Origin of the sequence: Serpentinimonas maccroryi (genome assembly GCF_000828915.1) — a bacterium.
In the GTDB taxonomy this organism is placed as follows: domain Bacteria; phylum Pseudomonadota; class Gammaproteobacteria; order Burkholderiales; family Burkholderiaceae_C; genus Serpentinimonas; species Serpentinimonas maccroryi.
Window position 1 is genome coordinate 725,918 of sequence record NZ_AP014569.1, and the last position, 906,472, is coordinate 1,632,389.

Below are 906,472 nucleotides of genomic sequence, written 5' to 3' on the forward strand. Positions count from 1 at the left end.
AGCCGCAGCGATACTGGCACCGATGTCCTCGCCCATTCCCGACAACACCGTGCCGACCGTGGCCGCACCGAGCGCCATGGTCTTGAGCACCCGCACCACACCGCCCAGAATCGAATGCAGCGCTCCGCCTTGCTTGGCCGACTCGACCATGCCACCCGCCATGTCGTTCAAGGCGGGCAGCAAGGAGGTGATGATCTGGTTGCCGACCATGCCGCTGGCCAAACGCAGTTTGTCGAGCGAGTCATTGAATGTGGCCGCTTGTGCCGCAGTTTTGGTACTCACCTCCAGCCCGAAAGCCTGCATCTCGGTGCGCAATGCATCGACGCCATCTCGCCCCTGATTGAGAAACGGAATCAAGTCGGCACCCGATTTGCCGAACGCGTCGATAGCCAAGGCCGTTTTTTCGGCACCGTCGGGCATGGCTTTGAAGCGGTCAGCCAGATCCAGCAGCACCTCATCGGTGGCGCGCAGCGTTCCGTCCTGGTTCTGGAAGGCCACACCCAGCGCGTCGAAGCGCTGCTTGGCAGACTCTGAACCCGTGGCGGCCTCGAGCATCGTCGTCGAGAGCCTGCGCAAGCCCTTCTCGAAAAGGTCCGCCGAGACGCCTGATAGTTCGGCTGCAGGCCGCAGGGTCGACAGCATTTCTACCGAGATGCCGACTCGTTGCGACATTTCATCCAGCGCATCGGCCGATGCGATGCTGGACCTGATCATGGCCCCGAAGCCAGCCAGCGACACGCCAACACCGATGTCTGCCAGCACGCCCTTGACTCTATCGGCCGTATCGGTGAGGCCGCCCAGACCCCGCTTGATCGAATCGAAGGCGGTCTTGGTCTGGTCGACGGCGCTGATCAGGATTTGGGCACGATTGACTGCCATCAGACTTTTTCCAGTTCTTGTTGAATGGCGCGCGCCAGTGCAGGCAGGGCGCGCTGCACGCCACCGGCCAGATTCAGGCGGCGCTTGAGATCGACGCGCTTGACCAGCACGGCAATGGGCACCTCCTGACCGCGCTTGATCTGCTTGGCGCCGGTGCGAGCGCGCTCGGCACGTTTAAAGCGCGCGAGCTCGGGTGCGTTGTCTTTGATGTTCTCGGCCATCAGCAGCACGCGCCCGTTCTTCTCGATGAAGAAGGCATTGCCCGCGCGCATCAGGCCATCGATGACCGCCCTGAAGCGCTTGGGGCCGATGCGTTGGGTCAGCAGCGGGATCAGCATGTTGCCGCTGACCGTGCCGCCTTTGGCGTGCATGCCGAGCCAGGGAATCTTGCTGCCCACCAGCAAGGCGGGTAGCCGATCCGGCTTCTTGTCGAGCAGCTTCGCACCCATCGATTTGACGAAGCTGCTGCGCTTGACGGTGAAAGCGCGGCGCATCTCGGCGCGTGCGGCGTCACGCACCTCGCGCCCGCCGGACTGCATGCCCTTGGCCACGGCGGCGTGGATGGCGCGACGCCGATCGGTACTCCACGCCGTCAACTGGCGCGGGTCCAGCAGTCCGGATGCGGCGAGTGAGATGCGCATTTGGGTCAACCCTTCAGAAGATTGCGTTGCAGTTGTTCGATGCCGCGCTTCTCGCCCTGGGCTGCCACGGCATGGATGCCGAGCAGTTGGGCCAGTTGCTGCCGCTCGATCTGTCCGTCGGCCTCCAAAAAGGCATGCGCCTGCGCGAGCGTGTAGGTCATCACGTCGCCCAGGTGGTGACCGGCGCGGATCAGGCGGGCGACGGCGGCGTCCCATCCGATTTCGTCAGCAAGCGCAGCGTCGGGGCGAGTCGCTGCGCCGCGCCTTGAATCGCCGGATTGATCCGCGCCACAAAAAAATCCGCGTTCACCTCGAACACGGCGGCGGCCAGTTGCACGGCATCCTCCAGCGACAGATCGTTGATCCAGGCACGCTCGCGCCGCGTGGTGATGGCCAGCAGGTCGAGCACGGCATCGCCGTGCCGCCCCAGCAGCGCCATCCAGTCCGGATCACTGCTGATCTCCTCGGCCAGCGGGCGCACCACGGCCAGCAGCCGTGGCAATTCGCCCAGCCGGATCGGCGTCAGCTCCAGCGCGATGCCGGACAGCGTCACGACCACCGGTGCAGACGGGAAGGTTTTGAAGCCGTCCATCACAGCAGCACCAGACGGCCAAATTGACCGAGATCACCACCGACCGGCTTGGTCATATCGGCCAGCACCTGGCCCGACAACTCGAACTTCAGCAGCTCGTCGGTGATGACGGAGAGTTCCTTGGCCGGGTTGATGGCCACGCGATAGAGGTCGATCACCACGGCGCGGTTTCCGTCGGCGGTGTTGAGCCCCTCGAAGCGAATCCAGCGCTCGGGCAATGGCTGGGTGAACATCGCCGTGCTCTGCGCCGTGCCATGGGCGTAGTCGACGGTGAAGGGCGCGGTGTACGGGCCGCCGGTTGTGACATCGAGCAGCACCAGCGAACCGTGCTGGGCATTGACGTTGTACTGGCTGGCCGGGAGCGTCAAGGGCGGGGTGGACGAGTCCCGAATCTGCACAGCGGACACGTTTTGCCTGGTCAGCAGGTTCAGGCTGCCCGGCGTGACAGGGTTGGGCAGCCGCTCGCCGGTCACGGTGCCGGGAGTGGCCGTGGTCGTGCTGCCGTACAGCGCCAGTTCAAGGTTGACCGCGATCAGCTCTTCCAGCGTGCAGGCAAACTCGCCTTTCTTGGTCTTGATGAGCTGCAAGTCGGTCAGGCGCTGGCCCGACTGAGACTCTTGGTGTTCGAGTGTCTCCACCGACAGCGACACCTTCAGCTCGGGCACGTTGCCGACGAAGGTCAGTCCTGCCGGGTTGCCGTTGATGTCGCGTGCGCCGATGTAGACGCGGCCTTGTCCAGAAAAATAAGCCATGGTCAATCTCCTTTGGGTTGGGTGGTGCCGGACGCAGCGTCGCGGCGGGCGGGTTTGGAATCAGGGGCGGGTGTGACTGGCGCAGTGGCGGCCTTGGCCACGTCCAGATCGATCAGCCAGCGGGCGCTGTCATCGGGCAGATCGATGCGCGCACCCACGGCGAGGCGCTTGCCTGCGTGGGTGTGGGGCTTCAGCAGTTCGATTGAGCGGGTTTGCATAAGGGGTTCATCCTGTTTGGGTAAGGTCAATGGCGTGGGTGCGGTAGCGGATTTGGTATCGGGCGGGCAGCGCAACGGCCCCGGCGTCGGCGTCGTCAACATCCCATTCGCAGTCGATCTCGCGCACCGCGATGGCGAGACCACCCAGATTCGGGTCGGCCAGCAAGGCTGCGTGAGCAGCCACCAGCACCCGGTCGGCAACGTCGAAGGCATCCGCGCCGCGTGCCACCACAGCCAGACGTACTCCCAGCAGCCGGTCGACGAGGTGGTTGACGTGGGCGGCGATGCTGTCGCCATCAACAAACAGCAGCAGCGCCGGGCTGGCTTCGCGGGTGACCGGCACGGCGGGCATGCGCAGCACCGAAATAGGTGCAATGGCGGATGACAGGCGCGCGACGATCTCCCGCAAGACGCGCTCGCGGACGGAGTTCATGGCGGATTCCTCAGAGGTGGGAGAGCGAGGCGCGACGCTCGGTGCCGTCGCCGATGGCGCGCACGTCGCGCACCTGATAGGTGTTGCCTGCCACCTCCACCGTGTCCCCGGCAGTCAATGTCAGCCAGGACGCCGGGTAGTCGATCTGGTAGTCCCTTGAGAGTGCGAAACCATCGAGCACGGTTTCGTCCGGGGCACGGAAGGCGCAGTGCACCGTGTTGCCTGCCGCCGTGACGACGGTGAGCAGCCCGGCATTGCGTGCGGCTTCGTACAGCGTCGTGACATCCATCAGGCAGAGGTCAGCTTGATCAGCACGCCCGGGCGGTGGCACATCGGCAGCGGGTTCGATTGCGTGTGCAGATCGGTGCCGCGCTCGAACTTGCGCGGCTCCTGCTTGGCGTACAGCGGCTGACCGATGGTGTTCACGGTTTCGTTGAAGTCCGCTGGCGCGAAGTAGGTGGCGAAGGTGTCCACCGTGCCGACCGGGAAGGCATGGGCTTCCCCTGCGGCAATGAAGCGGCGCGTGCCCAGCGTGCCGTCGGCCTGCACAAAGGACGCCTGGCCCCGGTACTCCTCGAAGGTGATGCCGCTGTAGCTGAAGCCAGATCGCATGTCGTTGATCAGCACCGCGCCCTGTTGCCAGTTCTGGTAGGCGGTCTTGACCTCCTTGTGGGTGGTCAGTGCCCGGAAAAACTCGGTCGAGCACAGCACATGCACGCCGCTCGAGAACTCGCCCGTGAGCCCATCTTCCATGAGCCCCAGCAGCTCCAGGCAGGCGCTCTTGAGTTGCCCGTTGTCGGCCGCCGTCGAAAACTCGAAGGGCACCGATTGCGCGGTGATGTCGAACTCGTCGAACAAATCGACCAGATCGCTACCATCCGCATCGAGGATCTTGCCCTTGAGCGCGCCCATGCGCAGATGCTCCAGGGTGATCGCGTGCTTGTTGCGCATCGTCTCCAGATGACGGGCCATCACACCGCCAATGGCTTCCATCTCGGTTTCCGAGCCGAAGGCACGCAGGCCTTGCACCTCCTCGGGCAGCACCACATCGTCATGCGGGATGTGCGGGATCACGAAGGAGCGCAGCTTGCGTTTACCGCGCTCCCCTACGGTGCCGGGCGAACCGGGTGCGCGGGTGGGCAGCAGGTTCAGGCGACCGGCGTACTCCTCGACGATGATCTGCCGGGTGCGCACCGGCTTGGCCGGGAACAGGTTGAGTTGCTCCAGCCGACCATAGCGGTTGGGCAGGAGGTTGAGGGCTACCGTCAGGCTGGCCATCGAGAAGCCGGGGGTTTCAAACGGATTGAGCATTTGGGTCTCCAGAAATGACTGAACGTGTTCAATGAGCCACCAGCGGCGGGTTTAGGCGCTGTCGCGGACGAGGATTCCGCGCGCCGCCAGTTGCAGGGTGGCAGCTTGTTGTGCAAGACCGATGCGGGCTGGCCAGACCAAGGCGGCGCGCGCGACGATGGCGTGGCGCGCGATCAGGATCGCGTCCTCGCGGTCGATGAGCGTCGCATCGACGTCATTGCCGAGCACGCCAACGGCGATTTCCGTGCCGTCCGTGGCGCTCGGCTCGAGGGCCTTGAGCTTGGCCGTGGCCGTTTCGCGGCCCACCACGGTGCCCAGCGCCAGGTTCTGCGCCGCAGCAACCGTGTCCTGGTCGCGCGAGTAGAGATTCGGCGCTTCGTACTTCAGCAGGTCGCCGAGATTTTTGGGTTGAGTGATTTCGGGCATGGCTTACTCCTTGATGGCGTTGAGTTTTTTGACTGCGGCAACGACTGGGCTGTTTTCCGGGCGCTGGGTGGTGCCTGTATCGGCGGTGATGCGCGAGGCGATCTCGGTCTGGTCTGCTCGGGCATCGAGCAAGGTGCGGCGCACCTGCGCTTCTGAAAAACCAGCAGCCAAGAACTCCGTCGTGCGGTGCGGCTGGCGCGCAATCAGACACAGCTCTGCAATGGCCTGTGCTTGGCTGCGTCCGCTCGCGAAGGACTGCGCCAGCGCAGCATCATGGATGGCAGGCTGCGGCTGATCGTCCTGCATGGTCGGATCGCTCGGTTTGTCGTCGCGGTCGTCGTGGTCGTTGGGTTCTTTCATGGCGTTCTCCGGGTTAAAAGTTTGGGTTGAGGGCTGGACTGAGATATGCCGCGCAGACAGTCTGCGCGGCGAGGCGCGGGCCAGACCCGGCTGCGCCAGCCGACGCTGGGCACCCAGTGCATCGGCAAATTCGGTCATCACCTGTTCGAGCGGCATCACCGCATCGGCCAGGCCTTGGGCCACGGCCTGCTGGCCGTAAAACACGCCCGCATTGCTGGCGCGCACGGCATCAGGCCCGAGGCCGCGCATCTGCCCGACCTGATTCACGAAGATGTCGTAGAGCCGATCCACCTCGGTCTGCAACGCCGTGGTGGCCTGCGGGCTGAGGGGCTCGTGCGGCGAGAAATCGTTCTTGTGGCTGCCCGCGAAGACGGCGGTGTAGCTCAGGCCGTCCTTGGCGTCCCGCACCGACTGATCGACGTGCAGCGCGATCACGCCAATCGACCCGACACCTGCGGTTTGCGACAGCGTCAGGCGCTGGCAGGCGGCCGCGATGGCATAGGCAGCCGAATACGCGGCGTCGTTGGCGTGCGCCCAGATCGGCTTGATGGCGCTGGCAGCGCGGATGCGATCAGCCAGCTCGAACACGCCCGATGCTTCGCCGCCGGGCGAGTCCAGATCGAGCAGGATGCCAGCCACCTGCGGGTCGGCCAATGCGGCATCCATGCGCGCATCGATCTCGCTGTAGGACATCAGGCCGGAGGCGGCGTCGATGCCCATCGAGCGCTTGACCAGCGTGCCGACCACCGGGATGACAGCAATGGGTGACTGGGCAGCAGGACTGGCTGGGTGGCTCTGCCGTGCAGCCAGTATCGGAGCGGCCATGCCCAGATCGGGCAAGCCGATGCGCGACCCCAACACCGAAAGAATGACCTCGAGTTTGGGGCGCGCAATGAGGAGCGGTGTCCCAACGAGCCGGGACGCCAGATGAACGAGGGGCATGTCAGTGGTCCTGGTCTTGCTGCACCACCACCGTGGCGGCTTCCTGGGTGGGGGCTTTGTCGTGGCGCGGGTCGGAATCGAACACCAGGCCGAGTTCGTCGGCACGTTGGTTGTCGGCGGCGATCTCGCGGTCGATGTCCTCGGCGTCGTAGCCGAAGCCTGAGATGGCTTCCGAGCGAGACAGCAGCCCGGCCCGGATGGCGGTCAGCATCGCCTCAAATTCTTTCTTGGGATCGACCCACTGCCAGCCCTGCGGCACCCACTTGGCCGCGAGGTACTCGCGCTTCTTGTTGCTGAACTGCGGCAGCGCCAGCGCACCCTCCAGTACGGCCTGCTCCATCCAGGCACGCCAGATCGGGCGACACATCTGGTGGACGATCACGCCATGCTGAATGGCCCCGCAGCGGCGGCGAAACTCCAGCAACCCGGCCCGGATCGACGAATAGTTCACCTGCGTCAGGTCGCCGGTCAGCATCTCGTAGGTGATGCCCATCGCAGCAGCGACGGCCCGAAACTGCATGCGCAGGAATTCGGCGTAGCTCGCGCCGACGTCGGCCGGCGCGCTGAATTTCACGTCCTCGCCCGGCTCCAGAATCTGCATCGTGCCCGGCTCCAGCCCGGCCATGGCCGCGCCATGGGCGTCCGGCAGCCCTTCGCCCATCAGGTTGTCCTCGGGCGACAAGCGCGTGATGAAGCCTGCGAACATCGCGGCGGTCTTCTTGCGCACCAGTTCTGCGTCGTCGTATTGATCCAGCTCGTTGAGCTTGACCAGCGCCCGGGCCAGCCACGGTTCGCCCCGGATCTGGCCGGGGCGCAGCGGGCGAAACAGGTGGATGATTTCGGCGGCTGGCACGCGCACCGTGTCGATGCCGCCCGTGCCTGACATCGGCGACAGCGAACCATCGCCAGGGTGCGAGGTGTGCAGGTGGTAGGCCACACGTCGCCCGAGCCGGTCGAATTCAATGCCGGCGCGGACCACATTTCCCGATGCCAGCTCCTGGTTCAGCGTGGCTGGCAGGTGCTCGGGTTCGAGCACCTGCAGTTGCAGGCCGACCTGTAGGCCATCCTCCGGGCGGCGGTAGCGCAGCCGCACCAGACATTCCCCGCCTTCGACCATGGCGCGACAGGCCAGCGCCTGCAGGCCGTAAAAATCGGTCAGACCGGCGGCGTCGGCCTGCTCGCACCAGTCCCACCACAGGCTGTGGATGGCTTCTCGCAGGGGCTGGTCGGCCAGCATGCTCTGCGGCTTGATGCCGGTGCCGATGGCGTTGGCAACGAAGGCCTCTACACCCGCCGCCGCCCAGGCGTTGCGCCGCACCAGGTCGCGGCTCTTGGCGCGCAGCTCGTTCTGGGTGAACGCCAGTGCCGCCACCGCGCCGGGGTTGCCGACCTGCCACGCCATCGCGCGTCGACCGCCTCCAGTGCCGTCGTAGAGCGGTGTGGCACCGAACAGCCCCCGTCGAATTTTGGACAACCAGCTCATTGTCAGTAGCTCCAGATCGTGGGGCGGGGCTGTTGTGCTTGTGCCGACAGGTCATCGAGGTGGATGAAGCGACCTGAGCCCTTTTGTTGCACACCAATGCCGGTGAACCCGTGCTGGACCGCCAGTGCAATGAGTTGCAAGGCCTCCGCGCCGCGCACACTCACATCGACGGCGCGACCGCTGGCGTGCGATCCAGGCTGCGACTTGATGGCTTCCAGGGGATGCGTCGGATCGCGATAGCCGCTGCTGATCAGCATCGGACGCGCGAAGGCGCTGCGCAGCGCTTGCAATCGGTCCATGAAGTCCGCGTCCATGCGAACGCGCCCGGTATGCCGACACGCAAATTCTTGCGGCTGAAAATTGGGATAGCGCCGCCAATCCAGTGCTCTGTTCATCGGTTGGTCCTCATGTGGCTTTGCGGGTGGCGACCCGGATCTGACGCGGCGCACCGGGCCACAAGCCGGTAGCCACCGCCTGCTCAAAGAGGTCGCGCTTGACCACCTCGATGGCGGCCATGAGCTCATCGACGCTGCGGTACTCGACGGTCTTGTCGCCGAAGCTCACGCGCCGCTCACCTTTGGCCAAGGCTGCCTTCAGGGCGTCGAGGTGTGCTTGTGTGTAGGTCATCAGATATGCACCGTGAGGTTGATTTCGGTTGAATCAGAAAACGTCGCCGCTGTCGTCGCGCAGCTGATGTCGACGAACTGGGCGGTCTTCTGGTCAGTGATGGAGCGCACGATGGCAATGCGCTGCGTGCCGCTGTCGGTGCTGCTGCGGGCAAGCGCCGTCCAGCAGTAGTGGGCGTTGGGCATGGCGGTGGCGAAGCTCACGCGGTAGCGGCCAGCGGCCGTCCGGGTCACGCTGGCCACGTTGTGCGAGGCGCGCACGACGATCTGCGTGCCGACATAGCCGAAGCACACCCACGCCCGGGCCAAGCCAGGGTGGGTGGCGTCGATCTTGGTCTTGACCTCGAGCCCGACACGACTGGCCAGCGCACTGATGCGCGACGCGAGGCTCATCAGACCAACGCACCCACAAAGACCGCGACGAAGTCGGTGTCGGTGTTGCCGACATCACTGGCCGCGACCGCACCGATGTTGCTGCGCGCCTGCAGTTGTTCGGCAACGGTCAGCGACTGCGCGCCATCGAAGCGCACGCGGTTGTTGACGGCGGCGAGCAACGCATCCAGACCCGTGGTGCCGCTCTGCAGCAGTTGCTGGATTTCGACCAGCGTGTCATAGGCGGCATCGGCACCGCCCAAGATCTCGGTCTTGAGCGCATCGAGCAGCGAGACGATCCTGCTCGACGAGTAGGTGCTGGTGGTCGTGACCTGCGCATCGTCGATCACCGCCGACGACACGACAGTCGCCTTGAGTTCGTTGATGGCAGCGACCAGATTCGACTTGTCGGTGGTGGTGAGGCGGGACAGGTTGCCTGCCTTGGCGCGGACGTCGTTGAACTCCTGCGCGACGCGGATGACCAGGCTTTCGATACGGGTGGAAAGACTCATGTTTTCTCCTTTAGGGGTCAGGACAGCCAGCGGCTTTTGATGACGCGCCGACCTGATTGACGAGACCCGGAAACAGCGAGGCCACCGCGTTGGGTGGCCTCGTCGTTGTGCGGGATGAGATCGGAATCGGGTGGTGCCGCGATCCCGAGTTGTCGCTCCAATTCACGCCAGTGGCGTTCCTCGAAGCGATCCAGACCCGCCGCCGATGCGGCCGCGCGGGCGTAGACGTAGCAGTCGAGCGCTTCATTGCGCTCGCGCATCTTTTGCCACTCCCGGATGGCAAAGCCGTTGCGGTCGCGGCGGGTGATCAGTTGCTCTGCGCAGAGTTGCTGGATGAACTCCGCGTCGATCTTGGGCAAATGGACAAACCCGGCCGGGAACACCGTGGTCAAGCCGTCCTCGCCAACATCGGCGCTCTTGCGCAGGTTGTTGTAGAACTCCAGCTTGGCGATGCTGACCGCCACCGTGTACACCTTGATGCCACGGCGCAGCTTCTTGCCACCCTGCGAGACATCGATGGCGGTCGGCGTGCCGATCAAGGCTGCACCACGCGGAACCCCCTTGACCGCCATCACGCGCGGATCGCGGCAGGCCCGCACAAAGGCGTAGGCCTCCTGCGTGGCATACCCGGTATCCAGGGCAAAGCGGGCCAGCGGCATCGCAGCGCCCGAGGCGTGTGTCCAGTTCTCAGCCAGCATTTCAGCGAGGTGCTTCCAAACCGCGTCGCGGGCGCCTCCTTCCAAAGGACGGCCCATCAGCACGCGGTGCTCGATGAGCCACGATTCCTTGCCGCGCCCAAAGGCCCAGACCGAGGCCTCGATGCGATCCTTCTGGACGTCGGCCGCGCCCACCAGCAGCAGTCCTCCCCGTGGCACGCCGCCGATGTGGTAGTCCTCGCGGCGCTCGACCAGCCGTTGCCAGTCCGGTGCTTCGCCTTCTTCGACCCAGGTTTCACCCAGTTCGGTGTTCTTGAAGGTCTTGATGGCGGCGGCCGATCCCGACTCTTTGCTGACGGCGGCCTCCCACGCTGCGGCGATGTCACGCCACGAACGCCAGCCCACCGGGCTGTACAGCGACGACAGGTGAAAGCCCGCCGTCTTGCCAGGGCCATCCGTGATCATCGCGCGCCACTCGCCGTGCTCGAGCATCCAGGTCTTGTGGTATTCGGCAATCGCGCTGTCACACGACTCGCAGATGTAGGCCGCCGTGTCCGGTTGCCCCTTTTCCCAGCGCAACTGCTCGAAGCGCAGCCACTGGCGGTGCGAGCAATGTGGGCACGGCACGAAGTAGCGGCGCTGGTCGCTGGCTTCGTACTCGCGCTCGATGGCGCTCGCGCCTGAGATCGTCGGCGTCGAGACGATGAAAATCTTCCGGCGGGCGAAGGTGCGGGTGCGCGCCTCGGCCAGCGAGATCGCATCGCCTTCGCCCTCGACGTCCAGCGGATAGCCATCCACTTCGTCCAGGAACAGATACCGCACCGGCATCGAGCGCAAGCCCACCGCGCTGTTCGCACCCGTCATCACCAGCACGCCGCCCCGGAACTCTTTGGCCAGGATGGTGTTGCCTGAATCGCGCGAGCGCGCCGGTGCAATCAATTCGGCCAGTGCCGGCGATTCCTCAATCAGCGGATCGATGCGCTGCTTGGAGTTGCGCTTGGCCATCTCCACCGTAGGTGACACGGCCATCATCGGGCCGGGCGCGTGGTGGATCACGTAGCCGATCCAGTTGTTGCCCATCTCGGTCGCGCCGAGCTGGGCGGCCTTCATGAACACCACGCGCTCGACCGGTGAGGTCGGCGACAGGCAGTCCATGATCGCCTTCAGATACGGCGTGCGGCTGGTACGCCATCGCCCCGGTTCGGCGGATGCCTTGTTGGAGAGCATCCGGTGCCGATCCGACCATTCGGACACGGTGAGCAGCGGGTCGGGCGTCAAGCCTTCACGCCACGCGCGTTCGATCTCGGCAGCGCCTTCGTAGTCCATGGCCATCAATCCACCCTTGGGCGCATCTCGCCCAGTTCCTGCAGGTGCTCGCGCACCGCCGCCTCCAAGGCGATGTGCAGCGTGTGCGGATCGACGCCAAGCTTGGCCGCCATCTGCGCCGAGATGCGCGCGGGCCAGTTGAGCCACGCATCGCGTTCGGAGCGCGCCAGCTTAAAAACGTGGGCGATGGCCTGCGGCCGATCTACCAGTTCGCCTTTGAGACGGGCCAGGCGCACCTTGTTGGTTTGCGCCTTGACCACTTCGTTGACCGTGCGCGCTTGGAGCAAGGACGTGCCGCCTGCTGGCAATGCGGCAGGCCCGTCACCGGTGGTGCCGCTGGACTCCGGCACGGAAACCTTGACCGCGCGGGTGGCCGTGCCATTGCGCGGCGCATCGGAATTGCGCGCCCATTCGCGGTCGACGCGCGCGGCATCAATCGTTCCGTCTGCCTCCGGCGTGATCCGCCCCGCAGCGATGGCCTTGCGCACCGCCGCGTCGGACACCCCGCGGTGGCGTGCGTAGGCACGAATCGAAATACCCATATTTCCCCTTCGGGGCACCTGCAATCATTTGTTCGCTCATTGGCCAAATTTGCCAGCGAATTGAGCTTGGCTTTCATCGGGAACAGCGCGTTCATACGTTCGTCATCAACACCATGAAAGGACACGGACATGAGCCAGATCGAAACCATCCTCACCCTAATCGCGCAGAAGCACCTTGGCATCGAGACGCTGGAAACCCGCAGATCCGACAGCCTCGACTTCCACGACACGGCGGTCTGGCGCCTCAAGGACGCACTGGAAGCCGCCTTCAAGGCAGGCGTCGAACTTGGCGCATCGATGCCGAGTGCGACGGAGTCGGAAATTGGCAAGGACTGATCGGAAGGCCAGCAAGCCAAGCACAAAGCGCTTGGCTTCAGTCCCGAACAGCGCGTTCATCACATCGTCATCAACCACCGCAACGGAGCAGATCATGACCACCACCCAACTGACCCCAGCCCAGCACGCGATCCTGGCCTACGCCCTCGAACACACCAGCGGCAAGATCGACTGGTTCCCAGACAACATCAAAGGCGGTGCCCGCAAGAAGGTGCTCGACGCGCTCTTCAACCGCGCATTGATCACCCGTGACAGCACCGACTGGTTCGTCGCTGCCGAGGGTTACGACGCGATGGGGCGCGCCCGGCCTGCGCCTGCGCCCGTGGTCGCCGACCCCGAGATCGAGGCCACCGTCGCGGCCGCAGAGGCCTCGTGGGCCTTGGCCCGCGCGCAGGCCAAACCCCGCACCCGCGACAACAGCAAGCAGGCCGAAGTGATCCGAATGCTGCAACGCCCGGAGGGCGCAACCATTGGCCAGATCTGCCTGGCCACCGGCTGGCAGCCGCACACGGTACGCGGCACCTTCGCCGGGGCCTTCAAGAAAAAACTTGGCCTGACCATCGTCTCGGACAAGCCGCAGGGTGGCGAGCGGGTCTACCGCAGCGCCTAAAAAATGTTGCGAGAGAGGCCGGAAATAGCTTGGCTTCTTTCGCCACCAGCGCGTTCATACAGGCGTCGCAACGATCACACTGGAAAACGCCATGAACACCCCGCAGTCCACCACCGAAATCAACTACGACAAGTTCATCGCCGAACTGACTGAGCTCACCCGCAAGTACGGGGTTGCCATTCAGTCGGTTGGCGGCGTGATCCTGGCCGACACGCAGGGCGAATTCAGCAAGGTCAGTTACCGGGCCGACATCAGCAGCGGCGACCTCTACCCGGAGTTTCCGGAGGACTGAGCAGAAAGATCGAGCAGGAGGCCAAGCGGCGCTTGGCTTCCTGCTTGAACAGCGCGTTACTACAGGTGTCGCAACGATCAACCCAGGAGCCCGAGATGAACACCAACCAACCGATCCCCGCCACCCAGAACGATGCCTGGGGGTTTTGGGGCACGATGAACGAACACGCCAGCACCGCCTGGACCCTGGCAATGACCACCGTCTCCGACGCCACCGGCCAGACCCTCGAATCGGTACGGATCTTCCTCGACAGCCGCCACGGACGCCACTTTGCCGACGATGTGCAGAACGGGCTGTGCCAGGGCCAGACCCTTGCGGACGCGATCAACTCCGCCACCCAGCAGTGGCTGGGCTGGAAGATCGGACGCCAGACCAGCAAGGACTACGGCATCCCGCGCGGCCTGCCTTACCTGACTGGCTTTGTGATTCACTGCGAAGTCACCGACGAAGCACTCTCCACCTGATCATCGAACACCACCCCATCCGACTCGCGGGTGGCCTGCTGGCCGGTCCAGTCCTGCCAGCGGCGCACGATCACGTCCACATACTTCGGATCGAGTTCGATCAGCCGCGCCACACGTCCGGATTTCTCGGCTGCGATCAGCGTCGTGCCGGAACCACCAAACGGGTCGAGTACCACGTTGCCGGGGCGGCTCGAATTGCGGATCGCCCGCTCGACCAACTCCACCGGCTTCATCGTCGGGTGCAGATCGTTCTTCTGCTGCCTCTTGATGTTCCACACGTCGCCCTGATCGCGGTCACCGCACCATTGGCGCGTCGCGCCCTCGCGCCATCCGTAGAGGATCGGCTCGTACTGGCGCTGGTAGTCGGAGCGGCCCAGCGTGAAAGTGTTCTTGGCCCAGATCACGAAGGTCGACCACTTGCCACCGGCGGCGCGAAAGGCTGCCTGCAGCACATCGAGTTCACTGGACGACATCGCCACATAGATGCCACCCTGGCAATGCGCGACAGTCGGCGTCAGCGCTGCCAGCAGGAAGTCGTAGAAGCCATCGCCCAAGTTGTCATTGAGGATCGCCCGATCTTTACCGCGCATCTTGTCCTTGGCGCTGTTGGCGTAGTTCACGTTGTACGGCGGGTCGGTGAAGACCATATCCGCCACGTCGCCTTGCATCAGCCGGGCATAGCTCTCGGCCACGGTCGAGTCGCCGCATAACAGCCGGTGCTGGCCCATGATCCAGACATCGCCCGGGCGCGAGATCGGAATCTCGCCAACCTCTGGCACCGCATCCTCATCGGTCTGGCCTTCGTTGTCCGGCTCCTCGCCCGCGATCAGTTCGGCCAGCGCGTCGGCGTCAAAGCCGGTGATGTCCAGATCGAAACCTTCCAGCTGCAAGGACTCCAGCTCGATGCGCAACATCGCCTCATCCCAGCCAGCGTTCTCCGCGATGCGGTTGTCTGCGATGACCAAGGCGCGGCGCTGGGTCGGGCTCAGGTGATCGAGTACGACCACTGGCACGATCTCCAGCCCGAGTTTCTGCGCGGCGGCCAAGCGTCCATGCCCGGCGACGATGATGCCGTCACTGCCTGCGAGGATCGGATTGGTGAAGCCAAACTCGGCAATCGATGCGGCGATCTGCGCCACCTGAGCATCGCTATGTGTTCTGGCATTTCTTGCGTATGGCAGCAGCTTGGCCGTGGCCCACTGTTCGATCTTGTCGGCCAGCCAATTCATGTCACCCCCTCTGTTTCACGCTCGGCGGCGACCTCGTCCAAGGACTGACCGGTGGCAAGCAAGGTGACCGGCACATCCGGATGGTTCTGCTGAAAACGTTTGATGGCGACGTCGACATACTCCGGCGCGATCTCCACGCCGCGGCAGATGCGACCGGTGCGCTGCGCGGCCAACATCGTAGTACCACTACCGCCGAAGGGCTCGAACACGATGTCACTGGCATCGGTGTAGGCCTCGATGACGAACCCCGGCAGCGCGACCGGGAACACGGCCGGGTGGTCGATGTCCTGACCGATCTTGCCCTTGTGCCGCATCACCCGGATCACCGAGTCGGGAATCCGCTTGTCCTGCGTGGGCTGGCCTGCGTGCGTCCAGCCGCCAACCTCGCCATCCTTGCCGCGCATCGCTGTCGACGAGCCATCGGCGCGCAGATGCGAATCCTGTCCCGCGTGCTTGCAGGGCACGATCTTGTTGGGCTTGCGGCTCTGCCGATTGAAGTGGAAAACGAACTCGAAGCTCGGCGCGAAGCGACCGGCCCAGTCCCCCGGCATCCCCGGCCCCTGATCCCAGACGTACCACGCGAAGCGCCGCCAACCCTGCGTGCGCATCCAGCCAAGCCAGGCATCCCAATACGGGATGACTTCGTTGTCGCGGTGGATCAATCCGAGGTTGACCAGCACCTGTCCGTCGTCGGCCATCGGCACGTTGCCGAACACGCCGCGCATCAGGCCATCCCAATCCTTGACACCGCCGCTGGTGTAGTCGCGCTGGTTGCCATAGGGCGGCGAGGTGAAGCACAAGCGCGCCGAGTCGCCTTGCATCAGCGTGGCGATCACGGTTGGGTCGGTGGCGTCGCCGCAGATCAGCCGGTGCTGACCCAAGGTCCACACATCGCCAGAGCGAGACACCGGGATTATCGGGGTGTCGGGTACGTCGTCGGCAGCATCGGGCTCGTCGGCGTCCTGCTCCTGGTCACCATCACTATCACCGAGGTCGTCGGCCAGCAAGGCTTCGATCTCGGCATCCTCGAAACCAGTAAGTGCGAGGTCGAACCCTGCTTCTGACAACTCGGCCAGTTCCAGCGCCAGCATCGCGTCGTCCCATCCGGCATCCAGCGCGAGGCGGTTGTCGGAGATCACGTAGGCACGCCTTTGCGTCGGCGACAGATGCGCCAGTTCAATCACCGGCACCTCGGTCAGGCCCAACTTGCGCGCGGCAGCGAGCCGACCGTGGCCAGCAATGATGCCGTTGTCGCCATCCACCAGTACCGGATTTGTCCAACCGTACTCGACGATGCTGGCGGCGATCTTGGCCACCTGCTCGTCGTTGTGCGTTCTCGGATTCCGTGCGTAGGGGATCAGCGCCTCGACCTTGCGGTACTCGACGTTGAGCATATTCAGTTCGTGTCTCTCAAAAAGAAGCGGCCCGGACGGGTAAGGAGGGAACCCCGTCGCGGGCCGCGAGCGGCGCTGCTGCGTGAAACAAAAAACCCGCCGACGGAAAACCGTGGGCGGGTTTTTGGGTTGGTGCGAACTGGCTGGGTGCGAACTGCGAACCGTGCGAACCTTGGTTCGCACCCTGACGCTAAAAAAGCGTCGCGCTGTCGCCCCCCGCATGGGATTTTGGCCAGGAAGGACCCATTGATTTCTGGGCTGCTCCCTCTGCCGTAACCGCTGTTCAGAAGATAGAGGAATACTACGCTCTAACCGGTGGTTTTGTTGCACGCCTGGGCAGACACGAAAAGGACAAACAAGGCAAAGCGAGGACAAACATGGTTGGCATTACCCTAAATTGCCCACGTTTTTGGAAGGCAGTCGAACGCCTTCGCTGTTGAGGTTCGTGGCCACGACCTCCATTGCCCGCTGCCAACGCCGCCACGCCGTCGTGCGGTCGCAGGCAAAGCGGATCGTGATATCCCTCCAGCCGTAGCGTTTGGCCCGCATCCACACAAGGTGGCGCTGCTCGACCTCGAGCCACTGCACCCAGCGCATCGCCTCCAGCATCCGGTCGATGGCCTCGGGGCTTGGTGGGAAGGGCCGGTACACCTTCTCGTCAGCAGCAAAGGCTTCCCAATCCTTGCGAACGAAGGCAGGCCAGCAGTTGAAGTAGCCCTGCACACGCACAGGGGGAAGGCGTCGTCCAGTGGTGGCGGCATCTTCGAAGCGTGCAGCCACGTCGTCGATAGTCCACTCAGCCATGACGTGCCCCTCCCAGCCCGTACAGACGTTCGCCAATGCGTCGCACGATCTCGCGCTCGATGAAGTCCAGGCGCTCGTCGGACGCGTTGACCACCAGGATGTGCTGGTCACGCCAGCCGTTGCGCTTCATCGCATCCAGATCCGTGGTGTCTGGTTGCAGCCGACCCAAGGGGCAGCGGTATTGAGGTGTTGAAACCTTCATGTCACACCTCCTGCGTCTCGATAGCCCAGTGCAGCAGCGCCAGGGCATCGGCTTCGTTGTCGTCGCAAGGGGCGTGACCACGCAACTGGACGGAGGCGATCATCTCGTCCTTGCCTGCATTGCCCTTGCCGGTGGCGTGCTTCTTGATCGTGCCGACCGGAACGCCCTGGTACGGGATCTTGTGGTGCTCGCACCACGCGGTGAGCGTGGCGAGAAACCCACCGTAGGCGTGGGCGGCGTCGGTCGAAACGTGGCGGCGCACTTCCTCGAAGTGCAGGCAGTCGATGCCGTCGCAGGATTGCTTGATCTCGGCGAGCCAGCGTTTGAATCGCAGGAAGCGCATTCCGCCGCCTTCGAAGCGCTGCGGCCGGAAGCTCTCGGAGCCGCTGGTGATGTGGCCGTCGTTGCCGCGCAATGCCCATCCGGTGGTGGTGCCCAGATCGAGAGCGAGGATGGTGGTGGTCATGGTGTCAGTCCTTGTTTTTGCTGGCCTGACGGATCGGACGGATTCAATCGAAACCTTCTATTGGGCGCACACGCACGCACACGTATAGGAGTTACGACGCAGTCCGTCCGATCCGTCAGACGCGGAGGGTTCAGTTATCGGCATAAGAGGTGTAAGCAGGCGCGGGTGGGTACTTGAGGCCAACGCCCTGAAAGCCACGCAGCCCCATGCCGTTGCGCCACTTCTCCAGACCACGAGTGATGAGCAGATCGGCAAAGCGCTTTTGCGAGCCCGTGAATTCCCCTGCGGACTCGGCCCATTGCTTCCAGTCGTTGAACAGTTCGGCGGTCAGCGACTTGGCGTTTGGCTCGCGCACGCAGCGCTCCTCGAGCCAGCGGCCTAGCGCGTCCTCGCCCTCGAAGTACTCCTCGGTAGCATCAACGACCTGCTGGGGCGGTGCGAGCTTGCCCAGACGCTGCCAGTCGAGGCATCCCTGAACTGCCCACGCAAGGATGCCGTCACGCTCGGCCAAGAGCTTCTGCTGTAGGTGCTTGTCGCGACGCTCGGGCGGCACAGTGATCGTGAAGGGGATCAGGTGCAGTCGCCGCTTCATCGCCTCGTCCACGTTGCGAATCGACGGCTTGTGATTGCCCGCCACGAACAACTTGAACTGCGGGAAGAACTCGAAGAAGTCCTGGCGCATGAAGCGCGCAGCGATCTTGTCGCCACCGGTGAGGTTCTTGACCTTGGACTCGGCCCAGCGACGACCCTGCTCGGTTTCGATGGCCGCCACGAAGCGTGCGCCGCGCAAGCCTGCCATGTCGGTCGGATGCCGGTCTGTGCGCGTCTCCATGAAGGAGTCCATCGGCGCGTTGGTGGCGTAGTCACCAAGGATGGTGGCCAGCGTGTTGACGAACACCGACTTGCCATTCGCGCCCGTGCCGTACAGGAAGAACAGTGCGTGCTCCTGCGTCGATCCGGTCAACGCATAGCCCACCATCCGTTGCAGGTAGGTCTGCATCTCCTGGTCGCAGCCCGTCACCTCGGACAGAAACTGCTTCCACGTAGGACAGTCACCGAAGGGGGTGGCCGTCGTGATCTTGGTCATCCGGTCACCGCGGTCGTTCGCACGCTTGCGACCTGTCTTGAGATCGACCACGCCCCCGGGTGTGTTGAGCAGCCACGGGTCGGCGTCCCACTCGTCGGTCGTGGCCGCGTGTCGGCGATCAGCTCGGGCCAGCCGCTCCACGCCACCGACCGTGCCGGAGCTGGCGAGTTTGGCCGCGATCTTGGGGTTGTTGGCGTTGACGGCCGCGTGGCGACAGACGCTGCGGATCAAATCGGTCGCAGCCAGCGTGTCCTCGGTGCGCCAGCGGTGGCCGTCCCACACCAGCCAGCGCCCCCACGTCGCCACATATCGCCAGTCGCGGTGGAAGCGCCGGGTGAAGGCCAGGGCCAGCGCATCTTCCGTACCCCACACCGACTCATCGCCGCTGACCACCGACTCGGCATCGTCAGTAACATCGTGCATCTGCAAACGCGGGCCATGGGCTAAAAGGGCCGCGAAATCATATCCCTCGGCGATGGCGTCAGCCGCATCCCAGCCCTCGGCAGCATCCTCGGGCGGGTACAGGATGTGGCAGGACTTCGCGCCCGCAGACAAGATCGCCTGCGCCGCCAGCGTGGCGTAGGCCCAGCCCGGCTTGTCGCGGTCGGGCCAGATGAGCACGGCTTTGCCAGCCAAAGGCAACCAGTCGGTTTTATCGACCGGCGCGTTGGCGCCGTGCATCGCCGTGGTGGCCACGACGCCCGCGTCGATCAGTGCCTGCGCGCATTTCTCGCCCTCGACCAACACCACCTGGGCGGCGCTGGTCATTCCCGGCTGGTTGTAGAGCGGGCGCGTCTCGGGCGGGGCCATCTTGCGCCGCTTCACATCCCAGGGTCGGAACTCTTTCTTGCGTCCGAGCGGGTCGTAGCGGTAAACCACTGCGATCAGCTGCCCCGTCGCGTCCAGGTAATCCCACTTGGCTGTGGCTGGGCCCAGATCGTCGACCGGAGCCTCCTTCTTGCTGGATTTGCGCACAGGCTTTGCCCGAGCGCGGCCCAAAAGGTCTGCAGCAGCGTCGAGCACGCGCGGGAAATCGCCGTGAACGTCGATGCCGAAGTGCCCGCCAATGAGGGCGTAGACGTCGCCCCCGGTGTTGTCGGCGCGATCCGTCCACAGCCCGGCTTTCTCGCCAGCGAGCACCACCTCGAGGCTGTCGCCCGGGCTGCCCAGGATGTCGCCAATCAGAAACTTGCCACGGCGTTTCTTGCCAGCCGGGAACAGCGTACCCAGCACCGATTCCAGGCGTGCGATCAGTTCGACGCGCAGTTCTTCGCGGTCGGCATCACGCTTGGACTCAGGTGGTGACGTGGTGCCGTTGAAGTTGATCATTCGGCTCCCTCGACAGGTGCGTCCGCGTCCTGAGCATCACGGCCCTGGACGGCGGTGCTGCGCGTGGCCCACGCAGAGAGCTCGGACAGCCGGTAGCGCACCAGACCGCCCATCAGGTAGTGCGGAATCCGGTACTTGGTGCGCATCGCGTGGTCGGCGAACCAGTAGTACGGCAGGCGCAGCGCGGCGGCCGCCTGCTTGGCATCGATCATCGGCTCGATGCCGGTGGCCGGGGTGTTGTTGTCGGTCATGCTTGTGTTCTCCAGCAGCGGCCTTGCCAAGAGCAGAACTTGCACTCGAAGTGGGTCGGGTCATTGAAGGCGCGCGGCAGGAGATCTCCCGCTTCGGTCGCCGTGATGACCTTCACCGCCCGATCCGACATGCGCTGGGCCAGCGCTGCGTCAAAGGGCACGGCCTCCGTGTAGACCTCCATCGTGTCTGCGTTGAGCGCCGTGAAGATCGCCGGGTGTTCGTGCAGTTCGAGATAGGCTTGGTAGATCGCCACTTGCGCCGCGTAGACGGGCTTGGAGATGGCCAGCCCCTTTTTCTCCAGGTCACTCCAGGACTTGTTGCCCAGGCATTTGCATTCCCAAAGCGCCGGATAGGCAAAGCCCTCGGGACCCGCGACGATGACGCCGTCGATGTGACCCCGCAGACGACCGTCGGCCACTGAGAAGCCAAACTGCTCGCCATCGGCCCTGCGGGTACGCAGGTCGAAACCGGCGTCGCGCAGCCACGCGACCATGCAGTTCTCCATGACGTGCCCGCGCTCGAAGATGCGCAGCATCCGGCCCGGGGTGTCCCGCCCATGATCGACCGGTGCCTTGGCGTACTCAAACTGCAGCGCACGCTCGCAGGCAGCGCCCAACCGCGAGGCACCAAGGTACTGGCGCTCGGACTGCTGGGCTCGGGCGCGCTGCATCCCTGCGTCGACCAGCGCAGTGATCTGGCCCGAGATGCTCGAAGTGGAGTTGAAGTCCATCATGGCTTCTTCCCCTTCGGTTCTTCCCAGGGCAGGTCGTCTTCCATATCCGCGAACGGATGGGCTGAACTCGGCGTCATGGGATCGGGCGTCGGCGTCATGCCGCGCACGGGCGGGTACTTGCTCGCCTCGTGGTGCTCAACCATCGCATCGGTGTAGCAAGTGACGATGGCGTCGATCACCTGCAGCGCCTCGGCTTCGGAGTAGTTGCCCAGCGGCTTGGTGAAGCCGATCTCGCCTGCCGCCTCGCCAAAGGACTTGAGGCACTTGCGCATCGCGGCCAGCTCGATATCAGAGGGATCGATCATGGCGACCCCCTTGATGTCGCTGCGACCATCCTTGGCGCGCAGCCAGTTGCCGTACATCGCGTGGAACGCGGTCTGGCAGCGCTGCGAGCAGAACACCCAGTCGATGGGGTAGCGCCGGGGATCGCCGACACCATGCCGGTTGTCGGTGTGACCGAATCCCCGGGCCTGTCGTTTGCAGACCCAGCATTTCACGCCACCTCCTCAAAGTCTTCGGCGAGCAGCGCCAACTGCAGCGAGCCGCCAGCGAAGGCCGCTTCGCAACGGCGGTCGAAGTCGCGGTAGCAGGTCGAGCTGCGCGCAATGGCGGTCACCGCGTGAATCTGCGTTTCCAGACGGGCGAGGCCCTGATCGGACAGCCACTGGTGGTGCTTCTGAGAGATGCCCTTGCGAGCGCGGATCTCGTCGATCAGCGTGGCGGGCAGCACCGGCCCATAGACCCAGCGCTGCGTGATCTGGCCGACAACGTGGGGCGGGTTCTGGTCGTGGCCCTGGTACTTCCAGCCGAACAGCCGGTAGAGGGCGCGGTAGTAGTCTGGGTGGAAGCGACGCTCCCAAGAGGAGCACGACTGGCGCAGCAGCTTGGAGATCAGTTCCTGCAGAGCGTCTGGCGCGCGGTGGTACTGGTAGCCCGTCGCCTCGTCGATCAGCGCGACCTCGCCGGTGGTGGCCAGCGCGCGCATGATCTTCATGCAGTTGGGCACGATGCCCTGGCGGGCCTTGTGCAGCGTGCCGTTGATGGCGGCGCTGACCACCGCCGACGCGACGTCGGCAATGATCCCTGCCGGGAAGAACTGTGCCTGTCGTCCCGATGGCAACAGAATCGGCTCACGAGTTTTCTCCAATGTCGACAAGGAGTTAGGCGCGAAATCAGCCAGGAACCGGGCAAATCGGCCACCCTTGTGTGTCTCGTGGAAGCCGAGCAGCTTGGCCAGTTGGCGACGGACATAGCCACGCTCGCCGCCCTTGAGGACAACGGCCTCGCATTGCAGATCGCCGAAACGCACGACGCCGTAGTGGCTGGCAGTGAGTACGGTTGCGTTCATGGCCGCCTCCTCACTGAGCCCAGGACGGTTTGCCCGTCACTGGCGTGCGTTGCGGGGTGGGCGCAGCGTAGGCAGGAGCCACTTGCGCCGGAGCGCCAGAGTTGCCACCGCCCGGACTGCCCTTCGGCGGCACGCCCTTCAACTTGGCGTAGTCGGGATGGTCGGGCTCGACCGCCAGCTTGACCACGTTGCGGTCTTGGCCCTTGGCGTCCTTCTCGATGTCGACGCGAGCCAGGAACTCCAGGCCGTCCAGTTCGGCAAAGCCATTGATGCGGCGCGCGGCGGCCGCCTGCGGACTGTTGTCCTGCGGGTGGACGTTGCGCGCGCTGTTGAGCGCGGCGCGGATGAAGCTGCGCCCCATCTGGCCCCAGGTCGGGCCCTTCTTGGAGTGCAGGCCGACGTTGCTCCACATCTTGCGCTTGGCATGGTCGCCAGCGGTGACCACGAACTCGGCTGCAAGGTAGATGGAACCGGTCTCGAACGACTCGGTGGCGTAGCCGCCGCCCCAGCCTTGTTCCAGGTCGTCATAGCCACCCGGCTTGATGGTCATGCGCACCGGCACGACGGTGCCCTTGGGGATCAGATCGAAGCCGGATTGCTGCGGATCGGCATCTTGGAAGTTGAAATAGTTGGACGTCATGGCGATTACTCCTGGGATTCGGTGGGGGTCGTGTTGGCGGCGCTGGCGGGCGTGATGGATGCGCCCGCACACTTGGCGATCAGCGCGCCGAGATGCGGCGGCTCCAGCAGGTCGAGACGACCGCTGCGGTCTTTGGCCGGGAAGCCGTAGGGATTGACGGTGTGCGTGACGAAGGCGCGGTAGGAACTGCCGTCCTCGGCCTTGATCTCGGCCAGCGTCACGACTTCGTCGACGATCCCGGGCAGCTCAAGGCTGGTTTTGCTGCCTTCGATCTGTGGCACGAACACCTTGCGATTGAAGTCATCCAAGCGTTCGTCGAGGATCGCCACGAACACCACGTTCTTGCCCCGGGCGTGTTGCAGGTGGGTCAACGCGCCGATCATTTCCTGCCCGAGCAGGCCATAGGCCGCGCGCAGGTCGGGTTTGCCGGAGCGGTCGCTGACCGCGCCGGGCTGCGTCTTGCACCACGCAAAGCACTGGCGAGACAGTTGCGTGATCGAGTCCAGGAAGAAGGTCTGGTAGCGATCAAGCTGCTTCGCATCGCCAAACTTCTCGATGACGTGGTCGTAGTGCGCCTGCGAGAACGCGCTCTCGGAGGGCAACGACTTGTCCGGGCCCGCGAGGAACACGAAGAAGTCGCGGCTCTCGGGCCACGACACCGGGCGGATGGTGTCGCCCGGCCAGTCGGCCACAGCCAAGTCGCCTGCCTCGATGTCGAGGAACAAGGTGGTGGCGGGGTCGAGGTCTTTGAGCCGGGAGGTTTTGCCGATGCCGGACTTGCCCAGCATCAGCAGCTTCACGCCCTTGCGCTCGGCCATGCGCTCGACGGCGGACACGATGGGGAGCTTTTTGCCGGTGGCTTCGCCCCCTTTCGCCTGCGGCTCTCGAAACTGCGCTGCGCTTGTTTTCATGCCTCACCCCCGTCGGTGCTCAGGGTGAAGGACGGCTTGCCGGAATCGACCGTACGGGCGGCCGCGAACTGCTGCTGCAACGCCGGCGGCCAGTTGATGTACCGGGACTCGGACACTGAGAGCTTGACGTCGAGGTAGCCCTCGACCTTCTCGCCCGAGGCCACGATGCGCTCGGCGATTTCGCCCAACTGCTTCTGGTTCCAGCTGACCTTCTTGGGTAGCTCGAACTTGATGTGCAGCGGGCCGTCGCTGATGTGGGCGGTGCCGAAGTCGCGGCCGGATTCACGCAGCGCGGCGCGGGCCGGCTCGCCGTAGCACTGCTCCAGCGCCGCGTCGAACTTGGTGCGTGCCTTCTTGAGCCAGTCGATGGCGGCGTCGAGGTTCTTGTCGACCTCGCGCTTCTGCTCGGGCGGCAGCGCGGCCAGTTGGCTCACGGACATCTCGGCGATGTCGACGGGGAAGATGGTCAGATCGCTCATGGCCGTCCTCCTCACTGGTATGCCCGAGCGAAGGTCGAGTAGCGCGAGACGCGGCGCTCGAAGGCTTCGATTTCGGAGATCAGATAGGTGACGCGCGCCCCGAGCTTGCAGAAGACGGGGCCGAGCTGTTCCTGCCGCCAACGGCGCAGGGTTTTGACGGAGAGCCCCCAGCGGGCGGCGAGCTCGTTTTCGTCGAGGGCGATGCGGGTGACGCCGTCGGGAAGAGACCGGGTCAGGCTCCGGCCGGTTTGAACAGATGAGGCATGGTTTTGCATTGCGGAACTCCTTTTGTTTGGGAGTCCCTATTCAATTGCTCCATACCTTGGGCTTGCACGAGCGCGTTTTCGGCTTTGACGGGAGGTCAAGGCGAGGTGGCCGCACTGCATGGCCACGCTAAGTTGTTGATCTGTATAGGTAGTCGATGTCTGTTTCGGTTATTGCGATTTCGGTTGTTTCGTTTATACTGGAGCCAGTCTGAACTTTTCCCCGTTGAGGAGACCCCTGTGAACGCTCCCGCCATTCCCAAAACCCTGCCCTCTGAAGAGGACATCGCGCTCGCCCGGGAATCTGGCCGCGCGCTGTCGACCGTGCTCCAGACCCGCTCTGAAACCCAACAGATCGACTTTCACGACGACAAAGGCGCGGTGCGTGCCGTGCGTATCCCGACCTCGGCACTGCGCCTGCTGCTTGAAGTTCTGACCGAGATCGGCCAGGGCAATGCGGTATCGATCATCCCGATCCATGCCGAGCTGACGACCCAGGATGCGGCCGACGTGCTCAACGTTTCGCGCCCCTTCCTTGTCCAATTGCTGGAGAAAGGCGACATGCCATTCCACAAGATTGGCACCCATCGCCGCGTGCGCTACCAGGATGTCGTCGCCTACAAGAAACGCATTGATGCCGAGCGTCGCAAGGCCTTGGATGAACTGGCTGCGCAGGCTCAGGAACTCGGCATGGGGTATTGATCGGATGAGCTCGCATTTCACTGTCGTCTACGACGCATGCGTGCTGTATCCGGCACCCTTGCGCGACCTACTGATGCATCTGGCCCTCTCGGATCTGTACCGGGCGCGCTGGAGCGACATGATCCACGACGAGTGGACTCGCAATGTCCAAGCCAATCGACCGGACTTGGCCCCAGCGCAGTTGAGCCGCACGCGGCAGTTGATGAATGCGCATGTGCGCGACTGCTTGGTCTCGGGGTTCGAGCACCTCATTCCCTCAATCCAATTGCCCGATGCCGATGACCGCCATGTGGTGGCCGCAGCCATCCACGCAGGTGCCAGTCTGATCGTGACCTTCAACCTCAAAGACTTTCCGGTCGAGTCGCTCAAGCCCTACAACCTTGCCGCGCAGCATCCGGATGATTTCATCGTCGATCTGCTGGATTTGCAGCCTGCGGGCGTGCTTGAAGCAGTGGCGAGTCATCGGCGGTCACTCAGGAATCCACCCAAGACGGCAGACGAATATCTGGACACCTTGCTGGCGCAAGGTTTGACTCAATCGGTGGCGGTGATGCGCCAATGGACTGTGGCCATGTGAAGGGCCGAAGGGAGACCACATGGGCAAAAAGACCCTGACCAACGCGCACTGCCTGCTCGATCTGATCGAGAGAGCTCCGGTTTCGATTCTCAAGGCCTTCAGTGGGCTGCCTGAATGTCAGTCCCTGGCTCGCGGCTTTGACTGGATGCAGGACCCTGCATCGCTGCCACTCGCCCTGATCGAACATGTCAGGCATCTGCGCAAAGAGCAGCGTGACCTCGCCGAGCGCGAGGCACTGCGGGTATTGCGTCTCGCATCGCCCCGTGGTGCGCTCATCCTTTCCACTGTTGCCGACCAACTCAACGACAACGACCTGATTGCCGTATTCGCATCGCAGGAGGGCGGCGAGATCGGCCGTTCCGTCTGGATGCGCACTCATTCCGACGAGGCTGCGCGGCTGTTTGACGTCGCCGAGTCCATCCTGAACACCGGTGACATCCGGGGCAACAAGCGTCTGTATGACGCGTTCGATGTGCCGTGCGACGACGCTCCACCCTTCATTTGGAACGACACAGTCAAGAAGGAGCTGGAATCACAGCTGACCAGTGTGATGCGCCTTGGTGAGCCGTGCGAGGTGATCTACGTACCGCTCGCTGGCGAAAACAAGGACGGTGACGCCAAGACGCTGCACTACTTGGTGGTGCGCTTCGCTGGCGATCAGGTCAACGCCGTGCAAGTGGTCAACCGCAGCCGCAAGAGCTTCTGCTATTTCCCGGCGCGCGACGCCACGCTCGTCTATGCGCCGGGACGCAAGGTGGTCGAGGTCTACGCCCATACCCTGTCCACGCGGGCCCCGTTGGCAAACGTGCTGTCCAAATATGGCTTCAAGATGCCGCTGTCGAGCCGACCGTTGAATCGGTCGCGCTACGACCTTTCCCGATTTGCACAGCCCCTGAAGGACGCGAAACCGCGCCTGGACGGCGCGAAGATTGAGCGGCTGTACCTGACCGAAGCAAAGGCCTTGCTCGGTCATTCCACCGACGCGGTGTCATTGCACATCGACAGCGGTATGGAGCTACACGACGTGATCGGTGGTCGCTGGAGCGACCACCCGTTCGCTCAGCCTGGCGCCATCCTTGGCGTGACGCTGGTGGCCGATTTTGTGTTCGATGGTGAAACCACGGAAACGCCGCTGTCCATCGTGCTGGCTGAACCGGGGCGATGCAGCCTGCAGGGTGAGAAGGATCAACGGCTGAAGCAAGCCGGAACGCAGTTGTTGGAACTGCTGGGCGTGCTCAAGCCCCTGCATCCGGGCTCCGGCGTTGACGATCCGAATCTGGTCATCCAAGTTGCCAAGTTGCTCGAATGCGCCACAAGCCCAATGGATGGATTCGCCTTGGCGCAGTTGGGCATTAACATCGATCGCTTTGAGGACGAAGGCATCATCACCGAGGGCGACCGCATCACCGAAAAGGTTGTCGATCTCGCTGATGGCGAACGGTTCACGGTCAAGCTGGAACGCTGTGCGGATGGCAGCCAAGTGCGCTACCGTGACACCTTGACCGGAAATGACGTTGTGCTTCCCGCCAAGCATGCGCGACGCTGGAAGGTTGATCTGAACTGGCTGCGGGAGGAAATCATCACGGCCCTCGGCAGCGCATTGCAAGGCGTTCGCGGCAAGCATCTCGACGAGGAGCCTGTGTTCCTCGGGGAACTCGATATTGATGGGTTTCCCGTCGCACTGCACTTCGCGGCCAAGATGTCCAATGAGCGCCAGTACGCCAAGGTCGATACAGCCCTTCGCTTGCGTCCGCGCCCGATTCCCGGCGTTGTTCTCACGACGGCGTCGGTTCCGTTCCCCTTCGCCGGAACGAACGTGGTGATCCCCGTTGAAGACGTGCTGGCCAGCGGGCGCTCAGCCGCCGCCATCGACACTGCTCGGCTCAAGGTTTCGTATCGGCACGGTCAGCAGGCTGCGATGGGCGGCACGGCCATCAGCGTCAAAGTGTCGTCAGATGGGTACTCGGCGGTGCTGTACATCCCCGGCAAGGCGCCCTGGAGAGTGACCGGCAAAGGCAAGATAGCCGTGCTTCAGCGACTGGCGGACGCCTACGCTGCTGGAACACCCCACGTGAACACGAAGAAGCTGATGGAGGATACCAACTGCGGCTCGCCAGCCAACCTGTTCTCCAAGAACTCGCCCTGGAAAGACTACCTGGTCAAGGTCAAGGGCGCGCACGCATGGCAGTTGCATCTGCCGATGCTCGACGAGCCGGTCGAGGATGACGGCAAAGATGTTGAGATCAAGGAAGGTGCGTTGACCGGCTGAGAATTGTTCCGCGATTACCCTGCGTTGCCATCCTCTTCGGGGGATCAAGCTCACCATCCTTGACGGTTGCAATTCCTCGGAGCCGTCATGAAGAACCTCGAACTCGCATCTCCCTCGGAGATGTCCGCCAGCGCCCGCGCTGGTGAAATCACCGCCATCCTTGCGGCCGCCATCGTCCGCACCGTCGTCGCAGAAGCGCCAAAACAGAGAGAAGTTGGCCTTGGCTTCCTGCCCGACCAGCGCGTTCATACAACCCCCTATCAACAGGAGAAGTTGTGATGAACGAGAAACAAGCATCCATCGCCGCACGGATTGCGGAGCTGTCCAGCCTGCCCATCGCCGAGCTGTGGCCAGTGTGGGATCGGTACTTCAGCAGCCGCCCCATCAACCCCAACCGCGTCTTCATCGAGTCGCGCATCGCCTACAAGATGCAGGAGGAGGCCTTCGGCGGTCTGGCGCATAACACCCGCCAGCGCTTGGAGGCCATCGGTGCCAAGCATTCCAAGATCAAGCTGCGGGCGCGTCCGCGCGACATCAACTTCGCGCCCGGCACCGTGCTGCTGCGCGAATGGGGCGACCGCGAGCACAAGGTGGCGGTCACCGCCGACGGCCTGTTCGAGTACGAGGGTAGCACCTTCAAGAGCCTGACGGCGGTGGCCCGGCAGATCACCGGCACGCACTGGTCGGGGCCGCTGTTCTTCGGCCTTACGGCCAAGGCAGGTGCGCAATGAGCGACGCCACCCAAATCGCCTCTCCCAAGGCGCGCAAACGCTGCGCGGTCTACTGCCGGGTGTCTTCGGACGAACGCCTTGACCAGGAGTTCAACTCCATCGACGCGCAGAAGGAGGCTGGCCATGCCTACGTCGCCAGCCAACGCGCAGAAGGCTGGATTCCGGTGGCCGACGACTACGACGACCCCGGTTTCTCCGGCGGCAACACGGATCGTCCCGGGCTAAAACGCCTGATGGCCGACATCGAGCGCGGCCAGATCGACATCGTGGTGGTCTACAAGATCGACCGCCTGACGCGCAGCCTCGCCGACTTCTCCAAGATGGTCGAGGTGTTCGAGCGCCAGGGCGTGTCGTTCGTATCGGTCACGCAGCAGTTCAACACCACCACCTCGATGGGGCGGCTGATGCTCAACGTGCTGCTGTCCTTCGCCCAGTTCGAGCGCGAGGTCACCGGCGAGCGCATCCGCGACAAGATCGCCGCCAGCAAGCGCAAAGGAATGTGGATGGGGGGCGTGCCGCCGCTCGGCTTCGACGTCGAGAACCGTCTGCTGGTCATCAACGACACCGAGGCGGCGGTGGTGCGGCGCATCTTCGAGGAGATGCTGAGCATCGGTTCGCCCACCCAGATTGCAGCCAAGCTGACGCTGGATGGCATCACGACCAAGGCCTGGACGACGCAAGACGGCCAAACGCGGCCGGGCACGCGCATCGACAAGAAGTACCTGCACAAGCTGCTGCGCAACCGCATCTACCTCGGGGAGTTGTCGCACAAGGGCAGTTGGTACCCGGGCGTGCATCAAGCCATCATCGATCCCGGGCTGTGGGGGCGGGTTCACGAGGTGCTGGCCAAGGACGGTCACACCCGGTCGGTGGAAACCAAGATCCGGTCGCGCACCGACGCCTTGCTGCGCGGCCTGCTGTACGCGCCATCGGGCGAGCGGATGTACCCGACCTACTCGCGCAAGAACGGGCGCAAGTACCATTACTACGTGTCCAAGTCGGAGGCGCGGTTCGGTGCGCCGGGCAAGGGCTACGAGCGCCTGCCCGCGCCGGAGATCGAGGGGGCGGTAGTCGCCCAGATCCGAACGGTGTTGACCAGCCCGGAGACCGTGGCGTCGGTGGTGCGGCACATCCAACAGAACCAGAAAACGCTGGGGGCCCAGATCGACGAGGCCACCACGGTGATGGCCATGGCTGGGTTCGGACGGCTCAACAACGTGTGGGATCAACTGTTCCCGGTCGAGCGCCACCGCATCGCCAATCTGATGATCGAGCGCATCGACCTCGTCCATGCGGGCGAGGTGCAGGGGATCAAGGTGAAGTGGCGCGAGGTGGGTTGGAACGCGCTGATGAAGGAATTCGCGCCCGACAGCATCGGTGCCGAACTGCTGGAGGTCGAAGCCTGATGATTGATCCGATGGAAACCTTTGTGCCCTTGACGTTCCGACGCCGGGGCGTCCAACGCGTGGCTGCCGACGACCGGCACGTCCACGACGTGACACTGCTCGACGGTGTGGCACGGGCCTTCTACTGGCAGCACCTGCTGGACACCGGCGCGATGCAGAGCGGTTCCGCCATCGCCCGCGCCGAGAAGTTGCACCACTCGGTGGTCAACGAACTGCTGCGCCTGACCCTGCTGGCCCCCGACATCATCGAGCAGTTCATGGCGGGCAAGCAGCCACGTCGGCTGACGCTGATGTGGTTCCAACGAAACCGCCTGATGGTCGACTGGCACGCCCAGCGCCAGCTCATCGCCAGCTTCGAGGAGGACGTATGAGTCTCAAGCATCGTGGCCGGGCCAAGGGCGACCCGGTGACGTATCAGACGCCGCTGCCCGCTGGCGGCGTGCAGATGGAGACCTTTCTGCCCTGGACACTGGTGCGCCGGGGTCTGAAGAAGCAGGTCATCACGCCGCTGGACGCGCCGCAGGAATTCCTGGACGAGGCCCGCCGTGAGCGGCAGGTGCGCGAGATGGCGCAGGACACCCCCTTGATGCGGGCGCTCGGCCTCGCGCACCACTGGCAGCGCCTGCTGGACGAAGGACGGTTCAGTTCGATGACCGAGATCGCGGCGGCCGAGGGCATCGACCTCGGCCAAGCGAGCAAGATGAGCCGACTGGCACAACTGGCCCCCGACTTGATCGAAGCCATCGCCCTGGGCCGCCTCGAAGTGGGCGTCAGCCAGTTGCAGCGCGGCAAGTTGTCGGCGTCCTGGCTGGCGCAACGAGAGGCCCTGGTGGCAGGCTCGCGCTGACATCCCTGCCACAGCGACACGCCGCCGCAAGGCGGTTTTTTTTGTGCCTTTCGCTGTCTCGGTCGCGCGCTCCCGAGCAAGCGAAGAAGCAAACCGATGGCCCGCAAACCCCCGCCAACACACGACTTCAGGCCTTGAATGCTCAAGAGGGCCGCAGAGAACAGAGAGAGAAAAACGGCGGAATGCGCGCCTGGAACGGCGACTTCCGCAGGGGCGTGCTCAAGAGGCAAGGGCCTGGAAACCGCGCCAACACAGGGGGAACGGGCAAAAAAAATCCCAACCGGATAAGGGTTGGGATTGCACATTATGGTGGAGCTGGGCGGGATCGAACCGCCGTCCGCAAGCCATCTGTGTGCAGTTCTACATGTGTAGTCGTCTGATTTGGGTCTCGCTAGGTGTGCCGCGCAGCGACACGCTGCACACCCTGCCAGCAACCTTGGGTCTTACCAGTGCGCAAGTTGCCCGCGCGCTGGCCAGCCGATGTAGATTACCTTGCAGCCGGGACGCCAACGGTATTGCTACCGCTGCCGCCCTTGCCCAGTCCATTGGCCAACTGTTGCAAGGCTCGCCGGGTTAAGCGGCGAGTGCGAAACGTTCGTCGTTTGCAGTTACTTTTTTTCTGCTGATTAACGAGGTGACAGAACCTCGACATGCCCCGCAGCGCATCCGTTCCCACGTCGAAACCAATGCAGCCCCAGTCCGGGTTAGTGTACACCCGATTGCAAAAAGTTCAACAGTTCGAGCGGGGCATGGATGGCGGCGTCGGCCCCCCAAGTGTGGGGGTCGTCGGCGTGGCCGATGTAGCCGTACAGCGCGGCCACCGTGGCCATGCCGGCGGCGCGGCCGGCTTCGATGTCGCGCCGGTCGTCGCCCACATAGATGCAGTGCGCGGGGGCGCAGCCCAGCCGGCGCGCCGCCTCCAGCAGCGGGGCTGGGTGCGGTTTGGGGTGCGCCGTGGTGTCGCCACCGATAACCGTGCCGGCGCTGGCAAACAGCGGCAGCGCGGCGGTAATGGGCAGGGCGAAGCGCTCGATTTTGTTGGTGACCACGGCCCAGGCCATGCCGTATTGGAGCAGCGCGGCGACTGTTTCGTTCACTTGCTCAAAGGCTTGGGTGCGCTGGTGCATGCAGCCTTGGTAGGTGTCGAAGAACTCGTGTTTGAGCGCATCGAATTCGGGGTGTTCGGGGCCCAAGCCGAGCGCGGCGTGGATCAGCCCGCGCGCCCCGGCGCCGACGGCCGGGCGGTAGTGGGCCAGCGGCAGCGGCTCTAGGCCGCGCGTGCGGCGCAGTTGGTCGGCGGCCCAGGCCAGGTCGGGCGCGCTGTCGATCAGGGTGCCGTCGAGGTCGAACAGCACCGCGCGTACATGGGCAAATTTCATGCGGCGGGTTTTATGCGAATGGTTTTTGGGTGGCCACGAGGTAGTTGACGCTGGTGTCGGCGTCGAGCCAGTAGCGGCGCGTGAGCGGGTTGTACTGCAAGCCGCGCATGCCTTGCGCTTGCAGGCCGGCGGCGCGACAGTGGCCCACCAGTTCGCTGGGGCGGATGAATTTGGCGTATTCGTGCGTGCCTTTGGGCAGCAGCTTGAGCACGTATTCGGCACCGATGATGGCAAACACGAACGACTTGGGGTTGCGGTTGAGGGTGGAAAAAAACACCCAGCCGCCGGGCTTGACCAAGGCCGCGCAGGCTTGCACCACCGAGGCCGGGTCGGGCACGTGCTCGAGCATTTCCATGCAGGTGACCACGTCGTAGTGCGCGGGCTGCTCTTGCGCCAGTTGTTCGGCGCTGACTTCGCGGTAGCTGACGCGCGGGGTTTCGGCCTCGAGCGCGTGCAGCTGCGCCACCTTGAGCGCTTTGGTGGCCAAATCGATGCCCAGCACCTGGGCGCCCTTGCGTGCCATGGCGTCGGCCAAGATGCCGCCGCCGCAGCCCACATCGAGCACGGTTTTGCCGCTCAAGGGGACGAGGGTTTCGATCCAGCCCAAGCGCAGGGGGTTGATCTGGTGCAGCGGGCGGAATTCGCTCTCGGGGTCCCACCAGCGGTGCGCGAGCTCGGAGAATTTGGCCAGTTCGGCCGGGTCGGCGTTGAGGGGTTTGTCCATGGCCGGATTATGGCTGGGCTTGCAGGTGCATACAAAATTACGCGCAGGTGCGCGTGCAGCGAGCATCGCGTTTAAAGGGCGCAATGCTGCCCCATAAAAAAACCGCCCCGAAGGGCGGTTTCGAGCCGTCTGGGCTAGGCCCAGCAGGATCAGTTGCGGCGCGTGCCCACCACCTCGATCTCGACGCGGCGGTTTTGTGTGCGGCCTTCGCGGGTGCGGTTGTCGGCCACCGGCTGGGTTTCGCCCTTGCCTTCGGTGTAAACGCGGTCGGCGCTGATGCCTTTGCTCACCAAGTAGGCCTTGACGGCTTCGGCGCGGCGCTCGGATAGGCCTTGGTTGTAGGCAGCCGAACCTACGGAGTCGGTGTGACCCACGGCGATGATGACCTCGAGGTTGATCGGGGCGATTTTTTCGACCAGGTCATCGAGGCGGGCACGGCCTTCGGGTTGCAGCACGGCGCTGTCGAAGGGGAAGAAGGCGTCGGCCGAGAAGGTGACGCGTGCAGCGGCGACTGGGGCCGGAGCGGGTGCTGGGGCCGGGGCGGCTGCCGGAGCCGGAGCGGGTGCAGGAGCGGGTGCCGGAGCCGGAGCGGGTGCGGGGGCCGGAGCGGGCGCAGGAGCCGGAACTGGTTGTGGCACGATAAAGCCATCGCAGCCCGGGGCAGCCGTGGCCGGGGTCCAGCTGGCGTTGCGCCAGCACAGGCGGTCGGCGCTGCGCCAGACGGAGCCGTCGGTGGCGCGCCAGTTGTCGATCGTGGCGGTAGCGGGGGCGCCGTGGTTGTGTGCGTGTGCCGGTAAGGCGGCAACAGCGGTCAGGGCAACTGCGGCAAACAATGCTGCGATTTTGTTCAGTTTTTTCATTGCATTCCTCTTTAAAAGCGGGTGGACTGAGATTCAACCGAAGCACGAAGCCTCGCCCGAAGGTGTACACATTGTGCCATAAGCGAATCGAGTGGCGAATCTGATTGTGCGCGAGACAGATGCTGCGCCGGTGCCGTAGATGTCACCAATGTTGCATGGCAGCAACATGGCTAGGGTTTGACCTAGGTTCTTGGGCTGCACGGGCCAAGTCTGAAAGCTTGGCCGGGGTTTAAGACGACGCGCCAGCGCCAGCGCCTAAAATCGCGGATTGCCTTCCCGTTGCCAACCCTGCCGCGCCATGACCTCGTTTGCCAAAGAAACCCTGCCCATCAGCCTCGAAGAGGAGATGCGGCGCAGCTACCTCGACTACGCCATGAGCGTGATCGTGGGTCGAGCCCTGCCCGATGCGCGCGACGGCCTGAAACCGGTGCACCGGCGCGTGCTGTTTGCCATGCACGAGCTGGGCAACGACTGGAACCGGCCCTACAAAAAATCGGCGCGCATCGTCGGTGACGTGATCGGTAAGTACCACCCGCACGGCGACAGCGCGGTCTATGACACCATTGTGCGCATGGCGCAGGACTTTTCGCTGCGCCACCTGCTGGTCGATGGCCAGGGCAACTTCGGTTCGGTCGATGGCGACAACGCGGCCGCCATGCGCTACACCGAAATCCGCCTGTCCAAGATCGCGCACGAGATGCTGGCCGACATCGACCAAGAGACGGTGAACTTCGGCCCCAACTACGACGGCAGCGAAAAAGAGCCGCTGGTGCTGCCGGCGCGCCTGCCCAATCTGCTGGTCAACGGCTCGACCGGCATCGCCGTGGGCATGGCGACCAACATCCCGCCGCACAACCTCAACGAAGTCGTCGATGCCTGCCTGCACCTGCTGCGCCACCCCGAGGCCAGCGTCGATGACTTGATGGAGATCATCCCGGCGCCCGACTTCCCCACCGCCGGCATCATCTACGGCGTGCATGGCGTGCGCGAGGGCTACCGCACCGGCCGCGGGCGGCTGGTGATGCGCGCCAAATGCCACTTCGAGGACATCGACCGCGGCCAGCGCCAAGCCATCGTGGTCGATGAACTGCCGTATCAGGTCAACAAAAAGACGCTGCAAGAGCGCATGGCCGAGTTGGTGCACGAGAAAAAAATCGAGGGCATCAGCCACATCCAAGACGAGAGCGACAAGTCCGGCATGCGGCTGGTGATCGAGCTCAAGCGCGGCGAAGTGCCCGAGGTGGTGCTCAACAACCTGTACAAGCAGACCCAGCTGCAAGACACCTTTGGCATCAACATGGTGGCCCTGATCGACGGCCAGCCCAAGTTGTGCAACCTCAAGGATTTGATCGAGGTCTTTTTGCAGCACCGGCGCGAGGTGGTGACGCGGCGCACGGTGTTCAAGCTGCGCAAAGCGCGCGAGCGCGGCCATGTGCTCGAGGGGCTGGCGGTGGCGCTGGCCAATATCGACGAGTTCATCCGCATCATTCGCGAGTCGGCCACGCCACCGATCGCGCGCACCGAACTGATGGCGCGGCGCTGGGACAGCGCGCTGGTGCGCCAGATGCTCACGCGCACGCGCGCCGACGGCAGCAGCGTCAACGCCGACGACTACCGCCCAGACGCGCTGGAGCGTGACTTTGGTATGCAGCCCGACGGCCTGTACCGCTTGAGCGAGACCCAGGCGCAAGAGATTTTGCAGATGCGCCTGCAGCGCCTGACCGGGCTCGAGCAAGACAAGATCGTGGCCGAGTACCGCGCCGTGATGGCCGAGATCGACGATTTGCTCAACATTTTGGCCACGCCGCAGCGCGTGTCGCTGATCATCGGCGCCGAGCTGGACGCGATCAAGGCCGAGTTTGGCCAGACCAAGCTGGGCGCGCGCCGCAGCACCATCGAGCACAGCGCCCACGACCTGTCAACCGAAGACCTGATCACCCCGACCGACATGGTGGTCACGCTCAGCCACGGCGGCTACATCAAGAGCCAGCCGCTGAACGAGTACCGGGCGCAAAAGCGCGGCGGGCGCGGCAAGCTGGCCACCGCCACCAAAGAGGACGACTGGATCGACCAGCTGTTCATCGCCAACACGCACGACTGGATTTTGTGCTTTTCCAACCGCGGCCGCCTGTACTGGCTCAAGGTCTGGGAGGTGCCCTCGGGTTCGCGCGGCGCCCGTGGGCGCCCGATCGTCAACATGTTCCCGCTGGCCGAGGGCGAAAAGATCAACGTCGCGCTGGCGCTCACCGGCGCCCACCGGCGCTTCCCGGCGGACCAATACGTGTTCATGGCCACCGCCATGGGCACGGTGAAAAAGACGGCGCTGGATGAGTTTGCCAACCCGCGCAAGGCCGGCATCATCGCCGTCGATCTGGACGAGGGCGACTTCCTGATCGGGGCTGCGCTCACCGACGGCCGCCACGACGTGATGCTGTTCTCGGACGGCGGCAAGGCGGTGCGCTTCGACGAAAACGACGTGCGCCCGATGGGCCGCAACGCCCGCGGGGTGCGCGGCATGATGCTCGAAGAGGGCCAGCGCGTGATCGCCATGCTGGTGGCCGAGGCGCCCGACGAAGCGGGCGGCGCGCAAGCCAGCGCCACCACCCCGGCGGCGCGCGCCAGCGTGCTGTGCGCGACCGAAAACGGCTACGGCAAGCGCACCGCCATCAGCGAATACACGCGCCACGGCCGTGGCACCAAGGGCATGATCGCCATCCAGCAAAGCGAGCGCAACGGCCGCGTGGTGGCGGCGACGCTGGTGCACCCCGACGACGAGATCATGCTCATCACCGACAGCGGCGTGCTGGTGCGCACCCGCGTGGCCGAAATCCGCGAAATGGGCCGCGCCACCCAAGGCGTGACGCTGATCGCCACCGACGCCGGCGCCAAGCTCAGCGGCTTGCAGCGCGTGGTGGAAAACGACGCCGCCACCGAGCCTGCCGCCGACCCCGACGCCAGCCCCGACGCCAGCCCGGATGCCACCGATCCCGACGCCGACCCCAGCACCAACCCCAGCGCCTGAGCCGCAGCGCCCACCCTTAGCCCCCATTGCCCATGAGCCGCCCCTACAACTTTTCCCCCGGCCCGGCCACGCTGCCCGAATCGGTGCTGCAACAGGCCGCCGCCGAAATGCTCGACTGGCACGGCAGCGGCATGAGCGTGATGGAGATGAGCCACCGCGGCAGCGACTACGGCCTCATCATCGAGCAATGCGAGGCCGATTTGCGCGAGTTGTTGGCGATTCCGCCCCACTACCGCGTGCTGTTTTTGCAGGGCGGGGCGCAGGCGCAAAACGCGGTGCTGCCGCTCAACTTGGCCGCGCTCCAGCCGCAGCGGCAGATGGATTACGTGGTCACCGGCAGCTGGAGCCAGAAGTCGGCCGAAGAGGCGCTGAAATACGGCGACGCGCAGGTGGTGGCCAGCGCGGCCAGCCCCAACCACCCCGTGGTGGGCGGTCACAGCGGCTACACCCACATCCCAAACCCCGCCACTTGGCGGCTGCGCCCACAGGCCAGCTACGTGCACCTGTGCAGCAACGAGACCGTGCACGGGGTCGAGTTTCACCAGTTGCCCGACTTGCGCGCCCTAGGCAGCGGGGCGCCGCTGGCGATCGATTTTTCTTCGCACGTGCTGTCGCGCCCGCTGGACTGGAGCCGGGTGGCGCTGGCCTACGGCGGGGCGCAAAAAAACATCGGTCCGGCTGGCCTGACGCTGGTGGTGCTGCGCGAAGATCTGCTGGGCCACGCGCTGCCGATCTGCCCGAGCGTGTTCGACTACCGGCTGCAGGCCAACAACCAGTCGATGCTCAACACCCCGCCCACCTACGCCATCTACATCGCCGGCCTGACGCTGCAGTGGATCAAGGCGCAGCGCGAGGGCGATCTGACTGGGCTGGCCGCCGTAGAGGCGCGCAACATCGCCAAGGCGCGGCTGCTCTACGACTGCATCGATGGCTCGCAGCTGTACGAGAACCGGGTCGATCCGGCCTGCCGCTCGCGCATGAACGTGCCGTTTTTCTTGCGCGACGAGTCGCGCAACGCCGCGTTTCTGGCCGGAGCGGCCGAGCGCGGGCTGCTGCAACTAAAGGGCCACAAAATGGTGGGCGGCATGCGCGCCAGCCTCTACAACGCCATGCCGCTGGCAGGCGTGCAAGCGCTGGTGGAGTGGCTGCGCGAGTTTGAGCGCCAGTCATAAACCCCACCGCAGACCACACCCCATGAGCCTGCCTCACCCTGCCTCTTCGAGCGCGGCTGCTTCAGGGCCAGCCGATCCAACAGCCGCCGCGCCTGTTGCTGGCCCGGCAGGTCTGCCAAGCCCGGTCGCTGAAAACCCGGTCGTGCAAACCCCAGCGCTGGCCGACCTGCGGCTGCAGATCGACACGCTCGACGCCCAGCTGTTGGCGCTCTTGAACCAGCGCGCGCGCGTGGCCGAGCAGGTGGGGGCGATCAAGCGCGCCGAGGGCTCGCCTTTTTTCCGCCCAGACCGGGTCGCGCAGGTGATCGAGCGCCTGCAGGCGCGCAACCCCGGCCCGCTGCTAAACCAGCACGTGGGCGCGATCTGGCGCGAGATCATGTCGGCCTGCCTGGCGTTGGAGGCACCGCAGCGGGTGGCGGTGCTGGGGCCGGCGGGCACCTTCAGCGAGCAGGCGGCGGTGGAGTATTTTGGCAGCGCCGCCAACCTGATTTTTTGCAGCAGCTTCGACGAAGTCTTTCACGCCACCGCCGCCGGCACGGCGCAGTTTGGCGTGGTGGCGATCGAAAACAGCACCGAAGGCGTGGTCACGCGCTCGCTCGACTTGTTTTTGCGCTCGCCGGTGCACGTGGTGGGCGAGGTCAGCCTGCTGATCCGCCACAACCTGCTGCGCCAGTGCAACGCGCTCGAGGGCATCGAGGCCGTGCTGGCGCACCCGCAGGCGCTGGCGCAGTGCCAACAATGGCTGACGCGGCACCTGCCGCAGGCCGAGCGGCGCGCGGTCGAGAGCAACGCCGAGGGCGCGCGGCTGGCGGCCGCCAACCCGGCTTGGGCGGCGCTGGCCAGCGAGCGCGCCGCGGCCCAGTTTGGCCTGCACATCGTGGCGCACGCGGTGCAAGACGAAGCCTACAACCGCACCCGTTTTGCCGTGATCTGCCTGCCGCAGACCATGGCCATGCCACCGCCTTCAGGGCGCGACTGCACCAGCCTGGTGCTGTCGGTGCCCAACCGCCCCGGTGCCGTGCACGATCTGCTGGTGCCGCTCAAGCAGCACGGTGTGTCGATGACGCGCTTCGAATCGCGCCCGGCCAAATCGGGCCAGTGGGAGTATTACTTCTACATCGACCTCGCCGGCCACCCTACGCAGCCGAACGTGGCTGCGGCCTTGCAGCAGTTGCAGGGCTTGTGTGCCTTTTACCAACTGCTCGGGGCCTACCCGGTGGCCGATTGAAGGGGGCGGCGGTGATGTTCGAACAACTCGGTCTGATCGGCTGCGGCCTCATGGGCGGCTCTTTTGCGCTGGCGCTCAAGCGCGCCGGCTTGGTGCGGCGCGTGGTGGGCTACAGCAAATCGCCCCTCACCCTGAGCCGGGCGCGGGCGCTGGGCGTGATCGACGTCGAAGCGCCGTCGGCGCTGCTGGCGGTCTCGGGGGCCGACCTGGTGCTGCTGGCGCTGCCGGTGGCGGCGACTGAAGACACCTTCAAGGCCGTTCGCCACCTGCTCGGGGCGCAGGCGCTGCTCATGGACGTGGGCTCGACCAAGGCCGACGTGGTGGCGGCGGCCCGGCGCACCTTGGGCGCGCACTTGCCGCAGTTCGTGCCTGCGCACCCGATCGCCGGCAAAGAGGTGGCCGGGATCGAGCACGCCGACGCCGACCTGTACCGCGGCTGCCAAGTGATCCTGACGCCGCTGCCCGAAACCGCGCCGCAGCAGAGCGCGCGCGCGCAGCAGCTCTGGCAGGCGCTGGGGGCGCAGGTGCGCCTGATGGACGCACAAGACCACGACGCCGCCTACGCCGCCGTGAGCCACTTGCCGCACCTGCTGGCTTTTGCGGCCGTCAATGCGCTCGGGCAGCAGCGCGCCGGCCGCCAGTGGCTGGAGCTGGCCGGCCCCGGGTTTAGGGATTTCAGCCGCATCGCCGCCAGCGACCCGGTGATCTGGCGCGACATTTTGCAAGCCAACGCGGCCGAGGTGCTGGCGCAGTCGCGCCAGTTTCGCGCCGCGCTCGACGCGCTCGAAGCGGCCATGCAGCACAGCGACGGCAGCGCCCTGCAAAAGCTGATCGCCCACGCCAGCGCGCTGCGCAGCCAGTGGCAGCCGGCGTCTGGCGCCACCGCACCCGACTCCATTTTTGCACCATGTACCAAACCGCCTTCCTCGACTTGCCCCCCCTGATGAGCGCCGCTGGCCGGGTGCGGCTGCCGGGCTCCAAGAGCATCTCCAACCGCGTGCTGCTGCTGGCCGCGCTCAGCGCCGGCTGCACCACGCTGCACGAGGTGCTCGAGTCCGACGACACCCAAGTCATGCTGGCGGCCTTGCGCGCCTTGGGCTGCCGCATCGACGCCACGGGCGCGCAGACGCTGCAAGTGCACGGACTCGGCGGCCAGCTGGTGCAGCGCCAAGCGCAATTGTTTTTGGGCAACGCCGGCACCGCCATGCGCCCGCTCACGGCGGCGCTGGCGCTGCTGGCGGCCACCCAAGGGGCGCAGTTCGAGCTTGCCGGCGTGGCGCGCATGCACGAGCGCCCCATCGGCGATTTGCTCGACGCGCTGCGCCAGCTCGGCTGCCCGGTGCAGTGCTTGGGCCAAGAAGGCTACCCGCCGCTGCGCGTGGGCGACGGCGCGCAACACGCGCTGCGGCTGGACGAGGCCATCCGGGTGCGCGGCGACGTCTCGAGCCAGTTCCTCACCGCCTTGCTGCTGGCGCTGCCGCTGGTGAGCGCGCAACAGGCGATCGCGATCGAGGTGCAGGGCGAGCTGATCTCCAAGCCCTACATCGACATCACGCTGGCCATGCTGGCGCGCTTTGGTGTGCAGGTGCAGCGCGAGGGCTGGGAGCGCTTCGTCATCCCGGCGGGCAGCCAGTACCGCTCGCCCGGCGCGCTGCACGTCGAGGCCGATGCCTCGTCGGCGAGCTACTTTTTGGCGCTCGGAGCCATCGCGCCGCCCAGCCCCGGCAGCGCGGGCCTGCGCATCGAGGGCGTGGGGCTGGATTCGATTCAGGGCGACATCCGCTTCGTCGATGCCGTGCGCGCCATGGGCGCCGAAGTCGAGGGCCAGCCCAACGCGCTGCTCGTGCGCCGCGCTCGCTGGCCGCTGCGCGCCATCGACCTCGATTGCAACCACATCCCCGACGCCGCCATGACGCTGGCCGTGCTGGCGCTGTACGCCGACGGCCCGAGCGTGCTGCGCAACATCGCCAGCTGGCGCGTCAAAGAGACCGACCGTTTGGCCGCCATGGCCTGCGAGCTGCGCAAACTCGGGGCCCAAGTCGAGGAGGGCAGCGATTATCTGCGCATCGAGCCCCTGCCCGCCGACGGCAGCGGCTGGCGCAGCGCCAGCATCCACACCTACGACGACCACCGGGTGGCGATGTGCTTTGCCCTGGCCGCCTTCAACCCGGCGCGCATCAAAGTGCGGATCGAGGACCCGAAGTGCGTCGCCAAGACCTTCCCCGATTTTTTCGAGACCCTGTTCGCGGTCTGCCAGACCGATGCGGCCCACATCCCGGTGCTGTGCATCGACGGGCCCACGGCCTCGGGCAAGGGCACGCTGGCTACCGAGCTGGCGCAGCGCTTGGGCTACCACCGGCTCGATTCCGGCCTGCTGTACCGGCTGCTGGGCCTAGCGGCCGAGCGCGCCGGCATCGACACCCGCGCGCCGGCCCTGCAGCAGCCGGGCTGCGCCGCCGCGCTGGGCCAGCTGGCGCGCGAGCTGCCGCTGCGCTTTGAGGGCCAGCAAGTGTGGCTGGGGGACGAGGAGGTGAGCGCGGCCTTGCGCAGCGAAGCCGCTGGCATGGCGGCCTCGCGCGTGGCCGCGCTGCCCGAGGTGCGCGCCGCGCTGCTGGAGCTGCAGCGCAATTTCAGGCGCCTGCCCGGCCTCGTGGCCGACGGGCGCGACATGGGCACGGTGGTGTTCCCGGATGCCGCGCTCAAGGTCTATCTCACCGCCAGCGCCGAGCAGCGCGCCCAGCGGCGCCACCTGCAATTGATGGCGCAAGGCATCCCTGCTACAATGGCAGACCTTTTGGCTGACCTTCAGGCGCGCGATGAGCGCGATCGCTCGCGCAGCGCCGCGCCTTTGAAGCCAGCCGAGGGCGCCCGCTTACTGGACAACTCCGAGCAGAGCATCGAGCAATCGGTGCAACAGGTGCTCGACTGGTGGCAGGTGTGTAACTCAGGCCCCAACGGCCCCGCCGGCTGCCTCTGACAGCCGCAGGCCCGAGGGTTCACAACCATGAAACCCGCAGCGCCCGCTGGCCCTGCGTTTTTGTATCCGCCGCATGCCTTGTGATCGTTCCCTTGCAAGGCGCACGCGGCCCAGGAAGCCCCATGTCTGAATCTTTTTCCGCCCTTTTTGAAGAATCGCTCAAGCGCGCCGAAATGCGCCAAGGTGAGGTCATCACCGCCGAAGTGGTGCGCATCGAGCACAACCACGTCGTGGTCAACGCCGGCCTCAAATCCGAAGCCTACGTGCCGATTGCCGAATTCAAAAACGATCAGGGCGAACTCGAAGTCCAAGCCGGCGACTTCGTCTCGGTGGCCGTGGAAGCGGTCGAAAACGGCTACGGCGACACCATCCTGAGCCGCGACAAGGCCAAGCGGCTGGCTTCGTGGATGGCGCTCGAGCGCGCGCTCGAGTCCGGCGACTTCGTCACCGGCACCACCAGCATCAAGATCAAGGGTGGCCTCAAGGTCATGGTCAACGGCATCAGCGCCTTCCTGCCCGGTTCGCTGGTGGACAGCCGCCCGACCAAAGACCTCACGCCCTACGAAAACAAAACGCTCGAGTTCAAGGTCATCAAGCTTGACCGCAAGCGCAACAACGTGGTGCTGTCGCGCCGCGCCGTGGTCGAAGCCTCGATGGGCGAAGAGCGCGCCAAGCTGCTCGACACCCTGCGCGAAGGCGCGATCGTGCACGGCGTGGTGAAAAACATCACCGAATACGGCGCCTTCGTCGATCTGGGTGGCATCGACGGCCTGCTGCACATCACCGACATGGCTTGGCGCCGCGTGCGCCACCCGTCCGAAGTGGTGCAGCCGGGCCAAGAAGTCACGGCCAAAGTGCTCAAGTTCGACGCCGAAAAACAGCGCGTCAGCCTAGGCCTCAAGCAAATGGGCGACGACCCCTGGATGGGCGTGGCACGCCGCTACCCGGCCAGCACGCGCATGTTCGGCAAAATCACCAACATCGCCGACTACGGTGCCTTCGTCGAACTCGAGCCCGGCATCGAAGGGCTGGTGCACGTCTCCGAAATGGACTGGACCAACAAGAACATCGCCCCCAACAAGCTGGTGGCCCTCGGTGACGAGGTCGAGGTCATGGTGCTCGAGATCGACGAAGACAAACGCCGCATCTCGCTGGGCATGAAGCAGTGCCGCGCCAACCCGTGGCACGAGTTTGCCGAAGCCACCAAGCGCGGCGACCGCGTCAAGGGCCCGATCCGCTCGATCACCGACTTTGGCGTGTTCGTCGGCCTCGCGGCCGGCATCGACGGTTTGGTGCACCTGTCGGACCTGTCGTGGAACGAGCCCGGTGAAACCGCGGTGCGCAACTTCAAGAAGGGCCAAGAGGTCGAGGCCATCGTGTTGGGCGTCGATGTCGAACGCGAGCGCATCAGCCTCGGCATCAAACAGCTCGACGGCGACCCATTCACCACCTTTGTGTCGATGAACGACAAGGGCGCGACCGTGGTCGGCAAGGTCAAGAGTGTCGATGCCAAAGGGGCCGAGATCGATCTGGGCTCCGACGTGGTCGGCTACCTGCGGGCCTCTGAAATCGCCCGCGACCGGGTCGAAGACGCGCGCAACGTGCTCAAAGAGGGCGACGAAGTCACGGCCGTGGTGGTCAACGTGGACCGCAAGACGCGCAACATCCAGCTCTCGATCAAAGCCAAAGACATGGCCGAGCAGCAAGAGGCCATGGCCAACCTGAGCCAGCAAAACGCGGGCAACGCAGGCACCACCAGCCTGGGGGCCTTGCTGCGCGCCAAACTCGACAACAACGGTTGATGCGGCCATGACGCGCAGCGATTTGGTGCAAGCTTTGGCCGAGCGCTTTGCTCAGTTGGGTCAGCGCGACGCCGAATTGGCCGTCAAAACCATCCTGTCGGCCATCGCGCAAGCCTTGGCCCAGGGGCAGCGCGTGGAAGTGCGCGGTTTTGGCAGCTTCACGCTCAGCGAGCGCGCGGCGCGCATGGGGCGCAACCCGCGCAGCGGCGAGAGCGTGGCCATCGAGGCCAAGCGCGTGCCGCATTTCAAACCCGGCAAAGCCCTGCGCGAGCAGGTCGATGCCGGGGGCGGCACCCCTTCTGCATAAAACCCAGCCCTAGCGCAGAGGGTGCAGGTGTGACGGGCTGGTCAGCCCGTTACAATCTTGCTCACCACTGGGGGCAAGCGTGAATTACCTCTCGTGGCTGCTCAAGGCAGCCATTTTTTTTGTCGTCTTTGCGTTCGCGCTCAACAACCAAGGCGCCGTGCGCTTGCATTGGTTTTTTGGCGCCTATTGGGACGCCCCGCTGGTGCTGGTGGTCTTGGCCGCCTTGGTGCTGGGGCTGGCGCTGGGGGTGGCGGTCATGACGCCGCTGTGGCTGCGGGCGCGCCGCGCCGCGCGGGCTGCGGCGGCGCCACCGGCCAACCAGCCCGAAACCAAAGCCAGCGGCGGCGAACTGCCCCCTCATGGAATTTGACCTGATCAGCCTGCTCTGGGGCCTGCCCGCTGCGTTTGCACTGGGCTGGCTGGCGTCGCGCTTTGATTTGCGCCAGATGCGGCTGGAAAACCGGCGCGCACCCAAGGCCTACTTTCGCGGCCTGAACCACCTGCTCAACGAGCAACACGACCAGGCCATCGATGCCTTCATCGAGGCCGTGCAAAACGACCCCGACACCTCCGAGCTGCACTTTGCGCTCGGCAATTTGTTTCGCCGCCGCGGTGACTACGACCGCGCCGTGCGGGTGCACGAACACCTGCTGGCGCGTTCGGACCTGTCGGCGCACGAGAGCGCGCGCGCACGCCATGCGCTGGCCCAAGATTTTTTGAAAGCGGGCTTGCTCGATCGGGCCGAGGCGGCGCTGCTGCGGCTCGAGGGCACGCCGCTTCAGACCGATGCCCGGCTGGCGCGGCTGGCCATTTACGAACGCACGCGCGACTGGGAGCAGGCCGCCGCCATGGCCGAGTTGCTGGAAGACGCCGGCCGCGGCAGCTTTCAGTTGCGGCTGGCGCATTACCGCTGTGAGCAAGCCGCCAGCTTGCGCCAGCAGCAACACACCACCGAGGCGCTGGTGTTGCTCGAGCAGCTGGTGCAGCGCATCCCCGAATCGGCGCGGGCTTGGGTGCAGTTGGCCGATCTGCGCCACAGCCTGCAGCAAACCGAAGGGGCTTGGGAGGCTTTGCAAGGCATGGTGCGGCATGTCCCGGGGCATTTGCCGCTGGTGGCGCACAATCTGGCGCTGTGGGGCAAGCGCTTGGGGCGCACGCCAGCCGTGCGCGCCTTGTTGCAGCAGTGGAGCGAGCAGCACGTCGCCTCGCTCGACGTCACCCAAGCCTTGGTCAGCCTCGAAGACGATGCGCAAGCCGCGCGCGCCCTCTACCTCGAGCACCTGCGCCGCGAACCCTCGCTGGTGGCCGCCAGCCTGTGGTTGGGCGGGTCGCAATGGGGATCGCCGGTAGAACAAAACCTCGTCAAGCCCGCGCTCGAACGCGCTTGCGAGCCGCTCAAGCGCTACCGCTGCGCCGGCTGCGGCTTTGAGGCGCGCCAGTATTTCTGGCATTGCCCCGGTTGCCAGAGCTGGGACAGCTACCCGCCCTTGCGCATCGAAGAACTCTAAACTCCAGCCGCCCACCCAGCCAGCCACCCAGCCTGCAGCCCCGCCATGCCTAGCCACCCACGCAGCGAAGTCTTGATCATCGGCGCGGGGCTGGCCGGTTTGGTCACGGCCTTGGAGTGCCTGCGCGCTGGCCGCAGCGTCACGCTGCTCGACCGCGACACCCCGCAGCGCCTAGGCGGCCTGGCGCGTTGGGCCTTTGGCGGCATGTGCTTGGTCGATACCCCGCTGCAGCGGCGCAAGCGCATCCCCGACAGCCCCGAGCGCGCGCTGCAAGACTGGCTGCGCTTTGGCGAGCTCGATGCCAGCGAGCTGTGGCCGCGGCGCTGGGCCGAACACTACGTGCAGCGCAGCACGCCCGAGGTCTATGAGTGGTTGCTCGGGCTGGGCCTGCGCTTTTTGCCTGCTGTCAACTGGGTCGAGCGCGGCCAGTACGGCGAGGGCAACAGCCTGCCGCGTTACCACGTGCTGTGGGGCACCGCCGCGCACCTCACCCAAACCGTGATCGCCGCCCTGCAGCAAGCCGGGCGCAGCAGCGGCGCACCACGGCTGCAGCTGCGGCACCGGCACCGCGTGACCGAACTCACGCAGCAGGCGGGCCGCATCAGCGGTGCCCTCGCCATCGACGAAAGCAGCGGGGCCGAGCAGCATTTTGAGGCCGAGCAGGTGGTGGTGGCCACCGGCGGCATCAACGGCAGCTTGGAGCAGGTGCGCCGCCACTGGCCCACGGCTGCCGCGGGCGCGGCTGCACCGAGCGAACTGCTCAACGGCGCCCACCCCTATGCCGATGGCGCGCTGCACGAGCGCGTGCAGGCCCTGGGTGGCCAAGTCACACACGCTGGGCGGATGTGGAACTACGCCGCCGGGGTGCCGCATCCGCAGCCGCATTTTGAGGGCCACGGGCTCTCGCTCATCCCCTGCAAATCGGCGCTCTGGCTCGACAGCGCTGGGCGGCGCATCGGGCCCCAACCCTTAGTGACCGGTTTTGACACCCACGACCTGTGCCAGCGGGTGGCGGCGCAGCCGCGCGGCTACACGTGGCAGTTGCTCAACTGGCGCATCGCCGCCAAAGAGCTGGCGATTTCGGGTGCCGAACACAACCTGCAGATCCGCGAGCGGCGCTGGCTGGCGTTTTTGCGCGAAACCCTGCTCGGCAACCACCGGCTGGTGCGCCAGATGCTGGCCGAGAGCCCGCATTTCATCGCCGCCGACACGCTGCCCGAGCTGGCGCAGCGCATGAACGCGCTGGCCGGCAACCCAGATCTGGCCCCCGGCACCCTAGAAACCACCGTCGCCGCCTACGACGCGCAGTTCAGCGCCGGGCTGGCGCACTGCAACGACGAGCAGATCCGCCGCATTCTGCACGCCCGCCTTTGGGGGCCCGATCGGCTGCGCACCTGCGCGCCCGCCCCCTTGAGCCAGCGCGGGGCCGGGCCCTACATCGCGATCCAACTGCGGCTCATCAGCCGCAAAAGCCTGGGCGGCTTGCAGACCGACTTGCACAGCCGGGTGCTGGACGCGCACGGCCAGCCGCTGCCCGGACTGTACGCCGTGGGCGAGGCGGCCGGTTTCGGCGGCGGCGGGGCCTGCGGCAAACGCTCGCTCGAGGGCACCTTTTTGCCCGCCTGCATCCTGACGGCGCGTGCCGCGGCGCGCCACATCAACCAAGAAGCCACGCCATGAACGGTGCCCAAGCCTTGCTCAAATCCCTGGTCGATGCCGGGATCGACACCTGTTTCACCAACCCCGGCACCTCGGAGATGCACTTCGTCGCCGCGCTCGACCGCGCGCCGCAGATGCGCGCCGTGCTCACCTTGTTTGAGGGCGTGGCCACCGGCGCCGCCGACGGCTACGCGCGCATGGCCGACAAACCCGCCGCCACCTTGCTGCATCTGGGTTGCGGTTTGGGCAATGGGCTGGCCAACCTGCACAACGCCCGCAAGGCGCGGGTGCCACTGCTCAACATCGTCGGCGACCACGCCCGCAGCCACGTGCAGCACGACGCGCCCCTGCAGTCGGACATCGAAACCGTGGCGCGCAACGCCTCGGCTTGGGTGCGCACCTCAGCCAGCACCCAAGCGCTGTGCCACGACGCCACCGAGGCGCTGGCCGCCTGCATCGGCCCGCCGGGTGCCGTGGCCACCCTGATCCTGCCCGCCGATGTGTCGTGGAGCGAAGGCGCGCAGCCGCAGGCCTTGGCCCCCGCTGCCGCACCACCTTTGGCCAGCACCGCCAGCCTCGAGCGCTTGGCCCGCGTGCTGCAAGCCCCGGGGCGCAAGGCGCTGCTGCTCGGCGGGCGCGCGCTGCGCCAACCGGCCCTGCTGGCGGCGGCGCGCTTGGCCGCACACACCGGGGTGGAGCTGTTTGCCGAAACCTTCCCAACCCGCCTGCAGCGTGGGGCCGGCCTGCCCGCAATCGAGCGCATCGCCTACTTGGCCGAACTGGCCTCGGTGCAATTGCGCGGGCTCGCGCATTTGATTTTGATCGACGCCAAAGAGCCGGTCTCGTTCTTCGCCTACCCCGGCCAAGCCAGCCGCTTGGTGCCCGATGGCTGCACCGTGCACACCCTGTGCAGCGCCGAGCAAGACGTGGCCGCCAGCCTAGAGCAACTGGTGCACACCGCAGGCGCCGCGCAAGCCACGCCCGCCCTGCAGCCAGCCCAGCGCCCCGCGCGCCCGAGCGGCAAGTTCAACGCCGACAAGGTCTGCAAAGCGCTTGGGCACCTGCTGCCCGAGCGCGCCATCGTCGTCGATGAAGCGCAAACCTCCGGTCTGCTGCTGCCGCTCTACACCGCTGGGGCGCCGGCGCACGACCTGCTGACCCTCACCGGCGGCGCGATCGGGCAGGGCCTGCCGTGCGCCGTGGGTGCGGCGCTGGCCTGCCCGGACCGGCCGGTGATGGCGCTCCACGGCGACGGCTCAGCCATGTACACCCTGCAAGCGCTCTGGACCATGGCGCGCGAGCAGCTGCATGTGATCAACATCGTTTTCAACAACCGCAGCTATGCGATTTTGAACATGGAGCTGCAGCGCGTCGGGGCCGAGGCCGGCGGCAGCGTCGCGCAGCAGCAGTTCGACCTGAGCCAGCCGGCGCTGGATTTCGTGGCGCTGGGGCAAGGCATGGGCGTGCCCTCGCGCCGCGCCAGCAGCACCGAGGATTTTCTGGCTGCCCTCGAACACGCCTTGGCCACACCGGGCCCGCACCTGATCGAAGCCGTGGTGCCGCGCTCGGTCAGCGGTTTGAAGCTGCGCCTGTTGCCCTATCTGCTGCGCTCGCTGCGCCACTTGCCGCGGCCGCTGGCGCTTGGCGTCAAGCGGGCCGTGGCGCCCTAAGCAGCCCGATCGCCCATCATTGCACCTCTTCCAGCGGCGGACAGGTGCAAAACAGGTTGCGGTCGCCATAGACGTTATCGACCCGCCCGACCGGGGGCCAGTACTTGCCGGCCAAGGCGCTGCCGTGCAAGGCGGCACCGACTTCGCGCGGGTAGGGGTGCGGCCAGTCGGTGCGCGTGAGCTGCGCGGCGCAGTGCGGGGCGTTCTTGAGCGGGTTGTCGGCGCGCGGCCAGTGGCCGGCTTCGATCTGACTGATTTCGGCCCGGATGGCGATCATGGCCTCGATGAAGCGCTCGATTTCGGCCAGCGGCTCGCTCTCGGTGGGCTCGACCATGAGCGTGTTGGCCACCGGAAAGCTGAGTGTGGGCGCGTGGAAGCCGTAGTCGATCAGGCGCTTGGCCACGTCTTCGGCCATCACGCCGCAGCTTTCCTTGAAGTGGCGCAAGTCGAGGATGCACTCGTGCGCCACGTGGCCGCTGTCGCTGGCGTACAGGGTGGGGTAGTGGGGGGCCAAGCGGCGGCTGATGTAGTTGGCGCTCAGGATGGCGCTCTCGGTGGCGGCGCGCAGGCCGTCGGCACCCATCATGCGGATGTACATCCACGAGATCGGCAGCACGGCGGCGTTGCCCAAAGGAGCAGAAGAGATGGCCCCCACGCTTGGCTGCTGCGCAGCCGCGCTGCCCCCCACGCCAGTCGCAGGCGCGGCGCTGCCGGTGTAGGCACCAGCAGCGGCGGCGCTGGCGTGGCCGGGCAGGTAGGGCAGCAGATCGGGTACCACGCACACCGGGCCGACGCCGGGGCCGCCGCCGCCGTGCGGGATGCAAAAGGTTTTGTGCAGGTTCAGGTGGCTCACGTCGCCGCCGAACTCGCCCGGCGCCGCCAGGCCCACCAGCGCGTTCAGGTTGGCGCCGTCGATATAGACCCGGCCGCCGTGGCGGTGCACCAGCGCGCACAGCTCGCGCACCGAGGTCTCGAACACGCCGTGGGTGCTGGGGTAGGTGATCATCACCGCCGCCAGCCGCTCGCTGTACTGCTCGCACTTGGCTTGCAGATCGGCCATGTCCACGTTGCCGGCTTCGTCGCAGCGCGTCACCACCACCTGCAGCCCCACCATTTGCGCCGTGGCCGGGTTGGTGCCGTGCGCCGACTGCGGAATCAGGCAGATGTCGCGCTGGCCCTGTCCGTGCGCAGCCTGCCAGGCGCGGATCGCCAGCAGGCCGGCGTATTCGCCTTGCGAGCCGGCGTTGGGCTGCAAGCTGATGCCGGCATAGCCGGTGGCTTGGCACAGCCAGTGCCGCAGCTGCTCGTCGAGCAGCCGGTAGCCCTGCATCTGCGCCGCCGGGGCGTAGGGGTGCATGTGGGCAAACTCGGGCCAGGTGATGGGGATCATCTCGCTGGTGGCGTTGAGCTTCATGGTGCACGAGCCCAGCGGGATCATCGTGCGGTCCAGCGCCAAATCGCGATCCGACAGCGACCGGATGTAGCGCAGCATGGCGGTTTCGCTGTGGTGGCGGTTGAACACCGGGTGCGCGAGGATGGCGCTGCGTCGGCGCAGCGCGGGCGGGATGCGCGCCGCGGTGTCGTGTTCCAATTCGCCCAAGCAGGTGAGCGCGTGCGCGCCGTCGGCCAGCAAGGCCCAGAGCCGGTGCAGATCGGCGCGGGTGCAGGTTTCGTCTAGGCTGATGCCCACCCAGGCGGCGCGCTCGCCGTTGTGGCGGCGCAGGTTGATGCCGGCGGCCACGGCGCGCTGGTGCAACTGCTCGGCGGCGGCGGCGCTGCCCAAGTCGAGCGTGAGGGTATCGAAGGCGCTGTGGTGCAGCAAGCGCACCCCGAGCTGCTCGAGCCCGGCGGCCAAGATGGCGGTGTAGCGCGCCACGCGCTCGGCGATGCGGCGCAGGCCTTGCGGGCCGTGATAGACCGCGTACATGCTGGCGATCACGGCAGGCAGCACCTGGGCGGTGCAGATGTTGGAGGTGGCTTTTTCGCGCCGGATGTGCTGCTCACGCGTTTGCAGCGCCAGCCGGTAGGCGCGGTGGCCGTGGGCATCGACGCTCACTCCCACCAAGCGGCCGGGCAGCGAGCGCTTGAAGGGCGCGCGGCAGGCCAAAAAGGCGGCGTGCGGGCCGCCCGCGCCCATGGGCATGCCCAAGCGCTGGCTGCTGCCAAACACGATGTCGGCCCCCATCTCGCCCGGGGCCTTGAGCACGGCCAGCGCCAGCAGGTCGGTGGCCAGCAGCAGCGCCGCGCCTTTGGCGTGGATCAGGTCGGCGCTGGCCTGCCAGTCGGCCAGCCAACCGCTGCTGCTGGGGTATTGGTTGAGGGCGGCAAAGTAGTCGTCTTGCTGCAGCGCGGCCAGCCACTCGGGCCCGGAATGCACCAGCTGCACCACCAAGCCCAGCGGCGCGGCGCGGGTCTGCAGCACCTCGATGGTCTGCGGGTGGCAGTCGGCGCTGACCAGAATCGTGTGCCCGCTGGCCTTGACCGAGCGCTTGGCCAGCGTCATGGCTTCGGCGGCGGCCGTGGCTTCGTCGAGCATCGAGGCGTTGGCGATGTCCATCGCCGTCAGGTCGCAGACCAGGGTTTGGAAGTTGAGCAGCGCCTCCATGCGGCCTTGCGAAATCTCGGCCTGATAGGGGGTGTAGGCGGTGTACCAGGCCGGGTTTTCGAGGATGTTGCGCAGAATCACGCCCGGCGTGTGGGTGCCGTAGTAGCCCTGACCGATGAAGCTGCGCAGCAGCTGGTTTTGCTGCGCGATGGCTTTGAGCTCGGCCAGCGCCGCCGCCTCACCCACGGCCGGCGGCAGCTGCATCGGTTCGGCGCGCACGATGCCGGGCGGCACGATGGCCCCGATCAAGGCGCTGCGCGAATCCGCACCGATGCCAGCGAGCATCTGCGCCTCGTCGGCGGCGCTCAAGCCGATGTGGCGGGCGTGGAATTCGGTCGGCTGCTCGAGCTCGCTCAAGCTGGGTAGGGCAGGGTGGGTCATCGCAGGCGGGTCTGGGGGAATGGGGCGGCGCGGGGTGGGGCGGGATGGGTTGGAGCGGCGGTGCGGTGCGGCGTTTACTGGGTCAGCTGGCTGTAGGCGGCTTCGTCGAGCAGGGCGTCGAGCTCGGCCGGTTGGCTCAGGCGCAGCTTGAAAAACCAGCCTGCGCCCAGCGGGTCGGTGTTGGCCAGCGCCGGGTCGGCGCGCAGCGCTTCGTTGACTTCGAGCACGGTGCCGCTCACCGGCATGTAGAGGTCGGCGGCGGCCTTGACCGATTCGACCACGCCAGCGACCGCTTTTTGTTCCAGCTGCGCGCCGACTTCGGGCAGTTCCACAAACACCACATCGCCCAGCGCGTCTTGGGCGTGGGCGGTGATGCCGACGGTGGCGCAGTCGCCATCGAGGCGCAGCCATTCGTGATCGGGGGTGAACTTAAGGCTCATGACAGGGTTTCCTTGCAGCTAAGGGGTGGAGTTTTGGGTCGCGCAGACCCGGGTGGGGGGCGTACGAAATTTCGGCGGCGATTTCAGCCGCGATGGTAGCGCGTGGGCACGAAGGGCAGGGCGCTGACCGTCATCGGCACGGTTTTGCCGCGCACCACGGCGTGCAGCTGGCTGCCCAAGGCGGCGTATTCGGGCGGCACGTAGCCCATGGCAATCGGCTGGTTCAGGCTCGGGCTCAGCAGCCCGCTGCTCACTTGTCCGATGGTTTGGCCGCTGGCAGCATCCAGCAGGGGCGCGGGTTCGCGCACCGGCACGCGCTCGCTGGCCCGCAGCGCCACGCGCCGTCGAACCAGCGGCTGGCGGCCTTCGAGCTCGGCCAGCACGCGCTCGGCGCCGGCAAAGCCGCCGGCAAAGCCGCCGGCACGCGCGCCGCCGCTGCGCCGCACTTTCTGGATCGCCCAGCCCAGCGCCGCTTCGGCCGGGGTGGTGCCGGCATCGATGTCTTGCCCATACAGGCACAGCCCGGCTTCGAGGCGCAGCGAATTGCGCGCCCCCAAGCCCGCCGGCTGCACTTCGGGTTGCGCCAGCAGCGCGCGCGCAAAGGCGTCGGCAGCGGCTGCGGGCAGCGAGATCTCAAAGCCGTCTTCGCCGGTGTAGCCGCTGCGCGTGGCGTAGAGCGCGTGGCCCTGCCAAGGCAGCGCCGCGCCTTGCATGAACACCATCTTTTCAATCCCCGGCAGCAGCCGCTGCAAGGCCGTGGCGGCCAGTGGGCCCTGCAGCGCCAGCAGCGCTTGCTCGGGCAGGGCGTCGATGGCGCAGCGCTGGCCTAGGCGCGCTTGCAGGTAGGCCAGATCGGCGGCCTTGCAGGCCCCGTTGAGCACCAGCCACAGGTGGTCGCCGCGGTTGACGAACATCAGGTCGTCGAGGATGCCGCCGTCGTCGGCCAGCAGCAGGCCGTAGCGTTGCTGGTTCAGCCCGAGGCCGAGCACGTCCATCGGCAGCAGCGTTTCGAGCGCAGCCGCCGCGTCGGGGCCGCTCAGGCGCACCTGCCCCATGTGCGAGACGTCGAACAGGCTGGCGCTGGCGCGGGTGTGCAGGTGCTCGGCCAGCAGCCCGAGGCCGTTGCCCTGGTACTGCACCGGCAGCTCGTAGCCGGCAAAGGGCACCAAGCGCGCACTCAGCTCTTGGTGCAGCGCGTGCAGGGGCGTGCGCTGCAGGGCGGGGGCTGAAGGGGCAGCCGCAGTGGGGGTGCCATGGGGGGTCGAAGCAGCCAAAGCGGATGGGGTGCTTGGGGTGGATTGGGGTGCGCTCATGGCGCATGACTGTAGCGCAGAAAGCAGTCGCAGCCAGCGCAGGCGTCTGGTAGGTGCAATGAGCCTACGAAACAACCAGCGGGCAATAAAAACGGGCCACCGTCCGGATGGAGGGGCCCGCAGACGCTGCACCCAGCCTCTTAATCTTCGAGGTCGTCGGCCTCGTCGACGATGGCTTGTGCCGCGAGAAAGTACTTGTTGGTGGCCAGATCGCGCACGGTCTTGATGCCAAAAGCCGCTTTGAGCTTTTCCGCGTCGGCGGCCGAAACGCCATACAAGGCATCGACCGGGGCTTCGGCCACTTCGGATACGGGCAGGCCGTGGTAGGCCTTGTCCAAAACTTTAGAGAAATCCATGTTGACTCCTGAGGGTTGAAGAAAAACGGCGACGGCTTGATACTGAGCACCCGGCTCTGGTTCCCTGCTAGGCAGCGGGGGCCCAAAAACGTGGCCACCATCTACTCTACCCTAACACAGAATTTTGAAGCCCTTGCGAGGGGCCTCAGGGGGCCTTACATGCCCGCGTAATTCGGTCCGCCGCCGCCCTCAGGCGTGACCCAGACGATGTTTTGCGTCGGGTCTTTGATATCACAGGTTTTGCAGTGCACGCAGTTCTGGGCGTTGATCTGCAGGCGCTCGCCGCCGCCATCGGCCGCAACGAACTCGTACACCCCGGCTGGGCAGTAGCGTTGCTCGGGTCCGGCGTAGCGCGCCAGATTGATCTGCACGGGCACGGCGGCGTCGCGCAGCGTCAGGTGCGCTGGCTGGTGCTCGTTGTGGTTGGTGTTGCTCACAAAGACGCTGGAGAGGCGGTCGAAAGTGAGCTTGCCGTCGGGTTTGGGGTAGTCGATGCGCGCACACTCGGCCGCCGGGCGCAGCAAGCTGTGGTCGGGGGCGTGGCGGTGCACCGTCCACGGGGGGCGCTTGAGGCCGATTTTGGGCAGCAGCCAGTGCTCGATGCCGGTCATGAGCGCACCCACGGTGTTGCCTTTTTTGAACCACGATTTGAAGTTGCGCGCCTGGTCCAGCTCTTCGTGGAGCCAGCTTTGCTCAAACGCGGCCGGGTAGGCGCTCAGTTCGTCGCCACTGCGGCCGGCTTGCACCGCCTCAAAGGCGGCCTCGGCGCACAGCATGCCGCTTTTGATGGCCGCGTGACTGCCCTTGATGCGCGCGGCGTTCAGGTAGCCGGCTTCGCAGCCCACCAGCGCGCCGCCGGGGAATACGGTTTTGGGCAGACTCAGCAGGCCGCCGGCGGTGATGGCGCGCGCGCCGTAGCCGATGCGCTTGCCGCCCTGAATGTGGGCGCAGATGCTGGGGTGGGTTTTCCAGCGCTGCATCTCTTCAAACGGGCTCAACCAAGGGTTGGCGTAATCGAGCCCGACCACGAAGCCCAGCGTGACCCGGTTGCCCTCGAGGTGGTACAAAAAGCCGCCGCCGTAGGTGCGGGCATCCAGCGGCCAGCCGGCGGTGTGCACCACCAGGCCCGGTTTGGCCTGCTCAGGCGGGATTTCCCACAGTTCTTTGATGCCGATGCCGTAGGCTTGCGGGTCTTTGCCTGCATCCAGCGCAAAGCGCTCGATCAACTGCTTGCCCAAGTGGCCGCGCGCACCCTCGGCAAAGACGGTGTATTTGGCGTGCAACTCCATGCCCAGTTGGAAGTCGGGCCCCGGTTGCCCGTCTTTGCCCAACCCCAGGTGGCCGGTGGCCACGCCCTTGACCGCGCCGGATTCGGTGTACAGCAGCTCGGCCGCAGCAAAGCCGGGAAAAATCTCCACGCCCAGCGCTTCGGCCTGCTCGCCCAGCCACTTGCACACCGCCCCAAGGCTGATCACGTAGCAGCCGTGGTTGTGAAAATTGCGCGGCACCAGCCAGTCCGGGGTGCGGGTGGCCGATTTTTCTTTCAAAAACAGCACGTCGTCGCCGCTCACGCTCTGGTGCAAGGGCGCCCCGCGCTCTTTCCAGTCGGGCAGCAGCTCGCTCAGGGCACGCGGGTCCATGACCGCGCCCGACAAAATATGCGCCCCGGGTTCGGAGCCCTTTTCCAGCACGCAGACGCTCAACTCGGCCCCTTTTTCGGCCGCCAATTGCTTGAGGCGGATGGCGCAAGCCAACCCGGCCGGGCCGCCGCCGACCACGACCACGTCGTATTCCATGGCCTCGCGTGGGCCGTGTTGTTCCAATAGCGATGCAGGGGTTTTCATGCGGAGTGGTGGTGATTGAAAGCGGCACAGGCGCGTGCCTAAACTTACGGCAAACTGTCAGATTCGAGGGTGCGCCATTGTAGGCGGCGCGCGGCCTGCATGGCCGTCGTTTGCGCGACTCAGGGGTCGCTGGCGCGGGTAAACCCTGATTTTTGGGCATAAAAAAACCGCCACATCTGAGTGGCGGTGTGTGAGTTGCCGGTGTTGACACCCAAAGCCAAGCCGCGCACACCCCTAAGCTGGGGTGCGCAGCGGCAGGGCAAATTAGCGGTCGCGGGCGAAAGGACGGGGCCGCGGGGTGGCGTCGCTCGAAGGCGGCAGATGCGGCAGGGTGATGCGCGGCTGCTCACCGGTGAGGGTTTTGAGGAAGGCGACGATGTCGGCGTTTTCGCGCTCGGTAAAGCGCCGGCCCAGTTGCAACCGGCCCATCACATCAACCGCTTGGGTCAGGGTGTCGGCACCGCCGTCGTGGAAGTAGGGGTAGGTCATGTCCACGTTGCGCAGCGTTGGCACCTTGAAGTTGAAGCGGTCGGCGTCCTTGCCGGTGACGGCGGCGCGCCCGATCACGGTGGCCCCGGCACGGCTGTGGTAGGGCTCGACCACACCCATTTTCTGGAACGCATTGCCGCCCAAGTTGGGGCCGTTGTGGCAGGCGACACAGCCGACTTCGTTGAACAGGCGGTAGCCGTTGAGTTCGTTGGCGTTGAGCGCCGTGGTGTTGCCCAGCAGCCACTGGTCAAAGCGCGAGTTTGGCGTCATCAGGGTGGTCTGGAATTCGGCCAGCACAGCCGTGACCATGTCCATGGTGATGCCCTCTTGGCCAAAGACCAAACGGAACTCGCGCACATACTCCGGAATGGACTCCAGCACGCCGATGGCGAGCTCGTGCGTGAACGCCATTTCACCCGGGTTGGCGATCGGGCCGCCGGCCTGTTCGCGCAGGGTGGCGGCGCGCCCGTCCCAGAACTGGGCCAAGTTGAGCGCCGAGTTGAACACGGTGGGTGAGTTGATCGGGCCTTCTTGCCAGCGGTCACCCACCGAGGTGCGCAGATGGTCGGCGCCACCACGCATGACGTTGTGGCAGGAGTTGCACGAAATGAAGCCCGATTTGGACAGGCGCGGTTCGAAGAACAGCTTTTTGCCCAGTTCCACCTTGCCCAAGTTGACATTGGGTGCGGGCCGGATGGGGGCATAGAGGTGTTTGAACGGATCGGCCGCCGCTGAGGGTGCGGGCGGGATGGGCGGCACGGTGGCGCGCGCTGGTGCGGCTTGGGCGGCGCGTGCCGGGGTGGCTGGGGCCGCCGCGCGCGCCGGAGCAGTTGCCCCACCCGCGCCCGTGGTGGCAGAAGCGACGCGCACCGGCGCCTGGGTGTTGGATGAAGCGGCGGCGTAACCGCTCGCGGCCAGCGCGACGGCAGCGGCAATAAGCTGAATCTTCATGGTTCGGGCTCCTAAAAGTTACGTAAACTGACAGGAGACAGATTAAGCCCTATGCGACTTAAGGTTTTTGACGCAGATCAAAGTTGTAAGCGGTTGTTTCAGTCGGCGCCCAGATGTGTGGGTGGAAAAACCCACTTGAGGTGCTCAGACAGAAGCCAGCGCTTGAACGGGCTTTCTCGTCTGGCTGTCTAGGTGGGCTGTCTAGTCGGTGACGTTCTACAATCGAGCGCAATGAAGATTCTTCTGTCCAACGACGACGGCTACCAAGCAGCGGGCATCGTGGCTTTGTACGAGGCCCTGTGCGAGGTTGCCAGCGTCGAGGTGGTGGCGCCAGAGCACAACAACAGCGCCAAATCCAACGCGCTCACGCTGCATTCCCCGCTCTACATCCACCGGGCGCCGAACGGCTTTCGCTACGTCAACGGCACCCCGGCCGATTGCGTGCACATCGCCCTGACCGGCTTGCTGGGTTACACGCCCGACCTGGTGGTCTCGGGCATCAACAACGGCGCCAACATGGGCGACGACACGATCTACTCCGGCACCGTGGGCGCGGCCATGGAGGGCTACCTGTTTGGTGTGCCAGCGATCGCCTTTTCGCAGACCGAAAAGGGCTGGCGCCACCTCGACGCCGCAGCCGCCAAGGCGCAAGAACTGGTGCGGCAGCTGCTGCCTTCGTTGCAGCCGCAGTCTGGCGCGCAGCACCCCGCCGAGCCCTGGTTGCTCAACGTCAACGTGCCGTGCCTGCCTTTGGGCGAACTGCGCGGCTTCAAGGTGGCGCGGCTGGGGCGGCGCCACGCGGCCGAGCGCGTGATCACCCAAATGAACCCGCGCGGCGACACCATGTACTGGATCGGCAGCGCCGGCCCGGCCAAGGACGACGCCGAAGGCACCGATTTCCATGCCACCGAGCACGGCTTTGTCACCGTCACGCCGCTGCAGATCGACCTCACCGACCATGCCCGCTTGGCCTACTGGGGCCAGTCGGTGGCGCAGTGGTCGCGCGCGCACCCGCGCACAGCCGCAGCACAGCCGCCAGATGGGCCCAAACCTCTTGGTACGGAGCCGGCGCAGCCATGAACCGCTCCAAAGCCGGTGGCGCTGGCCCGGCTTCGGGCGCTGCGGCGCGCCCAGCCACGCGCCCGGCTTTTCCGGCGCAGATTCCGGGCCTGACGTCCCAGCCTGCGGCCCGCAGCGCTGCGGGCGCACAGGTGGCCAAGTCTGGCAGCGCGGGCAAGTACGGCGCCACGCCTGCCGCTGCACCAGCCCCTCAAGGTGGCGGGCTCGATTCGGAAGCGGTGCGGCTGGCGCTGGTGCGCCGCTTGGTGGCGCAAGGTTTGCAGCACCCGGCAGTGGAGCGTGCCATGGCCACCGTGCCGCGGCACCGTTTCGTCGATAGCGCGCTGGCTTCGCAGGCCTACGAAGACATCAGTCTACCGATCGGCTTGGGGCAGACGATCTCGCAGCCCACCATCGTGGCGCGCATGCTGGAGCTGCTGTGCACCGGTCGACCGCTGCCGCTGGGGCGGGTGCTGGAAGTGGGCACCGGCTGCGGCTACCAAGCGGCGCTGCTGAGCCTGTTGTGCCACGAGGTGTACAGCATCGAGCGCCTGCGCGGCCTGCACGAGCGCGCGCGCGAGAACCTGCGCGAACTGCGCTTGCCCAACCTGCACCTGCTGTTGGGTGACGGCATGGCTGGGTATCCGGCTGGGGCGCCCTATGCGGGCATCGTCGCCGCTGCCGCTGGGCCCGAGTTGCCCGGCGCTTGGCTCGAGCAGCTGGCCATCGGTGGCCGCTTGGTGGCGCCCACGGAACTCAGCCCCGGCCAGCAACATCTGGTGCTGATCGAGCGCACGGCACAGGGCTTGAGCCGGCAGGTGCTCGATGCGGTGCGCTTTGTCCCCCTAAAATCGGGTTTGGGCTGATGAGCGCATCGGCCCGATTGGGCTTTTGATGAGGTATGGGTATGAATGCATGGGTTGAGTCCGCTGGGTTTTTGCAGGGTGGCACGCGCTGGGCAGGAATGGGTTTAGGGCGCGCGGTCGCTTGGGGCGGTGTGGCGGCGGTGGCGCTGGCGCTGCTCGGGTGCGCCGCACCCACGGCCCAACGCGCTCCTGTGACCGAACGCAGCCCGCAACCCACGGTGCGCGCCGCGGCGGCTCCGCTGCCGCCTGGTGCCGAAAACGCCGGCCTGCCGGGCTTTTACACCGTGCGCCCCGGCGACACCTTGATCCGCATTGGCCTTGAAACGGGCCAAAGCTGGCGCGACATCGCTGCCTGGAACGGCATCACCAACCCAGACCGGATCGAGGTTGGGCAGGTGTTGCGCGTGGCACCGCCTGTGGTGGTGTCGGCGGCGGCTCGTCCGCCTGGGGCTGTGGCCGCTGCGCCCGCTGGGGCCACCCCTGCACCGGGCGCAGCCGGGACCACGGCAGCGCCGGTGGCCACCCCGAGCGTCCAAGGTCGGCCGCTCACTGACCCCACCCCAGCTGCTGCACCCGAGCAGCCCCGGGCAGCACCTGCTGAGGTGGCTCCGGTGGCTGCAGCCCCTGCACCAGCCGCCGGTGCTGCGGAAACCATCAGCCTGATCTGGCCTGCGGCCGGGCCGGTGATCGAATCCTTTGACGAATCGCGCAACAAGGGCATCGGCATTGCAGGCCGCGCCGGTGACCCGGTGCTGGCGGCGGCAGCGGGCCGGGTGGTGTATGCGGGGTCGGGACTGCGCGGTTACGGCAATCTGGTGATCATCAAGCACAACAACACCTTCCTCACCGCCTACGCGCACAACCAGGCGCTGCTGGTGCGCGAAGACCAGATGGTGCGCCAGGGGCAGCGCATCGCCGACATGGGCAGCAGCGACGCCGACCGGGTCAAGCTGCACTTTGAGGTGCGGCGCCAAGGTCGTCCGGTCGACCCGTCGGCTTTTTTGCCCCGGCGTTGATGGCACTCGCTCTGGCCCCAGCGGCCCAACCAAACCCTGCCTGCGCCCACGATCGCTCCGAGCCCGAACCAGCGCCCGCCGCCAGCACTTCACCTGCTGCCGGCCCGGCACCGGTTGCGGGGGCGCCCAGCGCGCTGCCGGTTTCCACTTGGCTGTGCGTCGATGCCATGGACCTCGATGCCCAAGGCGTGGCGCGGCGCCCCGATGGCAAGGTGGTGTTCATCGACGGCGCCCTGCCTACCGAGTGGGTGAGCGCGCACACGCGGCGCAGCAAAAACCAGTGGGAGCAGGCCGATCTGCTCGCCATCCACCGCGAATCGGCCCTGCGCGTGCGCCCGCGTTGCCCGCATTTTGGCTTGCACGCCGGGGCCTGCGGCGGCTGCAAGATGCAGCACCTAGAGCCCGGGGCGCAGGTGGCGATGAAGCAGCGCGTGCTCGAAGACAACTTGTGGCACCTGGCCAAGGTGCGGCCTGAATCCATTTTGCCGCCGATCGTCGGCCCGGCTTGGGGCTACCGCTACCGCGCCCGCCTGTCGGTGCGCTATGTGGCCAAAAAAGCGCAGGTGCTGGTGGGCTTTCATGAGCGCAAGAGCCGCTATGTGGCCGATATGCGCGTCTGCCCGGTGCTGGCGCCGCAGGTGAGCGCGCTGCTGCTGCCCTTGCGCGAGCTGTTCGGGGCCATGGACGCGCGCGAAACCTGCCCGCAGATCGAGCTGGCGGTGGGCGATGCGCTCACGGCGCTGGTGCTGCGCCATCTGCAACCCTTAAGCGCTGCCGACTGCGCGCGTTTGCGCGCTTTTGCACTTAGCCACAGCACGCCCGAATCCCCGATCCAGTGGTGGCTGCAGCCCAAGGGCCCCGACAGCGTGCATTTGCTGGATGAGTCCGCCGATCTGCCGCGCCTAGACTACGCCTTGTCCGAATTCGGGCTGCGCATGCCTTTTAGGCCCACCGATTTCACCCAAGTCAACCCGCACATCAACCGCGTGCTGGTGGGGCGTGCTGTGCGCCTGCTGGCACCGCAAGCCCACGAGCGCGTGATCGACTGGTTCTGCGGCTTGGGCAACTTCACCCTGCCGCTGGCCACCCAAGCGCGTGAGGTGCTGGGCATCGAGGGCAGCGCGGCGCTGGTGGCGCGTGCCCAAAGCAACTGGGCCGAGAACCAAAGCCTGCGCGGTGGGTTGGCCCCCACCCGGTTCGAGGCGCGCAACCTGTTCGAGCTCACGCCGCAGCAGCTGTGCGCTGATGGCGTGGCCGACAAATGGCTGGTGGACCCGCCGCGCGAGGGCGCCTTTGCGCTCGTCAAAGCGCTGGCCGACTGGCAGCAGGCGCAGGCCAGTGTGGCCAATGACGCCGCAGCACACGTAACCGTCGCCGGCGCACTCGATTGGCGCCCCCCACAGCGCATCGTGTACGTGAGCTGCAACCCGGCCACGCTGGCGCGCGACGCCGGCCTGCTGGTGCACCAAGCGGGCTACCGCTGCACGGCGGTTGGGGTGGTGAACATGTTTGCCCACACCGCGCACGTGGAGAGCATGGCGGTGTTCGAGCGCGTGGCTGGCGGCTGAGGCGCCACCAGGATTCTCGCTTAGCGCGCCGGCGCTGCAGGGGCGCCTGCCGGGTTGGGCGCAGCGGGCGCAGGCGGCGCTGGGGGTGTAAGCCCAGGGCGCGGTGGCAAGGCGACCGTACCCGGTGTGGCCCCGCCGGGCGTGCTTGGTGTTGCAGGCCGCTGCGCCGGCGAGGGTGCCGGGGCAGCCGGGGCGGCGCCCACTGCAGCTGGAGCGCCCGGAGCACGCGGGGCGGCCGCCGGAGGCGCAGCGGGTGCCGGAGCCACTGCCCCAGCCGGTGACACAGGCAAGATCTGCTCGGTCGGGTTGGCTGGAGGCGGAGCGGGTTGTTGCGGCATGCCCGGGATTTCGTTATCGCGCATGTGCTGGTCCATTTCGCGCCACCCCTCAAAAATTTCGGCCCTCGACATGCGCGGGTTGGAGGCAAAGCAGTCTTCGATGCTGCGCACCGCGTGGCGGCAGGCAGCGCCCACGGCGCGCGCCTCGGCGGCTTGGCGCTGCGTGGCCATACCGGGGGTTTCCAGCCCCAGCATCTCGCAGCCGCTGAGCAGAAAAAAGGCCGGCAGGAGGGCGAGCCATCTCCAGCGGGGCAGGAGCGAGATTGCAGGGTGGATGGACATGGTGGAAGGCATTGTCGGCCTTAAAGCCGCTGACGGGCCAAGAAAAAAGGGGGCACAAGGCCCCCCAGATTGCTCATTCAAGCTGCACCGAGATTGCCCATGAGGCGCACCTTCGGTGCAGTCTGAGTGCAAGCAGAAGGCAGGCGGAAGCAAGCCCGCACGCCCCCTGCGCCACAGATCACTCCTCGCCGCCCATCAGGCCCAGCAAAATCAGCAGGCTCTGGAAGATGTTGAACAGGCTCAGGTAAATGCCCATGGTGGCCATGATGTAGTTGGTCTCGCCACCATCGACGATGCGCTTGAGGTCCACCAGCAACAGCGCGCTGAAAATGCCGATCGCCATGGTGCTCAAAACCGCCATCCAGATCGGGCTGCCGACAAAGATGTTGATCACCATGCCAGCGATCAGCACCAGCACGCCCATGAACAGCCACTTGCCCAAGCCTTCGAGGTCGCGCTTGATCACGGTCGAGAGGCTCGACATGACCACAAACACGCCGGCGGTGCCGGCAAAAGCCGTCATCACCAAGCTGGTGCCGTTCTGAAAGCCCAGCACCATCGCCAACAGGCGCGAGAGCATCAGGCCCATGAAGAAGGTGAAGGCCAGCAGCAGCGGCACACCAAGGGCCGAATCCTTGGTCTTATGGATCGCGTACATGAAGCCAAAGGCCCCAGCCAAGAACACCACCAAGCCCGTCACGCCGCCTAGCGAGGCGGTGATGCCCGTGGCCATGCCCACCCAAGCACCCAACACAGTGGGCAGCATGCTCAGGGCGAGCAGCCAGTAGGTGTTGCGCAACACGCGGTTGCGCTGCTCGGCCGATACGGTAGGGGCGCCGAAGCGGCCCCAAGATTGGGTGGGTTGGTTCATGTGGCAAAACTCCTATAAGGTTCGCAGCAGATTCTAGCGCCGACGGGCAGATAATGTGCACTGGAAAGTGCAGATCAACCCTCAGCCTGAGGCTGCATAGAGTCAACCATTGCAAGGAAAGTTCATGAAAAGCAAATCCGCACTCGATCTGGCCGACGTCAAGGCCGTTGCTGCCGCCGCCGAGGCCGAGGCGCTCAAAAACCACTGGGCGGTGACCATCGCCGTGGTGGACGACGGCGGCCACGCATTGTGGCTTCAGCGCCTCGATGGTGCGCCGCCTATTTCGGCGCAAATCGCGATGGCCAAGGCGCACACCGCCGCGCTCGGGCGGCGCGAGAGCAAGGCCTACGAAGACGTGATCAACCAAGGGCGCACCTCGTTTCTGAGCGCGCCCACGCTGCAGGGCATGCTCGAAGGCGGCGTGCCGATCTTCAAAGACGGGCAATGCTTGGGCGCGGTGGGCGTGAGCGGCGTCAAGTCGCCCGAAGACGCGCAGATCGCCAAGGCCGGCATCGCCGCGCTGGGGTTGAGAGGCTGAGGGCGGCCACCATGAAGCGCCTGACCATGTCGCTCGACGACGATTTGGCCGACGCCTTCGACGCCTTGGTGCTCGAGCGCGGCTACGCCAACCGCTCGGAGGCCTTTCGCGACCTGCTGCGCCACGACCTGGGTGCCGCACGCTTGCGCGCGCATCCCGAGCAGCCTTGTGTGGCGGTCATGAGCTACGTCTACGACCACCACCGGCGCCAGTTATCCACGCGCCTGACCGACCTGCAGCACGAGCACCACGAGTACTCGGTCGCCACCCTGCACGCCCACCTCGATCACCAGCGAGCAGATGAACGAGCGCGGCTTGCGCACCACGCAGCAAGCCTTGGCCACGGCGCCCGGGGTGCTCAGCGGGCAGTGCTTTGGTTTTACGTGCGTCACGATGCGCGGCTTTGCGCAGGCGCTGAGTGTGCCGTTTTTGTTTGACGTTTTGCGCTACCCGGGCTTGGCCATGTCGCCCCGGGGCACCTTTGTTTACGACCACATCGAGGTCATCAAAGGGCCGGCCTCGGTCTTGCATGGGCTGGGCACGGTGACCGGCGCCGTGAACTTTGTGGCCAAGTCTGTCGATGGGCTGCCGCGGCGCGAACTGTTTGTGTCCACCGACCGCTGGCAGGCGCACAACCTGGGCTTAGACCTTGGTGGCACCCTGCAAAACGGCTGGGCCTAGGTGCGCCACGTGGGCCAGCGCTGGGGCGACAACGCCAACACCGTGATGCTACCGTCCTACACCGCGCTCGATTTGAGCGTGGCGCAATGGATCGGCGCCGGCGAGCTGGCGCTGCACCTGCGCAACGCCACCGACCGGGTGTACCTGTCACGCTCCTATGGCGGCGGCGCACAAGCGCTGCTCGGCGAGCCACGGGCGCTCGAAGTCTCGTACCGGGTGCCGTTTTGATGCGCACCGCCCACCACGCGCCTTCCTGGGCATCCTTGGGCTCGGGGCTGCTGCTCGGCTTGGCCCTGTGGCTGGCTGGGGTGGCACCGGCTTGGGCCCACGACACCTGGGTGCAGCCGCTGCAGCTGCGCCCCGTGCTGCACCAGCCGCTGCAGCTGCAGCTGTCGTCGGGCCATGGCCTGCAAGCGCTGGTGGCGCCCAAGCAGCGCCGCCAGCGCAGCCTGCGCCTGAGCACGGTCAGTGGCTTGGTGCAGCGCGCCTGGGGCTGGCGACGCCAACGCGCCCGCGCCGTCACCCACATGGGGCCCTTGGAGCCCGGCTTGGTGTGCGTGCAGCTGGCTTGCGCCGCGCGCCTGATCGAGATCGAGCCCGAAGGCGTCGAGCGCTATCTGGACGAAGTGCAGCCCAGTGCCGAGCTGCGCGCGCTCTGGAGCGCACAGCGGGCACGCGGCGAGCCGTGGCGCGAGCGCTACGCCAAAGAGGCCAAGGCCTATGTGCGTGCCGCCGGCAGCGCCGGCGCGGCCAGCACCTGGCGCCCGCTGCGCGCGCTCGGGCAGCGGCTCGAGCTGCTGCCGCTGCGCGACCCGACGCGCCTGCGGCCGCGCACCCAGTTACCACTTGAGCTGCGCCTAGACGGCCGCCCGCTGGCCGCTGTGGCCTTGCGCTGCCACGACCGCAAAGGCGAGCGCGTGCTGCACACCGCCTGCACGGCCAGCCGCCCTTTGCCCGGCTCGCAGACCCACGCTTGCGCCGCGCGCTGGCGCTGAGCATAGACCGGGAGGCGGTGGCGCGGGTGCTCTACGGCGGTCATGGGGTGGTGGCGCGCGGCCTGCTGCCCGACTGGATGTTTGGCCTAGGCGCGCACGTGCAAGGCTGGGGCCACGACCCGGTGCAAGCGCGTGCCCTGCTGGAAGCGGCCGGCTGGACGCTCGGGCCCGATGGCTTGCGCCAGCGCAACGGCGAGCTGCTGCGCCTGCGCTTGGTGGCGGCGTTCCCCAACTTGGCCGCCGTGGCCCCGTTCCCAGAGCTGCTGCAACAGATGTTGCGCGCGGTGGGTATCGCGCTCGAAATCGTGGCCGTTGACGACTCTGCCCTGTACAGCCAGCGCTTCTTGGAGCCGGGGGCGGGCGATCTGTTTGTGGAACTGGCGGGCAACACCAACCTTGACCCCACCTTTTTGCTCTACAACCTGTTTCACAGCCAAACGCCGTGGCGCGGCTACCGCCACATGGCAGCCGGGGCGGCGCTGGATCGGGCCTTGGACGCCGCCCGCGCCAGCGCCGACGCCGCCCAGCGCCTCGATGCGGTGCGGCGCGCGCACCGCATCGTCATCGACGAGGCGCTGGCTGCCATCCCGATCCTGCTGGTGCCGCAGTTTGTGCTCTCGCGCCCCGGGGTGCGGCTGACGATGTCCGAGCACCGCGACTGGATCGACTACGGCGCCGCGCTGCTGCCAAACGGGGCGCGCTGATGCGGGCGGCGATCTGGCAGCGCCTGCTGTGGTTGCCGCCGTTGCTGCTGGCGATGTCGATGCTGGCTTTTGCCTTGGTGGCGCTGGCCCCAGGCGACCCGGTGGCGCTCGAAGCCATGCGCGCCGGCATCGTGCTCACCCCAGAAAACGCAGCGGCTTTGCGCCAGCAGCTCGGGCTCGACGGCACGCTGGCCGAGCGCTACTGGCGCTGGCTGCAAGCGGTGCTGCAGGGCGATTGGGGGCACTCGATCGCCAGCGGGCGCCCGGTGGGCCCCAAGATCATGGCCCATTTTGGCCCCAGCCTGCTGCTGGCGCTGAGCGCGCTGGCGCTGGCCATGCCGCTGGCTGTGGGCTTGGGGCTGGCCGCGGCCTTGGCGCGCAGCCCATGGGCGGCAGCCAGTTGGCGCGTTCTGACGCTGCTGCTGGTGGCGCTGCCGGGCTTTTGGCTGGCCTTGTTGGCCTTGCACTTTTTTGCCGTTCAGTGGGGCTGGGTGCGGGTCTTGGGCCAAGGGGAGCTGCGCGATCTGTGGCTGCCGGCGGCGGTGCTGGCGTTGGGGGTGGCGGCACCGGCCAGTCGGCTCATCCGCGAGCGCGCGCTGCAAGTCATGAGCGCAGCGCCGTTCAAGCTGGCGCTGGCCCAAGGGCTGGGGCCGGCGCAACTGCTGCTGACGCGCATTTTGCCCGGCACCCTGGTGCCCAGCATCACGCTCTGGGCCCATACTTTTGGCGTGCTGTTGGGCGGGGTGGTGATCGTCGAGCGCATTTTTGGCTGGCCCGGGCTGGGGCGGCTGGTGCTCGAGGCCATCGCCGAGCGCGACTTCCCCGTCCTGCAAGCCTATCTGCTGGCCATGGGGGTGGTCTATGTGCTGGTCAACTTGGTGGCCGATCTGCTCGCCGCCGCGCTCGACCCGCGCCTGCGCGCCAGCCTAGGGCTGCAGCCATGAGCGCCAGACCCTGGGGTCTGTACACCGGGCTGGCGCTGCTGCTGCTCTTGCTCAGCGGCGTGCTTTGGCCCGGCCTGTGGGCGCCGCACGACCCGCTGGCCCAAGATTGGTTGCGCCGGCTCGAGCCGCCGTCGGCGCAGCATTGGCTGGGCACCGATGTGCTGGGGCGCTGCGTTTGGTCGCGGGTGGTTTGGGCGGCGCGGGTGTCGCTTGGGGCGGCGCTGTTGGCGGCGGCGGCGCTGTGCCTGTTGGCCTTGGTCTGGGGCTTGGCGGCGGCCGTGAGCGCGCAGTCGGCGCGCTGGCGCTGGCTCGACGCCGTGCTCATGCGCAGCGCCGATGTGCTGTTGGCCTTCCCCACGCTGGTGCTGGCGCTGGCCGTGATCGGCGTGCTCGGGCCGGCGCTGCTGCCGCCGCTGCTGGGGCCGCTGGCGGTGCTGACCAGCCTCGAGACCGCGGGCGTGATCTTGGCCCTCGCCAGCCTGAGCTTTCTCGGGCTCGGGGCCCAGCCCCCGACACCCGAGTGGGGCCTGATGCTGAGCGAAGCGCGGCCGTTTTTCCAGACCGCACCGCATTTGCTCTGGGGCCCAGGGCTGGCGCTGCTGCTCACAGCGCTGGTGTTCAACCTGCTGGGCGAGGGCTTGCGCACCCAGATTGACAACCGCGCCGTGCTGCGCTGGTGAGCCCATGCAAGCGCCGCACCCACCCTTGCTCGACATCCAGCACTTGAGCGTGCAGTCTGGCACCACCACGCTGTTGCATGCGCTCAGCCTGCGCATTCAGGCTGGCCAACGGCTGGCCGTGGTCGGCAGCAGCGGGGCCGGCAAATCGCTGCTCGCACACACCCTCATGGGGCTGCTGGCACCGCCGTTGCGCGTGGCGTCGGGGGCCTCGCCTGGCAGGGCACTGATCTGCTGCGGCTCACGCCGGCGCAGCGCCACCGGCAGCGCGGACTGGGGCAGTTTTTGATCTTTCAAAGCCCCGGGGCCTTGCTTGACCCGATGTTGTCGGTTGGCTGGCAATTGCGCCAATGCGCGGCTCGGGTCGGCGCCGGGCCGGCCGAGATTGTGGCGGCGCTCGAGCAAGTCGGGCTCGAGGCGCAGCCGGTGCTGCGCCAGCACGCCGGCCAGCTCAGCGGCGGCATGCAGCAGCGCGTGCTGATCGCCATGGCCTTGCTGCTGCGCCCGCAACTGGTGTGGGCCGACGAGCCCACCAGCAGCCTCGACTCAGACACAGCGGCCGAGGTGCTGCAGGCGCTGGCGCTGATGCAGCAGCAAACCGGCTGCGCGCTGGTGCTGATCACGCACGACTTGCGCATCGTGGCGCAGCATTGCGAGCAGATCGCGGTGCTCGAACACGGGCGCCTGGTCGAAGCGGCGCAGGTGGCGGCTTTCATGCGCGCCCCGGCCAGCGCCGCCGGGCAAGCCCTGCTGCGCGCCGCCCAGGTGCTGCAAGCGGGAGGCTAGCAGATGATGGCGCCGCAACCCGTGCTCTCTGCCCAAGCGCTGCGCTGCGCCTATGCGGGGCAGGCGCCGGTGCTCGATGGCGTTGCACTTCAGCTGGCGCCGGGCGAGGTCGTCGGCTTGTTGGGGCGCTCGGGCAGCGGCAAGTCAACCTTGGCGCGCTGCTTGGCCGGCTTGCAGCCCTTTGATAGCGGCGAGCTGCGCTGGCGCGCTCAAGTGCTGCCGAGCGCGCGCACACGCGCGCAGCGCCGCGCGATCCAATACGTCTGGCAAGAGCCGCAACTGGCGCTCAGCCCCTACCGCAGCGCGCTCGAGAGCGCACTGGAGCCGCTGGAAGGCTTTGGGCTGGGTGCGCCCGGGCAGCAGCGCGCCACCGCCGCGCAGATGCTGGAGCGGCTGGGGTTGCCCGCCAGCGCGCAGCAGCGCCGGCCGCATCAGCTCTCGGGCGGCCAGTGCCAGCGCGTGGTGCTGGCGCGGGCGCTGCTGGCGCAGCCCGAGGTGCTGCTGCTCGACGAACCGTTTTCGGCCTTGGATAGCGTCACCACGCTGGCGCTGCTCGACGATCTGCCGCAGCTGCTGGCGGGTTCGGGGGCAGCGGTGCTGCTGGTGGCGCACGACCGCAGCTTGGTGCGCCGGCTGGCGCAGCGCGTGCTGTGGCTCGAGGGTGGGCAGCTGAAAGAGGTCAGCGCCGCAGCAGCCACCAAGCCACTGCGGAGGTGATGAGCAAAGGGAGCAACAAGCTGAGCCACATGGTGCTTAACCTCGATGGTGTGCGTGGGCGGTGAGCGTTCGTCTGTTAAGGGTGCAGGCTGTGTGGCGGTTTAGCCCGGGCTTGCCGCAGCCAGCTCTTGGTGCAAATGCAGCAAACGCTGGCTTGGGTGGCACTCCGACCAGATGCGCTGCGCCGTGTGCACGCACTGGCCGCACTGGGTCCCCACGCCGTGCTCGAACTGGATGGCGTCGAAGCCTTCGCCTTGCTGGGCGCAGGCGGCGATGGTCTTGTCACTGACCCGGCGGCATACACAGACGATCATGGATGGGCTCCTGAGGGATTGGGCGGATGATAATGATTCGCACTAAACTGCGCAAGTCTTTTTTGATAACCCTTGCAGCGTGATGGCAATAGGCGATTTTGTGCAAGCTGCGGGTTTTTCTGGGCCCGGCAGCCTATGCTTTGGCCCGCGCTTCGGGTAGATTCGCAGCTTTACGATTTAGAACGCTGATACGCCATGATCACGGAGCTGCCTCCCATCCCGGCCAAACGCTACTTCACCATCGGTGAGGTGGGCGAGCTGTGTGGCGTCAAGCCGCACGTGCTGCGTTATTGGGAGCAGGAGTTCACGCAACTGCGCCCGATGAAGCGGCGCGGCAACCGGCGTTACTACCAGCACCACGAGGTGTTGATGATCCGCCGCATCCGCGAGCTGCTGTACGAGCAGGGTTTCACCATCCAGGGTGCTCGCAACCGCTTGCAAGAACAGGTGCAACAGGAGCGCGAGCAGCGCCGCAGCGGGGCTTGCACCTTGGCGCACATGGAGCTGGAGCACGAAAATTCCCCGGATTTTGACCCCGCCGACAACGAAGAAGCTGCGGTGGGTTCCACCCAGGCCTTGACCAACTGGGCCACCGTGCGCACCGAGCTGCTGGCGATACGCCGTTTGTTGGACCAGCCGTGCTAGCGTTCCCGGGAGGCTGCGCGCAGCAGTCCTTCGCAGCATGCTAGAATTTGACCTTCGGCGTGTAGCGCAGCCTGGTAGCGCACTTGCATGGGGTGCAAGGGGTCGCGAGTTCGAATCCCGCCACGCCGACCAACAAACGATCAAAGCCCGGTACCGCAAGGTCCGGGCTTTTTCACGTCTATCGGCCAATCAGCAACAATGGCCTTTGCAAGTCAGCCCTGGGCGACAGGGCCATCCCATGGTAATCCCACCGACCCATGAGGCCCTCGGCACCGGCAGCCCGCCCCCCACCCGCTTGAGCGCCTCTGGCCGACCTCACGCCTTTGCTCGTGCCCTAAACCCTGACGGAGATTGCACATGACCCAAGCCTACATCTGCGACGCCATCCGCACCCCCATCGGCCGCTACGGCGGCGCCCTAGCGTCGGTGCGCACCGACGACCTGGGCGCCATTCCGCTCAAGGCGCTGATGGCGCGCAACCCCAAAGTGGACTGGGCTGCTGTGACCGACGTGCTCTATGGCTGCGCCAATCAGGCCGGCGAAGACAACCGCAACGTCGCTCGCATGAGCAGCCTGCTGGCGGGTCTGCCGCTCGAGGTGGCTGCGGCGACGATCAACCGCCTGTGCGGCTCGGGCCTCGATGCCGTGGGCAGCGCTGCGCGCGCCATCAAGGCCGGCGAAGCCACGCTGATGATCGCCGGTGGCGTCGAGAGCATGAGCCGCGCGCCGTTCGTCATGCCCAAGGCCGAAAGCGCCTACAGCCGCGCCAACGCGGTGTACGACACCACGATTGGCTGGCGCTTCATCAACAAGCTGATGAAAGACAAGTACGGCGTGGACTCCATGCCAGAGACCGCCGAGAACGTGGCGCTGGAATTCCAGATCGAGCGCGAAGCCCAAGACCGCATGGCCCTGGCCAGCCAGCTCAAGGCCGTGGCCGCCATCGAGGCCGGCCACTTAGCGCGCGAGATCTGCCCCGTTGTCATCGCGCAAAAGAAGGGCGACCCGGTCGTCGTCGATACCGACGAGCACCCGCGCAAAACCAGCCTCGAGGCGCTGGCCAAGCTCAAGGGCGTGGTGCGGCCCGATGGCAGCGTCACGGCCGGCAACGCCAGCGGCGTCAACGACGGTTCGTGCGCCTTGCTGCTGGCCGACGAAGCCACCGCTGCCCAGCAGGGCCTGACACCGAAGGCCCGCATCGTCGGCATGGCCAGCGCCGGGGTGGCGCCCCGCCTCATGGGCATCGGCCCGGTGCCGGCGACGCAGAAGGTGCTGCGCCAGACCGGGCTGACGCTGGAGCAAATCGAGGTGATCGAACTCAACGAAGCCTTCGCGGCCCAAGGCCTGGCGGTGCTGCGCCTGCTAGGCCTGCAGGACGACGACCCGCGCGTCAATGCTTGGGGCGGTGCGATTGCGCTGGGGCATCCGCTGGGAGCCAGCGGGGCGCGGTTGGCCACCACGGCCGTCAACCGCCTGCACACCACGGGCGGCCGCTATGCCCTGTGCACCATGTGCATCGGCGTGGGGCAGGGCATCGCGCTGGTGCTCGAGCGCGTCTGACGGGCCGCGCAGGTGCGGTTCAACGCAGCACGTCACCCACGCAGACGTACTTGAGCTCCAGGTATTCGTCGATGCCGTGGTGCGAACCCTCGCGCCCGAGGCCCGACTGTTTCATTCCGCCAAAGGGCACGTGTTCGGTGGCCAAGATGCCGACGTTGACGCCCACCATGCCGTACTCCAGCGCCTCGCTCACGCGCCAGATGCGGCCCACGTCGCGGCTGTAGAAGTAGCTCGCCAGCCCAAATTCGGTGGCGTTGGCGGCGGCGATGGCTTCTTGTTCGCTCTCGAAGCGGAACACCGGGGCCAGCGGGCCGAAGGTTTCTTCGCGCGCGCACAGCATGGCGGCGTGGCAGTCGGCGAGCACGGTGGGGGCAAAAAACTGGCCGCTGCCCAGCGCGCTCAGGCGCTGCCCACCCACCAGCACGCGCGCCCCTTGGGCCTGCGCGTCGTCGAGGTGGCGCTGCACCTTGTCGAGCGCGGCGGGTTCGATCAGCGGCCCGATGGCCACGCCTTCGGCAAAGCCGTTGCCCACTTGCAGCGTGCCGACCCGGGCCGCGAATTTTTGTATAAAGGCTTCGTAGATGCCAGCTTGCACATAAAAGCGGTTGGCGCAGACGCAGGTCTGGCCGGCGTTGCGGTATTTGCTGGCCAGCGCGCCTTCGACGGCGCTGTCGAGGTCGGCGTCGTCAAAGACGATAAAGGGCGCGTTGCCGCCGAGTTCGAGCGCGAGCTTTTTCACCGTCGGCGCGCACTGCGCCATCAGGATGCGCCCGACTTCGGTGGAGCCGGTGAAGCTCAGGTGGCGCACGGTGTCGCTGGCGCACAGCACCTGGCCGATGGCGATCGAGCGCGCGCTGTCGGCGCTGAGCACGTTGAGCACGCCCGGCGGCAGGCCGGCGCGCTGGGCCAGTTCGGCGGCGGCGAGCGCGGTCAGGGGCGTGAGTTCGGCCGGTTTGACGATCACCGGGCAGCCCGCCGCCAGCGCCGGCGCCACTTTGCGCGTGATCATGGCCAGCGGAAAGTTCCAAGGCGTGATGGCGGCGCAGACGCCGATGGGCTGCTTGAGCACCAGCAGGCGCCGATTCGGGTCAAACTGCGGCAGGGTTTCGCCATTGACGCGCTTGGCTTCTTCGGCAAACCATTCGACGAAGCTGGCCCCATACGCGACTTCGCCCCGGGTTTCGGCCAAGGGTTTGCCTTGTTCTGCGGTCATGAGCCGCGCCAGATCGTCTTGGTGCTCCAGCAGCAGTTCGAACCAGCGGCGCAAAATCTGGCTGCGCTGCTTGGCGGTTTGGTTGCGCCAGGCCGGCCAAGCGGCGTGGGCGGCGTCGATCGCCTGCTGGGCCTCGGCCGGTCCGAGGTTGGCGACATCGGCCAGCTTGGCCCCGGTGGCGGGGTCGTGCACGTCAAAGCGCTGGCTGCCGGGCACCCAGCGGCCGTCGATCAGGGCGTCGGTTTTGAGCAGGCTGGGGTCGCGCAGCAGGCTCAAGGGGCAGGCGGTGGGGGTGGGCATAGTCATGGACATGGGGTGGCTGATGCGCTCGTTTGGGGGTTAGGTGCCCGGCAGCGGCTGCCAGTGCGTGTGCGCGGGGCCGAGTGTGGGTGGGGGCAGTGCGGCGCAAGGGCGCTGGCCGTCGAGCAGGATCGGGTGCGCCAGCGCGGGCGGGGTGCCGGGCGCGCCGTCCTCCGGCGCCGCTTGCGCGGGGATGATCAGGCCGCGCGCCGCCACTTGTGGGTGCTCGAGCACCTGCGCCACGTCCAAAATGGGGGCGCAGGGGATGCCCAGCGCATCGAGCAGCGCGCGCCAGTCGGCGGTGTCGCGCTGGCGCAGCACCGGGCCGATGAGCTCGATCAGCTCCTGGCGGTGTTGCACCCGCGCCGGGTTGGTGCCAAAGCGCAGGTCGCGCGCCAGCAGCGGCTGGCCGATGGCCTCGCACAGGCGGCTGAACTGGGCGTCGTTGCCCACGGCCAGCACGAGGTGGCCGTCGCGGGTGGCAAAAACCTGGTAGGGCACGATGTTGGGGTGCGCGTTGCCCATGCGGCTGGGCCGGGTGGCGCCGATGAGCTGGTTGCTGGCTTGGTTGGCCAGCATGGCCACTTGCACGTCGAACAAGGCGGCGTCGATCACGCGCCCGCGCCCGGTGCGCCCGCGCTCGTGCAGCGCGGCCAAGATGGCGCTGCAGGCATAGACGCCGGTGAGCAGATCGGAGACCGCCACGCCCACCTTTTGCGGCTCGCCGTCGGGGTTGCCAGTGATGCTCATCAGGCCGCCTTCGGCTTGGATGGCAAAGTCGTAACCGGCGCGGGGCGAGAGCGGGCCCGTCTGGCCGTAGCCGGTGATGGAGCAGTAGATCAGGCGCGGGTTGAGGGCCTGCAGATTGGGCGCATCCAGCCCATAGCGCGCCAGTTGGCCGACTTTGTAGTTTTCGATCAGCACGTCGGCCTCGCGCGCGAGCTGGCGCACCTGCTCGATGCCTTCGGGCTGGGTCAGGTCGATGGCCACCGAGCGCTTGCCGCGGTTGGCGCAGACGAAGTAGGCCGATAGCCGCTGCTCGCCTTCGCCCCACCAGGGCGGGCCCCAGGCGCGGGTGTCGTCGCCGCAGCCGGGGCGCTCGACCTTGATCACGTCGGCGCCGTAGTCGGCCAGTATCTGTGCTGCCCAAGGGCCGGCGAGCACGCGCGAGAGGTCGAGCACGCGCACGCCCTCGAGTGGCCGCGGCGGCGCGGCGGCGGGGCTGGCGCTGAAGGGGGCAGGGGGCATGGGGCGTTTGGCTCTCAGTCTCTCAGTTGGCAAAAGCGGCGATGCCCGTGATGGCGCGCCCAAGGATGAGGGCGTGCACGTCGTGCGTGCCCTCGTAGGTGTTGACCACTTCGAGGTTGACCAGGTGCCGCGCCACGCCGTATTCGTCGCTGATGCCGTTGCCACCGAGCATATCGCGCGCTTGGCGGGCGATGTCAAGCGCCTTGCCGCAGCTGTTGCGCTTGAGTAGGCTGGTAAGTTCGATGGCGGCCTGGCCTTCGTCTTTCAGGCGCCCTAGGCGCAGACAACCTTGCAGACCGAGCGCGATTTCGCTCACCATATCGGCCAGCTTCTTTTGAATCAGCTGGTTGGCGGCCAAGGGGCGGCCGAACTGCTGGCGCTCGAGCACGTACTGGCGCGCGCGGGCGCAGCAGTCTTCGGCCGCACCCAGCGCGCCCCAAGCGATGCCGTAGCGGGCGCTGTTGAGGCAGGTGAACGGGCCCTTGAGGCCGCGCACATCGGGGAAGGCGTTGGCTTCGGGGCAAAACACGTCTTCCATCACGATCTCGCCGGTGATGCTGGCGCGCAGGCCCACCTTGCCGTGGATGGTCGGTGCGCTCAGGCCTTTCCAGCCTTTTTCTAGGATGAAGCCGCGTATGGCGCCTTCATCGTCCTTGGCCCAGACCACGAATACGTCGGCGATCGGGGAGTTGGTGATCCACGTCTTGGCGCCGCTGATCGCGTAACCGCCGGGCACTTTCTTGGCGCGGGTGACCATGCCGCCGGGGTCGGAACCGTGGTTGGGTTCGGTCAGGCCAAAGCAGCCCACCCACTCTCCGCGGGCCAGCTTGGGCAGGTATTGCTGCTTTTGCGCCTCGGTGCCAAATTCGTAGATCGGCACCATCACCAGCGAGCTTTGCACGCTCATCATCGAGCGGTAGCCCGAATCCACGCGCTCGACCTCGCGCGCCACCAGCCCGTAGCTGACGTAGTTCAGGCCAGCGCCGCCGTAGGCCTCGGGAATGGTGGGGCCCAGCAGGCCGAGCGCGCCCATTTCGTTGAAGATGGATCGGTCCGTGCTTTCGTTGCGAAAGGCCAGTTGCACCCGTGGTAGCAGTTTTTCTTGGCAGTAGGCACGGGCGGCATCGCGCACGGCGCGCTCGTCGGCGCTGAGCTGGCTATCGAGTAGAAAGGGGTCGGACCAATCGAAGCGGGGGCTGGAGGATGGGGTGGGCATGAGGGGCTCGCAGGTGGAATCGCTGCACGCCGTCGCCCGGCGCACCGACGGGCCAAGTTTAGCGTCTGGCGCAGATGCGCGGTGTCGCCTGATTGCCAATCGCTGCACGCTGCCCACTCCACCCGTTCATGGCGCTGCCGGGCAGGCCGTCCCCTGCCCAATATCCTCACCAGCGCAAGCTGCGCGCTCCCAGCGCCGCCCCTAGGCCGGCGCAGGCCGCCATGCCCAGCACGTACCAGACGGCCAGAAAGGGGGCGGCCATTTCGGCGCAGTGCAGCGAATAAAGCAGCGCCGCCAACGCGCCAGCCAGCCACCCCGCAGCGGCGCCGCACGCGACCGGTTGCGTGGGGGCCAGCCCGCGCAGGGCCCAAAATAGCCCCAGCCCCAAGGGCAGGGCGGTGAGTACGATGTTGAGGCTGCACACGCGCCAAGTTTGGCCCAGCAACAGATCGAGCCGCTGCGCTGGCGCTGCCTGCCAAAGCACCCATGCCGCCCACAGCCACAGCAACGCCACCGGCAGCAGCACCGCCCAAGCCAGGGTGCCCGCTCGCATCCCGGGGTGCGCTAGGCGCCACAGCAGGGCGGCACCCAAGGCGCTCACCATTGGTGTGCACGATCGGCAGGCGCTGGTGCTCAGGCAGGGCTTCGAGCAGCAGCGCCAGGTCGCGCCAGGTCGCGCCGGGTTTCGTGTGCGCTGTCGTGCGCGCTCTCGTATGGGCTTTGGTCGCTGCCGGCAAACAGCGCCAGATCCTCGTCCAGCGGCTCGTTGAGCGCTTCGTGGCGGGAGCGGCGGCGCCACAGATCGACCAGCTTGTAGCGCGCCAGCGCGTGCACCCAAGCGGTCAGCGGCTCACTGCGCCGGTAGGTGTGGCGTTGGGTGTGTATGGCCATCAAGGTTTCCTGAACCAAATCTTCAACTTCATCTGGTAACTTGTTTAAACGATGACGAAAATAACCGCGCAGCAAGGGTGTGATCCGATGCAGAAACTGGTGGTAGGCGGGGCCATCCCCATCCAGCCCCAGCAGGAGCAAGCCGCGCAGTTCGTGCTCGGTTGCAGTCATGTTGCTAGTTCGTTGCATGCAGGCCCAAGGTTACAGCGTTGCAAAAAATTATTTTTTCTGCCCGCACTGTAACCAATCGCTGTGGCCAAGCGAACTAGCAGGCGCCACGGCCTAGCAATGGACGCCACGGCCGGGCACTTCAACCACCCAAAGCATGGAGCTTTTTTGATGAACACCAACACCCTTGGAAAATCGCTGGCCGCCGTGGCCACCCTGGCCGCTTTCACGGCCCTGACCGCCACCGTTGTGGTGGCGCAAGACCGCAGCAACACCACTCAGCGCGTGGCGCAAGAGCGCTGCTATGGCGTGTCGATGGCGGGCAAGAACGACTGCGCTGCCGGCCCCGGCACCAGTTGCGCGGGCAGCTCACGCACCGACTACCAAGGCAACGCCTGGAAGTACGTGCCGGCGGGCACCTGCACCTCGATCAAAACGCCCACCGGCATGGGTTCGCTCACGCCCATCCGTTCCTGATCCGGGCGCGCTAAGTGGCCGCTATGGATGCGACCCAAAATGCCGCACCTGCCAAGCCTGGAACCGGGCTTGGCGCGGGGCTGGGGGCGGGGCTGGGGGCGGGCTTGGGCGCAGGTTTGGGCGCGGGCTTGGGCGCGGGCTTGGGCCTGAAGCCGCAACATTACGATGCCGCCTGTGCCCTGCCTTCGAGCCGCACCAGTGGCCTGTGGTTTGAGGTGCACCCAGAGAACTACTTGGTCGAGGGCGGGCCGCGGCTGGCGTGGCTGGAGGCGGTGCGCGAGCGCCATCCGCTGTCGCTGCACGGGGTGTCGATGTCCCTTGCCGGTCCCGATGAGCCCGATGTGCAGCACCTAGAGCGCTTGGCTGCCCTGTGCGAACGGGTGCAGCCGGCGCTGGTGTCGGAGCATCTGGCGTGGTCGGTGCTGGATGGGCATTACGCCCCCGATCTGCTGCCGATCTTGCGCAACCGCCAGGCGCTGACGCGGCTGGAGCGGCGCATCGACCAGGTGCAGGAGCGCTTGCAGCGGCGCATCGCAATCGAAAACCCCTCACACTACCTGCATCTGCCGGGGCACGAGTGGGAGGAGGCCGATTTTCTGAACACGCTGGCGCGGCGCGGCGCAGCGGCTGCGGCCTGCTGCTGGACGTGAACAACGTGTGTGTGTCGGCGCACAACCTCGGCTTCGACCCGTGGCCGCTGCTGTGCGCCTTTGACCCCGATGCGGTGCTCGAGATTCATCTGGCAGGCCATCAAGCCGACCCCCTGATCGGTGAGGCGCTGTGGGTGGATGCGCACGCGACGCCGGTGTCGGAGGGCGTCTGGCGGCTCTACCAGCGCCTGATCGAGCGCATCGGGCCGCGCCCCACCCTGATCGAGCGCGATGGCGACGTGCCAGCCTTTGACGAGCTGCTGCAGGAGCGCGAGCGCGCTCAGCGCGGGCTGCAGGCCGCTGGCTGGCAGGCGGCGCAGGCAGCAGGATTGCCCGGTATGGCTTTGGCCGGGGCCGCACGGGGCAGGCAAGCGTTTCGACTGGGAGCGACCCATGCAGCAGCTTGATTTGAACAGCTTCCAGCACGCCTTCTGGGCGGCGCTGTGGGCGCCGGAGCCGCTAGCCAACGCTGCGGCCGGGCTTCAAACCCGGCCCGACTGGCAAACCCAGCCCGGTTGGCGGGTCTATCGCAACACAGTGCTCAAGGGCTGCGTGGATGCGCTGCAAGCCAATTTTCCGGCCGTGCAGACGCTCATCGGCGAAGCGTGTTTTAGCGCCTGCGCGATCGAATATGTGCACGCGCAGCCGCCCAGCGACAGCCGGCTGCTGCACTACGGCGAGGGTTTTGCGGATTTTTTGGCGCAGTGCGAAGCCGTGCGCGGCTTGCCCTACCTGCCCGGTGTGGCGCGGCTGGACCGGCTCTGGAGCCAAAGCCACGCCGCCGCCGATGCCCCACACCTGTGGCCCGAAAATTTGCAGGCCCTGGCGGTGACCGCTCTGGCCGAGCGGCGCCTGCACCTGCACCCGGCCACGCGCTGGGCCTGGTTTGCCGAGTTGCCCATCGGCAGCCTCTGGCGTGCCGCGCGCGAGCACTGGGACGACCCCAATCCGCCGCACTGGCAGGGCGACGGCCTGCTGTTTGCGCGCGCTGCAACCGGGGCGGTGCAGTGGCAACCGCTGAGCGCATCGGGTGCCGCCTTGCTTGCCGCCTGCGCCCAAGGTCACTCTTTGGGGGTGGCAATGGCGGCGGCACTCGAGGTCCAGCCGGACACCCACCACAGCCCCGACCCGCATCCGGCCCAGACCTTGCATACCCTGCTGAGCCTAGGCGCTTTTTGCCAACCCCCCAACACCAAGCCATGCACATGAACACCCAAGCCAGAGCAACGCATCTGAACACCCATGCCATTACCGATAGTCTGGAGCGCTGGATCAGCCACGCGCTCATCGCCTTGGCCTGCCGCTTTGGCTTGGCCGGGATTTTCTGGTTCTCGGGCCGCACCAAGGTCGATGGCTGGTTGCAAGTCAACGAGTCGGCGCTGCTGTTGTTCGAGCACGAATTCGCCCTGCCACTGATCCCGCCGCTGTGGGCCGCGCACTTGGCCACCTACGCCGAACACCTGTTGCCGCTGCTGCTGGTGCTGGGTTTGGGCACGCGCTGGGCCGCGCTGGGCCTGTTGTGCATGACGGCGGTGATTCAGTTCTGGGTCTACCCAGACGCTTGGCCGACCCATTTGACTTGGGCCGCGGCGCTGCTTTACCTGCTGGGCCGCGGCGCCGGGAGGTACTCGCTCGACCACTGGTTGTGGGGCCGGGGGCTGAGAGGCTGAGCGGGGCAGGTGGTTTAAGGGCTTGTGGGGGCGGCAAGCGACTTATTCGGGCTTTGCTGCGCCCTTGGCCGCCGCCAGCGCCGCACCCAGCAGCGCCAGCCCTTCGTCGAGCAGGGCATCGGAGGCGGTGAGCGGCACCAAGATGCGGATCACGTTGGCGTACAGGCCACACGAGAGCAGCACCAGCCCGCGCGCCAGCGCTTCGGCACAGACGCGGCGTGTGAGTTCGGGGTCGGGCTGGCGCTGGCTGGGGTGGGAGGCGGGGTGTGCGGCGGAATGTGCAGCGGGCTCGGGCGCAAACAGCTCGATCGCCAGCATGGCCCCTAGGCCGCGCACATCGCCGATTTCGGGGTGCAGCGCTGCCAGCGCCTGCAAGCCGGCGCGCAGCCGCGCTCCCACGGCTTGCGCGCGCGGCAACAGCTGCTCTTGCTCGAACACATCGAGCACCGCCAGCGCGGCCGCGCAGGCCAGCGGGTGCCCGGCGTAGGTGCCGCCCAAGCCGCCGGGGGCGGGGGCGTCCATCAGGTCGGCGCGGCCGATCACGGCCGACAGCGGAAAGCCGCCAGCCATCGACTTGGCCATGGTGATCAGGTCGGGGCAGGCCTGCGGCCCCCACTGCTCGCACGCCAGCCAGGTGCCGGTGCGGCCGGCGCCGGTCTGGATTTCGTCGGCGATGAGCACGATGCCGTGCTGGTCGCACAGCGCGCGCAGGGCTTGGGCAAACTCGGGTGGGGCCACGTAAAAGCCGCCTTCGCCCTGCACCGGCTCGAGGATGATGGCGGCCACGCGCGCGGGCTCGAGGTCGTACTTGAACAGGTGGTCGAGCGAGCGCAGCGCGTCGGCCACGCTCACGCCGTGCAGCGGGTTGGGGAATTCGGCGTGGTAAATCTCGGCCGGAAAAGGCCCAAAGCCGCTTTTGTAGGGCGCCACCTTGCCGGTGAGCGCCATCCCGAGCAGGGTGCGGCCATGAAAGCCGCCGCCAAAGGCGATCACCGCCGAGCGCTTGGTGGCGGCGCGCGCGATCTTGACCGCGTTTTCAACCGCCTCGGCCCCGGTGGAAAGGAAAAAGGCTTTTTTGGCAAAGTCTCCCGGCGCGAGGGCAATCAGGCGCTCGGCCAGTTCCACGTAGGGCTCGTAGGCCAGCACCTGAAAGCAGGTGTGGTGGTACTGGTCGAGCTGCGCCTTGACCGCCTGCACGATGCGCGGGTGCCGGTGCCCGGTGTTGAGCACGGCGATGCCGCCCGCAAAGTCGATGTAGCGCTGGCCTTGCACGTCCCAGACTTCGGCGTTGTCGGCGCGCTCGACGAACACCTCGTAGGTCTGGCCCAGCCCAGCGGGCAGGGCGGCGCGGCGGCGCGCCATCAGCGCGGCGTTGGTGGCTGGGGTGGTGGGGGTGGCGGGTGCGGTGCTGGACGGGGTGTTCATGCGGGGTTGCGGGTGGAGCGGTGGTCGGGGCTGCGGGTCGGGCTGCGGACGGGTCGCGATTCGCAAGGGCGGCGTGCGCTCGGGCAGAGGGGCCTCAAACGTCCCAAGTCGAGCCGTGTTCGGGCACCAGCGCGCTCCAGCGCAGCTCGGTTTCGATGCGGCGGCGCAGCGTGTCGGCGGCCTCGGGTTCGCCGTGGATGACAAAGGCGCGTTGCGGCTGGCCGGGAATGGCGCGCAGCCAGTTCAGCAGCTGCGGCGCGTCGGCGTGCGCCGACGAGGCGTGCAGTTGCAGCACCTCGGCGCGCACCGGCCAGTCTTGGCCGTGGATGCGCAGGCTGCTGCCACCCTGGGCAAGCGTGGCCCCGCGCGTGCCGGCGGCCTGAAAGCCGGTGAGCAGCACCAAGTTGCGGTGGTCGCCCAAATACAACTGCAGGTGGTGCAGCACGCGGCCACCGGTGGCCATGCCGCTGGCCGACAGGATGATTTTCGGGCCGTGCTGGCGCGCAATGGCCTTCGACTGGTCGGCGCTGCGCGTCATGGTGGCGGCGCGCGCCATGGCGCTGCATTCGGCCGCGCTCAGGCGATGCTCGCCCAAGTGCTGGGTAAACAGTTCGGTGCTCTCGATCGCCATCGGGCTGTCGAGGTACACCGGCAGCGATGCGGGAATGCGCCCCTGTTGCTTGAGCACGACGATGGCGTGCAGCAGCGCCTGCGCGCGCCCGACCGCAAACACCGGGGCGACCACGGTGCCGCCCCGTGCCGCCACGCGCTGCAGCGGCGCGGCCATTTCATCGACCAGGTTCTCGCTGGGGTGCTCGCGGTTGCCGTAGGTGGATTCGACGAACACCGCATCCGCCCCCGGTGGGGCTTCGGGCGGGAACATGAGCAGGTCGTCGCAGCGCCCGAGGTCGCCGGAAAACAGCAGCCGCCGCCCCCCGACTTCGAGGTACAGGCTGGAAGCGCCCAAAATATGTCCGGCCCCATGAAAACGCGCCTGCCAGCCCGGCAGCGGCTCGAACAAGCGCAGTGGCGCTACGCTGTGCAGCTGCTTGAGGCACTTGCGCGCGTCTTGCTCGGTGTAGAGCGGCAGCGCCGGCTGGTGTTTGGAAAAACCCTTGCGGTTGGCGAACTGGGCGTCTTCTTCTTGGATGTGGCCGCTGTCGGGCAGCAGGATGCGGCACAGGTCGCGCGTGCCCGGCGTGCACCAGACCGGGCCGCGGTAGCCCTGGCGCACCAGCAGCGGCAGGTAGCCGCTGTGGTCGAGGTGCGCGTGCGTGAGGGCCACGGCGTCGATGCCGCCAAGCGCCACGGGCAGTGCGGCCCAGTTGCGCAGCCGCAACTGCTTATAGCCCTGAAACAGGCCGCAATCGACCAGCAGGCTTCGGCCCGCGTGCTGCACCAAAAACTTGGAGCCGGTGACCGTGCCGGCGCCGCCCAGGAAAGTGACTTGGACGCTCATGCGCCCATTTGATCACAAAATCAGGAGAAAAACGCCTTGGCTTTCTCGAACCAGCCCTTGTCGTTCGGGCTGTGTTTGTTGCCGTTTTTCTGGAACGATTCGTCGAGCTCGCGCAGCAGCCGGCGCTGGTGTTCGGTGAGCTTGACCGGGGTTTCGACATTCACGTGGCAGTACAGATCGCCCGGGTAGCTCGAGCGCACGCCCTTGATGCCGCGCCCGCGCAAGCGAAAGGTCTTGCCGTGCTGGGTGCCTTCGGGGATGTCGATGTTGGCTTTGCCGGTCAGCGTGGGCACGGCGATCTCGCCGCCCAGCGCGGCGGTGGTGATGCTCACCGGCACGTGGCAGTGCAGGTCGTCGCCCTCGCGCTCGAACAAGTCGTGCTTGCGCAGCCGGATTTCGATGTACAGATCGCCCGCCGGGCCGCCGTTGCGTCCGGGTTCGCCGTTGCCGCTGGAGCGGATGCGCATGCCGTCGTCGATGCCGGGTGGGATCTTGATTTCGAGCTTTTTGAACTTCTTAACCTTGCCTTGGCCACCGCAGGCGGTGCAGGGCTCGGGGATGATCTTGCCGCTGCCGTGGCAGTGCGGGCAGGTTTGCTGCACGCTGAAAAAACCCTGCCGCATTTGCACCACGCCAGCGCCGTTGCAGGTCGGGCAGGTTTTGACGCTGGTGCCCGGCTTGGCGCCGCTGCCGTTGCAGGTGCCGCAGTCGTCCCAGCTCGGGATGCGGATTTCGGCGTCTTTGCCGTTGGCGGCTTCTTCGAGCGTGACCTCCATCGCGTACGACAGATCGCTGCCGCGATAGACCTGCCGCCCGCGCCCGGCGCCGGCGCGTTGGCCGCCAAAAATATCGCCAAAAATGTCACCAAAGGACTCGGAAAAGCCGCCAAAACCTTCGGTCCCGCCACCGGGGCCGCGCATGTTTGGATCGACGCCGGCGTGGCCATACTGGTCGTAGGCGGCGCGCTTTTGCGCATCGCTCAGCATCTCGTAGGCCTCTTTGGCCTCTTTGAATTTTTCTTCGGCCGCCTTGGCCGCTGCACCCTGATTGCGGTCGGGGTGGTGCTTCATCGCCAGCTTGCGATAGGCTTTTTTGATGTCTTCGTCGCTGGCGCTCTTGGGCACGCCCAGGATCTCGTAAAAATCGCGTTTGGCCATTTGGGTACCCGGTTGGTCATGCAGCGCAAACGCCGCGCCCGGGCGGTGGAGGCCCTGAGTCGCGGCGGCGCGCCTGCTGCGTGGCCGCGCTCGGGGCGCGGCACTACAGCGATGGATCAATCCTTCTTGACTTCTTTCACTTCGGCGTCGATCACGTCGCTGTCGGCGGCAGAGCGCGAACCACCCGCGCCCGCTGCGTCGCCGCCAGCGCCGGCCGCACCCGCGGCCCCTGCCGCCGCTGCGCTGGCTTGCTGGTCGGCGTACATTTTCTCACCCAGCTTCTGGCTCGCGCTCATCAGGTCGGCGCTGCGGGCTTCGATGGCGGCCTTGTCCTCGCCCTTGACGGCTTCTTCAACCGCCTTGATCGAGGCTTCGATCGACTCTTTTTCGGCCGCCTCGAGCTTGTCGCCGTACTCTTTCAGGCTCTTGCGCACCGAACTGACCAAGGCGTCGGCTTGGTTGCGCGCCTGCACCAGTTCCACTTTTTTGTGGTCTTCGGCGGCGTTGAGCTCGGCGTCTTTGACCATGCTCTGGATTTCGGCCTCGGTCAGGCCCGAGTTGGCCTTGATCGTGATTTTGTTCTCTTTGCCGGTGCCTTTGTCTTTGGCGCCCACGTGCAAAATGCCGTTGGCGTCGATGTCAAAGCTCACCTCGATCTGCGGCAGGCCGCGCGGTGCCGGCGGGATGCCCTCGAGGTTGAACTCGCCCAGCAGCTTGTTGCCGGCGGCGATCTCGCGCTCGCCCTGAAACACCTTGATCGTCACCGCCGGCTGGTTGTCGTCGGCGGTGGAGAACACCTGCGCAAACTTGGTCGGGATGGTGGTGTTCTTGCTGATCATCTTGGTCATCACGCCGCCCATGGTCTCGATGCCCAGCGACAGCGGCGTGACGTCGAGCAGCAGCACGTCGGTGCGCTCGCCCGAGAGCACCTGGCCCTGGATCGCAGCGCCCACGGCCACCGCCTCGTCGGGGTTGACGTCTTTGCGCGGCTCTTTGCCAAAGAACTCTTTGACCTTTTCTTGCACCCGGGGCATGCGCGTCATGCCGCCGACCAGAATCACGTCGTCGATCTGGCCCACGCTCACGCCCGCGTCTTTGATGGCGGTGCGGCACGGCGCGATGGTGCGCTCGATCAGCTCATCGACCAGCGCTTCGAGCTTGGCGCGGGTGAGCTTGATGTTGAGGTGCCGCGGGCCCGAGGCGTCGGCGGTGATGTAGGGCAGGTTGAGGTCGGTCTGGGTCGAGTTGGAGAGCTCGATCTTGGCCTTCTCGGCCGCTTCCTTGAGGCGCTGCAGCGCCAGCACGTCTTTGGTCAGATCGACGCCTTGTTCTTTCTTGAACTCGGTCACGATGTAGTCGATGATGCGCTGGTCGAAGTCTTCGCCACCCAAGAAGGTGTCGCCGTTGGTCGAGAGCACTTCGAACTGTTTTTCGCCGTCGAGGTCGGCGATCTCGATGATCGAGATGTCGAAGGTGCCGCCGCCCAAGTCGTAAACCGCGATCTTGCGGTCGCCCTTGCCGTGCTTGTCGAGGCCAAAGGCGAGCGCGGCGGCGGTGGGTTCGTTGATGATGCGCTTGACATCGAGCCCGGCGATGCGCCCGGCGTCTTTGGTGGCTTGGCGCTGGCTGTCGTTGAAGTAGGCCGGCACCGTGATCACGGCTTCGGTGACGCTTTCGCCGAGGTAGTCTTCGGCGGTTTTCTTCATCTTGCGCAAAATTTCGGCGCTCACCTGCTGTGCTGCCAGCTTCTTGCCGCGCACCTCCACCCAAGCGTCGCCGTTGTCGGCGCGCACGATGCTGTAGGGCATCAGACCGATGTCTTTTTGCACCTCTTTTTCTTCAAACTTGCGCCCGATCAGGCGCTTGACGGCATAGACCGTGTTCTTGGGGTTGGTCACGGCCTGGCGCTTGGCCGAGGCGCCAACCAGAATCTCGCCGTCATCTTGATAGGCGACGATGGAGGGCGTGGTGCGCGCGCCCTCGCTGTTTTCGATCACGCGCGTGCTGTTGCCTTCCATGACCGAGACGCACGAGTTGGTGGTGCCCAGATCGATGCCGATGATTTTGCCCATGTGTGGCTCCTAGAGTCTGAAAATGCTGAAATAAAAACGACTGCGGCGCAGATGTGGCCGATGGGCCGGATTTCAAGCGCTGCGGTTTGGCGATCTCGTTTTGGGGTATGAAAAACGGCTTATTTGGGCGCCGTGACCGTGACCATGGCCGGGCGCAGCACGCGCTCGGCGATCAAGTAACCTTTTTGCAGCACCGCCACCACGGTGTTGGGCTCTTGCCCGGGGGCCGCCACCACGCCGATGGCTTGGTGCTGGTGCGGGTCGAAGCGCTTGCCGGCCTCGGGCGCGATCGGCTGCACCTTGTGGCGCGCCAGCGCGCTTTGCAGCTGCAGCAGCGTGGCCTCGGCCCCTTGGCGTATCTGCTGCGCCGTGGCCTCTTGCACCGCCAGCCCGGCTTCCAGGCTGTCAAGCACCGGCAGCAGGCTTTCGGCAAAGGCTTCGACGGCAAATTTGCGCACCTTGCTCACCTCATCGTCGGTGCGCCGGCGCAGGTTTTCCATCTCGGCTTTGCTGCGCAGGTACTGTTCGGCCAGTTCGGCATTTTGGGCTTGCAGGCGCGCCAGTTCCAGCGCTTGGTTGGTTTGCATGGCGGCAGCGTCAGCGGCGTCGGCGGCCGCAGCCGCCTCGGCCTCTTCGGGCGAAACCGGGGCGTCGGCGGCGCTGGGCGCAGGGGCGGTGGGCTCGGGGCGTTGGTAGGTGGGGTCTGAATGGGCTGACATGGCGGCTGGTGCGAGGGGGTGTTGCGCGCGGCGCGGCTTTGGTACAAGTAAAAGGTCAGAGCGAAAACTCAGATTTGAGTATGGGGCGCTGGATCGCGCTTTCAAGGGCTGGTGGGCAAAAAAATCTGCCCGGTGCGGGCGGGTTGGCCTAGAAGGGGCGCCAGTACTCAAGCCAGTTCGATGCGCAGGCTTTTGCCCAAGGCCTTCGCGGCGCTGGTGAGCGTGGTCAGCGTCAGGCTGGTGTCGGTCTCGTCCAGCAGCCGATTCAGCGCCGCCCGGCTGGTGTGCATCTTCTGCGCCAGCGCGGTCTTGCTCAAGTGCTGGGCTTTCATCTCTTGCGCGATCTGCCAAGCGACGACCCGCTTGATCGCCACGGCGGTGGCTTCTTCCAGCACCGCTTCGTCGACCAAGAAATCGTCAAAGCTGCTGCCGATGTGTGGGTTCATAATTCGCTCCTGAGTTGTTGCAAACGCCGCTTGGCGATGTCGAGTTCATCGGTGGGTGTGGCTTGTGATTTCTTGATGAAGCCATGCAGCAACACCATCGTTTGGCCGACGACGGTGAACAAGACGCGGGCGATCCGATCTGCGAGGTGCGCCCGAAGCTCCCATAAGTCTTTGGCCAGTTTGCGCACCAAAGGCATCCCCAGCGGCCAGCCGAACTGCACCGTCTTGATGTCCGCGCCGATGCTGCGCCGCTCAGCGGCTGGCAAGGACTTGAGCCACTCGCGCACAGGCTCATTGCCGCTGCTTGAAGCAAAAAAGCGGACATCCAAGATGGGCTGAATCATGGCCTTGAGTGTATCAAAATTGGTACAGAAAAACAGCGGAAAACCGTCATCAGCCCACGATTTCCTTGCACGCGCTGGCGGCGGCGGGCGAGCTGGGTACGCTCTTGCTTAGGCGTCCTGCGGCCGCAATGGCGCTGCGAGCGCACCCAGCCCACCCGCCGCCGCCCGGCTATGATGCGCGGCGCACACCAAAGTCTGACCCATGCCGACCGACCACGCCCACCCGATCGACTGGCCCGCCGCCTCCAGCCCCATGCTGCACATCGAGGCCGGGGTGGCCACCCTTACCTTGAACCGCCCGGCGCAGCGCAACAGCTTGAGCGATGCCGATTTGCAGGTGCTCCTGCAACACTTAGACAGCATCGAGGCCGATGCAGCGGTGCGCGTGCTGGTGCTGGCGGCGCGGGTGCAGCCGCAGCGGCCGGTGTTCAGCGCCGGCTACCACATGGGCGGCTTTGAGGCCGATGCCAGCCAAGGGCCGCAGGGCTTTGAGCGCGTGTGCGCGGCGCTGGCGCGCGCGCGCACGGTGACGCTGTGCGCCCTCAACGGCAGCGTCTATGGTGGCGCCACCGATTTGGCGCTGGCGTGCGATTTCCGGCTCGGGGTGCAGGGCATGGAGCTGCGCATGCCGGCGGCCGCGCTCGGGCTGCACTACTGCGCCGGCGGCTTGCAGCGCTTTGTGGCGCGGCTCGGGCTGGGTGCAGCGCGGCGCATATTCTTGCTGGCGCAACCCTTGAGCGCCGACGAACTGCTGCGCCTAGGCTACCTCGATGCCTTGGTGGCACCCGAGGCGCTGCCCACCGAGGTGGCGCGCTGGTGCCACAACCTGGTGCAACTGGCTCCACTGGCGCTGCAAGGCATGAAGCAAAGCCTGCAAGAAATCGCCTTGGGCGAGCACAACGCCACCGCATGGCGCGAACGCGAAGCCCATACCCAGCGCAGCGCCGACTTTGCCGAAGGGCGCGCCGCCTTTGCGCAGCGGCGCCCAGCGGTGTTTCTGGGGCGCTGAACGCCACCGGGCCGCACCTGCGGCCGCTTCAGCCCGACTCCGTCTGCTGGCGGACGGTTGTCGCCCGAAAAACCGGCGGTCTGGATTGGGTAGCGCGCGCAAGGGTTGCTGCGGGTCAAGCGCCCAGCAGGCGGCGCGCAAGCACGGATGGCATGTCACGGCGTCCGTCGGCAATCAGGTAAACGATGACCTGGCTGCATGTGACACGGTCAATCAGGCGATACGGCTTGAAAATGGTCTGGCGGGATTCTTTGCTGCCTCCTCCTCAAACGATGTAGGTATGGACGAGGCCGATGGCGGCGCAGGCGCCGATCACTTTAATGACGTCCTGCTTGTACTTCCACAGCGCGATGAAGGCCGCCACCGAGATCAGTGCGTAGAACCACTCGAAGCCGCCGGAGAACGGCGCGACCTCGGTGGCATGGGGGAAGAACACGTACCAGCTGAAAATGAGCGCCAAGTTGAGGATCACGCCCACCACGGCGGCGGTGATGCCGGTGAGCGGCGCGGTGAACTTCAGGTCGCCATGGGTGGATTCCACCAGTGGGGCACCGGCCAAGATGAACACGAAGCTGGGCAGAAAGGTGAAGAAGGTGGCCACCGAGGCGCCCGCGAAGCCGGCCAGCAGCAAGGCATCCGGCCCGAAGATCTCCTTGGTCCAGGCGCCGACGAAGCCGACGAAGGACGCCACCATGACGAGCGGCCCCGGCATGGTCTGAACCAAGGCCAGGCCGTCGATCATCTGGGTGCCGGTGAGCCACTGGTAGTGTTCCACGCCGCCCTGATAGACGAAGGGCAGCACCGCGTAGGCGCCGCCGAAGGTGACCAGCGCGGCCTTGGTGAAGAACTCGCCCATGTCGTTCAGGGTGCCGGCCGGCAGCATCAACATGGCCGCAGTCCAGAGCGCCAGCGCCACCACCAGGAGGGTGATGAGATAGGACCAGCGAAAGCGCGTATGGGCGATGGGCGGCGTGTCGTCGTCGATCAGCGCCGGGCCGTATTGCTTGTTGCTGGCGCCGTGGCCGCCGCCCACCTTGAACTTGTCCGGCATGAGCTTGCCGCCCAAGGCGCCCAGCAGTCCTGCTGCTAGGACGATGTAGGGGAAGGGAATCTTCAAGGCGAAGATGGCGATGAACGACAACGCGGCCATGGCCCACAGCACGTAGTTCTTCAGCGCGCGCGAGCCGATGCGCCAAGCGGCGAACGCCACGATGGCCACCACCGCCGGCTTGATGCCATTGAACACCCCCTGCACAAAGGTGAGGTCACCGAAGACCAGGTAGACGTAGGTGAGCGCCGCCAGGATGAAGAAAGATGGCAGCACGAACAGGACACCGGCGACGATGCCCCCCCAGGTGCGGTGCAGCAGCCAGCCGATGTAAATGGCGAGTTGCTGCGCCTCAGGACCGGGCAGCAGCATGCAGTAGTTGAGCGCATGCAGGAAACGGTGTTCGGAGATCCAGCGGCGTTTCTCCACCAGCTCCTGATGCATGATGGCGATCTGCCCGGCGGGGCCGCCGAAGCTGATGAAGCCGAGCTTGAGCCAGTATAAGAAGGCCTCCCGGAACGTGGGGTGGGCAGGGCGCAACTGCGCGGTGTGTGCTGTGGTCTGATCGTTCACGTGGTCTTGTCCTCGTAACTCTTGAGTAGCCAGTCAAAAACTTCGCACGCGCGGGCAAGCAGTGTGTCGTCGTCGGGTTCAGATGCCCGCAAGCCGGCGAGCAGCGATTCGATGCCCAGCGCTTCCGCGACCGGGAGTCCCCCCACATCCAGGCAATGCACGAGCTCGCCCAGACGTACCAGCGCGGGGGCGGAATCAAGTCCGAAACTCGCCAGCAGCGTCTCGAAGGTGACCTTGGAGCCCACGTGGCTGAAGGCCGTGCCGTCGAAATCGAAGCCGAGCCAGCCGTCCCGGCAGTCGGCCGGCGAGCCGAGCCAGACGATGCGCGCGTCCGAGTCGATGAACCGCCGGATCAGCCAGGCCGAAGCGAGTCGGTCCACCCACGGACGCGCCCGCGTGGCCCAGGTCCGGCCTTGATAATCGGCGCGGTTCAGCCGCGGAATGTCCGCCTGCCGGGCGGTCGGCTCGTCGGCAGACACGCGACGGGTGATCGCGTCGCGCAGGTCGTCCAGCAGGCTCAAAGTCTGCCGCTGCGCCTCGCCTGGGAAGAAGTCGATGCGCGTCACCTGCTCGAAGCGGCGCACAAGCGGCTGGAGCTTGCGCGCGGCAGCTGCGACATCCAGGGAAGCCTGGCTCCGTCCGAGCTCTTTGATCTCCTCGGCGATGCAGGCGTACTCCGCGCCCCGGTCGAACAGGGCGCGCAGCGCGGCCTCCTGGGCTTCGTCACACCCCGAGAGTCGATAGACCTCGCCGCTGCCACCCACTTCCAACGCCTGCGCCGCCACTTCGTCCAGCGTCGCAGCACGGTCTGCCGAGTCGGGCAGCAGATAGACCCCGTCGCGCAACGTCGCTCAGCCCAGCGCTTTGACAGAACGCCAGACGCGCATGCGGCCGGTCGATGCCTTGGTGGGCAGGCTGACGAAAAGAGCGAGGTGGCTCAAGGAAGGCTCCTTGGTTGATTGTCGGTGCACTGTGTATTATGTTACAGCTTGTTATATATCCAACAATTATGCTGGGGGCAATTTAAGGCATGGGTCTGGAGTCACCTAGCACCGTGCAAGACGCCACTACTAGGCTTGTAGGCTTGTCGCGCAGAATCCGTTCGCGCGGATTCATGGGCAGGCGAGATCAGGCGGCTGCTCTTGCATTGGAGCGGAGGGGCTGCGGCCAGGTTGTCCCCTGCGCCAACCGGATATTCCCCCGTGGGGACGAAAGGCGGATTCGTGCCCCCGATATTCAGCGCCTGTTCGAACATTTGCACCAGCGCATCAAAAAATGCCTGCGTCACGGGCCGTGCAGAAAAAACTTGTTGTCCTTGCTGGCGGCGTACAGGTCTTGCACCAGCCCCAGCACCTGATCGGGCGCCATCTGCTTGAGCAGCCGGTCTAAGTCGCTTTCGAAGGCTCTAGGGTGCTCCCTGTGGATCGTGAATTCATGGGGATAGCCTGAATGATGCCAATTAGCGAGATCGTTCTGTGAAAGTGCTCAAGCCAGTTCGATGCGCAGGTTTTTGCCCAAGGCCTTCGCAGCGCTGGTGAGCGTCGTCAGCGTCAGGCTGGTGTCGGTCTCGTCCAGAAGCCGATTCAGCGCCGCCCGGCTGGTGTGCATCTTCTGCGCCAGCGCGGTCTTGCTCAAGTGCTGGGCTTTCATCTCTTGCGCGATCTGCCAAGCGACGACCCGCTTGATCGCCACGGATCAGCCCACGATTTCCTCGCGCGCTGGCGGCGGCGGGCGGGCCGGATACGCTCTTGCGGCCACGCCCCCGGCACCGTCTACCGTGCCAACGCCTTGAGCGTGTTCTGACCCTGCGGGCAAACTTGAAGGATCAGGTCGCGCGCGGCGTGCTGGGTGAGGGTGCTGGGGCGTTGGGCGCTGCAGGCCAGCGCGACCGGTATGCGCAGTGCCGGCGGGCCGATCGCACGCATGGCAAAGGCCGCAGGCCGGCCCGATGCCGCCACCGCATGGCGCGGCAACACGGCGCAGCCCAAGCCGTCGGCAACCAGATCGAGAATGGCGGCAACGCCGTCGATCTCGAGCGCGATGCGCGGGCGCAGGCCGAGCTTGGCCAGTTCCACCTCCACGTGCATGCGCAGCGCGTTGGGGCGGGTGGGTATGAGCAGCGGCAGCTGGGCCAGTTCGGCCAAGGGCAGCGGGGCAGGGTGCAGGGAAAGGTTCGGTGAACTTGCACCTGACGGCGCATGGGGCTCAGCCTCGGGGTGGGCTTGCACCAGCATCAGCTCTTCGTCGAACAGGGGTTGCAACTCAAGCTCGGGCAGCGGCTGCGCGTTGTAGAGCAGCGCCAGATCCAGCCGGCCATTGAGCAGCGCGTCTTGCATGCTCACCGACAGCCCCTCGGTGATCGAGAGCCGGGCTTGCGGCAGTTGCTGGCGAAAGCGGCGCGTGAGCGGCACCGCAACCAGCCGCGCCAGCGAAGGCGGCAACCCGATGGCGACCCGCCCGGCCAAGGTGCCGCGCACCCGACCGAGCTCTTCGCGCGCCCGCTCCACCTGGTGCAGGATGCCGCGCCCGTGCTCGAGCAGCAGTTGCCCGGCTTCGGTGGGCACCGCGCCGCGGCCGTTGCGCAGCAGCAGGCTTTGGCGCAGCTCCACTTCGAGCAGCCGCACCTGCCGGCTCAAAGCCGGTTGCGCCACTTGCAGCGCCGCAGCGGCCTTGGTGAAGCTGCCCAATTCCGCGACGCGGACGAAGTAGCCGAGTTGTTTCAAGTCCATAGGCAGATTTTAGATAGCCTTCAGCCTGAAATGCCAATTTTTTATATCAGCTAGCGCCGCACGCCCGCTTGCCGGCACCGCCCGTGCGCAACATAATCGACCTCGATACACATTCAGCCTTCACCCCCCTGCGCACACCCTCTGCCCATGGCGCAAACCATTCGCGCGATTTCTTCGATGGCCACCCGGCTGCTGCTGGCCGATTTGGCGCGCGACTATCAGGCCCAATCGGGGCTGGAGCTGCGGCTCGAGTCGGTCGGGGGTGTCGATGCGGCGCGCCGGGTGCAAGCAGGCGAGGCCTTCGACGCGGTGCTGCTGGCTGCCGATGCGATCGAGCGCCTGATCGCCAGCGGCCACGTGCGCCCCGACAGCCGGATCGACTGGGTGCGCAGCCCGGTGGCGCTGGCGGTGCGCGCCGGTGCGCCGCAGCCCGACGTGGGCAGCGAAGCGGCGCTGCGCCAGGCGGTGCAGGCGGCGCGCAGCCTCGGAGTTTCTACCGGGCCCAGCGGCACGGCGCTGCTTGAGCTGTTCGAGCGCTGGGGCCTGCTGGAGGCGCTGCGCCCGCGCATCATCACGCCGCCACCCGGGGTGCCCGTGGGCAGCTTGGTGGCCAGCGGCGAAGTGGAGCTGGGTTTCCAGCAGCTGAGCGAATTGCTGCCGCTGCCGGGCATCGCCCTGCTGGGCACCCTGCCGCCGGGTTGCGCGATTGAAACCGTTTTTTCCGCTGGGGTGTGCGCGACCAGCGCGCAGCCCGATGCCGTGCGCGCCTGTTTGCAGTTTTTGGCCTCACCGGCCAGCGCCGACTGCAAGCGCCGCCACGGCATGATGCCGCTTTGAGCCCAGCTTTCGCCAAACCCGCCCATCCCCCCACACCCCCAATACCGCCCGCCGACCATGCCCCCCAACCCAACGCGCCCACCCCTGATCATCGACGTCCACGGCCACTACACCACCGCGCCGCCGGCGCTCGGGGCTTGGCGCGATTTGCAGATGGCTGCCCTCAAAGACCCGTCTATCGTGGCCGACCCCAAGGCGCTGAAGATCAGCGACGACGAAATCCGCGAGACCATCGAGCTCAACCAGTTGGCCAAGATGCGCGAGCGCGGCAGCGACCTGACCCTCTTTAGCCCGCGCGCCAGCTTCATGGCGCACCACGTGGGCGATCTGCGCACCTCGTCCGACTGGGCTGCTATCTGCAACGAACTGTGCGCGCGCGTGAGCCAGCTGTACCCCCAGCACTTCGTGCCGGTGGCCATGCTGCCGCAGTCGCCTGGCGTCGATCCCGCCACCTGCATCCCCGAGCTCGAGCGCTGCGTGCGCGACTACGGCTGCGTGGGCATCAACCTCAACCCAGACCCCTCCGGCGGGCACTGGAACAGCCCGCCTCTGACCGACCGCCACTGGTACCCGATCTACGAAAAAATGGTCGAGCACGAGCTGCCGGCCATGATCCACGTCAGCACCAGTTGCAACGCTTGCTTCCACACCACCGGCGCGCACTACATCAACGCCGACACCACCGCCTTCATGCAACTGCTCCAAGGCGATCTGTTTGCCGACTTCCCCACCCTCAAGTTCCTCATCCCGCACGGTGGCGGGGCCGCGCCCTACCACTGGGGCCGCTACCGGGGCCTGGCGCAGGAGCTGAAAAAACCGCTGCTGCAACAGCACCTGCTGGGCAACGTGTTTTTTGATACCTGCGTCTATCACCAGCCGGGCATCGATTTGCTGACCAAAGTCATCCCGGTGGACAACATCCTGTTTGCCAGCGAGATGATCGGCGCCGTGCGCGGCATCGACCCCGAAACCGGCCACCACTACGACGACACCAAGCGCTACGTGGCGGCCACGCCCAACCTCACCGAGGAGCAGCGCTTCAAGGTCTTTGAGGGCAACGCGCGCCGGGTGTTCACGCGCCTAGACGCGGCCCTCAAGCAGAAAGGACTGTGAGATGTACGAACTTGGCGTCGTTTACCGCCACATCAGCCGCGCCGACCGGGCCGTTGCCGACCAACTGGCCGCCCTGGGTTCGGCCACCGTGCACGAGGCCATGGGCCGCGTGGGCCTGATGAAGCCCTACATGCGCCCCATCCAGCAAGACGTGCATGTGTCCGGCACGGCGGTGACCGTGCTGCTGCAACCCGGCGACAACTGGATGATGCACGTGGCCGCCGAGCAGTTGCAGCCCGGCGACATCGTGGTGGCCACTGTCACCGCCGATTGCAGCGACGGCTACTTCGGCGACCTGCTGGCCAGCAGCTTCATGGCGCGCGGCGCACGCGGCCTGATCATCGAAGCCGGGGTGCGCGACACCAAGACCCTGCGCGAGATGCGGTTCCCGGTGTGGAGCCGCTACGTGTCGTCCAAGGGCACCATCAAGGCCACGCCGGGTTCGGTGAACATCCCCATCGTGTGCGCCGGCGCCTACGTGACGCCGGGCGATGTGATCGTGGCCGACGACGACGGCGTGGTCTGCGTGCCCAAGACCCTGGCGGCGAAAACGCTAGCCGAGGCACAGAAGCGCGAAGCCAACGAAGGCGCCAAGCGCGACCAGCTGGCGGCTGGGGTGCTGGGGCTGGACATGTACAAAATGCGCGAGCCATTGGCGGCGGCCGGGTTGCGGTATGTGGATTGAGCCGCCCCTGGAGCAGCACCCATGAGCAAACCCACCTCGGGTGACTACACCAAAACCCCCGGCTGGCTCGACTGGTTCACCGGCCCCAGCAAGCCACGGTTCCAGTTGCCGCCCGGCAGCGTGGACGCCCACTGCCACGTCTTCGGCCCCGGCGCGCACTTTCCCTACGCACCCGAGCGCAAATACACCCCCTGCGACGCCAGCAAAGAGCAACTGTTTGCCCTGCGCGACCACTTGGGCTTTGCGCGCAACGTGATCGTGCAAGCCACCTGCCACGGCGCCGACAACCGCGCCTTGGTGGATGCCTGCCTGGCCAGCGGCGGCATGGCGCGCGGCGTGGCCACGGTGCGGCGCAGCGTCACCGACGAGGAACTGCAAGCCCTGCATGAGGCTGGCGTGCGCGGGGTGCGCTTCAACTTCGTCAAGCGCTTGGTGGATTTCACGCCCAAGGACGAGCTGCTGGAGATCGCCGGTCGCATCGCCAAGCTGGGCTGGCACGTGGTCATCTACTTCGAGGCGGTCGATCTGCCCGAGCTGTGGGATTTCTTCACCAGCCTGCCCACCACCGTGGTGGTGGATCACATGGGCCGCCCCGATGTGCGCCTGCCCGTGGACGGGCCGCAGTTTGGGCTGTTCCTCCGGTTGATGCGCGAGCACCGCAACGTGTGGTGCAAAGTGAGCTGCCCCGAGCGACTCTCCTTGACGGGTCCGAATGCGCTCGACGGCGAACCGAATGCCTACCGCGACGTGGTGCCCTTTGCGCGCAAGGTGGTAGAGGAATTTCCCGACCGCGTGCTCTGGGGCACCGACTGGCCGCACCCGAACCTCAAAGACCACATGCCCGACGACGGCCTGCTGGTCGATTTCATCCCGCACATCGCACCCACACCCGAATTGCAGCGCCAGCTGCTGGTGGACAACCCGATGCGCCTCTACTGGGCAGATCAATGATGCCCCCACGCTTGTCGCTGCGCGCCTGCGCTGCCCCCCGAGGGGCTGCGAATCGCCTTGGGGCGGCCCGGCGGCGATTCATTTTTCCTTGAGGTGTACCTATGGCTCTGGACAAACCCTATCAAAACGTGCCCGGCACCATCATCTTTGATGCCGAGCAAAGCCGCAAAGGCTACTGGCTCAACCAGTTCTGCATGAGCCTGATGAAGGCCGAGAACCGCGAGCGCTTCAAGGCCGACGAGCGCGCCTACCTCGACGAGTGGCCCATGACCGAGGAGCAAAAACAGGCCGTGCTGGCGCGCGACCTCAACTGGTGCATGCGCACCGGCGGCAACATCTACTTTCTGGCCAAAATCGGCGCCACCGACGGCAAAAGCTTCCAGCAAATGGCCGGCTCCATGACCGGCATGAGCGAGCAGGAATACCGCGACATGATGGTCAAGGGCGGCCGCTCGATCCAAGGCAACCGCTACCCGGGCGAAGACGGCGACGCACAGCCCCACCGCCAACCGCAAGGGGCCGCCCACCAAACCCAGCAGAAAGGCAGCTGAACCATGGCCCGCATCACCGCCTCGGTCTATACCTCGCACGTGCCCGCCATCGGCGTGGCCATCGACCAGCACAAAACCCAAGAAGACTACTGGCAGCCGGTTTTCGCGGGCTACGAGCAGTCCAAGCAGTGGATACGAGAGAACCCGCCCGACGTCATCTTTCTGGTCTATAACGACCACGCCACCGCCTTCAGCCTCGACCTCATCCCCACCTTCGCCATCGGCACCGCGGCCCAATTTCAGCCCGCCGACGAAGGCTGGGGGCCGCGCCCGGTGCCGGTGGTCAAGGGGCACCCGGAACTGGCGGCGCACATCGCGCAGTCGGTCATCCAGCAGGACTTCGACCTCACCCTCGTCAACAAAATGGAGGTGGATCACGGCCTGACGGTGCCGCTGTCGCTGCTGTTCGGCGAGCGCGATCCGATCCAAGGCGCCTGGCCCTGCCCGGTGATCCCGTTCGCCGTCAACGTGGTGCAGTACCCGGCGCCCTCGGGGTGGCGCTGCTTTGCGCTCGGTCAGGCCATCCGCAAGGCCATCGAGAGCTACGACGCGCCGCTGAACGTGCAAATCTGGGGCACCGGGGGCATGAGCCACCAGTTGCAGGGCGCACGCGCCGGCCTGATCAACCGCGAGTGGGACCAAGCCTGGCTCGATCAAATGATCGCCGACCCGGCCGCCTGCGCCGCCAGGCCGCACATCGACTACGTGCGCGAGGCCGGCAGCGAAGGCATCGAACTGGTGATGTGGCTGATCGCACGCGGCGCCATGCCCGACGTGACCGACGGCCGCTCGATGGGCCCGCCGCCCCGCGTGCGCCACCGCTTTTATCACGTGCCCGCAAGCAACACGGCCGTTGGCCACTTGGTTCTAGAACCCGCCTGAAGGAAACCCCAGCCATGACCCTCAAAGTCGCCCTCGCCGGTGCCGGCGCATTCGGCATCAAGCACCTGGACGCCATCGCCAAAATCGATCAAGTCGAAGTCGTTTCGCTTATCAGCCGCGACCTGGAAAAAACCCGGCAAGTGGCCGCTCAGTACGGCATCGCGCACGTGGGCACCGAATTGGCCGATGCGCTCAAGCTCAAGGAAGTGGATGCCGTCATCCTGTGCACCCCGACGCAGATGCACGCCGAGCAAGCGCTGGCCTGCCTGCGGGCGGGCAAGCACGTGCAGGTCGAAATCCCGCTGGCCGACAGCCTCAAGGGCGCAGAGGCGGTGCTGGCCTTGCAGCAGCAGACCGGTCTGGTGGCGATGTGCGGCCACACGCGCCGTTTCAACCCCAGCCACCAGTACGTGCACCAGAAAATCGAGGCCGGGCAGTTCAACCTCCAGCAGATGGATGTGCAGACCTATTTTTTCCGGCGCAGCAACATGAACGCGCTCGGCCAGCCACGCAGCTGGACCGACCACCTGCTCTGGCACCACGCCGCGCACACGGTGGATTTGTTTGCTTGGCAGTGCGGCGCCCCCATCGTCAAAGCCAACGCCCTGCAAGGCCCGATCCACCCCCAGCTGGGCATAGCGATGGACATGTCGATCCAGCTCCTGGCCGCCAACGGCGCCCTCTGCACCCTGTCGTTGAGCTTCAACAACGACGGCCCGCTGGGCACCTTCTTTCGCTACATCGGCGACAGCGCCACCTACCTGGCGCGCTACGACGACCTGTACAACGGCAAGGACGAGAAGATCGACGTCAGCCAAGTCGATGTGTCGATGAACGGCATCGAGCTGCAAGACCGCGAGTTCTTCGCCGCCATCCGCGAAGGCCGCGAACCCAAAGCCAGCGTGGCCCAGGTGCTGCCGTGCTACCGCGTGCTGCACCAGTTGGAGCAGCAGTTGCAGGGCTAGGGCCTATAAACTTGCTGCAACGGGCTTGGGCCCAGACAAGCCCGGGGCGGTTGGATTTTTTAGTCGGCGCGCGGCAGCGGATGTACTGGCTCGCTGGGGTTGTGGCGCTCATAAACCTTTGGTCGTTGGTTCAAGTCCAATACAGCCTAGGAATAAATTGGTTTATAAATCATCGGCTTATTGCTTATTGCTTATTGCTTATTGCTTATTGCTTATTGCTTATTGCTTATTGCTTGTTCTGTTGACGCCACGGCTATTCACCATAGCCCCCGAGGTAACAGTTTCGGTACAGTGACGAGAACGACCAAGTGATCCTGAAAGCCAGCTGGGACTACGCCGGTTTCGACGCCGCCAAGCGCATCGGCCAGATCAAAGAGGCCTTGCGCACGGGCGACACGCTGAACCCGCAGCTCATCCACATCGAGCAGGTCAACGTGCAGATCAACCACCAGCCGGGCGGCGCCCAGATCAACGTGGGCACGCTGTGCGACGGCGCCCACCAGCAGCACCTTCAACGCGCGCTGGAGAGGCTGGTCAGCCAGTTGGTTTCTCACTATGCGGCATGAAAAAGGGCCAAGTTATGCACAGCCCGCGTTTTCATGACTGCCATGGGTGTCTTGTGTACAACTTGCACCGCGGTGCCATGGTTGTCACCGTTGAATACCGCAAAGGTGACACCGATGGCGCACCATTTAGTCGTCCCTGATTTATTCATTCCCCTGCCCCAGCCATTTCCAGCCGATCTACCAGCGCCCATGAGCCGCCGCTTTGAAGCCCATCGGCGCGCCGCTGCCCCCATAGCCGCTTGAGCGCCGCAAATCCCGAACCCCGGCGCAGGCACAAAAAAAGGCTGCCCAAGAAGGCAACGCCCTTCTGGGCGATCATGCGCAGCAGCCATTTGATGTTGTAGCCCGCCGCACACAGCACCGCATGCAGCCGATCGCCCAGCTCGCCCTTCAAGTGACACCGCCCCATGCCGTGGTCTTGCTTGAGGTGGCCGATGATCGGCTCGATGGCTTGGCGTCGTTTGAGCAGTTCTCGCTCTGCTTGCGTGAGCCGCTTGGACTTGCCCCGATGCACGATGCGCACATCCGGATTGTCGGCATCCACACCCCGGTAGCCCAGATCCACCACTGCGGTGCTGGGCTTGCTGCCCGTGTCTTGCATCAAAATGGCGGCTTGCTCCAGTTGGGGCGCCAGCGTGTGGCCATCGTAGGGGTTGCCATGGAAGGCCTTGGCGCCCACGATCAGGTTGTGTTGCGCCGTGCTGGCAATGCCCACCTTGACACCAAACTCGTAGGGCTGGCGGCTCTTGCCCTTGTTGATGCAAGACACTTCTGGAGCGTGCAAGCTGTAGAGCTTGGGTTTGCCGTCCTTGGATTTTTTCTGGCCGCTTTGCTCGACGATCTGTGCCGCGCGCTCCAGCATGGTCTGCAAGGCCTGCTGCACTGCGCTGGAGACGGCGTTCAGGGTGGTGGCCGCCTTGCGCTGCACCTCGCGCTGTAGCCGTCCGACGATGGTGCGCTGGCGTTTGATGGTGTGCTTCATGCGGCGCCACTGCTTGGCGTGCGCATAGCGCCCGGCCTTGCACCCTAGGGCTTGGCCCTCTTTGGCGTAGGTCTGCTTGAGCTCGATCCCGGCTTGCTTGGCGACTTCAACCAACTTGACCAGCGCCGTCTCGAGCAGCTTGCTGTCGGTGGGGTGGGCAATGGCCTTGTGCTGCACCGTGCTGTCGACGATCACTTGTTCGAGCTCTTGGGGCTGGATCAGCTTGAGCGCCACGGCCACATTGACGGTTTGCGCCAGCAGTTCTTCTACGCCTTCGTCGCCCAAGAGTTGGCGAAACTTGACCAAGGTGCTGGCGTCACAGGGCCGACGGTGTTCAAAGTAGGCTTGTCCCGAGAAGAACTGCCAAGTCGGGGTCTCGCCCCAGCGCTCGACCACGCCTTCGTCAGATTCGTTGAAGGCGTGCTTGAGGTAGAGCAGCGCGATCATGATGCGCAGCGCCACCCGGGGGCGCCCGGCGTTGTTCTTGCGCGCCTGCGGCGCTGGCGCCTCGCCAAACAGATCGAGCTCGGGCATGGCCACACCGGCACGGGCTTTGCGCACGAACAGGTGCGCGACCGAGGCTTCAATCTGCTGCCACGGCATGCGCGAAGACAGCACCGCCAGCGGGTGGCGCAGATCGATCATGTGGTCGATACGTGAGCGGAAGAAATCGTCGGTGGCGGGGCAGGCGAACATGAAAAACTCCCAGAAATCAACGCATAGGCGAATCAAACTGGGGGAAATTTTACCAGAAAATGGCTGGTTTTGCAAGGTAAATCAAGGGGTTGGGGATTTTTCAGGGGCGACCATTTAGAAGAGAGTTTTTTAATACCAAGAAGCAAAAGACACGGCGCCCTCGCGGACCCGTTATCCACAGCGGAAGCGGGCGATCCAAGCTCGGTGCCGGGCCATGCGTGCAGCCTAGCAGGGCTGGTGCGCGAGCAGTTGCCCAGCATCGAGCAGCGCTTGCAATTTGGCTGGTACCGCCACCACTTGGCGGCAGATCTGGCCTGGGATTTGACAGGCCGGTTCAGCTCGAAGCTATCAAAAAGGCGCTGTGGCGCGCCAGAAAGGCCTGACCCCCTTCGGAGCCCGTGCAAAGCGTTCCTGAGCCCATCGTCGCTGCAATCAATGCCCGCACGTCACCCTTGGCAGCAAAGCCAAGCCGCATTTTTTTTGGACAACCGCAACGGCTTGGTGGTGGACGTTGAGAACACCCACGGCAAAGGCACGGCAGAGCGCCAAGCGGCGCTCAAGATGCTGGGGCGCCAAAGGCGCCGTGGCCGCAAGCAGACCGTGGGCGCCGACAAAAACTACGACTGCAAGGCCTTCGTGCAGGGCTCCCGCAAGCTGGGCATCACGCCCCATGTGGCGGCCAAGGAGCAGCACTTGGCCATCGATGGGCGCACCAAGCGGCATGCGGGCTACCAAACCAGTCTGAAGGTGCGCAAGCGCATCGAAGAGGCCTTTGGCTGGATCAAGACCGTGGGTGGACTGGCCAGGACTAGGCTCAAGGGTCAGGCCAAGCTGGCTGGGCAGGCGCTGATGTGCTTTGCAACCTACAACCTAGTGCGCATGGGCACCATGGGTGGCTGGTGGGATGCGCATCATGCGTGATTCAAGGCCGAGGTGCGTCCAAAATGGACGCATTGGCATGAAACGGGCCTTGAAAGGTGCTGCAAAGGCTGGAAAGTACACTCTGCGGCGGCTGGCAAGCGACGCGGCAGGGGGCGGTGCGACTTTGGTGTGCACTTTTCAACGGCCTGCTAGATGGGCTTGCAAGAGCCTTGCAAAGGGTGTTTGTGAGCGCCGCCGGGCCTTCGCACGGCCCGTTGGGCGGGAAAAGTGCGAGAAATGCCTGTTTCGGACAGCGGTTGGGCGTGCATGAGGGGATGGCTCAATTGAGGTCACGGATTCAGGTACATTTAAGCCCTATACAACCATGAGGCAAATCGCCTGAACACGATGGCCACTCAACGTCTGAAAGTGAGGACCGCCACGATGACGCTGCGAGTTGAGCCGAAGCTCAAAGCGGCGGCAGAGGCGGCGGCAGAACGGGAGCACCGCGGCATCACCAGCCTGATTGAGGTGCTAATCCTCAATCATTGCCGCTCGCTCGGCCTCACCGCTGGACAAAACGGCAAGGAACAGCATCAATGACAAGAGAAAAACCGGCTGCAGCAAAGACCACGGAACTCAAGCGCGCGCTAGGGAAAAGCCCGACCGCACCCGTTTTGAGCGAGTATGACGGAGCAATCCGCTTTTATCGAGCCAATGAGAAACCCTATGGCGCATTCAGCAATCTCTACCCGCGGCCGATTGAGTTCGAAGGCCGCGTGTACCCCACTTCCGAACACGCATATCAAGCGGGCAAGGCAAGCAAGCCGGTCGTTCGTGAATGGATTCTCAGTGCCCCGACACCGTCACTTGCAGCCATGGCGGCGCACGGACTGTATGTTTGGGATGTAGTGCCGAACTGGGCGCAGATCAAGTTCGACCGAATGCGCGCCGTGTTGCGAGCTAAGTTCGAGCAGCATGCCGATCTGAAGGATTTGTTGCTTTCGACCGGTGATGCTCGCCTCGTTGAAGCTGGCACTGTCAATAACGCTGTGAATCGGTTATGGGGCGAAGTTGACGGAAAGGGCGAAAACACGCTTGGCGTCATGCTGATGGAGTTGAGGTCGGAATATGCGAAACCAAAAGTAAAGCGCGCGTCTCGGTCAGGTTCAGGCGCGCTCGCGACTGGCGAAAAGATGAAGTCGACCTCCAAGCGTTCAATGGTCATTGCATAAGTGACTGCACATTTCTTATGAGTGGTACTTTCTACGACGGCGAACTTGCGGAGCTCGACAACAGCTTCTCTGCCGCAATGTCGGCCAATATTGACTTGCTGAAGCTGGCGATCGCAAGCACGGCAGAGTCCAGTATCATCGGGGTCGGATCGGGCGGGTCTTTTACCGTCGCGTCGCTGCTGTGCAACCTGCATGAGTCGTACACGGGCCGGGTGTCGCGGCCTTCGACGCCTCTCGAGATTATTTGCAACCCTACACTCGCCGCTGCCAGTCCGGTCTTCATGATTTCGGCCGAGGGCAAGAATCCGGATATTGTCGAAGCGCTTGATCGCGCACGACGCCACAGTTCGCGAACTGTCCACGTGCTGACCAACCGGGCATCGAGCCCATTGATGGAGCACGTTCGCGAACTGCCCGAAGTCACCTCCCACGTGTTCGATCTAGCCAAGAAAGACGGGTACCTCGCGACCAACAGCCTCTTGATGGATGCTGTTGTGATTGCGCGCGCGTACGGTGCGCTGGACTCCGACGCGAACCAGTTTCCTGATTCGCTTGACGGGCTGCGTATCAGCAATCTGCCAATTTCCAAGTGGCTCGACGGTGTACGTGAGTTTGTGCGACAAGCGGTTCCTCGCAAAGGTCTTATCGTCGTTTTCTCTCCACTGCTCAAACCGGTTGCTGCAGACCTAGAATCCAAGCTTTCCGAATCGGCGCTTCTCTATTGCCAGCTCGCCGACCTTCGGTCGTTCGCACATGGCCGCCATCTTTGGCTTGCAGAGCGCCCCGAGGATTGCGCGATCCTCGCACTCGTTGAGCCCGGTTTGGAGCATCTTTGGGCCCGTATGCAGCAACTTCTGCCGGGTAATGTGCCCGTTTGCACGATGCCGCTTGCGGGCGCTAGGCCGCAGGACCTTCTTGCTGGCTTGGTGGCTCAGATGCAGCTCGTGTCGCTCATCGCTGCCGAGTTGAAGAAGGACCCTGCCAAGCCGAACGTGCCCTCATTCGGCCGCGAACTTTACTACGTAGACCTTCCCTCGTTCATCCTAGGACCGCAAGAGACTGGACGACGGGGCGAGCAGTCCAAGTATGAGGTTCTGGGCGCACGATGGCCTTCTATCGGTTCCAGCGGAGCGATGAGCCGGGCGCTGGAGCGCTTCGAGTCGGCGCTGGCACAGCAAGCATTCCACTCTGTCGTGTTCGATTACGATGGTACGCTGTGCAGTTCGCAGCGCAAAGAGGCGCCGCCCATGGTTCCTATCGTTGACCAACTTACGCGCCTGTTGAATGCCGGTATTTTTGTTGGAATCGCTTCGGGACGTGGGGACTCGATCCAGCAGCATTTGCGCAACGTACTGCCGTCGAACCTCTGGCAGAGTGTACATCTAGGCTTGTACAACGGAGGCTGGATTGGCTTGCTCGGAGAAGACATTCAGAAGCAGGCCATCACCAACGAATTCCTTAGCCATGTGCGGCGCATTCTCGGACGTTTGGAGGGTCTTGGTGTGCCAATCGAGCGCGTTCGCGAGACCTATCCACACCAGATCAGTGTCCGCTTTAAAGAGGGCGCAGACGCCGAAAATATGTGGTTTGTCATTGCTGACTCGCTCCGTCAAGCTGGTCTCGATCCAACCACTGTCGTGCGCAGCAAGCATTCGGTCGACGTGTTGGCTGTGAACGTCAACAAATCGCACCTCGTTGCAAAGATCATCCAGGCGCGAAGTATCGATCCGTATCAAGTCGTGACCATGGGCGATCAAGGTGCTTGGCCCGGCAACGATTCGTCATTGCTCGAGCATCGGTATTCGCTGAGCGTTGACCAGCCGTCGCGTCGCCTGGACCGGGGGTGGAAACTGGCACCGCACCATAAACGCGATGTCGATGCCACGCTTTGGTATTTGGAGCGCGCAGAAATCGATGCTGCCAGTAGTTCATTCCGCTTCAAGCTCAGCGCATGACGGGAGAATAGAGGTCCAATGAAAGATGAAAATGCACAGCATTTGCTTGCCAAGGTCATGGGATGGCAGGACCAGGAGGTTGTTCTGGAGAACGTTCCTGTACTTCGCCTGCTAGCGGACTACAAGTACGACGGATATCAGCGGTTCGGCCCCGGTAAGCGGTTCGTCGAAAGCTTGGCTCTCTGGCTAAATCAGTTCGACATGCCAGACCGTGCGGCAGCGTTGGACTTCGTGCTCAAACGGCTCGTCTACGTGTCCGACGATGAACTTTCCCATCTGGTTCAGCATGCGTACCCCGATGTTATTGTTCAGGAGCGAATCCGTTTGGTTGCAGAGGAGAAGGGTATTCCGACCTACCGTGTGGGCGAAATATGTCGCAATCCGCGCTTCCAGGAGTTGCAGTTCAAGTCGCTCTATCTCGGGCTGAGTGATGGCGCGCGCACCAACGAATTGCGCCGTTTCAGCGACGGTGAAATCAGCAACGAGCAGATCTGGCAGGCTTATGAACTCGGCGAAGCCAAGGCCGATGACATGTTGGATGCGCTTGGCAAGGCATTGACCAAAGCACCGGCAAGTAAGCCTTTGGAGAACGACGAAATCTGGCGTTTATACGACGCCGGCGACAAGGCTGAGGCCAATCGCCTGCTCGACTCGCTGCGTGTGAAGCCTGCCTCCGGTGCCTGCCAGCAGCAGGCAAAGTTCACGTTGGTTTGGCTGATGGATGATTTTTCCGGGAGTGGAAATACCTACATTCGGTTCGATAACGAGAAGGGCAAGTTCAAGGGGAAGATCAAGAAAATCTACGAGCGCCTTCACCAGGGCGATCTGATCGATACCACGCACTACGAAGTTTTCCTGCTGTTATATGTCGCAACACGCCAAGCCATTGACCATATTGAGTACTGGTCGGAACGCTTCACGTCTGAAAACAACTACAAGCCCCTACAGGTGCGCGTACTGTGCGTCATCGAGCCAGAAGTTGGCCTGACGCAAGCGGTCCCGACTGAACTGCAGTCCATCCTGACCAATCCCAAGTACTACGACCCAGTAGCGTTTGACGAGCACATCGAAGTGGGCGGAACGACCACGGCACAGTTGGGCTTCGCGGGATGTGCCTTGCCGGTGGTGTTGTCACACAACACTCCAAATAATTCAGTTTACGTGCTGTGGGGTTCTGAAGCCCACGGTTTTCCAGGTCTTTTCCCACGCGTCAGCCGCCATAAGGAGTTCTGAGTGGCCTACCGCGCAAATCCCTTTCTAGAAAGAATGTCGGAACGAACGTCCGATCAGGAGTTTGTCCGGCTGTTCTCACCGAAGATCCTTGACCGACTTCACGAAGATGCGTTCAACGGGGCGGTGCACCTGTTTACCAGTCCTCCTGGTGGTGGCAAGACCACCCTCCTTCGCGCGTTTACGCCGACGGCATTGCGCGCCTTCTGGAATGCCCGTGCTGGACAGGATGAGGCGTACCAAAGGCTGTTGGGACGGCAGGTTTTACATGAGTCAGATGGCCCGCAACTTCTGGGAGTGTTGTTGTCGTGCGCATCGGGCTACGCCGACCTCCCGCCTGGCGCATCAATGACACAGGCGGGACTGTTTCGTGCGTTGTTGGATTGCCGCGTGGTGTTGAGAGCGCTCCGAAGCCTTTCCTCGCTGCTTGGCTATGGGTCTACAGATCAACTGGTCGATGTCCGTCTGGAGTACGACGATTTAGGTCGTGACTTGAAATCAATCCCTGTGGCCGAATCCGCAGTTGAACTGGTTCGTTGGGCGGAAGAACGAGAACGAGCGGTGTATGCGAAGCTTGATTCGCTGGTCGGTGAGGCTTCGGTGGATTTGCCCGTGCATGTCCGGTTCGAAAGTGTTCTTTGGCTGCAGTCTGTTCGTTTTCTTCGTGGTGACAAAGTCGTCGCTCCGCGCCGACTTTTGATGATCGATGACCTTCAGAAGCTTCGCAAGAGGCAGCGGTCGATGATGCTGGAAGAACTTGTGGAACTACGTCCTGCGGTCCCGGTGTGGCTGGCTGAGCGAAGCATCGCATTGGAGGATGCATTGATTTCCCAAGGGGCGCGCGAGGGGCGTGATCTCCGGCACTATCCAATGGAAGACCTGTGGGGCGGAAAGAGTGGCCAGCATCAGTTCACTACGTTCGCTCAAAGCATCCTAGATCGTCGCTTGGATGTGCAGCGTTCCATACCGGCGGGTGCGTTTTCACAGTACCTAGAGAATCAGCTCACTCCCGATGACCTGGGTGACCTGTTTACGAAGGCGGTACAGGTTTTTGAAAAGGAAACGGAGCGTCATAGGCAGAACATCCGGTACACGGATTGGCTCGCGCGCGCCAAGGAGGGGCAGAAGACAGTTTGCTTTGACAATTTGGTGGAGCTGTACGCCACGCGCATTCTGATTGCCCGATCCGAGGGACGAAGGCAACTCAGCCTCGAATTGGCGCCGCTACCAGCGGAGGAACTCGACGAACGTGACAGTAAAGTACTTGGTGCGGCAGAGATCTTTTGCCATGACGAACTGAGGCTGCCCTATTACTACGGTATCGAGCGTCTTTGTGCGTTGGCCAGCACCAACGTTGAGGAGCTTCTGGCAATTGCAGCAAGTCTGTACGAAGCCATGCAGGCCAAGCAAGTGCTCCGAAAGCAACCCGACCTTCGCTTGTCCCCGGCGGAACAGGAGCGGCGCATCAAGGAAACAGCGAAACGCAAGCGGGACTTCATTCCAAAAAGCCACACCGAGGGAAAGCGCGCTCAGAGTTTGTTGGACGCGATCGGGTTCTTTTGTCGGGACAAGACATTTCAAATCGCAGCGTCTTATGCACCTGGGGTCACTGGGATTCGCCTCAGTCAAAATGAGTTAAACAGGCTCCGTCGCGAGCAGACGAAGACGTCCGAACCCTATGCAATGCTGGCACGTGTGCTTTGGGAGTGCGTTGCCGAAAATCTGCTGATGACTCGGGACAGTGCGGCCAGCGCGTCAAGGGACGAGGGCACAGTCTTCTATTTGAACAGGTCCCTTTGTGCGCACCACGGTCTCCCTTTACAATACGGAGGTTGGCAAGACGTTTCGGTGGAAAACATGATCGGCTGGATGGATCGTTCGTCTGCGCCAATCAAGCGCCGATCGCTGGAGGTACTGCGATGACGCTGTGGAACCGTTACATCTTCCGACGCGGTGCGGAAGTTCAGGACATGTGGGACCAGATGTTCCGGCATCGGCGACTTGCCGACAAGGGCGTTCGGTTGCTGTATGTTGGTGGTCGTGGGTTTGATTTGCGAGCGCAGGTCGTTATGGACCGGTTCATCGGCAGCATCACTTCATCGGGATGCGAGGTAGAGAAAGCTGAGCTGTTGCTTGTCGGATTCAGTGGCTACCAGCTGAGCGAAGAGCTCAAGGATGAGACGGCCGCGAATGCGCAGGCTCTAGAGGCGAAGTTTGCAGCAATCGGTACTGCTCGAACCGTCATGATCGGATCAAGCGCTGAGGGTGAAGACGATCTCAGCGCCAGCAACGCTTTGCGGATGGGGACCGAAGAGGTGCTACGGGCCGTCACCGATCAGACTGACATCGTGCTCGATGTCAGTTCAATGCCCCGCATAGCCTATTTGTCGCTGATGCTTGCACTTTTGCAGCGTTTGGTGCCAAATCGCCATACTGCAGTTCCTCTGGCTGCATCGGGCATTAACCTGCAGATTCTGGTTGGGGAGGATGCCGACCTCGACAGCAAAATTCAGTCCGAAGATCCTAGCAACGAACTCGTGCTGATACCTGGATTTGCGAGCGCGCTGCAGACCGAAAGTACAAGTGACTGGCCTCTGGTTTGGTTTCCAGTTCTCGGCGAGAACCGAGTGTCGCAGCTGCAAAAGGTAATGGACGATCAAATTCCGGACTCGGCCGAAATTTGCCCAGTGCTCCCTCATCCGTCGCGGGACCCACGTCGAGGAGACCGACTGCTGATCGAATATAAGGTGCCGTTGTTTGACGCTCGTGAGACGCCCCTGACCAATGTTCTCTATGCCCACGAAAGCAATCCCTTCGAGGCCTATCGGCAACTGCTCGGGGCGATGAAGCGGTACAAGCGAAGCCTGAGTGTGATCGGAGGATGTCGCTTGGTGGTCACGCCGCTCGCGAGCAAACTAATCACCCTAGGTGCCGCGCTTGCGTGCTACGAAATGAAGCTCGACATTGTCAATGGTGCCTATGGTGTCGCAATTCCCTATGCAGAACCTAAACGCTATGACGTTTCGTCTGCCGCGTTGCGTGCATCCAAGCCTGATGTGTCGGCTATCGTTCTCACCGGTGAGGCCTACGCCTAGTCCACGACGGAGCATGCGGTTCGCGTCGGATGCGTAGACAACCCGAATTTGAAGGGGATCACCGTGTAGGGCGGCGCCTGTCAAGATACCTGAATCCGTGGACCTGCGGATCGAGTGCGGAAGGTGCCACTTCAAGAACTTCCAGCAGGTGCAGTTCAAAGTGGTCACTACGCTCACTGAGCTGGTTGCTTGAGCGGGTGTCTTGAAGGGATGTGGCCCAGGTGTGCCGAAGTTCTCGGTAAACCTGCGGTACACCTGTCAGTTCAGGCGAGCTTCGATCAGTTTCGCTAAGTTCTTGTCAGCCAACTACTTTCAGCTTTTCTAGGCTTCGCAGGGTTTCGATACACTTCCCTCTGCAAGCACCGCTCTACCGAAACTCATAAACCTTGCGCAGCAGCCTGATCAGGGTGTGGCGTTCCTCTGGCGTCAATTGGGTGACGGCTTCGGATTCCAGCGTTGACACCACTTGTTGGGTTTGCGCTTGCAGTTGCTCACCCGCTGCGGTGGCATACAGCCCTTGGGCGCGCCGGTCATTGGGGTGGGGCCGTTTTTCAATCAGCCCGCGCGCTTGCATCTGGCGGATCATGCCCACCAGGTTGGGCGGCAGAATGGCCAACATCGAACTGAGCTGTCGGGACGTGATGCCGGGGTTGTGGGTGATCAGCGTCAAGACCGAAAAATCGACCACCCGCAAGCCGTAAGGCGCCATGCGCTCCATGAACACCCCGATCACGGCCAAGGCCGCCCGACGGGCGTTGTAGCCGATCAGGCTTTCGAGAAAGGCGTTGTCGATGGCGGTGGGTATCTCCACCGGGGAAAGGCAGGTGGCTTCGGTGGACGCTTCAAGCACAGTGGACATAGGCCGGATGTTACCCCGAGGCAGCGCTCACTTGGGTGCTTTGGGTTTGATGATGTTTGGGGCTGCGTCGGCATGCAAGGCCTCCACCAGCGCCTCGCGCTGTTTGAGCACCATGCGTTGGTTGATCGAGCCCTTGTCGGTGATTTCACCCCGGTCGATGGATGGCGGCTCGGCCAACAACAGGGCGCGGGCGATGCGGGTAGCGCTGCCCGTGGCAGACTGGGCCAGTTGATCGACCAGTTGCTGGAAATGGCTGCGCACTGCGGGGTGGTTCAGCACGTCTGGCCAAGGCGCGTGGGGTGGCAAAGCGCTCAACGCCCTGACGTGCGGACTCGGGAAGATCAAGGCGCCCACTTCGCCACGGTTCAGGCCAGTGAGCACGACATCTTGCACATAAGGCGAGCCGGCGGCAATTACCTTGGCGCGCATCGGGCCGACGCTGACAAAGGTGCCGGTGCTGAGCTTGAAGTCTTCGGCGATGCGGCCATCGAAACGCAAGCCTTTGTGCACGTTGGCCGGGTCGATCCAGGCCACGGCGTCGCCGCTGCAAAAAAATCCTTCGTCGTCAAAAGCCTGTGCGGTGGCTTCGGGGCTGCGCCAATAGCCGGGGGTGATGTTCGGGCCTTTGTAGCGGATTTCGGTCTTGCCGTCGGTCTCGATCAGCTTGATTTCGAGCCCTGGGCCGGGCACCCCCAGATCGCCGGCTTGCACGTCGCTGCTGTTGACCGACAAGGCGAACGGCCCAGATTCCGTCATGCCCAAGCCCGTTCCCATGACGATGCGCTCCCCGATCTCCCGTTCCTGCACCGCGTGCAGGGCATCCCAGATGGGCTGCGAGAGCGCCGCAGCCGCGTAAAAGAACATGCGCACTTGGCTGAGCAGGTTCTGGCGCAGCACGGCATCGGTTTGCATGACCTCGGCGATCACTTCAAAGCCGGTGGGGACGTTGAAGTACACCGTAGGGGCTATCTCGCGCAGGTTGCGCAGCGTCTCGCCCATCAGCGCCGGCACGGGCTTGCCCTCGTCGATGTAGAGCGTGCCGCCGTTGTACAGCACCATGCCGAAGTTGTGGTTGCCGCCAAAGGTGTGGTTCCAGGGCAGCCAGTCAACCAGCACCAGCGGCTCCATGGCCAGCGGGGTCAAAAACTGACGCATCTGTTGCTGGTTGGCGCACCACATGCGCTGGGTGTTGATGACGGCCTTGGGCAGCTTGGTCGAGCCCGAGGTGAAGAGGAATTTGGCGATCGTGTCTGGTCCGACCTTGGCGTAGGCTGCGTCCACAGCAGCCGTGGGCTCGGTCGCCATGAGCCGATCGAAACGCATCCATTGGCCGTCTGCGCGCTGAAAGCGCCCCGGATGCGTCAGCACGATCGGGCAATCGGCCGGCACGGTGGCCCGCAGGGCGTCGGCATATCGGTCTCCGTCGCTGGCAAACACCAGGCCGGGCGTGAGCGTGGCCAGCACGTGTTTGAGTTTGCCGAAGTCGGTGCTGAGGGTCGAATAGGCCGGCGAAGTCGAGCAATAGGGGATACCAACGTACAGGCACGCCAAGGCAAGCAGTGCATGCTCCAGATCGTTTTCGCTCAGAATGACGACCGGGCGCTGCGCGCTCAGCTTGTGTTGCAGCAGCGCTTGCCCGATGCGGCGCGCACCCGCCAGCGCTTGCGCAAAAGTCAGGTGCTGCCAGTCGCCCAACGCCCCGTCGGGCAGGCGCTCGCGGCGGGCAAACAGGGTGCGATCGGGTGCCGTCTGCACCCAGTGTAGGAGTCGCTCGCCCATGGTGCGGGCGTAGGGCTGCAACTCGGCCTCGCTGCGCAGATAGCGCACGCCTTGGGCGCCTTCCCGCACCCGCACTTGGCTCACACCGAACGCCACCGCACGGTAACGCGGCTTGCTGGTGGGTGTGCTCATGATTTTTGCACTTTGCTGGCGCGTCCTTCGAGAAAAGCCCTGACCCGCTCTTTGGCTTCGGGTGCAGATTGGGCGATGGCCGCCATCAGGGCCTCGGTCATCAGGCCGTGGTCGGCGCTTTGCTCGGCAATTCGTGGCAGCACGTGGGTCAGGGCATAGTTGGTGGCCTGCGTGTTGAGGGCAATCTTTTCTGCCAGCTCCAGCGCCTTGTCCAAGGCTTGGCCAGCGGGCACCAGATACTGGGCAAAGCCCGCCCGCTCGCCTTCTTGGGCGTTGTAGACGCGGCCGGTCAGCATCATGTCGGTCATGCGCGCCACGCCGACCAGTCGCGGCACGCGCACCGATCCGCCACCACCGACAAAAATACCCCGCGAGCCCTCGGGCAGTGCGTAGAAGGCCGATTCATCGGCCACGCGGATGTGGGCCGCGCAGGCCAGTTCGAGCCCACCGCCCACAACGGCTCCGTGCAAGGCCGCGACCACCGGCACGCGGCCAAACTGCACCGCATCCAGCGCCTTGTGCCACATCCGGGAGTGGTGCATGCCCTCGACCGCGTTGCGCTCGCTCAGTTCGCTCAGGTCCAGCCCCGCGCTGAAATGGCTGCCGTCTCCCGCGATCACGGCCGCTTTGATGTCGGGGCCAAAGCCCTCGAAAGCCTGGCGCAAGCCCATCACCAGCCCATCGTTGATGGCGTTGCGCTTGGCCGCACGGGTGAGCCGCACGATGGCCACGGCGCCCCGCAGTTCCAGAGAGAGATCGGCAGAAAGGGCGGTGATTGACATGGGGTCTCCTTGCTTGAGCGATGAAATCTGGTTATAGTATATAAATAAAAATCGCCAATCACAACGGGCTCAAGGGTTATCCCATGGGCCGATTGACGCCAACCACTGGAGACCCATCCGATGAAAACCTTTGCCCATCGTTTTGCCCACGCTTGGCTGCTCGACGGGGTGCGCACGCCCATGGTGGACTATTGCGGAGCCTTTGGCGACATCTCGCCGACCGACATGGGCATCAAGGTGGCACGCGCCGTGATCGAGCGCGCCGGTGTGGCGGCCAGCGATGTGGACTCTGTCATCACCGGATCGATGGCGCAGGCCGATTTCGATGCCTACATGCTGCCTCGCCACATCGGCCTCTACGCCGGGGTGCCGCTGTCGACGCCAGCCATTTTGGTGCAGCGCATCTGTGGCACCGGCTTTGAGCTTTTGCGCCAAGCAGCCGATCAGATCGCCTTGGGTTATGCCGACCTGGCGCTGGTGGTGGGCGCCGAGTCGATGACGCGCAACCCGATTGCCGCTTACAACCACCGCACGGGTTTCAAGCTGGGAGCACCGGTGGGTTTCAAGGATTTTTTGATGGAAGCGCTGATCGACACCGCGGTGCCGGTGACGATGATCGAAACCGCCGAAAACCTGGCCCGCCTATACGGCATCAGTCGGGTCGACGTTGACCGCTACGCCTGCCGCTCGTTCGAGCTTGCGCTCAAAGCCCAGGCCGATGGCTTTTTGGCTGGCGAGATCGTGCCGGTGCAGTCCGAGACCTTTGCACTGGCCGGTTACCACCCGCGCGGCATCCGTTTGCCACGCAAGGTGGCGCAGGTGGCGCAAGACACCCACCCGCGGCCGTCACCGGTGGACGCGCTGGCCCAGCTGCGCACCGTTTATGAAGGCGGTGTGCAGACGGCAGGCAACAGCTCGGCCTTGGTCGATGGGGCCGCGGGGGCGCTGGTGGCCAGCGACGCTTACGTGCAGCGCCATGCCCTCAAGCCGCTGGCGCGGCTGGTGGGTGCCGCCGCCGTGGGGGTGGCGCCAGAAATCATGGGCATAGGCCCGGCCCCGGCCATTCGTGCCTTGCTCGAGCGCTGCGGGCTGTCCCTAAACGACATCGACTTGTTCGAGATCAACGAGGCCCAAGGCGCACAGACCATTGCGGTGGAGCGCGAGCTGGGGCTGGATCGCAACCAGCTCAATGTCAACGGGGGCGCCATTGCCCTGGGCCATCCACTGGCGGCAACCGGGTTGCGCCTGACGATTACCCTGGCGCGCGAGCTCAGGCGCCGTGGTTTGCGCTATGGGGTGGCCTCTGCCTGTGTGGGCGGCGGCCAAGGGATGGCCCTGCTTGTGGAAGTCTGATTGCAACGTTCACTATGTTTCGGAGACAAACATGAAAATCATCACCGCCGACGAAGCGGGCGCCCTGATTCCCGACGAAGCCACCATTTTCTTGGGCGGTTTGGCGGTGACCGGGTTAGCCGAAGAGGTGTTGCACGGCCTCGAGCGCACCTTTTTGCAGACCGGCCATCCGCGCCAGCTCAGCACTTGGGCCTGTGGCGCGATCGGCAATTCTGGCGCGGCCGGCATGAAGCACTTTGCCCACCCAGGCATGATCAAGCGGGTGGTGGCCGGTCATTTCGGTCAGACCGGCAAAGAGATGATGAAGATGGTTTTCGATGGCGAAGTCGAGGCCTACAACTTCCCCCAAGGCTCTTTATCGCACCTCACGCGGCAGATTGCCAACCGTTCGCCGGGCTTGCTGACCCAAGTGGGTCTGGGTACATTTGTCGATCCCCGGCTGGAGGGCGGCAAGATGAACCGCCGTTCGACGCAAGACCTGGTCAAACGGGTTCAGTTTGAGGGGCAGGAGTGGCTGTATTACGCGCCACCAAAAATCGACGTCGCCATCATTCGCGGCACCTTGTCCGATGAGCGGGGCAACATCACGCTGGACAAAGAAGGCATGCTGCTGGAACAGTTGTCGATCGCCCAAGCGGCCAAGCGCTGCGGGGGCATCGTGATCTGTCAGGTCGAGGCCGTGGTGCAGGCCGGCAGCTTGCACCCGAAGTCGGTGAAGGTGCCGGGCATGCTGGTCGATTACGTGGTCATCGGCCAACCCGAAAACCACATGCAGAGCATTGCCACGCAGTTCAATCCCGCCTTGTGCGGCGATGTGCAGGTGCCGGCGGACCATTTGCAGCCCATGCCGCTGGACGAGCGCAAGGTGATCGCGCGCCGTGCGGCCATGGAGCTCACCCCCGGGGCCGTCACGAACCTCGGGATCGGCATTCCGGCCGGCATTCCGACCGTGGCGGCCGAAGAGGGGGTTTCGGACCTGCTCATGCTCTCGATCGAATCGGGTGTCAATGGGGGCATTCCCGCGCAGCTGGGCGATTTCGGTCTGGCTTACAACGCCGAATCGATCATCGAGCAAAGCGCCCAGTTTGATTTTTACGACGGCGGCGGGCTGGCGGCTAGCTTTTTGGGTTTGGCCCAGACAGACGCCCATGGCAACGTCAACGTGAGCAAATTCAACGGCCGACCTGTGGGCTGCGGTGGCTTCATCAACATCACCCGCGCAACCAAAAAGCTGGTGTTCTGCGGCAGTTTCACCGCCGCAGGGCTGGCGGTCAAGGTGGGGGAGGGCAGGCTCACCATCGTGCAAGAGGGCAAAGCCCGCAAGTTCATTGACCAAGTCGAGCAAATCACTTTTAACGGCCACGATGCCGCCTTGCGGCAGCAGGACGTGGTTTTCATCACCGAGCGCGCTGTCTTTCGCTTGCGCGAAGGCGGTCTGGAGCTGACAGAAATTGCGCCAGGTGTCGATCTGGAGCGGGATGTGCTGGCGCACATGGCTTTCCGGCCCATCATCAAGGATTTGAAGACCATGGACCCCGGCATCTTCAGTGAACGGTGGGGCGGGCTCGGCGCTCACCTGGGGCGCTGAAGGCCCAACTGCCGCTCAGCCTCCCAGCCTCTCAGAGCTCCAAAACCAAGCGAGGGCTGAGGGCGCGCGAGCAGCAGGGCAAAAACCGATCGTTGGCCGCGCGTTCCTCGTCGGTGAGGTACTGGTCGCGATGATCCGGCGTGCCGGCGCGCACACCCGTCAGGCAGGTGCCACAGACCCCCTGTTCGCACGACATGGGGATGTCCAGCCCAGCGGCGAGCAGCGCGGCCAACGCGCTCTGGTGCGCTTGAACGGGGATTACGCGGCCAGAGCTGGCCAGCTGGAGTTCAAAAGCCCCTTGGTTGGCGCTGGCCACCGGGGCGGCGCCAAAGTATTCGCGGTGTAGGCGATTTTCGGGCCAACCCGCATCACGGCCTGCTTGCAGCACGGCATCGATGAACCCTTGCGGGCCGCACACATACAGATGCGTGCCAGCGGGTGCTTGGCGGATGGTGGCGGCGATGTCCAACTTCTGCATCGGCTCGCCATCATCGTAATGGTGCTGCACTTGGGCGGCAAAGGGGGAACTGGCCAAGGTGTCGAGGAATGGCGTGCGTGCCCGCGAACGGGTGCAAAAGTGCAGCTCAAAGGGCTGCCCGGTTTGGAAAAGCGCTTGCGCCATGGCCCATAGCGGCGTGATACCGATGCCGCCCGCCAGCAACAGATGAAAAGGCGCTTGGGCGTCGAGCGGAAAATGGTTGCGCGGCGGGCTGATGGCCAGGGCGGTTCCCACTAGAAGGTGCGCATGCACGGCTTGGGAGCCGCCACGGCTGGCCGGATCGCGCAGCACGGCAATTCGGTAGCAGCTTTCTCCGCCCGGCGGGTTGCAAAGCGAGTAGGGCCGCACCAGCCCCCCCGGCAGATGCACATCGATGTGGGCGCCGGCAGCAAAAGCAGGCAGCGCATTGCCGTCCTCTGGCACCAGGTCCAGGCTGACGATGTCTAGGGCCTCGATGCGCCGCGCAGCCACGCGCACGGCGATCAAATCCAGCTTCATCATGCCACGACGCCTTGTTCGGCGGCCAGCCAGCGGTCGATGACCTTGCGCGACTGCACGCCCCCGGCGTCGATGTTGAGCATCAGCAGCTTGCGCTCGGGGTGTGCGCTCAGGTTCTTTTGCTGACGCTCCAGCATTTCTAGGTCTTCAGCGAAGATCTTGCCTTGGCCTTCGCGGATTTTTTCGGTCAGCTCTGGGTCGGTCGGTTTGAACCGGCGCGCCATGCCCCAGAAGTAATGCATCGAGGTCGCGGTTTCGGGTGTGATGAAGTCCACCACCCAACTGGCTGCCTTGACCGCATCGGGCGCGTGATAGCCCCCGTTGCCGGCCAGCGCCACGCCCACTTCGATCATCACGTGGCTGGGCGGCGTGAAATGGCAGATTTGCCAGCGGTCAACCGGCCGATCGTCGGGCAGCCCGTTCAGGCGCAAAGCCATTTGCCAAAAGGGCGGGGCCTCGATCCCCTCCATGTAGCGCTCGGTGATGACATGGTCGCCTGCGACACGGGTTTGACAGGGCGCTTCGTCTATTTCTTTCTGCCCGATGCTGTTGCTGTGCACGTAGGTTTCGTGCGTCAGGTCCATCAGGTTGTCGATCATCAACCGGTAGTCGCAGCCGATGTGATACAGCCCGCCGCCGTAGCCGAAAGCCGGGTTGCCCAGCCACTCGAACTGGGGAATCAGCGCCACATCGGCCTGGCTGGGGTGGCCCGGCCACACCCACACGAAGCCATGCGCCTCATGCACCGGGTAACTGGCGATGGCCGGAAAACCCCGCACGCGCTGACACGGCATCGAGGCCGTCTTGCCATCACCCCCCATGGCCAAGCCGTGGTAGCCGCACACCAAGGTGTCGCCTTGCACAAAGCCCAGCGACAGCGGCGCACCCCGATGGGGGCAAAAATCTTCAACGGCCGCGACCTGCCCGCTGGCCTGGCGGAAAAAAGCCATCGGCTTGTTGCAGATGTGACGACCCAGCGGGCGCGTGCTGCCTATCTCGTGGCTGCGCGCAGCCACATACCAGGTGTTGAGCGGGTACATGCAGGTCTCCTATAGGTGATTGTTTACATTCAGTGTACTGAATGTGATGTTATTTTAGTACGTTAGGCCGTTTTGGCAAGAGGGCTATCTGGAAGAACGTTCGTTGGGTAGGGGTGTTGTCAGTCCCGCAAATTTGGACAGCAGCCGCACGAGCTCCGCCTGCTCCTCGGCAGACAAGGAAGCCATCAAACGCTCGTACATGGGGGCGACGCGCGGCAACATGTCTGCGAGGATTGCTTTCCCTTGTGCGGTCAGACTCAAGCTGCGCTGTCGCCGGGGCAGCAGCTTGCGGACAATCCAGCCTTTGGCTTCAAGGCGCGTGGCGATGTCCGCAGTGGTTGAGGTATCCAGGGCCACCTTTACGGCCAGAGTCACTTGGTCGATATCGGGCGTTTCAGCAAGAGCACGCAGCACAGCGTACTGGACGGGGGTGACTTGACGGCCATGCACCTCATGGAAAGCGGCAACGGCCAACTGGTGGGCGCGACGGATCAGGTGACCAGGCTCGCGATACAGGTGTGCATCAAAAAGGGGCTTCACAGGTCTGAAGGATACGTCAAACCGTGAAGCCCCTGGAGCATGCCTGAACGAGGATGCTTTTATTCAGCGGTAATGCCCGCTTGCCGGATGAATTGCCCAAAGCGGTTGCGGTCGCTCGTCATGCGTTCGGCAAAAGCCTGACGGCTCAAGGCCATCGGTTCAGCGCCCATGGCGCGTATCGCCTCTTGCACCCGTGCGTTTGTCAGCGTGCGGTTGACTTCTTGGTGCAGCCGGTCGAGCAAGGAAACGGGTGTGCCGCTGGGCATGTAAATGCCAAACAGCGTGTCCACGTCAAAACCGGGGAAGCCGGATTCCACCAGGGTGGGGACGTTGGGAAACTGTGCTGCTCGCACCGGGCTTCCCACGCCCAAAAGCCGCAAACGGCCCGCGGCGGCATGGGGCAGGCCAGGGCCGGAATCGAACATGAACTGAATCTCGCCACTGAGCAAGGCGGCCAAGGCGGGCGCTGCACCGCGATAAGGCACGTGCGATGCCTGGAGCCCTACCTGACGCAGCATCATTTCGGCCGCTAGGTGGGGTGAGCTGCCCTGGCCGTTGGAGCCGTAGTTGAGACGAGCCGGGTTGGCACGGATGTGAGCCACCAGCTCTTGAACGTTGTTGGCGGGTACCGAAGGATGCACCATCAGGAACAGGGACAGCCGCGCGACCGAGGCCAGCGGAATCACGTCGCGCTCGGCATCGAACGGCATCTGGCTAAAGAGGAAGGGGTTGGAAATCATGGTGCTGCCCGGGCTGAACAGCATCGTGTAGCCATCTGCCGCAGAGCGCGCGGCCTCGGAAGCGCCGAGGTTGCCCGATGCCCCCGCACGGTTGACCACCACCACCGGTTGACCCAGCGATTCGGCGAGCACCGCCGCGATCGGGCGCGCGATGGCGTCCGAGCTGCCGCCAGCGGGGAAGTTGACCATCAAGCGTATCGAGCGGCTGGGCCAGCTCGACTGGGCCCAGGCGGGTATCGTGGCTGCGCTGAGGGCCAGCCCCGCGCCTAGGGCGAGAGCGTGACGACGATTCAGCTGGGGTGGGCGATGGGTCATGGGTTGCTCCTGGTGCGGATTTATGGGGCTTTGCGGCTGCCGTCCGACTTGACGTGCAGATGGTTGTGCAGCTTAATTGAAGAATAGTTATATTTCATCAGTGTTTTCCCGGAGCGCAAGCGGTGTTTTTTGGCCAGCCGGTGCCGGGCCGGGCGATGGCCTACTGCGCAGGCACGCGATCAGCGCATCAACAGCGCCATGAGCAGCAGCAGCGCCAGCAGCGCCGCTCCGGCCACGGGCAGGCGGCGCAGTTGGCGCTCTTCGAGCCACAGGGTGCGCGGCCAGCGGTGTGCCGGGGTGGGGCTGGGGCCGCGGTAGCGGTCCAGCTGCGCCGACAGCGCCAGCATGGCGAGCCAAAAGCGCTGCAGCGGCGCTTCGATCAGGCCCAGCAGGTCGCCGGGGGTGATCTGGGGCGGGGTGCGTAAGGGCTGGCTGTGGCTGCTGTGCGGGCGGCCCGTCAGGGTGTAGCCCGACCAGTGCAGCGCAGCCCCAGCCAGCGCCGCACCGAGCAGCAGCGGCAGCATTGCCAGGGCAAAGCTCAGGGCTGGGAAGGCCAGCGCGGGCGCTGCGGCGAATGGCGGCGGCAGACCCGGCGGCGCGATGCCCAAAAACACCAGCAGACCGGGCACGCCCAAGGCGAGCGAAGCCAGCAGCAGCGCCAGCCAAGGCGCGCGCAGCGTGGGGGTGGCGTGCCCGCCGGCGGGGGCAGCGGCGCTGGCGGTGCCTGGTGCAGCGGTAGTTGCGGTGGCAGCCGTGGCAGCGGTGGTTGCGGTGCCCCCTGTGCTTGCCGTGGCTGCGGTCGCTGCTGAGGCTGCATGAGCATGGGCATCGGGGTCTGCCTGCGGTTGCGCCTGCAACCACAGCAGGCGCAGCATCAGCAGCGTGGTGCCCAAGGCCCCGATGGGCAGCAGCCAGGTGAGCGCTTCGGGCCATGGGGCGGGCAGGCTGGAGAGCGCCTGCTTGAGCCCGTCTTTGGCCCAAAAGCCGCTGCTCAGGGGCAGACCGGCCAGTGCCAAGGCGGGCAGGGCTTGCATGGCCAGTGCCCAGCGCCGCGCCGCGCCCGCGGCCTGCGCCAGCGCCGCCACACCCAAGAACAGGGTGCCCTTGGCCAGCCCGTGGTGCAGGGCGTAGAGCGCCAGCGCCGGGGCCAGCGCCGGCCAAGCGCCGGGGTGCAGCAGCGCCGCGCCGATGCCCAGCGTCATGAACCCCATTTGGCTGATGCTGGAATAGGCCAGCAACACCTTGGGCTGGCGCTGGGTGAGCCCGATCAGCACCGCGATCAGCGCCGCCAGCAGCCCCAGCAGCAGCGCCGCCGCGCCCAGCAGCGGCCAAGGCTCGGTGCCCAGGGGCAATAACCGCATCCAGCCCAGCAGCCCGGCCTTGATCATCACGCCCGAGAGCACGGCGCTGGCCGGTGTCGGGGCCACCGGGTGCGCCAGCGGCAGCCACAGGTGCAGCCCCAGCACCCCGGCCTTGACGCCAAATCCCAAAAAAATCAGCGCCGTGGCCAAGCTGGCGTGCTGCCCACCGTTGCCTTCCAGCGGCAGGGCGAGCGATTCGCTGCCGGCCACGCGCAGCAGCAACCCGGACAGCAGCAGCGCCTCGCCCAGCACCGCCATGATCAGATAGACCCGACCGGCGCGCCAAGCGTCGGCGCTGCGCGCATGCACCACCAAGCCGTAAGCGGCAAAGCTCATCAGGGCAAAACCGGCGTAAAAACCGATGGCGTCTTGGGCCACGATCAGCCACAGGTTGCCGCTCAGCGCCGCCAGCCAAAAGCCCCACAGCGCGTGGCGCCGTTCGTCGTGGCGGTGATAGATCTGTGCGGCCCAGCCGGCTAGGCTCCAGAGCAGGCCCGCGAGCAGCAAAAAGACGGTGCCTAGGCCGTCGAGCCCAAAGCGCAGGCCCAGCAGCAGCTGCGGCCACTCCAGCGCCATGGGCGGTGCAGCGGGTGCGGCCAAGCTCACCGTGGGGCCGGTCAGGGCAGCGCCAAGAATAGTAGCGCTAAGGGCAGGGCCCAAGGCGGCGTACAAGGCCGCATACAGGGCAAGCAGCAGCGCCGGCACAGCCGCCCAAGGGGCCAGCGCGGTTGCCAAGGCACGGCTGCGCCGCCACAGCAGCAGCAAGATCAGCAGCAGCGGAAACAGGGGCAGCAGCGGCAGCCACGGCAGCGGCACGGCAGCCAGCGCCAGGGTGCTGTTCATGGCAGGTACTCGGTGGCGGTGATGAACCGCACCCAATCCAGCGGGCTCAGCGGCACCCCGGCCGCCAGACCGGCGAGCAGCGCCAGCGCCGCCGCGCAGAGCGTGGGCAGCAGCAGCAAGGGGGCGGCGTCGCCAGTGCGGGGTGGCGGGGCGGCGTCGTCGGCCACGGTCGGATGCGCGTGCGCTGGGCGGTTTTGATGAGCAGCATGGGCAGCATGGGCAGCATGGGCAGCATGGGCTTCGTGCGGCCAGCTCGGTGGCGGGGCCTCGAACCAAGCCAAGCGCAGTATCGGCAAAAAGTAGGCGGCGTTGAGCAGGCTCGAAAACAGCAGCACCGCCAGCACCCAGCCCAAGCCGGCTTCGATCGCCCCCAGCCCCAGATACCACTTGCTGATGAAGCCCGCCACCGGGGGCACGCCGATCATCCCCAGCGCGCCGATGGTGAAGGCGGCCGTGGTCCAAGGCATGCGCTGCCCGATGCCGGCCATTTGGCTGATGCGGTGCACGCCCAGCGTTTCGGCGTAGTTGCCGGCGCAGAAAAACAGCGTGATCTTCATGATGCCTTGGTGCACCAGATGCACCAGACCGCCGATGGTGCCGGCTGGGCCGAACAGCGCCACCCCGAGCACGATGTACGAGACCTGGCTCACGGTCGAGTAGGCCAAGCGGCGCTTCAGGTCGTCTTGCGTCAGGGCGCGCAACGAGCCAAAGACGATGGTCACCGAAGCCACCACGGCCAGCGGCAGCAGCACACCCAAATTGTGCGCAAACTCGATGCCAAAGACTTCATAGACCACGCGCACGATGCCAAAGGCCCCGGCCTTGACCACGGCCACCGCGTGCAGCAGCGCCGACACCGGGGCCGGGGCCACCATGGCTTGCGGCAGCCAGCCATGCAGCGGCGCGATCGCCGCTTTGACGCCCAGCCCGGCGATGAACAGGGCAAAAATCCCCACCAGCATCCAGTTTTCTACGCCTGCCGTGGCCTCCAGCGCAACCAAGGCGCCGCCGGAGCGGAACTCCACCGGCCCCACCAGCGTTTGCAACCAGACGATGGCGGCCAGCAGCACCACCCCGCCGCCCAAGGTGTAGGCGAGGTAGCGCGCCCCGGCTTGCAGCACCTGCGGGGTGCCGCGGTGCACCACCAGCGGGTAGGTGGCTAGGGTGAGCAGTTCGTAGAACAAAAAGAAGGTGAGCAGATTGCCCGAGAGCGCAATGCCCACCGTGGCCGTGACGCACAGGCTGAAAAAACCAAAAAACCGGCTGCGGTTGGGCGAGTGCTCGAGGTAGCCGATGGCATAGACGGTGGTGAGCAGCCACAGCACCGCCGACAGGGTGACGAACAGCAGCCCGAGCGGGTCGGCGCGCAGCAGCAGCTCGTGCCCGGGCAGGAAGGGCAGGCGCAGCTCGTAGCTGATGCCCTGCTGCGTGCCCCACAGCATGGCCGCCACGCACGCCAGCTTGAGCACGGCCGCGCCCAGGTTGAGCGCGCTGCGCCAGCCCACGCTGCGCTCGGGCAGAAAAAATATGATCAACCCAGCCAGCAGCGAGCTGGCCAGGGTCAGGGGCAGCAGCCAGTCGTTCATGTGCCGCCCCAGTGCCCCAGCAGGGCGTCGGCCGCCAGCCAGTCGCTAAAGGCAGCCGCACCGAAGCCGCCGAAGGCCGCCAGCAGCGCCAGCGCCAGCGCGCACAGCGACAGCCGCTGCGGCAAGGGCGCGCGCGCCTCAAAGGCTTCGGAGGCCGGCAAAAAAGCCAGTCGCAACACCCGAAATACGTAGGCCGCGCTGAGCAGGGTGCCGCCCAGCAGCCACAGCAACCAGGGCCACTGGTCGGCCAGCAGGGCGGCTTGCATCATCTGCCACTTGGCGGCAAAACCCAGACTGGGGGGCAGGCCGATCAGGCTCACGCCGGCCAGCGTGAGTGCGGCAAAGGCCAGCGGCTCGCGCGCCACCGCGCCGCGCAGGCTGGCCAGATCGTCGCGCCCGGCCGACAGCACCAGCACCCCGGCGGCCAAAAACATGGCGGCCTTGGCCAGCCCATGCGCCAGCAGGTGCAGCACCGTGGCCTCGAGCGCCAGCGCCGCCCCCAAGCCACCCGGCAGCAGCCAGGCCAGCGGCAGGAACAGGTAGCCCACCTGGGCCACGCTGGAGTAGGCGATGAGCATCTTGATTTTGCGCTGCGTCAGGGCCAGCACCGAACCCCAGACGCTGGCCACCAGCCCCAGCAGCGCCAGCAGCAGCCCGAGCAGGGCCAAGTCCAGCACCGGGGCCAGCTCCAGCCACAGGCGCAGCAAAATCAGCAGCGACACCTTTAGCACCAGCGCCGACAGCAGCGCGCTCACCGGCGTGACGGCGTTGCCGTGCGCCGCCGGCAGCCAAAAATGCAGCGGCGCCAGCGCGGTTTTGAGCGCCAGCGCCACCAGCGCCAGCGCCAACGCCAGTTTGGCGGCCCAAGTGGAGCTGCCGGTTGCGGCCAGGTGTGCCCCGACCGAATCCAACGCCAAGCTGCCCGTGCTGGCGTAGAGCAGCACCACGGCGAGCAGAAACAGGTTCGAGGCCAGCAGGGCCGCCAGCAGGTAGCGCAGCGCCGCCGCCAGCGCCGTGCTCTGGCCGGTGAGGGCGGTGAGGCCCACGGCGGCCAGCCCGACCAGCTCCAGCGCCACGTAGAGGTTGAACAGGTCGGCCGACAGATAACCGGCGTTCAGGCCTGCCCACAGCATCCAGGCCAAGGGCCAGAAGCGCCGCGCCAGCTCGGAGCCGTGCGCGAAGTAGGCTTGGGCGTAGAGCAGCACCGCGGCATAGACGAGCAGCGTGAGCACCAGCATGGCTTGCGCCAGCCGGTCGGCGTGCAGCCCAATCCCCAGCGGCGCCGCCCAGCCGCCTAGGGCAGCGCGCAGCGGCTCGGGGCTGGCGAGCACGCCGACGACCAAGCCCGCCATGACGACGGTGCCCAACACCTGCAGCGCCGCGCTGGCGCGCTCGGGCAGCGCATACACGCCCAGCCCCACGGCCAGCGGCCACAACACCAACAGGGGCAGCAGCAGGCCTTCAGTCATCGCGCGCAGCGTCCCGGTCTTCGGGCAGTTCGGTCTGACCGGTGAGCTCGAAGTAGCGCCGCGCCAGCCGCACGCCCAGCGCCGTGGCGGCGATGGCGATCACGATTCCGGTCAGGATCAGCGCCTGCGCCACCGGGTCGGCCACGCCGCTGGGGCCGGGCGGGCGCAGCGCAAGCAGCAGCACAAAGATGCCGCTGCCCATGACGTTGAAGGCCAGCAGTTTGCGCAAAATCGAGGAAGCCAGCAGCATGCCCAGCAACCCAAACAGCACCAGCGCGCTGCCCGTGGGCAACCAGACCGAAACCCCGGCCGACCACAGGCCCGACACCCCTTCCCACCCCGTGCTCAAAGCCGCACCCCAAGCCTCAATCATGCCGCCTTGCTCCCGCCGAACAGCGCCACCAGCGTGGCGGCGATCGAGACCATGAGCGCGGCCTCGATGGTCAGCACCAGCGCCTTGGTCCAGCCGGCCGGGTAGGCCAGCGCCGCCCCGGCCAATGCCCCGGCCACCACACCGACGAGGATGAACACCGCCAAACCCAGCGCCAGCACGGGCGGCCGCGTGAAGTGCGACTGCGGGTCCAGCGGCAGGCTGGCAAAGCGCGCCAGCAGCACCGCGCCGGCCAACACCGCGCCGGCCTGAAAGGCGCCGCCGCTGCGGCTCGACCCCGCCCACAGCAGATACACCGCCACCAGCAGCGCCAGCGGCACCGTGAGCGCTGCCACCCGCGCCAGCACCGGATCGTGCGGCAGCGGCCGATGGAGCGGGGCCGGCGCCGCCTGCACCGCCAGCGCAGCCACCAGCAGCACCGCGATTTCGAGCAGCGTGTCGTAGGCGCGAAAAGACAGCAGCACAGCCGTGACCGGGTGCGCGATCTCGGCTTGGGGCAGGGCCTGCGCCACAGCTTGGGTGGCGGCGCCAGCCAGCGGCTCGATGCCCAGCACGGCCAGCAGCAGCAGGGCGGCGCAAGCCAGCGCCAGCGCCCCGACCGTCCAACGCGGCCGCGAGCGCTGCGGCCGTGGCCAAGGCAGGCGCGGCTCGGGGGTGCGGGCGCTGCCGATGCGGCGGGATTCAAACTCGCTCGCCGCCAGCAGCAGCAAGGCCCCGGCCACCCCGGCGCCGATGGCGGCTTCGGCCAGCGCCACATCGGGCGCGCCCAAGCGCACCCAAACCAGCGCCAGCAACAAGCCAAAGGCGATGAACAGCACGCTGCCGATCTGCACCGAGCGCGCCAGCAGGGCCGCGCCGGCCAGCAGCAGCAAGGCCAAGGCCAGCAGCAGGTCGAGGGCGTTCATGGGGCGGCTTTGGGGGCTTGAGGCCCAGAATGGGGCGCAGATGCGGGCACCGGCAGCGTGCTGAGGCCGCTGTGGCCATTGTGGCCGTTGCCCGCTGCGCCTTGCGATTCCAGCAGGCAGCGGCGCGCGATCAAATAGCCCGAAGCCGCGCTGGCGGCCAGCGCCAGCAGCCAGATCAGCCCGATCTGCGCCGCCGCAGCCCACGATTCGGCGTGCAGCAGCAGCGCCAGGGCGGCCAGCCCGAGCCCGAGGTTGTCGGCCTTGGTGAGGGCGTGGATGCGGCTTAAAGTGTCGGGCAGGCGCAGCAGGCCGAGCGTGCCGGCGCTGAAAAACAGCGCCGCCAGCGCCAGCAGCAGCCAGGTAAGGGCCTCAAGCACGGTGCCGCTCCGGGCGCAGCCGCGCATAAGCCACGGCGGCCAGCAAGCCGAGCAGGGCAAACACCAGCGCCACGTCGCGCAGCGAGGGCCAGCCTTGCAGCGCCGCCAGCGTGAGCAGCAGCGCCACGCCGGTGCTGCCCAGCAGCTGCGCCGCCAGCAGGCGGTCGGTCAGGCCCGGGCCGCGCAGCACGCGCAACAGTCCGAGTGCTAAGTTGAGCACCAGCAGCAGGGCGAACAGGCCAAAGGCCAAGGGCAAGGAGGGCGGCAGGGTTTCCATGGTGGCTTCAGGGCTGTGGCGGCGGTTCGGGCGCGGTGGCGGGCGCAGGCGCCGATGCATACAAGGCCGCCACCAAGGCTTCCAGCCGGCGCACCTCAGACTCGATCGGCAGGCGGGTGTCGAGCGCGTGCAGCGTCAGGCGGCCGTCTTCGAGCCGCGCCGCCAAGGTGCCGGGCATCAGGCTGACCAGCAGCGCCAGCAGCACCTGCTGGCCTTCGTCGGGCAGGTGCAACGGCAGCTCCAGCAGGCCCGGTTGCAGCGGCATGCGCGGGGTGCAGACGCGCCGCGTCACGTCCAGTGCGCCCAGCAGCGATTGCCAAGCAAACACCCCCAGCAGGCGCGGCAAGGCGCGCCAGCGCAGGCGAGGGCTGGGCAGAAAATCGGTCGGTAGGGTGCAGGCCGGCCCATGCACGTGGCCCGCGACCGCCATGCAGCGCTGCCTTGCCCACAAAGCCAAGGCCACGGCCAGCGCCCCCAGCAGCCAGCCGTCGGCCCCCGGCCAGACCCCGGGCTGGCGCAACAGCAGCAGCCAGACCCCGGCCAAGGCCAGTGCCGCTGCCAGCAAGCGCTTGAATACGACCGGTTTCATGCTGCCCCTACGAATTTGCACGCGCAGCCCATTGCGCGCAAACGATTGTAGGGGGCAGGGGGCCAGTTCAGCGGCTGGATTGGCGCAGTTGCTGTGCCGCCTGCACCATGCGTTGCAGGGCTGGCCTGACCTCTGGCCACTGGCGCGTTTTGAGTCCGCAATCGGGGTTGACCCAAAGGCGTTCGGGCGCGATGCGCTGGGCCGCGCTGCGCAGCAGCGCCACCATGCGCTCGACTTCGGGTTGGTTGGGGGAGTGGATGTCGTAAACCCCCGGGCCGATGGCGTTGGGGTAGTCGTAGCGCTCGAAGGCTTCGAGCAAATCCAGTGCCGAGCGGGCGGTCTCGATGGTGATGACGTCGGCATCGAGGCGGGCAATGTGCTCGATGATGTCATTGAACTCGGCATAGCACATGTGGGTGTGGATCTGCGTGGTATCGCGCACCCCGTTGGCGCTCAGGCCAAAGCACGCCACTGCCCAATCGAGGTAGGCTGCCTGATCGGCTTTTTTGAGCGGTAGGCCTTCGCGCAGCGCGGGCTCGTCGATTTGGATCACCGCAATGCCAGCCTGCTCCAGATCGAGCACCTCGGCGCGCAGCGCCAGCGCCAGCTGTCGGCAGCTGAGCTCGCGCGGCTGGTCGTCGCGCACAAAAGACCAGTTGAGCATCGTGACCGGCCCGGTGAGCATGCCTTTCATGGGTTTGTGCGTGAGCGACTGGGCGTAGCGGCTCCAGTGCACCGTCATGGGCAGCCGGCGCTGCACGTCGCCGTAGAGTATGGGGGGCTTGACGCAGCGCGAGCCGTAGGACTGCACCCAGCCCTGGGTGGTGAAGGCGAAGCCCTCGAGTTGTTCGCCAAAATACTCCACCATGTCGTTGCGTTCGGCTTCGCCATGCACCAGCACGTCGAGCCCGAGCGCCTCTTGTTCGCGCACGCACAGTGCAATCTCGTCGCGCATGGCCTGCTCGTAGGCGGCGGCGTCGATCTGACCGCTTTTGAAGCGCTGTCTGGCCTGCCGGATCGCGCCGGTTTGCGGGAAAGAGCCGATGGTGGTGGTGGGCCACTGGGGCAGTTGCAACACCGCTTGCTGCTGGCGCGCGCGTTCTGCGTAGGGGCTGGGGCGGTGCGCGGGCAAGGCGTTGCTGGCGCGCAGGGCGGCTTGCACCTCGCTGCGGTGCACCCGCGTGGATTGCGCACGCTCGATCAGCCCGTGCTGGTGCAACTGCAGTTGGTCTGCGACGCTCTGGCGCCCGTGGTTGAGGGCGCGCGCCAGCAGGTGCAGCTCCTGCAGTTTTTGGCGCGCAAATGAGAGCCAGCCGCGCAGCGATGGATCGAGATTGGGTTCGGCATCCAAGTCCAGCGGCACGTGCAGCAGTGAGCACGAGGGCGCGATCCAGAGCCGCTCTTGCAGCCGCTGTGCCAGCGGCTCGAGCCAGCCGAGCGCTGCATAAAGGTCGGTTTTCCAGACGTTGCGGCCGTCGATCACGCCCAGCGAAAGCACCTTGGTGGAGGGCAGCAGGTTGAGCAGGGCGCTCACCTCATCGCGGCCGCGCACGGCGTCGATGTGCAAACCCGCCACCGGAAGATTGGCAGCCAGATAGCGGTTGTCGCCCAAGCCCCCAAAATAGCTGGCCAGCAAGATTTGCACGGGTGCGTTTTTGAGCTGGTGGTAGGCCAGATTGAAGGCGTGCTGCCAGTCGGGGTCGAGGTCTTGCACCAGTATCGGTTCATCGATCTGCACCCACGTGGCGCCCCACGCATGCAGGCGCTTGAGCAGTTCGGCATACACCTCGAGCAAGGCGGGCAGCAGCTGCAAGCGATCGCCCCCGCCCCGCATCTTGCCCAGCCACAGGTAGGTGACGGGGCCAATGAGCACCGGCTTGCCGCGCACGCCCTGGGCCAAGGCTTCGCCCCATTGTTGGCGCAAGCGTCGGTCGTCGAGCTCGAAGCGGGTCTGGGTGTCAAACTCGGGCACCAGATAGTGGTAGTTGGTGTCGAACCATTTGGTCATTTCGGCAGCTGCAATGGCGCCGCCACAACACGCGGCCCGACCTTGGCCGCGCGCCAGCCTAAAGTAGTGCTCGAGTTCATCACCCCCAAAACCCTGCGCCCGCTGGGGCAGGTGCCCGAGTGTGAAACTCATGTCGAGCATGTGGTCGTAGAGCGAAAAATCGCCCACGGGAGCCCAATCGAGCGTGTCTTGCCAAGCCCAATGGCGCTGGCGCAGCGCTTGCGCGCAATCGAGCAGCGCCGCCGAGTCGGTTTCGGCGCGCCAGTAGGCCTCGAGGGCGAATTTCAGTTCCCGGCGCATACCCATGCGCGGAAAACCCAAGTTGTGGGTGGTAACCATCTCACTCCAATGCGGTTGCGATTCAAACGGACGCAGCGCCCCCAGCGGGCGCTGTGGCCGGCTTGCAGCAGCGCAAAGCGTTGCTGCGTAAGCCGGTCAGGCCGATGATGCCCTTGACAATGGATGAAGTAAAATGGTCTTATTTCAGATTTCAATGAACATCAATCATGATTGAGCGCACTCATTTGGCGATCTTGCGCGAGGTGGAGCGCACCGGTTCGCTCACCGCTGCGGCGCAGCGCCTGCACCTGACGCAATCGGCGCTGAGCCACAGCATGCGCAAGCTCGAAGACCGTTTTGGCACACCCATTTGGCGGCGCGAAGGTCGGCGCCTGATTCCAACCCAAGCCGGGCAGTACCTGCTGAACCTGGCGCAGCGCTTGCTGCCGCAACTGGAGCACGCCGAGCAGCGCATGCAGCAGTTTGCGCGCGGTGAGCGCGGCAGCTTGCGGGTGGGCATGGAATGCCATCCCTGCTACCTTTGGCTCATGCAGTACGTGGCCCCCTACTTGGCGCGCTGGCCCGATGTGGACTTGGATGTCAAGCAAAAATTTGAATTTGGAGGTATCGGGGCCTTGTTTGCGCACGACATCGACGTGCTGGTGACGCCCGATCCGCACCACAAGCCGGGGCTGCATTTTGAACCCGTGCACGCCTACGAGCAGGTGTTGGTGCTGGCCCAAGGGCACGCTCTGGCGCAGCAGGATCGGGTGCAGCCACAGGAGCTGTCTTCCGAGGTGCTGCTGACCTACCCGGTGCCGCCCGAACGGCTGGATGTGTACAGCCAATTCCTGACGCCGGCTGGGGTGGCACCACGCTTGCACAAAACGGTGGAAAACACCGAAGTGTTGTTGCAGTTGGTGGCCAGCGGACGCGGTGTGACGGCGCTGCCGCTGTGGGTGGTGCAAGCGCACCGCGACCGCCTGCCCATCGTCGCCGTGCGGCTGGGTGCTCGGGGCATACAAAAGCACATACACCTAGGTCTGCGCAGCGCAGACCTGGGTGTGCCGTACGTCAACGACCTGCTGGAACTGGTGCGTCAGGGCTCAACCGCCCCGCCGGGTGCAATGGCGGCTTGACCCGTCCTTCAGCGCGCCGCCAGCAGTTCGGCCACGTCGAGCAGCACCAGTTCGTTGTCGTCGGCGCGGTTGGGGTGGCGGCTGCTCGAGAACGGTAGGTTGTTGTCGTTGCCGACCACGATGTGGCGCGCATCCACCTGATCGACGTTTTCGATCGTGAAGAAGGGGAAGGTCAGCACGCCGTCGTTGAGCGGTACGCGCGCCAGCCGGTTCGGGTCTTGGATGCGCATCAGGTCGATGAAGCCGATCTTGCGCACAGCGTCGTTGACATTGGCTTCGCTCATCTCGATTTTGTAAACGCGCTTGAAGCGTGCGATGTCGTGGAAGCAGTCGGCGCGGCGCTGGCCGTCGGGGCAGGCGCGGTCGGCGGTGCCCTCGCCGCTGTCGCGCTCGATTACCAAGGCGGTGGTGGGGCTGATCATGTTGAAGTCGCCGATGGCGTGGGTGTCGGCCTCGAGGGTGTAGCGCCACTGACGGCCGGTCCAGCGCTCGGTGGCCACGTCGAACTCGAGCACGCGCAAAAAGCCGCGGCCGTCGCGCTGTTCAAAGGCGCGCGTGCTGGCGTCCCACAGCGGGCTTTCGAGCATGGCAAACAGGCGGCTGCCGTCGGGTGATGACGCCAAGCCTTCGAAGCCGCGCGAACGGCGCACCTGAAAAGCCACTTCGCCGCCCGGCACGGCGGGGGTGCGCACGTTGGGGTGGTCGGGCGAAATCACGGTGCGGCCATCGACCTGGGTTTCGAACACACCCCGCACACGGCCCTGCATATCGACCTTGATCAGGTAGGGGCCGAACTCGTCGCCGATCCAGAAATGCCCGCCAGCGATCTGCACGCCCTCGGGGTCGAAGTCGGAGCCGGTCAGGAAACGCTGCGGCGTGCCCTCGTGGATGATGCGAAACGGCACCCGGCGATCGGGGTCGTGCAAGAACACGGTCTCGAGCCGATCCCAGCGGTTGGTCTGAAAATTGATGCGGTAGCGGCTCAAATGCAGCATGAAGTCGGGCGAATTGGCGCGGTTGCCGGCACCGTTGTCGGTCAGCAGCCAGAAGCTGCCGTCGGCGTTGTGCAAAATGCCCGAATGGCCTTGCATGGGTTGGCCTCGAAACGGCACCTGCACCCCGGTGGGGCGGCCAGCCGAGCGGCCCTCGATGCTGCCGATGGCCTCCACCCGCTGGCCGGTGGTGAACTTGCCAGCGTGTTGCAGGTCGGCGGGCGCCCCAGCAGGGGCCGGGACGAGCGTGAGCGCGGGCAATATGGCATGCCCTGCCAAGCGGGCCGGAAATTCGGTTTGAGCCAAGGCGGGGGCAGACAGCAGGCCCAGCGACAGGGCGGCGGCGGCGCAGAATGACAGTTTCATGGGCGGTCGGTGGCTTGGGTGGGTGGGTTTTTCGGGGGGCGAATTGCGGCAGCGCGCGCGGGGTAGCGCGAGCCGAACGATTCGAAAACCACTGTGCCAGCGGCATATGAAAGCGCCGCGACCGGATGATGAAGCTTGCGTGAAATCGCCGCCAGCCGCTTAGCCCGGTGCCAGCAGGCTGGCGAGGTCGAAGGCGGGGTCGGCGGCCTGCTCTGGGGTGGGCGAGAGGCCGGCGTCGAGCAGTTTGCGCGCTTGCAGGTGCTCGCGGGTGGCGTTGACGCTGTCCACGGCGAGCAGGCGCGGGCCGCGAAAGTGGTACAAACTGAAAGCGCCAGCGTCCATTGTGCCGCGCAGCACCCAATGGTCGGCCCCGGCGCTCAGGCCGGCCATTTGCAGTTTTTTGTCGTACTGTTCGCTCCAGAACCAAGGCGTGGCGACAAAGGGGCGCTCTTGCCCGAGGATGGAGGCGGCCACGCTTTTGGCCTGTTCGGTGGCGTTGTGCACCGATTCCAGCCGCAGCAGCGTGCCATCGGGCAGGCGGCGGGCGGTGCAGTCGCCGGCGGCGTAGATGTGGGGGTCGCTGCTGCGCCCGCAGGCATCGACGACCACGCCGCGCTCGCAGTCCAGCCCGGCGGCCTGGGCCAGCGCGTCGTTGGCTTGCACCCCGATGCCCACCAGCACGGCGGCGCCAGGGCAATGGCTGCCATCTTGCAGCCAAGCGCCGCGCACCTGCCCGTCGGGCCCGGTTTCCAGCGCGGCCAGTTGTGCGCCGAGCCGCACCTGCACCCCGTGGTGGCGGTGCAGATCGGCGTACCAGTCGGACAAAGCCGGTGCCAGCACGCGGCCCAGCAAGCGCGGGGCGGCTTCGAGCACGGTGACTTCGACCCCGAGCTTGCGTGCGCTGGCCGCCACTTCGAGGCCGATGAAGCCACCGCCGATCACCAGCAAGGGCTGCTGCTGGCGCTGGCAGTCGGCCAAACGCGCCGCCAGCGCGGTGGCGTCGTCGAGGCCGCGCAGGCTGAGCACACCCAGAGCCGGTGCGCCCGGCAAGGCCAGCGGGCGCGGGCTGGCGCCGGTGGCCAGCACCAGCGCGGCATAGGGCAGGGTGCTGCCGTCGGCCAGCCGCAGCCGGCGCTGGGCGCGCTCAATGGCTTGCACGCGCACGCCCACGCGCAGATCGATGCCTTTGCGCGCCAGCGCCTCGGGGGCGCGCATCAGCAACTGGGCCGCTTGCAGCTCGCCACACAGCCAAGCTTTGGACAGCGGCGGCCGGCGGTAGGGCGGGTGTGGCTCCTCGCCCAGCACGGTGAGGGGGCCGGCGTAGCCGCCGCTGCGCAGCGCCTCGGCGGTTTGCACGCCAGCCTGCCCAGCCCCGATGATCAAAACGCCGCTCGGTTCGCCACCCGGTTCGCCACTTTTTTCTAGGGTCTGCGGTGGCGCACCCAGGCTGGATTGGATCAGGCTGGGCGGGATCATGGTGTGCCCTTGGGCTGGGACTTCATTCGGGACTTCAATTGGGGCTTCATTCTTGCGCCGCCGGCAGGCGCAGAATCAGGCCATCGAGGCGCGCCGTGGCCTTGATCTGGCAGGCCAGGCGACTGTTGGGGCGGCGCTCGGCGGCCACGTGCTCGAGCATGTCGAGTTCGGTCTGGCTGGGTTCGGCCAGATCGGGCAAGTGGCTTTCATCGACGTAGCAGTGGCAGGTGGCGCAAGCGCAGGAGCCGCCGCACTCGCCCAAGATGCCCTCGATGCCGTTGGCGATCGCGCCTTGCATCAGGTTCCAGCCCTCGGGCAGATCGACGGTGCAGGTCTGGCCGTGGGCCTCGATGTAGGTGATTTGTGCCATGCAAGTGCGTCCGAAAAGTGCGTCCGAAAAATAAAAAATCAGCCTGCAGCCAGTTCGAGCACCAGCGGGCTGCGAAAGGTGGAGGAAGGCATCCAAGGCAGTTGCTCGGCCACCCGATGGTATTCGGGCACCACGCGGTGGAACTCCTCGAAGGCTATTTTGAGCGCCAGCCTGGCAATGGCCGTGCCCAAGCAGGCGTGTACGCCGCCACCAAAACCCAAATGGCCGCGCGGCTTGCGTCCGATGTCGTAGCGGTCTGGGTCGGGGAACTGGCGCTCGTCGCGGTTGCCGCTGCCATAGGCCAGGCAGACGAAGTCGCCGGTGCGCATGGTCTGGCCGTGCAGCGTCACGTCTTTCATCAGGCGGCGGCGAAAGCGCTGCGCCGAGGTGTTGTAGCGCAGGCTTTCTTCGATCGCGTCGGGCAGCAGCGAGGGGTCGGCCACCACGGAGCGCCGAGCCGCGTCGAAGCTGGCGAGGTTGTAGGCCAGCATCATCATGAAGCCCCCCAGCGACTCGACCCCGGCCATGATCAGGGTGGTGGTGGTGAGCAGCACCTCGCGCTCGTCGAGGCGGTCGCCGTCGATTTCGGCCATGGCGAAGTGGCTGATCAGGTCGTTGCGCGGCTCGGCACGGCGCAAGGCGATCACTTGCGCGGCGTAGTTTTGCATCCATTGGTAGGCGGCGATGTGCTCGGGGCCCTTGGCGCGGGTGCGGGCATCGCTTTGCACCATCAGCACCGCGTGGTCGCGCACTTCGTGCTCGGCCACCAGCGCTTCCTCGCCCATCGGCAGGCCGAGCGCGCTCATCAACACCTTGACCGTGAATTGCGACGACACGTCTTTGAAATCGAACTGCGACACGCCGCGCAGCTGGCCAAACACCTGCTGCGCCACGGCGCGGATCGGCTCTTCGAGCGCCTGCAGGTTGCGCTTCATGAAGGCGTGTTGCACCAGGGCGCGCAGGCGGTCGTGCCGGGGTGGGTCGGAGCTGCCCAGGGTGGCACCGGCGCGGCCCGGCAGTTCGGTCATCAGGTTGCCGCTGGCGCTGGAGTACGTTTGCCAGTCGTTGAGCGCGCTCACGATGTCCACATAGCGCGACAACACCCACATTTGCGCCTGCTCGCTCCAAAAGCATGGGTGTTCGTCGCGCAGTCGGCGGTAGTAGGGGAACGGGTCGGCGTCGATCGCCGGCGCATAGGGGTCGAACTGGAAGCTGAACATGGCGCGGGTCTCCTGCGTGTGCTGGGCCTTCTGGGGCCGGCTTGGTGTTTTGTTTGGCTTTGCTTGATTGCTCGGCCAAGGCCCAAACTGTAGGGCCGAGAGGGCTTTGAAGGCGTGCAAAAATCTAGGCGATTGCTGGTACTTTTGAATCAAAATGCAACCATGACCGATCGCTCCTTTGTGCGCCCCTCTGTGCCATCCCTCGCATCTGGCCGGCCAGCGCCGCAGGGCCCAAGCCGGAGCAATGGCGCTGGCGTTCCCAGCCAATCGGCCGACTTGGCCGGCCCACCTTGGGCCGGCGGCAGGCACATCCCCAGTTTCGCACTCTATGGCGAGGCGGCGTCGCTGGGGCAGGAGTTGCTGCACATCGAAGAGGTGCAGTCGCGCAGCCGCCTCTACCATTGGGAAATCCAGCCGCACACGCACCAGGGGCTGTACCAAGTGCTGTGGCTGTGGCGCGGCCAGGCCGAGGTGCTGCTCGACGAGCACCGCAGCGCAGCGCAGGCGCCGGCGGCTATCGTGCTGCCACCCAGTGTGGTGCACGGCTTCCGCTTTACCCCCGAAACCGATGGCCGCGTGCTGACGCTGAGCGCACGCTGGCTGCTCGAGGGCGAGACGGGGGCGCTTGGAACGGCCTTTCAGGAGCTGTTTGCCGCCCCGCGCCTGTTGCACTTTTGGGCCGAGGAAGCTGTGGCGCAGCGGCTCGATGCGCTGTTTCGGGAGCTCACGCACGAGTTTCAATGGCCCACCGGGGCGGGCGGCTCGCCGGTGCTGGGCTGGCTGGCGCGGGCGCTGGTGTGGCGCCTGGCACAGGCCAGCGCGCAACAGCGCCAAGCCGCCCCGGCGGGCACGCGGGCACACCAGCACCAAGCGCTTTTCACGCGATTTTTGCTGCTGCTGGAGCAGCATTTTCTGGAGCACTGGCCGCTGCAGCGCTACGCGGAGCGGCTGGGGCTGTCGCTGCAGCGCTTGAACCGCCTGACGCGCAGCGCCAGTGGCCGCAGCGCCCTCGAGTTGGTGCACGAACGGCTGACCCGCGAGGCTTGTCGGCGCCTGCTCTACATCGCCGCACCCGCTGCCAGCTTGGCGCTCGAGCTCGGTTTCGACGATCCTGCGTATTTCTCGCGCTTCTTCAAGCGCCGCACCGGCCAGAGCCCGCAACAGTATCGGCAGGCGCAGCGGCAAGCGGTGCAGGTGGTGCGGACTGTTGCGCAGCCACCCCCGGCTGGGGGCTGAGCAGGGCCGGCACCAGCGCCTCGATCTGGGCGCGCAGCCAGCGCTGCGCCGGGTCGTGCTGGTGCCGCAGGTGCCACACCAGGTACATCGGCAACGGCGGGCAGGCCAGCGGTGGGACGGCGCTGGCCAGGCCGCGCAGCAGGTGGCGCTGCAGCAAGCCGGGGGCGGTGGCGAGCAGGCGGCTGCCGGGTAAAAACGAAGCCAGGCCGGCAAAACCAGGCACCAGCACCCGAAAGCGTCGCTGCACCCCGCGCCCGAGCAGCCACTGGTCAAAGTCCAGGGCCCGGTTGGGCTCATAGACCACGGTGGCGTGGTCGGCAGCCAGGAATTCGTCTAGGTCGCGCGGGGCGGCGCGTTGGGTGGGATCGTAAAACACCCGGTAGGCGTCTTCAAACAGGCGTTTTTGCACGATGTCGGTGCCATCGGGCGGTCGCGGACTGAGCACGAGCTGGCAGTGTTGCTGGCGCAGCAGCTCCAAGCTCGGGATGCCCGACGGAATCACGTGCAGCCGCACCTTGGGGGCCAGGTGTTGCAAGCGCTGCAACAGCGGCGGCAGCAGCAAGTCGCGCTGCAGATCGTTGGCCGCCACGGTGACGCTGCCCTCCCACAGGACCGGCTCGAAGCGCTCGCGCCGTGCAAAGCGCTCCATTTGCTCCAGCAGCGCCTGCGCCGGTTCCAACAAAGCCTCGGTGCGCGCCGTGGCCACGATGCCGCGCCCAGACTTGACAAACAGCGGGTCGCCTACGATGGCGCGCAGCCGATCGAGCTGGTGGCTCACCGCCGACTGCGTCACCCCCAAGCGCTGGGCGGCGGCGGTCACCGAGCCGGTTTGCGCCACCGCCACCAGCAGGCGCAGCAAGCGCGCATCGAGCGCGTACCAATCAAAATCATTCATGGGTTGCATGATGACTCCTTGCTTGATCGAAGTCAATTCATGCGCCACACTGGGGCACCCGCTAGAGCCAAAACGGTCTGCGCCCAAGCCGTGCTCGACCGCCCTTGCAGACCACACCACCCAGGAGTCCAAGAATGAGCAGCCCAGTATGCAATCAAAGCGTCACCCGCAACCCCAGCGATCCCAGCGCCCCCCGCGATACCCATGACATCCCCGGCACGACGCCGTTTGACGGCGCGCTCGCCCAAAAGGGCTACGCGCTCAACAAAATGTGTTTTTCGTTCAATCACCAAGCCAACCGCGAGGCCTTTGTCGCCGACCCCGAGGGCTACATGGCGCGCTACGGCCTGAACCCGCAGCAGGCCGAGGCGGTGCGCTCCAAGCAGGTGCTGGCGCTGCTGCAAGCCGGTGGCAACGCCTACTACCTGGCCAAATTTGCCGGCATATTTGGCCTCAACATGCAAGACATCGGGGCACAGCAGACCGGCGTGAGCAAGCCCGAGTTCATGGCCAAACTGGCCGCGGCCAACCAGCAGCCCGACTGGCCTGCGGCCAAGCTCGGGGTCTAGCGCTAGACCCTGCGCCACCCCCAACCCCATTTTCCCTATAGCGCCTCAAGGAACCTCATGGCAACCCTACTCGGTGGCTTGGCCACTTCGCACATTCCGGCCATCGGCAACGCATTGGCCAAAGGCTGGCAGCAAGAGCCCTACTGGAAGCCCTTTTTCGACGGCTTCCCGCCCATCCACCGCTGGCTCAATCAAGTGCGCCCCGAGGTGGTGGTGGTGTTCTACAACGACCACGGGCTCAACTTCTTTCTCGACAAAATGCCGACCTTCGCCGTCGGGGCCGCCGCCGAGTACCACAACGCCGACGAAGGCTGGGGCATCCCGACGCTGCCGCCGCTGGCCGGCTGCCCGGAGCTGTCGTGGCAGATCATCCGGCATCTGGTGGCGCACGAGTTTGATGTCGTGACTTGCCAAGAGATGCTGGTCGATCACGCCTGTACGCTGCCGTTGAAGCTGTTTTGGCCCGAATACGAGGTGGCCCCGGTACAGATCGTGCCGATCGACATCAACACCGTGCAGTTCCCACTGCCCACGGCGCGGCGGGTCTATAAGCTGGGCCAGGCGGTGGGCGAGGCGATCCAGCGCTGGGACAGCGACAAACGGGTGCTGGTCATGGCCACGGGCGGGCTGAGCCACCAGCTCGAGGGCGAGCGCGCCGGCTTCATCAACAAGGCCTTCGACCAGCAGTTTCTCGAAAGCATGGTCTCCAACCCCGAGTGGGCAACCCAGTTCAGCGATCTGGAACTGGTCGAACGGGCCGGCACCCAGGGGGTGGAGCTGCTGATGTGGCTGGCCATGCGCGCCGCCCTGACGCGCGGCGGGGCTGGGGTGCGCAAGGTGCACAGCAACTACCACATCCCGATCTCGAACACCGCCACCGGGGTGATGGCACTGGAGTGTCTGGCCTGATCAAGGCGCAGCGCTGCCGACCGGGGCAGCTCCCTGGACGAGTTCCCGGGGGGCCACCAGCGGGCAGGTGAGGGTGAAGCGGGCCCCTTGGCCCGGGCTGCTCTCGAGCGCCAAGCGTCCGCCCAGCACCCCCGTCACCAGGTTGTGCACGATGTGCAGGCCCAGCCCGCTGCCGCCCTGGCCCAGCCGGGTGGTAAAAAAGGGCTCGAACACGCGGTCTTGTAGGTGCGGCGCAATGCCCTTGCCGTCGTCGCTCACGCTGAGTGCGAATTGCTCGCCCTCGAGGGCCGATGCCTCGATGCGGATGCGGCCGCTGGCGCGCCCTTGCAGCCCGTGCACCCAGGCGTTTTGCACCAGATTGGCCAGCACCTGCCCGAGCGGGCCGGGAAAGCTGTCGAGCCAGATGCCGGCGGGCACCTCGACCTCGAGCGCATAGGGGCTATGCTTGAGCATCGGCTGCAGGGTTAGCACGATTTCGTGCACCAGTTCGGACAACTGAAACCGGCGCCGCTGCGAACTGGCCTGGTCCACCGCCACCTGTTTGAACGAGCTGATGAGCTCGGCGGCGCGCTCGAGGTTGCGCGTGGCGATGTCGTCGGCCGTGCCCACTTGTTGCACAAAGGCGTCGAGCTCGCTGCGCCGCAGCCCCTGCTGCAGGCGCTCGCGGAACTGACGCAGGCTCTCTTGTAGCGTGCTCGTCGCCATCAGGGCGTTGCCGATCGGGGTGTTGAGTTCGTGCGCCACCCCGGCCACCAGGCTGCCCAAGGCGGCCAGTTTGTCGGCTTGGACCAACCGGTCTTGGGTGGAGCGCAGTTCGTTCAGGGTGCGTTGCAGTTCGTTATTGGCCTGTTCGAGGCTCTGGGTGCGCTGCTGCACCCGGTCTTCGAGCTCGCTGTTGAGGCTGCGCAGCTCGGCTTCCAGCCTTTTGATTTCGCTGATGTCGATGTCCATGCAGACGAAGCGCACTTCGTCCGCCTGCTGCCCAGGGATCGCAAAGGTGGTGGAATAAATCCAGTGCAAGGCGCCGTCAGCGCCGCGCAAGGCGCCCTCGAAGGGGCCGAAGGGTTCGCCGGTGCGGGCGATGCGCTCCAGGATGGCTTCGAAATCGGCCTGTTGCTGGGTGTCGTAGTACAGATCGACCGGCCGCTTGCCTATGGCCTGAGCGCGGCTGTAGCCCAACATGCGCTCCGAAGCCGGGTTCCAGTCCACCACCCGGCTGTCGCGGTCGTAGATCTGCACCGCCACCGTGGGCCCGAGGTCGATGATGGCGCGCAGTTGCTGCTCGCGGCGGCGCACTTCCTGCGCCATCTGGCTCAGGCTGTGTTCGAGCTGCTGCACCTCGGCGATGCGGCTGCGCGGCGTGGTGGCCTCGTAGTCGCCGCGCGCCAGCGCCTCGGAGTAGTCCACGCTGCGGCGCAGGTGGCGCCCGATCCGGGTGGCCACCAGCAGGTTGAGCAGCAAGCCAAAGCCGATCGCAAACAACACCACCACAGTGCTCAGAATGGAGGCCGCACGCTCCGTAGCCCGCGCCCGCTCCAGCGGTTGACCGGCAAAAACGACCCACCCGAGGCGGTCGAGGCGCATGGCGTAGCCTTCAAACGCTTTACCCTGGTGCTCGATGCGGCCATGAGACCGTGCCGAGTCAAGGGCGCCAGCAATGGGCTCCAGGTGGGCGATGTTGCGCCGGTGCAGGGGGTCGAGCGGGTCGGGCGAGCCGACCAGTTCGCCGCGGCTGTCGGTGAATAGCACCAGCAGGTCGCCGCGCTGGCCCCATTCGACGCTGCCCGTGACCAGCGCCTGCACCGAGATTTCGGCGACCATGAACCCGTTGGACAAGGGCAGGGCGATGCCCACCACCGGCTGCTCCACCAAGGGCGAGAGGTACTGGTCGCTCCAGACCGGGTGCTCGCCTTGAGCAGTCAAACGCAAAATGGGCAGGTTGCTCAGGTCGGCCCCAGAGCGCCCTGCGGTCGTGGGGTAACCGAGGGCAAAAGGCAATACGAAATCGAGCACCAAAGCGTCGGGGCCGACCCAGTAGATGGCTTGAAAAGTGCCGGCCTGATCGACCAACTGCTGCGCAAAGCGGCGCACGAGGGGGTCAACCCGTTTGCCTTGGATCGGGCCGCCTGGGCTGGCAGCACGGAGCATTTCGAGCTGCAGTTCGGTGGCGTTGAGCAGGTCCTGCAACTGCTGCACCACCACGGTGGCCATGCGCTGCTGCTCGTGATGCTGCCTCTCCCGTTCCAGCGGCAGGCGCCAGAACAGCGTCAGTGCCACCACCAAGGCGACCGACAAGGCAATCACCAGCACGAACTGGCCCACCAACAGCCAGCGGATTGAGAGCGCGCGCGGGGCTTTCATGCGCGTACGGTGCTAAAGCGGCCGTTGCGAATTTCGGTCATCACCAGCGGGCGCAGGTGGTCGCCGTAGGCGTCGAAGACGATCGGGTCTTGCAAGCCATTGAAGCTGCGCACACGCAACAAGGTGGCTTTCAGCGCTTCGCCAGCCGCTTGTTGCTGCAGCGCCTGCAGCAGCACCTGGGCAGCATCGTAGGCGGCGACTTCGGCAAAACCCGGCGCACGCCTGAAGCGCTGCTCGAAGCGCTGCAAAAAATCCAGATAGGCCGGGGTGCGGCTTTCGCGGTCAAAGTATTGCGACACCACCATGCCCTCCACCGCGCGCCCGCCGCGCACGATCAGCTGGTCGGTCGAGGCCCACTCGGCGGCTTGCAGCGCCGGGGTTTGCGGGCTGCGCCGGGCCAGTTGGGCCAGCATGGCGGTGTCGCTGGCGCTGGCCACCAGCACCAACGCATCGGGCTGTTGCACCAATGCCTGTTGCAGCGCCGCGTGCGCCTGCTGCGGTTGCAGCGGCCCGCGGTAAACCACCGGTTCGGCTACATCCGCCCCCAGCGCACCGGCTTGGGCCAGAAAAAAATCGGCCCAACTGCGGGTGTAGGCGGCGTTGGCCTCGTCGCGGACCAGGGTCAGCCGGCGCCAGCCGCGCCGCTGCACGGCGAAGGTGGCGCTGTGGGTGGCGTACAAGCGCGTGCTGGCGCAGACGCGAAAAAACAAGTCGTCGAGGCCACTGAAGTCGTGGCTGGTCACGGTCGGCGAAACGCTCAGCAGCCCGTGCTCCTGGGCCAGCGGAATCCAGGTTTGCGCGATGCTGCTGGTGGCTGGCCCGATGACGGCCGCAACTTGGGCGCTGGCGATGCGCAGCGCCACCTCGGGCAGCATCTCGGGGCGTTGGGCGTCGTCGAATTCCAGCAGCTCGAGCGCCCGGCCGGCGGCGCGTGCCTGTTCGATGGCCAGCAGCGCGCCGTCGCGCACCCCAACCCCCAAATCGCTGATGGCGCCGGTCAGGCCCGCCAGCAGGGCCAGCCGCACCGGCGCTGGTGGCGCACAAGCGTGCAACCCGACCGCCGCCAGCGTGGCCCCCAAGGGCCAGGCGACGGCGTGACGGAGCAGGCGGCGGCGGCTTGGGGGTGGGCTCATGGCGTTCGGCGATTCCACTGGCGCAGCCAAGCGGGCAAGTCGGCAAAGGGCATGGGGCGGGCGATGTGAAAACCCTGGCCTTCGTGGCAACCGATGTTTTGCAGCTTGCGCCACACTTGCGCGTCTTCTATGCCTTCGGCCAACACCCGCAGACCGAGCGTGGAGCCAAGCTGCGCGATCAGGGCCGCGATGCGCGCTTCTTCGCCGGTTTGCAGTTGGCGCGCAAATTCGCGGTCGATCTTGATGCGATCCAGCGGCAGCCGCTCGATATAGGCGAGCGAGGAGTAGCCGGTGCCGAAGTCGTCGATGGCCACCGACAGCCCAAGGCGGCGCAAGCGCTCCAAGATGGGTTCGACCACCCCCAGCCCCAGCGCCGCCACCGACTCGGTGATTTCGAGTTCGATTCGCCCGGCGGCCAAACCCGTGTCGAGCAAAGTCTGCTCGATCTGTGCCACAAAGGTGGGGCTCTTGAACTGCGCCACCGAAACGTTGACCGCCATCAACTGGGGGGCCAAGCCGGCGGCGATCAGGCGCTGCATGTCGAGGCAGGCGGTCTTGAACACCCACAACCCGAGGGTGTCGATCAACCCCGACTGCTCGGCCACCGGGATGAAGCGGTCGGGCGGCACCATGGTGCCGTCTTCGCGCCGCCAGCGCAGCAGGGCTTCGAGGCCGATCACGGCGCGCGTGTCGAGGTTGACTTGCGGTTGATAGACGAGGAACAACTGCTGGTCGCTGAAGGCGGCATTGAGCCGCGCCAGCAGTTCGGCGTGGTTGCGCGAGCGCTGCGCCATGGCCGAGTCGAAACACACCAAGTCGCCACGGTGCTGCAACTTGGCGTGCTTGAGGGCGATGGAGGCGTTCTTGAGCGCGTCGGCGCCCGAGCTGCTCAGGTCGGCACCCGCGCAACTGCCCATGGAAGCCCGCACCTTGAAGGGCTGGCCGTCGATGACCAGGGGCGCATCGAGGGCCTGTTGCACCTGCGCGGCTTGCAGCAGATCGGCGGTGCCAAACAAGCCAAAGGAGTTGCCCGCGACCCGCGCCACCAGCACGGCGGTGGGCAGCGAGTCGATCAGGCGCCGCGTCAGGGCCTGCAGCACCCGGTCGCCGAAGGGGTGTCCCATGAGCTCGTTGATGCCGTTGAAGTCGTCGATGTCGGCCAAGATCAGCAGGTGGGGGGCAGCGTCGCTGTGCACAGCAGCCTCGATGCATTCGATCAGCCGGGTCCGGTTGGCGATGCCGAGCAGCGCATCTTGATAAGCCACCTGCTGCAACCGTTGCACGAGGTTGAGGTTGCGCAGGCAGGCGCTGAGGTTGACGCACAACACATCGAGCAGTTGCAGGGTCAGTTCGTCTTGCGTCAGGGCCGTGGGAAGGTAAATGGCCATGTCCATGCCGCGCTCGCTGCCCACGTAGAGCACGGTCTCGGAGTGGCCCAAGTGGTTGCGCTGGTGTTGCAGCGCTTCGCGCAGGCGCAGCAGCGCCGGGTGGCCATTGAGGCGCTCCAACGGCTGGTTGATCATGGCCGCGTAGGGGCCTGCGGCGGCCAGCACCATGTAGGGACCGCCTGGGGACGGGCCTTGGGCGCAAACCAAGCCATGGGGCGACACGCCCAGCAAGGCTGCGACCTGCGTCAGCACGCCGTCGGCAAAGCGCTGCAAACCGCTCATTTGCATCAGCTCGGCCGAGCCGAGCACGATCTGCTGCAGGCCGCGCCGGCTGGCCTCGATGGTGCGCACCTGCTCGTAGGCGCGCACCGCCGCCATCAGGGCAGAGACGAGTTTGTGCTGCGTGAGTTCGGACTTGGAGCGGTAGTCGTTGATGTCGTAACGCGCCAAGGTCTCGTGCTCGGGGGCGTAGCCGGGCTGGCCGGTGCGCAGCACGATGCGCGTGGCGCTCAGGCCGAGCTCGCGCCGGATGTAGTCCACCAACAACAGGCCGGCGTCGGCGGTTTCCATCACCACGTCGAGCAAGACCACGGCGATGTCGGCGTTTTCGGCCAAGATCTGGCGCGCTTGGGCTGCGGATTCGGCCCGCAGCAGCTCGATCGGGCGCTCCAACGTCCAGGTGAGGTCGAGCGCAAAGGCGGTGCTGATGTGCACGTCGGGGTCGTCATCGACCACCAGCACGCGCCAAGGCTTGCTAGGCGGCGTGAGGTCTTGGGGCGTCACAGGGCGGTCATCGGCAAAGACGAAGATGTCGGCCGGGTCTTGCAAGGGTTTGCCGGTCATGTATGCAATCGTTGAAGCTGATGGTGCGGGTTTAGGGGCAGCATGTAGTGGCGCCGATGCGGAGGTGCTGGATGGTGCACTGCGTGCATGTGCCAACAACACGCGCAAAAAGCGATTTAGCGGCTCATAATAGCATTTTGCGTAGAGGGAGTCTGCTTGCCAGCCCGGTGCAAACGCTGACTTTGAGTTAATATGCGCCCCGCTTACGCACTGCTTACGCACTTTGCGTGCATTTGGGCAGCATTTGGGCTTTGATGCCCACACGGATGTTTAGAAACGAAAGTTGGGAAACGGTATGGAACATAGCTTGCAAGCGCCATCAAGATACGCTGGTCTGAGCGTGGGGGCAAAGTTGTGGCTTGGCTTGGTTTTGCTGATTTTTGGAATGGTCGGCTTGGTCCTGACCACCTCCATGCAGTCGCGCGCCATCACAGCTGAATCTGAGGCCGTGCTGGCGCAAAAGAGCGAGAAGCTGCAACTGGCCACCCGTTGGGCCGGTTTGGTGGAAACCAATGTGACTCGGGTTCAGGCGTCCTTTATTGCCTCCAACCCGACGCTGGATGCCACCTTCGGCGACTTGATTCCGCAGACCGTGCGAGAAATTACAGCGGTGCAGCAGCGGCTGGAAGCCTTGCCCTTGAGCGCCCAAGATCAAGAGCTGATGCAGCGCATTGCCCAGGGCCGCCAGGCGGTTTTGGACTCATTGGCTCGGGCGCGGCAGTTGCGAGAGCAAGGTCAGCCAGATGCCGCCATACAAGAAATCACCCAAACTTTCAACCCATTGGTCGGGCCGTACCTGAACAGTCTGCGTGAGTTCGCAGAGCTGCAGAGCAGCCAGCTGAGAGATTCGCAGGCCGGTTTTGCCGTACAACGCGACCTCAACATGGCGCGCGCGTCTGCCATGCTTGGGGTGCTAATCCTGCTCATTCTGGCAGGGGCTTGGTTGCTGATTCGCAGCATCCGCACGCCCCTCAACGAGGTCATGGCCTTTGCGCAGCAGATGGCTGATGGCAACCTGGGGGTGAGCTTGTCGATCAAGCGCCAAGACGAGTTTGGCCAGATGAGCCGCACCCTGAACGCCATGCGCAAACAGATTGCGCAGGTGGTGGCCGACGTGCGCCACGGCACCGACGGCATCACGGCGGTGGCGCAGGAAATTGCTGCCGGCAATCAGAACCTGAGCGAGCGCACCGAACAGAGCGCGAGCAATCTTGAGCAAACGGCGGCCAGCATGGAGAGCATGTCGGAGGGCATCGGGCATTCGGCGGCTTCGGCGCGCACCGCCAGCGAGCTGGCCACGGCTGCGGGCCAGAGCGCGCAGCAAGGCCGCGAGGTGGTGGGCAGCGTGGTGCATACCATGAGCGAGATCCAGCAAGCGTCGAAAAAAATCAGCGAAATCATCTCCGTCATCGACGGCATCGCGTTTCAGACCAATATCTTGGCGCTCAACGCCGCAGTCGAGGCAGCGCGGGCGGGTGAAGCCGGGCGCGGTTTTGCGGTCGTGGCCTCCGAAGTGCGCTCGCTGGCTGGGCGCAGCGCCGAAGCGGCCAAAGAGATCAAGGTGTTGATCAACAACAGCGTCGATCGGGTCGGGGCGGGCGTGGGTCTGGTGAACCAAGCGGGTGAATCGATCCAGGCCATCGTCGAACAGGTCGAGCGCGTGCGCGATGTGGTGGCCGAAATATCGAGCGCCTCGGGCGAGCAGGCCGAAGGCGTGGCGCAGATCAACGCCGCAGTCAGCCAGCTCGATCAGATGACGCAGCAAAACGCGGCGCTGGTCGAGCAAAGTGCAGCCGCTGCTGCAGCCATGAGCGAGCAGGCGCGCGCGCTCTCGGAAGTGGTGTGCCGCTTCCGGCTCGAATAAGCTTGATTTGTTGCGTTGTTCCCGTTGGGCTGGCTTTCAGCCCCGGGCCTGCAAATCATCGGGCGCAGCGGGCGCAGCAGGCGCAGCAGGCGCGCTGCCGGCAGCAGCGGTAGCCGCCCATTCGCGCCAGACGGCCAGCAGCACCGCGAGGATGACCGGGCCGACGAACAGCCCGATCAGCCCGAATGCGCCGAGCCCGCCGAGCACGCCAAACAGCACGATCAGGAACGGCACCTTGGACACGCCGCTGATGACCAGCGGGCGCACCAGGTTATCGATCCAGCTCACCGCCAGCATACCCCACAGCAGCAGGCCGATGCCGGCTGCAACATAGCCGGTGAGCAGCAGCCACAGCGCCATCGGCATCCAGATGAGAATGGCGCCGAACGGGATCAGCGCCAGCAACGCGGTGGCCGCACCCCAAAACACCGGCGCTGAGATGCCCACCGCCCAATAGCCCAGCCCCGCCACGAAGCCCTGCGCGACCCCGGCCAGCAGCAGGCCATAAACGACGGCGCGGGTGGTGTTGCCGACGGCATCGAAGTAAGCCTGGACGCGGTTGCCCAGTAGCCCGCGCAACACCTGGCGCGATTCTTGGAACAACTGCTCGCCGTCGCGAAACAGGAAAAACGCCGTCAGCAGCGCGATCGCGAAGCGCAGCGCGTTGATGCCCAAGTCGCCCAGCAGGCCGACGGCGCGCGCGCCAAGCCACTGCCCCCACTGCTCGCCCAGCGCGGCGAGGTAAATGCCAAGTTCTTGGCGGTCGCCACCGAGTACCGCCAGCTGCTCTTGCAACCAAGGACCCAGCACGGGGACTGCGGCCAGCGGCTGCGGCAGCTCGACGCCGGCCCGCAGCAGCGCCAGCGCGTCGCTCAGCGCGCCCGTGCCCTCGCGCTGCATCATGAGCAGCAGCCACAGCGGCACCGCGACCAGTATCACGGCCAGCGCCATCGTCATGGTGAACGCGGCCCAGCCGCGCTGGCCGTTGAAGCGCCGCACCAGCCGCTCGTACAGCGGCCAAGATACATAGACCAAGATCGCCGCCCAAGCCACCGCGGTCAGGAAGGGCTGCAGCACGATCAGGCCGGCGAGCAGCAGCACGCCCAGCAGCAAAGCGACCAGGCCGTTGCGCAGCCAAGCGGGGGGGTGGACGTCTTGCATGGGCGGCGATTGGGTGGGGATCAGCTTAGAGCGTGTCCATGAAGCTGCGCAGCTTGTCGGAGCGGCTGGGGTGCTTGAGTTTGCGCACCGCCTTGTTTTCGATCTGGCGGATGCGCTCGCGCGTGACGTCGAACTGCTTGCCCACTTCTTCGAGCGTGTGGTCGGTGGACATCTCGATGCCGTAGCGCATGCGCAGCACCTTGGCCTCGCGCGGGGTCAGGGAGTCGAGGATTTCTTTGACCACTTCGCGCAAGCCGGCTTGCATGGCGGCGTCGATCGGCGCGGTGTTGGCGCTGTCTTCGATGAAGTCGCCCAAGTGCGAATCGTCGTCGTCGCCGATCGGGGTTTCCATGCTGATCGGCTCTTTGGCGATCTTCATGATCTTGCGGATTTTTTCCTCGGGGATTTCCATCTTCTCGGCCAGCATCGAGGCGTCGGGCTCGAAGCCGTGCTCCTGCAGGTGCTGGCGGCTGAGGCGGTTCATCTTGTTGATGGTCTCGATCATGTGCACCGGGATGCGGATGGTGCGCGCCTGATCGGCGATCGAGCGCGTGATCGCTTGCCGGATCCACCAAGTGGCGTAGGTGGAAAACTTGTAGCCGCGCCGGTATTCGAACTTGTCCACCGCCTTCATCAGGCCGATGTTGCCCTCTTGGATCAGGTCGAGGAACTGCAGGCCGCGGTTGGTGTATTTTTTGGCGATGCTGATGACCAAGCGCAGGTTGGCCTCGATCATCTCTTTTTTGGCGTTGCGCGACATGCGCTCGCCGTCGTTCATGCGCTTGTGGATGGCTTTGAGCTGCTCCAGCGGCACCACCACGCTGGTCTGCAGGTCGATGAGCTGCTGCTGCAGTTCCTGGATCGGCGGAATGTGGCGCCCCATGCTGGCGCTCCACGGCTTGCCGGCAGCGGCCTGCTTTTCGACCCACTGGCGGTTGAGCAGGTTGGGCGGGAAGTCGGCCACAAACTTGTCTTGTGGCATGCGGCATTTGTCCACGATGATGCGGCGCAGTTCGCGCTCTTTCTTGCGCACCGACTCGACTTGCTGGCGCACCGTGTCGCACAGCTTTTCGATCGCTTTGGCGGTGAAGCGGATGGTCATCAGCTTGGCGGTTAATTGCGCTTGCGCCTGCTGATAAGCCGGGCTGGCGTAGCCGTGCTGGTCGTAGCTGGAGTGCAGCTGCTCGAACAACTCGCGCAAGGCATCGAAGCGCGCCAAGGCCTCGCGCTTGAGCTCTTCCATTTTGCGCGACACCGCCTTGGAGCCGCCTTTGCCGTCGTCGTCGCTGGCTTCGTCGTAGTCGTCGAAGTCTTCTTCGGCCACGTAGTCGTCGGCCTCGTCGGCGTCGGAAAAGCCATCGACAAAGGTCGAGATCACCACCGCACCGGCGCGAACTTCCTCGGCCATGTTCAGGATTTCGTTGATGGTGGCGGGCGACTGCGAGATCGCGGCCATCATCTCGTTGAGGCCGCCTTCGATGCGCTTGGCGATTTCGATCTCGCCCTCGCGCGTGAGCAGTTCGACCGTGCCCATTTCGCGCATGTACATGCGCACCGGGTCGGTGGTGCGGCCAAACTCGCTGTCCACCGTGGAGAGCGCGGCCTCGGCTTCTTCTTCGGCTTCTTCTTCGGTGGCCGAAGTCGGGCCGGCGTTGGACAGCAGCAGCGTTTCGGCGTCGGGCGTTTGCTCATAGACCGCCACGCCCATGTCGTTGAGCAGCGACACCACGACTTCGAGCGTTTCGGCCTCGGCCAGCTTGTCGGGCAGGTGGTCGTTGATTTCGCCGTGCGTCAGGTAGCCGCGCGTCTTGCCGAGCTTGATCAGGGCCTTGAGGTGGTCGCGCCGGGCCTTGGCTTCTTCTTCGGTCAGGATGGTGTCGTCGAGCCCGAACTCTTTCATCAGGGCGCGCTCTTTGGCCTTGCTGATTTTCATGCGCAAGGGCTTGGCCTTTTCGACCGTCTCGGACGCCTCACCCGCATCGGCGGTGCCGTCAGCCGCGAGCGCGGCATCGGGATCGGCGCTGAACTCTTCTTCGAGGTCGATCAGATCGACTTCGTCGCGGATCGGCGGCGCGGCCGGAATGGCCTCGGGCAGCGCCGTGGCTTTAGGCTTGCGGCTGCGCTTGACCGCTGGTGCCGCCACGGGTGCAGCCGCTGCGGTGGCGGGCAGGGCGGGGGCCTTGGCGGTTGCGGCGGCGGTTGCGGCGGCGGTTGAGGCGGCGGTTGCGGCGGCGGCGACAGGGGCTGGGGTTGCCACGTCGGCCTTGGGTGCGCGCGCCGGTTTTTTGCTTGCAACGGGCGCTTTCGCTGAAGCCACAGGCTCCAGGCTGGCGTCTACCGCATGAACCGAGGGCAGCGCGGAGTGGGGCTCTGTGGTGCGGGCTTCAGTTTGGGCTTTTGCGGTCGGTTTTTTGGAGCTCACAAACGGCGCTTTCTGCACGGGCTAAACCCCGGGCGTTGATTGGGATGTCGGAGGTTCACGACCCGCCGACGAGCGTTGGGCCAACGGGGGTCAAGGAAAACACACACCCAACCACAGGGCAGGGCGTGCGGCACAAGTTGAGGGGGCGAACATTTGGGGTGCAGTCCTTGCGAAGGCTGGATTTCCAGTGGCCGAGAGCGTGGAGCCCTTGTTGCCCGTGCGAGGGCGTTGGCCGGTTCGGAGGTGCTGCTGTCGCACTTGTGTAAGCCGGACATTATACTGATTCAGAAACTTTCGCGCAATTTTCGCGCAATTTTTGTTGCGATTTTGGCCTTGGCAGGTGGTCGAACCGAGCAACGCCCGGTCTGATCACCTTTGCTTGTGCAGGTCTACAGGCATGCGCTTGAATCCGGCTTGTCAGGGATTTTCTGACTTCAGGTTCAGTCGTTTTCTGACTCATGTTGTGGCGCAGCAGGCATACAGTGAAAACCATGCAGGCCGCATGGTGCACCTGCAAATGCTGGAGCTCATGACATGATGACAATCAGCGATGCCGCAGGCGTCAGTACCCATGTTGCCATGCAACCAAGGCTGGTTGCCAAGGCCAACGTCGGCTCATTCAAACGAACCGAATACTGGCCATTCACGTTGCGATTGGCCAGCGGTGCGCAGGATATGGCCAAGGTGCTGGAAGTTCGGCACAGTGCCTACGCCCGCCATTTGCCAGAGGCCTTGACAGCCTCGTTGCTCGAGCCCGAAGCGCTGGACAGGGCCGATGGGGTGGTGCTGCTGCTGGCCGAATCCAAGCTCGACGGCGCGCCCATGGGCACCATGCGCATTCAGACCAACCAGGCGCAGCCGCTGGCGCTGGAGCAATCGGTGCAACTGCCGCAGTGGATGCAGGGCTTGCCGCTGGCCGAAGCCACGCGCTTGGGCGTAAGCCTAGACGGCACAGCGAGGCTGGTTAAAGCGGCCTTGTTCAAGGCCTACTACCTGTATTGCCTGCAGGCTGGAATCCGCTACATGGTCATCACGGCCCGCGCTCCGTTGGATCGCCAGTACGAGCGCATGCTGTTCCAGGATGTGTACCCGCATCTGGGCTATATCCCCCTGTCACACGTATTTGATCTTCCACACCGGGTCATGTATCTGGATGTGCAAAACGTGCGCCAGCGCTGGGAGGATGCCGGGCACGCTTGGAGTGAGTTCATGTTTTATACCGAGCACCCCGACCTGCATCAGCAAGCAATCGCATAAGGCGCGTCAGCGGGGTCCGCTGGAACGTGGCAACGCCGCTGCGGGCGGATCGGTGCCGAGCACCAGATCGACATGATCGAGTTCGCTGGAAGCGAGGGTGCTGAGGTAGGCCTTCAGCCGGTCATCGGTGATGAAATCAGCTGCCGACTGGGCTTCTAAGATCGCCTTTGGCGTCTGGGGCCGGGCGACCACGTAACCTTGCACGTAATCGACCCCGATTTCGGCCAGCGTTTCCACGGTTTCAAAGTCTTCGGCCCACTCGGCGATGGTTTTCATGCCCAGGTTTTGCGCCAAGCTGACAATGGCTTCGACGATCGCCACATTGGCCGGGTGGCGGTTCATGTTGACGATGAAGCTGCCGTCGATCTTGAGCAAGTCGGCCGGTAGTTCCTTCAGGTAAGAAAACGAGGTGTAGCCGGCCCCGAAGTCGTCCAGCGCCACCTTGGCGCCGGCAGCGCGCACCCGGTCGATGAAGCGGTGCGTGTTGTCCATATCGTGCAAGGCCACGCTTTCGGTGATCTCTAGGCAGATCCGATGCGCCACACCGCGGTGGCGCTCGAACATGGCAAACACGTCGTCGATGAAGCGCTCGTCGTTGAGCGAAGCCCCGCTCAAATTGACGCAAACGAAGCGGTTTTGCGCCAAGGTCTGTTGGTGCTGTTCCAGCCAAGTCAGGGTCTGGGCCAGCACCCAGCGGTCGATCACGCCCATGCGGCCGGCAATCTCGGCGGCCTGAATCAGGCGCTCGGTCGGTACCTGTTGATCGTGTTCATCGTGCATGCGCAGCAAGACTTCAAAGTTGTGCGATCCATGCGGCGTGCGCAAGGACATGATCGGTTGCATTTCCAAATACAGCCCATCGACCGTCTGCTGGTTGGCCAGTTGTTCGACCAAGTGCAACTGCGCTTCGTGGTCGCTAAAGATGCCCGAGCAGTGTTCAAACATCATTAAAGTATTGCCCTGCCCCTTTTTGGCCATGCGACAGGCGTGGTCGGCGGTGGCGATCACGTCTTTGGCTAAGCTCCCCGTGGCGACTTCGATCAAGCCGATGGAGCCGCGCACTTGGAAGGCACGCTCCCCGACCTGAAAGGCGCTGCCGCCGATTTGGCTCAGGACTTCCCTGCACACAGCCTCGGCCTGCGCCAGCGGGGTGTGCGGCATGACGATCAAAAACTCGTCGCCACCGACTCGACCCAGGTGCATGCCCTGGCTCAAGGGGTTTTGAGCACGCTGGCAAACGGCGTGCAACACCGCATCGCCGGCGGTGTGGCCGTAGAGGTCGTTGATGAGTTTGAAGCGGTCCAAGTCCAAGTAGGCCACAGCCAGCGGTTGGCCGCGAGCCAAGTCGGTAAGGCCAGCATTCAAAACTTGCTCGATGCCGCGCCGGTTCAGCACCTTGGTCAAGGTATCGTGGTGCGCCAAAAACCTTAGGTGTTCGGTGGCCTGGGCCTTTTCGGTGATGTCTTGCAGCGTGCATTCGATTTTGTCCCCAGCCAAAGCAGCGCGCACCTGAAAGCGGCGCGCCGGCTCAGGCTCGGTCTGGTGCAACAACTCGAGCTCGGCGGTGCCATGGCTGCGCGTCTGCTCCAGCAGGGCGTTCCAGTGGGCGGGGCCAAAGCGTTGTGGCCAGGTTTGTGCGCGCAAGCCGTCTTCGGTCGCGCCCAGCATGTGTTGCAGGGCCGGGTTGGCGCTGCTCAATCGGCCCTGCAGGTCGAGTGTGAACAGGCCGATCGGCAGCACCTCGTAGGTGTGTTGCAGCTCAGCCTGCGCCGCCAGCCGTTGTTGCTGGGCCAAGCGAATTTGCTCGGCGATCGCCAGGGAGGCCAGCAGGCTGGAGGCCAGCGCGGCAGTCACGCTGTTGAATGCCCACAGAAGTCCCTTGAGGCCCAGTGCTGCAGCTGCAACTTCTAGCAAGCTCGCAAGCAGCACAACCGATATCGCGGCGGCATACCAGGCCGCTACTCTGGAGTGGTTGCGCAGAAAGATTTTGGCAAGAAGAAAAAGCAAAGCCAGCAAGCTCAAGCCAGAGCACACCCAAATGATGGGCAGAAATTGCGCGTAAGGCAGGCCGACGGCCAACAAAAGCAAGGGCAAGCAGCTCCATTTGATGGCGGTGCTCAGGTAGGCATGACCAATTTGCGCCAATTCATCCCGCATCAGCGACACAAACAGGGTAAAGGTCACCACGTAGTAAAGTGCCAGCGTCAACGGCCGCATGGTTTGCAGCCATTCGTAGGGGATGGTGTGCCCCAGCCACTGCTGATCCCAGCCCATCGAGAGCGCGGCCATGCGCAAGTTCACCACCAGCCAGGCCGCAAACAGGACGTAGGTGCGGTTGCGGTTGATCAGGCCAGCGATCAGGGTAAAGAGCGCCAGCACCAGAATACCGCCGTCGAGCAAGCCCGAGCCACGGTGAAATTGCAATTCGCGCAAGTGCAGTTCGGTGGCATCCCACTGCAAGGCCACGATGCGGCCCGGGCCGACCAGTGCGGTTCGGCACAACAAAGAGCTGGCGCCAGCGGGGTCGAAGGCAAAGCCGGCCCGGGCCAGCTGCATGGTTCCCTGCAGCGGTTCGGAGCGCGAGCCGCTGGCCACTAGGTTCAGGGTGCGGGCATCCCAACAAGCCAGACTGTAGGCGTGGCGTGAGGGGAACTCGATGCGTGCAGACGGGGGGGGTGCATCCAGGGGTTGCAGCAGCAGCCAAAAAGGCGTCTCATGCAAGTTGCTGTCTTGTTGCTGCACCGGCTCCGGTGCCGCTTGCGTCAGCCGTTGCAAGGCATCGGAGGCTTGCCACGCACCCTGCGCATCGTGCAGCACCCGAAACTGCAGGACGGTGCCTTGGCCATGGGCGTAATGGCTGTTCCAGCTCCAGAGCGCCCACAGGGTCAGCAGACCAAACAAAACGGGAAGCCAAACCACTGAGAGCGCCAGCAGCGAACGGTCCAAGCCATGGTTGAGGCGGGATGACCAAGCTGCAGACAAGGGTGAAAGTGGGGGCATAAACTGGGACTGACCCGATGTGCTGTTGGCTCCCTTTTGACGCTGAGCCGGATTATGAGGCCAAATTCAGCGCTTTCTGTACATTTTGCGCTTGTGCCACACTCTGCTGCTTATGGATAAACCCGAACTGGCGCAGCAGGCGCTGGCCTGCTACGACCGGCTGTTGCAGCGCGACCAGCGGCTGCGGCCGCGGCCGGGGCAGCGCCTGATGGCCGAACAAGTGGCGCAGACCTTCAGTCAAGCCGATCTGGGGCCGTTGGAGGCCTCGCAGGCTTTGCCCGGGGTGGAGCCGCAGCGGGCCTTGGCCGTCATCCAAGCCGGCACCGGGGTGGGCAAATCGCTCGCCTACTGCGCGCCGGCGCTGGCGCTGGCGCTCGAGCGCAACACGCGCGTGCTCATCAGCACCGCCACCGTGGCCTTGCAAGAGCAACTGGTGCACAAAGACTTGCCGGCCCTGGTGGCGCAGTTCGAACAGCCCATACGCTACGCCTTGGCCAAGGGCCGCGGCCGCTACGTGTGCAAGCTCAAGCTGGAGCGCCGCTTGGCTGGCTTGGGGGCTGCGCGGGGCAATGACGCCGCCGCCGACGAGGATTTGCACGAGGACGATTGGTTTCTCGAGGCGCAGCCACCCCAGCCCGGGGGCAGCAGCGACGTGGACACCTTGCTGGCCCTGCAAGCCGATTTGGCCAGCGGTCGCTGGAGCGGCGACTTCGATGACTTGAGCCAGCCCCCTGCAGGCCTGCTGTGGCAGTCGGTGGCGGTGCAAGCCAGTTCGTGTGCGGCGCGCCATTGTCCGGTCTATGGCCAGTGCAGCTATTTCGAGCAGCGCAAGGAGTTGGTGGGGGCGCAGGTGATCGTGGTCAACCACGACTTGTTGCTCAGCACCTTGGGCTCGCGCACCTTGCCCGATCTGGACAACTGCCTGCTGGTGATCGACGAGGCGCACCACCTGCCGGCGGTGGCCTTGGAGCAGTTTGCCAGCCGCATGGACTTGAGCCGCTTGGGCTGGATCGAGCGCTTGGCGCAGCGCGCCATGCGCGCCGGCGCCACATTGGGGCTGGCAGAACTGGCCGGCGTGCACGAACAAGCGGCGGCGCTGCGCCAAGCCATGCAAGAGCTGGCGCGCTGGGTGGTGCAGCAGCATGGCCCCGAGTTGAGCGCGGCGCCGCGGGAGTCTGCTGGCTTTGGCCTGCTGGGCGCCCATGCAGCGACTCGCCCTGCCGCTGCGGCGGCTTTGGGGGCGGTGCCGGCTGGCTTTACACCCGAGCGCGTGGCCCGGCTCAGCCAAGGCCAAACCCCCGCTGCGTTGCTGCAGACCTTGGAGGCGCTGCAGCGCAGTTCGGGGGCTTTCATCGACTCGTTGCGGCTGCTGGCCAAGGCGTTGCGCGCCGAAATGCGCGATCAGCCGCAGCAGTCGCGTCAGCTGGCGACTCTGTACGCCCAGTTGGGCAGCCTGACGCCGCGCCTCGAGGCCGCGCACGAGACTGCGCGCTTGTTTTTGCAGCAGCCCAGCCTAGGGGACGAACCGGTCGCCAAATGGTTCAGCGTGCAGTCTGCGGGGGCCGATGCGGCGCTGATGGCGCACGCCAGCCCGACCCTGCCCGGCAGCACCTTGCGCCAGCACCTGTGGGGCTCGGTGCGCGCCGCCGTGCTGACGTCGGCGACCTTGAGCAGCGGCGGGCGTTTTGATTATTTTTTGCGCGAGTCTGGGCTGGAGCACGACCCAGACGCTTGCACGCTCGAAGTGCCCAGCCCCTTCGACTTCAGCCGCCAGGGGCGACTGGTGCTGGGCGGCACCCGCGCCGACCCCAAAGAGGCCAGCGCCTTCAACGCCGAGCTGGTGTGCAGCCTGTTGCAAGATCTGGCCGCAGTGCGCCACGGGGCGCTGGTGCTGTTTACCTCGCGCCTGCAGATGCGGCTGGCTTGCGAGGCCCTGCCGACGGCCCTGCGCGCGCGGGTGCTGGTGCAAAACGAGCTGCCACGCCAGCGCCTGCTGCGCTTGCACGCCGAGCGCGTGGCGGCTGGGCAGCCGTCGATCATTTTTGGCATGCAGTCTTTTGGCGAGGGCCTGGATTTGCCGGGCCGGCTGTGCGAGGACTTGTTCATCACCAAACTGCCCTTTGCCCCGCCCGACGACCCGGTGGGCCAAGCGCGGGCCGAGTGGCTGCGCGCTGCTGGGCGCGACCCGTTTCAAGAGCTGGTGCTGCCCGCGGCGGCGATCCGACTGGCGCAGTGGGTGGGGCGTGCCATCCGCACCGAAGACGACCAAGCGCACGTGGTGTGCTACGACCGGCGCTTGCACCAAAGCAGCTACGGGCGCCAGCTGCTGGCGGGCCTGCCGGGCTTTGAGCGCATCGTGCGCGCGCCGCTTCAGCCGCTGCCAGAGCCGGCCGAGCGCTAACCCGGGCGCTTGCCCCAGCGCACGGGGCGGGAGGGCTTTAAGCGCTCGCCGGCGGAAAACGCCGATACCAAGCGCCATAGACCCAGCAGGCGGCGCAGAACGAAAACGCCCATTCCAGCGTGGCGAACACCACCAGCATGCCCGCCGGCACCATCCACAGCGCGCTGCCCGAGAGGAACAGCGCCAGCGACACGCTGCTGGCGATGAACAAGATTTTGTTGGCAAACATTTTGGCCCCAGCGTCTTCGAGCTTGCCGGCGCAGTTGGCGCGCAGCATCAGCGCTTTCCAGAGGTGGTGCGAGGGGCAGCGGTGGTGGCCGAAGAAGCCGCGCACCAAGCCCAAGGCGACCAGCAGCGCCATCAGCCAAGCGAAATTGAACGCCAACGCCAGCGCGGCGACGGCAAAGGTGAGGAAGGCTTCGAGGCGGATCACGTTGGACCAGACTTGGGGGACGTCGAAACGCAGCATGGAATACTCCTTTAAGAAACGGATGGGGGTATTGTAGCGGGTTCTGGCCAGTCGTGCACAGCGGCTGGTGTTGGCGACCGGTTTGTGCGACCGGTTTGGGCGCTGCGGCAGCCCTACAATCGCTGCAAACGGAGTGCAGCAATGAGCATCAAGAGCGACAAGTGGATCCGCCGCATGGCCGAACAGCAGGGCATGATCGAGCCCTTCGAGCCGGGGCAAGTGCGCCAAGCCGACGGCAAAAAAATCATCAGCTACGGCACCAGCAGCTACGGCTACGACATCCGCTGCGCGCGCGAGTTCAAGGTCTTTACCAACATCCACAGCACGGTGGTGGACCCGAAAAACTTCGACGCCAAGAGCTTTGTCGATTTCGAGGGCGATTCGTGCATCATCCCGCCCAACAGTTTTGCGCTGGCGCGCACGCTGGAGTATTTCCGCATTCCGCGCAACGTGCTCACCATCTGCTTGGGCAAGAGCACCTACGCGCGCTGCGGCATCATCGTCAACGTCACGCCCTTTGAGCCCGAGTGGGAGGGCTTCGTGACGCTGGAGTTTTCCAACACCACGCCGCTGCCGGCCAAGATCTACGCCGGCGAAGGCTGCGCGCAGGTGCTGTTTTTCGAGAGCGACGAGGTGTGCGAGGTGTCGTACAAAGACCGCGGCGGCAAGTACCAAGGCCAGCACGGGGTGACGCTGCCGCGCGCCTGAGCGGGTTTGCGGGAAGCACCATGTCCGAGCACGATCTGTTCAGATTCGGCCCACTGCCCAGCGGCGAGCCCGAGCTTTCGCGCCCGCGCCGCGACCGGCGCATTGCGGGCCTGCCGCTGCGCCAGACTTGGGATTTGCTCGATGCACCGCTGCAAGGCGCGCGCACCTTCAGCACTGGGCTGTGGCGCTGCGAGGTGGGTGAATGGGCGATCGCTTTCGGCCCGACCGAGCGCGAGGTGTTTACGGTGCTCGAGGGGCGCTGTCGCATCCGGCGCGACGACGGCAGCCACGTCGAGGCCGGCCCCGGGCAAACCATACACATCCCGCCCGGCTTCACCGGTTCGTTTCAGGTGCTCGAGGCGGTGCTCAAGGTTTATGTGATCGTGGAGTAGCGCGGCTCGGCCAAGGGCAGCCGCACGCTGGCGCGCAGCCCGACGCAGCGGCCGTGTTCGTCGAGCCGGTTTTGCAGCTCGATCTGCCCGCCCAGCGTTTGCACGATGCCGTGACAAATGGCCAAACCGAGGCCCGAGCCATGCGGGGCGTGCACCGCAGTGTGAAAGGGCCTAAAGGGGTTGTCGAGCAGATTCTGCGGCAGGCCGCCGCCGCTGTCGTCGATCGTCAGCTGGGCCGAGCTGGGCTCCGGCCCGGCCTGCAGTTCGATGCGCAGTGAGCCCCCTGGCGGTGAGTGGCGGATGGCGTTGTGCAGCAGGTTGCGCGCCAGTTCTTTGAGCGACCACTCGTGCGCGCGCACACGCAGCGTAGAGGCGGTGGGATCGAGCTGCAATTCGAAATCGAGCTGCTTGTCGGCCACCAGCGCGGCCACGTCGAGCGCCACCGCGCGCAGCGCCTCGGCCCACGCCACCACCGGCACGTCGGCTTGGATGCGCAGCTGTTCGATCTTGGCCAGCGCCAGCATCTGGTTGGCCATCTCGGTGGCGCCATCGACGGTCTGCATCATCTCGCGCAGCGCCAGATGGGTATCGACGTCACCGCGCAGGGCCGATTGCAACTGCGTGCGCAACACCGCCAGCGGCGTCTTGATCTGGTGCGAGGTGTCGCGCACGAAGCGCTTTTGGTGTTGCAGCAGATCGCTCAAGCGCGCCATGTGCTGGTTGGTGGCTTGCAGCAGAGGTTGCAGTTCGGTTGGGGCGGCGGCGCTGTCGAGTGGGCTGAGGTCGTTTTCCGGCCGTGCCGCCAAGGCGGCGCTGAGCCGGCGCACCGGCAGCGTGGCGCGCTGCACCACCACGAACACCACCAGACCGATCAGGGCGATCAACAGGCTTTGGCGCCAGAGGGTGTCGAGCAAAATCTGGCGCGCCAGGGTTTGGCGCAGCTCCAGCGTTTCGGCCACTTGGATGGTGGCCATGCCCAGCCCGTACACCCCGGCCACCGGTTGCAACAACACCGCCACGCGCACCGGTTCGCCTTGGTAGTGGTCGTCGTAAAAGTGCACCAGCGCGGCGTACAGGGTGTTGGTGGGCAGCGTGCCGCGCCAAGGCGGCAGGTCGGCAAAGCCCGCTACCATTTCGCCCGAAAATCCGGTGACGCGGTAGTACAGGCGGCTGCGGTTGTCGGCCTCAAAGGCCTCCAGCGCCGCGTAGGTGAGCGAACCCAACAGCCGGTGGCCGTGCAGCGCATCGGGCACCACTTCGAGCTGTTCGCCGATGGCTTTGGCGCTGGCCAGCAGGGTGCGGTCGTAGGCGGTGTCGGCCGCATTCAGGGCCTGTTGGTACAGCACGTAGGCGTTGAGCACCAGAAAAGCCACCACCGGCAACAAAATGCCCAGCATCAACTGGTTGCGCAGCGAGCGTGGGGGTGATTTCATTCTTGCGCCTTGAGCAGATAGCCTAGGCCGCGCAAGGTCACCAGTTCGACGCCGAGGTGGGCGATTTTTTTGCGCAGTCTGTACACCACCACCTCGACCGCATCGGGCAGGACTTCATCGGCGTGGGGAAACACCCGCTCCAGCAATTGCTCTTTGGCGATAGCGCGCCCCGGGCGTTCGAGCAGGGCGCGCAGCAACGCCAGTTCGCGCGGTGCCAGATCGAGCGCGCGGCCCTCAAAGTACACCGCGCTGCTGTCGGGGTCGGCGCGCAGCCCGCAAAATGCGGGCCGTGCGCCGGCGTCGGGCGCGCTGCCAGAGTTTGTGGCGCTGCTCTGGCTGCGTCGGTGCAGGGCGTAAATTCGGGCTTCGAGTTCGTCGAGGTCAAAGGGCTTGGGCAGGTAGTCGTCGGCCCCGGTCTTGAGGCCGAGCACCCGGTCGCCCACGGTGCCGCGGGCGGTGAGGATGATCACCGGGGCCGCAAAGCCGTTTTGACGCGCCTTTTGCAGCACCTGCAAGCCGTCGAGTCCGGGCAGGGTCAGGTCGAGCAGCACCACATCGGGGGCGCTGGCGGCCCAAGCGTCCAAGGCCAGGCGGCCGTCGCCGCACAAGGCCACCGCAATGCCGCGCCGCTGCAACGAGCGCTGCAAGCTGGCTTGCATGGCGGGGTTGTCTTCGATCAGCAGCAGCTTCATGGTGTCAAGGGATTATCGCCGTCTCGCTGGCGCTCGGGGGTCGGCATGGTTTTGCCACGCCATGCAAATCCATGCAAAAGCAGGGGATTCAGGGTAAGTACCGATGGTCTTGACAGCGCATTGACAGCCTGCAGGCCGATCATCGAGGCATTCCAAAACCACCGGAGACTTGCCATGCGCCGCGACACCTTTCTCAAATCCCTGACGGCACTGGCTGCAGCCAGCGCCACCGGCTTGCCGCTGACGGCGTGGGCGCAGTCTGCGCTGCGCATGATGATTCCCGCCAACCCAGGGGGTGGCTGGGATCTGACGGGCCGATCCCTAGGCCAAGCCCTGCAGGACGCCGGGCAGGCGCAGTCTGTGACTTTTGAAAACCGCGGCGGCGCCGCTGGAACGATCGGACTGGCCCAGTTTTACAACGCGCGCCGCGGCGACCCCGATGCCCTGCTGGTGATGGGGGCCGTGATGCTCGGTGGCATCATCACCGGCCGCCCGCCGGTGAGCATCACCCAGATCACGCCGATCGCCCGCCTGACGACCGAGTTCAACGTGTTCGTGCTGCCCGCCGACTCGCCACTGCGCACCATGCGCGACGTGGTCGAGCAGCTGCGGCGCGACCCGGGCAGCGTGAAATGGGGCGGGGGTTCGCGCGGGGCGACCGAGCACGTGGCGGCAGCCCTGATCGCCCGCGCTTCGGGGGTTGACGCCGCGCGCATCAACTACGTGCCGTTTCGTGGCGGCGGTGAGGCCGTGGCGGCCATTTTGGGGGGCAATGTGACCATCGGCGGCAGTGGCCTGAGCGAGTTTTTGCCGCACATCCAGGCCGGGCGCATGCGCGCCATCGGCGTCACCTCGGAGCAGCGCTTGCCCGGGCACAACATTCCGACCTTGCGTGAGCAGGGCATCGACGTGGTGATCGGCAACTGGCGCGGCGTCTATGGCGCGGCGGGCATCACACCGGCGCAACGGGCCGCCCTGACCGAACGGGTGGTGCGCGCCACCCAAAGCCAGGCTTGGCGCACGGCCTTGCAACAAAATGGCTGGACGCCGGCCCTGCTCACCGGGCCAGCCTTCGACGAGTTCGTGGAGCGCGATTTTGCGCGCCTGCGTGCGGTCATGGTCATGTCGGGCATGATCTGAACCGCCCGGACGCACAAACGCCAGCACAAACGCCAGCATGAACGCCATGGAACGCCCGTCGCCTTCGTCGCCCCCCACCCAGCCCGCGCATTCATCGCACTCGGTGGTGCTGCAGGTGCTGCTCTCGCTCGGGGTGCTGGGGGTGGCGGCGCTACTGGCTTACGGCGCGACGCAGATCCCCTCCGAGGCGGGGTATGCGGGCATCGGGCCCAATTTTCTGCCTTGGGTGGTGGCAGCGGCCCTGCTGGTGTGCGGCGGCTTGTTGTTGCGCCAAGCCCTCACGGGCGGTTTTCAGGATCTGGACGAAGCCTCGGGCGCGCCTCGCGCCGACTGGCACGCTTGGGCGTGGGTCTCGGCCGGGGTGCTGGCCAACGCATCGCTGATCGAGCACATCGGGTTTGTGCTCAGTTGCGCCCTGTGCTTCACGCTGGCCGTGCGCGGTCTGCGCATCGCTGAAGGCAAACCGGGTGGCGGCTGGATGGGGCTGTTGCGCGATGCGGCCATCGGCTTGCTGCTGGCGGCCCCGGTGTACTGGCTTTTTGCCCAACTGCTGGCCGTCAACTTGCCCAGCCTGACCGCAACCGGCTGGATCTAAGGCCCCCTTTAGGGCCGCCCAAGGCGGTTCAGGATCATGGAAATTTTCGAGCAACTGATGGGCGGCTTTGCCACCGCCGCGACCCCGATCAACCTGATGTGGGCGTTTCTGGGCACCGCGCTGGGCACCGCCATCGGCGTTTTGCCGGGTCTGGGGCCGGCCGTGACGGTGGCGATGCTGCTGCCCATCACGGCCCAGGTGGAGCCCACCGCCTCGCTGATTTTTTTCGTGGGCATCTACCTCGGGGCCATGTACGGCGGCTCGACGACCTCGATCTTGCTCAACACCCCGGGCGAGACCGGCACCATGGTGACGGCTCTGGAAGGCTTCAAAATGGCCAAGAGCGGGCGCGCCGGCGCGGCCTTGGCCACTTCGGCGATTGGTTCCTTCGTCGCCGGCTCCATCGCCATCGTGCTGCTGACCTTGTTCGCGCCCGCGGTGGCGGATTGGGCGGTGCAACTCGGCCCGCCCGAGTATTTTGCCTTGATGCTGCTGGCTTTCGTCACGGTGAGCACGGTGCTGGGCAAAAGCGCGCTGCGCGGCCTGACGGCCTTGTTCCTTGGGCTGGCGCTGGGGCTGGTGGGCATGGATCAGATCACCGGGCAGGTGCGCTACACCGGCGGCGTGCTCGAGTTCATGGACGGCATCGAGGTGGTGCTGGTGGCGGTGGGTTTGTTTGCGGTGGCCGAGGCGATCTACAACGCCATGTACGAAGGCCGCACCGTCAGCACCATGAACCGCCTGACGCGGGTGCGCATGAACCGCAGCGAATGGAAGCGCTCGTGGCCGGCTTGGTTGCGCGGGGCGGGCATGGGGTTTCCCTTTGGCACCATACCGGCCGGGGGCACCGAAATCCCCACCTTCCTCAGCTACGCCACGGAGCGCAAGCTGGTGGCGCCCCAGCACCGGGCCGAGTTTGGCAGCACCGGGGCGATCGAGGGGGTGGCAGGCCCCGAGGCCGCCAACAATGCCGCCGCCACCGGCACCCTAGTGCCCCTGCTGGCCCTGGGCATACCCACTTCGGTGACCACGGCGGTGCTGCTGACGGCGCTGCAAAACTACGGGCTCAACCCGGGGCCGCAGCTGTTCCAGACCTCGGAGGCGCTGGTGTGGGCGCTGATCGCCTCGCTCTACATCGGCAACGTGATGCTGCTGCTGCTCAACCTGCCCCTGATCCGGCTTTGGGTCAAGCTGCTGCTGGTGCCCAAGCCCATGCTCTACGCCGGCATCATGGTGTTTGCCACGGTCGGGGTCTATGGCATGCGCCAGAGCGCTTTCGACCTGTTCCTGATGTTCGCCGTGGGCATGCTGGGGGTGTTGATGCGGCGTTTTGATTTTCCGATTGCGCCCGTGATCGTCGGCCTGATACTGGGCCCGCTGGCCGAGGCGCAACTGCGCAACGCGCTCTCGATAGGCGAGGGCAACTGGTCGGTGTTCATCGAGCGCCCGCTGTCGCTCGGGCTGCTGCTGATCGTGTTGTTGGTGCTGATCACGCCGCGCTGGCTGGCTTGGCGGCGGCGCGCTTGAGGCGGGTTTAGCGCGGCCAAGCCCGGCGCAGGCTGCCCGGCGGCAGCAGCACCGCCGCAATCGCCACCATGACGCAGAGCACCGCCACACCGTCTTGCCAGCGCGGCCATTCGTTCATGATCAGGGTGGCGCTGGCGGTGCCGATCAGGGGCACGAGCATCACGCTCATGGCGCTGGTGGCCGGCGGCAGGTGGCGCGCGAGCGAAAACCAGATGATCTGGGCAAAGCCATAGTTGAACACCACGCCGTAGGCCAGGCTGATCCACATCGGCACGCTGAACTGGAACTGCGGCCACGGTTCGCTGGCCGCCGCCATCAGCCACATGCAGACGCTGGTGAGCGCCATCATCCAGACGGTGAGCGCCTCGACCGGCAGCGTGAGCTGGGCGCGGCGCATCATCAGCGTGCCGATGGCCCAGCAGATCGCCGCCCCGAGCATGACCACAACGCCAAAGGGGCTGCCGGCGAGATTGCCCCATTCGTCGGCCAGCAGCAAGGACACGGCCAGCAGCACCGCCAGCGCCGCCGCCACGCTGCGCCGCGTCAGGCGCTGGCCAAAGAACAGCGCGCCCAGCAGCACCGTCCAGACCGGCATGGTAAAGCCCAAAATGGCGGCGCGCCCGCTGGCCAGCGCCTGCACGCCAAAGATCGACAGCGTGTGCCAGCCGAGCAGATTGGGCAGGCCCAAGGTGACGATGCTGCGCCACTCCGACGCGCCGTAGGGCACCATGCGCACGCCGCGCAGATAAAAAAACACCGCCAGCCAGAGCGTGCCGCCGGTCATGGTGAAGGCACGGAAATACAGCGGCGTGAGCTCTTGCAGCGAGAGCTTCATCATCGGCCAGTTGACGCCCCACATCAGCGTGAGCGCGACCAGCCCGACCAATTGCTGGCGGCTGAGCATGGGGGCGGTTTAGGTGCTTAAGGGCTTAGACCGCGACCGGCGCCTTGATGGCTGGGTGGTGCTGGTAGTCGAGCAGTTCGAAATCGGCCAGCTCGTAGTCGAAGATCGAAGGCGGGCGGCGCTTGAGCTGCAAGCGCGGGAAAGGGTAGGCCGGGCGGCTGAGTTGCAGCTGCACCTGCTCGAGGTGGTTGTCGTAAATGTGGCAGTCGCCGCCGCACCAGATGAAGTCGCCGGGCTCGAAGTCGCACTGCTGCGCCAGCATGTGCGTGAGCAGCGCGTAGCTGGCGAGGTTGAAGGGCACGCCGAGGAACAGATCGGCGCTGCGCTGGTAGAGCTGGCAGCTCAGGCGCGGGCGCCCCTGCGCCGTGGCCGGAGCCACGTAAAACTGAAACAGCACGTGGCAGGGCATGAGCGCCATCTGCGGCAGCGCGGCCACGTTCCAGGCGCTGACCAGCAGGCGGCGGCTGTCGGGGTTGCTTTTGAGCTGCTGCACGAGCTCGGCGATCTGGTCGATCTGGCCGCCCTCGGGGGTGGGCCAGCTGCGCCACTGCACGCCGTAAACCGGCCCGAGGTCGCCGTCGGGGCCGGCCCATTCGTCCCAGATGGTGCAGCCGCGCTCTTGCAGCCAGCGCACGTTGCGCCCGCCCTGCAAAAACCACAGCAGCTCGACGATCACGGCCTTGAGGTACACCTTTTTGGTGGTGACCACGGGCAGGCCTTCGCTCAAATCGAAACGCAGCTGGTGCCCAAACACGCTGCGCGTGCCGGTGCCGGTGCGGTCGCCCTTGGCCACGCCGTGTTGCATGACGTGGCGCAGCAGGTCTTCGTAGGGGGTGCGGATGGGGCGCGGGCTCATGGGGGGGGATTATCCGGCAAGGGCCGCGCCAGCACCCGCCCGGGGTTGAGCAAGCCCTGTGGGTCCAGCGCCTGCTTGATCTGGCGCATCAGGGTCAGCGCTTGCACGTCTTTGTAGCGCGGCAGGGTGGCGGCGCGCAAGGTGCCGATGCCGTGCTCGGCGCTGATCGAGCCGCCGTGGCGCTGCACGCAATCGAACACCAGCGCGTTGATGTGTGCCTCGTGCTGGCGCAAAAAGGCGGCGGCGTCGGCCCCGGCAGGGCACTGCACGTTGTAGTGCAGGTTGCCGTCGCCCAGGTGGCCGAAGTTGACCAGGCGCGCACCCGGAAGGGCTTGCGCCAGCAGGGCCTCGGCCTCGGCGCAAAAGGCCGGAATGCGCGAGATCGGCAGGCTGATGTCGTGCTTGGCGTTGAGCCCTTCTTGCGCTTGCGCCAGCGGGATGCTCTCGCGCACGTGCCAGAGCCGCTGCGCCTGCGCCAGCGATTCGGCCAGCACGGCATCGCCAGCGCAACCCTGCTGCAGCGCGCTTTGCAGCAAGGACTGCAAGCGGGCCTGCATCTGCGTTTCAGAGTCCGCGCTTTCGCTCAGCTCGATCAGCACGCAGTAGGGCCAATCGGGCCACAGCGGCGGGCGCAGCGCGGGCAGGTGCTGCGCCACCAGTTGCAGCGCCAGTTGGCCCATGAGCTCAAAGCCGCTCAAGCCCGGACCCAGCGTGCGCTGCGCCAGCGCCAGCAGCTCCAGCGCAGCGGGCAGCGAGGGCACGCCCACCCAGGCGCAGCCTTGGGCCGCCGGTTGCGGCTGCAGCTTGAGCGTGGCGGCGGTGATGATGCCTAGCGTGCCTTCGCTGCCGATGTAGAGGTGGCGCAGGTCGTAGCCGGTGTTGTCTTTGCGCAGGCCGCTCAGCCCGTGCCAGATGGCGCCATCGGGGCACACCACCTCGAGCCCCAGGCATAGGTCGCGTGCGTTGCCAAAGCGCAGCACCTGGGTGCCGCCGGCGTTGGTGGCCAGATTGCCGCCGATGGTGCAGCTGCCCTCCGAAGCCAGGCTCAGCGGCAGCCACAGGCCGGCCTCGGCTGCGGCCTGCTGCGCCGTTTGCAGCACGCAGCCGGCCTCGAGCGTGAGGCTGTGGTTGGCCACATCGAGGGCGCGGATGCGGTTCAGGCGCCGGGTGCACAGCAGCACCTCGGTGCCGCTGGGGTCGGGCACGCCGCCCAGCACCAGCCCGGTGTTGCCGCCTTGGGGCACGATCGGGGCCCCGGCGGCGGCGCAGGCGCGCACCACGGCCGCCACTTGCGCCGTGCTGCCCGGGCGCACCACGGCGCGCGCGCGCCCGCGCTGGCGGCCGCGCCAGTCGCGCTCGAAGGGCTCGAGTTCGGCTGCTGGCGCGTCGGGGGCCAGCACGTGGGCGGCGCCGACGCAGGCGCGCAGGGCCTCGAGCAAGGGGTCGGGGGTGGGGCCGCTCATGGGGTGCAGGGGCGGGTCGCCGGGTGGGTTATGGGCCGGATCATGGGCCTGATCATGAACCCGCCGGACCGCCCTTGCGCTGGCCGGGATCGTCCGCGCCGGCCTCGGCCACGCCAGCTCCAGATGCACTTGCCGCCTGAGCTGTTTCCTGAGCCGCCGTCGCATCGCGCATGGCCTTGGCTGCTTGCAGCCGCAGCTTGATGTGCATGGCGCAGGCTGTGAACAGCGCCAAGCACAGCAGCACCTGAATCGTGGCCAGCGCTTGCGACCAGCCGGCTTCGGTGGTGGCGCGCACCACGCCCTCGAGGAAGTAGAGCCACACCAGCAGGCTCACCCAGCGGTAGGTGTACATGCGCAGGCGCAGCAGGCCCGGCAGCGGCAGCAGCAGCGGCAGCACCTTGAGCGCCCACCACGAGCCACCCTCGCGCAGCGGTGCCAGCCACAGCTCCCAGGCCAGGCCGAGCACGATCAGCGCCAGCACGCTGGCCACGGCGATGAACCGCGTGCGCCGCGCAGCAGCCGAGGGTGGGGTGGATACGAGCGCCAGGTGCGCGGCAGTGCCGTCGAAATCGGGGGAGGGGCTTGGGTTCATGGAGTGGGGCATGGACGGTGGCATGATAGCGCCATGCGGGCATCCAAACTGTCATCTGGGGCCATGGGCGCGGCCCAAATCTTGCGCCGACCGGCCCAGACCCTGTGGGAAGGGCTGCTGCACTTCCCGTGGCGCACCACGGTACAGACGCTGCGCGCGCGCTTTCGCGCCGACGACCTGAGCAACGCTGCCGCCAGTCTGTCGTTCACCACCGCCTTTGCCTTGGTGCCTTTCATCACCGTGGCGCTGGCCGTGTTCAGCCTGTTTCCGGCCTTTGCCCGCGTCGAGCTGCAGGTGCGCCAGTGGCTGCTCAGCGGCCTGATTCCGCCGCACATCGCCGAGCCCATGGCGCAGTACCTGTCGCAGTTTTCGGCCCACGCCACACAGATGGGCGTGGTCGGGGCGGTGGGGCTGCTGCTCACGGTGCTGGTGATGGTCTGGTCGATCGACCTCAAGCTCAATGAAATCTGGCGCGTGCGCCGCATGCGCTCGTTCATGCAGCGGCTGCTGATCTATTGGAGCCTGCTGACGCTGGGCCCGTTGCTCATCGGCCTGAGCCTGAGCCTGAGCTCGTATGCGCTCTCGGTCTCGCAGGGCTGGGTGCAGGGCGTGCACGGGCTGCTGTTTACGCTGCTGGAGGGGCTGGAGTTTGCGGTGATCGTGCTGGCCATCGGGGCCATGTTTCGCTACGTGCCCAACGCCAGCGTGCGCTGGAGCCATGCGCTCGCCGGCGGCCTGTTTGCGGCCCTTGGGGTCGAGCTGGTCAAGGGCCTGCTGGCTTGGTATCTGGTGGCCATGCCCACGCTCTCGCTGCTCTATGGCACGCTGGCCACGCTGCCCATTTTGCTGTTCTGGGTCTATCTGGTGTGGGTGATCGTGCTGCTGGGCGCGGTGGTGGCGGCGTATCTGCCCAGCCTGCTGGCCGGGGTGGCGCGGCGCGGAGACGCACCGGGCTGGCACATGCAACTGGCGCTGGAGGCGCTGGCGCAGCTGCAGCTCGAGCGCCACGCCGGGGGGCGCGGCCTGCCGCTGGACGCGCTGGCAGCAAGGCTGCGCGTCGATACGCTGCAGCTCGAAGCCCCGCTGGAGGCGCTGCAGGCGCTCGACTGGGTCGGGCGGCTCGACGAAGGCGGTGAGCGCTTCGTATTGTTGGTCGATCCGGCGCAGACCGCCGCCTCGCCGCTGCTGCAAAGCCTGCTGCTGCCGGTCGAGCCCAGCACGCTGGCGCTGTGGCAGCGCAGCCGCTGGAGCGAGGCGCGGCTGGCCGATCTGCTGCCGCAGCACGGTGTCTGATCAGGGTGGCGGCAGGTAGTCGCGCAGGCCTTGCAGCACCGCCTCGGGGGCTTCGCTCATCAGGGCGTGGCCCGCAGCCAAACGCAGCACGCGGCTGCCCGTTGGGGCGGCGTCGATCAAACTTTGCGCCGCTTTGGGTGGCGTCATCTGGTCGTGCTGGCCCAAAATGAACAACACCGGGCGGCTCAGGCGCTGCAGCGCTTGCAGGCCTTGGTCGTAGCGGTCGCAGGCCGCAAAGCCCCGTTGCAGCAGGTTGGTTTGGGGGTTGCTGGCCAGCACGCGGCGCATCAGGGCGCGCGCGCAGCCGCGCAGCCACGTGCCGGGGCCGAGCACCGACGGCCCGCTGGCCAAGCTGCTGTGGCTGTACTGGTTGATGCGCTCGATGGCTTGCAGCGGCTGCGCTTGCGCTTGCTGCAGCAGGGCGGGCGCGACGCGCATGGGGTAGGCGCTGCCCACCAGCGCCAAGTGGCTGATCCGCTGCGGCGCCGTGGCGCTGGCGTGCAGCGCGATCAGCGAGCCCCAGCTGTGCCCGACCAGCGCCGCTTGCTCGATCTGCAGCGCATCCAGCAGCGCCAGCACGCTGGCGGCGGCTTCCTCCACGCTCGCCGGCGCCGCGCCGCCGCTGCGGCCGTGGCCAGGCAGGTCGATGGCCAGCACGTTGAAGCCGTGGTGCGCGAGGTAGCGGCTTTGCAAAATCCAGACGCTGTGGTCGTTGAGCACGCCGTGGATGAAGACCACGGTCGGGCGCTGCGGCGCCAAGGGGCGGCCGCCGGTGTAGGCGTACAGGGGGCCGCTGGGCAGGTCGATCAACATGGTTTTAGCCTCCTGCCTTTTCTGCCACCTTGAGGGCGCGCTTGAGGTCGTCGATCAGGTCGGCTGGGTCTTCGAGCCCGATCGACAGCCGGATGGTGCCGGCGCCGATGCTGGCCGCCGCCAGTTCGGCGTCGTTGAGGCGAAAGTGGGTGGTGCTGGCCGGGTGGATGACGAGGCTGCGGCAGTCGCCCACATTGGCCAGGTGGCTGAATAGCTGCAGCGCCTCGATGAAGGCGCGGCCTTGGGCGCGGCTGCCCTTGAGGTCGAAGCTGAACACGCTGCCGGCGCCGCGCGGCAGCAGCCGCTGGGCCAGCGCGTGGCTGGGGTGCGACTCGAGCAGCGGGTGCCCAACCCGGCCCACGAAGGGGTGGCGCGCCAAAAACTGCACCACCTCGGCGGTGTTGCTGATGTGGCGCGCCATGCGCAGCGGCAGGGTTTCGATGCCTTGCAAGATCAGCCAGGCGCTGTGCGGGCTCAGGCAGGCGCCGAAGTCGCGCAGCCCCTCGCGGCGGGCGCGCAACAAAAAAGCGCCGACCGTGGATTCTTCGCTGAAGACCATGTCGTGAAAGCCGGCGTAGGGCGCGCACAGCTCGGGGTGGCGCCCGGCGCGCTCCCAGTCGAAGCTGCCGCCATCGACCAGCACGCCGCCGATCACGGTGCCGTGGCCGCTCAGAAACTTGGTGGCCGAGTGCAGCACCAGGTCGGCGCCCAGCGCCAGCGGCTGCATCAGCCACGGGGTGGTGAGCGTGCTGTCGAGCAGCAGCGGCAGGCCGGCGTCGTGCGCGATCTGCGCCACGGCGGGCACGTCGAGCACGTCCAGCCCCGGGTTGCCCAGCGTCTCGCCAAACAACAGCCGGGTATTGGGGCGCACGGCGGCGCGCCAGCCATCGAGGTCGGCCGGTGCCACGAAGGTGGTTTCGATGCCAAAGCGGCGCAGCGTGTGTTGCAGCAGGTTGTGGCTGCCGCCGTAGAGCGCGCTCGAGGCCACCAGATGCCCCCCAGCGCCCGTCAGGGTGGCCACCGCCAGATGCAGCGCCGCCTGCCCGCTGGCGGTGGCAATGGCCCCGATGCCGCCTTCGAGCGCGGCCACGCGCTGCTCGAGCACGGCGTTGGTCGGGTTGCTGATGCGGCTATAGACGTGGCCGGCGCGCTCGAGGTTGAACAGCGCCGCCGCGTGGTCGCAAGACTCGAACACGAACGAGGTGCTCAGGTGGATCGGCAGCGCGCGGGCACCGGTGCCGGGGTCGGGGGCGGCGCCGGCGTGCAGGGTCAGGGTGTCGAAACCGGGGTCGGCGGGGCCACTCATGGGGGTTTGTCCTCGGGTCGGGTTTGCGGGGGGTGATCTGCGCCCCATTGTGGGCTATATTTGAGCCCGAGCCGGGGTCGGCCCATACAGGAGTTTAGCGATGAAGGTCAGCGACATTTTGCGCGTCAAGGGCGGTACGCTCTACACCATTTCCCCCGACGCACCCCTAAGCCAAGCGGTGCAGACCATGGCCGAGCTCGACATCGGTTCGCTGGCCGTGATGGAATACGGCGAGCTGGTGGGCATGCTCACCTTTCGCGAGGTGCTGCACACGGTGGCGCGCAACGGCGGCAACTGCGGCACCGGCAGCGTGCGCGCGGTGATGGACGACCACCCCATGAGCTGCACCAGCCAGACCGACCTCGAGCAGGTGCGGCCGCTGATGCTGCAAAAGCACTCCCGCTACATGCCGGTGATGGACGAGCGCATGCTCATGGGCGTGATCAGCTTCTACGACGTGGCCAAGGCGGTGGTGGAAGCGCAAAACTTCGAAAACAAAATGCTCAAGGCCTACATCCGCGACTGGCCCGAGGAAGAAGCGCAGCCGGCCGATAAGGCCTAAGAGGCTGGGAAGCGGGAGCCATTGGCTCTGCACCCGCAATACGGGATAATCTGCCCGCATGAGCGGCAACACCTTCGGCACCCTGTTTTGCGTCACCAACTTTGGTGAATCCCACGGCCCGGCCATCGGCTGCGTGATCGACGGCTGCCCGCCGGGCATGCCCTTGAGCGAGGCCGACATTCAGCCCGAGCTGGATCGGCGCCGCCCCGGCACCAGCGCCTTTGTGACGCAGCGCAAAGAGCCCGACCAGGTGCAGATCCTCAGCGGCGTCTATCAAGGCCAGACCACCGGCACCCCGATCGCGCTGTTGATCCCCAATGCCGACGCGCGCAGCAAAGACTACGGCGAGATCGTCCAGACCTTCCGTCCCGGCCACGCCGACTACAGCTACTGGCGCAAATACGGTCTGCGCGACCCGCGCGGTGGTGGCCGCTCGTCGGCGCGCCTGACCGCGCCCACGGTGGCCGCCGGGGCCGTGGCCAAAAAGTGGCTGCAGCAGCAGCACGGCATTGCTTTTCGCGGCTGCCTGACGGCGCTGGGCGCGCTCGAAATCCCCTTCGAGGGCTGGGAGCACGTGGGGCACAACCCGTTTTTTGCCCCGGTCTCGGATGTGTCGGCGCTGGAGCAGTACCTGCACGACTTGCGCAAGCGCGGTGACTCTTGCGGGGCGCGGCTGCGCGTGAGCGCGCAAGGGGTGCCAGCCGGGCTGGGCCAGCCGATTTACGACAAGCTCGACGCCGACATCGCTTACGCCATGATGGGCCTCAACGCCGTCAAAGGGGTGGAGATCGGGGCCGGTTTTGGCTGTGTGGCCGATCTGGGCAGCACGCACGGCGACGCGCTCACGGCGGCCGGCTTCGTTGGCAACAAGGCCGGGGGCGTGCTGGGCGGCATCAGCAGCGGCCAAGACATCGAGGTCGCGCTGGCGATCAAGCCCACCAGCTCGATTTTGCTGCCGCGGCCTTCGATCGACCTGCAGGGCCAGCCGACCGAAGTGCTCACCAAGGGCCGCCACGACCCCTGCGTGGGCCTGCGCGCGGTGCCGATTGCCGAGGCCTTGTTGGCGCTGGTGCTGATGGACCACGCGCTGCGCCACCGTGCCCAGTGCGGCGATGTGCGGCTGGAGCAGGGGCCGATTGCGGCGGCGGCACCGGCGCCGGGTTGAGCGCTTTTGCGCCTGTGGCTCAGGCCCCGCCAGCCCCGTATTTGCGCACCAGCGCCTCGAGCGCGATCTGGTAGCCCTCGACCCCGAAGCCGATCACGATCCCGGCCGCGGCAGGCGAGAGGTACGAATGTTGCCGGAAGGGTTCGCGCGCGTGCACGTTCGAGATGTGGCATTCGATCACCGGCAGCTGGGGCACGCCCTTGACCGCGTCGTGCAGCGCCACCGAGGTGTGGGTGTAGGCGCCGGGGTTGAACACGCAGCCCAGCGCCAAACCCTCACGTTGCAGGCGACCGTACTCGTGCAGCTTGTCGATCAGCGCACCTTCCCAGTTGCTTTGCAGGCATTCGGCAGCGTAGCCCAACTGGGCGGCGGTGCGCTCGAATGCCGCCTGCACGTCGGCCAGCGTGGTGTGGCCGTAGAGCTCGGGCTCGCGCGTGCCCAGCAGGTTCAGGTTGGGGCCGTTGAGGAGCAGGATTTTTTTCATGGCTCGGATTGTGCTTGGTTTTCGCTGCGTTGGGGAGCGGGCCAGCGCAGGGCGCCGGTGGCCAGCAGCACGCCGAGCAGGATCACGCCGCCGCCGGCCACCATGCTCAGCGTGATCGCCTCACCGAGCAGCAGCGCGCCGTAGATGAGCGCAAAAACCGGGATCAGAAAGGTCACGGTGAGCGCCTTGCTGGCCCCGGCGCGGGCGATCAGGCGAAAAAACAGCAGGTAAGCCAGCGCCGAACACAGCAGCCCGACCGCCACCACCGCGCCCCAAGCACCTAGGCTGGGGGTCTGTGCCGGCCAGAACCAGGCCATGGGCAGCGCCAGCGCCAGCGCCGCCCCGGCTTGGCTGCCGCCGGCGATCACCAGCGGCGGCACGTCGCTCAAATACCGCCGGTGGTGGCTGGCGGCCAGCCCGTAGCACAGCGTGGCCCCTAGGCACGCCAGCACCGCCCAGCCGGTGCCGCCGCCGGCAAAATCGGCCTTGGGCCACGAGAGCAGCAGCACGCCGGCAAAGCCCACCGCCAGCCCCAGCGCGCGCCCGGCCGGTAGGCGCTCGCGCAGCCACAGCCAAGCCACCAGCGCGCCAAAAAGCGGTGTGGTGGCGTTCAAGATGGCCGACAAGCCGGTCGAGATCGACAGCAGCGCCCAAGCAAAGAGCGCAAAGGGCAAGGCCGAGCTCAGCAGCCCCGAAACAAAAATCGCCCCGGCGTGGGTGCGCAGCAGGCGCCAGTGCCCAGCCAGCAGCAGCAGCGGCAACAGCGCCGCCGCCGCCACGCTCACGCGCAGGCCGGCCGTGGCCCAAGGCCCAAACTCGGCCGCGCCCAGCATCATGAACAAAAACGAAGAGCCCCAGAGGGCAGCCAAGAGCAGGAATTCGGCGGCGAGGGGCATGCGCATCGCAGCGATTGTCGCTCATACCCAGCGCCGGTGCTGCGCCACCCGTGCTGTGCCGGCTTTGTGGCAGGGCTTCGCGGGCCCGGCCTTACATGCCCGGCCTCACTTGCCCCACGAATCCTTGAGCGCGGCGATGCGGTTGAACACCAGTTGGCCGGGGCGGTGGTCGTGCCGGTCGGCGACAAAGTAGCCGTGGCGCTCGAACTGAAAGCGCTGCTCGGGCTGCGCCTGCGCCAGCGTGGGCTCGAGCCAAGCCTGGCGCACCTGCAGGCTGTCGGGGTTGAGGGCCTGCAGGAAATCGGCTCCACCGGCTTCGGGCTGGGCGCTGTTGAACAGGCGCTCGTACAGGCGCACCTCGGCGGCCACGGCGTCGGCCGCGGCCACCCAGGTGATGGCGGCCTTGGCCTTGACGCTGTCGGCGCCCGGGCTGCCGCTCTTGGTGCCGGGCAGCAGCACGGCGTGAACTGCGGTCACGTGGCCGCTGGCGTCGGTCTCGAAGCCGGTGCACTCGATCACGTAGGCGCCCTTGAGGCGCACCCGGCTGCCGGGGCTGCACTGGGTGGGGTCTATGGGGTCGGGCTGCGGCGGGTGCAGGCGCTTGTAGCCTTTGGGGGGCACGGGGGCAAAGTCGTCGCGCTCGATCCACAGCTCGCGCCCCAGCAAAAACTGGCGCGGCGCCAGCGCGCTCTGGCCCTCGGGGGTGTGCGGCAGCGCGGGCAGGGTGCAGCTTTCGGTGTGCTCGGGGTTGCCGTGCAGCTCGGCCCAGTTGCTCAGTACCAGCTTGAGCGGATCCAGCACCGCCATGGCCCGGGGCGCGCTGTGCTCCAGGTCATCGCGCAGGCAGCCCTCGAGGCTGGCGTAGTCGATCCAAGAGTCACTCTTGCTCGCGCCGATGCGCTCGGCAAAGAGGCGAATCGCGCTCGGGGTGTAGCCGCGCCGGCGCAGCCCGGCCAAGGTGGGCAGGCGCGGGTCGTCCCAGCCGCGCACGCGGCCCTCATTGACCAGTTGCGCCAGTTTGCGCTTGCTGGTGAGCACGTAGGTGAGGTTGAGACGCGCGAACTCGTACTGGCGCGGCAGCGGGTGTTGCAGTAAGCCGCCTTCGGCCAAGCGCTCGAGCAGCCAGTCGTAAAAGGGGCGCTGGTCTTCAAATTCGAGCGTGCAGATGCTGTGCGTGATTTGCTCGAGCGCGTCTTCGATCGGGTGCGCGTAGGTGTACATCGGGTAGATGCACCAGGCGTCGCCGCTGCGGTGGTGGGTGGCGCGGCGGATGCGGTACAGCGCCGGGTCGCGCAGATTCAGGTTGGGGCTGGCCATGTCGATCTTGGCGCGCAAGACCATGGAGCCGTCGGGGTGCAGGCCGGCGCGCATCTGGCGCAGGCGCTCGAGGTTGTCGGCCGGGTTGCGGCTGCGGTAGGGGCTGTTGGTGCCGGGGCGGTTGAAGTCGCCGCGGTGGGCGCGCATGGCCTCTGCGCTTTGCTCGTCCACGTAGGCGTGCCCAGCCTGCACCAGGTATTCGGCGGCGCGGTACATGAAGTCGAAGTAGTCGCTGGCAAAGTAGCGGTGTTCTTCGATGCGACCGGCGCAGTGGGATTGCCAGTCAAAGCCGAGCCAGCGCACCGCCGCGTCGATGGCATCGACGTATTCCTGCTCCTCTTTTTCGGGGTTGGTGTCGTCGAAGCGCAGGTGGCAGACACCGCCGTAGTCGCGCGCCAGCCCGAAGTTGAGGCAGATGCTTTTGGCGTGCCCAATGTGCAGGTAGCCGTTGGGCTCGGGCGGGAAACGGGTGCGGATGCGCGCCGGGTCGGGCACACCGGCGGCGTGGTGCGCCGCATCGCCAGGGCTGCCGCCCCAGCGCCGGCTGGCGTAGGTGCCGGCTTGCAGGTCGTGCTCAATGATCTGGCGCAGGAAGTTGCTGGGCTTGGCTTCGGGTGCTTGGGGCGCGCTGGCAGTCTGGCTGGCGGGAGGGCTAGCGGGCCGGGTGGGTGGGGCAGGGGGGGCGGCAGGGTGAGAACTCATGGGCCGATTTTAGGGGCTGGGGCACTGCTGGGGTGACTGGGGAGGGCTTGTCGGGCTTGCAGGCTCACGGGTGCAAAGAAGCGTGTGGTGTTAGAATCACGGGTTCCCAACGCTTCGCTGTCCAGGTGGACAGTCGCGTGTCTCAGGCGTTGCGAGGCTTTTTTAGTGGGGCTTGTTCCCCACCCGAAGGATTCAACCATGGTCGTCATTCGACTTTCCCGCGGCGGCGCCAAGGCGCGCCCGTTTTACAACATCGTCGTGGCCGACAAACGCAGCCGCCGCGATGGCAGCTTCATCGAGCGCATCGGTTTTTACAACCCGCTGGCCACCGGTGGCGAGGAGCCGCTGCGCGTGGCACCAGACCGCCTCAACTACTGGCTGGGCGTGGGCGCGCAGCCCTCTGACACCGCAGTGCGCCTGTTCAAGCAGGCTGCCAAGGCCGCTGCACCGGCAGCTTAAAGCGCTGGCGCTTCAGCCGCTGGCGTTGCCCTTTAACCCATGGCCGCACTCGCCGGACTAAAGCCCGCGCCGCTGCCCGCAGATGCAGTAGAGCTGGGTCGCGTACAAGAGGCATGGGGCATCAAGGGTTGGGTGCGGCTGCACAGCCACAGCGCCAAACCCGAGGCCCTGCTGCACGCTTGGCGCTGGTACCTATTGCCGCCCGAAGCCCCTTTTGCTAGGGGCTTTGACGCTTTTGAAGGCAGTGTGGTGGTGCAGGTGCACGGCATCAAGCGCCACGCCGACGGTTTGGTGGCGCAACTGGCCGAAGTGCCCGACCGCAACGCCGCCGAGGCGCTCAAGGGTGCGCGCATCTTGGTCGCGCGCGCCGATTTCCCGGCCGCTGCGTCCGACGACGAGTACTACTGGGTCGATCTGATCGGGCTCGAGGTGGTCAACCGCCAAGGCGAGGCGCTCGGGGTGGTGCGCGATCTGCTCAGCACCGGCCCGCACAGCGTGCTGTGCCTAGAGTACTTGGCCGAGGGCAAAATGGCCGAGCGCCTGATTCCCTTTGTCGCCGCCTACGTCGATGCGGTCGATCTGCCCGCGCGGCGCATCACGGTCGATTGGCAGCTCGATTATTGAGCGCCGCTGCCGCCGTGCAGCGCGCCGTGGCCATGCGCTTTGACCTCATCTCCCTGTTCCCAGAGCTCTTTGAGCCCTTCATGCGGCACGGCATCACGAGCCGGGCCTACGAATCGGGGGCCTTGCAGTTGCGCCTGTGGCCCTTGCGCGACTTCGCCGACGGCGCTTACCGGCGTGTGGACGACCGTCCCTTTGGCGGCGGCCCCGGCATGGTGATGTTGGCCGAGCCCCTGCGCCGCTGCTGGGAGGCGATCCGCAGCGAGCGCGCGCAGTTGGGCCTGCCGCTGGGGCCCACGCTGCTGTTTGCGCCGCAGGGCCGGCGGCTCGATCATGCTTTGGTGGCCGAGCAGGCGCAGGGCAGCGGCGCCATTTTGGTGTGCGGGCGCTACGAGGGGATCGACCAGCGCTTCATCGACCAGTGCGTGGATGGCCAGATCAGCTTGGGCGATTTTGTGCTCTCGGGGGGGGAGTTGGCGGCGCTGGCCCTGCTCGACGCCGTGGCGCGGCTGTTGCCCGGCGTGCTCAACGACGCGCAAAGCCACCAGCAAGACAGCTTCAACCCGGCCATCGACGGCTTGCTCGACTGCCCGCATTACACCCGGCCCGAGCGCTGGAGTGGCCCGCTGGGCGAGGCCGAGGTGCCCGAGGTGCTGCTCTCGGGCCACCACGCGCGCATCGAGGCTTGGCGGGCGCAGCAGCGCCTTGCGGCCACCGCACGCCTGCGGCCCGATCTGTGCCCGACTGCGCCGGCGAGCGCGCCGATTGGAGCCGGTCGAGCTTGATCAGGATGCTATAATCAGAGGCTTTCGATCCTCTGGTCGGCCGCCCCATGGTCCATGCAGCGCAGTGCGCTCGGGCCAGCCCAGCTTGGCAGATGCCGTGTTCGGGCTTGGGGCCTTTAGTGCAGCGCGACCACGATCGGTGTTTTAGGAAGCCATGAACCTGATCCAGATCCTCGAGCAAGAGGAAATCGCTCGTCTCAACAAGCAAATCCCCGACTTTTCCCCCGGCGACACGGTGATCGTGCACGTCAACGTGGTTGAAGGCACGCGCAAGCGCGTGCAGGCCTACGAGGGTGTGGTGATCGCGCGCCGCAACCGTGGCCTGAATTCGGGCTTCATCGTGCGCAAAATCTCCAACGGCGAAGGCGTGGAACGCACCTTCCCGCTGTATAGCCCACGCATCGAGCGCATCGAAGTCAAGCGCCGCGGTGCCGTGCGCCGCGCCAAGCTCTACTACCTGCGCCAGCGCAGCGGCAAGTCGGCGCGCATCAAAGAAAAGCTCGGCGCTTAAGCGCCGCTGCACAACGCGCGTCCCGCTCAAAAATAGGGCGCGAGCCTGCAAACCAAGCGCATCATGGGGCCCATCCAGCAACCGCTGCTGCCACCCGACGATGCGCTGCGCCGCCAGCTGCACGACGAGGTGCATGCGCGCCCACCGGCGCGTATCGCCTTGCCGGCGGCGGTGCTGTACGTGGCGCTGTTCAACGACGGAGTCAGCCGCGAAGCCGAGCTCGATGCCTTGCGTCAGTTGCCGGGGCAGGGTGACCTGTGCCTAGACGACTTGCAGGGCAATTTTCTGCGCCTGATGCTGCCCGGTTACACCCTCAAGTGGGAGCGCCACAGCGAATTCACGCGCTACTCGGTGGTGCAATCGCAGGCCGGTGCCGCAGCCGACTGGTTTGCCTCCGACCACTGGGGCGCACACCACGTGCTGCCGCCAGGCTGGCTGGCGCATCTGCCGGGGCGCACCTTCTGCGCCATCGAGCTGGCCTTGCTGCAGGGCGACCCGGATCGGGCACAGCTGTTGTTGGCTCAGGCACGCGACGCGCTCGGCGAGCACACGCTGGCGGCCTCGGTCATGGGCAACCAGTCGCATTCGCTGCTGGTGACCGACTTTAAACTGCGCGACAACGGTTTTGAGCGTGTGTTGGTCTATGCCGCCGCGCACACGTCCGAGACCCGCGCCGGCCGCATCGCCCAGCGCCTGCTCGAAGTCGAGACCTACCGCCTGATGGCCCTGCGCGGCCTGCCGGTGGCCAAGACGCTGGGACCCGAACTGGCACTGGCCGAAGCCCAGTTGGCGCAGATCACCGCCGACCTCGAGCACAGCGAGCGCTCCGACCAAGCCCTGCTCGACGCCCTGGTGACGCTGGCGGCCGGGGTCGAAAAAGCCATCGCGCAGTATTCGTTTCGCTTTTCGGCCTCGCGCGCCTACCACAACCTGGTGGAGCAGCGCATCGCCGAGTTGCGCGAGGCGCCCATCCCCGGCACCCAGACCTTGGGCGAGTTCATGCGCCGCCGGCTGGCGCCCGCCATGGCCACGGTGGCGGCGACCGAGCTGCGCCTGAACACGCTCTCGGAGCGGGTGTCGCGCGCCAGCGCCTTGCTGCGCACGCGGGTCGATATCGCCACCGAAGGCCAAAACCAGCAGCTGCTGGAGAAACTCACCCGCGGCCAAGCCATGCAACTGCGCTTGCAGTCCACCGTCGAGGGTTTGTCGATCGCGGCGATTTCGTATTACATCATCAGCCTGCTGTTGTACGGGGCCAAGGCAATCGAGTCGGCGGGCGTGCCCATACAGCCCAATATCGCGGTGGGTGCGCTGATTCCGGTGGTGCTCTACGGCGTTTGGCGCACTGTGCGGCGCATCCACCAAAAGCTGCACGCGGCCGAGTAAAGCGCGCAGCGTGGGCCACGCGCTTTGGCTTCGCAGGTGCGCCCTAGCCCAGCATATCGGCCCAGATGTTTTTCGCCCAGCCAATGGCATAGACGCCTTCCAACGCGCTGGGCGCCGGAGACACGCCACCCGAGCCCGGCACCACCAGCATGGTGCGCTGTTGCGCGTCCCAGCGGTGCACGCTGGCCACGTGCATGGCGTCGGTGTCGTTGATGAAGCTGTAGCAGGTGTTGGCCACGATGGGCATGGAAGGCACCGGCTGACCGAGCAGCAGCGACATCACTGCGGCGGCACACACCTTGCCGTGTTGGTTGGCCATGTGGCCCGATTTGGGCATGCCGGCCGAGGTTTGAATCGCGTCGCCGAGCACGTGCACGTGCGGCACGGCGATCGATTCGTAGCTTAAGAAGTTGACTTCGCACCAGCGCCGGTTCACGGTCGCAAGGCCGGTGTTTACTGCCAGGTCGGCAGCGCGCATGGGCGGCAAGACGTTGGCCACGGTGGCGCGAAAGTCCTCTTGCACCTCGAATTTCAAGGTGTTGGTGCTGGCATCGACGTCGAGCAGGGTGTGGCCAGGCCGGTATTCGATGTGATTGGGGAAGTTTTGCTGGAACACGCGCGTGAACAGGCCGCGCTTGGATTGGATTTCGGGGTTGGCATCAAAGATGATGACCTTGCTGCGCGGCTTGGATTGCTGAAAGTAGTTGGCCACTAGGCAGGCGCGCTCGAATGGACCAGGCGGGCAGCGGTAGGGCACCGCCGGGATGGCGAGCGCATAGACGCCGCCGTCTGGCATGGCTTCGAGCTGGCGCCGCAGAGCCTGGGTTTGCTCGCCGGCTTTCCAGGCGTGCAGCACGCGCGCCTTGGCTTCGGCCGAGGCCATGCCGGGCAGGGCATCCCACATGAAGTCGATACCGGGCGAGACGATCAGGCGGTCGTAGCCGATTTCGCTGCCGCCGGCGAGCTGCACCGTGTGCCGCGCGGGGTCGATGCGGTTGACGCGGTCGCGCACCACCTGCACGCCGTGGTGCTGCTGCAAGTTGGCGTAGCTGTGGGTGATGAAGCCCATGTCGCGCTGGCCGCCGATGACCAAGTTGGACATCGGGCAGGAGATGAAGTTGGCGTTGGGCTCGATCAGCGTCACACGCACCTTGCCCTCGGAAAACAAGCGCAGGTATTTGGCGGCGGTGGCCCCGCCAAAGCCGCCGCCCACCACCACCACATGGGGCGCGCGGGCGCTCGCGGGGGGCGTGGCGCAAGCGCTCAGGAGACTGACAGAACCCATAGCGCCAGCGGCGCTGAGGGTTTGGACGAATTGACGGCGTTGCATGGTGAAGGCTCCTTTTTAGCGCGGCAGGGCGGCAAAATAACCAGCGATGGCGGCGATCTGCTCGTCGCTGTAGCCGCGGGCGTGGTGGTGCATGATGGTGGCCGGAACGCGTCCAGTCTTGAAGCCTTGCATCTTGCGGATCATGTCGTCGCGGGGCATCCCGGCCAGCGAGGGCATGCCGGGCTGGGCACGGCCTGCGGTGCCGTGGCAAGCCATGCAGGTGGTGGCCCAAACGCGGATCTGCAACGCGCTGGGGGGCTGGGCGGGCGCGGCGACGGTGGTGGTTGCGGTGGCGGCTGCCGGGGCCGCAGCGGGTGCTTGAGCTTGGGCGGTAAGCGCCGCAGCGCCGAGCAGGCCCGAGGTGAGCAGCAGAACAAAGGGTTTCATGGGGGCAGACTCCTTGGGGTGTAAACGGCAAAGCAAGGTGATCGAGCACCATCGATAGGCGGTGCGGGTGTCTCTGGCTTCTGAAAAAATTCGGGGGCTGGCATCGCGAGCGAGAGCCACCGCTGCATTATGCGAGCCCGAGGCGGGCAACGGCGCGCCCGAAGTTCGAATAATACGCTCTGATGTTATGCGACTGGCACATAAAGCCAAGGTGGGCAGGCGCGTAAAGCTTGAGACTCAAGCCCCAAGGTTCAAGCCCTAGGCTGCATCAATGCAGCAAAGCCTGAGCGAACTCCTGCGCATCAAAGGTTTGCAAGTCGGCCAGCTGTTCGCCCACGCCGATGAAGTACACCGGCACCACGGCGCCGCGCTCGCGCCCCCAGGTGGCGATGGCGGCCAGCACGCCGCCTTTGGCGGTGCCGTCGAGCTTGGTCACCACCAGCCCGGTCAGGCCCAGCGCGGCATCGAAGGCCTTGACTTGCGCCAGCGCGTTCTGCCCGGTGTTGCCGTCGATCACCAGCAGCACCTCGTGCGGCGCGCTGGGGTCGGCTTTCTGGATCACGCGCTTGATTTTTTTGAGCTCCTCCATCAGGTGCAGCTGGGTCGGTAGGCGCCCGGCGGTGTCGATGATCACCACGTCGCGCCCGCGCGCACGGCCGGCCGTGACGGCGTCGAAGCTCACCGCCGCCGGGTCGCCGCCTTGCTGACTGATGACCTCGACCGTATTGCGCGCCGCCCAGACCCCGAGCTGCTCGCGCGCGGCGGCTCTAAAGGTGTCGGCGGCGGCCAACAGCACGCTGGCGCCGGCGTTGGACAGGTGCCAGGTGAGCTTGCCGATGGTGGTGGTTTTGCCGGCGCCGTTGACGCCAGCGATCATCAGCACCGTGGGGCCGTCGGGCTGGGCGCCGATGGGCAGCGACTGCTGCAAGGGACGCAGCAAGTCGGCCAGCGCCGCGGCCAGCAGCGCCTTGACGGCGGCCGGGTCGGTGGCCTTGCTGGCCTTGACGCGCAGGCGCAAGTCGTCGAGCAGATACTGGGTGGCCTGCACGCCGGTATCGGCTTGCAGCAGCGCGGCTTCGAGCTCTTCGTACAGCGCCTCGTCGATCTGGGTGCCGATGAACACGCTGCCGATGCTGCTGCCGGTCTTGCGCAAGCCCGACTTGAGGCGCTCGAACCAGGATAGGCGGCTGAGGGTGGCATCGGGCGCGGTGGTGCTGGGTGGAGCCGGGTTGGAGCTGCTTGCGGCTGCGGTGGGCGCTTGTTGCGCCTCGAGCGCGGCTGCATGGGGCGCTGCAGCCGGCGGCGGAGGCGCATCGGCCGGCGCGGCGGGCTCTGGCGCGCCAGAGAAAAATTTTTTCTTCAGGTAACTGAACATGGGGCTCGCTTAGGTGTCAACGCCAAAGCGGGTGTAAAGACACGCGCCGGCTCTGCGGGGCCGTCTCTGATGGACAATCCCAACCATGCATTCTATGAAACCTGTTTGGTCGAAGCGTTTTTTTGCGCGTTGCGGGCATTGCTTGGCGTCGCTCGCAGCGTTGGCCGCGCTGCTGCTGGCGCCACTGCCGTTCCTAGCCCATGCGCAGCCAGCGCCAGCGCCGGAACAGGCAGCGCCTGCGCCCAGCTCGGCCTCGGCCTCGGCCTCAAGCGCAGCGCAGCAGTTCACACTCGCCAACGGCCTGACGCTGATCGTGCTGCCCGATCGGCGCGCGCCCACGGCGCTGCAGATGCTGTGGGTGCGCGCCGGCTCGATGGACGAGGTCGATGGCCAGTCGGGCCTGGCGCACGTGGTCGAGCACATGCTGTTCAAGGGCACGCCCACGGTGCCCGAGGGCGAGATCTCGCGCCTGGTGGCTGCCATGGGCGGGCGCGACAACGCTTTCGTGAGCCGCGACGTCACCTCCTTTCACCAGCAGATTCCGGCGGCGCGCTTGCCCGACGTGATGCGCCTAGAGGCCGACCGCTTTGCCCACAACACCTGGCCCGATGAAGCCTTTTGGCGCGAGATGCAGGTCATCAAAGAAGAGCGGCGCCAGATGGTGGAGGAGTCGGCGCAGGCGCGCATGTTCGAGGTCTTTATGGCCAGCGCTTGGCTGGCGCACCCGTACCGGCGCCCGATCGTGGGTTGGATGAGCGATCTGCTCTCACTCCAGCCCGCTGATGCGCGCGCTTTCTACCAGCGCTGGTACGTGCCGGGCAACGCGGCGCTGGTGGTGGTCGGTGACGTGGAGGTGGCGCAGGTGCGCGCCTGGGCCGAGCGCTACTTTGGTGCCCTGCCAGCGCGCGCCGTGCCCGAGCGCAAGCCGCAGACCGAGCCCGAGCAACGCGGTACGCGCCGCATCGAATACCTAGGCCGCACCGACCGGCCCTTGCTCGTCATGGGCTACCAGGTGCCACAGCTGGCGCACCCGGATGCCACCGACACCGCCAGCACCGACGCGCTGGCGCTGCTGCTGCTCGCCGGCGTGCTCGACGGCCACAGCGCGTCGCGGCTGGAACGCCAGCTGGTGCAAGGTGCGGTTGGGCGCCGGGTGGCGCAGGAGGTGAGCGCGTCTTTTGGCTACCTGGGGCGCGGGCCGCAGCTGTTTTTGCTCTCTGGCACCCCGGCGCCCGGGGTGAGCCCGGCCGAACTCGAAGCGGCGCTGGTGGCCGAAATCGCGCGCGTGGCGCGCGAGGGCGTGAGCGAGGCCGAGCTGCGCCGGGTGCGCAACCAGTGGCTGGCGGCCGAGGTGTTTCAGCGCGACTCGCTTTTTGCTCAAGCGCGGCTGCTGGGCAGCTACTGGGCCCAAGGCTGGCCGGTGGACAGTTCCGAGCGCCTCATGCGGCGCCTGAGCGCGGTCACACCGCAGCAGGTGCAGGCCGTGGCGGCGCGCCATTTTTCGCCCCAGCGGCTCACCGTCGGGCTGTTGTTGCCGGAGCAAGCGCCATGAAAACCCTTGGGTTGCGATGCGGGCCATGGGCCGTCATTCTGGGGGGCATGTGGCTTGCCTTGGCCGTGCCGGGTGCCGCCCAAGCCGCCCCGGCCATCGAGCACTGGGTGCAGCCCAGCGGGGCGCGGGTGCATCTGGTGCAAACTGCGGCTTTGCCCATGCTCGATGTGCAGATCGACCTCGACGCCGGCAGCCGCCGTGACCCAGCACCCCAGGCCGGGCTGGCGCAGACCACGGCGGCGTTGTTGCGCGCGGGCGTGCAGGCGCACGGCGAGCGCGCGGCGCTGGACGAAAACGCCTTGGCCGAAGCTTGGGCCGACCTTGGGGCCCAGTTCAGCGCCAGCGCCACGCGCGACCGCCTGAGCCTGCGCTTGCGCACCCTGACGCAACCCGACTTGCTGCAAGCGACTCAAGATTTGCTCGCGCAGCAGCTGGCCGCTCCGGCCTTTGCCGCGCCGGTGTGGCAGCGCGAGCGCCAGCGCTGGGTGGCGCGCTGGCAGCAGGGCCAAACCGAGCCCGAGGTGCTGGCCGAGCAGCTGCTGCACGCCGCCGTCTATGGCGCGCACCCCTACGGCCAGCAAGCCCGGCCCGAGACTTGGGCCGCCATCGAAGCCGAACATGCGCGCGCCTTTTGGCAGCGCCACGCCCAAGCCTGCAGCGCTCGCGTCACGCTGGTGGGCGCCATCAGCCGCGAGCGCGCCGATGCGCTGGTGCGCGAGCTGCTGGCCGGCTGGCAGGGCCACGGTTGCACCGCGCTGCCGCCCGTGCCCGAGGTGCAGGCGCTGGCGCAAGGACGCCTGATTGAGCAGCCCTTTGCAGTCGCACAAACCCAAATCCTGATCGGCCAGCCCGGCTTGGCGCGGCGCGATCCCGACTTTTTGGCCTTCATGGTGGCCAACCAGATTTTGGGCGGCAGCGGCTTTAGTTCGCGCCTGATGCAAGAGGTGCGCGAGCGCCGCGGCCTCACCTACGACATCCACAGCCGCTTCGTGCCTGGCCGCCACGCCGGCGCCTTTGTGGTGGCCACCACCACCCAGCCGCAGCGCGCCGCGCAGGCGCTGGCGTTGGTGCAAGAGGAAATTCGCCGCTTTGTGGCCGACGGGCCGACGCAAGCCGAGATGGAGCACGCCCAAGCGGCGTTGATCAACGGCTTTGGGCTGCGCCTAGACAGCAACCGCGAGCTGCTGCAAGAGGTGGCGGCGCTGGCCTGGCACGACCTGCCACTGGACGATCTGCAAACCTGGGGCGCGCGGGTGGCGGCGCTGGAGCGCGCGCAGGTGCACCGCGCCCTGCAGCGCGTGCTGCAGCCCGAGCGCATGGTGACGGTGGTTTTTGGGGGGCCGGCGCCATGAGGCGAGCGCAGCCTGTGGGCCAGCCCGCCCGGCAAGCCGCCCCCCTTGCCGCCCGTTCACCTTCCCAGCCCGCCGGCACGGTGCGCCTGATCGGTGGCCTGTACAAGCGCAGCAAGCTGACGGTAGCCAACCATCCGGGTTTGCGCCCAACGCCGGATCGGGTGCGTGAAACGCTCTTTAACTGGCTGGGGCAAGACCTGCAGGGGCTGCGCTGCCTCGACGCCTTTGCCGGCACCGGGGCGCTGGGCCTGGAAGCAGCCTCGCGCCGCGCGAGCGCGGTTTGCCTGCTGGAGCGCGACCCGGCGCTGGTGCAGGCGCTGCGCTCCACTGTGCAGCGCCTTGGGGCCGCGCAGGTGCAAGTGCAGCAAGCCGATGCGCTGGCTTGGATGGCGGCAGCCACGCCGGGCGCGTGGGATGTGGTGTTTCTGGATCCGCCTTTTGCCGCAGCGGCCGGGGGCGATAAGGCCAGCCCGCAAGGCTCAAGGGGTGGCGCAGCCGGCACGGATCAAGCAGACGCAGCGGTGGGCGGGAGCGTATTCGCGCGCGCTCTAGCCCTTGCGCGGCCGCTGCTGGCGCCAAACGGCCTCGTGTACCTCGAAGCCCCGCTGTCTTGGAGCGACGCCATGCTCGAGCCCTTGGGTCTGCGCGTGCAGCGCCAAGGCCGGGCCGGGCAGGTGCACTACCATTTGCTGGCTGCAGCGCATAATCATGCCCCATGAGCCGCTCTGCATCCACCAAAGCCGCCGCAAAAGCCGCTGCCAAGCCCACCTCTGAGGCGCGGCTGGCGGTCTATAGCGGCACCTTCGACCCGCTCACCCTAGGGCACGAGGACGTGATCGCGCGCGCTGCGCGCCTGTTCGATCAGCTCATCGTGGCCGTGGCTGCGGCGCACCACAAAAAAACCCAGTTCACACTCGAGCAGCGCCTGAGCCTGGCGCGCCAGAGCTTGGCCGAATGGCCCCAGGTGCGCGTGCTGCCCTTCGATGGGCTGATCATGGACTTTTGCCGCCAGCACGGCGCCACGGCGGTGGTGCGCGGCATCCGCAACGCCAGCGACTTCGACTACGAGGCCCAGATGGCTGCCATGAACCGCAAGCTGCTGCCCACGGTCGAAACCGTGTTCGTGCTGCCGCAGCCCGAGTTGCAGTGCATCTCCAGCACCTTGGTGCGCGAGATCGCGCGCTTGGGCGGCGATGTCTCGGCGCTGGTCAACCCGGCGGTGGCGGCGCAGTTGCGCAGCGCCCACAGCGCCGCGCTGCATTGAGGGGGCGGCGCGCATGGCCCTAACCATCACCGCCGAGTGCATCAACTGCGACGTCTGCGAACCCGTGTGCCCGAATCAGGCGATTTCGATGGGCCCAGACTTCTACCAGATCGACCCGGCGCGCTGCACCGAATGCGTGGGCCACTACGATCAGCCCCAGTGCGTCGAGCTCTGCCCGGTGCAGTGCATTCCGGTGCACCCGCAGCACATCGAAGACCGCGCCAGCCTAGAGCGCAAATACCGGCGCTTGACGGCGGCCAGCAGCCCCTGCGGCGCTTGACGCACCCTAAAAAGGCCCCAATGGGGTTTAACGGGGTTTACGGGTTCTAACGGGCATTAACATGCCGCTAATGCGCCACCGGTGGCGGCAAGCGCGGTGGCTTGGGGCGCACCGGTTTGGAGGTGTGTATGGCCGCAGTGGCGCGCTCCACCTGGCCGGCCAGCAGATCAGGCAGGGAGGCCAGCGAGCGCTCGATCGCTGTGTCGATGGCGCTGCGGTGCTCGGGGGCCGGTTTTTTGAGCACCCAGTGCACGACCTCGGCTTTGTGGCCGGGGTGCCCGATGCCGATGCGCAGCCGCCAATAATCGGCGCTGCCCAGTTGGGCGTGGATGTCGCGCAGGCCGTTGTGACCGGCGTGACCGCCGCCGCGCTTGAGCTTGACCTCGCCCGGGGGCAGGTCGAGTTCGTCGTGGGCGACCAGAATCTGCTGCGGCTCGATCTTGTAAAAACGCGCCAACGCCGCCACCGCTTGGCCGCTGCGGTTCATGTAGGTGCTGGGTTCGAGCAGCCAAAGCGTGTGCTCGCCCACCTGGGTGCGAGCGGCACGGCCAAAAAAGCTGCGCTCGGGGCGCAGCTCGGCCTTGAGGGCGCTCGCAGCCGCCTCCAGCCACCAAGCACCCGCGTTGTGGCGCGTGTCGTGGTATTCGGGCCCGGGGTTGCCCAGGCCCACCAACAGCTTGACCATGAGCGCAGCTGCGCAGCCGGCTGCGGCTTACTTCTTCTTCTTGGCTTTTTTGTCGCCAGCCGCAGAGGCCACCGGGGCGATGATGACCTCTTCCACCGGCTCGACCAAGGTGGCCAGCGTCGGGTTCGGTTTGCCGTGCGTGACCAACTTGACGCCCACGGGCAGCTTGAGGTCGTTGGCGTGGATGGCTTGGCCCTTGACGGCTTGGCCCAAATCGACTTCGATGAACTCGGGCAACTGGATTGCCAGGCACTCGATCTCGACTTCGGTGAGCACGTGGTTGACGGTGCAGCGGTCGATCTTCACGGCCGGCGAGGTGTCGGCGTTGATGAAGTGCAGCGGCACCTTTTTGTGCAGGCGCGTTTTGTCATCGACGCGCTGAAAATCCACGTGCAGCACCAGCGGCTTGAAGGGGTGGTACTGCACGTCGCGCAGCAGCACTTTATGCACCGCGCCGCCCAGCTCCATGTCCAGCACGCTGGCGTGGAAGCTCTCTTTGTGCACCGCGTGCCAGAGGGCGTTGTGGTCGAGCTCAATGGAGATGGGTTGTTGCTCACCACCAAAGACGATGGCCGGCGTGCGGCCCGAGTTGCGCAGACGGCGGCTCGCACCCGTACCCTGCGTGTTGCGCTCAAAAGCGACAAATTTCATGCTCTAACTCCTGCTAGGGCCCGGCCGCGACCAGCTCTGAACCCTGATTAAAAAAACGCCGCGCGCCCCAAAAATCGGGCGCTGGCGCTGACGGTGCTTGCCGTTGCCGCTGGCGGGGATTAGTCGCTGTCGGTGTCGGCAAACAAACTCATGACCGACTCGCCGCTGGCGATGCGCACGATGGTTTCGGCCATCAGCGGTGCCACGGAGAGTTGGCGGATTTTGGGGCAGGCCTGCGCGGCCTGGCTCAAGGGGATGGTGTTGGTGACCACCACCTCGTCGAGCGCGTTGCCCTTGGCGATGCGCTCGATCGCCGGGCCCGAAAAAATGGCGTGGGTGCAGTAGGCATAGACGCTCTTGGCGCCGCGCTCTTTGAGCACCTCGGCGGCCTTGGTCAGGGTGCCGGCGGTGTCGATCATGTCGTCCATGATGACGCAGTTGCGGCCTTCGATGTCGCCGATCACGTGCATCACTTCGGACACATTGGGCTTGGGCCGGCGCTTGTCGATGATGGCCATGTCGCAGTCGAGCTGCTTGGCCAGCGCTCGCGCACGCACCACGCCGCCCACGTCGGGCGAGACCACGAGCAGGTTTTCGTAATTCTTGGCGCGCAGATCGCTCAGCAGCACCGGCGAGGCGTAGATGTTGTCCACCGGGATGTCGAAGAAGCCCTGAATCTGGTCGGCGTGCAAGTCCATGGTCAGGACGCGGCTGACGCCCACCACTTGCAGCATGTTGGCCACCACTTTGGCGCTGATCGGCACCCGGCGCGAGCGCGGACGCCGGTCTTGGCGCGCGTAGCCGAAATAGGGGATGACGGCGGAGATGCTGACGGCCGAAGCGCGCTTGAGCGCATCGACCATGATCAGCAGCTCCATCAGGTTTTCGTTGGTGGGCGCGCAGGTGGACTGGATGACGAACACGTGGCGGGCGCGCACGTTTTGTGTGATCTCGACCGTGACTTCGCCGTCGGAGAAGCGCCCGATGCTGGCCGCACCGAGCGGCGACTGGAGGTGCTGCGCGATTTCGGCCGCCAATACCGGGTTGGAGTTGCCGGTAAAGATCATGAAATCCGGTGCGTGCACGGGGGTTTGAATTTGCATGGAAAAACCGGCGCAGATAGATGTATTTGGCAGGGGAGGAAGGATTCGAACCCTCGAATGCCGGAATCAAAATCCGGTGCCTTAACCAACTTGGCGACTCCCCTACACGGGTAACAAACCGAAGGCTTGCCACCGAATGCAGTGCTGGAACTGTAGCTTCGTGCTGAACTTTAACCAGCTTCTTGCTGAACAGAGCTTGCGATTATAGCCGTAAAAACCGCTATGAGCGCTTGCACCATCCAAACAACGGATGCTCCTGCAAATTGCTGCTACACCTAGCGACCCAGTGCCCGGGCAGGTCGGCAACGCTGTATTGCGCATTGCAGCCTGGCGCCAAGGGCGCAAACACCGCGCTGCCCGAGCCGCTCATGCGCGCATCGAGCCCGTGCTTGGCCATCCAGCGCAGGCCCAGAGCGATGTCGGGGCACAGCTTGATGGCCACAGGCTGCAAATCGTTGCCTTGCAGCCCAGCCCTACAGCTTGCAGCAAAGTCTTCGATTCTAGCGCGGGGTGTATCCCTTTTCAGGGACGGGTGCGAAAAAATATCTGGGGTTGAGGCCCCGCTGGGGGGTTTGAGCACCAGGTAGCGCGCCGGCTGCAGATCGATGGGCTGCAGCGTTTCACCGATGCCTTCGACCCAGGCGTTGCGCCCGCCCAGAAAAAACGGCACGTCGGCCCCGAGTGTGAGGCCGATGCGCTGCAGGTCGGCCCCATTCAGCCCCAAGCCCCAGAGGCGGTTGAGCGCGAGCAAGGTGCTGGCGGCGTCGGACGAGCCGCCACCCAAGCCGGCTTGCTGCGGTATCTGTTTGTCGAGCGCGATCTGTGCGCCCCACGTGCAGCCGGTGGCGCTTTGCAGCGCCCGCGCGGCGCGCAGCACCAGGTCGTTGGCTGGCAGGGCTTGCCCGGGCTTGAGGTCTGGGTTGAGGTCTGGGTTGAGGTCCAAGCGGCTGATCTGGCCGCTGCTGAGGCGCTCGAAGTGCAGGGTGTCGCACCAGTCGATGAGCATGAACACCGACTGCAGCAGGTGGTAGCCGTCGGCGCGCCGGCCCACGATGTGCAAAAACAGGTTGAGCTTGGCCGGGGCGGGCACGTCGAGCAACTGGCGCAGGGTCATGGGGAGGCAGATGGTGAGTCAGAGGCTGAGTCTCAATGCAGGATCAAGCGCAGCTCGACCGCCGGCGTGGGCAGCCAGCGCCGCGCCTGCAGGCGGCCTTGGGCGTGGCGCGACAGATCGGCCTGCCAGCCTTCGATCTGGGCCTGCTGCCCGCGCAGCCAAGCAAACAGGGCCGGCAGCGGCAGCGCGACACCGGTCAGGGCGGCGCTGAGCTCGTCCATGTGGGCATAGACGCTGCTGCGCCCGTTGTGCAGCAGCAGCGCCTGCTGGGCATCCCATTGGGCGTGCGCCAGCCTTTGCCCTAGGGGGCTGGATAGGCTGAGGCTGCCGCTGTCGGCGTTGCCCCAGAGCTCAAAGTTGGCGCTGAAGTGCTGCACGGGGTCGGTTTCGATGGTCAGCGCCAAGCGTCCGCTCCAGTGGCTGCGCTCGGGTTCGGGCTTGGGCACGACCTCGGCACCGGGTTTGGCCTGCATGGTGCTTAGGGGTTCCTGCGTGGGCAGCTCTTTGCTGGGCGGCTCTTGATTGGCTGGGCGCAGGGGCATCGGGCTGGCGCAGCCCGCGAGTGCGGTCAGCGCACCCAAACCCAGCGCAAGCACGCACCGGCGGGATCGGTTCATGGCTGGGCCTGCAGCCGGCGCAGGGTTTGCAGCAGGGTGTTATTGTCGGGGTTGATCTCCAGCCCCAAGCGCCAAACGGCCAGCGCCTGCTCGCGCTGCCCCAGCACCCAGTGCACCTCGCCCAAGTGGGCGGCGATCTCGGCGTCGGGCAGGCGCTCGAAAGCCTTTTTCAGGAAGCGCAGCGCTTCGGCGTGGTTGCCTAGGCGGAACTCGACCCAGCCCATGCTGTCGAGGATGTAGGCGTCGTTGGGGTCAACCGCCAGCGCTTTTTCGATCAGCGAGCGCGCCTCTTGTAGGCGCAGGTTGCGGTCGGCCAGTGAGTAGCCCAAGGCGTTGTAGGCGTGGTGGTAGTCGGGATGGCGCTGCATCAGCAGGCGCAGCATCTGCTCCATGGCCTCGTACTGGCCGGCGCGCTTGGCGGTGAGGGCTTTTTCGTAGAGCAGGTCGGGGTCGTCGGGGAATTGCTGCATCGCAAGGCCATAAATTTGCAGCGCCTGTTCGTACTGGCCGATGTCGCGCAGCAGCTGGGCTTCGGCCACCAGCTTGCGCCGCGCTTGGGCGTCGTCTAGTTCGGGTTGCTCGCGCAGCAGTTGCCGCGCCGCCTCGACTTGGCCTTGGCGCGCCAGCAGGTGCGCGCGCCGCAGTTGCAGCGCAAAACCGGCTTCCTCGGGGTTGGGAATGCGCTCGAGCCAAGCTTGGGCAGCAGCCCAATCGCGCTGCCATTCGGCCAGTTGGGCCAGGTGCAGGTAGGCTTGGGTGCGGCCACGAGCCGCCTGTTCGGCTGGCTGGCCGGGGGCCAGTTCGAGGTAGCGCAGCAGGGCCGTGCGGGCCGGGCCGGGCCGGCGCGAATTGGTCTGCAAGATGCCTTGCAGCAGCCAAGCCGAAGCCAGGTCGGGGGCGCGCTCGGTCAGCAGGCGCAGTTCGCGCTGGGCGTCGGATACGCGCCGCAGCTCGAGCAAGCGCTGCACGTAGGCGAGGTGGAGGTCGTGGCGCTGGTCTGCCCCGGCGGCGTCGGTGCGCTCGAGGTAGGCGCGCAGCAGCGCCTCGGCCAGTACGCTTTGGTGTGGCAACAGATCCAGTGCCAAGGTGGCGCCGTGCACCGAATCGGCCTGCAGCCGCAGCGCCTGTTGCGCGGCTTGCAGCGCCGCCCGGTGGTCGCCCTGCAGCAGATCCATCCGCCCCAAGGCGGCGTGCGCGGTGGCTGCAGTGGCGGGGTCGGCCAGCGCCGCTTGCAGCGCTTCGTGCACCACACGCCGGGCGGCGACCCGGTCGCTCAAACGGCCCAGCGTGGCCGGGATGGCGCTGATGATGTCGTGGCGCCGCTCGATCGGGGCCATCTGGATCAGGCGCTGCAACACCGGGCCGATTTCGCCCGGGCGGTTGAGAGCCAGCAAGATCTGCAGCTGAAAGCGCAGCGGCTCATCGCTGCCTGGAAAGGCGCGCGACCAATCGCGGGCGGCGTTGAAGGCGGAATTGCCGGCCCGGCTTTGCAGCGCCATGTCAACCGCACGCCTGAACAGCTCCGGGCGCTGTAGGCGCACGGCGGCGTCGAGCATGAGGGAGTGCGCGCCGCCCGGGTCGCCGCGCTGGAATTTGAATTCGGCCAGCAGCAGCTGGTAGAAGGTGTCGGCATCGAGCGCGGTGGGCGGGCCGGGAAACTGCAGCTCGAGCGCGGGCGCGCTCGGCTGGCTGGCCGGTTGCGTGGCCGGTTGCGCAGCCGCCGGGCCGTGCCCTAGGCCGAGCAGCAGGGCCGCCAAAACGGCGATCCAGCCAAATCGCCGTCGGATGGCCTTGCCCACAAAGGCGGCGGCAGTAGCAGAAGCAGGGGTAAAGGCCAAGCGCATGATCCCATGATAATTGATGCGCTGGCGCCCAGCGTCGCTGGGTGGCAATTCTGCAGCCCGGCCGCAACAGCTGTCATTTGTGTTGGATGGATGCCATCCCTAACTTGCCCGAACTTGCACCATGCCCGAACTGCCTGAAGTCGAAACCACGCGCCTGAGCATTGCCGAGCGGCTGCAGGGCGCCCGCATCGAGCGCATCGAGGTGGGCAAGGCGCTGCGATGGCCGCTTGGGGTGGCGCCCGAGGCGCTGCTGCAACGGTGCGTGCGCGGTGTGCGGCGGCGCGGCAAGTACCTGTTGCTCGATCTGGACCACGGTTTGCTGCTCGTGCACTTAGGGATGTCGGGCAGCCTGCGTCTGGCCGCGGCTATGCCGCCCCGAGGTCCGCACGACCATTTCGATTTGCACACCAGCCTGGGCGTGCTGCGCCTGCACGACCCGCGCCGCTTCGGGGCGGTGGTCTACGCCGAGGGTGAATCCGACCCGGTGGCGCGCAAGCTCTTGGGCAAGCTCGGGGTGGAGCCGCTCTCGGGGGCCTTTGAGCCCGAGGCCTTTTATGCCGCCTTGCGCCAGCGCCGCGCCAGCATCAAACAGGTGCTGCTGGCGGGCGCGGTGGTGGTGGGGGTCGGCAACATCTACGCTTGCGAGGCGCTGTTTGTGGCGGGCATCCGACCCACGGCGGTGGCGGCGCGCCTGAGCCGCGCGCGGGTGCAGCGGCTGCATGCCGCGATCGTGCAGGTGCTGCAACAGGCGCTGCAAGCCGGTGGCAGCAGCTTGCGCAACTACTCCAACGCCGACGGGCAGAGTGGCCACTTTCAACTGCAAACCCAAGTGTATGACCGCGCCGGGGAACCGTGCCGGGCCTGTGGCCGCCCGATCCGGCTGCTGCGCCAGGCCCAGCGCTCGAGCTATTACTGCGCGCAGTGTCAAAAAGCCTGAGCCTTCCAACGCAGATCAGCCGCTGCAGTGCCGCCAGTGCTATATTGCCCCCCATGGAATTTATCCAACAATTCGATCTCCACAGCCGGTGGCGCCAGCAGCGGGCACAAGATTTGGCCCGGCTTGGGCAGTGGCTCGCCGGCCACGAGCTGCTCGACGACGGCGCGCGCGCGCGCTTGGCCCACCTGCAGTCCCAATTTGCCAGCGACCGGGTGATGGTGGCTTTCGTGGCCGAGTTTTCACGCGGCAAGTCGGAGCTGATCAACGCTATTTTCTTTGCTGGGTACGGGCGGCGCATCATGCCCGCCAGTGCCGGACGCACCACCATGTGTCCAACCGAACTGGGCTACGAAGCCGGGTTGCCGCCCTGCTTGCGCCTGCTGCCGATCGAGACCCGCATGCAGGCGCAATCGCTGCTCGAGTGGCGCAGCGCCCCCGATCAATGGCAGCGCATCGACCTCGATGTCAACCAGCCTGAGCAACTCGCGCAAGCCATCGAACAGGTGGCGCAGACGCTGCGGGTATCGGTCGAACAGGCGCGAGCGCTCGGTTTTTGGCACGAGGACAACCCCCAGGACAACCCGGCGCCCGGCCCCGATGGGCTGGTGGAGGTGCCGCGCTGGCGCCACGCCCTCATCAACATGGCGCACCCCTTGCTCAAGCAGGGTTTGGTGATCGTCGATACGCCGGGCCTGAACGCGATCGGTACCGAGCCCGAGCTCACGGTCGGTATGCTGCCCCAGGCGCATGCCGTGGTGTTTATTTTGGCGGCCGACGCGGGGGTGAGCAAGTCCGATCTGGCGATCTGGCGCGAACACCTAGCACCCACAGCCGAGCGCGGCGAGTCGCGGCTGGTGGTGCTCAACAAAATCGATGTGCTCTGGGACGAGTTGAGCAGCCCGCAAGCCGTCGAGGCGCAGATCGAGCGCCAGCGCCTGCACAGCGCCGAGGTGCTCGGTCTGCAAGGGCGTCAGGTGTTTGCGGTATCGGCCCACAAAGGCCTGCTGGCCAAGGTGCGCCAAGATGCCCAGCTGCTGCAGCAAAGCCGCTTGCCCGAGCTCGAGCGGGCCTTGGCTGATGACGTGCTGGGACAACGGCGGCGCCTGTTGCAATCAACTTTGCAGCAGGCAGTGCAGCAGTTGCGTATCGAAGTCGAGCGCCAGCTGCTGGTGCGCAGCCACGAAATCGAAGAGCAAGTGCAAGAACTGCAAGCCTTGCGTGGCAAAAACGCGACGGTGATCCGGCAGATGCGCGCCCGCATCGAGCTCGAGCAAGCCGAATTTGACCAGAGCGCACTGCGCATACAAACTGTGCGTTCGGTGCACCTCAAGACGCTGCGGCTGCTGTTTGCCCAGCTTGGCAGTAACCAGATCAAGGCCGAAGTGGCCGAGTTTGCTCAGGCGCTCAAGCAGCCTGGAGTCAAATTGGGCGTGAAAACGATCTACAAAGACACCTTCGCGCGTTTGCGCGGCGGCATGTCCCAATCGCAGCACTGGGCCAACGAGGTGCAGGACATGCTCTCAGGCATGTTTCGCAGCCTCAACGCCGAATATGGTTTTACTCTGCAGACACCGCAGCGGCTGGATCTGACCCGCTTTGTGCGGGAGATCGATGGCATCGAGAGTGCACACTTGCAGTATTTGGGATTGACCAATCTGCTGCGGCTCACCCAGGTTGGATTTTGCGAGCGGCTGGCCAAAGCGGTGCTGTCGAGCTTGCGCAAGCTCTATGAAGAAGCCTCGAGCGAAGCCGAAATCTGGAGCAAAACCGCAGCCTCGCAGCTCGATGGTCAGTTGCGCGAGCGCAAGCGCAATTTTGCGCGCCGCATCGAAGCCGTGCACCGCATCCAAGAGGCTGCAGGAAGCTTGGATGAGCGCATCAACGAACTGCTGGCCCGCCAAGCCGAGGTCGAGGCCGAGCTTGCGCGCTGGCTGCAGTTGTGCGCTGAAGCGGTTCAACCTGACGCAGACGGGGCCTCTTTAGCGTCTGACATTGCCGCGCCGGATACCCCTTTGGTGCCACTGGCCGATAAAGCGTTGTCTACAGCAACAAACTAAAGCTGCGCGGATGGCGCAAGCGCTGTTTTTTGACGCGCTGGTGGCGTGGCAGCGGCGCTTGGGCCGCCACCACCTGCCGTGGCAAGGCACGCGTGATCCGTACCGGGTCTGGCTGTCGGAGATCATGCTGCAGCAAACCCAAGTGGCGACTGTGCGCCCCTACTACGAGCGCTTTGTGCAGCGCTTCCCCGACGTGCGGGCGCTGGCGCAGGCCGAGTCTGACGAGGTGCTGGCGCATTGGAGCGGGCTGGGCTACTACAGCCGGGCGCGGCACTTGCATGCCTGTGCACGACTGGTGGTGCAAGAAGGTGGGCGCTGGCCGGGCAGCGCGGCCGAGCTGCAGCGCCTGCCCGGCATCGGGGCCAGCACGGCGGCGGCGATAGCGGCCTTTTGCTTCGGCGAGCGGGTTTCCATTCTGGACGGCAACGCGAAGCGCCTGCTGGCGCGGCTGTTGGCCTTTGGGGGCGATCTGGCGCACGCGCCCACCCAGCGCACGCTGTGGCAGCAGGCCCAAGGGCTGCTGCCTGAAAATGCCAGCGCCACCGACATGGCCGCCTACACCCAGGGCCTGATGGACTTGGGGGCCCAAATCTGCACCCGCAGCAAGCCGCGCTGCCCCGAATGCCCGGTGGCCGCGCTGTGCCTAGGGTTGGCGCAGCAGCGCGTGGCCGAGCTGCCGCACAAGTCGCGCCGCAGCCCGCGCCGGCTCGAGGACTGGTGGCTGCTGCTGCTGCGCCGCGCCGACGGGGCCATTTGGCTGCAGCAGCGCCCGCCGCGGGGCATCTGGGCCGGCTTGTACGCGCCGCCGGTGCTGGCCACGCAGCACGCCGCGCTGCAAGCGCCGCCCGGTGCGCGCGCGGGGCATGCGCCCACCCTGCATCCGGTCATCTCGCACAGCCTGACGCACCGCGAACTGCGCCTGCACCTGGTGCAGTGGCAGTGGGCTGCGGATGCGCCTGAGCCCGTATGGGGGCCGGGGCGCTGGCTGCTGTCGGTGGGGCAGCCGCCGGTGGCGCTGCCAGCGCCGATCCGCACTTGGCTGCTCGAACACCTGCCGCCTGCTGCCGGTGCAGGCACGGGCTTTGAAGTTTAAGGGTGGTGCTGCAAGGCGTCGAGTTCGCGGTGCCGCACCTGCACGCTGGCCAGTTCGGCAAAGCCCTGCGCCAGGCGTTCCACCAGATACACCGAGCGGTGCTGCCCGCCGGTGCAGCCGATGGCCACCGTCACGTAGCTGCGGTGGTCGGCCTCTAGGCGCGGCAGCCAGCGCCGCAAAAACGCCTCGATCTGCTCTTGCATCGCCGCCACTTCGGCTTCAGCCTGCAAAAACTGCGCCACCGCCGGATCGCGCCCGGTCAGCAGGCGCAACTCGGGTTCGTAGTGCGGATTGGGCAGCATGCGCACGTCGAACACAAAATCGGCATCCATCGGCACGCCGCGCTTGAAGGCGAAGGACTCAAACACCAGCGTCAAGCGGGCCGGGGGCAGTTGCAGCAGCGCCTTGACCGTGCTGCGCAGGTGCGCGGCCTTGAGTTGGCTGGTGTCGAGCACCTGGGCCTGCTCGCGCAGGTCGCTGAGCAGCTCGCGCTCGAGCTCGATGGCATCGGCCAAGGCGCGACGCTGGTCGCTGCTGCCCTTGAGCGAGAGCGGGTGCAGGCGCCGGGTTTCGGAGAAGCGGCGCACCAAGGTTTCGGTGCTGGTGTCGAGAAACAGCACGGTGAGCGGCAGGCCACGGGCGCGCAGCTGGCGCAGCCGCAAGGGCAGGGTGGGCAGCGCGCGGGCGCTGCGCACGTCGATGGCCACCGCCACGCGCTCGGTGGCTTCGGCCTGCTGCAAGGCGACCAGCGGCTCCAGCAGATCGGGCGGCAGGTTGTCCACGCAGTAAAAACCGGCGTCTTCGAGCGCGTGCAGGGCCACCGACTTGCCCGAACCCGACATGCCGGTGATCAGGACGAGTTGCACAACAGCTCCTGAGCGTGCGCCAAGGTGGTGTCGGTGAGCTGCTGGCCGCCGAGCATGCGCGCCACTTCGGCCACCCGCTGCGCACCGTCCAGGGGCTCGATCTGGCTGCTGCTGCCGTGCGCGTCTTGCCCTTTGCTCACGCGCAGGTGCTGGTGCGCGCAGGCCGCCACTTGCGCCAGATGGGTCACGGCCAGCACCTGCCGATCGCTCCCCAAGCGGCGCATGAGCTGGCCCACGGTGTGCGCCACCGCGCCGCCGATGCCGCTGTCCACTTCATCAAAGATCAGCGTCGGGGCGCTGCCGACCTCGCTGGTGCAGACCGAGATCGCCAGCGCGATGCGCGACAACTCGCCCCCAGAGGCCACTTTGCCCACCGGGCGCGGGGTGCCGCCGGGGTGCGCAGCCACCAAAAACTCGACCTGATCCAGGCCGTGCGCCTGCGGCTCGGGCAGGGCCGTCAGCCGCACCTCGAAGCGCCCACCGGCCATCCCCAAGCCCTGCATGGCCTGCGTGATGGCGAGCCCAAGCCGTGACCCGGCCTCTAGGCGCAAGCTGCTCAGGCGCTCGGCCTCGGCGCGAAAGCGCGCTTGCGCTTGGTGTTCGGCCTGCTCCAGCGCTGCCAGATCGGCGCTGCGTTCGAGCTCGGCCAGCGTCTGGCGGCAGGCTTGCAGCCGCTCGGCCAGCGCCTGCGGCTCGCAGCGCAAGCGCCGTGCCAGCGCCAGCCACAGACCCAGGCGCTGGTCCAGCGCCTGCAACGCCGCCGGGTCGAGCTCGCTGCGCTGAGCGTGCTGCTGCAGGTCGTGGCAGGCGTCATCGACTTGCGCCAGCGCGCTGCTCAGCAGCTCGGCCAGCCCCTGGTAGCGCGGCTCCACGTGTTGCTGCGCTTGCAACGCCTGCGCGGCGCGGTAGAGCAGGGTGCGGGCACTGGCTTCGTCTTCGCTCAGGCAGTGCAGCGCCGTTTGCGCCGCCTCCAGCAGTGCTTGCGCGTGCGCCAGCCGCCCGTGCTGCAAGTTGAGGTCTTCCCATTCGCCGGGCAACGGGGCCAGGCGCTCGAGCTCGGTGAGTTGCCATTGCAGGCGTTCGCGCTCTTGTTGCAGCTGGCTTTGCTGCGTGCGCGCCTGCTCTAGGCTGCGCTGCGCGGCGCGCCAGTCGCTCCAGAGCTGGCGCAAGGCGCGTGCGTCGATGCGCGCGTAGTCGTCGAGCAGCTGGCGCACGGCTTCGGGCCGCGTCAGGCTCTGCCAGGCGTGTTGGCCGTGGATGTCGAGCAGCAGCTCGCCCAGCTCGCGCAACTGGGTCGCGCTGGCGGTGCTGCCGTTGATCCAGGCGCGGCTGCGGCCTTGGGTGTCGAGCTGGCGCTTGAGCCGCAAGGGCTCGCCCGGCTCGCCCTCGAAGCCCTGCTCGGCCAGCCACTCGCGGGCCGCCGCCGTGGGCTCGAATTCGGCCACCACCTCGGTGCGCGCCGCGCCCTCGCGCACCACGGCGGCGTCGGCGCGCGCGCCCAGCGCCAGCTGCAGGGCGTCGATGAGGATCGACTTGCCGGCCCCGGTCTCGCCGGTGAGCACGGTAAAGCCTCGGTTCAAATCCAGTTCCAGTTCGCGCACGATCACGAAATCGCGCAGCGCCATGCGTTGCCAGCTCAACCCACGCCCCCTTCATTCCAGTGCAGCTTGCGCCGCAGGGTGTCAAAATAACTCCAGCCCAGCGGGTGCAACAGGCACAGTTGGTGCGCCGCGCGCCGCACCACAATGCGGTCGCCGTGCAGCAGGCTGGTGAAGCTCTGCATATCAAAGTGTGCGCTGGCGTCGCGCCCCGAGACCACCTCGACCGCGATTTCGCCGCTGGCTGGCAGCACGATCGGGCGGTTGGTGAGCGTGTGCGGCGCGATCGGGGCCATGATCCAGCCGTCGATGGCCGGGTGCAGCAGCGGCCCGCCGGCCGACAAGGCGTAAGCGGTGCAGCCCGTGGGGGTGGCGATCACCAAGCCGTCGGCGCGCTGCTTGGCCACGAAATGGCCATCGACCTCGACCCGCAGCTCCACCATGCTGGGGGCGCTGCCGCGGTTGACCACCACATCGTTCATGGCGATGGTTTCGAACACGCACGAGCCGTCGCGCCAGACGCTGGCGTGCATCAGCGCGCGCCGGTCTTGCTCGTACTGGCCATGCAGAATGGCCTGCAAAACCGGGGCGTAGCCCTGCCACGGGATGTCGGTGATAAAGCCCAGGCGGCCTTGGTTGATCCCCACCAGGGGCACTTGCTGGCGTGCCATCTGGCGCCCGATGCCCAGCATGGTGCCGTCGCCCCCGAGCACCAGCGCCAAATCGCAGTGCCGGCCGATCTCGTTTACATCGAGCACCGGGTAGGGTTCCAGCCCGGTGTTGAGGGCGGTTTCGCGCTCCAGGCTCACGGCGCAGCCCTGATCGAGCAAAAAATGCACCAAGGTGTCAATGATGTCGCGCGAACCCAGTGCGTTGTACTTGCCGATCACCGCCACGTGGCGAAAGCGCAGCTCTGCAGCTGGCGGCGGTGCAGCAGGGGTTGAGGCGTGCTGATTCATGTGCAAATTAAAGCACAAGCCCATTAAAATCTTCCTCATGCTCGATGACCGCTCCAAGCACCTGCTCAAAACCCTAGTCGAGCGCTACATCGCCGACGGCCAACCGGTGGGCTCGCGCACCCTGTCGCGCGCGGCCGGGCTGGAGCTCTCGCCCGCGACCATCCGCAACGTCATGAGCGACCTCGAGGAACTGGGCCTGATTGCCAGCCCGCACACCTCGGCGGGCCGGGTGCCCACCGCGCGCGGCTACCGGCTGTTTGTCGATACCATGCTCACCGCCCGGCGCGACGAGCTACCCGCCGCGGAGTCCATGCCAACCGCAACCTTGCAAGGCGAGCAGCCGCGCCAAGTGCTCAACCAAGCGGCGCAGCTGCTCTCCAGCCTGTCGCACTTCGTGGGCGTGGTGCGGGTGCCCAAGCGCGCCAGCGTCTTTAGGCACATCGAGTTTTTGAGCCTGTCGCAACGGCGCGTGCTGGTGATTCTGGTCTCGCCCGATGGCGAGGTGCAAAACCACGTCATCCACACCCAGCCCGAGTTTGAACAAAGCCAGCTGCAAGAAGCGGCCAATTTTCTCAACGCCCACTACGCCGGCCTGACGCTGAGCGAAGTGCGCGACCGCCTGCGCACCGAAGTCGAGCGCCTGCGCGGCGAGATCGCCGCCCTGATGCTGCAAGCGGTTGAGCTGGGCACCGAAAGCGAGGCGCAGCAAGACGCGGTGCTGGTGGCCGGCGAGCGCAACCTGTTGTCGGTGAGCGATTTTTCGCACGACCTAGGGCAGTTGCGGCGGCTCTTTGACATTTTCGAGCAAAAAACCCAGCTCATGCGGTTGCTCGACGTCTCGCACCAAGCCGACGGGGTGCGGATCTTCATCGGCGGCGACAGCCGAGGCGTGCCGTTCGAAGATTTGTCGGTGGTCAGCGCGCCCTACACCGTCGATGGCGCCGTGGTCGGCACCCTGGGCGTGATCGGGCCGCAGCGCATGCCCTACGAGCGCATGATCCAGATCGTGGACATCACCGCCAAGCTGCTGGGCAACGCCCTGAGCCAACCGCGCTAGGGGTTTCGTAGCCCGCCCTGAGAGGCCAGCCCCTTGGTGTGACCCTATGCACGCCTGTGCCGTTGCGGGTATCGGCGCTTGCTTGGCCGCTTGTCTGGTCGCTTTCGGATGCAGTAAACTCCAAAGCTCTGGGCCTCTAGCTCATGCTTGGTTAGAGCAGCGGACTTAAGCTGCGCCGCCCTGCGGTTCGCAAGAATACGGGCGGCGCGAATGTGGGTTGCCGGCGGGTAAGTTCACTCTGCCTGCCGGTAGAACTGCTCAAATTCGGGGAAACCTCTGCCGCGCAGGCGTGGCGATCCCGAGCGAAACTCCCCCTAGGGGGGAGGACGTGTAGAGACTGTACGGGCAGGTCGTAACGACAAGAGACAGTCCAGACCACAAACCCGAAAGGGGTGGCGAAAGCCATAGCTGGTACGCATAATCCGTTGGTGCCGTGTTCGACTCACGGGAGGCCCACCATTTTGCAGCGTCGCCCTTGAGCCGCCAGTGTACGCACAGCTAAGGCGTTGCCCTATTATTCAGGCCTTCAACTAAAAATTGGGCAGAGAGCTGAGCGCCGTATGAAATGCTTTAGACCCTGACCGACCCCAGTCTGTTTGATAATACTGATTTTTGAGGAGTGAGCCGATGCAGCGTAATCGCGCCAGCGGTGGGTCGGGTGTGGAGTCCAATGACTATCTTGAACGACTTGGGTGGCCGACCCAACTGCTGCGCAAGCTCATGTTCGTCGATTTGCCCATTAAACGCAAGTTTTTGCTGCTCGGGGTTGGCACTCTGTTCTGGTTTTGCGTGCTGTCGTTCACGGTATCACGACAGTGATCGGGCAGATCGACGCGCTGAGCACCGGCGATGTGGATTTGAGAAAAAAGGTCGTCATCCGCACCGACGACGAAATCGGCCAACTGTCCGACAAGTTCAATCAGCTGGTCGAGCGCGTCTATGGCATGACGGTGTACAAAAAAGTGATCGAAGACGAGGCCACGCTCGAAGACGTGTACCGGCGCTTCGAGCCCGACCCCGGCTTCGGCCACGTCTGCACCCCCATGCTGGCTGGTGGGCACACCATCGGCGTGGCGCAGATGCGCTTTGCCATCGATGCCAACGGCGCTGCGCTAGACGCGGGAATGAGCAAAAAACTGTTCAGCGCCAACACCTACATCGAGCAGTCGATCTCGGTGCTCGAGGCCAAGCGCCTGATGGCGACGCTGCGCGAGTCGGCCATGATCGACCCGCTCACCGGGCTTTACAACCGGCGCTTTTTGCAAGATCACACGCAGCAGATCATCAGCGGCGTGTTGCGGCGCAAGACCCAAATCGGCCTGCTGCTGTGCGACCTCGACTACTTCAAACAGGTCAACGACAGCTATGGGCACGACGTGGGCGACTTGCTGCTCAAGCAAACCTCGCAGACCCTGCGCAGCGCCGTGCGCGACTCCGACATCGTGATCCGCTTTGGCGGCGAGGAGTTTCTGGTGCTGCTGATCGACGTCTGCCCGGGCGACTCGCTGGCCGTGGCCGAGAAAATCCGGCTCGCCATCGAGCAGATGAAGGTCAACATCAATGGCGAGACGCTGCGCAAGACCATCTCGGTCGGGGGTCAGCGAGTTCCCCGGCGACACCGACGGTTTCTGGCAGGCGATCAAGTACGCCGACGTGGCCCTGTACCAGGCCAAAGACCAAGGCCGCAACCGGGTGCTGCGCTTTGCCCCCGAGATGTGGCAGCAGGGCGAGTTTTGAAGTTTGCTCGGGGCTGAGAAGCTGAGAGGCTGAGGCGCAGCCGCTGAGGCTTCAGCATCTTTCGGCGTATCGTGCGCCTGATTCAGGTTTTTCGAGATAAAAAATTATTACACTCGAGGCCCATGGCGCAACACCCCTCACACGACCCTTCGGCCGCTGCCATGAGCTTGGGCGCACGCACGGCGTTCGTGCTGCTGCCGCTGCTGGCCTTTCTGGCCGTACTCTGGACGGCGGCCACGCAACCGCTGCCGCTGGACATCCACGTCCCTTGGATCCCGGCGCTGGGCGTGCACCTCGACTTTCACATCGACGGCCTGACGCTGCTGATGCTGCTGCTCATCACCGGCATCGGGGTGGCGGTGTTCGTCTATGCCGGCGGCTACTTGGCTGGGCACCCGCAGCAAAACCGGCTCTACATTTTGCTGACGCTGTTCATGATCGCCATGATCGGCACCGTGATGGCCGACAACCTGATCGTGCTGTTCCTGTTCTGGGAGGCGACCAGTCTGCTCTCGTTCCTGCTGGTGGGCTTCAACCACGAAGACCCCAAGAGCCGCAAGTCGGCGCAGCAGGCGCTGGTGGTCACGGGCAGCGGCGGGCTGGCGCTGCTGGCCGGTGCCATCCTGCTCGGGCAGATCATGGGCACCTACTCGATCCAAGAGATCATCGCCCAGCTGCCCTACACCGAGCACACGCCGCTGCTCACAGCCGCGCTGCTGCTCATCATCTTGGGCGCCTTCACCAAGAGCGCGCAGTTTCCGTTCCACTTCTGGCTCCCGGGCGCCATGGCGGCGCCGACGCCGGTGTCGGCCTACCTGCACTCGGCCACCATGGTCAAGCTCGGCGTCTATCTGCTGGCGCGGCTCGACCCTGGCTTTGGCAGCTGGGAGCTGTGGCAGTGGACGCTGCAGATTTTTGGCTCGTTCACCGCCGCTTGGGCCATGCTGCTGGCGCTGCGCGAGCGCGACCTCAAGCGCATTCTGGCTTGGTCCACCGTGGCCACGCTGGGCACGCTGGTGATGCTGGTGGGCATGGATGGCCACGGCGCCTCGATCGCTGTGAGCGCGCTGCTGCTCGGGCACGCGCTCTACAAGGCGCCGCTGTTCTTCGTCGCTGGCAACGTCGATCACGGCACCGGCACGCGCATCATCGACCGCTTGGGCAATCTGCGCCACGCCATGCCGATCACCGCTGCTGCAGCGGCGCTGGCCGGGCTGTCGATGGCCGGCATTCCGCTCACATTTGGCTATGTGGTCAAAGACGTGGTCGGGCAAGCGGACGCGCTCGGCGGCATGAGCGAAGTGATCAAGGTCGCCAACACCATTTTTGCCGCCGTGGCGGTGGCGGTGGCAGCGGTGGCGGCGGTGCGCGTGTTCTGGCGCCACCCCGGCCACAACCTCACCCCGCCCGATGCCCATGAGGGCGGTGTGGCGCTGTGGGCGCCGCCGCTGGTGCTGGCTTGCATCGGCATTGCGCTGGGCTTGGCGCCGTTCATGGCCGATTGGCTGCTGGGCGTGGCCGCTGAGGCCATGACGCCGCGGGCCGAAGCGGTGGCGGTGCATTTTGCGCTCGAGTTCAGCTTGGGCAGCCTGCTGTCGCTGGCGCTCACCGTGGGCATAGGGGCCGCGGTGTTTATCTACTGGGACCCGCTGCACCGGCGCTTTGACCGGCTGCTGACGCTTTTTGACACCATCAGCACGCCGGCTCAGTACGAGCGCTTCATCAACGGCATCCCGGTGCTGGCGGCGCGCAGCAGCCGCTGGCTACAGGGCGGCGATCTGAGCCAGTACAGCCTGTTGCTGCTGGCCTTTGTGAGCACCGTCATGGGCGGCATCATGCTGGCGGGCTGGAGCCAGTGGCTGTGGCCGGTTTGGGTCACGCCGTCGCTGGGCTTTGTCGGCGCTTGCGCCCTGATTGTGGCTGGGGCGCTGCTGGCGCTGTGGCAGCGCGATCGGTTGGTGCTGTTGCTGGCCACCGGGCTGGTGGGTTTTGGCAGTGGCGTGTTCTACCTTTACGCTGGTGCGCCCGATGTGGCTTACACGCAGTTTGTGGTCGAATCGGTGTTTGTGATCGTGGTGGCGTCGGTGTTGCTCAAGCTGCGCCAGCGCGGCCGCGGTCAAGGGCTGGAGCAGACGCATTCGGTGCGTGGCGCGCTGCCGGTGGCGCTGCTCTTTGGCGCCGTCATCGCCCTGTGGTTGCTGATCGCCTCGGGGGTGGATTTCAACCCGCAGTTGCACCAATTCTTTGCCCAGGTTAGCGTGCCCGAAGCCTTTGGGCGCAACGTGGTCAACGTGGTGCTGGTCGATTTCCGCGCCCTCGACACCTTGGGTGAAATCGTCGTGGTGACGCTCTCGTTCTTGGCCGCCATCGCGCTGCTGCAATCGGTGCGTGCGCACAGCCAGCGCGAACGCGCCAAAACCCAAGCTGGAGGTGGCGCATGAACCGACGCGTGGTGATGCTGGAGTCGATAGCCGGCCCGCTGTACGTGGCGATCTTGCTGGCTTCCTTGTGGGTGCTGCTGCGCGGCCACAACGAGCCCGGTGGCGGTTTCATCGGTGGCTTGCTGGCCGTCAGCGCCTCGGTGCTGTGGGCAGTAGCACACGGCAGCAAGGCGGCCACGCTGCGCCTGCCCTACGGCAGCGCACTGCGCCTGACCATCATGGGCATAGCCATCGGCTTGTTTTCCGGCCTGCCGGCCTTGGTGCTGGGGCTGCCGTACCTCACGCACCTGTGGGGCACGATCCCGCTCGGTTTCACCGAACTCAAGGTCTCGACCGTGATCATTTTTGACCTCGGCGTCTATCTGGCGGTCTGGGGCGGCTTGGCCGGCTATGCGATCGAGTTGCTCGGGCTGGACGAAGGCGACGAAGCCGATGAAGCCCGTGTAGATGGCCCCCCGGCGGCCCAGGAGCAGCGCGCATGATCTGGCTATTGGCCCTGACGGTTTGGATCACGACTTCGGCCGGGGTCTATCTGGCGCTGTCGCGCGACGTGTTTCGCTGCGTCTTTGGCTTAGGCATTCTTGGCAGCGCCGTCATTCTGGCCTTGTTTGCCTCGGGGCGCTTGGGCAGCGTGCAACCGGCGGTCATTCCCTTGGGTGAAACCGTGCTGCGCGACGCCGCCAACCCGCTGCCGCAGGCGCTGGCCCTGACCGCGATCGTGATCGGCTTTGCCCTGATCTGTTTTTCCCTGGTGTTGGCGCTGCGCCTGATTCAGCGCGCCGACACCGACGACTCCGTGGCCCTGCGCATGTCTGAACCGATCCCGACCGACCCCGTCAAACCGCCTTACAACGGCGCCGAACACGAGCCCGCGCTGCCCGCCGCCTCACCGACTTCGGGGGGCGCTGCATGACTTGGCTGGCCGCGACGCCGGTGCTGGTGCCCTTGGCCACCGTGGTGGCCACCGCGCTGGCGCACAAAAACCCACGCCTGCAAAGCGCGCTCAGCTACTTGGGCGTGGTGGCTTTTCTGCTGTGCATGTTGGCCTTGGTGGCGGCGGCGCATCAGGGCCAGCCGGCGCAGACCGTGTTTGGCGACTGGGGCGTGCCCTACGGCATCGAGTTTTATGTCGATCGGCTCAGCGCCTCGATGCTGCTGATCACCGCCATCATGGGGCTGGCCTGTTTGGTGTTCATGGCCAGCGACGCCGACACCGCCGAACCGCGTCACCCGCTGCTGTTGCCGCTGCTGCATGGGGTGCTGGTCGGGGTCGCGGGCTCGTTTGCCACCGCCGACCTGTTCAACCTCTACGTCTGGTTCGAGGTCATGCTGGTGAGCGCGATGGGCTTGTTTGCCTTGGGCGGGCGCGTGGACCAGCTCGACGCCACCTTCAAGTACTTTGTGCTCAACATTTTTGGCACCCTGATGCTGCTCATGGCCGTGGGCATGGTCTATGCCGCCACCGGGCACCTGAACTACAGCGCGCTGGCGCAGGCCGCGCCTTATCTGTCGGACTGGATGAGCATCCTGCTGGTTACCGGTCTGCTGCTGGCTTTTCTGATCAAGGCCGGTGCTTTCCCGCTCTTTGCTTGGTTGCCGTCTTCGTACCACACCCTGCCGGCGCCGGTGCTGGCGCTGTTTGCCGGTTTGCTGACCAAGGTCGGCGTCTATGCGGTGCTGCGCACGGCCGGCGACATCTTTGCCGGCTCCCCCGACCTGATCTACGAGGCGCTGGGCTGGATCGCGGCGGCGACCATGCTCTTTGGCGTGCTCGGTGCGGCCTACCACTGGGACATGCGGCGCATTCTGGCCTTTCACATCATCAGCCAGATCGGCTACATCTTGCTCGGTGTGGCGCTGGCCAGCCAGGCCGGCAACGCCGCCACGCTGTTCTACACCCTGCACCACATCATCGTCAAGGCCAATCTGTTCCTGATTGCGGCCATCATCTGGCGCTTGAGCGGCGATTACGATCTGCGCAAAATCGGCGGCCTGTACAAGGTCAAGCCGCTGCTGGGGCTGCTGTTTTTAATCCCGGCGCTGTCGCTGGTGGGCATTCCGCCGCTGTCGGGTTTTTGGTCCAAGGTGCTGGTGCTGCAAGAGGCCTTGGCGCAGGGCCAGTACGTCTGGACCTTTGTGGCGCTGCTGGTGAGCGTGCTCACGCTGTACTCGATGGTCAAAATCTGGATGGAAGCGTTCTGGAAGCCGCACCCAAACAAAAACTGGGCCTTGCCGCACAACACCCGGCTGGCGCCGGCCTATGCCGCAACCTTGGGGCTGGCGGCGCTGACGCTGCTGATCTCGCTCAACCCGCAGCCGCTGATCGAATACGCGCAGGCGGCGGCACTCAGCTTGGGGGCGCGCTGAAATGATGCTCAAACCGGTTGCCGCCGTCGTGCTGCTGGCGCGTTTTCTCAAGGCCGTGCTGCTCTCGGGCATCCAGACGGTGCAGGTGATCTTGCGCGCCAGCTTGGGCCAGCGCACCCCGCCGCCAGCGGCTTTTTTGCGTGTCCACTTCGCGCCCATGAGCCCGATGGGCGCCTCGCTGCTGGGCTGCATGATCACGCTCACGCCCGGCACCACCACGCTCGACATCGACTTGGAAAACCGCATCATCTTGATGCACGTGCTCGACGCCTCCGACACCGACGCCATCGTGCACGGCATCCGGCACGATTTTGAATCGGGTTTGGTGCCGCTGTTTGGGGTGCGCCCATGATGGACTCTCTGCTGCTCTGGCTGGCCACCTCGGCGCTGGTGTTGTGCGCGCTGGCGGCTTGCGGCTTGGCGACTTGGCGCATCATTAAGGGTCCGACCCACGCCGACCGCGTGGTGGCGCTCGACATCATGCTGGCGGCTGCGGTCGGTTTGTGTATTGCGGCCTCGATCTACACCCAGCGCACGGTGTTTCTGGATGTGGCCATCGGGCTGGCGCTGGTGGGTTTTGTGGCCACCGTGGGCTGGGCCCGGGTTGTGGACAAAGGGGCGGATTGATGCTGCTGGAGTTGCTGGTTGCTGTTTTTCTGCTCGCCGCTGGCGTGCTGCTGCTGATCGCCGCCTGGGGCGTGGTGGCGCTGCCCGACGCGCTGGCGCGCCAACACGCCGCCACCAAGGCCGGCACCTTGGCGCTGGCCACGGCCTGCGTTGGGGCCATGCTGTTTGCGTTCGACTGGGCTTGGAGCTGGCGCATTTTGCTCATCTTGGGCTTTTTGTTCGCCACGCTGCCGGTGGCCTCGCACATGCTGGCGCGGGCGGCGGTGCGCGAGTCGCGCCTGATCCCGGACGTGAGCCAAGTGCCGCTGATCGGCGACGACCCGGCGCAGGGTCACAAGCCGGGCTCTGGCACTTGATTTGACGCTCGGTCGGTGGGGCAGGGCAGAGTGGGGATCCGCCAGATAGCCTCTGCCTTGCTCGATGCCACCGGGTTCAAGCGGTTGGCGCAGCGCAGCCGATCTCGGGCAGGTTGTAAAAGCGCCGAATCCCCTCCCACGCGGCCTCGGGCGTGTCCACGGTTTGGAACAGCTCCAGATCGGCGGGACTGATCACCCCTTCTTCGACCAACACCTCGAGCCGCAGCAGGCGCTGCCAGTAGTCGCTGCCAAAGAGGAAGATCGGCAGCGGTTTGGCCTTGTGGCACTGCACCAAGGTGAGCACTTCAAACAACTCGTCCAGGGTGCCGAACCCGCCCGGAAACGCCACCAGTGCCTTGGCGCGCATCAAAAAATGCATTTTGCGCAGCGCAAAATAGTGGAATTTGAAGTTCAGCTCGGGGCTGACGTAGGGGTTGGACAGCTGCTCGTGCGGCAGCGTGATGTTGAGCCCGAGATTCAGCGCCCCCGCCTCGTGCGCGCCGCGGTTGGCCGCCTCCATGATGCCGGGGCCGCCGCCGGTGACGATGTAGAGCCGATCTTGTGCTGGGCAGTGCAGGCTGTATTCGGCCACCAAGCGGGCAAAGCGGCGCGCCTGCTCGTAATAACGGGCGTTGCGCTGCAGGGTTTGGGCGGCGGCAATGGCTTGGGCATCACCGCTGGCCTGCGCCTGCTCAAGCGCCTCGGCCGCTGCTTCGGCGGAGCGAAAGCGCGCGCTGCCAAACACCACCACGGTGTGCTCGATGCCCAGCGCCTGCATTTCCAGCTCGGGCTTGAGCAGCTCGAGCTGCATGCGGATGCCGCGCGACTCGCGGCGCAGCAGAAACTCCGGGTCGGCGAAAGCCAGCCGGTGCGCGTCGGGGTGCAGCTCGACGCCGTCGGCGGCTTGGGCCTGCAGTTCGGCCCAAGCGTGCGCCAACCGGTTGACGCGCAAGTCTTGGGGGTTGCCCATCCGCCTTTTAGACGCGGCGGCGGTATTCGCCGGTGCGGGTGTCGATCTCGATGCGGTCGCCTTGTTCCACGAACAGCGGCACCGAAACCTCAAAACCGGTGGCGATCTTGGCCGGCTTGAGCACCTTGCCCGAGGTGTCGCCCTTGACGGCGGGCTCGGTCCAAGTGATCTCGCGCTCGACGCTGGTGGGCAGTTCGACCGAAATCGCTTTGCCGTCGTAGAACACCACTTCGACCGTCATGCCGTCGGCCAAGTAGTTGAGGGCGTCGCCCATGTTGGCGGCCTCGACTTCGTACTGGTTGTAGTCGGCGTCCATGCAGACGTACATCGGGTCGGCAAAGTAGGAGTAGGTGCACTCTTTTTTGTCGAGGATGACGTTGTCGATCTTGTCGTCGGCCTTGAACACGACTTCGGTGCCCATGTTGTTGAGCAGCGCCTTGAGCTTCATGCGCACCGTGGCGGCGCCACGGCCACCGCGGGCGTATTCGGTTTTAAGGACGATCATCGGGTCTTTGCCGTGCATGATGACGTTGCCGGCGCGGATTTCTTGGGCGAATTTCATGATGGGTGCGCAAATGCAGGGGTGCAAAAGTAAAACGTCGCATTCTACCTTTTCCCGGCTACAAAGCGCAGCAGCTGGCCCAGCAAATCGCCTTGCTGGCTCAGGCGCTGACGCGCTTGCAGGGTGCAGTGGCGCCAGCGTTGCAGGCGTTGTTCTGTTAAGGGAGGCAGCTCAACCGTTGCCGCTTCTGCGCCGTTCCATGCCCGGTGCCACTGGCGCAGGCAGGGCGGGGCCTCGAGCCAATCCAGAAAGGCTTCGAGCTTGGCGTGGTGCGCTCCGTCGTCTTGCGGGTAGAGCTGCCAGACCAGCGGCTGACCGGCCCAGAGCGCGCTCACCAAAGAGTCTTCGCCGCGCACGAGGTTGAGGCTGCTGCTGCGCAGCAGGGCGTCGAACTCGGTTTGCGCCAGCAGCGGCAGCCGCTCCACCGTGGCGCTGGCGGGCAGTGCGGCTTGCGCGCGCTGCCACGCCACTAGGCTGCGCCCCGCGCAGACGCGCCAGTGCGCTTGCGCCAGCGCCGGCTGGGCGAGCAGCTGGGTCAGCGCTTCGGGTTCGTAGCAAAACAGGGTGATGCGGGGTGCCCAGGGGGTGGCGTCTGAGTCTGCGTGGGTTTGGGCGGGGGAGGTGGCGTTTTCTTGGACGGGTGCAGGCCATGCAGCAGACGGATGATCGGCAACGGCCCGATCCGGCCCCAGCAACCCGCCGCTGCCGGGCGTGAAGCCGGGGTAGTAAAACCACTTGACGCGCCCGGCCAGGGGCCCGCTGAGCACCGGCGAAGGCAGGCCGTGGCAACGCTCGATCCAAGGCTCGGCGCTCAGGTACTCGAGGTTGATCCACACTTGGCCGGTGCGGCCTTCGGGTTGCAAGGCCTGCACCCAGTGCGGCGCGATGTCGCAACCAAAGGCTTCGATCAGGACATCGCCGGGCTCGAGGGTGGGCGGCGCGGTCTCGGGCTGCAGGCGCGGCCAGTGGTGCACGCTCAGCTCCGCCAATTCGCCTAGTCCTTGGTACAGGGGCTGGGCGCTGGTGCTGGCTTGGCTGGGGCTGGATCTAGGGCTGGGGCCTGGGCCTTGCAGCGCGCCGGGGGACGCCATCCAGGACAGCGCCGAAGCGTCGTCCACCCACAGCCGCACGCGCTGGCGGTGCGCCACCAGTTGCCGCGCCAGCCGCCAGCAGACACCCAGATCGCCCCAGTTGTCGATCACGTGACAAAAAATGTCCCAGAGCCGGGGGGCGGCAGGGGCAGGTGCGGGTGCGGCGGCTTTCATGGCACAGGATTGTCGCTGGCCTTGCGCGCGGCCCAGTGCCACAATGCAGCACCATGACCGAGGACGCGCACACCCCAACCCCTTTCCCCGAAGCGCTGCTGCACGCCGTGGCGGCCCTGCCGGGCTTGCCGGGGGTTTATCGATTTTTTGACGCCGCCGGTGCGCTGCTCTACGTGGGCAAGGCGCGGCATCTGAAAAAGCGCGTGTCCAGCTACTTCAGCCGCCGCCACGATGGCACGCGCATAGGCCACATGGTGGGCCAGATCGCGCGCCTTGAGAGCACCGTGGTGCGTTCCGAGGCCGAGGCGCTGCTGCTCGAAAACAACCTGATCAAGGCCAGCCAGCCGCGCTACAACATTTTGTTCCGCGACGACAAGAGCTACCCCTACCTGCGCTTGGGCAGCGGCGTGGGGCGCACGGCGGGCTCGCCAGGCATCGCAGGCAGGGTGCGCAATGTGGGCGCGCTGGCGGCAGCGCCAGCCGCAACAGCCGCAACAGCAGCAGCGCAACCACCGCTCGAAGCGGCGCAGCCGCAGGCCTTCCCGCGCCTGTCGTACTACCGCGGCGCCGTGGACGGGCGCGGTCAGTACTTTGGCCCCTACCCAAACGGCTGGGCGGTGAAGCAGACCATCGAGCTGCTGCAAAAGGTGTTCAGGCTGCGCACTTGCGAAGACACGGTGTTTATGCACCGCAGCCGCCCCTGCCTGCTGTACCAGATCCGGCGCTGCAGCGGCCCGTGCGTGGGGCTGGTGAGCGCCGCCGACTACGCGCGCGATGCGCAAGACGCCGCCGCCTTTCTGCGCGGCCAAACCGACACCTTGCTGACGGCGCTGGAGCAACGCATGCAAGCGCACGCCGAACAACTGGCGTTTGAACAAGCGGCCCAGGTGCGCGACCAGATCGGCAGCCTCGCGCAAATGCTGCAGCAGCAGGCGATGGAGAACGTGCGCGACCAAGAAGCCGATATTTTGGCCGTGAAAGTGCAGGGTGGGCGCGCTTGCGTCAACCTAGCGATGGTGCGCGGTGGCCGCCATCTGGGCGACCGGCCTTTTTTTCCGGCGCAGGTGGCCGACGGGGCGCTGCTGGCCAGCGTGGAGGAGGGCGCCGATGAAGGCCCAGATGAAGGCGCGCAAGCAAATGAAGGCAAGCAGATATGGGCTGATAAAGCGGCAGATAAAGTGGCAGATGGAGGCACAGATGGGGACGCAGAGACTGTCAAAGAATCTAGCCTAGGGCTGATGATCGATGCACCGACCGCTGGGCACACGCTGGATGCACACGATGCCGCCGCTGCGCCAGCACCCAGTCTAGAAACCCGGGTGCTCGAGGCCTTCATCGCCCAGCATTACAGCGCCCACCCGCCGCCGCCGCTGCTGGTGCTGGGGGCGCCAGTGAGCGCGCACCTGCTCGATTTGCTCGGCCAAGCCAGCGCGCACAAGCTGCATGCGGTGTGGCAGCCGCGCGAGCAGCGCCGCGCTTGGCTCGAGATGGCGCAGCAAAACGCGGCGCTGCAGCTGGCGCGTTTGTTGTCCGAGGAAGGCTCGCAGCAGGCGCGCACGCGCGCGCTGGCGCAGGCGCTCGATCTGCCCGACGAGGCGCTGGAGCGCTTGCGCATCGAGTGCTTCGACGTCTCGCACAGCGCGGGCGAGGCCACCATGGCCGCGTGCGTGGTGTTCGAGGGCCACAAGATGCAAAGCGCCCAGTACCGGCGCTACGCGATCGAGGGCATCACGCCCGGCGACGACTACGCCGCCATGCGCCAGGTGCTGCTGCGCCGGTACGGCAAGCTGGCTGCAGCCCAAGAACCCGAAACCAGCGCTGGCCCACGCTGGCCCGATGTGGTGCTGATCGACGGCGGTGCCGGGCAGGTGGCCGTGGCGCGTCAGGTGTTCGAGCAGTTCGGGGCCGATGTGGGCCGCATCGTCGGCGTGGAAAAGGGCGCCGGGCGCAAAGTCGGGCTCGAGGAACTGGTGTTTGCCGACGGCCGCGACAAAATCGCCCTCGGGGCCGATTCGGCTGCGCTCATGCTGGTGGCGCAAATCCGCGACGAGGCGCACCGCTTTGCCCTCACCGGCATGCGCGCCCAGCGCACGCGCACCCGCACCGGTGGCAGCCAGCTCGAAGACATCCCCGGCGTCGGCCCCAAGCGGCGCGCGCGGTTGCTGCAACGATTTGGCGGTTTGCGTGGCGTGGCGGCGGCCAGCGTGGCCGATCTGGCCGGCGTCGAGGGCATTTCGACCGAGCTGGCGCAACAAATCTACAAGGCTTTGCGCTGAACGGCGCGGCAGAATCCGGACAAACCCTCGCATAATCAGGCCCATGTTTTTTAACCTGCCTACTTCGCTCACTTGGGCGCGCATCGTCTCCATCCCCGTGATCGTGGCGGTGTTTTACTGGCCCGGGCTGGAGCAGAGCACGCAAAATCTGGTCGGCACGGTGCTGTTTGTGCTGTTTGCGCTCACCGACTGGGCCGACGGCTACCTGGCGCGCCGGCTCAACCAGACCTCGGCCTTCGGTGCTTTTCTGGACCCGGTGGCCGACAAGATTTTGGTCTGCGCCTGCCTGCTGGTGCTGGTGCACCTAGATCGGGCCGATGTGTTTGTGGCGCTGATCATCATCGGCCGCGAGATCGCCATTTCGGCGCTGCGCGAGTGGATGGCGATCATCGGCGCCACCCGCAGCGTGGCGGTGCACGCGGTGGGCAAGCTCAAAACCGCGGTGCAGATGATCGCGATCCCGTTTTTGCTCTACGACGCCACGCTCTTTGGCCTGATCGACACCCGGCTTTGGGGCACGGTGTTGCTGTGGATTTCGGCCATTCTCACGGTCTGGTCGATGGTTTACTACCTGATCAAAGCGCTGCCCGAAATCCGCGCCAAGTCGCGTTAAAACAGCGCCCCTTTCGCACCCATATCGCACCCCTATCGCGCTGCAGCGCTCACCCATGCTCGGCCGCACGCCCCAGACGCCCCACGACGCTTGGTTGCGCGCCATGCCGTGGGTGTTTGTGCTGATCTGGAGCACCGGCTTCATCGTGGCGCGCTACGGCATGCCGCACGCCCCGCCGATGACCTTTCTGGCTTGGCGCTATGCCTTGTCGATCGCCCTGTTTTTGCTCTGGGTCTGGTGGGCGCGGGTGGCGTGGCCGCGCAGCCGTTCGCAATGGGGGCACTTGGCGGTGCTGGGGCTGCTGATGCACGCCGGCTACTTGGGCGGCGTGTGGGCGGCGGTGAAGGCCGGCATGGGCGCGGGGCTGGTGGCGCTGCTGGTAGGGCTGCAGCCGGTGCTCACCGCCATCTGGTTGTCGGCCTTTGCCGCCTCGACCGGTTTGGCCGTGACGCGGCGCCAGTGGCTCGGGTTGCTGCTGGGCTTGGCCGGGCTGGTGCTGGTGTTGTGGCACCAGTTCGTGCCCCCAGATGCGCAGGCGGCCGTGGGCGCAGCCACGGGCCAGATCGGCGCCACCTGGTTCAACGTCGGTTTGGCCGTATGCGCGCTGCTGAGCATCACCGCCGGCACCTTGTACCAAAAACGCTACGTGCAGCCCTGCGACGTGCGCAGCGCCAACACGGTGCAGCTGCTGGCGGCCTTTGCCGTCACGCTGCCGCTGGCGCTGCTCGAGCCCGGCGGCATGAACTGGAACGCCGAACTGGCCGGGGCGCTGGCGTGGTCGGTGCTGGCGCTCACGCTGGGGGCCAGCTCGCTGCTCTATCTGCTGATCCAGCGCGGCGCCGCGGCCTCGGTGGCCAGCCTGATGTACCTGGTGCCGCCGTGCACCGCCGTGCTGGCTTGGCTGCTGTTCGACGAGCCCATCACCGCCCTGACCGTGGCCGGCGTGGCGCTGACTGCGCTTGGCGTCAGCCTGGTGGTGCGCAGCCCCGCACAAGTCAAAGCCTGATCGCCAAAGCCTGATACTTGGATACTTGGCCAATCCAACCCGGCTCAGGCACCCAGCCCAGCGCCAATCTCAACGATTCCGGCCTCTTATTGTCCCCCACCGACCCCACCCTAGGAGCCGCCCCCATGAAAACGCACCGCATCGCCGTCGTCGCTGGCGACGGCATCGGCCTAGAAGTCATGCCCGAAGGGCTGCGCGCGCTCGAAGCGGCCGCCAGCCGCTTCGGCATCGGCTTGCAGTTCGACCATTTCGATTTCGCCTGCTGGCCCTACTACGAGCGCCACGGCCAGATGCTGCCCGACGACTGGAAAGAGCAGATCGGCAGCCACGACGCGATCTATTTTGGCGCCGTCGGCTGGCCCGAGAAAATCCCCGACCACATCTCGCTCTGGGGCTCGCTGTTGCGTTTTAGGCGCGAGTTCGATCAGTACGTAAACCTGCGCCCGGCGCGCCTGCTGCCCGGCATGAGCGCGCCCCTGCGCCGCCGCGACGGCACACCCTACGCCCCGGGCGAGATCGATATGTGGATCGTGCGCGAAAACACCGAGGGCGAATACTCGAGCGTCGGTGGGCGCATGTTTGAGGGCAGCGAGCGCGAAATCGTGCTGCAAGAAACCGTGATGAGCCGCCACGGCGTCGATCGGGTGCTGCGCTTTGCCTTCGAGCTGGCGCAGAGCCGCCCCAAGCAGCACCTCACCAGCGCCACCAAGAGCAACGGCATCGCCATCACCATGCCCTACTGGGACGAGCGCGTGGCGGCCATGGCGCGCCAGTACCCCGGCGTGCACGTGGATCAGTTCCACATCGACATCCTGTGCGCCCATTTCGTGCAGCGCCCCGACTGCTTCGACGTGGTGGTGGCGAGCAACCTGTTTGGCGACATCCTGAGCGACCTCGGGCCCGCCTGCACCGGCACCATCGGCGTGGCGCCCAGCGCCAACCTGAATCCCGAGCGCCGCCACCCCTCGCTGTTCGAGCCGGTGCACGGCTCGGCCCCCGACATCGCCGGCCGCGGCATCGCCAACCCGATCGGCCAGATCTGGTGCGGGGCCATGATGCTCGATTTTCTGGGCCACCGCAAGGCGCACGACGCGCTGCTGCAAGCCATCGAAACCGTGCTGGCTTCGGGAGGCGACGCGCCACGCACCCCCGACCTCGGCGGCCGCGCCAGCACCGCCGACTTGGGGCGGGCGATCGCCGAGGTGGTCGGCGCATGAGCGCAGCCCCGGCGGCTCCGGAAGCCCCGGCAGCCCAGACAGCGCTTCCAGCCCCCGGCGCCGGCCCGCAGTCGGTCTTTGCCCTGCTCGACGACTGCGAGGCCAGCGCCGCGCAACCCAGCAGCCGGCTCTACACCGGCTTCGTGCGCGAGCACGTCTGCACCGATGCGACCGACCGCGCCGCGCTGGACGCCCTGTGGGCTGCCGTGGCGCAAGACCAGCGTGCCGGTTTGCACGCGCTGCTGCTGGCCGACTACGAATGGGGCGAGGCCTTGGTGCTCGGCCAGCCCTCGGCGGCCTATCCGGGTGCGGCGCTGCGCTTGCTCATGTTCAGCCACCTGCAGCGGCTCGCGCGCGAGCAAGTCGATGCCTGGCTGCAGAGCTGGCCCGGCTCTGATGCCGGCGGCGGCACGCTGGCACTGCAAGAGAGCGTCGATGAAGCGGGTTTTGCTGCCGCCATCGAGCGCATCCACGCCGCCATCCGCGCCGGCGAGACCTACCAGGTCAATTACACCTACCGCTTGCAGGGCCAGGCCTGGGGCGAACCGGTGGCGCTGTACGCGGCCTTGCGCGCGCGCCAACCGGTGCCCTTTGGCGCGCTGCTGCGCTTGCCCGACGACCGCTGGCTGCTTTCCTGCTCGCCCGAGCTGTTTTTGCGCCAGCAGCACGGGGTCTTGAGCGCGCGGCCCATGAAGGGCACGGCCGCGCGCATCCTTGCACCAGAATGCGACACAGACATCGATGGCGTGGGCGACCGCGAGGCCGACCTCGCCAGCGCCCGCAATCTGCAAGCCGACTGCAAGAACCAAGCCGAAAACGTGATGATCGTGGACTTGCTGCGCAACGACATCGGGCGCATCGCGCTCACCGGCAGCGTGCAGGTGCCGGCTCTGTTCGAGATCGAATCCTACGCCACCGTGCACCAGATGACCTCCACCGTGCAGGCCCGGCTGCGGCCTGAGGTCGGCTGGCCCGAGTTGCTGCGCGCCACCTTCCCCTGTGGATCGGTGACCGGCGCGCCCAAGCACCGCACCCTGCAGCTCATCCGCGCCTTAGAGAGCACGCCGCGCGGCCCCTACTGCGGCGCCATCGGCTGGCTCGACGCCGCGCCAGCAGGCCAGCGCGTGGGCGACTTCTGCCTCTCGGTGGCCATCCGCACGCTCACGCTCGGGCCGCCGCACCAAGGATTGAGGCCGCTCAGCCTAGGGGTAGGGGCGGGCATCGTGCACGACAGCGTGGCCGCCGACGAGCTGGCCGAATGCCGCCTCAAAGCCCGCTTCCTCACCAGTCTAGACCCCGGCGTTGATTTGTTCGAGACCATGCTGCACCTTCCCGGTTGCGGCTTGCAGCATCTGGCGCTGCATCTGGCGCGCTTGGCGGCCAGCGCGCGGGCGCTGGGTTTCGCCTTCGACCCCGACGCGGCCCAGGCGCTTTTGCGCCAGCGCGCGGCCGAGCTGCCCACCGATGGCCCGGCGCGGGTGCGGCTGGCGCTGTCGCACAGCGGCCGGCTCAGCCTTGCGCACGCTCCTTTGGCTGCGCTGCCGCCCGGTGTCGTGACGCTGCGGCTGCACCCCGAGCCGCTGCCGCTGCACAACCCGCTGGCCGCGCACAAAACCACGCGCCGCAGCCACTACGACGCCGGCATCCGCGCCGCCGAGCGCGAGGGCGCCTTCGACAGCCTGTTTTTCAACACCGCCGACGAGCTGCTCGAGGGCGGGCGCAGCAACGTTTTTTTGCGCTTGGGCGGCCGCTGGTTCACCCCGCCCGTATCTGGCGGCGCCTTGCCCGGCATCCAGCGCAGCTTGCTGCTCGCCGACCCCGCTTGGGCCGCCAGCGAGGCCCGCCTGACGCGGGCCGACCTGCAACGCGCCGAGGCCATCGTGGTGTGCAATGCGCTGCGCGGCGTGCTGCCGGCGCGTTTGCTATAGCGCATCAGAGCGCGCCCGTGCAAGCGCCCCAGAAAACGAATCTTGAGCCCCGGTTACAATGCGCCAGCCATTTCAGCCCAGCGCGCCTTCCCCGGTGCGTTCGGCTAACATCAGGGGTTTCCCGGTGGGGTGCTTAGCTCAGTTGGTAGAGCGGCGCCCTTACAAGGCGTAGGTCGGCGGTTCGAACCCGTCAGCACCCACCACCCACCAGCCCCATGCCGATGAGCCCGGCATTCATTCCCACGTTGCAGGCAGCGCCCACATGTTTGATTTTTTTCGCAACAACATCAAGTTCCTGATGGCGGTTCTGATGTTGCTGATCATCCCGGCCTTCGTGCTCGTCGGGGTCGAGGGTTATGGGCAACTGGGCGCTGACCCCAACGCCGTGGCGCGCGTCGGCGGCACCGACATCACGCGCGAGCAGTGGGAAGAGCGGCACCGCAACCAGATCGATCGACTGCTGGAGCAAACGCCGGGCCTGCAGCGCGCCCAGCTCGACACCGAGGCCAGCCGCTTTGCCACGCTCGAGCGCATGATCGACGAGCAACTGGTGGCCCTGGCGGCCCAAGATGCCCGTTTTCTGGTCACCGACCAGCAGCTCGCTGCCACACTGGCGCAAGACCCCACCATCGCCCAGCTGCGCCGCCCCGACGGCACGCTCGATCTGGAGCGCTACCGCCAAATCTTGGCCATGCAGGGCCTGACACCCGAGCAATTCGAGCAATCGGTGCGCGCCGACCTGATCCGCCGCCAGTTGCTCGAGGGCTTGGCCGTGACCGCTTTCGCCCCCCCGAAGCTGGCCGAACAGGCCTTGCAGCCATTTTTCCAGCGCCGCGAAATCCAGTTCACGGTGTTCCGGCCTGATGACTTCCGCGCCGGCGTCGCCCTCACCGAGGCCGACCTGCAGGCCTTCCACACCCAGAATCCGAACCTGTTTCAGTCGGCCGAACAAGTCGATGTCGAATACCTGGTGCTCGACCTAGCCGCGGTGGCGCGGGGCATCGCCATCAGCGAAGCCGATCTGCGCGCGCACTACGAGCAAACCCGCGCCCAGCTCGCCGCCAAAGAAGAGCGCCGCGCCAGCCACATCCTGCTCACGCTCGAGCCGGGCGCCAGCCCCGAACAGCTTGCCCAAGTGCGCGCCCGCGCCGAAGAGCTGCTGGCCCAGGTGCGCCTCAACCCGGCCCGTTTTGCCGAACTCGCGCGCGCGCACTCGCAAGACCCCGGCTCTGCCGCCAGGGGGGGCGATTTGGGCTTTTTTGCCCGTGGCGCCATGGTGCCGCCGTTTGAGCAGGCGGTGTTTGCGCTGCAGCGCGGCGCCATTTCAGACTTGGTGCAGACCGATTTCGGCTTTCACATCATCCAGTTGCTCGAGGTGCGCCAGCCGGCCGCCGAGCCCTTCGAGGCCGTGCGCGAGCGCCTCGCGACCGAGCTGCGCCAGCAACAGGCGCAGCTGCGCTTTGCCCAAGCCGCCGAAACCTTTTCCAACTTGGTCTATGAGCAAGCCGATTCCTTGGCGCCCGCCGCGCAGGCGCTGGGCCTGACCGTCAACCGCGCCCAAGCGGTGGTGCGCCGCGGCCCCCAGCCCGCCGGGCTTGCTCCCGCCTTGACCCATCCCGAGCTGCTGCAGGCCCTGTTTGCCAGCGACGCGCTCACGCTCAGGCGCAACACCGAAGCGATCGAGGTTCAGGCCGGGCAACAGCTGGTGTCAGCAAGGGTGCTCGCGCACCGGCCCGCGCAGCTGCAGCCCCTAGACGCCGTGCGCCCACAAGTCCGCGAACTGCTGCTGCAGCGCCGCGCGCTGGATGCCGCGCGCACCGAAGGGCAAGCCCGCTTGGCGGCCTGGCGCCAAGCCCCGGAAGCGGCCCAAGGCCGGCTGTCACCCGCCGTGGCCCTGTCGCGCACCGAACCGCAAGGCGCGCCCGCCGAGGTGCTGCGCGCCGTGCTGAGTGCCGCCGCCCCAGCATCCGCCGATGCCCCGACTTGGGTAGGCGTCGATATGGGCCCCGACGGCTACGCCGTGATCCGCATCAACCGCGTGCTCGAGCGCGAGGCACCCGACGCGGTGCGCGCCGGGCTGGAGCGCAACCAGCTCGCCGACCTGTGGGCACAAGCCGAAACCCAAGCCTACCTGCGGCATTTGCGCACGCGCTTCGAAGTCGAAATTTTGCAGCCACGCCCCACCGCCGAAACCGCCGCCGCGTCCTGAATCAGGGGTATAATCTAAGGCTTGCGGTGGCTGTAGCTCAGTTGGTAGAGTCCAGGATTGTGATTCCTGTCGTCGTGGGTTCGAGTCCCATCAGCCACCCCAAAAACGCTTATAAAAACGAGGACCTTACGGTCCTCGTTTCGTTTCAGGGGCGATCCTTAATCAGACCGTTGCTGTTGTCCGCTGAAGGATCGATTTGGTAGCCGCGCCGCCGCTCGAATTCGCGGTACTGACGGGAGACTTCAGCGTCCGTGTAGTTGCCTGCGACGGCATCGTCCGACCCTTTGCCGTCGAGGCCCGGCAAACCGCCGAGCATGCCGCCCCAAGCTTCGCGTTCCTGGTTCTCACCAACGAAGGGCAGCAGGTAGGCGTCCAGGATGCCTTTGCCCGGCGTAGCGATCTCGGTGCTTAATGCGGTCAGGAAGTCTGACTTACTCGTGCGGTGCCATTCGATGCAGAAGCCGGCCCGATGGCATAACTCGGTGTGGACCACCAGCATGGTGCGGCCGTTGCCATCCAGACGGCGAGGAAGTCTTCATAGCGCAAGGCACTTCGCCGTTTCGCCAAGTATGCGATGGCTTCGTCCAGACTGACCCGGAACATCTGGTGTTCCAGTTCCTGGACGATCTGCGGATCCTTCTCGGCGAACTTGTTTCGCAGGTGGCCGGACGTCTCGAAATCCTTGAACGGATCAAACACCCTGCTTGCACTCCCGCAGGTAGTTCACGAGCAATCTCGCCATGTCATCCTTGGTCAGCCTGCCTGCACGCTTGAGGGCGACCAGCAGATCCTGCACCGGGCCGGAGCGAACTTCGTCTCCGGCTAGGCGGGTTACCGTCTCGGCCCATTGATCGGCGGCAGTCGGCTCATACCGAACCCCATAAGAGCCCGCAAGCCAGCGCACATAGTTGCCCACATCGGTGGTGGGGAATGTCGTTGTGTCCCAAGGCTTCATTCTTAATGCCGTGAAGGCCCTGCGATTGCGATTGTTGACGTATTGCACGGCGCTCTGGCCTAGGGCCAGCTTGCGGGAAACACGGCGGTCGCCTGTGTCCAGCACCAGCGTGCCCCTTGCGCCGGTGGTTACATGAGCCTTTAGCTTTAGCGCCACCTCACGCGCCAGCGTCTCGACATCCACGACTGGCGTTACCTCGTGCGTGGCTTCGTCCCGGCGGGCCTTGGCGTAAACGCCTGCGCCCAAGCGGAGCAATTCCCCGTCGCGCTGAAGCGTCTTGAGCGCTTCCGAAACCTGCGATGCGCTGCCCAGCCGCGCGAGTTCGGCGCGCAGTACAACGTGGCCGGAGCGGCGCCGAATGGACTGGCGCATCCGGTCTGCAAGCTTCATCGTAGAACCCATCCGCCAATTTTAACGCCTTTCGACTGTTTTTGTGAAAAAAACAATGGTGTCAATGCGTTGGGTTTGCAGAACCTGCCGGTAGTCAGGCAATTCTTGCGGACTTGCCGCTAGAAATCCCTGCCGGCTGACCCGGAGTTCACCCTCCGGCGCAGGCCCTCGGGGTAAGGGATGCGGCGAGCAGGAAGTGATGAGTTCGTGAGTGGTGGTATGGGGGCGAATGCGGGGAGCCCCCCTGAATGCTCCCCATTTTCGGTTCGAGTCCCATCATCCACCCAAAATAAATCAAGCAGTTAGCCGGGTTTTCCGGGCTTTGTGCTTCTGGGCTGCGCTCGATGTGACGGCGGATGTAAGCGCGTTTTGCACGTCAGCGGTGCGGCTGCTCGAGCACACAAAACCCGGATCAAGGGCCGGGCTCTGGCGGTGGTGCAAGCGCTGGTGGCTCAGGCGCTGCCTCGCTCCAGCCGCACCACGGCACGGCAGCCTAGGGCTTGGGCATACCGCTGCACGGTGCGCATGGAGGGCTGGCGCTTGCCTGCCTCGAGCCTTGCGATTGCGCTCTGTGTGGTGCCCATGCGCTCGGCTACTTGGGCTTGCGTCAGGCCGGCGCGGGCGCGGGCGTGCAGCAGCTCGCGGGCCATGTCAAATTCGGCGGCTAGGGCGTCATATTCGGCTTGCACGGCGGGCTGCTCCAGCAGCTTGGCCTTGATTTGCTCAAGTGTGATCATGGCAGGGTCTCCAATCGGTTCAGGGCGGTTTCAATGGCGCGGCGCGGTGTGGCTTGGGTTTTCTTGATGAACACGTGTAGCACCAGCAGGCGGCGCTGGTGAACGGCGGCGTACACGGCGCGGGCTATGCCATCCCGGCCTTGTAGGCGCATCTCCCACAGCTTGCCTTGCAGGGGGCGTATGTGGGGCAGCCCTACACGCTGCGGCCCCAAGTCCTCGAGCAGTTCGGCAGTGCGCAGGAAGCGGGCTTGCATATCGGGCGGCAGCGCCAGCAGCTCGGGCTCGGCTTGCGGGTGCAGTGTCACAGTCCAATGAATCACAGTATAGCCTTTTTGTGATGTTTAAGCCACCACGCTCAGCTTGAGCGGCTGCGCTGGCGCAAAGCGCACTCCGGCTTGTTCGAGCATCCATGCCTCGATGCGCTCGTGATGGATGCGCAGCCCTTGCAGGTGCGGTGCTCGATGTTGTGCTCATCCATTTAATGCCTAGCGCCTTGCGCTAGCGCTTTCAAAGCGCCGAGCCCCACTCAAGGATTCGCCCACCCGGCTGATAATGCCTCGGCCTGTTTCAGCACGGTCTCCGTCGCTTCCTCCTGCCTATCCGGCGGGTACTTGTAGCGTTTGAGCAACGTCTTCACCATCACCAGCAGGCGCGCTCGCACGGTCTCGCGCACCGACCAGTCCACGGTCACTGATGCCCGCAGCTTCTGCGTCAGTTCGACCGCAATCGCCTTCAGTGTCTCGTCGCCTAGGTCGCGGACAGCGGCCTCGTTGGTTGCCAGCGCATCGTAGAACGCCATCTCGTCGCCGTTGAGCCCCAACTGCTCCCCGCGCTGCGCAGCGGTGTGGAACTTCCTAGCCATCTCGATGAGTTCTTCGATGACCTGCGCGGTTTCGATGGCCCGGTTGCGGTAGCGCTGTAGGCTTTGCTGAAGCATCTCGGAGAACTTGGCCTGCTGCACAACGTTGGTCTTGAAACGCGAGCGAATGTCGTCCTTCAGCAGCCGCTGCAGCAGTTCGACCGCGAGGTTGCGCTCTTTCATGTGGCGCACGTCTTCTAGGAACTCCTCGGACAGAATGCCAATGTCTGGTCGATTCAAGCCGGCGGCTTTGAAGATGTCCACGACTTCGGCGCTGACCACGGCTTTGCTGATGATTTGCCGGAGCGCATGCTCCTTCTGCTCGTCGTTAAGCTTCTTGCCCGAGGTGCCGAACTTGGTCAGCGCGGCCTTTACGGCCTGCAGGAAGGCGAGCTCGTCCCGGTGTGCCAGCGCCTCGTCTAGGGTGCAGCAGAGGGCGAAAGCCTTGCTGGCGGCCAGCACAGTGTCGGCAAAGCGCTTCTTGCCATCTTCCGAGCCCAGCACATGGTTCGCCACGCCGGGAAGCAGCTGCCAAGCCTTCGTGCGAAAGTCGGTGTAGTCAAAGCCGTGTAGCATGCCGTGCAGCACGTCCATCTTTTCCAGCAGCACGGTTAGGGCGTCCTCGGCGGCGATGGTCGGCTTGCCTTTGCCCTTGGCCTGCGTGTAGTCCTTCAGCGCCGCCTTCAGCTCGTTGGCGATGCCGATGTAGTCCACCACCAAGCCGCCGGGCTTGTCCTTAAACACACGATTCACCCGCGCAATCGCCTGCATCAAGTTATGGCCCTTCATGGGCTTGTCCACGTACATCGTGTGCATGCATGGGGCGTCGAAACCCGTGAGCCACATGTCGCGGACGATGACCAGCTTGAAGGGGTCAGTCGGATCCTTGTACCTGCGCTCTAGGCGCTTCTTGATGTCCTTGCTGTAGATGTGCGGTTTGAGCAGATTCTTATCCGAGGCCGAGCCGGTCATGATCACCTTGATGGCACCCTTCTCGGGGTCGGGGTCGTGCCAACTCGGGCGCAGAGCCACGATGGCGTCGTACAGGTGCACGCAGATTTCGCGGCTCATGGCCACCACCATGGCCTTGCCGTCTAGGCTGGCCAAGCGGTTCTCGAAGTGCTCGACTAGGTCAACCGCCACTTTCTGGATGCGCGGCGGCGCGCCCACCAGTTTTTCCAGCGCAGCCCAGCGGCGCAGCTGCGCTGCCTTGGCGGTGTCGTCTTCTTCGTCTTCGGTCAGCTCCTCCACCTCGTCGTCGAGCAGCAGAGCATCAGCCTCTTTCAGCTCCAGACGGGCCAGCCGGCTCTCGTAATAGATGGGCACCGTGGCGCCATCCTTGACCGCCTGCTCAACGTCGTAGATATGCACGTAGTCGCCGAACACGGCCCGCGTGTCGCGGTCCTCTAGCGACACCGGCGTGCCGGTGAAGGCCACGAAGGTGGCGTTGGGCAGGCCATCGCGCAGGTGCTGGGCATAGCCATAGCGCAGGTTGCGCAGCACGCCGTATTTGGCGGTGGGTTCGGCCACCTGTAGCGCCATAGGCTCGTTGGCCGCGTCGTTGGTCGTTAGGGTCTTGCGGGCGTCCTTGATCTGCTTTTGCAGCTTGGGCATGCTGGCCTGGAAGCCGTACTGGCTGCGGTGGGCCTCGTCGCAGATGACGACGATGTTGTTCCGGTCGGAGAGGACGGGGAAGCTGTCCTCGTCCTCGCCCGGCGTGAACTTTTGGATGGTCGTAAAAACAATACCGCCCGAGGGCCGATTGGCCAGCAGATCACGCAGCTTGGGCCGTGTGTCGGCCTGCACCGGGGTCTCGCGCAGCAGCGCGGCCGCGCCGGCGAACACGCCAAACAGCTGGTTGTCTAGGTCGTTGCGGTCGGTCACCACCACTAGGGTCGGGTTGCCCATCTGGGGGTGTTGCATCAGCTTGCCTCCTAGGCAAGTCATCTCGATGCTCTTGCCCGCGCCTTGGGTGTGCCACACCACGCCGCCCTTGCCGCGGCGTGAAGCAAGGGCCTTCGGATTGGACGCCTCGAGCACGCTCTCGACCACCGCCCGCACCGCATGGAACTGGTGGTAGCCCGCCACCTTCTTGAGCAGTTTGCCCTCGTCTTCAAAGAGGATGAAGTGCCGCAGGTAGTCCAGCAGCAGGTCGCGCTGGAACAGGCCGCGCACCAGCGTTTCCAGCTCCTTCATGGCGCCCAGCGGATCCACGGTCACCCCGTCGATGGTGCGCCAAGCCATGAATCGCTCTTGGTCGGCCGTGAGTGACCCTACGCGCGCCTCGATGCCGTCGCTGATGACCAGCAGGGCGTTGCTCAGGAACAGGTCTGGAATATCTTCCTTGTAGGCCTGCAGTTGGTTGAAGGCGGCCCAGAGGTCGGCGTTCTCATCGCCTGGGTTCTTGAGCTCGACCACCACCACGGGCAGACCGTTCAAAAACAGTACGACGTCCGGCCGTCGGGTCAGCTTCGGCCCTTGGATGCTGAACTGGTTAAGCGCGAGCCAGTCGTTGCCAGCGGTGTCGGTCCAGTCGACCAGCTTCACCCGGTCGCCGCGGGTCTCGCCGTCCTTCTGGTACTGGACAGGCACCCCCTCCACCAGCCAACGGTGCATCTGCCGGTTGGCCTGCACCTGGCCGGGGATATTGGGGTTCAGCACCATGCGGCAGGCCTCGTCCTGCGCGCCGGCCGGGATGTGCGGATTCAGTCGACGGATGGCATCGCGCAAACGGTGCTTGAGGGCCACATTGCGGTAGGTATCGCGCTCGGTGCCCGGCTTCTTGGAATCGGGCGGCGAAACGTCCGGCCCATGGCCGATCTTCCAGCCCAGCGCCGCCAGCCATTCGAGCGTGGCTTGTTCGAGGTGGTCTTCGGTGATGCTTCCCATGCGCTGCAACCTACCACCAACGGTTACTCAACTGAGCGGCCCATGCCTCGAACGCAGCGATAGCCTGTTCCACTTCTGTCGCACTGTTCCCGAAAAGTCCAGAGCTCACATAGGGAGACCGCTCATGCTCGGCCGCAAGACTTGACCTCCATCCTTGCAAGACGCGTTCGCGGCCCTGACGTCGGTACCCGTAACGTCCTAGTGGATGGTGCTCGGTGTTGAACTCAGGTGGGCACAGCCTGTGATGCGCAATCGCGAGAACAATTTCTACCCAGTCGAACCGGAGGTCGTAGTCATGCCGCGAGTCGAACTCGTCTCCGAATCCACTCCAGAAGTGCTCGGCGAGCCAGTCACTCAAGGGAACAGGGCGACGGTCCTGGCCTTCCAAGAGTTGTCCCCAAGACTGCGGGTTGTCGCGCAAAAGGCAAAATGGAGGAACGACGTCGACCGCGATGACTGGCTGTCGATTGGCAAACTCAAGCTCGTTCTTTAATAGCGGTGCAACCACGTCGCAACGACCTCGGACTGATGCGCCCAGAAGCGCGGCGTACGTCAAGTGCGTGACGGGATAGCCTTGGTAAGCGAGCCACAGCGTCACGCCTTGGTTGTTCCGAGTGCCGTACAGACGGCGCTGTGCCGAAGCCAGCTGCTGGACTGCCCCACGGTCACCCCAACGGCCGACCTGAAAGGCTATGGCGCAAAGCGTTCGACAAATGCCCTCGTACAGCCGAACACGCGCGGTCACTGTTTCGGTGTTCACGGCTTCCGACGTGTTGAAGAGCCGCTCTTGCTGAAGCTCTTTGCAGACTCTGCGGCTTTCGTCGCCAATTAGGTCCGCTAGCTGAATCCGTGAGGTGTCGGGACTGGCAAGGTATCGCTTGCAGGCAGCAACTGCAGCCTTGACCGACAGTGGGTGGGGTTGGGAGAACTGTTCGATTGCCCTGACGCGTTGTTCAACGTTCTCGAAGAACGAATCAGCATCTGAGATTGCAACGTGCTGACCGCCTCGTAGGGCGAGCAGTGCTGCAACCCGCTCTCCAAGCTGCCCTCGCGCAGCGAAAAAGGTCGAGAACCGCCTGCTGGGTGCACGTTCAATCGCGCGCCGTAGTGCTTCATCCCATTCTGCGGACCAGCCGCAGGCGACCAGCCCGTACTCATCAAAGACTTGGTCGAGTAGCTTGTCGACCTGAGGGGCGTAGCTGGCCAACTCTTCTGGCGTATTGAGGATGCGTGTGTCGAGGTAGTCGCCATGAAGCTTGATAACGCAACACTTCATGTGAGCCAGCGGTACAGCGCCTTCGACTTGGTCCGGTGTGCTGATGACGGTAGGCGCGACTCCAACTTCTTCGAGCGCCCGCTCCATCAGGCGGTCAAAGTTCGTGGTGAGGACTACTCGGATGTGACCACTCGAGACCAGCCGTGCAATCGCTTGATGCGCCTTGGTGGGTGACTTCGCCCCATCCCGGCGCTCTTCCTCGGAGGGCTCAAAGTAGGCCCTGAGAATCTGTGCGCGCTCTGCGGGCGTCTTCGCTAGCGCATCCAGTAGGCGCGAGTAGCCCGGCTTCTCGCCATACTTGGTACGGAACCAGGCGGCTGGGTCTGGCTCGCAGTCAGCTTCTTGCGCAGCAGCCAACTTTCTTACAAGGTCGAGCACAACCTCCCAACCAGTCGGAATGCGGGCTGCTCTAGAGACGCCGGAGCCGAGCAACAGTGCGTAGACGCCAGGGCTCGACTGGATGGCGAATGCCAACGAAAGTTCAGGTGTCACGCCAGCACCTCGTCGCCCTGAACTTGGAGTTCCTGCAACTGCAGCTTCCCGGAGATGAGTCGGGGCAACAACGTGTCCCGAAGCTCTGCTAGCGCCCGCGCTTGTCTCTCGTTCGCGGTCAAGCGGTTGAACACCGCTGTTGCGAAGTCATGAAACCTGTCGACGACCTCTGGGGACGGCGAGAGGGCCGGGATCGGTCGGAACGCCTTCTTGCTGATTTCCATGAACGTCGAACCGTTCGCGCGGCCCTTGATGGCGTCCATGTTGAGTTGGCACCAGAAGTACAGGTACGCAGGCGGCAGCCGGCCGCCGGGAGGCATCGCGATGTAGCCTTGGTTGATGGCGACTGGAATCTGCGAAAGACTGAGGTAGCCAATCGGCGCGCGCGATGACATGAGCAGGGTACCGACTGGCAGCAGCCCCGAGGAAATCTTGGCCAATCCGGCGTCGCTCACTTTTCGCTCGGTATCCAGCAACACGGGTGCCGTCGCACCGGAGAGGTCCTTCGGCGAGGTCCAGTGGTGGGCAGCGGGCTCCCAGAGGGCATCGTTTTTTGTATCCGGTGTTGAGCCGCCGACGGCCTCGACCAAGTCGCCGATGGGTTGAGCAGTCCACCCTTTCGGCACAGGTCCGAGCTCCGAATCCTCGAACTGCGCAGGAAACAGCGCCGCCGTTGCTGCATCCATGCCATCGGGCTCGCGGCCATCGGCCTTGGCCAGCACCGGGTCGAAGTTGATGAACCAGCTCTTGAACAGGACTTGTGCGATGGAGTCGAGAGTGGAGTTGGTTTGGCGGAGGAGGTCGATGCGGCGGTCTAGCGCCTTCAAGATTGACGCCACCTCTCGCTGCAGTTGGACAGGCGGAAGATGCAGCCGGACTTTGCGTAGCTCGCTTTGCTTGATGCCGACTACCGTCGTACCACTTGAGCGACCCTTGAGTTGCTCTTGAAAAGCTTCGGCCTGCAGCATGTAAAGGAGGTAATCGTTGTCGAGCAGGTGCGGTTTACCTCGCAACGTCACGATGCGCTGTGCCAAGGCCACAGGCAAACTTAAAATTTGGCCAACCTCGCCCAACGGTGCCTCTGTCGTCATGACAACGTCCCCAATCCTTGGGAGGCCACGTGTCATCCAAGAGTCGAAGTCTTCTGGCGCGATGAACTCAGTGGGTGTTTCGATGCGTCCGCCTTTGACGACCTTCGCCGTTATCAGTGGGATGCCGCTATCAGTCTTCCGGGGCGTCTTTCCTCGGTAGTCGATGAGCGCCTCTAGGCATTCCTCAAGCGGCAGGACTTGCAGCTCAGACGGCATAACCCAGCCCTCCGAGCTTTTCCCGAATCACGGCATCTAGCTCAGCCCCCTTGGCCATCTGCTCAGCCAGCTGCGCCGTTAGCCGTTCCATCTTTTCGTTGAACGCCTCGTCGTCATCGTCCGTTGCCTCGGCACCCACGTAGCGTCCCGGGGTCAGCACATGCCCATGCTCGACAATTTCGGCCAGCTTCACCGCGCGGCAGAAGCCAAGCACGTCGGCATAGGGCTCGTCTGAGCCTGCCTCACCGCTCTGGCGCCAGCGGTGCACCGTGGTGGCAATGCGATGGACGTCCTCGTCGTCGAACACCCGGGTCACCCGCGTGTCCATGCGCCCGAGCTTGCGGGCGTCGATGAACAGCACCTCACCGCGCCGGTCGCGCCCATCCTTGCTCTTGTCCTTGGCTAGGAACCACAGGCACGCCGGAATCTGCGTGTTGAAAAACAGTTGTGGCGGCAGGGCGACCATCACCTCGACCACATCCGCTTCCACCATCGCACGGCGAATCTCGCCCTCGCTGTTCAGGTTGGACGACATGCTGCCGTTGGCCAGCACCACGCCGGCCTGTCCGCGCGGGCCTAGGTGGTGCAGGATGTGCTGCAACCAAGCGTAGTTGGCGTTGCCCGCGGGCGGGGTGCCATGCACCCAGCGCTTGTCGTCCAGCAGGCGGCCGCCGCCCCAGTCGCTGATATTGAATGGCGGGTTGGCCAGCACGTAGTCGGCTTTCAAGTCGGGGTGCTGGTCGCGGTGGAAGGTGTCGGCCGGCTCTTTGCCGAGGTTGAAGTCCATGCCCCGGATGGCCAAGTTCATGGCCACTAGGCGCCAAGTGGTCGGGTTGGCTTCCTGCCCATAGATGGAGATATCGCCGAACTTGCCACCGTGGCTTTCGATGAACTTCTCGCTCTGTACGAACATGCCGCCCGAGCCGCAGCAGGGGTCGTACACCTTGCCCTTGTGTGGCGCCAACACCTCCACCAGCACCTTCACCACGCTGGCCGGCGTGTAGAACTGGCCGCCCTTCTTGCCTTCGGCGTTGGCGAACTGGCCTAGGAAGTATTCGTACACCTCGCCCAGCAGATCCTTGGCCTGATGCCCCTCGCTGGACGTGAAGCCGATGGTAGAGATGAGGTCGATGAGCTCGCCCAGCTTGCCCGGTTCCAGCTGCGCGCGGCCGAAGCGCTTATCTAGAATGCCCTTTAGGCGCGGGTTGTCGGCCTCGATGGCGTCCAGCGCTCCGTCGATGCGCGTGCCGATATCGGCCTGCTTGGCTTTGGCGCGGATGGTCTCCCAGCGTGCAGGCCCCGGCACCCAGAAGCAGTTGACCATGGTGTAGTAGTCGCGCTCCTCGGTGGCCAAGGCACGGTCGTCGTCGGGAAGGTAGAGATCGTGCGACTCGTCGGCGAACGCGGCATCAAGCTCGGCGCGGCGCTCGTCGAACGCGTCGCTGATGTACTTCAAAAAAATCAGGCCCAAGACAATGTGCTTGTACTCGGCTGCGTCCATCGACGAGCGCAGCTTGTCTGCGGCGGTCCAGAGGGTCTTTTTCAGGTCTTGGTTCATCGCTCTCCCACTCTGTTGCCTGTGCCATCAAGGCCGGGCTATCTTGCTTTTGCCCACCGCGGCGGCCGGTGACGGTGTATGCCCATGTGCGCGGCAGTGCACTAGCGATTTTCGTAGCATAACTGATTGGTGCCGAATCACCGTCTACCCAAGCCGCGTTCATCGGTCGGCGGCAATCCCCCCAAGGGTGCCACCCTAGGCGCGAAACACCCGCGTTGCCTCCGAAAAAAATAGAACGGCGGCCTTGAGCAACACAACGCCACGCCTGAGATCGTGGCGCCAATTGTGTCATTTTCTCAAGCGATAATGGCTGCGTGAACCACGCACCAGAACCGATATCGTTCGAGCTTCCAGCCAAAAAAATCAGCACCCAACGGGCCAGCCGACCCATTGTCGGCGCGGCGGCGGCGCTGTCGATCTCGATTCCCCATGCCATAGGCGTCGGGCTGCTGGCTTTTGCGCCGTTGGCCACCCTGGGCTCGTTTAGTTTTCTCGCTCTGTGGTCGGCAGCTGTGCCTGGGGCCTTGCTCACGCTGCTGGCGCGCAGCAAGGGGGTGGTCTATGGGCCCTCGACGGCCGTGGCGCTGCTCTTTGGCGGCATGTTGGCCTTGGTGATCGATGCCGGCGCAGCGGCGTCCATAACTGCCGCACAGGCGCTGGCGATCACCGGCGTTTTCGCCGCGCTGGGTTTTGTGTTGCAAAGCCTGATTGCTTGGAGTGGCTTGGCCCGCATGGCGCGCTTCATTCCGGTTGCGGTGACGCAAGGTTTTGCGGCCGGGGTGGGCTTGTCGCTCATTTTGGCGCAGATCAAGGGGTTGTACTTCATCAGCGGCGCGCACTGGGGCGCGTTGCTGGGCTGGCACGTAGGGATCGCAATGGCTGTGGTGGCCCTCAGCCATGTGTTGCAGCGTCTGTGGCCGCGTTTTCCCACGCTGCTGATCGCCGTCACCCTAGTCGCCTTGCCGTGGCTGTTCTGGGCCCCCGGAGTCGAGCTGCGCATGGCGGCCGAGCAAGCGGTTTTTATGCTGCCCGTGGTGCCCGACTGGTGGGCTGCGCCGTGGTGGTTGGTGATCGACCGGGTGGGTTTTCAACTTGCATCGCTGGCTTTGTTGATGGCGGTGGTGAACTCGCTCGAGGTGTTGGTCTATCACCAGCATCTGGAGGTTGAGCACGGACAACGCACTGCGCATGGGCCGGTGTTGGGGCGCGAGGGGTGGGTGGGGGTGGGCTGTGCGCTGGTGGGCATGATTCCGGCCTCGACCAGCTTGTCGCGCTCGCTCACCGCACTCTTTTACACGGGCAAACCGAGCCTGCGGGCCGGGCAGTGGCACGCGCTGGCCATGATTGCCGTGGCCGTCAGCGGCTATCTGTGGCTGCCTTGGGTGCCGATGGCGGTTTTGATGGGGGCGCTGCTGATCACCGGTGTGCGCATGATTCCGCCTCCTCTGTGGGGGCTGTTCCAGACCCGCGAGGGCCGTGGGGGGCGCCTGCAGGCTTGGGTGGTGGCCTTGGTGTTCGTGGGCTCCAGCGGTGCCTTGGCGTTGCTGGCGGGTCTGCTGGTGGCCACTTTGGATCTGCTGCGCGCCTCGGGGGAGCACGCCATCCGGCGCATTCATCTGGAAGGCAAACTGCGTTCGCGCCACGTGCGCGGGCCACAGGATGAGGGCTGGCTGGCGCCACGCATGGCCACGGTGGCGGTGTTTGAGCTGCAAGGCATCGTCTCCTTTGGGGTTGCAGCCCAAGTGGTGGAGCAGGTGCGCTCCCATCTGAATGGGCACCGCTGCGTAATATTGGATGCCTCGCGCGCGCCCTCTTGGGACGAAACCGGCTGCCTGCACCTGATCGCCTTGGCGCACGAGTTGCAGAAGCAAAACGTGGCGCTGCTGCTGTGCGGCGTGCACGGTTTGGCGGCGCAACGCATGGCCCGGTTGCACACCTACATCGACCTTGACCACGCCCTCGAATGGGCCGAAGACCAGATTCTGGCCAGCCGCCCTGCAGCGGCAGCTCAGGCGGATTCGGCACAGGCGGATTCGGTGCAGGCGGATTCGGTGCAGGCGGATTCGGTGCAGGCGGCGGCGCTGGGGGAGTTGAGCGACGGGCTCGATCCCGCGCAACAAGCGGCGTTGCGTGCCCTGATGAACAGCCAGCGCTATGCGCCGGGCGCGGTCATCATCCGCCAAGGTGAGCGCGAGCGCACGCTGCTGTGGGTCGCAGCGGGTACGGTGACACTCTCGACCTCTGAAGTACCAGAACAGGGGCTGCGTTTGTCGGTGATCGGGGCCGGGGCGGTGTTTGGCGAAATGGCTTTCCTGAACGGGATCGCCCGCACCGCCTACGCCCACGCCGGTGCCCACGGTGCCGTGCTCAGCAGCTTGTCGTGGGAGCGCTTTCAGCAATGGAGCCGCGACGACCCCGAAGGCGCATTGCTTTTCATCACAGCCCTGGCGCGCATGGGCATCCGGCGCCTGGGGGGAATCTCACAAGAGCTGCGCGCCGCCATGGAGTGATGATGGGGCTTTGGCCCGACCTTGAGGCGGCGCGGCGGCCCCCAGCCATCTCCCGACCGAACAAAAAAACCGTGGGCAGCTCCAGCGGCAGGCGCGGGCGGTGTGGCTTCCAAGCGCCGACACTGGCGCTGTGGATGGCTTGCTGCGGCAAGCCCAAGCCCGCGCACAGCGCCAGCCGCGTCTGGGCTTGCAGGGTGGTCAGCAGGCTGTCGAGCAGCGCTGGGTTGCGGTACGGGGTTTCGATGCAGATTTGCGTCTGGCCGCTGCGCAGGGCCAGTGCCTCGAGCTCGCGGATGCGCTGCACGCGGGCCGTGCTTTCTTGCGGCAGGTAGCCCACAAAGGCAAACCGCTGCCCATTGAGCCCGCTGGCCGCCAGCGCCAGCATCAGCGAAACCGGCCCCACCAGCGGCGCCACGGGCAGGCCCAGCTGGTGCGCGGCGCGCAGCACCGAGGCGCCGGGGTCGGCGATGCCGGGCATGCCGGCTTCGCTCACCAGCCCCACGTCGTGGCCCTGCAAGGCTGGGGCCAGCAGGGCGGTGGCGTTGTGGCCTTGGTGGGGGTCGTGGTCGCCTTTTTTGTGCACCTCGCGCGGCAGCTCGACGATCTGCTGCGCTTGCAGCGGCTGCGACAGCGGCACCACCTGCCCGACGCGCTTGAGGAAGGCGCGCGTGCTTTTGGCGTTTTCGCACACCCAGTGCTCCAGCCGCGCAGCGGTCTGGATGGTGAGCAGGGGCAGGCTGTGCTCGAGCGGCGGGGCTGCCTCTGCCGGGTCGAGGCAGCCAAAGTCGAGCGGGGTCGGCACCAGATACAGGGTGCCCAGCGGCGCGCTGCGGCTCATGGCAACGCCACGCCGGCTTGGCGCAGCAGCTGGGCGGTGCGGATCAGGGGCAGGCCGATCAGGGCGGTGGGGTCGTCGCTTTCGATGCGCTCGAGCAAGGCGATGCCCAGCCCCTCGCTTTTGGCGCTGCCGGCGCAGTCGTAGGGTTGTTCGGCCTGCAGATAGCGCTCGATTTCATCGTCCAGCAGCGGGCGAAATTGCACCCGCACCGGCGCCAAGGCGCTGCCGCTGTAGCCGCTTTCGAGGCACACCAGCGCCACCGCAGTATGAAAGCACACGCTTTGGCCGCTCATGCGGCGCAACTGGTCGCGGGCGCGTTCGTGGTTGCCGGGTTTGCCGAGGGCTTGTGCGTGCAACTCGGCGACTTGGTCCGAGCCCAGCACCAGCGCCTGCGGGTGCCGCTCGGCCACCGCCTGCGCCTTGGCCAGGGCCAGCCGCTGGGCCAGCGCGGCCGGGGCTTCGCCGGGGAGCGGGCTTTCATCGACATCGGGCACCACCACGGCGAAGGGCAGTTGCAAGCGCTGGAGCAACTCGCGCCGGTAGGGCGAGCTCGAACCCAAAATCAAAGGGCGGTTGAGTGCGCTTGCCAAAGCGGCGGCGGGCAGGGCGGGAGAGGGCGAAAAGGGGGAGGAGGGTGCAACGGTCATGCGCCCATTATCTGATCTGCTTGCAGCCTACTTCAGGCTGCCGGCCAAAAACTGCGCCAGGCGTTCGCTTTGGGGTCGGGCCAGCACCTCGCGCGGGTCGCCTTGTTCCTCGATGCGCCCTTGGTGCAGAAAAATCAGGTGGTTAGACACTTCGCGTGCAAAGCCCATCTCGTGCGTCACCACCACCATGGTGCGGTGCTCCACGGCCAGTTGCTGCATCACGCGCAGCACCTCGCTCACCAGTTCCGGGTCCAGCGCGCTGGTGGGCTCGTCGAACAGCATCACTTCGGGCTCGACCGCCAGCGCGCGCGCAATCGCCACCCGCTGCTGCTGGCCGCCGCTCAGGTGCGCCGGGTAACGGTCTTCCACCCCGCTCAGCCCCACGCGCTCTAGGTACAGGCGCGCCGTCTGCACGGCCTGCTCGCGCGGCAGCTTGAGCAGGTGCACCGGCGCCTCGATGATGTTTTGCAGCACCGTCATGTGCGCCCAGAGGTTGAAGCTCTGGAACACCATCGCCAGCCGGGTGCGCAAGCGCTGCAACTGCTGCGCGCTGGCGGCCTCGAGCTCGCCGGTGCGCGTGGGCCGCAGGTGCAGTTCCTCACCGGCCACAATGATGCGCCCTTGGTGCGGCTTTTCCAGCAGGTTGATGCAGCGCAGCAGCGTGCTCTTGCCCGAACCCGAGCTGCCGATGATGCTGATCACGTCGCCGGCGTGCGCCTTGAGCGAGACGCCCTTGAGCACCTCGTGGCTGCCGTAGCGCTTGTGCAAGTCGATGACTTCGAGCTTGGATGGGGTGGGGAGCGACATGGATGCAAAGGAGGGGGGTTAGTGGCTGCGGGGCCGCAAGTGGCCCAGAAAGCGCCATTCCAGCGCCTTGAACACCCCCACCAGCATAAAGGTGATGCACAGGTAAATCGCAGCGGCGAACAGGAAGGCTTCGAAGGGCAGAAAAAAATCGGCGTAGATGCGGCTGGCCGCGGCCGTGAGGTCGATCAAAGCCGGCACCGTGCTGGCCAGACTGGTGCTGTGCAGCATCATCACCACCTCGTTGCCGTAGGCGGGCAGGGTGCGGCGCAAGGCGCTGGGCAGCACGATGCGGCGCTGGATCTGCCAGCGGCTCATGCCCATGGCTTGCGCGGCCTCGAGCTCGCCGGGGGCGGTTTCGCGCATGGCGCCGGCCAGCATTTCGGCGGTGTAGGCGGCGTTGTTCAGGGCCAGCGCCAGCAGGGCACAAAAAAACGCGTCCTTGAACATCGTCCAAGGCCAGACGGCATCCCAGCGCGCCTGTATCCATTCGAGCTGCGCGATGCCGTAGTAGATCAAAAAAATCTGGATCAGCAGCGGCGTGCCGCGGATGCAGTAGGTGTAGGCGCCGGCCAGCCAGCGCAGCGCCGCCACCCGGCTGGTGAGCGCCAGCGCCAGCAGCAGCGACAACGCACCGCCAAAAAACAAGGAGCCGGCCAGCAGCCAGAGCGTGGTGACCAGACCCTCGGCGTACAGCGCCAAGGTCTCGGGCAGCAGCAGCACGTCCCAGTTCACAGGCTGACCTGGGTGCTGCCCAGCGCGTAACGCCGGTTTAGGGCGCGCAGCGCCCACAGCGAAACGGTGGTGTAGGCCAGAAACACCGCCGCCGCCAGCAGCAAAAAGTAGAACGGTTCGCGCGTGGCGGCGCCGGCTTGCATGGCGTGGAAAGTCACGTCATGCAGCCCGATCAGGCTCACCAGCGCCGTGGCCTTGATCAGCACCAGCCAGTTGTTGGTGAAGCCGGGCAGGGCGTAGCGCACCATCTGCGGCAGCGTGATGCGAAAAAAGGTGCGCGCCGGGCTCATGCCAAAAGCCCAAGCGGCCTCGGCTTGGCCCTTGGGGATCGCCAGCATGGCGCCGCGAAAGGTCTCGGTCATGAAGGCGCCGTAAATGAAGCCGAGGGTCAGCACGCCAGCCATAAAGGGGTCGATGTTGACCTCGGCCTCCAGCCCCAAGCGCTCCAACAGCAGGATGAGCCCGATGGTGCCGCCGTAATAGACCAACAGCAGCAAGATCAGCTCGGGCACACCGCGCACCAACGTGGTGTAGGCCCCAGCCAGCGCCACCAGCGGCCGACGCTGCGAGAGTTTGGCCGCCGCCCCGAGCAAACCCAGCGCAATCGCCACCCCCAGCGATGCCAGCGAGACCGTGAGCGTCAGTTGCGCGCCGGACAAAACCGATAAAACGTGACCGTCCACTGCCACAGCAGGGTTAGTCGCCGTAGATGTCGAAATCGAAGTACAGGCGTGCAATCCGGTCGTACACGCCATTGGCGCGAATGGCCCGGATGGCGTTGTTCAGTTCGGTGCGCAGTTCGTCGCGTCCCTTGCGCAGGGCAATGCCCATGCCGTCGCCAAAGTAGCGCCGGTCGCGCAGTTCGGGGCCCACAAAGCCAAAGGCTCGACCTTCGGGGCGGTTCAAAAAGCCGGCCGTGACCTCGACCCGATCGGCCACCGTGCCATCCAAGCGCCCGGCCTGAATGTCGAGATAGACTTGGTTTTGCGCATCGTAGGGCACGATGATGGCACCAGCCGGGCGCAGCTGACTCATGGCGAAGCGCTCTTGGGTGCTGCCCTTGAGCACGCCGATGCGCATGCCGCGCAGCGAAGCGGGCCCAGTGAACGGGGTGCCGGTGCGCACCACGATGCCGCTGGGGGTGCTGTAGTATTTGTCGGTGAAATCGACCACGCGGCGGCGCTCGTCGGTGATCGACATCGAGCTGATGATGACGTCGTACTTGCGCGCCAGCAGGCCCGGGATCATGCCGTCCCACACCTGTTCCACGAACACACAGCGCCGGCGCATTTCGTTGCACAGCGCTTGCGCGATGTGCACGTCAAAGCCGGTGAGCTGGCCCGCCGGGGTTTTGTAGGTGAAGGGTTTGTAGGTGGCATCCACCGCCACCCGCAACACCGGCCAATTTTGGGCTTGGGCAGGCTGGGCGGCCGGGGGTGGGGGGGAGGGAGATACGGCCGGGTTTTGGGCCACGGCAAAACTGGACACAAGCGCCAGCAAGAGCGCAAAGAGTTTGAGCTTCATGAGAAAGAGCTGTCAAAAAATTGTAAGAATTCGTATTATGCCGCCCAGATCGGGCAGGTCTTTGAGCCCACTCCGAAACACCCGCAATTTAGCCCATCCACTGCCAAACTTCCATCAACGTGGCACCGCCAGCGGTGATCAGAAGCGCGAAATAGAGCAACGTGAGACACACGGCGGCATAGCCCAGCAGCAGCGCCAGCCCGTCGCGCTGCATCATGCCGGCCGACAGAAAGATCACCGCCAGCGCCGGCAAGGTGTTGCTGAAGGGGATGAGCCCAAAGGGCATCATCAGCAGCAGGCCGGCGAACACCAGCGCCAAGTTGTTGCACAGAGTGGCCGGGCCATGGCTGCTCAGCCACGGCCAGCGGTGCGGGCGGCTCAGGCGGTCGATGCGGTGCAGCCAGACCGTGGCGCGCTGCAGGCCGGCGCGCAGCGGTGCCGCCGCCAGACGGCGCCTAGCGATGCGCTGCGGCAGCCACGGTTTCCGCTGGAAGGTGCGCGTCAGGCCAATGAGCACGATCGCCAGCCCAAAGGCGGTGCTCACGCCCGGGATCGAGACCGGCACCAGAAAGATCAGCGACAAAAAGATCGTCAAAAGCATCAGGCTGTCGGGGCCCACGGCTTCGACGATGTCGTGCAGGGTCAGGTCTTGTTCGGGCAGGGTCGTGAGCACGCGCTCGATGTGCTCGACCAAGGTGTCGGGCGCATCAAGCGCATCGGCATCAGCAGCGGCGGGCATGCGTTCGTTCGTCATTTAACATAATACACATTATGGAACTTTAGGGGGCTTGGATCCAAGCCGTTCAGCGCCACACCGTGGCCGCGCTCACCCATGCGCCACGATCCGGTATGGCCCCCGATTATTCCGGAATCCGGTCTTGCTCTAGCTCTTGGCGCTTGAGGCCGCGTTTGAGCGCGGCATAAGCCGTCCACAGCAGCAAAGCCGCGCACAGGCCCAGCACGACGGCGCTGATTGGGCGCTCGATGAAGGTGCTTGGGTCGCCGCGCGACAGCAGCATGGCGCGGCGCAAGTTCTCTTCCATCATCGGGCCCAGCACAAAGCCGAGCAGCAAGGGCGCGGGCTCAAAGCGCAGCTTGAGCAAAACGTAGCCCAGCACGCCCAGCACGGCGGTCATGTAGACGTCAAACACGTTGTTGTTGACGCTGTACACGCCCAAGCAGATGAACACCAGAATGGCCGGATACAGCACGTGGTACGGAATGCGCAAAATCGAGACCCAAATGCCTACTAGCGGCAGGTTCAGGATCACGAGCATGATGTTGCCGATGGCAAAGCTCACGATCAGGCCCCAGAACAGCTCGGGCTGGGCGGTCATGAGCATCGGGCCGGGCTGGATGCCGTGGATGATGAGCGCGCCCAGCATCAGGGCCATCACGGCGTCGCCCGGTATGCCCAGCGACAGTGTGGGCACGAAGGCAGTCTGGGCGGCGGCGTTGTTGGCCGATTCGGGTGCGGTCACGCCTTCGATGGCGCCTTTGCCGAAGCGGCTCGGGTCTTTGGCGACTTTCTTTTCCACCGCGTACGACATGAAGGCGGCGATGCTGGGCCCGGTGCCGGGCAAAGCGCCCATGAAGCCGCCGATGCCCGAACCGCGCAACATGGGGCGCACCGATTGGCGCACATCTTCCCGGCTCGGGAGCATGGAGCGCAGAGTGATTTTTTCTTTGACCTCGCCGTCGCGCTTGAGGTTGACCGATGAGATCAGTTCGGCGATGCCAAACAGCGCCATGGCCAGCGCCACCAGGCTGATGGCGTCCATCAGTTCCGGGATTTCGAAATCAAAGCGCGGCACACCCGAATTGACGTCGGTGCCCACGGTGCCCAGCAGCAGGCCAAACAGCACCATGGCCAGCCCTTTGAGGGGCGAACCGGCGGCCAGCGTGGCGGCGGCGATCAGCCCCAGCAGCATGATCGAGAAGTATTCGGCGGCGCCAAACAGCAGCCCGACCTCGGCGATGCCGGGCGCAAACGCCACCAGCGCCACGATGCCCAACATGGAGCCGATGAACGAGGCCACCGTGGTCATGAACAGCGCCACGCCGGCCCTGCCCTGTTTGGCCATGGGGTAGCCGTCGAGACAGGCCACCGCAGACGATGGGGTGCCGGGCAGGTTGAGCAAAATGGATGCGGTCGAGCCGCCGTACTGGGCGCCGTAATAGACGCCGGCCAGCATCACGATCGCGGCCGTGGGCTCGAGGTGAAAGGTGATGGGCAGCAGCAGCGAAATCGCGGCCAAGGCACCGATGCCGGGCAGCACGCCGATGAGCGTACCCAGAAAAACGCCGATGAAGCAGTACAGCAAGATCTCGGGTTGCATCGCTGTCTGCAAACCCAGCAACAGTCCGCTGGCGATATCCATGGTGGAGCCTTAAGTTTTTTATAGTGTTTGTGGAGGGATTGGGGTGCTTTTTTAATGGCTCCAAGGCCAAGTGGGCAGGTTCATGCCCAAGCCCAGAATGAACACCAACCAAGTGACTGCGGCCACACCCAAGGCCGTGAGGATGCGGGTTTTGATGCCCACGGTGGCCAGCGACAGCGGCAGCGTGGCCACCATCACCATCACCATGCTGGTGAAAATCAGCCCCAATGGGCGCAGCAAAAAGGCAAATACCAGCAGCGACAGGGTGACGAAAAACAGGGCCTTGTAATCGAGCCCCAGCGGCCCGGCACGGGGGCGAAACAAGGCCGGCAGCGCGATCAGCAGGCCCATCACGGCCAGCCCGGAGCCGAGCACGATCGGGAAGAACCCCGGCCCCATGCTGCGCAGGCTGCCGAGGTCGAGGTTGATGTAGGCGTAGATGGCGGCAAAGGCGCCGATGGCCAGCATGATCAAGCCGCCTAAAAGGTCGTGTAGGTCTTTGTTGCGCATGGGGTGAGCCTTGGTAGGGTCTGAAGGTATCGGATACTGCCCAGATTGGAACCGCAAAAGGGCCGCCTTGGTTTAAGTAATTGCACGTATCGACTGCAGCCACCGCCGTACGCCTTGCTGCACAAGCGCGGCGATGCGGCAGCGGCAGCTAAGCGGGGTGTGTTTGGGCTGCGTTACCAGGTGCCGCGGCCCTGCTGCGCCCGCACGCTGGCGGCAATCGCTTCGGCCACGTCGGCGCGGCGCGCCAGCATGGCAAAGTCGATGGCGTTGAGGCCTTGCTGGTTGCGCGCCAGCGGTTCGGCGCCCTCGCGCAGCAGCAGCTCGACGACCTCGCGCCGGCCGTAGTGCGCTGCCAGCATCAGCGGCGTGCTGCCGTTGGGCGAGCGCGCGTTGATGAAGGCGTGGTGCTCCAGCAGCAGCTGCGCGATGGGCAGCGCCCGCTCGCCGTCGTGGCTGGCGGCGTAGTGCAGCGGCGTCCAGCCGGGGTGGTTGACTTGGGCGCGGCGCTCGAGCAGGCGCTGCACCAGATCGAGGTGGCCGCGGATGGCGGCGAGCATGAGCGCGGTTTCGCCCGCCGGGTTGCGCGCTTCGAGATTGAGCCCGGGCTGCTCGCTCAGGTGGCGCGCCACGCGCAGCGAATCGGTCTGAATGGCCAGCACCAGCGGCGGCACCAGATCGGGATTGGGTGCGTTGATATCGAAGCCGCGCAGTTGCAGCTCGATAATCGGGCCGACGTCGTCGCGGCTGATGGCCATGAAGAAGCGCTCGAAGGAGCCGGTTTGGGCCATTGCCGGGCCCGACAAAGCAGCGCAAAAAATAGCTAAAACAATTAGTTGTAAAAGCTTTTTCATGTGAGTTCGAGCGGCAGGCTGACGGCGCTGAACAGGCGCAAAAAATTGGCCGTGGTGGCCTGCGCCACCTGCGACAAGCTCAGGCCCTTGGTGGCAGCCAGCTGCTGCGCCACGTGGGGCACATAGGCCGGGGTGTTGAGCTTGCCGCGGTGGGGGGTTGGCGCCAGATAGGGGCTGTCGGTCTCGATCAGGCAGCGCTCCAGCGGCACCAGGCTCACCACTTGGCGCAGTTCGGCGGCGTTGCGAAAGGTGATGATGCCAGAGAAAGAAATGTAAAACCCCAGTTCGAGCACGGCCTGCGCCAGTTCGGCGCTTTCGGTGAAGCAGTGGAACACGCCGCGCGCCGGGGGCAGTTCGGGCGTGGGGTCGGCACCGGGCACAAAACCGCCCTCCTCTTTGAGGATGGCCAATGTATCGTCCGCCGCGGCGCGGGTGTGGATCACCAGCGGCAAGCCGCAGCGCCGCGCGGCGCGGATGTGCACCCTGAAGCGCTCGCGCTGCCACGCCATGTCGGCCACGCTGCGCTCGCCTAGGCGGTAGTAGTCGAGCCCGGTTTCCCCGATGCCGACCACGCGCGGCTGCTGCGCACCGGCCAGCAGCTCGGCCACGGTGGGTTCGTGCACGCCTTCGTTGTCGGGGTGCACGCCCACGGTGGCCCAGAGTTGTGGGTGCTGCTGCGCGAGTTCGAGCACAGCGGGGAAGGTTTCCATGGTGGTGCTGATGCACAGGGCGCCGCCCACTTGGGCTTGTTGCATGGCGGCCAGCACGTCGGGCAGCAGCGTGCGCAGCTCGGCAAAATCGAGGTGGCAATGGGAGTCGATGTACATCCTCGGCGCGATGCTTTCAAATGGTTTGGGTGGAGCGATCGGAGGCCAGATGGGCGCCCAAGATTTCTTCGATGCGGGCTTTGAGCTGCTTGGATTTTTCGTCGGCCGGAAAGCGCACGCCGATGCCTTGGGTGCGCGCATGTGCTGCGCCCGCGGGGGTGATCCACGCCACTTTGCCCGCCACCGGGTAGCGCTGGGCTTCGTCGGGCAGGGTGAGCAGCACGTACACGTCTTGCCCGAGCTGGTATTCGCGCACCGAGGGCACGAAGATGCCGCCTTCGGTGAACAGGGGGATGTAGGCCGCATAGAGGGCGGCTTTTTCCTTGATCGACAACTGGATGACGGTGGGGCGGGTGGCCGCCGGGGCTTCGGCAGTGCTCATGGGCGCGAGTGTAGCGCTTGGCGCGCGCGCAGCGCCCAGGCCTCGTGCAGCAAGGCGGCTTGAAAGGGGTGCTCGAGCGTGCGCGCAGCCTGCACCAGGTCGCGCTGCCAGGCGCTGAGTGCTGCCAAGGGTGGTGCGGGGGGCAGATCGGCAGCGGCAAAGAAGCGGGGTTCGGCGCCTACGGCGGCGCTCATCAGGTCGTGGCAGATCTGCTGCAGCAAGCCCATCTGCTGCGCCAGCGGCCACTCGCGCACGGGGCTCAAATCGCCTGCGGCCACGCGTTTGGGCAGGCTGGCCCACAGGGTGGCATCGAGGCCGCTGGCCAGCCACTGGCGCGCGGCTTCGGGGCGGCCACCGCTGGCGCGCCAAGCCGCCTGCAACTGCGGCTCCAGGGTGCCGGGCGCGGCGACCTGCGCCAGCCAAGCGAGCGCCTCGGGCTCGGTGGGCCAAGCCATTTGCTGCGTCAGGCAGCGGCTGCGGATGGTGGGCGGCAGGGCGTGCGCGGCTTCGGTGCTGAGGATGAAGCGCAGCCCCGCAGGTGGCTCTTCCAGCGTTTTGAGCAGCGCGTTGGCCGATTCGACATTGAGCCGGTTGGCCGGGTGGATCAGCACCACCTTGGCGGCGGCGCGCGAGGCTGTGACTTGGCTAAAGGCCAGCGCGGCGCGCACCGGATCGACGCGGATGAACTGGCTCGGTTTGAGTTCTTTTTTGTCGATCTTGTCTTGGGTTTTGGGGTCCAGCGGCCAGCCGAGTTCGATCGCCAGCACCTCGGGCAGCAGCACGAACAGGTCGGGGTGGGTGCGCACCTCGATGGCGTGGCAGCCGCTGCAAGCGCCGCAGGCGCCTTGGTCGCTGGGGCGCTCGCATAACCAGACCCGTGCCAGCTCGAGAGCCAGCTCGTACTGCCCGAGGCCGGGCGGGCCGCTGAGCAGCAGGGCGTGGCTGCGCTGCTGGCGCAGGCTGGCCAGCTGGCGCTGCAGCCACGGCGGCAGGGCTTGCCTCATGTGGGGCTCAGCAGACCGCGCCGCTGCACCACGGTGCACACCTGCTGCCAGACCTGCTCTAGGGGCAGGCTGGCGTCGATGCGCTCGAAACGCTGCGGCCACTGGGCGCAGCGCGCTGCGTAGCCGGCCGCCACGCGCTCGAAAAAGGCCTGCGGTTCGGCCTCAAATTTGTCGGGTGCGCGCACCCCGGCCAAGCGTGCGGCAGCGGTGGCGGCGGGCAGGTCGAACCAGAGCGTGAGGTCGGGTTGGCGCACCGTGCTGGCAGGGCTTGCGAGGTTGGCGGGGGTGTCGAGGCTGGATGGAGGGCTGGCCTGCACCCACTGCTCCAGCGTCTGCAGCACTTGCAAATCGAAGCCGCGGCCGTGGCCTTGGTAGGCAAAGGTGGCGTCGGTGTAGCGGTCGCACAGCACCACTTGGCCTTGTGCCAAGGCCGGTTCGATCACCATTTGCAGGTGGTCGCGCCGGGCGGCAAACATCAGCAACGCCTCGGTCAGGGCGTCCATGGGTTGCTGCAGCAGCAGGGTGCGCAGCTGCTCGGCCAGCGGTGTGCCGCCGGGCTCGCGGGTGAGCCGCACCGCCCAGCCTTGAGCGCGCAAGGCTTGGGCCAAGGGCTCGATGTGCGAGGACTTGCCGGCGCCGTCGATGCCCTCGAAGGTGATGAAACAGCCTGTAGCGCTGGCAGGTGGCTGGTGAGGTGCGGGAGGCGTCGTCATTGGTTGAGGATGTAGCGCCGAATCGCCACATTGTGCTCGGCGTAGGTGCGGCTGAAGGCGCTCGAGCCGTCGCCCCGGGCCACGAAGTACATGGCTTGGGTATCGGCCGGTTGCACGGCGGCCAAGAGCGAGGCCATGCCGGGCATGGCGATCGGGGTCGGGGGCAGGCCGGCGCGGGTGTAGGTGTTCCAAGGCGTGTCGGTTTGCAGGTGGATGCGGCGCAAGCGCTCATCGAACCCAGGCCCCAAGCCATAGACCACGGTGGGGTCGGCCTGCAGCCGCATGCCGATGCGCAGCCGGTTGTTGAACACCCCCGAGACCATCGGGCGGTCGCTAGGCAGCCCGGTTTCGCGCTCGATGATGCTGGCCAGAATCAGCGCCTCGTCGGGGTTGCGCAGCGGCAGATTGGGGTGGCGCTGCTCCCAGGCTTGGGCCAGTTGTCTGTCCATGGCCTGAGCGGCTTGGCGCAGCAGGGCCGAGGCCTTGGAGTTTTTGGGATAGACGTAGGTGTCGGGGAAAAACCGCCCCTCGGGGTGCTTGTGCGGCAGGCCCAAAAACCGCATGAGCTCAGCCGAGCTGGCTTGCGCGGGCAGGTCGTACACCAGCGCGTCGGCTTGCCGCAGCGCTTGCAGCACCTGATAGTAAGTCCAGCCTTCGAGCAAGGTGATGCGGCGCAGCGCCTGCTCGCCAGCCACCAGTTTGCGCAACAGCTCGCGTGGGCTGGTGTCGGGGCCAAATTCGTAGGTGCCGGCCTGCAGGCGGTGCGCCTGCCCAGAGGCACGAAACCACAAAAACAGCAGATCGGGCGAGGTTTGCAGCCCGCTTTGCACCAGCACCCGCGCCACCCCACGCGCCGAGGTGCCGGGCTCGATCACCACATCGACCACGCCCTGCGCCTGTGGTGCCAAGGGCAGCGGCCGCTGCAACCACCAAGCGGCCAGCGCGGCCAGCAACACGGCGCCGGCGATTGCGGCCAGCAGCAGCCATTTCAAGGTTCGGAACACGGATTAACACCTCTGAGAAAATCGGTGCCAGATGCAGCGACGCGCGCCATTGCGCGCCCTAGTGGACAATCTGGATTGCTTGCGATCATAAGTGACGCCCGCTTGTTGTGCCGCCGGGTCGCTGCGCCCAGATGGCGCACCGCGCACGTCCCAACCCGCACAAACCTTGTTCGCCTCCCGATAATCCCCCGCGATACCACTGCCCTCGATGAACCCCGATCACCCGCCCCTGCAAGACCCCGCGTCAGCACACCAGCCATCCGCTACCAGCCCTGCCAGCAGCCCCGATTTCGCCCCCGACGGCTGGAGCGGCCTCGCGCCCCTGCCCGCTTGGGGCGTGATCGCCGCTGAGGGGCCGGATGCGGCGAGCTTTTTGCACAACCAGTTGAGCAACGACTTTGCCCTGCTCGGCCAAGCCGAGGCGCGGCTGGCGGCGCTGTGCAACGCCAAGGGGCGGATGCTGGCCTCGTTCATCGGTTTCAAGCGCGGCCCCGAGCGCGTGCTGCTGTTGTGCGCGCGCGACCTGCTGCCGCAAACCCTGCAACACCTGCAGCGCTTCGTGTTGCGCGCCAAGGTGCGCCTGAGCGATGCCTCGGAGCGCTGCGGCCTGTGGGGCGCGGTGGGGGCGGCGGTGGCGGCCGACTTGCCCGCGCCCACCTGGAGTAAGCTCGACGCTGGGGCGCAGACTTGGGTGCGGCTGCCGGCGGTGGCGGGCTTGGGCCGGGCTTTGCTGTGCGTGGAAAGCGATGCGGGTGCCCATGAGCCAGCAGTACAAGCCCAAGCTCAAGCTCAATCCCAAGCCACCCCCCTGCCCCTAGCCCACTGGGACTGGCTGCAGGTGCGCAGCGCGGTGGTGTTGCTCAGCCGGCCACTGGTCGAACTGCTGGTGCCGCAGATGCTGAACTACGAATCGGTCGGGGGCGTGAACTTCAAAAAAGGCTGCTACCCTGGCCAAGAAGTGGTGGCGCGCAGCCAGTTTCGCGGCACCTTGAAGCGCCGCGCCTATCTTGCGCACTGCCCCAACACCGGCACCGGCACCGGCAGCGCCCCCATTGCTGGGCAAGCGGTATTCCACCCCAGCGACGCCGAGCAACCTTGTGGCGTGGTGGTGCAGGCCGCCGCGCACCCGGCGGGCGGTTTCGACGCCTTGCTCAGCTTGCAGACCAGCGCTGCCGACGGCCAGACGCTGCGCCTAGGCACACCCGATGGCGCGGCCCTGCATGTGCTGCCCCTGCCCTACGAACTGTTGGCCGATGTGTGAATGTGCCTGATCGCCTTGGCCATCGGCCAGCGCCCCGACTGCCCGCTGCTGCTGGCAGCCAACCGCGACGAATACTGGCAGCGCCCTACCCTGCCGCTGGCGGCGTGGCAGCTCGATAACGGCCAGACGGTGTATGGCGGCCGCGATCTGCTCGCCGGTGGCACCTGGCTGGGCTTTTCGGCGGCCGGCCGGGTGGCCCTGCTCACCAACGTGCGCGACGGCCAGCCCGAGAAAGCGGCGCGCAGCCGCGGCGAACTGGTGACGCGCTGGCTGGCTGGGCCGCCACCTCACACTGAACCGCCTAGCCCAGAAGCGCTTGGCCTGCCTGTGGGTGCCGCGCAGACCTTGCCCTTTGGCCCGCAGGCCTGGCACGATTTGCAGACCCTGCTGCAGCAGACCGACCCCAGCGCTTACGGCGGCTTTAACCTCGTGCTGGGCGACTGCGTCAGCGGCCACTGGTTTTGGCTCTCGAACCGCCCGCGCCGCATGGAGCGCGAAGGTTCAGCAGCAGCGACGCCGACTCCGGCGCCGATGCAGATTCCCAACCACGCCAGCCACGCCGCTGAAAAAGCCAGCGCATCCCCACTGCCCCTGAACTTGCCCCGCGACTTTTTGCCCCCCGGCTGGTGCGGCGCGGCGCTCCCTCCCGGCGTGTACGGACTGTCCAACGCCGCCCTCGACAGCCCATGGCCCAAGCTGCTGCGACTCAAATCGGCGGTCGCTTCCGTCTTGCAAGAGCCAACTTTGGCCTTGCACAGTGCAGCGTTGGCTTCCACCCCTGCAACCTTGGCCCAAGCGTGTTGGCAGACCCTGCTGCTCGAGGCGCTGCTGGACCGCTGCCCAGCCCCGGATGATCAGCTGCCTGCCACCGGGGTGCCGCTGGAGCTGGAGCGGCTGCTCTCGAGCCCCTTTGTGTGCATGCCGCAGCACGGCTACGGCACCCGCAGCAGCCTGATCGCGCGCTGGCTGCGCCCATCGGCAGCCAGCAGCCGGCTCGAAGTGCAGGAGTGGACACACCGGCCGCCAGCGCCAGTGCCGGCCATACAAACCACCAGCCTGACGGCCGCACCCACCCTGCAGAACCCAGCGCCCCAGCCGCACGCAAACCCTCGCGCGCCCCATCCTTCGCTGCTGACCCAGAGCGGCTACAGCAGCCTTTGCATCTCGATGTGGGGAATGCCCACTTCGTCGTAGGGTTGGCCCAGGGCCTCGAAGCCCAGGCGCTGGTAAAAGCCTTCGGCGCTGCGCTGCGCGCTCAGGCGCAAGCAACGGTCGCCGCGCGCGCGCGCCGCCTGCGCGAGCTCGCTCAGCAGCTGGCGGCCGACGCCGGTGCCGCGCAGCACCCGATGCACCGCCATGCGCCCGAGCTTGGCCACCCCGGCTTGGGCGGGCAGCAGGCGCGCCGTGGCTACCGGCTGCCCGAGCCGGTTGTAGGCCACCGCGTGCAGGCAATCGGCGTCGGCGGCGTCCCATTCGTCCTCGGGTGCAATGCCCTGCTCTTGCACAAATACCGCCGTGCGCACGCGCTGCGCGTCGGGGCCGAGCGTGTCCCAGCTGCCCCGGCGCAGATCCAGCACCGACTGGCCCGCCTCAAAAGCTTCGATGAGCGCACGCAAGGCCGCAGGCACGGGGCGCGGGCGCTGTGAGCTGGGGTCGGCAAACACATACACCAGTTCGCCCAGCGCCAGCGGCTGGCCGGCGCGCAACACGGCGCCGCGCAGCGTCATCGAGGTGTTGCCCAGCCGCTGGCAGGCCAGCGCCACGTCGAGCTGGTCGTCCATGCGCGCCGAGGCGTTGAACTCGAGCGTGCTTTTCTTCAGATACAGCTCACCGCCGAGCTGCGCCATCGCGTCTTCGTAGGGCAGCGCGAGGGCGCGCCAGTACTCCGAGATGCCGAGGTCGAAATACGCCAGATAGTGCGCATTGAAGACGATCTTTTGCATATCGACTTCGGACCAGCGCACCCGCAGCCTATGCGAAAAACGGAAGTTTTCTGGGGTCATTTTTTAAAAAATGAGGAGCTGGGGTGCTGCGGTAAGCAGCGCCGACCTTTCTAGCCCACCCAGCGCCGCGCGTTGCGCCACAAGCGCAGCCACGGGCTGGGGCCTTCGAGCGCGCCGCTGTGGCGCGGGTCGGTCCAGCTGAGCTGCAGGTTGCGAAACACGCGCTCAGGGTGCGGCATCAGGGCGGTGAAGCGCCCACACGCGGTGGTGACGCCGGTCAGGCCACCCGGGCTGCCGTTGGGGTTGTAGGGGTAGGCTTGGGTGGCGGCGCCGTGGTGATCGACAAAGCGCAGCGCGGCGATGGCTTGCTCGGCGTGGCCGCGTTGGGCGAAATTGGCGTAGCCCTCGCCGTGCGCGACCGCGATCGGCAGGCGGCTGCCGGCCATGCCCTCAAAGAACAGGCTGGGGCTGCTTTGCACCTCGACCAAGCTCAGGCGCGCCTCGAAGCGCTGCGACTGGTTGCTGGTGAAGCGCGGCCAAGCGTGCGCGCCGGGGATGAGCTCGGCCAGTTCGGCAAACATCTGGCAGCCGTTGCACACGCCCAAGCCAAATGTATCCGGGCGCGCAAAGAAGGCCGCAAACTGCTCGGCCAGCGCCGCGTTGAAAGTGATCGAGCGCGCCCAGCCGATGCCGGCACCCAGCGTGTCGCCGTAGCTGAAGCCGCCGCAGGCCACCAGGCCTTTGAAGTCGCGCAGGTGCGCGCGGCCGCTGTGCAGATCGCTCATGTGCACGTCGTGCGCCTCGAAGCCGGCCAGATGGAACGCATAGGCCATTTCGAGCTGCGAGTTCACGCCCTGCTCGCGCAGGATCGCCACTTTGGGGCGCGCCAGATTGAGGTACGGCGCCGCCACGTCTTCGGCCGCATCGAACGTGAGCGCCAGGTGCAGGCCGGGGTCGTTCGGCTGGCCCAGGGCGGCGTGTTCGGCGTCGGCGCAGCCCGGGTGGTCGCGCAGGCGGCAGATTTTCCAGCTCACGCTGTCCCAGACCTGCTGCAGGTCTTGCAGGCTGGAATCAAAAATCTTGCGCGCATCGCGCCAGATTTGCAACCGCTGCTCGGGGGCGGCGGCGTCTGGGCTGGTGGCCCCGGCGCTGGGCCAGTTTGGGCTTTGCACCTTGCCGACGAAGTGGCTGCAGGCACCCAGCCCGTGTGCGCGCAGCACCTGCATCACGGGTGTGCGCTCGGCGTGGCGCACCTGCAGCAGCACGCCCAACTCTTCGTTGAACAGCGCGCGCAAGGTGCGCTCTTCGCGCCGCGCCGCCACTTGGGCCGCCCAGTTTTTGCTGTCGCCGCTGTCCATGCGGCTGTCGGCAATGCCGTCGCCCTCGAGCAGCAGCGCGTCGAGGTTGAGCGCCACGCCCACTTGGCCGGCAAAAGCCATTTCGGCCACCGCCGCCAGCAAGCCGCCGTCGCTGCGGTCGTGGTAGGCCAGCAGCAGGCCTTGGGCGCGCAGGGCGTTGATGGCGTGCACCAGTTGCACCAGATCGTGCGGCTGGTCGAGGTCGGGCACGGCGTCGCCGCTTTGCTCGAGGTGCTGCGCCAGCATCGAGCCTCCCAAGCGCATCTGACCCCGGCCGAGGTCGATCAGCAGCAGCTCCGAATCGATCCCGCGCTGCAGTTGCGGCGTCAGGGTGCCGCGCACGTCGGCCAAGGTGGCAAAGGCGCTCACGATCAGGCTCACGGGCGAGGTGACTTTGAGCGTTTGGCCGTCGGCGCGCCACTGGGTGCGCATCGACAGGCTGTCTTTGCCCACCGGGATGCTTACGCCCAAGGCCGGGCACAGCTCGAGCCCGACGGCGCGCACGCTGGCGTAGAGGTCGGCGTCTTCGCCCGGTTCGCCGCAAGCGGCCATCCAGTTGGCCGAGAGTTTGACGCGCCCGAGCTCGATCGGCGCCGCCAGCAGGTTGGTGATAGCCTCGGCCACCGCCATGCGCGCTGCGGCCGGGGCGTTGAGTGCGGCCAGCGGGCTGCGCTCGCCCATGCTCATGGCTTCGCCGGCCACGCCGGTGTAGTCGGCCAAGGTGACGGCGCAGTCGGCCACCGGCACCTGCCACGGGCCCACCATCTGGTCGCGGTGCGTCAGGCCGCCCACGCTGCGGTCGCCGATGGTGATGAGAAATCGCTTGCTGGCCACCGTGGGGTGGCTGAGCACGGCGATCACGCTGGCTTGCAACTCCACTTCATGCAAGTCGAGCGCGGCTTGGGGGCGCGGCACGCTGTGCACCTCGCGCCGCATTTTGGGCGGTTTGCCTAGCAGCACGTTCATTGGCATCTGGACCGGTGGGGTGACACCCTCCCCATCCGTCAGCACCAGTTCGCGTTCCTCAGTCGCCACGCCCACCACGGCGAAGGGGCAGCGCTCGCGTTCGCAAAAGGCCTGGAACTGCGCCAGCGCGTCGGGCGCGATCGCCAGCACGTAGCGCTCTTGGCTTTCGTTGCACCAGATTTCTTTGGGCGACAGGCCCGATTCTTCCAGCGGCACGGCGCGCAAGTCGAAGCGCGCGCCACGGCCGGCGTCGTTGACCAGCTCCGGGAAGGCGTTGGACAAGCCGCCCGCGCCCACGTCGTGGATGAACAGGATCGGGTTCTGCGCCCCCAGCGCGGTGCAGTGGTTGATCACCTCTTGGGCGCGGCGCTCGAGCTCGGGGTTGCCGCGCTGCACCGAGTCGAAGTCGAGCTCGGCCGCATTGGTGCCGCTGGCCATGGAACTGGCGGCGCCGCCGCCCATGCCGATGCGCATCCCCGGCCCGCCGAGCTGGATCAGCAGCGAACCGGGCGGAAACTGCACCTTGTGCGTGAGCGCGGCGTCGATCTGGCCGATGCCGCCCGCGATCATGATCGGCTTGTGGTAGCCGCGTCGCAGCCCGCCCACCACCTGCTCGTATTCGCGAAAATAGCCCAGCAGATTGGGGCGGCCAAACTCGTTGTTGAAAGCGGCCCCGCCCAGCGGCCCCTCGATCATGATCTGCAGCGGGCTGGCGATGTGCTCGGGCTTGCCCTCGGGCAGGTCAGACCAGCCGCCCCAGAGCTTGGAGACGCTAAAACCCGTGAGCCCGGCCTTGGGCTTGGCCCCGCGACCGGTGGCCCCTTCGTCGCGGATTTCACCGCCGGCCCCGGTGGCGGCCCCGGCAAAAGGCGAGATCGCGGTGGGGTGGTTGTGCGTCTCGACTTTCATCAGAATGTGCTGCTCGGCGTCCTCGGCGGCATAGACCGGCACCGCATCGGGCTGCGCCATGCGCGCCACGAAGCGCTGCAAGCGGTGCCCCTGCATCACGGCAGCGTTGTCGGAATAGGCCACCACGGTGTGCTGTGGCTGGCTCTGGTGCGTGTGGCGGATCATGCCAAACAGGCTCTGCGGCTGCGCGACGCCGTCGATGACGAACTCGGCGTTGAAGATTTTGTGCCGGCAGTGCTCGCTGTTGGCCTGCGCGAACATCATCAGCTCGACGTCGCTGGGGTTGCGCCCCAGCCCCACAAAGGCCGCCAGCAGGTAGTCGATTTCGTCCTCGGCCAGCGCTAGGCCCCAAGCGCGGTTGGCCTGCTCCAGCGCCACCCGGCCGGCACCGAGCACATCCACGTGCTCCAACGGCGCCGCCGGCAGTTCGGCAAACAGGCGCTGGGCGTCGGCGCGCTTGGGTAAGGCGCTTTCGGTCATGCGGTCGTGCAGCAGCGCCGCCGCCTGCTGCCACTGGGTTGGGCTGAGGCCTTCGGGCGCACGGCCAAACAGGCCGCCGCGCAGCCGCAGTCGGTATTCGGTGCAGCGCTCAACGCGGCGCACGGTAAAGCCACAATTGCGGGCGATGTCGGTGGCTTTCGAGGCCCAAGGCGATACGGTGCCCAGCCGCGGCGTGACCACCACCAGCGCGCCCTCGCCTGGGGCTGCACCATGGACCGGTGCGCTGCAACCCAGCAGCGCCTGCCAGGCTTGCAGCTGGGCTGCGGTCAGAGGATCGGGCGTGGCCACCCAGTACACGTGGCGCGCCGACACTTCAACGATCGAAGCCGATGCGGCCTGCAGCAGCGGCAGGATTTGCTGGGCACGAAAGGGGCTTAAGGCGTCGCCGCCCTCGATCGGGGTCAGGTGTAAGGTCACGGTGTGGGAGCCAAAATAAGTGCTGCGGTGGTGCAGCGATGCAAGCGATTTTACCGGCCCGTTTTGGGCCCCCCAGCCCCGATCGAGATCATTTGATCAAAGCCAGCAGCTCACGAAAGCGCGGGTGCTCGCAGTGCTGCAGCCACTCGAACAGCACCATTTCGCTCGTCACCAGCTCGACGCCGTTGTGGGCCAAGCGGTCGAAGGCGGCGTCGCGGTCGCGCTCGCGGCGCGAGCCGCAGGCGTCGGTGACCACCCAGACATCGAACTCGCGTTCCAGTAGGCCGAGCGCGGTTTGCAGCAGGCATACGTGCGCTTCGCAACCGGCGATCAGCACCGTCTGGCGCTCGGGCGCAGGCGCGGCAGCCGGTTTTTGCAGGTGCCTGGGCAGGCTGCGGGCGTTGCCGGCGGGTTTGGGCGCGGGCCGCTCGGGCGGGCGCAGGGCATCGATCAAGCCCGACTCGCAGGCGCTGAAATGCATCTTGCTGAAGGTCTGTTGGCACAGGGCGAGCAGCTCGGGCGCATTGGGGCCCAGCCGCTGCGGGTTTTGCTCGGTGCCCCAAGCCGGCACACCCAAGGCTTGAGCCGCACGCGCCAGCAGCAGGGCGCGCGCCAGCACCTCGTCGGCGTGAGCGATCACGGGCATCAGTTTGGTCTGGTAGTCCACCAGCACCAGTTGGCAATCGTCGAGTTCGAGCAGCATGGCAAGGGGTCTGGTTTGGGGTTTACTTCAAGTGCGAATTTCAAGCCATTGACAACACGGGGCTTTGCTTATACTCTGCGGCCATGAGCCCAACCACTGCAACACCTCCGCACGGCGATAGGATGACACCGCGTGCATCCAGCGCAACGGCTTGGCTGGCCAAAACGGCCATGACCGCTGTCACGGCAGCGGCCTTGATTGTGCCCGCATCCGCCCACGCCACCGATGCGTTGGCGGATTTTTTGCATCAGCAGGGCTTGGTCGCCCCACCCAGCGCGGCCTTGGGGTCCGCCCCCCCCTTCAATCCAGTCGTGGCATCCGATGGTTCGGTTGCAGAGGATGCCGAACTCGAGCGCCCTCTGCACTCCAGCTTGGTGGTGCACGCGCTGGGTTTTCTCGGGGTGCCGTTCAGGCTAGGCGGCGACAGCGCCGAAGAAGGTTTTGATTGCAGCGGTTTCGTGCAGGCGGCGTTTCGTCAAGTGATGGGGTTGCAGCTGCCGCGCATCGCGCGCGACCAAGCCCGCGCGACCGAGTCGATCGAGCGCAGCGAACTGGCCCCGGGCGACTTGGTCTTTTTCAACACCTTGGGGCGGCGTTACAGCCACGTGGGCATCTACATCGGCGGCGACCGCTTCGTGCACTCGCCGCGCAGCGGGGCGCGGGTGCGCATCGAAAGCATGGGCCTGCGCTACTGGGCCACGCGTTTTAACGGCGCGCGGCGGGTTCAAGTAGCCGGTTTGACAACCCGCACCCCACCCGCGCCTATGCAAGCCGAACTGCTGACGCAACGCTAGTTCGGCTGGCCCAAATCACACCGCCCGCGCCGCTTCGGCTTTCTTCAACACCACGTACAGCTCGTCCTTGAGGCGCAGCTTTTCCTTCTTCAGGGTCTCGATCTGGTCTTGGCTGCCGACCACGGTGCCGGCTCCCATGTTCTTGATGGTGTGGTCGAGCTCGTTGTGCTTCTCGAACAGGCGACCAAAGTGGTGGTCGCTCACCTTGAGTTCAGAAATCAGATCGCGGTACTCTGGAAACATGCTTGCTCCTTTTTGCTAAAAAAACGGCTGCACAGCCCACGCGGCCGCAGCTACATGGGCTACTGTAACCGAGTCAGAGGCTGGTCCAGCCTCTCAGGTCGCCTTGATGCAGTCGGCAAAGTAGGCCTTGCGCCCGTCGGCATCCTGCTCGACCACCAAGCCGTGGATGTCGGTCTCGAAGCCCGGGCACTGCTTGGCAAAATCGCGTGCGAACTTCAAATAATCGACGATGCGCCGGTTGAACACCTCACCCGGGATGAGCAGCGGGATGCCGGGCGGGTACGGGGTGATGAGTGCGGTGGTGATGCGGCCCTCGAGCGCGTCGATCGGCACGCGCTCGGTGCGGCGGCGAGCGATGTGGGCAAAGGCATCGCTGGGCTTCATGGCCGGGGTCAGGTCGCTCAGGTACATCTCGGTGGTCAGGCGCGCGATGTCCGATTTGGCGTAGAGCTCGTGCACCAGTTGGCACAGGTCGCGCAGCCCCATTTTTTCGTAGCGCCGCTGCTTGGCGCAGAACTCGGGCATGGTGCGCCACAGCGGCTGGTTGCGGTCGTAGTCGTCCTTGAACTGCTGCAAGGCGGTGAGCAGGGTGTTCCAGCGGCCCTTGGTGATGCCGATGGTGAACATGATGAAAAAGCTGTAGAGACCGGTTTTTTCCACCACCACGCCGTGCTCGCTTAAGTATTTTGTGACGATGCTGGCCGGGATGCCGCTGGCGGCAAAGTCGCCCTTCATGTTCAGCCCCGGCGTGAGCAAGGTGGCTTTGATCGGGTCCAGCATATTGAAGCCCGGCGCCATGTCGCCAAAGCCGTGCCAAGCGTCGCCACCGCGCAGCAGCGGCTGGCCGTCGGCGTTGGTGCGCTGCAAAATCCAGTCGTGGGCCCGGCCCACGCCCTCTTCGGCCAGCGCCTCGGGGCCCCAGACTTGGAACCACCAATCGTCGTCGCCAAACTCGGCATCGACCTTGCGCATGGCGCGCCTGAAGTCCAGCGCCTCGGCAATGCTTTCTTCGACCAGCGCCGTGCCGCCGGGCGGCTCCATCATGGCGGCGGCCACGTCGCAGCTGGCGATGATGCTGTACTGCGGGCTGGTGCTGGTGTGCATCAGGTAGGCTTCGTTGAACAGGTGCCGATCCAGCGGCGTGCTCTGCGAGTCTTGCACCAGCACGTGGCTGGCTTGGCTGATGCCGGCCAGCAGCTTGTGGATGCTCTGGGTGGAATAAACCACCGAATGCTGCGGCCGCCCGCGCTTGCGCCCCATGGCGTGGAAGGTGCCGTAAAAGGGGTGAAAGGCGGCGTGCGGCAGCCAAGCTTCGTCAAAGTGCAGGTTGTCCACGTAGCCATCGAGCATCTGTTTGATGGCTTCGGTGTTGTAGAGCACGCCGTCGTAGGTGGACTGCGTCAGCGTCAGGATGCGCGGTTTGACCGTTTGTGCATCAACGCCGGCCAGCAACGGGTGCGCCTCGATCTTGGCGCGGATCGCCTCGGGCTCGAACTCGCTCTGCGGAATCGGGCCGATGATGCCCCAGTGGTTGCGCGTGGGTTTGAGGAACACCGGCACGGCCCCGGTCATGATGATGCTGTGCAGCACCGACTTGTGGCAGTTGCGGTCCACCAGCACCACGTCGCCCGGGGCCACGGTGTGGTGCCAGACCATTTTGTTGCTGGTGCTGGTGCCATTGGTGACAAAAAAGCAGTGGTCGGCGTTGAAGATGCGCGCGGCGTTGCGCTCGCTCTCGCCGATGGCGCCGTTGTGGTCGAGCAACTGGCCCAGCTCTTCGACCGAGTTGCAGACGTCGGCGCGCAGCATGTTCTCGCCAAAAAACTGGTGAAACATCTGCCCCACCGGCGATTTGAGGAACGCCACCCCGCCCGAGTGCCCAGGGCAGTGCCAGCTGTAGGAGCCGTTTTCGGCGTAGTCGAGCAGCGCCTTGAAAAAGGGCGGCTGGATGCCCTCGAGGTAGCTCTTGGCTTCGCGGATGAGGTGGCGCGCCACGAACTCGGGCGTGTCCTCAAACATGTGGATGAAGCCGTGCAGCTCGCGCAAAATGGCGTTGGGCAGGTGGCGGCTGGTTTTGGTTTCGCCGTAGATGTAGATCGGCACATCGGCGTTTTTGCGCCGCACTTCGTCGATGAAGTGGCGCAAGTTGAGCACCGCCGGGTCTAGGTCGGGGCCGGGGGTGAATTCCTCGTCGTCGATCGACAGGATGAAAGCGCTGGCGCGGCTTTGCTGCTGCGCAAACTGGCTCAGGTCGCCATAGCTGGTCACGCCCACGACCTCGAAGCCCTCGCTCTCGATGGCTTGCGCCAGCGCACGAATGCCCAAGCCCGAGGTGTTTTCGGAGCGGAAGTCTTCATCGATGATGACGATGGGGAAGCGAAATTTCATGGTGCACCAGTGTAGAGACTCAATATGACGCAAGCCCCCCGTGGCCTCTGGGTCTGGGGGCGGCGCAGCGATTGTGCACCACGCGTGCGCTTAATGCGCTATGCTGGCCGCATTGGTTTTGACTGCGGGGCACGCGTATGACGGATTGGATGGTGTGGTGGCTGCTGGCCGGCTTGGCGATCGTGCTCGAATTGCTCACCGGCACTTTTTTTCTGCTCATGCTCGCGGTCGGCTTGGTGGTCGGTGCGCTGGCGGCGCACGCCGGGCTGGGGCTCACGGGGCAGCTGCTCACGGCCGCGATCGTGGGCGGCGGCGCGGTGGCCCTGTGGCAGCGCTGGCGCGCCCGGCACCCCATCCAAGCCACAGCCGAACGCAACCCCGACATCAACCTCGACATCGGGCAGACGCTGGTGGTGGAACGCTGGCCAGCCGACGGCTGGGCGCAGGTGCGCTACCGCGGCGCCAACTGGAGCGTGCAGCTCCAACCCGGCACCAGCCCCGGTGTGCACACGCGCTACCGCATCGTGCAGGTGCACGGCAACACCCTGATCGTGCAAGCCCTCGACCCCGAACCGCCCAGCGCCGCAGCAGACCCCGGCGCGCCCTCTCACTAAACCAAGGAATCCTGCCATGGAGTTCATCGCCCTCGCCGTCGTCATCGTCGCCATCGTGTTCGTGGTGCGCTCGATCCAAGTGGTGCCGCAGCAAAACGCCTGGGTCAAAGAGCGCTTGGGCAAATACGCCGGCACGCTCGGGCCCGGGCTCAACTTTCTGGTGCCCTTCATCGAGCGCGTGGCCTACAAGCACAGCCTGAAAGAGATCCCGCTCGACGTGCCCGAGCAGATTTGCATCACGCGCGACAACACCCAGCTCAAGGTCGATGGGATTTTGTACTTTCAGGTCACCGACCCCATGCGCGCCAGCTACGGCTCGTCCAACTTCATGCTGGCCATCACGCAGCTGGCGCAGACCACGCTGCGCAGCATCATCGGCCGCATGGAGCTCGACAAAACCTTCGAAGAGCGCGACCTGATCAACTCGCAGGTGGTGACCGCCATCGACGAAGCCGCGCTCAACTGGGGCGTGAAGGTGCTGCGCTACGAGATCAAAGACCTGACGCCCCCGGCCGAGATTCTGCGCTCGATGCAGGCCCAGATCACCGCCGAGCGCGAAAAGCGCGCCCTGATCGCCGCGTCGGAAGGGCGCAAGCAAGAGCAGATCAACATCGCCAACGGCGAGCGCGAAGCCTCCATCGCCCGCTCCGAGGGCGAACGCCAAGCCGCCATCAACCTGGCCCAAGGCCAAGCCTCGGCCATTTTGGCGGTGGCCGAAGCCTCGGCGCAAGCCATCGAGCGCATCGCCCACGCCATCCGCACCGACGGCGGCGAGGCGGCGGTGCAGCTCAAAGTGGCCGAAAAAGCCGTCGAAGCCTACGCCAAAGTGGCGGCCGATGCCCACACGACCCTGATCGTGCCCTCGAACATGACCGAAGTGAGCCACCTGATCGGCTCGGCGATGCAGATGGTGCGCACGCTCAAGCCCAGCGCCTGAGCCCCCAGCCGCGGCCCTACCCCCGCGGCGCGAGCGCCGTTGCTAGGAAGCGCGAGCGCTGCCGCTCGGTAAGCCAGCGCTCGGTCAGCCAGCGCCGCCGCCAGTGTAGAATGCTGGGCTACCCGGAGAGATGGATGAGCGGTTTAAGTCGCACGCCTGGAAAGCGTGTGTGGGCTAACCCCCACCGCGGGTTCGAATCCCGCTCTCTCCGCCACATTTCTGCAGTTCGATTGAGCTGCCAGCGACTTTTCGGGCGATCCACCCCGATTTTGGCTTTGATGCCCCCGTTTTGGCAAACTGGGGTGCCAGCGTTGGCCCCGCGCCGTCGTCGCATTCTATTTCCCGCTACCGCGTTTTGCTGCTCACAGGCGAGGCCTTGCAACCATGTTTGAACCCATCGCATTGGCCGCCCTCGGCCTAGGTGTCATCAGCGTCCTGCTGCTGCTCATTCTGCTGCTGCGCAAAAATCGGGTCGAATGGCCCGCAGACCTGACGGTTCGGCTGGGTTTGATGGAGGCTTCGGTGCAGGCGCTGAATCAGTCGAGCGCACGCAACGAAGCCGGCAACGAGCGCACCCAAGCCCAGTTGCGCGAGTTCACGGCCCAAGCCATGCTGTCGCACGAGGCGCTGCGCAAAATCCTCGATGACAAGCTCGAAAAAACGGTGGAAGAGTCGCGCAAGGGCCGCGCCGAGCTCACCACGGCCTTTGGCACCCTAGAAGCCAAGCTGGAGCAGCGGCTCGGGGGCTTCGAGGGTTCGATGTCGGGCCGCGTCGATGCCTTGGCCTTGGCCACCACCAGCACCTTGGATGCCCTGAAAAAAGACATCGTGGGCCAGCTGGGCGTGATGTCGGGCGCGCTCAAAGACCAGCTCGACGGCAACGGCAACCAGATTCGCAACCAGTTCTCCACCTTGCAAGACGCCGTGGCGCAGCAACTGCAGGGCATGGTGCAGGGCAGCCAGCAAAACTCGGAGCAGTTGCGCACCGCGCTCAACGAGCGTCTGGCGGCGATCCAGGCCGACAACACCAGCAAGCTCGAAGAAATGCGCCGCACCGTGGATGAAAAGCTCCACGCCACGCTCGAGCAACGCTTGGGCGATTCGTTCAAACTGGTGAGCGAACGCCTCGAGCAGGTGCACACCGGCTTGGGTGAAATGAAGACCCTCGCCGGCAGCGTGGGCGACCTCAAGCGCGTCATGACCAACGTGCGTACCCGCGGCACCTGGGGTGAAGTGCAGCTCGGCGCCATCATCGAGAGCTTGCTCACGGCCGAGCAGTACGCCAAAAACGTCAAGACGGTGCCCGGCAGCAACGAACTGGTCGAGTTCGCCATCAAGATGCCCGGCAAGGGCGCGGACGACACCGTTTGGTTGCCGATCGACTCGAAGTACCCGGTCGAGCACTACCAGCGCCTGATGGACGCCCACGAGCTGGCCGACAAAGACGCCATCCTCAAAGCGGCCACCGCCTTTGAATCCTCGCTGCGGCTCGAAGCCAAGAAAATCCAAGACAAATACCTGAACCCGCCGCACACCACCGACTTCGCCATCCTGTTCGTGCCCACCGAGGGGTTGTTCGCCGAGGTCTGCCGCATCCCGGGCATGGTCGAGGCGCTGCAGAACCAGTGCCGCATCGTCGTCGCCGGCCCGACCACCTTGGCAGCCATGCTCAACAGCCTGCGCTTGGGCTTTCGCACGCTGGCAATCGAGCAGCGTTCGTCTGAGGTCTGGCACATCCTGTCTGGCGTCAAGACCGAGTTCAAGAAATTTGGCGAGATCGTGGACGCCACCCACAAGTCGATCGACAACGCGGCCAAAAAATTCAGCGAAATCGGCACCCGCACCCGCGCCATCGAGCGCAAGTTGCGCGACGTAGAAGCATTGCCCGCCAACGCACCCACCGGCCTTGAGGCCAGCGACCTGTTGGCGCTCGAGGACGAGCCGTCGAACTGAGTCCGACCATGCAAACCACCCGCGTCTTGCACCGCCAATTGCAGCACTTGCCGCCGCGCGCGGTGAGTGGTTCGGGGGCGTGGATCACCGATGAGCACGGCCAGCGCTACCTTGACGCCTGCGGTGGCGCGGCCGTTTCCTGTTTGGGGCATGGGCACCCCGAGGTGTTGCGCGCGATGCATCAGCAGATCGACCGCCTTGCCTACGCCCACACCAGTTTTTTCACCACCGAAGTGGCCGAGCAATTGGCCAACCACTTGGTTGCCAACGCCCCCGCCGGCATGAGCCACGCCTACTTCGTCTGCGGCGGCTCGGAAGCGGTGGAGGCCGCGCTCAAGCTGGCGCGACAGTATTTCGTCGAGATCGGGCAACCGCAGCGGCGCCACTTCATAGCCCGGCGCCAGAGCTACCACGGCAACACCTTGGGCGCTTTGGCGGTGGGTGGCAATGCTTGGCGCCGGGCCCAGTTCGAGCCGCTGCTGATCGAAGTCGAGCACGTCTCGCCCTGCTACACCTACCGCGACTGCGCGCCCGACGAGTCGCCCGAGCAGTACGGCCAGCGCCTGCTGCGCGAACTGGAGGCGGCGATCGAGCGCTTGGGCGGCGCAAACGTGATCGCTTTCGTGGCCGAGACCGTGGGCGGCGCCACGGCGGGCGTGCTCACCCCGGTGCCAGGTTACTTCAAAGGGGTGCGCCAACTCTGTGACCGGCATGGCATTTTGCTCATCCTCGACGAGGTGATGTGCGGCATGGGCCGCACCGGCACCCTGCACGCCTGCGAGCAAGAAGGCGTGGCGCCCGATTTGCTCACCATAGCCAAGGGGTTGGGCGGCGGCTACCAGCCCATCGGGGCCGTGCTGGCCCAAGGGCACCTCGTGGCCGCCTTGGCCGAGGGCAGCGGCCTGTTCCAGCACGGCCACACCTACCTGGGGCACGCGGTGGCGTGCGCGGCGGCGCTGGCGGTGCAGCGGGTGATCGAGCGCGACCAGCTGCTGCCTGCCGTGCGCCAGCGCGGCCTGCAGTTGCAGCAGCTGCTGCAAGCGGCATTCGCCGAGCACCCCCACGTGGGCGATATCCGCGGCCGTGGCCTGTTCTGGGGCTTGGAGCTGGTGCGCGAGCGCGCCAGCAAGCAGTGTTTCGATCCGGCGCTGCGCCTGCATGCGCGCCTCAAACGGGCGGCCATGGCGCAAGGCCTGATGGTCTATCCGATGGGCGGTACGGTCGATGGCCGCACGGGCGACCACATTTTGCTGGCGCCGCCGTTCATCGTCAGCGAAGACGAAACCGCGCTGATCGTGCAGCGGCTGCGCGCGGCGCTCGATGCGGCCCTGCTTGAAATTTTGTAGCCCGGTGTTGCAGATTTTTCTCTTCCACTCGGGGAAACCATAAGGCCCCATGTGGCCGAACCGTGTTACAAACTGCAACCCGCTGGTCACAAACTGGCATCTTGCGCCGCCCATCGCATGCGGCACATTTTCAACGACTCTGGAAGCTCCACCCATGAGAACCACCCTGAAGCAAATCCTATCCGGCCTGTCCGTCGCCGCGCTCACCGCCGTGGCCTTGGCGTCCGCCCCCGTGGCCAGCGCGCAAACGCCGCAGCGCTTCATGACCATCGGCACCGGCGGCCTCACCGGCGTTTACTACCCGGTGGGTGGGGCGATTTGCCGCCTGATCAACCAAGACCGCGCGCGCCACGGCATCCGCTGCACGGTGGAATCGACCGGCGGCTCGGTGGCCAACATCAACACCATCCGCGCCGGCGACCTCGATTTCGGCATCGCCCAGTCCGACTGGAACCACCACGCCTTCCACGGCACCAGCACCTTCCAGCAAGCGGGCCCCTTCCGTGAACTGCGCTCGGTGTTTTCGATCCACCCCGAGCCCTTTACCGTGCTGGCACGCGCCGACGCCAATGTGCGCAACTTCAGCGATCTGCGTGGCCGCCGCGTCAACGTCGGCAACCCGGGCTCCGGGCACCGCGCTTCCATGGACAAGCTGCTCGCCGCCATGGGCTGGAGCACGGCCGACTTTCGCCTCGCTTCCGAGCTGCGCCCCGACGAGCACGGCGCCGCCCTGTGCGACAACCGCATCGACGCCTTCTTCTTCGGCGTCGGCCACCCGAGTGCCAACATCCTCGACCCCGTTACCACCTGCGGCGCGCGGCTGGTCAACATCACCGGCCCGGCGGTCGATCGGCTGATTGCCGAAAACCCCTTCTACGCCCGTGCCACCATCCCGGCTGGCATGTACCGCGGCAACGACCAACCCACCCAGACCTACGGCGTGGTCGCCACCTTGGTGACTTCGGCCAGTGCGTCAGAGGAATCGGTGTACCTGCTGGTGCGCTCGGTGTTTGAGAACTTCGACGCCTTCCGCCGCCTGCACCCCTCGCTGGCCAACCTGAGCCACGAGACCATGATCCGCGACGGCTTGACCGCACCGCTGCACCCCGGTGCCGCACGCTACTTCCGTGAGCGCGGCTGGATTCGCTGATCTGTAGCTTCAACTCCAACCAGGGCATACCCGCCCTTGCGCCCAATGTCGGCTAGGCTGGCATTGGGCGTTTCTTGTTGCCTTGCCGCCATAGCCGTTTTTTGAATCAGGTGCCTTTAGATGAGCGCTACCAACCTATCCGACAAACCCCCGGTCGATGTCCACAAACTGGTCGAAGAGACCGACACCGGGGGGCGCAAACCCGGCCCAGCGATCGCCAAGTTGCTGCTGATCGTGGCCGTGAGCTGGTCCTTGTTTCAGCTCTGGATTGCCTCACCCCTGCCCTTTGCCTTGGGCATTTTCATTTTCGATCACACCGAAAGCCGCTCCATCCACTTGGCTTTTGCGGTGTTTCTGGCCTTCATGCTGTTTCCAGCGCGCAAGCGTTCGCCCCGCGACCGCGTGCCCTTGCTCGACTGGGTGTTCGCTTTGGTGGGGGCGTTTTGTGCCGGCTATCTGTATCTGTTTTACCGCGAATTGGCGGCACGCCCCGGGCTGCCCACGACCATGGATGTGTACGTTGCGGTGATAGGTTGCACGCTGCTGCTGGAGGCCACCCGGCGCGTGCTGGGTTTGCCCATGGTGATCGTGGCGCTGGTGTTTTTGTTCTACACCTTTGCCGGCCCCATCATGCCCGAGCTGATGGCGCACCAAGGGGCTTCTATCAACCGCGCGGTGTCGCATTTCTGGCTCACCACCGAAGGGGTGTACGGCATTGCCTTGGGGGTGTCGAGCGGCTTTATCTTTCTGTTCGTGCTGTTTGGCTCACTCTTGGCCAAAGCCGGCGCCGGCAACTACTTCATCAAAAGCGCCTTCGCCCTGCTGGGCCACATGCGCGGCGGCCCAGCCAAGGCGGCCGTGGTTTCGTCGGCCGCCACCGGGGTGATTTCCGGCTCATCGATTGCCAATGTGGTCACCACCGGCACCTTCACCATTCCGCTGATGAAACGCGTGGGTTACCGCCCCGACAAAGCGGGTGCAGTCGAGGTGTCGGCCTCGGTCAACGGCCAGATCATGCCGCCGGTGATGGGCGCAGCAGCCTTTCTGATGGTCGAATACGTGGGCATTCCCTACGTCGAGGTGATGAAGCACGCCTTGTTGCCCGCCCTCATTTCGTACATCGCGCTGTTCTACATCGTGCACCTAGAGGCCGTCAAGGCCAATATGCAGGGCTTGCCGCGCCGCCACGCCTCCACCTTTGCCCAGCGCATGTTGTCGGTGTTGACGACCATCACGGGCTTCATCGTGCTCGCCGGCCTCACCTACTACGGCATCGGCTTCATACGCAGCACACTGGGTGAGGCGGCGCTGCCGGTGATCTTGCTGGGGTTGCTGGCTGCCTATCTTGGCCTGCTGTGGTTCAGCTCCAAGCTACCCGAACTGGAGCTGGACGACCCCGATTCCCCTTTGTTCGAGCTGCCTGAAACCGGCCCGACCGTCAAGTCCGGGCTGCATTATCTGCTGGCGGTGGTGGTGCTGATCTGGTGCCTGATGGTCGAGCAACTCTCGCCGGCGCTGTCGGCCTTTTGGGCCACGGCATTCCTGATCTTTCTGATCCTGACGCAAAAGCCCCTGCTGGGTCTGATGCGCGGCGACCGGCGCGTCTGGGCCAATTTTCGCTTTGCGGTGCAAGACCTCATCGACGGACTGGCCCTAGGGGCGCAGAGCATGGTCGGCATTGGCCTAGCGACGGCGGCGGCCGGGATCGTGGTCGGTACGGTCTCGCTCACTGGCGTCGGGCAGGTCATGACCGAACTGGTGGAAATCCTCTCGGGCGGCAACCTGACGCTGATGCTGGTGCTGGTGGCCCTGATTTGTTTGGTGCTGGGCATGGGTTTGCCCACCACCGCCAATTACATCGTGGTCGCCACCTTGATGGCGCCGGTGATCGTTGAACTCGGGGCGCAGCAGGGCTTGATCGTGCCGCTGATTGCGGTGCACATGTTTGTGTTTTATTTTGGCCTGATGGCCGATGTGACACCACCCGTGGGTTTGGCCTCGATAGCCGCTTCGGCGATTGCACGCAGCGACCCGATCAAAACCGGCATCACTGCATTTGGGTACAGCATGCGCACCGCGATTTTGCCGTTCTTGTTCATTTTCAACACCCAATTGCTGCTGATAGGTTTGACCGGGCCATTCGATCTGGTGCTTACCGTGGTGACGGCCACGGTGGCCATGCTGATTTTTGCCGCCGCCACGCAGGGGCACTTTTTTGCCCGCAACCGCTGGTATGAGGCCGTGGCCTTGTTGCTGATCTGCTTTACCCTGTTTCGCCCCAATTTTTGGATGGACATGGTGGCGCCGCCCTTTACCTCTTTGAGCGGCCAAGAAATGGTGCAAGCGCTGGAAACGGCTCCGGCGAATGCCAGCAAGCGGCTCTCGGTCGAAGGCATGAACCTTGAAGGCGATGAGATCAGTAAAGGGGTTTTGCTGCCGCTCGGGCCCGCAGGCGACCCCGCCCAGCGCCTGCGCCACGCCGGCATCACGGCCATGTTCGACGGCCAAGGGTACATGGTCATGGCTGTGCAGTTCCGCAGCGTGGCCGATCGCCAAGGCATCGAGCAGGGCTTTCGCATCACCGGGCTCGACGTGCCCAACGAGCGGCCTGAACCTGAGTGGTTTTTCATCCCGGCTTTGGCCCTGTTGGGGCTGATCATTGGGTTGCAGTGGCGGCGCAATAGCCGCCTCAAGTCGGCAACGGCGACGGTTGCCTCGACTTGAACCAGGAGCCCCTTGTGCAAGCCGTGTCTGCACCCGGGCCGCGCATCGCCCTGATCCATGCGCTGGAGCAGTCGGTGGCGCCGATAGCGCACGCTTTCGAGCGCCACTGGCCCGCGGCGCAGCGCATGAATTTGCTCGACGACAGCTTGGCCAGCGATGTGGCGCGCACCGGGCTCGACGCCGCGATGCACACGCGCTTCGAGCGCTTGGCTGCCTACGCCGAGTTCAGTGGCGCGCAAGCGATTTTGTACACCTGTTCGGCTTTTGGCCCGTGCATCGAGGGCGTGGCGGCGCGCCGGCCGCACCTGACCGTGCTCAAGCCCTATCAAGCCATGGTCGCAGAGGCGCTGGGCTTGGGGGGACGAATCGGTTTGATCGCTTCGTTTGCGCCCACCCTCGAGGCACTGCCAGCCGAGTTTGGGCCCAACGCCCAAGTGCTCACAGCCTGCGTGCCGCACGCCCTGCAGGCGCTGCAGCGCCAAGACGCGGCCGCACACGATGCCAGCGTGCTCGAAGCAGCCCTGCAGCTCCAGTCGAAGGGCTGCGCGCTGATCGCGTTGGCGCAGTTCAGCATGGCGCGCGCGGCACCTTTGATCCGGGAGCGGTTGACGCTCCCGGTTTTGACAGCGCCCACAAGTGCCGTGCTGGCCCTGCGCCAGCGCTTGACACCTGGAGCCGCTCCCACGCAACTGCCGCACGCCTGAGCCAGCCACCCAGCCGAAACGCAAGCCAAAGTCGCTGCTGGGAGCGCTACACTCACTGCAACTGCAGCCGCACTGCCGAGCGCGCGCGGCGCGCACTGCACATGGCCGACCCCACCCCCACCCCTCCCCCTGAGCCCGAGCCTGCGTGGCGCCGGGCGCTGGCGCGCTGGCAGGATTGGCTGCGCCCTGGCCACGCCAGCCCCGGCCCGCAAAAGCTGCGCCTGAACCTGGCCCTGCAAGGCGGTGGCGCCCACGGCGCCTACACTTGGGGCGTGCTCGATGCCTTGCTCGAGCACGAGGCGCTGGAGCTCGAGGGCCTCAGCGGCAGCAGCGCCGGCGCCGTCAACGCCGTGTTGCTGGCCGATGGTTGGGTGCGCGCTGGCCGTGCCGGTGCGCGCGCTGCGCTGGCCCAGTTCTGGGGCGAACTCGGCCAGCACCTGCCCGCCAGCCTGGTGCGCAGCAAGGGCGAGACCGTGCGCCTGGCCCCCGCTGGGCGCTTGCTGGCGCATTGGGCGGCCCAGTTCACGCCGGCGCAGCTCAACCCCTCTGACCTCAACCCGCTGCGCGACTTGCTCGAGCGCCAGATCGACTTTGAGCGCTTGCGCCGTGACTGCCCATTCAAGCTCTACATCGGTGCCACCCAAGTCAACACCGGGCGCTTGCGCCTGTTTAGGGAGCACGAGATCAGCGCCGAGGTGCTGTTGGCCTCGGCCTGTCTGCCCAAAATCCACCACACCGTCCACATCGACGGCGAGCCCTACTGGGACGGCGGCTACAGCGCCAACCCTGCCATCGCGCCCCTGGTTTACGACTGCGCCACGCCCGATGTGCTGCTGGTGCTGCTCAACCCCCTGCGCCGCAGCCAGACCCCGCGCAGCCTGGCCGAAATCGAAACGCGTTTGGTCGAACTGGGCTTTGGCACCCACATCATGAACGAGATGCGCCATTTCGCGCAAGCCGCTCGCCACGCGCGCACGCCACCCAGCGCCACGCCGGCACTGCAGCGGCTGCTGCAGCAGCGCTTCCACCTCATCGGCGGTGAAGAACTCGACAGCCTGGCACACAGCGAGAGCAAACTGATCGTGCACACGCCGTTTCTGCAGCACCTGCACCAGCAGGGCCGCGCGCACGCCCAAGCTTGGTTGCACGACAGCGCCGCGCTGGTCGGGCTGCGCTCGAGCATCGATGTCGAGGCATTGTTTGGCTGATCCCTGGATGGCCGCTTGGCATCTGGCGCAGCCACAGGCGCAAGCCGGTGTTCATCTGGCGTTCATCTACCCTTAAGCTTACCTTCATGCGTTTGTTAGCCAGCGCAAGGTTGCCAGGGCTTTAATCTAAAACAGTCATGGCGCTTGGCCGTGGCCGTGGTTGACAATCGATTGAAAGGATTTTTCGAGATGAAACTCAAACTTCTGGGCGCAGCCCTCTTGGCTTCCGGTCTGCTTATTTCGACACAGGCCCATGCCCATGCCGCTGGCGCCAGCGCCCCCCGCGCTGCCGCACCGGCTACCGCACCGGCCGCCACCCCGGCAGCGCGCACCATCACCGAAGCCCAAGTGCTGGCCGCCCAGCAAGCCTGGGGCCGGGCGCTGGTGCAGATCAGCAGCGATTTCGCCAGCGGTGGCCTTGCGCGTGCCACCGCCACCGCCTCGGCCGTGCTCGACGCAGCCTACGGCTACCAGATGGGCCCGGTGCTGTTCAAGCCCACCCTGACCACGGCACCCCACACCTTCCGCACCACGCGCGAGGGCGCACTGGCTTACTTTGTCGGCAACAACCCGGCCTTCCCGAATGACCGCGGCTTCGCGCTCAAGGGCTGGACCCACGTCGAGGTGCGCAACGCCGCGGTGCTGATCCACGGCGACGTGGCCAAAACCATGGGCAACGTCACCCTGACCAACCGCGATGGCAGCCGCACCACGGTGGACAAAACCTGGGGCTTCCGACTCGACCCCCAAGGCAATCTGCGCATTGTGCTGCACCACTCCTCGCTGCCCTTCACCGGCTCTTAATCTGCCGTGTTGCTTAGCCGCCTGAGCATTGCCTTTGCGGTTCTGATCCTGCTCAGCGCAGTGCAGGCGGCTTTTTCGGTGTGGGCCGTGCGCACCGCCAGCGCACAGTCTGCTCTCACGCGCGACGCCCAGCAGATGCTCACCGAGTACCAGGCGCTGGCGGCCAACAAACAGCGCTTGCTGGTCTGGTTGGCAGGCACGGCCCTGACCGGCCAAGGCAGTGCCGACACGCGCAACCAACTGCTGCAAGAAATGGAGCGCTCGCTGCACGAGCTGGAGCGGCTGCAGGCGCTGCAACCATTGCCGCCACCCTCTGGCACACCTGCTGGCAGCTCGGCAACCCAGACCGCATCGTCACCGCACGCCGCACCCCAAAGCCACCCGATCGCCCTTTTGCGTGCCAATTTTGACGCCATGCGGGCCTACGTGCTGCAAGCCAGCACCGCCACGGCGCGCAGTCCGGTTGCAGATCAGGCCCTGATGTGGTTGCAGGCTGCTGCCGTATTTGATCACCACGGCGGGCGCGACATGCGCAAGGAGCTGGCCGCTGCGATTGCGCAGCAACGCGAGGCCACCGAGCAGGCCATGGCGCAGCAAAACGAAACGCTAGACACCCTGCAGCGCTCCAGTCTGGGGCTCATGCTGCTGTCGGCGCTGTGGGGCTTGCTGGCAGCCGGTTATTTTATGCGCCGCCTGCATCAACCTTTTAGGCAGCTGCGGTTGGCCACCGAGGCGCTGGCCGATGGCGACTACCGGCAGCGCCCAGACACCGCCAACCCAGACGAGTTCAACCTGATCGGCCAGCAATTGAACGCATTGGCCCGTCGCCTCGAAGCCAATCAACGCCAAAACGAGGCCTTGCGCGCCGGGCTCGACGCCGCCGTGGCCGAGCGCACCCAGGCGCTGATGCGCAGCCACGAGGCGCTGCTGCAAGTGGATGCGCGGCGCCAGCGGTTTTTTGCCGAAATCAGCCACGAGTTGCGCACCCCGGTCACGGTCATTCGGGGCGAGGCCGAAATCGCCCTGCGCAGCGGCGGGCAGGCTGGCGTGCAAGACGCCGCCTATCGCGGCGCCCTCGAGCGCATCGTCACGGCAGCCGCCGCCTTGGGCCAGCGGGTGCAAGAGCTGGTGCGGCTGGCGCGATCGAGCGCCAGCGCCCAAAGCTACGCCTTTGCGCCGGTGCGCTTGCGCGCCGTGGTGCAAGGGGCGCAGCAGCAGATGCAGGCCATCGCCTCGAATCGCGGCATCGAGCTGCTGGACCGAGCCAGCGCCGCCGCCGGCGATTGCGTGCTCGAAGCCGACCTCGACAAATTGCAGCAAGCGCTGGTGATCGTGCTCGACAACGCGGTGCGCTACAGCGCCGCCGGCAGCCAAGTACAGATCGAGGCCGAGCCCGACGCGGCGGCGCAGTGCCTGCGCATCGCCATCAGCGACAGCGGCATGGGCATCGACCCCGAGCAAACCGAGCAGGTGTTCGAGCCCTACTTCCGCAGCGAAGCCGCGCGCCTGCGCAGCCCCGAAGGCTTGGGTCTGGGTTTGTCGATCGCGCGCGCGATCGTGCTCGCACACCGGGGCAGCATCGCCATGGAAGCCTTGGCGGTTGGCGGCACCCGCGTCACAATCGAGCTGCCGCTGGCCGGCGCCGCCGCTGCGGCCGCCTAAGCCATTCCCAAACCGCCCTTCACCCACTGCGCCCCTTTGCGATCCCCCAAGCAATTGAACGCCGCCCCTCCATTTTTTAGAGCGCCCTGCCCATGTATTTGCTGATCGTGGAAGACGACGACCGGGTGGCCGATTTTCTGCGCCGGGGGCTGGCTGCAGAAGGATACAGCACCCAACGCGTGGCCAACGCCGAAGAGGCGCTGCTGCGTCTGCGCCAGCACCCCTGTGCCTTGCTGCTGCTCGACCTGATGCTGCCGGGCATGAGCGGCATCGAGTTGTGCCAGCGGCTGCGCGCCGAGCGCCTGCAAATGCCGGTGCTCATGCTCACCGCGCTCGATGGGGTCGAAGACCGGGTGCAGGGCTTGCGCTGCGGGGCCGACGACTATCTGGGCAAGCCCTTTGCTTTCGACGAGCTGTTGGCACGCATCGAGGCGCTGCTGCGCCGCCCGACGGCGCTGGCGCAGGCTGCGCGCACGCTGGAGGTGGCCGATTTGCTGTTTGACCGCGACCAGATGCAGTGCTGGCGCGCCGGTCGCGCCTTGCATCTAACGGCCAAGGAGCTGGCGCTGCTGGAGCTGCTCATGAGCGCGCCCGGGCGCGTGTACAGCCGCGAACGCATTTTGGCCAACGTCTGGGGCAGCTACGAAGACCCGCTCACCAACGTGGTCGAGGTTTATATTAGGCGCCTGCGCGCCAAGATCGACGACGGCCACGAACTGGCCCTCATCAAAACCGTGCGCGGGCTGGGCTACCGGCTCGACGCCGCTGCCACACCCAAACCCACCCCCGTCGGTTCTGGGCCGCAAGCGCCGGGCTGAAGCTGTGCCAGCCCGCGGCCCGGAGGGGTGCATGGTGTTTAGCCAGAGCGGTCGGGGCGCTACACTCGCTTGCCGGCGCCCGAACCGGGTACCTTCCTTTGACCCAGCATGTTCCCCTACAGCCCCCTGCACCGCTCACACATCGTCCCCACCGAAGCGCCGCTGGCCCACGTGCCGGGCAGCATCATTTTTTGGTGGGCGTTTTTTGCCCTCGGTGTGGTGGCGTTTGCGGCCGGCATGTGGGGCATGGTTTGGCGCCGCGTGCGCCGGCGGCGTTTGCGGGCCGATCTGGCGCAGTGGCCCGCCAGCGGCGATCGCGCCACCCAAGCACGGTTTTTGCTCGAACTGGTGCGCCGCCACCGCCTCAAGCCGCCCGCTGCTTGGATGGAGGCCCTCGATCAGGCCGGCGACCCCAAGTTCGTGAACCCAGACCCGACCCAGCCCGATCCGCTGCTGGCCTTGCGCGACGCCATCGAGGACATGGAATACGCCGACTGAGCGCTGGCACTAGGCCGACAACGCAGCGGCCCCCGCCCGAACGGCGTTGCGGCCGGCTTTTTTGGCGCGATACAGGTTGAGATCGGCCTCGCGCAGCAAATCGTCGGCGCTGTGCATCAGGTCGAGGCGCGCACTGCCCACGCCGATGCTCACCGTCACCGCTGGCCAAGGTGCGCCGCTGACACCGGGCTGGGTTTCTTGGTGCACGCGCTGGCGCAATTGCTCGGCCATGTGCTGGGCGCCGTACCCGTCGGTATCGGGCAGCAGACAGACAAATTCCTCGCCGCCGTAGCGCGCCACCAGGTCGGTCGGGCGCTGCAAGCCGCTGGCCAGCGCAGCCGCGACGCGGCGCAGGCAATCGTCGCCGCTTTGGTGGCCGTGGCTGTCGTTGAAGCGTTTGAAGTGGTCCACGTCGATCAGCAGCACACTCAAGGGTGCGCCGCTGCGCTGGATGCGCGCCCACTCGACGGCCAACCGTTCGTCGAAGTGGCGCCGGTTGGCGATGCCGGTCAGGCCGTCGAGAAACACCCAGCGGCGCAGCAAATCGCCTTGGCGCTTGAGCGTGACGTGGGTTTTGACGCGCGCACGCACCACTTTGGTGTTGAAGGGCTTGCCGATGAAATCGACCGCTCCCACGTCGAGCCCATGCGCTTCCGATTCGGGGTCGGCGTTGGCGGTGAGAAAGATCACCGGGATGTCGCGCGTGAGTTGGTCGGCCTTGAGGCGCTGGCAGACCTCAAAGCCATCGAGCTCTGGCATGACGACGTCGAGCAAGATCAGGTCGGGCTGCTGCTGGCGTGCGATCTCAAGCGCCTTGTTGCCTTCGGTGGCCGCAAACACCTGGTGGTCGGCGGCAAACACGCGGTAGAGCAACTGCACGTTGACGGGCTGGTCATCGACCACCAGCAGGCGCGGCCGGCGCTCGAGTTCGCCCCCAAACGGGGTTCCAGCCGGCAAGGATTGGGCAATGTCCATTAGGTGGGATTTTCGTTCAGGCAGGCGTCGCACAACAGCAAAGCAGCAGAAAAATCGAGGCTTTGCACGGCTTGCAACAGCGGTGGCAAGCGCTCGCCCAGCTCGTTGGTGTGGTGTGCAACCAGCTGCTGCGCCCAATCCAGCGCCTGCATGTCGAACGCCAGCAAACAGCTGCGCAAGCTCTGCAAGCTTGCCTGCAGCGACTGGCTGGACAGCACCCCCTCGGCGGGCGGCTGCTCGGGCTTGGGCTCGCAGGGGGGCAGCGGCGGCGGCAGCGCCAAAAAATCCTGCAACGCTTGCGCAGCGGCCTGCAGCGCATCCAGCACGGCCAACAAGCAGGGCTCGCTTTGTAGGCGCTGCTCGGCGTCGGTCGATGCAGCGCCCATGCGACCAAAGCCGACAAAAACCGCCTCGGCGCGCGCTGCCTCCTGCGCCAAAGCTTGCGCCCCCACCGTGGCAGCCAAGCCCTTGAGCGTGTGCAGTTCGCGCACCACCGCTTCCAGCGCAGGCGATCGATCAGGCTCAAGCCAGCCGCGCACGCTGTGGGCGTAGCCAGGCAGCGCAGACGCCACTTCTTGCGCCACTTGGCGATACAAATGCGGCTGGCGGCCCATGCGCGTCAGCGCCGCTTCGAAGTCCAGCACCGGGGCGGTGCCGCCGAGTGTCTGCGCCGGCACCTCTTTGTCGGCCTGAACCTCGGCCAAGGCATCGAGGCCAGCCCAGCGGCGCAGCTTGGCCACCAGCTGGTCGAGCTCAAAGGGTTTGCCGATGTGGTCCACCATGCCCGCCTCCAGGCACGCCTGGCGGTCGCTCTCCATGGCGTTGGCGGTCATGGCGATGATGGGCGGGCAGAGTGCACCCAAACCCTCGCGCAGCAGGCGGCTGGCCGTGAGGCCGTCCATTTCGGGCATTTGCAAATCCATCAGCACGACATCGAAATCGGCTGGTTTGGGGTGCGCCGGCACCCGGTCGTGCGCATCAAAACCGAGCAGCTGCAAGGCCGCGCGGCCGTGGTCGGCCAGCGCCACCGTGGCCCCCTCGCCTTGTAACAGCTCGAGCGCAATCTGCTGGTTGATGCGGTTGTCCTCGACCACCAGCAGGCGCAAACCGGGCAAGCGCAGCGCAGGTGGGGTGCTGGCCGGGGAGGTGGCAGACTGGGGCCCGTGTTCGGGCTGCAGCAACTGCTCGAGCGCTCGGCGCAGCATGGGGGCCGTGACGGGCTTGACCAGCTGCGCAGCATGGCCCGCATCGGCTGCGGTACCGGCCCCGTTTGCCCCGGCACCCGCACCCAACAGGTCGCGGCCGTGTGCCGTGAGCCAGATCAGATTCGGGCACAGAGCGGCTGGCACACAATGGCGCAGGCTATCGAGCGGTGTTAAATCAGCGGGCTCAAAAAAACGCCCATCCACCAGCGCCACATCAAAGCCCGCAGGCTGGTTGGGGCTACCCGGTGCGGCTGGTTTGAGCAAGGTCTGCAAAGCCTGCTGCGATTCTGCGTCGGCCCCAAAGGCCACGCAGTCGCAACCCAAAGCGGTCAACATGCGCTGCAGCAGCGTGCGGGCGGGCTCGTAGCCGTGCAGCAGCAGCACGCGCCAGCGCGGCAGCGGCGCAGGCACCTGGGCCAGACCAGCGGGCTCGTTTGGCAGGGGAAAATGCAGCGTGAAACTAAAGATGCTGCCGCGCCCGGGTACGCTCAGCAGTTGGATGTCGCTGCCCATCAGGCGCAGCAAATGGCGGCTGATGGGCAGCCCCAGCCCAGTGCCGCCGAAGCGGCGCGTGGTCGAGCCTTCGGCTTGGGTGAAGCCGCTGAAGATTTTTTCTTGGTGTTCGGTGGCGATGCCGATGCCGGTGTCGCGCACCGTGAGTTCGAGCTCCACTTGCTGCGCCGTTTGACGCAGCAGCTCGATTTTGAGCATCACCTCGCCTTGGGCCGTGAACTTGATGGCGTTGGAAATCAGGTTCAGCAGCACCTGGTGCAAGCGCAGGTCGTCGCCCACCAGCCGATCGGGCACCCGCGCATCGACGTCGAACAACAGTTCCAGCGGCTTGCTCCCCAAGTTCACAGACAGCAGGGTCGAGAGGTTTTGCAGCAACTCGTCCAAAACGAAGGGGCGCGGGTCGAGCACCATGCGCCCGGCTTCGATTTTGGAAAAATCCAAAATGTCGTTGATCAGCCCCAGCAAGGCGCGGCTGGCCCCTTCGGCCTTGAGGGCGTAGTCGGCCTGACGCGGATTCAGACCGGTTTTCTTGAGCAGCGCCAGCATGCCCAGAATGGCGTTCATGGGCGTGCGGATTTCGTGGCTCATGTTGGCCAAAAACTGGCTCTTGGCGGCGCTGTTGGCCTCGGCCATTTCTTTGGCGTGGGTGAGAGCCGCCCGCTGCGCCTCGCGCTGGGCCTCGCGTTCGGTGATGTCTTGGATGGCCCCGATCACTTGCACCACCTGCTTGGCCTGCAACTGCGGCTCCCCCACCAGGTGCACCCGACGCGGCTGGCCGCCGGCGGTGAGCAAATCGAGCTCCAAGTCGATCGGATGCGCTTCTTCAAAGGCCTGCTGCAAAGCGGCTTCAAATTGTGCCCGCCCAGGCTGTGGGTAGTGGGCCAGCGCCTGCTCCAGCGTGGGCTGCTGGCCGTCGGGCAGGCCGTGGATTTGAAAGGTGTGGGCGGTCCATTCCAGCCGCATGTGCTCGCGGTGCACCATCCAGCCGCCCACGCCGCCGATGCGCCCGGCGTTGTCGAGGAAGGCGCGGCTGGCCAGCAACTGCGCCTCCTTGCGCCGCAATTCGGTGACGTCCTGCATGATGCCGACCATGCGGCTGCGCTCTTGGCCTTCGCTGTCGATCACCAGCCCAGCGGATTTGAGGTGGCGGATTTCGCCGCTGGGCCAACAGACGCGGAATTCGGCCTCGTAGTGCTTGCCCCAGTGCAGCACGTCGAGCAGCAAGGCGTGGGTGTGCAGCAGATCGCCCGGGTGCACGCGCGCGCGCCACAGGCGGCGCAACTCATCCGAAGGCAGGTCTTGCTCGATGGCGAAATGCTCGCGCATCTGCCGGTTCCAGACCACCATCCCGCTGGCGATGTCGATCTCCCAGACCCCGATTTGCGCGCTGCGCGCCGCCAAGCGGAAGCGCTCGTTGGCGTGCTGCAGCTCGACTTCGACCAGCTTGGCAGCTGTCACGTCGGTGTGGGTGCCGGCCATCCAGATCGGGCGCCCGTCTGGGCTGCTGCTGATGACCTTGCCGCGCGAATGCACCCAAACCCAATGCCCGAGGCGGTGGCGCAACCGGAATTCGGACTCAAAAAATGGGCTCTCGCCGTTGAGGTGGGCTTCGATCTGCTGCATGGTGCGCGTCAGATCGTTGGCTTCAACGCGCTCGCTCCACCAGGCCACTGTCAGGGGTTCCAGCTCCTGCCCCTCGAGGCCGATCATCGCCGCATAGTTGCGGTTGATCTGCAATTGGCCAGATTCCACATTCCAGCGCCAGGTGCCGACTTGGGTGCCCTCGATCACCCCGACCAGTTCTTCGCGCTCGAGCATCAGTTGCTGCTCGATGCCCTTGCGCCGGCTGATGTCGAGCAAAATGCCAGCTATCAGCGCCACCCGGCCTTCGGGGTGGCGGCGCTGCACGCTGCTGCGGCTCAGCACCCAGACCCAATGCCCCTGGGTGTGGCGCAGACGAAACTCGACCTCACTCAGCGACTGGGGGCCCTTCAGCTGCAGCTGATGCGCTTGCCGCACGCGCGGGCGGTCGTCGGGGTGCATGCGTGCGTACAGGTGTTCGGTATCGCCCCGCAGGCTGTTCGGTGCATCGCCCAGCATGGCCGCAAACTGCTCATCGACCGTGAACAGCTCTTCATCGACCTGATAGGTCCAGGTGCCGGCCCCGGTGCCGCTCAAAATCAGGTGCAGCCGCTCGCTTTGTTCGCGCAGGCGCGCAGCGGCGTTTTTGCGCTCGGTGATGTCTTGCTGCAGCGAAATGAAGCCCTTGAGGCGGCCCGAGCCATCGCGCACGGGCTGGATTTCCAGCGCCACCCAGTAGTGGCTGCCATCTTTGCGGCGGTTGAGCAGTTCGCCTTTGAAGGGCGCCTCGTCGCGCAAGGCCTGCTTGAGTTGCGCCAGCACCTGCGGGTCGGTTTGTGCAGACTGCAACAGGCGACCCGGACTCTGGCCCAATATCTCGGGCAGAATGTGGCCCGTAATGCGCTCGAAGCCTTGGTTGACCCATTCGATGCGCCCGCGCGCGTCGGTGACCACCACAGCCGTTTCGGTGTGTGTGGCCAGCATAAACAGGGCGTTGACCGGGTGCCCGATATCGGGTTGCAGAGCCAAATCGAATTTCCCAAAACACAGATTGCAAAGCTTGAAGCTGCGCGCAGCCGGCATTATCGGGCATCGAGCTCGCGGGTCTGATCAAGCCGCAAAACCCACTCAAACCCCCATATAGCGCCCGCTGCGGTGGTTGACGGCGATCACCATGTTCAGCGCCAAAGCCCCGAGCAGCGACAGCAGCACCTGCAGGGGCGGCAACAACCACAACGCGCCCAGCAATATCAGCGCATCACAAGCCATTTGCACCACCCCGGCGCGCCAACCGAAGCGCTTTTGCAGGTACACCGCCATGATCCCCAAGCCACCCAAGCTGGCGTGGTGGCGCAAGATGATCAAAATACCGGTGCCGGCCAGCAAACCAGCCAACACCGCCGCCAACACCGGGTGCAGCCGCTCGAACGCCAGCCACAGCGGCAGCCACTGCACCCACAGCGCCAGCAAGGCCACGGCGGCAAAGGTTTTGAGGGTAAACACAGGCCCCAGCGCCAGCCAAGCAAAAACGTAAAACGGCAGGTTGACGGCAAACATCAGCCAGCCCAAAGGCCACTCCAGGGCGTAGTGCAGCAAAAAAGCCAGCCCTGTGGTGCCACCAGTCAGCAGCAAGGCCTGCTGAAACATCAGCACGGCCAAGGCCACAAACAGGCTGCCCACCAGCAGGCCCTGCACGTCTTCAAAAACGCTGTGGGGCGGCGCGGCAACCCCGTGGGGCGGTGGCTGCTTCATGGGTGCATGCGGCCGGCTTCGGCCAGCACCACCCGGTTGCGGCCTTGGGCCTTGGCGGCGTAGAGTGCCATGTCGGCTTGGTGGATGAGCAAATCGGGCTCGTTGGCGTGATCTGGAGCCACCGCCACCCCAACCGAGAGGCTCAGGTTCAGGCGCGCCCCGTTAACCCAGATATCGAGCGCCGCAAAACCCTGCCGCCACGCTTGAGCACGCTCATAAGCCTCATCTGCCCCCAAGCCGGGCAGCAGCAGCAAAAATTCCTCACCGCCATAGCGGCAGGCAAGGTCTTCACGGCGGCTTTGCTCGAGCAGCAGTTGCCCCAAGCGCACCAGCACCTGATCGCCCACACCGTGCCCGTGGCGGTCGTTGACTTGCTTGAAATGATCGATGTCAAGCAGCATCACGCACAGGGGCACCCCCTCGCGCTGGCAACGCGCCCACTCGCGTTCCAGAGTCGATTGCAGGTAGCGCCGGTTGAACAAACCGGTGAGCGGGTCGCGGACGGCCTGTTCGCGCAACTCGACCTGCAGCCGCTCGATCTGGTGCAAGCGATCCGACAGCGCGGCGTTGAGCGCCTGCAATTCAGCTTCGCGCGCGCGCAGCGTGGAGCGGGTGTGGCGCAGCACTTGGGTGCGCTGGTGCGCCAACACCCCGATGCCCAGCAGATAGCCCGAAATCCCGACCATGCTCAGCAGCTTGACCCACCCGCTTTCATCCGAATAAAAATGCCAGCCACCCAGCGCGGCACCCAGCAAAGCACCTACGGCAAACAGGGCCAGAGACCAGGCGATGCCGTTAAATCCGCGCAAAATCGCACTGTTGATGGCGGTGCTGATGAAGAACATGAAACCGATGAACGCTGGAAAACCCAGCCACGCAACCCAAGCCCCAAACAAAAAGCTGTCGAGCAAGAGATTGTGCAACTCGGCTTGCGGGGGGTCGGGTGCACGCCGCGCGCGCCAGTAAATCAGGTGCGGGTAGATGAGCAGTTGCAAGCCAAGCAACACCCAGACCAGCGCCGGCTGGCCCTGACCCCATAGGTGCAGGGTCAAGATGAAAAAAGCGAGCGGGTAGGCCAGCGCACGCACCCGCCAATGGGTGTCGACAACCCAGTGCAACTTGGGCTGAAGTGAAGCGGCAGTCATGGCTAGGCTTTTATTGATTGAATCGCGTCCATTCGGCCCCAGCATCCGCCGAGCCGTACATAGCTGCCCGCTGCAGCTTTGCCCCTCAAACCTTGACGTACACCCAAAAGTTCTCTGACATCTGGTCTGAGCGAGAATAGCACATGCCCATGCGCCCCGAACCCCCTCATCAACACGGAAAAACCCCGCATATCGGGGTTTTGCTCTGCAACCTCGGCACCCCCACCGCCCCCACGGCGGCGGCGCTGCGCCCTTATCTGGCGCAGTTTTTGAGCGACCCGCGGGTGGTCGAGCTGCCGCGCCTGCTCTGGTGGCCGATCTTGCACGGCGTGGTGCTGCGGTTGCGGCCGCGCAAATCGGCCGCCAAATACGCCAGCATCTGGCTGCCCGAGGGCTCGCCGCTCAAGGTCTGGACCGAGCGCCAGGCTGCGCTCTTGCAGGGCTACCTGGGCGAACGCGGCCACCAGGTGCAGGTGCGCTGGGCCATGCGCTACGGCCAGCCCTCGGTGGCCAGCGGGCTCGACGCGCTCAAGGCCGCCGGTTGCACGCGCATACTGGTGCTGCCAGCCTACCCCCAATACAGCGCCGCCACCACAGCCAGCGTGGCCGACGCCGTGTTTGCATGGGGCCGCACGGTGCGCAACCTGCCCGAACTGCGGCTGGTGCGCAACTACCACGACCAGCCCGAGCACATCGCCGCGCTGGCAGCCTCGGTGCAGCGCCACTGGCAGGCGCATGGCCGCCCCGATGTGTTGCTGCTGAGCTTTCATGGCATGCCGGCGCGCACCCTCGACAAAGGCGACCCCTACCACTGCGAATGCCACAAAACCGCGCGCCTGCTGGCCGAGGCGCTGGGCTTGAGCCGCGATCAATACCGCCTTACTTTCCAGTCGCGCTTTGGCCGCGCCAAGTGGCTGCAACCCTACACCGAACCGACGCTGGTGGAGCTGGCACGCAGCGGTGTCGCGCGGGTCGATGCCCTCTGCCCTGGCTTCGCTTGCGACTGCATCGAAACACTGGAAGAAATCGCCCTCGAAGCCAAAGCCGCCTTCATGCAGGCCGGTGGACACGAGTTCCACTACATCCCCTGCCTCAATGACAGCGCCGAGGGCATGCGCGCCCTCACCGCCTTGTGCGAGCAGCACTTGGCTGGCTGGCCCACCCGCGCAAGCCCCGACCCAAGCGCTGCCGAGGCCAGTCGCGCACGTGCACTGGCGATGGGGGCGCAGGAGTAACGGGCACGGCACCCTGCAGCGCGTCAAGCCGCCGCTTTGATCTGGCGCAAGAAAACCGCACTTGGGTCCCTACAGCGCGCGGGTGAGGGCTTAAAAGTCTTGCTCTCGCCACAAATCGAATCTATAATTTACGATCATGTTGCAGCGCAGCAAAGGAGGCGCTCATCACGTGCGGCCGTTCTGACCGGCCGCTGCGGGGCGCGGTGCAGGGTCTAGAGCCGAGTCACTTTGCCCTTTCCTACTTGACTTGCCCATTACCTTCAGGAGCCTGACCATGCTGACCCCCGAACAGATGCTTGCCGCCCAAAAAGCCAACGTCGAAACCCTTTTTGGCCTGACGCAGAAGGCCTTTGAGGGCGTAGAGCGCATGTTGGAGCTCAACATGCAAGCCACCCGCGCGGCGCTGGCCGACACCTCGAGCAACACCCAGGCGCTGATGAGCGTCAAAGACGCACAAGAGCTGATGGCCCTGCAGGCCTCCCTGATGCAGCCGCTGGCTGAAAAAACCGCCGCCTACAGCCGTCAGCTGTACGAAATCGCTGCGGGCACCGGCGGCGAGTTCGCCAAATTCGCCGAAAACCAAGGTGCCGAGGCACAACAAAAATTCATGGCCGTGGTCGACAATGTGGCCCGCAACGCCCCGGCCGGATCCGAAACCGCTGTGGCGGTGATGAAGAATGCCGTGGCCTCAGCCAACAATGCCATGGAAACCGTGCAGCGCGCGGTCAAGCAAGCCACAGAAGTGGCGCAAACCAACTTCCAGGCCATGAGCGACAACGCGCTCAGCGGCACCAAAGTCGCCAGCGCCAGCGCCAGCAAAAAACGCTGAGCCACAGTAGTCCGAGCACCCTACCCTGCTGGCACTTAAGCGCGGCCGCCCGTTTGGGGGCCGCGCTTTTGCGTTTGGTGCGGCACCAAGACCGCCTTTGCGCCCGATTTTCGCCTTAGAAATAAACAAGAATGGTTTGCGTTCATGCTATCATCACTATGCGTAGTTAGCGCACCATGGCTTGCTTTGGGTCTGCGGGCAACGAAGCGGCACTTGTCTGGTTCAATTGCATAATCGAGGTACACATGAAAGTCAGCAGAAGAAATCTGGTCGTTAAATTGGGGGCTGCATCGGTGGCGGGTGCCGCCCTGTCGGTTGCCGCGCTGCCCAAAGCCTTTGCCCAAGGCGCACCCGCGGCCGCCGCTGGCGCTGGCGTGGTCAACATCTACAGCTCGCGCCACTACGGCGTCGAGGGCGTGTTCGAGACCTTCACCCGCGAAACCGGCATCCGCGTGCGCTTCACCAGCGGCCCCGACGCCGGCCTGCGCGAGCGCATCCGTGCCGAAGGCCGCCACACCCCGGCGGATATGTTCATCGCCGTCGATGCCGGCAACTTGGCGCTGGCCGCCACCCAGGGTTTGCTACAGCCCGTCACCAGCACCGCCCTGAGCAGCAACATTCCCGCGCACCTGCGCGACCCGGGCAACCATTGGTTCGGCCTGACGCAGCGCGTGCGCACCATTCTGTTCCACCCAGCAAGGGTGCAGGCGGCGCAGCTGTCCACCTTCGAGGCGCTGGCCGACCCGATGTGGCGCGGCCGCTTGGTCATGCGCCCGGCTACGCACTCTTACACCCAATCGCTGGTGGCGAGCATGATCGCCGCCCACGGCGAAGCCCGCACCGAGCAAGTGGTGCGCGGCTGGGTGGCCAACAACCCGCAGCTGATCGACAGCGACACCCGCATCCTCGAGGTGCTGGCCGCTGGCGGCGGCGACGTGGCCATCACCAACCACTACTACCTCGGGCGCTTGTTGCAGTCCAACCCGGCGTTCCCGGTGCGCCTGATGTGGGCCAACCAAGCCGCCGGCGACCGTGGTGTGCACGTCAATATCAGCGGTGCCGGCATCACCACGCACGCGCAAAACCGCGACAACGCGCTGCGCTTGCTCGAGTGGATCAGCACGCCGCGCGGCCAAGAGCTGTTCTCGGGCTCGAACCACGAGTACCCGGCCAACCCGGCGGCGCCAGTGCACCCGATCATCGCCGGCTTTGGACCTTTCCGCGGCGACCGCCTCGATCTGCGCGAACTCGGCCGCCTGCAAGCCGACGCAATCCGTCTGCTGGACCGCGCTGCTTACCGTTAACCCAACGTTACCCCGCACGACCGCGTTTTATTCAACCTGATAATGTCGCAAGCAGTTAGCAGCGTTCCGGTCGTGCAAAACAAAAGGCAGTGGCATCTGGGGGCCACTGCCATTTCTGCGCTGATTGCTGCATTGGCGGTGTTCCCAGTGCTCATCGTCGCCTCCACCTTGCTCAGCCCCACGCCAGAAGTCTGGCAACACCTGTGGGACACGCTGCTGCCGCTGCTGCTGCGCAACACCCTGCTGCTGCTGCTCGGGGTCGGGGTCGGCACGCTGCTGCTGGGCGCCGGACTGGCATGGCTGGTCACGGCCTACGAATTCCCGGGGCGCACGCTGTTTCAGTGGTTGCTGATGCTGCCCATGGCCGTTCCGGCCTACATCATGGGTTTTGTGTTCATGGCGACCTTCGACGCCGCCGGGCCGGTGCAAGGCACGCTGGTGCAGTGGTTTGGTAGCGCGGCCTGGTTTCCCGAGGTGCGCTCGCCGCTGGGCGCGATCACGGTGATGGCGCTGGTGCTCTACCCCTACGTTTATATGCTGGCTTTGGTCGGCTACCGCGGCATATCGTCCACGGCCTTTGACACCGCACGGGTGCATGGCTACAGCCGGGCCCAGTTTTACTGGAAGGTGGTGCTGCCGATTTCACGCCCAGCCATTGCCGCCGGGGTCGCGCTGGCGCTCATGGAGGCGCTGGCCGACTTTGCCACGGTGCGTTTTTTCAATTTCCCCACGCTCGCCGACGGGGTGGTGCGCATCTGGCACGGCATGATGGATTTGCAAGCCGCCAGCGAACTCGCGGGCTTGCTGGCCATCGTGGCTTTGGCGGCGCTGCTGATCGAGCGCTCGCAGCGCGGGCGCACGCGCTACCACGAAACCGGAGGCAAATCGCCCGGACTCCCGCGCGCCCAGCTGCAGGGCCGCAACAAGTGGCTGGCCACGGCCTTGTGCGCGGGCGTGCTGGGCGTGGCTTTTGTGCTGCCGATCACGCAGCTCATATCTTGGGCCGCCACCGAGTTTGAGCACATGACGCCGGGCACGGCGCAGGTTTACCTCGAGCTGGCGGGCAACAGCCTGCTGCTGGCTTCGCTGGCCGCCGCCGTGGCGGTGCTGCTGGCGATCGTGCTCTCGAGCGGGGTGCGGGTTTCGGGGCACCGTTTTGCCCGCGTCATGGCCACGCTGGCCACCACCGGCTACGCCATTCCCGGGCCGGTGCTTGCGGTGGGCATTTTGCTCACGCTCACGCCGCTGGACCACGCGCTCAACTACGCCACCGAGTACTGGTTCAACGTGACCGTTGGGCTGGTGCTCACCGGCTCGGTGATCGGCTTAATTTATGGCTACGTGGCGCGCTTTCTGGCTGTGGCCTACCAGAGCACCGACGCCGCACTGGAAAAAGTCAAGCCCAACCTGACGCTGGCGGCGCGCACGCTGGGCGCGGGGCAGTGGCGCATCCTCACGCGCATCCACCTGCCGCTGGCGGCGCCGGGCATCATCGTCGCCGGTGCGCTGGTGTTTGTGGATGTGATGAAAGAGCTGCCGATCACTCTGATGTTGCGCCCCTTTGGCTACGAGACCTTGGCCACTTGGGTCTGGCAGATGTCGGCCGAGTCGGTCTGGAGCGGCGCGGCGGTGCCGGCACTGGGCATCGTGCTGGCCGGGCTGCTGCCAGTGATTTTGCTGGTCAAGCTGCTGCTGCAAAAATAGCGCGGGCCTGCGCTCTCGCTTTGCGTGCCGCGCCCTTCTGTGCCCTGCCCTGCCACCACCAGCAGCAACGCCTACACCGGCAGAAGCTGCTGGCGCAACTGCGGCAGATAGCGTTCCATGGCCGCACGGCCGGCGGCGATGGCGCGTTGGCGCGCCGCAAAGTCGGCGCTGCCGATGCCGTCTAGCTCGGGCCGCAGCGCCACGTCGGCGCCGGCCAAGGCCAGCCGGTTGATGCTCTGGCCCATGATGGTGAAGGTGCGCAGCAACACGCGCACGGCGTCGGTGGCGTAGTCATCGCTCAAGCCGCTCGAAATATCCACCGCCAGCACGCGCTCGGCCCCCATGGCGCGCGCCTGCTGCACCGGCACCGGCGCCACCAGCCCACCATCTACATAATTGCGCCCGGCGATGGGCACGGGCGAGAACACCCCCGGCACGGCGCTGGAGGCGCGCACCGCCTGCCCGCTGTCGCCGCGCCTGAACAGCACCCCTTCGCCGTTGCCCAAATCGGTGGCCAGCACGCCCACCGGCAGCGTCAGCTCTTGCAGCTGCCGGTTGTTGAGCATGCGGTTGACCCAGCGCGCCAGCGCGTCGCCGCGCAGCAGGCCGCGGTTGAAGAGCGGCAGCGTCCAGTCGGTGAACACCACCTCTTCCATCTCGAGCGCGGCCTGTTCGAGCTGCTGCCCGCTCATGCCGCTGGCGTAGAGCACCGCCACCAAGCTACCGGCCGAAGTGCCCGCCACCAGCGCCGGGCGGATGCCCTCGCGTTCCAGCACCTGAATCACGCCGATGTGCGCAAAGCCGCGCGCGGCTCCACCCCCCAGCGCCAACCCCAAGCGCGGCGGGCGCAGCGGGGCCGGGGCAGGTGGCACCGCGGCCGGTGTGGGCGGCTGCTCCATGCGCAGCGTGCCGCAGCCGGTGAGCGCGAGCAACATCCCGGCCGCAGCCGCGCGCCGCGTCAGGCCGTTGCAGGCCGGCTGGAGCGCCGCGTTCGACGGGTTTGCGATGGAGGGCTTTGGCGGCTGTGGGGGCTGCGGCTGCGTGTCGGTGAAGCGAGAGGTCATGGGTTGCAAGGGTTTACCAGCCGGGATTCTCGCTGGGTTTTTATCCCATAATTGACGCACACGTCAACTAGGAGCACAAGCCATGCAGATCGCAGACAAGGTATTTATCGTCACCGGGGCGGCCTCGGGGCTGGGTGAGGGCACGGCGCGCCACCTATCCAGCTTGGGCGGCCGGGTGCTGTTGGCCGACCTTAAGGCAGAGGCCGGGCAGGCGCTGGCGCAAGAAATCGGCGGCGCGTTTGTGCGCTGCGACGTCTCCAGCGAGGCCGACGGGCTGGCGGTGGTGCAGCGCGCTTGCGAGCTGGGCACCTTGGCGGGTTTGGTCAACTGCGCCGGCATAGCGCCAGCCGCCAAAACCGTGGGCAAAGACGGCGCGCACGAGCTGGCGCTGTTTGCCCAAACCCTGCAAGTCAATCTGCTGGGCAGCTTCAACATGATCCGTCTGGCCGCTGCCGCCATGAGCCGCAACGCGCCCGAGCCCAGCGGCGAGCGCGGCGTGCTCATCTCCACCGCCTCGGTGGCCGCCTACGACGGCCAGATCGGCCAAGCCGCCTACGCCGCCTCCAAGGGCGGCATCGTGGGCATGACGCTGCCGATCGCGCGCGACCTGGCGCGCAGCGGCATCCGCAACATGACGATTGCCCCCGGCATCTTTGGCACGCCGATGCTCTTTGGCATGCCGCAAGAGCTGCAAGACGCGCTCGCCGCCAGCGTGCCCTTCCCCTCGCGCTTGGGGCGGCCGCTGGATTACGCGCGGCTGGTTCAGCACATCATCGAAAACGAGATGCTCAACGGCGAAGTGATCCGCCTCGACGGCGCGATCCGGCTGCCGCCACGCTAAAAAGGCGACTGCGCGCCCGTGGCCGCCGGGTTTGGGCATTGAGTCAAGCCCCTGCCGCCATCGTGGGGCCGGGGAGCGCTAAGATAGGCCAACTCTTAGCCTTCCCCTCTTGCCAGCCATGACGGCCTCCACCCCCCAAGAAATCGCGCGCGAGGCGGTCAAGCGCCTGACGGCGCGCAAACTGCCCCCCACGCCCGAGAATTTTCAAACCTTCTACCATGAGGTGGCAGGCACGCGACCGCTCAAGCCGTTTCCGCTCGAAAACCTGCGCCAGATCGCGCAGGCCCTGCCCGAGGCCACCCCGGCCCAGCAGCGCTTCAAGTCGCAGTTTGGCAAGGCGGTATCCATGCACAGCTGGGACGACTTGGAGCGGGTGCTCTCGCAGCAACTGCGCAACCAAAGCGCCAGCACCGAAACGCTGGCGCCTACCCCGGTGGCGCTGGCACCCGTGGTGCAGGAGCAAGAACGCTTCCCACCCGAGCTGCTCGAGCAGATGGCGCGCATCGTGGGCAACGCCCTGCCGGCCGTGGGCAACGACGACCGCAAAGTGGTCGAACTGGCCGATGAGTTGATCAATTACCTGCGCCTGCCCGAGCAGCACCCGCCCTCGTTGCGCAAGCTCATGGCCGATTTTGCCTTCAGGCTCTCGTTTGTGGCCGAAGAGCAGGCCGCCATCCGTGAAACGCTGCTCAAGCTGCTGCACGGCGTGCTCGACAACGTGCGCGTTGTCAACCTCGAGCAGCCGTGGCTGCAAAAGCAGCTCGGCGCGCTGATCGACGTGGCTCAGCCGCCCTTGTCGATCCGCCGGCTTGAGGACGCGCAGTCGCGCCTCAAAGACCTCACGCGTTTGCAGCTCGATACCAAGGAGCAGATGATCGTGGCGCAAAACGCCATGAAAGAAACCTTGGCCGTGTTCATGCAGCGTTTGTCCGAAACCGCCGCCAACAGCCAGCAGTACCAGCAGCGCTTTGAGCACTTTGCGCACCAGCTCGAGCGCTCCACCAGCTTGGCTGAAATCACGCCCGTGCTGCAGCAAGCGATCCAATCGGCGCGCACCCTGGCGCTCGACAGCCAGCGCACTGGCGACGATCTGGGGGGCTTGCGCGAGCGCGCGATCCAAGCCGAAGCCCAAGTCGAGCAGCTGCGCCTCGAGCTGCAGCGCATGAGCGATCAAGCCAGCCACGACCTGCTCACCGGCGCCCTCAACCGCAAGGGCATGGCCGAGGCGCTGGAGCGCGAAACCGCACGCGCCCAGCGCAGCGGCACCCGGCTTTGCCTGGCGCTGCTAGACCTTGACGACTTCAAGCGCCTCAACGACAGCTGGGGCCACTTGGCTGGCGACGCGGCGCTGCAGCACCTGGCTACGGTGGCCAAAACCGCACTGCGCCCCCAAGACGCGCTGGCCCGCTACGGCGGCGAGGAGTTCGTCATCCTTTTGCCCGACACCGATCCCGATGACGCCGTCGAAGTGGTGCGCCGGGTGCAGCGCGAGCTCACCACCCAGTTGTTCATGAGCGGCAGCGAGCGCTTGCTCATCACCTTCAGCGCTGGCGTGACCCAAATGCATAGCGAAGAAAACTTTGAGCAAGCGATCGAACGCGCCGACCAAGCCATGTACGCCGCCAAACGGGCCGGCAAAAACCGTGTCCTGCGCGCTTAAGACTGCCCCGTCGTGAGCATTCCACAAGCCTTTTTGCAAGAGCTGCTGGCCCGCGTTGACATCGTCGAAGTCGTGGGCCGCCACGTGGCGCTCAAAAAAGGCGGGGCCAATTATCTGGGCCTTTGCCCGTTTCACGACGAAAAATCACCCTCGTTCACAGTCAGCCCGAGCAAGCAGTTTTTCCACTGCTTTGGCTGCGGCAAAAGCGGCAGCGCGCTCGGCTTTCTGATGGAGCACACCGGCGCCGGCTTCATCGAGGCGGTGCAAGACCTGGCGCAGCAAGCCGGCCTGAGCGTGCCCATGGACGACGAAACGCCCCAGCAGCGGGCCCAGGCAGCGGCGCAGCGCCAGCAGCGCAGCAGCTTGTCCGAGTTGCTGGAAAAAGCCGCGCACGGCTACCAGCAGCAGCTGCGGCTGGCGCCCGCCGCCATCGACTACCTCAAGCGCCGGGGCTTAAGCGGGCAGATTGCCAAAACCTACGGCATCGGCTACGCCCCGGCGCAGTGGCGTTTTTTGTCCACCGTGCTGCCCGACTACCAAAACCCGCTGCTGCTCGAAGCCGGGCTGGTGATCGCCACCGATGCCGAACCCGACCCCCAGGCCGCAACCGAGGCCGGCGCGACGCACAGCGGCAAGCGCTACGACCGCTTCCGCGATCGCATCATGTTCCCGATCCGCAACGTCAAGGGCCAGTGCATCGGCTTTGGCGGCCGGGTGCTGGGAGCGGGCGAGCCCAAATACCTCAATTCGCCCGAAACGCCGCTGTTTTCCAAGGGACGCGAGCTCTATGGCTTGTTCGAGGCGCGCAGCGCTATCCGCCAAGCCGGCTGCGTGCTGGTCACCGAAGGCTACATGGATGTGGTGGCGCTGGCCCAGCACGGCTTGGGCTACGCCGTGGCCACGCTGGGCACCGCCTGCACACCCGAGCAGGTGCGGCTGCTGTTTCGCTTCAGCGACACGGTGGTGTTTGCTTTCGACGGCGACAGCGCCGGCCGCCGTGCCGCGCGCAAGGCCCTGCAGGCCGCCCTGCCCTGGGCCAGCGACACGCGCAGCGTCAAATTTCTGTTCCTGCCGCCCGAGCACGACCCCGACAGCTACGTCCGTGCCCAGGGTGCCCCAGCCTTTGAGCAGGCACTGGCGCAGGCCACCCCCTTGAGCCGCTTTTTGCTCGACGCCGCTGCCGAGGGCTGCGACCTCGATACCCCCGAAGGCCGGGCGCGCCTGGCCAGCCAAGCCGCACCGCTGTGGCAGGCGCTGCCCGAGGGTGCCTTCAAGCACCAGATGCTGCTCGAGCTGTCCGACCGGGTGGCCCTAGACGGACGCGATCTGCTCGCGCTCTGGCAGCCCAAGTTCGGCCAGCCCCAGACCCGGCAATCCAAAACCGCGCAGGCACCCCGTGCGCGCCGCGCCAGTGCGGGCACCACAACCCACCTAAGTCAGCCGCACAGCCCAGCCGCGGGGGCGGCCACCGAGGCGGCAGCCGATGCGCTCGAGGATGGCTTCGCAGAACGCCCATCACACCAAGCGGCCTTTTCGGCCGCCCCACCCCCGGCGGGTGCGCGAGACTCATTGCGCTGGCCTGGGGCGGGCGGGCGCACTCAAGGTTTGCTGCGGCGCACCCCACGCGGCTTGCTTGGGCGCGCCGACCGGGTGGCGCGCATCGTGTTGGCCAGTCCGCAGGCTTGGGATTGGCTCAGTGCCGACGACCACCAGTTGCTGGCCCAGCAGCCGGCACCGCATGGCGCGCTGTTTGCTTGGCTCGAAGCCCAGTGGCTGGAGCACGGTCCGCAGCCTTGGGCGGCGCTGCGCGAAGGGCTGCGCCGCCAGCCTTTCGAGGCGCTGGCGCTGGATTTGCACACCGGCGGCATGGCGCTCGAGCCGCCTGCTGCTGCCCGCACCGACGTGGCGCTTGAACGCCCCGACCCCAGCGATGAGGCCGAATCCGGCGACCTGCGCAGCGAACTGCGTGAACTGCTGCGTATGTTGCACATCGAGCGGCTCAAGCAGCTCGAAACCGAGTTCATCGCCCACGCCGCAACCGACGCCGCGCAGATGCAGCGCTACCGTGAGGTCACGGCGCAGCGCATGGCCCTGCAAAACACCAAGCAATAAGGCAGCCGTGGCGCTCGCGCGCATGCTTCGTGCGGATGGTTCTGCCACAGTACAAATCTCAAGTATTGTTTGTTCGACACCTTACAATTGAGGGTGTTTCTAAGGACTGAACAGGCCTTGCGGTTGAATTCAAATCGTTGTGGTTGGTAACTGGAAGCGTGGCAGAGTGGTCTATTGCACCGGTCTTGAAAACCGGCAACGGGCAACCGTTCGTGAGTTCGAATCTCACCGCTTCCGCCAAAATACAATCATTTACAGCATTTTTTGCGGCATTCAAAGCTCTGAAAAAAGCAGGCGTTTAACTCCGCGAGCGGGTGACTTGGTTGCCGGCTTGCTCGCGGTTGCACCAAGAGGCTTGGGGGTTTAGCCCTAGCCCCCAGCCTACGTCAATGCCGGAAGTGGCGCACCCCGGTAAACACCATCGCTAGGCCGCGCTCGTTGGCGGCGTCGATCACCTCTTGGTCGCGCATGGAGCCACCGGGCTGGATGATGCAGCGCGCACCGGCCTCGGCCACGGCATCGAGCCCGTCGCGGAACGGGAAAAAGGCATCGCTGGCCACCACCGAGCCCTGCAAAGACAAACCCGCATGCGCCGCCTTGACGCCCGCAATGCGCGCCGAATCCAGGCGGCTCATCTGCCCTGCCCCCACCCCCAACGTCATGCCGTCGCGGCAAAACACGATCGCGTTGGACTTCACGTACTTGGCCACTTTCCAAGCAAACAGCAGGTCGTCGAGCTGCGTCGGCGTGGGCTGCAGCGCCGTCACGGTTTTTAGGTCGCTGCGCTGCAGCTCGAAGTTATCGGCCGTCTGCAGCAGCAGGCCCGAACCCACGCGCTTGATGTCGATGGCGTTGCGCCCGCGCGCCCAGTCGCTGGCATCGGTCTGCGCCAGCGCTGGCAGGGCGATCTTGAGCAGGCGCACATTGGCCTTGGACTTGAACACCGCCAGCGCCTCGGGCGTGAAGTCGGGGGCGATCAGCACCTCGACGAACTGCTTGGACACCGCCTGCGCCGCGGCGCCGTCGAGCACCCGGTTGAAGGCGATGATGCCGCCAAAGGCGCTGGTCGGGTCGGTCTGGAAGGCCTTTTCGTAGGCCTGCTGCGCGCTCGCACCCACCGCCACGCCACAGGGATTGGCGTGCTTGACGATGACGCAGGCTGGCACGTCGAAACTTTTGACGCATTCCCAAGCCGCATCGGCGTCGGCCAGGTTGTTGTACGACAGCTCTTTGCCCTGCAACTGCGTGCCCGTGACCAGCGAGCCCGGGGCTGGATCGAGGTCGCGGTAGTAAGCGGCCTGCTGGTGCGGGTTTTCGCCGTAGCGCAAATCTTGCAGCTTGACGAAGCGGCCATTGCTCTGACCAGGAAAAAGCAAGCGTGGCGGCACCGCAGCACCCGACGGTACGCCGGCTGACAAGTCCAGAGCCGACAGATAATCGCTGATGGCGCCATCATAATGGCTGATGCGGTTAAAAGCCGCCACCGCCAATTGCAAGCGGGTGCGCTCGCTCAAGCCCCCGTCTTGCAGCTCGGACAGCAACAACGGGTACTGACTGGCGTCGGTGAGCACGGCCACATCGCGCCAGTTTTTGGCCGCCGAGCGCACCATCGCCGGGCCGCCGATATCGATGTTTTCAATCGCCTCATCGAGCGTGCAGCCAGCTTGTGCCACCGTGGCCTCGAAGGGGTAGAGGTTGACCACCAAAATGTCGATGGTGCCGATGCCCTGCGCTTGCAGCGCCGCCATGTGCTCGGGCCGCTCGCGCCGCGCCAGCAAGCCGCCGTGCACCGTGGGGTGCAGGGTTTTCACGCGGCCATCGAGCATTTCGGGGAAGCCGGTGAGCTCGGCCACCTCGGTCACGGGCAGGCCGTCTTGGGCCAGCAGGCGCGCTGTGCCGCCGGTTGAGATGAGCTGCACGCCCAGCGCGTGCAGGCCGCGCGCGAGGTCGAGTAGGCCGGATTTGTCAGAGACCGAGAGCAGGGCTTTCATGGGCAACATTCACTTAAAACAAAAATCAAAAATCGAGCAAGCCGTGTTCCTGCAGCTTTTTGCGCAAGGTGTTGCGGTTCAGGCCCAGCCATTGTGCGGCGCGGGATTGGTTGCCGCCGGCGCGCGCCAGCACCACCTCGAGCAGCGGTTTTTCGACCGTGCGCAGCAGCATGTCGTGCATATTGGCCGGCTCGCTGGCACCCAGATCTTTGAAATAGGCGTCGATGTTGGCGCGCACACTGTCAGGCAAGTTTTGGGCGGTTGGGGGGCTCATGCGGCCAGCCTCCATTGAGGGTCGGGGGTGGGCTCGGCGGTGCGCTCAGAGGCGCACTCAAACCACGCCTGCACGCAGCGCAGCTGTTGCGCGGCGGTTTCAGCGCGGTTCACGGCCTGCCTGAACTCGGCCAGCTGCAGCGCCGAATCGGCGAGGGAGCGCGCGTACCAGCCCAGGTGCTTGCGTGCGCTGCGCACGCCGCTGTGCTCGCCATAAAGCTGGTAGTGCTCGAGCAGGTGCGCGCGCAGCAGCCGGCTCAGTTCGGCTGCGTCCGGTTCCGGCAGATGCGCGCCAGTGGCCAAATAGTGCGCGATCTCGCGAAACAACCACGGCCGGCCTTGGGCGGCGCGGCCGATCATGATCGCGTCACAGCCGGTGGCCGCCATCACCGCGCGCGCCTGCTCGGGGCTGTCGATGTCGCCGTTGGCCACCACCGGGATGCGCAGCGCCGCCTTCACCGCTGCCGCAGTGTGGTGCTCGGCCTGGCCCTTGTAGCCCTGCGCGCGCGTGCGCCCGTGCAGCACGACCATCTGCACCCCAGCGGCCTCGGCAGCGCGCGCCAGTTGCAGCGCGTTTTTTTCGGCCTCGCACCAGCCGGTGCGCATTTTGAGCGTCACCGGCACGCCGTGCGGCAGGCAGGCCGCCACCACCGCCTCGATGATCGCCAGCGCGCGCGGCGGGTCTTGCATCAGGGCCGATCCGGCCCACTGGTTGCACACCTTTTTGGCCGGGCAACCCATGTTGATATCGATGATCTGGGCGCCGCGGTCGATGTTGCTGCGCGCCGCATCGGCCATCTGCGCTGGTTCGGTGCCGGCAATCTGCACCGCGATCGGGCCGGGCTCACCCACATGGTCGAGGCGGCGCAGGGTTTTGAGGCTGTCGCGCAGCTCGGGCCGGGCGCTGATCATCTCGCTCACCGCATAGCCCGCCCCCAGTTGCTTGCACAGGGTGCGAAAGGGCCGATCCGTGACCCCGGCCATGGGGGCGACGAACAGGGTGTTGTCGAGCGTGTAAGGGCCGATGCGCATTAATAAAACCGCAAAAATAGCCACCCGGCAGCGCCACCTCGAGGGGCGCGCACGGTGCAGCGGCTGCCAATAAATTGAGCAGTCTATTGTACCCGGCGCACTCTGCCCGCTTGACCCTTGCCCGCTTGACCCGCTTGAAGCCTTCGCTGCCAACCCGCCTCCATAAAGCCAGACCCCACAACCCAAGTTGGTCGGTGGCAACCCAGCGCCGCCTGCCGCGCCCGCCGCGTCACCCTTATACTGGCCCCACGATGGAAGCTGTGCTGTGGTCGATCTTGGATGCCTTGCGTCTGCCACAATTTGGCCTGACGACGGTGTTTGTGGTCGCCTATCTGTCGGCCACTTTGCTGCCATTGGGTTCGGTGCCGGTGGTGCTGGGCGTGATCAAGCTTAACCCCGAGCTCTATTGGCCGGTGATGCTGGTGGCCACGGCCGGCAACACCTTGGGCGCCATCACCAACTGGCTGGTGGGCTACGGTGCCCATTCGGCGGTGGACAAGGCGCGCGGCTCGGCCACCCACGTCAAGGCGCTCGAGTGGCTGCGCCGTTTTGGCCCCAAGGCCTGCTTGGTGAGTTGGTTGCCGGGCATCGGCGACCCGCTGTGCGCGGTGGCCGGCTGGTTGCGGCTGCCTTTTTGGCCCTGCGTGTTTTACATGGGGTTGGGCATGTTTTTGCGCTACTTAACCTTTATCTCGGCCCTGCTGTGGCTGCTGCCCGACGAGTGGGCCGAATTTTTGGGTTGATTTTTGGCTTGACACCCACCGCGAGCTCACGCAAGCGCATCGAGCCCAAAAGCCGCGACCATGCGTGCGCGCAGCTCCAACCAGAGGCGCTGCAATTCGGTCCAGTCGGCGCGCGCGGCCTCGAGTTGCAAGGCGTGCGCCAAAGGGCTGATTTCGGTATGGCCCAAAGTGTTGAGCACGCCCTTGAGGCTGTGCGCCAAACGACTGAACGCGGCTCGGTCCTGCTGCGCCGCCAACAAAGCGGCAGCGAGCTGGAAATCGTGCACAAACTGCTCGATGCAAGCGTCACGAAAGGCCAAATACAGGTCGCTGTCGTTGTCGAACAGGCTCTGCAAGGCCACCTGCTCGCACCGAGGCAAGCGCAGTACCTCGCTGCCCTCCGGTAAAGCCGACAACGAACACGGCTTGGGGGGCACTTGCTCCACCAGAATCCCTTTAGCCCGCGGGCTGCTGACCAGATTTGCCAGCGGCCTTGGCCTTGGGCTTGCTGGATCTGGCTTTGCTGGCTTTGGCTTTGACGGGAGGTGGTTCGCTAGGGGCTAGAGCCAACGCACCGCCGTTAGCCGCAGGCGCTGGCTCTTCGGCGGCGTCTTTATTGGCCAGCAAATGGCCCAGCGCCGCCTCGATCAGGGGCGGCAGTTCTTGCACCAGACGCGGCTTGTGCACCACGTCCACACCGTCCAAGGCGGCGGCGTAGGGTTCGCGCTGCTGAGCGTCGAGCGCCGTGAGCACGACCAGCTTGCAGTTGCCAAACAGGGCGTGGTTGCGCAACCCGGTGATGAGCGTGGCGCCGTCCATGCCCGGCAGCAAAATATCGACAATGATCAGGTCGGGCTGCAGGTGACCGAAGGAGACCAAACCGGCAATGGCGTCGGCAGACACGTGCAATTCGATGGCCGGGAAGCGCTGCTTGACCAGCATCGAGACCAAGCCTTGAAAATGCGCCGAATCTTCGATCAGCAAAATACGCGGCACGTGCACCGTGTGGCGGCGCCGTCCGCTGGGGCGCAGCGATGCGCCACCGTGCATGGCCGCCACACCCGTGACACCGGCACGGCTGCCCTTGATCCAGCGCTCGAGCGAATCGCGCGTGATGCGCCGGTGCCCGCCAGGGGTCTTCCAGGCCTGGAGATCGCCCCGATCGACCATCAGCTGCACCGAACGCACGGCCATCCCGAGCATTTTGGCCACCTCCAGCGTGGTGTAGTAGGCGCTGGACGACATGTCAACAGAGTTGTTTGTGTAATTCATGGGCACATTCTGCCACTAATGGCACATTAAGCGCAAGACTGTTATTAACAAATTTGTCGGAAATAAGACATGCCCGCAGCGCTTAGGCCAGCGACTTGAAGCGCACGCGCTTGGGCCGCGCGCCCTCCTCGCCCAGGCGGCGTTGCTTGTCGGCTTCATACTCGGTGAAGTTGCCGTCGAAAAACACCCACTGGCTGTCGCCCTCGTAGGCCAGGATGTGGGTGCAGATGCGATCCAGAAACCAGCGGTCGTGGCTGATGACCATGGCGCTGCCGGCGAACTCGAGCAACGCCTCTTCGAGCGCGCGCAGGGTTTCGACGTCGAGGTCGTTGGAAGGCTCGTCGAGCATGAGCACGTTGCCGCCCAGCGCCAGCGTTTTGGCTAGGTGCAGCCGGCCGCGTTCGCCGCCCGAGAGGTTTTTGACCAGTTTTTGCTGGTCGTTGCCCTTGAAGTTGAAGCGCCCCAAGTAAGCCCGGCTGGGCATGACGAACTTGCCCACGGTGATGTTGTCGAGTCCGCCCGAGACATCCTCCCACACCGTTTTGTCGCCGGCCAGCGATTCGCGGCTTTGGTCCACAAAAGCCAGCTGCGCGGTCTTGCCGATGACGATCGAGCCGCTGTCGGGCTGCTCCTTGCCTTGGATCATGCGAAACAGGGTCGATTTGCCGGCGCCGTTGGGGCCAATGATGCCGACGATGGCCCCCGCCGGCACGGCAAAACTCAGTTTGTCGATCAGCAGCCGGTCGCCAAAGGATTTGCTCACGCCGTGAAACTCGATCACTTGCGCGCCCAGGCGTTCGGCCACGGGGATGAAGATCTCGTTGGTCTCGTTGCGGCGCTGGTAGTCCACGTCCGACAGCTCTTCGAAGCGCGCCAGCCGCGCCTTGCTCTTGGCTTGGCGCCCCTTGGCGTTGGCGCGCACCCACTTGAGCTCTTCTTTCATGGCGCGCATGCGCGCGTCTTCGCTCTTTTGCTCGCTCTCGAGGCGGCGCTCTTTCTGCTCCAGCCAGTCGGTGTAGTTGCCTTTGTAGGGGATGCCGTGGCCGCGGTCGAGCTCCAAAATCCACTCGGCGGCGTTGTCGAGGAAGTAGCGATCGTGGGTGATGGCCACCACCGTGCCGGAAAAACGCTTCAGAAACTGCTCAAGCCAGTGCACGCTTTCGGCGTCCAAGTGGTTGGTGGGTTCGTCGAGCAGCAGCATATCGGGGCGGCTGAGCAACAGGCGGCACAGCGCCACGCGGCGTTTTTCACCGCCCGAGAGGTTTTTGATCAGCGCCTCCCAAGGCGGCAGATTGAGCGCGTCGGCCGCCAGCTCGAGCTGCAGCTCGGAATTTTCGGAACCCGAAGCCGAGATGATGGCCTCGAGCTCGGCTTGCTCGGCGGCCAGGGCGTCAAAGTCGGCGTCGGGTTCGGCGTAGGCGGCATAGACCTCCTCGAGGCGCGCCTTGGCCGCCAGCGCGCCGCCGATGCCCTCTTGCACCGCCTCGCGCACGCTTTGCTCGGGGTTGATCTGTGGCTCTTGCGGCAGGTAGCCGATACGGATGCCGGGCATGGGCACGGCCTCGCCTTCGATCTCTTTGTCCACCCCGGCCATGATCTTGAGCAGGGTCGATTTGCCCGAGCCGTTGAGGCCCAGCACGCCGATCTTGGCGCCGGGAAAGAAGCTGAGCGAGATGTCTTTCAAGATTTGGCGCTTGGGCGGCACCGTCTTGCAGACGCGGTTCATGGAGAAAACGTATTGGGCCATGGGCAGTGCAAAAATTAGAGAAGTGCAAGATACGCCACACCCCAAGGTGCAGCTTTGCGTCGATTATGCGCTGCCCAAGCCAGTTTGCGCCGCTTTGTGCCACAATCGGGGCAGCGTGCACCCGCATTCGGTGCCGCTGCAGCGCCATGCTGGGGCTGGTTTGTGTAGGTTTGCGCTCCGCTGCCCTTGAGGCCACGGGCACGAATCCATTCAGCCCAACCCGATTTTGCTCCCATCTGCCCATGATTGCCCTTGCCCCACGCGGCGCAGGGAGTGGCAGATACCCCCGATGCGCCCGCCTATGGGCGCCAACTAGACCCATGACTTTTGATGAACTGAACCTGGTCCCGGCACTGCTGGACGCCGTGCGCGAGCAAGGCTACACCCAACCCACTCCGGTGCAGGCGCAAGCCATACCGCTGGTGCTGGCCGGACACGATTTGCTCGCCGGCGCCCAGACCGGCACCGGCAAAACCGCCGCCTTCACGCTGCCGCTGCTGCAGCGCCTGCACGGCGGCCCCAAGGGCAGCGAAGGCCAAGCGGCCCAAGCTCCCCATGATGCCCCCCCCAAGCGCGGCCAGTCGCGCCCCATCCGCGCCCTGGTGCTCACCCCCACGCGCGAGCTCGCGGCGCAGGTGGAAGAATCGGTGCGCGTCTATGGCAAGCACCTGCACCTGAAATCGACCGTGATTTTTGGCGGCGTGGGCATGAACCCGCAGATCGACAAGCTGGCCCGCGGTGTCGATGTGTTGGTCGCCACCCCAGGGCGGCTGCTCGATTTGGTGGATCAGGGGCGCTTGGATCTGTCCAAAGTGGAAATCCTAGTGCTCGACGAAGCCGACCGCATGCTCGACATGGGCTTCATCCACGATGTGAAAAAAATCCTGCGCCTGCTGCCAGCGGCAAAACAAAGCCTGCTGTTTTCGGCCACCTTCAGCGACGAAATCCGCGAACTGGCCAACGGCTTGCTGCGCAACCCCCAGCACATTCAGGTCACGCCGCCCAACACCACGGTGCAGCGCATCGTGCAGACCATCCACCCGGTGGGGCGCGGCAAAAAGAAGGCGTTGCTGGCGCACATCATCAAAGAGCACGACTGGAGCCAGGTGCTGGTGTTCACACGCACCAAGTTTGGCGCCAACAACGTGGCCGACTACCTCAATGCCCACGGCATCGGCGCCATGGCGCTGCACGGCAACAAGAGCCAGAGCGCGCGCACCCAGGCGCTGGCCGACTTCAAGAGCGGCAGCATCCGCGCCCTGGTGGCCACCGACATCGCGGCGCGCGGCATCGACATCGACGACTTGCCGCACGTGGTCAACTACGACATCCCCAATGTGTGCGAAGACTACGTGCACCGCATCGGCCGCACCGGGCGCGCCGGTGCCGAGGGCGCCGCCGTGAGCCTGGTGAGCCTGGACGAAGAAGGCTTCATGATGGCGATCGAGAAGTTCACCAAACAGCAGATCGCGGTGCAGGCCTTCCCCGAGTTCATGCCCGAAGCCGACGAAAAAGCCGAACCCATCGCCATGGGGCGCCAAACCCTGTGGGGCGGGGCCGGCAAACCGCCCGGCCGCGAAGTGATGGCCGCCGCCGGCCGCGCAGCGCGCAAAGAAATGACCGACCGCGTACGCGACAGCAAAGGCGGGAGCGGGCGCAATGCCAAGCCCGCGCATCCGCGCGCCGGCGCCCACCCGGCGCGGCCCGCACCGCAGCGCGCAGCGGCCGCGCCCGTGGTCCGCGACGACGACTACGATGACGACGCCCCACCACCGCGCCACGCCGACCCCTTGGCCCCAGCGCGGCCGGCCAACGCCGCCGGGCGGCGCCGCAACCCGCGCCCCAATGGCGGCGGAGGCGGCGGCGGCTTCGGCCCCTCCTCCGGCCCCCGCAGCCAAGCCCCCGGCAGCGGGCCACGCCAAGGCGCAGGCCAAGGCCCGGCGCGCAACCGCGGTACCGGCAGCGCGGGCCCGACCGGCGGCCCCGGCGGCCCGGCGCGCCAGCCCGACCCGCTGCGCACCGGCATCGACGCGCTGGGCCAGCGCGGCGGCGGTGGCGGCAACCGCTCACGCAGCGGCGCTGGTGGTGGCGGCGGTGGTGGTGGCCAAGGCGGCATCGACCCGCTGCGCACCCGTTTTGGCCGCATCAAATAAGGACTGACTCATGCGCATTTTGCACACCATGCTGCGCGTCGGCGATCTGGAGCGCTCGATCGCCTTTTACACCCAAGTGCTGGGCATGGCGCTGCTGCGCCGCTCCGAAAACCCAGAGCACCGCTACTCGCTGGCGTTTTTGGGCTTTGAGGGCGGCAACCCCGGCCAAGCCGAAATCGAGCTCACCTACAACTGGGGCGTGACGCAGTACGAGCATGGCAGCGCCTACGGCCACATCGCCATCGGCGTGCCCGACGCCTACGCGGCCTGCGAGCGCATCAAAGCCGCCGGCGGCCGCGTCACGCGCGAAGCCGGCCCGGTGCTGGGCGGCAGCACCGTGATCGCCTTCGTGACCGACCCCGACGGCTATAAAATCGAGTTGATCCAGCGCGACTTCGCTGCCGCCGGGGCGGGCTTACGCTAAAGCCGGCTGGCGCCAAAAGCGCCCGGCGCCGCCCGCCATCGGGCCAGCGCCTGGGCGCGGGGGTGATCAGAGCGTGTCGGCCCCGCCCATGTAGGGCCGCAGCGCCGCCGGGATGCCGATGCGGCCGTCGGCGCGCTGGTGGTTTTCGAGCACCGCCACCAGCGTGCGGCCCACCGCCAGACCAGAGCCGTTGAGGGTGTGCAGCCACTCGTTTTTGCCTTGAGCGTTTTTGAAGCGCGCTTGCAGGCGCCGGGCTTGGAAGGCTTCGCAGTTGCTCACCGAGCTGATTTCGCGGTAGGTGGCTTGCGCCGGCAACCAGACTTCGAGGTCGTGCGTGCGCGCTGCGCCAAAACCCATGTCGCCGCTGCACAGCAGCACCACGCGGTAGGGCAGTTCGAGCAGTTGCAGGATGGTTTCGGCGTGCTGCGTCATTTCGTGCAGCGCCTCTTGGCTGCGCTCGGGGTGCACGATCTGCACCATCTCCACTTTGTCGAACTGGTGTTGGCGGATCAGGCCGCGCGTGTCGCGCCCGGCGCTGCCGGCTTCGGAGCGGAAACACGGGGTGTGGGCGGTGTATTTGAGCGGCAACTCTGCCTCGGGCACGATGCGCTCGCGCACCAGGTTGGTGAGCGTGACCTCGCTCGTGGGGATGAGGTAGAGCGCGCCTTCGTCCTCGCCCTCGACCCCACCTTTTTTGACGGCAAAGAGGTCGGCCTCGAACTTGGGCAACTGGCCGGTGCCGTGCAGCGTGGCGGCGTTGACCACGTAGGGCGTGTAGCACTCGGTGTAGCCGTGGCGCTCGGTCTGCACGTCGAGCATGAACTGCGCCAGCGCCCGGTGCAGCCGCGCCAGCCGCCCCTTGAGCACCACAAAACGCGAGCCGCTGAGCTTGGCGGCGGCCTCGAAATCGAGCCCCAAAGGCTCGCCCAGTTCGACATGGTCGCGCGGCGCGAAACCCAGCGGGCTGGGGTTGGCGCCGTAGCCGCCCGCATCACCAGCCGCCGCATCCCCAGCCACTGCGGTCACGCCCTGCCCTGGCGCGGCCGGCCCACCTGAGCGCGGCGGAGCCCAGCGGCGCAGCTCCACGTTGGCGCTTTCGTCGGCGCCCAGCGGCACCTCGGGCTGCGGCAAGTTGGGCAGCGCCAGCAGCATGTCTTGCAACTCGGACTGAATCTGCTCCAGCCGCGCGGCCGAGCGCTCCAGCGCTGCCTTGATCTGGGCCACTTCGGCCATTGCCGCCTCGGCCTCGGCGTGCTGGCCCTGGCCCTTGAGCACGCCGATCTGTTTGGAGCGGCTGTTGCGCTGCGCCTGCAGATCTTCGGTCTGCACCTGCAAGGCTTTGCGCTCATGCTCGAGCGCGCCAAAGGCCTCTACATCGAGGAAGGGTTGCGGGTTTTTGCGGGTTTGCAAGCGGGCAACGACGGCGTCGAGGTCTTTGCGCAGGTGGGTAAGGTCTATCATGGTGGCCTTGATTTTAGGTGCAGCTGCCCGTGCAGCCCCTAATGTGCAGCCCTTTACGTGCAAGCACTCTCGCTGAGTACCTTGGCGGCGTGCCCGTGTGCCCCAGCCCAATCATCCTTGCAAATTCATCAGGCTGGCATTGCCTCCGGCGGCGGCGGTGTTGGTGCTGATGCTGCGCTCAGTCAGCAGGGGCATCAAGGTCACGTGTGGATCGCCTGGGCGCATGACCGTCAGCGTCACGATCGGACCCTGCCGGCGCGCTAGGTCGGCGGCAGCCTGCAGGCGGCTGGGCTCATCCGCATGGATCAGGGCCGCTTCCACCGCTTCGTTGTGCGGGTCTGGCGAGAGGTCGATGCATCTTTGCACCGCTTCCGGCAATGCGGCTTTTAAACTGTGCCCCGATTCGGCCCACACAGCCCGACTGCCCACCGCCAAAACCGCTGCCAGCTGCGTCAACCGATCCTCGTCTGCCTGTGGCTGCTGGCCCGTGAGGCACAGCACACGCCCGCGAGCCTGCACGCGGTAGAGATTGCGTTCGCCGGTGGGGCCGTTTAGCACCGCCTCCATGCCGGCGGGATTGTGTGCCTCAAATCGGTCGCAGGCGTGCGCTAGGGTCAATCGGCCTTGGGCCAGCGCCCAGTCGCGCAGGCTCTGCAACGCAGGAGCGGCCTGAGGCCTTGCCAGAACAGCGCCGCTGCTCTGCACGCTGCGCAAGGCGGCGTCTTCCGGGCTGCGCGCTAGCAGGCGCAGCAGATACAGCGGCCCGCCGGCCTTCGGGCCTGTGCCCGATAACCCTTCGCCGCCGAACGGCTGCACCCCCACCACGGCCCCGACCATGTTGCGGTTCACATACACGTTGCCCGCGTGGCTCAAGCCCTGCACCAGTTCAATGGTCTCCTGAATGCGCGAATGCACGCCCAAAGTCAGGGCATAGCCCGTGGCGTTGATGGTCTGGAGCAACTGCTGCAAGTCTGTCCGGGCATAGCGCAGCACATGCAGCACGGGCCCAAACACTTCGTGCTCGAGATCGATCAAGCGGTTGATCTCGATCAGCGTGGGCGGCACCCAGGTGCCGATCGGGGTATCGCTCGAGGGATGCAAAATGCGGTGCACGCGGCGCCCTTTGGCCTGCATCTGGGCCACGTGCGCCTCGATGCCGTCGCGTGCCCGGGCGTCGATCACCGGGCCCATGTCGGTGTGCAGCTGCGCTGGTGGCCCCAGGCGAATTTCGGCCATGGCCCCTTTGAGCATGGCCATCAGCCGCTCGGCCACCTCGTCTTGCACACACAGCACGCGCAAGGCTGAGCAGCGTTGGCCCGCAGCCTCAAAAGCGCTGGCCAGCGCATCTTGCACCACCTGCTCCAGCAAGGCCGATGAATCGACGATCATGCAGTTCTGGCCTCCGGTTTCGGCGATCAGCGGCACGGCTTGCCCGTGCGCGTTCAGGCGCAGCGCCAACGTTGCGTTCAACACGCGTGCGGTTTGGGTGGAGCCGGTGAACAGCACGCCTTGAACACGGGCGTCCTGAACCAGTTGCATGCCGACTTCTGAGCCGCGTCCGGGCAACAACTGCAATGCCGCCCGCGGAATCCCCGCCTGCCAAAGCATTTCGACGGCCAAGGCGCCGATGGCGGGGGTGCTTTCAGCCGGTTTGGCCAGCACCACATTGCCGGCCGCCAACGCTGCGGCCACTTGGCCTACGAAGATGGCCAAGGGAAAGTTCCAGGGGCTGATGCACACCACCGGGCCCAGGGCCTGGTGGGTGCGGTGGTCAAAGTCGCGGCGCACCTGAGCGGCGTAGTAGCGCAGAAAATCCACCGCTTCGCGCACCTCGGCTGCGGCGTGGCTCCAGGTTTTGCCTGCTTCGCGCACCAGCAGGGACATGCAGTGCGGGGCGTGGGCTTGCAGCAGCTGCGCGGCTTGCTCCAGCGTTTCGGCACGCTGTGCCGCAGGCACAGCAGACCACAGCGGCGCTTGTGCCTGCGCAGCCTGCAAAGCCGCGTCGACATCGGCGGCGCTGGCGTACTGCACGGTGCCCAGCAGGTCCGCGTGGTCGGCCGGATTGTGCAGGGTATGCATCGCCGCCCCTTTGGCTGGCACGGCCAGCATGGGGCCTACCCTGAATGGGCCCACATGCTGCTGCATTTGCTGGGTGAGCAAGCGCAGGGTGGGTTCATCGGCCAAGTCGGTGCCAATCGAGTTGAGGCGCACCGTGCCATACAGGGCACCGGGCAAGGGCAGCTGCGGATGCGGCTCGCCGGGGCATCGGCCTTCACTCAAAGCGTCCTGCTTCATGCGCGCAACCGGATCCTGCACCAGATCGTCGATGGACACCTTCGGGTCGGCCATGCGGTGGACAAAGGAGCTGTTGGCGCCGTTCTCGAGCAGTCGGCGCACCAGGTAGGCCAGGAGGGTTTCGTGCGTGCCGACAGGGGCGTAGATGCGACAAGGCCGATCCAGCTTGGCCGCCCCAACCACCTGCTGGTACAGCGGCTCCCCCATCCCGTGCAGGCACTGAAACTCGTACTGACCCGCTGCGTAATCACCGAGCTGGGCTTGGGCCAAGTGCACGATGGCGGCCAAAGTGTGCGCGTTGTGGGTGGCAAATTGCGGGTACACCGCATCGGGGGCCGCCAACAGTTTGCGCGCGCAGGCTAGGTAAGCCACGTCGGTGTGGTGCTTGCGGGTGTAAACCGGGTAATCGCTCTGGCCCTCCACTTGGGCGCGCTTGATCTCACTGTCCCAGTAGGCGCCTTTGACCAAGCGCACCATCAGGCGATGCGCTGTGCGCCGCGCCAGATCGACCAAAAAGTCGATGACCAAAGGGCAGCGCTTTTGGTAGGCCTGGATCACGAAACCCATGCCCTGCCAGCCCCTCAGGCTGGGCGCTAGGCAGAGTGCCTCGAGCAGATCGAGCGACAGGTCGAGCCGATCGGCTTCTTCGGCATCGATGTTCAGGCCCAGGTCGTAACGGCACGCCAGTTCGGCCAGTTGCAGCACACGCGGCAGCAGCTCTGCCATCACCCGCGCCCGCTGGGCACGGCTGTAGCGGGGGTGCAGGGCCGAGAGCTTGATCGAAATGCCGGGTGAATTTAGTACCCCTTGCACCCTTTGCCCATTGGATGCCCGACCAATGGCGTGAATGGCGTGCAGGTACGACTGAAAATAGCGCTGCGCGTCGTCGGCCGTCAGGGCCGCCTCACCCAGCATGTCGTAGGAATAGCGAAAGCCCTTGGCCTCCATGCTGCGTGCACGGTGCAGCGCTTGGTCGATCGTTTCGCCGATAACGAACTGCTCACCCAGCATCTGCATGGCCAGCTGCACAGCCTGGCGGATCAAAGGCTCACCGCTCTTGACGACCAAGCGCCTGAGCGCGCCCAGCAACTGGCCTTCGCTGTGTGTGGCGACCCACTTACCGGTGAGCACAAGGCCCCATGAAGCGGCGTTGACGAACAACGAGTCGCTGCGGCCCAAATGCAGGTGCCAGTCGCCATGGCCCATCTTGTCGCGAATGAGCGCGCTGCGCGTGGCGGCATCGGGTATGCGCAGCAGCGCTTCTGCCAGGCACATCAGGGCCACGCCTTCATCGCTCGACAAGGCATATGCTTGCATCAGGCTTTGCACGCGACCGGCGCGGCCACCCCGGGCCGCTCCTTCGCGCAGACCCGTGACCAGTTGGCGCGCCAGCGCGTGGGTGTGCAGCGCCCGATCGGCGTCAAGCTGCGCAGCCGCCATCAAAGGGGCCATCGCTTCGGCTTCGGGCAAACGGTGGGCCTGGTCGATGGCCTCGCGCAGAGGGCTGCGCTCTTTGGGCGCTGCGCTGGCGCTAAACTGCGCACCGCACGGCAGCGGTCGGCTCAAGGGGTCTGGGTTGCGATTTGAGGTCTTCATGTTTGGCCGCTTTTTTACGGGGAGCAGGTCACCTCTCTGATCCCAGAATCTGGCTATTCTGCCCAGAACGGCTGGTGTGGTCAAAAGGGGGCGGGTCAAGTGCTGCCGCCCAAGCTCTTAGGAAAAAATCGATTACCCTCCAACCCTCAGGACGTCTGGGAAACACTGGTAAGGCAGGTCATGGCCTCGGCATTTATACGCAGAAAAGTCGTGCTCGCAGGCGCCACCGGCCTGATTGGCGGTTATTTGCTGGATATGCTACTGGCTGAGGATAGCGTTGCAGAAGTCCATGCCCTGGTTCGACGCCCGTTGAAGGTCTCGCATCCCAGGCTCCACTGCCATCGGGTCGATTTCACTGCACTGCCCGAACTGCCCCCGATCGACGAAGCCTATCTGGCACTGGGCACCACCCTCAAGGTGGCGGGCAGCCGTGAGGCATTTCGTGCGGTCGATCTGCAGGCGAATCTGGCGGTGGCCATGGCGGCTGTGCGGGCGGGTGCCCGCCGCATCGGCCTGGTCAGCGCTGCCGGCGCCAACGCCCAGTCGTCCGTCTTTTACAACCGGGTCAAGGGGGAGCTTGAAGAGGCGCTCAAGTCGCTGGAACTGGAGGCGCTGGTCATTGCTCGCCCATCCTTGCTGCTCGACAGCCGGGCACACCTGGGGCAACCGCCACGGTTGGCGGAATCCGTGGCCATTCCTATGGCGCGGCTCATCGCACCTTTGATACCCGGCGCGTACCGGCCCATTCATGGGAAAGACGTCGCCCGTGCGTTGCTGCGATCAGTGCTCACTGCAAAGGGTGCACACGTTCTGACTTCGGGGGATATGGTGGGGCGTTGACGGGTTTGACCAGCCTAAAGAACACGCGCTTTGTCGCAGTGTGATGCAGCAGGGGCCAAAAACTGAAAAACCCCACCCTGTTTCCAGAGTGAGGTTTCATGTTTTGGTGCGGCTGGCAGGATTCGAACCCACGACCCCTTGGTTCGTAGCCAAGTACTCTATCCAACTGAGCTACAGCCGCTTGCTGAAGCCCGAATTCTATGCCAACTTCGGGCCGGTTTTGTGCGCGAGGCAGAAAAAATCTCTTCCTTGGGCTCTCGTGGGCCGCAGCCAAGGCGGGCTGACCGAACGCTGTGGGCTTGTACTAAAATGCAGCAGAGCTTGCAAAATCATTGTTAGCATTTTAATCCAAAATTCGTACATCTGCCGCGCACCGTGTTCAAACAACTCACCCTCTACCTTCTCGACCCGCAAACGCTGCCCCCGCTCGAGACCATGGAGCAAGCGCTGTCCGCTGCGCCTTTTGTGCCCTGCTTGGCCAGCCAAGAGCACTCGATCGGCTGGGTGCCGCCGCGCGGCAAAGAGCATGGGGCGCTGGTGGAACTAATCAATGGCCAGCGCCTGCTGCGGCTGCAAAGCGAGAGCAAGCGCGTGCCCGGCGCGGTGGTGCAGCGCCACCTCGACGAGCGGCTGCAGCAGATCGAGGCCCGCGAAGGACGCCAGCCGGGGCGGCGCGAGCAGCGCCAGCTGCGCGACGAGATCGTGCAGCAACTGTTGCCCATGGCTTTTGCCCAGAGCCGCAACGTCATGCTGTGGATCGACCCGGTAAACGGCCGGTTGGCCCTAGACAGCAGCAGCAATGCGCGCTGCGACGAGGCCATCAGCACGCTGCTCAAATCGTTTACGGGCTTGCAGCCCAAGCCTTGGAACACCCAGCTGTCGCCCCAAGTGGCGATGACCAATTGGCTGAGCGGCGGCGCCGACGACTGGCCGCCCCAGTTTGCCCCCGGGCAGGAGGTGGAGCTCAAGGCGGCCGACGAGCAAAAGGCCGCCGTCAAGTTCACCCGCCACCCGCTCGACGACGAGCAGATGCGCCTGCACATCGGCCAAGGCAAGCTGCCCACCAAGCTGGCGCTGGATTGGGAGGGACGGGTGCGCTTCGTGCTGGCCGAGAGCGGCAGCCTGAGCAAGATCGAATTCCTAGACGGCGTTTTTGCCGAGCACGGCCAAGCCGAAGAAGAAGGCGGCTTCGACGCCGACGCCACCATCGCCACCGCCGAACTCAGCGCCCTGATCGGCGACCTCACCCAGGCCCTAGGGGGCTTGCAGGCTTGATCTGATCAAGCTTGGGTGCCTGGCTCCTCGTGCCCGGCCTGATGTTCATCCCGCCCTAAGCGCCGTGCGATTTCGGCCACCAGGGTGCGCGCCAGCTGCAGCTTCGGGCCAGCGGGCAGGGCTTGGCTGCCTTGCTCGTCGAGCAGCAGCAGGGCGTTGTCGTCGCGGCCAAAGGTGGCTGGGCCGATGTTGCCCACCAGCAGCGGCACGCCCTTGCGCCGCCGTTTGGCCTCGGCGTGGGTGTGCAGGTCGTGGCTTTCGGCGGCAAAGCCGACGCAGTACAGTTGCCCGGCCCGGGCGCGCGGGCTGGCTGCTGCTTGGGCCAGGATGTCGGGGTTTTCTACAAACGCTAGGCTGGGTGGCTGGCCGCTGCCGTCTTTCTTGATTTTTTGCTCGGCGCTGTGCGCGGGCCGCCAATCGGCCACGGCGGCGGCGGCCACGAACACGCTGGCCCAATCCAGCTCGGCTTGCACCGCGGCCTGCATTTGCAGCGCCGACTGCACGTCGCAGCGGCGCACGCCCAGCGGCGTGGGCAAATGCACCGGCCCGGCCACCAGCCGCACCTCGGCCCCGGCTTCGCGGGCGGCGCGGGCGATGGCAAAACCCATCTTGCCCGACGAATGGTTGGTGATGCCGCGCACCGGGTCGATGGCCTCGAAGGTGGGGCCGGCGGTGACCAGCACCCGCTGCCCGGCCAGGCACTGGGGCTGAAACTGCGCTTGCAGCAGCGCCAGCAGTTGCTCGGGCTCGAGCATGCGGCCATCGCCGCTCTCGCCGCAGGCTTGCTCGCCCTGCCCCACCGGCCACACGTGGGCGCCGTCGGCGCGCAGTTGCGCCAAGTTGCGCTGCGTGGCCGGGTGCGCCCACATCTCGCGGTTCATGGCCGGGGCCAGCAGCAAGGGCACACGCTCGGCCGGCCGCGCCAAGCACAGCAGCGTCAGCAAATCGTCGGCGCGACCCTGCGCCAGCTTGGCCAGCAAATCGGCGCTGGCGGGGGCGATCAAAATGGCGTCGGCTGCGCGCCCGAGGTTGATGTGCGGCATCTGGTTGGGCTCGCGCGCGTCCCACTGGCTGCTGTAAACCGGGCGGTTGCTGAGCGCTTGCAGCGTGGTCGGGGTGATGAACTGGCAGGCGGCATCGCTCATCACCACCTGCACCGTGGCCCCGTCTTTGACCAGCAGCCGGCACAGCTCGGCCGCCTTGTAGCAGGCGATGCCGCCCGAGAGCCCCAAGACGATGTGTTTGCCGGCAAGGTCGTTCATGGGCGCGACTGTACACCAGCGCGCCGCGGCACCGATGCCTTAAACCGAGATTCAAAGCGCCGCCAGCAACGGCGGCCGCCGCTGGCGCCACGGCAGTTCGCGCTCCAGCTGGCCGGCCAGCCGCAGCAGGCAGGCTTCGTCGAGGTAGCGGGCGGTGAACATCAGGCCGATCGGCAGCCCGGTGCTGCTGTGCTGCAAGGGCAGCGAGAGGCTGGGGTTGCCGGTGAGGTTGGCCAGCGGCGGGGCGGCGACCCAGTCGAAGTTTTTTTGCACCAAGGTGGGCAGCAGGGTGTCGAGCAGCCGCGTCAGCGGCCCCAAGCCGGTGTAGGTGGCCAAGGTGGCGGCGAACTGGTCGAGTCCGCGCAACTGGAATTCGCCGTGCGGCACCGGGGGCTTGGCCAGCGTGGGCGTGAGGAACACATCAAAGCCCTGCATGAAGCGCTCGAACAGGTAGCGCTGGCGATGCAGGTCGCGCGCCACCAGCTCCAGCCGGGCGCTGGACAGGGATTCGCCAAAGCGCGACAGCAACCAAGTTGCAGGCTCGAAATCGTCTGGCCGCAAGCGCCGGCCCAGCAGGCGGCGCGCTTCACGCAGGTCGGTGGCGGCGGCGCACATCACGCGCAACAGGTAGGCTGGACCCACCACGTGGCGCTCGATCGGCGGCTGTGCCTGCACCAGCTCGTGCCCGAGGGCCTGCAACTGCGCCACCGTTTGCTGCAAGGCGCGGCGGCATTCGGCGCTGAGCTCGCCCGAGCGCATCAGGGGTTGCTCGCACCAAGCGATGCGCAGCCTGCCCGGCGGCTGCGTCACTTCCTGCAAAAAGGGCCGCGCCGGCACCGGCGCGGTGTAGGGGCAGCCCAAGTCTGGGCCGCTGGTGGCGTCGAGCGCGGCAGCGCTGTCGCGCACACTTAAGGAGATGACGCCCTCTTGCACCTGCCCGAACCAAGGCTCGCCCACCAGCGGCCCGTAGGGGTTGCGCCCGCGCGAGGGCTTGAGCCCCACCACGCCGCAGGCCGCAGCCGGGATGCGCAGCGAACCGCCGCCGTCGCCGCCGCTGGCCATGGGGACGATGCGCGCCGCCACCGCCGCCCCAGAGCCACCGCTGGAGCCGCCCGCCGAGCGCTGCAAATCCCAAGGGTTGCGCGTGATGCCGTGCAGCACAGATTCGGTGCTGCCTAGGTAGCCGTTTTCGGGGCAACTGGTCTTGCCAAAAATCACCAGCCCAGCGGCCTTGAAGCGCCGCACCATTTCGCTGTCGTCATCTGGCACGTAGTGGCGCAAGGCGCGGCTGCCGTGCGTCAGCGGCACGCCGGCATAGGCAGCAAGCAGGTCTTTGAGCAAGAACGGCACCCCCGTGAACGGCCCCTGCGGCAACCCGGCCTCGATGGCGCGCCAAGCCAGTTCGTCCATATTCAGCACCACCGCATTGAGCTGCGGGTTGAGCGCGTCGCGGCGGCGGATGGCTTCGTCGAGCAAATCGCGCGCGCTCACCGCGCCCTGGCGCACCAGTTCGGCTAAGCCAAGGGCGTCGTGCTGGTCGTAGTCGGCAAAGCTGGGCATGGTCGGTTCTTCCTTGGATCTGCACAACAAAAAAACCGGCGGCTGACCTGCACCCGCACGGCGAAGCAAGGCAGCAGCGGCACCACGCCAAGCCGCAGCCCCTAGGCCACCACCACCCCTAGCGGCGCTGCGGCGGCAAATCGGTGCAACTGCCGTGCGCGGCTTCGGCCGCCAGACCGACAGACTCGCCCAGCGTGGGGTGCGGGTGGATGGTTTTGCCGATGTCTATGGCGTCGGCGCCCATTTCGATCGCCAGCGCGACTTCGCCGATCAAATCGCCGGCGTGGCGCCCGACGATGCCGCCGCCCAAGATGCGGCCGTGGCCAGCGGCTTCGGGGCGGTCGTCGAACAGCAGCTTGGTGAAGCCCTGCTCGCAGCCGTTGGCCAAGGCGCGCCCGGAAGCGCTCCACGGAAACAAGCCCTTGCGCACCGCGATGCCCTGCGCCTTGGCCTGCTCTTCGGTCAGGCCCACCCAAGCCAGCTCGGGGTCGGTGTAGGCCACGCTGGGGATCACGCGGGCATCGAAAGCCGCGCGCGCCAGATCGGCGCGGCCCAGCAATTCGCCCGCCACCACCTCGGCCGCCACGTGCGCCTCGTGCACCGCCTTGTGCGCCAGCATCGGTTGGCCGACCACGTCGCCGATGGCGAAGATGTGGGGCACGTTGCTGCGCATCTGCGCATCGACTTCGATGAAGCCGCGCCCGTTCACGGCCACGCCGGCGCGCTCGGCGGCGATCTTTTTGCCGTTGGGTGCGCGGCCCACGGCTTGCAGCACCAAGTCGTACAGGCCTTCGCTTGGGCTGCCGTCTGCGCCCTCGAACTGCACCCGTATGCCCTCGGGTGTGGCTTGCGCGCCCACGGTTTTGGTTTTGAGCAAGATGCGGTCGAAGCGCCCTTGGTTCATCTTCTCCCAGACCTTGACCAGATCGCGGTCGGCGCCCGGCATCAGGCCGTCGAGCATCTCGACCACATCCAGCCGCGCGCCCAGCGCCGAATAGACCGTGCCCATCTCGAGGCCGATGATGCCGCCGCCGATGATCAGCATCTTTTTGGGCACGCCTGGCAGCGCCAGCGCGCCGGTGCTGTCAACCACCCGCGCATCGTCTGGCATGAAGGGCAGGCGCACGGCCTGCGAGCCCACGGCGATGATGCAGCGCTTGAACGACAGCCGTTTTTTGCTGCCGGTCTGCGCTTGGCCGCTGCCGTGGGTTTCCTCCACTTCGATCTGGTGCGGACCGACGAAGGCACCGTAGCCGCGCACGATCTCGACCTTGCGCATTTTGGCCATGGCACCCAGGCCACCGGTGAGCTTGCCGATGACCTTGTCTTTGTGCGCGCGCAGCTTGTCCACGCTCACCGTGGGGGCGGCAAATTCGACCCCGAGCGCGCCCAGATGGCTGGCTTCTTCGAGCACCGCCGCCACGTGCAGCAAGGCCTTGGAGGGGATGCAGCCCACGTTCAGACAGACCCCGCCGAGCTGGGCGTAGCGCTCGACCAGCACCACCTTGAGGCCCAGATCGGCAGCCCGAAAAGCGGCCGAGTAGCCACCCGGGCCCGAGCCCAGCACCAGCAGGTCGCAGTCGAACTCGGTAGGGTTTGGATGTGTTTGATTGGTCATGGCAGGTGGCCCTTAGAGCAGCACGCGGCGGAAGTCGGCCAGAATCTGGCCCAGATAGGCGTTGAAGCGCGCCGCCGCGGCGCCGTCGATGACGCGGTGGTCCCAGGTGAGCGACAGCGGCAGCAGCAGCCGCGGCTCAAATGCCGTGCCGTTCCAGACCGGGCTCAGCTGGCTTTTGCAGACACCCAAAATGGCGACTTCGGGGGCGTTGATGATCGGTGTGAAGTAGCGCCCGCCGATGCCGCCCAAGCTCGAGATGGTGAAGGTGGCGCCGCTCATTTCGGCCGGGCTGAGCTTGCCGTCGCGCGCTTTTTTGGCCAGTTCGGCCATCTCTAGGCTGATTTGCAGCACCCCTTTTTGGTCGGCGTTTTTGAGCACCGGCACCATCAGGCCATTGGGCGTGTCGGCGGCAAAGCCGATGTGCCAGTAGTTTTTGACGATCAGCGCGTCGCCGTCGAGGCTGCTGTTGAAGTCGGGGAATTTTTTCAGCGCCGCCACGCAGGCCTTGATGAGGAAGGCCAGCATGGTGACTTTGACGCCCGATTTTTCGTGCTCGCGGTTGGTGGCGACGCGAAAGGCCTCGAGTTCGGTGATGTCGGCGTCGTCGTGGTTGGTGACGGCCGGGATCATGACGGCGTTGCGCAGCAGGTTGGCGGCGCTGATTTTCTTGATCCGCCCCAGCTCTTTGCGCTCGATGGGGCCAAACTTGGCAAAGTCCACCTTGGGCCAAGGGATCAGGCCCAGCTCGCTGCCAGACGCTCCAGCAGCGGCGCCGCTGCCCGCCAAGGCCGCCCGGCCCGCTAGGGTGTGCTGCTGCCCGGCCATGACGGCGCGGCTAAAGGCTTGCACGTCGGCCAGCGTGATGCGGCCCTTGAGGCCGCTGCCGCTGACCTCGGCCAGCGGCACGCCGAGCTCGCGCGCAAACTTGCGCACCGACGGCGAGGCATGGGGCAGCGCGGCGGTGGCTTGCGTGGGCGCAGCGGCCGGGGCAGTTGAAGGCGCAGGCGCAGGCACGCTGGGCTGCGCGGCTTGCGCCGCTGCCGGCACGACGGCCACGGGCACGGCCACCACCGCCGCAGCAGCGGGCGCAGCGGAAGCAGGCGCAGCAGCAGCGGCAGCAGCCGGCTCCAGCGCACCCTCGGCTTCCAGCTCCAGCAGCACCGAGCCGATGTTCACCTTGTCGCCCAGCGCCACCCTGAGCGCGCGCACCACGCCGGCGTGCGAGCACGGGATTTCCATCGACGCCTTGTCGCTCTCGACCGTGACCAGCGACTGCTCGGCCTTCACGCGGTCGCCTACTTTGACCAGCAGCTCGATCACCGCCACGTCTGTGAAGTCGCCGATGTCGGGGACTTTGACTTCGATCATTGCCATGATGAATGCCTTTCGCGCGCTTCAGGCGTGCAAGGGGTTGATCTTGTTGGCGTCGATGCCGTATTTGGCGATCGCTTCGGCCACTTTGGCGGCGGGCAAAGCGCCCTCCTCGGCCAAGCCCTTGAGCGCGGCGACCACGATGTAGTGGCGGTTGACCTCAAAGTGCTGGCGCAGCTTGCTACGAAAATCGCTGCGGCCAAAGCCGTCGGTGCCCAGCACCTTGTAGCTGCGCCCTTTGGGGATGAAGGCCCGAATCTGCTCGGCGTAGGCTTTCATGTAGTCGGTCGCGGCCACCACCGGGCCGGTGTGCGCGGCCAGCTGCTGCGTCACGAACGCCTGCCGCGGCGCCTCGGTGGGGTGCAACAGGTTCCAGCGCTCGCAGTCTTGGCCCTCGCGCGCCAGCTCGTTGAAGCTCGGGCAGCTCCAGACGTTGGCCGCCACGCCCCAGTCTTGCTCCAGCAGGCGCTGCGCAAACAGGCTTTCGCGCAAAATCGAGCCACAGCCCAGCAACTGCACCCGGGGCGTGAGCTTGGGGCCTTCCTGGCACAGGTACATGCCTTTGAGGATTTGCGCCTCGGTGCCGGGGGTGAGGCCCGGCATGGGGTAGTTTTCGTTCAGCAGCGTGAGGTAGTAAAACACGTTTTCCTGCTGCTCGACCATGCGCTTGAGGCCGTGGTGCAGGATCACCGCCACCTCGTGCGCAAAGCTCGGGTCGTAGCTGATGCAGTTGGGGATGGTACTGGCCAGAATCTGGCTGTGCCCGTCTTCGTGCTGCAAGCCCTCGCCGTTGAGCGTGGTGCGGCCGCTGGTGCCGCCGAGCAAAAAGCCGCGCGCCTGCATATCGCCCGCCGCCCAAGCCAGGTCGCCGATGCGCTGGAAGCCAAACATCGAGTAGTAGATGTAGAACGGCACCATGATGCGGTTGTTGGTGCTGTACGAAGTCGCGGCCGCGATCCAGCTCGCCATGCCGCCGGCTTCGTTGATGCCCTCTTGCAAAATCTGGCCGGCCTTGTCTTCGCGGTAGTACATCACCTGGTCTTTGTCGACCGGGGTGTAGAGCTGGCCTTTGGGGTTGTAGATGCCGATCTGGCGAAACAGCCCCTCCATGCCAAAGGTGCGCGCCTCGTCGACCAAAATCGGCACCACGCGCGGCCCCAGCGCCGCGTCGCGCAGCAGTTGCGTGAGAAAGCGCACGTAGGCCTGGGTGGTGGAAATCTCGCGCCCCTCGGCGGTCGGCTCCAGCACCGCCTTGAAGGTCTCGAGCGCGGGCACGGTGAACTGCTCGCTGCTGCGCTCGCGCCGCTTGGGCAGGTAGCCGCCCAGCGCCTGGCGGCGCTCGTGCAGGTAGCGCATCTCGGGCGTGTCGTCGGCCGGTTTGTAAAACGGGATTTGGGGCAACTCGCTGTCGGGGATGGGGATGTTGAAGCGGTCGCGGAAGGTGCGGATGTCTTCGTCGCTGAGCTTTTTGGTCTGGTGCGCGGTGTTTTTGCCCTCGCCCGACTTGCCCATGCCGTAGCCCTTGACGGTTTTGACCAGCAGCACCGTGGGCTGGCCCTGGTGGTGCTGGGCGCGGTGGAAGGCGGCATAGACCTTGGAGGCGTCGTGGCCGCCACGGCGCAGCGCCGCCACATCGGCGTCGCTCATCTTGGCCACCAGCTCGAGCGCGCGGGGGTCGCGGCCAAAGAAGTTTTTGCGCACAAAGGCGCCGTCGTTGGCCTTGAAGGCCTGGTAGTCGCCGTCCAGCGTGTCCATCATGATCTTGCGCAGGGCGCCGTCTTTGTCGCGCGCCAGCAGCTCGTCCCACTGGCGGCCCCAGAGCAGCTTGATCACGTTCCAGCCCGAGCCGCGAAACTCGCCCTCGAGCTCTTGGATGATCTTGCCGTTGCCGCGCACCGGGCCGTCGAGGCGCTGCAGGTTGCAGTTGACGACAAAGATCAGGTTGTCCAGCCCTTCGCGCGCCGCCAGCCCGATCGCGCCCAGGCTTTCGGGCTCGTCCATCTCGCCGTCGCCACAAAAGGCCCAGACCTTGCGCCGCGCCGTGTCGGCAATGCCGCGCGCGTGCAGGTACTTGAGAAAACGCGCCTGGTAGATCGCCATCAGCGGCCCCAGCCCCATGCTCACGGTCGGGAACTGCCAAAAATCGGGCATCAGCTTGGGGTGCGGGTAGCTCGACAGGCCCTTGCCATCGACCTCTTGGCGGAAGTTGAGCAGTTGCTCCTCGCTGATGCGCCCTTCCATGAAGGCGCGGGCGTAGATGCCGGGCGCGCTGTGGCCCTGCATGTAGAGCAGATCGCCGCCGTGGCTGCCGCCGCTGTCGGTGTCGTCGGCGTGCCAGAAGTGGTTGAAACCCGCCGCCAGCATGTGCGCCATCGACTGGAATGAGCTGATGTGGCCACCCAAATCGCCGCCGTCGGCCGGGTCGAGCCGGTTCGCCTTGACCACCATCGCCATCGCGTTCCAGCGCATGTAGGCGCGCAGCCGCCCCTCGAGCGCCAGCTTGCCGGGGCTGGGCGCTTCTTCGCCCGGCTCGATGGTGTTGACGTAACCGGTGGTGGCCGAAAACGGCAGATCGACGCTGTGCTCGCGCGCCTCTTCGAGCAGCTGCTCGAGCAAAAAGTGGGCGCGCTCGGGGCCCTCGCGCTCGATCACCGCTGTGAGGGCGTCGAGCCATTCGCGCGTTTCTTGGGCGTCGAGGTCGGGCGCGCTGAGCACGCTCTGGGAGGGAGGCAGGGGTTCGGACATGCGGCGTCTCCTGTTTGTGGGCCACTGCGGTGCGCACGATCGTGGCGGGCACCGACGGGTTTATGGTGACACAGGCGCGCGCCACCTCGAACGAAGTGTGGCAGAGTTTGTGGAATTTTTCAAGATACAGATTAACTTTTTGTATTATGAAATTGTGTCCGCGTGCAAACCAGCGAGCAAGCCCCATCCGATGCGGGTTTTCCCATAGACTTGGAGCCAATGACAAGCACACCCAGCTCCCTGATCGCTTCGCTCCGCGCGCGCTGGCGCCCTTGGCGGCGCTGGCAGCGCTGGTGGCAGGGCCTGAGCCCGGCGCACCAAGACCGGATGGTCAGCATCGTGCCCCTGATCTCGGTGCTGCTTTTTTTGGCCGCCATCGCCTCGGCGTTCACCTACTTCACCCGGCTCGAGGCGCAACGCGAGCAGCAAGAGGTGACGCGCGACGTCGAGTACGCGCAGCAGCGCCTGCGGCTGCGCTTGCTCGAGCCGCACGAGCCCTTGCAGCGCATGGCCGCAGAGGTCGTCGGCGGTGAACTCAGCCCCCAGCTGTTTGGCCTCGAAGCCGAGCTGCTGGCCGGGCGCTTTCCCGAGCTGCTGGCGCTGACTTGGCTCGATGCGCGCGACCAAGTGGTATCGGCCCACGCGGCCGTGCAGGCACCGGCGCTGCTCAACCGCAGCGCCGGCCAGCCGGTTTTGGATGTCGACACCGAGGGCGCGCTGGGTGTGGCGCGCACCACCCTGCAGCCACACTTCAGTCGCCCGCTGGGTGGCCCGGGGCCCGACTCGCGCCTGCTGTTGCTGCTGCCGTTGACGCACTTTGGCAGCTTTCAGGGCACTCTGATGGTCGAGTATTCGCTCGAAATGCTGCTGCGGTTGGGGGTGCCTGGCGATGTCCGCACCCGCTACGCGCTGGCGCTGGTCGATTTGAACGGCAACGTGGTGGCCGGCAGCACGCACGAGCTCGACCCAGAGGGCTTGCCGTGGTTGCCTTGGACTGGGCAGCCGCGCAGCGCCCAGCTGGCGGTCACGCCCGTGGGCCCGCACTTGCAGCTGCGCGCCACCAGCTACCGCATCAGCCGCGATGCCGCCGGCGAAGGATTTTTCTGGGTTGTCGGCTCGCTCAGCCTGCTAACCATCTGGATGCTGCTCACCAACCTGCGCCACACCCGGCGCCGGCTGCAGGCGCAGCGTGCCCTGCAGTCCGAGACGCTGTTTCGCCGCGCCATGGAAAACTCCATGCTCACCGGCATGCGCGCGCTCGACCTCAATGGCCGCATCACCTACGTGAACCCGGCTTTTTGTTCGATGACCGGCTGGAACGAGGCCGACTTGGTGGGTGCGCAAGCCCCCTTCCCCTACTGGCCCGCCGCCCATGTGGAAAACCTGCACGCCCGGCTCGACGACGAGCTCAGCGGCCGCACCAACGCCGGGGGCTTCGAGATGCCCGTGCAGCGCAAAGACGGCGGCACTTTTTATGCCCGCATGTACGTCTCGCCGCTGATCGACTCGCAGGGCCAGCAGACCGGCTGGATGACGTCGATGACCGACATCAGCGAACCCAAGCGCGTGCGCGAAGAGCTCGGGGCCTCGTACCGGCGCTTCACCACCGTGCTCGACACGCTCGACCAAGCGGTGTCGGTGGCGCCCTTGAACAGCACCGAACTGCTGTTTGCCAACCGCATGTATCAGACCTGGTTCGGCTCGACCGCCGAAGGGCACCGGCAGCTGATCCAGTTGAGCCAGCGCAGCAGCGCCACCCGCCCGGATGGCGAGGACCACCAGTCCGACGGCCTAGCGGGCTTGCCCACCGACACCCTGTTTGAGGCCACCACCGACCACGCCGAGCTGTTCCTCGACGCCCTCAACAAGTGGCTGGAGGTGCGCTCGCGCTACCTGACCTGGGTCGATGGCCGGCTGGTGCAGATGGTGATCGCCTCCGACATCACGGCGCGCCGGCGCGCCGAGCAGCAAGCCGCCCTGCAGCAAGAGCGCGCCGAGGCCGCCAGCCGCCTGATCACCATGGGCGAGATGGCCTCGAGCGTGGCGCACGAGCTCAACCAGCCCCTGACCGCCATCAACAACTACAGCAGCGGCATGATCGCGCGCTTGCAGCAGCAGCAGATCAGCGAGGCCGAGCTGCTCGAGGTGCTGCAAAAAACCGCCAAACAGGCCCAGCGCGCCGGCCAGATCATCCAGCGCATCCGCGCCTTCGTCAAACGCAGCGAACCCACCCCGATCCCCTCGGACGCGGCGCAGATGGTGGCCAACGCCGTGGAACTGGCCGAAATCGATCTGCGCCGCCACCTGGTGCGCCTCAACACCTACGTGGCGGCGCGCCTGCCGCAGCTGCTGGTGGACCCGATCTTGATCGAGCAGGTGCTCATCAACTTGCTCAAAAACGCCGGCGAAGCCATCATGCAGGCGCAGCGCCCCGTGGGCCAGCGCCAAGTCGAGCTGTGCGTGACGCCGCGCCACGTCGAGGGCCTGCCGGTGGTGGAGTTCAGCGTGCGCGACACCGGCCGCGGCATCCCGCCGGAACGACTCGAACGCATCTACGAGGCCTTTTACAGCACCAAGGCCGAGGGCATGGGGATCGGGCTCAAGCTGTGCCGCTCGATCGTCGAATCGCACCACGGTCGGCTCGAGGCGCACAACCTCTACAATGGGCAGGAAATCATGGGTTGTGAGTTCAGCTTCTGGCTCCCCTCGCTGACTGCGCTCAAATCCTGATGCACCCAGGCCAGGGCCCGCCGCCGGGCCTATGCCTACCCAATGAAGGCGACAAATGAGTGTGATGGCTAAGCGCGGTTTGGTTTACGTGGTCGATGACGATGAGGCGGTGCGCGACTCGCTGCAGTGGCTGCTCGAGGGCAAAGACTACCGGGTGCGTTGCTTCGAGTCCGCCGAGGCTTTTTTAAGCCGCTACGACCCGCGCGAAGTGGCCTGCCTAGTGGCCGACATCCGCATGGGCGGCATGAGCGGCATGGAGCTGCAAGACCGGCTGCTCGAACGCCACTCCCCCTTGCCGATCGTCTTCATCACCGGCCACGGCGACGTGCCCATGGCGGTGCAGACGATGAAAAAAGGCGCGCTCGATTTCATCCAAAAACCCTTCAACGAGCAGCAGCTCATGGCCTTGGTCGATCGCATGCTCGAGACGGCGCGCACCGCCTTTGCCGACCTCCAGCAAGCCGCCAGCCGCGAAGCCCTGATGGCCCGGCTCACCGGGCGCGAATCGCAGGTGCTCGAGCGCATCGTGGCCGGGCGGCTCAACAAGCAGATCGCCGACGACCTCAATATCAGCATCAAAACGGTGGAGGCGCACCGCGCCAACATCATGGAAAAGCTCGGCGCCAACACGGTCGCCGATCTGCTCAAAATCGCCTTGGCCCCGGGCGCCAAAGCCTAACCCCTTACCTTTTATCACCTCTAATTTTGCAATGACTGCACACTTGATCGACGGCGTGGCGCTGTCGCGGCAACTGCGCGCCGATCTGGCGCAGCGCGTAAGCACCCTAGCGGCGCACGGCCACCGGCCCGGCTTGGCGGTGCTGCTGGTGGGCGAGGATCCGGCCAGCCAGGTGTACGTGCGCAACAAGGTCAAGGCCTGCGCCGAGGCCGGCATCCACTCGCTGCTCGAACGCCACCCCGCCAGCCTGAGCCAAGCCGAGTTGCTGGCGCGCATCGCCGCGCTCAACGCCGACCCGAGCATCCACGGCATTTTGGTGCAGCTGCCGCTGCCGCCGCAGATCGACGCACAGCGCGTGATCGAAGCCATCAGCCCAGCCAAAGATGTGGACGGGTTTCACATCGCCAGCGCCGGGGCGCTGCTGGTCGGGCAGCCCGGTTTCTGGCCCTGCACCCCCTACGGCTGTCTGAAAATGCTGGAGCACATCGGCTGCGACTTGCGCGGCAAGCACGCCGTGGTCATCGGGCGCAGCAACATCGTGGGCAAACCGATGGCGCTGCTGCTGCTGCAACGCGACGCCACCGTGACCCTGTGCCACTCGCGCACCCCAGACCTCAAAACCCACACCCGGCAAGCCGACGTGATCGTGGCCGCGGTGGGCAAGGCCGGGCTGCTCACGGCCGACATGGTCAAACCCGGCGCCGTGGTGCTCGACGTGGGCATGAACCGCGACGCCGCCGGCAAACTGTGTGGTGACGTGGATTTTGCCGGCGTCAAAGAGGTCGCCGGCTACCTCACGCCAGTGCCCGGCGGCGTCGGGCCCATGACCATCACCATGCTGCTGAGCAACACCGTGCAGGCGGCCGAACGCGCCGCGGCCGCTTAGCCTCTGGGTGGGCTGCTTACTGGTAGCGCACCGCCATGATTTCGTAGCGCTTGACGCCGCCCGGGGCCTGCACCTCGGCCACGTCGCCTTCCACCTTGCCGATCAGGGCGCGCGCGATCGGGCTCGAGATGTTGATCAGGCCCTGCTTGAGGTCGGCCTCGTCTTCGCCCACGATCTGGTACGTAACCGCCGCGCCACTGAGTTCGTCTTCGAGCTCGACGATGGCCCCAAACACCACCCGGCCGCCGGCGTCGAGCGTGGCCGGGTCGATGACCTGAGCCTGCGCCAGCTTGCTCTCGATTTCGGCGATGCGGCCTTCGATGAAGCCCTGGCGCTCTTTGGCGGCGTCGTAGTCGGCGTTCTCGCTCAGGTCGCCTTGGGCGCGCGCCTCGGAGATGGCGTTGATGACCGCCGGGCGGTCGCTGGATTTGAGGCGCTGCAACTCGGATTTGAGCTGTTCGGCGCCGCGCTTGGTTACGGGATAGGTGGGCATTGTTGCGTCTCCAAATGCGAACCGCCGAGCTGTGCAGACCCGGCGGTTGATGAACGGATATTATGCCCGAACGCGGCTGCGCTCCACGGCGTGTCCACGGCGCTCGCGCGGCGCCCTCACTGCGCTTGCAGCACGATGTGCCCCTTAGATGGTGTAGCGCCTATCAAGCCGGTTGCGCGGCGGCTTAGGCGCTTGCGCTCTGCGCCAGCGGCCAGCGCGGCCGCACCGCGAAGCTGTAGCCCTCGCCGCGGGCGTCGGCGGGCATCAGGCCGGCTTGCCAGCGCATCGCGGCGGCCAGCGCGATCATGGCGCCGTTGTCGGTGCACAGGTGCAGCTCGGGGTAGTGCACGCGCAGCCCCAGGCGCTGGGCAGCGGCGTCGAGCTGCTGGCGCAAGCGCTGGTTGGCACCCACGCCGCCGGCCACCACCAGCCGCCGCAAACCGGTTTGCTGCAAGGCGGCGAGCGATTTTTTCAGCAGCACCTCGACGATGGCGGCCTCGGTGGCGGCGGCCAGATCGGCCCGGCGCGCGTCGATTTCAGCGCCCAGCTTGCGCACCTGCGTGAGCACTGCGGTTTTGAGGCCGGCAAAGGAAAAATCCAGATCGCCGCTGTGCAGCAGCGGGCGCGGCAGCTTGAAGGCGTCGGCGCGGCCGTGCTCAGCCAACCGCGCCAGCGCCGGGCCGCCGGGGTAGCCCAACCCGAGCAGCTTGGCCGATTTGTCGAAGGCCTCGCCGGCAGCGTCGTCGATGGTCTCGCCCAGCAAGTGGTAGCGCCCGACACCATCGACGCGCATCAGTTGCGTGTGCCCGCCCGAGACCAGCAGCGCCACAAACGGGAACTCGGGCGCATCGGCGCTCAAAAACGGCGACAGCAGATGCCCCTCGAGGTGGTGCACCCCGAGCGTGGGCTTGCCCAGCGCCGCCGCCATGCCGCACGCCACCCCGGCCCCCACCAGCAAGGCCCCAGCCAAGCCCGGGCCGCGCGTAAACGCCAAACAGTCGATCTGCTGCAGCGTGCAGTCGGCCTGCCGCAACACGCTGTGGGTGAGCGGCAACACGCGCCGGATGTGGTCGCGGCTGGCCAGTTCGGGCACCACGCCGCCATACGACTCGTGCATCTGCACCTGGCTGTGCAGGGCTTGGGCCAGCAGCCGCGGCGGAGCCGCACCGGCCTCGGCGCGCACCAAAGCCACCCCGGTTTCATCGCACGAGCTTTCGATTCCCAAAATCAGCATGGGATGAGTGTAAGGCAGGCACGGTATTGCGCGACACCCTTACCGCGACACCCTCCCTCGCCCCATAAGGGCATGGAAATTGCTTGAAACATGTGCCGCAACCCCGGCGCCGCCTGACCACCCCCTCGATGACCTCCAGCCTCAGTTTCCTACTGGCCGCCAAACACACCGAACTGAGCGAGTTGCAGCGGCTGGCGCAGAGCATTGCGCTGGCCCGCAGCACCGCCGCGCTGGTGCATGAATTGCAACGCGAACGCGGACTCTCCAGCCTCTGGGTGGGGCAGGCCAGCATGGGGCAGGCCCCACCCGAATCGGACTTGCGCCAGCAAACCCGGTGCACCGACCGCTGGGTCGCGCAGTGGCTGCACGAGTCCGCAGCCTTGATCGCCGCCCCCTCAGCGCACGGTGCGCGGCTGTTGAGCCGGGTGGCCTACGCGCTGCAAGGGCTGGAGGCGCTGGCGCTGCTGCGCTCGCGCGTGGCCGCCATGGCACTGGGCACACAAGGCCTGTCGGCCGATTACGCGCGCCTGATCGCCAGTTTGCTGGCGGTCGTGTTCGAGGCCGCCGACAGCGCCAGCGCGCCCGAACTGCTGCGTCCACTGGTGGCGCTGTTCAACCTGATGCAAGGCAAAGAGTGGGCCGGCCAAGAGCGCGCCGCTGGCGCCGCCCTGCTCGCCAGCGCACAGGCGCAAGCGCACGAACAGGCGCACCTGATTGATCTGATCGAGGCGCAGCAGCGTTGCCTGGAAGTGTTTGAGTCCTTTGCCAGCGCAGCGCTGCTGCCATTCTGGCAGGAGCGCCAGCGCGCCCAGCCTCTGGTCGAGCGCAGCCGCATGCGCCGTTTGCTGCTGCAAACACCGGCCGGTGGGGCGCTGGAGCCGGCACAGAGCAGGGTCTGGTTTGCCTGCTGCAGCCAGTGCATGGACGAAATGCGCCCGGTCGAGGACCAATTGACGCAATCTTTGGTAGCTCAAGCCAGCGCCTGCATGGCGCAGGTGCAAGCCGAAATCGGGCAACTCGAACAGCGCCAGCACCAGGCCGGCAGCGCGGCCAACGGGGCCAACGGGGCCAGCGAAACACAGCGGAGCAGCGCGTTTTTTGAGGCTGCGCGCCCCACCCTCCAGCCCACACCCCAAGGGCTGGCGGGCGGTTTGGAAAAATCGGTGCTCGACCTGGTGCAAGAACAGGGCCAGCGGCTGCAAGCCGCCGCCGCCGAGTTGGAAACGCTGCGCGCCAGCCTCAACGAGCGCAAACTGATCGAGCGCGCCAAAGGCCTGCTCATGGCGCACCAGCAGCTCGATGAGCCGACCGCACACAAAGCCCTGCGCGAGCTGGCCATGAACCAGAACAAGCGCATGGTGGATGTGGCCGAGGCGGTGCTCTCGATGAGCCGCCTGCTTGCACCAAGAAGGTAAGCAACCGGGCCCGAATTTGGTGCGCCGGGGCGGCAAAAGGGTGCAAAGGCAGCACCAGAGCCCCAATCACCCCGCAAAATCAACCCCAAAGCACTTTGGCACGGAATCTGCTTGATTGACTGCATGGTTCGCGCCAATGGCGGCTCGAACCCGGCTCGCAGAGCCGCAGGGGCAACGGCGTCCCTCCAACCCGCTTTCACGGTGGGCACTGGAGGACGCCGTTTTTCATTTTCTGCAGCGCCTTTCGATTGTTCATTGTTCCAGGAGTTGTCATGCCCGCGTTCAGCCCTATCCCATCTAAGCCCTGGCCCGCCTTGGCGCCAGACTCTGCCAGCCCTGCGGCAAATGGCCAGGCAGCCGGCCCGGCGCCAGCCGCCGACGTCGCCACACACAGCGGGCGCCGCAGCGCCCTGCGCCAAGGGGCTGCGCTCGCTGGCGCCGCCCTGTTGGCCACTGCCGGCACCGGCCTGATGCCCGGCCTGCGCTCGATCGCCCACGCCCAAGGCGCGGCGCGGCCCGAGCTCGAGGAGGTGCGCATCGGCTTCATCCCGCTCACCGACAGCGCCTCGGTGATCATGGCCTCGGTGCTGGAGCTGGACCGCAAACATGGGGTGCGCATCGTCCTGTCCAAGGAAGCCAGTTGGGCCGGTCTGCGCGACAAGCTGCTCAACGGCGAACTGCATATGGCGCATTCGCTCTATGGCCTGATCTACGGGCTGCAACTGGGGCTGGGCGGGCCGCGCACCGATATGTCGGTGCTGATGACGCTCAACCGCAACGGCCAAGGCATCACCCTAAGCCGCCAACTGGCCGAGCGCGGCGCGGTGGACTTGGCCACGCTGACGCAACTGATGGCACGCGAGCGCCGCGACTACACCTTCGCCCAGACCTTCCCCACCGGCACCCACGCCATGTGGCTGTACTACTGGCTGGCCAGCGCCGGCGTCAACGCGCTGCGTGACACCAAGGTCATCACGGTGCCGCCGCCGCAGATGGTGGCCAATATGCGCGTGGGCAACATGGACGGGTTCTGCGTCGGCGAACCGTGGAACCACCGCGCCATCGTGGACCGCATCGGCATCACCGCCGCCAACACCCAAGATGTGTGGCCCGACCACCCCGAGAAGGTGCTGGGCGCGCGCGCCGACTTCGTGCGCCGCCACCCCCACACCGCGCGCGCCGTGATGATGGCGGTGCTCGAAGCCAGCCGCTGGATCGACGCCAGCCTGCAAAACAAGCTGCGCATGGCCGAGACCATCGCCGCCCGCCCCTTTGTCAACACCAGCGTCAATGTGATCCGGGATCGCATTCTGGGGCGCTACCAAAACGGCCTCGGGCGCACCTGGGACGACCCCAAACACATGAAGTTCTTTGACGGCGGCGCGGTCAACTTCCCGTTCCTGTCCGATGGCATGTGGTTCCTGACCCAGTTCAAACGCTGGGGCCTGCTGCGCGAGCACCCCAACTACCTGCAAGTGGCGCAGCAGATCAACCAGATCGAGCTCTACCGTCAGGCCGCGACGCAACTCAACATCAGCGTGCCGCGCGAGCCGCTGCGCAGCAGCACCCTGATGGATGGCGTGGTCTGGAACGGCCGCGACCCGGCGCGCTACGCCGACAGCTTCAGCGTCAAAGCCTAAGGAGCCGCCACCATGGTCAGCGCCGTCTTTCATACCCCCCGACCGCTGGAGAGCAGCCACGCGGCCAGCGCCCCGGCTGCACATGCCCACACCCCAACCGCCCCGGCCACCCAAGCCGTCAAACTGGCGCCCAGCCCCCAAGGGCCGCGCTGGGACGTCAGCGCATGGCCGCCCCAGGTCGTGCCGCCGCTGTTGGGTTTGCTGCTGCTCATCGGCCTGTGGCATTTGGCCGCCAGCGGCGGCGAAGGCCAGTTCCCAACCCCGGGCGCGACCTGGAGCGCGGCGCTGGAGCTGTTCTCCGACCCCTTCTTCGTCAACGGCCCCAGCGATGTCGGCATCGGCTGGCAGGTGCTCAGCTCGCTCGAGCGCGTCGGGTTGGGCTTCGGTCTGGCGGCCTTGGTGGGCATTCCGCTGGGTTTTCTGATCGGGCGCTCGGTCTTTGCCGGGCGCATGTGCGCGCCGCTCATCAGCCTGTTCAAGCCGGTGTCGCCGCTGGCCTGGCTGCCGATTGGGCTGCTGGTGTTCCAAGGCACCGAAGCGGCGGCGATCTGGACCATCTTTATCTGCTCGATCTGGCCCATGATCATCAACACCGCCGTCGGCGTGCAGCGCGTACCGCAAGACTACCTGAACGTGGCGCGCGTGCTCAACCTGAGCGAGTGGACCATCCTGACCCAGATCTTGCTGCCCGCCGTGCTGCCCTACGTGCTCACCGGCGTGCGCCTGGCCGTGGGCACCGCTTGGCTGGTGATCGTGGCGGCCGAAATGCTGACCGGCGGCGTGGGCATCGGCTTTTGGATCTGGGACGAGTGGAACAACCTCAACATCACGAACATCATCGTGGCGATTTTCGTCATCGGCCTGGTCGGCCTGTTGCTGGAGTGGGCCTTGGTGAGCATCGCCCGCGCCTTTACTTTCGAGGAAGTCAAATCATGAACGACAGCTCCTACATCTTGATCGAGGGCGTGGCACAGCGCTTCAAAACCCAGCGCGGCGAGTTCGAGGCCCTGCGCCAGATCGACCTGCGCATCGCCAAGGGCGAGTTCGTGACCCTGATCGGGCACTCGGGTTGCGGCAAATCGACCCTGCTCAACCTGATCGCCGGCCTGACCACGCCGACCTCGGGGCTGCTGCTGTGCGCCGGGCGCGAGATCGCCGGCCCGGGGCCTGAGCGCGCCGTGGTGTTTCAAAACCACTCCCTGCTGCCTTGGCTCACCTGTTTTGAGAACGTGCACCTGGGCGTCAAGCGCGTCTTTGGGGCCGGATCGCGCAGCGCCGGGGCCAAGTCGGAGAGCAAAGCCGAACTGGCGGCGCGCACCCACGCGGCGCTGGAGCTGGTGGGCCTGAGCCACGCCGCGCAACGGCGCCCGGGGGAAATCAGCGGCGGCATGAAGCAGCGCGTCGGCATCGCGCGCGCGCTGGCCATGGAGCCCAAGGTGCTGCTGCTCGATGAGCCCTTCGGCGCGCTCGACGCCCTGACACGCGCCAAGCTGCAAGACGAACTGCTTGAGATCGTGGTTCGCACCCACAGCACCGTGGTGATGGTGACGCACGACGTGGATGAAGCGGTGCTGCTCTCGGACCGCATCGTGATGCTCACCAACGGCCCCTCGGCCACCATCGGTGAGGTGCTGACGGTGCCCCTGGCGCGCCCGCGCCAGCGCGTGGCACTGGCGGACCACCCCACGTACCTGCAATGCCGCAAAGAAGTGCTCGATTTTTTGTACACCCGCCAGACGCACGTGCACAAAGAGGCCGCATGATGGAATCCACCTCCCCCCACGGCGCCGCGCCAGCCACCCCAACCCCAGCCCCGCGCCCCAAGCTGGTGCTGGTGGGCAACGGCATGGCCGGCGTGCGCACGCTCGAAGAGCTGCTCAAGCTCAGCCCCGAGCTGTACGACATCACCGTCTTTGGCGCCGAGCCGCACCCCAACTACAACCGCATCCTGCTCTCGCCGGTGCTGGCCGGCGAGCAGGAGCCCGAGCAGATCGTGCTCAACGACTGGGGCTGGTACCGCCAGCACGGCATCACTCTGCACGCCGGCTGGAGCGTCAGCGCGGTGGACCGCACCCGGCGCCTGGTGCACGCCAGCGGGCCCGGCGGGGCCACGCACACCGTCGCCTACGACCGCTTGATCCTGGCCACCGGCTCCAACGCCTTCATCCTGCCCATCCCCGGAGCGCAACTGCCCGGCGTGCAAGGCTACCGCGACATCGCCGACACCGAGGCCATGATCGCTGCCGCAGCGCAGCACCGGCAGGCGGTAGTGATCGGCGGCGGCCTGCTGGGCCTAGAAGCCGCCAACGGGCTGATGAAGCGCGGCATGGAGGTGACCGTGGTGCATGCGGCCCCGTGGTTGATGGAGCGCCAGCTCGACCAGCGCGCCGCCGCATTGCTGCAGCGCTCGCTGCAGGCGCGCGGCCTGAAGTTTCTGCTCGGCGCCCAGACCGAGGCGCTGCTGCCCGGTGCCGATGGGCGCGTGGCAGCCGTGCGCTTCAAGGCGGGCAGCGCCCCCGAGCCGGAAATCCCGGCCCAGCTGGTGGTCATGGCGGTGGGCATACGCCCCAACACCGCTTTGGCTGAAAACATGCGGCTGCACGTGCAGCGCGGCATTGTGGTCTCGGACACGCTGCAAACCGTGACCGACCCGCGCATCTACGCCGTGGGCGAGTGCGCCGCACACCGGGGCGTCGCCTACGGCCTAGTGGCCCCGCTGTTCGAGCAGGGCAAGGTGCTGGCCAACCACTTGGCTGAGCACGGCATCGCCCGCTACAGCGGCAGCACGACCTCGACCAAGCTAAAGGTCACGGGGATCGATCTGTTCAGCGCCGGCAACTTCATGGGCGGCCCCGGTACCGAGGAAATCTTGCTCAGCGACCCGACCGCCCCCAATGGCGGCGTGTACAAAAAGCTGGTGCTGCAAGACGACAAACTGATCGGCGCCTGCCTTTATGGCGACACGGCCGATGGCAGCTGGTATTTCAAGCTGCTGCGCGAGGGCCGCTCGATTGCCGACATCCGCGACCGGCTGGTGTTTGGCGAGAGCAACCTAGGCGATGCCGGCCACCAGGGGCACCAGAAGGCCGCCCAAATGGCCGACAGCGACGAGGTCTGCGGCTGCAACGGCGTCACCAAAGGGGCCATCTGCAAAGCCATCAAGAGCCGGGGCTTGTTCACCCTCGAGGATGTGCGCAAACACACCAAGGCCAGCGCCAGTTGCGGTAGCTGCACCGGCTTGGTGGAGCAGATCCTGATGTTCAGCGCCGGCGGCGACTACTCGGCCGCGCCGCAGAAAAAAGCCCTGTGCGGCTGCACCGAGCACAGCCACCAGGAGGTGCGCGACGCCATCCGCGAGCGCAAGCTGCTGCGCATCGCCGACGTCTATCAGGCCCTCGATTGGCGCACCCCGAACGGTTGCGCCACGTGCCGGCCGGCCCTCAACTACTACCTCATCAGCACCTGGCCCAAAGAAGCCCGCGACGACCCGCAAAGCCGTTTCATCAACGAGCGCAGCCACGCCAATATCCAGAAAGACGGCACCTACAGCGTGGTGCCGCGCATGTGGGGCGGTGAGACCAGCGCCGCCGAACTGCGCCGCATCGCCGACGTGGTGGACAAGTACCAGATCCCCACCGTCAAGGTCACGGGCGGCCAGCGCATCGACCTGTTGGGTGTCAAAAAAGAAGATCTGGTGCAGGTCTGGAAAGAGATCGGCATGCCCAGCGGCCACGCCTACGCCAAGGCGCTGCGCACGGTCAAAACCTGCGTCGGTTCCGAGTGGTGCCGCATGGGCACGCAAGACAGCACCCAGATGGGCAAGGATCTGGAGCGTGCCTTTTTTGGCATGTACGCGCCGCACAAGGTCAAATTTGCCGTCAGCGGTTGCCCGCGCAACTGCGCCGAGGCCGGCATCAAGGACGTGGGCATCATCGGCGTGGAGAGCGGCTGGGAGATGTTCATCGCCGGCAACGGCGGCATCAAGACCGAGGTGGCGCACTTTTTTTGCAAGCTCAAAAGCGCCGCCGAAGTGATGGAATACACCGGCGCCTTCATGCAGCTCTACCGGCTCGAGGGCTGGTATCTGGAGCGCACGGTGCATTTTGTAAGCCGGGTGGGGCTGGACTACGTGAAACAGCGCATCCTCGACGACCCCGCTGGCCGCTTGGCGCTGTGGCAACAGCTGCAGGCGGCGCTCGCGGGCGAGCCCGACCCGTGGTGCGATTTTGAGCGGGCGCAAGTCGATGTGCGCCAGTTCCAGCCCCTAAATCAGCCCTTAGATCCCGCCGCGCTGCCGGGCTGATGTGCAGCCACTACAGGGCTGCGGCCTGCATTGCCACACACTTTTCTAGGAGACACCATGACCCGCTGGATTCCCGTCTGCAGCGTTGATGACATCCCGGCCCTGGGTTCGCGCCGCGTGGCACGCGCCCGCGGCCTCGACGTGGCCGTGTTTAAGGCCGCCGACCAGCACCTTTTTGCCCTGCTCGATCGCTGCCCGCACAAAGGCGGGCCCCTGAGCCAGGGCATCGTGTTTGGCCACAGTGTGGCCTGCCCGCTGCACAATTGGAGCATTGCCCTCGACAGCGGCGAGGCCGCCGCGCCCGACCAAGGTCAAACGCCGCGCTTCGCCCTCAAAGTCGAGCACGGGCAGGTGTTCCTAGACGCCCACGAGCTCGACACCCTGGCCACCGAGGCCACGCGGCCGCTGGCGGGCCCGGCCCGGCGCACCTGCCCCGGCGTGACCAGCGGCAGCTGCCCGGCGCCCGCCAAATAAGGCACACACCCATGGCCACTACCACCCGTTCCACCTGCCCCTACTGCGGCGTGGGCTGTGGCGTGCTGATCGAGCACCAGGGCGGCCACATCACCGGCGTGCGCGGCGACCCCGAGCATCCGGCCAATTTCGGCCGTTTGTGCAGCAAAGGCTCGACCCTGCACCTGAGCGCTCGCCCCGAGCTGGCGCAAGCCACCCGGCTGCTGCATCCGCAGTGGCGCAGCGCACGCGGCCAGCCGCCTCAGGCCATGGCTTGGGAGCCGGCGCTCGATCTGGCGGCCAGCCGCATCGCCAGCACCGTGCGCCAGCACGGCCCCGACGCCGTGGGCGTCTATGTGAGCGGCCAATTGCTGACCGAGGACTACTACGTCTTCAACAAGCTCGTCAAAGGCGTGCTGGGCAGCAACCAGATCGACTCCAACTCGCGCCTGTGCATGAGCAGCGCCGTGGTCGGCTACAAACGCACCCTGGGGGCCGACGCGCCGCCGCCCTGCTACGAGGACTTGGAGCTGGCACAAACGCTGTTCATCGTCGGCAGCAACACCGCCTGGGCGCACCCGGTGCTGTTTCGCCGCATCGAAGACGCGCGCGCGGCACGGCCGGATCTGCGCCTGATCGTCGCCGACCCGCGCCGCACCGACACCGCCGCCTGCGCCGACCTGCATCTGGCGCTGCAACCCGGCACCGACGTGGCGCTGCTGCACGGCCTGCTGCACATCATGCTGCAAGAGGGCTGGGTGGATCGGGCCTACATCGCTGCCCACACCAGCGGTTTTGAAGCCTTGGAAGCGATCGTGCGTGCGCACACCCCCGCCCACACGGCGCGCCTGTGTGGCTTGCAGCAGGCCGACCTGCTCACCGCCGCGCGCTGGCTTGCCGGCCTCGACGCCCCTGCCCCGGCTGGCACCCCGGCCGCCGCCGCCTCGGCTGCCACCGCCCCGGTCTTTAGCGGCCGCGATGGCCGCCGCCGCCGCCCCACCCTGAGCCTGTACTGCCAGGGCCTGAACCAGAGCAGCAACGGCAGCGCCAACAACGCCGCCCTGATCCACCTGCATCTGGCCACCGGGCAGATCGGCCAAGCCGGTGCCGGCCCCTTTAGCCTGACCGGCCAGCCCAACGCCATGGGCGGGCGCGAAGTGGGCGCCATGGCCAACCTGCTCAGCGCCCACCGCGATCTGGCCAACCCCGCGCACCGGGCCGAAGTGGCGCAGCTCTGGGGCCTGCCCAGCGTGCCCGAGCAAGCCGGGCGCAGCGCCGTCGAGATGTTCCAGGCCGCCGCCGAGGGTGCGGTCAAGGTGCTGTGGATCGTCTGCACCAACCCGGCCCAAAGCCTGCCCGACCAGAGCATGGTGCGCGGGGCGCTGGAGCGGGCCGAGTTCGTGATCGTGCAGGAGGCCTTTGCCCACACCGCCACCACCGCCTACGCCGACCTGCTGCTGCCTGCCGCCACCTGGGGCGAAAAAGAAGGCACGGTGACCAACAGCGAGCGCTGCATCAGCCGCGTGCGCCGCGCCGTGCCCGCGCCGCTGCACCCCGACCATGCGCAAGACGGCCCGCGGCCCGATTGGGTGATCGCGCGCGACCTGGCGCAGCGCCTCGAAGCCCTGCTGCACCCGCAGCCCGGGGCGCAGCGGCGCATCCACTTCGACTACCCCACGCCCGAAGCGGTGTGGAACGAACACCGTCAGAGCACCTGCGGCCGCGACCTGGACATCAGCGGCCTGAGCTACGCCCTGCTCGAGCGCGCCGGCCCGCAGCAGTGGCCGCTGCCCAAGGGGCAAAGCCGCGGACTCAAGCGCCTGTATGCCGACGGCCGCTTCCCGACCGCCGACGGCAAGGCGCGCTTTGCGGCTCTCGCCTACCGCCCACCCCACGAAACCTGCGACGCCGCCTACCCGCTGGCCCTGAACACCGGCCGGTTGCGCGACCAGTGGCACGGCATGAGCCGCACCGGCCTGCTGGGGCGCTTGTTTGGCCACGCCCCGGAACCGGTGCTGCAGATGCACCCGCAAGACATGGCGCGCAGCAACCTGGCCGACGGTGCGCTGGTGAGCGTGCAGAGCGCACGCGGGCGCATCGTGCTGCCGCTGCAGGCCTGCGCAGAACTGGGGCCGGGGCAGGTTTTTTTGCCCATGCACTGGGGTTCAGACTGCCTGGGCGGTCGAACGCTGGCCGGCCAGCCGCTGCTGGGCGTCAATGCCCTGAGCAGCCCAGCCTACTGCCCGGCCTCCAAACAACCGGAGCTCAAGCACGCCGCGGTGCGCGTGGAGCCCGTCGAACTGCCCTGGACCCTGCTGGCGTTGGCCTGGCTGCCGGAATACGAGGCCGCCCAAACCCGGGCCTGGCTGTCGGAACAACTGCGCCAGTTCGACTTCGCCACCTGCGTGCCTTTTGGCCGCCACGAGGAGCAGGGGCGCACGGGCGTGCTGTTGCGCGCCGCCAGCCTGCAAGCCCCTGCCGCCGCGCTGCTCGACGCCGTGGCCGCGCGCCTGGGGCTGAACACCCCCGACACCCTGTGCTACCGCGACCCCCAGCGCGCCCAGGTGCGGGCGCTGCGCCTGCTGCGCCCCAGCCCCGACTCCGAGCCCCGGCTCGAGGCCCTGCTGCTGGCTGGCGACGTGCGCTCGGCCGCCTGGCTCAAAACGCTGCTGCTGGATGAAAGCCCCGTGCTGTCCAGCGGACAGCAGCTGCTGCGGCCCAGCGCGGCCGCGCCCTTGGCCTCGGCTGCAATGCCGACCAGCCGCAACCGCCAGGTCTGCGCCTGCCTCAATGTGAGCGAGCAGGCCATCACCCTGCACCTGGCAAGCAGCCCGGGCAGCGCCAGCCAGCGGCTAGCACACCTGCAAAGCACACTCCAATGCGGCACCCAATGCGGCTCTTGCATACCCCAGCTCAAGCGGCTGCTGCAGGCCGTGGCCGCGCCCGCCATGGGGTCTGAAACGCAAATCGCTTAATAACGATAAGTGATTATCACAATGGCACAATGACGGCAATGAGCATCAAAGACCATCTGAAAAAAATCGGGCGCGGCAAGGACGGCGCGCGCGCACTCGAACGCGCGCAGGCCGCCGACCTGTTCGGGCAGGTGCTCGACGGCGCCGTGAGCGATCTCGAGATCGGCGCCTTCTGCCTGGCCATGCGCTTCAAGGGCGAGACCGCCGATGAAATGGCGGGTTTTCTCGACGCGCTGCATGGGCGCCTGCAACGCTGGCCCGCCCCCGCCCACAGCCCCTTGCCCACCGTGGTGCTGCCCAGCTACAACGGCGCGCGCAAGCTGCCGGTGCTCACCCCCTTGCTGGCGGGTTTGCTGGCGCGCGAGGGGCTGGCGGTGCTGTGGCACGGCTGCGCCACCGAAGACGCCCGCGCCCACCCCGAGGCGCTGCTGCCGGCGCTCGAAGCGGCGGGCTTGCTCAGCCCCGATCTGCAGCCCGGCCGGGTCTGCTGGGTGCCCACGCAGCGCCTGCACCGGGGTCTGCAGCGCCTGCTCGACGTGCGCCGCACCGTGGGCTTGCGCAACAGCGCGCACAGCCTGGTCAAGCTCATGAACCCGGTGGCCGGGCCGGCCTTGCTGCTGAGCAGCTACACCCACAGCGAATACCTGCACAGCATGAGCGCCACGCTGGCGCTGACCGGCACCCACGCCCTGCTGTTGCGCGGCACCGAGGGCGAGCCGGTGGCCGACGCACGGCGTTGCCCGGCGATGGACGCCTTCGTTGCCGGGCAAAGCTGGCGCATCCAAGAGGCCCAAGGCGGCCCCCTGGTGCCGGTGCCCGGCTTGCCCGCGCCCGACGCCGAAGCCACCCGGCGCTGGACCGAGGCCGCGCTGGCTGGCGCGCACGCCATCCCCGACCCGATCCGGCAGCAGGTGCGCCGCACCCTGGAGCTGGCGCACCTGATCGCCGCCGGCCCGCCCTACGCCCTGCCCGTCCTGCCCACCCCGCAGCCCACCCCCACCGAGTAGCCCATGAACGCCTTGCCCCCTGCACCACCACCCCTGAGCCTAGCCCTAGGCCGCTGCACCTTGGTCGGGGCCGGGCCCGGCGACCCCGAGCTGCTCACCCTCAAGGCCGCGCGGGCCATTGCGCGCGCCACGCTGCTGCTGGTCGATGACCTGGTGAGCGACGAAATCGTGGCCTTGGCCGCGCCCGGCGCGCGCGTGATCCACGTCGGCAAACGTGGGGGCTGCCGCTCCACCGCGCAGTCGTTCATCGAAAAACTGATGATCCAAGCGGTGCGCGAGGGCGAGCAGGTGGTGCGCCTCAAGGGCGGCGACCCGTTCATTTTTGGCCGTGGCGGCGAAGAGCTGGAGCACCTGCGCGCCGCCGGCATCGAGGTCGAAGTGATCAACGGCATCACCGCGGGCCTGGCGGCGGCGACGGCGCTCGGGGTGCCGCTGACGCATCGCGACCGCGCCCACGGGGTGGTGTTCGTCACCGGGCACGCCAAACCGGGGGGCAACAGCCCCGACTGGCGCGCGCTGGCGCAGACCTGCCACGCCGCGCGCCTGACGCTGGTAATCTATATGGGCGTGCAGATGGCGGCGCAAATCCAAGCCGAGCTGCTGGCCGGCTTGCCGGCCTGCACCCCGGTGGCGCTGGTGCAGCACGCCACCCTGGCGCAGCAGCGCCATGCGCTGTGCGAATTGCAGCACCTGCACAGCACGCTCGAGCGCGAGGGCTTGGGCAGCCCGGCGGTGATCGTGGTCGGTGAGGTGTTGCAGGGTCTGCTGGCTTTGGCGGAAGCGGCACCGCATAGCGCGGCGGAAGTGGCAGCTGATCTGGCGGCCGATGCGCCGGCTAGGCTGAGCCGGGCGGCCTGAACCGACCGGGCAGCCTGAATCGACCTAGCGGCAAGGTCTGGCAAAGCGCTCCCCCACCCGTCGCGGCGCCATACAGGTGCCCCAGCAAGGCGCAAAGCACAGCCCTAGCCCAAGCCCAAGCCCAAGCCCAATCTTACGGGCATGAGCGACAGCATCACAGCCCCCTCAATCCCCCTTGAGCCCCTTGGGCAACGGAAACTTGAGGGTCTCGCGCGCACCGTCGAGGCTGCGCACCGACACCGCCCCCAGCGCCTTGAGGCGCTGCAGCACGCCTTGCACCAGCCGCTCCGGCGCCGAGGCCCCGGCCGTTACGCCCACGCGCGCCGCGTTGGCAAACCAGTGGTCGCGCAGTTCGGATTCGTCTTCCACCATATAAGCCGGCACACCCAGGCGCTGCGCCAGCTCGCGCAGCCGGTTGGTGTTGGAGCTGCTCGGGCTGCCCACCACCACCACCGCATCGACCAAGGGGCTGAGCAACTTGACCGCGTCTTGGCGGTTTTGCGTGGCGTAGCAGATGTCTTGCTGCTTGGGCTCGCGCAGCGTCGGAAAGCGCGCGCGCACGGCGGCGGCGATTTCGGCCGCGTCATCGACGCTGAGCGTGGTCTGCGTCACCAGCGCCAGCCGTTCGCTCTGGCGTGGCTGCACCCGCGCCACGTCGGCCAGGTCTTCGACCAGGTGGATGCCGGCGTCGAGCTGGCCCATGGTGCCTTCGACCTCTGGGTGCCCCTTGTGGCCGATCATGATGAACTCGTAGCCCTCTTGGTGCAGCTTGGCCACTTCCACGTGCACCTTGCTCACCAGCGGGCAGGTGGCGTCGAAGATGCGAAAGCCGCGCTGTTCGGCCTCCTGCTGCACCGCCCGGCTGACCCCGTGGGCGCTGAACACCAGCGTGGCCCCGGCGGGCACCTCGGCCAGGTCTTCAATGAAAATGGCGCCGCGCGCCTTGAGATCGTTGACCACGTGGGTGTTGTGCACGATCTCGTGGCGCACGTAGATCGGACGGCCATACTTGGCTAAGGCGCGCTCGACGATTTCGATGGCGCGATCGACCCCGGCGCAAAAGCCGCGCGGGTCGGCCAGCAGCACCTCGTGCACAGGCGTGGGCGTGGGCGTGGGCGTCAGCATCACAGCACCCCAATCAGCTGCACTTCAAAACGCACCGGCTGGCCAGCCAGCGGGTGGTTGAAGTCGATCTGCAGCGCGCCGTCCTCGCGCACTTGGCACACGGTGCCGGCGTAGTGGCCCAAGCCGTCGGGGGTGGGGAACTGCAGCACATCGCCCACGGCGCTGCCTTGCAACGGCTGGCCCAAGCGCTCCAGCAGGGTGCGCGCCACCCATTGCACCATCTGCGGCTGGCGCTCGCCAAAAGCGGCCCCGGCTGGCAGCTCGATCACCGCGTGCGCGCCTTCGTGCAAGCCCAGCAGGCGCTCTTCGAGTGCCGGCGACAGCGCGCCGCTGCCCAAGCTCAGGGTAGCGGGCTGGGCGCTGAAGGTGTCGATCAGGCTGCGTCCGTCCGGCCCCGAGAGGCGGTAATGCAGGGTAAGGAAGGAGTCGGGGCCGACTGGGTTCATGGCGGGGTTGCGCTGCGGCAACAATAGGGGCTGCAAAATGGGGGCTGCAAAATAGGGCTGAATCAGCGCATTGTAAAAAACTTGGGAGATGCCGCCTTGAACCCCCCTTCGATGCCCCTCAAGGGCCTGCCCGCCGACGCGCGGCCGCGCGAAAAACTGTTGCAGCGCGGCCCCGCCGCCTTGAGCGATGCCGAGCTGCTGGCGCTGCTGCTGCGCACCGGCATACCGGGCAAGAACGTGGTGCAACTGGCGCAGGAACTGGTGGACCGCTTTGGTGGCGTGGCCGGGCTGCTGCACAGCAGCGCGTCAGATCTGCAACGCATCAAGGGCCTAGGGCCGGCCAAACGCGCCGAGCTGCTGGCGGTGGTCGAGTTGGCGCGGCGCACGCTGGCGCAGGGCTTGAGCGAGCGGCCCTTGTTCGATTCGCCGCAAGCGGTGGCGCAGTACCTGCAGCTGCACCTGGGTCACAAGCCGCACGAGGTGTTTGCGCTGCTGTACCTAGACAGCCAGCACCGGCTGCTGGCCTTCGAGGAGCTGTTTCGCGGCACCCTGACGCAGACTAGCGTCTATCCGCGCGAAGTGGTACTGCGCGCCCTGCACCACCACGCCGCGGCTGTGGTGCTGGCGCACAACCACCCCAGCGGGGTGAGCGAGCCCTCACGCGCCGACCAGAGCCTGACGGCCACGCTCAAGGCCGCGCTGGCGTTGGTGGACGTGCGGGTGCTGGACCACTTCGTCGTCACCGCCGACAGCTGCCGCTCGATGGCCGAAATGGGGCTGGTCTAGCCGCTGGCCTATCGGCCGCGCTCAAACCTGCGGCACGGCCTCGATGGGCGCCGTTTGTGCCTGCGGGGTGCGGATCAGGTAATCGAAGGCGCTCAGGGCCGCTTTGGCGCCCTCGCCGGCGGCGATCACGATCTGCTTGTAGGGCACCGTGGTGCAGTCGCCGGCGGCAAACACGCCCGGCAGGCTGGTGTGGCCCTTGGCGTCGATGGCGATCTCGCCAAAGCGGTTGAGCTCCAGCGTGCCCTTGAGCCATTCGGTGTTGGGCACCAAGCCGATCTGCACAAAAATGCCTTCCAGCGCCAATTCTTGCGGCGTGCCGCTGCGGCGGTCGGTGTAGCGCAGGCCCACCACGCGCGCGCCGTCGCCCAGCACCTCGGTGGTTTGCGCTTGCGTGATCACGCTCACGTTGGGCAGGCTGCGCAGCTTGGCTTGCAGCACCGCATCGGCGCGCAGCTCGTCGGCAAACTCGAGCAGCGTCACGTGCTGCACGATGCCGGCCAGGTCGATCGCCGCTTCCACGCCCGAGTTGCCGCCGCCGATCACCGCCGTGCGCTTGCCCTTGAACAGCGGGCCGTCGCAGTGTGGGCAGTAGGCCACGCCGCGGTTTTTGTATTCGGTCTCGCCCGGCACGTTCATGTTGCGCCAGCGCGCCCCGGTGGAGAGCACCACGCTGCGCGCCTTGAGCACCGCACCGCTGGCCAGCTCGACGCCGATCAAGCCGCCGGGCTGCGCCGCCGGCAGCAGGCGCACGGCGCGTTGCAGGTTCATGAGCTGCACCTCGTAGTGGCGCGCATGCGCCTCCAGCTCGGCGGCCAGCTTGGGGCCTTCGGTGTGCAGCTGCGCGGGGTAGTTCTCGATGCCCAGCGTGTCGTTGAGCTGGCCGCCCATGCGCTCGGCCAGCAAGCCGGTGCGGATGCCTTTGCGCGCTGCGTACACCGCCGCCGCCATGCCAGCTGGGCCACCGCCGATGTTGAGCAGGTCAAACGGCTCCAAGGCATCGAGCTGCTGCGCTTGTTTGACGAGGGAGCCAGCGTCGAGCTTGGCCAGCACCTCTTCGGCGCTCATGCGGCCCGAGCCGAACACCGCGCCGTTCAAATACACCGAAGGCACCGCGAGCACGTCGCGCTCGTTGACCTCTTGCTGGAACAGCGCGCCGTCGATCACCACCGTCTGCACGCGGGGGTTGAACAGCGCCATCAGGCTGAGCGCCTGCACCACGTCGGGGCAGTTGTGGCAGCTCAGCGACATATAGACCTCGAAACGATAGTCGCCCGGCAAGGCCTTGATCTGCTCGATCAGGCCCGCCTCGACCTTGGGCGGATGCCCACCCGCCCACAGCAGCGCCAGCACCAGCGAGGTGAACTCGTGGCCCAGCGGCACGGCGGCAAAACGCAAGCCGCCCGGCCCGCCCTGCCCTTGCACACTAAAAGACGGCACGCGCGCGTCTTGCCCGTCGGTGCGCAGCCGGATTTTGTCCGACATGGCAGCCAGGGTTTCGAGCAGCTCACGCATCTCTTGCGCGGCGCTGGAATCGTCGAGCGCAGCCACCAGATCAACCGGCTGCTGCAGGCGCTCCAGATAGGCTTGGAGCTGGGCTTTGAGGGCGGCGTCGAGCATGTGCGATCCTAGGTGCAAAAACAGGGGGGCGGACTGGGCCTGGCACAGAGCCAGGCCAGGGGCTTGAGGGACTGGCTTAGATTTTGCCGACCAGTTCCAGCGACGGGGCCAGGGTTTTGGCGCCTTCGTTCCACTTGGCTGGGCAGACTTGGCCGGGGTTCTTGGCCACGTACTGGGCAGCCTTGAGCTTGCGCAGGGTCTCTTTGACGTCGCGTGCGATGGCGTTGTCGTGGATTTCAGCGGTTTTGATCTGGCCTTCGGGGTTGATGATGAAGGTGCCGCGCAGCGCCAGACCTTCGGCCTCGATGTGAACGCCAAAGGCGCGCGTCAGGGTGTGGGTCGGGTCGGCCACCAGCGGGAACTTGGCCTTGCCCACGGCGGGCGAAGTCTCGTGCCAGACTTTGTGCGAGAAGTGGGTGTCGGTGGTCACGATGTAGACCTCGGCCCCGAGCTTTTGGAACTCGGCGTAGTTGTCAGCCGCGTCTTCGACTTCGGTCGGGCAGTTGAAGGTGAAGGCGGCCGGCATGAAAATCAGCACCGACCACTCGCCCTTGAGGGTCTCGTCCGAAACTTGCACGAACTTGCCGTTGTGGAAAGCCTGGGCTTTGAAAGGCTGAACTTGGGTATTGATGATCGACATGGAAACTCCTGAAGGTGGATGACTGAGGGTTAACGAGATGAGTGGAAACCCCAGTTATGATAGCTCAGCCGATAGCCGTTGTTTATTGATCGTGGCTATCGCGGGCATTGATGCGCTGCAGCAGATGCGCTGCAACTGGAGGCGGCCTACTTCATCGTCGGCATGGTGAACTCGGGGCCGCGCTGGCCAGTCGGCCAGCGCGCGGTGACGGTTTTGAGCCGGGTGTAGAAGCGCACCCCGTCGGGTCCGTGCATGTGCAGCGGGCCAAACAGGCTGCGCTTCCAGCCGCCAAAGCTGTGAAAGGCCATGGGCACCGGGATCGGCACGTTGATGCCGACCATGCCCGCCTGCACCCGGTGCGCAAACTGGCGTGCGGCGTCGCCGTCGCGGGTGAAAATGGCGCAGCCGTTGCCGTATTCGTGCCCGTCCACCAGCTTGAGGGCGGCCTCCCAATCGGGCACCCGCAGCAAGCACAGCACCGGGCCAAAAATCTCCTCGCGGTAAATGCGCATCTCGGGGCGCACGCGGTCAAAAAGGCAGCCCCCCAGAAAAAACCCCTCTTCGAAGCCGGGCACGCGCAGGCCGCGGCCATCGACCAGCAGCTCGGCACCCTCGGCCACTCCGGCATCGATGTAGGCGCGCACGCGCTCGCGGTGCGCCGCCGTCACCAGCGGCCCCATGTCGGGCTCATTCGGGTCGCCGTGCGTGGCTTGCACACCCTGCACACCCTGCACACCCTGCACACCCTGCACGCTTTGCACGCTTTGCACGCTTTGCACGCTTTGCACGCTTTGCTGCTCTGCACTGCCCGGGTTGCCGGGCCCGATGCGCAGCCCTTCGACCAAGGGGCGCAGCTTGGCGATCAGCGCCTCGGCCGTGGCATCGCCCACGCAAACCGCCACCGAGATCGCCATGCAGCGCTCACCCGCCGAGCCGTATGCCGCACCCAGCAGCGCGCTGGCGGCTTGGTCCAGATCGGCATCGGGCAGGATCACCATGTGGTTCTTGGCCCCGCCCAGCGCCTGCACGCGCTTGCCCAAGGCGCTGCCGCGGGCGTAGAGGGCTTCGGCCACCGGCGTGGAGCCGACGAAGCTGAGCGCTTGCACGCGCGGATCGTCGAGCAGGGCATCGACCGCCAGCCGGTCGCCCTGCAGCACGTTGAACACGCCCTCGGGCAGGCCGGCCTGCTGCAGCAGCCGGGCCAAGATCAGCGGCGCGCTCGGTACGCGCTCAGAGGGTTTGAGCACGAAGGTGTTGCCGCAAGCCAGCGCCACCGGGAACATCCACATCGGCACCATGCAGGGAAAATTGAAAGGCGTAACGCCCGCCACCACCCCCAGCGGCGCGTACTCAGTGTAGGAATCCACCCCGCGGCCGACGTTGATCGAATGCTCGCCCTTGAGCAGGTGCGGCGCGCCACAGGCGAACTCGACCACCTCCAGCCCGCGCGTGAGCTCGCCGTGGGCGTCGGCCAGCACCTTGCCGTGCTCGGCGCTGATGGCGGCGGCAATCTCGCCCGCATGGCGCTCCAGCAATTCCTTGAAGCGAAACAACACCCGCGCGCGCTGCAACGGCGGTGTCTCGGCCCAAGCCGGGAAAGCCGCTTGGGCTGCAGACACCGCCTGCGCTGCCTCGGCCGCCGAGGCCAGCGCCACTTGGGCCTGCACCTTGCCCGTGGCCGGGTTGTACACCTCGGCGGTGCGGCCGCTGCTGCCAGCGACCGCGTGGCCGTTGATGAAATGCGGGATGAGGGACGATTCGAGGGATGGTGGGTTGGGAGGTGTGGTCATGCTCTGAAACTTTCAAAATCGGGCGGCTGCGCAGGACGCCAGCCAAGCGCGGTGGTCACAAAAGCGCTAAACTGCAAACACGCAGAGCCTATACGCAATCCGCGCTCGTCCCCCGCCATCCACCACACAAACAAACAAAGGACACTACACCATGCAAGGCAACAACCAAGTCATCGGCCACCTGCAGGCCCAGCTCAAAAACGAGCTGACCGCCATCAACCAGTATTTTGTCCACTACCGCATGCTCAAGCACTGGGGCCTCGACAAGCTGGCGCAAAAAGAGTACCAAGAATCCATCGGCGAGATGAAGCACGCCGACCGCCTGATGGACCGCATTTTCATGCTCGACGGTCTACCCAACCTGCAAGACTTGGGCAAGCTCAACATCGGCGAGAGCGTGCCCGAAATTCTGAGCAGTGACTTGGCGTTGGAGCGGGCGGCGCAAGCCACCATCAAAGACGGCATCGCCCACTGCGAGAGCGTGCGCGACTACGTCTCGCGCGACCTGCTGCTCGAAATTCTGCAAGACACCGAGGAACACATCGACTTCCTCGAAACCCAGATCGATCTGCTCGGTAAGGTGGGGGTGCAAAACTACTTGCAGAGCATGATGGGCAGCGTCGAATAAAAGCCCTGCGAGCAGCAGACTCCACCAAAGCAAGCCCGGCGCCCGTTTGGTCGGGCAATCGGCCCCACCCTTCACATGGCCGCCCCCTACCGCATCAGCGCCTGCACCGGCATCGACCAGGGCGACCGCCCCTATCAACAAGATCAGCTCGGCTTGTTTGCGCACGAGCACAACAAAGGCTGCGTGCTGGGCGTGATCGCCGACGGCATGGGTGGCCTGACCGGGGGCCGCAAGGCCGCCGAACAGGTGCTGATGACGGCGCAGCAGCTGTTTCAGCGTTTCGACCCAGCCACCGACGATGGGGCGGCGTTTTTGCTGCGCATGGCGCAAGAGGCCCATCTGGGCATACGCCTGACGGCCGCCGCCGCCGATCTGGAGCCCCACAGCACCCTTGCTGCCCTATTGCTCTTGCCCGGCGGTCGCTGCCATTTCGCGCACTCGGGCGATTCGCGGCTGTACCACTTTCGTGGCGCGCAGTTGCTTCACCGCAGCCGGGACCACTCGCTGGTGCAGGCTTTGGTTGCGCAGGGGTTGTTGAGCGACGCACAAGCGCGCACCGACCCGCGCGGCAACCTGCTGCTGCACTGCCTCGGCACCGAGCAGCCCCCGGCCATCGAAGCCCACCTGTGCGAAGCCTTGCAAGCAGGCGATGCGCTGCTGGCCTGCAGCGACGGCATCTGGCAGTGCTTTAGCGACGCGGAACTGGGCGCCTTGGTGCACCAAGCCTCACCCCGGCAGGCGTGCGAACAGCTGGTGGCGCAAGCGCGCCTGCGCGCCGCCGGCAGTTGCGACAACCTGAGCCTGATCGTGATCAAGCTCGATGCCGTGGTAGCGGTCGCTGCGCCGGGCTAGCGGATGGAACCATGCGCCTTGGCGTAGACAGCGATCCAGGGCCAGATGCCGCTCGGCAGCGGGTCAAACGCGGCCTCACTCCCACTCGATCGTCGCCGGGGGTTTGCTGCTGATGTCGTAGGTGACGCGGTTGATGCCGCGCACTTCGTTGATGATGCGCCCCGATACGCGCTTGAGCAGGCTGTAGGGCAGCTCGGCCCAGTCGGCGGTCATGAAGTCGCTGGTCTGCACTGCGCGCAGCGCCACCACGTAGTCGTAGGTGCGGCCGTCGCCCATCACGCCCACGCTTTTGACCGGCAAAAACACGGCAAAAGCCTGGCTGGTGAGCTCGTACCAGCTTTTGCCGCTGTGCGGCTCGAGCGTGGAGCGCAGTTCTTCGATGAAAATCGCGTCGGCGCGGCGCAGCAGGTCGGCGTAGTCTTTTTTGACCTCGCCCAAGATGCGCACGCCCAGCCCGGGGCCGGGGAAGGGGTGGCGCTGCACCATCTCGGGCGGCAAGCCGAGCGCCACGCCGAGTTCGCGCACTTCGTCTTTAAACAGGTCGCGCAGCGGCTCGAGCAGCTTGAGGCCCAGTTGCTCGGGCAGGCCACCCACGTTGTGGTGGCTCTTGATGGTCACGGCTTTTTTGCTCTTGGCGCCGCCGGATTCGATCACATCCGGGTAAATAGTGCCTTGCGCCAACCACTTGGCGCCTTTTGTTGAAGCACCACTTGAAATCAGCTTGGCGGCTTCGGCCTTGAACACCTCAACAAACAGGCCGCCGATGATCTTGCGCTTTTGCTCGGGCTCGCTCACACCGGCGAGCCGCTCCAGGAACAGATCGGCGGCATCGACCCGGATCACCTTGGCGTGCAGCTGGCCGACGAACATCTCCATCACGGCGTCGCCCTCGTGCAGGCGCAGCAGGCCGTGGTCCACGAACACGCAAGTGAGCTGCTCCCCGATGGCGCGGTGGATCAGGGCCGCGGCCACCGACGAATCGACGCCGCCCGACAGGCCCAGTATCACCTCTTCGTCGCCCACTTGGGCGCGGATTTTTTGCACCGCTTCTTCGATGTGGTCGCGCATCACCCAGTCTGGTCGGGCGCCGCAGATGCCGAGCACGAAGCGCTCGAGCATGGCGCGGCCCTGCACCGTGTGCGTGACTTCGGGGTGGAACTGCAGGCCGTAGAAGCGCCGCGCCTCGTCGCACATGCCGGCAATCGGGCAGGCCTCGGTGCTGGCCATGAGCGCAAAGCCCGGCGGCAGCGCCGTGACCTTGTCGCCGTGGCTCATCCAGACCTTGAGCATGCCGTGGCCTTCGGGGGTGTGAAAGTCGGCGAGGTCGCGCAGCAAGGCGCTGTGGCCACGCGCGCGCACCTCGGCGTAGCCAAACTCGCGCGTGCGGCCGGCCTCGACCTTGCCCCCGAGCTGCTGCGCCATGGTCTGCATGCCGTAGCAGATGCCCAGCACCGGCAGCCCAAGCTCGAACACGGCGTCGGGCGCTTTGTCATCGACCTCATAGACGCTGGCGTGGCTGCCCGAGAGGATGATGCCCTTGAGCGTGCCGTCGGCGGCGTACTGGCGCAGCCAGTCGCTGCTCACATCGCAAGGGTGCACTTCGCAGTACACGTGCGCTTCGCGCACCCGGCGCGCGATCAGCTGCGTGACTTGGGAGCCGAAATCGAGGATGAGGATTTTGTGGTGTTGCACGGCGGCAAGCCTAAAGTTGAATCAGCAGCCAGAAAAAATGACGCGCCCCATATGGGCCCATGCGTAGGCTTGCGCCCCAGCGCTGCCTCATTCGGCGCGGTAATTGGGCGCTTCTTTGGTGATATGCACGTCGTGGACGTGGCTTTCGCGCACGCCGGCGGTGGTGATCTCGACGAATTCGGCTTGGGCGTGCAAGTCGGCGATGCGGGCGCAGCCGCAGTAGCCCATGGCGGCGCGCAAACCGCCGGCCATTTGGAACAGGATGGCGACCACCGAGCCCTTGTAGGGCACGCGGCCTTCGATGCCTTCGGGCACGAGCTTGTCGGCGTTGGGGTTGCCGCTGCCCGATTCTTGGAAGTAGCGGTCGGCGCTGCCCTGCTGCATGGCCCCGATCGAGCCCATGCCGCGGTAGCTCTTGTAGCTGCGGCCTTGGAACAAAATCACTTCGCCCGGCGCTTCTTCGGTGCCGGCGAACACGCCGCCCATCATCACGCTGCTGGCGCCGGCGGCAATGGCTTTGGCCACGTCGCCGCTGTAGCGCACGCCACCGTCGGCAATCAGGGGGACGCCGGTGCCGGCGAGCGCCGTGGCCACGTTGTCGATGGCGGTGATCTGCGGCACCCCGACGCCGGCGACGATGCGCGTGGTGCAGATCGAACCCGGCCCGATGCCAACCTTGACGCCATCGGCCCCAGCCTCGACCAACGCGCGCGCCGCCGCGCCGGTGGCGATGTTGCCGCCGATGACTTGCACCTGCGGGTAGTTTTGCTTGACCCAGCGCACGCGCTCGAGCACGCCCTTGCTGTGGCCGTGCGCGGTATCGACGACGATGGCATCAACCCCGGCGCGCACCAGCAGCTCAACCCGCTCCTCGGTGCCCGCGCCCACGCCCACCGCAGCACCGACGCGCAAGTGCCCGGCGGCGTCGCGCGCGGCGTTGGGGAAGTTGAGCTGTTTGCGGATGTCTTTGACTGTGATCAGGCCCTTGAGCTCGAAAGCCTCGTTGACCACCAGCAGGCGCTCGAGCTTGTGCTTATTGAGCAGCGCCTTGGCCTCTTCGGGCGTGGTGCCGTCGGGCACGGTGATCAGGCGCTCGCGCGGCGTCATGATCTCGCGCACCGGCAGTTCGGTGCGGGTCTCGAAGCGCAAGTCGCGCCCGGTGACGATGCCCACCACCTTGCCACCGTCGAGCACCGGAAAGCCCGAAATGCCCAATTCTTCGGACAGCTGCAGCACCTGATAGACCGTGGTCTCGGGGGTGATGACCACCGGGTCGCGCAGCACGCCCGACTCGTAGCGTTTGACCTTGGCCACGTGCGCGGCCTGATCGGCCGGCGTGAGGTTTTTGTGTACGATGCCGATGCCGCCCTCTTGCGCCAGTGCGATCGCCAACCGGGCTTCGGTGACGGTGTCCATGGCGGCCGAGACCAGCGGCAAGTTGAGCGTGATGTCACGCGTCAGGCGCGTGGCCAGAGAGGTGTCTTTGGGCAGGATTTGCGAGTAGGCTGGCACCAGCAACACGTCGTCGAAAGTGAGCGCTTTTCCAAGCAGGCGCATAGAGTGAACTCCAAAAGCGCTATTGTAGGCGGGCCGGCGAACGGGTATATTGCGCCCTCATCATTGACTTTCGATATGCACACCTTGATCCACACCCACATTTCAAAAATTTACTGGCTGCTGCGCTTACCGCGCATGGGGCTGGTTGCTTTGGTGGTCGGTTTGTTGCTGGTCAGCGCCGTGCAGGCAGCTGGCCCGACTTGGGTCTGGCTCGATGACCACGGCCGCCGCGTGGCGAGCGACATGCCGCCGCCGGCCAGCGTGCCCGATCAGCGCATTTTGCGTCGGCCGCATGCAAGTCCGGTGCCCAGCCCTGCGCTCGGTGCAGCGCCCGAAGGCACCCCGGCCGCTGCACCTGCCCAGCCTGCCCCACCCGGGGCTGGCGCAGCAGGCGCCGGCCGCTTGACAGACGAACAGTTGCGCCAGCAAGTCGAACAACGCAACGCCCAGATCCGGGCCGACAACTGCCAGCGCGCCCGCGCCTCGCTCGAGACCTTGCAAGCCGGGGCCAGCCAGCCCCTGTACATGGTCAACGAGCAGGGCCAGCGCGTCACGATGGACGAGGCCATGCGCCGCGCCGAAAGCGTGCGCCTGCGCCAGATCGTGCGCGACAACTGCGCACCGGCGCCAGCCGCGGCTGGCACCCCGCAAGCCGCACCACCACCGCCAGCAGCCGCACCCAACCGGCCCTGAGGGGCTGGGGTTTCAGCGCGCTTGGGGTTTGGCCCGCTTGCGGTAGCGCTCGCGCCGCGCCGTTTTGGGGTCCACCCGCAGCGCCCGGTAGCGCTCGATGCGGTCGCCGTCGTGCAAGGGGGTCGAAGCGGGCTCGACACGGCCCCAAACCCCCACCTCGCCCGCCGCAGCGGCTTGCAGCCAAGCGTCGGCGGTGTCGGCGGGCGTGGTGGAACGCAAAGCCCCGGCCGGTCCAAACGCCAGTTGCAGCGCTTGCCCTAGGGTGGTGCCGGCTGGCACTTGCAGCCGCCACTCTTGCACCTGCGAGGGGCCACAGGCTTGCACCAGCGTGATGTCAAGCGTCATTCGCCATAGACCTGGTCGGCGCGCTTGACGAAGGCATCGACCAGATTGGCCGCGATCTTGTCGAACACCGGCCCCACCAGCGTGGCCAAGGTGTTGCTGGCAAAGCCGTAGTTGAGGGTGAAATCGACGCGGCAGGCGCGTTGTGTGCCGTCGCCCACCGGTTTGAACTCCCAGATGCCGTCAAGGTGAGAGAACGGGCCGTCGATCAGCTCGAGCTGGATGCACCGGTCTTCGACGTGGGTGTTGCGGGTGGTGAAGCTCTTTTTCATGCCGGCCATCGACATGCCTATAGAGGCCACCATGCCCTGCTCGTGCTGCTCCAGCACCACGCCGGCGCTGCACCAAGGTAAAAATTCGGGGTAGCGCGGCACATCGCTGACCAGCGCGAACATTTCGTGGGCGCTGTGCCAGAGCAGTACCGACTTGTGGATGCTTTTCATACAATGCAAGGCCGTGCCCGGATTGTAGAGCCCCTGGCCGCCCCGCTTTCCCCCGCCCCATGTCCACCCCAAACAAAAACACCGCCGCCACCACGACCCGCATCGCGGAAAACAAAAAAGCCGCCTTCAACTACCACCTCGAGGAACGCCACGAGTGCGGCCTGGTGCTGCAAGGCTGGGAAGTGAAGGCGCTGCGCGCCGGCAAGGCGCAGCTCACCGAGGGCTACGTGGTGATCCGCGACGGCGAGCTGTACCTGATCGGCTGCCTCATCAGCCCGCTGCGCAGCACCAGCAGCCACTTGCCGGCAGACAGCGCGCGCACGCGCAAGCTGCTGATGCACAAAGCCGAAATCCAGCGCCTGATCGGCAAAGTGGAGCAAAAGGGCTACACCCTGGTGCCGCTGAACCTGCACTGGAAAAACGGGCGCGTGAAATGCGAGATCGCGCTGGCCAAGGGCAAGGCCGAGCACGACAAACGCGACACGCTCAAAGAGCGCGAAGGCAAGCGCGAAGTGGAGCGCGCCATGAAGTCGCGCCAGCGCTAAAGCAACGGCTGCTGCTTGCGCCTGCCCTGCCCAAGCCGGCTCGGTGCCAAGGCGAAGGCTGACGGAGCGAAGGCTGAGGCCCAAAGGCCCCAGCACGGCTCACGATCAGGCGAAATTGGCCTGCGCAAAGCGCCAGTTGACCAGTTTGTCGAAGAAGGTCTCGACAAATTTTTGCCGCAGGTTGCGGTAGTCGATGTAGTAGGCGTGCTCCCAGACATCGACGGTGAGCAGCGCGGTGTCGGCCGTGGTCAAAGGCGTGCCGGCAGCGCCGGTGTTGACGATATCGACCGAGCCGTCGGGCTTTTGCACCAGCCACGTCCAGCCCGAGCCGAAGTTGCCGACCGCGCTCTTGACGAAGGCTTCACGGAAAGCGGCGTAGCTGCCCCATTTGGCCGTGATGGCCGCAGCCAGCGCGCCGCTGGGCTCGCCACCGCCACCGGGGCACATGCAGTTCCAGAAAAAGGTGTGGTTCCAGATCTGGGCCGCGTTGTTGTAGATGCCGCCGCTGGATTTTTTGATGATCTCTTCGAGCGTCATGGACTCGAATTCGGTGCCCTTTTGCAGGTTGTTGAGGTTGACCACGTAGGCGTTGTGGTGCTTGCCGTGGTGAAACTCGAGTGTTTCCTGGGAGTAATGCGGCTGCAGCGCGTCGGGGGCATAGGGCAGCGGGGGCAGGGTGTGTTGCATGGGCAATGGGCTCCGGTGGGTTTGGTAAACGTTTCGCGGGCAGCAACCGTGCGCTTGGGCGCGCAGCCACAGCCACCACGCATTGTAGGCAGAGCCTCTAGTTCCCCGCAGCAGACACGGTCAAATCCAGCTGGCCATCGGCCAAGCGGGCGCGCAGTGCCTGCCCCACCTGTACGCCGCTGCAGCGCAGCACCGGCCGCCCGCTGGCGTCGCTGAGCAAGGCATAGCCGCGCTGCAGCACGCCATGCGGGTCCAGCGCCTGCAGCCGCGCGGCTTGGTGGTCGAGGCGCAACTGGCGCCGCTCGAGGTCGCGCGCGGCGGCGGTCTGCCAGCTGTGTTGCCAGCGCTGCAGGCGCTGGCGCTGCTGCTCCAGTTGGCCTGCCACGCCCTGCTGCAGGCGCTGCGCGCAGCGCTCGAGGTGGCGCAGTTGGGCGCTGCGCTCGGGCGCACAGAGTTCGGCGGCCGCGGTGGGGGTGGGTGCGCGCAGGTCGGCAACAAAATCGGCCAAAGTGAAATCGGTTTCGTGCCCGACGCCGCAGATCACCGGCATGGGCGCTTGGGCGATCTGGCGCACCAGCGCCGGGTCGTTGAAGGCCCACAGATCCTCCAGCGAGCCGCCGCCGCGCACCAGCAGCAGCACATCGCAGCCGCCACCGGCCTGAAACTGCGCTGCCGCCGCCTGCAGCGCCTGGCACAGGGCCTGCGGCGCCCCCTCGCCCTGCACCCGCGCCGGGTACAGGCGCACCGGCAGATGCGGCACGCGCCGGCTCAGGGTGGTGATCACGTCGCGCAAGGCCGCCGCGTCTGGCGAGGTGACGACGCCGATGCGCGTGGGCCAAGCGGGTAGCGGACGTTTGCGCGCCGGGTCAAACCAGCCCTCGGCCTGCAACTGGGCTTTGAGGCGCATGAACTGCTCGAACAAGCCGCCCTGCCCTGCCAACCGGGCCGCCTCGACGATCAGCTGCAGCTCGCCGCGGGCGCCGTAGATGTCGATGCGCCCTTGCAGCTCGACTTGCACGCCGTCGCGCCAATCGAGCGCCGCCGCCGCTGCCGCGCGCTTGAACAGCGCACAGCGCAGTTGCCCGCGCTCGTCTTTGAGGGTGAAGTAGCTGTGGCCGCTGGCGGCGCGCACATAGCCCGACACCTCGCCCACCACGCGCACCGGGTTGAACTGCGCCTGCAGCGCCTCGGACAAGGCCGCCAGCAGCTCGCCCACGGCCCACAGCGGCGCCTCGCCGCCCCTCTGAAAGAGCCCATCAGCCGCGGCCATGCGAACCCCAAAATTGAAACTGTCCACAAGGGAGCCCCACAGCACTTAGATCGACTCGGCTCTCGCCCCGCCTTGCATTCATTTTTCAACCTTTTGATTCAAAACAGCTTTTAAAAAAATTTGCGAGGCTTGAAAAAAATATCGCAGCATCGAAGCCGGATAAATGCAAATCAGCCAGATCGTTACCCACAAACTTATCCACAGGCCCGCTGGGCACTCCGCAGCGCTGCGCTGGGCGATAATCGGGGCCCTGCAAGCGCCGCGCCGCGGCCGCAAGGAGACCCGCATTGTTTACGATCATACAAGCCGCCGGCTGGCCGATCTGGCCCCTCATTGCCTGCTCGGTGGTGGGTTTGGCGCTGGTCGTCGAGCGCTTTTTGAGCCTGCGGGTGGCCCGCGTGGCGCCCCCCAAACTGCTCGATGAAGCGATTGCGGTGTCGCTCAAGGCCGTGCCCGAGCCCCAGGTGGTGCAACAACTGGCCCAAAACTCGGTGTTGGGCGAACTCCTCGCCGCCGGCCTACAGCAGTTGCACCAAAAACCCGCCAGCACCGAAGCCGAGCTGCGCACCAGCCTCGAGGCCGCCGGGCGCTTTGCCGCCGCCAAGCTGGAAAAACACCTCGGGGCGCTGGCCACCATTGCGTCGGTCGCGCCGCTCATCGGCCTGCTGGGTACGGTGGTGGGCATGATCGAGATTTTCGCCTCCCAAGCCGGGCCGGGTGGCCTCACCCCTGGTGGTGGCAACCCGGAGCAGCTCGCGCACGGCATATCGATCGCGCTCTACAACACCGCCTTTGGCCTGATCATCGCCATTCCGGCGCTGATGTTTTGGCGCTACTTTCGCGCCCGCAACGAAGCCTGGCTGCTGCAGATGGAGGTGGCCGCCGAGCGCTTTGCCCAGCACCTGCTGACGCTGCGCCGCCCCTAACCTGGCCTAGGAGCTGAGCATGGCCATCCGCTTTAGCCGCCGCGATCGGGAAGAACCCGAAATCAACCTGATCCCGTTTATCGACGTGCTGCTGGTGGTGCTGATTTTCCTCATGCTCACCGCCACCTTCAGCCGCTACACCCAGTTGCAGGTGCGCCTGCCCGAAGCCGACGCCGAGGCGGCGCAGACGCAGGCGCACGAGATCGTGGTCGCCATCGGGGCCGACGGCCGCTATGCCGTGGCCGGGCAAGTGCTCACCACGCCCAGCGTGCAGGCACTCACAGCGGCGCTGCAACAGGCCGCCCAAGGCCAAACCGAGCCCACGCTGGTGATCAACGCCGACGCGGCCGCCACGCATCAATCGGTCATCAACGCGATGGAGGCAGCGCGCAACGCCGGTTTGCAGCGCATCACCTTTGCCACCCAGCAGCCGCGTGAGCGCTGAACGGCACGAACCCCTAGCCCCCGCCCGCGCCACTTGGGTGCACGCGCTGCAGCGCGCTTGGCTGGCGCGCGGCGCATTGGCCTGCCTGCTGTGGCCGCTCTCGCTGCTTTACGGCGCCGCTTGGGCGCTGCGCAGCGCGCTCTATCGCAGCGGTCTCAAGCGCTCCAGCCGGCTGCCGGTGCCGGTGCTGGTGGTGGGCAACGTGGTGGTGGGCGGCAGTGGCAAAACCCCCACTTTGATCGGTTTGGTGCAACACCTGCAGGCCCAAGGCTGGCGGCCGGGCGTGCTCTCGCGCGGCCACGGCCGGCGCAGCACGGGGTGCTTGCCGGTGCAAGCCGACAGCCACGCCGACCAAACCGGCGACGAGCCGCTGCTCATCGCCCAAGCCACGGGCGTGCCGGTGTACGTGGGCCGCGACCGCGCCGCCGCCGGGCGGGCGCTGCTGGCGGCGCACCCCGGCGTCAACCTGCTGCTGTGCGACGACGGCATGCAGCACTGGGCGCTGGCGCGCGACCTGACCGTGCTGGTGTTCGACGCCCGCGGCTGCGGCAACGGCTGGCTGCTGCCGGCCGGGATGCTGCGCCAGCCTTGGCCGGCGCCGGTCTGGGGCGGTGGGCCGCTGCTGATGCTGCAAACCGGGCTGCCTGCCGGTGCCCGCCCCGACCCGGCGCTGGCTGCGGGCGCACAGGCCTTTGCCGCCACGCGCCGCTTAGCCGATCAGGCTTACGACGCCCACGGGCGGAGGCTGGCGCTGCAGCGCTGGGTGCAGTCGCCCGCGCACCGCCACGGCGAGCAAGGCAAGGCGGAGGTGGCCCCGGCCCCGGTGTCAGCGACCTTGCGCTGCGCCGCGCTGGCCGGCATCGCCCAGCCCGAGGCCTTTTTTGCCCTGCTGCGCCAGCGCGGGCTGGCGTTGCAACACACCCTGGCATTGCCCGACCACGCCGACGGCGCCACCTTGTTGCAGGCGCTCGCCGCCTACCCCAGCGACCTGGACTGGCTGTGCACCGAAAAAGACGCGGTCAAGCTCTTTGCCGCCCTGCGCCAGCCCGGTGCGCCGGCGCACCGCGTTTGGGCCGTGGCGCTGGAGCAAGAGCCAGACTGCGGTTTTTACGCGGCGATCGATCAGGCCCTAGGCCGGGTGGCTGCGCCTTCGCCCTGAGCTTGGCGCCCGCTTGTCAGCGCCGACTTTCGCTGCTGCCACCACCACCCAACGCCTGCGCCATGGAGCCCAGCAAGCGGGTATCATCCCAGCCATGGACGCCAAACTGCTCTCACTCTTGGTCTGCCCCGTCACCAAGGGGCCGCTGGTTTACAAGCCCGAACAGCAAGAGCTGCTCTCGCGCAGCGCCCGGCTGGCCTACCCGATCCGCGACGGCATCCCGATCATGCTGGAAAACGAGGCGCGCCCGATCAGCGCCGAAGAAGCCGCGCGGCCCGACCCGCCCAGAGCCGCGCTTTGATGCGCCCCTTGCACCCCCCCTTTCACGTCCTGATTCCGGCCCGGCTCGGCTCGACCCGGCTGCCGCGCAAACCCTTGGCCGACATCGGCGGCGCGCCGATGGTGGTGCGTGTGGCGCAGCGGGCGCTGGCCAGCCAGGCGCTGTCGGTCACGGTGGCGGCCGACGACCCCTGCATCGTACAAGCCTGCCAGCAGCACGGCATTGAGGCGATCCTGACGCGCCCCGACCACGCCAGCGGCAGCGACCGGCTGGCAGAAGCCTGCACCCTGCTGGGCTGGCCCGACGAGGCCTTGGTCATCAACCTGCAAGGCGACGAACCGCTCATGGCCCCCGCACTGCTGGCGGCGGTGGCGCAGCAGTTGCAACAGCACCCCGACTGCGCCATGAGCACCGCCGCGCACCCCTTGCACAGCGCCGCCGAGTTCCTGAACCCGAACGTGGTCAAAGTGGTGCTCGACGCCCAAGGGCGGGCGCTGTACTTCAGCCGCGCCCCGATCCCCCACTGGCGCGACCGTCCTGCCGGTCTGACTGCCGATCTGTCTGCCGAACCAGCCGTCGACCTTCTTGCCGCCACGCCCCTGCCCGGGCAGCCCAGCGCAGCGGGCACCCCAGTGGTGCCGCAACCTGCACCGCTGCGCCACATCGGCCTGTACGGCTACCGGGCCGGGTTTTTGCGCCGCTTCCCGCAACTGCAGGCCGCGCCGCTGGAGCAGTGCGAGGCACTGGAACAGCTGCGCGTGCTCTGGCACGGCGAGCGCATCGCGGTGCACGTCACCGAGCAAGCGCCCGGGCCGGGTGTGGACACCGAGGCCGACCTGCAGCGGGTGCGCGCGCTGTGGGACGCAACCGCTGGCCGCCTGTAAGCCAGCCTCAAGATGTGCCATGCTATCCTTGCAAGGTTGAAACCCTTGCAGCCCAAGCGGCAGCGGGCAGGCACGCCAGCGTCGTGCCAATGCGCAATCACGACTCCAATAAAGGAAACCCATGAGACTGATCCTGTTGGGTGCCCCTGGTGCCGGCAAAGGCACCCAGGCAACCTTCATTTGCCAAAAGTTTGGCATTCCCCAGATCTCCACCGGCGACATGCTGCGCGCTGCCGTCAAGGCCGGCACCCCCTTGGGGCTGCAAGCCAAAGCGGTGATGGAATCGGGCGGCTTGGTCTCGGACGACCTGATCATCGGCTTGGTCAAAGACCGCATCAGCCAGCCCGACTGCGCCCAAGGCTTTTTGTTTGACGGCTTCCCGCGCACCCTGCCGCAGGCCGACGCCCTCAAGGCCGCAGGCGTGCGGCTCGACTACGTGCTCGAAATCGACGTGCCCTTCGAGGCCATCATCGAGCGCATGAGCGGGCGGCGCTCGCACCCGGCCTCGGGGCGCACCTACCACCTCAAGTTCAACCCGCCCAAAGTCGCCGGGCTCGACGACCTCACGGGCGAGCCGTTGGTGCAACGCGCCGACGACCAAGAAGACACCGTGCGCAAGCGGCTCGAGGTTTACAGCGCCCAAACGCGCCCGCTGGTCGATTACTACTCGGCTTGGGCCGCCGCAGAACCCGCCGTGGCGCCCAAATACCGCTCGATCAGCGGCAGCGGCACGGTCGAAGCCATCACCACCCGCGCCTTCGCCGCTTTGCAGAGCTAAAGCGACGGGCTGGGACTGAGAGGCTGAGGGGGCTCTTCTTCCTACCACTCGGTCGCCAGCAAATGCAGCTGCAGCGCCAGCCGCGCCTGCGGCGCTGGCAGCGCGGTGGCGGCAAAGCCGCCTGTGGCAGCCTTGGCTGTGGCGGCCACGGAAGTTCCTTCGGAGGTTGGAGCGGTTGCCGTCGCATCGGCCGCATCATCAGCACCGGTGTCCAGCGCTTCACCTGCCCCACCCAGCAACGCCCCCAGCACCCAGCGCGCCGCATCTGGCCCAGCAGGCACGCACGCCCCGATGCGCGAACAGCGCCAGACCACCACCCCTGTCTGCTCGGCCTGCTGCAGCGCCTGCGCCAGCGCCTGGTGCAACGTGGCGTTGCCCGTGCCAGCCACCACCAGCCCGCGCAGCGGCGCCTCGCTGCCGTCGGCCTGAGCGTGCTGCAGCAGCAGCGCACGCACCAGCGCCCCGCTCTGCGCACCGTGGCTGCTGAGCCACTCCACCCGCGGCCAAGGCGCTGCGGCCAGCAGGCGCGGCAGCAGGCGTGGGGATGGGGGTGGGGGTGGGCCCTCACCCGGCCACGGCCGCCAGCGCTGCAAACGCCCGCCCACCAGCGCCGCGAGCGCACCGGCGTCGCCGGCGCCAAAGGCCTCGAGCCGATGCGGGTGCAGCTTGCGCACCTCGTGCCCAGCATAAATCTGCCCGGCGCACGGCACCAGCACCCCGCGCGCGCCGGGCGTGGCGGCCAGTTGCAAGGCGTCGGCCAGGTTTTGCGCGCCGTCGCTCAGCAAGGCCGTGCTCGGGCGCATGGCCCCCACCAGCAGCACCGGCTTGGGTGGCTGCAGCACCGCTTGCAGCAAAAAAGCGCTTTCTTCGAGCGTGTCGGTGCCATGCGTGACCAGCACCGCCTGCACCTCGGGCCGTTCGAGCTGGTGCTGCACCGCCTGCAGCAGGGCGCGCCAATGGGCTTCGGACACGTCTTTGCTGTCGATCTGCGCCAGTTGCTGCGCCTCGATGGCCAAACCCGGCGGCAACGCCAGCCCAGCCAACAAATCCTGCACCGGCCGCACCGCCGCGCGGTAGTTCAGCGCATCGCCCGGATTTTGCGCGCAACCGGCAATGGTACCGCCGGTGCCGACGACGGCGATGATGCGCGGCTTCATTGCAGCACCAGCGCATCCATGGCCAGATAGCGGTGCATGACCTCGCACGTCAGGTAGTGCGGCGGCGCTGGCTCGGCTTGCGAGGCTGCGCTCTGTCCCCACGCAGCGGCCCCGAGGGCAAAAAACAGCGGCAAAAAATGCTCGTCGGTGGGGTGGGCACGGGCGGCTTGCGGTGCCAGCTCGCGGTAGTTCAGCAGCGCCTCGCGCTCATGCGCCAATAGCCGCTGCTCGACCCAGCGCGCAAAGGCGCTCACGTAGTCGGCGGCTTCGGCGTCCTGCGCCGGGCGGCTGCTAAAAAACTCGTGCAAATTGTGCGTCATGCTGCCCGAGCCGACGAGCCACACGCCCTGCTGGCGCAATGGGGCCAGCGCCTGCCCCATGGCATAGACCTCGGCCGGCCCATAACCATGCGGCAAGGCCACTTGCAGCGCCGGCACGTCGGCCTTGGGCAACAGGTAGCGCAACGGCACCCAAGCGCCGTGGTCGAAGGGGCGCTGCGCGTCGGGCCGGGTGGCGATACCCGCTGCTTGCAGCAGTTGCAGCACCTGCTGCGCCAGCGCCGGTGCGCCCGGAGCCGGATACTGCAAGCGGTACAGCGGCTCGGGGAAGCCGCCAAAATCGTGCCAAGTGGCGGGCTGGGGGTGCGTCATCACGGCGGCGCAGTCGGCCATCCAGTGCGGCGACAGCACCAGCACCGCGCTCGGCCGCTGGCGCGCGCACTCGGTTTGCGCCCAAGCCGCCAGCGCCGGGCCGGTCTGGCCGGGCTCCAGCGCCCACATGGGTGAGCCGTGCGAAATGAACAGCGCCGGGCTGGAGCGTGCTTGGGGTGCGGCTGCGGCCCGCCGCAGCGGCTCGGAGCTGAGGCTGGGGCTGGTGTGGGAACTGGGTACAGGCTGCATCGGTGGCGTGGTGTGGGTGCGCGAATGGCCAATGTAGCGCAATTCAGCCGCCGCGCTGGTGCGCTGCACCAAACACACCCAGCGCATCGGCGACAATGCGGCACCTGCCCCGATCGCCATTTTGATCGCCACTCCACTATCTGCCTGCGCATGGACCGCTACGCCGTCATCGGCCACCCCATCGGCCACAGCAAATCGCCCACCATCCACCGCGCTTTTGCCGCCGCCACGGGCCAAGCCTTGAGCTACGAAGCCATCGAAGCCCCCTTGGGGGCGGGTCAGTTTGCCGCTACCGTGGAGCGCTTTCGCGCCAGCGGCGGCCGCGGCGTGAACGTCACGCTGCCCTTCAAGCTCGACGCCTGCGCCTACGCCACCGACCTGGCCGAGAGCGCGCGCTGCGCCGGGGCCGCCAATGCGCTCAAGTTTGAGGGCACGCGCTGCCTGGCCGAAAACTTCGACGGCAGCGGCCTGGTGCGCGACCTGAGCCACAACCTGGGCCAGCCGCTGGCCGGGCGCAGGCTGTTGCTGCTCGGGGCTGGCGGGGCCAGCCGCGGAGCCATTTTGCCGCTGCTGCGCGCCCAACCGGCGCAGCTGTGGGTGCTCAACCGCAACGCCGCCAAGGCCGAGGCGCTGGTGCGCGAGTTCGTCGCGCTCGGGGCCGATGCCGCAGTCTTGCACGGCGGCGGTTTTGATGCGCTGGCGCAGCCCCAGCGTTTTGATCTGGTGCTCAACGCCACCTCGGCCAGCCTGAGCGCCGAGGCGCTGCCGCTGCCCGCCCACGCCTTCAAGCCCGAGGGCTTGGCCTACGACATGGTCTATGGCAAGGGCCTGACGCCCTTTTTGCGCCAGGCCCAGCAGGCCGGCGTGCGCCAGCTCGCCGACGGCGTAGGCATGCTGGTCGAGCAGGCCGCCGAAGCCTTTGCCTGGTGGCGCGGCGTGCGCCCCGAAACCAAAGATCTCATCCAGCGCCTGAGCGTGCCCCTGAACTAAACGCACCCCACTATGAACCAGCTCGAAGCCCTCAAACAGCACAGCACCGTGGTTGCCGACACCGGCGATTTCTTGCAACTGGCGCAGTTCCAGCCGCAAGACGCGACCACCAACCCCTCGCTGATCCTCAAATCGGTGCAAAAGCCCGACTACGCCCCGCTGCTGGCGCAGACCGTGGCGCGCTTTGGCGGCCGGCCCAGCGACGAGATCGTCGATCGGCTGCTGGTGCGTTTTGGCTGCGAGATTCTGGCCATCGTCCCCGGCCGGGTATCCACCGAAGTCGATGCGCGCCTGAGCTTCGACACCGCCGCCACCATCGAGCGCGCCGAGCGCCTGATGGCGCTCTACCAAGCCGAAGGCGTGCCCAGCGACCGGGTGCTGATCAAGATCGCCGCCACCTGGGAGGGCATCGAGGCCGCAGCGCAGCTCGAGCGTCGCGGCATCCGCACCAACCTGACGCTGCTGTTTGCGTTTTGCCAGGCGCTGGCCTGCGCGCAGGCCCGGGTGCAGCTCATTTCGCCCTTCGTGGGTCGGATTTACGACTGGCACAAAAAGCAGGCCGGCAGCCAGTGGGACGAAGCCGCCCGCGCCGGCGAGCACGACCCCGGCGTGCAGTCGGTGCGGCGCATTTTCGAGTACTACAAGCGCTTTGGCATCGGCACCGAGATCATGGGTGCGAGCTTTCGCAACTGCGGCCAGATCGTGGCGCTGGCCGGCTGCGACCTGCTCACCATCAGCCCCGAGCTGCTGGCGCAGCTGGCGCAACCGGTGGCCAGCACCGACGCGCTGCCGCGCGCGCTCGACGCCGACGCCGCGCGCGAGCTCGATCTGCAACCGCTGCAGCACGACCAAGCCAGCTTTCGCTTGGCGCTCAACGAAGACGCCATGGCGAGCGAAAAACTGGCCGAAGGCATCCGCGCCTTTTGCGCCGATTCGGTGCGGCTCGAGCAACTGATCGCGGCGCGGCAGGGGCGTTGATCGCATATGCTCGAGCGCATCTACGCCAGTCTGCCCTCGCTCTCGGCGGCTGAGCGCCGGGTAGCGGAATTGGTGCTGCAAGACCCGCAGCGCTTTGCGCTCTTGCCCGTGAGCGCGCTGGCCGAACAGGCGCGGGTGAGCAAGCCGACCGTGGTGCGCTGTTGCCGCAGCCTAGGCTTCAAGGGCTTGATCGACTTCAAACTCAAACTGGCGGGCACCGTGAACGATGGCGTGCCCTATATCCACCGCAGTGTGGACGAGAGCGACGCGGTGCCCGAGCTCGCATTCAAAGTGATCGACAACACCATCGCGGCCCTGCTGGCTTACCGCAAATCCCTCGCAGGGGTGGCGCTGGAGCAGGCGGTGCAAGCGCTGCACCGGGCGCACCAGAGCGGGCGCCGAATCGACTGTTATGGTGTGGGCAACTCGGGCATTGTGGCCCAAGATGCACAGCACAAACTGTTCCGGCTTGGGGTGCACACGCTGTCGCACTGCGACGGGCATTTGCAGGTCATGAGCGCGGCCCTGCTGGGCCCGGACGATGTGGCGCTGATTATTTCTAACTCCGGCCGCACGCGCGACCTGCTCGACGCCGCGCAAATCGCGCGTCAGCGCGGCGCCACCACGGTCTCGATCACGGCCAGTGACAGCCCTTTGGCACTGAACACCGACATACACCTTGCGGCCGATCACAGCGAACGCTTTGAACAAGACATCCCCATGACTTCGCGCCTGATCCATCTGTTGATCATCGACATTTTGGCCACCGGCTTGGCGCTGCGCATAGGCAGCGCACGCTTGCAGCCGATGCTCATGGACATCAAGGCGCAGTTGCACGCCAAGCGTTACAACTGAACCCCCTGCCGTGCCGCAGCGGGGCCGCACCTCAAACCCGCTCCAGCACCCGGGCCGCTCCGCGCAGCGCCGGCGACTGCTCCGCCACGATTACCCACACTGGAATTGTTTCCAGGTAGGCCCGAAAACGCCCCTTGGCAATAAATCGCTCAAGAAAAGGGCTCTGGTCGAAAAACGCCCCGAGTTTGGGTACGATGCCTCCGCCTATGTAGAGGCCACCGCGCGCGCCCATGGTGAGCGCCAGATTGCCAGCCACCGTGCCCAGGAAAGCACAAAACAGCTCCAGCGCCTCAAGCGCCTGGGGGTGGCCTTGCAGCGCTGCTGCGCTGATCTGGGCCGCAGTCCAGTCGTTCGGGGTGCAAGAAGCGGCAGAACACATAGCCTGATACAAATCGATCAAACCCGCGCCACTGACGGCACGCTCGGCCGATACGTGACCGTAGCGCTGCTTCAAGGCCTCCAGCATGCGCTGCTCACGTGGGTTGCAGGCGGCCAATGTCACGTGCCCACCCTCGCCGGCAATGGGCAGCCAGCCACCCTGAGGCATCGGCAGCAAGCCCGATACGCCCAGGCCGGTGCCAGGGCCGATCAGGGCCAAGGGGCCACTCGGGCTCTCGGAATTTCCTTGGATACCAGAACCAGGCTTCAATTCACAGCTCTTAAGCAACCGTTTTTCGCCCACAAGCAAATCGGGCAACGCCAAGGCCAGCGCGACAAAGTCATTTAACACCTCGAGCCGCTGCAAACCCATGCGCTGACGCAGCGCAGCAATCGAAAACGACCAGTGGTGGTTGGTCATCTGCACCTGGTCACCGTACACCGGGTTGGCAATGGCTATCGCAGCCAGCACGGGGCGCGGACGCTGCACCCGTTCCATATAGGCATTTATGGCCAGATCTAAGGTCGCGTAATCGGAGCAAGCAAGCGTGGCTTGTGCCTCCAGCGCGGCACCCGAGCAGGCTTGCCAAGCAAAACGGGCATTGGTGCCGCCGATATCGGCCAGTAACCTTGGTGCGTGTGGTTCCGATTGCATGGGGTCGATCCTGAAACTGCAACAGCTTACGAGGGCGGGTCAGCCCCTATGATGAAAACTGGTGCGTGCAACCGGGTGCGCTGCGCCAGCCGCGCTCTAGCCAATCCATCACGCTGCGCGCTTGCAGCGCCGTAACCGGGGGCTCGCCAGAGCGACCTGACAACGCTGAAGCCAGCTGAGTATAAAACTGCCTCCAGTCGCCCGTGCTGGCTCCCGGTGTCTGCTGATGCAGCACCCCATCGGGCTGAACCAACGTGAGCCCACCGGGGGCATCGCCCTGCCCCCAATAGGCGTCGCTAGCCGGCCACCGACCGGCTTTGAGCGCCTCCTCCTGGCTGTCACCATGTGGGCGCAGGTAACTGCCTTGGGTGCCATGCACCGTCCATCGCGGCCCTGGATAAGCCGCGAGCATGCTGGCCTGCAAAACCATGCAATGCCGGGGATAGCGCAACAAGGCATGAAACCAGTCGTCGCTCAGCGCCCCCTCGCGCTGGTGTTGGGTGTGGAGCTGAATCGATTCGGGCTCGCCAAACAACTGCAAGGCCTGATCAAGCAAATGCGGGCCCAAGTCGTACCATAAACCCGCACCGGCTTGGGCAGATTCGCGCCAGCGCAGGCGCACTTGCGGCCGAAAGCGTTCAAAGCGCGACTCGACGTGCGTCACGCGCCCCAACCGGCTGTCGGCCAGCAACTGCTTGATTTCTAGGAAATCACTGTCCCATCGACGGTTGTGAAACACCGTCAGCAAGCGGCGTGTGATCTGCGCTTGCGCAATCAGGGCATCTGCCTGCACCAAGGTGAGCGCAAAGGGCTTGTCGATCACTACATGTTTGCCGGCTGCCAGCGCCTCTTGAGCCAGCGGAAAGTGGGTATCGTTGGGTGTGGCCAGTACCACCAGTTGTACCTTCGGCTGCCGCAGCATAGACGCCAAATCAGGATACCAAACGCACCCCAATAGCGCTTGCCGCAACGCCGGCGCAAGAGATGAGGGTAGGCTAGCGTGGCGGCTGCTGACCACACCCACCAGTTCAAGCCCCTCGGTGGCGGCAATCAGGGGAGCGTGGATGGTGCTGGCTGCATAGCCCCAACCCACCAGAGCCACCCCGATGGCGGCTGGATTCGGCATGCCTTAGTGCCCCAGCCGCTGACCGCTTTGGCGGTCAAACAGATGCGCATCGGCGGCTTCCCAGCGCACACAAACACGCTCGCCCACTTGGGCATTGAGCAAGCCCGGTACGCGTGCCGTAAGGGAACCAATGGCGGTATCCACCGTGGCATAAGACTCAGGCCCGGTGGGCTCGATCATGGTCAGAACACCAGGCAGCCCGGTCGCGGCAAAGCCAAGGTTTTCGGGGCGCAGGCCAAACACCAGTTCGCTGTGGGCATGATGCTGCACAGCGTAAGCCTGTTGTGCATCCAGGTCGAGCGTCACGCCGTGAGCGGTCAGGTTATCGCCCACACGCGTGGCATCGACCATGTTCATGGCAGGAGAGCCGATGAACTCGGCCACGAAGCGGTTGGCTGGCCGGCGATAAATTTGCGCTGGCGTGCCAAACTGCTGCACGCAGCCATCTTTCATCACCGCGATGCGGTCGCCCAGCGTCATGGCCTCGACCTGATCGTGCGTCACGTACACCGTGGTGGTGCGGGTGCGCTGGTGGAGCAGTTTGATCTCGGCGCGCATTTCGACCCGCAACTTGGCATCGAGGTTGGACAACGGTTCGTCAAACAAAAACAACACCGGGTCACGCGCCAAAGCGCGCCCCATGGCCACACGCTGGCGCTGTCCACCGGAGAGCTGTCCCGGCTTGCGATCGAGCAAATGCCCAATTTGCAGCATTTGCGCCACGCGCTGCACCGCAGCTTCGCGCTCGGCCTTGGGGATTTTCCGAATTTCCAAACCGAAGGCTATGTTTCTAGCCACCGTCATGTTGGGATAAAGCGCATAGCTCTGGAATACCATGGCGATGTCACGGTCTTTGCTGGGCAGATCGGTGACATCGCGCTCACCGATAAAGATGCGACCTGAAGTTGGCGCATCAAGACCGGCAATCATGCTGAGCAAGGTGGATTTGCCGCAACCCGAAGGCCCGACCAAAATCAAAAACTCGCCTGCTTCAATTTCCAGATCGATGCCCTTTAGCACCTGCGTGCCCGAAGTAAATGATTTGTGAATTTGCTTGATACTCAAAGCGCCCATGTGTCACCCTTTCACCGCACCAGCGGTAAGGCCGCGCAAGAAAAACTTGCCTGCCACGATATAAATGATCAAAGTCGGTAGCGCTGCAATCAGCGCCGCCGCCATTTCCACGTTGTATTCCTTGACGACACCCGATGTGTTGGCTAGGTTGTTCAGCCCCACGGTGATCGGCATGCTGCCAGAATCAGAAAACACCACACCGTATAGAAAATCGTTCCAGATGTTGGTGAACTGCCAAATCAGCGTTACCACAATAATCGGGGTTGAGAGCGGCACCACGATAAGCCAGAAAATCTGCCAAAACGTAGCGCCATCGAGTTGCGCTGCCTTGATCAGCTCATCAGGCAAGCCGACGTAATAGTTTCGGAAAAACAAGGTCGTGGTAGGAATTCCTGCCAACACGTGCACCAAAATCAGACCCCAAATGGAACTGGCCAAACCCAACCAGCCCAACACCTGGCTCATGGGCAACAGCACCACTTGCATCGGCATGAATACACCAAACAACATGAATGCAAACAACAATTCACTGCCCCGGAAGCGCCATTTGCTCAGCACATAACCATTGAGCGCGCCAATGAAGGTGGAAATCAGCACCGCTGGCACCACCATCTGCACCGAGTTCCAGAAAAATGGTTGCAAGCCCTCGCACTGGACTCCCGTGCATGCCGATCCCCAGGCCTTGAGCCATGCATAAAGGGTTGGATCAGTCGGCAGGCTGAGCAAGTTGCCTGCTCGCAACTGCTCTGCGTCTTTGAGGGAAGTGACCAGCATCACGTACAAAGGTGCCAGAAACCACAATGCAAATACCAGCAGCAAAGTCCACAGGATGACGCGGTGAACAGAGAGGCGAATCGTCATCGCTTACTCCTTAATTCAGAATAAAGGTAGGGCACCACGATGGCCGCGACCACGGCCAACATGACCATGGCGCTGGCTGCACCCAATCCGATCTGACCGCGCGTGAAGGCGTGGGCATACATGAAGGTAGCCGGGAGATCGGTGGCAAAACCAGGGCCTCCGGCTGTGAGCGCCATGACGAGATCAAAACTCTTGATCGCCAAATGGCTGACCACAATGAGCGTACTAAAAAATACCGGACCCAGACTGGGCAGAATGATGCTCCAATAAATCCGCGGCAGGCTGGCTCCATCCACCTGCGCCGCCTTGATGATGGAGTCGTCAATGCCACGCAAAGCAGCCAGAAATAATGCCATGACGAAGCCAGCACACTGCCAAATGCCGGCGATGACGACGCAGTAAATGGCCATCCTGGGGTCAACCAGCCAACCAAAGCTGAAATTTTCGAAGCCCCACTGGTGCATCAAATGTTCGAGCCCCATGCCTGGGTTAAGCATCCACTTCCAAGCCGTGCCGGTGACGATAAAGGAAATCGCCATCGGGTACAGGTAAATCGTGCGCAGCACACCCTCAGCTCGAATTTTCTGATCGAGCATGATCGCCAACAACACCCCCACCGCCATCGACCCACCTATGAACAGGACGCCGAACACCAGCAGGTTTCTCATCGCCACATGGAATCGCTCGTTCACCCATAGCGCCTGGTAATTATCCAAGCCAATGAAATTGTAACTGGGCAAAATGCGCGAATCGGTAAACGACAAATAGCCGTTCCACACCATCAGGCCATAGATAAACAACAACGAGAGTAAAAAACTGGGGGCAACCACCAGCTTGGGCAACCAGACCGTTGCCTTGCTTTTGGGGGAACCAAACATGCGCCACTCCTCTGGCTAGCCTGGGCATCAGGCAAACAGACGGCCCCCCCGATTGGGGGTGCACGCCTGCGCTATCAAAAACGAAGAATTGCAGCTAAACCAGCCACAAGATGGCTGTTAATCAGCGCGTCTGCGCTGCACGTGCAAGCCGCTCCTGAGCGTTTTGCACCGTAACGCGGTCGTCGTTCCAGAACTGGCTCACCACATCCTGCATCGCGCCCGACGCCGCCGAGCGCACCGCCATGCCGTGCGCGATCGAGGGCACCAGTGTGCCGCGGCGCGAGGTTTCAACGAAATCCCGCGAGCTCATGCGGGCACATTCATCAAAGCGCTCCAAGTTCATGTTGAGCCGCACCGGTATCGACCCCTTGTTCAGATTGAAAACCTCTTGAAACTCGGGTGACAAAATGGCGTTGGCCAAATCGCGTTGGGCCCGGATATTGGCCTCGCTGCGCAGGCGGAACATGGCAAAGGAATCGACATTAAAGGTGAAAGCGTTGGCAGTTCCAGGTGCCGCCACGCAGCCAAAATCACGCCCTGGCACGCGGCCTGCGGCAATAAACTCTCCTTTGGCCCAGTCACCCATGAGCTGCATGCCCGCTTCACCCCGAATCACCATGGCCGTGGCCAAATTCCAGTCACGGCCGGGGGCATTGCGGTCGGTATGTGCCTTGACGCGACGAAAGGTTTCCAGCACACGCGTCATGGTGGCGCTGCGCAGCGCGGTTTGATCAAGCTGGACCAAGGCACTGCGGTAAAAATCGGTCCCACCCACACCCAGCGCCACGGATTCGAACAGCGTGAAATCCTGCCAGTTTTGGCCCCCGTGTGCAAGAGGAATCACACCGGCTCGACGCAACGCTTCGGCTGCAACAAAAAACTCATCCCAATTGGTGGGCACACGGGCCCCAGCGCGCCGAAACACCTCTGGGTTGGTCCAAAGCCAATTGACCCGGTGCACGTTGACTGGAACCGCAATCCAGTTGCCGTTGTGCTTCATGATGTCGCCGATCACGCGCGGAACCAGGTTGTCCCAGTTGCCGGCGCGGGCCACGTCGTTTAGGTTGGTGAGCACCCCAAGCTCGCCCCATTCTTGTAGAGAAGGTCCTTTGATCTGCGCCGCCGAAGGCGGGTTGCCCGCCATCACGCGTGACTTGAGCACGGTCATGGCGTTGTCGCCACCGCCACCGGCGACGGCAAAGTCGCGCCACGTGTGGCCCTGCTGCTGCAACTGCTGCTTGAGCGCGGCCGCCGCACGCGCCTCGCCACCGCTGGTCCACCAGTGCAGCACCTCCACCTCGCCGCCCCCAGCGGTCTGGGCCATTGCCGTGGCGGTCACCAGCACGGTGGCCGCAGCCACCAGCGTTTTCTTGATATCAATGAACTTGCGCATGATCGGATGGTCTCCTGAATTGGGTTTGAACTGCGGGAGTGCGTCCAGCGGCGGTTGAGGGTTACCACATGGCAGCCATCAAATATTAACGAAAAATTAAATTCTTAACATCAGGTTAAACCCTTAAAAAGACCCCCCTGGCAGCCACGCACAGCATGGGCAAGCAGCGGCACAATGGGGGCTAGCAACCACCACCCTACCCTCATGAAGCTCTTGCTGGCAGAAGACGACCCCCTTTTGGCTGACGCGCTGCTGCAACAGCTCGGCAAAGCGGGTTATGCGGTGCAGCACGCACCCAATGGGGCGGTTGCTGAATACCTGCTCGAGCGCCAGCCCTTTGACATCGCGGTGCTCGACCTTGGCCTGCCCATGGTCGATGGCCTGACGGTGTTGCAGCGCTTGCGTCAAAGCAATCCGAACTTGCCGGTGTTGCTGTTGTCCGCGCGCGATGCTTTGCACGACCGCGTGGCCGGATTTGAAGCCGGCGCCGACGACTACGTCACGAAACCGTTCGACTGGCCCGAACTGCAAGCCCGCTTGCACGCCCTGATGCGCCGCAACCCGACGCAGCCGCAAGCGCTCCAGTGGCACGGATTGGTGCTGGATCCTGAGCGCCGACGCGCCACCCTCAACGGCACGGTGCTCGATCTCAGTGGGCGCGAATGGTCGCTGCTCAATCTGCTGGTCGAGCAACGCGACAAAGTGGTCACCAAAGACCAAATAGCCGCCACCTGGTCGGGTGAAGGTGCCGAAAGCGGCCCGGGCAACACGGTCGAGGTGTACATTCACCGCTTGCGGCGTAAACTTGAGGGTGCGGGTGTGCTGATCCGCACCGTGCGCGGACTGGGCTACCTGATGGAGGCCGAGGCCCCTTGAACGCTTGCCCGCCGCCCCAAACACAGAGCGCTGCAAAGCCGCCCAGCAAAGGGCACCGCTTGCGCCTGTCGCGCCAGTTGCTGCTTTGGTTGTTGCTGCCCCAGATCGTGCTTTGGGCTGCCGGGGGTGCGGCTGCTTACCGGCTCGCTGCCAGCTACGTGGATCAGGCACTCGACATGGGGCTGGCGCAGTCTAGCCGGGCCTTGGCGCGCCAGCTCAAACCGCTGGGCGAAGGCTTGCTGATCGATTTCCCCCGCGCCGCTCAGGCCATACTCGAAGCCGATCCGCAAGACCGCCAGTTTTATATGGTGAGCTCGCCACCAGGCAGCTTCATATTGGGTAACCACAGCTTGCCGTCGCCGCCGCCAGAAGTGCAGGCCAACCCGCAACCGGACCGCCCTTTTTTCTACGATGGCCTGATGCCTTTGATGCCTGACAGCAGCACCATGGTGCAGGTGCGGGTGGTGGCCCTCTACCAACTGCTCGGTGCCGAATTCGGGGCGGGCCCGCAGCAGGTGCTGATTCAGGTCGCACGCAGCAAAACCACGCGCGAACAACTGGTCGAGCGCATTTTGGTTGACATGCTGCTGCCCCTTTCAACCTTGATGATTTTGATGAGTCTGATCGTCTGGTTTGGTATCCAGGCTGGCCTGGCACCCATCCGGCGCCTGAGGCAGCAAGTCGAAGGGCGGGCAGCCAGCAAACTCGATCCCATCGAGCTCGACGGTGCCCCGTTGGAGCTGCACGCGCTGGCGCAGGCGCTCAACACCCTGCTGGCCGATGCCCGCCAGCATCTGGAGCAGCAACAGCGCTTCATAGGTGATGCTGCGCACCAGTTGCGCACCCCCTTGGCGGGCCTGAAGGCCCAAACCGAACTGGCTCTGCAAGAACTCGAAGCCAGCGAGCATGCCGATTTGCGCCATCGCTTAGCCAAGGTACATGAAAGCGCTGCCCGAGGCGCCCACCTCGTCAACCAGTTGCTCAGCTTGGCGCGCTCCGAACCCTCGGCACCTTTGCCCCAAATGCAGCGCATCGACTTGCTGGCCTTGCTGCAAACCGTAGTGGCTGAATGGGTGCCCAAAGCGTTGCGCGCGAAAATCGACCTAGGCTGGGAACATAGCGGAAGCCCATCAGCATGGGTCTGGGCAGAACCAACGCTGCTGCGCGAAGCCATCTCAAACCTGATAGACAACGCAATCCAATACGCGGGTGCAGGTGCCATGATCACAGTTGCACTGGAGTCGAACACCGAATCGCTGCAAATCTGGGTGCGCGACAACGGACCAGGGATCGCGCCGGCGTTGCGCGAGCGCGCCTTTGAGCGCTTTTTTAGGGGCACCCAGCAAGGCAACGGCTGCGGCTTGGGGCTGGCCATTGTGCGCGACATTGTGCGCCGTCACGGTGGTGAGGTTGACTTGCGGCACCCACCCGGTGGCGGGTTGGAGGTGGGCATCAGCCTGGCCGCAATCCCTCCTCAAGTGCTCAGGACTGCTTAAGAAAAATATCTTTATCGGGGAAAAATTGCCCGTGCAGTGGCAACAGCGCTCCCCCTAGGGCCCGTGCGTGCATACCCACCGCACCGCGCACCACGGTGGGCACCCTCAATCCAGCTGAAGGGTAATCGGCCATGCTGGTGTGCGTGCGGACACACAGGGCATCGAGCAGTTTGGCCGAGATCGATCCATCGACGATCAGAGCGTCTATGTCCAGCAAAGCCGACGCAGCCGTGGCAGTCATGGCCAGGGCGCTGGCCGAAGCAGCCAGCCAAGGCTGCACCAAGGTTTGATGCACAGGCGCACAGATTTCATCGACAAAAACCAGATTGGGATCCAGCCCGTGGTGCTTGAGTGTGCGCTCGAGCTGCCAAGCCGAAGCCACTTCGAGCAGCTGGCAGGACCGGTCCGAGGGGCCGGCCAGATGCAGGGGCAAAGAGCCAATGGCGCCGGCATTGCCGCTCGAACCATGGATCAAGCGCCCCTGCAACACCAAGCCCCCACCCACGAACGTGCCCACAAACACATACAAAAAGTTGGGCCAGTTCTGCCCCTTGCCCAAAATCAGCTCGGCAGTACAAGCCGCTACCGTATCGCGGGCAAATACAACCGGGAGCGCGGTCAATTTTTGCATCTCAGTTTGTGGTTCTACGTCAGCCCATTGTGCCAACGCCTGCGCCGTTTGCGGCCCAAGCACATCGGCCCATTGGTGCATGGAGGTGGGCGTGGCCAGCCCCAGACCCACTACCCGGTCCCATTGCACACCCAGTCCAGCGCGCAGTTGCGCCAGTCCGTGCTCCACCAACGGAAACACCTGTTCGGGTTGCGGAGTATCGTAGTGGTGTGTTAAATGGCGCTCGATCTGACCCACAAAATTCACCAGCACGATCTCAAGGCTGCGCCGCCCGATCTGCACACCAATGCTGTATGCCCCCTCGGGGTTCAGAGCCAGCGGCACCGAGGGCTGCCCGATGCCGCCGCGCAGACGGTCCAATTTGAGCAGCAAACCCTCATCCAACATGCGCTCGACGATGATCGATACCGTTTGCTTGGACAGCTGCGTCAGGCGCGACAAATCGGCCTTGGGCAATGGGCCGTGCAAGCGTATGGCTTGCAGCACGGTGCGCTCGTTGAATTGGCGCATGCCGATGTGGTTGGATCCACGCACCGCCCAATCGGCTTCGGCAGCCCCCACCAGACTGGTAGCAAAATTCACTTAAAAACCCTCTGCCGGGCCGATAACGCCCTTACAAAAAATGAAATTTCCGTAGGCACTGGACTCGCCGCTCTGGATAAATACACTGGCTTGCTGCACCCGGCGATAGAACTCGAAGCGTTCCACCGCCTCGATCTGCTGCCCGCCAAGCTGGTTTGATTGCTGCAAAAAATCAATCACCCGTTGCTGTGCGGACGTGGTTTGCCCCACGGGCCAGTCGGAGTGTTGCATGTAACCGACAGGAGCAGGCACATCAAGCGCCAGCGGCAACACAGACAGCACAGCGCGCGAAACCCGCAACAAGTCCAGCCCCGGCAAGCGCAGCACCGGCTTGCCTTGGGCCAGCCACTCGGCTGTAAAGTTGGCATCCACCACCGCCACCCATTCGCCGTGCCCCATGGCACACAAATGCTGTAGCAGCGCCGGCGTGAGGATGGGGTCAATCCCTTTTAGCATGGCTGCTCCTCAGCCTGTGGGAGGCTGGCCGGGTCGATGGCCCCGGTGATCAGGCCAACGATTTGCTCCGGGTTGGTCTGGCCTGTGGCCCGGTTGGCAATGATGCGGCCCTGCCTGAAGACCCAGATCCGGTCCACCAGATCGAACACCTGCCGCAAGTTGTGGCTGATGATGATCAACGGTATGCCGCTGCGCTTGAGCCCCTTGATGATTTCCTCCACCTTGGCGGTCTCTTGCACCCCCAGCGCCGCCGTGGGTTCGTCGAGGATGATGAGTTTGCGTGCAAAACCCGCAGCCCGAGCAATCGCCACACATTGACGCTGCCCGCCCGACATGCCGCGCAGCTTTTCTGACATGTCGGGTATTTTCACCCCGGTTGCCTCCAGCATTTGCGCTGCCTGGGATTTCATGGCTTTGTGGTTCAGCGGCGACAACGGCCCAAGGTTGAAGTAGGTGAGCTCACGCCCCAGAAAAATGTTTGAAGCCACATCGAGGTCTTCGGCGATGGCCAGCGTCTGGAACACGGTCTCGATGCCTTGCTGGCGTGCGTCAAGAGGGGAGTGGAAGTTGACTTCCCGTCCATCGATTTCGACACGGCCGGCGTTCGGGCGCTCGGTGCCCGTGATCAGGCGCACGAAGGTGCTTTTGCCTGCGCCGTTGTCGCCCACGATGGCAGCGTGTTCGCCAGCTGCTAAGCTGAAACAGGCTTCGGTCAGGGCCTTCACACCGCCGTAGTGCTTGGTCAGGCCCGTGATGCGCAAAACAGATGGGGGAGGCTTCATGAGATAAAGAAAGATGGGTTGGTCTGAAGGATTATGGGGCAGTAAAAATTCCTCGCATATTAGTAAAGTCCCTAGGTTTACTTACTCAGGTGGATCGCCTACACTTTTGCCGAGTCACCAGCAAAGGGCAGCAAGCGCCCTCCAGTGACCCACCGTGCACCCACCCACACAGCGTTTTTTCATACGGAGACATCATGAAACTGCTTTCAATGCTCAAGCAAGCCGGCCTGGCCGTGCTGGCCTCCACCTGCATGCTCGCTAGCACAGCTCAGGCACAGGCTCCAACTCTGACCATTGCCTACATCACCAATGGCAACACCAATGAGGGCTGGACCCTCATCAACAACGGGGCCGAACGGGCCGGTCAAGCGGCTGGGGTGCGCCTGATCAGCGTAGCGGCCGAGCGTGGCGAGTTGTCGCGCCAGCTGGCAATCGTCGAAGACATGATCAGTCGCCGCGTCAACGCGATTGCCATCGCACCGGTGGACTCGGCCGGGATCGCGCCTGCCATCAACCGAGCACTGGCCGCTGGCATCCCGGTCATCGCAGTCGATACGGGCATCACAGGGGCACGCATCACCTCCTATGTGGCCACCGACAACGTTCGGGCTGCCGTGGTGCAAGGGCGCTGGACCGGTGAACAGGTGCGCGACGGTGATACCGTGATCTACATCACCGGTGACCAGAGCCAGAGCACCGGCCGCGAGCGCCGCAGTGGCTTTTTGCAAGGGCTCAACGAGGTCAGGCGCAATGTGCGTGTGGTTGAAGTGCCCACCACCTGGGACCAGACCATGGCGCAAAACGGGGTGGAATCGGCACTGCGCAGCCACCGCAATGCGCGCGTGATCGCCTCAGCTTGGGACGGCGGCGCGCTCGGCGCTCGCGCCGCGATGCTGTCGGCAGGTCTGCGTGCAGGATCGATCCAGATCGTCGGATTTGACGGCTCCCCCGGTGGTCTGATGATGATGCGCCAGGGCTGGATGCAAGCCAATGTGGCCCAGATGCTGTCGCGCATCGGCCAGGTCGGGGTTGAAACCGCAGTGGCTGCTGCGCGCGGACAAACCGTTCCCGAGCGCATTGACACCGGCTCCTTTTTGGTTCTGCCTGCCAACCTAGAGCAGTTTGCCCGCGATTCGGGTGTGATCCAGTTCATGCGCCCCTGAACACCCGCTCCGTGCCCCTAACCCCCTCAATCCGATCATGAACAACATCAATCGCCAAGACTGGTTTGGGGCCTTGGTTGCCGTCGTCGCACTGGGCTTGGTGCTCAGTGTGGCCTCGCCCTATTTCCTGACGGCCGGGAACCTCTCCAACGTGCTGGTCAAGGCATCGGTGATCGCCTTGCTGGCTGGCGCACAAACCTTTGTCATCCTAACCAGCGGGGTGGACCTGTCGGTCGGGGCGGTCACAGCCCTGGCCGGCGCTATAGCAGGGCATTTGATGCTCAAACTTGGGGTCGATCCTTACGCTGCCATCGCCGTGGCGCTCTTGATCGGCATTGGGGTCGGGATGTTTAACGGCTATCTGATTGCGTATGTGGGCATTCCCTCGTTCATCGTTACGCTCGGCGGCCTGACACTGTGGCGCGGCCTGGCTTTTGAATCGACCGGTGGTTTTGACAACTCCGGGCTGCCCGACCCTTTCCCCTTCATAGGTTATGGCGAAATCTTGGGCATTCCGATGCCCATCCTGATCATGCTGCTGGCCTACGTGGTGATGGCTTTTGTTTTGTCGAGCACCCGCTTTGGCCGCCATGTGTATGCGATCGGCTCCAATGCGGCGGGTGCGCGCCAAGTCGGCATCAATATCCGGCGCTCCACCATGGGCGTGTATGTGGTGTCGGGCTTTGTGTGCGCGCTGGCGGCCATCGTGCTCATGGCGCGCATGGATTCATCCAGCGGTCGCATGGCGATGAACTTTGAGCTCGACGCCATTGCCGCGGTCATCTTGGGTGGCACATCGCTTTTTGGGGGTCGCGGCAGCATCTGGGGCAGCCTGCTGGGTGCCATTCTCATCACCATGATTCGCAACGGAATGAATTTGCTTGAAATTTCGCAATTCAAACAAATGATGGCAATTGGAGCGGTGGTGATTTTGGCGGTCTGGATCGATGTGATTCGCCGCAAGCGCATGCTGCGCTGACCACCAAACCCCATAGTGAGCGCACCCATGCATACCCGTTTCGTTGTGGCCGGCGAAGCCATTGTCGACCTGATCGCCCGCAGCGATGGCAGCTTTGCACCCGCCTTGGGCGGCTCGCCTTGGAATCTGGCGCGTGCGCTCGGCCGCCTAGGCTCCCAGGTGGCTTATGTCACGCCCTTGTCCACCGACACCTTTGGCGAGCAATTTTTCAATGCCCTGCTAGAGAGCCGCGTCGAATTTGCGGGCAAACGCAGCGAGCTGCCCAGTTGCTTGGCGCTGGTGCACATACATCCCGACGGCTCGCCCGCTTACCGGTTCTACCGCGAGGGTGTGGCCGACCGCGACTACAGCCCCGAATCGGTAAAAAAACACGTAGCCGGCCCTCAGACCGTGTTTCACATCGCATCGCTGGCGCTGTTTCCGCCCGACGGATATGCGTGGGCCGGGTTTTTGGGCGAGCTAAACCAGCAGGGCATCTGCACCAGCGTGGATGTGAACGTGCGGCGGTTGCCCGGAGCCGACAACGGCGCCTACACCGAACTGCTGCTGCGCGTGATGCCACAGGCGCGCGTGCTCAAGGTCAGTGACGAAGACTTGCAACAACTCGGCCTTGGTCACGACCCGCTGCGCACGGCCCGCACGCTGCTCAACGACACCACCCAAGTGGTGCTGCTGACCCGTGGCTCCTTGGGTGCATGGTGCCTGACGGCTGAGGGCACCTGGCATGAACCGGCCCCCAATACTCCCGTATGCGACACCGTGGGTGCGGGCGATTGCAGCTACGCTGGCTTTTTGCACGCCCTCGATGCCGCGGGTGCTTTTAACCCGCCATGGCGCATACCAACGGCCCAAACTCTGCAAAATGCATTGGTTATGGCCAGTCGCTGCGCTGCCTTCAACTTGCGCCAGCAAGGTTGCCAGCCCGCTTGGCGGCAAGAACTCTGATGACCCTAGCCGCTCCCCGCTGCGTGGGCGTGCGTTGGGTTTCACGCCAAGCCCATTTTTTGCCCCATCTTCGTCCACTTTGTGTAACTTTGTTACAATCTTGCCATCCAATGCAAAAAACCGGAATGCGTCCATGACCGCAGCAACAGAACGCGCGCTTGATCTGCTAATTTTTGGCGGGGCCGGTGACCTCTCATGGCGAAAGCTCTTGCCTGCGCTGTACATGGCGCACGCGCACCAGCGCTTGCCAAAGGCCACCCGCATCATTGCGCTGGGCCGTCAAGCCTGGAACACCGCTCAGTACGTGGAGTTCGTGCAAGGGGCCAGCATCAAGCACATCGAGGACAGCGAACTGCACCCGGCTGCGTGGCAGGCGTTTTTGCAGCGGCTCGAATACGTGCCCCTTGACGCCACCCAAGCAGCGGACTACGCTCGCTTGGCCGCTTGCCTTACGCCGCAGGCGCAGCGCGTGTACTACTTGGCCACCGCCCCGACCCTTTTCACGCAGATTTGCCAGCACCTTGATGGCGCCGGACTGGTCGATGCGCAAGCGCGGGTGGTGCTGGAAAAACCGCTTGGCCACGACCTGCCCTCTGCCAAAGTGATCAACGAGGCCGTGGCGCGCCATTTTGACGAACAACAAATCTACCGCATCGACCACTATCTGGGTAAGGAAACGGTGCAAAACCTGATGGTGCTGCGCTTTGGCAACGCCATTTTTGAGCCGCTGTGGCGCGCCCCCAGCATACGCAGCGTACAAATCACGGTGGCCGAATCGGTAGGCGTGGGCAACCGGGCCGGTTTTTACGACCAGACCGGCGCGCTCCGCGACATGGTGCAAAACCACCTGCTGCAACTGCTGTGCATCGTGGCCATGGAACCCCCCATATCCCTAGACCCCGATGACGTGCGCGATGAAAAGCTCAAGGTTTTGCGCAGCCTTCAGCGGCTCGACGCTGCGGCCATCCGCCAGCACACGGTGCGTGGTCAGTACATTGCCGGGGCAGCTCAAGGCGAATCGGTGTGCGGCTACCTAGACGAGGCCAACGTACCGCCCGACAGCCAAACCGAAACCTTTGTGGCGCTGCGCACCCAAATTAACAATGCCCGCTGGGCAGGGGTACCCTTTTTCTTGCGCACTGGCAAGCGGCTGCAAACGCGGCGCTCGCAGATCGTGATCGATTTTGCCCAACCACCATTTTCGATCTTCGGTGCCCAGCCTCACGCTGAACACCCAAACCGCCTGATCATCACCTTGCAACCCGAGGAGTCGATCCAATTGCAAATGATGGCCAAAATCCCCGGTTCTGGCATGAGCATGAAACCGGTCTTCCTCGACCTCGACCTCGAATCGGCCTTTGCCGGTCGGCGCGCCGATGCCTACGAGCGGCTGCTGGTGGACGTGATCAAAGGGCGGTTGACTCACTTCATGCGTCGAGATGAGCTGGAGGCCGCTTGGCGCTGGGTTGACCCCATTTTGCAAGGCTGGCAGTCACAGAGCGACAAACCGCGACCTTATACCGCTGGGACCTGGGGGCCGGCTGCTTCGTCGGCCCTGATGGCCCGCGAGGGCTGTAACTGGTTTGAGGAATCATGAGCACAAGCGCCGCCCAAGCCACGCCAACAGCGGGCCCTGAACCTGAGCCCGGTCCGCGCGCGCACCGCTGCGCTTGCGCTGCCACGATGGCCTTGGCGCAAGCGCAGCGGTGCGCACAGCAATTACAAACCGCGATCGCACAGCGCGGGAGGGCTACGCTGGCGCTCTCGGGTGGGCGTTCGCCCATCGCCCTATTTGAGCACTTGCGCCAGCAAGACGTAGATTGGGCGCGGGTGCAGATCACGCTCGTCGATGAGCGTTGCGTGCCCGAAGACCACCCAGACAGCAATGCCCTGCTGGTGCGCAACCACTTGTTGCAAGGTGCGGCGGCGCAGGCGCACTTCACGGGCTGGCTCGACCTTCCCTGGCCTGTGGCTTTGGATGTAGGGGCTGAGTGCGTTGCGCACGGTGCAGACCGTTCGAACAACGCGCATCTCGCGGGCCCGGCCTTGGCCGAGCGCGCCAGCCAGCGCCTGCGCGCGCTCGGGCCGGTGATCGATGTGCTGCTGCTGGGCATGGGCGAGGACGGACACACCGCCTCGTGGTTTCCTGATAGCCCCGGTTTGCACGAGGCGCTGCACGGCATGCAACCGGTGGTTTTCACACAGCCGCGCACCGCTGCACACCCACGTCTTACGCTTTCGCGCGCGTGTGTGCTGGCGGCACGCCACCGCCACCTGGCCCTGACCGGGGCGGCCAAGCTGGCGGTGTACCAGCGCGCCTTGCAAGCCCCATCGCCCGAATTTCCGGTCTCGTTTGTGTTGGAGCGGGCTGCTGGCCCGATTGATGTTTGGATGGCACCCTGATGATGAAACCCACCTCCCCCCCCCAGTTGCACCCCGTGGTGGCACAAGTCACGCAGCGCGTCGTAGAGCGCAGCCGCAGCACCCGCGCCACCTATATACAGACCACGGCGGCCTCGAAACGCCCGCAGCGTTACCGCGCTGGCATGGGTTGCGCCAACGTTGCCCACGCCTTTGCCGCCATGCCCGCAGTCGACAAGCTGGTGCTGCACCAAGAGCGCCAGCCCAACGTGGGCATCATTACGGCTTACAACGACATGCTGTCGGCGCACCAACCCTACGAAGGCTACCCAGCCCAATTGCGGGCTTGGGCACGCGAGATGGGCGCCACGGCCCAGGTTGCCGGGGGCGTGCCCGCTATGTGCGATGGTGTTACCCAAGGTTACGAAGGCATGGAGCTGTCGCTTTTTTCGCGCGATGTGATCGCTCTGGGCACCGCCGTGGGCCTGACGCACAACGTCTACGACGGGGCCTTGTTGCTCGGAATCTGCGACAAAATCGTGCCAGGATTGCTGATCGGGGCCTTGCAGTTCGGGCACCTGCCGATGCTGTTCGTGCCAGCTGGGCCTATGAGCTCTGGGTTATCCAACGACGAAAAGGCCAAGGTGCGCCAGCAGTATGCCCAAGGTTTGGTGGACAGAACCACCCTGCTGGCTGCCGAGGAGGCCGCGTACCACGGCCCCGGCACCTGCACGTTCTACGGTACCGCCAACTCCAACCAGATGCTGCTCGAAATCATGGGCCTGCAATTGCCGGGCTCCTCGTTCGTGCATCCGGGCACCGAACTGCGCCAGGCCCTGAGCCGCCACGCGATGCAACGGGTGCTGGAACTGGCGCGCTCTGAATCGCCGCAAACACTGGCCGACATCGTGAGCGAAAAAACCGTGGTCAACGGCATCATCGGCTTGCTGGCCACCGGGGGCTCGACCAACCACACCATCCACCTGGTGGCCATGGCACGAGCGGCTGGCATTCTTATCAACTGGGATGATTTTGACGAACTCTCCGATGTCATTCCATTGTTGACCCGCATTTACCCCAACGGCAAAGCCGATGTAAACCATTTTCATGCCGCTGGCGGCATGGGCTTCCTGATTGACCAACTGCTCGGCGCCGGGCTGCTGCACGAGGATGTGCAAACCGTTATGGGTTCGGGCCTGCACCGCTGCACCCTAGAGCCTTGGCTCGATTCCGGGCAACTGGCATGGCGCAAGGCAGCCAGCCAGTCGGCCGATGAGCAGGTCCTGCGCCCAGTCCAGCGCCCCTTCACCCCTGACGGCGGGCTCAAGCTGCTCAAAGGCAACCTTGGCCGCTCGGTGGTCAAATACTCGGCCGTGGCACCCGAACACCGGCGTGTGCGCGCTCCGGCACTGGTGCTCGATAGCCAGCAGGCTTTGCTTGATCTGTTCAAGGACAAGCAATTGGAGCGCGACTTCGTGGCTGTGCTGCGCTTTCAAGGCCCCCAAGCCAATGGCATGCCAGAGTTGCACAAGCTCACACCGGTATTGGGCAGCCTACTGGACCGCGGTTTTAAGGTGGCTTTGGTTACCGATGGTCGCATGTCGGGCGCTTCGGGCAAGGTACCGGCGGCCATCCACCTCAGCCCCGAGGCGTTGCTCGATGGGCCGATCGCCAAGGTGCGCGACGGCGACATGGTGCTGTTCGACTGCGAAGCGGGCTTGTTGCAAGTCGAGGTAGAAGCCACCGAGTGGAGCGCGCGCAGTGCTCAGCGCGCAGACTTGAGCAGCAGTGAACATGGATTTGGGCGCGAGCTTTTTGCGTTCTTCAGGCGCCAAGCTGGCTTGCCCGAATGTGGTGGCTCGGCCCTGTTTGGCAATCACTAAACGCAACCATGAGCTCCACCCACACCCCATCGGCAGCCGCAGCAGCATCAGAGGCTCTCGCAGCGCCTGAATCCTGGCACTACCCCCTGCCCCACTTTCACACCCGTTTGCTGCCCGTGGTGGCATTGTCCCGTGCCGAATATGCCATCCCGCTGGCCCATGCACTGCTCGAAGGCGGCATCGATGCCATCGAGATTACCCTGCGCACACCCGCGGCGCTGGCCAGCATCGAAATGCTGGCGCGCCAAGTGCCCGAGATGGTGGTGGGTGCTGGCACGGTGCTGCGTCCGGCCGACTTGGCTTCGGTGCGCAACGCCGGCGCCCGCTTTGCCCTCTCACCGGGCTGCACGCCATCCCTGCTGGCGGCTGCAATGGCCACGCCGCTGCCCTTTATCCCCGGAGTGGCCAGCGCCAGCGAAGCCATGTTGGCGCAGGAAGCCGGGTTTGGGTTACTCAAATGCTTCCCAGCCGTTCCCCTAGGGGGCGTGGGCTTGCTGAAGGCGTGGGCAGGCCCCTTGCCCGAGTTGCGCTTTTGCCCCACTGGCGGCATTGGGCTGGAGCAACTCGGTGCCTTTTTGGTCCTGCCCAATGTGGCGCTGGTGGGCGGCTCCTGGATCACCCCAGCGGCTGCACTAGACTTGGGCGATTGGGCTCACGTCACCAAACTGGCACGCCAAGCCAGCGCCGTGGCACGGGCTGCGGCATTGCCTGCCTTCATTGTTTCTTGACCCTATTTTTGACGCAGGAACCGCCTTGACGTCTCCCAATCCCTACAACCACTCCAGCTCACCCACCCGGCACCGCAGTTGGCAACGCTTGGAAGCCTTGGCCGCGCAGGGTCAGCCGCATTTGCGAGATTTGTTGCTCGCCGACGATGCCGTTGGGACTGAATGCGGCTCTCAATCACATCCTGGCACCTTGCGCGCCAAGCGCTTGCAACTGATGGCAGCGGGGTTGTGCCTCGACGCCCGGCACCAAGCTGTGACACTCGAGGTGCTCGACGCCTTGCTTGAACTGGCATCCGATTGCCAGATCGGCCCCCAAGCCCAAGCCCTGTACCGGGGCGAACCCATCAACGCCACCGAAGGCCGCGCCGTGCTGCATCCAGCCCTTCGCGGCGGCGCCATGCAGGCCCCGCCTTGGGGTGCAGATCAGGCGCAGCGCATCGAAGCCGAGTTGCACCGTTTTTTGTCGGCTGCCGAGCGCATCCGCAACGGCCTCTGGGTCGGCCATGAAGGGCAGCGCATCACCGATGTAGTCAATCTAGGCATTGGTGGCTCCGACCTTGGGCCGCGCATGGCGGTGGCCGCGCTCGAGCACCTAGCCAGTGCGCAAGTCCGGGTGCACTTCGTCTCCAACCCCGACGCCTGGGCCTTGCACCGCGTGCTGCGCACACTTGATGCGGCACGCACCGTGTTTATTGTGCAAAGCAAGACTTTTAGCACCCAAGAGACGCTCACGCTTGCGGCATCGGCGCGGCGCTGGCTGCACGAGCACGGCTTGCAGACGCCAGCAGAACAGGCCCCGCATCTGATCGCCGTAACAGCCGCTCCTGCCGTGGCGGCACAGCAGGGCTACCTGCCGCAGCACACCTACACCTTCTGGGACTGGGTGGGCGGGCGCTATTCGGTTTGGTCGGCCATCGGTCTGCCGGTGGCGATTGCCGTCGGGCCGTTGGCGTTCCGCGAATTTTTGCAAGGCGGTCATGCCATGGACCTGCATTTTTGGAATGCCAAGCCGCAACACAATATGCCGCTCCTGTTGGCTTTGCTAGGCATCTGGAACCGCAACTTCCTGCACTGCCCAAGCCATATGCTGGCCCCCTACCCAAGCCGGCTCGATGCCTTCACCCGCTTTGTGCAACAGATGGATATGGAGTCCAACGGCAAAAGCACCCACCTCGACGGCAACACGGTGCAAATCGATACTGGGCCTATCGTTTGGGGCGGACTGGGCATCGACGGCCAACACGCTTATTTTCAACTCTTGCACCAAGGCCGCCACCGGGTTCCAGTGGATTTCATCGGTGTCGAGCGCGAAGACACGCCCTTGCCGCTGGCAGCCGAACACCACCGGGTGGTGCTGCTCAACCAACGCGCCCAAGCCCTGGCGCTGGCCGTCGGTCGCGACCGCGCCGATACCGAAGCCGAACTGCGTGCTGGTGGGATGCCCGAACATCAGGTGCAGCGCCTGCTGCCGCACCGCACCTTTGCCGGCAACGTGCCCAGCAACACCCTGTGGCTGCCGGCGCTCACGCCGCACACGCTGGGGGCGCTGGTGGCGCTGTACGAGCACAAGGTGTTTTGCCAAGCCGCCATCTGGGGCATCAACCCCTATGATCAGTGGGGCGTGGAGCTGGGCAAGACGCTGGCCAAGGCCATGGAGCACGCCGCAGAGACCACCCCCCACCCACCGACTTAATCCAACGCGCAGCGCAGAGCACCCGATGGCCAAAAAAGACCAACCCCTGATCGACGACATCCGCTTGCTCGGCCGTCTGCTCGGCGACGTGATCCGCGAGCAGGAAGGAGCGCAGACCTTCGAGCTGATCGAGCAGATCCGCCAACTGTCTGTGGCTTTCAGGCGCGACGCCGACCAAGCCGCCGACCAACAGCTCAAAGCCCTGCTGCAAGCCTTGAGCGACGACCAAGCGGTGAGCGTGATCCGCGCCTTCACCTACTTCAGCCACTTGGCCAATCTGGCCGAAGACCGGCACCACATCCGCCGCCGCGCGGTGCACGAGCAGGCCGGGCGCATACAGCGCGGCAGCTTGGCGCACACCTGGGGCCGTTTGCAGCAAGCCGGCGTGGGCGCGGCACAACTGGCGCAGGCGCTGCAGACGGCGCATGTGGCGCCGGTGCTTACCGCGCACCCGACCGAGGTGCAGCGCAAAAGCATTCTGGACGCCGAGCGCGAACTGGCACGCCTGCTGGCCCAGCGCGACACCCTGACCCATGAGCGCAGCTTGGCCGACAACGAAGCGCAGATGCGCGCGCGCATCCTGCAGCTGTGGCACACCCGTTTGCTGCGCTTTACCAAACTGAGCGTGGCCGACGAGATCGAAAACGCGCTGGGCTACTACCAAAGCACCTTCATCCCCGAACTGCCCCGGCTCTACCGCAGCGTGGAAGCGGCGCTCGAGGGCCAGCGCGTGCCGCCGTTTTTGCGCCTAGGCCAGTGGATCGGGGGCGACCGCGACGGCAACCCCAACGTGACCGCAGCCACGCTCGAACTGGCGCTGCAGCGCCAAGCCGACCTGATTTTGCGCCACCACCTGACCGAGGTGCATTGGCTCGGCAGCGAGCTCTCGCTCTCGGCCATGCTGCTGCCCGTGCCCCCCGACATGCAGGCGCTGGCCGAGCGCTCGCCCGACACCAACGCGCACCGACTAGACGAACCCTACCGGCGCGCCCTCACCGGCATCTACGCCCGCTTGGCTGCCACCCTGACCGCGCTCACCGGCGGCCACGCCATGCGCCACGCCGTGGCCCCGCAGGACCCGTACCCCAACGCCGAGGCCTTTCTGGCCGATCTGCGCCTGATCGACACCGCTTTGAGCGCCCAGGGTTGCGCCGCGCTGGCCGAGGCGCGCCTGCGGCCGCTGCTGCGCACCGTCGAGGTGTTTGGCTTCCATTTGGCCACGCTGGACTTGCGCCAAAGCTCGGATCGGCACGAGGCCGCCTTGGCCGACTTGCTGGCGCAGGCACGCATCGAAGCCGATTACTGCGCCCTGCCCGAAGCCGCCAAACAGGCGCTGCTGCTGCGCCTGCTCAACGACGTGCGGCCGCTGCGCATCCCCGAAGCGCCCTACCAGCCGCACACCCTGAGCGAGCTGGCAATCTTCGAGGCCGCGCGCCAAGCGCGCCAGCGCTACGGCGCGGCCGCGATCCGCCACGCCATCATCAGCCACACCGAAAGCGTGAGCGACCTGCTCGAAGTGCTGCTGCTGCAAAAAGAAGTCGGGCTGCTGCACGGCACGCTCGACGCCCACGCGCGCGCCGAACTGATCGTGGTGCCGCTGTTCGAGACCATCACCGACCTGCGCCAAGCCAGCGCGATCATGCAGGACTACCTGCGCCTGCCCGGTATCGAGCCCATGCTGCGCCGCGCCGGCACGCTCGAGTATGGCGAGCAAGAGGTGATGCTGGGCTACTCCGACAGCAACAAAGACGGCGGCATCATCAGCAGCAACTGGGAGCTGTACCAAGCCGAAACGGCGCTGGCGGCGCTGTTCGATCGCCTAGCGGCCGAGTTCGGTGCGCCGATCCGGCTGCGCCTGTTCCATGGCCGCGGCGGCACCGTCGGGCGCGGCGGCGGCCCGAGCTACCAAGCCATTCTGGCCCAACCCCCGGGCACCGTGCGCGGCCAGATCCGCCTGACCGAGCAGGGCGAGGTGATCGGCTCCAAATACGCCAACCCTGACATCGGCCGGCGCAACCTCGAAACGCTGGTGGCCGCGACGCTCGAAGCCACCTTGCTGCCCGCCGAGCAGCCGGTGCCCGAGCGCTTTTTGCGCGCCGCCCAGCGCCTGTCTGACGCCAGCATGGCGGCCTACCGTGAACTGGTCTACGAAACACCCGGTTTTGCCGATTATTTTTTCAGCGCCACCCCGATTCGCGAAATCGCCGAACTGCACATCGGCTCGCGCCCGGCCTCGCGCAAAGCCAACCAGCGCATCGAAGACCTGCGCGCCATTCCTTGGAGCTTCAGCTGGGGCCAGTGCCGCCTGATGCTGCCGGGCTGGTACGGCTTGGGCAGCGCCATCGAGGCGCTGGGAGCCGAACTGGGCCAAGCGCAGGCCGAGCGCCTGCTGCGCCAGATGCACCAGCGCTGGCCGTTTTTCAGCACCCTGCTGTCGAACATCGACATGGTGCTGGCCAAGGCCGACCTGGCCCTGGCGCGCCGCTACGCCGAACTGCTGCCCGAGGCCGCGCTGCGCCAGCGCATCGTCGAGCGCATCGAGGCCGAATGGCAGCGCACCCAAGCGGCGCTCGCGCTCATCACCGGCCACAGCGAGCGCCTGGCCGACAACCCGGCGCTGGCGCGCTCGATCGAGCAGCGCTTCCCCTACATCGACCCGCTGCACCACCTGCAAGTCGAGCTGATCGCGCGCCACCGCAGCGGCAACACGGCGGAAAAGGTCAAGCGCGGCATCCACCTGACCATCAACGGCATCGCCGCCGGGCTGCGCAATACGGGTTGAACCCCAGACCCGCCCCATATCCAGCCCCACCTTGCAGAATCGCACCATGAACACGCCCAGCACACCCACCGCCCCCCACAGCCCCACGCTGGTGCTGCACCACCTCGAGCAGTCGCGCTCGCAGCGCGTGCTCTGGCTGCTGGAAGAGATGGGGCTGCCCTACGAGCTCAAAACCTACGCCCGCCAGCGCGGCAACCGGCTGGCGCCGCCCGAGCTCAAAGCGGTGCATCCGCTGGGCAAGTCGCCGGTGCTGGTGCACGGCAGCGAAGTCGTGGCCGAATCGGCTGCCATTCTGGAATACCTGGCCGAGACCTTTGCCGAGCGCGCCCAAGGGGACTTGGCGCAGCTCGTGCCCGCCCCCGGCACCCCCGAACACCGGCGCTGCCGCTTCTGGCTGCACTACGCCGAAGGCTCGCTGATGCCGTGGCTGCTGATGAAGCTGGTGTTCCAGATGCTGCCGCGCCAGCCCATGCCGTTTTTCGTGCGCCCGCTGGTGCAGCCGATCGTGCACTACATCTGCCAGCAGGTGCAGCTCAAGCTCATCGACCCCAACCTGCAACGCGCCCTGCCCTTCATCGAGCAAGAGCTCGCGCAGCGCCCCTGGTTCGCCGGAGAACACCTGAGCTTGGCCGACTTCCAAATGAGCTACCCCATCGAAGCCGCGCTCACGCGCCTAGGCGGCCCCCCCAGCAGCGCCAGCAAACAATGGCCGCACCTACACGCTTGGCTCGAGCGCGTGCACGCGCGCGCCGCCTACCAGCGCGCGCTGGCCAAGGGCGGGCCTGTGATGTGGTGAGGGTTTGAGCGCTCTGAGGCCCGCACCATGGATCAGTCTGCACTGAAGCGTTTGCTCGATGAACTGCTCGCCACTTGGGAAAACGAAGTGGTGGAGTTCAAGCAGGCGGGCCACGACTACGACACCGACAAGATTGGCGAGTATTTTTCTGCACTCAGCAATGAGGCGAATTTGCGGGGGCTTGAACGGGCTTGGTTGGTGCTTGGGGTTGCCAACAAAAGCAGGCAAGTGGTCGGCACAGATTACCGGCCCGAACCTGAGCGCCTGCAGAGCCTCAAATACCAGATTGCCCAATCCACCGAACCGAGCATCACACTGCGCAACATTTATGAGTTGCGTATTCCGCGTGGACGCGTGGTGTTGATGGAGGTGCCAGCCGCCCCCCGGGGAATGCCCATTGCATGGAAGGGGCACTACTACGCACGTGCTGGCGAAAGCCGTGCGCCGCTGGGGCTGGACAAGCTCGACGAGATTCGACAGCAAACCCTGAACACCGACTGGTCGGCACAACGGGTGCCGGGCGCCACCCTGGATGATCTTGATGAAGCGGCGTTGCGAAAAGCCCGCGAGTCGTTTGCCAAAAAGTATGCCAACCGCATCACGCTGGATGAAGTGTTGGGCTGGCCTGTGGCCACCTTTCTTGAGCGCGCTCGACTGACCCATGCCGGGCACCTCACCCGCGCCACTTTGCTCTTGCTGGGCAAAGCCGCATCTGCCTATTTGCTGTCGCCGCACCCGGCGCAGCTGACTTGGAGCCTCAGAGGCCAAGAACGGGCCTATGAGCATTTCGGGCTGCCCTTTCTGCTCAATACGACGCAGCTTTACCAGCGCATCCGCAACGTGCAGTTGCGCCTGTTGCCGCAAGACGAGTTGCTGCCCGTGGAGGTGCCCAAATACGACCAGAAGATTGTGCTGGAGGCCCTGCACAACTGCATTGCGCATCAGGACTACAGCCGTTGTGGGCGCATCGTGGTCACAGAACATCCGGCCACTTTGGTGTTTGAAAACGAAGGCAGCTTTTTTGAAGGGCAGCCGGGGGACTACATCGAGGGCACCAAGCTTGCGCGCCGTTACCGCAACCCGTTTCTGGCGCAGGCCATGGCCGAGCTGAACATGATCGACACCATGGGCTATGGCATTCGGGACATGTATGCCGGGCAAGCGCAGCGCTATTTCCCTTTGCCTGACTACGACCTGAGCGAGGCCAACGCGGTCAAGATGACGCTCTATGGCGGCGTGGTTGATCCGGCTTACAGCCGCCTACTGATCCAGAAGACGAATCTGCCGCTGGCCGATGTGCTGGCCCTAGACAGGGTGCAAAAGAAGTTGCCCATTCCTAGTGCAACCGCCGCACGCCTGAAGCGCAGCGGCTTGATCGAGGGGCGCAAGCCGAACCTGCATGTGTCGGCTGCGGTGGCCAAGGTCACGGCCAACCAAGCAGACTACATCCGTACACGAGCGCAGGACGACGAGTTCTACGCCAAGCTGCTCATGGACTACTTGGAAAAGTTTGGACAAGCCAGCCGCCAAGAAATAGACCAGCTTTTGCTGCCCAAACTCAGCGATGCGCTGGATCAGACCAAAAAGCTCAACAAGGTCAGCAACTTGCTCACCAAACTCAGACGCAAAGGCAGCATCGTGAACATGGGAAGTGACCGCGCCCCCCGATGGAAAGTTGCAGAGTAACAGGCATCAGTTGCAGAGTAAAAGCTGGGGTTCGGCTTGGTAGTTTCACAAAAAAACGATTCAAATCAACACTTTTAAAGTTCTCTGCAGACTCATAAAAAACGAAGCGTTGCAGAGTAAATGTAGACCAGCCGCGCCGCGCTACTGCGCCGCCGCGCGCAGCGTCTGCACCACCGGTGTGCGCAGCACGGCGCGCAGTCCGGCCCAGCCGGCGGCCAGCGCCAGCGCGGCCCCGGCCAGCGCGCCGGCGGCGGGCGTCCACAGCGCCGGCGTCCAGTCAAAGCCAAACACCCAGCGCGCCAGCGCCCAGTTGATGGCCAGCGCCGCCAATGCCGCCAGCAGCCCGGCCAGCAGGCCGATACCGGCCAATTCGGCCCGCTGCACGCGCCGCAGCAGAGCGGTTTGGGCGCCCAGGGCGCGCAAAATGGCGTACTCACGCTCGCGCTCGGCGCGTGTGGCGCCGATGGCGGCAAACAGCACCACCAGCCCAGCGGCGAGCGCAAAGGCAAACAAAAACTCCACCGCGCGGCTGACTTGCGCGAGCACCTGCTGCAGCTGCGCCAGCGTGGCGCTCAGGTCAATCAGCGTGATGTTGGGGTAATCGCGCACGAGCTCGGCGTCGAAGCCGGCTGCGACGGGGGCGCGAAAGGCGCTCAGGTAGGTCACGGGCACCTCGGGCAGTTGTGACACCGGGAACAGCACAAAAAAGTTGGCGCGCATCGACGACCAATCGACTTCGCGCAAGCTGCTGATGCGCGCCTGCACCGGCACGCCGGCGATCTCGAACGTGAGCCGGTCGCCCAGTTGCAGGCCTAGGTCTTCGGCTAGGCCGTCTTCCACGCTGATGCTGCCTGGCTCCTCGGGCTGCCAGCGCCCGGCGACGATGGCGTTGTGGCTGGGCGGCTGCGCGCTGTGCGAGAGGTTGAACTCGCGCTCGGCCAAGCGGCGGCCGCGGTCGGTGGGCAGCGCCGCTAGGTCTATGGGCTGGTCGTTGATGGCCACCAGCCGGCCGCGAAACATCGGGTACCAGTCGAAGCGCTCGAGGCCCTGCGCGCGCAAGCTGGCCTGAAAGGCCTCGGCTTGGTCGGGCTGGATGTTGATGGCAAAGCGGTTCGGGGCATCGGGCGGTGTGGCTTGCTGCCAGCTGCTGATGAGGTCGGTGCGCAGCAGCACCAGCAGCAGCAGGGCCATCAGCCCGATGGCCAGGGCGCTGATTTGCAGCACCGCATACGCTGGCCGGGCCGCGATCTGGCGCGTGGCTAGGCGCAGCCAAGTCGGGGCCGTGGCTTCGTTGACCCAGCGCCGCAGCAGGCGCACCGCGCCAAAGCTGGCCGCAGCAAACAGCGCCGCCGCCAGCGCCACGCCACCCAACGCGATCAGGCCCAGCCTTAGGTCTGGGCTCACGGCCAACAGCAAGGCGGCAAACCCCAGCCCACCCAACAGCAACACACCGAGCGAGGCCGGCTTGATGCCGCCGACTTCGCGCCGAATCACGCGCAGCGGCGGCACCTGCGCCAGCTGCAGCACCGGCGGCAGCCCAAAGGCGAGCATCAGCGTCAGGCCCACCCCTAGGCCAAACAGCGCCGGCCAGGCGCTGGGTGGCGGCAGCTCGGCGCGCAGCAGCTCGGCCAGCAAGAGCACGAAGCCGTGGTGCAACAGATAGCCCAGCAGCACCCCGATCACGCCCGCCAACAGACCGACGAGCACGAACGACAGCGCATAGGCGCGCGCCATGGTGGCCTGCGACAGACCGAGCACGCGCAGCATGGCGCAGCTGTCGAGGTGGCGCGTGGCATAGACCCGCGCCGCAATCGACACCGCCACCGCACACAGCAGCGCCGCCAGCAGCGCCACCAGCCCCAAGAACTGCTCGGCGCGCTCCAGCGTTTGTTGCAGCTCGGGGCGCCCGGCCTCGAACGATTCGAGCTGCGCCCCGCGCACGCCGCTGCGCTCGAGCTCGGTTTGCGCCCAAGCGGTGTATTGCTGCACGGCTGCGTCGGGCCCGGCCAGCACCAGCCGGTAGCTCACCCGGCTGGCCGGTTGCAGCAGCCCAGTGGCGGTTAAATCGCTTTGGTGCAGCAGCACCCGCGGCTGCAGGCTCATGAAGCCGCCGCCGCGGTCGGGCTCGAGCACGATCAGGCGTTCGATCGTCAGGCGGCTGTCGCCCAACCACAGCGCCTGCCCCACTTGCACCCCCAGCCCGGCCAGCAGGGCCGGATCGACCCAGACCGTGCCCGGGCGCGGCACCTCGGTGGTGGCCTGCCCGGCATCGCCCGGCGCCAGGCCCACCAGCAGCTGGCCGCGCAGCGGGTAGTTGTCTTGCACCGCCTTGAGCGCCACCAGCCGGGCGGCGCCGCCTTGGGCGTCGTCGGCGCGCGCCATGGTCGGAAAGCCCAGGTGCTGCGTCAGCTCCAGACCCAGCGCCTGCGCCTGCTGCACGAAGGCGGCGGGCAAGGGTTGGTCGCTGCGCACCACCGCGTCGCCGCCCAGCAGATGGCGCGCATCGCGCTGCAAACCCTGCTGCAGCCGGTCGGCAAAAAAGCCTACCGCCGTGAGCGCCGACACCGCCAAGGCCACGGCCAGCAACAGCAGGTGCAGCTCGCCGGCGCGGGCGTCGCGGCGCAGCGCGCGCCAGCCTATGGCCCAAAAGGAGGCGGGGCGGGTGGCGGGTGGCTGAGCGGGCTTGGGCAAAGGCTCAGAAGCAGGGGCAGGGGCTTGGGGGTTCATGAGCCCCAGAGCCTAACCCAAAGCGCATACCCGAGGGGCAAGCGAGGCTGCAGAGGAATCGACTAGTCGCCTCCAAACAACGCCTGCCAGCGGGGGGTGCTGGAGCAGTAGCCGGGGGGGGTGGTTGCCGGGGTGGTTGCTAGAGAGGGTGGTTGCTAGGCTGATCGCCAAGGTGGTTGCCAAGCTGCTTGCCAAGCTGCTTGCCGCGGCGGGCAGCCTAGCCCCGCTGCGCCCTCTCCTCTTCTTGCAGCCGCAGCAGGCGGCGCTGCACCTTGCCGCTGCTGGTCATGGGCAGGGCGTCGATGAACTCGATCTCTTTGGGGTACTCGTAGGGCGCTAGCCGCTGCCTGACGTGCGCTTGCAGCTCGGCCACCAGCGCCGGGTCGAACGCTTGCTCCGGGTTGATGCAGCGCGCGCGCTGCTGCGCCGCCTCGTGCGCCAGCACCAAGTAGGCCTTGACCAAGGCGCCGCGCTGCGCGTCGGGTTTGGGCACCACGGCGGCGTAGAGCACGGCGGGGTGCTTGATCAGGCAGTTCTCGATCTCACCCGGCCCGATGCGGTATCCGGCCGACTTGAACATGTCGTCGGCGCGACCTTGGTACCACAGGTAGCCGTCGGCGTCGCGCACGGCCAAGTCGCCGGTGCGGCACCAGCTCGAGGCCGGGTCGGCGCTGAACTTGGCGCGCGTGGCCCCGGGGTTGTTCCAGTAGCCCAGAAAGAACACCGGGTCGGGCACGCCGTGCCGGTCCAGCCGGTGCACCGCCACCTCGCCGATCTCCCCTTGGGCGCATTCGTGGCCTTGCTCGTCGAGCAGCGCCACCCGGTGGCCGGGGTAGGCGCGGCCCATGCTGCCGGGGCGCGCCGGCCACAGGCGCGCGCAGTTGCCCACCACGTAGTTGATTTCGGTCTGGCCAAACATCTCGTTGAGCGTCACGCCGAGCTGCTGGCGGCAGTAGTCGAACACCGCATCGCCCACCGCTTCGCCCGCGCTCATGATGGCCTGCAGGCGCAGCCGGTAGAGCTGGCGCGGCTGTGGGCAGTCTTTCATCATGGCCTTGAGCGCGGTCGGGAACAAAAAGGTGTGCGTGACGCGGTGCCGTTGCAGCAGCGCAAAGGCCGTCGCCGCCGCAAAGCGCCCGTTCCAAGCCACGATCGGGCGGCCAAAATACAGCGTCGGCAACAAGGCATCGAGCAAGCCCCCGGTCCAAGCCCAGTCGGCCGGGCTCCAGAACACCGCCTGCGAGGGCGTGCTGGCCCCGTGGGGGTCAAAGCCAAACCAGTTCTGGCTGCAAATGAAGCCGCTCAGGTTGCCGATCAGGGCCCGGTGCGGGATCAGCGCGCCCTTGGGGTTGCCGGTGGTGCCGCTGGTGTAGATCAGCAGCGCCGGGTCTTCGGCGCGGGTGTGCACCAGCGCGCATTCGGCGCTCGCCGCCTCCTGGACCGCAGCCCAGTCGATGACCTCGGGGTCTAGCGCCCCAGTCAGGCCCAGCACGTGGCGCAGCGCCGGGCACTGGGCGCGCAAAGCCTGCACCAGCGCGCCGCTGTGCTGGTCCACCAGCGCCACGCTGGCGGCGCTGTCTTGCAGCCGATACTCCAGTGCCTCGGGGCCAAACAGCTGCGACAGCGGCACCGCCACCGCCCCCAGCTGCAGCACCGCGATGTAGGCGACGGCGGTCTCGAAGCGCTGCGGCAGCGCGATCGCCACCCGCTCGCCGCGCCGCACCCCGAGCAAGCGCAAGCCGTTCGAGAGCCGATTCGCGGCCTGCTGCAGCTCGGCGTAGCTGTGGTGGCGCGGCTGGGCGCAGTCGGGGCCGTCGGCGATCACGGCGGTCTCGCTGGCGGTCTGCGCCTGCTCGGCCCAGCGCCGCGAGCAGGCTTGGGCGATGTTGAAAAACTCCGGCACCTGCCAGTGAAAATCGGCGTGCACGGCGGCGTAGGAATCGGTTTGGGGCGGCTGTTTGGCCGCTCGGGTCGTAGTCGATTGCTCGGGTTTTGTGCGTGGCTTGTCCGCTGTTTGACACCTAGGCATGGCTGGTCTCCTGATAATCCCTGCAATGTACTCAATCCGCCACCCCAGCCACAGCCTGTATTTGCCCCTGCGTGGGTTCCGCCACCACCTGCGCCAGTGGGGCCAGCACCGGCCGGACGCCACGCCGCTGCTGCTGTTGCACGGCTGGATGGATGTCTCGGCCTCGTGGCAGTTCATGGTCGATGCCCTGCCCCCTGCTTGGTTGGCCGAGCGCCTGATCGTTGCCCCAGACTGGCGCGGCTTTGGCCACTCGCGCCCGCTGGAGTGCGCCACCGCCTCCGACCCGCTCGCCTACGGCAGCGCCGACCACTACCAGTTTGCCGACTATCTGGCCGACCTCGACGCCCTGATCGCGCACCTCAACGCCGAGCTGGGCCGCCCCGCCGGGGCTGCCTTCGACGTGGTGGGCCACAGCATGGGAGGCAACGTGGCCATGCTCTACGCCGGCGTGAGGCCGGCGCTGGTGCGCCGCCTGGTGAACGTGGAAGGCTTTGGCATGCCAGCCAGCCAGCCCGAGCAAGCCCCGCAGCGCTACGCGCGCTGGCTCGATGAAATCGACGCACTGCGCCAGGGCACGCTGGCGCTCAAAAGCTACACCGGCGCGCAAGCCGTGGCGCAGCGCTTGCGCAAAACCAACCCCCGCCTCGCACCCGAGAAATCCGACTGGTTGGCCAGCCATTGGGCCGCGCCCGACGCCAGCGGCCAGTGGCAGGTGCTGGGCCATGCGGCGCACAAAATCGTCAACCCGCACCTGTACCGGGCCGACGAGGTGCTGGCGGTTTGGCGCTGCATCCGCGCTCCGCTGCTGGTGGTCGAGGCCCAAGCCGACAGCCTAGGCCAGTGGTACCGCCAAGGCGAATACACCCGCGACCAGTTCCACCAGCGCCTGCAAGCCGCGCAGCCCCAGTGCCGCATCGAGCAGTTGCCCGACGCCGGCCACATGCTGCACCACGACCAACCGGCGGCCTTGGCCGCTTTGTTGCAGGCATTTTTTGCCGATGGGGCCTGAGAGGGCAGCCTGCGGAGGCCTTTGGCGCGGCAGCGGCGCTTGCCGCATGAGAAAATGCGCGTTTTACCCGAATGCCCACGCCACCGATCATGGATGCCGAACAACAAAACGCCCTCTCTGCCCTGCTTGCCGACCTGAGCGCGCGCACGCTCGAGCTGCGGAGGTATCTTTGACTACGATGCCAAAGCCCTGAAACTGTCCGAAGTCGAAAGCGCGCTCGAAGACCCGACGGTCTGGAACAACCCCAAGCGCGCCCAAGAGCTGGGCAAAGAAAAACGCAGCCTCGAGAACGTGGTGCACGTGCTGGACCAAATCGGGCGCGATCTGGCCGACCACTCCGAGCTGTTCGAGCTCGCCGCCGCCGACGCCGACACCGAGGCCCTAGCCACTATCGAAGCCGAAGCGGCGGGCTTGCGCGCCCAAGTCGAGCAACTCGAATTCCGGCGCATGTTCAACCAGCCCGCTGACCCGCTCAACTGCTTCCTCGACATCCAGGCCGGCGCCGGCGGCACCGAGGCCTGCGACTGGGCCAGCATGTTGCTGCGCCAGTACCTGCGCTACGCCGAGCGCAAGGGCTTTACCACCACGATCGAAGACGAAACCGCGGGCGACAGCGCCGGCATCAAGGGCGCCAGCATCAAGATCGAGGGCGACTACGCCTTTGGCCTGCTGCGCAGCGAAACCGGCGTTCACCGACTGGTGCGCAAAAGCCCCTTCGACTCTTCGGGCGGGCGCCACACCTCGTTCGCCTCGGTGTTCGTTTACCCTGAAATCGACGACTCGATCGAGATCGACATCAACCCCGCCGACGTGCGCACCGACACCTACCGCGCCAGCGGCGCCGGCGGCCAGCACATCAACAAAACCGATTCGGCCGTGCGCTTGACGCACCTCCCCACCGGCATCGTGGTGCAATGCCAAGACAGCCGCAGCCAGCACAGCAACCGCGACCTGGCTTGGCAGCGGCTGCGCTCGCGCCTCTACGACCACGAGATGCGCAAACGCATGGAAGCGCAGCAAAAGCTCGAAGACAGCAAGACCGACGTCGGCTGGGGCCACCAGATCCGCTCCTACGTGCTCGATCAGAGCCGCATCAAAGACCTGCGCACCAACGTCGAAATCTCGAACACCCAAAAAGTGCTCGACGGCGACCTAGACCCCTTCATCGAAGCCGCGCTCAAACAAGGCGTCTAAAAAACTCAGCGTCGAATAGACTGATCTGCCCCCAACTGCTGTCCCCATTGCGGCCTCAACTGCCCCCCAAAGAAAGCCACCATGACCCTGCGTGAAGGCCTTGCCACCGTGGTGCTGCGCCACGACTACACCGCCCCGGCCTACCTGATCGACCGCGTCGATCTGAGCCTGGACCTCGACCCGGTCAAAACCCGCGTGCTCAACCGCATGCAATTGCGGCGCAACCCGGCCGTGACGCCGCAGCCGCTGCGCCTCGACGGCACCGACCTGAACCTGGCGCGGGTGCTGCTCAACGGCGCTGGCTGCAGCTTCAGGCTCGACGCCGGCCAACTGGTGCTGGAAAACCTGCCCGCCGGCCCCGATCCCTTCGAGCTCGAAATTTTCACCACCTGCTGCCCAGAGAAAAACACCCACCTGATGGGCCTGTACCTGAGCCAAGGCACCTTTTTCACCCAGTGCGAGGCCGAGGGCTTTCGCCGCATCAGCTACTTCCTCGATCGGCCCGACGTCATGGCGCGGTATCGCGTCACGTTGCGCGCCCACCAAGCCGCCTACCCGGTGCTGCTGTCCAACGGCAACCTGGTCGAGCACGGCGCGCTCGAAGGCGGGCGCCACTACGCGGTCTGGGACGACCCGCACCCCAAGCCCAGCTACCTGTTCGCCCTGGTGGCGGGCAAGCTGGTGCAGCGCGAGCAAAAAATCATCAGCCGCAGTGGGAAGCCGCACACGCTGCAGATTTATGTGCGCGCCGGCGACCTCGACAAAACCGAGCACGCCATGCAGTCGCTCATGGCCGCCATCGCTTGGGACGAGGCGCGCTTTGGCCTGCCGTTGGACCTCGAGCGCTTCATGATCGTGGCCACCAGCGACTTCAACATGGGCGCGATGGAGAACAAGGGCCTCAACATCTTCAACACCAAATACGTGCTCGCCAGCCCGGCCAGCGCCACCGACGCCGACTACGCCCACGTCGAGAGCGTGGTCGCGCACGAGTACCTGCACAACTGGAGCGGCAACCGCGTCACCTGCCGCGACTGGTTCCAGCTCAGCCTCAAAGAGGGGCTGACGGTGTTCCGGGATCAAGAATTCAGCCAGGACATGGCCGCCAGCGCCTCGGCGCGCGCGGTCAAGCGCATCGAAGACGTGCGCGTGCTGCGCAGCAGTCAGTTTGCCGAAGACGCCGGCCCGATGGCGCACCCGGTGCGCCCCGACCAATACGCCGAGATCAACAATTTCTACACCCTCACGGTCTATGAAAAAGGGGCCGAGGTGGTGCGCATGATGCAGACCCTGGTCAGCGACGCGGCGCTCGACCCGCTCGGGCGCGCTGGTTTTGCGCGCGGCCTCAAGCTCTATTTCGAGCGCCACGACGGCCAAGCCGTGACCTGCGACGACTTTGCCCAGGCCATGGCCGACGCCAACCCCGGCAGCGCGCTGGCCACGCAGCTCGAAGCCTTCAAGCGCTGGTACGCCCAAGCCGGCACCCCACGGGTGCAGGCCAACGCCCAGTTCGACCCGGCCCTGGGCCAGTACACGCTCGAGCTGCGCCAGCACTGCCCGGCCACGCCGGGCCAGCCGCACAAAGAGCCGTTCGTGATCCCGGTGGCGCTCGGGCTGCTGGCCGCCGATGGCCGCGCCCTGCCCCTGCAGCTCGAAGGCGAAAGCCAGGCCACAGGCACCAGCCGCACCCTGGTGTTGAGCGCGCCGGTGCAGCGCTTCGTGTTCACCGGGCTGGTGGGCCTGGAGCACGCCCCCATTCCCTCGCTGCTGCGCAGCTTTAGCGCCCCGGTGATTTTGCACACCGAGCTCGACGCCGATGCGCTGCGCACCCTGCTGGCGCACGACAGCGACGCCTTCAACCGCTGGGAAGCCGGCCAGCTGCTCATGCTGCGCCAGATGCTGGCCGCCCTGCACGCCAGCGGCCCGGTGCGCCCCGATGTGCTCGATGCGGCCACGCTCGAGGCCTTGCGCGCCGTGCTGCGCCACCCCGAGCTCGATCCGGCCTTCAAAGCGCTGCTGCTCACCGCCCCCAGCGAGGCCTACTTGGCCGAGCAGGTGCAGCAAGTGGACCCGCCGCGCATCCATGCCGTGCGCCTGAGCGTGCGCAGCCAGCTCGCGCAAGCGCTCCATGCCGACTGGGTCTGGGCCTTCGAGGCCCACCCCACCGAAGGCGCCTACCGTCCCGATGCGGTCTCAAGCGCCCGCCGCGACTTGACCGGGCTGGCGCTGAATATGTTGTGCCTAGCCGCGCGCGCCAGCGGCGACGCGGTCTGGCCCGGCAAAGCCTACCAGCGCTGCAAAGACGCCGCCCACATGACCGAGCTGCACCAGTCGCTGCAAGCGCTGCTGCACAGCGGCCATGCGCTGGCCGAACCGGCGCTCGAGCGCATGCACCAGCGCCACCGGCACGACGATCTGGTGTTGGACAAATGGTTTGCCCTGCAAGCCAGCGCCCCGGATTTTGACGGCACCCTGCTGGCGCGCGTGCAAGCGCTGCTGCACCACCCCGACTTCAAACTGCGCAACCCGAACCGCGCGCGCAGCCTGATCGGCAGCTTTTGCCACGCCAACCCGGCCGCCCTGCACCGCCCGGACGGCGCCGGTTACGCCTTCTGGCGCGCGCGCGTACTCGAAATCGACGCCTTCAACCCGCAGGTGGCGGCGCGGCTGGCGCGCGCCATCGAGCGCTGGCAGCCGCTGGTCGAACCCTACCGCAGCGCGGCGCGCAAGGCGCTGTCGGATGTGGCGCAGCACCCCGGCCTGAGCCCCGATGTGCTCGAAATCGTCACCCGCGCCTTGGCCGCAGAGGCTTAAACTCAGGCTGCCAAACCGCCCGCCCATCCCACCCAAACCAAGCTGCGCCATGAGCCCTCGCACCTCCCTCACCCGCTACCTGATCGAGCAACAGCGCGTACACGGCAGCATCCCGCCTGAGCTGCGGCTGCTGATCGAGGTGGTGGCGCGCGCCTGCAAGCGCATCGCCATCAGCGTCAACAAAGGCGCGCTGGGCGAGGTGCTGGGCAGCGCCGGCAGCGAAAACGTGCAGGGCGAGGTGCAAAAAAAGCTCGACCTGATCGCCAACGAGGTGCTGATCGAGGCCAACGAATGGGGCGGCCACCTCGCGGCCATGGCTTCCGAAGAGATGGACGGCATCTACGCCGTGCCCAACCGCTACCCCAAAGGCGAATACCTGCTGCTGTTCGACCCGCTCGACGGCTCGAGCAACATCGACGTCAACGTCAGCATCGGCACCATTTTTTCGGTGCTCCGCCGCCACAACGACGACCCGCTGCGCATCGAGCCGGTGGCCGAATCCGACTTCCTGCAACCCGGCGCGCAACAGGTGGCGGCGGGCTACTGCATCTACGGCCCGCAGACCACGCTGGTGCTCACCGTGGGCAACGGCGTGGCCCTGTTCACCCTCGAGCGCGAACAGGGCTCGTGGGTGCTGACCCAAGACGGCGTGCAGATTCCGCCCGAGACCAAAGAATTCGCCATCAACATGAGCAACATGCGCCACTGGGACGCACCCGTGCGGCGCTACATCGACGAATGCCTGCAAGGCCGCGAAGGCCCGCGCGGCAAAGACTTCAACATGCGCTGGGTGGCCTCGATGGTGGCCGACGTGCACCGCATCCTGTGCCGCGGCGGTGTGTTTTTGTACCCTTGGGACAAGCGCGAACCCGACAAACCCGGCAAACTGCGCCTGCTCTACGAGGCCAACCCGATGGGCTGGATCGTCGAGCAAGCCGGCGGCGCCGCCAGCACCGGGCGCGGGCGCATCCTCGACCTGGTACCGCACAGCCTGCACCAGCGCGTGAGCGTGATCTTGGGTTCGCGCAACGAAGTCGAGCGCATCGAGCGCTGCCACCTCGAGCATGCGACCGCTGCGCCGCCGCCGGTCACGCTTGCTTAAAATGGCCCGCGCCATTGCCCTGTCTGCCCCCGCCACCCTTCACACGCCACACCCCATGTCCATCTTTGCCCGCCCGCACTACCGCTCCGACGCCACCGAGTTTCTGGACGCGCTCAAAGGCCGCCAGCCCGAGCTCGAGGCGCAACAGCGCCAAGGCCGCGCCTTGCTGTGGGACAAGCCAGTTGACCGCCAATTCTGGCAGCAGGCCAACGCCGCCAAGGTGGCGCAAAAGCCCTACGTCTATCAAACCGAGCCCACGCTCAAAGGCTGAGCCTGCAGGCCTTGTAGGCGTTGCCGGCCCTGCAGCAGCACCTAGGGGCCCTTCAGCTGGGTCGTCCGCGCACCGATGAGCCTTGCACCCAGCGACAGCACCGCGCTCGCGCGCCTCTACGGCGAACCGCTGTTTGCGCTGCCGCCCGACTTGTACATCCCGCCCGATGCCTTGGCGGTGTTCCTCGACGCCTTCGAGGGGCCGCTGGATCTGCTGCTGTACCTGATTCGCAGGCAAAACTTCAACATCCTCGACATTCCGATGGCCCAGCTCACGCGCCAGTATCTGGGCTACGTCGAGCAGGTGCGCGCGCACAACCTCGAGCTGGCCGGCGAATACCTGCTCATGGCGGCGCTGCTGATCGAGATCAAATCGCGCCTGCTGCTGCCGCCCAAACGCAGCAGCCCCGAAGCCGAAACCGCAGACCCGCGCGCCGAACTGGTGCGCCGGTTGCTGGAATACGAACAGGTCAAGCTGGCGGCACAGCGCATCGAGGCCCTGCCGCAGCACGGGCGCGACTTCTGGTACGCCCAAGCCACTCTGGCTGCAGCCGCGCCCGCCGCCCCGGTCTGGCCCAGCGTCGATGCCGCCGAGCTGGCGCAAGCCTGGGTCGCCCTGCTGCAGCGCGCGCGCCTAGTGCAAAGCCACCGCATCGAGCGCCCGCAGTTGAGCGTGCGCGCCTTCATGAGCCAGTTGCTGCGCCAGCTGCAGCCGCGCCGCTTTGCCGAATTTGGCGAACTGCTCGAACCCGCGCGAGGTGTTGCGGCGCTGATCGTGAGCTTCATCGCGCTGCTCGAACTCAGCCGCGAAGGGCTGGTCGAGCTCACCCAAGCCAGCGCCTATGCGCCCATTTACGTGCGCTTGAGCCCGAGCAGCCACACCGGCCCGGACACTGTGTAACATCCACCCCCTGCCCCACACTGCGCCAGACCGCACCATGACCCAGCCCCCACCACCCGCCGGCGCCGCCACGCTCGCCTTCGACGTGCTGATCGTCGGCAGCGGCTTGGCCGGCTTGGCCACCGCGCTGCTGCTGCCCAGCCACTTGCGCATCGCCATCCTGACCAAGCGCACCATCGAAGACGGCTCCAGCGGTTGGGCGCAAGGCGGCATCGCCGCCGTGCTGGCCGCCGACGACAGCTTCCAAGCCCACATCGACGACACCTTGGTGGCCGGCGCGGGCTTGTGCGACCTGGCTGCCACCCGCTTCACGGTCGAGAACGCGCCTGCGGCCATCGACTGGCTGCGCCAGATGGGCACGCGCTTCACCCTGCACGAGGGCGGGCTGCACCTGACGCGCGAGGGCGGCCACAGCCACCGGCGCATCGTGCACGCCGCCGACGCCACCGGCGCTGCGGTGCAGCAAACGCTGATCGAGCGCGTGCGCGCCGCCCCCAACATCCACGTGTTCCAGACCCACAACCTGGTGGACTTGATCCTGAGCGACCGCCACGCCACCACGCCCACTTGGCCCAGCCGGCGCTGCCTGGGCGCCTACGCCTTTGACGAAAGCGCCGACGAGGTGCAGGCCTTCGTGGCCCCGCACACCGTGCTGTGCACCGGCGGCGCGGGCAAAGTCTATTTGTACACCTCGAACCCCGACACCGCCACCGGCGACGGCATCGCCGCCGCCTGGCGCGCCGGCTGCCGCGTGGCCAACATGGAGTTCATCCAGTTCCACCCCACCTGCCTGTACCACCCAAAAGCCAAAAGCTTTTTGATCAGCGAAGCGGTGCGCGGCGAAGGCGGCCGGCTGCTGCTGCCCGCGGCGCACGGTGGGCGCCGCTTCATGCCCGATCACGACCCGCGCGCCGAACTGGCCCCGCGCGACGTGGTGGCGCGCGCCATCGACTTCGAGATGAAAAAACACGGCCTGGACTGCGTCTATCTCGACATCTCGCACCAGAGCCCGGCGTTTTTGCAGGAGCACTTCCCCAACATCTTGGCGCGCTGTGCCGAGCTGGGCATCGACATCACGCGCGAGCCGATCCCGGTGGTGCCGGCGGCCCACTACACCTGCGGCGGTGTGCTCACCGATTTGCGCGCGCGCACCGACCTGGCTGGCCTGTACGCCGTGGGTGAAGCCAGCTGCACCGGGTTGCACGGTGCCAACCGGCTGGCCAGCAACTCGCTGCTCGAATGCCTGGTGTTTGCCCGCGCCGCCGTGGACGACATCGTGGCCGCGCCCACCACCGCCCTGCCCCCAGTGCGCCCGTGGGACACCAGCCGCGTCAGCGACGCCGACGAACAGGTGGTGATCGCCCACAACTGGGACGAACTGCGCCGCTTTATGTGGGACTACGTCGGCATCGTGCGCACCGACAAGCGGCTCGAGCGCGCCGCGCGCCGCATCGCGCTGCTGCGCACCGAAATTCTGGAGTTCTACCGCAGCTTTCACCTCACGCGCGACCTGCTGGAGCTGCGCAACTTGGTCGAAGTGGCCGATTTGATCGTGCGCAGCGCCCAAGCGCGCCACGAAAGCCGCGGCCTGCACTACAGCCTAGACCACCCGCACACCCTAGCGGAGGCGCGACCCACCGTGCTCGACCCAGCCGCCCGAGCGCGCAGCTAGTGCACCGGGCCTAAGCCCCGCTGCCTGTTTGGGTGGGGCGTGGCTTAGGCGGCTGGAGCGGTTTTCGCGGTTTAGGCAGGCATGCGTGCACTCGCCCACCAGCCTCTTTAGGCTCTTAAAGCGCCTGCGTAGCCACGTGGTGGCGCAAGGCGGTTTGGCGGTTGTGCTCATCGACAAACACCAGTTGCGGCTCGTGGCGGGCGATGTGGTCTTCGTGCACCTGCGCGTAGGCGGCGATGATCACCAGATCGCCCACCGCCGCCCGGCGCGCCGCCGAGCCGTTGAGCGAGATCATGCCGCTGCCGCGCTCGCCCTTGATAGCGTAGGTGACCAAGCGCTCGCCGTTGTTGACGTTCCAGATGTGGATCTGCTCGTTCTCGCACAGGTTGGCGGCTTCGAGCAGGTTTTCGTCGATGGCGCACGAGCCCTCGTAGTGCAGCTCGCAGTGGGTGACGGCGGCGCGGTGGATTTTGGATTTGAGCAGGGTGCGAAACATGGGATACAACTCCGTGTGGCGCGGTAAATGGCCACAAAACCGGCGCGATTGTGACAGAAAGCGCGCCGCTTGCGTCAGCCTAGGCGGTTGAGCCCAGCCTCTTTAGTCCACCCGCTGCAACGGGATATAAACCTCGCCCCCGGCCTGCCTGAAGGCCTGCGACTGCTGCTGCAGCCCGTGCTCGAGCGCCTGCCCTTCGGTCACGCCTTGGGCGGCGGCGTAGTCGCGCACCTCTTGGGTGATCTTCATGCTGCAAAAATGCGGCCCGCACATCGAACAAAAATGCGCAACCTTGGCCGAATCCTTGGGCAGGGTTTCGTCGTGGAACTCGCGCGCTTTGTCCGGATCCAGCCCGAGATTGAACTGGTCCGCCCAGCGAAACTCGAAGCGCGCCTTGCTCAGAGCGTTGTCGCGGATCTGCGCCCCCGGGTGCCCCTTGGCCAAGTCGGCGGCGTGGGCCGCGAGCTTGTAGGTGATGATGCCCTCTTTCACGTCCTGCTTGTTGGGCAGGCCCAGGTGCTCTTTGGGTGTGACGTAGCACAGCATGGCGGTACCGTACCAGCCGATGGTGGCCGCGCCGATGCCGCTGGTGATGTGGTCGTAGCCGGGCGCGATGTCGGTGGTCAGCGGCCCGAGCGTGTAAAACGGCGCCTCGGCGCACTGCTCGAGCTGCAAGTCCATGTTTTCTTTGATGAGCTGCATCGGCACATGGCCTGGGCCCTCGATCATCACCTGCACATCGTGCTTCCACGCCACTTGCGTGAGCTCACCCAAGGTGCGCAGCTCGCTCAGTTGCGCGGCGTCGTTGGCGTCGTAGATGCTGCCCGGGCGCAGGCCGTCGCCTAGGCTAAAGGCCACGTCGTAGGCCTTCATGATGTCGCAGATGTCCTCGAAGTGGGTGTAGAGGAAGCTCTCGCGGTGGTGCGCCAGGCACCACTTGGCCATGATCGAGCCGCCTCGGCTGACGATGCCAGTCAGGCGCTCGGCGGTCAGGGGTACGTAGCGCAGCAGCACGCCGGCGTGGATGGTGAAGTAATCGACCCCCTGCTCGGCCTGTTCGATCAGGGTGTCGCGGAAAATCTCCCAGCTCAGCTCCTCGGCCTTGCCGCCCACCTTTTCCAGCGCCTGGTAGATCGGCACCGTGCCGATGGGCACCGGGCTGTTGCGCACGATCCACTCGCGCGTTTCGTGGATGTTTTTGCCGGTGGACAGGTCCATCACCGTGTCGCCGCCCCAGCGGATGGCCCAGGTCATTTTGTCCACTTCTTCGCTGATCGACGAGCCCAGCGCCGAGTTGCCGATGTTGGCGTTGATCTTGACCAGAAAGTTGCGCCCGATGACCATCGGCTCGCTCTCGGGGTGGTTGATGTTGGCCGGGATGATGGCGCGCCCGCGCGCGACTTCGCTGCGCACGAACTCGGGCGTGATCTCCGCCGGCAGGCTGGCGCCAAAGGCCTGCCCCGGGTGCTGGCGCAGCATCATGTCTGCCATGCGCTGGCCCTTGGGGCCGCTGCGGCGCAGGCTGTCGATGTACTGCTGGCGATTCAGGTTTTCGCGGATGGCGACAAACTCCATCTCGGGCGTGATCAGGCCGCGCCGGGCGTAGTGCATCTGCGACACGTTGGCGCCGGCGCGCGCGCGCCGCGGCTGGCGTTGCAAGCCCGGAAAGCGCAGCGCATCGAGCCGCTGGTCGGCGGCGCGTTCGCGCCCAAAGGCGCTGCTCAGGCCACTCAGCACCTCGGTGTCGGCGCGCTCCTCGATCCAGCGCTGGCGCAGCGCCGGCAGGCCACTGCGGATGTCGATGGCCGCCGCCGGGTCGCCGTAGGGGCCGGAACAGTCGTAAACAAAGACCGGCGGGTTGGCCTCGGCCCCAAACGAGGCCGGGGTGTCGGACTGGCTGATGGCGCGCATGGGCACCTGCACATCGGGGCGCGAGCCCTGCACGTAAATTTTGCGCGAATTGGGCAGTGGCGCGATCGCCGCTTGGTCCACTTGGGCGGCACTGGCAAGGAAGGGTTCGGCAGGTGCGTTCATGGGTAGGGGATCGGTGTTCTAGAAAAATGTGCAAACGCTGGGTAGAACGCTATTATCGAAGCCCGGGAGCGACCGCTGCAACTAAGGGCCTTTGCTGCACAGGATCTAACCCCTGCCGCCAATCCACCTGCTGCCAGTCAGGCTGCTGCCGCTCAGGCGGCGCCCAAGTGCGGCACCAGCGCCCCGGCGTCGTTGCCGGCCTTTTGTGCCGCGGTGAAGGCCAGCATGCGTTCGATCGGAAGGCGCGCGCGCTCGATCAGCGCGGCCGGCACCTCGATGGCGCCACTGCCGCTTTGCAGCGCCTGCGCCACCCCGGCCAGGCTGTTCATGGCCATCCAAGGGCAGTGGGCGCAGCTCTTGCAGGTGGCGCTGTCGCCGGCGGTGGGCGCTTCGATGAAGGTTTTGCCGGGGTTGAGGGTGCGCAGCTTATGCAGCATGCCTTTGTCGGTCGCCACGATGAACTCGCTGGCCTCGAACTGCTGCGCGGCGCGCAAAATGGCGCTGGTCGAACCCACTGCATGGGCCAGCGCCACCACGTCGGCCGGGCTCTCGGGGTGCACCAGCACCTTGGCCTGCGGGTGCTCGCGCATCAGCGCTTGCAGCTCGGTGGCCTTGAACTCGTCGTGCACGATGCACGAGCCCTTCCACATCAGCATGTCGGCGCCGGTTTCGCGCTCGATGTAGGCCCCTAGGTGCTTGTCCGGGGCCCAGAGGATTTTGTGCCCACGCGCCTTGAGCGCGCGCACGATGTCGAGCGCGCAGCTCGAGGTCACCAGCCAGTCGGCACGCGCCTTCACCGCTGCGCTGGTGTTGGCATAGACCACCACCGTGCGCTCGGGGTGCTGGTCGCAAAAGGCGGCAAATTCATCGATCGGGCAACCCAGGTCGAGCGAACAGGTGGCCTCGAGGTCCGGCATGAGCACGGTTTTTTCGGGCGACAGCAGCTTGGCGGTCTCGCCCATGAAGCGCACGCCGCTCACCACCAAGGTCTGGGCCGCATGGTCGCGGCCAAAGCGCGCCATCTCTAGGCTGTCGCTCACCAAGCCGCCGGTTTCCTCGGCCAAATCCTGCAAGTCGGGGTGCACGTAGTAGTGCGACACCATAACGGCGTTGCGTTCGTGCAACCACTGCCGAATCTGCGCCTTAAGGGCCAAGCGCTCCTCTGGCGCGGGCTCGACCGGCACCCGCGCCCAAGCGTGGCGTGTGCTGCAAGCGGGTTGTTCGAAATCGACTGCGATGCGTTGTTCCATGAGCGGCGATTGTCCTACAGTCCACTCGTTGGCAGCGTCTCAGTGCCCTTAGCCCTTGGTGCCGCCGCTTTGCAGGCGCTTTTTGGCCTCGGCCAAGCGCTCTGCCTTGCGCTGCTCGTCGGCCTTCATGGCCATGCGCGTGGTGCGGCCCGACAAGTCAGACCACAGCCACCACAGCGCCGCCAGCGCAAAGGGGCTCAACACCCACCACCAGCTCCAATGCGCCACCGGCTCCACCCCGGCCAGTTTCAAACCGAGTAAAAGCAGCGCCAGTATCAGCAGATACATGTTCAACTCCTGTAACTTGGGTGGTATCGATTGCAACCAGACGTAATTGCACCATTTAAAGACTGCGGTTACGGATAAAATCGCACCTACCAACTTCCCCCGAATTATCCACCCTAGGAGCATCCCATGAAACGCACCTTGTTCGCCCTAGCCGCCGCCACCTTGGTTACGCTGCCTGCCGTCACCGTCCCGGTGCTGGCCGACGAGGCCGCCTTCGCCCGCGCCAGCGGTTGCATGGCCTGTCACGCCGTCGATCGGCGCATGGTCGGCCCCTCGTTTCGCGACATTTCAGCCCGCTACGCCGGCCAAGCCGACGCTGTGGCGCGCATGACGACCAAGATTCAGCGCGGCGGCTCGGGTGTCTGGGGCCCGGTGCCCATGCCAGCCAACCCGCGCCTGAGCGAAGCCGACGCGCGCCGCCTAGCCACCTGGTCGCTCAGCCACCGCTGAACTGCGGCCACGCGGCACCCTCCAGCAGCCGCTGGTTTTGGCGCAAACGAAAAAAGGGGGCCCTGTGGCCTAGTCGTTGGCTTAAAGTGTTGACGTTCTAGAAGGGCTTGATTGCGACGCCTCCGTAAGCTTGCTGGCTACGGAGGCGGTTTTTCATGCCCAAGCCAAGACCTGGCCGTAGTGGTTTTCAGCGAGAGGCCTCCGATGGAGAGCCCACCAATGCCTTTTTTTATCTCGGGCTCAGCTCATCAAGGGCAGGTGGGACTTCCCTATCTTAGTGCGCGCCGGCGCCTTGGGCTGTACCACCTCTGCGAAGCCTTCTGCCTGCAGCACGGGCTCCAGGGAAGGAAAACTCCATGCCTTGCTCAGTCGCAGGCTGTTCATGCCTTCGTTCCAGGCCTTCAACATGCGAGGGCCCACCAGTCCAAACGACTCGTAGTCCCGACTCGCCCGTACGACCTCTGTGGAAACATCCACCATCGCCTCGCAGAGGCGCTCAACCCGTTGGCCGACCTCCGCCGGCTTCAGGCTGCAGCGTGTCTGGAGGTAGACCTCCAAGGCCTTGCCTGGGCGCCACGTGCTGCGTCCACCTACGGACATCCCGGGAGGGTTGTCGCAGTAGTCGTCGTAGACGGAAATGGTCAGCATGTCATAGACCGGCGCCAGGCGCACGTCCGAGAGGCCTGAATACAGCAGGGCAATATTCTTGGTGTGGCAGTCCGCATTGCGCAGCGCATAGGTGAGCAACAGCAGATTACCGAGGTCGGACAAGGCCTGGCCTTGGTTCTGCACCGGCGTGACATCCTTGATGCGGTTGGCCACCTTCTCCCAGGTTGACTCATACTTTTGCTCGGGGCGCAGCGCCAGCAAGCTGCACAAATCCTCCATGCCGAGCCGCGTGATTCCGTCCTCGGCATAGTCAAAGCGATGTACCGCCAGGGCTTGCCCGTCCTGCGAGACCTCCGTCCGGGCCGCGTGGCCGAACGCGCGATGGGCCACCTGCATGCAAAAGTGCTCGTTGAGCGCCACACCAGGCAGGCGAGAGGTGGTTCCCTTGATGATGTACTTGTCTGTGGGCAGCGTGGCTTTGTTGTAGTCCTTCAGAAACCCCGCGGTGTTGGGTGCCAGGAACTTGGGCACCACGCCCGAGACACCGGAGGCTGCAAAGCGCCGCACCAGGCGCTCAAAGGCCGCCTCAGAGTTGTCGCCCCTCAGGATGTCGCCCAGATCGAACGCCAAGGGCTCGGCCCGGGGGTCAGCGCCAGGCGGCGCCAGCTTGACCCGCCCTATGGCATTGCGGCCGACAAACGAAAGAAGGTTCAAAGGGGATGCCCCTACGTTAGGACCCAATTGCTCCTGCAGCACGGAGAGCAGGTAGCCCTCAGGCAGGTTCATCCTGAACAGCGGATGGAGCTCCGGATAGACGTAGGACTTGGTGCGCACGGGCATGAGCAGGGAAATGAACTGCTCCTCGGCAACACCGGGGTGGTAGGTGAGCACGTGCTCGAAGTTGTCTGTGGACTCCAACGTGGCCACAGGTTCGTCGTGCACGAAGACAGTGAGCTTCACGGGCGGCGTTCTGCGGGGGCGGCAGTGCCGCTACGGGCCACCTCTGAGCCCTCCAGCCGGCGCTGGGCCAGAGCGTCGTCGAGCGTGAACCGCGGCTTGGCCGCACTGACGGTCAACCCATAGCCCAGAACTTCCAGGAGGCGAAGCAGCTTCCTGGAACCAAATTCCGAGACATTGCCCTTTTCGAACCGGGCCAGCGTCGACTGAGCGAGGCCACACAAGGCACCAAGCTCTTTTTGGGTCAGGCCTTTGTCACGGCGCAACCGGGCCACTTCTTGGCCTAGGTCGGACAGGCTTGACAAGTGCTGCATTTGTTATCTTTCAAAGTGTCGGTCAGGCTCCAGTTTAATAGCACATGCGCCATAAATTCAACAGGGCAGGCACATTGCTTCCGACCGTAAGCTCAACTTAAAAACCAGTTAGGCAACGCGGCTTCGCGCACTCATAAGATAACAAACATGTCATAGAAAGGCAAGCAAAGTTGCTCGGTTGACTGAGAGCGACTTCAAAAACCCATGCCATATAAAGCATGTTTTGCGGCCCGTTGCAGGGTTCAATGCACACAAAAAAGCTCCCAGAACGCAAGGCTAGCCGTTGGCTTAGAGTGCTGACGTTCTGGAAGGGCTTGATGGCGACGCCTCCGCAGCTTGCTGGCTATGGAGGCGTTTTTCATGGTCAAGCTAAGACCTGGGCGCCGCGGCTTTCAGCAAGAACCCCCTCGGATGCAGAGCCCACCCTAGTTCCTTGCCGGGCATACAGACCTCATTGGTCACCTGGCGACTGCCCGAGGCCGCACGTATGCTGAAAAAATCTCCGGAAGAAAAATGCCCTATAAAACGAGGAGTCGCATAGGGCAAACCAGGAGCCTACGAGGTAGGCATCAACACTTTACGCCAACGCCTAGCCCTGTGGCCCCCTTTTGCATTTGGGGCCTTGCGGCCCCCTCGGGTTTCGGGCAGCGCACAAGGTCTGCCCACCCCAAAAGCGCGCACCCAAGTCCGGGCGCGCGCCAGCCCGATCAGTTGCTCTTGGCCAACTGCTCCAGAATGTGCGGGTTCTCCAGCGTCGAGGTGTCTTGGGTCACCGCCTCGCCCTTGGCCAGCGAGCGCAGCAGGCGGCGCATGATCTTGCCCGAGCGCGTTTTGGGCAGGTTTTCGCCAAAGCGGATCTCTTTGGGTTTGGCGATCGGGCCGATCTCTTTGGCCACCCAGTTGCGCAGCTCGGTGGCCAGCGCCTTGGCTTCGTCGCCGGTGGGCACCGGGCGCTTGAGCACCACAAAGGCCACGATGGCCTCGCCGGTCAGGTCGTCCGGGCGGCCCACCACGGCGGCTTCGGCCACCAGGTCGGTCTTGCCCACCAGGGCCGATTCGATTTCCATCGTGCCCATGCGGTGCCCCGAGACGTTGAGCACGTCGTCGATGCGGCCGGTGATGCGAAAGTAGCCCCGGTCTTCGGAGCGCACGGCGCCGTCGCCAGCCAAGTAGTAGCCCTTGAGCTCTTCGGGGAAGTAGCTCTTCTTGAAGCGCTGCGGGTCGCCCCAGATGGTGCGAATCATCGACGGCCAAGGCTTCTTGACCACCAGAATGCCGCCTTGGCCGTTGGCCACGTCGTTGCCCATTTCATCGACGATGGCGGTGCTGATGCCCGGCAGCGGCAGCGTGCACGAACCCGGCACCAGCGGCGTGGCACCCGGCAACGGGGTGATCATGTGGCCGCCGGTCTCGGTCTGCCAGAAGGTATCCACTACCGGGCAGCGCTCGCCGCCGATGTTGCGGTAGTACCACATCCAAGCTTCGGGGTTGATCGGCTCGCCCACCGAGCCCAGAAGGCGCAGGCTGGTGAGGTCCCAGTTTTTGGGGTGCACCTTGGCGTCGGTTTCGGCGGCCTTGATGAGCGAGCGGATCGCCGTGGGCGCGGTGTAGAAGATGGTGCAGCGGTGTTTTTCGATCGTCTGCCAGAAGCGCCCGGCGTGCGGGAACGTGGGCACGCCCTCGAACACGATCTGCGTCGCCCCCGCAGCCAGCGGCCCGTAGGCGACGTAACTGTGGCCGGTGACCCAGCCGATGTCGGCGGTGCACCAGAACACGTCGTTGGGCTGGAGGTCAAAAGTCCAGTCCATGGTCTGCCTGGCCCACAGCAGGTAGCCGCCGGTGCTGTGCTGCACACCCTTGGGCTTGCCGGTCGAGCCCGAGGTGTAGAGGATGAACAGCGGGTGCTCGGCGCCCACCATTTCGGGCGCGCAGACGCTGGACTGCGCCGCCATCACTTCGTGCATCAGCACATCGCGCCCGGCCACTAGGTTGCAGGGGCTGGCGGTGCGCTGGAACACGACCACGTTTTTGATCGAATCACAGCCGCCCAAGGCGAGGCCTTCATCGACGATGGCTTTGAGCGGCAGCTCTTTGCCGCCGCGCATCTGGTAGTTGGCGGTGATCACGGCCACGGCGCCGGCGTCTTGGATGCGCTCTTGCAGCGCCTTGGCCGAAAAGCCGCCGAACACCACGCTGTGCGTGGCGCCGATGCGCACGCAGGCCTGCATCGCCACCACGCCCTCGATCGTCATGGGCATGTAGATCACCACGCGGTCGCCTTTTTGCACCCCCATGGCCTTGAGCGCGTTGGCAAATTGGCTCACTTTGGCCAGCAACTCCTTGTACGTGACCTTGGTCACGGTGCCGTCGTCGGCCTCGAAGATGATGGCGGTTTTGTGCTCGGTCGGGGTGCCGATGTGGCGGTCGAGGCAATTGGCCGAGGCGTTGAGCTCGCCGTCTTGGAACCATTTGTAAAAAGGCTTGTTCGATTCATCGAGCACCTGGGTGAAGGGCTTGTGCCAGACCAGCTGCTCGCGGGCCAGACGGGCCCAAAAGCCTTCGTAGTCGCGTTCGGCTTCGGCACACAAGGCGTGGTAGGCCTCCATGCCAGACACACGCGCGGCGGCGACGGTGGAGGCACTGGGCTCAAACACGCGGTTTTCGACCAAGGTGGACTGAACGGCAGACGACGATACAGACATGAAAAGCTCCTCTGTTGGGTGAAATCGGCAACCTATGACTGTGCGCAAGCTCTCTGACGAGGCTCTTACATCCTACATCATCACCAGAAAGCCGCCGACACGCATATACCCGAATTATTTACACTCGGGCTCTTAGCCCAAAATTTTTAACCAGTAACTACACCATGACCACCATCCGCCAGCAAGACCTGATCGACTCGATCGCCGACGCCTTTCAGTACATCAGTTTCTACCACCCGCTCGACTACATCCAAGCGCTGGGCCGGGCTTGGGAGCGCGAGCAAGGGGCGGCGGCCAAAGACGCCATCGCCCAGATCCTGAGCAACTCGCGCCTGAGCGCCGAGGGGCACCGCCCGATCTGCCAAGACACCGGCATCGCCGTGGTGTTCATCAAGGTGGGCATGAACGTGCGCTGGAGCGACGCCACCCTGAGCCTGCACGAGATGATCAACGAAGGCGTGCGCCGCGCTTACCTGAACCCGGACAACCCGCTGCGCGCCTCGGTGCTGGCCGACCCGGCCGGGGCGCGCAAAAACACGCGCGACAACACGCCGGCGGTGGTGCACTACGAAATCGTGCCCGGCGACCAGGTGGAGGTGACCTGTGCCGCCAAGGGCGGCGGCTCCGAGAACAAGTCCAGGTTCGCCATGCTCAACCCCTCCGACTCGATCGTGGACTGGGTGCTCAAAACCGTGCCCGGCATGGGTTCCGGCTGGTGCCCGCCGGGGATTTTGGGCTTGGGGCTAGGCGGCACGCCCGAAAAAGCCATGCTGCTGGCCAAAGAGTCGCTCATGGCCCCGGTGGACATCGACCTGCTGTTCGAGCGCCAGCGCGCCGGAGCGGCGCTGACGCGCTTGGAGGCGCTGCGGCTGGAGCTGTACGAGAAGGTCAACGCGCTGGGCATCGGCGCCCAAGGGCTGGGCGGGCTGACCACGGTGCTGGACGTGAAAATCCTTGATTACCCGACCCACGCCGCCTCGCTGCCGGTGGCCCTGATCCCCAACTGCGCCGCCACCCGGCACGTGCATTTTTACCTCGACGGCAGCGGCCCGGCCCGACTCGAGCCACCGCGTCTGGCCGATTGGCCGGCGGTGACTTGGACGCCAGATGTGCAGACGGCCAAGCGGGTGCAGCTCGACACCCTGAGCCCGGCCGAGGTCGCGAGCTGGAAGGCGGGCGACAAGCTGCTGCTCAACGGCAAGATGCTCACCGGGCGCGACGCCGCGCACAAGCGCATTGCCGACCTGCTGGCCAAGGGCGAGCCGCTGCCGGTGGATTTCCGCAACCGCGTGATCTACTACGTGGGGCCGGTGGACCCGGTGCGCGATGAAGTGGTGGGCCCGGCCGGCCCGACCACCGCCTCGCGCATGGACCCGTTCACGCGCACGATGCTGGAGCAGACCGGCCTGATCGCCATGATCGGAAAATCGGAGCGCGGCCCGGTGGCGGTGCAGGCGATCAAAGACAACCGCAGCGCCTACCTGATGGCCGTGGGCGGCGCCGCCTACCTGGTGGCCAAGGCGATCAAATCGGCCAAGGTGGTGGGTTTTGCCGACCTTGGGATGGAAGCGATCTACGAGTTTGAGGTGCAGGACATGCCGGTGACGGTGGCGGTGGACAGCAGTGGCGACAACGTGCACGAAAGCGGCCCAGCCGAATGGCGCCAGCGCATCGCCAGTGGCGAGTTCAAGGGCATTGCGCTGGCAGCGGGTTAAGCCCCAGCGCGGGCTCTGGCGTCGGCCTTAGGGCGCGCCAGAGCCCGCGCAAAGGCCGTGCGCGTCGGCAGCTCAAGCACCCCCCGGGGGGGTTAGTGCAAATGGCGCGGCTTGCGCGGCCCGCCATGCCCGCCGGCTGGGCCCGAACCGCGCGGCGGGCGGCCCAGCTGCATCGAGCTCACCAGCGAGTCGAAGCGGCTGCCAAACAGGCGGTCGATCGAGGCCACCACGTCACTGAGCTCGGACGCGTCGAAGTGGCGCTCCATCAGGTTGACCACGTCTTGCACCAGCAAGTCGCGCTGCACCTGCATGATGGCCGCCGGTGTGGGGCCCACAAAGCAGAGCACGAAGTCGTCGCGCGCCTCTTCGTCTTCCGGCGCTTCTTCTTCGTCGAACTCAATGTCGTAGAACGAGACCTCAAGCGCGGCCCCGGCAGCGGCGATTTCATTCAGGCCCATGCAGGCTTCGTCGATGGCGAGGCGAAAATCCTCGTCGCCCTCGACCGTCCAGCAAATCTGCAACAAGCGCTCTTTGGCCTCGAAGCGGATGCCGGGCTCTTCTTCGTACTGGCTGGCTGCGGCATCGACCAGCGAGCGCGCGCCCACGTACTTCCACAGCGGCTTGAGCGCGTCCTGAATCTGTGGGTAGTCCACCTCCTCGCGCAGGGGAACGTCGCCGTGGACGTGGATCTCGAACGCAGGGGCGTTTTGGCTCATGATGGTGCTCACAGTTGAATGGGGTATGCACGCAAAACCCGCAGCGCTTCCCCATCCATGATCTAAAAGCCCGATTGTAAATCCCCATGCTCCGGCTGGTGCAGCCTGCTGGTTTGGACTGCGTGCTTGGCGCCACCCATGCCCGCTGTGCGCTCATGCAGGCAGCGGGCTTGCCACGGGCGCAAAGCTTGGTAAAGTCGGGCTTGGCTTCACTCTAACTCACGAACAATCCCATGGCACGCACGGTTCACTGCATCAAACTCGGCACCGATTCCGAAGGCCTCGACTTCCCACCCTACCCGGGCGAGCTGGGCAAACGCATTTACGAGCAGGTCAGCAAACAGGCTTGGGCCGACTGGATCCGGCACCAAACCATGCTGGTGAACGAAAACCGCCTCAACTTGGCCGACCTGCGGGCGCGCCAATACCTGGCGCGGCAGATGGAGCAGCATTTTTTTGGTGCTGGGGCCGACCAAGCCGCCGGCTACGTGCCGCCAAGCGGCCCATGATGCGCACCGCTGCCGGCGGCTGCCGCCACCGGCCGCTGCGGTTTGGTAGCCTGCCCCTTGCAAACCCACGCCGCCTCGGTTGAGGGCGCCGGCCACGCGCTGGTGCTGGGTGCCGGCTTGGCCGGCTCGGCCGCCGCCTACAGCCTAGCGCAGCGCGGCTGGCGTGTCGAGGTGCTCGACGCCGCCAGTGCCCCCGCTGCTGGCGCCTCGGGCCTGCCCGCAGGCCTGATCGCCCCCCACGTGTCGCCAGACGATGCGCTTCTGTCGCGCATCAGCCGCGCCGGGCTGCGCGCCACCTTGCAGCGCGTGGCGGCGCTGTTGCCCCAAGGGCAAGACTGGGCCCCCAGCGGCGCACTCGAGCACCGGGTGAAGCACAAACGCGCCCTGCCGCCGGCCACACCTGAAACTCCGCGCTGCGGCGACGACTGGAGCTTGGAGGCCAGCCCGGGACAAATCGAAGCCGCTGGGCTGGCCGACCTCGATGCACCGGCCAGTGCGCTCTGGCACCCGAGTGCGGCTTGGCTGCGCCCGGCGCAACTGGTGCGCGCGCAGCTGGCGCACGAGCGCATTGTGTGGCGCGGCGGCGCGGCCGTGGCTCGCCTGCAGCGCACTAGCACAGGCTGGGCGCTGCTCGACGCCCGCGGGCACACGCTGGCGCAGGCCCCGCATGTGGTGCTGGCGGCGGGTTTTGCGGTGCGGGCGCTGCTGGAACACTTGCATACCGGCCCCGAGGCCACTGGTTGCACCCTGCCCCTGCAAGCCTTGCGCGGACAAGTCAGCTGGGGGCTGCTCAGCGACCTGCCGGCTGCCGCACGCGCTGCCCTGCCCCCGTGGCCGGTGCATGGTTACGGCAGCTTTTTGCAGGGCATGAGCGGCCCCAACGACGCGCCAATGTGGATCGTGGGCTCGACCTTTGATCGCGGCAACACCACCGCAGCCGTGACCGCGGCCGACCACGCCGCCAATCAAGCGCGCCTGCAGCGCCTGCTGCCGCGCTTGGGCGCGCAGATGCCAAGCGCTTTTGCAACTGCCCAAGGCTGGGCGGCGGTGCGCTGCACCCTGCCCGACCGGCTGCCCGCCGTGGGGGCGCTGGATGGCACACGCTGGCCTGGCCTGCATGTGCTCACGGGTCTGGGCGCGCGCGGCCTGACGCTGTCGGTACTGGCCGGCGAGGTGCTGGCCGCGCAGCTGCACGGCGAACCGTGGCCGCTGCCCGCACGCCTAGCGCAGGCGCTGCTGGCGCAACGCTTCGTGCGCGGCGGCCAGCCAGAGCGCGGCGCGGCCCCTGCAACGCATCAATCGCCGTAACGCACCTGCACGTACTGCCCGGGCGCACTGCCCAGCGCCGGGTCGTGCACCGGGGCGCGCGCCGGGACGCGTTGGCCGCTACCTTGCGCCTTAAACCATTCATCCCAAGCCGGCCACCAGCTGCCTTCGTGGCGCGGGGCTTGCTCTAGCCACTCATCCGGGGTGCGCCAGGTCTGGTGCAAGGGGCTGCTCAGCAACTGGTAATGGCGTCGCGGCCGCCCCGGCTCCGAAACGATGCCCGCGTTGTGCCCACCGCTGGTCAGGGCAAAAGTGACCTCGGCCGACACCAGGCGGTGAATCTTATAGACCGAGCGCCACGGCGCCACGTGGTCTTTGAGGGTGCCCACGGCAAACACCGGCACCCGGATGTCGCGCAGCGAAATCGGTCGCCCCAAGTAGAGGTAGTGGCCCTCGGCGAGGTCGTTGTTCAAGTAACAGGAGCGCAGGTACTGGCTGTGCATCAGGGCCGGCAAGCGCGTCACGTCGGCGTTCCAGACCATGAGGTCGTTGGGCAGATCTTCTTGGCCCAGCAGCCAGCGCCGGGTTTTGCTGGACCAGACCAAGTCGCGCGCATGCAGAAACTGAAACGAAGCCGCCATCTGCTGACCGGTCAGGAAGCCTTTGCTGGCCATCATGTCTTCGAGCAGGCGCACTTGGGCTTCGTCGATCAGCACGCCCATCTCGCCCGGGTCGGTGAAATCGACTTCGGCCGCCAACAAGCTCAGCGAAGCCAGCGGTGATGCGGCCGATTCGGGGTTTTGGCTCGACAGCACCGCGTCACCGCCACCGAGCGCGCCTGCAGCCATGGCGGCAAAGGTTCCCCCCAGACAATAACCCACCAGATGCACTGGTGCTTGGCACTGCCCATGCACGTGGTCGAGCGCCGCCAGCACGCCCTCGCTCACGTAGTCGTCCATGCCAAGCAAGGCATCGCTGGCATCCGGGTTGCGCCACGAAGCGATGTACACCGTGTGCCCTTGGCCCACCAGCCAGCGCACCATCGAGTTGTGCGGCGACAGGTCCAAGATGTAGTACTTCATGATGCACGAGGGGATGATCAGCACCGGCTCGGCCTGCACCTCGGTCGTGCTGGGGCGGTACTGGATCAGCTCGATCAGGCCGTTGCGCAGCACCACCTCGCCGTCGGTCATGGCCAAGCCCTGGCCCGGCGCCAGATCCACCTGGGATGCATGACGGGGCTGCATGCCTTGGCTGCGGCGCAGGTCGTCGAGCGCAAGGTTGACGCCCTGCAACAAGGTCTGGCCACGGCTCTGCCACGCTGCCTGGAGCGCCTGCGGGTTGGTGGGCAAAAAGTTGCTGGGCGAGAGCAGATCAAACAATTGGCTGCCGTAAAAACGCATCTGGTGGCGCGAGTGATCCTGCATCCCGCGCAGGTTGCAGGCATCGAGCCACCACTGCTCGCCCAGTTTGTTGGCGCTGGCCAAGGGCCGCCAAGGCCAGCTTTGCCACTCGGGAGCGGCGTAGCGGCTGTCTTCTTCGATCTGTTCGCTCAGGCTGTCGGGTGTGGCCGCCGCTTGGGCCTCGGGCGTCGTCGCCGCTGGGGTCTCTGGCGTCGCCGCTGGGGTGGCGGCGTTCAAGTGTGGCATCAGCGCCTGCACCGCGTCCTGCGACCAGCGCATGCCCGACTCGAGCGCACGGCGCGCCAACCGCGCCTGCGAACCCGGCGAAGAGGCCAAGTGCAGCGCCCAGTCGGTCCAAGAGAGCGTGAGCGAGATGGGCGAAATGCCCGAAGACCAACGCGCCATCTGCGCCATCATGTGGCTGTCGATGTCGTAGGCGCTGCGGCTGGCGGGCGAGACCGAGCGGCTTTTGCGGCGCTCCAAGGTGCTGGCAGGTTGTAGGGCGGCGTTTTCTTTGCGGTCTGTGGTGTTCATGGTTGTTAAGTTAAGGCAAAAAAATGACTGCGCCGTGACCAACTTTTATGGCGCCAAGCACAGAGGGTAGGGAAGCAAGTCCAGCTTTATTCTTTTTTGCTATGCTTCAATAAATAAACAGTAGTTTGCAAATATTAAGCAGAGTCCTACAGTCGGGCTCTTTCGGGACCACCTCGACTCTACCGCTTTTAGCCACCCGCATGTACGCCCACACCGATTTTGACCGCCAGTTCATCCGCCAGCGTGCGGCCCAGTTCCGCGACCAGTGGCAGCGCCACCGCGACGGCGCCTTGTCCGACGAAGCCTTTAGGCCGCTGCGGCTGCAAAACGGCTGGTACATCCAGCGCCACGCCCCCATGCTGCGCGTCGCCGTGCCCTACGGCGAGCTGTCCAGCACGCAGGTGCGGGCGCTGGCGCAGATCGCACGCGTCTATGACCAACCCGGCGCTGCCGTGTTCCAAGGCGCGGTGGCGGCGCAAAACCGGCTCGGTGCGGTGCAGCTGCGCGACGGCCGCGCCATCGCCAGCCGCCTGCCCACCGGCTACGGCCACTTCACCACGCGCCAAAACGTGCAGTTCAACTGGATCGCGCTCGAGCACGCACCCGAGGTCATGGAGCTGCTGGCCAGCGTGGACATGCACGGCATCCAGACCAGCGGCAACTGCATCCGCAACATCAGCACCGACGCGCTGGCCGGCATTGCCCCCGACGAAGTGGCCGATCCGCGCCCCTTCGCCGAAATTTTGCGCCAGTGGAGCACGCTGCACCCCGAGTTCGCTTTTCTGCCGCGCAAGTTCAAGGTGGCCATCGTCGGCGCGCGCGAAGACCGGGCCGCGCTGCACTGGCACGACGTCGGGCTGCAACTATGGCGCAACGCGGCCGGCGAGCTGGGCTTCAAGGTGTTGGTGGGCGGCGGCATGGGGCGCACACCGGTGATCGCCAGCACGATCTGCGACTTTTTGCCCTGGGACCAGCTGCTCAACTACATGGAAGCGCTGGTGCGCATCTACAACGCTTGGGGCCGGCGCGATAATATGTACAAATCGCGCATCAAAATTTTGGTGCGCGCCCAAGGCCAGCGCTTTTTTGACGAAGTCCAGGCCGAGTACGACCGCATCGTGGCGCAAGACGGCGCCCCGCACACCATCAGCGCGGCTGAGCTGCAGCGCGTCAGCGCCGGTTTTGCCCCCCCTGCGCGCCCAAGCAGCCGCCCCTGCACCGACGAGCGCATGGCGCGCCTGCTGCGCCTGAGCACCGAAGACGACCTCGAATTCGAGCGCTGGCTGCAGCGCAACGTGCACGCGCACCAAAACCCCGAGCTGCGCGCCGTCACACTCGCCTTCAAGCGCCTGGGCCAAGCCCCGGGCGATGCCAGCGCCAGCCAGCTCGAGGCCGTGGCCGAGCTGGCCGAACGCTTCAGCGCCGGCGAGGTGCGCGTCACGCACCAGCAAAACCTGCTGCTGCCCTGGGTGCGCTGCGACGAGCTGACCGAGCTCTGGCGTGCGGCGCGGCGCCTGGGGCTGGCGCAGCCCCATATCGGGCTGCTCACCGACCTCATCGCCTGCCCCGGCGGCGACTTCTGCGACCTGGCCAACGCGCGCTCGCTGACCATCGCCGAGGCCCTGCTGCAGCGCTACCAAGACCTCGACGAGCTGCACGACCTTGGGCCCATCGACCTGCACCTGAGCGGCTGCATCAACTCCTGCGGCCACCACCACAGCGGCCACATCGGCATCTTGGGTGTGGATAAAGACGGCCAGGAGTGGTACCAGATCAGCCTGGGCGGATCGGATGGCAGCACGCTCAGCGGCGCGCCCACGCCCGGCAAGGTGCTGGGGCCGTCTTTCACCTCCAGCGAGGTCTGCGACGCGATCGAGGCCATTCTGGAGGCCTACCAAGAGCTGCGCGCACCGGGCGAGCGCTTCGTGCACACCCTGCAGCGCCTAGGGCACGAGCCCTTCAAGGCCGCCGCCAACGCGGTGCGCGTGGCCACTGCGCGGTGGCAGGAGCACGCGGCCGCACACGCCCAAGCCGCCCACCCGAACCCGGACAGCCCCGCTTTGCGCCGCACCGCCGTGGCGCTTTGAGCGGATTAGGCGCACTCAGCACCCCCGACTTCAATCTATTGCCCATGAAACTCCTCACGCCAACCGAGGCCGCCGCGGCCGCGCCCAGCCCCGCCGGCAGCGTGCTCACGCTGGCCCCCGATTTCGAGCTGTGGGCCGCGCACCTTGCGCAAACGCTCGACCTAAGCGCCGTGCAGCGCATCGACCTACAGTTCCCCAAATTCACCGACGGCCGCGCCTACAGCCAGGCGGTGCTGCTGCGCCGGCGCTGCGGCTACTGCGGCCTGCTGCGCGCCACCGGCGAGGTGCTGATCGACCAGTTGCTGCAATTGCAGCGCTGCGGCTTCGACGAAGCCCTGCTGCGCGCCGACCAAGACCCGGCGCACGGGCAGCGCCTGCTGCAACAGTTTGGCAGCTTTTACCAGGGCGACGCGCTGCAACCGCGGCCGCACTTTGCCCGCGCTGCCGTCACCGCCTACGCTGCAACCACCGCCACCACCACCGGAGCCCCCGCATGATGAACGCCCAGCAGGTGCAGCCGCACTTTGCCCGCGCTGCCCTGCAGCAGGCCCAGCCGAGCGCCGATTACCAGGCCAAGCTGGCGCGCAGCCGCGCCCTGCTGCAACAAGCGGCCAGCGAGCACCAGCCGCTGGTGCAGGCCTCCAGCCTTGGGGCCGAAGACGTGGTCATCCGGCACCTGATCGACACCCTGAGTCTACCGATCCCGCTGTTTGTGCTCGACACCGGTGCCCTGCACCCCGAGACGCTGGCGCTGCTGGCGCGCACCGAGGCGCGGGCGGCACAGCCGGATGCACAACCGGTGCGCGTCTATAAACCGCAGCCCGGCGTGGCCGAAGCCTTCGTGGCGCGCGAGGGCCCGGATGCCATGCGCCGCAGCGTGGCCCTGCGCCAAGCCTGCTGCGCCATCCGCAAAGTCGAGCCGCTGCGCCGGGCGCTGCACGGCCAGCGCGCTTGGATCACCGGTTTGCGGCGCGAACAATCGGCCCAGCGCGCCGAGGTGCCCGCGATCGACCGCAGCGACCTCGACCCCGCACGCGCCGACCGGCCCAGCGCGGGGCTGATCCAGATCAACCCGCTGGCCGACTGGAGCTGGGGCGAGGTCTGGCACCACATCGCCCTGCACGGGCTGGACTACAACCCGCTGCACGACCGCTTCTACCCCAGCATCGGCTGCGCGCCCTGCACCCGCGCCGTGAGCGTGGGCGAAGATTTGCGCGCCGGGCGCTGGTGGTGGGAACAAGACAGCGCCAAAGAATGCGGCCTGCACCAAAGGAGCCACCCATGAACGCACGCATCCCCCTTCCCCAGCCTGGCCCCAGCGCCGCGCCCCAGCTCGACAACAGCCAGCTCGACGCGCTCGAGGAAGAAACCATCTTCATCCTGCGCGAAGTCGCCGCCGTGTTTGAGCGCCCGGCACTGCTGTTCTCGGGCGGCAAAGACTCGCTGGTGCTGCTGCGCTGCGCCGAAAAAGCCTTTGGCCGCGGCCGCCTGCCCTACCCGCTGCTGATGATCGACACCGGCCACAACTTCCCCGAGGTGCTGGCCTTCCGAGACCAGCGCGCGCGCGAACTGGGGGCCGAGCTGATCGTGCGCCGGGTTGAAGATTCGATGGCGCGCGGCAGCGTGCGCTTGGCGCACCCGGGCCAGAGCCGCAACGCGCACCAGTCGGTCACGCTGCTGGAAGCGATCGACGAATTTCGCTTCGACGCCCTAATCGGCGGCGCCCGGCGCGACGAAGAAAAAGCGCGCGCCAAAGAGCGCCTCTTCAGCCACCGCGACGCCTTTGGCCAGTGGCAGCCCAAGGCGCAGCGCCCTGAGCTTTGGCAGCTCTACAACACCCGGCTGCAACCGGGCGAGCACTTCCGCGTGTTCCCGATCAGCAACTGGACCGAGATCGACGTCTGGCAATACATCGAGCGCGAGCGCATCGCCCTGCCCAGCCTGTACTACGCGCACCTGCGCCCGGTGGTGCAACGGCGCGGCCTGCTGGTGCCGGTGACCGAGCTCACCCCGCCCAAGCCCGGCGAGACCGTCGAACATTTGAGCGTGCGCTTTCGCACCGTGGGCGACATCACCTGCACCTGCCCGGTGGCCAGCAGCGCCAGCACGGCCGGGCAGATCGTCGCCGAAACCCTCAACGCCCAGTTGAGCGAACGCGGCGCCACGCGCATGGACGACCAGACCAGCGAAGCCTCGATGGAAAAACGCAAACTCGAAGGGTATTTTTAATATGGACGCGTTGCGCTTCATCACCTGCGGCTCGGTTGACGACGGCAAGAGCACGCTCATCGGCCGCCTGCTGCTCGACAGCAAAGCGGTGCTGCAAGACCACTTGGCCGGCATCGCGCACAGCAGCCCCAGCCACGCGCACGATGAGGCCGATGCGGGCGCACAGCTCGACCTCGCGCGCCTGACCGACGGCCTGATGGCCGAGCGCGAGCAAGGCATCACCATCGACGTCGCCTACCGCTACTTCAGCAGCGAGCGGCGCAAGTTCATCATCGGCGACGCCCCCGGGCACGAGCAATACACGCGCAACATGGTCACCGCCGCCTCCAGCGCCGACGCCGCTGTGCTGCTGGTCGATGCCACCAAACTCGACTGGCAGCGCCCCGACTTGGTGCTGCTTGCGCAAACGCGCCGCCACGCCCTGTTGTGCCACCTGCTGCGCGTGCCCAGCTTGGTGTTTGCCGTCAACAAGCTCGACGCCGTGGCCGATGCCGCGCTGGCCTTTGCCCACATCCGCGCTGCTTTGCTGCGCTTTGCCGAGCAAGCCGGGCTGGCGGCGCAGGCCGTGCTGCCGATCTCCGCGCTCAAGGGCTGGAGCGTGGTCGATCGCGGCCACGGCCACGACGGCTGGTGCGGCTACCACGGCCCGACGCTGCTCGAGGTGCTCGAGCAACTGCCCAACACCGCCCCCGCGCCCGAGGCCGCACTGGCGTTCCCGGTGCAATGGGTGGAAAAACCCGGCGCCACCGATGTGGATGCGGTCGAGCTGCCTGCGGCTGGGGCGGCCCCGGCGCACGGGCGGCGCGTCTTATGGGGCCGGGTTGCGGCCGGGCGCGTTCAAGCCGGCGACGAGGTGCAAGTATTCCCCAGCGGCCAGCGCGCGCGCGTGGTGCAGGTGCTGAACCGCTGCCGCCAGCCCCAAGCCGTGGCGGCCGGGCACAGCGCCGGCGTGCTGCTCGAGCGCGAACTCGACGTCTCGCGCGGCGACTGGTTGCTGGCCAGCCCCGTCACCGCCAGCCCCGTCACCGCCAGCCCCGGCGCTGACGCCACCAGCGCTACAGCCGAAGCCCCAGCCAGCCCCTACCCAGCGCGCCACAGTCTAAGCGCCACCCTGGCCTGGCTCGATGACGAACCCCTGCAACCCGGGCGCCTGTACTGGGCGCTGCACCAGCACCGCTGGGTCAAGGCCAAGGTCACGCGGGTGCTGCACCGACTCGACATCCACACGCTGGAGCAACAAAGCGCCGATCGGCTCGAGGCCAACGGCATCGGCCGTGTCGAGTTGCAACTGCAAGCGCCGCTGCCGGCGCATGCCTACGCCCAGTCGCGCGCGCTCGGGGCCTTGATTTTGGTGGACAGCGCCAGCCACCGCACCGCCGCCGCCGTGCTACTGGATTGACCACCCCCCTAACAGGCGAACCCCGAAGCCCTAAAATCCGAACTTTCGCCCTTCCCCGTCCTTTAGCCCGCGCCCCGAGCCACCGAGTCACCGAGCCATGACCCACGTAGTTACCGAAGCCTGCATTGCCTGCAAATACACCGACTGCGTCGATGTCTGCCCCGTGGATTGCTTCCGCGAAGGCCCCAACTTCCTCACCATCGACCCCGACGAGTGCATCGACTGCGCCGTCTGCATCCCCGAGTGCCCGGTGAGCGCCATCTACCCCGAGGAAGACGTGCCCAACGACCAGCAGCATATGATCGCCCTCAATGCCGAACTGGCGCGCCTGCCAGGCTGGAAAAGCATCACCAAGCGCAAGTCACCGCTGCCCGACGCCGATGACCACAAAGACATGACCGGCAAGCTGCCTCTGCTCAAACGCTGACAACTCCCCTTGGCCGCCACGCCACCGCCCATCGAAACCGAGGCTCTGATCATCGGGGCCGGGCCGGCTGGGCTATTTTTGGCCTTTCAGCTCGGGCTGCAAGAGGTCGCCTGCCACCTGGTCGATGTGCTGCCCGAACCCGGCGGCCAGTGCGCCGCGCTCTACCCCGACAAACCGATCTACGACCTGCCCGGCCTGCCGGTGTGTAGCGGCCGTGAGCTCGCCGAGCGCCTGCTGCAGCAGCTGCGCCCCTTCAACCCGCCGCTGCACCTGGGCCAGCTCGTGAGCAGCGTGCAGCGCCAGCCCGACGGGCGCTGGCTGGTGCGCAGCAATGGGCAGAACAACGGGCCAAACAACATTCAGGCGTGGCTGGCGCCGACGGTGTTCATCGCCGCCGGCGTCGGCGCCTTTGTGCCACGCAAAGAAACCCTGCCCGAGCTCGAACCCTTCGAGCACCGCACGCCAGCGCAAGTCTGCTACCACGACCTGCCCCCCGAGGCCGCACTGGCCACCGCCAAGCACATCGTGGTGCACGGGGGCGACGCGGCTGCGGTGGAACTGGCGCTGGAGTTGGCGCAGGAGTCAGCACAGCATGCGACCCACAGCCGCATCACCCTGTTGCACCGCAGCGAGCGCTTGCAGATCGAGCCCCCACTCCAAGCCGCCCTAGACCGAGCGCTGGCCGCGCAGACGCTGCAGCTCGTGCTCGGCCAGCCGGTGGGCCTCGTTTGCGGTGCGGACGCAGATCCGGCAGGGGCGGCGCTGCAAGCCCTGCTGCTGGACACCCCCGGCGGCGGCCAAGCCACCCTGCCCTGCGACCTGCTGCTGCCGCGCTTGGGCCTGAGCCCCAAACTCGGGCCGCTGGCCGACTGGGGCCTGGCGCTGCAGCGCAAGCTTTTGCCAGTGGACAGCGCCACCATGGCCACCGCCGAACCCGGCCTGTACGCCGTGGGCGACATCAACCACTACCCCGGCAAACGCAAACTCATCGTCTGTGCCTTCCACGAAGCCACCCTCGCCGCCTTCGCCGCCGCCGCCCAACTGCGCCCCGGCCAACGCCAACTGCTGCAATACACCACCACCAGCCCGCGCCTGCAGCAGTTGTTGGGGGTGGGGGGGGTGGGGGGGCGGTAGCTGCGAGCAGCTTACTGGCGGCGCCCCCAGCGCTGCCCCAGCACAGGGCACACAGCACACCAGCCAAACTTTGAACAAAGCTGATTACTGTTTTTGCACAAGAGCATTACCCGACTGAGCACCCCCACCTTCCACGGCACGAGAGCTGTTAGCTTGAAGATGGGTTTTTAGAGCGTTTTTAACGATCTACTAGAAAAACCACCCATCTGACTGCCTTCTAGCAGGTATCATCTGAACCATAACAACAACCCACCAGACCTTGCGATGGATGGCATACTGAACCACGAAGCGCGTCACGCTCAAGTTGGGCGAGTGCTGGGCAGCGGACAAGCTTAAAGGTACGCTATGACCTGCGTGGTCAGTTATTCAGAAACATCTTAAGTCGCCAAGCATGGCTTGACTAGGAGAACCTGTATGTCAAGAGAGCCAGACCATACACCTGAATCTGGTGCGCCAGTAAATTCCGACGTTTCTGCCGTTTCTGAGGCAACGCCGCCCACAGTGCGGTTGCAGATCAGTGCGGCCAAGAAGCTGAACCTTGCAGATTTCCAGAACGCGGTACCGGTTTTACACGAACTGGTCATTGTCAATGGGACCTCTACACCGATCAGCGAGTTGAGCGTTCACCTCGTTTCCGAGCCACCGTTTGTAAAGCCTCGCGCCTGGAACGTGGAGTTGGTGGCTGCAGGCGAGAGCTATCACCTGAGTGATCTCGACGTGCAGCTGGATGGTGCCCTCTTTTCGCGCTTGACAGAAGCCGAACTGGCTTCGCTGCATTTGGATCTGCGCAGCCGCCAGCAAGGAAATGAAGTCATCGCGCACCTAGACTGCGCGGTAGAACTGCTGCCTCGCAATCAATGGGGTGGCATTGACTATCTGCCAGAAATGCTGGCGGCGTTCGTTCAGCCAAACGACCCCGCCATCGACCGTTTGCTCAAAGGTGCGGCGCTGGCATTGCAGGCAGGTGGCAAGTCTGGCTCTATCGACGGCTACACACATGGCCTGAAGCGGGCATGGGAGTTGGCGTCTGGTATTTGGGCCGCTGTGCTTCAGCGCAAGCTCAACTACGCACTTCCTCCCGCCAATTTCGAACACATTGGACAGAAGATTCGAAGCCCTACACAGGTGATCGATGGCGGCTTGGCCACATGCCTAGATCTTGCGTTGCTATTCGCTGCATGCCTAGAGCAGGCGCACCTCAACCCCTTGCTGGTGTGCACCCGTGGGCACGCATTTGTCGGTGTGTGGCTCCGCGATGAGGAGTTTTCCACTTCTGTAGTCGATGACATCACAGCAGTGAGGAATCGGTTGAAGCTACAGGAAATGCTGGTTTTTGAATCGACTCTCGCGGCACAGGGCCAAGCTGTGGGCTTTAGCCGGGCCATCGCACACGCCAACCGGCAATTGTCTGAAGAGGAACAGGAAAAGAAAGAAAATAAGTTTCAACTGGTCATCGACGTGAAACGCGCGCGTAGGTCGCGCATCAAGCCGCTCGCGCAAGCGCAAGCCGTCGCAGATGCCATGCCTGTTGAGGTTGAACCAGAGACAGCGATCGGCGTTGAAGATGCCCCAGACCTGCCCGACGAAGCGATCACCGATACGTCGTTGTCTGAATTGGATCCCAACGACAGACTGGCTCGGTGGCAACGCAAACTGCTCGATCTTTCGCTCAGAAACACACTGCTAAACTTCAAGCAGGGCAAAAAAGCATTGCTGCTTGAGGTGCCAGCACCGGCCTTGGAAGACACCCTTGCCCAAGGGCAAGCCATCAAGCTCCTGCCCAGCCCACTACTGATGCAGGGCTCAGACCCTCGAAGCCAGCAGCTGCACGAGGCAAGAAGCCTTGAAGACCTGCCCAAGGCGCATGCACTTGACGCCCTGAAACGCCGCGAAGTCTTTATCAAGCTCGAAAATAGAGAACTGGAAGAACGCCTAGTTGAGCTGTATCGGGGTGCACGCAACGCGATGCAGGAAGGTGGTTCCAACACGCTCTTCATCGCGCTCGGCTTCCTGGTCTGGACCCGTTCCGACAAGCCAGAATCACAGGTCAAAGCGCCCTTGATCCTGCTCCCCATCACCCTGAACCGCAAAAGTGCACGATCGGGATTTAGTTTGCAAGATCATGAAGATGATGCGCTGCTCAATCCGACGCTGGTCGAGATGCTGCGGCAGGACTTCCAACTGGAGTTGGGCATTGTAGCTGGCGCCCTGCCACGAGACGAATCCGGTCTGGACATTGTAAGCATCTGGAATCGCGTGCGCAGCGCCATCAAAGACATCAACGGTTGGGAAGTCAGCGAAGACGTGGTCTTATCCATGTTCTCCTTTGCCAAGTATTTGATGTGGAAAGACTTATCGGATCGCACCGCCGACTTACGACAGTCTCCGGTGGTAGCGCACTTGCTCGATACGCCGCGCGAACCCTACCCTTCCAGCACGCCTTTTCCCGAGACTAGCAGGCTAGACGCCGACTACACGCCGCAGCAGGTGTTCAGCCCACTCCCTGCAGATTCGTCGCAACTGTCCGCAGTCATGGCGGCGGCCAGAGGCAAAGATTTTGTGTTGATCGGACCACCAGGCACCGGCAAGAGCCAGACCATTGCCAACCTGATCGCGCAGTGTCTGGCTGAAAACAAGCGCGTACTTTTTGTGGCCGAAAAAATCGCTGCACTGGATGTTGTATATCGCCGCCTGCGCGATGTGGGGCTCGGGGAGTTCTGTCTCGAATTGCATTCAAACAAGAGCCGCAAGCTCGACGTATTGGGCCAGTTGCAGAAATCGTGGGAGTCCCAAGGTGAAGTGGACGTTGCCACTTGGGAAGCCAAAGCCAGCCAATTAGGCCAAGTGCGCGAGCAACTGTCAACCTATGTTGCGCGACTGCACCACCGGCACAACAACGGCTGGACGATCTTCAAAGCCATCGGCTGTGTCGTCGGTGGCGATGCGCTGCCTGATCTGCGATTTAGCTGGGCCTCTCCCCGTGCGCACGACGAAGCGGCACTGGTTGAACTGCGCGTTCTGGCTGGTAGGTTGCAAGCCAATGCAGCTGCGGTTAACCCAGATCAATTATTGACGGGCGCTTTGGTACCGGTTTATGTCACAGACTGGTCCGCCAAGTGGCAGCAGAAAATGGTCCGGTCTGCACAGACGCTGCAGACCATATGCCTTGATTTCCAAGCTGCAGCGCAAACCCTCGGGCATTTGCTCGGCATGGAATGGCCTGCGCTGCATCTTCAAGCACGGTCGGCACTTGGTGTGCTCGCCCAAGCCTTGCCGCAGGCAGCGGATCAAGATTGGAGTTTCTGCGCACTGCCGGACGCTGAGCACATCTGCGCCGCCTTAAAAACCGGCAACGAACTGCTTGGCCAGCACCGGGAAATATCTTCGCAGATGAGCCCCCCTTGGACTGCAGATCTGCAAACCCGTATGCATCATGCACTCGACCTTCTGGACAAGTACCGCAAGATGCATGCGGAACTCGGAACACCTTGGCCACCTGACGTCAGCACTGAAATTGAACACGGTGTGCAATTGATCGAGGAAATTAATCAATTGCGCGCGAGCCTTTCCGTGAAGTACGGCGCCGCTGTGGGTCAGATAAACGTGTCGCAGTTGCATCGCGATTGGGTCAAGGCCGAAAAGGCGTTCCAGCCCATGTCTTGGTTAGGCAAGCGCAAAGTACGTAAAGTGCTAGAGGGTTTCATCGAGGGCGCCGGCGAACCACGTGTCGCCGACGACCTGTCTGCGCTTGTGCGAATCAAGAGCCTGCATGAGAATGTCCAGCAACTGAACCCAGGTTCGGCCGCCGAAGGCTTGTGGACTGGCATCAAGACGCGGGTTGATCACGCCCGCAGCGCCTTGAAAGCCAATACAGCTCTGCAAGCGGCACGTATGCACAAACCCTTTACGCTCGATGGTTTAGATGCTGCATCCGAGGGGTGCTGTGGCGAGCGTTGGACACGCGAGGTTCAACGTCTAAAATTCTTGCTTGACCTAGACAACCACTTGACCGAGTACGCTTCGCTCACGGAGTGCAGTCTAGGGCTTTGGCAAGGGCACAACACCGATTCTGAAGCACTTCGCTTGGCGCTCGCATTTGAACGCGAACGGTTGACCTTGCAGCAACGCGGTCTGTTGCAAACACCACATCTGGGAGTGGCCGAAGGCCGATGCGGTTCCGACCTGCAACAACAGCATGAATGGTTGCAAAGGCGCGGCAACGTGGAGGCGCGCCTGCTTAACATGACAGCTCTGGCCTCCGACTGCCCTGACGTTTGGAAAGCCCTTGATACCGATAGCGCAAGTATCGAACGCGCGCTGAAGTTCCATGCCTTGCTAAAAACTGCCCTGGGCAGCCTTGGCTTTGATTCATCCGCCAACGCTGTGGCGCTACGCGCTGTGCATCAGGTGCTGGCTACGCGCCGCTGTGAACTGGGTGAATCAGGTGCGATCAGTCAGGCCTGCCTCAAGGTCGCTTCAACGCTGCCACACCTCAGCAGTGCAGCCGAACAATTCTTCCACAACGCTGAGCAACCAGATGCAGTCCGCCGCATGTTTGCTAACCATACGCCTGTAGAGTTGGCCGAAACGTCTGCGCAACTGGATGCGCATCACCACGGCCTGCACGCATGGTGCGCATGGCGCCACGCCCAGCATGATGCACGCAATGCAGGTCTCGGGGCATTGGTGGACGCCATCGATACGGGTGATGTAACACCTGCTCAGGCACCCACTGCATTCGAAGTCAATTACGCCCGTTGGTGGCTCGCAGAAGCGGTGGATGAGGACGATGTTCTGAAACGCTTTGTCTGTGCTGAGCACGAGTTGCGCATTCAGGAATTCCGTGCTTTGGATGACGAGTTTACCCAAGTGACCCGCGCCTGGATTCGCGCCAAACTGTGCGCCAACCTGCCGGCCAGCGACAGCATCCAACGCAACAGCCAGTGGGGCATCCTGCGCCACGAGATCACCAAGAAAAAGAAACACAAGCCACTGCGCCAACTGTTACAAGAGATACCGTCGGTGGTGTTGCGCTTGACACCGTGCTTGCTCATGAGCCCGCTCTCAATCGCGCAGTATCTTTCGGCGGAAGCTAAAAACTTCGACTTGGTGGTATTTGACGAGGCATCGCAAATCCCGGTGTGGGACGCCATCGGCGCCATGGCCCGTGGCAAACAGGTGGTGATGGTGGGTGACCCGAAACAACTGCCACCCACCAACTTCTTTGGCCGCAGCGATGGCTCCGATGATGACGACGGCGTAGTGGAAGGCGATTTGGAGAGCATTCTGGACGAATGCTTAGGTGCCAGCCTGCCCATGTGCAACTTGACTTGGCACTACCGCTCGCGCCACGAAAGCTTAATTGCCTTCAGCAATAACCGATATTACGGAGGTGGACTAGTCACATTTCCGTCGCCTGTTACCGACGACCAAGCCGTCAGCTTTAACCCTGTGAAGGGGATCTATGAAAAAGGCGGTGCCCGCATTAACCAACCAGAAGCTAAAGCCTTGGTGGCCGATCTGGTTAGCCGCCTCAAGAGCCTGGGTTTCCGAGAATCTGGCCTGACCATAGGCGTAGTTACGTTTAACTCTGAGCAGCAAACTCTGATAGAAAACATGCTTGATGCTGAGCGCCGCAAAGACCCAAGCCTAGAGCCCTATTTTTCCGAAACGGAGCTCGAGCCGGTGTTCGTGAAGAATCTAGAGAGTGTGCAAGGTGACGAGCGCGACATTATGTACTTCTCTATCACCTACGGGCCAGACATGACCGGTGCCGTGTCGATGAATTTCGGCCCGCTAAATCGCGACGGCGGCGAACGGCGCCTGAATGTGGCGGTAACGCGCGCCCGACACGAACTGCGTGTGTACTCTAGCCTGCGTGGCGATCAAATGGATTTGTCTCGCACCAAAGCAAGCGGCGTGCGCGACCTCAAACACTTTCTTGAGTTTGCTGAATACGGGCCGCGTGCACTGGCAGAAGCGCACCGAGGCAGCCAAGGCGACTTCGAAAGCCCATTTGAAGCAAGCGTGGCAGCATCGCTGGAGCGCAAGGGCTGGCAGGTGCACGCTCAAATCGGTGCTTCGAAGTTTCGCGTGGACTTGGGCGTGGTACATCCGGATTTTGCCGGCCGTTATTTGGCGGGGCTTGAATGCGACGGTGCCACCTACCACCGCTCTGCCACTGCACGCGACCGCGACAAGTTGCGCGAACAGGTGCTGCAAGGCTTAGGATGGAAAATCGTGCGCATCTGGTCTACCGACTGGTGGGTGAACCCAGGAGGTACGCTAGAACGTGTGCATGCAGCCCTAGCGAAATTGCTTAAAGAAGACCGTGTTCACCAAACCAGAATGGAAGCAGTGTCGCCAAACGCGGTTGCGCTTGCTCCAAGCGACGCCGAGGGAAAGCTCAGACTTGATGTGGCCGAGGTGGCCGATGCAGCCCCCATTTGTACGGCAGCATTCATGCCCACGCAAGCCGTTGAACACCAACCGAAGGCTGTTGACGCATTCTCCCTGAATCCGTGACCTGAACCCCACAAACCCAACGTTTTTCGATTATAATCAACGCACTACCAACATCCCACCGCGCACCCAGCAGGTGCAAGCGCCGCAAATGACTGACCCAGTCGAGTTCGTTGTCAAAAAGCTGCCCTACGACTTGTCCAGCCACGGTGGCTTGGCCTTGGTGGGGCGCTTGTTCAAGCGCATCAACCTGCCGGCCATGGTCGATCCCCAGTATCCCGTGCGTGCCGGAATTGCCAACAGCGACATCCTCAAGTGCTATGTGGCCATGCTCACCTTGGGCAAGAACGACTTCGAAGCCGTCGAAGCCTTTCGCAAGCAGCGCTTTGCCCACCAAGCCTTGGGCCTGCGCGCCGTGCCCTCCAGCGCCACCTTGCGCCAGCGCTTCGATGCCATGGGCTGCGAGTGGAGCGTACTGGCCGACTCGATCAACCGCGCCCTGCTGGGCTTGCACATCGATGGCGCAGCGATCGACTTCGGGGCCCTGCCCAGCGGCCACCTGCCACTGGACATCGACACCTTCGTCATGGATCAGAGCGACAGCGCCAAAGAAGGCGTGTCCTACACCTACGCCGGAGTCGATGGCTACTGCCCCATCGCCCTGTACCTGGGCACCCGCGGCTACTGTCTGGAGCTTGATCTGCGTCCGGGCAGCCAGCACAGCGCGCGCGAGAGCGAATACAACATCGAACGGGCCCTGAGCACCGCCTGTGCGGTGGCCCAAGCGCCCTTGCTGCTGCGCGCCGACTCGGGCTTTTGCTCGCAGCACCTGATAGCGCGCACACAAGAACAAGCGGCCAAGCTGGGGCGCCAAGTCGATCTGCTGATCAAATGGAATCCGCGCGCCGCGCCGGTGGAGCAGATTGCCGCCCAGCGCTGCGCCGATGCCCACACCGTCTGGAACCCGCTTCGAGCCGGCAAGCGCGAATGCCTGTGGAGCGAAGCGCTGCTTGGCATTGAAACCCAAGCAGAAAGCAGCCGCGCACTGCGCCGCGTCTATCGTCTGACCGAGCGCACGCTGGACAAGCGGGGCCAGCCCTTGCTCTTTCCCGAGTACGTGCTGGAAGGCTGGAGCACCACGCTGGGGCCGGAGGTGGCACACGAGCAGGTCATCGCCCTGTACCGTGACCACGCCACGCACGAGCAGTTTCATGCCGAGTTCAAGACCGACATGGACTTGAACCGACTGCCCTCGGGCAAGTTTGCCACCAACCACCTGGTGTGTGCGCTGGCCGCGCTGGCCATGAACCTGTTGCGCATCGTGGGGCAGTACACGCTGCACGAGAGCGACAGCCCGATGCGCAAGACCGCGCTGCGCCGGCGCATCAAGACCGTGATGCAAGAGCTGATGTACAAGGCCGCGCGCGTCATCAGCCATGCGCGGGGCTGGGCATTGGGCATCTCGGGCTCGGACTCGGGCTTTGCGGTGTTTGAGCGTGCCTTTGGCAAGATGAAGGCAGCTTAAGGTTGCTGGCTGGGTCAGATCGGGCTCAGCGAACTCACGGATTGCGAAAAACGCGGGGTTCTGCGGGGCTAAGGCTGCGCTGGTGGTGGCGAAAGCGGGCGAAAACACGGTTAGATGGGCTTGCAAGCGCCTTGTGCGGGGTGTTTGTGAGCGCCGATGGGTCTTCGCGCGGCCCGCTGGGCGGGAAAAGTGCGAGAAATCTCAGTTTGGGGCGGCGGTTGGGCGGGCATGTCGTGATGCGGGGATTGAGGTCACGGATTCAGGTTCTCAAAAGCGGTTTGCGCCCTGCCGGTTTCCTCGCCGTCAATGCTTGGTCTTTGGGCCGCAGATACTAAAAATGAACGACGCTACCAGGCATCACAGCCTTGCGACGCGGTAGGAGCCGCTGGACTTTCTGCCAACTTTTTTCACGAACCAAGCTACGCCGCTGTGTTGCAACCAATGGTGGAATGGGTAGTGCAGCACGAGGGGCCGGTGCTGGATGCAGTGTTGGCGCGGCGCATTGCCCGGGCACATGGTTTTCAGCGCACTGGAAGCCGGATTCAGGAGCGGGTTGAGCAGATTGCCCGCAGGCTCTTCAGGACTACTGTCGAGGCTGCTGGCACGTTCTATTGGCCACATGGTGTGGATTTAAGTTCCGAGTTCGCTTTCAGACAGCCCTCAGATGAAGACAGCGTGCGCGGTGTCGAAGAGATCTGTGAGGCAGAGCTTCGGTCACTAACGCGGCTTGTGCTGCACAGAGGACACTCCGGGCAAGATGCTCTGCTCGCCATGGCTCGCGCGCTTGGCATACAGAGGCTTCGGGAAGCCAGCAAAGTACGCTTGGAGGCTCTACTAATTAAGGCTTTTGCGCCCAGCCAGCAAGAAAAATGGCTTACAGAGCGTGATCCCCCTGACTCGCTGACTTGAAATATCGGGGCCAAACAACAACTCTTCCGCCACCAGTACCAGCCCCCCACCTTTGCAAGGCTGTTAACTGCATTTCAGAAACATTGAACATTATCACCCAACATCAATATTTCGGGTAAGCGGATTAAATGGTTGATCTTACCTTTGCATGAGAGTGAGACAGACCGGCATCTCATCGGATTATCTGGTTGATGCTTCACCTACTGCTGGTGCATGTTTCCTTCGCTAATTCCAGCAAGAACCCCACACGCCTCAACTTCCCGGTCATCGTTGCAACTCGCTCTCAGTGAAACGAGTTGTTTCTCAAGCGCTTGCAGAGCGGTTATCTGCGACCGCACATGAGAGATGTGATCATCGAGCAAGGCGTTGACGGCGGTACAAGGCTGATGAGGGTCGTCCTGATAGCTCTGTAGTTCGTGAATCTCAGCCAGTGACAGGCCCAGGATTCTGCAGCGACGGATGAAGGCCAGCCCCTCACCATGCTTCTCGGTATAGACACGGTAACCGTTCTCCTGCCGACCAGGCGGCGGCAACAAGCCCTGCTGTTCATAGAAGCGGATCGTCTGTGTTTCGACCCCTACCAACTGCGCCAACTGACCAATGCGCATCAGCCTCCTCCCCAACGGATTCTTTACTCTATTGACCTTATAGTAGCTTTATAGTTTAAAATGGTACCACAACATTGTTCAAGTGGAGTCGTATCATGAGCAAATCCTGTGGTGGCGCCTGTGGCGGTGATGCAACGTCCGCAGCGGATACCGATATACAGGCCTCCTCCGAGGCGCCAGGGAGATGGGTCAGTGTTTATGCCGTGCCGAAGATGGACTGTCCATCAGAAGAACGAATGATTCGCCTAGCCCTGAACGGCTTTGAGGAGATTCGGGCACTGTCCTTCGACTTGTCGAACCGCCGGTTGAAGGTCGTGCATGACGGCGAGGCTGAGCCCATTACCGCGAAACTGGCGACCTTGGGGCTAGGCGCCTCTCTTCAGGAAACCGTCATTGCCGACCCAGAGACGATCAAGGCCGCTGAGAGCTCGGCAGTCTCTGCTACGCAGGAGTCAGGCACTCTGCGCGTGTTGCTCGGTATCAATGCGATCATGTTCGTGGTGGGAATGACTGCCGGTCTGATCGCCCAGTCTACCGGCCTGATCGCTGATTCCCTGGATATGTTTGCCGATGCAGCCGTCTATGGCCTGGCTCTCTATGCCGTAGGGCGCAGTGCGAAAATGCAGGTACGTGCCGCGCATCTGGCAGGGGTACTGCAACTGATTTTGGCTATCGGCGTACTCGTCGAGGTGGTGCGACGCTTTGTTTTCGGTAGTGAGCCTGAATGGCTGGTGATGATAGCCATCGCCTTCGTCTCATTGATTGCCAATACCGCCTGTCTGCTGCTCATATCCAAACATCGGGAGGGCGGGGCGCACATGAAGGCAAGCTGGATATTCTCGGCCAACGACGTGGTGATCAACCTGGGGGTCATCACCGCCGGCGCTCTGGTCGCGTGGACCGGGTCCAATTATCCGGATCTGATTATCGGCACCATCGTGGGGGTCATTGTACTTAACGGTGCTAGACGCATTTTGGCGTTGAAGGGTTAAATAATGCTCATTATTGGCAAAAAGCTCTCGCCGTATGCCCTATTGTCCATATCGGGCCTGCTGGCAGCGTCTGATCAGGCCGTAAAATGGCTGGTGCAACAATCAATGGCATATGGCGAGTCTATTTCAGTGACCTCATTCTTTAACTGGGTACACGTATGGAATACCGGTGCCGCATTCAGTCTTTTTGCGAATGGTGGAGGCTGGCAGCGCTACTTTTTTATCGGAATCGCGGTAGTGGTCTCGATTTTTCTGATCAAGCTGATCCTTGAAAATCGTCATAAAGGAGAAGCCATCGCTTACAGTCTTATCCTCGGTGGCGCCATGGGCAACCTGATTGACCGGGTCTTTCGCGGCTATGTTGTGGATTCCTTTGATTTCTATTGGCGAGACTGGCATTGGCCGGCCTTCAACCTGGCTGATATTGCAATTGTCCTCGGTGCCTTACTTTTCGTTTCCAGCAGCTTGTTGGGTAAAAAAGCAAACACCAATGCCGAGCCGGATGGATCTGACTGACACCTACGCCTATACAACACCATGACCGAACTTCCCGACAACATCCTTCACCTGCCGCAATACCAAGTACTGGGCTGCAAATCAACCGACGACGAAATGCACTTCCAGGTGGACGTGCCCGATCCCATCGCCTGCGAGGAATGCGGCGTGCAGGGTGAGTTCGTACGGTTCGGCAAGCGTGACGTTCCCTATCGTGATCTGCCCATCCACGGCAAGCGGGTCACTCTCTGGGTGGTCCGCCGCCGATACACCTGCCGGGCCTGCAAGACAACATTCAGGCCCCAGCTGCCGGAGATGGTGGACGGATTCCGTATGACACTGCGGCTGCATGAGTACGTGGAGAAGGAATCCTTCAACCACCCCTACACCTTTGTGGCGGCACAGACCGGCCTGGACGAGAAGACGGTGCGCGACATCTTCAACGCCCGCGCCGAGTTGCTGGGGCGCTGGCACCGCTTCGAGACGCCCCGCATCCTGGGCATTGACGAGCTATACCTGAACAAGCGCTACCGCTGCATTCTGACCAACATTGAGGAGCGAACCCTGCTCGACCTTCTGGCCACCCGCCGCCAGGACGTGGTGACCAACTACCTAATGAAGCTGAAAGACCGGCAGAAGGTCGAGATCGTCAGCATGGACATGTGGAACCCCTACCGGGCAGCGGTCAAGGCTGTGCTGCCCCAGGCCCGTATCGTGGTCGATAAGTTCCATGTGGTGCGCATGGCCAACGATGCCCTAGAGAGAGTGCGCAAGGGCCTCAGAAAGGAGCTGAAACCGTCCCAGAGCCGGACTCTCAAGGGAGACCGGAAAATCCTGCTGAAACGCGCTCACGAAGTCTCAGACCGGGAGCGCCTCATCATGGAGACCTGGACAGGCGCGTTCCCGCAACTGCTGGCCGCCTACGAGCACAAGGAGCGCTTCTACGGCATCTGGGACGCCACCACACGGCTCCAGGCAGAAGCCGCCCTGGACGAGTGGATAGCCACCATCCCGAAGGGCCAAAAGGAAGTCTGGAGCGATCTGGTCAGGGCAGTGGGAAACTGGCGCGAAGAGACCATGACCTACTTCGAGACGGACATGCCCGTCACCAACGCTTACACGGAGTCCATCAACCGACTGGCCAAGGACAAGAACCGTGAAGGGCGCGGTTACTCCTTCGAGGTGATGCGGGCACGAATGCTCTACACCACGAAGCACAAGAAGAAGGCACCGACTGCGAAGGTCTCTCCTTTCTACAAGAAAACCATCGGTTACGGACTGCCGGACTTCGCAGAGGAACTCAACTACGGAGTCGATCTATCAACCATCTGAGGGTGGTATCAGATTGATGGGGTGAAGGTGCCCCATCAACCATTAAATCCGTATACCCAATATTTCCAACTCCAAGCGATCCGGTTCGAATTGGAACTGGGTAGCGCAGCGGTTTTCATAGGTCCAAACAATTCGGGCAAGACCACCGCATTGCAAGCCTTGGCGCTGTGGGATTTTGGATGGCTGCGCTGGGTCGAAAAAAGGGGCAAAAGTTCACCGGCGGAGCGCTAAGGCGTAACTATCAACCGCCGTGACCTGTATGCCCTTCCTGTACCGAGGGACCCAAGGTGCTATGCGCAGCCCATCGGGCACATCTCAAACAGCAAGCGCCTAGCTTGGGTTTCTGCGGCTTCAACCCCAAAACAGCAAGCAATCGCGGCCCTGCACCAGCAGCTGCACGCTGCGGCCCACGGGCAGCAGCACTTTGGTGGGCACGTGGCCAAAGGGCAACCCGGTGAGCACGGGCACGCTCACTTGGTTGCGCAGCCACTGCACCACGCTGGCGAGCTTGAAGCCGCGGTCGTGCGGGGTGAGCTGAAAGCGGTTGAAGGCGCCCAGCACGATGGCGCGTTGGCGCTGCAACACGCCGCTGTGCAGCAGCTGGCTGAGCATGCGCTCGATGCGGTAGGGGTGCTCACCCACGTCTTCGAGGAACAGGATGCCGCCTTCTACTGCGGGCAGGTAGGGCGTGCCCGCGAGGCCGCTGAAGATCGACAGGTTGCCGCCCCACAGCGGCGCGGCCTCGATGGTCCAGCCCTGGTCTGCAGCGGCATGAGCCAGCTCGGGGTGGGCGCGCAGGTCGGCCGGGGGCAATCGCCAGCCAGCGCCCTCGCCTACCCCGGCGCACAAATCATCGAAGCAGGCTTGCATGATTTCGTCGGGTGGCTCGGGGGTGGCCCAGTCTTCGAGCAGGGCCGGCCCAGACCAGGTGCAGCCCCCGGTTTGCGCCAGCAGCGCCAGTTGCAGGGCGGTGAAGTCGCTCAAGCCCACCCAGGCGCTGCCGCGCTCGACGGAGCTTTGTATGGCGGCGTAGGGCAAGTGGGGCAGCAGCCGGGTGAGGCCGTAACCGCCCCGGGTGGTGAGGACGATCTCGGCGCCGCTGGCGGCGGCGCGCCCGATGGCGGCTAGGCGGGTGGCGTCGTCACCGGCGAAGCGCTGCCAGGTGCTGAGCGCATCTGGGTCGATCTCGACTTGGTGGCCTAGGGCCTGCAGCCTTTTTACGGCGCGCTTGAAGCCGGCGCGGTCGCGCACCGCCCCGCTGGGGGAATACAGGTAGATGTGACTCATGACGCGGGATTATGCGCCCGAGCCTGCGTGGCCCCAAGCCTGCAGCGCCGCCCGGTGCCCGGCATCGGGGTATGGCAAGGTAGGCCAATCGGGGGGTAAAAGCGGGCACGGCGTGGGCTCGAGTTCGGCCGCTGCGATCGGCAGGCGATCGCTAATGCGCAACGCCCCAGACGGCCGATCTGGGCTGTGCGCGCCCACTTCTGGGTCAGGTTGATGGGTCTGCCCAGTGGCTATGAATGCTTGGGCTAGCGCCTGCGCCAGTGCCACCTGCCCGGGCGCATAGCGCAGCTGCAGGGGCGCTGCCGCGCCGGTGGGCAGGCAGCCGCTGTGCTGCAGCAGCTGCAGCAAAACTTGGGCGTGCTGGGCCAAGCTGTGCCAATGCGCCCGCTTGGGCTTGTCGCTCTGGCCAAAGCCGATGAGGTCGGGCACCAGCACGCGGCTGGCCTGCGCCTGCAGCGCAGCCATGCTGCCGGCCCACTGCGGCCACCAGCCGGTGGGCCCGTGCAGCAGCAGCCACACCGGCGCCGCCGAGTCAGCCCCCGGCAGATCGAGCAGGTGCAGGCGCAAACCGCCCAGGGCGGGCAAGTCGGCCACCCAACGCTGGCATGCGCGCCACTGCGGCCACAGCTTCCACACGGGTTCAAAGGCGGCCTCCGGCGTGCGCAGTGCGTCTTGGCGCAGCGGTTGCTGGGTGGCACGCGCTTGGCTGCGGCGCTGGGAAAAAAAATCCTGCAGCAGTGCCGCGCATTCATCTGCACGCACGCCGCCTTGCACCGCAGTGTGGTGGTTGAGCGCAGCGATGGCAAACAGATCGAGCACCGAACCGGCGGCCCCGGTTTTGGGTTCGGGCGCACCGTACACCAGCCGGCGCAACCGCGCGTGCAGCATGGCTTGGGCACACATAGCGCAGGGCTCGAGCGTGACGTAGAGCGTGCAGCCATCGAGCCGGTAGTTGCCCAGCGCCTGCGCGCCTTGGCGCAAGGCCAGCAGCTCGGCGTGGGCGCTGGGGTCGCACAGGCCGATGGGCTGGTTGTGCGCCGCCGCCACTGGCTGCGACGCCCCCGGCCGCACCAGCACCGCGCCCACCGGCACCTCGCCCAGCGCGGCGCCACGGCGCGCCTGTTGCAAGGCCAGGCCCATGTAGTGCAGGTCTGCGGGCTCCGGTTGCGTGTCGTCCACCGCGCCCAGCACCGCTCAAGCCCCGAGCAGTGGGCAGCCGGGTTGGCTGGCGGCGAGCTTGCGGTTGATGATGTCGGCCCCTTGTTTGGACAGGTAGTGCGCCACGGTTTCGACGCGGATTTTGACCGAGCCGGCCGGCTTGGTCGAGTCGAGGTCTTGGAAGGAAAAGAACAGCGTACCCGAGCGCTCGACGATGGACTGCACCGGCGAGTAGGTGGGCTGGTCCATGCCGCACTCGTAGCTGGCCAGCCGCACCACGGCGGCGATCCAGGGCATGCGCGCCGCCACCTTGGCGCCCCACAAAATCTCGTTGGTGTTGCCGCTGTACGACGAAGGCCAGACGTCGCGGATGTCGAGCGGCGAGCGGATGTGGCCGGCGGCGATGTCGGGGTCGAACATCCAGTGCAGCAGGTCGGCGTCGATGGGCAGGTACTGGGCCCACAGCACCGGGTAGCCGTGCGCTTGCAGATCGACTTCGATCTCGTGGCCGATGCCGGGGTCCATGTGGTAGGGCCGCGCCACCACCAAGATGCAGGGGCGCTGCTCGCGCGCGCACCACTCCAAGATCTCGCGCGCCTTGGTGCGCAGGCGCTGGTTGTAGGCGTCTAGACTGCGGTAGCCCATCTGCACCGCTTCCGTGGTTTCGGCCAGCGTCAGGCCCGGCAGGGCATCGCGCATGCCCTCATAGAGCTGTTTGGGCACCACCGGCGGGTCGGCCAGCGAGACAAAGGGCGTGACGTGCAGCACCCGCGCTTCGGCAAAGGCGTCGCGCTCTTTGATGAAGCCGGCCTTGATGTTTTCCGAGGCCGCCATGACGCGCGGACAGGTGAGCGAGGCATCCACGTACCCATCGAGGTACGAGGGCACGGAATGGATCATGGGCGAGAACAGGATGTCGATCTTGCGTTTGCTGCGCGCCAACAGCTCGCCGTAGTGCCCCGAGATGCACTTGACCGGGTAGCAGCAGTCCACCGTGCCTCGCCCCTTGGCGTAGGTGCGCGCCTGTTCCTCCGAGGTATCGGATGAAAATTCGATGCGCCGCGGGTCGATCCCTAGGGCCTCCAGAAACCCAAACCAAAACTGGTGTGTGCTCCAGATGTTGAGTACGCGCGGAATTCCGATGCGCAGCTTGGCGCGCGCCTGGCGCTGTGCCGCCAGATCGGCTTCAGTCGGCGCTGGCTGGAACAAGCTCCTCTTTGGCGCGTTTGAAGGCGCCTTCACGAACCAGTTCAGCAATGTTCGGGTAGGCACGTCGCGCTTCCTCCAGTTGATCTTTAACGACTTTCATCTCTTTCACGTCTTCGAGCAAGCCCTTGGGGCAGGTGTTGCCGCTGATGACGCGCTCCCAGCCCGCCTCGACCGGCACCTTGCTCCACGGCCGCCCGGCGGCGCCGGGTATTTGCACGTCGATGAAGGTGCGCCGGCAGTTGACCGGGCACCAGTGGCAGACGGTGTCTTCGTTGGTGGTGGCTTTGTACTCGAGCGACTCGATCAGATCATAGCCGCGAAACCGCGTTTGCTGGCCGCCCTTGAACCAGTCGAGCGCGCACAGCGCGGCCCCGATGGCCCCGGCCTCGCCCGAGTAGGGGTGCACCACCACGTCGGCAGTGGGCACCTTGGCATGGATGAAATCGACTTGCGCTTTCACCACCGCCAGGTTGCGGTGCGTGCCGCCCTGGAGCACGAACTTGCGCCCGACCGCCGCCAGGTTTTGGATCTGCCCGGCATAGACCCAGACGTTGAGCGGCAGCACCGCCGCCAGCGCCGCCATGATCTCTTCGCGCGCCCAGCCCTTGCGCTGCTGATTCACGATGTCGGACTGCAAGAACACGCCGCAGCCCATGGCCAGCGCCGGAATCGAGCGCGCCTGGAAGGCGTTTTGCGCGTAGTCTTCGAGCGGGATGCGGTAGCGCTCGGCCACCCCCTGCAAAAAAGCCCCATTGCCCGAGGAACACTGCGAGTTGAGCCGGAAATCGGCCACGGTGCCCTGGCGCAGCAGCATGATTTTTACATCGGTGCCGCCCACGTCGCAGATCACGTCGGCGTCGGGGATGTAGTGCAGCGCGGCGGTGGCGTGGGCCACGGTCTCGACCACGGCCATGTCGGAGCCGACGATGTCTTTGAGCAGGTCTTTGCCGTAGCCGGTCAGGCCTAGGGCGCCGATGCGCTCGAAACCGGCGGCGCGCACCTGGCGCATCAGCCCCTTGGCGTCTTCGATCGGGTTGCCGTTGGAGGGCACGTAACAGCTGGCCAGCACCTCGCCGCTCTGCGACAGCACCACGGCCTTGGCGGTGGTGCTGCCAAAGTCGCAACCCAAAATCACCGTTTGCTCGGTCAGGCTGGCGGCCGCTGCGGCCGACGGCACCCCGCGCTGGGTTTGGCCGTAGTTTTGCATGAAGCGCTCGAGCTCGGCGGCGCTGGCGGTCAGGCCCTTGGCGCCTTCGCGCGCTTTTTGCTCGTGTTGGCCCTCGCTGATCCACCAGCGCAGGCGCTCGGTGCCGCTGTAGATGCCGACCGTGGCCGGTTCGGTGCGCCCGATTTCAATGCAACCGATGCAGGCGTAGTAGAGCGCCTCGGAGGGCACCAAAATCAGCGATTCGGGGCTGGAGCCCTCGGGCAAGGCAACGCGGCGCTCGTTCCAGAGCTTGGCCAGGTGGTGGCGCCACGCCTCTTGCAAGCCCTTGAAGAACAGGTTGGGGCCGCCCAGCAGCAGCACGTGCGGCGTGGGCACGTTGCCCTTGGTGAGGGTGGCCAGGTTTTGATAGACCACGGCCTCGAACAGGCTGGCGATGATTTCGGGCACCGGCACGCCGCTCTTGACCAGCGTGTTGGCGTCGGTTTCGGCGAAGATGCCGCATTTTGAGCTGATTTTGTGCAAATCCAGCCCGGTGTAGCCCATCTGCGCCAGCTCATCGGGCGCCACCTTGAGCTTGCGCGCGGTTTTTTCGATGAAGGTGCCGGTGCCGCCGCTGCACGCCGACTGCATGAACACCTGCTTCGATTTGCCGTCGCCGCTGGGGCTGAAGAACAGGGTCTTCATGTCTTCGCCGCCGATTTCGGAGACGAAGTTGACTTCCGGGTGCAGCTTTTCTACTGCCGCCGAGACCGCCACCACCTCTTGCACGAACTTGGCCCCCAGCAAGGGGGCGATCAGGCCGGCGCCGGAGCCGGTGATCAGGATGCGATCGACCCCGGGCGCGAAGCCGCATTCGGCCTCGACGCGCTGCAAAAACTCCAGCACCTTTTCGGCCTGTTTGGTGTCGTGGCGCTGGTAGTCTTGCCACAGCACGGCGCCGCTGCCGTCGTCGAGCAGCGCTTTGACGGTGGTGGAGCCCACGTCGAGGCCGAGCCGCTTCATGCGCGCACCCCGGGCAAGCCCTTGAGGTGGGCGATGTGCAGCGCCAAGTTGGCCGCCGTGCCAGCCACACCGTAGTGCGGCACCCGGTAGGTGGCGCGCGACAGTTCGGGCCGCGCCGCTACTTCGGCCGCCAACTGGGCTTCGGTGAGGCCGATGCGTTGCAGCACCGAATCGAACTCGCGCACGGCGCGTTTTTTGGCCTCGGTCAAGATCATCTGGCAGCGCGACAGCGCGTGCACCTCGGCGTCGCCCTTGATCTCGATCGGCGCATAGAGCAGATCGGGGTACTTGCCCTGCACCGCCGCCATGGCGCCGATGCTCATGGTGTTGGGCATGCAGGCGTAGGGCGAGAGCTCGCAGGTCATGTGCGCCTTTTTGTGCAGGTGCGCCCATAGCGCCTTGCCGATGAGCATGTCGCCCTCACCGCCGCTCAAGCGCTTGTGGAAATACGGCGCCGCCAGATCGCGCAGCACGGTCTGCTCGGGCAGGGCGTGGGGCACATCGCCCAGCGCGTGGCGCATGCGGTTGTAGGTCCAGCGCAGCAAGGTCTGGATGGCGGCGTAGGTGGCGTTTTGGCGCCGCGCACCGGGTTCGATGCCGAAGCGCTCTTCGGCTTTCTGGCGCCCGAAGCGCAGCAGGTAGTCGAGCCAGATGGCGACCGGGGCCGGATAGACCTCGGCGCCTTCGCTCTCGAGCCAGCTGTGGATGTTGTAGTTGGCGTCGCCCTCGACCGTTTGCAGGTAGAACTCGCCGGTGATTTTGACCAGCGGCTTGACGCGCAGCCGATCGACCTCGATGGCGTCGAAGCGCCGCCGCACCTCACGCAGGGCGTTGACGAAATACGGCGTGGCGAAGTGCCACACCAGCGGGCCCCATTTCTTGCCGCGCTCGGGGCGCTCGCGCATGGTCTGGTACAAATATTCGATCGACTCGCGCGCCACGCGCGAGGTTTCGCCGGGGTTTTTCTCGTAAGGACGGACCTGGTATTCGAGGTCTTGCACCACGTCGGCCAGCAACACGCCCCAGACCGCACCCAAGGTAAAGGCCGGATTGAGCTCCAGCCCGCCGCCGTGCGCCGGCCCTTGATCGACCTTGGTTTGCTCGAGCAAAAACAGGCGAAACGACTCCAGCCCCACGTTGCGCAGCGCCAGCTCATAGCTCTGGTGGTACTGGCCGAAGCGGCAGGCGCCGCAAGCCCCGGCGGTGATGTAGATGTATTCTTGGTTGACGCGCTCGGCCCCGATGCGCTTGGTCTCGCCGCTCAAAAAGTTGGCCAGATTGCCGGTGACGAAGCTGGTGGGGCAGCACTGGCCGATGTCGGCCACTTCGCGCCCAGTGAGCAAGTCGGCACGGGTCGGGTTGGGTAGCACCTGCACCCGGTAGCCGAGGTTTTCCATGCCGCCTTGCATCAGGCGCTCGGCGCGCCAGTGCAGGCCGCCAAACAAAATCGTGACCTTGTCGCGCTCTTCGCGCGTGAAAGGCCGGGGTTTGTAGGCGCGGTAGTGGCCGCTGGCCGACCCCTGGCTGGGTGGCGACGCCGACGGCCCCAAGGGCGGCAAGCCCTGCGGGGCTCGCTTAACGACGGTTGGGTTAGGGTGTTCAGTGACGACCCGAATTTGTTGCAGTGCGGACAAACCGCGCGATGCTTCGCTGACGCTCATAACCAATCCTTTCGATGCATGGAACCGAACCGAACCGAACCCAAATCCGCGCAAAATTTCGTCGGGCCAATTTTGCAGCATTCGGCTAACTGAAAACGCTAAACCGTAAAAATGCTGTGGTTATCGCTCGCAATGGGCGTGGAGAAAGTCCAGCTCAGATGGGTAAGTCGACTACAAGCTCGAGCTTTTACAACACGAGCGTGCATGCTCTAGCTGAGTGAGCACGCCCGGTCGGTTGCGGTTCCGGGATTGGGTTGAAAATTTGGCGGTTACAGCACCTCAAATACCCCAGCCGCGCCCATGCCGCCGCCGATGCACATGGTTACGCACACCCGTTTGGCGCCGCGCCGCTTGCCCTCGATCAGCGCGTGGCCGGTCAGGCGCTGGCCCGAGACGCCGTAGGGGTGGCCGAGCGCGATCGCGCCGCCGTTGACGTTGAGCCGCTCGTTGGGGATGCCGAGCCGGTCGCGGCAATAAAGCACCTGCACGGCAAAGGCTTCGTTGAGCTCCCACAGTTCGATGTCATCGACCTTGAGGCCCAATTTGGCCAGCACCTTGGGCACGGCAAACACCGGGCCGATGCCCATTTCGTCGGGCTCGCACCCGGCCACGGCAAAGCCGAGGAAGCGGCCCAGCGGCTGCAAGCCCTGTTTTTGCACCAGGCTTTCGTGCATCAGCACGCAGGCGCCGGCGCCGTCGCTGAACTGGCTGGCGTTGCCGGCGGCCACCACGCCACCGGGCAGCGCCGGTTTGATGCCGCTGATGCCCTCGCGCGTGGTGCCAGCGCGCAGGCCTTCGTCTAGGCTCACGCTGACGGTGCGCGTGATCAGGCCCAGGGTTTTGTCGGCCACGCCGGCGCGCACCTCGATGGGCGCGATCTCGTCGGCAAAGCGCCCTGCGGCCTGTGCGGCGCAGGCTTTTTGCTGGCTGGCGGCACCGTATTCGTCCATCGCCTCGCGCCCGATGCCGTAGCGCTGCGCCACCTGTTCGGCGGTTTGCAGCATGCTCCAGTAGATCGCCGGTTTGGCCTGCTGGAGCGCCGGGTCGATCAGCATGTGCTGGTTCATTTCCTGCTGCACGCACGAAATGCTCTCGACACCCCCGGCGACATAGACCTCGCCCTCGCCGGCGATGATGCGCTGCGCCGCCAGCGCGATGGTTTGCAGGCCCGAGGAGCAAAAGCGGTTCACCGTGAGGCCGGAGGTGCTCACCGGGCAACCGGCGGCGAGCGCGATCTGGCGCGCGATGTTCATGCCGGTGGCCCCTTCGGGGTTGGCACAGCCCATGATCACGTCTTCGACCGCGGCCGGATCGATGCCGGCGCGGGCAATGGCATGGCGCACCGCATGGCCGCCCAGCGTGGCCCCATGGGTGAGGTTGAAAGACCCTTTCCAGCTTTTGGCCAGCGGGGTGCGTGCGGTGGATACGATGAGGGCGTGGCTCATGGGCTGATGCTCCAGATTGGGTTGCGGCTTTCGACCGTTGATTTGCCGGTGAATTGACCGGTGATTTAGCCGGTGAACGTGCGGCCTTCGGCGAGCAGGCGCTCGATCAACGGGGCGGGCTGCCAAAAGGCGCTGTCGTCGTAGGGGTTGCGGGCAAAGCGGCGCATGGCTTGCACCACGTTGCACAGGCCGTACTGGTCGGCGTAGTGCATCGGGCCGCCGCGCCAGACCGGGAAGCCGTAGCCGGTGAGGTACACCATGTCGATATCGCCGGCCTTGGCGGCGATGCCCTCTTGCAGCAGGTGCGCGCCTTCGTTGACCAGCGCAAACACCATGCGCTGCACGATTTCTTCGTCGTCGATGGCGCGCGGCTTGCGCCCCAGGCTCTGGCAATGCTGGGCGAGCAGTTGCTGCACCAGCGGGCTGGGGATGGGGTCGCGCTTGCCCGGGGCGTAGTCGTACCAGCCGGCGCCGGTTTTTTGGCCAAAACGCCCGAGTTCGCACAGCAAATCGGCGGTTTTGCTGTAGCGCACCTCGGGCTTTTCCACGTAGCGGCGCTTGCGGATGGCCCAGCCGATGTCGTTGCCGGCCAGATCGCCGACGCGAAACGGCCCCATGGCAAATCCGAACTGCTCTAGGGCCCGATCGACCTGCTGCGGCGTGCAGCCCTCGTCGAGCAGGAAGCCGGCTTGGCGCACGTATTGCTCGAGCATGCGGTTGCCGATGAAGCCGTCGCACACGCCCGAGACCACGCAGGTTTTTTTGATCGTCTTGCCCAGCGCCATGACGGTGGCCAGCACGTCGTGGGCGGTTTGTGCGCCGCGCACCACTTCGAGCAGCTTCATCACGTTGGCGGGGCTAAAGAAGTGCAGCCCGACCACGTCTTGCGGGCGCCGGGTGAAGCCGGCGATGCGGTTGAGGTCCAGCGTCGAGGTGTTGGAGGCCAAAATGGCGCCGGGCTTCATGACCGCATCGAGCTGTTTGAACACTTGCTCCTTGACGCCCATGTCCTCGAACACGGCTTCGATCACCAGATCGGCGTCGGCCAAGTCGGCGTAGCTCAGGGTGCTGCGCAGCAATGCGAGGCGCTGATCGAGCTTGTCCTGCTTGAGCTTGCCCTTGCTGACTTGGGCCTGGTAGTTTTTGTGGATGGTGGCCAGCCCGCGATCGAGCGCGGCCTGCTGCTGCTCGAGCAACACCACTGGGATGCCGGCGTTGAGGAAGTTCATGGCGATGCCGCCGCCCATGGTGCCGGCCCCGATGACGGCCACCGAGCGGATGGGGCGCGTCGGGGTGTCGGCGGGCACGTCGGCGATTTTGCTGGCGGCGCGCTCGGCCGCGAACACGTGGCGCAGCGCCATGCTCTCGGGCGTGTGCATCAGGTTGACGAACATTTCGCGCTCCAGCGCCAGCCCGTCTTCAAAGGGCTTGTGTGTGGCCAGCTCCACGGCGTCGATGCACTTGAGCGGAGCCGGGTAGCGCGGCGCCATGCCCTTGGCCATGTTGCGCGCAAACTGGAAATAGGCCGCGCCCTGCGGGTGCTGGCACGGCAGATCGCGCACCCGTGGCAGCGGCGTGCCGTCGGCGTGGCGCTGCGCCACCTCGTGCGCCAGCGCCAGCGCTTCGTCGAGCAGCGTGTCGTTCGAGGCGGCGATGCGGTCGAACAGCTTTTGCCCTGGCAACTGGGCCAGCAGCTCGCTGGCCACCGGTTCACCGCTGACGATCAGGTTCAACGCCGGCTCTACGCCCAAGGCGCGCGGCAGGCGCTGGGTGCCGCCGGCGCCGGGAATCAGGCCCAGCTTGACTTCGGGCAGCGCCATGCGCGTGCCCGGGGCGGCGATGCGGTAGTGGCAACCCAGCGCCAGCTCCAACCCGCCGCCCATGCAGATGCCGTGCAGGGCCGCTAGCACCGGCTTGGGCGAGGACTCGCAGGCGCGGATCAGGCCGTGCAGATTGGGCTCTTGGTAGGCCTTGGGGGAGCCGAACTCTTTGATGTCGGCGCCGCTGGAAAACAGCTTGCCGGCCCCGGCGAGCACGATGGCCTGCACCGAAGGGTCGTCCTGCGCCCGCTGCAGCGCCTGCACCGCGGCGCGGCGCGTGGCCAGCCCCATGCCGTTCATGGGCGGGTTGTCGAGCGTGATCACGGCCACTGCGCCGTGGGTTTGGTAATGCGCGGTCATGCGGTCTCCTGTAGGGGGGTGGCAAGGCAGCTGCGGGCGGCAAAAAAGCACGACCGTTCGCTCGCTGGAGATTTTACAAAGGCGTGGGGGCGGCGCCTAGTGGCGGCTGTCGCCGGTTTGTCAGGCGCAGCGGCTAGACCTCGAGCCACTCGCGGCGGATGTAGCGGTTTTCTTGCAGGGCGGCCGGGGTGTCGTCGAACACGATGCTGCCGTGGCCCATGACCAGCGCGCGATCCGAAATCTGCAAGGCGATGGTCAGCTTTTGCTCGATCAGCAGCACCGACACGCGCCGGGCCTTGAGGGTTTGCAAAAACGCCGCCACCTGCTCGACGATCTTGGGCGCCAGGCCCTCGGTGGGCTCGTCGATGATGATCAGCTCCGGGTCGCCCATGAGGGTGCGGCACAGGGTCAGCATCTGCTGCTCGCCACCCGACAGCACCCCGGCCTCGGTGTGCTCGCGCTCTTTGAGGCGCGGGAACATGGCGTACATGTCGTCGAAGCTCCAGCTGTTTTTGCTGCGGCCACTTTTGACGCCCAGCAGCAGGTTTTGCTGCACCGTGAGCTTGGGGAAAATGTCGCGGCTCTCGGGCACGTAGCCGATGCCTAGGTGCGCCACCTCGTAGGGTTTGCGCCCGCCGATGCGCTGGCCCTTCCAGACGATGCTGCCCTCGGTATCGACCAGCCCCATGATGGCCTTGGCCGTGGTCGAGCGCCCGGAACCGTTGCGCCCCAGCAGGGCCACGATTTCACCCGGCGCAACCTTGAACTGCACCCCATGCAGGATGTGGCTTTTGCCGTAAAAGGCGTGTAGGTTGTCGATTTCCAGCATGTTTGCTCTCTGCGCCTTTTAGTGCGCGGCGGCCAGCACCGAGCCCAGGTAGGCCTCTTGCACCCGCGGGTTGGCGCGCACCGCCTCGGGGGTGTCGAAGGCGATCAGCTCGCCATAGACCAGCACCGCGATCTTGTCGGCGAGGCCAAACACCACGCCCATGTCGTGCTCGACCGTGAGCAGGGTCTTGCCCTCCGTGACTTCGCGGATCAGGTCGATGAAGCGCTTGGTCTCGCTTTTGCTCATGCCCGCCGTGGGCTCGTCGAGCAAGACCACGCCGGCGCCCCCGGCGATGGTGACGCCGATCTCGAGCGCGCGCTGCTCGGCGTAGCTCAGGTTCATGGCCAAGGTGTCGCGTTTCTTTTCCAGCCGCATAAGGTGCAGCAGCGCATCGACGCGCTCGATCACGTCTTCGAGGTCGGCCAGAAACTTGAGGAAGGTGTAGCGGTAGCCCAGGCTCCAGAGCACGGCGCAGCGCAGGTTCTCGAACACGCTGAGCTTGGGGAACAGGTTGGTGATCTGGAAGCTGCGGCTCAGGCCCATGCGGTTGATGGCGTAGGCTGGTTTGCCGTCGATGCGCTGGCCGTTGAGCCAGATTTCGCCGCTGCTGGGCCCAAAGCGCCCGCTCATCAGGTTGAACAGGGTCGATTTGCCGGCCCCGTTGGGACCGATGATGGCCACCCGCTCCCCAGCGGCCACGGCCAGATCGACGCCACGGATGATCTCGGTTTTGCCAAAGCGCTTGCACACGCCCTTGAGCTCGATCGCATACGGTGCGGCGCTGCTCATGTGGTCTCCCGGCGTTTGATTTCTTTTTCGATGTCGGTCTGGATCGCGGCCCACTGCTGGCTGAAGCTGCGCCTACAGAGCTCGAACAGGCCAAAACTGGTGAGCGCCACGAACACGGCCCCGAACCAGACATCGAGATCGAGCGTGTTGAGCGACATGCCCAAGAACGGCACCACATCACCCATGGCGGTGCCCAGTTGCAGGTGGTAGATCATCTCGATCAGCGCCCCCATGCTAACCAGCAGCGCCAGCGCCGTGGCCCCGAGCCCAAGGTAGCTGGCCCAGAGCTCGCCCAAGCGGCCAAACATGGCCAAGCGCAGGTTCATCATGATCAGCCCGGCGATGCCGCCCGGTGCGTACATCACCATGAAGACGAAGATCAGCCCGAGGTAGAGCATCCAGGCCTTGGTGATTTCGGAGAACATCACGAACGCCAGCACCATTAGGATGCCGCCGATGATGGGGCCAAAGAAAAAGGTCACGCCGCCCAGAAAGGCAAACAGCAGGTAGGAGCCCGAGCGGATCGGGCCCACCACCTCGGAGGTGACGATCTCGAACAACACCGCCGCCATGCCGCCTGCGATGCCGGCAAAGAAGCCGGCGATCATGAACACCAGGTAGCGCACGGTTTGCGGGTCGTAGCCGATGAACTCGACCCGCTCCGGGTTGTCGCGCACCGCGTTGATGATGCGCCCCAGCGGCGTGCGGGTGTAGGCAAACATCAGCGCCACGCACAGGAAGGTGTACACCGCGATCAGGTAATAGACCTCGATCAGGGGCCCGAAACTGATGCCCCAAAACGGCTCCCCGATCACGCGGTCGGCCGAGACCCCGGCTTCACCGCCAAAGAAGATGAAAAACACCATCGAGGCGATGAAGATCAGCTCACCCACCCCGAGCGTGATCATGGCGAAAGCGGTGCCGGCTTTTTTGGTCGTCACGTAGCCAAACAGCAAGGCGAAAAACAGCCCGGCAAAGCCGCCGATCAAGGGAATCAGGGCCACCGCCGGTACCGGCAAACCGGCATCGCCCAGCAGCAGCAGCGCATGCATGGCCACATAAGTGCCCAGCCCGGCATAGACGGCGTGGCCAAAGCTGAGCATGCCGCCCTGCCCCAGCAACATGTTGAACGACAAGCAGGCGATGATGGCGATGCCCATCTGCGCCATCATGCTGATGGCAATGCTGCTGTCGAACACCAGTGGCGCCAACAGCAGCACCAAGGCAAAGAGCGACCAGATGAACCAGCGCCCGACATTGATGGGCCGGAATTGATAATACTTTGTGGCGGTCATGGGCTGCGGTCTTTCAGTGGTCGCGGTTGCCGAGCAAACCGTGTGGTCTGAAGATCAGCACCAGCACCAGCAGCAAAAAGGGCAGCAGCGGGGCCGCCTTGGACAGTGTGAACCGCATGAGCTCGTGCGCTTGCGCCTCGGCCGACAGCGCCACCCCCATGGCCAGCAACATGCTGCCCAGCGATTGGTCGATCGCCACCGCAAAGGTCTGCATGACGCCGATCAGCAGCGAAGCCAAAAAGGCCCCCGCCAGCGAGCCCAGCCCGCCCACCACCACCACCACGAACACGATCGCCCCGAGCGTGAGCGCCATCGCCGGTTCGGTGACGAAGGTGCTGCCCCCCATCACCCCCGCCAGCCCGGCCAACCCGGTGCCGGCGCCAAACACCAGCATGAACACGCGCGGCACATTGTGCCCCAGCGCCTCCACCATTTCGGGGTGCTTCAGGGCCGCCTGAATCACCAGCCCGACCCGGGTGCGCGTGATCAGCAGCCAGAGCGAGACCAGCATCAGCAGCGCCACGCCCATGATGAAGGCGCGCGTGGCTGGAAACAGCGAACAGATCGCTGTCCCGAGCGGCTGGCACTGCTCCAGCGCGGCCCGGCCCCAGGCAAACCCGAGGCTGCCGTCGGGCTGGCTGAGCAGCGTAAAGGCCGAGCCCTGCAGCAGCTCGGGCGGCCGGAACTCGACCGCGATCCGGCCCCAGATCAGCTGCACCAGCTCCAAGATGATGTACGACAAGCCGAACGTGACCATCAACTCGGGCACGTGCCCGTACTTGTGCACCTTGCGCAGGCTGTACTTCTCGAACAAGGCCCCGAGCAGCCCCACCAACAGCGGCACCAGCAACAGCGCGGCCCAAAAGCCCACGATCTGCGAGACCGCAAAGCCCATGTAGGCCCCGACCATATAGAAGCTGGCGTGGGCGAAGTTGAGCACGCCCATCATGCTGAAGATCAGCGTCAGGCCCGAACTGAGCATGAACAGCAGCAGCCCAAAGCTGATGCCGTTCAGCAACGAGATGATGAAGAACTCCATCGGCGCGCTTTCCGGATCAAACCGGGGCGGCCGGGCGTTGCATGGCGCAGCTCGTCGGGGTGCTGGCCACGTAGGCGTCGAAGCGGCGCACCAAGGCCAGCGTCATGCCGGTGTTCTCGGGGCTGTAGGGGTGCTGGGCATCGACGCGCTGCCAGCGCGTCAGAAACAGCGGCTGCTGCAACTGGTGGTCGGCGCGGCGCATTTCCACCGGGCCGCTGAAGCTGTTGAAGCGCAGCCCCGACATCGCGTGCGCCACCCGCACCGCGTTGGTCGAGCGCGCGTTTTGCATCGCCACCCCGAGCGCGTTCAGGATGTGGATGATCGAGCCGGTATAAAAATCGTCGTTGAAACGCTGGCGGAACTCGTTCATCCAGGTCTGCATCTGGCCGCCCATGTTGTAGTGGTTGTAGGCGATCTGGTACACGCGGCCTTCGGAGGCGGTGCCCAGCGCCGTCGGGGTGCCGGTGACGCCGGCGTAGTAGGTGAAAAAGCGGCCGCGGTAGCCGGCGTCGTTGGCGGCGCGAATGAGCAGCGTGAGGTCTGAGCCCCAGTTGCCGGTGATCACCGAATCGGCACCCGAGGCCATGATTTTGGCCACGTAGGGGGCAAAATCGCGCACCTGCGCCAGCGGGTGCAAGTCTTCGCCGACGATCTGGATGTCGGGCCGCTTGCGTGCCAGCATCTCTTTGGCAAAGCGCGCCACCTGGTGCCCGTGGGCGTAGTTCTGGTTGATCAGGAACACGCGCCGGATGGTGGGCTCGCCGCGGATGAAGGTGGTGAGCGCCTCCATCTTCATGGAGGTGTCGGCGTCGAAGCGGAAGTGCCAGAAACTGCAGCGGCTGTTGGTCAGATCCGGGTCCACCGCCGAGTGGTTCAAAAACACCACTTCTTGGCCCGGGTTGCGGCTGTTGTGGCGGTTCACGGCCTCGATGATGGCCCCGGCGATGCCCGAGCTGTTGCCTTGCGAGATGAAGCGGATGCCGCGGCCGATCGCCGCCTGCATGGCGGTGAGGGTTTCGGAGGCGCTGAGCTTGTTGTCAAAGCCCTCGATCTCGAAACGCACCCCGGCCGGGTTGCCGGCGCCGCTGAATTTTTCGGCAAAAAACTGAAAACTGCGCAGCTGGTTGATCCCCACCGGCCCCATCAGACCGGATTGCGGGTCGATCAGGGCGATGCGCACGGTTTCGCCGCGCTGCGCCCACGCCGGTACGGCGGGCAAGGCGCTGGTGAGCAAGGCGGCGGCGGTGAGTTCGCGGCGAGTCAGCTTCATGGGTTTGTCTCCTGTTGGTGGGGTTGTCGCCCATGCAGCTTAGCCACTTATGGGCTCAAACGCTCTAAGGGATTGCCCTAGCTGCTATCGCTTTGGTGACTGTGCCCCCCGCCGCTCATAATCCCGGCAGCCGGTAATCGCGCAACTGCTCCCTTAGCTTCATTTTTTGCATTTTTCCGGTGGCGCCCAGCGGGATCGACTCCAAAAAGATGACGTCGTCGGGGACCTGCCATTTGGCGATCTTGCCGGCGTAGAAGTCGAGCAGTTGCTCGCGCGTCAGCTCCTGCCCGGGCTTTTTGACCACCACCACCACCGGGCGCTCGTCCCACTTGGGGTGCGGCACGCCCACGCAAGCGGCCATCAGCACCGCCGGGTGCGCCATGGCGATGTTCTCGACGTCGATGGAGCCGATCCACTCGCCACCAGACTTGATCACGTCTTTGCTGCGGTCGGTGATCTGCATGAAGCCGTCGGCGTCGATGGTGGCCACGTCGCCGGTGGGGAACCAGCCGTCGAGCAGCGGCGGCGGGCCTTCGCCACGAAAATAATCGCGCACCACCCACGGCCCTTTGACCAGCAGCTCGCCCGCCGAACGCCCGTCCCAAGGCAGCTCGTGGCCGTGGGCATCGACGACCTTCATGTCGATGCCAAAGATCGCCCGCCCCTGCTTGAGGCGGATCTGCATCTGCTCGTCTTCGGGCAGGCTCAGGTGCTGGTTTTTGAGCGTGCACAGGGTGCCCAACGGGCTGAGCTCGGTCATGCCCCAAGCGTGCAGCACCTCGATGCCGTAGCGCTCCCTGAAAGCGCGGATCATGGCCGGCGGGCAGGCCGAGCCGCCGATCACGGTGCGCTGCAGCTGCGGCAGCTTCAGATCGTGCTGCCCCATGTGCGTGAGCAGCATCTGCCACACCGTGGGCACACCGGCGGCAAAGCTCACGCCCTCGCTGGCCAGCAGCTCATAGACCGATTTGCCGTCGAGCGCCGGGCCGGGCAGCACCAGCTTGCAGCCGACCGCGCAAGCCGAATAGGGTATGCCCCAGGCGTTGACGTGAAACATGGGCACCACCGGCAGCACGCTGTCGCGCGCGCTCAGGCACATCACGTCGGGCAAGGCAGAGGCGTAGGCGTGCAGGATGGTCGATTGGTGGCTGTAGAGCACGCCCTTGGGGTTGCCGGTGGTGCCGCTGGTGTAGCACAGGCTGGAGGCGCTGCGCTCATCGAAGCGCGGCCAGTTGTAGCTGCCGCTGTGGCCCTCGATCCAGCTCTCGTAGCTGGTTAACGCGGGCACCTGCTCAACCCCGGGCAAGCTGGCCAGCGCGGCTGGGTCGCACAAGGCCACCCACAGGCGCACGCTCGGGCATTGGGCGGCGATGGCCTGCACGATGGGCCAAAAGGTGAGGTCGAAGCACAGCACCTGGTCTTGGGCGTGGTTGACGATCCAAGCGATCTGCTGCGGCAGCAGGCGCGGGTTGATGGTGTGCAGCACGCGCCCAGAGCCGCTGACGCCGAAATACAGCTCAAAATGGCGGTAGCCGTTCCAAGCCAGCGAGGCCACGCGCTCGCCTTGCTCGAGGCCCAGCGCGTCGATGGCTTGCGCCAACTGGCGCGAACGCTGCGCTGCCACGGCGTAGCTGCTGCGGTGGATGTCGCCCTCGACCCGGCGCGAGACGATTTCGACCTCGCCGTGGTGTCGGGCCGCGTGTTCAATCAGGTCTGAAATCAGCAGGGGTTGCTCTTGCATCAGGCCAAGCATGGTTTGTGTCTCCGGTGGGTTGTCATGGCGCTATCTTAGTCGCGGCTCATCCCCACCGGCAACGGGGCCTAGCCGCGCAGGAGACAATGCCGGCATGGAATTGCAAAGCAGCCGCTTCGAGTCGCTGGGCGCGGCCTTTTACACCCGGCTCGGGCCGCAGCCCTTGGCCGACCCGTATTGGGTGGGCTGCAGCCCCGCCGCCGTGGCCGACCTCGGCTTGCCCGCCGCTTGGCCGCACAGCGCCGCGCACCTGGCCCAAGCCAGCGGCAATGCGCTCGCGCCCGGCGCCTCGCCGCTGGCCAGCGTGTACAGCGGGCACCAGTTTGGCGTGTGGGCCGGCCAGTTGGGCGACGGCCGGGCGCTGCTGCTGGGCGAGCGCGCCGGGCCCGAGGCGCTGTGGGAGGTGCAGCTCAAGGGCAGCGGCCTGACGCCCTACTCGCGCATGGGCGATGGCCGCGCCGTGCTGCGCAGCTCGATCCGGGAGTTTCTGTGCAGCGAGGCCATGCACGCGCTGGGCGTGCCGAGCACGCGCGCCCTGTGCATCACCGGCTCGCCCACGGCCGTGCGGCGCGAGCGCATCGAAACGGCAGCCGTGGTCACGCGGCTGGCGCCGAGCTTCATCCGCTTCGGGCATTTTGAGCATTTTTCGCGGCGCGGGCTGCACGCCGAGCTGCGCGCCCTGACCGAGTTCGTGATTGCCCACCACTACCCCGATTGCGCTGCTTGGCCGCAACCGGCGCAGCGCACCGCCGCGCTGCTGGCAGCCGTGACGCGGCGCACCGCCGAGCTGCTGGCGCAATGGCAGGCGCTGGGCTTTTGCCACGGCGTGATGAACACCGACAACATGAGCATCTTGGGGCTGACGATCGACTACGGCCCGTTCCAGTTCATGGACGGCTTTGATCCGCAACACATCTGCAACCACTCCGATGACGGCGGCCGCTACGCCTGGGCGCAACAGCCGCGCATCGCGCTCTGGAACCTGTACTGCTTGGCGCAAGCGCTGTTGCCGCTGCTAGACGATCTGGAGCAGGCGCGCGCGGCCCTGCAGCCCTTCGAGAGCCACTTTGCCGGCGCGCTGCAGCAGCGCCTGAACGCCAAGCTGGGCCTGAGCGAGCTGCGCCCCGACGACGCCCAGCTGAGCGACGACCTGCTGCGCCTGCTGGCCGACGAGCGCGCCGATTTCACTTGGTTCTGGCGCTGCCTGAGCGACGGCGTGGCCGACTATGCGCACAGCGCCCGTGTGGCCGACCTAGGGCCAGCGCGTGCGCAGCTGCAGCAATCCGATGCCTTCGATGCCTGGGCGCGGCGCTGGCGCGAACGCTTGCGCAGCGAAGCCGCACACACGCCCGAACAGGCGCGCGCCCTGATGCGACGCAGCAACCCGCGCCTGGTGCTGCGCAACCACCTGGCGCAAGCGGCCATCGAGGCCGCCGAGCAGCGCCAGTTCGAGCCCCTGCAGCGCCTGCAAGCCGCGCTGGCACAGCCCTACGACGATCTGCCCGACTGCGACGATCTGGCCGCTGCGGCCCCCGACTGGGCGGCACAGATCGTGCTGAGCTGCTCGTCCTGATGTGTGTATTTTTGTAAAACCCTAGCCGTTGCGTTACCGACCATGGAATTTGCCATCCACAAAAGCCCCGAGCAGTGGCGCGAACTGCTGGCCGCCAAAGCGGCCGAGCCGCTGGCCTACGCCGTGACCCGGCAAGCCGCCACCGAGCGCCCTTTCAGCGGCCGCTACGAAGCGCACTGGGCCCAAGGCCGCTACCACTGCATCTGCTGCGGCCAGCCTTTGTTTGACAGCGGCACCAAATTTGACGCCGGTTGCGGCTGGCCCAGCTTCAGCCACGCCCTAGCGGGTGCGGTGAGCGCGCGCCGCGACCACAGCCACGGCATGGTGCGCACCGAAACCCTGTGCAGCCAATGCGGCGCCCACCTCGGCCATGTGTTCGACGATGGCCCGGCCCCCACGGGCCTGCGCTACTGCATGAACTCGGCTGCGCTCGAGTGGCAAGCGCCCGACGGCCAGCGTAGCGATAATGGCACCCTGTGATACCCACCCCACCCCCCCCACCCCCTAGCGCCGAAGCGCTGCGCGCCACCTTACAGCAGAGCCTGGCGCCGCACCTGCTGGAAGTGATCGACGAAAGCGCTGCCCACGCTGGCCATGCTGGGGCCAACGCACACGGCTATGGCAGCCACTTTCGGGTGCGCATCGCGGCGGCGCGTTTTGACGGCTTGAGCCGTGTGGCGGCGCACCGGCTTGTGTATGATGCGCTTCGTCCCTTTATAGACGCAGGCTTGCACGCGCTGGCAATCGAGATTCGACGCTAGTTTGCACGCCACCCTAACGCCTTACTTCTTCGATCCTTCCCCTCAGCCCATGAAACTCCTGCTCACCGCCGTGGCCTTGGCCGCCACCCTCGCCCTGCCCGCTTATGCGCAAAACTTGGCCATCGTCAACGGCCAACCCGTGCCCACGGCGCGCCTCAATGCGCTGGTGCAACAAGCCGAACGCGGCGGCCGCACCGTGGACGACGCCATGCGCGCCCAGTTGCGCGAAGAGGCCATCATGCGCGAAATTTTTGCCCAAGAAGCCGAGCGCCGCGGTCTGCGTGCCAGCCCCGAGTTCCGCACCCAGGTGCAACTGGCCACGCAAACCTTGCTCATCCGCGAACTGTTCGCCGACTTCCAGCGCAAAAACCCGGTCACCGACGCCCAGGTGCAGGCCGAATACGCCAAATTCGCCGCCGCCAACCAGGGCCAAGAGTTCCGCGTGCGCCACATTTTGGTCGAGACCGAGGCCGAGGCCCGCGCCATTCTGGGCGAAATCCGCGCTGGCGCCAACTTCGAAGAACTGGCACGCACACGCTCGCGCGACCCCGGCTCCGCCCCGCGCGGCGGCGACCTCGACTGGGCCGGCGCCGACGTGTTCGTGCCCGAGTTCTCGCAAGCCATGATCAAGCTCGGCAAAGGCCAGCTGAGCGCCGAACCGGTGCGCACCCAGTTTGGCTGGCACCTGATCCGCGTCGACGACGTGCGCGCTGCGCAACTGCCGCCGCTGGAGGCACTCAGGCCGCAGATCGAGCAAAACCTGATGGAACAGCGCCTGATGGCATTTCAGGAAGATCTGCGCGGCCGGGCGCGGATTCGCTAAAGATCTGCGTTGGGGCGCCGATTGACGCCCTGAATCAACTCCACGGCTTCAGCCGGACTTCAAGCCGCTGGGTGCTTGACCGGAGTCAGCAGTTGGCCCCGCTGGTGGTAGGCGATCAAATTGTCTGCCGCCAGCAGCGCCATACCCAAACGGGTGCCCCGGGTGGAACTGGCGATGTGGGGCGTGAGCACCACGTTGGGCAGCTCCAGCAGCTCGGGCCGCACCTGCGGCTCGCCCTCGAACACGTCGAGCCCGGCGGCGGCAAGCTGGCCGCTGCGCAGCGCGTGCGCCAGCGCCCGCTCATCGACGATGCCACCGCGCGCCAAGTTGACCAAGGTGGCGCTGGGCTTCATCTGCGCCAGTTCGGCCGCGGCGATGGTGTGGTGGTTGGCGCTCGTGTAGGGCAGCACCAGCAGCAGGTGGTCGGCTTGGCGCAGCAACTCGGCTTTGCTCACGTAGCGGGCGGCGCAAGCACGTTCGGTGGCGGCATCGAGCGGATTGCGGTTGTGGTACAGCACCTGCATGGCAAAGCCGTGCGCGGCGCGGCGCGCGATCGCCTGCCCAATGCGCCCCATGCCCAGAATGCCCAGCGTGCTGTGGTGCACCTCGGCGCCCAGCAGCAAGTCGGCCGACCACTTGTGCCAGCGTCCGGCGCGCAGGTAGTGCTCGCCCTCGCTGATGCGCCGCGCCGTAGCCAGCAGCAGCGCCATGCCGAAGTCGGCCGTGCTTTCGGTGAGCACGTCGGGGGTGTTGCTGGCCTGCACGCCGTGGCGCGCTAGGGCCTCGAGGTCGAGGTTGTTGAAACCCACCGCCATGTTGGCAACCACGCGCAGCTGCGGGCAGGCGGCCAGCACGGTGGCGTCGATGCGCTCACCTTGGGTGGCCAACACCCCCCACTGCCCTTGCAAGCGCTCAATCAGCTCGGCCGGGGTCCAGACCGCGTCGTCGGGGTTGTCGCGCACCTCGAAGTGCGCGCTCAGGCGCTGCAGCACCTCGGGGAACAGACGGCGCGTGAGCAGCACGCCGGGCCGCTGCTGCTTCATTCGAGCCAGGTGGTGAAGGCAGCCACGGGCAGACGCGGGGTGCGAAAGGTGTTGATGGGGTCGCTGGGGTCGGCGTAGCCGAGCGCAAGCCCGCACACCAGCATCTCGTTGTCGCCCGCCCCCACGTGCGGCAGCACGATGCTGGCGTAGCCGTTCCAAGCCGCTTGGGCGCAGGCGTCCAGCCCGTGCGCACGAGCGGCCAGCGTCAGGTTTTGCAAAAACATGCCGGTATCGAGCAGCGAGCCGCCACCCATGGCCTTGTCAATGGTCACAAACAGCCCCACGGGCGCGTCGAAAAAACGGTAGTTGCGCTGCCACTGCGCGTGCATGCGGTCTTTGTCGCCCTTGCCGATGCCCAGCAGGGTGTACAGGCTCAGGCCGTTTTCGCGCCGCCGTTCGATGTAGGGGCTGATCCACTGCTTGGGGTAGTAGTCGTAGGATTCGCGGTATTGCTCGGCCAGTGCCGGGTCGGCGCGCACGGCGTCGTGGGCGGCGCAGACTTTTTGCACCAAGGCGTCCCGGCTGGCCCCCTGCAGCACATACACCTTCCAAGGCTGGGTGTTGGTGCCCGACGGGGCCCGGCTGGCGAGCGCCAGCAGCCGCTCCAGCAGCGGGCGCGGCACCGGTGTGGGCAAATAGGCACGGATCGACTGGCGGCTCTCGATCGCCGCTTCGACGCTGGCGGGGTCGGCCACCACGGGGCGCAAAAAGGGAGGATTCTGGGGGATGGCTGCGGTCATGCGGTGGGGCTCCGATGGTCTGAAGGGCGGGTGCAAGGTCGTGCACCAAGGTGGGGTCGGGATGCATTATGGCGGCTAAAAGCGCGCCCGCCCGGGCCCACAACGCCGCCTAGGCGACAGCCTCTTAAAGCAAACCGGTGAGCACGGCGTGCAAATCCGGCGGCAGCGGCACCGGGCGCCGTGTGGCCCGGTCCACATACACGTGCACGAAGTGCCCCGAGGCCGCGCACAGCGCCGCGCCTTGGGCATACAACCCGACCTGATAGCGCACGCTGGAGCGCCCCAAGTGCGCCACCCGCAAGCCGGCTTCGACCGGTTCGGGAAAAGCCAGCGGGGCAAAGTAGTTGCATTGGGTTTCGATCACCAGCCCGATCACCGCGCCGGCGTGGATGTCGAGCACGCCCTGTTCGATCAGGTAGCGGTTCACGGCCGTGTCGAACCAGCTGTAATAGACAACGTTGTTGACGTGGCCGTAGAGGTCGTTGTCCATCCAGCGCGTCTGGATCGGCATGAAGTGCCGGAACTCGGTGCGCGCCAGCGGGCTGGGGCGGGCCAGAGCGGGGGCCGGTGCAGCGGCTTCAGCCATGGTAGCCGCCCTCCTGCGCCAGGCTCTCGAAGCGCGTGAGCACGTTGAGAAAGGTGAGCTTGACGGTGCCGGTGGGACCGTTGCGCTGCTTGCCGATGATGATTTCGGCCACGCCCGGCTCTTTGCAAGCCTCTTTGGTGTAGTACTCGTCGCGGTAGATGAACATGATGATGTCGGCGTCTTGTTCGATGGCGCCCGATTCGCGCAGATCGCTCATCATCGGGCGCTTGTCGGTGCGGGTTTCGACCGAGCGATTGAGCTGCGAGAGCGCAATCACCGGGCATTGCAGCTCTTTGGCCAGCATCTTGAGGCCGCGCGAGATTTCGCCCAGTTCGGTGGCGCGGTTTTCGTCGCCCGAGGCGCTGCCACTCATCAGCTGCAAATAATCGACCACGATCAGCCCCAGCTTGCCGCACTGGCGCGCCAGCCGGCGCGCGTTGGCGCGCAGTTCGGCCGAGGTCAGCCCCGCCGTTTCGTCGATGTGCAGCGACACGTGGCGCAGTTTTTCGATCGCCTCGGTCAGGCGCGGCCACTCGTCTTCGTTGAGCTTGCCGGTGCGCAAGCGCCCTTGGTGGATGCGCCCGATCGAACCCACGATGCGCACCGCCAGCTGCGCCGCGCCCATCTCCATCGAAAACACCGCCACCGGCAGCCCCTCGTGCAGCGCCACGTGTTCGGCGATGTTGATGGCCAGCGCGGTTTTGCCCATCGAGGGCCGCGCCGCCAGCACCACCAAGTCGCCCGCCTGCAGGCCCGAGGTCATGCGGTCCAGGTCGATGAAGCCAGTCGGCACCCCGGTGATGTCGTTGGGGTTGTCGGCCATCTCCTGCACCCGGTCCATCAGATTGACGACGAGCGAATCGAGCGACTGAAAACCCTGCTTGAGGCGCGAGCCTTCTTCACCGATGTGGAAGATTTTTTGTTCGGCCTCGTCCAAAATGGTGGCCACCGGCCGGCCCTTGGGGTTGTAGGCGCTGCCGGCGATGTCGTCGCTGGCGCCGATGAGTTTGCGCAAAATCGCGCGCTCGCGCACGATTTCGGCGTAGCGGCGGATGTTGCCGGCGCTGGGCACAAACTGCGCCAGCGAATTCAGGTAGGCGAGCCCCCCGACCTCGTCGGCGCGCCCTTGGCCGCTCAGGTGCTCGAAAACGGTGATGACGTCGGCCGGCTTGCCGGCGTTGATCAGCGATGCGATGGCCGCGAAAATGAGCTGGTGTTCGCGCCGGTAGCAGTCGGATTCGACCATCAGGTCGGCGACCCGGTCCCAGGCGCTGTTGTCGAGCAGCAGCCCACCGAGCACGCTGGATTCGGATTCGATCGAGTGCGGCGGCACGCGCAGTTGCGCCACTTGGGGGTCCGGATAAGCCTCCGGGGGCAGATCGTCGAGAGCAAACAAAGCAGACATGGGGCAGAGTACCTTTCAGGGTCTGCGATCTTAACCAGCGCGGCGCGGCGTCTGGGTTTTTGCGTCTGGGTTTTAAGTCAGCCCGGTATCGACCTCGCGCCGCGCTTGCAGCAGGTACTCGCGCGACTGCATTTCGTTCAGGCGCGAGACGGTGCGCGGAAACTCGTGCGCCAGCGGGCCCTCGGTGTAGAGCTGCTCGGGCTGCACGGCCGCCGAGACGATGAGCTTGACGCGCCGGTCATAGAGCACATCGACCAGCCAGGTGAAGCGCCGCGCCTGCGAGGCCATGTTCACCGGCAGGTGCGGCACGTGACTGAGCAACACGGTGTGGAACTGGTTGGCGAGTTCGAGGTAGTCGTTTTGTGAGCGCGGGCCGCCGCACAGGGTGCGAAAGTCGAACCACACCACACCACCGGCGCGCCGGATGGCGCGGATGGTGCGCGCTTCGATCTGCAGCACCGGCTCTTGGTCGTGTGCTTCGGCCAAGCGCTCAAAGGCCGCTTCCATCTGCACCTCGACCTCGGGGCCCAGCGGCCACAGATACAGCGGCAGCTGCTCGAGCGTGCGCTGGCGGTAGTCGATGCCGTGATCGACGTTGAGCACGTCCATGCTGCGCTTGAGCCCTTCGATGGCCGGCAGGATGCGGTCGCGGTGCAGGCCGTCGGGGTACAGGCCGTCGGGGTGGAAGTTGCTGGTGGTGACGATGCCGATGCCGTATTTGTGCATGGCGTCGAGCACGCGGTGCAAGATCATGGCGTCGGTGACGTCGGCGACGTGGAACTCGTCGAAGCACACCAGCCGGTAGCGCACCGCCATGCGCCGCCCGAGCTCGTCGAGCGGGTTCACGGTGCCCTGCAGCTCGGCCAGTTGGCGGTGCACCTCGCGCATGAACTCGTGAAAATGCAGCCGGGTCTTGCGCCGCAGCGGCACCGCGTTGTAAAAGCAGTCCATCAAAAAGCTTTTGCCGCGCCCGACGCCGCCGTACAGATACACCCCGCGCGGTATGGGCAGGCGGTTGATGAACTTCTTGAGGGCGTTGGAGCGGCGCTGCTTGAAGTGCGTCCACTCGGCGGCGCAACGCTCCAGCGCCTCCACGGCGCGCAGTTGCGCCGGGTCGCTCTGGTAGCCGCGCTGGCGCAGCTCGGCTTCGTAGAGGGCGCGCACGGGCCCCCAAGCGGAGGCTGGCGCAGCAGCTGCTTGGGCCGCCGACCGGGCCTGCTGCGCCGCCGTCCGCTCGGCGGGCGTGGCCACCGGGGCATCGAGCGAGGAGGCGCTGCCCGCTTCGGCGGCTGGATCGGTCAGTCCGCTCATCGCGCTGGGCTCGGGCATTGCAGGGCCAGCTGTGCCTAGAGCTTAAAAGTTCAGCGCGCGCTTGTCCACGGCCAGCGCCGCTTCTTTGGTGGCTTCGCTCAGGCTGGGGTGGGCGTGGCAGATGCGCGCGATGTCTTCGGCGCTGGCCTTGAACTCGAGCGCCAGCACCGCTTCGGCGATCAGCTCGCTGGCCATGGGCCCGACGATGTGCACACCCAAAATTTGGTCGGTGGTGGCGTCGGCCAGCATTTTGACCATGCCGGTGGTGTCGCCCAGCGCGCGCGCGCGGCCGTTGGCCAAGAACGGGAAGGTGCCGGCCTTGTAAGCCACGCCGTCGGCCTTGAGCTGCTGCTCGGTGCGGCCCACCCAAGCGATTTCCGGGCTGGTGTAAATCACCCAAGGGATGGTGTCGAAGTTCACGTGCCCGTGCTGGCCGGCGATGCGCTCGGCCACCGCCACGCCCTCTTCTTCGGCCTTGTGCGCCAGCATGGGGCCGCGCACCACATCGCCCACCGCCCAGACGCCGGGCAGGTTGGTGCGGCAGTCGGCATCGACCACAATGGCGCCGCGCTCGTCGAGCTGCAAGCCCACCGCCTGCGCGTTGAGCCCCTGCGTGTTGGGTGCGCGCCCGATCGAGACGATCAGCTTGTCGGCCTCGAGCGTCTGCGGCTCGCCTTTGGCGTTGGTGTAGGCGATGGATACGCCTTTTTTGAGCGCCTTGATCTCGCCCACCTGCACCCCGAGCTCGATCTTCAGGCCTTGCTTGTCGAAGGCTTTTTTGGCTTCGCGTGCAATTTGCTCATCGACCGCGCCGAGGAAGGTCGGCAGCCCTTCGAGCACGGTGACGTCGGCACCGAGGCGGCGCCAGACCGAACCGAGCTCGAGCCCGATCACGCCCGAGCCGATCACCGCCAGCCGCTTGGGCACCGCGCCCAAGCGCAAGCCGCCGTCGTTGGAGAGCACGTTGACTTCGTCGAAGGGCACCCCGGGCAGCTCGCGCGCGCTCGAGCCGGTGGCCACGATCACCTGTTTGGCGCTCAGGGTCTGCGGTTCGGCGCCTGCAGCAGGGGCGGCCACGGCGATCTGGTAACCGGCAGCGTCGGCCTGCACAAAGCTGGCGCGGCCGTGGAAAAACGCCACCTTGTTTTTCTTGAACAGATACAAAATGCCGTCGTTGTTTTGCTTGACCACGGTGTTTTTGCGGCCCAGCATCTGCGCCACATCGATCTTCACCGCTCCGGTGCTGATGCCGTGCTCGGCAAAGTGCAGCCGCGCGTGCTCGTAGTGCTCGGACGATTGCAGCAACGCCTTGGACGGGATGCAGCCGACGTTGGTGCAGGTGCCGCCCGGGGCGGGGCCACCGTCGGCGTTGCTCCAAGCGTCGATGCACGCCACTTTGAAGCCGAGTTGGGCGGCGCGGATGGCGGCCACATAGCCACCGGGGCCGGCGCCGATGACGATCACATCAAATGTTTGGCTCATGGTAGGGCGCTCCAGCTCACAGATTGAACAGCAGGCGCGACGGGTCTTCGAGCGCTTCTTTCATCGCCACCAAGCTGAGCACGGCTTCGCGGCCGTCGATGATGCGGTGGTCGTAGCTCAGCGCCAGGTAGTTGATCGGGCGGATCACGATCTGGCCGTTTTCCACCACGGCCCGGTCTTTGGTGGCGTGTACGCCCAAAATGGCCGATTGGGGCGGGTTGATGATCGGCGTCGAGAGCATGGAGCCAAAGGTGCCGCCATTGGAGATCGAGAAGGTGCCGCCGCTCATCTCCTCGATGCCGAGCTTGCCTTCTTGGGCTTTTTTGCCGAATTCGGCGATTTTCTTTTCGATTTCGGCAAAACCGAGCTGGTCGGCGTTGCGGATGATCGGCACCACCAGCCCGCGCGGCGAACCGACGGCGATGCCGATGTCGAAATAGCCGTGATAGACGATGTCGTTGCCATCGACCGAGGCGTTGACCACCGGGTATTTTTTGAGCGCGTGCACCGCGGCCTTGACGAAGAAGCTCATGAAGCCCAGCTTGACACCGTGCTCTTTCTCGAAGCGCTCTTGGAAGCGCTTGCGCATTTCCATCACCGGCGCCATGTTGACCTCGTTGAAGGTGGTCAGGATGGCGTTGGTGGCCTGCGACTGCAGCAGCCGCTCGGCCACGCGGGCGCGCAGGCGGCTCATGGGCACGCGCTGCTCAGGGCGCTGGCCGAGGTCGATGTTCGGGGCCGCCACTTGCGGCAGCGCTTGGGTCGGAACCCCGGTGGGGATGGCCGCAGCCGGGGCCGCGGCCTTGGCTGGCGCGGCGGCACCGGCGGCCACGGCGGCCAGCACGTCGCCCTTGAGCACGCGCCCGTCTTTGCCCGTGCCCGCCACGGCGGCGGCGCTGAGTTGGTGCTCGGCCAGCAGCTTGGTTGCGGCGGGCATGGCCACGCCGGCGGCACTGGCGGCAGCGGCTGGAGCCGCTTTGGCGCTGGCAGCCGCAGCAGGGGCTGCGGCAGCAGGGGCGGTAGCTGGGGCCGCAGCGGCAGCCACTTTGCCTTCGGTGTCGATGCGCGCGATCACCTGGTCTGAGGCCACGGTGGCGCCGTCGGCCTCCACCAGCTCGGCCAGCACGCCCGAGACTGGGGCCGGCACCTCGAGCACCACCTTGTCGGTTTCGATGTCGATCAGGATTTGATCGGCCGTGACCGGTTGGCCAACTTTGGCCTTCCACTGCAACAGGGTGGCTTCGGCCACGGATTCGGACAACTGCGGGACTTTGACTTCTACGAGTGCCATGATGGTTCGATCCTTGAATGCGTTTGCTGGGTGCCTAAACGGCTTAACGTGGCTTGGCTAAATTTCGGTTGCGCGGGGTGTGGGTGCGTGCGCCCGCAGGCGCAGGGCTCATTTGCTCAGGATGAAACCCTTGAGCTTGCCGAAGGCGGCTTCGATCAGGGTCTTTTGCTGGTCTTGGTGCAGGTGCGCATAACCCACCGCTGGCGAGGCCGAAGCGGCGCGGCCGGCATAGCCCAAGCGCTGGCCGTCGAGCATGTTGTCGTGGATGTTGTGCTGGATGAAGAACCAGGCGCCTTGGTTTTGCGGCTCGTCTTGGCACCAGACGATGTCGGTCGCGTTCGGGTAGCGCTTGAGCTCGGCGGCAAAAGCCTTGTGCGGGAACGGGTAGAGCTGCTCGACGCGCAGTATGGCCACGTCGTGCGCGCCTTTTTCTTCGCGTTTTTTGACCAAGTCGTAATAGACCTTGCCCGAGCAAGCGATCACGCGCTTGACGGCGCTAGCGTTTTTGGCCACCTCGGCGCTGTGCTCCGGGATCACGGTCTGGAAGCCACCCTTGGTGAATTCGCTCAGGGGTGAGCCCGCGTCTTTGTTGCGCAACAGGCTCTTGGGCGTGAAGATCACCAGCGGCTTGCGCAGGTTGCGCACCATTTGCCGGCGCAGCACGTGGAAAATCTGGCTGGCGGTGGTCGGCTGCACCAGTTGCATGTTGGTGTCGGCTGCGAGCTGCAAAAAGCGCTCGACGCGCGCCGAGCTGTGCTCTGGGCCTTGGCCCTCGTAGCCGTGCGGCAGCATCAGGGTGATGCCGTTGACGCGGCCCCACTTGACTTCGCCCGAGGCGATGAACTGGTCGATCACCACCTGGGCGCCGTTGACGAAGTCGCCAAACTGCGCTTCCCAGATCACCAGCGTGTTCGGGTCGTTGGAGGCGTAGCCGTACTCAAAGCCCAGCACCGCTTCTTCGGACAGGATGGAGTCGATGACCACGAACGGGGCCTGGTTCTCGGCCACGTTCTGCAAGGGGATGTAGGTGCCCTCGTTCCATTTTTCGCGGTTCTGGTCGTGGATCACGGCGTGGCGGTGGGTGAAGGTGCCGCGGCCGCAGTCTTCACCCGACAGGCGCACCGCATAACCGCTGGCCACCAGCGAGGCAAACGCCATGTGCTCGCCCATGCCCCAGTCAACGTTGAGCTCGCCGCGGCCCATGTCGGCGCGGTCGGCATAGACCTTTTTCACCAGTTGGTGCGGCGTCACGCTGGCCGGCAGGGTGGTGATGCGCTCGGCCAGGCGCTTCCACTCGGCCAGCGGGATCGCGGTGTCGGCGCTGTCGCTCCATTTTTTGCCCAAGAACGGGGCCCAGTCAACGGCGAACTTGCTCTTGAAATTGGTCAGCACCGGGTCCACCGTGTGCCGGCCTTCGTCGAGCGCGGCGCGGTAGGCTTTGACCATTTCGTCGCCCAAGTGTTCACCCAAGCCTTGCGCCGCCAGCTTGTCGGCGTAGAGCTTGCGCGTGCCCGGGTGCTGGGCGATCTTTTTGTACATCAACGGCTGCGTCAGCGCCGGGGTGTCTTGCTCGTTGTGGCCGAGCTTGCGAAAGCAGATGATGTCGATCACCACGTCCTTGGAGAAGGTCATGCGGTATTCGATCGCCAGCTGCGCCGCCAGCGCCACCGCTTCCGGGTCGTCGCCGTTGACATGCAGCACCGGCGCCTCGATCATCTTGACGATGTCGGTGCAGTACAGGGTCGAGCGCGTGTCGCGGGGGTCCGAGGTGGTAAAGCCGATCTGGTTGTTGATGACGATGTGCACCGTGCCGCCGGTGGAGTAGCCCCGGGTTTGGGCCAGCGCCAGCGTCTCTTGCACCACGCCTTGGCCAGCGATGGCGGCGTCACCGTGCACCAAAATGGGCAGCACCTGCTCGCCCTTGCGGTCGCCGCGCCGGTCCATGCGCGCGCGCACCGAGCCCTCCACCACCGGGTTCACGATCTCTAAGTGTGAGGGGTTGAAAGCCAGGCTCAGGTGCACCGGGCCGCCGGGGGTGCTGACGTCGGAGCTAAAGCCTTGGTGGTATTTCACGTCACCTGCGGGCAGGTCTTCGGGGGCGGTGTGGTCGAACTCGGCAAACAGGTCTTTGGGCATTTTGCCCAAGGTGTTGACCAGCACATTGAGGCGCCCACGGTGCGCCATGCCGATCACGATCTCTTGCACGCCCTTGGCGCCGGCTTGCTGGATGACCCGGTCCATGGCCACGATGAAGCTCTCACCGCCTTCAAGCGAGAAGCGCTTTTGGCCCACGTATTTGGTGTGCAAAAAGCGCTCAAGGCCTTCGGCAGCTGTGAGGCGGTCGAGGATGTGTTTTTTCTCGTCGGTGCTGAAGTTGGGCTTGCTGCGCACGCCTTCGAGCCGCTCTTGCCACCAGCGCTTTTGCGTCTGGTCGCTGAGGTACATGAACTCGGCCCCTATGGAGCCGCAGTAGGTCTCGCGCAGCGCGTTGAGCAGCTCGCGCAGCGGCATGGTCTCGCGCCGGAAGAAGGTGTTGTTGGTGCTGAACACCGTCTCGAAGTCGGCGTCGCCAAAGCCATAAAAAGCCGGGTCGAGGTCGGGGATCTGCTCGCGCTCGGTGCGCTTGAGCGGATCAAGGTCGGCCCAACGCTGCCCCACGTTGCGGTAGGCGGCGATGAGCTGCTGCGCATAAACCTGTTTGCGCGCCAGCTCAGGGTTGGCGTTCGAGGCCACCACCACCTGCGTCACGCCCTGCTTGGCGCGCTCGGCAAAGGCATTGATGACCGGCAAATGGGGCACGTCGCGAGCTGCGCTGCCATCGAGCGCCGGCACGTTTTGCAACGCATCGAAGTAGTCGCGCCAAGAATCGGGCACCGAGGTCGGGTCGGCGAGGTAGTTTTCGTACATCTCCTCGACATAGGGCGCGTTGCCGCCGAACAGGTACGAATTGCCTTGATAGGCTTGATAGACGCCAGAGGTCTGATTCATGAAATCGCTCGCCTTCAGTTTCCCTGCAGGAAACACAAGTGGGTTGAGAAAACCTTCCGCGACACGGCTGCACCGATTGGCGGATGCGACACGGGCCTAAAATAGGCCCACGCAATCCCGCGATTGTGCCACCGATTGCGGCTCGATTGGAAAAAATTTGTGCTTGTCTCCTGAGCCTTATAGGCCACCGATTGGGGCTCGCGGGGGGCTGTGGGCCGCCACCGCCAAGCGCTGGGCCGGGCTAATTTTGCGGCGCAGTTTGAGCCTCGTTGTTGACAGGAAGCTGACCGCTGGTGCCCACGTTGACGCTGCCCGCGCCCACCGACACCCCCACGCCCACGCGGCCATCGCTGCCCACGCCCACACCCACCGAGGTGCCTCGGCCCAAAGGCACCGAAACCCCGAGGTTGACGGTGGCGCAGCCGGTGAGCGCCAGCGCCAGCGCCAGCAGCGCCAAGCCGCGCAGTGCAGCGGGGCAACGCAATCCAAGCATGGCCATGGTGTGCACCTCCAAAAATGGGAATGGGGCTATTCTGACAGCTGTGGCGCCTTGGTGCCAGGATGCGCTCGCAGTTCTGCGTCTCAGCGTCTCAGCCCAGCGCCGCGATCACCTGCGGCGGCGCCTGCACCAGCTCGATCAGCACGCCCTCGCCCGAGTAGGGAAATTCGGCGCTGGCTTTGGGGTGCATGAAGCAGATGTCGTAACCGGCTGCGCCCTTGCGGATGCCCCCGGGGGCGAAGCGCACCCCCTGCGCCGTGAGCCACTGCACGGCCACGGGCAGGTCGTCCACCCAGAGCCCGATGTGGTTCAGCGGCGTGCTGTGCACCGCCGGCTTGGCCTGCGGGTCGATGGGCTGCATCAGATCGACTTCGACCGCGTGCGCCCCGCGCCCGAGGGTGCAGATGTCTTCATCGACGTTTTCGCGTTCGCTGCGAAAGCTGCCCGTGACCTGCAAGCCCAGCAACTGCACCCAGAGCTGGCGCAGGCGCTCTTTGTCGGGGCCGCCGATGGCGATCTGCTGCACGCCCAGCACCTTGAAGGGCCGCGCGCTCATTGTGCAAACTCCACGATCGGCTGATCCACCACCAGGCTTTCGCCCTTGGCCGCCAACACCTTGGCCACCACGCCGTCGGCGGCGGCAAAGAGCACGTTCTCCATCTTCATGGCCTCGATCACCGCCACGCGCTCGCCGGCTTGCACCTTTTGGCCCGGCTGCACCGCCACGTCCACCAGCAGCCCAGGCATGGGCGAGAGCACGAAGCGGCTCAGATCGGGCGGCCGCTTGAAGGGCATAAGGCGGTGCAGCTCGGCCATGCGCGGCGAAACCACCATGGCTTGCAGGCGCGCACCGTTGTGTTGCAGCACCAGCGCCAACGGGTTGCCGGGCGCGCCGCGCTCGATCTGCGCCGTGAAGGGCTGCTGATTGCACTGACCGCTGATGACGATGTCGTTGAGGCGCGACGGTGAGCGCATCTGGTAGTGCCGCGCCCCCACGCGCACCGAGGCACAGCCGCTTTCGCCCACAAACTCGTCCACGTGCACCGGGGTGTAGCGGTGTGCGCCATCGGCCGCCAGGCTGATGACCACGTAATCTTGCCCCACCTTCACGCCATAACCCGGCAACTGGCCCGAGATGCCGGTGGCGCGCTCGCGGCTCTTGCGGCGCACGAAGGCGGCCAGCGCCAGCAGAAAATCGGGGTCGGTGTGCGGCACGTCCTCGGCCTTGAAGCCGTGCGCGTAGTGCTGGGCGATAAAGCCGGTGTTGAAGTGGCCCGAGACGAAGTCTGGGTGCGCGAGCAAGGCCGACTGGAACGGGATGTTGCTGCCGATGCCGCGGATCACAAAGCCGTTGAGCGCCTCGCGCATGCGCGCAATCGCGTCGGCGCGGTCGCGACCGTGCACGATCAGCTTGGCGATCATCGAGTCGTAGTGCATCGGGATCTCGCCGCCCTCAAACACGCCGGTATCGACGCGCACACCGCCAAAGGCGGCGCTGGCATCGCCCGTGGCGGCCTCAAGCGCCGTTCCCGCTGCAAAAAGCGTAGGTTGCGGCGGGTTGAAGCGCACCAGCCGCCCGGTGCTGGGCAGGAAGTTGCGAAACGGGTCTTCGGCGTTGATGCGGCACTCGATCGCCCAGCCTTGGCGCTTGACTTCGGCTTGGGTCAGCGGCAGCGGCTCGCCGGCGGCGACGCGAATCATCAGCTCCACCAGATCGAGCCCGGTGATGCACTCGGTCACCGGGTGCTCCACCTGCAGGCGGGTGTTCATCTCGAGGAAGTAAAAATCTTGGTCTTTGCCCACCACGAACTCGACCGTGCCCGCGCTCTGGTACTGCACGGCTTGCGCCAGCGCCACCGCCTGCGCGCCCATGGCGTGGCGCGTGGCCTCGCTGATGAAGGGCGACGGCGCCTCTTCGATCACCTTTTGGTGCCGGCGCTGGATCGAGCACTCGCGCTCGCCGAGGTAGATCACGTTGCCGTGCGCGTCGCCCAGCACCTGGATTTCGATGTGGCGCGGCTCTTGCACGAATTTTTCGATGAAGATGCGGTCGTCGCCAAAGCTGTTGCGCGCCTCGTTGCGGCAACTGCTGAAGCCCTCGAAGGCCTCTTTGTCGTTGTAGGCCACGCGCAGCCCCTTGCCGCCACCGCCCGCGCTGGCCTTGATCATCACCGGGTAGCCGATGCCCTGCGCGATCTGCACCGCCTGCTCGGGCGTGTCGATGGCCTCGTTCCAGCCCGGAATGGTGCTCACGCCGGCGGCTTGTGCCAGCTTTTTGGAGGCGATTTTGTCGCCCATGGCGGCGATGCTGTGCGCCTTGGGGCCGATGAAGACGATGCCCTCGGCCTCGCAGCGGCGCGCAAAGTCTTCGTTCTCGCTCAAAAAGCCATAGCCGGGATGCAGCGCCTGCGCGCCGGTGGCGTGGCAGGCGGCGAGGAGCTTGTCGGCCACCAGATAGCTCTCGCGGCTGGGCGCCGGGCCCAGCAGCACGGCCTCGTCGGCCAGCTTGACGTGGCGCGCCTCGCGATCGGCCTCGGAATACACCGCCACCGCGGCGATGCCCATTTTTTTCGCCGTGGCGATCACGCGGCAGGCGATTTCACCGCGGTTGGCGATTAGGATTTTCTTAAACACGTCGGACACCTCTTGCGTTTGCGTTGATATCTTGATAGCATGAGTTCATGTTGCGCACTCCTGCCCACCGCCCCAAACAGGTGCTGCTGCGCCTGCCCGACGAGCTCGCCACCCGCCTGGCCAGAGCGGTGGCGCCGCGCCAGCGCAACCAGTTTCTGGTCGATCTGGTGCGCCAAGCGCTGGACCTAGAAGACGCGCAACTGCAGGCAGCCTGCACATACATGAACCGCATCGAAGCCGCCAGCCCCGCGTTGGCGCGCGAGGGCGCTGAATGGGTGGGCAGCGCCCTGACGCCAGCGGTCGAACACTCAGACCCCGATTTCGATTTGGTCACCTTTGAGCGCGAGTTTGGCGCTGCCCAAGCCGCACTCGAAGCACCCACGGCCCGCGCCGAAAGCCGCCGATGACGCAAGCCACTGCGCTCGAACGCGGCGCGGTGTGCTGGGTCGAGCTCGATCCGGTGCGCGGCAGCGAAATCGCCAAAACCCGCCCTTGCGTGGTGCTCTCGGCCAGCGTGATCAACCGCAGCCGGCGCACCGTGGTCGTCGTGCCCCTGAGCTCCACCCCAGAGGCTGCCCGTTTTCCCCTGCTGGTCGCCGTGCCCTCGGCGGGCAGCAGCTCCAAGGCACGCATCGAACACATACGCTGCGTGGATCAGAGTCGTTTGCAACGCTGCATCGGGCGGCTCAGCCCCGCCGATCTGGATGCCATCGGGCGCGCGCTGCTGCGCGTGCTCGGGCTGGCTTAGCTCAAACATGGCGGCAGCGCCTCACAGCGGAATGTTGCCGTGCTTGCGCCACGGGTTCTCGAGTTTTTTGTCGCGCAGCATGACCAGCGAGCGGCAGATGCGTTTGCGGGTTTCGTGCGGCAGGATCACGTCGTCGATGTAGCCGCGCGCACCGGCGACAAAGGGGTTGGCAAAGCGCGCCTTGTATTCGGCCTCGCGCTGCGCCAGCCGGGCTGGGTCTTTCTTTTCTTCGCGAAAGATGATCTCGACCGCACCTTTGGCGCCCATGACGGCGATTTCGGCGTTGGGCCAGGCCAGATTGACGTCGCCGCGCAGGTGCTTGGAGCTCATCACGTCGTAGGCGCCGCCGTAGGCTTTGCGCGTGATCACGGTGATCTTGGGCACCGTGCACTCGGCGTAGGCGTAGAGCAGCTTGGCGCCGTGCTTGATGATGCCGCCGTACTCTTGCGCCGTGCCGGGCATGAAGCCGGGCACATCGACAAAGGTGACGACCGGGATGTTGAAGGCGTCGCAAAAGCGCACGAAGCGCGCCGCCTTGATGCTGCTCTTGATGTCGAGGCAGCCGGCCAGCACCAGCGGCTGGTTGGCCACGATGCCCACGGTCTGGCCGTCCATGCGCGCAAAGCCGACGATGATGTTTTTGGCGTAGTCGGGCTGGAGCTCGAAGAAGTCGCCATCGTCCACGGTTTTAAGGATCAGCTCCTTCATGTCGTAGGCTTTGTTGGGGTGGTCCGGCACCAGCGTATCGAGGCTCAATTCGGCGCGGTCGATCGGGTCGCCGCTGGGGCGCAGCGGGGCTTTTTCGCGGTTGTTGAGCGGCAGGTAGTTGTAGAGCCGGCGCAGCATCAGCAGCGCCTCGACGTCGTCGTTGCAGGCCAGATCGGCCACGCCGCTGCGGCTGGTGTGGGTGCTGGCACCCCCGAGTTCTTCGGCCGTGACTTCTTCGTGCGTCACGGTTTTGACCACTTCGGGGCCGGTGACGAACATGTAGCTGCTGTCTTTGACCATGAAGATAAAGTCGGTCATGGCGGGCGAATACACCGCCCCGCCGGCGCACGGCCCCATGATCAGGCTGATCTGCGGAATCACGCCGCTGGCGCAGACGTTGCGCTGAAACACCTCGGCGTAGCCGCCCAGCGAGGCCACGCCCTCTTGGATGCGCGCGCCACCCGAGTCGTTGAGGCCGATCACCGGCGCCCCCACCTTCATGGCCTGATCCATGATTTTGCAGATTTTTTCGGCGTGGGTTTCGCTCAGGGCGCCGCCAAAGACGGTGAAGTCTTGGCTGAAGACGAACACCAAGCGGCCGTTGATCATGCCGTAACCGGTGACCACGCCGTCGCCGGGGACGCGCTGTTCGGCCATGCCGAAGTCGCTGCAGCGGTGTTCGACGAACATGTCCCACTCTTCGAAGCTGCCTTCGTCGAGCAGCACCTCGATGCGCTCGCGCGCGGTGAGCTTGCCTTTGGCGTGCTGGGCGTCGATGCGCTTTTGCCCACCGCCGAGGCGGGCGGCAGCGCGCTTGCGTTCCAGTTGGTCGAGGATGTCTTGCATAGAACTGTGGGCTCCGAAAAGGGTTGGCAGAGATGTTAAGGGGTGCACACGGCGGCTGGCGGCGCGGGCGCTTGCGGGGGTGGTGCAGGCTCGAGCAGCGCCAGCATCTGGTGCGCAGCGCTCGAGGGCGACAGCGCGTCGGCAAGCACCTGCTGCACCACCTCGGGCAGGCGCGCGCGCACCTGCGGGTGGGCGGCAAAACGCTGTTTGAGCCCGGCATCGATCAGCGCCCACATCCAGGCGCTGGCCTGGCGCTGGCGCCGTGCCTGCCACTGGCCGTTGGCCTGCTGCACGCGCTGGAATTCGCTCACCGCCGCCCAGAAGGCGTCGAAGCGGTGCGCGCTGTTGCGCATGGGTTGCGCCTGCGCGGCGGCGCGTGTGGGTTGCGCCTGCGCGGCGCTCAGGGCGCTGAACTCGAGCACACGCGGCTGCCACGTGGGGGGGCGCGGCGCGATCGCCTCGGTTGCACCCGCCTGGGGCGCGATCGCCTCATTAGCACCCGCATGCGGCGCGTGCTCGCCGTGCCAGCCAAACAGGCGCAGCGCGGCAGTAATCTGGGCCCGGGCGCGGGTGGCGGCGGCCGGGTCGAGGTCGGCCTTGTTGATCAGCACCAAGTCGGCCAGCTCCATCACGCCTTTTTTGATGGCTTGCAGCTCGTCGCCAGCGTTGGGCAGTTGCAGCAGGCAAAACAGGTCGGTCATGCCGTGCACGGCGGTTTCGCTCTGGCCCACGCCCACGGTCTCGACGATCACCACGCCGTAGCCGGCGGCTTCGCAGAGCAAAATGGTTTCGCGCGTTTTTTCGGCCACGCCGCCCAGCTGGCCGCGGCTCGGGCTGGGGCGGATGTAGGCGCGCTCGTCGCTGCTCAGGCGCTCCATGCGCGTTTTGTCGCCCAATATCGAGCCGCCCGAAACGCTGCTCGACGGATCGACTGCCAGCACCGCCACGCGCTGCCCTTGGCCGATCAGGTACAAACCCAAAGCCTCGATGAAGGTGCTCTTGCCCACCCCGGGCACGCCGCTGATGCCCAGCCGCAAGCTGCGCCCGGTGTGCGGCAGCAACGCGTCGAGCAGCGCGTGGGCCTGCACGCGGTGGTCGGCGCGGCTCGATTCGATCAGCGTGATCGCCTTGGACAGGGCGCGGCGCTGCGCCGCATTGTGCGGCCCCAGCAGATCGGGCAGGAGGGCGTGCATCACCAAAGCTCGAAGCCACGCCCGTCGGGCAGGCGGTAGCGGGAAAAATCGCGCACGTCCAGCGTCAGGATGGTGTGCACATTGCCATCCACCGCCACCCAGTAGAGCGAGGCGTCGGCCAAATCCATCTCGGTTTTGCCGGGCTCGGTGTAGCGCTGCATGAGCAAGGCCATGTCGGGCAGGTGCTGGCAATCGAGCGGATAAACCTGCGCGCCGCCATGCCCCACCCACGCCAGCATCAGGCTGCGGTCGCGCCCGTGCAGCAAATAGGCGGCCTCGGTCAGGCACGGCCAAGTGGTGTAGAGCTGCAAGCTGCGCCCCTGCTCGTGCAGCAGGCGGCGGTAGTGGGCATGCGCGCGCTCGTTCTGGTTGAACAGCGCCACCATGGCGCTCGAGTCCAAAAGCGCCGGCCTCAAGCTGCGCCCTCCTCGGCACCGCCTGCGCCTTTGCGCAGCAACCAATCTTGGCTTTCGGCTTGGTGGCGCTGTTGCAGCATCTGCCGGATGGTGTCCGAGGTGCTGCCCGTGCCCGCAGCGCCGGCGGCGGCCAAGCGTGCGGCCTGCGCGGTATCGGTGCCCAAGGCATAGCCGGGCGTGGCTTCCTGCACGCTCAAATAAAGCTCGTAGGGGTTCTTGCGCCCCAGCGCCTGCTCCAGCGCGGTGACGATGAACTGCGACTTGCTCACCCCGAGCCGCTTGGCAGCGAGTTCGAGTTCTTTTTCGAGCAAGGGATCGAGTCGGACTGAGACGGCCATGGTAGTTACCCCGCAGTTGCAATACGGTATTACTGTATCACAAACCTTGGCCCGCGTTCAAGCCAGCGCCTGCTTGATCTGCTCGAGCACGTCTTTGGCGCTGGCCGGGATCGGGGTGCCGGGGCCGTAGATGCCCTTGACGCCGGCTTGGTACAAAAACTCGTAGTCTTGGCGCGGGATCACGCCGCCCACAAAGACGATGATGTCGTCGCCGCCTTGGCGCTTGAGGGCTTCGATGATCGCGGGCACCAGCGTCTTGTGGCCCGCCGCCAGCGTGCTGATGCCCACCGCGTGCACGTCGTTTTCGATCGCTTGGCGCGCGCATTCTTCGGGCGTTTGGAACAGCGGCCCGATATCGACGTCAAAACCGAGGTCGGCAAAGGCCGTGGCCACCACCTTGGCGCCGCGGTCGTGTCCGTCTTGGCCGAGTTTGGCGATCAGCACCCGCGGCTGGCGGCCTTGGGCTTGGGCAAACTCGGCGATCTCGGCTTGCAGCCGCGCCCAGCCTTCGGTGTTGTCGTAAGCGGCGGCATACACCCCAGTCACCTTTTGCGTGTCGGCGCGGTGGCGCCCAAAAACCTGTTCGAGCGCGTCCGAGACCTCGCCCACGGTGGCGCGCAGCCGCATGGCACGGATCGAGAGCTCGAGCAAATTGCCCTGCCCCGATGCGGCCGCCGCCGTCAGCTCGGCCAGCGCCGCCTGCACCGCCGCGTTGTCGCGGCTGGCTTTGATGGCTTGCAGGCGCGCGATCTGCTGCTCGCGCACCTTGTGGTTGTCCACTTCCAGAATATCGACCGGCGCTTCTTGCTCGAGCCGGTATTTGTTCACGCCCACGATCACGTCGCGCCCCGAGTCGATGCGGGCTTGTTTTTCGGCCGCGCTGGCCTCGATGCGCAGCTTGGCCCAGCCGCTGTCCACGGCCTTGGTCATGCCGCCGATGGCATCAACTTCTTCGATGATTGCCCAGGCCGCGTCGGCCATGTCTTGCGTCAGCTTTTCCATCAGGTAGCTGCCGGCCCAGGGGTCCACCACGCGCGTGATCTGGCTTTCTTCTTGGATGATGAGCTGGGTGTTGCGTGCGATGCGCGACGAAAACTCGGTTGGCAGCGCGATCGCTTCGTCAAAGCTGTTGGTGTGCAGGCTCTGCGTGCCGCCAAACACCGCCGCCATGGCCTCGATGGTGGTGCGCACGATGTTGTTGTACGGGTCTTGCTCGGTCAGGCTCCAGCCGCTGGTCTGGCTGTGGGTGCGCAGCATCAGGCTCTTGTCTTTTTTGGCGCCAAAACCTTGCATGATGCGGCACCAGAGCAGGCGCGCGGCGCGCATTTTGGCGATCTCGAGGTAAAAATTCATCCCCACCGCCCAGAAAAAGCTCAGGCGGGGGGCAAAGTCGTCCACGTCCAGCCCCTTGGCCATGGCGGTGCGCACGTACTCCTGACCATCAGCGAGCGTAAACGCCAGCTCCAGCGCCTGGTTGGCGCCGGCCTCTTGCAGGTGGTAGCCGCTGATGCTGATCGAGTTGAACTTGGGCATCTGCTGGGCGGTGTACTCGATGATGTCGCCGATGATGCGCATCGAGGGCTCGGGCGGGTAGATGTAGGTGTTGCGAACCATGAACTCCTTGAGGATGTCGTTCTGGATCGTGCCGCTCAAGGCCGCCTGCGCCACACCCTGCTCCTCAGCCGCCACCACGTAGCCGGCCAGCACCGGCAGCACGGCGCCGTTCATGGTCATGCTCACGCTCACCTGCCCGAGGTCGATGCCGTCAAACAGGATTTTCATGTCCTCGACGCTGTCGATCGCCACACCGGCCTTGCCCACGTCGCCATAGACGCGCGGGTGGTCGCTGTCGTAGCCGCGGTGCGTGGCCAGGTCGAAGGCCACGCTCACGCCCTGGCCACCAGCGGCCAGCGCCTGGCGGTAAAAGGCGTTGCTTTCTTCGGCGGTAGAAAAACCGGCGTACTGGCGGATGGTCCAGGGGCGCACCGCGTACATGGTGGCTTGCGGGCCGCGGATGTAGGGCGCAAAACCGGGCAAGGTGTCGGTGTGCGGCAGGCCTTGCAGGTCGGCGGCGGTGTAGAGCGGCTTGACGCGCAGCCCTTCGGGCGTGATCCAGTCGAGCGCATCCACCGAGCGCCCCTTGAGCGACTGGGCTGCAGCGGCTTGCCAGTCTTGGAGCGTAGCCGCTTTGAACTCGGAACCCGACATAAACCACTCTCCTTGCGCCGGACCCACAGCCGGCTGACTCACACGCACGCACCGCGCCGACCCCGTGCCGGCGAGCTTGCCCATTCTACATCATGATTCATAATTATTGATGCAAAATCCAACCGAGCGTACAATCCCCCGGTCAGCTCGGCGCAAGCTTCGCCCACGGCTTGCGCACTTGCCCATCCATTAAAGCTCAAGCGCCAGCAAACGCCCATCACGACCCATCACGATCCGCCTTTGCCAGCCTCTGCCTGCCGTTAAATCCCCGCCCATCCTAGCTGCTCTCATGCCCGCCGCCACCGCACTCGCCCCACGCGCCGCCCTGTATCAGGAAGTGGCCGAGCGGCTGCGCCAGCGCATTTTTAGCCGCGAACTGGCCCCCGGCAGCTGGATCGACGAGCTGCGCATCGCCCAAGAATTGGGCATCAGCCGCACGCCGCTGCGCGAGGCGCTCAAGGTGCTGGCTGCCGAGGGGCTGGTGACCATGAAGCTGCGCCGCGGCGCCTACGTAACCGAAGTCTCGGAGCAAGACCTGCGCGAAGTCTATGAGCTGCTGGCGTTGCTCGAAGCCGACGCCGCCGCCGCCGCTTGCAGCCGCGCCAGTGCGGAGCAACTGCAGCAGTTGCAAGACCTGCACCAGCAGCTCGAGGTCGCCGCTGATGCGCAGACCGGCTCGCGTGAGCGCTTTTTTGCCCTCAACGAAGCCTTTCACCGGCAACTGCTCGACATATCCGGCAACCGCTGGCGCGCCCAAGTGGTGTCCGACCTGCGCCAAGTCATGAAGCTCAAGCGCCACGGCTCGCTCTTGCGCGAGGGCCGCTTGCACGAGTCGCTGCTCGAACACCGCGCACTCATGGCCGCGCTCGAACAGCGCGACGCCGACGCCGCCCGCAGCCTTATGGCGCAGCATTTTGAGCACGGGATGCAAGCAGCCATCTGATTTTCCTGTTATATTTGCAGAAATCTGGTGCCGCTTTCATGGCCCGTGATCCAAAGCCTGAAGTGTGACCCACCCCCCTCCCAGCCAGCTCGAACTCGAATACCAGGCGATTTTGCAAAACGCCGGGGTTGGCATTTTGTTCACGCGCAACCGGCGCTTTGAACATTGCAACCCGCGCGCGGCCGAAATTTTTGGCTGGACGCCCGACGCGCTCGTTGGCCAGCCGGGTTCGGTGCTGTATTTCTCCGAGGCCGATTACACCGACATTGGCCGGCGTGCGTCCCCGCTATTGGCCGCAGGTCAACTGTTCGAACAAGAACGACTGATGCGCCGGCGCGACGGCAGCGCTGTCTTTTGCCAGTTGCGCGCCAAATCGATCAACCCGCACGATAGCGCCGACGGCACGATCTGGATTGTTGAAGACATCAGCGAGCGCAAACGCGCTGAGCAAGAGCTGCGCTTGTTGCTGCTGCACCAGCAAGCGATTTTGGACAACGCCAGCGTGGGCATCCTTTTTACCTGCAACGGCCTAATCCAGCATTGCAACCCGCGTTTCGAAGAATTATTGGGCTACGAACGGGGCCAACTGCTGGGTCAAAGCGCCCAAGTTTTTTTCAAATCGGCCGACGACTACCAGCGCTTCGGCGCAGCCATTGGTGACGACTTGGCCGCCGGCCAGCGCATCGAAATCGAGTGGCGCAATCGGCGCATCGATGACAGTCTGGTTTGGATGCGCATCATGGCGCGCGCATTGCCCCAAGCGGGCGATGAGAAGATCACCATCTGGATCACCGAAGACATCGAACAGCGCAAAGCCACCGAGGCTCAACTGGCGGCAGCGCACGCCGAGCTGCAGCAGCGAGCCGCTTACCTCACTTTCCATGACGCCTTGACCGGACTGCCCAACCGCCAGCTGCTGCAAGAGCGCTTCAGCCTCGCTATAGCGCATGCCGATCGAGAGTGTCAGCGCGTGGCTCTGCTGTACCTAGACCTAGACAACTTTAAGCACATCAACGACACCCTGGGCCACGCTTGCGGCGATGCGCTGTTGCAACAGGTTGCGCAGCAGCTGCAGCAGTGCCTGCGCCAAACCGACACCCTGAGCCGCCAGGGCGGCGACGAATTCATCGCCCTGCTCACCGACCTCAAAGACAACCAAGCAGCGGCTCCGGTGTTGGCCAAACTCATGGCCAACCTCGAACAACCCTTCGTGCTCGACGGTCATGAGCTCGCGCTCACCTGCTCCATCGGGGTCGCCCTCTACCCCGACGACGGGCGCGATTTCGACACCTTGCTGCGCAAGGCCGACATGGCCCTCTACCGCGCCAAAGACTTGGGCCGCAACAGCCACCACTACTTTAACGAGGACATGGGCCAGCAAGCCGGCGAGCACCTGCGCCTGCGCGCGGGCCTGCGGCGCGCGCTCGAGCACGGCGAGCTGCTTCTGCACTACCAGCCCCAATTCGATTTGCGCAGCGGCGCCCTGGTCGGGGCTGAGGCGCTGCTGCGCTGGCAGCACCCCGAACAGGGGCTGATTGCGCCCGCCCGCTTCATCCCGGTGGCCGAAGAAAGTGGATTAATTGCACCAATTGGCGCCTGGGTGCTTGAGGAAGTCTGCCGCCAAGGCCGCGCTTGGCTCGACGCCGGACTCCCGCCGCTGCAACTGGCCGTCAACCTGTCTGCGGTGCAGTTCAAGCGCGGCGACCTCGAAGCCACCGTGCAGCAGGCGCTGGCGCGCAGCGGCCTGCCGGCGCACCTGCTCGAGCTCGAACTCACCGAATCGCTGTTGCTGCACAACACCGACGCCATGCTGGCGCTGGTGCGGCGGCTCAAGCTAATGGGCGTTAAGCTGTCGATCGACGACTTTGGCACCGGCTACTCGAGCCTGTCGTACCTCAAGCGCTTCGAGGTGGACAAACTCAAGATCGACCAATCCTTCGTCCGCGACCTGCTCACCGACCCGGACGACGCCGCGATCGTGCGCGCCATCGTGCAAATGGCTGCTGGGCTCGGCTTGCGCACCCTCGCTGAAGGGGTGGAATCGGCGGCGGTGGCCGAACGCATTGCGCAGTTTGGCTGCGACGAAGCCCAGGGCTACCACTACGCGCGCCCCATGACAGCCCCCGCGTTCAAAGAATTCTTGCAGCGCTATGCCGCCACTGCGGGCTTAAAAGGCAATGGCTTTGCACGCCACCCCTTTTCGGTCACGGCTACCGACAGCCCCAAAAAACCCTTAGATCATGGCCATTGAACTCTACAACCACAACAATCACGTCTGCTTAATGTTCGCGCACCTGAGCGACGAAGGCGGCGAAGCGGTGCAGGCCAACCAGTTTCTAATCGTCGACGAGCAGCAAGGCGCCATCATCGACCCCGGCGGCAACGTGGCCTACAACGAGCTGCTCCTCAGCATCAACCGTTTTTTCCCGCCCAGCAAACTGACCGAAATCTTGGCCTCGCACGCCGACCCAGACATCATCGCGTCGCTGGACCGCTGGATGACCAGCACCCAAGCCACGCTGTACATTTCGCGCCTGTGGGAGCGGTTCGCGCCGCATTTCTGCAAGCCGGGCAAAACCGCCGGGCGCATCGTCGGCATCCCCGATCCGGGCATGCGCATTCCGCTGGGCCGCAGCGAGATCGTGGCGCTGCCGGCGCATTTCATGCACGCCGAGGGCAACTTCCAGTTCTGGGACCCCGTCAGCCGCATCCTGTTCTCGGGCGATCTGGGTGTGTCGTTGGGCACCTCGGCCGAAGCCGCCAAAACCATCACCTCGTTGGCGCCAAACCTCCACCGCATGGAGGGCTTTCACCGCCGCTACATGGTCTCGCAAAAAGTATTAAAGCTGTGGGCCAATATGGCACGCCAACTGCTGCCCATCCGCATGATCGTGCCGCAGCACGGCGCGCCGCTGGCTGGTCCGGCCGTGCAAGAGTTCATCGACTGGATCGAAACCCTAAGCTGCGGCATCGACCACCTGACCCAAGCGGACTACGCCATACCCAAGTGAGTGCGGCATCAAGCCTGTGTCTGCCAGTCCTTTGCGTATCGACCTTGGGCGTTTCAGGCTGTTAAAATCGGCCACGTTTCATCCCAAGCCCCAGCGCCCGCTGGCTGCCGGGGTTTTGCAGGCATCGCGGCATTTGCTGCCCGTAGCTCAGCTGGATAGAGCAACGGCCTTCTAAGCCGTAGGTCACAGGTTCGACCCCTGTCGGGCAGGCCAATATCTGCAAAAATACACCCCCATGACTGTAACCCTAAAGGATGCCGCTGGCATCGAAGGCATGCGCCGCGCTGGCCGGCTCGCCGCCGAAGTGCTCGACTACCTCGGCCCGCTGGTGCAGCCCGGCATCAGCACCAACGAGCTCGACCGGCTGGCGCACGACTACATCGTCGGCGTGCAGCAGGCCATCCCGGCGCCGCTCAACTACGCACCCGGCGGCTATGCGCCCTACCCCAAAAGCATCTGCACCTCGGTCAACCAGGTGATCTGCCACGGCATCCCCAACGACAAGCCGCTCAAGCGCGGCGACATCGTCAACATCGACGTCACCGTGATCAAAGACGGCTGGCATGGCGACACCAGCCGCATGTATGCGGTGGGCGCCGCAGCCCCAGCAGCGCTGCGCCTGTGCGCCATCACCTACGAGGCGATGTGGAAAGGCATCGAGCGCGTGCGCCCGGGGGCGCGGCTGGGCGACATCGGCTACGCGATCCAGCACCACGCCGAAGCGGCCGGTTACTCGGTGGTGCGCGAGTTCTGCGGCCACGGCATCGGGCAGCAGTTTCACGAAGAGCCGCAGGTGCTGCACTACGGCAAGCCCGGCACTGGGCTGGCGCTGCAAGCCGGCATGACCTTCACCATCGAACCCATGATCAACCAAGGCCGGCGCGAGATCCGCGAAATGGGCGACGGCTGGACCATCGTCACCAAAGACCGCTCGCTCTCGGCGCAATGGGAGCACACGGTGCTGTGCACCGAGACCGGCTTCGAGATTCTCACCCTCTCGGCCGGCTCACCCCCGCCCCCGGCCAGCGCCCAAGCGGGCCGACCGGCCTGAGAGGCTGAGAGCCCTCCCCCTGCTGGCGCGGGACACACACTCGGCAACCCCCTTGATCCACACCCCTGCCATGCCACCCGTTAGCACCCCGATCGCCACGGTCGCCACGGTCGCGCTGCGCCAGCGCTACCACGAGGGTCGGGCGGCGCTGTGGGCGCAGATCGGCGGTTGGCAAGGGCCGGCGCGCGGCATCCACGCGCCCCTGCGGCGGCTGGCGCGACTGGCCGACGACACCCTGCGCCAGCTCTGGCGCCAAGCGGCGCTGCCGCCGGGCTGCACGCTGGTGGCCGTGGGCGGCTACGGACGGGGCGAGCTGTTTCCGCATTCCGACATCGACGTGCTGCTGCTGCTGCCCGAGGCGCTCGAGCTCGAAGCCCAACCGGCCGTCAAGGCGGCGCTGGAAGCCTTCATCGGCGCCTGCTGGGATGTGGGCTTGAGCATCGGCTCGAGCGTGCGCACGCAAGCGCAGTGCCTGCACGAAGCGGCGGCCGACGTCACGGTGCAGACCGCCTTGCTCGAGAGCCGCTGGCTGGCCGGGGCGCGCAAGCCCTTTGAGCTGCTGGTCTGCGCCTTGATCGACGCCCTCGATGCGCGCGCCTTCATGCAGGCCAAGCTGCTGGAGCAACGCCAGCGCCATCAAAAATACGAAAACACCCCCTACGCGCTCGAGCCCAACTGCAAAGAGTCCCCCGGCGGCCTGCGCGATCTGCACACCATCCTCTGGCTGGCCAAGGCGGCGGGCTTGGGCCATTCGTGGGACCAACTGGTGCAGCGCGGTCTGGCCACGGCGCTCGAGGGCCGCCAGCTCAAGGCCAACGAGGCGCTGCTGAGCCTGATCCGGGCCCGCCTGCACGTGCTGGCCGGACGCTGCGAAGACCGGCTGGTGTTCGACTTGCAATCGGCGCTGGCGCACAGCTTTGGCTACCGCGCCGAACTCGAGGCCGACGACGCCCCCAGCCCCAAGGCCCTGCACGCCCGGCGCGCACGCCGCGCCAGCGAGGCCCTGATGCGGCGCTACTACTGGGCGGCCAAAGCCGTGACGCAGCTCAACGAGGTGCTGCTGCTCAACATCCAAGAGCGCATCGACGCCGGCGAGCGCGGCACGGTGCAGCCCCCGACCCCGATCAACGAGCGCTTTCTGGACAAAGGCGGCATGCTCGAAGTGGTGCACGACGACCTGTACTGGCAGCAGCCCGAAGCGATACTGGAAACCTTCTTACTGCACCAGACCGCACCCGGCATCACCGGGCTGTCGGCGCGCACCCTGCGCGCGCTCTACAACGCGCGTGGGCTGATGAACGCCGCCTTCCGGCGCGACGTGCGCAACCGCGCCACCTTCATGCGCATCTTGCAGCAGCCCAGCGGCATCACACACGCCTTCAGGCTCATGAACCAGACCTCGGTGCTGGGGCGCTACCTGTGGGCTTTTCGCCGCACCGTGGGGCAGATGCAGCACGATTTGTTCCACGTCTATACCGTCGATCAGCACATTCTGATGGTGCTGCGCAACGTGCGCCGCTTCTTCATCCCCGAGCATGCGCACGAATACCCTTTTTGCGCGCGCTTGGCCGCCGGCTGGGACAAGCCGTGGCTGCTCTACGTGGCGGCGCTGTTTCACGACATCGGCAAGGGCCGCGGCGGCGACCACTCCGAGGTCGGCGCGCGCGAGGTCGCCAGCTTTGCGCGCCTGCATGGCCTCGAGCGCGCCGACGCCGAGCTGATCCGCTTCCTCGTGGCCGAACACCTGAGCATGAGCCAGGTGGCACAAAAAGAAGATTTGTCCGACCCGGACGTGATCGCCGCCTTTGCCCGCCGCGTGGGCAGCGAACGGCGCCTGTGCGCTCTGTACCTGCTCACCGTGGCCGACATCCGTGGCACCAGCCCCAAGGTCTGGAACGCCTGGAAAGCCAAGCTGCTCGAAGACCTGTACCACGCCACCTTGCGCGTGCTCGGCGGCGGCGCCCCCGACCCAGCGGCCGAAATCGAAGCCCGCAAACGCGAGGCGCTGGCCCGGCTGGCGCTGCACGCCTTGCCGCAGCAGGCGCACCAGCGGCTGTGGCAGCGGCTCGACGTGGGCTACTTCATGCGCCACTCGGCCGACGAAATCGCCTGGCACACGCGCCAGATCAGCAAGGCCCTGCACGAACGCGCCACGGCCCACGGCAGCGAGCGCAACGAGGTGGGCCAGAGCGAGGAGGTGGGGATGGGCCCGGCCCCCTTGGTGCGCGTGCGCCAATCGCCCGTGGGCGAGGGTTTGCAGGTGCTGGTGCACACCGCCGACCACGCTGAACTGTTCGTGCGCGTGTGCGCGTATTTCGACCGCGGTGGCTTTAGCATCCAAGACGCCAAAATCCACACCACCCTCGACGGCTACGCGCTCGACACCTTTCAAGTCTTGCCCGCCAGCATGCCCGAGCAACACCGGGAATGGATTGCGCAAGTGGAAAACGACCTGCCGCTGGCGCTGCAACAAGGCGGCCCCTTGCCCGCGCCCGGCAAAGGGCGGCTGTCTCGCCGCGTGAAAAGCTTTCCGATCGTGCCGCGCGTGGGCCTGCAACCCGACGAAAAAGGCCAGCGCTGGCTGCTCACGGTGTCGGCCAGCGACCGCATCGGGCTGCTGTACGCCATCGCGCGCGTGCTGGCGCAGCACCAGATCGATGTGCAGTTGGCCAAGGTGAGCACGCTGGGTGAGCGCGTCGAAGACACCTTTTTGATTCGCGGTCCGCACCTGCACCTGGTGCGGGCGCAGGCGCAACTCAACCACGACCTGCTGGCCGCGCTTGAGGCGGAAGACTAGCCGGCGCAAACTGCCCGCATACCGCCAGAAACCCGCCCGAACCGGCCCACTGGCTCGCCAACTCGCTACCCCTGCGCCAGCAGCGCGCGCAACCCCGCTTCGTCGAGCACCGGCAGCCCGAGCGCCAGCGCCTTCTCCAGCTTGCTGCCGGCTTCGGCACCCGCCACCACGTAGTGCGTTTTTTTGCTCACCGAGGTGCTCACCCGGCCGCCGGCGGCCTCGATCAGGGCCTGCGCCGCCTCGCGCGAGAGCGTGGGCAGCGTGCCGGTGAGCACCAGCGTTTTGCCGCTCAGCGGCAGCGCACCGGCTGGCGCCGGTTCAGGCCCTGCCTCTGTGGCAGGCGCAGTCTCGCTCCACTGCATTCCCAAAGCGCGCAGTTGCTCCAGCCACTCGAGGTGCTGCGGCTGGCGAAAATAATCATGCACGCTTTGCGCCACCACTGGCCCCACATCGGGCACTTGCAGCAGCTGCTCCACACTGGCCTCTTGCAAGCGCTGCAAGCTGCCAAAGTGCTGCGCCAAGTCTTTGGCCGTGCGCTCGCCCACGTGGCGCATGCCCAGCGCGTAGAGCAAGCGCGCCAAGGTGGTGCGCTTCGAGGCCTCGATCGCCTGCACCAGATTGAGCGCCGATTTGTCGGCCATGCGCTCGAGCCCGGCCAGATCGCCCAAGCTCAGACCGTACAGATCGGGCAGGCTGCGCACCGTTTGCGACTGCAGCAGTTGCTCGATCAGCTTGTCGCCCAAGCCCTCGATGTTCAAGGCGCGCCGGCCCACGGCGTGCAGCAGGGCCTGTTGGCGCTGCGCCGCACAAGCCAGACCCGCGCCGCAGCGCTGCTCGGGCGAGTCGGGCTCGCGCAGCACGGCGGCACCGCACACCGGGCAGGCCTGCGGCATCTGCCAGGCCGGGCCGCGCACCGGTGCATCCGGCGCATCCGGTGCGTCATCCATCAACACCGCCACCACCTCGGGGATCACATCGCCAGCGCGGCGCACGATCACGGTGTCGCCCACGCGCACGTCTTTGCGCTGCACCTCCTCGGCGTTGTGCAAGGTGGCGTTGGTCACCGTCACGCCGCCCACGAACACCGGCGCCAGACGCGCAACCGGTGTCAGCTTGCCGGTGCGCCCCACCTGCACCTCGATCGCCAGCACCTGCGTGCACTGCTCTTGCGCCGGGTACTTGTGCGCCAGCGCCCAGCGCGGCTCGCGCGTCAAGAAACCCAGCTGCTGCTGCAGCTCGATTGGGTCCACTTTATAGACCACGCCATCGATGTCAAAGGGCAGCTGGTCGCGCAGGGCCCCGAGGCGCTGGTGGTACTGCACCAGCTCGTGCGCCCCACAGCAGCGCTGCACCAGCTCGCACACCGGCACGCCCCAGTCGCGCAGCGCCAGCAAACCCTCGTACTGGCTGGCAAAAGGGGGGGCTTCGCCCCAGCCGTAGGCAAAAAAGCTCAGGCGCCGCCCGGCCGCCACCGCCGGGTCGAGCTGGCGCACCGCCCCGGCGGCGGCATTGCGTGGGTTGACAAAGGTTTTTTCGCCTTTGGCCCCGGCCGCGATGCGCTGGCGCTGGCGCTCGTTGAGGGCCTCGAAGTCGGCGCGGCGCATGAAAACCTCGCCGCGCACCTCCAGCAGCGCCGGTGCCGGGCGCACGCGTTCGTCGAGCCGCAACGGGATCTGAGCAATGGTGCGCACGCTGTGCGTCACGTCCTCGCCCGTGCTGCCGTCGCCGCGGGTGGCGGCCTGCACCAACAGCCCGGCCTCGTAGCGCAGGTTGATGGCCAAACCGTCGAACTTGGGCTCGGCCAGGTACTCCAGCGGCGCGTCGCTGGCCGTTAGGCCGAGCTCTTTGCGCAGGCGTGCATCAAAGGCCTCGGCGCCGCTGGGCTGGGTGTCGGTTTCGGTGCGGATGCTCAGCATCGGCACCCGGTGCAACACCGGCGCAAAACCCTCGCGCAGCGGCGCCCCCACGCGCTGGCTGGGCGAGTCGGGCCTCACCCACTCGGGGTGCTGCGCCTCGAGCGCGAGCAGCTCTTGCCACCAGGCGTCGTACTGGGCATCGGGTACTTCGGGCGCGTCGAGCACGTGGTAGAGGTGGGCGTGGTGGTGCAGCAGTTCCCGCAGGGTGTGCAGGCGCTGGCAGCGCGCATCGGCACCGGAGGCGGTTTCTGGGTCGGCTTCAGGAGCTGGGGCGTTCATGGGCAGCGATTGTCCCACCGCAGCGGTTCAGACCAAGCCTTGCCGTAGCTCAGCTGGCTTCTTGCAAAAGTCACAGAAGTTTCACACTCGATCAGCATCATCCGCATTGCGCTGTGCGATCGCTTCGGTGTGCGCGCAGCAGTTTTGGTTTTTTGTTCCATCCTTACGGAGTTCGCCCCATGCAAAGCAAACGTGCCTTCCTATCGCTCACCACTGCTGCCGCCTTGGCGGGTGTGGTGGGTTTTTCGACCGCCTGGGCCCAAACGCCCACCACCGTGCGGGTGGATGGTTCCAGCACCGTGTTCCCGATCTCGGAAGCCGTCGCCGAAGAGTTCCAGCGTGCCCAACGCGGCGCGGTGCGGGTCACGGTCGGCACCTCGGGCACCGGCGGCGGCTTCGCCCGCTTCTGCCGCGGCGAGATCGACATCACCGGCGCCTCGCGCCCAGCGCGCGCCGCCGAACTCGAAGCCTGCCGCGCCGCTGGCATCCGCTTCATCGAGCTGCCGGTGGCCTTCGACGCCCTCACGGTGGCGGTGCACCGCGACAACACTTGGGCGCGTCAACTCACGGTGGCGCAACTGCGCACCATCTGGGAGCCGGCCGCCACCGGTCGCATCACCAACTGGCGCCAAGTGGACCCGAGCTTTCCCGACCAAGCCCTGACGCTGTTTGGCCCTGGCACCGCATCGGGCACCTTCGACTACTTCACCGAAGCGATCATGGGCCGCAGCGGCCAGAGCCGCACCGATTTCATGGCCAGCGAAGACGACAACGTGATCGTCATGGGCGTGGCGCGGGATCGCGGCGCGCTGGGCTACTTTGGCATGGCGTACTACCTGGCCAACCAAGACCGGCTGCGTTCGGTGAGCGTGGTACCAGCAGCAGGTGGTGCCGCCGTGGCCCCGACCATGGATAACGTGATCGCCGGCACCTACCAGCCGCTGGCGCGCCCGTTGTTCTTCTACGTGTCTGAGCGCGCGCTGCAGCGCCCCGAGGTGCGCCAGTTCTCCGAGTTCTTCCTGAACAACGGCGCCCGCCTGTCGCGTGAAGTCGGCTTCGTGCCGCTGCCCGCCGAGGCCTACACCATCGCCGCCGGCCACCTGCGCGACAACCGCTTCGGTACCCGCTTTGCTGCCGGCACCCCCACCATTGGTGTGCGCATTCAAGAAGTGATGCAGCGCGAACCGCGCTGATCGTGCATCGATCTGTGTTTAAGCCTAGGTTTTTAGCTTGATGAGTACCACGCGCTCCCGCTTCCATCCGCAGCATTCGCGCCACGTCAAGGAGCGCGTGGTCCAATTTATATTGTTTCTATCGGCCCTGTCGGCCATTGCCATCACGGTGGCGGTGGTCACCATTCTGGTGGTCGAGTCGATGGGCTTTTTCCGCCACGTCTCGATCTGGGACTTTCTTACCGACACCCAGTGGACGCCGCTCTTTGCCGAGCCACGCTACGGCATCCTGCCGCTGGTCACCGCCACTTTGGTCGTCACCTCCATCGGTTTGCTGGTCGCCGTGCCGCTGGGCACCTTGGCCGCGCTTTATTTGGGCGAATTTGCCCCGCACAAGGTGCGCGAGGTCTGCAAACCAGCGCTCGAGATGCTCAGCGGTGTGCCCTCGGTGGTTTATGGTTATTTTGCGCTGCTGTTGGTCACGCCCGTGCTGACGCTGATCATCCCCGGTCTGTCGGGCTTCAACATGCTTTCGGCCGGTTTGGTCATCGGCGTCAGCATCGTGCCTTTTGTCAGCTCGATGAGCGAAGACGCCATGCGCGCCGTGCCCATGGACATCCGCGAGGGCTCCTACGCCATGGGTGCTACGCGCCTACAAACCGCTTGGTACGTGGTGTTCCCGGCGGCGCTGTCGGGCATCGTGGCGGCCTACATTTTGGCCATGTCGGTGGCGCTGGGCCAGACCATGATCGTCGCCATCGCCGCCGGCCAGCAAGCCAACTTCACGCTGGACCCGACCCAACCCGCTGCCACCCTGACCGCCTACATCGCCCAGGTGGCGCTAGGCGACGTGGCGCACGGAACCATCGAATACCAAAGCATTTTCGCCGTCGGTCTGGTGCTGCTGCTGATGACGCTGGTGCTCAACATTCTGGGGCACTACCTGCGCCGCCGTTACCGCGAGGTCTATTGATCTGCCATGAGCATCGCCCCCCAAGAACTCCAAGCCGTGCGCAGCATGATCGCCGCGCACAAGCGCTGGGACCACATCTTCGCCCTGTCGGCGCTGTTGGCCATGCTGTTTTGCGTGCTGGTGCTGCTGGCGCTGATCGTCTCGATGGTCGCCGACGGCTACCACCGCATCACGCTCGACTTTTTCACCTCGTTTCCGTCGCGCCACCCCGACCGCTCTGGCATCTTGTCGGCTTGGGTCGGCAGCATTCTGGTGATCTCGGTCACGGTGCTGTCGGCGGTGCCCATCGGTGTCGCGGCCGGCATTTACCTCGAGGTCTACGCCAAACGCAACTGGCTCATGGACCTGATCGAGATCAACATCACCAATCTGGCCGGGGTTCCGCCCATCATCTACGGCCTGCTGGCGCTGGGGCTGTTCGTGCACATGTGGGGCCTGGGGCAGAGCATCCTGACCGCGGGTCTGACGCTGGCGCTGATGATCCTGCCGGTGGTGATCATGAACACGCGCGAAGCCATCCGCTCGATCCCGCAATCCATCCACGAAGCCGCCTACGCGCTTGGCGCCACCAAGGGGCAGGCCACGCTCCACCACCTGCTGCCCTACTCCAAAGGCGGCATCCTCACCGGCGTGATCATCGGCACCGCCACGGCCGTGGGCGAAACCGCGCCCCTGATCACCATCGGCGCGCTCACCTTCATCGCCTTCTTGCCGCCGGCACCGGTCACCGAGGTGTTCCCCTTCATCTCATTCGCTTGGATCATGGACCCCTTCACCGTGATGCCGATCCAGATGTTCAACTGGGTCTCGCGGCCACAGCCGGCGTTTCACGAGCTCGCCGCCGCTGCCGGCGTGGTGCTGATGCTGATCACGCTGGCCATGAACGCGCTCGCCATCTGGCTGCGCTACCGCTACCGCAAGCGCATCCGCTGGTGAGCCGCGTTTGGCGCGCCAAGCCCCAGTCCTTTACTTAAGCGCCTAGCCCGTTAGGCCGCTGCCCTGCCCCACCACGAAAGCCCTTAGCCTTGAAACCCACTGCACCGACCGAAGCCAAAGCCGTGGCCCAAAACCTCAGTTTTTATTACGGCAACGGAGCCCAGGCGCTCAAGTCGATCAACCTGACGCTGGCCATGAACTGCGTGACCGCGCTCATCGGCCCTTCGGGCTGCGGCAAAAGCACTTTTTTGCGCTGCTTCAACCGCATGCACGACCTGTACCCGGGCAACCGCTACGAGGGCCAGATCGTCATCAACCCCGACAGCATCAACATCCTCAGCCCCGAAATCGACCCGATCGAGGTGCGCATGCGCATCTCGATGGTGTTTCAAAAACCGAATCCGTTCCCCAAATCCATCTACGAAAACGTGGCCTACGGCCTGCGCGTGCGCGGGGTGCGCCAGCGCGCGCTGATCGACGACAAGGTCGAAGAAGCGCTGCGCGGCGCGGCGCTCTGGGACGAGGTAAAAGACCGGCTGCACGCCTTGGCCTTCAACCTCTCGGGCGGGCAACAGCAGCGCCTGTGCATTGCGCGCGCGCTGGCCACCGACCCCGAAATCCTGCTCTTCGACGAACCCACGTCGGCGCTGGACCCGATCGCCACCGATTCGATCGAAAACCTCATCGGCCAGCTAAAAAACAAGGTCACGATCCTGATCGTGACCCACAACATGCACCAGGCGGCGCGGGTGTCCGACTTCACCGCCTTCATGCACATGGGCGAACTGGTCGAGTTCGGCGCCACCGACGTGATTTTCACCACGCCCAAGCAAAAGCGCACTGAAGACTACATCACCGGGCGCTACGGCTGATGGGTGTCGCAAATTACCCATAGGGTATAGGGTATACACCGACAAAAAAGTGAGAACCTAGGCTCTTTGTTTCCGGTCTGAGCCATTACACTGCTCCGCATAACTATACGCAGCAGGGTATGTGGTTCGTCAGCCTAAACCGGAGACAATGTTCATGGAATTTTCACAAATCGGCCGGCGCCGCCTCTTGGCCGGTTTTGCCGCCACCCCGCTGGCTGCTGCCTTGGCAGGTGCGAGCGCCAGCGCCCAAGCCCGGGTGCGCACCCAGGCCCACATCGTGATTGCCGGCAGCGGTGCCGGCGGCATCGCCATTGCCAACCGGCTCGCGCGCGGGCTCGAGGGCGCGCGCATCACCATCATCGACGGCCGCGAGCAACACCTCTACCAGCCCGGCTGGACTTTGGTGGCCGGGGGCATCTGGCCCATGGAGCGCGCGGTCTTGCATAACAACAGCCGCTACCACCCGCGCGGCATCGAATGGGTGAAGGACTACGTAGCCGAGTTCGACCCCACGGCCAACACCGTTGTCACCCGCGGCGGGCAGCGCATCCGCTACGATTTTCTGGTCGTGGCCACGGGCTTGCAGCTCAACTACAAGGCCATCGCCGGCATGGACGAAGCGGCGCTGGGGCAAAACGGCCTGACTTCGGTCTATGCCAGCCCGCAGTCCGCCGCCAGCACCTGGAAGCTCATGGACGCGTTTCGCCGTACAGGTGGGCGCGCCGTCATGACCGCTGCCCATACCCCCATGAAGTGCGCCGGTGCACCCGTCAAAGTCACTTTTTTGCTCGATGACCGAATGCGCGAAGTGGGGACGCGCGAGCGCGCCGAGATCAGCTACCACACCGGCGGCGCGGCGTTGTTCGGTGTCGATGTCTATCACCAAGACATCGGTCGCCGTTTTGAGCGCCTTGGCATTGCGCACCACCTGCAACAGCGCCTGACCGGCATCGACATCGGTGCCCGGCGCGCTACCTTCACCACCTTCAATGCCGGCCAGCCCACTGGCCAAGTCAACACGATCGATTACGACTTCATCCACGTGGTGCCGCCTATGAGCGCCCCGGACGCGGTGCGCAACAGCGACTTGGCGTGGAAAGAAGGCCCCTTTGCCGGCGGCGGCTGGCTGGAGGTGAACCGGGAGACCTTGCAACACCGGCGCTTCCCCAACGTATTCGGCATCGGTGACATCAACGGCACGCCGCGCGGCAAAACCGCCGCCACCGTCAAGGGCGGGGCGCCGATTGTGGCCGGCCACCTGATTCGGGCCATCCAGAACCAGGCCCCCGATCAGAAGTTCAACGGCTACACCTCCTGCCCGCTGATCACCCGCGTGGGTTCGGCGCTGTTGGTCGAGTTCGACCACGACGGCAACCTAGTGCCCACGCTGCCCCTGATAGATCCGCTGCAAGACAGCTTCTTTGCTTGGGTGATGAAGGTGCGCCTGCTCAAACCCGCCTACATCGCCGTTTTGCGCGGCCGCGCCTGACCCCCATCAAATCAACCCAAAAGAAAGAACACTACCATGCTGTACAACCTCTGGCTTGGCCTGAACATCGCTTACGAAATCCTGCTCCCCATGCTGTGGCTGCTTGTCTTGTTGGCTGTGGTTTGGAGCGCCACACTGGTGCTGGCGCTGGTGCGCGCCCCCAAGGGCCAGTGGCGCAAAACCTTGCCCACCAGCGCCGCCATCGGCGCCATCGCCATGGCGCTGGCCTTCGTTTTGTTCCCAGGCGTGGCCGGTTCGAGCTTTGCCGACATCAATCAATTTGCCGACTGGCTGTTCGCCATCGGTACGGCGGTGGGCATCGGTGTGGCGCTCTGGGTGCTCACTTGGCCTATGCTGACTTGGTTGAAAAAGTCGGCATAAAACTGCGCCGGGCAAGGCCACGGCTGGCAGGCGCTGAACGGCAATCAACGGCACCGTTCAGCGCCGATCGGCCAGCGCGTGGGCGATGGTGCCCAAGTCCACGTACTCGAGCTCGCTGCCCAGCGGCACGCCGCGCGCCAGCCGGGTCACTTTGATGTCGCGCCCCTTGAGCGCTTGGGAGATCAGGTGCGCGGTGGCTTCGCCTTCGGCGGTGAAACTGGTGGCCAGCACCAGTTCGCGCACCGCATCCCCTTGGGCGCCTTGCAGGCGCTCGAGCAGGCGCAACACACCGTTTTCTTGCGGCCCCAGCGCCGCCAGCGGGCCGAGTTTGCCCATGAGCACAAAGTAGCGCCCTTTGTACACGCCGGTGCGCTCCAGCGCCGCCTGGTCGGCGGGGGTTTCGACCACGCACAGCAGGGTGTCGTCGCGCGCTGGGTCGGTGCAGGTGGGGCACAGGTCGGCGTCGGTGAAGGTGTAACAGCGCGTGCAATGGCGCAGCTCGGCCACCCCGCGCGTGAGCGCCCGCGCCAGCTCCAGCGCGCCATCGCGGTCGTGTTGCAGCAGGTGAAAAGCCATGCGCGAGGCTGTCTTGGCCCCCACCCCGGGCAGGCCTTGCAGCGCGCGCAACAGCGACTCGAGCGCTTTGGCCATGGGTGTGCCGATCGCGCTTGGCCGACTCAGAAAGGCAGCTTGATGCCGCCGGGCAAGCTGGGCATGCCGGCGCTGAGTTTGCCCAGTTTTTCCTGTGAATTTTCCTCAACCCGGCGCACAGCGGCGTTGAAGGCAGCAGCGACCAAGTCTTCGAGCATGTCTTTGTCCTCGGCCAGCAGGCTGGGGTCGATGCTGACGCGCTTGACGGCGTGCTTGCCGTTCATCACCACCTTGACCAGACCAGCCCCGGATTCGCCCGTGACCTCGAGCGTGGCCAGCTCGTCTTGGGCCTTTTTCATGTTTTCCTGCATGGCTTGCGCCTGCTTCATCAGGCCGGCCAGTTGTCCTTTGTTGAACATGGGTTTCCTTTGTTTGGAGGGGGGATTTGGAAGGGTTTTGAGGGGATTGTCGCAAACCGCTCGTGGCTCAGAGCGCTTGCAAGCTGCCGGGCACGATTTTGCCGCCAAAGTCGCGCAGCATAGACTGCACGAAGGGGTCTTGCAGCAAGCTGTCGTGCGCGGCTTGCAAACGCGCCTGCGCAGCCGCAGCCGCGCGCTGGGCGGGGGTGTCGTGCGCTGGGGCGATTTCCAGCTCCAGCCTCACCGCATGCCCAGCCTGCGCCAGCGCCGACTGCAGCCGCTCGCGCGCGCTGCCATTGGCCAGCGCCGCCTGCGCCACGCGCAGCGTCCAGCAGCCGGGTTCGCGCCGCACCAACTCGGCCTGCAAGGCCAGCTCGCGCGTAAGCGCCGTCACCGCTTCACGCTGCACCAAGTCGCTGACCACACTCTGCCAGAAATCGGGCAAAGGGGCTGTGTCGGCGGGGGTTGGGGAGACAGAAGCGCCCGTCGGCTCGGGAGAGGCTGGGCTGGGCACCGGCAGGGGTTGCGCGGCAGGCTGCAACGTTTCAGGCTCCGCAACTGCAGGGTCGGCAACAAGGCTGAGAGCGGGGCTGGCAGTTGGGATAACAGTTGTGCTGGGGGCAGATGCAGGCAAAGGTGTCGCAGCCGCCCGCCCCTGCCCCGCCGCATCAAACGGCTCAGCGCTTTTCAGGCTTTTTTTTTCCACCCCTTCGGGCCTGAAGGCCAGCAGCCGCAGCAGCACCATGTTCAGCGCCGCGTATTCGTCCGGGGCCAGCCCGAGTTCGGCGCGCCCGTGCAGGCACAGGCTATAGAGCAGTTGCGTCTGGTCGGGGGGCAGCAAAGCCGCCAGGCGGGCGCAGTCGGCGTCTTCGGGGTCGTGGGGCTGCAACTGCGCCGGCACCGCCTGCAGCACCGCCATGCGCTGCAGCAGGCCCACCATCTCTTCGAGCGCCGACGCGGCGGCGTAGCCTTGCAGACGCAAGGCCTGCACCGTCTGCACCACGCTGGCGCCGTCTCCGGCGGCCAAGGCTTCAACCAAGCGCAGCGCATGGCCGCGCTCCACCGCGCCCAGCATCTGGCGCACCGCCGCCTCTTGCAGCTGCCCAGCGCCAAAGGCGATGGCTTGGTCGGTCAGGCTCAGGGCATCGCGCATCGAGCCGCGCGCGCCGCGTGCCAGCAAGCGCAGCGCACCGGCCTCAAACGGCACCTGCTCGGCCTGCAGCACCTGCTCGAGGTGCTGCTGCACGGTTGGCGGGGGCATGGGACGCAGGTTGAACTGCAGGCAGCGGCTGAGCACCGTCACCGGCACCTTTTGCGGGTCGGTGGTGGCGAGCACGAACTTGAGGTAGGCTGGCGGCTCTTCCAGCGTTTTGAGCATGGCGTTGAAGGCGTGCCCGGTGAGCATGTGCACTTCGTCGATCATGAACACCTTGAAACGCCCCTGCACCGGCTTATAGACCGCCTGCTCGAGCAGCGCCTGCACCTCATCGACACCGCGATTGGAGGCGGCGTCGAGCTCGGTGTAATCGACGAAGCGCCCGGCGTCGATCTCGCGGCAGGCCGGGCACTGGCCACAGGGTTCGGCCGTGATACCCCCGGCGCCATCGGGCCCGGTGCAGTTGAGCGATTTGGCCAAGATGCGCGACACCGTGGTCTTGCCCACCCCGCGCGTGCCGGTAAACAGGTAGGCGTGGTGCAGGCGCTGGCTGCGCAAGGCGTTGCTCAGCGCTTGCACCACGTGCTCTTGGCCCACCATCTGGGCAAAGTTCTGCGGCCGGTATTTGCGGGCCAAAACGAGGTACGACATGCGCCCATTCTATTCTCTGGCTTACAATCAGACCCGACGGGCCTTCCCGCATGGTGAAGCGGCCAACCGGGTCAGGTGGGGAACCAAGCAGCCCTAACTGTGAATCCAGTGCCGGGGTCGAGGCTCGTCACCCCTCATTCTTTCCCGATCCCGCCCCACTTTTTACTGCAGCGACGCAACGACGAGGCAAACCCACATGGCCAACCCCCTGATCAAGCAAGTCACCGACGCCAGCTTCGATGCCGACGTAATCAAGTCCTCCTTGCCGGTATTGGTCGATTTTTGGGCCGAGTGGTGTGGCCCCTGCCGCACCGTCGCCCCCATCCTAGACGAGCTGGCCACCCACTACAACGGCAAGCTGCAGATCACCAAAATGAACGTCGATGAAAGCCGCCAGGTGCCGGCGCAGTTTGGCATTCGCGGCATCCCGACGCTGATGGTATTCAAAGACGGCAAGGTCGCCGCCACCAAGGTGGGTGCCCTCAACAAAGCGCAACTGAGCGCCTTTATCGACTCCAACTTGGCCTGATTGGGCGCTCGCACCGCCCCCCACACAGTTCGGGCGCTGCGCGCGCAGCGTGCGGGTTGGGTTCCGTTGGCGGCTGGCGAGTTGCTTGTTTTTGTTCGCCCACTGGTTGCAAAAGGCATAGCTGCCCAGCCAGCATTCCCCCTTGTGCCCTATCGTGTCTCCTTGTGCCCCCTTGTGTATTGGGCACCCGCGCCAAGGGGATTTTCCTGTCATAATCCGGCTGGCTTCCCGAGCATGGCGCCCCTGCAGGCCCGCTCCGAACTGCCCGCCCCCTTAACTGCCCTAGGCTGCCGCTTCCCGGCTGGCCCTGTCTTGCAGAACAGTCCCTGATTCTCCCGTATCCCCCTTTTTTTCCCCGACTCCTCGCAGGAGCGCACCCCATGCATCTCAACGAACTCAAGGCCTTGCACGTCTCGGAAGTGCTCAAGCAGGCCGATGCGCTGGAAATCGAAAACACCGGCCGCATGCGCAAACAGGAGCTGATGTTTGCGATCATCAAAAAGCGCGCCAAAACCGGCGAGCAGGTGTTTGCCGACGGCGTGCTCGAGGTGCTGCCCGATGGCTTTGGTTTCCTGCGCAACATGGACACCAGCTTCACCGCCTCCACCGACGACATCTACATCTCGCCCAGCCAGATCCGGCGCTTCAACCTGCACACCGGCGACATGATCGAAGGCGAGGTGCGCACGCCCAAAGACGGCGAGCGCTACTTCGCCCTCAACAAGCTCGACAAAATCAACGGCCTATCGCCCGAGCACAACAAGCACAAGGTGATGTTCGAGAACCTCACGCCGCTGTTTCCGCAGCAGCAAATGCGGCTCGAGCGCGAGATCAAGACCGAAGAAAACATCACCGGCCGCGTGATCGACCTGATCGCGCCCATCGGCAAGGGCCAGCGCGGCCTGATCGTGGCCCCGCCCAAGAGCGGCAAAACGGTGATGATGCAGACCATCGCCCACGCCTTGGCCGCCAACTACCCCGAAGTCACGCTGATGGTGCTGCTGGTCGATGAGCGCCCCGAAGAAGTCACCGAGATGCAGCGCACCGTCAAGGGCGAAGTGATCTCCTCCACCTTTGACGAACCGGCCACACGCCACGTGCACGTGGCCGAAATGGTGATCGAGCGCGCCAAGCGCTTGGTCGAGCTGAAAAAAGACGTGGTGATTTTGCTCGACTCGATCACCCGGCTGGCGCGCGCCTACAACAACGTGCTGCCGAGCTCGGGCAAGGTGCTCTCGGGCGGCGTCGATGCCAACGCCCTGCAGCGCCCGAAGCGTTTTTTTGGTGCCGCGCGCAACGTCGAAGAAGGCGGCTCGCTGACCATCATCGCCACCGCCCTGATCGACACCGGCAGCCGCATGGACGAGGTGATCTTCGAGGAATTCAAGGGCACCGGCAACTCCGAGCTGCACCTGGACCGGCGCCTGTACGAGAAACGCGTCTTTCCCGCCGTGCAGCTCAACCGCAGCGGCACGCGGCGCGAAGAGCTGCTGCTGGCACCCGAAATTTTGCAAAAAACCCGCATCCTGCGCCAGTTCATGTACAACATGGACGAGATCGAGTCCATGGAAATGGTGCTCAAAAACATGAAGCAGACCAAGAACAACCACGAGTTCTTCGACCTCATGCGCCGCGGCGGCTGAGGTTCGGGCGGTTGATCAGGTCTGTGCTCAACACCATGTTTGTGCCCAACACCACAGCCAGCGGTTATAATTCGAGTTTTGCGGAAAGTGCTGCCGGATGGGCCGGTAGTGGCTGCTGCGTTGTCCTTTGCGCCCCATTTGATAGGTAAAGCCATGAAATCCGGCATCCACCCCAACTACCGCGAAGTCTGCTTCGTCGATTTGTCGAACAACCAGCAGTTCGTGATCCGCTCCTGCGTCAACGCCCGCGAGACCATCAAGCTCGACGACGGGCGCGAGCTACCGCTCTACAAGCTCGACACCTCGAGCGAATCGCACCCTTTTTACACCGGCACGCAAAAGAGCGTGGACAACATGGGCGGTCGCGTGGAAAAATTCCGCAACCGCTTCGCCCGCACGGCCAAGTAAACTGGTCGGCCGCCTGCGTACCACCGATGAGCAGCCGCAAGGCTGCTTTTTTCTTGGCTTCGGCAACCGCCACCTAAGCCAGTTTTAGCCACCCGTGAACCACCCCAGCCCCGCCCTCGTGAGCCAGCACGCCGCCCGGCGCTTGCCGCGCTGGGTGTTGTGGACGCTGGGGCTGCTCTACGTTTTGCCTGGCTTCATCGGCCGCGACCCGTGGCGCAACGCCGACCTGGCCTCGTTGGGTGTGATGCGCGAGCTCGCCGCCCACCCCGGCCAATGGCTGCACCCGCAGCTGCTGGGCGAAACGGCGCTGGGCATCGGCTGGCTGCCCTACTGGCTCGGCGCGTTGGCCATCTACGCCTTGCCGTGGCTGCCCGCCCACCAAGCGGCCCAGCTGCCCTTCATGGCCTTGCTGGCCCTGACCCTGATCTCGACTTGGTACGCCGCCTACCACTTTGCGCGCCAGCCCGGTGCCCAGCCGGTGGTTTTTGCCTTTGGCGGCCAAGCGCACCCCACCCACTACGCCCGCGCCTTGGCCGACGCCGCCTTGTTGGCTTTGATGGCCTGCCTCGGCTTGGCCCTGCTGGCGCACCAATCCAGCGTGGATGCGGCGCGACTGGCCTTTGTGGCGCTGGGTCTGTGGGCCTACGCGCGCAGCTTTCATTCGGAACTGCGCTTAAGCACCACCCTAGCGCTCTGGGGGCTGGCCATGGCTGGCTTGGCTTTGAGCGGCGCGCCGGGCATCGCCCTGTTGCTGCTGCTCGGCGGCGAGTGCGCGCGGTGGTGCGGCACTTTCAACCCAGCCATACCCTCGCAAGCGCTGCGCGGCTCTATGGCCGGCTTGGCGCTGGTGCCCGCCGCTCTGGTGTACGCGATCGGCTGGCCCGCTGGCTGGCTGGACTGGCCCGGCATCCTGCCGCACTGGCAGCTTGGGGCTTCGTGGGAGAGCTTGGCCCGGCTGTTGCTCTGGTTCACTTGGCCCTGCGCCCTGCTGGCCGCTTGGACGCTGTGGAAGTGGCGCCGGCAATGGCGCAGCCCACACTTGCTGCTGCCTCTGTTGTGGCTGCTTGGGCTGCTGCTGGCAACCTTTGTCCACCGCGGCAGCGACCGCATCTTGCTGCTGGCGCTGCCGGCCTTGGCGCTGCTGGCGGCCTTTGCCTTGCCCACCCTGTCGCGCAGCGCCGCCGCTTTGATCGACTGGCTGGCGATGCTGCTCTTTAGCGCCTCGGCGATCATCATCTGGATCATCTGGGTGGCCATGATGACGGGCGTGCCCGCCGAACCGGCTGAAAACGTGGCCAAGCTGCTGCCTAATTTTGTGCCGCAATTCGAAGCCCATCTGTTTGCACCAGCGGCCATCCTCACCTTGGCGTGGCTGGGTGTGATCGCCTGGCGCACCGGCCGCCACCAACCCGCGCTCTGGAAAAGCCTGGTGTTGTCGGCCAGCGGGATCACGCTGTGCTGGTCGTTGCTGCTCACGCTCTGGTTGCCAGTGCTCAACCACGGCATGGGGCTGGCGCCCACCAGCCAGCGCGTCGCCGCCCTGACACCGGCGCAGCAGTGCGTGCTGGTGCACGGGCTGGCGCACGAACAAATCGCCGCCTTGCAGTACCACGGTGGCCTGCGCGTGCAGCGCATCAGCGGCGGTGCGGCCGATGCTCACTGCCCGCGCTTGGTGGTCAGTTCCGAAGCCTTTGTGACCCTGCACCCACAGATCAACCTGCGCCAGTGGCAGCTGCTGCGCGAGGAGCCGCGCCTGCGCCCAGGCCGCGACGTCTGGCTGGTGTTCGAGCGCCGCCCAGGTGACCCAACCCAGCAGTAAGCCCGGCCACACCACGCCGCGGGCGCAGCCACAAGCTAATCGCTGTGGTTTAGCACCCGGCTGGGCGGCAAGATGATACGAAAGGTCGAACCTTGGCCTAGGGCGCTCTCGATCTGCACCAAGCCCCCATGGCGCTGCGCCACGTGCTTGACGATCGCCAAGCCCAGTCCGGTGCCACCGGTTTCGCGCGAGCGGCTGCGGTCCACGCGGTAAAAGCGCTCGGTCAGGCGCGGCAGATGCTCGGCCTCGATGCCCGGTCCGTCGTCGCTGACATAAAAACCGGCGCCGCCATCGTTGTTCAACGTCCAGCCGGCTCTCACCTGCGCACCCGCCGGGGTATGGCGCACCGCGTTGTTGAGGAGGTTTGACATGGCGCTGTGCAACTCGGCGCGCGCGCCCGCAATCAGAAAAGACGGGCCGCTTTGGGCCAGCACCTGATGCGGACCCCTGCCCAACACCTCCGACAGCGCCTGCGCCTCGTTGACCACCTGCTGCAGCATGGCTTGGGCGTCGATCCACTCGCCCACACCGGGCACCGGGCTGCCTTCGAGCCTTGAAAAGGTGAGCAGATCGCTGACCAGGCTTTGCATGCGCTGAGCTTGGGTGCTCATCAATTCGAGGTACTCGCGCCGCTCGCTGGCCGACAATTCCAGCGTTTGCAAGGTCTCGATAAAACCGCTGACCACGGTCAGAGGGGTGCGAATTTCGTGCGACACATTGGCCACGAAATCGCGCCGCATGGCTTCGGCCAATTCCACCGCCGTGATTTCGCGCGTCAGCATCAGACGCCGCCCCTTGCCGTAGAGGTAGAGGTTGATGGAAATGCGCTGCGGGTGGCCCGGGGTGGCGTCGCGGCCATCGATCTCGACCGCCTGGGCGTAATCGCCCTGCACCAAATAATCGATGAATTCGGGCGCGCGCACCAAGTGGCGTATGGGTTGTTTGAGATCGCGCTTGGGGTCAAAACCCAGGTGCTGGGCCGCTGTGAAATTGCTCCACTCGATAGCAGAGGATTTATCGAGCAACACCACGCCGATGGGTGAGGCCTGAATGGCGGCCAAAAATTCTTGCAAACGCGCCTCGCTCTTGCGCGCCTTGCGATTCAGAATTTTGAACGATTTCCGCGCACGCTCGACCACCTCGGCCCACACACCCACGGCGAGCGGAGGCGCGGCTGCGCTGCCATGGCGCAACCAATCAAGCACGCGCCGCGCCCGCAGCGCATCGAATGCGAACCACAACAACGCACCAACAGCACTGCCCAGCACCGGCAGCCAACTGGCAACCCCAAACGCCGCGGCCAACGCGCCAGCAGCCAGCGTAAACGCCAGCAGCTCCAGCAGGCGTCGCATCATGCCTCGGCAATGTCGGGTTTGGGCTTGACCTTGATGGGGTTGGCCGTGATGCGGTACCCGGCGCCACGCACCGTCTCGATCATGATTCCGGCAACGCCGAGCGACTCGCGCAGGCGTTTCACATGCACATCGACGGTGCGCTCTTCGATGAACACATGGTCGCCCCAAATGCGATCGAGCAAAAAGCCGCGTGTGTGCACCCGCTCGGGGTGTTTCATCAGGTAGTGCAGCAGCTTGAATTCGGTCGGGCCGATCTTGAGCTCGCTGCCGCTCAGCATCACGCGGTAGGTCGAAGCATCCAGCGTCAAATCGCCCAATTGCACTGCGTCGTTGACGATCTCGGGCGCACGGCGCCGCAGCACCGCGCGTATGCGCGCCAACAGCTCCTGTGTGGAAAATGGTTTGGTGACGTAATCGTCGGCCCCGGCGTCGAGCCCCTGCACCTTGTCGGACTCTTCGGTGCGGGCGGTGAGCAAAATGATCGGCACCGTTTTGATGCGCTCTTGCAAGCGCCAGCGTTTGGCCAACGCCACCCCGCTCTCGCCAGGCAGCATCCAGTCGAGCAGGATCACGTCGGGCAGCACCGAATCGACTTCGCGCTGCGCCGACTCGCCATCAAAGGCCACCGTGGGTGCAAAGCCGTTGTGGCGCAGGTTGACGGCGATCAGTTCGGCGATGGCCGGCTCGTCTTCGACCACCAGCACCCGGGGGAGTTTTCTCATTGCAGGGCCGATTTCCTTTCCTCTTCGCTGGCGTGGCGCACGTCGGCACCTTTGACGACGTAAATCGTGGCTTCGGCGATGTTTTTGGCGTGATCGCCGACGCGCTCGATGGCCTTGGCCAAAAACAACAGATTGAGGCTGCTGCCGATGGTGCGCGGGTCTTCCATCATGTAGGTGATGAGCTTGCGCGTGTAACCGGCGTAATCTTCATCGAGCCGGTCGTCCGAATTGATGACCGTGTTGGCCGCATGGGCATCAAGGCGAGCAAAAGCGTCCAGGGTTTGGTGCAGCTGCTCGATGGCATACGACAAACTGGATTCCAGATCCCCACTGGGCAAGGCGCGCGGCGCCCCGGCCTGAATGTGCGCCCGAATGAGCTTGGCAATGCGCGCCGCTTTGTCGCCCACCCGCTCGAGGTTCATGACCACACGCGACAAGGCCACCAGCAAGCGCAAGTCGCGCGCCGTGGGCTGGCGCCGGCTCATGGTGCTGGTGATTTCGTAATCGATTTCGACTTCAAAATTATTCACCAGCGCCTCTTGCTGGAGCACCTGCTGCACGGTCTCGAGGCTGAGGTGATGCAAGGCGTATATGCACTGGCGCAGCTGGGATTCGACCAAGCCGCCCATTTCGAGCATGCGGGCGGTGGCGTGGGCCAGTTCGGCTTCGAACTGGCTGGAGAGCAGTTTTTCACTCATGATCAACCAAACCTTCCTGTGATGTAGTCTTCGGTCTCGGTGCGCTTGGGCTTGAAGAAAATCTGTTCGGTGGCGCCGTACTCCATCAGCTCGCCCAAGTACATGTAGGCGGTGTAGTCGCTGCAACGCGCCGCCTGCTGCATGTTGTGGGTGACGATGGCGATGGTGTAGTCTTTTTTGAGTTCGTGCACCAGTTCCTCGACCTTGCCGGTCGAGATCGGGTCCAGCGACGCCGTGGGCTCGTCGAGCAGCAGCACCGAGGGCTTGACCGCCACGCTGCGCGCGATGCACAGGCGCTGCTGCTGCCCGCCCGACAGGCTCAGGCCGCTTTGCTTGAGCTTGTCTTTGACTTCGTTCCAGAGTGCGGCTTTGCTCAGGGCCCACTGCACGCGCTCGTCCATGTCGGCGCGGCTGAGTTTTTCGTAGAGCTTGACGCCAAATGCGATGTTGTCGTAGATCGACATCGGAAACGGCGTCGGTTTTTGGAACAACATGCCGATGCGCGCGCGCAGCAGGTTCAAGTCCTGCTTTTCGTCGAGGATGTTTTGGCCATAAAAGCTGATCAAGCCCTCGGCGCGCTGGCCCGGGTACAGGCTGTACATGCGATTCAGGGTGCGCAGCAGCGTCGATTTGCCGCAACCCGAGGGGCCGATAAAGGCCGTGACCTTGCGCTCGATGATGTCGAGGTTGACGGTTTTCAGGGCATGAAAGCCGCCGTAGTAAAAGTTGAGGTTGCGCACCTCGATGGCGTTGCGTGGCTCGATAGAGGCTTCAGACATATACGAATTTCCAGTTTGCAGAAGGACTTAATTTAGACTTTGACGCGCTCACGGAACAAAATGCGTGCCGTGATGTTGATCGCCAGCACCGTCAAGGTGATGAGCAAAGCGCCCGCCCAAGCGAGCTCGTTCCAGTTGTCGAATGGGCTCATGGCCATGTGGTAGATCCAGACCGGCAGGTTGGCCATGGGGCCGTCCATGTCGAGGGTGAAGAACTGGTTGTTGAGCGCGGTAAAGAGCAGCGGCGCGGTCTCGCCACTGATGCGCGCCAGCGCCAGCAGCACGCCGGTGATGACGCCGGCGCGGGCGCCGCGCAGCACCACCATGGTCGCCACCTTCCAGTGCGGCGCGCCGAGCGCGAACGCGGCCTCGCGCAAGCTGCCGGGGATCATGCGCATCATGTTTTCGGTGGTTTTGATCACCACCGGAATGGCGATCAGCGACAGCGCGATCATGCCGGCATAGCCCGAAAAATTGCCCATGGTCATGACCACGACCGCAAACACGAACAAGCCCAGCACCACCGACGGCGCCGAGAGCATGACCTCGTTGACGAAGCGCGTGACGCTGGCGGTCTTGTTGGCGTCGCCAAACTCGGCCAAGTAAATGCCGGCCAAGACACCGATCGGGGTCGAGATCAGCACCGCGCAGCCGACCATGATCAAACTGCCGACGATGGCGTTGCGCAAGCCGCCGCCGGGCGTGCCGGGCGCGGGTGTGTCTTGGGTGAAGATTTCCCAATCGAGGGCGTAAAAGCCATTGGAAAACAGCACGAACAAAATCCAGACCAGCACCGCCAGCCCGATCAACGAGGCGACGCCAGAAAAGGCCATGATGGCAGCGTTTTTGCGCCGGCGCTGGTTGTAGAGCGATTGGTTGATTTGCATATCAGTATCCTTTGCTGCCCTTGCCTTCTTCGACCCGCAAAATCAGCAGCCGCGCCAGCGCCAGCACCACAAAGGTCAGGATAAAGAGCAGGAAACCGAGCGCAAACAGGGTGTGCATGTGCATGCCAAAGGACTCGGCAAACTCGTTGGCCAGCGCCGAGGTGATCGACACGCCCGGCGCGTTGATGGTCTCGGGGATGCGGTGTGCGTTGCCGATGACGAAGGTCACGGCCATGGTCTCGCCCAGCGCGCGCCCCAAGCCCAACATCACGGCCCCGACCACGCCCTTGAAGGCGTAGGGCATGACCACATGGCGCACCACTTCGGTGGTGGTGGCACCCAAGCCATAGGCCGATTCGCGCAGGATTTGCGGCACCACTTCAAACACGTCGCGCGTGACGGCGGCCATGTAGGGCAGCACCATAAACGACAGGATGATGCCGGCGGCCAAAATGCCCAGTCCGTTGGGCACGCCGCCAAAGATGGCGCCGATGATGGGCATCCCGGCCATCAGCTCTTGCACCGGAATTTGAAAGTAGTCGGCAAACAGCGGCGCAAACACGAACAGGCCGAACATGCCGTAGATGATGGACGGGATGGCGGCCAGCAGCTCGACCGCCGTACCCAGCGGCCGGCGCAGCCAGACCGGGCAGGTTTCGCTGAGGAACAACGCGATGCCAAAGGCCAGCGGCACGCCGATGATCATGGCAATGGCCGAAGTGGCCAAGGTGCCGATGATGGCCATGAGGGCGCCGAACTGCTCGTTGACCACGTCCCACTCGGCGGTCCAGATGAAGGCAAAGCCGAACTCGCGAAACGCCGGCCAGGCGTTGATGAACAGGGTGACGATGATGCCGATGAGCGCCATCAGCACCAACACGGCAAAGGCTTGCGAGACGCGGTAAAAAAGGGCGTCGTGCAAGCGCTGGCGCTTGGCGATAGCGAGCACGTGGGGGTGGCCCAAGTCGTGCGCTTGGATAGGGGTGGACATAGGGAGGTCGAGCGTCGTAGTGGAACTGGCGCTTATCATAATCAGCCCAGACTAGGTAGAGGTAGATAAATTGCAATCCGCCGACCGCCCAGAGACGGCACGGCGGATGCACCGCTGTTGCCGCACTACGGGCGCACGGCAACGTCATCGGCAGCGGCTTAAGCGCGGCGAATCTGGTTCCAGACCCGGGTCCGAATGGCTTCGGCCAAGGTGTCTGGGATCGGCACGAAGTCCATCTCCAGCGCCAAGGCGTCGCCATTGCGGAAGGCCCAGTCGAAGTAGGCCAGCACGGCGTTGCTTTCGGCCACGTTGGCCGGTTGCTTGTACATCAGGATGAACGAAGCCGTGGCCATGGGCCACGAGTTGGCACCGGCGGCGTTGACCATCGACACGCCCATGCCCGGCACGCTGAACCAGTCGATGGCGGCGGCGGCGGCCGAGAAGGTGCGGTCATCGGGCTGGACGAAGTTACCGGCGGCGTTTTGCATCGCCATGTGCGGGATGTTGTTGCGCCGCGCGTACGAGAACTCGACGTAGCCAATCGCCCCGCGGGTGCGCGCCACGATGGCCGACAGGCCTTCGCTGCCGCGACCACCGATGGACGAAGCCGCCGGCCAGCGCACGGTGGCACCGCGGCCAATGCTGCTGGCCCACTCCGGGCTCACGGCCGAGAGGTAGTCGGTAAAGACAAAGGTGGTGCCCGAGCCGTCGGCGCGGTGCACCACGGTGATGCCTTGGTTCGGGAAGGTGCGGCCCGGGTTGACGGCGGCAATGCGCGGGTCGTTCCAGTTGACGATGCGGCCGCTGAACATATCGGCCAACAGCTGGCCGGTCAGGCGCAGCTCGCCGGGGCGAAAGCCTTCGAGGTTGTACATGGGCACGACGCCGGCGATGATGGCCGGGAACTGCACCATGCCATCGCGCTCGAGATCGGCGCCGGACACTGGGGCGTCGGTGGCACCAAAGGTGACGGTGCGGGCGCGAATCTGGCGGATGCCGGCCGAAGAGCCGATCGATTGGTAGTTCAGTTGCACGCCGGTCGCGGCGCGGTAGGCTTCAGCCCAGCGGGAGTAAATCGGGAACGGCAGCGATGCGCCGGCGCCGGTGATGATGGTCGAAGCGGTGGCCAGCTTGGTAAAGCCGCCGGTCATAGCCAGCGCAGCGGTGGCGGCCACGGTTTTCAGGAAAGTGCGTTTCATCGGGTTCCTTTGGAGGAAGGTTTATGGGACATCCTTGATCCTATGCATGAATTGCGGCAGTTTTGTGACAGACTTTTGAATTTTTAACCACGAAGTGTCACAAATCGCCCCTTGCTAGCGGTTTCCCCTGATCTTTCTCAGATGACAAGCGCGTGAAATCCCCGCTCGACTGGGTTACAGTAGCGCCATTGCCCCCCAGCCGCCATTCTTCGGCTTGGTTTTTACCCTCGATTACCCCTAGGAGCACCAGTGCCGACCAATCACAAGGACCGCAGTGCCGAGCCCCGCAGCATCGCTGCCAACCACCCGTTCGAGCACCAGACCCCAAATCGCACAAAGCAAGACTCGCGTTTGGCCGACGCAATGGCTTTTCTGCGCGGCTTCATGGCGCAGCCGATGTCGGTGGCCTCGGTGGTGCCCAGTTCGCCCTATCTGGAACAAGGTGTGGTGCGCGCCTGCGACTTGGCGCGCGCGCGCTGCGTGATCGAACTCGGGCCCGGCACCGGCGGCAGCACGCGCGCGCTGCTGCGCGCCATGTCGCCGCAGGCGCGGTTGTTGGCGATCGAGCTCAACCCCGAATTCTCCAACCGACTGCGCCAGCGCAACCAAGACCAGCGGCTGCTGGTACAAGAAGGCAGCGCCGCCGACCTAGGGCTGCACCTAGAGCGCTGGGGCCTGCCAGCGCCCGATGTGGTGGTCTCGGGGATTCCGTTTTCCACCCTGCCGGTGCCGGTGGCCCAGAGCATCGTCGCCGCCATCAAGGACCATTTGGCCCCCGGTGGCCGTTTTGTCGCCTACCAGTTCCGCGCTCATGTGGCCAGTTACACCACGCCGGAGATGGGCGAACCCAGCTTCGAGTGGGAATGGCGCAACGTGCCGCCGATGCGGGTGTTTCGCTGGCAACAACCCTGAAGCTTCGCTGGGCACCGTGGGCTGCTGGGGCGCTGGCGGCCTGTTTACTCCCGTGCGCCCATGCACACTGATTGATGCACGGCACCATCGCGCCCCATGACGCTGCCACCGCTGTTTGAACTCTTGGTGCTGCTGGCCGCTGCGGTGGCGGCGGTGGCGCTGTTTCAGCGCACCGGCATCCCGGCCAGCTTGGGCTACCTGGCCGTGGGCGCCCTGCTGGGGCCCTACGTGGCCGGCCTCATCAGCCACACCGAGACCATCCGCTTGGTGGCCGAGTTCGGCATCGTGTTCTTGCTGTTCACGATCGGGCTCAATTTTTCGCTGCCGCAAATCTACGCCCTGCGCCACACCGTGCTCTGGCTGGGCACCGGGCAGGTGGTGCTGACCACGGCCGTGGTGGGGCTGGGGGCCTGGGGCTTGGGGCTGGACCCGGTGGCGGCCTTCATCGTCGGGGCGGTGTTTGCCCAGTCATCGACCGTGATCATCGCGCGCCAGCTCGCCGACCAAGGCGAGGAGCACAGCCGCCACGGCCGCTTGGGGCTGGCGATGTCGGTGTTCCAGGACGTGACCGCGGTGCCGTTCGTGGTCATCATCCCGGTGCTGGGCTTGGCGGCGGCGGGCTCACTGGCCGAGCCGCTGGGTTGGGCGCTGCTCAAGGCGCTGCTGGCTTTTGTCTTGGTCTTTTTGGCTGGGCGCTGGTTGCTGCGGCCGCTGTTTCATGCGATTGCGGTGCGCCGTTCGGCCGAATTGTTCACGCTCACGGTGCTGCTGGTGTCGCTGGCCTCCGCGGCCATCACCGAAAGCCTCGGGTTGTCGCTGGCCTTTGGCGCCTTTCTGGCCGGCATGATGCTGGGCGAGACCGAGTTCAGGCACCAGATCGAGTCCACCATTCGGCCCTTTCGCGACGTGCTGCTGGGGCTGTTTTTCGTCTCGATCGGCATGCTCATCAACCCGGCTGCGTTGCTGGCGATCTGGCCTTGGGCGCTGCTGGGCGCACTGGCGTTGCTGGCGATCAAGCTGGTGCTGGTGGCGGCGCTGGTGCTGGCCGCGGGCATCGAGCGCCGCACCGCGCTGCGCACCGCGCTCATTCTGGCGCTCGGGGGCGAGTTTGGTTTTGCGCTGCTGGCGCTGGGCTTGGCCGGCGGCGGCATCGACGGCCAAGCGGCGCAGATTGCACTCGCTGCGGTGCTGCTGAGCCTGATCGCTGGGCCGTTCCTGATCCGCTACAGCCAGTTTTTGAGCGACGCGCTGCTGGGCCCAGCCAGCAGCCCGAGCGTGGCCGCCAGCGCCGCCGCGCAACAGCCACACGCCCACACCAGCCCCAAGCTGAGCCAGCACGTGATTTTGTGTGGCTATGGCCGCATCGGCCAGAGCGTGGCCAATTTTCTCGAGCGCGAAGGCATTGCGCACGTGGCCCTCGACCTCGATCCGGCACTGGTGCGCGACGCCCACGCCGCTGGCGAGCCGGTGTACTATGGCAACGCCGCCGAAGCCGGCGTGCTCGATGCCGTCGGGCTGGCCAGCGCGCGGTTGCTCATCATCAGCTACGACGACCCGGCGGCGGCGCTCAAGCTGGTGCAGCAGGTGCGCGCGCAGCACCCCGAGTTGCCGGTGATGGTGCGCACGCGCGACGAAAGCCAGGTCGAGGCCCTGCGCGCCGCCGGCGCCACCGAGGTGGTGCCCGAAACGCTCGAAGCCGGCATGATGATGGTCGCGCACGCGCTCACGCTGCTCGAGGTGCCGATGGCGCGCGTGCTGCGGCGCCTGCGCGAGGCGCGCAGCGACCGCTACCGGTTGCTGCGCGAGCTGTTCCAAGGCGACCCGACGCTGGCCGGGGACGACGCCACGCAAGCGCGCCTGCACTCGGTGGCGCTGCCGCCGGGCAGCAGCGCCGTGGGCCAGCGCATCGAAGCGCTTGGACTCGAGGCCGACGCGGTCGAAATCACCGCCGTGTTGCGCGCCGGCCAGCGCCTGCTCAACCCCGCCCCCGATCTGCTGCTGCACAGCGAGGACGTGGTGGTGCTGTTTGGCGCGCCCGAAGCGCTGGCGCGGGTCGAGGCCCGTTTGTCCCCATTCAACCTGAGCTAAGCGCATCATGACCCTGCAACAACTCACTTGGGCCCTCGGCGGCTTGGCGCTGTTTTTGTTTGCCATGCTGATGATGACCGAGGGCCTCAAGGCCTTTGGCGGCAGCGGCCTCAAGCGCTTGCTCGGGCGCTGGACTTCGACCCCGCTGCGCGGCGTGTTCGCCGGCATCGCCGTCACGGCGCTGGTGCAGTCGTCGAGCGCAGTCACGGTGGCGGCCATCGGCTTCGTCAACGCCGGGCTGATGAACCTGCGCCAGGCCTTGGGGGTGATTTTTGGCACCAACGTCGGCACCACCATGACCGCTTGGCTGGTGAGCCTGATCGGCTTTGGCTTTGACATCGACGCCTTTGCGCTGCCGATCATCGTCGCTGGGGTGGCCTTGCGCTTGCTGCTGTCAGACCAGCGCTACCAGGGCCTGGGCGACGCGCTGATCGGCTTTGGCCTGTTTTTTATGGGGCTGGATCTGCTGCAACAAGCCTTTGGCGGCATGGCTGCCGCCTATGGTGCCGATGCGCTTGCCGGTGGCGTGGGCGTGCACTGGGCGGCGGCGCTGGCGCTGGGCTTTGTGGTCACGCTTTTAACGCAGTCGTCCAGCGCCGCCGTGGCCATCATTCTGACTGCCGCCACCGGCGGCCTGATCGACCTGCCCACCGCTGCGGCGGCGGTGATCGGGGCCAATGTGGGCACCACCGCCACCGCCGCCTTGGCCGCGCTCAAGGCCACGGCAGCGGCGCGGCGGCTGGCGCTGGGGCACATCGGTTTCAACGTCATCACCGGGGTCGTGGCGCTGCTGCTTTTGCCCTTGATGCTGTGGCTGATCGACTGGCTGGCCTCTGCCTTGCACCTGCAAGACAACCCGGCGGTGTTTCTGGCGCTGTTTCACACCGTATTCAACGTCATGGGGGTGTTGCTGCTGCTGCCCTTTACGCAGCGGCTGGCAGACTGGCTGGAAGGCTTTTTTCGCAGCCACGATGACCAACTGGCGCGCCCGCAGCACCTGGACCACACCCTAGCCAGCTCACCCGAGCTGGCGCTGGGCGCGGTGCGCGCCGAACTGCCGCGACTGCGCGCCGCCATCGGCAGCGTGGCCACGGCGGCGCTGGACAACCAGCGCCAAGCCAGCAGCCAGGCCGAGGCCGCGCGCCAGCTGGCCGCCGCCATCACCGAATACATCGCCAGCCTGCGCGCCGCGCGCATGCCGCGCCAAGTCTCGGACGACCTGACGCTGTGCCTGCGTGCCACGCGCTACTTCGACGAGGCCGGGCGCATGGTCGCCAGCGCCCAGCGCTTGGCCGCTGCAGCTGCAGCGGCCAACCCGCCCGAAGCCCTGCCCCAACTGCTGGCCGCGGCGCGCACCTGCCTGAGCGCGCCGTGCAGCAGCAACGCGGCCGAACTGGCCGAATTCGAGCGCCTGTATCAGCACGGCAAAGCCAGCCTGTTGTCGGCGGTGGTGGCGCAGCAGATCGAGGCCGAACGCGCCGACGGCCTGCTCGACGACCTCAGCCACCTGCGCCGCCTGCTGCAGCAGTGGGTCAAGGCCGACACCATGCTGGCCTGCAGCGACAGCGGCCGACCGGCACCCGAGGGCGCTTGAGACTCAGGCGTCAATCAGACCATCTATCAAACGTCGATCGCCACCGCGTCGCCCCAGCGCTCGAGCAGGGCGCGCCGCGCCGCCGCCTCGCCCTTGCCCATGAGCTGCGTCATGCGCTCGGCGGTGGCGGCGGCGTCAAAGGCGCCCAGACGCACCGGCAGCAGCCGGCGCGTGTCGGGGTTGAGGGTGGTGTCCCACAGTTGCTCGGCGTTCATCTCGCCTAGGCCCTTGAAGCGGCTGATGCTGCAGCGCGCGCGCGCCACGCCGTCTTTGGCGCACTTGTCCAGAATCGCCTCGAGCTCGCCCTCGTCGAGCGCGTAGGCCTTGGTGGCCGGTTTTTTGCCGCGCGCCGGCACATCGACGCGGTACAGCGGCGGGCGCGCCACATAGACGTGGCCGGCCTCGATCAGGGCCGGGAAGTGACGCAAAAACAGCGTCAGCAGCAGCACCTGGATGTGCGAGCCATCGACGTCGGCATCGGCCAAAATGCACACCTTGCCGTAGCGCAGCCCACTGAGTACGTCTGAACCCCCACGCTCGCCCGCTGTGCGGGCTGCGCTGCCCCCCGAGGGGGCGCTCGCGGCTTGGGACGGCCCGGCACCGCTAAGCACCTTGTCCCCAGGCGACCCGTCCTGCACCCCGTGCGGATCGACGCCGATGGCGACGGCGATGTCGTGGATTTCGTTGTTGGCAAACAGGCGCTCGCGCTCGACCTCCCAAGTGTTGAGCACCTTGCCGCGCAGTGGCAACACCGCCTGGCATTCTTTGTCGCGCCCCATCTTGGCGCTGCCGCCGGCGCTGTCGCCCTCGACCAGAAAGAGCTCGTTGCGCGCCAGGTCGCGGCTTTCGCAGTCGGTGAGCTTGCCCGGCAGCACGGCCACACCCGAGCCCTTGCGCTTTTCCACCTTCAGACTGGCGCGCTGGCGCGTTTGGGCGGCGCGGATCACCAGTTCGGCCAGCTTGCGCCCGTGTTCGACGTGCTGGTTCAGCCACAGCTCGAGCGCCGGGCGCACGAAGGCGCTCACCAGCCGCAGCGCGTCGCGCGAGTTCAGGCGCTCCTTGATCTGGCCCTGAAACTGCGGATCGAGCACGCGCGCCGACAACACGTAGCTGGCGCGCGCAAACACGTCTTCGGGCAGCAGGCGCACGCCCTTGGGCAGCAGCGCGTGCAGCTCGATGAAGCCGCGCACCGCCTGGTAGAGCCCGTCGCGCAAGCCGCTGTCGTGGGTGCCGCCGGCGCTGGTCGGGATCAGGTTGACGTAGCTCTCGCGCAGCAGCGCCCCGTCTTCGCTGAAGGCCACCGCCCAGTCCGCGCCCTCGCCCTCGGCAAAGCTCTCGTGGCTGGCGTCGGCGCTGCCGCTGCCCTCGAACAGCGGGATCAGCGGCTCGCTGCCCAGGCTTTGCAGCAGGTAGTCGCGCAGGCCGCCTTGGTACTGCCAGTGCTGGCTCTGGCCGGTGGCTTCGTCGTGCAGGGTCACGCTCAGGCCCGGCAGCAGCACCGCCTTGCTGCGCAGCAGGTGCAGCAGCTCGGGCCGCGGCAGCACCGGGCTGTCGAAGTAGCGGCCATCGGGCCAGACGCGCACCGTGGTGCCGCTGCGCCGCTCGCCGCTGGCCAGCGGCCGCAGTTGCAGCGGCTCGAGCACCGCGCCGTCGGCAAACACCATGCGCGCTTGCTGCCCGTCGCGCTGGCTGCAAACCTCGAGCCGCCGCGCCAGCGCATTGGTCACGCTCACGCCCACCCCGTGCAGCCCGCCCGAAAAGCGGTAGGCCCCGCCCTGCCCTTTGTCAAACTTGCCGCCCGCGTGCAAGCGCGTGAACACCAGCTCCAGCACCGGCGCGTTTTCTTCCGGGTGCAGCCCATGCGGGATGCCGCGCCCGTCGTCCTCGACGCTGACCGAGCCGTCGGCGTGCAGGGTCAGGCGCAGGCTGCGGCCAAAACCGGCCAGCGCCTCGTCGGCGGCGTTGTCGATCACCTCTTGCACGATGTGCAGCGGGTGGTCGGTGCGGGTGTACATGCCAGGGCGCTGGCGCACCGGCTCCAGACCCTTGAGGACACGAATCGAGCTTTCGGCATAGGCGCCAGCCGTGGCCGGCGCGCGTGGGGCAGTGGGGGCAGGCATGGGGGCGGATTGTAGAGAGGCTGGCGCAAAACACCTTGCGGTCCTTGCCCCCTGCAAGCCGCGCAATAATTGGTTACATTTGCCCATATGACTGAACCCGCCCCCGCCATGGCCCCGCGTTTGTCGATGCTGCAAGTGCTGCTCTGTGGCGCGGCGATCGTCATGCTGTCGATGGGCATTCGGCACGGCTTTGGGCTCTGGCTGCTGCCGATCACCGCCGAGCAGGGCTGGACGCGCGAGACCTTTGCCTTTGCCATCGCCATTCAAAACCTGGCTTGGGGCGTGTTCGGCATTTTTGCCGGCATGCTGGCCGACCGCTTCGGCGCCTTCAAGGTGCTGGTGGCCGGGGCCGTGCTCTACGCGCTCGGGCTGGTGGGCATGGCGCTGGCGCAGACCTCATTCTTGTTTGTGCTCACCACCGGGCTGCTGATCGGAGCCGCGCAGGCCGGCACCACCTTTGCCGTGATCTACGGCGTGATCGGCCGCCAGGTGCCGGCCGAGCGCCGCTCGTGGGCCATGGGCGTGGCGGCGGCGGCGGGCTCGTTTGGCCAGTTTTTGCTGGTGCCGGTCGAGGGCTGGCTGATTCTGAGCTTTGGCTGGCAAGAGGCGCTGCTGATTTTGGCCGCCGTGGTGCTGTTGATCGCGCCGCTGGCTTGGGGCTTGCGCGAGCCGGTGCTGGGCGCTGGCGGTGCGCCGGTGGTGCGCGAACAAAGCATCATGCAGGCGCTGCGCGAAGCGGCGCGCTACCGCAGTTTTCAGCTGCTGATGGCGGGCTACTTCGTGTGCGGCTTTCAGGTCGTGTTCATCGGCGTGCACCTGCCCAGCTACCTCAAAGACTTTGGCCTCGCGCCCCACGTGGCCAGCTACGCGCTGGCGCTGATCGGGCTCTTCAACGTCTTTGGCACCTACATCGCCGGCGCGCTTGGGCAGCGGTTGGCCAAGCGCAAAATTCTGGCCTTCATCTATTTGGCGCGCTCAGTGGCCATCACGCTGTTTTTGCTGGCGCCGCTCACGCCCGCCAGCGTTTATCTGTTTGCCGCCGTCATGGGCCTGCTGTGGCTCTCGACCGTGCCGCCCACCAACGCGCTGGTGGCGCAGATTTTTGGCGTCGCGCACCTGTCGATGCTGGGCGGCTTCGTGTTTTTCAGCCACCAGATCGGCAGCTTTTTGGGCGTCTGGCTCGGCGGCCTGCTCTACGACCAGACCGGCAACTACGACGTGGTCTGGCTGCTGGCCATCGGTCTGGGCGTGCTGGCGGCGATGGTCAATTTGCCGATCAACGAGCAGCCGATCCGGCGCGGCCCGCAGCGCCTGCAAGGAGCGCCCACATGAAAACGCTGCTGCTGCGCGCGCTCATCGGATTGGCGGCCTGCGCGCTGCTGCTGTTCACCTTCAGCCTCTACACCCACCCCGACTTCATGCTCAAGCTGGCCAATCAGTTTTGGCTGTGCTTCTGATGCAGCTGTTGCTGCTGTTGCTGCTGTTGCCGTCGCTGCCGCCGCTTCCTGCACGCCCCCAGTGGGCTTGGCGCCCCCGCCTCGCCTTTGTCATACCTGCGTCACCCGCTTCGGTTTAGTATCCGGCCACTGCGCGGTTTCGACCCGAGCGCGCTGGCCTGTTGCCGCACCCTCAGTTGCCCCCCTTTAGTGAAACCTGCCGATGTTTGATATTTTGGTCATCCTCATCACCCTAGGTCTGCTGATTTACTTGGCCTACCGGGGCATCAGCCTGCTGATCTTGGCGCCGGCGCTGGCCACCTTTGCCGTCGTCGCCACGCTCGACGGCCCGGTGCTGGCCAGCTACAGCCAGGTTTTCATGGGTTCGGCGGCGGGCTTTATCGCGCTCTACTTTCCGGTGTTTCTGCTCGGCGCCATTTTTGGCAAGTTGATGGAAGACTCGGGCAGCGCCAAGGTCATGGCCAACGCCATCATCGGCTTGCTTGGCAGCCAGCGCGCCATCTTGGCCGTGGTGCTTTCGTGCGCGGTCATGACCTATGGCGGCGTGTCGCTGTTCGTGGTGGCTTTTGCGGTCTATCCGATTGCGGCGGCGCTGTTTCGCCAAGCCAACATCCCCAAGCGCCTGATGCCGGCCACGATTGCGCTGGGTGCCTTCACCTTCACCATGACGGCGCTGCCGGGCACGCCCGCGATCCAAAACGCGATTCCGATGCCGTTTTTCGGTACCACACCCTTCGCTGCGCCGGGGCTGGGCCTGATCACCGCGCTGGTGATGTTTGTCCTCGGCATGCTGTGGCTCGAGTACCGCGCGCGCCAGCTCGCCGCCGAGGGCTACGGCGTGCACTCCGACGACCCGGCCACGCCCGACAAAGCCATGCGCGAACGCGCCGCCGGCGAGGGTTTCGATGTCATGGAGCTCACCCCCGAACGCCCCTCTGTCGGCTTGCCACCGGCTTGGGTGGCGGTGTTGCCGCTGGTGTTGGTGATCGCCATCAACCTGCTGTTCACTTTTGTTTTGATCCCGCGCATGGACACCGGTTTTCTGGCGCTGCCGCTCTACGGCGAGACCGACATCGACCAAGTGCGCGGCATCTGGTCGATCATCGCCGCCCTGACGCTGTCGATCATCGTGCTCATCGCCATCAACTGGCGCCGCCTGCCCAAGCTCACGCTCAGCATGGACTGTGGCGCCAACGCTGCGCTGCTGCCGATCTTCAACACCGCCAGCTTGGTCGGCTTTGGCGCCGTGATCGCCTCGCTCGCCGCCTTTGTCCTGATCCGTGACTCGGTGGTGATGCTTGGCGGCGACAACCCCTTGATTTCGCTGGCTATTGCCGTCAACATTTTGGCCGGCATGACCGGTTCGGCCTCGGGCGGCATGAGCATTGCGCTGTCCACCTTGGGCGACACCTACCTGGCCATGGCGCAGGCGCACGGCATCAGCCCCGAGCTGCTGCACCGCGTCACCGCCGTGGCCACCGGCGGGCTCGATTCCTTGCCGCACAACGGCGCCGTGATCACCTTGCTGGCCATCTGCGGCCTCACGCACCGGCAGGCCTACCCCGACCTAGCCATGACTGCCATGGCCGTGCCCTTGGTGGCGCTGGTGGTGCTGATCACGCTGGGCACGGTGTTTGGCAGTTTTTGAGTTTGGGGCGCACCGCCGCGGGTTTGCACCGGCAATGCGCGCGGCTGGGTAGAATGCGCGCTTGACCCACCGCTTTTGCACCCCACACCGCATATGACGACACCGATCACTGGCAGCATCGTGGCCTTGGTCACCCCCATGCACCCCGATGGCAGCGTGGACTATCCGGCTTTGCGCCGCCTGATCGACTGGCACATCGCTGAGGGCACCGACTGCATCGGCGTGGTCGGCACCACCGGCGAATCGCCCACCGTGAGCGTGCAAGAGCACTGCGAGATCATCCGCGTGGCGGTCGAACAGGCCGCTGGCCGGCGCCCGGTGCTGGCCGGCTGCGGCGCCAACTCCACCGCCGAAGCAATTGCGCTGGCGCGCTACGCGCGCGAGGTCGGGGCCGACTACCAGCTGCAAGTCGTGCCCTACTACAACAAACCGACCCAAGAAGGCCAGTACCAGCACTTCAAGGCCATCGCCGAAGCCTGCGGCGAGCTGCCCATCATGCTCTACAACGTGCCCGGGCGCACGGTGGCCGACCTGCAACCCGAAACCGCGCTGCGGCTGGCTGAACTGCCGGGTATTTTTGGCATCAAGGAGGCCAGCGGCAACATCGAGCGCGCCCAATGGCTGATCCGCCAAGCGCCGACCGGCTTTGGCATCTATTCGGGCGACGACGCCACCGCCGTGGCCCTGATGCTGTGCGGCGGCCACGGCAACGTGAGCGTGACCGCGAACGTGGCCCCGCGCCTCATGCACGAGCTCTGCGCCGCCGCCTGCGCCGGTGACGTGGCGCGCGCCATGGCATTGCAGATGCAGCTGCTGCCGCTGCACAAACAGTTGTTCATCGAACCGAACCCGATCCCGGTCAAGTGGGCGCTCGAGCGCCTCGGGCGCTGTGGCGCCACCCTGCGCCTGCCGCTCACCCCCCTCACCCCCGCCAGCCAGAGCGTGGTCGAACAAGCCCTGCACGAAGCCGGCTTGCTGTAAGCTCAAGCCCTTCACGCGCGCCCCACTCTGCCCCGACCCGCCCCGAACCCGACCGCCCGCACCAGACACCCGCCATGAATCCGATCGCCCAGACCCCACACCGCCGCCCCGCCCTTGCCACCACGGCCCTGACCGGCAGCGCCTTGGTCATCACGGCGCTGCTGGCCAGCGGCTGCTCGGTGCTGCAAGAAGACCGCATCGACTACCGCAGCGCCCGCCCGGCCGCCACCCTCGAGGTGCCACCCGACCTGACGCAGTTGCAGCGCGATAGCCGCTTTGTGGCCCCCGGCACCACCGCCGTGACGGCGGCTGGTTTTCAGCTCCCGCAACCCGGGGCCGCAGCCCTACCCACGGCGACGGTGCAAGTGGGCGACGTGCGCATCGAGCGCGCTGGCGACCAGCGCTGGCTGGTGGTCAACCGCCCCCCCGAGCAGCTCTGGAGCCCGATCCGCGATTTTTGGCAGGCCAACGGCTTCCTCCTCACCCTCGATCAGCAACAACTGGGTCTGATGGAAACCGACTGGGCCGAAAACCGCGCCCAGATCCCACAAGACATCATCCGCGCCACCCTCGGGCGCCTGTTCGACACCCTGTACTCCACCGGCGAGCGCGACCGCTTTCGCACCCGGCTCGAGCGCCGCGCCGATGGCGGCACCGAAATCTTCATCAGCCACCGCGGCATGATCGAAGTCTTCAACGAGCGCCGCGACAGCACCCTGTGGCAGCCGCGCCCCACCAACCACGAACTCGAAGCCGAATTTTTGCGCCGGCTCATGGTGCAACTGGGCGTGACACAGGAGCAGGCGCAGGCCCTAGTGGCCGCCGCCACCCCGGCGCAACCGCTGTCGCGCATCGAAACGGTCAACAACCTGCCGGTGCTGCAACTCGACGAAGGCTTCGACCGCGCTTGGCGCCGCGTCGGGCTGGCGCTCGACCGCACCGGCTTCACGGTCGAAGACCGCGACCGCGCCCAAGGCCTGTACTTTGTGCGCTTCGTGGCCCCCGATGCCACCCCCGCGCGCGCCGAACCGGGCTTCTTTGGCCGCCTCTTGGGTGGCGCGCGGGCGCAGGCAGCGGCGGCGCCGGAGCGCTACCGCATCGTGGTGCGCAGCACCGACAACCGCAGCACGGTCTCGGTGCTCGACGCCGCCGGCCAGCCCGCCCCGGCGGCGGTGGCGCAGCGCATCGTGCAAGTGCTGGCCGCCGACCTGCGTTAAGCGAGCGCCCCATACTTCGTCCACCCGGCCCGCTGCGGGCCGGCCACAGCCGGGGCGGCCCTCATAGCTGCGGCACCCCCGGCCCAAGCGCTCGAGCATGACACCCAGCCCGCTTCCAGACGCTGCAGACGCACCCACCGGCTACGACCCCGGCCCGCGCTGGAAACTGCGCTACTGGTCGATTTTTTTGGGTCAGGCGGTGTCGCTGATCGGCTCGGCCATGACGCAGTTCGTGCTGCTGTGGTGGATCACCGACACCACCGGCAGCGTCTCGATGCTGGCCATCGCCGGCATCTTGGCCCTGCTGCCCTACGCGCTGCTCAGCCCCATCGGCGGCGTGCTGGCGGACCGCTACAACCGGCGCCTGTTGATGATCGCCGCCGACACCCTAGGCGCGCTGTGCATGGTGCTGCTGATCGTGCTGTTCCTGACCGGGCGCATCGAAATCTGGCACGTGTTCGTGATGGTCTTCATCCGCGGCTCGCTGCAAGCGATCCAGTACCCGGCGGCAGTGGCCAGCTTGGCCAATCTGGTGCCCACGCATTTTCTGCCACGCGCCATCGGCCTCAACCAAAGCCTGACCGGCATCATGACCGTGGCCGCAGCACCCTTGGGCGCTTTTGCCATCAGCATCCTGCCCATCGGTTGGGCCTTGAGCATCGACGTCTTCACCGCCTTTTTGGGCATCATCCCGCTGCTGCTGTTCACCATCCCGCAGCCGCAGCGACCCAAACAGCGCGTACACGGTTTTTTTGACACCCTGCGGCGCGATTTCGTCGAGGGCTTCAGGGCCGTGTGGTCGGTGCCGGGGCTGCGTAAACTGTACGCCCTGCTGGCCTGCGTGGTGATGGTGGTGATGCCCTCGTTTACATTGGTGATGCTGCTGATCCGCAACCACTTTGGTGGCGGCCCGGCCGAGGTGGCACTCATGGAAGGCTTGGCCGGGCTGGCGATGATCGTGGCCGGGCTGGTGGTGGCCGCGATTGCGCCCAAGCGCCACATCCGCTGGGTGATCGCCGGTTTTGCCCTGTCGTGCTTCATGCTGGCCGCCACGGCCTTGCCCGAGCGCGACTGGTTTGTGCTGGCCGTCGTGGCTTGGACGCTGAGCGGGTTTTTCTACATCATCGGCAACGCGCCGCTCTCGACGCTGCTCTTGACCACGATCCCGAATCACCTGCAGGGCCGGGCGCTGTCGCTCATGACCACGGTGGTGGCGCTGGCAGCGCCGATCGGGCTGGCGCTGGCGGCGCCGGTGGGCGAGCTGCTGGGCATCCGCGGCCTGTTCATCTTCATGGGCGTGACGGGCGGCTGCCTGGTGCTGCTCGGGCTGCTGTCGCGCGACATCCGGCGCCTGGACGTGACGCGGGTGCACAGCGCCGGGCCGCAAAGGCAAAAGCCAAAAACCGAGGCTACACCGGCCTCAGATGCCAAGCCCGACCGGCCCGACAGATCCGATTCTTAAGGGGGATGGGGGATGGGGGCTGGGGATCTGTGCACTGCCCAGCCGCCCCTGCCCATGCGGCAGGCCTATCAGGCGCCAGCAACCACCTTGAGCGCGCCCAGCTTGCTCGAGTAGTCGCGCCCAAGCAAGCTCAGCGCCGCCGCCGTGCGCAACGCCAAGCGCCGGTACTGCGCCGCCAGTTCGCCCTCGGGCGCGGCCACCACGATCGGTTCGCCGCGGTCGGCTTGCTCGCGGATGGCCAGCGCCAGCGGCAGGGTGCCCAAGCACGGCAGGCCCAGTTCGGCCGCCAAGCGCTGCCCACCCTCGAGGCCAAACACCGCTTCGGCGTGGCCGCAGCGGCTGCACACGTGCATCGCCATGTTCTCGACCAGCCCCAGAATCGGCACCCCGACCTTCTCAAACATGCGGATGCCCTTGCGCGCGTCTTGCAGGGCCACGTCTTGGGGCGTGGTAACGATCAGCGCCGCCGTCAGCGGCACCCGCTGCGCCATGGTCAGGTGGATGTCGCCGGTGCCGGGCGGCAGATCGACGATCAGGTAATCCAGCGCCTGCCAGTTCGACTGGCGCAGCAGCTGCTCCAGCGCCTGCGTAGCCATCGGGCCGCGCCAGATCATGGCGTCGTCGGGCTTGATCAAAAACCCGATCGACATCACCTGCACCCCGTGCCGGCTCAGGGGCTCCATGGTTTTGCCATCCAAACTCTCGGGGCTTTGGCCCTGCAAACCGAGCATGGTGGGCACGCTGGGGCCGTAAATGTCGGCATCGAGCACGCCCACGCGGGCCCCTTCGGCCGCCAGCGCCAGCGCCAGATTCACCGCCGTGGTGCTCTTGCCCACGCCGCCCTTGCCCGAGGCCACGGCGACGATGTTTTTCACCTGCTCGAGCACCGGCACGCTGCGCGTCACCTGATGGGCCACGATGCGCGTGTGCCACTGCACCCGCACCTTGCCCACCCCCGGCACCGTTTGCGCGGCCGCGGTGAGGGCCTGCGTCAGCTCGGGCCACAGGCTCTGCGCCGGATAGCCCAGCTCGACCTCAAACGACACCTCGGCGCCAGCTATGTGCAGGTTTTTGAGCGCTTTGGTCGAGACAAAATCGCGCCCGGTCAGCGGGTCGATCACGGTTTGCAGCGCTTGCAGCAGCGCTTGGGTTTCGATAGCCATATTGCACAGTCCAAGTAAAGCCTAACAGCGGCATCGAGTCTAATGCGATCGCGCCCTGTGGCAGCGCTGCGGCGCCCTATAACCGCAGCGGCCCACGTGCATCGAGTGGCTGTGGCGCAGATGCATGGGCAAGATGCATGGCCAACGGTTGCGGCCGTTAAAATCAACTGCTTGCCCGCCTACTGCCTTGCCCCATGACCCAGCGCCGCTTCTTCGTCACCACCGCCTTGCCCTACGCCAACGGCGCCTTCCACATCGGCCACATCATGGAGTACATCCAGGCCGACATCTGGGTGCGCTCGCAGCGCCTGCACGGGCACGAGGTGCACTTCGTCTGCGCCGACGACGCCCACGGCGCGCCGATCATGATCGCCGCCGAAAAAGCCGGCCAGACGCCGCCGCAGTTCGTCGCCGCCATCGCCGCTGGGCGCGCGCCCTACCTCGAGGGCTTTCACATCCGCTTCGACCACTGGCACAGCACCGACGCCCCCGAAAACCACGAACTGGCGCAGCGCATCTACCTCGACCTCAAGGCCGCCGGGCTGATCGAGAGCCGCACCATCGAACAGTTTTTCGACCCCGAGAAAAACATGTTCCTGCCCGACCGCTACATCAAGGGCATCTGCCCCAAGTGCGGCGCGCCCGACCAGTACGGCGACAACTGCGAAGCCTGCGGTGCCGTCTATACCCCGACCGAACTGCGCGCGCCCTACTCGGCGCTCTCGGGGGCGACGCCGCTGCTGCGCCAGTCGGAGCACTTCTTTTTCAAGCTCTCCGATCCGCGCTGCCTCGAGTTCCTCGACCAGTGGACCAACACCCCCGGGCGCCTGCAACCCGAGGTGCTGAACAAAATCAGCGAATGGCTCGCCCCCGGCGACGACGGCCAAGCCAAAATGGGCGACTGGGACATCAGCCGCGACGCGCCCTACTTCGGCATCCAGATCCCGGACGCACCGGGCAAGTACTTCTACGTCTGGCTCGACGCCCCGGTGGGCTACTTGGCCAGCCTCAAGCACCATTTCGACCGCGGCCAAGCGGCCGCGCACTGGCACCCGGCCTCGCGCACGGCGCAGAGCTTTGAGCAGTTTCTGGCCGACCCGGCGGTCGAGCAGGTGCACTTCATCGGCAAAGACATCATCACCTTCCACAGCCTGTTCTGGCCGGCGATGCTGCATTTTTCGGGCCGCAAAGTGCCCAGCGCGATTTACGTGCACGGCTTTCTGACCCTCAACAGCGGCGAGAAGATGAGCAAGAGCCGCGGAACCGGGCTCGATCCGCTCAAATACCTGCAACTCGGCCTCAACCCCGAGTGGCTGCGCTACTACTTGGCGGCCAAGCTGAGCAGCCGCAACGAAGACGTGGACTTCAACCCGCAAGACTTCGTCGCCCGCGTCAACTCCGACTTGGTCGGCAAATACATCAATATCGCCTCGCGCGCCGCCGGTTTTCTGGCCCAGCGCTTCGACGGCCGCTTGGGGCCCTTGGCCCCCGATGGCGAAGCCCTGCTCGACGGCCTGCAGCGCGCCGTGCCGGCCGTCGCCGAGCTGCTGGCCGAGCGCGAGTACGGCAAAGCCATCCGCGAAACCATGGCGCTGGCCGACCGCGTGAACGAATACGTCGATCAAAACAAGCCCTGGGAACTGGCCCGCCAGCCCGACTGCGCGCCGCGGCTGCAAGACGTGTGCAGCACCTGCATCGAGTGCTTCCGCGTGCTGACGGCGCTGCTCAAGCCGGTGCTACCGGTGCTGGCCGCGCAGGTGGAAGCCTTTTTGCGCTGCGCGCCGCTCGACTGGGCCAACGCCGCCACGGCCTTGGGCCCCGGCCACACCATCGGCGCCTACCAGCACCTGATGCAGCGCGTGGACGCCAAGCGGTTACAGGAATTGTTTGAGCCCAGCACGCCAGTGGCGTCTGCTGCCTCGGCGGCGCCAGCAGCCAAAACCAGCCACGCCGCCACGCCCCACGCCCCCCCAACCGAGCGCAACCCCCACGCCCCGCTGCCCGGCGGCGAGTCCATCGCCCCGCCGATCGGCATCGATGACTTCGCCAAAGTCGATCTGCGCATCGCGCGCATCGTCGCTTGCGAGGCCGTGAGCGGCTCGACCAAGCTGCTGCGCCTGACCCTAGACGCCGGCGAGGGCCGCATGCGCAACGTCTTCTCCGGCATCGCCAGCGCCTACCAGCCCGAACAACTGGTGGGCCAGCTCACCGTGCTGGCGGCCAACCTGGCGCCGCGCAAGATGAAATTCGGCGTCAGCGAAGGCATGGTGCTCTCGGCCGCGCACGCCGACCCCGAAGCCCGCCCCGGCCTGTACCTGCTGCAAGCCTGGCCGGGCGCCGAGCCGGGGATGCGGGTGGGCTAACCCCCCGGGGGCGCTGCCCAAAGCCCGCCGCGCTGGGCGCAAGGCTGAGTCTGCAGCCACTCTTTGCACCCCATTTTGCACCCCATCTCACTCAAACCCCCACCAGCCACGACAGCAGCAGCATCCAGCCGCTTAAAGTGAGCAGCGCCAGCAGGGTCGAGACGCCCATGGCCGCCGTGGTCAGGTCTTGCACCACCTGGTAGCGCTGGGCAAACAAAAACACATTGGCCCCGGTCGGCAAGCCGGCAGCCACCACCAGCACCACCAGCGCCAAGCCGTCGATGCCCAAAGCCCAAGCGCTGGCCCCCACCATCATGGGCAGCAGCAGGTTTTTGCTCGCTGCCAGCAGCAGCGCCGGGCCCCAGTGGCCGCGCAAGCTCAAGCCCGCCAGACTCACTCCCACCAGCACCAGCGCCAGCGGGCCAAAGGCGCTGCCCAGCAGCTGCAGCGGCAGCTGCACCACCCCGGGCAGCACCCAGCCGGTCTGGGCAAACAGCAGGCCGCAGAGGATGGGCAGCGGCACTGGATGGATGAGCGCGCTTTTCATGGCCGACAGGGCAATTCGGGCGACGCGCTGCAGCGTCAAGGGCGCAGCGTGCTGCTCCCGCTCCTCGCGCGCCTGCGCCAGTTCGAGCATGATCGTTGCCGCCGTGAGCAACACCAGCGAATGCACCGAGATCAGCGTCAGCAGCGTCACCAGCCCGGCTTGCCCATAAGCCAGTTTGACCAGCGTGATGCCGATCATCACCAGATTGCTGAAGGTGCCCGCCAAAGCCAGCACCACGCTGCGGCAGCTCAAACCCCGCAGCAGCACGCTGAGGCCAAACAGCACCCCTACGGCCAAAAAATAAGCCCCCACCGGGCGCAGGTCGAGCTCGTCGATCTGCACCGTGCTCATGGTGTGAAACAGCAGCGCCGGGCCCAGCACCAAGAACACGAGGTTCGACAAATCAGGCACCGACTCGGTGCGCATCCAGCGCATCTGCCCAGCCAAGTAGCCGACCGCGATCAGCAGAAAAACCGGCGTCAGCGACAAAAAAACGGGGTGGTCGGTCAAGCTCACGACCGCAGTGTAGCCCGCGCTTTAGGCACAGCCTGCATCCCGCAGCCTCTTAGCGCAGCCACTGGGCAAACTGCTGGCGCACGTGGCGTAGCTTGGGTGCGGCCACCGCTAGGCAGTAGCCGTTGTGCGGATGGCGAGCAAAAAAGCGCTGGTGCTCGGCTTCGGCGGCATCAAAGCGCTGCAGCGGCGCGAGCTCGGTCACGATTGGCACGCCAAAGGCGTCGGCGGCTTGTAACTCGTCGATCAGCTGCCGCGCCACCCGCTCTTGTTCGGGCTCGGTACTGTAGATTGCGCTGCGGTACTGGCTACCCACATCGGCCCCCTGGCGGTTGAGGGTGGTCGGGTCGTGGGTGGCAAAAAAGATTTCCAGCAAGGTGCGCAGCCCCACTTGCGCCGGGTCAAACACCAAGCGGACGGCCTCGGCGTGGCCGCTGCGGCCGCTGCACACCTGCTCGTAAGTGGGCTGGGGCCAATGGCCGTTGGCGTAGCCAGACTCGACCTCGAGCACGCCACGCACGGGCTCAAACACCGCCTCGGTGCACCAGAAACAGCCGCCGGCCAGCACAAGGGTGCGCGCAGCGCCCGGCTGCGCGCTTGAACGCTCGCTTGCGTCTAAAAATGGAGGGGCAGATGTTGCAGTCATTTGATCAAGCTCAAACCCTTGCGGGCCGACGCAGTAAAGAATGGCTTGGTTGGCCCGGTTTGCTCGCGCTCGCTGGGTCGCAGATTTTGCGAAGTTGTTTCGAAGGTTATACCCACACCCTCCCGATCAGCAAAGCGGAAAGTTGATTTCCACATGAGCCACCGATGTATCTTTAGTCTGCTATTACAGACCAGGAAAATTATTGCCAATCAATGAGTTGACAAACACACTAGGGGTAAACACTGGCTGCACCCAAACTGGCCCCCTTGTTGCAAGAGTTTGGGTGTAGTCACAGCCGCAGACCCGATGTGACCCGCTGGTTTCAGGGCCCGCCAGCCGATGCACGCACCGCCACCGCCCACCTCAAAACAGAAAGGAATTCTATGGAGCAAGCCATTCAATCGATGCTCGCGCGTTACGGCAACGACCGCACGCGCCTGCTCGACATGCTGTGGGAGTTGCAATGGCAACACGGCCACATCCCTTCTGCGGCCCTGCCACCGCTGGCGGCTGGCCTGAACCTGTCGGTGCCCGATGTGGTCGAGACGGCCTCGTTCTACCACCTGTTCCGGCTCGAGCCCATGGGCAAGCACTGCATCTACCTATGCAATTCGGTGCTGGCCAAGCTCAATGGTTACGACGCAGTGCGCGAGGCGCTCGAGCGCGAAACCGGGGCCCACTTTGGTGTGCCCAACCCCGATGGCCTGTTCGGGCTGTTCGAGACACCTTGCATCGGCCTGAGCGACCAAGAGCCGGCCATGATGATCGACAAAGTCGTGTTCACGCGCCTGTCACCCGGCAAAATCGCCGACATCGTGGCGCAACTCAAGCAAGGCAAAACGCCGGAGCAGATCGCCAACCCGGCCGGCCTCGCCACCGACTCATTGGCCTACGTGGAGTCGATGGTCGAGTCCAACGTGCGCACGCAGCGCCCGATTTTTTTCCGCGGCAAGCTCGACCTGGCTACTGCGTTGGAGCAAATGCTATCCAGCGAGCCCAGCCAAGTGATCGACTCGGTGGTGTCGTCGAAGCTGCGCGGGCGCGGCGGCGCCGGGTTTTCTACCGGACTCAAATGGCGCCTGTGCCGCGACGCGTGGGGCGACCAAAAAACCGTGATCTGCAACGCCGACGAAGCCGAACCCGGCACCTTCAAAGACCGCGTGCTGCTTACGCGCGCGCCCAAGCAGGTGTTTTTTGGCATGGTGGCGGCCGCCTACGGCATCGGGGCCAGCAACGGCATCCTGTATCTGCGCGGCGAATACTACTACCTCAAAGACTACCTCGAGGCGCAGTTGCAACAGATGCGCGAGCAGGGCTTGCTGGGGCGCAGCATCGGCGGCAAAGCCGGGTTCGACTTCGACATCCGCATCCAGATGGGCGCCGGCGCCTACATCTGCGGTGAAGAAACGGCGCTGATCGAATCCTGCGAAGGCAAGCGCGGCACGCCGCGCCTCAAGCCCCCCTACCCGATCCAAAAGGGTTACTTGGGCCAACCCACCAGCGTCAACAACGTCGAGACCTTCGCCTGCGTCAGCCACATCATGGTCGAAGGGCCGGCTTGGTTTCGCGGCTTTGGCACCGCCGAATCCACCGGCACGCGTCTGCTCAGCGTATCGGGCGACTGCAGCAAACCCGGCATCTACGAAGTCGAATGGGGCACCACGGTCAACCAGGTGTTGCGCATGGTGGGTGCTTACGGCGCCATGGCGGTGCAGATCAGCGGTCCTTCGGGCGACTGCGTGTCGGCCGAGAAAGACGGCGACCGCGTGCTCGGTTACGAAGATCTGTCGTGCAACGGCGCCTTCACCATCTTCAACAAGACCCGCGACCTGCTCTGGATCGTGCGCGAGCACATGCAGTTTTTTGTTGATGAATCGTGCGGCATCTGCGTGCCGTGCCGCGTCGGCAATGTCGATCTGGTGCACAAAGTGGATTTGGTGCGCGCTGGCCGCGCTTGCCAGCAAGACCTCAACGAGGTGGTGCAGTGGGGCACGATGGTGCGCAAGACCAGCCGCTGTGGCTTGGGCGGCACCTCGCCCAAACCCATTCTGACCACGCTCGAGCGCTTCCCCGAAGTCTATCAAGCCAAGCTGGTGCAGCCCAAGGGGCCGCTGTTGCCCTCGTTTGACCTCGAAGCTGCCCTAGCCGCCTACCCGCGAAGCCAGCCCACCGTCCAAACCGCCACGGAGACCACGGCATGAAAGTCGAAATCACCATCGATGGCCAGCCGGTGCAGACCGAGCTTGGCCGCACCCTCATCGACGTAGCCGCCGAAGTCGGGGTTTACATACCCTCGCTGTGCTACGTAAAAGGCAAAGAGTGCCTAGGCACCTGCCGAGTCTGCTCGGTCAAGGTCAACGGCGCCGTAAACGCCGCCTGCACCGTGCGCGTGTCCAACGGCATGGAAGTCGAAGTCAACGACCCGACCATGGTGGACATGCGCAAATCGTTGGTCGAGTTCTTGTTCGTCGAGGGCAACCACAACTGCCCGAGCTGCGAGAAAAGCGGGCGCTGCCAGCTGCAAGCCGCCGGCTACGAGACCGACATGATGGTCTCGCGCTTCCCCTACCGCTTCCCGGTGCGCGACAACAGCCCAGGCAGCGAGAAAATCTGGCTCGAACGCGACCGCTGCATCTTCTGCCAGCGCTGTGTCGAGTTTGTGCGCGACCAAGAAACCGGCCAAAAAATCTTCAGCATCAGCGGCCGCGGCGGTACCGCGCGCATCGAGATGGATGTGGAATTGGCCAACCGCATGAGCGACGAGCAGGTGCGCGAAGCGGTCGATCTGTGCCCGGTCGGCACCATTTTGCAAAAACGCGTCGGCCACGATGTGCCCATTGGGCAGCGCAAGTACGAAGTTCAAACGCTGCGCGCGCGCAGCCTCAACATTCCAGGAGCCAAACATGAGCCACGCAGCTGAAGCCCTGGCCGGGCAAGAGTTCGCCCACGACCTGCCCGCCACCCCGTTCGACCCCGCTTTGGCCGCTGGCCGTGCCGGCAAAATCAAGGTCGCCACCATCGGCCTGTGCGGCTGCTGGGGTTGCACCCTGTCGCTGCTGGATCTCGACGAGCGCCTGCTGCCGCTGATGAGCAAGATCACCATCACGCGCTCGTCCATCACCGACGTCAAGCGCATCACCGAGCGCTGCGTGGTCGGTTTCGTCGAAGGCGGCGTGGCCAACGAGGAAAACATCGAAACCCTCGAGCACTTCCGTGAAAACTGCGATGTGCTGATTTCGGTCGGCGCTTGCGCCGTCTGGGGCGGCGTGCCGGCCATGCGCAACGTCGTGCCGCTGTCTGAGTGCCTCGACTTGGCGTATGTGAACTCACTCACGAGTGTGCCCGGTGTGCGTCCCACCATCCCCCTGCACCCCGACATCCCGCGCATCACGACCAAGGTCTATCCGTGCCATGAAGTGGTCAAAATGGACTACTTCATCCCCGGTTGCCCACCCGATGGCGATGCCATCTACAAGGTCCTTGACGACCTCGTGCATGGCCGACCGTTCGACCTGCCGATCTCGATCAACCGCTACGACTGACACGCACAAAGGAACGAACATGAGCAGAAAACTGGTCATTGACCCCGTGACCCGCATCGAAGGGCACGGCAAGGTCGTGGTGCACCTAGACGACGACAACCAGGTGGTGGACGCCAAGCTGCACGTGGTGGAGTTTCGCGGCTTCGAACGCTTCATCCAGGGCCACCCCTACTGGGAAGCACCGATGCTGCTGCAACGCATCTGCGGCATTTGCTTCGTCAGCCACCACCTGTGCGGCGCCAAAGCGCTCGACGACATGGTCGGCGTCGGGCTCAAGCAGGGCTTCAACGTCACGCCCACGGCCGAAAAAATGCGCCGCCTGGGCCACTACGCGCAGATGCTGCAGTCGCACCAAACCGCGTATTACTACCTGATCGCGCCCGAGATGATGTTCGGCATTGAGGCCGCGCCCGAACAGCGCAACATCGAGGGCCTGATCGAGGCCAACCCGGAGTTGGTCAAGCGCGCCATTGCCTTGCGCAAGTGGGGGCAAGAAGCGCTCAAAGCCGTGTTCGGCAAGCGCATGCACGGCATCAGCTCGATACCGGGCGGGGTCAACAAAAACCTGAGCATCGCCGAGCGCGACCGCTTGCTCAATGGCGAAGACGGCCTGATCAGTTTGGATCAGGCGATTGAATACGCTGTTGAAGGGCTGCAGGTTTTTTACGACTACCACGACAAGTTCCGCCACCAGTTCGATAACTTTGGGCACGCACCCGCGCTCGACATGTGCCTGACCGACGCCCACGGCAATGTGGACTATTACCACGGCAGCCTGCGCGTGGCCGACGCCGACAAAAACGTGGTGGCCGAGTTCGACTACCACGACTACCTCGATCACTTCTCCGAAGCCGTCGAGGAGTGGAGCTACATGAAGTTCCCCTACCTCAAGGCGCTTGGGCGCGAAGCGGGTTCGGTGCGCGTGGGGCCGCTGGCGCGCATGAACATCACGCGCTCGCTCCCGACGCCGCTGGCGCAAGCGGCCCTGGAGCGCTTTCAGCACTACCACAAGGGCAAGGCGTGCCAGATGGCGCTGCACTACAACTGGGCGCGGGTGATCGAAATCCTGCACTCGGCCGAGTTGATTCGCGATCTGCTCAACGACCCCGACCTGCAAAAAGACCAGCTGCTGCTCACACCGGCGCCGGGCTCTTGGTGCGGCGACGGCGTGGGCGTGGTCGAGGCCCCGCGCGGCACGCTGTTGCACCACTACCGCGCCAACGAAAGCGGCGAAATCACGTCGTGCAACATCATCGTTTCGACCACGCAAAACAACATGGCCATCAACCGCACGGTGCGCCAAGTGGCCCAAGACTGGCTCGGCGGCAAGGCCGAAATCACCGAGGGCATGATGAATGCGCTCGAGGTCGGCATCCGCGCCTACGACCCGTGCCTGAGCTGCGCCACCCACGCGCTGGGCAAAATGCCGCTGCACGTGAGCGTGATCGATGCCCAAGGGAGGGTGGTCGATGAACGCACCCGCTGAAGCGCTGGTCACTCTGGCCGACTTCGACCGCCCCGACGCGCTCATTTTGGGCATCGGCAACGACGGGCGCCAAGACGACGGCTTGGGCTGGGCCTTCATCGACTGGCTGGAGCAAAACGGCCTGTGCCCGCAGGCCGAGCTGCAGCGCAACTACCAGCTGCAGATCGAAGACGCCGAGCTCATCAGCCGCAAGCAGCGCGTGTTGTTCGTCGACGCCACGCTCGACCCGGCCGCCGAACCCTTCCGCCTGTACCCAGGGCAGCCGCAGTACGACTACAGCTTCACCTCGCACGCGGTGTCGATCGCCTCGATTTTGGCCACCTGCCAAACCTGCTTTGGGCGCCTGCCCGAGGTTTATGTGCTGGCCATCCGTGGCTACGAGTGGGAGCTGCAGATGGGCCTGAGCGAGCGCGCACAGCGCAACCTGCAGGCGGCGCAGCAGTCGCTCTGCCCGGCCTTTTCCACCGAAACCGTTTAATTTTCTAAACTCAAGGAGCGCCCATCATGCAAGAACGCGAAGTCGAACGCATCGCCAACCTGATTTACCAAGCGCCGCTGGGCGAATACATCGGCCGCGATGGCGCCGCCATCCTAGCCGCCCACGCCGGGCGTGAACATCGGTTGCAAGACCAAGATTTTCTGTTCCATCAGGGCGACCTGACCAACAGCTTTTACATCGTCACCGAAGGCCGGCTGGGCTTGGTGCGCGAAAAAACCGAGACCCGGCGCGAAATCACCGTCCACGTGCTGGAAAAAGGCGATTTGGTCGGCGAGCTGAGCTTCATCGACCAGACTCCTCACGACCTCTCGGTGCGCGCCCTGGGCAATGCCGCAGTGCTGTGCTTCAAGGCCGGCGATATCCAGCCGCTGATCACACAGCACCCGCAACTGGTCTATAACTTCATGCGCGCCGTGGTCAAGCGCGTGCATGCGGTGGTGACCACGCTGGGCCAGCACGAGATGGAGTTGCAGCAGTACATCCAGACCGGCGGGCGCGGGCGCGTCTAAAGGCCCGTGCCTTAGGCGCTCGCACGCACCCTGTGCCGTGCGGGCCGTGTGTGACAGGCGGGGGCTTTCGGGTGCCCAGCCGTCGTTGGGCTGCAGACAAAGGACCAAACCCTGGCGCAATTTCTGCTAAGGTACGGCCGTTATGCTGCTCTCACTCGACTTCCTCGCCATCCCGCTGCTGATCGCTGCCGGGCTGGTTTTCGTCAGCCTGCTGGCGGGGCTGTTTTCGGTACGGCTTGGGTTCTCGTTTTTGGTGGTGTTTCTCATCGCCGGGATGTTGCTGGGCGAAGACGGCCCGGGCGGGGTGGCGTTCAAGGATTTCGAACTCGCGTTCTGGGTCGGTAACGTCGCGCTGGCGGTGATCTTGCTCGACGGTGGCCTGCGCACCCAGTACCGCACCTTTCGCACCGGGCTCAAGCCCGCGCTGTGGCTGGCCACCCTCGGGGTCGTGGTCACGGCGGCCTTGACCGGGGTGGCGGCGCATTTTTTGCTCGGCCTGAGCTGGCCCATGGCGCTGTTGCTGGGGGCCATCGTCGGCTCGACCGACGCCGCAGCGGTGTTTGCGCTGCTCAAAACCAGTGGCGTCAGGCTCAACGAACGGGTCGCGGCCACGCTCGAAATCGAATCCGGCCTCAACGACCCGATGGCGGTCTATCTCACGCTGGCCCTGATCGGCTGGGTCTTGCTCGACGCCCAAAACGCTGGGGCCGACATGGCGTGGTGGTGGCCACTGCGCGACTTGGCACTGCAGTTTGGTTGGGGCGCGGTGCTGGGCATAGGGGCCGGCTGGGCCTTTGCCCTGCTGCTGCGCCGGCTCATGGTGTGGGCGCGCCCCAGCGGCGGCGTGCGCGCGCTGTTGCTCACCTCGGCGGGCTTGAGCGTGTTTGCCCTCACCACCTGGGTGGGGGGCTCGGGCTTTTTGGCGGTCTACCTCTTTGGCGTGCTGGTGGTCAACCGGGCCACGCAGTGCGTGGCGCCCTCGCTGTCGGCCATGGACGGATTTGCGTGGCTGGCGCAGGCCTCGATGTTTTTGCTCCTGGGCTTGCTGGTCACGCCGTCGGACGCACTCGATGCGCTGTTGCCGGCGCTGGGCGTGGTGGCCACGCTGATGCTGCTGGCGCGCCCGCTGTCGGTTTGGATCGTGCTCAAGCCGCTGCGCTTTGACTGGCGCGAAACCGCGTTTATCTCGTGGGTGGGTTTGCGCGGCGCAGTGCCGATCGTGCTGGCGATCTTTCCGGTCATGGCCGGGGTGGACGGGGCTGAAATCTTTGTCAGCGTGGCGCTGATCGTGGTCATGGCCTCGCTGCTGTTACAAGGCTCGACCATTTCCTGGGTGGCGCGGCGCTGTGAGGTGGCACTGCCTGACGAGGACGACACCGTGCGCGCGCGCGAGGTCTTTGGCGACTTTGAAGTTCCTGGCAACGCCCGCATGGCCGATTTGTGCAGTTTTTACGACTGGCCGGCCGTGGCCGACCCGAGCTTGAGCGCGGCCGAGTGGCTGGCCGAGGCGCTGGGGCGACCACCGGTCGAGGGCGACCACGCGAACCTCGGCGCGGCCGAACTGAGCGTGCGCCAGATCGAGGACGGCGAAATCACGCGCGTGGGCATCCGGCTGCTGCACCAAAACGCCGCCGAAGCGGCCAACGACGACCCGGCTTGAGGCGCCGTTGCAGCCAATCGGTACGGCGGGGGAGTTCAGGGCGGCGGCGGCCCAGCGTAGAGGCGCGGCACGTCGATCAGGCGCGGACCGAGCAGCCGCATGGCACCATCACGGCCCCAGCGCAGCGGCCCGCTGGCGTGAAAGATGGTGCCGTTGCGCTGTGAGCGCGCCTGCACCCAGGCGCAACGGCGCCAGCGCGCTTGCGCCCAGCGAAGCAGCAGGTTCGGCCAATCCAGAGCAGCAGGCGCCGCCGCCTCGCCCTGCGCCGCCAGCAGCCGCCCCAGTGCCCAAGCGTCTTCGAGCGCCATGGCGGCGCCTTGGGCCAAGTAGGGCTTCATGGGGTGCGCTGCATCGCCCAGCAGCGCCACCGGGCCGCGTGCCATCTCGTGCGCGCCGGCCACCGGCGAACGGCCGAACAAGGGCCACAGCCGCCACAGCGGCACGGCCTCGAGCACGCGGTGCAAATCGCGCTGCGGCAGCAAACCCATGGCCTGCCACAGCGCCTGCGGCTGCGCCGGGTGGTCCCAGCCGGCGGGCTCGGTGGGCAAATCGCCCTGCACCACCACCACCACATTGAGCCACTCGCCCGCGCGCACTGGGTAGTGTACGGCGTGCATGCGCGGGCCCAGCCAAGCGGTCACGGCGGTCTGGCGCAATTCGGGCGGCAGGCGCGTCATCTTGACCAAGCCGCGGTATGCCAAGTGGCCGCTAAAGCGCGGCGTGGCGTCGCCCAGCAGCTGCTCGCGCACGCGGCTGCGCAAGCCGTCGCAGCCCAGCAGCGCGGCGGCGCTCCAGCTTTGCCCGCTTTGGGTGCGCAGCTCCAGCGGGCCACCCGCTTCAGGCGGCAGCTGCACGCCCTCGATGCGCTGCAGCAGGTGCATGCCCGTGCCCCCTTCGGCCTGCAGCGCCTGCAGCAGCAAGGCGTGCAAATCGGCGCGGTGGATGGTGGCATAGGGCGCGCCATAAAGCCGCTGGGCGCGCTCGGCCAAGGGCAGATGCCCTAGGCTGGCGCCGCTGGCCGCGTCGCGCACCAGCAGATCGGTGGGGAAGGCCGCGACCTCGTTCAGGGCGGCTTCCAACCCCCAGTCGCGCAGCACACGCACGGCGTTGGGCCCGAGCTGGATGCCCGCCCCCACTTCCGAGAACTGCTCGGCCTGCTCCAACACCTCGAGCTGCAGGCCCGGGGCTGCACGGCGCAGCGCCAGTGCCGCACCCAAGCCCGCCAGCCCGGCGCCGGCGATCAGTACACGCGCTTCATCCATGTTTTTTTACAACCGACTCACGCTGCGGCACTCAGCGCAGCGTCCAGCCCCAGTCGCGCAAGGTCTGCACCGCGGCCTCGCCCGCACCCGAGCCAAAGCGGCGCGCCAACTGCTGCGCCACGTTTTCGCGCTGGGTGTAGTCGATGATCAACTCGGCTCCGATGACGTCTCGCGCCACCGACGAGACGCTGCCCAAGCCATCGGCCAGGCCTTTGTCGACCGCGCGCTGGCCGCTCCAGATCAGGCCGCTGAAGGTCTCGGGGGTTTCGCGCAGGCGCTCGCCGCGGCCCTTGCGCACCACGTCGATGAACTGCTGGTGAATGTCGTCGAGCATTTGCTGGGTGTGTTGCACCTGGGCCTCGTTGGGCGGGCTGAACGGGTCCATAAAGCCCTTGTTGGCGCCGGCGGTGAGCAAGCGCCGCTCGACCCCGACCTTGTTCATCAGCTCGGTAAAACCAAAGCCGTCCATCATCACCCCGATGCTGCCCACCAAGCTGGCCTTGTCCACGTGGATGGCCGTGGCGGCCGAGGCCACGTAGTAGGCTGCGGAGGCACCCACTTCCTCAATCACGGCGTGCACCGGCTTGTCGTGCAGGGCGCGCAGGCGGTGGATTTCGTCGGCGATGATGCCCGCTTGCACCGGCGAACCGCCCGGCGAGCTGATCAGCAGCAGCACGCCCTTGGCGGTCGGCTCCTCGAACGCCGCGCGCAAGGACTCAACCACCGCGTGCGCATTGGCGGGGGCGTCGGAGGCGATCACGCCGCGCACCTCGATCAGCGCCGTGTGCGGCTGCGTCAGGGTGGCGCGTGTGGCGTAGTCGCGCATCAGCATGGCAACAATGAATACAAAGACGCTCAGCCACAGCAGGCGAAAAAATATCCGCCAGCGGCGCGCTGCGCGTTGCTCGCGCACCGTCGCCATAAGCAATTTTTCTAGCGTGCTGCGCTCCCAATCGGGGGGCGATTTGTTGGCGCTCGGCGCCGGGGTGGCTTCGTCCATGAGGGTGCAGGTGTGTGGGTAGAGCAAACGACTCGCTATTGTCGCTGCAGGTCGATCGAAAAAAAGCGCGCCGCTTTCAATGCCACGCAAATCGCTGTGGCTGCCAACTTTGAGGCTGTGCGAAGGGGAAAGTTTTGATCAAAAAAACCGAGCCCACCTTGGCCGCACCACCAGCCTCAAGAACCGCGATTATCGGCTTTGGCGTGTGCCTGCAACTTGGGCGCCTGTTCGAGCAGATACACCCCCGCGCGGTTTTGTTTGGCGTGGTGTTTGGCGCTGGCGGCCGCGTTGGCCACGCTCTCGGCGTCGCGGTAGCGCCCCGGTGCGATCTTGACCACGCCTAGGCTGACGGTGGTGCAGGGGTGAAAACGCAACTGGCCGTTGCGGTCTTCGGTGCGCACACCGCCGGCAATCTGGTCGGCCGGGTCAAAGAGGTTGACCGCTTTGCCGTTGAAGGTCTGCACCGCGCGCTCCAGCCGCTCCTTCCAGTCGGGGCTTTGGAGCAGCAGCACGAAATCGTCGCCGCCCACGTGGCCGATGAAATCGCGCCGCGGGTCGCAAACGGCTTGCAGACACTCGGCTTGCAAGCGGATCATGGCGTCGCCGCGCCAGTAGCCGTAGTGGTCGTTGAAGGCTTTGAACTGGTTCAGGTCGGCGTAGCAGGCGATGAAGTCTTGCTGGTTGTCGAGCAGGCGCTGGATGTGCAGCGTGATCGGGATGTTACCGGGCAAAAAAGTGAGCGGGTTGGCGTGGCGCGCGGCCTCGATGCGCGCCTCGGTCACCATGCGCACCAAATCGGCCCCGGTGCCCAAGCCCCGGTACAAGCCGCCTTCGGTGATGACAAAGCCCTCGGTGAGGTAGCGTTGATCGGCAGAGGTCAGGATTTCGGTCAGGTTTTCGAGCGGCGTGTGGATATCGACCAGCAATGGGTCGGGGTTGGCGTGCATGCGGCAGGGCCTGTTGCCGTAGATGTCGCGAAAAAAGATCTGGAGGAACAGGTCCTGCAAGGTCTTGCGGCTGATCAGCCCCACCGGGCGCTCGCCCTCGATCAAGGGCAGCGCATGCAAGCCCTTGTGTTGCTTGAATATATCGGCCACCAGCTCGTGGCTGGCTTGGGCACCGACCGTGGGCGCCTCGATCAGCAAGGCGCGCGCCGTCAAGCCCCGGTTGCTGACTTGCTTTTGCAACGGCAACACGCTGATCTGGCGGCTGCGCAACACCCGCTCGGCGTCGGGCAACGGGGCGGCAGCTGGGCTGGCTTGCGGTCGCCCGAGATAAAAGCCCTGGGCGTATGACAGGCCCAGATCGCGCAGAATTTCCAGCTCATCGGCCGTTTCAACCCCTTCGGCCACCAGTTTGCTGCCAAAGGTTTCGGCCAAGCGGCTCAGGGCCTGCACGGTTTGCAACTTGTGGCTGTGCTGGTTGACTTGGCTCACAAAGTATTTGTCGATCTTGACGTATTCGGGGTGCAACTCCGACCACAGCCGCAGGCTAGAGTGCCCATCGCCAAAATCATCGAGCGCCAGCGCCCCGCCGTGGCGCCGCAGGCGCTCGATCACGCCGAGGATGGCGCCGATGTCGGTGACCCGCTCGTGCTCGGTGAGCTCAAGCACCAGCGACGACAGCGACAAACCCAAGGCTTGCGCGTGGTCGAACAGGCGCACGATCTGCTGGCGCTCGGCGGCCTGAACCAGCACCGAGGCACTGACGTTGAGAAACAAGCGCCCGGTGCGTGCGCTGCGGCTCCAATACCACAGGGCCCGAAACAGGCATTCGAGCTCGAACTCGAGCGTCTGGTTTTCACTTTGGGCCGAAGCCAGCAGCTCGAGTGGGCCGATCCACGGGCTGCCGTGGGGTGGCCGCGCCAAGGCTTCGTGGGCATAGACCGAAACCCCGGCCAAATCGACGACGGGCTGAAAATGAACCTGCAGCGCCGCGCTGTCGATCAGTTCACGGATGCTGCAAATTTGCCCATGCCCGGAGAGCAAATCGGAATCGGAGTGCGTGCGCATGATCCAAACCGCCCCTCAATCAAATCAAGGCCTTGATTGTGGGCGGCCCGCATGACAAAACGGTGAAAAAAGCTGGGCTATCGAGCGCGCCGGCGCAGCAAGGCCACGAACAGCGCCAATGCCAGCAGCGCCATGCCGGTGAAAACCAGAAACGACCAGTTGGCGATGGTCAGGCCCAGAAAGATCCAGTCCACCTTGGCGCAGTCGCCGCTGCCACTGAACAGCATGGGGATCACGCGCTCGAGCGGGAAGCTGGCAATCATGCCGTAAAAATCGCGCCCGCAGGTCACGAACTCGGGCGGGTACCACTGCAACCAGCTCTGCCGGGCGGCGGTGAAGGCACCAAAACCCGCCATGAGCACGATCGCCACCGAACCCGCCAGATGCACGCCGCGCTGCGGAAAAGCGGCGGTGAGCAGCGCCAGCAGCATGACACCGAGCAAGGCGTAGCGCTGCACCACGCACATAGGGCACGGCTGCAAGCCCACTACGTGTTGCAGGTACAGGCCGTAGCCAAACATACCCACGCACACCAGCGCCAGCAGCAGCAGCCAGCGGCGCGGGTGTTGCACCAAGGCGTCAAAAAAAGTGGTCATAAGTGTTGAGGATAGCGCACCAGCGCTCAACTTTCAACGAAGGCACGCTCGATCACGTAGTCGCCGGGCGTGCTGGTGTTGCCTTCCACGAACTGGCGCTCTTCCATCATGCGTTTGAGGTCGCGCAGCATCTCGGGGCTGCCGCAGATCATGACCCGATCGTGCGCCGGATCCAGCGCCGGCAACCCCAAGTCGGCGGCCAGTTTGCCGTTGGCGATCAGGTCGGTGACGCGGCCGCGGTTTTTGAACGGTTCGCGCGTCACGGTCGGGTAGTAGCGCAGCTGCTGGCTCACCATCTCGCCCAAAAACTCGTGCTGCGGCAAGTCGACGGTGATGTAGTCGAAATAGGCCAGTTCCTTGACCTCGCGCACGCCGTGCACCAGCACCACCTGCTCGAATTTTTCGTAGGTGGCCGGGTCGCGGATGATGCTCATCCACGGCGCCAGCCCGGTGCCGGTGCCCAGCAGGTACAGGCGCTTGCCCGGCAGCAGGTAGTCGATCAGCAGCGTGCCGGTGGGTTTGCGCCCGACCACGATGGTGTCGCCGGGCACGATGTGCTGCAAGCGGCTGGTGAGCGGGCCGTCGGGCACCTTGATGCTGAGGAACTCCAGATGCTCCTCGTAGTTGGCGCTGGCGATGCTGTAGGCGCGCAGCAAGGGCTTGCCGCCCTCCGTGCGCAGGCCGATCATGGTGAAGTGGCCGTTGAAGAAGCGCAACGAGGGGTCGCGCGTGGTGGTGAAACTGAACAGCCGGTCGGTCCAGTGGTGAACGGTGAGAACCCGTTCTTCGTTGAATGCGCTCATGGTCGGGAATTTGGGGCGGCTGGCACGCAGCGTGGGGCTTTTGCAGGTCAAGGCCCGTGCCGCAAATGGCGGAGTGAGAGGGATTCGAACCCTCGATGCGGCTCTACACCGCATACTCCCTTAGCAGGGGAGCACCTTCGGCCTCTCGGTCATCACTCCAGAGCTTGCGATTATGCCCGAAAACCAGCCTGCCCCAGCGTGCGCTGCGCTTAATTCGTGCCTTGCGGCTGCGCGGCTATGGGGCGGGCAGGGGCGCGATTGCCTGTTAGCTTTTCAGGCTGTCGGCGGGTTGGTCGAGGTCGAACTCGCGGTGCAGGGCGCGCACCGCCAGCTCCATGTATTTTTCGTCGATCACCACCGAGGTCTTGATCTCGGAGGTGCTGATCATCTGGATGTTGATGCCCTCCTCGCTCAGGCAGCGGAACATGCGGCTGGCCACGCCCACGTGGCTGCGCATGCCGATGCCGACGATGCTGACCTTGCAGATGCGCGCATCGCCCAGCACTTCGGCCGCACCCAGCTTGGGCACCACTTGGCTGCGCAGCAGATCGAGCGTTTTGGCGTAGTCGTTGCGGTGCACGGTGAAGCTGAAGTCGGTCTTGCCGTCTTTGCTGATGTTTTGGATGATCACATCGACTTCGACGTTGGCCTCGGCCACCGCGCCCAGAATCAGGTAGGCGATGCCGGGGCGGTCGGGCACGCCGAGCACGGTGATCTTGGCTTCGTCGCGGTTGAAGGCGATGCCGGAGACGACGGCTTGTTCCATGGTTTGCTCATCCTCAAAAGTGATCAGGGTGCCCGACTGGGCTTCGGTGTTCAGGTCGATGTCCCAAGGCGTGAAGCTCGAGAGCACGCGAATCGGCATGCGGTACTTGCCGGCAAACTCGACCGAGCGGATTTGCAGCACTTTGGAGCCCATGCTCGCCATTTCGAGCATTTCTTCGAAGCTCACGCGCGCCAGGCGCCGCGCCTCGGGCACCACGCGCGGGTCGGTGGTATAGACGCCATCGACGTCGGTGTAGATCAGGCACTCGTGCGCGCCGATGGCCGCCGCCACCGCCACCGCCGAGGTGTCGGAGCCGCCACGGCCCAGCGTGGTGATGTTCCCGCCCGCATCCACACCCTGAAAGCCGGTGATGATGACCACCCGGCCGGCCGCCAAATCGGCCTTGATGCGGGCGTCGTCGATGGCTTCGATGCGCGCCTTGGTGTAGGCGCTGTTGGTGCGGATGGGCACCTGCCAGCCGCAGTAGCTCACGGCCTCCAGCCCTTGGGCTTGCAAGGCAATGGCCAGCAGCGCCGACGAGGCCTGCTCGCCGGTGGCCGCGAGCTGGTCGAGCTCGCGCTCGTAAGCGCTGCTGGCCGAGGCCGGGGCCAGCTCTTTGGCCAGCGCCAGCAGGCGGTTGGTTTCGCCGCTCATGGCGCTGGGCACCACGACCATCTGGTGGCCGGCGCGCTGCCATTTGGCGACGCGCAGGGCCACGTTGCGGATACGCTCGGTCGAGCCCATGCTGGTGCCGCCGTACTTGTGAACGATGAGTGCCATGAGAGGGGGTGCGGTGGAATGAGGCCCAGCGCAGCAAAAGCCGCCGCCACGGGCCTAGGGTGCAAAACCTAAAATTATAAATGGCCTAAGGCCGGCTACGACACCTACAGCCTTGTCCCACGACGCATCAGCCTGAACGCGGCGCGTGTTTTCAAGAGGGTGCAAGATCCGGGCCTGACCGTATGCGCCCTCAGCTTGGCGGCGACGCCGGTCGGTCTCCAGCGGACTGCAGTCGCGACAGCCATTGTGAGAACTCGGTCGGGAACGGGAAGACGATCGTCGTGCTGTTTTGCGTGCCGATCGCGGCCAGCGTGCTGAGGTAGCGCAGCTGCATCGCTTCGGGTACCTCGCCGAGCACGCGGGCGGCTTCGAGCAGCTTGCGCGCGGCCTGCTCCTCGCCCTCGGCGTTGATGATCCGGGCGCGCCGCTCGCGCTCAGCCTCGGCCTGCCTAGCCATCACGCGCACCATGGTCTCGCCGAGGTCGACGTGCTTGAGTTCGACGTTGGCGACCTTGATGCCCCAGGTGTCGGTCTGGGCGTCGAGAATTTCCTGGATGTCGGCGTTCATCTTGTCGCGCTCGGACAGCAGCTCGTCGAGCTCGTGCTTGCCGAGTACCGAGCGCAGCGTCGTCTGCGCCAGCTCGCTCGTCGCCTGGTGGAAGTTTTGGACTTGGATCACCGCTTTGTCGGACTCGACCACGCGGTAATAGACGACGGCGTTGACCTTGACCGAAACGTTGTCGCGCGTGATCACATCTTGGCTCGGCACATCGAGCACGGTCACGCGCAAGTCCACACGCACCATCTGCTGGACGTAGGGCACGATCAGGACCAGTCCGGGGCCCTTGACGCCGGTAAAGCGTCCAAGCGTGAAGACCACGCCGCGCTCGTACTCGCGCAGGATGCGGATCGCCATGCCGAGCACGACGAAGGCCAAGATGACGAGGGGCAGCAGGAAGGCCAGGTCGAAGATCATGGCGGGCTCCGGGTGGGGTCTGGTTTTGATTCTAACCCGGTGGGTCCGGGCACTGTGGGCGGGACTGTGGGCGTTTGTGCCGCCACCTGCAGCCGCAGGCCGCGAATCTCGACCACGCGCACCTGCTGGCCGGTCTGCAGGTCGGTCTCGCCGCTGGCCTGCCAGCGCTCGCCGGAGGCCAGTACATGGCCGGTGCTGCCGCTCCAGTCGAGCACCTGCGCCGTGTCACCGATCAGGGCCTGGGTGCCGGTGACGACGCGGTGCCGATGCGAGCTCAGCGCCAGCCGCGCGATCAGCAGCGACAGCGCCAGGCTCGCCAGCGCGATGCCCAGAATCAGCGGCAGCGAGACGCCGTAGCCCGGCACATCGGCGTCGATCAGCATCGTCGCGCCGAAGACGAACGCCACCAGCCCGCCGATGCCCAGCACGCCCACCGAGGGCGTGAAGGCCTCGGCCAGCATCAGCACCATGCCCAGCAGCAGCAGCGCCGCACCAACTTGGCTGACGGGCAGCACGGCCAGCGCGTACAGGCCCAGCAGCAGGCTGATGGCGCCGACCGTGCCGGGCAGCAGCGCGCCGGGGTTCATGAATTCGAACAACAGGCCGTAAACACCGACCATCAGCAGGATCAGCGCGACGTTGGGGTTGGTGATGACCGCCAGCAGGCGGGTGCGCCAGTCGGGCTCGAGCGCCTCGACGGCCAAGCCGCGCGTCTCGAGCACGACCCGGGCCTCGCCCACGCGCACCTCGCGGCCGTGGGCCTGGGCCAGCAGGTCGGCGGTGTCGGCGGCGATGAAGTCGATGACGTTGAGCGCCAGCGCCTGCTCGGCCGAGACACTGGCGGCTTCGCGCACCGCACGCTCGGCCCAGCCGGCGTTGCGCCCGCGCAGCTCGGCCAGCGAGCGGATGTAGGCCACCGCATCCTCGACCACCTTGGCCTCGCGCGCGTCGCGCCGGGCCGGCGCCGGGCGCACGGGCTCGGCGGGATGGTCGGGAGTGGCCACCGGCGGCGCCACCGTGACTGGTGCGCCCACGGGCGAGGGTGGCGCCGTAGGCGCCGACGGCGCGTCGGCCGGCCGCCCCGGCAGCGGCAGGCCGCCACCGCCGCCAACCTGCACCGGGGCCGCCGCGCCGATGCTGGTGCCCGGCGCCATCGCCGCGACGTGGCTGGCATAAACGATGAAGGTGCCGGCGCTGGCGCCGCGCGCGCCGCTGGGCGCGATGTGGGTCAGCACCGGCAGCGGCGAGGCGAGGAGCGCGCGCACGATCTCGCGCATCGAGGTGTCGAGCCCGCCCGGGGTGTCGATGCGCAGCACGACTGCGGTGGCGCCGCGCTGCTGCGCGCGGGCCAGCCCACGCACGACGTAGTCGGCGCTGGCCGGGCCAATCGGGCCGTCGATCGTCAACTGCACCGCAATGCGCGGCGCGGCCGCTGGCGCCGGGTCGGCGGCGCCTAACGTGGCGACCAGCCCCAGCCAGCCCACTGCCAGCAGCAGCAGCCAAGCCAACACCGGCAGCGGCCGGGGCGCGCGGCGAGTGTGGGGCGGGGGCGAAGCGCTCATCGTGCAGCACATCATATAGGCACTGCGGTGTTTTGCACTCAGCCTCTCACTCAGCAGGGCTGTTACGCGCTTTTGGAACCTCGGACGCTTGAGGCGCCACCCTTGCCGGGCAGGACGGCGCAAGCCAAAAAACCCAAATACGCGCCGCAGCGCAGCACCCGGCCCTGCCCCACCTTGAGCTCGATCCAGTGGCCGCGGGTGCGGCAGGCCGCCACTTGGTGCAGCAGTTGCTGCAGTTGCGCCGCGCTGGCTTGGGTGCCGTGCTGGCTGCGCAGCCAATGGCGCAGCAGGTTGGCTTGACGATCGGGGCTCAAGGCTTGCAGGGCGGCGATGGCCGGTGGGTTGCCCACGGCTTGCAGGTCCAGTGCAGCCAGCTCGGTCAGCAGGCGCTGGGCTTGGGCGGCTTGGGCGGCGCTGCGTGCAAAGGTGTGCCGGCTGGCCGGAAAATGCTCGAGCAGCACCGGCAGCAGCTGGCTGCGGATGCGGTTGCGGGTGTAGCGCAAGTCTAGGTTGCTCGGATCGTGCAGGTAGGGCTGGCCCAGCTGCTGCAAGCGCTGGCGCAGCGCCGCGCCGTCTTCGAGCAACCAAGGGCGGCCAAAGCAGACGCCGTGGCGCTGCATGGCTTCGGGCATCGCCGCCAGCCCGGGCAGGCCAGCGCCGCGGGTGAGTGCCAGCAGCAAGGTTTCGATCTGGTCTTGGGCCTGCTGGGCCAACAGCACCCAGCCCGCGCCGTGCGCCTGCGCCAGCCGTGCCAGCGCGGCGTAGCGGGCTTTGCGCGCCGCCTCCTCGGGGCTTTGGCCGCGCGCGGGCTGGGCCTGCACGCGCTCGATGTGCAGCGGCAGCCCTAGCGCAGCACAAAAACGCTCGGCATGGGCGACAAAGCCATCGGCCGCAGGCTGCAGCCCGTGGTGGATGTGCAGCGCCTGCACCCGACCCGGCCAGAGCGCATGCGCGGCCAGCAGCAGCGCGGTCGAGTCAGCCCCGCCGCTGTAGGCCACGGCCCAGGGCTGTGGGGCAGCGCGCGCGTGCGCCGGCAAGCCGTGGCGCTGCGCCCAAGCGCGCAAGCTGGGCAGGCCGGGGAAGTCAAGCAAAGCGCCGGGCGGCGGCTCGCTGGCGCCCGCGGGTGGAGCTTGCGCCATCAAAGCCGCATCCCTTTGTGGCCGAGCCGCTCAGTCTCTCAGGCCGGGCTGCGCTCGCGGCCGCTGCTGTCGGCTTTGGTGTCGGTGTAGCGGCCAAAGGCGTTGAGGCGGGCGTGGCGCTGCTCGATCAGCTCTTTGGGTTTGAGGTCGACCACTTGGCGCAGGGCGTCGGTGAGCGCGCGCTTGAGGAAGGCCGCCATCTGCTTGGGGTCGCGGTGCGCGCCGCCCACCGGTTCGCTCACGATTTTGTCTACCAGCCCCAGCGCCTTGAGACGGTGCGCGGTGATGCCCAGCGCCTCGGCGGCGTCGCTGGCGCGCTCGCTGGTTTTCCACAGAATGGAGGCGCAGCCTTCGGGGCTGATGACCGAATAGACCGCGTACTGCAGCATCAGCACCTGATCGGCCACGGCGATGGCCAGCGCGCCACCCGAGCCGCCCTCGCCGATGATGGTGCTGATGATCGGCACCTCGAGCTGCGCCATCTCGTAGATGTTGCGCCCGATGGCCTCGGACTGGCTGCGTTCCTCGGCGTCGATGCCGGGGTAGGCGCCGGGGGTGTCCACAAAGGTGAACACCGGCAGCCGGAACTTCTCGGCCAGCTTCATCAGGCGCAGCGCTTTGCGGTAGCCCTCGGGGCGCGTCATGCCAAAGTTGCGCAGCGTGCGCTCTTTGGTGTCGCGCCCTTTTTGCTGGCCCAGCACCACGCAGGGCTGGCCGTTGAAGCGCGCCAGCCCGCCGACGATGCTCTGGTCGTCGGCAAAGTGGCGGTCGCCGTGCAGCTCGACAAAATGGCTAAAAATTTCGCGCACGTAATCGAGCGTGTAGGGGCGCTCGCTGTGGCGGGCGATCTTGGTCACCTGCCAGGGCGTGAGGTGGGTGTAGAGGTCTTTGGTGAGCTGCAGGCTTTTTTTGCTCAGCTGCTCGATCTCTTGCGAGATATCGACCGCCGACTCGCTCTGCACGTAGCGCAGCTCTTCGATTTTGCTTTCAAGCTCGGCGAGGGGCTGCTCGAAATCGAGAAAAACTTTTTTGGCCAAGATCGGGCTCCTGGTTCGGGGTCAATGAACAGTCAAAGTGCAAACGGGGCTGGGCTGCGGCGGCTCAGAGACTGAGAAGCCATTCAATAAGCCACCGGCAGCGGGTCGAGCGAGCGCCAAATATACCAAGTCGCCACGCTGCAGTAAGGCGCCCAGGGGGCGGCGACTTCGCGCGCGTCGCTGCGGCTCACCGGCTCGCCCGAAAAATAACTCTGGCTGATGCCGCGGATCAGCCCCACGTCGTCGAGCGGTAGCACGTTGGGGCGCAGCAGGTGAAAGATGAGGAACATCTCGGCCGTCCAGCGCCCGATGCCGCGGATCGCCACCAGTTGTTTGACGATGGCCTCGTCGTCCATGCCCGGCCATTCGTCGGGGCGCAGGTGGCCGCTGTCGAAGTGCAAGGCCAGATCGACCAGATACTCGACCTTGCGCGCGCTCAGGCCGGCGGCGCGCATTTCATCGACGCGCAGGCGCAACAAGGCCGCGGGTTCGAACTGCGGCAGCAGCTTTTCGAAGCGCTGCCAAACGGCTTGCGCCGCCGCCACCGAAATCTGCTGACCGATGACGCTGCGCACCAGAGTAACGAAGGGGTCGCCGTGCGACTGCAGGCCGGCGTGCGTGGTTTGGGGGATGAGTTTGCACAGCACCCGGTCGCGCTCGATCAGGTGCGTGCAGGCCTCGGCCCAATAGGGCGGCAGACGGCAGACTGGCATCAGGCCCGCACCCATGTGGTGCCTTGGGCGCTGTCTTGCAGCAGCACGCCTTGGTCTTGCAGCTGCAGGCGGATACGGTCGGCCAAGGCAAAGTCGCGCGCGGCCTTGGCGGCGCGACGCTCGGCGATCAGGGCCTCGATGGCGCTCGCTGGCAAGCCGTCGGCAACGGCTGCCGCCCCCACGCCGCCTTGCAAAAACGCTTGCGGCTCTTGCTGCAGCAGCCCCAAAATGGCACCCAGCGCCTTGAGCAACGCTGCCAAGGCGGCGCTGCGGCTGCGGTTGACTTCGGTGGCCAACTCGAACAGCAGCGCCAGCGCTTGCGGGGTACCAAAGTCGTCGTCTAGGGCGGCTTTGAAGCGCGCCGCGTGCGGCTCGGCCCAGTCGATGGTTGGGGGGTTGGCGCCCGCACCTGCCGGCGCAGCCGGCACCGCCGCCAGCGCGGTGTAGAGGCGGCGCAAGGCGCTGCGGGCGTCGTCGAGGTGCGCGTCGGAGTAGTTGAGCGCGCTGCGGTAGTGCGCGCGCAGCATGAAAAAGCGCAGCGTTTCGGGCTCGTAGCGCTGCAGCACCTCGCGGATGGTGAAAAAGTTGCCCAAGCTCTTGGACATTTTTTCTTCATCGACGCGCACAAAGCCGTTGTGCATCCAAAAGCGCGCCAAGGGCTGGCCGCTGGCGCCTTCGCTTTGGGCAATTTCGTTTTCGTGGTGCGGAAATTGCAGGTCGGCACCGCCGCCGTGGATGTCGAAAGACTCGCCCAGCAACGCGCAGCTCATGGCCGAGCACTCGATGTGCCAGCCCGGCCGCCCGGCGCCGTAAGGGCTGGGCCACTGCACGTCGGCGGGCTCGTCGGGCTTGGCCGCTTTCCAGAGCACGAAGTCGAGCGGGTCGCGCTTGTCGTCGGCCACGGCCACGCGCTCGCCGGCGCGCAGCTCGTCGAGGCTCTTGCCCGAGAGCTTGCCGTAGCCGGCAAAGGCGCGCACGGCGTAGTTCACATCGCCGTCGGCGGCGCGGTAGGCCAGCCCCTTTTGCTCCAGCTGCCCGATCAGGGCCAGCATCTGCGGCACGTAGTCGGTGGCGCGCGGTTCGTGGGTCGGGCGCTCAATGCCCAGCGCGTCGGCGTCTTGGTGCAGGGCCTCGACCATGCGCGTGGTCAGGCTGCGGATGGTTTCGCCGTTGTGCAGCGCGCGGGCAATGATCTTGTCGTCGATGTCGGTGATGTTGCGCACGTAGGTCACGCGGTAGCCGCTGGCCTTGAGCCAGCGCTGCACCACGTCGAAAGCCAGCATGGAGCGCGCGTGCCCGAGGTGGCACAGGTCATAAACCGTCATGCCGCAGACGTAGAGGCGCACATGGCCGGGCTGCAGCGGCTGGAAGGTTTCGAGGCGGCGCGTGAGCGTGTTGTGGATGCGCAGGGTCATGGGCGGGGGGCAAATCGAGGGAATCTGGGCACCTGTGCCCAAACGGCTGGGCTTGGGGGCTGCACGGCAAGCCATCAGAACACAAAACGGTGTGCACAGCGCAGCAATCAGCAGGGCGTCCCGTGGGGCCTACAACCGGACCCACCGTGGGACTAAAGGCTGAACAAGCCCGAATCGGGGCCGCGCAGATACAATCCGGTAAGTATATCGGCGCCGTCGCTGCCGCCGCCGCTGCCGTTACCGGTTTCTGCTTTTGAGCACCAGCCCGCCCCCTTTGCACATGCCCTTTGCCCCCACTGCCCGCCGCTGGCGGCCCTTGCGCCCGCGCCACGCCCACCACCTGCTGGCCGCTGCCCTGCTGGCGCTGCTGCTCGGGTTGGGCCTAGGCGCCCCGGCGCTGGCGCAAGACGCCCCCTACGACGCGGTGCAGCGCCAAAGCCAGGCCGGCGACTGGCCCGCCGCGCTGGCGCAGGCCGACGCCTGGCTGGCGCAGCACCCGGCCGATGCGCAGATGCGTTTTATGCGCGCCGTGCTGCTGCAGCGCATGGGCCAGACGGATGCCGCCCAAGCCGCCTTCACCGCCCTGGTGCAAGAGCACCCGGAGCTGCCCGAACCGCACAACAACCTGGCCGTGCTGCACGCCGCCGCCGGGCGTTTGCTCGAAGCGCAACTGGCCCTCGAGCAGGCGCTGCGCCTGCACCCGCACTACGCCACCGCATGGCGCAACTTGGGCGATGTGCAGTTGCAACGCGCCGCCGAAGCCTATCGCCGCGCCCTTGAGCAGACACCGCACGCCCCCGGCCTAGCCCAGCGGCTGCAGGCGCTCGAGGCCTTGCTGGTTACCACCGCACCGGCGCGCTGACGCCTAAGCCACGCCCCAGCTCCCCTGGTGTTCTGCCCACAACCGCCCCCCTCTGCCCCCACCACTCGCCATACCCCATGCAACGTCGCCACTTCGCCCCCCTCCTGCTCGGCTCGGTCGCGCTCGCCAGCGCCCTGGGGTTGAGTAGCGCCCATGCGCAAGCGCCCACAGCCGCCCCGGCCTCTGGCACCACACCCGCTGCGGCCCCGCGCGTCACCCTTAACACCAATCTGGGTGCGATCGTGCTCGAGCTCGACCCGGTGCGCGCGCCGCTGACGGTGCAAAACTTTCTGCAATACGTGCGCGACGGCCACTACCACGGCACCGTGTTTCACCGCGTCATCCCCGGCTTCATGATCCAAGGCGGGGGCTTTACGGCCGACATGCAGCAAAAGCCCACCCGGCCCCCGATCGCGCTCGAAGCCCGCAACGGCCTGAGCAACCTGCGCGGCACGGTGGCCATGGCGCGCACCCAGGTGCCCGATTCGGCCACGGCGCAGTTCTTCATCAACGTCGTGGACAACCCCATGCTCGATCAGCCGCGCTCGCCCGACGGCCACGGTTACGCCGTCTTTGGCCGCGTGGTCTCGGGGCTCGACGTGGTCGATCGCATCCGCGCCGTGCCCACCGGCCGCCGGGGCGGGCACGGCAACGTGCCACTGCAACCCGTCACCATCCTCAACGCCACTTTGGAGCAATAAACACCATGGCCAACCCGCAAGTCGCACTGCACATCGCCGGTCGCGGCGTCATCACCCTCGAACTCGACGCCGACAAGGCGCCCATTTCGGCCGCCAATTTCCTCGCCTACGTGCGCAGCGGCCACTACGACGGCACCGTGTTTCACCGCGTGATCGACGGCTTCATGCTCCAAGGCGGCGGCTTTGCCCCCGGCATGAAGCAAAAGCCCACGCTCGACCCAATCGAAAACGAGGCCAACAACGGCCTCAAAAACGACCGCTACACGGTGGCCATGGCGCGCACCTCGGCGCCGCATTCGGCTTCGGCGCAGTTCTTTATCAACGTGGCCGACAACGGCTTTTTGAACCACACCGCCCCCACCGCGCAGGGCTGGGGCTACGCCGTGTTTGGCAAAGTGATCGCCGGCACCGAGGTGGTGGACGCGATCCGCAGCGTCAAGACCGGGCGCAAGGGCATGCACGACGATGTGCCGCTGGACGACGTGGTGCTGGAAAAAGCCGTCGAGCTGGCGGGCAGCGCAGCCTGATGCAGCCCCTGCCGGGATGGTTGCCGGGCTGCGAGTAGGCCCGGCGGCCGCCCCGGCTGCACCGGCCGCATACCACCATCCCAGCCATCCCCTTGCGCTTGGCCCCTTGCGCCCCATGAAGCGCGCACCGACGCACATCACCCTGCGACCATGAACGATGCCACCCTGACGGCGGCGCAGCGGGCGCTGCCCACACCCGATCGCGTCTGCGCCGCCCCCGAGTGGGCACGAGTCGAGTTCATCTCCGACCTGCACCTGCGCCCCGAAGACCCCGACACCGCATCGGCTTGGCTGCACTACCTCGAACACGGCCGCTTCGACGCCCTGTTCATTCTGGGCGACCTGTTCGAGCTCTGGTTCGGCGACGACATGCTGCAGCGCCCGAACGCAACCCCCGACAGCACGCTGCTGCAGCGCAGCGTGGCCGCGCTGGCTGCAGCCAGCGCGCGCGCGCCGATCTACCTGATGCACGGCAACCGCGACTTTCTGCTCGGCAGTGCCTTTGCCGAAACCAGCGGCGTGCGCCTGATCGCCGACCCCTGCGTGCTCGAATACGCCGGCCAGCGCTGGCTGCTCAGCCACGGTGACGCCTGGTGCCTAGAAGACCGCAGCTACCAAAGTTTTCGCCAGATGGTGCGCGCACCCGACTGGCAGCGGGGCTTTCTGGCACGCCCACTGGCCGAACGCGAGGCGCTGGCGCGCATGGCGCGCCACACCAGCGAAAGCCAGCGCAGCGTGGGCTCGGGCTCGGGCTCGGGCTCGGGCTCGGGCTCGGGCAATGGCAGCACCACCGGCGCGGCCCAAGCGGCTGGCCCCGACTACGCCGACTTAGACGCCGTCACCGTCTGCGACTGGCTTCGCGCCACGGCCTGCCAGACCCTGATCCACGGCCACACCCACCGCCCCGGGTTGCACGATCTGGGGCTGGGCTTGCAGCGCCTGGTGCTGAGCGACTGGTGCGGCCTGAGTCAACCGCCGCGGCGCGAGGTGCTGCGGCTCGACCGCTTGGGCCAGTTCAGCCGCCTGAGCCCGGAACAGGCCACCGCACAAACACCGGCCGTGCCGCCACCGACCGCACAGCCACCGGCCGCCCACATGGCCGCTGCCCAAGCAGCCGCCGCACCGCTGCCCCGGCCAGCGGCATGAGCCCGGCGCCGCGCTGGTTGCGCGTGCTGCGCCACAGCCGCTGGGCCCGCGCGCTGACGCGCTGGCTGGGCGGCGCACCGCCCATCCCGGCGGGCCTTTGGCGGCACGTGGTGCAGGCGCAGCCCTTCTTGCACCGGCTGGAGCCCGGCCAGCTCGAGCGTTTGCAGCTCTTGTGCCGCCATTTTTTGGCCCAAAAAACCTTCAGCGGCGCCAACGGCTTGCAGATCAACGACGAGATCGCCCTGACCATCGCCACCCAAGCCTGCCTGCCGTGGATCCATTGGGGCCTGACGGGGCTGGACTGGTACCGGGGTTTTGTCGGCATCGTGGTGCACCCGGATGAAGTCTGGGCTCAGCGCGAAGAAACCGACGAGGCCGGCGTGGTGCACCGCTGGCGCGAGGCGCTGGCGGGCGAAGCCATGCAGGGCGGGCCGCTGATGCTGGCTTGGTCGCACGTGCGCACGGCCAGCGCCAAGGCGCAGCAGGGCCACAACCTGGTGATCCACGAGTTTGCGCACCAGATCGACCTGCGCCACAAATCGCGCCACCAAGCGGCCGACGGCTGCCCCCGGTTGCCGAACGGCTTTCTGGGGCTGGCAGCGCCGGCCGCGGCGCAACACTGGCGCACGCTCTGGGGCCAGCAGCACCGCCGCTTTGTGCGCGAGGTGCAAATGGCCGAGCGCTTCGGTGCCCCCATGCCGTGGCTCGACGCCTACGGCGCCACCGATGCGGCCGAGTTTTTTGCCGTGGCCTGCGAGGCCTATACGGTGCAGCGGGCGCGCTTCGGGGCCGAATTCCCGCTGTTGCTGCCGCTGCTGGATGCTTTTTTCAAGCACCCGGCGGCGGCAACCGCAGCGCCTTAGCGGCGCAGCAGCACCTTGAGCACCGCCTGCAAGCGCTCGGCGGCGGCGGCGTCGTGGGGGCTGGCCAGCACCTGTGCCACGTCGTGGGCCCAGGTTTGCGCCGGGGCCGGGTCGTGGCGGCGCGTGAGCAGTTGCAGTTGCAGGGCGCGCCGTGCCTCGAGGTGCGCCGCCGGGGTAGGCAGTTCGGCCGCCATTTCGAGCCGCAGCAGGTGCGTGCCGCGCGCGGCTGCAGCCGCCTCGGAACCCGCTTGGGCCAGAGCCGCGGCCCACGCCGCACGCGCGGCGGCGGCGGCCTTGCCGCCCAGGGCCTGCGCGCTCGGCAACTCGGTGGGGTTGCGTTGCTGCCAGGCAGCGAGCAAACCCATCAGCGCCTCGCCGTGGGCCTGCGTGGCCAGCTTTTTGAGAGCCAGCTCGGCTTGCTCTAGCGCCTGGCGCTGGGCGCGGAAGGCTGCGTCGCCCAAGCGTGGGCCGCGCTCCTCGCGCTCGTGGCTGCGCCAATCGGCGCGCTCGCCACCGCGCTGCGCACCACGTGCGTCGCCCGGGAAACCCTCGCGTGGGCCTTTGCGGGCATCGCGGCCCGCAGCACCCGGACGGCCGGACTGGGGCTGCGCACGCGCCATGCCGGGCCGGTCGTCGCCACGCATGGCCACCAGCTTGCGCGGGGCGGCAGTAGGAGTGGCGGCATGGGTAGCAGGGGCTTTGCTATCGGACTCGGACTCGGGCTGGGCCTCGGCCGGGGGCGATGGCGGAGTTTGGGACTCGGCCTGCGCGTCTGTGCTCAGGGCAACGTCGGGGGTAGCGGGGGTGGCACCCGGCTCATCCCCCGCTTGCGCTTCGGCCGCATCGGCGTCGGCCCCTGCCGCAGCCGGTTCTGGCTGGCTGGGGGTGAGTGCTGGTGCCACGGCGGGTACGCTTTGGCCGCGCAGCACGGCGTGCAAGGCGTCGCTGGCGCTGCGGATGCGCTGCGCGTCGCCGGCAGCGCAGGCGGCTTCGAGCGCTTGGGCGGCTTGCAGCACGGCTTGGTCGTGCGCGCTCAGGGCGGCGGCAACGTGCACGCGCTCGGCCGTCTTGCGCTCGAAGGCGGCGTCGATGGGCTGCCTAAAGGCCTCCCACAGCTTTTGCTCGAGGCGCCGGTCCAGCGGCACGGCGTGCGCTTCTTGCTGCCAGCGCTGTTGCAGCGCCTTGACGGCGTCGATGCGCAAGGCGGGCATCTGGCCCAGCGCCTGGGCCTCGGCAATCAGGGCCTGGCGGCGCTGCACGCTCTGCTCTTGGGCGGCCTCGAGGCGCGCGTGGGCCTGGGCCATGGCTGCTTTCCACAGCGGTTGCAGCTCGGCATAGAGCTTTTCGCTCAGGTGGCCAGACTCGCGCCAGCGCTCCGATAGGGCATGCAGCTCGCGCAGTTGCAGCTTCCAGTCGGTGCTGGTGGCGTGCGCCGCCGTCCAGGCGTGCACTTCGTCGATCAGCGCCAGGCGCTGGGCCCGATTGGCTTGGTTTTGCTGCTTGAGCTGTTCGAGCCAGGCCTCGACCTGCTTGTGTGCCTCGTTGCAGGCTTCATCGAATTTTTTCCACAGCGCCTGGTTGGACGCCCCGCCCTGATCGGTGGCTTTCCACTGCTCGCGCAACTGGCGCAGCGCCTCTTGCACCTTGCGCCCGCCCATGCGCTGCCCCTCGGGGGCCTGGGTGAGCGCGACCGCCTTGGCCAACAGCTCTTCGCGCAACTGGTCGGCGCGCCAGCGCTGCCAGCCCTCGAGCTCGCTGCTGCTGACCAGGGCGGCTTGGGCCTCGGCTTCCAGCGCGGGCGCGATGTGGCGGCCATGGTCTTTGAGCACCTGGCGCAAGGCAGCGGCTGCCTTGGGTGCTGTTTTGCTGTGCCCTTGAGCCAGCTCTTGTTGCAAAGCCTGCAAGGCCGCGGCCACAGCTTGGTTGGCTTGTTGCTGGCGCGCTGCCTGGTCGGCGGCATCGGCTGCGGGTGGCGCCGCCACGCCGCGCAGGGCGCGCAGTTCGTCGGCCCACACCGGCACCGCCGGCAGGGCCACTTGCTCGTCGGTGGTTGCGGCCAAGGCTTGGGCGAGCGCAGCGTCGAAGGCTTCCCAGACCAAGTTGAGCTGGTTGCGCGAGGTTTCGAGTTGTTGCGCGTACTTGGGTTCGAGGCTGGCCCAGGCGGGGTCGGCGCACAAAGCGCTGGCCCGGGTTTGCCAAGCGGCCACGTCGGTGCGCAGGGGTTCGCGCTGCGCTTGCGCCTCGGCCAGCGGCTTGGTCGAGAGCAGCTCGATGCGCTGCGCCAGCAACACCGCGGCCTCGCGCTCCACCTGCACCTGGTGCTGCAGGTCTTCGAGCGCCTTCATGCGCGCGCTCAAGGCCAGCCGCAAACCAGCCAGCGGCTCGCGCGACAGCGGTGCCCCGGCTTTGGCGGCTTCGCGCTGCCAGCCCATGGCGTCGGCCAAGTTGAGGCGCGACTGGGCCAACAGGGCATGTGCCTTGGCTGCCCACTCTTCGGCGATCGCGTCTTGGGCCTTGATGCGCTTGAGCTCGTCGAGTTTGTCCTTGAGCGGCTTGGCCGCACCTTTGTCGCGGTGCGAGAGCTCGCGGTAGACCTCGGTCATTTGCTCGATGCTGGGCTCGCTGGCGAGCCACTCGCGCAGCCGGGTGGCGCGCTCGCCCGAGGTCGGGGACTTGAAAGCCCCTCCGGTCAGGGCGTCGAGTTGCGACAGGTCGGCGGTGGAGGGGGCGGACTTGACAGAGGCGTTCACGGCTTCAGAGGGGGTAGGCAAGGCGACGCGCGCACCCACGAAGGGTGTGGTGCGCGGGCACATCAGGTTAATCGGGATAAGTGCAGGTTCAGCCTTCTATTGTCGCTGCTTTCGCAGCCCAAATGGGCGCGCGACCACAAGCAAATCCGCTCTGGATGCGCCGGCGTGCGCAATTTGCAGCCGTTAAGCCACAATGGCCACAGACTCAGCCTAGCCGGCCACACCATGAGAATGGGACCGGCCTAACCGGCCCACAGGTCCAGCGGCGGGTCGTGCACCACGGCTTTGAGGATGTCGGAGCGGGTGACGAAGCCCTCGAGGCGGCCCTCAGCATCGACCACCGGCAAGCCTTGCAAACCGGTATCGAGCAGCACCAGCGCCAAGCGGCGCAGATCGGCTTGGGCGCTCACGGCGGGCACGGGGCTGATCATCACTTCCGTCACGGGCTGCGCCATCAGGGCCTGCCAGACCAAGGCGTGGCCGTCGGGAGTGGGCAGGCGCTCGGGTTGCATCAGTTCGGCGCGCGTCAGCAGCCCGATGATCATGCCGTTGCGATCCAGCACCGGGGCCTGACCAACGCCGCGCTGGTACAAGGTCCACCAGCCTTGGCGCACGGTCATGTCGTGCTTCAGCGCAATGGGTTTGCGGCTCATGACGTCGGCCACGGTGCGCAGCGCCCGCCTCGCCTGCGGCGCCCGTTGCAACTGGCTGTAGGAACTCAGGGCGTGGGCGCTGCCGCGGTGCTCGGCATGGCGCGCGGCCCCTGCGTCGGCATCGGGCAGGGTCAAAGGGCGATCGAACTCGGGTTCGAGGGCGCGTGTGCGCACGCTGCGCAAGGTGGGCACGACGCGGCGCAAATCCTCCGCCAAACCGCGGTACATGAGCCCAGACGTGCCGTAGATCGCAAACATGAGAACCCCTCAGACACCGATGAAGTGTGTGCCGCATTATCCGGATTCGCCCATTTTGCGCAAGCATTTGCACCACCTTCGCCGAGCCGCTGCGGCTTCTGGCCGGGCTAGCGACACGATCTAGGGCAAAAACAAGGCTTGCAGGTCGTTGAGAAAATCAAAACCGCGCGCACTGGGCCGGATGCGCCAGGCGTCGCGCTCGATCCAGCCTTGGGCTTCGGCCTTGGCCAGCGGGGCTTGGATCGCGCTCAGCGGCAAGCCGGTGCGGGCGGCAAAATCGGCCACGGCAAAGCCCTCGCGCAGGCGCAGCGCGTTGAGCATGAATTCGAACGGCAGCTCGCTCGCCGGCACCTCGTGCTCGCTGGCCACCGGTTGGCCCTGCAAGGCCTGCTCCATGTAGCGCTGCGGGTCGCGCCAGCGCACCTGGCGCAGCACGCGCTGCGCAAAACTGATCTTGCCGTGGGCACCGGCCCCGATGCCGAGGTAGTCGCCAAAGCGCCAGTAGTTCAGGTTGTGCTGGCATTGGCGATCGGCCCGGGCATAGGCCGACACCTCATAGCGCTGCAGCCCGGCGCTGGCGCAGCGCGCGCCGATGGCGTCGAGCATGGTCCAAGCGCTGTCGTCGTCGGGCAAATGCGGCGGCGGATGCTTGGCAAACACGGTGTTGGGCTCGAGCGTGAGGTGGTAGAGCGACAGGTGCGGCGGCGCGTAGAACAGGGCGCGCTCGAGGTCGTGCTGCAAATCGGCCAGCGTCTGCCCCGGCAGTGCGTACATCAGATCGAGGTTGAAGGACTCAAAGTGCTGCGCGGCTTCGGCCACCGCCGCGTGCGCCTGGGCGGCGTCGTGCACCCGGCCCAGCGCCTGCAAAAAGCGGTCGTCAAAGGATTGCACGCCCACGCTCAGGCGCGTCACGCCGGCGCTGCGGTAGTCGGCAAAGCGCTCGCGCTCGAAGCTGCCGGGATTGGCTTCGAGCGTGATTTCGGCCTCGGGCAGCAGCGGCAGCAGGGCGCGCAGGTCGGACAACAAGCGCCCGAGCGCCTCGGGCGGCAGCAGGCTGGGCGTGCCGCCACCCAAAAAGACGCTGTGCACGGCGCGCCCCCAGACCAGCGGCAGGCTGGCTTCGAGGTCGGCGCGCAGGGCTTGCAGGTAGCGCGCCCAAGGGGGGGCGGCGGCGCCGTCGATGGCGTGGGAATTGAAGTCGCAGTAGGGGCACTTTTTGATGCACCACGGCAGGTGCACGTACAGGCTCAGCGGCGGCAGGCTTGAGAGCTGGACGCGCCCCGGGCGCTCTAGGCGCACGCTCTGGCTGCTCACCGGGCTGGCGCTGGGGCTGGCGCTCACGCCGCGCCTTCCAGCCCCAGCCAGCGCTGGCGCATCAGCTCCAGCATGGCACGGGCCGCTTGGCCGCGGTGGCTGAGGCGGTTTTTGAGCTCGGGTGGCAACTGGGCGCAGGTTTGCCCGTGCTCGGGCAGGTAGAGCACGGGGTCGAAGCCAAAGCCGTGCGTCCCCACCGCTTCGGTGGTGATGAGGCCATGCAGACGGCCGCTGGCCACCAGGGGCTCGGGGTCGTCGGGGGTGCGCAGCGCCACCAGGGTGCTGACCAAGGCCGCGCGCCGGTCGCTCAAGCCCTGCATCTGCTCGAGCAGGGCGCGCACGTTGTGGGCGTCGCCCTTGGGGTAGCCAAAGCGGGTGGCGTAAAAAGCGGTGTCCACCCCCGGCTGGCCGCCAAAGGCCTCGACGCACAGGCCGGCGTCGTCGGCCAGCGCGGGCAAGCCGCTGGCGGCGCTGGCGTGGCGCGCCTTGGCCAGCGCGTTTTCTACAAAGGTGCGGTGCGGCTCGGCGGCCTCGGGGATACCCAATTCGGCCTGGCTTTGCAAGCGCACGCCCAAAGGTCCAAACAAGGCTTGCAGCTCGGCCAGCTTGCCCGCGTTGTGGGTGGCCAGCACCAGCGTCAGGGCCGGCTTCAACATGGCCCCAAGGCACCAGCAGGCAAACCGACCGCCACGCGCTGCAGCCCGATGAGCTCGGTGATGCCGCTTTCGGCCAAGCGCAGCATCTGGCCCATTTGCTCGTGGCTAAAAGGTTGGCCTTCGGCGGTGCCCTGCACCTCCACGAAATGGCCGGCACCGGTCATGACCACGTTCATATCGGTGTCGCAGGCCGAGTCTTCGTCGTAGTCTAGGTCGAGCAGCGCCAGCCCTTGCAGCAGCCCCACCGACACCGCCGCCACCGGTTGGAGCAAGGGTGACTGCGCCAGCCGGCCTTGCGCCAGCAGGAACTGCACCGCGTCGTGCGCCGCCACCCAGGCGCCGGTGATGGCGGCGGTGCGGGTGCCGCCGTCGGCTTGCAGCACATCGCAGTCCAGCGTCAGGGTGCGCTCGCCCAGCGCCTGCAAGTCGAACACCGCGCGCAGCGAGCGCCCGATCAGGCGCTGGATCTCTTGCGTGCGCCCGCTTTGCTTGCCCTTGGCGGCCTCGCGCGCACTGCGGGTGTGGGTGGCACGCGGCAGCATGCCGTATTCGGCCGTCACCCAGCCGGCGCCGCTGCCCTTCTGGTGCGGCGGCACCTTGTCTTCGACACTGGCGGTGCACAGCACCCGCGTACGGCCAAACTCGACCAGCACCGAGCCTTCGGCGTGGCAGGTGTAGGCGCGGGTGATGCGCACCGGGCGCAAGGCATGGGCCGGGCGGGCGTCGAGGCGCTGGCTCGCTTGAATGTCTGGTTGGATGGTCAAGGCGGATGCAGGAATCATGATAAATGTTGCAAATATTAGGGTCGGTTGCGGCCATTGGCGGTGCGGCGGATGGCGGCTTGGATCTCATCGATCGATTGCTCGATGCGCTCCAGATCGAACACATCGCTATCCGCCCCGGAGGGCGGCTGGTTGTGGGCATTTGGCTTAGGGGCTGCGTCGAATGTGGCTTGGGGCGCCGGCTCGGCAGCTCCGGCGCCCTCCCACTCCAGCGCCAGCAGAGACACGTTGTCGCTGTGCGGGCCGGCCTTGAGCAAGGCCAGGCGCACCATGTCGGGTACGCCATCGCGCAGCGAGCGCCCTTGCAGGCCAGAAGCGATTGCGTCGTCGCTCAAGGGCGACCACAAGCCATCAGAACACAACAGCAACTGATCGCCAGGGCGCAGCGCCAAAGGGCCGGTGTGATCGAACAAAGGCGGCGTGGACGAACCCAAACAAGTAAAAAGCAGATTCCGATTGGGCGGAGGGGGCAGGTGCGCAAACAGCTCAGGCTTGTCATGGTGGCTGTGGTCGCGCGTGCGAAACCACACCCGCCCGTCGCGCAACCCGTATAAGCGCGAGTCGCCTGCGTGCACTGCCCACAGTTGGCCGTCTTGCAGCACCGCCGCCACCAAGGTGGTGCGCGGCTGCTCGGGCAGGTCGTTGGAGCGGGCGTAATCGACGATGGCGCGGTTGGCTTGCAGCAAAGTGTGCTGCAGAAAAACCGGCGGGTTGGCCAGCCGGGGCTTGGCCTGGGCCAGGAAAGACTGGGTATAAATCCGCACCGCAATCTCGGCCGCACGCTCGCCGCCACTGTAGCCCCCCATGCCATCGGCCAAGACGAGCAAAACCCCCTCCGGAGAGTGGGTGTAGCCCAGGCGGTCCTCGTTGTCGTCGCGCCCTCCTTGGCTGCTGACTTGATAAACCGAAAATTTCATGACTTGGGATAAAAACTGGAGCGCCCCGAGGGCGTGACCGGCAGTTTGGCTGAACCCGGCCAGATGCGGCCGACCTGCTGGCGCAGCTTGTCGGCCAGGCTAGGCGGGGTAAAGGTGGGAACCGGTTCGCGCTGCAATTCTTTTTGTAGCTCGAACACCGACTGCGGCCGCGCGGTGGGCGACATCGCCATACACCACTGCACAACCTCGATCAGGCTGTCGGAGTACAAGCCACGCAGGCGCGACATGGCCAGCGGCAGCCGGTCTTTTTCGAGGCGCTGCGGCGCGTCATGGGGCGGGTAGCCCTGCATGCAAGAGTACAGGCAGGCACCCACGGCGTACAGATCGGTCCAGGGGCCCAACTGGGCACCGCGCTGGTACATCTCGGGGGCAGCAAAGCCCGGGGTGTACATGGGGCGCACGAAGTTGCCTTCGTTGCTCAGCACCTCGCGCGCGGCGCCAAAATCGATCAACACGGCCTTGTTGGCGTCGGTGATGAACACGTTGGCGGGCTTGATGTCCAGGTGCAGCATTTTGTGCTGATGCACGATACGCAAGCCGCGCAACAACTCATCAAAGAGCGAGCGGATGGTGGCCTCGCGCAAAATCTTTTTGCGCTTGAGCGCGCGCGCCGTGACGATGAACTCTTGCAACGAGGCGCCCTCGAGCAAGTCCATGACCATATAAACGGTCTCGTTTTCGCGAAAAAAATTCTGCACCCCCACCACCGAAGGATGCGAAATCTGCGCCAGCGCCCGTCCTTCTTCAAAAAAACTTTTCAGGCCTAGGCGGTACAGCGAGAGCTTTTCGGGCGGCACCACCGGCAAGAGCTCGCCGGCAGCGCGCAGAACCAAAGCAGCCGGCAGGTACTCCTTGAGCGCCACCTTGAGCCCAGCGGGATCAAGCGCCAGATAAACCAAGCCAAAGCCGCCGCTGGCCAGCAGGCGCACGATCCGGTAACCGCCTATGAGGGTGTCGGGGGGCAGGGGGGCGGGTTTGGTCTTTGACATAATCGGCGCAGAGCGAGCACCCGCAGCTTTGCAATCAGATCAACAAGAGAGTGAATCCGTGCCAGTTTACAGCATGACCGGTTATGCCTGCGCCAGCCAGCGCCTGCGCCCCGCCGCAGCCCCCGAGCACGCGCCCGAACTCGTGCTGGGGGTCGAGATTCGCTCCGTCAACAGCCGCTTTCTGGACTTGGGCTTTCGCTTGAGCGACGAGCTGCGCGCCAGCGAACCAGCGTTGCGCGAGCGCGTGCAAGCGCTTCTCAAGCGCGGCAAGGTCGAGGTGCGCGCGTGGGTCGAGGGCCGGACCGACGCCGGTTGGCGCGCCCCCAGCAGCGCCGAACTGCAAAAACTGCTCGCCATGCAAGACCAAATCCGCACTTGGATGCCGCAAGCGCGCGAGCTCTCGGTGGCCGAGCTGCTGCAGCTGGTGGCGCGTTCGACCCCGCTCCCCAGCGCCCTGACCGAGGCCGTATCCGGCTTGTTCGAGCAGGTGCTGCACGATTTGCGCAGCGCCCGCGAACGCGAAGGCGCACGCTTGGCCCAGACGCTGCACGAGCGCTTGCAGCAACTGCAGGCGCTGGCGCAGCAGGCGCAACCGCTGGTGCCGGCCCAGGTCGAGCAGCAGCGCTTGCGCTTTCTGGAGCGCTGGAACGAGGCCATGGGCCACACCGCCACCGCATCCGTTTCGGCCCCGGCCCCGGCCGCCGCCCAAGAGCGCGCCCTGAGCGAAGCCACCGCCTACGCCCTGCGGCTCGACATCGCCGAGGAACTGACGCGGCTGCAGTCGCACCTCAAGGAAATCGGGCAACTGCTCGAGCGCGGCGGCGAGGTGGGCAAGCGACTCGACTTCCTGATTCAAGAGCTGCAACGCGAGGCCAACACCTTGGGCAGCAAATCGTCCAGCTTGGCGCTGACGCGCATCGCCGTCGATATGAAGGTGCTGATCGAGCAGATGCGCGAACAGGTGCAAAACCTCGAATGAACATGGACTACCCCGGCAACCTCTACGTCGTCTGTGCCGCCAGCGGCACCGGCAAATCGAGCTTGGTCAAGGCCTGGCGCCAAGCCGACGCGCAACTGGCGCTGTCGGTCTCGCACACCACCCGGGCGCCGCGCGGACAGGAGCGCGATGGGCGCGAGTACCACTTCGTGAGCGCCTCGACCTTTGACCAGTTGCTGGCCGAGGGCGCTTTTGTGGAGTGGGCGCACGTGCACGGCCAGCGCTACGGCACCTCGCGCCAGGCGCTGGCCGACGCGCTGCGCAGCGGCGCCGACCTGGTGCTGGAGATCGACTACCAAGGCGCGCTGCAGATCAAGCAGCAGTTCCCCCATGCGGCCCTGATCTTTGTCCTGCCCCCGAGCTGGGACGAGCTGCGCCAGCGCCTGCAGCGGCGTGCCGAAGACAGCGCCGAGGTGATCGAACTGCGGCTGCGCAATGCGGTGGCCGAGGTGGCGCAAGTCGATCGCTTCGACTTCGTTATAATCAACGATTCTTTTGAGCGCGCCTTGCTCGATCTGCAGACGATCGCCCAGGCTCAGCGCTTGCGTGTGGCCACCCAGCGTCGCCAGCGCGCCGCGATCTTCGCGGCCCTGCAAATCTAAGCGCTCAAGCCCCGTCCATTCACTTCAATACGCACCCCATGGCCCGCATCACCGTCGAAGATTGTCTGGAAAAAATCCCCAACCGCTTTCAGCTCGTGTTGGCCGCCACCTACCGGGCGCGCATGCTCAACCAGGGCCACACCCCCAAGGTCGAGAGCAAAAACAAAGCGGTGGTGACCGCCCTGCGCGAAATTGCCGACGGCAAAATCGGGCTGGAAATGCTCAAAAAAGTACCCTCCTGAATCCGGTACCGAACCTCGTACCCAGCCCGGCACCCAGCCCAGCATGGGGCCGCTCGGCCACGCGAGCGCCGGGACTATAGTGGCGTCCGTCATGCAAGCCCAAGCCAAAGCGGCTAAAGTAGCGGGATCATGAGCGAGCAAGCCATCGCCACCACCGAAACCGGCGCCTCGGCCGCACCGCAGGCCTTGGTTGCGGCCCGCTTTTCCGCGCTCGAGGCGGCTTTGGATTACCTCAGCGCCGCCGAAATCGAACAAGTGCGGCAGGCCTTTCGCTTTGCCGACCAAGCCCACGCCGGGCAGTTGCGCAACAACGGCGACCCCTACGTCACGCACCCGATCGCCGTGGCGCTGCAGTGCACCGAATGGAAACTCGATGCCCAAGCCCTGTGCGCGGCGCTGATGCACGACGTGCTCGAAGACTGCGGCTGCACCAAAGACGATCTGGTGCAAGCCTTTGGCCCCCAAGTGGCCGATCTGGTTGACGGCCTGACCAAGCTCGACAAGCTCGAATTCGACAGCCGCGAGCAAAACCAAGCCGAATCTTTTCGCAAAATGCTGCTGGCGATGGCGCGCGACGTGCGCGTGATCCTCATCAAGCTGGCCGACCGCACCCACAACATGCGCACCCTGGGCGACATGCCGCGGCGCAAATGGGGCCGCATCAGCGCCGAAACGCTCGAAATCTACGCCCCCATCGCGCACCGGCTGGGCCTGAACAACAACTACCGCGAACTGCAAGACCTCGCCTTCAGGCACCTGCACCCTTGGCGCTATCAGGCGCTCTCCAAAGCGCTGGACAAATCGCGAACCCGCCGCAAAGACCTCGTGGCCAAGGTGCGCGGCGAGATCGAGGGCGCGTTTTTGCGCCACGGCCTCGAGGCGCGCATTGTCGGGCGTGAAAAAACGCTCTACTCGATCTACAACAAAATGGACAGCAAGCACCTGTCCTTTGCCCAAGTCACCGACCTGTACGGTTTTCGCGTCATCCTGCCCGAGCTGCTGGATTGCTACCGGGCGCTGGGCATCCTGCACCAGATCTACAAACCGCTGCCGGGCAAGTTCCGCGACTACATCGCCATCGCCAAGATGAACGGCTACCAGTCGCTGCACACCACGCTGGTCGGGCCATTGGGCGCCAACATCGAATTCCAGTTGCGCACCCCGGCGATGGACGTGGTGGCCGAATCCGGCGTGGCCGCGCACTGGCTCTACAAATCGAGCGCGCCCGACGCCCAGGCCGCCATCGAGCCCGATGCGCAGTGGCTGCAATCGCTGCTCGACATCCAGCACCTGACGCACGACGCGGCCGAATTTTTGGACCACATCAAGATCGACCTGTTTCCGGATTCGGTCTATGTGTTCACGCCCAAGAGCCGCATCCTCACGCTGGCGCACGGCGCCACGGTGGTGGATTTTGCCTACACCATCCACTCCGATGTCGGCAGCCGCGCCATCGGGGCCAAGGTCAACGGCGAGCAGGTGCCCTTGAGCACCCGGCTCAAAAACGGCGACGTGGTCGAAATCCTCACCTCGCCGCACGCGCAACCCAACCCGGCTTGGCTCGGATTCGTCAAAACCGGGCGCGCGCGCTCCAAAATCCGCAACCACCTCAAAACGCTGGCGCTCGAAGAATCGCACGCACTGGGCGAGCGCTTGCTGCTGCAGGCGCTGCGCGCCGAGGGTTTCATCGGCTTGCCCGACGACGCCGACGAAGCGCACCAAGCGGCGTGGGACAAACTGCTGCGCTTTGCCGGCAACCGCAACCGGCGCGAACTGCTCACCGACCTTGGTCTGGGCAAGCGCATCGCTGGCATGGTGGCCAAAAAACTGGCTGCGCTGCTGGGCGAGATCGGCCACAAGCCCGACGTGCTGCTGATCAGCCAAGAGCGCTACGGCATCGCCGCCGCCGACCAAGCCAGCCAAGGCGTGGTCTCGCTCGACGGCAGCGAAGGCGCCTCGGTGCAATACGCCGACTGTTGCCTGCCGATTCCGGGCGACCGCATCGTCGGCTATCTGGGCAAGGGCGACGGCTTGGTGGTGCACACCGACGACTGCCCCGTCGGCAAGCGCCTGCTGCGCCGCGACAGCGAGCGCTTCCTCGAGGTCGAATGGGCCGAGGAGCCGGCACGGGCGTTCGAGACCAGCGTGCTCGTGACCGTGAACAACGGCACCGGCGTGCTGGCCAAGGTGGCGGCGGCACTGGCGGCGGCAGAGGCCGACATCACGCACCTGCACATGGGCGACGAGCGCGGCCAAAACACCATCGACCTGCGCTTTGCGCTGGCGGTGCGCGACCGCGTGCACCTGGCCCAGGTGCTGCGCCAGCTTAAGCGCACGGCGTCGGTGGTGCGGGCGCAACGCCTGCGGCCGCAGCGGCCGGGTAGCTGACTTCCAGCACCTCCAGCAGCTCCCAACCCGCGGGGGTGTGCACCCGCACCTCATCGCCCACCCGCGCTTTGAGCAGCGCCTGCGCCACGGGTGCCACCCAACTGATCTGCCCCAGGCTCGGTTCGGCCTCGTCGATGCCCAAGATCTGCACCGTGGCCTCGCTGCCGTCGGCGCGAGCGTAGCGTACCCGAGCACCAAAAAACACCTGCTCGCTGCCGTGCTGTAGGCTGGGGTCGACCACCACCGCGATGTCGAGTCGGCGCGTCAAAAAACGGATGCGGCGGTCGATCTCGCGCAGGCGCTTCTTGCCATACAGGTAGTCGCCGTTTTCCGAGCGGTCGCCGTTGCTGGCGGCCCAGTGCACCACCTCGACCACGCGCGGGCGCTCGACGTCGAGCAGGTGCAAGAGCTCGGCGCGCAGGCGCTGGTGGCCGGCGGGTGTGATGTAATTTTTGCCGCCAGCGGGCAGCGCGGCGGCACCGGGGGTATCGTCCGCGCCGTCGTCGGCATCGGTTTCTTTGGTGAAGGCTTTGCTCATGGCACGGGCCCCGTTGCGGGCTAAAAAAACAGATTGGCTTGGTGTCGATTGTGCGACATGGGCCGGGCGCAGCGGCGCCGCTTTGGGGGTGGCGCAAGCAACCGATCGGCGAGAATCGGCGCTCTGGTCTGGCCGCCTTGAGCAGCCCCTTTGAGCAGCCGCTTTGCCCCTTTGCTGCTCCCCTTCGCTTTGCCCTTCGCTTCACCCTGCCGTTTTGATGACCCCTTCGCCACCGCCAGCGCAACCCCGGATCGTGTTTTCGCACGCCAACAGCTTTCCCGGCCCCACCTACCGCGTGCTGTTCGAGCGCTTGCAGCAGCTGGGCTACTCGGTCAGTGCGCCCGAAAAATTTGGCCACGACCCGGCCTACCCGGTGACCAGCAACTGGCCGCACCTGGTGCAGCAGCTGGCCGATTTCGTGTTGCGCCAGTACCCCAGCGCGGCCGAGCGCGGCACGCCCTTGTATCTGGTGGGCCATTCGCTGGGCGGCTTCCTGAGCCTGATGTGCGCCGCCAAGCACCCGCTGCTGGGCGGCCAGCCGGTGGCCGGGGTGGTGCTGCTCGATTCGCCCCTGCTCAGCGGTTGGCGTGCCCGCGCCCTAGAAGCCGCCAAGCGGACGCGGCTCATCGGCGCCGTGTCGCCCGGGCAGGTAAGCCGCAAGCGGCGCAACAGCTGGGCCAACGCGGCCGAGGCGCTGGCGCACTTTGCCCACAAAAAAGCCTTTGCGCGCTGGGACCAGCGGGTGCTGCACGACTACATCGAGCACGGCACGCACGAGGTCGCCACCGCCCAGGGCAGCCGGCGCGTGCTCAGCTTCGAGCGCGAAGTCGAAACCGCCATCTACAACACCTTGCCGCACCACCTCGACCGGCTGCTGCGCCGGCACCCGCTGGCGTGTCCGCTGGCCTTCATCGGCGGCAGCGATTCGGTCGAGCTGCGCCAAGTGGGCTTGGCGCTCACGCACCAGCTGGTAGGCAACACGCCCAGCGAGCGGCTGCAAACCATCGAGGGCAGCCACCTGTTCCCCATGGAGCGCCCCGAGGAAAGCGCGGCGGCCATCGACCGGGCGCTGCGCAGCTTTTCTTAGCGCGTCCAGTCCACCCAGCCCATGTAGGCCGTGAGCAGCACCAGCAGCCCAAAGCCGATGCGGTACCAGGCAAAGGGCACAAAAGTGTGCTGCGCCACGTAACGCAGCAGCCAGCGCACGCAAGCCCAAGCCGAAAGCCAAGTCACGACCATGCCGACGGCAAAAAACGGCAGGTCGGCGCGGGTGAGCAGATCGGCGTTTTTGTACAGGTCATAGCCCGCTGCCCCGACCAGCATCGGGATCGAGAGAAAAAAACTGAACTCGGTGGCGGCGCGGCGCGAAAAGCCAAAGGCCATGGCCCCGACGATGGTGGCCCCCGAGCGGCTCACACCCGGCACCAGCGCCAGGCACTGAATCAGCCCAACGGTGAGCGAATCGCGCCAGCCCACCGCGTCGACCTCTTGGATGCGCTGCGGCGGCTGACGCGCCTGCCTGGCCTCGACCCACAGGATCACCAGCCCGCCCGAGATGAAACTGAAGGCCACCACCAGCGGGTTGAACAGCACGCCGGTGATGAAGTCGAAGAACAGCACTCCCAGGATTACCGCCGGCAGGCAGCCGATGACGAGGTTGCTGGTGAAGCGCCAAGCCACGGCGTCGCCACGCGGCAGCCCCTTGGCAGTGTCCAGCAACCGCTCCAGATAGACCGAGACGATGGCCAGCAGCGCCCCGACCTGGATCACAACCTCGAACAGCCGCACCTTCTCGCCGTAGAGCCCGAGCAAGGCCGAGGTCAGGATCAGGTGCCCGGTGGAAGAAATCGGCAAAAACTCGGTGATGCCCTGCACCAGCCCCATCACGGCGGCCTTGAGCAGCAAAACGATGTCCATACGAAGCCAAAAAACGCGAAGGGTGCAGTGTAACTGCCCCCTCCCCCGGCAAGCCCTCACTGCAGCCAGCCCCCAAGGCAATATAATCGGAGGCTGGGTGGCCGACGCCAGCGCGCCGCCCCACAAGCCGGAATAGCTCAGTCGGTAGAGCAGCTCATTCGTAATGAGAAGGTCGGGGGTTCGATTCCTCTTTCCGGCACCAATGCCCAGCGCACATGCTCGCGCACCAAGGCGCTCGGGTCTTCGAGCCGGCTGGCCAGCGCTGCTCGTATGGCTTGTACCTGCTCTGGCTCCAGCCCCCCGCCCGCCAACGCATTGCCCAGCGCCACCGCTACGTTGCGCAGCCAGCGCTCGTGGCCGATGCGCCGAATCGGGGTGCCTTCGGTGTGGCGCTCAAAGTCCGCTTGGCTCCAGCCCCAGACGCGCAGCAGCTCGGGCGCTTGCAGGGGCTCCCGCGGCTCGAAATCGGGCACGCGCGCGCGCTGGGCGTATTTGTTCCACGGGCACACCAGTTGGCAGTCGTCGCAACCGTAGATGCGGCTGCCGATCAGGGGCCGCAGCTCGGGCGCAATCGGCCCGGCATGTTCGATCGTGAGGTAGGCGATGCAGCGGCGCGCATCGAGCCGGTACGGGGCCACGATGGCCTGCGTTGGGCACACATCGAGGCAAGCGCGGCAGTGGCCGCAGTGGCCGCTGACTGCGGCGCTGGGGGGCAGTTCAAAGTTGAGGAAAATCTCGCCCAAAAAAAACATCGAGCCGGCGTCGCGGCTCAAGGCCAGCGTGTGTTTTCCGCGCCAGCCTAGGCCGCTGCGCTGCGCCAGCTCGACCTCGAGCACCGGGGCCGAGTCGGTGAACACGCGCCAGCTGACAGGGTTCTGCGCCGCCGCACTGCTGTCGGTGGGCGCAGCCGCAGTTGGCCCGCCCTGTTCTTGCAAACCCTGCTCGATGCGCTGGGCCAGCCGCTGCAGCCGCTGACGCAACACCTTGTGGTAGTCGCGCCCCCGGGCGTACAAGGCGACGCTGCCTTGCAAAGGCTGCTGCAAACCATGCCATTCTTGCTCACGCCAATCAGGCCCGTGGCTGCTGGGCAGATAATCCATGCGTGCGCTGATCACGCTCAGGGTGCCGGGTACCAGCTCGGCCGGGCGGGCGCGCTTGAGGCCGTGCGCGGCCATGTAGCCCATCTCGCCGTGAAAGCCGGCCTCGAGCCAGCGCCGCAGCCCGTCTTCGGCGCTGGACAAATCGACGCTGGCCACGCCGATTTGCGAAAATCCCAACTCCCGGCCCCAGCCTTGTATTTGTGTGACGAATTGAGCCGCATCGAACATAACCCTGCGATTGTAGGAAGCACAGCCCCGGCGGCGCAGCCGCTGGCCTGCACAACCCTGCTGCTGGCTGATGAGAGCGCCACGGCTGCGCTCGCTGCCCGGCTGGCCACCTGCGACCAGATCGGGCAGGCGCACTTGCACTGGCATGGCGATCTGGGCAGCGGCAAAACCACCTTTGTGCGCCATCTGCTGCGCGCTTTGGGTGTGCAGGGCCGCATCAAAAGCCCCAGCTACGCCATCGTCGAGACCTACCGCCTCGAAGCGGGCCCGCGCTGGAGCGCCGGCTTGGAGGCCGTGCATGCAGATTTTTATCGATTAATCAACCCTCAAGAGTGGGAAGATGCGGGACTGCGTGAACTTTTTACACAACCCGGACTCAAGCTGGTAGAGTGGCCCCAAAAAGCCGCTGGAATGTTGCCCATGCCCGACCTCGAACTGCACCTCGAAACCCTGGCCGACGACAGCCGCCGGTTGCGGGTGCGCGCGCGCAGTGCACGGGGCGTGCGTCTGCTGGAGGCTTTGCAGGCATGAGGCGCCGCAGCGCCCTGCAGTGGCTGGGCTCGAGCTTGGTGCTCACGCTCGGCGCGCCGCAGCTGGCTTGGGGTGCCACCATCGTGGCCGTGCGCCTGTGGCCGGCGCCCGACTACACCCGCCTGACCATCGAATCCGACGCCGCGCTGCAAGCCACGCCGCACTTCATGACCGACCCGCCCCGGGTGGCGCTGGACCTCGAGGGCATCGAGCTGGCCCCGATGGTGCAGCAGATCACCGGCAAGGTGCGCCCCGACGACCCCAACGTGGCCGCGATTCGCGTCGCGCAGCACGCGCCCCGGGTGGTGCGGCTGGTGGTGGACTTGAAGCGCCCGATCAATCCGCAGGTGTTCCAGCTCACCCCGGTGGCCGCGTTCCAGCACCGCCTCGTGCTCGATCTGTACCCCGTGCAAGCGCGCGACCCGCTGGATGAACTGATTGCGCAGCGCCTACGCGAGCTCAACGAACCCGCCACGGCAGCCGCTGGAGCCCCCAACGACAGCGCGCCTGTTCCGGCACCCGCTGCGCCCAGCCCCCCCGACCCGCTGGGCGAGTTGATTGCCCGCTTGCCTGACGACCAGCGCGCCGCTGCGCCCAGCCTTGGAACCATCAGGCTGCCGCCCCCTCCGGCTGCTGCCACGCCAGACCCACCCGCTCAGGCTCAGGCCAACCAGGCCCCCACCAGGCCTTCGACTCCGACCGCAACCGCCTCGGGTGCAAGCCGGCCACGCGCCGGGCCCAGCGGCAGCACCGGCGGCCGCGCCGACCGCCTGATCGTCGTTGCCATTGACGCCGGTCACGGCGGCGAAGACCCAGGGGCCATCGGCCCTGGCGGCACGCGCGAAAAGGACGTGGTGCTGTCGATTGCCCGCAAATTGCGCGATCGCGTCAACCGCACCCAAGTCAACGGCCACACCTTGCGCGCCTTCATGACGCGCGACGGCGACTACTTCGTGCCGCTGCGGGTGCGGGTGCAAAAGGCGCGCCGGGTGCAGGCCGATCTGTTTGTGAGCGTACACGCCGATGCGTTTTTCACGCCGCGCCCACGCGGCTCGAGCGTGTTTGCGCTCAGCGAACGCGGTGCCACCAGCGCCGCCGCCCAATGGATGGCCAACCGTGAAAACGCCGCCGACAAGGTGGGCGGGGTCAATCTGCGCGAGCAAGAAACGGTGCTGCAGCGCATCATGCTCGACATGAGCACGACGGCGCAGATCAACGACAGCCTGCGCGTGGGCGATGTGATGTTGCGCGAAATAGGCCGTGTCGGGCGCCTGCACAAGCCCCGCGTCGAACAAGCCGGCTTTGCCGTGCTGCGCGCGCCCGACATCCCCAGCCTGTTGATCGAAACCACCTTCATCAGCAACCCCGACGAAGAGCGCCGCCTGCGCGACCCGCGCTTTCAAAACCAGATGGCCGACGCCATGCTGCGCGGCATCGTCGCCTACTTCGAGCGCAACCCACCCCTGGCACGCCGGCGCGAAGTCTGATAACGCGCTGCAGCATGATCCAGCAAATTACCCACAAGCAACCCGTTGGGTGTAAACCGCTGGGGGAGCAACCGGCCACAGATCGGTTATGAATCGGTTATGATTCAGGCCCGTTGACCTCGCGCAACGGCCTGTTGCGGGTGTAGTTCAATGGTAGAACGCCAGCTTCCCAAGCTTGATACGAGGGTTCGATTCCCTTCACCCGCTCCACTCGACCGCGTGCTTTCTGCGCGCTACCTCGCGGTTGCATAACCGGGTTTCAGCACCGCCGTCATGCACCAAATCCGCCTCACCTGCCCCATAGGCGAGTTGCTGCTGGTGGCACAACCCGAACACCTGCTGGGCGTTTGGTTTGCCGACCAATCTGGTATTCCCGCTTGGGCCACCGTCGCAGCGCCCAACCCCGAACTCCCGCTGCTGCGCCAAACCGCACTGCAGTTGGAGCAATACTTTGCCGGTGTGCGCCAACGCTTTGATCTGCCGCTCGACCTGAGCCGGGGCAGCGCCTTTGAGCAGGCGGTGTGGGGGGCTTTGGCGGGCATCGCGCCGGGCCAATTGTGCAGTTACCTAGACATCGCCCGCGCCATTGGGCGGCCGCGTGCGGCGCGGGCTGTGGGCGGGGCGCTGGGGCGCAACCCGATCGGCATCGTACTGCCCTGCCACCGCGTACTGGGCAGCAAAGGCCAGCTCACCGGCTACACCGGCGGAGTGGCGCGCAAACAGGCTTTGCTCGACCTAGAAGCGCGCTGGGCTGCGGCCTGAAGGCCCTAACTCAAAGCGGCCCCCTCAAAGCTTACTCAAGACCCCCTTCAAAACCGCTGGGTGTGTGCAGGCGTCGCTTCAGCCTGCGCCGACTCCACCATCCCGGCCTGCACCGCCTCTTTGAGCTTGGGGCTGGCGTGGAACGTGACCACGCGCCGCGCCGCAATGGCCACCGACTCGCCCGTGCGCGGGTTGCGGCCGGGCCTCGGGGATTTGGTGCGCACCTGAAAATTGCCAAAGCCCGACAGCTTCACGTCATCGCCCTCAATCAGGCGTTCGGCGATCTGGTCAAAAAAGGCCTCGACCAGGTCTTTGGATTCGCGCTTGTTGAAGCCGATTTGCTGGTACAGCAGCTCGGCCATCTGGGCTTTGGTCAGGGTGTTGTCGTCTGGTGCGGTTTCGCTCAGATCGGTGTCGGGCAGGGGCTTGCTCAGGCTCACAACAGGGTTCTCCAGCGGATGGGGTAATCAGGCGCGCAAGCGCGCGTGCAATTGTGCCGACAACGCGGCCAGCACCGACTGCACCACGGCATCGATTTGCGCATCGGTCAGGTTGGCGTCGTCGCGCTCCAGCGTCAGGCGCAAAGCCCAACTCTGCTCGCCTTCGACTAGGCCCCCAGCCCCCGCATTGTGCCCTAGGAGCCTGTCGGGTTTGGGGCGGTAAATATCAAACAGTCGCACGTCGGTGAGCCAGCCCGTGCGGTCGGCGCCGCGCACGGTGGCCAGCAGCTCGGCGTGCGCGACGCGCTCGGGCAGCACCACGGCCAGGTCGCGCTGCACCGGCTGGTGCCGGTGCACCGGTTGCGCCTGCACCAGCTCGCGCTGCAGCAGCGGCTCGAGCTCGAGCTCGAACAGCACCGGGGCCTGCTGCCAGCCCTCGCTCTGGCGCCAGCGCGGGTGCAGCTCGCCAATGTAACCGATCGCCTGCCCGTCGAGCCACACCTGGGCGCAGCGGCCCGGGTGCAGCGCCGGGTGCTCGGCCGGCTCGAAGCGCGCTTGGCGCGGGGCCAGCAGGGCTTGCAGATCGCCCTTGAGGTCGTGGAAATCGACGCTGCGCGCGCCCTCGCCCCACTGCAACGGCAGCGCATCGCCCCAAGCCAGCGCGGCTACGCGCAGCGGCTGCGCCACGCCGGCCACGCTGGTGGGGCCGTCGGGCACCGCCGCGTCATGACGAAACACGCGCCCGAGCTCGAACACGCGCACACGCTCGGCCTTGCGTTCGGTGTTGAACTTGAGCACCGCCAGCAAGCTGCCCAGCAGCGAGGAGCGCATCACGCTCATCTGGCTGGCGATGGGGTTGAGCAGGGCGATCGGCTGGGCGTTGCCCGCCCAGTCGCGCTCCCAGCGCTCTTGCACGAAACTGAAGTTGATGGTTTCTTGGTAGCCCAGCTGCGCCAGTTGGCGCCGCAACGCGTAGGGGCCGCGGCGGCGCTCAGGCTGCGCCAGCGCCGTCACTGGCGCCAGCGGCGGCGTGTGCGGCAGGTGCTCGTAGCCGATCAGGCGCGCCACTTCTTCGATCAGGTCGGCTTCGATCTGCAAATCGAAGCGGTACGAAGGCGGCGTCACGCTCAGGCTGCCCTGCCCTTCGTGCACCTGCAGCCCGAGGCGGCGCAGCGCCTGCGCGCACTGCTCGAGCGTGAGCGGCATGCCGATCACCTTGGCCGCGCGCGCCACCCGCAGCGCCACCGGCTGCGGCTGCGGCAGGTTCAGGCTCTGGTCGTCGATCGGGCCGGGTTGGCCGCCGCAAATCTGCAAAATCAGCTCGGTGATGCGCTCGAGGTGCTCGACCGTGGTGGCCGGATCGACCCCGCGCTCAAAGCGGTGCCCGGCGTCGGTGCTGAAGTGGTAGCGGCGCGAGCGCCCGGCGATGGCCTTGGGCCACCAAAAAGCGGCCTCGAGATAGACATCGCGCGTGGCGTCGCTCACCGCTGTGGCCGCTCCGCCCATGATGCCGGCCAGCGATTCCAGCGCCTGCGCATCGGCGATCACGCCCACCGTTTCGTCCACGCTCACCGTTTGGCCGTTGAGCAGCTGCAGCGTCTCGCCGGCGCAGCCCCAGCGCACCTGCAAGCCGCCCTCGATGTGCGCCAAGTCAAAAATGTGGGAGGGGCGGCCGAACTCGAACATCACGTAGTTGGAGATGTCCACCAGCGCCGAAACGCTGCGCTGGCCGCAGCGCGCCAGCCGCTGCACCATCCAGGCCGGGGTGGCGGCGCCGGCGTTGATGCCGCGCACGATGCGGCCGCTGAAGCGCCCACACAGATCGGGGGCAAGCACTTGCACCGGCAGCACCTCGGTTTGCGTGGGGGCCACGCGCGGCCAAGCCGGGGTGTGCAGCGGCGCCCCGGTGAGCGCGGCCAGCTCGCGCGCCACGCCATAGACGCTCAGGCAGTGCGCGAGGTTGGGGGTGAGTTTGAGGGTGAAAATTTGATCGTCGAGCTGCAGGCAGGTGCGCACATCTTGCCCCAGCGGAGCGTCGGCGGGCAGCTCGAGCAAGCCGCTGGCGTCGTCGGCGATGCCCAACTCCTGCGCCGAGCACAGCATGCCGTGGCTGGCCACGCCGCGCAGCTGCCCGAGCCCGATGTGCAGCGCTTCGCCGCTGGGCCCCGGCGGCAGCACCGCCCCCACCCGCGCGCACGGCACCACCATGCCGGCGCGCGCATTGGGCGCACCGCAGACAATCTGCAAGCGCTCGCCGCCGCCCACATCGACTTGGCAGACGCGCAGCCGCTCGGCCTGTGGGTGCGGCTCGAGGTGCTCGATGCGCGCCACCACCACGCCGCTAAAAGGCGGCGCGGCGGGGCGGCGCTCTTCGACCTCTAGGCCGGCCATGGTCAAGGTGTCGGCCAGCTGCTCGCTGCTCAAGGGGGGGTTGCAGAATTCGCGCAACCAGGATTCGGGGAATTGCATCGTGTGCTCTCGGGCGGGGCAATGTGGGGGGTCAACGAAGGCTGGGCAACACCAAACTCATTGAAACTGGCGCAAAAACCGCAGGTCGCCGTCGAAAAACAGGCGCAAATCGGCCACGCCGTAGCGCAGCATGGTCAGGCGGTCGGGCCCCATGCCAAAGGCAAAGCCGATGTAGCGCTCGGGGCATAGCCCCATGTTGCGCACCACGTTGGGGTGCACCTGACCCGATCCCGCCACCTCGAGCCAGCGCCCGGCCAGCGGGCCAGACTGAAACTGGATGTCGATCTCGGCGCTGGGCTCGGTGAAGGGAAAGAAGCTGGGGCGAAATCGCAACACCAGATCGTCGGATTCGAAGAAGGTGCGGCAAAAATCGGTGAACACGAACTTCAGGTCTTTGAAGCTCACGTTTTCGCCGATCCACAGCCCCTCGCACTGGTGGAACATGGGCGAATGGGTGGCGTCGCTGTCCACGCGGTAGGTGCGGCCGGGCGCAATCACGCGGATTTCGGGCATGGCGCCGTCAAACAGCGCGGCGGCATCCGCCCCCGCCAGCTGCTTGTGGCGCTGCACGTGTTGCAGCGCGTGGCGGATCTGCATCGGGCTGGTGTGGGTGCGCAGCAGATAGGGCTCGGGCTGCTCGCCCACCTGCACGTAAAAGGTGTCGTGCATCGAGCGCGCCGGGTGGTCGGCGGGCGTGTTGAGCGCGGTGAAGTTGAACCAGTCGGTTTCGATCTCGGGGCCGTCGGCGACCGCAAAACCCATGGAGCCAAAAATGGCCTCGATGCGCTCCAGCGTCAGGCTCACCGGGTGCAGGCCGCCGCTGCCGCGCTGGCGCCCGGGCAGCGTCACGTCCAGCGCCTCGGCCTGCAACTGGCGCTGCAGTTCGGCCTCGGCCAGCTCGGCGCGGCGCTGGTTGAGCGCGGCCTCGATGGCCTGCTTGCTTACATTGATGGCCGCGCCCCGGGTCTTTTTCTCGTCCACGCTCAGGCTGGCCAGCCCTTTCATGAGTTCGGTCAGGCGGCCGCTCTTGCCTAGGTACTGGGCCTTGGCGTTTTCTAGCTCGGCGGGGGTGTGGGCCTGCGCGAACTGCGCGCGCGCCGATTGCAGCAGGGTGTCGAGTTCGTTCATCGCATTGCATCCGAGCCCAGGCTTGCAGCAGCGGCTCATGGGCCTATCAAGGGAGCCGGTAAAGGCCAAGTGGAAACACAAACAAAAAGGGCCAGTGCCGTACAGCGCTGGCCCTCGCCTAGAGGGGGGCTCTGGTTGGCCGCCACACCAGCGCGGCGTCCAGCCATCGGGCCCTCTTCAAGCCCTCATCACGCCGTAACAAGGCCCAGATCAGGCTGCCACAGCGGGGGCTGCGCCAAGGTGCGCCCGCGCCTGCTCAACAATGCGCGCAAAAGCGGCGCGGTCGTTGACGGCCAGATCAGCCAGCACCTTGCGGTCGATGGCGATGGCGGCTTTTTTCAGACCGTTGGCAAACTGGCTGTAGCTCAGGCCGAGTTCGCGCGCGCCGGCGTTGATGCGCGCAATCCACAGCTGGCGAAACACGCGCTTGCGGGCGCGGCGGTCGCGGTAGGCGTACTGGCCGGCCTTCATCACCGCCTGTTTGGCGATGCGATAGACATTGCCGCGGCGGCCGCGGAAACCTTTGGCCAAAGCCAATACTTTTTTGTGACGGGCGCGTGCCGTTACACCACGTTTGACGCGAGGCATAGAAAACTCCTTGTTCGTCGGGTTGGATTACAGGCCGGCAAAGGGCAGCATCTGCGCCATGTGACCCATATTGGTCTCATGCACATTCACTGCACCGCGCAGCTGGCGCTTGTTTTTCGTGCTCTTCTTGGTCAGGATGTGACGCTTGAAGGCTTGGCCGCGCTTGACGGTGCCACCCGGACGAACGCGAAAACGCTTTTTCGCGCTGCTTTTGGTCTTCATTTTGGGCATTTTGTGCTCCTTCTTGAATGGTGCTCGTGAGGCGCTGCGATACCCACCGCAGGCTTATAGGCCCCGAGCCACTTATGGCTTGCAGCGGGTGACCGCCCCGCTGCAAGCGTTGTCGCCCTGCCCTTAAGCAGGCTGGGCGACGGGTGCCGTTTCCGACACCGGTTTGGTGCCCCCCGACTTTTTGCGTCCGGGGGCAATCATCATGATCATCTGGCGCCCTTCGAGCTTGGGGAATTGCTCCACCACGATCGCATCGCCGAGCTCTTCGCGGATGCGCTGCAACAGCGCCAGCCCGATTTCTTGGTGCGTGATCTCGCGGCCCCGAAAACGCAGCGTCACCTTGCACTTGTCGCCTTCTTCGAGGAAGCGGCGGATGTTGCGCATCTTGATGTGGTAGTCGCCGTCATCGGTGCCGGGGCGGAACTTGATTTCCTTGACCTCGATGACTTTTTGCTTCGACTTGGCTTCGGCGGCTTTTTTCTGCTCGGCGTACTTGAACTTGCCGTAATCGATCAGGCGACACACCGGGGGTTTGGCGATGGCGGCGATTTCGACCAGATCGACGTCGAGTTCACCAGCCATGCGCAGCGCTTCTTGAATGCTGACCACACCAATGGCCTCGCCCTCTGGGCCCAGCAGGCGCACCTCGGGCACGAGGATCTCGCGGTTGAGGCGGTGGGCGCGTTCTTCGCGGTGGCGGCGATCGCGGAAGTTCGGAGCAGTTGTAGCGATGGTGAAATCCTTTGGTTCAAACGAAGGGGGTGGCCAAGCAAAAGCTCAAGCCTTGGTGTCGAGATCGTGCTGCAAGCGCTGCACGAAGGCATCGAAGGCCATGACACCGAGGTCGAGGTTGCCGCGCGCACGCACCGCAACCGCGCCAGAGGCCTTCTCTTTGTCGCCCACGACGACTAGGTAAGGCAGCTTTTGCATGGAAAACTCTCGGATTTTATACGTGATTTTCTCGTTGCGCAAATCCAGCGCCACCCTAAAGCCCTGCGCCTCGAGTTTTTTGGCAATTTCGCGACAGGTGTCGGCCTGCGCGTCGGTGATGTTGAGCACCGCCACCTGCTGCGGCGCCAGCCACAGCGGCAACGCACCGGCGTGCTGCTCGATCAAAATACCGATAAAGCGCTCGAGGCTGCCGACGATGGCGCGGTGCAGAATCACCGGCGCGCGCCGGCTGCCGTCTTCGGCCACGTATTCGGCGTCGAGCCGCTCGGCGAGGTTGAAATCGACCTGAATGGTGCCGCACTGCCACTCGCGCCCGATCGCGTCTTTGAGCGTGTATTCGATCTTGGGGCCATAAAAAGCGCCCTCACCCGGCGAAATCTGGAACTCGCAGCCGGCGTGGCGCAGGCTGTCGATCAGCGCCTGCTCGGCCTTGTCCCACTGGGCATCGGAGCCGATGCGCGCCGCCGGACGCGTCGAGACCTTGTACAAAATGTCATGAAAGCCGAAGTCGGCATAGACTTTTTGCAGCACCTGGGTGAAGGTGTCGCATTCGGCCAAAATTTGCTCTTCGGTGCAAAAGATGTGGCCGTCGTCTTGCGTAAAACCGCGCACGCGCATGATGCCGTGCAGCCCGCCCGAGGGCTCGTTGCGGTGGCACTGGCCAAACTCGCCGTAGCGCAGCGGCAGGTCGCGGTAGCTCTTGAGGCCCTGTTTGTAGATCAGGATGTGGCCCGGGCAGTTCATGGGCTTGAGGGCGTAGTCGCGCTTTTCGCTCTCGGTGATGAACATGTTATCGCGGTACTTGTCCCAATGGCCGGTTTTTTGCCACAGGGTCTGCTCCAGGATCTGCGGCGCTTTCACCTCGTGGTAGCCGTGCTGGCGGTAAATGCCGCGCATGTATTGCTCGACCTGCTGCCACAGGGTCCAGCCCTTGGGGTGCCAAAACACCAGCCCCGGCGCGTGTTCGTCGATGTGAAACAGGTCGAGCTCGCGCCCGAGGCGCCGGTGGTCGCGCCGCTCGGCTTCTTCGAGCCGGCGCAGATAGGCTTGCAAGTCTTCTTTGCTGGCCCAGGCGGTGCCGTAGATGCGCTGCAGCATCTCGTTGCGGTGGTCGCCGCGCCAGTAGGCCCCAGCCACTTTCATAAGCTTGAAGTGCTTGAGCTTGCCGGTGCTGGGCACGTGCGGGCCGCGGCACAGGTCTTCAAAGGCGCCCTCGCGGTACAGGCTCAGGGCTTCGTCGCTCGGGATGCCGGCGATGATCTCGGCCTTGTAGTGCTCGCCTTGGGCCTTGAAGTGCGCCACCGCTGCGTCGCGCCCGAGCAGGCGGCGCTCGATTTTTTCGTCTTTGGCAGCGAGTTCGAGCATTTTGTTCTCGATTGCCGCCAAGTCTTCGGGTGTGAACGGGCGTTTGTAGGCAAAGTCGTAATAAAAACCGTGCTCGATCACCGGGCCGATGGTCACTTGCGCATCGGGGAACAATTCCTTGACCGCGTAGGCCAGCAGGTGGGCGGTGGAGTGGCGGATCAGCTCCAGCCCCTCTGGGTCTTTGGCGGTGACGATGGCCAGCGCGGCGTCGCGCTCGATCCGGTGCGCGGTATCCACCAGCACACCATCCACCTTGCCCCCGAGCGCGGCCTTGGCCAGGCCGGCACCGATGGAAGCAGCCACGTCGGCCACCGTGACCGGGCCGGGAAATGGGCGTTGAGAACCGTCGGGGAGGGTGATATTGAGCATGAGCAGGTACAGAAAAACGAAACGCGGCTAGGGGCCGCGCCGATCATTTTCCCACAAAACACCCTAGGCTGGCCGGGCTGCTTGTGGACGAAGCAGCCAGCAAGTTCAGCCCAGCTTTACCTCCACAAAGCCAAGAAACCAACTGCGATCGCAAGTTGCAAGCTCAAACCACCCAGTTTTCCATCTGCAAGGCAGGCACTCGGCTGAATTCGCCGAGGTTGTTGGTGACCAGCGTCAGGCCTTCACTTCGGGCATGCGCAGCAATGTGCAGGTCATTGATGCCTATAGGCTGTCCGATTCTTTCCAAGGCGGCGCGGATGCTGCCGTAATGCCCGGCAGCCTTGGGGCCATAGGACAAGACGTCGAGGCGGCTGGCAAAGTCTTCTACCACGCGCAGGTTCTCAGCCACTCTGCTGCTTTTTTCGGCGCCATGCAGCAACTCTGCCAGCGTGATGGAGGAAATGGCCATGTGGCCTGCGTGGCGGTTGAACAGCTCCAAGGCAGACAAAGGCTTGCGCTTGATGACGTAGATGACAATGTTGGTGTCGAGCAGGTAGCGGATCATGCTAGAAGCCTTCGCGCTCGCTTTGCTGCTGGCTGGCACGCTCGCTCAAAAAATCTTCGCTGACGGCTGGTGAGTTGAGAAAAAAGCTGTCCCAAGCACCATCCAGCGGCGCAATCACGCGCTCGCGCCCCACAGCGCGAATATGGACGCGCTTGACGTCGTCGGGCAGGCGCATATCGGCCGGCAGGCGCACGGCTTGGGTGCGGTTGTTGATGAAAACGGAGGCGACTGACATGGCATGCTCCATAGTACTCTATGGCAACAGTATAGAGCAGGCAGTGCCGAAGCACAAGGTTTTAGAAATGCCAAATCCCCCGAAGGCGTGCACCCAAGGGGGATTTGGTTGAAGGCGAAACGCTGAACCTGTTGCGCCCCAGTCAACCCAGGGCCCAACGAAGTTGATCAGTGGAACTGCTCTTCTTCGGTCGAACCCGTGAGGGCCTTGACGCTGGACGAACCGCCTTGGATCACGGTGGTCACGTCGTCGAAGTAGCCTGCGCCCACCTCTTGCTGGTGCGAAACGAAGGTGTAGCCCTGCTGGCGCGCCGCGAACTCGGGCTCTTGCACCATGTTGACGTAGTGCTTCATGCCCTCGCCGCGCGCGTAGGCGTGGGCGAACTGGAAGGTGTTGAACCAGTTGATGTGGATGCCGGCCAGCGTGATGAACTGGTACTTGTAGCCCAGCGCCGACAGCTCGTCTTGGAACTTGGCGATGGTGGCGTCGTCGAGGTTTTTCTTCCAGTTGAACGAAGGCGAGCAGTTGTACGACAGCAACTTGCCGGGGCAGGCGGCGTGCACGGCTTGGGCAAACTCGCGCGCAAAGCCGAGGTCGGGGGTGCCGGTTTCGCACCACACCAGATCGGCGTAGGGCGCGTAGGCGACGCCGCGGCTGATGGCTTGCTCGAGGCCGTTTTTGACGCGGTAAAAGCCCTCTTGGGTGCGCTCACCGGTGAGGAAGGGCTTGTCGTTGGCGTCGTGGTCGCTGGTGATCAGGTTGGCCGCTTCGGCGTCGGTGCGCGCCAAGATGAGCGTGGGCACGCCCATGGTGTCGGCGGCAAAACGCGCAGAAATCAGCTTCTCGATCGCCTCTTGGGTGGGCACCAGCACCTTGCCGCCCATGTGGCCGCACTTTTTCACGGCCGCGAGTTGGTCTTCGAAGTGCACGCCCGCGGCGCCGGCGGCGATCATGTTCTTCATCAGCTCAAAGGCGTTGAGCACGCCGCCAAAACCGGCTTCGGCGTCGGCCACGATGGGCAGGAAGTAGTCGATGAACTCGGGCGAACCGGGCTCGATACCGCGGCTCCACTGGATTTCGTCGGCGCGCTTGAAGGTGTTGTTGATGCGGCGCACCATGGTCGGGACCGAATCGTAGGCGTAGAGCGACTGATCCGGGTACATGGTTTCGGAGGTGTTGCCGTCGGCCGCCACTTGCCAGCCCGACAGGTACACCGCCTCGAGGCCGGCCTTGGCTTGCTGCATGGCTTGGCCGGCGGTGATGGCGCCAAAGGCGTTGACGTAGCCCTTTTTGGCGCCGCCGTTGACGCGCTCCCACAGGGTGCGGGCGCCGTTTTGCGCCAGCGTGTACTCGGGCTGCACGCTGCCGCGCAGACGCACCACGTCGGCGGCTTTGTAGCCGCGCTTGACGCCTTTCCAGCGCGGGTTTTGCGCCCAGTCGAGCTCCAGCGCTTCGATCTGCTGCTGGCGGCTGAGTTGTTTGTTGATGGCAGAGGACATGCTTCACTCCTGAAGGTTAAAAAAACGGTGGGGCTGCGGCAACGGCCTAGGGGCCAATGCGCCGCGCCGTTGCCTGTAGTGTAAGACCGCAGCGGGGTCAGCCGTGAATCTTATGTCTTATACAAGACAAAAAAATAGCCATTTAAAAACAATGTACTACCGGCCGCATTTTGCATTAAGAAACGACTTTTCTTATGGTAAAAAAATTATTGCAGCGCAGCAACGTGACATTTTGCATTATGAAACTATGCAATCGGTATGCAAAAACGCCACTGGCTCGTCGCACCACAAACCCGTGGGGTGCGCGATGCCCATCCACAGCGCCGCGCTCGAGACCAGCACCAGCGCCAGACCCGCCAGCCGGATGCCCCAGCCGCCGCTGCGCGCGTCTTTGAGCTTGAGCAGCAGCCACGGCGCTGCCGTGAGCGAGACCATGGTGCCCAGCGCAAAAGCGGCCATGATGGCGGCGCCGTTGACCACGCTGGCCGACAGCGAGGCCACCAGCAGCGCCGAATACAACAGCCCGCAGGGCATGAGCGCCCAGCCCACGCCCAGCACCGCCGGCGCTTTGGGGCCGAGCCGGTTCATGAGCGGGCGCGCACGCCGCCACACCCCTTGGGCCCAGCCCTCGATGAAGGCCGGCTGGCGCGCCTGCAACAGCAGCACCAGCCCCAGCAGCAGCGCCGCCACGTGCATCAGCGTCCAGAGCGGGCGGATGATGGCGGTGTGCTGCCCCATCCAAGCCAAGCCCTGCACGGTGCCAGCGGCCAGCGCGCCCAGCAGCGCGTAGCCTATCAGGCGGCTGAACTGGAAGGTGAGCAAAGCGCGCACGCGCCGCGGCTCGCCGGCGTGGGCAATGCCGGCGCAGGCCGCGCCGCACATGGCGATGCAGTGCGGGCCGCCCACCAGCCCCATCACCAGTGCCGAAAGCAGCATCGATTCAAACATGGGCCGACTCTAGCAGCTTGGCAGCGGCGTTGCAGCGATCAAATGATTTTGGAGAAGCGCGCCCGGTCGCGGTCTTGCTGCAGGTGCTTGTCGAACTGCATGGCGATGGCGCGCACCAAGTACCAGCCGGTGTCGCTGACTTCTATGCTGCCCGCGCTCAGGCGCAGCAAACCCATCGCTTCGAACTCGCGCAAGCGCTCCAGCTCGGGTTCAAAATAGCTTTTGAACTCGATCAGGTGCGCCAGACCGACAGCCTCGAAATCCACCCGCCCCTGACACATCAGCGCCATGATCACGGCGCGACGCAGCAGGTCGTCGCGGCTCAGCGCCAGCCCACGCACGATCGGCAGCCGCCCTTGGTCGAGGTGGTCGTAGTACTCTTCGAGCGTCTTGGCGTTCTGGCTGTAGGTGGCCCCGATGCGGCCGATGGCCGAGACCCCGAGGGCGATCAAATCGCAGTCGGGCTGCGTGCTGTAGCCCTGAAAATTGCGGTGCAGCCGCCCCTGGCGCTTGGCCACCGCCAAGGCATCGGTGGGCAGCGCGAAGTGGTCCATGCCCACATAGACGTAACCCGCTTGGTTGAAGATCTCGAGCGAGATCGAGAGCATGGCCAACTTGTCGGCTGCCGGTGGCAGTTCGGCGGCCACGATGCGCCGCTGCGGCTTGAAGCGTGCCGGCAAATGCGCGTAGGCGTAGAGCGCAATGCGGTCTGGGCGCAGCTCGCGCACGCGCTCCAGCGTGTGGCGAAACGACTCGGGCGTTTGCTGCGGCAGGCCGTAGATCAGATCGACGTTGACGGATTCGAAGCCGATGCGCCGCGACGCCGCCACCAAGTCGAACACCTGCTCGGCGGGCTGGATGCGGTGCACGGCCTTTTGCACCGTGGGGTCAAAATCCTGCACGCCAAAACTCAGGCGGTTGAAACCCAGGCGGTGCAGGTGCTCCAGCCGCGCAGGGGTCACGGTGCGCGGATCGACCTCGATCGAATACTCGCCCCCCGGCACCAGCTTGAAGTGGCGCTGCACCATCGCCACCAGATCGCTGAGCTCCTCGTCCGACATGAAGGTCGGGGTGCCGCCGCCGAGGTGCATCTGCGACACGCTGTGGCCCGAGCCCAGATGGCGGCACTGCAACTCGAGCTCGCGCGTGAGGTAGCGCAGGTACTCGGCCGACTTGCTGTGGTGCTTGGTGATGACCTTGTTGCACGCGCAGTAGTAGCACAGCGAATCGCAAAACGGGATGTGGACATAGATCGACAGTGGCAAGGCCAGCGAGCCGGCATGGCGCTGGCGCAAAGCCTGCACATAGTCTTGCTCGCCAAAGGCTTCGACGAAGCGGTCGGCGGTCGGGTATGAGGTGTAACGGGGGCCGGGCACGTCAAAACGCCGCAGCAACCCCTCGTCGATGACAGGTTTCACTAAAATTTCTCCTGGTGCGAGAATATGCACCGAACATCCCCCCTCACCCTTGACCTGAGTCAAGTCGAGCCCATTTTTTGTTTTCTTTGACGCGCGCCCCACACGGCAGCACATGGGTTAAGCTTCGCGCACTATTTGGCCGCGCTTACATGGATATTCAGAGCATCAAAGTCGCCTGTTCAGGCTGCAATCTGCGCGAGTTGTGCTTGCCTATGGGGCTCAAACCGCAAGAGCTGGAGCATCTCGATCAGATCATATCGAATCGGCGCCGCATCAAACGCGGAGCGTCCCTGTTCAGCGCGGGCGAAGCCTTCACCGCACTGTACGCGGTGCGCTCGGGTTTTTTCAAGACCTGCATCACCAGCGCCGACGGGCGCGACCAAGTCACCGGTTTTCAGATGATGGGCGAGATCATCGGCATGGACGGCATCGTGCACGACCAGCACGCCTGCGACGCGATCGCGCTCGAAGACGCCGAGGTCTGTGTGCTGCCCTTTGACCGCATCGAGCAACTGTCGCGCGAGTTCAGCGCCTTGCAGCACCATGTGCACAAGATCATGAGCCGCGAGATCGTGCGCGACCAGGGCGTGATGCTGCTGCTGGGCACCATGCGCGCCGAGGAGCGGCTGGCGGCCTTTTTGCTCAATTTGGTGCAGCGGCTGCACGCGCGCGGGTTTTCGCAGTCTGAACTGGTGCTGCGCATGACGCGCGAAGAGATCGGCAGCTACCTGGGCATGAAGCTCGAGACCGTGAGCCGCACCTTTTCGCGCTTCATGGAAGACGGCATCATCGACGTGCGCCAGCGCTACGTGCTGATCAAAGACACGCAGGCGCTGGAGCGGCTGGTGAACCCGCCGATGCGCAACTAGGGGCCTAGGCTCTGCTCGTGTGCCACGAGGCGCCGCTTTGCAGGGCACCCTACTGCCGTGGCGGCGGGACCTCGGGGCTGGCAGCGTGGTTGCGCGCTTCGCGTGCCGGGCGCAGGCTAGCCAAGTAGGTGGCGCGCTGTTCGGGCGTCATCATCTGCAAACGGCGTTGATCAGCTGGCACCATGGGCGCATTGCGGTCCAGCACCGGGTCGCGGTTTTTGACGGCGGTGACGACCAAGGCGAGCGACAGCGCAATCGATGCAGCCGGCAGACCAAACACCAACCACGTGTAAGGCTCACGGTACCAAGGGGCAGGCTTGGTCGGGGCTGGGGCGGCTTGGGCAGTGCTCATGGTATTTGAGTGTAGGTCTGGAGGCTAAAAGTTCAGGCGCAGGCACAAAAAACCTGTGTGGCTGCAACGGTGTTCATTGACGCGGCATCATAAAGACCGAGTCTTGGCGCACCGTCATGGGTTCGGCACCCAAAGATTGCACCTCGAAGTGGATCGGGTGCATGCCCGGCGCGCTGCTGCCCGGCGGCACACGAACCGTCACCGCCAGCGCCCGCGCACCCGTAGGCGCGAGGGAGAATTCGGTCTCGGAGATCACTTGCAAACCCGGCAAACCGTGCACCACCAGACGCAAGGGTTGCTCTTGCTCGGTGGCGTTGAGCATGCGCAGCGTGTAAACGTTTTCCACGTAGCCTTGTTGCACCACACGCGACAAAATGGTCGAGTCGCGGATGACGTCGAGCTTGAGCGGTGTGCGCAGGTACAAACTGGTGAACAGCGCCACGGTGATGAGCAGCAAAATGGCACCGTAGGCCAAAACCCGCGGCCGCAGCACGCGGCGCCACATCTGGGCCGAGGTCCAGCCCTGCTCGAGCCCGTTTTGCGTGGTGAAGCGCACCAAGCCCTTGGGGTAACCGACCTTGTCCATGACTTGATCGCAGACGTCGGCGCAGGAGCCGCAACCTATGCATTCGTACTGCAAGCCCTTGCGGATGTCGATGCCGGTGGGGCAAACCTGAACGCAGAGCGAACAATCGACGCACGAGCCCAATTTGAGCAGCGACAGATCGGCTTGGCGCGAGCGGCGGCCACGCGGCTCACCGCGCTGCGCATCGTAGGTCACGACCAGGGTGTCGCGGTCGAACATCGCGCTCTGGAAACGCGCGTAGGGGCACATGTGCTTGCACACCAGTTCGCGCATGTAGCCGGCGTTGCCGTAGGTGGCAAAGCCATAAAACAAAATCCAGAAGCTTTGCCAAGGCCCGAGCTCGGCCTGCCAGACCGCCAGCCAGAGCTGTTCGATGGGGGTGAAGTAACCCACAAAGGTAAAGCCGGTCCACAAGCCAAAGGCGATCCATAGCAGTTGCTTGAGGGTTTTTTTGCCGTATTTCTCCAGCGTATGGCCGGATTGATCGAGCCGCATGCGGGCCGTGCGGTCGCCTTCGACCAGCTTTTCCATCCACAGATAAATTTCGGTGTAAACCGTCTGCGGGCAAGCAAAACCGCACCACAGGCGTCCGGCCACGGCCGTAAACAGGAACAAGGCCAGGGCCGAGATCACCAGCAGACCGGTGAGGTAAATCAGGTCGTGCGGGTAGAGCACGAGGTTGAAGAGGTAGAAACGCCGCTCTTCGAGGTCAAACAAAACAGCCTGCCGGTTATTCCATTGCAACCAGGGCAGGCCATAAAAAACGATCTGTGTCAGCCAGACCATGGCCCAGCGCCAGTTGGTAAAGAACCCCGCGACGGAACGTGGGTAGATCTTTTGCCGATCGGCGTAGAGCGATATCTCGATTTCGTCTGGTCTGGCGGCTGAGTTGCCGCCATCCGGTTGGGTGCTATTTGACAATTGAGGAACGACGCCGAATCGGTTTTATTGCGGAGGGTTGGATTTGGCCCACACGTAGCCGGTCAACACATGAATCTGCTGCTCGGACAGCAACACGTTTTGCGGCGGCATGACGTTCATGATACCTTCGTTGATGCTGCGCACCACGGCATCGACCCCAAAACCATGCAGCCAGATGTCGTCGGTCAGGTTGGGGGCACCGATCAGATAGTTGCCCTTGCCTTCGGCGCCGTGGCAGGCGATGCAGGTGGCAAAGTTGGCCTTGCCGGCGGCTGCCCGCACGCTGTCGTGCGGCGCGCCCGAGAGGCTCAACACGTAGTGCGCCACGTTGAGCACGTCTTCGGGCGAACCCACGGCTTCGGCCAAGGGCGGCATGACCGCTACCCGACCTTGGGTGATCGAGACTTTGATGGCCTCGGGGTCGCCACCCCAAATCCAGTCTTTGTCGGTCAGATTGGGGAAGGTCAGGCTGCCGCGGGCGTCGGCGGCGTGGCAGACGGCGCAGTTGTTCATGAACAGGCTTTCGCCGATCTGCATCGCAACCGGGTCAGCGGCCAGCTGTTGCACCGACATCTGCGCGAAGGCCTCGAACTTGGGCGCCACCCTCGCCTCGTTGGCTGCGCGCTCGGCCTGGTACTGCCCCACCGAACTCCAGTTGAGCAAACCGGGAAACTTGCCAAACATCGGGTACAGCAGGCCATAGACCAAGGCGAAGACCACGGTGATGATGAACATCCAGACCCACCACTTGGGCAGCGGATTGTCTTTTTCGATGATGTCCTCGTCCCAGACGTGGCCGGTGGTGTTGTCTTTGGTCGGGGTAACCTTGACCCGACTGGCGTACCAGAGCAGGCCCAAGCAGGCCAAGATGCTGATGAGGGTCAGCCCAGCAACGTAGTAATGCCAGAAATAGCTTGTGAAGTCGCTCATGATGTTTCTCTTGTGAGTGAGTGCGCGGCTTAATCTTCTTTGAAGGGCAGTTGGGCGGCGTCATCGAAACGGCCCTTGTTGTGCCTGGACCACGCCCACCAGACGATGCCCAAAAACACCACCAAACTGACCACGGTCACTATGCTGCGGTAATCGTTGATATCCATGCTCGCCGCTCCTGGCCGCCTCAGCGAACCGAAGTACCCAGAACCTGCAAATAGGCAATCAGAGCATCCATCTCAGTCTTGCCCCGCACCGCGTCGGCGGCGCCTGCCACCTCTTCGTCGGTGTAGGGGTGCCCGAGCAGCTGCAATACCCGTAAGCGCGCTGGCATGGCGTCGGCGTTGACCATGCGGTCGGCCAGCCAAGGGTAGGCGGGCATGTTGGAGTAGGGGCGCAGCGAGCGCGGATCCATCAGGTGCTGGCGGTGCCATTCGTCGGAATAGCGACCACCGATGCGGTGCAGATCGGGGCCGGTGCGCTTGGAGCCCCACTGGAACGGCCGGTCATAGACGAACTCACCGGCGAGCGAGAAGTGGCCGTAGCGCATGGTCTCGGCATGGAAGGGGCGAATCATCTGCGAGTGGCAAACGAAGCAGCCCTCGCGGATGTACACATCTTTACCCGCCAGCTGCAGCGCGGTGTGGGGCTTGAGGCCCTCGACCGGCTGCGTGGTCGATTTCTTGAAGAACAGCGGCACGATTTCAACCAGACCGCCGATGGAGATCACCAGCAGGATGAGCACGATCATCAGGAAGCTGTTGGTCTCGACCTTCTGGTGCGACATGCCCTTGGTGGAGGGGGTGTTGTTAGCCATGTTGATGCGCTCCTCAGGCGTGGGCAGGTGAAACCGCTGGAATCTTGATTTGCGGCACGGGGCCTGCACGCAAGCCCGCGCGGACCGTCATCCAGACGTTCCAGGCCATGATGCACATGCCGGCAAAGTACATGGTGCCGCCAATCAGGCGGATGGCGTAGAAGGGATAGCTGGCACGCACCGATTCGCTGAAGGTGAAGGCCAAGGTGCCGTCGTCGGCCAAGGCACGCCACATCAGGCCTTGGGTGACACCGGCAATCCACATGGAGGCGATGTAGATCACGATGCCGATACAGGCGATCCAGAAGTGCAGCTCGATGGCGTTGATCGAGTACATCTGCTTTCGCCCAAACAAGCGCGGGATCAGGAAGTACAGCGCACCCATGGAGATCAGGCCGACCCAACCCAGCGCACCCGAGTGCACGTGGCCGATGGTCCAGTCGGTGTAGTGGCTCAAGGCGTTGACGGTCTTGATCGACATCATCGGGCCTTCGAAGGTCGACATGCCGTAGAACGACAGCGAGACGATCAGGAAGCGCAGGATCGGGTCGTCGCGCAGCTTATGCCAAGCGCCCGAGAGGGTCATGATGCCGTTGATCATGCCGCCCCAAGACGGTGCCAGCAGGATGAGCGAGAACACCATGCCGATGGATTGGGTCCAGTCGGGCAGCGCGGTGTAGTGCAGGTGGTGCGGGCCGGCCCACATGTAGGTGAAGATCAGGGCCCAGAAGTGGACGATCGAGAGCCGGTAGCTGTAGATCGGGCGCTCAGCCTGCTTCGGGATGAAGTAGTACATGATGCCCAAGAAACCAGCGGTGAGGAAGAAGCCGACCGCGTTGTGGCCATACCACCATTGGATCATGGCGCTTTGCACACCCGAGTAGAGCGAGTAGGCGTGCAGCAGACCGGTGGGCACGGCCAGGCTGTTGACCACGTGCAGCAGCGCCACGGCCAGAATGAAGGCGCCAAAGAACCAGTTGGCGACGTAGATGTGGTTGATCTTGCGCGTGGCCAAGGTGCCGAAGAACACGATCGCGTACGAGACCCAAACCGCGGTGATCAGGATGTCGATCGGCCAGATCAGCTCGGCGTATTCTTGGCCCGAGGTCAAGCCCAACGGCAGCGTGATCGCGGCCAGCACGATCACCAGTTGCCAGCCCCAGAAGGTAAAGGCGGCCAGTTGCGGCAAGAAGAGCTTGGTCTGGCAGGTGCGCTGCACCACGTAGTAGCTGGTGGCAAACAGCACACAGCCGCCGAAGGCGAAGATCACAGCATTGGTGTGCAGCGGACGCAGGCGCCCGAACGAGAACCACTCGAGCCCGAACTGGCCCAAGTTGAGCGCTGGCCAGAGCATCTGGGCGGCGATGACGACGCCAACCAGCATCCCGACCACCCCCCAGACCACCGCCATGACAGAGAACTGTCGGATGACTTTGTCTTCATAGACGCCCTGCCGGGCATCGGACACGCTGCCCATCTGGGCATCCGCCGTGATTGCACTCATACACCTACTCCTCTTATTAAAAACACCGCCAGAGTGTCGCCGTTGGCGCGACTACACCCCTTGACCTAGATCAATCGTTTTTCAAAATCCGCTCGCCTTCGCGCTCCACGTTGTCGTACTGACCGTTGTAGAGCGCCCACCAGAACACCCCGATGATGGCCAGCACCAGCACCACCGACAAGGGGATCAACAACAACAAAGATTCCATGGCATCACCTCGCGTAGGCTGCTACCGGCAGCAAGGCCGGATCGGGGGCAGGAAAGTCGGGCAGGCGCGACAGCCGCATCGCGTTGCCGATGACCACAAAAGAACTCAGGGCCATGCCCAAGCCCGCCAACCAAGGCGGTACGAAGCCGGCGATCGCCAGCGGCACCATGCTGCCATTGTAACTAGCCGAAAAGACCAAGTTCTGTTTGATTATGCGCATGGTGCGCCGGGCTTGGCCTATGGTTTGTACCAGTTCGGACAAACGACCGCTTTGCACCACCAGGTCGGACTGCGACTGCGTCAGGGGCGCGCCGTGGCCGAGCGCGAACGAGACTTGGGCGCGCGCCAGCACCGGGCCGTCGTTCATGCCGTCGCCCACCATGGCGATCTGCGCGCCTTGGGCTTGCAGGGCGGCGACGACTTCGAGCTTGCGCTCGGGGCCGGCCTCGGACACCACTTGGGTGATGCCCAGCTGCTGCGCCACGCGTTGCACCGCGCCGACCTTGTCGCCCGAGAGCAGATGGACCTGCAAGCCCATGGCGCGCAAGTCGGCCACGGCTGTGGCGGCATCGGCGCGCACGCCTTCGTCCATGACGAAGGTGGCGAGCCAACCCTGCGCGTCGCTCAGATAAGCACAGGGCGCGTCGGCGACGCTGCGCCCTTGGGCCAGCAACTGGTCTTGGTCCAGACCGCACAGGGCCGCCGAGCCGAGCTTGTAAACGGCCCCATCGGCGCGCTCGAGCACCAAGCCGGCACCGGGGACGTCGCGCACCAGATCGGAAGCGACCTGCGACACGGCGTCGGGGGCGGCAGCACCAGCGTCTGAAGTGGCGGCAGCACCAGCGTCTGAAGTGGCGGCGGCGGCAGCGGGTGCAGCCGCACTTGCCGCTGGCCGAGCCCGCGCCGCAATGGCGCGCGACACCGGGTGCAGCGAGGCCGAGGCCAGCGGCCAAGCCAGCTCGAGCGCTTGCTCAGCCGTGAGGCCCGGGCGCACCAGCGCCTCGCGCAATACCACCCGGTCTTGGGTCAGGGTGCCGGTTTTGTCGAACACCACGGTGTCGATCTTGCACAGGGCCTCGAAGGCCAGCAGGCGCCGCACCAGGATGCCGCGCTCGGCCAGCGCCCCGGCCGAGGCCAGCATGGCCGACGGGGTCGAGAGCGCGAGCGCACACGGGCAGGTGGCCACCAAGACCGCCACCGCGATCGGTACCGCCAAGGCGGGGTCGATCTGCCACCAGTACCAGGCGCCGAAGGCGGCGCTGAGCAAGACCGCCACCAAAAACGGCCCGGCGATGCGGTCGGCGAGCTTGACCAGCTCGGGTTTTTCGGTGGACGCCTGTTCCATCAGCGCCACGATCTGGGCGAAGCGGGTTTCGCGCCCGAGGCGCTCGATGCGCACCAGCGCCGTGCCGGCGAGGTTGTAGCTGCCGGCCACCACCGTTTGGCCGCGCAGCCGCGTCACCGGCTGCGATTCGCCGGTGAGCAAGGCTTCATCGACGGTGGCGCTGTCGCCGAGCACGGTGGCGTCGCCGGGGAAGGCGATGCCGGCTTGCACGCGCAGCACGTCGCCCACGCGCAGGCGTTTGAGCGAGACGGTCTCGAAGCTGCCGTCGGCCAACTGGCGCTCGCACTGCTCGGGCAGGCGGTTCATGAGCACGTCGAGCGCGCCGGCGGTGCGGTCGCGCAGGCGCGAGACCAAGTAGCGCCCACCGAGCAGGAAGAACACGAACATGGTGAGCGAATCGAACCAGATTTCATGCCCCCACACCCCCGTGGGGTCGAAGGTGGAGCCGGTGCTAGCGATGAAGGTGACCAAGATGCCGATCGAGACCGGCATGTCCATGCCGATGCGCCCGTGGCGCAGGTCGCGCCAGGCGCTCTGGAAAAACGGCATGCTGGAGAACAGCACCACCGGCACGCTCAGCATCCAGTTGGCCCAGCGCAGCAACTGGTCGTAAACATAGGGAATTTCGCCCGGCTCGGTGATGTAGAACGGCCACGAGTACATCATGACCTGCATGGTGCAAAAGCCGGCCACGAACAGGCGCCACATCAAGAGCCGGGTTTCGGCCAAGCGCTCCTCGACGCTGAGCGCCTGGCGCATGGGCAGCAGCCGGTAGCCGCTTTGGCCCACATTGCGCGCCAGCGCCGAGAGCAGGGTCTGGGCCGGGTCCCAGCGCAGCGTGACGCGCCGGGTGGCGGCATGCACCCGTACCGACTCGACGCCGCGGCGCCCACCCAAGGCGGCTTCGACGGTTTCGGAGCAGGCCGGGCAGTACATGCCCTGCACCATCAACACCGCTTCTTGCAGTTCGCGCCCGTCCACCTGCACCGGGTGACAAAAGTCCTCTTGCTCGATGGGGTCGTCGAGCACCAAAAAATCGTCGTCGACGGTGAGCGGGCCGCGGTGCTGGCCCAATAGCGAACCCAACCCCTGGTCAGGCACAACGGCCCCGGCAGCCAGATCACTGCCTGTTACGGTGGTGGAATTCGACATGCGGGCGAGCATACCATCGGGCTTGGCTGCGCCGGCTTGATTCAGATCAAGTCTGAGGGCTATTTGGATGTGCGCGCAGGGCCAGCGAGCGGATCGGGGCCCGGCGTTGCAGGCACAATGGAGTCACCCCCATTTTTTCTGGAGCTTAACTGCCATGTACCAACGCATCCTCGTGACCACCGATGGCTCGGAACTGTCGGATCAGGCCGTCGCGCACGCGCTCAAGCTCGCCAATGCGCTCTGCGCCGAACTGCTGGCGCTGCGCGTGGTCGCGCCCTACCCCAAGACCTATTTCGAAGGCGGTGTGGCGCTGGCCGAAGAAGAAGTGCGGCGCATCGAACAGCAGTGGCACGATGACGCCATGGAGAGCCTGCACGCGATTCAGGCCGAGGGCCAAAAGCTCGGCGTCAAGGTGCGGCCGCTGACGGTGCAGTCGGAACTGATCGCCGAAGCCATCATGGCAGCCGCGCAGCAGCACAAGGCCGACCTGATCGTGATGGCCTCGCACGGTCGACGTGGCCTCAAGCGCCTGCTGCTGGGCAGCGAAACCCAGCAGGTGCTGACGCACACCAGCATACCGGTGCTGGTGTTGCGTTAATTTTTCTTAAGCGGCTGTGGCGCGCTGCCGGTGCGCCCAGCCCCACAGCGCAGCCCCGGCCAGCACCATGGGCAGGCTCAGCCACTGGCCCATGCTCAAGCCCAGCCCAAGCAGCCCGAGGTGGGCGTCGGGCTCGCGCCAGAACTCGGCCGTGAAGCGCAGCAACCCATAGCCCACCAAAAACGCCGCCGACACCTCGCCCAAGCGCCGCGGCCCTCGTGCGTACAGCCACAGCAACACAAACAGCAGCAGCCCCTCGAGCAGCGCCTGGTAGATCTGCGAGGGGTGGCGCGGCAAATCGCCGGCGCCACGAAACACCATCGCCCACGGCAGCGCCGGGTCGGCCACGCGGCCCCAGAGTTCGCCGTTGATGAAGTTGCCAATGCGCCCGCTGGCCAGCCCTACGGGGATGCACGGGGCGATGAAATCGGTGATCTGCAGCCAGTTGCGCTGGCGCCGCCACGCAAACCAAGCCATGCCCAGCAACACGCCGATGAAGCCGCCGTGAAAGCTCAAGCCGCCCTCCCAGACCGCAAAAATGCGCAGCGGCTCGGCCAGAAACTCGAGCGGGCGGTAAAACAGCGCATAGCCTAGGCGACCGCCGACGATGATACCGATCACGCCCAAAAACAGCAGGTCTTCGATGTCGCGCCGGCCCCAGCCCAGCGCCGCGTAAGTCGGGTGCCGCAGCCGGAGCAGCGTAAGCCCAAAGAACAGCGCAAAGGCGATCAGGTACATCAGCCCGTACCAGTGGATGGCCAGCGGCCCGAGCTGCAGCGCCACCGGGTCGATCTGCGGGTGCTGCAAGAAAGTGCTTGCGCTCATGCTTTAGTCCAGCGCCGACAAATCACGCACCGCGCCCTTGTCGGCCGACAGCACCAGCTTGGCGTAGGCCTTGAGCGCCGCCGAGACCTTGCGCGGACGGGGCGCCGCCGGCTTCCAGCCGAGCTGGTCTTGCACCAGTCGCCGCTGCGCCAGTTCGTCGGCGCTCACCAGCAAGTCGATGCTGCGCTGCGCGATGTCGATGCGGATGCGGTCGCCCTCGCGCACCAAGCCGATGGCGCCCCCGGCTGCCGCCTCGGGTGAGGCGTGGCCGATGCTCAGGCCCGAGGTGCCACCCGAAAAGCGCCCGTCGGTGAGCAGCGCGCACGATTTGCCCAGCCCCTTGGACTTGAGGTACGAGGTCGGGTAGAGCATCTCTTGCATGCCGGGGCCGCCGCGTGGGCCTTCGTAGCGGATCACGACCGCGTCGCCGGGCACGATCTGGTCGCTCAAAATCGCTTGCACGGCTGCGTCTTGGCTCTCGAACACGCGCGCCGGGCCCTCGAAGGCGCGCAGGGTCGAGGTGGGTACGCTGGTGGTGTAGCGCAGCTGCTCGGCCTCGAACATGCTCTGATCGACGCCGGCGGTTTTGACGATGCAGCCATCGAGCGCCAAGTTGCCGTAGAGCACCGCCAGCCCGCCATCGCGCGAGTAGGCGTGCTCGAGGTCGCGGATGCAGCCTTGGGCGCGGTCGGTATCCAGGCTGGGCCAGCGCTGGCTCTGGCTGAAGGCGGTCTGGCTCGGCACCCCGCCCGGGGCGGCGCGGTAGAAGGTTTGCACCTCGGGGCTGGGGGCACCCATGATGTCGTACTGCGCCAGCGCCGCTGCAAAGCTCGGGCTGTGCACGGTGCCGCAGTGGGCGTGCAGCAGGCCGGCGCGGTTGAGCTCGCCCAAAATGGCAAAAATGCCCCCAGCGCGGTGCACATCTTCGATGTGGTAGCGGTCGGTGTTGGGCGCCACCTTGCACAGCGTGGGCACGCGGCGCGACAGGCGGTCGATGTCGGCCATGGTGAATTCGACCTCGGCCTCGCGCGCCGTGGCCAGCAGGTGCAGCACGGTGTTGGTGGAGCCGCCCATGGCGATATCGAGCGCGACCGCGTTCTCAAAGGCCTCGAAGGTGGCGATGGAGCGCGGCAGCACCGAGGCGTCGTCGCCCTCGTAGTAGCGCCGCGCCAGCTCGACGATCAGGCGCCCGGCGCGGCGAAACAGCTGCTCGCGCTCGGTGTGGGTAGCGAGCACGGTGCCGTTGCCGGGCAGGCTCAGGCCCAGGGCTTCGGTCAGGCAGTTCATCGAATTGGCGGTGAACATGCCCGAGCACGAACCGCAGGTGGGGCAGGCGTTGCGCTCGACTTCGGCCAGCTCGGCATCCGACACCGAGGCGTCGGCGGCCAACACCATGGCATCGACCAGATCGAGCTTTTTGATGGTGATGGTCTGGCTGCCCGGCTGCTGGCGCTGCACCTTGCCGGCTTCCATCGGGCCACCCGAGACGAACACCACCGGGATGTTGAGGCGCATGGCGGCCATGAGCATGCCGGGGGTGATTTTGTCGCAGTTGGAGATGCACACCAGCGCGTCGGCGCAGTGGGCGTTGACCATGTACTCCACGCTGTCGGCGATCACCTCGCGGCTGGGCAGCGAGTACAGCATGCCGTCGTGGCCCATGGCGATGCCGTCATCGACGGCGATGGTGTGAAACTCTTTGGCCACGCCACCAGCGGCCTCGATCTCGCGCGCCACCAGTTGCCCTAGGTCTTTGAGGTGCACGTGGCCAGGCACGAACTGGGTAAAGCTGTTGGCGATGGCGATGATGGGCTTGTCAAAATCGCCGTCTTTCATGCCGGTGGCGCGCCACAGGGCACGGGCACCCGCCATGTTGCGGCCAGCGGTGGAGGTTTTGGAGCGGTAGGTGGGCATGGGAGGCGTCTGCTAAAAAAAGGGTGGCACACGATCGGGCATTATCGCTTGCAAAGCCTGCGCGCCGGGCAAGACCCCACGGGCAGGGCCCCAACCGCCCCCTGCCCTCGAGGCGCGTCAAACCTGCGGCTGCGCCTCGAAGCGCAGCGAGAAATCCACCGCCTTGAGGTCTTTGGTCAGGGCCCCGATGGAGATGCGATCGACCCCGGTTTCGGCCAGCGCGCGCACCGTCTCGAGGTTCACACCACCCGACACCTCCAGCAGCGCCGGCCCGCTGGGGTGGGCGGTGTTGCGGCGCACCGCTTCGCGCAAGGTGGGCAAGTCCATGTTGTCGAGCAAGACCATGCGCGCCCCGGCGGTGAGCGCCTCGTCGAGCTGCGCCAGCGTTTCGACCTCGATCTGCACGAAGCGCACTGTGGCCGCCCCTTGCGCCACCAGCCGCTGCGCCTGCTGCAGCGCCGCCGCCACGCCGCCGACGGCAGCGATGTGGTTTTCTTTGATCAGCACAGCGTCGTACAGCCCGAGGCGGTGGTTGGTGCCGCCGCCGGTGCGCACCGCGTACTTTTGCGCCAGCCGCAAGCCGGGCAGGGTTTTGCGCGTGTCCACGATCTGCGCCCGCGTGCCCGCCACCTGCTGCACAAAGCGCGCGGTCTGCGTGGCCACGGCGCTCAGGGTCTGCAAAAAGTTGAGCGCGGTGCGCTCGGCGCTCAGCAGGGCGCGCGCCCGGCCCTCGAGGCGCAGCACCACCTGGTTGGCGGCGCAGCGCTGGCCTTCGGGCACCAGCCAATGCAGCCGCGCATCGGGGTCGAGCGCCAGCACCGCCGCCTGCACCCACGGCGCACCGCAGAGCACCGCCGCCTCGCGCGCCAGCAAATTCGCACAGGCACGGCGTTCGGGGTCGATCAGGGCGGCGCTCAGGTCGCCAGTGCCCACGTCTTCGGCCAGCGCGCGCGCCACGTCGGCTTGCGCCAGCGCGGCTATGGTGGCGGGGGTGAAGGGGTCGGCGAAAGAACCAGCGAGAGACTTGGGCTCTGGGGTCGGGTCAAGGTTTGGGAGCGTCATAGGCCGAATTGTGCTCCAGAGCGCGGGCGGGTGGCGGGTCTGCCCATTCAAAGCAAAGAAGTCTCTGTGCTGCGTAGATGTTCGCGTTCAAGGCCCATCCGCTGGGGCAGACTTGCGCAGATGGTTGCCCGATCCGGGCTTACCCCAACGCCCCCATCGCTGGACCCCAGACCCCGAAAAATTCCGCCACCAGCCCCAGCCGCGGCAGCGCAAGCCGCCAAGCTCTGATAGACAATAGCTGCCTACCGCCCCCATCCCCCCACGGCCACCCCACCCACACCATGAGCGAAGCCACCGCCAGCACCCCCTACGGCACCTTGCCTGCCGCCTCGCCGCTGCCGCCGCGCAAGCCGGTGAGCCTGCCGCGCCTGCACGAGCTCCGCCAGCGCGGCGAAAAAATCACCATGCTCACCGCCTACGACGCCACCTTTGCCGCAGTGGCTGACAGCGCCGGGGTCGAGTGCCTGCTGGTAGGCGACTCGCTCGGCATGGTCTGCCAGGGCCTGAGCAGCACGGTCGGCGTGACGCTCGACACCATGTGCTACCACACCCAGAGCGTGACGCGCGGGCTGCGCCGGGTGCAGGGCACCGCTTGGGTGATAGGCGATTTGCCCTTTGGCAGCTACCAAGAGTCGCGCGAGCAAGCCATGCGCAGCGCCACAGCCCTGATGCACGCCGGCGCGCACATGGTCAAGCTCGAAGGCGGCGGCTGGACCACCGAGGTGGTGCGCTTTTTGGTCGAGCGCGGCATCCCGGTTTGCGCGCACTTGGGGCTGACGCCGCAAACCGTGCACGCCTTGGGCGGCTATCGGGTGCAAGGGCGCAGCGAAGCCGACGCCGAGCGCCTGCAGGGCCACGCCCGCGATCTGCAAGACGCCGGCGCCAGCATGCTGGTGCTGGAGATGGTGCCCGCCCACTTGGCCAGCGCCATCACGGCGCAACTGGCGCACTGCCACACCATCGGCATCGGCTCGGGCGCGGGCACCGCCGGCCAGGTGCTGGTGATGCACGACATGCTGGGAGTGAACTTGGGCAAGCCGCCCAAGTTTGTACGCAACTTTATGGACGGGCAGCACAGCGTTGCGGCCGCCATGGCGGCCTACGTGCGCGCAGTCAAAGACGGCAGCTTCCCCGACCCCGCCTTGCACGCTTGGTGAGCAAGGGCGGCGCAGCGCCTCTGGCTGCGCGCCCCCTGCAATTTGCCAAAAGTCCATGCCCGCACGCCTCTGCCGCAACGCCAACCGCCATCCCAAGCCCCCTACCCCGTTCCCCAGCCCCATCCCAAGCCATTTCCCGTCCACCCCATGCGCGTCATCCACCGCTGCTCCGAACTGCGCCAGCACCTGGCACGCTTTGACCGCCCCGCCTTCGTGCCCACCATGGGCAACCTGCACGCCGGCCATCTGGCTTTGGTGCACCGCGCCCGGCCGCTGGGCGAGGTGACGGTGGCCAGCATCTTCGTCAACCGCCTGCAGTTTTTGCCCCACGAAGATTTCGACAGCTACCCGCGCACCTTCGAGTCCGACTGCGCGCAGCTCGAAGCCGCCGGTTGCGATGTGCTGTTTGCCCCTACGGAAGCGGAGTTGTATCCGCAGCCGCAGCGCTTCAAGCTGCTGCCGCCGCCCGAGCTGGCCGACATCCTCGAGGGCCAGTTTCGGCCCGGTTTTTTTACCGGCGTGTGCACCGTGGTGCTCAAGCTGTTTGCGCTCGTGTTCGGGCAGAGCAAGGGCGGTGGCCACGCCGTTTTTGGGCAAAAGGACTACCAGCAGTGGCTGGTGTTGCGCCAGATGGCGCAGCAGCTGGCGCTGCCGGTGACCCTGCACGCCAGCCCAACCGAGCGCGCCCCCGACGGGCTGGCCCTGAGCTCGCGCAACGCCTACCTGTCGCCGGCCGAGCGCGCCGAGGCGGTGCAGCTCAACCTCGCGCTGCGCCGCTTGGCTGCTGCCGTGGCCGCTGCCGTGGCCGATGGCGCCACCGATCTGGCGGCGCTGGAGCAACAAGCCACAGCGCAGCTCAACGAACGCGGCTGGCAGACCGACTACCTCACGGTGCGCCGCCGCAGCGATTTGCAAGCCCCACAAGGGGCAGACTTAGCAGGCGCGGCCTCGGCCGGCCAGCTGGTCGCCCTTGGAGCGGCGCGGCTCGGGCGCACCCGCTTGATCGACAACTGGGAGTTCTGAGCGCTGCTCCGGCGTCGGGTCGCGCCCCATGAGCTGCTGCACGGCCTGCGCCGGGCTGATCTGGGCATCGAGCAGCGCCACCACCGCTTGCGTGATCGGCATCTCCACCCCTAGGGCGCGCGCCCGCTGCGCCACCGTGCGCGCGCTGTACACCCCTTCGGCCACGTGACCGAGGGCATCGAGCGCCTGCGCCAGGCTCTGGCCTTGCGCCAAGCGCAGCCCCACTTGGCGGTTGCGGCTCAGGTCGCCGGTGGCGGTGAGCACCAAATCGCCCAAGCCGCTCAGGCCCATGAAGGTTTCGGCGCGCGCGCCCAAAGCCAGCCCCAGGCGCACGGTTTCGGCCAGCCCGCGCGTGATCAGGGCCGCGCGCGCGTTGTGGCCCAGCTGCAGGCCGTCGCACAGGCCGGTGGCAATGGCCAGCACGTTTTTCACTGCGCCGCCCACCTCCACGCCCACCACATCGTCGTTGGCATAAACACGCAATGTGCGGCTGTGCAAAGCCTGCACCAGCCGCTGGCTCACGCGCACCTGCGCGCTGGCGGCCACCAGCGCGGTGGGCGCGCCAGCGGCCACTTCTTTGGCAAAGCTGGGGCCGCTGAGCACGCCCACGGGCAGATCTGGGGCCACTTGCAGCGCGATCTCGTGCCCGAGCAAGCCACTGCCCTGCTCGAAGCCCTTGCACAGCCAGACCACGGGCGCATCGAGCGCGCGCAAACGCTGCAGCAGGCCGCGCAGCGCCGCCATCGGCGTGCCCAGCACGATCAGGTCGTCGGCCGCGCACAGCTGCGCCAAATCGGCTTCGTCGGCCGCGCACAGCTCCAGCGCGTCCGGGAAGGCGCAGCCGGGTAGGTAGCGCGCATTGGCACGCGCCGCATGCATGGCCGCCACCTGCGCCGGGTCGCGCGCCCACAGCCGCACCCGCTGCACCGCGCTGCCCGGAGCGCCGGCGGCGCGCGCCACCGCGATGGCCAGCGCCGTGCCCCAGGCACCGGCCCCCAGCAGGGTGATTTTCATGCCCAGCCTCAGCGCAGCGCTTTACTGCACCGTGGGGGCCGCAGCCGCAGTTGCCGCCTCGCCCTCGCGCGACAGTTGCTGCTCGTACATGCTCTGAAAATTGATCTCGGCCAGATGCACCGGCGCAAAGCCGCCGCGCTGAATCAGGTCGGCCACGTTGCCGCGCAGGTAGGGGTAGATGATCTGCGGGCAGGCGATGCCCAAGATCGGGCCCATCTGCTCTTGGGGCAGGTGGCGCAGCTCAAAAATGCCAGCCTGCTTGGCCTCGACCAGATACAGGGTTTTGTCCTTGATCTTGGTCGTCACGGTGCAGGTCACGGTGACTTCAAACACCCCTTCGGCCAAGGGCTCGGCGGCCACCCCGAGCTGGATGTCGAGCGCCGGCTGCTCTTGCTGCAGCAGGATGTTAGGCGAATTGGGTTGCTCGAGCGAGGCCTCTTTGAGGTAGACGCGCTGAATCTGAAACACCGGAACGGCAGGGGTATCGGACATGATGGATCTCGTGGTGGAAAAACCCGCTGTACCTGTCGAGCCTGCAGCGGGCCAGTAAGACGCCCAAAGTGGGCAGACCAAGGACAATTATCTCAGCAAGGGCAACAGCCCCCCGCGCGCATCAAGCGCGTGCAAGTCGTCGCAGCCGCCGATGTGCTGGCCGTCGATGAAAATCTGCGGCACGCTGCTGCGCCCGGCGCGCTCGGTCATGGCGGCGCGCAGGTCGGGCCGGCCATCGACCACGATCTCGTCCCACGCCTGCACCCCGCGCGCGCGCAGCAGCGCCTTGGCGCGGTGGCAAAAAGGGCAGTAATCGCTGCTGTAAAGGGTGATTTGGGCCATGTGCAAGCTCCCGGCAGCGCGTTCAGCCCTTGCCCGGCGGCCCTTTGTGCACCGGCAAGGCCGCCGCGCGCCAAGCTCCCATGCCGCCGGCCAGCGTGTGCACTTTCTCGAACCCGAGCTTTTTGGCCACACCCGCAGCGCGTTTGGAGCGGATGCCCGAGGCACACACCAGCAGCAGCGGCGTGGCTTTGTTCTTGATTGTTTGCGACAAGCGCTTTTCCAGCTCGTCCACCGGCACGTGCTTGGCCGAGCCGATGTGCCCGGCGGTGTATTCGTCGAGCGAGCAGACGTCGATCACCGCCGCTTTTTCGCGGTTGATGAGCTGCACCGCCTCGTTGGGCGTGAGGCTGCCGGCACCGCCGCCACCACTCAACATCGGCCACAACAGCAGCGCCAGCGCCGTCACGGCAATCAGCACCAAAACCCAATTTTGCAAAATGAAATCCACGGCAATCCTCAAAACACAAGCAGCTGGTATTTTAGAATCACATCTTCGTCTAGCCCGGCCCACACCCAAGAAATTCCCCCCATGCACAAGCTCGTCCTGATCCGCCACGGCGAATCGACCTGGAACCTCGAAAACCGCTTCACCGGCTGGACCGACGTCGATCTCACCCCCACCGGCGTGGCGCAGGCGCTGGCGGCTGGGCAGCTGCTCAAGGCCGAGGGCTGGGAATTCGACCTTTGCCACACCAGCGTGCTCAAGCGCGCCATCCACACCCTGAACCACTGCCTCGACGCCATGGACCGCGCCTGGCTGCCGGTGCTCAAAGACTGGCGCCTCAACGAGCGCCACTACGGCGCCCTGCAAGGGCTCAACAAGGCCGAAACGGCGCGCCAGTACGGTGAAGCACAGGTGTTGCTGTGGCGGCGCAGCTACGACACCCCGCCACCGCCACTGGCCGCCGACGACGTGCGCAGCGAGCGCACCGACCGCCGCTACACCGCCCTCGCAGCGCACCAAGTGCCCCTGACCGAATGCCTGAAAGACACGGTGGCGCGCATGGTGCCCTACTGGGAGCAGACGCTGGCGCCGGCCATTGCCAGCGGGCAGCGGGTGCTGGTGTCGGCGCACGGCAATTCGATCCGCGCCCTGATCAAGCACCTAGACGGCGTATCCGACGCCGACATCGTGCAGCTCAACATCCCCAACGGCATCCCGCTGGTGTATGAGTTCGACGCCGCGCTGCGCCCGCTGCGGCGCTACTACCTAGGCGACGCCGCTGCGGCCGAAGCCGCAGCCGCCGCCGTGGCGCGCCAAAGCCGTGCCTGATCCGCGCTGGGCCCGGGCACTGCCCCACCCGGTGGCGGTAACGGTTTTTCCCGGGAACGCAATGCGCCCCCCACCCTCCAAGCGCTATAGTGCGCGTTGCGTTGCCCACTGCGGGCAGAGGTTGAGCAAATGGGATACAAATTGAAAGTCGCGGGTTGGATCGCCGTCGGTGCCTTGGCCGGCGCCCTCACCACCATGCAGTTGCAGGCGGTGGCGCGCGGGGCCGTCACGCCACTGCCGTTGGAGCAGTTGCAGCAGTTGGCCGCCGTCTATGGCATCATCAAGAGCGATTTTGTCAAGCCGGTGGACGACACCGAGCTCATCCACGACGCCATCTCGGGCATGGTCTCTGGGCTGGATCCGCACTCGCAATTTTTCGATCCCCAAGAATTCCGCGAATTCCGCGAAGGCACCGCCGGCCGCTTCGTGGGCGTGGGCATCGAAATCTCGATGGAAGACGGGCTCGTCAAGGTGGTCTCGCCGATCGAAGGCTCGCCCGCCTTTCGCGCCGGCCTGATGGCCAACGACCTCATCAGCCAGATCGACGACACCCCGGTGCGCGGCATGACCATCGGTGAGGCGGTGCGGCGCATGCGCGGCGAGCCCAACACCCAGGTGCGCCTGATGATCATGCGGCGCAGCGAAAACCGCAGCTTCAGCGTCACCATCACGCGCCAAGAGATTCGCACCCAGAGCGTGCGCAGCCGCATGATCGAGCCCGGCTTCGCTTGGGTGCGGGTGTCGCAGTTCCAAGAGCGCACGATCGAAGACTTTGCGCGCCAAGTGCAGGCCCTGTACCAGCAAGACCCGCAGCTGCGCGGGCTGGTGCTCGACTTGCGCAACGACCCCGGCGGCCTGCTCGATGCGGCGGTCGCCATGTCGGCCGCCTTCCTGCCCGAAAACGTGGTGGTGGTCAGCACCAACGGCCAGTTGCCCGAGAGCCGCGCCACCTTCCGCGCCGCGCCGCGCTACTACCTGCGCAGCGGCCCCGACCACATCCAGCGCCTGACCGAGGCCACCCAAGGCCGCTTGCGCACCGTGCCGCTGGTGGTGCTGGTCAATGAAGGCTCGGCTTCGGCGAGCGAAATCGTGGCCGGGGCGCTGCAAGACCACCGCCGCGCCACCATCATGGGCAGCCAGACCTTTGGCAAGGGCTCGGTGCAAACCGTGCGCCCGCTCGGTCCCGACACCGCCCTCAAGCTCACCACGGCGCACTACTTCAGTCCCAGCGGCCGCGCCATCCAAGACCGCGGCATCGTGCCCGACCTCTGGCTCTACGAGACCGCCGCCGGCGACGTGCTGGCGGCGCTGCGCCCGCGCCAAGCCGACATCAGCGCCGGCCACAACGGTGCCCCGGCGCGCGAACTCAGCGAAGAAGAACGAGCCCGCGAACGCCAGCGTGAGCAAGAGCGCGAAGCGGCGCGCCAGCGGCTCGAAGAGCAGCAGCGCCTCAACCCCGGTCAGCGCCTGCTGCCCGAGTTCGGCTCGGCCGAAGATTTCCAGCTGCGCCAAGCGCTCAACCACCTGCAGGGCCTGCCGGTGCAGGTGAGCCAGAGCGCACGCGAGCGCCCGGCCGCAGAGCGCAGCGCCAACTAAAAGCCACCCACTTTGTCCAACCCAACCGCCCTGCCCGATCTGAGCGACGCGCAGCTGCTGCGCTACTCGCGCCACATTTTGCTCGAGGAATTCGGCATCGCCGGGCAGCAGCGCTTGCTGGCGGCGCATGCCGTGGTGGTGGGGGCGGGTGGGCTGGGTTCGCCGGTGGCGCTGTATCTGGCGGCGGCTGGCGTTGGGCGCATCAGCCTGGTCGATCACGACGCGGTCGATGGCACCAATCTGCAGCGCCAGATTGCCCACACGCAAGAGCGCATCGGCTGGCCCAAGGTGGAATCGGCGGCGCTGGCCATGCGCGCCATCAACCCCGAGCTGCGCATCGACACCTGGGCGCAGCGCGCTGAACCGGCCTTGCTCGATCAGCTGCTGTCATCGGCCGACGTGCTGCTCGATTGCAGCGACAACTTCGCCACCCGCCACACCCTCAACCGCGCCAGCGTGCGCCACCGGGTGCCGCTGGTCTCGGGCGCGGCGATCCGCTTCGACGGCCAATTGGCGGTGTACGACCCGCGCCAACCGGCCTCGCCCTGCTACGCCTGCGTGTTTCCCGAAGCCCAAGCCCCCGAAGAGACGCGCTGCGCCACGCTGGGCGTGCTGGCGCCGCTGGTCGGGCTGGTGGGCTCGATGCAGGCCGCCGAGGCGCTCAAGCTGCTGTCGGGCATGGGCTCGAACTTGGTGGGGCGCCTGCTGCTGCTCGACGCCCTGCGCAGCGATTTTCAGCCGTTGCAGCTGGCGCGCGACCCCGCCTGCCCGGTTTGCGGGGCGGCTGCGGGGCGGCAGCGCGCAGCCTAGGCCTGCATCAAGCCCGGCCGATGATGCAGGCCGTGGCCATGAGCTCTTCGAGCAGCGCCAGCGACACCCGGCCCGACATGCCGTAGGGGTTGAATTCGGGTTTTTCGCAGTACTTGAGCACCACCGAGGTGTTAAGCCGGCTCAGCTTCACCTGCCCCATGGTCCAACCGCCAAAGCGGCGCTCGGATATTTCTTCGTAGTGCAGCAACTCGACGTCGGTGTGGCGCGCATCGGCCACGATCTGGCGATACAGCCGATTCACAGCCTCCCGCCCGCCCTCGATGGCTTGTACGTAAATGCCGCCGCCATAACACAAGATGCCGGTGATGCCGTTTTGCAGGTTGTGTTGGCGCGCAGTGGCCATAATCGACTCGATCGAGGCCTCGAGGTCGCGCTCGCAAGCGCGGCTGACGTAGAGCAGGCGCACCAGCATTTATTTACCCCTGGAAATGAGCGACAAAAATTCGCGCCGCAAGTTGCTGTCTTTTAAAAACACGCCGCGCATGACCGAGTTGATCATGCGGCTGTCCATGTCCTTGACGCCGCGCCAAGCCATGCAGTAGTGGCTGGCTTCCATCACGATCGCCAAGCCATCGGGCTGGGTTTTGTCTTGGATCAGGTCGGCCAGTTGCACCACGGCTTCTTCTTGGATTTGCGGCCGCCCCATGACCCATTCGGCCAAGCGGGCGTATTTGGACAGGCCAATGACGTTGGTGTGCTCGTTGGGCAAGACCCCGATCCAGATTTGGCCGATCACTGGGCACAGGTGATGGCTGCAGGCGCTGCGCACGGTGATTGGGCCCACGATCATGAGCTCGTTGAGGTGCTCGGCGTTGGGGAATTCGGTGATCGCCGGGGCGTGCACGTAGCGCCCGGCAAACACCTCTTTGAGGTACATCTTGGCCACGCGGCGCGCGGTTTGGTCGGTGTTGTGGTCGTGCGCGGTGTCGATCACCATGCTGTCGAGCACGGCCTGCATTTTGCCGGTCACTTCATCGAGCAGGGCCTCGAGTTCGCCAGGCCGCACAAAGTCGGCGATGTTGTCGTTGGCGTGAAAGCGCTTGCGCGCCGCCTGCAAGCGCTGGCGAATCACAACCGACATCGGTTGACCCGCTTCGCTCTCGGCCGCAGGGGTGGGGGTGGGGGCTTGCATCAGCATGGGCCGCATCCTATCAGCTTCAAACCTAGTAGCGGTAGCCACCCAAATAAAGCAAGGCGCGCATAAGGCCAAACGCCACCCGGTCCAGCAGCCGCTGCTGCCACGGGCGGTTGGCCAGTCGCACCGCATCGACGCGCTCGCCCGCGTGCGCCATCAGATCGGCCAAGCGCTCGCGCAGCAAGCTGGCAAAGGCCGCGTCGCGCGTGACCACATTGGCCTCGCGCGTGAGCAGCAGGCTGACCGGGTCGAGGTTGGTCGAGCCCACCGTGGCCCAGCGCTGGTCCACCACCGCCACCTTGGCGTGCAAGGAACTGGGCGCGTACTCAAAAATCTCGATCCCGGCCGCCAGCAACTGGTGATAGACCGGGCGCGCCGCGTGGTATTGCAAAAAACGCTCGTACTTGCCGTGCAGCAGCAGCCGCACCCGCACCCCGCGCTGGGCTGCGCGCACCAGCGCCCGGCGCAGCCGCCGCCCGGGAATGAAGTAGGCGTTGGCGATCACGATCTCGGTGCGCGCCTGCTCGATCGCGGCCAGATAGGCGCGTTCGATGTCGTGCCGGTTGCGCACGTTGTCGCGCAGCAAAAACGCCGCCGCGGCCCCCTGCACCGTCTGCTCCAGCTGCGGTTGCTCGGGATGCACCGGGTGCTCCCACCACGGCCAAGGCTCGGGTTGGGGCAAGCCCGAGCGCAGCGCCTGCCAGGCGGCCCGAAACGCACGCTGGCGCGCCGCGCTCAGCGCCTGCAGCCGCCACCAGAGCTGCTCCATCGCCTCTTGCATATCGTCCAGCAACGGCCCGCTGACCTGCAGCGCGTAGTCGAGCCTGGGGGCGCTCAGGCGCCCGAGCAGCACGTCGTCGCGGTCGTCGATCAGGTTGATGCCACCGCAAAAACCCAGCACACCATCGACAATGCACAGCTTGCGGTGCAGGCGGCGCCAGTTGCGCGGCAGCAGCAACCCAATGGGCCCCAAGGGTCGATAAACCCGCCACTGCACCCCGGCCGCTTCGAGCCGGGCGCGCCACTCGGCCGGTGGCTTGGGCGTGCCAAAGGCGTCGGTCACCAGCCGCACCGTGACCCCGCGCTGCGCCGCGCGCTCGAGCGCCTGCGCCACCTGCAGCGCATCGTGCGCAAACTCAAAGATATAGGTTTCCACGTGCACCAGGTGCTGCGCACGGTCGATGGCCTGCGCCATGGCCGCAAACAGCGCTGCACCGCCTTCGAGCAGGCGCAGCCGGTGACCGGCGCGCAAGGGGTGCTTCATGGCCAGCCCAGTTCGGCAATCAGCGGCAGGTGGTCCGACATGCTGCGCCAGGCCTTGCCGTGCGGCACCTGCGCGTGCAGCAGGCGCAGGCCGCGCACATACACCCGGTCCAGGTACAGCAGCGGCAGCCGGGCCGGGAAGGTGGGCAGGCGGATGTCCTCGAAGGTGTGCAGGCCCAACAGCGCCATGGGCTTGTGCAGGCGCTGGTCCCAGTCGTTGAAGTCGCCCGCCACCACCAGCGCCTCGTGGTCTGGCACGTGCTGCTGCACAAAGCGCCCCAGCGCCTGCACCTGGCGCGCGCGGCTGGCCGGGATCAGGCTCAGGTGCACCACCACCACATGCACCGGGCGCTGCTGCACCTGCAGCGTGACGTGCAGCATGCCGCGGCGCTCGAAGCGCAGGTCGGTCACGTCGTGGTGGCCGTGGCCCAGCACCGGCCAGCGGCTTAACAGCGCGTTGCCGTGCTCGCCGTGGCGCGTGATCACGTTGCTGCGGTAAACGGCCTCGTAGCCCTCGGGCGCCAAAAAGTTGGCTTGGTCGCCCGCGGGCCAATGGGCAAAGGCGCGCTGCATCTTGCGGTTGACGCCGCGCACCTCTTGCAGGCAGACCAGATCGGCGTCGAACTGCTCGACCGCGTGCACCAGGTTGTGGATTTCGAGCCGGCGCGCCGGGCCTAGGCCTTGTACGCCCTTGTGGATGTTGTAGGTGGCAACGCGCAGCGAATTCATGCCCCAATCATGCCAGCAAAGCGCGCCTGTGCAGAGGGGTGACTGGCCATCGGCCAAGCCAGGCTAGGCGTCCGCGCCCCACTCCACATCTTGATAAACCTCATCGACGCCGAGTTCGGCCTCGAGGCAGTCCACCGCCAGCGTCTGGCCTGCTGCGTAGTGCGCGGGCAGCCAGCCTTGGGTGCGCCTGTAAACCGCGGCTTGCGGCGTGCCGCCGGGGTCAGGGCCACCGCCAGGGCATTTACGATCAGGTTATGCCGGTCGGTGGCGCCCACCATGGCATAGACTTGGCCGTCGATGTGCTCGTGGCGCCACTCGCTCTGGCGCTCGCCCGCCAGGTAATCTTCGGGGCTGATGTGCGGCTTGCGGGCGGGCAGAGGGGGCATGGCACGGGGCTCCTGGGGCGGTGGCGGGGTCGAGCGGATGCGGGTCGAGCGGTGGCAGATTCAAATTCTGGCTACAAGCTGCGCAGGGCGCAAGAATATTTGCAATTGCGCACTCAAGTTTACGCGCTCACACCCGAAAACCTACATAACGGACTTGCACAAGGGTTCGTCGTCAAGCCAGCATGGGGTTGGTTTTGACCCTCCGGCCCAGCCGGGGTGATTCGTAACTGCTTCCTAGGAGCTGCATCATGGCCATGACCATCAACACCAACGTCAATTCGCTCACTGCCCAGCGCAACACGATCGCCACCCAGAACTCGCTCGCCACCTCAATGCAGCGGCTCTCATCGGGCTTGCGCGTCAACAGCGCCCGCGACGACGCCGCTGGTTTGGCCATCGCCGACCGCATGAACACCCAAGTGCGCGGAATGAACGTGGCCATCCGCAACGCCAACGACGGCATCTCGTTGGCGCAAACCGCCGAAGGCGGCTTGGCGGTGATTGGCGACATGCTGCAACGCATGCGCGAACTCTCGGTGCAGGCCATCAACTCCACCAACACCTCCGGCGCTGCGGGCGATTTGGCCGCCCTGAACCAAGAGTTCACCCAGTTGCGCGACGAGGTCAACCGCACCATCAGCGCGGTGCAGTTCAACGGCACCAACCTGTTTACCACCACCACCGATTTCGCCTTCCAAGTGGGCGCCAACTCGGGCCAGACCATCACCATCGCTGGCGCGGCTCTCAACATCAATGCCGCCGCCGGAGGCATGTCGGGGGTGACGCAAGGCGCTGGCGGCGCTTCGGCCCTGAACACCACGACGAACGCGGCCAATTCCGCCGTGCTTGTGGCGCTCGACACGGCGCTATCTACCCTCAACGCCACCCGCGCCACCTTGGGTGCGGTGCAGAGCCGGTTCGAGAACACAGTCAACTTCTTGCGCTCGTCGGTTGAAAACCAGGCAGCTGCCCGCGGACGCATCATGGACGCCGACTTTGCCTCTGAAACCGCAAACCTGAGCCGCGCCCAAATCCTGCAACAAGCTGGCACCGCCATGATCGCCCAAGCCAACCAGTTGCCGCAAGGTGTGCTGGCCCTGCTGCGCTAAAGCAGCGCGGGGCGCGCACGGGAAGCGCCCCTGCAAGGCCAAGGTCTGCACGTCACCTCGTGCGCACCTTGGCTTTGTGGCTTTGGGTCGGCTTGGCACGTGCCAACGGCGGCGGTTTTTCTGGCTTGGTTTTTTCGGCGCTCCCTGCTATAAACGGTGGGCTGCGGTTTGTCACCACCGCGCCCACTCGCCTTAGGAGTTCATCATGGCCCTCTCATCGCCCGGCATTGGCAGCGGCCTCGATGTCAACGCCATCGTCAACCAGTTGGTGGCGCTCGAGCGCCGCCCCATCCAGCAGTTGCAAGCCCAAGCCAGCGGCTTGCAAACGCGCATTTCGGCCTATGCCCGCGTGCGCGCCGACCTCGCTGGCCTGCAAGACGCCGCCAGCCGCCTGCTCGACCCCGGCCTGTGGGGCACACGCAGCTTTAATACCTCCAACAACAACACCGTGAGCGGCAGCGCCACCGCCACGGCCCTGACAGGCAGCTTTGCCGTGCAGGTGGCGCGCTTGGCGCAAACCCAGGGCACAGTCACCGGTGCACGCGCCGTCGATACCCCGGTAGGGGTGGCGGGTACGCTCGAGATTCGCACCGGCACCTGGAGCGGCAACAGCTTTGCCGGCGGCGCGCCAGTGGCGGTAGCAGTGCAGGCCGGCGACACCCTGAGCACCCTGGCCAGCCGCATCAACAACACAGCCAATGCCGGTGTGAGCGCGCTGGTGGTGCGCAGCGGCGGCCAAGAGCAGCTCTTGTTGCGCGGCAGCAACACGGGTGCGGCGGCTGGTTTTGAGGTGCGCGCACGCGACGCCGGCGGCGCCGCCGTGACCGACGGCACGAGCGCGTTGGGCAGCTTCAACCACTTTCACAGCGGCACCGCCCTGGTGGGCATGAGCCGCACCCAAGATGCGCTCGACGCCCAGTTCAGCATCGACGGCATCGCGCTCAACTCACCCACCAACACCGTGCGCGACCCGGTGCCCGGCGTCACGCTCAACCTGCAGGCCACCACCACCGCCAGCCTGCCCGGCAGCGCAGCCACGGCGGTGCAGGTGAGCGTGCAAGCCAACCACACCGTGGTGCGCGAAGCGATCGAGACCTTTCGCACCGCCTTCAACCGCATCAGCGCCACCTTGGCCGAACTCACCCGGGTAGACCCGGGCGGGCGCAACAACGGCGCGCTGCAAGGCGACGCCACCGCCATCGGACTGCAAAACATGCTGCGCCAGATGGTGGGCAGCCCGGGCGGGCCCACGGGTGCGGCCCTGGGCCGCTTGAGCGACATGGGGCTGCAACTGCAGCGCGACGGCAGCCTGAGCAGCAACGCCACGCGGCTCGACGCCGCGCTGCAAAACCCAGCCGCCTTGCGCAGCCTGCTGGCTGACACCGCCGGCACCGACAACGCCGGCGGCGTGGCACGGCGCTTGCGCGACTTTGCCATGGCCGCCAACGGCATCCAGGGTGCCGTGAGCGGGCGCAACACCGCCTTGCAAGCCAGCGCCGAGCGCAAGCAAGACCGCATCGAACAGATGGAAGAGCGCCTGGTGCGCACCCGCGCCAACCTGCTGGCGCAATACAGCCGGCTCGACAACTCGCTGGGCGCCATCAACGGCTTGGGCAGCTTCGTGTCCCAGCAGCTGGCGCAGTGGAACCGCAACACCGGCTGACACGCTGCGCCCACCGCGCCCGTGTGTTTGCAGCAGCCCACAGGGCGCGCTTTAAGCCCGGCGGCGCTTAAACGCCCGTTAAGCCCAGCCATTGCCCCGTTTATCGGGGTTTTGTTTTTTTGCACCGGATGAACAATTCGACCATCACCCGGTGAGCCTGCACAGCGCCCTAGAAAGCAGCTCCTGCCGAGTGGATTGATAACTCCCGTCGATCCTTTTCTTGGAGAGCTTTTATGGCCATGACCATCAACACCAACGTCAATTCGCTCACAGCCCAGCGAAACGCGATCACCACCCAAAACTCGCTCGCCGTCTCCATGCAGCGGCTTTCGTCGGGCCTGCGCGTCAACAGCGCCCGCGACGACGCCGCTGGTTTGGCCATCGCCGACCGCATGAACACCCAAGTGCGCGGCATGAACGTGGCCATCCGCAACGCCAACGACGGCATCTCGCTGGCGCAAGTGGCCGAAGGCGGCTTGTCCGTGATGGGCGACATGCTGCAGCGCATGCGTGAGCTCGCGGTGCAGGCCATCAACTCCACCAACACCTCCGGCGCTGCGGGCGATTTGGGTGCCCTAAACCAAGAGTTCAGCCAGTTGCGCGACGAGGTCAACCGCACCATGAGCGCGGTGCAGTTCAACGGCACCAGCCTCTTTATCACCACCGCAGATTTCGCCTTCCAAGTGGGCGCCAATTCGGGCCAGACCATCACCATCTCTGGCGCGGCCCTCAACATCAACAATGCAACCGGTGGCATGTCGGGCGTGACGCAAGGCGCTGGCGCGGCCTCGGCCCTGAACATCACGACGAACGCGGCCAATTCTGCCGTGCTCGTGGCGCTTGACACGGCACTGTCTACCATCAACGCCACCCGCGCCACCCTGGGCGCGGTGCAGAGCCGGTTCGAGAACACCATCAACTACTTGCGCACCGCCGTCGAGAACCAATCGGCCGCCCGCGGCCGCATCATGGACGCCGACTTTGCCGCCGAGACCTCCAACCTGAGCCGCGCGCAAATATTGCAGCAAGCCGGCACTGCTATGATTGCCCAAGCCAACCAGCTGCCCCAAGGCGTGTTGCGGCTGCTGCAGGGCTAAATATCCGCAGGCACCCCCCAAAATTAAGCCAGCTGCTGCCCAAGCCCGTGAGACTACCTAGCCTGTGCAAGCACGGCAGCTGAAGTTTAGGCCCACAATCAGTGGAGACTGCTTTTGGATATAAAACGCCTGCTGCCCGCTGCGCCCCTGCCGTGCTCCAGCCAGTATCTACACGCCAGCCAGCCCTACTACATCGTAACCATTGCTTACGATCACCGCTCGGCTGGTGCGCGGCTGCTGCACGAGCTCTGCAGCCTACTGAACCAACTCGGTTTCGAGGCGCACTTGCAAAGCCCGAGCTTATCGGGCCAGCATTGGACTTCGCAGCTCACCGAGCCGATCAAGCTCGCGCACTACCGCGCCGGCAAAAAACCCATCGTCATCTACCCCGAAGTCACCAAAGGCACGCCCTTGCAACTGGGCCTGCCGGTGCGCTACGTACTCAACTATCCGGGCTATTTTGGCGGCGACTCGAGCTACAGCAACGACGAAATCGTCTATGCCTATCACCGCGTCTTCTACCCAAACCCAGACGCCCCCCTGTTGCGCCTGCCTACCCTCGATGTCAGCAGCACCCAGCACGGCGCCCTGGAGCCATCGCAGCGCACCCAAATCGCTTACTACCACCGCCGCTACAGCGCTGTCGGCGGCAAGGTGCGCGATTTTGGCCCAGACGCGATCGAAATCACTTACAGCACCCCAGCCACCCATGCCGAAACCTTGGGGCTGCTCAAAAAAGCCCGGCTGCTCTACACCTACGAAATGTCGGCCTTGGTTTCCGAGGCCTTGCTCTGCGGCTGCGCCGTGGTGCTGCTGCCCAACCCCTTGACCCTGAACCTGGCCGAAAAAAAGATCTTGTTCGAAATCGACGATTTGCAAGGGGTGTCGTGGGGCGACGATCCACATGACATCGAGCGCGCCCTGGCCACGGTGCATTTGGGGCGCGCGCAGGTACTTGGCCTCTTTGAGGGCTGGCTTGAGCAACTGCAAGCCTTTATCGAGCGCACCCAAGCGGCCGCCAGCGCCCTGCCCTTCGAGCGCGCTTGGCCCCAAGCCACCATCGACCGCCTCCCTGGCGCCTACACCCAAGCCGCCGACTTGGCCGCACGCGCCGACCGGCTGCATTGGCAGGCCGTGCACAAGCAATACGCCCAGTGGCGCCAGCGCAGCACGCTGCGCGAGATCGACGCCGCGATTTACGCCGAACACTTGGCCGCCGGCCGGGTGCAACCGCTGAACGTGCTCATCGACCAGCGCGACGCCAGCACCGACGCGCTGGCCGACACGCTCGACAGCCTGGGCCAGTGCCTAGGCCAGCCCGCGGCGTTGCACATCGTGGCGCACGAACCGGCCCCGGCGGCCTTGGCCGAAGCCCCCGGCGTGGTTTGGCACCAGCTACCCTCCACAGGGCCTCTGGCTGGTGGATCTTTGGCAGCCCTCGATCTGCCCAGCGCTTGGACGCTGCTGCTGCGCAGCGGCACGCAGTTGAGCCCCCAAGCCCTGATGGAATGGGGCTTGGCGCCGGCGCAATTCCCCCAAGCCCGGCTCATCTACGCCGACGAAGACCAAGCCCACGCCGACGAGCAGCAGCGCTACCCGTTTTTCAAGCCCGACCCCAACGTCGAGCTGCTGCGCTGCATCAACTACCTCGGCCCAGCCGTGGCAGTGCACACCCACACCTGGCAGCAGCTGGGCGCGCCGTTGCCCGGCGCCGAGCTGTACGCGGCGGCGCTGGCGCTGCTGCAGCAGCACGGCCGCGAGATGCTCGGCCACATCAGCACCGTGCTGGCGCACGCCGCGCCGGGTGCCGCTTCGGCAGCCGAAGAAGCGCGCGAGTTCGACGCCGCCCAGGCCCTGCTCGTGCCCGCCGTGGCCACGCGCCTGCAGCCCCTGCCGCGCCTAGGCACTTGGCTGCCCGAGCACGCGCTGCAGGGCCAGCCGCTGGTGTCGCTGGTGGTGCCCAGCGGCTTGAAAACCGGCTATCTGCGCTGCCTGCTGCAAGCCACGGCCAAGCTAAACGACTTGCCGCTGCACGAGGTGATCGTGGTCTGCCAACAGGCGCAGGCCGACGAAGTGGCGCGCGCTTGCGCGGGCGCCGTGAGCGTGCCCCTGCACTGCGTCACCCTGCCAGACGGCGAGTACCAGCACGCCGCCGCGCTCAACGCCGGCGTGGCGCGCGCCAGCGGCGAGTTTGTGCTGGTCTGCGACGACGACACCGAAGCGCTGCACGCCGGCTGGCTGGCGCGGCTGGTGGCCATAGCGCAGCAAAGCGAGGTCGGCCTGGTGGCGCCGCGCCTGCTCTCAAGCAAAGAGCGCGACCCCAAAGTGGTGGGCGGGCCGGTCTTTCTGGGAATCCAAGGGCTGGCGGCGAGCTACTGTGGCGAGCAGCAGTGGCTAGCCGAAGCCGGCGTCTATTCGCGCCTGCAATTAACCCAAGACTGCAGCGCGGTGGCCGGCCACTGCTTTGTGCTGCGCAAAGCGCATTGGGAGCGCGTGGGTGGTCTGCGCGCCGAACGCTACCCGCTCTACTTGCCAGTGCTCGACTTGTGCCTGCGTTTGGGAGCGCTCGGGCTGCGCCACGTCTGGACGCCCTTGAGCAACTGCGTGCACCACGGTGGCAAAACGCTCGAGCAGCGCCGCCACGACATCCACGACCGTGTGCGCTTAATGGACCAAGAACTGGCCGAACGCCAGCAGATGCTCGCCGACTGGGCCGCCGAACTGGCGCACGACCCCCACTACAACCGGCAGTTGTCGCTGTTCAAACCCTTTGACATCGAAGCACACATCGTGATCGACTGGAACCCGTTGCGGCGCGACCGGCCGCGGGTGCTGGCGCCCCCGCTGCACAGCGGGGCCGGCCAGTACCGGGTGGTCGAACCGCTCAACGCGTTGCAAGACGCCGGACTGGTGCAAAGCTGCGTCATCATGCCCCTGCCCGGTGGGTCCAGCCGGATACTGCAACCGCTCGAGCTGCGCCGCGCCGAACCCGACCTGCTGGTGCTGCAACACTCGGTGGACGACGCCCAGCTTAGCCAGGTGCGCCAATACAAAACCGCCGCCCCAAGCATACCCATCGTGCAGATGGTCGATGACCTTCTGGGCGAAGTGCCAGACAAGCACCCCCACCGCGTGTTCCAGAGCCGCGAAGGGCACCAGCGCATGGTGCAAGCCCTGCGCGCCAGCGACCGCCTGATCGTCACCACGGAAGCACTGCAGCAGCACTATGGGCAATACCTGAGCGATGTGCGGCTGGTGCCCAACAGCCTCGATACGCATTGGTTTGGGCTCGAGCCCAAGCGCAACCCACCCGGGGCGCGGCTGCGCGTGGGCTGGGTGGGGGCCGGCCAGCACCAGGGCGACCTGGAGCTGATCGAGCCCATCGTGGCCGAGTTTGCACACGAAGTCGATTGGGTGTTCATGGGCATGTGCACCGACGGCATCCGGCCCCACCTCAAAGAGATGCACCACTTCGTCTCCATCGCCGACTACCCGGCCAAAATGGCTAGCTTGGGGCTAGACATCGCCATTGCACCGCTCGAAGACAACCTGTTTAACCGCTGCAAAAGCAACCTGCGCCTGCTCGAGTACGGCGCCATGGGCTGGGCGGTGGTTTGCTCCGATGTCGCCACCTACCGCACCGACGCGCCGCCAGTGCTGCACTGCGCCAGCCTCGACGACTGGCGCGCCGCGCTGCGCCGCCTCATCGACCAGCCGGACGAACGCAAGCGCCTGGGCGCAGCGCTGCAGCAGTGGGTGCAGCGCCACTACACCTTGCGCGGCCTGCAGCAGCGCTGGTTTGAGGCGCTGTTTGCCGCCTCCCCCACCAACCCCCAGGACAGCGCATGAAAGCCGTCATCTTGGCCGGCGGCTTGGGCACGCGCATCAGCGAAGAAACCACGCTGCGCCCCAAGCCCATGATCGAAGTGGGCGGCAAGCCGCTGCTGTGGCACATCTTGAAAATCTACGCCCACCACGGCATCAACGATTTCATCATCTGCTGCGGCTACAAAGGTTTTGTGATCAAGGAGTACTTTGCCAACTACTTCTTGCACATGTCGGACGTCACCTTCGACATGAGCAACAACCGCATGGAGGTGCACCAGCGCCACGCCGAGCCCTGGCGCGTAACGCTGATCGACACCGGGCTCGAGACCATGACCGGCGGCCGCCTCAAGCGCATTGCGCCCTACCTGAACGCCAACGAAACCTTCTGCATGACCTACGGCGACGGCTTGGCCGACGTCGATGTGGCGGCTTTGTTGCGTTTTCACCATGCGCACGGGCTGCAAGCCACCCTCACCGCCACCTTGCCACCTGGGCGCTTTGGCGCGCTCGAGGTGAGCGGCGCGCGCGTGCAATCGTTTCGCGAAAAACCCCAAGGCGACGGCGCCCTGATCAACGGTGGTTTTTTCGTGCTCGAGCCCAGCGTGATCGAACTGATCGACGACGACCACACCCTGTGGGAGCGCAAGCCGCTCGAGACCTTGGCGCAGCGCGGCCAACTCGCCGCCTACTCCCACACCGGTTTCTGGCAGCCCATGGATACGCTGCGCGACAAAACCCTGCTCGAAAAACTCTGGCAAAGCGGCCAAGCGCCCTGGAAGGTCTGGCCGTGAACCCGGTTTTTTGGCGCGGCAAACGGGTTTTTCTGACCGGGCACACCGGCTTCAAAGGCAGTTGGTTGGCGCTGTGGCTGCACAGCATGGGGGCGGCAGTGAAGGGCTACGCGCTGGCTCCGCCCACCACCCCTGCGCTGTTTCAGGTGGCTGAAATAGGCGCCGAAATCGAATCCGAAATCGGTGACATCCGCGACCTAGCCACCCTAGCAGCCAGCATGTCGGCTTTCAAGCCCGAGGTGCTCATCCACATGGCGGCCCAGCCCTTGGTGCGCTTATCGTATTGCGAGCCCGTAGAAACCTATGCCACCAACGTCATGGGCACGGTGCACGTGCTCGAAGCCGCTCGCCAGTGCCCGCATTTGCGCGCCATCGTCAACGTCACCACCGACAAATGCTACGAAAACCGCGAGTGGCCGTGGGGCTACCGCGAACACGAAGCCCTAGGCGGCAGCGACCCCTACAGCAGCAGCAAAGGCTGCAGCGAGCTGCTGAGTGCCGCCTATCGTCGATCCTTTTTCTGCGCCCCCCACGCCGCCGCATTGGCCACTGCGCGCTCGGGCAACGTCGTGGGTGGCGGCGACTGGGCAGCAGAGCGCCTCGTCCCCGACATCCTGCGTGCCTTCGAGCGCCAGCAAGCTGTGGTGCTGCGCAACCCGCACGCCACCCGGCCTTGGCAGCACGTGCTCGAGCCCCTGAGTGGTTACCTCACCCTGGCCGAGCGCCTGTGCGCCGAGGGCCACGCGTGCGCCGAAAGCTGGAACTTTGGACCCAGAGACGACGACACACAACCCGTGCAATGGATCGTGGAGCGCATGGCCACCGCTTGGGGCCACGGCGCCCAGTGGCAGTCTGACGCCGGCACGCACCCGCACGAGGCGCAGTGCCTCAAGCTCGACATCTCCAAGGCCAAGGCCCGGCTGGGCTGGCAGCCGCACTGGCCATTGGCAGTGGCCTTGCAAAAAACCGTCGAATGGCACCAAGCCTATTTGGGCGGGGCTGATATGCGCGCCTACACCCTGCAACAAATTCAAACCTACCAGCAGGCCCACTGCGCCCCGGCTACGCGCCCGCCTTAACCCCATCTGATTCAGCCCTGAGCGCACCCACTCATGCACCCGAGCTCAACCATTGCCCTCAGCCCAGCCCCCGGCGTTCACCCCGAAGCCGACGCCCTGCGCAGCCAGATCGACGCCCTAGTGCAGCAATACGCCGAACTGACTCTGGCACCTAAACCTTTCGTTCCCGGCCAAACCGCCATTCCCCCCTCAGGCAAGCTGCTCGACGCCAGCGAGCTGCAGCTCATGGTGCAGGCCAGCCTAGACGGCTGGCTCACCACCGGGCGCTTCAACGCCGAGTTCGAGCGCCAGCTGGCCGCCTTCATCGGCGTCAAGCACCTGATCACCGTTAATTCCGGCTCGTCGGCCAATCTGGTGGCCTTCAACACCCTGACCTCGCCCAAGCTGGGCCAGCGCGCCATCCGCAAAGGCGATGAAGTCATCACCGTGGCCGCCGGTTTCCCGACCACCGTCAACCCCATCATCCAGTTTGGCGCGCTGCCGGTGTTCGTCGATGTCGATGCGCTGACGCACAACATCGACGCCGACCTGATCGAAGCCGCCATCGGCCCGCGCACCAAAGCCATCATGCTGGCGCACAGCCTAGGCAACCCGTTCAACCTCGACGTGGTCACCGCCCTGTGCAAAAAGCACCACCTGTGGCTGGTAGAAGACTGCTGCGACGCCCTAGGCAGCACCTACCGCGGCCAGATGGTGGGCACCTTTGGCGACATCGCCACCCTGAGCTTTTACCCCGCGCACCATATCACCATGGGCGAAGGCGGGGCGGTGTTCACCAACCACAGCGAGCTCAAAACCATCGCCGAGAGCATGCGCGACTGGGGCCGCGACTGCTACTGCCCGCCCGGGCGCGACAACACCTGCGGCCAGCGCTTTTGCTGGAAACTGGGCACCCTGCCCCACGGCTACGACCACAAATACACATACAGCCATCTGGGCTACAACCTCAAAATCACCGACATGCAAGCCGCCTGCGGGCTGGCGCAGTTGGCCAAAGCACCCGACTTCATCGCCGCACGCAAGCGCAACTTCGCCTTCCTCCAGCAGCGCTTGGCTCACTGCACCGAGTTTTTGCAGCTGCCTCAAGCCAGCGCCCATGCCGACCCGTCGTGGTTTGGCTTTCCCATCACCTTGCGCGAAGCCTGCCCAGTGTCGCGGCTCGACTTGCTGGGCTACCTCGAGCAACAAAAAGTCGGCACGCGGCTGCTGTTTGCCGGCAACCTCACGCGCCAGCCCTACATGCAGGGCCTGCCCTACCGCATCAGCGGCGCGCTCACCCAGACCGACCGCGTCATGAACCAAACCTTCTGGATCGGCGTGCAGCCCGCGCTCACGCCCGAGATGCTCGAATACGCTGCGCGCCAGATCGAGACCTATCTGGGCCTAGACTTCTGAGGCGCGATTGCGTGTCCCCCAATGGCCCCAAAGGTCCAAAAAAGAGCCTCGGGTTTATTGGGTGCCGTGCTGCACGGCGTACACGATAGATTCGGGCAGGGTATAAGACAGCTGGAGCCCGAACTCGCCACGGGCTTTGTCGATTGCAGGCACATACCAATTGCGTGCACTCTGTGCCGCCGGGTTGGCGACAATGCGCACCGGTTTTTCTGGCGCCAGCAAGTCGCGCACCATAAACGCGAGGTCTTTGATGGCAATGGCCTGGTCTGAGCCCACGTTGTAAGCCTCGAGCGCGCGCCCGTGGGCCAACAAAACCGAGATCCATTGGGCCAGATCGCGCTGATCCATGTACGAGCGCACGGGCGTGCCATCACCCTGGACGGTGATCTCCGGGGCGTGTAAGGCATCGCGCAAAAAATTGCCGATGGAAAAATGAACATCCCGGGGCAAATCGGGGCCGACAAAGGCAAAGCAGCGGGCAATCACGGTGGTCAGGCCGTGCTGCTCATGGCACAGGGCGCACAGGTGTTCGGCACAGCGTTTGGCCACACTGTAGGCATTGTTTGGGTTCAGTGGATCGGGCATGCCCAGATAGTTTTCGGGGATTTGGCCCATACCCACTGGCGGCGCACCATAAACCCCGCCTGAACTGGTGAGCAAGAACCTGGTTGCGCCGGTGCCAACGGCAAGTTCCAGCGCATTTTGGGTGCCCTGCACGATTTGGATGTAGCGCTGCGCCGGGCTCAGGCGGCCCCCATGAGTGGAATCGGTGGCGGCGTGCAACACATGGGTAAACGCACGCTTCCAGGGCAGCGTGGCGGCGTCGAGCACATCGCCCTCGACCCACTCGACCAAGGCCGCCAACTCTGGGTGGCAGGCCTTGAAGCGCTGCGGGTTGCGGCTCAAAACCGTCACCTGCGGCACCCCATGCGCCCAGATCTGCCAATGGCGCAACAGCGCCAAGCCAAAAAAACCCGTACCCCCGGTGACCAGGATGTGCGCGCTCGCATCAAACATGGTGGTACATCGGCACCAAGGGCTGCGCCGGGTGGCGCTGCCTGAGGCCCCCCATGTCAGAATACTTGTCGCCTCGATAGAACCCGGCTGTTCCTGACTTCAAAGTCATGAACCTTGGTGGTAGGAGGCTGTGGAGCTTGTGGTCGAAGGTCGGTGCGGTGGGCAACGCGTCAGCGTTGTCCACGGCCAGCCGACCGGTGCGCGCAGCGCATCGTCCACAAATCCACAGCCTGCACTGGCGCCGGGTGGCACAGCACACACTCGGGGGCGAGTGAAGAGAGAACGAAGTGGCTCGATACGGACAAGCATTCAAAAACCGCGTGGTAGCCCGGCTGCTGCCACCAGAGAGCGCCCCACTGGCGGCGCTGGCACAAGAGTTTGGCGTGAGCGCCGACACCCTAGAGCGCTGGCGCAGCGCCGCTTTGGCCCAGCCCGCGCAGCAGCGCAGTTGGACGGCGGCGGCGCGCCTCGAAGCGGTGATCAGCACAGCGGCGCTGGACGAGGCAGCGCGCAGCGCCTGGTGCCGCCAGCACGGCCTGTACCCGCACGATCTGGCGCAGTGGCACAGCAGCGCTGCGCAGGCCCTGGCCAGCCCCGAGGAGGCCCGCGCCAGCCCGCAGCAGACCAAGGAAGACCGGCGGCGCATCAAAGAGCTCGAACGCGAGCTGCGCCGCAAGGACAAGGCCCTGGCCGAGACGGCAGCGCTGCTGGTGCTGTCAAAAAAAGTCGAGGCGATCTTCCACAAGGGCGCGGCCGAATGATCGGCCTCGAAGATCGCCGCAGTTTGGCCCAAGACATCCAAGCGGCTCACGCAGCCGGTGCACGGCTGCACAAGGCCTGCGAGGTTGCCGGCATTGACGTGCGCACCCTGCAGCGCTGGCGCGCCGGTGCGGGCTTGCAACGCGGCGACGGCCGCCCACAGGCCGTGCGGCCTACGCCCGGGCATGCCTTGAGCCCCGTCGAGCGTGAGCAGATCCTGCGTGTGGCCAACCAGCCGCGCTTTGCCGACATGCCCCCGGCGCGCATTGTGCCGGCCTTGGCCGACGAGGGCGTGTATCTGGCCAGCGAATCCAGCTTTCAGCGCGTGCTGCGCGCGCATGGTCAGACGCAGCACCGCGGGCGCGCCAAGGCGCCGCGCGCCAGCCGCGCGCCAACCACCCACGTGGCCACGGCGCCGCGCCAACTGTGGTGCTGGGACATGAGCTACCTGCCGGCGCAGGTCACTGGGCGTTGGTTCTATCTGTACCTGATTCTGGACGTCTACAGCCGCAAGATCGTGGGCTTTGAAGTCCATGAGCGCGACGACTCCGTGCACGCCACGCAGTTGGTCAAGCGCACGGCGCTGGCCGAGGGCATCCACGCCTTGGACAACAAGCCCGTGCTGCACGGCGACAACGGCGCCACGCTCAAGGCCACCACCGTGCTGGCGATGCTGCACTGGCTGGGCGTCAAGCCCTCGTACTCGCGGCCCCGCGTCAGCGACGACAACGCCTTTGTGGAGAGCCTGTTTCGCACGGCCAAGTACAGGCCGCAGTATCCTGAAAAAGGGTTTGCCGACTTGCAGGCTGCGCGCCAGTGGGCGAGCGATTTCGTGCATTGGTACAACCATGAGCACCGCCACAGTGGCATCCGCTACGTCACGCCGGCGCAGCGCCATGCCGGACTGGACCAAGAGATTCTGCAAGCACGCCACGCCCTCTACGCCCAAGCCCGCGAAGACAACCCGCGGCGCTGGTCTGGCCCCACGCGCGACTGGTCACTCATCAAAACCGTCACCCTCAACCCTGAACGAACGGAGGTGCAAAACGCTGCCCTGACGCGCAGCATTACGCAGCCAATGGCTGCTTGAGGACGCGACAAGTTGCTTGACATGTACCGGAGGCTGCGCGCGATTTGCAGCTCGGAGCGGTACGAGGATATCAAGACCGGCAGCCCGGGATATTTGCTCAGCGCCTCGGGGGGCTCAACCGTCCAAGCACCCAAACGCTTGCCATGCAGGTTGGCATTGCCATCCACAATGGCAAGCAACGATCGGCGCTGAGCTCCATCAAGCCGTGGCAACAGCCGCGCACTGTGGCTTCCGGCACCGTACAGCACAAAGGGTTGATCAGGTACGCGCTGCAGCGCCACGTTCCAGCGCTGGGCAGAACCCGCTAGGTAGGCGTCCATCTGCGCCGGGCTCTCTGCCTGAATGCTGCCGGGCACACCGGGCGCTGTTTGCGCGAGCACAAACAGCGAGCCCAAGTGCAAACCCGCAAGCGGTAGCAGTGTTTGCCCCAGTACAACAGCCCCAAGGCTGGAGAGCAAATTGCGCAACGAAGCCGCCGAAAAAAATTGTATGTGCTCGATAGAGAGCTCCCCAAAGGGTTCGCCCTCGTGGGCGGCAAAAAACTCTAGGGCGGGCACCTCGAGCAACAAGAGCGCACCCGGGCGCAGCTGCTGCAGCAATCGCCCCAAATCGCGCCGGAGGCACGGCAGGTGTTCAAGCACCGCCATGAGGCATACCAGATCCACCTCGTGCAGGTTGAGCACTTCGTGTGCCTGGGCCAAAGTGCCTTGTGCAATGCCATCCAGGCCAAACAGAGCGCGCGCTTGGCGGCCCGAATGCGGAGCCGGGTCCAGGCCTTGCAGGCTGCCAAAGCCAGCGGCACGCAAGGCGGCGAGCAAAGCACCAAAGCCACAGCCCAAATCCAAAATCCGCAAATTTTTTGCCAGCTTGTGCTGCAAACAAAAATCAACCGCCGCAGCGTTGCGCTCTCGGTCTATGGCCGACACCGACGGCTGCGAATCGTACTTGGATAGCTCGCGGTAGTAGCGCAGATATTGCGCCTCGTCGGGCAGTGCATGGGCAAAATGAAAGCCACAAACCGTGCAGCGCGCCAGCTCGTAGCTCATGTCCAGCCCGCCGAGCGGCGCTAGGCTATTGGCGTACAGTGGCGCCACCGACGCAGCGCCACAGACTGGGCACGCACGCTTAACGCCACCATAAGTATTCATCTGCATCGTTGAGGTAGCCTAAACAATCGAAAAAGCCAATTTGTACGGCTCAGAAGTTGACCATTGCAAGCATACGTGACTGCGGAATCGGCGCACATGCTAGCTTGCCGCATCCCCGATAGGTTTGCGCCTTATCGTTAATTTACAGCCCTCGCTTGTTGAATTGATCCAGTAATTCTGGGTTGTTCGCGTAAGGTGTGTCCAGCGCATCCATGCGGATAGGATTATCCTTAGGCACAGCATTGAGCATCCTGTGGCCGAACCGACCAAGCATCAATTCGCGACTGGAGGCCTGGCCCTTCTGCAGTGGGATGGCGAGATAAACATCCTCTTCGGTCAGGGTCTGACCAGGAGTCAGATCATGTTTGGCATAAACGCCGCGCACGTATGAGTCTAGGTACTCGATCTCCCGTGCCAGGAAGTTGCGGCGCGAATCAGACGACCCGCCGCACATCTCGCGGGCCTTATGCCAGGACTTGAACCAAGCATCGATCTGGTGTGGCAACGAAGAGTATTTAGAAACTTCGAAGCCGTCGTCGTTGTGGTCAATGTGGCGCTCAAAGGTTCTAGCACCCTTACCATAGGCGATCTGTATGGAGGATGCCCAGTCGCGATATTCATGACAGGAGTAACCGATTGTGATTCCCGGATAGCGGTGCTTGAGAAAATCAATTTGGTTAAGTTCACACTCGTTGTCTTCATGCGGGTAGGCGGCGACGCAGTGATTTAGGGCCAGTGGAATATTACGACGCTGAAAGAAGGTAACTGCATCGTCCATGTCCTTTTGGCTCATGCCACCAGTCGAAATGATAACCGGTCTACGGGTACTGGCGATTTTTTCCAACAATGTCCAGTCGTTGTTGTCGGCGCTGGCGACCTTGATGATAGGCATGTCGAACTCGACACACCAGTCTACAGACTTCTCATCAAACGGCGTGGACATCGGGATGCAGCTGGACTTGCGAATCGCCTCCACCAGGCGGGAGAAGTCCTGCTTGGAAAGCCGTGCGTCGGAGATGCGCTTGACGTAGCGGATGTCCGTCCGTTCCACAAAATCCTTGTGGATGAAATTCTCCATGTCGCGGAACTGCAGTTTGATGGCTGCCCGCACATTGTTGAAGCGCACAACCTTAGAGAATTTGCTGACTATTTCCAGGCCGCGCTCCAACTTACCCTGGTGATTGCTCGCCATCTCGAGCACAAAGAGGTCTTCGAAGATTTCGTGTGACATATAATTCCTTTTTGCTGGTTGTGATGCGCTATGAATTGGGTTTGTCTACGGCAAGTACTTCCCAATTTTGGCCATGACTTCGGCTGGAAGTTCAGGTGTCATCCGATGCAGAGGGTTGGAAACCATGGTTCCCGTATCTGTGATCTGGCTGGTAATTTTAGGGTAATAGGTCTGCTCCGGGTCGATAGAAACTATGAATGCGGCCGTTCCTTTGGCCTGAAACATGGCGTGAAAGTTCTGCACCTGCGGAAAATCTGGCCCAAGGCGGCAAACGGGCACATCCCAAGCCTTGAAAAGCTGCTCCCAGTTCGGCAGCCCCAGCCCGGTGTGAATGTCGCAGCCGACATAGCGTCCACCGAAATAGTTTTTTTGCGTCATCCGGATGGATGCGTAGCCCGAGTCGTCGAACACGAACATTTTTAGGTTGAGCGCATTGATCTTGGCAGTTCCGATTTCCTGCATGTTCTGGGCAAAGCCACCGTCACCCTCGACCAGGACAACGCGGCGCTCGGGATGCGCAAAGGCAGCGCCGATGGCCCCAGACAAACCATAACCCATAGAGGCCAGACCCTTGTTGGTCACCAAGAGTTGCCCTTGCTGTTGCGTAAAGGCCTGCATCATGACGGTGAATGCGCCGCCGCTGCTGCATGGAATAACGATGTCGTCAGCACAGCATTGAGCTGCCAGTCGATCAACAAAGACATAGGGCGAAATGTAAGTATCACGGCTGGTATTGACGGGTTCTATCAGCGGCACCGCCTTGCGCACCATTCGGGCATACAGCAACCAGTCGCTGTGCTGACCCAGATTGTGCTCCAGCAGACCGGCGAAGAACTCATTTGCGTCCGCGTGCAGCGGGTAGTCCACCCGGGGATGGCCTTTAGCGAGTTCGTCGGCATCGATATCGACCTGTACCACCTTCCCCCCTGGCACGAACTGCTGCCAATTGAACCCGGTCTGCTGCATCCCAAGGCGCGTACCCATGGCGATTAGGAGATCCGACTGCTGGAGCACGAGATTGGCGCTGCGCTGGCCCCAAGTGTTGGGCCTGCCAACGTACACCGGATTCTCTGCACCGATGCGGTCGGCACCGTTCCATGTCGTGGCCACCGGAACACCGGCAGCGGTAAGGCGGGGTAGCAATGCACGGGTTGAAGCCCGACTCAAGCCGCCCCCAATAAGGAACAGCGGGCGTTTAGCCGCACGGATTAGGTCAGCAACCAGACGGACGTCTGACGGGGTAGCGCGGGGTCTAATTACTGCCGGCACCAACGCGGAGTCGCTGCCATCCTGGGCGCTGTATTCGCGCGCTTGAACATCCAGTGGAATCTCGATAAACACAGGGCCCTTGCGCCCGAGTCTGGATGCTACAACGAACCCGCTGAACTCACGAAACGAAACCGGCTGCTTAAGCAGCACGGAGGTATTGCAAACCGGCCCAGCAAGAGCCGTGCCGTTAATTTCCTGGATCCCTCGCTGACGCAGAACGCCACCAGACAGATCGGAGGTTTTAACTTGGCCGCCAATGACCAGCAGTTCACGGCTTTCCAGATAGGCGCCCGCCATGGCTGTGACGATATTGGTCAACCCTGGGCCGGCTGTCACCAACGCCAGCGCACGCCCGTCATCGCTGGTTTCGTTGTAATACTCGGCGGCAATGCCGGCGGCCACCTCGTGAACCACGGCATGGCACGCCATGCGGCGGCTCAAGCTCTCGATGAGGTGCATGATGTTGCCGCCCCCAACAAAAAAGCACTGCCTATATCCAAGCTGAACAAGCCATTCGGCCAGTTGATCACTGTATTTCATCGTAGTGTTCGCATAGATGGTGAAAAGTGCTCAAAAGCACGGCCCGGATTGCGGCAGATCGTGGCACTTTTACCTGCTGCAAACGTCCCTGAGCATCGAAAAGAATGAGTATGAACGAATGGGCCGAGTGTTTTTTGTCGGACTGGAAGAACGCCATAGCTTCTTCGGGCCTAATGACACGCAGATTGGCGGCCACTGACGGTATGGCACGCAACAAGAACCTGATGTGGCGCGATAGACTGGCAACATTCGAAAGTTCTGCTGACGCGTACCCTAGGCGCACCGAGCAGTGGGCTGCCGCGAGCATCCCAAGACCGACCGCGATACCGTGACTGATGGCGTACGAGCTAGCGCCCTCAATGGCGTGGCCGAAGGTATGGCCGAAGTTGAGTAGGAGACGGACACCTTGGTCAAATTCGTCCTCTTCAATGAAGCGCTTCTTGGTCTCAAGGCTATGCCTAATGATCCCGGCCAATTGCGCGCCAGCCGGGGGCAAGTCACTGGCATTGACGTATGCCAAGTAGGCGGTAAACGCATTATCTGAGGCTGCGTAGCATATCTTGGCGGCCTCGCACAGGCCTTCAGCTATCTGCTCGGACGTGAGGGTGCTGCAAAAACCCGTATCGATGAGGACTTCTTTAGGTGGATAGAAGTTTCCAGCGATGTTCTTGTAACGGCCGACGTTAATCGAGGACTTTCCGCCTATGCACGAATCCACCATGCTCAGCAACGTGGTAGGGAGGTAGGTCCATGGGATTCCGCGCATGTAGCAAGATGCCGCAAACGTGGCCAGATCCTGTACGATGCCGCCACCAACAGCAATCAGCCGGGTATCCCGTGTGCTACCAAGGTCGCGCAGTTGCTCTACGATGCGCGCGATGGATTCGAAGTTTTTTTCTGATTCGATGGCCCGTAAACCAATATACGAGGCAGGTAGGAGGTTGCTGTGCAAGCGCGCCACGTTGGCATCAACGAGCCAAGCGACGCTGGATTCGTGTAGCTGTCCAGCGACCACATCGGCACCAATCAATACCCGGTACGCGCCACAACTGGTCTTGACGGCGAACTCAGACGACTCGAACACGGGAGTAACCCAGGTCTACGCTGATAAACTGACCGGTGACACCGGTGGTGTCCGCACGGCACAGGCCAAAGACGCAGGCCGCCACTTCGTCAAGCGTGGGCAGTCGTCCGAATAGCGTGGCATCTTCGACTTTACGCACCTGCTCCATTTTGAGATTGGCTCGCGTCATCGGTGTATCGATCACACCAGGCAGAACGGCGTTGATGACGTGGCCGTCACGGGCAAGATCGGCTGCAGCGGACAGCACGAGGCCCTGCAGAGCAGCCTTGGTGACGCAATATGAGAGCTTAGTTTGCCGGGCCATGTCCTGCCAGATGGAACTGATCACGCACAGACGGGCAGGCCTACGCAGCAGGCGCTGGGTCAACAAGATGTTCATACTGTTGAGGATGTAAAGCACATTGGCATCATAGACCGCCTCGTGTCGGGCTTGATCGAAATCGTACACACTGTCGGTGCAGTTCATTCCCTGCGCCCAGCACACGGCATCGAATGGCCCCTGTGCAACCAGCTTATTGATCGCTCTAGAGCACGACACACCGTCGCTATGGACAACAGGATTCCACTGTATGCTGGTCGCGTCTGGGGAAGCGCTGCGACTGACGATGCTCACCGTCCATCCTTCCTGGCAAAACCGGTCTCGGATGGTTGTTCCGATCGAACCGGAGCCACCAAAGAGGAGCAACCGCTGGATGGAAGTGCTGCCGGAATCAGCCAAAGCGGACTCCACGGTATAGGCCGATCCGACCAATGGAGAAATCCAGCATTTTGGTGCTCATTGCGGGTTCCACACCGATCCAAAAAGGGTTGTTCATGACGCTGCCTGTGATGCGAAAATCGCCGCTTCAGCGGTTGTTGCTGCAGATCATACAGGGATGATAGGACAAGTTGCCCGAAAATAGCAGGCGAATTCCAGCCTTGTTCAGGGAACTTAATCCGTGACCCGAACCCCACAAAACCTCTATTTTTCTATTATAATCAACATACTACCAACAATCCAATGCGCACCTGGCAGGTGCGGCACACGTAGAGCCACCTGTCGCGTCAACAAGCAGCCATTGGCTGCCTGTTGCTGCGTGCGGTCTTAATCGTGGTCAGTCTAGGCTTGGCCTAGCGCGCCTCTGGGGCGCACGCCCAGCTTGGCTTCGGCCGTGAGCCAGCTTGGGCTCAAGTTGCTGTCAAAGCCGTCCGATATAAAGGCATCATCATCGTTTGCCCCAAGGCCAGCACCATGAACACTTCCGCTCACCGCTCTGCCCGCACCTACGCCGCCGTGGGGCTCGATAGCCGTGCCGACGCCAATGGTCCACACGAGGTTGCTTTGCTGTTGTTCGAGGGCCTGCTCGACCGCATCCGCTTGGGTAAGTTGGCCATGGAACAGAACGACCTGAACAACAAAATCCGCCACATCAACAAGGCCTTGCAAATTTTGGGCGAGGGCTTGCGCACGCACCTCGACATCAAGGCCGGTGGCGAACTGGCGCAGCAGCTCGACACCCTCTATGCCTACTGCTCGGTGCGGCTGCTGGATGCCAACGCACACAACGACGCCGCCGCGCTCGACGAGGTGCACAGCCTGATCAAACCGCTGGCCGATGCGTGGCGCGAAGCGCGCCCGGCTGCGGCAGCTCCCGGCGCCGAGTTGCCTGCAACGCCGCTGGATGCAGGCAACGCCACCCTCGAGGCCACTGCCCCCTACCCCGGAAAATATGGTGCGGGCCGCAGCGGCAACGGCGCGTCACCGGGCTTTGGCGGCACGCTGCTTCGCTACGCAGCATAAGCTGACGCAGGACGCAGCATCACAAAAGACCACGCGAGCGCTTGCCCTGCTTGAGGCGCGAGTTTAACTCCAACACCCGAGAGGTGCGATAGGCGCGCTTGCGATTCAGCTGCCCACCCGCCGCAGCACCTGCGGCGCAAACCCGTGGTTGAGCGGGCCGTGCCCAGAACCGATGCGCGCGCCGGCTCCGGCCTCGATGGCCGCGCGCACCCAGGCGTGTGCCGCCTGCACCGCTAGCGGCAAGGGCTGGCCGAGCGCCAGTTGCGCGGCGATGGCCGCAGCGAGCGTGCAGCCGGTGCCGTGAATGTTGCGGCTGGCGATGCGCGGCCCGCGCAAGCGCAGCCAAGCGGCGGGTGGGGTGCCGGCGCAGGCCAGCACATCGGTCAATTGCGCGCCCTGCAGGTGGCCGCCCTTGAGCAGCACGGCGCGCGCACCCAGCGCCAGCAGGTCGGCGGCGGCGGCGTCCAGCGCCGCTTCGTCGGCCACGGGGCGCCCGAGCAACAGCGCGGCTTCGTCGAGGTTGGGCGTGACCAGGCTGGCGCGCGGGAACAGTTCGGTGCGCAGCAGGGCCACGGTCTCGGGCTCGATCAGCGCATCGCCGCTGGTGGCAACCATCACCGGGTCCAGCACCACCCAAGGCGGCGCGTAGCGGTCCAGCGCGCGCGCCACCACCCGCACCACGTCGGGCGCGTGCAACATGCCGATCTTGACCGCATCGACGCCGATGTCCTCAAATACAGCGGCCATCTGCTGCTCCAGAAAGCTGGCGGGCACGGCGTGGATGGCGCGCACCCCGAGCGTGTTTTGCGCCGTCAGCGCGGTGATGGCGCTCATGCCGTAGCAGCCCAGCGCGGCAAAGGTTTTGAGGTCGGCCTGTATGCCGGCGCCGCCACCGCTGTCGCTGCCGGCGATGGTGAGCACGCGCGCGTAGCGCCACGAGTGGCTGGAGGGTTGGGCGGGTTGGGCGGGGTGGTCTGGATCGGGCAACATGGGGATTTATTGAGGTGCGTCAAATGCAATTATGGGCGCAAGGGGGCTGCGTCAGCCGTCTGGCCCGCGCGCTCAATTCATAATCGGCATGGCTGTTGGCCGTGGTGGGGCCATGGTATATTTTCCCGGCCCCACCAGCGGCTGTGGCGTCTGCACCCTGCACCCGCCCCTGTTCGCACCGCCCGCCGCTGCTTGGATGCACCGACTTTTCTACACCGCCCACTGCCTCGTTATGCCCGCCAACCACCCCCACCCCACCCCGGTGCTCATCTTAGGTGCTGGCCTGCTGGGCCGCTTGCTGGGCTTGGCGCTGGCGCGCAGCGGCCACCGGGTCACGATCCACGAAGCGCGCGCCGAATCGGACCAAGGCGCCGCCGCCTGGGTGGCCGCCGCCATGCTGGCGCCGCTGGCCGAAGCCGCCGTGGCCGAGCCCAACGTCGTGCGCATGGGGCTGTACGCGCTGCCGCGCTGGCGCGAGCTCATTGCCTCTCTGCGGCAGCCGGTGTATTTTCAGCAAGACGGCACCCTGATTTTGTGGCACCGCCAAGACGCGGCCGAGGCCACGCGCCTGAGCCGCGTCTGGGCGCAGACGGTGCAGCAGGTGCCCGAACTGCAAGCGGCGCAGCCGTTGGACGCGCAGCAACTCGCCGCCCTCGAGCCCAGTGTGGCCGGGCATTTTCAGAGCGGGATCTATCTGCCCCAAGAGGGCCAGCTCGACAACCACCAACTGCTGCAGGCGCTGGCGGCCGAATTGCCAGCGCTCGGTGCCGATCTGCACTGGCTACAGCCCACCAGCCTCGCCCAAGCGCAAGACTGGCAGCGCACGCACGGCGGCTGGGTGCTCGACTGCCGCGGTCTGGGCGCGCAAGCCGACTGGACCGCCCCGGAGCAGCCGCTGCGCGGGGTGCGCGGCGAAGTCGCCTGCCTGTACGCCCCCGGCGTCACGCTCCAGCGCCCGACGCGGCTGCTGCACCCGCGCTACCCGCTCTACATCGCGCCCAAGCAAGACCATTTTTTCGTCGTCGGCGCAACCCAGATCGAGTCCGAGGATCTGTCGGAGGTCAGCGCGCGCTCGGCGCTCGAGCTGCTCAGCGCCGCTTACGCCGTGCACCCCGGCTTTGGCGAGGCGCGCATCGTTGGGCTGCAAAGCCAGTGCCGCCCCACCCTGCCCGACCACCAGCCGCTGGTGCGCGAGTGCGCGCCGCAGGTGCTGCAGATCAACGGCCTGTTTCGCCACGGCTACCTGATCGGGCCGGCGGTGTGCGACGCGGTGCTCGAGTACGTGCAGCAGGGCCAGCGCGACTTGGCTGAGCGGCTTGAATTGCGTTTTGAGCCCTGTGCACAGGTGCTTGCGGCTTGAGGCACACTTTGTGGTGCCGGCTTTAATGCCCGCCTCGATGCCCGCTTTGACTGCACCCTAAACCATTCCCCCATGAGCACATCCCCCGAAGCCACTGCCCCCTTGCAAGTCTGGCTCAACCAGCAAGCCTTGGAGCTGCCCGCAAGCGCCACGCTGGCCGATGCGCTGGCCGCCGCGCGCCCGACCGAGCCCTTTGCTGCCGCCCTCAATCTGCAATTCGTCCCCAAAAACCAGTACGCGCAGACTGCGCTGGCCCAAGGCGACCGGATCGAGCTCATCTCCCCCGTCACCGGCGGCTGAGCGCGCCGCTTGCAGCATGAACCCCAACCCCGCCGCCCACACCGCCACCACCCCACCGCCCCTGGCACATGCGGCCTCTGCGGCCCACGCCACCGACCCCCTCATCCTCTACGGCCAGCATTTTTCCAGCCGCTTGCTGCTGGGCACGGCGCGCTACCCCTCGCCGGCGCTGCTCGAACAGGCCGTGGCGGCCGCGCAACCGGCCATGCTCACCGCCGCGCTGCGGCGCCAGAGCGCTGGCAACGCCGAGGCCAGCCGCAGCTTCTGGACGCTGCTGCAAAACATGCAGACGCCGCTGCTGCCCAACACCGCCGGCTGCCACAGCGTGCAAGAGGCCATCAGCACGGCCGAAATGGCGCGCGAGCTCTACGGCACCGACTGGATCAAGCTCGAGATCATCGGTGACGACTACACCCTGCAGCCCGACACCCTCAACCTCGTCGGCGCCGCCGACCAACTGCTGCGGCGCGGCTTCAAGGTGCTGCCCTACAGCACCGAAGACCTGGTGCTGTGCCTGCGCCTGGTCGATGTCGGCTGCCAGGCCGTGATGCCGTGGGCGGCCCCCATCGGCACGGGCAAGGGGCCGCTGAACCCGCTGGCGCTGCGCACCCTGCGCGAGCGCGTGCAGGTGCCGCTGATCGTCGATGCCGGGCTCGGCCTGCCCTCACACGCTTGCCAGGTGATGGAGTGGGGCTACGACGGCGTGCTGCTCAACACCGCCGTGGCGCTGGCGCTCGACCCGGTGCGCATGGCGCAGGCCTTTGCCGCCGCCGTGCGCGCCGGGCGCGACGCTTTTTGGGCCGGCACCATGACCCCGCAAGACAGCGCCCAGCCCAGCACGCCGGTGCTGGGCACACCGTTTTGGCACCAGCCCTGAAAGGCCTCAGAGCGCTCTGGCCCGCCCCGATGCACCCCAACCCCGCCGTGGCCTACGCCCCCGCCGCCCCCGCCGCCCTCGACGCCTTGGTGCGCCAGCACGCCGCTTTGGCCATCGAAGCCCAAGCCGACCCCGGCGCCATGCCCGCCAGCGACAGCGCTTACGACGTGGCCTGGGCGCTGGCGCGCCGGCTGGGCTTCATCGAGGCCGACGCCGCCGTGATCGCGCAGGCTTGGGCTAGGCGCAGCGCGCGCGAGGGCCACTGGCGCGCCGACTGGCCCGACGACCCGCTGGACTTTGGCTTGGGCACGGCGGCTGCAGCAACCCAGCCCGGCAGCGCCGCCGAGCACCCAGCCGCAACCAACAGCCCCCCGCCCTTTGCCTCCCACCCCGACGGGCTGGGCCTGTACGCCGTTTTGCCCAACGCCGCTTGGGTGCAGCGCATGGCCGCCGCCGGCGTACCGACACTGCAACTGCGCTACAAACCCAGCGCGAACCCCGGCCCCGGCACCCCGCCCGAGGCCGAAGTTCTGGCGCAAGTGCGTGCCGCCGTGGCCGGGGTAGCGGGTACGGCCAGCCGCCTGTACATCAACGACCACTGGCAAGCCGCCATACAAGCCGGGGCCTACGGCGTGCACCTAGGCCAAGAAGACCTCGACGCCCTGGAACCCGAGGCGCTGGATGCGCTGCGCGCCGCCGGTTTGCGGCTGGGCATCAGCACCCACGGCTACGCCGAACTGCTGCGCGCCGCCGCCCTGCGCCCGAGCTACATCGCGCTGGGCGCCGTGTTTCCCACCACCCTCAAAGCCATGCCCACCGCACCCCAAGGCTGCGCCCGGCTGCGCGCCTACGCCCAACTGCTGGCGCGCCTGCGCCCGGCCATCCCCACGGTGGCCATCGGCGGCATCGGCCTCGAGCACTTGGGTGCCATCGCCGCCAGCGGCGTCGGCTCCTTTGCCGTGGTGCGCGCCCTCACCGCCAGCCCCGACCCCGCCGCCGCTGCCCAAGCGCTGCAGCGGCGCTGGGCTGAACTTAGGCCCCTGACGGGCGCTTGACTCCAAACCGGTGCCGCAGCTGCTCGATCAGGCAGCTTGGTTGCGATTTTTCCACCAATCGTATTACGACTGACTCGCATTTGTCTTATAATGCAGCTTAAACAGCACCCTGTCTATGCCGTCCACCCACCCGCCGACCCTCGTGGTCAACCCCGCCGAATTGCCGCGTCAGCCGGTGCACGCCGGGGCGGCGCAGCGCTGCATTCTGCTGTCCTCATTGCAACCCGGCGGCATCGCTGCGCTGACCGAAATCCCGCCCCACGGCCGCATCGCGCCCCACGGCCACGCGCACCCCGACTGGGTGCTGCTGCTGGTGGTGCGCGGCCCGGTGCTGTATGCCGACGGCACCCACTTTGACGCCGCCGCGCTGCGCCCGCATGAGGCCGGCACCTTGCTGCTGATCCCGCGTGGTAACACGCACTACTTGGCCGCGCAAGAAAACGGCGCGTTGCTGCTGGCCATCCCGACGCTGCGTGCCGCGCTGCCTGCAAGCCTGGTGGCGCGCCTGCCCGCGCTGGAGCCTACAGCCCCCCCTACCGCTGCACCGCAGCCCTGAGGCGCCACGTGCTGCAACCATTTGCCTTTAACCCCTAGGATCCATCCGATGAGCTTGTCCCGCCGCCACCTTCTGGCCAGCAGTGCGCTGCTGGCATTGCCTGCGCTGCCCGCATTCGCCCGCCCCGGCGAACTGGTGCTTTGGGGCCCGCCTTCCACGCCCAGCGCGGTGCTTGCCGTGGCGGTGCAACAGGGCTTTCTGTCAGCGGTCGCGGGCCAGGTTTCGGTGCGCGTCTGGCGCGACCCGGACGAGCTGCGCGCCGGTCTGGCCGCCGGCAGCATCCAGGCCTCGATCGTGCCGACCGTGACGGCGGCCAACCTGCACAACCGCGGCTTGGGGCTGCGCCTGCTCAACGTCATGACCGATGGCCTGAACACCATCGTCGCGGCCGAACCGATGGCCGACCTGAACGCGCTGCGCGGACGCACGCTCGCCATGCCGTTCATCAACGATTCGCCCGGGTTGGTGTTTCGCCGGTTGGCCCGTGCTGAAGGGCTGGACCCGGCGCGCGACCTGCGCATCCAGCCCGCCGGCACCCCGGCCGAGGCGGCGCAACTGCTGCTGGCCGGGCGTGTCGATGCCGCGATGCTGCCCGAGCCTGCGGCCAGCGCCGCCCTGATCGGCGCTGCTCGCGCCGGCCGCACGCTGGTTCGCGCCTTCGACGTGCAAGCCGCCTTCGGTCGGCACTTTGGTCATGCCAGCGTGCCCCAAGCCGGGTTGGCGCTGCGCGACGGCTGGCGCACCGAGCACCCGCAAGCGGTCGAGGCCCTGCAAGCCGGTCTGGTGCGCGCCGTCGCCTACGCGCGCGCCAACCCAGCCGCGGCGGCCCAAGCCGCAGCCGGCGTGCTCGGCCTGCCGGCGCCGGTGATCGAGCAGTCGATTGCCCACTCGCTCCTGGTCGCGCACCGCGCACGCCAGGCGCGACCGGCGCTCGAGACCTATCTGCGCGTGGTGGCCGAAGGCAATATCGGTCTGATCGGCGGCCGCCTGCCCGCCGATGACTTTTACCTATGACTTGGCTCGGTCGGCTGGGCAACTTTTTGTGGTCGGGCTGGGCCGGGCTGGCGGGGCTGTGCCTGCTGGCTGCGGCTTGGCAGGCCGGGCATGAGGCCTACGGCAGCTTCATCCTGCCGGCCCCGGTCGCGACGCTACAGCAGATCGGCGCGACCCTGAGCGACCCGCTTTTTGCCGAGGCAACCAGCACCACCGCGCTGCGCGCCGCGACCGGCTTTGCAGTCGCCGCCAGCATCGGCGCCGTGGTCGGCATCGCCGCCGGTTACTCGATGGCCACGCTACGCGCCGCGCGGCCCCTGATGACCGTGCTGCTGGGCGTGCCACCCATCGCTTGGATCGTGCTGGCGATGATCTGGTTTGGCGCTAGCGACGGCACGGTCGTGGCCACGGTGGTGATCGCCGCAACGCCGATCGTCTTTGGTGCCGCCGCCCAAGGCATCGCCACGCGCGAACGCGGGCTCGACGACATGGCGCGCGTCTTTGGCGCTTCGGCGCTGCAGCGCTTTTACCACCTGTCGCTGCGCCATTTGGCTGCGCACCTGTTCCCGGCGCTCGCGGTGGCGCTGGGCACTGCGGTCAAGGTGGCGGTGATGGCCGAGCTGCTGACCAACACCGGCGGCATCGGCACCGAACTGGCCAACGCGCGCGCGCGCCTCGACGTCACGGCAGCGATGTCGTGGGTGCTGATCGCCGTTGCGCTGCTGCTGGTGCTCGAGTACGCGCTGCTGCAACCGATCCGCTCCCAGCTCGAGCGCTGGCGCAGCGCCGCCCAGCCTTGGGGGGTCAAGCGTTGAGTCGGCCGCCCGTACTGGTGCTCGAAGGCATCGGCCACGCCTACTTCGGCCGCTACGTGCTCGAAGGCGTGCGGCTGCGCCTGCACGCCGGCGAGGTCGCGGCGCTGCTCGGGCCTTCGGGTTCGGGCAAATCGACGCTGCTGGCGATCGCCGCAGGCATCCTCGACCCGCTGCGTGGCACGCTGGAGCGCGGCTACCGCCGGCACGCGATGGTCTTTCAGGAACCGCGCCTGCTGCCCTGGGCGACTGCGGCCCAGAACATCGCCTACCCGCTGCGGCTGTCCGGACTGGGGCGAGCGGCGCGGGACGCGCGCGTGGCCGAGGTCGCGGCGCTGGCGCATTTCGACCCCGCCGACCTCGGCAAGTACCCGGTCGAGCTCTCGGGTGGCATGCGCCAGCGCGTGGCGATCGCGCGGGCGCTGGCGCCAGCGCCCGACTTCGTCTATTTCGACGAACCCTTCACCGCGCTGGACCCGGGCTTGCGCCGTGCGATGCAAGATTTGGTGATCGAAGCCGCCAGCCGCCACGGCTTTGGCGCGCTGTTCGTGACCCACGACGTGCAAGAAGCGGTGCGCATCGCCCACCGCGTTTTGGTGCTCGACGCCGGTGGCCGTGGCTTGGCCGGCGAGCGTGTCGTGCCCGGCGTTCCCGGCGCACGCGATGCGCGCACAGTGTTCGAGACCGCCCACGGCTGGCTGGCCCACGATGCGTTGTTTCAAGCCGTCGAGGGCAGCGACGAAAGGACGGCCGGATGGAGTTGAAACCGCGCCTGCAACGCATGGGCGCGGGCCTGACGTTCGAGGCCTTGCGCCTGTTCTTCCCGCTGGCGGCGTTGCATGCCGCGCTCTGGCCGCTGCTGTGGGTGCTGCTGCTGGGCTACACCTTACCCAGCGCTGCCGGCATGCCAGCGGCGCTGTGGCACGGCAAAGAGATGATCTACGGCGCCTTTGGCGCGGCGCTGATCGGCTTCGTGCTCTCGGCCATGCCAGAGTGGACCGGCACCGCCCGCCTGAGCGGGCGCGCGCTCTGGGCGCTGGCCAGCGCTTGGTTGCTGGCGCGCCTGATTGGGCTGTGGGGCGCCGAAGCGCTGCTGCCGCTGGCTGCGGCCCTAGACGCCTTGCTCTACGGTGGCTTGGCGGCCTATGCGAGTTGGCTGGCGTGGAGGCGACCGGTGGCGCGGCTGTGGGCCTTTGCCGGCTGGCTGTGGGCCTTTGCTGCGGTGGCGCTGGGGCTGCGTTTCGCGTTCTGGCACGACGACGTCGCGCTGGCCTCGGCGGCGCTGCACGCAGCGGTGCTGGTCTTTCTGGCACTGATGGCGCTGTCGCTGGCGCGCATCTTGCCAGCGGTGCTGAACCTAGTGCTGGACCCGACGCAGGCCAGCACGCCGTTTCGGCCGCACCCGGGCCGACGCAACCTCGCGGCCGGCTTGGTCGCGGTGGCGCTGGCGGCGCATTTGCTCGGCCTGTCGAACGCGGTGCAGGCCTTCTTGCTGCTGGGCGCTGGCGCGGCCTTCCTCGACCGGATTGGCGACACCTTCATCGGCTGGCGCTTTTTCAGGCCCGAGGTGCTGGTGCTGGCCGGCGCGGCCGCACTCGCTGGCATCGGCCTGATTCTGATGGGGCTGGGGCGCCTAGGCAGCGGCGCGGCGGCACTGGCCGGGCTGCACGTCACCGTCATGGGCGGCTTGGGCTTGGCGGTCATCGGTGTGCTGGCGGTGGCCGGGCGGCTGCACACCGGGCAGTCGGTGCAGCTGCCGCCCAGCGCCGTCGCCGCCGCCCTGCTGCTGGTGGCGGCGACGGCGCTGCGTGCGGCTCCGGCGCTGGGCATGGACGCGACCTGGGCCTACGCCGCCGCCTCGGTGCTGTGGGCAGCGAGCTTTCTGCTCTGGCTCACGGGCTACCTGCCCGCCATGGCCGATCCGGCCCGGCGCGCGCACGACAAATGCGGCTAGGGCGGGCGGCACCGGCGCCGCAGCCACGCGCCGCAGCCACTGCCCAGCGCAGTAAAATTCGCGCCACCCTCAACCCACTGCCCCTACCACCATGTCCCTTTTTGCCGCCGTCGAAATGGCCCCGCGCGACCCGATTCTGGGTCTGAACGAGCAGTTTGCCGCCGACCCCAATCCGCACAAGGTCAACCTCGGCGTGGGCGTCTATTACGACGACAACGGCAAACTGCCGCTGCTGCAGTGCGTGCAGCAGGCCGAGCGCGCCATGCTCGAACACCCGGCCGCGCGCGGCTACCTGCCCATCGACGGCATCGCCGCCTACGACAACGCGGTCAAGGCGCTGGTCTTTGGCGCCGACAGCGAGCCCGTGCGCAGCGGCCGCATCGCCACCGTGCAGGCCATCGGTGGCACCGGTGGGCTCAAAATTGGCGCCGACTTTCTGCGCAAGCTCAAGCCCGGGGCCCAAGTGCTGATCAGCGACCCGAGCTGGGAGAACCACCGCGCCCTCTTTACCAGCGCCGGCTTCGACGTCGGCAGCTACGCCTACTACGACGCCAAGCGCCTGGGCATCGACTTCGAGGGTATGCTCGCCAGCCTGCAAGCCGCCAGCCCCGGCAGCATCGTGCTGTTGCACGCCTGCTGCCACAACCCCACCGGCTACGACCTCAGCCCCGAGCAGTGGGACCGCGTGGTGGCGGTGCTGCAGGCGCGCGGCCACACGCCCTTCCTCGACATGGCCTACCAGGGTTTTGGCCACGGCATCGCCGAAGACGGCGCCGTGATCCAGAAGTTCATCCAATCCGGGCTCGACTGCTTCGTCGCCACCAGCTTTTCCAAGAGCTTCAGCCTCTATGGCGAGCGCGTGGGCGCGCTGTCGGTGCTGTGCCAAAGCAAGGACGAAGCGGCGCGCGTGCTGTCGCAGCTCAAACTCGTGATCCGCACCAACTACTCCAACCCGCCCACCCACGGCGGCGCGATCGTGGCCGTGGTGCTCAACGACCCGACCCTGCGCGCCCTGTGGGAGCGCGAACTGGCCGAGATGCGCCTGCGCATCCAGTCGATGCGCGCGCGCCTGGTGGCTGGCCTCAAAGCCGCCGGCGTGCAGCGCGACATGGGCTTCATCACGCAGCAGATCGGCATGTTCAGCTACTCGGGCCTGAGCAAAGAGCAGATGGTGCGTCTGCGCAGCGAGTTCGGCGTCTATGGCACCGACACCGGCCGCATGTGCGTGGCCGCGCTCAACAGCAAAAACATCGATTACGTCTGCCGCTCGATTGCCGCGGTGCTCTAATGGCTGGCGCATGCAAGCGCCCCTCGAACCTGCCCTCTGTGGTTGCTTGTGCCGCTTTCGTCGCTCGCCCACCCGTGTTGTCGCTGAAAGGTCAGGACAAAATCAGCGCGGCCTGATATATTGTTGCTGCACTGCACTATTTTTACGAGGTGAGCCGATGCTGTACCAGATTTATGAAAACCAGCGCTCGCTGATCGAGCCCTTTTCCGACTTTGCGCAAATGACCGCCAAGTTGTTTGCCAACCCGCTCTCGCCGCTGGGCCAGGTGCCGATGGCGCAACGCATCGCCGCCGCCTACGACCTCGTGCACCGCTTGGGCAAGGACTACGAAAAGCCTGAGTTCGGCATCCGCCACGTGGACATCGAGGGCCAGCACGTGGCGATCGACGAGCGCATCGAGATCGACAAGCCCTTTTGCGAGCTGCGCCGCTTCAAGCGCTTTTCTGACCACCCGGCCACGCTGACCCGGCTCAAAACCCAGCCCGTGGTGCTGATCGTGGCACCGCTGTCGGGCCACTACGCCACGCTGCTGCGCGACACCGTGCGCACCATGCTGCGCGAGCACAAGGTCTATATCACCGACTGGAAAAACGCGCGCATGGTGCCGCTGTCCGAAGGCGATTTTCACCTCGACGACTACGTCAACTATGTGCAGGAGTTCATTCGCCATCTGCAGCAAAAATACGGCAACTGCCACGTCATCAGCGTTTGCCAGCCGACCGTGCCGGTGCTCGCGGGGGTCTCGCTCATGGCCAGCCGGGGCGAACTCGCGCCGCTGTCCATGACCATGATGGGCGGCCCGATCGACGCGCGCAAATCACCCACTTCGGTCAACAACCTGGCAGCGCAGCGCAGCTTCGAGTGGTTCGAGAACAACGTCATCTACCGCGTGCCGGCGAGCTTTCCCGGCGCTGGGCGGCGCGTCTATCCGGGTTTTTTGCAGCACAGCGGCTTTATCGCCATGAACCCGGACCGCCACGCCAGCAGCCACTACGACTACTTCCGCGACCTGATCAAGGGCGACAACGAGAGCGCCGAAGCGCACCGCCAGTTCTACGACGAGTACAACGCCGTGCTCGACATGGACGCGCACTACTACCTCGAAACCATCAACACCGTGTTCCAAGAGTTCAAACTCGTCAACGGCACTTGGGATGTGCGCAACGAACAGGGCGCGCTCGAGCGCGTGCGCCCGCAAGACATCAAGCACACCGGCTTGCTGACCATTGAGGGCGAGCTCGACGACATCTCGGGCTGTGGCCAGACGCACGCTGCGCACGGGCTGTGCACCGGCATCGAAGACCCGAAGCAGCGCCACTTCGAAGTGCCGGGTGCCGGGCACTACGGAATTTTCAGCGGCCGGCGCTGGCGCGAGCAGGTCTATCCGGTGGTCAAGGCCTTTATTGTCGAGCACGAACCGAAGTCGGCCGCGGGCATCGAGGCGGCGCGCTTGGGCGCGGCAGAACTCGACGACGGCGATTCGGATGAGACTGCTGCTGCCGCAGCCCCAACCGCGCCGTCCAGCCCGACACGCGGGCGCACAGCACGCAAACCCGCTGCCGGTGACTGATAGCCTGGTCGAACACCTAGACGCGCTGCTGCCGCAGACGCAGTGCCGGCGCTGCGGCTACCCAGACTGCCGCAGCTACGCCCAGGCCTTGGCCGCCGGCACTGCCGAAATCAACCAGTGCCCACCGGGGGGCGAGGAAGGTGTGGCGCGCTTGGCTGCCCTGCTGGGCCGCCCCGCCCTGCCGCTAAACCCGGCCCACGGCCTCGAGGGCCCCATGACGGTGGCGGTGATCGACGAGCAGTGGTGCATCGGCTGCACCCTGTGCCTCAAAGCCTGCCCGACCGACGCCATCGTGGGCGCGCACAAGCGCATGCACACCGTAATCGACGCCTATTGCACCGGCTGCGATCTGTGCCTGCCGGTGTGCCCGGTGGACTGCATTCAGATGGTTCCGGTGGCGGCCGCAAATGGCGCTCAAGGCGATCAAGGTATCCACGGCACGGCCTCCACGGCCACCGGCTGGGCCGCTTGGAGCCCGGCGCAAGCCGAGCAAGCCCGCCAGCGCTACATTGCCCGCCAAGCGCGCCTGCAGCGCACCGAGGCAGCGCACCAAGCGCGCCTGCTGGCCAAAGCCGAGGCCAAACTGGCCGACCTGCCCGCGCACTCCAAACACACCGACCCGGTGGTGCTGGAGCGTAAACGCACACTCGTCGAGGCGGCGCTGGCGCGCGCTCGGGCGGCTCAGGCCGCCAAGATGCAAGAGCGGTTGCCTCGATCCGAGGCCAACGAAGGCAAGGCCCATCAAGCTTAGCAGTAACGAGCAGAGCTGCCACAAAAAGCGGCTACTCAGCAGCGGGAATCAAGCAGCCACTTGATCGGGTGCCGGCTGCGGCGCCTCGGGCGCGGCGCCCTGCGCGCGCAGCCCCAGGCGGGCAAACAAGGCGCGGTCGCGCGCGGCCTGCGGGTTGGCGGTGGTGAGCAGCCGATCGCCATAAAAAATCGAATTCGCCCCGGCGGCAAAGCACAGCGCCTGCAGCGCGTCTTCCATCTGCTCGCGCCCGGCCGACAGCCGCACCAACGCACGCGGCATGGTGATGCGCGCCGCGGCGATGGTGCGCACGAACTCGAACGGGTCGATCGGCGCGGCGTCGGCCAAGGGGGTGCCGGGCATGGGCACCAGGTTGTTGATCGGCACCGACTCGGGGTAGGGCTCGAGGTTGGCCAACTGCGCCAGCAAGCCGGCGCGTTGCGCCCGCGTTTCGCCCATGCCGACGATGCCGCCACTGCAGACCTTGATGCCGGCCGAGCGCACGTGCTCGAGCGTGTCGAGCCGGTCTTGGTAGGTGCGCGTGCTGATGATCTGGCCGTAAAAATCGGGCGCGCTGTCGAGGTTGTGGTTGTAGTAATCGAGCCCGGCGGCTTTGAGCTGCTGCGCCTGCTCGGCCTCGAGCATGCCCAGCGTCATGCAGGTTTCGAGCCCGAGCGCGCGCACGCCCTGCACCATTTCGGTCACGCGCTGCAGATCGCGCATCTTGGGGCTGCGCCAAGCCGCGCCCATGCAAAAGCGGCTCGCGCCTTGGGCCTTGGCGGCGCTGGCGGCTTGCAACACCTCGTCGAGCGGCAGCAGCTTGCTGGCCTCGACGCCGGTGTCGAAATGCGCCGACTGCGGGCAGTAGCCGCAGTCTTCGGCACAGCCGCCGGTCTTGATCGAGAGCAGGGTCGAGAGCTGCACCGCGTTGGGGTCGAAATGCTGCCGGTGCACCTGCTGCGCCTGGTGCAACAAGTCCATGAAAGGCAACGCAAACAGGGCTTCGATGGCGGCCACCGACCAGCGCGGCGCCGCAGTGGCTTGGGCAGCTGTGTCGGCAGCCTTGGTGGCCGCGTGGCGGGCGTCTGCACCCGGCGCAGAGCCGCCGGCACGGCGCAGGGCAGAGACATCGATCGGGGTGGCGCAAGTGCTCATAGGGTGGGTTCGTAGGGCTAAAAAGTTGGTCTTAGGCTGGCGGTAGGCCAAAGAGGCGGCGCAGTGCGGCGTCATCTAGGTGCGCGGCCGCCGCTTGGGCCATTTGGGCTGCACCAGCTGGAGCCAAGCGCGGCAGCACGCCCAAGCACGGGCTCTTGTGGCGGCGGGCAAACTCGTGCCGCAGCGTGGCGATGTTCTCGGTCAAAAAAGGCATGTCGGGGTCGAGCGTGTTGGCCACCCAGCCGCCTAGGCGCAGGCCGCGCGCACGGATGGCTTCGGCGGTGAGCAGCGCGTGGTTGATGCAGCCCAAGCGCAGCCCCACCACCAGCACCAGCGGCAGGCCGAGGGCGCGCATCAGGTCGGAGCTGTCCCAGTCCGGGCCCAGCGGCACGCACAGGCCGCCGGCGCCTTCGGCCACCACACAGTCCACCTGCTGCGCCAGCGCGTGGGCGCCGTCGCGCAAGGCGGCGAAGTCGATCTGCCGGCCCTCGAGCGCGGCCGCAATGTGCGGTGCACAAGCGGTGCGCAGCTGCAGCGGCCCCACCTGCTCGGGGCGCACCCCGGGCCAGCCTGCGGCCCACAGGGTTTGCACGTCTTCGTTGAGCCAGCGGCCGTCCACCTGCTCCATGCCCGAGGCCACCGCTTTGTAGCCGGCCGCGCGCAGGCCTTGCGCACCCAGCCAATGCAGCAAGCCGGCGCTGACGCGGGTTTTGCCGACTTCGGTGTCGGTGCCGGTGACGAAGCAGCCTTTCAGGAGCTGGCGGGGCGGCTGACCGGGGGTGTGACCGGCAGAGGGTGGAAGGGTCATGAAGGCAGTTCCTGCAAAGACGCGGCCAGCGCCGCCAACAAACGGTCCAGTTCGGCCTGGGTGTGGCTGGCGCTGAAGGTCAGCCGCAGGCGCGCGCTGCCCTCGGGCACCGAGGGCGGGCGAATGGCCGGCACGCGCAGGCCACGCGCCTGCAAGGCGGCGTCTAGGCTCAGCGCACGAGCATTATCGCCGACGATCAGCGGCTGGATCGGGGTGCGCGACTCGAGCAGGTGCAGCCGCGTCGGCGCCCCGCCCTGCCCGCGCTCCATAGGCTCCAGCAGGGCTTGCACGCCAGCGCGCCAGCGCCCGATCAGGGCCTCGAGGTGTGCGCGGCGCACGGCGCCATCGGAGCCCTCGATCAAATCCAGGCTGCTCTGCAGGGCGTGCGCCAGCGCAGGCGGCAGCGCCGTGGTGTAGATGTAGGTGCGGCCGCGCTGCAGCAGCCACTCGACGATGCTGGGGTGCGCGGCCACGAACGCCCCGTAGGCGCCCGCCGCCTTGCCCAGCGTGCCCATATAGATCAGGCGCTCGCTGCGCAGTCCAAAGTGCTCTAGGCTGCCGTGTCCGCGCGCGCCCAGCACGCCAAAGCCGTGCGCGTCATCGACGATCAGCCAGGCATCGTGCTGCTCGGCCAGTTGCAGCAGTGCCGGCAGGTCGGCCAAGTCGCCGTCCATGCTGAACACGGCGTCGGTGACGATGAGTTTGAGCGGCGTGCTGCAGCTTTGCAACTGCTGCGCCAGCGCGGCGAGATCGGCATGGGGATAGCGCTGCACCGCGGCTTTGGACAGGCGCGCGCCGTCAATCAGCGAGGCGTGGTTGAGCTGGTCGCAAAACAGCGTGCTCGAGGCGTCGCCCAGGGCCGTGAGCAGCGCGAGGTTGGCCGCATAACCGCTGCCAAAGAGCAGCGCGCGCGCGCCCGGTATGTGCGCCGCCTGCCAAGCCGCCAGCCGCTCTTCGAGCGCCGCATGGGCTTGGGTGTGGCCGCTCACCAGATGCGAAGCGCCGCTGCCCACACCCCAGCGCCGGGCGCCGTCGGCCAGCGCTTGCGCCAGCGCCGGATGGTTGGCCAACCCAAGGTAGTCGTTGCTGCAAAAGGCCAGCAGCGGGGCCGCGCTACCTTGCAACTGCAGCTGCGGCTGGCACGGTGTGGTTTGGATGCGCAAGCGCCGCCGCAGCGCCGCGGCGTCGAGCTCAAGCAACTGACGGTTCAGGTGTGCGATCAGCATCGGGGGGCAGTGTGGCGCCGAGGCCAGCAGCCAGCGCGGGGTTCAGGGTCTCGTTCAGGGTATCGATCAGGCGTGCGCCCAGCCAGCGCGCCAGTGCTTCATCGAGCACGTAGGGCGGCATCAAGTAGACGGTGCGCCCGATCGGGCGCAGCAGCAACTCGTGCTGGCGCCCGACCAGGTGCAGGCGCTCGGCAAAGCGCACCGGCGCGTGTTCGGCGCGCACATCGAAAGCCCAGATCATGCCGCAGCGGCGCAGATGCTCGAGGCGCGGGTCGTGCGCCAGGGTGCTCAGCGCCGCATCGAGCACCGCCGCCACGCGCGCGTTGTCGCCCAGCACATCGCGCTGCTCAAAGCGATCGAGCACCGCCAGCGCGGCGCGGCAGGCCAGCGCGTTGCCGCTGTAGGAGTGCGAGTGCAGGAAGCCGCGTGCCACCTCGTCGCTCAAAAAGGCGCGGTAGATGGCGTCGCGGCACAATACCACCGACAGTGGCAGGAAGCCGCCGGTGATGCCCTTCGAGAGGCACAGCAGATCGGGCCAGATACCGGCTTGCTCGCAGGCAAAAAAGCTGCCGGTGCGGCCAAAGCCGACGGCGATTTCGTCGGCGATCAGATGCACCTGGTAGCGCTCGCACAGCGCGCGCGCACGGCGCAGGTAGTGCGGGTGGTGCATGGCCATGCCGGCCGCGCCCTGCACCAGCGGCTCCACGATCAGCGCCGCGATGTGGGCGTGGCGCTGCGCCAGCAGGGCTTCGAGCGCGGCCGCGGCGCGCTCGGCCACGGCGGCGGCGTCTGCACCCGGCAAGGCCAAGCGCGCATCGGGCGAGGGCACGAGGTGCGCGCCGCCATAGAGCAGCGGCGCGTAGGCGTGGCGAAACACCGGCACGTCGGTCACGGCCAGCGCGCCCAAGGTCTCGCCGTGGTAGCCGCCTTGCAGGCAGACGAATTCGCGCTTGTCCGGCTGGCCGCGGTTGCTCCAGTGGTGCATGCTCATCTTGAGCGCGATTTCCACCGCCGAAGCGCCGTCGCTGGCAAAGAACAGGTGCCCGAGCTCGCCGCCGGTGCGTGCGCTCAGGCGCTCGGCCAGCTCCACCGCCGGCGCGTGGGTGCAGCCGGCCAGCATCACGTGCGGCATCTGGTCGAGCTGGGCCTTGATGGCGGCGCCGATGCCGGGGTCGGCGTGGCCAAACAGGTTCACCCACCAGCTGCTGCTGGTGTCGAAGTAGCGCCGGCCCTCGTGGTCGTGCAGCCAGGGGCCGCTGGCGCGCGCCACGGCCAGCGGCGGCACGGCGGCGGCGCGCTGCATCTGGGTGCAGGGGTGCCAGACGCTGGCCAGACTGCGCTGCTGCCAGCTGGCGTTGGGCGAGTCGGCCGCAGGCTCCAAGGTGCGCGCAGCAGCACCATCGGCTCCGGCATCGCAGGGGGTTTGCATCAAGATGAATCGCTAGTTGCTGGTGTGCCGGATGATAACGCTGCGCAACCGCAACCCCTCAGCCCAGCAAATCGCGGATCTGCTGCAGCACCGCCGGGTCGTCCATGGTGCTCAGGTCGCCGGGGTCGCGGCCCTCGCACACCGCCTGCATGGCGCGGCGCAGCAGCTTGCCCGAGCGCGTCTTGGGCAGCGTGCCCACAAAACAAACCCGCGCCGGGCGCGCCACGGCCCCCAGCTGCGCATCCACGATCTGCATGAGGGCTTGCTCTTGCTCCCGTGCCTGCTCGGCCGAAGCCGCCAGCGCCGGGTTTTTGAGCACGGCAAAAGCCATCGCCACCTGGCCCTTGAGCGCGTCAGCGCGGCCCACCACCGCCACCTCGGCCACGTTGGGGTGGCTGGCGATGGCCTCCTCGATCTCGCGCGTGCCCAGCCGGTGGCCGGCGACGTTGATCACGTCGTCGGTGCGGCCTAGGATGAAGGTGTAGCCCTCGGCGTCGCGCAGGCCCCAATCGAAGGTGTTGTAGAGGCTGCGGCCCTGGATGCTGGACCAGTAAGTTTTGAGGTAGCGCTCGTCGTCGCCCCAAACGGTTTGCAGGCAGCCCGGCGGCAGCGGCCCGGCGATGGCCAGCACGCCCTTGTGGTTGGGCTCGGTGATGTCGGCCCCGGTGAGCTCGTCGATCAGGCGCACGTCAAAGCCATAGACAGCGCGCCCCGGTGAGCCGATCTTGCCCACCGCCGTGGGTTCGACGCCGCTGCACAGCGCCAGAATCGGCCAACCGGTCTCGGTCTGCCAGTAGTTGTCGATGATCGGTTTGTTGATGGCGGCGCCGATCCAGCTGGCGGTGGGTTCGTCCAGCGGCTCGCCGGCCAAAAACAGGGCCTTGAGGCTGGAGAGGTCGTAGCGGCTCAGGTAGGCGGGATCTTGCTTTTTGAGCACGCGCGCCGCCGTGGGGGCCGAGAACATCACGCTCACGCGGTACTTTTCCACCAACTGCCACCAGATGCCGGCGTCGGGGCGGATCGGCAGCCCCTCGTACATCAGCGTCGCCATGCCGTAGAGCAGCGGGCCGTAAATGATGTAGCTGTGCCCCACCACCCAGCCGATGTCCGAGGTGGCAAAGAAGGTTTGGCCCGGCTCGCCGAGGTAGATGTGGCGCATCGAGGCCGCCAGCGCCACCGCGTAGCCGCCGGTGTCGCGCTGCACGCCTTTGGGCTTGCCGGTGGTGCCGCTGGTGTAGAGGATGTAGCTCGGCTCGCTGCTCTCGAGCCACTCGCACGGCACTTGGGCGTGCAAACAGCGCTCGCGCGCGGCGGCGTAATCCACATCGCGCCCCGGCACCGGGTGCAGCTCGGCCAGGCCGCGGTTGACCATCAGCACCTGCTTGGGCGGGTGCTGGCTCAGGCGCAGCGCTTCGTCGAGCAAGGGCTGGTAGGGCAGCACCTTGCCGGCGCGCATGCCGGCGTCGGCCGTGACGATCAGGGCCGGGCGCGCGTCGTCGATGCGGCTGGCCAGCGCGTGGCTGGCAAAACCGCCAAAAACCACCGAATGGATGACCCCGATGCGCACGCAAGCCAGCATGGCAAAGGCGGCCTCGGCGATCATGGGCATGTAGATCAGCACCCGGTCGCCCTTGCGCACGCCCAAATCGAGCAAGATGGCGGCCATGCGCTGCACCTCGGCGTGCAGCTCGCGGTAGCTGTACACCCGCTCGGCCCCGGTTTCCGACGACACGCAGATGAGCGCGTTTTGCTCGGCGCGCTCGGCCAAGTGCCGATCGACCGCGTTGTGGCACAGGTTGGTGCGTCCGCCCACGAACCAGCGCGCAAAAGCCGGGTTGCGGGCGTCGCAGACTTGCTCGAAGGGCTGCTGCCAGTCGATCAGTTGCGCCTGCTCGGCCCAAAAGGCCTCGCGCTCGTCGATCGAGCGGCGGTAAAAATCGGCGTATGGCGTGCTGGGGGAAGTGGGGTCGGTGGCGTGGCTGGCGGGCATGGGGTCTCCTGAGGCGGTCAACGCGGCGGCTGCTTTGAGCGGCTGGGCACGAAAAACTTCACAATTTTGACCGCATGGCTTGCGTGTGCCTGACGCCCAGCTCAAAAATAGCGCCGCACATCAAGCAGCCAAGGCGCCAGAGCCAAAGCGCTGGCGCGGCCACGGCCTCAGGGTGCTACAAGCACAAACTGGAACTGCCCCGGGGCCTGAATCGGATCGACATCGACGCCGATCGTGCTCTTGGGGGCAAAGCGCCCCTCGAGTATCTGGCGCGACAGCGGGTTTTCGATCCGTTGCTGGATCGCGCGCTTGAGCGGACGCGCCCCAAACACCGGGTCGAAGCCCACCTTGGCCAGCTCGGCCAGCGCGGCCTCGCTCACTTGCAAACCCAGTTCGAGCCGCGCCAAGCGCTCGGTGAGCACCTGCAGCTGGATGCGGGCGATGCGCACGATGTGCCCGGCGTCGAGGCCGTGGAACAGCACGGTTTCGTCGATGCGGTTGAGGAACTCGGGGCGGAAGTGGTTTTTCAGTTCGCCCCACACCGCCTCTTTGATGTCGTCGGGGTCTTGCCCGACCATGGCTTGGATGAGGGGCGAGCCGATGTTGCTAGTCATGACGATGACGGCATTTTTGAAGTCCACCGTGCGCCCTTGGCCGTCGGTCAGGCGGCCGTCGTCGAGCACTTGCAGCAGCACGTTGAACACATCTGGGTGTGCTTTTTCTACCTCGTCGAGCAAGATCACGCTGTAGGGCTTGCGCCGCACCGCTTCGGTCAGATATCCGCCCTCTTCGTAACCGACGTAGCCCGGCGGGGCCCCGATCAGGCGCGCCACCGAGTGCTTTTCCATGAACTCGCTCATGTCGATGCGGATCAGGTGCTCCTCGGTGTCGAACAAAAACGCCGCCAGCGCCTTGCACAGCTCGGTCTTGCCCACGCCGGTGGGGCCCAGAAACAGAAAACTGCCCAGCGGCCGGTTCGGGTCGGACAGGCCCGCGCGGCTGCGCCGGATGGCGTTGGCCACGGCCACGATGGCCTCGTCTTGCCCGACCACGCGCTGGTGCAGCTTGTCTTCCATTTGCAGCAGCTTGTCGCGCTCGCCCTGCATCAGCTTGGCCACCGGGATGCCGGTGGCGCGCGCCACCACTTCGGCGATCTCTTCGGCCCCCACTTGGGTGCGCAGCAGCCGTGGCCCGCTGGCGCTGCCGTCGCCGGCGGCCTCCTTGGCTTGGGCCTCGCGCAGGCGTTTTTCAAGCTCGGGCAGGCGCCCGTACTGCAGCTCGGCGACCTTGTTGAAGTCGCCCTTGCGCGTCCAGTCCTCGATCTGGATTTTGATCTGCTCGATGTCTTTGCGCACTTGGTCGGAGCCTTGGGCGCTGGCTTTTTCGCTTTTCCAGAGTTCCTCGAGGTCGGCGGCTTCGCGCTCGAGCTTGGCGATTTCTTCTTCGATCAAGGTCATGCGCTTCTGGCTGGCTTCGTCTTTTTCTTTGCGCACCGCCTCGCGCTCGATTTTGAGCTGGATGATGCGCCGATCGAGTTTGTCCATGACCTCGGGCTTGGAGTCGATCTCGATCTTGATCTTGGCCGCGGCTTCGTCGATCAGGTCGATGGCCTTGTCGGGCAAGAAGCGGTCGGTGATGTAGCGCTGGCTCAGTTCGGCAGCAGCAACGATGGCCGGATCCGTGATCTCGACGCCGTGGTGCACCTCGTACTTTTCTTGCAGGCCGCGCAGAATGGCGATGGTGGCCTCGACCGTGGGCTCATCGACCAGCACGCGCTGGAAGCGGCGCTCGAGCGCGGCGTCTTTTTCGATGTATTTGCGGTATTCGTCGAGCGTGGTGGCGCCGATGCAGTGCAGCTCGCCGCGTGCCAGCGCCGGCTTGAGCATGTTGCCGGCGTCGATCGCGCCCTCGGCCTTGCCCGCGCCCACCATGGTGTGCAGCTCGTCGATGAACAGGATGATGCGGCCTTCGTCGGCGGCCACTTCTTTGAGCACCGACTTCAGGCGCTCCTCGAACTCGCCCCGGTATTTGGCCCCGGCCAACAGACCGGCCATGTCGAGCACCAGCACGCGCTTGTCTTTGAGGCTTTCGGGCACCTCGCCGGCCACGATGCGCTGCGCCAGCCCCTCGACGATGGCGGTCTTGCCCACACCGGGCTCACCGATGAGCACCGGGTTGTTTTTGGTGCGCCGCTGCAGCACCTGAATGGCGCGGCGGATTTCGTCGTCGCGGCCGATCACCGGGTCGAGCTTGCCGGCGCGGGCGCGCTCGGTGAGGTCGAGGGTGTATTTTTTCAGCGCCTCGCGCTGGCCTTCGGCTTCGGGGTTGTCCACGCTCTGGCCGCCGCGCACGGCGTCGATGGCGGCCTGCAAGGCGTTGCGGTTCAGGCCGGCCTTGCGCGCAGCCTCGGCCAAGGCGATTTTGCTGTCGGCCAGGGCCAGCAAAAAGAGCTCGCTGGCCACGTATTGGTCGCCGCGCTTGATGGCCTCTTTTTCGGCCGCCTGCAGCAGGCTGACGGTGTCGCGCCCCACCTGCACCTGCTCTTGCCCCTGCACCGTGGGCAGCTTGGATAGCGCCTCGTCGGCGGCTTGGGCGAGCGCCACCACGTTGACGCCGGCGCGCTGCAGCAGCGCCTTGGGGCCGTCGGGCTGACGCAACAGGGCCGCCAGCAGGTGCGCCGGTTCGATGTAGGCGTGGTCTTGCCCAAGGGCCAGCGTTTGCGCTTCGCTCAGGGCCTGCTGGAATTTGGTGGTCAGTTTGTCGAGTCGCATGGGGTGCTTCCTCAAAAAGGTGATGCCACTCTAGCTGGGGGCTGGGCGGGGGATTTCAACCAAGCTTAAGCCGCGTTATCCGCCTCGATGCCCCACTTGGCCAGCGCCGCGTCGTCGCTGGCGCGCGCATCGACCCAGCGCGCACCGGCGGCGCTGTGCTCTTTTTTCCAGAACGGCGCCTGGGTCTTGAGGTAGTCCATCAAAAACTCGCAGGCGGCAAAGGCCTGGCCGCGGTGCGCCGCCGTCACCGCCACCAGCACGATTTGCTCGCCCAGCCCCAGCCGCCCCACGCGGTGCAGCACGCGCGCGCCATAAATCTCAAAGCGCCGCTGCGCCTGCTCGATCATCGCCTCGATGGCGCGCTCGGTCATGCCGGGATAGTGCTCGAGCTCCATGAACGCCGGCGCATCAGCGACTGGCGTGGGGGTCCGTCCCTCGCCAGCGCCGGGCCGCCCCAAGCTGGCGAGCGCCCCCTCGGGGGGCAGCGCAGCGCCGCTAGGCGCAAGCGTGGGGGTCCGTCCCTCGCCAGCGCCGGGCCGCCCCAAGCTGGCGAGCGCCCCCTCGGGGGGCAGCGCCGGCGCGCCAGCGCCAAGCGTGGGGGCCCATTCCCTCACTAGGCCCACGAAGGCGCAGACGGCGCCCACCCGCGTGTCGGCGGCGTGCAAGGCGGCCACTTCGGTGCTCAGGTCGAAATCCTCGGTCTGGATGCGCACCCGGGGCTGTGCGGTGGTGGGCTGCGGCTCCACCCTCAGCCCCCCGTCACAGGTGGGAAAAAAGCCACTTCGTCGCCGTCTTTGAGCGCGGCCGATTCCGGCACCATCGCCTGGTTGAGCGCCGCGCGCACCGCGCGCCCGCGCGCCAGCGCCTCGGCGTGGGCACCACCGCGCGCGATCAGCTCGTCGCGCAAATCAGCCACCGTGGCCGCGGCGGTGCACAACGGCAGCTCTGTGGTGCCCAGCGCTTCGCGCAGGGCGGCAAAAAACCGGATCTGGATGGTGTGCATGGTTGGTTTGGGCGCGCCCACTGCGCCGGGCAAAGCGGCGATCGAACCATTGTAGCGGTGCAGTTTGCGCGCCAGTCAGGCTCGCAAGGCCATGCGCCGCAACAGCCTAGCAGCAGGAGCGCTTCAAATTTGCGCCGCGAAAAAACTGAACTACACTGGAGCCGTGAGCCTCACCGACGCCGATCTCCACCTGCTGCGCACCCTGCTGCAAACGCAGCGCTTGGCCGCGCTGGCCACCTTGCACCGGGGCGAGCCCGCGGTGTCGATGGTGCCCGTTGCGCTGCTGCCCGAGTGCGGCAGCGCGGTGCTGCACGTAAGCCGGCTGGCCACCCACACCAAAGACATGCTCGAGCAACCCGCCGTGGCGCTGCTGTTCGTGGCCGATGCAACTCTGCCAAGCGGCGGCGAAACGCCGGACGCCCACAACCCACTGGCCCGGCCGCGCCTGAGCCTCAAGGGCCGCGCCCTGCCCTGCCCGCCCGATGCGCCGCGCTACGCCGCCGCCCGCGCCGCCTACCTCGAGCGGCTGCCCGAGGCGCGCGAGCTGTTCGAGTTTCCAGACTTTGCACTGTTTTTAATCGAGCCGGTGTCGGCGCGCTTTGTGGCTGGCTTTGGCCGCGCCCACTCGCTCACCGTCGAACGTTGGCGCGCCGCGCTGGCGGGATAGCGCCCCGCTGATCAAAACAAAGCTCAGCCCAGCAAGCGCTGGCGCGCCACCGCATACTCGCGCTTGAGCTGCGCCACCCGCTCGGCCGCAGGCAGCACGCGGTCGATCGCGCCAATGCCTTGGCCGCAGCCCCAGATGTCTTTCCATGCCTTGGCGGCGGCACCGCCGAAGTTCATCGCGCTCGGGTCGCTCTCGGGCAGGTGCTCCGGGTCGAGCCCCGCGACCACGATCGAGGCCTTGAGGTAGTTGCCGTGCACGCCGGTGAACAGGTTGCTGTAAACGATGTCGTCCGAGTTGCTGTCAACCACGCACTGCTTGTATTCGGCGCTGGCGCGCGCTTCGTCGGTGGCGATAAAGGCCGAGCCGATGTAGGCAAAATCGGCCCCCATGGCTTGCGCCGCCAGCACCGCGCTGCCGCTGGCGATGGAGCCCGAGAGCGCCAGCGGGCCGTCGAACCACTGGCGGATTTCTTGCACCAGCGCAAACGGGCTTTTCACGCCCGCGTGCCCACCCGCCCCAGCGGCCACCGCCACCAGCCCGTCGGCACCCTTTTCGATCGCCTTGTGCGCAAAAGCGTTGTTGATGATGTCGTGCAGCACCACCCCGCCCCAGCTGTGTACGGCTTGGTTCACGTCGACGCGCGCGCCGAGGCTGGTGATGACGATCGGCACTCGGTACTTGGCGCACAGCGCCAGATCGGCCTCGAGCCGGTCGTTGCTCTTGTGCACGATCTGGTTGATGGCAAAGGGGGCCGCCGGTTGCTCGGGGTGCGCGCGGTCGTGCGCCGCCAGCGCCTCGGTGATTTCGGCCAGCCATTCGTCGAGCTGCGAGGCCGGGCGCGCGTTGAGCGCCGGCATGGAGCCGACGATGCCGGCGCAGCACTGCGCGATCACCAGCTTGGGGTTGCTGATGATGAACAGCGGCGCACCGATGACCGGGAACGGCACACGCTGCAAGGCACCCGGCAACGGTGATCGGGGCGTGGGGGCGGGATGGGAAGCGGGAATGGACATGGGATGAGGCTCGTCAATCGTATCTGGTCGGTCGTCAATCAAAACGCGTCGGGGCTGATCTCGGTCACGGCGGCGTGGCCGGCGACGATGCTGTCGCGCTGGCTGCCGGCGCGGCTGAGCAGGTGGTCGGCGTAAAAGCGCGCGGTCAGGATCTTGGTGCGCATGAACTCGGCCTCGCGCCCCGCAGCCAGCTCGCGCTCGGCCACCAGCAGCGCACGCGCCAGCTGCCAGCCGGCCACCAGGTTGCCGCCCAGCAGCAGATAGGGCACGCTGCCGGCAAAAACCGCATTCGGGTTGGCCTTGGCGTGTTCGAGCACAAAGGCCACCGCGTCTAGAAACGCCAGCCGCGCCGCTTGCAGCTGCTCTCGCAGCGCCAGCGCGTGGGCGCTGCCGCTGGCTTGCAGCTCGGCCTCGGTGGCCTCGATCTGCGCCGCCACGGCGCGCGCCGTGCGGCCGCCATCGCGCAGCGTCTTGCGGCCCACGAAGTCGTTGGCTTGGATCGCCGTCGTGCCCTCGTAGATGGTGAGGATGCGCGCGTCGCGGTAGTACTGGGCAGCGCCGGTTTCTTCGACGAAACCCATGCCGCCGTGCACCTGCACGCCCAGCGAGGCCACTTCGATGCTCATCTCGGTGCTGTAGCCCTTGACCAGCGGCACCAAAAACTCATAAAAGCTCGCGTTCTGCGCGCGCGCAGCGTCATCGGGGTGGTGGTGCGCGCCGTCGTAGGCAGCCGCGGCCACGCTGGCCATGGCGCGGCAGCCCTCGGTGTAGGCGCGCATGGTGAGCAGCATGCGCTTCACATCGGGGTGCACGATGATGGGCGCGGCTTGGGCCGAACTGCCATCCACCGGGCGGCTTTGCAGGCGCTCGCGCGCAAACGCCACCGCCTTTTGGTAAGCGCGTTCGGCCACCGCAATGCCTTGCAGCCCCACGGCAAAACGGGCCGCGTTCATCATGATGAACATGTACTCGAGCCCGCGGTTGGCCTGGCCCACCAAGTAGCCCTCGGCGCCGCCGTGGTCGCCAAATTGCAGCACCGCCGTCGGGCTGGCCTTGATGCCCAGCTTGTGTTCGATGCTGACGCAGCGCACGTCATTGCGCGCCCCGGGCTGGCCCTCGGCGTCGAGCACAAATTTGGGCACGATGAACAGGCTGATGCCCTTGACGCCCTCGGGCGCGCCGGGGATGCGCGCCAGCACCAGGTGCACGATGTTGGGCGTGTAGTCGTGCTCGCCGTAGGTGATAAAAATCTTGGTGCCAAAGACCTTGTAGCTGCCATCGGCCTGCGGCTCGGCGCGGCTGCGCACCAGCGCCAAGTCCGAACCCGCCTGCGGCTCGGTCAGGCACATGGTGCCGGTCCATTCGCCGGCAATCATGGGCGGCAAAAAAAGCTGCTTTTGCTCCTCGGTGCCTGCCGTCAGCAGGGCCTCGATGGCGCCGTCGGTGAGCAGCGGGCACAGGGCAAAGCTCAGGTTGGCGGAATTGAACATCTCCACACACGCCGCCCCAATGCTTTTGGGCAAGCCCTGGCCGCCAAACTGCACCGGGTGCTGCAAACCCTGCCAGCCACCCTCGGCAAACTGATGAAAGGCCTGCTTGAAGCCCGGCGTGGTGCTGACCTTGCCATCGTGGTACGACGACGGGTACTTGTCGCCCTCCCAGTTCAGGGGCGCGATCACCTCTTGGTTCAGGCGCGCGCATTCTTCCAGCACCGCCTGCGCCGTCTCCAGCCCAGCGTCTTCAAAACCGGGCAGGCGCGCCACCTGCTCGAGCCCGGCGAGGTGCTGCAGATTGAACATCAGGTCTTTGACGGGGGCCACATAGCTCATTTTTTAGTCTCCGTTGAACGAGGATTGCGCGCCGTTGGCGCCGCGTTGAAGGCAGATGCAAAAAAGGCATCGAAACCGATGCCCTTGGGTGTGGGCGCTTACAGCGCCTTGACCAGCTCCGGCAGCGCCTGGAACAAATCGGCCTCGAGCGCGTAGTCGGCCACGGCAAAGATCGGGGCTTCCGGGTCTTTGTTGATGGCCACGATCACCTTCGAGTCTTTCATGCCCGCCAAATGCTGGATCGCGCCCGAAATGCCGACCGCGATGTAGAGCTGCGGCGCCACGATCTTGCCCGTTTGACCGACCTGCAAATCGTTGGGCGCGTAACCGGCATCGACGGCGGCGCGGCTGGCGCCGATGGCGGCGCCGAGCTTGTCGGCCAGCGGCGTGAGCAGGGCATTGAACTGCTCGGCGCTGCCCAGCGCCCGGCCACCGCTGACGATCACCTTGGCCGCCGACAGTTCGGGGCGGTCGTTTTGCGCCAGTTCGCTGCCCACAAAGGCGCTCAACCCGCTGTCGGCCACGGCCGCCACCGCCTCGATCGCGGCGCTGCCACCGGTGGCGGGGGCGGCGTCAAAGCCGGTGCCGCGCACCGTGAGCACTTTCACGGCGTCGGTGCTTTGCACCGTGGCCACGGCGTTGCCGGCGTAGATCGGGCGCTCGAAGGTGTCGGGGGCCAGCACCTTGGTGATTTCGCTCACCTGCGCCACATCGAGCAAAGCGGCCACGCGCGGGGCCACGTTTTTGCCGCTGGCTGTGGCGGCAAACACGATGTGGCTGTAGCCAGCGGCCAGCGCCAGCACTTGGGCCGCCACATTTTCGGCCAAGCCGTGCGCCAGCGCAGGGCCGTCGGCGTGCAGCACCTTGGCCACACCGGCAATCTGGGCGGCCGCTTGGGCGGCGGCGGCGGCGTGGTGGCCGGCGACCAATACGTGTACTTCGGGGCAGCAGGCGGCAGCGGCGCTGACGGCGTTGCGCGTGGCGCCCTTGAGCGTGGCGTGGTCGTGTTCGGCAATGACGAGTGCGGTCATGGGGTCGGTCTCCTGTTTAGATCACTTTGGCTTCGTTGCGCAGCTTGTCCACCAATTCGGCCACACTGCCGACCTTGATGCCGGCCTTGCGCGCCGCCGGCTCGGCCACCTTCAGGGTTTTGAGGCGCGGCGCGGTATCGACACCCAGATCGGCCGGCGACAGGGTTTCGAGCGGCTTTTTCTTGGCCTTCATGATGTTGGGCAGCGTCACGTAGCGCGGCTCGTTCAGGCGCAGATCGGTGCTCACCAGCGCCGGCAGGCTCAGGCTCAGGGTCTCGAGCCCGCCATCGACCTCGCGCGTCACGCGCGCCCGGCCATCCACCACTTCAAGCTTGGAGGCAAAAGTGGCTTGGGGCAACTTGGCCAGCGCCGCCAGCATCTGGCCGGTCTGGTTGGCGTCGTCGTCGATCGCCTGCTTGCCCAAGATCACCAAGCCCGGCTGCTCGCGTGCCACCAACGCCGCCAGCAGCTTGGCCACCGCCAGCGGTTGCAGCTCGTCATCGGTCTGCACCAAAATGGCCCGATCGGCCCCGATCGCCATGGCTGTGCGCAGCGTTTCGGTGCACTGCGCCACACCGCAGGAAACCGCCACCACCTCGGTGGCCACGCCTTTTTCTTTCAGGCGCACCGCTTCCTCGATGGCGATCTCATCGAAAGGGTTCATGCTCATCTTGACGTTGGCGATATCGACGCCGCTGCCGTCGGCCTTGACGCGCACCTTGACGTTGTAGTCCACCACGCGCTTGACCGGGACCAGAATTTTCATGCCTTGCTCCTGTGTGATTGAGTGTGAAACTGCGCGCCCACAAGCGCTTGACGTTTACGTAAACGCCAACATTGTACGCACGCCGAAAAATCGAACGACCGTTCTTTTTTTCGCCATTATAGTCGGGCTGACGGCTGAAATGTCAAGGCTGGAGTGTCAAGCCACAACCCGCCAAAGGGATGCGTAGCGGGAGGCACGCCACGCCCAATGGAACCAGCGCCCGCTCCCGAGCATCTGGTGGCGAACGCTCGCTATGCGGCAAACGGCCTATACGCGACCCGGTCGCCGTGAGCGATGGTCTGGTTGGGCGCTTTGTCCACCAAGCCGTCAGCCCAGGCGATGGAGCTGAGCACGCCTGAACCTTGGTTGGGATAGAGCTCGAGCCCGCCGTGGGCGTTGCGGCGCACGCGCAAAAACTCGCGCCGCCGCTCTGGCTTGGGCCAATCAAAATGCGCAGGCAACTCGATCGGCTCGGGCAGACCGTTGGCCGCTGGGCCTTGCACCCCCTGCAAGCGGCGCACGAAGGGCTGCACCAGCAGCATGAACGTGACGTAACTGGCCACCGGGTTGCCGGGTAGGCCGATGTAGTGGCAGCGCTGGCCTGCGCCTGAATTTGCGCCTGCACCCTCCCCATCGCGCTCCAGCCAGCCGTGGGCAAAAGGTTTGCCAGGCTTGATGGCGATCTGCCACAGGTGCAGGCCGCCCAGCGCCTGCACGGCGGCTTTGAGGTGGTCGGCTTCACCCACCGACACACCGCCGGTGCTCAGCACCAGGTCGTGGTTTGCTGCCGCTGCGCGCAGCGCCGCCACGGTGGCGTCGAGCCGATCCGGCACCGGCGGGCACACGCTCACGCTGCAACCCAGGCGCTGCAACAGGGCACGCAAAAAATAGCGGTTGCTGTTGTAGATCGCACCCAGCGGCAGCTGCTCCGGGGGCACGCTGCCGGGTTCGGCCAGTTCGTCGCCGCTGCTCAGCAGCGCCACGCGCAGGCGCCGGTGCAGCGGCAGCTGCGCCGCCCCAAGGCTGGCGGCCAGCCCGAGTTCGGCCGGGCCCAGCAGGGTGCCGGCGGGCAGCACGGTCTGGCCGCGGCCTAGGTCTTCGCCCCGGCGGCGGATGTGCTGCCCGAGCTGCGCCGGCTTGCGCAAGCGCACCTGCGGCTGGCCGCTGGCATCGGTGCTGGCCTCGGCCTCTTCTTGCACCAACACCGCGTCGGCCCCGGCGGGAAGGGGGGCGCCAGTGAAAATGCGCGCCACCGTGCCGGGCTGCAAGGCAGCCGCCGACCCTGCCGCAGTGCCCAAGGCCTCGCCGGCACCCACAGGCCCGGCGGCGATGCGCTGGCTCACCGGCAGGGCAGCCCCGGCGGCGTGAGCCGCAGCGGCTTCGGCGGCGCGCACCGCGTAGCCGTCCATGGCGCTGTTGTCAAAACCGGGCACGTCAAAGGCGGCTTGCAGCGCCTGCGCCAGCACGCGGCCGTCGGCTTCGTCGAGCGGCACGGGCTCGATCTCGCGCAGCGGCTGCGCTGTGGCCAGCAGGGCCGCCAGCGCGTCATCGAGCGCCAGCAGGCCGGGTCGGGCTTGGGTTGGGTCAGCAGCGGGGTGGTTCATGCGGGTGGGTGCGGGTCTGGGGCGCGGGTCTAGGGTGCGTGTCTGGGGTGTGCTCAGGCGGCGCATTGCTCGGCAATGTAGGCTTTTACGCGCTGCACATCGGCCGGCAGCAGCCGCACCCGCTTGGGCAGCTTTTCGATGCCTTCGAGCGCCGCGGGCCGCTCGGGCTCGCGCCCCAGCGCTTCCACTAGGGTGGCGGCAAACTTCACCGGCAGCGCGGTTTCCAGCACCACCATCGGCGTACCGGGCTGCTGGTGCTGGCGCGCCACTTTCACGGCGTCGGCGGTGTGCGGGTCCAGCATCTGGCCGCTGTGTTGCCACGCGGCGCGGATGGTGGCGAGGCGCTCGGCGTGGCTGCTGCACCCGCTCACGAAGCCGTAGCGGCTGCGGATCTGGGCAAAAGCCGGGTCGGCGCTCAGGTCGAAGGCGCCGCTGCGCGCCAGTTCGGCGCCAAACAGGGCCTGGGTGCGCTGCGCGTCGCGCCCGAGCAGATCGAACACGAAGCGCTCGAAGTTGCTGGCCTTGGAGATGTCCATCGAGGGGCTCGAGGTCTCGAAGGTCTGGGCACTGGGGCGCACGCGGTAGCGGCCGGTGCGAAAAAACTCGTCGAGCACATCGTTTTCGTTGGTCGCCACCACCAGTTGCGCGAGCGGCAGGCCCATCATGCGCGCCACGTGGCCGGCGCAGACGTTGCCAAAGTTGCCGCTGGGCACGGCAAAGCCTATGCGTTCGCTGTCGGAGCGGGTGAGGGCAAAATAGCCGGCAAAGTAATACACCACCTGCGCCAGCAGGCGCGCCCAGTTGATCGAGTTGACGCTGCCGATCTGGTAGCGGCGCTTGAATTCGAGGTCGGCGCTGACCGCCTTGACGATGTCTTGGCAGTCGTCGAACACGCCCTCGATCGCCAGGTTGTGGATGTTCGGGTCTTGCAGGCTGTACATCTGCGCCTGCTGGAAGGCGCTCATGCGCCCGTGCGGCGAGAGCATGAACACGCGCACCCCGCGCTTGCCGCGCAGCGCGTATTCGGCGGCGCTGCCGGTGTCGCCGCTGGTGGCGCCCAAGATGTTGAGCTGCGCCCCACGGCGTGCCAGTTCGTACTCGAACAGGTTGCCCAGCAGCTGCATCGCCATGTCTTTGAAGGCCAGCGTGGGGCCGTTGGACAACTCCTGAATCCACAGGCCCTCGTCGAGCCGGCGCAGCGGCGTGATGGTGGCGCTGCCAAAGGCTGCGGCGGTGTAGGTTTGGGCGCACAGGGCGCGAAGGTCGGCGCTCGGGATGTCGTCGATGTAGAGCGACAACACCTCGAAGGCCAGCGCCGCATAACCCTGCTCGGCCCAGACGCTGCGCCAGCGCGCCAGCGTGGCGGCATCGACCTGCGGGTAGTGCTCGGGCAGGTACAGGCCGCCGTCGGGGGCCAGCCCTTCGAGCAAGATGTCGCAAAAGCGCAGCCGCTCCGGGTGGCCGCGGGTGGAGAGGTAGCGCATCAGGCCAGCTCCTCTTTGCGGATGCGCACGATCGGCTCCAGCACGGTGGGCAGGGCCTGCATCTGCGCCAGCGCGGCGTCCATCGCGCCCTCGCGGGTTTGGTGCGTGAGGATGATGAGCTCGGTCTGCGCCGCGCCCTGCTCGGCCTCGCGCTGCAGCACGGCGTCGATGCTGATCTGGGCCGCGGCCAATATACCGGTGACTTGCGCCAGCACCCCGGCCTGATCGGCCACGCACAGGCGCAGGTAGTAGCTGGTCTGCACCGCGCTCATGGGCAAAATGGGCAGCTCGCTCAGCGCGTCGGGCTGGAACGCCAGATGCGGCACCCGGTTTTGCGGGTCGGCGGTGTGCAGCCGGGTCACATCGACCAGATCGGCGATCACGGCGCTGGCTGTGGGCTCGCTGCCCGCGCCCTTGCCGTAGTAGAGCGTGGTGCCCACGGCGTCGCCCTGCACCATGACGGCGTTCATCGCCCCTTCCACATTGGCCAGCAGGCGCTTGGCCGGCACCAGACACGGGTGCACGCGCAGCTCGATGCCGCTGGCTTGGCGCTTGGCGATGCCCAGCAGCTTGATGCGGTAGCCCAGTTGCTCGGCGTATTTGAAATCGGTCGCCGCCAGCCGGGTGATGCCCTCGACGTGGGCGCGCTCGAACTGCACCGGGATGCCAAAGGCGATGGCGCTCAGGATGGTGGCCTTGTGGGCCGCGTCGATGCCTTCGATGTCGTTGCGCGGGTCGGCCTCGGCGTAGCCCAGCTGCTGCGCCTGCGCCAGCGCGATGCCGAAGTCCAGCCCCTTGTCGCGCATTTCGCTCAAGATGAAGTTGGTGGTGCCGTTGATGATGCCCGCCACCCACTGGATGCGGTTGGCCGTCAGGCCCTCGCGCAGCGCCTTGATGATCGGGATGCCGCCAGCCACCGCCGCCTCGAAGGCCACCATCACGCCGCGCTGCTGCGCCGCTTGGAAAATCTCGGTGCCGTGCACCGCCAGCAGCGCCTTGTTGGCCGTGACCACGTGCTTGCCGGCGGCGATGGCCTCGAGCACCAGCGTGCGCGCCACCCCGATGCCGCCGATGAGCTCGACCACGATGTCGATCTCGGGGCGCGCGATCACCGCGCGCGCATCGGCCAGCACCGGCACCGAGTCGCCGACGATGGCGCGCGCGCGCTCGAGGTCGAGATCGGCCACGGCCGCGATGGCGATGCCACGCCCGGCGCGGCGCTGGATTTCGGTCTGGTTGCGGCGCAGCACGTCGTACACGCCGCTGCCCACGGTGCCGATGCCGAGCAGGCCTACTTGTATGGGTTTCATCGCCAAAGGTGCTTTCTGCAAAAAAATAGGGGATGGAGGTGCCGCGGCGCGGGCGTTTTCAGGTGTTGTGGCGCTTGCGCAACTGCGCCAGAAAGCGCGCAATGCGCCCGATGGCTTCGCTCAAATCGTCGGCGTGCGGCAGGAAAACCAAGCGGAAGTGATCCGGTTGCGGCCAGTTAAAGCCCGTTCCCTGCACGATCAGCACTTTTTCTTCGGCCAGCAGGTCGTAGGCAAACTGCTGGTCGTCGGCGATCGGGTACACCTTGGGGTCGAGGCGCGGGAACATGTACAGCGCCGCCTTGGGCTTGACCACACTCACGCCCGGAATCTGGCTCATGAGCTCGTAGGCCAGATCGCGCTGGCGGCACAGGCGCCCGCCCGGGGCCACCAGGTCTTTGATGCTCTGGTAGCCGCCGAGCGCGGTCTGGATCGCCATCTGGCCCGGCGTGTTGGCGCACAGGCGCATCGAAGCCAGCATGTTCAGGCCCTCGATGTAGTCGCGCGCGCGCCGTTTGTCGCCCGAGACCACCATCCAGCCGGCGCGGTAGCCACAGGAGCGGTAGTTTTTGCTCAGGCCGTTGAAGGTCAGCACCAGCACCTCGTCGGCCAGCGCCGCCACGCTGGTGTGGGTGGCGCCGTCGTACAGGGTTTTGTCGTAAATCTCGTCGGCGAAGATCACCAGCCCGTGCTGGCGTGCGATCTCGACGATCGCGCGCAGCAGGTCGTCGGGGTAGAGCGCACCGGTGGGGTTGTTGGGGTTGATGACGACGATGCCCTTGGTCTGCGGCGTGATCTTGCGCCGAATGTCGTCAAGGTCCGGCAGCCAGCCGCTGCCTTCGTCGCACAAGTAGTGCACCGGCGTGCCCCCGGCCAGCGCCACGCTGGCGGTGTAGAGCGGGTAGTCGGGGGCCGGGATCAGCACCTCGTCGCCGCTGTTGAGCAGGGCGTTGAGGCTCATGCTGATCAGTTCGCTGGCGCCGTTGCCCAGGTACACGTCATCGACCGTGACCCCGGCCACGCCTTTTTCTTGGGTGTAGTGCACCACCGCCTTGCGCGGCGCAAACAGGCCCTTGCTGTCGGTGTAGCCGGCGGCCGTGGGGGTGGGCAGGTTGCGGATCATGTCTTGCACGATCTCGTCGGGCGGCTGCAAGCCAAAGGCGGCGATGTTGCCGATGTTGAGCTTGATGATCTTGTGGCCTTCCTCCTCCATGGCGCGCGCTTTGTCGAGCACGGGGCCGCGGATGTCGTAGCAGACGTTGGCCAGTTTGGCTGATTTGAGCAGCGGCGGTGTGGGCATGGCAGGTGGGCTTGGGCGAGCAGGAAGAGCGAAACCTATAATTTCACCACACTTTAACCGCCCCAGCCCAAACCCGCCGCCATGAAACTGCAACCCGACCGCATCGAAAGCACCACCGTGCGCGCCCACGGGCTAGGCTGGTTGCAGATCGGCGACACCACCTACCGCCACAGCCTGCTGCTGTGCGCCGACGGCCGCATCCAGCCTTGGGACTGCGCCCACCACGCCGACATCGCGCTGCCGCACTTTGCCCTGCTGGCCGCTTGGCAGCCCGAGCTGCTGCTGTTGGGCAGCGGTGCGCGGCTGCGCTTCGTCGCCCCAGCGCTGCTGCGCCCCTTGATCGACGCCGGCATCGGCGTCGAGACCATGGACACCCAAGCCGCCGCGCGCACCTACAACATTCTGGCCGGCGAAGGGCGCCGGGTAGCGGCGGCGCTGTTGATTGAAGTGCCCTGAGCGAAGTGTCTAAAGGTTCCCCCCATGTCAGAATACTTGTCGCCTCGATAGAACCCGGCTGTTCCTGACTTCAAAGTCATGAACCTTGGTGGTAGGAGGCTGTGGAGCTTGTGGTCGAAGGTCGGTGCGGTGGGCAACGCGTCAGCGTTGTCCACGGCCAGCCGACCGGTGCGCGCAGCGCATCGTCCACAAATCCACAGCCTGCACTGGCGCCGGGTGGCACAGCACACACTCGGGGGCGAGTGAAGAGAGAACGAAGTGGCTCGATACGGACAAGCATTCAAAAACCGCGTGGTAGCCCGGCTGCTGCCACCAGAGAGCGCCCCACTGGCGGCGCTGGCACAAGAGTTTGGCGTGAGCGCCGACACCCTAGAGCGCTGGCGCAGCGCCGCTTTGGCCCAGCCCGCGCAGCAGCGCAGTTGGACGGCGGCGGCGCGCCTCGAAGCGGTGATCAGCACAGCGGCGCTGGACGAGGCAGCGCGCAGCGCCTGGTGCCGCCAGCACGGCCTGTACCCGCACGATCTGGCGCAGTGGCACAGCAGCGCTGCGCAGGCCCTGGCCAGCCCCGAGGAGGCCCGCGCCAGCCCGCAGCAGACCAAGGAAGACCGGCGGCGCATCAAAGAGCTCGAACGCGAGCTGCGCCGCAAGGACAAGGCCCTGGCCGAGACGGCAGCGCTGCTGGTGCTGTCAAAAAAAGTCGAGGCGATCTTCCACAAGGGCGCGGCCGAATGATCGGCCTCGAAGATCGCCGCAGTTTGGCCCAAGACATCCAAGCGGCTCACGCAGCCGGTGCACGGCTGCACAAGGCCTGCGAGGTTGCCGGCATTGACGTGCGCACCCTGCAGCGCTGGCGCGCCGGTGCGGGCTTGCAACGCGGCGACGGCCGCCCACAGGCCGTGCGGCCTACGCCCGGGCATGCCTTGAGCCCCGTCGAGCGTGAGCAGATCCTGCGTGTGGCCAACCAGCCGCGCTTTGCCGACATGCCCCCGGCGCGCATTGTGCCGGCCTTGGCCGACGAGGGCGTGTATCTGGCCAGCGAATCCAGCTTTCAGCGCGTGCTGCGCGCGCATGGTCAGACGCAGCACCGCGGGCGCGCCAAGGCGCCGCGCGCCAGCCGCGCGCCAACCACCCACGTGGCCACGGCGCCGCGCCAACTGTGGTGCTGGGACATGAGCTACCTGCCGGCGCAGGTCACTGGGCGTTGGTTCTATCTGTACCTGATTCTGGACGTCTACAGCCGCAAGATCGTGGGCTTTGAAGTCCATGAGCGCGACGACTCCGTGCACGCCACGCAGTTGGTCAAGCGCACGGCGCTGGCCGAGGGCATCCACGCCTTGGACAACAAGCCCGTGCTGCACGGCGACAACGGCGCCACGCTCAAGGCCACCACCGTGCTGGCGATGCTGCACTGGCTGGGCGTCAAGCCCTCGTACTCGCGGCCCCGCGTCAGCGACGACAACGCCTTTGTGGAGAGCCTGTTTCGCACGGCCAAGTACAGGCCGCAGTATCCTGAAAAAGGGTTTGCCGACTTGCAGGCTGCGCGCCAGTGGGCGAGCGATTTCGTGCATTGGTACAACCATGAGCACCGCCACAGTGGCATCCGCTACGTCACGCCGGCGCAGCGCCATGCCGGACTGGACCAAGAGATTCTGCAAGCACGCCACGCCCTCTACGCCCAAGCCCGCGAAGACAACCCGCGGCGCTGGTCTGGCCCCACGCGCGACTGGTCACTCATCAAAACCGTCACCCTCAACCCTGAACGAACGGAGGTGCAAAACGCTGCCCTGACGCGCAGCATTACGCAGCCAATGGCTGCTTGAGGACGCGACAAGTTGCTTGACATGTACCGGGTTGCGGGCTGCAGGCTCCGCCACAGATTTAAAAATGACGCTGCACAGCACGCCCACACAGGCACACGCAACCAAGCCGAAAAGTGCTTGCGCGCACTTTTCGCGGTAAAATCGGGAATTGATTTGGGTGCAGCGCGAGGCCGTCTGGTGATGGTGCAGCGCGGGTTGGCCTTCAGGGCAGTTGCCAGATCAGCACATTTTTGCGCAAGGGATACGCTACATGGCCGTCGTCGTCAACAAACTTATACCCGAATTCGAAGCCAGCGCCACGAGCGGGGTCAAGGTCACGCAGCAGTCGCATCTGGGGCAAACGCTGGTGCTGTTTTTCTACCCCAAAGACAACACCCCCGGCTGCACCACCGAAGCCATGCAGTTTCGCGACCATTATGCCGACTTCACCCAAGCCGGGGCGCAGGTGTTTGGCGTCTCGCGCGACAACATGAAGTCGCACGACGAGTTCAAGGCCAAGCTCGAGCTGCCGTTCGAACTCATCGCCGACACCGAAGAAAAAATGTGCCACATGTTCGGCGTGGTCAAAAACAAGATCATGTACGGCAAAAAGGTCAAGGGCATCGAGCGCAGCACCTTCCTCATCGGCCCCACCGGCGTGCTGCTGCAAGAGTGGCGCGGCCTCAAGGTGCCCGGCCATGTGGAAGAAGTGCTCAAGGCGGTCAAACTGCTCAAAAAAGCGGCATAAACTCCGGTTTTCCGACTTTTTCGGTTTGGTGCGGCTTAAATGCCGCTTGATGGCCGGCCCCATAGCCACCCATCCCCCGCACCCTCCCCCACCCACCCGCTTGCAACCCAAGCGTGGGCACACGAGTCGTGCATAATGTTCGCATGCCTCTGCCCCCCGCCCCCACCAAGAAGGCCGGCCGTCTGCCCGCCAAAGCTGTCAACCTCGCAGCCGCTTCGTCCTCCCCCTCGAGCCCCGCTCTGGAACCCGATCCAGACCAGCCGCCTGTGGCTGTGGCAGACAAAGCCGCCACCGGCGCGCGGCGCAGGGGTGTGCGCTCGGGTGTGACTCGGCCTGCCACGGTGCCGCCACCCGCAGCCGCCCCGGCACGCAGCGCCGACACCGCAACCCAAACGCGGCCTGCGCTGGCAAGCCTCTTGTCCGCTCCAGCGACCCAAGAACCCATACCGCGTGACCAGGCCGCGCCCAAGCCAGCGCCCGTGCCAGCGTCTGCTGCAGCCCCGGTCAGCGCCGCCGCCCCCGCCACCCACACCAAACGCAGCCCCGGCACGGCGGCCAAGAACGGCAACGGCAGCCGCGCCCCCAAGGGCCCCACGCGCTTGTTCGTGCTCGACACCAACGTGCTCATGCACGACCCGAGCAGCCTGTTTCGCTTCGAGGAACACGACATCTACCTGCCCATGGTCGTGCTCGAAGAGCTCGACAGCCACAAAAAAGGCATGAGCGATGTGGCGCGCAACGCGCGCCAAGCCAGCCGCATGCTCGACGCGCTGGCGGGCCAAAAGGGGGCCGACATCCGCCAGGGCCTGCCGCTGGCGGCCAGCAGCAACCGCGAAGCCAGCGGTTTGTTGCTGTTCCAGACCGAGCTGCTGGCGCACCCGCTGCCCGCCAGCCTGCCGCAGGGCAAGGCCGACAACCAGATTCTGGGCGTGGTGCAGGCGCTCAAGCAGCAGCAGCCCGAGCGCGCGGTGGTGCTGGTGTCCAAAGACATCAACATGCGCGTCAAGGCGCGCGCGCTGGGGCTCGAGGCCGAAGACTACCAAAACGACAAAACGCTGGACGACGGCGAGCTGCTCTACCCCGGCTCGCTGGCGCTGCCGCACGATTTCTGGACGCGCCAGAGCAAAACCCTCGAGAGCTGGCAGCACGGCGGCCAGACCTACTACCGCATCAGCGGCCCGATCGTTGACAAGCTGGCGATCAACCAGTTCGTCTATTTCGAATCGGCCGGCGAGCCCGCCCTGTATGCGCGCGTCACCGAACTGCGGGCCAAACAAGCCGTGCTGCGCACGCTCAAAGACTACACCCACCTCAAGCATTCGGTGTGGGGCATCACCAGCCGCAACCGCGAGCAAAACTTTGCCCTCAACCTGCTGATGGACCCCGAGATCGACTTCGTCACCCTCGCCGGCACGGCGGGCACCGGCAAGACGCTGATGGCGCTGGCTGCGGGCCTGACGCAGGTGCTCGACGAGCGCCGCTACACCGAGATCATCATGACCCGCGCCACCGTGAGCGTGGGCGAAGACATCGGCTTTTTGCCCGGCACCGAAGAAGAAAAAATGGGCCCCTGGATGGGTGCGCTCGACGACAACCTCGAGTTTTTGGCCAAAGGCGACGGCGGCAACGCCGGCGAATGGGGGCGCGCCGCCACCAACGACCTGATCCGCAGCCGGGTCAAGATCAAGAGCATGAACTTCATGCGCGGGCGCACCTTCATGAACAAGTACGTGATCATCGACGAGGCGCAAAACCTCACGCCCAAGCAGATGAAAACGCTCATCACCCGCGCCGGCCCCGGCACCAAGATCATCTGCATGGGCAACTTGGCGCAGATCGACACCCCCTACCTGACTGAAGGCTCTTCGGGCCTGACCTACGCCGTGGACCGCTTCAAGGGCTGGCCACACGGCGGCCACATCACGCTGGCGCGCGGCGAGCGCTCGCGCTTGGCCGACTTTGCCAGCGAGGTGTTGTAGGCCAAGTCAAACACGCAAGCAACTTTATCCACTTAGGCACCCCATGAACCAGCCCAACACCACCACCCTGGGGGGCCACGCCCTGCCCTCCTACCTCGACCCCGCGCATTTGGGCCCATGGGGCGACTATTTGCAGCAGATCGACCGGGTGGCGCCCTACTTGGGTTCGCTTGGGCGCTGGATCGAAACCCTCAAGCGGCCCAAGCGCAGCCTGATCGTCGATGTGCCTATCCGCCTCGACGACGGCCGCGTCGCGCACTTCGAGGGCTACCGGGTGCAGCACAACACCTCGCGCGGCCCCGGCAAGGGCGGGGTGCGTTTTCACCAAGACGTGACGCTGGCCGAAGTGATGGCGCTGGCGGCTTGGATGTCGATCAAGAACGCCGCCGTCAACGTGCCCTACGGCGGGGCCAAGGGCGGCATCCGGGTCGATCCCAGAACGCTCTCGCTGGCCGAACTCGAGCGCGTCACGCGCCGCTACACGAGCGAGATCGGGCTCATCATCGGCCCGAGCAAAGACATTCCGGCCCCCGACGTCAACACCAACGAGCGCGTCATGGCTTGGATGATGGACACCTACTCGATGAACATCGGCGAGACCGCCACCGGCGTCGTCACCGGCAAGCCGATCGACCTCGGCGGCTCGCTCGGGCGCCGCGAGGCCACCGGGCGTGGGGTGGCGATCATCGGCACCGAAGCGGCGCAGCGCATCGGGCTCGAGCTGCAAGGCGCGCGCGTGGCGCTGCAAGGTTTTGGCAACGTGGGCAGCGTCTCGGCCAAGCTGCTGGCGCAAGCCGGGGCGCGCATCGTGGCGGTGCAAGACCACGGCGGCACGCTGTACTGCGGCGGCGGGCTCGATCCGGTGGCGCTGGCGCAGCACGTGGCGGCACAGGGCAGCGTGGCCGGCTTCGCCGGTGCCGAAACCTTGGCCCCAGACGGCTTTTGGGATGTGGATTGCGACATTCTGGTGCCGGCTGCGCTGGAGCGCCAGATCACCGCGGCCAACGCGCACCGCATTCGCGCGCGCATGGTGATCGAAGGCGCCAACGGCCCCACCACGCCAGACGCCGACGACATCCTCAACGAGCGCGGCATTCTGGTGGTGCCCGACGTGATCGCCAACGCCGGCGGCGTGACGGTGAGCTACTTCGAGTGGGTGCAGGATTTCTCCAGCTTTTTCTGGAGCGAGGACGAAATCAACCAGCGCTTGGCGCAGATCCTGCGCGGCGCTTTCGATGCGATCTGGAAAGAGGCCAGCGAGCACCGCGTCAGCCTGCGCACCGCGACCTTCATCGTCGCTTGCCGGCGCATTTTGCAGGCGCGCGATCTGCGCGGCCTCTACCCCTGAACCGCCGATCGGCGCTGCGCCCTGCGCTGCGCTCTAGCCAAGCCCGCCACCCGCTGCACGGGCTACTGCAAAGTCGGCTTGCGCAGCGCCCAGTCGGGGATGGGCACGATCGGCACCCCGTCTTGCAGCAGTTTGGCGGCTTGGGCGGGCGTGGTTTGGCCGCGTATGGCGCGCGGCTTCAGTTCGCCTTCATGCATCTGGCGCGCTTGCTCGGCAAACTGAGTGCCCACGTCTTCGGTCTGCGTCAGCACCTCGCGCAGCACCCGCAGCAGCGCCGCTTGTTGTTGCTTGGGCTGCGCAGTGGCAATCTCGCCCGCTTGGGGCGCGCGGGTGGTGGTGGGAGCAACCCCCGTGCCGCTGGCCGGAGCTTGGTCCGTTGCGTCTGGCTCGAAGGCCTTGCGCCCGTGCCCGAGGTTGAGCCGCGGCGCGCTGAGTTGCTTGACGATTTGGGTGCAGCCGCACAGCGGGCACTCGATCAGGCCGCGCTCGCGCTGCGCGAGGAAATCGGCTTCGGAGGCAAACCAGCCCTCGAACACATGGGCGCTGCTGCAGGCCAGATCGAGCACTTTCATGCGCTTTCAGCCTCTGCGGTATGCGCTGCGGTATGCGCTGCGATAGGCGCTGCGTTCAACCGCGCTTGAGCAGCATGTAGCGGATGACAAAGCCGGGAAAGGCAAAAACCAGAAACAGCGACAAGCCCACGACGTAAAACTGCCAGCTCTGCGGGTAAATCTGGCCCAAGCTGGCCTCGATGCCGAGCGAAATGGCGCCGGCAATGAAGAAAAACAGCAGCAGCTCGGCCATGCGTATCCACAGCGGCTTGAGGCCGTCTTTGAGTGGAAACACCAGCAACAGGCGCTGGTTGACAAAAGGCAGATTGGCCAACACCAACGCCAAGCCGAGCACCAGATAGGCGTAAAAGTCGATATTCATGGGCTGCAGCTTAACTCAAACCAGCAGCGAAGCGATGGCTTGGGCGCAAAGGGCCAGCAGCGCGCCCGGGAATAGCCCAAGCACCAGCAGCATCAAGCCATTGACCGAAAGCACCGCGCGCAGCTCGAACGGCGCTGAGATGGCTGCGGTTTGCGTGGGCACATCGAAATACATCACCTTGACCACGCGCAGGTAGTAGAACGCGCCCACCAGCGACATCAGCACCGCGAACACCGCCGACCACAGATAGACGCCGTCGCCAGCGGCCAGTAGCGCTTGCAGCACCGTGAGCTTGGCATAAAAACCCACCAGCGGCGGCACACCAGCCAGCGAGAACATGCCCGCGGCCATGACACCGGCGTAGAGCGGGCTGCGCTGGTTCAGGCCGGCGAGGTCGTCGATCTCTTCGGACTCGAAACCCTCGCGGCTGAGCAGCAAAATCACGCCGAACACCGCCAGCGTGGTGAGCACGTAGGTGACGATGTAGAACATGGCGGCGCTGTAGGCGGTGCTCATGTTGGCCGTGCTGCCGTCGGCGCCGACCCCGGCGACAAAGGCCAACAGCAGAAAGCCCACCTGCGCGATGGACGAAAAAGCCAGCATGCGCTTGAGGTTGGTCTGCGCCACCGCCGCCAGGTTGCCCACCAGCAGCGACAGCACCGCCAGCACCGCCAGCATCTGCTGCCAGTCGAAGGCCAAGGTGGGCATGGCCTCGACCAGCAGGCGCATGACGATCGCAAACGCGGCCAGCTTGGGTGCGGAACCGATAAACAGCGTCACCGCCGTGGGGGCGCCGTGATAGACGTCGGGCACCCACATATGGAACGGCACGGCCCCGAGCTTGAACGCCAGCCCGGCGACCAAGAACACCAGCCCCAGCATCAGCACCTGCGGCTGCGCCACCCCGGCCTCGATGGTCTGCGCCAGCGTGCGGATGTCGAGCGTGCCGGTGGCGCCGTAAATGAGCGACATGCCATAGAGCAGGAAGCCGCTGGCCAACGCGCCCAGCACGAAGTACTTCATGGCCGCCTCGGTGGCGCGCAAGTCGTCGCGGCGCAGCGCCACCAACGCAAAGCTAGACAGCGCCAGCAGCTCGAGCCCGAGGTAGATGATGAGCAGGTTGTGGCCCGAGATCATCACGTACATGCCCAGCAGCGCGAACAGACCCAAGGTGTAGAGCTCGCCGCCGCGCAGCATGCCGCGCGCACCGGCGTAGGGGCGGGCATAGACCAGCAGCACCATCATGGTCAGGGCGGCAAAGCACTTGAGCCAGTTGCCCATCGGGTCGCTCACCACCAAGCCGCCAAAACCGCTGAAGGTCTGGCCGCTGAGCGCTGCCGAACCGGTCAGGAAGGCAGCGCCGGCCAGCGTGAGCAGCGTCAGGTAATGCGTGGCGTGGCGCTGCGGCGACTTGAGGAACAGGTCGTAAATGGCGATCACGCAGACCATGACCAGCAGCAGCAGTTCAGGGGCGATCGCGATCCAGCTCAGACGGTCAATCATAGGGATACTCTTTTCAAACCAGTGGGTGTCAGGCGCGTCAGAGGCTGAGGGGCAATGGTGCGTGCCCGAAAGGGCGCGCCAAAGCGCCGCCGGCAAGGCGCAAAGCACAGCCGTAGCCTGCGCTACGGCGCGCATTTGCAACGCCGCAGACGGTGTTTTGGTGCGTCAAGGCGGGCATGAGTGATTGCCTTTCAGCCTCTCTTAGGGCAGCTTGGTGACCGAGATGTGCAGCAGCAACTCGGTCACCGCCGGCATCATCACGTCGGTGAAGGGCTTGGGATAGATGCCCATGAACAGCACCGCCAGCGCCAGCACCGCCAGCACACCGTATTCGCGCGCGTTGATGTCGAACAGCGCTTTCACGTTGTCGTTGGCGACGGCGCCCAGATAAACACGCTTGAACATCAGCAGCGAATAGGCCGCGCCCAGAATCAGCGCCGTGGCCGCCCCGAGCCCGATCCAGAAGTTGGCCTGCACCGCGCCCAGAATCACCATCCACTCGCCCACGAAACCGGCGGTGCCGGGCATGCCGGCGTTGGCCATGGTGAACAGCAGCGCGAAGGCAGCAAACTTGGGCATCGGGTTGATGACGCCGCCGTAGTCGGCGATTTCACGCGAGTGCATGCGGTCGTAGAGCACGCCGATGCACAGGAACATCGCCGCCGAGACGAAACCGTGCGCGATCATCTGCACGATGGCACCAGCCAGCGCCAGCTCGTTGAACAGGAAAAAACCCAGCGTGACAAAACCCATGTGCGCCACCGACGAGTAGGCAACGAGCTTTTTCATGTCCTGCTGCACCAGCGCCACCAGCCCGACGTAGATCACGGCGATGAGCGAGAGCGCGATCATCAGCCAAGCCAGATCCTGCGAGGCGTCGGGCGTGATCGGCAAGGAAAAGCGCAGAAAACCGTAGGCGCCGAGCTTGAGCATGATCGCCGCCAGCACCGCCGAACCGGCGGTGGGGGCTTCCACGTGCACGTCGGGCAACCAGGTGTGCACCGGCCACATCGGCACCTTGACGGCAAAGGCCGCCAAGAAGGCCAAGAACAGCAGCGTCTGCTCGGTGCTAGTCAGCGGCAGCTGGTACCAGTCTTGCAGATCGAAGCTGCCACCCGAGGCGTTGTAGAGGTAGATCAGCGCCAGCAGCATCAGCAGCGAGCCCAGCAGCGTGTAGAGGAAGAACTTGTAGGCGGCGTAGATGCGGTTCGGGCCGCCCCAGATACCGATGATCAGGTACATCGGGATCAGGGTGGCTTCAAAGAACAGGAAGAACAGCAGCGCGTCTTGGGCCGAGAACACGCCGATCATCGCTCCGGACAGGATCAGGAACGCCGCCATGTACTGGTGCACGCGCTCGGTGATCGACTCCCAACTCGCCACCACCGCGATGACGGTGGTGAAGGCGGTGAGCAAGATCAGCCAGAGCGAGATGCCATCGACCCCGAGGTGGTAGTGGACGTTGAAGCGCTCGATCCAGAGCACTTTTTCGACGAACTGGAAGCCAGCGGCGCCGATTTCAAAGCCGGTGTAGAGCGGCAGCGTGACCGCCAGCCCGAGCAAGGAGCCCAACAGCGCCAGCCAGCGCACCTGCTGCGCACTAAAGTGCCGCCCCAAGACCAGCAGCGCGACGCCAAAAAAGATCGGAACCCAAATCGCAAGGCTCAGCAAACCCATGTTGTTATTCTCCTCAGCGCCAAACGAAGTAGGTCATGAGCGCGAGCACACCCACGATCATCACAAAGGCATAGTGGTAGAGGTAGCCGGTTTGGGCATGACGCACCACCGCCGCCACCCGGCCCACCAGTTTCCAGCTCATGTTGACCACGCCGGCCTCGATCACACCGCGGTCACCGCCCTTCCACAGCCCTTGGCCCAGCAGCATGGTGGCGCGCGCGAGCACGTTTTCGTTGAACCAGTCGAGGTAGTACTTGTTTTCCAGCACCACCACCAGCGGCCGCAGGGTGTGCGCTAAGCGATCGGCCAGCTGGGTGTTGTGCAGGTACAGGTACCAAGCCAGCAGCGCGCCGGCGATGGCCAGATAGAGCCCGATGGAGCTAAACGCCTTGAGGGCAAAGGCCAGCGGGCCGTGATAGAGGGCAGCGAGTTCGGTCATGGCTGGGTGCAGCGCGTGGTTGACGTGCACGGCATCGGCCAGAAAATCACCAAACAGCATCGGGCCGATGGTCAGGTAACCGATCACCACCGAGGGCACCGCCAGCAGCAGCAGCGGCACCGTCACCACCCAAGGCGACTCGTGCGGTTTTTCGTCGTGGCCGTGGTGGCCATGGTCGTCGTGGTGCGCGTCCGGGTTCAGGTGGTAGCGCTCGGGGCCGTGAAAGACCATGAAGTAGAGCCTGAACGAGTAGAACGAGGTCACGAACACGCCCGCCAGCAAGGCGTAGTAGGCAAAGGTGGCGGCCGGCAAGGTGCTGAAATCGGCTGAGAGCTTGATCGCTTCCTTGGAGTAGTAGCCCGAAAACAGCGGCATCCCGACCAGCGCCAGCGTGCCCAGCAAGGCCGTGATCCAAGTGATGGGCATGTACTTGCGCAAGCCGCCCATCCAGCGCATGTCTTGGTTGTGGTGCAGGCCCATGATCACCGAGCCCGCAGCCAAGAACAGCAGCGCCTTGAAAAACGCGTGCGTCATGAGGTGGAACAGCGCCACCGAGTAGGCCGAAGCGCCCAGCGCCACCGTCATGTAGCCCAGCTGCGACAGGGTGGAATAAGCCACCACGCGCTTGATGTCGTTTTGCACCATGCCCAAGAACCCCATGAACAGCGCAGTGATGGCGCCGATGATGAGGATGAAGTTGAGCGCGGCGTCCGAGAGCTCGAACACCGGCGACATGCGCGCGACCATGAAGATGCCGGCCGTGACCATGGTGGCGGCGTGGATCAGGGCCGAGATCGGGGTCGGGCCTTCCATCGAGTCGGGCAACCAGACGTGCAGCGGGAACTGGGCCGACTTGCCCATGGCACCGATGAACAGGCAGATGGCGATCACCGTCACCAGCAGGGACTCTTGGCCGAGGATGTACCACGGGAACTCGACCGTGGCCAGCTCGGGCAGCTTGGCGAAGATTTCGCTGTAGTTCAGGCTGCCGGTGTAGGCGGCGATGAGCGCGATGCCCAAAAGGAAGCCAAGGTCGCCCACGCGGTTGACCAGAAAGGCCTTCATGTTGGCAAAGATCGCCGTCGGGCGCTTGTACCAAAAGCCGATCAGCAGGTACGACACCAGCCCCACCGCTTCCCACGCAAAGAACAGTTGCAGCAGGTTGTTGCTCATGACCAGCATGAGCATCGAGAAGGTAAAGAGCGAGATGTAGGCAAAGAAGCGGTTGTAGCCTTCGTCTTCCTGCATGTAGCCGATGGTGTAGAGGTGCACCATGAGCGAGACGAAGGTGACCACGACCATCATCATGGCGGTGAGGCCATCGACCATGAAGCCGATCTCCATCGTCAGCCCGCCGATCACCATCCACTCGTAGATCGAGTCGTTGAAGCGCGCGCCGTCGATCACGTCGAGCAGCACCGAGACCGAGAGCAGGAACGAGACCAGCACGCCGAAGATGGCGATGCTGTGGCACAGACGGCGCCCGAACCAGTTGCCGCCCAATCGGGTGCCAAAGATGCCGACCAGCACCGCGCCGAGCAACGGCGCCATCGGCACCGCCAGCAGCGTGCTTGCAGAGAGGGTAGTACTCATGTGTTAGCCCTTGAGCGTGTTGAGCTCATCGACGCGGATCGACTGGCGGTTGCGGAACAGCAGCACCAAAATCGCAAGGCCGATGGCCGATTCGGCCGCCGCCACCGTGAGGATGAAGAACACGAACACCTGCCCGTGCAGATCGCCGTGGAAATAGGCGAAGGCGACAAAGTTGATGTTGACCGCCAGCAGCATCAGTTCGATGCACATCAGCAGCACGATCAGGTTGCGGCGGTTCAGGAAGATCCCCACCACCGAGAGCGCAAACAACAGCGCGCCCAGCGAGAGGAAGTGGCCGATGGTCAGGCTGGTCATCATGGCTGGCCCTCCTTGGCCTGATCCGCCGGGGCCGGGCCGGGCTTGGGGGTGGGCTGCATGTGCAGCACCTGCAGGCGGTCGCTGGCCTTGACGCGCACCTGCACACCGGGGTCGATGGCCTTGCTGTCTTTGCGCTCGCGCAGCACCAGCGCGATGGCGGCGATCATGCCGACCAGCAAAATCACGCCCGCGATCTGCACCGGGTACAGGTAAACGGAGTACAGCAGCAAACCGAGCTCCAGCGTGTTCTCATGCCCCGGCACGTGCATGCCGCGGGTGAGCACCGCCGGATCGACCGTCATCTGGGGGAAGCCAAACCAGAGCACCACGATCAACTGCACGCTGATCACGGCCCCTAGCAGCGCGGTGATCGGGAAATGGCGCCAAAAGCCCTTGCGCAAGACCTCGGTGTTGATGTCCATCATCATGACGACGAACAAAAACAGCACCATCACCGCGCCCAGATAGACCAGTACCAGCGTGATGGCCAGAAACTCGGCCTTGAGCAGCAAAAAGATCGCCGCCGCCTGCGAGAAGGCCAGCATCAGGTACAGCACCGCGTGCACCGCGTTGCGCGCCGTGATGACCTTGAACGCCGCAAACAACAGCAGCGCCGCAAAGACGTAGAAAAAACCCGCTTGAAAATCCATATCGTGTTCTGCCTGGTTAGCGCTCGGGTTCAGCGGTAGGGTGCATCCGCCGCGCGGGCGGCTGCGATCTCTTTTTCGTAGCGGTCGCCCACCGCCAACAGCATGTCTTTGGTGAAGTACAGGTCGCCGCGTTTTTCGCCGTGGTATTCGAGGATGTGGGTCTCGACGATGGCATCCACCGGGCAGGCTTCTTCACAAAAACCGCAGAAAATGCATTTGGTCAGGTCAATGTCGTAGCGCGTGGTGCGGCGGGTGCCGTCGGCGCGCTCGGCGGCTTCGATGGTGATGGCCATGGCCGGGCACACCGCTTCGCACAGCTTGCAGGCGATGCAGCGCTCCTCGCCATCGGGGTAGCGGCGCTGCGCGTGCAGCCCACGAAAACGCGGCGAAAGCGGGGTTTTTTCTTCCGGGTACTGCAGCGTGACCTTGGGCCTGAAGGCGTAGCGGCCGGTCAGGGCCATGCCCTTGAACAGCTCGATGAGCAAAAAGCTCTTGAAAAAATCCTTCAGCGAGAAGGGTGCAACGGCGGTGGCAGACATGCTAGTGCGCTCCTCTTAATCCCAAATGTTCCAAGGCGTCTGCATCCAGACGGCGACCACCACCAACCAGATCAAGGTGACGGGGATGAAAATCTTCCAGCCCAGACGCATGATCTGGTCGTAGCGGAAACGCGGGAAAGTGGCGCGGATCCAGATGAACAGCGAGACCACGAAGAAGGTCTTGAGCGCCAGCCAGATCCAGCCGGGAATGAAGTCGAGCGCGGCCACCGGGGCGTCCCAGCCGCCCAAGAACATGAGCACGGCCAGAATTGAGATCAGCCACATGCTGGCGTATTCGGCCAGGAAGAAGATGGCAAAGCGCATACCCGAGTACTCGACCATGTGGCCGGCGACGATCTCGGCCTCGCCCTCGACCACGTCGAAGGGGTGCCGGTTGGTCTCGGCCACACCCGAGATCAGGAACACGATGAAAATCGGCAGCAGCGGCAACCAGTTCCAAGACAGGAAGTTGAGCCCCATGTCGGCAAACATGCCCGCTTGCTGCGAGGCCACGATCACGCCCAGCTGCAGGCTGCCGGCGGTCATCACCACCACCAGGAAGCAAAAACCGATGGCGATCTCGTAGCTGACCATCTGCGCCGAGGCGCGCAGCGCGCCCAAGAAGGCGTATTTGGAATTGGCGGCCCAGCCGGCGATGATCACGCCGTAAACCTCGATCGAGGTGATGGCCAGCAGCAGCAGCAAACCGGCGTTGACGTTGGCCAGCACCGCTTCGGGGCCGAACGGGATCACCGCCCATGCCGCCAGCGCCGGCATGATGGCCAGCATCGGGGCGATCCAAAACAGCCCCGGGCTGGCGGCGGTGGGTGTGATCAGCTCTTTGGTGAGCAGCTTGAAGGCGTCGGCGATGGGCTGCAACAAGCCCTGCGGCCCAACGCGGTTCGGGCCCAGCCGCACCTGCATGAAGCCGATCAGGCGCCGCTCCCACAGCGTCAGGTAGGCCACGGCAGCCATCAGCGGTGCCACGATGACCATGATCTTGATCAGGGCCCAGATCACCGGCCAAGCCGCCTGTTGCCACCAAGCGGCTGCGACCAGATTCAGGCCGCCGTAGTAGAGGGCGTCGATCATGCGCGGTCTCCGGTCTGGTTGGCACGGGCGGCAGCCAAGGCTGCGCGCGCGTCGGCGGTGTGCTGCAGCGCCGGCGAGCGGCGCACGAGGGCATCGAGTTGGTAGATCGAGGCCACGCAGGGCGTGGCGCTGCCCAGCGTGAGGTCGATGGCGGCTTGGCTGCGGTTGTCGAGCCGCGCGGCGGGCACAAACTGGCCGCTGGCCACGCCGGGCAGCGCTTGCGCCAGCACGGCTTGCGAGCTTTCGGCCTCAAAACCCGGCAGGCCGAGCAGTTGGCCCAGCACGCGCAGCACCTTCCAAGCCGGGCGCGCTTCGCCCAGCGGCCGCACCACAGCGTGGAAGCTCTGCAAGCGCCCTTCGGCATTGACGTAGCTGCCCGAGGTCTCGCTGAACGGGGCGATGGGCAGCAGCACGTCGCAGTGCTCGAGGTTGGCTTTGAAGGGACTCAAGGACACGACCATCTGCGCCTGCGCCAGCCCTTTGCCGCAGACGGCGGTGTCGAGCCCGACTTCGGCGTTGAGCAACAGCACCGCCTTGGCGGCACCGCTCAAAATCTGCGTGGCGTTGAGGCCACCGGCACCGGGCAGCGCCTGCACCAGCTGCGCGCCCACGGTGTTGGCGGCCTCGGTCAGGTAGCCCCAGTGCGCGCCGGTGCGCTCTGCGATCCACTGCGCCAGCGCCAGCAGGCTGGGGGCTTGCTCGTGGTGCGCGGCGGCGTTGCCCAGCAGCAGCGCCTTGCGCTCGCCGCCCAACAGCGAGGCGGCGATGGCGCGTGCGGCGGCGCTCACCGGCTCGGAGCTTGCGCATGGCGCTTCGATGCCCTGCGCCTGCGCCACGGCAGCGGCGATGCCCGCCAGTTCGAGCGCCCAGCGGCCGGGTTCGGCCTGCAATGTGTGCGCAAGCGGCAGCGCCCAGTCGGGGGCTTCGGCCACCAAGGCGCTCACTTGGGCGCCACGGCGCTGGGCTTGGCGGATGCGCTGCGCGAACAGCGGGTGGTCTTTGCGCAGGTTCGAACCCACCACCAGCACGCGCTCGAGCGTGGACAGCTCGGCGATCGGCAGCCCCAGCCAGCGCGCCTCGCCCGCTGGGGCGGCGTGGTCGTAGCAGGCGGCGCGCAAGCGCGTGTCGATGCTGCTGCTGCCCAGGCCGCGCAGCAGGCTGGTGGCCAAGTGCAGCTCTTCCACCGTGCAGTGCGGGCTGGCGACGGCGGCCAGGGCGGCGGCGCCGTGATCGGCCTTGATCTGCTGCAAGCCGTTGGCCACGTATTCGAGTGCGGTCTGCCAATCGACCGTGCGCCACTGGCCGCCCTGCTTGAGCATGGGTTCGGTCAGGCGCTCGTCGCTGTTGAGGGCTTCGTAGCTGAAGCGGTCACGGTCGGCGAGCCAGCATTCGTTGACGGCTTCGTTCTCGAAGGGCACGACGCGCAGCACGCGGTGGTTTTTGACCTGCACGATCAGGTTGGCGCCGGTGGAGTCGTGCGGGCTGATGCTCTTGCGCCGCGACAGCTCCCAGGTGCGCGCCTGGTAGCGGAAAGGTTTGCTGGTGAGCGCGCCCACCGGGCAGATGTCGATCATGTTGCCCGAGAGCTCGGAATCCACCGTCTGGCCAACGAAGGTTTCGATCTCGGCGTGCTCGCCGCGGTGGCTCATGCCGAGCTCCATCTGGCCCGCGATCTCTTGCCCAAAGCGCACGCAGCGGGTGCAGTGGATGCAGCGGCTCATCTCCTCCATGGAAATCAGCGGCCCGACTTCTTTGTGATGCACCACGCGCTTTTCTTCTTGGTAGCGCGACTTGCCGGCACCGTAGCCCACGGCGAGGTCTTGCAGCTGGCACTCGCCGCCTTGGTCGCAGATCGGGCAATCCAGCGGGTGGTTGATGAGCAAAAACTCCATCACCGACTGCTGCGCCTTGATCGCCTTCTCGCTCTGGGTGCGCACGATCATCCCCTGCGTCACCGGAGTGGCGCAAGCTGGCATGGGCTTGGGTGCTTTTTCCACTTCCACCAAGCACATGCGGCAGTTGGCCGCAATCGAGAGCTTTTTGTGGTAGCAAAAATGCGGGATGGTTTGGCCCACCTTCTCTGCCGCATGCATGATCATGCTGCCCGGAGGAACCTGCACCTTTTTGCCGTCGAGTTCGATTTCTAACATAGCGCTTTGCTTCTCAAACGGTGGCCGCAACCAAGCTGGTTTTGTGTTCGATGTAGTGCTCAAACTCGTGCCGGTAGTGCTTGAGCATGGCGCGCACCGGCATCGCGGCCGCGTCACCGAGGGCGCAGATGGTGCGGCCCATGATGTTTTCGGCCACGTTGTCGAGCAGCGCGAGGTCTTCGGGCCGGCCCTGGCCGTTCACGATGCGGTCCACGATCCGATACAGCCAGCCCGTCCCTTCGCGGCACGGGGTGCACTGGCCGCAGGACTCGTGCATGTAAAAATAACTCAGGCGGTGCAGTGCCTTGACCATGCAGCGGCTGTCGTCGAGCACGATCACCGCGCCCGAACCCAGCATGGAGCCGGCCTTGCTGATCGAGTCGTAGTCGAGCGTGCAGCACATCATCGATTCGGCGGGCAACACGGGCGAAGAGGAACCGCCCGGGATCACGGCCTTGAGCCGGCGCCCCTTGCGCACGCCGCCGCAGAGCTCGAGCAGGGTAGAAAACGGGGTGCACATCGGCACCTCGTAGTTACCGGGGTGCTCGACGTCGCCGCTGACCGAAAAAATCTTGGTGCCGCCGTTGTTGGGGCGGCCGCAGTCGAGGTAGGCCTTGCCGCCGTGGCGGATGAGCCAAGGCACGGCGGCAAAGGTTTCGGTGTTGTTGATGGTGGTCGGCTTGCCGTAGAGGCCAAAACTGGCCGGGAACGGTGGCTTGAAGCGTGGCTGGCCCTTTTTGCCTTCGAGCGATTCGAGCAGCGCCGTTTCTTCGCCGCAGATGTAGGCGCCAAAGCCATGGTGCGCGTGCAGCTGGAAGCTGAAATTGGTGCCCAAAATGCGCTCGCCCAAGTAACCGGCGGCGCGCGCCTGTTCGAGCGCGGCCTCGAAGCGCTCATAGACTTGGAAGATCTCGCCGTGGATGTAGTTGTAGCCCACCGTGGTGCCCATGGCGTAGGCGGCAATGGCCATGCCCTCGATCACGATGTGCGGGTTGTACATCAGGATGTCGCGGTCTTTGCAGGTGCCGGGCTCGCCCTCGTCGGAGTTGCACACGAGGTATTTTTGGCCCGGAAACTGGCGCGGCATGAAGCTCCACTTCAGACCGGTCGGGAAGCCCGCACCGCCGCGGCCGCGCAAGGCCGATTCTTTGACGTGGGCGATCACCTCTTCGGGCGTGAGGCCGGGGCCGCCGTCGCGCCCCAAGATCTGGCGCAGCGCCGCATATCCGCCGCGCGCCTCGTAGTCAGCCAAGCCCCAGTTGCTGCCGTCTAGGCCGGCGTACATCTGCGGGCTGATGTGGCGGCCGTGAAAGCAGGTTTCGATGCCGCGCGACTGGAACTGCTCCAGCACTTGATTGACGTTCATGCCTCTTCCTTTGCAGCACGCAGGCCGTCGATGAGCTGGTCGAGCTTGTCGGCGCTCATGAAGCTGCACATGTGGCGGTCGTTGACCAGCAGCACCGGGGCGTCGGCGCAGGCGCCTAGGCATTCAGACTGCTGCAAGGTGAACAGGCCGTCGGGCGTGGTCTGGCCCATCTGGATGCCCAGCCGGCGCTCGAGGTGCTGCAGCGTCTGCACGCCGTCGCGCAGCGCACACGGCAGGTTGGTGCAGACGTTGAGCTTGAACTTGCCCAGCGGCTGCTGGTTGTACATGTTGTAGAAGGTAGTGACTTCGTGCACCGCCATGACCGGCATACCGAGGTAGTCGGCCACGCCCTCCTCGGCCGCTGGGCTGACCCAGCCTTGTTCTTGCTGTACGATGGCCAAACAAGCCATGACCGCCGACTGCTTTTGCTCGGCGGGGTACTTGGCCACTTCGCGCGCAAAGCGCGCCAGCGTGGCGTCAGCAAAGGCCATGGGCGCCACCGGGGCGCTGGGTTTGATGGGGCTGGGGCTGCTCATCGGTCTATCTCTCCAAACACGATGTCCATGGTGCCGATGATCGCCACGGCGTCGGCCAGCATGTGGCCACGCGCCATCTCGTCGAGGGCGGCCAAATGCGGGAAACCGGGCGCGCGGATTTTGAGCCGGTAAGGCTTGTTGGCGCCGTCGCTCACCAAGTAGATGCCGAACTCGCCCTTGGGGTGTTCGACTGCGGCGTAGGCCTCGCCCTCGGGCACGTGGAAGCCTTCGGTAAAGAGCTTGAAGTGGTGGATCAGCTCCTCCATGCTCGACTTCATGGCTTCGCGTGCCGGCGGCGCCACCTTGTGGTTGCTGGTGATCACCGGGCCGGGGTTGGCGCGCAGCCAAGCCACGCACTGCTGGATGATGCGGTTGGACTGCTTCATCTCCTCCATGCGCACCAGGTAGCGGTCGTAGGTGTCGCCGGTCTTGCCCACGGGCACGTCGAAATCGACTTGGGCGTAGGCGTCGTAGGGCTGCTTTTTGCGCAAGTCCCAAGCGATGCCGCTGCCGCGCAGCATCGGGCCGGTCAGGCCCATGTTGAGCGCGCGCTCGGGGGTGATGACGCCGATGCCCACGGTGCGCTGCTTCCAGATGCGGTTATCGGTCAGCAGGGTGTGGTATTCGCTGAGGTAGTTCGGGAAGCGCTGCGTGAAGTCTTCGATGAAATCGAGCAGCGAGCCCTTGCGGTTGCGGTTGAGCTTGTCGATGCCGCTGGTGTTGCGCACCTTGTTCTCGGTGTGCTGAGGCATGGTGTCGGGCAGGTCGCGATAGACGCCGCCGGGGCGGAAGTAGGCCGCGTGCATGCGCGCGCCCGAGACCGCTTCGTACATATCGAACAGGTCTTCGCGCTCGCGGAAGGTGTAGATCAGGATGGTGGAGCTGCCGCAGTCGTTGCCGTGCGAGCCCAGCCACATCAGGTGGTTGAGCAAGCGCGTGATCTCGCTGTACATGACGCGGATGTACTGGGCACGGATGGGCACCTCGAGCCCGAGCAGCTTTTCGATCGCCAGACAGTAGGCGTGCTCGTTGCACATCATCGAGACGTAATCGAGCCGGTCCATGTAGGGCAGCGACTGGATGTAGGTCTTGTGCTCGGCCAGTTTTTCGGTGGCGCGGTGCAGCAGCCCGATGTGCGGGTCGGCGCGTTGCACCACCTCGCCGTCGAGCTCGAGCACCAAGCGCAACACACCGTGCGCGGCCGGGTGCTGCGGGCCAAAGTTGAGCGTGTAGTTTTTTATTTCAGCCATGGTTGAATCCGCTGCGGCGGCCTTTAGCGCAAGCCACCGCCGTAATGGTCTTCGCGCACGATGCGCGGTGTGTTTTCGCGCGGTTCGATGGTGATGGGCTCATAAATCACGCGCCGGCGCTCGGGGTCGTAGCGCATTTCCACATGGCCCGAGAGCGGGAAGTCTTTGCGAAACGGGTGCCCGATGAAGCCGTAGTCGGTGAGGATGCGGCGCAGGTCGGGGTGGCCATCGAAGACGATGCCGTAGAGGTCGAAGGCTTCGCGCTCGTACCAGTTGGCCGCCGACCACAGGTGGCTGACGCTGGGCACCTGCGGCCAGTCGTCGTCGGGGCAGCGCACGCGCACGCGCACGCGCTGGTTGAGCGAGACCGACAGCAGGTGCGCCACCACGGCGTAGCGTGGGCCGTCCCAGCTTTGGTCGCGCCAGGCCGAGTAGTCGAGGCCGCAGAGGTCGATGAGCTGCTCGAAGCGGCAGCCGGTGACGTCGCGCAGGGTCTGCATCACGTCGAGGTAATCGGCGGCAGCGACTTCGAGCGTGATTTCGTCGCTAGTGCTTTGCACCACGGTGGCGCGGCCTTGCAGGATCTGGCTCAGGGTCTGCTGCACGGTGGCGGCGGGGCGCTCGCTCCAAGACCCAAGGTGGGGTGGCGCGCCTTTGCTTGCTGGGGTCGTCATGGCTGGTGCCTTGGCCGCGCTCAAACGCGCGCGATGGTTTGGGTGCGGCGGATTTTTTGCTGCAACTGGATGATGCCGTAGATCAGCGCCTCGGCCGTGGGCGGACAGCCCGGCACGTAAACGTCGACCGGCACCACGCGGTCGCAGCCGCGCACCACCGAGTAGCTGTAGTGGTAGTAGCCGCCGCCGTTGGCACAGGAGCCCATGCTCAGCACCCAGCGCGGCTCGGCCATTTGGTCATAGACCTTGCGCAGGGCCGGGGCCATTTTGTTGCACAGGGTGCCGGCCACGATCATCAGGTCCGACTGGCGTGGGCTGGCCCGGAACACCTCGGCGCCAAAGCGCCCGAGGTCGTAACGCGCGGCCGCCGAGTGCATCATTTCGACCGCGCAGCAGGCCAGACCGAAGGTCATGGGCCAGATGGAACCGGTCTTGGCCCAGTTCACCACCGAGTCGTAACTGGTGGTGACGAAGCCCTGTTTGAGTACGCCTTCAATCATCGCATCGATCCTTGTGTAAATGAACTGACGCTGCCGCACACGCAGACAGCAAACCGCTCACTCCCAATCCAGCGCCCCTTTTTTCCACTCATAGACAAAGCCCACGGTGAGGATGGCCAAGAACATCATGCCGGCTAAAAAGCCGGTGAAGCCGATTTCGCTGAACGCCACCGCCCATGGGAACAGAAAAGCGATCTCGAGGTCAAAGAGGATGAAGAGAATGGCGACGAGGTAATAGCGTACGTCGAATTTCATGCGCGCGTCTTCGAAAGCTTCGAAGCCGCATTCGTAGGGGGAGTTTTTCTCGGGGTCGGGCCGGTTGGGCCCCAGAACGTAGCCGATCAACTGCGGCAACACGCCCACTGCGAGACCGACCAGAATAAACAAGAGTACGGGCAGGTAAAGCTCTAGATTCATCTTGATGTCTCTCTAAAACTCGCGCGCTCCACTAGACCCACGCTGGGCGCGTTGGGCGCGGCTCGGTTTTTACATGATTGGTGCCGACGGCGAGACTCGAACTCGCACAGCTTTCGCCACTACCCCCTCAAGATAGCGTGTCTACCAATTTCACCACGTCGGCTTAAATCTTGGATGCATCCAGCTTGGCTGGAGGAGCTTTGGCCCCGCGATGCATCCCAGCCCCGAATTTTACCCTGAAAAAACGGGGCAAGCTTTAGAAAAGCTTACTGTGCAGGAATTTGACCCGCACCGGCTGGCGCTGTGGCCGGTGCTGCCGGCGGCGCCGGGACACCCGGAATCTGGTCGGCGGGCGTGGGCGGGGCTGCGGGCAGGGTTTCGAGCACGGTGCCGGCCTCGGCTTGGGGTGCCTGGCCAAAATAGGCCAAACCCAGCGTGGCGCTGAGGAACAAGGTTGCCAGAATCGCCGTGCTGCGCGACATGAAGTTGGAACCACCGCTGGCCCCAAACAGGGTGGCAGCGCCCGAACTGCCGCCCCCAAGGGAGGCGCCGGCATCGGCTCCTTTGCCGTGCTGCACCAGAATCAGGCCGATCATCACCAACGCCGACAGCAGCTGCACCGCCAGCAGCAAGGTTAAGAAAATATTCATGAACTCACACTCCAAAAGCCAAAATCAGTTCGTTTGCAGCACAGCCAAGCCGGCCGCAGCAATGGACAAAAACGAGGCGGCCTTGAGCGAGGCGCCGCCAATCAGCCCGCCATCGACGTCGGGCTGGCGCAGCAGCTCGGCGGCGTTGGCCGCGTTCATGCTGCCGCCGTAGAGGATGCGGTTGCGCTCGGCCTGCCCGGTGGCGGCGCGCAGTTGCGCGCGCAGCACCGCGTGCACCGCCTGCGCTTGCGCGGCGCTGGCGCTCAAGCCGGTGCCGATGGCCCACACCGGCTCGTAGGCGACCACGATCTCGCTGCAGCAGTGGCCCACGGCGTGGATCACGGCCGACAGCTGGCGCTTGACGACGAACTCGGTGCGCCCGGCTTCGCGGTCGGGCAGGGTTTCGCCCACGCAGACGATGGGGGTCAGGCCCGCCGCCAGCGCGCGCTGCGCCTTGAGGGCCACCAAGTCGTCGCTCTCGTGGTGGTATTGGCGCCGCTCCGAGTGGCCGACGATGACGTAGCGGCAGCCGCAGTCGCGCAGCATGGCGGCGCTGACCTCGCCGGTGTAGGCCCCGCCCTCGTGCGCCGACACATCCTGCGCGCCCCAGGCTATGCCGCTGCCTTGCAAGGCCGCCTGCAGCTGCAACAGATAGGGGGCTGGCGCGCACAGCGCCAGATCGGCTTGCGCCGCATCAAAGCCCGCCTTGAGCGCAGCCAACAACTCGGCGTTGGCCGCTAGGCTGCCGTTCATCTTCCAGTTGCCGACGATCAGTTTTTTGCGCATGGTGGGCCCTTGAGATACGTTGCAGCGGCCAAGGTTCAGTCGTCTTGCGGCTGCTGCGCCGGTTGCACCTCGTCGCGATCGAGCAGCGCCTTCATCGACAGCTTGACGCGGCCTTTTTCGTCGGTCTCGAGCACCTTGACCTTGACGATCTGGCCCTCTTTTAGGTAGTCGGTCACTTTTTCGACGCGCTGGTGCGCGATCTGGCTGATGTGCAGCAGGCCGTCTTTGCCGGGCAGCAGGTTCACCAGGGCCCCGAAATCGAGGATCTTGGTGATCGGGCCTTCATAGACCTTGCCGATTTCCACTTCGGCTGTGATGGCCTCGATGCGGCGCATGGCGTGTTCGGCCTTGGCCGCTTCGCTGCTGGCGATGGTGATGGTGCCGTCTTCGGCGATGTCGATCTGGGTGCCGGTTTCTTCGGTCAGGGCGCGGATGGTGGCGCCGCCCTTGCCGATGATGTCGCGGATTTTTTCCGGGTTGATCTTCATGGTGTAGAGGCGCGGCGCAAAGCTCGAAATCTCGGTGTTGGCCTGCCCCATCGCCGCTTGCATCTCGCCCAGAATGTGCAGGCGCGCCTCTTTGGCTTGCGCCAGCGCGACTTGCATGATCTCTTTGGTGATGCCTTGGATTTTGATGTCCATCTGCAAGGCGGTGATGCCGGCTGGGGTGCCCGCAACCTTGAAGTCCATGTCACCGAGGTGGTCTTCGTCGCCCAAAATGTCGGTGAGCACGGCGAAGCGGTTGCCCTCTTTGATCAGGCCCATGGCGATGCCGGCCACGTGCGCTTTCATGGGCACGCCGGCGTCCATCAGCGCCAAGCAGCCGCCGCAGACCGAAGCCATGGACGACGAACCGTTGGACTCGGTGATTTCGCTCACCACGCGCACGGTGTAGGGAAACTCGTCTTTGGGCGGCAGCGCGGCGACCAGCGCGCGCTTGGCCAAGCGGCCGTGGCCGATCTCGCGCCGCTTGGGGCTGCCTACGCGCCCGGTTTCGCCGGTGGCGAAGGGTGGCATGTTGTAGTGCAGCATGAAGCGGTCTTCAAAATCGCCGGCCAGCGCGTCGATGCGCTGCGCGTCGCGCTCGGTGCCCAGGGTGGCGATTACCAGCGCCTGCGTTTCGCCGCGCGTGAACAGCGCCGAGCCGTGGGTGCGCGGCAGCACGCCGGTGCGGATTTCGATCGGGCGCACGGTACGCGTGTCGCGGCCGTCGATGCGCGGCTCGCCGGCCAGAATCTGCCCGCGCACGATGCCGGCTTCGATGTTGAACAGCAGCTCTTCGACCTTGACCGCGTCGCACACGAGCCCCTCAGCCTTGAGCCCGGCGTGCACGGCGGCGTAGGCTTGGCGGCAGGCCTGGGTGCGCGCTTGCTTGTTGCGGATCTGGTAGGCCGCCACCAGGGCCTCGCGGCCCAGCGCCTCGACGCGGGCGATCAGCGCCTCGTCGCGCGCCGGCGGCTGCCAGTCCCATTCGGGCTTGCCGGCTTCGCGCACCAGTTCGTTGATGGCGGCGATGGCGATGTTGCCTTGCTCGTGGCCAAAGACCACGGCACCCAGCAACACCTCTTCGGACAACTGCTGCGCTTCGCTCTCGACCATCAGCACCGCCGCTTCGGTGCCGGCCACCACCAGATCGAGCTGGCTGTTGGCGCGCTCGGTCTGGCCGGGGTTGAGGATGTACTGGCCGTTGACGTAGCCCACCCGCGCGGCGCCGATGGGGCCGTTGAAGGGGATGCCGCTGATGGACAGTGCGGCGCTGGTGGCGATCAGGGCGGCGATGTCGGCATCGACCTCGGGGTTGAGCGACAGGGTGTGCACCACCACCTGCACTTCGTTGAAAAAGCCCTCGGGGAACAGGGGCCGAATCGGGCGGTCGATCAGGCGACTGGTGAGGGTTTCGAACTCGCTCGGGCGCCCTTCGCGCTTGAAGAAGCTGCCCGGAATTTTGCCGGCAGCGTAGGATTTTTCGAGGTAATCGACGGTGAGTGGGAAAAAGTCTTGACCCGACTTGGCGTCGGTTTTGGCGACCACGGTGGCCAGCACCACGGTGCCGTCCATGTCGAGCAGCACGGCGCCGCTGGACTGGCGCGCGATTTCGCCGGTTTCGAGGCGCACGGTGTGGCGGCCCCATTGGAAGCTTTTGCTGACTTTGTTAAACAGACCCATGAGTGTTCCTAGAGTGGTGGGGGTGGTGGGCCGACGGCCGAGCCTTCAGAACACGATGCCATTCCAGTGCCGCCGCGGCGCGCGCGACGGCTTTGGAATGACACAGCTTCGCTCTGAATGAGCACGCCTGGCCTAGATGGGAAATGAAGCGCAAAAAACGCCTGCGGCGGCAGGGCGACCGAGGCGTTTTGCACGATGAACGAAAAAGGGCAAAGGCCGCTTGGGTGCGGTTCTTATTTGCGCAAGCCGAGCTTTTGGATCAGGCTCACGTAGCGGTCGGCGTCTTTGCCCTTGAGGTAGTCGAGCAGCTTGCGCCGACGGCTGACCATGCGCAGCAGACCGCGGCGGCCGTGGTGGTCTTTGGCGTGGGTTTTGAAGTGCGGCGTGAGTTCGTTGATGCGCGCCGTAAGGATGGCGACCTGTACTTCGGGGCTGCCGGTGTCGTGGGGTGCACGGGCGTTGGCCGAAATCACTTCGGCTTTGACGGATTGAGCGATCATGATGACTTTCTAGGTGGACGTGCGTCCTGCCGCAGGGTGCGGTCAGCTCAAGGCACCAAGGCCCCAAGCCGCCGCTTGCCGCAACAGGCGTGTGTAGTCTTGCCAAAAATAGGCAGACCTTGAGATTATAACCCGGCCAGCAGCGCGTGCAGCTCTTGCACCGACACCACGCCCAACGAGTCTTGGCACTTGATGCCTTCAACCGCCGCTTCGGCACCCGAGATGGTGGTGAAGGTGGTGACGCGGTTGGCCAGCGCCGAGGTGCGGATGTAGCGCGAATCGGCGATGGCGTTGCGCCGCTCCTCTACGGTGTTGATGACCATGGCGATGTCGCCGTTTTTGATCAGGTCAACGATGTTGGGCCGGCCTTCGGCGACTTTGTTCACCTGCGCGCACGGCACGCCGGCGGCGTTGAGGGCGGCGGCGCTGCCGCGCGTGGCCACGAGCTCAAAGCCGAGCGCGTGCAGCTCGCGCGCCACCTGCACCGCACGCGGCTTGTCGTCGGCCTTGACCGACAAAAACACCTTGCGCACGGCGTCGCTGGGGCGCGGCAACTGGGTGCCGGCCCCGAGCTGCGACTTGACGAAGGCCTCGCCAAAGCTGCGCCCCACTCCCATGACCTCGCCGGTGGACTTCATCTCGGGGCCGAGGATGGTGTCCACGCCGGGGAACTTGACGAAGGGGAACACCGCTTCCTTGACGCTGAAGTACGGCGGCACCACTTCGCGCGTCACGCCCTGCTGCGCCAGCGTCTGGCCGGCCATGCAGCGCGCCGCCACCTTGGCCAGTTGGATGCCGGTGGCTTTGGAGACAAAGGGCACGGTGCGCGAGGCGCGCGGGTTGACTTCGAGCACGTAGATGACATCGACGCCGTCGAGCTGCTGTATCGCGAACTGCACGTTCATCAGCCCGACCACGTTCAGGGCGCCGGCCATGGCCGCCGTCTGGCGCTTGATTTCATCGACAGTGGCTGCGCTCAGATAGTACGGCGGCAGCGAGCAGGCCGAATCGCCCGAGTGCACGCCGGCTTGCTCGATGTGCTCCATCACGCCGCCGATGAGCACGGCGCCGCTGGCGTCGCGGATGCAATCGACGTCGCACTCGATGGCATCGCTCAGGAAGCGGTCCAGCAGCACCGGCGAGTCGTGGCTGACCTTGACCGCCTCGCGCATGTAGCGCTCGAGGTCGCGCGGCTCGTGCACGATCTCCATCGCCCGCCCGCCCAGCACGTAGCTCGGGCGCACCACCAGCGGGTAGCCCAGCGCGCCGGCTTTGTCCATGGCCTCGGCTTCGGTGCGCGCGGTGGCGTTGGGTGGCTGGCGCAGCCCGAGGCGGTGCAGCAGCTGCTGGAAGCGCTCGCGGTCTTCGGCGGCGTCGATCATGTCTGGGCTGGTGCCGATGATCGGCACGCCGGCGGCCTCGAGCCCGAGCGCGAGCTTTAGCGGCGTCTGGCCGCCGAACTGCACGATCACGCCCTCGGGGCGCTCTTTGGCCACGATTTCGAGCACGTCTTCGAGCGTCAGCGGCTCGAAGTAGAGCCGGTCGCTGGTGTCGTAGTCGGTCGAGACGGTCTCGGGGTTGCAGTTGACCATCAGGGTCTCGTAGCCGTCTTCGCGCAGGGCCAGCGCGGCGTGCACGCAGCAGTAATCGAACTCGATGCCCTGCCCGATGCGGTTCGGCCCGCCGCCCAGTACCATGATTTTTTTGCGCTCGCTGGGCTCGGCCTCGCACTCTTGCTCGTAGCTAGAGTACAGGTAGGCGGTGGCGGTGGCGAATTCGGCGGCGCAGGTATCGACGCGCTTATAAACCGGGCGCACGCCCAAGGCGTGGCGCTGGGCGCGCACGGCTTGCTCGTGGGTGTGCAGCAGCTTGGCCAAGCGGCGGTCGGAAAAGCCTTTTTGCTTGAGCGTGCGCAGCGTGTCGGCGCTCAGGGCCGCCAGCGCCTGCGCGCCGTGCTCGGCGGTGTGCCGATCCAGCCCCAGCTCGATGCGCACGATGTCCTCGATCTGCACCAGAAACCAGGGGTCGATGCGCGTGATCTGCTGCACCTCGGCCAGCGTCCAGCCGGCGGCAAAGGCGTCGCCCACGAACCAGATGCGCTCCGGGCCCGGGGAGCCGAGTTCGCGCTCGAGCGTTTCGCGGTCTTGGGTTTTTTCGTTCATGCCATCGACGCCGACCTCGAGCCCGCGCAGCGCCTTTTGGAAGCTCTCTTGGAAGGTGCGCCCGATGGCCATGACTTCGCCCACCGACTTCATCTGCGTCGTCAGGCGGCTGTCGGCAGCGGGGAATTTTTCGAAGGCAAAGCGCGGGATCTTGGTCACCACGTAGTCGATGCTGGGCTCGAACGAGGCCGGGGTGGCGCCGCCGGTGATCTCGTTTTTGAGCTCGTCGAGGGTGTAGCCCACCGCCAGCTTGGCTGCCACCTTGGCGATCGGGAAACCGGTGGCCTTGGAAGCCAGCGCCGACGAGCGCGAAACGCGCGGGTTCATCTCGATCACGACCATGCGCCCGTCGCGCGGGTTGAGCGCGAACTGCACGTTGGAGCCGCCGGTATCGACACCGATCTCGCGCAGCACCGCCAAGCTGGCGTTGCGCATCAGCTGGTACTCTTTGTCGGTGAGCGTCTGCGCCGGCGCCACGGTGATCGAGTCGCCGGTGTGCACGCCCATGGGGTCGAGGTTTTCGATCGAGCAGACGATGATGCAGTTGTCGGCGCGGTCCCGCACCACCTCCATCTCGAACTCTTTCCAGCCCAGCAGCGACTCTTCGATCAGCAGCTCGTGGGTGGGCGAGGCTTCCAGCCCGCGCTTGCAGATGGTCTCGAACTCTTCGGGGTTGTAGGCGATGCCGCCGCCGCTGCCGCCGAGGGTGAAGCTGGGCCGGATCACGGTCGGGAAACCGACCTGTTTTTGCACCTCCCAGGCCTCGCTCAGGCTGTGCGCGATGCCCGAACGCGCCGAGCCCAAGCCGATCTTGGTCATGGCGTCTTTGAACTTGAGCCGGTCTTCGGCCTTGTCGATGGCCTCGGGCGTGGCCCCGATCAGCTCAACGCCGTACTGCGCCAGCACGCCTTGGCGCCAGAGGTCGAGCGCGCAGTTGAGCGCGGTCTGGCCGCCCATGGTGGGCAAAATCGCAAAACCGCCGGGGTTGAGCTGTCGCTCCTTGGCGATGATCTTGGCCACCGTCTGCCAGGTGATGGGCTCGATGTAGGTGACGTCGGCGGTGGCCGGGTCGGTCATGATCGTGGCCGGGTTGCTGTTGATCAAGATGACCTTGTAGCCCTCCTCGCGCAGCGCTTTGCAGGCTTGCACGCCGGAGTAATCGAACTCGCAGGCTTGGCCGATGACGATCGGGCCGGCGCCGATGATGAGGATGCTTTGGATGTCTGAACGCTTAGGCATGTTGAGCTTTCTTTGCGGCCATGAGCGCCGTGAAGCGGTCGAACAGGTTGGCGATGTCGTGCGGGCCCGGCGAGGCCTCGGGGTGGCCTTGGAAGCAAAAGGCCGGGCGGTCGGTGCGCTCCAGCCCCTGCACGGTGCCGTCGAACAGGCTGATGTGGGTCACGCGCAGGTGCGCCGGCAGCGATTCGCGCTCCACGGCAAAGCCGTGGTTCTGGCTGGTGATGGCCACGCGACCGCTGGCGAGCTCTTGCACCGGGTGGTTGGCGCCGTGGTGGCCGTGCGGCATTTTGTAGGTGCGCGCGCCGCTGGCTAGGGCCATGATCTGGTGCCCGAGGCAGATGCCGAAGGTGGGCAGGCCGGATTCGATCAGCTCGGCGGCGGCGGCGATGGCATAGTCGCAGGGCTGCGGGTCGCCGGGGCCGTTGGACAGGAACACGCCGTCGGGGCGCAGCGCCAGCACCTGGGCCGCCGGGGTTTGGGCCGGCACCACGGTGACGCGGCAGCCGCGCTGCGCCAGCATGCGCAGGATGTTTTTCTTGACGCCAAAATCGTAGGCCACGACGTGAAAACGCGGCGCCTGCAGCTCGCCGTAGCCGGGGCTGCCGTCGGCGCGCGCCAGTTGCCACTCGGCCTGTGTCCACGCGTAGGGCTGCACCGTGCTCACCACCCGCGCCAGGTCTTGCCCAGCCATGCTGGGTGCGCTGCGAGCGGCGGCCAGCGCCTGCGCCACCACCGCATCGCTCAGGCTCTGGCCCGCTGCCAAGGCGACGATGGCGCCGTTTTGTGCCCCATGCGTGCGCAGGCGGCGCGTGAGGGCGCGGGTGTCGATGCCGGCGATGGCCACCGTGCCATTGCGCTGCAGGTACTCGCCCAAGCTGCTGCTGGCGCGAAAGTTGGAGTGCAGCAGCGGCAGGTCTTTGATGATCAGGCCGGCGGCGTGGATGGCGTCGGACTCCACGTCTTGCTCGTTGACGCCGGTGTTGCCGATGTGCGGGTAGGTGAGCGTGACCAGTTGCTGGCGGTAGCTGGGGTCGGTGAGGATTTCTTGGTAGCCGGTAAGCGCGGTGTTGAACACCACTTCGCCGACGGTCTGGCCGGTGGCACCGATGGCGGTGCCGCGAAAGACCGTGCCGTCGGCAAGCGCGAGCAGGGCGGGGGCGGGGACGGGAAACACGGGGGATTCTCCAGGTACTTGGATTCTGGCCGCACCCTTAAGGCCCCACGCCAGCACGCACTCAGGCGATTTTGATTGGGGCTGCAGCGGCCTTTGAGTCATTGGGGCCACCGGGGTGCGCAGGGTTAGGGTAAACCTTGGAATTATAGCCCGCCCACCCACCGCCACCGGTTGACACACCGCCACCGGGGCATACCGCCACCGGGGCAATCACCGGGCCCTGTTCAACCCAGCCGCTGCACCGCGCTGGCGTGCAAACAAATGGCGGCGGCGGCGGCGACGTTGAGCGATTCCTCGCCGCCGGGCTGGGCGATGCGCAGGGTGTGGCTGGCAGCGGCCAGCAGCGCTGGGCTCACGCCCTGCCCTTCGTGGCCGAACAACCAGGCGCAGGGCCAAGGCAGCGCGGCTTGGTGCAGCCACTGGCCTTGGTGCGAGCTGGTGGCCAGCAGCGGCAGATCGAGTCCCGCCAGATCGTCTGGGTGCAAGCCTTCGACCAGGCGCAAGCCAAAATGCGCCCCCATGCCGGCGCGCAGCACCTTGGGCGCCCACAGCGCCGCCGTGCCCTTGAGCGCCAGCACCTGCTCAATACCGAGGGCGGCGGCGCTGCGCAGGATCGAGCCGACGTTGCCCGGATCTTGCAAGCGATCGAGCAGCACCGTGGGCCGCCCGGGCTGGCACGCCGCGGCGGCGGGCAACGGCCACAAAAAACCGACCGGCGCGCTCGAGCCCAAGCCGCTGACGCCGGCCAGCAGGCTGTCGGCCAGCGCCACGCGGCGCACGCTGGGGGGCAAGCTCCAGGCCGTGTCCCAGTGCGGGGCCGATTCGGCGCGCAGCAGCACCGTGGGCAACTGGCCGCGGGCCAGCAGGGCGCGGCACAGGTGCTCGCCTTCGAGCCAGACCAGCCCCAGCTCGCGGCCGGCGGCAGGGTCGTTGGCCAAGCGGCGCAGTTGCTTGAGCAGCGCGTTGTCGCGCGAGCGGATGGTTTCGGTGTTCATGGGGGACAGGCTGTGGCCAGCAGCGCCGCCACCGGGGCAAAACCGCGCCGGTGCCAAGGCGTGGGGCCCAAGCGCTGCAGCGCCTCGAGGTGCAGCGCGGTGCCGTAGCCTTTGTGGCGGTCAAAGCCGTAATCGGGGTACTGGGCATGCCAGTCGAGGCACAGGCGGTCGCGCTGCACCTTGGCCACGATGGAAGCCGCCGCGATCGCCGCCACCCGGTCGTCGCCACGCACCACGGCTTGCGCCGGCAGCTGGAGGGCGGGCAAGCGGTTGCCATCGACCAGCACCTGCGTGGGGCGCAGCCGCAGGCCGGCCACGGCGCGCTGCATCGCCAGCAGGGTGGCTTGCAAGATGTTGAGGCACTCGATTTCTTCGACGCTGGCCTGGGCCACCGAGCAGCACAGGGCGCGGTCGTGGATCAGCTCGCACAGTTGCGCGCGCCGCTTGGGCGTGAGTTTTTTGGAATCGCGCAAGCCCGCGATCGGTTTGCGCGGGTCCAGCATCACCGCCGCGGCCAGCACCGGCCCGGCCAGCGGGCCGCGTCCGGTTTCGTCCACCCCAGCCACCAGGCCCGGCGGGGCCCAGCCCAAGGTGTAGCCGTCAGGCTTGGAGGATTTGCGCGATCGCATGGCTGGCTCGGGCGGGCATGTCTTGCCGCAGTTGCAGGTGCATGTCGGTAAAGCGCTGGCGCAGGCGCGCCACCGCCGCCGGGTCGTCGAGCCAGGCCAAGGTGGCGCGCGCCAGCGCCTCGGGCTGCGCCTGCTGCTGCAGCAGCTCGGGCACCAGGCTTTGCTGGCACAAAATGTTGGGCAACCCGATCCAGGGCGTGCGCCGCTGCTGGTTGGCCACCCACCACGAGAGCCACTGCATGCGGTAGGCGATGACCATCGGGCGCTTGTGCAGCGCGCACTCCAGCGTGGCGGTGCCGCTGGCCACCAGTGCCACGTCGCAGGCCGCCTGCACGGTGTGCGCCTGCCCCAGCACCAGCTGCACCCGCGCCTCCATGCCGGTGGTACGCAGCGCCTGCTCCAGCGTGGGGCGCAGGCCCTCGTGCGTGGGCAGCACGAAGCGCAGCTGCGGGCGCTGCTGCGCCATCAGGCGCGCGGCGTGCAAAAAAGGCATGGCCAGCGCGGCGATCTCGGCCACCCGGCTGCCCGGCAGCAGCGCCACCACGGTGGCCTCGGGATCCAGCCCGAGGCGCTGGCGCGCGCCGGCTTGGTCGGGCTCGAGCGCGATCAGGTCGGCCACCGGGTGCCCCACAAAGGTGCCGGCGATGCCGTGGCGCGCCAGCAGCTCGGGCTCGAAGGGAAACAGGCACAGCACGTGGCGCACGCTGCGCCGGATGGCGTGCACGCGCCCAGGGCGCCAAGCCCAGATCGAGGGGCAGACCAGTTGGATCGCCGGGATGCCGGCGCGGTTCAGCTGGCGCTCCAGCGGCAGGTTGAAGTCCGAGGCATCGACCCCGAGGTACAGATCGGGGCGCTCGCGCAGCAAGTCGGCGGCGTAGCGGCGCCGGATGGCGCTGATGCGCCGGTAGGCCCACAGGCCCTCGACCAGCCCGCGCACGGTGAGCTCGTCGCAGCTGTGGTGCGCGACAAAGCCCTGCGCCTGCATCAGCGGCCCGCCGATGCCGCTGGCCTGCAAGCCACTCCAGCGCTGGCGCATGCCCTGCAGCAGCAAGGCGGCGAGTTGGTCGCCCGAGCGTTCGGCCGCCACCATGGCCACGCGCAAGCCCGCGCCCGGCGGCGACGGGCCTAGGCTGGCCGGGCTGGCTGAGCTGGCAGGGCCCACATCAAACCAGCGCCTGGCGGATCACGGCGCAGATTTCGTCGATGGCCGCGTCGCTGAGCTCGGGGTAGATCGGCAGCGACAGGCAGCGCTGCGCCACCGACTCGGTGACGGGAAACGACTGCCCTGCGGCCTCGGCGGCAAACACTTTTTGCTGGTGCAGCGGCACCGGGTAGTAGATCGCGCTGGCGATGCCGGCTGCGGTGAGCGCCTGCTGCACCTGGGTGCGTTGCTCGCACAGCAGCGTGTATTGGTGATAGACGTGCCGTCCGATGCCGTCTTCAAACGGTGTGTGCAACGGCAAGCCCGCTAGACCGGCCTGGTAGCGCTGCGCCACGCGGCGCCGCTGCTGGTTGTAGTGGTCGATGCGCGCCAGTTTGGCGCGCAGCACCACCGCCTGCAGTTCGTCGAGGCGGCTGTTGTAGCCGATGATGTCGTGGTAGTAGCGCACCTTGCTGCCGTGGTTGCGCAGCATGCGCAGCGTCTCGGCCAGCGCGTCGGACTGGGTCGTGACCATGCCGCCGTCGCCGAAGCAGCCCAGGTTTTTGCTGGGGAAAAAGCTGAACGCCGCCACGTCGCCGATGGCCCCGGTCTGGCGGCCACCGAGCGTGGCACCGAAAGACTGGGCGCAGTCTTCGATCAGGTGCAGGCCGTGTTGCTGCGCCAGCGCCTGCAGCGCACCCAAGTCGGCCGGTTGGCCAAACAGGTGCACCGGCAGCAGCGCCTTGGTGCGCGGCCCGATGGCGCGCGCCACCTGCGCCACATCGATGTTGAACGTGCGCGGGTCGATATCGACGAACACCGCTTTGGCGCCCACATAGGCGATGGCCTCGGCGGTGGCGATGAAGGTGAAGGGCGTGGTGATGACCTCGTCGCCCGGCCCCAAGCCGAGCGCGCGCAGCGCCAGGTGCAGCGCGTCGGTGCCGTTGGCGCAAGAGATGGCGTGCTTGACGCCCAGATAGGCGGCGGCCTCGGCCTCGAAGGCCTGCACGTTGGGGCCGAGGATGAACTGCGTGGCCTCCAGCGCCGCCAGCAGCGCCGGTTCGAGCTGGGGTTTGAGTTCGCGGTACTGGGTGGCCAGATCGACCATCGGGATGCGCATGGCAGGGCTTTCTAAGGCGTGAAAGGAGGCAGAAGGGGGAAGGGGGCAGTAGATGGGGCAAAAAATCAGGCAATGAGCTCGGTGGCAGCGCTGATGCGCTGCACCGCCGCCAGCGCCCGGCGTCCGGCGCGACCGCCGACCTTGGGCGCGCGCCCCTCGCGCACGCTGGCCACGAAATCGGCGATCTCGCTTTGCAGCGCGTCGGCTTCGCCGAAGGTCTGCAGCTGGCGCTCGATCGCCGCTTCGGGGGCGGTGTGCGGGTCGGCGTCGGTGGCGCGGTAGCTCACCAGTTGCCGGGTGCCAAAGTCGAGCGAATGGCAGGCGCGGTCTTGGAACACGCGCATCTTGCGCTCGCTCTTGTTGCTGACGCGGCTGGCGGTGACGTTGGCCACACAGCCGTTGGCAAAGCGGATGCGGGCGTTGGCGATGTCGATGTCGGCGGTGAGCACACGCGCGCCGCTGCTGTCTATGCTCACGATCTCGCTATCGACCAGCGACAAGATCAAGTCCACGTCGTGGATCATCAGGTCCAGCAGCACGCTCACGTCGGTGGCGCGCGGCTTGAACGGGGCCAGCCGGGTGCTCTCGATAAAGCGCGGGCGCTGCAGCAGCGGCTCGAGCGCCAGCGCCACCGGGTTGAAGCGCTCGAGGTGCCCAACCGCCAGCGTCAGGCCGCGCTGCTCGGCTATGGCGATCATCTCGTCGGCCTGCTCAAGCGTGACGGCGATGGGTTTTTCTACCAGCACATGGGCACCGGCGCGCAGAAAATCGAGCGTCACGGCGTGGTGCGCCTGCGTCGGCACGACCACGCTCACGGCATCGACTTGGCCCAGCAGTTCGTGGTAGTCGGCCACGGCGCGGCAGCCCAGTGGCTGGGCCACGGCCTGGGCCACGTCGAGGCGGCTGTCGGCCACCGCCACCAGCTCGCAACCGGGCAGCTGGGCGTATTTCTGGGCGTGGAACTTGCCCAGGTAGCCAACCCCGATCACGGCACAGCGCAGCGGCTTCATGCGCCTTCTCCTTTGCCCTCGGCGCCCTCGGCCGCTTCGCTGCGCGCGCGCCGGCGCACGATGCCGGGCTTGCCGACACCGGCCAGAAAATCGCTCATCAGCGCCACATCGGCGGCCGCCTCGGGGTGCTGCTCAAGCAAGGCGGCGATGCGCGGCTGCGCGGCCTGCAGCGTCAGGTTTTCGCGGTACAGCGCCTTGTACATGGCGCGCACGGCGGCGATGCGCGCCGGGCTGAAGCCGCGCCGGCGCAGCCCTTCGGCGTTGACGTTGCGCGCCACCGCCGGTTGCCCTTGGCAGACCACGAACGGCGGCAAGTCGGCAAACAGCAGCGCGCACATGGCCGTGAAGCTGTGCGCGCCCAGGCGCAAAAACTGGCGCACCACGGTAAAGCCGCCCAAAATCACCCAGTCGCCCACCTGCACGTGGCCGGCGAGCTGGGCGTTGTTGGCAAACACCGTGTGGCTGCCCACTTGGCAGTCGTGCGCCAGGTGCACGTAGGCCATGAGCATGTTGTCGTCACCCACGCGGGTGACGCCGCGGCCGTTGGCGGTGCCGCGGTGCAGGGTGCAAAACTCGCGGATCACGTTGCGGTCACCGATTTCGAGCCGGGTCGGCTCACCGGCGTATTTTTTGTCCTGTGGCGCCCCGCCCAAGGCGGCGTAGCTATGGATGGTGTTGTGCGCGCCGATGCGCGTGTGGCCCTCGAGCACGCAGTGGCTGCCGATGGCGCTGCCCTCCCCGATCTGCACGTGCGGGCCGATGAGGCTGTAGGCTCCGACCTGCACCGTGGGGTGCAGCTGTGCCGCCGGGTCGATGAGCGCGGTGGGGTGGATCAAACTCATGCGGCGCCTTCGCTGGCGATGCGGCGCATGGTGCACATCAGTTCGGCCTCGCAAGCCACCTCGTCGCCCACCCGGGCCACGCCCTTGAACTTGAAAATGCCGGCCTTGGAGCGCTCGAGCGTGACGTGCATGAGCAACTGGTCGCCCGGCTCCACCGGGCGCTTGAAGCGCGCGCCATCGACGCCGGCGAAGTAATAGACCGAGTTTTCGTCCAGCTCCAGCCCCAGGGTGTCGAAGGTCAGCAGTGCCGCCGTTTGCGCCAGCGCTTCGAGCATCAGCACCCCCGGAAACACCGGGCGGTGCGGAAAATGCCCGGTGAACTGCGGCTCGTTCACGCTCACGTTTTTGAGCGCGCGGATGGAGCGGCCTTTTTCGATTTCCAGCACCCGGTCCACCAGCAAAAATGGGTAGCGGTGCGGCAGTTTTTTCAGAATTTGGTGGATGTCCATCAGAATTTTTTTTCTAGGGCTTTCAGGCGTTGCCGCAGCGCGTACAACTGGCGCAGCGTGGCAGCGTTTTTTTCCCAATTCGCATTGTCGTCGATCGGGAACGCGCCGCTGTACTGGCCCGGCTTGAGGATCGAGCGCGAGACCAAGGTGGCGGCGGTGATGTGCACGTGATCGACGATGCGCAGGTGCCCGAGCACCCCAGCACCGCCGCCGAAGGTGCAGTGTGCGCCGATCTGTGCGCTGCCCGCCACCCCGACGCAGCCGGCCATGGCGGTGTGCGCGCCGATGCGCACGTTGTGGCCGATCTGGATCAGGTTGTCGAGCTTGACGCCGTCTTCGAGCACGGTGTCGTCGAGGGTGCCGCGGTCGATGCAGGTGTTGGCCCCGATTTCGACCTCGTCGCCGATGCGCACCGCGCCCAGTTGCTCGATCTTGAGCCAGCGCTCTTCGTGCGCGGCAAAGCCAAAGCCGTCGGCCCCGATCACCGCCCCGCTGTGCACGATGCAGCGCGCACCCAGCGTGCAATCGTGGCCGATCACCACCTGCGCCGCCAGGCGCGCTTGGGCGCCGATGCGCGCACGCGCGCCGATCACACAGTGGGCCCCAATCTCGCAGTCGGCGCCAATCTGCGCCCCGGCCTCGACCACCACAAAGGCCCCCAAGCGCACCCCGGCAGCCAGTTCGGCGCTGGGGTGCACCCAAGCGCTGGGGTGGATGGCGGGCTCGGCGGGGTCGGCGGCAGCGCGCTGCGCCGCCAGCTGGCGCGCCCGCCACCACTGCGTCAGGCGGGCAAAGTAGGGGTAGGGCTGCGACGTCTCGATGCAGGGCCCGCGGGCGCTGGCGCGCGGCACCAGCTCGGGCGGCACGATCAGCGCTGCGGCCTGCGTGCTCTCGATCGCCGCCGCGTGGCGCGCCTGCCCCACAAAGGCGAGCCGATCGGGCCCGGCGCTTTCGAGCGATGCCAAGCCAGCGATCGCGCGCGTGCCATCGCCATGCAAAACGCCGCCCAAGGCGGCGTGGATGTCGCAGAGCCGAAGCATCAGGTGCCGGTGCCGGGCGACCGCGCCTTTAGCGGGCGGGTGCAGCGGCCGGGGCTGCGGCTGGGGCGCTGTTCAGGCCAGCGATCACCTTGTCGGTGATGTCGTGGCGCGGGTGGATATAGACCGCCTCTTGGATGATGAGGTCGAAGCGCTCGGCCTCGGCGATCTGGCGGATGACGCGGTTGGCGCGCTCGATCACCTGCTGCAGCTCTTCGTTGCGGCGCAGGTTCAGGTCTTCTTGGAAAGCCTGGCGGCGGCGCTGGAAATCGCGCTCCATCTCGATCAGCTGGCGCTGGCGCGTGACGCGCTGGGCCTCGGACAGCGTGGGCGCTTCGCGCTCCAGGGCCTCGGAGGCCGTGCGCAACTGGGTGCCCAGCGTCTGCACCTCGCGTTCGCGGCGCGAAAACTCTTGCTGCAGCTTGGTTTGCGCCGCCCGGGCAGCGGCTGAGTCGCGCAGCACGCGATCCGTGTTCACAAAACCGACTTTGAAGTCTTGGGCCGTGACGGCGAAAGCGGCCGTGGCCAGCAGCAAGGCGGTAAAAAAGGAGCGCAACAGGTGGCTAGAGAAGGATTTCATCAGAACGTGGTACCAATCTGGAATTGAATGCTTTGTGGTTTGTCGTTGGCGAACTCGCGCAACGGCTGGGCATACGCGATTCTAAGCGGCCCGACCGGCGAGAGCCAGCTGATGCCAATTCCGGCCGAAGCGCGAAAATCGCTGAAGCGCGAGCGCCCGCCGAAATCGTCCGAAACGTTGCCGACGTCGATGAAGCCGAACATGCGCAGCGTGCGGTCGTTGCCGGCGCCGGGGAAGGGAGCGATGAGCTCGGTGTTGAGCACCGCCATGCGCGAGCCACCGATGTAGGACAGGGTGCCGGGCTGGCCCTCAATCGCGCTGGTGCCACCCAGCGTGCCCTGCTGGAAGCCGCGCACCGAACCCAAGCCGCCGCCGAAAAAGTTTTTGAACACCGGAAACGGCCGGTCGCCCAAGCCGCGGCCCCAGCCGGCTTCGGCGTTGAAGGCCAGCGTCCACTGCGGGTTGAGCGGGATGAATTGCTGAAACTGGCCGCTGGCGCGCACGTAGCGGGTGTCGCCGGCGATGCCGAGCTCGCCATTGAAGCGCATCAGGCGGCCGCGGGTGGGCACCAAGGCGCTGTCGCGGCTGTCGCGCGCCCAACCCAGGGTGAGCGGCACCGAAATGGCCGAATCGCCAAAAGCGTTAATGAACTGGCGAAACGCCACCGGCAGGCCGGCGCCGGGCTCGATTCGGGTCTGCTCCACCCCTAAGCCAAAGAACACGGTGTCGGTCTCGGTGAAGGGGACACCAAAACGCACGCTGGTGCCGGCCGTGACCAGCCGATAGTCGCCCTCTTGCTCCGACAGCGGGCGGCTGGTGCGGTAGTACAGATCGAAGGCGCGCGAGACGCCGTCGGGCGTGAAGTACGGGTTGACGGTGCTGAGCAGCAGCTGGCGGTTGAAGTCGCTGGTGTTCAGGTTGAAGCTGAGCGAATGCCCGGTGCCAAACACGTTTTCTTGGCGGATGCCGGCGGTGAGCGAGAGCCGCTCGGCCTGCGAGAAGCCGGCGCCGATCGACAGGCTGCCGGTGGCCCGCTCCTCGACCGCCACCACCAGATCGACCTGATCGGGCGCCCCCGGCACCTCGCGCGTATCGACCGTGACCTGGGTGAAGAAACCCAGTCGATCGACGCGGTCGCGCGACAGCCGGATGCGGTCGCCGTCGTACCAAGCCGATTCGAGCTGGCGGAACTCGCGCCGGATGACCTCGTCGCGGGTGCGCTCGTTGCCTTCGATCTCGATGCGGCGCACGAAGGCGCGGCGCGAGGGCTCGGCGCGCAGCACGAACGCCACTTGGGCGTTTAGCCGGTCGATTTCGGGCACCGCCTCGACGCGCGCAAAGGCAAAGCCGAAGCGCCCGAAATGCTCGCCAAAGGCGCGCACGGTCTCGCTCACCTCTTCGGCGTTGTAGGCTTGGCCGGGGCGGATGCGGATGAGGGACTTGAACTCCTCTTCGCGGCCGAGGTATTCGCCCTCCAACCGCACCCCAGAGACCACGAAGCGCTGGCCCTCGGTGATGTTGATGGTGATCGCCATTTCGCCCTTGTCGGGCGAGATCGCGACTTGGGTCGAGTCGATCGTGAACTCGAGGAAGCCGCGCGTGAGGTAGTGCGAGCGCAGGGTTTCGAGGTCGGCGTTGAGGCGCTCACGCGCGTAGCGGTCGGAGCGCGTGTACCAGCTCAACCAGTTGCCGGTGTCGAGCGTGAACAGGCGCAGCAAAGCGGCGTCGCTAAAGGCTTGGTTGCCCACGATGCGCAGCTCGGTGATGCGCGTGATGCCGCCTTCGACCACATGAAAATTGAGGTTGATGCGGTTGCGATCCAATGGCGTGACGGTGGCGGTGACGGTGGCGGCGTACATGCTGCGCGTCAGGTACTGGCGCTTGAGCTCTTGCTCGGCGCGGTCGGCCAAGGCGCGATCGAACGGCCGGCCTTCGGCCAGCCCGACATCGCGCAGGGCGCGGCGCAACACCTCGTTGTCGAACTCGCGCACGCCGCTGAAGCTGATCTCGGCCACGGTCGGGCGCTCTTCGACGATCACCACCAGCACCTCGCCCTCGACTTGCAGGCGCACGTCGGAAAACAACCCGAGCCCGAACAGGGCGCGGATGGCGGCGCTGCCTTGGTCTTCGGTGAAGGCGTCGCCGACCCTGAAGGGCAAGGAGGCAAACACCGTGCCGGGTTCGACGCGTTGCAGGCCCTCGACCCGGATGTCGCGCAGCGTGAAGGGGGCGGTGGCCCAAGCCGGCAGCGCCAGCGACAGGGAAACCAGTGCGCCCAAGGCGAGGCGGCGCAAGCGCGGTTGCTTGTAGTTCATGAAAAATGCGTTCTCAGCCCAGCAAACGGGCAATATCATTGAAAATGGCCAGCGACATCAGGCCCAGCAGCAGCACGATACCGATGCGCTGCAAACCCTCCATCCAAGCGTTGGACACCGGGCGCCCGGTCACGGCCTCCCACAGATAATACATCAGGTGCCCGCCGTCGAGCACCGGCAGCGGCAGCAGGTTGAGCACCCCGAGGCTGACGCTGATCAGCGCCAGAAACAACAGGTAGCTGGTGAGCCCCAGCGCCGCCGACTGGCCGGCGTAGTCGGCGATGGTGATCGGGCCGCTCAGATTTTGCAACGAGGCCTGACCGCTGAGCATCTTGCCGATCATTTGCAGCGTCAGGTGCGAAACCTCCCAGGTGCGCACCGTCCCCTGCCACAGCCCCTCCAGCGGCCCTGCGGAGCGCTCGGCCATGTCTGGCGTTGCCCCCACGAAACCGCCGATGCGCCCCACCCAGACGCGCTCGATCTGCTCGGGGCGCGGGGTCACCTCGAGCTCCAGCACGCGGCCGGCGCGCTCGATGTGCCAGCGCTGGGTACGCGGCTGGCCGTCGGCGGCCGACAAACGGATGAGCTGGCGCAGTTGCGCGGCGTCGCGCACCGGCAGGCCATCGACGCGCAGCACCCGGTCGCCGGGCTGCAGGCCAGCGTCGACGGCGGCGCCTTCGGCCGTGAGCTGGCCCAGCAGCGGCGCCGACCACGGCGCCTCGATGCCAATCTGGCGCATGAGCGTGGCGTCGGCGTGGCGCACATCGACCTGCGACAGCTCGAGCCGCACCTCGCGCCCCGGCTCGCCGGGGCCGCTGGCCAGCCACAGCTTCAGGTCTTGCTGCGCCAAGGCAGCGCGCGTGAGCTGCCAGCGCAGATCGCCAAAGGATTCGATCGGCTGCGGCGCGTCGCCCTCCCGCGCCAGCGCCACCACCCACTCGCCACCGCGCACCCCGGCGCGCTCGGCCAGCGAGGCCGGCGCCGGCGTGGAGAGCACCGGCTGCGGCTGCGGCACCCCCATCCACGCCACCAGCGCATACAGCAGCACCGCCAGCAGCAGGTTGGCCGCGGGTCCGGCGGCGACGATGGCCGTGCGCACGCGCAGGCTCTGGGTGTTGAAAGCCAGGTGGCGCTCGGCGGCGGGCACGGCCGCTTCGCGCTCGTCGAGCATGCGCACGTAGCCCCCCAGCGGCAGCGCGCCCAGCACGTATTCGGTGCCGCTGCGCGGCGAGCGCCAGCTCCACAGCGGCTTGCCAAAACCGACCGAAAAGCGCAGCACCTTGACCCCGCACGCCACGGCGACGCGGTAGTGCCCGTACTCGTGCACCGCCACCAGCAGCCCGATGGCCACCAAGAAGGCGAGAAGGGTCAGCATGGGGCGGCGCTGGGCGTGTTCAAATGATTCAAGAGCGTGGCAGGACGGATGGGCGGGGTGGTGGGCTGCGCTGGCTCAATCTTGCCAGCGCTGCAACTGCGCCCGCGCCAAGGCGCGCGCGTGGGCGTCGAGCGCCAGCAGGTCGTCGATTCCATCGGCGTTGGAGGGCGTCCAGGCCTGCAGCGTTCCCGCGTTCACGGCGTGGATGCGGTCAAAGCGCAGGCGGCGCTCCAAAAAGGCCTGCACCGCCACCTCGTTGGCGGCGTTGAGCACCCCGGTGCTGCCGCGCGGGCCGGCCAAGGCCTCCCAAGCCAAAAACAAAGCCGGAAAGCGCTCGCGCGTGGGCGGCTCGAAGGTCAGCGCGCCCAAGCGGGCAAAGTCCAGCGCCTCGGCCCCCGATTCGATGCGCTCGGGCCAGCTCAGGCCGTAGGCGATCGGCACCCGCATATCGGGTGTGCCCAGCTGCGCCAGCACCGAGCGGTCGCGCATCTGCACCATCGAATGGATCACGCTTTGCGGGTGGATCACCACCTCGATGCAATCGGGTGCCACGCCGAACAGGTGGTGGGCCTCGATCACTTCGAGCGCCTTGTTCATCATGGTGGCGGAATCGACCGAGATTTTGCGCCCCATGACCCAATTGGGGTGCGCGCACGCCTGCTCGGGCGTGACGCTGGCTAGGCTGGCCGGGTCGCGCTGGCGAAACGGCCCGCCCGAGGCCGTGAGCACGATTTTTTCTACCCGCTGCGCCCACAGGGCGGGCGACTCGGGCAGGCACTGGAACAGCGCCGAGTGTTCGCTGTCGATGGGCAGCAAGGTGGCGCCACCGGTGCGCACCGTCTGCATGAACCACTCGCCGCCCAGCACCAGCGCCTCTTTGTTGGCCAGCAGCAGCTTTTTGCCGCTGCGCGCCGCCGCCGCGCAGGGTGCCAAGCCGGCCGCGCCGACGATGGCCGCCATGACGGTATCGACCTCGGGCGCGCACGCCACCTCGCACAGCGCCTGCGGCCCACTGAGCACCTCGATCTGCGTCAGCCCGCGCGCCTGCAGCGCCCAGCGCAGAGCAGGCGCGTGTTCGGGCGCAATCACGACAAAGCGCGGCACAAACTGCTGGCACTGCTGCGCCAATTCTTGCACCCGCTCTTGGGCCGTGAGCGCATAAATGCGATAGCGCTGCGGATGGCGCGCCACCACGTCCAGCGTCTGGGTTCCGATCGATCCGGTCGATCCAAGCACGGTCAGCGTCTGCATGGTTGGGGGGCAAAGGCGCAAAAAGGGAGCGGGCGTGCCTAGGCGGTCACGATCCAGAGCGCCAGCGGCAACACCGGCAACAGCGCATCGAAGCGGTCCAGCAGCCCGCCGTGGCCGGGCAGGATGCGGCTCGAGTCTTTGCGCCCAGCATTGCGCTTGACCAGGGATTCGAGCAAATCGCCCATCACGCTCAAGGCCAGCAGCAGCAGCAGCAAAGCCAAGGCCGGCAAGGGCCCGAGCTGCCACAGGTGGGTGTACAAACTGGGCCCCCAGTGGGCGGGCCACCACTGCAGCCACAGCACACCGAACAACAGCAGCGCCAACGCAGCACTCCACACCCCTTCCCAGGTTTTGCCAGGGCTGATGGAGGGGGCGAGCTTGCGCCGCCCAAAGCGTTTGCCACCAAAATAGGCGGCGATGTCGGCCACCCAGACCAACATAAAAATGCTCAGCAACATACCCAGACCGATGGTCTTGGCGTGCAACAAGGCCCACCACGCCTGCCCCAGCAACAGCAAACCCAGCGCCACCCGCGGCCCGTTGGCCAACCCTCGCCAGCCCTGCACACCCCGGTGCAGCAGCAGGGGCAAAAGCACCAAACAAGCCGCAGTAGCCAGCGGCCAGAACCAGCTGCCGTCGTAGTCCACCCCCACCAAGACCCAAAGCCCCATCAGGGCCGCGCCCAACCCAAGCGCTGCCGCCACGGCCACAACAGGTGAGCAAGCGCACAAGCGCGCCCATTCCCAAGCGGCCACGCAGACCAGCGCCAGGGTCAGCAAGCCAAAGGGCCAATCGGCGGAGTGCCATAGCGAAGCCAGCAACAGCCCCAGAAGCCCCAACGCTGTAAGCACCCGCTGCCACAACATGGGCGGCAATCAGGCGACAGCCCGCAAGGGCTGCACCGGTTCCGCAGGGGCGTCGCTGAGCTGCTCCGAGACCCGCCCGAAACGCCGCTCGCGCTGCGCGTAAGCGGCCAGCGCAGCATCAAACTCGGCGCGGTCAAAGGCTGGCCAAAGGGCCGCGGAGAAATAGAGCTCGCTATAGGCCGCCTGCCAGAGCAGGAAGTTGCTCAGGCGCTGCTCACCGCCGGTGCGGATGATGAGGTCGGGTGGCGGCACGTGCGCCAGCGCCAGCGCCCCCGACAGCGACGCTTCGGTGATGGGCTCGCCGCGTGCGGCCAGCTGCTGCGCCGCCTGCACCACGTCCCAGCGGCCGCCGTAGTTGAAGCACACGTTGAGCACCAGACCTCGGTTGGCGGCCGTGCGCTGCTCGGCCTGCGCCAGCTGCTGCTGCAGCTCGCCGCTCAAGGCCAGGCGATCGCCGGGAAAATGCAACCGCACCCCAGCGCGGTCGAGCTCGCCCACTTCGCGCTCCAGCGCCCGCGCCAGCAGCCCCATCAGGCCGCTCACCTCGTCGGCCGGCCGGCTCCAGTTTTCGGACGAAAAAGCAAACACCGTGAGCGCCTGCACGCCGTCATGGCGGCACCAGCGCACCAGCTCGCGCAGTTTTTCCAGGCCCTGCCGGTGGCCGGCCAAGCGCGGCAGATAGCGTTGTTTGGCCCAGCGGCCGTTGCCGTCCATGACAACGGCCAAGTGGCGCGGTGCGCCCGCGCGGCGCTCGATAGGGGGCATGGGAGCGCGCAGCCTCAAAACGCCATCAGCTCTTGTTCTTTGGCGGCCACGATCTTGTCCACCTCGGCGATCATTCGGTCGGTGAGTTTTTGCACTTCGTCTTGGGCGCGGCGGTCGTCATCTTCGGAGGCCAGTTTGTCTTTGACCAGTTTTTTGAGCTGCTCGTTGGCGTCGCGGCGCAGGTTGCGAATAGCCACCTTGGCGTGCTCGCCCTCGCCTTTGACAACCTTGGTGAGCTCTTTGCGCCGCTCCTCGGTCATGGCCGGGATCGGCACCCGGATCAGGTCGCCCTGCGAGGCCGGATTGAGCCCGAGGTCGGATTCGCGAATGGCTTTCTCGATCTTCGCCCCCATGCCTTTTTCCCACGGCGCCACGCCGATGGTGCGCGAGTCGAGCAGGCTCAGGTTGGCCACCTGCGACAGCGGCAGCATGGCGCCGTAGTAATCCACGTGCACGGTGTCGAGCAGCGCCGGGTTGGCGCGCCCGGTGCGCACCTTGCCTAGGCTGCCCTTGAGCGCCTCGATCGTGGCGTGCATTTTGAGGTCGGCGTTTTTCTTGATGTCGGAAATCTGCATGGTCGTGACTCGCTTGGCTACTCGATAGGCTGGTGTGTAGCGCCGCTGGGGGCTAACCGCGTAGCATACACCGACTCAGAGGCTTGGGGCGGGATTCGAAGGACGCTCAGACGTGCACCAGCGTGCCTTCATCCTCACCTTGAACCACCCGACGCAACGCGCCCGGCTTGAAAATGCTGAACACGCGCACCGGCAGGTTTTGGTCGCGGCACAGGGCAAAAGCGGTGGCGTCCATGACCTGCAACTGGCGCGCCATGGCTTCGTCGAAACTGATGGACTGGTAGCGCACCGCGTGCGGGTCTTTTTTGGGGTCGGCGCTGTAGACGCCATCGACCTTGGTCGCCTTGAGGACGATTTCGGCCCCGATCTCGGCCCCGCGCAGCGCGGCGGCGGTGTCGGTGGTGAAAAACGGGTTGCCGGTGCCGGCGGCAAACACCACCACCTTGCCCTCCTCCAAGTACTGCAAGGCCTTGGGCCGTACGTAGGGCTCCACCACCTGGTCGATGTTGATGGCCGACATCACTCGCGCCTTGAGCCCGCTGCGACCCAAGGCATCGCCCAGCGCCAGCGCGTTCATGACGGTGGCCAGCATGCCCATGTAGTCGGCGGTGGCGCGCTCCATGCCGACCGCGCCGCCCGCCACACCGCGAAAGATGTTGCCGCCACCGATCACCACCGCCACCTGCACCCCGAGCCGCACCACCTCGGCGATTTCCTCGACGATGCGCCCGATGGTGGCGGGGTTGATGCCAAAGGAGTCGTCGCCCATCAGGGCTTCGCCGGAGAGCTTGAGCAGGATGCGCTGGTGGGCGGGCATATGACAGTCTGAATGATGAAGTCGAGCGATTTTAGGGCTTGCGGCGCAACAACGGCCAACCCTTTGCAGAGCTGGCCGTTGAAATATGTGCTGCGGCTGCTGCGGTTATGGCCGCCGTGGCCCCACGGCCACAGCTGCACCAGCATGCGGCCGCTGCTGGCTTGGAATCAGGCCCCCGCTTGGGCGGCCGCCACCTGCGCCGCCACTTCGGCGGCGAAGTCGTCTTGCTTTTTCTCGATGCCTTCGCCGACCACGTACAGCGTAAAGCCCTTGACCGTGGTGCCCGCGGCCTTGAGCATCTGCTCCACCGTCTGCTTGTCGTTTTTCACGAAGGGCTGGTTGAAGAGCGAGACCTCTTTGAGGAACTTCTGCACCCCTCCCTCGATGCGCTTGGCCACGATTTCGGCCGCTTGCACCGGCTTGCCGGCGGCTTCGGCGACCTTGCGGTCTTCTTCGGCCTTGCCTGCGGCCACGGCGCGCTCTTTCTCGATCAGCTCGGCGGGCACCTCGGCGGCGGTGAGCGCCACCGGCTTCATGGCGGCGATGTGCATGGCGGCGTCTTTGGCGGCGGTGGCGTCGCCCTCGAACTCCACCATCACCCCGATGCGCACGCCGTGCAGGTAGGCCGCCAACTGGCCGCCGCCGGCGTAGCGCTTGAAGCGGCGCAGCGCGATGTTCTCACCGATCTTGCCGATCAGGCCCTTGCGCACGTCTTCGACCGTGGGGCCAAAGCCCTCGAGGCTCAGGGGCAACGCGCCCACCGCAGCCACGTCGGCCGGGTTGTGCCGCGCGATCAGGTTGGCGACCTGGTTGCAAAAGTTCAGGAACAGCTCGTTTTTGGAGACGAAATCGGTCTCGCAGTTGACTTCGAGCAAGGCGCCGGTGTGGCCCCCGAGGCTGGCGACCACCACGCCTTCGGCGGTGACGCGGCTGGCGGCCTTGCCGGCCTTGCTGCCGAGCTTGACGCGCAGCAGCTCTTCGGCCTTGTCCATATTGCCATCGGCTTCGGTGAGGGCTTTTTTGCACTCCATCATCGGCGCGTCGGTCTTGGCGCGCAGTTGGGCGACCATGCTTGCGGTGATTGCAGCCATTGTGTGTACTCCGTTGCGGGCTTAAAAGGCCCGAGCTTGCTCTGTCAGTGTGAAAAAATGCTTACAAAAAAGGGGCGCAGCCGCCCCTTTGGTGGCTGGCACCAGTGGATCAGGCCTCGCCTTGCACCTCGACGAACTCGTCTTCGGTGTTCGACTGCACCGCTTGCACCACGTTGCTGACGGCGTTGGCCCGGCCTTCGATGATCGCGTCGGCAATGCCGCGCGCATACAGGGCCACGGCCTTGGCCGAGTCGTCGTTGCCGGGGATAACGTAGTCGATGCCGATTGGGGAGTGGTTGGTGTCCACCACGGCGATCAGCGGGATGCCCAGCTTTTGCGCCTCGGCCACGGCGATCTTGTGGTAGCCCACGTCGATGACAAAAATCGCTTCGGGCAGCGTGTTCATGTCTTGGATGCCGCCGATGTCGTTTTGCAGCTTCTCGATCTGGCGGTTAAAGGTGAGCTGCTCTTTTTTCGACAGGTGGTCGAGCCCGGCCTCTTTTTGCGCCAGCATTTCTTTGAGGCGCTTGATCGAGGTTTTGACGGTCTTGAAGTTGGTCAGCATGCCGCCGAGCCAGCGTTGCTCGACGTAGGGCACGCCAGCGCGCTGCGCCTCGAGCGCCACGATGTCGCGCGCTTGGCGCTTGGTGCCCACCATCAGCACGCTGCCGCCGCGGGCGCTGACTTGGCGCACAAACTTGGCCGCCTCCTCGAACAGCGGCAGGGTTTTGTCGAGGTTGACGATGTGAATCTTGTTGCGATGGCCAAAGATGTAGGGGGCCATCTTGGGGTTCCAGAAGCGGGTTTGGTGGCCAAAGTGGACACCGGCTTCCAGCATTTCGCGCATGGAAATGGTCATGATTGCGTTTCCTTCAGGTTGGGTCTTAAACTGGGCCCGCATTGCGGCCACCGCGCACCAGCCTTTGGCCTGTGCAAAAATGGACGCAACACCCGATTGGGCCTGTTTGCGATTTGGTTTCGATTGGGTTTCGATTGGATTGTTGATTTTGCTGCCACGCCAGCCCCGCGCACCGCAGCGCACTGAGCCATAGCAACCACAAAACTCCGGCATTCTAGCACGACCGATCTGCGATCGCCCACCCATGCACCTCCAGCCACCCCCTCACCGCCTGCCCTACCGCCTGCCCCTGCCCGATTTGCCCGCTGCGCTGCCGCTATACGGCAGCCACGCCAGCCGCGCCATCGAACAACTGGCCAAGCAAGAACTGGCCCGGCAGCAACTGCCTGCTCACACCCTGATGGAGCGCGCCGGCGCGGCCGTGTTTCGCTTGAGCGCGGCGCTGGCCCCGCACGCGCACCGGGTGTGGGTGGTTTGCGGCGGCGGCAACAACGGCGGCGACGGCCTGCTGGCCGCGCTGGCTTGGCAGCAACGTTTGCAAGCGCTGGGGGGCGAGGTTTACGTCACCTGGCTGGGCGATGCCAGCCGCCTGCCCGACGACGCCCGCCACGCGCTGGCGCTGGCGCAACAAGCCGGCCTGCGCTGGGCCGAGCAGCCGCCTGATGCCCCCGATCTGGCCATCGACGCCGTGTTTGGCATCGGGCTGGCACAGGCCGTGCGCGGCGCGGCGGCCAACGCCTGCATCGAGCGCCTGCAACACCTGCCCTGCCCGCTGCTGTGCGTCGATCTGCCCAGCGGGCTGTGCGCCGACAGCGGCAACTGGCACGCCCAAGCCGCGCCCAGCGCCAGCCCACTGCGCCACACCCTGAGCCTGCTCACCCTCAAGCCCGGCCTGTTTACGCACCACGGCCGCGAGGCCAGCGGCCAGATTTGGTTCGACGACCTGGGTTGGAGCGCCTTGAGCCTGCAAGCGCCAGCGCCGAGCGCTTGGCTGCATGGGTGCAGCGGCGCCGAGCAAGTGCAGGCCCAGCACACGGGCTGGGCCGCGCCCCTCTGCGCTACCACCCCCACGGCCGCCCGCCAGCGCCTGCACAGCCCACACAAGGGCACGCACGGCAGCGTGGTGGTGATCGGCGGCCAGCAACCCGGCGCGCACGGCACCGGCATGACCGGCGCTGCCGTGCTGGCCGCGCGCGCGGCCTTGCGCGCCGGTGCTGGCCGGGTCTATCTGGGCCTGCTGGGGCCGGCACCAGCGCCCGGCGCAGCCGCCGCTACCGCCTGCGCGCCCAGCGCTTCCCGCCCAGACACAGCGGCAGCGACCCCAACGGCCGCGCCCCTGCCCTTCGACCCGCTGCAACCCGAGCTGATGCTGCGCCCGGCCGCCGCCCTGCTGCACGACCCGCTGCTGTTGCAAGAGGCGGTCACGGTGTGCGGCTGCGGTGGCGGCAGCGCCGTGGTGCCGCTGCTCGCGCCTTTGCTGGCCAGCAGCCCGCGCCTGGTGCTCGACGCCGACGCCCTCAACGCCATCGCCACCGACCCGGCGTTGCAGGCCCAGCTTGCTGCGCGGCTGGATCGGGGCTGGCAGACGGTGCTCACGCCGCACCCGCTGGAAGCCGCGCGCCTGCTGGGGTGCAGCAGCGCCCAAGTGCAAGCCGACCGCTTGGGCGCCGCGCAGCAACTGGCCGAGCGCACGCGCAGCGTGGTGGTGCTCAAGGGTTCGGGCAGCGTGGTGGCCGCGCCGGGCATGGTTCCACGCCTCAACGGCAGCGGCAACGCGCTGCTGGCCAGCGCCGGCACCGGCGACGTGTTGGCAGGCCTGATCGGGGCCCTGCTGGCCAGCGCCGCACCCGGCTTGGCCGGCGCGGTGCAGGCCAGCGCCGCTGCCGTGCACCGCCACGGCCGCTGTGCCGACCGCTGGCCGACCGAGCGGCCGCTGCTGTGCGCCAGCGACCTCATCACCAGCCTTTAAACCCTCAAGCTTTTAAGCCTTCAACCGATCAAAATCAATGCCACTTGCAGCAGCACGATCAGCAGCAGCACCGACAAATCGACCCCGCCCACCGTGGGCAGCACGCGCCGGATGGGTGCCAGCAGGGGCTGCAGCAGCTGCCCCAGCGTGTACTGAATCGGCGCCTGCGGCTGCACCCACGACAGCACCACATAGACCAGCGCCAGCACCATCAGGCCCTGCAACACGGTGCGCAGCATGAAGTTGAGCGCCACCCAGGGGATGCTAAAGAGCTGCCCTGCCTGCCCCACGCCCTGCGGCCCGAGCAAGCCAGCACCGAGCAGGGCGTGCCACGCCGCCGCATAGGCCAGAGCCAGCAACACCGCGGCGATGAAACTGGCGACGTCGAAGCGCGCCTGCACCCAGACCTGCGGCAAGGACTTGCGCAGCGGCTGCACGATCCAGTTGGTGAGCGCCATCACGAACGGCCCCGGCTGCTGCACCATGCGCATGCGCCGGGTGTTCATCCAGGCCCGCAGCAAGGCCGCCGCGACCAGGAAAAAGAACAGCGTGTCGAGCAAAAAAAGCAAAGCGGACATGGTTAGCGCAGCCCTGAAAGGCCCAGAGGCAGACCCGGAGGCCTGATTTTCATCGTTTGCCCTTTTTTGTTTTGCCCGTGCCCCGGGATGCCGGCGCCGCTGGCGCAGGCGCCGCTCGGGGCACCTCGCGCACCGCCTTGCTGCGCGTGCGCTTGGGAGCATATTGTGCCTCAGCCGATGCGGCATCGCGCGCCTGCTTGCCCTTGCGCGCCGTGCCCGGGTCGGCGGTTTTTTCGCGCACCGATCGGGTGCCGTCGGCGTCCGGGTTGACGAGCCTGAAATCGATCCGGCGCCCGTCCAGATCGACCCGGCTGACCTGAACATTCAGGCGCGAACCCAAGGCATAGCGGATGCCGGTGCGCTCGCCGCGCAGCTCTTGGCGCGTTTCGTCGTGGCGGAAGTAGTCGCCGCCCAGCTCGGTGATGTGCACCAGCCCTTCGACGTAGAGGTTTTCGAGCGTGACGAACAAGCCAAAGCTGGTGACGGAGCTGATCACGCCGCTGAACACCTCGCCTAGGTGCTCGCGCATGTATTTGCACTTGAGCCAAGCCTCCACGTCGCGGCTGGCCTCGTCGGCGCGGCGCTCGTTGGCGCTGCAGTGCAGACCGGCCGCCTGCCAGCCCAAAGCTTCGGCGCTGCGCGCTTTGGCCGCTTCGGCGTTGGCGGCGCTGACTGCAGTCTCGCGCGCCGACAAGCGCTTGGCCAGCTTGGCCTGCGCCTCACCGGGTGTGGGCAGCGTCGGCAAGCGGTATCTGCGCTCGGCCAAAATGGCTTTGATGAGGCGGTGCACCAGCAGGTCGGGGTAGCGCCGAATCGGGCTGGTGAAGTGGGTGTAGGCCTCAAAAGCCAGCCCGAAGTGGCCGCTGTTGTGCGGCGTGTAGATGGCCTGCTGCATCGAGCGCAGCAGCATCTGGTGGATTTGCGCGGCGTCAGGGCGCTCTTGGGTGGCGGCGGCGATTTGCTGAAAATCCTTGGGCTGCGGCTCGTCGGACAGCGTTTGCGCCACCCCCAAGGCCTTGAGGTACTGGCGCAGGGTTTCGAGCTTCTCGGGCGTGGGGCCCTCGTGCACCCGGTACAGCCCCCACTGCTTGCCTTGGGCGATGAACTCGGCGGCGCAGACGTTGGCCACCAGCATGCTCTCCTCGATCAGCTTGTGCGCCTCGTTGCGCACGCGGGGCACGATTTTTTCGATGCGCCCGCTTTCGTCGCAAACGATCTGGGTCTCGACGGTCTCGAAGTCCACCGCGCCCCGGCGCTGGCGTGCGCTCAGCAGCGCCCGGTAAACCTCGTGCAGGTGCAGCAGGTGCGGCACCAAGGCGGCGCGATGCTGCGCCTGCGGGCCGCGGGTGTTTTGCAAAATCGCCGCCACTTCGGTGTAGGTGAGCCGGGCGTGGCTGTACATCACCGCCGGGTAGAACTGGTAGGCGTGCACCTCGCCTTCGGCGGTGATGAGCATGTCGCACACCAAACACAGGCGCTCGACCTGCGGGTTGAGCGAGCACAGGCCGTTGGAGAGTTTTTCCGGCAGCATCGGAATCACGCGGCGCGGAAAATAGACCGAGGTCGCGCGGTCGTAGGCGTCGGCGTCGAGCGCGTTGCCGTTTTCCACGTAGTGGCTCACGTCGGCAATCGCCACCAGCAGCCGCCAGCCCTTGCTGCGGCCTACGCGGGCGGGTTCGCAATACACCGCGTCGTCGAAGTCGCGCGCGTCTTCGCCGTCGATCGTCACCAGCGCCACATCGGTTAGGTCGATGCGGCCCTTGCGGTCGGCGGCGCGCACCTGCTCGGGCAAGGCGCGCGCCTGAGCCAGCGCGGCCTCGCTAAACTGGTGCGGCACGCCGTATTTGCGCACCGCGATCTCGATCTCCATGCCCGGGTCGTCGATCTCGCCCAGCACTTCTTTGACGCGCCCCACCGGTTGGCCAAACAGCGCCGGCGGCTCGGTGAGCTCGACCACCACCACCTGCCCCGGCTGCGCCGCCCCGGTCGCGCCCTTGGGGATGAGCACGTCTTGGCCGTAGCGTTTGTCTTCTGGCGCCAGCAGCCAGACCCCGTTTTCATGCAGGAGGCGGCCGATCAGGGGCGCGCTGGAGCGCTCGATGATTTCGGTCACCCGCCCCTCGGGGCGGCCGCGCCGGTCGTAGCCGATGATGCGCACCTTCACGCGGTCGCGGTGCAGCACGGCGCGCATCTCGTTGGGCGAGAGGTAGAGGTCGGGCTGGCCGTCGTCGCGCTGCACGAAGCCGTGGCCGTCGCGGTGGCCATGCACCACGCCGTCGAATTCGGTCAGGAGCGGGTTTTGGATTTTTTCTTTCACTCGGTTTTTACACTCGTTTGGGTCATGCTATACTAACGGCTTATCTGAAAGCCCAGGTGGCGGAATTGGTAGACGCACTAGTTTCAGGTACTAGCGCTGAGAGGCGTGGAGGTTCGAGTCCTCTCCTGGGCACCAAGCATTGCATAAAACCTGCACTTTGAATCCTTTTCAAGTGCAGGTTTTTTTGCGCCTGTTCACCGTGTGCGAGCGCCAGCGTAGGCTTCAAAGCAGCTGCCCCACCAGATCGTGCCCCTCGGCGGCTAAGATGCGCGCGCGCACCAATTCCCCCACCCGGTAGCTCTGGCTGGCTTTTTGCGTGGGTAGCAGGCGCACCACGCCGTCGATCTCGGGCGCGTCGGCATAGGTGCGCCCCACTCCGCCTTTTTTGCCCAGGCTGTGCGCTTGGTCCACCAGCACCTGCATGGTGGCGCCCACGCGGCGCTGCAACCGCGCCGTGGATACGCCTTCGGCCGCTGCCATGAAGCGCGCCCGGCGCTCGTGGCGCACGGCGTCGGGCAGCGCGCCGGGCAGTTCGTTGGCCGCTGCCCCTTGCACCGGCGAGTAGGCAAAGCAGCCGGCGCGGTCGATCTGGGCCTGCGCCACGAAGCCCAGCAAGTGCTCGAACTCGGCCTCGGTCTCGCCCGGAAAACCGGCGATGAAGGTGCTGCGCAGCACCAGCTCGGGGCACAGCTCGCGCCAGCGCTGGATGCGCTCGAGGTTGCGCTCGCCGCTGGCCGGGCGCTTCATGCGCTTGAGCACATCCGGGTGGCTGTGTTGCAGCGGCACGTCGAGGTAGGGCAGCACCAAGCCATCGGCCATCAGCGGCAAAATGTCGTCCACGTGCGGATACGGATAGACGTAGTGCAGGCGCACCCAGGCCCCGTGCGGCCGCGCCAGTTCGCCCAGGGCGCGCACCAAGTCAAACAGCTTGCTCTTGATCGGCCGCCCGTCCCAAAAGCCGGTGCGGTACTGCACATCGACGCCATAGGCCGAGGTGTCTTGGCTCACCACCAGCAGCTCTTTGACCCCAGCTTCAAACAGCTTGCGCGCCTCGCCCAGCACTTCGCCCACCGGGCGGCTTTGCAGATCGCCGCGCAGCGAAGGGATGATGCAAAAGGTGCAGCGGTGGTTGCAGCCTTCGCTGATTTTGAGGTAGGCGTAGTGGCGCGGCGTGAGCTTGACGCCTACGCCCTCGACCAGCGCCGCAGCGGGCCGCGCCGGCAGCAAATCCAGAAACGGGTCGTGGGGCGGCGGCGGCAGGTGCTGGTGCACGGCTTGCATCACTTCGTCGGTGGCGTGTGGCCCGGTCACGGCCAGCACCGCGGGGTGCATCTGGCGCACCAGATTGGCGCCGCCCTCGCCTTGGCGCGCGCCCAAGCAACCGGTGACCAGCACGCGGCCGTTGGCGGCCAGCGCCTCGCCGATGGCGTCTAGGCTCTCTTGCACCGCTTCGTCGATAAAGCCGCAGGTGTTGACGATCACCAGATCGGCGCCCTGGTAGCTCTTGCTGGTCTGGTAGCCCTCGGCGTGAAGGCGGGTGAGGATCAGTTCGGAATCCGTCAAGGCCTTGGGGCAGCCGAGGCTGACAAAGCCCACCTTGGGCGCGGGCCGGGCGGCCGGCGGGGTCGATACATCTAGGGTTGCAGTCATCCCCGGATTGTCTCAGAGGCTGAGAGGCAATTGGGCGTGTCCGAAAGGGCGCTCCAAAGCGCCGACGGCAAGGCGCAAAGCACAGCCGTAGCCCGCGCTACGGCGAGCATTTGCAACGCCTCAGGCGGTGTTTTGGGGCGTCAAGGCGGGCATGACCGATTGCCTTTCAGCCTCTCAACTTCGCGCAAACCGCAGAGGGCCGTGAATGCGACGGGGCGCAATCGGCCTTTGAGCCTCTCAGCCCATGAGCTTTTCAGCGCTTGAGCCCAAAAGCCGCCAGCATCTGCTCTTGCATCTGCGCCAGCGCGTGCTGCGACTGGTTGAAGTAGTTGCCCAGCATCAGCGGCGCTTGCGCCTTGACGAACTGCTGCCACAGCTCGGGCGTGAGGTCTTTGGCCTGCTCGGCCATTTTTTGCTGCACATCCATAAAAATCTGCAGGTTTTTTTCGAGGTAGTGGCCCATATTGGCCTGCATCGAGTGGCCGTAAAAGCGAATCAGGTTGGCCAGCAGCTTTTCAGAAAACAGCGGCACGCCGGCGCTTTCTTCTTCTAGGATGATCTGCAACAAGATGCTGCGCGTCAGGTCGGCGCCGCTCTTGGCGTCGCGCACCACAAAGGGCTGCACCCGCATCACCAGCTCTTTGACTTCGGCCAGCGTGATGTAGGCCGAGGCCTCGGTGTCGTAGAGGCGGCGGTTGGGGTACTTCTTGATCACGCGCGGCGACTGGCCGGGCGCGCTCGTTTCTGTAGCCTGGGGGTCTTGCACGTTGCGGGCTTTCTGGGCAGTGGGAAGGGTGACGAATGCCTGACACGGGGCAAATGGCAAGTGCGGCTGCACCCACCATGCCCCATTGTAGAGGCAGGGCTGAAATGGATCGGGCTTGCAGCCAACCCGCACGCTGCGCTGCGCGTGCCACCCACGGCTGATAACCCCATGGGCCGGTCAAATTTGAGGTTAATCAATAAAACCTAAGATTTCACAAATTTCTGAAATGACTGGACTCCATGAATACACCCCTGACCCAACGCTTCGTGCTTCATTTTGGCGAAATGGGCAGCCGCTGGGGCATCAACCGCACCGTGGGGCAGATTTATGCCCTGTTGTTTGTGTCGGCGCAGCCCCTCAACGCCGAAGACATTTCCGAGGCGCTGGGCTTTTCGCGCTCCAACGTGAGCATGGGCCTCAAGGAACTGCAAAGCTGGGGTCTGGTGCGGCTGCAGCACCTGCCGGGCGACCGGCGCGAGTATTTTTCGGCCCCCGACGACGTGTGGGCGATCTTTCAAACCTTGGCCGAGCAGCGGCGCAAGCGCGAGGTCGACCCCACCCTGTCGATGCTGCGCGACGCACTGCTCGAACCGGTGACCGACCCGGTGGACAAACACGCCCAGGAACGAATGCGAGAAATGCACGATTTAATCGAATTGGCCACCAGCTGGTTCGAGGAGGTGCGCGATATGGATCGGGATCGCGTGGTGGAACTGATGAAGCTTGGGCGCAAAGTCGGCAAGCTGCTCGATGCCAGAGACCGTTTTATTGGAGCTAAAAGTGCTTGACTTCCTCGACCCGCTGTTGCTGGCGCGCATCCAGTTCGCGGCCAACATCAGTTTTCACATCCTGTTCCCCACCATCACCATCGCTTTGGCGTGGGTGCTGCTGTTCTTCAAGTGGCGCTACCACCGCAGCGGCGACATGAAGTGGATGGACGCCTACGCCCTGTGGGTGAAGGTGTTTGCGCTCAGTTTCTCGCTTGGCGTGGTCAGCGGCATCATCATGAGCTTCCAGTTTGGCACCAACTGGCCGGGCTTCATGAACACCTTTGGCAACATCGCCGGCCCGCTGCTGGCTTACGAGGTGCTCACGGCCTTCTTCATCGAAGCGATCTTTGTTGGCATCATGCTGTTTGGCTTCAACCGCGTCAGCAACCGGGTGCACACGCTGTCCACGCTGGCTGTGGCGCTGGCCACCACCTTGTCGGCATTCTGGATTTTGGTACTGAACTCGTGGATGCACACCCCGGCCGGTTTTGAGATGCGCGACGGCGTGGCCCACGCCACCGACTGGTGGGCCATCATTTTCAACCCCTCCTTCCCCTACCGCTTCTCGCACATGATGGTGGCCTCGTTCCTGACTGTGGCCTTCTTCATCGCCGGCGTGTCGGCTTGGCGCTGGCTGCGCGGCGACCGCAGCCCTGCGGTGCTGGCTACCATGCGCACCGGCGTTTACATGGGGGCGCTGCTGATCCCGTTGCAAATCTTCATCGGCGACCTGCACGGCCTGAACACGCTCAAATACCAGCCGGCCAAAATCGCTGCCATCGAAGCCATCTGGGAAACCGATCGTGGCGTGCCGCTGGTGCTGTTTGGCTTGCCAGACGAGGAAGCGCGCACCACCCACTTTGCCATCGAGATTCCCAAGCTGGCCTCCATCATCCTGACCCACGACCCCGATGGCGAGCTCAAGGGCCTGAACGAGTTCGAAAACAAGCATCCCCCGGTGGCGGTGGTGTTCTGGACCTTCAGGGTGATGGTGGGCATCGGCATGGCGATGCTGGTGGTGGGCTTCTGGGCTGCGTGGCAGCTGCGCAAAGGCCGCGAGCCCTCGGTGCTGCTGGCGCGGGTGCTGCTGCTCATGACCTTTTCGGGCTGGGTGGCGGTGCTGGCGGGCTGGTACACCACCGAAATCGGGCGCCAACCGTGGATGGTGCAGGGGGTGCAACTGGTGGCCGACGCCGTGGGTCCGGTGCCCGGCCCGCAGATCGCCCTCACGCTCGTGGGCTATCTGCTGCTCTACGCCGTCTTGCTGACGGCCTACATCGCGGTGCTGTTCCGGATGGCAAAAAAGGCCGGTCTGGCAGGTTCGAGCCCCACCGATGCACCGCCCGCCACGCCCATTCCAGTCAGCCCTGGCCTGATCCTTCCCAATCCAGCGCTGGAGCCCAAAAATGCTTGAGATGCCCGACCTGATGACGCCCGCCGGCTGGTTGCCGCTGGCCTTTTACATCCTGCTCGGCTTGAGCATGCTGGCCTACGTGATCCTTGACGGCTACGACCTCGGCGTTGGCATCTTGCTGCGCCGGGCGCCCGATGCGCACAAGGATGTGATGGTGGCCTCGATCGGCCCCTTTTGGGACGCCAACGAGACTTGGCTGGTGCTGGGCGTGGGCTTGCTGATGACCGCGTTTCCGCTGGCGCACGGGGTGATTTTGAGTGCGCTGTACCTGCCGGTGGCGCTGATGCTGCTGGGCTTGTGCCTGCGCGGGGTGGCTTTCAAGTTTCGCTCCAAGGCCGCGCCAGAACACAAGGCAGCCTGGAACCAAGCTTTTTGGGCCGGCTCGCTGATCGCCACGCTGGCCCAAGGGTTCATGCTGGGCTCGATGGTGCTTGGCTTTGCCTCTGGCTGGGCCGCCTTTGTGTTTGCCTGCCTGATTGCCGTGTGCTTGGTGGCTGGCTACTGCCTGCTTGGGGCCGGTTGGCTGATTTTCAAGACCAGCGGCGAACTGCAGCAACAAGCGCTGCGCTGGGCCAAAGCCAGCTTGTGGTGGACGGCTCTGGGGATTGCGGCGGTGTCGCTGGCCACGCCTTTTGCTTCGGAACGCATTTTCGACAAGTGGTTTAGCCTGCCTTGGGTCGTGCTGCTGGCGCCCATCCCCCTGATGACAGCGCTGTTGTTCGTTTTGGCTGCGCGCAGCCTGCAACGGCTACCCACGCGCCTGCTACAAGGCAACGAATACGGCACCTCGGTGCCCTTCGCTTGCGCGATCGGCATTTTCCTGCTCGCCTTTTACGGCTTGGCCTACAGCCTGTTTCCATATTTGGTGATGGACCAGATGACCCTGTGGCAGGCCGCCGCGTCCCCCGACGCCTTGTGGCTGATATTCATCGGCGCCTGCGTGATGCTGCCGATCATCGCCGGCTCGTCGCTGTTTGTGTACCGGGTGTTTGGGGGCAAGGCGCATGTGATGGACTACACCTGAAGGCGCAGGCGGCGCACCATCGGTAGCGTGCGGTTGGGGCGGTTGGGGCATGGCATCAGCCAGGCGCAAGCCCGGTGTGCTATTTTGGCGCCCAAGTTTCACTACCCCATCTGTATTTGCCTATGAAACGCCTGCAAAACAAAGTCTGCCTCATCACCGGCGCCGCCCAAGGCATCGGGGCCGCCACCGCGCTCAAGTTCGCCGCCGAAGGCGCGCGCGTGGTGGTCTGCGACCTGCGCCAAAGCGCCGTCGATGAGGTGCTGGCGCAGTGCCAAGCCCTAGGCGCCGAGGGGCTGGGGCGCGTGCTCGACGTGACGCAGCGCGCCCAAGTCGATGCGCTGGTGGCCGAGGTGTTGCAGCATTTTGGCCGCATCGACGTGCTCGTCAACAACGCCGGCATCACCCAAGACGCACGGCTGCAAAAGATGAGCCTCGAGCAGTTCGACCGCGTCATCGACGTGAACCTGCGCGGCGTGTTCCATTGCAGCCAAGCGGTGGCCGATGCCATGGTGGCGCAAGGTTCGGGCGTAATTTTGAACGCCTCGAGCGTGGTCGGGCTGTACGGCAACTTTGGCCAGACCAACTATGCCGCCACCAAGGCGGGCGTGATCGGCTTCACCAAGACCTGGAGCCGCGAACTCGGCCCCAAGGGCGTGCGCGTGAACGCCATAGCGCCGGGCTTTGTGGCCACCCCGATCCTCCACACCATCCCCGACAAGGTGCTCAAAGACATGGAGCAGCGCGTGCCCCTGCGCCGCTTGGCGCAACCCGAAGAAATCGCCAACGTCTACGCCTTTTTGGCCAGCGACGAGGCGAGCTACGTCAACGGCGCGGCGCTCGAGGTCTGCGGCGGCCTGACGATCTAAGGGGCTGACCGGGTGCGGGCACCCGAGTGCGGCGCGGGGTTGGTCATATGGGGCGCTGATTTGTCGCCTATCATGGTTGCACGCCATGGCGGCAGCGGCCGCCCGACTTGTGACCAGACCCTGCCCCATGCCATCTCCCAACGCCAGCCCCACGCATCCCACACCGCCTGCGCCACCCGACCTAGTCGGCAGCGCCGCGCCCGCCAGCCCAACCCCCGAGGCGGACGGGCCGCTCTGGCACACCTGCAGCAGCGCCGACTGCGCCCGCACGCTCGAGGTAGAGCCAGCGCAGGGCTTGAATAGCGAACAAGCCGCGCTGCGCCTGCAGCGCCACGGCGCCAACCGCTTGGCCGAGCCGCCGCCGCGGCCGCTGTGGCGTGGGTTGCTCGATCAGTTCAAGAGCATGCTGATCCTCATATTGCTGGTGGCGGCGGTGATCGCGGCCTTCATCGGCGACATGAAAAGCGTGACCGTGATTCTGGTGGTGGTGATGTTCAACGCCGTGCTCGGTTTTTGGCAAGAGTACCGGGCCGAAAAAACGCTGGCCGCGCTCAAGAACATGCTGGCCCCGGTGGCGCGTGTGCGCCGCGCCGGGCGCGTGGAAGAGATCGACGCCAGCCAGATCGTGCCCGGCGACGTGGTGCTGCTCGAAGCCGGCGACCGGGTGCCGGCCGATGGCCGCCTGCTGGCGGCGCACAACGTGGAGATCGACGAATCTGCGCTCACCGGCGAGTCGCACGCCGTGGGCAAGGATGCGGCCTTTGTGGCACCGCCGGCGGCGGCGCTGGGCGACCGCATCAACATGGCGTTCATGAACACCGGCGTCACGCGCGGGCGCGCCGAGCTGCTGGTCACCGGCACCGGCATGCAAACCGAAATGGGGCGGCTGGCCACCATGTTGGCGCAAGCCGAAACCGGCGCCACCCCGCTGCAAAAGCAGATCGACGGGCTGGCGCACAAGCTGGTGCTGATCGCCGCCATCGTGGTCACGATCATCTTTGCGCTCGGTCTGTGGCGCGGTGACCCGTGGGCGCAGATGCTGCTCACCTCGCTGGCGCTGGCGGTGGCCGCCACCCCCGACGGCCTGCCGGCCGTGCTCACGGTCACGCTGGCGCTGGGCATGTACGCCATGGCGCAGCACCGCGCCATCGTCAAGCGCATGACGGCGGTCGAGACGCTGGGCTGCACCACCGTAATCTGCTCCGACAAAACCGGCACCCTGACCATGAACCAGATGAGCGCGCGCAGCCTGGTTTACCGGCGCCGCCGCTACACGGTGTCGGGCGAAGGCTACGGCGCTGCGGGCCAGATCGGAGCTGCCGACCCTGCCGACACCGCCACCCTGCCCGACTTCAAGCCCTTGCTGCACCCGGCGGCGCTGGCCAACGACAGCCGCATCCGCGATGGCCGCCTGATCGGCGACCCGACCGAGGGCGCGCTGCTGGCGCTGGCGGCCAAGGGCGGTGTCGATGCCGAGGCGCTGGCCGAGCACAACCCGCGCATCGCCGAAATCCCCTTCGACTCGGCGCACAAGTTTCAGGCCACCTTTCACCACGACGGCGAGTGGGTGCGCCTGTGCGTCAAGGGCGCGCCCGACGTGCTGCTCACCCGCGCCAGCCGCCAGCTCGATGCCGAGGACGAGGGCGAGACCGCGCTCGACCCCGCCTACTGGCAAAGCGAGAATGAGCGCTTGGCCAGCCAAGCCATGCGCGTGCTGGCGGTGGCCAGCAAAACCATCCCGGCGCGCGACTTCGACCCCGCCGGCGAGCTGATGCCGCACACGCACGAGCTCACCTTCGTGGGCCTGGTGGGCCTGATCGACCCGCCGCGCCCCGAGGCGCGCGCCGCCATCGCCCTGTGCCAGCACGCCGGCATCCAGGTCAAGATGATCACCGGCGACCACCGCATCACGGCGGCGGCGATCGCGCGCGAGCTCGGGCTGCACGGCGAAGTGATCGAAGGGCGCGAGCTCGATGCGCTCAGCGTCGAGGCGCTGGCGGCGCGCATCGACCGGGTGGCGGTGTTCGCCCGCGTCGCGCCCGAGCACAAGGTGCGCATCGTGCAAGCGCTCAAGGCCGACGGCCACGTCACCGCCATGACCGGCGACGGCGTCAACGACGCGCCGGCGCTCAAGCACGCCGACATCGGCGTGGCCATGGGCATCACCGGCACCGAAGTCACCAAAGAGGCGGCGGTGATGGTGCTCACCGACGACAACTTTGCCACCATCGTGCGCGCGGTGCGCGAGGGCCGCGCGATTTACGACAACATCGTCAAGTTCGTGCGCTTTCAGGTTTCGACCAACATCGGCGCCATGCAGACCGTGCTCGGCGCCAGCCTGCTGGGCCTGCCCACGCCCTTTACGGTGGTGCAGATTTTGTGGGTCAACATCATCATGGACGGCCCCCCAGCCCTGAGCCTAGGGGTGGAGCCGCCGCGCACCGGCGTCATGGACGAGCCGCCGCGGCGCTCCGATGCCCGCATTTTGAGCGGCAGCCGCATCGCGCAGCTGTTTTTCTTTGGCTTTTGCATGACGATCGGCACCTTGGGGCTGTTCTGGTACGCCCAGCCCAAGGGCGAGACTTACGCGCTCACGCTGGCCTTCACCACCTTTGTGCTGTTCCAGTTCTTCAACCTGTTCAACGCCCGCAACGAGCACGGCAGCGCCTTCAACCGGCAGCTGTTTCGCAACCGTTGGCTGTGGCTGTCGCTGGTGGCGGTGATCGGGCTGCAGATTCTGGTGGTGCACTGGGGGCCGCTGCAAGCCTTTTTCAACACCACCGATTTGAGCCTGCAAGACTGGGGCTTGGCCACCGCCGCCGCCGCCAGCGTGCTGGTGCTCGAAGAGGCGCGCAAGCTGCTGCTGCGGCTGTGGGGCCGCTGGCGCGGTGCGCCGCAACCGGCGGCGGCTGTGCAGCCTGAAACGCCGACCTCAAACCGCCCTTAACCCTGCACCACGCCCAGCACCACGCCGCCCTGCCCTCCCAGCCGCTCAGGGCCTTTTCTTACCCGCCGTGCCAGCGCGCGGTGGCAACCCGGTGTGCTGCGTCAGCAGGGTGCCGGGGCGCACGGGGGTGGAGTTGCTGCGCCGTGGGCTCTGATACGTGCTGGTGCCGGCGGGCTGAAAGCTGGGGATCAGGTGCTGGCGGCCGTTGCCGATCAGGTCGGCGCGGCCTAGGGCTTTGAGCGCCTCGCGCAGCAGCGGCCAGTTGGCCGGGTCGTGGTAGCGCAAAAAGGCTTTGTGCAGGCGCCGCCGTCTGTCGCCCTTGACCACATCGACGCGTTCGGCGCGCGCGTCGCGGTGGATGCCCTTGAGCGGGTTGAGGCCGCTGTGGTACATGGCGGTGGCGGTGGCCATGGGGCTGGGGTAGAAGGTCTGCACCTGGTCGGCACGAAAGCCGTTGCGCTTGAGCCATAGGGCGAGCTGCATCATGTCGGCGTCGCTGGTGCCGGGGTGGGCTGCGATGAAGTACGGAATCAGGTACTGCTTTTTGCCCGCCTCGGCGCTGTAGTGCTCGAACATCTTTCTGAAGCGCTCGTAGCTGCCGATGCCGGGCTTCATCATCTTCGACAGCGGCCCGCCTTCGGTGTGCTCGGGCGCGATTTTCAGGTAGCCGCCCACGTGGTGCTGCACCAGTTCCTGCACGTATTCGGGGCTGAGCACGGCCAGGTCGTAGCGCAGACCCGAGCCGATCAGCACTTTTTTGATGCCCGGCAGCGCGCGCGTGCGGCGGTAGATCGAGATCAGCGGCCGGTGGTCGGTGTGCAGGTTGGGGCAGATGCCGGGATAGACGCAGCTGGGTTTGCGGCAGGCGGCCTCGATGGCGGGGCTTTTGCAGCCGAGCCGGTACATGTTGGCGGTGGGGCCGCCGAGGTCGGAAATGACGCCGGTGAAGCCGGCCACTTGGTCGCGGATCTGCTCGACTTCGCGCACGATCGAGTCTTCGGAGCGGCTCTGGATGATGCGGCCCTCGTGCTCGGTGATGGAGCAAAAGCTGCAACCGCCAAAGCAGCCGCGCATGATGTTGACGCTGAAGCGGATCATCTCCCAAGCCGGGATTTTGGTCGGCCCGTCGTGGCGGCCCTGCGCATCGGCATAACTCGGGTGCGGGCTGCGCGCATAGGGCAGGCCAAAGACCCAGTCCATTTCGGCGCTGCTCAAGGGAATGGGCGGCGGGTTGATCCAGACATCGCGCAGTCCCGGGCCGCTGCCGTGCGCCTGCACCAGCGCGCGCGCGTTGCCGGGGTTGGTCTCGAGGTGCAGCACGCGGCTGGCGTGGGCGTAGAGAACCGGGTCGGCGCGCACCTGCTCGTAGCTGGGCAGGCGGATCACGCTGCGCGCGCGCTCGGGGGCTGAGAGCTTGGCGCGCTGGGCCAACGGCGGATGAAAGGCGATCACGGCGCTGGTGGGGGCTTGGGCGGCAACGGGGTTTGCGGCTGATTCGGTGGCTGAGGCGGCTGCGGTGGCTGAGGCAGCATCAGTCTGCTCTGATCCGGCTTCGGCTTGGCTGCACGAGCCGCCGCGCGCCTGCGCCTGCTCGCTGGTGCTCAGGTAGGGGCTCAGGTGTGCCTCGACGCGGCCGGGCCGATCGACCTCGGTCGAATCGATCTCAACCCAGCCCGGCGCGCTGCTGCGGCGCACAAAGGCGGTGCCGCGCACATTGGTGATCTGTGCCACCGGCTCGCGCCGCGCCAGCCGGTGCGCGATCTCGACCAGCGCGCGCTCGGCGTTGCCGTAGAGCAGCACATCGCACTTGGCATCGACCACGATCGAGCGCCGCACCTGGTCGCTCCAGTAATCGTAATGGGCGATGCGGCGCAAGCTGGCCTCGATGCCGCCCAGCACGATGGGCACCTCTTTGTAGGCCTCGCGGCAGCGCTGGCTATAGACGATGGCGGCGCGGTCTGGGCGCTTGCCGCCCACGTTGCCGGGGGTGTAGGCGTCGTCGGAGCGGATTTTGCGATCGGCCGTGTAGCGGTTGATCATCGAATCCATGTTACCCGCCGTCACGCCCCAAAACAGATTGGGCTGCCCCAGCGCCTTGAAGGGCTCGGCGCTGTGCCAATCGGGCTGGGCGATGATGCCCACCCGAAAGCCTTGGGCCTCGAGCACGCGCCCGATCACGGCCATGCCAAAGCTGGGGTGATCGACATAGGCGTCGCCCGTGACCAACACCACGTCGCAGCTGTCCCAGCCCAAGCGCTCCATCTCGGCGCGGCTGGTGGGCAAAAAAGGTGCAACGCCAAAGCGCTTGGCCCAATAGGGCTTGTAGCTGCTCAGGGGCTTGGGCGCTTGGGCTGGGGCCTGGGCTGGGGCGTAGGGGCTTGATATGCTCATGATTGAAGTGAGCGATCATAGGCGCTGGCGCGCCGGCGTGCACGCCGCGGCGGCGATGCCCTGCTAGGTGGCAGTGCTGTAGGCGGGAGCGGGGGTGAGAGCGGGATCGGGGGCAGAGGTCGGCGCGCACCCAGACAAGGCCGGCTCGGGGCCCGCGCCCTGCTCACCCACACCCGCGTGCAAAGCCTGCTGCGCCAGTTGCCACACGTGGCGCGCGGGCTGGTGTTTGAGCCGGTGGTCGCTCCAGACTTGGCGCCAGCGCCGCGCCCCCGGCTGGCCGTGGCGCAGGCCCAGCAGGTGGCGCGCCACCGCGTACCAAGGCGTGCCCTCGAGTGCGGCTTGGCGCTCCATGTAATCGAGCATGGCGGCCTCAACCGCGTCGCGGCTGGGCGCCGGGTGGCTGTGGCCAAAGAACTGCGCGTCCCAATCGTGCAGCAGCCACGGCTGGTGGTAGGCACTGCGCCCCACCATCACGCCGTCCACGTGTTGCAGCTGCTCGGCCATCTGCGCCGCGCTTTGCAAGCCGCCATTGAGCACCAGCGTGAGGGCCGGAAAATCGCGCTTGAGCTGGTGTACCCACTCGTAGCGCAGCGGCGGCACTTCGCGGTTTTCTTTGGGGCTCAGGCCCTGCAACCAGGCGTTGCGCGCATGTACGATGAACACCGTGCAGCCCGATTCGGACACCGTGCCCACGAAATCGCGCACAAAGCCATAGCTCTGCTCCTCGTCGATGCCGATGCGGTGCTTGACCGTCACCGGCACATCGACAGCCGCGCGCATGGCGCGCACACAGTCGGCCACGCGCTGCGGCTCGCTCATCAGGCAAGCGCCAAAGGCGCCGCGCTGCACCCGCGGGCTCGGGCAACCGCAGTTGAGGTTGATCTCGTCGTAGCCCCACTCCTGCCCCAAACGCGCACACCGGGCCAGCTCGTCGGGCTCGCTGCCCCCGAGCTGCAAGGCCAGCGGGTGCTCGGCGGCATCGAAGCGCAAGTGCCGCGCCACATCGCCGTGCAGCAAGGCGCCGGTGGTCACCATCTCGGTATAGAGCCGGGTGTGGCGCGTGAGCAGGCGGTGCAGGTAGCGGCAGTGACGGTCGCTCCAGTCGAGCATCGGGGCCACGCACACCCGCCAAGGGCTGTAACCGCCAGAAGGACTGGGTTGGGCGGCTTGGCCTTGATCGGCTTGGGGTGCGGGCATGGGCGCGGTTGGTTTGGTGCTGGGTGCGCGGATACCGAGGTGTGGAACCGAGGTCATCGCGAGATTTTAGGCAAAGCGGCAGCGGCAGTCTTGTCTATCAATGTCTTCAATAATGATTAGAATGAAGACAGCCTAGCATGCCCGCTGATCACCATGTCACAAACCACCACCATGACCGTGCGCCTGAACCCCGCGCTCAGCGCGTTTGTAGCCACCAACGTGCAGCAAGACGGCGCCTACGAGAACGTGAGCGAGTACGTGCGCGATCTGATCCGGCGCGACATGGAGCGCAAGGAACAACAGGCCTTTGACCGGCTGAAGGCGGAGTTGGCGCAGGCCTTTGCTGCACCCGAGTCGGCCTACCGCCCTTTGACGGCAGCGGATGTGATCACGCGCAATGCTGCAGGTGCCTGAACGATGCCCACCGTGCGCGTTCAAGAGGCTGCGTCTTGGCGGCTGGACGAGATCTACCGTTACACGCGTGAGCGCTGGGGCCAAGCGCAAGCCGACCGCTACATCTGCGGGCTGTTCGAGGCGTTTGAACGCATCGAGACGCACGGGGTGGCCTCTAGACCAGTGCCGGCTGCATTCGGGGTTGAAGGTTTCTTCTTCCGCCACGAACGGCACTTCGTGTATTGGCGGCGCTTATCCAACGGTGACATCGGCATCGTAACCATCCTGCACGAGCGCATGCATCAAATCGGCCGCTTCAAGGAAGACTTTTACGGCCAATTTTGAGCCCCGCCCATGACCGAACCATTGGCCTTGACGCCCGCCACGCGCTGAGCGCTGAGCAAACATGGCGGCGTGGACGGCATCGCGTTGGTTGGGGTGCAGCTTTTTGTAGGCCCGCTTGAAGGCGGGGCGTTGCTGCAGCACGAGGCTCATGCTTCAGGCAAGACGAAGGGCTCTGATTCCTCTTCGAGCGCCTGCAGGGTGTCGCGCACAAACTCAATGGGCAAGTATGGGTTGTCAAGCGCTGCCCGCCCCACCTTGGCCCAATAAGCCACTTGCTGCGGAACCGAGCGCATTTCGGCCTTGGCGCGCACCTTGGCGCTTTCGTACAAAGCAGGGTCGATTCGAATCGAAACACTCATGACAGCTTCTCCTGTGGCATGCCGCTGCAAATGTAGCAAAACGCGACCTTGGAATCAAGCGAAAGGCCGATCTGCACGCGCCAACCCTCTATAGTACGCACCAAGGCTGGGGCGCGGTGGGTGCTGCTATCAGCAGCACGGGATCGCTGTCGCTTGCGGCATGCCGCCGTTCAAGTGAGTCGGTGCAGTCGGTCCTGAGCGTCAGGAGCCCGCCCAGCCAGTGGTATGCTTGGCCGGAATAGGTACATACCATTATGGACAACGGAACCCTTTTAGCGGCAGTGGATTTGGGCTCGAACAGCTTCAGGCTCGAGGTCGGCCGCTACGACTCGGGGCATGTGGCCCGGGTCGATTACATCAAGGAACCGGTGCGCTTGGGGGCCGGGCTCGACGAGTACAAAAACCTGAGCTTGGCCGCCATGGAGCGCGGCTGGGAGTGCTTGGCGCGCTTTGGCGAGCGCCTGCAAGGCTTCAAGAAAACCCAAGTGCGCGCCGTGGCCACCCAAACCCTGCGCGAGGCCCGCAACCGCGACGACTTCATGCGCAAGGCGCAGGCGGTGCTGGGTTTTGCGATCGACGTGATTTCTGGCCACGAGGAGGCGCGGCTGATCTATCAGGGCGCCTCGCACCTGCTGCCGCAGTCGGACGAGCGGCGCTTGGTGATCGACATCGGTGGGCGCTCGACCGAAATCATCTTGGGCCTGGGCTACGAGCCGCTGCGACTGGAATCCTACCGTTTGGGTTCGGTGTCGTGGACGCAGCGCTATTTTGCCCGCGGCCAGTTCACCACGCCCATGCTGCGCACTGCCGTGATCGCGGCCAAGGCGGTGCTCGACGAGGCCCTAGACACCTTTCCCGCTGCCGAATGGAAGCTGGCTTATGGCTCATCGGGCAGCGCCGGCGCGGTGTGCGAAATACTGGCGCTCAACGGTTTTGAGCCCGATGTGATCACCCGCCCCGGCTTGGACTGGCTCACCGAGCGCCTGCTGCGCGCCGGCAACGTGAGCGATCTGCGCCTTGAGGGCCTGCGCGACGACCGGCGCCCGGTGCTGTGCGGCGGCTTGAGCGTGCTGCACACACTGTTTGAGCTCTTTGATCTGCAGGTGCTGCACCGCTCCTACGGGGCATTGCGCCAAGGCGCGCTGTTTGACCTAATCGACCGCGAGAGCGACCAGACCGACATCCGCGAGCGCACGGTGCGCTGGCTGGGGGCGCGCTACGCGGTGGATCAGGCCCAGGCCGAGCGCGTGGCCGCTTTGGCGGTGCGGCTGTTTGCGCAAGTGGCCGACGAAGACCCGCTCAACGGCCGCTACTCGCGCAAGCTCGACTGGGCGGCGCGCCTGCACGAGATCGGCACCCACATCTCGCACGAACAATCCTACCGCCACGGGGCCTACATCCTCGACCACGTGGACGCGCCGGGCTTTTCGCTGCCCGAGCTGCACCGCATGAGCCGCTTGGTGCTGGGCCAGCGCGGCAAGCTGCGCAAGATCGAACCCGAGCTGCAAGAAGAGCTGTTTGCCAAGCAGCTGTTGTGTCTGCGGCTGGCGGTGCTGCTGTGCCACGCCCGCAAAGACCCCGATACCGCCGCCCTGCGGCTGGGCTACAAAGCCAACCGCTTTAAGTTCAGCTCGGTGCCGGGTTGGTCCAAGCGCTATCCGCAATCGGCTTGGCTGCTGGAGGAAGAAGCGCTGGCCTGGCAAAAAACGCACTGGGCGCTGGACTTGGATTTGCGCTAACTAGGCTAATCAAAGCAGTTCGGGCGTTTGCACGGTCACGATCACGGTTTGTGGGCGGCCGTCGCGCTCGCGCTGGCGCAGCCACCAGACCGAGCCCTTGCGGATCGAGCAGTCTTCCTCGCGCCAATCGAGCAGCCGGGCCACGGTGCGGCCCAAGGTGGGCTGGTGGCCAACGACCAAGGCAGGCTGACGCGCGTCAGGCCACTGCACCAGTTGCAGCAGCTCGTCGACCGAGCCATCGGGGCGCAGTTCGTCGCGGGCCTTGTATTTGCGCCCGAGCGCGATCACGGTCTGTTCGGTGCGCACGGCGGGGCTGCAATACACGCGCACCCCTTCGGGCAGCTGGCGGTCGAGCCAAGCCGCCATGCGCAGCGCCTGGCGCTCGCCCTTGGGCGTGAGGCGCCGCGAGAGGTCGGCGCCGCAACCCTCTTCGGTCTCTTCCAAATCTTCGGCTTCGGCGTGGCGCCAGAGGATCAAGTCCATGTTCATCCTTTGCTCCCGTGGCGGGTCATGAGGTTGGTCTGGGCCGAGTGCAGCGGGTTGCGGCCGCGCCCTTGGTGCATCCCGGCGCGCGCGTAGCTGCCGTCGGGTTGCAGCAGCCAGGCGTCGCGGCTGTCGTGCAGGTACTGGTGGATGCCCTCTTCCATCACGCGCTGGCGCAGCGCCGGGTCGGTCACCGGCCACGCCAGCTCAACGCGGCGCAGCATGTTGCGGTTCATCCAGTCGGCGCTCGAGAGCCACAGCTCCTCGTGCTCGCCGTAGCGGAAATAAAACACGCGCGAGTGCTCGAGCAGGCGGCCGATGACGGAGCGGATGCGCACGTTGTCGGTGTAGCCCGGCACCCCAGCCGGCAAAATGCAGGCCCCACGCACGATGGCGTCGATCTGCACCCCGGCCTGCGAAGCGTGCGCCAGCGCGCGCGCCAGCGGCTCGTCGGTGAGGGCGTTGGTTTTGAGAATGATGCGCGCCTCTAACCCTTGTTTGGCGGCCGCCACACAGGCCTCGATGCGCTCGAGCATGCCTTTGTGCAGGTAAAACGGCGCCGCCAGCACCTTGTGCAGCTTGGGCAGACGGCTCTGGCTGGCCAGATGCAAAAACACGTGGTCGAGGTCGCTGGTCAGGGCCTCGTCGGCCGTGAGGTAGCTGAAATCGGTGTACAGCCGCGCCGTGCCGGGGTTGTAATTGCCGGTGGACAGATGGGCGTAGCGCACCAGCCGCCCCTCTTCGCGCCGCGTGATGAGCAGCATCTTGGCGTGCGTTTTGAGCCCGACGATGCCATACACCACCTGCGCCCCGACCGACTCGAGCCGCTCGGCCTGGTTGATGTTGGCCTCTTCGTCGAAGCGCGCCTTGAGTTCGACCACCGCCGTGACCTCTTTGCCGCGGCGCACCGCTTCGCGCAGCAGCTCGGCCATCTCGCCCTTGCTGCCGGTGCGGTAGATGGTCTGTTTGATCGCCAGCACCTGCGGGTCTTCGACCGCCTCGCGCAAAAACGCCAGCACGGCGTCGAAGCTCTCGTAGGGCTGGTGGATGAGCACGTCGCCCTTTTTCAGGCGCTCAAAAAACGACTGCCCTGGCACCAGTTGCGAGGGCCAGCCGGGCAAGTAGGGCTCGAAGCGCAGCGCGGGCAACTCGAGCAGGTCGATCAGCTGCGTCATGCGCACCAGATTCACCGGCCCGCTGACGCGAAACAGGCACTCGGGTGGCAAGTTGAACTGCTGCAGCAGAAAATCAGACAAAAATTCGGAGCAGCCGGCCGAGACTTCGAGCCGCAGCGCCTGGCCGTAGTGGCGGTGCTGCAGCCCAAGGCGCATGGCCGTGCGCAGGTTTTTGACCTCTTCTTCATCGACCGCCAGATCGGAGTGGCGCGTGACGCGAAACTGCGAGAACTCGGTCACCGTGCGGCCCGGGAACAGGTCGCCCAGATGCGAGCGGATCAGGCTCGAAATCGAGATGAAGCAAGCGGTTTTGCTCATGCGCATGCCGGGGATGCGCAGATAGCGCGGCAGCGAACGCGGCACCTTGACGATGGCCACTTCGTTTTCGCGCCCGAAGGCGTCGCGCCCAGCCAGCCGCACGATGAAATTGAGCGACTTGTTGGCCACCTGCGGGAAAGGGTGCGAGGGGTCGAGCCCCACCGGCAGCAGCAGTGGCTGCACCTCGGTGGCGAAGTATTCCCTCACCCAGCGCCGCTGCACCGGCGTGCGCTCGCTGTGCGCCACGATTTTGACGCCGCGTTTTTCCAAGATCGGCAACAGCTCCTCGTTGAGGATCAGGTATTGCAAATCCACCAAGGCATGAACCTTTGCCGCCACTTCGCGAAAGCTCTGGGCCGTGATGACGCCGCGCTGCTCGTTGGCCATGAAAGCCGCCAGCTGCGGCGCAAAACGCACCTCAAAAAACTCATCGAGGTTGGACGAAACGATGGTCAGGTAGCGCAGCCGCTCCAACATGGGCACGGCCGGCCGGCGGGCCAAGTCGAGCACGCGTTCGTTGAAGGCAAGTATGCTTTGGTCGCGGTCTAAAAAACCGTGCTTAGGGGGCGGTGTGGTGCTCATGCGTCTGGTTTACGATTCCCTGAAAGGCCATAACGTTCAATTATGGAACGGCCCGCACCCCGAAATGTGACAACTCCGCGTAAACCCGCATACCCAAACTCCGTCTGAGCAGCCTTCGCTTGCCGTCAGCGTGTAGGCTGCAGCCGCACGCTAGGCGCTCTCGGCCAAGCTGGCCACCAAGCGCTCGGCCCAGCCTTGCGCCAGCGCGGCTTCGCGCGCCTCGACCATCACGCGCAGCAGCGGCTCGGTGCCGCTGGCGCGTATCAACACCCGCCCCCGCCCCTGCAGCGCGGCTTCGGCCTGCGCCAGCGTGCGCGCTAGGGCGGCATGGGTTTGCCAGTCTTGCCCGGGCTGCAGGCGCACGTTGAGCAGGGTTTGCGGAAACAGCGTCAGGCCCTGCAGCAGCTGCGCCAGCGACTGGCCGCTGCGCACGCACACCTGCAACACCTGCAAAGCGGCCACGATGCCATCGCCCGTGGTCTGCTTGTCCAGAATCAGCAGGTGCCCCGAGCCTTCGCCGCCGAGCTGCCAGCGCTGGCGTTGCAGCTCTTCGAGCACGTAGCGGTCGCCCACCGCGGCGCGGCGCAGCGGCACGCCCTTGGCTTGCAGGGCGAGCTCCACCGCCATGTTGGTCATCAGCGTGCCCACCACACCCGGCACCACCTCATCGCGCCCAAGGCGGTCGTCGGCCAGCAGATACAGCAGCTCGTCGCCGTTGTAGAGCCGGCCTTGGGCATCGACCAGCAGCAGGCGATCGGCGTCGCCATCGAGGGCGATGCCGAGGTCGGCGCGGTGCTGCGCCACCGCCGCCACCAGCGCCTGCGGGTGCGTGGCCCCGACCTCGTGGTTGATGTTGAAGCCGTCGGGCTGGCAGCCGATCTCGATCACCTCGGCCCCGAGCTCGTGAAAGACCTTGGGCGCGATGTGGTAGGCGGCGCCGTGCGCGGCATCGACGACGATTTTGAGCCCGCGCAGCGTCAGATCGGTGCCAAAGGTGCTCTTGCAAAACTCGATGTAGCGCCCGGCGGCGTCGTTGAGGCGCTGCGTGCGGCCCAGTTGCGCCGAAGCGGCCCAGTGCGGCGGCTGGCTGAGCGCGGCCTCGACCTCGAGCTCCCACTCGTCGCTGAGCTTGCTGCCTTGGGCGCTAAAAAACTTGATGCCGTTGTCGGCAAAGGGGTTGTGGCTGGCCGAAATCACCACGCCGAGGCTGGCGCGCTGCGCCCGCGTGAGGTAGGCCACCGCCGGGGTAGGCAAGGGCCCGAGCAACACCACATCGACCCCGGCCGAGTTGAACCCCGACTCCAGCGCCGACTCGAGCATGTAGCCCGAGATGCGCGTGTCTTTGCCGATCAGCACCTTGGGGTGCGACTGGTTGCGCTTGAGCACGCGCCCCACGGCATGGGCCAGCCGCAACACAAAGTCGGGGGTGATGGGCGGCTGGCCGACCGTGCCGCGAATGCCGTCGGTGCCAAAGTACTGTCTGCTGCTCATGCCGGTGCTGTCCTGCCCTAAAAGATTTGAATTATCGCGCCTGCTCGCGCATGGCCTGCCAAACCTTGAGGGCCTGCACCGTGGGCGCCACATCGTGCACGCGCACGATGCGCGCCCCGCGCTCGAGCGCCAGCAGCGCCGCAGCCACGCTGGCGGGCACGCGCTCGGCCGCTTGCGCGCAGCCCGTGACGGCGCCCAGCGACGATTTGCGCGACCACCCCAGCAGCAGCGGGTAGCCCAGCGCCAGCAGCTCGCTCTGGCGCGCCAGCAGGGCAAAGTTTTGCGCCACCGTTTTGCCAAAGCCAATGCCGGGGTCGAGCACGATGCGCGCGCGCGCCACCCCGCGCGCCTGCAGATCGAGCGCGCGCTGTTGCAAAAAATCGGCCACTTGGGGCAGCACGTCGCCGCTCATGGGCGCGCTTTGCATGGTTTGCGGCTCGAGGTGCATGTGCATCAGGCAGACGCCGCAGGTGGGGTGCTGCGCCAGCACCTCCTCGGCGCTCGGGCCGCTCGGGCCGCTCGGCTGGCCAACTGGGCCGGAGCTGGCGGTGCGGCGCAGCGCCCAGACGTCGTTGATGATGTCGGCCCCCTCGTCGAGGCAGGCTTGCATGGCTTCGGGTTTGTAGGTGTCGATCGACAGCGGCACCTGCCAGCCGCGCAGCTCGCGCAGCAGCGGCAGCAGGCGCTGCAGCTCGGCCTCCAGCGGCAGCGGCGTGGCGCCGGGCCGGGTCGATTCGGCCCCGAGGTCGAGCACATCGGCCCCATCGGAGAGCAGGCGCTCGGCGTGGCGCAGGGCGGCGCTGGGGTTTAGGTACAGGCCGCCGTCGGAGAAGGAATCGGGCGTGAGGTTGAGGATGCCCATCACGCGCGGCTGCGCCAAGTCGAGCGCAAAGCGGCTGGTCTGCCAGACGCAGCGACCAGCCGCTGTGCCGGTAGCGCCGCTGCCAACGGCGCTTTCGGCTAAGCCCGGGCTGGGCGCGCTCACGCTGCGGTGGGTGCCGCCTCGGGTTTGACCGCAGTCGAGCCGCCGCCACCGCCACCGCCCACGCTGGGGTTGCGCGGCGTCCAGTCTTTGGGCGCGCGCGGCGGTTTGCCGGCCATGATGTCGTCGATCTGCTCGCTGTCGATGGTCTCCCACTCGAGCAGCGCCTTGGCCATGGCGTGCATTTTGTCGGCGTTTTCTTCAATCAGCTTGCGTGCCAGCGCGTACTGCTCGTCGATGATGCGGCGCACCTCGGCATCGACGCGGCGCATGGTCTCTTCACTGATGTGGGTGGTCTTGGTGATCGAGCGGCCCAAGAACACCTCGCCCTCGTTTTCGGCATAGACCATGGGCCCGAGCTCGTCGCTCATGCCGTAGCGCATCACCATGTCGCGCGCGATGTGGGTGGCGCGCTCGAAGTCGTTGCTGGCCCCGGTGGTCATCTGGTTCATGAACACCTCTTCGGCGATGCGGCCGCCAAACAGCATGCTGATCTGATTCAGCATGTAGTGCTTGTCGAAGCTGTAGCGGTCCTTTTCGGGCAGGCTCATGGTCACGCCCAAGGCGCGGCCGCGCGGGATGATGGTGACCTTGTGCACCGGGTCGCACTTGGGCAGCAGCTTGCCGATCAGGGCGTGGCCGGACTCGTGGTAGGCGGTGTTGCGCCGCTCTTCCTCGGGCATGACCATGCTCTTGCGCTCGGGGCCCATGAGGATTTTGTCCTTGGCCTTCTCGAAGTCCTGCATATCGACCATGCGCGCATTGCGCCGCGCCGCCATCAGCGCGGCCTCGTTGCACAGGTTGGCCAGATCGGCGCCGCTCATGCCGGGGGTGCCACGGGCGATGATGGCCGCGCTGACGTCGGTACCCAAAGGCACTTTGCGCATGTGCACGTTGAGGATCTGCTCGCGGCCGCGAATGTCGGGCAGCGTGACATAAACTTGGCGGTCAAAACGACCCGGGCGCAGCAGCGCGGCATCCAAAATGTCGGGCCGGTTGGTGGCGGCGATCACGATCACGCCCAAGTTGGTCTCGAAGCCGTCCATCTCGACCAGCATCTGGTTCAGGGTCTGCTCGCGCTCGTCGTTGCCGCCGCCCAAGCCGGCACCGCGCTGGCGCCCCACGGCGTCGATCTCGTCGATGAAGATGATACAAGGCGAGTTTTTCTTGGCCTGATCGAACATGTCGCGCACCCGGGCCGCGCCCACGCCGACGAACATCTCGACGAAGTCGGAACCCGAGATGCTGAAAAACGGCACCTTGGCCTCGCCGGCGATGGACTTGGCCAGCAGCGTCTTGCCGGTGCCCGGCGGCCCGACCAACAGCAACCCACGCGGAATGCGCCCGCCCAGTTTTTGGAAACGCGCCGGGTCTTTGAGGAAATCGACCACCTCTTTGACTTCCTCTTTGGCCTCGTCGCAGCCAGCCACGTCGGCAAAGGTGACGGTGTTGGCGCTGTCGTCGAGCATGCGCGCCTTGCTCTTGCCAAAGCTGAAGGCGCCGCCGCGGCCGCCGCCTTGCATCTGGCGCATGAAGTAGATCCAGACGCCGATGAGCAAGAGCATCGGGCCCCAGCTGACCAGAATGGTCATGAGCAGCGAGGCCTCTTGGCGCGGCTGCACGTCGAAGCGCACGTTGTGGGCGATCAGGTCACCGATCAGGCCGCGGTCGAGGAAGGTGGCTTGGGTGCGCACGCGCTGCCCGTCGGTGGTGACGGCGGTGATCTCGGTGCCGTTGGCGCCCTCTTGGATGGTGGCGCTCTGGATGCGGCTGGCGCGCACCTGATCCAGAAAGTCGGAGTAGGCGATGGGCGTAGCCCCGGCCGTGGGTGCCCCCTGGAATTGGTTGAAGACGGTGAACAGCACCATGGCCACCACCATCCACACCGCCACTTTGGCAAACCACTGGTTGTTCAAGGCAAACTCCTGCTTAATTCCGACTCTGACACTGCGCTGCACATGGGCACCATTTTAGGGCTTTCAAGTCCCCACGCACGGCGCTGCATGAAATCCATCTGCATGACGCGGATAGCACAACTTTATGCTGTGGTTTTAAGACCAATCCCGACCAAAAAGGTTTCAGAAGATTTGTCGCGCGAAGCCTTGGGCTTGAGCGCCTTGACCTGCCTGAACGCCGCCCTAAAGGCCTGCACCAGGCCTTCGTAGCCGCTGCCATGAAAGACCTTGGCCACCAGCGCGCCCTCGGGCTTGAGCTGGGCTTGGGCAAAATCCAGCGCCAGCTCGACCAGATACACGATGCGCGCGGCATCCACGCCCTCGATGCCCGACAGGTTGGGCGCCATATCCGACAGCACCAGATCGACCACCCGCGGCGCAGCGCTGCCCGCTGGCGCTGCCGCATCCGGCAAACCCAGCGCCTGGAGCAGCTGCGCCAGCAACGGCGCGTCACCAAAATCGCCTTGGATGAACTGCACGCCCTCGATCGGCTCGATGGGCAGCAGGTCGATGCCGATGATGCGGCCCTTGAGCGCGCCCGACGCAGCACCGCTAGGCGCCAAGCGGCGGCGCAGGTACTGGCACCAAGCCCCCGGCGCGCACCCCAGATCGACGATGCACTGGCCGGGGCGCACCAGCTGCAGGGTCTGATCGATCTCTTGCAGCTTGAAGGCGGCGCGCGCGCGGTAGCCCTCCTTCTGAGCCAGCTTGACCCATGGATCGTTGGCGTGTTGATTGAGCCAGGCCTTATTGACCTTCTTGCTTTGTGTTTTGACCTTCATGCGGGGATAATTGTCCCATGCCTCAAATCGAACTCACCCCCGCCGCCCGAAAAATCCATCGCGCCAACGCGCACCACCTCGAACCGGTGGTGCTGATCGGCCACGAGGGCCTGACCCCCGCCGTAACCCAAGCCGTCGAGGCCGCCCTGCAAGCCCACGGCCTGATCAAGGTGCGCGTGTTCAACGACGACCGCAACCAGCGCGACGCCTACCTGCACACGCTGGCGGCCGAGCTCAACGCCGCCCCGATCCAGCACATCGGCAAGCTGCTGGTGCTCTGGCGCCCACTGCCGCCCAAGGAAAAAGCCAGCGCCGCCCCCGACGAAGAGCGCAAACCCGGCCCGCGCGAATACAAGGTGCTCAAATACAGCAAAAAGGGCGGCCAGCGCCCGGAAGTGAAAACCGTGCGCGTGCTGGGCAACCAGCGCCTCACGCCCGGCGGCTTGGTCAAGCGCGCGCGCCCCACCGGGCCGGTGAGCGTGAAAAAAGCCAGCCAGTCGCGCTAAAGGGTGTTCATGTCCACCGGCTCGCCACCCAACCCGGCCACCCCGCCCACTGCCGCCACGGCCAGCGCCAACCCGCTGCTCGACGGCACCGGCCTGCCGCGCTTCGACGCCATCCGGCCCGAGCACGTGCAACCGGCCATCGAGCAGCTGCTGCAACAGGCCGAGGCCGCACTGGCACAGGTCACGGCCCCCGACTTCCCACCTGACTGGCAGCGCATGGCGGCGGTGCTCGACGTGGCCACCGAGCGCTTGGAGCGCGCTTGGAGCGCCGTGAGCCACCTCAACGCCGTGGCCGACACGCCCGAGTTGCGCGCCGCCTACAACGCCATGCTGGCCCCCGTGACCGCCTTTTGGACCGGCTTGGGCTGCGACGAGCGCTTGTACGCGCGCTACAAAGCCCTAGACCCGGCGCGCCTGACGCCCGAGCAGGCGCGGGCGCGCACGCTGGCGCTGCGCGGCTTCGTGCTCGGCGGCGCCGAGCTGCAGGGTGCGGCCAAAGAGCGCTTTGCCGCCATCCAAGAGCAACTGGCCGAGCTGCAGCAAAAGTTCAGCGAAAACCTGCTCGACGCCACCGACGCCTGGCAGTATGTGGCCCGCGCCGACGAGCTCGACGGCGTGCCGCCCGATGTGCTGGCCGCCACCCGCGCCGCGGCACAGGCCGCCGGCCACGCCGAGGGCCACCTGCTCACGCTCAAGCTGCCCTGCTACCTGCCCTTGATGCAGTTTGCCCGCCACCGCGAGCTGCGCCAGCGCCTCTACCGCGCCTACGCCACCCGCGCCAGCGAGCTCGGCAGCACGCCAGAGCACGACAACAGCGCCCTGATCAGCCAGATCCTGGCGCTGCGCCACGAAGAGGCGCAGCTGCTGGGCTACCCGCACTACGCGGCGGTGTCGCTGGCGCCCAAAATGGCCGACAGCGCCGAACAAGTGAGCGCCTTTTTGCGCCAACTGGCGGCGCGCGCACGCCCTTGGGCGCAACGCGACCTGGCCGACCTGCGCGCCTTTGCCGCCGAACAGCTCGACTTGCCCGACCCCCAAGCCTGGGACTGGACCTACATCGGCGAGCAACTGCGGCTGGCGCGCTACGCCTACAGCGAGCAGGAAGTGAAACCCTACTTCACCGCGCCCAAGGTGCTCGAAGGGCTGTTTGGCCTCATCGAAACCTTGTTTGAAGTCCGCATCCGGCCCGACCACGCCCCCAGCTGGCACCCCGGCGTGCAGTTTTTTTGCATCGAGCGCCCAGCACCAGCGGGCAGCGCCGCCGCGCCCACCCCGATCGCCCACTTTTACCTCGACCCCGGCGCGCGCAACGGCAAACGCGGCGGCGCGTGGATGGACGGCGCCCGCTGCCGCTGGCTGCGCCCCGACGGCGCCGGCCTGCAAACCCCGGTGGCCCACCTCGTGTGCAACTTTGCCGAGGGCCTAGATGGCCGCCCGGCCCTGCTCACGCACGACGACGTGATCACCCTGTTCCATGAGTTCGGCCACGGCCTGCACCACCTGCTGACGCAGGTGCAAGAGCGCGACGTCGCCGGCATCAGCGGCGTCGAGTGGGACGCGGTCGAGCTGCCGAGCCAGTTCATGGAAAACTTCTGCTGGGAGTGGGAGGTGCTGCGCCATTTGAGCGCGCACGTGGACAGCGGCGCCGCGCTGCCGCGCGCGCTCTACGACAAGATGCTGGCCGCGAAAAACTTTCAGAGCGGGCTGCAAACGCTGCGCCAGGTCGAGTTCGCCCTGTTCGACCTGCTGCTGCACAGCGGCGGCGCGCCGCTGGCCGCCGACGGCAGCGCCGACACCATGGCGCTGCTGGCGCAGGTGCGCGCCGAAGTGGCGGTGCTCGAGGCGCCGCCGTGGCAGCGCATGCCGCACAGCTTCAGCCATGTGTTTGCCGGTGGCTACGCGGCTGGTTATTACAGCTACAAATGGGCCGAGGTGCTGAGCGCCGACGCCTACGCCGCCTTCGAGGAAGCCGCCGCTCACAATGGCGGCAACGTGCTCGACCCAGCCACCGGCCGCCACCTGCGCCAGACCATCCTCGAAGTGGGTGGCAGCCGCCCGGCGCTGGAGTCGTTCCAAGCCTTCAGGGGCCGCGAGCCGCGCATCGACGCGCTGCTGCGCCATCAGGGCATGGCGGATGCGGACTTGGCTGCGGATGCCTTGGAACCGGCAACCGCTTAAGCGTTCAAAAGGTCAGCGTCTTCACGCCCTCGGGCGTGCCCAGCAGGCACACGCTGGCCTTCTGGTGCGCGAATACGCCCACGCAGACCACGCCCGGCCAGTTGTTCACTGCGCTCTCGAAGGCCAGCGGGTCTGGGATGCGCAGCCCGGTCACGTCGAGGATGTGCTGGCCGTTGTCGGTGCGCAGCGCGCTGCCGTCGGCTTGCAGGCGCAGCGTGGCCACACCGCCCAAGGCGGCAAAGCGGCGCACGATCTGCTGCGCCGCCATCGGGATCACCTCGACCGGCAGCGCAAAGCGCCCCAGCACCGGCACGTATTTGCTCTGGTCGGCGATGCAGACAAAACGCTGGGCCAGCGCGGCCACGATCTTCTCACGCGTCAGCGCCGCGCCGCCGCCCTTGATCATGCAGCCGCTGGGGTCGATCTCGTCGGCGCCATCGACGTACAGCGCCAGCGCATCCACCGCATTGGCGTCGATGACCTCGATGCCGTGGGCGCGCAAGCGCTCCGACGAGGCCTCGGAACTGGATACGGCACCGCGGATCTGGCCCTTGAGGCTGGCCAGCGCGTCGATAAACTTGTTCACGGTCGAGCCGGTGCCCACGCCCACGTATTCCCCCGGCAACACGTACTGCAAGGCGGCTTGGCCGACGAGGGTTTTGAGTTGGTCTTGGTTCATGGTGCTTGGGTTTGCTCGGTCGCGGGTTGAATGTGCTCGCTTGGAGGGGCGAGTGTGCAAAGGGCTGTCGGAGGGCAAAAAGGATTCGAGCTTGGAGCCTTCGGGGCCGGGCCCAAGCCTGACCGGCATTTGGGACAATAGCGCCGGCCCGACTGCCCCGCACACTTTTACAAAAACCGCATTATCCCCATGTCACTGCTGCCCTACCCGCTCCTGCGTCCCTTTTTGTTCTGCCTCGACGCCGAGAAAGCGCACGACCTCGCGCTGGCGCAGCTCGAGCGCCTGCAACACAGCCCGCTGCGCGCCTTGCTCCAGCAGCCGCGCGTGGCCGACCCGATCACGCTGGCCGGGCTGCGCTTTCCCAACCGCGTCGGCTTGGCCGCTGGGCTGGACAAAAACGCGCGCTGCATCGACGCTTGGGGGGCGCTGGGCTTTGGCTTGGTCGAAGTCGGCACCGTGACGCCGCTGGCGCAAGCCGGCAACCCCAAACCGCGCATCTTTCGCCTGCCCCAGAGCCAAGCATTGATCAACCGGCTCGGCTTCAACAACGACGGGCTGGCGGCCTTCGTGGCCAACGTGCGCCGCAGCCACCTGCGCGCCCAGCGCTCCAGCGGCGCCGCTGGCGCTTCTGGCGGCCCCGCCACTTCTGGCACATCCGCTACTTCTGCAATTTCTACTGCATCCGCCATATCCGGCTCACCAGACTCGCCGGGTATAAATGGCGCGAATGGCGCCGCGCCTGCCTTGGTGCTGGGGCTCAACATCGGCAAAAACGCCGCGACCCCGATCGAGCGCGCCAGCGACGACTACCTCACCGCGCTGGAGGCCGTTTACCCCCATGCCGACTACGTGGCGGTGAACATCTCCAGCCCCAACACGCAAAACCTGCGCGCCCTGCAAAGCGACGCCGCGCTGGAACAACTGCTGGCCGCCTTGGCCCAGCGCCGTGCCGAACTCAGCGCGGCCAGCGGCGTGCGCCGGCCGCTGTTCATCAAGATCGCGCCCGACCTAGAGGCCGAGCAGATCGAGGCCATCGCCGCCGCCCTGCTGCGCCACGGCATGGACGGCGTCATCGCCACCAACACCACCCTGAGCCGCAGCGCCGTGCAGGGCCAAGCGCACGCCGACGAGGCCGGCGGCCTCTCGGGTGCGCCGCTGCTGCACGCCAGCAACGCCGTCGTGCGCGCGCTGCGCCAGCGCTTGGGGCCGCACTTTCCGATCATCGGCGTCGGCGGCATTTTGAGCGGCGCCGACGCGATCAGCAAGATTGAAGCCGGCGCCGACTTGGTGCAGCTCTACAGCGGCCTGATCTACCGCGGGCCAGCGCTGGTGCTCGAGGTGGCGCAGGCGCTGCAGCGCAGCCGCCGGCCTTGAGCGCACTCACCCAGAGCGGCGCAGCGTTTGGGTCGTCGGCGCAAGGCCTAGCGCAGGCTGGGCTCGGCTAAGGCTGGCCCCAAAAGCTCGCCCCATTGAAAATAGCTTAACCGCGCTGGCGCAACGCCTCGTAGAGGCAGATCGCGCTGGCCACCGAGACGTTGAGGCTCTCGACCGCGCCGTGCATGGGGATGCGCACCAGCGCGTCGCAGCTCTTGCTCGTGAGCTGGCGCATGCCCTGCCCCTCGGCGCCCAGAACCAAGGCCAACGGGCCGCGCAGATCGGTCTGATAGAGCGTTTTGCTGGCCTGATCGCTGGCACCCACCACCCAGATGTTGCGCTCTTTGAGCTCGCCCAAGGTGCGGGCGAGGTTGGTGACCATGAAATAGGGCACGGTGTCGGCGGCGCCGCTGGCCACCTTGGCTACGGTGGCGTTGATGCCGGCGGCGTGGTCTTTGGGCGCGATCACGGCGTGCACCCCGGCCCCGTCGGCCACGCGCAGGCAGGCCCCGAGGTTGTGCGGGTCGGTCACGCCGTCGAGCACCAGCAGCAGCGGCTGTGTAGAGGCGCTGCGGCCTTCGGGGGCTGGGCTTGGGTGTGGCGGCGTAGTTGGGGCTGGATCGGCTAGGTCTGAACCGCCACCAGCAAGTGCGGCAGACAGACTGCTTGAGCTGCTTGAGATGCTTGGGTTGCTCAGGCTGCTTGGGTTGACCGCGCTTCCCGCGCTTCCCGCGCTACCCGCCGCCTCTAGGCGCTCGAGCAGCTCGTCGAGCGAGCGCGCGCTGGGCACCGCCAGCACCCGCGCCGCCACCCCTTGGTGGCCGTGGCTGCCCGCCAGTTTGGCGATGCGCAAAGAATCGGCCTCGATCAGGCGCACATGGGCCTCGCGCGCACGCTCCAAAAAGGCCTTCATGCGCGCATCGCGGCGCGTGGGGTCGTATAAAACCTCGATCACCGAGGCCGGAGCGATTTTCAGGCGCACCCCGACGGCATGGAAGCCGAACAGCACTTTGTTTGCAGACATAGGGGACTGATTATCCGCCAGCCCTGTAGCGCCAGATGGCGCACTGGCTGTCGCACTGACAAACCCAAACGAGGGGGCCAACCAAGCCAGCCCGAGCCAGCCGCTCAAGCCGGTGCGTCAGCGACCTCGAGCGCCCGCCCGGCCTCAACCGTGATCAGGCGCTGGCAGCGTTGCGCGATGGCGCGGTCGTGCGTCACCAGCACCAGCGTGGTGCCGTGCTCGCGGTTGAGCTCGAACATCAGCTCCATCACGCGCTCGCCGGTGGCAAAGTCGAGGCTGCCGGTGGGCTCGTCGGCCAACAGCACCGCCGGCCGCACCACGAAGGCGCGCGCCAGCGCCACGCGCTGCTGCTCGCCACCCGAGAGCAGCTTGGGGTAGTGACCCAAGCGCTGACCCAAGCCCACGCGCTGCATCATGTGCGTGGCCGCCGCGCGCGCGTCGCGGCGCCCGGCCAATTCGAGCGGCAGCATGACGTTTTCCAGCGCCGTGAGGTTGGCGAGCAACTGAAAGCTCTGGAACACAAACCCCACCTTGAGTGCGCGCAAGGCGGCACGCTGGTCTTCGTCGAGGGCAAACAGATCCTGCCCATCGAGCACCACCGTGCCGCTGCTGGGAGTATCCAAGCCAGCGATTAAAGCCAGCAAAGTGCTTTTGCCCGAACCCGATGCGCCCACAATGGCCACACTTTGCCCGCGCAACAGCTCGAACTCGATGTCGCGCAAAATCTCCAACTCGCCTGCGGCATCCGCCACCGACTTGCGCAGCTTGCGCACCGCTATCACCACCTCTGCCATGAAACCGCCTTTTGCTTTGGGAACCACACGCCGCCACTTTAACGCTTGTGCTGCCGCCACCGCGCTGCTGGGGCTTTGCGCGGCCACCGGCATGGCGCGCGCCAGCCCAGCAAACCCAGCCATCCCGGCCACGCCAGCCGCTCCAGCGACCCCGCCCAGCCCGGCAAGGCCTGCCACCCCTGCCACCCCTGCCACCCCTGCCACCCCAGCCGCCCCAGCAAGGCCCGCCAGCCCTAGCGGCAACCGGCGCGTGCTGATATTGGGCGACTCGCTCAGCGCCGAATACGGCCTGCGCCGGGGCACCGGCTGGGTGGCGCTGCTGCAACAGCGGCTCGAGCGCCAGGGGCCAGCCGGGGTGCAGGTGTTCAACGCCAGCATCAGCGGCGAGACCACCGCCGGGGGGCGTGCCCGCCTGCCGGCGCTGCTGCGAGCGCATCAGCCAGCCCTAGTTGTGATCGCCCTAGGCGCCAACGACGCCCTGCGCGGCCTGCCCATGGCGCAAACCCGCGCCAACCTGCGCGCCATGGCCAGCGCCAGCCGTGCGGTGCGGGCGCGCGTGCTGCTGCTGGGCATGGACATGCCGCCCAATTTTGGCGCCCGCTTCCGGCAGGAGTTTCGTCAGATCTATGCCGATGTGGCGCGGGCCGAGCAGGCGGCGCTCATGCCCTTCATGCTCGCCGGCGTGGCCGATGCCGCCGATCCGCTGGCGCTGTTCCAGAGCGACGGCATCCACCCCAACGAGGCCGCGCAGCCGATCATCCTCGAGCAGGTCTGGCCGCACTTGCGCCCGCTGCTGGCGCGGGGCTGAGCGGCGCGCGAGCAAAGGCTGGTGGGCTGCGCAAGGCTATTGCGGCCCTTGATGCCGCCAGCCCAAACGCCCAAAACTGGCAAGGACGCTCTGCGCTCACCAGTCCAGCGCCGCCAGCGCCTGCGCCAAGTCGGCCTGCAAGTCGGCCACGTCTTCGAGCCCAATGGCTAGGCGCACCAAGCGCGGGCCGTGTGCGGGTGGCTGCGGCCCGGCCGGGCTGGGCCGCGGCGGCCAAGTGCGGCTGCGCATGGCGGGCAGGTCGTAGGGCACGCACAGGCTGACGGGGCCGCCCCAGCTGTAGCCGATGCGAAACAGGCGCAGCCGGTCGCAAAAGGCGTCGATCTGCTCGGGCCGAATATGCGGCTGCCAGAGCAGGCTGAGCAAACAGGCGGCGCCGTGCGCGTCGCGCTGCCAGTGCGCGTGGCCGGGCGATCCGGGCAGCGCCGGGTGCAGCACCTGCGCCACGCCGCGCTGGCCCTGCAACCAGTGCGCCAGCGTGCGCGTGGTGGCGTCCTGCGCCCGATAGCGCAGGTGCAGGGTGTGCAAGCCGCGCAGCACCAGTTCGGCGTCGTTGGCGCCCACCCCCAGCCCGAGGCGCATGTGGGTGTGCAGCAGCTGGCGGTGCAGCGCCGCCGCGCGCGTGACCACCGAGCCCATGAGCACGTCGGCGCCGCCGCTGGGGTATTTGGTCAGGGCCTGCAGCACCACATCGACGCCAAAGTCGAAGCCGCAAAAGGCGATGCCCGCGCCCCAAGTGTGGTCGAGCGCGCTCAGGATCGGGCGCGGTGGGGCGGCGGCGAGGCTGTGCTGGGTGGCTGCTGTGGCTTGATCGCCGCCCCGCCCACCGGCCAGCCCACTGCTCCCCCCGCAGCCCTGCCCGCTACCCTGCCCAGCGCGCGCAGCGTTCGCGGCTTGCAGCACCTGCATCAGCGCCGGCAGGTCGGGGTATTCGAGCGTGACCGATCCCGGCACCTCGAGCCAGACCAGGCGCGTGGCCGGGCCGATCTGCGCCGCCAGATCGGCCGGCTGCATCGGGTCATAGACGCGGTGGCTGATGCCATAGGCGCGCAATTCGGCCAGAGCCAGCTCTTTGCTGGGGCCGTAGGCGTTGTCGGGCAGCAGCACCTCGTCACCGGCTTGCAAGAAGGCCAAATTGACCAGCGCCAGCGCCGACAGCCCGCTGGGGCACAGCAGGCAGTGCGCGCCGCCCTCGAGGCTGGCGAGGCGCTCCTCGAGCGTGAAGGTGGTGGGGGTGCCGTGCAGGCCGTAGGTGTAGCCCGATTTGTCTTTCCACTGACGCGCGCGCAACGCCGCCACGTTGGGGAAAAACACCGTCGAGGCCTTAAACACGCCCGGTGGCAGGGCATCAAAGCCCGCCGGCGGCTGGTAGGGGTGGTGGATGAGCGCGGTCGCTGCTTGCAAACCAACGCCGCTTTGGGGCAGCTCCTCAGCCGGATCTTCCACTCGCACCTGCTCCACAATCTGCCCTGGTTTCACGCCACCGCGCCGTGGTAGGGGTGGTGCAGCAAGATGGTGTGGTCGCGGTCGGGGCTGGTTGACACCACGTGGATCGGCACCCCGGTCACGGTCTCGATGCGGTTGAGGTAGTGCTGGGCGTTGGGCGGCAGGTCTTCGTAGCGCGTGACGCCGGCCGAGGGCTGGCTCCAGCCGGGCAGGGTTTCGTAGATCGGCTCGCAGCGCGCGATCTCGTCGGCGCCCAGCGGCAGCAGGTCGATCAGTTCGCCGTCGAGCCGATAGCCCACGCACAGCTGCAGCTCGCTCAGGCCGTCGAGCACATCGAGCTTGGTGATGCACAGGCCGCTGAGGCCGTTGACCTGGGCCGAGCGCTTGAGCAGCGCCGCGTCGAACCAGCCGCAGCGGCGCGCGCGCCCGGTGGTGGTGCCCTTTTCGGCGCCCACGGTGGCCATGTGCCAGCCCGGGGTGCCGGGGGTTTCCCAGTCGAGTTCGGTCGGGAACGGGCCACCGCCGACGCGGGTGCAATAGGCCTTGGTGATGCCCAGCACGTAGTGCAACAGCCCCGGCCCGACGCCAGCGCCCGCCGCAGCGGTGCCGGCCACGCAGTTGCTGGAAGTCACGAACGGATAGGTGCCGTGATCGACGTCGAGCAAGGTGCCTTGGGCGCCTTCGAACAGCAGGTTCACGCCGCGCCGGTGCGCCTCGTTGAGCTCGCGCGACACGTCGGCCACCATGGGCGCCAGCAGCGCCGCGTGTTGTTGCGCTTGGGCCAGCACCGGCTCAAACTGCATCTGCCCGCCCTGCATGAAGGCGGCCAGCGACTGGCCTTGCAACCAAGCACAGGCCGACCAATCGACCTCAGCGCTGCCCAGCACCGCCAGTTGCTGGTTGTAGTAGGCCAACAGCTCGCGCAGCTTGGCGGCAAAGCGCTCGGGGTGGCGCAGGTCTTGCACGCGCAGCGCACGCCGCCCCACTTTGTCTTCGTAGGCCGGGCCGATGCCGCGCCCGGTGGTGCCGATCTTGGCCGTGCCGGCGCGCTCTTTGGCCAGCTCGCGCGCCACGTCGAGCGCGGCGTGAAAGGGCAGAATCAGCGGGCAGATCTCGCTTACGCGCAGGCGCGAGCGCACCTCGACCCCGGCGCGCTCGAGGCCCACGATTTCTTCGAGCAGCTTGCCCGCCGACAGCACCACGCCGTTGCCCACGTAGCAGACCACGCCGGCGCGCATGATGCCGCTGGGAATCAGGTGCAGCGCCGTTTTCACGCCGTTGATCACCAGCGTGTGGCCGGCGTTGTGCCCGCCCTGAAAGCGCACCACGCCGCGCGCGGTTTCGGTGAGCCAGTCAACCAGTTTGCCCTTGCCTTCGTCGCCCCACTGGGTGCCGACGACGACCACGTTGCGGCCGGGACGGGCCTGAAAGGGGGATGCGCTCATAGGGTTTGGTTCCAAGCCTGGCAGGTGGAGGTGGAGGTGGACGGGTTCATGGAGAGGGAGGCAGCGCTTGCAGCACCCAAGCCCCATCATGGGGCACGAGGGCGCGATCGCACTCGAATTCTTCGACTTCGTGCTCGTGGCCGGGCAATGCGCACAGCACCACCTCGCCTTGGGCACGCAAGTCCGCGATGGCGCGGCGCAGCGCGGCGTCGTGGCCCCAAGGGGCGCAAATGGCTTTTTGCGGCGCCGGGCGCGGCAGCACCGCAACCAGCTCTTTCAAATCGAGGCTGAAGCCCGCCGCCGGGCGGCAGCGGCCAAACACGGCCCCCACCTCGTCGTAGCGGCCGCCGCGCACCAGTTCCTGCGGCACCTGCCCGGGGTGGGCGGCAGCAAAAATCGAGAAACGCAAACCGGTGTAGTAGGCATAGCCGCGCAGGTCGGCTAGGTCGAAGCCGATTTCGATGTCAATGGCGGCCTTGGTTGCTGCACTGTCCGGTGCCCGAGCACCGCCAGAGGCATGGCTCCCGTCTAGTGACGTGGCCAGCGCCTGCTGCACCGACTGCGCCAAGCGGCGCAAATCGGCCAGCGCGCGCTGCAGCGCCGCCGACGGCGGGAGCACGCGCTCGGCCTGCTCCAGCACGCTGGCGTCGCCATGCAGCTCGGTCAGGGCCAACAAGGCGCGCAGCGTGGCAGCGGGCAGAGCGGCCCCGGCCTCGCGCAGTGTGGCCACGTCTTTGGCCGCCAGCGCGGCGTGCAGGCGCTGCACCAGCGCAGCGGGCAGTTGCAGCCCATCGAGCAGGGCATCGACGATGCGCACGTCGCCGCAGTCGAGCACCATGCGCCGCATGCCCGCGGCCCGCAAGCAGGCCAGCGCCAACTCGATCACCTCGAGGTCGGCCTCGGGCCCGGCGTGCCCGTAGAGCTCAGCGCCAAACTGCAAGGGCTCGCGACTGGCCAGCGGCCGCTCGGAACGCGTGTGCAGCACCGGGCCGCAGTAGCACAGCCGCGTCAGGCCGCTGCGGTTGAGCAGGTGCGCGTCGATGCGCGCCACCTGGGCCGTGGTGTCGGCGCGCAGGCCCAGCGTGCGCCCCGAGAGCTGATCGACCAGTTTGAAGGTTTGCAAATCGAGCGCCTCGCCAGTGCCGGTGAGCAGCGAGTCGAGGTGTTCGAGCAGGGGCGGCTGCACCAGCTCGTAGCCGTGCGCGCGCGCCGCATCGAGCAGGGCACGGCGCAGCTCTTCGATGTGCCGGGCCTCGGAGGGCAAAACGTCGGCGATGTGATCCGGCAACAGCCAAGCGGACATGGGTGGAATTCGGACAGTCTAAAGTAGGAATTTTACCGGCAAGGCGGGCTTGCTCCTGCGCGTTTGCTCCGGACTCACGCTTGCCCGCCTGCACCTGCCGGGCCATAATGCCATGGCCACAGACTGGGCACACCCAAAGGAGCATTTGCATGATCGTCACCACCACCCCCAACATCGAAGGCCAGCGCATCACCCGCTACTGCGGCGTGGTCACGGGCGAAGCGATCTTGGGCGCCAACGTATTCAAAGACCTGTTTGCCGGCATCCGCGATCTGGTGGGCGGCCGCTCCGCCACCTACGAACGCGAACTGCAAAAAGCCCGCGACATCGCCTTGGCCGAGCTGCAACAGCGCGCCCGCGAGCTGGGGGCCAACGCCGTGGTGGGCGTCGATCTGGACTACGAGGTCATGGGCCAAGGCAACGGCATGCTCATGGTGTCGGCCAGCGGCACGGCCGTCGTGACTGCGGCGGCTTGAGAGGCTGAGAGGCCAAGCCCGCCGCCCATCCAGCCTAGCGATGCCAGGGCGCGCTGCACGGTTATTTAATGCAATGCACTGGCTCGAACTCAAGCTCCCGCCCCCGGCGCTGGTGCTGCTGCTGGCGCTGCTGATGTGGCTCGCGCCCATGTGGGTGGCGCCGCTGCCTTGGGCTTGGCGCATCGCTTTGGCTGCGGCCTTGCTCGGCTTGGGTCTGGCCATCGGCCTCGTGGCCGTGGCTGCTTGCTGGCGCGCCCGCACCACCATCCACCCCAACCACCCCATGCGCACCACGGCACTGGTCACCGGGGGCGTGTTTCGCTTCTCGCGCAACCCGATGTACCTGTGCCAACTGCTGTGCCTGCTGGCGTGGGCGGCCTACCTGTCGAACCCGCTGGCCTTGGCTTTGGCACCGCTGTTCGTGCTGTATCTGAACCGCTTTCAGATCGCACCCGAGGAGCGCGCCCTGGCGGCGCTGTTTGGCGCGCGCTACGCGGCCTATAAGAGTACAGTCAGGCGCTGGCTGTAAGCCAAGCCACCGCCCAACCCGGCCCGGCTCTTGGTTTCGGCGCGGCCAGCCAGACCGGCAACTGTCGCAACGAGCTGCGCGCCGGCGCCTAGGCAACGGCGGTGCTGGCGCTGGAAGGGCGCATCGTGCGCGAGCAACAGCTAAGCGCACACGGCGCAGGAGTGCAAAGTTGTGCACAGCAGCGTGCAATTGCTAAAAACTTGCACTTGATCAGCCCTCTGGCGCAGCTTACACTCGACCCTTAGAGGCACCACCATGAGCACTGTGCGCAAAACCATCACCCTGACCGATCAGCAAGACAACTGGGTCAAAGCCCAGATCGACGCTGGGCACTACTCCAACGACAGCGATTGCATCCGCGACCTGATCCGGCGCGAGCAGGAGCGCAGCGCCGAGATCGAAGCGCTGCGTGCCGCCCTAGACGAGGGCGAGGCCAGCGGCGAACCACGCCCCTTCAACCTGGCCGCGTTCAAACACAGAATGCTGGCCGCCCATGGCTGAGTACCGCCTGACCCCAGCGGCAGAGCGTGACCTGGAATCGATCTGGACTTATACGGCACGACAATGGGGAATCGAGCAGGCGCGTCGCTACATTGAGCGCATGACGGCAGCTTTTGCCGAACTGGCTGAATCACCCAAAAAAGCGCCAAGTTGCGCGCACATCCGGCCAGACCATCGCCGCTGGCTCGTTGAGCGGCACGTGATCTACTTGCGTGTGACCGATTACGGCATCGCCGTCGTTCGGGTGCTGCACGACCGCATGAATGCACCGCGCCACTTCAATTAAGCCCGCCCCTACAATCCCCGGCGTGAGCACCGCCCCCTTCGACAGCCCCGCCGCCGCAGCGCCCGCTGCCAGCGCGCGCACCCAGCCGCGGCGGCCGATCCGCGAGTTGCCCGACGCGCTTATCAGCCAGATCGCCGCCGGTGAGGTGATCGAGCGCCCGGCTTCGGTGCTGCGCGAGCTGATCGACAACGCGCTCGACGCCGGGGCGCGCCAGCTCACGCTGCGGCTGCAAGCCGGCGGCGTGCGCCTGATCGTGGTCGAGGACGACGGCAGCGGCATCGCGCGCGACGAGCTCGCGCTGGCGCTCAAGCGCCACGCCACCAGCAAGGTGCGCGATCTGGCTGAGCTCGAAACCGTGGCCACCATGGGTTTCAGGGGCGAGGCGCTGGCCGCCATCGACTCGATCGCCGAACTCAGCCTGTGCTCGCGCAGCGCCGAGGCCCCCGAGGCCCACGGCTGGCTGCTGCATGGGCGCACGGGCGAATTGCAGCCGGCGGCGCGCAGCGTGGGCACCACGGTCGAGGTGCGCGAGCTGTTTTACGCCACCCCGGCGCGGCGCAAGTTCCTCAAGAGCGACGCCACCGAACTCGCGCACTGCGTCGAGGCGGTGCGCCGCCACGCGCTGGCCCGGCCCGACGTCGGCTTTGCCATCTGGCACGAGGGCAAGCTGATCGAGCAGTGGCGCGCCCATAACGCCCACCAAGCCCCTCAATCCGGGGCCCAACAGCCCAGCACCTACCAGCCCGACGCCACTCAGCCCATTGCCATCGAACCCGTCGTCGCCCCCCTGCCGGGCAACACCGAGGCACTGGCGCCGCGCATGGCGGCCGTGCTGGGCGAGGATTTTTTGGCGCACAGCCTGCCCTTCGACTGGCGCGGCGGCGGCTTGCGCGTCTGGGGCCGCGCCGGGCTGGCGCAGGTGGCGCGCGCCCGCGCCGACCAGCAGTACAGCTACGTCAACGGCCGTTTCGTGCGCGACAAGGTGATCGGCCATGCCGTGCGCAGCGCCTACGAGGACGTGTTGCACGGCCAGCGCCAGCCGGTGTATGTGCTGCTGCTGGAGTTGGACCCGGCGCGGGTCGATGTGAACGTGCACCCGAGCAAGATCGAGGTGCGCTTTCGCGACGGCCGCGCCGTGCACCAGGCGGTGCGCCAGGCGCTGGAGCAGGTGCTGGCGGCCCCGCGCGCGCCGCAACTGGCCCCAACCCCTGCGGCGCACGCCAGCGACCCATTGCACCCCGCCGCGCCACCCGCCCTGGCGACGGCGGCGCAAACCGGGCTGGGGCTGGCCTCGTGGCCCAGCGCCAGCAATTGGCCCAACGCCCAAGCGTGGCCCGAGCGCGTGGCAACAAGCGGCCTAGCTGGGCGGCAGGTGAGCGATGTCGCGGCGCTGTGGCCGCGCAGGCCCGAAGCCACACCCACATCCGCAACGGCCTACGGGTCGTGGCCGCAGAGCGCAGCCCAAGGCAGCACCGAGGCAACACAAGCCACGCAAGGAGCAGGAGCAGGAGCAGGAGCAGGAGCAGGAGCAGGAGCAGGAGCAGGAGTAACAACCCCCGATCTAGGCCAACCACAACCCGAGCCAACCGCCGACACCGACTGGCCCCTAGGCCACGCGCTGGCGCAGTTGCACGGGGTGTACATCCTCGCGCAAAACCGCCACGGGTTGGTGCTGGTGGACATGCACGCCGCGCACGAGCGCATCGTCTATGAAGGCCTGAAGCGCCAGTGGAACGCCGCCGCCGCCACCTTGCCCAGTCAGCCGCTGCTGATCCCGGCCACTTTTGCCGCCACCGCGCTGGAGCTGGCCACGGCCGAGGCGCAGCAAGAGGCGTTGCAACGGCTCGGGCTGCAGATCGAGCCCCTGTCGCGCCTGACGCTGGCGGTGCGCGCCGTGCCCGCTGCCTTGGCACTAGGCGACGCCGTGGCGCTGGCGCGCGGCGTGCTGGCCGAGCTCGAGCAGCACGGTGGCACCCAGCTGCTGCAGCGCGCCCGCGACGAACTGCTCGCCACCCTGGCCTGCCACGGCGCCGTGCGCGCCAACCGGCGCCTGAGCACCCCCGAGATGAACGCCCTGCTGCGCCAGATGGAAGCGACCGAGCGCAGCGACCAGTGCAACCACGGCCGCCCGACCTGGCGCCAGTTGAGCCTGAAAGAGCTCGACGCCCTTTTTTTGCGCGGACGCTAACGGCCCGCGCACCATTCTCAAGCATTCCAGGGCGGTATCTAGGCCGAATTGGGCTGCGCGCACCACCATGGGGCCAATTGGGGCCAAATTAGGCACAAACTTGGTGCAAAATCGGTGCGCTTTTCTATTCCATTCCACCCCCCTACAACCACGATCCCGCCATGAAATACGCCAGCGCGCACGATTTTCTTGCCCAAGTTAACCAGCGCAACCCCGGTCAGCCCGAGTTTTTGCAAGCCGTCACCGAGGTCGTCGAGAGCCTGTGGCCCTTCATCCAGCAACACCCCAAGTACGCCGAGCAGGGGCTGCTCGATCGGCTGGTCGAGCCCGAGCGCGTGCTCATGTTTCGCATCTCGTGGGTCAACGACCACGGCGACGTGCAGGTCAACCGCGGCTACCGCATCCAGCACAGCTCGGCCATCGGCCCCTACAAGGGCGGGATGCGCTTTCACCCCTCGGTCAACCTGTCGATCCTCAAATTTCTGGCCTTTGAGCAGACCTTCAAAAACGCCCTCACCACCCTGCCCATGGGCGGCGGCAAGGGCGGCTCGGACTTCGACCCCAAGGGCAAGAGCCCGGGCGAGGTGATGCGCTTTTGCCAGGCGCTGATGAGCGAGCTGTTTCGCCACATCGGCGCCGACACCGACGTGCCCGCGGGCGACATCGGCGTCGGCGGGCGCGAAGTCGGCTACATGGCCGGCATGATGAAAAAGCTCTCGAACCGCGCCGACTGCGTCTTTACCGGCAAGGGCCTGAGCTTTGGCGGCTCGCTCATCCGCCCCGAGGCCACCGGCTACGGCACGGTCTATTTCGCCCAAGAAATGCTCAAGCGCCAGGGCCTGAGCTTCGACGGCCTGCGCGTGAGCGTCTCGGGCTCGGGCAACGTGGCCCAGTACGCGGTCGAAAAAGCCATGGCGCTGGGGGCCAAAGTGGTCACCGTATCCGACTCCAGCGGCACCGTGATCGACGAAGACGGCTTCAACACCGAGAAGCTGGCCGAGCTGATGGAGGTCAAAAACCACCTCTACGGCCGCGTCAGCGACTACGCGCAGCGCACCGGCTCGCGCTTCGAGGCCGGCGTCAAGCCTTGGGCGGTGCCGGTGGACATCGCCCTGCCATGCGCCACCCAAAACGAGCTCGACGCCGACGACGCGCGCACCCTGCTGAAAAACGGCGTCAAGTGCGTGGCCGAGGGTGCTAACATGCCCACCACCATGGACGCCATCCGCCTGCTCGAAGCCGAACGCGTGCTCTACGCCCCAGGCAAAGCCAGCAACGCCGGCGGCGTGGCCACCTCGGGCCTCGAGATGAGCCAAAACGCCATGCGCCTGAACTGGGACCGCGACGAAGTCGATGCGCGCCTGCACGGCATCATGGTCGGCATCCACGAGGCTTGCGTGCGCCACGGCAAGCGCGCCGACGGCTCGGTGAGCTACACCGACGGCGCCAACGTCGCCGGCTTTGTCAAGGTGGCCGACGCCATGCTGGCCCAAGGGGTGATTTGAGTCCGGCCCGGCAGCCGCCACCTGCCCCCATGCCCGCTGGGCTGGTGGTGCTGTTGCTGGCGCTGCTGCTGGGGCTGCAGCCGCTCACCACCGATCTGTACCTGCCGGCGCTGCCGGCGCTCACGCTCGACCTGGGTGCCACCATGCACCAGGCGCAGCTCACGCTGTCGGCGCTGCTGCTGGCCTTTGGGTTCTCGCAACTGTTCTGGGGCCCGCTGTCAGACCGCTATGGCCGGCGCCCGATCTTGCTGGCGGGCTTGGCGCTGTACGCGCTGGCCTCGGTAGGCAGCGTGTTTGCCGCCAATGTCGAGCAGCTGGTGCTGTGGCGCATCGTGCAAGGCGCCGCGCTGGGCGCGGCCGTGATGGGCGCGCGCGCCATCGTGCGCGACCTCTACGCCCCAGTCGAGGGCGCACGCATGATGTCCAAGGGCCTGACCGGCTTGGGCGTGCTGGCCTGCATCAGCGCGCCGCTGGGCGGTTTGTTGTCGGACTGGATGGGTTGGCGCGCCGCCTTGGGCGTGCTGGCCCTGTTTGGGGCCGCCACAATGGCGCTGGTGCTGTGGCGCTTCGAGGAAAGCCTGCGCCAGCCCAACCCACAGGCGCTGCGCCCGACGGTGCTGCTGCGCACTTGGGGCGTGATTTTGCGCCACCCCACTTTTTGGGCTTGGGCGCTGCTGCTCAGCGCCTCGTACGCCGGTTTGTTCACGTTTTTGGCCAGCTCGTCGTTCGTGTTCATCAACGCGCTGGGCTTGAGCAAAACCGAGTACGGCTTGCTGATGTTTTCGATGTCGGCGGTGTACATTGTGGGCACGGTGCTGTGCCGGCGCCTGATCGTGCGCCTAGGACTGCGCCGCACCGTGGCCGTGGCTGGTGCCCTGACGCTGTGCGGCGGCAGCCTGATCGGCGCCTTGGGCTGGCTGGGCTGGCACAGCGTCTGGGCGATCATGCTGCCTTACTATTTGTTCATTTTGGCGCACGGCATGCACCAACCGTGCGGCCAGAGCGGGGCCGTGGGGCCGTTTCCGCACGCTGCCGGCACGGCCTCGGCGCTGAGCGGCTTTTTGATGATGATGGTGGCTTTTGCCATGGGCACCTATCTGGCGGCGCAGATGCCCACCGGCACCGAAGGCGCCAGCGTGCGCCCGCTCACCGACGGGCTGTGGTTCTGGAGCGTGCTGATCGCCGCCGTGGCCTGGACGCTGGTGCAGCGCTTTGGCGAGCCCGCACCGGCCCCACACCAGCCCGAGCGAGCGCGATGAACCCCAGCGCCTCAGGCCCCAGCCCCACCAGCCCCAGCAGCGCGCCACCAGCCTGGCTGGCCATCGCCGGCCCCACCGCCAGCGGCAAGACCGCGCTGGCGCTGGCGCTGGCGCGCCAGTACCCGCTCGAGATCATCAGCATCGACTCGGCGCTGGTCTATCGCGGGCTCGACGTCGGCAGCGCCAAACCGAGCGCGGCCGAGCGCGCCGCCGTGCCGCACCACCTGATCGACATCCTCGACCCAAGCCAGAGCTACAGCGCGGCGGCTTGTGTGGCCGACGTGCAGCGCCTGCTGCCGCAGATCGCCGCGCGCGGTCGCCTGCCGCTGCTGGTGGGCGGCACCCTGCTCTACTTCAAGGCGCTGTTCGAAGGCCTTGACGACATGCCGGCCGCACACCCGGCGCTGCGCGCCGCGCTCGAGGCCGAAGCGGCGCAACTGGGCTGGCCGGCGCTGCACGCGCAGCTGGCGGCGGTGGATGCAACCACCGCGGCGCGCCTGAGCCCCAACGACGCGCAGCGCATCGGGCGCGCGCTCGAAGTCTGGCGCGCCAGCGGGCGGCCGCTGTCGTCGTTTCACACCCGCACGCGGATTGCCCCCACCCCAACCGAACCGCAGCCGCTGCACATCAACGGCCAGCCGGGCCTGCTGCTGGCGCTGGAGCCGCTCGAACGCGCTTGGCTGCACCAGCGCATCGGGCAGCGCTTTGCCGCCATGCTCGAGCACGGGCTGATCGACGAGGTGCGCGCCCTGCGCCAGCGCCCCGACCTGCACCCGGGCCTGCCGGCCCTGCGCAGCGTCGGCTACCGCCAGGTTTGGCAGGCGCTGGATGCGCTCGAGGCCAGCGGGCGCTGCCAGTTCACAGCGGCCGAGCTCGCCACCTTGGCCGAACAAGGTGCCGCCGCCACGCGCCAGCTGGCCAAGCGCCAGCTCACTTGGCTGCGCAGCCTGCCACAGCGCCGGGTGCTGGCGTGCGAAAGCGCCGGGCTGCTCGAGGCCGCCTGCGCGGCGTTGCAGGGCAGTTAGCGCCGCAGTGGGCTGCGCCGCCCCACCCCCAGCGCCACGCCAATCGACAGCAGCAGCACCACCCCCGCACCGGCCAAGGTGGCGGCGTACCAGCCGCGGTCCATAAACACGCCAAATATCAGCGGCGCGATGGCAAAGCCCACGTCCAGCCCCGAGTACACGGTGCCATAGACGCGCCCGGTGGCCCCCTTGGGCGTGACCTGCTTGATCAGCAGATCGCGGCTGGGCGCGGCGATACCCAGCGCAAAACCCGTGGCCGCCAGCAGCAGCATGGTGCCCGTGCCGCCCAGCCAGCCGGTGGCGGCCAGCAGCAGCAGCAGCGCACCGGCGGCCATCGAAGCGCCCACCACCCAATCGCTGCGCCGCGCCTGCACCGCCACAAAACCGCCCGCCAACATACCCAGCGCCCCGCACACCATGTAGGCGCTCAGCGTCAGCGTGGCGGCCTGCAGGCTGACGCCGTGCAGCGCCTTCAAGATCGAGGCCGAGTAGTTTTGCACCACGCCCAGCGTCAGGGTGGTGAGCAAAAAGAAGGCAAAACACCACCAGACCACGCTCTGGCGCATAAAAGCCAAGTCGCTGCCCGCCGCTGCACCCGCCGGGCGGCGCAGCACCTCGGATTGCAGGTGCTCGCGCTGCCAGAGCAGCAGCAAGAACACCAGCAGGTACAACCCGGCGGCGGCGAGGTAGGCGCTGCGCCAGTCCAGCAGCATCGACCAACCCACCAGAAACACCGGCGCCAGCGCCCACCCTAGGTTGCCGCTGATGCCGTGCACGCTGTAGGCATGGCCCAGCCTAGAGGCCGACACGCGCTGGTTGAGGATCGAAAAATCGACCGGATGAAAGGATGCGTTGCCCAAGCCGGCGAGTGCGGCCACCAGCAAAAGCGTCGCATAGCCATCGGCCTGCGAGGCCAGCACGGCTGCCCCCATGAACAGCAGCAGCGAGGCAAACAGCACCGGACGCGCGCCCACGCGATCGACCACAAAGCCCGAGGCCGCCTGCCCGATCCCGGAAACGGCAAAAAAAAGCGTCATCAGCAGGCCGACGTCGGTGAACGACAGGCCAAACTCGAGCATCAGCAGCGGAAACAGCGGCGGCAGCAGCAGATGGCCAAAATGCGAGCTGCCGTGCGCCAGCCCGACCAAGCCCATCACGCGCGCGTCGGCGCGCCACGGCACGGCAAGGGCTGGGGCAGCGGCTGCAGAAAGTTGTAGGCTGGACATGGGCGGCCATGTTAAGCCCAAATGCCCAACCGCGCGCCGTGTGCCACTATTGCAGCCGCAGCCGCAGCCGCAGCCGCCGCGCCAGCCGGGCACAATAGCCACCATGAACATCGTGATCCTCGACGACTACCAAGACGCGGTGCGCAAGCTGCCCTGCGCCGCCAAGCTCGAACCCTACCCGGCCAAGGTGTTCACCAACACCATCAAGGGTGTGGGTCAGCTCTCGGTGCGGCTGCGCGACGCCCAGGTGCTGGTGCTGATCCGCGAACGCACCCACATCACGCGCCAGTTGCTCGACAAGCTGCCCAAGCTGCGCCTGATCGCCCAGACCGGGGCCGTGGGGCCGCACATCGACCTCGATGCCTGCACCGAACACGGGGTGGCGGTGGCCGAAGGCAAAGGCTCGCCGGTGGCCCCGGCGGAGCTCACCTGGGCGCTGATTCTGGCCGCCATGCGCCGCCTGCCGCACTACGTGGCGCACCTCAAGCACGGGGTTTGGCAGCAATCGGGCCTCAAAACCGCCTCCATGCCGGCCAACTTTGGCATCGGCATGGTGCTGCACGGCAAAACGCTGGGGGTGTGGAGCTACGGCCGCATTGGGCGCATGGTGGCTGGCTACGGCCGCGCCTTTGGGATGCGGGTTCTGGTCTGGGGCAGCGAGGCCGCGCGCGCGCAGGCCAGCGCCGATGGCTACGAGGCCGCCGCGTCGAAAGCCGAGCTGCTGGCGCAGTCGGATGTGCTCAGCCTGCACCTGCGCCTTGGGGCCAGCACCCAAGGCTGCCTGAGCTTTGAGGATTTGAGCCTGATGAAGCCCACGGCCGTGCTGGTCAACACCTCGCGCGCCGAACTGATCCAGCCCGACGCGCTGGTGGCCGCACTCAACCGCGGCCGGCCCGGCATGGCGGCGGTGGACGTGTTCGAGTCCGAGCCGATCTTGCAGGGGCATGCCCTGCTGCGACTGGAAAACTGCATCTGCACGCCGCACATCGGCTTTGTCGAGCAAAACAGCTACGAGCAGTATTTTTCGGCCGCTTTCGACAACATTCTCAACTACATCAAAGGCACCCCGACCCACATCGTCAACCCCGGGTCGCTGCACTATCAGCGCTGAGCGCTTGGATCCGGATCGGGTTTGGCAGCGGCTTTGCCGTCACCCCAATCCAACTGACCAAGGTCGAAATCGATCGACATCGGGTCGGGCTTGGATGCTGGTGTCGGGGGTTGGTGGGGCGTGGGTTCCGGCTCAGGGGCCAAACCCAAATCGAGCATGGGGATGGGCGGGTTTAACAAGGCATCCAGCACATCGGTCAAGACGAGCAAATCGTCGAAAGCCACCAGCGTGCGCACGGTCAGCACGCTACCGGGCTCACCGGGTTGAGAGGTCAAGGCGCGCTCGATGACCGCCGCTGCGCCGGTCTGCGGCCACTGCGCCTGCAGAGTTTGCAGCAGCGCCACATTGTGCTCGAGCCCGCGCTGCGCCAAGATGGCTTCGGTGCTGGGTGCAATGCGCTGAAAGTGATTCTCGTAAAAACGGGTGGCCTCGGCCAGTTCGGATGCATTGCCGGTTTGCGCAGCCAGAGCCAGCCAGCGCAAGTAGGGGGCCTCGCTGGCCCGTGCGTGCCCGGCCACAAAGGCCTTGAGCACCTCCATGGCCTGGGTGCCCTGTGCGATCGATTCGAAAAACTCGGCCTGTTGCCAGACCTCGATCAAGGCTCGCAGATCGAGCACCGCCACAGGCACCTCAACAAACATCGAAGCACGGCCCTCGACCACATCAAGCCCAGCTACCGCATCGACATCAAGCCAATCCAAAGGCAGCGCAGCAGGAGCCTGAGTAGTGGGTGCGAGCGCCGGCCCAGACACCGCAGGTGGGCCACCCATTGGCTGCACTGTGGACTCTTCAGCGCGGGCAGCTTGGTTCGTTGCCTCGGCGTCGCTGCCTAGGCCAGCAGACACAGGCACGGCAGCTGGCGCAGACGCGCCCGCTGGCCCAATCAAGGGCTGCGACGGCTCAAAGCCCGGTTTGGTTTGCATGGCCTGATCGGGCAAAGTGGTTTCCCACCACGGTGCCGGCGTGGCTGCGGCCGGGCGTGAAAGCAGCAACCGACCCGATCGATGGGCATACAAGGCCCCGCCGAGCAACAACAACAGCAAGGCGCCCAAGCCGTAAAGCCACGCCGCGGGCACACCGGCTTGGGCCTGGGTTTGCATTTGCAACAACTGAGCTTGGGTGCTTTGCAGAGCCAAGCGCAGTTGTTCCTGCTCGGCACGCAGCGCCAGCAACTCCTGCTCTGGGGCGGCCAGCACGTTTTGGGCTGCACCCACCTCGGCCAAGGGGGCATCGGGCAGCGCGCCAGCGACAGCGCCCTCGAGCGCAACCGCCGCCACCGGTGACGCCTGAGCAGGCATCGGGATCGGGTCGAGTTGCAAGCGCGCGCCAGCGGCCACCGTTGGGGGCGGGGCCAGCGGGGCGGCGGGTGTGGCGATCGCAACCGGCGCGGCGGCAGGCACTTGGGCCATGCGGGGCGGCGCTTTGCTGCGCAGCCGCTCCAAGCCAGCAGGCCGCGCCGCGGGCGCGCTCAAGCGTATTGGGGTTTGCTCTGGGGGCGGCGCTGCCGGCACCACGTCTGCAGCGGCAGGCGTGGCTGCCGCACCGTTGGCCACGGGCCTGGGCACAAGCGCCGGAGCAGCCAAGGCGGTAGCGGCTGGGTCGGCTGCCGCAACAGCCTGCACCGGCACCCAATCAGCCAGCAGCGTGTACGTGCGCCTGAACACCGTTTGGCAGCCCACCTGCAAGCCCAAGGTCACGATCGGTTCGTTGATGGGTTCGGTGCTGCGCACCCGCAGCAGGGCCTCACCGCCAGCCCCTGTGCTTTGCAAGCTGGTGCTCAGCGACGCGCCCGGCACTTGCGATTCGCCATACTGCAACCGCACCTGCAGGCACAAGTCGGCCAAACCCTGACCGGGCTCGGTTCGGGTTTGCACCAGAATATCGAAGGGACGACCGATAATGACATCGCCTTGGGTCGGCCCCAAGCCTGTCGCCAGCGTTTGCGTAACCGCCACCAAAAGCGCGCTGCCCAGCGCCAACTTCATCATCTGCCAATCCTTGTTTTGATCGTGCTTGTTTTGCTCACTGGGTCTCATTTTGGCACATGAAACCCCCGCCCCCAATTCCATGCCGCTCGATGCGTGCAAACATTGCGTACTCCAGCCTGCGCGGTCACCCCGGTGACACCTCGCACCGCCCCCAGTCACCCACAAGACAGCCCATGGACGACCCCATTCTGACAATGCAGGAACGCGAAGCGATCAACAGCGGTCGCTGGTTCAACACCCTTTCACCCTCACTGCGGCACGACATCCTCCGATGCGCTTTTGTCAGACGCTTCCAGGACGGCGACCTGATCGCCGCCCGCGGCGACCCGCCCACCGAATGGTCGGCGGTGAGCAAGGGCGCCGTGCGCGTGAGCTCCACCTCGCTGGCGGGCAAGCAGGTCACGCTCACCTACGTCGAACCCGGGGTCTGGTTTGGCGAAATTGCGATGTTCGACGGCGAGCGCCGCACCCACGACGCCTACGCCCACGGGCCCACCTCGCTGCTGTGCGTGGCGCGCAAGGATTTCCAAAAAATCCTGACCCAACACGTAGAGCTTTACGAGGCCCTGCTGCGCCTGCAGGCGCGGCGCATCCGCAACCTGTTTGGGCTGGTGGAAGACCTCAACACCCTGCCCCTGCGCGCCCGGCTGGCCAAGCAGCTGCTGCACCTGTCGCGCAGCTACGGCGTGCCCTGCCTGGCCAACGCGAGCGAGACCCGCATCGGGCTGCAGCTGGCACAAGAAGAACTGGCGCAGATGCTGGGCGCCTCGCGCCAGCGCGTCAACCAAGAGCTCAAATCGATGGAGCGCGAGCAAGCCATCCGCATCGAACCCGGCGGCCTGGTGGTGTGCGACCGCAGCGCGCTGCTGCGCATCGCCGCCGCCGAACACTAAAACCTTTTGGATGCACCCCGCGGCCATGATCGACCCCTCCTCCCACGACTTGGCCGCACCGAACTCGGCCCCCTTGGCAACCCCAGACCCGGCCCCCAGCGCACCGGCGGCCGAGCTGCCCTTCGATGCAAGCGCGCTGGAGCCGTGGCTGCGTGCGCATCTGCCCGGTTTTGCCGGCCCTTTGCAGATCGAGAAATTTCCCGGCGGCCAGTCCAACCCCACCTACCGCCTGCGCACGCCGCAGCACGACTGGGTGCTGCGCAGCAAACCGGGCCCGGCGGCCAAGCTGCTGCCTTCGGCGCACGCCATCGAGCGCGAATTCCGCCTCATGCGTGCGCTGGCCGACACGGCGGTGCCGGTGCCGCGCATGGAACTGCTGTGCGCCGACGAAGCGGTGATCGGGCGCGCCTTTTACCTGATGGAATACGTGCCCGGGCGCATCCTCTGGGAGCAGGCCCTGCCCGGCCTGAGCGCGGCGCAGCGGCGCGCCCACTACCTAGAAATGAACCGCGTGCTGGCGGCGCTGCACCGGGTCGATGTGCAGGCCGTGGGACTGGCCGACTACGGCAAACCCGGCAACTACTTCGAGCGCCAGATCGCGCGCTGGAGCAAGCAGTACCAGGCTTCAGTCACGCAGCCCATCCCCGCGATGGAGCGCCTGATCGACTGGCTGCCCCGCCACATCCCGGCGCTGGCGCGCGACGACAGCCGCGTGTGCGTGGTGCATGGCGACTTCCGGCTCGACAACCTGGTATTCCACCCCGAGCAGGCCCAAGTGCTGGCGGTGCTCGACTGGGAGCTTTCCACCCTCGGGCACCCGCTGGCCGACTTCAGCTACCACTGCATGGCCTGGCACATCGAGCCGGGGCAGTTTCGCGGCATCGCCGGGCTCGACTTGCAAGCCCTGGGGATACCCAGCGAGCGCGAGTACATCGAGCGCTACTGCGCCAGCACGGGTTTTTACGACCCCGAGGCGCTGCAACAAGACTGGAACTTCTTTCTGGCCTACAACCTGTTCAGGCTGGCGGCGATTCTGCAGGGGATCGCCAAACGGGTCGAGGCCGGCACCGCGTCCAGCGCCCAAGCGCGCCAGTCCGGGGCCGGGGCGCGGCCGCTGGCCGAGCTGGCTTGGTCCTTTGCCCAGCGCGCTGCCTGAGCCCCTCGCCCTGCCACCCAAAACCCCGCCCACGCCCACCCAGAGGAGCCTTTATGCACTTCGATTACAGCCCCAAGGTCAAAGACCTGCAAGCGCGCCTGCAAGCCTTCATGGACGCCCACATTTACCCCAACGAAGCGCGCTTCATGGCAGAGGTGGCCGCCAACCGCGCCCGCGGCAACCCCTGGCGCCCGACCGAGCTGGTCGAGCAGCTCAAGCCACTGGCCCGCGCCGCCGGTCTGTGGAACCTGTTTTTACCCAATTCCCCGCGCGCCCCCGAGGGCTTGAGCAACCTCGAGTACGCCCCGCTGTGCGAGATCATGGGCCGTGTCAGCTTTGCCCCCGAGGTGTTCAACTGCTCGGCCCCCGACACCGGCAACATGGAAACGCTGGAGCGCTACGCCAGCGAGGCGCTCAAAGACCGCTGGCTCAACCCCTTGTTGCGCGGTGAAATCCGTTCGGCCTTCCTGATGACCGAACCCGAAGTCGCCTCGTCCGACGCCACCAACATCCAATGCCGCATCGAGCGCGACGGCGACGAGCTGGTCATCGACGGGCGCAAATGGTGGTCCTCCGGTGCCGGTGACCCGCGCTGCGCCGTCTTTATCCTGATGGGCAAAACCGACCCGCAAGCGCCCCGGCACGCCCAGCAGTCGATGGTCGTGGTGCCGGCCGATGCACCCGGCGTGCAAATCGAGCGCGCCCTGACGGTTTTTGGTTACGACGATGCCCCACACGGCCACATGGAGGTGCAGCTCAAGCAGGTGCGCGTGCCCGCCAACCACATCCTGCTCGGCCCTGGGCGCGGTTTCGAGATCGCCCAAGGCCGCCTCGGGCCGGGCCGCATCCACCACTGCATGCGTTCCATCGGCGCCGCCGAGCGCGCGCTGGAGCTGATGTGCCAGCGCCTGACGCGGCGCGTGGCCTTTGGCAAGCCGCTGGCGGCGCAGGGGGTCTGGCACGAGCGCATCGCCGAATCGCGCTGCCTGATCGAGCAGGCGCGGCTGCTCACCCTCAAGGCCGCCTACATGATGGACACGGTGGGCAACAAGGTCGCCAAGGCCGAAATCGCCATGATCAAGGTCGTGGCCCCCAACGTCGCCTGCAAGGTGCTGGATTGGGCGATCCAAGCGCACGGCGGCGCCGGGGTGTCGCAAGACTTCGTGCTGGCACAAAGCTACGCCAACCAGCGCACCCTGCGCCTGGCCGACGGCCCCGACGAGGTGCACCGCATGGCGATCGCCAAGCTGGAACTGGCGCGCCACCAGCTGCTGGCGTCAGCCACAGCCACCGAACTCGAACCCCCGGTGACGCGCGGCTGCTGAGAAAAGGCCCAGTTGCCTACCAGCCTCTTAGCCCACGGTGTTGGAACGCACCTCGGCTAGGCTGGTCAGGCCCTGCAGGAGCTTTTCTATGCCATCTTGGCGCAAGGTGCGCATGCCCTCATCGAGCGCCAGGTGTTGAATCTCGGTCGGTCGAGCGCGGGTTTGAATCAGGCGGCGCATGTCCGGGCTGCCGCACAACAGCTCGTGCAGAGCCAAGCGGCCCGCATAGCCGCTGTGGCCGCATTGCTCGCAACCGGGAGCCGTGCGCACGAGCAGGCGCCCGTCCTTGGCATAAGCCTGCATCCATTCGTCGAGCAGGGCATGGCCTTGGCGCAAGGGGTGAGTGGCCGGCAGCAGGGCTTGGTAGTCGCGCAGCAGCTCATCGATTTGGGCGCTCTCGAGCGGCCGCTCAACCTCACAGTGCTTGCACAAGCGCCGCACCAGGCGCTGCGCCAACACCCCTTGCAACGAATCGGCAAAGGAAAAGGGATCGACCCCCAGATCGATCAGGCGCACCACCGTTTCGGCAGCCGAATTGGTGTGCAAGGTCGAAAACACCAAGTGCCCGGTCAACGACGCCTCAATAGCAATTTCAGCCGTTTCATGGTCGCGGATTTCGCCCACCATGATCACATCCGGGTCGGCACGCAACAGGGTGCGCAAGGCCGCGGCAAAAGTCCAGCCGATTTTGGCGTTGACCTGTATCTGGCGCAAACCACGCTGGGTGATTTCAACCGGGTCTTCGGCGGTCCAGATTTTGCGGTTCGGGGTGTTGATGCGCTGCAACGCCGAATGCAAAGTGGTGGTCTTGCCAGAGCCGGTCGGGCCGACGCACAAAAACAAGCCGTAGGGGCGCTCGACCAAGGCCTCGAAACGCTGCAAATTGCGGGCGTTGAGATGCAGTTGCTCGAGCGCCAGCGGCTTCGTCGAGGACAGCAACCGCAACACCACGTCTTCGAGCCCGCCCGCAGTCGGCACGGTGGCCACCCGCAACTCGATCAGTATGCCACCAAACTTGGCAAAATTGATCTTTCCGTCTTGCGGTTTGCGGCGTTCGGAGATATCGAGGTCGCACATGATCTTGATGCGCGCCACCAAGGCGTTGCGGTAGTTGGCCGGCAGCTCGAGGTAGTTGCGCATCTGGCCGTCGACGCGAAAGCGAATCTGCAATTTCTGGCGCCCCGGATAGGGCTCGATGTGGATGTCGGAGGCCCCTTGCTGGTGCGCTTCGGCGATCATGGAATTGATCAACCGCACCAAGGTGTTGTCGGACTGCTCGATCGGCTTTTCTTCGAAATCGTCTTTGGCCCCACCAACCAGTTCAACCGCCAACTGCACCGCATCCTGCGGCCCCTGGGCCGGTCGTGCAGTGGCGGCAACAGCAGAAGCGGGAGCGGTGGCGCTAGAGAGCTCGCTCAACCCCACCTCGCGATAGGCTTTTTGAATGCTTTCACCTATTTCGGTGCTGACACTCACCACCGGCAAAATTTTGCGCTGGGTTGTGAACTCCAGATCATCGATGACGCGAAACTGCAGCGGATCGAGCATGGCCACCACCAACGCCCCACCCTGCTCCACAAGGGGCAGCACCTGCAGGCGCTGCGCCAATGCCAACGGAATGCGACGCAAAGCGCTGGCATCGATCGGAAATTTGTATAAATTGACAAAGGGGTAGCCCATTTTGCGGGCAAAGGCGGTTTGCAGGTCGGCTGCAGACACCAGGCCTTTATCAAGCAACAGCTGCCCCAGCGGTTGCCGGCTTTGGTCGGCCTGCTGCCACTCCAGCACTTGCGCCAGCTGCTCAGGCGTGATCTTGCCCAACCCCACCAGGGCCTCGCCGATGGGCACTGGCTGCAACCTGGCTTGCCGTTGCAACGCACGCTGCAAATCAACCAAGGTTTCCACCACCGAGGGCGCCTCGCTGGCAACCGGGGCCAGCGGTTGCGTGTGCGGCCATTCGTGCAACACGGTCTGGGCAAAATCGGTATCGGCGATTTGGCTCTGCTGGCCCGCGCGCAGCTCGAAGCGCAAAATCCCGCTTTTGGGAATAAAAACGCGCTGCGGCTCGCCGTCAAGGGCCGATTTGGGGAAAATCCACAAACCCTGGTCGGTTTTTTTGTAGCCCAGGCAAATGCCCGAGTAGAGCGCGCCGTCGCGCAAGGAAACCAGAAAAGAATGGGTGGCCGGATGCAGCTCCAGGCTGTGCGCATCGGTGCGGCCGTGGTCGGCCTCGCTGACCGGCCGCGCATCGATTTTCAAGCGCTTGACTTGGTTGAACTTTAAACTCAGGCTGCGTTGCTGCGCAGTGGGCCGGATTTTGATCACGCGGGCGGCCTGATCAAAGTCGAGCAACAGGCCCGAAACGGTTTGCTCGCCCCAGCCGTCGGCGCTGCAAATCAGACCGGTTTGCCCGATTTCGAGGGTTTCATCCTGCAGCAGGTCGGGCAATTGAAAATGGGTTCGGCTCATGTGGAGTGGATACGCGCAGTTGCCCAGTGAGGGGGCTATTCAACAAACCATTTGATCACGCTTTTGGCCAGAAAGCCGACCATCCCAAACGACAACACCAGCAGCAAAATGAAGGTGCCAAACTTGCCCGCCTTGGATTCGCGCGCCAGGTTAAAGACGATAAACAGCATGAAGAGGATGAAGCCGCCCAAGCCGATGGTCAGGCCAAAGCTGGCGATCTGGTCTTCGGTGAAGCCGAATACGGTTCCAGGCATGTTATTGCACCCCTCCCCACGAACCCGGCAGACCGAAGGCGCCGGCGCGCTTCAATTGCACATAGGCGTGCCAGCTGGCGTGACCGAGCCACGGCAACAGCACGATCAAACCCAGCATCCACGTGAGCAGCCCCACGGCCACGATGAGGGCGATCAAAAGCGCCCACAGCACCATCACCACGGGGTACTGCGCCACCACGCGCCAGCTGTGGGCCACCGCCACCGGCAACGGCTGCGCGGTGTCGAGCAGCAGCGGAAAGCTCATCACGCTGGAAGCAAAGACCGGCGCCGCCAGCAGGGCCCCGAGCATGAGCCAGCCTACAAACAACCACTCGCTGGGGCCCAGCACCACGTGCGTCAGAAAATCTTGCCAAGTGCCTATGGGTTGTGGTGCCCAAAAGGCCAGCAAGCCAGCCGACAGCAAAACCCAAGCCGTACCGGCCAATGCCAGCAATATCCCAAACAGCACCAAGCGCGGATCGGCAGAGCGCCACAGCTTCAATACGGCGGGCATGCCGACCCGCCGGCCCAGCTGAGCCTCGCGGCTGACCAGCAACAGGCCCACCAAGACCACCGGCGCCACCAGCAACAGACCGGAAAACGCCCCCGCCTTCCACCAGAAATGGCCTTGAGCAAGCCACATCAGGCTGGCGCCAAACAGGGCCGCCGCCAAACCATGGAGCAAACCGGGCACCGGGTTGGTGCGCAGATCGTGCCAGCCCAGCGCGAGCCAGCGCAGGGGTGAGGTGAGGGTGATGGCAACTGGGGGCGGGGCGTGGGCTTCGTTCATGTCGGCAACATCAAAACGGCGTGGGCAAAAAGACTGCGGGCAGGGCGCGGCTAGGGCTCGGTGCGCGGGCACAGGGGCGCACAAGCCCGCACCAAACTCTGCGTGTAGGGGTGCTGGGGCAACTGTAACACCTGCTCGGCGCTGCCTTGCTCGACCACCGCCCCGCCCTGCAGCACCAGCACCTGGTGCGCCAGGGCCCAGATCACGTCCAGGTCGTGCGTGATGAGCAGGTAGCTTAAGTTGTGCTCGCGCTGCAGCCGCAGCAGCAGCTCCAGCACCTGCTGCTGCACCGTGACATCGAGTGCCGACGTGGGCTCGTCGAGCACCAGCAAGCGCGGCTGCACGATCAGGGCGCGCGCGATGGCGATGCGCTGGCGCTGGCCACCCGAAAACTCGTGCGGGTAGCGCTGCAACCAGCGCAGCAGCTCGGCTTGCGGCCCAGACTCGGGCAGCAGCCCGACTTCGCGCAGCGCCTGCAACACGCGCTCGCGCCGCTGCGGCACGCTCAGGTGCGGTTCGTGCACGAGCAGGCCCTCGCCCACGATCTGCTCGATGTTCATGCGCGGCGACAGGCTGGAAAACGGGTCTTGAAACACCACCTGCACCTGGCGACGCAAGCGGCGCAGGCGCGGGGTGTTGGCGCGCGCCGGGCCCATGCCGGGTTCGCCCCACGCTTCGCCCATGATCTGCAACTCGCCCTGGTGGCGCAGCAGACCGAGGGCGGCCAGCGCCAGCGTCGATTTGCCCGAGCCCGATTCGCCCACCACGCCCAGCGTGCGCCCGGGGGGCAGCTCAAACTCGACGCCGCGCACGGCCTCGAAGCGCCCGCGCTTGAACCAGCCCGCCAAGCCCGGGCGCGGCACCTCGTAGGCCACGGCCAGCTGGCGCGCCCGCAGCACCTGCGGCGGCCCGGGCGGCGGTTGCGGGCCAAAGCTGCGCTTGGGGCGGCTGCCCAAGAGCTTGCGCGTGTAGGGGTGCTGCGCCTGCTCGAACACCTGCACCACCGGGCCCTGCTCCACCAAGTGCCCGCGCTCGAGCACCAGCACGCGGTCGGCAAACTGGCGCACCAGGTGCAGGTCGTGGGTGATGAGCAGCAGCGCCATCCCTAGGCGCTGTTGCAGCGTGCCCAGCAGCTCGAGCATCTGCGTGCGCAAGCTGGCGTCGAGCGCGGTGGTGGGTTCGTCGGCAATCAGCAGCCGCGGCTCGCTGGCCAGCGCCATGGCGATCATGGCGCGCTGGCGCTGGCCGCCGCTGAGCTGGTGCGGGTAGGCGCGGGCGCGCCGCTCTGGCTCGGGCATGCCGGTGGCGGCCAGCAGCTCGACGATGCGCGCTTCGGCCTGGCGTGCGCTCAGGCCTTTTTTGAGGGTGAGGATTTCGCCGATCTGGTTGCCCACGGTGTAGAGCGGATTGAGCGCCGTCATGGGCTCTTGAAAGATGCACGCCACCTCGTCGCCGCGCACGCCGCGCAGCTCGCGCTCGCTCAAACGCAGCAGGTCGCGCCCTTGCAGCAACGCGCTGCCGCCCACTTCGGCCTCGGGAAGCAGGCGCAGCAGGCTCAGGGCCGAGACCGTCTTGCCCGAGCCCGATTCGCCCACCAGCGCCAGCCGCTCGCCGGCCGCGAGCTCGAAGTCGATGCCGTGCACCACCTCGAGCCCAGCAAAGGCCACGCTCAAGCCCCGCACCTGCAACAGCGGCGCGCTCACCGCTGCACCTTTCGCGGGTCGAGCGCGTCGCGCAGCGCATCGCCCATGAAGGTGAGCAGCAGCAGCGTGAGCACCAGCACGGCAAAGGTGCCCAGCGAGATCCACCACGCGTCGAGGTTGTTCTTGCCCTGCGCCAGCAGCTCGCCCAGCGAGGGTGTGCCGGGCGGCACGCCCAAGCCCAGAAAGTCGAGCGCGGTCAGCGCCAATATGGCCGCGCTCATGCGAAAGGGCAGAAAAGTGACCACTGGCGTGAGGCTGTTGGGCAGGATGTGGCGGCGCATGATCTGCCAGTTGCTCAATCCCATGGCGCGCGCGGCGCGCACGTAGTCGAGCTGGCGGTTGCGCAAAAACTCGGCGCGCACGTAGTCGCTCAGGCCCATCCAGCCAAACAGGCTGAGCAAGACCAGCAGCAACAGCAAACCGGGCTCGAACAGCGCCGAAAAAATGATCAACAAATAGAGCTCGGGCATCGAGCCCCAGACCTCGATGAAGCGCTGCCCCACCAGATCGACGCGGCCGCCGTAGTAGCCCTGTATGGCACCAGCGAGCACACCCAGCAACACGCCCACCGCCGTGAGGGCGAGCGCAAACAGCACCGAGAGCCTGAAGCCGTACAGCAAGCGTGCGGCCACGTCGCGGCCGCGGTCGTCGGTGCCGAGCCAGTTGCTGGCGCTGGGGCCCGAGGGGTGCGGCTCGGGCGCGAAGTAGTTGATGCTGCTGTGGTGAAAGCGGATGGGGGGGAACAGGGCCCAGTTGCCGGGCTGCTCGAACTGGCGCTGGATGAAGGGGTCGTGGAAATCGGTCGGGGTCTCGAAGTCGCCGCCAAAGGCGGTCTCGGGTGGGTTGTGCAGCAGCGGCACGTGCAGTTGGCCACCGTAGCGCGCCAGCAGGGGCCGGTCGTTGGCGATCAGTTCGGCCCCGAGGCTGAGCACGAACAGCAGGCCAAAGAGGATCAGGCTGTAAAAACCGAGCCGATGGCGGCGAAAGCGGCGCCACGCCAGCCGCCCCGGGCTGAGCGCGGGCGGCAAGGGAGTGGCAGAGGCTGGGGCTTCAGTCAAAACGGACACGGGGATCGACCCAGACGTAACACAGATCGCTGATCAGGCGCGTGACCAGCGCGATCAGGGCAAACAGATACAGCGTGCCCATAACCACGGGGAAGTCGCGCCGGATCACGCTCTCAAAGCCCAGCAGCCCCAGCCCTTCGAGCGAAAACAGGGTTTCGATCAGCAGCGCGCTGGCAAAAAAGGCACCGACAAAGGCCGCCGGGAAGGCGGTGACGATGGGGATCAGGGCGTTGCGAAACACGTGCTTGTACAGCACCCGGCGCTCGCTCAGGCCCTTGGCGCGCGCAGTCAGCACGTATTGCTTGCGTATTTCTTCGAGCAGCGCGTTTTTGGTCAGCATGGTGGTGATGGCAAAGGCACCCACCACGCTGGCCGTGACCGGCAGCGTGATGTGCCACAGGTAGTCCACGATCTGCGCCCCCAAGCTGAGCTCGTGCCAGTTGCTCGAGACCAGCCCGCGCAGCGGAAACCACTGCAACTGGCCGCCAAAAATCACCAGCAGCGCCACGCCGAGCACGAAGCCGGGGATGGCAAAACCCACCAGCACAATGACGCTGGTGGCGGTGTCGAAGCGGCTGCCGGCGCGCACCGCTTTGGCGATGCCCAGCGGGATCGAGACCGCGTAGCTGATGAGGAAGGTCCAGAGCCCGAGGCTGATCGAAACCGGCAGGCGCTCGACGATCAGCTCCCAGACCGAGCGGTGGTGAAAAAAGCTCTGCCCGAGGTCGAAGCGCAAAAACTGCCCCACCATCTGCAAAAAGCGCTCGTGCGCGGGCAGATCGAAGCCGTAGAGCTGCCGGATCTGCTCGATCTGGGCCGCATCCAGCCCTTGGCGGCCGTGGATGCCGGCTGCCGCCCCGGCCGCCACGCCCTCGCCCCCGACATCGCGCCCCTGCAACTGCGCCACCATCTGCTCCACCGGCCCGCCGGGGACGAACTGGATGACGATGAAGGTGAGCAGCAAAATCCCGAACAGGGTCGGGATCATGAGCAGCAGGCGCTTGAGGACGTAGCTCCACATGTCAACGTCCTCCCGCAGCGCGTGCGGCGCTGGCGGCTTGACGTTGCTGCAACTCGGCCCGGTTGGCCGCGCTGGCCCACCAAGTGGCCAGCACCCAGCCCTCGGGCTGGAAGTAGCGCGGCAGCACGGCCGGCTGCTCGAAGCGCCCGGCGCGGTAGGCGATGCGGTGCACGCTGCCGTACCAGTGCGGGATCATCAGGTGTTGGTGGCGCAGCACGCGGTCGAGCGCGCGCAAGGACGCGACCAGCTCGGGCCGGGTGCGCGCAGCCACGGCGCGCTCGAGCAGCGCATCGACGGCCGGGTCGCGCAGCCCGATCAGGTTGCTCGAACCCGGGGTGGTGGCGGCGGCCGAGCCGAAGCGGTCCAGCAGCTCGGCCCCCGGGGCTTGGCTGCCGAGCCAGCGCACGCTGGTGAGGTCGAAGTCGAAGGCGTCGAGGCGGCGTTGCAGCAGCGCAAAGTCCACCACGCGGTAGCGGGCTTCGATGCCGAGGCGGCGCAGGTTGTTTTGCAGCGGCGTCACCACCCGGCCCATGCCACCGCCGCTGTCGAGGAACTCGATCACCATCGGCTCGCCTTGGGCGTTGCGCAGCGCACCGTCGCGGTAGCGCCAGCCGGCGGCGGCGAGCAGGTCGCGCGCACGGCGCAGGTGGTCGCGCAGGGTCTGGCCAGAATCGAGCTCGAGCCGCGTCACCGGCGGCAGCGGCACCGGCTGGGTGAACACGGCTGCGGGCAGTTGTGCGCGCAAGGGTTCGAGCAGTGCCAGTTCGTCGGCGCCGGGCAGACCCCTAGCCTCGAAGTCGCTGGCAGTAAAAAAGCCGCGCATGCGCTCGAAGGAATTGAAGAACAGCTGCCGGTTCATCCATTCAAAGTCCAGCGCCAGCGCAATCGCTTCGCGCACGCGCGCATCTTGAAGGTGCGGACGCCGGGTGTTGAACAAAAAGCCCTGAAAATCGCCGGCGTTGTGGTGCGCCACTTCACGCTTGATGAGCTCACCGCGGTCAAAGGGGCGCCCGATCAGGGTGCGCGCCCATTCGCGCGAGATGAAGGACTGCATGTAGTCGAACTCGCCGGCCTTGAAGGCCTGCACCTGCGCCGTGGGGTCGCGAAAGATGGTGTAGGTGATGCGCTCGAAGTTGAACATGCCGCGGCGCACGTTCAGGTCGGCGGCCCACCAGTGGGGGTCGCGCACGAAGGTGATGTCGCGGCCAAAATTGACCGGCCCGATGCGGTAGGGACCCGAGGCGATCGGGTGCTGCAAGACGACTTGGTCAAAGGGCAGGCGCTGGCCGTTTTCCAGCCCCCACTGGCGGCTGAACACCGGCATGGAGCCGGCGATGAGTGGCAGCTCCGGGTTGGGGCGCGCAAAATCAAAGCGCAGCAGGCGCTCGCCCAGCACCTGCACACCGGTGATCTCGCTAAAAAAACTGCGCAACTGCGGTGCCGCGTGGACGCCGGTGAGGGTTTCGAACGAGTGCTGCACGTCGGCCGCCAGCACCGGCTCGCCGTTGTGAAAGCGCGCGCGCGGGTGCAGCCTGAAGGTGGCCGAGCGGCCGTCGGCGGCCACCTGCACCGATTCGGCCAGCAGCCCGTAGGCGCTGTTGGGCTCGTCGAGGTGGGGAGTGAGCAGCGACTCGAACATCAGCAACCACATGCCCGGCGGCGCCGTGCCCTTGAGCGTGAACGGGTTGAACTTGTCGAAGGTGCTGATGCGCGTGGGCGAAACCAGAGTGATCGAGCCGCCGCGCGGGGCTTGCGGATTGACGTGGGCAAAGTGGGCAAAACCGGGCGGCAACGCGAGGTCGCCGAACTGGGCGTAGCCGTGCGCGGGTGCCCCGGCCCGGGCTTGGTTGGCTGCCGCAGCGGCCAGCAGCAAAAACAGCACGAGAAGCGCCAGCAGCAGATGCGTGAGCGCGCGCAGTGCTGGCGCGACGGCAGCTGGCCGCAGCGGGCTGGGCCCGCAAAAACACTGCCATCTGAAACACGGGTTCTGCATGCGACAATTCTGCCTCACATTTTCTGGAGCATGAGGCATGGGTTTTCTGGTCGGTAAAAAGTTCTTGATCACCGGTTTGCTGTCGAACCGCTCGATCGCCTACGGCATTGCCCGGGCTTGCCACGCGCAGGGGGCCGAGTTGGCGTTCAGCTACGTGGGCGAGCGCTTCCGCGATCGGATCACCGACTTTGCTGCCGAGTTCAACTCCAGCCTGGTGTTCGACTGCGACGTGGCCGACGACGCCCAGATCGAGCGCTTGTTCCTCGATTTGTCGGCGCACTGGCCGCGCTTTGATGGCTTTGTGCACAGCATCGGCTTTGCCCCGCGCGAGGCCATCGCCGGCAATCTGCTCGACGGCCTGAGCCGCGAGGCCTTTCGCATCGCGCACGACATCAGCGCCTACAGCTTCCCAGCGCTGGCCAAAGCCGCCCTGCCCTACCTGAACGACCGCTCGGCCCTGCTGACCTTAAGCTACCTCGGCGCGCTGCGCACGGTACCGCACTACAACACCATGGGCTTGGCCAAGGCCAGCCTGGAAGCGAGCGTGCGCTACCTGGCCGAGGCCGTGGGGCGGCTCGACGACGGGCGCAGCATCCGCGTCAACGGCGTGAGCGCCGGCCCGATCCGCACCTTGGCCGCCAGCGGCATCAAAGACTTTAGCAAGCTGCTGGGCATGGTCGCCGACGCCGCGCCGCTGCGGCGCAACGTCACCATCGACGACGTGGGCAACGTCGTCGCGTTTTTGCTCAGCGACCTGGCCGCCGGCGTCACCGCCGAGATCACCTACGTGGACTGCGGCTTCAGCCAGACCGCCGGCATCAGCCGCGACAGCGAGCGCGTCAACGGCGGCAACAACGGCAACGGCAGCAACGCGGCGGGCTGATGGGCTTTAGGGCAACACAAAACGCACCGTGATCGCCGGCTGATTGGGCCGGTTGATGGTTGCCACGGCGCGCGCGCCGGCTGCCAGTTGCAGATTGGCTTGCAGCATGTTGGGGCCGGCTGGGCTCAGGGGGGCTTGGGTGCGCGTGGCGCCTTGCAGCACGGTGAGCTGGCCCGTCATCTGGGCCACGTTGAAGGGCTTGCCGTGGTCATCGACAAAAATCTGCGCCTGCGCGCCGCGCCCGACGAGCTCAAAGCCCAGATCGGCCGCCACCTGCACCACACCGCCGTGCTGCGGCTTGGGCGCGCCGTGGGCGTGGGCGTTGAAACCGATCATCGACAGGCCCAGCAGGGCCGCGATTGCGTAGCGTTTTTGCATTTCATTCTCCAAAAAAAGTGGGGGGGATTTGGCCGCATTGGGCGCCGACTCACGTCGCGATTGTGAATCAGCGCAGGCTCAATACGACTCCTGCACCGCCGCATCGGCGCGGCTGGTGTCGGTTTCGTTGACCAAGCGCTCGGTGGCTGCGCGCCCGTAGCGCAGATAGAGCACCGGCGTCAGCAGGGTGTCGAGCAGGGTTGAGCTCACCAGCCCGCCAAAGATCACCACCGCCACCGGGTGCAAAATCTCCTTGCCCGGCGCATCGGCCGCCAGCAGCAAGGGCGTGAGGGCAAAGGCTGCCACCAGCGCCGTCATCAGCACCGGCGTGAGGCGCTCGAGCGAGCCGCGCACCACCATCTCGGGCCCGAAGCGTTCGCCCTCGAACTTGCACAGGTTGATGTAGTGGCTGATCTTGAGCACGCCGTTGCGGCTGGCAATGCCGGCCAGGGTGATGAAGCCCACCATCGAAGCCACCGAGAGCGACACGCCCGCGATCCACATCGCCAGCACCGAACCGATCAGGGCCAGCGGGATGTTGAGCATGATGATGCCGGTGAGCAGCGCCGATTTGTAGCGCGAATACAGCACCATGAAAATCAGCAGCAGCGACAACAGCGACAAGCCGGCGATCAGCCGCGTGGCCTGCTCTTGCGCCTGGAACTGGCCTTCGAGCGTGATGAAGGCCCCCGGCGGCAGCGCGCTGCCCGCGATCACGCCGCGCACGTCGGCGATGATGTGCGCCATGTCGGAGCCGTCGGTGTTGGCATAGACCACGATGCGCCGGCGGCCGTTCTCGCGCCCGATCTGGTTCGGGCCGTCGCTCACCTCCACCGTGGCAAAGGCCGACACCGGCACGCTGCCCGAGGGTGTGTCGATCAGCAGGCGCTCGAGGTCTTGCGGGCTGCGCGCGCCGTCGGGCAGGCGCAGCACCAGCTCGAAACGCCGCGGCCCATCGACGATCACCGCCCCGTGCGCGCCGTCGGTGAGCGCTTGCAGCACGCGCACCGCCTCGCCCGGCGACAGACCGGTCTGCGCAAGCCGCTGGTGGTCGATGCGCAGCGTGATCTGCGGGATCAGCACCTGTTTTTCGACGCTCAAATCCACCAGCCCCGGCACCGCCTCCAGCTCCTGGCGCAGTTGCGCCGCCAGGCCGCGCAGGGTGTCGGTGTCGTCGCCAAAGACCTTGATCGCGATCTGCGCCCGCACCCCGGCCAGCAAGTGGTCGAGCCGGTGCGAGATCGGCTGCCCCACCGCCACCTGCACCGGCAGCAGCGCCAAGCGCTCGCGGATGTCGGCCATCACGGCCTCGCGGTCGCGCGCGCTGGGGGCCAGCCCGACGTCGATCTCGGCCGCGTGCACCCCTTCGGCGTGCTCGTCGAGCTCGGCGCGGCCGGTGCGCCGCCCCACGTGCGTGACTTCGGGCACCTGCAAGATCAGGGTCTCGGCCAGCGCACCGATGCGGTTCGATTCCTCGAGCGAGGTGCCGGGCTGCATCAGCATCCCCAACGTCAGCGAGCCCTCGTTGAAGGCCGGCAGAAAAGCGCGCGGAAAAAACGGCACGCTCGCCGCCGCCAGCGCCACCGCCACCACGGCCGCCCCCAGCAGCAGGCGCGTGCGCCCGAAAGACCAGCGCAGCAGGCGCTCGTCCCAGCGCTTGAGGCGCACCACCAGCGGGCTGTCGCCGTGCGTCAGGCGCTTCATGCGCGGCAGCAGGTAGTAGCACAGCACCGGCGTGACGGTCATGGCCACCGCCATCGACGCCAGAATCGAGACGATGTACGCCACCCCCAGCGGCGCAAACAGCCGCCCTTCGATGCCCGGCAGCGCAAACAGCGGCACGAACACCAGCACCACGATCAGCGTGGCATAGACGATGCCGGTGCGCACCTCGATGCTGGCCTGGCGCACGACCTCGATCACCGGCTGCGGCTGCGCCCGCAGGCGGTTTTGCTTCAGGCGGCGCAAGGTGTTTTCCACATCCACCACCGCGTCATCGACCAGCTCGCCGATGGCGATGGCGATGCCGCCCAGCGTCATGACGTTGATGGTCTGCCCCAGCCAGTGAAACACCAGCGCCGTGGCCGCCAGCGACAGCGGAATGGCGGTGAGCGAGATCAGCGTCGTGCGCGCCGAGAGCAAGAAGGCAAAGAGCACGATCGCCACCATGATGGCGCCGTCGCGCAGCGCCTCGGCCACGTTGCCGGTGGCCGCCTGGATGAAATCGGCCTGCCTGAACAGCACCTGCGGCTCGGCCAGCCCGGCGGGGCGCCCGGCCTTGAGCTCGTGCAGCGCGGCCTCGATCTGCTCGTTCAGGCGCAGCGTGTCGGCCCCGGGCTGCTTTTGGATGCTCAACACCACCGCCGGGGCACCGTTGAAGCCAGCGTCGCCGCGCTTCATGCCGGCGGCAAAGCGCACGTTGGCCACTTGCTGCAGCAGGATCGGGCGCCCCTCGCGCCAAGCCACCGCCAAGCCTTGCAGATCTTCGATGCGGCTGGTGCGCCCGATGTGGCGGATCATGTACTCGCGGCTGTTGCGGTCGATGAAACCGCCACCGGCGTTGCTGGCAAAGCCGGCCAGCGCGGCCTCGATCTGCGTCAGCGTGACGCCAAACTGCGCCATGCGCTGCGGGTCGGGCTCGACGCGCAACTGGCGCACCTCGCCGCCGATGGGGATCACCTGCGACACGCCGGCAATCGACAGCAAACGCGGGCGCAGCACGTAGTCCGCGTATTCGCGCGCCTCCATGGCCGCCAGCGCGGCGGCATCGGCGCTGCCTGCGGCCTGCGCTTGCAGGGGCAGCGCCAGCAGCATCACCTCGCCCATGATCGACGACACCGGCCCCATGGTCGGGCTGATCTCGGGCGGCAGTTGCGCGCGCACCAACGACAGCCGCTCGGCCACTTGCTGGCGGTTGCGAAACACATCGGTGCCCCAGTCGAACTCGGCATAGACGATCGACAGACCGATGCCCGATACCGATCGCACCCGCGTCACGCCGGGCATGCCGTTGAGCGCGGTTTCGATCGGCACCGTGATCAGTTGCTCGACCTCCTCCGGCGCCATGCCGCCGGCTTCGGTGAGCACCGTGACCTGCGGCTTGTTCAGGTCAGGGAACACATCGACCGGCATGCGCCAGGCGGTGAGGGCCCCATAGACCAGCAAAATGGCTGCAAAAACCAGCACAAACAGCCGGTTGTTCAGGCTGTGGCGTACGATCCAATTGAACATGACAGTCCTTTGCGCGGCGTCAGCGAATTTGCGCAAGCAGGGCCGCGCCACGCACCACCACCCGGTTGTCGGCACCCAGCCCGGCGTGCACCACCACGGTGCTGGCGTCGAGCGCTCGGAACTGCACCGGCTGCGGGATGTAGCGCTCGGCGCCCGACTTGATCCACAGCACCGGCTGGTTGGCCGGGTTGCGCACGATCGCCTCGGCCGGCAGCACAAAGCCCTGCAGGGTGTCGGTGCGCTGCACGATCACGGTCACCGGCTGGCCCAGCGCCAGCGGCAGTTGCGCGGTGGCTGTTGCGTTGCCGGCGCTGGGTGGGCTCTGGCGGGCGCGAAACAGCAGCGGCAGCAGGCCGTCGCGCAGCGCGGCACCACTGCCCAGCGGCTCGAGGCGCACGCCGGGCATGCCGGCCAGCGTGGCGGCGGCGATGCGCTGACCCAGCGCGACATCGGCCGTGCTGGCCTCAACCAGCAAGCGCGCCGGATCGACGATCTCAAACAGCACCTCGCGGCCCTCCACCACTTGGCCGGCCAGCACCTCGGCGCGCGCGATCACGCCGCCCACGGGGGCGCGCAGCGCCACGCGCGCACGCTGCCCGGCGCTCAGCGCCTGCTGGCGCGCCTGCAGGCTGTACACCTCGGCCTGCGCGGCTTCGATCTCGCGCCGCGGCACCGAACCTTCTAGGCTGCTCAGGCGCTGCCAGCGCTGCTCGGCCACGGTTTGCGCCGCGCGCAGTTCGGCCAGTTGCGCCTGCAGGCTGGCGCCCGCCAGCGGATCGGGCAGATGGCGCACATAGGCCAGCACCTCGCCGGCGCGCACGCGCTGCCCCGGGAGCGCAAAACCGCGCGGCCCGGCTTCGATCTGCCCGGTCAGCGGGCTTTGCACGCGCGCACCGGCGTTGGGGTCTTGCACCACCCGGCCCGGCAGCTCGGTGGTCTGCGGCACTTGCGCGGCTTGAGCCAGCACGGTGCGGAAGCCCATCAGGCGCTGCGAAGCCATGGGCACCTGCACGCTGCCGTCGGGCAGGCGCAGCAGGCCGTCGGCGCGCGCTGCCGCGCCCGGGGCGTCGAGGTGTTCACCGTCGGGGCCGTGTGCACCCGGAGCGGCCCAGGCGCTGCCCGCAGCAATGAAGGCCACAAAGCCCAAGGCCAGCGCCCACCGCAGCGCATTGTTGTGCATCCCAGCACGAAAAATAAAGTTCATGATCCCAATCCTTTGCTCGCACGCACGGCCTTGCCGCGGCGCAAAAACCAAATCCCGCCACCCGCCAGCAGCAGCCCGCCACCCACCAGGGTCAGCGGCAGCGCCAGCTCTTGCAGCAAGCTGTGTTCGTGGCCGTGACCGCCGGCAGCCGCCGCCGCCACGCTCAGACTGCCCTCGAGCAAATCGGACTGCTGGCCGGCGATCACCGTCAGCACCAGCGCGTGCTGGCCCGGTTGGCGCAGCAGCGCCAGCAGCGCCGCGTCGCTCAACAGGTAGTCGCCCTGCTCGGGCCTGAAGGCCGCCGTGGCCTGCAGCGCCCCCGATTCCACGTGCAACTGCGCCTGCAGCACCGGCTCGCTGCTTTTGAAATGATTCAGGTACAGGCTCAGGCCCTCGGCCTGCAGGCGGCCGACGACTTCAAACAATTCAGAAGCGGCCTCGAAGCGCGGCAGCGCAGCGGCCCCTGCCAGCGCAGCAGCAGGGGCGTCGAGGTGCTCGCCATCGGGTCCGTGGGCACCGGGGGCGGCGTGGCTGCCCAGCGCCAGCGCGCACAGGGCTGCGGCCGCTAGGGTGTGTTTCAGGCTGTGTTTCAGGCTGAGCTTTAGGTGCAGGCGCAAGGAGTGTTTTGGGTTCGGTGTCATGGCAGGATTCCTAGAGTGAGTTGCAGCCGCGCCTGCGCGATCTGCTGCTGCAGACGCAGCGCTTGCAGCTCGGCTGCGGCTTGGGCAGCGCCGGCGCGGGTGCGCAGCCAGTCGGCGAGTGCGGTCTCGCTGCTGCGGAAAGATTGTTCGATCAGGGCGGCGCGCTCGCGCAGCTGCTCGGCGCGCTGCGCTTGGTGCGCGATCTGGGCTTGCAAACCGGTCAGCGCTGCCTGCTGCTGCGCCCACTGGGTCTGCAGTTGCCGCTCCAGTTGCTGCTGCAGCGCTTGCGCGTGGGCATAGGCGCCTTGGGCTACCACCAGGCGCGGGTGGTGCTGGGCGGCGCTGTGCAAAGGCAGGCGCAGCGTCAGGCCCACGCTCTGCGCGCTGGCGGCGCCACGGGCCTCGGTCTGCTGCACCCAGCGCGCTTGCAGCTCGGGCGCATCGCGGCGGCTGCGCTCGATCAGCGTCAGTTGGCGCTGCGCCCACTGGCTGCGCGCATCGGCCTCGAGCAGCAGCGGGTGCTGTGCCAAGGCAGCTGGAGGGGCGCAGGAGGCCCCAAGCCGTGATACTGCCCCGACATCAGCCGCTGCCGCAACGGCTGATGTGTGCGTGTGGGCCGCAGCTGTGGGTTCGCATGGAGCACCCAGCGCTGCAATGGGCGCGACGCCGCTCAACCCAGTCAGGCTGTGCCAGTGCAGCTCAGCCCGCTGCAGTTCGCTGCGGGTCTGCTGCAGCAGTGCCTGCGCGTGCAACAGCTCGGCCTGCGCCGCCAGACTGTCGGTGCGCGCGCGTTCGCCTGCCGCCAGCAGCCGCTGCACGTCGGCGGCCAGCAGGCGCAGCGTCTGCACCTCGCTGGTTTGCCATTCCAACGCCAAGCGCTGCTGCTGCACCGCGGCGGCGGCTTCGAGCAGCGTCTGCGCCAACTGCAGGCGCTGGGCGCTGGCGCTGGCTTGGGCCACGGCGGCAGCGGCAGCGGCTTGCTGCACGCTGGCTTGGCGCTGCCCCGGCAACCACAGCGGCAGCGCCAGCGCCAGCTCGGTTTCGCGCGCGCCGGTGTTGCGGTTGAGCTGGTCGGTGCGCCAGCCGGCTTCGAACACCGGCGCACCCGGCAACCACGCCTGGGCCGCAACTTGCTCGGCTTGCGCCAACTGTGCCGCCGCCGCAGCGGCGGCGGAGTCGGCGCTGCGCGCCCAAGCGGCGTCGAGCGCCTGCGACCAACTGGATTCCTGCGCAGCGCCGGCTGCGCCCGGATTGGACACCACGCCGACTGCACCCAGGTGGGGCGCCGCAGCGCTTGAGGCCGCAATGGGCCCCACACCGGCCGCGACTGGATTGAACCCAGCAGCCTCAACAGGCGCTCTAAAGGGATAAAAAGTGGGTGCGGGTGCGGGCAGGGTCGCGGTCTGCGCCCACAAAGCCGGCGCACCCACACCCAGGGCGACGGCAACACCGAGCGCCCGCAAGCGGAACGTGCAAAACATGAAAACCTCTGCGATCTACAGCCTGATACGGCCTAGGCAGGGCTCGTGCACGCGCTTAACCCACCAAGGGGCTGAAAAGCGCATGAGGCCACGGCGACTAGACCAAGCGAACGCACCCGCGCGCCATAGGGCGCAAAAGGGCGCAGCTGCGCTTCAGGTGCGCGGAGGTCGGTGCAGAGGATCGGTGTAGCGGTTGGGCAGGGAATCGGCCCAGTAGTGTGGCAGCCCGGCGAGGGGCAAGGGGAATGCGAGCTGGGGCGCCGCCACGGGCGAAGCCACCACGTGCGAGCCGTCGAGTGCCACGTGCTCGAAGGAGGCTTGGCTGGCATCGGCGTGGATGCTGCCGTCGGTGTGGTGGTGGTGGCCCACGTCTTTCCAGTGCAGGGCGGCATGGACGGCGTCGGCCGAGGCTTTGGCCAGCGCGGGCAAGCCAGCGCCGGCCACGCCTTGCCAGAGCAAGACCCACACAGCCACCAAAAGCACCAGTTTGCGACGCATGGGTCAGATTTTAGCAGCAGGGCCTTGAGCGCAGTGCCCTGCTTGGGGTGCTGCGCCCAGGCACGTGCATCAGCGCCCAGCCGCCGGCACGTTGCCGCGCATGGCGCGGAAGAACTCCGAGCTCTGATCCAGCACCATCAAATCGGTGCGGTTTCTGAAGCTGGCGCGGTAGGCCTCGAGGCTGCGGTAGAACTGGGCGAAGGCCGGGTCGCGGCTGAAGGCGTCGCTGTAGATGCGCGAGGCTTGGGCGTCGCCCTGGCCTTTGAGCTTTTGCGCTTCGCGGAAGGCCTCGGCCAGCAGTTCCTCGCGCTGGCGGTCGGCGTCGGCGCGGATCTGCTCGCCTTCGGCAAAACCGGTGGCGCGCAGCTCGTTGGCCACGCGGCGGCGCTCGGCGATCATGCGGTCAAAGACCGAGCGCGTGATGGTCTCGGCGTAATCGACGCGCGTGATGCGCACATCGATCACGTCCATGCCCCAAGGCTGTTCGGCGCCGCGCACGGCCGCCAGCACGTCGCGCTTGACGTCGGCCATGACCTCTTCGCGCCGGGTCGAGAGCAGCTCGCGCACCGTGCGCCGGTTCACCTGCTCTTGGAAGGCGTTGCGCACCACGCGGTTGAGCTGGGCCGCGCCGGCGCGCTCGTCGAGCCCGACGTTGCGGATGAAAGCCGAGGGGTCGGAGATGCGCCAGCGCACGAACCAGTCGATCACCACCCGTTGGCGCTCGGCGGTGAGCATGGGCTCGGTATCGACACTCTCGAGCGTGAGCAGGCGCCGGTCGATATAGACCACGTTTTGAAACGGCGGCGGCAGCTTGAAGTTGAGCCCAGGCTCGATCACCACGCGCTGGATTTGACCGAGCTGATAGACCACGCCAAACTGGCGCTGGTCAACCACGAACAGCATCGAACTCCCGACCCCGAGCAACACGAGGAAGGAGACCAGAATCAGACCAATTTTGTTCATCATGGCAGTGTGTCGTCGCTTTAGCGGGCGCGCTGGGCGTCACGGGCGCGCGGGTCGGGCGCTGGTGCGGCGGGTGCTGGAGTTGGAGCGGCGGGCAGCGCCGCAGCCGCGCCGGCCAGCGGTGCCGCCACGGCGGCTTGCTGGATCAGCCGATCGAGCGGCAGGTGCAGCAGGTTGTTGTTGTTGCGCGAGTCGATCAGCACCTTGGTGACGTTGCTGAACACCTCTTGCATGGTCTCAAGGTACAGCCGGTCGCGCGTGACTTGGGGTGCGCGCGCGTGCTCGGCTTGCACCAGGCGGAAGCGCGCGGCATCACCCTCGGCGCGCGCCACCACGCGCACCTTGTGGCCTTGGGCTTCTTCCATCAGGCGCGCGGCGGCACCGCGGGCGCGTGGGATCACGTCGTTGGCGTAGGCTTCGGCCTCGTTGCGCGCGCGTTCGCGCTCTTGGCCGGCCACCAGCACGTCGTCGAAAGCGGCTTGCACCTGCTCTGGCGGGCGCACGCCGCCTTGTTGCAGGTTGACGGCCACCACCTCGACCCCGACCTGGGCGCGGTCGAGCAGGCTTTGCATCAGGGCACGCACGCGCGGCGCGATCTGGTCGCGCTCTTCGACCAGGGCTTGGTCCATGGTCATGCTGCCGACCACTTCGCGCACCGAGGTCTCGGCGGCGCGCAGCACGGCGTTGTCGGGGTCGCGGCTGTTGAACAGAAAGGCGCGGGCGTCGTTGAGGCGGTATTGCACCGCAAAGCGGATTTCGACGATGTTCTCATCGAGCGTGAGCATGCCCGAATCGCGCAGGCCGGTGGCCGGCACGATGTCCTCGCGCCCGACATCGACCGAGCGAATGGTGGTGACGAACACGGTTTCGTGGCGCTGAATCGGCGTCGGCAGGCGCCAGTTGAAGCCCGCGCCCACGGTGCTATGGTAGCGCCCGAACTGGGTCACCACGGCTTGCTGGCCCTCTTGCACGATGAAGAAACCCGAGCCGAGCCAGAGCACCAGCAACACGCCGCTCACCATGCCGGCGACCACGCCTGCCCCCTTGGGGGTGGGGGCCTTGAAGCCCGGCATGCCACCACCGCCGCCGCCGGAGCCCATGCCCCCGCCACCGGGCCGTTTGCCACCGCCAAAAAGCCCGTTGAGCTTGCGGTTGAAGTCGCGCCAGATTTCGTCTAGGTCGGGCGGGCCTTGGTTGGGGCCTTTGGGCCGGCCTTGCCACGGGCGCGGATCGGGCTGCTGCTCGTCGCCACGGCGGTCGTCGGGGCGGTCGTCGTGGCTGGGATCGGGCCGGCGAGAGGAGTCACGCGAGCCATCGGATGCACCGGGTTTGGCGTCGTCGTCGCGACCCCAACGCGGGTCGTTGAGGTTGAACATGCCCCGCACGCGGCTCCACCAAGGAGAGCGCAGGGGCAAGGGGTGGCTATTCATGGATGGTGGCTGTTGTTAAGTCGAACAAAACGCTATTGTGCCCAAACCGGGCCACACGCCGTGCGTGGGCACCGCATTAAACCATTTCTTGCACTGCGGCCGGCAAGACCGCCTGCAGGCGCTGCGCCAGCAAGCCGCGCAAGGCGTCCAGCCCTTGGCCGGTTTGAGCGCTGACGAAGATTCGAGCTACGGACAGGCCGTCTAGTTCCATCGAATCGACGCTATGCTGCGGCAAACGTTCGGGGGCCAGGGCATCGATCTTGTTGTAGATCAGCACCTGCTCGATGCCGTCGGCCCCGATCTCGTGCAGCACCTGTTGCACGTTGGCGATCTGCTCGAGGTGGGCCGGGTTGGCGCAATCCACCACGTGCAGCAGCAGGTCGGCCTCGCAAGCCTCTTGCAAGGTGGCGGCAAAGGCATTGACCAGCGCGTGCGGCAGGTCGCGGATGAAGCCCACGGTGTCGGACAACGACAGGCTGCGCCCGGCCTCGCTCAGGTAGAGCTGGCGCGTGGTGGTGTCGAGGGTGGCAAAGAGCTGGTCGGCGGCGTAGGCGCGCGCCTTGACCAGCGCGTTGAAGAGCGAGGATTTGCCGGCGTTGGTGTAGCCCACCAGCGAGACCTTGAAGGTGCCGCTGCGGTCGCGCTGGCGGCGCTGGGTGTTGCGCTGGCGCTTGACGCGCTCGAGGCGCTCGCGCGTGCGCTTAATGGCCTCGCCGATCATGCGCCGATCGAGCTCGATCTGGGTCTCACCGGGGCCGCCGCGCAGCCCGATGCCACCGCTTTGGCGCTCGAGGTGCGACCAGCGCCGCACCAGCCGGGTGCTGAGGTACTGCAAGCGCGCCAGCTCGACTTGCAGCTTGCCTTCGTGGCTGCGCGCGCGTTGGGCGAAGATCTCGAGGATCAGCAGCACGCGGTCGTTGACGGCCAGCTCCATGTGCCGCTCGAGGTTGCGCTGCTGCGCCGGGCTCAGGGCTTGGTCGAACAGGATTTCTAGCGCCCCGTGGGCCAGCGCCAGGGCCTTGATCTCGTCGGCTTTGCCTGAGCCTATGTACAGCGCCGGGTCGGGGGCGCGGCGTTTGCACACCACCCGGTCCAGCACGCGGTAGCCAGCCGTGCGGGCCAGCTCGCTGAGTTCGAGCAGTTCGGCGTCGAAGTGGGGCTGCCCCATATCGACACCCACCAAAACCACGCCGGGCTGCGCGCTGGCGGAGCCGGTTTTGCTTGGGCTAAATTCGGCAGGAGCGCGCAAACGGTCTTGCCCCGAGGGGGCGGCGTCAGGCGCAGGCAGGAAGGGAACTGGATTCAGCTTTCAGGCCTCATCGGTCGGCGCGCTGGCCGAGAACTGCACCGGACGCCCCGGCACGATAGTGGAAATGGCGTGCTTGTAGACCATCTGCGTCACGGTGTTGCGCAGCAGCACCACGTACTGATCAAAGGATTCGATCTGCCCCTGCAGCTTGATGCCGTTGATGAGGTAGATGGACACCGGAACGTGCTCGCGGCGGAGCTGGTTCAGAAATGGGTCCTGCAAGAGTTGGCCTTTGTTGTTGCTCACGATATGTTCCGTGTTCAATGTAAAGTTTCGGAAAGGAAGAAGATACCACAACCGAGGGCGCTTGGGGCGCGCGCCGGGTTTTTATTGCTCGGCATAGGGGTTGGCAGCGGTTTTGAACTCGATGCGCAGCGGCGTGCCCACCAGATCGAAGGCCTTGCGAAAGCGCCCTTCCAGAAAGCGCCGGTAGCTCTCGGACACGCCTTCGAGCGAATTGCCGTGGATCACCACCACCGGCGGGTTCATGCCGCCTTGGTGCGCGTAGCGCATTTTGGGCCGGTACATGCCGCTGCGCTTGGGCGCTTGCAGGGCCACCGATTCCTGCAAAATGCGTGTGAGCAGCGGCGTCGGCATTTTTTTGTGGGCCGAGGCGTGGGCCTGCGCGATCGCCGGCCACAGCGGCGCCAGCCCTTGGCGCTTGAGCGCCGAAATGGTGTGCATCGAGGCAAACTTGAGGAAAGCCAAGCGGCTCTCGATCGAGCGCTGCAACTGCTGGCGCTGGTAGCTGTCGAGGGAGTCCCATTTGTTGAGCGCCACCACCACCGCACGGCCACAGTCGAGCGCAAAACCGGCGATGTGCGCGTCTTGCTCGGTCACGCCCTGGCTGGCGTCGAGCAGCAGCAGCACCACGTGCGCGCCCTCGATCGCCTGCAGCGTTTTGACGACCGAGAACTTTTCCACCGCCTCGAACACCCGGCCCTTGCGCCGCAGCCCGGCGGTGTCGATGAGCTCGAACTTTTGCCCGTTGCGCTCAAAGGGCACGGCAATCGCGTCGCGCGTGGTGCCGGGCTGGTCGAAGGCCACCAGCCGCTCTTCGCCCAGCCAGGCGTTGATGAGGGTGGATTTGCCCACGTTGGGGCGTCCGGCCACGGCCAGCCGGATCACGCCGTCGGCCTCGGCGTCGGCCTCTGATGCGGCGCTTGGCTCAGCGGGGGCGGCAGCGGCCAGTCGGTCGAGTGCTGCCTCGACCATGTCGCGCACGCCCTGCCCGTGCGCCGCCGAGACCGGCAGCACCTCGCCCAAGCCGAGCTCGTAGAACTCGCTCCACTGCGCCTGCCCTTGCATGCCCTCGGCCTTGTTGGCCACCAGCAGGCAGGGTTTGGCGAGCTTGCGCAGGTAGTCGGCGATGTCGTGGTCTTGGGCGCTCAGGCCGGCGCGGGCGTCGAGCACGAACAGCACCACGTCGGCTTCGGCCACCGCCTGCCGGGTCTGCTTGGCCATTTCGCGGTAGATGCCGGCCTCGGCCCGGGGCTCAAAACCGCCGGTGTCGATGACGATGAACTCGCGCTTGCCCAGCCGCGCGCTGCCGTAGTGGCGGTCGCGCGTAAGGCCAGGCAGGTCGGCGACGATGGCGTCGCGCGTTTTGGTCAGGCGGTTGTAGAGCGTCGATTTGCCGACGTTGGGCCGCCCGACCAGCGCCAGCACCGGCTTCATTGCGGCCGCCAAGCGTAAACGCCGCCGTTGCGCGTCACCGCCACCAAGGTGTTGCCCAGCAGCAGCGGCCCGGCAACGATGGCCGAGCCGTCGGTGCTCAGGCGGTTGAGCAGGGTGCCGTCGTCGCGCGAGAGCAGGTGCACGAAGCCCTGCGCGTCGCCGACGGCGATCGAGCGCCCTGCGGCCAAGGGGGCCGTGAGGCCGCGGTGCAACAAGGCATCGCTGCTCCAGGCACGCGCCCCGGCGTCGCGGCGCCAGGCCAGCACGCGGCCGTTGCGCTCCACGCCATAGACACGCTCGGCGTCGGCGCTCAGGCCCACGGCACCGTCGGCGGGCTGGGTCCAGACCAAGCGGCCGCTGGCGCCATCGACGCAACCCACCGCCGCTTGGAAGGCGCGCACGCACAGCTGATCGCCCACGCGGCCAGTGCGCCCGACCAGATCGACCAAGCGCTCGATTTCGTTCACGCCGCGCGGGGTGGCGATGGCCGCATCCCAGCGGATGCGGCCGTTGAGCGGATCAAAGCCCACCAGCCGCCCACCCAGGCCGACGACCAAGGTGTCGCCCACCGGCAGCAGCACGCCGCTTTGTTGCAGCACCAGCGCTTCGGCGGTGCGGCCACGGTGCTGCCACAGCGGGGCGCCGTTGCGGGCGTCGAAGGCGTGCACACTGCGGTCGTTGGCGAGCACGAACACGCGCTGCCCGGCCACCAGCGGGGCCGTGAGCACCCGCGCCGGCAGACGGGCGCGCCACTGCACCCCGGCGCTGTTGAGCGCCAGCAGTTCGTTGTCCTGCGTCACCACCGCCGCCGTCTGGCCGTCGAAGCCCGCGGCGGCCGACAGGGGTTGCGCCAATTCGACCCGCCAGCGCACCTGACCGTTGGCGCCGTCGAGCGCCAGCACGGCACCGGCGGCGTTGGCCAGCAGCAGCGTCTGGCCATGCACGGCCGGGGTGAGCAGCGGATCGACGGCACCGATGGCCGTGTTCCAGACTTGGGTGGCGGGCTGCAGCGCCACCAGCGGTGCCAGCGGCGTGGGCGCCGGGCGCTCTGGGGCCGAGGAGCAGGCCGCCAAGCTCAGCGCCAAGGCAGCGGCAAGAGAAGCCGCCGCCAAGGGGCGAGCGAGGGAGCGGGGCGCGAAGCGTTGCGACTTGAGCGGGGAGCTTGGGTTCACTGGGGTGTCTCCGTCACTGGGGGGCGACTGGCGTAGCCGGGGCGGCTGAGGCGGCTGGGTTGACCTCGGCGGCAGCAGGGACCGGGGCGGTGGGATCTACTCCCAAGGCGTTGAGCTTGGCCTCGATCACGCGCCGGTAGTCCACGGCCTCGTCCATCGCTGCCCAAGCCTGCTGATACGCCTGCCGGGCGGCGTCGGTCTGGCCTTGGGCCAGCAGCACGTCGCCGCGCCGGTCGGCGGCAAGGGCAGCAAACTCAGGCGGCATGTCGGCGCCCAGGGCTTGCAGCGCGGCCTCGTATTGCCCGGCTTGCAGTTCCAGCGCCGCCAAACGCAGGCGGGCCGCCGCCACCACCCCGGGGTCGGCAGCGTTGTCGCGCACGAAATGCAGCGCCAGCCGCGCGTCATCGAGCGCATCGGCTTGTTGCAGGGCGCGCGCCGCCAGCAGGCCGGCGTGGTGGGCCTGCGCGGTGCGCGGCACCTGTTGCTGGATGTCGGCCCAGACCTGGCGCACGCGCTCGGTGTCGTTGGCACCGGCGGCTTCATCCAGCGTCTGGTACAGCACGGCCGCCTCCACGGCCTGCTGGCGCTGCCAGTAGTTCCAGCCGTTCCAGCCGGCAAAGGCCAACAGCACGGCCACCAGCAGCCACGTGATCAGGGTGCCGTACTGGCCCCAGAAGCGCTTGAGCTGGTCGAGTTGTTCTTCTTCGTGCGGGTCAAAGGTTTTCGCCATGGCGGTGGGCTTGCAAAAATTGCGTGTGCAAAAAAATCGGGGCCACACGCTGATGTGTGGCTGGGCTGGGCCTGCTTGAAACCCTGTTCGGTGCCGATTGTAGGCGCTGGCCTGATGGTCAGGCCAGATGGCTAGGCGCGCAGGCGCGCCGCCCACTGCCCGGCTTGGGCCAGCGGCAGCAGGGTCTGCTCGGTGAGGGCCCCCGGGGCGTCGGCGCGCAGCGGCTTGACCGCCACCTGGCCGGCGGCGAGCTCGGCGGCACCAAACACCAGCGCGTAGCGGGCGCCGCTGGCATCGGCTTTTTTGAACTGCGCCTTCATGCTGCTCAGGCCCTCAGGCCCGGCGCCGTGCATCTGCACCGCCAGCCCAGCCGCGCGCAGCTGGCGCAGCAGGGGCAGCACCTGCACCATGGCTTCGGGCTGCGGCACCACGGCGTAGCAGTCGGGCAGCGCTGGCGGCGGCAGCTTGCCCTGGAGCTTCAACAGCTCGAGGATGCGCTCCATGCCCAGCGCCCAGCCCACGGCGGGTGCCGGCTTGCCGCCGATCTGCTCGAGCAGGCCGTCGTAGCGCCCGCCCGCGCACACCGTGCCCTGCGCCCCCAAGGTGTCGGTGACAAACTCGAACACGCTCAGGTTGTAGTAATCGAGCCCGCGCACCAGACGCGGGTTGATGCGGTAGCCGATGCCTTGTGCATCGAGCAGCGCACGCAAGGCGTCGAAGTGGGCCAGCGACTGCGCGCCCAAATAATCGATCAGCTTCGGGGCCGCCTCGATCAGTGCCTGCAGGTCTGGGTTTTTGCTGTCGAGCACGCGCAGCGGGTTGCTGTGCAGGCGCCGGCGCGCGTCGTCGTCGAGCTGCGCGGCGTGCTGCTCGAGGTAGGCGATCAGCGCCTGGCGGTGTGCCAAGCGCTCGGGCGGCTGGCCCAGGCTGTTGAGCTCGAGCCGGATGTCGCTCAGGCCCAGCTGCGCCCACAAATCGGCCGCCATGGCGATGAGCTCGGCATCGACGTCGGGGCCGGCAAAGCCCAGCGCCTCGGCCCCCACCTGGTGAAACTGGCGGTAGCGGCCGCGCTGCGGGCGCTCGTGCCTGAACATCGGCCCCAGGTAGTACAGGCGCTTGGGGCCGTCGTAGAGCTGATTGTGTTCCAGCACCGCACGCACCACGCCGGCGGTGGCCTCGGGGCGCAACGTGAGCTGCTCGCCATTGAGCCGATCCTCGAACGAGTACATCTCTTTTTCGACGATGTCGGTGACTTCGCCCAGGCCGCGCACGAACAGCGCCGTGGGCTCGACGATCGGGGTGCGCACGTTGCGGTAGGCGTAGCGCGCCATCAGCTCGCGCACCTGGGCTTCGAGCCACTCCCAGTGGCCGGAAGCGGGCGCAAAAATATCGTTCATGCCTTTGACGGCACGCAAAAGTTCAGGCATGGGAGGAAAAACGCTGTTCGATGTAGTTTTGTACGATTTGCTGAAACTCGGCCGCAATGCCGTCGCCGCGCAGCGTCAGGCGTTTTTCGCCGTCGATATAGACCGGCGCCGCCGGCGCTTCGCCGGTGCCGGGCAGGCTGATGCCGATGTCGGCGTGCTTGCTCTCGCCCGGGCCGTTGACGATGCAGCCCATCACCGCCACCTTGAGGTTTTCCACGCCGGGGTAGCGCTCGCGCCACTGCGGCATGGAGCTGCGCAAATAATCGTCGATCTGTTTGGCCAGATCGAGGAACACGGTGCTGGTGGTGCGGCCGCAGCCGGGGCAGGCGGTGACGCTGGGGACGAAGTTGCGCAGGCCCAGCGCCTGCACGATCTCGAGCGCCACCACCACCTCTTGGGTGCGCGACTCGCCCGGCTGCGGCGTGAGCGAAACCCGGATCGTGTCGCCGATGCCCTGCTGCAGCAGCACGGCCAGCGCCGCCGTCGAGGCCACGGTGCCGCGCACGCCCATGCCGGCCTCGGTCAGCCCCAGGTGCAGCGGGTAGTCGCAGCGCCGGTGCAGCTCTTGGTAGACCGCGATCAGGTCTTGCACGCCGCTGACCTTGCACGAGAGCACGATGTCGCCCGGCGCCATGCCCATGGCCTGCGCCTGCTGCGCCGACTGCAGGGCGGAGCTGATCAGCGCTTCGATCATCACCTGGCGCGGCAGCCACGGCCGGGCGCGGCGCGCGTTTTGGTCCATCAGTTCGGCCAGCAGCTCTTGATCGAGGCTGCCCCAGTTGACGCCGATGCGGATGTGCTTGTCCCAGCGCAGCGCGGCTTCGACCATCTGGGCAAACTGCTTGTCTTTTTTGTCGCCCTTGCCGACGTTGCCGGGGTTGATGCGGTATTTGGACAAAGCCTGCGCCATGTCCGGGTAGTCTTGCAGCAGGCGGTGGCCGTTGTAGTGGAAGTCGCCGATCAGCGGCACCACCACCCCCATGCGGTCGAGCTGCTCGCGGATGTGTGGCACGGCGCGCGCGGCCTCGTCGTTGTTTACGGTGATGCGCACCAGTTCGGAGCCGGCCTGCGCCAGTTCCTTGACCTGGATCGCGGTGGCGATGGCGTCAGCGGTGTCGGTGTTGGTCATCGACTGCACGCGCACCGGCGCGTCGCCACCCAGCGCCACCCGGTGCTCGCCCCAGCGCACGATGCCCTGGTGGGTTTTGCGGCGCGGGATTTCGGGCAGCGGCGGGGGTTCGTCGGCACAGGGCCGGTGGTCGGTGTTCGGGTTCACAGGGCTTTACCTCACTTGCAGGCGCGCGACGTTGTTGCGGCTGACGGCGTTCAGGTCGGTGGGGGCACCGCGCACGCTCACGCGCACGGCGTCGGCGCGACCGATGACCAGTTGCAGCGGCAAGTCGTCGTTGATAACCACCGACTCGCCCGGCTGCAGGCTGCGCTGCAACAGCACCCGGCCCGAGGCGCCGATGACTTGCACCCAGGCGGTCTGGTCGGCGCTCAGGCGCAAGACCTCCGGTTGCGTGGCCGGTGCGAGCAGCGGGGCGCTTGCAGCCGTGGGGGCTGCGGGCGCTGCGGGCGCTGCGGGGGCGGGCAAAGGCGCAAGCACAGGCGATGCCGCGGGTGCGGGTGCGGGTGCAGGCGTCGGAGTGAGCGTCGGCACGTCAGGCTGCGCCGCTTGAGGGGCCTGCTGCGTAGCCAGTTGCGGCTCGGCGCCGGCCGGGGCTGGCTCGGGCGCCTGCCGGGGCAGCAGGAACCAGAGGGTGAGCGCGGCCACGAGCAAAAACAGCGCCACCGCCACGGGCGCGCTCAAACGCTGAATCGGGGCGCTGGCTGCACGCGCCAGCACCGTGCTGGCCGTTGCGCTGGGCAAGGGCGTGTGCAGGGCGTTCTCGGGTTCGCCCAAGCGCACCCGGGCCAAGGCGGGCAAGGAGGCCAAAATAGGGCCGGGGTCGGTCTTGAGCACCCGGCACACGCTCGAGGCCAGCGCGCGCGCAAAAGTGGGGTCGGGCAGTTCGTCGTAGCGCCCGGCCTCGAGCGCTTCAAGCTGGCGCACCGGCACTTTGAGCGTGGCCGCCAAAGCCTCAACCCGCAGCCCGGTCCGCTCGCGGGCTTGGCGCAGGGTCAACACCGGTGCACCAGAGGACTCAACCCCCGGGTGCGCCAGCGCAAGACCATCCAATGGCTCCGGGCGTGTCTCGCTACTCATCGAAGGCCCCTCGCTCGTAGGCATTGGCCTGCCGCGAATCGGGGAAGCGGCGTTGCAACTGGCGCGCGAGCTGCTGCGCTGCCTCGCGGTTTTGCAGGCGGTTTTCGATCCGGATCGCCAGCCAGAGCGATTCGGCGTTGGCAAACTCGGTCTGGTTCAGGCGACGCAAATAAAAGCGGGCGCGTTCGCTTTCGTTGCGCTGGTGGTGCAGCAGCGCCAAGTTGTAGAGCGTGACCGGCTGCGCGGGGTCGAGCTCAAAGGCGCGCGTCAGGCTCTGGATGGCCACAGCGGCTTGGCCGGCACGCGCCTGGCAGATGCCCTGCACCATCCAGGTGCGCGCTGGCGTGGCATAAGCCGGCGATCGCAGGGCTTGCGCAAACGATTGTTCGGCCTCGGCAAAGCGCTGCTGCTGGCACTGCAGCCAGCCCAGGTTGTGCCAGCTGTCGCCGTCGCGCGGGGCCAGCCGCAGCGCCTGCTGCAAACTCTGCTCGGCCAGCACCGGTTCGTTGAGCTGCATCAGCGCCAGCGCGCGCAGGTTGTGCGCCGCTGCCAGGCTCGGGTCGGCCTGCACCGCGCGGTTGGCTTCCTCGAGCGCCACGGCGGGCTGGTTGTTTTCCAGAAAAGCGGCGGCCAGTTCGAGCCGGATCTGGGCCCGACGCTGCGCCTCGGTGGGCTCGGTGGTGCCTGCGGTCAGCGCAGAGGTCTGGCTGGCGTCGCCAGGGCTGGCGCAGGCCGTCAAGCCCAAGCCCAAGCCGAGCGCCAGCGCCAGCAATGCCGCAGCACGCCACAGAGGGCTTTGGGCTTTGGGTCTGTTCATGAAAGGGCCTCGTTGCGCGGCTGCCAGATGATGGGCTGCACCGAGTCGGTCTGCAACCGCTCGGCCTGCCCTGTGTCGGCCGGTCGCGGGCGCGCCAGCCGCTCGGCTGCCCCGGTGCGGTCTTGCACCTCGCCGGCCAGTTGGCCACAAGCGGCGTCGATGTCGTCGCCGCGGGTCTTGCGCACCGTGGTCACCAGCCCGGCGGCGTTGAGGCGCTGCGCAAACGCCTGCACCCGCGCCCGGCTGGAGCAGCGCAGGCCAGAGCCGGGGAAGGGGTTGAAGGGAATCAGGTTTACCTTGCTCGGCACGCCTTGCCCACGGTGCCCTTGCAGCAGGGCGATCAACTGCTCGGCGTGCGCGTCTTGGTCGTTGACGCCGTCGAGCAGGCAGTATTCAAAGGTGATGAAGTCGCGCGGCGCCCGGGGCAGATAGGCCAAGCAGGCGTCGAGCAGTTCGGCGATCGGGTACTTGCGGTTTAGCGGCACCAGCTCGTCGCGCAGCGCGTCGGTGGGCGCATGCAGCGACACCGCCAGCGCCACCGGGCAGTCGGCGGCCAGGCGCTCGATCATCGGCACCACGCCCGAGGTCGAGACCGTGACGCGCCGGCGCGACAGGCCGTAGGCGTGGTCGTCGAGCATCAGGCGCAGCGCCGGCAGCAGCGCGGCGTAGTTTTGCAGCGGCTCGCCCATGCCCATGAGCACCACATTGCTGATCACGCGCTCGCTCAAACCATGCGCTTGGTGGCCCAACTGACGGCGCAAATAATGCTCGGCAAACCAGAGCTGGGCCACGATTTCGGCCGTGCTTAAATTGCGACTGAAGCCTTGGGCGCCGGTGCTGCAAAAGCGGCAGCCCACGGCGCAGCCGGCTTGGCTCGAGATGCACAGCGTGCCGCGCCCGTCTTCGGGGATGAAAACGGTCTCGACGGCGTTGCCCTCGCCGACGTCGAACAGCCACTTGATGGTGCCGTCGGCCGATTCGTGCTGCGCCAGCACCGGCAGCGCCCGCACTTCGCACAGCCCGGGCAGTTTGTCGCGCAGGCTGCGCGCGAGGTCGGTCATGGCGCCAAAATCGCTGGCGCCGCGCTGGTGGATCCAGCGCAGCAGCTGCACCGCACGAAAGCGCTTTTCCCCCAGCCGCTCGCAGAAGGCGGCCAACCCGTCGAGGTCGAAACCGAGCAAATTGGCCGTCATTGCATGGTCAGCGGGTGTAGACGTTGAGGCCGGCGAAGAAGAACGCCACTTCGGCGGCGGCGGTCTCGGGGCCGTCGGAGCCGTGCACGGCGTTGGCGTCGATGCTGTCGGCGAAGTCGGCGCGGATGGTGCCCGCAGCGGCTTTCTTGGGGTCGGTGGCGCCCATCAGGTCGCGGTTTTTGGCGATCGCGCCCTCGCCTTCGAGCACCTGGATCATCACCGGACCCGAGACCATGAAGTCCACCAAGTCTTTGAAGAAGGGGCGTGCGCGGTGCACATCGTAGAACTGCTCGGCCTCGGCGCGCGAAAGCCGCACCAGCTTGGCCGCCACAACCTTGAGCCCAGCGGCTTCGAAGCGGCTGGTGATCTGGCCGATCACGTTTTTGGCAACGGCGTCGGGTTTGATGATGGAGAGGGTGCGCTCGAGAGCCATGGGATGTCCTGAATGAAATCTTGGGAAGGAAAATGGGTTAAGCGCGGGATTTTAACCCGCTCTCAGCGTGCTGGGCCGGATTTGGGGCCGCGCGGGGCACCGCGTTTGGGGCCGGAACCGGCACCGGGGTTGGATCTTGGGCTGGCACCGGGGCTGGGGCCACCGCGCGCGCTGCTGCGGTCGCTGCTGCGGTCGCTGTTGCGGTCGGTGTTGCGCCCCGTGCGCCCGGTGCGGCCGGTGTTGAGCGGCATGGGCGCGCCATCGACCAATTTGGGCGCACTCGGGCGCGGCCCTTGACTGCGGCCCCGCGAGGGCTGGCGCTTGGGCGGCGCGGGCGGTTGAAACTGGCGTGCGCGCGACTCCAGCGTGCGGTCCATGCCCGTGGCCTCGGTCAGGCGCGCCACGTCGCGCGCGTCGAGCTCCATCCAAGCACCCCGGCGCAGGCCGCGCGGCAGGGTCACGGCACCGTAGCGGATGCGGATCAGGCGGCTCACCGCGTGCCCGAGCGACTCGAACATGCGCCGCACTTCGCGGTTGCGGCCTTCGGCTATCGTCACCCGGTACCAGCAGTTGGCCCCGTCGCCGCCACCGTCTTCGAGCGTCTGGAACTGCGCCGGACCGTCATCGAGCAGCACGCCGTCGAGCAGCTTTTGTTTTTCCTCGAGGCTCAACGCGCCCAGCACGCGCACCGCGTATTCGCGCTGCAAGCCAAAGCTGGGGTGCATCAGCAGGTGCGCCAGCTCGCCCGAGTTGGTCAGCAGCAGCAGGCCCTCGGTGTTGATGTCGAGCCGCCCGACCGACTGCCACTTGCCGCTGTAGAGTCGGGGCAGGCGGCGAAACACGGTGGGGCGGTTTTGCGGGTCGTCGTGCGTCACCACCTCACCGGCCGGTTTGTGGTAGGCCAGCACGCGCGGCGGCAGCGGCGCGATGCGCACCTTGATCAGGCGACCGTTGACGCGGATGGCGTCGCCGATCTGGATGCGCTGCCCAACGTGGGCCGGCTCGCCGTTGACCGAGATCTGGCCTTGGGCGATCAGGCGCTCCATCTCGAGCCGCGAACCCAGCCCGGCCTGCGCCAGCACCTTGTGCAGCTTGGGTGCTTCGGCCTCGGGCTCGAGCACCCGCTTGGACGGCGGTGCGGGCTGCTCGGGCTCAGGCGGCAAAGACAAATCGGCATCGAAAGCGCCCGACACCACGGCCTCGAAACCCACGGCGTCTGCCAGCGCTGCACCTGCATCTGTTGCACTTGCGTTTGCTGCGTCTAGGCCCGGCGCATCGATGCCTTGCCCATCGACACCCGGCACGGGCGCGTGTACGGCGATCGCTGGCGCGGCCACTTGGGCCTCGCGCGGGCGCACCACCGCGCGGGGCGGCCCCAAGCGTGCCGGCCGGGGGGCGGCGGCCGTTGCCGTGCCCGGGCGCTGCGACGATGCTGGCGGTGCCTTGGGGCCTGCTGGGCGGGCGGATGGGGCTTTGCGTTTGGGTGGTGGGCTCATTGGGGTTGCGATGTTAAATGTAGGGCCGCGGCAGCGGGCTGCGGCAGCAGCGGCTCACCGGCCGCTGGCACAGAGGGCAGGTCGGCCAACGAGGGCAGCGCGAAATCGCACAAAAACTGGCGCGTGGTGGCGTACAAGGCCGGCCGGCCGGCGCTGGGGCGTTGCCCCACCACCTCGATCCAGCCGCGCGCTTCGAGCTGCTTCAAAATCCCGCTGTGGATGCTCACGCCGCGCAGGTCTTCCATTTCGCCGCGCGTCACCGGTTGCCGGTAGGCCACGATCGCCAAGGTTTCGAGCACGGCGCGGCTGTATTTGGGCGGCTTTTCCGGGCGCAGGCGCTCAAGGTAGGGCCGCACCTGCGCGCGGCTGCGAAAACACCAACCAGCCGCCACCTGAACCAGCTCGAGGCCACGCGGCGCCCAGTGCTGCTGCAAATCATGCAAAGCCGCCTGCAGCGCTTGCGGCGCCACCTCGCCCTCAAAGGCGGCACAGAGCTCGGGCTCCGAAACCGGCTCTGGGGCGCACAACAGCACGGCTTCCAGATACGGCGGCAGGTCGGCGGGGTTCATGGGGTGGCGGGCTCGCTGTCGAGCGACCACAAAGATTCGTCATTGTATTGGAGCTGCGCCGCCGCCAGCGCCTGCATCAGGTCGGGCGGGGCTTCGCTGCACCAGCACATCCATTCCCCGCTCACCGGATGGCGCAAAGCCAGCTGATGCGCGTGCAAGGCCTGGCGCTGCAAACCCAGCGCCGGCGGGCCGCCATACAGGGTATCGGCCACCAGCGCGTGCCCGGCCCACGCCAAATGCACCCGGATCTGGTGCGTGCGACCGGTGTGCAGCTTGCAGCCCAGCAAGCTGCACTGGCTGCCCAGGGCCAGCGGCCGCACATGGGTCAAGGCCGGTTTGGCGCCCGAGTGCTCGGGCCCGAGCACCGCCATGCGCAAGCGCTGGCGCGGGTCGCGCCCGATGGGCTGCTCGATCGTGTGCTGCGGCCCATGCCGCCAAGCCCCGTGCACCAGCGCCAGATAGACCCGGTGCACCTGGCGCAGCGCGATCTGGCGCACCAAGGCATCAAAGCAGGGCTGCGTTTTGGCCACCACCATCAGGCCGCTGGTGTCTTTGTCGAGCCGGTGCACGATGCCTGCACGCGGCAAAGTGGCCGCGCCCGCGTGGTGCGCCAGCAAGCCATTGAGCAAGGTGCCGCTCCAGTGACCGGCCGCCGGATGCACCACCAAACCCACCGGCTTGTTGAGCACCAGCAGGTGCGCGTCCTCATAGACCGGCTGCAGCGCCATGGGCTCGGGCACAAAGGCGCTGGCTTGGGCGGTGGGGCGCAGCTCGATCTCGATGCGGTCGCCCACGCGCACCTTGTGCGCCGGCTTGGTGCACAGGCTGCCGTTGAGCTGCAAGGCCCCCTGCCCGATCAGGTTTTGCAGCCACGCACGTGAAAACGCGGGCAGGCTCGCCACCAGCACCCGGTCGATGCGCTGGCCATGTTCGCCGGCTTCGGCCAGCCAGTGGCGGCACTCGGGCGCGAGCGCCTCAGGGACCTCATCGGCCTCGTAGGCCTCGTCGTTGGGGAGCGGCGTCGATATAATGGGTTTCGTCAATCTTTGGTTCCGCCACGCGAAGGTATGCACACGATGTTTTCGAGCCGATTATCCGCTTTCGCTCCGGCGCGCTTCCGTGCAGGCCGATCCCTGGCGGCGCTGGCCGTTGCGGTTACCCTGCTGAGCGCGTGCGCCAGCGGCCCCACCGCCGACCCGACCGCCGACTGGAGCCCCAACCGCCTGCACGCCGAGGCCATGGCCGAGCGCGACCGCGGCAACTTCGAGCGCGCGATCACGCTGTTTGAGCGGCTCGAAGGCCGCGCCGCCGGCACCATTTTGGCGCAACAGGCCCAGCTCGAGAAAGCCTTCGCCCACTACCGCGCCGGCGAGCAGGCGCAAGCCATCGCCACCCTAGACCGCTTCATGCGCCTGCACCCGGCCAGCCCAGCGCTGGACTACGCGCTCTACCTCAAAGGGCTGGTCAACTTCCAAGACAACCTCGGCTTTCTGGGTGCGTTGGCCAGCGTGGATCTGTCGGAACGCGACCAGCGCGCCGCGCGCCAATCGTTCGAGGCCTTTCGCGAACTGGTCGATCGCTTCCCCGAGTCGCGCTACACCCCCGATGCCCAGCTGCGCTTGGCGCACATCGTCAACTCGTTGGCTCAGGCAGAAGTCAACGTGGCCCGCTTCTACCTGAGCCGCGGCGCTTACGTGGCCGCCATCAACCGCGCCCAAGTGGCATTAACCGACTTCCAAGGCGTGCCCGCCGCCGAAGAAGCGCTGTTCATCAAATACCGCGCCTACCAAGCCTTGGGCATGAACGACCTGGCCGCCGACGCGCGCCGCGTGCTCACACTCAACTTCCCCCAGAGCGCCTTCTTGGGCCTAGGCCAGGCACCAGAGCGCGCGGCGTCTTGGTGGCGGTTTTGGTGAGGCGGGGGCGCGCTCCTCAAGGCTGCCCTGCATTTGACTGCTACGCCCCCCACAGCGTAGACATCGGCACCGCCCAGATTCCATCGCCCAAGGGCAGCGTCTCGGCGCCGTCGTACAGCAGCACGCCCAGCTTGAACTGGCTACCGGCGAGGCTGGCGAGCTTCTTGAGCCCACGCAGATCGCTAGGCTTGACGGTGGCGGCAGCCTTGATCTCGACCCCCACCAGTTGCCCAGCGGCATTTTCGATCACCACATCGACTTCGACCTGGTCGGCGTCGCGGTAGTGCAGCAGGCGATAGTCGCCCTCTGCCGTGGTCGTGTGTTTGAGCAGTTCCGCAAAAACAAAGGTCTCGAGCGCGTTGCCAAAGCGCGTGCGGTCTCGCTGCACCTCCTCGGCGCTCAGGTCGAGCAAGGCCGCCAGCAAGCCGGCATCGATGAACTGCAGCTTGGGTGTTTTGGCCACGCGCTTGAGGCGGTTGCGCGCCCATACATCGACGCGCTTGAGCAGGTACATTTGCTCAAACACTCCCAAGTAACGCGCTGCCGTCTTGCCGTCCAAACCGACTTGGGCGCCGAGTTGGGTGTAGTTGCACATCTGGCCCGCCGTCTGTGCCAGGGCGCGCAGAAAGCGCGGCAGCTGATCGAGCTTGTCGATGCCGGCCACGTCGCGTACGTCGCGCAAAATGAGGGCGTCGAGGTACTGGCGCGCCCACGCCCGGCGGCGCTTGGCCGAGGCGCGCGCAACCGCTTCGGGGTAGCCGCCGCGCAGCACTCTCTCCACCAGCTCTAGGCCCAGTGCGGGCCGCTCCACCTTAAGCAACTGCCCCGCAAACGCGCTGTCGATCCAGTTGGCCGAACGCGATTCGATCTCGCTCTGCGACAAAGGCAACAACGACAGGGTTTCCATTCGGCCTGCGAGCGAGTCGGCCACGGTGGGCAGCGCCATCAAGTTGGCCGATCCGGTAAGCAAAAAACGGCCTGGGCGCCGGTCTTCGTCCACGCTTTTTTTGATGGCCAAAAGCAGCTGGGGCGCGCGCTGAACCTCGTCGATCACCGCCCGACCCAAGTTGCGAACCATCCCCACCGGGTCTGCCCGTGCCGACAACCATGTCAGTTCATCGTCCAGTGTGATGTAGTGCAAGCCCTGCCGCGCTGCGATTTGGCGCACCAGCGTCGTCTTGCCGGCCTGTCGCGGCCCGGCCAGCAACACCACCGGCGTGTCGAGCAGCGCTTCAGCGATGCGTGGCTCGATCCAGCGCGGGAAAAGGGATGCCGTGTTCATGCGGGCATGATAACGTAAATCTCGGAAATAATTGCCGTAAATTCCGGAAACAAAAATCGTAAATCTCGGAATCTAGGCGCGCAAATTGCGCACCAACTGGGCATCGAGCCAGAGGAGCTTGAGGGCGCCGCAGGACTCATCCCTTCACCCCCACCCCTAAGGCTTCGGCTTGGTAATGCGCTGAATCTCGCGGTACAGCGGCAGCAGGCGCTCGTACATCTGGCAGTACACGCTGGCGTAGAGTTCGTCGTAGATCTGCCGGTTCTGGGCGTTGGGCTCGAAGCTACGGCCCAAGCGCGTCATGCTGGCCACGGCCGTGGGGAAATCGCGGTGCAGCCCCAGGCCCACGGCGGCGTCGATGGCTGCGCCCAAGCCCGAGGTCTCGTAGACGTGCGGGCGCGCGGTTTGCAGCCCAAACACGTCGGCGGTGAGCTGCATCGCGGCGTCGCTCTGCGAGCCCCCGCCCGAGACCCGCAAGGCCGTGATCGGCACGCCGCTGCGCTGCTCGATGCGCTCTTTGCCCTGACGCAAGGCATAGGCTAGGCCCTCTAGGATGGCGCGGTAAAAATGGGCGCGGTTGTGCACGTCGCTAAAGCCGATCACGGCGCCCTTGGCTTCGGGCCCCGGGTGCTTGAGGCCCGGCGACCAGTAGGGTTGCAGCAGCAGCCCCATGGAGCCGGGCGGCACGGCATCCACCAGTTGGTCAAACAAGTCCTCGGGCAACACGCCCTGCTCGGCGGCGCGCAACTGCTCGGACAGGCCGAACTCTTCCTTGAACCAGTTCACCATCCAGTAGCCGCGGTAGATCTGCACCTCGGTGCTGTAGTAGCCGGGCAAGGCGGCCGGGTACGGGGGGATGAATGAGGTGACCTCGACGTAGCGCTCGCTGGTGGTGTTGATGGTGGCGGTGGTGCCATACGACAGGCAGCCGATGTGCGGCTCCAGGCAGCCGGCGCCGAGCACCTCGCAGGCCTTGTCGGCTGCGGCGGCCAGCAGCGGCAAGCCGGCCGGGATGCCGGTGTCGTGTGCGGCGGCGGCGCTGATCGTGCCCAGTACTGCGCCCGGCGGCAACAGCTTGGGCAGCATGCGCTGGCGGATCGGGGCCAGCGCCTGCCACTTCCAGTCCAGCGCCCCGGCCCAGCGCTGGCGCTTGTAGTCAAAGGGCAGATAGCCAACCTGCGAGCCGCTGGAATCGACAAAATCGCCACACAAGCGGTAGTTCAGGTAGCCCGAGAGCAGCAGATACTTGTGCGTGCGCTGCCAGACCTCGGGCTCGTGGGCGGCGATCCAGTTGGCCTCGGCTTGGCCCAGAAAATAATCGATGGTGTCGTTGACCCCCAGCAAGCCAAAGCCGGCCCGCCACCACCAGCTCAGGCTGGGCACTTGCTCGGTGCGGCGCTGGTCCAGCCAGACCATGGCGGCGCGCAGCGGCTGTCCATGCCGATCGAGGTTGATGACGGTGCCGCGCTGGGTGGTGACCGCCACCCCCTTGATCGAGTCTTTGGGCACCGGGCTGTGCAGCCACAGCCGCTGGCAGGCGCTGCACAGCGCGCGCCAGTAATCTTCCACCGGATACTCGGCCCAGCCCGGCTGCGCCGAAAACCCGGCCTTCAAGGGTTCTTGGGCCTTGGCAATCAGGCGGCCCTGCAGATCAAAGAGCAGGGTGCGCACGCTTTGCGTGCCGTTGTCGATGGCGAGCAGGTGTTCCAAAGGGAGCAGACTAGGTAATGGTCAAGGCGCAAACGGCAGCCAAAGTACCGTGGAGAATGGCAAGCGGTTGCGCGTGGCACACAAAAAAACCGGCCGAAGCCGGTTTTTATATCACGCCAAAGCCGTGCCGGCCCGCCTTAAGCGGTCTCGCCCAGCACGCTGACGTTGACATCGACCACCACGTCGGTGTGCAAAGCCACCTGCACCGTGTAGTCGCCCACGTTTTTGAGCAGGCCGTTGGGCATGCGCACTTGGGCCTTGTTGACGGCGAAGCCTTGGCGGCCCAGCTCGTCGGCGATGTCGTGGTTGGTGACGGAGCCAAACAGGCGGCCATCGACACCGGCTTTTTGCGATAGCTTCAGGCCCACACCGCCCAGTTTGGCGGCCAGCTCTTGGGCGGCAGCGAGTTTGGCCTCGGCGGCTTTTTCGAGCTCGACGCGGCGCGCCTCGAACTCGGCCACAGCGGCCTGGGTGGCGCGGCGGGCGCGTCCGTTGGGGATGAGGAAGTTGCGGGCGTACCCGTCTTTGACCTTGACCACATCGCCCAAGTTGCCGAGGTTGATGACTTTGTCGAGCAGGATGATTTGCATGATTTGGGGCTCCTGGCGATTAGACGCGGTGCTGGTCGGAGTACGGCAGCAGGGCAAGAAAGCGCGCACGCTTGATCGCCGTGGTCACTTGACGCTGGTAAATGGCGCGGGTGCCGGTGAGGCGGGCCGGAATGATTTTGCCGTTTTCGGCAATGAAGTCGCGCAGCACGTCCACGTCTTTGTAGTCCACCTCGACCACACCGGCGACGGTGAAACGGCAGAACTTTTTGCGCTTGAACAAAAGCGACTGGGTGTTGCGCTTGGGGCGCTTGTCTTTATTGAAACGTTTCGGAGCAGGCATGGTATTGCTTCCTTAAATGAGCTTGAATTCTTGAATGTGCAGCACAAAACCCTTGCCGTTGCGGGCGTGGGCCATGAAGCCGTGTGCGTCGAGCAGCGTCCCCAGCGGGAGCCTGGCCAGCGCCTCGGCCATGAGCCCAAAACCCACCGCTTTCAACTGCAGCGCCACCTGACGCTGCTGCCCCGACTCGATCTGCACCGACTGGTGCTCGAGCAGCGCATCGAGGACAGGAACCGCGGCCGGCGTGTAGCGCAGCGGCTGGGTGCCCACCAAGGTGGCTGTGAGGTGCAGGCGGTTGTGCGAGGGGTTGTGCGGGGGGATTGGAGGCTGTTGGGCTTCGGTCGTCGGCGGGTTGGCCACGGGCAACGGCTGGGGCAGCGCGCCTTAAGCCGCTTCTTGCTGGCTGGACTTGCGCGCCTCTTCGCGCTCAACCGAGCGCATCATGGGCGAAGGTCCGGTGTCGGCCTTCTTGCGCTGCACCACGAGGTGGCGCAACACGGCGTCGTTGAAGCGAAAGGCGTGGTCCAACTCGGCCATCACGGCTTGGCTGGCTTCGATGTTCAGGCACAGGTAGTGCACCTTGGACAACTTGTTGATCTGGTAAGCCATTTGGCGCCGGCCCCAGTCTTCGATGCGGTGGATCACACCGCCGCCAGCGGCGATCATGCCCTTGTAGCGCTCCAGCATGGCGGGCACTTGCTCACTTTGATCCGGGTGGATCAGCATGACGATTTCAAAATGACGCATACACACTCCTTGTGGATTTTCCTGCTGCCAGGATGAAGCCGCCCCGAAGCGTCAGTCTAGGGTGCGGCAAGGTAAGCGTGGGATTATAGCCCGCTTCGCACCTGCTCCACAAGGTCCTGCACGCGCTGCGGCGGCCGCCGCGTCACCAAGCTCACGGCGATCATGACCGCAAAGCCCACCGGCACCCCAAACACGCCGGCCGAAATCGGCTCGATCCCCCACCACAAGACCACCGGGGAATCGACGCCAAAGACCGAGCGCAGCCACGGCTGGGTGGTGATCATGTAGTACAGCGTGATGCCCAAACCGCTGAGCATGCCCAGCACGGCCGCGCTGCCGGTGGTGCGCTTCCAGAAGATGCCCAGCACCAGCGCCGGGAAAAACGCGGCACCGGCAATCGAAAACGCCGCCGACACCATGAACAGGATGTCGGCCGGTTTTTGCGCCGCCACGTAGGCCGCGGCCAGCGCCACCACCAGCAGCACCACCTTGGACACCGTGACCCGGCGCGCGGTGGCGGCGTGTGGGTCGATCATCTTGTAGTACAGGTCGTGGCTAAGGGCGTTGGCCATGGTCAGCAGCAGCCCGTCGGCGGTGGACAGCGCCGCCGCCAGCCCGCCAGCGGCCACCAGCGCCGCGATCACGTAGGGCAAGCCAGCGATCTCGGGCGCGGCCAGCACGATGATGTCGGAGCCGATGGTGATTTCATTGAGCTGCAGCAAGCCGTCGAGGTTCACGTCGCTCACGCGCAGCAGCTCGGCGTCGATGCGGCTCCAGTCCGCCACCCAATCGGGCAGCTGGTCGAACGGCGTGCCGACCAGCACGTGAAAGACCTCAAACTTGACCATTACCGCCAGCGCCGGTGCGCTCAGGTAGAGCAGCCCGATGAACAGCAGCGACCACGCCACCGATTTGCGCGCCGCCCGGGCGTCGGGCACGGTGTAGTAGCGCATCAGGATGTGCGGCAAGGCGGCGGTACCGACCACCAGGCAAAACACCAGCGCCAGGAAATTGAGCCGCGACTCGTGAAACGCCTGCTGCTCGGCCGGGCTGCCGTGCGGGTCGCCGGCAAAAGCCTGCGCGTGCGGCAACATGCCGCCCAGCGGCAGCGATTTTTGCTGCGCCTCGTAAAGCTGCTGCTCCCACAGCAGGCGCGCGCTGTGGGGGTCGCGCGGCAGCGCCGCCAAATCCTGCTCGGCTTGGGCGATGAGCGCAGGCGAGGCATTGGCCGTGCGCAGCACCTGCACCCGCTCACGGGCCAGCACACGCAAGCGCTCGAGCGCCGCTTGCGGGTCTTGCAGCCGCTCTTGCAACAACAAGGCGCGCTGCTGGTAGATGGCGCGCACCTGCAACTCGGCCGGGTCGCGCATCAGCTCTTGTTCGCGCTCGCTGATTTGCTGCAACTGCTGCCCATAGACCAGCTGCGGCAGCGGCGAGCCGGTCTGCTGCACCGACAACCACACCACCGGCACCATGTAGGCGACGATCAGCACGATGTACTGCGCCACTTGGGTCCAGGTGACGGCGCGCATGCCACCCAGAAAAGAACAGACCAAAATCCCGCCCAGCCCTAGGAACACGCCGACCTCGAACGCGACCCCGGTCAGGCGCGCCGTGATCAGCCCGACACCGTAGATTTGCGCCACGATATAGACAAAAGAGCACAAAATGGCGGCAGCGATGCCCAGCAGGCGCGGCAGGTGGCCGCCGTAGCGCTCGGCCAAAAAATCGGGGATGGTGAACTGCCCGAAGCGGCGCAAATAGGGCGCCATGAAAAAGGCCACCAAGCAGTAGCCGCCGGTCCAGCCCAGCACAAAGGCCAGCCCGCTGTAGCCGTGCATGTACAGGGTGCCGGCCAAGCCGATGAACGAGGCCGCCGACATCCAGTCGGCGCTGGTGGCCATGCCGTTGTACATGGCCGGCACCCGCCGCCCAGCCACGTAATACTCCACCGGATCGACGGTGCGGCTCATGATGCCGATGGCCGCGTAAATCGCGATGTTGCCGAGCAAAAAACTCATCCCGATCCATTGGCGCGGCAGCCCCATCTGCTCGAGCAGTGCCAAACACAACACGAACAGCAAAAAAGCCGCGGTGTAGAGCAGAAAAACCTTGTGCAGCTGGTGCTCAAAGCGGCGCACGGGGGCGGGTTTGCGTTCCACTGTCAGTGCCGCCGGGGTTCGATGCGGTCGGGCGGCTCGCTCACGCCATGCAGCTCGTCAAGCCGGTTGGCGGCCCAAGCGTAGAGCGCGATCAACAGGCCATAGACCACGATCGCGCCTTGGGCCGCGACCCAAAAGCCAAAGGGCCAGCCGAAAAAATAAAAATCCAACTCGCGGGCGTAAAAACTGACCCCGAAGGTCACGCCCACCCAGAGCAGCAGCAACAGCAGCGTGAGCCGCTTGATGCGGCGCCAATACAGGGGTCGGTCGCGCATCAGACCAGCTCCTGCGTGGGTGCCTGCAATTCGCGCTGCAAAGCGGCCGCCACCCGGGGCTCGAAGCCGCGCAGGTGCGCGATCAGGGCCTGCGCGTGCTCGGGCCGCCCCAGCCGCTGCTGCAGCCGCGCCATGGCCGCGTGGGCGTGCGGGCTCCACGGTTGCAGCGCGGCGTTGCGCTGGTAGGCCTGCAAGGCCGCTTCGAGGCGGCCCTGGCGCTCGAGGCAGCGCGCCAAGCCAAACCAAGCCAGATCGAGCTGCGGCGCCAGCTCGGTGGCGCGCTCGAACGCCGGCTGCGCCGCCTCATCTTGCTGCAGTTGCTCGAGCAAAAAGCCGAGGTTGAAATGGGCTTGGGCGCACTGCGGGCGCTGCACCAGGCAGCGCCGCTGCCAGCGCAGCGCTGCCTTGGGCTGGCCGCTGCGGGCGCGGCTATAAGCCAGCGCCGCCAGCGCGGCGGCGTCGTGCCGGCGGCCGCGCCACACGCGCCACCACACCAGCGCGCCCAAGCGCTGCCCACCCAGCAGCGTGGCCGCCCCGGCCAAGGCCGGCCCCAGCCCTGGCCACCAGGCGCCGGCGGCTTGAACGGCTTTGGGTTGTGTGCCCTTCAGCGGCATTGGTCCATCCCCACTTCTAGGCAGGCTTGGAGCTTGAGCCAAGTGGCTGCCAGCCACAGCCCCAACAACAGGCAAAAAGCCAGCAGCGGCCAGTGCTCCCGCAGCACCCAGCGCGGCGCCAGCCACCCGGCCGCGGTCACGAACGGGCGGCACAGGGTGTCGAGCAGCCACAAAAACAGGTTGGATTCGAGCGCCTGCGGCGCCAAACGGCGCAGCCACGCCGCCAGCAACCAGCGCCCGAGCAGCGCCAGCAAGGCCAGCTCGGCGATCAGCTTGAGGGCGGAAGCGAGCAGCAACATGGAGCGCAAATGTGGCTGGCTGAATGGCTGGCTGAATGGCTGGCTGATTGCCTTAGTGGCGCCGCAGCCGGGGCAGACCCAAGGCAACGTGCGCACCAATGGCTGCGGACTGGGAAGCCAGGCCTCGCCCTGGTTAAGCGGCCGATCAAATGCCGCCCTTGACCAAGCGCAGCACCTCGCCTGCGTTCAGCGTGCGCGCACGCGCTTGAATCTCGGGCAGGTGCTGCTGCTGCAGGTTTTTGGCCGGCCCCAGCAAGCCCTGAAAGGTCTGGCGCAGCACGTCGGTGGACATGACGCGCCCGCCGGCGTAGTAGCGCTTGGCCAACTGGCCCAGCGCATAGGTGGTGGCAAACGAGAACGCCACCCCGGTGGCGCGCCCGGCCAAGCCCCCCGCCATACGCCCTGCCGCCTTGCCCACCAAGCCGCCGAGCAAGCGGCGGCCAAACTGCTCCAGGTACTGCGAGCCCAGCCCGACCCCGGCGGCGGCGATGAATTCGCGGATATGCCCTTGGTCCAGCGCCACCCCGTGCGCCTTGCCGATGCGATAGACCATCTTGATCTGCAGCGGAATGATCGCCACCGTGGCCCACGACTGCGGCAGCAACTCGAGCGCGCCGTTGAGGATGGCGTAGTTCAGGATCATCTTGTCCAGCGCCGGGGTGCTGGCGGCCAAGGCGGCGCTGCCTGCTGCACCGCCCACTTGGGCACCGCCAACTTGCACACCGGCTTGGTTGCTCACCCCACTGGCACCCGCTCGGGCCGCCAGCGCCCCGCCAACCCCTGCCACCCCCAAAGCCGCCGCGCCGGCGGCCACCAAGGGCGCGGCGCGCGCCCACTGCGAAGGCGCGGCGGTGGGCGCGGCAGCGGGTGCGCGCTCGTCGGCGTCCAGAAAATCGTCGGCGTAGGCGGCCGCTGCCACGGAATGCGTTTGGCGCTCAAGCTGCTCGAGCTCCTGCGCTGCAGCGCCGCCCGTCAGCCCGAGCGCGGCGCGCAGCTGCGACAAGAAGGCCTGCTCGGCCGTGCTGGCCACGCCGTCGGCGTCGCACACCGCCAGCGCCCACTCATAAGCCAGCTGGCGCTGCTCGGCGTCATCCAGCAGCGCCACCGCCTGCGCCAGCGTCACGCGCTTGAGCAGCGCGTCTTGCAGCGCCTGCGCCAGGTGCGCGCCGCCAGCGTCGGCGTCGAGCTGCAGCGCCAGCTCGCGGATGAACTGGCGTTCGCTGTCGGCTTTTTGGCCGTCGGCCATGGCCGCCTGCACCAAAATGGTGAGCAGGGCGCGTTGGGATTGCGGGTTCATGGGCGGCTCCAGATGCGGCTGTGAAAGCAGCGATTATCGGCCCTGAATCTGCCCCAGAGCCGGCTTCGCAGCCAGGCACGCACTACACTAGTCAGCCATGACGCGCTCACAAATCAACCATTGCCGCCACTGCGGCAGCGCCGTGGAGCACCGCCTGCCCGATGACGGCGACAGCCGGGTGCGCGCCATCTGCCCAGCCTGCGGCACCGTGCACTACGAAAACCCGCTCAACGTCGTCGGCACGGTGCCGGTCTGGGGCGCGCAGGGTGAACAGGTGCTTTTGTGCCTGCGCAACATCGAGCCGCGGCGCGGCAAGTGGACGCTGCCGGCCGGCTTCATGGAATTGGGCGAGAGCACGGCGGCTGGGGCGGTGCGCGAAACGGTCGAAGAGGCCGGGGCGCAGATCGAGCTGCTGGGACTGTTCACCGTGCTCAGCGTGGTGCGCGTCGGGCAGGTGCACCTGTACTACCGCGCCCGGTTGCTGAGCGACCGCTTTGAGCCTGGCCACGAAACCATAGAAGCGCGGCTGTTCCACGAGCACGAAATCCCCTGGGACGAGCTGGCCTTTCGCACCGTCAAAGTCACGCTGGAGCACTACTTTGCCGACCGGCGCCGTGGCCAGTTCGAGGTGCACAACGGCGAGATCGCCTAGCTGAACAAACGCCGCGCCAGCACCGATCCGGGCGCCAGGTCGCGCGTCTGCAGGGCCTCACACAGCGCCTCGAGCTCGGCCCCGATCTGGTCCATCGCATCGTTGTGCAGCGGCGTGCCGGCGCCGTCGCACACCACCCCCTCCATGCTCTGCGCCAGCTGCTGCACCGTCTGGCGCAGTCGCACATAAGGGCGCTCGCTGCGTGCCACGTGCGGCACATCGAGCGTGACGCCAAACTGGTTGAGCACCGCTTGCTCGGGGTCGTCGGCCAAGGCGGCTTGGGTCTCGTACTGCAACACCAGCACCGCCGCCGCGCCGCTGGATTGCGCCGGCAGCACCATGCGGCCCGGCAGCGCGCCAGCCACAAAACCAGCCCGCGCCGCGTGTTGCGCCAAGTAGCCGGGGCTCCAAGCGGCACGCTGGGCGCGCACATAAAACGACAACTGCGCATCGTGTGCCAGCGCAAACTGGTCGAGCTCGCGCGCGCGCGCCACCTCGTGCATCATGTCGGGGTATTCGGGGCGCAGCTGCAGGCTGTCGGCCAATTCGTCGAGGCGCTGGATAAACTGCGAAAAGCCGATCTCGTTGAGCGCACCGGCCCGATTCACCAGCTGGATGCCGGCGCGCAAGCTTTGGTAGCGCTCGCCCGCGCGCGGCAACTCCCACTGCTGCGTCTGCAGGTTTTGCGCCTCGACATAAAACGGCTTGCCGTCGATGCGCCGGCTGGTGGGCAGTGCCGCCAGCACGGCGTCGCCCGACACCAGCTGGTCGCTGTGCAGCAGGGCAATGGCATCGATGCGCTCATCGAGCACCTGCTGCGCCTGCACCACCTTGGGCAAATCCGGCACGCCCTCGGCGCCTGCGGTGGCAACGGGCTGCGCCTGTGCAAGCTGGCCCAGCACCGGGTCGAGGCGCGAACCGGGTTCGGCCCCCGGCGCGGCGGCTGGCGCATCGGCGCTTTGGGCGCGGCGCGGGCGCTGGCGCCGGGTGCTCCAGACGTTGTAGAGCAGCAGCGCCACCAGCAGCGCCAGCCCGAGCAGCAGCAGCCCCCATTGCAGCGGCGTCATGGCTGTGGCTCCGCCAGCAAATGCTGGGCCGATTGCAAATCCACGGCCACGATGCGCGAGACGCCTTGCTCTTGCATCGTGACGCCGACGAGTTGGTGCGCCATTTCCATGGTGATTTTGTTGTGGCTGATGAAAAGAAACTGGGTCTCAAAGCTCATACGAGTCACCAGTTGGGCAAAACGTTCGGTGTTGGCGTCGTCCAGCGGGGCATCGACCTCGTCGAGCAAGCAAAACGGCGCCGGGTTGAGTTGAAAAATGGCAAACACCAAGGCGATTGCGGTCAGCGCCTTTTCGCCGCCCGACAGCAGGTGGATGGTCTGGTTGCGCTTGCCCGGCGGCTGCGCCAGCACCTGCACCCCGGCGTCGAGGATTTCGCCCTCGCTCCACTGCAGCCGCGCTTGCCCGCCGCCAAACAATTCGGGGAATATACGCCCAAATTGCTGGTTCACCGCCTCGAAGGTCTGGCCCAGCAGGGCGCGGGTCTGGCTGTCGATGGTGCGGATGGCCTCTTCGAGGGTGGTGATGGCCTGCTGCAAGTCGTGGCTTTGCTCGCTCAAAAACCGCCCGCGCTGCTGCGCCACCGCCAGCTCCTGGAGCGCCGCCAGGTTGACGTCGCCCAAGGCTTCGAGCTCGCGTTGGCCGCGCTGGACCTGCGCCGGCAAGGTGGCCAGCTGCACGCCCTCGGCGGCCACGCTGTGGGCCAGCGCCTGCAGCTGCTGCGGCTCGACCACGCCGGCCTCCTCGAGGCTCTGACGCTGCTGCTGCTGGGTCAGCTGCGCCGCCTGCAGGCGCAGCTGCAGCTCGCCCAAGCGCTGGCGCAAGGGCTCGAGCGCGTGCTCGAGCCGCAGGCGCTGCGCGTCGCTGGCGCGCAGTTCGGCGCTCAAAGCATCGTGGGCGCTGCGCCGCGCCCCCAGCTCTTGCTCGCGCTGGAGCTTGAGGGCCAGCGCCGCTTGCAGGGCCGACTGAGCAGCGGTGTCGCACAGGGTCTCGAGTTCGGCCTGTATCTGCTGCGCTTGCTCGGCCAGTTCGGCGCTGTGCTGCTGCCCGGCGGTTTGGTTGCGCTGCAGCTCGTCGGCGCGCGCTTGCAGGCTGCGCTGCGCGAAGTCGGCCTCTTGCGCTTGGCGCTCGAGCGCGCGCGCTTGGGCGCTGGCCTGCTGCAGCGCCTGCTCGGCCTGCGCCTGCTCGCGCTCGGCCTGCTGCAGCGCCTGCTGCTGCGCTTGCAGCTCGGTGTGCCGCTGGTGCTGTTGCGCTTGCAGCTGCTGCTGTTGCGCCTGCAGCTGCTGCAAGTTCTGCTCGGCTTCGGCTTGCTCTTGCCCCAATTGGGCGGCGCGCTGCTGGCGGTGCGCGGCTTGCTGGCTCAGGCGCAGCAGCTCGACTTGCAGTGCATGGGCTTGCGCCAGGGCGCCTTGGGCCGCAGCGCGGGCTTGCTGCAAGTGCGCACTGGCTTGGGCGCACGCGGCTTCGGCCTGCGCTTGCGCCTGGCGCGCTTGCGCGGCTTCGCCTTGCAGCTTGTGCAGCTGCTGCTGCAACTGCTCGATCTCTTGCGCGCGCGCCAGCCAGCCCGACTGCTCGGGCGCTGCGGCATAAAACGCTAGGTGCTGCGCGCCCACGCAGTGCCCCTGCGGGGTGTAGATGAGCTCGGCGGGCCCCAACGCGGCGCGCACGGCCAGCGCCTCGGGCAGGCTGGCGGCGGCGTAGCAAGGGCTGAGCCAGCGCGACAGCAAGGCCCGCAAGGCCGGCTCGGGGCAGCGCAGGTGCTGCGCCAGCGGCTGCAATTGGTGCGCGGCCTGTGCTGAGCCCTGCCCCCTGCCCTCGGCGCCCTGCCCCGCGCCCGCAGCGCATTCCTCCAGCGCATACAGCACCAGCGCCCCCGGTGGCGCCGCCTCGGCCCAAGCCAGCGCGGCCTCTAGGTTGGGCAGCTCCAGCGCCTGCAGCCGCTCGCGCAAGGCGGCCTCGATCGCCGTGGCCCAGCCGGCCGCCGGCTGCACCCGCTGCCACAGCGGCGCGCGCCCTTGCAAGCCTTGCCGCTCCAGCCATTGCGGCAGCTGGCCGGCTTGCTGCAGCCGGGTCTGCAAGGCCTGCAAGGCGTCGTGTCGGGCTTGGCACTGGGCCTGCGCTTGGGCCTGCGCCTGCGCCTGCTGCTGGCACTGGCTGCGCCGCTGCTCGCATTGGGTCTGCTCGAGCTGCAGCTGCTGCACCGCCTCCTGCGCTTGGGCGTGGCGCTGCTGCGCTTGCTCAAACTCGGCCTGCAAGCCCGCCAGCCGCGCCTCGTCGCTGGCCTGCGCCGCCAGCGCTTGGGCTTCGCTGTGCAGGCGCTGCACCCGCTGCTGCCACTGCTGGCGCTGTTGCTCAAAGGCGCGCTGTTGCGCCCCCAGCACGCCCAGCGCCTGCTGGCTCTCGGCCAGCGCGCGGCGGCAGCGCTGCAGCCCCTGCTGCGCCGCTTGCAGCTGGGCTTGGGCGGCGGGCTGCGCAGCGGCTTGCTGCTGGCACTGCGCCGCCAGCGCCGCCGCCTGCAGGGCCGCGGCTTGCTGTTGCTGGGCTAGGCGCTCGCGCTCGTCGGCGGCGGCGCGGGTGCGCTCGTCCCACTGTCCGCGCTGCTGATGTAACTGCTGCAGGCGCTGCTGCAGGCGCTGGCGGTGGTCGCGCACGTGGCGGATCTCGGTCTCGAGCCGCGCCACCTCGGCGGCGGCGGCGTACAGCGCCCCTTGGGCCTGGTTGAGCGCCTCGCCGGCGGCATAGTGCGCCTGCCGCGCCGCTTCCAGTTCGGCCTCTAGCTTGCGCAAAGCCGCCGTTTGCTCGTCAAGCTCGAGCTGCACCTGCTGCCCTTGGGTTTGGGCTTGAGCAGCGTCGGCCTGGGCTTGGCAAAGTTTTAGCCAGCACAGCTGCTGCTGGCCGCGCTGCACCCGGCTTTGCAGATCGCGGTAGCGCTGCGCCAGCGCGGCTTGCTGCTCCAGCTTGCTGCGCTGCTCATCGAGCTCGGTCAAGATGTCTTGCACCCGGCTCAGGTTGGTGCGCGCATCGAGCAGCCGCGCGGCGGTCTCGCGGCGGCGCTCTTTGTATTTGGACACCCCGGCCGCTTCCTCCAGAAACAGGCGCAAGTCTTCGGGGCGGCTCTCGATGATGCGGCCGATGGTGCCCTGGCCAATGATGGCGTAGGCGCGCGGCCCCAGCCCGGTGCCCAAGAACAGATCGTGCACGTCGCGCCGGCGCACCGGCTGCTGGTTGATGTGGTAGCTGCTGGTGCCATCGCGTGTGAGCACCCGGCGCACCGACAGCTCGGCATAACGGCCCCACGGCCCGGGCACGCGCTGGCTGGCGTTGTCAAACACCAGCTCCACGCTGGCGCGGCTGGCGGGCTTGCGCTGCGCGCTGCCGCTGAAGATCACGTCCTGCATCGACTCGCCGCGCAGCTCGCTGGCCTTGCTCTCGCCCAGCACCCAGCGCACGGCGTCCATGATGTTGGATTTGCCGCAACCGTTGGGGCCGACCACCCCCACCAGTTGGCCCGGCAGGCCAAAGGTGGTGGCTTCGGCAAAGGACTTGAAGCCCGACAACTTGATGGTCTGTAGGCGCACGCTTGCTGCTTCGCTGGATACTGGGCACGACCTTGCACGGCCATGCGCCGCCATGCAAGGCCATGAAAGATGGGAGGCGCTAGTTTAAGGCGCGCGCACCGAGCCAGGGCCAAACATACAATGCGAGCTTCGATCCGGCCCCCTACAGCCCAACCCAGCCTCCGCTTTCGCAACCCACCGCCCCACCATGAGCCCCTCTTTGCAAACCCTGATCGACCAAGCCTGGGAACAGCGCGCCCAGCTCAACCCCAGCAACGCCTCGCGCGAGGTGCAAGACGCCGTCGAGCAGGTGCTCGAGCAGCTCAACAACGGCCAGCTGCGCGTCGCCACCCGCTCGGGCGTGGGCCAGTGGACGGTGCACCAGTGGATCAAAAAGGCCGTGCTGCTGAGCTTTAGGCTCAACGACAACGCCATCATCCGTGCCGGCGAGCTGGCCTTTTACGACAAGGTGCCGACCAAATTCGCCAACTTAAGCCCGCAGGAGCTCGCCGCCACGGGCGTGCGCGTGGTGCCGCCGGCGGTGGCGCGGCGCGGCAGCTTCATCGCCCGCGGCGCCGTGCTCATGCCCAGCTACGTCAACATCGGCGCCTACGTCGATGAAGGCAGCATGGTGGACACCTGGGCCACGGTGGGCTCGTGCGCCCAGATCGGCAAAAACGTGCACCTGTCGGGGGGTGTCGGCATCGGCGGTGTGCTCGAGCCGCTGCAAGCCAACCCCACTATCATCGAAGACAACTGCTTCATCGGTGCGCGCTCCGAAGTGGTCGAAGGCGTGATCGTGGAAGAAAACGCCGTGCTCGGCATGGGCGTTTACTTGGGCCAGAGCACCCCGATCTTCAACCGCGCCACGGGCGAGATCAGCTACGGCCGGGTGCCGGCGGGCTCGGTGGTGGTGAGCGGCAGCCTGCCCAAAACCGCTGCCAACGGCGCCCCCTACAGCCTGTACGCGGCGGTGATCGTCAAGCAGGTGGATGCGCAGACGCGCTCCAAAACCAGCATCAACGAGCTGCTGCGCGACTAAAGCGCGCTCACCGCTGCTCAAGGCCTTTGGCAACGAACACGCAACAGGAGCCACACCCATGGGCCCGATGGAAAAAATCCTGCGCCTGATGAGCGAAAAGCGCGCCTCCGACGTCTATTTGTCGGCGGCCTCGCCGGTGCAAATGAAGCTCAACGGTGTCTGCACCGCCATCACGCCGCAGCCGCTGCCGGTCGATGGGCCGCTGCAGCTGCTGGCCGAAGTGGTGAGTGCCGAGCAGCTGCGTGAATTTCATGCCAGCGGCGAACTCAACATCGCCATTCCGCTGGCAGGGGTTGGGCGTTTTCGCCTCAGCGCCATGAAGCAGCGCGGCAACTGCGCCATGGTGGTGCGTTTCATCAGCAGCGAAATCCCGGCCTTCGAGTCGCTGCAGCTGCCGCCGGTGCTGGCAAAAATGATCATGGCCAAGCGCGGCCTGATGCTGGTGGTCGGCTCCACCGGCTCGGGCAAAAGCACCACCCTAGCGGCCTTGCTCGACCACCGCAACGCCCAAAGCAGAGGCCACATCCTAACGATCGAAGACCCGGTCGAATACCTGTTTCGCAACAAGCAGTCGATCGTCAACCAACGCGAAGTCGGCACCGACACCGCTTCGCTCTACGTCGCGCTCAAAAACGCGCTGCGCCAGGCCCCGGACGTGATCCTGATCGGCGAAATCCGCGACCGCGAAACCATGTCGCTGGCCATCGCCTACGCCCAGTCGGGCCACCTGGTGCTGGCCACGCTGCACGCCAACAACAGCCACCAGGCGCTCAACCGCATCCTCAACTTTTACCCGGTCGAGGTGCGCCCGACCATGCTCAACGACTTGGCTTCCTCGCTCAAGGCGATCGTGTCGCAGCGGCTGCTGCGCACGGTCGATGGCAGCCGCGTGCCGGCGGTGGAAGTGATGGTCAACTCGCGCCTGATGAGCGAAATGATCGAAAAAGGCGATTTTTTTGGCGTGCGCGAGGCGCTAGAAAAATCCATGTCCGAAGAATCGCAAACCTTCGAGTCCGACATCGCGCGCCTGATCCTGAGCGGCAAAATCGAACGCCAAGAAGGCTTGGCGTACGCCGATTCACCCACCAACCTGATGTGGCGGCTGCAAAACCAGTCGCTTCAATCGCGCACGCAAAACCCCAGCGAACCGCCCGCCGCGTCGCCCCAAGCGCCCTCGCCCAGCGGCCCCTCGTTTGCCGACTTTACCCTCGACGCCTAATTTGGCTGTCCCCGACCATGCACCCCACCCAGCAACTGACCCAGCAACTGATCGCCTGCCCCTCTGTCAGCCCGGCCGACGCCGGTTGTTTGGAGCTGATCGCCGATCGCCTGCAAGCGCTGGGCTTTGTCTGCGAGCGTATCGACAGCGGCCCGCCCGATTGGCGCGTGAGCAACCTGTGGGCCAAGCGCAGCGTCAGCCCCACGGCCCACACCTTGGTCTGGGCCGGCCACACCGACGTGGTGCCCACCGGCGCGCTGGAGCGCTGGCACAGCCCGCCCTTTGAGCCCACGCTGCGCGACGGCAAGCTCTACGGCCGCGGCGCCAGCGACATGAAAGCCTCGCTGGCGGCGATGGTGGTGGCCTGCGAAGCCTTTGTGGCCGCGCAGCCCGAGGCGCCGCTGAATCTGGCTTTTTTGCTCACCTCGGACGAAGAAGGCCCGGCCCACGATGGCACCGTGGCGGTGTGCCGCGAGCTGCAACGCCGCGGCGAGCGGCTCGACTGGTGCATCGTGGGCGAACCCACCGCCGAGCGCCAGACCGGCGACACCATCAAAAACGGCCGCCGCGGCTCGCTCAGTGGCCGGCTCACGCTCAAGGGCGTGCAGGGCCACATCGCCTACCCGCAACTGGCGCGCAACCCCATCCACCTGCTGGCGCCGGCGCTGGCCGAACTCGCCGCCACCCTGTGGGACGGCGGCAACGCGCACTTCCCCCCCACCTCGTGGCAGGCCAGCAACCTGCACGCCGGCACCGGCGCGAGCAACGTGATTCCCGGCACCGCCGTGCTCGATTTCAACTTTCGCTTCAGTACCGAGAGCACGCCCGAGAGCCTGCAACAGCGCGTGCACGATCTGCTGGCGCGCCACCACCTGCACGCCGGGCGCGACTACGAGCTGGACTGGAGCCTGTCGGGCCAGCCTTTTCTCACGCCGGCGGGCAGCTTGGTCGATGCGGTGCGCACCGCCATTTTTCAGGTCACCGGGCTGCAGGCACAGCTCTCGACCAGCGGCGGCACCAGCGACGGGCGCTTCATCGCTCAAATCTGCCCGCAAGTGATCGAACTCGGGCCGCCCAATGCCACCATCCACCAAGTCAACGAGTGCGTGGCCGTGGCCGAACTCGAGCCCCTGACCCACATTTATCGCCGGGTGATGGAGCACTTGGTCTCGCGCCCATTGTAAAATCGCCCAATATGATTACCATTTGCCGAACCTGAAAGCCGTTTCGCTCCGCGTATGAACCCAGCCGGCCCCCCTGATTGCGCCCCCGCTTTGCCTGACGGCGAAGCGGAGCGCCTGCGCGCCCTGCGCGCGCTGGGGGTGCTCGACAGCGCCGCCGAAGAGCGCTTCGACCGCATCACCCGGCTGGCGCGGGCCTTGTTCGATGTGCCGATCGCTTTGATTTCCTTGGTGGACGCCGAGCGTCAGTGGTTCAAGTCGCGTCTGGGGGTGGAGGCCACCGAAACCGAGCGCGCCGTCTCTTTTTGCGGCCACGCCATTTTGGAGTCGGGCATTTTCGAAATCCCCGACACCCTGCAAGACCCGCGCTTCGCCCACAACCCCATGGTCACCGGCGAGCCGCACATCCGCTACTACGCCGGCGCCCCTTTGGTGGTCGATGGCGGCGACACCGTGGGCATGCTGTGCATCCAAGACCGACGCCCGCGCCTGCTCAGCCCCGCGCAGCGCACCGCCTTGCGCGATTTGGCCGACTGCGCACAAGCCGAGCTGCAGGCCCAGCGGCGCCAGCTGACGCAGAGTGACGATCTGCCCTTGCACCTGCTCGACCCGACCGAGCGCCGCAGCGGTTTTGCGGCCGTGCTCGAGCGCTTGCTGGCGCTCAGCGCCAGCGCCTACGGCTTCATCGGCGAGGTGCTGCACGCCGCTGACGGCCAGCCCAATCTCAAAACCTACGCCATCACCGACATCGCTTGGGACGCAGCCAGCAAGGCCCATTTTGCCGCCATGGCCCCCAAGGGCCTGGAGTTCACCAACTTGCGCACGCTCTTTGGCGCCGCCCTCACCAGCGGCGAACCGGTGTTTTCCAACCAGCCCGTCACCGACCCGCGCCGCGGCGGGCTGCCGCCCGGGTACCCGGCGCTCGACGCCTTCGTGGGCATCCCGCTGCATCACGGCGGCCATCTAGTGGGCTTGGTCGGCCTGGCCAACCGCCCGGGCGGCTACGCCCCGGCCTTGCTCGATTTTCTGCACCCACTGCTCGAGCGCATCGGGCTGTGGATCGCCGCCAGCCGCAACGCCGAGCAGCTGCGCGCCAGCCAAGAGCGCTTGGCCAACCTCGAGCGCGTGGCACACATCGGCTGCTGGACCCTCGATCTGCAAAGCGGCCGCCTGGTGTGGAGTGACGAGCTCTACCGCCTGTTTGGCCTCGAGCCAGGCGTTTTTGCCGCCACCTACCCGGCTTTTCTGGAGCTCGTCCACCCCGAAGACCGCGCCGCCGTCGAAACCGCCTACAACGCTTCCTTGCAACCGGGCCACGCTGGCTACGAGATCGTGCACCGCATCGTGCGCCGCAGCGACGGCGCCATCCGCCACATTCACGAACAAATCCAGCACCGGCGCAATGAGGCTGGGGCGGTGATCGAGTCCTTCGGCACCGCCCAAGACGTGACCGAGCGCGAGTTGGCGGCGCAAGCCCTGCGCCGCGCCGCCAGCGTGTACGAACACGCCAACGACGCCATCGTCATCACCGACGCCCGTGGCCAGATCATCGACGTCAATGCCGCCTTGTGCCGCCTCACCGGCTACGCTCGCGAGGAACTGCTGGGCCAGAACCCGCGCTTTTGGTCCTCGGGCCGCCACGACGCCGCGTTTTACCGCAAGATGTGGCTGGCGCTGCGCGAGCACGGGTTGTGGCGCGGGGAAATCTGGAACCGGCGCAAATCTGGCGAGGTCTATCCCTGCCTGCTCACCATCAGCCCGGTGCCCGACGCCAGCGGGCGCTTGCAGGGCTACGCCGGCATCTCGACCGACCTGAGCACGCTGCGCGAGCAGGAGCGCCAGGTAGAGCGCCTGAGCCAGTACGACGCCCTGACCGGTCTGCCCAACCGCCGCCTGCTGGCCGACCGCTTGCTGATCGCCATGGGCCAGGCCACGCAACACCAGCACCAAGTGGCGGTGGTCTATCTGGACCTGGACGGCTTCAAGGCCTTCAACGACCAGCTCGGCCACGAGGCCGGCGACCAGTTGCTGATCGCGCTCGGGCACGGCCTGCAAAGCGCCCTGCGCCCGGGCGATACGCTGGCGCGCTTGGGTGGCGATGAATTCGTCGCCGTGCTGCCCGACCTGTGCAGCGCCTTGGACTGCCTGCCCGTGCTCGAGGCCTTGCTGGCGGCGGCCGCCAGCCCGAGCGGCGCTTTGCCCGCGCACGACTTGCGCTTGTGAGCGCCAGCATAGGCGTAAGCTTTTATCCCCAAGCCGACCCGGTGGACGCCGACCAGTTGCTTCGCCAAGCCGACCAGGCCATGTTCCAGGCCAAGCAAAGTGGCAAAAACCGCTACCACTTCTTCGACGCCGAGGGCGACCGCGGCGTGCGCAGCCGCCACGCCGAAATCGAGCGCATCGCACAGGGCCTCAAAAACCACGAGTTCGTGCTGTTTTATCAGCCCAAAGTGAACATGCACAGCGGGGCCGTGATCGGGGTCGAGGCCCTGATCCGCTGGCAGCACCCGCAGCATGGCCTGCTGGGCCCGGGGGCCTTTTTGCCCGCGCTGGAACAGCAGGCGCTGATGGTGGACCTGGGCGACTGGGTGCTCGAACAGGCCTTGCAACAGCTGGCCCAGTGGAACTGCACCGGGCTGCACCTGCCGGTGAGCGTCAACGTGAACGCCATGCAGTTGGCGCAACCCGATTTCGTGCCCAAACTGCGCGCCGCGCTGGCCCGCCACCCCGAGCTGCCGCCCGATCAGCTGGAGCTCGAAGTGCTCGAAACCAGCGCGCTGGGCGATTTGAGCTCGGTTTCGGCCCTGCTGCACCAATGCCGCGAGCTGGGCGTGCACACCTCGCTGGACGACTTTGGCACCGGCTACTCCTCGCTCACCTACCTCAAGCACCTGCCGATTCAGGTGCTCAAAATCGACCAGAGCTTTGTGCGCAGCATGCTCGACGACGCCACCGACATCGCCATTTTGCAGGGCGTGCTCAGCTTGGCGCAGGCGCTGGGTCGGCTGGTGATCGCCGAAGGGGTGGAAACCTCGGCCCACGCCCAGATGCTGCTGCGCCTGGGTTGTCTGCACGGCCAGGGCTACGCCATCGCCCGGCCGATGCCGGCGGCGCAAATCCCCGACTGGGTGGCGCAGTGGCGACCCGACCCGGCTTGGGTGGCGACCATCGCAGCCCCCAGCGCCCCCTCCTCAAGCCGCATCCACCCCACCGCCAGCAGCCGCTCCGACTCCCGGTGACGGCCCCTACCTTGGTCTGCGGCCTTTGCGCCCCAGCCCGCACCCCCTGTGCGCACCCATGACCCTGTCCGAACTTCATCAAACCGCCTGCGCGCGCCTGCAGGCCGCCCCACTGGCCTACGGCCAAGGCACCCTCAACGCCCACGACGAAGCCGCTTGGCTGCTGTTGTGGCGCCTGGGCCTGCCGCCCGACAGCGCGCTCGATGCGCGGCCGGTCGAGCCCGAGCAGGCGCAAGCGGTGCTGGCCCTGATCGACGAGCGCATCGCCTCGCGCCGCCCCGCCGCCTACCTCACGCGCCAGACCTGGCTGCAAGGCGTGCCCTTTTATGTCGATGAGCGCAGCATCGTGCCGCGCAGCCTGATCGCCGAGCTGCTGGCCGCTGCCGCCGGGGCCGACTGCCTCGACGACTGGCTGGGCGCGCACACCCAGCGCGCGCTCGACCTGTGCTGCGGCAACGCCAGCCTGGCGGTGCTGGCGGCGCTGGCCTGGCCCGAGGTGCAAATCGACGCCGCCGACATCTGCCCCGACGCGCTGGCGGTGGCGCGCATCAACCTCGAGCGCCACGGCCTGCAAGAGCGCGTGCGCCTGATCGAGTCCGACGGCTGGGCCGCCCTGCCCGAGCGTTACGACCTGGTGCTGTGCAACCCGCCCTACGTCAGCCGCGCCAGCATGGACGCGCTGCCGCCCGAGTTCTGCGCCGAGCCGGCGCTGGCGCTCGACGGCGGGCTGTGCGGCGGCCGCGACGGCATGGACTTCATCCGCAGCCTGCTGGCACAAGCCGCCGCGCACCTCAACCCCGAAGGCGTGCTGGTGCTCGAGATCGGGCACGAACGCGCGCACTTCGAACGCGCCTTTCCCGGCCTGCCCGCGCACTGGCTACAAACCAGCGCCGGGCCCGACGCGGTGCTGCTGCTCACACGCCAGGCGCTGGACTGCTGGCAGGCCACACCCTCGGCCGTACCCCCAGCCGCAACCCCAGCCTCTAGCGGCGGGCCCCAAGCATGATCACCCTGCGCCAAATCACGCTGCGCCGCGGCCCCAAGGTGGTGCTCGACGGCGCCAGCGCGGTGCTCAACCCGGGCGAAAAAATCGGCCTCGTGGGGCGCAACGGCGCCGGCAAATCGAGCCTGTTTGCGCTGCTGCAGGGCCAGCTGCACGAAGACAGCGGCGAGCTGCAACTGCCACGCCACTGGCGCAGCGCCGCCGTGGCCCAAGACATGCCCGAAACCGAGCAGGACGCGACCGCCTTCGTCATCGACGGCGACACCCGGCTCGCCGCCGCCCGCGCCGCGCTCGCCGCCGCCGAGGCCAGCGGCGACGGCCTGGCGCTGGCCGAAGCGCACAGCGCCTGCCTCGATGCCGGCAGCCACGACGCGCACGCCCGCGCCCAGGCGCTGCTGCTGGGCTTGGGCTTTGAGGTGCCGCAACTCGAGCGCCCAGTCAACAGCTTTTCCGGTGGCTGGCGCATGCGGCTGCAACTGGCGCGCGCTCTCATCTGCCCCAGCGACCTGCTGCTGCTCGACGAACCCACCAACCACCTCGATCTCGACGCCCTGGTCTGGCTCGAGAGCTGGCTCAAGCGCTACGCCGGCACGCTGCTGGTCATCAGCCACGACCGCGAGTTTCTCGACGCCGTCACTGGCGTCACGCTGCACCTCGAGGCCGGCCAGCTCAAGCGCTACGGTGCCAACTACAGCCGCTTCGAGCTCATGCGCGCCGAGCAGCTCACGCTGCAGCAAAGCAGCTTCGAGCGCCAGCAAGAGCGCATCGCGCACCTACAGCGCTTCATCGACCGCTTCAAGGCCAAAGCGAGCAAGGCGCGGCAGGCGCAAAGCCGCGTCAAGGCCTTGCAGCGCATGGAAAAACTGGCCCCGGTGCTGGCCGAAGCCGAGTTCGACTTCGAGTTCGACGACGCCGGCACCCTGCCCAACCCCATGCTCAGCCTGCGCGCAGCCAGCTTTGGCTACCGCAGCCCCGACGGCAGCGCGACCACGATCGTGCGCGGCGTCACGCGCTCGGTCATGGCCGGGCAGCGCATCGGCATCCTAGGGGCCAACGGCCAAGGCAAATCGACCTTCATCAAGACCGTGGCGCGCACGCTCGATCTGCTCGACGGCCAGCGCAGCGACGGCAAGGGGCTGCGCATCGGCTACTTCGCGCAGCAAGAGATGGACTTGCTGCGCGCCGACGACACCCCTTTGATGCACATGGTGCGGCTCGCGCGCGAGACCGAAGCCGCCGGCGCGCTGGCCGGCCAGGCCACGCGCGAGCAGGATTTGCGCAACTTTCTGGGGCGTTTCCAGTTTGGCGCCGAGCTGGCGCAGCAGCGCGTGGGCAGCCTGAGCGGCGGCGAAAAAGCGCGCTTGGTGCTGTGCCTGATCGTCTGGCAGCGGCCCAACCTGCTGCTGCTCGACGAACCCACCAACCACCTCGACCTGGCCACGCGCGAGGCGCTGGCGCTGGCGCTCAACGGCTTTGAGGGCACGGTGCTGCTGGTCAGCCACGACCGCGCCCTGCTGCGCGCCGTCTGCGACGAGTTCTGGCTCGTCAGCCACGGCGGCATCGAAGACTTCGCCGGCGACCTCGACGACTACCAGCGCTACCTGCTCGAGCAGGCCAAGCTGCGCCGCGAAGCCTTGGCCAAACCAGCGCCGGCGCAAAAAGCGATACAAAAACCGGCACAAAAACCGGCGCGCTCCGAGCGAAGCGACGCCGAACAGCGCCGCACCGAGGCGCAGCGCCGCCAGCAACGGTCTGCGCGCCTGCAGCCGCACAAAAAACAGCGCGAGGCGCTGGAGCAGCAACTGGCCCAGCTGCAAGCCGAACAACAGGCCCTGCACGCGCAACTGCAGCGCCCCGACCAGCCCGCGCCCACGCTAGCCGCCGCCAGCCAGCGCCTAGGCGCCGTGGAGCAAGCCATCGAAGCCGCCGAAGAGCAGTGGCTCGAGGTGGCGCAGCAGATCGAGGCGCTGGAGCAGGCGCCGTGAGCACCGTAAGCGCCGCAAGTACCGCAAGCAGCACCCTGAAGCGCCCGGGTACGCCCGGGTAGGCTTTTATAATCGCTCTTTCCTTAGCCGCGAGCCTTGAACGGCTCGCCCGCGACATGACCAAATTCGTATTCGTGACCGGCGGCGTGGTGTCCTCACTTGGCAAGGGCATCGCGTCCGCTTCGCTGGCGGCGCTGCTCGAATCGCGCGGCCTCAACGTCACCCTGATCAAGCTTGACCCCTACCTCAACGTCGATCCGGGCACCATGAGCCCGTTTCAGCACGGCGAGGTCTTCGTCACCGAGGACGGAGCCGAAACCGACCTCGACCTCGGCCACTACGAGCGCTTCATCGAGACGCGCATGCGGCGCGCCAACAACTTCACCACCGGCCAGATCTACAAAAGCGTGCTCGAAAAAGAGCGCCGTGGCGACTACCTGGGCAAAACCGTGCAGGTGATTCCGCACGTGACCAACGAAATCCAAGAGTTCGTCAAACGCGGCGCTGGCCTCGGCACGGCGCAGGCGGTGGACGTGGCGATCGTCGAAATCGGCGGCACCGTGGGCGACATCGAATCGCTGCCCTTCCTCGAGGCGGTGCGCCAGATGAGCCTGCGCCTGGGGCCCAATATGTGCGCCTTCGTGCACCTGAGCTACGTGCCTTGGATCGCAGCCGCCGGTGAGCTCAAGACCAAGCCGACTCAGCACACGGTGCAAAAAATGCGCGAGATCGGCATCCAGCCCGACGCCCTGCTGTGCCGCGCCGACCGCACCATCCCCGACGACGAGCGCGAAAAAATCAGCCTCTTCACCAACGTGCCGCTGTGGGGCGTGATCTCGCTGCCCGACCTGCCCAGCATCTACCAGGTGCCGCGGCTGCTGCACGAGCAGGGGCTCGACGGCCTGATCTGCGACAAGCTGCGCCTCAACACCCCACCGGCGCGGCTGCAGCGCTGGGACGAGCTGGTGCACGCGCTGCAACACCCACAGGGCGCGGTGCGCATCGCCATGGTGGGCAAATACGTCGATCTGTCCGACAGCTACAAATCGCTCAACGAGGCGCTGCGCCACGCCGGCCTGAAAAACCAAGTGCGCGTGGAGATCGGCTACATCGACTCCGAAGCGCTCGAACAGCAAGACGTGGCGCAGGTGCTGGCGCCGTTTGACGCCATTTTGGTTCCGGGCGGCTTTGGCAAGCGCGGCACCGAAGGCAAAATCGCCGCCGCCCGCTACGCCCGCGAGCAGCGCGTGCCTTATCTGGGCATCTGCCTCGGCATGCAGGTGGCGACGATCGAGTTTGCGCGCCATGTGGCCGGGCTCGATGGCGCCAACTCGACCGAGTTCGACCCCGCCACACCGCACCCGGTGATCGCGCTGATCGACGAGTGGCAAGACGCCGACGGCTCGATCCAGCAGCGCGACGGCAGCAGCGACCTGGGCGGCACCATGCGCCTGGGCACGCAAAGCGCCGACGTGCAACCCGGCACGCTGGCGCATGCCATCTACGGCCCGGTGGTGAGCGAGCGCCACCGCCACCGCTATGAGGCCAACACGCATTACCTCGAGCGCTTGCGCGAGGCTGGGCTGCTGATTTCGGCGCTCACGCAGCGCGAGCAGCTGACCGAAATCGTCGAACTGCCCGCCGCCGTCCACCCCTGGTTCATGGGCGTGCAGTTTCACCCCGAGTTCAAATCCACCCCCTGGGGCGGGCACCCGCTGTTCAGCGCCTTCATCCGCGCCGCGCTGCAACAACAACAAGCGCGCAAAGGCTGATCCATCATGCAACTCTGTGGCTTCGAAGTCGGCCTGCACCGGCCCTTTTTCCTCATCGCCGGGCCCTGCGTGGTCGAAAGCGAGGCGCTGCAACTCGAAGTCGCCGGGCGCCTGAAGGAAATCACCACCGCGCTCGGCATCCCCTTCATCTTCAAGAGCAGCTACGACAAGGCCAACCGCTCCAGCGGCAGCAGCTTTCGCGGCCCCGGGCGCGAGCGCGGGCTCGAGATTTTGGCCCAGGTGCGGCGCGAGCTCGGCCTGCCGGTGCTCACCGACGTGCACACCGAGTCCGAAATCGCCGAAGTCGCGGCGGTGGTCGATGTGCTGCAAACCCCGGCTTTCCTGTGCCGCCAGACCGATTTCATCCGCGCCGTGGCGCAGTCGGGCAAGCCGGTGAACATCAAAAAGGGGCAGTTCCTGGCCCCGAACGACATGCTCAACGTGATCGACAAAGCGCGCGCTGCGGCACGCGAAGTCGGTCTGCCCACCGACAACTTTTTGGCCTGCGAGCGCGGCGTGAGCTTTGGCTACAACAACCTGGTGAGCGATATGCGCGCGCTGGCCATCATGCGCCAGACCGGGGCCCCGGTGGTGTTCGACGCCACCCACAGCGTGCAGCTGCCCGGCGGCCTAGGCCAGTCCAGCGGTGGCCAGCGCGAGATGGTGCCGGTGCTGGCGCGTGCCGCCGTGGCCGTGGGCGTGGCCGGCCTGTTCATGGAAACCCACCCGAACCCGGACCAAGCCCTGTCCGACGGCCCCAACGCGGTGCCGCTCAAGCACATGCCGGCGCTGCTCGAGAGCCTGCTCGAACTCGACCGAGTGACCAAGCGCCACGGCTTTCTCGAAGCCGACTTCAACCTCTGATATTCTGCACCCCACCCATGCCACACGCCTACCTGATCGCCGACGTCACCATCAGCAACGAAGCGCAGATGAAGGTCTATCGCGAATGGAGCAGCCGCGCCATGCAAGAGCACGGCGCCGAGGTGCTGGTGCGCGGCGGCCGCGTCGAGCCGCTCGAAGGCGACTGGCAACCGCAGCGCATCGTGGTGCTGCGCTTTGCCAGCCTGGCCGCCGCGCGCGCCTACTACGACAGCGCCACCTACACCCAGGCGCGCCAAGCGCGCGAGGGTGCGGGCTCGATCCGCATGATCGCCGTCGAAGGCGTGGCCTAAGCACCACTCCCCTTGATTTCCCCCAAAACTTTTCAAGCCCCAAAGGTACCCACCCATGAGTGCAATCGTTGACATCGTCGGCCGTGAAATCCTCGACAGCCGCGGCAACCCCACCGTCGAGTGCGACGTGCTGCTCGAGAGCGGCGTCATGGGCCGCGCCGCCGTGCCCTCGGGCGCCTCCACCGGCAGCCGCGAAGCCATCGAACTGCGCGACGGCGACCCCAAGCGCTACCTCGGCAAGGGCGTGCTCAAAGCCGTCGGCCACATCAACACCGAAATCAGCGAAGCCGTGCTCGGGCTCGACGCCAGCGAGCAAGCCTTTCTCGATCAGGCCCTGATCGACCTTGACGGCACCCCCAACAAGAGCCGGCTGGGCGCCAACGCCACGCTGGCGGTGAGCATGGCGGTGGCGCGCGCCGCGGCCGAAGAAGCCGGCCTGCCGCTGTACCGCTACTTCGGCGGCAGCAGCCGCATGCAGATGCCGGTGCCGATGATGAACGTGGTCAACGGCGGCGCACACGCCAACAACAACCTCGACCTGCAAGAGCTGATGATCGTGCCCTTGGGCGCGAGCAGCTTTCGCGAAGCCCTGCGCTGGGGTGCCGAAGTTTTTCACGCCCTCAAAAAAATCCTGCACGACAAGGGCATGAGCGTGGCCGTGGGCGACGAAGGCGGCTTTGCCCCCAACGTGCCCAGCCACGAAGCGGCGCTGCAGATGATCCTGCAAGCCATCGCCGACGCCGGCTACAGCGCCGGTGACCAAATCGCGCTGGCGCTCGACTGCGCCGCCAGCGAGTTCTACCGCGACGGCAAATACCACCTCGAAGGCGAAGGGCTGGTGCTGAGCGCCGAAGAATGGACGCACATTCTGGCCACTTGGTGCGACAAATACCCCATCATCAGCATCGAAGACGGCATGGCCGAAGGCGACTGGGACGGCTGGAAGCACCTCACCGAGCGCCTGGGCAAAACCGTGCAGCTGGTGGGCGACGACCTGTTCGTCACCAACACCCAGATCCTGAAACAAGGCATCGACCAAGGCGTAGCCAACTCGATCCTGATCAAAATCAACCAGATCGGCACCCTGACCGAGACCTTCGAAGCCATCGAGATGGCCAAGCGCGCCGGCTACACCGCCGTCATCAGCCACCGCTCGGGCGAGACCGAAGACTCGACCATCGCCGACATCGCCGTCGGCCTCAACGCCGGCCAGATCAAGACCGGCTCGCTCAGCCGCTCCGACCGCATGGCCAAGTACAACCAGCTGCTGCGCATCGAAGAAGACCTGGGCGACGTGGCGCGCTACCCCGGCCGGGCGGCGTTTTACAATTTGCGCTGAGCCTCAAGGGCCACTGTGCCGACCGAGCTGCACTCGTGCAGCCGGCACACCTGAGCGGTTCAGACCACAGCCACTGAAACACCGCCACCATGCCCCGCTTGACCTTCGACGCCCGCGCCGTGGCCCTGCTGCTGGCGGTTCTGCTGCTGGGGGTGCAGGCGCAGCTCTGGTTGGGGCGCGGCGGTGTGCCGCAAGTGCGCGAGTTGCGCGAGCGCCTGCAGGTGCAAGAAACGGCCAACGAACAAGCGCGCCAGCGCAACGCCGAACTGGCCAGCGAGGTGCGCGACCTGCAGGACGGGCTCGAGATGGTCGAAGAAGTGGCGCGGCACGAGCTCGGCATGGTGCGCCCCAACGAGATTTTTGTGCAGATCCGGCGCCCCGAGTCGGCGGCTGGGGTGGCGGCGGGTGCTCCCAGCCCCGCATCTCCAAGTCCGCTACCCGCAGCCCCGCTCAACCGCAGCAACTAAGGCCCAGACTCGGCTTACCCGGTCTGCCCCAGTCCAACCGCAAACCGGCCTGACGGCTAACGCCTCAATCCGGCCGCAAGCCGGCGCGCTGCACCACGCCTTGGTAGAGCTCGAACTCGAGCCGGGTTTGTTCGGCAAACTGCTCCGGCGTGTTGCCCACGATCACCAAGGCGGTGTCTTCGATGCGCCGGCGCAGCGCCGGATCGGTCAGCGCACGCATCGTGCTGGTGTGCACGCGCTCGACCACCTCGCGCGGCAGACCACGCGGACCGTGCAGACCAAAGAAGGCCATGCGGTTGACGCGCGGCAACCCGACTTCGGCAAAGGTCGGCACGTTGGGCAGCTGCGCCACGCGCTGCGGCGCCCCGACCACGATCGGCACCAGCCGACCGGCCTGTATGTGCGGCAGCGCCGAGGGCAGGTCGCTGAAAATCATCGGCACATGGCCGGCCACCACATCCACCAGCGCCGGGCCGGTGCCGCGGTAGGGGATGTGCACCAAGAAGGTGCGGGTTTCGAACTCGAACAGCTCGACCAGAATGTGGTTGATGCTGCCCGTGCCCGAGGTGGCGTAAGACAAGCGGCCGGGGGTGCGCCGGACCTCGCGCATGAAAGATTCGAAATCGCGCCCCGGGAACGAGGGATGCACCGCAAACACGCTGGGCGCCGCAGCGATGTTGGTGATGGGGGTGAAGTCGGTCAGCGGGTTGTAGGGTGTGCGCGGGTTGAAAGCCGGGTTGGCGGCCACCGTGGACACCGTGGCCACGCCCAGCGTGTAGCCGTCGGGGGCGGCGCGCGCGATCTCGGCCGCCCCGATCGAGCCACCCGCGCCGGCGCGGTTTTCCACCACCAGCGGCTGCCCCAGCAGCGTGCTCAGCGGCTCGGAGACCATGCGCGCCACGATGTCGGTGGGCCCACCGGGCGCAAAGGGCACGATCAGACGCACCGGGCGCGTCGGGTACGTTCGCGCCCAAGACGGGCCACTGGCGGCCAGCAGCGCTGCGCTGGCACCCCAACCGATGATGGAACGGCGTTGCATGGTGCAGGTCTCCTGATAAGTTTTGAACAATTGATTGTAGGTAGAGCGGATCATGTGCGCCACTTGCAGCAGGCACCAACAACCCCGGATTTACCCTAGCCTCAATGCGCGGGCACGGTGAACGATGGCGCTTGCCTGTGCCGCAGCGGCGCTATGGGTTCCAGCCGGTGCAGCGGCGCCGACGCGCAATCGGAGTCCCGCTCAATCCGGCCGCAAACCGGCGCGCTGCACCAGCTCGCGGTAGAGCTCAAACTCGAGCCGGATCTGCTCGGCAAACTGCTCCGGCGTGTTGGCCACCACCGTCGCCCCGAGCTCTTCTAGGCGTCGGCGCAGCGCCGGTTCGGCCAAAATGCGCGTCATGGCCGCGTGGATGCGCTCCACCACCGCCCGATCCAAACCGCGCGGGCCGTGCAAACCAAAAAACCCGGTGCGGTTGACCGGCTCGAAGCCGACTTCGGCAAAGGTCGGCACGTGGGGCAACTGCGGCATGCGCTGGGGCGCGGCGACCACGATGGGAATCAGCCGCCCGGCTTGGATGTGCGGCAGCGCCGTAGAAAACACATCGATGACGATCGGCACGTGCCCGGCCACCGCATCGGCCAGCGCCGGGGCAGAACCCCGGTACGGGATGTGCACCACAAAAGTTCGGGTCAAGGACTCGAGCAGCTCGAACTGCAGGTGCAAAATCGTGCCGGTGCCTGCCGTGGCATAGGAAAAACGCCCAGGGGCGCGCCGAATCTCGCTCAGAAAAGACGCGAAATCATGCCCCGGAAACGACGGGTGCACCGCGACCACATGCGAGGTGGCAACCACGTTGGTGATGGGCGTGAAGTCGGTGAGCGGATGGTAGGGCGTGCGCGGGTTGATGGCTGGCGTGGCCGACAACAAACCGGCAGTCACTAGACCCAAGGTGTAACCATCGGGGGTGGCGCGTGCCACTTCGCTGGTGCCGATGGTGCCGGCGGCGCCGGGCCGGTTGTCCGGCACCACCGGCTGACCCAGTTCCAGCGCCAGCGGCGGCGCCACCAAACGCGCGATGATGTCGGTCATGCCGCCGGGCGGGAACGGCACCACCAAGCGCAGCGGTCGCGTCGGGAAATTGCGCGCCCATGATGGGCCACTGGCGGCCAGCAGCGCCGCGCTGGCGCCCCAAGCGATAAGGGAACGGCGTTGCAAGGTGAGGATCTCCTCGTTTTGTAAAGGCAAGGCCATTGTAGGCAGCACCGCTCGCGCGCACCACCCCGCCAGCACCCCATCCGAGACCGGATTTACCCTTAGTGCACCCGCGTAGGCGCGGCCAGTGGCGGCGTGGGGGCAAACAGCTGCGCCGCATCCACGGCATCGAAGCGGTACTGCGCGCCGCAAAACTCGCAGCCGACCTCGATCTGGGCGCGCTCGGCCAGAATCGACTCCACCTCGGCCACCCCCAACCCGTGCAACATGGCCGCCACCTTGGCGCGGCTGCAGCGGCAGGCAAAGCGGGGGGCGCTCTGCGCCGCATCGGCCTGCAGGCGCTGCAAGGGCTCTTGCCAGAACAGGCGCCGCAGCACGGTGTCGGCATCGAGCGTGAGCAGCTCGTCGCGCTGCAGGCTTGCGGCCAACAAGGCGATGCGTGGGTAGTCGTCGCTGCGCTCGAGCGCCTCGCGGCGCGCCTGCGCGGCAGCGGCACCGCTCAGGGCGGCCTCGCTGCTGGCGGGCACGCGCTGGATCAGCAAGCCGGCCGCGACTTGGTCGTTGGCCGCCAACACCAGCCGGGTGTCGATCTGCTCGCTTTGCTGCATGTAGTGCTCGAGCGCCTGGCTCAAGTGCTCGAACGGCGCCGAACCGCCCCCTGGGCTCAGAGGCACCACGCCTTGGTAGCTTTGCTGGCCGCTGCTGCGCTCTTGCGGCTCGAGCGTCAGGGCGCAGCGCCCACCGCCGTGGCGGTTGACCCAATCGGCCAGCGACCAAGCCGGCGAGCCATCGGCGCGCAACGGCTGCGCTGCCGCCTCGGGCAGGCTGCCCGCGAGCTGGGCCGTGGCGCGAAAGCTGCCGTCGGGCCGAGTTTCGGCCACCGCCAGCCGCACCGGGCCTTCGCCCACCAGCTGCAGCTGCAGCGCGCCGCTGAACTTGATGCTGGCTTGCAGCAGCAGCGCGGCGGCGCACATCTGGCCCAGCAGCTCGCGCACCGGTTGTGGGTAAACGGCGCTTTGCGCTTGGCGCTGCAGCAGCTCTTGCCACGCGCTGTCGAGGCGCACCCACAGCCCGCGCACCGGCAGGCCCTCGAACATGAAGCGCTGGATTTCAGACACCGCCGCTCACCCCAGGCGCTGCAAGCCGGTGCAAGCCGCTGCGGTAGCGGCGCGCGTTCTCGATGTAGTGCTGGGCGCTGGCGCGCAGGCCCTCGATCTGCTCGGGCGTGAGCGTGCGCACCACCTTGGCCGGGCTGCCCAAGATCAGCGAGCCGTCGGGGAATTCTTTGCCCTCGGTCACCAGCGCGCCGGCGCCCACCAGGCAGTGTTTGCCGATGCGCGCGCCGTTGAGCACCACGGCCCCGATGCCGATCAGCGTTTCGTCGCCGATGCAGCAGCCGTGCAGCATCACCTGATGCCCCACCGTCACGCGCTCGCCCACCTGCAGCGGGAAGCCGTAATCGGCGTGCAGCACGCTGGCGTCTTGGATGTTGCTGCCCGCGCCAATGCTGATGAGTTCGGTGTCGCCCCGAACCACGCAGCCAAACCAGACGCTGGCCTCGGCCCCTAGGCTGACTTGCCCGATCACTTGCGCGCTGTCGGCCACGAAGGCGCTCGGGTGCACCTCGGGGCGCCATTGGTCGAGTTGGTAGATGCTCATGGTGTGCCATTGTAAAGACTGCGGCGCTGGCGTGCCGCCGATGAGGTGCCGCCGACTGCACCTAGGCACCTGCACAGGCTGGCCGCATCAGCCCCGCGGGTGGTGCAGCGCGTGCAGTTGTTTGAGGCGCGCGCGCGCCACGTGGGTGTAGATGGTGGTGGTGGAAATGTCGGCATGGCCCAGCAGCAGCTGCACGGCGCGCAAATCGGCGCCGTGATTGAGCAGATGGGTTGCAAAGGCGTGGCGCAGCGTGTGCGGCGACAAGGGCGTGTCGATGCCCGCCAGCCGGGCGTATTTTTTCACCAGCAGCCAGAACATGACGCGCGTCATGGCCGCACCCCGCGCGGTGACGTACAGATCGTGACTCACCTGCCCGGCCAAGATGGCGGGCCGGGCCTCGCTCAGATAGCGGCGCAGCCAGTGCAGCGCCTCGTCGCCAAAGGGCAGCAGGCGCTCCTTGGCGCCTTTGCCCAACACCCGCAGCACCTGATCGGCCAGGCTGAGTTGGTGCAGTTGCAAGCCCACCAATTCGCTCACGCGCAAGCCGCTGGCGTACAACAGTTCGAGCATGGCGCGGTCGCGCAAGCCCAGCGGCTCTGCCGTATCCGGCGCTTGCAGCAGCCGCTCCACCTGCGCTTCGCTCAGCGTTTTGGGCACGCGCAACGCGCGCTGGGCGCTGAGCAGCTTGAGCGTCGGGTCTGCCGCCAGCAGCCCTTCGCGCAGCGCCCAGCGGTAGTAGCGCTTGATCACGCTCAGGCGCCGGTTGGCCGTGCTGGCGCGGCTGCTGCCGTGGCAAGCGGCCAGATAAGCCAGCAGATCGGCCTCTTGCGCTTGCTCGAGCGTGGCGGCGGGGGCGGCAACGGTGGCTGGTTGCGCGCCGGCAGCTCTGCCGGGCTCTGCGGGGGCGGCCGATGCAGCCGATGCAGCTAAAGCAGGCGGCTGCGCGCGGCGCTGCGCCAGCCAGTCGGCCAACTGCTGCAAATCGCTGCGGTAGGCGGCCAGCGTCAGCGGCGCCAGCCCATCTTCCAGCCACAGCGCATCCAAAAAACGGTCCAGCACGCGCGCACCTTTGCATTGGGTAGGGGGTTGAGCTTGAGCCCCGATTGTCCACCAGCGCGCCGGGGTACCCAGCGGCGCAACGCCGCGCCTGACCGACAATGGTGACCATGACCACGCACCAGCTGCACCCCATCCCCGCCCTGACCGACAACTACATCTGGGCCCTGCACGACGGCGCCCAAGCTTGGGTGGTGGACCCCGGACAGGCTGAACCGGTGCTGGCTTGGCTGGCGGCGCAGCGCCTGCAACTGGCGGGCATTTTGCTCACGCATCACCACGGCGACCACACCGGCGGCGTGGCGGCCCTGCGCGCGGCCACGGCAGCGCCGGCTTGGGGGCCAACCGGCGAGCCTTTGCCCGATGGTGTGCAGCACGTGCGCGGCGGTGAGCGCGTAGCGCTGCTCGGCCGCTCCTTTGAGGTGATCGAGGTGCCGGGCCACACCGCCGGGCACATCGCTTGGTACTGCGCGGGCTTTGCGCCAGCCAGCATTGACGGCCCGGTGGATAGCGCACCCGGCTTTGCAAGCGCAAGCGAACTAGCAAGCGCTCCCGCACCTGGAAGCGCTCCCGATCTTGTCAGCGTTCCCGCTGCTGCCAGCGCGCCCGACCCGGCCTCAGCGCGCGGCCAGCCGCTCGGCCCCGAGGGCTTGCTGTTTTGCGGCGACACCCTGTTTTCCATCGGCTGCGGCCGCCTGTTCGAGGGCAGCCCGGCGCAGATGCTGGCCAGCTTGGATCGGCTGGCCGCCTTGCCCGACAGCACCTTGGTCTGCTGCACCCACGAATATACCCTCTCCAACCTGCGCTTTGCACGCGCCCTCGAACCCGAGCACCCGGGCTTGGCCGACCACCAGCGCTGGTGCGAGCGCCAGCGCCAAGCCGGCCGCCCCACCCTGCCGAGCCGCATCGGGCTGGAGCGCGCGCTCAACCCCTTTCTGCGCAGCCGGGAACCCGCGCTGCGCCATGCCCTCCAACGGCTGGCCCCAAAGCTCGCGCTGGCTGGATTTGATGCGGATGCAGCCCCTGCCACACCCGAAGCCCTGCAAACCGGCCTGGCTGCAAAACCAGTGTTCGAATCAGCCCCTCGTTGGACTGCCGATGTGCATGCCTTTACCGCCCTGCGGCGTTGCAAAGACGTGTTTGTTTGAGCCCAGTGCCCCCCCGGCCCAGGCGCCTGCGCACCAGAGCGTGCCGTGGCGCGCTTGCCAACGCTTTGCAACAAGCCCGATAATCGCCACAATTTGCGACAGATACCCAGCTGATGACAACCATTACCCAAAACATAGCCCGCCGCACCCTGCGCCTCGTGCTGCCGCTGGCAGCCGCCCTGGTGCTCGGCGCCTGCGCCACCCCCGGCGGCACTGGCAGCGGCCAGAGCACCATCCAGCCCGCCCACGCGGCCCCATTCGGCACCGCCCCGTTCAGCACCGCCGCCATGCTTCAAGGCGCGGCCGATCACCCCCCCCCGCTGGGCTTGGCCCAATCGGGCGGCAGCCTCGGTTTGCGGCCGATCATTCCCAGCGGCCCTTTGCTGGCACTGGGCAACAGCAACGCCTCCAGCACCACCGTGGCGGTGGCCTCGCTGGAAGCCCCGCGCGACCTGTGGGAGCGCATGCGGCGCAGCTTTGCCATGCCCGACCTCGAAACCGACCTCGTGCGCCAGCACGAGCAGTGGCACGCGAGCCGGCCGCAAAACCTCGAGCGCATGGTTTTGCGCAGCAGCAAATACCTGTTTCACATCGTCGAAGAAGTCGAGCGCCGTGGTCTGCCGATGGAAGTCGCGCTCGTGCCCTTCATCGAGAGCGCCTTCAACCCACAGGCGGTCTCGCCAGTCAAGGCCGCCGGGCTGTGGCAGTTCATGCCCGCCACCGGGCGCTCCTTCGACCTGATGCAAAACGCCTTTCGCGACGACCGGCGCGACGTGCTCGCCTCCACCAACGCCGCGCTCGACTACCTCGAGCGCTTGCACCGCATGTTTGGCGACTGGCAGCTGGCGCTGGCGGCCTACAACTGGGGCAACGGCAACGTACAGCGCGCCATCCGCGCCAACCGCGCCGCTGGCTTGGGCACCGGCTACCTCGACCTGCGCATGCCGAACGAAACACGCAACTACGTGCCCAAGCTGCAAGCCATCGAAAACCTGATCCGCAATCCGCAGCGTCTGGGCATCGCGCTGCCCACCATAGGCAACCACCCCTTCTTCGACAGCGTCACGCTCGAGCGCGACATCGACGTGGCGCTGGTGGCCGAACTGGCCGAAGTGAGCGTCGAAAACTTTCGCCAGCTCAACCCGGCGCACGACAAACCGCTGATCATGGCAGCGGGCACCCCCACCATCTTGCTGCCGTGGGACAACGCGCTGCTGTTTCAACAGCGCCTGCGCGCGCACCAAGGCCCGTGGGCCACCTGGACTGCCTGGCGCGTGCCCGAAGGCATGAGTGTGGCCCAAGCCGCACAGCGCCACGATTTGAGCGAGGCCCGTCTGCGCGAGGTCAACGACATCCCGCGCCGCGCCAGCCAGTTGCGTGCCGGCACCACCCTGCTGGTGCCGCGCCAAGACAGCCACAACGCCGACGTGCCCGAGCACATCGCCGACGGTGGCCAGATTCTGCTCGGGCGCGAAACCGGCTCTGCATCCGGCGCGGCACCCCAGACGCGCCAAAGCCGCGTCACCGTGCGCGCCGGCGACACCCTCTCGGCGCTGGCGCGCCGCCACAACGTGAGCGTGGCCAACCTGCGCAGCTGGAACAACCTGCGCCCCAACGCCACCTTGCGCACCGGTCAGGTGCTGCTCGTCCAGCAGCGCGCCTCTGCCGCCAGCCGCGCCGCCAGTGCCCCGGCCCGCAGCGGCAGCGCATCCAGTCGCGCTGCTGTCCCCAGATCGGCGCAGCAAGCTGCGCAGCGCTCAGCACCAGCCACGGCAGTCCGCAGCGCGCAAGCCAACGCCAACCAATCCAAAGTGGCGGTGCGTTAAAGTGCTTTGAAGAAGCGCATCTGTTTCCCTCCCGGCCTGGTCCTGGGGGGACATGCAGCGAGCGACCCCCCAAGGGGATCGGCGCACAAGGCGGCGTAAGGGGGGGGGGGAAGTGAGAAATGGAGCGGGAAACGAGATTCGAACTCGCGACCTCAACCTTGGCAAGGTTGCGCTCTACCAACTGAGCTATTCCCGCATCGACTGAACCGCTGTGGGCTTTGACACCCAAGGGCCAGCGCTTGGTAAGGCTGGAGGCGCGGGCCGGAGTCGAACCGACCTACACGGATTTGCAATCCGGTGCATAACCGCTTTGCTACCGCGCCATTGTTTTTGCAAACCCGGCAAAGCGCTGAGCGCCGCACCGCACAGGCAAACCCGAGACCAAACTGCAGGTTTGCCACCGAAAACCATTGGAGCGGGAAACGAGATTCGAACTCGCGACCTCAACCTTGGCAAGGTTGCGCTCTACCAACTGAGCTATTCCCGCATCTTGCAGCCTGTTGCGGCACCGCTGGCACCGACCGACTACAGAGCCGCTATTCTATACCGAAATTCAGCCCCTCGACACACACGCCAGCCACAAAAATGGCCGCAGCGCTGGCCGGCAGCGGCGCAACACCGGCCAAGGGCAGCGCGCACGCCACCCTGAACCGGCTCCGCCCTCAGTGCTTCAGAGTCACCGCGCCCGCAGGGTCGGCAACCGCAGCAGCCGTGGTGGCCGCAGCCGCAGCCGCCGCCTCATCCTCGGCCGTCAAAGGCAACGGCAGGCGCTCCAGCGCCAGTTCCAGCACACGGTCGATCCACTGCACCGGCACGATCTCCAGCCCTTCTTTGACGTTGTCGGGGATTTCGGTCAGGTCTTTGAGGTTGGCTTGCGGGATCAGCACCGTTTTGATGCCGCCACGCAGCGCCGCCAGCAGTTTTTCTTTGAGGCCGCCGATTTCGGTCACTTCGCCGCGCAGCGTGATCTCGCCCGTCATGGCCACGTCGGCGCGCACCGGGATGCCGGTCAGGGCCGAGACGATGGCCGTGGTCATGGCCGCGCCGGCGCTGGGGCCGTCTTTGGGCGTGGCGCCGTCGGGCACGTGGATGTGGATGTCGTTCTTCTCGAAGGCTTCGGTCTTGATGCCCAGCGCCCGCGCGCGGCTGCGCACCACCGTGCGCGCGGCCTCGACCGACTCTTTCATCACCTCGCCCAACTGGCCGGTGCGCGTGACGTTGCCCTTGCCGGGCATGAGCGCGGCCTCGATGGTGAGCAAATCGCCACCGACTTCGGTCCACGCCAGCCCGACCACCTGCCCGACTTGGTTGTTCTGCTCGGCACGGCCGAAGGTGTATTTGCGCACCCCCAGAAAATCGGCGAGGTTGTCGGGGTTGACCTGCACCGGAGCGGTGTATTTTTTGAGCAGCAGCCCCTTGACCACCTTGCGGCAGATTTTGGACAGCTCGCGCTCAAGCGCGCGCACGCCGGCCTCGCGGGTGTAGTAGCGCACCACGTCGCGCACCGCCGCCTCGCTCAGATCGAGTTCACCCTCGCGGATGCCGTTGTTCTTGAGCTGCTTGGGCAGCAGGTACTTGAGCGCGATATGGGCTTTTTCGTCCTCGGTGTATCCCGACAGGCGTATCACCTCCATGCGGTCCAGCAGCGCCGGTGGGATGTTGAGCGTGTTCGAGGTGGCCACGAACATCACGTCGGAGAGGTCGAAATCCACTTCAACGTAGTGGTCGCTGAAGGTGTGGTTTTGCTCCGGGTCCAGCACCTCGAGCAGCGCCGACGACGGGTCGCCCCGGAAGTCCATCCCGAGCTTATCGATCTCGTCAAGCAAAAACAATGGGTTGCGGGTGCCAACCTTGCTCAGGTTTTGCAGCACCTTGCCCGGCAGCGCGCCGATGTAGGTGCGCCGGTGGCCGCGGATTTCGGCTTCGTCGCGCATCCCGCCCAGCGCCATGCGCACGTACTTGCGCCCGGTGGCGCGCGCCACCGACTGCCCGAGCGAGGTCTTGCCCACCCCCGGCGGCCCGACCAGGCACAGGATCGGTGCCTTGACCTTGTCCACCCGCTGCTGCACCGCGAGGTACTCGAGGATGCGGTCCTTGACCTTGTCGAGGCCGTAGTGGTCTTCGTTGAGCACCTGGTCGGCAAAGCCCAGATCGTGCTTGATCTTGGTTTTTTTGCTCCACGGCAGGTTGCTCAGCACGTCGATATAGTTGCGCACCACCGTGGCTTCGGCCGACATGGGCGACATCAGCTTGAGTTTTTTGAGCTCGGCCTCGGCCTTTTTGCGCGCCTCGGGCGGCATTTTGGCGGCCTTGATCTTGCGGTCGATCTCTTCGATGTCGGCGCCCTCCTCGCCTTCACCGAGCTCTTTCTGGATCGCCTTGACCTGCTCGTTGAGGTAGAAGTCGCGCTGGTTTTTCTCCATCTGGCGCTTGACGCGGCCGCGGATGCGCTTGTCCACGTTGAGGATATCGACCTCGCGTTCGAGCTGCTCAAACAGGTTGTCGAGCCGCGCCACGATGGGGTTGAGGTCGAGCACCTTTTGCTTGGCCTCGAGCTGCAAGGGCAGGTGCGCGGCGATGGTGTCGGCCAGCCGGCCGGGGTGGTCGATGCTGGCAATCGAGGTGAGGATCTCGGACGGGATTTTCTTGTTGAGCTTGACGTATTGGTCAAATTGCTGCATCACCGCGCGGCGCAGCGCCTCGAGTTCGGTGGCATCGACCTGTGCGAATTCGTCTTCGGCGCTGACCGGCAGCACCTCGGCCTCGAAGTGCGTCTCGCTCTCGTGCAACTTCTGCACGGCCGCGCGCTGCACCCCTTCGACCAGCACCTTGACGGTGCCGTCGGGCAGCTTGAGCATCTGCAAGATGCTGGCCACGCAGCCGACTTCGAACAGGTCTTGCGGCGTCGGGTCGTCTTTGGTGGCGGTTTTTTGCGCCACCAGCACGATGCGCCGATCGAACTCCATCGCCGCTTCCAGCGCCTTGATGCTCTTGGGCCGGCCGACAAAAAGCGGGATCACCATGTGCGGAAACACCACCACGTCGCGCAAGGGCAACAGCGGCAGCGTCAGGGGCTCGTTGGGCAGGGGGGGGTGTCCAGACATCTTTGTACCTCAATCTATGGCTGCCATGTGGGGGCGCGCAGGCGCGAAACAAGGCACTGGTCGCAGCAAATTTGCCCAAGCCGGATCGCGCGCCATTGATCGCGCGCGCAGCGGGCGCGCTGCGGCCCAAGCGCACGCTCAGGCCTGGCGCGCAGCCTCGCGATAGACCAGCAGCGGCGGTTTGCCGTCTTCGATGGTGGTTTCATCGACCACCACCTTTTCGACGTTGCTCAGGCTCGGGAGTTCAAACATGGTCTGGAGCAGCGCCTGCTCGAGTATGGAGCGCAGGCCACGGGCACCGGTTTTGCGCTTCATGGCGTGGCGCGCAATCGCCTTGAGCGCTGCCGGCCGCACCTCGAGCTCCACGCCCTCCATGTGCAGCAGCTGCGCAAACTGCTTGACCACGGCGTTTTTGGGCTCGGTCAGGATGTCGATCAGGGCATCTTCGCCCAGCTCGTCGAGCGCCGTGACCACGGGCAAGCGCCCGACCAGCTCGGGGATCAGGCCAAAGCGCACCAAGTCGTCGGGTTCGACTTCGGCAAAGACGTCGCTCAGGCTGCGCTGCTGCTTGCTCTTGACCGTTGCGCCAAAGCCGATGCCCCCGCTTTCGGTGCGCGCATCGATGACCTTTTCCAAACCCGAAAAGGCGCCGCCGCAGATGAACAAAATGTTGGAGGTATCGACCTGAATCATGTCCTGATTCGGGTGCTTGCGCCCGCCTTGCGGCGGCACCGAGGCCACCGTGCCCTCGACCAGCTTGAGCAGCGCCTGCTGCACGCCTTCGCCCGAGACATCGCGGGTGATGGAGGGGTTTTCGGATTTGCGCGTGATCTTGTCGATTTCGTCGATGAAAACGATGCCGCGCTGCGCTTTTTCTGGGTCGTAATTGCAGGTTTGCAGCAGTTTGGCGATGATGTTTTCTACGTCCTCGCCCACGTAGCCGGCCTCGGTGAGCGTGGTGGCGTCGGCCATGACGAAGGGCACGTTGAGCATGCGCGCCATGGTGGCGGCCAGCAGCGTTTTGCCCGAACCGGTGGGGCCGATGAGCAAGATGTTGCTTTTGGCCAGCTCGACGTCGTCTTTGCTCGAATGATCGCGGTGGCGCAGGCGCTTGTAGTGGTTGTACACCGCCACCGACAAGGTTTTTTTGGCCGCCTCTTGGCCGATCACGTACTGATCGAGGTGGTGCTTGATTTGCAGCGGCGTCGGCAGCGCGTCGGCGCCAGAGCCGCCTTTGCCCATGGCAGTCTGCGGCAGCTCGTCGCGCATGATGTCGGCACACAGCGCGATGCACTCGTCGCAGATGAACACCGAAGGGCCGGAAATGAGCTTCTTGACCTCGTGCTGGCTCTTGCCGCAAAAAGAGCAAAACAGGTTTTTCGGGCTGGTGGGGCCTTTGCGTTCGGGCATGGGGGCGCGCCTAGGTTAGGTTCTCGTTGCATCAAAGGATGGGTTGCGCACCATCATAGCGCCTTCGCGGCCACCCTGCTGCAAAGCAGGCGGCAGCCGTGAAGGGCTTATCAAGACCCGCGTTTGTCGATCACTTTGTCGATCAAACCGTACTCGGCCGCTTCGGTGGCGGACATGAAGTAGTCGCGCTCGGTGTCGCGCTCGATTTTTTCTAGCGCCTGCCCGGTGCGCTCGGCCAAGATGCGGTTGAGCTCGGCGCGCAGGCGCAAGATCTCGCGCGCATGGATCTCGATGTCGGTCGCTTGGCCGCGTGCGCCGCCCAGCGGTTGGTGGATCATGACGCGCGAGTTGGGCAGCGAAAAACGCTTGCCCTTGGCCCCGGCCGCGAGCAAAAAAGCCCCCATGCTGGCGGCCATGCCCACGCACAGCGTGGACACTTCGGGCTTGATGAAGTTCATGGTGTCGAAAATCGACATGCCTGCACTCACGCTGCCACCGGGTGAATTGATGTAGAGCGAAATGTCCTTGTCCGGGTTTTCGCTCTCGAGGAACAGCAGCTGCGCCACCACCAGATTGGCCGTGTGGTCGTTGACTTCACCCACCAGAAACACCACGCGCTCCTTGAGCAGGCGCGAGTAGATGTCGTAGGCGCGCTCGCCGCGGCCCGACTGCTCGATCACCATGGGCACCATGCCCAAGGCTTGTGTGTGAAGTGCGCTCATGGTTTAGCCCTTACCCATCAGTTCGTCGAAAGCAATCGCTTTGTCGCTCACCTGCGCGCGCGCCAGCACGAACTCGGTGACGTTGTTCTCCAGCACCAGCGCCTCGATTTCGGCCAAGCGCTGGCGGTCGCTCTGGTACCAGCGCACCACGTCGGCCGGGCTCTCGTAGGAGCTGGCCAGCTCTTGGATGTGGGCATCGACCTGCTCCGGCGTGGCTTGCAGGCGGTTGGCGTTGACCAGCTCGGCCACCACCAGCCCCAGGCGCACGCGGCGCTCGGCTTGGGCTTGGAACAGCTCGGCCGGGATCGGTGCCTGATCGGCACCTTGGACGCCGCGCTCTTTGAGGTTGGCGCGCGCGCCCTCGATCAGGCGCTCGACCTCGGCCGCCACGCTGGATTTGGGCACGTCGAGCTCGGACTGCGCCACCAGCGCGTCCATCACCGCCGTCTTGTTGCGCATCTGCAAGCGGAACTTGACTTCGCGCTCGAGGTTTTTGCGGATGTCGGCGCGCAGCGCGTCCACGCTGCCGCCGGCCACGCCGAGGGAACTGGCCAGCTCGTCGTCCACCGCCGGCAGTTGCGCCGCATCAAGCTGCTGCAATGTGACCAGAAAATCGGCCTGCTTGCCGGCCACGTCTTTGCCGTGGTACTCGGCTGGGAAGTTGAGCGGGAAGGTTTTGGACTCGCCCACGCGCATGCCGCGCACGGCCTCTTCAAATTCTTTGAGCATCTGGCCTTCGCCGAGCACGAACTGGAAGCCCTCGGCCTTGCCGCCCTCGAAGGGCTCGCCGTCGATCTTGCCTTCGAAGTCGATGCGCACCTGGTCGCCTTCTTGCGCCGGCTCGTCGGCGGCGCGGGCCACAAAGCTGCGGCGCTGCTTGCGCAAGATCTCGAGCGTGCGCTCGATGGCCGCCTCGTCCACCGTGGCGCTGAATTTTTCGATCGTGGCCGCGCTCAAGTCGCCGATTTTGACTTCTGGATAGACCTCAAACACCGCCTCAAAAGCCACCGCGCCTTCTGGCGCCCCTTCTTTTTCGCTGATGCTCGGGGTGCCGGCGATGCGCAGCTGCGCTTCTTGGGCTGCGGACTGGAAGGCTTGGCCGAGCTGGTCGTTCATCACCTCGTAGTGCACCGAACCGCCGTAGCGCTTTTGCACCACGCTCAGCGGCACCTTGCCGGGCCTGAAGCCGTCGAGCTTGACCTGGCGCTGCATGCGCTTGAGGCGGTTTTGCACCTCCTGGTTGATCTGCTCCAGCGACAGCTCGAGCGTGATCTTGCGTTCGAGCTTGTCCAGTGTTTCGACGGTGACTGCCATGCTGATTACTCCATTGAGGGATCGGCCTGCAAGGCCAAGACCCCCGGTGTTCGGGATGAGGTTATTTGTTTCAATGGTGCGCGGGGGGGGACTCGAACCCCCACAGTGTTGCCACCGTCAGGACCTAAACCTGGTGCGTCTACCAATTTCGCCACCCGCGCGCCTGACCGCGCCGTAGCAAGGAGGTCCTTGGGTGGGCGCGGGAAAAGCCGAGATTGTAAGGCAGCCCGCGCTTTGCCCGCGACCCAGCCAGCGACACACGCCATGCACCCAAGCGCGGCATAATCGATCCGATGGTAAACCCTGTGCATGGTGTGGCGCACTATGAAAACTTTCCGGTGGCATCGTGGCTGTGTCCGCCTGCCTTGCGTGCGCCGGTGCGGGCCATCTACGCCTTTGCGCGCTGCGCCGACGACATCGCTGATGAGGGCAACGCCAGCGCAGCGCAGCGCCTACTCGATTTGCAGGCTTACCGCGCCGAATTTCTGGCCGCAGTTGCAACTGCTGCACCGGATGCAACGCCGGCTGCAGGCCAGTGCTGGCCGCACATCATGCCCGCGCTGGCGCAGCAGGTGCACGCCTGGCAGCTGCCCTTGGAGTCGCTGCTGCACCTGCTCGATGCCTTCGAGCAAGACGTGCGCCGCACCGCCAGCGGCCAGCTGTACGCCGACTTGCCCGAGCTGCTCGGCTACTGCAGCCGCTCGGCCAACCCGGTGGGGCGCTTGCTGCTGCACCTCTATGGCGTGCGCGACGAGCGTTCGCTGCAGCAGAGCGACGCCATCTGCAGCGCGCTGCAACTGATCAACTTTTGGCAGGATTTGAGCCTCGACCTGCCGCGCCAGCGCCACTACTTGCCCTTGGCCGCCTTGCGGCGCCACGGGGTTGAATTGGAGAGCCTGCACCCAAGTGCCGGCGAACAGCCGCAGGCACAGGCCATGCTGCTGGAACTGTGCGCCCATGCCCGCGCTCTGATGCACCAAGGCGCCCCGCTGGCGTGGCGTCTGCCCGGCCGCGTGGGCTGGGAATTGCGCCTGGTGGTGCAGGGGGGGTTGCGCATTTTGGACAAAATCGAAACCTTGGGGGGCCGCACCTGGTGCCAGCGGCCGCGCCTGCGCGCCCCCGATGCTCCGCTGCTGCTGTGGCGCGCGCTCTGGCGGCCCGCAGCCGCCCTGCCCCCGTCCCCGCCTTTTGCGCCTCATCAGGAAAAAGCCCCATGAACCGCTGCCCGCGCCTGACGGCGTCGCCCACGCCTGCCACGCTGCCCCCTGCCCGCCCCCCAGTCGCCCAGCGCATGCAGGCGACCCTGCCCACGCTGGCTGCCTTGCCCATTGCCGCAACCACGCTGTCTGCCTTGCCGCTGGCTGCGGCCCTTTTGTTTGGCCTTCTAAGTGCCAGCTCCGCCCTAGGCCAAAACACAAACCCCCAAACCCAAGCCGCCACCGCCGCTGCCACCAGCGTCCAAACCGCGCGCCTCGACAGCGTCTGGCTGCAGCCCGAGCGCAGCGCCGCCGCCACGGTGCTGGCGCGCAACGAGTCGCGCCTGAGCGCCGAAGTGGGCGGCCGGGTGCTGAGCTGGGGCGCCGATGTGGGCGCCACGGTGCGGCGCGGCGATCTGCTGCTGCAGATCGACCCCACCGACCACGAACTGGCGCTGCAACGCGCCCAAGCTGGGCGCGACGCCGCCATGTCACGCTTGCAGTTGGGGCTGGCGCAGTTGCAACGCGCCCGCGATCTGGTGGCGCAAGGCTTTTTCTCCAAAGAAGCGCTGACGCAGCGCGAAACCGAGGTCGCGCTGCAGCAGGCCGATCTGGCCAGTGCCGAAGCGCAGCTGCGCAGCGCCCGGCGCCAGCTCGAGCGCACCCGCGTGCTGGCCCCCTTTGCCGGCACCGTGGTGCAGCGCACGGCGCAAGTGGGCGAAACGGTCGCGCCCGGCACACCGCTGTTCGTGCTCGCCGAAAGCGGTGCCGCCGAGGTGCAAGCCCATGTGCCGCCGGCCGAGGTGCCGGGCTTGCGCCGCGCCGGGGCGTGGCAGTTCCAGCCCCAAGGCAGCGAACTCACGCACCCGCTGCGCCTGCTGCGCGTAAGCGCCACCGTGCAGGCCGCCAACCGCACCCAAACCGTGCGCCTAGGCTGGGCCGAGGCCGCCGCCCCCGGCACCGACCCAGGTGCGGCCACAGGCACCGCCCCCCCGGGCAGCAGCGGCGTGCTGCGCTGGCGCGACCCACAGCCCCACATCCCGGCGGCCCTGATGGTGCGCCGGGGCGATGCGTTGGGCATCTTCGTGCGCCAAGGCCAACAAGCGCGCTTCATCGGCCTGCCCGGAGCACAAGAAGGGCGCGCTGTGGCCACCCAACTGCCGCCCGACACCCTGGTGGTGGTGCGTGGGCAAGCGGCGCTCACCGACGGCCAAGCCCTGAACTAAAGCGCGCGCCGCCTGCAGCCCATGAAATTCTTTCGCTCCCTGCTCACCAACCACCCGCTGGCCAACATCGCCTTCGTGGTGGTGATATTGATCGGCCTACTCAGCTACCTGAGCATGCCGCGCGAGCAAGACCCAGAGATCAACTTCAACTGGGTCACCATCACCACCACGCTGCCCGGCGCCAGCGCCGAAGACATCGAGCAACTGGTCACCAACCCGCTCGAAGACGCGATCGCCGGCGTCTCGGATGTGCGCTTCGTCACCTCGACCTCGCGCGAAACCGTCTCCAGCATCTTGGTGCGTTTTCACGAGATCAGCCCGCGCGTGTTCAGCCAGCGCATGAACGATTTGCGGCGCGAGATTCAAAACGCCGCCACCGCCGAACTGCCCCCCGAAGCCAACGACCCGCGCGTGATGGAGATCACCTCCTCGAGCGGCTTCCCGACCGCCACCGTGCAACTGATCGGCTTGGCCAACGACGAAACGCTGCGCCTCAACGCCCGCCGCATCCAGTCCGACATGGAGCGCATCACCGGCATCGACCAGGTCTTTGCCTCGGGGCTGCGCGACCCGGTGATCCGCGTCAGCCCCGACCCGATGGCGCTGGCGGCGCACCAGCTCACGGCCACCGACGTGGCCGACGCGCTGCGCCTGTGGTGGCGCGACAGCGCCGCCGGCACCCTCAAGACCGATGGCGGCGCCTGGTCGGTGAGCGTGCGCGGGGTGGTGCTCGACCCCTCCGAGCTCGCCAGCTTGCCGGTGGCCGCTGCCGGCCGCCCCGGTGTCTCGGTGCGCTTGGGCGACGTGGCGCGGATCGAACGCGACCGCGCCCTGGCCGCGCAACTGGCCTCGGTCAACGGCCAGCCGGCGATTTCGATGCCCTTTACCAAAACCGCCGGCACCAATACCCTCGAGCTGGTGGACCGGGTGAACGCCTACATCGCGGCGCAAAACCCGACGCTGGCGCTCTACGGCCTGCGGCTGGAGCTGAGCGACGACCAGACCGTGCCCACGCGCGAAGCCATCTCGATCATGCAGACCAACGCGCTCTACGGCATGCTGCTGGTGCTGGCGGTGTGCTGGCTGTTTTTGGGCTCGCGCATCGGCGCGCTGGTGGCGCTGGGCATTCCGTTTTCGCTCATGGGCACCTTTGCCCTGCTGGCGCCCCTGGGCTATACGGTCAACATCTCGGTGCTGCTGGGGGTGGTGATCGCGCTCGGCATGCTCGTCGATGACGCGGTGGTGGTGGCCGAATCGATCTACTACCGCATGGAGCGCGGGCAACAAGCCCTGCAAGCCAGCCTCGATGGCATCGGCGAAGTCTGGAAGCCGGTGCTGGCCTCGGTGGCCACCACCATGGCCGCTTTTATGCCGCTGATGCTGCTGCCCGGCATCGTGGGCGACTTCATGTTCATCATCCCCTTCGTGGTCACGCTGGCGCTGGCGATCTCGCTCATCGAAGCGTTCTGGATGTTGCCGGTGCACGTGCAACTGGTGAGCGGGCGCTTCGAGCGGCCGCCCTCGCGCGTGCAGCGCTGGCGCAACGCCTTCAACCGCGGCCTGCGGCTGCGCTACACGCAGTGGCTGGCTTTCGTGCTGCGCCGCCCCAAGCGCTTTTCGGCGCTGGCCATGGCGATCATCGGGCTGGCGGTGCTGCTGTACGCCGTCGGGGTGGTGCGGGTGCAGTTCTTTGCCTTTGACCCGATCCGCGCTTTCTACGTCAACGTGGACATGCCCGCCAACGCCACGCTGGAGCAGACCATGGCCGTGACCGAACAGGTCGAGCAGGCGGTGCGCGCGCGCTTGCAAGGCGTGGGGCCGGCCGAGGAGGGGCACGAGGCGCGCTCGGTCTCGAGCACGGCGGGGCTGATGTTTACCGACACCGAGCCGGTGTATGGCGACAACTTCGGCCAGATTTTCGTCTCGCTCAACCCGCGCACGGGCGACGCACGCGAGGTGCAGGAGGTGGTCGAGGCGATGCGCGCCGACATCGAGGGCATGGACACGCCGGGCGAGCAGAGCTTCTTCATCTTCACCGGCGGCCCGCCCACGGGAATGCCGATCAACATCCGGGTGCGCGGCGACGATTTCGACGAGATTCAACGCGCCGCCGAAGCCATCAAAGAACTGGTGCGCGCCATCCCCGGCACCCAAGACGTGCAAGACGACAACCTGCCCGGTCGGCCGCTGCTGCAACTGCGCCTCAACCACGAGGCCATGCGCGAGCTCGGCCTCAATGCGCAGCAGGTGACGCGGCTGGTGCGGCTGGCGGTGGACGGCGAAACGGTGGCCTTTACCCGCTTGCAGGGCGACCGCATCGAGCTCAAGGTGCGCAGCAGCTCGGCGCTGGGGCTGCGGCCCGACCCGGACGCGCTGCTCAACGAACCGGTGGCGCTGCCCAACGGCCAGATCGCGCGCCTAGGCACCTTGGTCGAGGTGCAGGTGTTGCCGGGGCGCGGGGCCATCCGGCACTACAACCTGCGCCGCACCATCACCGTGCAGGCCAACCTGGACCGCGAACTCACCGACACCCGCGAAGCCAACCTGCAGGTGAAGGCGGGCTGGGAGCGCATCCGCGCCCAGCACCCGGGCGTCGACCTCGACTTCACCGGCGAGCTCGAAGACATCGAAGAAAGCCTGGACGCGATGGGGGTGCTGTTCCTGTTCGGCATCGGCCTGATCTACCTGATTTTGGCGGCGCAGTTTCGCAGCTACTTCCAGCCGCTGATGGTGCTGGTGGCGGTGCCGCTGGCCTTTGCCGGGGTGGCTTTTGGGCTGGCGCTTTCAGGCAATCCGCTCTCGCTCTACACCCTGTACGGCGTGATCGCGCTGGGTGGCATCGCGGTCAATTCGGCCATCGTGCTGATCGACGCCGCCAACGAGCGGCTGCGCGCCGGCATGAGCGTGCTCCACGCCACGCTGTACGCGGCGCGGCGGCGCGTGGTGCCGGTGCTCATCACCAGCAGCACCACCATCGGCGGGCTGGCCTCCTTGGCCTTTGGCTTGGGCGGCGAGAGCCTGCTGTGGGGGCCGGTGGCGGCCAGCATCGTTTACGGCTTGGCGTTTTCGACCGTGCTCACGCTGTTTGTGGTGCCCTTGCTCTACCATGCCTTCATGCGCTACTCCCCTTTGAGCCGGAGCGGCGCGGCCGAGCCTGCGGCCTAAGGCCCTGCGCCATCAGCCAGCAGCCGCCAGCCCATTGCCCCCAGACCATGACGCCACAAGCCTACGCCCAGCAAAAAGCCGCCGCCTCGGGCAGCAGCTTTTACTACGCCTTTTTGTTTTTGCCGCCGCCCCAGCGCGCCGCCATCACCGCCTTTTACGCCTACTGCCGCGAAATCGACGACGTGGTCGATGAGGTGCACGACCCGGCGGTGGCGCAGCTCAAGCTGCACTGGTGGCGGTTGCAGGTGGCGCGCTGCTATGACACCAGCCACGGCGTGCCCGAACACCCAGCCCTGCAGGCGCTGCAACCGCACTTGGCCACCTACGGCATCGAGGCCGAGCACCTGCTGCAGATCATCGACGGCTGCCAGATGGACTTGGAGCAGTCGCGCTACCTCGACTACCCCGGCCTGCAGCGCTATTGCCACCTGGTGGCGGGCGTGGTGGGCGAGGTGGCGGCGCGCATTTTTGGCCAGAGCACGGCCCAGACCACGGCCTACGCGCACCGGCTCGGGCTGGCGCTGCAGCTGACCAACATCATCCGCGACGTCGGCGAAGACGCGCTGCGCGGGCGCATTTACCTGCCGGTCAATGAGTTGCAGCGCTTCGAGGTCAAGGCGCACGAGCTGCTCAAGCGCGGCCAGGGGGCCGAAGCCGGTTTTGAGGCCCGCTGCACGGCGCTGCTGCAATTCCAGATAGCGCGCGCGCTCGGCGTTTATGACGAGGCGCTGGCGCTGCTGCCCGCCGCCGACCGGCGCGCCCAAAAACCCGGATTGATGATGGCCAGCATCTACCGCCGGCTGCTGCAGCAGATCGCCACCGATCCGCTGCGCGTGCTCACGCAGCGCGTGCGCCTGACGCCCTTGACCAAATTTTGGCTGGCCTGGAAGGTGCAGGCGCTGGGGCGGCTGTGAGGCTAGGCAGCAACCGCACCCCCATGGATCAGCGGCCATGACAGCGCGCGTGCTCATCGTCGGCGGCGGCTGGGCCGGCTTGGCAGCGGCGGTGCGCGCCTGCGAGCGCGGGCTGGAGGTGACGCTGCTGGAGGCGGCGCGGGCGTGGGGCGGGCGCGCGCGGGCGCTCGAGCGCGGGTCGGGCTCAGACATCCCGCCGGCCCCGCCACTGCAGCTCGACAACGGCCAGCACATCCTGATCGGCGCTTACACCCAAACCCTAGGCCTGATGCAGCGCTTGGGCGTGGACTTGAGCGCGCATCTGCACGCCATGCCGCTCGATCTGCGCTTTGCCGACGGCAGCGGGCTGGCTACACCGTCTTGGGCGCTGCGCTGGCCGGCCCCGCTCGACACCCTGGCGGCGATGGCCGGCGCGCGCGGTTGGAGCTGGCGCGACCGGGCGGCGCTGCTGGCAGCGGCGGCGGGCTGGCGCCGGCGCGGCTTTGCCTGCGCCCCGAGCGCGAGCGTGGCCGGCCTGTGCGCCAGCCTGCCGCCGCGGGTCTGGCACGACCTGATCGAGCCGCTGTGTGTGGCCGCGCTCAACACCCCGGCGCAGCAGGCCAGCGGCCAGGTGTTTTTGACGGTGCTGCGCGATGCCTTGCTCGGGGCCGGCCATGCGCCTTGGCGCGCTTCGCAGCTGCTGTTGCCGCGCACCTGCTTGGGCGATTTGCTGCCCCTGCCTGCCGTGCGCTGGCTCAAGCAGCGCGGCGCGCAACTGCACCTAGGGCAGCGCGCCACCGGCCTAGAACGCAGCACAGATGGCCGCTGGCGCGTGCACAGCGCCGGCGCCGTGTACGAAGCCGAAAACCTGATTCTGGCTTGCCCCGCAGCCGCAGCCGCGCGCTTGCTGCGCGGTCTGCCAGAGGCCCCTGCGGATTGGATCGAACCCGCAGCAGCGCTGGCTCACACCGCCATCGGCACCGTGTATGTGGCGGGCTGGCTGCGCACACCGTGGCCGAGCTCACACCCGATGCTGGCGCTGCGCAGCAGCGGGCCCGACAGCCCAGCGCAGTTTGCGTTTAGGCGCGATTGGCTGCAAACGCCGCCGGCGGCAGCGGTTGCGACTGCCCAAACCAGCGGCAGCAGGCACCCCGCCCACGGCGACCAAGCGCACCAAACCCAAGCCGGGCGCGCACCCCGCGTCAGCGAACAATCGGATTGGGCTGAACTGGCCCTGGTGGCCAGTGCCTGCACCACGGACAAAGCCGCGCTGCAAGCCGCCGTGCTGGCCCAAGCTCGCGCAGCGCTGGGGTTGCACGGGGAGCAGGTGCGGCAGACGGTGATCGAAAAGCGCGCCACCTTTGCCTGCACGCCGGCCCTGCAGCGCCCAGCGGCAGCGATTGCACCGGGCTTGTGGGCAGCGGGCGACTACATCGACGGCCCCTACCCGGCTACGCTGGAAGGCGCGGTGCGCAGCGGCTTGGAAGCCGCCGAGCACTGTACGACCACGGCCTGAAATCGGCCTGCGCCTCAGCCCCCACCTCAACCCATGTGCAAGCCGCCGTTGCAGCTGAAGTCGGCGCCGGTGGTGAAGCCCGAGTCTTCGCCCGCCAGCCAGGTGACGATGGAGCCGATTTCGTCGGGCGTGCCCAAGCGCTTGACCGGAATCGTGGCCACGATCTTTTCCAGCACGTCGGGGCGGATGGCGCGCACCATGTCGGTGCCGATGTAGCCCGGGCTCACGGTGTTGACCGTCACGCCCTTGGCCGCCACTTCTTGCGCCAGCGCCATGGTGAAGCCGTGCATCCCGGCCTTGGCGGCCGAGTAGTTGGTCTGCCCGGCTTGGCCCTTCTCGCCGTTGACCGACGAAATCTGGATGATGCGGCCCCAGCCGCGCTCGACCATATCCGGCACCACCTGCTTGGTGACGTTGAACATGGAGGTGAGGTTGGTGGTGATCACCGCGTCCCAGTCTTCTTTGGTCATCTTCAGGAACATGCGATCGCGCGTGATGCCGGCGTTGTTGACCAGTACATCGATCGGGCCGTGCTCGGCCTTGGCCTTGGTGAAGGCCTCGACGGTGGAGTCCCACTCGCCCACGTTGCCCACGCTGGCGTAGAAGGTGTAGCCCAGCGCGGCTTGCTCGTCGATCCACTTTTGGTGGTCGCGCGTGGGGCCGCAGCCGGCGATGACCTTGAAGCCCGCCTTGGCCAAGCGCTGGCAGATCGCGGTGCCGATGCCGCCCATACCGCCAGTGACGTATGCGATTTTTTGATTCATGTGTTGCCCCTCTGTTTGGGTGGAAAAAAAATTGCGTTTCAGCGCTCGACGGTGAGCGCCACGCCCATGCCGCCGCCGATGCACAGCGCGGCCAGGCCTTTTTTGGCGCCGCGGCGCTGCATTTCGTGCAGCAGCGTGACCAGCACGCGGCAGCCCGAGGCCCCGATCGGGTGCCCGATGGCGATGGCGCCGCCATTGACGTTGACCTTGGCCGCATCGACCCCAAGCCCGAGGTTGACCGCGCAGGCCTGCGCCGCAAAGGCCTCGTTGAGCTCGAACAGATCGACGTCGCCCACGCCCCAGCCGGCACGCGCCAGCGCTTTTTGCGAAGCCGACACCGGCCCCATGCCCATCACGCTCGGGTCCAGCCCGGTGGTGGCGTAGCTGCGGATGGTGGCCAGTGGCGTCAGGCCCAGCGCCGCCGCCTTGGCCGCCGACATCACCAGCACCGCGGCGGCGCCGTCGTTGATGCCCGAGGCGTTGCCTGCGGTGACGGTGCCCGCTTTGTCGAAAGCCGGGCGCAGGCCGGCCAGCGCCTCTTGGTTGCTCTTGCGATTCAGGTATTCATCGCTGTCAAAGACCAGCGCATCGCCTTTTTTCTGCGGGATCAGCACCGGCACGATCTCATCCTTGAACTTGCCGGCGTCTTGGGCGGCAGCGGCTTTTTGCTGGCTGCCAAAGGCCAGCGCGTCTTGCATCTCGCGCGTGATGCCGTGCGCCTTGGCCACGTTTTCGGCCGTGATGCCCATGTGGTACTGGTTGTACACGTCCCACAGGCCATCGACGATCATCGAATCGACCAGCTTCCAGTCGCCCATGCGCTGGCCGTCGCGGCTGGCGGGCAGCAGATGCGGGCTGGCGCTCATGTTTTCTTGGCCGCCGGCGATCACGATCTCGCTGTCGCCGGTGGCGATGGCTTGCGCCGCCAGCATCACCGCCTTCAGGCCCGAGCCACAGACGGCGTTGATGGTCATGGCCGGGGTTTCTTTGGCCAGACCGGCTTTGATCATGGCTTGGCGCGCTGGATTTTGGCCCGCGCCCGCTGCCAGCACCTGGCCCAAAATCACTTCCCCGACCTGCTCGGGGGCCAAGCCGGTGCGCTGCAACAGCCCCTTGATCACGGCGGCGCCGAGTTCGGGCGCACTCACTTTGGCCAAGCTGCCGCCAAACTTGCCGACGGCGGTGCGGGCGGCGGCGACGATGACGATGTCTTGCATTTTTGCTCTCCTGTTGCAGTTGAAGTGAAAATTTTGGGCCTCAGGCCTTGACCTTGACGTAGCGGCCCGGAGCCGGCTCGATGGCTTTGTATTTGCGGCTGCCGTAGCCCTTGGGCGCGGCCACCAGCTCACCGGCGTGGCCCTTGAGCCACTCAGCCCAGTCCGTCCACCAGCTGCCGGGGCGCTCGGTGGCGCTGGCCAGCCAGTCATCGAGCCGGGGCGGAAAGTGCTCGGTGGATCCCACCCAGTGGCTGCGCTTGCCCTTGCTGGCCGGGTTGATGACGCCGGCGATGTGGCCCGAGGCCCCCATCACGAAGCGCTTGGGGCCAGGCAGGTGCTGGGTGCTGGCGTAGGCGCCGCCGATGGGCACGATGTGGTCTTCGCGCGAGCCGTAGATATAGACCGGGATGTCGATGCGCCCCAGATCGACGGGCTGGCCGCAGACGGTGAGTGCGTTGGGCTTGCAAAGCTCGTTTTGCAGGTAGGTGTGGCGCAGGTACCAAGCGTAATAGGGGCCGGGCAGGTTGGTGCTGTCGCTGTTCCAGTACAGCAGATCAAAGGGCGGCGGCGTTTCGCCCTTGAGGTAGTTGCCCACGACGTAGTTCCAGACCAGATCGGTGGGGCGCAGAAAGCTGAAGGTGGTGGCCAGATCGCGCCCCGGCAGCAGGCCACCTTGGGCAAACTGCTGCTCGCGCAAGCGCACAAAGTTTTCGTCGATGAACACATCGAGCACGCCGGTGTCGGTGAAGTCGAGGAAGGCGGTGAGGAAGGTGGCGCTGGCCACCGGCTTTTCGCCGCGCGCCGCCAGCACCGCCAGCGCCGTGCCCAGCATGGTGCCACCGACGCAAAAGCCGAGCGCGTTGATCTGCTCGGCGCGCGTGATCTCGCGCACCACTTCGATGGCCTTGATGATCGCGGCCTCGATGTAGTCGTCCCAAGTCTTGTGGGCCAGCGCCGCGTCGGGGTTGCACCAGCTCACCACAAAGGTGCTCATGCCCTGCTCCACGGCATAGCGCACCAGCGAGTTGCCGGGTTGCAGATCGAGGATGTAGTACTTGTTGATGCACGGCGGCACCAGCAAGAACGGGCGCTGGTGCACCTTGGCGGTCAGGGGCTTGTACTGGATGAGCTGAAACAGCTCGTTTTCAAACACCACCTGGCCCTCGGTGGTGGCGACGTTTTTGCCGACTTCAAAGGCGCTCTCGTCAGTCATCGAGACGTGGCCCTGCTCCAGGTCGTGCAGCAGGTTCTGGACGCCCTTGCTCAGGCTCTCGCCTTGGGTTTCGAGGGCTTTTTGCTGCGCCTCGGCGTTGAAGGCCAGAAAGTTGCTCGGAGCGCTGGCTTCGATCCACTGCAACACCGCAAACTGGATGCGCGCGCGCGTTTTGGCGTCGGCCTGCACCGCATCGGCCAGCGCCATCAGGGTGCGGGCGTTGAGCTGGTAGGCCGCGGCCGCGTAGGCTGACAGCGGGTTGCTGCTCCAAGCGGGCGCGGCAAAGCGTTTGTCTTGTGGCGGTTTGACCTGCAGGCCTTGGCTCCAGAGTTGCGCCAGGTCTTTGAGGTAATCGCTCTGGATTTGCAGCAACCGTGTGGGTTCGATCTGCACCGGGTGCCCCGCCACTTGGGCGAGCATTTCGCTCAGATCGACCCCGCCCGCAGGGGCAAAGGGGGCGGCGAAAGGCGCTGCAAAGGGGGTTGCATTCGGGGCCGCTCCAGGCACCGGAGTGGCGGCGGACGGGCTGGCCTGCAGCAGCTGACCCCAATACTGCAGTGCCGACTGCTGCAACTGCTGCGCGGTTTGAAGCCACGGGTTTTGGGGGTTGCTCATGTGGTGCTCCTGGATTCGATCCGTTGGGCTGCGAGCGCAGGTGCCAAGCCGCTTGGCGCTACAGTCGGCGTTGCAAGGCCTGCCTCGAACCCCAACCCTTCCGGAATCTTCATGTTGTTTCTGTACGTAATCGTCATCGCCTGGCTCTATGTGGTGGTGCTGATGGCGGCTTCGGTGGCCACGAGCCCCACAGGTTCTGCGTTTGTAGCCATTATGACGCTGTTTTTTTACGGTTTGCTGCCATTGGCCCTCATGGTTTACCTGATGACGGGCAAGTTGCGGCGCAAAGCGCGCTCGGCGGCTGAAACCTCTGCAACATCCACATCCGACTCGCGCCAGACTGAGCCTGGTGCGGGCCCGCCGCCCGCGCACAGCAGCCCCAACCCAAGCCTTGAAGACGCTACAGACCCAAGCCCGGACCCAGACCCAGACCCAGACTCAAGCCCGCAGGCCGATGCAGGCCGCCATGCGCCCACTGGCGCCGAGCACAGCCCCATCGCGCCGGTGCGAAAAGAACCGTGAACTCTGGCTGGCGGTGCACCACGGGGCGCTACCGTCGTTGCCAGCGACGCGCTCAAAACCCAGCGCGGCCAAGCGCTGGCGCGCCAAGGCGGACAAGTCGGCCAGGTATTTGGGCGTCTGCGGCAGGGGGGCAAAGCAGGCGGCGGCGGCCGGGTCGTGCGCCACAAAAGCCTGCCGCACCTCGGGCCCGACCTCGAAACGCTGCGGCCCGATGCACGGCCCCAGCCAGACCACGATCTGGGCGCGCTGCTTTGGGTGCTGTGCTGCTGGCCACGCCGCACACAGGGCCTCGAGCACGCCCTGCCCTTGCACCCCTTGCGCCCCTTGCGCCGCATCCGCCCCACCGCCAGCCAAGCCGCGCCAGCCGGCATGCACCGCCGCCACGCTGGCGCCATCGGCCGTGGCCAGCAGCAGCGGCAGGCAGTCGGCCACCAGCACGGTGCAGGCCAGGCCCGGCTGCTCGGTCCAGCAGGCGTCGGCCGTGAGGCCATCTGGGGTGTCGTGCTGCAGGTGCAGCACCGCGCTGCCGTGCACTTGGCGCATAAACACCGGGCGCAAGCCGATGGCAGCGGCCAGGCGCTGGCGGTTGGCGTGCACGTGCGCGGGCGCGTCGCCCACGTGGTCGCCTAGGTTGAAGCGGTCCCACGGCGCGGCCGACACGCCGCCCGAGCGCTCGGTGATGCCGGCCAGCACGCCGGCCGGCCAAGGCGCATCGGCCGTCTGCCAACTTGGGGGCCAAGTGTCGGACGCCACCGTTTCAGTACTTGATGCGCGCATAGAAGGTTTGCTGCGCCGCCGCGCGCGCTTGGCCCAGGGTGTGGATGCCTTTTTCGGCCAGCAGTGGGATCAGGCGCACAAAGATCTCGGCCGTCACCATGGCGTCGCCCAGTGCCGTGTGGCGCCCGATCACCTGCACGCCAAAGCGCTCAGCGATGGCCTCGAGCCGGTGCGTGTCCTGCCCCGGGTGCACCACGGCCGAAAGCAGCAGCGTATCGAGCACCGGATGGTCGAACACCAGCCCGGTAGGCTGCTCTTTGAGCTGCAAAAAGCGCATGTCGAAGGCCGCGTTGTGCGCCACCAGCACGGTGTCGTGGGCAAAGGTGTGAAAGGCCGGCAGCACGGCAAAAATGTCGGGCTGGCCCGCCACCATGTCGGGGCTGATGCCGTGGATGGGGATCGATGCCGGCGGTATCTCGCGCCGCGGATCGACCAACTGGTCGATGCATTCGTGCTTGAGCAGCTTGCCGTTGAGCACGCGCACCGCGCCGATCTGGATGATCTCGTCACCCTCGGCCGGGTTGAGGCCGGTGGTTTCGGTGTCGAACACGGTGAAGGACAGATCGACCAGCGGCACGTCGTCGAGCGCTTGGCTGCGCGGACTGACGCGAAAGAGGTCGAAATCGTAGAACTCGGGCCGGCTGTCGCTGCGCACGTAGTGGGCGCCGTCGAGCTGCTCTTGGGCCGCCGCGGTGGGCAGCAAAAAGCGAAACCACGCCTGGTTGCTGGCCCGGTCGCGCTCGAGCCAGAAGGCGCCGCCGTGGCGATCGACCACCTCGCGCACCGACAGCGCGCTGGCCTCGGTGCCGATGCGCATGGGGTCGATCTCCCAGCTCATCACAGTCTCGGTGCTCAGCGTGGCGCCGCTCCAGATCAGGTCCAGCTCGGCCTTGTCGGCCCCTTGGCTCGAGGGGCGCAGGCGCAGGCTGAAGTGGCGGATGGCAAATTCGTCGCGCAGGCGCGCGGCCAAAAACAGCAGCGCCTGCATGATCGAGAAGCTCTCGATGCGCAGCCACAGGTTCGGGTCGGCCTCGCTCTGGTTGAGCGCGATGCCCAGCGTTTCTTCGATGCGCCGCCCGGCGGCGCTGAGCAAGTCGCTGCCGAGCATGTCTTCGAGCGGCCAGCGGCTCTGAAAGACCGCGGCCGCCTCGCTGCTGCTGCGCTGCACGCGCGCGCTTAAGGCTTGCACCTCGTCGCGCACCACGGCCAGAAAGCGCTCGCGCAGCGCCGGTTCGAGGTCGGGGTAGTCGAGCATCTCCACCGCAGCGCGCATATTGGCCAGCGCCGCGCGGCTGCCTTCGGTCAGGCCCAGTACCAGGCGCTCGCGCACGGCCTCGGCCTCGAACTCGCGCGTGATGTTGTCGAGCATGAGCACGAAACCGGCCACGCGCAAGGGTTGCGCCAGTTGGCTGGGCGAGAAACCGCTGGCGTCGGCCCCGGCGGCATCCTCGGCTGGGGCGCTGCGCACCGGCGTCATCTGCACGCGCAGCAACTGGCCGGCGCGGGTGCTGGTGACGAACTGCGCCGTGGGCTGCGCGGCCCCGCGCTGCAAGCGCTGCTGCACGCTCTCGAGCGCGTGCGCCACCAGTTTGCGGTCGAACACGGCGTAGATCGAGCGCCCCAAGCCGATGAGCTCGGCGCCGCCCGCCAGTTGCGGTGTGGGCGAGAGGGCGCGAAACTGCATCCGGGCGCGCTGGTTGTAGAGCAGGATACGGCCGTCGAGGTTGCACACCACCACGCTTTGGGTGAGCTCGGACATGAGTGCGGCCAGACGCGATTTTTCTTGCTCGATGTCGCGCGCGGCGGCTCGCACCTTGGCCAGCATCTGGTGGCGCAACTCCTCGCGCTGCGCCACCAGTTGGTTGAACAGCTTGGCCAACTCCTTGGTCTCGATGTTGCCCTTGGGGCGCAGCTCGCGCACCACGTCGGTGCGTAACAGCACCTGCGCCTCTTCGGCCAGTTGCACCGAGGGTGTGATCCAGTGCTCAAACCAGCGCTTGAGGCCCCAGGCGATCACGCCCATGCCGGCGCCCCAAGTCAGGCAAACCAGCAGCAGGCGCTCGCCCACCAGCGCCCAGACCGTGGCGCGCTCGTCGGCTTCGAGACTGGCACCGATGAGCCAGAGCGTAAACAGCAGCCAGAGCACCGAAACGGCCGCCGCCACGCCCAGCAGCCACCACAGGCGCTTGTCGGTCGGTTTGTGGCTGGCCATGTTCAGCTCAGCAGCAGCAGGGAGCGCACTTTTTCCACCAGCTCGCGGGTGGAAAAGGGTTTGGTCATGTAGGCGTCGGCCCCCAGCGCCAGCCCTTTGGCGACGTCGGTGTCGCGGCCCTTGGCGGTGAGCATGAGGATGCGGATGGATTTGAAGGCGTCGTTGGCGCGCAGCTCTTGGCAGACTTCGAAGCCGTTTTTGCGCGGCATCATCACGTCGAGCAAAATCAGGTCGGGCCGATGCTGCGCCAACAGCTCCAGCGCCTCGACTCCGTCGCGCGCCAGCAGCACCTGGTAGCCCTCGCGTTTCATCAGAAATTCGAGTGAAATCAGAATGTTGGGCTCATCGTCGACGAGCAACAGGGTGTGCGCCATGGTTTTAGTCTCCTCAAGCCGATTGTGCCGCCGAAACGGGCGGTTTTGCAGTTGGTTTGCACGCGCGCGCTTTGCACACACCCCATAGCCGCGCCAGCCTGTGGCCGCCGGCCGCGCTGCCGCTTCAGCTCGGGCGCAGCGGCAAATCGAAGCCAAAACACGCCCCGTGCCCCGGCGTGCTGCGCAGCCACAAGCGGCCGCCGCAGTGTTCGATGATCTGGCGGCTGATCGGCAGCCCCAGCCCGGTTCCGCGCAACCGCCCCTGGCCGTCGCTGCCTTGGCGAAAGCGCTCGAACACGCGCTGCTGGTCGTCTAGCGGCACGCCGGGGCCGTTGTCTTGCACCGTGACCACCGCCGTGCTGCCGCGCGGCTCCAGCCGCACCACGATGCGCCCGCCGGGTGTGGGCACGAACTTGGCCGCGTTGCTGATCAGGTTGAGCATGACTTGCGTCAGCCGGTCCGGGTCGGCCTGCACCCACAGCGGCGGCGCGCCCGCTTCGGGCAGCTCCAGCAGCAATTCGGTGCCCTTGTCGCGCAGCAGCTCGGCCGTGGTCTGGCACGACTGGCGCAGCAGCGGCGCCAGCTCCACCGCGCAGTGCCGCCAGTCGGCGTGGCCGGCTTCGATCTTGGCCATGTCGAGCACCTGGTTGACCAAGCGGCTCAGGCGCTCGGTCTCGGCCACGATGATGCCGATGAACTGCTGGCGCTGCTCGGGTGCGAGCTCGGGGTCGTCGCGCATCAGCTCCGACAGGGTGCGGATCGCGGTCAGGGGCGTGCGCAGCTCGTGCGTGACGGCCGACATGAACTCGTCCTTCATCCGGTCCAGCCCCTGCAACTGCTCGTTGGCGGCGCGCAGCTCGGCGGTGGCGCGTTCGAGCGAACGCGATTTTTGCTCCAGCTCCTGCGAGTGCAGGCGCAGCCGGTTCGTTTCGTCCAAGATGTCAAGCACGTCGGCCACCTCGAGCGCTTCGGCCTGCACCACCGAAGCCACCATGGCGTGCGCCGAGGCGCTGCCGATGGCGCCGGCGAGCAGGGTTTCCACTTGCTGCACCAGCAGCGCATCGGCGGGCAACTGCTCGATGCGGGCCACGCCGCGCTGCTGCGCGTACTCGGCCAAGCCGCTGCCGGCGCGCTCGGGGCCCAAAATGCGCTCCAGCAGCGCCAGCAAATCGGCCAGCCGCGCCTGCCCGCGCCAGAACACCGGCTGGGTGCTGGCGGTGCGCTCAAACACATCGACAAACAACAGCGCCTGGCTGGTCTCTTGCGCCGACGGGCTGCGCCAGAGCGAGACCAGCACATACGCGCCCACATTGGCCAGCAGGCTCCAGAACACCGCGTGCGTGAGGTGGTCCAACCCGCTCAGGCCAAACAGCGCTTCGGGCTTGAGCCAGGCCAGGCCCCACGGGCCGTGGAGCAAAAAGCCGTCGTCGAGCCAGCCCGATTTGGCCAGCGAAGGCAGCATCAGCGTATAGCACCAGAGCGCAAAGCCGAGCAACAAGCCGGCCAGCGCGCCGTGCCGGGTGCCGCCCTTCCAGTACATGCCGCCAAACAGCGCCGGCGCAAACTGGGCCACGGCGGCAAAACTGATCAGCCCGATGCCCATGAGCGCGTAGGCGTCGCCGGCGAGATAGAAGTAAAGGTAACCCAGCAGCAAAATCCCCACGATTGCGCCACGCCGGATGTTGAGCAGCCAGCGCTTGAAGTCCAGCGCCAGCCCCAGGCGCGCCTGCAGCCGCAGCAGCAGCGGCGCGGCCAGGTTGTTGCTGATCATGGTCGAGACCGCAATGCCATCGACGATCACCATGCCGGTGGCCGCCGAAAATCCGCCGATGAAAGCCAGCAGCACCAGCCACAGCCAGCCCTCGGCCAGCGGCAGCGCGAGCACAAAGGTCTCGGGGTGCACCGCCATGCCGGGCTGGGGGCCAAAGTAGAGCATGCCGCCCAAGGCGATGGGCAGCACAAACAGGTTGATGAGCAACAGGTAGAGCGGAAACACCCAGACCGCGCGCTTGAGGTGGCGCTCATCGACGTTTTCCACCACCATGACCTGAAACTGGCGCGGCAGCAACAACACTGACAGCAGCGCCAGCAGCGTGAGCGTAAACCACTGGGCGTAGGCAAAATCGCCCACATCGCCCAGCTCCAACAACCCAGCCATTTCGGGTACGGCGGCGGCGCGGGCAAAGATGTCGCCCACGCCGTCAAAGAGCACGAAGCTCACGAACAGGCCCACGGCCACGAAGGCCAGCAGCTTGACCAGCGACTCGAGCGCAATCGCCGCCACCAAGCCCTCGTGGCGCTCGCTGCTGTCGAGCTGGCGCGCACCAAAGACGATGGTAAAACCGGCCAGCGCCAGCGCCAGGTAAAAGGTGCCGTCGAGCCACCAGAGCTGCGGCTCGGGCAGGGGCTGGCCCAGCGGCGTCGTCAGCACCCCGTAGGCGATCGAAATGCCCTTGAGCTGCAAGGCGATGTACGGCACGATGCCGACCACCATGATGAGCGTGACCACCGCCGCCAGCCCCGGGCTTTTGCCGTAGCGGCTCGAGATGAAATCGGCGATCGAACTGATGCGGTAGGTCTTGGCGATGCGGATCATCTTGCGCACCACCACCCAACCCAAGATCATGGCCAGCGTCGGCCCCAGATAAATGGGCAAAAACCACAGGCCATCGGTGGCGGCGCGGCCGATGCTACCAAAGTAGGTCCAAGCGGTGCAATAGACCGCGAGCGACAGCGCATAGACCCAGGCACTGCCGACCAAGGAGCGCCCCTGGGCCGCGCGCCGGTCGCCGTAAAAAGCGAGCGCAAACAGCAGCAGCATATACGCCGTGGCAACCGCGATGACCAGCAGGGGCGACATGGGGCGTGGGGCCAGTTTTTAGGAGGTGGGCGGGGCCTGGGCTCTGGGGCTGGGTGGGGCGGCGGGCGCTTGGGCTGGCGTGTGGCTGAGGGGATGCAGCCTAGTCGGGGCTGCGCTCGACCAGCCAGGCCAGCAGCGCGATCAGCAGCGCCCAGAGCGTGAACATGGCCAGCGCAAACAGCGGAATGCCCCACCACTTGACGCTGCTGTCCCACAAGGCGATGAGCGGAAAGTTGAACACCAGCGCAGCGGCCGCAAACAGGGCCAGCAAGCGCTGCGAGAGCAAAGAGGGGTTCATGGCGGGCGTCCTCGAAGGGGCAGGCAGGGAATCTAGGGCTTGTTGTTGCTTGGGGGATGCAAATAGCGCGCATCCGACCACGTGGCCAGCCACTGCGGCGCGAAGGCCACAAACACCGCCACCAGCATGCCGGTGATAAAGGCGTCTCCCCAGGCCATGAGCCAGCGCGCCACCACGGCTTGCACAAAATCGTGCGAACCGGTCATGGTGTGTGCGAGCTCAAACAGCACCCCGGCCACGAACACCGCCAGCGCCGTGCCCAAAAAACCGCGCCCCAAGGTGTAGATGAAGATGTGTGGCGGCAGCCAGTGCCGGATGGCGGCACCGATGAAAAACGCCAGCGTTGCCGGCACCAGCCCCATCCAGAACCACTGCGACAGCGCACTGGCTGCGCCAGCGTCGCCCAGCAGCCATACCAGCACCCCCACCAGCGCCAGCACCGGCACAGCCAGCGGCCAGCCCAGCATCAAAAGCACCAAGCAGGCGCCAGAAAACTGCACCGGCAGCCCGACCGGCAGGTGCTGCGGCACCAGCCACAAGGCCGGCAGCAAGGCCAAGGTGCCCAGCACGGGCGAGATCAGCGCCCCGCCGGCGAGCAGCCGCCAAGGCCGCATGGCCAGCGCCAGCGCCAAGGCCAGCGCGCCCAGCAGCGCCTCGGCCCACAACAGGGTGCCCCAGCCACCGCCTGCCATCGTTGCCGCCAGATTGGGATCCAAAGCCGCTCCTGTGGTGGTGCCGCCTAGCCGCGCTGCCCCGGAAACTTGGGCAGGCCCATGCCGCCCAGCCCGCCGCCGCCCATGCCGCCCAACTGCTTCATCATCTTCATCAGGCCGCCGCCTTTCATTTTTTTCATCATGCCCTGCATCTGCTCGAACTCCTTGAGCAGCCGGTTCACTTCCTGCACCTGCACCCCGGCCCCGGCGGCGATGCGGCGCTTGCGTGTGGCTTTGATGAGTTCGGGCTTGCGCCGTTCTGCCGCTGTCATGCTGCAGATGATGCCTTCTTTGCGCCGCACCTCTTTGTCGGCCCGGTCCATGTCGGCGACACCGGCTTTGGCCGAGAGCTGGCTGGGCAGTTTGTCGATCAGGCCCGCCAGGCCGCCCATTTTTTTCATCTGCCGGATCTGCTCCAGAAAATCTTCGAGCGTGAAGCTGGCGCCGCTCTTGACCTTGGCGGCAAAGGCCTGCGCCTGCGCCACATCGACCCCGGCCGTGACCTGCTCGACCAGCGCCACGATGTCGCCCATGCCCAAAATGCGGCCGGCGTGGCGCTCGGCGTCGAAGGCCTCGAGGCCGTCGAGCTTTTCGCTCACGCCGGCAAACTTGATTGGCACCCCGGTCACGGCGCGCACCGACAGCGCCGCGCCGCCGCGGGCGTCGCCATCGAGTTTGGTGAGCACGATGCCGGTGAGCGGCAGCGCGTCTTTGAAGGCGCGCGCGGTGTTGACCGCGTCTTGGCCCTGCATGGCATCGACCACGAACAGGGTTTCGATGGGTTTGAGCGCGGCGTGCAGGGCCTGGATTTCGGCCATCAAGACGGCGTCGATGGCTAGCCGGCCGGCGGTGTCAACCAGCAGCACATCAAAGTGGTGTTTGCGCGCGTAGTCGAGCGCGGCAAGGGCGATGTCGAGCGGTTTCTGCTCGGGCGTGCTCGGGAACCACTCGGCGCCGGCCTGCGCCGTCACGGTCTTGAGCTGCTCGATGGCGGCGGGGCGATAGACGTCGCCCGAGACCGTGAGCACTTTCTTTTTGCGCCGCTCGATCAGGTGGCGCGCCAGCTTGGCGGTGCTGGTGGTCTTGCCCGCGCCTTGCAAACCGGCCATGAGCACCACCGCCGGCGGTTGCGCCGCCAGATTGAGCTCGCCGGCCGTATCGGCGCCCATGGTGGCCGCGAGTTCTTTGTGGATGATGCCCACCAGCGCCTGCCCCGGCGTGAGCGAACCCACCACCTCGGCGCCCAGCGCTTTGGCCTTGACGCGGGCGATGAAGTCGCGCACCACCGGCAGGGCCACGTCGGCCTCGAGCAGCGCCAGCCGCACCTCGCGCAGCATGTCGGCAACGTTGTCTTCGGTGATGCGCGCCTGGCCGCGCAGCTCTTTGACCAGGCGTGAGAGTTTTTCGGTAAGGGCTGAGGCCATGCGGGCAATCGTGGGCTGGGTTTAAACTCCGAGCATGATACTCGCCACAAGCCCTTGGTGGAGCACTGCGCCCGCGGTGGGTGCGGCGCTGGGCTACCTCGTGCTGGCCTGGGGCTCGCAGCGGCTCGGGCGTGGACCCACCAGCGGCCTGATGCTGGCGGTGTGGTTGCTGCATGGGCTGGCGCTGCTGGCGGCGCTCGCCGTCACACCGGCGCGCTTTGGCTTTGCCACCACGCTGTCGGTCACGGCTTGGCTGGTGCTCACGGTGTATGCAATCGAAACCCGGCTCTACCCGCAACTGGCCACGCGCTGGACTTTGGCCGGCCTGGGCGCCCCAGCGGTGTTGCTGGCGCTGCTGTTTCCGGGGCAGACTTACCCTGCCCTGCTCTCGGGCTGGCTGCCGCTGCACTGGGCCTTTGGTGTGGCCTCTTACGGTTTGCTGGGCGTGGCGGTGGCACACGCCTGGATGATGCAACGCAGCGAGCAGCAGATGCGCAGCGGCCAGCCCTCCAGCCAGGCCCTGCCGCTGCTGATGCTTGAGCGCATCACCTTTCGCTTCGTCGGTGCCGCCTTTGCGTTGCTCACCCTCACCTTGTTTGCCGGGGTTTATTTCTCGTGGCTGCTGCACGCCAGCGGCTGGGCTTGGACGCACAAGACCGTTTTTACCCTGCTATCCTGGGTTGTGCTGGGGGTGCTGCTGCTGGGGCGCTGGCGCTACGGCTGGCGGGGTTGGCGTGCGGCGCGCATGCTCTACCTGGCAGCGGGCCTGCTGCTGCTGGGCTATGTGGGTTCGCGCTTCGTGCTCGAAGTGCTGTTGCAGCGGGTGCCGGTATGAAGTACGCCTTGGTCGCGCTGGTGCTGGTGCTGGCGTTTTTCATCTGGCGCCACAAGCGGCGCCAGCGCCTGCGCGAGCGTGAGCAACACCAGGCGGCGCAGGCGCAAGCGGCGGCACGCAAACAGCAGGAACAGACTCTGGCCGCCCCGGTCCAGATGGTGCAGTGCCACCACTGCGGCCTGCACCTGCCGCTGAGCGAGGCCACCCCAGGGGCGCTGGGGCACTACTGTGACCACGAACACCGCCAGCGCGTCGAAGGCTAAAGCCAGCGCGGCGGCTGACGCTACGGGTTTTGCCCCGACCTGGTTTGTGCCGGCCCCTGAACCGCCTGTGCCCAGCGCGTTCAACTTCGAGACCACGACCGAATCGAGTGCCCGGCTGTGGCGTTACTTCATGGCGGCGCGGCTGCTGGTGGCCCTCGGATTGCTGGCTTGGCTGGCTTGGGCCCAAGCCCAGGGCCAGGCGCCGCTGTGGCTGCTGCTGCTGTGCGCAGCCTACCTCGTTTCTACCGCTGCCGTGCTGCGCTGGAGCCACCCGGCCCAAGCCGATTCGTTCTGGGCCCCGGGCTGGCTGCTGACCCTGTGGGTCGATCTGGCTTTTTTTGGCCTGCTGCAATGGACACACGGCGGCAGCGTGAACTACATGCCGCTGTTTGTGCTGCCGGTGTTGCTCGCGGCGGTGCTCGGGCCGCTGCGGCTGGCACTGGGCAGCGCGGCCTTTGCCACCCTGGTGTTGTTGTTCGATGCCGTGGCCGGAGAGCTGCTGCGGCCGCAGCACGCCGCCACCTATGCCCAAGGCGCCATCAGCGGCGCGGGCTTGTTCTTGGTGGCACTGCTGGTGCACCAGCTGGCGCAGCGCTTGGGGCGCGAGCAAGCCCAAGCCAGCAGCCACCGCGCCATGGCCGACGCGCAGGCGCAGGTGAACCAGATCATCGCCACCGGACTGAGCGAGGGCGTGCTGGTGATCGATGCGCGCGGCCAGATCTGGCACGCCAACCCGGCCGCTTGCGCCATGCTGGGCGCGGCCGGCGAGCAGCCACCCTACCCGCTTTTGCCCACCCTGCCGGCTTGGCCCTTGCTGTCGAGTTGGGCCCGCGCCCTGCTTTTACAGGGCAGCCACACGAGCTGCACCATGCGCCTACCGAGGCCAAGCGGGGAGCCCCTGCAGGTGCAGCTGCGCGCCCACCTCAACTGGCCGGCGCCGGGCAGCCCAGCGCAGCCCACCTGCGTCATATTTATGGAAAGCCTGCGCGACATCGAGGCCCGCATCCGCACCGAAAAGCTCGCGGCCATGGGCCGGGTGTCGGCGGCGGTGGCGCACGAAATCCGCAACCCGCTGGCCGCCATCAGCCAAGCCAACGCGCTGCTGGCCGAAGAAGCCCTGCAGCCGGCGCAGCAACGCCTGAGCCTGATGATCGGGCACAACGCCAAACGCCTGAGCCGCACCGTCGATGACATTCTGGAGCTGGCCCGGCAACCGCTGCGCCCCGACGGCAGCAGCCCGAGCTTGAGCTTGGACCCGACCGTCGCCGCCCTGCTGGCCGAGTGGCTGGCGCTCAACCCGCAGGCCCAGCTCGAATGGCTGCCCGGCGCCCCCCAAGCCACGGTCGCCTTCGAGGCCGAGCACCTGCGCCGGGTGTTGGTCAACCTGCTCGACAACGCGCTGCGCCATGCCGCCGACAGCCCGCAGCCACTGCAGCTCGCCACCCGGCACGGCAGCGAGGGCGTACAGCTCGAGGCCTGGAACCCCGGCCCACCGATGCCGGCCGAGGTCGAAGCGCACCTGTTCGAGCCCTTCAACTCCTCGCACAGCCGCTCCAGCGGGCTCGGGCTGTACCTGGCGCGCCAGTTGTGCCAGCGCCACGGGGCCCAACTCGACTACTGGCGCGCCGACCGCGCCGAGTCCCAAGGCCATGCCTTTGTGCTGCGCTTTGCTGCCCCGGCCAGCGCTGGCGGGCCATAAGGCGTATGCTGCGCCCTTTAGCCTGCTAAATTTGACTTAACTATGCATATCATGAAACCTAGTACACCGTTTGAGAGCAAAATCACGCTCATTTTTGCCGGCGTGGTGCTGGTGCTGCTGGTGCTGGCCTACACCGCCTTGCAGCTCACGCGCCACGCGCAGACCTTGGAGAAGCAGGTGGAGCACGCCCAAGAGGTGCTCGATACCCTGAACGCAATCAATGTGCACACCCTGCACATCGACGTCAAGCGGCAAAACTTCATCATCACGGGTGACCAGACGCTGCTGCCCCACCTCGACGTCCATCGGGTGCACCGTGGCCAAGCACTCCAAAGGCTGCGGGAACTGACGCAGGGCAATGCCGCACAGCAAGAGGTCTGGCATCAGATCCGCGAGCTGCTCGATCAACGGCGCGCCATGTCGGAGCGCATCATCGAACTGCGCCTGAGCGCGGGTGAACTGGCGGCGCGCCGCTACAGTGACGACACACCGATGCTCCAGACTAGGGTACGCTTGGCGGAATTGCTGGATACGATGGAGGCCCACGAGCAGCGCCTGCTGCGCACGCACCAGACCAAGCATGACCGCGCCCAAGCGATCAACGCCTATGCCTACGCCCTGCTCGCGCTGCTGATCGCCGCCCTGCTGCTGACCACCTTCTGGTTCATTCGGCGCCAACTGCGCGCCAATGAGGCCGGCCGGCGCGCGCTGGCGGCCAGCGAGCAAACGCTGGCGACGACGCTGAACTCGATCGGCGACGCGGTGGTGGCGACCGACACCCAGGGCCGCGTCAGCCTGATGAACCCCGTCGCCGAACGCCTCAGCGGCTGGGGTTTCGCCGCCGCCCAAGGCCAGCCCCTGGCCACTGTGTTGCACCTCATCGACGAGCACAGCCGCGCGGCGGTCGATTTGCCGGTTGCACAGGTACTGAGCAGCGGCAGCAGCGTTGGGCTGAGCAACCACCGGCTGCTGCTGGGGCGCGACGGCCACGAATGGCCGATCACCACCACCGCCGCCCCCATACGGGGCGCCGAGCAGCAGACCAGCGGCGTGGTGCTGGTGTTGCGCGACGTCAGCCTCGAGCGCGCCGCAGCGCGCGCGCTGCGCAGCCAAAACGAACTGCTGGAGCAGCGCGTGCGCGAGCGCACGGCGCAACTGCAGCAGAAGCAGCGGCGGCAGCAGGCCGAAAACCACGTGCTCGACGCCATCAGCAGCAACCAGCCCCTGAGCGCGGTGCTCGAGACCATTGCGCACGAAGTCGAGGCGCTGATGCCCGACGCGCTGTGCTCGATCCTGCTGTTCGACCCCGAAGGTGTGCACCTGCACCACGGCGCCGCACCCAGCCTGCCGGCCGAGTTTGTGCGTGCCATCGATGGGCTGCAGATCGGAGCGCAAGTGGGCTCGTGCGGCACCGCGTTGCACCGGAACCAGCAGGTGATCGTCAGCGACATCGGCACCGACCCGCTGTGGGCCGATTTCGCCGCTCTGGCCCTGCCACTGGGGCTGCGGGCCTGCTGGTCCACCCCGGTGCGCAGCGGCAGCACCCAAGTCTTGGGTGCCTTCGCCGTCTATTACCGCAGCCCGCGCACGCCGACCGCGTCTGAGCTCGAGTACCTAGACGACTGGTCGCGCCTGACTGGGCTGGCGATCGAGCGCCAGCGCGACGCCGACGCCATCGAGGCCTTGAACCACAGCCTAGAGCGGCGCGTGACCGAGCGCACTGCCGAACTGGAACTGGCGCGCCTGGAGGCGCAGCGCCTGTCGCAAGTCAAAGACATATTCTTGGCCACCATGAGCCACGAGATACGCACCCCGCTCAATGCCCTGTTCGGCATGCTGGAGCTGCTCGGCCTGCGCGCGCTGGACCACGAAGCCCAGCGCATGCTCGGCGTGGCGCTGCAATCGGGCCAGGCGCTGCTGCATATCATCGACGACATTCTGGACTTCTCTAGGATCGAGGCTGGCAAGCTCGAAATCCACCCCGAGCCGACCTCAATCAGCGAACTGATCGAGCTCAGCGCCGACAGCTTTCGCAAATTGTCCTCGAGCAAAGGCGTGCGCCTGTTGCACTGGGTGGACCCCCAGCTCAGCCCGCTGCTGCTGACCGACCGCTTGCGGCTGCACCAAATCCTGAACAACCTGCTCTCCAACGCCGTCAAGTTCACCCACGCCGGCCAAGTCACGCTCAAAGCGGAACGCGTGCAGCTCCAAGGCGCCACCGAGCGCGTGCGCCTGTCGGTGACCGACACCGGCATCGGCATCGCGCCCGCAGTCCAGGCCACGCTGTTCCAACCCTTTTCCCAAGGCGATGCGCAAACCACGCGGCGCTATGGCGGCAGCGGCTTGGGGCTGGCGATTTGCCGCCGCCTCGCCGACCTGATGCACGGCGAGCTCGAACTACAGAGCACGCCGGGCGTGGGCACGACCCTGAGCCTGACGCTGGACTTGCCCATCCTGAGCGCCGGGGAGCTGCAAGCCAGCCCGGCCGCTGCGTGGCAGCCCAGGCGCGGTAGCGCACCTGCCGCCTGCGCCTTCACGCCCGCCGACCGGGCGCGGGAGCGCGCTGCCGGGCGCCTGGTGCTGCTGGTCGATGACCACCCGAGCAACCGCGACCTGCTGAGCGCGCAACTGCAGACGCTGGGCTACGCCTCGGACCAAGCCAACGACGGCCATGAGGCCTTGCGCCTGTGGGAGTGCGAGCGCTACGGCCTGTTGATCACCGACTGCCACATGCCCGACATGGACGGCTACCAGCTGATGCGCGAGATCCGCCGCCGCGAAGCGGCCACGGGCCGCGTGCGCCTGTCCATACTGGCCTGGACCGCCAACGCCCTGTATGACTCCAGCGCCGACTGCGCCGCCGCCGGCGCCGACGACATCTTGGTCAAACCGAGCAACCTGCTGTTGCTGCAACAAAAGCTCGAGCAGTTGCTGCCCCAGGACGCGCCACAAGCTGACGGCGCCGCCGCGCCTGCGGATTCCACAGCAGCCGATGGCCCAACTGCCCCACCTGCGCAAGCGCCCACGCAACCGCCAGCGCTCAGGCGCGGGGCCCTGCGCGAACTGTCGGGTGGCGATCTGGCGCTGGAGCGCACGCTGCTGCTGCGCTTTCGGGCCGCGCACCAAGCCGACGCCGAAGCCCTCTGGCGTGCGGCCGCAGCCCGCGATGCCGCCGCGCTGGCGCACTTGGCGCACCGCATCCGGGGCGCGGCGCTGATGATCGGCGCCGACCCGCTGGGCAACGCCAGCTTGGCGCTGGAGCAGGCGGCCAAGGAACAGGACTGGAACGCCATCGAAGCGGCGCTGGCGGCTTGGAAAGAGGCGGCGGCTCAACTCGAACCCGAGCTGCCGACTTAGATCTGGATGCACAATAGCCACTACTGCAGCCAGGGAAATCAAGCATGAACCAATCTGAGATCGAGCGACTGCGCTTCATGATCGTCGAAGACGAGCCCACGCAGCGCGCCAGCTTGGTGGCCCTGCTGACGCGCATCGGGGCGCGCCACATCACGCAAGCCGAACACGGGCGGGCCGCGCTCGAGATGTTGCAGGCCCAGTCGCCACCGACCGACGTCCTGCTCTGCGACCTCGACCTGCCCGAGATGGACGGCATGGCCCTGTTGCGGCAAATGGCCGGCTTGCCCAGCCTGCCGTCGATCATACTGGTCAGCCAGCTCGACGCCGCCATGCGCGATTCGGTCTTTGCCATGGCCCAAGCCTACCGCTTGCCGATCTTGGGTGACATGGCCAAACCGCCCTCGCGCAGCAAGCTGCTCGACTTGCTGGCGCTCCACCAAGCGTCTGCGCTCCACAAGCCACGCCCTGCCAACGCGGCGGCACCCGCGGTCGAGCGCGATGAAATCGCCGCGGGCCTGAAAAAAGGCGAGTTCGTGCCCTACTTTCAACCCAAGGTCGAGATGGACAGCGGCCGCGTCGTCGGCGTCGAGGCGCTGGTGCGCTGGAACCACCCACACCGCGGTCTGCTGGCACCGGGGGCGTTTCTGGCTGCGGTCGAAAGCCACGGCCTGATGGACCACCTGACGTGGATCGTGCTGTCCCAATCGGCCGCCATAGGCCAAACCTGGCACCAGCGTGGTCTGGCACTGACGCTGTCGGTCAACCTCTCGCTCAGCTCGCTGGGCCGTGTCGAACTGGCCGAGCGCATCGTCGAAGTCGTGTCCAAACACGGGTTTCCGCTCAGCAGCATGATCCTAGAAGTGACCGAATCGGCGGCCATGCAAGCCGTCGGGCCCAGCCTAGAAAACCTGACGCGGCTGCGCCTGCGCGGCTTCGGGCTGTCGATCGACGACTACGGCACCGGCTACTCGGCGCTGCAGCAACTGACCCGGGTGCCGTTTACCGAACTCAAGATCGACCAATCTTTCGTCAGAACGGCGGTCCAGCACGAAACCACACGCATCGTGGTCGAGTCCAGCCTCGATATCGCGCGCAAACTCAAGCTCAAGAGCACCGCCGAAGGCATCGAAACCCCCCAGCAGTGGGAAATGCTCAAGGCCATGGGCTGCGACATCGCCCAAGGCTACCTGATCGCCAAGCCCATGCCGGCCGAAGCCCTGCCCGACTGGGTGGCGCGCTGGCACCCCGGCAGCCTCAAACGGCGCACGTCCAGTGCGCCTGAGGTTGACATTCTGCTGGTCGAAGACGAAGACTTCCAGCGCGCCACCTATGCCGAACTGCTGCGCCAGTTGCGGCTCGGGCGCGTCGAGACCGCGGCCAGCGTCGAACAGGCCCTGCATTGCCTCGAGTACGCCCGCTATGGGCTGGTGATCACCGACGTCGATCTGGGCCAGTCCAGCGGACTGGAGCTGGTGCGCCTGATCCGTTCGCGCCAAACCCCGGCTGGGCCGCAGACGCGCATCGTGCTGCTGTCGTCGCACGCCGAGGAAGACCTGGTGCTGCAGTCGATTGCGCTCGACATCAATGGCTACCTCGCCAAGCCAGCCAGCGCCTTTGCCTTGCAAGAAGCCATCGAACAAGCGCTGACCGAAGCCTTCATTGCCCAGCCTGCCGTCCACTATCTGGGCCTGAGCGCCGCCGAACCCCCTGCCGACTCGCCCCTGTCGGCCTCGATCCTGCGCGACACCCCAGCCCGCACCGCAACGCCCGAACACCCGAGCGGCCGCGCCTTGGCGCTGGAGGGCCTAGAAGCCGGCATGGTGCTGGCCGCGCCGATTTTGAACGAAGAACACAAGCTCATCCTGCGCAGCGGCCATGTGCTCACGGCGTCGATCATCAACCGCTTGCTCGAGATGCGCCACCTGCTGCTCAAACCGCTGGTCGTGGTGCATGCGGCCGCGCCACCCCAGCACCCCAGCGTCTGAAATGAAACTGCCCCCACCGAGCACCCAACCCCATCTGCTGGTCGTCGATGACGAACCCGACCTGCTCACGCTCTACGAGCTGACGTTGAGCAAAAGCGGGCACCGGGTCGCCGCGGCCAGCGATCTGGCACAGGCGCGCGCGCTGCTAGCCACACAGCATTTTGATGTCCTGATCACCGACATGCGCTTGCCCGACGGCTTGGGGCTGGAGCTGGTGCGCGAACTGGCCCAGGCGGGACGCGCAGAAAAAACCATCGTCGTCACCGCCTACGGCTCGGCCGAGAACGCGGTGCAAGCGCTCAAGGCCGGCGCCTTCGACTACCTGACCAAGCCGGTCGAGCCGGCACAGTTGCGCGCCGCCGTGGCCAACGCCCTGCAAGCCGCGCTGCCGCCCTGCAACGCCGTTGCGCCCCAGCCTGCAGCGGGGGCTGGGCTGGGCCGGGGTGAGGAATCGGAGCCTGCGACTGACGAACCCCGGCCCAGCCCGGCCCCCGCTGCTGGGCCCAGCGACGACCAGGGTGAAAAATCGGTGGCGACCGACCCCGCCCTGGCACCGCTGGTAGGCTCCAGCCCCGCCATGTGCGCGCTGCGCGAGCGCGTGCAGCGGGTGGCGCGCAGCATGGCGCCGGTGCTGGTGCTGGGCGAATCGGGCACTGGCAAAGAGCTGGTGGCGCGCGCGCTGCACCGCTGCAGCCACCGCGCTGGCGGGCCCTTCGTCGCCGTCAACTGCGGCGCCATCCCCGACACCCTGCTCGAAGCCGAATTCTTTGGCGTGCGCAAAGGTGCCTATACCGGCGCCAACGCGCACCGCGAGGGCTACTTTCAGGCGGCGGCAGGCGGCACCTTGTTTTTGGATGAAATCGGCGATCTGCCGCTGGCCATGCAAGTCAAGCTGCTGCGTGCGGTGCAAGAGCGGCGCGTGCGCAGCCTCGGCGCCACCGACGACGAAGCCACCGATGTGCGGCTGGTCAGCGCCACCCACCTCGACCTGGCGGTGGCCGTGCGCGAAGGGCGCTTCCGGCAAGACCTGTATTACCGCCTCAACGTCATCGACCTGCACTTGCCGCCGTTGCGCGAGCGCCTTGCCGACCTGCCCGAACTGGCCGCCGTGCTGCTGCAGCGCCTGAGCGAACGCAGCGGCCACCACAGCACCCCGGTGCTCAGCGCAGCGGCGTTGGCGCGCCTGGCCCGCCACCCGTTCCCTGGCAACGTGCGCGAACTGGAAAATCTGCTCGAGCGCGCGCTGGCGCTGCACCCCGGCCCCGTGCTAGAGGTCGAGGCCGTCGGGACGCCGCCACCCAGCGCCTTACCCACGGCAACTGCGGCGGCTGCAGCACCCGCAGAAAGCCCCGACGAACACGCCCCCACCCGCGAGCAACTGCAGGCTTGGCTGAACCAGCACCGCTGGAACCAGTCGCGCACCGCGCGCCAGCTCGGCTGGACCTTGGCCAAGCTGCGTTACTGGATGCAGCGCCACGGTTTGGCCGATACGAGCCCACCCCCATAACATCGTTGCGCCCAGACCCTCAGTCTTGCGGCCTAAAGCCCAAGATGAGCACGCTAGGCACGCGGCCATCGACGTCGCGGGGCAGGCGCCCCGTGCGTTCGATCGCCCGCAACACCGCCGCATCCCAGCCGGCATGGCCGCTCGATTGCAGCAAGCGGGCGCTCAGGATGGTGCCATCGGGCAGCGCGCGCAACTCGACCTCAGCGCGCGGATTGGCGCTGAGGATATCGGTGAAAACGATGTTCGGCCGTATCGCCGCCGCCAAGCGGTTGGCGTAGCCGGGTGAGGGGCCGGCTGCAACGGTGGCTGTACCGGGTGCAGCGGGCGCAGCCGGCGCCGCAGTCGCCGCCCGGCCCATGATGCGCTCGATGTTGCGCTGGCGCTCGGCCTCGAGCTGGGCTTCCAGTTCGCGCTGCTGGCGCGCTTGCTCGGCGGCGCGTTGTTGTTGCTGGCGCTGCTCGAGCCGCTCGCGCTCGCGCTGCTGCTCGAGTGCGATGGCCGCCGGGTTGGGCGCAGGCGCCGGGGCCGGTATACGAACCTGGGGCGGCGTGGGTGCAGGCGCGGGCGGCAGAGGTGGCACCGGTGGCTCGGGCGCGGATGGGGCCGCAGGTGGGGCCGGGACGGGCGCTGGCGCGGCTGGCGCCACAGCCGCCTGCGGCAGCTGCGCCCACAGCTCGGCCTGCACCACCTGCACGCTGGGCTCTTGCTGCCAGCTCACGCTGGCGCTCAAGGCCAGCAGCAGCAGCGCGTGTATCGCCAGCGCCAGCGCCAGCGGCAGGCGCCAGCGGCCGGGGGCCGGGGGGTTGAGGTCGGGTGGGGTTGCGTGCATCCCGCGCGGTCAGGCTGTGCTCAGGGGGTTTTCAGAGGCGGTGTTCAGGGCGTGGCTTCTTGCACGGCCAGCCCGATGCGCGCCACCCCGGCGCGCTGCAGCGCGTCCATGGCCTCGATCACCGTTTCGTAGCGCAGGCTGCGGTCGGCGCTGATGATCACCGGTGCCGCTGCGGGTGCGGGCGCTGTGGCCGCATCCGCCGCATCAGCGGACGCAGTGGCGGCAGCGGCTTGCAGGGCCAGCACCCGGGCCGGCAGCTGCTCCAGCGTGAGCGCCTGCGCTGGGCCGGTGGCGGTGCTGTCGCGCAACTCGATCTGACCTTGCGCGTCGATCACCACGTGGATGAAGCGCTCGGGCTGGCGCGCCGCTTGGCCGACGCCGGGCAGCTCGATCTGGCCGGGGACGATCAGCGTGGCCGTCACCATAAAAATGATCAGCAGCACCAACATCACGTCGATGAACGGCACCATGTTGATCTGGCTCATGGTGCGGCGGCCTCGGCCACGGGCGGCGACGGCGGGCATGGTGCGCGGCGCTCCGTGTGCTCAGCGCCCGACCGCCGGGGCCACCGGCACCGACGCGCCCGGTTGGCCTTGGGCGGCGACGTTGCGCTGCAAGATGTTGGAGAACTCGTCGATGAAGCTCTCCATGCGGTTGGCGGCGCGGTCGATGTCGTGCGCGAAGCGGTTGTAGGCCACCACGGCGGGGATGGCGGCAAACAGGCTGATGGCGGTGGCCACCAGCGCTTCGGCGATGCCGGGCGCGACCACTGCCAACGTGACTTGCGCCATGGCACCGATGCCGGTGAAGGCGTGCATGATGCCCCAGACGGTGCCAAACAAACCCACGTAGGGCGCCACCGAGCCCACCGAGCCCAAGAACGACATATTGGCCTCGAGCGCATCGACCTCGCGCTGCAGGCTGGCGCGCATGGCGCGGCGGGCGCCGTCGAGCAACGCGTCGGGCTGGCTGACGCGGCGGTCGCGCAGCTTGTGGAACTCGCGCATGCCGCTGGCAAAGATGCGCTCGGTCGGGCTGGCATCGGCAGCGCGTTGCAGCGCCGCTTGGTAGAGCTCGTTGAGCTGGCCGCCAGACCAGAAATCGCGCTCGAACTCGTCGCTTTGGCGTTGCACGCGGCGCAGCAGCAGACCTTTGCGAAAAATCGCCGCCCAGCTCAGGATCGAGGCGAGGATGAGCAACAGCACCACCGCCTGCACCACCCAGGTGGCTTCGAGCATCAGTTGGATGACGGAAAAATCCGGTTTCATGATTGATTCAGCAAATGGACCAAGGCCGGCGGCAGCCGCAGCGGCCTGAGCGTGGCGGCATCGACCCAGCCGATGCGGATGGTGGCCTCGCACAGCAGCTCGGCCACCGTGGGCTCATGCGCGGCGGCTTGGCTAGGCTGCGGCGGCCACAGGCGCGCCTCTTGGTGAAGTGTCAGGGTGGCGCGCCCGAGTTCCGTGACGCGCGCACTGACTTGCAACAAATCGTCTAGCCGCGCCGGGCGCTGGTAGCGCAGCGCGGTCTCGCTGACCACGAACACGCCCCCGGTCTGCTCGCGCAGGCGCTGCTGCTCCAGCCCGAGGCTGCGCAACCACTCGGTGCGGGCGCGCTCGAAAAACTTGAGGTAATTGGCGTAAAAAACGATGCCGCCGGCGTCGGTGTCTTCCCAATAGACGCGCACCGGCCAGTGAAAGGGTTGTGACATGGCTGTGCAGCTTCAGGCGGATGGCGCCGGCAGCGGGCGCACAGGCGCCGGTTGAGGGCTGCGGTTGGGGCGGGCGGCGTCGCGCTGCACCTCGGCGCTGCGCCACTGCGGCGCCAGCTGGTTGAGCACGCCATTCACGTATTTGTGGCCGTCGGTACCGCCAAAAGATTTGGCCAGCTCGATGCACTCGTTGAGCACCACGCGCCAAGGCACGTCGAGGCAGTGCTGCAGCTCGTAGGCCCCGATCCACAGCACCGCGTGCTCGATCGGCGACAGCTCGACCAACGGCCGGTCGAGCAGCGGCTCCAGCGCCGCGTCGAGCGCGGGCGCGCTGGCGATGCAGCCGTGCAGCAGCGCGTCGTAGTGCACGCTGTCGGCCTTATGAAAGCCGCTGAGCTCGCGCGTGAAGGCGTCGATCTCGGCCGCGGCGTTGCGCCCGACCAGATGCTGATAGAGCGCCTGCACGGCGAATTCGCGCGCCCGGGTGCGCGCCGATTTGTCGGCCGCCTTGCGCGGCTTGGGGGCCTCCGGGGCTGCAGCAGGGGCCGCTGCAGGGCCCACCGCCGCATGCGCGGGGGCGGTCATGTGCGCCCCCACTGCTGCAGCAAGCGCGCCATTTCCACCGCCACCCGGGCCGCGTCCACCCCTTTGTCCACTTGGCGCGCTTGCGCTTGCTGCAGGTTTTCGGTGCTCAGCACGGCGTTGGCCAGCGCAATGCGGTGGTCCAGCGCCACCCGGCTGATGCCGGCAGCGCTCTCATTGCAGACCAGCTCGAAGTGGTAGGTTTCACCCCGAATCACGCAGCCCAGCGCCACCAGCGCGTCGAAGCGCCCGCTGGCGGCCAGCGCCTGCAGCGCCAGCGGCAGCTCGAGCGCGCCCGGTACTTGCACCTGCTCGATCTGCTCGGGGGTCACGCCCAGGCGCAGCAACTCGGCACGGCAGGCTTGGGCCAGCGCGTCGGTCACGTCGAGGTTGAAGCGCGCCTGCACCAGCGCAACGCGCAAGCCCTGGCCGTCGAGCGCGGCGGCCCGGCCTTTGTCTGCACCCAGCATCTCAATGTCCTTTGTTCAAAAAACCGCTCACTTCCAGCCCGTAGCCGGTCATGCTCGGCATGCGCCGGGGCGCACCCAGCAGGCGCATTTTGTGCACCCCGCAGTGGCGCAAAATTTGCGCCCCGATGCCGTAGGTGCGCAAGTCCAGCCCACTGCGACCGCGCTCGGGCGCTTGGGTGGCGCGGGCCGTGCCCTCAAACTGCGCCAGCAGCTGCTCGGCGCTCTCGCCGCAGTTGAGCAGCACCACCACGCCGCGCCCCTGCGCGTCCATGTGGCGCAGGCTGGCCTCGAGCGACCACGAGTGCATGGCGCGCCCGACTTCGAGCGCATCGAGCACGCTCAGTGGCTCGTGCACGCGCACGCAGACCTCGTCTTGTGGCGCCCAAGTGCCCTTGACCAGCGCCAGATGCAGCGCCGGGCTGGTCTGGTCGCGAAAGGCGTGCGCGCTGAACTCGCCGCTGGCGGTGAGCAGGCTGCGGCTGCCGATGTGCTGCACCAGGCTTTCGGTGCGGCTGCGGTGCTCGATCAGGTCGGCGATGGTGCCGATTTTGAGCCCATGCACGGCCGCAAAGCGCTGCAGGTCGGGCAGGCGCGCCATGCTGCCGTCGTCGTTCATGATCTCGCAGATCACGGCGGCAGGGCTGCAACCGGCCAGCGCGGCGAGGTCGCAGCCGGCTTCGGTGTGGCCAGCGCGCAGCAGCACGCCGCCATCCACGGCTTGCAGCGGGAAGATGTGGCCCGGCTGCACCAGGTCGGCCGGGCGCGCCTCGGGGGCCACGGCGGCTTGCACGGTGCGCGCGCGGTCGGCGGCCGAAATGCCGGTGCTCACGCCCTCGGCGGCCTCGATCGAGACCGTAAAGGCCGTGCCCATTTTGGTGCCGTTGCGCGCCACCATGGGCGGCAGTTGCAGCCGCTCGCAGCGCTCGCGCGTGAGCGTCAGGCAGATCAGGCCGCGGCCAAAGCGCGCCATGAAGTTGATCGCCTCGGGCGTGACGTGGTCCGCGGCGAGCACCAGGTCGCCCTCGTTTTCGCGGTCTTCTTCATCGACCAAGATCACCATGCGGCCAGCGCGCAGCTCGGCAACGATCTCGGCCACGGGCGCAATGGCGACCGGTTCGGGGCTGGGTGTGTTCATGCTGGGGTTTTGAGCATGCGCGCCACATAGCGCGCAATCAGGTCGATTTCGAGGTTGACCGGTTGGCCGGCCTGCAACTGGCCCAGCGTGGTGTGGCTGAGCGTGTGCCCGATCAGGTTGAGGTGGCATTCGCAGCCCTCGGGGCGGTCGAACACCGCGTTCACGGTCAGGCTCACGCCGTTGACGGTGATCGAGCCCTTGGTGGCCAAGTACGGCGCCAGCGCCGGCGGGGCCAGCAGGTGCAGCGCCCAGCTCTCGCCCACCGGGGCAAAGTGCAACACGCGGCCCACCGCATCCACGTGCCCGGTGACGATGTGGCCACCGAGCCGGTCTTGGGCGCGCAGCGCTTGCTCCAGATTGACCGCGCCCGGGCGATCGAGGCCGGCCGTGTGCGCCAGCGATTCGGCCGAGACCTCGACCGTGAACTCGTGCGCTGCCAAATCGAGCGTGGTCACGGTCATACAAGCGCCGTTGAGGGCGATGCTGTCGCCCAAGCCCACCCCGGCCAAATAGCCCGGCGGGGTTTGGATGCACAGGCGCTTGCCGTGCTGCGCCGTAGCGCCTAGCGGATGGACGGCGGTGATGCGCCCCACCCCGGTGATGATGCCGGTGAACATAGGGCGCTATTGTCGCACTTCATCGACTAGGGTCTTGAACTCGTCGATGTCTTGGAAGCTGCGATAGACGCTGGCAAAGCGGATGTAGGCCACCTGATCGATTTTTTTGAGCTCGCGCATCACCATCTCGCCCAGCCGCTGTGAGGCCACCTCGCGCTGCCCGAGTTGCAGCAGAGCTTCTTCGATGCGCTCGATGGCGGCGTCGATCTGCTGCGTGCTCACCGGGCGCTTGCGCAGCGCCAGGGCGAAGCTGGCGCGCAGCTTGGCGGCGTCGTAGTCGATGCGCCGGCCGTCTTTTTTGACCACCAGCGGCAGCGCCAGCTCGGGCCGCTCGTAGGTGGTAAAGCGCTTGTCGCAGGCCGGGCAGCGGCGCCGGCGGCGCACGTGTTGCCCGTCTTCAGCCACCCGGGTTTCGGCCACTTGGGTATCGGGGTGGCTGCAAAAAGGGCATTTCATGCCCGGCCCCCATCAGCCATAGACCGGGAAGCGCGCGGTCAGGGCGTGCACCTGGGCGCGCACCGCTTCCAGCGCGGCTTCGTCGCGTGGGTGGTCGAGCACGTCGGCCACCAAGTTGGCGGTCAGGCGCGCTTCGTCGTCTTTGAAGCCGCGCGTGGTCAGGGCCGGGGTGCCGATGCGCACGCCGCTGGTGACCATCGGTTTTTCGGGGTCGTTGGGGATGGCGTTTTTGTTGATCGTCATGTGCGCCCGGCCCAGCACCGCCTCGGCTTCTTTGCCGGTGATGCCCTTGGCGCGCAGATCGACCAGCATGACGTGGCTTTCGGTGCGCCCGCTGACGATGCGCAGGCCGCGCTCGGTCAGGGTCTGGGCCATGATCTGGGCGTTGCGCAGCACCTGCTGCTGGTAGGCTTTGAACTCGGGTTGCAGCGCCTCTTTGAAGGCCACCGCCTTGGCGGCGATCACGTGCATCAGCGGGCCGCCTTGCAGGCCCGGGAAGATGGCGCTGTTGATGGCTTTTTCGTGCTCGGCCTTCATCAGGATGATGCCGCCGCGCGGCCCGCGCAGGCTCTTGTGCGTGGTCGAGGTCACGACGTCGGCGTGCGGCACCGGGTTGGGATAGACGCCGGCGGCGATCAGCCCGGCGTAGTGCGCCATGTCAACCATAAAAATCGCCCCCACCTCTTTGGCGACGCGGGCAAAGCGCTCGAAGTCGATGCGCAGGCTGTAGGCCGAGGCCCCAGCGATGATCAGCTTGGGCCGGTGCGCGCGCGCCTTGGCCGCCATCGCGTCGTAGTCGATTTCCTCGAGCGCGTTGAGGCCGTACGAGATTGCGTTGAACCACTTGCCGCTCATGTTGAGCGCCATGCCGTGCGTCAGGTGCCCGCCTTCGGCCAGACTCATGCCCAAGATGGTGTCACCGGGCTTGAGGAAGGCCAAAAACACCGCCTCGTTGGCCGACGCACCGCAGTGCGGCTGCACGTTGGCGGCGTCGGCCCCAAAGAGCTGCTTGAGGCGATCGATGGCCAGTTGCTCGGCCACATCGACGTGCTCGCAGCCGCCGTAATAGCGCTTGCCCGGGTAGCCTTCGGCGTATTTGTTGGTCAGCTGCGTGCCTTGCGCCGCCATCACCGCTGGGCTGGCGTAGTTCTCGCTGGCGATGAGCTCGATGTGCTGCTCTTGGCGCAGGTGTTCGGCTTGGATGGCGGCCCAGATTTCGGGGTCGGTGTGGGCGATGGTGGTGGAGCGAGAGTACATGGATGGCGGTGATTGGGGGGCCGTTTTTTGGCCGTTTTTTGGCCGGTGCGCGCAGCCCTTGCAGGGCCCCTGATTTTATCAGGAGGGCAGCGATTGCGCCGGGTAGGGGCTGGTGTCGGCCGGGGCCTTGGCTTCCCGTTCGGCGGCCGTCAGCGGGGCGATGTCCAAGGTAGCGGGGGCCACGGCATCGGGCACCACACCAGGCGCGGGCATTTGCGCCGCTTCAGTGATAGCGGACGGGCTGCTGCTGGCGCTGGCCGCGCCCAAGGTGCGCCGCTGTCCGGCATTGAAACCCACGCGCTGCCCCACAGCCACGCGGTGCAGCCGGTCGCGCTCCGAGAGCACGCGGTCGATGTAGTCGCGCCCGTCGGTGCTCACCGCCCCCACATACAAGCGCAGCCCGCCCTCGATCGAGCCGGCGCGGCGGATGGTGTCGCGCAAAATCATGGCACCCACGCGTAGGTTGGTGAGCGGGTCGAACACCGCCAGCTTGCCGCCAAAGTCTTCGAGCTTGGCGCTGTGCACCCGCGTCATCACCTGCATCAAGCCCTGCGCGCCCACGGGGCTGGCGGCAAAAGGGTTGAAGCGCGACTCCATGGCCATCACGGCCAAGATCAGTTTCGGGTCCAGATCGAGCTGCTCGCCCACCACGTAGGCCTCGGCCACCAGCGCGCTCATCGGCTCTTTGGCCACCCGGTATTTGCGGCTCAACCAGTCGGTCACGCGCTGCTGCTGGCCGGTCAGGTCACTCGGGTCGGCCACGGTCACGCGCTCGATCGCACGGGGTTCGACCCTCACCTCTACTGCGGCCAACTGGCGCTGCAGCAGCCAGCCCAGGGTGTGGTACTCCAGCCCTTGGCGCAACTGGGGCTGCAGGGCCAGCGCGCCCAGAGCCAGCACCAGCGCCAGCCCGAGCAACAGCAGGCTGCCGCGGCCCAAGCGCAGCAGGCGCTGCAACCGGGAAGCGACGCTGCGCTGAGCAGGCGCGTCGGGTGGGCTTTGCAGCGCCGTGTCAGAAGGCCCAAAAAAACGGGCCAAAGTGGATGCAGTCAAGGCAACTCCTTTAACGTTGCCCAAGCTCCAAACCCAGCGCAAAGCGGTGCGCATTGGGGGCTTGAAATGGGCAAACGTGGGTTGGGCCGAAGCGGCACCGTGAGGGCGCCAGCTCGGCAGTCTCTGGGGCAAACGGGCCTCGAGAGCACGGCACCAGGGCGAAGATGCGCGGATGGTAGGGGCCTCAAAATGCCCTGTCAAGACTTTAGAATCTATTTTTCATGATTTAAATGCATATAAAGATCCAGCCTACGGCTCGTACACAGACTTGCAGGAAGGGAAGCCGAGTCAAAAGGCGCAAAAATATTCATCGACAAAAATTTTTCGATAGTGAAATTTTTCTGCTCAGCCAGCCCCCGATCGGCTAAAGTGAAGTCGTTGGCTTTGGCGCCTTGATTTTTACAGCCCTAGCCGACCACTGCCCGCGCTGGGGGTTCCCCTCAGCGCCCGGCAACTGGAACGCAAGCAATCCCTTGCTTGCGACGCGGTGCGACAAACACACTCCGCCGCGTCACCGGGCTCGAAGTGTCTTCGGCCCAACGGCCTCGGTGGGTGCAGCCTGCCGGGGCCGTTTGCGTTTATGGCCAGCGCTCAGTCCGCCGTGGCGCGGCGGCGCACGTGGTCGAGGTAGGCGGCGCCATCGGGTGGGCGGCCGCTGCGCTGGCTCTCCCAGAGCATGCGCCCCAGGCACTCCATCACCTCGTGCTGCGCCGCGTGCACGCTGCCCCGGCGCGCCGTCAGCAGCTCCACCGCCTGGCGGATGCCCGGCGGCTGGTCGATCGAGCACTGCTCGCTGATGCTCAGGTGCATGGACAAGTGCAAAAAGGGGTTGTCGCGCGGCGGCATCTGAACTTGCCCCTGCCCCGGCCCCTGCATGGCCAGCAAGGCGGCATCGAGGTCGGCCAGCTCGGCGTGGTATTCGGGGTGGCGATCGATCCACTGGCCGGCCAGCACCTCGATCGGCTCGAGCGCTGCTTGCTGGCCCAGTTTGGCATAGACGCCGCAAAAAAAACGCCGCACATCGGCTTGTGAGGGTTCAAACATGGTCCGATTGTCGCCCCTGCTCACCCCGGATGCAGCGGCGCCTTCAGATTTTCCAAGGCGGCACCACCCAATTGCGCCACAGCGCCAGCGCGCGCAGGCCAAAAGTGACCACCACGCACAGCAGCATCGCCTGCTCGGACGAACCGCTCCAGTGCCACCAACCCACATAGACCCAGCCACCCACGAAGGCACAGATCGCATAGGGTTTGTGGTCGTTGAAGGCGCTGGGGATTTCGTTGCACACCACGTCGCGCAGCACGCCGCCAAACACGCCCGTGACCACCCCCATGAGCACAGCCACCAGCTCGGGCATGCCCACGGCCAGCGCTTTGCTCACGCCGATGGCGGCAAACAAGCCCAGCCCCAGCGCGTCGGGCCACTGCATGGCGCGCTCGGTGGGCGCAAAATGGCGCTGGCGCATGAACAGCACCGCCAGCAGGCACAGAATCAGCAACACCCAGAGCCAATGCTGGTGCTCGACCCAAAAGAACGGGCGCTGATCGAGCAGCAAATCGCGCAACGTGCCGCCGCCAAAAGCGGTCAGAAAGGCCACCGTGAACACCCCGACCAGATCGAGCCGCTTGTGCGCCGCCGCCAGCAAGCCCGACAAGGCCCCGGCCAGCACGGCCCCAGACTCGATCACGACGCTCAAATGTTGAAACCAGTGCAGCAGCTCTTGCATGGGGAGTGTGGGTGGGAGGGTGTGGTGCTGGTGGTAGAGTCGGCCAACCGCATACGTTTGGAGCAGCCGCATGACCGTGATCGTCGTCGCCAACCCCAAGGGCGGAGTGGGCAAATCCACTCTGTCCACCCAAGTGGCGGGCTATCTGGCTCGGCGCGGACACACGGTGCTGCTGGGCGACTCGGACCGGCAGCAGTCGGCCAGCCGCTGGCTCGCCTTGCGGCCCAAGCAGGCGCGGCCTATTGTGACATGGGACGCCAGCCACAACGACAACCTGAAACCGCCACCCGGCACCACCCACGTGGTGCTCGACACCCCCGCCGGCCTGCACGGGCGCGACCTGAAAGAGGTGCTCAAGCGCGCCGACAAGCTGCTGATTCCGCTGCAACCGAGCGTGTTCGACATCATGGCGACGCAAGACTTCGTGGCCGAGCTGCAAGAGCGCCGGCGCAGCGTGGGCTTGCCGATCGGGGTGGTGGGGATGCGGGTCGATGCGCGCACGCTCTCGGCCGAAAAGCTGCGCGCCTTCGTGCAAGGGCTCGAGCTGCCGGTGCTCACCTATCTGCGCGACACGCAAAACTACATCAACCTCGCCGGCCAAGGGCTGACGCTGTTCGACGTGGCACCCGGGCGGGTGCAGCGCGACCTCGAACAGTGGCTGCCGATCTGTCACTGGCTGGAGCAATAAGCGCCCCAGCCGTTGGCTTTCAGCCGGGCGCGGGGATTGGACCGGGTACAGCGGCAGCCGGCTCGCCGCCAGCAAAACCCTGCTGGCGCCAGGCCTCAAAGGCCACCACCGCCACCGCGTTGGACAAATTCAGGCTGCGCTGGCCCGGCCGCATCGGCAGGCGCAGGCGCTGCTCCGGCGCGATTTGCGCCAGCAGTTCGGGCGGCAAACCGGCCGTCTCGCAACCAAACACGAAGCAATCGCCGGGCGCGTAACGCGGCTCGAAGGCCGAGCGCTGCGCCAGGCTGCTGAACGCAAACAGCCGCTGCGGGTCGGGTTGCTGCTGCGCCAGAAACGCGGCCCAGTCGGCATAGCGGCGCACGGCGGCGTACTCGTGATAATCCAGCCCGGCGCGGCGCAGGTGCTTGTCGTCCATGGCAAAACCCAGCGGCTCGATCAGGTGCAGGGCGCAGCCGGTGTTGGCGCTCAGGCGGATGGCGTTGCCGGTGTTGGGCGGGATTTCGGGGTGAACCAGGACGAGGTTGAACATGGGGTGGATAAGTTGCTGCTGGCTAGGGTTGCAGCAGGCCTGTGGCACCGGTTGCAGCTAAGTATTCGGGTAGTTCGATTTTCCAATGGGGCAGCAGCACCAAATCACACACCACGCTCGGCTGCCCCGCAAGCTCCAGCTCCAACTCGCCCACCCGTTCGCCCTGGTCCACGCCAAAGGCCGAGGTCATGAGTTGCAACACGGCCTTTTTGTACTCGGTGTCGTCGTTGCCCGCTAGGTGCTGGCCCTTCACTTCCAAGACCACCACGCGGCTGGCGTGGGCTTCGTGCTGAACCGAAAAAATGAAATCGGGGTAAACCTTCTCGCGCCGCCAGCCTTGCATTGCATAGTGGCTGCGGGCCACGTTGCGGTGCCACCATTGCAGGGCCTGATTCGCATCGAGGTACACCGCAACCTCGCGCTCGTCCGGACTCGAAAAATCGCCCTTGTAGATGGGAGAGAACAGACTCTTGGCCAGCGGACCCCCGCTGGCCCCAGGCAACTGATCGGCACCCACGGGCTCATAGGTCTCGGCTTGGAGCGGCATGCGCCAGTTCTTGCCGTCCGTCCGCAGCCGGAACTGAATGCGCCCGGCGCGCACCTCGGCACGAAACAGGGCTTCGGCCATGGCGTCGCGCTGGGTTTCCAGCCACTGGCGCAGCGCTTCAATCACCAGACCGGCAATCTCGCCCAGTTTGGCATCAGTGAAACCACGCAGGCGCAAACCATCCAGCACTTGGCCAATCATGGCGCGGCCCCACCAGGGGTTGGGCACGATGTCGCAAACCATGCGCACGGCGTAGGGGATGTCTAGACGCAGCACTTCTTGGCTGTCCTCACCGGCCTCATCGACAATGCGCTCGCTCCCCTGATCGACCAAGCGAATCCGGCGCATTTGCCGGTCCGCGCCTGCGGCGTTCAAAGGAATGCGCTGCACGAACGGCGTGACATCCAAGTCAGACCAGTCCAGCGCGTACAGGATGTCCTCTTCATAGTCCAGGGGGCGGACTGTGCCGTCGAGCACGCGCAACACCAAGGGCAGGAAGATCTCCCGCTGGGCAAACACAGGGCGCCGCTGTATGGGGCGCGGCTCGCGCCCGCCGCTGCCGTCAGGGGTCTTGATCTCCTTCACCAGATCGGCCATGCCCTCCTCTTCCAGGCCCTTTTTGATGGCGTCCAGCACCTCGGCGGTGTTGGCGTGGTGGGTGATGACGTAGCACTCATCCAAGGCGGGCACGCCCGTCTTTTCTGCATGGGGTTGCCGCAGAATGCGCCCCACCAGCTGCGTCATGGCCGCTAGGTTGGCACTGGCGGCCAGTGCGCACAGCACGTAGGCAAAGGGGCAGTCCCAGCCCTCTTGCAAGGCCTGCTTGGTGATGATCACGCGCACCCGGTTGAGCGGGCTCATCAGGTCGGTGTTCTCGGGGTCGGCCAGATCGTTGGTGTCGGCCGTCTTGATGGCGATTTCCGCCTCGTCCATCGCGCCCACCGTGGTCAGCCACTGCTTCACGTCCAGCGCGTGCACGCGGGTGCCGTCGCGTTGGTCCTGCCCGGTGCGCTCTACCTGCACCAGCAGGATGGGGCGGATGTAGCGCCCACTGTCGGCTTGAAACCGCCGTGCCGTGGTATCCAGTAGGTTCAGGCGCTCCAATCCGGCGGCCAAGGTGTTGCGCCAGTCGGTTCCGGCGCGCGGGTCGAGGTTCATGGGCATCTTGATCATGCCCTCGCGGTCCAGATCGATGCCGCTGACTTCCACCAGCACGTTGGCGTGCCGTGCCGGGTTGGGGTTGCGCCCGTTGGTCGCGGCCACGTCTTTGGGCGTGGCGGTCAGTTCCAGCACAAAGCACGGGTTGAAGCCGTACAGGGTTTTGTAGGCCAGAGGGGACACGGCCTTGTGGCCCTCGTCCATGATGACCACCGGGCGGATGAGCCGCAAGGCGTTGCCCAACGAATCCTTGACTTGGGGCCACGAGTAGGCCGCGCCTGCCAGGTCGTAGATATCTAGGTTGGGCGTGCGCCTTAAGGCTTCGGCGTGTGCCTCTTGGTCGCCCTCGGGAGGGAAGAAACCCACCACGTCGCCACGGTCGCGGAACATGCGCAGCGAATTTTTATTTTCGCGGCTACCCGACTGCAACATCAACAGCATCACGCACAGGTGCTGCGCCACATCGCGGGCGTCTAAATGGTCGTCTTTTTCCAGAATGCGCACGGCATTACCCGAAAGCACGTCCAGCATTTGCCGCAACGGGTGCTGCCGGTTGACGAGTTGGCGCTTGGTCTGGGTGTAGATGGCCTCGTTGGGCACGATCCACAGCACAAAGCCTCGGCTCTGCCCCAGGTAGGTGCCAAAAATCTTGGACAGCGCGGCCACGCCCAAAAAGGTCTTGCCGCCCCCGGTGGGTACTTTGAACACCACATTGGGCACAGGCCGGCCGACACCGTCCAATCGCTCAGAAAACGGGATGCCTTGCCGGGATGGAGGCAAGCACTTGGCTGCGGCCATGGCTGCCCATGCCTCCTTGGGGAAATCGGGCACAGGCCGTATCAGGTCGGGGTCGTCTTCGCCCACATTGGCAGCAGCGATCTTGTCGGCCCGCTGCTTCTGAGCCGACAGCGCGGTCAAATACGCATCGAGTGCAGCGAGCACGCGGCCCTGGTAGTCCAGATCGCGCAAGGCCATGTCAGCCCCTCTCGGCGCGGTAGAGCGCCCACGGCAGCGGGGCAAACTCCACGGCTAGGCCGGCCGCGACCAGCAACCTTTGCGACACAAACTTGGCCGGGGCAAACACCAGTTGCTTTTTGCCGGGCTTGGCGGCCACAAAATCCTGCGCCTTGGCCATGGTCAGAGCGGCCTCGCGCGACTGCAAAAACTGCAGCTCCGGCTTGTAAATCAGCCAGACGTGGTACTGGGCGGACTCGCCAAGGTAGCCAATACCCGCGGCCTGATCCAGCGCTAAGGCAGCGGGTTGCATGGCCTCGTTGGTGGCCATGTGGTACAGCAAGGCCCCCAACTGGTCGAACGATGGCAGGTGTTCGCCGGTCAGCATCCGGTCCATGTCCACCGCTGCACCCAGGGTGCAGTAGGTGAACTCGCCGCCCAGGCCCTCCATGCGCTCGGTGATCTGCTTGACGCCCTCGACCAGCAGCACGCCGTCCTTGACCTTCTTATCCAGCCTATCGTATTGCGAGCCTTCTAGGTTTTCGATCGCCGCGATGTCGTGCAGCAGTCGGTCGGCGTTCCTCAAGTCGGTGAAGGTCAGGGACCTTTGCATCAACTCGACTCGGTGGTTCCCCTGGTAGGCGTAGCCCTGGCTGACGCGACGTATGCGCTCGGCAGTTAATGAGTCGGCATAGGCTTCACACTCAACCAAAATGAACTTACGATGACCTCCGTCTTTTTTATTAGCCGATAGAACAGCATGTCCCGTTGTGCCTGATCCAGCGAAAGAATCTAATACCAATGCATTTTTTTTGGGGACAAGAGATAGTATCTTCTCTATCAATGGCAACGGTTTAGGATTATCAAATACTGATGATCCGAAAATTCGCTTAACCTCATCACCGCCATCGTCCGATGAGCCTACCTCTGTGTAATTCCAGACATCCACAGGAACCATCGAGTTTGCTTCATCTAAAAAAAGTTTTAGTCGTGGATAAGTTGCGTTCCCATCAACTCCCCACCACAACAATCCTTCGGCAACATGTCGCTGATGTTCGTCAAAACCATACTTCCAAGCATGTGTTGGATGATAAACATCTAGTCCGGTATGAGGATTTTTTATCCCGTAGCAGAGATTCTGACGCTGTTCACGCGTCGCTGGATTTACATAAGATGAAGTCATCCACGCCCCACGGGGATCGCCATCTGGATTACTGTATCCTGCGTCTGCGGCTTCACTTCTAGGTTCTTTTATGACATTCAACAAAGATGATTTTCGATATACCAAGAGATTATCTTTAAGCGAGTAAAACATTTTTGCATTATTGCTTCGGGTGTAGCGCTTAATCCAGGCGACGTTTGCAATAAAGTTTTGCTCCCCAAAAATACTATCCAGCATCGAGCGCGCGCGGTGCACCTCGTTGTCGTCCAGCGTGATCCAGATGCTGCCGGCCTCGCCCAGCAACTCATGCAGCAGCCGCAGACGCGGCCACATCATGGCGCACCACTTGTCGTGGCGCAGCCCGTCCTCGATGCCGATGGGGTTGGAGCGCAGCCACTCCTGCATCATGGGGCTGTTGACGTTGTCGTTGTAGCACCAGCCTTCGTTGCCGGTGTTGTAGGGCGGGTCGATGAACACGCAATCCACCTTGCCGGCATACATGGGCAGCAGCGCCTTCAAAGCGTGCAGGTTGTCGCCGTGAATCACGAGGTTGCCGTCTAGGCGCGGCGTGCCGATGGATTTGGCTGCGTCGGGCACCAAAGGCCGGTGCGGCACCGCCAGATGGTGGTTGAAGACAAACTCCTTGCCCTTGAAGTTGAGTTCGGACATGCGGCTCCCTGAAAAATATGCCAACAATAGTACAAGCCGAAGGGGTAGCGCTTGCCGGCAAGCTCATTTTATGTGAGCAAGGCGTGGGCGCACCGGCTTATTCCAACGCGCGGGGCTGGAGCGCTGGGGGCGGTTGGCCGATTTTTGGCCGCGCAGCGGACGGCATGAGGCCGACTGCCCCCAGCGCCCCAGCCCTTACCCCCACGGCGGTTCACCATGACCGGAGCATGATTTTCAGGCACATGGCACGGCTCGGCCTTGTACGCAACGCACCCTGATTCCATGCGTCCCTGATTCCATGCGTTTTTGGCTTAACCGAGTGCCATGACGGTCAGCCCCCGCCTATGCTTGCGCACTTAATCGAGGCGGTTGAGCTCGGCTGCGGCCTGGATTTCGTCGCCCCCTTGCAGCGGCGCCGGGGTGCGGGCAAACACCAAGGCGCTGACCCGGGCGGCGCCGGCGTCGAGCAGGTGCCGGGCGGCGGCTTGCAGCGTGGCCCCGGTGGTGAGCACGTCATCGACCAGCACCCAGTGCCCGCCCTTGAGCGCGCTGCGCTGGCGCGGGTTGACGGCAAAGGCCTGCTGCGCATGGGCCAAGCGCGCGGCGCGGCCCAGTTCGTGCTGCACCTGCCGGGTCTCGCGGTGCAGCAAGGCCGTGGGCAGCGCGGGCAGGCCGCTTGCGCGCTGCAGCTCGCGCACCAACTCCCACGCTTGGTTGTAGCCGCGTTCGGCTTGCCGGGCCGGGCTGAGCGGGATGGGCAGCAGGCCGTCGGCTTGCGTGAGCAGATCGTGTGCCAGCGGGTTTTGCAGCATCAGCTGCGCCAGCGCATGGGCCCAAGCGGGCTGGGCGCGAAACTTGAACTGCGCCACCACATCGACCCACGGCCATTCGTAGCTCACGCGCGCCACGCACTGCGCCAGCGGGCCCGGGCCGGCTTCGGTGCAGCGGCTGCACAGCGCCAGCCCCGGTGCCAGCGCCAAGGCGCATTGCGGGCAGCGCGGCAGCAAGCGCGCGTACTGGCCGCAGCAGTCGGGGCAGACGGCTTCGCGGCCCCACGTGCGGCAGACGGCGCACAGGGTGGGTAGGGGCAGCCGGTGCAACAAGCGCAGCATGGTCGGCTGGCCCCAAGCCCGAAGCCACTAGACTTTAGTTGCGGCTCTGGTCCACCAGCTTGTTTTTGGCGATCCAGGGCATCATGGCGCGCAGTTGCCCGCCCACGACCTCGATCGGGTGTGCCGCCGTGTTGCGCCGCCGCGCCGTCATGCTCGGGTAGTTCAGGCTGCCTTCTTGGATGAACATCTTGGCGTAGTCGCCGTTTTGGATGCGCTTCAAGGCATTGCGCATGGCCGCGCGCGACTGCTCGTTGATGACTTCGGGGCCGGTGACATATTCACCGAACTCGGCGTTGTTGCTGATCGAGTAGTTCATGTTGGCGATGCCGCCTTCGTACATCAGATCGACAATCAGCTTGAGCTCGTGCAGGCACTCGAAGTAGGCCATCTCGGGGGCGTAGCCGGCTTCGGTCAGGGTTTCGAAGCCCATTTTCACCAGCTCGACCGCGCCGCCGCAGAGCACGGCTTGCTCGCCAAAGAGGTCGGTCTCGGTCTCTTCTTTGAAGCTGGTTTCGATGATGCCGGCCTTGCCGCCGCCGTTGGCCATGGCGTAGGAGAGCGCCAGATCGCGCGCTTTGCCGGATGGGTCTTGGTGCACCGCCACCAGGTGCGGCACGCCGCCGCCTTGGGTGTAGGTGTTGCGCACGGTGTGGCCGGGGGCTTTGGGGGCGACCATCCAGACGTCGAGGTCGGCGCGCGGGTTCACTTGGTTATAGTGGACGTTGAAGCCGTGGGCAAAAGCCAGCGAAGCGCCTTTTTTGATGTGGGGCTCGATCTGGTTTTTATAGACGGCGCCGATCTGCTCGTCGGGCAGCAGCACCATCACCACGTCGGCGGCGGCCACGGCCGCGTTCACTTCTTGCACTTGCAAGCCGGCCTTGCCGACCTTGTCCCACGAGGCACCGCCCTTGCGCAGGCCCACCACCACTTTAACGCCGCTGTCGTTGAGGTTTTGCGCGTGCGCGTGGCCTTGGCTGCCGTAGCCGATGATGGCCACGGTCTTGCCCTTGATCAGGCTGAGGTCACAGTCTTTGTCGTAGAAAACTTTCATGCTCGAGGCTCCAAATGAAAAGGGGGTTGATGATACGGGGTGATACAGGGTTGGAGCGGGCTGTTCAGACCCGCAAAATGCGTTCGCCGCGGCCGATGCCGCTGGGGCCGGTGCGCACGGTCTCGAGGATCGCGCTGCGCTCGAGCGCCTGCAAGAAGGCGTCGTTCTTGCCTTGGTCACCGGTGAGCTCGATGGTGTAGCTCTTGTCGGTGACATCGATGATGCGGCCGCGGAAGATGTCGGCCATGCGCTTCATCTCCTCGCGCTCCTTGCCCACCGCGCGCACCTTGACCAGCATCAGTTCGCGCTCGGTGTAGGCGCCTTCGGTCAGGTCCACCACCTTGACCACTTCGATCAGGCGGTTGAGGTGTTTGGTGATCTGCTCGATCACTTCGTCGGAACCGGCGGTCTGGATCGTCATGCGCGACAGCGATGCGTCTTCGGTCGGGGCCACGGTGAGCGACTCGATGTTGTAGCCGCGCGCCGAAAACAGCCCCACCACCCGCGACAGCGCGCCGGCTTCGTTTTCCAGTAGAACGGAAATGATGTGTTTCATGCTCTGCACTCCAGTTCCGGGCTTCAAAGGTCTTCGCTGCCGAGCAGCATTTCGGTGATGCCCTTGCCGGCCTTGACCATCGGGAACACGTTTTCAGTCGGGTCGGTGCGAAAGTCCATGAACACCGTGCGGTCCTTGAGCGCGCGCGCCTCGCGCAGCGCCGGCTCCACGTCTTGCGGGCGCTCGATCAGCATGCCGACGTGGCCGTAGGCCTCGGCCAGCTTGACGAAGTTGGGCAGCGCGTCCATGTAGCTGTGGCTGTAGCGGCCCGAGTATTCGATCTCTTGCCACTGGCGCACCATGCCCAGGTAGCGGTTGTTGAGCGACAAAATTTTGATCGGCGTTTCGTACTGCAAGCAGGTGGACAGCTCTTGGATGCACATCTGCACCGAGCCTTCACCGGTGACGCAAAACACCTCGCTCTCGGGCCGCGCCAGCTTGATGCCCATGGCGTAGGGGATGCCCACGCCCATGGTGCCCAGGCCGCCGGAGTTGATCCAGCGCCGCGGGCGGTCAAACTTGTAGTACTGCGCCGCCCACATCTGGTGCTGCCCGACGTCGGAGGTGACGTAGGCGTCGGCGTCGCGGGTCAGGTTCCAGAGGGTTTCGATCACGCGCTGCGGCTTGATCACGTCCGGGTTGCTGTCGTCGTACTTCAGGCAGTCGCGGCTGCGCCAGCCCTCGATGGTCTGCCACCAGTCGGCCAGCGCGCGGCCGTCGGGGCGCAGCGGGCTTTCTTGCAGCATGGCGATGAGCTCGGTCAGCACCTCGCGCACGTCGCCCACGATCGGCACATCGACCTTGACGCGCTTGGAGATGCTCGAGGGGTCGATGTCGATGTGGATGATCTTGCGCTCGTTTTGCGCAAAGTGCTTGGGGTTGCCGATCACCCGGTCGTCAAAGCGCGCGCCCACCGCCAGCAGCACGTCGCAGTTTTGCATGGTGTTGTTGGCCTCGAGCGTGCCGTGCATGCCGAGCATGCCCAAAAAGCGCCGGTCGGTGGCCGGAAACGCCCCCAGCCCCATCAGGGTGTTGGTGACCGGGAAGCCCAGCAGATCGCACATGGTGCGCAGCTCGGGCACGGCGTTGCTCAGCAGCACGCCGCCACCGGTGTAGATGTAGGGCCGCTTGGCCGTCAGCAGCAGCTGCAGCGCCTTGCGGATCTGGCCGCCGTGGCCCTTGCGCACCGGGTTGTAGGAGCGCATCGTGACCGATTCTGGGTAGCCGTTCCAAGCGGTTTTCTTGAACGACACGTCTTTGGGGATATCGACCACCACCGGGCCCGGGCGGCCGCTGCGGGCGATGTGGAAGGCTTTTTTGAGCGTGAGCGCCAGATCGCGCACGTCTTTGACCAAAAAATTGTGCTTGACGATCGGGCGCGTGATGCCCACGGTGTCGCACTCTTGGAAGGCGTCGAGCCCGATCGCCGCCGTGGGCACCTGACCGGTGATGATCACCATCGGGATGCTGTCCATGTAGGCGGTGGCGATGCCGGTGACGGCATTGGTCACGCCCGGCCCCGAGGTGACCAGCGCCACGCCCACGTCGCCGGTGGCGCGGGCGTAGCCGTCGGCGGCGTGCACCGCAGCCTGCTCGTGGCGCACCAGCACGTGCTGGATGGTGTCTTGTTTGTAGAGCGCGTCGTAGATGTAGAGCACCGCGCCGCCAGGGTAGCCCCAGAGGTAGCGCACGTTTTCGGCCTGCAGGGCGCGCACGAGGATTTCGCCCCCCATGAGCTCTTCAGGCGTGCTGGGGTGGCCCGCGCTGGATGCGGGGGCGGATGCGGATGTTTTGATTTCCATGATGATGAACCTTTCGGGTATTTCTCTGACGAAAAACCTTGGGTGCCTCTGAGCCAGCCCTTGTGGAGCCGCTGCGAGACTTGAGGCCAAAGCCATGGCGGCTTGACGCCGCGCAACCTTGACCCGTTTGCCGGATTGAATTGGGTTAAGCGTTCATTATGGCACGATCTTTGGGCTTTGTTGCCCTGCAACACCGGCACTGCGCGCTGGGTGCGACAATGCGCGCCAAAACGCTGCCCACGCTGACCACGCCACCCTGCCACCTGCCTGCCTTGCCCATGAGCAAAAACCGCCCTGCCGCCTCTGCCGCGCCCGCACAGCCTGCCACCCCCCTTGCTGCGCCCGCTACTCCTTCGCTGCGCCGGCGCATGGCCTGCTGGCTGTACGAGGGCACGCTGATGTTTGGCGTGATCTTCATTGCCGCGCTGGCCTTTGGCGTGCTCACCGACAGCCGCGAGCCGATGCAAAACCGCCACGAGTTGCAAGGCTTTTTGTTCGTGGTGGCGGGCTTGTACTTCGCTTGGTTTTGGCACAAGGGGCAGACGCTGGCCATGAAAACTTGGCACATCCGCGTCGTTGACCACGCTGGGCGACCGCTGCGGCTGGCGCACGCGCTGTGGCGCTACGTGCTGAGCTGGATTTGGTTTGCGCCCCCGATGCTGCTGGGCTCCTTGTTGCAGCTGCATGCGTCATGGATTTTGTGGATGATGTTGCTTTGGGTGCCGCTGTACGCGCTGCTGGCGCGGCTGCACCCGCAGCGCCAGTTTTGGCACGACGCCTGGGCGGGCACGCAACTGATCCACGCCCCACCCCCCGCCGACACGCCCTAAGCCCCTGCCCTACCCCCATGCCCGACCCCACCCTGCCGCACCTCGACCCCGTCACGCAACAAAAACGCCGCGGCATCCTGCGGCTCTGGAACGCAATGGGCTACTCGCTCATGGGCTTGCGCGCCGCCTGGGACGAATCGGCCTTTCGCCAAGAATCGCTGGCGGCGCTGGTCATGGTGCCAGCGGCCTTCTGGGTCGGTCAAAACTGGTTCGAGGTTGGGCTGCTGGTGGGCACGGTGCTGCTGGTGATGATCGTCGAGCTGCTCAATACCGGCATCGAGACCGCCATCGACCGCATCGGGCCGCAATGGCACCACCTGTCCAAACGCGCCAAAGACATGGGCAGCGCCGCCGTGCTGCTCAGCCTGCTGCTGTGTGGCGGCGTGTGGCTGGGGGCGCTGCACGCGCGCTTCATTGCCGGCTAAAAAGCCACAACCCAGCGGGCACCGCCGTGGCGCCCAGCCATGCCAGAATAACGGCCATGAACAGCCCACACCCCTCCCCGGCCACCCCAGCCGCGCCGCTGGCGCCCACGTTTAGCCTCTGCGTGTTTTGCGGCTCGCGCAGCGGCACCGACCCGCTGCACGCCCAAGCCGCGCAAGCCGTGGGGCAGTGGATCGGCCGCCACCGCGGCCAGCTGGTGTATGGCGGCGGCAGCAACGGCCTCATGGGTCTACTGGCCGACGCCGCCCTTGAGGCCGGCGCCCAAGTGGTGGGCGTGATCCCGCAAAGCCTCGAAATCAAAGAGCACGCCAAGCGCGACTGCACCGAACTGCACGTCGTGCCCTCGATGCACCGGCGCAAGCAGCTCATGGCCGAACGCGCCGACGCTTTTTTGATCATGCCCGGCGGCATCGGCACGCTCGAAGAATGGTTCGAAGTCTGGAGCTGGCGCCAGCTCGGCTACCACGACAAGCCCATCGGGGTGCTCAACGTCGGCGGCTACTACGACGCGCTCTTGGGCGCGCTGGGCCAGTCGGCCCAAGCCGGTTTTATGGATAACTGGCAGCTCGACCTGATCCAGATCTCCTCCAGCATCGACACCCTGCTGCCCGCGCTGGTGCAAAACGCCGGCTTCGCCCCGCCCGATCGGCTCGAGCAGATCTGAGGGGCTAAAACCCCCAGCATCCAGCCAGCGAGCGCAAGCTTGCCGCAGCCTGACCGCAAAAACCTTCAAAGCTCAAGACGCAGCAACGCGCTGGCAGTCGATGCTCGGGCCAGCGCCTAGGTGGATGCGCAGACTTTCAGCACCCAGCTGCACCTCTAGGCCCGGCTGCGCGAATACGCCCGCCGAGCCGCCCGGCGGCGGGTGCAGTTCGTGGTTGCGCCCGGCGCGCACCAGCACCGCCACCCCTTGCAACGGAAAGTAGCGCCACTCGACGCGCAGCCCGTCGGCGCAAGCGAAGTGCGCGCGCTGCATGGGCGTAGGGGGTATGGGCGCAGCCTCGCTGGGAATGTGGGCTGCGGGGGGATGTGTGGGCGCGAGCGTGGGTGCGGGTGCGGGTGCGGGTGCGACTGCAGGCACAGCCACCGGCGCCCCGGTATGCGGACGCTCGCATGCAGCCAAGGCCAGCGCCAGCATTGCCAGCAATGAAAATGCAGCAAGACGCAGCACCCCGAGCGGCCCCAAGCCCTGTGGGCGCTGGCGCGGCTGGTGCAGCTGCTGCAAGCTCAAATCGCGGTTTCGTCCTGCTCGCCGGTGCGGATGCGCACCACGCGCTCGACCGGGCTGACAAAGATTTTGCCATCGCCGATTTTGCCGGTGCGGGCGGCGCGGATGATGGCATCGACGCAGCGCTCCACGTCTTCGGACTTGAGCACCACGTCGATGCGCACCTTGGGCAGGAAATCGACCACGTACTCGGCGCCGCGGTAGAGCTCGGTGTGGCCCTTTTGGCGCCCAAAGCCTTTGACCTCGGTCACCGTCAAGCCGGTCACGCCCTGCTCGGCCAGGGCCTCGCGCACTTCTTCGAGCTTGAAGGGTTTGATGACAGCGGTGATTTGTTTCATGGTGGGCTACAAAAATCGGTTGCAAAGGGCTCTGGCTACAACTTTGCATTGTAGTGCCGCAGTGCGCGGCTTGGCGTGATCGGCGTGCACACAACCCTTGTCCCACTGCCCCAGCAGACCAAGGGCCTAGCGACAGCGCACAACGGCGAACGGCGCTCGGCGGCGTTCAGCCGCGGTAGCGATTGGTGTTGGGGTAGCGCCAGTCTTTGCCAAAGCTGCGCGGCGTCACACGCGTACCCAGCGGGCCTTGGCGGCGCTTGTATTCGCTCAGGCGCAGCAGCCGCAGCACCTGCTCCACCGCTGCAGCGGGCAGGCCAGCAGCGACGATCTGGGCCGCGCTCTGCTCTTGCTCGACGTAGCGCTCGACGATGGCGTCGAGCACTTCATAGGGCGGCAGGCTGTCTTGGTCGGTTTGGTTCGGGCGCAGCTCGGCGCTCGGGGGCCGGGTGATGATGCGCTCGGGGATCGGGTTGGCGCCGCGGCCGAAGGGGTCGTGGGCGTTGCGCCAGCGCGCCAGCTCGAACACCCGGGTTTTGGGCACGTCTTTGAGCACGGCAAAACCGCCGGCCATGTCGCCGTAGAGGGTGCAGTAGCCGGTGGCGAGCTCGCTCTTGTTGCCGGTGGTGAGCACGATGGCGCCGAACTTGTTGGACAGCGCCATGAGCAACATGCCGCGGATGCGCGCCTGCAGGTTTTCTTCGGTGAGGTCGGGGGCACGGCCCTCGAACAGGGGCTCGAGCGTGTGCAGCAGCGCCTCGAACACCGGCTGGATCGACAGTTCCTCGTGGCGCACGCCCAGGCGCGCGGCCATATCGCGCGCGTCGATGAGCGAAATGTCGGCGCTGTAGGGCGAGGGCAGCATGAGCGTGCGCACGCGCGCAGCCCCCAAGGCATCGACCGCCAGCGCCAACACCAGCGCCGAATCGATGCCGCCCGAGAGGCCCAACAGCGCCCCCGGAAAGCCGTTTTTGTCCACGTAGTCGCGCAAGCCCAGCACCAGCGCCTGCCAGAGCTCGGCCAGCGGCTCGGGCACGGGGGCCACCGGGCCGCTTAGGCGCCACGGCTGGGGCAGCGCAGCGTTGGCGGCGATAGCTTGGGATGGGGATGGGGATGGGGATGGGGCGCTGACGCTGGGTGTGGGTGTGGGCGCAGCGTCGCTTGCCCACAGGTCGATGCGCAACAGCTCGGGCACGAAACTGGCGGCGCGCGCGGCCAAGCGGCCGTCGTACCCAAGGGCGAAGCTGCGGCCCTCAAACACCACCTCGTCTTGCGCCCCCACCAGGTGCGCATAGACCAGCGGCAAGCCGGTCTCGGCCACGCGCTGGCGCATCACCTGCTCGCGCTGCGCGCCCTTGCCCCAGTGAAAGGGCGAGGCATTGAGCACCAGCAGCAGCTCGGCGCCAGCGGCCTGGGACTGCGCGGCAGGTTCGGGATACCAAGCGTCTTCGCAGATCAGCAGCCCCAAGCGCAGCCGCTGCCCGGCGCTGCCAGCCAGATCGAACACGCCCACGCCCTGGCCCGGCACGAAGGTGCGCTGCTCGTCGAACACCTGGTAGTTGGGCAGCTCGCGTTTGGCGTAGCGCAGCAGCACGCGCCCGTGCGCCAGCACCGAGGCGGCGTTGAGGCAGCGTGTGCGGCCGTGGCCGCTGGCAGGGGGTGGGTCGATGTGGTTGGCCGTCGGGCTGTCGGTAGGGCCATTTGCTGGACCGGCCCATTTGCCTGCCTCAACGCCTGCCTCAACGCCAGCACCGGCACCCACTGCAGACGCCAGCGCCGCCGGGTGCCCCACCACCAGGTGCAGCCCCGGCCAACTGGCGCTCAGGCGCGCCAGCTCCTGCAGCGCGGCCTCGCAGTCGGCCACGAAGGCCGGCCGCAGCAGCAGGTCTTCGGCGGGGTAGCCGCACAGCGCCAGCTCGGGGGTGAGCAGCAGCTGCGCACCTTGGGCGTGCGCCGCCTGCGCCGCCGCCGCGATCTGGCGCACGTTGCCCGCCAAGTCGCCGACGACGACGTTGAGCTGCGCCACACAGAGCGTCAGCGTGGCCGCGCCCGGGTGGCTCGGCAGATCGGTAGCCAAAGCGATAGGCAGATCGGTGGGCAAGGCAGCGGCCACGGCAGTATTCAGTGTGCGGCCTCAGCCTCTCAGCCGATCAGCTGATCAGCCCTGCCGCTCTTTTTCGTAGGCGGCGATGCCGTCGCGGATTTCTTGGTGCGCGGCCTCGATCCCGTCCCAGCCCAGCACCTTGACCCACTTGCCGGGGTCGAGGTCTTTGTAGTGCTCAAAAAAGTGCTCGATCTGCTTGAGGCTGATCGGGTTCAGATCCGACAGGCTCTGCCACTGAGAGTACAGGGGCAGGATTTTTTCGGTCGGCACCGCCAGCACCTTGCCATCGACGCCGCCTTCGTCCTCCATCTTGAGGATACCCAGCGCGCGGCACGGCACCACCACCCCGGGCGGCAGCGGCACCGGGGTGATGACCAGCACATCGACTGGGTCGCCGTCGCCCGAGATGGTCTTGGGCACGTAACCGTAGTTGGTCGGGTAGTGCATGGCGGTGTTCATGAAGCGATCGACAAAAATGCAGCCCGAGGCTTTGTCGACCTCGTATTTGATCGGGTCGCCGTTCATCGAGATTTCGATGATGACGTTGAACACTGCGGGGGCCTTGTTGCCGGGGGTAACGTGGTCGAGTGACATGGATGTACAGCCTGTGGTTGAAGATGGGCCAAGAATTGAAACCGATTTTACCTGCGCCAAACTGACTGGAACTGGCTGAATGCACCGCGGCGCCCACCTGCTGCCGCCAGTTGGTATAAGCTTACGAAATATGGCAGAGCGCATCATCCCCTTGGTCAACGCCTTCAACCCCGGCCTTGCAGTGCCGACGGGGCCGGCGAGCGGGCGCTGCACGCCACCCAGTGGCGTATTGCTCGACGCCTTGGGGCGGCCGCTGCGCGACTTGCGCATCAGCGTCACCGACCGCTGCAACTTTCGCTGCAGCTACTGCATGCCGCGCGAAACCTTCGACCGCCACCACGCTTTTTTGCCGCACGCCGATCTGCTCAGCTTCGAGGAGATCACGCGGTTGGCGCGGCTCTTTGTGGCGCACGGGGTGCGCAAGCTGCGCCTGACCGGCGGCGAGCCGCTGCTGCGCAAAAACGTCGAAACCCTGATCGAGCAACTGGCGCAACTGCGCACCCCCGAGGGCCTGCCGCTCGACCTCACCCTGACCACCAACGCCAGCTTGCTGCAGCGCAAGGCACGCAGCCTTAAAGCCGCCGGGCTGAGCCGCATCACCATCAGCCTCGATGCGCTCGACGACGCGGTGTTCAGGCGCATGAACGACGCCGATTTTCCGGTCGCCGAGGTGCTGGCCGGGATCGATGCCGCCGAGGCCGTCGGGCTGGGGCCGATCAAGATCAACACCGTGGTCAAGCGCGGCACCAACGAGCACCAGATTTTGCCGCTGGTGCGCCACTTCCGCGGCCGCCCGTTGGCCTTGCGCTTCATCGAATACATGGACGTGGGCTGCAGCAACGGCTGGCAGATGGACGAGGTGCTGCCCAGCGCGGAGGCGCGCCAGCTGATCGAGGCCGAGCTGCCGCTGCTGGCGCTGCCGGCCAGCGCCGCCGGCGAGACCGCCGAACGCTGGGGCCATGCCGGGCCCGATGGGCGCCACGACCCGGCGCTGGGCGAGGTGGGCTTCATCAGCAGCGTCACCCAAGCCTTCTGCCGCGACTGCAACCGCGCCCGCCTCTCGACCGAGGGCAAGGTCTATCTGTGCCTGTTTGCCAACCAAGGTTACGACCTGCGCGCCCTGCTGCGCACCGGCGCCAGCGACGCCGATCTGGCCCACGCCATCGCCGCGATCTGGCAGCCGCGGCGCGAGCGCTACTCGGAGCTGCGTGCCAGCCTGCCCGCAGCCGCGCGCGCGCCCGAGGCCGGCAAGCGCATCGAAATGAGCTACATCGGCGGCTGACGGGCCCCCACACCACCCGGGAGACCACCCCCATGGCCCAGATTTTTTACCTGACCCAGATCCAGATCGAGCTCGGTGCCCTGCGCCTGCTGGCCAGCGAGTGTGATCGCGTGGGCATCCAGCGGCCGCTGATCGTCACCGACGCCGGGGTGCGCGCCGCCGGGCTGCTGGAGCGCGCCGTGGTGGCCTTGGGCCAAGGCGGCGCTGCCCTGCCGCACGCGGTGTTCGACGCCACCCCCAGCAACCCGACCGAGGCCGCCGTGCGCGCCGCCGCGGCGGTGTATGGACAGGAGCGCTGCGACGGCCTGATCGCGCTCGGCGGCGGCAGCGCCATCGACTGCGCCAAGGGCGTGGCGATCGCGCTCGCGCACCCGGGGCCGCTCAAGGCTTACGCCACCATCGAGGGCGGCTCGGCCAAAATCAGCGCCCAGCTGCCACCCCTGATCGCCGTGCCCACCACCGCCGGCACCGGCAGCGAAGTGGCCCGTGGCGCCATCCTGATCGTCGATGACGGGCGCAAGCTCGGCTTTCACAGCTGGCACCTGCTGCCCAAGGCGGCCATCCTCGACCCCGAACTCACGCTCGGCCTGCCGCCGCTGCTCACCGCCGCCACCGGCATGGACGCGATCGCGCACTGCATGGAAACCTTCATGGCCAGCGCCTTCAACCCACCGGCCGACGGCATCGCGCTCGACGGGCTGGCGCGCGGCTGGGCGCACATCGAGCGCGCCACCCGCGACGGTCTCGACCGCCAAGCGCGGCTGCAGATGATGAGCGCCAGCATGCAGGGCGCGCTGGCGTTTCAAAAGGGGCTGGGCTGCGTGCATTCGCTCAGCCACAGCCTGGGCGGCGTGTTGCCGCGGCTGCACCACGGCACCCTGAATGCGGTGTTTCTGCCCGCCGTGCTGGCTTTCAACGCCAGCGCCGAAGCGGTGCAGCAAGAGCGTCGGTTGGAGCGCATGGCGCAGGCCATGGGTTTGGGCACCGACCCGCAGGCCGTCGGGCCGGCAATCCGCGCCCTCAATGCACGCTTGGGCCTGCCCAGCGGACTGGCGGCGCTCGGCGTGGGCCCGGAGGTGTTCGAACGCGTGATCGCAGGCGCCCTGGCCGACCACTGCCACCAAAGCAATCCGCGCTTGGCCAGCCCCGACGACTACCGCGCCCTGCTCGAGGCATCGATGTAAAACCGCAGCCTAGGCGCTACAGCGGCTGCACCACAGACGGATCGGGCCGCTGCAGCCAGGCGGCGAATTCGTCGGCCAGCTGCTGGCTCGCCGCCGCCGCTGCGCTCCAAGCGCGCATGCGCGCCGCCAGGTCGCTGCCGTAGCGCTCGAAATCGCTGCGATCGGGCAGCTTGCCATCGGGCAGCGTGCGCAGCCAATCTGGGTCCGGCGCCAGCACCAGGGTGCGGTCCAGAAACGCCGTGCTGCGGTGGCGCCACTTGAGCGCCTTGTCGAGCCAACCGGGCACCAGTTGGCGCTGAAAATGCGGGCACAGCACCAGGCCGGACGCACGCTGCCAGTCCAGGTGCAGGTGGTAGTCGGTGATGCCGCCGTCCCAATAGGCGCCCGGGGGCGCGCCGGCGATGTCGGGCACCGCCTGCATGGCAAACGGCACCGAGCAACTGGCTTGCAGCGCGGGCAGCCAGTTGCACTCGTCGAGCCAAACCTGCCGCGTGCGCAGGTCGGTGCGACCAAAGGGCAAGGCCGCCCCCGGGGTCGAAAATACCACCCGCTCCAGCCAAGCGCCCAACGCCGGGCGGTGCAGCGCGTTGCTCAGCCAAGCGCCCAGATAGCCCGCCGGGGTGCGCCAGCGCCCCTCGCGACGCAGCAGGTGGCGGCCGCGGGCCGTGAGCACATGCAGCCGGTAGCGTGGGTGCGCCAGCACCTGCTGCGCACGGCCGGCGTAGAACAGCTGCAAGTTGTGTGCAAAACGCTCGCTCACGTGCGCCGCCGTGGGCCGCTTGCGCCCCGCTGGCAGCTCGAACTGCTGGCGGATGTAGCCGTGCTCGAAGCGCTCGAAGGCGGCCGCACAATCGTCCAAACAGGCCGTCGCCATGCGCCAGGCCCCGATCGAGGCGCCCACCAGGTCGATGGGCTGCGTGCTCTGCGCCAGCCAATGGCCAAAGATGAAGCGGTCCAGCGGCCCCAAAATCAGCCCCTTGGGGCCGCCGGCGGCCCCAGCGACGATGCCCACGTCGCGCGCCTGCAAACCTTGGGCGTGCAGATGACGCAGCGCCGCCGGGCCGGCGTAGAGGCGCAAGGCCTGCAAACCGGCCGCCATCAGAGCGCCGGCAAGCGGTCCAGCCCGGCCACGTCGGGCGCCACCAGCAGGTCCGGGTCCAGCCCCAGCGCCTCGCCCACGTCGTCCGGGTAGTGGTCGATCAGCTCGTTGGCGCGGTTGCCCGCCAGCAGCAGGCGCGCGCGCCAGCTGGCCAGGTGCACCACCGCCGCCAGCGGCTCCTGTTCGGCTGGCGCCAACGGCTCGGTGTGCTGCGCGATGGCCGTCACCAGCAAGCGCGGCAGGCGCCAGTGCTGAGCCAAGGCGGCACCGGCTTCGGCGTAGCTGTAGCCCAGCGCCAGCCGCTCGACTGCGGCGCGCTCGAGCGCAAACGCGTCCAAGCGCCGGTTCAGGCTGGCCATGGCCTCGGGCATGCCCATGTGCAGCACCAACTCGCCCACGCCGTGCAACAGCGCCGCCGTGAAGGCCAGGTTGGCATCGAGCCGGCGCGGGGTGCACAGGAGCCGGGCCACGGTGGCGGCGGCAAAGCTGAAATGCCAGAATTTGTCGAGGTGGATGCCGCTCACGGCGTGAAAGCTGGCATTCAGGGCCGCAGCGATGACCAGCGCACGCACCTTGTTGAGCCCCAGCACCGCAATCGCCTCGCGCACCGTGCCGACCGGGTTTAGCAGGGCAAAAAAGGAGGAATTGGCCTGCCGCAACAGGCGCGCCGTGAGCACCGGATCGTGCTCGATGTCGCGCGCCAGAGCGTCGAAATCGACCTCGTCGAACTCGAAGGTCTGGATCAGCTTGGCCGCCAGCTCGGGCACCACCGGCAGGCTTTGGGGTTGGCGCAGCAGTTCATCGAGTCGCATCGGGTGCTCAAGCCTCATCAGCCCAAAAAGGCCGACAGTTCGCCAGCCGAAGTCCATTCGCTCGGGTCTTTGTCGAGCACCATGTCGAGGTCGAGCCCGAGCAGAATCGCCACCACTTCGGGGAAGGTGGCGGCCAGGCCCTCGCGGTCGAGGTTGATCTCTTGCGCGCGCGCGCGCCATGCCGCCATGTGCACGATGCCGGCCAGCGGTTCGTACACATCGCCCTCAAAGGGCAGCAACTGGTGCTGCAGCGCACGCACGATCAAATCGGGAAAATCCCACTTGGCGGCGAAGGCGGCGCTCACGTCGGCGTAGGTGTAGCCCAACACGGCGCGCTCGGCCTCGGCGCGTTTCATGTCGAAGGGCGAGACGCTCCAGTCGATGCGCGCGATGACCTCGGGCAGGCCGATGTGCAGCACCAGATCGCCCACCGCGTGCACCAAGCCGGCGGTGAAGGCCGCGCCCTCGTTTAGTCGCATGCTGCGCGCTAGGGTGCGGCAGATTTTGGCGCTGTTTAGGCTGTAGCGCCAGAACTGCTCGAGGTTGACGCCGGGCACGGCCTTGAAACTGTGCCCCAGCGCCACCGCCTGCACCGTGGTGCGCAATTGGGTGAAGCCCAGGATGTTGACAGCCTCTTGCACGCTCAAAATTTCGCGCGACAGGCCAAAAAAAGCCGAATTCGCCAGCTTGAGCAGCCGGGCGGTGAGGGCCGGGTCGGTGCCGATCGCCTCGCTGATGCGGCGCGCATCGGGCTCCTCTTTGTTGAGCTCGGCCGACACCTCGGAGACCACTCGCGGGATGCTGGGCAGTGCCTTGGCTTGCGCCAGAAGTTCGTCGAGTTGCATGGGGGCGCTGGGTAGGGGGATCTAGACTGGGCAGTATAGTGGAGCCAGTGCGCCAGGCCCCACGGCCTTGCCCTGCCCTGCCCTTCATCAAATCAGCCGCACCAACTGCTTGCCAAAGTTGTGGCCCTTGAGCAGGCCCAGAAAGGCCGCCGGGGCCGACTCGATGCCTTGGGCGATCGTCTCGCGCGGCCGGAAACGCCCGCTGCCCACCAGTTGCCCAAGTTCGGCCAGTGCCGGCGGCCAGTCTTGCATCTGTTCGCTGACGATGAAGCCCTGCACGCGCAGGCGATTGACCAAGATCAGCGCCGGGTTCAGCAGCGGCAGCGGCTGGCCTTCGTAGCCTGCGATCATGCCGCAGATGGCAAAGCGGGCAAAGGCGTTGCTGCGCAGCAGCGCAGCGTCGAGCACGGCCCCACCCACGTTCTCGAAATGCCCGTCGATGCCCTGCGGGCAGGCGGCCTTGAGCGCCTGCGCCAGCGCGAGGTAATCGGGGTAGCGGCGGTGGTCGATGCAGTCGTCAAAGCCGAGTTCCTCGCGCACGTAGGCGCATTTGTCCGGGCCGCCCGCAATGCCCACCACGCGACAGCCGCGCGCCTTGGCCAGCACCCCCACCGCGCTGCCCACGGCGCCGCTGGCCGCGCTCACGGTCACCGTCTGCCCCGGCTGAGGGTCGATGATGCGCACCAGCCCGTACCAAGCCGTTACGCCCGGCATACCCACCGCGCCCAGGTAGTGGCTCAGGGGCACGTGGGTGGGATCGACCTTGTGCAGGGCGCCGACCTGGTTGGCATCGACCACGCCGATCTGTTGCCAGCCGCCCATGCCGACCACCCAGTCGCCGGGGGTGTAGCGCGGGTGGCGGCTCTCGATCACCTCGCCCACCGTGCCGCCGATCATCACCTCGTTGAGCGGCTGCGGCGCGGCGTAGCTCTTGCCCTCGTTCATGCGCCCGCGCATGTAGGGGTCGAGGCTCAGGTAATGGTGCCGCACCCGCACCTGACCCTCTTGCAAGGGTTCGAGGGCGACGGTTTCGAGCCTGAAATGCTCCAAGCCGGCTTGGCCTTGCGGGCGCGCAGCGAGCACGATGCGGGTGTTGGTGGTCATGGCAATGTTCCTTGTGATGGTTGCGTGTGAGCGTGTCAGCCTCTTAGTGGCGCCCGGCCGCCCGAAGCCACTGAAGCGCCCCCTTGGGGGGGCAGCGAGCGCAGCGAGCGTGGGGGCCAGTTTCACTTCAGCCCCCGACGACGGCGCTCACGCCGCCATCGACCGCCAGCCACTGGCCCGTGATGTGCTTGCCCGCGGCCGACGCCAGCAGCACGGTCAGGCCCTTGAGGTCTTCGTCGTCGCCCAAGCGGCCCAGCGGCGCGTGCCCGGCCAGCCGCTCCTCGCCCAGCGCCTCCAGCGTGCCGCGCGTCATGCGGCTGGGGAAGAAGCCCGGGCAAATGGCGTTGACGCGGATGCCATGCGGGCCCCACTCGGCCGCCAGCGCGCGGGTGAAGTTGAGCACCGCGCCCTTCGAGGTGTTGTAGGCGATGGTGTTCATGCCGCGCGGGTTGCCGCCCAGGCCCGCGATCGACGCCAGATTGATGATGCTGCCGCGGCGGCGCGCGATCATGCAGTGCCGGGCCAGGTATTGGCTCAGCAGAAAATAGCCGCGCACATTGAGGTTCATCACCTTGTCCCAGGCCTCGACCGGGTGCTCCTCGGCCGGTGCGCCCCAGGCGGCGCCGGCGTTGTTGACCAGCACATCGACCGCGCCCAGGCGCTGC

806 protein-coding genes, 18 tRNA genes, 2 other RNA genes and 6 pseudogenes (2 of these 832 cut by a window edge) are annotated in these 906,472 nt (G+C 66.1%); 353 read left to right on the forward strand and 479 right to left on the reverse strand.

Annotated features, from left to right (window positions below):
- The 18 genes in view from SMCB_RS03380 to SMCB_RS03460 are tightly spaced (at most 51 nt apart) and all read right to left on the reverse strand, a layout consistent with a single transcriptional unit that may run on beyond the window.
- Positions 1-879, reverse strand: partial view of a coiled-coil domain-containing protein gene (locus tag SMCB_RS03380; RefSeq protein WP_045535066.1) — the 5' portion only. 1,845 nt of this gene lie to the left of the window's left edge; 879 of the gene's 2,724 nt are visible here — the first part of the coding sequence; its start codon is at positions 877-879; its stop codon lies off the left edge, out of view.
- Positions 879-1,520, reverse strand: a complete 642-nt coding sequence (locus SMCB_RS03385; protein WP_045535067.1) for a DUF6441 family protein — start codon at positions 1,518-1,520, stop codon at positions 879-881. The genes SMCB_RS03380 and SMCB_RS03385 overlap by 1 nt, the downstream gene beginning before the upstream one ends.
- A gap of 5 nt (positions 1,521-1,525) precedes the next feature.
- A complete protein-coding gene (locus SMCB_RS12845; RefSeq protein ID WP_171820277.1) occupies positions 1,526-1,681 on the reverse strand; it encodes a hypothetical protein in 156 nt (51 codons plus the stop codon).
- Between the two features lie 29 nt (positions 1,682-1,710).
- Positions 1,711-2,112, reverse strand: coding sequence for a hypothetical protein (locus tag SMCB_RS03390; RefSeq protein WP_045535068.1), 402 nt, complete (start codon positions 2,110-2,112; stop codon positions 1,711-1,713).
- Positions 2,112-2,864, reverse strand: a complete 753-nt coding sequence (locus SMCB_RS03395) for a phage tail tube protein (protein ID WP_045535069.1) — start codon at positions 2,862-2,864, stop codon at positions 2,112-2,114. Before SMCB_RS03395 ends, SMCB_RS03390 begins: the two co-directional genes overlap by 1 nt.
- A 2-nt stretch (positions 2,865-2,866) precedes the next feature.
- Positions 2,867-3,082, reverse strand: a complete 216-nt coding sequence (locus SMCB_RS03400; RefSeq protein WP_045535070.1) for a DUF7210 family protein — start codon at positions 3,080-3,082, stop codon at positions 2,867-2,869.
- Positions 3,083-3,089: 7 nt separating this feature from the next.
- Entirely contained in the window at positions 3,090-3,515 is a 426-nt protein-coding gene (locus SMCB_RS03405) for a hypothetical protein (RefSeq protein ID WP_045535072.1), read from the reverse strand.
- A gap of 10 nt (positions 3,516-3,525) precedes the next feature.
- The gene (locus SMCB_RS03410; protein ID WP_045535074.1) at positions 3,526-3,804 is read right to left on the reverse strand and encodes a head-tail joining protein; all 279 of its coding nucleotides are present in this window, start codon (positions 3,802-3,804) and stop codon (positions 3,526-3,528) included.
- Positions 3,804-4,826 carry a major capsid protein gene (locus SMCB_RS03415; RefSeq protein ID WP_045535076.1) on the reverse strand — a complete coding sequence of 341 codons (1,023 nt, stop codon included), beginning with the start codon at positions 4,824-4,826 and terminating at the stop codon, positions 3,804-3,806. Before SMCB_RS03415 ends, SMCB_RS03410 begins: the two co-directional genes overlap by 1 nt.
- A gap of 51 nt (positions 4,827-4,877) precedes the next feature.
- Entirely contained in the window at positions 4,878-5,252 is a 375-nt protein-coding gene (locus SMCB_RS03420; protein ID WP_045535078.1) for a head decoration protein, read from the reverse strand.
- Positions 5,253-5,255: 3 nt separating this feature from the next.
- Positions 5,256-6,554 (reverse strand): S49 family peptidase, encoded by a 1,299-nt coding sequence (locus tag SMCB_RS03425; protein ID WP_045535080.1) that lies wholly within the window; start codon positions 6,552-6,554, stop codon positions 5,256-5,258.
- Between the two features lies 1 nt (position 6,555).
- A complete protein-coding gene (locus SMCB_RS03430) occupies positions 6,556-8,037 on the reverse strand; it encodes a phage portal protein (RefSeq protein ID WP_045535081.1) in 1,482 nt (493 codons plus the stop codon).
- Between the two features lie 2 nt (positions 8,038-8,039).
- Positions 8,040-8,432, reverse strand: a complete 393-nt coding sequence (locus SMCB_RS03435) for a D-Ala-D-Ala carboxypeptidase family metallohydrolase (RefSeq protein WP_082027203.1) — start codon at positions 8,430-8,432, stop codon at positions 8,040-8,042.
- 10 nt (positions 8,433-8,442) lie between these two features.
- Positions 8,443-8,664 carry a phage head-tail joining protein gene (locus tag SMCB_RS03440; RefSeq protein ID WP_045535083.1) on the reverse strand — a complete coding sequence of 74 codons (222 nt, stop codon included), beginning with the start codon at positions 8,662-8,664 and terminating at the stop codon, positions 8,443-8,445.
- Entirely contained in the window at positions 8,664-9,056 is a 393-nt protein-coding gene (locus SMCB_RS03445; RefSeq protein WP_045535085.1) for a hypothetical protein, read from the reverse strand. The genes SMCB_RS03440 and SMCB_RS03445 overlap by 1 nt, the downstream gene beginning before the upstream one ends.
- Positions 9,056-9,547 carry a hypothetical protein gene (locus SMCB_RS03450; protein ID WP_045535086.1) on the reverse strand — a complete coding sequence of 164 codons (492 nt, stop codon included), beginning with the start codon at positions 9,545-9,547 and terminating at the stop codon, positions 9,056-9,058. Before SMCB_RS03450 ends, SMCB_RS03445 begins: the two co-directional genes overlap by 1 nt.
- A 17-nt stretch (positions 9,548-9,564) precedes the next feature.
- Positions 9,565-11,535, reverse strand: coding sequence for a phage terminase large subunit family protein (locus SMCB_RS03455; RefSeq protein ID WP_045535088.1), 1,971 nt, complete (start codon positions 11,533-11,535; stop codon positions 9,565-9,567).
- A complete protein-coding gene (locus tag SMCB_RS03460) occupies positions 11,535-12,071 on the reverse strand; it encodes a hypothetical protein (protein ID WP_045535090.1) in 537 nt (178 codons plus the stop codon). The genes SMCB_RS03455 and SMCB_RS03460 overlap by 1 nt, the downstream gene beginning before the upstream one ends.
- 129 nt (positions 12,072-12,200) lie before the next feature.
- Between SMCB_RS03460 and SMCB_RS03465 the strand changes: the two genes are divergently transcribed.
- The 4 genes from SMCB_RS03465 to SMCB_RS03480 all read left to right on the forward strand — a co-directional run bounded on the left by SMCB_RS03465 (position 12,201) and on the right by SMCB_RS03480 (position 13,773).
- Positions 12,201-12,407 carry a DUF6900 domain-containing protein gene (locus SMCB_RS03465; protein ID WP_045535092.1) on the forward strand — a complete coding sequence of 69 codons (207 nt, stop codon included), beginning with the start codon at positions 12,201-12,203 and terminating at the stop codon, positions 12,405-12,407.
- A 94-nt stretch (positions 12,408-12,501) separates the two neighbouring features.
- A complete protein-coding gene (locus tag SMCB_RS03470; RefSeq protein ID WP_045535094.1) occupies positions 12,502-13,017 on the forward strand; it encodes a DUF3489 domain-containing protein in 516 nt (171 codons plus the stop codon).
- 91 nt (positions 13,018-13,108) lie between these two features.
- On the forward strand, positions 13,109-13,309 hold the full coding sequence (locus SMCB_RS03475) for a hypothetical protein (protein WP_045535096.1): 201 nt from the start codon (positions 13,109-13,111) through the stop codon (positions 13,307-13,309).
- 95 nt (positions 13,310-13,404) lie between these two features.
- Positions 13,405-13,773, forward strand: a complete 369-nt coding sequence (locus SMCB_RS03480; RefSeq protein ID WP_045535097.1) for a hypothetical protein — start codon at positions 13,405-13,407, stop codon at positions 13,771-13,773.
- On the opposite strand, the gene SMCB_RS03485 is transcribed toward SMCB_RS03480, so the two are convergent.
- The 14 genes from SMCB_RS03485 to SMCB_RS03550 all read right to left on the reverse strand — a co-directional run bounded on the left by SMCB_RS03485 (position 13,737) and on the right by SMCB_RS03550 (position 24,922).
- Positions 13,737-15,002 (reverse strand): site-specific DNA-methyltransferase, encoded by a 1,266-nt coding sequence (locus tag SMCB_RS03485; RefSeq protein WP_045535098.1) that lies wholly within the window; start codon positions 15,000-15,002, stop codon positions 13,737-13,739. The two genes, SMCB_RS03480 and SMCB_RS03485, sit on opposite strands and share 37 nt — an antisense overlap.
- Entirely contained in the window at positions 14,999-16,402 is a 1,404-nt protein-coding gene (locus SMCB_RS03490; protein ID WP_045537541.1) for a site-specific DNA-methyltransferase, read from the reverse strand. The genes SMCB_RS03485 and SMCB_RS03490 overlap by 4 nt, the downstream gene beginning before the upstream one ends.
- A gap of 381 nt (positions 16,403-16,783) precedes the next feature.
- Positions 16,784-17,200 carry a DUF6362 family protein gene (locus tag SMCB_RS03495; protein WP_045535100.1) on the reverse strand — a complete coding sequence of 139 codons (417 nt, stop codon included), beginning with the start codon at positions 17,198-17,200 and terminating at the stop codon, positions 16,784-16,786.
- Positions 17,193-17,402: a hypothetical protein gene (locus SMCB_RS03500; protein WP_045535102.1), complete on the reverse strand. Its 210-nt coding sequence runs from the start codon at positions 17,400-17,402 to the stop codon at positions 17,193-17,195. The genes SMCB_RS03495 and SMCB_RS03500 overlap by 8 nt, the downstream gene beginning before the upstream one ends.
- A gap of 1 nt (position 17,403) precedes the next feature.
- Complete coding sequence (locus tag SMCB_RS03505) at positions 17,404-17,868, reverse strand: crossover junction endodeoxyribonuclease RuvC (protein ID WP_045535104.1); 465 nt, start codon at positions 17,866-17,868, stop codon at positions 17,404-17,406.
- A gap of 130 nt (positions 17,869-17,998) precedes the next feature.
- Positions 17,999-20,284 (reverse strand): phage/plasmid primase, P4 family, encoded by a 2,286-nt coding sequence (locus SMCB_RS03510; RefSeq protein ID WP_045535106.1) that lies wholly within the window; start codon positions 20,282-20,284, stop codon positions 17,999-18,001.
- Positions 20,281-20,535, reverse strand: coding sequence for a hypothetical protein (locus SMCB_RS03515; protein WP_045535108.1), 255 nt, complete (start codon positions 20,533-20,535; stop codon positions 20,281-20,283). The genes SMCB_RS03510 and SMCB_RS03515 overlap by 4 nt, the downstream gene beginning before the upstream one ends.
- Positions 20,532-21,269 carry a PD-(D/E)XK nuclease family protein gene (locus SMCB_RS03520; protein WP_045535109.1) on the reverse strand — a complete coding sequence of 246 codons (738 nt, stop codon included), beginning with the start codon at positions 21,267-21,269 and terminating at the stop codon, positions 20,532-20,534. Before SMCB_RS03520 ends, SMCB_RS03515 begins: the two co-directional genes overlap by 4 nt.
- Complete coding sequence (locus SMCB_RS03525; RefSeq protein ID WP_045535111.1) at positions 21,266-21,766, reverse strand: DUF6511 domain-containing protein; 501 nt, start codon at positions 21,764-21,766, stop codon at positions 21,266-21,268. The genes SMCB_RS03520 and SMCB_RS03525 overlap by 4 nt, the downstream gene beginning before the upstream one ends.
- A complete protein-coding gene (locus tag SMCB_RS03530) occupies positions 21,763-22,617 on the reverse strand; it encodes a P63C domain-containing protein (RefSeq protein WP_045535113.1) in 855 nt (284 codons plus the stop codon). Before SMCB_RS03530 ends, SMCB_RS03525 begins: the two co-directional genes overlap by 4 nt.
- 10 nt (positions 22,618-22,627) lie before the next feature.
- Entirely contained in the window at positions 22,628-23,257 is a 630-nt protein-coding gene (locus tag SMCB_RS03535) for a hypothetical protein (protein WP_045535114.1), read from the reverse strand.
- A gap of 5 nt (positions 23,258-23,262) precedes the next feature.
- Positions 23,263-24,075, reverse strand: a complete 813-nt coding sequence (locus SMCB_RS03540) for an ATP-binding protein (RefSeq protein ID WP_082027413.1) — start codon at positions 24,073-24,075, stop codon at positions 23,263-23,265.
- An 89-nt stretch (positions 24,076-24,164) separates the two neighbouring features.
- Positions 24,165-24,647 (reverse strand): hypothetical protein, encoded by a 483-nt coding sequence (locus tag SMCB_RS03545; RefSeq protein WP_045535118.1) that lies wholly within the window; start codon positions 24,645-24,647, stop codon positions 24,165-24,167.
- A gap of 11 nt (positions 24,648-24,658) precedes the next feature.
- On the reverse strand, positions 24,659-24,922 hold the full coding sequence (locus SMCB_RS03550; protein WP_045535120.1) for a helix-turn-helix transcriptional regulator: 264 nt from the start codon (positions 24,920-24,922) through the stop codon (positions 24,659-24,661).
- 228 nt (positions 24,923-25,150) lie between these two features.
- Here SMCB_RS03550 and SMCB_RS03555 point away from each other — a divergent pair, with 228 nt between their 5' ends.
- From SMCB_RS03555 to SMCB_RS03590, 8 genes are all read left to right on the forward strand, one after another.
- The gene (locus SMCB_RS03555; RefSeq protein WP_045537543.1) at positions 25,151-25,612 is read left to right on the forward strand and encodes a helix-turn-helix domain-containing protein; all 462 of its coding nucleotides are present in this window, start codon (positions 25,151-25,153) and stop codon (positions 25,610-25,612) included.
- Between the two features lie 4 nt (positions 25,613-25,616).
- Positions 25,617-26,189 carry a PIN domain-containing protein gene (locus SMCB_RS03560; protein WP_045535122.1) on the forward strand — a complete coding sequence of 191 codons (573 nt, stop codon included), beginning with the start codon at positions 25,617-25,619 and terminating at the stop codon, positions 26,187-26,189.
- Between the two features lie 19 nt (positions 26,190-26,208).
- Positions 26,209-28,458 (forward strand): hypothetical protein, encoded by a 2,250-nt coding sequence (locus SMCB_RS03565; protein ID WP_045535124.1) that lies wholly within the window; start codon positions 26,209-26,211, stop codon positions 28,456-28,458.
- A gap of 87 nt (positions 28,459-28,545) precedes the next feature.
- Entirely contained in the window at positions 28,546-28,737 is a 192-nt protein-coding gene (locus SMCB_RS03570) for a hypothetical protein (protein WP_045535126.1), read from the forward strand.
- Positions 28,737-29,189 carry a DUF2924 domain-containing protein gene (locus tag SMCB_RS03575; protein ID WP_045535128.1) on the forward strand — a complete coding sequence of 151 codons (453 nt, stop codon included), beginning with the start codon at positions 28,737-28,739 and terminating at the stop codon, positions 29,187-29,189. The genes SMCB_RS03570 and SMCB_RS03575 overlap by 1 nt, the downstream gene beginning before the upstream one ends.
- The gene (locus SMCB_RS03580; protein WP_045535129.1) at positions 29,186-30,595 is read left to right on the forward strand and encodes a recombinase family protein; all 1,410 of its coding nucleotides are present in this window, start codon (positions 29,186-29,188) and stop codon (positions 30,593-30,595) included. Before SMCB_RS03575 ends, SMCB_RS03580 begins: the two co-directional genes overlap by 4 nt.
- Positions 30,595-30,966 carry a hypothetical protein gene (locus SMCB_RS03585; RefSeq protein WP_045535131.1) on the forward strand — a complete coding sequence of 124 codons (372 nt, stop codon included), beginning with the start codon at positions 30,595-30,597 and terminating at the stop codon, positions 30,964-30,966. The genes SMCB_RS03580 and SMCB_RS03585 overlap by 1 nt, the downstream gene beginning before the upstream one ends.
- A complete protein-coding gene (locus SMCB_RS03590) occupies positions 30,963-31,442 on the forward strand; it encodes a LacI family transcriptional regulator (RefSeq protein ID WP_045535132.1) in 480 nt (159 codons plus the stop codon). The genes SMCB_RS03585 and SMCB_RS03590 overlap by 4 nt, the downstream gene beginning before the upstream one ends.
- Positions 31,443-31,749: 307 nt before the next feature.
- Here the strand turns inward: SMCB_RS03590 and ssrA are convergent.
- The 4 genes from ssrA to ompA form a co-directional block, all read right to left on the reverse strand.
- Positions 31,750-32,138: a transfer-messenger RNA gene (ssrA, locus tag SMCB_RS12405) on the reverse strand.
- 8 nt (positions 32,139-32,146) lie between these two features.
- Positions 32,147-32,821 carry an HAD-IA family hydrolase gene (locus SMCB_RS03595; RefSeq protein ID WP_045535133.1) on the reverse strand — a complete coding sequence of 225 codons (675 nt, stop codon included), beginning with the start codon at positions 32,819-32,821 and terminating at the stop codon, positions 32,147-32,149.
- Positions 32,822-32,831: 10 nt separating this feature from the next.
- The gene (ubiG, locus tag SMCB_RS03600; RefSeq protein ID WP_045535137.1) at positions 32,832-33,545 is read right to left on the reverse strand and encodes a bifunctional 2-polyprenyl-6-hydroxyphenol methylase/3-demethylubiquinol 3-O-methyltransferase UbiG; all 714 of its coding nucleotides are present in this window, start codon (positions 33,543-33,545) and stop codon (positions 32,832-32,834) included.
- Positions 33,546-33,694: 149 nt separating this feature from the next.
- Complete coding sequence (ompA, locus tag SMCB_RS03605) at positions 33,695-34,405, reverse strand: outer membrane protein OmpA (protein ID WP_045535139.1); 711 nt, start codon at positions 34,403-34,405, stop codon at positions 33,695-33,697.
- 298 nt (positions 34,406-34,703) lie between these two features.
- On the opposite strand from ompA, the gene gyrA reads away from it, so the two are divergent.
- The 11 genes from gyrA (at position 34,704) to SMCB_RS03660 (ending at position 49,750) form a co-directional block, all read left to right on the forward strand.
- Positions 34,704-37,427: a DNA gyrase subunit A gene (gene gyrA / locus SMCB_RS03610; RefSeq protein WP_045535141.1), complete on the forward strand. Its 2,724-nt coding sequence runs from the start codon at positions 34,704-34,706 to the stop codon at positions 37,425-37,427.
- Positions 37,428-37,459: 32 nt separating this feature from the next.
- Positions 37,460-38,599 (forward strand): 3-phosphoserine/phosphohydroxythreonine transaminase, encoded by a 1,140-nt coding sequence (serC, locus tag SMCB_RS03615; protein WP_045535143.1) that lies wholly within the window; start codon positions 37,460-37,462, stop codon positions 38,597-38,599.
- Between the two features lie 142 nt (positions 38,600-38,741).
- Positions 38,742-39,827 carry a prephenate dehydratase gene (pheA, locus tag SMCB_RS03620; RefSeq protein WP_231851238.1) on the forward strand — a complete coding sequence of 362 codons (1,086 nt, stop codon included), beginning with the start codon at positions 38,742-38,744 and terminating at the stop codon, positions 39,825-39,827.
- Positions 39,828-39,841: 14 nt separating this feature from the next.
- The gene (locus tag SMCB_RS03625) at positions 39,842-40,771 is read left to right on the forward strand and encodes a prephenate dehydrogenase (RefSeq protein WP_045535144.1); all 930 of its coding nucleotides are present in this window, start codon (positions 39,842-39,844) and stop codon (positions 40,769-40,771) included.
- On the forward strand, positions 40,735-42,804 hold the full coding sequence (locus SMCB_RS03630) for a bifunctional 3-phosphoshikimate 1-carboxyvinyltransferase/cytidylate kinase (RefSeq protein ID WP_045535145.1): 2,070 nt from the start codon (positions 40,735-40,737) through the stop codon (positions 42,802-42,804). Before SMCB_RS03625 ends, SMCB_RS03630 begins: the two co-directional genes overlap by 37 nt.
- Before the next feature lie 122 nt (positions 42,805-42,926).
- On the forward strand, positions 42,927-44,606 hold the full coding sequence (gene rpsA, locus SMCB_RS03635; protein ID WP_045535146.1) for a 30S ribosomal protein S1: 1,680 nt from the start codon (positions 42,927-42,929) through the stop codon (positions 44,604-44,606).
- 7 nt (positions 44,607-44,613) lie between these two features.
- Positions 44,614-44,913 carry an integration host factor subunit beta gene (locus tag SMCB_RS03640; protein WP_045535147.1) on the forward strand — a complete coding sequence of 100 codons (300 nt, stop codon included), beginning with the start codon at positions 44,614-44,616 and terminating at the stop codon, positions 44,911-44,913.
- Positions 44,914-44,992: 79 nt separating this feature from the next.
- Positions 44,993-45,283, forward strand: coding sequence for a lipopolysaccharide assembly protein LapA domain-containing protein (locus tag SMCB_RS03645; protein ID WP_045535148.1), 291 nt, complete (start codon positions 44,993-44,995; stop codon positions 45,281-45,283).
- Positions 45,273-46,421, forward strand: coding sequence for a lipopolysaccharide assembly protein LapB (gene lapB / locus SMCB_RS03650; protein ID WP_045535150.1), 1,149 nt, complete (start codon positions 45,273-45,275; stop codon positions 46,419-46,421). The genes SMCB_RS03645 and lapB overlap by 11 nt, the downstream gene beginning before the upstream one ends.
- Positions 46,422-46,466: 45 nt before the next feature.
- A complete protein-coding gene (locus SMCB_RS03655) occupies positions 46,467-48,101 on the forward strand; it encodes an FAD-binding dehydrogenase (RefSeq protein ID WP_045535152.1) in 1,635 nt (544 codons plus the stop codon).
- Positions 48,098-49,750 (forward strand): acetolactate synthase large subunit, encoded by a 1,653-nt coding sequence (locus tag SMCB_RS03660; RefSeq protein ID WP_045535154.1) that lies wholly within the window; start codon positions 48,098-48,100, stop codon positions 49,748-49,750. Before SMCB_RS03655 ends, SMCB_RS03660 begins: the two co-directional genes overlap by 4 nt.
- Before the next feature lie 16 nt (positions 49,751-49,766).
- Here the strand turns inward: SMCB_RS03660 and gcvP are convergent, their stop codons facing one another.
- The 6 genes from gcvP to SMCB_RS03690 form a co-directional block, all read right to left on the reverse strand.
- Complete coding sequence (gene gcvP, locus SMCB_RS03665; RefSeq protein ID WP_045535156.1) at positions 49,767-52,736, reverse strand: aminomethyl-transferring glycine dehydrogenase; 2,970 nt, start codon at positions 52,734-52,736, stop codon at positions 49,767-49,769.
- 74 nt (positions 52,737-52,810) lie between these two features.
- Positions 52,811-53,176: a glycine cleavage system protein GcvH gene (gene gcvH / locus SMCB_RS03670; RefSeq protein ID WP_045535158.1), complete on the reverse strand. Its 366-nt coding sequence runs from the start codon at positions 53,174-53,176 to the stop codon at positions 52,811-52,813.
- 83 nt (positions 53,177-53,259) lie between these two features.
- Positions 53,260-54,489, reverse strand: coding sequence for a glycine cleavage system aminomethyltransferase GcvT (gene gcvT, locus SMCB_RS03675; protein ID WP_082027205.1), 1,230 nt, complete (start codon positions 54,487-54,489; stop codon positions 53,260-53,262).
- Between the two features lie 140 nt (positions 54,490-54,629).
- Positions 54,630-54,845: a hypothetical protein gene (locus SMCB_RS03680; RefSeq protein WP_045535162.1), complete on the reverse strand. Its 216-nt coding sequence runs from the start codon at positions 54,843-54,845 to the stop codon at positions 54,630-54,632.
- A gap of 155 nt (positions 54,846-55,000) precedes the next feature.
- Positions 55,001-56,689, reverse strand: coding sequence for an electron transfer flavoprotein-ubiquinone oxidoreductase (locus SMCB_RS03685; protein WP_045535164.1), 1,689 nt, complete (start codon positions 56,687-56,689; stop codon positions 55,001-55,003).
- Positions 56,690-56,953: 264 nt separating this feature from the next.
- Complete coding sequence (locus SMCB_RS03690) at positions 56,954-58,129, reverse strand: cytochrome-c peroxidase (protein ID WP_082027206.1); 1,176 nt, start codon at positions 58,127-58,129, stop codon at positions 56,954-56,956.
- Positions 58,130-58,360: 231 nt separating this feature from the next.
- Here SMCB_RS03690 and surE point away from each other — a divergent pair, with 231 nt between their 5' ends.
- From surE to rlmD, 4 genes are all read left to right on the forward strand, one after another.
- Complete coding sequence (gene surE / locus SMCB_RS03695) at positions 58,361-59,209, forward strand: 5'/3'-nucleotidase SurE (RefSeq protein WP_045535166.1); 849 nt, start codon at positions 58,361-58,363, stop codon at positions 59,207-59,209.
- Positions 59,206-60,054, forward strand: a complete 849-nt coding sequence (locus SMCB_RS03700; RefSeq protein ID WP_082027207.1) for a protein-L-isoaspartate(D-aspartate) O-methyltransferase — start codon at positions 59,206-59,208, stop codon at positions 60,052-60,054. The genes surE and SMCB_RS03700 overlap by 4 nt, the downstream gene beginning before the upstream one ends.
- Positions 60,055-60,152: 98 nt before the next feature.
- Positions 60,153-61,070 carry a peptidoglycan DD-metalloendopeptidase family protein gene (locus SMCB_RS03705; protein WP_045535168.1) on the forward strand — a complete coding sequence of 306 codons (918 nt, stop codon included), beginning with the start codon at positions 60,153-60,155 and terminating at the stop codon, positions 61,068-61,070.
- Positions 61,070-62,638, forward strand: a complete 1,569-nt coding sequence (rlmD, locus tag SMCB_RS03710) for a 23S rRNA (uracil(1939)-C(5))-methyltransferase RlmD (RefSeq protein WP_082027208.1) — start codon at positions 61,070-61,072, stop codon at positions 62,636-62,638. Before SMCB_RS03705 ends, rlmD begins: the two co-directional genes overlap by 1 nt.
- 20 nt (positions 62,639-62,658) lie before the next feature.
- Here the strand turns inward: rlmD and SMCB_RS12935 are convergent, their stop codons facing one another.
- Both SMCB_RS12935 and SMCB_RS03720 read right to left on the reverse strand, forming a co-directional pair.
- Complete coding sequence (locus tag SMCB_RS12935; RefSeq protein WP_197539314.1) at positions 62,659-63,258, reverse strand: hypothetical protein; 600 nt, start codon at positions 63,256-63,258, stop codon at positions 62,659-62,661.
- Positions 63,259-63,436: 178 nt separating this feature from the next.
- Positions 63,437-64,129 (reverse strand): Bax inhibitor-1 family protein, encoded by a 693-nt coding sequence (locus SMCB_RS03720; protein ID WP_045535170.1) that lies wholly within the window; start codon positions 64,127-64,129, stop codon positions 63,437-63,439.
- A 124-nt stretch (positions 64,130-64,253) separates the two neighbouring features.
- Between SMCB_RS03720 and SMCB_RS03725 the strand changes: the two genes are divergently transcribed.
- The 11 genes and pseudogenes from SMCB_RS03725 (at position 64,254) to SMCB_RS03770 (ending at position 70,171) form a co-directional block, all read left to right on the forward strand.
- Positions 64,254-64,667, forward strand: coding sequence for a GlcG/HbpS family heme-binding protein (locus tag SMCB_RS03725; protein ID WP_045535172.1), 414 nt, complete (start codon positions 64,254-64,256; stop codon positions 64,665-64,667).
- Between the two features lie 11 nt (positions 64,668-64,678).
- On the forward strand, positions 64,679-65,104 hold the full coding sequence (nikR, locus tag SMCB_RS03730) for a nickel-responsive transcriptional regulator NikR (RefSeq protein WP_082027209.1): 426 nt from the start codon (positions 64,679-64,681) through the stop codon (positions 65,102-65,104).
- Positions 65,001-65,348, forward strand: a pseudogene (locus SMCB_RS03735) (hypothetical protein); the annotation flags it as partial. The gene nikR and the pseudogene SMCB_RS03735, both read left to right, overlap by 104 nt.
- The gene (locus SMCB_RS12670) at positions 65,349-65,576 is read left to right on the forward strand and encodes a TonB-dependent receptor (protein ID WP_045535176.1); all 228 of its coding nucleotides are present in this window, start codon (positions 65,349-65,351) and stop codon (positions 65,574-65,576) included.
- Positions 65,576-66,343, forward strand: a complete 768-nt coding sequence (locus tag SMCB_RS03745; RefSeq protein ID WP_144400262.1) for a DUF4198 domain-containing protein — start codon at positions 65,576-65,578, stop codon at positions 66,341-66,343. Before SMCB_RS12670 ends, SMCB_RS03745 begins: the two co-directional genes overlap by 1 nt.
- Positions 66,322-67,047, forward strand: coding sequence for an ABC transporter substrate-binding protein (locus tag SMCB_RS03750; protein ID WP_052468398.1), 726 nt, complete (start codon positions 66,322-66,324; stop codon positions 67,045-67,047). The genes SMCB_RS03745 and SMCB_RS03750 overlap by 22 nt, the downstream gene beginning before the upstream one ends.
- Positions 67,047-67,991, forward strand: a complete 945-nt coding sequence (locus tag SMCB_RS03755) for an ABC transporter permease (RefSeq protein WP_045535179.1) — start codon at positions 67,047-67,049, stop codon at positions 67,989-67,991. Before SMCB_RS03750 ends, SMCB_RS03755 begins: the two co-directional genes overlap by 1 nt.
- Positions 67,988-68,671 carry an ABC transporter permease gene (locus SMCB_RS03760; RefSeq protein WP_045535181.1) on the forward strand — a complete coding sequence of 228 codons (684 nt, stop codon included), beginning with the start codon at positions 67,988-67,990 and terminating at the stop codon, positions 68,669-68,671. The genes SMCB_RS03755 and SMCB_RS03760 overlap by 4 nt, the downstream gene beginning before the upstream one ends.
- A gap of 4 nt (positions 68,672-68,675) precedes the next feature.
- Positions 68,676-68,957, forward strand: a complete 282-nt coding sequence (locus SMCB_RS13175; protein WP_052468399.1) for an ATP-binding cassette domain-containing protein — start codon at positions 68,676-68,678, stop codon at positions 68,955-68,957.
- On the forward strand, positions 68,942-69,454 hold the full coding sequence (locus SMCB_RS13180) for an ATP-binding cassette domain-containing protein (protein WP_420834905.1): 513 nt from the start codon (positions 68,942-68,944) through the stop codon (positions 69,452-69,454). The genes SMCB_RS13175 and SMCB_RS13180 overlap by 16 nt, the downstream gene beginning before the upstream one ends.
- Positions 69,455-69,457: 3 nt before the next feature.
- Positions 69,458-70,171 carry an ABC transporter ATP-binding protein gene (locus tag SMCB_RS03770; RefSeq protein ID WP_052468401.1) on the forward strand — a complete coding sequence of 238 codons (714 nt, stop codon included), beginning with the start codon at positions 69,458-69,460 and terminating at the stop codon, positions 70,169-70,171.
- A 101-nt stretch (positions 70,172-70,272) separates the two neighbouring features.
- On the opposite strand, the gene SMCB_RS03775 is transcribed toward SMCB_RS03770, so the two are convergent.
- Positions 70,273-70,485: a (2Fe-2S)-binding protein gene (locus SMCB_RS03775; RefSeq protein WP_045535182.1), complete on the reverse strand. Its 213-nt coding sequence runs from the start codon at positions 70,483-70,485 to the stop codon at positions 70,273-70,275.
- A gap of 195 nt (positions 70,486-70,680) precedes the next feature.
- Between SMCB_RS03775 and SMCB_RS03780 the strand changes: the two genes are divergently transcribed.
- The 3 genes from SMCB_RS03780 to pcaF all read left to right on the forward strand — a co-directional run bounded on the left by SMCB_RS03780 (position 70,681) and on the right by pcaF (position 72,690).
- Complete coding sequence (locus SMCB_RS03780) at positions 70,681-71,130, forward strand: MerR family transcriptional regulator (RefSeq protein ID WP_045535184.1); 450 nt, start codon at positions 70,681-70,683, stop codon at positions 71,128-71,130.
- A 55-nt stretch (positions 71,131-71,185) separates the two neighbouring features.
- Positions 71,186-71,262, forward strand: a tRNA-Pro gene (locus tag SMCB_RS03785).
- A gap of 225 nt (positions 71,263-71,487) precedes the next feature.
- Positions 71,488-72,690 carry a 3-oxoadipyl-CoA thiolase gene (gene pcaF / locus SMCB_RS03790; RefSeq protein WP_045535186.1) on the forward strand — a complete coding sequence of 401 codons (1,203 nt, stop codon included), beginning with the start codon at positions 71,488-71,490 and terminating at the stop codon, positions 72,688-72,690.
- A 19-nt stretch (positions 72,691-72,709) separates the two neighbouring features.
- On the opposite strand, the gene SMCB_RS03795 is transcribed toward pcaF, so the two are convergent.
- The 5 genes from SMCB_RS03795 to SMCB_RS03815 all read right to left on the reverse strand — a co-directional run bounded on the left by SMCB_RS03795 (position 72,710) and on the right by SMCB_RS03815 (position 77,729).
- Positions 72,710-74,203, reverse strand: a complete 1,494-nt coding sequence (locus tag SMCB_RS03795) for an NAD-dependent succinate-semialdehyde dehydrogenase (RefSeq protein ID WP_144400371.1) — start codon at positions 74,201-74,203, stop codon at positions 72,710-72,712.
- 39 nt (positions 74,204-74,242) lie between these two features.
- On the reverse strand, positions 74,243-75,451 hold the full coding sequence (locus SMCB_RS03800) for a CaiB/BaiF CoA transferase family protein (RefSeq protein ID WP_045535190.1): 1,209 nt from the start codon (positions 75,449-75,451) through the stop codon (positions 74,243-74,245).
- 22 nt (positions 75,452-75,473) lie between these two features.
- Entirely contained in the window at positions 75,474-76,667 is a 1,194-nt protein-coding gene (locus SMCB_RS03805; RefSeq protein WP_045535192.1) for an acyl-CoA dehydrogenase, read from the reverse strand.
- 166 nt (positions 76,668-76,833) lie between these two features.
- Complete coding sequence (locus SMCB_RS03810; protein ID WP_231851239.1) at positions 76,834-77,259, reverse strand: DUF1109 domain-containing protein; 426 nt, start codon at positions 77,257-77,259, stop codon at positions 76,834-76,836.
- A gap of 41 nt (positions 77,260-77,300) precedes the next feature.
- Complete coding sequence (locus SMCB_RS03815) at positions 77,301-77,729, reverse strand: sigma factor (protein WP_052468403.1); 429 nt, start codon at positions 77,727-77,729, stop codon at positions 77,301-77,303.
- Between the two features lie 168 nt (positions 77,730-77,897).
- On the opposite strand from SMCB_RS03815, the gene SMCB_RS03820 reads away from it, so the two are divergent.
- From SMCB_RS03820 to SMCB_RS03835, 4 genes and pseudogenes are all read left to right on the forward strand, one after another.
- Positions 77,898-78,203, forward strand: a complete 306-nt coding sequence (locus SMCB_RS03820) for a BufA1 family periplasmic bufferin-type metallophore (RefSeq protein ID WP_045537562.1) — start codon at positions 77,898-77,900, stop codon at positions 78,201-78,203.
- 116 nt (positions 78,204-78,319) lie between these two features.
- Positions 78,320-79,152, forward strand: a pseudogene (gene bufB, locus SMCB_RS03825) (MNIO family bufferin maturase); the annotation flags it as partial.
- Between the two features lie 94 nt (positions 79,153-79,246).
- A complete protein-coding gene (locus SMCB_RS03830) occupies positions 79,247-80,062 on the forward strand; it encodes an HvfC/BufC N-terminal domain-containing protein (protein ID WP_052468404.1) in 816 nt (271 codons plus the stop codon).
- Positions 80,053-80,523 carry a DoxX family protein gene (locus SMCB_RS03835; protein ID WP_045535194.1) on the forward strand — a complete coding sequence of 157 codons (471 nt, stop codon included), beginning with the start codon at positions 80,053-80,055 and terminating at the stop codon, positions 80,521-80,523. The genes SMCB_RS03830 and SMCB_RS03835 overlap by 10 nt, the downstream gene beginning before the upstream one ends.
- 42 nt (positions 80,524-80,565) lie before the next feature.
- On the opposite strand, the gene gabT is transcribed toward SMCB_RS03835, so the two are convergent.
- From gabT to SMCB_RS03870, 7 genes are all read right to left on the reverse strand, one after another.
- On the reverse strand, positions 80,566-81,948 hold the full coding sequence (gabT, locus tag SMCB_RS03840; protein WP_045535196.1) for a 4-aminobutyrate--2-oxoglutarate transaminase: 1,383 nt from the start codon (positions 81,946-81,948) through the stop codon (positions 80,566-80,568).
- Positions 81,949-82,042: 94 nt separating this feature from the next.
- Positions 82,043-83,407 (reverse strand): MBL fold metallo-hydrolase RNA specificity domain-containing protein, encoded by a 1,365-nt coding sequence (locus SMCB_RS03845; protein ID WP_045535198.1) that lies wholly within the window; start codon positions 83,405-83,407, stop codon positions 82,043-82,045.
- A gap of 20 nt (positions 83,408-83,427) precedes the next feature.
- Positions 83,428-84,564 (reverse strand): molecular chaperone DnaJ, encoded by a 1,137-nt coding sequence (gene dnaJ, locus SMCB_RS03850; RefSeq protein WP_045535200.1) that lies wholly within the window; start codon positions 84,562-84,564, stop codon positions 83,428-83,430.
- A gap of 116 nt (positions 84,565-84,680) precedes the next feature.
- Positions 84,681-86,636 carry a molecular chaperone DnaK gene (gene dnaK, locus SMCB_RS03855; RefSeq protein ID WP_045535202.1) on the reverse strand — a complete coding sequence of 652 codons (1,956 nt, stop codon included), beginning with the start codon at positions 86,634-86,636 and terminating at the stop codon, positions 84,681-84,683.
- Positions 86,637-86,755: 119 nt separating this feature from the next.
- Positions 86,756-87,355 (reverse strand): nucleotide exchange factor GrpE, encoded by a 600-nt coding sequence (gene grpE, locus SMCB_RS03860; RefSeq protein WP_045535204.1) that lies wholly within the window; start codon positions 87,353-87,355, stop codon positions 86,756-86,758.
- A gap of 167 nt (positions 87,356-87,522) precedes the next feature.
- Positions 87,523-87,801 carry an XRE family transcriptional regulator gene (locus SMCB_RS03865; RefSeq protein WP_045535206.1) on the reverse strand — a complete coding sequence of 93 codons (279 nt, stop codon included), beginning with the start codon at positions 87,799-87,801 and terminating at the stop codon, positions 87,523-87,525.
- Positions 87,798-88,145 carry a type II toxin-antitoxin system RelE/ParE family toxin gene (locus tag SMCB_RS03870; protein WP_045535208.1) on the reverse strand — a complete coding sequence of 116 codons (348 nt, stop codon included), beginning with the start codon at positions 88,143-88,145 and terminating at the stop codon, positions 87,798-87,800. The genes SMCB_RS03865 and SMCB_RS03870 overlap by 4 nt, the downstream gene beginning before the upstream one ends.
- 202 nt (positions 88,146-88,347) lie before the next feature.
- Between SMCB_RS03870 and SMCB_RS03875 the strand changes: the two genes are divergently transcribed.
- Positions 88,348-89,154: an enoyl-CoA hydratase/isomerase family protein gene (locus SMCB_RS03875; protein WP_045535210.1), complete on the forward strand. Its 807-nt coding sequence runs from the start codon at positions 88,348-88,350 to the stop codon at positions 89,152-89,154.
- Positions 89,155-89,419: 265 nt separating this feature from the next.
- Here SMCB_RS03875 and chrA read toward each other — a convergent pair whose 3' ends face one another.
- The 4 genes and pseudogenes from chrA to SMCB_RS03895 form a co-directional block, all read right to left on the reverse strand.
- Positions 89,420-90,775, reverse strand: coding sequence for a chromate efflux transporter (gene chrA / locus SMCB_RS03880; RefSeq protein ID WP_045535212.1), 1,356 nt, complete (start codon positions 90,773-90,775; stop codon positions 89,420-89,422).
- Entirely contained in the window at positions 90,772-91,620 is an 849-nt protein-coding gene (locus tag SMCB_RS03885) for a chromate resistance protein ChrB domain-containing protein (protein ID WP_231851240.1), read from the reverse strand. The genes chrA and SMCB_RS03885 overlap by 4 nt, the downstream gene beginning before the upstream one ends.
- A 640-nt stretch (positions 91,621-92,260) precedes the next feature.
- Positions 92,261-92,470: pseudogene (locus tag SMCB_RS03890) on the reverse strand (XRE family transcriptional regulator); the annotation flags it as partial.
- A 77-nt stretch (positions 92,471-92,547) separates the two neighbouring features.
- The gene (locus SMCB_RS03895; protein WP_045535214.1) at positions 92,548-93,504 is read right to left on the reverse strand and encodes a LysR substrate-binding domain-containing protein; all 957 of its coding nucleotides are present in this window, start codon (positions 93,502-93,504) and stop codon (positions 92,548-92,550) included.
- 147 nt (positions 93,505-93,651) lie between these two features.
- Between SMCB_RS03895 and SMCB_RS03900 the strand changes: the two genes are divergently transcribed.
- The 8 genes from SMCB_RS03900 to SMCB_RS03935 all read left to right on the forward strand — a co-directional run bounded on the left by SMCB_RS03900 (position 93,652) and on the right by SMCB_RS03935 (position 100,054).
- Positions 93,652-94,341 (forward strand): substrate-binding domain-containing protein, encoded by a 690-nt coding sequence (locus tag SMCB_RS03900; protein WP_171820278.1) that lies wholly within the window; start codon positions 93,652-93,654, stop codon positions 94,339-94,341.
- 84 nt (positions 94,342-94,425) lie between these two features.
- Positions 94,426-95,454, forward strand: coding sequence for an amidohydrolase family protein (locus tag SMCB_RS03905; RefSeq protein WP_045537572.1), 1,029 nt, complete (start codon positions 94,426-94,428; stop codon positions 95,452-95,454).
- 1 nt (position 95,455) lies between these two features.
- Positions 95,456-96,139: a 4-carboxy-4-hydroxy-2-oxoadipate aldolase/oxaloacetate decarboxylase gene (gene ligK / locus SMCB_RS03910; RefSeq protein ID WP_045535216.1), complete on the forward strand. Its 684-nt coding sequence runs from the start codon at positions 95,456-95,458 to the stop codon at positions 96,137-96,139.
- Between the two features lie 21 nt (positions 96,140-96,160).
- Positions 96,161-97,090: an amidohydrolase family protein gene (locus SMCB_RS03915; protein ID WP_045535217.1), complete on the forward strand. Its 930-nt coding sequence runs from the start codon at positions 96,161-96,163 to the stop codon at positions 97,088-97,090.
- Between the two features lie 101 nt (positions 97,091-97,191).
- Entirely contained in the window at positions 97,192-97,641 is a 450-nt protein-coding gene (gene ligA / locus SMCB_RS03920; protein WP_045535219.1) for a protocatechuate 4,5-dioxygenase subunit alpha, read from the forward strand.
- 3 nt (positions 97,642-97,644) lie between these two features.
- Positions 97,645-98,523 carry a class III extradiol dioxygenase subunit beta gene (locus SMCB_RS03925; RefSeq protein ID WP_045535223.1) on the forward strand — a complete coding sequence of 293 codons (879 nt, stop codon included), beginning with the start codon at positions 97,645-97,647 and terminating at the stop codon, positions 98,521-98,523.
- Between the two features lie 14 nt (positions 98,524-98,537).
- Positions 98,538-99,488: a Gfo/Idh/MocA family oxidoreductase gene (locus SMCB_RS03930; RefSeq protein ID WP_045535225.1), complete on the forward strand. Its 951-nt coding sequence runs from the start codon at positions 98,538-98,540 to the stop codon at positions 99,486-99,488.
- Positions 99,489-99,796: 308 nt separating this feature from the next.
- Positions 99,797-100,054, forward strand: a complete 258-nt coding sequence (locus tag SMCB_RS03935; RefSeq protein WP_045535227.1) for a hypothetical protein — start codon at positions 99,797-99,799, stop codon at positions 100,052-100,054.
- Between the two features lie 145 nt (positions 100,055-100,199).
- Here SMCB_RS03935 and SMCB_RS03940 read toward each other — a convergent pair whose 3' ends face one another.
- Positions 100,200-101,732: an IS5 family transposase gene (locus SMCB_RS03940; protein ID WP_338056286.1), complete on the reverse strand. Its 1,533-nt coding sequence runs from the start codon at positions 101,730-101,732 to the stop codon at positions 100,200-100,202.
- Between the two features lie 237 nt (positions 101,733-101,969).
- On the opposite strand from SMCB_RS03940, the gene SMCB_RS13245 reads away from it, so the two are divergent.
- From SMCB_RS13245 to SMCB_RS03975, 7 genes are all read left to right on the forward strand, one after another.
- Complete coding sequence (locus SMCB_RS13245) at positions 101,970-102,653, forward strand: transposase (protein ID WP_338056287.1); 684 nt, start codon at positions 101,970-101,972, stop codon at positions 102,651-102,653.
- Positions 102,654-103,037: 384 nt separating this feature from the next.
- Entirely contained in the window at positions 103,038-103,196 is a 159-nt protein-coding gene (locus tag SMCB_RS03950; RefSeq protein ID WP_231851241.1) for a hypothetical protein, read from the forward strand.
- Positions 103,193-103,828: an NADAR family protein gene (locus tag SMCB_RS03955; protein WP_082027215.1), complete on the forward strand. Its 636-nt coding sequence runs from the start codon at positions 103,193-103,195 to the stop codon at positions 103,826-103,828. The genes SMCB_RS03950 and SMCB_RS03955 overlap by 4 nt, the downstream gene beginning before the upstream one ends.
- 17 nt (positions 103,829-103,845) lie before the next feature.
- Positions 103,846-105,783 carry an HAD hydrolase family protein gene (locus SMCB_RS03960; protein WP_045535233.1) on the forward strand — a complete coding sequence of 646 codons (1,938 nt, stop codon included), beginning with the start codon at positions 103,846-103,848 and terminating at the stop codon, positions 105,781-105,783.
- A gap of 18 nt (positions 105,784-105,801) precedes the next feature.
- Entirely contained in the window at positions 105,802-107,016 is a 1,215-nt protein-coding gene (locus SMCB_RS12110) for a phosphoribosyltransferase-like protein (protein WP_052468405.1), read from the forward strand.
- A complete protein-coding gene (locus tag SMCB_RS12415) occupies positions 107,017-108,936 on the forward strand; it encodes an ORC-CDC6 family AAA ATPase (RefSeq protein WP_082027216.1) in 1,920 nt (639 codons plus the stop codon). It abuts the gene before it with no gap.
- Positions 108,933-110,108, forward strand: coding sequence for a hypothetical protein (locus tag SMCB_RS03975; RefSeq protein WP_045535237.1), 1,176 nt, complete (start codon positions 108,933-108,935; stop codon positions 110,106-110,108). The genes SMCB_RS12415 and SMCB_RS03975 overlap by 4 nt, the downstream gene beginning before the upstream one ends.
- 367 nt (positions 110,109-110,475) lie before the next feature.
- On the opposite strand, the gene SMCB_RS03980 is transcribed toward SMCB_RS03975, so the two are convergent.
- The 3 genes from SMCB_RS03980 to SMCB_RS03990 all read right to left on the reverse strand — a co-directional run bounded on the left by SMCB_RS03980 (position 110,476) and on the right by SMCB_RS03990 (position 113,660).
- Positions 110,476-110,919, reverse strand: coding sequence for a MarR family winged helix-turn-helix transcriptional regulator (locus tag SMCB_RS03980; protein ID WP_231851242.1), 444 nt, complete (start codon positions 110,917-110,919; stop codon positions 110,476-110,478).
- A 75-nt stretch (positions 110,920-110,994) separates the two neighbouring features.
- A complete protein-coding gene (locus tag SMCB_RS03985) occupies positions 110,995-112,878 on the reverse strand; it encodes a feruloyl-CoA synthase (protein WP_045535240.1) in 1,884 nt (627 codons plus the stop codon).
- Positions 112,875-113,660 carry a crotonase/enoyl-CoA hydratase family protein gene (locus tag SMCB_RS03990; protein WP_045535242.1) on the reverse strand — a complete coding sequence of 262 codons (786 nt, stop codon included), beginning with the start codon at positions 113,658-113,660 and terminating at the stop codon, positions 112,875-112,877. Before SMCB_RS03990 ends, SMCB_RS03985 begins: the two co-directional genes overlap by 4 nt.
- Positions 113,661-113,780: 120 nt before the next feature.
- On the opposite strand from SMCB_RS03990, the gene SMCB_RS03995 reads away from it, so the two are divergent.
- Positions 113,781-115,013 (forward strand): thiolase family protein, encoded by a 1,233-nt coding sequence (locus SMCB_RS03995; RefSeq protein ID WP_045535244.1) that lies wholly within the window; start codon positions 113,781-113,783, stop codon positions 115,011-115,013.
- A 31-nt stretch (positions 115,014-115,044) separates the two neighbouring features.
- Positions 115,045-116,601 carry an acyl CoA:acetate/3-ketoacid CoA transferase gene (locus SMCB_RS04000; RefSeq protein WP_045535247.1) on the forward strand — a complete coding sequence of 519 codons (1,557 nt, stop codon included), beginning with the start codon at positions 115,045-115,047 and terminating at the stop codon, positions 116,599-116,601.
- Between the two features lie 31 nt (positions 116,602-116,632).
- On the opposite strand, the gene SMCB_RS04005 is transcribed toward SMCB_RS04000, so the two are convergent.
- From SMCB_RS04005 to metE, 13 genes are all read right to left on the reverse strand, one after another.
- The gene (locus SMCB_RS04005) at positions 116,633-117,598 is read right to left on the reverse strand and encodes a PDR/VanB family oxidoreductase (RefSeq protein WP_171820316.1); all 966 of its coding nucleotides are present in this window, start codon (positions 117,596-117,598) and stop codon (positions 116,633-116,635) included.
- Positions 117,598-118,638: an aromatic ring-hydroxylating oxygenase subunit alpha gene (locus SMCB_RS04010; protein WP_045535251.1), complete on the reverse strand. Its 1,041-nt coding sequence runs from the start codon at positions 118,636-118,638 to the stop codon at positions 117,598-117,600. Before SMCB_RS04010 ends, SMCB_RS04005 begins: the two co-directional genes overlap by 1 nt.
- A gap of 84 nt (positions 118,639-118,722) precedes the next feature.
- Complete coding sequence (locus SMCB_RS04015; protein ID WP_045535253.1) at positions 118,723-119,178, reverse strand: MarR family winged helix-turn-helix transcriptional regulator; 456 nt, start codon at positions 119,176-119,178, stop codon at positions 118,723-118,725.
- A gap of 59 nt (positions 119,179-119,237) precedes the next feature.
- Entirely contained in the window at positions 119,238-120,233 is a 996-nt protein-coding gene (locus SMCB_RS04020; protein WP_045535254.1) for a Bug family tripartite tricarboxylate transporter substrate binding protein, read from the reverse strand.
- A gap of 179 nt (positions 120,234-120,412) precedes the next feature.
- On the reverse strand, positions 120,413-122,437 hold the full coding sequence (locus SMCB_RS04025; RefSeq protein ID WP_052468406.1) for a complex I subunit 5 family protein: 2,025 nt from the start codon (positions 122,435-122,437) through the stop codon (positions 120,413-120,415).
- Positions 122,434-124,023 (reverse strand): complex I subunit 5 family protein, encoded by a 1,590-nt coding sequence (locus SMCB_RS04030; RefSeq protein WP_045535255.1) that lies wholly within the window; start codon positions 124,021-124,023, stop codon positions 122,434-122,436. The genes SMCB_RS04025 and SMCB_RS04030 overlap by 4 nt, the downstream gene beginning before the upstream one ends.
- A complete protein-coding gene (locus tag SMCB_RS04035) occupies positions 124,020-125,492 on the reverse strand; it encodes a complex I subunit 5 family protein (protein WP_045535257.1) in 1,473 nt (490 codons plus the stop codon). Before SMCB_RS04035 ends, SMCB_RS04030 begins: the two co-directional genes overlap by 4 nt.
- A complete protein-coding gene (locus SMCB_RS04040; protein WP_082027217.1) occupies positions 125,485-125,865 on the reverse strand; it encodes an NADH-quinone oxidoreductase subunit K in 381 nt (126 codons plus the stop codon). Before SMCB_RS04040 ends, SMCB_RS04035 begins: the two co-directional genes overlap by 8 nt.
- Entirely contained in the window at positions 125,862-126,788 is a 927-nt protein-coding gene (mbhE, locus tag SMCB_RS04045; RefSeq protein WP_045535259.1) for a hydrogen gas-evolving membrane-bound hydrogenase subunit E, read from the reverse strand. Before mbhE (SMCB_RS04045) ends, SMCB_RS04040 begins: the two co-directional genes overlap by 4 nt.
- Complete coding sequence (locus tag SMCB_RS04050; RefSeq protein WP_197539315.1) at positions 126,785-127,165, reverse strand: monovalent cation/H(+) antiporter subunit G; 381 nt, start codon at positions 127,163-127,165, stop codon at positions 126,785-126,787. Before SMCB_RS04050 ends, mbhE (SMCB_RS04045) begins: the two co-directional genes overlap by 4 nt.
- Positions 127,158-127,442 (reverse strand): MrpF/PhaF family protein, encoded by a 285-nt coding sequence (locus SMCB_RS04055; protein ID WP_045537583.1) that lies wholly within the window; start codon positions 127,440-127,442, stop codon positions 127,158-127,160. Before SMCB_RS04055 ends, SMCB_RS04050 begins: the two co-directional genes overlap by 8 nt.
- Before the next feature lie 7 nt (positions 127,443-127,449).
- Positions 127,450-128,031, reverse strand: a complete 582-nt coding sequence (locus tag SMCB_RS04060; protein ID WP_052468407.1) for a Na+/H+ antiporter subunit E — start codon at positions 128,029-128,031, stop codon at positions 127,450-127,452.
- Between the two features lie 67 nt (positions 128,032-128,098).
- On the reverse strand, positions 128,099-130,378 hold the full coding sequence (gene metE, locus SMCB_RS04065; protein WP_045535261.1) for a 5-methyltetrahydropteroyltriglutamate--homocysteine S-methyltransferase: 2,280 nt from the start codon (positions 130,376-130,378) through the stop codon (positions 128,099-128,101).
- 167 nt (positions 130,379-130,545) lie between these two features.
- Between metE and SMCB_RS04070 the strand changes: the two genes are divergently transcribed.
- Positions 130,546-131,457, forward strand: a complete 912-nt coding sequence (locus SMCB_RS04070; RefSeq protein ID WP_045535262.1) for a LysR family transcriptional regulator — start codon at positions 130,546-130,548, stop codon at positions 131,455-131,457.
- 8 nt (positions 131,458-131,465) lie between these two features.
- On the opposite strand, the gene SMCB_RS04075 is transcribed toward SMCB_RS04070, so the two are convergent.
- From SMCB_RS04075 to SMCB_RS04090, 4 genes are all read right to left on the reverse strand, one after another.
- Complete coding sequence (locus SMCB_RS04075) at positions 131,466-132,815, reverse strand: esterase-like activity of phytase family protein (RefSeq protein ID WP_045535264.1); 1,350 nt, start codon at positions 132,813-132,815, stop codon at positions 131,466-131,468.
- Positions 132,816-132,974: 159 nt separating this feature from the next.
- Positions 132,975-134,291: an NAD(P)/FAD-dependent oxidoreductase gene (locus SMCB_RS04080; protein WP_082027219.1), complete on the reverse strand. Its 1,317-nt coding sequence runs from the start codon at positions 134,289-134,291 to the stop codon at positions 132,975-132,977.
- Positions 134,292-134,337: 46 nt separating this feature from the next.
- A complete protein-coding gene (locus tag SMCB_RS04085) occupies positions 134,338-134,661 on the reverse strand; it encodes a 2Fe-2S iron-sulfur cluster-binding protein (protein WP_045535266.1) in 324 nt (107 codons plus the stop codon).
- A 38-nt stretch (positions 134,662-134,699) separates the two neighbouring features.
- Complete coding sequence (locus SMCB_RS04090; protein WP_045537589.1) at positions 134,700-135,881, reverse strand: cytochrome P450; 1,182 nt, start codon at positions 135,879-135,881, stop codon at positions 134,700-134,702.
- A gap of 276 nt (positions 135,882-136,157) precedes the next feature.
- Between SMCB_RS04090 and SMCB_RS04095 the strand changes: the two genes are divergently transcribed.
- The gene (locus SMCB_RS04095) at positions 136,158-137,117 is read left to right on the forward strand and encodes a helix-turn-helix domain-containing protein (protein ID WP_231851243.1); all 960 of its coding nucleotides are present in this window, start codon (positions 136,158-136,160) and stop codon (positions 137,115-137,117) included.
- On the opposite strand, the gene SMCB_RS04100 is transcribed toward SMCB_RS04095, so the two are convergent.
- Positions 137,014-138,021: a LysR family transcriptional regulator gene (locus tag SMCB_RS04100; protein WP_338056288.1), complete on the reverse strand. Its 1,008-nt coding sequence runs from the start codon at positions 138,019-138,021 to the stop codon at positions 137,014-137,016. The two genes, SMCB_RS04095 and SMCB_RS04100, sit on opposite strands and share 104 nt — an antisense overlap.
- A gap of 125 nt (positions 138,022-138,146) precedes the next feature.
- On the opposite strand from SMCB_RS04100, the gene SMCB_RS04105 reads away from it, so the two are divergent.
- Both SMCB_RS04105 and SMCB_RS04110 read left to right on the forward strand, forming a co-directional pair.
- Complete coding sequence (locus SMCB_RS04105) at positions 138,147-138,581, forward strand: protocatechuate 4,5-dioxygenase subunit alpha (RefSeq protein WP_082027220.1); 435 nt, start codon at positions 138,147-138,149, stop codon at positions 138,579-138,581.
- A 57-nt stretch (positions 138,582-138,638) separates the two neighbouring features.
- Positions 138,639-139,490 carry a class III extradiol dioxygenase family protein gene (locus SMCB_RS04110; RefSeq protein WP_045535269.1) on the forward strand — a complete coding sequence of 284 codons (852 nt, stop codon included), beginning with the start codon at positions 138,639-138,641 and terminating at the stop codon, positions 139,488-139,490.
- On the opposite strand, the gene SMCB_RS12940 is transcribed toward SMCB_RS04110, so the two are convergent.
- Genes SMCB_RS12940 through SMCB_RS04125 form a run of 3 tightly spaced genes read right to left on the reverse strand, consistent with a single transcriptional unit; the run spans position 139,491 to position 145,215 of the window.
- A complete protein-coding gene (locus SMCB_RS12940) occupies positions 139,491-141,851 on the reverse strand; it encodes an ATP-binding protein (RefSeq protein ID WP_052468408.1) in 2,361 nt (786 codons plus the stop codon).
- Entirely contained in the window at positions 141,848-142,984 is a 1,137-nt protein-coding gene (locus SMCB_RS04120; protein WP_052468409.1) for an ABC transporter substrate-binding protein, read from the reverse strand. Before SMCB_RS04120 ends, SMCB_RS12940 begins: the two co-directional genes overlap by 4 nt.
- On the reverse strand, positions 142,981-145,215 hold the full coding sequence (locus tag SMCB_RS04125; protein ID WP_052468410.1) for a putative bifunctional diguanylate cyclase/phosphodiesterase: 2,235 nt from the start codon (positions 145,213-145,215) through the stop codon (positions 142,981-142,983). Before SMCB_RS04125 ends, SMCB_RS04120 begins: the two co-directional genes overlap by 4 nt.
- Positions 145,216-145,609: 394 nt before the next feature.
- Between SMCB_RS04125 and SMCB_RS04130 the strand changes: the two genes are divergently transcribed.
- Complete coding sequence (locus tag SMCB_RS04130) at positions 145,610-147,079, forward strand: methyl-accepting chemotaxis protein (protein ID WP_231851244.1); 1,470 nt, start codon at positions 145,610-145,612, stop codon at positions 147,077-147,079.
- A gap of 36 nt (positions 147,080-147,115) precedes the next feature.
- Here SMCB_RS04130 and SMCB_RS04135 read toward each other — a convergent pair whose 3' ends face one another.
- Both SMCB_RS04135 and rpoD read right to left on the reverse strand, forming a co-directional pair.
- Complete coding sequence (locus tag SMCB_RS04135) at positions 147,116-148,240, reverse strand: AI-2E family transporter (protein WP_045535272.1); 1,125 nt, start codon at positions 148,238-148,240, stop codon at positions 147,116-147,118.
- Between the two features lie 25 nt (positions 148,241-148,265).
- Positions 148,266-150,680 carry an RNA polymerase sigma factor RpoD gene (gene rpoD / locus SMCB_RS04140; protein ID WP_045535282.1) on the reverse strand — a complete coding sequence of 805 codons (2,415 nt, stop codon included), beginning with the start codon at positions 150,678-150,680 and terminating at the stop codon, positions 148,266-148,268.
- Between the two features lie 516 nt (positions 150,681-151,196).
- Here rpoD and SMCB_RS04145 point away from each other — a divergent pair.
- The gene (locus SMCB_RS04145) at positions 151,197-151,919 is read left to right on the forward strand and encodes an N-acyl amino acid synthase FeeM domain-containing protein (protein WP_144400270.1); all 723 of its coding nucleotides are present in this window, start codon (positions 151,197-151,199) and stop codon (positions 151,917-151,919) included.
- Positions 151,920-151,925: 6 nt separating this feature from the next.
- Here SMCB_RS04145 and SMCB_RS04150 read toward each other — a convergent pair whose 3' ends face one another.
- The gene (locus SMCB_RS04150; protein ID WP_231851245.1) at positions 151,926-154,820 is read right to left on the reverse strand and encodes a putative bifunctional diguanylate cyclase/phosphodiesterase; all 2,895 of its coding nucleotides are present in this window, start codon (positions 154,818-154,820) and stop codon (positions 151,926-151,928) included.
- Positions 154,821-155,031: 211 nt separating this feature from the next.
- Here SMCB_RS04150 and dinG point away from each other — a divergent pair, with 211 nt between their 5' ends.
- Positions 155,032-157,320 (forward strand): ATP-dependent DNA helicase DinG, encoded by a 2,289-nt coding sequence (dinG, locus tag SMCB_RS04155; RefSeq protein WP_045535286.1) that lies wholly within the window; start codon positions 155,032-155,034, stop codon positions 157,318-157,320.
- A 37-nt stretch (positions 157,321-157,357) separates the two neighbouring features.
- On the opposite strand, the gene SMCB_RS04160 is transcribed toward dinG, so the two are convergent.
- Positions 157,358-157,789, reverse strand: coding sequence for a DUF4395 family protein (locus tag SMCB_RS04160; protein ID WP_045535287.1), 432 nt, complete (start codon positions 157,787-157,789; stop codon positions 157,358-157,360).
- Positions 157,790-157,930: 141 nt separating this feature from the next.
- Here SMCB_RS04160 and dcd point away from each other — a divergent pair, with 141 nt between their 5' ends.
- Positions 157,931-158,497 (forward strand): dCTP deaminase, encoded by a 567-nt coding sequence (dcd, locus tag SMCB_RS04165; protein WP_045535289.1) that lies wholly within the window; start codon positions 157,931-157,933, stop codon positions 158,495-158,497.
- Positions 158,498-158,517: 20 nt separating this feature from the next.
- Positions 158,518-158,889 carry a cupin domain-containing protein gene (locus SMCB_RS04170; RefSeq protein ID WP_045535291.1) on the forward strand — a complete coding sequence of 124 codons (372 nt, stop codon included), beginning with the start codon at positions 158,518-158,520 and terminating at the stop codon, positions 158,887-158,889.
- Here the strand turns inward: SMCB_RS04170 and SMCB_RS04175 are convergent.
- Together SMCB_RS04175 and SMCB_RS04180 are read right to left on the reverse strand one after the other, a co-directional pair.
- Positions 158,871-160,322, reverse strand: a complete 1,452-nt coding sequence (locus SMCB_RS04175) for a sensor histidine kinase (protein WP_045535297.1) — start codon at positions 160,320-160,322, stop codon at positions 158,871-158,873. The genes SMCB_RS04170 and SMCB_RS04175 overlap by 19 nt on opposite strands.
- Complete coding sequence (locus SMCB_RS04180) at positions 160,319-161,014, reverse strand: response regulator transcription factor (RefSeq protein WP_045535299.1); 696 nt, start codon at positions 161,012-161,014, stop codon at positions 160,319-160,321. Before SMCB_RS04180 ends, SMCB_RS04175 begins: the two co-directional genes overlap by 4 nt.
- 174 nt (positions 161,015-161,188) lie before the next feature.
- Here SMCB_RS04180 and SMCB_RS04185 point away from each other — a divergent pair, with 174 nt between their 5' ends.
- Genes SMCB_RS04185 through SMCB_RS04195 form a run of 3 tightly spaced genes read left to right on the forward strand, consistent with a single transcriptional unit; the run spans position 161,189 to position 164,276 of the window.
- Positions 161,189-162,154: a tripartite tricarboxylate transporter substrate binding protein gene (locus SMCB_RS04185; protein WP_045535301.1), complete on the forward strand. Its 966-nt coding sequence runs from the start codon at positions 161,189-161,191 to the stop codon at positions 162,152-162,154.
- Positions 162,155-162,200: 46 nt separating this feature from the next.
- Positions 162,201-162,749: a tripartite tricarboxylate transporter TctB family protein gene (locus SMCB_RS04190; RefSeq protein WP_420834898.1), complete on the forward strand. Its 549-nt coding sequence runs from the start codon at positions 162,201-162,203 to the stop codon at positions 162,747-162,749.
- 36 nt (positions 162,750-162,785) lie between these two features.
- Positions 162,786-164,276, forward strand: a complete 1,491-nt coding sequence (locus tag SMCB_RS04195) for a tripartite tricarboxylate transporter permease (RefSeq protein WP_045535303.1) — start codon at positions 162,786-162,788, stop codon at positions 164,274-164,276.
- A gap of 7 nt (positions 164,277-164,283) precedes the next feature.
- Here SMCB_RS04195 and SMCB_RS04200 read toward each other — a convergent pair whose 3' ends face one another.
- From SMCB_RS04200 to SMCB_RS04215, 4 genes are read right to left on the reverse strand one after another with little or no spacing between them, the layout of a single operon-like run.
- Complete coding sequence (locus tag SMCB_RS04200) at positions 164,284-165,180, reverse strand: DMT family transporter (RefSeq protein ID WP_045535305.1); 897 nt, start codon at positions 165,178-165,180, stop codon at positions 164,284-164,286.
- A gap of 25 nt (positions 165,181-165,205) precedes the next feature.
- Positions 165,206-166,036, reverse strand: a complete 831-nt coding sequence (locus SMCB_RS04205; RefSeq protein WP_045535307.1) for a thymidylate synthase — start codon at positions 166,034-166,036, stop codon at positions 165,206-165,208.
- Entirely contained in the window at positions 166,033-167,499 is a 1,467-nt protein-coding gene (locus tag SMCB_RS04210) for an FAD-binding oxidoreductase (protein WP_045535309.1), read from the reverse strand. Before SMCB_RS04210 ends, SMCB_RS04205 begins: the two co-directional genes overlap by 4 nt.
- 52 nt (positions 167,500-167,551) lie before the next feature.
- Entirely contained in the window at positions 167,552-168,091 is a 540-nt protein-coding gene (locus SMCB_RS04215; protein WP_231851246.1) for a DUF2069 domain-containing protein, read from the reverse strand.
- Positions 168,092-168,124: 33 nt separating this feature from the next.
- On the opposite strand from SMCB_RS04215, the gene SMCB_RS04220 reads away from it, so the two are divergent.
- Entirely contained in the window at positions 168,125-169,384 is a 1,260-nt protein-coding gene (locus SMCB_RS04220; RefSeq protein ID WP_231851247.1) for a YihY family inner membrane protein, read from the forward strand.
- Here SMCB_RS04220 and SMCB_RS04225 read toward each other — a convergent pair whose 3' ends face one another.
- Positions 169,385-170,197 carry an alpha/beta fold hydrolase gene (locus SMCB_RS04225; RefSeq protein ID WP_045535313.1) on the reverse strand — a complete coding sequence of 271 codons (813 nt, stop codon included), beginning with the start codon at positions 170,195-170,197 and terminating at the stop codon, positions 169,385-169,387.
- A gap of 4 nt (positions 170,198-170,201) precedes the next feature.
- Positions 170,202-171,503 (reverse strand): O-acetylhomoserine aminocarboxypropyltransferase, encoded by a 1,302-nt coding sequence (locus SMCB_RS04230; protein WP_045535315.1) that lies wholly within the window; start codon positions 171,501-171,503, stop codon positions 170,202-170,204.
- Between the two features lie 100 nt (positions 171,504-171,603).
- Here SMCB_RS04230 and SMCB_RS04235 point away from each other — a divergent pair, with 100 nt between their 5' ends.
- Complete coding sequence (locus SMCB_RS04235) at positions 171,604-172,065, forward strand: CBS domain-containing protein (RefSeq protein ID WP_045535317.1); 462 nt, start codon at positions 171,604-171,606, stop codon at positions 172,063-172,065.
- Positions 172,066-172,123: 58 nt separating this feature from the next.
- On the forward strand, positions 172,124-173,230 hold the full coding sequence (gene aroC, locus SMCB_RS04240; RefSeq protein WP_045535318.1) for a chorismate synthase: 1,107 nt from the start codon (positions 172,124-172,126) through the stop codon (positions 173,228-173,230).
- A 19-nt stretch (positions 173,231-173,249) separates the two neighbouring features.
- Here the strand turns inward: aroC and aroQ are convergent, their stop codons facing one another.
- From aroQ to SMCB_RS04255, 3 genes are all read right to left on the reverse strand, one after another.
- The gene (aroQ, locus tag SMCB_RS04245) at positions 173,250-173,714 is read right to left on the reverse strand and encodes a type II 3-dehydroquinate dehydratase (protein WP_045535319.1); all 465 of its coding nucleotides are present in this window, start codon (positions 173,712-173,714) and stop codon (positions 173,250-173,252) included.
- Entirely contained in the window at positions 173,711-174,616 is a 906-nt protein-coding gene (locus SMCB_RS04250) for a DMT family transporter (protein WP_045535320.1), read from the reverse strand. Before SMCB_RS04250 ends, aroQ begins: the two co-directional genes overlap by 4 nt.
- A gap of 99 nt (positions 174,617-174,715) precedes the next feature.
- Positions 174,716-176,629, reverse strand: coding sequence for a glutamine--tRNA ligase/YqeY domain fusion protein (locus tag SMCB_RS04255; RefSeq protein WP_045535322.1), 1,914 nt, complete (start codon positions 176,627-176,629; stop codon positions 174,716-174,718).
- A gap of 198 nt (positions 176,630-176,827) precedes the next feature.
- Here SMCB_RS04255 and rpsP point away from each other — a divergent pair, with 198 nt between their 5' ends.
- From rpsP to SMCB_RS04280, 5 genes are all read left to right on the forward strand, one after another.
- Positions 176,828-177,088 carry a 30S ribosomal protein S16 gene (rpsP, locus tag SMCB_RS04260; protein ID WP_045535324.1) on the forward strand — a complete coding sequence of 87 codons (261 nt, stop codon included), beginning with the start codon at positions 176,828-176,830 and terminating at the stop codon, positions 177,086-177,088.
- A gap of 39 nt (positions 177,089-177,127) precedes the next feature.
- Positions 177,128-177,712 (forward strand): ribosome maturation factor RimM, encoded by a 585-nt coding sequence (gene rimM, locus SMCB_RS04265; RefSeq protein WP_045535326.1) that lies wholly within the window; start codon positions 177,128-177,130, stop codon positions 177,710-177,712.
- A 32-nt stretch (positions 177,713-177,744) separates the two neighbouring features.
- Positions 177,745-178,494, forward strand: a complete 750-nt coding sequence (gene trmD / locus SMCB_RS04270) for a tRNA (guanosine(37)-N1)-methyltransferase TrmD (RefSeq protein ID WP_045537606.1) — start codon at positions 177,745-177,747, stop codon at positions 178,492-178,494.
- 154 nt (positions 178,495-178,648) lie between these two features.
- A complete protein-coding gene (gene rplS, locus SMCB_RS04275; protein WP_029461492.1) occupies positions 178,649-179,005 on the forward strand; it encodes a 50S ribosomal protein L19 in 357 nt (118 codons plus the stop codon).
- 63 nt (positions 179,006-179,068) lie between these two features.
- The gene (locus SMCB_RS04280) at positions 179,069-180,391 is read left to right on the forward strand and encodes a DUF3422 family protein (RefSeq protein ID WP_045535328.1); all 1,323 of its coding nucleotides are present in this window, start codon (positions 179,069-179,071) and stop codon (positions 180,389-180,391) included.
- Between the two features lie 43 nt (positions 180,392-180,434).
- On the opposite strand, the gene SMCB_RS04285 is transcribed toward SMCB_RS04280, so the two are convergent.
- The 3 genes from SMCB_RS04285 to ftsY form a co-directional block, all read right to left on the reverse strand.
- Positions 180,435-181,721, reverse strand: a complete 1,287-nt coding sequence (locus SMCB_RS04285; protein ID WP_052468413.1) for an NAD(P)/FAD-dependent oxidoreductase — start codon at positions 181,719-181,721, stop codon at positions 180,435-180,437.
- A 15-nt stretch (positions 181,722-181,736) separates the two neighbouring features.
- Complete coding sequence (locus SMCB_RS04290) at positions 181,737-182,108, reverse strand: c-type cytochrome (protein WP_082027223.1); 372 nt, start codon at positions 182,106-182,108, stop codon at positions 181,737-181,739.
- Between the two features lie 268 nt (positions 182,109-182,376).
- Positions 182,377-183,483 (reverse strand): signal recognition particle-docking protein FtsY, encoded by a 1,107-nt coding sequence (ftsY, locus tag SMCB_RS04295; RefSeq protein ID WP_045535332.1) that lies wholly within the window; start codon positions 183,481-183,483, stop codon positions 182,377-182,379.
- Positions 183,484-183,625: 142 nt separating this feature from the next.
- On the opposite strand from ftsY, the gene SMCB_RS04300 reads away from it, so the two are divergent.
- Genes SMCB_RS04300 through SMCB_RS04320 form a run of 5 tightly spaced genes read left to right on the forward strand, consistent with a single transcriptional unit; the run spans position 183,626 to position 187,931 of the window.
- Positions 183,626-185,035, forward strand: a complete 1,410-nt coding sequence (locus tag SMCB_RS04300) for a M16 family metallopeptidase (RefSeq protein ID WP_231851248.1) — start codon at positions 183,626-183,628, stop codon at positions 185,033-185,035.
- Positions 185,036-185,082: 47 nt separating this feature from the next.
- Positions 185,083-186,387, forward strand: coding sequence for a M16 family metallopeptidase (locus SMCB_RS04305; protein WP_045535336.1), 1,305 nt, complete (start codon positions 185,083-185,085; stop codon positions 186,385-186,387).
- Complete coding sequence (gene rsmD, locus SMCB_RS04310; RefSeq protein WP_045535338.1) at positions 186,384-187,106, forward strand: 16S rRNA (guanine(966)-N(2))-methyltransferase RsmD; 723 nt, start codon at positions 186,384-186,386, stop codon at positions 187,104-187,106. The genes SMCB_RS04305 and rsmD overlap by 4 nt, the downstream gene beginning before the upstream one ends.
- A complete protein-coding gene (gene coaD / locus SMCB_RS04315) occupies positions 187,103-187,651 on the forward strand; it encodes a pantetheine-phosphate adenylyltransferase (RefSeq protein WP_082027225.1) in 549 nt (182 codons plus the stop codon). Before rsmD ends, coaD begins: the two co-directional genes overlap by 4 nt.
- 13 nt (positions 187,652-187,664) lie before the next feature.
- Complete coding sequence (locus SMCB_RS04320; protein WP_045535340.1) at positions 187,665-187,931, forward strand: YfhL family 4Fe-4S dicluster ferredoxin; 267 nt, start codon at positions 187,665-187,667, stop codon at positions 187,929-187,931.
- A gap of 67 nt (positions 187,932-187,998) precedes the next feature.
- Here the strand turns inward: SMCB_RS04320 and pth are convergent, their stop codons facing one another.
- The 7 genes from pth to SMCB_RS04355 form a co-directional block, all read right to left on the reverse strand.
- Complete coding sequence (gene pth, locus SMCB_RS04325; protein ID WP_045535342.1) at positions 187,999-188,616, reverse strand: aminoacyl-tRNA hydrolase; 618 nt, start codon at positions 188,614-188,616, stop codon at positions 187,999-188,001.
- 27 nt (positions 188,617-188,643) lie between these two features.
- Entirely contained in the window at positions 188,644-189,267 is a 624-nt protein-coding gene (locus SMCB_RS04330; protein WP_045535344.1) for a 50S ribosomal protein L25/general stress protein Ctc, read from the reverse strand.
- 119 nt (positions 189,268-189,386) lie between these two features.
- Complete coding sequence (locus SMCB_RS04335) at positions 189,387-190,370, reverse strand: ribose-phosphate pyrophosphokinase (protein ID WP_045535346.1); 984 nt, start codon at positions 190,368-190,370, stop codon at positions 189,387-189,389.
- 27 nt (positions 190,371-190,397) lie between these two features.
- Positions 190,398-190,474 (reverse strand) — tRNA-Gln (locus tag SMCB_RS04340).
- A 116-nt stretch (positions 190,475-190,590) separates the two neighbouring features.
- Positions 190,591-191,478, reverse strand: coding sequence for a 4-(cytidine 5'-diphospho)-2-C-methyl-D-erythritol kinase (ispE, locus tag SMCB_RS04345; protein WP_034113036.1), 888 nt, complete (start codon positions 191,476-191,478; stop codon positions 190,591-190,593).
- Between the two features lie 38 nt (positions 191,479-191,516).
- Positions 191,517-192,101 carry a lipoprotein insertase outer membrane protein LolB gene (locus SMCB_RS04350; protein ID WP_082027226.1) on the reverse strand — a complete coding sequence of 195 codons (585 nt, stop codon included), beginning with the start codon at positions 192,099-192,101 and terminating at the stop codon, positions 191,517-191,519.
- Positions 192,098-193,945 carry a tetratricopeptide repeat protein gene (locus tag SMCB_RS04355; RefSeq protein ID WP_052468415.1) on the reverse strand — a complete coding sequence of 616 codons (1,848 nt, stop codon included), beginning with the start codon at positions 193,943-193,945 and terminating at the stop codon, positions 192,098-192,100. The genes SMCB_RS04350 and SMCB_RS04355 overlap by 4 nt, the downstream gene beginning before the upstream one ends.
- A 121-nt stretch (positions 193,946-194,066) precedes the next feature.
- Here SMCB_RS04355 and mutM point away from each other — a divergent pair, with 121 nt between their 5' ends.
- The 3 genes from mutM to mutY are packed head-to-tail and all read left to right on the forward strand — an operon-like array spanning position 194,067 to position 198,032.
- Complete coding sequence (gene mutM / locus SMCB_RS04360; protein WP_045535348.1) at positions 194,067-194,882, forward strand: bifunctional DNA-formamidopyrimidine glycosylase/DNA-(apurinic or apyrimidinic site) lyase; 816 nt, start codon at positions 194,067-194,069, stop codon at positions 194,880-194,882.
- A gap of 53 nt (positions 194,883-194,935) precedes the next feature.
- Positions 194,936-196,939 (forward strand): dynamin family protein, encoded by a 2,004-nt coding sequence (locus SMCB_RS04365; protein ID WP_045535349.1) that lies wholly within the window; start codon positions 194,936-194,938, stop codon positions 196,937-196,939.
- 10 nt (positions 196,940-196,949) lie between these two features.
- Entirely contained in the window at positions 196,950-198,032 is a 1,083-nt protein-coding gene (gene mutY / locus SMCB_RS04370; protein WP_045535350.1) for an A/G-specific adenine glycosylase, read from the forward strand.
- Here mutY and rapZ read toward each other — a convergent pair.
- The 3 genes from rapZ to SMCB_RS04385 are packed head-to-tail and all read right to left on the reverse strand — an operon-like array spanning position 198,029 to position 201,455.
- Entirely contained in the window at positions 198,029-198,898 is an 870-nt protein-coding gene (gene rapZ / locus SMCB_RS04375; protein ID WP_045535351.1) for an RNase adapter RapZ, read from the reverse strand. The two genes, mutY and rapZ, sit on opposite strands and share 4 nt — an antisense overlap.
- Positions 198,883-200,538 carry a DNA repair protein RecN gene (gene recN / locus SMCB_RS04380; protein ID WP_045535353.1) on the reverse strand — a complete coding sequence of 552 codons (1,656 nt, stop codon included), beginning with the start codon at positions 200,536-200,538 and terminating at the stop codon, positions 198,883-198,885. The genes rapZ and recN overlap by 16 nt, the downstream gene beginning before the upstream one ends.
- Positions 200,535-201,455: an NAD kinase gene (locus SMCB_RS04385; RefSeq protein ID WP_045535354.1), complete on the reverse strand. Its 921-nt coding sequence runs from the start codon at positions 201,453-201,455 to the stop codon at positions 200,535-200,537. The genes recN and SMCB_RS04385 overlap by 4 nt, the downstream gene beginning before the upstream one ends.
- 37 nt (positions 201,456-201,492) lie before the next feature.
- On the opposite strand from SMCB_RS04385, the gene hrcA reads away from it, so the two are divergent.
- From hrcA to SMCB_RS04435, 10 genes are all read left to right on the forward strand, one after another.
- The gene (hrcA, locus tag SMCB_RS04390) at positions 201,493-202,512 is read left to right on the forward strand and encodes a heat-inducible transcriptional repressor HrcA (protein ID WP_045535356.1); all 1,020 of its coding nucleotides are present in this window, start codon (positions 201,493-201,495) and stop codon (positions 202,510-202,512) included.
- A 627-nt stretch (positions 202,513-203,139) separates the two neighbouring features.
- On the forward strand, positions 203,140-203,331 hold the full coding sequence (locus SMCB_RS04395) for a hypothetical protein (protein ID WP_045535357.1): 192 nt from the start codon (positions 203,140-203,142) through the stop codon (positions 203,329-203,331).
- A complete protein-coding gene (locus SMCB_RS12120; RefSeq protein WP_052468416.1) occupies positions 203,328-204,266 on the forward strand; it encodes a sensor domain-containing diguanylate cyclase in 939 nt (312 codons plus the stop codon). The genes SMCB_RS04395 and SMCB_RS12120 overlap by 4 nt, the downstream gene beginning before the upstream one ends.
- A gap of 105 nt (positions 204,267-204,371) precedes the next feature.
- Positions 204,372-206,690, forward strand: a complete 2,319-nt coding sequence (mbhE, locus tag SMCB_RS04405; protein ID WP_045535359.1) for a hydrogen gas-evolving membrane-bound hydrogenase subunit E — start codon at positions 204,372-204,374, stop codon at positions 206,688-206,690.
- Positions 206,687-207,172 (forward strand): MnhB domain-containing protein, encoded by a 486-nt coding sequence (locus SMCB_RS04410; protein WP_045535361.1) that lies wholly within the window; start codon positions 206,687-206,689, stop codon positions 207,170-207,172. The genes mbhE (SMCB_RS04405) and SMCB_RS04410 overlap by 4 nt, the downstream gene beginning before the upstream one ends.
- Positions 207,169-207,603 carry an NADH-quinone oxidoreductase subunit K gene (locus SMCB_RS04415; RefSeq protein WP_045535363.1) on the forward strand — a complete coding sequence of 145 codons (435 nt, stop codon included), beginning with the start codon at positions 207,169-207,171 and terminating at the stop codon, positions 207,601-207,603. The genes SMCB_RS04410 and SMCB_RS04415 overlap by 4 nt, the downstream gene beginning before the upstream one ends.
- Positions 207,600-209,057 carry a complex I subunit 5 family protein gene (locus tag SMCB_RS04420; protein ID WP_045535365.1) on the forward strand — a complete coding sequence of 486 codons (1,458 nt, stop codon included), beginning with the start codon at positions 207,600-207,602 and terminating at the stop codon, positions 209,055-209,057. The genes SMCB_RS04415 and SMCB_RS04420 overlap by 4 nt, the downstream gene beginning before the upstream one ends.
- A 1-nt stretch (position 209,058) precedes the next feature.
- Positions 209,059-209,409: a Na+/H+ antiporter subunit E gene (locus tag SMCB_RS12125; protein ID WP_052468417.1), complete on the forward strand. Its 351-nt coding sequence runs from the start codon at positions 209,059-209,061 to the stop codon at positions 209,407-209,409.
- Positions 209,406-209,684 (forward strand): MrpF/PhaF family protein, encoded by a 279-nt coding sequence (locus SMCB_RS04430; RefSeq protein WP_045535367.1) that lies wholly within the window; start codon positions 209,406-209,408, stop codon positions 209,682-209,684. Before SMCB_RS12125 ends, SMCB_RS04430 begins: the two co-directional genes overlap by 4 nt.
- A complete protein-coding gene (locus SMCB_RS04435; protein WP_052468418.1) occupies positions 209,684-210,040 on the forward strand; it encodes a cation:proton antiporter in 357 nt (118 codons plus the stop codon). Before SMCB_RS04430 ends, SMCB_RS04435 begins: the two co-directional genes overlap by 1 nt.
- 76 nt (positions 210,041-210,116) lie before the next feature.
- Here SMCB_RS04435 and SMCB_RS04440 read toward each other — a convergent pair whose 3' ends face one another.
- The 3 genes from SMCB_RS04440 to earP are packed head-to-tail and all read right to left on the reverse strand — an operon-like array spanning position 210,117 to position 212,837.
- Positions 210,117-211,010, reverse strand: a complete 894-nt coding sequence (locus SMCB_RS04440) for an LOG family protein (protein WP_045535369.1) — start codon at positions 211,008-211,010, stop codon at positions 210,117-210,119.
- A 7-nt stretch (positions 211,011-211,017) separates the two neighbouring features.
- Complete coding sequence (gene efp / locus SMCB_RS04445) at positions 211,018-211,572, reverse strand: elongation factor P (RefSeq protein ID WP_045535370.1); 555 nt, start codon at positions 211,570-211,572, stop codon at positions 211,018-211,020.
- A 44-nt stretch (positions 211,573-211,616) separates the two neighbouring features.
- Complete coding sequence (gene earP / locus SMCB_RS04450; RefSeq protein WP_045535372.1) at positions 211,617-212,837, reverse strand: elongation factor P maturation arginine rhamnosyltransferase EarP; 1,221 nt, start codon at positions 212,835-212,837, stop codon at positions 211,617-211,619.
- Positions 212,838-212,890: 53 nt separating this feature from the next.
- Here earP and SMCB_RS04455 point away from each other — a divergent pair, with 53 nt between their 5' ends.
- The 8 genes from SMCB_RS04455 to SMCB_RS04490 all read left to right on the forward strand — a co-directional run bounded on the left by SMCB_RS04455 (position 212,891) and on the right by SMCB_RS04490 (position 222,188).
- The gene (locus tag SMCB_RS04455; protein ID WP_045535374.1) at positions 212,891-215,113 is read left to right on the forward strand and encodes an excinuclease ABC subunit UvrC; all 2,223 of its coding nucleotides are present in this window, start codon (positions 212,891-212,893) and stop codon (positions 215,111-215,113) included.
- Between the two features lie 43 nt (positions 215,114-215,156).
- Complete coding sequence (gene pgsA / locus SMCB_RS04460; RefSeq protein WP_045535376.1) at positions 215,157-215,726, forward strand: CDP-diacylglycerol--glycerol-3-phosphate 3-phosphatidyltransferase; 570 nt, start codon at positions 215,157-215,159, stop codon at positions 215,724-215,726.
- A 55-nt stretch (positions 215,727-215,781) separates the two neighbouring features.
- Positions 215,782-216,732: a DMT family transporter gene (locus tag SMCB_RS04465; protein WP_045535377.1), complete on the forward strand. Its 951-nt coding sequence runs from the start codon at positions 215,782-215,784 to the stop codon at positions 216,730-216,732.
- Between the two features lie 125 nt (positions 216,733-216,857).
- Positions 216,858-217,949, forward strand: coding sequence for a tartrate dehydrogenase (locus tag SMCB_RS04470; protein ID WP_045535379.1), 1,092 nt, complete (start codon positions 216,858-216,860; stop codon positions 217,947-217,949).
- On the forward strand, positions 217,946-219,877 hold the full coding sequence (locus SMCB_RS04475) for a chorismate-binding protein (RefSeq protein WP_082027229.1): 1,932 nt from the start codon (positions 217,946-217,948) through the stop codon (positions 219,875-219,877). Before SMCB_RS04470 ends, SMCB_RS04475 begins: the two co-directional genes overlap by 4 nt.
- Before the next feature lie 127 nt (positions 219,878-220,004).
- Positions 220,005-220,080: transfer RNA gene (locus tag SMCB_RS04480), tRNA-Val, on the forward strand.
- Positions 220,081-220,139: 59 nt separating this feature from the next.
- Entirely contained in the window at positions 220,140-222,086 is a 1,947-nt protein-coding gene (locus SMCB_RS04485; protein WP_045535381.1) for a SurA N-terminal domain-containing protein, read from the forward strand.
- A gap of 26 nt (positions 222,087-222,112) precedes the next feature.
- Positions 222,113-222,188 (forward strand) — tRNA-His (locus SMCB_RS04490).
- Positions 222,189-222,231: 43 nt separating this feature from the next.
- On the opposite strand, the gene SMCB_RS12945 is transcribed toward SMCB_RS04490, so the two are convergent.
- The 8 genes from SMCB_RS12945 to SMCB_RS04530 form a co-directional block, all read right to left on the reverse strand.
- Positions 222,232-222,585 carry a hypothetical protein gene (locus SMCB_RS12945; RefSeq protein WP_052468420.1) on the reverse strand — a complete coding sequence of 118 codons (354 nt, stop codon included), beginning with the start codon at positions 222,583-222,585 and terminating at the stop codon, positions 222,232-222,234.
- Positions 222,586-222,777: 192 nt separating this feature from the next.
- Positions 222,778-223,431 carry a hypothetical protein gene (locus SMCB_RS04500; protein WP_045537619.1) on the reverse strand — a complete coding sequence of 218 codons (654 nt, stop codon included), beginning with the start codon at positions 223,429-223,431 and terminating at the stop codon, positions 222,778-222,780.
- A gap of 452 nt (positions 223,432-223,883) precedes the next feature.
- Positions 223,884-224,168: a helix-turn-helix transcriptional regulator gene (locus tag SMCB_RS04505; protein WP_045535383.1), complete on the reverse strand. Its 285-nt coding sequence runs from the start codon at positions 224,166-224,168 to the stop codon at positions 223,884-223,886.
- Positions 224,165-224,488 (reverse strand): type II toxin-antitoxin system RelE/ParE family toxin, encoded by a 324-nt coding sequence (locus SMCB_RS04510; RefSeq protein WP_231851250.1) that lies wholly within the window; start codon positions 224,486-224,488, stop codon positions 224,165-224,167. The genes SMCB_RS04505 and SMCB_RS04510 overlap by 4 nt, the downstream gene beginning before the upstream one ends.
- A 206-nt stretch (positions 224,489-224,694) precedes the next feature.
- Positions 224,695-227,916: a type I restriction endonuclease subunit R gene (locus tag SMCB_RS04515; RefSeq protein ID WP_045537621.1), complete on the reverse strand. Its 3,222-nt coding sequence runs from the start codon at positions 227,914-227,916 to the stop codon at positions 224,695-224,697.
- Positions 227,917-227,926: 10 nt separating this feature from the next.
- On the reverse strand, positions 227,927-229,684 hold the full coding sequence (locus SMCB_RS04520; RefSeq protein ID WP_144400272.1) for an SIR2 family protein: 1,758 nt from the start codon (positions 229,682-229,684) through the stop codon (positions 227,927-227,929).
- Positions 229,681-230,991 (reverse strand): restriction endonuclease subunit S, encoded by a 1,311-nt coding sequence (locus SMCB_RS04525; protein ID WP_045535385.1) that lies wholly within the window; start codon positions 230,989-230,991, stop codon positions 229,681-229,683. The genes SMCB_RS04520 and SMCB_RS04525 overlap by 4 nt, the downstream gene beginning before the upstream one ends.
- The gene (locus SMCB_RS04530) at positions 230,981-232,549 is read right to left on the reverse strand and encodes a class I SAM-dependent DNA methyltransferase (RefSeq protein WP_045535387.1); all 1,569 of its coding nucleotides are present in this window, start codon (positions 232,547-232,549) and stop codon (positions 230,981-230,983) included. Before SMCB_RS04530 ends, SMCB_RS04525 begins: the two co-directional genes overlap by 11 nt.
- 314 nt (positions 232,550-232,863) lie before the next feature.
- Between SMCB_RS04530 and SMCB_RS04535 the strand changes: the two genes are divergently transcribed.
- A complete protein-coding gene (locus SMCB_RS04535; protein WP_052468422.1) occupies positions 232,864-235,059 on the forward strand; it encodes a cyclic nucleotide-binding domain-containing protein in 2,196 nt (731 codons plus the stop codon).
- Here the strand turns inward: SMCB_RS04535 and SMCB_RS04540 are convergent.
- From SMCB_RS04540 to mltG, 15 genes are all read right to left on the reverse strand, one after another.
- Positions 234,986-235,897 carry an SAM-dependent methyltransferase gene (locus SMCB_RS04540; protein WP_171820280.1) on the reverse strand — a complete coding sequence of 304 codons (912 nt, stop codon included), beginning with the start codon at positions 235,895-235,897 and terminating at the stop codon, positions 234,986-234,988. The two genes, SMCB_RS04535 and SMCB_RS04540, sit on opposite strands and share 74 nt — an antisense overlap.
- On the reverse strand, positions 235,894-236,544 hold the full coding sequence (locus tag SMCB_RS04545) for a Maf family protein (protein ID WP_082027231.1): 651 nt from the start codon (positions 236,542-236,544) through the stop codon (positions 235,894-235,896). The genes SMCB_RS04540 and SMCB_RS04545 overlap by 4 nt, the downstream gene beginning before the upstream one ends.
- A gap of 27 nt (positions 236,545-236,571) precedes the next feature.
- On the reverse strand, positions 236,572-237,351 hold the full coding sequence (locus SMCB_RS04550) for an ABC transporter ATP-binding protein (protein ID WP_045535390.1): 780 nt from the start codon (positions 237,349-237,351) through the stop codon (positions 236,572-236,574).
- Between the two features lie 18 nt (positions 237,352-237,369).
- The gene (locus SMCB_RS04555; protein ID WP_045535392.1) at positions 237,370-238,083 is read right to left on the reverse strand and encodes an ABC transporter permease; all 714 of its coding nucleotides are present in this window, start codon (positions 238,081-238,083) and stop codon (positions 237,370-237,372) included.
- Complete coding sequence (locus SMCB_RS04560; RefSeq protein ID WP_045535394.1) at positions 238,080-238,766, reverse strand: ABC transporter permease; 687 nt, start codon at positions 238,764-238,766, stop codon at positions 238,080-238,082. Before SMCB_RS04560 ends, SMCB_RS04555 begins: the two co-directional genes overlap by 4 nt.
- Before the next feature lie 13 nt (positions 238,767-238,779).
- Complete coding sequence (locus tag SMCB_RS04565; RefSeq protein WP_082027233.1) at positions 238,780-239,607, reverse strand: transporter substrate-binding domain-containing protein; 828 nt, start codon at positions 239,605-239,607, stop codon at positions 238,780-238,782.
- Between the two features lie 88 nt (positions 239,608-239,695).
- A complete protein-coding gene (locus SMCB_RS04570) occupies positions 239,696-240,361 on the reverse strand; it encodes an exopolysaccharide biosynthesis protein (RefSeq protein ID WP_052468423.1) in 666 nt (221 codons plus the stop codon).
- Positions 240,362-240,467: 106 nt separating this feature from the next.
- A complete protein-coding gene (locus SMCB_RS04575) occupies positions 240,468-241,988 on the reverse strand; it encodes a tripartite tricarboxylate transporter permease (RefSeq protein WP_045535397.1) in 1,521 nt (506 codons plus the stop codon).
- A 51-nt stretch (positions 241,989-242,039) separates the two neighbouring features.
- Positions 242,040-242,498 (reverse strand): tripartite tricarboxylate transporter TctB family protein, encoded by a 459-nt coding sequence (locus SMCB_RS04580; protein ID WP_045535399.1) that lies wholly within the window; start codon positions 242,496-242,498, stop codon positions 242,040-242,042.
- 173 nt (positions 242,499-242,671) lie between these two features.
- Entirely contained in the window at positions 242,672-243,286 is a 615-nt protein-coding gene (locus tag SMCB_RS04585) for an ankyrin repeat domain-containing protein (protein WP_171820281.1), read from the reverse strand.
- A 59-nt stretch (positions 243,287-243,345) separates the two neighbouring features.
- Positions 243,346-244,176, reverse strand: a complete 831-nt coding sequence (locus SMCB_RS04590; RefSeq protein WP_045535403.1) for a TatD family hydrolase — start codon at positions 244,174-244,176, stop codon at positions 243,346-243,348.
- A 16-nt stretch (positions 244,177-244,192) separates the two neighbouring features.
- A complete protein-coding gene (locus SMCB_RS04595; protein ID WP_045535405.1) occupies positions 244,193-244,558 on the reverse strand; it encodes a PilZ domain-containing protein in 366 nt (121 codons plus the stop codon).
- Positions 244,555-245,562, reverse strand: a complete 1,008-nt coding sequence (locus SMCB_RS04600; RefSeq protein ID WP_045535407.1) for a DNA polymerase — start codon at positions 245,560-245,562, stop codon at positions 244,555-244,557. Before SMCB_RS04600 ends, SMCB_RS04595 begins: the two co-directional genes overlap by 4 nt.
- Positions 245,559-246,275, reverse strand: coding sequence for a dTMP kinase (gene tmk, locus SMCB_RS04605; RefSeq protein WP_045535409.1), 717 nt, complete (start codon positions 246,273-246,275; stop codon positions 245,559-245,561). Before tmk ends, SMCB_RS04600 begins: the two co-directional genes overlap by 4 nt.
- Positions 246,272-247,279 carry an endolytic transglycosylase MltG gene (gene mltG, locus SMCB_RS04610; protein WP_144400274.1) on the reverse strand — a complete coding sequence of 336 codons (1,008 nt, stop codon included), beginning with the start codon at positions 247,277-247,279 and terminating at the stop codon, positions 246,272-246,274. Before mltG ends, tmk begins: the two co-directional genes overlap by 4 nt.
- 208 nt (positions 247,280-247,487) lie before the next feature.
- Between mltG and ygfZ the strand changes: the two genes are divergently transcribed.
- Both ygfZ and SMCB_RS12135 read left to right on the forward strand, forming a co-directional pair.
- Entirely contained in the window at positions 247,488-248,540 is a 1,053-nt protein-coding gene (ygfZ, locus tag SMCB_RS04615; RefSeq protein WP_082027234.1) for a CAF17-like 4Fe-4S cluster assembly/insertion protein YgfZ, read from the forward strand.
- Positions 248,541-249,734 (forward strand): NRDE family protein, encoded by a 1,194-nt coding sequence (locus SMCB_RS12135; protein WP_052468424.1) that lies wholly within the window; start codon positions 248,541-248,543, stop codon positions 249,732-249,734.
- Here SMCB_RS12135 and SMCB_RS04625 read toward each other — a convergent pair.
- The 3 genes from SMCB_RS04625 to SMCB_RS04635 form a co-directional block, all read right to left on the reverse strand.
- Positions 249,686-250,543, reverse strand: a complete 858-nt coding sequence (locus SMCB_RS04625) for a YbgC/FadM family acyl-CoA thioesterase (RefSeq protein WP_045535413.1) — start codon at positions 250,541-250,543, stop codon at positions 249,686-249,688. The two genes, SMCB_RS12135 and SMCB_RS04625, sit on opposite strands and share 49 nt — an antisense overlap.
- A 50-nt stretch (positions 250,544-250,593) precedes the next feature.
- Positions 250,594-254,634 (reverse strand): phosphoribosylformylglycinamidine synthase, encoded by a 4,041-nt coding sequence (gene purL, locus SMCB_RS04630; RefSeq protein WP_045535414.1) that lies wholly within the window; start codon positions 254,632-254,634, stop codon positions 250,594-250,596.
- An 88-nt stretch (positions 254,635-254,722) separates the two neighbouring features.
- On the reverse strand, positions 254,723-255,337 hold the full coding sequence (locus SMCB_RS04635; protein ID WP_045535415.1) for an isochorismatase family protein: 615 nt from the start codon (positions 255,335-255,337) through the stop codon (positions 254,723-254,725).
- Positions 255,338-255,507: 170 nt separating this feature from the next.
- Between SMCB_RS04635 and SMCB_RS04640 the strand changes: the two genes are divergently transcribed.
- Entirely contained in the window at positions 255,508-256,131 is a 624-nt protein-coding gene (locus SMCB_RS04640; protein WP_082027418.1) for a C40 family peptidase, read from the forward strand.
- 15 nt (positions 256,132-256,146) lie between these two features.
- Here the strand turns inward: SMCB_RS04640 and SMCB_RS04645 are convergent, their stop codons facing one another.
- A complete protein-coding gene (locus SMCB_RS04645) occupies positions 256,147-256,374 on the reverse strand; it encodes an HP1242/YdcH family protein (RefSeq protein ID WP_045535417.1) in 228 nt (75 codons plus the stop codon).
- A 93-nt stretch (positions 256,375-256,467) separates the two neighbouring features.
- Complete coding sequence (locus tag SMCB_RS04650) at positions 256,468-258,762, reverse strand: arginine/lysine/ornithine decarboxylase (RefSeq protein WP_045535419.1); 2,295 nt, start codon at positions 258,760-258,762, stop codon at positions 256,468-256,470.
- Between the two features lie 137 nt (positions 258,763-258,899).
- Between SMCB_RS04650 and SMCB_RS04655 the strand changes: the two genes are divergently transcribed.
- The 13 genes from SMCB_RS04655 (at position 258,900) to SMCB_RS04715 (ending at position 273,180) form a co-directional block, all read left to right on the forward strand.
- Positions 258,900-259,376: an NfeD family protein gene (locus SMCB_RS04655; RefSeq protein ID WP_045535421.1), complete on the forward strand. Its 477-nt coding sequence runs from the start codon at positions 258,900-258,902 to the stop codon at positions 259,374-259,376.
- 16 nt (positions 259,377-259,392) lie between these two features.
- Positions 259,393-260,313 carry an SPFH domain-containing protein gene (locus tag SMCB_RS04660; RefSeq protein WP_045535423.1) on the forward strand — a complete coding sequence of 307 codons (921 nt, stop codon included), beginning with the start codon at positions 259,393-259,395 and terminating at the stop codon, positions 260,311-260,313.
- A gap of 124 nt (positions 260,314-260,437) precedes the next feature.
- Positions 260,438-260,527 (forward strand) — tRNA-Ser (locus tag SMCB_RS04665).
- 170 nt (positions 260,528-260,697) lie between these two features.
- Positions 260,698-262,266 (forward strand): DNA recombination protein RmuC, encoded by a 1,569-nt coding sequence (locus SMCB_RS04670; protein ID WP_045535425.1) that lies wholly within the window; start codon positions 260,698-260,700, stop codon positions 262,264-262,266.
- 8 nt (positions 262,267-262,274) lie between these two features.
- A complete protein-coding gene (locus tag SMCB_RS04675; protein WP_045535427.1) occupies positions 262,275-263,612 on the forward strand; it encodes an aspartate aminotransferase family protein in 1,338 nt (445 codons plus the stop codon).
- Between the two features lie 154 nt (positions 263,613-263,766).
- Positions 263,767-264,762: a TAXI family TRAP transporter solute-binding subunit gene (locus SMCB_RS04680; RefSeq protein WP_045535429.1), complete on the forward strand. Its 996-nt coding sequence runs from the start codon at positions 263,767-263,769 to the stop codon at positions 264,760-264,762.
- Positions 264,763-264,882: 120 nt separating this feature from the next.
- Complete coding sequence (locus SMCB_RS04685; protein WP_045535431.1) at positions 264,883-267,486, forward strand: TRAP transporter permease; 2,604 nt, start codon at positions 264,883-264,885, stop codon at positions 267,484-267,486.
- Between the two features lie 14 nt (positions 267,487-267,500).
- The gene (locus SMCB_RS04690) at positions 267,501-268,190 is read left to right on the forward strand and encodes an aspartate/glutamate racemase family protein (RefSeq protein ID WP_231851251.1); all 690 of its coding nucleotides are present in this window, start codon (positions 267,501-267,503) and stop codon (positions 268,188-268,190) included.
- Positions 268,191-268,291: 101 nt separating this feature from the next.
- Entirely contained in the window at positions 268,292-269,398 is a 1,107-nt protein-coding gene (locus tag SMCB_RS04695) for a patatin-like phospholipase family protein (RefSeq protein ID WP_082027235.1), read from the forward strand.
- A gap of 189 nt (positions 269,399-269,587) precedes the next feature.
- The gene (locus SMCB_RS04700; protein ID WP_231851252.1) at positions 269,588-270,202 is read left to right on the forward strand and encodes a hypothetical protein; all 615 of its coding nucleotides are present in this window, start codon (positions 269,588-269,590) and stop codon (positions 270,200-270,202) included.
- Positions 270,203-270,208: 6 nt separating this feature from the next.
- Positions 270,209-271,864 (forward strand): sensor histidine kinase, encoded by a 1,656-nt coding sequence (locus tag SMCB_RS04705; RefSeq protein ID WP_045535433.1) that lies wholly within the window; start codon positions 270,209-270,211, stop codon positions 271,862-271,864.
- A 92-nt stretch (positions 271,865-271,956) separates the two neighbouring features.
- Positions 271,957-272,682, forward strand: a complete 726-nt coding sequence (locus SMCB_RS04710) for a response regulator transcription factor (protein ID WP_045535435.1) — start codon at positions 271,957-271,959, stop codon at positions 272,680-272,682.
- A gap of 108 nt (positions 272,683-272,790) precedes the next feature.
- Positions 272,791-273,180 carry a hypothetical protein gene (locus SMCB_RS04715; protein ID WP_045535437.1) on the forward strand — a complete coding sequence of 130 codons (390 nt, stop codon included), beginning with the start codon at positions 272,791-272,793 and terminating at the stop codon, positions 273,178-273,180.
- A gap of 9 nt (positions 273,181-273,189) precedes the next feature.
- Here SMCB_RS04715 and SMCB_RS04720 read toward each other — a convergent pair whose 3' ends face one another.
- The 4 genes from SMCB_RS04720 to SMCB_RS04735 form a co-directional block, all read right to left on the reverse strand.
- Positions 273,190-274,155: a diguanylate cyclase domain-containing protein gene (locus SMCB_RS04720; protein WP_045535439.1), complete on the reverse strand. Its 966-nt coding sequence runs from the start codon at positions 274,153-274,155 to the stop codon at positions 273,190-273,192.
- Entirely contained in the window at positions 274,155-278,483 is a 4,329-nt protein-coding gene (locus tag SMCB_RS12140) for a PAS domain-containing protein (protein ID WP_171820282.1), read from the reverse strand. Before SMCB_RS12140 ends, SMCB_RS04720 begins: the two co-directional genes overlap by 1 nt.
- A gap of 99 nt (positions 278,484-278,582) precedes the next feature.
- Complete coding sequence (locus tag SMCB_RS04730; protein WP_171820283.1) at positions 278,583-279,206, reverse strand: YitT family protein; 624 nt, start codon at positions 279,204-279,206, stop codon at positions 278,583-278,585.
- Positions 279,203-280,351: a sensor domain-containing diguanylate cyclase gene (locus tag SMCB_RS04735; protein ID WP_045535441.1), complete on the reverse strand. Its 1,149-nt coding sequence runs from the start codon at positions 280,349-280,351 to the stop codon at positions 279,203-279,205. Before SMCB_RS04735 ends, SMCB_RS04730 begins: the two co-directional genes overlap by 4 nt.
- Positions 280,352-280,494: 143 nt before the next feature.
- Between SMCB_RS04735 and hemH the strand changes: the two genes are divergently transcribed.
- The 4 genes from hemH (at position 280,495) to SMCB_RS04755 (ending at position 285,423) form a co-directional block, all read left to right on the forward strand.
- Positions 280,495-281,586, forward strand: coding sequence for a ferrochelatase (hemH, locus tag SMCB_RS04740; RefSeq protein WP_045535444.1), 1,092 nt, complete (start codon positions 280,495-280,497; stop codon positions 281,584-281,586).
- Positions 281,587-281,860: 274 nt separating this feature from the next.
- Positions 281,861-282,415 (forward strand): phasin family protein, encoded by a 555-nt coding sequence (locus tag SMCB_RS04745; RefSeq protein ID WP_045535446.1) that lies wholly within the window; start codon positions 281,861-281,863, stop codon positions 282,413-282,415.
- Positions 282,416-282,660: 245 nt separating this feature from the next.
- On the forward strand, positions 282,661-283,719 hold the full coding sequence (locus tag SMCB_RS04750) for an extracellular solute-binding protein (protein WP_082027237.1): 1,059 nt from the start codon (positions 282,661-282,663) through the stop codon (positions 283,717-283,719).
- A 42-nt stretch (positions 283,720-283,761) separates the two neighbouring features.
- Positions 283,762-285,423 (forward strand): ABC transporter permease, encoded by a 1,662-nt coding sequence (locus tag SMCB_RS04755; RefSeq protein WP_045535448.1) that lies wholly within the window; start codon positions 283,762-283,764, stop codon positions 285,421-285,423.
- A 71-nt stretch (positions 285,424-285,494) separates the two neighbouring features.
- Here SMCB_RS04755 and SMCB_RS04760 read toward each other — a convergent pair whose 3' ends face one another.
- The gene (locus SMCB_RS04760; RefSeq protein ID WP_338056289.1) at positions 285,495-286,487 is read right to left on the reverse strand and encodes a patatin-like phospholipase family protein; all 993 of its coding nucleotides are present in this window, start codon (positions 286,485-286,487) and stop codon (positions 285,495-285,497) included.
- A gap of 82 nt (positions 286,488-286,569) precedes the next feature.
- Here SMCB_RS04760 and SMCB_RS04765 point away from each other — a divergent pair, with 82 nt between their 5' ends.
- From SMCB_RS04765 to SMCB_RS04780, 4 genes are all read left to right on the forward strand, one after another.
- Positions 286,570-287,328 carry a 3-hydroxyacyl-CoA dehydrogenase gene (locus SMCB_RS04765; protein WP_045535449.1) on the forward strand — a complete coding sequence of 253 codons (759 nt, stop codon included), beginning with the start codon at positions 286,570-286,572 and terminating at the stop codon, positions 287,326-287,328.
- A 118-nt stretch (positions 287,329-287,446) separates the two neighbouring features.
- A complete protein-coding gene (locus tag SMCB_RS04770; RefSeq protein ID WP_045535451.1) occupies positions 287,447-288,988 on the forward strand; it encodes a GGDEF domain-containing protein in 1,542 nt (513 codons plus the stop codon).
- Between the two features lie 12 nt (positions 288,989-289,000).
- Positions 289,001-291,100, forward strand: a complete 2,100-nt coding sequence (gene dnaG / locus SMCB_RS04775) for a DNA primase (protein WP_045535452.1) — start codon at positions 289,001-289,003, stop codon at positions 291,098-291,100.
- Positions 291,101-291,252: 152 nt separating this feature from the next.
- Positions 291,253-291,340: transfer RNA gene (locus tag SMCB_RS04780), tRNA-Ser, on the forward strand.
- A 146-nt stretch (positions 291,341-291,486) separates the two neighbouring features.
- Here SMCB_RS04780 and purH read toward each other — a convergent pair.
- The 3 genes from purH to dusB are packed head-to-tail and all read right to left on the reverse strand — an operon-like array spanning position 291,487 to position 294,396.
- Positions 291,487-293,091, reverse strand: a complete 1,605-nt coding sequence (gene purH, locus SMCB_RS04785; protein WP_045537651.1) for a bifunctional phosphoribosylaminoimidazolecarboxamide formyltransferase/IMP cyclohydrolase — start codon at positions 293,089-293,091, stop codon at positions 291,487-291,489.
- Positions 293,092-293,116: 25 nt separating this feature from the next.
- Positions 293,117-293,365 (reverse strand): helix-turn-helix domain-containing protein, encoded by a 249-nt coding sequence (locus SMCB_RS04790; RefSeq protein WP_045535454.1) that lies wholly within the window; start codon positions 293,363-293,365, stop codon positions 293,117-293,119.
- Positions 293,362-294,396, reverse strand: a complete 1,035-nt coding sequence (dusB, locus tag SMCB_RS04795) for a tRNA dihydrouridine synthase DusB (RefSeq protein WP_045535456.1) — start codon at positions 294,394-294,396, stop codon at positions 293,362-293,364. Before dusB ends, SMCB_RS04790 begins: the two co-directional genes overlap by 4 nt.
- 251 nt (positions 294,397-294,647) lie before the next feature.
- Between dusB and SMCB_RS04800 the strand changes: the two genes are divergently transcribed.
- On the forward strand, positions 294,648-295,139 hold the full coding sequence (locus SMCB_RS04800) for a YqaA family protein (protein WP_045535457.1): 492 nt from the start codon (positions 294,648-294,650) through the stop codon (positions 295,137-295,139).
- A gap of 26 nt (positions 295,140-295,165) precedes the next feature.
- On the opposite strand, the gene SMCB_RS04805 is transcribed toward SMCB_RS04800, so the two are convergent.
- The 3 genes and pseudogenes from SMCB_RS04805 to ettA all read right to left on the reverse strand — a co-directional run bounded on the left by SMCB_RS04805 (position 295,166) and on the right by ettA (position 298,137).
- Positions 295,166-295,534, reverse strand: a complete 369-nt coding sequence (locus tag SMCB_RS04805; protein WP_171820285.1) for an Hpt domain-containing protein — start codon at positions 295,532-295,534, stop codon at positions 295,166-295,168.
- 217 nt (positions 295,535-295,751) lie between these two features.
- A pseudogene (locus SMCB_RS04810) lies at positions 295,752-296,390 on the reverse strand (helix-turn-helix domain-containing protein); the annotation flags it as partial.
- 82 nt (positions 296,391-296,472) lie between these two features.
- Complete coding sequence (gene ettA / locus SMCB_RS04815) at positions 296,473-298,137, reverse strand: energy-dependent translational throttle protein EttA (protein ID WP_045535460.1); 1,665 nt, start codon at positions 298,135-298,137, stop codon at positions 296,473-296,475.
- Positions 298,138-298,457: 320 nt separating this feature from the next.
- Here ettA and SMCB_RS04820 point away from each other — a divergent pair, with 320 nt between their 5' ends.
- Both SMCB_RS04820 and gloA read left to right on the forward strand, forming a co-directional pair.
- A complete protein-coding gene (locus SMCB_RS04820; RefSeq protein ID WP_045535461.1) occupies positions 298,458-300,290 on the forward strand; it encodes a DEAD/DEAH box helicase in 1,833 nt (610 codons plus the stop codon).
- A 10-nt stretch (positions 300,291-300,300) separates the two neighbouring features.
- Complete coding sequence (gloA, locus tag SMCB_RS04825) at positions 300,301-300,714, forward strand: lactoylglutathione lyase (RefSeq protein ID WP_045535462.1); 414 nt, start codon at positions 300,301-300,303, stop codon at positions 300,712-300,714.
- Between the two features lie 66 nt (positions 300,715-300,780).
- Here the strand turns inward: gloA and serS are convergent, their stop codons facing one another.
- Both serS and putA read right to left on the reverse strand, forming a co-directional pair.
- Positions 300,781-302,175, reverse strand: a complete 1,395-nt coding sequence (gene serS, locus SMCB_RS04830; protein ID WP_045535463.1) for a serine--tRNA ligase — start codon at positions 302,173-302,175, stop codon at positions 300,781-300,783.
- Between the two features lie 111 nt (positions 302,176-302,286).
- Positions 302,287-306,066 carry a trifunctional transcriptional regulator/proline dehydrogenase/L-glutamate gamma-semialdehyde dehydrogenase gene (putA, locus tag SMCB_RS04835; RefSeq protein WP_082027240.1) on the reverse strand — a complete coding sequence of 1,260 codons (3,780 nt, stop codon included), beginning with the start codon at positions 306,064-306,066 and terminating at the stop codon, positions 302,287-302,289.
- A 180-nt stretch (positions 306,067-306,246) separates the two neighbouring features.
- Between putA and SMCB_RS04840 the strand changes: the two genes are divergently transcribed.
- Positions 306,247-306,906, forward strand: a complete 660-nt coding sequence (locus SMCB_RS04840) for an NAD(P)H-binding protein (protein WP_045535466.1) — start codon at positions 306,247-306,249, stop codon at positions 306,904-306,906.
- Between the two features lie 104 nt (positions 306,907-307,010).
- On the opposite strand, the gene SMCB_RS04845 is transcribed toward SMCB_RS04840, so the two are convergent.
- Positions 307,011-307,087 (reverse strand) — tRNA-Arg (locus tag SMCB_RS04845).
- 194 nt (positions 307,088-307,281) lie between these two features.
- Between SMCB_RS04845 and SMCB_RS04850 the strand changes: the two genes are divergently transcribed.
- On the forward strand, positions 307,282-308,181 hold the full coding sequence (locus SMCB_RS04850) for a recombination-associated protein RdgC (RefSeq protein WP_034114368.1): 900 nt from the start codon (positions 307,282-307,284) through the stop codon (positions 308,179-308,181).
- A gap of 5 nt (positions 308,182-308,186) precedes the next feature.
- Here the strand turns inward: SMCB_RS04850 and coaBC are convergent, their stop codons facing one another.
- From coaBC to aceE, 5 genes are all read right to left on the reverse strand, one after another.
- Entirely contained in the window at positions 308,187-309,443 is a 1,257-nt protein-coding gene (coaBC, locus tag SMCB_RS04855; protein ID WP_045535471.1) for a bifunctional phosphopantothenoylcysteine decarboxylase/phosphopantothenate--cysteine ligase CoaBC, read from the reverse strand.
- 51 nt (positions 309,444-309,494) lie between these two features.
- Positions 309,495-311,003 carry an amidase gene (locus SMCB_RS04860; protein ID WP_045535473.1) on the reverse strand — a complete coding sequence of 503 codons (1,509 nt, stop codon included), beginning with the start codon at positions 311,001-311,003 and terminating at the stop codon, positions 309,495-309,497.
- 118 nt (positions 311,004-311,121) lie between these two features.
- Positions 311,122-312,621 (reverse strand): dihydrolipoyl dehydrogenase, encoded by a 1,500-nt coding sequence (gene lpdA, locus SMCB_RS04865; protein WP_231851253.1) that lies wholly within the window; start codon positions 312,619-312,621, stop codon positions 311,122-311,124.
- Between the two features lie 12 nt (positions 312,622-312,633).
- On the reverse strand, positions 312,634-313,995 hold the full coding sequence (aceF, locus tag SMCB_RS04870) for a dihydrolipoyllysine-residue acetyltransferase (protein WP_082027241.1): 1,362 nt from the start codon (positions 313,993-313,995) through the stop codon (positions 312,634-312,636).
- A gap of 21 nt (positions 313,996-314,016) precedes the next feature.
- The gene (gene aceE, locus SMCB_RS04875; RefSeq protein WP_045535475.1) at positions 314,017-316,737 is read right to left on the reverse strand and encodes a pyruvate dehydrogenase (acetyl-transferring), homodimeric type; all 2,721 of its coding nucleotides are present in this window, start codon (positions 316,735-316,737) and stop codon (positions 314,017-314,019) included.
- Between the two features lie 219 nt (positions 316,738-316,956).
- On the opposite strand from aceE, the gene SMCB_RS04880 reads away from it, so the two are divergent.
- From SMCB_RS04880 to folD, 3 genes are read left to right on the forward strand one after another with little or no spacing between them, the layout of a single operon-like run.
- The gene (locus tag SMCB_RS04880) at positions 316,957-319,467 is read left to right on the forward strand and encodes a PAS domain-containing sensor histidine kinase (protein ID WP_045537657.1); all 2,511 of its coding nucleotides are present in this window, start codon (positions 316,957-316,959) and stop codon (positions 319,465-319,467) included.
- Between the two features lie 55 nt (positions 319,468-319,522).
- Positions 319,523-320,146 carry a response regulator transcription factor gene (locus SMCB_RS04885; RefSeq protein ID WP_045535477.1) on the forward strand — a complete coding sequence of 208 codons (624 nt, stop codon included), beginning with the start codon at positions 319,523-319,525 and terminating at the stop codon, positions 320,144-320,146.
- A gap of 31 nt (positions 320,147-320,177) precedes the next feature.
- On the forward strand, positions 320,178-321,032 hold the full coding sequence (gene folD, locus SMCB_RS04890) for a bifunctional methylenetetrahydrofolate dehydrogenase/methenyltetrahydrofolate cyclohydrolase FolD (RefSeq protein ID WP_045535479.1): 855 nt from the start codon (positions 320,178-320,180) through the stop codon (positions 321,030-321,032).
- 16 nt (positions 321,033-321,048) lie between these two features.
- Here folD and greA read toward each other — a convergent pair whose 3' ends face one another.
- Both greA and tsaD read right to left on the reverse strand, forming a co-directional pair.
- Positions 321,049-321,525 carry a transcription elongation factor GreA gene (greA, locus tag SMCB_RS04895; protein WP_045535482.1) on the reverse strand — a complete coding sequence of 159 codons (477 nt, stop codon included), beginning with the start codon at positions 321,523-321,525 and terminating at the stop codon, positions 321,049-321,051.
- Positions 321,526-321,709: 184 nt separating this feature from the next.
- On the reverse strand, positions 321,710-322,759 hold the full coding sequence (tsaD, locus tag SMCB_RS04900; protein ID WP_045535483.1) for a tRNA (adenosine(37)-N6)-threonylcarbamoyltransferase complex transferase subunit TsaD: 1,050 nt from the start codon (positions 322,757-322,759) through the stop codon (positions 321,710-321,712).
- Between the two features lie 128 nt (positions 322,760-322,887).
- On the opposite strand from tsaD, the gene SMCB_RS04905 reads away from it, so the two are divergent.
- From SMCB_RS04905 to cobA, 9 genes are all read left to right on the forward strand, one after another.
- Positions 322,888-324,174 carry a nitrate regulatory protein gene (locus SMCB_RS04905; RefSeq protein ID WP_045537659.1) on the forward strand — a complete coding sequence of 429 codons (1,287 nt, stop codon included), beginning with the start codon at positions 322,888-322,890 and terminating at the stop codon, positions 324,172-324,174.
- Between the two features lie 314 nt (positions 324,175-324,488).
- Positions 324,489-325,814, forward strand: coding sequence for a CmpA/NrtA family ABC transporter substrate-binding protein (locus tag SMCB_RS04910; RefSeq protein WP_231851254.1), 1,326 nt, complete (start codon positions 324,489-324,491; stop codon positions 325,812-325,814).
- A 12-nt stretch (positions 325,815-325,826) separates the two neighbouring features.
- On the forward strand, positions 325,827-326,750 hold the full coding sequence (gene ntrB / locus SMCB_RS04915) for a nitrate ABC transporter permease (RefSeq protein ID WP_045535485.1): 924 nt from the start codon (positions 325,827-325,829) through the stop codon (positions 326,748-326,750).
- Entirely contained in the window at positions 326,747-327,577 is an 831-nt protein-coding gene (locus SMCB_RS04920; RefSeq protein WP_045535487.1) for an ABC transporter ATP-binding protein, read from the forward strand. The genes ntrB and SMCB_RS04920 overlap by 4 nt, the downstream gene beginning before the upstream one ends.
- A complete protein-coding gene (gene nirB / locus SMCB_RS04925) occupies positions 327,577-330,117 on the forward strand; it encodes a nitrite reductase large subunit NirB (protein ID WP_045537663.1) in 2,541 nt (846 codons plus the stop codon). Before SMCB_RS04920 ends, nirB begins: the two co-directional genes overlap by 1 nt.
- A gap of 57 nt (positions 330,118-330,174) precedes the next feature.
- Entirely contained in the window at positions 330,175-330,591 is a 417-nt protein-coding gene (gene nirD / locus SMCB_RS04930; protein ID WP_045535489.1) for a nitrite reductase small subunit NirD, read from the forward strand.
- A gap of 11 nt (positions 330,592-330,602) precedes the next feature.
- Positions 330,603-333,545, forward strand: coding sequence for a nitrate reductase (locus SMCB_RS04935; protein ID WP_045535490.1), 2,943 nt, complete (start codon positions 330,603-330,605; stop codon positions 333,543-333,545).
- A gap of 38 nt (positions 333,546-333,583) precedes the next feature.
- Complete coding sequence (gene ybiB / locus SMCB_RS04940; protein ID WP_045535491.1) at positions 333,584-334,552, forward strand: DNA-binding protein YbiB; 969 nt, start codon at positions 333,584-333,586, stop codon at positions 334,550-334,552.
- Between the two features lie 3 nt (positions 334,553-334,555).
- On the forward strand, positions 334,556-335,410 hold the full coding sequence (gene cobA / locus SMCB_RS04945) for a uroporphyrinogen-III C-methyltransferase (RefSeq protein ID WP_045535493.1): 855 nt from the start codon (positions 334,556-334,558) through the stop codon (positions 335,408-335,410).
- 165 nt (positions 335,411-335,575) lie between these two features.
- On the opposite strand, the gene ispH is transcribed toward cobA, so the two are convergent.
- Positions 335,576-336,535 (reverse strand): 4-hydroxy-3-methylbut-2-enyl diphosphate reductase, encoded by a 960-nt coding sequence (gene ispH / locus SMCB_RS04950; protein ID WP_045535495.1) that lies wholly within the window; start codon positions 336,533-336,535, stop codon positions 335,576-335,578.
- Positions 336,535-336,981 carry an FKBP-type peptidyl-prolyl cis-trans isomerase gene (locus tag SMCB_RS04955; RefSeq protein ID WP_045537665.1) on the reverse strand — a complete coding sequence of 149 codons (447 nt, stop codon included), beginning with the start codon at positions 336,979-336,981 and terminating at the stop codon, positions 336,535-336,537. The genes ispH and SMCB_RS04955 overlap by 1 nt, the downstream gene beginning before the upstream one ends.
- A gap of 111 nt (positions 336,982-337,092) precedes the next feature.
- On the opposite strand from SMCB_RS04955, the gene radC reads away from it, so the two are divergent.
- Positions 337,093-337,767, forward strand: a complete 675-nt coding sequence (gene radC, locus SMCB_RS04960) for a RadC family protein (protein ID WP_045535497.1) — start codon at positions 337,093-337,095, stop codon at positions 337,765-337,767.
- Positions 337,768-337,788: 21 nt separating this feature from the next.
- Here the strand turns inward: radC and ahpF are convergent, their stop codons facing one another.
- From ahpF to SMCB_RS04975, 3 genes are all read right to left on the reverse strand, one after another.
- Positions 337,789-339,384 (reverse strand): alkyl hydroperoxide reductase subunit F, encoded by a 1,596-nt coding sequence (gene ahpF / locus SMCB_RS04965; RefSeq protein WP_045535500.1) that lies wholly within the window; start codon positions 339,382-339,384, stop codon positions 337,789-337,791.
- 76 nt (positions 339,385-339,460) lie between these two features.
- Positions 339,461-340,024 carry an alkyl hydroperoxide reductase subunit C gene (gene ahpC / locus SMCB_RS04970; protein WP_045535502.1) on the reverse strand — a complete coding sequence of 188 codons (564 nt, stop codon included), beginning with the start codon at positions 340,022-340,024 and terminating at the stop codon, positions 339,461-339,463.
- A gap of 146 nt (positions 340,025-340,170) precedes the next feature.
- Positions 340,171-341,814, reverse strand: a complete 1,644-nt coding sequence (locus tag SMCB_RS04975) for a CoA-acylating methylmalonate-semialdehyde dehydrogenase (protein WP_045535504.1) — start codon at positions 341,812-341,814, stop codon at positions 340,171-340,173.
- A gap of 151 nt (positions 341,815-341,965) precedes the next feature.
- Between SMCB_RS04975 and bfr the strand changes: the two genes are divergently transcribed.
- Both bfr and SMCB_RS04985 read left to right on the forward strand, forming a co-directional pair.
- Entirely contained in the window at positions 341,966-342,442 is a 477-nt protein-coding gene (bfr, locus tag SMCB_RS04980) for a bacterioferritin (RefSeq protein WP_045535506.1), read from the forward strand.
- 75 nt (positions 342,443-342,517) lie between these two features.
- Positions 342,518-343,294: a PP2C family protein-serine/threonine phosphatase gene (locus SMCB_RS04985; RefSeq protein ID WP_045535510.1), complete on the forward strand. Its 777-nt coding sequence runs from the start codon at positions 342,518-342,520 to the stop codon at positions 343,292-343,294.
- A gap of 75 nt (positions 343,295-343,369) precedes the next feature.
- Here SMCB_RS04985 and guaA read toward each other — a convergent pair whose 3' ends face one another.
- The gene (gene guaA / locus SMCB_RS04990; RefSeq protein WP_045535512.1) at positions 343,370-344,986 is read right to left on the reverse strand and encodes a glutamine-hydrolyzing GMP synthase; all 1,617 of its coding nucleotides are present in this window, start codon (positions 344,984-344,986) and stop codon (positions 343,370-343,372) included.
- Positions 344,987-345,073: 87 nt separating this feature from the next.
- Positions 345,074-346,543, reverse strand: a complete 1,470-nt coding sequence (gene guaB, locus SMCB_RS04995) for an IMP dehydrogenase (RefSeq protein WP_045535514.1) — start codon at positions 346,541-346,543, stop codon at positions 345,074-345,076.
- Between the two features lie 75 nt (positions 346,544-346,618).
- Between guaB and SMCB_RS05000 the strand changes: the two genes are divergently transcribed.
- Positions 346,619-347,236: a hypothetical protein gene (locus SMCB_RS05000; protein WP_052468428.1), complete on the forward strand. Its 618-nt coding sequence runs from the start codon at positions 346,619-346,621 to the stop codon at positions 347,234-347,236.
- 12 nt (positions 347,237-347,248) lie between these two features.
- On the opposite strand, the gene SMCB_RS05005 is transcribed toward SMCB_RS05000, so the two are convergent.
- Together SMCB_RS05005 and SMCB_RS05010 are read right to left on the reverse strand one after the other, a co-directional pair.
- On the reverse strand, positions 347,249-347,581 hold the full coding sequence (locus SMCB_RS05005) for an RnfH family protein (RefSeq protein WP_045535516.1): 333 nt from the start codon (positions 347,579-347,581) through the stop codon (positions 347,249-347,251).
- Positions 347,578-348,021 (reverse strand): type II toxin-antitoxin system RatA family toxin, encoded by a 444-nt coding sequence (locus tag SMCB_RS05010; RefSeq protein ID WP_045535518.1) that lies wholly within the window; start codon positions 348,019-348,021, stop codon positions 347,578-347,580. The genes SMCB_RS05005 and SMCB_RS05010 overlap by 4 nt, the downstream gene beginning before the upstream one ends.
- Positions 348,022-348,080: 59 nt before the next feature.
- Here SMCB_RS05010 and smpB point away from each other — a divergent pair, with 59 nt between their 5' ends.
- Positions 348,081-348,566: an SsrA-binding protein SmpB gene (gene smpB, locus SMCB_RS05015; protein ID WP_045535520.1), complete on the forward strand. Its 486-nt coding sequence runs from the start codon at positions 348,081-348,083 to the stop codon at positions 348,564-348,566.
- Between the two features lie 105 nt (positions 348,567-348,671).
- Here the strand turns inward: smpB and SMCB_RS05020 are convergent, their stop codons facing one another.
- From SMCB_RS05020 to SMCB_RS12685, 3 genes are all read right to left on the reverse strand, one after another.
- Positions 348,672-349,253, reverse strand: coding sequence for a superoxide dismutase (locus SMCB_RS05020; RefSeq protein WP_045535522.1), 582 nt, complete (start codon positions 349,251-349,253; stop codon positions 348,672-348,674).
- Between the two features lie 97 nt (positions 349,254-349,350).
- Positions 349,351-350,523: an exodeoxyribonuclease VII large subunit gene (gene xseA / locus SMCB_RS05025; protein ID WP_045535524.1), complete on the reverse strand. Its 1,173-nt coding sequence runs from the start codon at positions 350,521-350,523 to the stop codon at positions 349,351-349,353.
- Positions 350,524-350,608: 85 nt separating this feature from the next.
- Complete coding sequence (locus SMCB_RS12685) at positions 350,609-350,824, reverse strand: hypothetical protein (protein WP_144400280.1); 216 nt, start codon at positions 350,822-350,824, stop codon at positions 350,609-350,611.
- On the opposite strand from SMCB_RS12685, the gene SMCB_RS05030 reads away from it, so the two are divergent.
- The 6 genes from SMCB_RS05030 (at position 350,811) to adk (ending at position 354,995) form a co-directional block, all read left to right on the forward strand.
- A complete protein-coding gene (locus SMCB_RS05030; protein ID WP_045535526.1) occupies positions 350,811-351,449 on the forward strand; it encodes a MotA/TolQ/ExbB proton channel family protein in 639 nt (212 codons plus the stop codon). The two genes, SMCB_RS12685 and SMCB_RS05030, sit on opposite strands and share 14 nt — an antisense overlap.
- Before the next feature lie 19 nt (positions 351,450-351,468).
- Positions 351,469-351,894 (forward strand): ExbD/TolR family protein, encoded by a 426-nt coding sequence (locus SMCB_RS05035; protein ID WP_045535528.1) that lies wholly within the window; start codon positions 351,469-351,471, stop codon positions 351,892-351,894.
- The gene (gene lpxK / locus SMCB_RS05040; RefSeq protein WP_231851255.1) at positions 351,884-353,053 is read left to right on the forward strand and encodes a tetraacyldisaccharide 4'-kinase; all 1,170 of its coding nucleotides are present in this window, start codon (positions 351,884-351,886) and stop codon (positions 353,051-353,053) included. The genes SMCB_RS05035 and lpxK overlap by 11 nt, the downstream gene beginning before the upstream one ends.
- Positions 353,054-353,147: 94 nt before the next feature.
- A complete protein-coding gene (locus SMCB_RS05045) occupies positions 353,148-353,354 on the forward strand; it encodes a Trm112 family protein (RefSeq protein ID WP_045535530.1) in 207 nt (68 codons plus the stop codon).
- Positions 353,354-354,217 carry a 3-deoxy-manno-octulosonate cytidylyltransferase gene (kdsB, locus tag SMCB_RS05050; protein WP_045535532.1) on the forward strand — a complete coding sequence of 288 codons (864 nt, stop codon included), beginning with the start codon at positions 353,354-353,356 and terminating at the stop codon, positions 354,215-354,217. Before SMCB_RS05045 ends, kdsB begins: the two co-directional genes overlap by 1 nt.
- A 121-nt stretch (positions 354,218-354,338) precedes the next feature.
- Entirely contained in the window at positions 354,339-354,995 is a 657-nt protein-coding gene (adk, locus tag SMCB_RS05055) for an adenylate kinase (protein WP_045535533.1), read from the forward strand.
- A 41-nt stretch (positions 354,996-355,036) separates the two neighbouring features.
- Here adk and SMCB_RS05060 read toward each other — a convergent pair whose 3' ends face one another.
- Entirely contained in the window at positions 355,037-356,152 is a 1,116-nt protein-coding gene (locus tag SMCB_RS05060) for an asparaginase (RefSeq protein ID WP_052468429.1), read from the reverse strand.
- Entirely contained in the window at positions 356,149-356,931 is a 783-nt protein-coding gene (locus tag SMCB_RS05065) for a DODA-type extradiol aromatic ring-opening family dioxygenase (RefSeq protein ID WP_231851279.1), read from the reverse strand. Before SMCB_RS05065 ends, SMCB_RS05060 begins: the two co-directional genes overlap by 4 nt.
- Positions 356,932-357,201: 270 nt before the next feature.
- Here SMCB_RS05065 and aroE point away from each other — a divergent pair, with 270 nt between their 5' ends.
- Genes aroE through SMCB_RS05080 form a run of 3 tightly spaced genes read left to right on the forward strand, consistent with a single transcriptional unit; the run spans position 357,202 to position 359,874 of the window.
- Complete coding sequence (aroE, locus tag SMCB_RS05070) at positions 357,202-358,041, forward strand: shikimate dehydrogenase (protein WP_045535534.1); 840 nt, start codon at positions 357,202-357,204, stop codon at positions 358,039-358,041.
- 12 nt (positions 358,042-358,053) lie between these two features.
- Positions 358,054-359,019 (forward strand): transaldolase, encoded by a 966-nt coding sequence (gene tal / locus SMCB_RS05075; RefSeq protein WP_045535536.1) that lies wholly within the window; start codon positions 358,054-358,056, stop codon positions 359,017-359,019.
- 6 nt (positions 359,020-359,025) lie between these two features.
- Positions 359,026-359,874, forward strand: a complete 849-nt coding sequence (locus tag SMCB_RS05080) for a MurR/RpiR family transcriptional regulator (protein WP_045535538.1) — start codon at positions 359,026-359,028, stop codon at positions 359,872-359,874.
- A gap of 31 nt (positions 359,875-359,905) precedes the next feature.
- Here the strand turns inward: SMCB_RS05080 and glk are convergent, their stop codons facing one another.
- From glk to SMCB_RS05110, 6 genes are all read right to left on the reverse strand, one after another.
- The gene (glk, locus tag SMCB_RS05085) at positions 359,906-360,907 is read right to left on the reverse strand and encodes a glucokinase (protein WP_045535540.1); all 1,002 of its coding nucleotides are present in this window, start codon (positions 360,905-360,907) and stop codon (positions 359,906-359,908) included.
- 46 nt (positions 360,908-360,953) lie between these two features.
- A complete protein-coding gene (locus tag SMCB_RS05090) occupies positions 360,954-362,033 on the reverse strand; it encodes an oxidoreductase (RefSeq protein WP_045535542.1) in 1,080 nt (359 codons plus the stop codon).
- A gap of 3 nt (positions 362,034-362,036) precedes the next feature.
- Entirely contained in the window at positions 362,037-363,107 is a 1,071-nt protein-coding gene (locus tag SMCB_RS05095) for an ABC transporter ATP-binding protein (RefSeq protein WP_045535544.1), read from the reverse strand.
- A gap of 3 nt (positions 363,108-363,110) precedes the next feature.
- Entirely contained in the window at positions 363,111-363,968 is an 858-nt protein-coding gene (locus tag SMCB_RS05100; RefSeq protein ID WP_045535546.1) for a carbohydrate ABC transporter permease, read from the reverse strand.
- Positions 363,965-364,846, reverse strand: coding sequence for a carbohydrate ABC transporter permease (locus SMCB_RS05105; RefSeq protein WP_045535548.1), 882 nt, complete (start codon positions 364,844-364,846; stop codon positions 363,965-363,967). Before SMCB_RS05105 ends, SMCB_RS05100 begins: the two co-directional genes overlap by 4 nt.
- 121 nt (positions 364,847-364,967) lie before the next feature.
- Positions 364,968-366,239, reverse strand: coding sequence for an ABC transporter substrate-binding protein (locus tag SMCB_RS05110; RefSeq protein ID WP_045535550.1), 1,272 nt, complete (start codon positions 366,237-366,239; stop codon positions 364,968-364,970).
- A gap of 204 nt (positions 366,240-366,443) precedes the next feature.
- Between SMCB_RS05110 and SMCB_RS05115 the strand changes: the two genes are divergently transcribed.
- Positions 366,444-367,115 carry a response regulator transcription factor gene (locus SMCB_RS05115; RefSeq protein ID WP_045535552.1) on the forward strand — a complete coding sequence of 224 codons (672 nt, stop codon included), beginning with the start codon at positions 366,444-366,446 and terminating at the stop codon, positions 367,113-367,115.
- A gap of 59 nt (positions 367,116-367,174) precedes the next feature.
- Complete coding sequence (locus tag SMCB_RS05120) at positions 367,175-368,611, forward strand: sensor histidine kinase (RefSeq protein WP_045537675.1); 1,437 nt, start codon at positions 367,175-367,177, stop codon at positions 368,609-368,611.
- On the opposite strand, the gene SMCB_RS05125 is transcribed toward SMCB_RS05120, so the two are convergent.
- The 3 genes from SMCB_RS05125 to SMCB_RS05135 are packed head-to-tail and all read right to left on the reverse strand — an operon-like array spanning position 368,598 to position 371,062.
- Positions 368,598-369,824, reverse strand: a complete 1,227-nt coding sequence (locus SMCB_RS05125; protein ID WP_231851257.1) for an ROK family transcriptional regulator — start codon at positions 369,822-369,824, stop codon at positions 368,598-368,600. The genes SMCB_RS05120 and SMCB_RS05125 overlap by 14 nt on opposite strands.
- A complete protein-coding gene (locus tag SMCB_RS05130) occupies positions 369,825-370,280 on the reverse strand; it encodes an RbsD/FucU family protein (protein WP_045535553.1) in 456 nt (151 codons plus the stop codon).
- Positions 370,274-371,062, reverse strand: a complete 789-nt coding sequence (locus SMCB_RS05135; RefSeq protein WP_045535555.1) for an ATP-binding cassette domain-containing protein — start codon at positions 371,060-371,062, stop codon at positions 370,274-370,276. Before SMCB_RS05135 ends, SMCB_RS05130 begins: the two co-directional genes overlap by 7 nt.
- 194 nt (positions 371,063-371,256) lie before the next feature.
- Here SMCB_RS05135 and SMCB_RS05140 point away from each other — a divergent pair, with 194 nt between their 5' ends.
- The 11 genes from SMCB_RS05140 (at position 371,257) to SMCB_RS05190 (ending at position 386,078) form a co-directional block, all read left to right on the forward strand.
- Positions 371,257-372,225 carry a sugar ABC transporter substrate-binding protein gene (locus tag SMCB_RS05140; protein WP_082027244.1) on the forward strand — a complete coding sequence of 323 codons (969 nt, stop codon included), beginning with the start codon at positions 371,257-371,259 and terminating at the stop codon, positions 372,223-372,225.
- 73 nt (positions 372,226-372,298) lie between these two features.
- A complete protein-coding gene (locus SMCB_RS05145; protein WP_171820286.1) occupies positions 372,299-373,204 on the forward strand; it encodes an ABC transporter permease in 906 nt (301 codons plus the stop codon).
- A gap of 27 nt (positions 373,205-373,231) precedes the next feature.
- Positions 373,232-374,149, forward strand: a complete 918-nt coding sequence (locus SMCB_RS05150) for a carbohydrate kinase family protein (RefSeq protein ID WP_045535559.1) — start codon at positions 373,232-373,234, stop codon at positions 374,147-374,149.
- A gap of 133 nt (positions 374,150-374,282) precedes the next feature.
- Positions 374,283-375,746: a glucose-6-phosphate dehydrogenase gene (gene zwf, locus SMCB_RS05155; protein ID WP_045535561.1), complete on the forward strand. Its 1,464-nt coding sequence runs from the start codon at positions 374,283-374,285 to the stop codon at positions 375,744-375,746.
- 86 nt (positions 375,747-375,832) lie between these two features.
- Complete coding sequence (gene pgl, locus SMCB_RS05160) at positions 375,833-376,552, forward strand: 6-phosphogluconolactonase (protein ID WP_045535563.1); 720 nt, start codon at positions 375,833-375,835, stop codon at positions 376,550-376,552.
- A complete protein-coding gene (gene edd / locus SMCB_RS05165) occupies positions 376,552-378,393 on the forward strand; it encodes a phosphogluconate dehydratase (RefSeq protein ID WP_231851258.1) in 1,842 nt (613 codons plus the stop codon). Before pgl ends, edd begins: the two co-directional genes overlap by 1 nt.
- An 86-nt stretch (positions 378,394-378,479) precedes the next feature.
- Positions 378,480-379,121: a bifunctional 4-hydroxy-2-oxoglutarate aldolase/2-dehydro-3-deoxy-phosphogluconate aldolase gene (gene eda, locus SMCB_RS05170; RefSeq protein ID WP_045537679.1), complete on the forward strand. Its 642-nt coding sequence runs from the start codon at positions 378,480-378,482 to the stop codon at positions 379,119-379,121.
- 25 nt (positions 379,122-379,146) lie between these two features.
- On the forward strand, positions 379,147-380,814 hold the full coding sequence (gene pgi, locus SMCB_RS05175; protein ID WP_045535566.1) for a glucose-6-phosphate isomerase: 1,668 nt from the start codon (positions 379,147-379,149) through the stop codon (positions 380,812-380,814).
- A gap of 25 nt (positions 380,815-380,839) precedes the next feature.
- Positions 380,840-383,596, forward strand: coding sequence for a phosphoenolpyruvate carboxylase (ppc, locus tag SMCB_RS05180; RefSeq protein WP_045535568.1), 2,757 nt, complete (start codon positions 380,840-380,842; stop codon positions 383,594-383,596).
- 46 nt (positions 383,597-383,642) lie between these two features.
- Positions 383,643-384,392 (forward strand): glutathione S-transferase family protein, encoded by a 750-nt coding sequence (locus SMCB_RS05185; RefSeq protein WP_045535570.1) that lies wholly within the window; start codon positions 383,643-383,645, stop codon positions 384,390-384,392.
- Positions 384,393-384,419: 27 nt separating this feature from the next.
- Entirely contained in the window at positions 384,420-386,078 is a 1,659-nt protein-coding gene (locus SMCB_RS05190) for an RNA-binding domain-containing protein (protein WP_045535572.1), read from the forward strand.
- Positions 386,079-386,219: 141 nt separating this feature from the next.
- Here the strand turns inward: SMCB_RS05190 and SMCB_RS05195 are convergent, their stop codons facing one another.
- Both SMCB_RS05195 and SMCB_RS05200 read right to left on the reverse strand, forming a co-directional pair.
- Entirely contained in the window at positions 386,220-388,805 is a 2,586-nt protein-coding gene (locus SMCB_RS05195) for an ABC transporter permease (protein ID WP_082027249.1), read from the reverse strand.
- A gap of 217 nt (positions 388,806-389,022) precedes the next feature.
- Positions 389,023-390,834, reverse strand: coding sequence for an acetate--CoA ligase (locus tag SMCB_RS05200; protein ID WP_082027250.1), 1,812 nt, complete (start codon positions 390,832-390,834; stop codon positions 389,023-389,025).
- Between the two features lie 25 nt (positions 390,835-390,859).
- On the opposite strand from SMCB_RS05200, the gene SMCB_RS05205 reads away from it, so the two are divergent.
- From SMCB_RS05205 to nadB, 7 genes are all read left to right on the forward strand, one after another.
- Positions 390,860-391,843, forward strand: coding sequence for an alpha/beta fold hydrolase (locus tag SMCB_RS05205; protein ID WP_045535578.1), 984 nt, complete (start codon positions 390,860-390,862; stop codon positions 391,841-391,843).
- A gap of 89 nt (positions 391,844-391,932) precedes the next feature.
- A protein-coding gene (gene prfB, locus SMCB_RS05210; RefSeq protein WP_144400282.1) for a peptide chain release factor 2 occupies positions 391,933-393,037 on the forward strand; the annotation gives its coding sequence in 2 pieces (ribosomal slippage) (positions 391,933-392,013 and positions 392,015-393,037; 1,104 coding nt in all).
- Between the two features lie 81 nt (positions 393,038-393,118).
- A complete protein-coding gene (gene pepN / locus SMCB_RS05215; RefSeq protein ID WP_045535588.1) occupies positions 393,119-395,851 on the forward strand; it encodes an aminopeptidase N in 2,733 nt (910 codons plus the stop codon).
- Positions 395,852-395,900: 49 nt separating this feature from the next.
- Positions 395,901-396,953: a class 1 fructose-bisphosphatase gene (locus SMCB_RS05220; protein WP_045535589.1), complete on the forward strand. Its 1,053-nt coding sequence runs from the start codon at positions 395,901-395,903 to the stop codon at positions 396,951-396,953.
- Between the two features lie 55 nt (positions 396,954-397,008).
- Positions 397,009-397,224 carry a DUF3460 family protein gene (locus SMCB_RS05225; RefSeq protein WP_045537681.1) on the forward strand — a complete coding sequence of 72 codons (216 nt, stop codon included), beginning with the start codon at positions 397,009-397,011 and terminating at the stop codon, positions 397,222-397,224.
- Positions 397,225-397,299: 75 nt separating this feature from the next.
- Complete coding sequence (locus SMCB_RS05230; protein WP_045535591.1) at positions 397,300-398,124, forward strand: segregation and condensation protein A; 825 nt, start codon at positions 397,300-397,302, stop codon at positions 398,122-398,124.
- A gap of 37 nt (positions 398,125-398,161) precedes the next feature.
- Positions 398,162-399,796 carry an L-aspartate oxidase gene (gene nadB, locus SMCB_RS05235; RefSeq protein WP_045535593.1) on the forward strand — a complete coding sequence of 545 codons (1,635 nt, stop codon included), beginning with the start codon at positions 398,162-398,164 and terminating at the stop codon, positions 399,794-399,796.
- Between the two features lie 115 nt (positions 399,797-399,911).
- On the opposite strand, the gene panD is transcribed toward nadB, so the two are convergent.
- The 4 genes from panD to SMCB_RS05255 all read right to left on the reverse strand — a co-directional run bounded on the left by panD (position 399,912) and on the right by SMCB_RS05255 (position 403,864).
- A complete protein-coding gene (gene panD / locus SMCB_RS05240; RefSeq protein ID WP_045535599.1) occupies positions 399,912-400,292 on the reverse strand; it encodes an aspartate 1-decarboxylase in 381 nt (126 codons plus the stop codon).
- A gap of 102 nt (positions 400,293-400,394) precedes the next feature.
- Entirely contained in the window at positions 400,395-402,326 is a 1,932-nt protein-coding gene (gene thiC, locus SMCB_RS05245) for a phosphomethylpyrimidine synthase ThiC (RefSeq protein WP_045535605.1), read from the reverse strand.
- Between the two features lie 152 nt (positions 402,327-402,478).
- A complete protein-coding gene (gene nadA / locus SMCB_RS05250) occupies positions 402,479-403,576 on the reverse strand; it encodes a quinolinate synthase NadA (protein WP_045535607.1) in 1,098 nt (365 codons plus the stop codon).
- A gap of 48 nt (positions 403,577-403,624) precedes the next feature.
- A complete protein-coding gene (locus SMCB_RS05255; protein WP_045535608.1) occupies positions 403,625-403,864 on the reverse strand; it encodes a TIGR04438 family Trp-rich protein in 240 nt (79 codons plus the stop codon).
- Positions 403,865-403,990: 126 nt separating this feature from the next.
- On the opposite strand from SMCB_RS05255, the gene SMCB_RS05260 reads away from it, so the two are divergent.
- Positions 403,991-404,314: a c-type cytochrome gene (locus SMCB_RS05260; protein ID WP_045535609.1), complete on the forward strand. Its 324-nt coding sequence runs from the start codon at positions 403,991-403,993 to the stop codon at positions 404,312-404,314.
- 240 nt (positions 404,315-404,554) lie between these two features.
- Here the strand turns inward: SMCB_RS05260 and SMCB_RS05265 are convergent, their stop codons facing one another.
- The 3 genes from SMCB_RS05265 to acs form a co-directional block, all read right to left on the reverse strand.
- Entirely contained in the window at positions 404,555-405,883 is a 1,329-nt protein-coding gene (locus tag SMCB_RS05265; RefSeq protein WP_045535610.1) for a type II toxin-antitoxin system HipA family toxin, read from the reverse strand.
- Positions 405,880-406,194: an XRE family transcriptional regulator gene (locus SMCB_RS05270; RefSeq protein ID WP_045535612.1), complete on the reverse strand. Its 315-nt coding sequence runs from the start codon at positions 406,192-406,194 to the stop codon at positions 405,880-405,882. The genes SMCB_RS05265 and SMCB_RS05270 overlap by 4 nt, the downstream gene beginning before the upstream one ends.
- A 707-nt stretch (positions 406,195-406,901) precedes the next feature.
- Positions 406,902-408,896, reverse strand: a complete 1,995-nt coding sequence (gene acs, locus SMCB_RS05275; RefSeq protein ID WP_045535613.1) for an acetate--CoA ligase — start codon at positions 408,894-408,896, stop codon at positions 406,902-406,904.
- 164 nt (positions 408,897-409,060) lie between these two features.
- Here acs and SMCB_RS05280 point away from each other — a divergent pair, with 164 nt between their 5' ends.
- Positions 409,061-410,611 carry a fumarate hydratase gene (locus SMCB_RS05280; RefSeq protein WP_045535614.1) on the forward strand — a complete coding sequence of 517 codons (1,551 nt, stop codon included), beginning with the start codon at positions 409,061-409,063 and terminating at the stop codon, positions 410,609-410,611.
- A gap of 92 nt (positions 410,612-410,703) precedes the next feature.
- On the opposite strand, the gene SMCB_RS05285 is transcribed toward SMCB_RS05280, so the two are convergent.
- A complete protein-coding gene (locus tag SMCB_RS05285) occupies positions 410,704-411,330 on the reverse strand; it encodes a DUF6806 family protein (RefSeq protein WP_171820318.1) in 627 nt (208 codons plus the stop codon).
- A gap of 230 nt (positions 411,331-411,560) precedes the next feature.
- Here SMCB_RS05285 and SMCB_RS05290 point away from each other — a divergent pair, with 230 nt between their 5' ends.
- Both SMCB_RS05290 and mnmC1 read left to right on the forward strand, forming a co-directional pair.
- A complete protein-coding gene (locus SMCB_RS05290; RefSeq protein WP_045535615.1) occupies positions 411,561-411,836 on the forward strand; it encodes an oxidative damage protection protein in 276 nt (91 codons plus the stop codon).
- A 57-nt stretch (positions 411,837-411,893) separates the two neighbouring features.
- Complete coding sequence (gene mnmC1, locus SMCB_RS05295; protein ID WP_045535616.1) at positions 411,894-413,144, forward strand: FAD-dependent 5-carboxymethylaminomethyl-2-thiouridine(34) oxidoreductase MnmC1; 1,251 nt, start codon at positions 411,894-411,896, stop codon at positions 413,142-413,144.
- Here the strand turns inward: mnmC1 and SMCB_RS05300 are convergent.
- Entirely contained in the window at positions 413,132-415,039 is a 1,908-nt protein-coding gene (locus tag SMCB_RS05300) for a PHA/PHB synthase family protein (protein WP_082027252.1), read from the reverse strand. The two genes, mnmC1 and SMCB_RS05300, sit on opposite strands and share 13 nt — an antisense overlap.
- Before the next feature lie 200 nt (positions 415,040-415,239).
- On the opposite strand from SMCB_RS05300, the gene SMCB_RS05305 reads away from it, so the two are divergent.
- The 10 genes from SMCB_RS05305 (at position 415,240) to SMCB_RS13295 (ending at position 431,211) form a co-directional block, all read left to right on the forward strand.
- Positions 415,240-417,126, forward strand: coding sequence for a nitrite/sulfite reductase (locus tag SMCB_RS05305; RefSeq protein ID WP_045535617.1), 1,887 nt, complete (start codon positions 415,240-415,242; stop codon positions 417,124-417,126).
- Positions 417,127-417,170: 44 nt separating this feature from the next.
- Positions 417,171-417,623 (forward strand): DUF934 domain-containing protein, encoded by a 453-nt coding sequence (locus tag SMCB_RS05310; protein ID WP_052468431.1) that lies wholly within the window; start codon positions 417,171-417,173, stop codon positions 417,621-417,623.
- Positions 417,620-418,411, forward strand: a complete 792-nt coding sequence (locus SMCB_RS05315; protein ID WP_144400284.1) for a phosphoadenylyl-sulfate reductase — start codon at positions 417,620-417,622, stop codon at positions 418,409-418,411. Before SMCB_RS05310 ends, SMCB_RS05315 begins: the two co-directional genes overlap by 4 nt.
- On the forward strand, positions 418,408-419,355 hold the full coding sequence (gene cysD / locus SMCB_RS05320) for a sulfate adenylyltransferase subunit CysD (RefSeq protein WP_045535619.1): 948 nt from the start codon (positions 418,408-418,410) through the stop codon (positions 419,353-419,355). Before SMCB_RS05315 ends, cysD begins: the two co-directional genes overlap by 4 nt.
- A gap of 1 nt (position 419,356) precedes the next feature.
- Positions 419,357-420,754 carry a sulfate adenylyltransferase subunit 1 gene (locus tag SMCB_RS05325; protein ID WP_082027253.1) on the forward strand — a complete coding sequence of 466 codons (1,398 nt, stop codon included), beginning with the start codon at positions 419,357-419,359 and terminating at the stop codon, positions 420,752-420,754.
- Positions 420,755-420,851: 97 nt separating this feature from the next.
- Positions 420,852-421,181 carry a ferredoxin FdxA gene (gene fdxA, locus SMCB_RS05330; RefSeq protein WP_045535622.1) on the forward strand — a complete coding sequence of 110 codons (330 nt, stop codon included), beginning with the start codon at positions 420,852-420,854 and terminating at the stop codon, positions 421,179-421,181.
- 9 nt (positions 421,182-421,190) lie between these two features.
- Entirely contained in the window at positions 421,191-422,315 is a 1,125-nt protein-coding gene (locus SMCB_RS05335) for an NAD(P)/FAD-dependent oxidoreductase (RefSeq protein ID WP_045535624.1), read from the forward strand.
- A gap of 414 nt (positions 422,316-422,729) precedes the next feature.
- Entirely contained in the window at positions 422,730-428,840 is a 6,111-nt protein-coding gene (locus SMCB_RS05340; protein ID WP_045535626.1) for a DUF4011 domain-containing protein, read from the forward strand.
- 88 nt (positions 428,841-428,928) lie between these two features.
- Positions 428,929-430,302 carry an IS1380 family transposase gene (locus SMCB_RS05345; RefSeq protein WP_045537692.1) on the forward strand — a complete coding sequence of 458 codons (1,374 nt, stop codon included), beginning with the start codon at positions 428,929-428,931 and terminating at the stop codon, positions 430,300-430,302.
- 441 nt (positions 430,303-430,743) lie between these two features.
- Positions 430,744-431,211, forward strand: a complete 468-nt coding sequence (locus tag SMCB_RS13295; RefSeq protein WP_045535629.1) for a DUF3320 domain-containing protein — start codon at positions 430,744-430,746, stop codon at positions 431,209-431,211.
- Between the two features lie 200 nt (positions 431,212-431,411).
- Here the strand turns inward: SMCB_RS13295 and cadR are convergent, their stop codons facing one another.
- Positions 431,412-431,819 carry a Cd(II)/Pb(II)-responsive transcriptional regulator gene (gene cadR / locus SMCB_RS05355; protein WP_045537694.1) on the reverse strand — a complete coding sequence of 136 codons (408 nt, stop codon included), beginning with the start codon at positions 431,817-431,819 and terminating at the stop codon, positions 431,412-431,414.
- 95 nt (positions 431,820-431,914) lie between these two features.
- Between cadR and SMCB_RS05360 the strand changes: the two genes are divergently transcribed.
- From SMCB_RS05360 to SMCB_RS05370, 3 genes are read left to right on the forward strand one after another with little or no spacing between them, the layout of a single operon-like run.
- A complete protein-coding gene (locus SMCB_RS05360; RefSeq protein WP_045533006.1) occupies positions 431,915-432,811 on the forward strand; it encodes a cation efflux transmembrane domain-containing protein in 897 nt (298 codons plus the stop codon).
- 3 nt (positions 432,812-432,814) lie between these two features.
- A complete protein-coding gene (gene lspA / locus SMCB_RS05365) occupies positions 432,815-433,327 on the forward strand; it encodes a signal peptidase II (protein ID WP_016915550.1) in 513 nt (170 codons plus the stop codon).
- 21 nt (positions 433,328-433,348) lie between these two features.
- A complete protein-coding gene (locus SMCB_RS05370; RefSeq protein WP_035594389.1) occupies positions 433,349-434,638 on the forward strand; it encodes an ISL3-like element ISPpu12 family transposase in 1,290 nt (429 codons plus the stop codon).
- A gap of 351 nt (positions 434,639-434,989) precedes the next feature.
- On the opposite strand, the gene SMCB_RS05375 is transcribed toward SMCB_RS05370, so the two are convergent.
- From SMCB_RS05375 to SMCB_RS05435, 13 genes are all read right to left on the reverse strand, one after another.
- The gene (locus SMCB_RS05375; RefSeq protein ID WP_045535630.1) at positions 434,990-435,925 is read right to left on the reverse strand and encodes an LD-carboxypeptidase; all 936 of its coding nucleotides are present in this window, start codon (positions 435,923-435,925) and stop codon (positions 434,990-434,992) included.
- A gap of 9 nt (positions 435,926-435,934) precedes the next feature.
- Positions 435,935-437,104 carry a tRNA adenosine(34) deaminase TadA gene (gene tadA / locus SMCB_RS05380; RefSeq protein WP_231851260.1) on the reverse strand — a complete coding sequence of 390 codons (1,170 nt, stop codon included), beginning with the start codon at positions 437,102-437,104 and terminating at the stop codon, positions 435,935-435,937.
- A 15-nt stretch (positions 437,105-437,119) separates the two neighbouring features.
- Positions 437,120-438,292, reverse strand: coding sequence for an acyl-CoA dehydratase activase-related protein (locus SMCB_RS05385; RefSeq protein WP_045535631.1), 1,173 nt, complete (start codon positions 438,290-438,292; stop codon positions 437,120-437,122).
- Positions 438,270-440,462: a BadF/BadG/BcrA/BcrD ATPase family protein gene (locus tag SMCB_RS05390; protein ID WP_045535634.1), complete on the reverse strand. Its 2,193-nt coding sequence runs from the start codon at positions 440,460-440,462 to the stop codon at positions 438,270-438,272. The genes SMCB_RS05385 and SMCB_RS05390 overlap by 23 nt, the downstream gene beginning before the upstream one ends.
- Positions 440,459-442,123, reverse strand: a complete 1,665-nt coding sequence (locus SMCB_RS05395) for a hypothetical protein (RefSeq protein WP_197539316.1) — start codon at positions 442,121-442,123, stop codon at positions 440,459-440,461. Before SMCB_RS05395 ends, SMCB_RS05390 begins: the two co-directional genes overlap by 4 nt.
- A gap of 269 nt (positions 442,124-442,392) precedes the next feature.
- Positions 442,393-443,568 (reverse strand): acetyl-CoA C-acyltransferase, encoded by a 1,176-nt coding sequence (locus SMCB_RS05400; RefSeq protein WP_045535636.1) that lies wholly within the window; start codon positions 443,566-443,568, stop codon positions 442,393-442,395.
- Between the two features lie 65 nt (positions 443,569-443,633).
- Positions 443,634-445,748 (reverse strand): 3-hydroxyacyl-CoA dehydrogenase NAD-binding domain-containing protein, encoded by a 2,115-nt coding sequence (locus tag SMCB_RS05405; RefSeq protein ID WP_045535638.1) that lies wholly within the window; start codon positions 445,746-445,748, stop codon positions 443,634-443,636.
- 133 nt (positions 445,749-445,881) lie between these two features.
- Positions 445,882-446,577 (reverse strand): ABC transporter ATP-binding protein, encoded by a 696-nt coding sequence (locus SMCB_RS05410; protein WP_045535640.1) that lies wholly within the window; start codon positions 446,575-446,577, stop codon positions 445,882-445,884.
- 18 nt (positions 446,578-446,595) lie between these two features.
- Positions 446,596-447,366, reverse strand: a complete 771-nt coding sequence (locus tag SMCB_RS05415) for an ABC transporter ATP-binding protein (RefSeq protein ID WP_045535642.1) — start codon at positions 447,364-447,366, stop codon at positions 446,596-446,598.
- Positions 447,363-448,661, reverse strand: coding sequence for a branched-chain amino acid ABC transporter permease (locus tag SMCB_RS05420; RefSeq protein WP_045535643.1), 1,299 nt, complete (start codon positions 448,659-448,661; stop codon positions 447,363-447,365). Before SMCB_RS05420 ends, SMCB_RS05415 begins: the two co-directional genes overlap by 4 nt.
- 13 nt (positions 448,662-448,674) lie before the next feature.
- On the reverse strand, positions 448,675-449,700 hold the full coding sequence (locus SMCB_RS05425; protein ID WP_045535645.1) for a branched-chain amino acid ABC transporter permease: 1,026 nt from the start codon (positions 449,698-449,700) through the stop codon (positions 448,675-448,677).
- Between the two features lie 16 nt (positions 449,701-449,716).
- On the reverse strand, positions 449,717-450,970 hold the full coding sequence (locus SMCB_RS05430; RefSeq protein ID WP_045535647.1) for a branched-chain amino acid ABC transporter substrate-binding protein: 1,254 nt from the start codon (positions 450,968-450,970) through the stop codon (positions 449,717-449,719).
- 115 nt (positions 450,971-451,085) lie between these two features.
- Positions 451,086-452,723: a 3-(methylthio)propionyl-CoA ligase gene (locus SMCB_RS05435; RefSeq protein WP_045535648.1), complete on the reverse strand. Its 1,638-nt coding sequence runs from the start codon at positions 452,721-452,723 to the stop codon at positions 451,086-451,088.
- Between the two features lie 94 nt (positions 452,724-452,817).
- Between SMCB_RS05435 and SMCB_RS05440 the strand changes: the two genes are divergently transcribed.
- The 4 genes from SMCB_RS05440 to SMCB_RS05450 are packed head-to-tail and all read left to right on the forward strand — an operon-like array spanning position 452,818 to position 455,880.
- A complete protein-coding gene (locus SMCB_RS05440) occupies positions 452,818-454,296 on the forward strand; it encodes a protein adenylyltransferase SelO (RefSeq protein ID WP_045535650.1) in 1,479 nt (492 codons plus the stop codon).
- Between the two features lie 42 nt (positions 454,297-454,338).
- Positions 454,339-454,776 carry a peptide-methionine (R)-S-oxide reductase MsrB gene (gene msrB / locus SMCB_RS05445; RefSeq protein ID WP_045535651.1) on the forward strand — a complete coding sequence of 146 codons (438 nt, stop codon included), beginning with the start codon at positions 454,339-454,341 and terminating at the stop codon, positions 454,774-454,776.
- Positions 454,773-455,057 carry a BolA family protein gene (locus tag SMCB_RS12435; RefSeq protein ID WP_420834899.1) on the forward strand — a complete coding sequence of 95 codons (285 nt, stop codon included), beginning with the start codon at positions 454,773-454,775 and terminating at the stop codon, positions 455,055-455,057. Before msrB ends, SMCB_RS12435 begins: the two co-directional genes overlap by 4 nt.
- Before the next feature lie 49 nt (positions 455,058-455,106).
- A complete protein-coding gene (locus SMCB_RS05450; RefSeq protein ID WP_045535653.1) occupies positions 455,107-455,880 on the forward strand; it encodes a peptidylprolyl isomerase in 774 nt (257 codons plus the stop codon).
- A 59-nt stretch (positions 455,881-455,939) separates the two neighbouring features.
- On the opposite strand, the gene SMCB_RS05455 is transcribed toward SMCB_RS05450, so the two are convergent.
- The 11 genes from SMCB_RS05455 to SMCB_RS05505 all read right to left on the reverse strand — a co-directional run bounded on the left by SMCB_RS05455 (position 455,940) and on the right by SMCB_RS05505 (position 469,859).
- On the reverse strand, positions 455,940-456,923 hold the full coding sequence (locus SMCB_RS05455; RefSeq protein ID WP_045535656.1) for a 2-hydroxyacid dehydrogenase: 984 nt from the start codon (positions 456,921-456,923) through the stop codon (positions 455,940-455,942).
- Positions 456,920-457,663, reverse strand: coding sequence for a nitroreductase (locus SMCB_RS05460; RefSeq protein WP_045535659.1), 744 nt, complete (start codon positions 457,661-457,663; stop codon positions 456,920-456,922). The genes SMCB_RS05455 and SMCB_RS05460 overlap by 4 nt, the downstream gene beginning before the upstream one ends.
- A 124-nt stretch (positions 457,664-457,787) precedes the next feature.
- On the reverse strand, positions 457,788-458,249 hold the full coding sequence (locus SMCB_RS05465) for an acyl-CoA thioesterase (protein WP_045535660.1): 462 nt from the start codon (positions 458,247-458,249) through the stop codon (positions 457,788-457,790).
- Positions 458,242-459,654 carry a replicative DNA helicase gene (gene dnaB / locus SMCB_RS05470; protein ID WP_045535662.1) on the reverse strand — a complete coding sequence of 471 codons (1,413 nt, stop codon included), beginning with the start codon at positions 459,652-459,654 and terminating at the stop codon, positions 458,242-458,244. Before dnaB ends, SMCB_RS05465 begins: the two co-directional genes overlap by 8 nt.
- Before the next feature lie 72 nt (positions 459,655-459,726).
- Positions 459,727-460,983 carry a cell division protein ZapE gene (gene zapE, locus SMCB_RS05475; protein WP_231851261.1) on the reverse strand — a complete coding sequence of 419 codons (1,257 nt, stop codon included), beginning with the start codon at positions 460,981-460,983 and terminating at the stop codon, positions 459,727-459,729.
- Positions 460,984-461,007: 24 nt separating this feature from the next.
- Entirely contained in the window at positions 461,008-462,447 is a 1,440-nt protein-coding gene (gene lpdA, locus SMCB_RS05480) for a dihydrolipoyl dehydrogenase (protein ID WP_045535663.1), read from the reverse strand.
- 16 nt (positions 462,448-462,463) lie between these two features.
- Positions 462,464-463,738, reverse strand: coding sequence for a 2-oxoglutarate dehydrogenase complex dihydrolipoyllysine-residue succinyltransferase (gene odhB, locus SMCB_RS05485; protein ID WP_045535664.1), 1,275 nt, complete (start codon positions 463,736-463,738; stop codon positions 462,464-462,466).
- Between the two features lie 108 nt (positions 463,739-463,846).
- Positions 463,847-466,726: a 2-oxoglutarate dehydrogenase E1 component gene (locus tag SMCB_RS05490; RefSeq protein WP_045535665.1), complete on the reverse strand. Its 2,880-nt coding sequence runs from the start codon at positions 466,724-466,726 to the stop codon at positions 463,847-463,849.
- A 241-nt stretch (positions 466,727-466,967) separates the two neighbouring features.
- The gene (locus SMCB_RS05495) at positions 466,968-467,225 is read right to left on the reverse strand and encodes a hypothetical protein (RefSeq protein ID WP_045535666.1); all 258 of its coding nucleotides are present in this window, start codon (positions 467,223-467,225) and stop codon (positions 466,968-466,970) included.
- 91 nt (positions 467,226-467,316) lie between these two features.
- Complete coding sequence (locus tag SMCB_RS05500; protein WP_045535668.1) at positions 467,317-467,781, reverse strand: VOC family protein; 465 nt, start codon at positions 467,779-467,781, stop codon at positions 467,317-467,319.
- Positions 467,778-469,859: an acetyl-CoA carboxylase biotin carboxylase subunit gene (locus tag SMCB_RS05505; RefSeq protein ID WP_045537700.1), complete on the reverse strand. Its 2,082-nt coding sequence runs from the start codon at positions 469,857-469,859 to the stop codon at positions 467,778-467,780. The genes SMCB_RS05500 and SMCB_RS05505 overlap by 4 nt, the downstream gene beginning before the upstream one ends.
- Positions 469,860-469,906: 47 nt before the next feature.
- Here SMCB_RS05505 and SMCB_RS05510 point away from each other — a divergent pair, with 47 nt between their 5' ends.
- The gene (locus SMCB_RS05510) at positions 469,907-470,266 is read left to right on the forward strand and encodes a hypothetical protein (protein ID WP_045535669.1); all 360 of its coding nucleotides are present in this window, start codon (positions 469,907-469,909) and stop codon (positions 470,264-470,266) included.
- Positions 470,263-470,607 (forward strand): type II toxin-antitoxin system PemK/MazF family toxin, encoded by a 345-nt coding sequence (locus SMCB_RS05515; protein WP_045535672.1) that lies wholly within the window; start codon positions 470,263-470,265, stop codon positions 470,605-470,607. The genes SMCB_RS05510 and SMCB_RS05515 overlap by 4 nt, the downstream gene beginning before the upstream one ends.
- A 21-nt stretch (positions 470,608-470,628) precedes the next feature.
- On the opposite strand, the gene SMCB_RS05520 is transcribed toward SMCB_RS05515, so the two are convergent.
- From SMCB_RS05520 to scpA, 5 genes are read right to left on the reverse strand one after another with little or no spacing between them, the layout of a single operon-like run.
- Complete coding sequence (locus SMCB_RS05520; protein ID WP_045535673.1) at positions 470,629-472,161, reverse strand: acyl-CoA carboxylase subunit beta; 1,533 nt, start codon at positions 472,159-472,161, stop codon at positions 470,629-470,631.
- A gap of 35 nt (positions 472,162-472,196) precedes the next feature.
- Positions 472,197-473,354, reverse strand: a complete 1,158-nt coding sequence (meaB, locus tag SMCB_RS05525) for a methylmalonyl Co-A mutase-associated GTPase MeaB (protein ID WP_045535675.1) — start codon at positions 473,352-473,354, stop codon at positions 472,197-472,199.
- Entirely contained in the window at positions 473,354-473,770 is a 417-nt protein-coding gene (locus tag SMCB_RS05530) for a type II toxin-antitoxin system VapC family toxin (protein ID WP_144400288.1), read from the reverse strand. The genes meaB and SMCB_RS05530 overlap by 1 nt, the downstream gene beginning before the upstream one ends.
- The gene (locus SMCB_RS05535; protein ID WP_045535677.1) at positions 473,767-474,108 is read right to left on the reverse strand and encodes a ribbon-helix-helix domain-containing protein; all 342 of its coding nucleotides are present in this window, start codon (positions 474,106-474,108) and stop codon (positions 473,767-473,769) included. The genes SMCB_RS05530 and SMCB_RS05535 overlap by 4 nt, the downstream gene beginning before the upstream one ends.
- 57 nt (positions 474,109-474,165) lie before the next feature.
- Positions 474,166-476,316 (reverse strand): methylmalonyl-CoA mutase, encoded by a 2,151-nt coding sequence (gene scpA, locus SMCB_RS05540; RefSeq protein ID WP_045535678.1) that lies wholly within the window; start codon positions 476,314-476,316, stop codon positions 474,166-474,168.
- A 289-nt stretch (positions 476,317-476,605) separates the two neighbouring features.
- Here scpA and SMCB_RS05545 point away from each other — a divergent pair, with 289 nt between their 5' ends.
- From SMCB_RS05545 to SMCB_RS05570, 6 genes are all read left to right on the forward strand, one after another.
- Positions 476,606-477,259, forward strand: a complete 654-nt coding sequence (locus tag SMCB_RS05545; protein WP_045535679.1) for a GntR family transcriptional regulator — start codon at positions 476,606-476,608, stop codon at positions 477,257-477,259.
- Between the two features lie 64 nt (positions 477,260-477,323).
- The gene (locus SMCB_RS05550; protein WP_052468435.1) at positions 477,324-479,510 is read left to right on the forward strand and encodes a putative bifunctional diguanylate cyclase/phosphodiesterase; all 2,187 of its coding nucleotides are present in this window, start codon (positions 477,324-477,326) and stop codon (positions 479,508-479,510) included.
- Entirely contained in the window at positions 479,500-480,270 is a 771-nt protein-coding gene (locus tag SMCB_RS05555; RefSeq protein WP_045535681.1) for an oxygen-binding di-iron domain-containing protein, read from the forward strand. Before SMCB_RS05550 ends, SMCB_RS05555 begins: the two co-directional genes overlap by 11 nt.
- Before the next feature lie 136 nt (positions 480,271-480,406).
- Positions 480,407-480,483, forward strand: a tRNA-Arg gene (locus SMCB_RS05560).
- Positions 480,484-480,505: 22 nt separating this feature from the next.
- The gene (gene map, locus SMCB_RS05565; RefSeq protein WP_045537703.1) at positions 480,506-481,321 is read left to right on the forward strand and encodes a type I methionyl aminopeptidase; all 816 of its coding nucleotides are present in this window, start codon (positions 480,506-480,508) and stop codon (positions 481,319-481,321) included.
- Between the two features lie 70 nt (positions 481,322-481,391).
- Positions 481,392-484,118, forward strand: coding sequence for a [protein-PII] uridylyltransferase (locus SMCB_RS05570; protein ID WP_045535682.1), 2,727 nt, complete (start codon positions 481,392-481,394; stop codon positions 484,116-484,118).
- A 65-nt stretch (positions 484,119-484,183) separates the two neighbouring features.
- On the opposite strand, the gene ligA (SMCB_RS05575) is transcribed toward SMCB_RS05570, so the two are convergent.
- Positions 484,184-486,331 (reverse strand): NAD-dependent DNA ligase LigA, encoded by a 2,148-nt coding sequence (ligA, locus tag SMCB_RS05575; RefSeq protein WP_420834900.1) that lies wholly within the window; start codon positions 486,329-486,331, stop codon positions 484,184-484,186.
- A 161-nt stretch (positions 486,332-486,492) separates the two neighbouring features.
- Between ligA (SMCB_RS05575) and SMCB_RS05580 the strand changes: the two genes are divergently transcribed.
- From SMCB_RS05580 to SMCB_RS05605, 6 genes are all read left to right on the forward strand, one after another.
- Complete coding sequence (locus SMCB_RS05580; RefSeq protein WP_045535685.1) at positions 486,493-487,506, forward strand: PstS family phosphate ABC transporter substrate-binding protein; 1,014 nt, start codon at positions 486,493-486,495, stop codon at positions 487,504-487,506.
- A 40-nt stretch (positions 487,507-487,546) separates the two neighbouring features.
- Positions 487,547-488,458, forward strand: coding sequence for a phosphate ABC transporter permease subunit PstC (gene pstC / locus SMCB_RS05585; protein WP_045535686.1), 912 nt, complete (start codon positions 487,547-487,549; stop codon positions 488,456-488,458).
- A 6-nt stretch (positions 488,459-488,464) separates the two neighbouring features.
- Entirely contained in the window at positions 488,465-489,394 is a 930-nt protein-coding gene (gene pstA / locus SMCB_RS05590) for a phosphate ABC transporter permease PstA (protein ID WP_045535688.1), read from the forward strand.
- A gap of 89 nt (positions 489,395-489,483) precedes the next feature.
- On the forward strand, positions 489,484-490,266 hold the full coding sequence (pstB, locus tag SMCB_RS05595) for a phosphate ABC transporter ATP-binding protein PstB (RefSeq protein WP_045535689.1): 783 nt from the start codon (positions 489,484-489,486) through the stop codon (positions 490,264-490,266).
- 154 nt (positions 490,267-490,420) lie between these two features.
- A complete protein-coding gene (locus tag SMCB_RS05600) occupies positions 490,421-491,755 on the forward strand; it encodes an NAD(P)/FAD-dependent oxidoreductase (RefSeq protein WP_231851262.1) in 1,335 nt (444 codons plus the stop codon).
- A 36-nt stretch (positions 491,756-491,791) separates the two neighbouring features.
- Positions 491,792-492,136, forward strand: a complete 345-nt coding sequence (locus tag SMCB_RS05605; protein ID WP_045535692.1) for a DUF5368 family protein — start codon at positions 491,792-491,794, stop codon at positions 492,134-492,136.
- A gap of 57 nt (positions 492,137-492,193) precedes the next feature.
- Here SMCB_RS05605 and recR read toward each other — a convergent pair whose 3' ends face one another.
- The 3 genes from recR to dnaX all read right to left on the reverse strand — a co-directional run bounded on the left by recR (position 492,194) and on the right by dnaX (position 494,953).
- On the reverse strand, positions 492,194-492,787 hold the full coding sequence (recR, locus tag SMCB_RS05610; protein ID WP_045535693.1) for a recombination mediator RecR: 594 nt from the start codon (positions 492,785-492,787) through the stop codon (positions 492,194-492,196).
- Between the two features lie 26 nt (positions 492,788-492,813).
- Complete coding sequence (locus SMCB_RS05615) at positions 492,814-493,146, reverse strand: YbaB/EbfC family nucleoid-associated protein (protein WP_045535694.1); 333 nt, start codon at positions 493,144-493,146, stop codon at positions 492,814-492,816.
- A gap of 67 nt (positions 493,147-493,213) precedes the next feature.
- Positions 493,214-494,953 (reverse strand): DNA polymerase III subunit gamma/tau, encoded by a 1,740-nt coding sequence (gene dnaX / locus SMCB_RS05620; RefSeq protein WP_045535695.1) that lies wholly within the window; start codon positions 494,951-494,953, stop codon positions 493,214-493,216.
- 35 nt (positions 494,954-494,988) lie between these two features.
- Between dnaX and ffs the strand changes: the two genes are divergently transcribed.
- The 5 genes from ffs to SMCB_RS05640 all read left to right on the forward strand — a co-directional run bounded on the left by ffs (position 494,989) and on the right by SMCB_RS05640 (position 499,352).
- An RNA gene (gene ffs, locus SMCB_RS12440) (signal recognition particle sRNA small type) lies at positions 494,989-495,085 on the forward strand.
- Positions 495,086-495,149: 64 nt separating this feature from the next.
- A complete protein-coding gene (gene trxA, locus SMCB_RS05625; protein WP_045535697.1) occupies positions 495,150-495,482 on the forward strand; it encodes a thioredoxin TrxA in 333 nt (110 codons plus the stop codon).
- Between the two features lie 380 nt (positions 495,483-495,862).
- Positions 495,863-497,125: a transcription termination factor Rho gene (gene rho, locus SMCB_RS05630; RefSeq protein WP_045535698.1), complete on the forward strand. Its 1,263-nt coding sequence runs from the start codon at positions 495,863-495,865 to the stop codon at positions 497,123-497,125.
- 153 nt (positions 497,126-497,278) lie between these two features.
- Positions 497,279-497,533, forward strand: coding sequence for a type B 50S ribosomal protein L31 (locus tag SMCB_RS05635; protein ID WP_045535699.1), 255 nt, complete (start codon positions 497,279-497,281; stop codon positions 497,531-497,533).
- Positions 497,534-497,627: 94 nt separating this feature from the next.
- On the forward strand, positions 497,628-499,352 hold the full coding sequence (locus tag SMCB_RS05640) for a hypothetical protein (protein ID WP_045535700.1): 1,725 nt from the start codon (positions 497,628-497,630) through the stop codon (positions 499,350-499,352).
- Between the two features lie 35 nt (positions 499,353-499,387).
- On the opposite strand, the gene phoR is transcribed toward SMCB_RS05640, so the two are convergent.
- Genes phoR through SMCB_RS12815 form a run of 4 tightly spaced genes read right to left on the reverse strand, consistent with a single transcriptional unit; the run spans position 499,388 to position 502,591 of the window.
- Positions 499,388-500,707, reverse strand: coding sequence for a phosphate regulon sensor histidine kinase PhoR (gene phoR / locus SMCB_RS05645; protein WP_045535701.1), 1,320 nt, complete (start codon positions 500,705-500,707; stop codon positions 499,388-499,390).
- Positions 500,704-501,429, reverse strand: a complete 726-nt coding sequence (gene phoB, locus SMCB_RS05650; RefSeq protein WP_045535702.1) for a phosphate regulon transcriptional regulator PhoB — start codon at positions 501,427-501,429, stop codon at positions 500,704-500,706. The genes phoR and phoB overlap by 4 nt, the downstream gene beginning before the upstream one ends.
- Entirely contained in the window at positions 501,426-502,127 is a 702-nt protein-coding gene (gene phoU, locus SMCB_RS05655; protein ID WP_045535704.1) for a phosphate signaling complex protein PhoU, read from the reverse strand. The genes phoB and phoU overlap by 4 nt, the downstream gene beginning before the upstream one ends.
- Before the next feature lie 2 nt (positions 502,128-502,129).
- Positions 502,130-502,591, reverse strand: a complete 462-nt coding sequence (locus SMCB_RS12815) for a phosphate ABC transporter ATP-binding protein (protein WP_148311821.1) — start codon at positions 502,589-502,591, stop codon at positions 502,130-502,132.
- On the opposite strand from SMCB_RS12815, the gene SMCB_RS12820 reads away from it, so the two are divergent.
- Positions 502,559-502,664, forward strand: a tRNA-OTHER gene (locus SMCB_RS12820). The genes SMCB_RS12815 and SMCB_RS12820 overlap by 33 nt on opposite strands.
- A gap of 8 nt (positions 502,665-502,672) precedes the next feature.
- Positions 502,673-502,942, forward strand: a complete 270-nt coding sequence (locus tag SMCB_RS12825) for a hypothetical protein (protein WP_148311822.1) — start codon at positions 502,673-502,675, stop codon at positions 502,940-502,942.
- Here the strand turns inward: SMCB_RS12825 and pstA (SMCB_RS05665) are convergent.
- The 3 genes from pstA (SMCB_RS05665) to pstS all read right to left on the reverse strand — a co-directional run bounded on the left by pstA (SMCB_RS05665) (position 502,939) and on the right by pstS (position 505,983).
- A complete protein-coding gene (gene pstA, locus SMCB_RS05665) occupies positions 502,939-503,793 on the reverse strand; it encodes a phosphate ABC transporter permease PstA (RefSeq protein ID WP_045535707.1) in 855 nt (284 codons plus the stop codon). The two genes, SMCB_RS12825 and pstA (SMCB_RS05665), sit on opposite strands and share 4 nt — an antisense overlap.
- 1 nt (position 503,794) lies before the next feature.
- Complete coding sequence (gene pstC / locus SMCB_RS05670; protein ID WP_171820288.1) at positions 503,795-504,784, reverse strand: phosphate ABC transporter permease subunit PstC; 990 nt, start codon at positions 504,782-504,784, stop codon at positions 503,795-503,797.
- A gap of 158 nt (positions 504,785-504,942) precedes the next feature.
- Positions 504,943-505,983, reverse strand: coding sequence for a phosphate ABC transporter substrate-binding protein PstS (gene pstS / locus SMCB_RS05675; protein WP_045535710.1), 1,041 nt, complete (start codon positions 505,981-505,983; stop codon positions 504,943-504,945).
- Positions 505,984-506,346: 363 nt separating this feature from the next.
- Between pstS and SMCB_RS05680 the strand changes: the two genes are divergently transcribed.
- The 3 genes from SMCB_RS05680 (at position 506,347) to SMCB_RS05690 (ending at position 510,577) form a co-directional block, all read left to right on the forward strand.
- Positions 506,347-506,895 carry a class I SAM-dependent methyltransferase gene (locus SMCB_RS05680; protein WP_045537704.1) on the forward strand — a complete coding sequence of 183 codons (549 nt, stop codon included), beginning with the start codon at positions 506,347-506,349 and terminating at the stop codon, positions 506,893-506,895.
- 96 nt (positions 506,896-506,991) lie between these two features.
- The gene (locus tag SMCB_RS05685; protein WP_045535711.1) at positions 506,992-508,983 is read left to right on the forward strand and encodes a monovalent cation:proton antiporter family protein; all 1,992 of its coding nucleotides are present in this window, start codon (positions 506,992-506,994) and stop codon (positions 508,981-508,983) included.
- A gap of 7 nt (positions 508,984-508,990) precedes the next feature.
- Positions 508,991-510,577 (forward strand): Na/Pi cotransporter family protein, encoded by a 1,587-nt coding sequence (locus SMCB_RS05690; protein WP_045535712.1) that lies wholly within the window; start codon positions 508,991-508,993, stop codon positions 510,575-510,577.
- Between the two features lie 26 nt (positions 510,578-510,603).
- Here the strand turns inward: SMCB_RS05690 and SMCB_RS05695 are convergent, their stop codons facing one another.
- Complete coding sequence (locus SMCB_RS05695; protein ID WP_045535714.1) at positions 510,604-512,697, reverse strand: DNA topoisomerase IV subunit B; 2,094 nt, start codon at positions 512,695-512,697, stop codon at positions 510,604-510,606.
- Positions 512,698-512,784: 87 nt separating this feature from the next.
- On the opposite strand from SMCB_RS05695, the gene SMCB_RS05700 reads away from it, so the two are divergent.
- The 6 genes from SMCB_RS05700 (at position 512,785) to SMCB_RS05720 (ending at position 519,462) form a co-directional block, all read left to right on the forward strand.
- Positions 512,785-514,029, forward strand: coding sequence for an MFS transporter (locus SMCB_RS05700; RefSeq protein ID WP_045535715.1), 1,245 nt, complete (start codon positions 512,785-512,787; stop codon positions 514,027-514,029).
- Complete coding sequence (locus tag SMCB_RS13185) at positions 514,026-514,154, forward strand: hypothetical protein (protein WP_268747544.1); 129 nt, start codon at positions 514,026-514,028, stop codon at positions 514,152-514,154. Before SMCB_RS05700 ends, SMCB_RS13185 begins: the two co-directional genes overlap by 4 nt.
- A 202-nt stretch (positions 514,155-514,356) precedes the next feature.
- Complete coding sequence (locus tag SMCB_RS05705) at positions 514,357-515,802, forward strand: GntP family permease (protein WP_045535716.1); 1,446 nt, start codon at positions 514,357-514,359, stop codon at positions 515,800-515,802.
- Positions 515,803-515,895: 93 nt separating this feature from the next.
- Complete coding sequence (gene dapA / locus SMCB_RS05710; RefSeq protein ID WP_045535718.1) at positions 515,896-516,783, forward strand: 4-hydroxy-tetrahydrodipicolinate synthase; 888 nt, start codon at positions 515,896-515,898, stop codon at positions 516,781-516,783.
- A gap of 74 nt (positions 516,784-516,857) precedes the next feature.
- The gene (gene bamC, locus SMCB_RS05715) at positions 516,858-518,000 is read left to right on the forward strand and encodes an outer membrane protein assembly factor BamC (RefSeq protein WP_082027256.1); all 1,143 of its coding nucleotides are present in this window, start codon (positions 516,858-516,860) and stop codon (positions 517,998-518,000) included.
- Positions 518,001-518,097: 97 nt separating this feature from the next.
- Positions 518,098-519,462 carry an MFS transporter gene (locus SMCB_RS05720; protein WP_082027257.1) on the forward strand — a complete coding sequence of 455 codons (1,365 nt, stop codon included), beginning with the start codon at positions 518,098-518,100 and terminating at the stop codon, positions 519,460-519,462.
- Between the two features lie 68 nt (positions 519,463-519,530).
- On the opposite strand, the gene apbC is transcribed toward SMCB_RS05720, so the two are convergent.
- The gene (gene apbC, locus SMCB_RS05725; RefSeq protein ID WP_045535719.1) at positions 519,531-520,625 is read right to left on the reverse strand and encodes an iron-sulfur cluster carrier protein ApbC; all 1,095 of its coding nucleotides are present in this window, start codon (positions 520,623-520,625) and stop codon (positions 519,531-519,533) included.
- 194 nt (positions 520,626-520,819) lie between these two features.
- Here apbC and metG point away from each other — a divergent pair, with 194 nt between their 5' ends.
- Positions 520,820-522,988: a methionine--tRNA ligase gene (gene metG / locus SMCB_RS05730; RefSeq protein WP_045535720.1), complete on the forward strand. Its 2,169-nt coding sequence runs from the start codon at positions 520,820-520,822 to the stop codon at positions 522,986-522,988.
- A gap of 91 nt (positions 522,989-523,079) precedes the next feature.
- On the opposite strand, the gene SMCB_RS05735 is transcribed toward metG, so the two are convergent.
- Positions 523,080-524,051, reverse strand: coding sequence for an AEC family transporter (locus SMCB_RS05735; protein ID WP_045535721.1), 972 nt, complete (start codon positions 524,049-524,051; stop codon positions 523,080-523,082).
- Positions 524,052-524,100: 49 nt separating this feature from the next.
- The gene (gene msrA / locus SMCB_RS05740) at positions 524,101-524,694 is read right to left on the reverse strand and encodes a peptide-methionine (S)-S-oxide reductase MsrA (protein ID WP_082027258.1); all 594 of its coding nucleotides are present in this window, start codon (positions 524,692-524,694) and stop codon (positions 524,101-524,103) included.
- A gap of 383 nt (positions 524,695-525,077) precedes the next feature.
- Here msrA and SMCB_RS05745 point away from each other — a divergent pair, with 383 nt between their 5' ends.
- From SMCB_RS05745 to SMCB_RS05775, 7 genes are all read left to right on the forward strand, one after another.
- Positions 525,078-526,895, forward strand: coding sequence for an NAD(P)H-dependent oxidoreductase subunit E (locus tag SMCB_RS05745; protein WP_045535723.1), 1,818 nt, complete (start codon positions 525,078-525,080; stop codon positions 526,893-526,895).
- A complete protein-coding gene (locus tag SMCB_RS05750; RefSeq protein ID WP_045535724.1) occupies positions 526,892-527,614 on the forward strand; it encodes a 2Fe-2S iron-sulfur cluster-binding protein in 723 nt (240 codons plus the stop codon). The genes SMCB_RS05745 and SMCB_RS05750 overlap by 4 nt, the downstream gene beginning before the upstream one ends.
- On the forward strand, positions 527,598-528,236 hold the full coding sequence (locus SMCB_RS05755) for an NADH-quinone oxidoreductase subunit B family protein (protein ID WP_082027259.1): 639 nt from the start codon (positions 527,598-527,600) through the stop codon (positions 528,234-528,236). Before SMCB_RS05750 ends, SMCB_RS05755 begins: the two co-directional genes overlap by 17 nt.
- A gap of 19 nt (positions 528,237-528,255) precedes the next feature.
- Positions 528,256-529,722, forward strand: coding sequence for a Ni/Fe hydrogenase subunit alpha (locus SMCB_RS05760; RefSeq protein WP_045535725.1), 1,467 nt, complete (start codon positions 528,256-528,258; stop codon positions 529,720-529,722).
- Positions 529,706-530,200, forward strand: coding sequence for a hydrogenase maturation protease (locus SMCB_RS05765; protein WP_045535726.1), 495 nt, complete (start codon positions 529,706-529,708; stop codon positions 530,198-530,200). Before SMCB_RS05760 ends, SMCB_RS05765 begins: the two co-directional genes overlap by 17 nt.
- Before the next feature lie 26 nt (positions 530,201-530,226).
- Complete coding sequence (locus SMCB_RS05770) at positions 530,227-530,730, forward strand: Crp/Fnr family transcriptional regulator (protein WP_045535727.1); 504 nt, start codon at positions 530,227-530,229, stop codon at positions 530,728-530,730.
- 142 nt (positions 530,731-530,872) lie between these two features.
- A complete protein-coding gene (locus SMCB_RS05775; RefSeq protein WP_045535728.1) occupies positions 530,873-532,390 on the forward strand; it encodes a potassium/proton antiporter in 1,518 nt (505 codons plus the stop codon).
- Between the two features lie 35 nt (positions 532,391-532,425).
- On the opposite strand, the gene SMCB_RS05780 is transcribed toward SMCB_RS05775, so the two are convergent.
- The 13 genes from SMCB_RS05780 to cysS form a co-directional block, all read right to left on the reverse strand.
- A complete protein-coding gene (locus SMCB_RS05780) occupies positions 532,426-533,652 on the reverse strand; it encodes an FAD-dependent monooxygenase (RefSeq protein WP_045535729.1) in 1,227 nt (408 codons plus the stop codon).
- Between the two features lie 31 nt (positions 533,653-533,683).
- Positions 533,684-534,652, reverse strand: a complete 969-nt coding sequence (locus SMCB_RS05785; protein ID WP_082027260.1) for a S49 family peptidase — start codon at positions 534,650-534,652, stop codon at positions 533,684-533,686.
- Positions 534,653-534,828: 176 nt separating this feature from the next.
- Positions 534,829-536,664: an EAL domain-containing protein gene (locus SMCB_RS05790; RefSeq protein WP_045535731.1), complete on the reverse strand. Its 1,836-nt coding sequence runs from the start codon at positions 536,662-536,664 to the stop codon at positions 534,829-534,831.
- A gap of 77 nt (positions 536,665-536,741) precedes the next feature.
- Complete coding sequence (locus SMCB_RS05795; RefSeq protein WP_045535732.1) at positions 536,742-537,260, reverse strand: disulfide bond formation protein B; 519 nt, start codon at positions 537,258-537,260, stop codon at positions 536,742-536,744.
- Between the two features lie 26 nt (positions 537,261-537,286).
- Positions 537,287-538,063, reverse strand: coding sequence for a ferredoxin--NADP reductase (locus SMCB_RS05800; protein ID WP_045537713.1), 777 nt, complete (start codon positions 538,061-538,063; stop codon positions 537,287-537,289).
- 66 nt (positions 538,064-538,129) lie between these two features.
- Positions 538,130-538,222, reverse strand: a tRNA-Ser gene (locus SMCB_RS05805).
- Positions 538,223-538,328: 106 nt separating this feature from the next.
- On the reverse strand, positions 538,329-539,609 hold the full coding sequence (locus SMCB_RS05810; protein WP_045535733.1) for an aspartate kinase: 1,281 nt from the start codon (positions 539,607-539,609) through the stop codon (positions 538,329-538,331).
- Between the two features lie 190 nt (positions 539,610-539,799).
- Positions 539,800-540,585, reverse strand: coding sequence for a slipin family protein (locus SMCB_RS05815; protein WP_045535734.1), 786 nt, complete (start codon positions 540,583-540,585; stop codon positions 539,800-539,802).
- Positions 540,582-542,147, reverse strand: coding sequence for an NfeD family protein (locus SMCB_RS05820; protein ID WP_082027261.1), 1,566 nt, complete (start codon positions 542,145-542,147; stop codon positions 540,582-540,584). The genes SMCB_RS05815 and SMCB_RS05820 overlap by 4 nt, the downstream gene beginning before the upstream one ends.
- A 62-nt stretch (positions 542,148-542,209) precedes the next feature.
- Positions 542,210-543,286, reverse strand: coding sequence for a tRNA lysidine(34) synthetase TilS (tilS, locus tag SMCB_RS05825; RefSeq protein WP_082027262.1), 1,077 nt, complete (start codon positions 543,284-543,286; stop codon positions 542,210-542,212).
- A 38-nt stretch (positions 543,287-543,324) separates the two neighbouring features.
- On the reverse strand, positions 543,325-544,323 hold the full coding sequence (locus tag SMCB_RS05830) for an acetyl-CoA carboxylase carboxyltransferase subunit alpha (protein ID WP_045535735.1): 999 nt from the start codon (positions 544,321-544,323) through the stop codon (positions 543,325-543,327).
- 83 nt (positions 544,324-544,406) lie between these two features.
- Positions 544,407-545,051, reverse strand: coding sequence for a DNA-3-methyladenine glycosylase family protein (locus SMCB_RS05835; protein ID WP_045535736.1), 645 nt, complete (start codon positions 545,049-545,051; stop codon positions 544,407-544,409).
- A complete protein-coding gene (gene cysS, locus SMCB_RS05840) occupies positions 545,036-546,451 on the reverse strand; it encodes a cysteine--tRNA ligase (protein WP_045535737.1) in 1,416 nt (471 codons plus the stop codon). Before cysS ends, SMCB_RS05835 begins: the two co-directional genes overlap by 16 nt.
- Positions 546,452-546,731: 280 nt before the next feature.
- On the opposite strand from cysS, the gene SMCB_RS05845 reads away from it, so the two are divergent.
- From SMCB_RS05845 to SMCB_RS05865, 5 genes are all read left to right on the forward strand, one after another.
- Positions 546,732-547,313 carry a tetratricopeptide repeat protein gene (locus SMCB_RS05845; protein WP_052468436.1) on the forward strand — a complete coding sequence of 194 codons (582 nt, stop codon included), beginning with the start codon at positions 546,732-546,734 and terminating at the stop codon, positions 547,311-547,313.
- Between the two features lie 77 nt (positions 547,314-547,390).
- Positions 547,391-548,014, forward strand: coding sequence for a peptidylprolyl isomerase (locus SMCB_RS05850; RefSeq protein WP_045535738.1), 624 nt, complete (start codon positions 547,391-547,393; stop codon positions 548,012-548,014).
- Between the two features lie 5 nt (positions 548,015-548,019).
- Positions 548,020-548,541, forward strand: coding sequence for a peptidylprolyl isomerase (locus tag SMCB_RS05855; protein WP_045535739.1), 522 nt, complete (start codon positions 548,020-548,022; stop codon positions 548,539-548,541).
- 150 nt (positions 548,542-548,691) lie between these two features.
- A complete protein-coding gene (locus SMCB_RS05860) occupies positions 548,692-549,687 on the forward strand; it encodes a UDP-2,3-diacylglucosamine diphosphatase (RefSeq protein ID WP_052468437.1) in 996 nt (331 codons plus the stop codon).
- Complete coding sequence (locus SMCB_RS05865) at positions 549,684-550,550, forward strand: M90 family metallopeptidase (RefSeq protein WP_045535740.1); 867 nt, start codon at positions 549,684-549,686, stop codon at positions 550,548-550,550. The genes SMCB_RS05860 and SMCB_RS05865 overlap by 4 nt, the downstream gene beginning before the upstream one ends.
- Here SMCB_RS05865 and SMCB_RS05870 read toward each other — a convergent pair.
- The 7 genes from SMCB_RS05870 to SMCB_RS05900 all read right to left on the reverse strand — a co-directional run bounded on the left by SMCB_RS05870 (position 550,547) and on the right by SMCB_RS05900 (position 558,890).
- Positions 550,547-553,300 carry a DUF349 domain-containing protein gene (locus SMCB_RS05870; RefSeq protein ID WP_338056290.1) on the reverse strand — a complete coding sequence of 918 codons (2,754 nt, stop codon included), beginning with the start codon at positions 553,298-553,300 and terminating at the stop codon, positions 550,547-550,549. The two genes, SMCB_RS05865 and SMCB_RS05870, sit on opposite strands and share 4 nt — an antisense overlap.
- Before the next feature lie 242 nt (positions 553,301-553,542).
- The gene (locus SMCB_RS05875; RefSeq protein ID WP_045535741.1) at positions 553,543-554,211 is read right to left on the reverse strand and encodes a CBS domain-containing protein; all 669 of its coding nucleotides are present in this window, start codon (positions 554,209-554,211) and stop codon (positions 553,543-553,545) included.
- Positions 554,212-554,331: 120 nt separating this feature from the next.
- Complete coding sequence (gene hemW / locus SMCB_RS05880; protein ID WP_045535742.1) at positions 554,332-555,552, reverse strand: radical SAM family heme chaperone HemW; 1,221 nt, start codon at positions 555,550-555,552, stop codon at positions 554,332-554,334.
- Positions 555,549-556,166: an RdgB/HAM1 family non-canonical purine NTP pyrophosphatase gene (gene rdgB / locus SMCB_RS05885; protein WP_045537725.1), complete on the reverse strand. Its 618-nt coding sequence runs from the start codon at positions 556,164-556,166 to the stop codon at positions 555,549-555,551. Before rdgB ends, hemW begins: the two co-directional genes overlap by 4 nt.
- 8 nt (positions 556,167-556,174) lie before the next feature.
- Positions 556,175-556,963, reverse strand: coding sequence for a ribonuclease PH (gene rph, locus SMCB_RS05890; protein WP_082027264.1), 789 nt, complete (start codon positions 556,961-556,963; stop codon positions 556,175-556,177).
- A 17-nt stretch (positions 556,964-556,980) separates the two neighbouring features.
- Entirely contained in the window at positions 556,981-557,880 is a 900-nt protein-coding gene (locus SMCB_RS05895; RefSeq protein ID WP_045535743.1) for a PP2C family protein-serine/threonine phosphatase, read from the reverse strand.
- Positions 557,877-558,890, reverse strand: a complete 1,014-nt coding sequence (locus SMCB_RS05900) for a serine/threonine protein kinase (protein ID WP_045535744.1) — start codon at positions 558,888-558,890, stop codon at positions 557,877-557,879. Before SMCB_RS05900 ends, SMCB_RS05895 begins: the two co-directional genes overlap by 4 nt.
- A gap of 58 nt (positions 558,891-558,948) precedes the next feature.
- Between SMCB_RS05900 and SMCB_RS05905 the strand changes: the two genes are divergently transcribed.
- The 4 genes from SMCB_RS05905 to SMCB_RS05920 all read left to right on the forward strand — a co-directional run bounded on the left by SMCB_RS05905 (position 558,949) and on the right by SMCB_RS05920 (position 563,119).
- Entirely contained in the window at positions 558,949-559,869 is a 921-nt protein-coding gene (locus SMCB_RS05905; protein ID WP_082027265.1) for a YicC/YloC family endoribonuclease, read from the forward strand.
- A 2-nt stretch (positions 559,870-559,871) separates the two neighbouring features.
- On the forward strand, positions 559,872-560,489 hold the full coding sequence (gmk, locus tag SMCB_RS05910; RefSeq protein WP_045535746.1) for a guanylate kinase: 618 nt from the start codon (positions 559,872-559,874) through the stop codon (positions 560,487-560,489).
- 38 nt (positions 560,490-560,527) lie between these two features.
- Complete coding sequence (gene rpoZ, locus SMCB_RS05915; RefSeq protein ID WP_045535747.1) at positions 560,528-560,731, forward strand: DNA-directed RNA polymerase subunit omega; 204 nt, start codon at positions 560,528-560,530, stop codon at positions 560,729-560,731.
- Positions 560,732-560,860: 129 nt separating this feature from the next.
- Entirely contained in the window at positions 560,861-563,119 is a 2,259-nt protein-coding gene (locus SMCB_RS05920) for a RelA/SpoT family protein (RefSeq protein WP_045535748.1), read from the forward strand.
- Here SMCB_RS05920 and greB read toward each other — a convergent pair.
- Positions 563,058-563,657: a transcription elongation factor GreB gene (greB, locus tag SMCB_RS05925; protein WP_045535749.1), complete on the reverse strand. Its 600-nt coding sequence runs from the start codon at positions 563,655-563,657 to the stop codon at positions 563,058-563,060. The genes SMCB_RS05920 and greB overlap by 62 nt on opposite strands.
- A 217-nt stretch (positions 563,658-563,874) precedes the next feature.
- Between greB and SMCB_RS05930 the strand changes: the two genes are divergently transcribed.
- On the forward strand, positions 563,875-564,744 hold the full coding sequence (locus tag SMCB_RS05930; protein WP_045535750.1) for an alpha/beta hydrolase: 870 nt from the start codon (positions 563,875-563,877) through the stop codon (positions 564,742-564,744).
- On the opposite strand, the gene SMCB_RS05935 is transcribed toward SMCB_RS05930, so the two are convergent.
- The gene (locus SMCB_RS05935; protein ID WP_045535751.1) at positions 564,741-565,574 is read right to left on the reverse strand and encodes an undecaprenyl-diphosphate phosphatase; all 834 of its coding nucleotides are present in this window, start codon (positions 565,572-565,574) and stop codon (positions 564,741-564,743) included. The genes SMCB_RS05930 and SMCB_RS05935 overlap by 4 nt on opposite strands.
- Positions 565,575-565,700: 126 nt before the next feature.
- On the opposite strand from SMCB_RS05935, the gene SMCB_RS05940 reads away from it, so the two are divergent.
- A tRNA-Thr gene (locus SMCB_RS05940) sits at positions 565,701-565,776 on the forward strand.
- Here SMCB_RS05940 and queG read toward each other — a convergent pair.
- A pseudogene (queG, locus tag SMCB_RS12445) lies at positions 565,775-566,902 on the reverse strand (tRNA epoxyqueuosine(34) reductase QueG); the annotation flags it as partial. The gene SMCB_RS05940 and the pseudogene queG overlap by 2 nt on opposite strands.
- Between queG and tsaE the strand changes: the two are divergent.
- The 4 genes from tsaE (at position 566,885) to SMCB_RS05960 (ending at position 569,682) form a co-directional block, all read left to right on the forward strand.
- Entirely contained in the window at positions 566,885-567,433 is a 549-nt protein-coding gene (gene tsaE, locus SMCB_RS05945) for a tRNA (adenosine(37)-N6)-threonylcarbamoyltransferase complex ATPase subunit type 1 TsaE (protein ID WP_082027425.1), read from the forward strand. The pseudogene queG and the gene tsaE overlap by 18 nt on opposite strands.
- Positions 567,430-568,920 (forward strand): N-acetylmuramoyl-L-alanine amidase, encoded by a 1,491-nt coding sequence (locus SMCB_RS05950; protein ID WP_045535752.1) that lies wholly within the window; start codon positions 567,430-567,432, stop codon positions 568,918-568,920. The genes tsaE and SMCB_RS05950 overlap by 4 nt, the downstream gene beginning before the upstream one ends.
- A 136-nt stretch (positions 568,921-569,056) precedes the next feature.
- A tRNA-Gly gene (locus tag SMCB_RS05955) sits at positions 569,057-569,130 on the forward strand.
- A gap of 63 nt (positions 569,131-569,193) precedes the next feature.
- Positions 569,194-569,682, forward strand: a complete 489-nt coding sequence (locus SMCB_RS05960; protein WP_045535753.1) for a methylated-DNA--[protein]-cysteine S-methyltransferase — start codon at positions 569,194-569,196, stop codon at positions 569,680-569,682.
- Positions 569,683-569,729: 47 nt separating this feature from the next.
- Here the strand turns inward: SMCB_RS05960 and SMCB_RS05965 are convergent, their stop codons facing one another.
- From SMCB_RS05965 to hemN, 12 genes are all read right to left on the reverse strand, one after another.
- A complete protein-coding gene (locus tag SMCB_RS05965) occupies positions 569,730-570,044 on the reverse strand; it encodes an integration host factor subunit alpha (RefSeq protein ID WP_045537731.1) in 315 nt (104 codons plus the stop codon).
- 105 nt (positions 570,045-570,149) lie between these two features.
- Positions 570,150-572,591 (reverse strand): phenylalanine--tRNA ligase subunit beta, encoded by a 2,442-nt coding sequence (gene pheT, locus SMCB_RS05970; RefSeq protein WP_045535754.1) that lies wholly within the window; start codon positions 572,589-572,591, stop codon positions 570,150-570,152.
- Between the two features lie 57 nt (positions 572,592-572,648).
- Complete coding sequence (gene pheS / locus SMCB_RS05975) at positions 572,649-573,719, reverse strand: phenylalanine--tRNA ligase subunit alpha (RefSeq protein ID WP_045535755.1); 1,071 nt, start codon at positions 573,717-573,719, stop codon at positions 572,649-572,651.
- A gap of 210 nt (positions 573,720-573,929) precedes the next feature.
- On the reverse strand, positions 573,930-574,307 hold the full coding sequence (gene rplT / locus SMCB_RS05980; protein WP_045535756.1) for a 50S ribosomal protein L20: 378 nt from the start codon (positions 574,305-574,307) through the stop codon (positions 573,930-573,932).
- A 27-nt stretch (positions 574,308-574,334) separates the two neighbouring features.
- Positions 574,335-574,538 (reverse strand): 50S ribosomal protein L35, encoded by a 204-nt coding sequence (gene rpmI, locus SMCB_RS05985; RefSeq protein WP_045535757.1) that lies wholly within the window; start codon positions 574,536-574,538, stop codon positions 574,335-574,337.
- A 123-nt stretch (positions 574,539-574,661) separates the two neighbouring features.
- The gene (gene infC / locus SMCB_RS05990) at positions 574,662-575,270 is read right to left on the reverse strand and encodes a translation initiation factor IF-3 (RefSeq protein WP_082027267.1); all 609 of its coding nucleotides are present in this window, start codon (positions 575,268-575,270) and stop codon (positions 574,662-574,664) included.
- A gap of 45 nt (positions 575,271-575,315) precedes the next feature.
- Positions 575,316-577,223 (reverse strand): threonine--tRNA ligase, encoded by a 1,908-nt coding sequence (gene thrS, locus SMCB_RS05995; protein WP_045535759.1) that lies wholly within the window; start codon positions 577,221-577,223, stop codon positions 575,316-575,318.
- Positions 577,224-577,386: 163 nt separating this feature from the next.
- On the reverse strand, positions 577,387-577,788 hold the full coding sequence (vapC, locus tag SMCB_RS06000) for a type II toxin-antitoxin system tRNA(fMet)-specific endonuclease VapC (RefSeq protein WP_045535760.1): 402 nt from the start codon (positions 577,786-577,788) through the stop codon (positions 577,387-577,389).
- A 1-nt stretch (position 577,789) separates the two neighbouring features.
- The gene (gene vapB, locus SMCB_RS06005) at positions 577,790-578,023 is read right to left on the reverse strand and encodes a type II toxin-antitoxin system VapB family antitoxin (protein WP_045537733.1); all 234 of its coding nucleotides are present in this window, start codon (positions 578,021-578,023) and stop codon (positions 577,790-577,792) included.
- 167 nt (positions 578,024-578,190) lie between these two features.
- Positions 578,191-579,522 (reverse strand): isocitrate lyase, encoded by a 1,332-nt coding sequence (aceA, locus tag SMCB_RS06010; RefSeq protein ID WP_045535761.1) that lies wholly within the window; start codon positions 579,520-579,522, stop codon positions 578,191-578,193.
- 237 nt (positions 579,523-579,759) lie between these two features.
- A complete protein-coding gene (locus tag SMCB_RS06015; RefSeq protein WP_045535762.1) occupies positions 579,760-580,470 on the reverse strand; it encodes a sulfite exporter TauE/SafE family protein in 711 nt (236 codons plus the stop codon).
- A 38-nt stretch (positions 580,471-580,508) separates the two neighbouring features.
- Positions 580,509-581,888 (reverse strand): oxygen-independent coproporphyrinogen III oxidase, encoded by a 1,380-nt coding sequence (hemN, locus tag SMCB_RS06020; RefSeq protein WP_231851168.1) that lies wholly within the window; start codon positions 581,886-581,888, stop codon positions 580,509-580,511.
- 149 nt (positions 581,889-582,037) lie between these two features.
- Here hemN and fnr point away from each other — a divergent pair, with 149 nt between their 5' ends.
- Positions 582,038-582,757, forward strand: coding sequence for a fumarate/nitrate reduction transcriptional regulator Fnr (gene fnr, locus SMCB_RS06025; RefSeq protein WP_045535763.1), 720 nt, complete (start codon positions 582,038-582,040; stop codon positions 582,755-582,757).
- 49 nt (positions 582,758-582,806) lie between these two features.
- Here fnr and SMCB_RS06030 read toward each other — a convergent pair whose 3' ends face one another.
- The 8 genes from SMCB_RS06030 to SMCB_RS06065 form a co-directional block, all read right to left on the reverse strand.
- Positions 582,807-583,109, reverse strand: coding sequence for a hypothetical protein (locus SMCB_RS06030; protein ID WP_045535764.1), 303 nt, complete (start codon positions 583,107-583,109; stop codon positions 582,807-582,809).
- 73 nt (positions 583,110-583,182) lie between these two features.
- Entirely contained in the window at positions 583,183-584,616 is a 1,434-nt protein-coding gene (gene ccoG / locus SMCB_RS06035) for a cytochrome c oxidase accessory protein CcoG (RefSeq protein ID WP_082027269.1), read from the reverse strand.
- Between the two features lie 24 nt (positions 584,617-584,640).
- On the reverse strand, positions 584,641-585,546 hold the full coding sequence (gene ccoP, locus SMCB_RS06040) for a cytochrome-c oxidase, cbb3-type subunit III (protein ID WP_045535766.1): 906 nt from the start codon (positions 585,544-585,546) through the stop codon (positions 584,641-584,643).
- A gap of 29 nt (positions 585,547-585,575) precedes the next feature.
- Positions 585,576-585,713, reverse strand: a complete 138-nt coding sequence (locus SMCB_RS06045) for a CcoQ/FixQ family Cbb3-type cytochrome c oxidase assembly chaperone (protein ID WP_045535767.1) — start codon at positions 585,711-585,713, stop codon at positions 585,576-585,578.
- Between the two features lie 20 nt (positions 585,714-585,733).
- Complete coding sequence (ccoO, locus tag SMCB_RS06050) at positions 585,734-586,363, reverse strand: cytochrome-c oxidase, cbb3-type subunit II (RefSeq protein WP_045535768.1); 630 nt, start codon at positions 586,361-586,363, stop codon at positions 585,734-585,736.
- 13 nt (positions 586,364-586,376) lie between these two features.
- The gene (gene ccoN, locus SMCB_RS06055) at positions 586,377-587,867 is read right to left on the reverse strand and encodes a cytochrome-c oxidase, cbb3-type subunit I (protein ID WP_231851169.1); all 1,491 of its coding nucleotides are present in this window, start codon (positions 587,865-587,867) and stop codon (positions 586,377-586,379) included.
- A 70-nt stretch (positions 587,868-587,937) separates the two neighbouring features.
- Positions 587,938-588,075, reverse strand: coding sequence for a cbb3-type cytochrome oxidase assembly protein CcoS (gene ccoS / locus SMCB_RS06060; protein ID WP_045535769.1), 138 nt, complete (start codon positions 588,073-588,075; stop codon positions 587,938-587,940).
- A 4-nt stretch (positions 588,076-588,079) separates the two neighbouring features.
- The gene (locus SMCB_RS06065) at positions 588,080-590,572 is read right to left on the reverse strand and encodes a heavy metal translocating P-type ATPase (RefSeq protein WP_082027427.1); all 2,493 of its coding nucleotides are present in this window, start codon (positions 590,570-590,572) and stop codon (positions 588,080-588,082) included.
- A gap of 154 nt (positions 590,573-590,726) precedes the next feature.
- Between SMCB_RS06065 and SMCB_RS06070 the strand changes: the two genes are divergently transcribed.
- Entirely contained in the window at positions 590,727-591,170 is a 444-nt protein-coding gene (locus SMCB_RS06070; RefSeq protein ID WP_045535771.1) for a universal stress protein, read from the forward strand.
- A gap of 6 nt (positions 591,171-591,176) precedes the next feature.
- Here SMCB_RS06070 and lgt read toward each other — a convergent pair whose 3' ends face one another.
- From lgt to nadC, 3 genes are all read right to left on the reverse strand, one after another.
- On the reverse strand, positions 591,177-591,995 hold the full coding sequence (gene lgt, locus SMCB_RS06075; protein ID WP_045535772.1) for a prolipoprotein diacylglyceryl transferase: 819 nt from the start codon (positions 591,993-591,995) through the stop codon (positions 591,177-591,179).
- Between the two features lie 3 nt (positions 591,996-591,998).
- Positions 591,999-593,909: a dihydroxy-acid dehydratase gene (gene ilvD / locus SMCB_RS06080; protein ID WP_045535773.1), complete on the reverse strand. Its 1,911-nt coding sequence runs from the start codon at positions 593,907-593,909 to the stop codon at positions 591,999-592,001.
- A 117-nt stretch (positions 593,910-594,026) separates the two neighbouring features.
- Entirely contained in the window at positions 594,027-594,971 is a 945-nt protein-coding gene (nadC, locus tag SMCB_RS06085) for a carboxylating nicotinate-nucleotide diphosphorylase (protein ID WP_082027270.1), read from the reverse strand.
- A gap of 281 nt (positions 594,972-595,252) precedes the next feature.
- Between nadC and panB the strand changes: the two genes are divergently transcribed.
- Both panB and panC read left to right on the forward strand, forming a co-directional pair.
- A complete protein-coding gene (gene panB / locus SMCB_RS06090) occupies positions 595,253-596,128 on the forward strand; it encodes a 3-methyl-2-oxobutanoate hydroxymethyltransferase (RefSeq protein WP_045535774.1) in 876 nt (291 codons plus the stop codon).
- A 147-nt stretch (positions 596,129-596,275) separates the two neighbouring features.
- Positions 596,276-597,151, forward strand: a complete 876-nt coding sequence (gene panC, locus SMCB_RS06095) for a pantoate--beta-alanine ligase (RefSeq protein WP_045535775.1) — start codon at positions 596,276-596,278, stop codon at positions 597,149-597,151.
- Here panC and SMCB_RS06100 read toward each other — a convergent pair.
- The 4 genes from SMCB_RS06100 to SMCB_RS06115 all read right to left on the reverse strand — a co-directional run bounded on the left by SMCB_RS06100 (position 597,062) and on the right by SMCB_RS06115 (position 599,447).
- A complete protein-coding gene (locus SMCB_RS06100; protein WP_082027271.1) occupies positions 597,062-598,165 on the reverse strand; it encodes an NAD(P)H-dependent glycerol-3-phosphate dehydrogenase in 1,104 nt (367 codons plus the stop codon). The two genes, panC and SMCB_RS06100, sit on opposite strands and share 90 nt — an antisense overlap.
- Before the next feature lie 21 nt (positions 598,166-598,186).
- Positions 598,187-598,657, reverse strand: coding sequence for a protein-export chaperone SecB (secB, locus tag SMCB_RS06105; RefSeq protein ID WP_045535776.1), 471 nt, complete (start codon positions 598,655-598,657; stop codon positions 598,187-598,189).
- Positions 598,658-598,744: 87 nt separating this feature from the next.
- Positions 598,745-598,999 carry a glutaredoxin 3 gene (gene grxC, locus SMCB_RS06110; RefSeq protein WP_045535777.1) on the reverse strand — a complete coding sequence of 85 codons (255 nt, stop codon included), beginning with the start codon at positions 598,997-598,999 and terminating at the stop codon, positions 598,745-598,747.
- A 22-nt stretch (positions 599,000-599,021) separates the two neighbouring features.
- On the reverse strand, positions 599,022-599,447 hold the full coding sequence (locus SMCB_RS06115) for a rhodanese-like domain-containing protein (RefSeq protein ID WP_045535778.1): 426 nt from the start codon (positions 599,445-599,447) through the stop codon (positions 599,022-599,024).
- Positions 599,448-599,528: 81 nt separating this feature from the next.
- Here SMCB_RS06115 and gpmA point away from each other — a divergent pair, with 81 nt between their 5' ends.
- The 3 genes from gpmA to SMCB_RS06130 all read left to right on the forward strand — a co-directional run bounded on the left by gpmA (position 599,529) and on the right by SMCB_RS06130 (position 602,678).
- Positions 599,529-600,272 carry a 2,3-diphosphoglycerate-dependent phosphoglycerate mutase gene (gene gpmA, locus SMCB_RS06120; protein WP_045535779.1) on the forward strand — a complete coding sequence of 248 codons (744 nt, stop codon included), beginning with the start codon at positions 599,529-599,531 and terminating at the stop codon, positions 600,270-600,272.
- A gap of 129 nt (positions 600,273-600,401) precedes the next feature.
- Complete coding sequence (locus SMCB_RS06125; RefSeq protein ID WP_045535780.1) at positions 600,402-601,868, forward strand: S41 family peptidase; 1,467 nt, start codon at positions 600,402-600,404, stop codon at positions 601,866-601,868.
- Positions 601,869-601,907: 39 nt separating this feature from the next.
- Positions 601,908-602,678 carry a HesA/MoeB/ThiF family protein gene (locus SMCB_RS06130; RefSeq protein ID WP_045537741.1) on the forward strand — a complete coding sequence of 257 codons (771 nt, stop codon included), beginning with the start codon at positions 601,908-601,910 and terminating at the stop codon, positions 602,676-602,678.
- A 7-nt stretch (positions 602,679-602,685) separates the two neighbouring features.
- On the opposite strand, the gene SMCB_RS06135 is transcribed toward SMCB_RS06130, so the two are convergent.
- The 5 genes from SMCB_RS06135 to SMCB_RS06155 are packed head-to-tail and all read right to left on the reverse strand — an operon-like array spanning position 602,686 to position 606,212.
- On the reverse strand, positions 602,686-603,111 hold the full coding sequence (locus SMCB_RS06135) for a BLUF domain-containing protein (protein ID WP_045535781.1): 426 nt from the start codon (positions 603,109-603,111) through the stop codon (positions 602,686-602,688).
- Positions 603,112-603,837 carry a GTP cyclohydrolase I gene (gene folE, locus SMCB_RS06140; RefSeq protein ID WP_045537743.1) on the reverse strand — a complete coding sequence of 242 codons (726 nt, stop codon included), beginning with the start codon at positions 603,835-603,837 and terminating at the stop codon, positions 603,112-603,114. It lies immediately after the preceding gene.
- A gap of 25 nt (positions 603,838-603,862) precedes the next feature.
- Positions 603,863-605,098: a cardiolipin synthase ClsB gene (gene clsB, locus SMCB_RS06145; protein ID WP_045535782.1), complete on the reverse strand. Its 1,236-nt coding sequence runs from the start codon at positions 605,096-605,098 to the stop codon at positions 603,863-603,865.
- Complete coding sequence (locus SMCB_RS06150) at positions 605,095-605,826, reverse strand: endonuclease/exonuclease/phosphatase family protein (protein WP_045535783.1); 732 nt, start codon at positions 605,824-605,826, stop codon at positions 605,095-605,097. The genes clsB and SMCB_RS06150 overlap by 4 nt, the downstream gene beginning before the upstream one ends.
- The gene (locus SMCB_RS06155; protein WP_045535784.1) at positions 605,823-606,212 is read right to left on the reverse strand and encodes a Uma2 family endonuclease; all 390 of its coding nucleotides are present in this window, start codon (positions 606,210-606,212) and stop codon (positions 605,823-605,825) included. The genes SMCB_RS06150 and SMCB_RS06155 overlap by 4 nt, the downstream gene beginning before the upstream one ends.
- Positions 606,213-606,460: 248 nt before the next feature.
- Here SMCB_RS06155 and SMCB_RS06160 point away from each other — a divergent pair, with 248 nt between their 5' ends.
- The 7 genes from SMCB_RS06160 to rfbH all read left to right on the forward strand — a co-directional run bounded on the left by SMCB_RS06160 (position 606,461) and on the right by rfbH (position 617,174).
- Entirely contained in the window at positions 606,461-607,321 is an 861-nt protein-coding gene (locus SMCB_RS06160) for a flagellin N-terminal helical domain-containing protein (protein ID WP_045535785.1), read from the forward strand.
- Between the two features lie 205 nt (positions 607,322-607,526).
- Complete coding sequence (gene fliD / locus SMCB_RS06165) at positions 607,527-608,984, forward strand: flagellar filament capping protein FliD (RefSeq protein ID WP_045535786.1); 1,458 nt, start codon at positions 607,527-607,529, stop codon at positions 608,982-608,984.
- 233 nt (positions 608,985-609,217) lie between these two features.
- Complete coding sequence (locus SMCB_RS06170) at positions 609,218-610,081, forward strand: flagellin N-terminal helical domain-containing protein (protein WP_045535787.1); 864 nt, start codon at positions 609,218-609,220, stop codon at positions 610,079-610,081.
- A gap of 114 nt (positions 610,082-610,195) precedes the next feature.
- A complete protein-coding gene (locus SMCB_RS06175; protein WP_045535788.1) occupies positions 610,196-613,930 on the forward strand; it encodes a glycosyltransferase in 3,735 nt (1,244 codons plus the stop codon).
- Positions 613,927-614,700, forward strand: coding sequence for a glucose-1-phosphate cytidylyltransferase (gene rfbF / locus SMCB_RS06180; protein WP_045535789.1), 774 nt, complete (start codon positions 613,927-613,929; stop codon positions 614,698-614,700). Before SMCB_RS06175 ends, rfbF begins: the two co-directional genes overlap by 4 nt.
- Entirely contained in the window at positions 614,697-615,779 is a 1,083-nt protein-coding gene (gene rfbG / locus SMCB_RS06185; RefSeq protein WP_231851170.1) for a CDP-glucose 4,6-dehydratase, read from the forward strand. Before rfbF ends, rfbG begins: the two co-directional genes overlap by 4 nt.
- Positions 615,780-615,812: 33 nt before the next feature.
- On the forward strand, positions 615,813-617,174 hold the full coding sequence (gene rfbH, locus SMCB_RS06190) for a lipopolysaccharide biosynthesis protein RfbH (protein WP_045535790.1): 1,362 nt from the start codon (positions 615,813-615,815) through the stop codon (positions 617,172-617,174).
- A gap of 54 nt (positions 617,175-617,228) precedes the next feature.
- Here rfbH and SMCB_RS06195 read toward each other — a convergent pair whose 3' ends face one another.
- The gene (locus tag SMCB_RS06195; RefSeq protein WP_045535791.1) at positions 617,229-618,191 is read right to left on the reverse strand and encodes an NAD-dependent epimerase/dehydratase family protein; all 963 of its coding nucleotides are present in this window, start codon (positions 618,189-618,191) and stop codon (positions 617,229-617,231) included.
- Between the two features lie 287 nt (positions 618,192-618,478).
- Between SMCB_RS06195 and SMCB_RS06205 the strand changes: the two genes are divergently transcribed.
- Positions 618,479-620,040 (forward strand): IS3 family transposase gene (locus SMCB_RS06205; RefSeq protein WP_144400224.1). Its coding sequence is split into 2 segments (ribosomal slippage): positions 618,479-618,917 and positions 618,917-620,040, totalling 1,563 coding nucleotides; the frame shifts between segments, so codons are not numbered across the junction.
- Positions 620,041-620,531: 491 nt separating this feature from the next.
- Here SMCB_RS06205 and SMCB_RS13085 read toward each other — a convergent pair.
- From SMCB_RS13085 to SMCB_RS06230, 5 genes and pseudogenes are all read right to left on the reverse strand, one after another.
- A pseudogene (locus tag SMCB_RS13085) lies at positions 620,532-621,194 on the reverse strand (class I SAM-dependent methyltransferase); the annotation flags it as partial.
- A 136-nt stretch (positions 621,195-621,330) separates the two neighbouring features.
- On the reverse strand, positions 621,331-622,419 hold the full coding sequence (locus SMCB_RS06215) for an N-acetylneuraminate synthase family protein (RefSeq protein ID WP_045535793.1): 1,089 nt from the start codon (positions 622,417-622,419) through the stop codon (positions 621,331-621,333).
- Between the two features lie 45 nt (positions 622,420-622,464).
- Positions 622,465-624,228 carry a thiamine pyrophosphate-binding protein gene (locus tag SMCB_RS06220; protein ID WP_045535794.1) on the reverse strand — a complete coding sequence of 588 codons (1,764 nt, stop codon included), beginning with the start codon at positions 624,226-624,228 and terminating at the stop codon, positions 622,465-622,467.
- The gene (locus tag SMCB_RS06225; protein ID WP_045535795.1) at positions 624,215-625,312 is read right to left on the reverse strand and encodes a 3-dehydroquinate synthase; all 1,098 of its coding nucleotides are present in this window, start codon (positions 625,310-625,312) and stop codon (positions 624,215-624,217) included. Before SMCB_RS06225 ends, SMCB_RS06220 begins: the two co-directional genes overlap by 14 nt.
- Positions 625,296-626,030, reverse strand: coding sequence for an SDR family NAD(P)-dependent oxidoreductase (locus SMCB_RS06230; protein WP_197539289.1), 735 nt, complete (start codon positions 626,028-626,030; stop codon positions 625,296-625,298). Before SMCB_RS06230 ends, SMCB_RS06225 begins: the two co-directional genes overlap by 17 nt.
- Before the next feature lie 513 nt (positions 626,031-626,543).
- Here SMCB_RS06230 and fliS point away from each other — a divergent pair.
- Positions 626,544-627,092 (forward strand): flagellar export chaperone FliS, encoded by a 549-nt coding sequence (gene fliS / locus SMCB_RS06235; protein WP_052468439.1) that lies wholly within the window; start codon positions 626,544-626,546, stop codon positions 627,090-627,092.
- A 105-nt stretch (positions 627,093-627,197) separates the two neighbouring features.
- Here the strand turns inward: fliS and thiD are convergent, their stop codons facing one another.
- Positions 627,198-628,082, reverse strand: a complete 885-nt coding sequence (gene thiD / locus SMCB_RS06240; RefSeq protein ID WP_045535796.1) for a bifunctional hydroxymethylpyrimidine kinase/phosphomethylpyrimidine kinase — start codon at positions 628,080-628,082, stop codon at positions 627,198-627,200.
- 232 nt (positions 628,083-628,314) lie between these two features.
- Between thiD and SMCB_RS06245 the strand changes: the two genes are divergently transcribed.
- The 12 genes from SMCB_RS06245 to rsxB all read left to right on the forward strand — a co-directional run bounded on the left by SMCB_RS06245 (position 628,315) and on the right by rsxB (position 639,598).
- A complete protein-coding gene (locus SMCB_RS06245) occupies positions 628,315-629,442 on the forward strand; it encodes an FAD-dependent oxidoreductase (RefSeq protein WP_045535797.1) in 1,128 nt (375 codons plus the stop codon).
- 72 nt (positions 629,443-629,514) lie between these two features.
- Complete coding sequence (thiS, locus tag SMCB_RS06250) at positions 629,515-629,742, forward strand: sulfur carrier protein ThiS (RefSeq protein ID WP_420834888.1); 228 nt, start codon at positions 629,515-629,517, stop codon at positions 629,740-629,742.
- A 16-nt stretch (positions 629,743-629,758) separates the two neighbouring features.
- Positions 629,759-630,619: a thiazole synthase gene (locus SMCB_RS06255; RefSeq protein WP_082027273.1), complete on the forward strand. Its 861-nt coding sequence runs from the start codon at positions 629,759-629,761 to the stop codon at positions 630,617-630,619.
- Positions 630,620-630,648: 29 nt separating this feature from the next.
- The gene (locus SMCB_RS06260) at positions 630,649-631,674 is read left to right on the forward strand and encodes a thiamine phosphate synthase (protein ID WP_045535798.1); all 1,026 of its coding nucleotides are present in this window, start codon (positions 630,649-630,651) and stop codon (positions 631,672-631,674) included.
- A 115-nt stretch (positions 631,675-631,789) separates the two neighbouring features.
- On the forward strand, positions 631,790-632,230 hold the full coding sequence (locus SMCB_RS06265) for a cupin domain-containing protein (RefSeq protein WP_045535799.1): 441 nt from the start codon (positions 631,790-631,792) through the stop codon (positions 632,228-632,230).
- Positions 632,231-632,278: 48 nt separating this feature from the next.
- A complete protein-coding gene (locus SMCB_RS06270) occupies positions 632,279-633,244 on the forward strand; it encodes an ABC transporter substrate-binding protein (protein WP_045535800.1) in 966 nt (321 codons plus the stop codon).
- Positions 633,241-634,038 (forward strand): ABC transporter permease, encoded by a 798-nt coding sequence (locus SMCB_RS06275; protein ID WP_034112393.1) that lies wholly within the window; start codon positions 633,241-633,243, stop codon positions 634,036-634,038. Before SMCB_RS06270 ends, SMCB_RS06275 begins: the two co-directional genes overlap by 4 nt.
- Positions 634,035-634,799, forward strand: a complete 765-nt coding sequence (locus SMCB_RS06280) for an ABC transporter ATP-binding protein (protein WP_034112391.1) — start codon at positions 634,035-634,037, stop codon at positions 634,797-634,799. Before SMCB_RS06275 ends, SMCB_RS06280 begins: the two co-directional genes overlap by 4 nt.
- Complete coding sequence (locus SMCB_RS06285) at positions 634,790-635,989, forward strand: NnrS family protein (RefSeq protein ID WP_045535801.1); 1,200 nt, start codon at positions 634,790-634,792, stop codon at positions 635,987-635,989. The genes SMCB_RS06280 and SMCB_RS06285 overlap by 10 nt, the downstream gene beginning before the upstream one ends.
- A gap of 91 nt (positions 635,990-636,080) precedes the next feature.
- Positions 636,081-637,277, forward strand: a complete 1,197-nt coding sequence (locus tag SMCB_RS06290; protein WP_045535802.1) for an amino acid aminotransferase — start codon at positions 636,081-636,083, stop codon at positions 637,275-637,277.
- 157 nt (positions 637,278-637,434) lie between these two features.
- Entirely contained in the window at positions 637,435-638,847 is a 1,413-nt protein-coding gene (locus SMCB_RS06295) for a polyhydroxyalkanoate depolymerase (protein ID WP_045535803.1), read from the forward strand.
- Complete coding sequence (gene rsxB / locus SMCB_RS06300) at positions 638,840-639,598, forward strand: electron transport complex subunit RsxB (protein ID WP_045535804.1); 759 nt, start codon at positions 638,840-638,842, stop codon at positions 639,596-639,598. Before SMCB_RS06295 ends, rsxB begins: the two co-directional genes overlap by 8 nt.
- 48 nt (positions 639,599-639,646) lie before the next feature.
- Here rsxB and bioB read toward each other — a convergent pair whose 3' ends face one another.
- The 8 genes from bioB to moaD form a co-directional block, all read right to left on the reverse strand.
- Complete coding sequence (gene bioB / locus SMCB_RS06305) at positions 639,647-640,750, reverse strand: biotin synthase BioB (protein ID WP_045535805.1); 1,104 nt, start codon at positions 640,748-640,750, stop codon at positions 639,647-639,649.
- A gap of 31 nt (positions 640,751-640,781) precedes the next feature.
- Complete coding sequence (gene bioD / locus SMCB_RS06310; protein ID WP_045535806.1) at positions 640,782-641,558, reverse strand: dethiobiotin synthase; 777 nt, start codon at positions 641,556-641,558, stop codon at positions 640,782-640,784.
- Positions 641,555-642,784: an 8-amino-7-oxononanoate synthase gene (bioF, locus tag SMCB_RS06315; RefSeq protein WP_045535807.1), complete on the reverse strand. Its 1,230-nt coding sequence runs from the start codon at positions 642,782-642,784 to the stop codon at positions 641,555-641,557. Before bioF ends, bioD begins: the two co-directional genes overlap by 4 nt.
- A complete protein-coding gene (bioA, locus tag SMCB_RS06320; protein WP_476748583.1) occupies positions 642,750-644,216 on the reverse strand; it encodes an adenosylmethionine--8-amino-7-oxononanoate transaminase in 1,467 nt (488 codons plus the stop codon). The genes bioF and bioA overlap by 35 nt, the downstream gene beginning before the upstream one ends.
- A gap of 55 nt (positions 644,217-644,271) precedes the next feature.
- A complete protein-coding gene (locus SMCB_RS06325; protein WP_045535808.1) occupies positions 644,272-646,203 on the reverse strand; it encodes a propionate--CoA ligase in 1,932 nt (643 codons plus the stop codon).
- A 167-nt stretch (positions 646,204-646,370) separates the two neighbouring features.
- Positions 646,371-648,974: an ATP-dependent chaperone ClpB gene (gene clpB, locus SMCB_RS06330; protein WP_045535809.1), complete on the reverse strand. Its 2,604-nt coding sequence runs from the start codon at positions 648,972-648,974 to the stop codon at positions 646,371-646,373.
- A 65-nt stretch (positions 648,975-649,039) separates the two neighbouring features.
- On the reverse strand, positions 649,040-649,720 hold the full coding sequence (locus SMCB_RS13250; RefSeq protein ID WP_045535810.1) for a molybdenum cofactor biosynthesis protein MoaE: 681 nt from the start codon (positions 649,718-649,720) through the stop codon (positions 649,040-649,042).
- Positions 649,721-649,722: 2 nt separating this feature from the next.
- Positions 649,723-649,977 (reverse strand): molybdopterin converting factor subunit 1, encoded by a 255-nt coding sequence (moaD, locus tag SMCB_RS06340; RefSeq protein WP_045535811.1) that lies wholly within the window; start codon positions 649,975-649,977, stop codon positions 649,723-649,725.
- A gap of 163 nt (positions 649,978-650,140) precedes the next feature.
- Here moaD and SMCB_RS06345 point away from each other — a divergent pair, with 163 nt between their 5' ends.
- Complete coding sequence (locus SMCB_RS06345) at positions 650,141-650,644, forward strand: pyridoxamine 5'-phosphate oxidase family protein (RefSeq protein ID WP_197539290.1); 504 nt, start codon at positions 650,141-650,143, stop codon at positions 650,642-650,644.
- A 23-nt stretch (positions 650,645-650,667) separates the two neighbouring features.
- Here the strand turns inward: SMCB_RS06345 and SMCB_RS06350 are convergent, their stop codons facing one another.
- The 8 genes from SMCB_RS06350 to SMCB_RS06385 form a co-directional block, all read right to left on the reverse strand.
- The gene (locus SMCB_RS06350) at positions 650,668-651,657 is read right to left on the reverse strand and encodes an NAD(P)H-dependent flavin oxidoreductase (protein WP_045535812.1); all 990 of its coding nucleotides are present in this window, start codon (positions 651,655-651,657) and stop codon (positions 650,668-650,670) included.
- A gap of 38 nt (positions 651,658-651,695) precedes the next feature.
- Positions 651,696-653,486 (reverse strand): acyl-CoA dehydrogenase, encoded by a 1,791-nt coding sequence (locus tag SMCB_RS06355; protein WP_045535813.1) that lies wholly within the window; start codon positions 653,484-653,486, stop codon positions 651,696-651,698.
- 98 nt (positions 653,487-653,584) lie between these two features.
- A complete protein-coding gene (locus SMCB_RS06360; protein WP_045535814.1) occupies positions 653,585-654,517 on the reverse strand; it encodes an electron transfer flavoprotein subunit alpha/FixB family protein in 933 nt (310 codons plus the stop codon).
- Between the two features lie 16 nt (positions 654,518-654,533).
- Positions 654,534-655,283 (reverse strand): electron transfer flavoprotein subunit beta/FixA family protein, encoded by a 750-nt coding sequence (locus SMCB_RS06365; RefSeq protein ID WP_045535815.1) that lies wholly within the window; start codon positions 655,281-655,283, stop codon positions 654,534-654,536.
- A gap of 251 nt (positions 655,284-655,534) precedes the next feature.
- The gene (locus SMCB_RS06370; protein WP_045537756.1) at positions 655,535-656,887 is read right to left on the reverse strand and encodes a molybdopterin molybdotransferase MoeA; all 1,353 of its coding nucleotides are present in this window, start codon (positions 656,885-656,887) and stop codon (positions 655,535-655,537) included.
- A 53-nt stretch (positions 656,888-656,940) separates the two neighbouring features.
- Positions 656,941-658,371, reverse strand: coding sequence for a threonine synthase (gene thrC / locus SMCB_RS06375; protein ID WP_045535816.1), 1,431 nt, complete (start codon positions 658,369-658,371; stop codon positions 656,941-656,943).
- On the reverse strand, positions 658,371-659,681 hold the full coding sequence (locus tag SMCB_RS06380; protein WP_045535817.1) for a homoserine dehydrogenase: 1,311 nt from the start codon (positions 659,679-659,681) through the stop codon (positions 658,371-658,373). The genes thrC and SMCB_RS06380 overlap by 1 nt, the downstream gene beginning before the upstream one ends.
- 58 nt (positions 659,682-659,739) lie before the next feature.
- The gene (locus SMCB_RS06385; RefSeq protein ID WP_045535818.1) at positions 659,740-660,978 is read right to left on the reverse strand and encodes a pyridoxal phosphate-dependent aminotransferase; all 1,239 of its coding nucleotides are present in this window, start codon (positions 660,976-660,978) and stop codon (positions 659,740-659,742) included.
- 81 nt (positions 660,979-661,059) lie between these two features.
- Here SMCB_RS06385 and SMCB_RS06390 point away from each other — a divergent pair, with 81 nt between their 5' ends.
- The 5 genes from SMCB_RS06390 to SMCB_RS06415 all read left to right on the forward strand — a co-directional run bounded on the left by SMCB_RS06390 (position 661,060) and on the right by SMCB_RS06415 (position 667,308).
- Positions 661,060-661,434, forward strand: a complete 375-nt coding sequence (locus SMCB_RS06390; protein WP_045535819.1) for an Mth938-like domain-containing protein — start codon at positions 661,060-661,062, stop codon at positions 661,432-661,434.
- Between the two features lie 258 nt (positions 661,435-661,692).
- Positions 661,693-663,254, forward strand: a protein-coding gene (locus SMCB_RS06400; protein WP_144400224.1) for an IS3 family transposase whose coding sequence is annotated in 2 segments (ribosomal slippage) — positions 661,693-662,131 and positions 662,131-663,254 — 1,563 coding nt in all. Because the reading frame shifts where the segments join, the coding sequence is not laid out codon by codon here.
- 250 nt (positions 663,255-663,504) lie between these two features.
- Positions 663,505-663,981, forward strand: a complete 477-nt coding sequence (locus SMCB_RS06405; RefSeq protein WP_045537758.1) for a peroxiredoxin — start codon at positions 663,505-663,507, stop codon at positions 663,979-663,981.
- A 143-nt stretch (positions 663,982-664,124) separates the two neighbouring features.
- On the forward strand, positions 664,125-665,960 hold the full coding sequence (locus SMCB_RS06410) for a PhoH family protein (protein ID WP_045535820.1): 1,836 nt from the start codon (positions 664,125-664,127) through the stop codon (positions 665,958-665,960).
- 43 nt (positions 665,961-666,003) lie between these two features.
- Positions 666,004-667,308: a Glu/Leu/Phe/Val family dehydrogenase gene (locus tag SMCB_RS06415; protein ID WP_045535821.1), complete on the forward strand. Its 1,305-nt coding sequence runs from the start codon at positions 666,004-666,006 to the stop codon at positions 667,306-667,308.
- Between the two features lie 62 nt (positions 667,309-667,370).
- Here the strand turns inward: SMCB_RS06415 and SMCB_RS06420 are convergent, their stop codons facing one another.
- From SMCB_RS06420 to rpsB, 41 genes are all read right to left on the reverse strand, one after another.
- Positions 667,371-667,880 (reverse strand): DUF1178 family protein, encoded by a 510-nt coding sequence (locus SMCB_RS06420; protein ID WP_045535822.1) that lies wholly within the window; start codon positions 667,878-667,880, stop codon positions 667,371-667,373.
- Positions 667,881-667,935: 55 nt separating this feature from the next.
- On the reverse strand, positions 667,936-668,241 hold the full coding sequence (locus SMCB_RS06425; protein WP_045535823.1) for a DUF2818 family protein: 306 nt from the start codon (positions 668,239-668,241) through the stop codon (positions 667,936-667,938).
- A 15-nt stretch (positions 668,242-668,256) separates the two neighbouring features.
- Entirely contained in the window at positions 668,257-669,744 is a 1,488-nt protein-coding gene (gene nuoN, locus SMCB_RS06430) for an NADH-quinone oxidoreductase subunit NuoN (protein ID WP_045535824.1), read from the reverse strand.
- 201 nt (positions 669,745-669,945) lie between these two features.
- Positions 669,946-671,421, reverse strand: coding sequence for an NADH-quinone oxidoreductase subunit M (locus SMCB_RS06435; protein ID WP_045535825.1), 1,476 nt, complete (start codon positions 671,419-671,421; stop codon positions 669,946-669,948).
- Positions 671,422-671,434: 13 nt separating this feature from the next.
- Entirely contained in the window at positions 671,435-673,453 is a 2,019-nt protein-coding gene (gene nuoL, locus SMCB_RS06440) for an NADH-quinone oxidoreductase subunit L (RefSeq protein WP_045535826.1), read from the reverse strand.
- A 3-nt stretch (positions 673,454-673,456) separates the two neighbouring features.
- On the reverse strand, positions 673,457-673,768 hold the full coding sequence (nuoK, locus tag SMCB_RS06445) for an NADH-quinone oxidoreductase subunit NuoK (RefSeq protein ID WP_045535827.1): 312 nt from the start codon (positions 673,766-673,768) through the stop codon (positions 673,457-673,459).
- Positions 673,768-674,421 (reverse strand): NADH-quinone oxidoreductase subunit J, encoded by a 654-nt coding sequence (locus tag SMCB_RS06450; RefSeq protein WP_045535828.1) that lies wholly within the window; start codon positions 674,419-674,421, stop codon positions 673,768-673,770. Before SMCB_RS06450 ends, nuoK begins: the two co-directional genes overlap by 1 nt.
- Positions 674,422-674,450: 29 nt before the next feature.
- Positions 674,451-674,960 carry an NADH-quinone oxidoreductase subunit NuoI gene (nuoI, locus tag SMCB_RS06455; protein ID WP_045535829.1) on the reverse strand — a complete coding sequence of 170 codons (510 nt, stop codon included), beginning with the start codon at positions 674,958-674,960 and terminating at the stop codon, positions 674,451-674,453.
- A 15-nt stretch (positions 674,961-674,975) separates the two neighbouring features.
- Positions 674,976-676,052, reverse strand: a complete 1,077-nt coding sequence (nuoH, locus tag SMCB_RS06460) for an NADH-quinone oxidoreductase subunit NuoH (RefSeq protein ID WP_045535830.1) — start codon at positions 676,050-676,052, stop codon at positions 674,976-674,978.
- Positions 676,049-678,202 carry an NADH-quinone oxidoreductase subunit NuoG gene (nuoG, locus tag SMCB_RS06465; protein ID WP_045535831.1) on the reverse strand — a complete coding sequence of 718 codons (2,154 nt, stop codon included), beginning with the start codon at positions 678,200-678,202 and terminating at the stop codon, positions 676,049-676,051. The genes nuoH and nuoG overlap by 4 nt, the downstream gene beginning before the upstream one ends.
- 13 nt (positions 678,203-678,215) lie before the next feature.
- Positions 678,216-679,568, reverse strand: a complete 1,353-nt coding sequence (gene nuoF, locus SMCB_RS06470; RefSeq protein ID WP_045535832.1) for an NADH-quinone oxidoreductase subunit NuoF — start codon at positions 679,566-679,568, stop codon at positions 678,216-678,218.
- Positions 679,565-680,104, reverse strand: a complete 540-nt coding sequence (gene nuoE / locus SMCB_RS06475) for an NADH-quinone oxidoreductase subunit NuoE (protein ID WP_045535833.1) — start codon at positions 680,102-680,104, stop codon at positions 679,565-679,567. The genes nuoF and nuoE overlap by 4 nt, the downstream gene beginning before the upstream one ends.
- Complete coding sequence (locus SMCB_RS06480; RefSeq protein ID WP_045535834.1) at positions 680,101-681,354, reverse strand: NADH-quinone oxidoreductase subunit D; 1,254 nt, start codon at positions 681,352-681,354, stop codon at positions 680,101-680,103. Before SMCB_RS06480 ends, nuoE begins: the two co-directional genes overlap by 4 nt.
- Before the next feature lie 23 nt (positions 681,355-681,377).
- Positions 681,378-682,028, reverse strand: a complete 651-nt coding sequence (locus SMCB_RS06485; RefSeq protein WP_045535835.1) for an NADH-quinone oxidoreductase subunit C — start codon at positions 682,026-682,028, stop codon at positions 681,378-681,380.
- A 20-nt stretch (positions 682,029-682,048) separates the two neighbouring features.
- Positions 682,049-682,528 carry a NuoB/complex I 20 kDa subunit family protein gene (locus SMCB_RS06490; protein WP_045535836.1) on the reverse strand — a complete coding sequence of 160 codons (480 nt, stop codon included), beginning with the start codon at positions 682,526-682,528 and terminating at the stop codon, positions 682,049-682,051.
- 57 nt (positions 682,529-682,585) lie between these two features.
- Complete coding sequence (locus SMCB_RS06495) at positions 682,586-682,945, reverse strand: NADH-quinone oxidoreductase subunit A (protein ID WP_045535837.1); 360 nt, start codon at positions 682,943-682,945, stop codon at positions 682,586-682,588.
- A 78-nt stretch (positions 682,946-683,023) separates the two neighbouring features.
- Positions 683,024-683,108 (reverse strand) — tRNA-Leu (locus SMCB_RS06500).
- Positions 683,109-683,211: 103 nt separating this feature from the next.
- A complete protein-coding gene (secG, locus tag SMCB_RS06505; RefSeq protein WP_045535838.1) occupies positions 683,212-683,595 on the reverse strand; it encodes a preprotein translocase subunit SecG in 384 nt (127 codons plus the stop codon).
- Between the two features lie 24 nt (positions 683,596-683,619).
- Positions 683,620-684,381, reverse strand: coding sequence for a triose-phosphate isomerase (tpiA, locus tag SMCB_RS06510; RefSeq protein WP_045535839.1), 762 nt, complete (start codon positions 684,379-684,381; stop codon positions 683,620-683,622).
- A 35-nt stretch (positions 684,382-684,416) separates the two neighbouring features.
- Entirely contained in the window at positions 684,417-686,546 is a 2,130-nt protein-coding gene (gene pnp, locus SMCB_RS06515; protein ID WP_045535840.1) for a polyribonucleotide nucleotidyltransferase, read from the reverse strand.
- A gap of 233 nt (positions 686,547-686,779) precedes the next feature.
- Positions 686,780-687,046, reverse strand: coding sequence for a 30S ribosomal protein S15 (gene rpsO, locus SMCB_RS06520; RefSeq protein ID WP_045535841.1), 267 nt, complete (start codon positions 687,044-687,046; stop codon positions 686,780-686,782).
- A 125-nt stretch (positions 687,047-687,171) separates the two neighbouring features.
- Positions 687,172-690,447, reverse strand: coding sequence for a carbamoyl-phosphate synthase large subunit (gene carB, locus SMCB_RS06525; protein ID WP_045535842.1), 3,276 nt, complete (start codon positions 690,445-690,447; stop codon positions 687,172-687,174).
- The gene (gene carA, locus SMCB_RS06530; protein ID WP_045535843.1) at positions 690,440-691,621 is read right to left on the reverse strand and encodes a glutamine-hydrolyzing carbamoyl-phosphate synthase small subunit; all 1,182 of its coding nucleotides are present in this window, start codon (positions 691,619-691,621) and stop codon (positions 690,440-690,442) included. Before carA ends, carB begins: the two co-directional genes overlap by 8 nt.
- Positions 691,622-691,845: 224 nt before the next feature.
- On the reverse strand, positions 691,846-692,616 hold the full coding sequence (locus SMCB_RS06535) for a TrmH family RNA methyltransferase (RefSeq protein ID WP_045535844.1): 771 nt from the start codon (positions 692,614-692,616) through the stop codon (positions 691,846-691,848).
- Complete coding sequence (gene rnhB / locus SMCB_RS06540; RefSeq protein ID WP_045535845.1) at positions 692,613-693,245, reverse strand: ribonuclease HII; 633 nt, start codon at positions 693,243-693,245, stop codon at positions 692,613-692,615. Before rnhB ends, SMCB_RS06535 begins: the two co-directional genes overlap by 4 nt.
- Positions 693,217-694,335, reverse strand: a complete 1,119-nt coding sequence (gene lpxB / locus SMCB_RS06545) for a lipid-A-disaccharide synthase (protein WP_045537760.1) — start codon at positions 694,333-694,335, stop codon at positions 693,217-693,219. The genes rnhB and lpxB overlap by 29 nt, the downstream gene beginning before the upstream one ends.
- Before the next feature lie 73 nt (positions 694,336-694,408).
- Positions 694,409-695,506, reverse strand: coding sequence for a DegT/DnrJ/EryC1/StrS family aminotransferase (locus tag SMCB_RS06550; protein WP_045535846.1), 1,098 nt, complete (start codon positions 695,504-695,506; stop codon positions 694,409-694,411).
- Between the two features lie 65 nt (positions 695,507-695,571).
- On the reverse strand, positions 695,572-696,516 hold the full coding sequence (locus SMCB_RS06555) for a Gfo/Idh/MocA family protein (RefSeq protein WP_045535847.1): 945 nt from the start codon (positions 696,514-696,516) through the stop codon (positions 695,572-695,574).
- On the reverse strand, positions 696,513-697,358 hold the full coding sequence (gene lpxA, locus SMCB_RS06560; protein WP_045535848.1) for an acyl-ACP--UDP-N-acetylglucosamine O-acyltransferase: 846 nt from the start codon (positions 697,356-697,358) through the stop codon (positions 696,513-696,515). The genes SMCB_RS06555 and lpxA overlap by 4 nt, the downstream gene beginning before the upstream one ends.
- The gene (gene fabZ / locus SMCB_RS06565) at positions 697,355-697,810 is read right to left on the reverse strand and encodes a 3-hydroxyacyl-ACP dehydratase FabZ (RefSeq protein WP_045537762.1); all 456 of its coding nucleotides are present in this window, start codon (positions 697,808-697,810) and stop codon (positions 697,355-697,357) included. Before fabZ ends, lpxA begins: the two co-directional genes overlap by 4 nt.
- Positions 697,807-698,850 carry a UDP-3-O-(3-hydroxymyristoyl)glucosamine N-acyltransferase gene (gene lpxD, locus SMCB_RS06570; RefSeq protein ID WP_045535849.1) on the reverse strand — a complete coding sequence of 348 codons (1,044 nt, stop codon included), beginning with the start codon at positions 698,848-698,850 and terminating at the stop codon, positions 697,807-697,809. The genes fabZ and lpxD overlap by 4 nt, the downstream gene beginning before the upstream one ends.
- A gap of 25 nt (positions 698,851-698,875) precedes the next feature.
- Positions 698,876-699,424, reverse strand: a complete 549-nt coding sequence (locus SMCB_RS06575; protein ID WP_045535850.1) for an OmpH/Skp family outer membrane protein — start codon at positions 699,422-699,424, stop codon at positions 698,876-698,878.
- On the reverse strand, positions 699,424-701,739 hold the full coding sequence (bamA, locus tag SMCB_RS06580) for an outer membrane protein assembly factor BamA (RefSeq protein ID WP_045535851.1): 2,316 nt from the start codon (positions 701,737-701,739) through the stop codon (positions 699,424-699,426). The genes SMCB_RS06575 and bamA overlap by 1 nt, the downstream gene beginning before the upstream one ends.
- Positions 701,740-701,752: 13 nt before the next feature.
- Positions 701,753-703,114 (reverse strand): RIP metalloprotease RseP, encoded by a 1,362-nt coding sequence (gene rseP / locus SMCB_RS06585; protein ID WP_045535852.1) that lies wholly within the window; start codon positions 703,112-703,114, stop codon positions 701,753-701,755.
- Between the two features lie 75 nt (positions 703,115-703,189).
- Positions 703,190-704,365: a 1-deoxy-D-xylulose-5-phosphate reductoisomerase gene (locus tag SMCB_RS06590; protein ID WP_045535853.1), complete on the reverse strand. Its 1,176-nt coding sequence runs from the start codon at positions 704,363-704,365 to the stop codon at positions 703,190-703,192.
- 38 nt (positions 704,366-704,403) lie between these two features.
- The gene (locus SMCB_RS06595; RefSeq protein ID WP_045535854.1) at positions 704,404-705,231 is read right to left on the reverse strand and encodes a phosphatidate cytidylyltransferase; all 828 of its coding nucleotides are present in this window, start codon (positions 705,229-705,231) and stop codon (positions 704,404-704,406) included.
- A gap of 9 nt (positions 705,232-705,240) precedes the next feature.
- Positions 705,241-705,996, reverse strand: coding sequence for a polyprenyl diphosphate synthase (uppS, locus tag SMCB_RS06600; protein WP_045535855.1), 756 nt, complete (start codon positions 705,994-705,996; stop codon positions 705,241-705,243).
- Between the two features lie 14 nt (positions 705,997-706,010).
- A complete protein-coding gene (gene frr / locus SMCB_RS06605; protein WP_045535856.1) occupies positions 706,011-706,571 on the reverse strand; it encodes a ribosome recycling factor in 561 nt (186 codons plus the stop codon).
- Between the two features lie 106 nt (positions 706,572-706,677).
- Positions 706,678-707,388 (reverse strand): UMP kinase, encoded by a 711-nt coding sequence (pyrH, locus tag SMCB_RS06610; RefSeq protein ID WP_045535857.1) that lies wholly within the window; start codon positions 707,386-707,388, stop codon positions 706,678-706,680.
- 167 nt (positions 707,389-707,555) lie between these two features.
- Entirely contained in the window at positions 707,556-708,479 is a 924-nt protein-coding gene (gene tsf, locus SMCB_RS06615) for a translation elongation factor Ts (RefSeq protein WP_045535858.1), read from the reverse strand.
- Between the two features lie 109 nt (positions 708,480-708,588).
- Positions 708,589-709,338 carry a 30S ribosomal protein S2 gene (gene rpsB, locus SMCB_RS06620; RefSeq protein ID WP_045537764.1) on the reverse strand — a complete coding sequence of 250 codons (750 nt, stop codon included), beginning with the start codon at positions 709,336-709,338 and terminating at the stop codon, positions 708,589-708,591.
- A 244-nt stretch (positions 709,339-709,582) separates the two neighbouring features.
- On the opposite strand from rpsB, the gene SMCB_RS06625 reads away from it, so the two are divergent.
- Positions 709,583-711,307: an NAD(P)H-hydrate epimerase gene (locus tag SMCB_RS06625; protein WP_045535859.1), complete on the forward strand. Its 1,725-nt coding sequence runs from the start codon at positions 709,583-709,585 to the stop codon at positions 711,305-711,307.
- A gap of 20 nt (positions 711,308-711,327) precedes the next feature.
- On the opposite strand, the gene SMCB_RS06630 is transcribed toward SMCB_RS06625, so the two are convergent.
- Both SMCB_RS06630 and rnr read right to left on the reverse strand, forming a co-directional pair.
- Complete coding sequence (locus SMCB_RS06630; RefSeq protein ID WP_045535860.1) at positions 711,328-711,885, reverse strand: YggT family protein; 558 nt, start codon at positions 711,883-711,885, stop codon at positions 711,328-711,330.
- 49 nt (positions 711,886-711,934) lie between these two features.
- Complete coding sequence (gene rnr / locus SMCB_RS06635) at positions 711,935-714,202, reverse strand: ribonuclease R (protein WP_045535861.1); 2,268 nt, start codon at positions 714,200-714,202, stop codon at positions 711,935-711,937.
- 50 nt (positions 714,203-714,252) lie between these two features.
- Between rnr and SMCB_RS06640 the strand changes: the two genes are divergently transcribed.
- Positions 714,253-714,337 (forward strand) — tRNA-Leu (locus SMCB_RS06640).
- Positions 714,338-714,424: 87 nt separating this feature from the next.
- On the opposite strand, the gene rimO is transcribed toward SMCB_RS06640, so the two are convergent.
- Both rimO and phaR read right to left on the reverse strand, forming a co-directional pair.
- Complete coding sequence (rimO, locus tag SMCB_RS06645) at positions 714,425-715,852, reverse strand: 30S ribosomal protein S12 methylthiotransferase RimO (RefSeq protein WP_045535862.1); 1,428 nt, start codon at positions 715,850-715,852, stop codon at positions 714,425-714,427.
- 253 nt (positions 715,853-716,105) lie between these two features.
- Positions 716,106-716,618, reverse strand: coding sequence for a polyhydroxyalkanoate synthesis repressor PhaR (phaR, locus tag SMCB_RS06650; RefSeq protein ID WP_045537766.1), 513 nt, complete (start codon positions 716,616-716,618; stop codon positions 716,106-716,108).
- A 239-nt stretch (positions 716,619-716,857) separates the two neighbouring features.
- Here phaR and SMCB_RS06655 point away from each other — a divergent pair, with 239 nt between their 5' ends.
- From SMCB_RS06655 to SMCB_RS06675, 5 genes are all read left to right on the forward strand, one after another.
- Complete coding sequence (locus SMCB_RS06655) at positions 716,858-717,406, forward strand: GbsR/MarR family transcriptional regulator (RefSeq protein ID WP_045537769.1); 549 nt, start codon at positions 716,858-716,860, stop codon at positions 717,404-717,406.
- Positions 717,399-718,802: a cytochrome ubiquinol oxidase subunit I gene (locus SMCB_RS06660; protein WP_231851171.1), complete on the forward strand. Its 1,404-nt coding sequence runs from the start codon at positions 717,399-717,401 to the stop codon at positions 718,800-718,802. The genes SMCB_RS06655 and SMCB_RS06660 overlap by 8 nt, the downstream gene beginning before the upstream one ends.
- On the forward strand, positions 718,795-719,826 hold the full coding sequence (locus SMCB_RS06665) for a cytochrome d ubiquinol oxidase subunit II (protein ID WP_045535864.1): 1,032 nt from the start codon (positions 718,795-718,797) through the stop codon (positions 719,824-719,826). Before SMCB_RS06660 ends, SMCB_RS06665 begins: the two co-directional genes overlap by 8 nt.
- A 122-nt stretch (positions 719,827-719,948) precedes the next feature.
- Positions 719,949-720,692: a 3-oxoacyl-ACP reductase FabG gene (gene fabG, locus SMCB_RS06670; protein ID WP_045535865.1), complete on the forward strand. Its 744-nt coding sequence runs from the start codon at positions 719,949-719,951 to the stop codon at positions 720,690-720,692.
- A gap of 127 nt (positions 720,693-720,819) precedes the next feature.
- Positions 720,820-723,639 (forward strand): cation-translocating P-type ATPase, encoded by a 2,820-nt coding sequence (locus tag SMCB_RS06675; RefSeq protein WP_082027278.1) that lies wholly within the window; start codon positions 720,820-720,822, stop codon positions 723,637-723,639.
- A gap of 45 nt (positions 723,640-723,684) precedes the next feature.
- On the opposite strand, the gene SMCB_RS06680 is transcribed toward SMCB_RS06675, so the two are convergent.
- Both SMCB_RS06680 and dusA read right to left on the reverse strand, forming a co-directional pair.
- Positions 723,685-726,030, reverse strand: a complete 2,346-nt coding sequence (locus SMCB_RS06680; RefSeq protein WP_045535866.1) for a YgiQ family radical SAM protein — start codon at positions 726,028-726,030, stop codon at positions 723,685-723,687.
- 63 nt (positions 726,031-726,093) lie between these two features.
- Positions 726,094-727,227 carry a tRNA dihydrouridine(20/20a) synthase DusA gene (dusA, locus tag SMCB_RS06685; protein ID WP_082027279.1) on the reverse strand — a complete coding sequence of 378 codons (1,134 nt, stop codon included), beginning with the start codon at positions 727,225-727,227 and terminating at the stop codon, positions 726,094-726,096.
- Positions 727,228-727,380: 153 nt separating this feature from the next.
- On the opposite strand from dusA, the gene SMCB_RS06690 reads away from it, so the two are divergent.
- Together SMCB_RS06690 and SMCB_RS06695 are read left to right on the forward strand one after the other, a co-directional pair.
- A complete protein-coding gene (locus SMCB_RS06690) occupies positions 727,381-727,641 on the forward strand; it encodes a ribbon-helix-helix domain-containing protein (RefSeq protein ID WP_045535867.1) in 261 nt (86 codons plus the stop codon).
- Positions 727,642-727,644: 3 nt separating this feature from the next.
- Positions 727,645-727,965, forward strand: coding sequence for a type II toxin-antitoxin system RelE/ParE family toxin (locus SMCB_RS06695; protein WP_045535868.1), 321 nt, complete (start codon positions 727,645-727,647; stop codon positions 727,963-727,965).
- A gap of 146 nt (positions 727,966-728,111) precedes the next feature.
- Here the strand turns inward: SMCB_RS06695 and SMCB_RS06700 are convergent, their stop codons facing one another.
- Positions 728,112-728,324: a TA system antitoxin ParD family protein gene (locus tag SMCB_RS06700; RefSeq protein WP_045535869.1), complete on the reverse strand. Its 213-nt coding sequence runs from the start codon at positions 728,322-728,324 to the stop codon at positions 728,112-728,114.
- Between the two features lie 254 nt (positions 728,325-728,578).
- Between SMCB_RS06700 and SMCB_RS06705 the strand changes: the two genes are divergently transcribed.
- The gene (locus SMCB_RS06705; protein ID WP_045535870.1) at positions 728,579-730,063 is read left to right on the forward strand and encodes a Ppx/GppA phosphatase family protein; all 1,485 of its coding nucleotides are present in this window, start codon (positions 728,579-728,581) and stop codon (positions 730,061-730,063) included.
- Between the two features lie 9 nt (positions 730,064-730,072).
- Here SMCB_RS06705 and SMCB_RS06710 read toward each other — a convergent pair whose 3' ends face one another.
- The 6 genes from SMCB_RS06710 to SMCB_RS06735 all read right to left on the reverse strand — a co-directional run bounded on the left by SMCB_RS06710 (position 730,073) and on the right by SMCB_RS06735 (position 737,831).
- The gene (locus SMCB_RS06710; protein WP_045535871.1) at positions 730,073-730,546 is read right to left on the reverse strand and encodes a SixA phosphatase family protein; all 474 of its coding nucleotides are present in this window, start codon (positions 730,544-730,546) and stop codon (positions 730,073-730,075) included.
- A gap of 2 nt (positions 730,547-730,548) precedes the next feature.
- Complete coding sequence (gene ppk1, locus SMCB_RS06715) at positions 730,549-732,621, reverse strand: polyphosphate kinase 1 (RefSeq protein ID WP_045535872.1); 2,073 nt, start codon at positions 732,619-732,621, stop codon at positions 730,549-730,551.
- 150 nt (positions 732,622-732,771) lie between these two features.
- Positions 732,772-734,112, reverse strand: a complete 1,341-nt coding sequence (gene glmM / locus SMCB_RS06720) for a phosphoglucosamine mutase (protein WP_045535873.1) — start codon at positions 734,110-734,112, stop codon at positions 732,772-732,774.
- A gap of 31 nt (positions 734,113-734,143) precedes the next feature.
- On the reverse strand, positions 734,144-734,974 hold the full coding sequence (gene folP / locus SMCB_RS06725) for a dihydropteroate synthase (protein ID WP_045537775.1): 831 nt from the start codon (positions 734,972-734,974) through the stop codon (positions 734,144-734,146).
- Positions 734,975-735,093: 119 nt separating this feature from the next.
- The gene (gene ftsH / locus SMCB_RS06730) at positions 735,094-737,010 is read right to left on the reverse strand and encodes an ATP-dependent zinc metalloprotease FtsH (RefSeq protein ID WP_045535874.1); all 1,917 of its coding nucleotides are present in this window, start codon (positions 737,008-737,010) and stop codon (positions 735,094-735,096) included.
- Between the two features lie 122 nt (positions 737,011-737,132).
- The gene (locus tag SMCB_RS06735; RefSeq protein WP_045535875.1) at positions 737,133-737,831 is read right to left on the reverse strand and encodes an RlmE family RNA methyltransferase; all 699 of its coding nucleotides are present in this window, start codon (positions 737,829-737,831) and stop codon (positions 737,133-737,135) included.
- A 17-nt stretch (positions 737,832-737,848) separates the two neighbouring features.
- On the opposite strand from SMCB_RS06735, the gene SMCB_RS06740 reads away from it, so the two are divergent.
- Positions 737,849-738,337, forward strand: coding sequence for a YhbY family RNA-binding protein (locus SMCB_RS06740; protein ID WP_045535876.1), 489 nt, complete (start codon positions 737,849-737,851; stop codon positions 738,335-738,337).
- A 9-nt stretch (positions 738,338-738,346) separates the two neighbouring features.
- The gene (locus SMCB_RS06745; protein ID WP_045535877.1) at positions 738,347-740,515 is read left to right on the forward strand and encodes a M3 family metallopeptidase; all 2,169 of its coding nucleotides are present in this window, start codon (positions 738,347-738,349) and stop codon (positions 740,513-740,515) included.
- A 4-nt stretch (positions 740,516-740,519) separates the two neighbouring features.
- On the opposite strand, the gene rpiA is transcribed toward SMCB_RS06745, so the two are convergent.
- Positions 740,520-741,194 carry a ribose-5-phosphate isomerase RpiA gene (gene rpiA / locus SMCB_RS06750; protein ID WP_045535878.1) on the reverse strand — a complete coding sequence of 225 codons (675 nt, stop codon included), beginning with the start codon at positions 741,192-741,194 and terminating at the stop codon, positions 740,520-740,522.
- Positions 741,195-741,383: 189 nt separating this feature from the next.
- Here rpiA and pyrD point away from each other — a divergent pair, with 189 nt between their 5' ends.
- Positions 741,384-742,568 (forward strand): dihydroorotate dehydrogenase (quinone), encoded by a 1,185-nt coding sequence (gene pyrD, locus SMCB_RS06755; RefSeq protein WP_045535879.1) that lies wholly within the window; start codon positions 741,384-741,386, stop codon positions 742,566-742,568.
- Positions 742,569-742,674: 106 nt separating this feature from the next.
- On the opposite strand, the gene rlmB is transcribed toward pyrD, so the two are convergent.
- Positions 742,675-743,592, reverse strand: coding sequence for a 23S rRNA (guanosine(2251)-2'-O)-methyltransferase RlmB (rlmB, locus tag SMCB_RS13090; RefSeq protein WP_045535880.1), 918 nt, complete (start codon positions 743,590-743,592; stop codon positions 742,675-742,677).
- 104 nt (positions 743,593-743,696) lie between these two features.
- A complete protein-coding gene (locus tag SMCB_RS06765) occupies positions 743,697-744,386 on the reverse strand; it encodes an ABC transporter ATP-binding protein (protein WP_045537777.1) in 690 nt (229 codons plus the stop codon).
- Between SMCB_RS06765 and SMCB_RS06770 the strand changes: the two genes are divergently transcribed.
- Positions 744,385-745,194: an arylesterase gene (locus tag SMCB_RS06770; protein WP_231851172.1), complete on the forward strand. Its 810-nt coding sequence runs from the start codon at positions 744,385-744,387 to the stop codon at positions 745,192-745,194. The two genes, SMCB_RS06765 and SMCB_RS06770, sit on opposite strands and share 2 nt — an antisense overlap.
- A 96-nt stretch (positions 745,195-745,290) precedes the next feature.
- On the opposite strand, the gene SMCB_RS06775 is transcribed toward SMCB_RS06770, so the two are convergent.
- Genes SMCB_RS06775 through SMCB_RS06785 form a run of 3 tightly spaced genes read right to left on the reverse strand, consistent with a single transcriptional unit; the run spans position 745,291 to position 749,406 of the window.
- On the reverse strand, positions 745,291-746,658 hold the full coding sequence (locus tag SMCB_RS06775) for a PLP-dependent transferase (protein WP_231851173.1): 1,368 nt from the start codon (positions 746,656-746,658) through the stop codon (positions 745,291-745,293).
- Between the two features lie 29 nt (positions 746,659-746,687).
- Positions 746,688-748,103 carry an adenylosuccinate synthase gene (locus tag SMCB_RS06780; protein WP_045535881.1) on the reverse strand — a complete coding sequence of 472 codons (1,416 nt, stop codon included), beginning with the start codon at positions 748,101-748,103 and terminating at the stop codon, positions 746,688-746,690.
- A gap of 46 nt (positions 748,104-748,149) precedes the next feature.
- On the reverse strand, positions 748,150-749,406 hold the full coding sequence (locus tag SMCB_RS06785; protein WP_045535882.1) for an ATP phosphoribosyltransferase regulatory subunit: 1,257 nt from the start codon (positions 749,404-749,406) through the stop codon (positions 748,150-748,152).
- 149 nt (positions 749,407-749,555) lie between these two features.
- Here SMCB_RS06785 and SMCB_RS06790 point away from each other — a divergent pair, with 149 nt between their 5' ends.
- From SMCB_RS06790 to miaA, 8 genes are all read left to right on the forward strand, one after another.
- Positions 749,556-749,882 (forward strand): heavy metal-binding domain-containing protein, encoded by a 327-nt coding sequence (locus SMCB_RS06790; RefSeq protein WP_045535883.1) that lies wholly within the window; start codon positions 749,556-749,558, stop codon positions 749,880-749,882.
- Between the two features lie 73 nt (positions 749,883-749,955).
- Entirely contained in the window at positions 749,956-750,411 is a 456-nt protein-coding gene (locus SMCB_RS06795; protein WP_045535884.1) for a methyltransferase family protein, read from the forward strand.
- Between the two features lie 255 nt (positions 750,412-750,666).
- Positions 750,667-750,912: a type II toxin-antitoxin system ParD family antitoxin gene (locus SMCB_RS06800; RefSeq protein ID WP_045535885.1), complete on the forward strand. Its 246-nt coding sequence runs from the start codon at positions 750,667-750,669 to the stop codon at positions 750,910-750,912.
- Positions 750,905-751,198: a type II toxin-antitoxin system RelE/ParE family toxin gene (locus SMCB_RS06805; protein ID WP_045535886.1), complete on the forward strand. Its 294-nt coding sequence runs from the start codon at positions 750,905-750,907 to the stop codon at positions 751,196-751,198. The genes SMCB_RS06800 and SMCB_RS06805 overlap by 8 nt, the downstream gene beginning before the upstream one ends.
- Complete coding sequence (mutL, locus tag SMCB_RS06810) at positions 751,176-753,386, forward strand: DNA mismatch repair endonuclease MutL (RefSeq protein WP_082027280.1); 2,211 nt, start codon at positions 751,176-751,178, stop codon at positions 753,384-753,386. Before SMCB_RS06805 ends, mutL begins: the two co-directional genes overlap by 23 nt.
- A gap of 161 nt (positions 753,387-753,547) precedes the next feature.
- Positions 753,548-754,891: an NADP-specific glutamate dehydrogenase gene (gene gdhA / locus SMCB_RS06815; RefSeq protein ID WP_045535888.1), complete on the forward strand. Its 1,344-nt coding sequence runs from the start codon at positions 753,548-753,550 to the stop codon at positions 754,889-754,891.
- A 29-nt stretch (positions 754,892-754,920) separates the two neighbouring features.
- Complete coding sequence (locus SMCB_RS06820) at positions 754,921-756,150, forward strand: multidrug effflux MFS transporter (RefSeq protein WP_045535889.1); 1,230 nt, start codon at positions 754,921-754,923, stop codon at positions 756,148-756,150.
- The gene (gene miaA, locus SMCB_RS06825; protein ID WP_045535890.1) at positions 756,147-757,175 is read left to right on the forward strand and encodes a tRNA (adenosine(37)-N6)-dimethylallyltransferase MiaA; all 1,029 of its coding nucleotides are present in this window, start codon (positions 756,147-756,149) and stop codon (positions 757,173-757,175) included. Before SMCB_RS06820 ends, miaA begins: the two co-directional genes overlap by 4 nt.
- Here the strand turns inward: miaA and SMCB_RS06830 are convergent.
- On the reverse strand, positions 757,172-758,401 hold the full coding sequence (locus SMCB_RS06830) for an MFS transporter (protein WP_045535891.1): 1,230 nt from the start codon (positions 758,399-758,401) through the stop codon (positions 757,172-757,174). The two genes, miaA and SMCB_RS06830, sit on opposite strands and share 4 nt — an antisense overlap.
- 103 nt (positions 758,402-758,504) lie before the next feature.
- Between SMCB_RS06830 and SMCB_RS06835 the strand changes: the two genes are divergently transcribed.
- Positions 758,505-759,512, forward strand: coding sequence for a D-2-hydroxyacid dehydrogenase family protein (locus SMCB_RS06835; protein WP_045537782.1), 1,008 nt, complete (start codon positions 758,505-758,507; stop codon positions 759,510-759,512).
- On the opposite strand, the gene SMCB_RS06840 is transcribed toward SMCB_RS06835, so the two are convergent.
- A complete protein-coding gene (locus SMCB_RS06840) occupies positions 759,503-761,500 on the reverse strand; it encodes a hypothetical protein (protein WP_144400293.1) in 1,998 nt (665 codons plus the stop codon). The genes SMCB_RS06835 and SMCB_RS06840 overlap by 10 nt on opposite strands.
- A 173-nt stretch (positions 761,501-761,673) precedes the next feature.
- On the opposite strand from SMCB_RS06840, the gene SMCB_RS06845 reads away from it, so the two are divergent.
- The 3 genes from SMCB_RS06845 to SMCB_RS06855 are packed head-to-tail and all read left to right on the forward strand — an operon-like array spanning position 761,674 to position 764,874.
- Positions 761,674-762,393: a Crp/Fnr family transcriptional regulator gene (locus SMCB_RS06845; protein ID WP_045535893.1), complete on the forward strand. Its 720-nt coding sequence runs from the start codon at positions 761,674-761,676 to the stop codon at positions 762,391-762,393.
- A 25-nt stretch (positions 762,394-762,418) separates the two neighbouring features.
- Entirely contained in the window at positions 762,419-763,549 is a 1,131-nt protein-coding gene (locus SMCB_RS06850; RefSeq protein WP_082027439.1) for a phosphotransferase, read from the forward strand.
- Between the two features lie 53 nt (positions 763,550-763,602).
- Complete coding sequence (locus SMCB_RS06855) at positions 763,603-764,874, forward strand: acyl-CoA dehydrogenase family protein (protein WP_045535894.1); 1,272 nt, start codon at positions 763,603-763,605, stop codon at positions 764,872-764,874.
- 27 nt (positions 764,875-764,901) lie between these two features.
- Here the strand turns inward: SMCB_RS06855 and SMCB_RS06860 are convergent, their stop codons facing one another.
- The 7 genes from SMCB_RS06860 to SMCB_RS06890 are packed head-to-tail and all read right to left on the reverse strand — an operon-like array spanning position 764,902 to position 774,171.
- Positions 764,902-767,343, reverse strand: coding sequence for a GspE/PulE family protein (locus SMCB_RS06860; RefSeq protein ID WP_082027281.1), 2,442 nt, complete (start codon positions 767,341-767,343; stop codon positions 764,902-764,904).
- 35 nt (positions 767,344-767,378) lie between these two features.
- Positions 767,379-767,597, reverse strand: coding sequence for a DUF2788 domain-containing protein (locus SMCB_RS06865; RefSeq protein ID WP_045535895.1), 219 nt, complete (start codon positions 767,595-767,597; stop codon positions 767,379-767,381).
- 1 nt (position 767,598) lies between these two features.
- Positions 767,599-768,387 (reverse strand): DUF2189 domain-containing protein, encoded by a 789-nt coding sequence (locus SMCB_RS06870; RefSeq protein ID WP_045535896.1) that lies wholly within the window; start codon positions 768,385-768,387, stop codon positions 767,599-767,601.
- Positions 768,388-768,437: 50 nt separating this feature from the next.
- Positions 768,438-770,090, reverse strand: coding sequence for an ABC transporter ATP-binding protein (locus SMCB_RS06875; protein ID WP_045535897.1), 1,653 nt, complete (start codon positions 770,088-770,090; stop codon positions 768,438-768,440).
- Entirely contained in the window at positions 770,087-771,118 is a 1,032-nt protein-coding gene (locus tag SMCB_RS06880; RefSeq protein ID WP_082027282.1) for an ABC transporter permease, read from the reverse strand. Before SMCB_RS06880 ends, SMCB_RS06875 begins: the two co-directional genes overlap by 4 nt.
- Before the next feature lie 22 nt (positions 771,119-771,140).
- Complete coding sequence (locus tag SMCB_RS06885; RefSeq protein WP_045535899.1) at positions 771,141-772,178, reverse strand: microcin C ABC transporter permease YejB; 1,038 nt, start codon at positions 772,176-772,178, stop codon at positions 771,141-771,143.
- Position 772,179: 1 nt separating this feature from the next.
- Positions 772,180-774,171: an extracellular solute-binding protein gene (locus tag SMCB_RS06890; protein WP_082027283.1), complete on the reverse strand. Its 1,992-nt coding sequence runs from the start codon at positions 774,169-774,171 to the stop codon at positions 772,180-772,182.
- Between the two features lie 37 nt (positions 774,172-774,208).
- Between SMCB_RS06890 and fabI the strand changes: the two genes are divergently transcribed.
- A complete protein-coding gene (gene fabI / locus SMCB_RS06895; protein WP_045535900.1) occupies positions 774,209-775,054 on the forward strand; it encodes an enoyl-ACP reductase FabI in 846 nt (281 codons plus the stop codon).
- 6 nt (positions 775,055-775,060) lie between these two features.
- On the opposite strand, the gene SMCB_RS06900 is transcribed toward fabI, so the two are convergent.
- The 22 genes from SMCB_RS06900 to SMCB_RS07005 form a co-directional block, all read right to left on the reverse strand.
- Positions 775,061-775,432 carry a hypothetical protein gene (locus SMCB_RS06900; protein ID WP_045535901.1) on the reverse strand — a complete coding sequence of 124 codons (372 nt, stop codon included), beginning with the start codon at positions 775,430-775,432 and terminating at the stop codon, positions 775,061-775,063.
- 78 nt (positions 775,433-775,510) lie between these two features.
- The gene (locus SMCB_RS06905) at positions 775,511-778,663 is read right to left on the reverse strand and encodes an efflux RND transporter permease subunit (RefSeq protein WP_045535902.1); all 3,153 of its coding nucleotides are present in this window, start codon (positions 778,661-778,663) and stop codon (positions 775,511-775,513) included.
- Between the two features lie 19 nt (positions 778,664-778,682).
- Entirely contained in the window at positions 778,683-779,843 is a 1,161-nt protein-coding gene (locus SMCB_RS06910) for an efflux RND transporter periplasmic adaptor subunit (RefSeq protein ID WP_045535903.1), read from the reverse strand.
- 20 nt (positions 779,844-779,863) lie between these two features.
- Entirely contained in the window at positions 779,864-780,508 is a 645-nt protein-coding gene (locus SMCB_RS06915) for a hypothetical protein (RefSeq protein WP_231851175.1), read from the reverse strand.
- Positions 780,505-781,770, reverse strand: a complete 1,266-nt coding sequence (locus tag SMCB_RS06920) for a TolC family protein (RefSeq protein ID WP_171820289.1) — start codon at positions 781,768-781,770, stop codon at positions 780,505-780,507. The genes SMCB_RS06915 and SMCB_RS06920 overlap by 4 nt, the downstream gene beginning before the upstream one ends.
- A gap of 372 nt (positions 781,771-782,142) precedes the next feature.
- Complete coding sequence (locus SMCB_RS06925; RefSeq protein ID WP_045535905.1) at positions 782,143-782,487, reverse strand: hypothetical protein; 345 nt, start codon at positions 782,485-782,487, stop codon at positions 782,143-782,145.
- 69 nt (positions 782,488-782,556) lie between these two features.
- On the reverse strand, positions 782,557-783,450 hold the full coding sequence (gene hflC, locus SMCB_RS06930; protein WP_045535906.1) for a protease modulator HflC: 894 nt from the start codon (positions 783,448-783,450) through the stop codon (positions 782,557-782,559).
- A 20-nt stretch (positions 783,451-783,470) separates the two neighbouring features.
- Positions 783,471-784,880 carry an FtsH protease activity modulator HflK gene (gene hflK / locus SMCB_RS06935; protein WP_045535907.1) on the reverse strand — a complete coding sequence of 470 codons (1,410 nt, stop codon included), beginning with the start codon at positions 784,878-784,880 and terminating at the stop codon, positions 783,471-783,473.
- A gap of 76 nt (positions 784,881-784,956) precedes the next feature.
- Positions 784,957-786,048: a GTPase HflX gene (gene hflX / locus SMCB_RS06940; protein ID WP_144400295.1), complete on the reverse strand. Its 1,092-nt coding sequence runs from the start codon at positions 786,046-786,048 to the stop codon at positions 784,957-784,959.
- 141 nt (positions 786,049-786,189) lie between these two features.
- Positions 786,190-786,435 (reverse strand): RNA chaperone Hfq, encoded by a 246-nt coding sequence (hfq, locus tag SMCB_RS06945; protein WP_045535909.1) that lies wholly within the window; start codon positions 786,433-786,435, stop codon positions 786,190-786,192.
- An 81-nt stretch (positions 786,436-786,516) separates the two neighbouring features.
- Complete coding sequence (der, locus tag SMCB_RS06950) at positions 786,517-787,866, reverse strand: ribosome biogenesis GTPase Der (protein WP_045535910.1); 1,350 nt, start codon at positions 787,864-787,866, stop codon at positions 786,517-786,519.
- The gene (gene bamB, locus SMCB_RS06955; RefSeq protein WP_231851176.1) at positions 787,863-789,038 is read right to left on the reverse strand and encodes an outer membrane protein assembly factor BamB; all 1,176 of its coding nucleotides are present in this window, start codon (positions 789,036-789,038) and stop codon (positions 787,863-787,865) included. The genes der and bamB overlap by 4 nt, the downstream gene beginning before the upstream one ends.
- 13 nt (positions 789,039-789,051) lie before the next feature.
- On the reverse strand, positions 789,052-789,768 hold the full coding sequence (locus tag SMCB_RS06960) for a YfgM family protein (protein ID WP_045537788.1): 717 nt from the start codon (positions 789,766-789,768) through the stop codon (positions 789,052-789,054).
- A gap of 131 nt (positions 789,769-789,899) precedes the next feature.
- Complete coding sequence (gene hisS / locus SMCB_RS06965; protein ID WP_045535912.1) at positions 789,900-791,195, reverse strand: histidine--tRNA ligase; 1,296 nt, start codon at positions 791,193-791,195, stop codon at positions 789,900-789,902.
- Positions 791,188-792,423: a flavodoxin-dependent (E)-4-hydroxy-3-methylbut-2-enyl-diphosphate synthase gene (ispG, locus tag SMCB_RS06970; protein ID WP_045537790.1), complete on the reverse strand. Its 1,236-nt coding sequence runs from the start codon at positions 792,421-792,423 to the stop codon at positions 791,188-791,190. Before ispG ends, hisS begins: the two co-directional genes overlap by 8 nt.
- Before the next feature lie 54 nt (positions 792,424-792,477).
- Positions 792,478-793,404: a helix-turn-helix domain-containing protein gene (locus SMCB_RS06975; protein WP_171820290.1), complete on the reverse strand. Its 927-nt coding sequence runs from the start codon at positions 793,402-793,404 to the stop codon at positions 792,478-792,480.
- Positions 793,397-794,221 (reverse strand): type IV pilus biogenesis/stability protein PilW, encoded by an 825-nt coding sequence (gene pilW / locus SMCB_RS06980; RefSeq protein WP_045535914.1) that lies wholly within the window; start codon positions 794,219-794,221, stop codon positions 793,397-793,399. Before pilW ends, SMCB_RS06975 begins: the two co-directional genes overlap by 8 nt.
- Entirely contained in the window at positions 794,218-795,414 is a 1,197-nt protein-coding gene (gene rlmN, locus SMCB_RS06985; protein ID WP_082027287.1) for a dual-specificity RNA methyltransferase RlmN, read from the reverse strand. The genes pilW and rlmN overlap by 4 nt, the downstream gene beginning before the upstream one ends.
- A gap of 7 nt (positions 795,415-795,421) precedes the next feature.
- Positions 795,422-795,847: a nucleoside-diphosphate kinase gene (gene ndk / locus SMCB_RS06990; RefSeq protein WP_045535915.1), complete on the reverse strand. Its 426-nt coding sequence runs from the start codon at positions 795,845-795,847 to the stop codon at positions 795,422-795,424.
- Between the two features lie 62 nt (positions 795,848-795,909).
- Positions 795,910-797,343, reverse strand: coding sequence for a pseudouridine synthase (locus tag SMCB_RS12470; protein WP_082027288.1), 1,434 nt, complete (start codon positions 797,341-797,343; stop codon positions 795,910-795,912).
- Positions 797,340-797,912 (reverse strand): SMC-Scp complex subunit ScpB, encoded by a 573-nt coding sequence (gene scpB / locus SMCB_RS07000; protein ID WP_082027289.1) that lies wholly within the window; start codon positions 797,910-797,912, stop codon positions 797,340-797,342. Before scpB ends, SMCB_RS12470 begins: the two co-directional genes overlap by 4 nt.
- Positions 797,909-798,955: an RluA family pseudouridine synthase gene (locus SMCB_RS07005; protein ID WP_045535916.1), complete on the reverse strand. Its 1,047-nt coding sequence runs from the start codon at positions 798,953-798,955 to the stop codon at positions 797,909-797,911. Before SMCB_RS07005 ends, scpB begins: the two co-directional genes overlap by 4 nt.
- 33 nt (positions 798,956-798,988) lie before the next feature.
- Between SMCB_RS07005 and SMCB_RS07010 the strand changes: the two genes are divergently transcribed.
- Positions 798,989-799,828 carry an outer membrane protein assembly factor BamD gene (locus SMCB_RS07010; protein ID WP_045537797.1) on the forward strand — a complete coding sequence of 280 codons (840 nt, stop codon included), beginning with the start codon at positions 798,989-798,991 and terminating at the stop codon, positions 799,826-799,828.
- Positions 799,829-799,868: 40 nt separating this feature from the next.
- Here the strand turns inward: SMCB_RS07010 and SMCB_RS07015 are convergent, their stop codons facing one another.
- The 11 genes from SMCB_RS07015 to SMCB_RS07065 form a co-directional block, all read right to left on the reverse strand.
- Complete coding sequence (locus SMCB_RS07015; protein ID WP_045535917.1) at positions 799,869-801,110, reverse strand: ATP-binding protein; 1,242 nt, start codon at positions 801,108-801,110, stop codon at positions 799,869-799,871.
- Between the two features lie 156 nt (positions 801,111-801,266).
- Positions 801,267-802,820 carry an FGGY-family carbohydrate kinase gene (locus tag SMCB_RS07020; protein ID WP_231851177.1) on the reverse strand — a complete coding sequence of 518 codons (1,554 nt, stop codon included), beginning with the start codon at positions 802,818-802,820 and terminating at the stop codon, positions 801,267-801,269.
- Positions 802,821-802,957: 137 nt separating this feature from the next.
- A complete protein-coding gene (gene rplI, locus SMCB_RS07025; protein WP_045535919.1) occupies positions 802,958-803,410 on the reverse strand; it encodes a 50S ribosomal protein L9 in 453 nt (150 codons plus the stop codon).
- Between the two features lie 19 nt (positions 803,411-803,429).
- Positions 803,430-803,711, reverse strand: a complete 282-nt coding sequence (gene rpsR, locus SMCB_RS07030; RefSeq protein ID WP_045535920.1) for a 30S ribosomal protein S18 — start codon at positions 803,709-803,711, stop codon at positions 803,430-803,432.
- Between the two features lie 12 nt (positions 803,712-803,723).
- Positions 803,724-804,071, reverse strand: a complete 348-nt coding sequence (gene priB, locus SMCB_RS07035; protein ID WP_338056264.1) for a primosomal replication protein N — start codon at positions 804,069-804,071, stop codon at positions 803,724-803,726.
- Positions 804,072-804,095: 24 nt separating this feature from the next.
- Positions 804,096-804,458 carry a 30S ribosomal protein S6 gene (rpsF, locus tag SMCB_RS07040; protein WP_045535921.1) on the reverse strand — a complete coding sequence of 121 codons (363 nt, stop codon included), beginning with the start codon at positions 804,456-804,458 and terminating at the stop codon, positions 804,096-804,098.
- An 83-nt stretch (positions 804,459-804,541) separates the two neighbouring features.
- Positions 804,542-806,620 (reverse strand): VC_2705 family sodium/solute symporter, encoded by a 2,079-nt coding sequence (locus tag SMCB_RS07045; RefSeq protein ID WP_231851178.1) that lies wholly within the window; start codon positions 806,618-806,620, stop codon positions 804,542-804,544.
- A gap of 2 nt (positions 806,621-806,622) precedes the next feature.
- Positions 806,623-806,895, reverse strand: coding sequence for a DUF4212 domain-containing protein (locus tag SMCB_RS07050; RefSeq protein WP_045535923.1), 273 nt, complete (start codon positions 806,893-806,895; stop codon positions 806,623-806,625).
- Positions 806,895-807,509, reverse strand: coding sequence for a tetratricopeptide repeat protein (locus SMCB_RS07055; RefSeq protein ID WP_052468443.1), 615 nt, complete (start codon positions 807,507-807,509; stop codon positions 806,895-806,897). Before SMCB_RS07055 ends, SMCB_RS07050 begins: the two co-directional genes overlap by 1 nt.
- Positions 807,500-807,808, reverse strand: coding sequence for a hypothetical protein (locus SMCB_RS07060; protein ID WP_045535924.1), 309 nt, complete (start codon positions 807,806-807,808; stop codon positions 807,500-807,502). The genes SMCB_RS07055 and SMCB_RS07060 overlap by 10 nt, the downstream gene beginning before the upstream one ends.
- 145 nt (positions 807,809-807,953) lie before the next feature.
- Entirely contained in the window at positions 807,954-809,105 is a 1,152-nt protein-coding gene (locus tag SMCB_RS07065) for a YcjF family protein (protein ID WP_045535925.1), read from the reverse strand.
- A 97-nt stretch (positions 809,106-809,202) separates the two neighbouring features.
- On the opposite strand from SMCB_RS07065, the gene SMCB_RS07070 reads away from it, so the two are divergent.
- Complete coding sequence (locus tag SMCB_RS07070; RefSeq protein ID WP_045535926.1) at positions 809,203-809,757, forward strand: NUDIX hydrolase; 555 nt, start codon at positions 809,203-809,205, stop codon at positions 809,755-809,757.
- Here the strand turns inward: SMCB_RS07070 and SMCB_RS07075 are convergent.
- Together SMCB_RS07075 and smc are read right to left on the reverse strand one after the other, a co-directional pair.
- The gene (locus SMCB_RS07075) at positions 809,754-810,824 is read right to left on the reverse strand and encodes a hypothetical protein (RefSeq protein ID WP_045535927.1); all 1,071 of its coding nucleotides are present in this window, start codon (positions 810,822-810,824) and stop codon (positions 809,754-809,756) included. The two genes, SMCB_RS07070 and SMCB_RS07075, sit on opposite strands and share 4 nt — an antisense overlap.
- Positions 810,821-814,399, reverse strand: coding sequence for a chromosome segregation protein SMC (gene smc, locus SMCB_RS07080; protein WP_045535928.1), 3,579 nt, complete (start codon positions 814,397-814,399; stop codon positions 810,821-810,823). The genes SMCB_RS07075 and smc overlap by 4 nt, the downstream gene beginning before the upstream one ends.
- Before the next feature lie 187 nt (positions 814,400-814,586).
- On the opposite strand from smc, the gene dapD reads away from it, so the two are divergent.
- The 12 genes from dapD to ftsB all read left to right on the forward strand — a co-directional run bounded on the left by dapD (position 814,587) and on the right by ftsB (position 828,800).
- Positions 814,587-815,420, forward strand: a complete 834-nt coding sequence (gene dapD / locus SMCB_RS07085) for a 2,3,4,5-tetrahydropyridine-2,6-dicarboxylate N-succinyltransferase (RefSeq protein ID WP_045535929.1) — start codon at positions 814,587-814,589, stop codon at positions 815,418-815,420.
- 58 nt (positions 815,421-815,478) lie between these two features.
- Positions 815,479-816,639 (forward strand): PilT/PilU family type 4a pilus ATPase, encoded by a 1,161-nt coding sequence (locus tag SMCB_RS07090; RefSeq protein ID WP_082027290.1) that lies wholly within the window; start codon positions 815,479-815,481, stop codon positions 816,637-816,639.
- Between the two features lie 17 nt (positions 816,640-816,656).
- Positions 816,657-817,823, forward strand: a complete 1,167-nt coding sequence (gene dapE, locus SMCB_RS07095; protein ID WP_045535930.1) for a succinyl-diaminopimelate desuccinylase — start codon at positions 816,657-816,659, stop codon at positions 817,821-817,823.
- Between the two features lie 90 nt (positions 817,824-817,913).
- Positions 817,914-820,043, forward strand: coding sequence for a PAS domain S-box protein (locus SMCB_RS12950; RefSeq protein ID WP_052468444.1), 2,130 nt, complete (start codon positions 817,914-817,916; stop codon positions 820,041-820,043).
- A complete protein-coding gene (locus SMCB_RS12955) occupies positions 820,040-821,059 on the forward strand; it encodes a putative bifunctional diguanylate cyclase/phosphodiesterase (protein WP_197539291.1) in 1,020 nt (339 codons plus the stop codon). Before SMCB_RS12950 ends, SMCB_RS12955 begins: the two co-directional genes overlap by 4 nt.
- Before the next feature lie 58 nt (positions 821,060-821,117).
- The gene (gene prmB, locus SMCB_RS07105) at positions 821,118-822,065 is read left to right on the forward strand and encodes a 50S ribosomal protein L3 N(5)-glutamine methyltransferase (protein WP_045535931.1); all 948 of its coding nucleotides are present in this window, start codon (positions 821,118-821,120) and stop codon (positions 822,063-822,065) included.
- The gene (locus tag SMCB_RS07110; protein ID WP_045535932.1) at positions 822,062-824,047 is read left to right on the forward strand and encodes an ATP-binding cassette domain-containing protein; all 1,986 of its coding nucleotides are present in this window, start codon (positions 822,062-822,064) and stop codon (positions 824,045-824,047) included. Before prmB ends, SMCB_RS07110 begins: the two co-directional genes overlap by 4 nt.
- 116 nt (positions 824,048-824,163) lie before the next feature.
- Complete coding sequence (locus SMCB_RS07115) at positions 824,164-825,819, forward strand: CTP synthase (protein ID WP_045535933.1); 1,656 nt, start codon at positions 824,164-824,166, stop codon at positions 825,817-825,819.
- A gap of 6 nt (positions 825,820-825,825) precedes the next feature.
- Positions 825,826-826,683, forward strand: a complete 858-nt coding sequence (gene kdsA, locus SMCB_RS07120) for a 3-deoxy-8-phosphooctulonate synthase (RefSeq protein ID WP_045535934.1) — start codon at positions 825,826-825,828, stop codon at positions 826,681-826,683.
- 17 nt (positions 826,684-826,700) lie between these two features.
- Positions 826,701-826,994 (forward strand): DUF1330 domain-containing protein, encoded by a 294-nt coding sequence (locus SMCB_RS07125; RefSeq protein WP_045535935.1) that lies wholly within the window; start codon positions 826,701-826,703, stop codon positions 826,992-826,994.
- Between the two features lie 55 nt (positions 826,995-827,049).
- A complete protein-coding gene (eno, locus tag SMCB_RS07130) occupies positions 827,050-828,333 on the forward strand; it encodes a phosphopyruvate hydratase (RefSeq protein WP_045535936.1) in 1,284 nt (427 codons plus the stop codon).
- An 89-nt stretch (positions 828,334-828,422) separates the two neighbouring features.
- Positions 828,423-828,800, forward strand: coding sequence for a cell division protein FtsB (ftsB, locus tag SMCB_RS07135; RefSeq protein WP_082027293.1), 378 nt, complete (start codon positions 828,423-828,425; stop codon positions 828,798-828,800).
- A gap of 64 nt (positions 828,801-828,864) precedes the next feature.
- On the opposite strand, the gene SMCB_RS07140 is transcribed toward ftsB, so the two are convergent.
- The 5 genes from SMCB_RS07140 to SMCB_RS07160 all read right to left on the reverse strand — a co-directional run bounded on the left by SMCB_RS07140 (position 828,865) and on the right by SMCB_RS07160 (position 833,730).
- Positions 828,865-829,839: a tripartite tricarboxylate transporter substrate binding protein BugE gene (locus SMCB_RS07140; RefSeq protein WP_045537808.1), complete on the reverse strand. Its 975-nt coding sequence runs from the start codon at positions 829,837-829,839 to the stop codon at positions 828,865-828,867.
- Between the two features lie 201 nt (positions 829,840-830,040).
- Positions 830,041-831,015, reverse strand: a complete 975-nt coding sequence (locus SMCB_RS07145) for a Bug family tripartite tricarboxylate transporter substrate binding protein (RefSeq protein WP_045537812.1) — start codon at positions 831,013-831,015, stop codon at positions 830,041-830,043.
- 98 nt (positions 831,016-831,113) lie between these two features.
- Positions 831,114-832,130, reverse strand: a complete 1,017-nt coding sequence (gene hslO / locus SMCB_RS07150; RefSeq protein ID WP_045535937.1) for an Hsp33 family molecular chaperone HslO — start codon at positions 832,128-832,130, stop codon at positions 831,114-831,116.
- A complete protein-coding gene (locus SMCB_RS07155) occupies positions 832,123-832,671 on the reverse strand; it encodes a gamma carbonic anhydrase family protein (protein WP_045535938.1) in 549 nt (182 codons plus the stop codon). Before SMCB_RS07155 ends, hslO begins: the two co-directional genes overlap by 8 nt.
- 87 nt (positions 832,672-832,758) lie before the next feature.
- Positions 832,759-833,730: a site-specific tyrosine recombinase XerD gene (locus SMCB_RS07160; RefSeq protein WP_045535939.1), complete on the reverse strand. Its 972-nt coding sequence runs from the start codon at positions 833,728-833,730 to the stop codon at positions 832,759-832,761.
- Between the two features lie 107 nt (positions 833,731-833,837).
- Between SMCB_RS07160 and SMCB_RS12475 the strand changes: the two genes are divergently transcribed.
- On the forward strand, positions 833,838-834,875 hold the full coding sequence (locus SMCB_RS12475; RefSeq protein ID WP_082027294.1) for a hydroxyacylglutathione hydrolase C-terminal domain-containing protein: 1,038 nt from the start codon (positions 833,838-833,840) through the stop codon (positions 834,873-834,875).
- Between the two features lie 113 nt (positions 834,876-834,988).
- Positions 834,989-836,701 (forward strand): transglycosylase SLT domain-containing protein, encoded by a 1,713-nt coding sequence (locus SMCB_RS07170; RefSeq protein WP_231851179.1) that lies wholly within the window; start codon positions 834,989-834,991, stop codon positions 836,699-836,701.
- A gap of 120 nt (positions 836,702-836,821) precedes the next feature.
- Here SMCB_RS07170 and SMCB_RS07175 read toward each other — a convergent pair.
- The 8 genes from SMCB_RS07175 to SMCB_RS07210 all read right to left on the reverse strand — a co-directional run bounded on the left by SMCB_RS07175 (position 836,822) and on the right by SMCB_RS07210 (position 843,412).
- Positions 836,822-836,897: transfer RNA gene (locus SMCB_RS07175), tRNA-Gly, on the reverse strand.
- A 53-nt stretch (positions 836,898-836,950) separates the two neighbouring features.
- Positions 836,951-837,024 (reverse strand) — tRNA-Cys (locus SMCB_RS07180).
- Positions 837,025-837,112: 88 nt separating this feature from the next.
- A tRNA-Gly gene (locus SMCB_RS07185) sits at positions 837,113-837,188 on the reverse strand.
- 175 nt (positions 837,189-837,363) lie between these two features.
- Positions 837,364-839,805 carry an endopeptidase La gene (gene lon, locus SMCB_RS07190; protein WP_045535940.1) on the reverse strand — a complete coding sequence of 814 codons (2,442 nt, stop codon included), beginning with the start codon at positions 839,803-839,805 and terminating at the stop codon, positions 837,364-837,366.
- Positions 839,806-839,943: 138 nt separating this feature from the next.
- Positions 839,944-841,215 carry an ATP-dependent Clp protease ATP-binding subunit ClpX gene (gene clpX, locus SMCB_RS07195; protein ID WP_045535941.1) on the reverse strand — a complete coding sequence of 424 codons (1,272 nt, stop codon included), beginning with the start codon at positions 841,213-841,215 and terminating at the stop codon, positions 839,944-839,946.
- 110 nt (positions 841,216-841,325) lie between these two features.
- The gene (gene clpP / locus SMCB_RS07200; RefSeq protein WP_045535942.1) at positions 841,326-841,937 is read right to left on the reverse strand and encodes an ATP-dependent Clp endopeptidase proteolytic subunit ClpP; all 612 of its coding nucleotides are present in this window, start codon (positions 841,935-841,937) and stop codon (positions 841,326-841,328) included.
- Positions 841,938-841,940: 3 nt separating this feature from the next.
- Positions 841,941-843,251, reverse strand: coding sequence for a trigger factor (gene tig, locus SMCB_RS07205; RefSeq protein ID WP_045535943.1), 1,311 nt, complete (start codon positions 843,249-843,251; stop codon positions 841,941-841,943).
- 74 nt (positions 843,252-843,325) lie between these two features.
- Positions 843,326-843,412, reverse strand: a tRNA-Leu gene (locus tag SMCB_RS07210).
- Positions 843,413-843,544: 132 nt separating this feature from the next.
- Between SMCB_RS07210 and hpnC the strand changes: the two genes are divergently transcribed.
- The 5 genes from hpnC to SMCB_RS07235 are packed head-to-tail and all read left to right on the forward strand — an operon-like array spanning position 843,545 to position 851,247.
- Positions 843,545-844,468, forward strand: a complete 924-nt coding sequence (hpnC, locus tag SMCB_RS07215; RefSeq protein ID WP_082027295.1) for a squalene synthase HpnC — start codon at positions 843,545-843,547, stop codon at positions 844,466-844,468.
- A complete protein-coding gene (locus tag SMCB_RS07220; protein WP_052468446.1) occupies positions 844,465-845,673 on the forward strand; it encodes an efflux RND transporter periplasmic adaptor subunit in 1,209 nt (402 codons plus the stop codon). Before hpnC ends, SMCB_RS07220 begins: the two co-directional genes overlap by 4 nt.
- Positions 845,674-845,694: 21 nt before the next feature.
- A complete protein-coding gene (locus tag SMCB_RS07225) occupies positions 845,695-848,838 on the forward strand; it encodes an efflux RND transporter permease subunit (RefSeq protein ID WP_045535944.1) in 3,144 nt (1,047 codons plus the stop codon).
- 47 nt (positions 848,839-848,885) lie between these two features.
- Entirely contained in the window at positions 848,886-849,752 is an 867-nt protein-coding gene (hpnD, locus tag SMCB_RS07230) for a presqualene diphosphate synthase HpnD (protein WP_045535945.1), read from the forward strand.
- Between the two features lie 37 nt (positions 849,753-849,789).
- A complete protein-coding gene (locus tag SMCB_RS07235) occupies positions 849,790-851,247 on the forward strand; it encodes a hydroxysqualene dehydroxylase (RefSeq protein WP_045535946.1) in 1,458 nt (485 codons plus the stop codon).
- Between the two features lie 26 nt (positions 851,248-851,273).
- Here SMCB_RS07235 and phbB read toward each other — a convergent pair whose 3' ends face one another.
- The 10 genes from phbB to ffh form a co-directional block, all read right to left on the reverse strand.
- Positions 851,274-852,011, reverse strand: coding sequence for an acetoacetyl-CoA reductase (gene phbB / locus SMCB_RS07240; protein ID WP_034112064.1), 738 nt, complete (start codon positions 852,009-852,011; stop codon positions 851,274-851,276).
- A gap of 38 nt (positions 852,012-852,049) precedes the next feature.
- Positions 852,050-853,228, reverse strand: a complete 1,179-nt coding sequence (locus tag SMCB_RS07245) for an acetyl-CoA C-acetyltransferase (RefSeq protein ID WP_034112061.1) — start codon at positions 853,226-853,228, stop codon at positions 852,050-852,052.
- A 40-nt stretch (positions 853,229-853,268) separates the two neighbouring features.
- Complete coding sequence (locus SMCB_RS07250; RefSeq protein ID WP_045535947.1) at positions 853,269-855,056, reverse strand: PHA/PHB synthase family protein; 1,788 nt, start codon at positions 855,054-855,056, stop codon at positions 853,269-853,271.
- Positions 855,057-855,494: 438 nt separating this feature from the next.
- Positions 855,495-856,331 (reverse strand): peptidoglycan editing factor PgeF, encoded by an 837-nt coding sequence (gene pgeF / locus SMCB_RS07255; protein ID WP_045535948.1) that lies wholly within the window; start codon positions 856,329-856,331, stop codon positions 855,495-855,497.
- 4 nt (positions 856,332-856,335) lie between these two features.
- On the reverse strand, positions 856,336-858,567 hold the full coding sequence (locus SMCB_RS07260; protein WP_045535949.1) for a 3'-5' exonuclease: 2,232 nt from the start codon (positions 858,565-858,567) through the stop codon (positions 856,336-856,338).
- Between the two features lie 2 nt (positions 858,568-858,569).
- Positions 858,570-858,941: a response regulator transcription factor gene (locus tag SMCB_RS07265; RefSeq protein WP_045535950.1), complete on the reverse strand. Its 372-nt coding sequence runs from the start codon at positions 858,939-858,941 to the stop codon at positions 858,570-858,572.
- A 124-nt stretch (positions 858,942-859,065) separates the two neighbouring features.
- On the reverse strand, positions 859,066-861,801 hold the full coding sequence (locus SMCB_RS07270; protein WP_045535951.1) for a sensor histidine kinase: 2,736 nt from the start codon (positions 861,799-861,801) through the stop codon (positions 859,066-859,068).
- A 100-nt stretch (positions 861,802-861,901) separates the two neighbouring features.
- A complete protein-coding gene (locus SMCB_RS07275) occupies positions 861,902-862,099 on the reverse strand; it encodes a hypothetical protein (protein WP_045535952.1) in 198 nt (65 codons plus the stop codon).
- Positions 862,100-862,131: 32 nt separating this feature from the next.
- Positions 862,132-862,764, reverse strand: a complete 633-nt coding sequence (locus SMCB_RS07280; protein WP_197539327.1) for a hypothetical protein — start codon at positions 862,762-862,764, stop codon at positions 862,132-862,134.
- A gap of 74 nt (positions 862,765-862,838) precedes the next feature.
- Positions 862,839-864,236: a signal recognition particle protein gene (ffh, locus tag SMCB_RS07285; protein ID WP_045535954.1), complete on the reverse strand. Its 1,398-nt coding sequence runs from the start codon at positions 864,234-864,236 to the stop codon at positions 862,839-862,841.
- 34 nt (positions 864,237-864,270) lie between these two features.
- Here ffh and SMCB_RS07290 point away from each other — a divergent pair, with 34 nt between their 5' ends.
- The 6 genes from SMCB_RS07290 (at position 864,271) to SMCB_RS07315 (ending at position 873,882) form a co-directional block, all read left to right on the forward strand.
- Positions 864,271-865,071 (forward strand): cytochrome C assembly family protein, encoded by an 801-nt coding sequence (locus SMCB_RS07290; protein WP_045535955.1) that lies wholly within the window; start codon positions 864,271-864,273, stop codon positions 865,069-865,071.
- Entirely contained in the window at positions 865,068-865,334 is a 267-nt protein-coding gene (locus tag SMCB_RS07295) for a PP0621 family protein (RefSeq protein ID WP_045535956.1), read from the forward strand. Before SMCB_RS07290 ends, SMCB_RS07295 begins: the two co-directional genes overlap by 4 nt.
- A gap of 67 nt (positions 865,335-865,401) precedes the next feature.
- Entirely contained in the window at positions 865,402-867,033 is a 1,632-nt protein-coding gene (locus SMCB_RS07300; RefSeq protein ID WP_045535957.1) for a sensor histidine kinase, read from the forward strand.
- 51 nt (positions 867,034-867,084) lie between these two features.
- Positions 867,085-870,390: an ATP-binding protein gene (locus tag SMCB_RS12165; protein ID WP_052468447.1), complete on the forward strand. Its 3,306-nt coding sequence runs from the start codon at positions 867,085-867,087 to the stop codon at positions 870,388-870,390.
- 44 nt (positions 870,391-870,434) lie between these two features.
- Complete coding sequence (locus SMCB_RS12170; RefSeq protein ID WP_052468448.1) at positions 870,435-872,375, forward strand: EAL domain-containing protein; 1,941 nt, start codon at positions 870,435-870,437, stop codon at positions 872,373-872,375.
- Between the two features lies 1 nt (position 872,376).
- Positions 872,377-873,882 (forward strand): sigma-54-dependent transcriptional regulator, encoded by a 1,506-nt coding sequence (locus SMCB_RS07315; protein ID WP_045535958.1) that lies wholly within the window; start codon positions 872,377-872,379, stop codon positions 873,880-873,882.
- 19 nt (positions 873,883-873,901) lie between these two features.
- On the opposite strand, the gene SMCB_RS07320 is transcribed toward SMCB_RS07315, so the two are convergent.
- The 13 genes from SMCB_RS07320 to SMCB_RS07380 form a co-directional block, all read right to left on the reverse strand.
- A complete protein-coding gene (locus SMCB_RS07320) occupies positions 873,902-874,711 on the reverse strand; it encodes an energy transducer TonB (RefSeq protein WP_045535959.1) in 810 nt (269 codons plus the stop codon).
- Positions 874,712-874,755: 44 nt separating this feature from the next.
- Positions 874,756-875,235, reverse strand: a complete 480-nt coding sequence (locus SMCB_RS07325; protein ID WP_045535960.1) for a biopolymer transporter ExbD — start codon at positions 875,233-875,235, stop codon at positions 874,756-874,758.
- 21 nt (positions 875,236-875,256) lie between these two features.
- A complete protein-coding gene (tolQ, locus tag SMCB_RS07330; protein WP_045535961.1) occupies positions 875,257-875,979 on the reverse strand; it encodes a protein TolQ in 723 nt (240 codons plus the stop codon).
- Positions 875,976-876,422 (reverse strand): tol-pal system-associated acyl-CoA thioesterase, encoded by a 447-nt coding sequence (gene ybgC / locus SMCB_RS07335; protein ID WP_045535962.1) that lies wholly within the window; start codon positions 876,420-876,422, stop codon positions 875,976-875,978. Before ybgC ends, tolQ begins: the two co-directional genes overlap by 4 nt.
- Positions 876,423-876,434: 12 nt before the next feature.
- Positions 876,435-877,007 (reverse strand): transcription antitermination factor NusB, encoded by a 573-nt coding sequence (gene nusB / locus SMCB_RS07340; protein WP_082027298.1) that lies wholly within the window; start codon positions 877,005-877,007, stop codon positions 876,435-876,437.
- Complete coding sequence (gene ribH, locus SMCB_RS07345) at positions 877,004-877,474, reverse strand: 6,7-dimethyl-8-ribityllumazine synthase (protein WP_045535963.1); 471 nt, start codon at positions 877,472-877,474, stop codon at positions 877,004-877,006. The genes nusB and ribH overlap by 4 nt, the downstream gene beginning before the upstream one ends.
- A gap of 1 nt (position 877,475) precedes the next feature.
- The gene (gene ribBA, locus SMCB_RS07350) at positions 877,476-878,609 is read right to left on the reverse strand and encodes a bifunctional 3,4-dihydroxy-2-butanone-4-phosphate synthase/GTP cyclohydrolase II (RefSeq protein WP_045535964.1); all 1,134 of its coding nucleotides are present in this window, start codon (positions 878,607-878,609) and stop codon (positions 877,476-877,478) included.
- The gene (locus tag SMCB_RS07355) at positions 878,606-879,226 is read right to left on the reverse strand and encodes a riboflavin synthase (protein ID WP_045535965.1); all 621 of its coding nucleotides are present in this window, start codon (positions 879,224-879,226) and stop codon (positions 878,606-878,608) included. Before SMCB_RS07355 ends, ribBA begins: the two co-directional genes overlap by 4 nt.
- 6 nt (positions 879,227-879,232) lie before the next feature.
- Entirely contained in the window at positions 879,233-879,682 is a 450-nt protein-coding gene (gene nrdR / locus SMCB_RS07360; RefSeq protein ID WP_045535966.1) for a transcriptional regulator NrdR, read from the reverse strand.
- 12 nt (positions 879,683-879,694) lie between these two features.
- Positions 879,695-880,939 (reverse strand): serine hydroxymethyltransferase, encoded by a 1,245-nt coding sequence (gene glyA / locus SMCB_RS07365; RefSeq protein WP_045535967.1) that lies wholly within the window; start codon positions 880,937-880,939, stop codon positions 879,695-879,697.
- A gap of 78 nt (positions 880,940-881,017) precedes the next feature.
- On the reverse strand, positions 881,018-881,992 hold the full coding sequence (locus SMCB_RS07370) for a lytic transglycosylase domain-containing protein (RefSeq protein WP_231851180.1): 975 nt from the start codon (positions 881,990-881,992) through the stop codon (positions 881,018-881,020).
- A 591-nt stretch (positions 881,993-882,583) separates the two neighbouring features.
- Entirely contained in the window at positions 882,584-883,036 is a 453-nt protein-coding gene (locus SMCB_RS07375; protein ID WP_045535968.1) for a DUF1841 family protein, read from the reverse strand.
- Positions 883,037-883,079: 43 nt separating this feature from the next.
- Positions 883,080-883,718, reverse strand: a complete 639-nt coding sequence (locus SMCB_RS07380) for a trimeric intracellular cation channel family protein (protein WP_045535969.1) — start codon at positions 883,716-883,718, stop codon at positions 883,080-883,082.
- 70 nt (positions 883,719-883,788) lie between these two features.
- On the opposite strand from SMCB_RS07380, the gene SMCB_RS07385 reads away from it, so the two are divergent.
- Complete coding sequence (locus tag SMCB_RS07385) at positions 883,789-884,406, forward strand: ParA family protein (RefSeq protein ID WP_045535970.1); 618 nt, start codon at positions 883,789-883,791, stop codon at positions 884,404-884,406.
- A 19-nt stretch (positions 884,407-884,425) separates the two neighbouring features.
- Here SMCB_RS07385 and SMCB_RS07390 read toward each other — a convergent pair whose 3' ends face one another.
- From SMCB_RS07390 to SMCB_RS07420, 7 genes are all read right to left on the reverse strand, one after another.
- Entirely contained in the window at positions 884,426-884,935 is a 510-nt protein-coding gene (locus SMCB_RS07390; RefSeq protein WP_045535971.1) for a tRNA (cytidine(34)-2'-O)-methyltransferase, read from the reverse strand.
- A gap of 22 nt (positions 884,936-884,957) precedes the next feature.
- A complete protein-coding gene (locus tag SMCB_RS07395) occupies positions 884,958-887,615 on the reverse strand; it encodes a DEAD/DEAH box helicase (protein ID WP_052468450.1) in 2,658 nt (885 codons plus the stop codon).
- Position 887,616: 1 nt separating this feature from the next.
- Complete coding sequence (locus SMCB_RS07400) at positions 887,617-889,425, reverse strand: site-specific DNA-methyltransferase (protein WP_045535972.1); 1,809 nt, start codon at positions 889,423-889,425, stop codon at positions 887,617-887,619.
- Between the two features lie 356 nt (positions 889,426-889,781).
- Positions 889,782-890,537, reverse strand: a complete 756-nt coding sequence (locus SMCB_RS07405; protein WP_045535973.1) for a ComF family protein — start codon at positions 890,535-890,537, stop codon at positions 889,782-889,784.
- A gap of 34 nt (positions 890,538-890,571) precedes the next feature.
- Positions 890,572-891,588: a ketol-acid reductoisomerase gene (ilvC, locus tag SMCB_RS07410; RefSeq protein ID WP_045535974.1), complete on the reverse strand. Its 1,017-nt coding sequence runs from the start codon at positions 891,586-891,588 to the stop codon at positions 890,572-890,574.
- 64 nt (positions 891,589-891,652) lie between these two features.
- Positions 891,653-892,144, reverse strand: coding sequence for an acetolactate synthase small subunit (gene ilvN / locus SMCB_RS07415; RefSeq protein WP_045535975.1), 492 nt, complete (start codon positions 892,142-892,144; stop codon positions 891,653-891,655).
- Between the two features lie 23 nt (positions 892,145-892,167).
- Positions 892,168-893,946, reverse strand: a complete 1,779-nt coding sequence (locus SMCB_RS07420) for an acetolactate synthase 3 catalytic subunit (RefSeq protein ID WP_045535976.1) — start codon at positions 893,944-893,946, stop codon at positions 892,168-892,170.
- A 278-nt stretch (positions 893,947-894,224) separates the two neighbouring features.
- On the opposite strand from SMCB_RS07420, the gene SMCB_RS07425 reads away from it, so the two are divergent.
- From SMCB_RS07425 to SMCB_RS07435, 3 genes are read left to right on the forward strand one after another with little or no spacing between them, the layout of a single operon-like run.
- Positions 894,225-894,776: an RDD family protein gene (locus SMCB_RS07425; protein ID WP_045537827.1), complete on the forward strand. Its 552-nt coding sequence runs from the start codon at positions 894,225-894,227 to the stop codon at positions 894,774-894,776.
- A gap of 17 nt (positions 894,777-894,793) precedes the next feature.
- Complete coding sequence (locus SMCB_RS07430; protein ID WP_045535977.1) at positions 894,794-895,201, forward strand: diacylglycerol kinase; 408 nt, start codon at positions 894,794-894,796, stop codon at positions 895,199-895,201.
- Between the two features lie 56 nt (positions 895,202-895,257).
- Positions 895,258-895,884, forward strand: a complete 627-nt coding sequence (locus SMCB_RS07435) for an LOG family protein (protein ID WP_045535978.1) — start codon at positions 895,258-895,260, stop codon at positions 895,882-895,884.
- Between the two features lie 72 nt (positions 895,885-895,956).
- On the opposite strand, the gene SMCB_RS07440 is transcribed toward SMCB_RS07435, so the two are convergent.
- The 4 genes from SMCB_RS07440 to ppa all read right to left on the reverse strand — a co-directional run bounded on the left by SMCB_RS07440 (position 895,957) and on the right by ppa (position 899,481).
- Positions 895,957-896,196, reverse strand: coding sequence for a hypothetical protein (locus tag SMCB_RS07440; protein WP_045535979.1), 240 nt, complete (start codon positions 896,194-896,196; stop codon positions 895,957-895,959).
- A gap of 251 nt (positions 896,197-896,447) precedes the next feature.
- A complete protein-coding gene (locus SMCB_RS07445) occupies positions 896,448-896,786 on the reverse strand; it encodes a P-II family nitrogen regulator (RefSeq protein ID WP_045535980.1) in 339 nt (112 codons plus the stop codon).
- A gap of 166 nt (positions 896,787-896,952) precedes the next feature.
- The gene (locus tag SMCB_RS07450) at positions 896,953-898,848 is read right to left on the reverse strand and encodes an NAD+ synthase (protein WP_052468574.1); all 1,896 of its coding nucleotides are present in this window, start codon (positions 898,846-898,848) and stop codon (positions 896,953-896,955) included.
- A gap of 93 nt (positions 898,849-898,941) precedes the next feature.
- Positions 898,942-899,481: an inorganic diphosphatase gene (gene ppa, locus SMCB_RS07460; protein WP_045535983.1), complete on the reverse strand. Its 540-nt coding sequence runs from the start codon at positions 899,479-899,481 to the stop codon at positions 898,942-898,944.
- A gap of 130 nt (positions 899,482-899,611) precedes the next feature.
- Between ppa and moaA the strand changes: the two genes are divergently transcribed.
- Together moaA and SMCB_RS07470 are read left to right on the forward strand one after the other, a co-directional pair.
- Positions 899,612-900,763: a GTP 3',8-cyclase MoaA gene (moaA, locus tag SMCB_RS07465; RefSeq protein ID WP_045535985.1), complete on the forward strand. Its 1,152-nt coding sequence runs from the start codon at positions 899,612-899,614 to the stop codon at positions 900,761-900,763.
- A gap of 32 nt (positions 900,764-900,795) precedes the next feature.
- Positions 900,796-901,947 carry an iron-containing alcohol dehydrogenase gene (locus tag SMCB_RS07470; RefSeq protein ID WP_045535987.1) on the forward strand — a complete coding sequence of 384 codons (1,152 nt, stop codon included), beginning with the start codon at positions 900,796-900,798 and terminating at the stop codon, positions 901,945-901,947.
- 16 nt (positions 901,948-901,963) lie between these two features.
- On the opposite strand, the gene SMCB_RS07475 is transcribed toward SMCB_RS07470, so the two are convergent.
- The 5 genes from SMCB_RS07475 to SMCB_RS07495 form a co-directional block, all read right to left on the reverse strand.
- On the reverse strand, positions 901,964-903,034 hold the full coding sequence (locus tag SMCB_RS07475; protein WP_045537829.1) for a phospholipase: 1,071 nt from the start codon (positions 903,032-903,034) through the stop codon (positions 901,964-901,966).
- 11 nt (positions 903,035-903,045) lie between these two features.
- Positions 903,046-903,858, reverse strand: a complete 813-nt coding sequence (locus SMCB_RS07480) for an HDOD domain-containing protein (RefSeq protein ID WP_045535989.1) — start codon at positions 903,856-903,858, stop codon at positions 903,046-903,048.
- A 17-nt stretch (positions 903,859-903,875) separates the two neighbouring features.
- Entirely contained in the window at positions 903,876-904,703 is an 828-nt protein-coding gene (locus SMCB_RS07485; RefSeq protein ID WP_045535991.1) for an HDOD domain-containing protein, read from the reverse strand.
- Positions 904,704-904,790: 87 nt separating this feature from the next.
- Positions 904,791-905,807: an NADP-dependent oxidoreductase gene (locus tag SMCB_RS07490; RefSeq protein ID WP_045535992.1), complete on the reverse strand. Its 1,017-nt coding sequence runs from the start codon at positions 905,805-905,807 to the stop codon at positions 904,791-904,793.
- A 127-nt stretch (positions 905,808-905,934) separates the two neighbouring features.
- On the reverse strand, positions 905,935-906,472 hold the 3' portion of the coding sequence (locus SMCB_RS07495) for an SDR family oxidoreductase (protein ID WP_045535994.1). Its footprint extends 254 nt past the window's final position; only the last 538 of its 792 coding nucleotides appear in the window; its start codon lies off the right edge, out of view; it ends in the stop codon at positions 905,935-905,937.

Excerpts from the sequence above, each read along its gene's own strand:
- SMCB_RS03385 (WP_045535067.1), bottom strand. The coding sequence starts at position 1,520 with ATGCGCATCTCACTCGCCGCATCCGGACTGCTGGACCCGCGCCAGTTG.
- SMCB_RS12845 (WP_171820277.1), bottom strand. The coding sequence starts at position 1,681 with ATGACCTACACGCTCGCGCAGGCGCATGCCTTTTTGGAGGCCGACGGA.
- SMCB_RS03390 (WP_045535068.1), bottom strand. The coding sequence starts at position 2,112 with ATGGACGGCTTCAAAACCTTCCCGTCTGCACCGGTGGTCGTGACGCTG.
- SMCB_RS03395 (WP_045535069.1), bottom strand. The coding sequence starts at position 2,864 with ATGGCTTATTTTTCTGGACAAGGCCGCGTCTACATCGGCGCACGCGAC.
- SMCB_RS03400 (WP_045535070.1), bottom strand. The coding sequence starts at position 3,082 with ATGCAAACCCGCTCAATCGAACTGCTGAAGCCCCACACCCACGCAGGC.
- SMCB_RS03405 (WP_045535072.1), bottom strand. The coding sequence starts at position 3,515 with ATGAACTCCGTCCGCGAGCGCGTCTTGCGGGAGATCGTCGCGCGCCTG.
- SMCB_RS03410 (WP_045535074.1), bottom strand. The coding sequence starts at position 3,804 with ATGGATGTCACGACGCTGTACGAAGCCGCACGCAATGCCGGGCTGCTC.
- SMCB_RS03415 (WP_045535076.1), bottom strand. The coding sequence starts at position 4,826 with ATGCTCAATCCGTTTGAAACCCCCGGCTTCTCGATGGCCAGCCTGACG.
- SMCB_RS03420 (WP_045535078.1), bottom strand. The coding sequence starts at position 5,252 with ATGCCCGAAATCACTCAACCCAAAAATCTCGGCGACCTGCTGAAGTAC.
- SMCB_RS03425 (WP_045535080.1), bottom strand. The coding sequence starts at position 6,554 with ATGCCCCTCGTTCATCTGGCGTCCCGGCTCGTTGGGACACCGCTCCTC.
- SMCB_RS03430 (WP_045535081.1), bottom strand. The coding sequence starts at position 8,037 with ATGAGCTGGTTGTCCAAAATTCGACGGGGGCTGTTCGGTGCCACACCG.
- SMCB_RS03435 (WP_082027203.1), bottom strand. The coding sequence starts at position 8,432 with ATGAACAGAGCACTGGATTGGCGGCGCTATCCCAATTTTCAGCCGCAA.
- SMCB_RS03440 (WP_045535083.1), bottom strand. The coding sequence starts at position 8,664 with ATGACCTACACACAAGCACACCTCGACGCCCTGAAGGCAGCCTTGGCC.
- SMCB_RS03445 (WP_045535085.1), bottom strand. The coding sequence starts at position 9,056 with ATGAGCCTCGCGTCGCGCATCAGTGCGCTGGCCAGTCGTGTCGGGCTC.
- SMCB_RS03450 (WP_045535086.1), bottom strand. The coding sequence starts at position 9,547 with ATGAGTCTTTCCACCCGTATCGAAAGCCTGGTCATCCGCGTCGCGCAG.
- SMCB_RS03455 (WP_045535088.1), bottom strand. The coding sequence starts at position 11,535 with ATGGCCATGGACTACGAAGGCGCTGCCGAGATCGAACGCGCGTGGCGT.
- SMCB_RS03460 (WP_045535090.1), bottom strand. The coding sequence starts at position 12,071 with ATGGGTATTTCGATTCGTGCCTACGCACGCCACCGCGGGGTGTCCGAC.
- SMCB_RS03465 (WP_045535092.1), top strand. The coding sequence starts at position 12,201 with ATGAGCCAGATCGAAACCATCCTCACCCTAATCGCGCAGAAGCACCTT.
- SMCB_RS03470 (WP_045535094.1), top strand. The coding sequence starts at position 12,502 with ATGACCACCACCCAACTGACCCCAGCCCAGCACGCGATCCTGGCCTAC.
- SMCB_RS03475 (WP_045535096.1), top strand. The coding sequence starts at position 13,109 with ATGAACACCCCGCAGTCCACCACCGAAATCAACTACGACAAGTTCATC.
- SMCB_RS03480 (WP_045535097.1), top strand. The coding sequence starts at position 13,405 with ATGAACACCAACCAACCGATCCCCGCCACCCAGAACGATGCCTGGGGG.
- SMCB_RS03485 (WP_045535098.1), bottom strand. The coding sequence starts at position 15,002 with ATGAATTGGCTGGCCGACAAGATCGAACAGTGGGCCACGGCCAAGCTG.
- SMCB_RS03495 (WP_045535100.1), bottom strand. The coding sequence starts at position 17,200 with ATGGCTGAGTGGACTATCGACGACGTGGCTGCACGCTTCGAAGATGCC.
- SMCB_RS03500 (WP_045535102.1), bottom strand. The coding sequence starts at position 17,402 with ATGAAGGTTTCAACACCTCAATACCGCTGCCCCTTGGGTCGGCTGCAA.
- SMCB_RS03505 (WP_045535104.1), bottom strand. The coding sequence starts at position 17,868 with ATGACCACCACCATCCTCGCTCTCGATCTGGGCACCACCACCGGATGG.
- SMCB_RS03510 (WP_045535106.1), bottom strand. The coding sequence starts at position 20,284 with ATGATCAACTTCAACGGCACCACGTCACCACCTGAGTCCAAGCGTGAT.
- SMCB_RS03515 (WP_045535108.1), bottom strand. The coding sequence starts at position 20,535 with ATGACCGACAACAACACCCCGGCCACCGGCATCGAGCCGATGATCGAT.
- SMCB_RS03520 (WP_045535109.1), bottom strand. The coding sequence starts at position 21,269 with ATGATGGACTTCAACTCCACTTCGAGCATCTCGGGCCAGATCACTGCG.
- SMCB_RS03530 (WP_045535113.1), bottom strand. The coding sequence starts at position 22,617 with ATGAACGCAACCGTACTCACTGCCAGCCACTACGGCGTCGTGCGTTTC.
- SMCB_RS03535 (WP_045535114.1), bottom strand. The coding sequence starts at position 23,257 with ATGACGTCCAACTATTTCAACTTCCAAGATGCCGATCCGCAGCAATCC.
- SMCB_RS03540 (WP_082027413.1), bottom strand. The coding sequence starts at position 24,075 with ATGGCCGAGCGCAAGGGCGTGAAGCTGCTGATGCTGGGCAAGTCCGGC.
- SMCB_RS03545 (WP_045535118.1), bottom strand. The coding sequence starts at position 24,647 with ATGAGCGATCTGACCATCTTCCCCGTCGACATCGCCGAGATGTCCGTG.
- SMCB_RS03550 (WP_045535120.1), bottom strand. The coding sequence starts at position 24,922 with ATGCAAAACCATGCCTCATCTGTTCAAACCGGCCGGAGCCTGACCCGG.
- SMCB_RS03560 (WP_045535122.1), top strand. The coding sequence starts at position 25,617 with ATGAGCTCGCATTTCACTGTCGTCTACGACGCATGCGTGCTGTATCCG.
- SMCB_RS03565 (WP_045535124.1), top strand. The coding sequence starts at position 26,209 with ATGGGCAAAAAGACCCTGACCAACGCGCACTGCCTGCTCGATCTGATC.
- SMCB_RS03570 (WP_045535126.1), top strand. The coding sequence starts at position 28,546 with ATGAAGAACCTCGAACTCGCATCTCCCTCGGAGATGTCCGCCAGCGCC.
- SMCB_RS03575 (WP_045535128.1), top strand. The coding sequence starts at position 28,737 with ATGAACGAGAAACAAGCATCCATCGCCGCACGGATTGCGGAGCTGTCC.
- SMCB_RS03580 (WP_045535129.1), top strand. The coding sequence starts at position 29,186 with ATGAGCGACGCCACCCAAATCGCCTCTCCCAAGGCGCGCAAACGCTGC.
- SMCB_RS03585 (WP_045535131.1), top strand. The coding sequence starts at position 30,595 with ATGATTGATCCGATGGAAACCTTTGTGCCCTTGACGTTCCGACGCCGG.
- SMCB_RS03590 (WP_045535132.1), top strand. The coding sequence starts at position 30,963 with ATGAGTCTCAAGCATCGTGGCCGGGCCAAGGGCGACCCGGTGACGTAT.
- SMCB_RS03595 (WP_045535133.1), bottom strand. The coding sequence starts at position 32,821 with ATGAAATTTGCCCATGTACGCGCGGTGCTGTTCGACCTCGACGGCACC.
- ubiG (WP_045535137.1), bottom strand. The coding sequence starts at position 33,545 with ATGGACAAACCCCTCAACGCCGACCCGGCCGAACTGGCCAAATTCTCC.
- ompA (WP_045535139.1), bottom strand. The coding sequence starts at position 34,405 with ATGAAAAAACTGAACAAAATCGCAGCATTGTTTGCCGCAGTTGCCCTG.
- gyrA (WP_045535141.1), top strand. The coding sequence starts at position 34,704 with ATGACCTCGTTTGCCAAAGAAACCCTGCCCATCAGCCTCGAAGAGGAG.
- serC (WP_045535143.1), top strand. The coding sequence starts at position 37,460 with ATGAGCCGCCCCTACAACTTTTCCCCCGGCCCGGCCACGCTGCCCGAA.
- SMCB_RS03625 (WP_045535144.1), top strand. The coding sequence starts at position 39,842 with ATGTTCGAACAACTCGGTCTGATCGGCTGCGGCCTCATGGGCGGCTCT.
- SMCB_RS03630 (WP_045535145.1), top strand. The coding sequence starts at position 40,735 with ATGTACCAAACCGCCTTCCTCGACTTGCCCCCCCTGATGAGCGCCGCT.
- rpsA (WP_045535146.1), top strand. The coding sequence starts at position 42,927 with ATGTCTGAATCTTTTTCCGCCCTTTTTGAAGAATCGCTCAAGCGCGCC.
- SMCB_RS03640 (WP_045535147.1), top strand. The coding sequence starts at position 44,614 with ATGACGCGCAGCGATTTGGTGCAAGCTTTGGCCGAGCGCTTTGCTCAG.
- lapB (WP_045535150.1), top strand. The coding sequence starts at position 45,273 with ATGGAATTTGACCTGATCAGCCTGCTCTGGGGCCTGCCCGCTGCGTTT.
- SMCB_RS03655 (WP_045535152.1), top strand. The coding sequence starts at position 46,467 with ATGCCTAGCCACCCACGCAGCGAAGTCTTGATCATCGGCGCGGGGCTG.
- SMCB_RS03660 (WP_045535154.1), top strand. The coding sequence starts at position 48,098 with ATGAACGGTGCCCAAGCCTTGCTCAAATCCCTGGTCGATGCCGGGATC.
- gcvP (WP_045535156.1), bottom strand. The coding sequence starts at position 52,736 with ATGACCCACCCTGCCCTACCCAGCTTGAGCGAGCTCGAGCAGCCGACC.
- gcvH (WP_045535158.1), bottom strand. The coding sequence starts at position 53,176 with ATGAGCCTTAAGTTCACCCCCGATCACGAATGGCTGCGCCTCGATGGC.
- gcvT (WP_082027205.1), bottom strand. The coding sequence starts at position 54,489 with ATGAGCGCACCCCAATCCACCCCAAGCACCCCATCCGCTTTGGCTGCT.
- SMCB_RS03680 (WP_045535162.1), bottom strand. The coding sequence starts at position 54,845 with ATGGATTTCTCTAAAGTTTTGGACAAGGCCTACCACGGCCTGCCCGTA.
- SMCB_RS03685 (WP_045535164.1), bottom strand. The coding sequence starts at position 56,689 with ATGAAAACCCCTGCATCGCTATTGGAACAACACGGCCCACGCGAGGCC.
- SMCB_RS03690 (WP_082027206.1), bottom strand. The coding sequence starts at position 58,129 with ATGAAGATTCAGCTTATTGCCGCTGCCGTCGCGCTGGCCGCGAGCGGT.
- surE (WP_045535166.1), top strand. The coding sequence starts at position 58,361 with ATGAAGATTCTTCTGTCCAACGACGACGGCTACCAAGCAGCGGGCATC.
- SMCB_RS03700 (WP_082027207.1), top strand. The coding sequence starts at position 59,206 with ATGAACCGCTCCAAAGCCGGTGGCGCTGGCCCGGCTTCGGGCGCTGCG.
- SMCB_RS03705 (WP_045535168.1), top strand. The coding sequence starts at position 60,153 with ATGGGTTTAGGGCGCGCGGTCGCTTGGGGCGGTGTGGCGGCGGTGGCG.
- rlmD (WP_082027208.1), top strand. The coding sequence starts at position 61,070 with ATGGCACTCGCTCTGGCCCCAGCGGCCCAACCAAACCCTGCCTGCGCC.
- SMCB_RS12935 (WP_197539314.1), bottom strand. The coding sequence starts at position 63,258 with ATGTCCATCCACCCTGCAATCTCGCTCCTGCCCCGCTGGAGATGGCTC.
- SMCB_RS03720 (WP_045535170.1), bottom strand. The coding sequence starts at position 64,129 with ATGAACCAACCCACCCAATCTTGGGGCCGCTTCGGCGCCCCTACCGTA.
- SMCB_RS03725 (WP_045535172.1), top strand. The coding sequence starts at position 64,254 with ATGAAAAGCAAATCCGCACTCGATCTGGCCGACGTCAAGGCCGTTGCT.
- nikR (WP_082027209.1), top strand. The coding sequence starts at position 64,679 with ATGAAGCGCCTGACCATGTCGCTCGACGACGATTTGGCCGACGCCTTC.
- SMCB_RS03745 (WP_144400262.1), top strand. The coding sequence starts at position 65,576 with ATGCGCACCGCCCACCACGCGCCTTCCTGGGCATCCTTGGGCTCGGGG.
- SMCB_RS03755 (WP_045535179.1), top strand. The coding sequence starts at position 67,047 with ATGCGGGCGGCGATCTGGCAGCGCCTGCTGTGGTTGCCGCCGTTGCTG.
- SMCB_RS03760 (WP_045535181.1), top strand. The coding sequence starts at position 67,988 with ATGAGCGCCAGACCCTGGGGTCTGTACACCGGGCTGGCGCTGCTGCTG.
- SMCB_RS13175 (WP_052468399.1), top strand. The coding sequence starts at position 68,676 with ATGCAAGCGCCGCACCCACCCTTGCTCGACATCCAGCACTTGAGCGTG.
- SMCB_RS03770 (WP_052468401.1), top strand. The coding sequence starts at position 69,458 with ATGATGGCGCCGCAACCCGTGCTCTCTGCCCAAGCGCTGCGCTGCGCC.
- SMCB_RS03775 (WP_045535182.1), bottom strand. The coding sequence starts at position 70,485 with ATGATCGTCTGTGTATGCCGCCGGGTCAGTGACAAGACCATCGCCGCC.
- SMCB_RS03780 (WP_045535184.1), top strand. The coding sequence starts at position 70,681 with ATGATCACGGAGCTGCCTCCCATCCCGGCCAAACGCTACTTCACCATC.
- pcaF (WP_045535186.1), top strand. The coding sequence starts at position 71,488 with ATGACCCAAGCCTACATCTGCGACGCCATCCGCACCCCCATCGGCCGC.
- SMCB_RS03795 (WP_144400371.1), bottom strand. The coding sequence starts at position 74,203 with ATGCCCACCCCCACCGCCTGCCCCTTGAGCCTGCTGCGCGACCCCAGC.
- SMCB_RS03800 (WP_045535190.1), bottom strand. The coding sequence starts at position 75,451 with ATGCCCCCTGCCCCCTTCAGCGCCAGCCCCGCCGCCGCGCCGCCGCGG.
- SMCB_RS03805 (WP_045535192.1), bottom strand. The coding sequence starts at position 76,667 with ATGCCCACCCCATCCTCCAGCCCCCGCTTCGATTGGTCCGACCCCTTT.
- SMCB_RS03815 (WP_052468403.1), bottom strand. The coding sequence starts at position 77,729 with ATGACTGCAACCGAGCACGAACTGCGCGGCTTGCTCCTGCTGGGGCTG.
- SMCB_RS03820 (WP_045537562.1), top strand. The coding sequence starts at position 77,898 with ATGAACACCAACACCCTTGGAAAATCGCTGGCCGCCGTGGCCACCCTG.
- SMCB_RS03830 (WP_052468404.1), top strand. The coding sequence starts at position 79,247 with ATGCAGCAGCTTGATTTGAACAGCTTCCAGCACGCCTTCTGGGCGGCG.
- SMCB_RS03835 (WP_045535194.1), top strand. The coding sequence starts at position 80,053 with ATGCACATGAACACCCAAGCCAGAGCAACGCATCTGAACACCCATGCC.
- gabT (WP_045535196.1), bottom strand. The coding sequence starts at position 81,948 with ATGAACACCCCGTCCAGCACCGCACCCGCCACCCCCACCACCCCAGCC.
- SMCB_RS03845 (WP_045535198.1), bottom strand. The coding sequence starts at position 83,407 with ATGAGCGTCCAAGTCACTTTCCTGGGCGGCGCCGGCACGGTCACCGGC.
- dnaJ (WP_045535200.1), bottom strand. The coding sequence starts at position 84,564 with ATGGCCAAACGCGATTTTTACGAGATCCTGGGCGTGCCCAAGAGCGCC.
- dnaK (WP_045535202.1), bottom strand. The coding sequence starts at position 86,636 with ATGGGCAAAATCATCGGCATCGATCTGGGCACCACCAACTCGTGCGTC.
- grpE (WP_045535204.1), bottom strand. The coding sequence starts at position 87,355 with ATGTCAGCCCATTCAGACCCCACCTACCAACGCCCCGAGCCCACCGCC.
- SMCB_RS03865 (WP_045535206.1), bottom strand. The coding sequence starts at position 87,801 with ATGAACCCACACATCGGCAGCAGCTTTGACGATTTCTTGGTCGACGAA.
- SMCB_RS03870 (WP_045535208.1), bottom strand. The coding sequence starts at position 88,145 with ATGATTCAGCCCATCTTGGATGTCCGCTTTTTTGCTTCAAGCAGCGGC.
- SMCB_RS03875 (WP_045535210.1), top strand. The coding sequence starts at position 88,348 with ATGCCGACCGACCACGCCCACCCGATCGACTGGCCCGCCGCCTCCAGC.
- SMCB_RS03895 (WP_045535214.1), bottom strand. The coding sequence starts at position 93,504 with ATGGACTTGAAACAACTCGGCTACTTCGTCCGCGTCGCGGAATTGGGC.
- SMCB_RS03900 (WP_171820278.1), top strand. The coding sequence starts at position 93,652 with ATGGCGCAAACCATTCGCGCGATTTCTTCGATGGCCACCCGGCTGCTG.
- ligK (WP_045535216.1), top strand. The coding sequence starts at position 95,456 with ATGTACGAACTTGGCGTCGTTTACCGCCACATCAGCCGCGCCGACCGG.
- SMCB_RS03915 (WP_045535217.1), top strand. The coding sequence starts at position 96,161 with ATGAGCAAACCCACCTCGGGTGACTACACCAAAACCCCCGGCTGGCTC.
- ligA (WP_045535219.1), top strand. The coding sequence starts at position 97,192 with ATGGCTCTGGACAAACCCTATCAAAACGTGCCCGGCACCATCATCTTT.
- SMCB_RS03925 (WP_045535223.1), top strand. The coding sequence starts at position 97,645 with ATGGCCCGCATCACCGCCTCGGTCTATACCTCGCACGTGCCCGCCATC.
- SMCB_RS03930 (WP_045535225.1), top strand. The coding sequence starts at position 98,538 with ATGACCCTCAAAGTCGCCCTCGCCGGTGCCGGCGCATTCGGCATCAAG.
- SMCB_RS03940 (WP_338056286.1), bottom strand. The coding sequence starts at position 101,732 with ATGTTCGCCTGCCCCGCCACCGACGATTTCTTCCGCTCACGTATCGAC.
- SMCB_RS03950 (WP_231851241.1), top strand. The coding sequence starts at position 103,038 with ATGACGCTGCGAGTTGAGCCGAAGCTCAAAGCGGCGGCAGAGGCGGCG.
- SMCB_RS03955 (WP_082027215.1), top strand. The coding sequence starts at position 103,193 with ATGACAAGAGAAAAACCGGCTGCAGCAAAGACCACGGAACTCAAGCGC.
- SMCB_RS03960 (WP_045535233.1), top strand. The coding sequence starts at position 103,846 with ATGAGTGGTACTTTCTACGACGGCGAACTTGCGGAGCTCGACAACAGC.
- SMCB_RS12110 (WP_052468405.1), top strand. The coding sequence starts at position 105,802 with ATGAAAGATGAAAATGCACAGCATTTGCTTGCCAAGGTCATGGGATGG.
- SMCB_RS03975 (WP_045535237.1), top strand. The coding sequence starts at position 108,933 with ATGACGCTGTGGAACCGTTACATCTTCCGACGCGGTGCGGAAGTTCAG.
- SMCB_RS03985 (WP_045535240.1), bottom strand. The coding sequence starts at position 112,878 with ATGAGCACACCCACCAGCAAGCCGCGTTACCGTGCGGTGGCGTTCGGT.
- SMCB_RS03990 (WP_045535242.1), bottom strand. The coding sequence starts at position 113,660 with ATGTCAATCACCGCCCTTTCTGCCGATCTCTCTCTGGAACTGCGGGGC.
- SMCB_RS03995 (WP_045535244.1), top strand. The coding sequence starts at position 113,781 with ATGAAAACCTTTGCCCATCGTTTTGCCCACGCTTGGCTGCTCGACGGG.
- SMCB_RS04000 (WP_045535247.1), top strand. The coding sequence starts at position 115,045 with ATGAAAATCATCACCGCCGACGAAGCGGGCGCCCTGATTCCCGACGAA.
- SMCB_RS04005 (WP_171820316.1), bottom strand. The coding sequence starts at position 117,598 with ATGAAGCTGGATTTGATCGCCGTGCGCGTGGCTGCGCGGCGCATCGAG.
- SMCB_RS04010 (WP_045535251.1), bottom strand. The coding sequence starts at position 118,638 with ATGTACCCGCTCAACACCTGGTATGTGGCTGCGCGCAGCCACGAGATA.
- SMCB_RS04020 (WP_045535254.1), bottom strand. The coding sequence starts at position 120,233 with ATGACCCATCGCCCACCCCAGCTGAATCGTCGTCACGCTCTCGCCCTA.
- SMCB_RS04025 (WP_052468406.1), bottom strand. The coding sequence starts at position 122,437 with ATGAACAGCACCCTGGCGCTGGCTGCCGTGCCGCTGCCGTGGCTGCCG.
- SMCB_RS04030 (WP_045535255.1), bottom strand. The coding sequence starts at position 124,023 with ATGAACGACTGGCTGCTGCCCCTGACCCTGGCCAGCTCGCTGCTGGCT.
- SMCB_RS04035 (WP_045535257.1), bottom strand. The coding sequence starts at position 125,492 with ATGACTGAAGGCCTGCTGCTGCCCCTGTTGGTGTTGTGGCCGCTGGCC.
- SMCB_RS04040 (WP_082027217.1), bottom strand. The coding sequence starts at position 125,865 with ATGATTGAGGCTTGGGGTGCGGCTTTGAGCACGGGGTGGGAAGGGGTG.
- mbhE (WP_045535259.1), bottom strand. The coding sequence starts at position 126,788 with ATGAACGCCCTCGACCTGCTGCTGGCCTTGGCCTTGCTGCTGCTGGCC.
- SMCB_RS04055 (WP_045537583.1), bottom strand. The coding sequence starts at position 127,442 with ATGGAAACCCTGCCGCCCTCCTTGCCCTTGGCCTTTGGCCTGTTCGCC.
- SMCB_RS04060 (WP_052468407.1), bottom strand. The coding sequence starts at position 128,031 with ATGAAACCGGTCGTATTCAAGCGCTTGCTGGCAGCGGCACTGGCCTTG.
- metE (WP_045535261.1), bottom strand. The coding sequence starts at position 130,378 with ATGGTTACCACCCACAACTTGGGTTTTCCGCGCATGGGTATGCGCCGG.
- SMCB_RS04070 (WP_045535262.1), top strand. The coding sequence starts at position 130,546 with ATGATTGAGCGCACTCATTTGGCGATCTTGCGCGAGGTGGAGCGCACC.
- SMCB_RS04075 (WP_045535264.1), bottom strand. The coding sequence starts at position 132,815 with ATGAAACTGTCATTCTGCGCCGCCGCCGCCCTGTCGCTGGGCCTGCTG.
- SMCB_RS04080 (WP_082027219.1), bottom strand. The coding sequence starts at position 134,291 with ATGATCCCGCCCAGCCTGATCCAATCCAGCCTGGGTGCGCCACCGCAG.
- SMCB_RS04085 (WP_045535266.1), bottom strand. The coding sequence starts at position 134,661 with ATGGCACAAATCACCTACATCGAGGCCCACGGCCAGACCTGCACCGTC.
- SMCB_RS04090 (WP_045537589.1), bottom strand. The coding sequence starts at position 135,881 with ATGTTCAGCTTCCAGTTCGACCCCTATGCGCCGGCGATCGACGCCGAC.
- SMCB_RS04100 (WP_338056288.1), bottom strand. The coding sequence starts at position 138,021 with ATGCAACCCATGAATGATTTTGATTGGTACGCGCTCGATGCGCGCTTG.
- SMCB_RS04105 (WP_082027220.1), top strand. The coding sequence starts at position 138,147 with ATGAGCAGCCCAGTATGCAATCAAAGCGTCACCCGCAACCCCAGCGAT.
- SMCB_RS04110 (WP_045535269.1), top strand. The coding sequence starts at position 138,639 with ATGGCAACCCTACTCGGTGGCTTGGCCACTTCGCACATTCCGGCCATC.
- SMCB_RS12940 (WP_052468408.1), bottom strand. The coding sequence starts at position 141,851 with ATGAAAGCCCCGCGCGCGCTCTCAATCCGCTGGCTGTTGGTGGGCCAG.
- SMCB_RS04120 (WP_052468409.1), bottom strand. The coding sequence starts at position 142,984 with ATGAGCCCACCCCCAAGCCGCCGCCGCCTGCTCCGTCACGCCGTCGCC.
- SMCB_RS04125 (WP_052468410.1), bottom strand. The coding sequence starts at position 145,215 with ATGACCGGCAAACCCTTGCAAGACCCGGCCGACATCTTCGTCTTTGCC.
- SMCB_RS04135 (WP_045535272.1), bottom strand. The coding sequence starts at position 148,240 with ATGCAAGACGTCCACCCCCCCGCTTGGCTGCGCAACGGCCTGGTCGCT.
- SMCB_RS04145 (WP_144400270.1), top strand. The coding sequence starts at position 151,197 with ATGATGACAATCAGCGATGCCGCAGGCGTCAGTACCCATGTTGCCATG.
- dinG (WP_045535286.1), top strand. The coding sequence starts at position 155,032 with ATGGATAAACCCGAACTGGCGCAGCAGGCGCTGGCCTGCTACGACCGG.
- SMCB_RS04160 (WP_045535287.1), bottom strand. The coding sequence starts at position 157,789 with ATGCTGCGTTTCGACGTCCCCCAAGTCTGGTCCAACGTGATCCGCCTC.
- dcd (WP_045535289.1), top strand. The coding sequence starts at position 157,931 with ATGAGCATCAAGAGCGACAAGTGGATCCGCCGCATGGCCGAACAGCAG.
- SMCB_RS04170 (WP_045535291.1), top strand. The coding sequence starts at position 158,518 with ATGTCCGAGCACGATCTGTTCAGATTCGGCCCACTGCCCAGCGGCGAG.
- SMCB_RS04175 (WP_045535297.1), bottom strand. The coding sequence starts at position 160,322 with ATGAAATCACCCCCACGCTCGCTGCGCAACCAGTTGATGCTGGGCATT.
- SMCB_RS04180 (WP_045535299.1), bottom strand. The coding sequence starts at position 161,014 with ATGAAGCTGCTGCTGATCGAAGACAACCCCGCCATGCAAGCCAGCTTG.
- SMCB_RS04185 (WP_045535301.1), top strand. The coding sequence starts at position 161,189 with ATGCGCCGCGACACCTTTCTCAAATCCCTGACGGCACTGGCTGCAGCC.
- SMCB_RS04190 (WP_420834898.1), top strand. The coding sequence starts at position 162,201 with ATGGAACGCCCGTCGCCTTCGTCGCCCCCCACCCAGCCCGCGCATTCA.
- SMCB_RS04195 (WP_045535303.1), top strand. The coding sequence starts at position 162,786 with ATGGAAATTTTCGAGCAACTGATGGGCGGCTTTGCCACCGCCGCGACC.
- SMCB_RS04200 (WP_045535305.1), bottom strand. The coding sequence starts at position 165,180 with ATGCTCAGCCGCCAGCAATTGGTCGGGCTGGTCGCGCTCACGCTGATG.
- SMCB_RS04205 (WP_045535307.1), bottom strand. The coding sequence starts at position 166,036 with ATGAGCCCGCGCCCCATCCGCACCCCCTACGAAGACCTGCTGCGCCAC.
- SMCB_RS04210 (WP_045535309.1), bottom strand. The coding sequence starts at position 167,499 with ATGAGCGGCCCCACCCCCGACCCCTTGCTCGAGGCCCTGCGCGCCTGC.
- SMCB_RS04215 (WP_231851246.1), bottom strand. The coding sequence starts at position 168,091 with ATGAACCCAAGCCCCTCCCCCGATTTCGACGGCACTGCCGCGCACCTG.
- SMCB_RS04220 (WP_231851247.1), top strand. The coding sequence starts at position 168,125 with ATGCGGGCATCCAAACTGTCATCTGGGGCCATGGGCGCGGCCCAAATC.
- SMCB_RS04225 (WP_045535313.1), bottom strand. The coding sequence starts at position 170,197 with ATGTTGATCGACCTGCCCAGCGGCCCCCTGTACGCCTACACCGGCGGC.
- SMCB_RS04230 (WP_045535315.1), bottom strand. The coding sequence starts at position 171,503 with ATGAGTGGCCCCGCCGACCCCGGTTTCGACACCCTGACCCTGCACGCC.
- SMCB_RS04235 (WP_045535317.1), top strand. The coding sequence starts at position 171,604 with ATGAAGGTCAGCGACATTTTGCGCGTCAAGGGCGGTACGCTCTACACC.
- aroC (WP_045535318.1), top strand. The coding sequence starts at position 172,124 with ATGAGCGGCAACACCTTCGGCACCCTGTTTTGCGTCACCAACTTTGGT.
- aroQ (WP_045535319.1), bottom strand. The coding sequence starts at position 173,714 with ATGAAAAAAATCCTGCTCCTCAACGGCCCCAACCTGAACCTGCTGGGC.
- SMCB_RS04250 (WP_045535320.1), bottom strand. The coding sequence starts at position 174,616 with ATGCGCATGCCCCTCGCCGCCGAATTCCTGCTCTTGGCTGCCCTCTGG.
- SMCB_RS04255 (WP_045535322.1), bottom strand. The coding sequence starts at position 176,629 with ATGAGTTCTCACCCTGCCGCCCCCCCTGCCCCACCCACCCGGCCCGCT.
- rpsP (WP_045535324.1), top strand. The coding sequence starts at position 176,828 with ATGGTCGTCATTCGACTTTCCCGCGGCGGCGCCAAGGCGCGCCCGTTT.
- rimM (WP_045535326.1), top strand. The coding sequence starts at position 177,128 with ATGGCCGCACTCGCCGGACTAAAGCCCGCGCCGCTGCCCGCAGATGCA.
- trmD (WP_045537606.1), top strand. The coding sequence starts at position 177,745 with ATGCGCTTTGACCTCATCTCCCTGTTCCCAGAGCTCTTTGAGCCCTTC.
- rplS (WP_029461492.1), top strand. The coding sequence starts at position 178,649 with ATGAACCTGATCCAGATCCTCGAGCAAGAGGAAATCGCTCGTCTCAAC.
- SMCB_RS04280 (WP_045535328.1), top strand. The coding sequence starts at position 179,069 with ATGGGGCCCATCCAGCAACCGCTGCTGCCACCCGACGATGCGCTGCGC.
- SMCB_RS04285 (WP_052468413.1), bottom strand. The coding sequence starts at position 181,721 with ATGCAACGCCGTCAATTCGTCCAAACCCTCAGCGCCGCTGGCGCTATG.
- SMCB_RS04290 (WP_082027223.1), bottom strand. The coding sequence starts at position 182,108 with ATGAAACCCTTTGTTCTGCTGCTCACCTCGGGCCTGCTCGGCGCTGCG.
- ftsY (WP_045535332.1), bottom strand. The coding sequence starts at position 183,483 with ATGTTCAGTTACCTGAAGAAAAAATTTTTCTCTGGCGCGCCAGAGCCC.
- SMCB_RS04305 (WP_045535336.1), top strand. The coding sequence starts at position 185,083 with ATGTGGCTTGCCTTGGCCGTGCCGGGTGCCGCCCAAGCCGCCCCGGCC.
- rsmD (WP_045535338.1), top strand. The coding sequence starts at position 186,384 with ATGAGGCGAGCGCAGCCTGTGGGCCAGCCCGCCCGGCAAGCCGCCCCC.
- coaD (WP_082027225.1), top strand. The coding sequence starts at position 187,103 with ATGAGCCGCTCTGCATCCACCAAAGCCGCCGCAAAAGCCGCTGCCAAG.
- SMCB_RS04320 (WP_045535340.1), top strand. The coding sequence starts at position 187,665 with ATGGCCCTAACCATCACCGCCGAGTGCATCAACTGCGACGTCTGCGAA.
- pth (WP_045535342.1), bottom strand. The coding sequence starts at position 188,616 with ATGGTCAAGCTGTTGGTGGGCCTGGGCAACCCCGGGCCCGAATACCAC.
- SMCB_RS04330 (WP_045535344.1), bottom strand. The coding sequence starts at position 189,267 with ATGAAATTTGTCGCTTTTGAGCGCAACACGCAGGGTACGGGTGCGAGC.
- SMCB_RS04335 (WP_045535346.1), bottom strand. The coding sequence starts at position 190,370 with ATGCAAATTCAAACCCCCGTGCACGCACCGGATTTCATGATCTTTACC.
- SMCB_RS04350 (WP_082027226.1), bottom strand. The coding sequence starts at position 192,101 with ATGAACCGATCCCGCCGGTGCGTGCTTGCGCTGGGTTTGGGTGCGCTG.
- SMCB_RS04355 (WP_052468415.1), bottom strand. The coding sequence starts at position 193,945 with ATGCGCTTGGCCTTTACCCCTGCTTCTGCTACTGCCGCCGCCTTTGTG.
- mutM (WP_045535348.1), top strand. The coding sequence starts at position 194,067 with ATGCCCGAACTGCCTGAAGTCGAAACCACGCGCCTGAGCATTGCCGAG.
- SMCB_RS04365 (WP_045535349.1), top strand. The coding sequence starts at position 194,936 with ATGGAATTTATCCAACAATTCGATCTCCACAGCCGGTGGCGCCAGCAG.
- mutY (WP_045535350.1), top strand. The coding sequence starts at position 196,950 with ATGGCGCAAGCGCTGTTTTTTGACGCGCTGGTGGCGTGGCAGCGGCGC.
- SMCB_RS04385 (WP_045535354.1), bottom strand. The coding sequence starts at position 201,455 with ATGAATCAGCACGCCTCAACCCCTGCTGCACCGCCGCCAGCTGCAGAG.
- hrcA (WP_045535356.1), top strand. The coding sequence starts at position 201,493 with ATGCTCGATGACCGCTCCAAGCACCTGCTCAAAACCCTAGTCGAGCGC.
- SMCB_RS04395 (WP_045535357.1), top strand. The coding sequence starts at position 203,140 with ATGCAGCGTAATCGCGCCAGCGGTGGGTCGGGTGTGGAGTCCAATGAC.
- mbhE (WP_045535359.1), top strand. The coding sequence starts at position 204,372 with ATGGCGCAACACCCCTCACACGACCCTTCGGCCGCTGCCATGAGCTTG.
- SMCB_RS04410 (WP_045535361.1), top strand. The coding sequence starts at position 206,687 with ATGAACCGACGCGTGGTGATGCTGGAGTCGATAGCCGGCCCGCTGTAC.
- SMCB_RS04415 (WP_045535363.1), top strand. The coding sequence starts at position 207,169 with ATGATCTGGCTATTGGCCCTGACGGTTTGGATCACGACTTCGGCCGGG.
- SMCB_RS04420 (WP_045535365.1), top strand. The coding sequence starts at position 207,600 with ATGACTTGGCTGGCCGCGACGCCGGTGCTGGTGCCCTTGGCCACCGTG.
- SMCB_RS12125 (WP_052468417.1), top strand. The coding sequence starts at position 209,059 with ATGATGCTCAAACCGGTTGCCGCCGTCGTGCTGCTGGCGCGTTTTCTC.
- SMCB_RS04430 (WP_045535367.1), top strand. The coding sequence starts at position 209,406 with ATGATGGACTCTCTGCTGCTCTGGCTGGCCACCTCGGCGCTGGTGTTG.
- SMCB_RS04435 (WP_052468418.1), top strand. The coding sequence starts at position 209,684 with ATGCTGCTGGAGTTGCTGGTTGCTGTTTTTCTGCTCGCCGCTGGCGTG.
- SMCB_RS04440 (WP_045535369.1), bottom strand. The coding sequence starts at position 211,010 with ATGGGCAACCCCCAAGACTTGCGCGTCAACCGGTTGGCGCACGCTTGG.
- efp (WP_045535370.1), bottom strand. The coding sequence starts at position 211,572 with ATGAAATTCGCCCAAGAAATCCGCGCCGGCAACGTCATCATGCACGGC.
- earP (WP_045535372.1), bottom strand. The coding sequence starts at position 212,837 with ATGAAAGCCGCCGCACCCGCACCTGCCCCTGCCGCCCCCCGGCTCTGG.
- SMCB_RS04455 (WP_045535374.1), top strand. The coding sequence starts at position 212,891 with ATGACCGAGGACGCGCACACCCCAACCCCTTTCCCCGAAGCGCTGCTG.
- pgsA (WP_045535376.1), top strand. The coding sequence starts at position 215,157 with ATGTTTTTTAACCTGCCTACTTCGCTCACTTGGGCGCGCATCGTCTCC.
- SMCB_RS04465 (WP_045535377.1), top strand. The coding sequence starts at position 215,782 with ATGCTCGGCCGCACGCCCCAGACGCCCCACGACGCTTGGTTGCGCGCC.
- SMCB_RS04470 (WP_045535379.1), top strand. The coding sequence starts at position 216,858 with ATGAAAACGCACCGCATCGCCGTCGTCGCTGGCGACGGCATCGGCCTA.
- SMCB_RS04475 (WP_082027229.1), top strand. The coding sequence starts at position 217,946 with ATGAGCGCAGCCCCGGCGGCTCCGGAAGCCCCGGCAGCCCAGACAGCG.
- SMCB_RS04485 (WP_045535381.1), top strand. The coding sequence starts at position 220,140 with ATGTTTGATTTTTTTCGCAACAACATCAAGTTCCTGATGGCGGTTCTG.
- SMCB_RS12945 (WP_052468420.1), bottom strand. The coding sequence starts at position 222,585 with ATGCTGGTGGTCCACACCGAGTTATGCCATCGGGCCGGCTTCTGCATC.
- SMCB_RS04500 (WP_045537619.1), bottom strand. The coding sequence starts at position 223,431 with ATGAAGCTTGCAGACCGGATGCGCCAGTCCATTCGGCGCCGCTCCGGC.
- SMCB_RS04505 (WP_045535383.1), bottom strand. The coding sequence starts at position 224,168 with ATGATCACACTTGAGCAAATCAAGGCCAAGCTGCTGGAGCAGCCCGCC.
- SMCB_RS04515 (WP_045537621.1), bottom strand. The coding sequence starts at position 227,916 with ATGGGAAGCATCACCGAAGACCACCTCGAACAAGCCACGCTCGAATGG.
- SMCB_RS04525 (WP_045535385.1), bottom strand. The coding sequence starts at position 230,991 with ATGCCGTCTGAGCTGCAAGTCCTGCCGCTTGAGGAATGCCTAGAGGCG.
- SMCB_RS04530 (WP_045535387.1), bottom strand. The coding sequence starts at position 232,549 with ATGAACCAAGACCTGAAAAAGACCCTCTGGACCGCCGCAGACAAGCTG.
- SMCB_RS04540 (WP_171820280.1), bottom strand. The coding sequence starts at position 235,897 with ATGAGCCGCAGCGCGCCGCTGGGCACCCTGTATCTGGTGCCGACCCCG.
- SMCB_RS04545 (WP_082027231.1), bottom strand. The coding sequence starts at position 236,544 with ATGACCGTTGCACCCTCCTCCCCCTTTTCGCCCTCTCCCGCCCTGCCC.
- SMCB_RS04550 (WP_045535390.1), bottom strand. The coding sequence starts at position 237,351 with ATGTCGCTCCCCACCCCATCCAAGCTCGAAGTCATCGACTTGCACAAG.
- SMCB_RS04565 (WP_082027233.1), bottom strand. The coding sequence starts at position 239,607 with ATGAAGCTCAAACTCTTTGCGCTCTTGCTGGCGCTTGTGTCCAGTTTT.
- SMCB_RS04570 (WP_052468423.1), bottom strand. The coding sequence starts at position 240,361 with ATGACGAACGAACGCATGCCCGCCGCTGCTGATGCCGATGCGCTTGAT.
- SMCB_RS04575 (WP_045535397.1), bottom strand. The coding sequence starts at position 241,988 with ATGGATATCGCCAGCGGACTGTTGCTGGGTTTGCAGACAGCGATGCAA.
- SMCB_RS04580 (WP_045535399.1), bottom strand. The coding sequence starts at position 242,498 with ATGCGCAACAAAGACCTACACGACCTTTTAGGCGGCTTGATCATGCTG.
- SMCB_RS04585 (WP_171820281.1), bottom strand. The coding sequence starts at position 243,286 with ATGGCCCAAACCGGCTCCTTCGAGCGCTTCTTCATGGCCATCAGCCGC.
- SMCB_RS04590 (WP_045535403.1), bottom strand. The coding sequence starts at position 244,176 with ATGTACATCGACTCCCATTGCCACCTCGATTTTGCCGAGCTGCGCACG.
- SMCB_RS04595 (WP_045535405.1), bottom strand. The coding sequence starts at position 244,558 with ATGAGCACTGCCGAAGCCCCGGCGGCCACCCGCCCCACCGTCATCCAG.
- SMCB_RS04600 (WP_045535407.1), bottom strand. The coding sequence starts at position 245,562 with ATGAGGCAAGCCCTGCCGCCGTGGCTGCAGCGCCAGCTGGCCAGCCTG.
- tmk (WP_045535409.1), bottom strand. The coding sequence starts at position 246,275 with ATGACGACGCCTCCCGCACCTCACCAGCCACCTGCCAGCGCTACAGGC.
- ygfZ (WP_082027234.1), top strand. The coding sequence starts at position 247,488 with ATGAACCCCGATCACCCGCCCCTGCAAGACCCCGCGTCAGCACACCAG.
- SMCB_RS12135 (WP_052468424.1), top strand. The coding sequence starts at position 248,541 with ATGTGCCTGATCGCCTTGGCCATCGGCCAGCGCCCCGACTGCCCGCTG.
- SMCB_RS04625 (WP_045535413.1), bottom strand. The coding sequence starts at position 250,543 with ATGACCCCAGAAAACTTCCGTTTTTCGCATAGGCTGCGGGTGCGCTGG.
- SMCB_RS04635 (WP_045535415.1), bottom strand. The coding sequence starts at position 255,337 with ATGCTGCTCGAACTCGACGATTGCCAACTGGTGCTGGTGGACTACCAG.
- SMCB_RS04640 (WP_082027418.1), top strand. The coding sequence starts at position 255,508 with ATGACCGCTGTCACGGCAGCGGCCTTGATTGTGCCCGCATCCGCCCAC.
- SMCB_RS04645 (WP_045535417.1), bottom strand. The coding sequence starts at position 256,374 with ATGTTTCCAGAGTACCGCGATCTGATTTCTGAACTCAAGGTGAGCGAC.
- SMCB_RS04650 (WP_045535419.1), bottom strand. The coding sequence starts at position 258,762 with ATGAAATTTCGCTTCCCCATCGTCATCATCGATGAAGACTTCCGCTCC.
- SMCB_RS04655 (WP_045535421.1), top strand. The coding sequence starts at position 258,900 with ATGACGGATTGGATGGTGTGGTGGCTGCTGGCCGGCTTGGCGATCGTG.
- SMCB_RS04660 (WP_045535423.1), top strand. The coding sequence starts at position 259,393 with ATGGAGTTCATCGCCCTCGCCGTCGTCATCGTCGCCATCGTGTTCGTG.
- SMCB_RS04670 (WP_045535425.1), top strand. The coding sequence starts at position 260,698 with ATGTTTGAACCCATCGCATTGGCCGCCCTCGGCCTAGGTGTCATCAGC.
- SMCB_RS04675 (WP_045535427.1), top strand. The coding sequence starts at position 262,275 with ATGCAAACCACCCGCGTCTTGCACCGCCAATTGCAGCACTTGCCGCCG.
- SMCB_RS04680 (WP_045535429.1), top strand. The coding sequence starts at position 263,767 with ATGAGAACCACCCTGAAGCAAATCCTATCCGGCCTGTCCGTCGCCGCG.
- SMCB_RS04685 (WP_045535431.1), top strand. The coding sequence starts at position 264,883 with ATGAGCGCTACCAACCTATCCGACAAACCCCCGGTCGATGTCCACAAA.
- SMCB_RS04695 (WP_082027235.1), top strand. The coding sequence starts at position 268,292 with ATGGCCGACCCCACCCCCACCCCTCCCCCTGAGCCCGAGCCTGCGTGG.
- SMCB_RS04700 (WP_231851252.1), top strand. The coding sequence starts at position 269,588 with ATGAAACTCAAACTTCTGGGCGCAGCCCTCTTGGCTTCCGGTCTGCTT.
- SMCB_RS04710 (WP_045535435.1), top strand. The coding sequence starts at position 271,957 with ATGTATTTGCTGATCGTGGAAGACGACGACCGGGTGGCCGATTTTCTG.
- SMCB_RS04715 (WP_045535437.1), top strand. The coding sequence starts at position 272,791 with ATGTTCCCCTACAGCCCCCTGCACCGCTCACACATCGTCCCCACCGAA.
- SMCB_RS04720 (WP_045535439.1), bottom strand. The coding sequence starts at position 274,155 with ATGGACATTGCCCAATCCTTGCCGGCTGGAACCCCGTTTGGGGGCGAA.
- SMCB_RS04730 (WP_171820283.1), bottom strand. The coding sequence starts at position 279,206 with ATGAAGCAGCCACCGCCCCACGGGGTTGCCGCGCCGCCCCACAGCGTT.
- SMCB_RS04735 (WP_045535441.1), bottom strand. The coding sequence starts at position 280,351 with ATGACTGCCGCTTCACTTCAGCCCAAGTTGCACTGGGTTGTCGACACC.
- hemH (WP_045535444.1), top strand. The coding sequence starts at position 280,495 with ATGCCCATGCGCCCCGAACCCCCTCATCAACACGGAAAAACCCCGCAT.
- SMCB_RS04745 (WP_045535446.1), top strand. The coding sequence starts at position 281,861 with ATGCTGACCCCCGAACAGATGCTTGCCGCCCAAAAAGCCAACGTCGAA.
- SMCB_RS04750 (WP_082027237.1), top strand. The coding sequence starts at position 282,661 with ATGAAAGTCAGCAGAAGAAATCTGGTCGTTAAATTGGGGGCTGCATCG.
- SMCB_RS04755 (WP_045535448.1), top strand. The coding sequence starts at position 283,762 with ATGTCGCAAGCAGTTAGCAGCGTTCCGGTCGTGCAAAACAAAAGGCAG.
- SMCB_RS04760 (WP_338056289.1), bottom strand. The coding sequence starts at position 286,487 with ATGACCTCTCGCTTCACCGACACGCAGCCGCAGCCCCCACAGCCGCCA.
- SMCB_RS04765 (WP_045535449.1), top strand. The coding sequence starts at position 286,570 with ATGCAGATCGCAGACAAGGTATTTATCGTCACCGGGGCGGCCTCGGGG.
- SMCB_RS04770 (WP_045535451.1), top strand. The coding sequence starts at position 287,447 with ATGACGGCCTCCACCCCCCAAGAAATCGCGCGCGAGGCGGTCAAGCGC.
- purH (WP_045537651.1), bottom strand. The coding sequence starts at position 293,091 with ATGAAAGCCCTGCTCTCGGTCTCTGACAAATCCGGCCTACTCGACCTC.
- SMCB_RS04790 (WP_045535454.1), bottom strand. The coding sequence starts at position 293,365 with ATGAGCCCCCCAACCGCCCAAAACTTGCCTGACAGTGTGCGCGCCAAC.
- dusB (WP_045535456.1), bottom strand. The coding sequence starts at position 294,396 with ATGCGCATCGGCCCTTACACGCTCGACAACACCCTGTTCGTCGCCCCC.
- SMCB_RS04800 (WP_045535457.1), top strand. The coding sequence starts at position 294,648 with ATGGAAGCTGTGCTGTGGTCGATCTTGGATGCCTTGCGTCTGCCACAA.
- ettA (WP_045535460.1), bottom strand. The coding sequence starts at position 298,137 with ATGGCCCAATACGTTTTCTCCATGAACCGCGTCTGCAAGACGGTGCCG.
- SMCB_RS04820 (WP_045535461.1), top strand. The coding sequence starts at position 298,458 with ATGACTTTTGATGAACTGAACCTGGTCCCGGCACTGCTGGACGCCGTG.
- gloA (WP_045535462.1), top strand. The coding sequence starts at position 300,301 with ATGCGCATTTTGCACACCATGCTGCGCGTCGGCGATCTGGAGCGCTCG.
- serS (WP_045535463.1), bottom strand. The coding sequence starts at position 302,175 with ATGATAGACCTTACCCACCTGCGCAAAGACCTCGACGCCGTCGTTGCC.
- putA (WP_082027240.1), bottom strand. The coding sequence starts at position 306,066 with ATGAAGACCTCAAATCGCAACCCAGACCCCTTGAGCCGACCGCTGCCG.
- SMCB_RS04840 (WP_045535466.1), top strand. The coding sequence starts at position 306,247 with ATGGCCTCGGCATTTATACGCAGAAAAGTCGTGCTCGCAGGCGCCACC.
- coaBC (WP_045535471.1), bottom strand. The coding sequence starts at position 309,443 with ATGAACGACCTTGCCGGCAAACACATCGTCTTGGGGCTCTCGGGCGGC.
- SMCB_RS04860 (WP_045535473.1), bottom strand. The coding sequence starts at position 311,003 with ATGCCCAGCTTTGCCGACTACGACCAGCACGACGCCCTTGGCTTAGCC.
- lpdA (WP_231851253.1), bottom strand. The coding sequence starts at position 312,621 with ATGACCAATCAAACACATCCAAACCCTACCGAGTTCGACTGCGACCTG.
- aceF (WP_082027241.1), bottom strand. The coding sequence starts at position 313,995 with ATGGCAATGATCGAAGTCAAAGTCCCCGACATCGGCGACTTCACAGAC.
- aceE (WP_045535475.1), bottom strand. The coding sequence starts at position 316,737 with ATGTCCGAACCCCTGCCTCCCTCCCAGAGCGTGCTCAGCGCGCCCGAC.
- SMCB_RS04880 (WP_045537657.1), top strand. The coding sequence starts at position 316,957 with ATGACAAGCACACCCAGCTCCCTGATCGCTTCGCTCCGCGCGCGCTGG.
- SMCB_RS04885 (WP_045535477.1), top strand. The coding sequence starts at position 319,523 with ATGAGTGTGATGGCTAAGCGCGGTTTGGTTTACGTGGTCGATGACGAT.
- folD (WP_045535479.1), top strand. The coding sequence starts at position 320,178 with ATGACTGCACACTTGATCGACGGCGTGGCGCTGTCGCGGCAACTGCGC.
- greA (WP_045535482.1), bottom strand. The coding sequence starts at position 321,525 with ATGCCCACCTATCCCGTAACCAAGCGCGGCGCCGAACAGCTCAAATCC.
- tsaD (WP_045535483.1), bottom strand. The coding sequence starts at position 322,759 with ATGCTGATTTTGGGAATCGAAAGCTCGTGCGATGAAACCGGGGTGGCT.
- SMCB_RS04905 (WP_045537659.1), top strand. The coding sequence starts at position 322,888 with ATGACCTCCAGCCTCAGTTTCCTACTGGCCGCCAAACACACCGAACTG.
- ntrB (WP_045535485.1), top strand. The coding sequence starts at position 325,827 with ATGGTCAGCGCCGTCTTTCATACCCCCCGACCGCTGGAGAGCAGCCAC.
- SMCB_RS04920 (WP_045535487.1), top strand. The coding sequence starts at position 326,747 with ATGAACGACAGCTCCTACATCTTGATCGAGGGCGTGGCACAGCGCTTC.
- nirB (WP_045537663.1), top strand. The coding sequence starts at position 327,577 with ATGGAATCCACCTCCCCCCACGGCGCCGCGCCAGCCACCCCAACCCCA.
- nirD (WP_045535489.1), top strand. The coding sequence starts at position 330,175 with ATGACCCGCTGGATTCCCGTCTGCAGCGTTGATGACATCCCGGCCCTG.
- SMCB_RS04935 (WP_045535490.1), top strand. The coding sequence starts at position 330,603 with ATGGCCACTACCACCCGTTCCACCTGCCCCTACTGCGGCGTGGGCTGT.
- ybiB (WP_045535491.1), top strand. The coding sequence starts at position 333,584 with ATGAGCATCAAAGACCATCTGAAAAAAATCGGGCGCGGCAAGGACGGC.
- cobA (WP_045535493.1), top strand. The coding sequence starts at position 334,556 with ATGAACGCCTTGCCCCCTGCACCACCACCCCTGAGCCTAGCCCTAGGC.
- ispH (WP_045535495.1), bottom strand. The coding sequence starts at position 336,535 with ATGCTGACGCCCACGCCCACGCCCACGCCTGTGCACGAGGTGCTGCTG.
- SMCB_RS04955 (WP_045537665.1), bottom strand. The coding sequence starts at position 336,981 with ATGAACCCAGTCGGCCCCGACTCCTTCCTTACCCTGCATTACCGCCTC.
- radC (WP_045535497.1), top strand. The coding sequence starts at position 337,093 with ATGCCCCTCAAGGGCCTGCCCGCCGACGCGCGGCCGCGCGAAAAACTG.
- ahpF (WP_045535500.1), bottom strand. The coding sequence starts at position 339,384 with ATGCTCGACGCCGCCCTCAAAGCCCAGCTCCAAGCCTATCTGGAGCGC.
- ahpC (WP_045535502.1), bottom strand. The coding sequence starts at position 340,024 with ATGTCGATCATCAATACCCAAGTTCAGCCTTTCAAAGCCCAGGCTTTC.
- SMCB_RS04975 (WP_045535504.1), bottom strand. The coding sequence starts at position 341,814 with ATGACCACACCTCCCAACCCACCATCCCTCGAATCGTCCCTCATCCCG.
- bfr (WP_045535506.1), top strand. The coding sequence starts at position 341,966 with ATGCAAGGCAACAACCAAGTCATCGGCCACCTGCAGGCCCAGCTCAAA.
- SMCB_RS04985 (WP_045535510.1), top strand. The coding sequence starts at position 342,518 with ATGGCCGCCCCCTACCGCATCAGCGCCTGCACCGGCATCGACCAGGGC.
- guaB (WP_045535514.1), bottom strand. The coding sequence starts at position 346,543 with ATGCGCCTGCTTGGAAAAGCGCTCACTTTCGACGACGTGTTGCTGGTG.
- SMCB_RS05000 (WP_052468428.1), top strand. The coding sequence starts at position 346,619 with ATGCACACCTTGATCCACACCCACATTTCAAAAATTTACTGGCTGCTG.
- SMCB_RS05005 (WP_045535516.1), bottom strand. The coding sequence starts at position 347,581 with ATGACGCTTGACATCACGCTGGTGCAAGCCTGTGGCCCCTCGCAGGTG.
- SMCB_RS05010 (WP_045535518.1), bottom strand. The coding sequence starts at position 348,021 with ATGAAAAGCATCCACAAGTCGGTACTGCTCTGGCACAGCGCCCACGAA.
- smpB (WP_045535520.1), top strand. The coding sequence starts at position 348,081 with ATGTCCACCCCAAACAAAAACACCGCCGCCACCACGACCCGCATCGCG.
- SMCB_RS05020 (WP_045535522.1), bottom strand. The coding sequence starts at position 349,253 with ATGCAACACACCCTGCCCCCGCTGCCCTATGCCCCCGACGCGCTGCAG.
- xseA (WP_045535524.1), bottom strand. The coding sequence starts at position 350,523 with ATGGCCGCGGCTGATGGGCTCTTTCAGAGGGGCGGCGAGGCGCCGCTG.
- SMCB_RS12685 (WP_144400280.1), bottom strand. The coding sequence starts at position 350,824 with ATGATCGTAAACAATGCGGGTCTCCTTGCGGCCGCGGCGCGGCGCTTG.
- SMCB_RS05035 (WP_045535528.1), top strand. The coding sequence starts at position 351,469 with ATGGCCATCCGCTTTAGCCGCCGCGATCGGGAAGAACCCGAAATCAAC.
- SMCB_RS05045 (WP_045535530.1), top strand. The coding sequence starts at position 353,148 with ATGGACGCCAAACTGCTCTCACTCTTGGTCTGCCCCGTCACCAAGGGG.
- kdsB (WP_045535532.1), top strand. The coding sequence starts at position 353,354 with ATGCGCCCCTTGCACCCCCCCTTTCACGTCCTGATTCCGGCCCGGCTC.
- adk (WP_045535533.1), top strand. The coding sequence starts at position 354,339 with ATGAGACTGATCCTGTTGGGTGCCCCTGGTGCCGGCAAAGGCACCCAG.
- SMCB_RS05060 (WP_052468429.1), bottom strand. The coding sequence starts at position 356,152 with ATGAAGCCGCGCATCATCGCCGTCGTCGGCACCGGCGGTACCATTGCC.
- SMCB_RS05065 (WP_231851279.1), bottom strand. The coding sequence starts at position 356,931 with ATGTGGGCGCTGGAGCCCGGCCAGACCGGCCCGGCGCTGGCGGCTTGG.
- aroE (WP_045535534.1), top strand. The coding sequence starts at position 357,202 with ATGGACCGCTACGCCGTCATCGGCCACCCCATCGGCCACAGCAAATCG.
- tal (WP_045535536.1), top strand. The coding sequence starts at position 358,054 with ATGAACCAGCTCGAAGCCCTCAAACAGCACAGCACCGTGGTTGCCGAC.
- SMCB_RS05080 (WP_045535538.1), top strand. The coding sequence starts at position 359,026 with ATGCTCGAGCGCATCTACGCCAGTCTGCCCTCGCTCTCGGCGGCTGAG.
- glk (WP_045535540.1), bottom strand. The coding sequence starts at position 360,907 with ATGCAATCGGAACCACACGCACCAAGGTTACTGGCCGATATCGGCGGC.
- SMCB_RS05090 (WP_045535542.1), bottom strand. The coding sequence starts at position 362,033 with ATGCCGAATCCAGCCGCCATCGGGGTGGCTCTGGTGGGTTGGGGCTAT.
- SMCB_RS05095 (WP_045535544.1), bottom strand. The coding sequence starts at position 363,107 with ATGGGCGCTTTGAGTATCAAGCAAATTCACAAATCATTTACTTCGGGC.
- SMCB_RS05100 (WP_045535546.1), bottom strand. The coding sequence starts at position 363,968 with ATGACGATTCGCCTCTCTGTTCACCGCGTCATCCTGTGGACTTTGCTG.
- SMCB_RS05105 (WP_045535548.1), bottom strand. The coding sequence starts at position 364,846 with ATGTTTGGTTCCCCCAAAAGCAAGGCAACGGTCTGGTTGCCCAAGCTG.
- SMCB_RS05110 (WP_045535550.1), bottom strand. The coding sequence starts at position 366,239 with ATGCGCAAGTTCATTGATATCAAGAAAACGCTGGTGGCTGCGGCCACC.
- SMCB_RS05115 (WP_045535552.1), top strand. The coding sequence starts at position 366,444 with ATGAAGCTCTTGCTGGCAGAAGACGACCCCCTTTTGGCTGACGCGCTG.
- SMCB_RS05130 (WP_045535553.1), bottom strand. The coding sequence starts at position 370,280 with ATGCTAAAAGGGATTGACCCCATCCTCACGCCGGCGCTGCTACAGCAT.
- SMCB_RS05135 (WP_045535555.1), bottom strand. The coding sequence starts at position 371,062 with ATGAAGCCTCCCCCATCTGTTTTGCGCATCACGGGCCTGACCAAGCAC.
- SMCB_RS05140 (WP_082027244.1), top strand. The coding sequence starts at position 371,257 with ATGAAACTGCTTTCAATGCTCAAGCAAGCCGGCCTGGCCGTGCTGGCC.
- SMCB_RS05150 (WP_045535559.1), top strand. The coding sequence starts at position 373,232 with ATGCATACCCGTTTCGTTGTGGCCGGCGAAGCCATTGTCGACCTGATC.
- zwf (WP_045535561.1), top strand. The coding sequence starts at position 374,283 with ATGACCGCAGCAACAGAACGCGCGCTTGATCTGCTAATTTTTGGCGGG.
- pgl (WP_045535563.1), top strand. The coding sequence starts at position 375,833 with ATGGCCTTGGCGCAAGCGCAGCGGTGCGCACAGCAATTACAAACCGCG.
- edd (WP_231851258.1), top strand. The coding sequence starts at position 376,552 with ATGATGAAACCCACCTCCCCCCCCCAGTTGCACCCCGTGGTGGCACAA.
- ppc (WP_045535568.1), top strand. The coding sequence starts at position 380,840 with ATGGCCAAAAAAGACCAACCCCTGATCGACGACATCCGCTTGCTCGGC.
- SMCB_RS05185 (WP_045535570.1), top strand. The coding sequence starts at position 383,643 with ATGAACACGCCCAGCACACCCACCGCCCCCCACAGCCCCACGCTGGTG.
- SMCB_RS05190 (WP_045535572.1), top strand. The coding sequence starts at position 384,420 with ATGGATCAGTCTGCACTGAAGCGTTTGCTCGATGAACTGCTCGCCACT.
- SMCB_RS05195 (WP_082027249.1), bottom strand. The coding sequence starts at position 388,805 with ATGAACCCCCAAGCCCCTGCCCCTGCTTCTGAGCCTTTGCCCAAGCCC.
- SMCB_RS05200 (WP_082027250.1), bottom strand. The coding sequence starts at position 390,834 with ATGCCTAGGTGTCAAACAGCGGACAAGCCACGCACAAAACCCGAGCAA.
- SMCB_RS05205 (WP_045535578.1), top strand. The coding sequence starts at position 390,860 with ATGTACTCAATCCGCCACCCCAGCCACAGCCTGTATTTGCCCCTGCGT.
- pepN (WP_045535588.1), top strand. The coding sequence starts at position 393,119 with ATGACCCTGCGTGAAGGCCTTGCCACCGTGGTGCTGCGCCACGACTAC.
- SMCB_RS05220 (WP_045535589.1), top strand. The coding sequence starts at position 395,901 with ATGAGCCCTCGCACCTCCCTCACCCGCTACCTGATCGAGCAACAGCGC.
- SMCB_RS05225 (WP_045537681.1), top strand. The coding sequence starts at position 397,009 with ATGTCCATCTTTGCCCGCCCGCACTACCGCTCCGACGCCACCGAGTTT.
- SMCB_RS05230 (WP_045535591.1), top strand. The coding sequence starts at position 397,300 with ATGAGCCTTGCACCCAGCGACAGCACCGCGCTCGCGCGCCTCTACGGC.
- nadB (WP_045535593.1), top strand. The coding sequence starts at position 398,162 with ATGACCCAGCCCCCACCACCCGCCGGCGCCGCCACGCTCGCCTTCGAC.
- panD (WP_045535599.1), bottom strand. The coding sequence starts at position 400,292 with ATGTTTCGCACCCTGCTCAAATCCAAAATCCACCGCGCCGCCGTCACC.
- thiC (WP_045535605.1), bottom strand. The coding sequence starts at position 402,326 with ATGAACGCACCTGCCGAACCCTTCCTTGCCAGTGCCGCCCAAGTGGAC.
- nadA (WP_045535607.1), bottom strand. The coding sequence starts at position 403,576 with ATGGAACAACGCATCGCAGTCGATTTCGAACAACCCGCTTGCAGCACA.
- SMCB_RS05255 (WP_045535608.1), bottom strand. The coding sequence starts at position 403,864 with ATGTATCTGCTGATACTGGCGCTGCTTTTACTCGGTTTGAAACTGGCC.
- SMCB_RS05260 (WP_045535609.1), top strand. The coding sequence starts at position 403,991 with ATGAAACGCACCTTGTTCGCCCTAGCCGCCGCCACCTTGGTTACGCTG.
- SMCB_RS05270 (WP_045535612.1), bottom strand. The coding sequence starts at position 406,194 with ATGCAGCACTTGTCAAGCCTGTCCGACCTAGGCCAAGAAGTGGCCCGG.
- acs (WP_045535613.1), bottom strand. The coding sequence starts at position 408,896 with ATGTCTGTATCGTCGTCTGCCGTTCAGTCCACCTTGGTCGAAAACCGC.
- SMCB_RS05280 (WP_045535614.1), top strand. The coding sequence starts at position 409,061 with ATGACCACCATCCGCCAGCAAGACCTGATCGACTCGATCGCCGACGCC.
- SMCB_RS05290 (WP_045535615.1), top strand. The coding sequence starts at position 411,561 with ATGGCACGCACGGTTCACTGCATCAAACTCGGCACCGATTCCGAAGGC.
- SMCB_RS05300 (WP_082027252.1), bottom strand. The coding sequence starts at position 415,039 with ATGAACACCACAGACCGCAAAGAAAACGCCGCCCTACAACCTGCCAGC.
- SMCB_RS05305 (WP_045535617.1), top strand. The coding sequence starts at position 415,240 with ATGTACGCCCACACCGATTTTGACCGCCAGTTCATCCGCCAGCGTGCG.
- SMCB_RS05310 (WP_052468431.1), top strand. The coding sequence starts at position 417,171 with ATGAAACTCCTCACGCCAACCGAGGCCGCCGCGGCCGCGCCCAGCCCC.
- SMCB_RS05315 (WP_144400284.1), top strand. The coding sequence starts at position 417,620 with ATGATGAACGCCCAGCAGGTGCAGCCGCACTTTGCCCGCGCTGCCCTG.
- cysD (WP_045535619.1), top strand. The coding sequence starts at position 418,408 with ATGAACGCACGCATCCCCCTTCCCCAGCCTGGCCCCAGCGCCGCGCCC.
- SMCB_RS05325 (WP_082027253.1), top strand. The coding sequence starts at position 419,357 with ATGGACGCGTTGCGCTTCATCACCTGCGGCTCGGTTGACGACGGCAAG.
- fdxA (WP_045535622.1), top strand. The coding sequence starts at position 420,852 with ATGACCCACGTAGTTACCGAAGCCTGCATTGCCTGCAAATACACCGAC.
- SMCB_RS05340 (WP_045535626.1), top strand. The coding sequence starts at position 422,730 with ATGTCAAGAGAGCCAGACCATACACCTGAATCTGGTGCGCCAGTAAAT.
- SMCB_RS05345 (WP_045537692.1), top strand. The coding sequence starts at position 428,929 with ATGACTGACCCAGTCGAGTTCGTTGTCAAAAAGCTGCCCTACGACTTG.
- SMCB_RS13295 (WP_045535629.1), top strand. The coding sequence starts at position 430,744 with ATGGTGGAATGGGTAGTGCAGCACGAGGGGCCGGTGCTGGATGCAGTG.
- cadR (WP_045537694.1), bottom strand. The coding sequence starts at position 431,819 with ATGCGCATTGGTCAGTTGGCGCAGTTGGTAGGGGTCGAAACACAGACG.
- SMCB_RS05360 (WP_045533006.1), top strand. The coding sequence starts at position 431,915 with ATGAGCAAATCCTGTGGTGGCGCCTGTGGCGGTGATGCAACGTCCGCA.
- lspA (WP_016915550.1), top strand. The coding sequence starts at position 432,815 with ATGCTCATTATTGGCAAAAAGCTCTCGCCGTATGCCCTATTGTCCATA.
- SMCB_RS05370 (WP_035594389.1), top strand. The coding sequence starts at position 433,349 with ATGACCGAACTTCCCGACAACATCCTTCACCTGCCGCAATACCAAGTA.
- SMCB_RS05375 (WP_045535630.1), bottom strand. The coding sequence starts at position 435,925 with ATGAGTCACATCTACCTGTATTCCCCCAGCGGGGCGGTGCGCGACCGC.
- SMCB_RS05390 (WP_045535634.1), bottom strand. The coding sequence starts at position 440,462 with ATGAAGCGGCTCGGCCTCGACGTGGGCTCCACCACCGTCAAAGCGCTG.
- SMCB_RS05395 (WP_197539316.1), bottom strand. The coding sequence starts at position 442,123 with ATGAGCGTCAGCGAAGCATCGCGCGGTTTGTCCGCACTGCAACAAATT.
- SMCB_RS05400 (WP_045535636.1), bottom strand. The coding sequence starts at position 443,568 with ATGAGCCACGCCCTCATCGTATCCACCGCACGCACCCCGCTGGCCAAA.
- SMCB_RS05405 (WP_045535638.1), bottom strand. The coding sequence starts at position 445,748 with ATGACCGCGCATTACCAAACCCACGGCGCAGTGGCCGTGATCACGCTC.
- SMCB_RS05410 (WP_045535640.1), bottom strand. The coding sequence starts at position 446,577 with ATGCTGGAAATCGACAACCTACACGCCTTTTACGGCAAAAGCCACATC.
- SMCB_RS05415 (WP_045535642.1), bottom strand. The coding sequence starts at position 447,366 with ATGAGCAGCGCCGCACCGTATGCGATCGAGCTCAAGGGCGTGTGCAAG.
- SMCB_RS05420 (WP_045535643.1), bottom strand. The coding sequence starts at position 448,661 with ATGACCGCCACAAAGTATTATCAATTCCGGCCCATCAATGTCGGGCGC.
- SMCB_RS05425 (WP_045535645.1), bottom strand. The coding sequence starts at position 449,700 with ATGGAGTTCTTCATCATCTCGTTGCTGAACGGCATCAGCTTTGGGCTG.
- SMCB_RS05430 (WP_045535647.1), bottom strand. The coding sequence starts at position 450,970 with ATGAAGCTGACTCGCCGCGAACTCACCGCCGCCGCCTTGCTCACCAGC.
- SMCB_RS05435 (WP_045535648.1), bottom strand. The coding sequence starts at position 452,723 with ATGCTTGGCCTGATGCAAGAGCAACCCCTGCTGATTTCAGACCTGATT.
- SMCB_RS05440 (WP_045535650.1), top strand. The coding sequence starts at position 452,818 with ATGGAATTGCAAAGCAGCCGCTTCGAGTCGCTGGGCGCGGCCTTTTAC.
- msrB (WP_045535651.1), top strand. The coding sequence starts at position 454,339 with ATGGAATTTGCCATCCACAAAAGCCCCGAGCAGTGGCGCGAACTGCTG.
- SMCB_RS05450 (WP_045535653.1), top strand. The coding sequence starts at position 455,107 with ATGAAACTCCTGCTCACCGCCGTGGCCTTGGCCGCCACCCTCGCCCTG.
- SMCB_RS05455 (WP_045535656.1), bottom strand. The coding sequence starts at position 456,923 with ATGAAGCAGCAGCGGCCCGGCGTGCTGCTCACGCGCCGTCTGTTCCCC.
- SMCB_RS05460 (WP_045535659.1), bottom strand. The coding sequence starts at position 457,663 with ATGACCGCAGCCATCCCCCAGAATCCTCCCTTTTTGCGCCCCGTGGTG.
- SMCB_RS05465 (WP_045535660.1), bottom strand. The coding sequence starts at position 458,249 with ATGGCTGAAGCCGCTGCACCGGCCCCCGCTCTGGCCCGCCCCAGCCCG.
- dnaB (WP_045535662.1), bottom strand. The coding sequence starts at position 459,654 with ATGTCTGCTTTGTTTGCTCTCGACGATCTGCCCCCGGAGGCTTATCCG.
- zapE (WP_231851261.1), bottom strand. The coding sequence starts at position 460,983 with ATGCCCGAGCCCAGCGCGATGAGCGGACTGACCGATCCAGCCGCCGAA.
- lpdA (WP_045535663.1), bottom strand. The coding sequence starts at position 462,447 with ATGAGCCAAACATTTGATGTGATCGTCATCGGCGCCGGCCCCGGTGGC.
- odhB (WP_045535664.1), bottom strand. The coding sequence starts at position 463,738 with ATGGCACTCGTAGAAGTCAAAGTCCCGCAGTTGTCCGAATCCGTGGCC.
- SMCB_RS05490 (WP_045535665.1), bottom strand. The coding sequence starts at position 466,726 with ATGAATCAGACCTCTGGCGTCTATCAAGCCTATCAAGGCAATTCGTAC.
- SMCB_RS05495 (WP_045535666.1), bottom strand. The coding sequence starts at position 467,225 with ATGGCCATGCTTGGATTGCGTTGCCCCGCTGCACTGCGCGGCTTGGCG.
- SMCB_RS05500 (WP_045535668.1), bottom strand. The coding sequence starts at position 467,781 with ATGAGCGCGCGGCCCTTCAAGGTGCTGGGCGTGCAGCAGATCGCCATC.
- SMCB_RS05510 (WP_045535669.1), top strand. The coding sequence starts at position 469,907 with ATGTTGCGCACTCCTGCCCACCGCCCCAAACAGGTGCTGCTGCGCCTG.
- SMCB_RS05515 (WP_045535672.1), top strand. The coding sequence starts at position 470,263 with ATGACGCAAGCCACTGCGCTCGAACGCGGCGCGGTGTGCTGGGTCGAG.
- SMCB_RS05520 (WP_045535673.1), bottom strand. The coding sequence starts at position 472,161 with ATGCAAGACATCCTCGACCAACTGGAACGCAAGCGCGCTGCCGCCCGC.
- meaB (WP_045535675.1), bottom strand. The coding sequence starts at position 473,354 with ATGCACGCCCTCCTGCCCGATCTGCTGGGGCCGCACAATGCGGCGCAG.
- SMCB_RS05535 (WP_045535677.1), bottom strand. The coding sequence starts at position 474,108 with ATGGCCGTCTCAGTCCGACTCGATCCCTTGCTCGAAAAAGAACTCGAA.
- scpA (WP_045535678.1), bottom strand. The coding sequence starts at position 476,316 with ATGTCGGGTTCCGAGTTCAAAGCGGCTACGCTCCAAGACTGGCAAGCC.
- SMCB_RS05545 (WP_045535679.1), top strand. The coding sequence starts at position 476,606 with ATGCCCGCCGCCACCGCACTCGCCCCACGCGCCGCCCTGTATCAGGAA.
- SMCB_RS05555 (WP_045535681.1), top strand. The coding sequence starts at position 479,500 with ATGGCCATTGAACTCTACAACCACAACAATCACGTCTGCTTAATGTTC.
- map (WP_045537703.1), top strand. The coding sequence starts at position 480,506 with ATGACTGTAACCCTAAAGGATGCCGCTGGCATCGAAGGCATGCGCCGC.
- SMCB_RS05570 (WP_045535682.1), top strand. The coding sequence starts at position 481,392 with ATGCCACCCGTTAGCACCCCGATCGCCACGGTCGCCACGGTCGCGCTG.
- SMCB_RS05580 (WP_045535685.1), top strand. The coding sequence starts at position 486,493 with ATGCAAAGCAAACGTGCCTTCCTATCGCTCACCACTGCTGCCGCCTTG.
- pstC (WP_045535686.1), top strand. The coding sequence starts at position 487,547 with ATGAGTACCACGCGCTCCCGCTTCCATCCGCAGCATTCGCGCCACGTC.
- pstA (WP_045535688.1), top strand. The coding sequence starts at position 488,465 with ATGAGCATCGCCCCCCAAGAACTCCAAGCCGTGCGCAGCATGATCGCC.
- SMCB_RS05600 (WP_231851262.1), top strand. The coding sequence starts at position 490,421 with ATGGAATTTTCACAAATCGGCCGGCGCCGCCTCTTGGCCGGTTTTGCC.
- SMCB_RS05605 (WP_045535692.1), top strand. The coding sequence starts at position 491,792 with ATGCTGTACAACCTCTGGCTTGGCCTGAACATCGCTTACGAAATCCTG.
- recR (WP_045535693.1), bottom strand. The coding sequence starts at position 492,787 with ATGGCCAAAGCGCTCGAGTCGCTGTTGCGCGCGCTGCAAGGCCTGCCC.
- SMCB_RS05615 (WP_045535694.1), bottom strand. The coding sequence starts at position 493,146 with ATGTTCAACAAAGGACAACTGGCCGGCCTGATGAAGCAGGCGCAAGCC.
- dnaX (WP_045535695.1), bottom strand. The coding sequence starts at position 494,953 with ATGTCGTACCTCGTTTTGGCCCGCAAATACCGGCCGCAGAACTTTGCC.
- trxA (WP_045535697.1), top strand. The coding sequence starts at position 495,150 with ATGGCCAACCCCCTGATCAAGCAAGTCACCGACGCCAGCTTCGATGCC.
- rho (WP_045535698.1), top strand. The coding sequence starts at position 495,863 with ATGCATCTCAACGAACTCAAGGCCTTGCACGTCTCGGAAGTGCTCAAG.
- SMCB_RS05635 (WP_045535699.1), top strand. The coding sequence starts at position 497,279 with ATGAAATCCGGCATCCACCCCAACTACCGCGAAGTCTGCTTCGTCGAT.
- phoR (WP_045535701.1), bottom strand. The coding sequence starts at position 500,707 with ATGATGCGACGCCTGCTGGAGCTGCTGGCGTTTACGCTGGCTGCTGGC.
- phoB (WP_045535702.1), bottom strand. The coding sequence starts at position 501,429 with ATGAGAAAACTCCCCCGGGTGCTGGTGGTCGAAGACGAGCCGGCCATC.
- phoU (WP_045535704.1), bottom strand. The coding sequence starts at position 502,127 with ATGAGTGAAAAACTGCTCTCCAGCCAGTTCGAAGCCGAACTGGCCCAC.
- SMCB_RS12815 (WP_148311821.1), bottom strand. The coding sequence starts at position 502,591 with ATGTCGATCTACGACAACATCGCATTTGGCGTCAAGCTCTACGAAAAA.
- pstA (WP_045535707.1), bottom strand. The coding sequence starts at position 503,793 with ATGCAAATCAACCAATCGCTCTACAACCAGCGCCGGCGCAAAAACGCT.
- pstC (WP_171820288.1), bottom strand. The coding sequence starts at position 504,784 with ATGTCCACCCCTATCCAAGCGCACGACTTGGGCCACCCCCACGTGCTC.
- pstS (WP_045535710.1), bottom strand. The coding sequence starts at position 505,983 with ATGAAACGCACTTTCCTGAAAACCGTGGCCGCCACCGCTGCGCTGGCT.
- SMCB_RS05680 (WP_045537704.1), top strand. The coding sequence starts at position 506,347 with ATGGCTTTTCTGCGCGGCTTCATGGCGCAGCCGATGTCGGTGGCCTCG.
- SMCB_RS05685 (WP_045535711.1), top strand. The coding sequence starts at position 506,992 with ATGACGCTGCCACCGCTGTTTGAACTCTTGGTGCTGCTGGCCGCTGCG.
- SMCB_RS05690 (WP_045535712.1), top strand. The coding sequence starts at position 508,991 with ATGACCCTGCAACAACTCACTTGGGCCCTCGGCGGCTTGGCGCTGTTT.
- SMCB_RS05695 (WP_045535714.1), bottom strand. The coding sequence starts at position 512,697 with ATGCCTGCCCCCACTGCCCCACGCGCGCCGGCCACGGCTGGCGCCTAT.
- SMCB_RS05700 (WP_045535715.1), top strand. The coding sequence starts at position 512,785 with ATGACTGAACCCGCCCCCGCCATGGCCCCGCGTTTGTCGATGCTGCAA.
- SMCB_RS13185 (WP_268747544.1), top strand. The coding sequence starts at position 514,026 with ATGAAAACGCTGCTGCTGCGCGCGCTCATCGGATTGGCGGCCTGCGCG.
- SMCB_RS05705 (WP_045535716.1), top strand. The coding sequence starts at position 514,357 with ATGTTTGATATTTTGGTCATCCTCATCACCCTAGGTCTGCTGATTTAC.
- dapA (WP_045535718.1), top strand. The coding sequence starts at position 515,896 with ATGACGACACCGATCACTGGCAGCATCGTGGCCTTGGTCACCCCCATG.
- bamC (WP_082027256.1), top strand. The coding sequence starts at position 516,858 with ATGAATCCGATCGCCCAGACCCCACACCGCCGCCCCGCCCTTGCCACC.
- SMCB_RS05720 (WP_082027257.1), top strand. The coding sequence starts at position 518,098 with ATGACACCCAGCCCGCTTCCAGACGCTGCAGACGCACCCACCGGCTAC.
- apbC (WP_045535719.1), bottom strand. The coding sequence starts at position 520,625 with ATGGCTATCGAAACCCAAGCGCTGCTGCAAGCGCTGCAAACCGTGATC.
- metG (WP_045535720.1), top strand. The coding sequence starts at position 520,820 with ATGACCCAGCGCCGCTTCTTCGTCACCACCGCCTTGCCCTACGCCAAC.
- msrA (WP_082027258.1), bottom strand. The coding sequence starts at position 524,694 with ATGACTGCAACATCTGCCCCTCCATTTTTAGACGCAAGCGAGCGTTCA.
- SMCB_RS05745 (WP_045535723.1), top strand. The coding sequence starts at position 525,078 with ATGGAGCAAGCCATTCAATCGATGCTCGCGCGTTACGGCAACGACCGC.
- SMCB_RS05750 (WP_045535724.1), top strand. The coding sequence starts at position 526,892 with ATGAAAGTCGAAATCACCATCGATGGCCAGCCGGTGCAGACCGAGCTT.
- SMCB_RS05755 (WP_082027259.1), top strand. The coding sequence starts at position 527,598 with ATGAGCCACGCAGCTGAAGCCCTGGCCGGGCAAGAGTTCGCCCACGAC.
- SMCB_RS05760 (WP_045535725.1), top strand. The coding sequence starts at position 528,256 with ATGAGCAGAAAACTGGTCATTGACCCCGTGACCCGCATCGAAGGGCAC.
- SMCB_RS05765 (WP_045535726.1), top strand. The coding sequence starts at position 529,706 with ATGAACGCACCCGCTGAAGCGCTGGTCACTCTGGCCGACTTCGACCGC.
- SMCB_RS05770 (WP_045535727.1), top strand. The coding sequence starts at position 530,227 with ATGCAAGAACGCGAAGTCGAACGCATCGCCAACCTGATTTACCAAGCG.
- SMCB_RS05775 (WP_045535728.1), top strand. The coding sequence starts at position 530,873 with ATGCTGCTCTCACTCGACTTCCTCGCCATCCCGCTGCTGATCGCTGCC.
- SMCB_RS05780 (WP_045535729.1), bottom strand. The coding sequence starts at position 533,652 with ATGGATGAAGCGCGTGTACTGATCGCCGGCGCCGGGCTGGCGGGCTTG.
- SMCB_RS05785 (WP_082027260.1), bottom strand. The coding sequence starts at position 534,652 with ATGGACGAAGCCACCCCGGCGCCGAGCGCCAACAAATCGCCCCCCGAT.
- SMCB_RS05790 (WP_045535731.1), bottom strand. The coding sequence starts at position 536,664 with ATGCGCACGCACTCCGATTCCGATTTGCTCTCCGGGCATGGGCAAATT.
- SMCB_RS05795 (WP_045535732.1), bottom strand. The coding sequence starts at position 537,260 with ATGACCACTTTTTTTGACGCCTTGGTGCAACACCCGCGCCGCTGGCTG.
- SMCB_RS05800 (WP_045537713.1), bottom strand. The coding sequence starts at position 538,063 with ATGAGCGCATTCAACGAAGAACGGGTTCTCACCGTTCACCACTGGACC.
- SMCB_RS05810 (WP_045535733.1), bottom strand. The coding sequence starts at position 539,609 with ATGGCACTCATCGTTCACAAGTACGGCGGCACCAGCATGGGCTCGACC.
- SMCB_RS05815 (WP_045535734.1), bottom strand. The coding sequence starts at position 540,585 with ATGATCTTCGACCTGGCCTTCCTGCTGCCCCTCGTCATCTTGGCCTTC.
- SMCB_RS05820 (WP_082027261.1), bottom strand. The coding sequence starts at position 542,147 with ATGAGCGCTTCGCCCCCGCCCCACACTCGCCGCGCGCCCCGGCCGCTG.
- tilS (WP_082027262.1), bottom strand. The coding sequence starts at position 543,286 with ATGGCGCAAGCTCCACCCGCGGGCGCCAGCGAGCCGCCGCCCGGCGCT.
- SMCB_RS05835 (WP_045535736.1), bottom strand. The coding sequence starts at position 545,051 with ATGGGTGCGGGCCTGATGCCAGTCTGCCGTCTGCCGCCCTATTGGGCC.
- cysS (WP_045535737.1), bottom strand. The coding sequence starts at position 546,451 with ATGACCCTGCGCATCCACAACACGCTCACGCGCCGCCTCGAAACCTTC.
- SMCB_RS05845 (WP_052468436.1), top strand. The coding sequence starts at position 546,732 with ATGCCCTTTGCCCCCACTGCCCGCCGCTGGCGGCCCTTGCGCCCGCGC.
- SMCB_RS05850 (WP_045535738.1), top strand. The coding sequence starts at position 547,391 with ATGCAACGTCGCCACTTCGCCCCCCTCCTGCTCGGCTCGGTCGCGCTC.
- SMCB_RS05855 (WP_045535739.1), top strand. The coding sequence starts at position 548,020 with ATGGCCAACCCGCAAGTCGCACTGCACATCGCCGGTCGCGGCGTCATC.
- SMCB_RS05860 (WP_052468437.1), top strand. The coding sequence starts at position 548,692 with ATGAACGATGCCACCCTGACGGCGGCGCAGCGGGCGCTGCCCACACCC.
- SMCB_RS05865 (WP_045535740.1), top strand. The coding sequence starts at position 549,684 with ATGAGCCCGGCGCCGCGCTGGTTGCGCGTGCTGCGCCACAGCCGCTGG.
- SMCB_RS05875 (WP_045535741.1), bottom strand. The coding sequence starts at position 554,211 with ATGTTTGCGATCTACGGCACGTCTGGGCTCATGTACCGCGGTTTGGCG.
- rph (WP_082027264.1), bottom strand. The coding sequence starts at position 556,963 with ATGATTCCTGCATCCGCCTTGACCATCCAACCAGACATTCAAGCGAGC.
- SMCB_RS05895 (WP_045535743.1), bottom strand. The coding sequence starts at position 557,880 with ATGAAATTTTCGGTTTATCAAGTCAGCAGCCAAGGAGGGCGCGACGAC.
- SMCB_RS05900 (WP_045535744.1), bottom strand. The coding sequence starts at position 558,890 with ATGTCAAAGACCAAACCCGCCCCCCTGCCCCCCGACACCCTCATAGGC.
- gmk (WP_045535746.1), top strand. The coding sequence starts at position 559,872 with ATGGACTACCCCGGCAACCTCTACGTCGTCTGTGCCGCCAGCGGCACC.
- rpoZ (WP_045535747.1), top strand. The coding sequence starts at position 560,528 with ATGGCCCGCATCACCGTCGAAGATTGTCTGGAAAAAATCCCCAACCGC.
- SMCB_RS05920 (WP_045535748.1), top strand. The coding sequence starts at position 560,861 with ATGAGCGAGCAAGCCATCGCCACCACCGAAACCGGCGCCTCGGCCGCA.
- greB (WP_045535749.1), bottom strand. The coding sequence starts at position 563,657 with ATGAGCAAAGCCTTCACCAAAGAAACCGATGCCGACGACGGCGCGGAC.
- SMCB_RS05930 (WP_045535750.1), top strand. The coding sequence starts at position 563,875 with ATGACCCCTTCGCCACCGCCAGCGCAACCCCGGATCGTGTTTTCGCAC.
- SMCB_RS05935 (WP_045535751.1), bottom strand. The coding sequence starts at position 565,574 with ATGGACATCGTTTTGCTGCTCAAGGCCGCCGTGATGGGGCTGGTGCAG.
- SMCB_RS05950 (WP_045535752.1), top strand. The coding sequence starts at position 567,430 with ATGAGGCGCCGCAGCGCCCTGCAGTGGCTGGGCTCGAGCTTGGTGCTC.
- SMCB_RS05960 (WP_045535753.1), top strand. The coding sequence starts at position 569,194 with ATGCACCAAATCCGCCTCACCTGCCCCATAGGCGAGTTGCTGCTGGTG.
- SMCB_RS05965 (WP_045537731.1), bottom strand. The coding sequence starts at position 570,044 with ATGGCCGAGCTGCTGTACCAGCAAATCGGCTTCAACAAGCGCGAATCC.
- pheT (WP_045535754.1), bottom strand. The coding sequence starts at position 572,591 with ATGCAATTCCCCGAATCCTGGTTGCGCGAATTCTGCAACCCCCCCTTG.
- pheS (WP_045535755.1), bottom strand. The coding sequence starts at position 573,719 with ATGAACGAACTCGACACCCTGCTGCAATCGGCGCGCGCGCAGTTCGCG.
- rplT (WP_045535756.1), bottom strand. The coding sequence starts at position 574,307 with ATGCCTCGCGTCAAACGTGGTGTAACGGCACGCGCCCGTCACAAAAAA.
- rpmI (WP_045535757.1), bottom strand. The coding sequence starts at position 574,538 with ATGCCCAAAATGAAGACCAAAAGCAGCGCGAAAAAGCGTTTTCGCGTT.
- thrS (WP_045535759.1), bottom strand. The coding sequence starts at position 577,223 with ATGCTCAATATCACCCTCCCCGACGGTTCTCAACGCCCATTTCCCGGC.
- vapC (WP_045535760.1), bottom strand. The coding sequence starts at position 577,788 with ATGATCCGCTACCTGCTCGACACCAACATTGTCATCTACGTCATCAAG.
- vapB (WP_045537733.1), bottom strand. The coding sequence starts at position 578,023 with ATGTCAGTCGCCTCCGTTTTCATCAACAACCGCACCCAAGCCGTGCGC.
- aceA (WP_045535761.1), bottom strand. The coding sequence starts at position 579,522 with ATGTCCTCTGCCATCAACAAACAACTCAGCCGCCAGCAGCAGATCGAA.
- SMCB_RS06015 (WP_045535762.1), bottom strand. The coding sequence starts at position 580,470 with ATGTTTGAATCGATGCTGCTTTCGGCACTGGTGATGGGGCTGGTGGGC.
- fnr (WP_045535763.1), top strand. The coding sequence starts at position 582,038 with ATGGATATTCAGAGCATCAAAGTCGCCTGTTCAGGCTGCAATCTGCGC.
- SMCB_RS06030 (WP_045535764.1), bottom strand. The coding sequence starts at position 583,109 with ATGAGCACTGCCCAAGCCGCCCCAGCCCCGACCAAGCCTGCCCCTTGG.
- ccoP (WP_045535766.1), bottom strand. The coding sequence starts at position 585,546 with ATGAGCGACTTCACAAGCTATTTCTGGCATTACTACGTTGCTGGGCTG.
- SMCB_RS06045 (WP_045535767.1), bottom strand. The coding sequence starts at position 585,713 with ATGGATATCAACGATTACCGCAGCATAGTGACCGTGGTCAGTTTGGTG.
- ccoO (WP_045535768.1), bottom strand. The coding sequence starts at position 586,363 with ATGGCTAACAACACCCCCTCCACCAAGGGCATGTCGCACCAGAAGGTC.
- ccoN (WP_231851169.1), bottom strand. The coding sequence starts at position 587,867 with ATGAGTGCAATCACGGCGGATGCCCAGATGGGCAGCGTGTCCGATGCC.
- ccoS (WP_045535769.1), bottom strand. The coding sequence starts at position 588,075 with ATGGAATCTTTGTTGTTGTTGATCCCCTTGTCGGTGGTGCTGGTGCTG.
- SMCB_RS06065 (WP_082027427.1), bottom strand. The coding sequence starts at position 590,572 with ATGTCGAATTCCACCACCGTAACAGGCAGTGATCTGGCTGCCGGGGCC.
- SMCB_RS06070 (WP_045535771.1), top strand. The coding sequence starts at position 590,727 with ATGTACCAACGCATCCTCGTGACCACCGATGGCTCGGAACTGTCGGAT.
- lgt (WP_045535772.1), bottom strand. The coding sequence starts at position 591,995 with ATGAGCGCAAGCACTTTCTTGCAGCACCCGCAGATCGACCCGGTGGCG.
- ilvD (WP_045535773.1), bottom strand. The coding sequence starts at position 593,909 with ATGCCCACCTACCGCTCCAAAACCTCCACCGCTGGCCGCAACATGGCG.
- nadC (WP_082027270.1), bottom strand. The coding sequence starts at position 594,971 with ATGACGCTCCCAAACCTTGACCCGACCCCAGAGCCCAAGTCTCTCGCT.
- panB (WP_045535774.1), top strand. The coding sequence starts at position 595,253 with ATGAGCGAAGCCACCGCCAGCACCCCCTACGGCACCTTGCCTGCCGCC.
- panC (WP_045535775.1), top strand. The coding sequence starts at position 596,276 with ATGCGCGTCATCCACCGCTGCTCCGAACTGCGCCAGCACCTGGCACGC.
- SMCB_RS06100 (WP_082027271.1), bottom strand. The coding sequence starts at position 598,165 with ATGAAAATCACCCTGCTGGGGGCCGGTGCCTGGGGCACGGCGCTGGCC.
- secB (WP_045535776.1), bottom strand. The coding sequence starts at position 598,657 with ATGTCCGATACCCCTGCCGTTCCGGTGTTTCAGATTCAGCGCGTCTAC.
- grxC (WP_045535777.1), bottom strand. The coding sequence starts at position 598,999 with ATGGCCCAAATCACCCTTTACAGCAGCGATTACTGCCCTTTTTGCCAC.
- gpmA (WP_045535779.1), top strand. The coding sequence starts at position 599,529 with ATGCACAAGCTCGTCCTGATCCGCCACGGCGAATCGACCTGGAACCTC.
- SMCB_RS06125 (WP_045535780.1), top strand. The coding sequence starts at position 600,402 with ATGGGATACAAATTGAAAGTCGCGGGTTGGATCGCCGTCGGTGCCTTG.
- SMCB_RS06135 (WP_045535781.1), bottom strand. The coding sequence starts at position 603,111 with ATGCTGGTGCGCCTGCTCTACGTCAGCCGCGCTTGCGAGCGCGACCTC.
- folE (WP_045537743.1), bottom strand. The coding sequence starts at position 603,837 with ATGCTGATGCAAGCCCCCACCCCCACCCCTGCGGCCGAGAGCGAAGCG.
- clsB (WP_045535782.1), bottom strand. The coding sequence starts at position 605,098 with ATGAAGCACCCCTTGCGCGCCGGTCACCGGCTGCGCCTGCTCGAAGGC.
- SMCB_RS06150 (WP_045535783.1), bottom strand. The coding sequence starts at position 605,826 with ATGAATTCGCTGCGCGTTGCCACCTACAACATCCACAAGGGCGTACAA.
- SMCB_RS06155 (WP_045535784.1), bottom strand. The coding sequence starts at position 606,212 with ATGCCCCCTCTGCCCGCCCGCAAGCCGCACATCAGCCCCGAAGATTAC.
- SMCB_RS06160 (WP_045535785.1), top strand. The coding sequence starts at position 606,461 with ATGGCCATGACCATCAACACCAACGTCAATTCGCTCACTGCCCAGCGC.
- fliD (WP_045535786.1), top strand. The coding sequence starts at position 607,527 with ATGGCCCTCTCATCGCCCGGCATTGGCAGCGGCCTCGATGTCAACGCC.
- SMCB_RS06170 (WP_045535787.1), top strand. The coding sequence starts at position 609,218 with ATGGCCATGACCATCAACACCAACGTCAATTCGCTCACAGCCCAGCGA.
- rfbF (WP_045535789.1), top strand. The coding sequence starts at position 613,927 with ATGAAAGCCGTCATCTTGGCCGGCGGCTTGGGCACGCGCATCAGCGAA.
- rfbH (WP_045535790.1), top strand. The coding sequence starts at position 615,813 with ATGCACCCGAGCTCAACCATTGCCCTCAGCCCAGCCCCCGGCGTTCAC.
- SMCB_RS06195 (WP_045535791.1), bottom strand. The coding sequence starts at position 618,191 with ATGTTTGATGCGAGCGCGCACATCCTGGTCACCGGGGGTACGGGTTTT.
- SMCB_RS06215 (WP_045535793.1), bottom strand. The coding sequence starts at position 622,419 with ATGTCACACGAAATCTTCGAAGACCTCTTTGTGCTCGAGATGGCGAGC.
- SMCB_RS06220 (WP_045535794.1), bottom strand. The coding sequence starts at position 624,228 with ATGAAATACAGTGATCAACTGGCCGAATGGCTTGTTCAGCTTGGATAT.
- fliS (WP_052468439.1), top strand. The coding sequence starts at position 626,544 with ATGAACACTTCCGCTCACCGCTCTGCCCGCACCTACGCCGCCGTGGGG.
- thiD (WP_045535796.1), bottom strand. The coding sequence starts at position 628,082 with ATGTTGCCCGATCCAGACCACCCCGCCCAACCCGCCCAACCCTCCAGC.
- SMCB_RS06245 (WP_045535797.1), top strand. The coding sequence starts at position 628,315 with ATGCCCGCCAACCACCCCCACCCCACCCCGGTGCTCATCTTAGGTGCT.
- thiS (WP_420834888.1), top strand. The coding sequence starts at position 629,515 with ATGAGCACATCCCCCGAAGCCACTGCCCCCTTGCAAGTCTGGCTCAAC.
- SMCB_RS06255 (WP_082027273.1), top strand. The coding sequence starts at position 629,759 with ATGAACCCCAACCCCGCCGCCCACACCGCCACCACCCCACCGCCCCTG.
- SMCB_RS06260 (WP_045535798.1), top strand. The coding sequence starts at position 630,649 with ATGCACCCCAACCCCGCCGTGGCCTACGCCCCCGCCGCCCCCGCCGCC.
- SMCB_RS06265 (WP_045535799.1), top strand. The coding sequence starts at position 631,790 with ATGCCGTCCACCCACCCGCCGACCCTCGTGGTCAACCCCGCCGAATTG.
- SMCB_RS06270 (WP_045535800.1), top strand. The coding sequence starts at position 632,279 with ATGAGCTTGTCCCGCCGCCACCTTCTGGCCAGCAGTGCGCTGCTGGCA.
- SMCB_RS06275 (WP_034112393.1), top strand. The coding sequence starts at position 633,241 with ATGACTTGGCTCGGTCGGCTGGGCAACTTTTTGTGGTCGGGCTGGGCC.
- SMCB_RS06285 (WP_045535801.1), top strand. The coding sequence starts at position 634,790 with ATGGAGTTGAAACCGCGCCTGCAACGCATGGGCGCGGGCCTGACGTTC.
- SMCB_RS06290 (WP_045535802.1), top strand. The coding sequence starts at position 636,081 with ATGTCCCTTTTTGCCGCCGTCGAAATGGCCCCGCGCGACCCGATTCTG.
- SMCB_RS06295 (WP_045535803.1), top strand. The coding sequence starts at position 637,435 with ATGCTGTACCAGATTTATGAAAACCAGCGCTCGCTGATCGAGCCCTTT.
- bioB (WP_045535805.1), bottom strand. The coding sequence starts at position 640,750 with ATGAGCACTTGCGCCACCCCGATCGATGTCTCTGCCCTGCGCCGTGCC.
- bioD (WP_045535806.1), bottom strand. The coding sequence starts at position 641,558 with ATGACCCTTCCACCCTCTGCCGGTCACACCCCCGGTCAGCCGCCCCGC.
- bioF (WP_045535807.1), bottom strand. The coding sequence starts at position 642,784 with ATGCTGATCGCACACCTGAACCGTCAGTTGCTTGAGCTCGACGCCGCG.
- SMCB_RS06325 (WP_045535808.1), bottom strand. The coding sequence starts at position 646,203 with ATGCCCGCCAGCCACGCCACCGACCCCACTTCCCCCAGCACGCCATAC.
- clpB (WP_045535809.1), bottom strand. The coding sequence starts at position 648,974 with ATGCGACTCGACAAACTGACCACCAAATTCCAGCAGGCCCTGAGCGAA.
- moaD (WP_045535811.1), bottom strand. The coding sequence starts at position 649,977 with ATGCACACCATCCAGATCCGGTTTTTTGCCGCCCTGCGCGAAGCGCTG.
- SMCB_RS06350 (WP_045535812.1), bottom strand. The coding sequence starts at position 651,657 with ATGTCCATTCCCGCTTCCCATCCCGCCCCCACGCCCCGATCACCGTTG.
- SMCB_RS06355 (WP_045535813.1), bottom strand. The coding sequence starts at position 653,486 with ATGAGCTATGTGGCCCCCGTCAAAGACCTGATGTTCAATCTGCAGCAC.
- SMCB_RS06360 (WP_045535814.1), bottom strand. The coding sequence starts at position 654,517 with ATGACCGCACTCGTCATTGCCGAACACGACCACGCCACGCTCAAGGGC.
- SMCB_RS06365 (WP_045535815.1), bottom strand. The coding sequence starts at position 655,283 with ATGAAAATTCTGGTCCCGGTCAAGCGCGTGGTGGACTACAACGTCAAG.
- SMCB_RS06370 (WP_045537756.1), bottom strand. The coding sequence starts at position 656,887 with ATGAACCACCCCGCTGCTGACCCAACCCAAGCCCGACCCGGCCTGCTG.
- thrC (WP_045535816.1), bottom strand. The coding sequence starts at position 658,371 with ATGCGCTACCTCTCCACCCGCGGCCACCCGGAGCGGCTGCGCTTTTGC.
- SMCB_RS06380 (WP_045535817.1), bottom strand. The coding sequence starts at position 659,681 with ATGAAACCCATACAAGTAGGCCTGCTCGGCATCGGCACCGTGGGCAGC.
- SMCB_RS06385 (WP_045535818.1), bottom strand. The coding sequence starts at position 660,978 with ATGCCCACACCGCCGCTGCTCAAATCAGCCAAACTGGCCAACGTCTGC.
- SMCB_RS06390 (WP_045535819.1), top strand. The coding sequence starts at position 661,060 with ATGAAACTGCAACCCGACCGCATCGAAAGCACCACCGTGCGCGCCCAC.
- SMCB_RS06405 (WP_045537758.1), top strand. The coding sequence starts at position 663,505 with ATGGCCGTCGTCGTCAACAAACTTATACCCGAATTCGAAGCCAGCGCC.
- SMCB_RS06410 (WP_045535820.1), top strand. The coding sequence starts at position 664,125 with ATGCCTCTGCCCCCCGCCCCCACCAAGAAGGCCGGCCGTCTGCCCGCC.
- SMCB_RS06415 (WP_045535821.1), top strand. The coding sequence starts at position 666,004 with ATGAACCAGCCCAACACCACCACCCTGGGGGGCCACGCCCTGCCCTCC.
- SMCB_RS06420 (WP_045535822.1), bottom strand. The coding sequence starts at position 667,880 with ATGAAAGTGCTCGATCTGGCCTGCAGCAGCGCCCATGTGTTCGAGGGC.
- SMCB_RS06425 (WP_045535823.1), bottom strand. The coding sequence starts at position 668,241 with ATGAATATCGACTTTTACGCCTATCTGGTGCTCGGCTTGGCGTTGGTG.
- nuoN (WP_045535824.1), bottom strand. The coding sequence starts at position 669,744 with ATGATTGACCGTCTGAGCTGGATCGCGATCGCCCCTGAACTGCTGCTG.
- SMCB_RS06435 (WP_045535825.1), bottom strand. The coding sequence starts at position 671,421 with ATGGGTTTGCTGAGCCTTGCGATTTGGGTTCCGATCTTTTTTGGCGTC.
- nuoL (WP_045535826.1), bottom strand. The coding sequence starts at position 673,453 with ATGAGTACTACCCTCTCTGCAAGCACGCTGCTGGCGGTGCCGATGGCG.
- nuoK (WP_045535827.1), bottom strand. The coding sequence starts at position 673,768 with ATGACCAGCCTGACCATCGGCCACTTCCTCTCGCTGGGCGCGCTGTTG.
- SMCB_RS06450 (WP_045535828.1), bottom strand. The coding sequence starts at position 674,421 with ATGGATTTTCAAGCGGGTTTTTTCTACGTCTTTGCGGCGCTGCTGTTG.
- nuoI (WP_045535829.1), bottom strand. The coding sequence starts at position 674,960 with ATGTCTGCCACCGCCGTTGCACCCTTCTCGCTGAAGGATTTTTTCAAG.
- nuoH (WP_045535830.1), bottom strand. The coding sequence starts at position 676,052 with ATGATCGACGCCCTCTACTACGGCGGCCTGAATCTGGTCGCAGCCGCT.
- nuoG (WP_045535831.1), bottom strand. The coding sequence starts at position 678,202 with ATGTTAGAAATCGAACTCGACGGCAAAAAGGTGCAGGTTCCTCCGGGC.
- nuoF (WP_045535832.1), bottom strand. The coding sequence starts at position 679,568 with ATGAACGTCAATCAAGTGCTGGAGCAGTTCCAGTCGCGCGGCATCGAA.
- nuoE (WP_045535833.1), bottom strand. The coding sequence starts at position 680,104 with ATGAGCAGCCCCAGCCCCATCAAACCCAGCGCCCCGGTGGCGCCCATG.
- SMCB_RS06480 (WP_045535834.1), bottom strand. The coding sequence starts at position 681,354 with ATGGCTGAAATAAAAAACTACACGCTCAACTTTGGCCCGCAGCACCCG.
- SMCB_RS06485 (WP_045535835.1), bottom strand. The coding sequence starts at position 682,028 with ATGACGACCCCAGCAAGCAAAGGCGCGCCACCCCACCTTGGGTCTTGG.
- SMCB_RS06490 (WP_045535836.1), bottom strand. The coding sequence starts at position 682,528 with ATGATTGAAGGCGTACTCAAACAGGGCTTCGTCACCACCAGTTACGAC.
- SMCB_RS06495 (WP_045535837.1), bottom strand. The coding sequence starts at position 682,945 with ATGAATCTAGAGCTTTACCTGCCCGTACTCTTGTTTATTCTGGTCGGT.
- secG (WP_045535838.1), bottom strand. The coding sequence starts at position 683,595 with ATGAATATTTTCTTAACCTTGCTGCTGGCGGTGCAGCTGCTGTCGGCG.
- tpiA (WP_045535839.1), bottom strand. The coding sequence starts at position 684,381 with ATGCGCAAAAAACTGATCGTCGGCAACTGGAAGATGAACGGCAGCCTA.
- pnp (WP_045535840.1), bottom strand. The coding sequence starts at position 686,546 with ATGGGTCTGTTTAACAAAGTCAGCAAAAGCTTCCAATGGGGCCGCCAC.
- rpsO (WP_045535841.1), bottom strand. The coding sequence starts at position 687,046 with ATGATCGCTCAATCCGTCAAAGCCGAAGTGATTTCGGCCAACGCCCGT.
- carB (WP_045535842.1), bottom strand. The coding sequence starts at position 690,447 with ATGCCTAAGCGTTCAGACATCCAAAGCATCCTCATCATCGGCGCCGGC.
- SMCB_RS06535 (WP_045535844.1), bottom strand. The coding sequence starts at position 692,616 with ATGAACACCGAAACCATCCGCTCGCGCGACAACGCGCTGCTCAAGCAA.
- rnhB (WP_045535845.1), bottom strand. The coding sequence starts at position 693,245 with ATGCGATCGCGCAAATCCTCCAAGCCTGACGGCTACACCTTGGGCTGG.
- lpxB (WP_045537760.1), bottom strand. The coding sequence starts at position 694,335 with ATGGTGGCGGCCGAACGCTCGGGCGACCAACTCGCCGCCTTGCTGCTG.
- SMCB_RS06550 (WP_045535846.1), bottom strand. The coding sequence starts at position 695,506 with ATGCGCATCCCGATGGTCGATCTGGCCACCCAGTACCGCGAACTCAAA.
- SMCB_RS06555 (WP_045535847.1), bottom strand. The coding sequence starts at position 696,516 with ATGAAGCCGCTGCGCTGTGCCGTGATCGGGGTTGGCTACCTGGGCAAG.
- lpxA (WP_045535848.1), bottom strand. The coding sequence starts at position 697,358 with ATGAGTTTGATCCACCCCACCGCGCTCATCGACCCGGCGGCACAGCTG.
- SMCB_RS06575 (WP_045535850.1), bottom strand. The coding sequence starts at position 699,424 with ATGAAATCCTTCTCTAGCCACCTGTTGCGCTCCTTTTTTACCGCCTTG.
- bamA (WP_045535851.1), bottom strand. The coding sequence starts at position 701,739 with ATGAACTACAAGCAACCGCGCTTGCGCCGCCTCGCCTTGGGCGCACTG.
- rseP (WP_045535852.1), bottom strand. The coding sequence starts at position 703,114 with ATGCTGACCCTTCTCGCCTTCTTGGTGGCCATCGGGCTGCTGGTGGCG.
- SMCB_RS06590 (WP_045535853.1), bottom strand. The coding sequence starts at position 704,365 with ATGCAGACGCTGACCGTGCTTGGATCGACCGGATCGATCGGAACCCAG.
- SMCB_RS06595 (WP_045535854.1), bottom strand. The coding sequence starts at position 705,231 with ATGTTGTGGCAGCGGGTGCTTACAGCGTTGGGGCTTCTGGGGCTGTTG.
- uppS (WP_045535855.1), bottom strand. The coding sequence starts at position 705,996 with ATGCCCCCTATCGAGCGCCGCGCGGGCGCACCGCGCCACTTGGCCGTT.
- frr (WP_045535856.1), bottom strand. The coding sequence starts at position 706,571 with ATGCAGATTTCCGACATCAAGAAAAACGCCGACCTCAAAATGCACGCC.
- pyrH (WP_045535857.1), bottom strand. The coding sequence starts at position 707,388 with ATGCCCGCCCACCAGCGCATCCTGCTCAAGCTCTCCGGCGAAGCCCTG.
- tsf (WP_045535858.1), bottom strand. The coding sequence starts at position 708,479 with ATGGCTGCAATCACCGCAAGCATGGTCGCCCAACTGCGCGCCAAGACC.
- rpsB (WP_045537764.1), bottom strand. The coding sequence starts at position 709,338 with ATGACCATTTCCATGCGCGAAATGCTGGAAGCCGGTGTCCACTTTGGC.
- SMCB_RS06625 (WP_045535859.1), top strand. The coding sequence starts at position 709,583 with ATGCACCTCCAGCCACCCCCTCACCGCCTGCCCTACCGCCTGCCCCTG.
- SMCB_RS06630 (WP_045535860.1), bottom strand. The coding sequence starts at position 711,885 with ATGTCCGCTTTGCTTTTTTTGCTCGACACGCTGTTCTTTTTCCTGGTC.
- rimO (WP_045535862.1), bottom strand. The coding sequence starts at position 715,852 with ATGACTGCAACCCTAGATGTATCGACCCCGCCGGCCGCCCGGCCCGCG.
- SMCB_RS06655 (WP_045537769.1), top strand. The coding sequence starts at position 716,858 with ATGAATACACCCCTGACCCAACGCTTCGTGCTTCATTTTGGCGAAATG.
- SMCB_RS06665 (WP_045535864.1), top strand. The coding sequence starts at position 718,795 with ATGCTTGAGATGCCCGACCTGATGACGCCCGCCGGCTGGTTGCCGCTG.
- fabG (WP_045535865.1), top strand. The coding sequence starts at position 719,949 with ATGAAACGCCTGCAAAACAAAGTCTGCCTCATCACCGGCGCCGCCCAA.
- SMCB_RS06675 (WP_082027278.1), top strand. The coding sequence starts at position 720,820 with ATGCCATCTCCCAACGCCAGCCCCACGCATCCCACACCGCCTGCGCCA.
- SMCB_RS06680 (WP_045535866.1), bottom strand. The coding sequence starts at position 726,030 with ATGAGCATATCAAGCCCCTACGCCCCAGCCCAGGCCCCAGCCCAAGCG.
- dusA (WP_082027279.1), bottom strand. The coding sequence starts at position 727,227 with ATGCCCGCACCCCAAGCCGATCAAGGCCAAGCCGCCCAACCCAGTCCT.
- SMCB_RS06690 (WP_045535867.1), top strand. The coding sequence starts at position 727,381 with ATGTCACAAACCACCACCATGACCGTGCGCCTGAACCCCGCGCTCAGC.
- SMCB_RS06695 (WP_045535868.1), top strand. The coding sequence starts at position 727,645 with ATGCCCACCGTGCGCGTTCAAGAGGCTGCGTCTTGGCGGCTGGACGAG.
- SMCB_RS06700 (WP_045535869.1), bottom strand. The coding sequence starts at position 728,324 with ATGAGTGTTTCGATTCGAATCGACCCTGCTTTGTACGAAAGCGCCAAG.
- SMCB_RS06705 (WP_045535870.1), top strand. The coding sequence starts at position 728,579 with ATGGACAACGGAACCCTTTTAGCGGCAGTGGATTTGGGCTCGAACAGC.
- SMCB_RS06710 (WP_045535871.1), bottom strand. The coding sequence starts at position 730,546 with ATGGACTTGATCCTCTGGCGCCACGCCGAAGCCGAAGATTTGGAAGAG.
- ppk1 (WP_045535872.1), bottom strand. The coding sequence starts at position 732,621 with ATGAGCACCACACCGCCCCCTAAGCACGGTTTTTTAGACCGCGACCAA.
- glmM (WP_045535873.1), bottom strand. The coding sequence starts at position 734,112 with ATGAGCAGCAGACAGTACTTTGGCACCGACGGCATTCGCGGCACGGTC.
- folP (WP_045537775.1), bottom strand. The coding sequence starts at position 734,974 with ATGGGCATCCTCAACCTCACGCCCGATTCCTTCTCCGACGGCGGCCTG.
- SMCB_RS06735 (WP_045535875.1), bottom strand. The coding sequence starts at position 737,831 with ATGAAGGTCAAAACACAAAGCAAGAAGGTCAATAAGGCCTGGCTCAAT.
- SMCB_RS06740 (WP_045535876.1), top strand. The coding sequence starts at position 737,849 with ATGCCTCAAATCGAACTCACCCCCGCCGCCCGAAAAATCCATCGCGCC.
- SMCB_RS06745 (WP_045535877.1), top strand. The coding sequence starts at position 738,347 with ATGTCCACCGGCTCGCCACCCAACCCGGCCACCCCGCCCACTGCCGCC.
- rpiA (WP_045535878.1), bottom strand. The coding sequence starts at position 741,194 with ATGAACCAAGACCAACTCAAAACCCTCGTCGGCCAAGCCGCCTTGCAG.
- pyrD (WP_045535879.1), top strand. The coding sequence starts at position 741,384 with ATGTCACTGCTGCCCTACCCGCTCCTGCGTCCCTTTTTGTTCTGCCTC.
- rlmB (WP_045535880.1), bottom strand. The coding sequence starts at position 743,592 with ATGTCTGCAAACAAAGTGCTGTTCGGCTTCCATGCCGTCGGGGTGCGC.
- SMCB_RS06770 (WP_231851172.1), top strand. The coding sequence starts at position 744,385 with ATGAAACCGCCTTTTGCTTTGGGAACCACACGCCGCCACTTTAACGCT.
- SMCB_RS06765 (WP_045537777.1), bottom strand. The coding sequence starts at position 744,386 with ATGGCAGAGGTGGTGATAGCGGTGCGCAAGCTGCGCAAGTCGGTGGCG.
- SMCB_RS06780 (WP_045535881.1), bottom strand. The coding sequence starts at position 748,103 with ATGAGCGCATCCCCCTTTCAGGCCCGTCCCGGCCGCAACGTGGTCGTC.
- SMCB_RS06785 (WP_045535882.1), bottom strand. The coding sequence starts at position 749,406 with ATGTCCGCTTGGCTGTTGCCGGATCACATCGCCGACGTTTTGCCCTCC.
- SMCB_RS06790 (WP_045535883.1), top strand. The coding sequence starts at position 749,556 with ATGATCGTCACCACCACCCCCAACATCGAAGGCCAGCGCATCACCCGC.
- SMCB_RS06795 (WP_045535884.1), top strand. The coding sequence starts at position 749,956 with ATGCACTGGCTCGAACTCAAGCTCCCGCCCCCGGCGCTGGTGCTGCTG.
- SMCB_RS06800 (WP_045535885.1), top strand. The coding sequence starts at position 750,667 with ATGAGCACTGTGCGCAAAACCATCACCCTGACCGATCAGCAAGACAAC.
- SMCB_RS06805 (WP_045535886.1), top strand. The coding sequence starts at position 750,905 with ATGGCTGAGTACCGCCTGACCCCAGCGGCAGAGCGTGACCTGGAATCG.
- mutL (WP_082027280.1), top strand. The coding sequence starts at position 751,176 with ATGCACCGCGCCACTTCAATTAAGCCCGCCCCTACAATCCCCGGCGTG.
- gdhA (WP_045535888.1), top strand. The coding sequence starts at position 753,548 with ATGAAATACGCCAGCGCGCACGATTTTCTTGCCCAAGTTAACCAGCGC.
- SMCB_RS06820 (WP_045535889.1), top strand. The coding sequence starts at position 754,921 with ATGCCCGCTGGGCTGGTGGTGCTGTTGCTGGCGCTGCTGCTGGGGCTG.
- miaA (WP_045535890.1), top strand. The coding sequence starts at position 756,147 with ATGAACCCCAGCGCCTCAGGCCCCAGCCCCACCAGCCCCAGCAGCGCG.
- SMCB_RS06830 (WP_045535891.1), bottom strand. The coding sequence starts at position 758,401 with ATGTCCAGCCTACAACTTTCTGCAGCCGCTGCCCCAGCCCTTGCCGTG.
- SMCB_RS06835 (WP_045537782.1), top strand. The coding sequence starts at position 758,505 with ATGAACATCGTGATCCTCGACGACTACCAAGACGCGGTGCGCAAGCTG.
- SMCB_RS06840 (WP_144400293.1), bottom strand. The coding sequence starts at position 761,500 with ATGATGAAGTTGGCGCTGGGCAGCGCGCTTTTGGTGGCGGTTACGCAA.
- SMCB_RS06845 (WP_045535893.1), top strand. The coding sequence starts at position 761,674 with ATGGACGACCCCATTCTGACAATGCAGGAACGCGAAGCGATCAACAGC.
- SMCB_RS06850 (WP_082027439.1), top strand. The coding sequence starts at position 762,419 with ATGATCGACCCCTCCTCCCACGACTTGGCCGCACCGAACTCGGCCCCC.
- SMCB_RS06855 (WP_045535894.1), top strand. The coding sequence starts at position 763,603 with ATGCACTTCGATTACAGCCCCAAGGTCAAAGACCTGCAAGCGCGCCTG.
- SMCB_RS06860 (WP_082027281.1), bottom strand. The coding sequence starts at position 767,343 with ATGAGCCGAACCCATTTTCAATTGCCCGACCTGCTGCAGGATGAAACC.
- SMCB_RS06865 (WP_045535895.1), bottom strand. The coding sequence starts at position 767,597 with ATGCCTGGAACCGTATTCGGCTTCACCGAAGACCAGATCGCCAGCTTT.
- SMCB_RS06870 (WP_045535896.1), bottom strand. The coding sequence starts at position 768,387 with ATGAACGAAGCCCACGCCCCGCCCCCAGTTGCCATCACCCTCACCTCA.
- SMCB_RS06885 (WP_045535899.1), bottom strand. The coding sequence starts at position 772,178 with ATGTGGAGCTACGTCCTCAAGCGCCTGCTGCTCATGATCCCGACCCTG.
- SMCB_RS06890 (WP_082027283.1), bottom strand. The coding sequence starts at position 774,171 with ATGCAGAACCCGTGTTTCAGATGGCAGTGTTTTTGCGGGCCCAGCCCG.
- fabI (WP_045535900.1), top strand. The coding sequence starts at position 774,209 with ATGGGTTTTCTGGTCGGTAAAAAGTTCTTGATCACCGGTTTGCTGTCG.
- SMCB_RS06900 (WP_045535901.1), bottom strand. The coding sequence starts at position 775,432 with ATGCAAAAACGCTACGCAATCGCGGCCCTGCTGGGCCTGTCGATGATC.
- SMCB_RS06905 (WP_045535902.1), bottom strand. The coding sequence starts at position 778,663 with ATGTTCAATTGGATCGTACGCCACAGCCTGAACAACCGGCTGTTTGTG.
- SMCB_RS06910 (WP_045535903.1), bottom strand. The coding sequence starts at position 779,843 with ATGCACAACAATGCGCTGCGGTGGGCGCTGGCCTTGGGCTTTGTGGCC.
- SMCB_RS06915 (WP_231851175.1), bottom strand. The coding sequence starts at position 780,508 with ATGACACCGAACCCAAAACACTCCTTGCGCCTGCACCTAAAGCTCAGC.
- SMCB_RS06925 (WP_045535905.1), bottom strand. The coding sequence starts at position 782,487 with ATGCGTCGCAAACTGGTGCTTTTGGTGGCTGTGTGGGTCTTGCTCTGG.
- hflC (WP_045535906.1), bottom strand. The coding sequence starts at position 783,450 with ATGAACAAAATTGGTCTGATTCTGGTCTCCTTCCTCGTGTTGCTCGGG.
- hflK (WP_045535907.1), bottom strand. The coding sequence starts at position 784,880 with ATGAATAGCCACCCCTTGCCCCTGCGCTCTCCTTGGTGGAGCCGCGTG.
- hflX (WP_144400295.1), bottom strand. The coding sequence starts at position 786,048 with ATGGGGCAGCCCCACTTCGACGCCGAACTGCTCGAACTCAGCGAGCTG.
- der (WP_045535910.1), bottom strand. The coding sequence starts at position 787,866 with ATGAAGCCGGTGCTGGCGCTGGTCGGGCGGCCCAACGTCGGCAAATCG.
- SMCB_RS06960 (WP_045537788.1), bottom strand. The coding sequence starts at position 789,768 with ATGGCGAAAACCTTTGACCCGCACGAAGAAGAACAACTCGACCAGCTC.
- hisS (WP_045535912.1), bottom strand. The coding sequence starts at position 791,195 with ATGCCTGAACTTTTGCGTGCCGTCAAAGGCATGAACGATATTTTTGCG.
- SMCB_RS06975 (WP_171820290.1), bottom strand. The coding sequence starts at position 793,404 with ATGAGTAGCGAGACACGCCCGGAGCCATTGGATGGTCTTGCGCTGGCG.
- pilW (WP_045535914.1), bottom strand. The coding sequence starts at position 794,221 with ATGAACAGACCCAAAGCCCAAAGCCCTCTGTGGCGTGCTGCGGCATTG.
- rlmN (WP_082027287.1), bottom strand. The coding sequence starts at position 795,414 with ATGACGGCCAATTTGCTCGGTTTCGACCTCGACGGGTTGGCCGCCTTC.
- ndk (WP_045535915.1), bottom strand. The coding sequence starts at position 795,847 with ATGGCTCTCGAGCGCACCCTCTCCATCATCAAACCCGACGCCGTTGCC.
- SMCB_RS12470 (WP_082027288.1), bottom strand. The coding sequence starts at position 797,343 with ATGAGCCCACCACCCAAACGCAAAGCCCCATCCGCCCGCCCAGCAGGC.
- scpB (WP_082027289.1), bottom strand. The coding sequence starts at position 797,912 with ATGAACCCCGCCGACCTGCCGCCGTATCTGGAAGCCGTGCTGTTGTGC.
- SMCB_RS07010 (WP_045537797.1), top strand. The coding sequence starts at position 798,989 with ATGTTTTCGAGCCGATTATCCGCTTTCGCTCCGGCGCGCTTCCGTGCA.
- SMCB_RS07015 (WP_045535917.1), bottom strand. The coding sequence starts at position 801,110 with ATGAACACGGCATCCCTTTTCCCGCGCTGGATCGAGCCACGCATCGCT.
- rplI (WP_045535919.1), bottom strand. The coding sequence starts at position 803,410 with ATGCAAATCATCCTGCTCGACAAAGTCATCAACCTCGGCAACTTGGGC.
- rpsR (WP_045535920.1), bottom strand. The coding sequence starts at position 803,711 with ATGCCTGCTCCGAAACGTTTCAATAAAGACAAGCGCCCCAAGCGCAAC.
- rpsF (WP_045535921.1), bottom strand. The coding sequence starts at position 804,458 with ATGCGTCATTTTGAAATCGTCATGCTGATCCACCCGGATCAAAGTGAG.
- SMCB_RS07050 (WP_045535923.1), bottom strand. The coding sequence starts at position 806,895 with ATGCGCGACCGACCCCTGTATTGGCGCCGCATCAAGCGGCTCACGCTG.
- SMCB_RS07055 (WP_052468443.1), bottom strand. The coding sequence starts at position 807,509 with ATGCCGCTGAAGGGCACACAACCCAAAGCCGTTCAAGCCGCCGGCGCC.
- SMCB_RS07060 (WP_045535924.1), bottom strand. The coding sequence starts at position 807,808 with ATGTTGCTGCTCGCTTCCGCCCTCAAGCTGATCGCCGAGCTGGCCTTG.
- SMCB_RS07065 (WP_045535925.1), bottom strand. The coding sequence starts at position 809,105 with ATGAACCCGCAATCCCAACGCGCCCTGCTCACCATTTTGGTGCAGGCG.
- SMCB_RS07070 (WP_045535926.1), top strand. The coding sequence starts at position 809,203 with ATGACGCGCTCACAAATCAACCATTGCCGCCACTGCGGCAGCGCCGTG.
- SMCB_RS07075 (WP_045535927.1), bottom strand. The coding sequence starts at position 810,824 with ATGACGCCGCTGCAATGGGGGCTGCTGCTGCTCGGGCTGGCGCTGCTG.
- dapD (WP_045535929.1), top strand. The coding sequence starts at position 814,587 with ATGAGCCCCTCTTTGCAAACCCTGATCGACCAAGCCTGGGAACAGCGC.
- SMCB_RS07090 (WP_082027290.1), top strand. The coding sequence starts at position 815,479 with ATGGGCCCGATGGAAAAAATCCTGCGCCTGATGAGCGAAAAGCGCGCC.
- dapE (WP_045535930.1), top strand. The coding sequence starts at position 816,657 with ATGCACCCCACCCAGCAACTGACCCAGCAACTGATCGCCTGCCCCTCT.
- prmB (WP_045535931.1), top strand. The coding sequence starts at position 821,118 with ATGACCCTGTCCGAACTTCATCAAACCGCCTGCGCGCGCCTGCAGGCC.
- SMCB_RS07110 (WP_045535932.1), top strand. The coding sequence starts at position 822,062 with ATGATCACCCTGCGCCAAATCACGCTGCGCCGCGGCCCCAAGGTGGTG.
- SMCB_RS07115 (WP_045535933.1), top strand. The coding sequence starts at position 824,164 with ATGACCAAATTCGTATTCGTGACCGGCGGCGTGGTGTCCTCACTTGGC.
- kdsA (WP_045535934.1), top strand. The coding sequence starts at position 825,826 with ATGCAACTCTGTGGCTTCGAAGTCGGCCTGCACCGGCCCTTTTTCCTC.
- SMCB_RS07125 (WP_045535935.1), top strand. The coding sequence starts at position 826,701 with ATGCCACACGCCTACCTGATCGCCGACGTCACCATCAGCAACGAAGCG.
- eno (WP_045535936.1), top strand. The coding sequence starts at position 827,050 with ATGAGTGCAATCGTTGACATCGTCGGCCGTGAAATCCTCGACAGCCGC.
- ftsB (WP_082027293.1), top strand. The coding sequence starts at position 828,423 with ATGCCCCGCTTGACCTTCGACGCCCGCGCCGTGGCCCTGCTGCTGGCG.
- SMCB_RS07140 (WP_045537808.1), bottom strand. The coding sequence starts at position 829,839 with ATGCAACGCCGTTCCATCATCGGTTGGGGTGCCAGCGCAGCGCTGCTG.
- SMCB_RS07155 (WP_045535938.1), bottom strand. The coding sequence starts at position 832,671 with ATGAGCATCTACCAACTCGACCAATGGCGCCCCGAGGTGCACCCGAGC.
- SMCB_RS12475 (WP_082027294.1), top strand. The coding sequence starts at position 833,838 with ATGACCACGCACCAGCTGCACCCCATCCCCGCCCTGACCGACAACTAC.
- SMCB_RS07170 (WP_231851179.1), top strand. The coding sequence starts at position 834,989 with ATGACAACCATTACCCAAAACATAGCCCGCCGCACCCTGCGCCTCGTG.
- lon (WP_045535940.1), bottom strand. The coding sequence starts at position 839,805 with ATGTCTGGACACCCCCCCCTGCCCAACGAGCCCCTGACGCTGCCGCTG.
- clpX (WP_045535941.1), bottom strand. The coding sequence starts at position 841,215 with ATGCCCGAACGCAAAGGCCCCACCAGCCCGAAAAACCTGTTTTGCTCT.
- clpP (WP_045535942.1), bottom strand. The coding sequence starts at position 841,937 with ATGAGCGCACTTCACACACAAGCCTTGGGCATGGTGCCCATGGTGATC.
- tig (WP_045535943.1), bottom strand. The coding sequence starts at position 843,251 with ATGGCAGTCACCGTCGAAACACTGGACAAGCTCGAACGCAAGATCACG.
- hpnC (WP_082027295.1), top strand. The coding sequence starts at position 843,545 with ATGGTAAACCCTGTGCATGGTGTGGCGCACTATGAAAACTTTCCGGTG.
- SMCB_RS07220 (WP_052468446.1), top strand. The coding sequence starts at position 844,465 with ATGAACCGCTGCCCGCGCCTGACGGCGTCGCCCACGCCTGCCACGCTG.
- SMCB_RS07225 (WP_045535944.1), top strand. The coding sequence starts at position 845,695 with ATGAAATTCTTTCGCTCCCTGCTCACCAACCACCCGCTGGCCAACATC.
- hpnD (WP_045535945.1), top strand. The coding sequence starts at position 848,886 with ATGACGCCACAAGCCTACGCCCAGCAAAAAGCCGCCGCCTCGGGCAGC.
- SMCB_RS07235 (WP_045535946.1), top strand. The coding sequence starts at position 849,790 with ATGACAGCGCGCGTGCTCATCGTCGGCGGCGGCTGGGCCGGCTTGGCA.
- phbB (WP_034112064.1), bottom strand. The coding sequence starts at position 852,011 with ATGAATCAAAAAATCGCATACGTCACTGGCGGTATGGGCGGCATCGGC.
- SMCB_RS07245 (WP_034112061.1), bottom strand. The coding sequence starts at position 853,228 with ATGCAAGACATCGTCATCGTCGCCGCCGCCCGCACCGCCGTCGGCAAG.
- SMCB_RS07250 (WP_045535947.1), bottom strand. The coding sequence starts at position 855,056 with ATGAGCAACCCCCAAAACCCGTGGCTTCAAACCGCGCAGCAGTTGCAG.
- SMCB_RS07260 (WP_045535949.1), bottom strand. The coding sequence starts at position 858,567 with ATGGCCAGCCACAAACCGACCGACAAGCGCCTGTGGTGGCTGCTGGGC.
- SMCB_RS07265 (WP_045535950.1), bottom strand. The coding sequence starts at position 858,941 with ATGGCGCACACCCTGTTGCTCGTCGACGATGAGCCCAACATTCTGATT.
- SMCB_RS07270 (WP_045535951.1), bottom strand. The coding sequence starts at position 861,801 with ATGTCGCCCCTGCTGGTCATCGCGGTTGCCACGGCGTATATGCTGCTG.
- SMCB_RS07275 (WP_045535952.1), bottom strand. The coding sequence starts at position 862,099 with ATGAACCCCTCTTTGCTCTCGCAGCGCTTGCTGGCCCTGTTTGCGGCC.
- ffh (WP_045535954.1), bottom strand. The coding sequence starts at position 864,236 with ATGGCCTCAGCCCTTACCGAAAAACTCTCACGCCTGGTCAAAGAGCTG.
- SMCB_RS07290 (WP_045535955.1), top strand. The coding sequence starts at position 864,271 with ATGATACTCGCCACAAGCCCTTGGTGGAGCACTGCGCCCGCGGTGGGT.
- SMCB_RS07295 (WP_045535956.1), top strand. The coding sequence starts at position 865,068 with ATGAAGTACGCCTTGGTCGCGCTGGTGCTGGTGCTGGCGTTTTTCATC.
- SMCB_RS12165 (WP_052468447.1), top strand. The coding sequence starts at position 867,085 with ATGAAACCTAGTACACCGTTTGAGAGCAAAATCACGCTCATTTTTGCC.
- SMCB_RS12170 (WP_052468448.1), top strand. The coding sequence starts at position 870,435 with ATGAACCAATCTGAGATCGAGCGACTGCGCTTCATGATCGTCGAAGAC.
- SMCB_RS07315 (WP_045535958.1), top strand. The coding sequence starts at position 872,377 with ATGAAACTGCCCCCACCGAGCACCCAACCCCATCTGCTGGTCGTCGAT.
- SMCB_RS07320 (WP_045535959.1), bottom strand. The coding sequence starts at position 874,711 with ATGCACGCAACCCCACCCGACCTCAACCCCCCGGCCCCCGGCCGCTGG.
- SMCB_RS07325 (WP_045535960.1), bottom strand. The coding sequence starts at position 875,235 with ATGCCCGCCGTCGCCGCCCGTGGCCGAGGCCGCCGCACCATGAGCCAG.
- tolQ (WP_045535961.1), bottom strand. The coding sequence starts at position 875,979 with ATGAAACCGGATTTTTCCGTCATCCAACTGATGCTCGAAGCCACCTGG.
- ybgC (WP_045535962.1), bottom strand. The coding sequence starts at position 876,422 with ATGTCACAACCCTTTCACTGGCCGGTGCGCGTCTATTGGGAAGACACC.
- nusB (WP_082027298.1), bottom strand. The coding sequence starts at position 877,007 with ATGACCGCCCCCGCGCATGCGGCGGTGGGCCCTGCAGCGGCCCCTGCT.
- ribH (WP_045535963.1), bottom strand. The coding sequence starts at position 877,474 with ATGCTGGGTGCAGACAAAGGCCGGGCCGCCGCGCTCGACGGCCAGGGC.
- ribBA (WP_045535964.1), bottom strand. The coding sequence starts at position 878,609 with ATGAACACACCCAGCCCCGAACCGGTCGCCATTGCGCCCGTGGCCGAG.
- SMCB_RS07355 (WP_045535965.1), bottom strand. The coding sequence starts at position 879,226 with ATGTTCACCGGCATCATCACCGGGGTGGGGCGCATCACCGCCGTCCAT.
- nrdR (WP_045535966.1), bottom strand. The coding sequence starts at position 879,682 with ATGAAATGCCCTTTTTGCAGCCACCCCGATACCCAAGTGGCCGAAACC.
- glyA (WP_045535967.1), bottom strand. The coding sequence starts at position 880,939 with ATGTACTCTCGCTCCACCACCATCGCCCACACCGACCCCGAAATCTGG.
- SMCB_RS07375 (WP_045535968.1), bottom strand. The coding sequence starts at position 883,036 with ATGTTTGAACCCTCACAAGCCGATGTGCGGCGTTTTTTTTGCGGCGTC.
- SMCB_RS07380 (WP_045535969.1), bottom strand. The coding sequence starts at position 883,718 with ATGCAAGAGCTGCTGCACTGGTTTCAACATTTGAGCGTCGTGATCGAG.
- SMCB_RS07385 (WP_045535970.1), top strand. The coding sequence starts at position 883,789 with ATGACCGTGATCGTCGTCGCCAACCCCAAGGGCGGAGTGGGCAAATCC.
- SMCB_RS07390 (WP_045535971.1), bottom strand. The coding sequence starts at position 884,935 with ATGTTCAACCTCGTCCTGGTTCACCCCGAAATCCCGCCCAACACCGGC.
- SMCB_RS07395 (WP_052468450.1), bottom strand. The coding sequence starts at position 887,615 with ATGGCCTTGCGCGATCTGGACTACCAGGGCCGCGTGCTCGCTGCACTC.
- SMCB_RS07400 (WP_045535972.1), bottom strand. The coding sequence starts at position 889,425 with ATGTCCGAACTCAACTTCAAGGGCAAGGAGTTTGTCTTCAACCACCAT.
- SMCB_RS07405 (WP_045535973.1), bottom strand. The coding sequence starts at position 890,537 with ATGCTGCGCTTGTTGCACCGGCTGCCCCTACCCACCCTGTGCGCCGTC.
- ilvC (WP_045535974.1), bottom strand. The coding sequence starts at position 891,588 with ATGAAAGTTTTCTACGACAAAGACTGTGACCTCAGCCTGATCAAGGGC.
- ilvN (WP_045535975.1), bottom strand. The coding sequence starts at position 892,144 with ATGAAACACATCATTTCCGTTCTACTGGAAAACGAAGCCGGCGCGCTG.
- SMCB_RS07420 (WP_045535976.1), bottom strand. The coding sequence starts at position 893,946 with ATGGAAATCAAAACATCCGCATCCGCCCCCGCATCCAGCGCGGGCCAC.
- SMCB_RS07425 (WP_045537827.1), top strand. The coding sequence starts at position 894,225 with ATGAGCAAAAACCGCCCTGCCGCCTCTGCCGCGCCCGCACAGCCTGCC.
- SMCB_RS07430 (WP_045535977.1), top strand. The coding sequence starts at position 894,794 with ATGCCCGACCCCACCCTGCCGCACCTCGACCCCGTCACGCAACAAAAA.
- SMCB_RS07435 (WP_045535978.1), top strand. The coding sequence starts at position 895,258 with ATGAACAGCCCACACCCCTCCCCGGCCACCCCAGCCGCGCCGCTGGCG.
- SMCB_RS07440 (WP_045535979.1), bottom strand. The coding sequence starts at position 896,196 with ATGCAGCGCGCGCACTTCGCTTGCGCCGACGGGCTGCGCGTCGAGTGG.
- SMCB_RS07445 (WP_045535980.1), bottom strand. The coding sequence starts at position 896,786 with ATGAAACAAATCACCGCTGTCATCAAACCCTTCAAGCTCGAAGAAGTG.
- ppa (WP_045535983.1), bottom strand. The coding sequence starts at position 899,481 with ATGTCACTCGACCACGTTACCCCCGGCAACAAGGCCCCCGCAGTGTTC.
- moaA (WP_045535985.1), top strand. The coding sequence starts at position 899,612 with ATGGCAGAGCGCATCATCCCCTTGGTCAACGCCTTCAACCCCGGCCTT.
- SMCB_RS07470 (WP_045535987.1), top strand. The coding sequence starts at position 900,796 with ATGGCCCAGATTTTTTACCTGACCCAGATCCAGATCGAGCTCGGTGCC.
- SMCB_RS07480 (WP_045535989.1), bottom strand. The coding sequence starts at position 903,858 with ATGCGACTCGATGAACTGCTGCGCCAACCCCAAAGCCTGCCGGTGGTG.
- SMCB_RS07485 (WP_045535991.1), bottom strand. The coding sequence starts at position 904,703 with ATGCAACTCGACGAACTTCTGGCGCAAGCCAAGGCACTGCCCAGCATC.
- SMCB_RS07490 (WP_045535992.1), bottom strand. The coding sequence starts at position 905,807 with ATGACCACCAACACCCGCATCGTGCTCGCTGCGCGCCCGCAAGGCCAA.